At 71.9% G+C, this 922746-nt stretch carries 777 protein-coding genes, 16 tRNA genes, 3 rRNA genes, 2 other RNA genes, 9 pseudogenes and 3 riboswitches (1 of these 810 running past the window's edge); of the genes and pseudogenes, 355 read left to right on the top strand and 452 right to left on the bottom strand.

Going from position 1 to position 922746, the window contains the following annotated elements; genetic code table 11:
* A protein-coding gene (locus RLT58_RS25800) for an MFS transporter (protein ID WP_311312741.1) crosses the window boundary here: on the top strand, positions 1-675 show its 3' portion. 636 nt of this gene lie to the left of the window's left edge; 675 of the gene's 1311 nt are visible here — the last part of the coding sequence; the start codon falls outside the window, past its left edge; the stop codon is at positions 673-675.
* Positions 676-706: 31 nt separating this feature from the next.
* Here the strand turns inward: RLT58_RS25800 and RLT58_RS25795 are convergent, their stop codons facing one another.
* Positions 707-940, bottom strand: a complete 234-nt coding sequence (locus tag RLT58_RS25795; protein WP_311312740.1) for a hypothetical protein — start codon at positions 938-940, stop codon at positions 707-709.
* A gap of 58 nt (positions 941-998) precedes the next feature.
* Here RLT58_RS25795 and map point away from each other — a divergent pair, with 58 nt between their 5' ends.
* Positions 999-1856, top strand: coding sequence for a type I methionyl aminopeptidase (gene map, locus RLT58_RS25790; RefSeq protein WP_311312739.1), 858 nt, complete (start codon positions 999-1001; stop codon positions 1854-1856).
* Between the two features lie 238 nt (positions 1857-2094).
* Entirely contained in the window at positions 2095-2760 is a 666-nt protein-coding gene (locus RLT58_RS25785; RefSeq protein WP_311312738.1) for a biliverdin-producing heme oxygenase, read from the top strand.
* A gap of 155 nt (positions 2761-2915) precedes the next feature.
* Here the strand turns inward: RLT58_RS25785 and RLT58_RS25780 are convergent, their stop codons facing one another.
* The 3 genes from RLT58_RS25780 to RLT58_RS25770 all read right to left on the bottom strand — a co-directional run bounded on the left by RLT58_RS25780 (position 2916) and on the right by RLT58_RS25770 (position 6733).
* Entirely contained in the window at positions 2916-3596 is a 681-nt protein-coding gene (locus RLT58_RS25780) for a PhzF family phenazine biosynthesis protein (protein WP_311312737.1), read from the bottom strand.
* 79 nt (positions 3597-3675) lie between these two features.
* Positions 3676-5223 carry an HtaA domain-containing protein gene (locus RLT58_RS25775; protein WP_311312736.1) on the bottom strand — a complete coding sequence of 516 codons (1548 nt, stop codon included), beginning with the start codon at positions 5221-5223 and terminating at the stop codon, positions 3676-3678.
* Positions 5224-5302: 79 nt separating this feature from the next.
* Complete coding sequence (locus RLT58_RS25770) at positions 5303-6733, bottom strand: HtaA domain-containing protein (protein ID WP_311312735.1); 1431 nt, start codon at positions 6731-6733, stop codon at positions 5303-5305.
* Between the two features lie 160 nt (positions 6734-6893).
* On the opposite strand from RLT58_RS25770, the gene RLT58_RS25765 reads away from it, so the two are divergent.
* From RLT58_RS25765 to RLT58_RS25735, 7 genes are all read left to right on the top strand, one after another.
* Positions 6894-7952, top strand: a complete 1059-nt coding sequence (locus RLT58_RS25765; protein WP_311312734.1) for a heme/hemin ABC transporter substrate-binding protein — start codon at positions 6894-6896, stop codon at positions 7950-7952.
* Entirely contained in the window at positions 7949-9052 is a 1104-nt protein-coding gene (locus tag RLT58_RS25760; protein WP_311312733.1) for a FecCD family ABC transporter permease, read from the top strand. Before RLT58_RS25765 ends, RLT58_RS25760 begins: the two co-directional genes overlap by 4 nt.
* On the top strand, positions 9049-9888 hold the full coding sequence (locus RLT58_RS25755) for a heme ABC transporter ATP-binding protein (protein ID WP_311312732.1): 840 nt from the start codon (positions 9049-9051) through the stop codon (positions 9886-9888). Before RLT58_RS25760 ends, RLT58_RS25755 begins: the two co-directional genes overlap by 4 nt.
* Positions 9889-10077: 189 nt before the next feature.
* Positions 10078-11214 carry an iron uptake system protein EfeO gene (gene efeO, locus RLT58_RS25750; RefSeq protein ID WP_311312731.1) on the top strand — a complete coding sequence of 379 codons (1137 nt, stop codon included), beginning with the start codon at positions 10078-10080 and terminating at the stop codon, positions 11212-11214.
* 23 nt (positions 11215-11237) lie between these two features.
* The gene (efeB, locus tag RLT58_RS25745; protein ID WP_311312730.1) at positions 11238-12512 is read left to right on the top strand and encodes an iron uptake transporter deferrochelatase/peroxidase subunit; all 1275 of its coding nucleotides are present in this window, start codon (positions 11238-11240) and stop codon (positions 12510-12512) included.
* Between the two features lie 30 nt (positions 12513-12542).
* Positions 12543-13520 (top strand): iron uptake transporter permease EfeU, encoded by a 978-nt coding sequence (efeU, locus tag RLT58_RS25740; protein ID WP_311312729.1) that lies wholly within the window; start codon positions 12543-12545, stop codon positions 13518-13520.
* Positions 13471-14385: an SCO2278 family lipoprotein gene (locus tag RLT58_RS25735; RefSeq protein ID WP_311314652.1), complete on the top strand. Its 915-nt coding sequence runs from the start codon at positions 13471-13473 to the stop codon at positions 14383-14385. Before efeU ends, RLT58_RS25735 begins: the two co-directional genes overlap by 50 nt.
* Before the next feature lie 10 nt (positions 14386-14395).
* On the opposite strand, the gene RLT58_RS25730 is transcribed toward RLT58_RS25735, so the two are convergent.
* Together RLT58_RS25730 and RLT58_RS25725 are read right to left on the bottom strand one after the other, a co-directional pair.
* Positions 14396-15142, bottom strand: coding sequence for a bifunctional DNA primase/polymerase (locus RLT58_RS25730; RefSeq protein WP_311312728.1), 747 nt, complete (start codon positions 15140-15142; stop codon positions 14396-14398).
* Positions 15143-15249: 107 nt separating this feature from the next.
* A complete protein-coding gene (locus RLT58_RS25725) occupies positions 15250-15909 on the bottom strand; it encodes a TetR/AcrR family transcriptional regulator (protein ID WP_311312727.1) in 660 nt (219 codons plus the stop codon).
* 194 nt (positions 15910-16103) lie between these two features.
* On the opposite strand from RLT58_RS25725, the gene ddaH reads away from it, so the two are divergent.
* A complete protein-coding gene (gene ddaH / locus RLT58_RS25720) occupies positions 16104-16973 on the top strand; it encodes a dimethylargininase (protein ID WP_399131683.1) in 870 nt (289 codons plus the stop codon).
* Here ddaH and RLT58_RS25715 read toward each other — a convergent pair.
* Positions 16970-17965: a small ribosomal subunit Rsm22 family protein gene (locus RLT58_RS25715; protein WP_311312726.1), complete on the bottom strand. Its 996-nt coding sequence runs from the start codon at positions 17963-17965 to the stop codon at positions 16970-16972. The two genes, ddaH and RLT58_RS25715, sit on opposite strands and share 4 nt — an antisense overlap.
* A gap of 142 nt (positions 17966-18107) precedes the next feature.
* On the opposite strand from RLT58_RS25715, the gene RLT58_RS25710 reads away from it, so the two are divergent.
* Positions 18108-19442 (top strand): hypothetical protein, encoded by a 1335-nt coding sequence (locus tag RLT58_RS25710; RefSeq protein WP_311312725.1) that lies wholly within the window; start codon positions 18108-18110, stop codon positions 19440-19442.
* Positions 19443-19459: 17 nt separating this feature from the next.
* Here RLT58_RS25710 and RLT58_RS25705 read toward each other — a convergent pair whose 3' ends face one another.
* Positions 19460-20782 (bottom strand): multidrug effflux MFS transporter, encoded by a 1323-nt coding sequence (locus tag RLT58_RS25705; protein ID WP_311312724.1) that lies wholly within the window; start codon positions 20780-20782, stop codon positions 19460-19462.
* Positions 20783-20859: 77 nt separating this feature from the next.
* Here RLT58_RS25705 and RLT58_RS25700 point away from each other — a divergent pair, with 77 nt between their 5' ends.
* A complete protein-coding gene (locus RLT58_RS25700; protein ID WP_311312723.1) occupies positions 20860-21900 on the top strand; it encodes a Gfo/Idh/MocA family protein in 1041 nt (346 codons plus the stop codon).
* Here RLT58_RS25700 and RLT58_RS25695 read toward each other — a convergent pair.
* The gene (locus tag RLT58_RS25695) at positions 21887-23515 is read right to left on the bottom strand and encodes an alkaline phosphatase D family protein (RefSeq protein ID WP_311312722.1); all 1629 of its coding nucleotides are present in this window, start codon (positions 23513-23515) and stop codon (positions 21887-21889) included. The genes RLT58_RS25700 and RLT58_RS25695 overlap by 14 nt on opposite strands.
* A gap of 308 nt (positions 23516-23823) precedes the next feature.
* Between RLT58_RS25695 and RLT58_RS25690 the strand changes: the two genes are divergently transcribed.
* The 3 genes from RLT58_RS25690 to RLT58_RS25680 all read left to right on the top strand — a co-directional run bounded on the left by RLT58_RS25690 (position 23824) and on the right by RLT58_RS25680 (position 26207).
* Positions 23824-24597: an SDR family oxidoreductase gene (locus RLT58_RS25690; RefSeq protein ID WP_311312721.1), complete on the top strand. Its 774-nt coding sequence runs from the start codon at positions 23824-23826 to the stop codon at positions 24595-24597.
* A 158-nt stretch (positions 24598-24755) separates the two neighbouring features.
* A complete protein-coding gene (locus RLT58_RS25685; protein WP_311312720.1) occupies positions 24756-25223 on the top strand; it encodes a lamin tail domain-containing protein in 468 nt (155 codons plus the stop codon).
* A 90-nt stretch (positions 25224-25313) separates the two neighbouring features.
* Positions 25314-26207, top strand: coding sequence for a PhzF family protein (locus RLT58_RS25680; protein ID WP_311312719.1), 894 nt, complete (start codon positions 25314-25316; stop codon positions 26205-26207).
* A 6-nt stretch (positions 26208-26213) separates the two neighbouring features.
* Here RLT58_RS25680 and RLT58_RS25675 read toward each other — a convergent pair whose 3' ends face one another.
* Entirely contained in the window at positions 26214-27203 is a 990-nt protein-coding gene (locus RLT58_RS25675) for a ScbA/BarX family gamma-butyrolactone biosynthesis protein (RefSeq protein ID WP_311312718.1), read from the bottom strand.
* Between the two features lie 236 nt (positions 27204-27439).
* Here RLT58_RS25675 and RLT58_RS25670 point away from each other — a divergent pair, with 236 nt between their 5' ends.
* Together RLT58_RS25670 and RLT58_RS25665 are read left to right on the top strand one after the other, a co-directional pair.
* Positions 27440-27817: a VOC family protein gene (locus RLT58_RS25670; RefSeq protein WP_311312717.1), complete on the top strand. Its 378-nt coding sequence runs from the start codon at positions 27440-27442 to the stop codon at positions 27815-27817.
* A gap of 219 nt (positions 27818-28036) precedes the next feature.
* Complete coding sequence (locus tag RLT58_RS25665) at positions 28037-28855, top strand: DUF899 family protein (protein WP_311312716.1); 819 nt, start codon at positions 28037-28039, stop codon at positions 28853-28855.
* A gap of 30 nt (positions 28856-28885) precedes the next feature.
* On the opposite strand, the gene rnpB is transcribed toward RLT58_RS25665, so the two are convergent.
* From rnpB to RLT58_RS25650, 3 genes are all read right to left on the bottom strand, one after another.
* Positions 28886-29287, bottom strand: an RNA gene (gene rnpB, locus RLT58_RS25660) — RNase P RNA component class A.
* Positions 29288-29419: 132 nt separating this feature from the next.
* Positions 29420-29947 carry a TetR/AcrR family transcriptional regulator gene (locus RLT58_RS25655; RefSeq protein WP_311312715.1) on the bottom strand — a complete coding sequence of 176 codons (528 nt, stop codon included), beginning with the start codon at positions 29945-29947 and terminating at the stop codon, positions 29420-29422.
* 67 nt (positions 29948-30014) lie between these two features.
* Positions 30015-31436, bottom strand: coding sequence for an RNB domain-containing ribonuclease (locus RLT58_RS25650; protein ID WP_311314650.1), 1422 nt, complete (start codon positions 31434-31436; stop codon positions 30015-30017).
* Positions 31437-31626: 190 nt separating this feature from the next.
* On the opposite strand from RLT58_RS25650, the gene yaaA reads away from it, so the two are divergent.
* On the top strand, positions 31627-32427 hold the full coding sequence (yaaA, locus tag RLT58_RS25645) for a peroxide stress protein YaaA (protein WP_311312714.1): 801 nt from the start codon (positions 31627-31629) through the stop codon (positions 32425-32427).
* 98 nt (positions 32428-32525) lie between these two features.
* Positions 32526-33146: a bifunctional 4-hydroxy-2-oxoglutarate aldolase/2-dehydro-3-deoxy-phosphogluconate aldolase gene (gene eda, locus RLT58_RS25640; protein WP_311312713.1), complete on the top strand. Its 621-nt coding sequence runs from the start codon at positions 32526-32528 to the stop codon at positions 33144-33146.
* Between the two features lie 228 nt (positions 33147-33374).
* Here eda and RLT58_RS25635 read toward each other — a convergent pair whose 3' ends face one another.
* The 4 genes from RLT58_RS25635 to RLT58_RS25620 all read right to left on the bottom strand — a co-directional run bounded on the left by RLT58_RS25635 (position 33375) and on the right by RLT58_RS25620 (position 37361).
* Entirely contained in the window at positions 33375-34658 is a 1284-nt protein-coding gene (locus tag RLT58_RS25635) for a bifunctional RNase H/acid phosphatase (RefSeq protein WP_311312712.1), read from the bottom strand.
* Positions 34658-35401, bottom strand: coding sequence for a zinc ribbon domain-containing protein (locus tag RLT58_RS25630; RefSeq protein WP_311314649.1), 744 nt, complete (start codon positions 35399-35401; stop codon positions 34658-34660). Before RLT58_RS25630 ends, RLT58_RS25635 begins: the two co-directional genes overlap by 1 nt.
* On the bottom strand, positions 35398-36234 hold the full coding sequence (locus tag RLT58_RS25625) for a Nif3-like dinuclear metal center hexameric protein (protein WP_311312711.1): 837 nt from the start codon (positions 36232-36234) through the stop codon (positions 35398-35400). The genes RLT58_RS25630 and RLT58_RS25625 overlap by 4 nt, the downstream gene beginning before the upstream one ends.
* 83 nt (positions 36235-36317) lie before the next feature.
* Positions 36318-37361 carry an ABC transporter substrate-binding protein gene (locus RLT58_RS25620; RefSeq protein WP_311312710.1) on the bottom strand — a complete coding sequence of 348 codons (1044 nt, stop codon included), beginning with the start codon at positions 37359-37361 and terminating at the stop codon, positions 36318-36320.
* A 198-nt stretch (positions 37362-37559) separates the two neighbouring features.
* On the opposite strand from RLT58_RS25620, the gene RLT58_RS25615 reads away from it, so the two are divergent.
* Together RLT58_RS25615 and RLT58_RS25610 are read left to right on the top strand one after the other, a co-directional pair.
* Positions 37560-38906, top strand: a complete 1347-nt coding sequence (locus RLT58_RS25615) for a hypothetical protein (protein WP_311312709.1) — start codon at positions 37560-37562, stop codon at positions 38904-38906.
* A gap of 123 nt (positions 38907-39029) precedes the next feature.
* Positions 39030-39203 (top strand): hypothetical protein, encoded by a 174-nt coding sequence (locus RLT58_RS25610; RefSeq protein WP_311312708.1) that lies wholly within the window; start codon positions 39030-39032, stop codon positions 39201-39203.
* A gap of 91 nt (positions 39204-39294) precedes the next feature.
* Here the strand turns inward: RLT58_RS25610 and RLT58_RS25605 are convergent, their stop codons facing one another.
* From RLT58_RS25605 to RLT58_RS25595, 3 genes are read right to left on the bottom strand one after another with little or no spacing between them, the layout of a single operon-like run.
* Positions 39295-40236, bottom strand: a complete 942-nt coding sequence (locus RLT58_RS25605) for a 3-oxoacyl-ACP reductase (protein ID WP_311312707.1) — start codon at positions 40234-40236, stop codon at positions 39295-39297.
* Between the two features lie 45 nt (positions 40237-40281).
* On the bottom strand, positions 40282-41358 hold the full coding sequence (locus tag RLT58_RS25600; RefSeq protein ID WP_311312706.1) for a Zn-dependent alcohol dehydrogenase: 1077 nt from the start codon (positions 41356-41358) through the stop codon (positions 40282-40284).
* A gap of 37 nt (positions 41359-41395) precedes the next feature.
* The gene (locus RLT58_RS25595) at positions 41396-42268 is read right to left on the bottom strand and encodes an enoyl-CoA hydratase ChsH3 (RefSeq protein WP_311312705.1); all 873 of its coding nucleotides are present in this window, start codon (positions 42266-42268) and stop codon (positions 41396-41398) included.
* A gap of 355 nt (positions 42269-42623) precedes the next feature.
* Between RLT58_RS25595 and RLT58_RS25590 the strand changes: the two genes are divergently transcribed.
* The 5 genes from RLT58_RS25590 (at position 42624) to RLT58_RS25570 (ending at position 47811) form a co-directional block, all read left to right on the top strand.
* Positions 42624-43616, top strand: coding sequence for an ABC transporter ATP-binding protein (locus RLT58_RS25590; RefSeq protein ID WP_399131682.1), 993 nt, complete (start codon positions 42624-42626; stop codon positions 43614-43616).
* Complete coding sequence (locus RLT58_RS25585) at positions 43616-44338, top strand: ABC transporter permease (protein WP_311312704.1); 723 nt, start codon at positions 43616-43618, stop codon at positions 44336-44338. Before RLT58_RS25590 ends, RLT58_RS25585 begins: the two co-directional genes overlap by 1 nt.
* A gap of 11 nt (positions 44339-44349) precedes the next feature.
* Positions 44350-45558: a sensor histidine kinase gene (locus tag RLT58_RS25580; RefSeq protein WP_311312703.1), complete on the top strand. Its 1209-nt coding sequence runs from the start codon at positions 44350-44352 to the stop codon at positions 45556-45558.
* A gap of 5 nt (positions 45559-45563) precedes the next feature.
* On the top strand, positions 45564-46196 hold the full coding sequence (locus tag RLT58_RS25575; RefSeq protein ID WP_311314647.1) for a response regulator: 633 nt from the start codon (positions 45564-45566) through the stop codon (positions 46194-46196).
* Between the two features lie 166 nt (positions 46197-46362).
* The gene (locus RLT58_RS25570) at positions 46363-47811 is read left to right on the top strand and encodes a glycosyltransferase family protein (RefSeq protein ID WP_311312702.1); all 1449 of its coding nucleotides are present in this window, start codon (positions 46363-46365) and stop codon (positions 47809-47811) included.
* A gap of 42 nt (positions 47812-47853) precedes the next feature.
* Here the strand turns inward: RLT58_RS25570 and RLT58_RS25565 are convergent, their stop codons facing one another.
* The 3 genes from RLT58_RS25565 to RLT58_RS25555 all read right to left on the bottom strand — a co-directional run bounded on the left by RLT58_RS25565 (position 47854) and on the right by RLT58_RS25555 (position 52778).
* A complete protein-coding gene (locus tag RLT58_RS25565; protein WP_311312701.1) occupies positions 47854-49284 on the bottom strand; it encodes an MFS transporter in 1431 nt (476 codons plus the stop codon).
* A gap of 107 nt (positions 49285-49391) precedes the next feature.
* The gene (locus RLT58_RS25560; protein ID WP_311314646.1) at positions 49392-50588 is read right to left on the bottom strand and encodes a lipid-transfer protein; all 1197 of its coding nucleotides are present in this window, start codon (positions 50586-50588) and stop codon (positions 49392-49394) included.
* Positions 50589-50600: 12 nt separating this feature from the next.
* A complete protein-coding gene (locus RLT58_RS25555) occupies positions 50601-52778 on the bottom strand; it encodes an acyl-CoA dehydrogenase family protein (RefSeq protein WP_311312700.1) in 2178 nt (725 codons plus the stop codon).
* Positions 52779-53037: 259 nt separating this feature from the next.
* Here RLT58_RS25555 and RLT58_RS25550 point away from each other — a divergent pair, with 259 nt between their 5' ends.
* Entirely contained in the window at positions 53038-54837 is a 1800-nt protein-coding gene (locus RLT58_RS25550) for an MFS transporter (protein ID WP_311312699.1), read from the top strand.
* Here the strand turns inward: RLT58_RS25550 and pepE are convergent.
* Positions 54800-55528: a dipeptidase PepE gene (gene pepE / locus RLT58_RS25545; RefSeq protein ID WP_311312698.1), complete on the bottom strand. Its 729-nt coding sequence runs from the start codon at positions 55526-55528 to the stop codon at positions 54800-54802. The two genes, RLT58_RS25550 and pepE, sit on opposite strands and share 38 nt — an antisense overlap.
* A 25-nt stretch (positions 55529-55553) precedes the next feature.
* A complete protein-coding gene (locus RLT58_RS25540; protein WP_311312697.1) occupies positions 55554-56387 on the bottom strand; it encodes an IclR family transcriptional regulator in 834 nt (277 codons plus the stop codon).
* Positions 56388-56534: 147 nt separating this feature from the next.
* On the opposite strand from RLT58_RS25540, the gene RLT58_RS25535 reads away from it, so the two are divergent.
* The 7 genes from RLT58_RS25535 to RLT58_RS25505 all read left to right on the top strand — a co-directional run bounded on the left by RLT58_RS25535 (position 56535) and on the right by RLT58_RS25505 (position 64048).
* Entirely contained in the window at positions 56535-57488 is a 954-nt protein-coding gene (locus tag RLT58_RS25535) for a DUF1177 domain-containing protein (RefSeq protein ID WP_311312696.1), read from the top strand.
* Positions 57488-58876 carry a cytosine permease gene (locus RLT58_RS25530; protein WP_311312695.1) on the top strand — a complete coding sequence of 463 codons (1389 nt, stop codon included), beginning with the start codon at positions 57488-57490 and terminating at the stop codon, positions 58874-58876. The genes RLT58_RS25535 and RLT58_RS25530 overlap by 1 nt, the downstream gene beginning before the upstream one ends.
* Positions 58873-60201, top strand: coding sequence for a M20/M25/M40 family metallo-hydrolase (locus tag RLT58_RS25525; protein ID WP_311312694.1), 1329 nt, complete (start codon positions 58873-58875; stop codon positions 60199-60201). Before RLT58_RS25530 ends, RLT58_RS25525 begins: the two co-directional genes overlap by 4 nt.
* A 107-nt stretch (positions 60202-60308) precedes the next feature.
* The gene (locus tag RLT58_RS25520; RefSeq protein ID WP_399131681.1) at positions 60309-60953 is read left to right on the top strand and encodes a class I SAM-dependent methyltransferase; all 645 of its coding nucleotides are present in this window, start codon (positions 60309-60311) and stop codon (positions 60951-60953) included.
* 41 nt (positions 60954-60994) lie between these two features.
* Complete coding sequence (locus RLT58_RS25515; RefSeq protein ID WP_311312693.1) at positions 60995-61915, top strand: N-acetylmuramoyl-L-alanine amidase; 921 nt, start codon at positions 60995-60997, stop codon at positions 61913-61915.
* Between the two features lie 216 nt (positions 61916-62131).
* Entirely contained in the window at positions 62132-62923 is a 792-nt protein-coding gene (locus RLT58_RS25510; protein ID WP_311312692.1) for a DUF5336 domain-containing protein, read from the top strand.
* A 114-nt stretch (positions 62924-63037) separates the two neighbouring features.
* Entirely contained in the window at positions 63038-64048 is a 1011-nt protein-coding gene (locus RLT58_RS25505; protein WP_311312691.1) for an LLM class F420-dependent oxidoreductase, read from the top strand.
* Here RLT58_RS25505 and RLT58_RS25500 read toward each other — a convergent pair.
* The 3 genes and pseudogenes from RLT58_RS25500 to RLT58_RS25490 all read right to left on the bottom strand — a co-directional run bounded on the left by RLT58_RS25500 (position 64038) and on the right by RLT58_RS25490 (position 65952).
* Complete coding sequence (locus RLT58_RS25500) at positions 64038-65078, bottom strand: PHP domain-containing protein (protein WP_311312690.1); 1041 nt, start codon at positions 65076-65078, stop codon at positions 64038-64040. The two genes, RLT58_RS25505 and RLT58_RS25500, sit on opposite strands and share 11 nt — an antisense overlap.
* Positions 65079-65183: 105 nt before the next feature.
* Positions 65184-65357, bottom strand: a pseudogene (locus RLT58_RS25495) (maleylpyruvate isomerase N-terminal domain-containing protein); the annotation flags it as partial.
* A gap of 40 nt (positions 65358-65397) precedes the next feature.
* A complete protein-coding gene (locus tag RLT58_RS25490; RefSeq protein ID WP_311312689.1) occupies positions 65398-65952 on the bottom strand; it encodes a hypothetical protein in 555 nt (184 codons plus the stop codon).
* Positions 65953-66105: 153 nt separating this feature from the next.
* Between RLT58_RS25490 and RLT58_RS25485 the strand changes: the two genes are divergently transcribed.
* Positions 66106-66396, top strand: a complete 291-nt coding sequence (locus tag RLT58_RS25485; RefSeq protein WP_311312688.1) for a hypothetical protein — start codon at positions 66106-66108, stop codon at positions 66394-66396.
* A 32-nt stretch (positions 66397-66428) separates the two neighbouring features.
* On the opposite strand, the gene RLT58_RS25480 is transcribed toward RLT58_RS25485, so the two are convergent.
* The 3 genes from RLT58_RS25480 to RLT58_RS25470 form a co-directional block, all read right to left on the bottom strand.
* Positions 66429-67502, bottom strand: a complete 1074-nt coding sequence (locus tag RLT58_RS25480; protein ID WP_311312687.1) for a prenyltransferase — start codon at positions 67500-67502, stop codon at positions 66429-66431.
* A complete protein-coding gene (locus RLT58_RS25475; RefSeq protein WP_311312686.1) occupies positions 67499-68269 on the bottom strand; it encodes a class I SAM-dependent methyltransferase in 771 nt (256 codons plus the stop codon). Before RLT58_RS25475 ends, RLT58_RS25480 begins: the two co-directional genes overlap by 4 nt.
* 74 nt (positions 68270-68343) lie before the next feature.
* Positions 68344-69675: a glycosyltransferase family 4 protein gene (locus RLT58_RS25470; RefSeq protein ID WP_311312685.1), complete on the bottom strand. Its 1332-nt coding sequence runs from the start codon at positions 69673-69675 to the stop codon at positions 68344-68346.
* Positions 69676-69905: 230 nt separating this feature from the next.
* Here RLT58_RS25470 and RLT58_RS25465 point away from each other — a divergent pair, with 230 nt between their 5' ends.
* The 7 genes from RLT58_RS25465 (at position 69906) to RLT58_RS25435 (ending at position 76328) form a co-directional block, all read left to right on the top strand.
* The gene (locus RLT58_RS25465; RefSeq protein ID WP_311312684.1) at positions 69906-70517 is read left to right on the top strand and encodes a TetR family transcriptional regulator; all 612 of its coding nucleotides are present in this window, start codon (positions 69906-69908) and stop codon (positions 70515-70517) included.
* 136 nt (positions 70518-70653) lie between these two features.
* A complete protein-coding gene (locus tag RLT58_RS25460; RefSeq protein WP_311312683.1) occupies positions 70654-71895 on the top strand; it encodes a substrate-binding domain-containing protein in 1242 nt (413 codons plus the stop codon).
* A gap of 75 nt (positions 71896-71970) precedes the next feature.
* On the top strand, positions 71971-72705 hold the full coding sequence (locus RLT58_RS25455) for an ABC transporter ATP-binding protein (protein WP_311314644.1): 735 nt from the start codon (positions 71971-71973) through the stop codon (positions 72703-72705).
* Complete coding sequence (locus RLT58_RS25450) at positions 72702-73448, top strand: ABC transporter ATP-binding protein (RefSeq protein WP_311312682.1); 747 nt, start codon at positions 72702-72704, stop codon at positions 73446-73448. The genes RLT58_RS25455 and RLT58_RS25450 overlap by 4 nt, the downstream gene beginning before the upstream one ends.
* On the top strand, positions 73448-74335 hold the full coding sequence (locus RLT58_RS25445; RefSeq protein ID WP_311312681.1) for a branched-chain amino acid ABC transporter permease: 888 nt from the start codon (positions 73448-73450) through the stop codon (positions 74333-74335). The genes RLT58_RS25450 and RLT58_RS25445 overlap by 1 nt, the downstream gene beginning before the upstream one ends.
* Positions 74332-75447 (top strand): branched-chain amino acid ABC transporter permease, encoded by a 1116-nt coding sequence (locus tag RLT58_RS25440; RefSeq protein ID WP_311312680.1) that lies wholly within the window; start codon positions 74332-74334, stop codon positions 75445-75447. The genes RLT58_RS25445 and RLT58_RS25440 overlap by 4 nt, the downstream gene beginning before the upstream one ends.
* On the top strand, positions 75444-76328 hold the full coding sequence (locus tag RLT58_RS25435; protein WP_311312679.1) for an alpha/beta fold hydrolase: 885 nt from the start codon (positions 75444-75446) through the stop codon (positions 76326-76328). Before RLT58_RS25440 ends, RLT58_RS25435 begins: the two co-directional genes overlap by 4 nt.
* A gap of 50 nt (positions 76329-76378) precedes the next feature.
* On the opposite strand, the gene RLT58_RS25430 is transcribed toward RLT58_RS25435, so the two are convergent.
* On the bottom strand, positions 76379-77854 hold the full coding sequence (locus tag RLT58_RS25430) for an extracellular catalytic domain type 1 short-chain-length polyhydroxyalkanoate depolymerase (RefSeq protein ID WP_311312678.1): 1476 nt from the start codon (positions 77852-77854) through the stop codon (positions 76379-76381).
* Positions 77855-78109: 255 nt separating this feature from the next.
* Here RLT58_RS25430 and RLT58_RS25425 point away from each other — a divergent pair, with 255 nt between their 5' ends.
* The 8 genes from RLT58_RS25425 (at position 78110) to RLT58_RS25390 (ending at position 87241) form a co-directional block, all read left to right on the top strand.
* The gene (locus RLT58_RS25425) at positions 78110-78931 is read left to right on the top strand and encodes a 3-hydroxybutyrate dehydrogenase (RefSeq protein ID WP_311312677.1); all 822 of its coding nucleotides are present in this window, start codon (positions 78110-78112) and stop codon (positions 78929-78931) included.
* 50 nt (positions 78932-78981) lie between these two features.
* On the top strand, positions 78982-80958 hold the full coding sequence (locus RLT58_RS25420) for a helix-turn-helix domain-containing protein (protein WP_311312676.1): 1977 nt from the start codon (positions 78982-78984) through the stop codon (positions 80956-80958).
* Positions 80959-80967: 9 nt separating this feature from the next.
* Positions 80968-81738 carry a helix-turn-helix transcriptional regulator gene (locus RLT58_RS25415; protein ID WP_311312675.1) on the top strand — a complete coding sequence of 257 codons (771 nt, stop codon included), beginning with the start codon at positions 80968-80970 and terminating at the stop codon, positions 81736-81738.
* A gap of 245 nt (positions 81739-81983) precedes the next feature.
* Positions 81984-83036: an iron-siderophore ABC transporter substrate-binding protein gene (locus RLT58_RS25410; protein ID WP_311312674.1), complete on the top strand. Its 1053-nt coding sequence runs from the start codon at positions 81984-81986 to the stop codon at positions 83034-83036.
* Positions 83033-84076, top strand: coding sequence for a FecCD family ABC transporter permease (locus RLT58_RS25405; protein ID WP_311312673.1), 1044 nt, complete (start codon positions 83033-83035; stop codon positions 84074-84076). Before RLT58_RS25410 ends, RLT58_RS25405 begins: the two co-directional genes overlap by 4 nt.
* Complete coding sequence (locus tag RLT58_RS25400) at positions 84073-85125, top strand: FecCD family ABC transporter permease (RefSeq protein WP_311312672.1); 1053 nt, start codon at positions 84073-84075, stop codon at positions 85123-85125. Before RLT58_RS25405 ends, RLT58_RS25400 begins: the two co-directional genes overlap by 4 nt.
* Entirely contained in the window at positions 85122-85946 is an 825-nt protein-coding gene (locus tag RLT58_RS25395; protein WP_311312671.1) for an ABC transporter ATP-binding protein, read from the top strand. The genes RLT58_RS25400 and RLT58_RS25395 overlap by 4 nt, the downstream gene beginning before the upstream one ends.
* A 2-nt stretch (positions 85947-85948) precedes the next feature.
* A complete protein-coding gene (locus RLT58_RS25390; RefSeq protein ID WP_311312670.1) occupies positions 85949-87241 on the top strand; it encodes an MFS transporter in 1293 nt (430 codons plus the stop codon).
* A gap of 8 nt (positions 87242-87249) precedes the next feature.
* Here RLT58_RS25390 and RLT58_RS25385 read toward each other — a convergent pair whose 3' ends face one another.
* Complete coding sequence (locus RLT58_RS25385) at positions 87250-87483, bottom strand: ferredoxin (RefSeq protein ID WP_311312669.1); 234 nt, start codon at positions 87481-87483, stop codon at positions 87250-87252.
* Positions 87483-88946 (bottom strand): aldehyde dehydrogenase, encoded by a 1464-nt coding sequence (locus tag RLT58_RS25380; protein WP_311312668.1) that lies wholly within the window; start codon positions 88944-88946, stop codon positions 87483-87485. Before RLT58_RS25380 ends, RLT58_RS25385 begins: the two co-directional genes overlap by 1 nt.
* Positions 88947-89201: 255 nt before the next feature.
* Here RLT58_RS25380 and RLT58_RS25375 point away from each other — a divergent pair, with 255 nt between their 5' ends.
* Both RLT58_RS25375 and RLT58_RS25370 read left to right on the top strand, forming a co-directional pair.
* Positions 89202-90242, top strand: coding sequence for a Strvi_7410 family MBL fold metallo-hydrolase (locus RLT58_RS25375; protein ID WP_311312667.1), 1041 nt, complete (start codon positions 89202-89204; stop codon positions 90240-90242).
* Positions 90242-90727, top strand: coding sequence for a hypothetical protein (locus RLT58_RS25370; protein ID WP_311312666.1), 486 nt, complete (start codon positions 90242-90244; stop codon positions 90725-90727). The genes RLT58_RS25375 and RLT58_RS25370 overlap by 1 nt, the downstream gene beginning before the upstream one ends.
* Positions 90728-90740: 13 nt before the next feature.
* On the opposite strand, the gene RLT58_RS25365 is transcribed toward RLT58_RS25370, so the two are convergent.
* Positions 90741-91853, bottom strand: a complete 1113-nt coding sequence (locus tag RLT58_RS25365; protein WP_311312665.1) for a hypothetical protein — start codon at positions 91851-91853, stop codon at positions 90741-90743.
* A gap of 111 nt (positions 91854-91964) precedes the next feature.
* A riboswitch (cobalamin riboswitch) is annotated at positions 91965-92039 on the top strand.
* A gap of 128 nt (positions 92040-92167) precedes the next feature.
* Here RLT58_RS25365 and RLT58_RS25360 point away from each other — a divergent pair.
* The 6 genes from RLT58_RS25360 to RLT58_RS25335 all read left to right on the top strand — a co-directional run bounded on the left by RLT58_RS25360 (position 92168) and on the right by RLT58_RS25335 (position 98539).
* Positions 92168-93424 (top strand): SCO2321 family membrane protein, encoded by a 1257-nt coding sequence (locus tag RLT58_RS25360; RefSeq protein WP_311312664.1) that lies wholly within the window; start codon positions 92168-92170, stop codon positions 93422-93424.
* The gene (locus RLT58_RS25355; protein ID WP_311312663.1) at positions 93421-94095 is read left to right on the top strand and encodes an SCO2322 family protein; all 675 of its coding nucleotides are present in this window, start codon (positions 93421-93423) and stop codon (positions 94093-94095) included. The genes RLT58_RS25360 and RLT58_RS25355 overlap by 4 nt, the downstream gene beginning before the upstream one ends.
* On the top strand, positions 94092-95252 hold the full coding sequence (locus tag RLT58_RS25350) for an energy-coupling factor transporter transmembrane component T (RefSeq protein WP_311312662.1): 1161 nt from the start codon (positions 94092-94094) through the stop codon (positions 95250-95252). The genes RLT58_RS25355 and RLT58_RS25350 overlap by 4 nt, the downstream gene beginning before the upstream one ends.
* Positions 95249-96973, top strand: coding sequence for an ABC transporter ATP-binding protein (locus RLT58_RS25345; protein WP_311312661.1), 1725 nt, complete (start codon positions 95249-95251; stop codon positions 96971-96973). Before RLT58_RS25350 ends, RLT58_RS25345 begins: the two co-directional genes overlap by 4 nt.
* A complete protein-coding gene (locus tag RLT58_RS25340; RefSeq protein ID WP_311312660.1) occupies positions 96970-97794 on the top strand; it encodes an ECF transporter S component in 825 nt (274 codons plus the stop codon). The genes RLT58_RS25345 and RLT58_RS25340 overlap by 4 nt, the downstream gene beginning before the upstream one ends.
* A gap of 304 nt (positions 97795-98098) precedes the next feature.
* On the top strand, positions 98099-98539 hold the full coding sequence (locus RLT58_RS25335; protein WP_311312659.1) for an aggregation-promoting factor C-terminal-like domain-containing protein: 441 nt from the start codon (positions 98099-98101) through the stop codon (positions 98537-98539).
* Positions 98540-98630: 91 nt separating this feature from the next.
* Here the strand turns inward: RLT58_RS25335 and RLT58_RS25330 are convergent, their stop codons facing one another.
* Complete coding sequence (locus RLT58_RS25330) at positions 98631-99809, bottom strand: steroid 3-ketoacyl-CoA thiolase (protein WP_311312658.1); 1179 nt, start codon at positions 99807-99809, stop codon at positions 98631-98633.
* A gap of 318 nt (positions 99810-100127) precedes the next feature.
* Between RLT58_RS25330 and RLT58_RS25325 the strand changes: the two genes are divergently transcribed.
* The 3 genes from RLT58_RS25325 (at position 100128) to RLT58_RS25315 (ending at position 102385) form a co-directional block, all read left to right on the top strand.
* Entirely contained in the window at positions 100128-101378 is a 1251-nt protein-coding gene (locus RLT58_RS25325; RefSeq protein ID WP_311312657.1) for a cytochrome P450, read from the top strand.
* 48 nt (positions 101379-101426) lie between these two features.
* Positions 101427-102146 (top strand): AEC family transporter, encoded by a 720-nt coding sequence (locus RLT58_RS25320; protein ID WP_311312656.1) that lies wholly within the window; start codon positions 101427-101429, stop codon positions 102144-102146.
* A gap of 77 nt (positions 102147-102223) precedes the next feature.
* A complete protein-coding gene (locus RLT58_RS25315) occupies positions 102224-102385 on the top strand; it encodes a hypothetical protein (protein WP_311312655.1) in 162 nt (53 codons plus the stop codon).
* A gap of 111 nt (positions 102386-102496) precedes the next feature.
* On the opposite strand, the gene RLT58_RS25310 is transcribed toward RLT58_RS25315, so the two are convergent.
* A complete protein-coding gene (locus tag RLT58_RS25310) occupies positions 102497-104455 on the bottom strand; it encodes a bifunctional glycosyltransferase 87/phosphatase PAP2 family protein (RefSeq protein ID WP_311314643.1) in 1959 nt (652 codons plus the stop codon).
* Between the two features lie 379 nt (positions 104456-104834).
* Between RLT58_RS25310 and RLT58_RS25305 the strand changes: the two genes are divergently transcribed.
* Positions 104835-105926 (top strand): DUF2330 domain-containing protein, encoded by a 1092-nt coding sequence (locus RLT58_RS25305; protein ID WP_311314642.1) that lies wholly within the window; start codon positions 104835-104837, stop codon positions 105924-105926.
* A gap of 10 nt (positions 105927-105936) precedes the next feature.
* Here the strand turns inward: RLT58_RS25305 and RLT58_RS25300 are convergent, their stop codons facing one another.
* The gene (locus RLT58_RS25300) at positions 105937-107061 is read right to left on the bottom strand and encodes a serpin family protein (RefSeq protein ID WP_311312654.1); all 1125 of its coding nucleotides are present in this window, start codon (positions 107059-107061) and stop codon (positions 105937-105939) included.
* Positions 107062-107119: 58 nt separating this feature from the next.
* Here RLT58_RS25300 and RLT58_RS25295 point away from each other — a divergent pair, with 58 nt between their 5' ends.
* Positions 107120-107608 (top strand): GNAT family N-acetyltransferase, encoded by a 489-nt coding sequence (locus RLT58_RS25295; protein WP_311312653.1) that lies wholly within the window; start codon positions 107120-107122, stop codon positions 107606-107608.
* Here RLT58_RS25295 and RLT58_RS25290 read toward each other — a convergent pair.
* The gene (locus RLT58_RS25290) at positions 107605-109668 is read right to left on the bottom strand and encodes an MFS transporter (protein WP_311312652.1); all 2064 of its coding nucleotides are present in this window, start codon (positions 109666-109668) and stop codon (positions 107605-107607) included. The two genes, RLT58_RS25295 and RLT58_RS25290, sit on opposite strands and share 4 nt — an antisense overlap.
* A 135-nt stretch (positions 109669-109803) precedes the next feature.
* On the opposite strand from RLT58_RS25290, the gene RLT58_RS25285 reads away from it, so the two are divergent.
* Both RLT58_RS25285 and RLT58_RS25280 read left to right on the top strand, forming a co-directional pair.
* Positions 109804-111000 carry a peptidoglycan-binding domain-containing protein gene (locus RLT58_RS25285; RefSeq protein WP_311312651.1) on the top strand — a complete coding sequence of 399 codons (1197 nt, stop codon included), beginning with the start codon at positions 109804-109806 and terminating at the stop codon, positions 110998-111000.
* 148 nt (positions 111001-111148) lie between these two features.
* Entirely contained in the window at positions 111149-111811 is a 663-nt protein-coding gene (locus tag RLT58_RS25280; protein WP_311312650.1) for an HAD-IA family hydrolase, read from the top strand.
* On the opposite strand, the gene RLT58_RS25275 is transcribed toward RLT58_RS25280, so the two are convergent.
* Positions 111808-112605 carry an ABC transporter permease gene (locus RLT58_RS25275; protein WP_311312649.1) on the bottom strand — a complete coding sequence of 266 codons (798 nt, stop codon included), beginning with the start codon at positions 112603-112605 and terminating at the stop codon, positions 111808-111810. The two genes, RLT58_RS25280 and RLT58_RS25275, sit on opposite strands and share 4 nt — an antisense overlap.
* Positions 112606-112968: 363 nt before the next feature.
* On the opposite strand from RLT58_RS25275, the gene RLT58_RS25270 reads away from it, so the two are divergent.
* From RLT58_RS25270 to RLT58_RS25255, 4 genes are all read left to right on the top strand, one after another.
* Complete coding sequence (locus RLT58_RS25270) at positions 112969-113613, top strand: HNH endonuclease family protein (protein ID WP_311312648.1); 645 nt, start codon at positions 112969-112971, stop codon at positions 113611-113613.
* 141 nt (positions 113614-113754) lie between these two features.
* Positions 113755-115494, top strand: a complete 1740-nt coding sequence (locus RLT58_RS25265) for an alkaline phosphatase D family protein (protein ID WP_311312647.1) — start codon at positions 113755-113757, stop codon at positions 115492-115494.
* An 83-nt stretch (positions 115495-115577) separates the two neighbouring features.
* On the top strand, positions 115578-116036 hold the full coding sequence (locus RLT58_RS25260; RefSeq protein ID WP_311312646.1) for a DoxX family protein: 459 nt from the start codon (positions 115578-115580) through the stop codon (positions 116034-116036).
* 235 nt (positions 116037-116271) lie between these two features.
* Positions 116272-116934: a DedA family protein gene (locus RLT58_RS25255; protein WP_311312645.1), complete on the top strand. Its 663-nt coding sequence runs from the start codon at positions 116272-116274 to the stop codon at positions 116932-116934.
* On the opposite strand, the gene RLT58_RS25250 is transcribed toward RLT58_RS25255, so the two are convergent.
* The 6 genes from RLT58_RS25250 to RLT58_RS25225 all read right to left on the bottom strand — a co-directional run bounded on the left by RLT58_RS25250 (position 116921) and on the right by RLT58_RS25225 (position 123356).
* The gene (locus RLT58_RS25250; RefSeq protein ID WP_311312644.1) at positions 116921-117145 is read right to left on the bottom strand and encodes a DUF2277 domain-containing protein; all 225 of its coding nucleotides are present in this window, start codon (positions 117143-117145) and stop codon (positions 116921-116923) included. The genes RLT58_RS25255 and RLT58_RS25250 overlap by 14 nt on opposite strands.
* A 59-nt stretch (positions 117146-117204) precedes the next feature.
* Positions 117205-118596: a DUF1254 domain-containing protein gene (locus RLT58_RS25245; RefSeq protein WP_311312643.1), complete on the bottom strand. Its 1392-nt coding sequence runs from the start codon at positions 118594-118596 to the stop codon at positions 117205-117207.
* A gap of 43 nt (positions 118597-118639) precedes the next feature.
* A complete protein-coding gene (locus RLT58_RS25240; protein WP_311312642.1) occupies positions 118640-119086 on the bottom strand; it encodes a DUF7144 family membrane protein in 447 nt (148 codons plus the stop codon).
* 117 nt (positions 119087-119203) lie between these two features.
* Positions 119204-120718: a nucleobase:cation symporter-2 family protein gene (locus RLT58_RS25235; protein WP_311312641.1), complete on the bottom strand. Its 1515-nt coding sequence runs from the start codon at positions 120716-120718 to the stop codon at positions 119204-119206.
* Positions 120715-122094, bottom strand: coding sequence for an amidohydrolase family protein (locus tag RLT58_RS25230; protein ID WP_311312640.1), 1380 nt, complete (start codon positions 122092-122094; stop codon positions 120715-120717). Before RLT58_RS25230 ends, RLT58_RS25235 begins: the two co-directional genes overlap by 4 nt.
* A gap of 248 nt (positions 122095-122342) precedes the next feature.
* Complete coding sequence (locus tag RLT58_RS25225; RefSeq protein WP_399131680.1) at positions 122343-123356, bottom strand: 2OG-Fe(II) oxygenase family protein; 1014 nt, start codon at positions 123354-123356, stop codon at positions 122343-122345.
* Positions 123357-123702: 346 nt separating this feature from the next.
* Here RLT58_RS25225 and RLT58_RS25220 point away from each other — a divergent pair, with 346 nt between their 5' ends.
* The 4 genes from RLT58_RS25220 (at position 123703) to RLT58_RS25205 (ending at position 127036) form a co-directional block, all read left to right on the top strand.
* The gene (locus tag RLT58_RS25220) at positions 123703-124227 is read left to right on the top strand and encodes a GNAT family N-acetyltransferase (protein ID WP_311312639.1); all 525 of its coding nucleotides are present in this window, start codon (positions 123703-123705) and stop codon (positions 124225-124227) included.
* Positions 124228-124428: 201 nt separating this feature from the next.
* Positions 124429-125784 carry an MFS transporter gene (locus tag RLT58_RS25215; protein WP_311312638.1) on the top strand — a complete coding sequence of 452 codons (1356 nt, stop codon included), beginning with the start codon at positions 124429-124431 and terminating at the stop codon, positions 125782-125784.
* A 14-nt stretch (positions 125785-125798) separates the two neighbouring features.
* A complete protein-coding gene (locus RLT58_RS25210; protein WP_311312637.1) occupies positions 125799-126137 on the top strand; it encodes a PadR family transcriptional regulator in 339 nt (112 codons plus the stop codon).
* The gene (locus RLT58_RS25205) at positions 126134-127036 is read left to right on the top strand and encodes a hypothetical protein (RefSeq protein WP_311312636.1); all 903 of its coding nucleotides are present in this window, start codon (positions 126134-126136) and stop codon (positions 127034-127036) included. Before RLT58_RS25210 ends, RLT58_RS25205 begins: the two co-directional genes overlap by 4 nt.
* Positions 127037-127055: 19 nt before the next feature.
* Here the strand turns inward: RLT58_RS25205 and RLT58_RS25200 are convergent, their stop codons facing one another.
* Both RLT58_RS25200 and RLT58_RS25195 read right to left on the bottom strand, forming a co-directional pair.
* Entirely contained in the window at positions 127056-127832 is a 777-nt protein-coding gene (locus tag RLT58_RS25200) for a class I SAM-dependent methyltransferase (RefSeq protein WP_311314640.1), read from the bottom strand.
* Between the two features lie 311 nt (positions 127833-128143).
* Positions 128144-129043 carry an NmrA family NAD(P)-binding protein gene (locus RLT58_RS25195; RefSeq protein ID WP_311312635.1) on the bottom strand — a complete coding sequence of 300 codons (900 nt, stop codon included), beginning with the start codon at positions 129041-129043 and terminating at the stop codon, positions 128144-128146.
* Between the two features lie 105 nt (positions 129044-129148).
* Here RLT58_RS25195 and RLT58_RS25190 point away from each other — a divergent pair, with 105 nt between their 5' ends.
* Both RLT58_RS25190 and RLT58_RS25185 read left to right on the top strand, forming a co-directional pair.
* A complete protein-coding gene (locus RLT58_RS25190) occupies positions 129149-129925 on the top strand; it encodes a TetR/AcrR family transcriptional regulator (protein ID WP_311312634.1) in 777 nt (258 codons plus the stop codon).
* A 40-nt stretch (positions 129926-129965) separates the two neighbouring features.
* On the top strand, positions 129966-130541 hold the full coding sequence (locus tag RLT58_RS25185) for a flavoprotein (protein ID WP_311312633.1): 576 nt from the start codon (positions 129966-129968) through the stop codon (positions 130539-130541).
* 40 nt (positions 130542-130581) lie between these two features.
* Here RLT58_RS25185 and RLT58_RS25180 read toward each other — a convergent pair whose 3' ends face one another.
* A complete protein-coding gene (locus tag RLT58_RS25180) occupies positions 130582-131106 on the bottom strand; it encodes a hypothetical protein (RefSeq protein ID WP_311312632.1) in 525 nt (174 codons plus the stop codon).
* A gap of 605 nt (positions 131107-131711) precedes the next feature.
* Positions 131712-131783: transfer RNA gene (locus RLT58_RS25175), tRNA-Val, on the bottom strand.
* Between the two features lie 254 nt (positions 131784-132037).
* Between RLT58_RS25175 and RLT58_RS25170 the strand changes: the two genes are divergently transcribed.
* The 4 genes from RLT58_RS25170 (at position 132038) to RLT58_RS25155 (ending at position 135311) form a co-directional block, all read left to right on the top strand.
* The gene (locus tag RLT58_RS25170; RefSeq protein ID WP_311312631.1) at positions 132038-132808 is read left to right on the top strand and encodes a DUF4097 family beta strand repeat-containing protein; all 771 of its coding nucleotides are present in this window, start codon (positions 132038-132040) and stop codon (positions 132806-132808) included.
* Positions 132809-132879: 71 nt separating this feature from the next.
* Positions 132880-134286 (top strand): hypothetical protein, encoded by a 1407-nt coding sequence (locus RLT58_RS25165; protein WP_311312630.1) that lies wholly within the window; start codon positions 132880-132882, stop codon positions 134284-134286.
* A gap of 176 nt (positions 134287-134462) precedes the next feature.
* A complete protein-coding gene (locus tag RLT58_RS25160; protein WP_311314639.1) occupies positions 134463-135083 on the top strand; it encodes a DUF4383 domain-containing protein in 621 nt (206 codons plus the stop codon).
* A gap of 9 nt (positions 135084-135092) precedes the next feature.
* Positions 135093-135311 carry an FmdB family zinc ribbon protein gene (locus RLT58_RS25155; protein WP_311312629.1) on the top strand — a complete coding sequence of 73 codons (219 nt, stop codon included), beginning with the start codon at positions 135093-135095 and terminating at the stop codon, positions 135309-135311.
* A 45-nt stretch (positions 135312-135356) separates the two neighbouring features.
* On the opposite strand, the gene RLT58_RS25150 is transcribed toward RLT58_RS25155, so the two are convergent.
* The 4 genes from RLT58_RS25150 to RLT58_RS25135 form a co-directional block, all read right to left on the bottom strand.
* Positions 135357-136016: an O-methyltransferase gene (locus RLT58_RS25150; protein ID WP_311312628.1), complete on the bottom strand. Its 660-nt coding sequence runs from the start codon at positions 136014-136016 to the stop codon at positions 135357-135359.
* 120 nt (positions 136017-136136) lie between these two features.
* Positions 136137-136973, bottom strand: coding sequence for an HAD family hydrolase (locus RLT58_RS25145; RefSeq protein ID WP_311312627.1), 837 nt, complete (start codon positions 136971-136973; stop codon positions 136137-136139).
* The gene (locus RLT58_RS25140; protein WP_311312626.1) at positions 136970-139498 is read right to left on the bottom strand and encodes a phosphoribosyltransferase; all 2529 of its coding nucleotides are present in this window, start codon (positions 139496-139498) and stop codon (positions 136970-136972) included. Before RLT58_RS25140 ends, RLT58_RS25145 begins: the two co-directional genes overlap by 4 nt.
* Positions 139499-139619: 121 nt before the next feature.
* Positions 139620-140783 (bottom strand): HpcH/HpaI aldolase/citrate lyase family protein, encoded by a 1164-nt coding sequence (locus tag RLT58_RS25135; RefSeq protein ID WP_311312625.1) that lies wholly within the window; start codon positions 140781-140783, stop codon positions 139620-139622.
* A gap of 220 nt (positions 140784-141003) precedes the next feature.
* On the opposite strand from RLT58_RS25135, the gene RLT58_RS25130 reads away from it, so the two are divergent.
* Positions 141004-141840 carry a TerD family protein gene (locus RLT58_RS25130; RefSeq protein ID WP_311312624.1) on the top strand — a complete coding sequence of 279 codons (837 nt, stop codon included), beginning with the start codon at positions 141004-141006 and terminating at the stop codon, positions 141838-141840.
* Positions 141841-141850: 10 nt separating this feature from the next.
* On the opposite strand, the gene RLT58_RS25125 is transcribed toward RLT58_RS25130, so the two are convergent.
* The 6 genes from RLT58_RS25125 to RLT58_RS25100 all read right to left on the bottom strand — a co-directional run bounded on the left by RLT58_RS25125 (position 141851) and on the right by RLT58_RS25100 (position 146457).
* Positions 141851-142585, bottom strand: coding sequence for a TerD family protein (locus RLT58_RS25125; protein WP_311312623.1), 735 nt, complete (start codon positions 142583-142585; stop codon positions 141851-141853).
* A gap of 156 nt (positions 142586-142741) precedes the next feature.
* Entirely contained in the window at positions 142742-143875 is a 1134-nt protein-coding gene (locus RLT58_RS25120; protein ID WP_311312622.1) for a DUF475 domain-containing protein, read from the bottom strand.
* A gap of 70 nt (positions 143876-143945) precedes the next feature.
* A complete protein-coding gene (locus tag RLT58_RS25115) occupies positions 143946-144521 on the bottom strand; it encodes a TerD family protein (RefSeq protein ID WP_311312621.1) in 576 nt (191 codons plus the stop codon).
* Between the two features lie 144 nt (positions 144522-144665).
* Positions 144666-145241 carry a TerD family protein gene (locus RLT58_RS25110; protein ID WP_311312620.1) on the bottom strand — a complete coding sequence of 192 codons (576 nt, stop codon included), beginning with the start codon at positions 145239-145241 and terminating at the stop codon, positions 144666-144668.
* 151 nt (positions 145242-145392) lie between these two features.
* Positions 145393-145851, bottom strand: a complete 459-nt coding sequence (locus tag RLT58_RS25105; protein WP_311312619.1) for a peroxiredoxin — start codon at positions 145849-145851, stop codon at positions 145393-145395.
* Between the two features lie 168 nt (positions 145852-146019).
* The gene (locus RLT58_RS25100; protein WP_311312618.1) at positions 146020-146457 is read right to left on the bottom strand and encodes a DUF3052 domain-containing protein; all 438 of its coding nucleotides are present in this window, start codon (positions 146455-146457) and stop codon (positions 146020-146022) included.
* A gap of 466 nt (positions 146458-146923) precedes the next feature.
* Between RLT58_RS25100 and aceE the strand changes: the two genes are divergently transcribed.
* Positions 146924-149665, top strand: a complete 2742-nt coding sequence (aceE, locus tag RLT58_RS25095) for a pyruvate dehydrogenase (acetyl-transferring), homodimeric type (protein WP_311312617.1) — start codon at positions 146924-146926, stop codon at positions 149663-149665.
* A gap of 73 nt (positions 149666-149738) precedes the next feature.
* Here aceE and RLT58_RS25090 read toward each other — a convergent pair whose 3' ends face one another.
* Both RLT58_RS25090 and RLT58_RS25085 read right to left on the bottom strand, forming a co-directional pair.
* Positions 149739-150101 carry a peptidase inhibitor family I36 protein gene (locus RLT58_RS25090; RefSeq protein ID WP_311312616.1) on the bottom strand — a complete coding sequence of 121 codons (363 nt, stop codon included), beginning with the start codon at positions 150099-150101 and terminating at the stop codon, positions 149739-149741.
* A 201-nt stretch (positions 150102-150302) separates the two neighbouring features.
* Entirely contained in the window at positions 150303-151790 is a 1488-nt protein-coding gene (locus RLT58_RS25085; RefSeq protein ID WP_399131952.1) for a DHA2 family efflux MFS transporter permease subunit, read from the bottom strand.
* Between the two features lie 240 nt (positions 151791-152030).
* Between RLT58_RS25085 and RLT58_RS25080 the strand changes: the two genes are divergently transcribed.
* From RLT58_RS25080 to RLT58_RS25055, 6 genes are all read left to right on the top strand, one after another.
* Positions 152031-152687 carry a TetR family transcriptional regulator gene (locus RLT58_RS25080; protein WP_311312614.1) on the top strand — a complete coding sequence of 219 codons (657 nt, stop codon included), beginning with the start codon at positions 152031-152033 and terminating at the stop codon, positions 152685-152687.
* A gap of 231 nt (positions 152688-152918) precedes the next feature.
* On the top strand, positions 152919-154130 hold the full coding sequence (locus RLT58_RS25075) for an alpha/beta hydrolase (RefSeq protein ID WP_311312613.1): 1212 nt from the start codon (positions 152919-152921) through the stop codon (positions 154128-154130).
* An 85-nt stretch (positions 154131-154215) separates the two neighbouring features.
* Entirely contained in the window at positions 154216-155175 is a 960-nt protein-coding gene (locus RLT58_RS25070) for a DUF4429 domain-containing protein (RefSeq protein ID WP_311312612.1), read from the top strand.
* Between the two features lie 51 nt (positions 155176-155226).
* Positions 155227-156480 carry a sensor histidine kinase gene (locus RLT58_RS25065; protein ID WP_399131679.1) on the top strand — a complete coding sequence of 418 codons (1254 nt, stop codon included), beginning with the start codon at positions 155227-155229 and terminating at the stop codon, positions 156478-156480.
* A complete protein-coding gene (locus RLT58_RS25060) occupies positions 156477-157163 on the top strand; it encodes a response regulator (protein WP_311312610.1) in 687 nt (228 codons plus the stop codon). Before RLT58_RS25065 ends, RLT58_RS25060 begins: the two co-directional genes overlap by 4 nt.
* A 142-nt stretch (positions 157164-157305) precedes the next feature.
* The gene (locus RLT58_RS25055) at positions 157306-158352 is read left to right on the top strand and encodes an alpha/beta hydrolase (protein WP_311312609.1); all 1047 of its coding nucleotides are present in this window, start codon (positions 157306-157308) and stop codon (positions 158350-158352) included.
* 5 nt (positions 158353-158357) lie between these two features.
* On the opposite strand, the gene RLT58_RS25050 is transcribed toward RLT58_RS25055, so the two are convergent.
* Complete coding sequence (locus RLT58_RS25050; protein ID WP_311312608.1) at positions 158358-159374, bottom strand: aldo/keto reductase; 1017 nt, start codon at positions 159372-159374, stop codon at positions 158358-158360.
* Complete coding sequence (locus RLT58_RS25045) at positions 159374-159844, bottom strand: MerR family transcriptional regulator (protein WP_311312607.1); 471 nt, start codon at positions 159842-159844, stop codon at positions 159374-159376. Before RLT58_RS25045 ends, RLT58_RS25050 begins: the two co-directional genes overlap by 1 nt.
* A 91-nt stretch (positions 159845-159935) precedes the next feature.
* On the opposite strand from RLT58_RS25045, the gene RLT58_RS25040 reads away from it, so the two are divergent.
* The gene (locus tag RLT58_RS25040; RefSeq protein WP_311312606.1) at positions 159936-160751 is read left to right on the top strand and encodes a serine hydrolase domain-containing protein; all 816 of its coding nucleotides are present in this window, start codon (positions 159936-159938) and stop codon (positions 160749-160751) included.
* Between the two features lie 5 nt (positions 160752-160756).
* On the opposite strand, the gene RLT58_RS25035 is transcribed toward RLT58_RS25040, so the two are convergent.
* Together RLT58_RS25035 and RLT58_RS25030 are read right to left on the bottom strand one after the other, a co-directional pair.
* Positions 160757-162739, bottom strand: a complete 1983-nt coding sequence (locus RLT58_RS25035) for an alkaline phosphatase family protein (RefSeq protein WP_311312605.1) — start codon at positions 162737-162739, stop codon at positions 160757-160759.
* Between the two features lie 248 nt (positions 162740-162987).
* Entirely contained in the window at positions 162988-163644 is a 657-nt protein-coding gene (locus tag RLT58_RS25030) for a pirin family protein (protein WP_311312604.1), read from the bottom strand.
* A gap of 110 nt (positions 163645-163754) precedes the next feature.
* Between RLT58_RS25030 and RLT58_RS25025 the strand changes: the two genes are divergently transcribed.
* The 5 genes from RLT58_RS25025 (at position 163755) to fabF (ending at position 168625) form a co-directional block, all read left to right on the top strand.
* The gene (locus RLT58_RS25025; RefSeq protein WP_311312603.1) at positions 163755-164954 is read left to right on the top strand and encodes a PucR family transcriptional regulator; all 1200 of its coding nucleotides are present in this window, start codon (positions 163755-163757) and stop codon (positions 164952-164954) included.
* An 89-nt stretch (positions 164955-165043) separates the two neighbouring features.
* Complete coding sequence (locus tag RLT58_RS25020) at positions 165044-165958, top strand: ACP S-malonyltransferase (RefSeq protein WP_311312602.1); 915 nt, start codon at positions 165044-165046, stop codon at positions 165956-165958.
* Positions 165959-165971: 13 nt separating this feature from the next.
* Positions 165972-166973: a ketoacyl-ACP synthase III gene (locus RLT58_RS25015; protein WP_311312601.1), complete on the top strand. Its 1002-nt coding sequence runs from the start codon at positions 165972-165974 to the stop codon at positions 166971-166973.
* Positions 166974-167036: 63 nt separating this feature from the next.
* The gene (locus tag RLT58_RS25010; protein WP_311312600.1) at positions 167037-167285 is read left to right on the top strand and encodes an acyl carrier protein; all 249 of its coding nucleotides are present in this window, start codon (positions 167037-167039) and stop codon (positions 167283-167285) included.
* A 77-nt stretch (positions 167286-167362) separates the two neighbouring features.
* On the top strand, positions 167363-168625 hold the full coding sequence (fabF, locus tag RLT58_RS25005) for a beta-ketoacyl-ACP synthase II (protein ID WP_311312599.1): 1263 nt from the start codon (positions 167363-167365) through the stop codon (positions 168623-168625).
* Between the two features lie 94 nt (positions 168626-168719).
* On the opposite strand, the gene RLT58_RS25000 is transcribed toward fabF, so the two are convergent.
* Positions 168720-169214, bottom strand: coding sequence for a DUF3145 domain-containing protein (locus tag RLT58_RS25000; protein WP_311312598.1), 495 nt, complete (start codon positions 169212-169214; stop codon positions 168720-168722).
* Positions 169215-169567: 353 nt separating this feature from the next.
* Here RLT58_RS25000 and RLT58_RS24995 point away from each other — a divergent pair, with 353 nt between their 5' ends.
* Both RLT58_RS24995 and RLT58_RS24990 read left to right on the top strand, forming a co-directional pair.
* A complete protein-coding gene (locus RLT58_RS24995; RefSeq protein WP_311312597.1) occupies positions 169568-170485 on the top strand; it encodes an SGNH/GDSL hydrolase family protein in 918 nt (305 codons plus the stop codon).
* Positions 170486-170496: 11 nt separating this feature from the next.
* Positions 170497-171504 (top strand): aldose epimerase family protein, encoded by a 1008-nt coding sequence (locus tag RLT58_RS24990; RefSeq protein WP_311312596.1) that lies wholly within the window; start codon positions 170497-170499, stop codon positions 171502-171504.
* A gap of 11 nt (positions 171505-171515) precedes the next feature.
* On the opposite strand, the gene RLT58_RS24985 is transcribed toward RLT58_RS24990, so the two are convergent.
* The 3 genes from RLT58_RS24985 to RLT58_RS24975 all read right to left on the bottom strand — a co-directional run bounded on the left by RLT58_RS24985 (position 171516) and on the right by RLT58_RS24975 (position 173515).
* Positions 171516-172124, bottom strand: coding sequence for a LysE family translocator (locus tag RLT58_RS24985; RefSeq protein ID WP_311312595.1), 609 nt, complete (start codon positions 172122-172124; stop codon positions 171516-171518).
* Positions 172125-172153: 29 nt separating this feature from the next.
* Positions 172154-173014, bottom strand: a complete 861-nt coding sequence (locus RLT58_RS24980) for an EI24 domain-containing protein (RefSeq protein WP_311312594.1) — start codon at positions 173012-173014, stop codon at positions 172154-172156.
* Positions 173015-173089: 75 nt separating this feature from the next.
* Positions 173090-173515 (bottom strand): organic hydroperoxide resistance protein, encoded by a 426-nt coding sequence (locus RLT58_RS24975; RefSeq protein ID WP_311312593.1) that lies wholly within the window; start codon positions 173513-173515, stop codon positions 173090-173092.
* A gap of 137 nt (positions 173516-173652) precedes the next feature.
* Here RLT58_RS24975 and RLT58_RS24970 point away from each other — a divergent pair, with 137 nt between their 5' ends.
* The 8 genes and pseudogenes from RLT58_RS24970 (at position 173653) to RLT58_RS24935 (ending at position 188540) form a co-directional block, all read left to right on the top strand.
* Positions 173653-174435, top strand: a complete 783-nt coding sequence (locus RLT58_RS24970; protein WP_311312592.1) for a TnsA-like heteromeric transposase endonuclease subunit — start codon at positions 173653-173655, stop codon at positions 174433-174435.
* Positions 174432-176561: a TnsB C-terminal domain-containing protein gene (locus tag RLT58_RS24965; RefSeq protein ID WP_311312591.1), complete on the top strand. Its 2130-nt coding sequence runs from the start codon at positions 174432-174434 to the stop codon at positions 176559-176561. Before RLT58_RS24970 ends, RLT58_RS24965 begins: the two co-directional genes overlap by 4 nt.
* Positions 176558-177688: an AAA family ATPase gene (locus RLT58_RS24960; RefSeq protein WP_311312590.1), complete on the top strand. Its 1131-nt coding sequence runs from the start codon at positions 176558-176560 to the stop codon at positions 177686-177688. The genes RLT58_RS24965 and RLT58_RS24960 overlap by 4 nt, the downstream gene beginning before the upstream one ends.
* Positions 177685-179988 carry a TniQ family protein gene (locus RLT58_RS24955; RefSeq protein WP_311312589.1) on the top strand — a complete coding sequence of 768 codons (2304 nt, stop codon included), beginning with the start codon at positions 177685-177687 and terminating at the stop codon, positions 179986-179988. The genes RLT58_RS24960 and RLT58_RS24955 overlap by 4 nt, the downstream gene beginning before the upstream one ends.
* 21 nt (positions 179989-180009) lie before the next feature.
* A pseudogene (locus RLT58_RS24950) lies at positions 180010-180186 on the top strand (XRE family transcriptional regulator); the annotation flags it as partial.
* Positions 180187-180795: 609 nt separating this feature from the next.
* Positions 180796-187017 carry a DNRLRE domain-containing protein gene (locus tag RLT58_RS24945; RefSeq protein ID WP_311312588.1) on the top strand — a complete coding sequence of 2074 codons (6222 nt, stop codon included), beginning with the start codon at positions 180796-180798 and terminating at the stop codon, positions 187015-187017.
* Positions 187011-187508 carry a hypothetical protein gene (locus RLT58_RS24940; RefSeq protein WP_311312587.1) on the top strand — a complete coding sequence of 166 codons (498 nt, stop codon included), beginning with the start codon at positions 187011-187013 and terminating at the stop codon, positions 187506-187508. Before RLT58_RS24945 ends, RLT58_RS24940 begins: the two co-directional genes overlap by 7 nt.
* 495 nt (positions 187509-188003) lie before the next feature.
* Entirely contained in the window at positions 188004-188540 is a 537-nt protein-coding gene (locus RLT58_RS24935; protein WP_311312586.1) for a hypothetical protein, read from the top strand.
* Positions 188541-188800: 260 nt separating this feature from the next.
* Here the strand turns inward: RLT58_RS24935 and RLT58_RS24930 are convergent, their stop codons facing one another.
* Positions 188801-189820: an NADP-dependent oxidoreductase gene (locus RLT58_RS24930; RefSeq protein WP_311312585.1), complete on the bottom strand. Its 1020-nt coding sequence runs from the start codon at positions 189818-189820 to the stop codon at positions 188801-188803.
* Positions 189821-189919: 99 nt separating this feature from the next.
* Here RLT58_RS24930 and RLT58_RS24925 point away from each other — a divergent pair, with 99 nt between their 5' ends.
* Positions 189920-190363, top strand: coding sequence for a MarR family winged helix-turn-helix transcriptional regulator (locus RLT58_RS24925; protein WP_311312584.1), 444 nt, complete (start codon positions 189920-189922; stop codon positions 190361-190363).
* 13 nt (positions 190364-190376) lie between these two features.
* On the opposite strand, the gene RLT58_RS24920 is transcribed toward RLT58_RS24925, so the two are convergent.
* A complete protein-coding gene (locus RLT58_RS24920) occupies positions 190377-191099 on the bottom strand; it encodes an SCO2400 family protein (protein ID WP_311312583.1) in 723 nt (240 codons plus the stop codon).
* A gap of 78 nt (positions 191100-191177) precedes the next feature.
* Here RLT58_RS24920 and RLT58_RS24915 point away from each other — a divergent pair, with 78 nt between their 5' ends.
* The 3 genes from RLT58_RS24915 (at position 191178) to RLT58_RS24905 (ending at position 194528) form a co-directional block, all read left to right on the top strand.
* The gene (locus tag RLT58_RS24915; RefSeq protein WP_311312582.1) at positions 191178-191762 is read left to right on the top strand and encodes a hypothetical protein; all 585 of its coding nucleotides are present in this window, start codon (positions 191178-191180) and stop codon (positions 191760-191762) included.
* 136 nt (positions 191763-191898) lie between these two features.
* Positions 191899-192936, top strand: coding sequence for a rod shape-determining protein (locus RLT58_RS24910; RefSeq protein WP_311312581.1), 1038 nt, complete (start codon positions 191899-191901; stop codon positions 192934-192936).
* Between the two features lie 20 nt (positions 192937-192956).
* Positions 192957-194528, top strand: a complete 1572-nt coding sequence (locus RLT58_RS24905) for a sensor histidine kinase (RefSeq protein ID WP_311312580.1) — start codon at positions 192957-192959, stop codon at positions 194526-194528.
* Here the strand turns inward: RLT58_RS24905 and RLT58_RS24900 are convergent.
* Positions 194506-194935: pseudogene (locus tag RLT58_RS24900) on the bottom strand (Lrp/AsnC family transcriptional regulator). The gene RLT58_RS24905 and the pseudogene RLT58_RS24900 sit on opposite strands and share 23 nt — an antisense overlap.
* Before the next feature lie 113 nt (positions 194936-195048).
* On the opposite strand from RLT58_RS24900, the gene RLT58_RS24895 reads away from it, so the two are divergent.
* Positions 195049-196263 (top strand): MFS transporter, encoded by a 1215-nt coding sequence (locus RLT58_RS24895; RefSeq protein WP_311312579.1) that lies wholly within the window; start codon positions 195049-195051, stop codon positions 196261-196263.
* A gap of 66 nt (positions 196264-196329) precedes the next feature.
* On the opposite strand, the gene RLT58_RS24890 is transcribed toward RLT58_RS24895, so the two are convergent.
* Together RLT58_RS24890 and RLT58_RS24885 are read right to left on the bottom strand one after the other, a co-directional pair.
* Complete coding sequence (locus RLT58_RS24890) at positions 196330-198519, bottom strand: glycoside hydrolase family 99 protein (protein ID WP_311312578.1); 2190 nt, start codon at positions 198517-198519, stop codon at positions 196330-196332.
* Positions 198516-200999 (bottom strand): PQQ-dependent sugar dehydrogenase, encoded by a 2484-nt coding sequence (locus tag RLT58_RS24885; RefSeq protein ID WP_311312577.1) that lies wholly within the window; start codon positions 200997-200999, stop codon positions 198516-198518. Before RLT58_RS24885 ends, RLT58_RS24890 begins: the two co-directional genes overlap by 4 nt.
* Before the next feature lie 309 nt (positions 201000-201308).
* On the opposite strand from RLT58_RS24885, the gene RLT58_RS24880 reads away from it, so the two are divergent.
* The 3 genes from RLT58_RS24880 to RLT58_RS24870 all read left to right on the top strand — a co-directional run bounded on the left by RLT58_RS24880 (position 201309) and on the right by RLT58_RS24870 (position 204998).
* Positions 201309-202766 carry an acyl-CoA synthetase gene (locus RLT58_RS24880; protein ID WP_311312576.1) on the top strand — a complete coding sequence of 486 codons (1458 nt, stop codon included), beginning with the start codon at positions 201309-201311 and terminating at the stop codon, positions 202764-202766.
* Complete coding sequence (locus tag RLT58_RS24875) at positions 202759-204108, top strand: carboxyl transferase domain-containing protein (protein ID WP_311312575.1); 1350 nt, start codon at positions 202759-202761, stop codon at positions 204106-204108. The genes RLT58_RS24880 and RLT58_RS24875 overlap by 8 nt, the downstream gene beginning before the upstream one ends.
* 92 nt (positions 204109-204200) lie before the next feature.
* The gene (locus RLT58_RS24870) at positions 204201-204998 is read left to right on the top strand and encodes a VOC family protein (RefSeq protein WP_311312574.1); all 798 of its coding nucleotides are present in this window, start codon (positions 204201-204203) and stop codon (positions 204996-204998) included.
* On the opposite strand, the gene RLT58_RS24865 is transcribed toward RLT58_RS24870, so the two are convergent.
* Both RLT58_RS24865 and RLT58_RS24860 read right to left on the bottom strand, forming a co-directional pair.
* Positions 204982-205587 carry a histidine phosphatase family protein gene (locus tag RLT58_RS24865; RefSeq protein ID WP_311312573.1) on the bottom strand — a complete coding sequence of 202 codons (606 nt, stop codon included), beginning with the start codon at positions 205585-205587 and terminating at the stop codon, positions 204982-204984. The two genes, RLT58_RS24870 and RLT58_RS24865, sit on opposite strands and share 17 nt — an antisense overlap.
* A 65-nt stretch (positions 205588-205652) precedes the next feature.
* On the bottom strand, positions 205653-206930 hold the full coding sequence (locus RLT58_RS24860; RefSeq protein WP_311312572.1) for an MFS transporter: 1278 nt from the start codon (positions 206928-206930) through the stop codon (positions 205653-205655).
* Positions 206931-207149: 219 nt separating this feature from the next.
* Between RLT58_RS24860 and RLT58_RS24855 the strand changes: the two genes are divergently transcribed.
* A complete protein-coding gene (locus tag RLT58_RS24855; protein ID WP_311312571.1) occupies positions 207150-208157 on the top strand; it encodes a glycoside hydrolase family 16 protein in 1008 nt (335 codons plus the stop codon).
* 149 nt (positions 208158-208306) lie between these two features.
* Here the strand turns inward: RLT58_RS24855 and RLT58_RS24850 are convergent, their stop codons facing one another.
* Positions 208307-208789, bottom strand: a complete 483-nt coding sequence (locus RLT58_RS24850; protein WP_311312570.1) for a CGNR zinc finger domain-containing protein — start codon at positions 208787-208789, stop codon at positions 208307-208309.
* Positions 208790-208895: 106 nt separating this feature from the next.
* On the opposite strand from RLT58_RS24850, the gene RLT58_RS24845 reads away from it, so the two are divergent.
* Positions 208896-209348, top strand: a complete 453-nt coding sequence (locus tag RLT58_RS24845; protein ID WP_311312569.1) for an alpha/beta fold hydrolase — start codon at positions 208896-208898, stop codon at positions 209346-209348.
* Positions 209349-209491: 143 nt separating this feature from the next.
* Here the strand turns inward: RLT58_RS24845 and RLT58_RS24840 are convergent.
* The 3 genes from RLT58_RS24840 to RLT58_RS24830 all read right to left on the bottom strand — a co-directional run bounded on the left by RLT58_RS24840 (position 209492) and on the right by RLT58_RS24830 (position 209882).
* Positions 209492-209565: transfer RNA gene (locus RLT58_RS24840), tRNA-Ile, on the bottom strand.
* Between the two features lie 166 nt (positions 209566-209731).
* Positions 209732-209804 (bottom strand) — tRNA-Asn (locus RLT58_RS24835).
* Positions 209805-209809: 5 nt separating this feature from the next.
* A tRNA-Asn gene (locus RLT58_RS24830) sits at positions 209810-209882 on the bottom strand.
* Between the two features lie 180 nt (positions 209883-210062).
* Between RLT58_RS24830 and RLT58_RS24825 the strand changes: the two genes are divergently transcribed.
* From RLT58_RS24825 to RLT58_RS24810, 4 genes are all read left to right on the top strand, one after another.
* Positions 210063-210365, top strand: a complete 303-nt coding sequence (locus RLT58_RS24825; RefSeq protein ID WP_311314638.1) for a YtxH domain-containing protein — start codon at positions 210063-210065, stop codon at positions 210363-210365.
* 67 nt (positions 210366-210432) lie between these two features.
* Positions 210433-211878, top strand: a complete 1446-nt coding sequence (locus RLT58_RS24820; protein WP_311312568.1) for an FGGY family carbohydrate kinase — start codon at positions 210433-210435, stop codon at positions 211876-211878.
* A gap of 167 nt (positions 211879-212045) precedes the next feature.
* On the top strand, positions 212046-213779 hold the full coding sequence (locus RLT58_RS24815) for an ABC transporter ATP-binding protein (protein ID WP_311312567.1): 1734 nt from the start codon (positions 212046-212048) through the stop codon (positions 213777-213779).
* The gene (locus RLT58_RS24810; protein ID WP_311312566.1) at positions 213779-215710 is read left to right on the top strand and encodes an ABC transporter ATP-binding protein; all 1932 of its coding nucleotides are present in this window, start codon (positions 213779-213781) and stop codon (positions 215708-215710) included. Before RLT58_RS24815 ends, RLT58_RS24810 begins: the two co-directional genes overlap by 1 nt.
* 104 nt (positions 215711-215814) lie before the next feature.
* Here RLT58_RS24810 and RLT58_RS24805 read toward each other — a convergent pair whose 3' ends face one another.
* From RLT58_RS24805 to RLT58_RS24780, 6 genes are all read right to left on the bottom strand, one after another.
* Positions 215815-216912: an RNA polymerase sigma factor gene (locus RLT58_RS24805; RefSeq protein ID WP_311312565.1), complete on the bottom strand. Its 1098-nt coding sequence runs from the start codon at positions 216910-216912 to the stop codon at positions 215815-215817.
* Between the two features lie 243 nt (positions 216913-217155).
* A complete protein-coding gene (gene dnaG, locus RLT58_RS24800; RefSeq protein ID WP_311312564.1) occupies positions 217156-219066 on the bottom strand; it encodes a DNA primase in 1911 nt (636 codons plus the stop codon).
* A 96-nt stretch (positions 219067-219162) separates the two neighbouring features.
* On the bottom strand, positions 219163-220422 hold the full coding sequence (locus tag RLT58_RS24795) for an NAD(P)/FAD-dependent oxidoreductase (RefSeq protein WP_311312563.1): 1260 nt from the start codon (positions 220420-220422) through the stop codon (positions 219163-219165).
* A 118-nt stretch (positions 220423-220540) separates the two neighbouring features.
* Positions 220541-221887, bottom strand: a complete 1347-nt coding sequence (locus RLT58_RS24790) for a deoxyguanosinetriphosphate triphosphohydrolase (RefSeq protein ID WP_311312562.1) — start codon at positions 221885-221887, stop codon at positions 220541-220543.
* Between the two features lie 36 nt (positions 221888-221923).
* A complete protein-coding gene (locus tag RLT58_RS24785) occupies positions 221924-222865 on the bottom strand; it encodes a sirohydrochlorin chelatase (RefSeq protein ID WP_311312561.1) in 942 nt (313 codons plus the stop codon).
* Positions 222866-222954: 89 nt separating this feature from the next.
* Positions 222955-223776 (bottom strand): Cof-type HAD-IIB family hydrolase, encoded by an 822-nt coding sequence (locus tag RLT58_RS24780; protein WP_311314637.1) that lies wholly within the window; start codon positions 223774-223776, stop codon positions 222955-222957.
* A 124-nt stretch (positions 223777-223900) separates the two neighbouring features.
* Here RLT58_RS24780 and RLT58_RS24775 point away from each other — a divergent pair, with 124 nt between their 5' ends.
* Positions 223901-224647, top strand: coding sequence for a SanA/YdcF family protein (locus RLT58_RS24775; RefSeq protein WP_311312560.1), 747 nt, complete (start codon positions 223901-223903; stop codon positions 224645-224647).
* A gap of 40 nt (positions 224648-224687) precedes the next feature.
* On the opposite strand, the gene cutA is transcribed toward RLT58_RS24775, so the two are convergent.
* Complete coding sequence (gene cutA / locus RLT58_RS24770; protein ID WP_311312559.1) at positions 224688-225026, bottom strand: divalent-cation tolerance protein CutA; 339 nt, start codon at positions 225024-225026, stop codon at positions 224688-224690.
* Between the two features lie 69 nt (positions 225027-225095).
* The gene (locus RLT58_RS24765) at positions 225096-225722 is read right to left on the bottom strand and encodes an NADPH-dependent FMN reductase (protein ID WP_311312558.1); all 627 of its coding nucleotides are present in this window, start codon (positions 225720-225722) and stop codon (positions 225096-225098) included.
* Positions 225723-225812: 90 nt separating this feature from the next.
* On the opposite strand from RLT58_RS24765, the gene RLT58_RS24760 reads away from it, so the two are divergent.
* The 4 genes from RLT58_RS24760 (at position 225813) to RLT58_RS24745 (ending at position 229100) form a co-directional block, all read left to right on the top strand.
* Complete coding sequence (locus tag RLT58_RS24760) at positions 225813-226613, top strand: aminotransferase class IV family protein (protein ID WP_311312557.1); 801 nt, start codon at positions 225813-225815, stop codon at positions 226611-226613.
* A 32-nt stretch (positions 226614-226645) separates the two neighbouring features.
* The gene (locus RLT58_RS24755) at positions 226646-227155 is read left to right on the top strand and encodes a DUF5990 family protein (RefSeq protein ID WP_311312556.1); all 510 of its coding nucleotides are present in this window, start codon (positions 226646-226648) and stop codon (positions 227153-227155) included.
* Positions 227156-227532: 377 nt separating this feature from the next.
* On the top strand, positions 227533-228369 hold the full coding sequence (locus tag RLT58_RS24750; protein ID WP_311314755.1) for a GVDTG sorting domain-containing protein: 837 nt from the start codon (positions 227533-227535) through the stop codon (positions 228367-228369).
* 107 nt (positions 228370-228476) lie between these two features.
* Entirely contained in the window at positions 228477-229100 is a 624-nt protein-coding gene (locus RLT58_RS24745) for a class F sortase (RefSeq protein WP_311312555.1), read from the top strand.
* Positions 229101-229109: 9 nt separating this feature from the next.
* Here RLT58_RS24745 and RLT58_RS24740 read toward each other — a convergent pair whose 3' ends face one another.
* Entirely contained in the window at positions 229110-229898 is a 789-nt protein-coding gene (locus RLT58_RS24740) for a sulfite exporter TauE/SafE family protein (RefSeq protein WP_311312554.1), read from the bottom strand.
* A 245-nt stretch (positions 229899-230143) separates the two neighbouring features.
* Here RLT58_RS24740 and nirB point away from each other — a divergent pair, with 245 nt between their 5' ends.
* The 3 genes from nirB (at position 230144) to RLT58_RS24725 (ending at position 234116) form a co-directional block, all read left to right on the top strand.
* Positions 230144-232735: a nitrite reductase large subunit NirB gene (gene nirB / locus RLT58_RS24735; RefSeq protein ID WP_311312553.1), complete on the top strand. Its 2592-nt coding sequence runs from the start codon at positions 230144-230146 to the stop codon at positions 232733-232735.
* Positions 232735-233094 carry a nitrite reductase small subunit NirD gene (nirD, locus tag RLT58_RS24730; protein ID WP_311312552.1) on the top strand — a complete coding sequence of 120 codons (360 nt, stop codon included), beginning with the start codon at positions 232735-232737 and terminating at the stop codon, positions 233092-233094. The genes nirB and nirD overlap by 1 nt, the downstream gene beginning before the upstream one ends.
* A gap of 86 nt (positions 233095-233180) precedes the next feature.
* On the top strand, positions 233181-234116 hold the full coding sequence (locus tag RLT58_RS24725) for an oxidoreductase (protein WP_311312551.1): 936 nt from the start codon (positions 233181-233183) through the stop codon (positions 234114-234116).
* 9 nt (positions 234117-234125) lie between these two features.
* On the opposite strand, the gene RLT58_RS24720 is transcribed toward RLT58_RS24725, so the two are convergent.
* The 8 genes from RLT58_RS24720 to RLT58_RS24685 form a co-directional block, all read right to left on the bottom strand.
* Entirely contained in the window at positions 234126-234536 is a 411-nt protein-coding gene (locus tag RLT58_RS24720) for a VOC family protein (RefSeq protein ID WP_311312550.1), read from the bottom strand.
* A gap of 113 nt (positions 234537-234649) precedes the next feature.
* Positions 234650-235669 carry an ArsR/SmtB family transcription factor gene (locus RLT58_RS24715; RefSeq protein ID WP_311312549.1) on the bottom strand — a complete coding sequence of 340 codons (1020 nt, stop codon included), beginning with the start codon at positions 235667-235669 and terminating at the stop codon, positions 234650-234652.
* A 464-nt stretch (positions 235670-236133) separates the two neighbouring features.
* Positions 236134-238845, bottom strand: coding sequence for a pyruvate, phosphate dikinase (gene ppdK, locus RLT58_RS24710; protein ID WP_311312548.1), 2712 nt, complete (start codon positions 238843-238845; stop codon positions 236134-236136).
* A 340-nt stretch (positions 238846-239185) separates the two neighbouring features.
* On the bottom strand, positions 239186-239878 hold the full coding sequence (locus RLT58_RS24705) for an HAD family hydrolase (protein ID WP_311312547.1): 693 nt from the start codon (positions 239876-239878) through the stop codon (positions 239186-239188).
* Positions 239875-241041, bottom strand: a complete 1167-nt coding sequence (locus RLT58_RS24700) for an ABC transporter ATP-binding protein (RefSeq protein WP_311312546.1) — start codon at positions 241039-241041, stop codon at positions 239875-239877. The genes RLT58_RS24705 and RLT58_RS24700 overlap by 4 nt, the downstream gene beginning before the upstream one ends.
* Positions 241042-241047: 6 nt before the next feature.
* A complete protein-coding gene (locus RLT58_RS24695) occupies positions 241048-241959 on the bottom strand; it encodes an ABC transporter permease (protein WP_311312545.1) in 912 nt (303 codons plus the stop codon).
* On the bottom strand, positions 241947-242864 hold the full coding sequence (locus RLT58_RS24690) for an ABC transporter permease (protein ID WP_311312544.1): 918 nt from the start codon (positions 242862-242864) through the stop codon (positions 241947-241949). Before RLT58_RS24690 ends, RLT58_RS24695 begins: the two co-directional genes overlap by 13 nt.
* The gene (locus RLT58_RS24685) at positions 242864-244042 is read right to left on the bottom strand and encodes an ABC transporter substrate-binding protein (protein ID WP_311312543.1); all 1179 of its coding nucleotides are present in this window, start codon (positions 244040-244042) and stop codon (positions 242864-242866) included. The genes RLT58_RS24690 and RLT58_RS24685 overlap by 1 nt, the downstream gene beginning before the upstream one ends.
* Before the next feature lie 303 nt (positions 244043-244345).
* On the opposite strand from RLT58_RS24685, the gene RLT58_RS24680 reads away from it, so the two are divergent.
* On the top strand, positions 244346-245101 hold the full coding sequence (locus tag RLT58_RS24680) for a GntR family transcriptional regulator (RefSeq protein WP_311312542.1): 756 nt from the start codon (positions 244346-244348) through the stop codon (positions 245099-245101).
* A 3-nt stretch (positions 245102-245104) separates the two neighbouring features.
* Here RLT58_RS24680 and dusB read toward each other — a convergent pair whose 3' ends face one another.
* On the bottom strand, positions 245105-246253 hold the full coding sequence (dusB, locus tag RLT58_RS24675) for a tRNA dihydrouridine synthase DusB (RefSeq protein WP_311312541.1): 1149 nt from the start codon (positions 246251-246253) through the stop codon (positions 245105-245107).
* 142 nt (positions 246254-246395) lie between these two features.
* On the opposite strand from dusB, the gene bla reads away from it, so the two are divergent.
* Together bla and RLT58_RS24665 are read left to right on the top strand one after the other, a co-directional pair.
* Positions 246396-247331: a class A beta-lactamase gene (gene bla, locus RLT58_RS24670; RefSeq protein ID WP_311312540.1), complete on the top strand. Its 936-nt coding sequence runs from the start codon at positions 246396-246398 to the stop codon at positions 247329-247331.
* Between the two features lie 15 nt (positions 247332-247346).
* Positions 247347-248843: an MFS transporter gene (locus tag RLT58_RS24665; RefSeq protein ID WP_311312539.1), complete on the top strand. Its 1497-nt coding sequence runs from the start codon at positions 247347-247349 to the stop codon at positions 248841-248843.
* On the opposite strand, the gene RLT58_RS24660 is transcribed toward RLT58_RS24665, so the two are convergent.
* Complete coding sequence (locus RLT58_RS24660) at positions 248813-249745, bottom strand: MmyB family transcriptional regulator (protein ID WP_311312538.1); 933 nt, start codon at positions 249743-249745, stop codon at positions 248813-248815. The genes RLT58_RS24665 and RLT58_RS24660 overlap by 31 nt on opposite strands.
* A gap of 123 nt (positions 249746-249868) precedes the next feature.
* Between RLT58_RS24660 and RLT58_RS24655 the strand changes: the two genes are divergently transcribed.
* The gene (locus tag RLT58_RS24655) at positions 249869-251338 is read left to right on the top strand and encodes an MFS transporter (RefSeq protein WP_399131678.1); all 1470 of its coding nucleotides are present in this window, start codon (positions 249869-249871) and stop codon (positions 251336-251338) included.
* A 154-nt stretch (positions 251339-251492) separates the two neighbouring features.
* Here RLT58_RS24655 and RLT58_RS24650 read toward each other — a convergent pair whose 3' ends face one another.
* On the bottom strand, positions 251493-251726 hold the full coding sequence (locus tag RLT58_RS24650) for a DUF6243 family protein (RefSeq protein WP_311312537.1): 234 nt from the start codon (positions 251724-251726) through the stop codon (positions 251493-251495).
* 289 nt (positions 251727-252015) lie between these two features.
* Here RLT58_RS24650 and RLT58_RS24645 point away from each other — a divergent pair, with 289 nt between their 5' ends.
* Both RLT58_RS24645 and RLT58_RS24640 read left to right on the top strand, forming a co-directional pair.
* The gene (locus RLT58_RS24645; protein ID WP_311312536.1) at positions 252016-253029 is read left to right on the top strand and encodes an aldo/keto reductase; all 1014 of its coding nucleotides are present in this window, start codon (positions 252016-252018) and stop codon (positions 253027-253029) included.
* 82 nt (positions 253030-253111) lie between these two features.
* Positions 253112-253699, top strand: coding sequence for a TetR/AcrR family transcriptional regulator (locus RLT58_RS24640; protein WP_311312535.1), 588 nt, complete (start codon positions 253112-253114; stop codon positions 253697-253699).
* A gap of 32 nt (positions 253700-253731) precedes the next feature.
* Here RLT58_RS24640 and RLT58_RS24635 read toward each other — a convergent pair whose 3' ends face one another.
* Together RLT58_RS24635 and RLT58_RS24630 are read right to left on the bottom strand one after the other, a co-directional pair.
* Positions 253732-253938 (bottom strand): hypothetical protein, encoded by a 207-nt coding sequence (locus RLT58_RS24635; protein ID WP_311312534.1) that lies wholly within the window; start codon positions 253936-253938, stop codon positions 253732-253734.
* A 92-nt stretch (positions 253939-254030) separates the two neighbouring features.
* Positions 254031-255413 carry a glycine--tRNA ligase gene (locus RLT58_RS24630; protein ID WP_311312533.1) on the bottom strand — a complete coding sequence of 461 codons (1383 nt, stop codon included), beginning with the start codon at positions 255411-255413 and terminating at the stop codon, positions 254031-254033.
* Positions 255414-255565: 152 nt separating this feature from the next.
* On the opposite strand from RLT58_RS24630, the gene RLT58_RS24625 reads away from it, so the two are divergent.
* From RLT58_RS24625 to RLT58_RS24610, 4 genes are all read left to right on the top strand, one after another.
* Positions 255566-256519 carry a metal ABC transporter substrate-binding protein gene (locus RLT58_RS24625; RefSeq protein ID WP_311312532.1) on the top strand — a complete coding sequence of 318 codons (954 nt, stop codon included), beginning with the start codon at positions 255566-255568 and terminating at the stop codon, positions 256517-256519.
* A gap of 53 nt (positions 256520-256572) precedes the next feature.
* Complete coding sequence (locus RLT58_RS24620; RefSeq protein WP_311312531.1) at positions 256573-257355, top strand: metal ABC transporter ATP-binding protein; 783 nt, start codon at positions 256573-256575, stop codon at positions 257353-257355.
* A 2-nt stretch (positions 257356-257357) separates the two neighbouring features.
* Positions 257358-258251, top strand: coding sequence for a metal ABC transporter permease (locus tag RLT58_RS24615; protein WP_311312530.1), 894 nt, complete (start codon positions 257358-257360; stop codon positions 258249-258251).
* A 65-nt stretch (positions 258252-258316) separates the two neighbouring features.
* Positions 258317-258754: a Fur family transcriptional regulator gene (locus tag RLT58_RS24610; protein ID WP_311312529.1), complete on the top strand. Its 438-nt coding sequence runs from the start codon at positions 258317-258319 to the stop codon at positions 258752-258754.
* Positions 258755-258809: 55 nt separating this feature from the next.
* Here the strand turns inward: RLT58_RS24610 and RLT58_RS24605 are convergent, their stop codons facing one another.
* The 7 genes from RLT58_RS24605 to leuA all read right to left on the bottom strand — a co-directional run bounded on the left by RLT58_RS24605 (position 258810) and on the right by leuA (position 267462).
* A complete protein-coding gene (locus RLT58_RS24605; RefSeq protein ID WP_311312528.1) occupies positions 258810-259628 on the bottom strand; it encodes an isoprenyl transferase in 819 nt (272 codons plus the stop codon).
* Between the two features lie 21 nt (positions 259629-259649).
* On the bottom strand, positions 259650-260396 hold the full coding sequence (recO, locus tag RLT58_RS24600; protein ID WP_311312527.1) for a DNA repair protein RecO: 747 nt from the start codon (positions 260394-260396) through the stop codon (positions 259650-259652).
* A 58-nt stretch (positions 260397-260454) separates the two neighbouring features.
* Positions 260455-261138 carry a response regulator gene (locus tag RLT58_RS24595; protein WP_311312526.1) on the bottom strand — a complete coding sequence of 228 codons (684 nt, stop codon included), beginning with the start codon at positions 261136-261138 and terminating at the stop codon, positions 260455-260457.
* Positions 261135-262358: a sensor histidine kinase gene (locus RLT58_RS24590; protein WP_311314635.1), complete on the bottom strand. Its 1224-nt coding sequence runs from the start codon at positions 262356-262358 to the stop codon at positions 261135-261137. Before RLT58_RS24590 ends, RLT58_RS24595 begins: the two co-directional genes overlap by 4 nt.
* Before the next feature lie 89 nt (positions 262359-262447).
* Positions 262448-264574: an MMPL family transporter gene (locus RLT58_RS24585; RefSeq protein WP_311312525.1), complete on the bottom strand. Its 2127-nt coding sequence runs from the start codon at positions 264572-264574 to the stop codon at positions 262448-262450.
* A gap of 172 nt (positions 264575-264746) precedes the next feature.
* A complete protein-coding gene (locus RLT58_RS24580; protein ID WP_311312524.1) occupies positions 264747-265424 on the bottom strand; it encodes a TerB family tellurite resistance protein in 678 nt (225 codons plus the stop codon).
* A 241-nt stretch (positions 265425-265665) separates the two neighbouring features.
* A complete protein-coding gene (gene leuA, locus RLT58_RS24575; protein WP_311312523.1) occupies positions 265666-267462 on the bottom strand; it encodes a 2-isopropylmalate synthase in 1797 nt (598 codons plus the stop codon).
* Between the two features lie 294 nt (positions 267463-267756).
* On the opposite strand from leuA, the gene RLT58_RS24570 reads away from it, so the two are divergent.
* Both RLT58_RS24570 and RLT58_RS24565 read left to right on the top strand, forming a co-directional pair.
* Positions 267757-268833: a M4 family metallopeptidase gene (locus RLT58_RS24570; protein WP_311312522.1), complete on the top strand. Its 1077-nt coding sequence runs from the start codon at positions 267757-267759 to the stop codon at positions 268831-268833.
* A 47-nt stretch (positions 268834-268880) separates the two neighbouring features.
* Positions 268881-269147, top strand: coding sequence for a protealysin inhibitor emfourin (locus RLT58_RS24565; protein WP_311312521.1), 267 nt, complete (start codon positions 268881-268883; stop codon positions 269145-269147).
* A gap of 49 nt (positions 269148-269196) precedes the next feature.
* Here the strand turns inward: RLT58_RS24565 and era are convergent, their stop codons facing one another.
* The 4 genes and pseudogenes from era to RLT58_RS24545 form a co-directional block, all read right to left on the bottom strand.
* On the bottom strand, positions 269197-270171 hold the full coding sequence (gene era, locus RLT58_RS24560; protein ID WP_311312520.1) for a GTPase Era: 975 nt from the start codon (positions 270169-270171) through the stop codon (positions 269197-269199).
* A 228-nt stretch (positions 270172-270399) separates the two neighbouring features.
* A pseudogene (locus RLT58_RS24555) lies at positions 270400-270828 on the bottom strand (hypothetical protein); the annotation flags it as partial.
* Positions 270829-270975: 147 nt separating this feature from the next.
* Positions 270976-271329, bottom strand: a complete 354-nt coding sequence (locus RLT58_RS24550) for a cytidine deaminase-like protein (protein WP_311312519.1) — start codon at positions 271327-271329, stop codon at positions 270976-270978.
* 54 nt (positions 271330-271383) lie between these two features.
* Positions 271384-272277 carry a helix-turn-helix transcriptional regulator gene (locus RLT58_RS24545; RefSeq protein WP_311312518.1) on the bottom strand — a complete coding sequence of 298 codons (894 nt, stop codon included), beginning with the start codon at positions 272275-272277 and terminating at the stop codon, positions 271384-271386.
* 101 nt (positions 272278-272378) lie between these two features.
* Here RLT58_RS24545 and RLT58_RS24540 point away from each other — a divergent pair, with 101 nt between their 5' ends.
* Positions 272379-273839, top strand: coding sequence for an MFS transporter (locus RLT58_RS24540; RefSeq protein ID WP_311312517.1), 1461 nt, complete (start codon positions 272379-272381; stop codon positions 273837-273839).
* Here RLT58_RS24540 and RLT58_RS24535 read toward each other — a convergent pair.
* The 5 genes from RLT58_RS24535 to RLT58_RS24515 form a co-directional block, all read right to left on the bottom strand.
* Complete coding sequence (locus RLT58_RS24535; RefSeq protein WP_311312516.1) at positions 273779-274132, bottom strand: MmcQ/YjbR family DNA-binding protein; 354 nt, start codon at positions 274130-274132, stop codon at positions 273779-273781. The two genes, RLT58_RS24540 and RLT58_RS24535, sit on opposite strands and share 61 nt — an antisense overlap.
* The gene (locus tag RLT58_RS24530; RefSeq protein ID WP_311312515.1) at positions 274129-275421 is read right to left on the bottom strand and encodes a hemolysin family protein; all 1293 of its coding nucleotides are present in this window, start codon (positions 275419-275421) and stop codon (positions 274129-274131) included. Before RLT58_RS24530 ends, RLT58_RS24535 begins: the two co-directional genes overlap by 4 nt.
* Positions 275418-275915: an rRNA maturation RNase YbeY gene (gene ybeY / locus RLT58_RS24525; protein ID WP_148018624.1), complete on the bottom strand. Its 498-nt coding sequence runs from the start codon at positions 275913-275915 to the stop codon at positions 275418-275420. The genes RLT58_RS24530 and ybeY overlap by 4 nt, the downstream gene beginning before the upstream one ends.
* Positions 275916-275924: 9 nt before the next feature.
* Positions 275925-276974: a PhoH family protein gene (locus RLT58_RS24520; RefSeq protein ID WP_311312514.1), complete on the bottom strand. Its 1050-nt coding sequence runs from the start codon at positions 276972-276974 to the stop codon at positions 275925-275927.
* Positions 276975-277105: 131 nt separating this feature from the next.
* Complete coding sequence (locus RLT58_RS24515; protein WP_311312513.1) at positions 277106-278215, bottom strand: carbohydrate kinase family protein; 1110 nt, start codon at positions 278213-278215, stop codon at positions 277106-277108.
* A 329-nt stretch (positions 278216-278544) separates the two neighbouring features.
* Between RLT58_RS24515 and RLT58_RS24510 the strand changes: the two genes are divergently transcribed.
* Positions 278545-279897, top strand: coding sequence for an MFS transporter (locus tag RLT58_RS24510; protein WP_311312512.1), 1353 nt, complete (start codon positions 278545-278547; stop codon positions 279895-279897).
* Here the strand turns inward: RLT58_RS24510 and RLT58_RS24505 are convergent.
* From RLT58_RS24505 to hrcA, 9 genes are all read right to left on the bottom strand, one after another.
* Positions 279861-280853 (bottom strand): adenosine deaminase, encoded by a 993-nt coding sequence (locus RLT58_RS24505; RefSeq protein ID WP_311312511.1) that lies wholly within the window; start codon positions 280851-280853, stop codon positions 279861-279863. The genes RLT58_RS24510 and RLT58_RS24505 overlap by 37 nt on opposite strands.
* Before the next feature lie 33 nt (positions 280854-280886).
* Positions 280887-281798 (bottom strand): ribonuclease Z, encoded by a 912-nt coding sequence (locus tag RLT58_RS24500; RefSeq protein WP_311312510.1) that lies wholly within the window; start codon positions 281796-281798, stop codon positions 280887-280889.
* Between the two features lie 19 nt (positions 281799-281817).
* A complete protein-coding gene (locus tag RLT58_RS24495; RefSeq protein ID WP_311312509.1) occupies positions 281818-282177 on the bottom strand; it encodes a histidine triad nucleotide-binding protein in 360 nt (119 codons plus the stop codon).
* A 118-nt stretch (positions 282178-282295) separates the two neighbouring features.
* Entirely contained in the window at positions 282296-285505 is a 3210-nt protein-coding gene (locus RLT58_RS24490; RefSeq protein WP_311312508.1) for a S41 family peptidase, read from the bottom strand.
* A gap of 78 nt (positions 285506-285583) precedes the next feature.
* Positions 285584-286126 carry a hypothetical protein gene (locus RLT58_RS24485; RefSeq protein ID WP_399131677.1) on the bottom strand — a complete coding sequence of 181 codons (543 nt, stop codon included), beginning with the start codon at positions 286124-286126 and terminating at the stop codon, positions 285584-285586.
* A 72-nt stretch (positions 286127-286198) separates the two neighbouring features.
* Positions 286199-286942, bottom strand: coding sequence for a 16S rRNA (uracil(1498)-N(3))-methyltransferase (locus RLT58_RS24480; protein WP_311312507.1), 744 nt, complete (start codon positions 286940-286942; stop codon positions 286199-286201).
* A complete protein-coding gene (locus RLT58_RS24475) occupies positions 286939-288012 on the bottom strand; it encodes a nitronate monooxygenase (protein WP_311312506.1) in 1074 nt (357 codons plus the stop codon). Before RLT58_RS24475 ends, RLT58_RS24480 begins: the two co-directional genes overlap by 4 nt.
* 113 nt (positions 288013-288125) lie before the next feature.
* A complete protein-coding gene (gene dnaJ / locus RLT58_RS24470) occupies positions 288126-289262 on the bottom strand; it encodes a molecular chaperone DnaJ (RefSeq protein ID WP_311312505.1) in 1137 nt (378 codons plus the stop codon).
* Complete coding sequence (gene hrcA, locus RLT58_RS24465) at positions 289263-290279, bottom strand: heat-inducible transcriptional repressor HrcA (protein ID WP_147972551.1); 1017 nt, start codon at positions 290277-290279, stop codon at positions 289263-289265.
* A 185-nt stretch (positions 290280-290464) separates the two neighbouring features.
* Between hrcA and RLT58_RS24460 the strand changes: the two genes are divergently transcribed.
* The 3 genes from RLT58_RS24460 to RLT58_RS24450 all read left to right on the top strand — a co-directional run bounded on the left by RLT58_RS24460 (position 290465) and on the right by RLT58_RS24450 (position 295013).
* The gene (locus RLT58_RS24460) at positions 290465-291187 is read left to right on the top strand and encodes an MBL fold metallo-hydrolase (protein ID WP_311312504.1); all 723 of its coding nucleotides are present in this window, start codon (positions 290465-290467) and stop codon (positions 291185-291187) included.
* Between the two features lie 25 nt (positions 291188-291212).
* Positions 291213-292031, top strand: coding sequence for a DUF3097 domain-containing protein (locus RLT58_RS24455; RefSeq protein ID WP_311312503.1), 819 nt, complete (start codon positions 291213-291215; stop codon positions 292029-292031).
* A 117-nt stretch (positions 292032-292148) separates the two neighbouring features.
* Positions 292149-295013, top strand: coding sequence for an ABC transporter substrate-binding protein (locus RLT58_RS24450; RefSeq protein ID WP_311312502.1), 2865 nt, complete (start codon positions 292149-292151; stop codon positions 295011-295013).
* 10 nt (positions 295014-295023) lie between these two features.
* On the opposite strand, the gene hemW is transcribed toward RLT58_RS24450, so the two are convergent.
* The 4 genes from hemW to lepA form a co-directional block, all read right to left on the bottom strand.
* Positions 295024-296256, bottom strand: a complete 1233-nt coding sequence (hemW, locus tag RLT58_RS24445; protein ID WP_311312501.1) for a radical SAM family heme chaperone HemW — start codon at positions 296254-296256, stop codon at positions 295024-295026.
* A gap of 51 nt (positions 296257-296307) precedes the next feature.
* Positions 296308-298224 carry a SpoIIE family protein phosphatase gene (locus RLT58_RS24440; protein WP_311314633.1) on the bottom strand — a complete coding sequence of 639 codons (1917 nt, stop codon included), beginning with the start codon at positions 298222-298224 and terminating at the stop codon, positions 296308-296310.
* A 222-nt stretch (positions 298225-298446) separates the two neighbouring features.
* Entirely contained in the window at positions 298447-300336 is a 1890-nt protein-coding gene (locus tag RLT58_RS24435) for an AMP-dependent synthetase/ligase (protein WP_311312500.1), read from the bottom strand.
* A gap of 259 nt (positions 300337-300595) precedes the next feature.
* On the bottom strand, positions 300596-302470 hold the full coding sequence (gene lepA, locus RLT58_RS24430) for a translation elongation factor 4 (RefSeq protein WP_311312499.1): 1875 nt from the start codon (positions 302468-302470) through the stop codon (positions 300596-300598).
* A 213-nt stretch (positions 302471-302683) separates the two neighbouring features.
* Between lepA and rpsT the strand changes: the two genes are divergently transcribed.
* The gene (gene rpsT / locus RLT58_RS24425) at positions 302684-302950 is read left to right on the top strand and encodes a 30S ribosomal protein S20 (protein WP_266778644.1); all 267 of its coding nucleotides are present in this window, start codon (positions 302684-302686) and stop codon (positions 302948-302950) included.
* Between the two features lie 328 nt (positions 302951-303278).
* Here rpsT and holA read toward each other — a convergent pair whose 3' ends face one another.
* Positions 303279-304265, bottom strand: a complete 987-nt coding sequence (gene holA / locus RLT58_RS24420; RefSeq protein WP_311312498.1) for a DNA polymerase III subunit delta — start codon at positions 304263-304265, stop codon at positions 303279-303281.
* Between the two features lie 83 nt (positions 304266-304348).
* Between holA and RLT58_RS24415 the strand changes: the two genes are divergently transcribed.
* Positions 304349-304594, top strand: coding sequence for a hypothetical protein (locus tag RLT58_RS24415; RefSeq protein ID WP_311312497.1), 246 nt, complete (start codon positions 304349-304351; stop codon positions 304592-304594).
* A 36-nt stretch (positions 304595-304630) separates the two neighbouring features.
* Here the strand turns inward: RLT58_RS24415 and RLT58_RS24410 are convergent, their stop codons facing one another.
* Both RLT58_RS24410 and RLT58_RS24405 read right to left on the bottom strand, forming a co-directional pair.
* Positions 304631-305515, bottom strand: a complete 885-nt coding sequence (locus tag RLT58_RS24410; protein WP_311312496.1) for a YceI family protein — start codon at positions 305513-305515, stop codon at positions 304631-304633.
* Positions 305516-305699: 184 nt separating this feature from the next.
* Positions 305700-306557 (bottom strand): arylamine N-acetyltransferase family protein, encoded by an 858-nt coding sequence (locus tag RLT58_RS24405; RefSeq protein ID WP_311312495.1) that lies wholly within the window; start codon positions 306555-306557, stop codon positions 305700-305702.
* Between the two features lie 101 nt (positions 306558-306658).
* Between RLT58_RS24405 and RLT58_RS24400 the strand changes: the two genes are divergently transcribed.
* Positions 306659-307114, top strand: a complete 456-nt coding sequence (locus RLT58_RS24400) for a pyridoxamine 5'-phosphate oxidase family protein (protein ID WP_311312494.1) — start codon at positions 306659-306661, stop codon at positions 307112-307114.
* 62 nt (positions 307115-307176) lie between these two features.
* Here the strand turns inward: RLT58_RS24400 and RLT58_RS24395 are convergent, their stop codons facing one another.
* The 5 genes from RLT58_RS24395 to leuS all read right to left on the bottom strand — a co-directional run bounded on the left by RLT58_RS24395 (position 307177) and on the right by leuS (position 315763).
* Positions 307177-309693, bottom strand: coding sequence for a ComEC/Rec2 family competence protein (locus tag RLT58_RS24395; protein ID WP_311314632.1), 2517 nt, complete (start codon positions 309691-309693; stop codon positions 307177-307179).
* Positions 309694-309734: 41 nt separating this feature from the next.
* On the bottom strand, positions 309735-310526 hold the full coding sequence (locus RLT58_RS24390) for a ComEA family DNA-binding protein (protein WP_311312493.1): 792 nt from the start codon (positions 310524-310526) through the stop codon (positions 309735-309737).
* Between the two features lie 501 nt (positions 310527-311027).
* Entirely contained in the window at positions 311028-311873 is an 846-nt protein-coding gene (locus RLT58_RS24385) for a DegV family protein (RefSeq protein ID WP_311312492.1), read from the bottom strand.
* A 159-nt stretch (positions 311874-312032) separates the two neighbouring features.
* Entirely contained in the window at positions 312033-312743 is a 711-nt protein-coding gene (locus RLT58_RS24380) for a hypothetical protein (RefSeq protein ID WP_311312491.1), read from the bottom strand.
* A gap of 146 nt (positions 312744-312889) precedes the next feature.
* On the bottom strand, positions 312890-315763 hold the full coding sequence (leuS, locus tag RLT58_RS24375) for a leucine--tRNA ligase (protein ID WP_311312490.1): 2874 nt from the start codon (positions 315761-315763) through the stop codon (positions 312890-312892).
* Between the two features lie 393 nt (positions 315764-316156).
* On the opposite strand from leuS, the gene RLT58_RS24370 reads away from it, so the two are divergent.
* On the top strand, positions 316157-317404 hold the full coding sequence (locus RLT58_RS24370; protein WP_311312489.1) for a ferric reductase-like transmembrane domain-containing protein: 1248 nt from the start codon (positions 316157-316159) through the stop codon (positions 317402-317404).
* A complete protein-coding gene (locus tag RLT58_RS24365; RefSeq protein ID WP_311312488.1) occupies positions 317401-318969 on the top strand; it encodes a ferredoxin in 1569 nt (522 codons plus the stop codon). Before RLT58_RS24370 ends, RLT58_RS24365 begins: the two co-directional genes overlap by 4 nt.
* Before the next feature lie 85 nt (positions 318970-319054).
* Here RLT58_RS24365 and RLT58_RS24360 read toward each other — a convergent pair.
* The 3 genes from RLT58_RS24360 to RLT58_RS24350 form a co-directional block, all read right to left on the bottom strand.
* Positions 319055-319127, bottom strand: a tRNA-Ala gene (locus tag RLT58_RS24360).
* Positions 319128-319238: 111 nt separating this feature from the next.
* Positions 319239-319472, bottom strand: a complete 234-nt coding sequence (locus tag RLT58_RS24355; RefSeq protein ID WP_311312487.1) for a hypothetical protein — start codon at positions 319470-319472, stop codon at positions 319239-319241.
* Between the two features lie 173 nt (positions 319473-319645).
* The gene (locus tag RLT58_RS24350; RefSeq protein ID WP_311312486.1) at positions 319646-321121 is read right to left on the bottom strand and encodes an MFS transporter; all 1476 of its coding nucleotides are present in this window, start codon (positions 321119-321121) and stop codon (positions 319646-319648) included.
* Between the two features lie 102 nt (positions 321122-321223).
* Between RLT58_RS24350 and RLT58_RS24345 the strand changes: the two genes are divergently transcribed.
* Complete coding sequence (locus RLT58_RS24345; protein WP_399131676.1) at positions 321224-322204, top strand: helix-turn-helix transcriptional regulator; 981 nt, start codon at positions 321224-321226, stop codon at positions 322202-322204.
* 21 nt (positions 322205-322225) lie between these two features.
* On the opposite strand, the gene RLT58_RS24340 is transcribed toward RLT58_RS24345, so the two are convergent.
* The 7 genes from RLT58_RS24340 to RLT58_RS24310 form a co-directional block, all read right to left on the bottom strand.
* Positions 322226-322298, bottom strand: a tRNA-Ala gene (locus tag RLT58_RS24340).
* 128 nt (positions 322299-322426) lie between these two features.
* Positions 322427-323080: a histidine phosphatase family protein gene (locus tag RLT58_RS24335; RefSeq protein ID WP_311314630.1), complete on the bottom strand. Its 654-nt coding sequence runs from the start codon at positions 323078-323080 to the stop codon at positions 322427-322429.
* Positions 323077-323508: a ribosome silencing factor gene (gene rsfS / locus RLT58_RS24330; protein WP_311312485.1), complete on the bottom strand. Its 432-nt coding sequence runs from the start codon at positions 323506-323508 to the stop codon at positions 323077-323079. Before rsfS ends, RLT58_RS24335 begins: the two co-directional genes overlap by 4 nt.
* 185 nt (positions 323509-323693) lie before the next feature.
* Positions 323694-325457, bottom strand: a complete 1764-nt coding sequence (locus RLT58_RS24325; RefSeq protein ID WP_311312484.1) for an LCP family protein — start codon at positions 325455-325457, stop codon at positions 323694-323696.
* A 19-nt stretch (positions 325458-325476) separates the two neighbouring features.
* Complete coding sequence (nadD, locus tag RLT58_RS24320; RefSeq protein ID WP_311312483.1) at positions 325477-326094, bottom strand: nicotinate-nucleotide adenylyltransferase; 618 nt, start codon at positions 326092-326094, stop codon at positions 325477-325479.
* Between the two features lie 38 nt (positions 326095-326132).
* Positions 326133-326294: a hypothetical protein gene (locus RLT58_RS24315; protein WP_266778681.1), complete on the bottom strand. Its 162-nt coding sequence runs from the start codon at positions 326292-326294 to the stop codon at positions 326133-326135.
* Between the two features lie 84 nt (positions 326295-326378).
* A complete protein-coding gene (locus RLT58_RS24310) occupies positions 326379-326531 on the bottom strand; it encodes a hypothetical protein (protein WP_311312482.1) in 153 nt (50 codons plus the stop codon).
* Between the two features lie 111 nt (positions 326532-326642).
* Between RLT58_RS24310 and RLT58_RS24305 the strand changes: the two genes are divergently transcribed.
* On the top strand, positions 326643-327764 hold the full coding sequence (locus RLT58_RS24305; protein WP_311312481.1) for a M48 family metallopeptidase: 1122 nt from the start codon (positions 326643-326645) through the stop codon (positions 327762-327764).
* Here RLT58_RS24305 and RLT58_RS24300 read toward each other — a convergent pair.
* From RLT58_RS24300 to proB, 5 genes are all read right to left on the bottom strand, one after another.
* Entirely contained in the window at positions 327697-328815 is a 1119-nt protein-coding gene (locus RLT58_RS24300) for an SCO2583 family membrane protein (protein ID WP_311312480.1), read from the bottom strand. The genes RLT58_RS24305 and RLT58_RS24300 overlap by 68 nt on opposite strands.
* A 181-nt stretch (positions 328816-328996) precedes the next feature.
* On the bottom strand, positions 328997-329584 hold the full coding sequence (locus RLT58_RS24295; RefSeq protein ID WP_311312479.1) for an SCO2584 family spore wall biosynthesis protein: 588 nt from the start codon (positions 329582-329584) through the stop codon (positions 328997-328999).
* A gap of 66 nt (positions 329585-329650) precedes the next feature.
* A complete protein-coding gene (locus RLT58_RS24290; RefSeq protein WP_311312478.1) occupies positions 329651-330934 on the bottom strand; it encodes a glutamate-5-semialdehyde dehydrogenase in 1284 nt (427 codons plus the stop codon).
* An 80-nt stretch (positions 330935-331014) separates the two neighbouring features.
* Complete coding sequence (locus RLT58_RS24285) at positions 331015-331512, bottom strand: DUF8830 family protein (protein ID WP_311312477.1); 498 nt, start codon at positions 331510-331512, stop codon at positions 331015-331017.
* 142 nt (positions 331513-331654) lie between these two features.
* Positions 331655-332788, bottom strand: a complete 1134-nt coding sequence (gene proB, locus RLT58_RS24280) for a glutamate 5-kinase (RefSeq protein WP_311312476.1) — start codon at positions 332786-332788, stop codon at positions 331655-331657.
* Between the two features lie 207 nt (positions 332789-332995).
* Here proB and RLT58_RS24275 point away from each other — a divergent pair, with 207 nt between their 5' ends.
* Positions 332996-333652, top strand: coding sequence for a dTDP-4-dehydrorhamnose 3,5-epimerase family protein (locus RLT58_RS24275; protein WP_311312475.1), 657 nt, complete (start codon positions 332996-332998; stop codon positions 333650-333652).
* Between the two features lies 1 nt (position 333653).
* Here RLT58_RS24275 and rfbD read toward each other — a convergent pair whose 3' ends face one another.
* Genes rfbD through RLT58_RS24260 form a run of 3 tightly spaced genes read right to left on the bottom strand, consistent with a single transcriptional unit; the run spans position 333654 to position 336588 of the window.
* Positions 333654-334502, bottom strand: a complete 849-nt coding sequence (gene rfbD, locus RLT58_RS24270; RefSeq protein ID WP_311314629.1) for a dTDP-4-dehydrorhamnose reductase — start codon at positions 334500-334502, stop codon at positions 333654-333656.
* A 32-nt stretch (positions 334503-334534) separates the two neighbouring features.
* The gene (rfbB, locus tag RLT58_RS24265; RefSeq protein ID WP_311312474.1) at positions 334535-335521 is read right to left on the bottom strand and encodes a dTDP-glucose 4,6-dehydratase; all 987 of its coding nucleotides are present in this window, start codon (positions 335519-335521) and stop codon (positions 334535-334537) included.
* Entirely contained in the window at positions 335518-336588 is a 1071-nt protein-coding gene (locus RLT58_RS24260; protein ID WP_311312473.1) for a glucose-1-phosphate thymidylyltransferase, read from the bottom strand. Before RLT58_RS24260 ends, rfbB begins: the two co-directional genes overlap by 4 nt.
* A 360-nt stretch (positions 336589-336948) precedes the next feature.
* Here RLT58_RS24260 and RLT58_RS24255 point away from each other — a divergent pair, with 360 nt between their 5' ends.
* Entirely contained in the window at positions 336949-339033 is a 2085-nt protein-coding gene (locus RLT58_RS24255; protein WP_311312472.1) for a hypothetical protein, read from the top strand.
* 56 nt (positions 339034-339089) lie between these two features.
* Here the strand turns inward: RLT58_RS24255 and galE are convergent, their stop codons facing one another.
* The gene (galE, locus tag RLT58_RS24250) at positions 339090-340061 is read right to left on the bottom strand and encodes a UDP-glucose 4-epimerase GalE (protein ID WP_311312471.1); all 972 of its coding nucleotides are present in this window, start codon (positions 340059-340061) and stop codon (positions 339090-339092) included.
* 207 nt (positions 340062-340268) lie between these two features.
* Between galE and RLT58_RS24245 the strand changes: the two genes are divergently transcribed.
* On the top strand, positions 340269-342503 hold the full coding sequence (locus RLT58_RS24245; protein WP_311312470.1) for a bifunctional glycosyltransferase/CDP-glycerol:glycerophosphate glycerophosphotransferase: 2235 nt from the start codon (positions 340269-340271) through the stop codon (positions 342501-342503).
* 78 nt (positions 342504-342581) lie between these two features.
* Here RLT58_RS24245 and obgE read toward each other — a convergent pair whose 3' ends face one another.
* The 20 genes from obgE to RLT58_RS24145 form a co-directional block, all read right to left on the bottom strand.
* Positions 342582-344021, bottom strand: a complete 1440-nt coding sequence (gene obgE / locus RLT58_RS24240; RefSeq protein WP_311312469.1) for a GTPase ObgE — start codon at positions 344019-344021, stop codon at positions 342582-342584.
* Between the two features lie 143 nt (positions 344022-344164).
* On the bottom strand, positions 344165-344422 hold the full coding sequence (rpmA, locus tag RLT58_RS24235) for a 50S ribosomal protein L27 (RefSeq protein WP_018103204.1): 258 nt from the start codon (positions 344420-344422) through the stop codon (positions 344165-344167).
* 14 nt (positions 344423-344436) lie between these two features.
* Complete coding sequence (gene rplU, locus RLT58_RS24230; RefSeq protein WP_018551604.1) at positions 344437-344757, bottom strand: 50S ribosomal protein L21; 321 nt, start codon at positions 344755-344757, stop codon at positions 344437-344439.
* Between the two features lie 207 nt (positions 344758-344964).
* Positions 344965-346026 (bottom strand): iron-containing alcohol dehydrogenase family protein, encoded by a 1062-nt coding sequence (locus tag RLT58_RS24225; protein ID WP_311312468.1) that lies wholly within the window; start codon positions 346024-346026, stop codon positions 344965-344967.
* The gene (locus RLT58_RS24220; protein ID WP_311312467.1) at positions 346014-346766 is read right to left on the bottom strand and encodes a phosphocholine cytidylyltransferase family protein; all 753 of its coding nucleotides are present in this window, start codon (positions 346764-346766) and stop codon (positions 346014-346016) included. The genes RLT58_RS24225 and RLT58_RS24220 overlap by 13 nt, the downstream gene beginning before the upstream one ends.
* 67 nt (positions 346767-346833) lie before the next feature.
* On the bottom strand, positions 346834-347724 hold the full coding sequence (galU, locus tag RLT58_RS24215) for a UTP--glucose-1-phosphate uridylyltransferase GalU (protein WP_311312466.1): 891 nt from the start codon (positions 347722-347724) through the stop codon (positions 346834-346836).
* Positions 347725-347832: 108 nt separating this feature from the next.
* On the bottom strand, positions 347833-351894 hold the full coding sequence (locus tag RLT58_RS24210) for an Rne/Rng family ribonuclease (RefSeq protein WP_311312465.1): 4062 nt from the start codon (positions 351892-351894) through the stop codon (positions 347833-347835).
* 234 nt (positions 351895-352128) lie between these two features.
* Positions 352129-352911 carry a TIGR03936 family radical SAM-associated protein gene (locus tag RLT58_RS24205; protein WP_311312464.1) on the bottom strand — a complete coding sequence of 261 codons (783 nt, stop codon included), beginning with the start codon at positions 352909-352911 and terminating at the stop codon, positions 352129-352131.
* Between the two features lie 123 nt (positions 352912-353034).
* Positions 353035-354225, bottom strand: a complete 1191-nt coding sequence (locus tag RLT58_RS24200) for a hypothetical protein (protein ID WP_311312463.1) — start codon at positions 354223-354225, stop codon at positions 353035-353037.
* Positions 354226-354311: 86 nt separating this feature from the next.
* Complete coding sequence (locus RLT58_RS24195) at positions 354312-356237, bottom strand: TIGR03960 family B12-binding radical SAM protein (protein WP_311312462.1); 1926 nt, start codon at positions 356235-356237, stop codon at positions 354312-354314.
* A gap of 50 nt (positions 356238-356287) precedes the next feature.
* Positions 356288-357820 (bottom strand): CYTH and CHAD domain-containing protein, encoded by a 1533-nt coding sequence (locus RLT58_RS24190; RefSeq protein WP_311312461.1) that lies wholly within the window; start codon positions 357818-357820, stop codon positions 356288-356290.
* 51 nt (positions 357821-357871) lie between these two features.
* Positions 357872-359062, bottom strand: a complete 1191-nt coding sequence (rodA, locus tag RLT58_RS24185) for a rod shape-determining protein RodA (protein WP_311312460.1) — start codon at positions 359060-359062, stop codon at positions 357872-357874.
* On the bottom strand, positions 359062-361227 hold the full coding sequence (gene mrdA, locus RLT58_RS24180) for a penicillin-binding protein 2 (protein WP_311312459.1): 2166 nt from the start codon (positions 361225-361227) through the stop codon (positions 359062-359064). The genes rodA and mrdA overlap by 1 nt, the downstream gene beginning before the upstream one ends.
* A gap of 67 nt (positions 361228-361294) precedes the next feature.
* The gene (mreD, locus tag RLT58_RS24175) at positions 361295-361960 is read right to left on the bottom strand and encodes a rod shape-determining protein MreD (protein ID WP_311312458.1); all 666 of its coding nucleotides are present in this window, start codon (positions 361958-361960) and stop codon (positions 361295-361297) included.
* A gap of 11 nt (positions 361961-361971) precedes the next feature.
* Positions 361972-363006, bottom strand: coding sequence for a rod shape-determining protein MreC (mreC, locus tag RLT58_RS24170; protein WP_311312457.1), 1035 nt, complete (start codon positions 363004-363006; stop codon positions 361972-361974).
* Between the two features lie 97 nt (positions 363007-363103).
* Positions 363104-364123: a rod shape-determining protein gene (locus RLT58_RS24165; protein WP_024492993.1), complete on the bottom strand. Its 1020-nt coding sequence runs from the start codon at positions 364121-364123 to the stop codon at positions 363104-363106.
* 293 nt (positions 364124-364416) lie between these two features.
* Entirely contained in the window at positions 364417-364830 is a 414-nt protein-coding gene (gene ndk / locus RLT58_RS24160; protein WP_018518173.1) for a nucleoside-diphosphate kinase, read from the bottom strand.
* Between the two features lie 124 nt (positions 364831-364954).
* A complete protein-coding gene (locus RLT58_RS24155) occupies positions 364955-365320 on the bottom strand; it encodes a DUF4233 domain-containing protein (protein ID WP_311312456.1) in 366 nt (121 codons plus the stop codon).
* Positions 365321-365323: 3 nt separating this feature from the next.
* A complete protein-coding gene (locus RLT58_RS24150) occupies positions 365324-366847 on the bottom strand; it encodes a bifunctional tetrahydrofolate synthase/dihydrofolate synthase (RefSeq protein ID WP_311312455.1) in 1524 nt (507 codons plus the stop codon).
* A 114-nt stretch (positions 366848-366961) separates the two neighbouring features.
* Positions 366962-369583: a valine--tRNA ligase gene (locus RLT58_RS24145; RefSeq protein WP_311312454.1), complete on the bottom strand. Its 2622-nt coding sequence runs from the start codon at positions 369581-369583 to the stop codon at positions 366962-366964.
* A 140-nt stretch (positions 369584-369723) separates the two neighbouring features.
* On the opposite strand from RLT58_RS24145, the gene RLT58_RS24140 reads away from it, so the two are divergent.
* Positions 369724-370722 (top strand): hypothetical protein, encoded by a 999-nt coding sequence (locus tag RLT58_RS24140; RefSeq protein WP_311312453.1) that lies wholly within the window; start codon positions 369724-369726, stop codon positions 370720-370722.
* 78 nt (positions 370723-370800) lie between these two features.
* On the opposite strand, the gene clpX is transcribed toward RLT58_RS24140, so the two are convergent.
* From clpX to RLT58_RS24115, 5 genes are all read right to left on the bottom strand, one after another.
* Entirely contained in the window at positions 370801-372099 is a 1299-nt protein-coding gene (gene clpX, locus RLT58_RS24135; RefSeq protein WP_311312452.1) for an ATP-dependent Clp protease ATP-binding subunit ClpX, read from the bottom strand.
* Positions 372100-372256: 157 nt separating this feature from the next.
* Entirely contained in the window at positions 372257-372940 is a 684-nt protein-coding gene (locus RLT58_RS24130; RefSeq protein ID WP_311312451.1) for an ATP-dependent Clp protease proteolytic subunit, read from the bottom strand.
* A 79-nt stretch (positions 372941-373019) separates the two neighbouring features.
* The gene (locus RLT58_RS24125) at positions 373020-373625 is read right to left on the bottom strand and encodes an ATP-dependent Clp protease proteolytic subunit (protein WP_018551584.1); all 606 of its coding nucleotides are present in this window, start codon (positions 373623-373625) and stop codon (positions 373020-373022) included.
* Positions 373626-373891: 266 nt separating this feature from the next.
* A complete protein-coding gene (gene tig / locus RLT58_RS24120; RefSeq protein ID WP_311312450.1) occupies positions 373892-375286 on the bottom strand; it encodes a trigger factor in 1395 nt (464 codons plus the stop codon).
* A 150-nt stretch (positions 375287-375436) separates the two neighbouring features.
* Positions 375437-375513, bottom strand: a tRNA-Pro gene (locus tag RLT58_RS24115).
* Positions 375514-375679: 166 nt separating this feature from the next.
* On the opposite strand from RLT58_RS24115, the gene RLT58_RS24110 reads away from it, so the two are divergent.
* Positions 375680-375753, top strand: a tRNA-Gly gene (locus RLT58_RS24110).
* Between the two features lie 99 nt (positions 375754-375852).
* On the opposite strand, the gene RLT58_RS24105 is transcribed toward RLT58_RS24110, so the two are convergent.
* Complete coding sequence (locus RLT58_RS24105) at positions 375853-376047, bottom strand: hypothetical protein (RefSeq protein WP_136325240.1); 195 nt, start codon at positions 376045-376047, stop codon at positions 375853-375855.
* Between the two features lie 478 nt (positions 376048-376525).
* Here RLT58_RS24105 and RLT58_RS24100 point away from each other — a divergent pair, with 478 nt between their 5' ends.
* Entirely contained in the window at positions 376526-377668 is a 1143-nt protein-coding gene (locus RLT58_RS24100; RefSeq protein WP_311312449.1) for an acyltransferase family protein, read from the top strand.
* A gap of 83 nt (positions 377669-377751) precedes the next feature.
* Here RLT58_RS24100 and RLT58_RS24095 read toward each other — a convergent pair whose 3' ends face one another.
* Both RLT58_RS24095 and RLT58_RS24090 read right to left on the bottom strand, forming a co-directional pair.
* Complete coding sequence (locus RLT58_RS24095; protein ID WP_311312448.1) at positions 377752-378237, bottom strand: HD domain-containing protein; 486 nt, start codon at positions 378235-378237, stop codon at positions 377752-377754.
* Positions 378238-378286: 49 nt separating this feature from the next.
* A complete protein-coding gene (locus RLT58_RS24090) occupies positions 378287-379132 on the bottom strand; it encodes an ABC transporter ATP-binding protein (protein WP_311312447.1) in 846 nt (281 codons plus the stop codon).
* A gap of 294 nt (positions 379133-379426) precedes the next feature.
* Between RLT58_RS24090 and RLT58_RS24085 the strand changes: the two are divergent.
* Positions 379427-380588: pseudogene (locus RLT58_RS24085) on the top strand (cation:proton antiporter).
* 50 nt (positions 380589-380638) lie between these two features.
* Here the strand turns inward: RLT58_RS24085 and RLT58_RS24080 are convergent.
* Complete coding sequence (locus tag RLT58_RS24080; protein ID WP_311312446.1) at positions 380639-381784, bottom strand: SpoIIE family protein phosphatase; 1146 nt, start codon at positions 381782-381784, stop codon at positions 380639-380641.
* 106 nt (positions 381785-381890) lie between these two features.
* Here RLT58_RS24080 and RLT58_RS24075 point away from each other — a divergent pair, with 106 nt between their 5' ends.
* Positions 381891-383123: a GNAT family N-acetyltransferase gene (locus tag RLT58_RS24075; protein ID WP_311312445.1), complete on the top strand. Its 1233-nt coding sequence runs from the start codon at positions 381891-381893 to the stop codon at positions 383121-383123.
* 42 nt (positions 383124-383165) lie between these two features.
* On the opposite strand, the gene RLT58_RS24070 is transcribed toward RLT58_RS24075, so the two are convergent.
* Both RLT58_RS24070 and RLT58_RS24065 read right to left on the bottom strand, forming a co-directional pair.
* A complete protein-coding gene (locus tag RLT58_RS24070) occupies positions 383166-383975 on the bottom strand; it encodes an Fpg/Nei family DNA glycosylase (RefSeq protein ID WP_311312444.1) in 810 nt (269 codons plus the stop codon).
* 101 nt (positions 383976-384076) lie between these two features.
* Positions 384077-384565, bottom strand: coding sequence for a ribose-5-phosphate isomerase (locus RLT58_RS24065; RefSeq protein ID WP_311312443.1), 489 nt, complete (start codon positions 384563-384565; stop codon positions 384077-384079).
* Between the two features lie 228 nt (positions 384566-384793).
* Between RLT58_RS24065 and RLT58_RS24060 the strand changes: the two genes are divergently transcribed.
* Entirely contained in the window at positions 384794-386254 is a 1461-nt protein-coding gene (locus RLT58_RS24060; RefSeq protein ID WP_311312442.1) for an amino acid permease, read from the top strand.
* 87 nt (positions 386255-386341) lie between these two features.
* Positions 386342-387649 carry an FAD-binding oxidoreductase gene (locus tag RLT58_RS24055; RefSeq protein ID WP_311312441.1) on the top strand — a complete coding sequence of 436 codons (1308 nt, stop codon included), beginning with the start codon at positions 386342-386344 and terminating at the stop codon, positions 387647-387649.
* On the opposite strand, the gene RLT58_RS24050 is transcribed toward RLT58_RS24055, so the two are convergent.
* Positions 387630-388223 (bottom strand): biotin transporter BioY, encoded by a 594-nt coding sequence (locus tag RLT58_RS24050; RefSeq protein WP_311312440.1) that lies wholly within the window; start codon positions 388221-388223, stop codon positions 387630-387632. The two genes, RLT58_RS24055 and RLT58_RS24050, sit on opposite strands and share 20 nt — an antisense overlap.
* A gap of 394 nt (positions 388224-388617) precedes the next feature.
* On the opposite strand from RLT58_RS24050, the gene RLT58_RS24045 reads away from it, so the two are divergent.
* The 3 genes from RLT58_RS24045 (at position 388618) to RLT58_RS24035 (ending at position 392015) form a co-directional block, all read left to right on the top strand.
* Positions 388618-390039 carry an amino acid permease gene (locus RLT58_RS24045; protein WP_311312439.1) on the top strand — a complete coding sequence of 474 codons (1422 nt, stop codon included), beginning with the start codon at positions 388618-388620 and terminating at the stop codon, positions 390037-390039.
* Between the two features lie 84 nt (positions 390040-390123).
* On the top strand, positions 390124-390765 hold the full coding sequence (locus RLT58_RS24040) for a superoxide dismutase (protein ID WP_136325250.1): 642 nt from the start codon (positions 390124-390126) through the stop codon (positions 390763-390765).
* Positions 390766-391022: 257 nt separating this feature from the next.
* Positions 391023-392015, top strand: coding sequence for an aldo/keto reductase (locus RLT58_RS24035; RefSeq protein WP_311314628.1), 993 nt, complete (start codon positions 391023-391025; stop codon positions 392013-392015).
* On the opposite strand, the gene RLT58_RS24030 is transcribed toward RLT58_RS24035, so the two are convergent.
* From RLT58_RS24030 to RLT58_RS24015, 4 genes are all read right to left on the bottom strand, one after another.
* Positions 392012-392896, bottom strand: coding sequence for a DUF4232 domain-containing protein (locus RLT58_RS24030; protein ID WP_311312438.1), 885 nt, complete (start codon positions 392894-392896; stop codon positions 392012-392014). The genes RLT58_RS24035 and RLT58_RS24030 overlap by 4 nt on opposite strands.
* A gap of 98 nt (positions 392897-392994) precedes the next feature.
* Positions 392995-394446 (bottom strand): pyridoxal phosphate-dependent decarboxylase family protein, encoded by a 1452-nt coding sequence (locus tag RLT58_RS24025; protein ID WP_311312437.1) that lies wholly within the window; start codon positions 394444-394446, stop codon positions 392995-392997.
* Positions 394436-395812: an MFS transporter gene (locus tag RLT58_RS24020; RefSeq protein WP_311312436.1), complete on the bottom strand. Its 1377-nt coding sequence runs from the start codon at positions 395810-395812 to the stop codon at positions 394436-394438. The genes RLT58_RS24025 and RLT58_RS24020 overlap by 11 nt, the downstream gene beginning before the upstream one ends.
* 121 nt (positions 395813-395933) lie before the next feature.
* Complete coding sequence (locus RLT58_RS24015) at positions 395934-396584, bottom strand: mycothiol-dependent nitroreductase Rv2466c family protein (protein WP_311312435.1); 651 nt, start codon at positions 396582-396584, stop codon at positions 395934-395936.
* Positions 396585-396717: 133 nt separating this feature from the next.
* Between RLT58_RS24015 and pepN (RLT58_RS24010) the strand changes: the two genes are divergently transcribed.
* From pepN (RLT58_RS24010) to RLT58_RS23995, 4 genes are all read left to right on the top strand, one after another.
* Positions 396718-399315 (top strand): aminopeptidase N, encoded by a 2598-nt coding sequence (gene pepN, locus RLT58_RS24010; RefSeq protein WP_311312434.1) that lies wholly within the window; start codon positions 396718-396720, stop codon positions 399313-399315.
* Positions 399316-399509: 194 nt separating this feature from the next.
* Positions 399510-400577, top strand: coding sequence for a hypothetical protein (locus RLT58_RS24005; protein WP_311312433.1), 1068 nt, complete (start codon positions 399510-399512; stop codon positions 400575-400577).
* 177 nt (positions 400578-400754) lie between these two features.
* Positions 400755-404066: a S8 family serine peptidase gene (locus RLT58_RS24000; protein ID WP_311312432.1), complete on the top strand. Its 3312-nt coding sequence runs from the start codon at positions 400755-400757 to the stop codon at positions 404064-404066.
* A gap of 178 nt (positions 404067-404244) precedes the next feature.
* Positions 404245-405273, top strand: coding sequence for an aspartate-semialdehyde dehydrogenase (locus RLT58_RS23995; RefSeq protein ID WP_311312431.1), 1029 nt, complete (start codon positions 404245-404247; stop codon positions 405271-405273).
* Positions 405274-405332: 59 nt separating this feature from the next.
* Here RLT58_RS23995 and RLT58_RS23990 read toward each other — a convergent pair whose 3' ends face one another.
* Positions 405333-405833: a DUF1203 domain-containing protein gene (locus RLT58_RS23990; RefSeq protein WP_311312430.1), complete on the bottom strand. Its 501-nt coding sequence runs from the start codon at positions 405831-405833 to the stop codon at positions 405333-405335.
* A 112-nt stretch (positions 405834-405945) separates the two neighbouring features.
* Here RLT58_RS23990 and pepN (RLT58_RS23985) point away from each other — a divergent pair, with 112 nt between their 5' ends.
* Positions 405946-408522: an aminopeptidase N gene (pepN, locus tag RLT58_RS23985; RefSeq protein ID WP_311312429.1), complete on the top strand. Its 2577-nt coding sequence runs from the start codon at positions 405946-405948 to the stop codon at positions 408520-408522.
* Positions 408523-408670: 148 nt separating this feature from the next.
* Here pepN (RLT58_RS23985) and alc read toward each other — a convergent pair whose 3' ends face one another.
* The 5 genes from alc to RLT58_RS23960 all read right to left on the bottom strand — a co-directional run bounded on the left by alc (position 408671) and on the right by RLT58_RS23960 (position 413639).
* Complete coding sequence (gene alc, locus RLT58_RS23980; RefSeq protein WP_311312428.1) at positions 408671-409810, bottom strand: allantoicase; 1140 nt, start codon at positions 409808-409810, stop codon at positions 408671-408673.
* A gap of 58 nt (positions 409811-409868) precedes the next feature.
* Complete coding sequence (locus RLT58_RS23975; protein WP_311312427.1) at positions 409869-410789, bottom strand: LysR family transcriptional regulator; 921 nt, start codon at positions 410787-410789, stop codon at positions 409869-409871.
* A 118-nt stretch (positions 410790-410907) separates the two neighbouring features.
* The gene (locus RLT58_RS23970) at positions 410908-411138 is read right to left on the bottom strand and encodes a hypothetical protein (protein ID WP_311312426.1); all 231 of its coding nucleotides are present in this window, start codon (positions 411136-411138) and stop codon (positions 410908-410910) included.
* A gap of 20 nt (positions 411139-411158) precedes the next feature.
* The gene (malQ, locus tag RLT58_RS23965) at positions 411159-413366 is read right to left on the bottom strand and encodes a 4-alpha-glucanotransferase (protein ID WP_311312425.1); all 2208 of its coding nucleotides are present in this window, start codon (positions 413364-413366) and stop codon (positions 411159-411161) included.
* Positions 413367-413639: a hypothetical protein gene (locus RLT58_RS23960; RefSeq protein ID WP_311312424.1), complete on the bottom strand. Its 273-nt coding sequence runs from the start codon at positions 413637-413639 to the stop codon at positions 413367-413369.
* Between the two features lie 311 nt (positions 413640-413950).
* Here RLT58_RS23960 and RLT58_RS23955 point away from each other — a divergent pair, with 311 nt between their 5' ends.
* Positions 413951-416956: a glycoside hydrolase family 84 protein gene (locus tag RLT58_RS23955; protein ID WP_311312423.1), complete on the top strand. Its 3006-nt coding sequence runs from the start codon at positions 413951-413953 to the stop codon at positions 416954-416956.
* A 49-nt stretch (positions 416957-417005) separates the two neighbouring features.
* Here the strand turns inward: RLT58_RS23955 and RLT58_RS23950 are convergent, their stop codons facing one another.
* Complete coding sequence (locus RLT58_RS23950) at positions 417006-417542, bottom strand: HNH endonuclease (protein ID WP_018552807.1); 537 nt, start codon at positions 417540-417542, stop codon at positions 417006-417008.
* 368 nt (positions 417543-417910) lie between these two features.
* Here RLT58_RS23950 and RLT58_RS23945 point away from each other — a divergent pair, with 368 nt between their 5' ends.
* The 15 genes from RLT58_RS23945 to RLT58_RS23875 all read left to right on the top strand — a co-directional run bounded on the left by RLT58_RS23945 (position 417911) and on the right by RLT58_RS23875 (position 437329).
* The gene (locus tag RLT58_RS23945) at positions 417911-418972 is read left to right on the top strand and encodes a mechanosensitive ion channel family protein (RefSeq protein ID WP_311312422.1); all 1062 of its coding nucleotides are present in this window, start codon (positions 417911-417913) and stop codon (positions 418970-418972) included.
* A gap of 108 nt (positions 418973-419080) precedes the next feature.
* Positions 419081-420304: an ROK family transcriptional regulator gene (locus tag RLT58_RS23940; protein WP_311312421.1), complete on the top strand. Its 1224-nt coding sequence runs from the start codon at positions 419081-419083 to the stop codon at positions 420302-420304.
* Positions 420305-420421: 117 nt separating this feature from the next.
* Positions 420422-421759, top strand: coding sequence for an ABC transporter substrate-binding protein (locus RLT58_RS23935; protein WP_311312420.1), 1338 nt, complete (start codon positions 420422-420424; stop codon positions 421757-421759).
* 7 nt (positions 421760-421766) lie between these two features.
* Positions 421767-422708, top strand: coding sequence for a carbohydrate ABC transporter permease (locus tag RLT58_RS23930; RefSeq protein ID WP_311312419.1), 942 nt, complete (start codon positions 421767-421769; stop codon positions 422706-422708).
* 1 nt (position 422709) lies between these two features.
* Positions 422710-423612, top strand: a complete 903-nt coding sequence (locus RLT58_RS23925; protein WP_311312418.1) for a carbohydrate ABC transporter permease — start codon at positions 422710-422712, stop codon at positions 423610-423612.
* Positions 423613-423615: 3 nt separating this feature from the next.
* Positions 423616-424881: a 6-phospho-beta-glucosidase gene (locus RLT58_RS23920; RefSeq protein WP_311312417.1), complete on the top strand. Its 1266-nt coding sequence runs from the start codon at positions 423616-423618 to the stop codon at positions 424879-424881.
* Positions 424872-425840 carry an N-acetylglucosamine kinase gene (locus tag RLT58_RS23915; protein ID WP_311312416.1) on the top strand — a complete coding sequence of 323 codons (969 nt, stop codon included), beginning with the start codon at positions 424872-424874 and terminating at the stop codon, positions 425838-425840. The genes RLT58_RS23920 and RLT58_RS23915 overlap by 10 nt, the downstream gene beginning before the upstream one ends.
* A 235-nt stretch (positions 425841-426075) precedes the next feature.
* Positions 426076-427467, top strand: a complete 1392-nt coding sequence (locus RLT58_RS23910) for a GlnX family signal transduction membrane protein (protein WP_399131675.1) — start codon at positions 426076-426078, stop codon at positions 427465-427467.
* A 98-nt stretch (positions 427468-427565) separates the two neighbouring features.
* Positions 427566-428537 (top strand): glutamate ABC transporter substrate-binding protein, encoded by a 972-nt coding sequence (locus RLT58_RS23905; protein WP_311314626.1) that lies wholly within the window; start codon positions 427566-427568, stop codon positions 428535-428537.
* A gap of 75 nt (positions 428538-428612) precedes the next feature.
* The gene (locus RLT58_RS23900; RefSeq protein WP_311312415.1) at positions 428613-429947 is read left to right on the top strand and encodes a coiled-coil domain-containing protein; all 1335 of its coding nucleotides are present in this window, start codon (positions 428613-428615) and stop codon (positions 429945-429947) included.
* A 103-nt stretch (positions 429948-430050) separates the two neighbouring features.
* Positions 430051-432798 (top strand): serine/threonine-protein kinase, encoded by a 2748-nt coding sequence (locus tag RLT58_RS23895; RefSeq protein ID WP_311312414.1) that lies wholly within the window; start codon positions 430051-430053, stop codon positions 432796-432798.
* Complete coding sequence (locus RLT58_RS23890) at positions 432795-434042, top strand: PP2C family protein-serine/threonine phosphatase (protein WP_311312413.1); 1248 nt, start codon at positions 432795-432797, stop codon at positions 434040-434042. Before RLT58_RS23895 ends, RLT58_RS23890 begins: the two co-directional genes overlap by 4 nt.
* A gap of 89 nt (positions 434043-434131) precedes the next feature.
* Positions 434132-435490, top strand: coding sequence for a vWA domain-containing protein (locus RLT58_RS23885; protein ID WP_311312412.1), 1359 nt, complete (start codon positions 434132-434134; stop codon positions 435488-435490).
* A gap of 50 nt (positions 435491-435540) precedes the next feature.
* Complete coding sequence (locus RLT58_RS23880) at positions 435541-436737, top strand: FHA domain-containing protein (RefSeq protein ID WP_311312411.1); 1197 nt, start codon at positions 435541-435543, stop codon at positions 436735-436737.
* A gap of 136 nt (positions 436738-436873) precedes the next feature.
* On the top strand, positions 436874-437329 hold the full coding sequence (locus RLT58_RS23875) for a MarR family winged helix-turn-helix transcriptional regulator (RefSeq protein WP_311314625.1): 456 nt from the start codon (positions 436874-436876) through the stop codon (positions 437327-437329).
* Here the strand turns inward: RLT58_RS23875 and RLT58_RS23870 are convergent.
* Entirely contained in the window at positions 437326-438438 is a 1113-nt protein-coding gene (locus tag RLT58_RS23870; protein WP_311312410.1) for an NAD(P)/FAD-dependent oxidoreductase, read from the bottom strand. The two genes, RLT58_RS23875 and RLT58_RS23870, sit on opposite strands and share 4 nt — an antisense overlap.
* A 191-nt stretch (positions 438439-438629) precedes the next feature.
* On the opposite strand from RLT58_RS23870, the gene RLT58_RS23865 reads away from it, so the two are divergent.
* The 4 genes and pseudogenes from RLT58_RS23865 to RLT58_RS23850 all read left to right on the top strand — a co-directional run bounded on the left by RLT58_RS23865 (position 438630) and on the right by RLT58_RS23850 (position 446251).
* The gene (locus RLT58_RS23865) at positions 438630-439034 is read left to right on the top strand and encodes a globin (protein WP_311312409.1); all 405 of its coding nucleotides are present in this window, start codon (positions 438630-438632) and stop codon (positions 439032-439034) included.
* 167 nt (positions 439035-439201) lie between these two features.
* Positions 439202-442519 (top strand): annotated as a pseudogene (locus tag RLT58_RS23860) (ABC transporter permease).
* 1 nt (position 442520) lies between these two features.
* The gene (locus RLT58_RS23855; RefSeq protein ID WP_311312408.1) at positions 442521-445292 is read left to right on the top strand and encodes an FtsX-like permease family protein; all 2772 of its coding nucleotides are present in this window, start codon (positions 442521-442523) and stop codon (positions 445290-445292) included.
* Positions 445289-446251 carry an ABC transporter ATP-binding protein gene (locus RLT58_RS23850; protein WP_311312407.1) on the top strand — a complete coding sequence of 321 codons (963 nt, stop codon included), beginning with the start codon at positions 445289-445291 and terminating at the stop codon, positions 446249-446251. The genes RLT58_RS23855 and RLT58_RS23850 overlap by 4 nt, the downstream gene beginning before the upstream one ends.
* 15 nt (positions 446252-446266) lie before the next feature.
* On the opposite strand, the gene RLT58_RS23845 is transcribed toward RLT58_RS23850, so the two are convergent.
* The 3 genes from RLT58_RS23845 to ettA are packed head-to-tail and all read right to left on the bottom strand — an operon-like array spanning position 446267 to position 449048.
* Positions 446267-446959, bottom strand: coding sequence for a DUF8010 domain-containing protein (locus RLT58_RS23845; protein ID WP_311312406.1), 693 nt, complete (start codon positions 446957-446959; stop codon positions 446267-446269).
* Complete coding sequence (locus tag RLT58_RS23840; RefSeq protein WP_399131674.1) at positions 446956-447378, bottom strand: acyl-CoA thioesterase; 423 nt, start codon at positions 447376-447378, stop codon at positions 446956-446958. Before RLT58_RS23840 ends, RLT58_RS23845 begins: the two co-directional genes overlap by 4 nt.
* Positions 447379-447383: 5 nt before the next feature.
* Complete coding sequence (gene ettA / locus RLT58_RS23835) at positions 447384-449048, bottom strand: energy-dependent translational throttle protein EttA (RefSeq protein ID WP_311312405.1); 1665 nt, start codon at positions 449046-449048, stop codon at positions 447384-447386.
* Positions 449049-449246: 198 nt separating this feature from the next.
* On the opposite strand from ettA, the gene RLT58_RS23830 reads away from it, so the two are divergent.
* Together RLT58_RS23830 and RLT58_RS23825 are read left to right on the top strand one after the other, a co-directional pair.
* Complete coding sequence (locus RLT58_RS23830) at positions 449247-449720, top strand: DUF4240 domain-containing protein (protein WP_311312404.1); 474 nt, start codon at positions 449247-449249, stop codon at positions 449718-449720.
* 115 nt (positions 449721-449835) lie between these two features.
* Positions 449836-450492, top strand: a complete 657-nt coding sequence (locus tag RLT58_RS23825; RefSeq protein ID WP_311312403.1) for a hypothetical protein — start codon at positions 449836-449838, stop codon at positions 450490-450492.
* 167 nt (positions 450493-450659) lie between these two features.
* Here the strand turns inward: RLT58_RS23825 and RLT58_RS23820 are convergent, their stop codons facing one another.
* The 4 genes from RLT58_RS23820 to RLT58_RS23805 form a co-directional block, all read right to left on the bottom strand.
* Complete coding sequence (locus tag RLT58_RS23820; protein ID WP_311312402.1) at positions 450660-452102, bottom strand: Cys-Gln thioester bond-forming surface protein; 1443 nt, start codon at positions 452100-452102, stop codon at positions 450660-450662.
* Between the two features lie 213 nt (positions 452103-452315).
* Positions 452316-452876, bottom strand: coding sequence for a single-stranded DNA-binding protein (locus RLT58_RS23815; RefSeq protein ID WP_311312401.1), 561 nt, complete (start codon positions 452874-452876; stop codon positions 452316-452318).
* Between the two features lie 104 nt (positions 452877-452980).
* Positions 452981-454867 carry a YfjP family GTPase gene (locus tag RLT58_RS23810; RefSeq protein WP_311312400.1) on the bottom strand — a complete coding sequence of 629 codons (1887 nt, stop codon included), beginning with the start codon at positions 454865-454867 and terminating at the stop codon, positions 452981-452983.
* The gene (locus RLT58_RS23805) at positions 454864-456516 is read right to left on the bottom strand and encodes a dynamin family protein (protein ID WP_311314623.1); all 1653 of its coding nucleotides are present in this window, start codon (positions 456514-456516) and stop codon (positions 454864-454866) included. Before RLT58_RS23805 ends, RLT58_RS23810 begins: the two co-directional genes overlap by 4 nt.
* A 317-nt stretch (positions 456517-456833) precedes the next feature.
* On the opposite strand from RLT58_RS23805, the gene RLT58_RS23800 reads away from it, so the two are divergent.
* The 6 genes from RLT58_RS23800 to RLT58_RS23775 all read left to right on the top strand — a co-directional run bounded on the left by RLT58_RS23800 (position 456834) and on the right by RLT58_RS23775 (position 462346).
* Positions 456834-456906 (top strand) — tRNA-Arg (locus tag RLT58_RS23800).
* 335 nt (positions 456907-457241) lie between these two features.
* Positions 457242-458789 (top strand): sugar ABC transporter ATP-binding protein, encoded by a 1548-nt coding sequence (locus RLT58_RS23795; protein WP_311312399.1) that lies wholly within the window; start codon positions 457242-457244, stop codon positions 458787-458789.
* Positions 458786-459841 (top strand): ABC transporter permease, encoded by a 1056-nt coding sequence (locus tag RLT58_RS23790; protein WP_311312398.1) that lies wholly within the window; start codon positions 458786-458788, stop codon positions 459839-459841. Before RLT58_RS23795 ends, RLT58_RS23790 begins: the two co-directional genes overlap by 4 nt.
* Positions 459825-460874 carry an ABC transporter permease gene (locus RLT58_RS23785; protein WP_311312397.1) on the top strand — a complete coding sequence of 350 codons (1050 nt, stop codon included), beginning with the start codon at positions 459825-459827 and terminating at the stop codon, positions 460872-460874. The genes RLT58_RS23790 and RLT58_RS23785 overlap by 17 nt, the downstream gene beginning before the upstream one ends.
* A 39-nt stretch (positions 460875-460913) precedes the next feature.
* The gene (gene rhaS / locus RLT58_RS23780) at positions 460914-461999 is read left to right on the top strand and encodes a rhamnose ABC transporter substrate-binding protein (RefSeq protein ID WP_311312396.1); all 1086 of its coding nucleotides are present in this window, start codon (positions 460914-460916) and stop codon (positions 461997-461999) included.
* A 32-nt stretch (positions 462000-462031) separates the two neighbouring features.
* On the top strand, positions 462032-462346 hold the full coding sequence (locus RLT58_RS23775) for an L-rhamnose mutarotase (protein ID WP_311312395.1): 315 nt from the start codon (positions 462032-462034) through the stop codon (positions 462344-462346).
* 18 nt (positions 462347-462364) lie between these two features.
* Here RLT58_RS23775 and RLT58_RS23770 read toward each other — a convergent pair whose 3' ends face one another.
* The 4 genes from RLT58_RS23770 to RLT58_RS23755 all read right to left on the bottom strand — a co-directional run bounded on the left by RLT58_RS23770 (position 462365) and on the right by RLT58_RS23755 (position 468177).
* On the bottom strand, positions 462365-462817 hold the full coding sequence (locus tag RLT58_RS23770) for an anthrone oxygenase family protein (protein ID WP_311312394.1): 453 nt from the start codon (positions 462815-462817) through the stop codon (positions 462365-462367).
* A gap of 80 nt (positions 462818-462897) precedes the next feature.
* A complete protein-coding gene (locus RLT58_RS23765; RefSeq protein ID WP_311312393.1) occupies positions 462898-464460 on the bottom strand; it encodes a vWA domain-containing protein in 1563 nt (520 codons plus the stop codon).
* Positions 464461-464641: 181 nt separating this feature from the next.
* Positions 464642-465520: an ABC transporter permease gene (locus tag RLT58_RS23760; RefSeq protein WP_311312392.1), complete on the bottom strand. Its 879-nt coding sequence runs from the start codon at positions 465518-465520 to the stop codon at positions 464642-464644.
* Positions 465517-468177: an alpha/beta fold hydrolase gene (locus tag RLT58_RS23755; RefSeq protein WP_311312391.1), complete on the bottom strand. Its 2661-nt coding sequence runs from the start codon at positions 468175-468177 to the stop codon at positions 465517-465519. Before RLT58_RS23755 ends, RLT58_RS23760 begins: the two co-directional genes overlap by 4 nt.
* Positions 468178-468343: 166 nt before the next feature.
* Between RLT58_RS23755 and RLT58_RS23750 the strand changes: the two genes are divergently transcribed.
* Complete coding sequence (locus RLT58_RS23750; protein ID WP_311312390.1) at positions 468344-468877, top strand: nucleoside/nucleotide kinase family protein; 534 nt, start codon at positions 468344-468346, stop codon at positions 468875-468877.
* On the opposite strand, the gene RLT58_RS23745 is transcribed toward RLT58_RS23750, so the two are convergent.
* Positions 468878-469480: a DUF4291 domain-containing protein gene (locus RLT58_RS23745; protein WP_311312389.1), complete on the bottom strand. Its 603-nt coding sequence runs from the start codon at positions 469478-469480 to the stop codon at positions 468878-468880.
* Positions 469481-469671: 191 nt separating this feature from the next.
* Between RLT58_RS23745 and RLT58_RS23740 the strand changes: the two genes are divergently transcribed.
* A complete protein-coding gene (locus RLT58_RS23740) occupies positions 469672-470394 on the top strand; it encodes a VC0807 family protein (RefSeq protein WP_311312388.1) in 723 nt (240 codons plus the stop codon).
* A gap of 77 nt (positions 470395-470471) precedes the next feature.
* On the opposite strand, the gene RLT58_RS23735 is transcribed toward RLT58_RS23740, so the two are convergent.
* The 5 genes from RLT58_RS23735 to iolC are packed head-to-tail and all read right to left on the bottom strand — an operon-like array spanning position 470472 to position 476654.
* On the bottom strand, positions 470472-471971 hold the full coding sequence (locus tag RLT58_RS23735; protein ID WP_311312387.1) for a CoA-acylating methylmalonate-semialdehyde dehydrogenase: 1500 nt from the start codon (positions 471969-471971) through the stop codon (positions 470472-470474).
* Positions 471972-471983: 12 nt separating this feature from the next.
* The gene (gene iolD, locus RLT58_RS23730) at positions 471984-473873 is read right to left on the bottom strand and encodes a 3D-(3,5/4)-trihydroxycyclohexane-1,2-dione acylhydrolase (decyclizing) (RefSeq protein WP_311312386.1); all 1890 of its coding nucleotides are present in this window, start codon (positions 473871-473873) and stop codon (positions 471984-471986) included.
* A complete protein-coding gene (iolB, locus tag RLT58_RS23725) occupies positions 473870-474748 on the bottom strand; it encodes a 5-deoxy-glucuronate isomerase (RefSeq protein ID WP_311312385.1) in 879 nt (292 codons plus the stop codon). The genes iolD and iolB overlap by 4 nt, the downstream gene beginning before the upstream one ends.
* Positions 474745-475662: a Cgl0159 family (beta/alpha)8-fold protein gene (locus RLT58_RS23720; RefSeq protein ID WP_311312384.1), complete on the bottom strand. Its 918-nt coding sequence runs from the start codon at positions 475660-475662 to the stop codon at positions 474745-474747. The genes iolB and RLT58_RS23720 overlap by 4 nt, the downstream gene beginning before the upstream one ends.
* Positions 475659-476654 (bottom strand): 5-dehydro-2-deoxygluconokinase, encoded by a 996-nt coding sequence (gene iolC, locus RLT58_RS23715; protein ID WP_311312383.1) that lies wholly within the window; start codon positions 476652-476654, stop codon positions 475659-475661. The genes RLT58_RS23720 and iolC overlap by 4 nt, the downstream gene beginning before the upstream one ends.
* Positions 476655-476803: 149 nt before the next feature.
* On the opposite strand from iolC, the gene RLT58_RS23710 reads away from it, so the two are divergent.
* The 3 genes from RLT58_RS23710 to RLT58_RS23700 all read left to right on the top strand — a co-directional run bounded on the left by RLT58_RS23710 (position 476804) and on the right by RLT58_RS23700 (position 478841).
* The gene (locus tag RLT58_RS23710) at positions 476804-477730 is read left to right on the top strand and encodes a sugar phosphate isomerase/epimerase family protein (protein ID WP_311312382.1); all 927 of its coding nucleotides are present in this window, start codon (positions 476804-476806) and stop codon (positions 477728-477730) included.
* 114 nt (positions 477731-477844) lie between these two features.
* On the top strand, positions 477845-478276 hold the full coding sequence (locus tag RLT58_RS23705; protein ID WP_311312381.1) for a peptidoglycan-binding domain-containing protein: 432 nt from the start codon (positions 477845-477847) through the stop codon (positions 478274-478276).
* Positions 478277-478643: 367 nt separating this feature from the next.
* Positions 478644-478841, top strand: coding sequence for a helix-turn-helix transcriptional regulator (locus RLT58_RS23700; protein ID WP_311312380.1), 198 nt, complete (start codon positions 478644-478646; stop codon positions 478839-478841).
* A 95-nt stretch (positions 478842-478936) separates the two neighbouring features.
* Here the strand turns inward: RLT58_RS23700 and RLT58_RS23695 are convergent, their stop codons facing one another.
* Positions 478937-481219, bottom strand: a complete 2283-nt coding sequence (locus RLT58_RS23695) for an MMPL family transporter (RefSeq protein ID WP_311312379.1) — start codon at positions 481217-481219, stop codon at positions 478937-478939.
* A gap of 183 nt (positions 481220-481402) precedes the next feature.
* On the opposite strand from RLT58_RS23695, the gene RLT58_RS23690 reads away from it, so the two are divergent.
* The 3 genes from RLT58_RS23690 to RLT58_RS23680 all read left to right on the top strand — a co-directional run bounded on the left by RLT58_RS23690 (position 481403) and on the right by RLT58_RS23680 (position 485214).
* Entirely contained in the window at positions 481403-482206 is an 804-nt protein-coding gene (locus tag RLT58_RS23690; RefSeq protein WP_311312378.1) for a TetR/AcrR family transcriptional regulator, read from the top strand.
* A 131-nt stretch (positions 482207-482337) separates the two neighbouring features.
* On the top strand, positions 482338-482643 hold the full coding sequence (locus tag RLT58_RS23685; RefSeq protein ID WP_311312377.1) for a heavy-metal-associated domain-containing protein: 306 nt from the start codon (positions 482338-482340) through the stop codon (positions 482641-482643).
* A 105-nt stretch (positions 482644-482748) separates the two neighbouring features.
* The gene (locus tag RLT58_RS23680) at positions 482749-485214 is read left to right on the top strand and encodes a heavy metal translocating P-type ATPase (protein WP_311312376.1); all 2466 of its coding nucleotides are present in this window, start codon (positions 482749-482751) and stop codon (positions 485212-485214) included.
* A 520-nt stretch (positions 485215-485734) separates the two neighbouring features.
* Here RLT58_RS23680 and RLT58_RS23675 read toward each other — a convergent pair.
* Both RLT58_RS23675 and RLT58_RS23670 read right to left on the bottom strand, forming a co-directional pair.
* Positions 485735-487033, bottom strand: a complete 1299-nt coding sequence (locus RLT58_RS23675; RefSeq protein WP_266361410.1) for a citrate synthase — start codon at positions 487031-487033, stop codon at positions 485735-485737.
* Positions 487034-487162: 129 nt separating this feature from the next.
* Positions 487163-489490: an SF1B family DNA helicase RecD2 gene (locus tag RLT58_RS23670; protein ID WP_311312375.1), complete on the bottom strand. Its 2328-nt coding sequence runs from the start codon at positions 489488-489490 to the stop codon at positions 487163-487165.
* Positions 489491-489630: 140 nt separating this feature from the next.
* Here RLT58_RS23670 and RLT58_RS23665 point away from each other — a divergent pair, with 140 nt between their 5' ends.
* Complete coding sequence (locus RLT58_RS23665) at positions 489631-490137, top strand: hypothetical protein (RefSeq protein WP_311312374.1); 507 nt, start codon at positions 489631-489633, stop codon at positions 490135-490137.
* Positions 490138-490790: 653 nt separating this feature from the next.
* Here RLT58_RS23665 and RLT58_RS23660 read toward each other — a convergent pair.
* The 3 genes from RLT58_RS23660 to RLT58_RS23650 form a co-directional block, all read right to left on the bottom strand.
* Positions 490791-491450, bottom strand: coding sequence for a hypothetical protein (locus RLT58_RS23660; protein ID WP_311305621.1), 660 nt, complete (start codon positions 491448-491450; stop codon positions 490791-490793).
* A gap of 99 nt (positions 491451-491549) precedes the next feature.
* A complete protein-coding gene (locus tag RLT58_RS23655; RefSeq protein WP_311312373.1) occupies positions 491550-491918 on the bottom strand; it encodes a hypothetical protein in 369 nt (122 codons plus the stop codon).
* Complete coding sequence (locus tag RLT58_RS23650; RefSeq protein WP_311312372.1) at positions 491915-492238, bottom strand: hypothetical protein; 324 nt, start codon at positions 492236-492238, stop codon at positions 491915-491917. Before RLT58_RS23650 ends, RLT58_RS23655 begins: the two co-directional genes overlap by 4 nt.
* Before the next feature lie 191 nt (positions 492239-492429).
* Between RLT58_RS23650 and RLT58_RS23645 the strand changes: the two genes are divergently transcribed.
* Positions 492430-493254, top strand: coding sequence for a helix-turn-helix domain-containing protein (locus RLT58_RS23645; protein WP_311312371.1), 825 nt, complete (start codon positions 492430-492432; stop codon positions 493252-493254).
* Positions 493241-493465 carry a DUF397 domain-containing protein gene (locus tag RLT58_RS23640; RefSeq protein ID WP_311305617.1) on the top strand — a complete coding sequence of 75 codons (225 nt, stop codon included), beginning with the start codon at positions 493241-493243 and terminating at the stop codon, positions 493463-493465. Before RLT58_RS23645 ends, RLT58_RS23640 begins: the two co-directional genes overlap by 14 nt.
* Positions 493466-493524: 59 nt before the next feature.
* Here RLT58_RS23640 and RLT58_RS23635 read toward each other — a convergent pair whose 3' ends face one another.
* From RLT58_RS23635 to RLT58_RS23590, 10 genes are all read right to left on the bottom strand, one after another.
* Complete coding sequence (locus RLT58_RS23635) at positions 493525-493740, bottom strand: hypothetical protein (protein ID WP_311312370.1); 216 nt, start codon at positions 493738-493740, stop codon at positions 493525-493527.
* Positions 493741-493814: 74 nt separating this feature from the next.
* Entirely contained in the window at positions 493815-495308 is a 1494-nt protein-coding gene (locus tag RLT58_RS23630) for an AAA family ATPase (RefSeq protein ID WP_311312369.1), read from the bottom strand.
* 39 nt (positions 495309-495347) lie between these two features.
* A complete protein-coding gene (locus RLT58_RS23625; protein WP_399131673.1) occupies positions 495348-497000 on the bottom strand; it encodes a type I restriction-modification system subunit M in 1653 nt (550 codons plus the stop codon).
* The gene (locus RLT58_RS23620; protein ID WP_311312368.1) at positions 496997-498439 is read right to left on the bottom strand and encodes a restriction endonuclease subunit S; all 1443 of its coding nucleotides are present in this window, start codon (positions 498437-498439) and stop codon (positions 496997-496999) included. The genes RLT58_RS23625 and RLT58_RS23620 overlap by 4 nt, the downstream gene beginning before the upstream one ends.
* Positions 498436-502011, bottom strand: coding sequence for a DEAD/DEAH box helicase family protein (locus tag RLT58_RS23615; RefSeq protein ID WP_311312367.1), 3576 nt, complete (start codon positions 502009-502011; stop codon positions 498436-498438). Before RLT58_RS23615 ends, RLT58_RS23620 begins: the two co-directional genes overlap by 4 nt.
* A 214-nt stretch (positions 502012-502225) precedes the next feature.
* Entirely contained in the window at positions 502226-503011 is a 786-nt protein-coding gene (locus RLT58_RS23610; RefSeq protein ID WP_311312366.1) for an NPP1 family protein, read from the bottom strand.
* A 59-nt stretch (positions 503012-503070) separates the two neighbouring features.
* On the bottom strand, positions 503071-504546 hold the full coding sequence (locus RLT58_RS23605; protein WP_311312365.1) for a glycoside hydrolase family 76 protein: 1476 nt from the start codon (positions 504544-504546) through the stop codon (positions 503071-503073).
* Positions 504547-504822: 276 nt separating this feature from the next.
* Positions 504823-505650, bottom strand: coding sequence for a sugar phosphate isomerase/epimerase family protein (locus tag RLT58_RS23600; RefSeq protein ID WP_311312364.1), 828 nt, complete (start codon positions 505648-505650; stop codon positions 504823-504825).
* On the bottom strand, positions 505647-506792 hold the full coding sequence (locus RLT58_RS23595; RefSeq protein WP_311312363.1) for a dihydrodipicolinate synthase family protein: 1146 nt from the start codon (positions 506790-506792) through the stop codon (positions 505647-505649). The genes RLT58_RS23600 and RLT58_RS23595 overlap by 4 nt, the downstream gene beginning before the upstream one ends.
* A gap of 37 nt (positions 506793-506829) precedes the next feature.
* The gene (locus RLT58_RS23590; protein WP_311312362.1) at positions 506830-507981 is read right to left on the bottom strand and encodes a Gfo/Idh/MocA family protein; all 1152 of its coding nucleotides are present in this window, start codon (positions 507979-507981) and stop codon (positions 506830-506832) included.
* A gap of 135 nt (positions 507982-508116) precedes the next feature.
* Here RLT58_RS23590 and RLT58_RS23585 point away from each other — a divergent pair, with 135 nt between their 5' ends.
* Both RLT58_RS23585 and RLT58_RS23580 read left to right on the top strand, forming a co-directional pair.
* The gene (locus RLT58_RS23585) at positions 508117-509181 is read left to right on the top strand and encodes a LacI family DNA-binding transcriptional regulator (protein ID WP_311312361.1); all 1065 of its coding nucleotides are present in this window, start codon (positions 508117-508119) and stop codon (positions 509179-509181) included.
* 101 nt (positions 509182-509282) lie between these two features.
* Entirely contained in the window at positions 509283-510071 is a 789-nt protein-coding gene (locus tag RLT58_RS23580) for a sugar phosphate isomerase/epimerase family protein (RefSeq protein ID WP_311312360.1), read from the top strand.
* A gap of 46 nt (positions 510072-510117) precedes the next feature.
* Here RLT58_RS23580 and RLT58_RS23575 read toward each other — a convergent pair whose 3' ends face one another.
* Positions 510118-511011 (bottom strand): EamA family transporter, encoded by an 894-nt coding sequence (locus tag RLT58_RS23575; RefSeq protein WP_311312359.1) that lies wholly within the window; start codon positions 511009-511011, stop codon positions 510118-510120.
* Positions 511012-511111: 100 nt separating this feature from the next.
* Here RLT58_RS23575 and RLT58_RS23570 point away from each other — a divergent pair, with 100 nt between their 5' ends.
* Complete coding sequence (locus RLT58_RS23570) at positions 511112-512026, top strand: LysR family transcriptional regulator (RefSeq protein WP_311312358.1); 915 nt, start codon at positions 511112-511114, stop codon at positions 512024-512026.
* Positions 512027-512161: 135 nt separating this feature from the next.
* The gene (locus RLT58_RS23565; RefSeq protein WP_311312357.1) at positions 512162-514018 is read left to right on the top strand and encodes a glycoside hydrolase family 3 protein; all 1857 of its coding nucleotides are present in this window, start codon (positions 512162-512164) and stop codon (positions 514016-514018) included.
* 47 nt (positions 514019-514065) lie between these two features.
* Here the strand turns inward: RLT58_RS23565 and RLT58_RS23560 are convergent, their stop codons facing one another.
* Both RLT58_RS23560 and RLT58_RS23555 read right to left on the bottom strand, forming a co-directional pair.
* Positions 514066-515541, bottom strand: coding sequence for a S28 family serine protease (locus RLT58_RS23560; protein ID WP_311312356.1), 1476 nt, complete (start codon positions 515539-515541; stop codon positions 514066-514068).
* Between the two features lie 98 nt (positions 515542-515639).
* Complete coding sequence (locus tag RLT58_RS23555; RefSeq protein ID WP_311312355.1) at positions 515640-516011, bottom strand: hypothetical protein; 372 nt, start codon at positions 516009-516011, stop codon at positions 515640-515642.
* Positions 516012-516242: 231 nt separating this feature from the next.
* On the opposite strand from RLT58_RS23555, the gene RLT58_RS23550 reads away from it, so the two are divergent.
* Entirely contained in the window at positions 516243-516749 is a 507-nt protein-coding gene (locus tag RLT58_RS23550) for a hypothetical protein (RefSeq protein ID WP_311312354.1), read from the top strand.
* 182 nt (positions 516750-516931) lie between these two features.
* Here the strand turns inward: RLT58_RS23550 and RLT58_RS23545 are convergent, their stop codons facing one another.
* Positions 516932-520672: an ABC transporter ATP-binding protein gene (locus RLT58_RS23545; protein WP_311312353.1), complete on the bottom strand. Its 3741-nt coding sequence runs from the start codon at positions 520670-520672 to the stop codon at positions 516932-516934.
* 202 nt (positions 520673-520874) lie between these two features.
* On the opposite strand from RLT58_RS23545, the gene RLT58_RS23540 reads away from it, so the two are divergent.
* Positions 520875-521351, top strand: a complete 477-nt coding sequence (locus tag RLT58_RS23540) for a GreA/GreB family elongation factor (protein ID WP_311312352.1) — start codon at positions 520875-520877, stop codon at positions 521349-521351.
* Positions 521352-521641: 290 nt separating this feature from the next.
* On the opposite strand, the pseudogene RLT58_RS23535 reads toward RLT58_RS23540, so the two are convergent.
* Positions 521642-522318 (bottom strand): annotated as a pseudogene (locus RLT58_RS23535) (AAA family ATPase); the annotation flags it as partial.
* A gap of 95 nt (positions 522319-522413) precedes the next feature.
* Entirely contained in the window at positions 522414-523376 is a 963-nt protein-coding gene (locus RLT58_RS23530; protein ID WP_311312351.1) for a serine hydrolase, read from the bottom strand.
* Between the two features lie 331 nt (positions 523377-523707).
* Between RLT58_RS23530 and RLT58_RS23525 the strand changes: the two genes are divergently transcribed.
* Entirely contained in the window at positions 523708-524217 is a 510-nt protein-coding gene (locus tag RLT58_RS23525) for a hypothetical protein (RefSeq protein WP_311312350.1), read from the top strand.
* Positions 524218-524286: 69 nt separating this feature from the next.
* On the opposite strand, the gene RLT58_RS23520 is transcribed toward RLT58_RS23525, so the two are convergent.
* Together RLT58_RS23520 and speB are read right to left on the bottom strand one after the other, a co-directional pair.
* A complete protein-coding gene (locus RLT58_RS23520; protein ID WP_311312349.1) occupies positions 524287-525972 on the bottom strand; it encodes a thiamine pyrophosphate-binding protein in 1686 nt (561 codons plus the stop codon).
* Positions 525969-526937, bottom strand: a complete 969-nt coding sequence (gene speB / locus RLT58_RS23515; protein ID WP_311312348.1) for an agmatinase — start codon at positions 526935-526937, stop codon at positions 525969-525971. The genes RLT58_RS23520 and speB overlap by 4 nt, the downstream gene beginning before the upstream one ends.
* A gap of 150 nt (positions 526938-527087) precedes the next feature.
* On the opposite strand from speB, the gene RLT58_RS23510 reads away from it, so the two are divergent.
* The 4 genes from RLT58_RS23510 to RLT58_RS23495 all read left to right on the top strand — a co-directional run bounded on the left by RLT58_RS23510 (position 527088) and on the right by RLT58_RS23495 (position 531851).
* Positions 527088-528629 carry a PucR family transcriptional regulator ligand-binding domain-containing protein gene (locus RLT58_RS23510; RefSeq protein WP_311312347.1) on the top strand — a complete coding sequence of 514 codons (1542 nt, stop codon included), beginning with the start codon at positions 527088-527090 and terminating at the stop codon, positions 528627-528629.
* A 64-nt stretch (positions 528630-528693) separates the two neighbouring features.
* A complete protein-coding gene (locus tag RLT58_RS23505; RefSeq protein ID WP_311312346.1) occupies positions 528694-529851 on the top strand; it encodes an acyl-CoA dehydrogenase family protein in 1158 nt (385 codons plus the stop codon).
* An 18-nt stretch (positions 529852-529869) separates the two neighbouring features.
* Positions 529870-530748, top strand: a complete 879-nt coding sequence (locus tag RLT58_RS23500) for an acyl-CoA thioesterase (RefSeq protein WP_311312345.1) — start codon at positions 529870-529872, stop codon at positions 530746-530748.
* Between the two features lie 59 nt (positions 530749-530807).
* Positions 530808-531851, top strand: a complete 1044-nt coding sequence (locus tag RLT58_RS23495; RefSeq protein ID WP_311312344.1) for a cation diffusion facilitator family transporter — start codon at positions 530808-530810, stop codon at positions 531849-531851.
* A gap of 26 nt (positions 531852-531877) precedes the next feature.
* Here RLT58_RS23495 and RLT58_RS23490 read toward each other — a convergent pair whose 3' ends face one another.
* Complete coding sequence (locus tag RLT58_RS23490; RefSeq protein WP_311312343.1) at positions 531878-532657, bottom strand: phosphatase; 780 nt, start codon at positions 532655-532657, stop codon at positions 531878-531880.
* A gap of 245 nt (positions 532658-532902) precedes the next feature.
* On the opposite strand from RLT58_RS23490, the gene RLT58_RS23485 reads away from it, so the two are divergent.
* Positions 532903-534576, top strand: a complete 1674-nt coding sequence (locus RLT58_RS23485) for a glycosyltransferase family 2 protein (RefSeq protein WP_311312342.1) — start codon at positions 532903-532905, stop codon at positions 534574-534576.
* Positions 534577-534590: 14 nt separating this feature from the next.
* Positions 534591-537530: an acyltransferase family protein gene (locus RLT58_RS23480; RefSeq protein ID WP_311312341.1), complete on the top strand. Its 2940-nt coding sequence runs from the start codon at positions 534591-534593 to the stop codon at positions 537528-537530.
* Between the two features lie 15 nt (positions 537531-537545).
* On the opposite strand, the gene RLT58_RS23475 is transcribed toward RLT58_RS23480, so the two are convergent.
* Positions 537546-538172, bottom strand: a complete 627-nt coding sequence (locus RLT58_RS23475; protein ID WP_311312340.1) for an SACE_7040 family transcriptional regulator — start codon at positions 538170-538172, stop codon at positions 537546-537548.
* 96 nt (positions 538173-538268) lie between these two features.
* Between RLT58_RS23475 and RLT58_RS23470 the strand changes: the two genes are divergently transcribed.
* The 7 genes from RLT58_RS23470 to RLT58_RS23440 all read left to right on the top strand — a co-directional run bounded on the left by RLT58_RS23470 (position 538269) and on the right by RLT58_RS23440 (position 546344).
* The gene (locus RLT58_RS23470) at positions 538269-539876 is read left to right on the top strand and encodes a carboxyl transferase domain-containing protein (protein ID WP_311312339.1); all 1608 of its coding nucleotides are present in this window, start codon (positions 538269-538271) and stop codon (positions 539874-539876) included.
* Positions 539877-539889: 13 nt separating this feature from the next.
* Positions 539890-541968, top strand: coding sequence for an acetyl/propionyl/methylcrotonyl-CoA carboxylase subunit alpha (locus tag RLT58_RS23465; protein WP_311314621.1), 2079 nt, complete (start codon positions 539890-539892; stop codon positions 541966-541968).
* Positions 541965-542939 (top strand): hydroxymethylglutaryl-CoA lyase, encoded by a 975-nt coding sequence (locus RLT58_RS23460; RefSeq protein ID WP_311312338.1) that lies wholly within the window; start codon positions 541965-541967, stop codon positions 542937-542939. The genes RLT58_RS23465 and RLT58_RS23460 overlap by 4 nt, the downstream gene beginning before the upstream one ends.
* Before the next feature lie 7 nt (positions 542940-542946).
* On the top strand, positions 542947-544113 hold the full coding sequence (locus tag RLT58_RS23455; protein ID WP_311312337.1) for an acyl-CoA dehydrogenase family protein: 1167 nt from the start codon (positions 542947-542949) through the stop codon (positions 544111-544113).
* Between the two features lie 101 nt (positions 544114-544214).
* Positions 544215-544853: a GNAT family N-acetyltransferase gene (locus tag RLT58_RS23450; protein ID WP_311312336.1), complete on the top strand. Its 639-nt coding sequence runs from the start codon at positions 544215-544217 to the stop codon at positions 544851-544853.
* Positions 544850-545209, top strand: a complete 360-nt coding sequence (locus tag RLT58_RS23445) for a hypothetical protein (protein ID WP_311312335.1) — start codon at positions 544850-544852, stop codon at positions 545207-545209. Before RLT58_RS23450 ends, RLT58_RS23445 begins: the two co-directional genes overlap by 4 nt.
* A 151-nt stretch (positions 545210-545360) precedes the next feature.
* Entirely contained in the window at positions 545361-546344 is a 984-nt protein-coding gene (locus RLT58_RS23440) for an ABC transporter substrate-binding protein (protein WP_311314620.1), read from the top strand.
* A gap of 109 nt (positions 546345-546453) precedes the next feature.
* Here the strand turns inward: RLT58_RS23440 and RLT58_RS23435 are convergent, their stop codons facing one another.
* Entirely contained in the window at positions 546454-548115 is a 1662-nt protein-coding gene (locus tag RLT58_RS23435) for a beta-N-acetylhexosaminidase (RefSeq protein ID WP_311312334.1), read from the bottom strand.
* 326 nt (positions 548116-548441) lie between these two features.
* Here RLT58_RS23435 and RLT58_RS23430 point away from each other — a divergent pair, with 326 nt between their 5' ends.
* A complete protein-coding gene (locus tag RLT58_RS23430; protein ID WP_311312333.1) occupies positions 548442-548717 on the top strand; it encodes a hypothetical protein in 276 nt (91 codons plus the stop codon).
* A gap of 70 nt (positions 548718-548787) precedes the next feature.
* Positions 548788-550617 carry a glutamine--fructose-6-phosphate transaminase (isomerizing) gene (gene glmS, locus RLT58_RS23425; RefSeq protein WP_311312332.1) on the top strand — a complete coding sequence of 610 codons (1830 nt, stop codon included), beginning with the start codon at positions 548788-548790 and terminating at the stop codon, positions 550615-550617.
* A gap of 115 nt (positions 550618-550732) precedes the next feature.
* Here the strand turns inward: glmS and RLT58_RS23420 are convergent, their stop codons facing one another.
* Complete coding sequence (locus RLT58_RS23420; protein WP_311312331.1) at positions 550733-551305, bottom strand: acetate uptake transporter; 573 nt, start codon at positions 551303-551305, stop codon at positions 550733-550735.
* Positions 551306-551501: 196 nt separating this feature from the next.
* Entirely contained in the window at positions 551502-552023 is a 522-nt protein-coding gene (locus tag RLT58_RS23415; protein WP_311312330.1) for a universal stress protein, read from the bottom strand.
* 427 nt (positions 552024-552450) lie between these two features.
* On the opposite strand from RLT58_RS23415, the gene RLT58_RS23410 reads away from it, so the two are divergent.
* The 4 genes from RLT58_RS23410 to RLT58_RS23395 all read left to right on the top strand — a co-directional run bounded on the left by RLT58_RS23410 (position 552451) and on the right by RLT58_RS23395 (position 555097).
* Positions 552451-552672 carry a hypothetical protein gene (locus RLT58_RS23410; protein ID WP_311312329.1) on the top strand — a complete coding sequence of 74 codons (222 nt, stop codon included), beginning with the start codon at positions 552451-552453 and terminating at the stop codon, positions 552670-552672.
* A gap of 391 nt (positions 552673-553063) precedes the next feature.
* Positions 553064-554284 (top strand): helix-turn-helix domain-containing protein, encoded by a 1221-nt coding sequence (locus RLT58_RS23405; RefSeq protein WP_311312328.1) that lies wholly within the window; start codon positions 553064-553066, stop codon positions 554282-554284.
* Between the two features lie 10 nt (positions 554285-554294).
* Entirely contained in the window at positions 554295-554897 is a 603-nt protein-coding gene (gene orn / locus RLT58_RS23400) for an oligoribonuclease (protein WP_311312327.1), read from the top strand.
* A 127-nt stretch (positions 554898-555024) separates the two neighbouring features.
* A tRNA-His gene (locus RLT58_RS23395) sits at positions 555025-555097 on the top strand.
* An 80-nt stretch (positions 555098-555177) separates the two neighbouring features.
* Here the strand turns inward: RLT58_RS23395 and RLT58_RS23390 are convergent.
* The 4 genes from RLT58_RS23390 to RLT58_RS23375 all read right to left on the bottom strand — a co-directional run bounded on the left by RLT58_RS23390 (position 555178) and on the right by RLT58_RS23375 (position 559646).
* Positions 555178-556209 carry a LacI family DNA-binding transcriptional regulator gene (locus RLT58_RS23390; RefSeq protein ID WP_311312326.1) on the bottom strand — a complete coding sequence of 344 codons (1032 nt, stop codon included), beginning with the start codon at positions 556207-556209 and terminating at the stop codon, positions 555178-555180.
* Positions 556210-556451: 242 nt separating this feature from the next.
* Positions 556452-557912, bottom strand: coding sequence for a GH1 family beta-glucosidase (locus RLT58_RS23385; RefSeq protein ID WP_311312325.1), 1461 nt, complete (start codon positions 557910-557912; stop codon positions 556452-556454).
* Positions 557913-558040: 128 nt separating this feature from the next.
* Complete coding sequence (locus tag RLT58_RS23380; RefSeq protein WP_311312324.1) at positions 558041-558961, bottom strand: carbohydrate ABC transporter permease; 921 nt, start codon at positions 558959-558961, stop codon at positions 558041-558043.
* A gap of 16 nt (positions 558962-558977) precedes the next feature.
* A complete protein-coding gene (locus RLT58_RS23375; RefSeq protein WP_399131672.1) occupies positions 558978-559646 on the bottom strand; it encodes a carbohydrate ABC transporter permease in 669 nt (222 codons plus the stop codon).
* Here RLT58_RS23375 and RLT58_RS36150 point away from each other — a divergent pair.
* Entirely contained in the window at positions 559645-559788 is a 144-nt protein-coding gene (locus tag RLT58_RS36150; RefSeq protein WP_399131671.1) for a CRISPR-associated DxTHG motif protein, read from the top strand. The two genes, RLT58_RS23375 and RLT58_RS36150, sit on opposite strands and share 2 nt — an antisense overlap.
* A 329-nt stretch (positions 559789-560117) precedes the next feature.
* On the opposite strand, the gene RLT58_RS23370 is transcribed toward RLT58_RS36150, so the two are convergent.
* Positions 560118-561446 carry an ABC transporter substrate-binding protein gene (locus RLT58_RS23370; RefSeq protein WP_311312322.1) on the bottom strand — a complete coding sequence of 443 codons (1329 nt, stop codon included), beginning with the start codon at positions 561444-561446 and terminating at the stop codon, positions 560118-560120.
* 533 nt (positions 561447-561979) lie between these two features.
* Positions 561980-562681, bottom strand: a complete 702-nt coding sequence (locus RLT58_RS23365) for a FadR/GntR family transcriptional regulator (RefSeq protein WP_399131670.1) — start codon at positions 562679-562681, stop codon at positions 561980-561982.
* 165 nt (positions 562682-562846) lie between these two features.
* On the opposite strand from RLT58_RS23365, the gene RLT58_RS23360 reads away from it, so the two are divergent.
* Positions 562847-564628 (top strand): 2-isopropylmalate synthase, encoded by a 1782-nt coding sequence (locus RLT58_RS23360; protein ID WP_311312321.1) that lies wholly within the window; start codon positions 562847-562849, stop codon positions 564626-564628.
* 176 nt (positions 564629-564804) lie between these two features.
* Here the strand turns inward: RLT58_RS23360 and RLT58_RS23355 are convergent, their stop codons facing one another.
* From RLT58_RS23355 to RLT58_RS23345, 3 genes are all read right to left on the bottom strand, one after another.
* Complete coding sequence (locus RLT58_RS23355; protein ID WP_311312320.1) at positions 564805-566298, bottom strand: glycoside hydrolase family 18 protein; 1494 nt, start codon at positions 566296-566298, stop codon at positions 564805-564807.
* A 128-nt stretch (positions 566299-566426) separates the two neighbouring features.
* Entirely contained in the window at positions 566427-567863 is a 1437-nt protein-coding gene (locus RLT58_RS23350; protein WP_311312319.1) for a HAMP domain-containing sensor histidine kinase, read from the bottom strand.
* Positions 567860-568570, bottom strand: coding sequence for a response regulator transcription factor (locus RLT58_RS23345; protein WP_311312318.1), 711 nt, complete (start codon positions 568568-568570; stop codon positions 567860-567862). The genes RLT58_RS23350 and RLT58_RS23345 overlap by 4 nt, the downstream gene beginning before the upstream one ends.
* Positions 568571-568661: 91 nt before the next feature.
* Between RLT58_RS23345 and RLT58_RS23340 the strand changes: the two genes are divergently transcribed.
* The gene (locus RLT58_RS23340) at positions 568662-569219 is read left to right on the top strand and encodes a hypothetical protein (RefSeq protein ID WP_311312317.1); all 558 of its coding nucleotides are present in this window, start codon (positions 568662-568664) and stop codon (positions 569217-569219) included.
* A 16-nt stretch (positions 569220-569235) separates the two neighbouring features.
* On the opposite strand, the gene RLT58_RS23335 is transcribed toward RLT58_RS23340, so the two are convergent.
* Both RLT58_RS23335 and RLT58_RS23330 read right to left on the bottom strand, forming a co-directional pair.
* Positions 569236-570153, bottom strand: coding sequence for a spermidine synthase (locus RLT58_RS23335; protein WP_399131669.1), 918 nt, complete (start codon positions 570151-570153; stop codon positions 569236-569238).
* 97 nt (positions 570154-570250) lie between these two features.
* Positions 570251-570661 (bottom strand): hypothetical protein, encoded by a 411-nt coding sequence (locus RLT58_RS23330; protein WP_399131945.1) that lies wholly within the window; start codon positions 570659-570661, stop codon positions 570251-570253.
* Between the two features lie 267 nt (positions 570662-570928).
* Between RLT58_RS23330 and RLT58_RS23325 the strand changes: the two genes are divergently transcribed.
* Entirely contained in the window at positions 570929-572296 is a 1368-nt protein-coding gene (locus RLT58_RS23325) for an NsdA family TPR-like regulatory protein (RefSeq protein WP_311312316.1), read from the top strand.
* Positions 572297-572350: 54 nt separating this feature from the next.
* Here the strand turns inward: RLT58_RS23325 and RLT58_RS23320 are convergent, their stop codons facing one another.
* Positions 572351-572947, bottom strand: a complete 597-nt coding sequence (locus RLT58_RS23320; protein WP_311312315.1) for a histidine phosphatase family protein — start codon at positions 572945-572947, stop codon at positions 572351-572353.
* A 226-nt stretch (positions 572948-573173) separates the two neighbouring features.
* Between RLT58_RS23320 and RLT58_RS23315 the strand changes: the two genes are divergently transcribed.
* From RLT58_RS23315 to RLT58_RS23295, 5 genes are all read left to right on the top strand, one after another.
* Positions 573174-574145 carry a phosphatase PAP2 family protein gene (locus tag RLT58_RS23315; RefSeq protein ID WP_311312314.1) on the top strand — a complete coding sequence of 324 codons (972 nt, stop codon included), beginning with the start codon at positions 573174-573176 and terminating at the stop codon, positions 574143-574145.
* Positions 574075-575217 carry a hypothetical protein gene (locus RLT58_RS23310; RefSeq protein ID WP_399131944.1) on the top strand — a complete coding sequence of 381 codons (1143 nt, stop codon included), beginning with the start codon at positions 574075-574077 and terminating at the stop codon, positions 575215-575217. Before RLT58_RS23315 ends, RLT58_RS23310 begins: the two co-directional genes overlap by 71 nt.
* Positions 575208-576824 (top strand): hypothetical protein, encoded by a 1617-nt coding sequence (locus RLT58_RS23305; RefSeq protein WP_311312312.1) that lies wholly within the window; start codon positions 575208-575210, stop codon positions 576822-576824. The genes RLT58_RS23310 and RLT58_RS23305 overlap by 10 nt, the downstream gene beginning before the upstream one ends.
* The gene (locus RLT58_RS23300; protein ID WP_311312311.1) at positions 576821-578155 is read left to right on the top strand and encodes an AAA domain-containing protein; all 1335 of its coding nucleotides are present in this window, start codon (positions 576821-576823) and stop codon (positions 578153-578155) included. Before RLT58_RS23305 ends, RLT58_RS23300 begins: the two co-directional genes overlap by 4 nt.
* Positions 578156-578260: 105 nt before the next feature.
* Positions 578261-578599 carry a DUF8844 domain-containing protein gene (locus RLT58_RS23295; RefSeq protein ID WP_311312310.1) on the top strand — a complete coding sequence of 113 codons (339 nt, stop codon included), beginning with the start codon at positions 578261-578263 and terminating at the stop codon, positions 578597-578599.
* A 187-nt stretch (positions 578600-578786) separates the two neighbouring features.
* On the opposite strand, the gene RLT58_RS23290 is transcribed toward RLT58_RS23295, so the two are convergent.
* The gene (locus tag RLT58_RS23290) at positions 578787-579224 is read right to left on the bottom strand and encodes a hypothetical protein (RefSeq protein ID WP_311314616.1); all 438 of its coding nucleotides are present in this window, start codon (positions 579222-579224) and stop codon (positions 578787-578789) included.
* Between the two features lie 347 nt (positions 579225-579571).
* Between RLT58_RS23290 and RLT58_RS23285 the strand changes: the two genes are divergently transcribed.
* Both RLT58_RS23285 and RLT58_RS23280 read left to right on the top strand, forming a co-directional pair.
* A complete protein-coding gene (locus RLT58_RS23285; RefSeq protein ID WP_311312309.1) occupies positions 579572-580291 on the top strand; it encodes a bifunctional DNA primase/polymerase in 720 nt (239 codons plus the stop codon).
* Positions 580282-580355: transfer RNA gene (locus RLT58_RS23280), tRNA-Lys, on the top strand. The genes RLT58_RS23285 and RLT58_RS23280 overlap by 10 nt, the downstream gene beginning before the upstream one ends.
* A 71-nt stretch (positions 580356-580426) precedes the next feature.
* On the opposite strand, the gene RLT58_RS23275 is transcribed toward RLT58_RS23280, so the two are convergent.
* Positions 580427-581668, bottom strand: coding sequence for a M6 family metalloprotease domain-containing protein (locus tag RLT58_RS23275; protein ID WP_399131668.1), 1242 nt, complete (start codon positions 581666-581668; stop codon positions 580427-580429).
* A gap of 392 nt (positions 581669-582060) precedes the next feature.
* On the opposite strand from RLT58_RS23275, the gene RLT58_RS23270 reads away from it, so the two are divergent.
* The gene (locus RLT58_RS23270) at positions 582061-583917 is read left to right on the top strand and encodes a putative bifunctional diguanylate cyclase/phosphodiesterase (RefSeq protein ID WP_311312307.1); all 1857 of its coding nucleotides are present in this window, start codon (positions 582061-582063) and stop codon (positions 583915-583917) included.
* A 4-nt stretch (positions 583918-583921) separates the two neighbouring features.
* Here RLT58_RS23270 and RLT58_RS23265 read toward each other — a convergent pair whose 3' ends face one another.
* On the bottom strand, positions 583922-585019 hold the full coding sequence (locus RLT58_RS23265) for an LLM class flavin-dependent oxidoreductase (protein WP_311312306.1): 1098 nt from the start codon (positions 585017-585019) through the stop codon (positions 583922-583924).
* Positions 585020-585091: 72 nt separating this feature from the next.
* Positions 585092-585889 carry a maleate cis-trans isomerase family protein gene (locus tag RLT58_RS23260; RefSeq protein WP_311312305.1) on the bottom strand — a complete coding sequence of 266 codons (798 nt, stop codon included), beginning with the start codon at positions 585887-585889 and terminating at the stop codon, positions 585092-585094.
* Between the two features lie 123 nt (positions 585890-586012).
* Here RLT58_RS23260 and RLT58_RS23255 point away from each other — a divergent pair, with 123 nt between their 5' ends.
* The 6 genes from RLT58_RS23255 (at position 586013) to RLT58_RS23230 (ending at position 591205) form a co-directional block, all read left to right on the top strand.
* Complete coding sequence (locus RLT58_RS23255; RefSeq protein WP_311312304.1) at positions 586013-586972, top strand: D-2-hydroxyacid dehydrogenase; 960 nt, start codon at positions 586013-586015, stop codon at positions 586970-586972.
* Between the two features lie 165 nt (positions 586973-587137).
* On the top strand, positions 587138-588040 hold the full coding sequence (gene ehuB, locus RLT58_RS23250; protein WP_311312303.1) for an ectoine/hydroxyectoine ABC transporter substrate-binding protein EhuB: 903 nt from the start codon (positions 587138-587140) through the stop codon (positions 588038-588040).
* 19 nt (positions 588041-588059) lie between these two features.
* Entirely contained in the window at positions 588060-588797 is a 738-nt protein-coding gene (ehuC, locus tag RLT58_RS23245) for an ectoine/hydroxyectoine ABC transporter permease subunit EhuC (protein ID WP_311312302.1), read from the top strand.
* Positions 588794-589438 (top strand): ectoine/hydroxyectoine ABC transporter permease subunit EhuD, encoded by a 645-nt coding sequence (gene ehuD / locus RLT58_RS23240; protein ID WP_311312301.1) that lies wholly within the window; start codon positions 588794-588796, stop codon positions 589436-589438. The genes ehuC and ehuD overlap by 4 nt, the downstream gene beginning before the upstream one ends.
* Positions 589428-590279, top strand: a complete 852-nt coding sequence (gene ehuA / locus RLT58_RS23235; RefSeq protein WP_311312300.1) for an ectoine/hydroxyectoine ABC transporter ATP-binding protein EhuA — start codon at positions 589428-589430, stop codon at positions 590277-590279. The genes ehuD and ehuA overlap by 11 nt, the downstream gene beginning before the upstream one ends.
* Before the next feature lie 167 nt (positions 590280-590446).
* A complete protein-coding gene (locus tag RLT58_RS23230) occupies positions 590447-591205 on the top strand; it encodes an IclR family transcriptional regulator (RefSeq protein WP_311312299.1) in 759 nt (252 codons plus the stop codon).
* A gap of 118 nt (positions 591206-591323) precedes the next feature.
* Here the strand turns inward: RLT58_RS23230 and RLT58_RS23225 are convergent, their stop codons facing one another.
* The 6 genes from RLT58_RS23225 to RLT58_RS23200 form a co-directional block, all read right to left on the bottom strand.
* On the bottom strand, positions 591324-592937 hold the full coding sequence (locus RLT58_RS23225) for a glycoside hydrolase family 13 protein (protein ID WP_311312298.1): 1614 nt from the start codon (positions 592935-592937) through the stop codon (positions 591324-591326).
* A 73-nt stretch (positions 592938-593010) separates the two neighbouring features.
* Positions 593011-595563, bottom strand: coding sequence for a CBM35 domain-containing protein (locus RLT58_RS23220; RefSeq protein WP_311312297.1), 2553 nt, complete (start codon positions 595561-595563; stop codon positions 593011-593013).
* 32 nt (positions 595564-595595) lie between these two features.
* Positions 595596-596483, bottom strand: coding sequence for a carbohydrate ABC transporter permease (locus tag RLT58_RS23215; protein WP_311312296.1), 888 nt, complete (start codon positions 596481-596483; stop codon positions 595596-595598).
* 11 nt (positions 596484-596494) lie between these two features.
* Positions 596495-597388 carry a carbohydrate ABC transporter permease gene (locus RLT58_RS23210; RefSeq protein ID WP_311312295.1) on the bottom strand — a complete coding sequence of 298 codons (894 nt, stop codon included), beginning with the start codon at positions 597386-597388 and terminating at the stop codon, positions 596495-596497.
* A 2-nt stretch (positions 597389-597390) separates the two neighbouring features.
* Positions 597391-598764 carry an ABC transporter substrate-binding protein gene (locus RLT58_RS23205; protein WP_311312294.1) on the bottom strand — a complete coding sequence of 458 codons (1374 nt, stop codon included), beginning with the start codon at positions 598762-598764 and terminating at the stop codon, positions 597391-597393.
* Positions 598765-598907: 143 nt separating this feature from the next.
* Positions 598908-599918 (bottom strand): LacI family DNA-binding transcriptional regulator, encoded by a 1011-nt coding sequence (locus RLT58_RS23200; RefSeq protein WP_311312293.1) that lies wholly within the window; start codon positions 599916-599918, stop codon positions 598908-598910.
* 143 nt (positions 599919-600061) lie between these two features.
* Here RLT58_RS23200 and RLT58_RS23195 point away from each other — a divergent pair.
* Together RLT58_RS23195 and RLT58_RS23190 are read left to right on the top strand one after the other, a co-directional pair.
* Positions 600062-600135 (top strand) — tRNA-Lys (locus RLT58_RS23195).
* A gap of 130 nt (positions 600136-600265) precedes the next feature.
* Entirely contained in the window at positions 600266-601825 is a 1560-nt protein-coding gene (locus RLT58_RS23190; RefSeq protein WP_311312292.1) for an MFS transporter, read from the top strand.
* Between the two features lie 8 nt (positions 601826-601833).
* Here RLT58_RS23190 and RLT58_RS23185 read toward each other — a convergent pair whose 3' ends face one another.
* The 4 genes from RLT58_RS23185 to RLT58_RS23170 all read right to left on the bottom strand — a co-directional run bounded on the left by RLT58_RS23185 (position 601834) and on the right by RLT58_RS23170 (position 607545).
* A complete protein-coding gene (locus tag RLT58_RS23185) occupies positions 601834-603528 on the bottom strand; it encodes an AMP-binding protein (protein WP_311312291.1) in 1695 nt (564 codons plus the stop codon).
* Between the two features lie 26 nt (positions 603529-603554).
* A complete protein-coding gene (locus tag RLT58_RS23180) occupies positions 603555-604145 on the bottom strand; it encodes a lytic polysaccharide monooxygenase auxiliary activity family 9 protein (protein ID WP_311312290.1) in 591 nt (196 codons plus the stop codon).
* Positions 604146-604313: 168 nt separating this feature from the next.
* The gene (locus RLT58_RS23175) at positions 604314-606218 is read right to left on the bottom strand and encodes an SPFH domain-containing protein (protein ID WP_311312289.1); all 1905 of its coding nucleotides are present in this window, start codon (positions 606216-606218) and stop codon (positions 604314-604316) included.
* A 25-nt stretch (positions 606219-606243) separates the two neighbouring features.
* Positions 606244-607545, bottom strand: coding sequence for a peptidoglycan-binding protein (locus tag RLT58_RS23170; RefSeq protein WP_311312288.1), 1302 nt, complete (start codon positions 607543-607545; stop codon positions 606244-606246).
* A 183-nt stretch (positions 607546-607728) separates the two neighbouring features.
* Between RLT58_RS23170 and RLT58_RS23165 the strand changes: the two genes are divergently transcribed.
* The 3 genes from RLT58_RS23165 to RLT58_RS23155 all read left to right on the top strand — a co-directional run bounded on the left by RLT58_RS23165 (position 607729) and on the right by RLT58_RS23155 (position 612129).
* A tRNA-Lys gene (locus tag RLT58_RS23165) sits at positions 607729-607802 on the top strand.
* A 482-nt stretch (positions 607803-608284) separates the two neighbouring features.
* Complete coding sequence (locus tag RLT58_RS23160) at positions 608285-610198, top strand: glycosyltransferase family 2 protein (protein ID WP_311312287.1); 1914 nt, start codon at positions 608285-608287, stop codon at positions 610196-610198.
* Entirely contained in the window at positions 610195-612129 is a 1935-nt protein-coding gene (locus tag RLT58_RS23155) for a radical copper oxidase GlxA (RefSeq protein WP_311312286.1), read from the top strand. Before RLT58_RS23160 ends, RLT58_RS23155 begins: the two co-directional genes overlap by 4 nt.
* Here RLT58_RS23155 and RLT58_RS23150 read toward each other — a convergent pair.
* The 10 genes from RLT58_RS23150 to RLT58_RS23105 all read right to left on the bottom strand — a co-directional run bounded on the left by RLT58_RS23150 (position 612126) and on the right by RLT58_RS23105 (position 622486).
* The gene (locus tag RLT58_RS23150; RefSeq protein WP_311314615.1) at positions 612126-613151 is read right to left on the bottom strand and encodes a glycoside hydrolase family 6 protein; all 1026 of its coding nucleotides are present in this window, start codon (positions 613149-613151) and stop codon (positions 612126-612128) included. The genes RLT58_RS23155 and RLT58_RS23150 overlap by 4 nt on opposite strands.
* A gap of 351 nt (positions 613152-613502) precedes the next feature.
* Positions 613503-614234 carry a class F sortase gene (locus RLT58_RS23145; RefSeq protein ID WP_311312285.1) on the bottom strand — a complete coding sequence of 244 codons (732 nt, stop codon included), beginning with the start codon at positions 614232-614234 and terminating at the stop codon, positions 613503-613505.
* Between the two features lies 1 nt (position 614235).
* Complete coding sequence (locus RLT58_RS23140; protein ID WP_311312284.1) at positions 614236-614793, bottom strand: hypothetical protein; 558 nt, start codon at positions 614791-614793, stop codon at positions 614236-614238.
* Between the two features lie 123 nt (positions 614794-614916).
* Positions 614917-615705, bottom strand: a complete 789-nt coding sequence (locus tag RLT58_RS23135; protein WP_311312283.1) for an HAD-IIA family hydrolase — start codon at positions 615703-615705, stop codon at positions 614917-614919.
* Positions 615706-615842: 137 nt separating this feature from the next.
* Positions 615843-616928, bottom strand: a complete 1086-nt coding sequence (locus RLT58_RS23130; RefSeq protein WP_311312282.1) for an ABC transporter ATP-binding protein — start codon at positions 616926-616928, stop codon at positions 615843-615845.
* On the bottom strand, positions 616925-617623 hold the full coding sequence (locus RLT58_RS23125; RefSeq protein WP_311314614.1) for a phosphonatase-like hydrolase: 699 nt from the start codon (positions 617621-617623) through the stop codon (positions 616925-616927). The genes RLT58_RS23130 and RLT58_RS23125 overlap by 4 nt, the downstream gene beginning before the upstream one ends.
* Positions 617624-617658: 35 nt before the next feature.
* The gene (locus RLT58_RS23120; RefSeq protein ID WP_311312281.1) at positions 617659-618783 is read right to left on the bottom strand and encodes a TIGR03364 family FAD-dependent oxidoreductase; all 1125 of its coding nucleotides are present in this window, start codon (positions 618781-618783) and stop codon (positions 617659-617661) included.
* A gap of 135 nt (positions 618784-618918) precedes the next feature.
* Positions 618919-619683 carry a GntR family transcriptional regulator gene (locus tag RLT58_RS23115; RefSeq protein WP_311312280.1) on the bottom strand — a complete coding sequence of 255 codons (765 nt, stop codon included), beginning with the start codon at positions 619681-619683 and terminating at the stop codon, positions 618919-618921.
* An 87-nt stretch (positions 619684-619770) separates the two neighbouring features.
* Positions 619771-620922, bottom strand: a complete 1152-nt coding sequence (locus RLT58_RS23110) for a hypothetical protein (RefSeq protein WP_311312279.1) — start codon at positions 620920-620922, stop codon at positions 619771-619773.
* A gap of 451 nt (positions 620923-621373) precedes the next feature.
* Positions 621374-622486, bottom strand: coding sequence for an ROK family protein (locus RLT58_RS23105; protein WP_311312278.1), 1113 nt, complete (start codon positions 622484-622486; stop codon positions 621374-621376).
* Between the two features lie 55 nt (positions 622487-622541).
* Here RLT58_RS23105 and RLT58_RS23100 point away from each other — a divergent pair, with 55 nt between their 5' ends.
* Positions 622542-623669 carry a Gfo/Idh/MocA family oxidoreductase gene (locus tag RLT58_RS23100; protein ID WP_311312277.1) on the top strand — a complete coding sequence of 376 codons (1128 nt, stop codon included), beginning with the start codon at positions 622542-622544 and terminating at the stop codon, positions 623667-623669.
* Positions 623666-624145 carry a heme-degrading domain-containing protein gene (locus RLT58_RS23095; RefSeq protein WP_311312276.1) on the top strand — a complete coding sequence of 160 codons (480 nt, stop codon included), beginning with the start codon at positions 623666-623668 and terminating at the stop codon, positions 624143-624145. The genes RLT58_RS23100 and RLT58_RS23095 overlap by 4 nt, the downstream gene beginning before the upstream one ends.
* Positions 624146-624212: 67 nt before the next feature.
* On the opposite strand, the gene RLT58_RS23090 is transcribed toward RLT58_RS23095, so the two are convergent.
* From RLT58_RS23090 to RLT58_RS23075, 4 genes are all read right to left on the bottom strand, one after another.
* Positions 624213-625073, bottom strand: coding sequence for a fumarylacetoacetate hydrolase family protein (locus tag RLT58_RS23090; protein WP_311312275.1), 861 nt, complete (start codon positions 625071-625073; stop codon positions 624213-624215).
* Between the two features lie 136 nt (positions 625074-625209).
* Positions 625210-625980 carry a YidC/Oxa1 family membrane protein insertase gene (locus RLT58_RS23085; RefSeq protein WP_311312274.1) on the bottom strand — a complete coding sequence of 257 codons (771 nt, stop codon included), beginning with the start codon at positions 625978-625980 and terminating at the stop codon, positions 625210-625212.
* A 156-nt stretch (positions 625981-626136) separates the two neighbouring features.
* Entirely contained in the window at positions 626137-626472 is a 336-nt protein-coding gene (locus RLT58_RS23080; RefSeq protein WP_311312273.1) for a DUF6412 domain-containing protein, read from the bottom strand.
* Between the two features lie 73 nt (positions 626473-626545).
* A complete protein-coding gene (locus tag RLT58_RS23075; protein WP_311312272.1) occupies positions 626546-627076 on the bottom strand; it encodes a winged helix-turn-helix transcriptional regulator in 531 nt (176 codons plus the stop codon).
* A gap of 190 nt (positions 627077-627266) precedes the next feature.
* On the opposite strand from RLT58_RS23075, the gene RLT58_RS23070 reads away from it, so the two are divergent.
* On the top strand, positions 627267-628679 hold the full coding sequence (locus RLT58_RS23070; protein ID WP_311312271.1) for an MFS transporter: 1413 nt from the start codon (positions 627267-627269) through the stop codon (positions 628677-628679).
* 63 nt (positions 628680-628742) lie between these two features.
* Here RLT58_RS23070 and RLT58_RS23065 read toward each other — a convergent pair whose 3' ends face one another.
* The 3 genes from RLT58_RS23065 to RLT58_RS23055 are packed head-to-tail and all read right to left on the bottom strand — an operon-like array spanning position 628743 to position 631262.
* Entirely contained in the window at positions 628743-630236 is a 1494-nt protein-coding gene (locus RLT58_RS23065; protein WP_311312270.1) for a sodium:solute symporter family protein, read from the bottom strand.
* A complete protein-coding gene (locus RLT58_RS23060) occupies positions 630233-630391 on the bottom strand; it encodes a DUF3311 domain-containing protein (protein ID WP_078617706.1) in 159 nt (52 codons plus the stop codon). The genes RLT58_RS23065 and RLT58_RS23060 overlap by 4 nt, the downstream gene beginning before the upstream one ends.
* Before the next feature lie 31 nt (positions 630392-630422).
* Positions 630423-631262 (bottom strand): class E sortase, encoded by an 840-nt coding sequence (locus tag RLT58_RS23055; RefSeq protein ID WP_399131667.1) that lies wholly within the window; start codon positions 631260-631262, stop codon positions 630423-630425.
* A gap of 116 nt (positions 631263-631378) precedes the next feature.
* On the opposite strand from RLT58_RS23055, the gene RLT58_RS23050 reads away from it, so the two are divergent.
* The 5 genes from RLT58_RS23050 (at position 631379) to RLT58_RS23030 (ending at position 635753) form a co-directional block, all read left to right on the top strand.
* Positions 631379-632380, top strand: coding sequence for an SEC-C metal-binding domain-containing protein (locus RLT58_RS23050; RefSeq protein WP_311312268.1), 1002 nt, complete (start codon positions 631379-631381; stop codon positions 632378-632380).
* A 59-nt stretch (positions 632381-632439) separates the two neighbouring features.
* Positions 632440-632949 (top strand): GNAT family N-acetyltransferase, encoded by a 510-nt coding sequence (locus tag RLT58_RS23045; RefSeq protein ID WP_311312267.1) that lies wholly within the window; start codon positions 632440-632442, stop codon positions 632947-632949.
* Between the two features lie 93 nt (positions 632950-633042).
* Positions 633043-633495: a very short patch repair endonuclease gene (locus RLT58_RS23040; protein ID WP_311312266.1), complete on the top strand. Its 453-nt coding sequence runs from the start codon at positions 633043-633045 to the stop codon at positions 633493-633495.
* Positions 633492-634448, top strand: coding sequence for a DNA cytosine methyltransferase (locus RLT58_RS23035; protein WP_311312265.1), 957 nt, complete (start codon positions 633492-633494; stop codon positions 634446-634448). The genes RLT58_RS23040 and RLT58_RS23035 overlap by 4 nt, the downstream gene beginning before the upstream one ends.
* Before the next feature lie 99 nt (positions 634449-634547).
* Entirely contained in the window at positions 634548-635753 is a 1206-nt protein-coding gene (locus RLT58_RS23030; protein WP_311312264.1) for a DNA cytosine methyltransferase, read from the top strand.
* Between the two features lie 26 nt (positions 635754-635779).
* On the opposite strand, the gene RLT58_RS23025 is transcribed toward RLT58_RS23030, so the two are convergent.
* Genes RLT58_RS23025 through RLT58_RS23015 form a run of 3 tightly spaced genes read right to left on the bottom strand, consistent with a single transcriptional unit; the run spans position 635780 to position 639770 of the window.
* On the bottom strand, positions 635780-636679 hold the full coding sequence (locus RLT58_RS23025; RefSeq protein WP_311312263.1) for a DUF6339 family protein: 900 nt from the start codon (positions 636677-636679) through the stop codon (positions 635780-635782).
* Positions 636676-637668, bottom strand: a complete 993-nt coding sequence (locus RLT58_RS23020) for a hypothetical protein (protein WP_311312262.1) — start codon at positions 637666-637668, stop codon at positions 636676-636678. The genes RLT58_RS23025 and RLT58_RS23020 overlap by 4 nt, the downstream gene beginning before the upstream one ends.
* A complete protein-coding gene (locus RLT58_RS23015; RefSeq protein WP_311314613.1) occupies positions 637665-639770 on the bottom strand; it encodes a helix-turn-helix domain-containing protein in 2106 nt (701 codons plus the stop codon). Before RLT58_RS23015 ends, RLT58_RS23020 begins: the two co-directional genes overlap by 4 nt.
* A 600-nt stretch (positions 639771-640370) precedes the next feature.
* Between RLT58_RS23015 and RLT58_RS23010 the strand changes: the two genes are divergently transcribed.
* The 7 genes from RLT58_RS23010 (at position 640371) to RLT58_RS22980 (ending at position 654373) form a co-directional block, all read left to right on the top strand.
* Positions 640371-640724: a hypothetical protein gene (locus tag RLT58_RS23010; RefSeq protein ID WP_311312261.1), complete on the top strand. Its 354-nt coding sequence runs from the start codon at positions 640371-640373 to the stop codon at positions 640722-640724.
* Positions 640725-640843: 119 nt separating this feature from the next.
* Complete coding sequence (locus RLT58_RS23005; RefSeq protein ID WP_311312260.1) at positions 640844-645610, top strand: DEAD/DEAH box helicase; 4767 nt, start codon at positions 640844-640846, stop codon at positions 645608-645610.
* The gene (locus RLT58_RS23000; RefSeq protein ID WP_311312259.1) at positions 645607-647520 is read left to right on the top strand and encodes a UvrD-helicase domain-containing protein; all 1914 of its coding nucleotides are present in this window, start codon (positions 645607-645609) and stop codon (positions 647518-647520) included. Before RLT58_RS23005 ends, RLT58_RS23000 begins: the two co-directional genes overlap by 4 nt.
* Positions 647517-650735 (top strand): helicase-related protein, encoded by a 3219-nt coding sequence (locus tag RLT58_RS22995; protein ID WP_311312258.1) that lies wholly within the window; start codon positions 647517-647519, stop codon positions 650733-650735. The genes RLT58_RS23000 and RLT58_RS22995 overlap by 4 nt, the downstream gene beginning before the upstream one ends.
* On the top strand, positions 650732-652567 hold the full coding sequence (locus RLT58_RS22990) for a DrmB family protein (protein ID WP_311312257.1): 1836 nt from the start codon (positions 650732-650734) through the stop codon (positions 652565-652567). The genes RLT58_RS22995 and RLT58_RS22990 overlap by 4 nt, the downstream gene beginning before the upstream one ends.
* A 95-nt stretch (positions 652568-652662) precedes the next feature.
* A complete protein-coding gene (locus RLT58_RS22985) occupies positions 652663-653595 on the top strand; it encodes an alpha/beta hydrolase (RefSeq protein ID WP_311312256.1) in 933 nt (310 codons plus the stop codon).
* Positions 653596-653611: 16 nt separating this feature from the next.
* Positions 653612-654373: a helix-turn-helix transcriptional regulator gene (locus tag RLT58_RS22980; RefSeq protein WP_311312255.1), complete on the top strand. Its 762-nt coding sequence runs from the start codon at positions 653612-653614 to the stop codon at positions 654371-654373.
* Between the two features lie 148 nt (positions 654374-654521).
* Here the strand turns inward: RLT58_RS22980 and RLT58_RS22975 are convergent, their stop codons facing one another.
* Complete coding sequence (locus RLT58_RS22975) at positions 654522-654902, bottom strand: winged helix-turn-helix transcriptional regulator (protein WP_311312254.1); 381 nt, start codon at positions 654900-654902, stop codon at positions 654522-654524.
* A gap of 112 nt (positions 654903-655014) precedes the next feature.
* Here RLT58_RS22975 and RLT58_RS22970 point away from each other — a divergent pair, with 112 nt between their 5' ends.
* The gene (locus RLT58_RS22970) at positions 655015-655956 is read left to right on the top strand and encodes an alcohol dehydrogenase catalytic domain-containing protein (protein WP_311312253.1); all 942 of its coding nucleotides are present in this window, start codon (positions 655015-655017) and stop codon (positions 655954-655956) included.
* Positions 655957-655967: 11 nt separating this feature from the next.
* On the opposite strand, the gene haaN is transcribed toward RLT58_RS22970, so the two are convergent.
* Positions 655968-656465 carry a cyclophane-containing RiPP N-acetyltransferase HaaN gene (gene haaN / locus RLT58_RS22965; protein ID WP_311312252.1) on the bottom strand — a complete coding sequence of 166 codons (498 nt, stop codon included), beginning with the start codon at positions 656463-656465 and terminating at the stop codon, positions 655968-655970.
* 120 nt (positions 656466-656585) lie between these two features.
* Here haaN and RLT58_RS22960 point away from each other — a divergent pair, with 120 nt between their 5' ends.
* Entirely contained in the window at positions 656586-657290 is a 705-nt protein-coding gene (locus RLT58_RS22960; RefSeq protein ID WP_311312251.1) for a hypothetical protein, read from the top strand.
* 13 nt (positions 657291-657303) lie between these two features.
* Here RLT58_RS22960 and RLT58_RS22955 read toward each other — a convergent pair whose 3' ends face one another.
* On the bottom strand, positions 657304-657873 hold the full coding sequence (locus RLT58_RS22955; protein ID WP_311312250.1) for an SMI1/KNR4 family protein: 570 nt from the start codon (positions 657871-657873) through the stop codon (positions 657304-657306).
* Positions 657874-658149: 276 nt separating this feature from the next.
* Here RLT58_RS22955 and RLT58_RS22950 point away from each other — a divergent pair, with 276 nt between their 5' ends.
* Positions 658150-659799, top strand: a complete 1650-nt coding sequence (locus tag RLT58_RS22950; protein ID WP_311312249.1) for a cellulase family glycosylhydrolase — start codon at positions 658150-658152, stop codon at positions 659797-659799.
* 150 nt (positions 659800-659949) lie between these two features.
* The gene (locus RLT58_RS22945; RefSeq protein WP_311312248.1) at positions 659950-660777 is read left to right on the top strand and encodes an alpha/beta fold hydrolase; all 828 of its coding nucleotides are present in this window, start codon (positions 659950-659952) and stop codon (positions 660775-660777) included.
* Between the two features lie 49 nt (positions 660778-660826).
* On the opposite strand, the gene RLT58_RS22940 is transcribed toward RLT58_RS22945, so the two are convergent.
* The 4 genes from RLT58_RS22940 to RLT58_RS22925 form a co-directional block, all read right to left on the bottom strand.
* Complete coding sequence (locus tag RLT58_RS22940; protein ID WP_311312247.1) at positions 660827-661447, bottom strand: dihydrofolate reductase family protein; 621 nt, start codon at positions 661445-661447, stop codon at positions 660827-660829.
* Between the two features lie 82 nt (positions 661448-661529).
* On the bottom strand, positions 661530-664121 hold the full coding sequence (locus RLT58_RS22935; protein WP_311312246.1) for a scabin-related ADP-ribosyltransferase: 2592 nt from the start codon (positions 664119-664121) through the stop codon (positions 661530-661532).
* Positions 664122-664327: 206 nt separating this feature from the next.
* Positions 664328-664753 carry a hypothetical protein gene (locus RLT58_RS22930; RefSeq protein ID WP_311312245.1) on the bottom strand — a complete coding sequence of 142 codons (426 nt, stop codon included), beginning with the start codon at positions 664751-664753 and terminating at the stop codon, positions 664328-664330.
* A gap of 141 nt (positions 664754-664894) precedes the next feature.
* Positions 664895-665830 (bottom strand): LysR family transcriptional regulator, encoded by a 936-nt coding sequence (locus tag RLT58_RS22925; RefSeq protein ID WP_311312244.1) that lies wholly within the window; start codon positions 665828-665830, stop codon positions 664895-664897.
* A gap of 142 nt (positions 665831-665972) precedes the next feature.
* On the opposite strand from RLT58_RS22925, the gene RLT58_RS22920 reads away from it, so the two are divergent.
* Complete coding sequence (locus tag RLT58_RS22920) at positions 665973-667253, top strand: MFS transporter (RefSeq protein ID WP_311312243.1); 1281 nt, start codon at positions 665973-665975, stop codon at positions 667251-667253.
* A 9-nt stretch (positions 667254-667262) separates the two neighbouring features.
* On the opposite strand, the gene RLT58_RS22915 is transcribed toward RLT58_RS22920, so the two are convergent.
* The gene (locus RLT58_RS22915; RefSeq protein ID WP_311314612.1) at positions 667263-667865 is read right to left on the bottom strand and encodes a TetR family transcriptional regulator; all 603 of its coding nucleotides are present in this window, start codon (positions 667863-667865) and stop codon (positions 667263-667265) included.
* A gap of 185 nt (positions 667866-668050) precedes the next feature.
* On the opposite strand from RLT58_RS22915, the gene RLT58_RS22910 reads away from it, so the two are divergent.
* From RLT58_RS22910 to RLT58_RS22900, 3 genes are all read left to right on the top strand, one after another.
* Positions 668051-668986 carry an oxidoreductase gene (locus RLT58_RS22910; protein WP_311312242.1) on the top strand — a complete coding sequence of 312 codons (936 nt, stop codon included), beginning with the start codon at positions 668051-668053 and terminating at the stop codon, positions 668984-668986.
* Between the two features lie 118 nt (positions 668987-669104).
* A complete protein-coding gene (locus RLT58_RS22905; RefSeq protein ID WP_311312241.1) occupies positions 669105-671021 on the top strand; it encodes a serine/threonine-protein kinase in 1917 nt (638 codons plus the stop codon).
* A 94-nt stretch (positions 671022-671115) separates the two neighbouring features.
* On the top strand, positions 671116-671667 hold the full coding sequence (locus RLT58_RS22900) for an NADPH-dependent FMN reductase (RefSeq protein ID WP_311312240.1): 552 nt from the start codon (positions 671116-671118) through the stop codon (positions 671665-671667).
* Positions 671668-671724: 57 nt separating this feature from the next.
* Here RLT58_RS22900 and RLT58_RS22895 read toward each other — a convergent pair whose 3' ends face one another.
* Both RLT58_RS22895 and RLT58_RS22890 read right to left on the bottom strand, forming a co-directional pair.
* Entirely contained in the window at positions 671725-672303 is a 579-nt protein-coding gene (locus RLT58_RS22895; protein ID WP_311312239.1) for a TetR/AcrR family transcriptional regulator, read from the bottom strand.
* Positions 672300-673811, bottom strand: a complete 1512-nt coding sequence (locus RLT58_RS22890) for an MFS transporter (protein WP_311312238.1) — start codon at positions 673809-673811, stop codon at positions 672300-672302. The genes RLT58_RS22895 and RLT58_RS22890 overlap by 4 nt, the downstream gene beginning before the upstream one ends.
* Before the next feature lie 187 nt (positions 673812-673998).
* On the opposite strand from RLT58_RS22890, the gene RLT58_RS22885 reads away from it, so the two are divergent.
* Positions 673999-674301: a hypothetical protein gene (locus RLT58_RS22885; RefSeq protein ID WP_311312237.1), complete on the top strand. Its 303-nt coding sequence runs from the start codon at positions 673999-674001 to the stop codon at positions 674299-674301.
* Positions 674302-674532: 231 nt separating this feature from the next.
* Here the strand turns inward: RLT58_RS22885 and RLT58_RS22880 are convergent, their stop codons facing one another.
* Positions 674533-675903 carry a DUF445 domain-containing protein gene (locus RLT58_RS22880; RefSeq protein WP_311312236.1) on the bottom strand — a complete coding sequence of 457 codons (1371 nt, stop codon included), beginning with the start codon at positions 675901-675903 and terminating at the stop codon, positions 674533-674535.
* Between the two features lie 158 nt (positions 675904-676061).
* Between RLT58_RS22880 and RLT58_RS22875 the strand changes: the two genes are divergently transcribed.
* Positions 676062-677306 (top strand): SGNH/GDSL hydrolase family protein, encoded by a 1245-nt coding sequence (locus RLT58_RS22875; RefSeq protein ID WP_311312235.1) that lies wholly within the window; start codon positions 676062-676064, stop codon positions 677304-677306.
* Between the two features lie 38 nt (positions 677307-677344).
* On the opposite strand, the gene RLT58_RS22870 is transcribed toward RLT58_RS22875, so the two are convergent.
* Genes RLT58_RS22870 through RLT58_RS22855 form a run of 4 tightly spaced genes read right to left on the bottom strand, consistent with a single transcriptional unit; the run spans position 677345 to position 680761 of the window.
* Positions 677345-678013 carry a DUF1707 SHOCT-like domain-containing protein gene (locus RLT58_RS22870; protein ID WP_311314611.1) on the bottom strand — a complete coding sequence of 223 codons (669 nt, stop codon included), beginning with the start codon at positions 678011-678013 and terminating at the stop codon, positions 677345-677347.
* Positions 678014-678073: 60 nt separating this feature from the next.
* Complete coding sequence (locus RLT58_RS22865) at positions 678074-679060, bottom strand: ABC transporter ATP-binding protein (protein WP_311312234.1); 987 nt, start codon at positions 679058-679060, stop codon at positions 678074-678076.
* A 29-nt stretch (positions 679061-679089) separates the two neighbouring features.
* On the bottom strand, positions 679090-679968 hold the full coding sequence (locus RLT58_RS22860) for an ABC transporter permease (RefSeq protein WP_311312233.1): 879 nt from the start codon (positions 679966-679968) through the stop codon (positions 679090-679092).
* Positions 679961-680761 (bottom strand): ABC transporter permease, encoded by an 801-nt coding sequence (locus tag RLT58_RS22855; protein WP_311314610.1) that lies wholly within the window; start codon positions 680759-680761, stop codon positions 679961-679963. Before RLT58_RS22855 ends, RLT58_RS22860 begins: the two co-directional genes overlap by 8 nt.
* A 174-nt stretch (positions 680762-680935) precedes the next feature.
* On the opposite strand from RLT58_RS22855, the gene RLT58_RS22850 reads away from it, so the two are divergent.
* Positions 680936-683350, top strand: coding sequence for a transglycosylase domain-containing protein (locus RLT58_RS22850; protein ID WP_311312232.1), 2415 nt, complete (start codon positions 680936-680938; stop codon positions 683348-683350).
* Here the strand turns inward: RLT58_RS22850 and RLT58_RS22845 are convergent.
* The 3 genes from RLT58_RS22845 to RLT58_RS22835 form a co-directional block, all read right to left on the bottom strand.
* Complete coding sequence (locus RLT58_RS22845; RefSeq protein ID WP_018555875.1) at positions 683344-683664, bottom strand: DMT family transporter; 321 nt, start codon at positions 683662-683664, stop codon at positions 683344-683346. The two genes, RLT58_RS22850 and RLT58_RS22845, sit on opposite strands and share 7 nt — an antisense overlap.
* A 36-nt stretch (positions 683665-683700) precedes the next feature.
* Positions 683701-683772: riboswitch (guanidine-III (ykkC-III) riboswitch) on the bottom strand.
* Positions 683773-683834: 62 nt separating this feature from the next.
* Positions 683835-684173 (bottom strand): GroES family chaperonin, encoded by a 339-nt coding sequence (locus tag RLT58_RS22840; protein WP_311312231.1) that lies wholly within the window; start codon positions 684171-684173, stop codon positions 683835-683837.
* Between the two features lie 100 nt (positions 684174-684273).
* On the bottom strand, positions 684274-684594 hold the full coding sequence (locus RLT58_RS22835) for a DUF3618 domain-containing protein (protein ID WP_311312230.1): 321 nt from the start codon (positions 684592-684594) through the stop codon (positions 684274-684276).
* Between the two features lie 127 nt (positions 684595-684721).
* Between RLT58_RS22835 and bcp the strand changes: the two genes are divergently transcribed.
* The 3 genes from bcp (at position 684722) to RLT58_RS22820 (ending at position 686963) form a co-directional block, all read left to right on the top strand.
* Positions 684722-685189: a thioredoxin-dependent thiol peroxidase gene (gene bcp, locus RLT58_RS22830; protein WP_311312229.1), complete on the top strand. Its 468-nt coding sequence runs from the start codon at positions 684722-684724 to the stop codon at positions 685187-685189.
* Positions 685190-685329: 140 nt separating this feature from the next.
* Complete coding sequence (proP, locus tag RLT58_RS22825) at positions 685330-686826, top strand: glycine betaine/L-proline transporter ProP (RefSeq protein WP_311312228.1); 1497 nt, start codon at positions 685330-685332, stop codon at positions 686824-686826.
* A 50-nt stretch (positions 686827-686876) separates the two neighbouring features.
* Positions 686877-686963, top strand: a tRNA-Leu gene (locus tag RLT58_RS22820).
* Between the two features lie 57 nt (positions 686964-687020).
* On the opposite strand, the gene rdgB is transcribed toward RLT58_RS22820, so the two are convergent.
* The 4 genes from rdgB to RLT58_RS22800 form a co-directional block, all read right to left on the bottom strand.
* Positions 687021-687623, bottom strand: a complete 603-nt coding sequence (gene rdgB, locus RLT58_RS22815) for an RdgB/HAM1 family non-canonical purine NTP pyrophosphatase (protein ID WP_311312227.1) — start codon at positions 687621-687623, stop codon at positions 687021-687023.
* A gap of 32 nt (positions 687624-687655) precedes the next feature.
* Positions 687656-688048, bottom strand: coding sequence for a DUF8711 family protein (locus RLT58_RS22810; protein ID WP_311312226.1), 393 nt, complete (start codon positions 688046-688048; stop codon positions 687656-687658).
* A gap of 132 nt (positions 688049-688180) precedes the next feature.
* Entirely contained in the window at positions 688181-688918 is a 738-nt protein-coding gene (gene rph / locus RLT58_RS22805) for a ribonuclease PH (protein ID WP_311312225.1), read from the bottom strand.
* Between the two features lie 141 nt (positions 688919-689059).
* A complete protein-coding gene (locus tag RLT58_RS22800) occupies positions 689060-689293 on the bottom strand; it encodes a PTS sugar transporter subunit IIB (protein WP_018517946.1) in 234 nt (77 codons plus the stop codon).
* A gap of 221 nt (positions 689294-689514) precedes the next feature.
* Between RLT58_RS22800 and RLT58_RS22795 the strand changes: the two genes are divergently transcribed.
* Together RLT58_RS22795 and RLT58_RS22790 are read left to right on the top strand one after the other, a co-directional pair.
* A complete protein-coding gene (locus RLT58_RS22795; RefSeq protein ID WP_311312224.1) occupies positions 689515-690825 on the top strand; it encodes a PTS transporter subunit EIIC in 1311 nt (436 codons plus the stop codon).
* A 275-nt stretch (positions 690826-691100) separates the two neighbouring features.
* Positions 691101-692351 carry a PTS transporter subunit EIIC gene (locus tag RLT58_RS22790; protein ID WP_311312223.1) on the top strand — a complete coding sequence of 417 codons (1251 nt, stop codon included), beginning with the start codon at positions 691101-691103 and terminating at the stop codon, positions 692349-692351.
* A gap of 74 nt (positions 692352-692425) precedes the next feature.
* Here RLT58_RS22790 and RLT58_RS22785 read toward each other — a convergent pair whose 3' ends face one another.
* The 8 genes from RLT58_RS22785 to clpS all read right to left on the bottom strand — a co-directional run bounded on the left by RLT58_RS22785 (position 692426) and on the right by clpS (position 698336).
* Positions 692426-693178, bottom strand: a complete 753-nt coding sequence (locus RLT58_RS22785; protein WP_311312222.1) for an MBL fold metallo-hydrolase — start codon at positions 693176-693178, stop codon at positions 692426-692428.
* Between the two features lie 351 nt (positions 693179-693529).
* Complete coding sequence (locus tag RLT58_RS22780) at positions 693530-694480, bottom strand: PLP-dependent cysteine synthase family protein (RefSeq protein ID WP_311312221.1); 951 nt, start codon at positions 694478-694480, stop codon at positions 693530-693532.
* Positions 694480-694758: a MoaD/ThiS family protein gene (locus RLT58_RS22775; RefSeq protein WP_311312220.1), complete on the bottom strand. Its 279-nt coding sequence runs from the start codon at positions 694756-694758 to the stop codon at positions 694480-694482. Before RLT58_RS22775 ends, RLT58_RS22780 begins: the two co-directional genes overlap by 1 nt.
* Before the next feature lie 100 nt (positions 694759-694858).
* The gene (locus tag RLT58_RS22770) at positions 694859-694984 is read right to left on the bottom strand and encodes a putative leader peptide (protein ID WP_311312219.1); all 126 of its coding nucleotides are present in this window, start codon (positions 694982-694984) and stop codon (positions 694859-694861) included.
* Between the two features lie 123 nt (positions 694985-695107).
* A complete protein-coding gene (locus RLT58_RS22765; protein ID WP_311312218.1) occupies positions 695108-695539 on the bottom strand; it encodes a M67 family metallopeptidase in 432 nt (143 codons plus the stop codon).
* A 92-nt stretch (positions 695540-695631) separates the two neighbouring features.
* Entirely contained in the window at positions 695632-697071 is a 1440-nt protein-coding gene (locus tag RLT58_RS22760; protein ID WP_311312217.1) for an amino acid permease, read from the bottom strand.
* Positions 697072-697392: 321 nt separating this feature from the next.
* A complete protein-coding gene (locus RLT58_RS22755) occupies positions 697393-697977 on the bottom strand; it encodes a DUF2017 domain-containing protein (RefSeq protein ID WP_311312216.1) in 585 nt (194 codons plus the stop codon).
* Positions 697978-698030: 53 nt separating this feature from the next.
* Positions 698031-698336, bottom strand: coding sequence for an ATP-dependent Clp protease adapter ClpS (gene clpS, locus RLT58_RS22750; RefSeq protein WP_136201957.1), 306 nt, complete (start codon positions 698334-698336; stop codon positions 698031-698033).
* Positions 698337-698447: 111 nt separating this feature from the next.
* Here clpS and RLT58_RS22745 point away from each other — a divergent pair, with 111 nt between their 5' ends.
* Both RLT58_RS22745 and RLT58_RS22740 read left to right on the top strand, forming a co-directional pair.
* Positions 698448-699782 (top strand): nicotinate phosphoribosyltransferase, encoded by a 1335-nt coding sequence (locus RLT58_RS22745; protein WP_311312215.1) that lies wholly within the window; start codon positions 698448-698450, stop codon positions 699780-699782.
* Positions 699783-699877: 95 nt separating this feature from the next.
* Positions 699878-700462 (top strand): isochorismatase family protein, encoded by a 585-nt coding sequence (locus RLT58_RS22740; RefSeq protein ID WP_311312214.1) that lies wholly within the window; start codon positions 699878-699880, stop codon positions 700460-700462.
* Between the two features lie 16 nt (positions 700463-700478).
* Here RLT58_RS22740 and RLT58_RS22735 read toward each other — a convergent pair whose 3' ends face one another.
* Together RLT58_RS22735 and RLT58_RS22730 are read right to left on the bottom strand one after the other, a co-directional pair.
* Positions 700479-700811, bottom strand: coding sequence for a hypothetical protein (locus tag RLT58_RS22735; protein WP_311312213.1), 333 nt, complete (start codon positions 700809-700811; stop codon positions 700479-700481).
* Between the two features lie 124 nt (positions 700812-700935).
* Entirely contained in the window at positions 700936-703287 is a 2352-nt protein-coding gene (locus RLT58_RS22730) for an immune inhibitor A domain-containing protein (protein ID WP_399131666.1), read from the bottom strand.
* Positions 703288-703704: 417 nt separating this feature from the next.
* Here RLT58_RS22730 and RLT58_RS22725 point away from each other — a divergent pair, with 417 nt between their 5' ends.
* Positions 703705-704037, top strand: a complete 333-nt coding sequence (locus tag RLT58_RS22725; RefSeq protein ID WP_311312211.1) for a hypothetical protein — start codon at positions 703705-703707, stop codon at positions 704035-704037.
* Positions 704038-704070: 33 nt separating this feature from the next.
* Here RLT58_RS22725 and RLT58_RS22720 read toward each other — a convergent pair whose 3' ends face one another.
* Positions 704071-704742 carry an RDD family protein gene (locus tag RLT58_RS22720; protein ID WP_311312210.1) on the bottom strand — a complete coding sequence of 224 codons (672 nt, stop codon included), beginning with the start codon at positions 704740-704742 and terminating at the stop codon, positions 704071-704073.
* A gap of 111 nt (positions 704743-704853) precedes the next feature.
* Complete coding sequence (locus tag RLT58_RS22715) at positions 704854-706365, bottom strand: RDD family protein (protein ID WP_311312209.1); 1512 nt, start codon at positions 706363-706365, stop codon at positions 704854-704856.
* 210 nt (positions 706366-706575) lie between these two features.
* On the opposite strand from RLT58_RS22715, the gene RLT58_RS22710 reads away from it, so the two are divergent.
* Positions 706576-707052 carry an SsgA family sporulation/cell division regulator gene (locus tag RLT58_RS22710; RefSeq protein ID WP_311312208.1) on the top strand — a complete coding sequence of 159 codons (477 nt, stop codon included), beginning with the start codon at positions 706576-706578 and terminating at the stop codon, positions 707050-707052.
* A gap of 22 nt (positions 707053-707074) precedes the next feature.
* Here RLT58_RS22710 and RLT58_RS22705 read toward each other — a convergent pair whose 3' ends face one another.
* Positions 707075-708442: an FAD-binding oxidoreductase gene (locus RLT58_RS22705; protein ID WP_311312207.1), complete on the bottom strand. Its 1368-nt coding sequence runs from the start codon at positions 708440-708442 to the stop codon at positions 707075-707077.
* Positions 708443-708539: 97 nt separating this feature from the next.
* Between RLT58_RS22705 and RLT58_RS22700 the strand changes: the two genes are divergently transcribed.
* Complete coding sequence (locus RLT58_RS22700) at positions 708540-710297, top strand: tetratricopeptide repeat protein (RefSeq protein ID WP_311312206.1); 1758 nt, start codon at positions 708540-708542, stop codon at positions 710295-710297.
* 78 nt (positions 710298-710375) lie between these two features.
* Here the strand turns inward: RLT58_RS22700 and hppD are convergent, their stop codons facing one another.
* Positions 710376-711521: a 4-hydroxyphenylpyruvate dioxygenase gene (hppD, locus tag RLT58_RS22695; protein WP_311312205.1), complete on the bottom strand. Its 1146-nt coding sequence runs from the start codon at positions 711519-711521 to the stop codon at positions 710376-710378.
* Between the two features lie 135 nt (positions 711522-711656).
* Between hppD and RLT58_RS22690 the strand changes: the two genes are divergently transcribed.
* From RLT58_RS22690 to RLT58_RS22660, 7 genes are all read left to right on the top strand, one after another.
* Positions 711657-712130: an Lrp/AsnC family transcriptional regulator gene (locus tag RLT58_RS22690; protein ID WP_311312204.1), complete on the top strand. Its 474-nt coding sequence runs from the start codon at positions 711657-711659 to the stop codon at positions 712128-712130.
* Positions 712131-712145: 15 nt separating this feature from the next.
* Positions 712146-712793, top strand: coding sequence for an ABC transporter permease (locus RLT58_RS22685; RefSeq protein WP_311312203.1), 648 nt, complete (start codon positions 712146-712148; stop codon positions 712791-712793).
* Positions 712786-714048 carry an ABC transporter ATP-binding protein gene (locus RLT58_RS22680; RefSeq protein ID WP_311312202.1) on the top strand — a complete coding sequence of 421 codons (1263 nt, stop codon included), beginning with the start codon at positions 712786-712788 and terminating at the stop codon, positions 714046-714048. Before RLT58_RS22685 ends, RLT58_RS22680 begins: the two co-directional genes overlap by 8 nt.
* A complete protein-coding gene (locus RLT58_RS22675) occupies positions 714045-714929 on the top strand; it encodes an ABC transporter permease (RefSeq protein WP_311312201.1) in 885 nt (294 codons plus the stop codon). The genes RLT58_RS22680 and RLT58_RS22675 overlap by 4 nt, the downstream gene beginning before the upstream one ends.
* Complete coding sequence (locus RLT58_RS22670; RefSeq protein ID WP_311312200.1) at positions 714926-715906, top strand: glycine betaine ABC transporter substrate-binding protein; 981 nt, start codon at positions 714926-714928, stop codon at positions 715904-715906. Before RLT58_RS22675 ends, RLT58_RS22670 begins: the two co-directional genes overlap by 4 nt.
* Before the next feature lie 109 nt (positions 715907-716015).
* Positions 716016-716624 (top strand): helix-turn-helix domain-containing protein, encoded by a 609-nt coding sequence (locus RLT58_RS22665; RefSeq protein ID WP_311312199.1) that lies wholly within the window; start codon positions 716016-716018, stop codon positions 716622-716624.
* 52 nt (positions 716625-716676) lie between these two features.
* Positions 716677-716877: a hypothetical protein gene (locus tag RLT58_RS22660; RefSeq protein ID WP_311312198.1), complete on the top strand. Its 201-nt coding sequence runs from the start codon at positions 716677-716679 to the stop codon at positions 716875-716877.
* A 135-nt stretch (positions 716878-717012) separates the two neighbouring features.
* Here RLT58_RS22660 and RLT58_RS22655 read toward each other — a convergent pair whose 3' ends face one another.
* From RLT58_RS22655 to RLT58_RS22630, 6 genes are all read right to left on the bottom strand, one after another.
* The gene (locus RLT58_RS22655) at positions 717013-717795 is read right to left on the bottom strand and encodes a S16 family serine protease (RefSeq protein WP_311312197.1); all 783 of its coding nucleotides are present in this window, start codon (positions 717793-717795) and stop codon (positions 717013-717015) included.
* 115 nt (positions 717796-717910) lie between these two features.
* Positions 717911-718552, bottom strand: a complete 642-nt coding sequence (locus RLT58_RS22650; RefSeq protein WP_136201975.1) for an IclR family transcriptional regulator — start codon at positions 718550-718552, stop codon at positions 717911-717913.
* Between the two features lie 450 nt (positions 718553-719002).
* Positions 719003-720784 carry a DEAD/DEAH box helicase gene (locus RLT58_RS22645; protein WP_311312196.1) on the bottom strand — a complete coding sequence of 594 codons (1782 nt, stop codon included), beginning with the start codon at positions 720782-720784 and terminating at the stop codon, positions 719003-719005.
* Positions 720785-720933: 149 nt separating this feature from the next.
* On the bottom strand, positions 720934-721323 hold the full coding sequence (locus RLT58_RS22640) for a type II toxin-antitoxin system death-on-curing family toxin (protein ID WP_311312195.1): 390 nt from the start codon (positions 721321-721323) through the stop codon (positions 720934-720936).
* Positions 721320-721520, bottom strand: a complete 201-nt coding sequence (locus tag RLT58_RS22635; protein ID WP_026290595.1) for a ribbon-helix-helix protein, CopG family — start codon at positions 721518-721520, stop codon at positions 721320-721322. The genes RLT58_RS22640 and RLT58_RS22635 overlap by 4 nt, the downstream gene beginning before the upstream one ends.
* A gap of 25 nt (positions 721521-721545) precedes the next feature.
* A complete protein-coding gene (locus RLT58_RS22630; RefSeq protein ID WP_311312194.1) occupies positions 721546-723018 on the bottom strand; it encodes an MFS transporter in 1473 nt (490 codons plus the stop codon).
* 183 nt (positions 723019-723201) lie between these two features.
* Here RLT58_RS22630 and RLT58_RS22625 point away from each other — a divergent pair.
* Positions 723202-723276, top strand: a tRNA-Cys gene (locus RLT58_RS22625).
* A 62-nt stretch (positions 723277-723338) separates the two neighbouring features.
* Here the strand turns inward: RLT58_RS22625 and RLT58_RS22620 are convergent.
* From RLT58_RS22620 to RLT58_RS22580, 9 genes are all read right to left on the bottom strand, one after another.
* Entirely contained in the window at positions 723339-725684 is a 2346-nt protein-coding gene (locus RLT58_RS22620) for a xanthine dehydrogenase family protein molybdopterin-binding subunit (RefSeq protein WP_311312193.1), read from the bottom strand.
* Positions 725681-727177, bottom strand: a complete 1497-nt coding sequence (locus RLT58_RS22615; RefSeq protein WP_311312192.1) for a 2Fe-2S iron-sulfur cluster-binding protein — start codon at positions 727175-727177, stop codon at positions 725681-725683. The genes RLT58_RS22620 and RLT58_RS22615 overlap by 4 nt, the downstream gene beginning before the upstream one ends.
* Positions 727174-728070 (bottom strand): FAD binding domain-containing protein, encoded by an 897-nt coding sequence (locus tag RLT58_RS22610; RefSeq protein WP_311312191.1) that lies wholly within the window; start codon positions 728068-728070, stop codon positions 727174-727176. Before RLT58_RS22610 ends, RLT58_RS22615 begins: the two co-directional genes overlap by 4 nt.
* 268 nt (positions 728071-728338) lie before the next feature.
* Positions 728339-729970, bottom strand: a complete 1632-nt coding sequence (locus RLT58_RS22605) for a beta-N-acetylhexosaminidase (RefSeq protein WP_311312190.1) — start codon at positions 729968-729970, stop codon at positions 728339-728341.
* Positions 729971-729974: 4 nt separating this feature from the next.
* Positions 729975-730823 carry a carbohydrate ABC transporter permease gene (locus tag RLT58_RS22600; protein WP_311312189.1) on the bottom strand — a complete coding sequence of 283 codons (849 nt, stop codon included), beginning with the start codon at positions 730821-730823 and terminating at the stop codon, positions 729975-729977.
* Entirely contained in the window at positions 730820-731791 is a 972-nt protein-coding gene (locus RLT58_RS22595; protein ID WP_311312188.1) for a carbohydrate ABC transporter permease, read from the bottom strand. Before RLT58_RS22595 ends, RLT58_RS22600 begins: the two co-directional genes overlap by 4 nt.
* A gap of 2 nt (positions 731792-731793) precedes the next feature.
* Complete coding sequence (locus RLT58_RS22590) at positions 731794-733098, bottom strand: extracellular solute-binding protein (protein WP_311312187.1); 1305 nt, start codon at positions 733096-733098, stop codon at positions 731794-731796.
* Positions 733099-733327: 229 nt separating this feature from the next.
* The gene (locus RLT58_RS22585; RefSeq protein WP_311312186.1) at positions 733328-733621 is read right to left on the bottom strand and encodes a DUF3039 domain-containing protein; all 294 of its coding nucleotides are present in this window, start codon (positions 733619-733621) and stop codon (positions 733328-733330) included.
* Positions 733622-733650: 29 nt separating this feature from the next.
* Positions 733651-734211, bottom strand: coding sequence for a YqgE/AlgH family protein (locus tag RLT58_RS22580; protein WP_311312185.1), 561 nt, complete (start codon positions 734209-734211; stop codon positions 733651-733653).
* Between the two features lie 275 nt (positions 734212-734486).
* Here RLT58_RS22580 and murA point away from each other — a divergent pair, with 275 nt between their 5' ends.
* Entirely contained in the window at positions 734487-735827 is a 1341-nt protein-coding gene (gene murA, locus RLT58_RS22575) for a UDP-N-acetylglucosamine 1-carboxyvinyltransferase (RefSeq protein WP_148018924.1), read from the top strand.
* 103 nt (positions 735828-735930) lie between these two features.
* On the opposite strand, the gene RLT58_RS22570 is transcribed toward murA, so the two are convergent.
* The 7 genes from RLT58_RS22570 to RLT58_RS22540 form a co-directional block, all read right to left on the bottom strand.
* A complete protein-coding gene (locus RLT58_RS22570) occupies positions 735931-736212 on the bottom strand; it encodes an HU family DNA-binding protein (RefSeq protein WP_003968811.1) in 282 nt (93 codons plus the stop codon).
* A 342-nt stretch (positions 736213-736554) separates the two neighbouring features.
* Complete coding sequence (locus tag RLT58_RS22565; protein ID WP_311312184.1) at positions 736555-737988, bottom strand: NAD-dependent malic enzyme; 1434 nt, start codon at positions 737986-737988, stop codon at positions 736555-736557.
* 413 nt (positions 737989-738401) lie between these two features.
* Entirely contained in the window at positions 738402-740780 is a 2379-nt protein-coding gene (locus tag RLT58_RS22560) for a HelD family protein (RefSeq protein ID WP_311312183.1), read from the bottom strand.
* 140 nt (positions 740781-740920) lie between these two features.
* The gene (locus tag RLT58_RS22555) at positions 740921-741766 is read right to left on the bottom strand and encodes a zf-HC2 domain-containing protein (RefSeq protein ID WP_311312182.1); all 846 of its coding nucleotides are present in this window, start codon (positions 741764-741766) and stop codon (positions 740921-740923) included.
* Positions 741763-742350 carry a sigma-70 family RNA polymerase sigma factor gene (locus tag RLT58_RS22550; RefSeq protein WP_311312181.1) on the bottom strand — a complete coding sequence of 196 codons (588 nt, stop codon included), beginning with the start codon at positions 742348-742350 and terminating at the stop codon, positions 741763-741765. Before RLT58_RS22550 ends, RLT58_RS22555 begins: the two co-directional genes overlap by 4 nt.
* 78 nt (positions 742351-742428) lie before the next feature.
* Positions 742429-743019: a CGNR zinc finger domain-containing protein gene (locus tag RLT58_RS22545; protein ID WP_311314609.1), complete on the bottom strand. Its 591-nt coding sequence runs from the start codon at positions 743017-743019 to the stop codon at positions 742429-742431.
* A gap of 92 nt (positions 743020-743111) precedes the next feature.
* Positions 743112-743696, bottom strand: a complete 585-nt coding sequence (locus RLT58_RS22540) for a GNAT family N-acetyltransferase (protein ID WP_311312180.1) — start codon at positions 743694-743696, stop codon at positions 743112-743114.
* Positions 743697-743814: 118 nt separating this feature from the next.
* Here RLT58_RS22540 and RLT58_RS22535 point away from each other — a divergent pair, with 118 nt between their 5' ends.
* On the top strand, positions 743815-744390 hold the full coding sequence (locus RLT58_RS22535) for an anthrone oxygenase family protein (protein WP_311312179.1): 576 nt from the start codon (positions 743815-743817) through the stop codon (positions 744388-744390).
* On the opposite strand, the gene RLT58_RS22530 is transcribed toward RLT58_RS22535, so the two are convergent.
* The 10 genes and pseudogenes from RLT58_RS22530 to ftsE all read right to left on the bottom strand — a co-directional run bounded on the left by RLT58_RS22530 (position 744336) and on the right by ftsE (position 755487).
* On the bottom strand, positions 744336-745481 hold the full coding sequence (locus RLT58_RS22530) for a uroporphyrinogen-III synthase (protein ID WP_311314608.1): 1146 nt from the start codon (positions 745479-745481) through the stop codon (positions 744336-744338). The genes RLT58_RS22535 and RLT58_RS22530 overlap by 55 nt on opposite strands.
* Before the next feature lie 129 nt (positions 745482-745610).
* Positions 745611-746941: pseudogene (locus RLT58_RS22525) on the bottom strand (nitrate/nitrite transporter).
* A gap of 143 nt (positions 746942-747084) precedes the next feature.
* Complete coding sequence (locus tag RLT58_RS22520; RefSeq protein ID WP_311312178.1) at positions 747085-748407, bottom strand: acyltransferase family protein; 1323 nt, start codon at positions 748405-748407, stop codon at positions 747085-747087.
* On the bottom strand, positions 748404-750530 hold the full coding sequence (locus RLT58_RS22515; protein WP_399131939.1) for a bifunctional polysaccharide deacetylase/glycosyltransferase family 2 protein: 2127 nt from the start codon (positions 750528-750530) through the stop codon (positions 748404-748406). The genes RLT58_RS22520 and RLT58_RS22515 overlap by 4 nt, the downstream gene beginning before the upstream one ends.
* Positions 750531-750596: 66 nt before the next feature.
* Positions 750597-751280, bottom strand: coding sequence for a hypothetical protein (locus RLT58_RS22510; protein WP_311312176.1), 684 nt, complete (start codon positions 751278-751280; stop codon positions 750597-750599).
* Between the two features lie 336 nt (positions 751281-751616).
* Positions 751617-752004, bottom strand: a transfer-messenger RNA (tmRNA) gene (ssrA, locus tag RLT58_RS22505).
* Between the two features lie 89 nt (positions 752005-752093).
* Positions 752094-752582 carry an SsrA-binding protein SmpB gene (gene smpB, locus RLT58_RS22500; RefSeq protein ID WP_311312175.1) on the bottom strand — a complete coding sequence of 163 codons (489 nt, stop codon included), beginning with the start codon at positions 752580-752582 and terminating at the stop codon, positions 752094-752096.
* Positions 752583-752600: 18 nt separating this feature from the next.
* Entirely contained in the window at positions 752601-753788 is a 1188-nt protein-coding gene (locus RLT58_RS22495) for a S41 family peptidase (protein ID WP_311312174.1), read from the bottom strand.
* Positions 753789-753856: 68 nt separating this feature from the next.
* The gene (ftsX, locus tag RLT58_RS22490; protein ID WP_311312173.1) at positions 753857-754774 is read right to left on the bottom strand and encodes a permease-like cell division protein FtsX; all 918 of its coding nucleotides are present in this window, start codon (positions 754772-754774) and stop codon (positions 753857-753859) included.
* 23 nt (positions 754775-754797) lie between these two features.
* Entirely contained in the window at positions 754798-755487 is a 690-nt protein-coding gene (gene ftsE, locus RLT58_RS22485) for a cell division ATP-binding protein FtsE (protein WP_024489199.1), read from the bottom strand.
* A gap of 258 nt (positions 755488-755745) precedes the next feature.
* On the opposite strand from ftsE, the gene RLT58_RS22480 reads away from it, so the two are divergent.
* Positions 755746-755946, top strand: coding sequence for a hypothetical protein (locus RLT58_RS22480; protein ID WP_311312172.1), 201 nt, complete (start codon positions 755746-755748; stop codon positions 755944-755946).
* A gap of 95 nt (positions 755947-756041) precedes the next feature.
* Here RLT58_RS22480 and RLT58_RS22475 read toward each other — a convergent pair whose 3' ends face one another.
* The 4 genes from RLT58_RS22475 to RLT58_RS22460 all read right to left on the bottom strand — a co-directional run bounded on the left by RLT58_RS22475 (position 756042) and on the right by RLT58_RS22460 (position 761409).
* On the bottom strand, positions 756042-756737 hold the full coding sequence (locus tag RLT58_RS22475) for an LPXTG cell wall anchor domain-containing protein (RefSeq protein ID WP_311312171.1): 696 nt from the start codon (positions 756735-756737) through the stop codon (positions 756042-756044).
* 393 nt (positions 756738-757130) lie between these two features.
* The gene (gene prfB / locus RLT58_RS22470; RefSeq protein ID WP_311312170.1) at positions 757131-758237 is read right to left on the bottom strand and encodes a peptide chain release factor 2; all 1107 of its coding nucleotides are present in this window, start codon (positions 758235-758237) and stop codon (positions 757131-757133) included.
* 82 nt (positions 758238-758319) lie between these two features.
* The gene (locus tag RLT58_RS22465) at positions 758320-759570 is read right to left on the bottom strand and encodes a serine/threonine-protein kinase (RefSeq protein WP_311312169.1); all 1251 of its coding nucleotides are present in this window, start codon (positions 759568-759570) and stop codon (positions 758320-758322) included.
* A 195-nt stretch (positions 759571-759765) separates the two neighbouring features.
* Positions 759766-761409 carry a serine/threonine-protein kinase gene (locus tag RLT58_RS22460; RefSeq protein ID WP_311312168.1) on the bottom strand — a complete coding sequence of 548 codons (1644 nt, stop codon included), beginning with the start codon at positions 761407-761409 and terminating at the stop codon, positions 759766-759768.
* A 513-nt stretch (positions 761410-761922) separates the two neighbouring features.
* Between RLT58_RS22460 and RLT58_RS22455 the strand changes: the two genes are divergently transcribed.
* From RLT58_RS22455 to RLT58_RS22435, 5 genes are all read left to right on the top strand, one after another.
* Complete coding sequence (locus RLT58_RS22455) at positions 761923-765534, top strand: FtsK/SpoIIIE domain-containing protein (protein ID WP_311312167.1); 3612 nt, start codon at positions 761923-761925, stop codon at positions 765532-765534.
* A gap of 214 nt (positions 765535-765748) precedes the next feature.
* Positions 765749-767119, top strand: a complete 1371-nt coding sequence (locus tag RLT58_RS22450; protein ID WP_311312166.1) for an ABC transporter substrate-binding protein — start codon at positions 765749-765751, stop codon at positions 767117-767119.
* 151 nt (positions 767120-767270) lie between these two features.
* On the top strand, positions 767271-768557 hold the full coding sequence (locus RLT58_RS22445) for a carbohydrate ABC transporter permease (RefSeq protein ID WP_311314607.1): 1287 nt from the start codon (positions 767271-767273) through the stop codon (positions 768555-768557).
* Positions 768554-769474 (top strand): carbohydrate ABC transporter permease, encoded by a 921-nt coding sequence (locus tag RLT58_RS22440; protein ID WP_311312165.1) that lies wholly within the window; start codon positions 768554-768556, stop codon positions 769472-769474. The genes RLT58_RS22445 and RLT58_RS22440 overlap by 4 nt, the downstream gene beginning before the upstream one ends.
* Before the next feature lie 318 nt (positions 769475-769792).
* The gene (locus tag RLT58_RS22435) at positions 769793-771967 is read left to right on the top strand and encodes a bifunctional glycosyltransferase/CDP-glycerol:glycerophosphate glycerophosphotransferase (RefSeq protein ID WP_311312164.1); all 2175 of its coding nucleotides are present in this window, start codon (positions 769793-769795) and stop codon (positions 771965-771967) included.
* Positions 771968-772034: 67 nt separating this feature from the next.
* Here RLT58_RS22435 and RLT58_RS22430 read toward each other — a convergent pair whose 3' ends face one another.
* The 5 genes from RLT58_RS22430 to RLT58_RS22410 all read right to left on the bottom strand — a co-directional run bounded on the left by RLT58_RS22430 (position 772035) and on the right by RLT58_RS22410 (position 779969).
* The gene (locus RLT58_RS22430; RefSeq protein WP_311312163.1) at positions 772035-772409 is read right to left on the bottom strand and encodes a hypothetical protein; all 375 of its coding nucleotides are present in this window, start codon (positions 772407-772409) and stop codon (positions 772035-772037) included.
* A 70-nt stretch (positions 772410-772479) separates the two neighbouring features.
* On the bottom strand, positions 772480-773994 hold the full coding sequence (locus RLT58_RS22425; RefSeq protein WP_311312162.1) for a methyltransferase domain-containing protein: 1515 nt from the start codon (positions 773992-773994) through the stop codon (positions 772480-772482).
* Positions 773995-774072: 78 nt separating this feature from the next.
* Entirely contained in the window at positions 774073-775314 is a 1242-nt protein-coding gene (locus RLT58_RS22420; RefSeq protein WP_399131936.1) for a glycosyltransferase family 39 protein, read from the bottom strand.
* Between the two features lie 167 nt (positions 775315-775481).
* A complete protein-coding gene (locus RLT58_RS22415; protein ID WP_399131665.1) occupies positions 775482-779027 on the bottom strand; it encodes a bifunctional glycosyltransferase/CDP-glycerol:glycerophosphate glycerophosphotransferase in 3546 nt (1181 codons plus the stop codon).
* A gap of 324 nt (positions 779028-779351) precedes the next feature.
* Complete coding sequence (locus tag RLT58_RS22410; protein WP_311312159.1) at positions 779352-779969, bottom strand: TetR/AcrR family transcriptional regulator; 618 nt, start codon at positions 779967-779969, stop codon at positions 779352-779354.
* A gap of 159 nt (positions 779970-780128) precedes the next feature.
* Between RLT58_RS22410 and RLT58_RS22405 the strand changes: the two genes are divergently transcribed.
* Both RLT58_RS22405 and RLT58_RS22400 read left to right on the top strand, forming a co-directional pair.
* On the top strand, positions 780129-781061 hold the full coding sequence (locus tag RLT58_RS22405) for an ABC transporter permease (RefSeq protein WP_311312158.1): 933 nt from the start codon (positions 780129-780131) through the stop codon (positions 781059-781061).
* Positions 781062-781080: 19 nt separating this feature from the next.
* Complete coding sequence (locus RLT58_RS22400) at positions 781081-781860, top strand: ABC transporter ATP-binding protein (RefSeq protein WP_311314606.1); 780 nt, start codon at positions 781081-781083, stop codon at positions 781858-781860.
* Between the two features lie 69 nt (positions 781861-781929).
* On the opposite strand, the gene RLT58_RS22395 is transcribed toward RLT58_RS22400, so the two are convergent.
* Positions 781930-786960 (bottom strand): NAD-glutamate dehydrogenase, encoded by a 5031-nt coding sequence (locus tag RLT58_RS22395; RefSeq protein WP_311312157.1) that lies wholly within the window; start codon positions 786958-786960, stop codon positions 781930-781932.
* A gap of 397 nt (positions 786961-787357) precedes the next feature.
* Between RLT58_RS22395 and RLT58_RS22390 the strand changes: the two genes are divergently transcribed.
* Positions 787358-787924: a DJ-1/PfpI family protein gene (locus RLT58_RS22390; RefSeq protein WP_311312156.1), complete on the top strand. Its 567-nt coding sequence runs from the start codon at positions 787358-787360 to the stop codon at positions 787922-787924.
* 34 nt (positions 787925-787958) lie between these two features.
* Here the strand turns inward: RLT58_RS22390 and RLT58_RS22385 are convergent, their stop codons facing one another.
* Together RLT58_RS22385 and RLT58_RS22380 are read right to left on the bottom strand one after the other, a co-directional pair.
* A complete protein-coding gene (locus RLT58_RS22385; RefSeq protein WP_311312155.1) occupies positions 787959-788633 on the bottom strand; it encodes an HAD family hydrolase in 675 nt (224 codons plus the stop codon).
* A gap of 82 nt (positions 788634-788715) precedes the next feature.
* Entirely contained in the window at positions 788716-789222 is a 507-nt protein-coding gene (locus tag RLT58_RS22380; protein ID WP_311312154.1) for a DUF6912 family protein, read from the bottom strand.
* A gap of 292 nt (positions 789223-789514) precedes the next feature.
* Here RLT58_RS22380 and RLT58_RS22375 point away from each other — a divergent pair, with 292 nt between their 5' ends.
* A complete protein-coding gene (locus tag RLT58_RS22375) occupies positions 789515-789934 on the top strand; it encodes an Rv3235 family protein (protein ID WP_311312153.1) in 420 nt (139 codons plus the stop codon).
* A 679-nt stretch (positions 789935-790613) separates the two neighbouring features.
* Here RLT58_RS22375 and secA read toward each other — a convergent pair.
* Positions 790614-793430 carry a preprotein translocase subunit SecA gene (gene secA / locus RLT58_RS22370; RefSeq protein ID WP_311312152.1) on the bottom strand — a complete coding sequence of 939 codons (2817 nt, stop codon included), beginning with the start codon at positions 793428-793430 and terminating at the stop codon, positions 790614-790616.
* A gap of 240 nt (positions 793431-793670) precedes the next feature.
* Between secA and RLT58_RS22365 the strand changes: the two genes are divergently transcribed.
* Both RLT58_RS22365 and RLT58_RS22360 read left to right on the top strand, forming a co-directional pair.
* On the top strand, positions 793671-794258 hold the full coding sequence (locus RLT58_RS22365) for a GNAT family N-acetyltransferase (RefSeq protein WP_311312151.1): 588 nt from the start codon (positions 793671-793673) through the stop codon (positions 794256-794258).
* A 51-nt stretch (positions 794259-794309) separates the two neighbouring features.
* Positions 794310-795485 (top strand): winged helix-turn-helix domain-containing protein, encoded by a 1176-nt coding sequence (locus tag RLT58_RS22360; protein WP_311312150.1) that lies wholly within the window; start codon positions 794310-794312, stop codon positions 795483-795485.
* 15 nt (positions 795486-795500) lie between these two features.
* Here RLT58_RS22360 and RLT58_RS22355 read toward each other — a convergent pair whose 3' ends face one another.
* From RLT58_RS22355 to mtnA, 7 genes are all read right to left on the bottom strand, one after another.
* Complete coding sequence (locus tag RLT58_RS22355) at positions 795501-796256, bottom strand: response regulator (RefSeq protein ID WP_311312149.1); 756 nt, start codon at positions 796254-796256, stop codon at positions 795501-795503.
* 185 nt (positions 796257-796441) lie between these two features.
* Positions 796442-797131 carry a ribosome hibernation-promoting factor, HPF/YfiA family gene (gene hpf / locus RLT58_RS22350; protein WP_311312148.1) on the bottom strand — a complete coding sequence of 230 codons (690 nt, stop codon included), beginning with the start codon at positions 797129-797131 and terminating at the stop codon, positions 796442-796444.
* A gap of 322 nt (positions 797132-797453) precedes the next feature.
* A complete protein-coding gene (locus RLT58_RS22345; RefSeq protein ID WP_311312147.1) occupies positions 797454-798182 on the bottom strand; it encodes a ComF family protein in 729 nt (242 codons plus the stop codon).
* 86 nt (positions 798183-798268) lie between these two features.
* Positions 798269-800038, bottom strand: a complete 1770-nt coding sequence (locus tag RLT58_RS22340) for an LpqB family beta-propeller domain-containing protein (RefSeq protein WP_311314605.1) — start codon at positions 800036-800038, stop codon at positions 798269-798271.
* Between the two features lie 85 nt (positions 800039-800123).
* The gene (mtrB, locus tag RLT58_RS22335) at positions 800124-802145 is read right to left on the bottom strand and encodes an MtrAB system histidine kinase MtrB (RefSeq protein ID WP_311312146.1); all 2022 of its coding nucleotides are present in this window, start codon (positions 802143-802145) and stop codon (positions 800124-800126) included.
* A 1-nt stretch (position 802146) separates the two neighbouring features.
* Entirely contained in the window at positions 802147-802836 is a 690-nt protein-coding gene (gene mtrA, locus RLT58_RS22330) for a two-component system response regulator MtrA (RefSeq protein ID WP_005316841.1), read from the bottom strand.
* A 4-nt stretch (positions 802837-802840) separates the two neighbouring features.
* The gene (gene mtnA / locus RLT58_RS22325; protein ID WP_311312145.1) at positions 802841-803986 is read right to left on the bottom strand and encodes an S-methyl-5-thioribose-1-phosphate isomerase; all 1146 of its coding nucleotides are present in this window, start codon (positions 803984-803986) and stop codon (positions 802841-802843) included.
* 140 nt (positions 803987-804126) lie between these two features.
* Here mtnA and RLT58_RS22320 point away from each other — a divergent pair, with 140 nt between their 5' ends.
* The 5 genes from RLT58_RS22320 to RLT58_RS22300 are packed head-to-tail and all read left to right on the top strand — an operon-like array spanning position 804127 to position 809584.
* Positions 804127-805329 (top strand): DUF7847 domain-containing protein, encoded by a 1203-nt coding sequence (locus RLT58_RS22320; RefSeq protein WP_311312144.1) that lies wholly within the window; start codon positions 804127-804129, stop codon positions 805327-805329.
* A gap of 4 nt (positions 805330-805333) precedes the next feature.
* Positions 805334-806029: a DUF4129 domain-containing protein gene (locus RLT58_RS22315; protein WP_311312143.1), complete on the top strand. Its 696-nt coding sequence runs from the start codon at positions 805334-805336 to the stop codon at positions 806027-806029.
* Positions 806026-807264: a DUF4350 domain-containing protein gene (locus RLT58_RS22310; protein WP_311312142.1), complete on the top strand. Its 1239-nt coding sequence runs from the start codon at positions 806026-806028 to the stop codon at positions 807262-807264. The genes RLT58_RS22315 and RLT58_RS22310 overlap by 4 nt, the downstream gene beginning before the upstream one ends.
* On the top strand, positions 807261-808262 hold the full coding sequence (locus tag RLT58_RS22305) for an AAA family ATPase (RefSeq protein WP_311312141.1): 1002 nt from the start codon (positions 807261-807263) through the stop codon (positions 808260-808262). The genes RLT58_RS22310 and RLT58_RS22305 overlap by 4 nt, the downstream gene beginning before the upstream one ends.
* Positions 808263-808273: 11 nt before the next feature.
* Positions 808274-809584, top strand: coding sequence for a DUF58 domain-containing protein (locus RLT58_RS22300; protein WP_311312140.1), 1311 nt, complete (start codon positions 808274-808276; stop codon positions 809582-809584).
* 82 nt (positions 809585-809666) lie between these two features.
* Here the strand turns inward: RLT58_RS22300 and rrf are convergent.
* The 4 genes from rrf to RLT58_RS22280 all read right to left on the bottom strand — a co-directional run bounded on the left by rrf (position 809667) and on the right by RLT58_RS22280 (position 816512).
* Positions 809667-809783, bottom strand: a 5S ribosomal RNA gene (gene rrf / locus RLT58_RS22295).
* A gap of 78 nt (positions 809784-809861) precedes the next feature.
* A 23S ribosomal RNA gene (locus tag RLT58_RS22290) occupies positions 809862-812984 on the bottom strand.
* 300 nt (positions 812985-813284) lie between these two features.
* Positions 813285-814808, bottom strand: a 16S ribosomal RNA gene (locus RLT58_RS22285).
* Together the 16S, 23S and 5S rRNA genes form the textbook arrangement of a ribosomal RNA operon.
* A gap of 696 nt (positions 814809-815504) precedes the next feature.
* Positions 815505-816512: a stage II sporulation protein M gene (locus RLT58_RS22280; protein ID WP_311312139.1), complete on the bottom strand. Its 1008-nt coding sequence runs from the start codon at positions 816510-816512 to the stop codon at positions 815505-815507.
* 118 nt (positions 816513-816630) lie between these two features.
* Here RLT58_RS22280 and RLT58_RS22275 point away from each other — a divergent pair, with 118 nt between their 5' ends.
* Positions 816631-817647: an RDD family protein gene (locus RLT58_RS22275; RefSeq protein WP_311312138.1), complete on the top strand. Its 1017-nt coding sequence runs from the start codon at positions 816631-816633 to the stop codon at positions 817645-817647.
* 35 nt (positions 817648-817682) lie between these two features.
* Here the strand turns inward: RLT58_RS22275 and RLT58_RS22270 are convergent, their stop codons facing one another.
* The 8 genes from RLT58_RS22270 to RLT58_RS22235 form a co-directional block, all read right to left on the bottom strand.
* Positions 817683-818294: a hypothetical protein gene (locus tag RLT58_RS22270; protein ID WP_311312137.1), complete on the bottom strand. Its 612-nt coding sequence runs from the start codon at positions 818292-818294 to the stop codon at positions 817683-817685.
* A 170-nt stretch (positions 818295-818464) separates the two neighbouring features.
* The gene (gene ahcY, locus RLT58_RS22265; protein WP_311312136.1) at positions 818465-819922 is read right to left on the bottom strand and encodes an adenosylhomocysteinase; all 1458 of its coding nucleotides are present in this window, start codon (positions 819920-819922) and stop codon (positions 818465-818467) included.
* 249 nt (positions 819923-820171) lie between these two features.
* On the bottom strand, positions 820172-821203 hold the full coding sequence (locus RLT58_RS22260; protein WP_311312135.1) for a cation diffusion facilitator family transporter: 1032 nt from the start codon (positions 821201-821203) through the stop codon (positions 820172-820174).
* Between the two features lie 88 nt (positions 821204-821291).
* Entirely contained in the window at positions 821292-822467 is a 1176-nt protein-coding gene (manA, locus tag RLT58_RS22255) for a mannose-6-phosphate isomerase, class I (RefSeq protein WP_311312134.1), read from the bottom strand.
* A gap of 79 nt (positions 822468-822546) precedes the next feature.
* The gene (locus RLT58_RS22250) at positions 822547-823686 is read right to left on the bottom strand and encodes an SIS domain-containing protein (protein WP_311312133.1); all 1140 of its coding nucleotides are present in this window, start codon (positions 823684-823686) and stop codon (positions 822547-822549) included.
* A gap of 64 nt (positions 823687-823750) precedes the next feature.
* Positions 823751-823933 (bottom strand): Trm112 family protein, encoded by a 183-nt coding sequence (locus RLT58_RS22245; protein ID WP_311312132.1) that lies wholly within the window; start codon positions 823931-823933, stop codon positions 823751-823753.
* 173 nt (positions 823934-824106) lie between these two features.
* On the bottom strand, positions 824107-825513 hold the full coding sequence (locus RLT58_RS22240; protein ID WP_311312131.1) for a phosphomannomutase/phosphoglucomutase: 1407 nt from the start codon (positions 825511-825513) through the stop codon (positions 824107-824109).
* Positions 825514-825599: 86 nt separating this feature from the next.
* Entirely contained in the window at positions 825600-825977 is a 378-nt protein-coding gene (locus RLT58_RS22235; RefSeq protein WP_311312130.1) for a DUF3499 domain-containing protein, read from the bottom strand.
* Between the two features lie 322 nt (positions 825978-826299).
* Between RLT58_RS22235 and RLT58_RS22230 the strand changes: the two genes are divergently transcribed.
* Positions 826300-826728, top strand: a complete 429-nt coding sequence (locus RLT58_RS22230; RefSeq protein ID WP_311314604.1) for a metallopeptidase family protein — start codon at positions 826300-826302, stop codon at positions 826726-826728.
* Between the two features lie 63 nt (positions 826729-826791).
* Here RLT58_RS22230 and RLT58_RS22225 read toward each other — a convergent pair whose 3' ends face one another.
* The 3 genes from RLT58_RS22225 to RLT58_RS22215 form a co-directional block, all read right to left on the bottom strand.
* The gene (locus RLT58_RS22225; protein ID WP_311312129.1) at positions 826792-828345 is read right to left on the bottom strand and encodes a DUF5719 family protein; all 1554 of its coding nucleotides are present in this window, start codon (positions 828343-828345) and stop codon (positions 826792-826794) included.
* Positions 828342-832205 (bottom strand): glycosyltransferase, encoded by a 3864-nt coding sequence (locus RLT58_RS22220; protein WP_311312128.1) that lies wholly within the window; start codon positions 832203-832205, stop codon positions 828342-828344. The genes RLT58_RS22225 and RLT58_RS22220 overlap by 4 nt, the downstream gene beginning before the upstream one ends.
* Positions 832206-832539: 334 nt before the next feature.
* Positions 832540-832803, bottom strand: coding sequence for a WhiB family transcriptional regulator (locus RLT58_RS22215; protein ID WP_003968728.1), 264 nt, complete (start codon positions 832801-832803; stop codon positions 832540-832542).
* Positions 832804-833515: 712 nt separating this feature from the next.
* Between RLT58_RS22215 and RLT58_RS22210 the strand changes: the two genes are divergently transcribed.
* The 3 genes from RLT58_RS22210 to RLT58_RS22200 are packed head-to-tail and all read left to right on the top strand — an operon-like array spanning position 833516 to position 836351.
* Positions 833516-834046, top strand: coding sequence for a cysteine dioxygenase (locus RLT58_RS22210; RefSeq protein ID WP_311312127.1), 531 nt, complete (start codon positions 833516-833518; stop codon positions 834044-834046).
* 35 nt (positions 834047-834081) lie between these two features.
* Positions 834082-835038 carry a 2-phospho-L-lactate transferase gene (gene cofD / locus RLT58_RS22205; RefSeq protein ID WP_311312126.1) on the top strand — a complete coding sequence of 319 codons (957 nt, stop codon included), beginning with the start codon at positions 834082-834084 and terminating at the stop codon, positions 835036-835038.
* A complete protein-coding gene (locus RLT58_RS22200; protein ID WP_311312125.1) occupies positions 835035-836351 on the top strand; it encodes a coenzyme F420-0:L-glutamate ligase in 1317 nt (438 codons plus the stop codon). The genes cofD and RLT58_RS22200 overlap by 4 nt, the downstream gene beginning before the upstream one ends.
* Before the next feature lie 276 nt (positions 836352-836627).
* Here the strand turns inward: RLT58_RS22200 and RLT58_RS22195 are convergent, their stop codons facing one another.
* From RLT58_RS22195 to RLT58_RS22185, 3 genes are all read right to left on the bottom strand, one after another.
* Complete coding sequence (locus RLT58_RS22195) at positions 836628-837611, bottom strand: DNA-3-methyladenine glycosylase family protein (protein ID WP_311312124.1); 984 nt, start codon at positions 837609-837611, stop codon at positions 836628-836630.
* A 91-nt stretch (positions 837612-837702) separates the two neighbouring features.
* Entirely contained in the window at positions 837703-838794 is a 1092-nt protein-coding gene (locus RLT58_RS22190; RefSeq protein WP_311312123.1) for a mannose-1-phosphate guanylyltransferase, read from the bottom strand.
* Positions 838795-838933: 139 nt separating this feature from the next.
* Entirely contained in the window at positions 838934-840244 is a 1311-nt protein-coding gene (locus RLT58_RS22185; RefSeq protein WP_311312122.1) for a peptidoglycan recognition protein family protein, read from the bottom strand.
* A 138-nt stretch (positions 840245-840382) separates the two neighbouring features.
* Here RLT58_RS22185 and RLT58_RS22180 point away from each other — a divergent pair, with 138 nt between their 5' ends.
* From RLT58_RS22180 to RLT58_RS22165, 4 genes are all read left to right on the top strand, one after another.
* Entirely contained in the window at positions 840383-841132 is a 750-nt protein-coding gene (locus tag RLT58_RS22180) for a TIGR03089 family protein (RefSeq protein ID WP_311312121.1), read from the top strand.
* 231 nt (positions 841133-841363) lie between these two features.
* Complete coding sequence (locus RLT58_RS22175; RefSeq protein ID WP_311312120.1) at positions 841364-842722, top strand: LCP family protein; 1359 nt, start codon at positions 841364-841366, stop codon at positions 842720-842722.
* Positions 842723-842945: 223 nt separating this feature from the next.
* Complete coding sequence (locus tag RLT58_RS22170; RefSeq protein ID WP_311312119.1) at positions 842946-844712, top strand: LCP family protein; 1767 nt, start codon at positions 842946-842948, stop codon at positions 844710-844712.
* A gap of 49 nt (positions 844713-844761) precedes the next feature.
* Complete coding sequence (locus RLT58_RS22165; RefSeq protein ID WP_311312118.1) at positions 844762-846474, top strand: LCP family protein; 1713 nt, start codon at positions 844762-844764, stop codon at positions 846472-846474.
* 78 nt (positions 846475-846552) lie between these two features.
* Here the strand turns inward: RLT58_RS22165 and RLT58_RS22160 are convergent, their stop codons facing one another.
* Positions 846553-847587 carry a glycosyltransferase family 2 protein gene (locus tag RLT58_RS22160; protein ID WP_311312117.1) on the bottom strand — a complete coding sequence of 345 codons (1035 nt, stop codon included), beginning with the start codon at positions 847585-847587 and terminating at the stop codon, positions 846553-846555.
* A gap of 281 nt (positions 847588-847868) precedes the next feature.
* On the opposite strand from RLT58_RS22160, the gene RLT58_RS22155 reads away from it, so the two are divergent.
* Entirely contained in the window at positions 847869-849233 is a 1365-nt protein-coding gene (locus RLT58_RS22155) for an LCP family protein (protein WP_311314603.1), read from the top strand.
* A gap of 47 nt (positions 849234-849280) precedes the next feature.
* Here RLT58_RS22155 and RLT58_RS22150 read toward each other — a convergent pair whose 3' ends face one another.
* Positions 849281-849829: an acyl-CoA thioesterase gene (locus RLT58_RS22150; RefSeq protein WP_311312116.1), complete on the bottom strand. Its 549-nt coding sequence runs from the start codon at positions 849827-849829 to the stop codon at positions 849281-849283.
* 119 nt (positions 849830-849948) lie between these two features.
* Between RLT58_RS22150 and RLT58_RS22145 the strand changes: the two genes are divergently transcribed.
* Together RLT58_RS22145 and RLT58_RS22140 are read left to right on the top strand one after the other, a co-directional pair.
* On the top strand, positions 849949-851247 hold the full coding sequence (locus RLT58_RS22145; RefSeq protein WP_311312115.1) for an LCP family protein: 1299 nt from the start codon (positions 849949-849951) through the stop codon (positions 851245-851247).
* 44 nt (positions 851248-851291) lie between these two features.
* Positions 851292-851969, top strand: a complete 678-nt coding sequence (locus tag RLT58_RS22140) for a bifunctional 4-hydroxy-2-oxoglutarate aldolase/2-dehydro-3-deoxy-phosphogluconate aldolase (RefSeq protein ID WP_311312114.1) — start codon at positions 851292-851294, stop codon at positions 851967-851969.
* On the opposite strand, the gene RLT58_RS22135 is transcribed toward RLT58_RS22140, so the two are convergent.
* From RLT58_RS22135 to RLT58_RS22120, 4 genes are read right to left on the bottom strand one after another with little or no spacing between them, the layout of a single operon-like run.
* A complete protein-coding gene (locus tag RLT58_RS22135; RefSeq protein WP_311312113.1) occupies positions 851956-852426 on the bottom strand; it encodes a hypothetical protein in 471 nt (156 codons plus the stop codon). The genes RLT58_RS22140 and RLT58_RS22135 overlap by 14 nt on opposite strands.
* 13 nt (positions 852427-852439) lie before the next feature.
* A complete protein-coding gene (locus tag RLT58_RS22130) occupies positions 852440-852895 on the bottom strand; it encodes a hypothetical protein (RefSeq protein WP_311312112.1) in 456 nt (151 codons plus the stop codon).
* A 46-nt stretch (positions 852896-852941) separates the two neighbouring features.
* Positions 852942-853160 carry a DUF397 domain-containing protein gene (locus RLT58_RS22125; protein WP_311312111.1) on the bottom strand — a complete coding sequence of 73 codons (219 nt, stop codon included), beginning with the start codon at positions 853158-853160 and terminating at the stop codon, positions 852942-852944.
* A complete protein-coding gene (locus RLT58_RS22120; RefSeq protein WP_311312110.1) occupies positions 853157-854035 on the bottom strand; it encodes a helix-turn-helix domain-containing protein in 879 nt (292 codons plus the stop codon). Before RLT58_RS22120 ends, RLT58_RS22125 begins: the two co-directional genes overlap by 4 nt.
* Before the next feature lie 163 nt (positions 854036-854198).
* On the opposite strand from RLT58_RS22120, the gene RLT58_RS22115 reads away from it, so the two are divergent.
* Together RLT58_RS22115 and RLT58_RS22110 are read left to right on the top strand one after the other, a co-directional pair.
* Positions 854199-854624, top strand: a complete 426-nt coding sequence (locus RLT58_RS22115; RefSeq protein ID WP_311312109.1) for an ATP-binding protein — start codon at positions 854199-854201, stop codon at positions 854622-854624.
* 83 nt (positions 854625-854707) lie between these two features.
* Positions 854708-855142 (top strand): VOC family protein, encoded by a 435-nt coding sequence (locus RLT58_RS22110; protein ID WP_311312108.1) that lies wholly within the window; start codon positions 854708-854710, stop codon positions 855140-855142.
* A 127-nt stretch (positions 855143-855269) separates the two neighbouring features.
* Here RLT58_RS22110 and RLT58_RS22105 read toward each other — a convergent pair whose 3' ends face one another.
* Complete coding sequence (locus RLT58_RS22105) at positions 855270-856427, bottom strand: acyl-CoA dehydrogenase family protein (RefSeq protein WP_311312107.1); 1158 nt, start codon at positions 856425-856427, stop codon at positions 855270-855272.
* A gap of 175 nt (positions 856428-856602) precedes the next feature.
* On the opposite strand from RLT58_RS22105, the gene RLT58_RS22100 reads away from it, so the two are divergent.
* Positions 856603-857946 (top strand): UDP-glucose dehydrogenase family protein, encoded by a 1344-nt coding sequence (locus tag RLT58_RS22100; protein WP_311312106.1) that lies wholly within the window; start codon positions 856603-856605, stop codon positions 857944-857946.
* A 46-nt stretch (positions 857947-857992) separates the two neighbouring features.
* Here the strand turns inward: RLT58_RS22100 and RLT58_RS22095 are convergent, their stop codons facing one another.
* Entirely contained in the window at positions 857993-858502 is a 510-nt protein-coding gene (locus RLT58_RS22095) for a CGNR zinc finger domain-containing protein (RefSeq protein WP_311312105.1), read from the bottom strand.
* Between the two features lie 121 nt (positions 858503-858623).
* Between RLT58_RS22095 and RLT58_RS22090 the strand changes: the two genes are divergently transcribed.
* Positions 858624-858983, top strand: a complete 360-nt coding sequence (locus RLT58_RS22090) for a VOC family protein (RefSeq protein WP_311312104.1) — start codon at positions 858624-858626, stop codon at positions 858981-858983.
* A gap of 33 nt (positions 858984-859016) precedes the next feature.
* Here the strand turns inward: RLT58_RS22090 and RLT58_RS22085 are convergent, their stop codons facing one another.
* Genes RLT58_RS22085 through RLT58_RS22075 form a run of 3 tightly spaced genes read right to left on the bottom strand, consistent with a single transcriptional unit; the run spans position 859017 to position 861926 of the window.
* Positions 859017-860210, bottom strand: coding sequence for a dipeptidase (locus tag RLT58_RS22085; protein WP_311312103.1), 1194 nt, complete (start codon positions 860208-860210; stop codon positions 859017-859019).
* 7 nt (positions 860211-860217) lie between these two features.
* Positions 860218-860757, bottom strand: coding sequence for a 5-(carboxyamino)imidazole ribonucleotide mutase (purE, locus tag RLT58_RS22080; protein ID WP_311312102.1), 540 nt, complete (start codon positions 860755-860757; stop codon positions 860218-860220).
* Positions 860754-861926, bottom strand: a complete 1173-nt coding sequence (locus RLT58_RS22075; protein WP_311312101.1) for a 5-(carboxyamino)imidazole ribonucleotide synthase — start codon at positions 861924-861926, stop codon at positions 860754-860756. Before RLT58_RS22075 ends, purE begins: the two co-directional genes overlap by 4 nt.
* A 163-nt stretch (positions 861927-862089) precedes the next feature.
* Here RLT58_RS22075 and RLT58_RS22070 point away from each other — a divergent pair, with 163 nt between their 5' ends.
* Positions 862090-862617 carry a GtrA family protein gene (locus tag RLT58_RS22070; RefSeq protein ID WP_311312100.1) on the top strand — a complete coding sequence of 176 codons (528 nt, stop codon included), beginning with the start codon at positions 862090-862092 and terminating at the stop codon, positions 862615-862617.
* Positions 862618-862624: 7 nt separating this feature from the next.
* On the opposite strand, the gene RLT58_RS22065 is transcribed toward RLT58_RS22070, so the two are convergent.
* Positions 862625-863890, bottom strand: coding sequence for a sensor histidine kinase (locus RLT58_RS22065; protein ID WP_311312099.1), 1266 nt, complete (start codon positions 863888-863890; stop codon positions 862625-862627).
* A 15-nt stretch (positions 863891-863905) separates the two neighbouring features.
* Entirely contained in the window at positions 863906-864583 is a 678-nt protein-coding gene (locus RLT58_RS22060) for a response regulator transcription factor (RefSeq protein ID WP_018524728.1), read from the bottom strand.
* Positions 864584-865001: 418 nt separating this feature from the next.
* Here RLT58_RS22060 and RLT58_RS22055 point away from each other — a divergent pair, with 418 nt between their 5' ends.
* Complete coding sequence (locus RLT58_RS22055) at positions 865002-866498, top strand: peptide MFS transporter (protein WP_311312098.1); 1497 nt, start codon at positions 865002-865004, stop codon at positions 866496-866498.
* Between the two features lie 85 nt (positions 866499-866583).
* Here the strand turns inward: RLT58_RS22055 and RLT58_RS22050 are convergent, their stop codons facing one another.
* The 6 genes from RLT58_RS22050 to RLT58_RS22025 all read right to left on the bottom strand — a co-directional run bounded on the left by RLT58_RS22050 (position 866584) and on the right by RLT58_RS22025 (position 872113).
* On the bottom strand, positions 866584-867906 hold the full coding sequence (locus RLT58_RS22050) for a hypothetical protein (protein WP_399131933.1): 1323 nt from the start codon (positions 867904-867906) through the stop codon (positions 866584-866586).
* Positions 867907-867944: 38 nt separating this feature from the next.
* Positions 867945-868988: a hypothetical protein gene (locus RLT58_RS22045; RefSeq protein ID WP_399131932.1), complete on the bottom strand. Its 1044-nt coding sequence runs from the start codon at positions 868986-868988 to the stop codon at positions 867945-867947.
* Between the two features lie 89 nt (positions 868989-869077).
* Positions 869078-870049 carry a COG1470 family protein gene (locus tag RLT58_RS22040; protein WP_311312097.1) on the bottom strand — a complete coding sequence of 324 codons (972 nt, stop codon included), beginning with the start codon at positions 870047-870049 and terminating at the stop codon, positions 869078-869080.
* Positions 870050-870097: 48 nt separating this feature from the next.
* Entirely contained in the window at positions 870098-870775 is a 678-nt protein-coding gene (locus RLT58_RS22035) for a peptidase (protein WP_311312096.1), read from the bottom strand.
* Positions 870776-870955: 180 nt separating this feature from the next.
* Positions 870956-871513, bottom strand: coding sequence for an ATP-binding protein (locus RLT58_RS22030; RefSeq protein ID WP_311312095.1), 558 nt, complete (start codon positions 871511-871513; stop codon positions 870956-870958).
* A gap of 231 nt (positions 871514-871744) precedes the next feature.
* Complete coding sequence (locus RLT58_RS22025; protein ID WP_311312094.1) at positions 871745-872113, bottom strand: STAS domain-containing protein; 369 nt, start codon at positions 872111-872113, stop codon at positions 871745-871747.
* Between the two features lie 284 nt (positions 872114-872397).
* Here RLT58_RS22025 and RLT58_RS22020 point away from each other — a divergent pair, with 284 nt between their 5' ends.
* A complete protein-coding gene (locus RLT58_RS22020) occupies positions 872398-873366 on the top strand; it encodes an RNA polymerase sigma factor SigF (protein WP_311314600.1) in 969 nt (322 codons plus the stop codon).
* A 94-nt stretch (positions 873367-873460) separates the two neighbouring features.
* Here RLT58_RS22020 and hutI read toward each other — a convergent pair whose 3' ends face one another.
* From hutI to hutU, 4 genes are read right to left on the bottom strand one after another with little or no spacing between them, the layout of a single operon-like run.
* A complete protein-coding gene (gene hutI, locus RLT58_RS22015; RefSeq protein ID WP_311312093.1) occupies positions 873461-874648 on the bottom strand; it encodes an imidazolonepropionase in 1188 nt (395 codons plus the stop codon).
* 53 nt (positions 874649-874701) lie between these two features.
* Positions 874702-876099 (bottom strand): formimidoylglutamate deiminase, encoded by a 1398-nt coding sequence (locus RLT58_RS22010; protein WP_311312092.1) that lies wholly within the window; start codon positions 876097-876099, stop codon positions 874702-874704.
* On the bottom strand, positions 876090-877349 hold the full coding sequence (locus RLT58_RS22005) for an allantoate amidohydrolase (RefSeq protein WP_311312091.1): 1260 nt from the start codon (positions 877347-877349) through the stop codon (positions 876090-876092). Before RLT58_RS22005 ends, RLT58_RS22010 begins: the two co-directional genes overlap by 10 nt.
* Positions 877346-879007: a urocanate hydratase gene (hutU, locus tag RLT58_RS22000; RefSeq protein WP_311312090.1), complete on the bottom strand. Its 1662-nt coding sequence runs from the start codon at positions 879005-879007 to the stop codon at positions 877346-877348. The genes RLT58_RS22005 and hutU overlap by 4 nt, the downstream gene beginning before the upstream one ends.
* A gap of 233 nt (positions 879008-879240) precedes the next feature.
* Here hutU and RLT58_RS21995 point away from each other — a divergent pair, with 233 nt between their 5' ends.
* The 4 genes from RLT58_RS21995 to RLT58_RS21980 all read left to right on the top strand — a co-directional run bounded on the left by RLT58_RS21995 (position 879241) and on the right by RLT58_RS21980 (position 881419).
* Entirely contained in the window at positions 879241-879672 is a 432-nt protein-coding gene (locus RLT58_RS21995) for a hypothetical protein (protein ID WP_311312089.1), read from the top strand.
* Entirely contained in the window at positions 879669-880451 is a 783-nt protein-coding gene (locus RLT58_RS21990; RefSeq protein WP_311312088.1) for a transcriptional regulator, read from the top strand. Before RLT58_RS21995 ends, RLT58_RS21990 begins: the two co-directional genes overlap by 4 nt.
* A gap of 38 nt (positions 880452-880489) precedes the next feature.
* Entirely contained in the window at positions 880490-880960 is a 471-nt protein-coding gene (locus RLT58_RS21985; protein WP_311312087.1) for a roadblock/LC7 domain-containing protein, read from the top strand.
* An 84-nt stretch (positions 880961-881044) separates the two neighbouring features.
* Positions 881045-881419 (top strand): hypothetical protein, encoded by a 375-nt coding sequence (locus RLT58_RS21980; protein ID WP_311312086.1) that lies wholly within the window; start codon positions 881045-881047, stop codon positions 881417-881419.
* 24 nt (positions 881420-881443) lie between these two features.
* Here RLT58_RS21980 and RLT58_RS21975 read toward each other — a convergent pair whose 3' ends face one another.
* The 3 genes from RLT58_RS21975 to RLT58_RS21965 form a co-directional block, all read right to left on the bottom strand.
* Positions 881444-882289, bottom strand: coding sequence for a MurR/RpiR family transcriptional regulator (locus RLT58_RS21975; protein WP_311312085.1), 846 nt, complete (start codon positions 882287-882289; stop codon positions 881444-881446).
* 126 nt (positions 882290-882415) lie between these two features.
* On the bottom strand, positions 882416-883102 hold the full coding sequence (locus tag RLT58_RS21970) for a hypothetical protein (protein ID WP_311312084.1): 687 nt from the start codon (positions 883100-883102) through the stop codon (positions 882416-882418).
* Positions 883095-883622 carry a SigE family RNA polymerase sigma factor gene (locus RLT58_RS21965; protein WP_311312083.1) on the bottom strand — a complete coding sequence of 176 codons (528 nt, stop codon included), beginning with the start codon at positions 883620-883622 and terminating at the stop codon, positions 883095-883097. The genes RLT58_RS21970 and RLT58_RS21965 overlap by 8 nt, the downstream gene beginning before the upstream one ends.
* Before the next feature lie 185 nt (positions 883623-883807).
* Here RLT58_RS21965 and RLT58_RS21960 point away from each other — a divergent pair, with 185 nt between their 5' ends.
* Entirely contained in the window at positions 883808-884233 is a 426-nt protein-coding gene (locus tag RLT58_RS21960) for a hypothetical protein (protein ID WP_311312082.1), read from the top strand.
* A gap of 518 nt (positions 884234-884751) precedes the next feature.
* Here the strand turns inward: RLT58_RS21960 and RLT58_RS21955 are convergent.
* Positions 884752-886164, bottom strand: a complete 1413-nt coding sequence (locus RLT58_RS21955) for a cystathionine beta-synthase (RefSeq protein ID WP_311312081.1) — start codon at positions 886162-886164, stop codon at positions 884752-884754.
* Between the two features lie 156 nt (positions 886165-886320).
* Between RLT58_RS21955 and RLT58_RS21950 the strand changes: the two genes are divergently transcribed.
* On the top strand, positions 886321-887385 hold the full coding sequence (locus RLT58_RS21950) for an SGNH/GDSL hydrolase family protein (RefSeq protein ID WP_311314599.1): 1065 nt from the start codon (positions 886321-886323) through the stop codon (positions 887383-887385).
* A 24-nt stretch (positions 887386-887409) separates the two neighbouring features.
* Here the strand turns inward: RLT58_RS21950 and RLT58_RS21945 are convergent, their stop codons facing one another.
* Positions 887410-888126, bottom strand: coding sequence for a GntR family transcriptional regulator (locus RLT58_RS21945; protein ID WP_311312080.1), 717 nt, complete (start codon positions 888124-888126; stop codon positions 887410-887412).
* Between the two features lie 171 nt (positions 888127-888297).
* On the opposite strand from RLT58_RS21945, the gene RLT58_RS21940 reads away from it, so the two are divergent.
* From RLT58_RS21940 to RLT58_RS21910, 7 genes are all read left to right on the top strand, one after another.
* Positions 888298-889296 (top strand): BMP family protein, encoded by a 999-nt coding sequence (locus tag RLT58_RS21940; RefSeq protein WP_311312079.1) that lies wholly within the window; start codon positions 888298-888300, stop codon positions 889294-889296.
* The gene (locus RLT58_RS21935) at positions 889293-890921 is read left to right on the top strand and encodes an ABC transporter ATP-binding protein (protein ID WP_311312078.1); all 1629 of its coding nucleotides are present in this window, start codon (positions 889293-889295) and stop codon (positions 890919-890921) included. Before RLT58_RS21940 ends, RLT58_RS21935 begins: the two co-directional genes overlap by 4 nt.
* Positions 890918-891970, top strand: coding sequence for an ABC transporter permease subunit (locus RLT58_RS21930; RefSeq protein WP_311312077.1), 1053 nt, complete (start codon positions 890918-890920; stop codon positions 891968-891970). Before RLT58_RS21935 ends, RLT58_RS21930 begins: the two co-directional genes overlap by 4 nt.
* Entirely contained in the window at positions 891967-892899 is a 933-nt protein-coding gene (locus RLT58_RS21925) for an ABC transporter permease (RefSeq protein ID WP_311312076.1), read from the top strand. Before RLT58_RS21930 ends, RLT58_RS21925 begins: the two co-directional genes overlap by 4 nt.
* A 54-nt stretch (positions 892900-892953) precedes the next feature.
* Entirely contained in the window at positions 892954-893946 is a 993-nt protein-coding gene (locus RLT58_RS21920) for an ornithine cyclodeaminase family protein (protein ID WP_311312075.1), read from the top strand.
* A 167-nt stretch (positions 893947-894113) separates the two neighbouring features.
* Positions 894114-895334: an acetyl-CoA C-acetyltransferase gene (locus RLT58_RS21915; RefSeq protein WP_311312074.1), complete on the top strand. Its 1221-nt coding sequence runs from the start codon at positions 894114-894116 to the stop codon at positions 895332-895334.
* A gap of 239 nt (positions 895335-895573) precedes the next feature.
* Complete coding sequence (locus tag RLT58_RS21910; RefSeq protein WP_311312073.1) at positions 895574-896443, top strand: hypothetical protein; 870 nt, start codon at positions 895574-895576, stop codon at positions 896441-896443.
* Positions 896444-896550: 107 nt separating this feature from the next.
* Here the strand turns inward: RLT58_RS21910 and RLT58_RS21905 are convergent, their stop codons facing one another.
* Positions 896551-896868, bottom strand: a complete 318-nt coding sequence (locus RLT58_RS21905; protein ID WP_311312072.1) for a hypothetical protein — start codon at positions 896866-896868, stop codon at positions 896551-896553.
* A gap of 99 nt (positions 896869-896967) precedes the next feature.
* Between RLT58_RS21905 and RLT58_RS21900 the strand changes: the two genes are divergently transcribed.
* Positions 896968-897195 carry a DUF4287 domain-containing protein gene (locus tag RLT58_RS21900; protein ID WP_311312071.1) on the top strand — a complete coding sequence of 76 codons (228 nt, stop codon included), beginning with the start codon at positions 896968-896970 and terminating at the stop codon, positions 897193-897195.
* A 104-nt stretch (positions 897196-897299) separates the two neighbouring features.
* On the opposite strand, the gene RLT58_RS21895 is transcribed toward RLT58_RS21900, so the two are convergent.
* From RLT58_RS21895 to RLT58_RS21880, 4 genes and pseudogenes are all read right to left on the bottom strand, one after another.
* A complete protein-coding gene (locus tag RLT58_RS21895) occupies positions 897300-898187 on the bottom strand; it encodes a Bax inhibitor-1/YccA family protein (protein ID WP_311312070.1) in 888 nt (295 codons plus the stop codon).
* 66 nt (positions 898188-898253) lie between these two features.
* Positions 898254-898484, bottom strand: a pseudogene (locus RLT58_RS21890) (DUF664 domain-containing protein); the annotation flags it as partial.
* On the bottom strand, positions 898478-898849 hold the full coding sequence (locus RLT58_RS21885; protein WP_311312069.1) for a DUF4259 domain-containing protein: 372 nt from the start codon (positions 898847-898849) through the stop codon (positions 898478-898480). The pseudogene RLT58_RS21890 and the gene RLT58_RS21885, both read right to left, overlap by 7 nt.
* A gap of 79 nt (positions 898850-898928) precedes the next feature.
* Positions 898929-899014, bottom strand: a tRNA-Leu gene (locus tag RLT58_RS21880).
* A 527-nt stretch (positions 899015-899541) separates the two neighbouring features.
* Between RLT58_RS21880 and RLT58_RS21875 the strand changes: the two genes are divergently transcribed.
* Positions 899542-900312 (top strand): ABC transporter ATP-binding protein, encoded by a 771-nt coding sequence (locus tag RLT58_RS21875; RefSeq protein ID WP_311312068.1) that lies wholly within the window; start codon positions 899542-899544, stop codon positions 900310-900312.
* Between the two features lie 66 nt (positions 900313-900378).
* A complete protein-coding gene (locus RLT58_RS21870) occupies positions 900379-902907 on the top strand; it encodes an ABC transporter permease (RefSeq protein WP_311312067.1) in 2529 nt (842 codons plus the stop codon).
* 78 nt (positions 902908-902985) lie between these two features.
* Here RLT58_RS21870 and RLT58_RS21865 read toward each other — a convergent pair whose 3' ends face one another.
* From RLT58_RS21865 to RLT58_RS21790, 16 genes are all read right to left on the bottom strand, one after another.
* Positions 902986-904290 (bottom strand): class I SAM-dependent methyltransferase, encoded by a 1305-nt coding sequence (locus tag RLT58_RS21865; protein ID WP_311312066.1) that lies wholly within the window; start codon positions 904288-904290, stop codon positions 902986-902988.
* Between the two features lie 324 nt (positions 904291-904614).
* Entirely contained in the window at positions 904615-906000 is a 1386-nt protein-coding gene (locus RLT58_RS21860) for an NAD(P)/FAD-dependent oxidoreductase (protein ID WP_311312065.1), read from the bottom strand.
* A gap of 438 nt (positions 906001-906438) precedes the next feature.
* Positions 906439-907380, bottom strand: a complete 942-nt coding sequence (locus tag RLT58_RS21855) for a Ppx/GppA phosphatase family protein (RefSeq protein ID WP_311312064.1) — start codon at positions 907378-907380, stop codon at positions 906439-906441.
* Positions 907381-907385: 5 nt separating this feature from the next.
* Positions 907386-907925, bottom strand: a complete 540-nt coding sequence (locus tag RLT58_RS21850) for a DUF501 domain-containing protein (RefSeq protein ID WP_311312063.1) — start codon at positions 907923-907925, stop codon at positions 907386-907388.
* A 64-nt stretch (positions 907926-907989) separates the two neighbouring features.
* Complete coding sequence (locus tag RLT58_RS21845) at positions 907990-908460, bottom strand: FtsB family cell division protein (RefSeq protein ID WP_311312062.1); 471 nt, start codon at positions 908458-908460, stop codon at positions 907990-907992.
* 98 nt (positions 908461-908558) lie between these two features.
* Positions 908559-909839 (bottom strand): phosphopyruvate hydratase, encoded by a 1281-nt coding sequence (eno, locus tag RLT58_RS21840; RefSeq protein WP_093539874.1) that lies wholly within the window; start codon positions 909837-909839, stop codon positions 908559-908561.
* A 321-nt stretch (positions 909840-910160) separates the two neighbouring features.
* Complete coding sequence (locus RLT58_RS21835) at positions 910161-910907, bottom strand: transglycosylase family protein (RefSeq protein WP_311312061.1); 747 nt, start codon at positions 910905-910907, stop codon at positions 910161-910163.
* Between the two features lie 4 nt (positions 910908-910911).
* Positions 910912-911083: riboswitch (cyclic di-AMP (ydaO/yuaA leader) on the bottom strand.
* A gap of 312 nt (positions 911084-911395) precedes the next feature.
* The gene (locus tag RLT58_RS21830) at positions 911396-912352 is read right to left on the bottom strand and encodes a transglycosylase family protein (RefSeq protein WP_311312060.1); all 957 of its coding nucleotides are present in this window, start codon (positions 912350-912352) and stop codon (positions 911396-911398) included.
* Positions 912353-912457: 105 nt separating this feature from the next.
* The gene (locus RLT58_RS21825) at positions 912458-913807 is read right to left on the bottom strand and encodes a cytochrome P450 family protein (RefSeq protein WP_399131664.1); all 1350 of its coding nucleotides are present in this window, start codon (positions 913805-913807) and stop codon (positions 912458-912460) included.
* Positions 913808-913816: 9 nt separating this feature from the next.
* Positions 913817-914788 (bottom strand): nucleoside triphosphate pyrophosphohydrolase, encoded by a 972-nt coding sequence (locus tag RLT58_RS21820; protein ID WP_311312059.1) that lies wholly within the window; start codon positions 914786-914788, stop codon positions 913817-913819.
* Between the two features lie 32 nt (positions 914789-914820).
* Positions 914821-915477 carry a SurA N-terminal domain-containing protein gene (locus RLT58_RS21815; protein WP_311312058.1) on the bottom strand — a complete coding sequence of 219 codons (657 nt, stop codon included), beginning with the start codon at positions 915475-915477 and terminating at the stop codon, positions 914821-914823.
* A 229-nt stretch (positions 915478-915706) separates the two neighbouring features.
* A complete protein-coding gene (locus RLT58_RS21810; protein WP_311312057.1) occupies positions 915707-916108 on the bottom strand; it encodes a GtrA family protein in 402 nt (133 codons plus the stop codon).
* Entirely contained in the window at positions 916105-917073 is a 969-nt protein-coding gene (locus RLT58_RS21805) for a glycosyltransferase family 2 protein (protein WP_311312056.1), read from the bottom strand. The genes RLT58_RS21810 and RLT58_RS21805 overlap by 4 nt, the downstream gene beginning before the upstream one ends.
* Before the next feature lie 92 nt (positions 917074-917165).
* Positions 917166-918698, bottom strand: a complete 1533-nt coding sequence (locus RLT58_RS21800; protein WP_311312055.1) for a protein kinase domain-containing protein — start codon at positions 918696-918698, stop codon at positions 917166-917168.
* Positions 918695-919255, bottom strand: a complete 561-nt coding sequence (locus RLT58_RS21795) for a hypothetical protein (RefSeq protein ID WP_311312054.1) — start codon at positions 919253-919255, stop codon at positions 918695-918697. Before RLT58_RS21795 ends, RLT58_RS21800 begins: the two co-directional genes overlap by 4 nt.
* 152 nt (positions 919256-919407) lie before the next feature.
* Entirely contained in the window at positions 919408-920037 is a 630-nt protein-coding gene (locus tag RLT58_RS21790) for a TetR/AcrR family transcriptional regulator (protein ID WP_399131663.1), read from the bottom strand.
* Between the two features lie 76 nt (positions 920038-920113).
* Here RLT58_RS21790 and RLT58_RS21785 point away from each other — a divergent pair, with 76 nt between their 5' ends.
* On the top strand, positions 920114-920887 hold the full coding sequence (locus tag RLT58_RS21785; RefSeq protein WP_311312052.1) for an SDR family oxidoreductase: 774 nt from the start codon (positions 920114-920116) through the stop codon (positions 920885-920887).
* 21 nt (positions 920888-920908) lie between these two features.
* On the opposite strand, the gene RLT58_RS21780 is transcribed toward RLT58_RS21785, so the two are convergent.
* Positions 920909-921664 carry an HNH endonuclease family protein gene (locus RLT58_RS21780; RefSeq protein WP_311312051.1) on the bottom strand — a complete coding sequence of 252 codons (756 nt, stop codon included), beginning with the start codon at positions 921662-921664 and terminating at the stop codon, positions 920909-920911.
* 135 nt (positions 921665-921799) lie between these two features.
* A complete protein-coding gene (locus RLT58_RS21775; RefSeq protein WP_311312050.1) occupies positions 921800-922672 on the bottom strand; it encodes an SCO6745 family protein in 873 nt (290 codons plus the stop codon).
* Between the last annotated feature and the right edge of the window lie 74 nt (positions 922673-922746).

The raw sequence follows: 922746 nt of genomic DNA, 5'->3' as shown, positions 1-922746 counted from the left end.
GGACAGAGGCCCTCGCTGCGCGGCATCGCGGAGGGGGCGCGCTACGCCTGGTCCAAGCCGGTGCTGCTGGGGACGTACGCGATCGACATGGCGGCGATGTTCTTCGCCTTCCCGAACACGATCTTCCCTTTCCTCGCGGACGACCTGGACGCCGACTGGGCGCTGGGGCTGATGTACGCGGCGGGCTCGGTCGGATCCCTGGTCCTGGGCCTGACCAGCGGCTGGACCGCACGGGTGCGCCGGCACGGGCTGTTCGTGGTGTGCGGGGCGGCCGTCTGGGGGCTCGCCATCGCGGCGGCCGGCTGGTTCGGCAACATCTGGCTGGTGCTGGGCTGTCTGACGGTCGCCGGCGCGGGCGACATGCTCAGCGGGCTCGGCCGCTCGACCATCTGGAACCAGACCATCCCGGAGGAGCTGCGGGGCCGGCTGGCGGGCATCGAGGTGCTCTCGTACAGCGTCGGACCGCAGCTGGGCCAGGTGCGGGCCGGCGGCATGGCCGGGTGGACGGGCACCCGGACGGCGATCTGGAGCGGGGGCGTGGCCTGTGTCGCCTCGGTGGCGCTGCTGGCGGCGGCGCTGCCGAAGCTCCTCACGTACGACTCGGCGACCGACGAGGACGCGCTGCGCAGGCGCACACAGAGCGAGGAGGCCCTGCGGGCTCAGCCCGCGGGCTGAGCCCGGGGCACGGACCCCGGGCCCCGCACGCTCAGCCGGCCGGGTCCTCGTCCGGCCCCTGGCGGTCGTGCCACTTGGGGTCGTTCTCCCACTCCAGGTTCCGCTCCCGCGCGATGTCCATCGCGTGCTGCGCCTCCTCGCGGGAGGTGTACGGGCCGAAGCGGTCCTTGGCCGGGCAGTCGGGGCCCTCCTCGACCTTCCTGTGCTCCAGGCAGTAGTACCACTCGCCCGGCTTGCCGACCGTGCGCTTCTTGAACAGGGCCATCACCGGCTCCTTTCCTCGGTGCCATGCTGCCCCAGACACGCTGGTTAGACTCGCTGGCATGTCTGGCCAGTCGCTGCTTGTACCAGGGGAGCTCACTCCCGTCCGTTCCGTGCCCGGAAACATCCGGCGCCCCGAGTATGTGGGCAAGCCGGCCCCGACGCCGTACACCGGCCCGGAGGTCCAGGACGCCGACACCATCGAGCGCATGCGCATCGCGGGCCGGATCGCCGCGCAGGCGATGGCCGAGGCCGCGAAGCACATCGCACCGGGCGTCACCACGGACGAACTCGACCGGGTCGCGCACGAGTTCATGTGCGACCACGGCGCCTATCCGTCGACGCTGGGCTACCGGGGCTTCCCGAAGTCGCTGTGCACCTCGCTGAACGAGGTCATCTGTCACGGCATCCCGGACTCCACGGTGCTGCGCGACGGCGACATCGTGAACCTCGATGTGACCGCGTACATCAACGGGGTGCACGGCGACAACAACGCCACCTACCTCTGCGGCGAGGTGGACGAGGAGTCGCGGCTCCTGGTGGAGCGCACCGAGGAGTCGCTGAGGCGGGCCATCAAGGCGGTGCGGCCGGGCCGCCAGATCAATGTGATCGGGCGGGTCATCGAGTCGTACGCCAAGCGCTTCGGCTACGGGGTGGTGCGGGACTTCACCGGGCACGGGATCAATTCCTCGTTCCACTCCGGTCTGATCGTCCCGCACTACGACAGCCCGCACGCCACGACCGTGATGAAGCCGGGCATGACGTTCACCATCGAGCCGATGCTGACGCTCGGGTCCCACGACTACGACATGTGGGACGACGGCTGGACCGTGGTGACGAAGGACCGCAAGCGGACCGCGCAGTTCGAGCACACGCTCGTGGTGACGGAGACGGGCGCCGACATCCTCACGCTCCCGTAAGCCCCCTCGCTCCCGCCGAACGGCCGCCCCTCCCGGGCGGCCGTTCCCGTCTCCCCGGCCGTTTTTACCGACAGGCCGTCGGCAATTTTACCGACAAGCGGTCGGCAAACAGTTGACTTAGGTATGCCTAAGTAGGAAGATCGACGCATCGGCAGACGTTGCGGCGGACCGCTGCGGCGCGCCGATATTTCCGTCTCTTTCTGGACTTCCCGTCCCCCTCGGTCCCCGGAGGCCCGCCTTGGACGCAACCGTCACCGCCACGCCCTTCTCGACGCTGATCCGCACGGCGTCGCACGAGCAGCACACCGAGGCCGAGACCTCGACCTTCATGAGCGACCTGCTCGGCGGGCGCCTCGGCGTGGACGCGTACACGCGCTACACCGAGCAGCTGTGGTTCGTCTACCGCGCCCTGGAGGACGGTGCCGAGGCGCTGGCCGCCGACCCGGTCGCCGGGCCGTTCATACAGCCCGAGCTGATGCGCACCGCCGAGCTGGAGCGCGACCTGGCCCATCTGCGGGGCGCGGACTGGCGCGAGGGCCTTGAGCCGCTGCCGGCCACCGCGGCGTACGCGGCGCGGGTCGCCGAGTGCGCGCGCACCTGGCCCGCCGGTTACATCGCGCACCACTACACCCGCTACCTCGGCGACCTGTCGGGCGGCCAGATCATCCGCGACAAGGCCGAGAAGACGTGGGGCTTCGCGCGGCGGGGCGACGGGGTGCGGTTCTACGTCTTCGAGGAGATCTCCAACCCCGCCGCGTTCAAGCGGGGGTACCGGGAGCTGCTGGACGCGGTGGACGCGGACGACCTGGAGAAGCAGCGGATCGTGGACGAGTGCAAGCGGGCGTTCTCGCTGAACACGGCGGTGTTCCGGGAGCTGGGTGAGGTGTTCCCGATCAGTGCGTAGGCCTTGGGCGGCCGGCGGCGGGGTGGGGTGACCGGAGTTGTCCGGTGGGCCCGGCCCCGCCGCTTCGTTCTGTCCTCAACCGCCGGACGGGCTTGATTTCTGCCGCTGCCGGTTTGATCTGGCGCCGACGGGCTTGATTCCGTCGTCTCCGGTCGTCACAGGCCCGCCTGGGCCAGGAGTACGCGCCCGCCGAGTTCGACCGTGCCGTCCGGGGCCGGGGCGGTGAGGAGCTGGGAGCCGCGGCCCTGGTGGATGTTCAGGGCCCGGCCCAGACGGGCGCTGAGCAGCAGGGCCGCCGCACCCGTCGCCTCGTCCTCGGTGATGCCGTCGTCCCGGCGGGGGAACGCGCGCGCCCGCACCCTGCCGCCCGCCTCGTCCTCCCACGCCCAGGCGTAGAGCCAGCCCTCGCCGGGCGGCGGGGCCGGCAGCGCGTCGACCTCGGCGGGCGAGCCGTACTGCTCCAGCGTGCGCGGCGGCGCCCACTCCGGGCGGGCGGTGATCCAGCTGAACTCGCCGTCCTGGCGGGCGAAGACCTCGCCCACGCCGAGCTCCAGCACCTCCAGGTCGAGCAGCCAGGCGGCGCCCACCACGGGGTGCCCGGCGAACGGAAGCCGGAGCCCCGGGGTGTAGATGTCCAGATGACCGCGCTCGGGGTCGTCCACGAACACGGTCTCGCTGAAGCCGAGTTTCCGCGCCAGCTCCTGCCGGGAGACCTCGTCGGGTTGGTGGCGCCCCTCGCGTACGACTCCGAGGGCGTTGCCGTGCCTGCCGTCGGGGCCGCAGAACACGCGCAGGACATCGATACCGGCTCCGGCGGGTACGTCGTAGTCGCTCACGTGCGCATTCAAGCACCCCGCCCGGACACCGGCCCCGCGAAAGGGCCGCTGTCCGGGCGGTGGTGGCGTGGTGCCGGGGTCAGACGGTACGGCGACGGCGGGCCACGACGACCGCTCCGGCGCCGGCCGCCACGATGGCGCCGGAGGCGACGAACAGCGCGCCGGCCGGGATGTCGGAGCCGGTGGAGGCCAGGGCGCCCGAGCCGCCGACCGTGCCGCCGCCGCCCACGGTGCCGCCGGTGGACGAGCCGCCGGTGGTGGAGCCGGCCGTCGAGCCGCCCGTGGTGGAGCCGCCCGTCGTGCCACCGGTGGACGGGAGGTCGGCGTCCTTGTCGAGGGAGACCGCGACGGTCAGCGCGTCGAGCTGCTCGCCCGCCTGGTACATCCCGCCGAAGGCCTTCGTGGCGCCGTCGGCGGTGAGGCTCGCGGGAACGCCGGAGAGGGTCACCACACCGTTCTTGGCGGTGAGTCCGCCGGCCGGCAGCTTGAGTTCGGCGACGGCGAGACCGGTGTAGGTGGAGGTCTTCTTCGTCTCGCGGTCCTTGGAGGAGACGTCGGCGACGAGCTTGCCCTTGGTGCCGTCCGCCTGGATCTTCAGGTGGCTCAGGGAGAGGTCGAGCGTGTAGGCGTCGCCCTCCTTGTGGCCCAGGAAGCGGACCTTGCCGTCGAACTCGGCGTTCAGGGTCTTCTTGTCGGCGTCGAAGCGGCCGGTGGCGTCCGGGAAGCGGTAGCCGTCGCCGGTCGCGGTCGCGCCGCCCGTGGTCTCGACCTTGCCGTGGGCGATGGGGCCGGTGACGTACGAGCGGAAGGAGGCCTTGACGCCCCAGTCCAGGGTGCCGTCGACGATCGCGCCCGGGTCGGCGGCCGGCTTGTCGGTGGCCGTGGTGGTCGGGGAGGGCTTCGGCGTCGGCTGGGTGGGCTCGGTGGTGGGCTTGTCCGTCGGCTTCGTGGTGGGCTTGTCGGTCGGCTTGTCCGTCGGCTTGTCCGTCGGCTTCTCGGTCGGGGCCGCAGCCGCCGTCACGGTGAGCGTGGCGGGGTCGAGGACCTCGCCCTCCTTGTACTGGCCGTCGAAGGCCTCGGAGCCCGTCTTGGTGAGCTTGGCGGGGATGTCCTTGAAGACCATCGCGCCGCCCGCGCCCTGGCCCGGCCGCACGGCCGAGAGGTCGAGGTCGGCGATCGCCACGTCGTTCCTGGTGCCCGAAGGCGTCGCCACGTCGGCGGTGATCGCGCCGCCCGTACCGGCCGTCGAGACCTTCACGTCGGAGAGCGTGATGTCCAGGATCCCGCCGTGCGCCGAGAAGTTGACGCCGCCCTGGAAGGCGGTGTCGGTGGCGTGCGTGGTGGTGTCGTACGTGCCCTTGCCGTTGACGAAGGTGAAGACACCGTTGTTCGCGGCCTGGGTGGCACCGTCCTTGACGGTGATCTTCCCGGCGCCGCCGATGTACTTGCGGAAGGACTCCTTGAAGCCCCAGTCCAGGGTGCCGTCCTTCAGCTCGATCGTCGTGGCCGTCGCGGCCTGCGGCGCGGAGCGGTCGGCGGCGAGCGCCGGGAGCGCGAAGGCGGCACCGAGCGCGGCAGCGGTGGCGACGGCTGCGGCGAGGGCTATGGGGCGGCGGGTTGCTGCCATGGTGGGTGGTCTCCTCAGGGATGAACAGCGGGCAATGGGGATGGTGTGGGGGGAGGGAGAAAGAACAGGGGGCGCGGGGTCAGGAAGGCGTGCCGGAGTCCGGCGTCGAGCGGTTGCGGCGGACCAGGAACAGCACGCCCGCCGCAGCCGCGGCGAGCACGGCGGCGCCGCCGAGCGCCAGATACAGCCCGGTCCGTGACCCCTCGTCGGCCGCCGATGCCTCGGCTGCCTCGGTGGTCTTCGCGGCGGGGGTGTCCGAGGGCTGCGGCGAGGGCGTCGGGTCGCTGCCCAGATCGGGGAGCGCGGGCAGCTTCGCCTTCGCGTCGACGGCCACGGCGAGCGAGACCGGGTCCATCGCGGTGCCCTCCTTGTAGAGGGAGCCGAACGCCTTGGCGCCGTCGGCGGTCAGGGTGGCGGGCGCCTCGGTGAGGACCGCCACTCCGTCCTTCGGCTCGAACTCCTCGGCGGCGAAGGTGACGAGCGGCACGGCCTTGCGGGTCTCGCCCTCGCTGCGGACATCGGCGCGCAGGGTGCCCTTGCCCGCCTTCAGGCCCACCGCGAACCGGGAGAGCGTCAGATCGAGGTCGTTCGCCCCGGTGAAGCGGACGCTCCCGGCGAAGGTGGCGGCCAGGGTCTGCTTCTTCGGGTCGTAGGTGCCCTGCCCCTTCGGGAAGCGGAAGAGCGCGCCGCCGTCCTGGGCGCCGTCGGCCAGGGTCCACTTCCCCCGGCCGATCGAGCCGGTGACGTACTCGCGGAAGGTGCGGCGCACGCCCCAGTCGACGGCGGCGTCCTCGACACGGCCGGCCGCGGTCTCCTTCGGCTTCGCGCCGGGCTTCCCCGAGGACTTCGTGACGGACGGCTTCGGGGCGCCGGGCTTCGCTGCCGGTCCCTTGGTGTCCACGGAGAGGCTGACCGGGTCCAGCGGCGTGCCGGCCGTGTAGTAGCCGGCGAAGGACTTCGCGCCCTGCGAAGTCAGGGTCGCCGGGACGCTGTTGAGGGCGACGGGGGTGGAGCCGCCCCGCATGTCGATCCCGGACAGGCCGAGCGTGGCCAGCGGCACCTGGGCGGTGGTGGTGACCCGCCCGCTCCCCCGCTCCTTGCTGACCATGTCCGCGTAGAGGGTGCCGGCGCCGCCCTGGATGCGGACGGTGGGGCGGCTGATGGTGAGGTCGAGTTCGTAGGAGCCGTCGGACTTCTTGTGGCCGAGGAAGCGGACACCGCCCGAGAAGCCGGCCCGGAAGGCCCCGCTCGCCGGGTCGTAGGACCCGGTGGCGGAGTGGAAGCGGAACTGGCTGCCGCCGACCGTGGCGGCGCCGCCGGTCAGGCTCCAACTGCCGTGCGCGATGGGGCCCGTGACATAGCTCTGGAACGAGGACTTGATGCCCCAGTCCAGCCGCCCGCCCTGCACCGTGCGGGACGCCGCTTGCGCGGCGGTCGCCGGGAGCAGTGCTCCCAGCAGGACCGCGAGAAGCGCGACGGCGAGCGCGCGGGCCGGTCTGAACGATGGCATGGGGACCCCTCCGAGGGCTGGATACGCAGGTAAGGCTAACCTAAGGTATGTACATCCTGTGCCGGTACCCCCTTCCGTCACATTCCTCGCAGATCACTCCCAACCGCTCACCCCGGCCCATGCCGTGGCCCGAGCCGCAGAACGACAGGACGGTGCCCCCGTGCGCAACTCGCAGGACTTCGCCCCGCCGGGCCGGCGACGCACCGGCGTCCTGACGGCCGCCCTCGCCCTGGCCTCGGCCCTGGTGCTGGCCGGCTGCGGCGGCACGGGAACCCCCGCGGCGAAGTCCGCGGGCGCCGGGGCCTCCTCGGCCGCGGACGCCGACCGGATCGAGCCGCTGGCCACCACACCCGCGCCGGAGCTGCCGGTGACCGTGAAGTCGGCGGACGGCAAACGGACCACCATCACCTCGGCGGACCGGATCGTGCCGCTGACCGGCAGCCTGAACGAGATCGTGTTCACGCTCGGCCTCGGCAAGCAGGTCGTGGCCCGCGACATCACCGCCACCTTCGAACAGGCCGAGAAGCTTCCCGTGGTGACCCGGGCCCATGACGTGTCGGCGGAGAGCGTGCTGTCCCTGAAGCCCACCGTCGTCCTCGCGGACACCACGACCGGCCCGGCCGAGGCCATCGGCCAGATCCGGGACGCCGGGATCCCGCTCGTGGTCGTCGAGCCGGCGAAGGAACTCGCCGACGTCGGCCGCCGGATCGAGACGGTGGCCGCCGCGCTGGGCGTACCGAAGTCCGGCGCGGAGCTGAAGAAGCGCACCCAGGAGCGCATCGACGCGGTGCGCGACTCCATCCCGGCCCCGGCCGAGGGCGCGAAGAAGCCGCGCGTCGCCTTCCTCTATCTGCGCGGCTCGGCGTCCGTCTATCTGCTCGGCGGCCGGGAGTCCGGCGCGAGTTCGCTGCTGGAGGCGGCGGGCGCGGTGGACGCGGGCAAGGCGTCCGGACTGAAGAAGGACTTCACCGCCATCACCAGCGAGGCCCTCGCCAAGGCGGCCCCCGACGCGATCCTCGTGATGACGAAGGGGCTCGAGTCGGTCGGCGGCGTCGACGGACTGGTGAAGATCCCGGGCGTCGCCGAGACCCCGGCCGGCCTGGACCGGCGGATCGTCTCCATCGACGACGGGGTGCTGCTGAACTACGGGCCGCGCACCGACCGGGTGCTGAGCGAGCTGGTGGAACAGCTCTATCCCGAGAACGGCGCCGCCAAGTGACCACCTCCTGCGACACACCTGCCGAGGCGGCACAGGGGAAGCCGGAGCCGGCTCCCGCGCCGCCGCGCGCCCGGCGCTCGACGGCGTTCACGCTGACCGCCGGACTGCTCGCCGTCCTCGTGCTGTGCTGTCTGCTGTCCGCCGGCCTCGGCGCGTACGGCATCCCGCTCGGTGACGTCCTCGCCTCCGTCCAGCACCGGGCGGGGCTCGGCGGCCACGCGCTGGACCGGGTCGGCGAGAGCGTCCTGTGGAACGTACGGCTGCCGAGGGTCGTCCTCGCGCTGCTGGTCGGCGCCTCGCTCGGCTGCGCGGGCGCCCTGATGCAGGGGGTGTTCGGCAATCCGCTCGCGGAGCCGGGCGTCATCGGGATCTCCGCAGGCGCGGCGGTCGGCGCGGTCGCCTCGATCGCGCTGGGGCTGAGCTTCTTCGGCAACTGGACCATCACCGTCTGCGCGTTCGCCGCCGGTCTGCTGACCGTCCTGCTGGTGTACGCGCTCTCGCGGTCGGGCGGCCGGACGGAGGTGGTGACGCTGATCCTCACCGGCATCGCCGTCAACGCCTTCGCGGGCGCTCTGATCGGTCTGTTCATCTTCTTCGCGGACAACGCGCAGATCACCCAGATCACCTTCTGGCAGCTCGGTTCGCTGGCCCAGGCCACCTGGCCCAAGGTGCTGGCCGTCCTGCCCTGCGCGGTGCTCGGCCTGGTCATCGCCCCCTTCTACGCCCGCAAGCTGGACCTGCTCGCCCTCGGTGAGCGGCCCGCCCGGCACCTGGGTGTCGATGTCGAACGGCTGCGCATCGTGCTGGTGCTGGTCGTGGCCCTGCTGACCGCCGCCGCGGTGGCGGTTGCCGGGATCATCTCGTTCGTCGGACTTCTGGTGCCCCATCTGCTGCGGATGGCGAACGGGCCCGGACACCGCTTCCTGGTTCCCGGCAGCGCGCTCGGCGGCGCCCTGGTCCTGGTCGCGGGCGACCTCGCGGCCCGTACCGTCGCCGACCCCGCCGAACTGCCGCTCGGGGTGCTCACCGCGCTCTTCGGCAGCCCGTTCTTCTTCTGGCTGCTGCGCAGGACCCGTCGCAAGCAAGGTGGTTGGGCATGAGGACGCTGCGGAACCCCTTCGCCCCACGCGGCCGGCAGCTGCCCGTGCCCGTCGCCCCCGGCGGCCCGGTCGCCGAGGCGAGCGGGCTGCGGGTGCGGCTCGGTGGACGGCAGGTGCTCGACTCCATCGACCTGACGGCGCACGCGGGCGAGGTGCTGGCCCTGGTCGGCCCCAACGGGGCCGGGAAGTCCACGCTGCTGGCCGCGCTCGCCGCCGACCTGCCCGCCGAGAGCGGAGCCGTACGGATCGACGGCCGGCCGGTCACCGGCTGGACCGCCCCCGAACTGGCCCTGCGCCGGGCCGTGCTGCCGCAGTCCGCCGCGCTCTCCTTCCCCTTCCCGGTGGAGGACGTCGTACGGATGGGGCGCGCGCCCTGGGCGGGGACGGACCGGGCGGACGAGGACGATCCGGCGGTGTACGCGGCGATGGCGGCCACCGAAGTCACCGAGTTCGCCGCCCGCCCCTTCTCCGCGCTCTCCGGCGGCGAGCGGGCCCGGGTGGCGCTGGCCCGGGTGCTCGCCCAGCGGGCCCCGCTGCTGCTGCTCGACGAGCCGACCGCCGCGCTGGACCTGCGCCATCAGGAACTGGTGCTGCGGATCTGCCGGGAGCGGGCGGCTGCCGGTGACGCGGTCGTGGTCGTCCTGCACGACCTCGGCCTGGCCGCCGCGTACGCGGACCGGGCCGCCGTGCTCCACGACGGGCGCATCGCGGTGGCGGGAGCGCCGGCCGAGGTGTTCACGGACGCGTTGCTCAGCCGGGTCTACCGGCAGCCCGTCGAGGTGTTCCCGCACCCGCGGACCGGGGTGCCGCTCGTGGTCCCCGACCGCACCGCTTGACCAGTGCTTTGCCTGTCCGGGATACGTCCATGGGTCGGCTGTGATCGGCCCGTTCCCGGGCCCGGCCAGTGAGAGCTGAATCACTGCGAGGGTGGGTACCGACCAGGTAAGCCTCGGTTAAGTTAGGTCAGCCTCACCCACCATTTTCCGCCGTTCCCTCCTTCTCCTTCATCCTCATGTGGAGCCCGTATGCGAGCCGTTCGTTTCTCCGTCGTCACCGCTGCCGCCACCGTGGCAGCACTGACCGCCGTCACGGGCTGCGCCGAGAAGAGCGACGGCAAGGGTGACGGAGCCGTCCAGGTCGTCGCCAAGGACGACTCCTGCGACGTGTCGAAGAAGAAGCTGCCGGCCGGGCACATCGAGCTGGCCGTGCAGAACAAGGGCTCCAAGGTCACCGAGGTCTACGTCCTGTTCCCGGACGACCGCATCGTCGCCGAGCGCGAGAACATCGGCCCCGGCACCAAGGCCACCATCACGGCCGAGATCAAGGCCGGTTCGTACGAGATCGCCTGCAAGCCCGGCATGAAGGGCCACGGCATCCGGCAGAAGATCGAGGTCAGCGGCGGCAAGGCGGCCAAGCGCAGCCCCGAGATGGACAAGGCCGTCGCCGCCTACCGCACCTACGTCCAGGCGCAGGCCGACGAGACGCTGCCCAAGGTCAAGGTCTTCACGGACGCCGTCGCAGCCGGTGACATCGAGGCAGCGAAGAAGGCGTACTCCGACTCCCGTATCGGCTGGGAGCGCACCGAGCCGGTCGCCGAGTCCTTCGGTGACATCGACCCGAAGGTCGACGTCCGCGCGGACGGCCTGGAGGACGGCCAGAAGTGGACCGGCTGGCACCGCCTGGAGAAGGCGCTGTGGCAGGACAAGAAGCTGGGCGCCGAGGAGAAGGCCCTCGCGCCGACCCTCTACAAGGACCTGCTCGACTGGCAGAAGCGGGTCGGCCTGGCGGAGATCACCCCGACCTCGATGGCCAACGGTGCCAAGGAACTCCTCGACGAGGTCGCGACCGGCAAGGTCACCGGTGAGGAGGACCGCTACAGCCACACCGACCTGGTCGACTTCAAGGCCAACGTCGAGGGCGCGGAGCAGTGCTACCAGCTGCTGAAGCCGATCGCCTCGAAGAACGACGCGGCGCTGACCGGCACCCTGGACAAGCAGTTCGCGGCGCTCAACAAGCTGCTCGACAAGTACCGCAAGGACACCTCCTCCTACGAGTTCACCTCGTACGACAAGGTCTCCAAGGCGGACCGCAAGGAGCTGTCGGACGCGGTCAACGCCCTGGCCGAGCCGCTGTCCAAGCTCGCCGCCGCGGTGACGAAGTAACCGGTCGGAAAGAGGTTCCGGGGATGTCCGGGAAGAGTCGGCTCACATCCGCCGGGGAGGCGGAGACCTCCCCGGGCGCCCCGTCGCGGCGGGCCCTGCTCGGCTGGGGCGGTGCCGGGCTCGCGCTCGGCGCCGCCGCGGCCGGCGTGGCCGTCGCCTCGGTCCGCTCCGACGGGCCGCAGGCCGCCGCGGACAGCGGTGCCGCCGTGCCGTTCCACGGGGTGCACCAGGCCGGGATCGCGACCGCGGTCCAGGACCGGCTGCACTTCGCCGCGTTCGACGTGACGACGAAGGACCGGGCCGAACTGGTCGCGCTGCTCAAGGAGTGGACCCGGGCGGCCGAGCGGATGACGGCCGGCCACGCGGTCGGGGACGGCGCCTACGGGGGCCTCGCCGAGGCGCCGCCGGACGACACGGGCGAGGCGCTGGGGCTCAGGCCGTCCCGGCTGACGCTGACCGTCGGCTTCGGCCCCTCGCTGTTCGCCAAGGGCCGGTTCGGTCTGGAGGACAGGCGGCCCGACGCCCTCGTCGACCTGCCCAAGTTCCCGGGCGACAACCTGGACGCGGCCCGCAGCGGCGGCGACCTGTGCGTGCAGGCCTGTGCGGACGACCCGCAGGTGGCGGTGCACGCCATCCGCAACCTGGCCAGGATCGGCATGGGCCGCACCGCGATCCGCTGGTCGCAGCTGGGCTTCGGCAAGACGTCCTCGACGACGCCCGACGCCCAGACCCCGCGCAACATGATGGGCTTCAAGGACGGCACCCGGAACATCTCCGGTACCGACACCGCCGCCCTCGACACGCATGTGTGGGTCGGCGAGAAGGACCGGGCCGGCTGGATGACCGGGGGCTCGTACCTGGTCGCCCGGCGCATCCGGATGCACATCGAGACCTGGGACCGGACCGGACTCCAGGAGCAGGAGGACGTCTTCGGCCGCGACAAGGGCGAGGGCGCCCCGGTCGGCAAGGCCAGGGAGCGCGACGAGCCGTTCCTGAAGGCGATGCTGCCGACCGCGCACGTACGGCTCGCACACCCCGACAGCAACGGCGGGGCGACGATCCTGCGCCGGGGCTACTCCTTCACGGACGGCACGGACGGCCTCGGCCGGCTCGACGCCGGGCTGTTCTTCCTCGCCTACCAGCGCGACACCCGCAAGGCCTTCGTGCCGCTCCAGCGGCGCCTGGCGGCACACGACGCACTCAACGAGTACATCCAGCACGTGGGTTCGGCGCATTTCGCCGTTCCGCCGGGCGTCCGTGACACGGACGACTGGTGGGGCCGGGCGCTGTTCTCGTAACGGGACTCGAAGCGGAAAGGGAACCGAGACGTGTTCAGCAACTTCCTGATCGGCCTGCGCGAAGGCCTCGAGGCCAGCCTGGTCGTCTGCATCCTCATCGCGTATCTGGTGAAGACCGGCAACCGGCACCGGCTGCTGCCCATCTGGATCGGCGTCGCCATCGCGGTCGTCGTCAGCCTGGCCTTCGGCGCCGGGCTCGAATTCGGCTCGCAGGAGATGACGTTCGAGGCGCAGGAGGCGCTCGGCGGCTCGCTGTCGATCGTCTCGGTCGGCCTGGTCACCTGGATGGTCTTCTGGATGCGGCGCACCGCCCGGCATCTGAAGGCGGAGCTGCACGGCAAGCTGGACGCGGCGCTCGCGATGGGGACCGGCGCGCTGGTCGCCACCGCGCTCCTGGCGGTCGGCCGGGAGGGCCTGGAGACCTCGCTGTTCGTGTGGCGTGCGGTGCACGCGGCGGACGACGGCTGGCATCCGATGATCGGCGCGGTGCTGGGGATCGCCACGGCGGTCGTGCTGGGCTGGCTGTTCTACCGGGGCGCGCTGAAGATCAACCTGGCGAAGTTCTTCACCTGGACCGGCGGGATGCTGGTGGTCGTCGCGGCGGGTGTGCTCGCGTACGGCGTGCACGACCTCCAGGAGGCGGAGTTCCTCGGCGGGCTGCGGAACCGGGCGTTCGACATCAGCTCGGCCGTCCCGCCGGACAGCTGGTACGGCACCCTGCTGAAGGGCACGTTCAACTTCCAGCCGGACCCGACCGTTCTCCAGATCACGGTGTGGGCGCTGTATCTGATCCCCACCCTCGCGCTGTTCCTCGCCCCGGTAGGGTTCGGGTTCGGACGGTCAGTTGGGGCGACGGATCAGAAGGCGCAGAGAGCAACGGATGAGAAGCCTGAGGCCGATTCGGCTGGCGACGGGACTCGCGGCGGCGACGGTGCTGAGCCTGACGGCGAGCGGTTGCGTGACGGTGCACGGCGAGCTGGAAGTCGTACCGGCGGCGACGAAGTCTGAGGCCGCGCAGGCCCTGGCGGACTTCACCGCCGCGTACAACGCGGCGGACAAGGCCTACGATCCGGCGCTCGACGAGGACCGGGTGACGGGCTCGCTCGGCGCGATCAACCAGGCGGGCCTGAAGGCCCGTCACAAGATCGAGCCCGACGGCAACGCCAAGCACCGGCCGCTGGAACTGACGGACGCGCACTACGTCATCCCGAAGAAGGCCGGCTGGCCCCGGTGGTTCCTGGCCGACACGGACTCCAACCGCGACCAGGACAGCGGGAAGCAGGACACCCGCTGGCTGCTCGCCTTCGTCAGGTCCGGTCCCGACGCGGGCTGGAAGGCCGCCTATCTGTCGGTCGTCACCCCGGCCCAGCTGCCGGACTTCGCGAAGGACTCCGACGGGCGGGCCGAGCCGGTCGCGGCGGACAGCGCCGAACTGGCCGTGGCCCCGCAGGACCTGGGCACGCGGTACACGACGTATCTGCAGAAGGGCGCCCCGGACGTCTTCGCCCCCGGGGCCGCCACCTCGCTCTGGCGCGACGCGCGGCTGAACACCCGGCGGGCCGGTTTCTCGTACCAGTACATCGACCAGCCGCTGGACAGCGGCGCGTTCGCGCCGCTCGGCCTGACCACGGACGACGGCGGGGCGCTGGTCTTCTTCAGCAGCAAGCACTTCGAGCGGCAGACCGCCGCGCAGGGGCTGCGGCCCGCCGTCGATCCCGATGTCGAGGCGCTGCTCACCGGTGAGGTGAAGAGCACGCTGACCAAGGAGCGGGTCTCCAGCCAGCTGGTGTACGTCCCGAAGAAGGGCGCCGGCGCGGGCAAGGTCATCGTGCTGAACCGGCTGCCGGGGCTGACCTCGGCGAAGGGGTCGTAGCGGCGTCGCCCTAGCGGCTCAGCGGCCAGGCCACCGACTCGTGGTCGACCTCGCTCTGCTCCGCGGAGCCCACGAACCGCGCGCACGCGTCCGTCAGGGTCTCCAGCAGGGTCAGCGGGTCCGGCAGCGGGTGCTCCGGGCCGCGCAGCCAGGCGACGTCCAGCTCACCGGGGAGCCGGGCCGGCGGCAGCAGCACATAGCTGCCGCGGCAGTGCCAGCGCAGTCCGGGGTGCTCGTCCATCGTCTCGGGGTGGCAGTCCAGCTCGCACGGCCACCACTCGTCCTCGTCCTCCGGCGTACCGCGCGTGGCGGTGAAGAAGAGCATCCGGTCGTCGCCGGAGCGGGCCACCGGGCCGACCTCGATACCGGCGGCGAGCAGCCGCTCCAGCGCCTGGGCGCCCGCCGAGAACGGGACGTCGAGCACGTCGTGGATCATGCCGGTCGCCGTGATGAAGTTGGCCTGCGGCTGGCTGCGGGCCCAGCGCTCGATCTGGGCGCGGTCGGTGGTGGACTGCGTCTGCCAGGCGAAGGAGACCGGGTGCCGGGCGGGGGTGGGGCAGCCGATGCGTTCGCACGAACATCGGTAGCCGACCGGATGCGCGGCGGGTGCGATCGGCATTCCGGCCTCGGCGACAGCCAGGAGCAGCGCCTCCCGTGCGGAGTCGTCGACCTCGCTCTGCTGCGGTTTGGGTCGTCGCCGCAGCCATTGGGAAAACTTGCTCTCTGAGCCGCGATTACGGCCGAAATCGGCGCCCATCTATCCCCTTACCTCTGCGTTGCCCCTGCCCATGGTCCCACCATCCTGCGCCTCGGGTGGCCAGAGTCCGGAAGCGGGGTGGTGCGGGAGGTGCCGCGAGGCGGGCACTATCGGCCTTTTTGCTCCGTTTCGGAGGCCGAGAGCCCGGCCGGCAGCCCGGTCGAGAGCCCCTGGAGCGCATGGTCGACCACGGCGTCCGCGTACGCGTGCGTCAGCGGCCGGGTCCGCAGCAGCCAGCGGTGGGTGAGCGGGGCGACGAGGAGCTCCACGGCGATCCGGGGGTCGACACCGGCCCGCACCTGGCCGGCCTCCTGCGCGGCCCGCAGCCGGGTGGCGTAGAGCCGCATCGAGGGCTCCAGCAGCTTCTCGACGAATTCCGCGCCCAGCTTCGGATCGACGATGCCCTCGGCGGCCAGGGCCCGGGTGGGCGCCTCGGTCGCGGGGTCGTTCAGCTCGTCCACGGTGGCCCGCAGGACGAGCTTGAGGTCGGCCGCGAGGTCCCCGGTGTCGGGGAAGCCGGCCGGCTGCTCCCCGGCGTCCCGGGCCGCCCGGCCGCCGAGGTCGATGAACGCCTCCAGGAGCACGGCCGCCTTGGAGGGCCACCAGCGGTAGATCGTCTGCTTGCCGACCCCCGCCCGGGCCGCGATGGCCTCGATGGTCGTCCTGCCGTAGCCCACCTCGCCGACCAGGGCGAGCGCCGCGTCGTAGATCGCCCGGCGCGAGCGCTCGCTGCGGCGGCCGGCGTCGGGGACCCGCTTGTCTGCCATGCGGGCCAATCTAGCAGCGAGCGAGCCGATACGTATCGTCTCACCGTCGGGCGGCCCCGCTCGGCCCAACCACCCGATCGGTCCACTGTCCTGCGGGCCCGGGACGGCGCACCATGGGCTCACGCACACACCCGTGCGACGCACCGGCCGCGGCGGCCACCATTGCCGCCGCGACGAGTCGTGAGGAGCCCTCGTTGCCCACCAGTCACCCGGCCCCCGCCCCTCATGGAGGCGCTGCGCGCCGCACCCCCGGCCGTCAAGCCACCCCCCGCCGCTACCTGATGTGCGCCCCGGCCCACTTCAGGGTGACGTATTCCATCAACCCCTGGATGGACCCCACCAAGCCGGTGGACCTCCCGCTGGCGCAGACCCAGTGGGAGGACCTGCGCGACCGCTACCGCGCGCTCGGCCACACCGTCGAGCTGCTGGAGCCCCGCCCCGAGCTGCCCGACATGGTCTTCGCCGCGAACGGGGCCACCGTGATCGACGGCCGGGTGCTGGGCGCCCGGTTCGCCTACCAGGAACGGTTCGAGGAGGCCGCCGCCCACCGCGACTGGTTCTCCGGCCACGGCTTCACCGAGATCCATGAGCCCGACCACGTCAACGAGGGCGAGGGCGACTTCGCGGTGACCTCCTCCTACCTCCTGGCCGGGCGCGGCTTCCGGTCCAGCCCGCTGTCGCACGCGGAGGCGCAGGAGTTCTTCGGGCGGCCGGTGATCGGCCTCGATCTGGTCGACCCGCGCTACTACCACCTCGACACGGCGCTGAGCGTGCTCGACGAGGCGGCCGACGAGATCATGTACTACCCGCCCGCCTTCTCGCCGGGCAGCCGCGCGGTGCTGGCCCGGCTCTTCCCGGACGCGCTGATCGCCCAGGAGGCGGACGCCGCCGCGCTCGGGCTGAACGCGGTGAGCGACGGGCACCATGTGCTGCTGCCGCAGGCCGCGACGGGCCTGTTCGACCCGCTGCGGGCCCGCGGCTTCGAACCGGTGCCGATGGACCTGAGCGAGCTGCTCAAGGGCGGCGGCAGCGTGAAGTGCTGCACCCAGGAGCTGCGCGGCTAGCCGGCGTCCGGCGGGGGCCAGGCGTCGCCCCAGGCGATATCCCGGGCGGCACGGTAGAGCCCGCCGTGCCGCTTGGTGACCGTGGCCCGCGCCAGACCCTCGTCGCGCGTGCACAGCTCCAGCAGCACCTGGCCCTTGCGGATCTGCGGCCTGCGGGTCACCCGGGCCGCGACGGGCACCGGGGCGAAGCGGGTGGCCACGACATAGCTGAACTTCTCGTCCTCGTACGCCAGCGAGCCGCCCTTCACCTGCCGGTGCAGCGAGGAGCGGCTGACCCGGGCCGAGAAGTGGCACCAGTCGGTGCCCGGCTCGATGGGGCAGGCGTCGCTGTGCGGGCAGGGCGCGGCGACGGTGAACCCGGCGGCGGTCAGCCGGTCGCGGGCCTCGATGACGCGGGCGTAGCCGCCGGGGGTGCCGGCCTCGACGACCACGACGGCCTGGGCGGCCCGGGCGGCGGCGTCGACGAGCTCGGTGCGGGCCTGGGGGGTCAGCTCGTTGAGTACGTAGGAGACGGTGACCAGGTCCGTGGCGGGCAGCGGGAGGTCCTTGCCGATCCTCGCCCGCTGCCACTCGGTGGCGCGCAGGGCGGGGACGCCGGAGGCGACGGCCAGTTCACGGCCCAGGGCGAGCGCGGGCTCGGCCCAGTCCAGGACCGTGCTCCGGTGCCCCTCCCACTCCCCCGCGACGGCCCAGCTCGCCGCTCCGGTGCCGCCGCCGACGTCGGTGTGGGTGGCGGGCGCCCAGTCGGGGGCCGCCTCGCGCAGGGCGTCGAGGGCGGCCCGTACCGCCTCGAAGGTCGCGGGCATCCGGTACGCGGCGTAGGCGACGACGTCCGAGCGGTCGCGGAGCACCGGGGTGTCGGTGGGAATGGTCCCCCGGTAGTGGGCGATCAGCCGGTCGACGGCCTGGGTGGCCTGCTTGGGCGGCAGCCCTTCCAGGAGGCCGGCCAGGGCCGTGCGCAGGTCGTCCGAGGTGGGGAGTGTGGCGTTCACCGACGAATTGTAGGCGGACCCGGACGGGCCGGACGCCGGGCGGAGCCCGTCGAGCCCGGCTTGGGACCAGAACTGCTGTGCGAGTGCGCCGAGTTGCTACGCTGACCGCCGCGAGGTCAGGTCAGGCTCACTCGGGGGGACCATGAGGCAGAGGATAGTTCGCCTGAGCCTGGTCGGCGGCGTGGTGGTGCTCGCGCTGCTGCTCCTGCTGTCCATGTGCGGCGGCGGCACCAAGTCCGGCGACAAGAAGGACGGCGCCGAGCCGAAGAAGCCGGTGCCCACGAGCACGAGCACGGGTACGGGCCCGGCGACCCAGCTGACCGTCCCGGAGGCGTACACCACCCGGCGCGGCTGGGAGCTCATCGGCACCTCGCCGGACTACGCGGTCTCCCGGACGACGGGCCGGCTCGCCTATCTGGAGCGGACCGCCGAGGGCGAGTACCGGCTGCGGACCATCGAGTCGGAGACCGGGCGGGCCGGCTGGAGCGGGCAGAGCTGGCGGCCCCCGGCGGGCCTGCACTTCCCCCACCTGCTCACGGTCACGGCCGACGACCACGAGTACTTCGTGACCTGGTCGTACGGGAAGGTGGGCCCGGACGCCCCGGCGCCGGCCGAGCGGATCGTCTCGCTGGACACCTACGCCGTGGAGGACGGGTCCCGGCGGCGCGTGGAGGTGCCGTGGAACGAGGCGCCGACCGTCAGCGGCAACGGCCCCGGCATCCTGATCGGCGACGGCGGGACCGGCAGCGCGGTGGTGGATCCGGCGACCGGCCGGGTCACCCAGGTCCCGGCGGCGAAGCTCAAGTACCCGAAGGACTGCGCGTCCTGCAAGCGGCTCACCGAGGTGCGCGGGCTGACCTCGAAGGGGCTGCTGCTGAGCGGGGCGCGGGAGTTCTGGGTGCAGGGCGGCTGGTTCAGCCGGAAGAACGCCCCCAAGGGCACCGACCCGCGCAGCGGTGTCCCGACCTCCGTGACGCGCGGGGTGCTGCTGGCGAAGTGGCAGCTGGACAAGAAGTCCAAGCGGGCCAGGACGCACGAGATGTGGACGGTGCACGACACGGAGACCGGCAAGGCACTGGTCTCGGTGGAGTGCCACCGGCCGGCCATCGCGCCGGGCCAGTACCCGCAGGCGGTCCTCTCGCCGTCGGGCGACTACCTGGTGGCCGGGAACCTCGCGTTCGACCTGGACGCGAAGAAGGGCTTCTGCTTCGAGGACACCGACGGCTCGACGTCCCTGGTGCTGGCCTCGGTGACCGACGAGGGCACGGCGTACGGGGCGACGAACGTGCGCAACGCGGCGGACGCGCTGGCCGGGGGCGGCTTCCCGGCCCTGGCCGACGTCTCCGCGGGCACGGCGGACACCCTGTCCCCGAACGTGCGGGTGCCGGGCGGCGAGGGGGCGGAGGGCGTCGGCCTGTTCCGCTGGACGGACGAGAAGGACCGGCAGCATCTGATCGGCTACCCGCGGGCGGACTGACGAGCCCGCCCGCCGCGTCACCGCCGGGCGGCCGCCTGCCGCCAGGGCCGGCACAGCCCGAGGAAGCACGCCATCGCGCCCGTCGCGCACACCAGCTGCACCACGGCCATCGGCACGGCGGTGGCCTCGCCCGCGATCCCGACGAGCGGCGAGGCGACGGCGCCGATGAGGAACTGCGAGGTGCCGAGCAGCGCGGAGGCCGATCCGGCGGCGTACTTGGTCCGCATCAGGGCCTGGGTGTTGGTGTTCGGCATCGCGAGCCCCATCGCCGACATCAGCACGAAGAGCCCGGCGGCCACCGGCACGAGGCCGACGTCACCGAAGACCCCGGACGTCATCAGCAGCAGGGCCGCGGCGGCGGTCACGATGACCGAGAGCCCGACGGTCAGCGTCTTGTCGAGGCTGACCCGGCCGACGAGGAGCTTGCCGTTGATCTGGCCCACGGTGATCAGGCCGATGGAGTTGATGCCGAACAGCAGGCTGAAGGTCTGCGGCGAGGCGCCGTAGATCTCCTGGATGACGAACGGCGAGGCGCTCACATAGGCGAAGAGCGCGGCGAAGGCGAGGCTGCCCGCGATCATGTAGCCGGTGAAGACCCGGTCGGCGAGCAGCCCGCGCATGGTGTGCAGGGCCTCGACGATGCCGCCGGTGTGCCGGTCCCGGGGCGGCAGGGTCTCGTGGAGCCACTTCCAGACGACCAGGGTGAGCAGGACGCCGACCACGGTGAGGACGGCGAAGATGCCCCGCCAGTCGGTGAGCCGCAGGACCTGGCCGCCGATGACGGGGGCGATGACCGGGGCGACACCGGAGATGAGCATCAGGGTGGAGAAGAAGCGGGCCATCTCGTCGCCGTCGTACAGGTCGCGCACCACGGCCCGCGCGATGACGATCCCGGCCGCGCCGGCCAGGCCCTGGAGCAGCCGGAAGCCGATGAGGAGTTCGACTCCGGGCGCGAAGGCGCAGATCGCCGTGGCGAAGACATAGACGATCATGCCGATGAGCAGCGGGCGGCGCCTGCCCCACCGGTCGCTCATCGGTCCGACGACGACCTGGCCGAGCGCCATGCCGGTGAGGCAGGCGGTCAGGGTGAGCTGGACGGTCGCAGCCGGTGCGTGCAGTGCGCCGGTGACGGCGGGCAGCGCCGGGAGGTACATGTCCATGGACAGCGGCGGCAGCGCGGTCAGCCCGCCGAGGACCAGCGTGACGAGAAGGCCGGTGCGCCGGGCGGCGATGCCGGCGGCGGTGGGGGCGGCAGGGAGTCCCGGGGCCGGAAGTCCGCTCCCGGCCCGGGTGTCGGGTATGTCTGCTTGCTGGGTTCGGCTGGCGCCGCGCTCCGGCATTCTCATCTCCATGGTTGTTGAATCCGGCTCTATGCTCTCAGCTCAGCCGGAATGGTCGACACCTTTTTGGAGCGCGCATGAGCAGGACTGTCCGTTGGGGTGTGCTGGCGACAGGCGGGATCGCGGCGACGTTCACCGCCGATCTGCAGGGGCTGCCCGATGCGGAGGTGGTGGCCGTGGCCTCCCGTACGGACGCCTCCGCGCAGGCCTTCGCGGAGCGGTTCGGGATACCGAGGGCGTACGGGAGCTGGGCCGGTCTGGTGGCCGACCCGGAGGTGGACGTGGTGTACGTGGCCACGCCGCACTCCGCGCACCGGGAGGCGGCGGCGCTGGCCCTGGAGGCCGGAAAGCACGTGCTGTGCGAGAAGGCGTTCACGCTCGACGAGCGGGAGGCCCAGGAGCTGGTGAAGCTCGCCCGGGACCGGGGCCTGTTCCTGATGGAGGCGATGTGGACGTACTGCAACCCGGTCATCCGGCGGATGACCGAGCTGGTGCGGGACGGGGCGATCGGCGAGATCCGTACCGTGCAGGCCGACTTCGGCTTCGCGGGCGACTTCGGCGCCGAGCACCGGCTGCGCGATCCCGCGCTGGGCGGCGGGGCGCTGCTGGACCTCGGGGTGTACCCGGTGTCGTTCGCCCAGCTGCTGCTGGGTGAGCCGGACCGGGTGCAGGCGGACGCGCTGCTGTCGCCGGAGGGCGTCGACCTGAACACCGGGATGCTGCTGGGCTGGGACTCGGGCGCCACCGCCCTGCTGGCCTGCTCGATCGTCGGGCACCACCCGACGGCCGCCTCGGTGATCGGGACGGCGGGGCGGATCGACTTCCCGGAGAGCTTCTTCTACCCGCAGCGGTTCACGCTGTACCGGGCGGGCGGTGAGCCGGAGGAGATCACCTCGGGGCCGGGTCCGCAGGGCCTGTCGGGGATGCAGTACGAGGCGGCCGAGGTGATGCGGGCGATCCGCGCCGGGGAGACGGAGTCCCCGCTGGTGCCGCTGGACGGATCGCTCGCGGTGATGCGGACGCTCGACGCGGTACGTGCCCGCATCGGCGTCCGCTACCCGGGAGACGCGCTCCAGAGCCCGCCCGGCGGGGTCGGGGCCGGGATCAGGCCGGAGTGAGGCCCTGGCGGCCCACCTCGGTGACGAGGGAGGCGGCCGTGGTGATCGGGGCGCCCGGCGTGGTGACGGCGGAGACCGTACGGAAGTCGGCGCGCGCCTGCCGCTCCTGGAGGGTGACGACGGCGTAGCCCCGGCGCCCGTTGTAGAACTTCAGGTGCGGGTTGGCCTGCATGAGGTTGTTCCAGTTGGACGGCTTCTCGGAGCCGTCCTTGCCGCTGGTGATGGACGTGGTGACGATCTCGGTGCCGACGGTGCGCGACGCCGGGTCGTCGAAGTCCCGCTTGATGTCGAAGCCGTAGCTCACGTGCACATCGCCGGTCAGCACCATCAGGTTGTCCACCCCGGCGGAGCGGGCGCCCTTCAGGACGCGGTCCCGGGAGGCGGTGTAGCCGTCCCAGGAGTCCATCGACAGCTTGTAGGCGTCGGTCGGCACATCACGCCGCCGGGCGAAGGTGACCTGCTGCGGGACGACGTTCCAGGTGGCCCGCGAGTGGCGCCAGCCGTCGATCAGCCAGCGCTCCTGAGTGGCGCCGGTGATGGTGCGCGAGGGGTCCTCGGACTCGGGTCCGGGGGTCTGCCAGCCGTCGCCGTACGCCTGGTCGCTGCGGTACTGGCGGGTGTCGAGGATGTCGAACTGGGCGAGCCGGCCATACTGGAGGCGGCGGTAGAGCCTCATGTCCGGGCCGGTCGGCCGCTGGGGGGCGCGCAGCGGCTGGTTCTCCCAGTACGCGCGGTAGGCGGCGGCCCGGCGGAGAAGGAACTCCTCGGGCGGCAGGTTGTCCTCGGAGGTGTCCCCGGCGTAGTTGTTCTCGGTCTCGTGGTCGTCCCAGGTGACGACGAAGGGATGCGCGGCGTGGGCGGCGCGCAGGTCGGGGTCGGACTTGTAGAGGGCGTACCGCAGGCGGTAGTCCTCCAGCGTGGTCGTCTCCCGGTTGAAGAGGGCGGGCAGGGTGCGGTCGGTGTAGTTGCGGGCGCCGCCGACGGCGTTGACCGCGTACTCGTAGAGGTAGTCGCCGAGGTGGAAGACGACATCGACGTCCTCCTGGGCGAGGTGCTTGTAGGCGGTGAAGTAGCCGTCGTGGTACGCCTGGCAGGTGACGGCGGCCAGGGTCAGCTCGCGCTTGTGGGCACTGCGGGCGGGCGCGGTGCGGGTCCGGCCGACCGGGCTGGTCCACTGTCCGGTGCGGAAGCGGTAGTAGAGGACGCGGTCGGAGTCGAGGCCGTTGACCTCGACGTGCACGCTGTGGTGGAACTCCGGGTGCGCGAGGGCGGTGCCGCGCCGGACGATCCGGGTGAAGCGCTCGTCGCGGGCCAGCTCCCAGCGCACCTCCACGCGGGCCTGGGGCAGTCCGCTGTCGGGTTCGAACGGGCGGGGGGCGAGCCGCGTCCACAGGAGGACGGAGTCGGGCAGCGGGTCGCCCGAGGCGACCCCGAGGGTGAACGGGTCCTCGCCGATCTGCCGGGCGTGCATCTCGCGGGCGCTGGCCGTCCCGGCGGCCGGCAGGCCGACCGAGAAGGCGAGCGCGGCGGCGGCTCCGCTGACGGTGAGAAAGCGGCGGCGGTCGGTGTGCCGGGCGGCGTCGCGCAGCTCCTGCTGGTGCGATGAGTGCGTCATCTGTCCCTCCCCTGACTGGTGTTGTGGAGGAAGTCCACCGGCCCGGCGCATCGGGCGGTTGTCGTGCTCGCGTCGTGCGGGCGTCGCCTGGATGAGGAGTGCGGCAGGATTGGATCCCCGGGGGCAAACTCCGCGGATGCGCCCAAAACCATGATCATTAACTTCGGGCGCCCGACCCCCCGGAATCGCCGTGACCACCCCCGGGAATCACTCCCTGGGACGCGAACCGGCCCCCCGGACAGGCCATTTGGCCCCGCGTGGCCCGCACCCGTGAGCCCGCCGGGCCGCTGGGCGTACGCTGCGGAGGCATGAGCAACAATCTGTTGAACTCCACGACGAAGACCGCTGTGGTCACGGGCGCGGGCTCCGGAATCGGCCGCGCGGTGGCCCTCGCCCTGACCGGCGCCGGCTGGTCGGTGGCGCTCACGGGCCGCCGCCCCGGGCCGCTCGCCGAGACCGCCGAGCTGGCCGGGAAGGACGCCCGGGTGATCACCGTCCCGGCCGATGTCTCGCGCCCGCAGGACGTGGACGCGCTGTTCGCCTCCGTACGGGAGACCTTCGGCCGCCTCGATCTGCTCTTCAACAACGCGGGCACCTTCGGCCCCGGCGGCGTCCCGGTCGAGGACCTCGCGTACGAGGACTGGCGCTCGGTCGTGGACGTGAACCTGACGGGCGCCTTCCTCTGCGCGCAGGCGGCGTACCGCCGGATGAAGGAGCAGGACCCGCAGGGCGGCCGGATCATCAACAACGGCTCGATCTCCGCACACTCCCCGCGCCCGCACTCGGTCGCCTACACCGCGACCAAGCACGCGATGACCGGTCTGACCAAGTCACTGTCGCTGGACGGGCGCCCGTACCGCATCGCCTGCGGCCAGATCGACATCGGCAACGCCGCCACCGAGATGACCGAGCGGATGCAGACCGGGATCCTCCAGGCCAACGGCGAGCTGGCCGCGGAGCCGGTGATGGCGGCCGCGGACGTGGCCAGGACCGTGCTGCACATGGCGGACCTGCCACTGGAGGCGAACATCCAGTTCGCAACGGTCCTGGCGACGGCGATGCCGTACGTGGGCCGGGGCTGACGCGTCCGGACGGAACCCGCCCCCGTACGGGCGCAATTGATCCGTCCCCGCACAGAAGCAGCCAATCCGTGCCGGAAACAGGCCCCACCTGGTCCGGCAAGCGCGTGCTGCCCTTATGCTCACAGCTCTTCACCGGAACTCCACACAAGGAACACAGCATGCGCATACGCACCGCGGTGCCTCTCGCTCTGGCCGCCACGACCGCGCTCACCGGTTCGCTGCTCCTCGCGACACCGGCATCGGCCGCGAAGCACCAGAGCGGGGTGCACCTCGGCAAGATCCAGTACGACAGCCCCGGCAAGGACACCCGGTCCAACGCCTCGCTGAACGCCGAATGGGTCGAGATCCACAACAACACCAAGGCTAAGGTGCAGCTCAAGGGCTACAAGCTCAAGGACAACACCGGCTACACCTACACCTTCGGCAGCTACAACGTCGGCGCGGGCAAGACCGTCAAGGTGCACACGGGCCGGGGCAGGACCAGCCCGGGCCATGTGTACTGGAACCGGGGCTCGTACGTCTGGAACAACACCGGTGACAAGGCGCGGCTGATCAAGCCGAACGGCAAGGCCCTGGACTCCTGCTCCTGGACGAAGTCGGGCAAGGGCACCAAGAACTGCCACTGACCCACCCCCGCGCGACCCGGGGTCCCGCCCGGTGAGGGGGTGGGCGGGGCCCCGGGGAATGCCCCGGGCCGGGGCGCGGTTGTCGGGCACATGAGCGAGCTCCCCCGGACCACGGTCCTGCGTTACACCGCCTTTTCGGCCGACCCCGAGGGCGGCAATCCCGCCGGGGTCGTCCTCGACGCGTCCGGCCTCGACGACGCGGCCATGCTGGCCGTGGCGGCGGAACTCGGCTACAGCGAGTCGGCGTTCCTGACGGGCCGGACCGATGCCACCGACGACGCGGAGCCGGGTGCGCGCGGTTTCACGATCCGCTACTTCAGCCCGAAGGCCGAGGTGCCGTTCTGCGGGCACGCCACCGTCGCGACGGCCCTGGCCCTCGCCGAGCGGGACGGCCCGGGCGAGCTGGAGTTCGCGACCCGCGCCGGTACGGTGCCGGTCGCCGTCACCCGCGAGGACGGCGAGCTGCGGGCCACCCTGACCAGCGTGGCCCCGCACACCGAGGACATCGCCCCGGACGACCTGGCGGAAGCGCTGGCCGCCCTGGACTGGCCGGCCGCCGACCTCGACCCGGCGCTGGCGCCCCGTATCGCCTACGCGGGCGCCCGCCACCTCGTGCTGGCCGCCGCGACCCGCGAACGGCTCGCCGCGCTGGACTACGACTTCGCCCGCCTCGAAGCGCTCATGCACCGGCTGGACCTCACCACGCTCCAGCTGGTGTGGCGGGCCTCGGACACCGTCTTCCACGTGCGCGACCCGTTCCCGGTCGGCGGGGTGGTGGAGGACCCGGCGACGGGCGCGGCGGCGGCCGCCTTCGGCGCGTACCTGCGCGAGCGGGGCCTGGTGCCGGAGGCAGCCGAACTGACCCTGCACCAGGGCGAGGACATGGGCCGCCCCGGCACGCTCACCGTCACCCTGCGGGCGGGCGACGCGCGGGTGCGGGTGAGCGGGACGGGCACCCGCATCCCGGCGCCGGACGAGGTCTGACCTCCCTCAGTCGTGCGCGCCCGGCCCGTCGTACGGGCCGGGGTCCGACGGGCCGAGCGCGCAGGTGAAGACGGTGGCGCCGTCCTGCACCGCCCGTACCAGCACCCCGTCCGGCGCGCCGCCGCCGGCCGGGGCGGGCCGGGCCTCGATCCAGCAGGGCAGGTCCAGCTCGACGTACCGGAGGAAGTCGGCCCGCATCGACGCCGGGAAGAGCGCCGGGGCGCAGGCGGTGGCCGCCTGCCGGGCCGCCTCCATCAGCAGGAGGCCCGGCACATGGTCGTTGGGGCGGCCGAACAGCGTCGGGTGCCGGGTGTCCAGCCGCAGCGGCCACCGGCCGGGGGCGGCGGCGGGCCCGAGGACCACGTCCCGCTCGGCGGCCCGGCCGACCGCGCTCGGCGCGAGCGCCGGCAGCAGGGGGGCCGAGGTGCCGGCGCGATGACCCCGCAGCCGGTGGTACGCGGCGGCGGCGATGCGGCTCATCCGGGCCTCACCGGAGGCGAGCACCACTCCGCTGCGGTGCAGGAGGTATTCGACGGTCATGGAGCCGAGACTCCGGCCGCGGCGGCGGACGTCCGAACAGGACACGTCCACCGTGATGTCCCAGGGGTCCTCGCCCAGCACGAGTCGGTCGGGCGCGGCGGTGTAGCGCAGGTCCCACATCACGAAGGCGTCGCCGACCGGCACCCCGAACTCGGCGTGGGCGATCAGCATGGCCGACTGGCGCATGGTCTCCGCTATGAGCAGGGGGTCCTGGCGGCTGCCGCCGACGGGGGCGAAGACGCTGTGGGCGCGCGGCCAGTGGGCGGATACCGAGAACTGGGTGTCGGTCAGCCGGGTGAGCCCGGTGGGGAACACGTCCTGCGGTCGCGTCCGGTGGACGAGCCGCCTGACGAGATCGGCCGGCCCCTCCCCGCGTCCGGGAGCCGCCGCACCGGCGGCGGGCGGGGCTGTGCGCTCGACCGGCACCGAAGCGTTGCGCGAGGTGAGCTGAACCATGAGGCGCCCCCAGGAGATCCGAATCGATGGGCCGAGTTGTCCCGGCCGGGCTGTCGATGGGCCAGTTTGCCCCGGCCCGGCCGCGTGTTCCAGCCAACGTCCGGCACCTCGCTCGCGCCACCACCGCGCGCCGCCCGACGGCGCGGCCGGGACCGGACCCAAGATGCCGTCGCGCGGGGTCCGTTGATCCGTAGAGTCGGGTACCGAAACGCCAGCCACGTGACAAGGAGCACCCGATGTCCATCCGCCGTGTGGTCACCAACATCCCGGTCGGTACGAGCGAGGAGGCCGGGGCCGACGCCGCCGTCCTGCGGGCGAATGCCGATTTCTACGGGCTCCTCGGCTTCGAGGAGGTCATGAACCACGGCTGGATCATGACGCTGGCCTCGCCGACCCACCCCGCCGCCCAGGTCAGCATCATGACCGCCGACCTGACCGGGCCGGTCGCCCCGGACGTGAGCGTGGAGGTGGAGGACGTGGACGCGGTGCACGCGGCGGTGGTGCGCAGCGGCGCGGAGGTCGTGTACGGCCCGCAGGACGAGGAGTGGGGCGTCCGCCGCTTCTTCGTGCGCGACCCGAACGGCCGCGTGATCAACGTCCTGACGCACCGCTGATCCGAGGAGTCCGCAGGTGGGGCCGCCCCGGACCCCCCGGACACCCAGCCGCGGAGAGCGGACTCCCGCGTGCGACGCGTACCGCGACGGGCCCGGCAACGACCTCGCTGCCGGGCCCGTCGCGATGAGTTCCGCCCGCTTCGCGAGTCTCCACTGGTGAGCGTCGAGGACCGGACACCGGTCCCCCGGCGCCGTCCGGCACGAGAGCGCGGAGGAACCATGACGAGCACGCCCGGCCATGCGCACACCGATCTGCCCGACGGCCTGCCGCCGGTCGTCGACCCGGCCACCTGGGAGGACGAGCGCGCGAAGCTCCTCGTCCGCGAGAAGGCGCACACCCACGAGGGCGACGCGATCGCCGCGGCCCGGCGACGGCTGCCGATGGTGGAGGTGGACGGCACGGCCGAGGTCACCGGAGCCGGCGGACCGGTCCCCTTCCTCGACCTGTTCGAGGGACGCGACGAACTCGTCGTCTACCAGCACATGTGGTACGACGGCGCCCCGCACCAGGGCCAGTGCGAGGGCTGCACGACCACGGCCTGGCACATGAGGGACGCCGTCTACCTCAACGCCCGAGGCGTCTCCTGCGCGGTCCTGACCTCGGGCCCGTGGGACGAGGTGGCCCCCTACGTCGCGTTCATGGGCTACACCCAGCCCTGGTACTCGGTACGGGACGTGGCACCGCCGATCGGCGGCGAGATGGGCCACCTCATCAGCTTCCTGCGCGAGGGCGACCGCGTGTTCCTGACCTACTCCACGACGGGCCGGGGCAACGAACCGGTCAACGGCTCCCTCGCCCTCCTCGACATGACCCCGTACGGCCGCGGCGAGGCCTGGGAGGACAACCCCGAGGGCCGCCGCGTACTCGGCGACGTCCACGAGAGCCACCCGGCCGCGGCCCGCCAGTCCTGCTGGTACTGGCGCACGGACGCGACCGGCCACGCCACCTGGGGCCCGACCGGCCGCCCCACCCCCCAGTGGACCCGCCCGGACGCGACTCCGGAGAAGACTCTTGGCCGCAGGGGCGACCACCACTGAGGCGGCCGCCCCGGGAACGGGCTCAGCCGGCAGACGAGTCGGGCTGTACGCCGGGTTCTGTCGCCCGGTCGCCTCGCGGCGGCCGGGGAGACGGCCATCCATCTAGGACCGGCATTGCTGCCGGTCTCGTGCGGTCTACCCGCGAACTCGGGCGGGCAGCCCTCGAACGTTCGCGCAGGGCCGTCCTGCGACGGCCCCTCTTGACCTTGCTCCGGGTGGGGTTTACCTAGCCGTCCGAGTCGCCTCGGACGCTGGTGGTCTCTTACACCACCGTTTCACCCTTACCGAGGGCCGAAGCCCAAGGCGGTCTGTTTTCTGTGGCACTGTCCCGCGGGTCACCCCGGGTGGCCGTTAGCCATCACCCTGCCCTGTGGAGCCCGGACGTTCCTCGGGAGGGTCCGAAGATCCTCACGCGGCCGTCCGCCCGGCTCGTCTGCCGTGGCGCCCATGCTACCCGGCCGGGGCGGGCGGACCGCTCGGAGGAGGCCTCGGTCTCCAGATCCGGCCCGAAGGGCCGCCCGAAGGGTCCCGGGCGCGGCGGTGGCGCCTGCCCGTGCGCCGTTGTCAGAGGCGGCCCGGCGTGAACGCCGCGATCCCCGCCTCCCAGGCCGCCGCGACGTCGGGGGCCGTGGGGAAGCGGCCGTTCAGTTCCATGACGACCATGCCGTGGGCGAAGGCCCAGGCCGCTCTGGCGCGGCCCTCGTCGCCGGCCAGGGCGCGCAACAGCGGGGCGGAGGCGCGTTGTTCCAGGTCGTGCTGGAGGGGGCGGCCCGTGGTGAGGCGGTAGAGGTGGGGGTGGGCGAGGGCATGGGTGCGGTAGGCGGTGGCCAGGGCCGGGAAGGAGCCCGGCGCGGCGGTCTCCGCCGCCTCCAGGGCCTCGGCGGTCTCCCTCAGCATCGCGTCGGCCAGCGCGCTCACCACGGACGACTTGTCCGGGAAGTGCTTGTAGAGGGACGGCGCGGTGATCCCCACACAGCCGGCGAGCCTTCGCATCGTGAGCGCCTCCGGGCCCTCGTGCTCCAGGAGGGTGCGGGCGGCGGCGAGGATCTGGCGGGCGCGGTCGGTGACGGGCTGGGCCGCGAGGTCGGTCACGCCGGTCCTTCGTTCGGGGGGCGGGGAGGGCGAAGGCGTGATCGTACGAGACGGGGTGCGGGCCGGCTCAGGCGGGGGCGAACAGCACCTTCGACGTGCCCGGGTCCGCCTGGGTGAGCCGGACCCGCAGGCGCTTGCCCAGGGGGAGCTGCGCGGTGCCGCCCTCGATCCGGGCGACGATCGCCGGGTCGTCGATGTGGATGGTGCCGGTGGTCGGTTCCTTCTCCTGGACGTCCACCACATAGGCGTCGAAGACCGCGCCCACCCGGTCCTTGAGCAGGGCCGCCTCGACGAGATCCACGCACTCGCGCTCCACGGTGTTGGCGCGCCGGGTGCCGTCCGCCATCTCCTTGGGCAGGGCGGGCAGCGCGGCCAGGACCCAGTCGGGCGGCTCGCGCCCCGCGACGGCGGCGACGCACAGCTCGGCCGCATACCGGTCGACGAGACGGCGCAGCGGCGCGGTGCAGTGGGTGTAGAGGTCGGCGACCGCCGCGTGCACGGCGGGGGTGGGCAGGTCGCCGTGGTCGAAGACCGTGTAGCCGGCGCCGCGCAGCAGGGTGGTGCAGTCCTGGAGGAACGCCGCGTGGTCGGCCCTCCTCGGGTCCAGCGAGCGGACGATCCGCGCGTACGGGACATGGTGCGGCCACTCCACGTGCAGCGCCTCGGCCGAGCGCCGCAGGCGGGCCACCGCGCCGTCCGGCGCGACGGGGAGCGTACGCAGGATGCCGGTGCCGGTCTCCTTCATGAGGTGGGCCGCGGCCATGCCGGTGAGCAGGGAGATCTGGGCGTTCCAGGCGTCGGCGGGCAGCGGGGCTCGGTATTCGAGGCCGTAGCCGCCGTCGCGCTCGACGATCTCCTGCTCGGGCACGTCGAGGGAGATGCCGCCGCGCGCGATCTCCTGCTCCTCGCGCAGGGTGCCGATGTCCCTGAGCAGCGCGAGCGGTTCCTCGGCGGTCCCGGTGTCGATCTGCCGCTGCACGCCCGCGTAGTCGAGCTTGGCGCGGCTGCGGACGAGCGCCCGGCGCACCCGGGTGGTGACGGCGCGGCCCTCCGCGTCGAGGTCGATCTCCCACAGCACCGCCGGCCGGGTCTGCCCGGGCAGCAGGCTGGCGGCGCCCTCGGAGAGCAGTTCCGGGTGCAGGGGGACCTTGCCGTCCGGGAAGTAGAGCGTGGTCACCCGGCGGTGGGCCTCGGTGTCGAGCGCGCCGCCGGGGCGGACGAAGGCGGCGACGTCGGCGATGGCGTAGTGCACGCGGTAGCCGTGCGGGCGGCGTTCCAGGTGCATCGCCTGGTCGAGGTCGGTGGAGGTGGGCGGGTCGATGGTGAGGAAGGGCAGGTCGGTCGCGTCCTCGTGCCCGGAGAGTTCCGGGTTCCGGGCCGCATCGGCCGCTTCGGCGAGCACCTCGGGCGGGAAGCCGTCGGGGAGCCCGAGTTCGGTGCGCAGCGCACGCAGGGCGGCCCGCAGCGGGGTGTCGGCTGCGCCGGTCATGTGCAGATGGCGGCGGGGCATGGACCGAGCGTAGGGCGGGGCGGTGCCGGTGGCATCCCGGGCGGAGCGGGGTCCGGGGCCCGCGCCCCGTACGCTGGCCGGGGGTTTCGAACGGGTCCGGGCGCCGCACCGCCAGGACCCGTGTGCGCAGGCCGGGGCCCCGTTTCCGTACGTACGAAGGAGAACCGCCGTGCTCGTGCTGTTGCCGCCCTCCGAGGGAAAGGCCGCTTCGGGGCGGGGGGCGCCCCTGAAGCCCGAGTCGCTGTCGCTGCCGGGCCTGGCCGAGGCGCGGGCCGCCGTGCTGGACGCGCTCGTGGAGCTGTGTGCGGCGGACGAGGAGAAGGCCCGCGAGGTGCTGGGGCTGAGCGAGGGCCTGCGCGGCGAGGTCGCGAAGAACGTGGAGCTGCGGACGGCGGGCACGCGTCCGGCCGGGGAGCTGTACACCGGGGTGCTCTACGACGCGCTGGACCTGGCGTCCCTGGACCCGGCCGCGCGCCGGCTGGCCGCCAGGTCGCTGCTGGTGTTCTCCGGGCTGTGGGGCGCGGTGCGCATCGGCGACCGGATCCCGCCCTACCGCTGCTCGATGGGCGTGAAGCTGCCCGGCCCCGGCGCGCTCGGGGCGTTCTGGCGGACCCCGATGGCGGAGGTCATGCCGGAGGCGGCCGGGGACGGTCTGGTACTGGACCTGCGCTCGTCCGCGTACACGGCGGCGTGGAAGCCGAAGGGCGAGGTCGCCGGGCGCACGGCGAGCGTGCGGGTGCTGCACTCCCAGCTGGTGGACGGCGTGGAGAAGCGCTCGGTGGTCAGCCACTTCAACAAGGCGACCAAGGGCCGGATGGTCCGCGATCTGCTGCTGGCCGGCGCCGCGCCGAAGGGGCCGGCAGAGCTGGTGACGGCCCTGCGGGATCTCGGTTACGTGGTGGAGGCCGAGGCCCCCGCCAAGCCGGGCAAGGCGTGGCAGCTCGATGTGGTGGTGACGGAGATCCACTGACGGGGAGCGGCCTCCGTGACGGGTGAGCAGACCCCCGTGCGTTGCACCATGCGCAACGCTCGTTGCGTACAGTGCGGTGCGCGAGGCAGGATGAGGCCATGACCTCATCCGTGCTGGATCTTGCCCCCGTCGTGCCCGTCGTCGTCCTGGAGGACGCCGCCGACGCGGTGCCGCTCGCCCGGGCGCTGGTCGCGGGCGGGCTTCCGGCGATCGAGGTGACCCTGCGCACGGCGGCCGCCCTGGACGCGATCCGCGCCATTGCGGCGGAGGTGCCGGACGCGGTGGTCGGCGCGGGCACGGTGATCTCGGCGCGGAACGTCTCCGACACCGCGGATGCCGGGGCCCGGTTCCTGGTCAGCCCCGGCTGGACGGACACCCTGCTGGACGCGATGCAGGAGTCGGGGCTGCCGTTCCTCCCCGGCGTCTCGACGACGTCCGAGGTGGTCGCGCTGCTGGAACGCGGGGTGACCGGAATGAAGTTCTTCCCGGCCGAGGCGGCGGGCGGCACGGCCTATCTGAAGGCGCTGTCCGCCCCGCTTCCGCAGGCCCGGTTCTGCCCGACGGGCGGCATCTCGCTCGCCTCGGCTCCGTCCTACCTGGCCCTGCCCAACGTGGGCTGTGTGGGCGGCAGCTGGATGGTTCCCGGCGACGCGGTCGCGGCCCGGGACTGGGCCCGGGTGGAGCGGCTGGCCGCCGAGGCGGCGGCCCTGCGCGGCTGAGTGCGCGCGACGGCGGACCGTCGCGCGTTCAGCGGCGAACCCGTCGCGTATTCGCATGCATGCTCCCCGGCAATCGGGGCACGACACCTTGTAGGGACGTGCCCCGTACTCCGGGTGACCCGGGTTCCGTCAGGCAATCCCCCGGCCTGCCGGAACCGCCCCGGCCCCATCGGACTTCCCCCCGGCCGATGGGGCCGAGTGCTGTCCGGGGGCCGGTGACCGCGCCGGCTACCGCAGGTGCGAGGTGTCGTTCAGCAGCCGTACGGAGGCGTTGCCGTCCGCGTAGTACGCCACCGCCGAGACCGAGGCCGCCGAGAGCTCCATCCGGAACAGGGATTCGGGCGGGGCGCCCAGCGCCAGCCGCACCAGGGTCTTGATCGGCGTGACATGCGTGACCAGCAGGACCGTGCGCCCGGCATGGCGGGTGACGAGCCGGTCGCGGGCGGCCGCGACCCGGCGCGCCACCTCCGCGAAGCTCTCGCCGCCGCCGGTGGGGGCCACGTCCGGGGAGGCGAGCCAGGCGTCCAGATCGGCGCCGTACCGCTCCCTGACCTCGCCGAACGTGAGGCCCTCCCAGGCCCCGAAGTCCGTCTCGCGCAGCCCGTCCTCGACCGTGACGTCCAGGCCCAGCCGGGCGGCGACCGCCGCGGCCGTCTCGCGGCAGCGGCGCAGCGGTGAGCTGACGATCTCCTGCACGGTCCCCCGAGCGGCGAAGGCCTCGGCGGCGCGCTCGGCCTGGTCGCGGCCGGCGGCGGAGAGTTCGGGATCGGTGCCGCCGCTCCCGGAGAACCGCTTCTCCGGGGTGAGGGCGGTCTCGCCGTGGCGCAGCAGGACGAAGGTGGCGGGCGCGCCGAGGTCGGGGGCCGCGCTCCAGCCGGTCTGCGGAGTGACCGGGTCGGCCGAGGGCCGCTCTGCGGGCGCCGCCGGGACGGCGGGCCGGTTCAGTGCCGCCCTGGCCCGTGCCGCGCCGGCCGTCGCGTCACCGGGCGGGCCCGAGACCGGCGGCAGGACGGCGGCCACGGAGGACTTGGGGGTGTCGAGGGCGGCCGTCGAGGCGGACGCCTCCCACTGCTTGCCCCGCTTGCCCGCGTCCATCGCCTCGTTGGCGAGCCGGTCCGCGTGCTTGTTCTGGGCGCGCGGGATCCACTCGTAGGTCACGGCGGATGCCGGGAGGATGCGCGCGGCCTCGGCCGCGAGCGGCTTCATGTCCGGGTGCTTGATCTTCCAGCGGCCCGACATCTGCTCCACGACCAGCTTGGAGTCCATCCGGACGTGGACCCGCAGCGCTCCGTCGGCCGAGGCGTCCGGCACGAGCGCCTTCGCGGCCCGCAGACCGGCGATGAGGCCCTTGTACTCCGCGACGTTGTTCGTCGCCACGCCGATGTACTCGGCGGCCTCGGCCAGGGTCTCCCCCGTCGCCGGGTCGATGACGACCGCGCCGTAGCCGGCGGGCCCCGGGTTGCCCCGGGAGCCGCCGTCGGCCTCGACGACGAACTGGCGCGGCTGCGTCATTACAGACCCGAGTCGGCCGTGCGCACCAGGATGCGGTGGCAGTTCTCGCAGCGCAGCACGGTGTCGGGGGACGCGGCCTTCACGTCGTTGACCTCGGTGATGTTGAGTTCGAGGCGGCAGCCCTCGCAGCGGCGCTGGTAGAGGCGGGCGGCGCCCACCCCGCCCTGCTGGACGCGGAGCTTCTCGTACAGCTTGAGCAGGTCGGCGGGGACGGAACCGGCGACGACCTCGCGCTCCTTGGTGACCGTGGCGGTCTCCGCGTCGAGCTCCTCTGTGGCCGCGTCCCGGCGGGCGATCGCGTCGTCGGCCTTGGCCTGCACGGCGGAGACCCGGTCGGTCAGCTCGGCGACGCGCTCCTGCGCGGACTCGCGGCGCTCCATGACCTCGAGGACGACGTCCTCCAGGTCGCCCTGGCGCTTGGCCAGCGAGACGATCTCGCGCTGGAGGCTCTCCAGGTCCTTGGGCGAGGTGACCGCACCGGAGTCCAGGCGCTGCTGGTCGCGGGCGGCGCGCTGGCGGACCTGGTCGACGTCCTGCTCGGCCTTGGTCTGCTCGCGGGCGGTGTCGCTCTCCTCGGTCGTCGAGGCGACGAGGAGGTCGCGGAGCTGGGTGAGGTCGGCCGTGAGCGACTCGATCTCGGCGTGCTCGGGGAGGGACTTGCGCTTGTGCGCGAGCTGGGAGAGACGCTGGTCGAGGGCCTGGACGTCGAGGAGTCGGATCTGGTCGGCGGGCGCGGCGTTCAGTTGGGGGCTCCAGAAGAGTGGTGGGTGGTCCAGGGGTCGGTGACCTGCTTCGAGACATGGACCCGCAGGTCCCATCCGTGGCGGTCGGAAATCGCGTCGAGCTGTGCCGCGGCCTGCTCGCACCACGGCCACTCGGTGGCCCAGTGTGCGGCATCGACCAGGCCGAGCGGCGAGTGCTGGACGGCCTCGGAGGCCGGGTGGTGGCGCAGGTCGGCGGTGAGGAAGGCGTCCGCACCGGCGGCGCGCACCGCGTCGAAGAGGCTGTCGCCGGAGCCGCCGCTGACCGCGACGGTGCGTACGAGGGCGTCAGGGTCGCCGGCGAGGCGGATGCCCTGCGCGGTGGCGGGCAGCCGGGCGGCGGCGCGGGCGGCGAACGCGCGCAGGGTCTCGGGGTGGTCGAGCGTGCAGATCCGGCCGAGTCCGCGGCGGCCCGCGGGGTCGGTGGGGTCCGGCACGAGCGGCCGCTCGACGCGCAGGCCGAGGGCGCCGGCCAGGGCGTCGGAGACACCGGGGTCCGCCGAGTCGGCGTTGGTGTGGGCGACGTGCAGCGCGATGTCGTGCTTGATGAGGGTGTGCACGACCCGGCCCTTGAAGGTGCCGGCCGCGACCGTCGTCGTACCGCGCAGATAGAGCGGGTGGTGGGTGACGATCAGCTGGGCGCCGAGCTTCATCGCCTCGTCGGCGATCTGCTGGACGGGGTCGACGGCGAGGAGCACCCGGTCGACGTGGGCGTCCGGGTCACCGCAGACGGTGCCGACCGCGTCCCATCCTTCGGCCCGCTCGGGCGGCCAGAGGGCGTCGAGCTCGGAGATGACATCAGACAGACGGGGCACGGAGGAAAGGCTACCTGTCCTCCGTGCCCCCGGGGGCCTCCGGGAGCGGACCGCCGTCCTGTGCGGCCGCCGCGAGCGAACCGTTACTTCACCAGGTCCGCGCGCAGGTCGTCGAGGACCAGCTCGGCGGAGGTGACACCGAGGCCGAGGTACCAGGTCTCGTCGGAGACGTTCTTGGCCCGGCCCTCCTTGACGGCCTTCAGGTTCTTCCACAGCGGGTTGGCCTGGGCGGTGTCCCGCTCGGTGGCCTTCACGTCCCCGTACACACCGGTGAAGATCCAGTCGGCGTCGGCCTCGTCGATCCTCTCCGGGCTGATCTCGGCGGCGAGGTCGTTGATCTGCTGGTTCTCGGGGCGGGGCAGGCCGACATCCTGAAGGATCGTGCCGATGAAGGAGGCCTTGGCGTAGAGGCGGATGCGGTCAGGCAGGTAGCGGACCATCGAGACGGTCGGCTTCTCGGGGCCGATGTCCTCGCCGAGCTTCTTCGCGTTCGCCTCGTAGGCGCCGAGTGCGGCCTTCGCCTTGGCGGTCCTGTCGAGCGCCGCCGCGTTGAGCAGGTAGTTCTCCTTCCAGGTGAAGCCCGGGCGGATGGAGAACACGGTCGGCGCGATCTTGGACAGCTCGTCGTACTTGTCGGCGGCGCGCAGCTGGCTGCCGAGGATCAGGTCGGGCTTCAGGCCCGCGATCGCCTCGAGGTTGAGGTTGTTGATCGTGCCGACGTTCTTGGGGTCGCCCGCGTCCTTCTTCAGGTACGAGGGGATGGCCGCGTCGCCCTCCGAGGGGGCGTAGCCGACCGGCTTCACACCCAGCGAAACAACGTTGTCGAACTCGCCGACGTCCAGCACGACGACGCGCTTCGGGGCGGCCTTCAGCTCGGTCGTGCCCATGGCGTGGGTGAGCGTGCGGGGGAACTGACCGGCCGGGGCGTCGGTGCCGTACGCCGCCGTCTTCTGCGCCGCGTCGCCGAAGTCCTTGCCGCCCGTCGCGACCGCGGCCTTCTTCCCGCTCCCGTCGCCGGCCCCGCCCGATCCGGCGGTCCCCCCGTCGTCGCTTCCGCAGGCCGAGAGGGACAGGGCGGCCACTACGGCCAGGCCGACTGCGGCAGTGCCGCGGCGTCGAAGGGACATCACTTGCTCCAGTTGGGGGGCACACAGGCACTTCTTAGGAATGCCTAACCTTAGGCACCCGATTTCTCTCGATGCACACCCACCCCCGGCCTCTCAGGCGAATCCGGGCATCGCCACCCTTATGTGTGAAGTGACGTGGCTCGTGTTGTTCGGCAGGAAGTGCGAAAACTAGCTTCGGTTGCCGGAGGTGATGAGTCGATGACTGCCTGTGCCATCGAGGACGGGACCGCTGAGGCGGCCGGAACCGGCGAGACGGTGGAGCCGGAGTCCGACGAACCGGACGCGGCCGAAACGCCGACGGATCCGGCGGAGGCGTCGGCGGAGCAGACGGCGGACGCGCTCGACGACGCCCTGGACACGGCGGCGGAAGCGGCCGGAGCAGCGGAACCACCGGCCCCTGGCGAAACGGTTTTGCCCGCGTTCACGCTCACGGCCGACGGTGCGTACGCCGCCCGGCTCACGGCCGCCCGTGACGCGTCCGGCGGGACCGGCGGCGGGGCCGACGCCGCCTGGTTCGTGGAGCGCTGGACGCTGGACGGGCCCGAGCCGTACGCCGTACCGCTCCCGCTCGACCAGCCGGAGGAGGCCGACTCCCAGGTGCTGCCGCTGGCCGACGGGCGGGTGCTGATCGGGCGCCGGGTCGCGGACCGGCACACCTTCTCACTGCTCTACCCGACCGGCCCCGGCACGGGCGAACTCCTGCTGGGGGCCGTCGCATGCGAGGCGATGACCCTGCTGCCGCCCTCGCCGGACGGCACCAGCGCGTACGCCCTGTCGGTCGGCGAGTACTCCACCTCGCTCTGGCGGGTGGCCGGCGGCGCCTTCGGGCCGGAGCACCTCGCGGATCTGCCGGGCCGCTGCTCCGGCGGGGTCTGGCTGGACCGGGCGGGCCGGCTGCTGGCCCTGGACCGGGAGCCGGCGGGCGGCGGCCCGGTGAAGGCGGTCGCGGTGGACCTGGGGCGGGGCGCCGAGATGACGCCGCTGCTGCAGATCGCGCCCGACAGCAACGACCGGCTGCTGCTGGCCGATCCGGACAGCGGCCTGCTGCTGATCCGCTCGGACGCGCCCGGACACGACCGGCTCGGCTGGGGGGTGCTGGGCAGCTGTCTGCCGGTGCGCTTCCCGGAGTGCCTGCGGCTGCCGGACTGCGCCGTGACGCCGTTCGCCGTGCAGCCGGGCCAGATGCTGATGCCGGAGAGCTGTGCGGTGGCCCTTCGGATCGACGGGGCGGCGGGCAGCTGGGTCGGCGTCTGGCGTCCGGCTGGCCGCCGGCTGCACCAGCTCGCCGCGCCCGTGGGCTGGCAGGCCGGCAGCGGGGTCTGGTCCCGCGAGGGCGTGCTGAGGCTCCCGTACGCGAACGGGGAGACGGCCTGCGCGGTGGCGCTCCTTGAGGCGCCCGAGGACGTGGAGCACGGGGTGGGGGCGGCCGGACCCGGCTGCGGCGAAAGCGGTATGCAACCGTCCGCGGCCACGATGCCTCCTCCTGTGTGTAGGCCGGTTCCACTGGGGCAGGCGCCTCTCGTGGGGCGTACCGCTCCTGACTAAGCTTGGACCGGGGCTCACGCAACCGTGCACCGCGGTCACCTGCGGTGACCTTTCCCCGGGTGCGGGTGGTGTGACGGCTCCGGAGACACACACGTAAGCGATCACAACGGGGTGACTTCCCACATGTCTGAAGCCCGAACCGACACGACCCAGACGCGCCCGCCGGGGGCGGACGCGCTACGGGCCGAAGCCGGCGGCTCCGGAAAGCACCGGGGCGGCGTGGCCGTGGACGACTCGGCGGCGCAGCCGCTCGGCCGCCACCGCCGCCCCTCCGAAGGAGGCAGCAGGGCGGCCTGACCGCCCAGGAACACGACGAGGGAGGGGAGGGCCCCCGCAGCCGGCCGGCTGCGGGGGCCCTCCCCCTGTGCGGGGCTGCGGGGCGCGGCCGTCAGCCGCGCTTGAGTCCCAGCACCTCCGCCGCCGCGAACGTCTCGTTCGGCGGGCGGTCCTCGTAGTACGGCGAGATCAGCTCGTCCAGCTCGTCGAAGGAGAACGCCTCCTTGGCCGAGTCGAACTTCGCGGCCACCCTGGGGCGTTCGACGATCGCGACCATGCCCCCGTGGACCACGAGGAGCTGCCCGTTGACCTTGGCCGCCGCCGGGGAGGCGAGATAGCCGACGAGCGGCGAGACATGCTCGGGGGCGAGCGCGTCGAGCCGTCCGTCCCGGGGTTCCTGGAAGCCCGCGAAGACGTCCTCGGTCATCCGGGTCCTGGCGCGCGGGCAGATGGCGTTGGCGGTGACGCCGTACTTGGCCAGGGCCAGCGCGGTGGAGGTGGTCAGTCCGACGATGCCGCCCTTGGCCGCCGCGTAGTTGGGCTGGCCCGCCGAACCCGCCAGGAATGCCTCCGACGAGGTGTTGACGATCCGCCCGTAGACCGGGCCGCCGGAGGCCTTGGACCGGGCGCGCCAGTGGGCCGCGGCGAAGTGCGTGGTGTTGAAGTGGCCCTTGAGGTGCACCCGTACGACCGAGTCCCACTCGTCCTCGGTCATCGAGAAGATCATCCGGTCGCGGAGGATGCCCGCGTTGTTGACCAGGATGTCGAGCCGGCCGTACGTCTCGACGGCCAGTTCCACCAGGGCGCGGGCCTGTGCGTGGTCGGACACGTCGCCGAGGTGGGCGACGGCCCGGCCGCCCGCCGACCTGATCTCCCCGGCGACCTCCTCGGCGGGGGCGGCCGACGCCTCGCCCGAGCCGTCGCGGCCGGGCTGCCCGTAGTCGTTGACGACGACGGCCGCGCCGAGCCGCGCCAGTTCCAGTGCCTCCGCGCGGCCGAGGCCGCGCCCGGCGCCGGTGACGATCGCGGACAGTCCGTCCAGGGGAAGTGACATCGGATCTCGGGGTCCTCTCGGGAGGGAGCGGGCGGGGCGGGCGGTTCAGAGTTCGATGCAGGTACGCAGCGACTCGCCGGTCCGCATCTGGTCGAGGGCGTCGTTGACACCGTCGAGCCGTACCCGGTGGGTGATCATCGACTCGAGGTCGATGCGGCCGGCCCGCCAGAGCGCAATGGCCCGCTCGTACGACCGGAGCACGTCCCCTCCCCCGTACATGGAGGGCAGAATGCGCTTCTCGTCGAGGAACAGCTCGAACATGTTGACCTGGAAGTTGTCGTCCATGGCGCCCGCGCCGACGATGCAGAGGGTGCCGCCGCGCCGGGTGTTCTCGTACGCGGTACGGGCCGTGGCGGACTTGCCGACGACCTCGAAGACGTAGTCGAAGCCCTCGCCCGCCGTGATCCGCTGCCGGGCGTCGGCGAACTCGTCGGGCGAGACCGCCTCGGTCGCGCCGAACCGCAGCGCCGCCTCGCGCCGGGAGGCGACCGGGTCCACGGCGACGATCTGGGCGGCGCCCTGCACCCGGGCGCCCTGGATCGTGGAGATGCCGACGCCGCCGCAGCCGATCACGGCGACCGACGAACCGGCCTCCACCTTCGCGGTGTTGATGGCCGCGCCGAGGCCGGTGGTGACCCCGCAGCCGATCAGCGCGGCGATCTCGAACGGCACGTCGTCGGGGATCGGCACCGCGCAGCCCGCGCCGACGACGACCTCCTCGGTGAAGGTGCCGGTCCCGGCGAAACCGAACACATCGCCGCCGGGCCGCCTGAAGTTGGGCGTGCCCGCGTTCATGAACCCGGCCAGGCAGAGCTGGGTCTGACCGCGCTTGCAGGCCGGACACGCCCCGCAGGCGGGCAGCCAGCAGACCAGCACCCGGTCGCCCGCGCTCAGGCCGGTCACCCCGTCGCCGACGTCGACGACCTCGCCGGCGCCCTCGTGGCCGGGGATGAAGGGGGCGGGCTGCGGCAGCACTCCGCTCATCGCGGAGACGTCGGAGTGGCACAGCCCGGTGGCCCGGATGCGGAGCCTGACCTTGCCGGGGCCGAAGCCCACCGCCTCGACGTCGTCGAGGACTTCGAGTTTGTCCTGGCCTATCTCGTGCAGTACGGCTGCGCGCATGGTGCGGCTCCCCTCACAGGTGCTGTCGGTGATCGGTTCAGGAGTGTTCGACGAAGGTGTCGCCGAGGACCGCGGCGTCGTCCCGCTCCGCGGCCGTCACCTCCACCCGGACCAGGTCCTCGGCGGTCCACATCCGGATCCGGAGGGTCTCGCCGGGGAAGACGACCCCGGCGAACCGGGTGCGGCAGGAGCGGACACGGGCCGCGTCGCCGCCGAGGACCGTGTCGGTGACTGCCTTGAGCGTCATCCCGTATGTGCACAGTCCGTGCAGGATCGGCCGGTCGAAGCCGGCCCGCGCAGCGAAGGCGGGGTCGGCGTGGAGCGGGTTCCAGTCCCCGGAGAGCCGGTAGAGCAGCGCCTGGTCGGGCCGGACCGGCCGCTCCACGACGTGGTCGGGGGCGGTCTTTGGGTACGCCGTCCGTCCGGACGGGCCGCGTTCACCGCCGAAGCCGCCCTCGCCGCGCACGAAGATCCGGGCGTCGTTGGTCCACAGCGGGCCGTCGTCGTCGGCGGCCTCGGTGCGCAGCACCAGCACGGCCGCCTTGCCCTTGTCGTACACGGCGGCGACCTTCGAGGTCTGTACGGCACTGCCCCGCACCGGGATCGGCCGGTGCACCCGCACGCTCTGGCCGCCGTGCAGGACGGCCGCGAGGTCGACGTCTATGCCGGGTGAGGAGAGCCCGGCGGTCATACCCAGCCCGGCGCCGGCGACCGTGGCGAAGGAGGGCAGCACCTGGAGCCGGGACTCCAGCGTGTAGCGCAGCTCGCCGGGGTCCACGGCCGGGTCGGCCAGGCCGGGGCGGGTGCCCGCGCCGATCCCGAGGTGGTAGAGCTGCACGTCCTTGTGGTCCCAGCTGATGGGGCCGGTGCGGGGTTCGGCAGCGAGAGCTTTTTCGGCATCAATGGGCATGGGGAAGCTGCTCCTCGACGGGTCCTGAACACTTCCTGGCGGCGCGTGGCTGGTTCCTGGGCGGTTCCCCCGGCGGTGGGAGACCTCGGTGCGGCCGTCCGCACCGTCGGCCGCACCGAGGCCGTGCGGGGACCGGGAACGGCGTCCGTTCTAGAACGCGTTCTAGCCGGTTGGCCCCATGTATAACGCAGCGCCCAGCAGTTGGGAAGACTGCTGACGTCACGTCAGATCGTGGGGCGGGAAGCCCCGCTCACCCCCGAAGCCCTCCCGCCCGCGTCCGCGATGACATTTGTCATCGCGGACTGCGTACATACGCATCTGCCGCAGCGCGCTCACTCTCCGTAGCGTTGTTCTCATGAAAAAGACAACGGGGAACGAGGCCGCGGTGGTCTTCACCGGGGCGGTGAAGACCTTCGGCAGGACCGGACAGAGCGTGCGGGCCGCGGACGGGATCGGACTGACCGTCGAGCGGGGCGAGACCGTCGCGCTCCTCGGGCGGAACGGGGCGGGCAAGTCGACCGCCATCAGCCTGCTGCTCGGGCTGAACGAGCCGGACGAGGGCAGTGTGCGGGTACTCGGCCGCTCGCCCGGGCAGGCGGTCCGGGCCGGCCTGGTCGGCGCCATGCTCCAGGACGGTCGCCCCATACAGCGGGTGACGGTCCGTGAGCTGATCACCTTTGTGGCGTCCACGTATCCAAGTCCCCTGCCGGTCGCCGAGGCGCTGGAGCTGGCGGGTGTCGCGGAGTACGCGAACCGGCGGATCGACAAGCTCTCCGGCGGCCAGATACAGCGGGTCCGGTTCGCCGTCGCCCTGGCCGGCAATCCGGAGCTGATCGTGCTGGACGAGCCGACCGCCGCCCTGGACGTGGAGGGGCGGCGCGCGTTCTGGGAGTCCATGCGGGCCTACGCCCGGCGCGGCAACACGGTGCTCTTCTCCACCCATTACCTGGAGGAGGCCGATGAGAACGCCGACCGGATCGTCGTCATCGACCGGGGCCGGATCGTCGCGGACGGCAGCGGCGAGGCCGTCAAGCGCGCGGCCGGCCACAGCAGGGTCGCCTTCGATCTGGCGGGCCGGTCCACCGAGGGGCTGGAGGTGTTTCCGGGTGTCGTCACCGTCGAGGTGACCGGCGACCGCGCGGTGCTGCACACGGACGACCCGGACGCCACGGTGGTGGAGCTGGCCCGGCTGGGCATGGTGCGGGGCCTTCAGGTCTCCCCGGCCACGCTGGAGGCCGCGTTCCTCTCCCTCACGACGTCCTCCGGAGCCTCTTCCGCCGCACTTCCCACGCCATCCCCCACCCCACCCCCCGCCGCATCCGTCCGGACCGAGAAGGAGATCGTCTGATGTTCCGCTACATCGTGCTCGAAATCCGCCGGACCCTGCGCGACGGCGCCTTCCTCGTCTTCGGCACGGGCATGCCGGTGATGATGTACCTGATCTTCACCAATATCGGCGGGGGCGGCGACGTCGACGGCTGGAAGACCGCCTCGATGGTCGGGATGGCCGCGTACGGGGCGCTCGGCTCGGCCATGTCGATCGGGACGGGGGTCGCCTCCGACAAGTCCCTCGGCTGGCTCCAGCAGTTGCGGGTCACCCCGCTCTCCCCGACCCATGCGGTCATAGGCCGTGCGATCAGCGGTTCGGTGACCGTGCTGCCGACGATCCTGACGGTGCTGCTGGCCGGTGGCCTGGTCAACGGCGTACGGATGGCGGCCTGGCAGTGGGCCGTGCTGGTGCTGCTGCTGTGGGCCGGCGCCCTGCCCTTCACCCTGCTCGGCCTGGGCAACGGCTACCGCCTCACCCCGCAGGGCACCGGAGTCGTCAACGTCGCCTGCCTGATGGGCTTCGGGGTCGTCGGCGGGCTGTGGTTCCCGCTGGAGCTGCTGCCCGAGTGGCTGCGTTCCGTCGGCAGGTTCACCCCGGCCAACCGGTTCGCCGACCTGGGATGGGCGACCACCGAGGGCCATGCACCGGGCGCCGCGACGCTCGGCGTGCTCTGCGCCTGGCTCCTGCTGTTCGGTTCGTACGCGGTGATCTCGTACCGTCGGTCCGCGAGGACCGTGTGACGGGAGTGAGCATGTCCGGGAACGGAAGACTGACACGCAGGCAACGGCGCCGGCTGCGCAGGGAGCACGGCCGCCCCGGTCCGCCGGGACCCTACGCGCTGCTGCCCTGGCTGCTGATGGGCCTGGGGTCCTTCTCGAACCTCTTCCAGGGCGAGACCCCCAGCCCGTGGATCGGCGGGGCGGGACTGCTCGCCTTCAACTCCCTCTACATCTCGGTGGTGTTCCGGGGCTTCGTCAAGGAGAAGCGCGAGGCGCGGGCGACCTACGTCCTGCTGGGCGCGATGGCCGTGGTCACCTTCGGTCTGGCCATCGGGTACGGCGGCAGCTGGCTGCTGTTCTTCCCGCTCCTCTCGCTGGCCTGCGGCACCGTCCTGCGCAAGCGCTGGCTCGTCGTCACGCTGTTCGGCCTCGCCGTGTCGGCCTGCGCGATCGCCGTGTGGCGCGGGGACAGCGCGTCGACGCCCTGGACCCTGGCCTACGGCACCTTCATCTCCGGTGCGGTGACGTCCGCGATCCTCACCCTGTCGGAGACCGTGATGGAGCTGCGCGCCACCCGGCAGGAGCTGGCCAGGACCGCCGTCGAGCGGGAGCGGCTGCGCTTCTCCCGCGATCTGCACGACCTGCTGGGCCACACGCTCTCGGTGATCGTGGTGAAGTCCGAGGCCGCGCGCAGGCTCGCGCCGCGCGACATGGACGCCGCCCTCTCCCAGGTCGCCGACATCGAGTCCGTCGGGCGGCAGGCGCTCACCGAGATCCGTGAGGCCGTCACCGGCTACCGCGAGGGGAGCCTCGCCACCGAGCTGGACCGGGCCAGGTCGGCGCTGACGGCCGCCGGGATCGAGCCGTCCGTGCGGCGCTCCGGCCCCCCGCTCGCCCCGCAGACCGAGGCGCTGCTCGGCTGGGTGGTGCGGGAGGCGGTCACCAACGTCGTGCGTCACTCCACCGCGACCCGCTGCGCGTTCGAGGTGGACGGCAACCCGGAGCGGGTCAGGCTGACCGTCACCGACGACGGCCGGGGCGAGGCCGCCGCTCCGGCGCCCACCCCGGGCATCGGCGGCACGGGACTGAAGGGCCTCACCGAGCGCCTGGCGACGGCGGGCGGCTCCCTCACGGCGGGTCCGGGACCGGCCGGCGGCTTCGTGGTCACCGCCGAACTCCCGGTGGACGCGCCCGGTGAAGAGAACGACGACCCGGCGTCGCCCCCTACCCTGGGCCGGTGAACGAGATGCCGCAGGATCAACCGCCCGCCAAGTCCGTACGGGTGCTGCTCGCCGAGGACCAGGGCATGATGCGGGGCGCGCTCGCCCTGCTGCTGGGGCTGGAGCCGGACATCGAGGTGGTGGCCCAGGTGGGCGCGGGCGACGAGATCGTGGGCGCGGCGCTGACGTCCCGGCCCGATGTGGCGCTGCTGGACATCGAACTCCCGGGCCGCAGCGGTCTGGACGCGGCGGCGGACCTGCGCGAGGAGGTGCCGGACTGCCGGGTGCTGATCCTCACCACGTTCGGCCGGCCCGGCTATCTGCGGCGCGCGATGGAGGCCGGGGCGGCCGGGTTCCTGGTCAAGGACGGCCCGGTCGAGGAGCTCGCGTCGGCGATCCGCCGGGTGCTGACCGGTGAGACGGTGATCGATCCGACGCTGGCCGCCGCCGCGCTGAGCGCCGGGCCGAGCCCGCTGACCGCGCGGGAACGCGACGCGCTGGTCGCCTCGGTGGACGGGGCGACGGTCGCCGACATCGCGGAGAAGCTGCATCTGTCGGAGTCGACGGTTCGCAACTACCTCTCCTCGGCGATCGGCAAGACCGGCACCCGCAACCGGATGGAGGCGGTCCGGGCGGCCCGGCAGCAGGGCTGGCTCTGAGGGACGGGCCCGCGAGCGGGCCCGCAGGGGCGAGGGCGGGGAACCTCTCCTCGCGCTTCACCCACCATCGCTTCACGCACCACCGCTTCATGCACCATCGCTTCACGCACCACCGCTTCACGCACCATCGTTCGTAGGACCGTTACCGGGGGGCACGGCCATTTTTATGACATCCCGCACCACCGCACCCGGGCGCACTCTGCCCGTCTGGCCACTGCCGATGCTGTGGACCCTCGCCCTCGGGCTCTGGGGGCTGTCGCGGCAGGACAGTGTGTGGCGGGACGAGGCCGCGACCTGGCAGGTGGCCCAGCGGTCCACCGACGACCTGGCGGATCTGCTGGCGCACATCGACGCGGTGCACGGCTGCTACTACCTGCTGATGCACACCCTGTTCGGCTGGTTCGGGGCGAATACCACGACCCTGCGGCTGCCCTCCGTGCTGGCGATGGCGGTGGCGGCGGCCTGTGTGGCGGCGATCGGCGGGCGGCTGGGCGGGAAGTGGGCCGGGCTCGGGGGCGGGATGGTGTTCGGGCTGCTCCCCGCCGTGCAGTTCTACCTGCAGGAGGGCCGCCCGTACGCGCTGGTCGCGGCCGGGGCCGGGGTCGCGACCCTGCTCCTGGTGACCCTGCTCCAGGGTCACGGCGGCGCGGGCCGCTGGGCGGCGTACGCGGGCGCGGTCCTCGTCTGCGCCCTGCTGAACTGGCTGTCGCTGCTGATCCTGCCCGCCCATCTGGTGACCCTGGCCCGCTCGGGGGCCGGGCGCGGCGTCCTCCTGCGCTGGGCTGCGGCCTCGGCGGCGGCGCTGGCCGGTGCGCTGCCGCTGATCGTGTTCACCACCCGCGACCAGGCCGGGCAGGTGTCCTGGATACCCCCGCTGACCTGGCACATGCTGATCGGCCCGGCGATCCTGCTGGCGATCGGCGGGCTCGGGGCGCTGGTGGACCGGCCGGGGCAGGACGGGCTGTCGGTGGCCTCGGTCGGATTACCGCTGCTGGCGATACCCCAGGCCGGGCTGGCCGGGCTCTCGCTGATCGAGCCGCTGTTCCTGGACCGGTATGTGCTGTTCAGCCTGCTGGGCCTGGCGCTGCTGATCGGCGCCGGACTGCAGGCGGCGGTGCGGGCGGCCGCGCCCCGGTTCCCGGCGGCGTCGACGTGGCTGGTGCCCGTGCTGCTCGGCGCGGCGGTGCTGGCGCTGCTGCCGCAGTCGCTGGCCAAGCGGTCCCCGGAGAGCCGGGTGGACGACGTACTCGCCATGACGGCGGACATACGGCGGCTCAAGGAGCCGGGGGGCGCGGTGGTGTTCGTGCCGTCGGCGCGGCGCGACGCGAAGCTGGTCTCGCCGGACGCGTTCAGCGGGCTGCGGGACATCGCGCTGGAGCGAGGCCCCCTGGAGTCCGGGACGCTGAACGGGGTGGAGGCCGAGCCCGCGCGGATACAGGACGCGATGCTGGCCGAGCGGCGGATACTGATGGTGACGGACACCCCGGACGCGTCGCTGCCGTTGACCGCGCGGAGGGACACGGTGAAGTCGGCCGTGCTGAAGCGGCACTTCACCGTGGTGGCGGACGCACAGGTGCGCGGCCGGCGGGTGACGCTGTACGAGCGCACCGGCTGAACGGACGCGCCGGCCCTCGGCCCCCGCCCCCGGCCGCCGCGCTCAGTGCGGGGCGGGCCGGTGGCGGGGCAGCCAGACGACCATCAGGAGGAGTCCGCCGAGCAGGACCGAGCCCGCGGTCCGGAAGGCCAGGGCGTAGCCCTCGGTGAGCGCCTCCGGGCTCGTGCCGCCCGCGGTGCGGGCCGCGGCGACCGTGGAGAGCACGGCCAGGCCGAGCGCGCCGCCCATCGTGCGGGAGGTGTTCACCAGACCGGAGACGAGACCGGCCTCGCCGTGGGCCGCGCCGGCGGTCGCCAGGGAGGCGAGCGGGGTGGACGCGAGCCCGGCACCGGCCATCATCAGCACGCCGGGCAGGCAGACCGCGGTGAGGTAGCCGCCGTCGGCGGTCATCAGGGACTGCCAGCCGAAGCCGGCCGCGGCGACCGCCGTGCCGATGAGCGCGAGGTTCTTCGCCCCGGTGCGGGCCATCAGCCGCGGCGCGCTCTTGGAGCCGATCACGACGGCCAACGAGGTGGGGATCAGGGCGAGTCCGGCCTCCAGCGCGCTGTAGCCCAGGACGTTCTGCGCGTACACGGTCATGAAGTACCACATGGAGAAGGTGGCGGAGCCGACCACCATCATCGCGACGTTCGCCGAGGCCACCGCCCCGTTCCCGAGCACCCGCAAAGGCATCAGCGGCTTCGCCGTGCGCGCCTCCACCAGGACGAACAGGGCGAGCAGGGCCAGGCCGCCGAGCAGCGGCACCAGGGTCGCGGCCGCGCCCCAGCCCGACTCCTCGGTCTGCACGATCCCGTACGCCACGGAGGCCAGCCCCGCCGTGACGAGGACGGCGCCGAGGATGTCGAGGCGGCTGCGTTCGCCCGCGCGGCCCTCGGCGAGCCAGATCGCGGCGCCGGCCAGGACGAGCACCCCGATGGGCACGTTGATCAGGAGGACCCAGCGCCAGGAGAGCGCGTCGGTGAGCACCCCGCCGATCAGTCCGCCCGCGGCGCCGCCGCCCGCGCCGACCGCCATCCAGGTGCCGATGGCCTTGGCCCGGGCGGGGCCCTCGGGCACGGCGGCGGTGAGCAGGGTGAGGGTCGCGGGCGCGAGCACGGCGGCGCCCAGCCCCTGGGCGGCGCGGGCGGCGAGCAGCTGCCAGCCCTCCTGGGCGAATCCGCCCGCGAGGGAGGCGGCGGTGAACAGGCCGAGGCCGACGAGGAACATCCGCTTGCGGCCGTAGAGGTCGGCGGCCCGCCCGCCGAGCAGCATGAACCCGGCGAACGCGATCGAGTACGCGTTGAGCACCCACTGCAGCCCGGCGGCGCTCAGCCCCAGGTCGGTGCGCATGGACGGGAGGGCCACATTGACGACCGACACATCGAGCACGACGAGGAACTGTCCGACGCAGGCGGCGAGCACCACCGCCCAGGTGCGGGTCCGGAGCCGGCCGGTGCGGAGTACGGGCGTCGTGACGTCAACCATGGGTGTCATACTCTCAGCCGCCCTGCGCCCCGTACATCGGTTTCCGGTCCCGGCCGGCCTCGGTCCAGCGGCGTAGGACCGGGGCTCCAGCGGAAACCTCGGGGCCCGTCCGCCCCTCAGCGGCGCAGGAGGGTCACCACGGCGGCGCCGCCGAGGCCGATGTTGTGGGCGAGCCCGGTCCGTGCGCCGGGCACCTGGCGGGCCCCGGCCTCGCCCCTGAGCTGCCACGTGAGTTCGGCGGCCTGGGCGATTCCGGTGGCACCGAGCGGATGCCCCTTGGAGATCAGCCCGCCGGACGGGTTGACCACCCAGCGGCCGCCGTGGGTGGTGGCGCCGGACTCGACGAGCAGACCGGACTCGCCCTCGCCGCAGAGCCCGAGCGCCTCGTAGGTGAGGAGTTCGTTGATGGAGAAGCAGTCGTGGAGCTCGATGACGTCGAGGTCGCCGGCGCCGATGGATGCGGCCTCGTACACCTGCCGGGCCGCCTCCCGCGCCATGGGCAGTCCGACCGCGTCGATGCAGGTCCCGGAGGCGAAGGAGGCCTCGGTGTCGGTCGTCATGGCCTGGGCGGCGATCTCCACGGCCCGTCCGCCGAGGCCGTGCCGCTCCACGAAGCGCTCGGAGACGACGACGGCCGCCGCCGCCCCGTCGGAGGTCGGGGAGCACTGGAGCCGGGTCAGCGGGTGGTGGACCGGCTTGGCGGCGAGGACCTCCTCGACCGTGTACGGGTCGCGGAACTGGGCGTTCGGGTTGTCCGCGGAGTGGCGGTGGTTCTTGGCGGCGACGGCGGCGAGCTGCGCCTCGGTCGTGCCGTACATCCGCATGTGCTCGCGGGCCGCGTTGCCGAAGATCTGGGCGGTGGGCGGGGTCGTCCCGAAGCCGTGGGCAGCGGCCATGATCCCGTAGTGCCGGGCGACCGGGGACGTCCTGAAATCGCCTGCTCCGCCGTCGGATCCGCCGCCGCCGAGCGAGCCGCGCGCCATCTTCTCGAAGCCGAGCGCGAGGACGCAGTCGCTGCCGCCGCCCTCGACGAACTGGCGGGCCGTCATCAGCGCGGTGGAGCCGGTGGCGCAGTTGTTGTTGACGTTGTAGACGGGCACCCCGGTCAGGCCGAGGCCGTAGACGGCGCGCTGTCCGGCGGTGGAGGCCTGGAAGCAGTAGCCGACGGCGGCCTGCTGGATGTCCTCGTACGTCAGGCCGGCGTCGGCGAGCGCGGCGGTGCCGGCCTCCTTCGCCATGTCCCAGTACTGCCAGTCGCGGGTCTCGGGCTTCTCGAACCTCGTCATCCCGACGCCGACGATGTAGGACCTCATCATGGATTCCCTTCAGTCCCGGGGGAGGCCGAGGATGCGCTCGGCGACGACATTGAGCTGGACCTGTGTGGTGCCGCCGGCGATGGTCAGGCAGCGGGACATCAGAAAGCCGTGCACCGCCCGCTCCCCCTCCCCCTCGTACACCGCCCCGTCCGGGCCGAGGAGTTCCAGGGCGAGTTCGGCGGCCTTCTGCTGGTGGACGGTCTGGACGAGTTTGCGTACGGAGGCGCCCGCGCCCGGTTCGAGGCCGGAAACCTGCTGGAGTGTGGTGCGCAGGCCGATGCAGGCCAGGGCGTGGGCCTCGGCGGCGAGGGCGCCGATCCGGGCCCGGCAGGCGCCGTCGAGTCCGGCGGCGCGGGCGATCAGCGCCTCCAGGCCGGTGTCGAAGCTCATCTGGTCGGCCATGTGGACGCGTTCGTTGCCCAGGGTGTTGCGGGCGACCCGCCAGCCGCCGCCCGGTTCTCCGACGAGTGCGTCGGGGGGCAGCAGGACGTCGTCGAAGTACACCTCGTTGAAGAGGGCGTCGCCGGTGATCTCCTTCAGCGGGCGGATGTCGATGCCCTCGGTGTTCTTCATGTCGACGAGGAAGTAGCCGAGCCCCTGGTGCTTGGGGGCGTCCGGGTCCGTCCTGGCGAGCAGGATCCCGTGGTCGGCCCACTGGGCGGCGCTCGTCCACACCTTCTGGCCGTTGATCCGCCAGCCCTCGCCGGTGCGTTCGGCGCGGGTGCGCAGCGAGGCGAGGTCGGAGCCCGCGCCGGGTTCGGAGAAGAGCTGGCACCACCGGAGGTCGCCGCGCAGGGTGGGCAGGAGGTAGCGGTCCTGCTGGGCGGGTGTCCCGTGGGCGATGAGGGAGGGCACCACCCAGGTGGCGATGGACAGGTCGCTCAGCTCGACACCCTGCTCGCGCAACTCCTGCTGTACGGCCAGCTGTTGTACGGGGCCGGCGTCCAGCCCGTGGGGCGCGGGCAGATGCGGGGCCGCGTAGCCGGTGGGGGCGAGGGTCCGGCGGGCGGCGTGCGGGTCGAGGCCCCGGGCGGCGGCGACGGCCTCGCGGGCGGCCGCGCGGTGTGCGGCGGCCTCCGGCGGGAGTTCCAGGGCGAGCTCGCGGCGCGCCCCGTCACCGGCGAGCCGGACGGCCCGCTGCCGGTGGCCGTCCCCGGCGCCCAGCAGCTGCCGGGCGACCACGGCCCGGCGCAGATACAGATGGGCGTCGTGCTCCCAGGTGAAGCCGATGCCGCCGAGGACCTGGATGGCGTCCTTGGCACAGCTGTAGGCGGCGTCCAGCGCGGTCGCCGCGGCGAGGGCGGCGGTCAGGCCGCGCGCCTCGGCTGGCCCGGTGGCGGCACGGGCGGCGTCCCAGGTCAGGGCGCGGGCCTGTTCGACGCGTACGAGCATGTCGGCGCAGAGGTGCTTGACGCCCTGGAACTGCCCGATGGGCCGGCCGAACTGCTCGCGGACCTTGGCGTGTTCGGTGGCGGTGTGCAGCGCGTGGGCCGCGGTGCCGCACGCCTCGGCGGCCAGGAGCACGGCGGCCAGGTCGCGGACGAGCCCGGAGTCGGTGGCCAGCAGCCGCCCGGCGGGGACGAGGACCCCGTCGGCGCGGATCGCGGCGGTGGGCCGGGTCGGGTCGGTGCCGCGGTGCGGGCGCACGGTCAGCCCGCGCGCCCCGGTGTCGACGGCGAACCAGCGGATGCCGTCCGCGTGGGCGGCGGGGAGCAGCAGCAGAGCGGCGTCGGCCCCCGACAGGACGGGCGGCGGGTCCCCGTCGAGGAGGTGGCCGCCCTCGTGCTCGACGGCGGTGAGGGTGCCGGGGCCGAGGGCGACGGCGCCGATGCGGGTGCCGGCCGCCAGGTCGCGTACGAGCTCTCCGGCGCCGGCCGCGTTCAGTACGGCCGAGGCGAGGGCGTTCGCCAGGTGGGGGCCCGGGAGGGCGGCGCGGCCCGCCTCCTCCAGGACGACGGCCAGATCGAGGAGGGTGCCGCCCCCGCCCCCGTACTCCTCGGGCAGATGGATGCCGAGCAGCCCCTGTCCGGCGAGCCCGTCCCAGTACGCGGGGCGTGCGCCGGAGGGAGTTCCGCTGGAGTCCGCGTCGAGAAGTCTGCGGATTTCTGCGGGTGGCACGGCTCGCGCCAGCCACCCCCGTACGGCCTGTGCGAGCGCGCGGTGTTCTTCGGTGATTCCGATGCCCATGCGGATCCTCGCCGGTCGCAGCCACTGGAACGGCGCAAGAGTAGAACACGTTCCAATCTGACGGAAGGTCAGATGGACATCCGGTTGCGGCCCGGACGGGAGCCCGGCCCGGGGGCGTGTCCTGTTCGTGCCCCGTTCACCGGAATACCGCGGACATGCGGAAGGTTTCACCCTGCACACACTTGGCGGTCGACGCTGCCCGCCGCGAGGACCGCACTCCTGCCCGCCCCGCCCCCTCACCGCTGCCCGGAGGCCGCGCATGCCACAGACGACGCACGAACAGCCCGCCGCGGAGCTTCCCGATCCGCGGACGGCGAGGGCGGGTCGCGGGATCGTCCCCGTCCTCGCGTTCGCGGGCATCACCGTCGCGGTGATGCAGACCCTGCTCGTCCCCATCATCAAGGACCTGCCCGCCCTTCTGCACACCGACCCGTCGAACGCCACCTGGGTGATGACGGCGACGCTGCTCGCCGGAGCCGTCTCCACGCCGATCATGGGGCGGCTCGGGGACCTGAACGGCAAGCGCCGGATGCTGCTGGCCAGCCTCGCCGTGATGGTGATCGGCTCGCTGATATGCGCGTTCACCGACGACCTCGTGATCATGATCGTGGGCCGCGCCCTCCAGGGCTTCGCCATGGGCGCCATCCCGCTGGGCATCGGCATCATGCGCGACGAGCTGCCGCGCGAGAAGCTCGGCTCGGCCATGGCCCTGATGAGCTCCTCGATCGGGGTGGGCGGCGGACTCGCGCTGCCCGCCGCCGCGCTGGTCGCCCAGCACACCGACTGGCACACCCTCTTCTTCGGCTCGGCCGGTCTCGGCGTGCTCGCGATGGCGCTGACCGCGGTGGCCGTGCCGGAGACCTCGCTGCGGGCCCCGGGCCGGTTCGACATCACCGGCGCACTCGGCCTCTCGCTCGGCCTGGTGCTCCTGCTGCTGCCCATCACCAAGGGCAGTGACTGGGGCTGGACCTCGCCCACCACGCTCGGGCTGATCGCCGCCTCGCTGGTGGTCCTGGTGCTGTGGGGCCTGTTCGAGCTGCGCAGCGACGCCCCGCTGGTCGATCTGCGCACCACGGCCCGCCGTGAGGTCCTGCTGACCAACCTCGCCTCGATCATGGTCGGGGTCGCCTTCTACGCCGTCTCACTGGTCCTGCCCCAGCTGCTCCAGCTCCCGAAGTCCACCGGCTACGGCCTCGGCCAGTCGATGGTGGTCGCCGGGCTCTGTGTGGCCCCGCTCGGACTGACGATGATGTTCGTCGCCCCGCTGTACGCCCGGATCTCCGCCCGCCGGGGCCCCAAGGTCTCGCTGATGCTCGGCATGCTGATCATCGCGATCGGCTACGGGGCGGGGCTCGGCCTGATGAGCGCCGCCTGGCAGACCGTGGTGACCGCGGTGCTGCTCGGGGCCGGCATCGGGCTCGCCTACTCCTCGCTGCCCGCCCTGATCATCGGGGCCGTCGACGCCTCCGAGACCGGCGCGGCCAACGGGCTGAACACCCTGATGCGTTCGATCGGCACCTCGGTGTCGAGCGCCGTGATCGGCATGGTCCTGGCCCACACGTCGGTGCGGATGGGCCCCGTCACCGTACCCAGCATGGAGGGGTTCCGGACCTCGTTCATGATCGCGACGGGTGCGGTGGTGATCGGCCTGGTGCTGGCGTCGTTCCTGCCGTCGCAGCGCCCGTCCGGCGCGCCGGTCCTGCTGGCGAGCAGCGCGGGCGACGCGGCGGCAGCGCGGACCGGCGCCACCCCGCTCCCCCTCGCCGGCTCCGACGGCTTCCGGGGCCGGGTGCTGGACGCCGAGGGAGCACCGGTGGCCGGCGCCAATGTGACGCTGATCGACCGGCAGGGCCGGCAGGCCGGGCTCACCACGACGGACGCGCAGGGCCGCTGGGCGCTCGCCGCACCCGGCGGCGGCACCTTCGTGCTCGCCGGATCGGCCTCCGGGTACGCGCCCCGCGCCTACCCGGCCGCGTACCCGTCGGACGGCGGCCTCGTGGACACCGATCTGGTGCTGGCGGTCAGCGCACCGGAGCGTCGAAGCGCGCTGCGGTCGTGAGCAGATGAGAGACGTCCGTCCCCACCGGGAGTTCCCTCGGCGCCGTGCCCCGGGTGAACAGCCGGGCGGGGCGGGCGCCCTGGACCCGGGCCCGGTGCCCGTCGACACGCAGCCATGACCCCTCGCGCAGGCCGAGCACCGGGACGTCGTTCTCCTCCAGGAATTCGGTGAGCCGCTCCTCGCGGGTCTCGCCCTTGTGGGTGCTGTCCGGGTCCGGGTCCAGATAGTGCGGGTTGATCTGGAACGGGACCAGGCCCAGCGTCTCGAAGGACGGCGGCTGCACGATGGGCATGTCGTTGGTCGTGCGCAGGGTGGGCGCCGCCATGTTGGTGCCGGCGCTGGCCCCCATGTACGGCAGCCCCGCGCGCACCGCGCCGGTCACGGCGTCGCGCAGACCGGTCCGGTAGAGGGCGCTCAGCAGCCGGAAGGAGTTGCCGCCGCCGATGAACACGGCGTCGGCCGCGTCGAGCGCGGCGGCCGGGTCGGCGTGCTCGTGGACCCCCCGCACGCTGATCCCCGCCGGTTCGAGGGCGTCGCGGACGCGTGCGGTGTACGTGGCGTAGTGGGCGAGCGCGTAGGGCACGAAGGCCAGCCGGGCGCCGGCGGGCAGGAACGCGGTGACGGTGTCGAGGGCGTGTTCCAGGTAACCGCAGCCGTACTGGGTGGAGTTGGAGAGCAGGAGCAGATTCACGGGGTTCCTCTTCGGGTTCTCTCGGTCAGGTCGTGGGGGTGCGGCGCGTCCGGGGCTTCGGGCGCTGGGGCGGGTGGGTGAGGCGCTTCTCCAGCAGTCCGGCCGCGTGCCGCAGCGCTTCGAGGCGGTTCTCCGGTGCGCCCTCGAAGCGCTCCTCGGCCCCGCCCAGGCTGAGGCTCCCGTACGGTTCGCGGCCGAGGAAGACCGGTACGGCGACGGTCGCCACGCCGGTGTCGTACTCCCCGACGGTCCAGGCGTATCCCTGGGCGCGGACCTTCAGGAGCTCCTGCTCCAGCGCGTCCGGGTCGGTGACCGTCCGGTCGGTGAAGCGGGCCATCGGGCGGCCCCGGAAGAGCCGGTGGCGCTGTTCGTCCGGCAGATAGGCGTAGAACGACTTGCTGGTGGCCCCGGCGTGCGCCGGGTAGAGCTCACCGACCAGCGGGTAGTAGCGCAGCGGCCCGGTCTCGCCCTCCTCAGCGGCCACGCACCGCATGTGGAAACTGTCGGGCAGACAGAACAGCACGGTGTCACCGGTGACGCGGCGCAGCTCCTCCAGGACCGGTCCGGCCAGCAGCTCCAGGGATCCCGAGCGCTCCCAGAGCCGGCCCAGCCGCAGTACGGCGGGGCCGATGCGGTAGCGGCGGGTGGCCGGGTCGGAGACCAGGAAGCCGCGCCCCGCGAGGGTGGCGAGCAGCCGCTGGGCCACCGAGGTGTCCCAGCCGAACTCCTCGGCCACCTCGGTCACGCCCCAGTCGGGCCGGGTCCGCTCGAACGCGAGCAGCACCAGGAGCGCCCGGTCGACCGTCTGCAGGGCGCCGGCGGGGGTGCGCCGGTCCAGATCGAACTCCGTCATAGCCATCTCACCATTCAGACCTGAATTGCAGATAACGGGAAACTGTTGCGCTCAACGCTATCCGATCCCGAATCTGCTCTCAGCACCCCGTCCGGCGCCCCACTCCCTGCCGGGCTCCGGACGGGTGTGACGGATGCGCGAGAAAGGCCCCCCATGCTGAAGTACGTACTGGACATCGTCGATCTGCTCGACGACCCCCAGGCCAATGGAAAGACGGTCGCCGAGTACCTCGACTCGGCGGCCGGGGCCGAGGGCTCGTCCGCTCAGGTCACCACCGTCGCCGGTGAGCGGGGCTCGACCGACTTCGTGTCGGTCCGCATCCCCGGTTCCCGGGGGCGCGCGGCCGGCGGCGACGCCCGCACCCTCGGCGTCGTCGGCCGGCTCGGCGGGATCGGCGCCCGGCCCGGGGTGACCGGCCTGGTCTCCGACGCCGACGGCGCGGTCTCGGCGCTGGCCACCGCCGCCAAGCTCCTCGACATGCGCCGCCGGGGCGACGTACTGCCCGGCGACGTGGTCGTCGCGACCCACGTCTGCCCGGACGCGCCGACCGAGCCGCACGACCCGGTGCCGTTCATGGGCTCGCCCGTGGACATCGCCACCATGAACCGGCACGAGGTGACCGGCGAGATGGAGGCGGTCCTGTCCATCGACACCACCAAGGGCAACCGGATCATCAACCACAAGGGCCTCGCCCTGTCGCCCACCGTCAAGGAGGGCTGGGTGCTCCGGGTCGGCGAGCAGCTGGGCGAGCTGCTGGCGGTGGTGACCGGTGAGCCGTTGGTCACGTACCCCGTGACCACGCAGGACATCACGCCGTACGGTAACGGTGCACACCACATCAATTCGATCCTCCAGCCCTCCACCGCGACGGCCGCTCCCGTCGTCGGCCTGGCCATCACCTCGGCCGCCGCCGTGCCGGGCTGCCAGACCGGCGCGAGTCACGAGAGCGACATCGCGTCCGCCGCCCGCTACGCCGTGGAGGTCGCCAAGGCCTTCGGCGCGGGCCACCTGGACTTCCACGACGCGGTGGAGTTCGACAACCTCGTCAACCGCTACGGGTCGCTGGCTCATCTGCAGACCCTCGGCCGCACACCCCAGGAGTCCTGATGGCAGCCGCCCCGCAGTCCGGTGCCGTGGCCCCCGCGGCCAAGAGCATCGGCAGCGACGACTACTCGCTCTCGCGCGTCCCGCGCGACAAGCGGTTCGGTTTCTGGTCGATGCTGCTCCAGTGGCTGGCCCAGTCCGGTTCGATCTCGCAGTTCACGCTCGGCGCCACCATCGGCGTCGGGATGACCTTCGGCAACGCCTTCCTCGCCTTCACGCTCGGCGCGGTGATCCTGGAGATCGTGATCTTCGCGATCGGCCTGGCCGGGATGCGCGAGGGCCTCGCCACCCCGATGCTGACCCGCTGGGTGGGCTTCGGCCGCAACGGCTCCGCGCTGGTCAGCTTCGTCATCGCGGTCAGCCTGGTCGGCTGGTTCGGCGTCCAGAACACGATCTTCGGCAACAGCGTCTCGGCGCTGGTCGGCGGGCCGTCCTGGATGTGGTGCGTGCTCGCCGGGATCGCCATCACCGCGCTGGTGATCTTCGGCTTCAAGTACATGGCCAACTTCGCGAAGATCGTCACCCCGCTCTTCTTCGGCATGGTCGCCTGGTCGGTCGTCACGACGCTGAACGACCACTCGCTGAGCGACCTGGTCCACTCGCCGCCGCCCGGCGACACGATCCCCCTGGCGGTCGCCGCCACCGCCATCGCGGGCGGCTACATGACCGGCGCGATCGTCTCGCCGGAGATGACCCGCTACAACCGCAAGGGCTCGCACGTCTTCCTGCAGAGCGCCTCGTCGATGATCCTGTCCGAGTACATCGTCGGTCTGACCGGTGTGCTGCTCGGCCACCTGGTGAAGAGCAACGAGGTCTCGCACATCGTGCTCTCCACCTCCGGCGCCTTCGGTGTGATCGTGGTCCTGATGTCCACGGCGAAGATCAACGACTGGAACCTGTACGGCTCCTCGCTCGGCGTCGTCAACTTCTTCCAGGTCGTCTTCGGCAAGCGCGTCCACCGCGGCGCGGTCACGATCGTCCTCGGCATCGCGGGCACCCTGCTGTCCGCGGTCGGGATCATGACCCACTTCACCGAGTTCCTCACGATCCTCGGCGTCGCGATCCCGCCGATCGGCGGGATCGTCGTGGCCGAGTACTGGGTCGTGAAGCGGATGCGCAGGCCGCTGGACGAGACCCGGGCGGCCGAGACCCTGCCGACGTCCTCGCCGACCTGGGTCCCGATGTCGCTGGTGATCTGGGTCGCGGCGTTCTGCGTCGGCAAGTTCTACGACGGCGGCATCCCGGCCCTGAACTCGCTGGCCACCGCCTTCGTCCTGTACAGCGTCCTGGGCCTGCTGGGCTGGGTCAGGCCGTACGGCACCTCCGCCCTGGACGACGAGGACGGCGCCGCCCCCGCCGCCCGCACCACCACCCCCGTGGGAGCAGCATGAGCACCGCACCCGGCACCACCCCCCTGGTCCCCGCCTCCGAGGAGGCGCAGGCCGAGGTCATCGACCTCTGCGCCGAGCTGATCAGGTTCGACACCTCCAACCCCACGAGCAACGAACGCGCGAGCGCCGAGTGGGTGGCCGGCCGCCTCGCGGAGGCGGGCATCGCCTCCGAGCTGATCGAGTCCGCACCGGGCCGGGCCAGCGTCGTCGCCCGGATCGCGGGCCGCGACCCGGAGCGCGGCGCCCTGCTGGTCCACGGCCATCTGGACGTGGTCCCCGCCGACGCCTCCGAGTGGCAGGTGCCGCCCTTCTCCGGCGAGATCCGGGACGGCTACCTCTGGGGCCGGGGCGCGATCGACATGAAGGACACGGTGGCCGTCATGCTGGCCACCGCCCGGCACCTCGCCCGCACCGGTACGAAGCCCTCGCGCGATCTGGTCCTGGCCTTTCTCGCCGACGAGGAGGCGGGCGGCAGGTTCGGCGCCCACTGGCTGGTCGAGCACCGCCCCGAGCTGTTCGCCGGGGTCACCGAGGCCATCGGCGAGGGCGGCGGGTTCTCCTTCGCCCTGGACGACACCCGGCGGCTCTACCCGATCGAGAACGCCCAGCGCGGCATGGCCTGGATGGAGCTCACCGCGACCGGCCGGGCCGGCCACGGCTCGTCCCCCAACGACGAGAACGCGGTCACCGACCTCGCCGAGTCGCTGACCCGGATCGGCCGCGAGACCTTCCCGATCCGGCTCGTCGAACCGGTCCGCGCCCTGCTGGAGGAGGCCGCCCGGCTCTACGGCGTGGAGTTCGACGAGCACGACGTCGAGGGGAGCCTCGCGAAGCTGGGCCCGGTCTCCGACTTCATGCAGGTGGTGCTGCGCAACTCGGCCAACCCCACCATGTTCGACGCGGGTTACCAGACCAACGTCATCCCCGGAAAGGCCACCGCCCGCGTCGACGGCCGCTTCCTGCCCGGCCACGAGCAGGAGCTGATCGACACCATCGACCGGCTTCTGCTCCCCTCGGTCACCCGCGCGTGGGTCAACCACGACATCGCGATGGAGACCTCGTTCGACGGACCGCTCGTGGACGCCATGTGCGAGGCGGTGCGCGCCGAGGACCCGGACGGCCACCCGGTGCCGTACTGCAACCCCGGCGGTACGGACGCCAAGGCCTTCACCCACCTGGGCATCCGGTGCTTCGGCTTCAAGGGCCTGAAGCTCCCGCACGACCTGGACTACGGACGGCTCTTCCACGGCGTGGACGAGCGGGTCCCGCTGGAGGGCCTGCGCTTCGGCGTCCGGGTCATGACCCGCCTCTGGCAGAGCTGCTGACCCCGACCCGGACTCACCCCTCCCGCACGCCCCCGCCGACCCCCTCGGCGGGGGCGTGCGGCACGATAAGCGCCGTCGACCTACCCCGTCCCACCAGGAGGAACCCCGTGGCCGCCGAGCCCAAGCCGGAGATTCTCGCCGCGTTCCAGGCCGCCAAGGGCTTCATGCCGGTGGTCGAGGGGCTCGCGCTGTACGCCGCCGCCACCGAGGCCGCCGCGCTCGGGCTGCCGCTGCTGGAGGTGGGCACGTACTGCGGACGTTCCACGATCCTGCTCGCCGACGCCGCGCGCGCCGCCGGGGTCACCGCGCTCACCGTCGACCACCACCGGGGCAGCGAGGAGCAGCAGCCCGGCTGGGAGTACCACGACCCGACGGTGGTGGACCCCGAGGTGGGCCGGATGGACACCCTGCCGACCTTCCGCCGGACGCTCCACGCGGCCGGTCTGGAGGAGCACGTGGTGGCGCTGGTGGGCCGCTCCCCGCAGGTCGCCGCGGTCTGGGCCGGCCCGCTGGGCCTCGTCTTCATCGACGGCGGCCACACGGACGAGCACGCGAACGGCGACTACGAGGGCTGGGCGCCGCATGTCGCCGAGGGCGGGCTGCTGGTGATCCACGACGTCTTCCCGGACCCGGCGCACGGTGGCCAGGCCCCGTACCGGGTCCATCTGCGGGCGCTGGCGTCGGGGGCGTTCACCGAGATCTCCGTCACGGACTCGCTGCGCGTGCTGCGGCGGACCGGGGCCGGGATCTGAGCGCTCCGGACACCGACAGGGGTGCCGGATAGCATCGCCGGGTGCGTCACGACGAGAGCGTTCCCCCCACCTTCCGCCGCCCGGCCGTGTTCGCGGCGGCGGCCATCGCGCTGTGCCTGGGCGCGGCCGGCTGCGGCGGCGACGGCGGCACCGCACAGGCGCGGCCCGGCCCGGGCGGCGTCGCGGCGTCGTCCCCGCCGGCCCCCTCCTCGTCCGCTCCGGTGCGCACGACCCCGTCCCCGTCGAAGCCGCCGGCCTCCCCGTCCGCGCCGGAGACGGGGTCCGGACCGCTGGCCGGCAGGACGGTCGTCATCGACCCCGGGCACAATCCGCGCAACTATCTGCACACTGCCGAGATCAACCGCCAGGTGGACATCGGCACCACGCACAAGGAGTGCGACACCACCGGCACCTCCACCAACGCCGGTTACGCGGAGGCGGAGTTCACCCTCGACGTGTCGCACCGGCTGCGCGCCCTGCTGCGGGCGCAGGGCGCGAAGGTGATCCTGACGTACGACGACGACCGGCCGTTCGGGCCGTGTGTGGACGAGCGGGCCCGGATCGGCAACAAGGCCGGGGCGGACGCGGTGGTCTCGGTGCACGCGGACGGATCGGCGGCCGGGAACCGCGGCTTCCATGTGATTCTTCCCGCACTGGTGCGCGGCGGAAGCGCGGACACCTCGAAGATCGTCGGCCCCTCGCGCGATCTCGGCACCCGTATCGCCGGTCTCTTCGTGCGCAGTACCGGAAGTTCCCCTTCCAATTATGTGGGCGGCAATACCGGTTTGGACACGCGCAAGGATCTGGGCGGCCTGAATTTGTCGACCGTGCCCAAAGTCTTCATCGAATGCGGCAATATGCGTGATCCCAAGGACGCCGCCCTGCTCACCAGCGCGGGATGGCGCCAGAAGGCCGCCCAGGGCATCGCCGACGGCATCAGCAGCTACCTCAACGGGCAGTAAGAGGTGATTCTGCGATGAATTCGGGAGGATGTCCGCCCAGGAACCGGGCAGGGACACAACCCGCCCGGGCAGACGATAGATTCATCCGTACGATGGGGAGCCGTTCCCGAGCTTTGCGCCGTACCCGCCGTACCGGCGGCAACGACGACCGCCCCGACGAGACGACCGACTAAGGACCTTCACGTGAATATCCGCTCCCTCACTCGAGGCGATGGCGTGGTGATCGGAGCAGCGGTCGTGCTGTTCATCGCCTCTTTCCTCGACTACTTCGACTACGGAAGCACCAGCGTCGACGCCCCCAACTCCTGGGACTCCCTGGGCAACGGGATCGGCGTCTACATGGTCGGGGTGATCGGCGCAGCACTGATCGTGCTCTCCCGCTCGCAGCCCCAGCCGCGCAAGGTCCTGGGGCTGGACCTGGCCGCCTTCGGTGTCGCCGCCACGGTCTTCACCGCGTGGAACATGTTCTGGACCATCATCGACCTGGGCCAGATCGACGCCGGTGCCGGCCTGATCCTCGGCCTGATCGCCTCGCTGGCCCTGGCCGGCGGCGCGGTGGCCACCTCGCTGGTCCCGGCGCTCCAGGCCCCGCTGTCGGGCGCCCCGAAGCCGCAGGCCGTGCAGCCGCCGTACGGTGGCCAGCCCGGCCAGGGCTACGGCTACCCGGGCGGCCAGCAGCCGTCCTACGGTGGCCAGCAGCCGGGTCAGCCGCAGCCGTACGGTGCGCAGCAGCCCGGTCAGCCCGAGGCCCAGCAGCAGGCCCCGGCGCCGGCCCAGCAGGCTCCGGCCGCCGGCGGTGCGCCCTCCGGTGACTTCACCCCGTTCTGGTTCGCGGTGCCGGTGGCCCGGCAGCTGTACGGCGAGGACGGTTCGCCGTCGCCGATCGCCGAACTGGCCCCGGGTACCTGGTACCTCGCGGTCGAGCAGCGCGGTGCGGCCCTGATCGCCCAGACGCAGGACGGCCGTCGCGGCGTCCTCCAGGACACCACGGGCATCCAGCGCGGCTGAGACCCGGACGCGCCCAGCCACCACAGCGGCCCCCCGCCCCTTCCGGGCGGGGGGCCGCTGTCGTACCCTCCGACTGTATCTGATGCGGCGTCAGGAATGCTGGGAGGCGGCGGAATGCGGCTCGGACTCGCGCTCGGTTACTGGGGCCGCGGCCCGGACCCGGCCCACCTGGATCTCGCCCGCGCGGCGGAGGACCTGGGCTACGACTCCGTGTGGACGGCGGAGGCCTGGGGCTCGGACGCCTTCACCCCGCTGACCTGGATCGCCGCCCACACCTCCCGCATCAGGCTGGGCACCGCCATCGCGCAGATGGCCGCCCGCACCCCGACCGCCACCGCCATGCACGCGCTGACCCTGGACCATCTCTCCGGCGGCCGGATGATGCTCGGCCTCGGACTCTCCGGCCCCCAGGTCGTGGAGGGCTGGTACGGCCGGCCGTTTCCCGCGAGCCCGCTCACCGCGACCCGCGAGTACGTGGACATCGTGCGCCAGGTGCTCCGCCGCGAGGCCCCCGTCGAACTGGCCGGCCGGTTCCACACCCATCCGTACGAAGGCCCGGGCGCCACCGGCCTCGGCAAGCCGCTGAAGCCCATCACACATCCGCTGCGCGCCGGGCTGCCACTGCTGCTCGGCGCGGAGGGGCCGAAGAACATCGCCCAGACCACCCGGATCGCGGACGGCTGGCTGCCGCTGTACTGGTCGCCGCTGCGCACCGATGTGTACGAGGCCTCGCTCGGCGGCCTCCCCGAGGGATTCATGATCGCGCCGATGGCCCGGGCGCGGGTCTGCGACGACGTGGCCGAGGGGCTGCTTCCGGTGAAGGCGATGCTCGGCTTCTACATCGGCGGCATGGGCGCGGCCGCCCGCAACTTCCACGCGGACCTGATGGCACGGATGGGGTACGGGGCCGAGGCGCGCACGGTCCAGCGGCTGTTTCTGGAGGGCCGCAAGGAGGAGGCGGTGCTGGCCGTCCCGGACGCCTTCGCGGACGAGATCTCACTGGTCGGCCCCCGGGAGCGGATCGCGGAGCGGCTGGAGGCCTGGCGCAAGGGGCCGGTGACGGATCTGCTGGTGACGGCGCCCGATCCGCACACGCTGCGGGTGCTGGCGGAGCTCAACCACTGAGCGCCGCCGGCAGCCTTCCCTCGCGGGTCCAGCCCAGCAGCTCGTCCGCCGTCCAGGTCGTGACGACGCGGTCCGGCGGGACGTGGCACTCCTCGGCGCGGGCGCAGCCGTGGATCTGCCAGTCCAGCTGGCCGGGCGCGTGCGCGTCGGTGTCGACGGCAAACAGCGTGCCCGCCGCCACGGCCTGCCGCAGCAGCCGGCGTGGCGGGTCCAGCCGCTCGGGCCTGCTGTTGATCTCCACGGCGGTGCCCGCCTCGGCGCAGGCGGCGAAGACCTCCTCGGCGTCGAACCGCGACTCGGGGCGGCCCCGGCCGGTGACCAGGCGCCCGGTGCAGTGGCCGAGGACGTCCGCCCGCGGATGGCGCACGGCGGCGAGCAGTCGCCGGGTCATCGGCGCGGGGTCCATCCGCAGCTTGGAGTGGACGGAGACCACGACCACGTCGAGCTGTTCCAGCAGCTCGTCCTCCTGGTCGAGGGAGCCGTCGGGGTTGATGTCGCACTCGATGCCGGTGAGCAGCCGGAAGGGAGCCCAGCGCTCGTTGAGCTCGGCCACCGCGGCGAGCTGTTCGCGCAGCCGCTCGGGCGAGAGCCCGTTGGCCACGGTGAGCCGGGGCGAGTGGTCGGTGAGCACCGCCCAGTCGTGGCCCAGCGCCGCCGCCGTCCGCCCCATCTCCTCGATCGTGCTGCCGCCGTCCGACCAGTCGGAGTGCAGATGGCAGTCGCCGCGCAGCAGTGCGCGCAGCCGCTCGCCGCCCTCCGCGAGCGGTCCCGCGCTCTCGGTCTCGGTCTCCAGCCGCTCCAGGTACGCGGGCACCTCACCGGCCACCGCCTCCCGGATGACCTGGGCGGTCCTGGGACCGATGCCCTTGACCCGCTCCAGCGAGCCGTTCGTCACCCGCTGGACCACCTCGCCGTCGGGCATCGCCGCGACGGTGCGGGCGGCCGTGCGGAAGGCCTGGACGCGGTAGGTGTCGCCCCCGCCGCGCTCCAGCAGGAAGGCGATCCTCTCCAGGGCCCGGACCGGGTCCATGGCACCTCCTCGCGGGACGGGACGGGCTGCCCGTCCAGCTTGGCCCAGCACCCGCCGGCCCGCACACCGGCCGCGCCCGCAGGCGGGTCAGCCGAAGGACGCGCACGCCGGCCAGGCGTCGCGCACGGCGGGGCCGTCGCCGTCCGGGGTGAACGACGGCACCCGCGCGTCCGGGACCTCCTCGGCGGCGCGGGTGCGGACGATCTCGCCGACCCAGCGGTGGGCACCGCCGACGTGGACGGCGAGATCGCGCAGCGTCCAGTGCGCGAGAAGAGCCATGGCCGCGCTCCAGGACGCGGGCGGGACGTCCCGCCCGGCGTCATCCGCCGAGCTGCGAGGCGGACGGCACCTGGTCCTTCACCTCGGCGCCCGCGCTCTTCCCGGCGTCCTTGATGCTGTTGATGACGCTCTCGAACGAGCCGATGTCACCCGCGCCCGCCTCGCCCTTGCGGAGCTTGGACCCCAGGCCCTTGAGCGACTCGATGCCCGCGGTCAGCGGGGCGACGGCCTTCGACAGCAGCGGGTCGCCCTTGGCGTTCTCCGACGCGGCCTTGAGCCGGTTGTAGGCGAAGCCGCCCGCGAGCCCGGCCTTGACGAGCGCGAAGGTCCGCCCGTCCGCGCCCTTCTTGAACTTCCCCGCGCGGTACGGCTTGACGATCCACTGGTACGAAGCCCCCGCCGCGAGGCCCGCGTTGGTCACGAACCTGGTCTTGGCGAACTTCTGGGCCTGGGCCGACGACGTGCCGCTGGGCGAGGCCGAGCTGCTCGCGCCGCTGTCGTCGTCATCGCTCCCGCACGCGGTGGCGCTCACCAGCACGGTGCAGGACAGCAGCAGCGCCACGAACAGTCGGCGGAACGGTACGGATCGGGGCACGGCGGGCCTCCCTGGCGGGGCACATGACGGCGCACATCTCGGCGGGTGCCGGGACCCGGCACTCCCCCGCAAGGCTGTCCGCGCCGGGCCCGCCCCGCCACCCGGGACCACCCGTCCGGGTTTCGCACGGCCGATCGCGGTAATCCGGAAGCCATGTCTTACACCAGAGGCAACGGAAGCAGTACCGCAGCTCGTGTCGTCGCCCTAGTGGCCGACATCATGGCCTTCATCATCGGCCTGTGGATCCTGATGTACCTGCTCGACGCGAACCGGGGCAACGACCTGGTCAACTTCGTGCAGCACACCGCCCGGTGGCTCGCCGGCTGGTCGTACGACCTGTTCACGTTCGACGAGGCGTGGGCCCGGGTCGTCGCCGGTTACGGTCTGGCGGCCGTGGTGTACCTGTTCATCGGCCACGCGGTGGCCGGCCGCATCCGCCACTAGTGGAGGCGGCGGCGCACCCGAGGATCAGCGCGTCAGCCGCAGCAGTCCGGCTCCAGCCCCCTGGGCAGCCTTTCCCCGCTGAAGACCGCGGTGGTCGCCTCGTCCCCCCCGAGGGCGGCCACCGCCAGCAGCAGTGAACCGGCGGTCCAGGTGGTGTGCTCCTCGGGCCAGAAGGCGCGGTTCCCCTCGAAGACGTACCCCGTCCAGTACATCCCGCCCTCGGCGCGCAGATGCTGGATGGACTGGAGGATCTCCAGGGCCCGGTCGGACTCGCCCATCACCCAGAGGGCCAGGGCCAGTTCGCAGCTCTCGCCGCCCGTCACCCAGGGGTTGGGCAGCACACAGCGCACCCCGAGGCCCGGCACGACGAAGCGGTCCCAGCCCTCCTCGATCCGCCGCGTGGCCGCCTCGCCGGTGAGCGCGCCGCCGAGGACCGGGTAGTACCAGTCCATCGAGTAGTGGCTCTTGTCGAGGAAGCGTTCCGGGTGGCTGCGGATCGCGTGCCCCAGCGCCCCGGTCGCCAGCTCCCAGTCGGGCTGCGGCTCCTCGCGGCGTTCGGCGAGTGCGAGCGCGCAGCGCAGGGCCTGGTGGACGGAGGAGGAGCCGGTCAGCAGCGCGTCCGTCACCGGGGTGCCGTCGGCCTCGCGCTTCCAGCCGATCTGGCCGCCGGGCTGCTGGAGCCGCAGGACGAACTCGACGGCCGCGAAGACCGTCGGCCACATGCGGTCGACGAACGCGTCGTCGCCGGTGGCGAGGTAGTGGTGCCAGACGCCGACGGCCACATAGGCGCAGAAGTTGGTCTCCAGGCCCCGGTCGGTCGGCCGCTGCGGGTCGCCGTCGTGGTAGGCGGCGTACCAGGAGCCGTCCGCGTTCTGGTTGCGGGCGAGCCAGTCGTACGCGCGGGCGGCGGCCTCGTGCTCACCGGCCGCGTCCAGGGCCATCGCGGCCTCGGTGTGGTCCCACGGGTCGAGGTGGTGGCCCCGGAACCACGGCAGCGCACCGTCCTCGCACTGCTCGGCGAGCAGCGCGGCGACGGTCTCGGCGGCCTGCCCGGCGGTCAGGACCCCGGGCAGGACGAGGTGTTCGGTCCGCTCGGGAAGACTCACGCCTCGGCCTTGGCAACGTCGCCGTCGCGCACCGCGGCGGCGGGCAGGTGGGGCTTGGTCGCGTACGCCACGAAGCTCTTGCCGACGACCGGGTTGAGCAGCTGCTCGGCGACCCGGGTGGCCAGCGGCTTCTTCATGATGTCCCAGACCAGGAGCTTGTGGTACGCCCGCACCGGCAGCGCCGCGTCCTCGCCGTCGCGGCCCACGCCGAAGGCGCACTTGAGCCACCAGTACGGCGAGTGCAGCGCGTGCGCGTGGTGGGTGCCGTAGGGCTTGAGGCCGGCGCCGCGGATCTTGCCGAGCAGCTCGTCGGCCTTGTAGATGCGGATGTGGCCGCCCTCGACCTCGTGGTAGGCGTCGGACAGCGCCCAGCAGACCTTCTCGGGGCCGTAGCGCGGGACGGTGATCGCGATGCGCCCGCCGGGCTTCAGGACCCGGACCATCTCGGCGAGCACGCCCTTGTCGTCGGGGATGTGCTCCATGACCTCGGAGATGATCACGACGTCGAAGGACTCGTCGGGGAAGGGCAGGTTGAGCGCGTCGCCCTCCATCGCCGTGGCGGTGGCGCCCTCCGGGGCCTCCCCGGCCTCCTTCATCGCGGCGAACCACTTCGCGACCTCGCGGATCTCCTCGCCGTTCCGGTCGAGAGCCACCACCTGGGCGCCGCGCCGGTAGCACTCGAAGGCGTGGCGTCCGGCGCCGCAGCCCAGATCGAGCACTCGGTCGCCTGCGGCGAGCGGGAAGCGGGTGAAGTCCACGGTCAGCACGAATGCCTGCTTTCGCGGTCGAGGGGTCGGGAGGGGGAGGGCGGAGCGTCAGGGGCCCGGAGGGCGGGGCGGTGTCACCGTCGGCCGCCGGGGCCGGTGGCGGCGCGGGCGGCGATCGCCTCCCGGTAGAGCGCGGCGGTGCCGATCGCGGCCTGCTTCCAGGTGAACCGGGCGAGCACCCGCTCGCGGCCCGCGGCCCCGAGCCGCGCGCGCAGCTCCGGGTCGCCGAGCAGCCGGCCGAGCGCGTCGGCCAGCGCCCCGGCGTCGGCGGGCGGCACCGCGAGGCATGTCTCGCCGTCCGCGCCCGCGACCTCGGGGATGGCTCCGCCGGTGGTGGCGACGAGCGGGGTGCCGGTGGCCATGGCCTCGGCGGCGGGCAGCGAGAAGCCCTCGTACAGGGACGGGACGCAGGCGATCTGGGCGCTGCGCACCAGGTCGACGAGGTCGGTGTCGCTGATGCCCTTGACGAACTCGACGGCGTCCCCGAGCCCGTGCCGCTCGATGGCCTGCGCGACCGGCCCGTCCTCGGCCCGCCGGCCGACGACGACGAGGTGCGCGGCGGGGTTGTCGGTACGGAGCTTGGCGAGCGCGTCGACGAGGTGGACGAGGCCCTTGAGCGGGACGTCGGCGCTGGAGGTGGTGACGATCCGGCCGGGGACCTCGGCGACCGACGGGTCGGGCGACCAGAGGTCGGTGTCGGCGCCGATGTGCACGACATGGACGCGGCGGGGCTGCACCCCGAGGTGGTCGACGATCTCCTGCTTGGAGGAGCCGGAGACGGTGAGCACGGACGGCAGCCGGCGGGCGACCCGCTTCTGCATCCGGGTGAAGGCGTACCAGCGGCGGACGGAGGCGCGGCGGCGGCGGTTGGGGGCCGCGTCCAGGTCGAGCTGCCGGTCGACGGTGATGGGGTGGTGGATCGTGGTGACGAGGGGGGCGCCGAGGTCTCCGAGGAGCCCGTAGCCGAGCGTCTGGTTGTCGTGGATGACGTCGAACTCGCCGCGCCGGGCGGCGAGATGGCGCCGGGCGCGCAGGCTGAAGGTGAGCGGTTCGGGGAAGCCGCCGGTCCACATCGTGGCGACCTCGGCCGCGTCGATCCAGTCCCGGTACTCGCCGCGCTCCGGGGTGCGGAACGGGTCGGGCTGCCGGTAGAGGTCGAGGCTGGGCAGCTCGGTGAGCGGGACGCCCTCGTCGAGCACCGGATAGGGCTGGGCGCCGATCACCTCGACGCTGTGGCCGAGGCGGGCGAGCTCGCGCGCGAGGTGGCGTACGTAGACGCCCTGGCCGCCGCAGAAGGGGTTGCCCTTGTACGTGAGGAGCGCGATGCGCAGCGGCCCGTCACCGGCGCCCGTACCCGACGTATCGACGCCCGTGCGGGGGCCCGACTCTATGGCCTCAGCGGTCACACTCGGCCCCCTTCTCACTGCGTGTTCGCCGGAGCGTAACCGCTCACGCTAATCTAGAACAAGTTTCAGACTTGATCGTTCAATGAGCTACGAATCTACCGGCAGGTAGCGTCGGTGCAACGGCCGGATCAGGTGATTCGCGCCACGGCACACACCCTGGCATGCTGTGCGCCGCCGTACCGGCCGCCGCGTCCTCGCGGTCGCGGAGAGAAGCCACGGGGATGGGACACATGACAGCGGAAGCCCGACCGGCATCGCCGCCCCTGACGGAGCGCCAGGAGGCCCGCCGCCGCCGCATCCTGCACGCCAGCGCCCAGCTCGCCAGCAAGGGCGGTTTCGAGGCCGTCCAGATGCGCGAGGTGGCGGAGGCCGCCGGAGTGGCCCTGGGCACCCTGTACCGCTACTTCCCCTCCAAGATCCACCTCCTGGTCGCCACCATGCAGGACCAGCTCCAGCACATGCATGGGACGCTGCGCAAGCGCCCCCCGGCCGGGAACGACGCGGCGGAGCGGGTCGCCGACACCCTGATGCGGGCCTTCCGCGCGATGCAGCGCGAACCCCATCTGGCGGACGCCATGGTGCGGGCGCTGACCTTCGCGGACCGCAGCGTGAGCCCCGAGGTGGACACCGTCTCACGGCTCACGACGGCGATCGTCCTGGACGCGATGGGCACCGCGGACCCGACGCCCGAGCAGCTCTCGGCCGTCCGGGTGATCGAGCACACCTGGCACTCCGCGCTGATCACCTGGCTGTCGGGCCGGGCGTCGATCGCCCAGGTGAAGATAGACATCGAGACGGTGTGCCGGCTGATCGCCCTGACGGCGCCGGACCCCGCCCCCTGACTTCCTCGCGGTCCTGCCCATGTGCGGCGCCCACACGCCGTACGGGCCAGGTGGGGTGCCCTGCACCATATCGACGACGGCACGGTGTTCATACGGTTCGGCGACATCACAGGAACACGCCGAGGAGCCGGTCGCCATGCGTCGCACAGCCAGCAGATCCCGCAGATCCCGCACCCCCGTCCGTACCGCCGCCGTCCTGGCCGCCGCCGGTCTGCTGCTGACCGGCTGCACCGCCGCCGGAAAGGCCGGCGACTCCGGCCCGGGGAAGTCCGCCGACGACGCGGCCGTGAAGGTCGGCCTGGTCTACTCCCGGACCGGCCTGCTCGCGGACTACGGCAAGCAGTACCGCGACGGCTTCATGGCGGGCCTGGACTACGCGACCAAGGGCACCCGGAAGGTCGCGGGCCACCGCATCGAGGTGACCGAGCAGGACGACGCGGGCGACCCGGGCAAGGCCGTCTCCGCCGCGAAGAACCTCATCGGCAAGGGCTACAAGGTGCTGGCCGGCACCACCGACTCCGGCGTCGCCCTCCAGATGGCACCCCTCGCCGCCCAGAACAAGGTGCTCTACGTCAGCGGCCCGGCGGCCACCGACGCGGTGACCGGCATCAACGGCTACACCTTCCGCTCGGGCCGGCAGTCCTACCAGGACATCCTGACGGCGGGGGCGATGCTCGGGGACGCCGAGGGCAAGAAGGTCACGGTGCTCGCCCAGGACTCCACCTTCGGCCAGGCCAACGTGACCGCGGTGAAGGGGGTGCTCGGCGCGAAGGGCGCGAAGGTGGGCTCCGTGCTGGCGCCGCCGAGCGCGACGGACCTGACGCCGTTCGCCCGTCAGGTCAAGGCGGGCGGGCCGGACCTGGTCTTCGTCGCCTGGGCCGGGTCCACCGCCCCGGCGCTGTGGACCGCGCTGGACCAGCAGGGGGTGCTGGGCGCGGGCAAGGTCGTCACCGGGCTCGCCGGCACCGCCTCCTATCCGGTGTTCGGGGCGGCCGGGGCCAAGGTGTCGTTCCTGGCGCACTACTTCCCGGGCGCGGGCGGCGGCAACGCCGTGGAGAAGGCCATGCTCGACGCGGTGACGAAGGCGGGCGGCACCCCCGACCTGTTCACCCCGGACGGCTTCACCGCCGCCCAGATGATCGTGCACGCGATCGCCGAGGGCAGCGCCACCGATCCGGCCGCGATGGTCAAGGCCCTGGAGGGCTGGAGCTTCGACGGGGTCAAGGGCAAGGCGCAGGTGCGGGCCGAGGACCACGCGCTGGTGCAGCCCATGTTCGTGGCCCGGCTGACCGGCAAGGGCGCCGCCCTGAAGCCCGAACTGCTGGACACCGAGCCGAGCGACACCGTGGCACCGCCCGTGAAGCCCTCGGCGGGCTGAACCGTGACCGCACCCCAACCCCGCACCCTCGGCCACCGGGACGGCCCGGCGGATCCCGCCGGCGCCCCGGACCCCGTGCTCCGGCTGGACGGGCTCGGCTGGAGCGTCGGCGGCGCGACGATCGTCGAGGACATCGCCCTGAGCGTCCGCGAGGGCGAGTTCCTTGCCTTCATCGGCCCCAACGGGGCCGGCAAGACATCCCTGTTCAACCTGATCAGCGGACTGACCCTGCCGACCGCCGGCACGATCGCGCTCGACGGCGCCGACATGACGGACCGGCCCGCGCACGTGCGGGCCCGGCGGGGCGTGGGCCGGACCTTCCAGACGTCCAGCCTCTGGCCCGCCATGACCGTGGCCGACCACGTCCGGCTGGCCGCGCAGGCCGCCCGGGGCGGCTCGTACCGCCTGTGGCGGCGCGCCGACCCGTACACCGCCGAGGTCGCCGGCGTCCTGGAGCGCACCGGTCTCGGCCACCGGGCCGGGGCCTCGGCCGCCGCACTGTCGCACGGCGAGAAGCGGAAGCTTGAGCTGGCCGTGCTGCTGGTGGGCGAGCCGAGGCTGATGCTGCTCGACGAGCCGATGGCCGGGGTGAGCGCCGAGGAGGTCCCGGCGCTCACCGAGCTGATCCGCACCCTGCACCGGGACGAGGGCCGCACGGTCCTCATGGTCGAGCACCACATGGACGTCCTGCTGAGCCTGGCCGACCGGCTCGCCGTGATGCACCACGGCCGGCTGCTGGCCCTGGACACCCCGGCGGCCGTGACCGCCGACCCGACCGTGCAGCAGGCCTACCTCGGGGAGGGGCTGTGAGCGGGCACCCCCTGCTCACCGTGCGGGACCTGCGGGTCCTGATCGGCGGCCGGCACATCCTGCACGGCGTCGACCTGGACGTCGCCGCCCACGGCGTGACCGCTCTGCTGGGCCGCAACGGCGCCGGGAAGACCACCACCGTCCTGGGCATCCTCGGTCTCGTCCCGCGCGCCGGCAGTGTCCGGCTCGACGGCGAGGAGACCGCGGCCCTGCCCACGCACGCCCTGGTCCGGCGCGGCATCGGCTACGCCCCCGAGGACCGGGGAGTCTTCGCCGGGCTGACCGTGGCGGAGAACCTGCGGCTGGCCGAGCGGCGCGGCGCGGGCGAGCCCGCGTACGGGCTGGTCCATGAGCTCTTCCCCGAACTCAGGAAGCGGGCCCGTCAGTTGGCCGGGACGCTGTCCGGCGGGCAGCAGCAGATGGTCGCCATCGGCCGCACTCTGCTCAACTCCAACCGGCTGATCATCGCGGACGAGCCCACCAAAGGCCTGGCGCCGAAGGTGGTCACCGAGGTGGCGCAGGTGCTGGAGCGGGCCGCCGAGGCGGTGCCGGTCCTGCTGGTGGAACAGAACCTCGCGGTCGTCCGCCGGCTGGCCGGGCACTGCGTGGTCCTCGCCGACGGCCGGACCGCACACCGGGGCCCGGCGGCCGAACTGCTCGGTGACGCCGAGGCGGCCCGCCGGCTGCTCGGCGTGGGCCACGGCCCGGTCACCGCACCCCCTTCCGTGAAGGCGGATTCCTGATGTCCACCCTCGTGCTGCTCACCATGACCGGACTCGGTCTGGGAGCCCTCTACTTCCTCGTCGCGTCCGGACTCTCGCTGATCTTCGGCCTGATGGACGTCCTCAACTTCGCGCACGGGGCCCTGCTGTCCATCGGCGCGTACGGCACCTGGTGGGCCGCGTCCGGGCATCTGCCCGGCGCGGGCCCCGGCGGCGCCGGCTTCGTCCTGGCGGTCCTGTTCGGTACGGCGGTGGGCACCGCGGCCGCCGTGCTCCTCGAACTCGGCGTCGTCCGCCCGCTCTACACCCGGCCGCGCGAGCAGGTGCTCGCCACGGTCGGCGTCGGGCTCGCCGTCCCGGCGCTGCTCTCCGGCGTCTGGGGCTCGGACGCCCGGACCTTCCCTGGGCCCGAGGCGCTGTCCGGGACCTTCGGACTGCTGGGCGCCCAGGTCCCGGTCAACCGGGTGGTGCTGGTCGCCGCCGCCGTCGTGGTCCTGGTGGCGCTGCGGCTGTTCCTCGGCCGGACCCGGCACGGTCTCGTCGTCCGGGCCGGGGTCGAGGACCGGGCGATGGTCACCGCGCTCGGCATCGACGTCCGCAGGGCGTTCACGCTGGTGTTCGCGATCGGGGGCTGCGCCGCCGCACTCGGCGGAGCGCTCGGCGGGCTGTACTTCGGCTCGGTCGACCCGCGCCAGGGCACCTCGCTGCTCATCTTCGCGTTCGTCGTCGTGGTCACCGGCGGCATGGGGTCGGTGACCGGCACCGCCGCGGCGTCCGTGGTCATCGGCCTGGTCCAGCAGTTCGCCAACTACTACACCGCGGCGGGACTCGGCGATCTGGCGGTCGTCGTCCTGCTCGCCGTGCTGCTGCTGATCCGGCCGCGCGGACTGACCGGGAGGCTCGCGTGAGCACCGCCACCGAGACACACGCACACACCGGGCACGGCACTCCAGCCGCCCCGGCACCCGCCGGCCGGGCGGGACGGCTGCTGCGCTGGTGGCCGGCCGCCGTCCTGCTCGTCCTGGTGGTCGCGCCGTTCAGCTCCGTGCCGGTGCCGGGGCTGCTCGACGGCCCGCCCGGCAGCGCGGGCAGTCTGCAACTGATGGCCGCCTGCCTGCTGTTCGGCGCCCTGGCCACCGGCTACGACCTTTTGCTCGGGCGCACCGGGCTCCTCTCGTTCGGCCACGCCCTGTACTTCGCGGCGGGCAGCTACGCCACCAACCTCTTCCTGCTGGAGGCGGGGCTGCCGTTCGCGCTCGCCGCTCTCCTCGGCCTGCTGTTCGGCATCGCGCTGGCGCTGGTCCTGGGGTCGGTGAGCCTGCGCGTCACCGGGATCGGCTTCTCCATGGTGACGCTGGCCTTCGCCCAGGCGGGCTCGATCCTGGTCTCCCGGGACCCCGGCGGCATCACCGGCGGCGAGGAGGGCCGGGCGGCCCCCGCGGACCTGCTGCCCTCCTCGCTCGTCGGCATCGACAACACGGCGAACCTCTACTGGATCGCCCTCGCCTATCTCGTCCTCACCCTGGGCGTCGTCCACTGGGCGGTCCGCTCCCCCACCGGGCGCGTCTGGGAGGGCATCAAGGAGAACGAGCGCCGGGTGGAGGTGCTGGGCCTGAAGCCGTACGGATTCAAGCTGACGGCCTTCGTCGTCGCGGGGGCGCTCGCGGCGCTCGGCGGGATCGTGCATCTGCTGCTGACGGGCGGCTCCACCCCGCAGACGACCACATCGGACTTCACGCTGTCGCTGCTGGTGATGGTGGTGCTGGGCGGCTCGGGCACCCGCTGGGGCCCGATGGTCGGCGGCATCCTCTACACCTGGGCGGACCACCGGCTCGGCGACCTGGCCGGCTCGGGCACCGTCGCGGACCTGCCGGCCGTGCTCCGCGTCCCGCTCTCCCAGCCGCTGTTCCTGCTGGGCGTGCTGTTCGTGGCCGTGGTACATCTGCTGCCGGGCGGCCTGGCCCGGCTGCCGTCCCGACTGAGGGCCGTCGCGCACCGGAAGGAGACCGGAGACCAGTGATTCCGTACGAGGAGATCGACATCCCGGTGAACGGGGGCGCGTTGGCCGCGCTGCGCTGGCCGGCCGCCGGTCCGGACGCGCCGACGGTGGTGGCGCTGCACGGCATCACGGCCAACGCCCTGTCCTGGGGCGCGGTGGCCCGGCAGCTGGCCGGGCGCGTCACGCTGGTCGCGCCGGACCTGCGGGGCAGGGCCGGGAGTTCGGGCCTGCCCGGCCCGTACGGCATCGCCGCGCACACCGACGACGTCGCCGCCCTGACCGGGGCCCTGGGCCTGGACCGGGTGGTGCTGGCGGGCCATTCGATGGGCGCGTTCGTGGCGGCGCTGGCGGCGGTGCGCCATCCGGAACGGTTCGGCCCGCTGCTGCTCGTCGACGGCGGCGTCGGCTTCCCCGCGCCCACGCATCTGACGCCCGACGAGCTGATGACGGCGGTGATCGGCCCGGCGATGGACCGGCTGTCGATGACCTTCCAGGACCGGGCGGCCTATCGCGCGTTCTGGCAGGCGCATCCGGCGTTCGCGGGCGCCTGGTCGGACGAGGTGGACGCGTACATCCAGCGCGATCTGACGGGCGAGGAGCCGCGGTTGCGCTCGACCTGCCGGATCGAGGCGGTCCGCACGGACGGCGTCGGCCTCTTCGACGAGGAGGTCCTCACGGCGGTGCGCGAGCTGCCCGCCGACGCCACTTTGCTGTGGGCGGCGCGCGGTCTGATGGACGAGGAGCAGGGCCTGTACGACGAGAGCCGGCTCGCCGCCGCCGGCCTGTCCGGGACCCGGGTGGAGCCGGTGGCGGTGAAGGACGTGAACCACTACACGGTCCTCACCGGCGACCGGGGCGCCCGTGAGATCGCCGACCGGCTGGTGGCGCTCGCGCGCGCCTGACGCGCGGACCGGGTCCGGCAGTTCGCCGCCGGACCCGGTCCCTGGCGCGCTCAGCCGGTGCAGCCGCTGTCCGCGATCACGAAGTACCCCGCGGGTGACTCCTTGAGGGTGTGGGTGACGAAGACGTTGTACAGGCCCATGTTCTGCTCCGAGCCGTTGGCGTAGACGTATCCGCCGCTGGTGTGGGCCCGGCCCGCCGCGACCTGGGCGTAGTTGGTCGCGGTCCAGCACTGGGCCGGGGTGCCGCCTCCGGTGGTGGTCACCGTCACCTGGGCCGACGCGGTGCCCGCCGTGCCCGATCCGTCCACGGCCGCCACGGTGTAGCGGTAGGCGGTCCCGGCGGTGAGGCCGGTGTCCGTGTACGACGTGCCGGTGGGCGAGGCGACCTGGGCCCCGTCCCGGTAGAGGGCGTAGGAGGCGGCCCCCTGGACGGCGTTCCAGGACAGGGAGGCCGTGGTGCCGGTGGTGCCGGTGACGCTCACGCCCCCGGGGGCCGGCAGCCGGCCGTCGCCGGGGTCGGAGCCGCCCCCGTCCAGGCCCCAGAAGACGCCCGTGTAGTACGTCGAGCAGATCGCGCTCAGGAAGTAGGCGGCCGTGGTCCCGCACTGCTGGCCGCCCGAGCCCGGACTGACCGGCAGGCCGTGGCCCATGCCGGAGACGGAGTACGTCTCCACGGCCGGGTTCCCCGAGGCGTCGTTGTAGACGCTGCGGGTGGTGTTGCCCGGCAGGGTGTCGGTGGACGACGGGGTCTGGCCGATGCCCCAGACGTCCGTCCACTGGTCGCGCAGGGCCGTCGCGTTGGCCGGGTAGACCGTGTAGTCCGAGGTGCCCTGCCAGATCGCCACCCGGGGCCAGGGACCGCTGTAGCCGGGATAGGCGGCCCGGACCTTGTCGCCCCACTGGGCGGGCGTCAGCTTCTGCGGGCCGGTCTGGCAGCCCGAGGCGGCCGCCTGGCTCGTCGCGCACTGGGCCGGCAGCCCGGAGGCCACCGAGCCGCCCGCGAACACGTCGGGGTAGGCCGCCAGCAGGTCCGCGGTCATCCCGCCGCCCGCCGAGAGCCCGGTGACGTACACCCGGCGGCCGTCGGAGCCGTAGTGCTGCTTCGCGTACTCGACCATCTGCACGACGGAGGCGGCCTCGCCCTTGCCCCGGGTGTCCTCGGCCGGGTCGAACCAGCCGAAGCAGGACAGCGCGTTGTTCGCGGAGGTGGTCTGCGGGAAGACGACGGAGAAGCCCCAGCTGTCGGCGAACTTCGGCCAGCCGGAGTTGGTGTAGTACGCGTTCGCCGTCTGGGTGCAGCCGTGCAGGGCGACGACCAGCGGCGCGTTCGCGGGAAGACCGGCCGGGGTGTAGGCGTACATCTGGAGATTGCCGGGGTTGGAGCCGAAGCCGGTGACCTGCTGGAGGCCGGCGGCCGCGGCGGCGGGCTGGGCGCCGGCCGCGGTGCTCAGCGTCGCCGCGAGCAGGCCGAGCGCGGCCGTGGACGCGACGCGGCGGAGAAGACGTCTCAGGATCGATGGGCGCACGGGTGCCTCCCTGGTCGGTGTGCGGGGGTGGGGCTGCTGCCGGAACCTACGAGCAGCCGTCCCGCGCGCCCATGTGGCAGGCGGACACCGGCGGGTGCGGGGTGTGTGCGGCGGGTCCCTTGCGCGGCCCGCGCGGTCCCCGCCGCGGCGCCCCGGCGGGGAGCGGCACCATGTACGCCGCAACCATGCCGGGGCGGGAGGGTGTGTGCACCGGCGCCGTGTGACACGGGCCGCCGCGTACCTACGGTGACGGCCATGGAGACTTCCCCCAGACCGGATCACGAGCCCGCCGCGCCCTTCCCCGGCGGCGGCCCCTCGCAGCTGCCCGCAGAGCCGATCCTGGCCGGACGCACCGCGCTGGTGACCGGTGCGGCGAGCGGGATCGGGCGGGCCTGTGCGCGGGCGCTCGCCTCCGCCGGCGCCCATGTGCATGTGGTGGACAAGGCCGGGGAGGCCGCGAAGGGCCTGGCGGAGGAGATCGGCGGGACGGCCTGGGTGGTCGATCTGTCCGACCCGGCCGTGGTGGACACCCTGCCGGCCGACGCGGACGTCGTCGTCAACAACGCGGGGCTCCAGCACGTGGCCCCGGTGCACGCGTTCCCGCCGGACCGGTTCGCGCTGATCCAGCGCGTGATGGTGGAGACCCCGTTCCGCATCTTGCGCCGGACCCTGCCGGGCATGTACGAACGCGGCTGGGGGCGCGTGGTCAACATCTCCTCGGTGCACGGCCTGCGCGCGAGCCCGTACAAGTCGGCCTATGTGACGGCCAAGCACGCACTGGAGGGGCTGAGCAAGGTGGTCGCGCTCGAAGCGGCGGAGCACGGGGTGACGAGCAACTGCGTCAGCCCCGGATATGTGCGCACCCCCCTGGTCGAGAACCAGATCGCCGACCAGGCCCGGACGCACGGCATCTCCGAGGCGGAGGTGGTGGGGCGGGTGATGCTGGAGCGCAGCGCGATCAAGCGGCTGATCGAACCGGCGGACGTCGCCGAGGCGGTCCTGTGGCTGTGCGGTCCGCGCACCGGACACATCACGGGCACCTCGCTCTCGATGGACGGCGGCTGGACCGCGAACTGACGACGCTCCCCGGATCCCTCCCCGTCCTCCTCCCACGAACGCTGGCCGCCATGTCTGAACCGCTCCCCTCCGCCGCGCCCCACCTCCGGCGCCTGTTCGACCTGCTGGCCGACGACGCGCCCGCCGAGGCGCTGGGCGCGGTGTTCTCGCAGGCGCGGGAGGACGGGGTGGGCGCCGGTGAGCTGGCCGAGGTGGAGCGGGCGACGGCGAGCGCGCTGCGGATCCGGGGCGCGCTGCGCCAGCACCGGCGCCGCGAGCTCCAGCTCACCGCGCTCTTCGACACGGCGGGCGACCTGGCCGCCTCGCGCGATCTGGACGACGTACTGAAGGCGATCGTGCGGCGGGCCCGGATGCTGCTGGGCACGGACACCGCGTATCTGACCCTCCCGGACGAGGAGGCGGGCGACACCTACATGCGGGTGACGGACGGCTCGGTCTCGGTGCTCTTCCAGCGGCTGCGCCTGGAGCTGGGCGAGGGGCTCGGCGGGCTGGTGGCGCAGACGGCCAGTCCCTACGCGACGCCGGACTACCGCACCGACGACCGCTTCCACCACACCCGCAACATCAACGCCGGGGTGCTGGACGAGGGGCTGGTCGCCATCCTGGGCGTGCCGCTGCTGCTCGGCTCCAGCCGGGGCGGCACGGGCAAGGTGATCGGCGTCCTGTTCGCGGCCGACCGGGCGCCCCGGGTCTTCAGCCCCGACGAGGTGGCGCTGCTGTGCTCGCTGGCCGCGCACGCCGCGATCGCCATCGACACGGCCCGCGCGCTCGCCGACACCACGTCGGCGCTGGCCGAACTGGCGGAGGCGAACGCGGAGCTGGCCGAGGCGAACGCCTCGGTGCGGGCCCACTCGGCGGCCATGCGGCGGGCCGAGGAGTCGCACGACCGGCTGACGGACCTGGTGCTGCGGGGCAGGGACGTCACGGATGTGGCGGCGGCCGTCGCCGGGCTGCTGGGCTCCCCGCTGACCATCCACGACCCGGGCGGCCGCCCGCTGGCCGCCGTCCGCCCGGACGGCACGGGCTTCGCCGCCGACAGCATGGACGCCGGCTGGCTGGCGGAGGCGGCCGAGGAGTCCCGTACTGGGGCCCGGGCCGTGCACCGCGAGGGCCGGGTGGTCTGCGCGGTGCTCGCCGGGCAGGAGCTCCTGGCGGGTCTGGTGCTGCACCGGAGCCGGCCGCTGGACGACTCCGACCGGCGGCTGTTCGAGCGCTCGTCGGTGGTGACCGGGCTGCTGTTGCTGCTGCGGCGCACGGTGGCCGAGACGGAGAACCGGATACGCGGTGAGCTGATCGCCGATCTGCTGGCCGACAGCGGCCGCGACCCGGCGGGGCTCGCCGAGCGCGGACGGCGTCTGGGCATCGACCTGGACCGCCCGCATCTGCTGCTCGTGGCGGAGACGGGCGTCCAAGAGCGGCTGGCCCCGGCCGCGATGCGCTATCTGTTCGGCGCGGACACCCGGGGCGTGAGCGCCGAACACGCGGGCGCGGTGGTGCTGCTGATCGAGGACGGCGGCGCCGGTGCGGGGGCGGCGGCCCGTGCGGCGGCGGCCCAGCTGGGCCAGCTCGCCCAGTCCCCGGTCACCGTGGCCGCCGCCGGACCCGCCCGGGGCCCGCGCGAGCTGGCCGCCGCCTACGGCGAGGCGACGCGCTGCCTACGGGCGATGCGGGTGCTGGGGCGCACCGGCGAGGGCGCCTGTGTGGACGAACTCGGCTTCCTCGGCGTGGTGCTGGGCAACGCCCAGGACGTCGACGGCTTCGTGGCGGCGACGCTGGGTCCGCTGCTGGAGTACGACGCCCAGCGCGGCACCCATCTGGTGCGGACGCTGAGCGCGTACTTCGGCGCGGGCGGCAGCCTGATCCGGGCCAAGGACGAACTGCACGTCCATGTGAACACGGTGGTGCAGCGGCTGGACCGCGTCCAGGTCCTGCTGGGCCCCGACTGGAACGAGCCGAACCGGGCGCTGGAACTGCAACTGGCACTGCGGCTGCATCTGCTGTCGGGGGCCGGCCGGGACAGCGTCTAGCCTGTTCGTATGCGTGTCACCAGGGAGCTGCCGACGCTCGCCGCCGGCGAGGTGGACGTGCCCTTCGTGATCCACGGGTACGAGGAGGCCGTGGCCGCCGACACGGTCTGGAACGCGCACTCCCACCCCTGGCACGAGCTGCTGTGGAACGAGCACGGCGCGTCCACGGCCGTGGTGGGGACCCAGGTGTGGTGCATCACGCCGTCGCTGGGGCTGTGGATGCCGGCGGGACAGCTGCACTCGGCCTCCGCGGTCGCGGGCACCTCGTACCGGGCGCACTTCTTCCGGCACGGCACCGTCTCGGCACTGCCGGACGAGCCGGTGGCGGTGGACATCACCCCGCTGCTCCGGCTGCTGCTGGAGCGGCTGGAGCAGGCGGACCTGCCGGCGCGTTCGCGGGCCGTGACCGAGGCGATGATCCTCGATGTGCTGCACCCCTCGCCCCGGGCGCTGCTGGTGCAGCTGCCCACCTCCGCGCTGCTGCGGCCGATCGCGGACGCGGTCCGGGCCGACCCCGCCGACCAGCGGACGCTGACCGACTGGGCGTCCGCCCTCGGGTGCAGCGCCCGCACCCTGACCCGCGCGTTCCAGGCGGAGACGGGGACGAGCTTCGCCCGCTGGGTGGCCGGGGTGCGGGCGCAGCACGCGGTGCGGCTCCTTTCGAGCGGGTTCGACGTCGACACGGTGGCGGACGCGGTCGGCTACCGCTCGGCGAGCGCCTTCGGAGCGGCGTTCCGGCGGACGACCGGCACGACGCCCGGCACCTTCCGGGTGGGCTGACCCCTTCGTTCCCATGCCGCGCGCACGCCGCGCGGCTCGGCCGGTCCATGCCCCGGCGCGTGTCCCGATCGCTACAAGGGCTGTCGAAAAGGCTCGATTGATGGGGGCGCGCCGGGCACATAAGCTGCCTCAGGCAAGCCTTACCTAAGTTTGCTGTTGCAAGCGTGATGCCCTGCTCCACGACCCTGATCCGCGGTCCGGATGCGTGAGTCCGGCATCCCCGACCGAAAGTGACACCCGGGTCGATGAGAACACCCCGCCTTCGCGCAATCGCCCTCTCCGCAGCCCTCCTGCTCGGCCTCGCCGCCTGCGGCGGCCAGGACGGGGCCGGGAACGACAGCGCCGCCGCGTCCGGCAAGGGCACCGCCGCCGCCGGACAGTTCCCCGTGACGATCAAGCACGCGCTCGGGACCACCGTCATCCCCGCCGAGCCCGAGCGGGTGGCCACCGTGAACTGGGCCAACGACGAAGTACCGCTCGCGCTCGGCGTCGTCCCCGTCGGCATGGCCAAGGCCAACTTCGGCGACGACGACGGGGACGGCGTGCTGCCCTGGACCGAGGCCAGGCTCAAGGAGCTCGGCGCGAAGACGCCGGTCCTGTTCGACGAGACCGACGGCATCGACTTCGAGGCGGTCGCCGACACCGAGCCGGACGTCATCCTCGCCTCGTACTCGGGGCTCACCGAGCAGGACTACGAGACCCTGAGCCGCATCGCGCCGGTCGTGGCCTACCCCGAGGCCGCCTGGGCGACCCCCTGGCGCGACATCATCCGGCTGAACAGCAAGGCCATCGGCCTGGCGGCCGAGGGCGACGCGCTGATCGGCGACCTGGAGGGGCGGATCGCGAAGACCGTCGCCAAGTACCCGCAGATCAAGGGCAAAACGGCGATGTTCATGACCCATGTGTCGTCCAAGGACGTCAGCGAGGTCGGCTTCTACACCGCCCACGACACCCGCACGCTGTTCTTCGAGGACCTCGGTCTGAAGATCCCGGCCAGCATCGCCGAACCGTCGAAGTCCACGACGAAGTTCGTCCTCACCAAGAGCGCCGAGCACATCGACGACTTCAACGACGTCGACATCGTCACCGGCTACGGCGACGACAAGGGTGAACTGCTCGGCGCGCTCAAGAGCGACCCGCTGACCTCGAAGCTGAGCGCCGTCAAGCAGGGCTCCATCTATCTGCTGCCCGGCTCCACCCCGCAGGCCACCGCCGCCAACCCGACCCCGCTGTCCATCCCGTACGTCCTGGAGGACTACGTGAAGGCGCTCGCCGCTGCCGCGGACAAGGCCGCGTGACCGCAACCGCGCCCCCGCCCGTGCCGGACGCCGTATCCGTACGGCGCCCGGCACGGGTCCGTGTGCTCTGGCTCCTCGTGGTCGTGGCCGTGCCGGCCGCCGCCGTGGCCGCCTCCCTCGCCTTCGGCTCCCGTGACGTCGCCTGGTCCGACGTCTGGTCGGCGCTCGGCGGGGCGGACGGCACCCTGGAGGAGGCGGCGGTCACCCGGCGCATCCCGCGTACGCTCCTGGCCGTCGTCGTGGGCGCCGCGCTGGGCCTGTCCGGCGCGGTGATGCAGGGCGTCACCCGCAACCCGCTCGCCGACCCCGGCATCCTCGGCGTCAACACGGGTGCCTCGCTCGCCGTGGTCACCGCCATGGCGTACGCCGGCCTCGCCTCGGCGTCCGCGTACATCTGGGTGGCCCTGCTGGGTGCCGGTCTGACCGCCGCGTTCGTGTACGGCGTCGGCTCGCTGGGGCGCGGCGGGGCCACCCCGCTGAAGCTGGCCCTCGCCGGCGCGGCGACATCGGCGGCCCTCGCCTCGCTGGTGAGCGCGGTCGTGCTGCCGCGCAACGACATCTCCGACACCTTCCGGCTGTGGCAGATCGGCGGAGTCGGGGGCGCCTCGTACGGGCAGCTCGGCACCGTCGCCCCGTTCCTCGGCGTCGGCTTCGTGATCTGCCTGGCCTCGGCCCGCGCCCTCAACTCGCTGGCCCTGGGCGACGAGCTGGCCGCGGGGCTGGGCGAGCGGGTGGCCCTGGTCCGGGGGGCCGCGGCGCTCGGCGCGGTCGTGCTGTGCGGGGCGTCCACCGCCGTCGCCGGCCCGATCGCCTTCGTCGGCCTCGTCGTCCCGCACGCCTGCCGGCTCCTGGCGGGCGTCGACCACCGCTGGCTGCTGCCGTTCTCCGCGCTGGGCGGCGCCGTCCTGCTCACCGTCGCGGACGTGGTGGGGCGGGTCGTGGCCCGGCCGTCCGAGATCGACGTCGGCATCGTGACCGCGCTGGTCGGCGCCCCCTTCTTCATTCACATCGTCCGCCGACAGAAGGTCAGATCACTGTGAGCGCCCCTGCCGTCAGCGGCCCGTCCGCGCTGCGGTCCGTCACCCGCGCCCGGGTGCGCCGCGCGTACCGGCGGCGGCACGTCGTCGTGATCCTGCTGGCCCTCGTCGTCGCGGCGTTCGCCACGGCGCTCATGGCCGGGCACACCTTCTATCCCGCCCGGGACGTGCTGCGCGTCGTGCTGGGCGAGGACGTGCCGGGGGCGTCCTTCACCGTCGGCCGGCTGCGGCTGCCGAGGGCCGTGCTCGCTCTGACGGCGGGGTTCAGCTTCGGCATCGCCGGTGTCACCTTCCAGACGATGCTCCGCAACCCGCTCGCCAGCCCCGACATCATCGGGATCAGCTCCGGGGCGAGCGCGGCGGCCGCGCTCGCCATCGTGACCTTCTCGATGGGCGGGACCGAGGTGTCGGTGGTGGCGATCGCCGCCGCGCTCGGGGTGGCCCTGCTCGTGTACACGCTCGCCTTCCGCGACGGCGTCGCCGGCACCCGGCTCATCCTCATCGGCATCGGCGTCTCCGCCCTGCTCGACAGCGTCACCTCCTATGTCCTGTCGCAGGCCGCCGAGTGGGACCTCCAGGCAGCGATGCGCTGGCTCACCGGCAGCCTCAACGGCACCACCTGGCAGGAGACCGTGCCGGCCGTCGTCGCCGCGCTGCTGCTCACCCCGGTGCTGCTGCACCAGGGCCGCAGCCTGGGCGCGCTGAGCCTGGGCGAGGACACCGCGTCCGCGCTCGGCGTCCGCGTCGAACGCACCCGGGTCACGGTCATCGTCGCGGCCGTGGGGCTCATCGCGTTCGCCACGGCCGCCGCCGGGCCGATCGCGTTCGTCGCGTTCCTGTCCGGGCCGATCGCCGCCCGGCTGGTGGGGACCGGCGGCTCCCTGCTGGTGCCGGCCGGCCTGGTGGGCTCCCTGCTCGTCCTGGTCGCCGACTTCACCGGCCAGTACGCCTTCGCCACCCGGTATCCCGTGGGCGTCGTCACCGGCGTGCTCGGGGCGCCCTACCTCGTCTATCTGATCGTCCGCACCAACCGGGCCGGAGGCTCACTGTGACCGCGTCCCACACCCTCTCCACCGAAAGCCTCACCCTCGGCTACGGCGACCGTGCCGTCATCGAGGGCCTGGATCTGACCCTGGCCGCCGGGAGGATCACGGTGATCGTCGGCGCCAACGCCTGCGGCAAGTCGACGCTGCTGCGGTCGATGTCCCGGCTGCTCGCCCCGCGCGCCGGCCGGGTCGTCCTGGACGGCAAGGAGGTGCACCGCACCCCGGCCAAGGAACTCGCCCGCACACTCGGCCTGTTGCCGCAGTCGCCGGTGACACCCGAGGGCATCACCGTGCTGGACCTGGTCGGCCGCGGCCGCCACCCGCACCAGCGCGCCTTCTCCCGCTGGACGGAGAAGGACGACGCCGCGGTCACCGCCGCGCTGGAGGCCACCGCGACGACGGAACTGATGGACCGGGCGGTCGACGAGCTCTCCGGCGGGCAGCGCCAGCGGGTGTGGATCGCGATGGCCCTGGCCCAGCAGACCGATCTGCTGCTGCTCGACGAGCCCACCACGTTCCTCGACATCAGCCACCAGATCGAGGTCCTTGACCTGCTGACCGACCTGAACCGGAGCCGGGGCACCACCATCGCCATGGTCCTGCACGACCTCAATCTGGCCGCCCGGTACGCGGACCGGCTCGTCGCCCTGGCCGACGGCCGGCTGCACGCCGCCGGAACGCCCGACGAGGTGATGACCGAGGACACGGTCCGGGCCGTCTACGGCATGGAGAGCCGCGTCATCGCGGACCCGGTCTCCGGCAAACCGCTCGTCCTGCCGATCGGACGCCACCACTCGGCGGCCGGCGACCCCGTCGGGAGCCGCTGACCATGGCCCGGAAGCTCGCCGCGCTGCTGCCCGACCTCACACCCTGGCGCTCCTCCCGGGACTTCCGGCTCCTGTGGGTCCAGGGCCTTGTCGCCTACCTCGGAAGCGTGATGGCGCTGATCGCGCTGCCGCTCCAGATCAAGGACCTGACCGGCTCCCCGCTCGCGGTCGGCGCGATGGGCGCGGTCGAGCTCGTGCCGCTGGTGGTCTTCGGGCTGTACGGCGGCGCGCTCGCCGACGCCGTGGACCGGCGCAAGGTCATCGTGGCGACCGAGGCGGGGCTCGGCCTGGTCGCCGTGGTCCTGCTGGTGAACGCGATGCTGCCGCACCCCATGCTGTGGCCGCTCTACGTGGTCGCGGCCCTGGTGGCGGCCCTCGCCGGACTCCAACGCCCGGCGCTGGACTCGCTGATGGCCCGGATCGTCCCGCACGACCAGCTGGCCGCGGCGGCCGCGCTGAACGCCCTGCGCTGGCAGACCGGCGCGATCGCCGGCCCCTCGGTGGCGGGCCTCGTGGTCGCGTACGCGGGCAACGTCCCGGCATACGCCACCACCGTGGTCTGCTTCGGCCTGTCCGTCCTGATGTGCCGCCGGCTCTCGCCCGTACCGCCCGTCGAGCACGCGGAGAAGCCGTCCTGGCGCGGCATCGCGGAGGGGGCGCGCTACGCCTGGTCCAAGCCGGTGCTGCTGGGGACGTACGCGATCGACATGGCGGCGATGTTCTTCGCCTTCCCGAACACGATCTTCCCTTTCCTCGCGGACGACCTGGACGCCGACTGGGCGCTGGGGCTGATGTACGCGGCGGGCTCGGCCGGGGCGCTGCTGGTCAGCCTGACCAGCGGCTGGGTCTCCCGGACCCGGCGGCACGGCCTGCTGGTGGTCTTCGGCGCCGCCGGCTGGGGGCTGGCCATCGCCGCGGCCGGCTGGGTGTCGGACATCGCCTGGGTGCTGGTCTGCCTCGGCCTGGCGGGGGCCGGGGACATGCTCAGCGGGCTCGGCCGCTCGACCATCTGGAACCAGACCATCCCGGACCGGCTGCGCGGCCGCCTCGCCGGCATCGAGGTCCTCTCCTACAGCGTCGGACCGCAGCTCGGCCAGGTCCGCGCCGGAGCCATGGCCGGCTGGACGGGCGCCCGCCCCGCGATCTGGACGGGCGGGCTGGCCTGTGTCGCCGCGGTGGCCGCGCTCGCCGCGGCGCTGCCCAGGCTCCTGAGCTACGACGCCGAGACCGACGAGGACGCCCGCAGCCGCGCCGGGCAGACCGCCGCCCTCCCCGGGGAGCCGCTGAGCCGCTGAGCCCGCGGCTACTCCTCCGGCGGGAACACCACTTCTCCGGTGTCGGCCAGGGTGAGGGTGATGGCCTCGACCGGGCAGCCCTCGGCGGCGGCCAGGACCCGTTCGTTGGCGTCGGCCTCCCCTTCGACGGGGTGGGACTGGCGGGCGGAGTCCAGCCGGAAGCCGTCCGGCGCGTGGTTCACGCACATCCCCGAGCCGATGCAGACCCCTCGGTCGACCTCGACGCTCCAGCGGTCCCCCATCAGCCCTCGCCCCCGTACCCGGCGGGCAGATGGATCATCTTGTGCTCGAAGTACTCGCCGTACCCCTCGGGCCCGAACTCCCGCCCCAGACCGGAGTTCTTGTAGCCGCCGAACGGGCCGAGCATGTCGAGGCTGAAGGTGTTCACGCTGTACGTGCCCGTCCTGACCCGGCGGGCGATGCCGATGCCGCGCTCGGTGTCGGCGGTCCAGACACTGCCGCTGAGCCCGTAATCGGAGTCGTTGGCGATCTGTACGGCCTCGTCCTCGTCGCCGTACGGCAGCAGGCAGATGACCGGCCCGAAGATCTCCTCGCGGGCGACGCGCATGGAGTTGTCGACATCGCCGAAGAGCGTGGGCTCGACATACCAGCCGCGCTCCTGGGAGGCCGGACGGCCGCCGCCCGTGAGGATCTTGGCGCCCTCGTCCTGGCCGATGCGGATGTAGTCGAGGGAGCGCTGCCGCTGGCGCCGCGCGACGAGCGGGCCGAGTTCGGTGGCGGGGTCCAGCGGGTCCCCGACCTTCAGCGCACCGGCCGCGGCGGCGAACGCCTCGGCCGTCTCCGCGTACCGGGAACGGGGTACGAGGATGCGGGTCTGGGCCACACAGGCCTGGCCGTTGATCATCCAGGCGAAGGGCACGATGCCCGCGACGGCGGTGTCCAGGTCGGCGTCGGGGAGGATCACGGCGGCGGACTTCCCGCCGAGTTCGAGGGTGACCCGGGTGAGGTTGCGCGAGGCGACCTCCATGACGCGCCGGCCCGCGGCGACCGACCCGGTGAAGGAGACCTTGTCGACGCCGGGGTGCCCCACGAGGTACTCGCTCACCTCGCGGTCGGCGGGCAGGATCGACAGCACGCCATCGGGCAGCCCGGCCTCGGCGGCGATCTCGGCCAGCAGGTAGGCGTCCAGGGGCGTTTCGGGCGACACCTTCAAAACGGCCGAGCACCCGGCGAGCAGCGCGGGGGCGAGTTTGGCGGCGGCGGTGAACTGGGGCACGTTCCACGGCACGACGGCCGCGACCACACCCACCGGCTCCCGCCGCACGAGCAGCGGCCCGAGGGCCCCGTCCCGCCGCTCCTCGTACGGGAAGGAGCGGGCGACGGTGATCGCCGCGTCCCACACCATCATCGCGGCGAGGGCCTGCACCATGACACCGGAGGTGTACGGGGTGCCGTTCTGCGCGCTGATGACCCGGGCGATCTCCTCGTACCGCACGGCGAAGGCGTCCTTGATCCGCGTGACGACGGCGATCCGCTCGTCGAGGGTCATCCGGGGCCAGGGCCCGTGGTCGAAGGCGTGCCGGGCGGCGGCGACGGCCCGGTCCACGTCTCCCTCGGCGGCGTGCGGCACCCGGCCGATGACCTCTTCGGTGTGCGGCGAGACGACCTCGATGACCTCCCGCCCGAGCGGATCCGCCCACTCCCCGCCGATGAACAGTTTTCCGTGTTCGACAAGCTCGCTCATGGCTGCTGCCTCCCGCGACGCGGCACGTGGCCCGACCCGTCCGACGCGTCGGCCGGTTCACATCTGACTTTCTGACTTGGTGTCAGAACTGATACCAGTTCCAGTTGCAGGAGTCCACGGCGGGGACAACACCCGCACGATCCCCGAGAATGGTCGACCGGGGCTACCACTGGAACAAGTTCTCGTTACAGTGGACGGCGGCGCGTCGTGGCCGTACCCCGCACGCCGCCGAGGCCGCGCAGAGAGGGGGAGTCCATGACGCAGGTGATCAACCACGGTGGGGGCGTCCACAGCATCGAGGTCCCCATCCCGGACAACCCGCTGGGCCACACCCTGGTGCACGTCCTGGACACCGACCGGGGCCCCGTCCTGATCGACACCGGCTGGGACGACCCGGCGGCCTGGGACACCCTCGCGGCCGGGCTCGGAACCGTCGGCGTCGGCATCGCGGACATCCACGGGGTGGTCGTCACCCACCACCACCCCGACCACCACGGGCTGTCCGGCCAGGTCCGCGAGGCGTCCGGGGCCTGGATCGCGATGCACGCGGCCGACACCGCGATCGTCCGCCGCACCCGTGCGTCGCAACCCGGCACCTGGCTCGCGTACCTCGCCGCCAAACTGGCCTCGGCCGGCGCCCCCGAGGACCACATCGCCCCGCTGCTCGCCGCCCGTGAGAAGGGCGGCCGGATGCGCACCCTGCCCGGGCTGCGGGCGGCGCTCCCGGACCGCGAGATCGTGCCCGGCGAACTCCTCGGCCTGGCCGGCCGCAGGCTCCGCGCGATCTGGACCCCCGGCCACACGCCGGGCCATGTCTGCCTGCACCTGGAGGAGGAGCACCCGGCCGGCCTCCCGGGGCGCGGCCGGCTCTTCTCCGGCGACCATCTGCTCCCCGGCATCAGCCCGCACGTCGGCCTGTACGAGGACCCGGACGAGGTGACCGCCACCGACCCGCTCGGCGACTACCTCGACTCCCTGGAGCGCATCGGCCGGCTGGGCGTGGCCGAGGTGCTCCCGGCCCACCAGTACGCGTTCCCGGACGCGGCCGGCCGCGTCCGCGCACTCCTGGACCACCACGAGGACCGCCTCACCGGTCTGCTCACCCTGCTCGCCCGGCCGCTCACCCCGTGGCAGCTGGCCGAGCGGATGGAGTGGAACCGGCCCTGGGCCGACATCCCCTACGGCTCACGCAACATCGCGGTCTCGGAGGCCGAGGCGCATGTGCGGCGCCTGGTGAAACTGGGGCGCGCGGAGGCGGTGCCGGGGAGCGATCCCGTGACGTACGTTGCGGTGTGATGACAACCCTTGCCGTGACCGGGCACCTGAATCTGTCCGAGGAGAGCGTGCCGCTCGTGCGCGCCGCCCTGCGCACCCTGATCGCCGGGTACGGCGACGGCCTCACCGGAATGTCCTGCATGGCGGCGGGGGCCGACACCCTGTTCGCCGAGGAGATCACGGCCGCGGGCGGCCGTCTGGTCGTCGTGATCCCCTCGCGGGACTACCGGGCCGGGGTGGTCTCTCCCGGCCACGCGCCCGTCTTCGACCGGCTGGTGGGGGCCGCCGCCGAGGTGCTGACGCTCCCTCATGAGACGGCGGGCCCGGCCGCGTACGCGGCGGCCAACGCCGAACTGCTCCGGCGGGCCGACCGGCTCGTCGCCGTGTGGGACGGCGACGACCCGCCGGGACGGCCCGGCGGCACGGCCGACGCCGTGGCGCGGGCGCGTGCCGCCGGGCTGCCCGTCGACGTGGTGTGGCCGGCCGGGGCGGGGCGCACGCCCTAGGGCCGGAGGGGCCCTAGGCGGCGTCCGGGTTCAGCGCGCCGAGTATCGCCCCGGCCTCGCGGCGGTGGGTGGCGATCAGGACCGGGCGGTCCTCGTCGACGCATTCGATGACGGCGGCGTCGTAGCCGTAGGTGGTGTACCAGCCGTCCGGGTCGCCCGGGCGGTGCAGGGACCGTACGCCGCGCACGGTCAGGCTCTTCGGGAGCACTCTGCGCGCGACACGGCCGTCCGGGTCCGGGGTGGCGGCCGGGCGGCCGTCGCCGAGCACCAGGACGCCGAAGCCGGCCACGCTGTACGGGACGTCGCCGTGGACCGTCGCGGACACGCACCGCCTCTCCCGCACGGGGACCGGGACGATGTCGCTCGTGTCGGCGGCCCGCGCCGAGCGGCGCTGCGTCCACCAGCCGCACAGCGCGCCGAGGCCCAGGGCCGGCGGAAGGGCGGCCGCCGTGACCACGAACGCCTGGGTGATGCTCGCGGCCTCCAGGCCGGCGACGCAGCCGGCGCACGCCATGACCGAGCCGGCCACCGGCCACAGGGCGAAGGTCCAGTGCGCGGTCCGCGCCGGGGCGGCGGAGGAGCGGTAGCGGTAGCGGTACCACCAGACGGCCCAGAGCAGGATGAGCCCGAAGGGCAGCAGCAGGAGGCCGGCGGCCACCGGGACGCGCCAGTCGTCGGCGGGCGACCGCTCCGTCTCCTGGGCCGCGTCGCCGAACCGCACCGTGAGGATCTCGCCGCGCCAGTAGGTGAACGTCACCTCGTCGCCCGTACGCACCGTGTCGTACACGGGCGCCGAGCCGATCATGCGGAGCCGGTGCGTGCGGTTCCCGGGCCCCTCGCGCTCGGCCAGGGTCAGTTCGTGGTGGATGCTCTTGCCGCTCCGGACGTCCTCCTTCGCCTCCACCGTCGCCGGGAGCGTCGTCGTGCAGTCGCCCGACCGGGGCTCCCCGGCCGCGCAGACGGGCGCGGCGGCATAGGCCTCGCGCTCCGCCACCGTGCCCGGGACGAGCGCGAGCAGGCCGGCCGCGACCAGGACGCACAGCAGGCCCACGCACAACGGCACCAGCGTCTTCCAGCGCTCGAGCCCCGGTGGTGTCTCCGGTCTTTCGTCCCTCGCCGTGTCCATCCCCGCCCCTCCCCGTTGGTCCCGCCCGTATTCTGCCCCGGCCGCGACGCCCGGTCAGGGGCCCCGTAGTGACCGACCGGTAGAGTGTGGGGGTCGTCATCATGCCCGTTCAGGGGGAAGCCGGTGCGAATCCGGCACTGACCACGCAACCGTGAACCGCCGTCGCCGGCGGAAGTCGGAATGCCCTGTCCGCGTCGTGACCGGCTCGTGCCGTCGGGACCCCCCGGCGGCCGGCACCGTCGAGGTATACGGAGCCGGAGCCTGGTGCCTGTGTGTGCCGGTGCCCGGTTCCCCCAGGAGAGGCCCCGCCCGCCATGACCGTACGCCGCAGCGCCGCCGCGCTCGCCGCCACCGCCACCGTGCTCTGTGCGGCCGCAGTCCCGGCCGCAGTCGCCGCGCCGTCCCCCTCGCCGTCCGCGGCGCTGCCCTCGGGGCTCTACGGCACGAAGGACCCGACGTACGACGGGGTGTGGCGGCAGTCGCTGGCCTTCGCCGCGCAGCGGGCCGCGGGCGTCACGCCGGCCGCGAAGGCGGTGGACTGGCTGACGGGTCAGCAGTGCGTCAGCGGGGCGTTCCCCGCGTACCGCGCCGACGCCTCCGCCGCGTGCACCGACAAGACCATGGTCGACACGAACGCGACGGCCGCCGCCGTCCAGGCCCTGCACGAGGTCGGCGGGCACGAGGACGCCGTCGCCAACGCCACCTCCTGGCTGAAGTCCGTGCAGAACGAGGACGGCGGCTGGGGCTACACCGCCGGCGGGCCCAGCGACGCGAACTCCACCTCCGTCGTCATCGGCGCCCTCTCCCGGACCGGGGAGAAGCTCGGCGATGTGACGACGGACGGCGGCAAGACCCCCTACGACGCGCTGCTCACCTTCGCCATCCCGTGCGGCGGCAAGGACGGCGGCGCCTTCGCCTACCAGCCCGACAAGGCCGGGAAGCTCGTCGCCAACGGCGACGCCACCGCGGCCGGGGTGCTCGGCGCGCTGGGCAAGGGCTTCGTCGTCGGGAACACGGCGGCGGTCAAGGACCCCAGCTGCCACAAGGGCACCCCGCTCAAGCCCGAGCAGGCCGCGCAGAACGGCGCCTCCTACCTCGCCGGCGCCCTCGCGAAGAGCGGTCACCTGGACGCGCCGCCGATGCCCGGAGCCGAGGACAGCACCCCGCAGCCCGACTTCGGCAACACCGCCGACGCTGTCGTCGCCCTGTCCGCCGCCGGCCACCAGGACAAGGCGGCCGCCTCCGTCGCCTGGCTGGAGAAGAACTCGGCCGCCTGGGCGAAGGACAACGGCCCCGCCGCCTACGCCCAGCTGATCATGGCCGCCCGCGCGACGGGCACCGACGTGCACGACTTCGGCGGCACCGACCTCGTCACCCTGCTGAACGCGACCGGCCCCGAGCCCGCCGCCGTCAAGAAGCCCAAGGCGAGCGCCACCGAGGAGGAGGAGCGCAAGGACAGCGGCGACGGGGACGGGATCGGCGGTGTCTGGTGGTTCGTCGGGATCGGGCTCGCCGTCGGCGCGGGTGCCGGCTTCCTGATCAGCGGCCGCCGCAAGAACCAGCAGCTGTGAGCCGCGCCGGAAGGGCCACCGCGCTGCTGGTGGTCCTGGGCGCCGTTCTGGCCGTGCTCGGCGCGGGGCCGGCCCAGGCGGCCGGCTACCGCTACTGGTCGTTCTGGGAGGGGTCCGCGAGCGGCTGGACGTACGCCACCCAGGGGCCGTCGCTGGTCCGCCCGGACGACGGGTCGGTGCAGGGCTTCCGGTTCTCCGTGAGCGCCGACTCGCAGGACGCCTCGAAGCCGCGCCGCTCCCCCGACTTCGGGAAGATCTGCGCGGACACCCCCGCGCGGGACGGCAGCAAGCGGGTCGCGCTCGTCATCGACCCCGGCACGGCCGCCGACGCCCCGGCCGGGGAGACCCCGCCCGCGCTGCGGACCGCCTGTGCGCGGGTCCCGCGGGACGCGAGCAGCGCGGACGCGCTCGCCTCGGTGGCCAAGCCGCTGCGGTACGGCGACGCCGCGCTGCTCTGCGCGATCTCCGGCTATCCGGCGACGGGCTGCGGCGAGCAGGTCTCCGGGGACCGGAAGAAGGACAGCGGCGGGAAGCCCACGGCGACGGCCGCCTCCAGCGGCGACGGCTCCTCCTCCGGCGGCGGCCCGTCCGCCGGGATCCTCGTCGGGATCGGCGCCGTCCTGCTGCTCGGCATCGCCGCGGTCGCGCAGGCCCGCCGACGCCGCGGATGACCGGCCCGGCATCCGGCCCCGGGCGCGCCCCGGCGGACCGGTTCCGCTCCTGGCGCGCCCCCGCCGCCACCCGGAGCAACGCGCTGCCCGCCGGGGCCTGGTGGCTCTGGGCGCTCGGGCTCGCCACCGCCGCGTCCCGGACCACCAACCCGCTGCTGCTCGGCCTGCTGGTCGGGGTGGCGGGGTACGTCGTGGCCGCGCGCCGGACGGACGCGCCGTGGGCCCGGTCGTACGGGGCGTTCATCAGGATCGGGCTGTTCGTCATCGGGATCCGGCTGCTGTTCTCCGTCTTCCTGGGGTCGCCGATCCCGGGTACGCATGTGGTGTTCACACTGCCCGAGGTGCCGTTGCCCGACTGGGCGAAGGGTGTGCGGATCGGGGGCCGGGTCACCGCCGAGCAGCTGCTGTTCGCGCTGTACGACGGGGCGAAGCTGGCGGCCCTGCTGATCTGCGTCGGTGCGGCGAACTCCCTCGCCAACCCGGCCCGGCTGCTGAAGTCGCTGCCCGGCGCGCTGTACGAGGCCGGGGTCGCGGTCGTCGTGGCGATGACGTTCGCCCCGAACATGGTCGCCGACGTGATGCGGCTGCGGACCGCCAGGCGGTTGCGCGGCCGGCCGACCGGCGGGGTCGGGGCCGTGCTCCAGATCGGTCTGCCGGTCCTGGAGGGCGCGCTGGAACGGTCGGTCGCCGTGGCCGCGTCGATGGACGCGCGCGGCTACGGGCGCACCGCGCGGGTGCCGGCCGCGGTCCGGCACACCACCAACGTCCTCACCCTGGGCGGGCTGCTCGGGGTGTGCGCCGGTACGTACGGGCTGCTGGCCGCGCAGGGTGCGGTGTACGGGCTGCCGCTGCTGCTCGGCGGGCTCGCCGCGGCGATGGCCGGGCTGCGGCTCGGCGGGGCGCGCTCGGTACGGACCCGCTACCGGCCCGACCGGTGGGGCGCGCGGGCCTGGCTGGTCGCGGGCTCCGGTGCGGCGGTCGCGGTGGCGATGATCTGGGCGGGCGGCGCGGATCCGGCGGCGCTGCACCCCGGTGTCGTACCGCTGACCGCGCCCGTGCTGCCGCTGTGGCCCGCCGCCGCGGTGCTGATCGGCCTGCTGCCCGCGCTGGTCGCGCCCGTCCCGCCCTCCCCCACAGGCTTCGAGGAGCAGGTGTGATCCGGTTCGACGATGTCTCGGTGACCTACGACGGTGCTGAGCGCCCCACCCTGGCGAGGGTCGATCTGACCGTCCCGGAGGGTGAGCTGGTGCTGCTCGTCGGGCCGTCCGGTGTCGGCAAGTCGACACTGCTGGGCGCCGTCTCGGGGCTCGTACCGCATTTCACGGGCGGCCGGCTGGCCGGGCGGGTCACGGTGGACGGGCGGGACACCCGTACCCACAAGCCGCGCGAACTGGCCGATCTGGTCGGCACGGTGGGGCAGGACCCGCTCTCGCACTTCGTCACCGACACGGTCGAGGACGAGCTGGCGTACGGGATGGAATCGCTGGGACTGGCCCCCGACGTGATGCGGCGGCGGGTCGAGGAGACCCTCGATCTGCTGGGCCTGGCCGGGCTGCGCGACCGGCCGATCGCCACGCTCTCCGGCGGCCAGCAGCAGCGCGTCGCGATCGGCTCCGTCCTCACCCCGCACCCCCGTGTCCTCGTGCTGGACGAGCCGACGTCCGCGCTGGACCCCGCAGCCGCCGAGGAGGTCCTCGCGGTGCTCCAGCGGCTCGTCCACGACCTGGGGACGACGGTCCTGATGGCGGAGCACCGGCTGGAGCGCGTGGTGCAGTACGCGGACCAGGTCGTCCTGCTCCCGTCGCCGGGCGCCGCCCCCGTCATGGGCGCGCCCGCCGACGTCATGGCGGTGTCCCCGGTGCATCCGCCGGTCGTCGCGCTCGGGCGGCTGGCGGGCTGGGAGCCGCTGCCGCTCTCGGTACGGGACGCCCGGCGCCGGGCGGCGGGGCTGCGCGAGCGCCTCGCGTCCACCTCGCCGGGGCCGGTCGGCGCGTCGGACGGGCCGGCGCCGCCCGCCCCGGCGGCCGCCGCTCCCCTTCCGGCCGCGCGGCGGACCGCCCTGGGCCGACTGTTCGGCCGGGGCCCGCAGGAGAGCGCCGCGCCGGAGCCCGTCACCGACGCCACCACCCGGGTCGAGCGGCTGGGGGTGCGGCGCGGCCGGATCGAGGCCCTGCGCCGGGTCACGCTCACCGTCGCCCCCGGCGAGACCGTGGCCCTGATGGGGCGCAACGGCGCCGGCAAGTCCACCCTGCTCGCCGCCCTCGTCGGCATGGTCGAGCCCACCTCCGGCAGCGTCCTGGTGGGCGGCCGGACCCCGCACCGCACCCCGCCGCGCGAGATGGTGCGCCGCGTCGGGCTCGTACCGCAGGAGCCGCGCGATCTGCTGTACGCGGACACCGTCGCGGCCGAGTGCGCGGCGGCCGACGCCGACGCGGGCGCCGCGCCGGGCAGCTGCCGGGCACTGGTCTCCGAACTGCTGCCGGGTGTCGCGGACGCCACCCATCCCCGCGATCTCTCCGAGGGGCAGCGGCTCGCGCTGGCCCTCGCCCTCGTGCTCACCGCCCGGCCGCCGCTGCTCCTCCTGGACGAGCCGACCCGGGGTCTGGACTACGCGGCGAAGGCCCGGCTCGTCGGGGTGCTGCGGACGCTGGCGGCCGGGGGACACGCGATCGTGCTGGCCACCCATGACGTGGAGCTGGCCGCCGAGCTGGCCCACCGGGTGGTGATCCTCGCCGACGGCGAGGTCGTCGCGGACGGGCCGACCGCCGAGGTCGTGGTCTCCTCGCCCGCGTTCGCCCCGCAGACCGCCAAGATCCTCGCCCCGCAGGAGTGGCTCACCGTGCCCCAGGTGCGCGCGGCCCTGGGGGGTGGCGCATGAGCGGCGCGACGGGCCGGGTCCGTCCGGTGCGGCTCGGGCCGCGTGCCGTCGCCGCGCTGGTGCTGATCAGTGCGATCGGGGTGGCCGCGTTCGGCTGGCCGCTGCTGGCGGGGCCGGACTCCGGGCTCGCGCACGCGCAGGACGCGCCGTGGCTGTTCGCCGCGCTGCTGCCGCTGCTGGTCGGCGTGGTGGTCGCGATGATCGCGGACGCCGGTCTGGACGCGAAGGCGGTGGCGATGCTGGGGGTGCTGGCCGCGGTGGGCGCGGCGCTGCGCCCGCTGGGGGCGGGTACGGCCGGTCTGGAGCCGATGTTCTTCCTGATGGTGCTGAGCGGGCGGGTGCTCGGGCCCGGCTTCGGCTTCGTGCTGGGCTCGGTGACGATGTTCGCCTCCGCGCTGCTGACCGGCGGGGTCGGCCCGTGGATGCCGTTCCAGATGCTGGCGATGGGCTGGTTCGCGATGGGCGCGGGGCTGCTGCCGGGTCCGGAGCGGCTGCGCGGGCGCGGTGAGCTGCTGATGCTCGCCGGGTACGGAGCGTCGGCCTCGTTCGCGTACGGCACGGTCATGAATCTGTACGGGTGGACGATCGTGCCGGGTCTCGGCTCGGGCATCTCCTTCCACCCGGGTGACGCGCTGGGCGAGAACCTGGTGCGCTTCCTCGCCTACTGCGCGGCCACCTCGCTCGGCTGGGACCTGGGCCGTGCCGTGCTCACCGTCGTCCTCACCCTGACCGTCGGGGCGGCGCTGCTCAAGGCGCTGCGCCGGGCCACCCGCCGCGCCGCCTTCGAGGCCCAGGTCACATTCGAGGTCCCGCCGGAGTGAGGGCACCCACAGGACCTTGGTCCTGTACGAAGCGGGATAGGAGGGCGGGAGCGGGCCAAAAGACCCCCGCTTCACCCCCTGCGACCTGCTATGAAGCGTTTTGAGGCGGTTCGGGACCTTCGGCCCTGGGTGCGAGGCGGGGTCGTACCGGGGGTCGTTGCCACGGCGGAGCGGCGCCGCTAACCATGGAGACGTCGCCGAGCACCGCAGGCTCCACCGGAACGGAGTGCGGTCAACGGGCCCCGGTTCACGCAGGATCGAGACCGGGCCACGCGACTCCCCCGTACCCGACGTTAGGTTCCCTGTGTCGTTCGCCCGTAACCTTCTCGCCAAGCCCCGCAACGCCCGTCGCAAGTCCGCAGTCGCCGGTGCGGCCGTGCTGCTGAGCGCCACCGGTCTGGGCCTGGGTGTCTCCCCGGCCATGGCGGCTCCGTCCGCCGCGCCGACGTCCGCCGCCGCGAGCGCCCAGGACACGGCGAAGCAGATGATCGGTGACGACGCGCAGTTCCAGTGCTTCAGCAACATCGTCAGCCACGAGAGCGGCTGGAACCCGAGCGCGACCAACGCCTCCTCCGGCGCGTACGGTCTGGTCCAGGCCCTGCCCGGTTCGAAGATGGCGTCCGCCGGTGCCGACTGGCAGACCAACCCCAGCACCCAGATCAAGTGGGGCATGGACTACATGAACTCCCGCTACGGCAGCCCGTGCGGCGCCTGGTCCTTCTGGCAGGCCAACAACTGGTACTGAGCCGGCCAGGACCCCCTCAGGCAGTGACACCAAGGCACCGGACGCACAGCGGCCGGTGCCTTCGGCGTGCCCCGGACGCCCGGATGCCGCCCTAGAGCCGCTGGATGATGGTGCCGGTGGCCAGGGCGCCGCCCGCGCACATGGTGATCAGGGCGAACTCCTTGTCCCCGCGCTCCAGTTCGTGCAGGGCCGTGGTGATCAGCCGGGCGCCGGTGGCGCCGACGGGGTGGCCGAGTGCGATCGCGCCGCCGTTGACGTTGACCTTCGCCAGTCCGTCGAGGTCCCGGTCGAACTCCTGCGCCCAGCTGAGCACCACGGACGCGAACGCCTCGTTGATCTCCACGAGGTCGATGTCCCTGAGCGACATCCCGGCCTTGCCGAGCACCGCGCGGGTGGCGTCGATGGGGCCGTCGAGATGGAAGTGCGGGTCGGAGCCGACCAGCGCCTGCGCGACGATCCGGGCCCTCGGCCTGAGTTTGAGGGCCCGCGCCATCCGCTTGGAGGCCCACATGATCGCGCAGGCGCCGTCGGATATCTGGCTGGAGTTGCCCGCGGTGTGGATGGCGGTGGGCATCACCGGCTTGAGCGTGGCGAGCGCGTCCATCGAGGTGTCGCGCAGCCCCTCGTCCCGGTCGACGAGCCGCCACATGCCCTGCCCGGCGGCCTGTTCGGCCTCGGTGGTGGGCACCTGGACCGCGTACGTCTCCCGTTTGAACCGCTCCTCGGCCCAGGCGGCGGCCGCCCTCTCCTGCGAGCGCACGCCGAGTGCGTCCACGCGTTCGCGGGTGAGGCCGCGCTTGCGGGCGATGCGCTCGGCGGCCTCGAACTGGTTGGGCAGATCCACGTTCCACTCGTCCGGCCACGGCTTGCCGGGCCCGTGCTTGGAGCCGCTGCCCAGCGGCACGCGCGACATGGCCTCGACCCCGCAGCTGATGCCGACGTCGATCACCCCGGCCGTGATCATGTTGGCGACCATGTGCGAGGCCTGCTGCGAGGAGCCGCACTGACAGTCCACGGTCGTCGCGGCGGTCTCGTACGGAAGCCCCACGGTGAGCCAGGCGTTGCGCGCGGGGTTCATGGACTGCTCGCCGGCGTGGGTGACGGTGCCGCCGACGATCTGTTCGACGCAGTCGGCGTGGATGCCGGTCCGGCCGAGAAGTTCACGGTAGGTCTCACCCAGCAGATAGGCGGGGTGCAGATTGGCGAGCGCGCCTCCGCGCTTGCCGATGGGGGTGCGTACGGCTTCGACGATGACGGGTTCCGCGGCCATGAGCTCGTCCTCTCCTCACGCTTCCGCGGAGGCGTCCCGGCGCCCCGCGAAAGGAACTAGTACGCGTTCTAGTTCTGCAAGCAGTCTTATGAGGCTTACCCCCGGTACGCAAGGGTCGCGCACGCACCTTGCCCCGGCTTCGCGGCCAGCGCGCACCCCGGACCGGCCGGGTTCACCGATGCTTCACGCAACAGATCGGGCCATGCCCCTTGTCAGTTGTAGAACTCGTTACTACCTTTCGGGCAACTTCTGATGGGTCGTCAGACAGTGTGCGGACGGCTCTCGGACCGACCTGGAGTTCTTGACCTGGAGCTGCCGATGCCCTGCCCCCATCTGCCCGAAGGGTTCGACTTCACCGACCCCGACCTGCTCCAAGCCCGTGTTCCGCACCCCGAGTTCGCCCGGATGCGGGAGACCGCTCCGGTGTGGTGGTGCACCCAGCCCACCGGCATCTCCGGCTTCGACGACGCGGGGTACTGGGCCGTCACCCGGCACGCGGACGTCAAGTACGTTTCCACGCATCCCGAGTTGTTCTCCTCGCACACCAACACGGCCGTCATCCGCTTCAACGAGACGATCAGCCGTGACCAGATCGATGTCCAGAAGCTGATCATGCTGAACATGGACCCGCCCGAGCACACCCGGGTCCGCCAGATCGTGCAGCGCGGCTTCACCCCCCGCGCGGTCCGCTCCCTGGAGCAGGCGCTGCGCAGCCGGGCGCGCTCGATCGTCGAGACGGCGCTCGCCGCCGCCGACGAGGACGGCTCGTTCGACTTCGTGACCAACATCGCCGTCGAACTGCCGCTCCAGGCCATCGCCGAGCTCATCGGCGTCCCCCAGGAGGACCGGTCCCGGATCTTCGACTGGTCCAACAAGATGGCCGCGTACGACGATCCGGAGTACGCGATCACCGAGGAGATCGGCGCCGAGGCGGCCATGGAGATCGTCTCGTACTCGATGAACCTCGCGGCGGCGCGCAAGGAGTGCCCGGCCAAGGACATCGTCTCCCAGCTGGTCGCCGCCGAGGGCGAGGGCAACCTCTCCTCCGACGAGTTCGGCTTCTTCGTGATCCTGCTCGCCGTGGCCGGCAACGAGACCACCCGCAACGCCATCAGCCACGGCATGCACGCCTTCCTCACCCACCCCGAGCAGTGGGAGCTCTACAAGCGCGAGCGGCCGGGCACGACCGCCGAGGAGATCGTGCGCTGGGCGACCCCGGTGGTCTCCTTCCAGCGGACGGCCACCCAGGACGTCGAACTGGGCGGGCAGCAGATCAAGAAGGGCGACCGGGTCGGGCTGTTCTACTCCTCGGCCAACAACGACCCCGAGGTCTTCGACCACCCGGAGGACTTCGACATCACCCGCGACCCCAACCCGCACCTGGGCTTCGGCGGCGGCGGCCCGCACTTCTGCCTGGGCAAGTCCCTGGCCGTGATGGAGATCGACCTGATCTTCAACGCCATCGCGGACGTGCTGCCCGGCCTGCGGCTGACCGGGGACCCCCGGCGGCTGCGGTCGGCCTGGCTCAACGGCATCAAGCAGCTCCGGGTGAGCACCCCGGTCGCCTGACCGGGGCCGCCCGCGTCCCGGCGGGGGCGGGCACGGATCATGGCGGGCATGCATGCGCTGCTCTCCGGATTCGCCCCCATCTGGGTCCTGACGGGCATCGGTTACGCGGTCGCGCGCGGCGGCCTGCTCGGGGAGCACGCGGAGCGGGTGCTCGGCAGGTTCGTCTTCCATGTGGCCATGCCCGCCGCCCTGTTCACCGTGGTGGCAGGGTCCCGGCCGGCCGACTTCGCCCATCCCTCGATGGTCGCGTTCGCGGCGGGCACGGCCCTGGTCTGCGCGCTGGGGTTCCTGGCGGCCCGGCGGCTGTTCGGGCGCGGCCTGGCCGACGCGGCGATCGGCTCCATGGCCTCCGGTTACGTCAACTCCGCCAATCTGGGCATCCCGGTGGCGGTGCAGGTGCTCGGCGACGCCTCGTTCGTCGCCCAGGTCATCCTGTTCCAGGTGCTGGTGGTCTCACCGGTGATCCTCACGCTGCTGGACTCGGGTACGCGGACGGATGGCGGGCCCGCCGACGCGCGGCCCGGCGCCGGGCTGCGGCGGATGCTGACCATGCCCGTCCGCAACCCGATCATCATGGCCTCGCTGCTCGGGGTCGCCGTCTCCGCGACCGGGCTGCGGCTTCCGGCCGCCCTCGGCCACTCCTGCGACGTGCTGGGCGCGGCGGCCGTGCCGACGGCCCTGATCACGCTGGGCCTGTCGCTGCACGGCGGCCCGGGCGGCGCGAGCCGGGGGCGGGGCGGGCCGAGACGGCCGTCGCGGTCGGGCTGAAGACAGCGGCGCAGCCGCTGCTCGCCTACGCCGTCGCCGGTCCGCTGCTGCACCTGCCGGACCACCAGGTGCCGGCGGTGGTGCGCTGCTCGGCGCTGCCGACCGCGCAGAACGCCTTCGTCCACGCCCGCGAGTACGGCCTGGACACGGGCCTCGCCCGGGACTGCGTGGTCGCCTCCACCGTGGTCTCGATGCTCGCGCTGTCCCTCGCCACGTGGGCGCTGGGGCCCTCCCACTGAGCCGTCCGAGTGGCGGGCCCCGGCCGGCCGGAGGATCCTGGGAGGGCGACGATCCACATGGCGAAGGGGTGCGGGGACGTTTTTGTCTCCCCGCACCCCTTCGGCGCGTCCTCAGGGCTTGGCGGCCACGGCCTCCCCGGCCGGCTCCGGCACCGCTTCCTCCGGCGCGCGCATGCCGCCCGGCGCGGGTTCCCGGAGCCGGCGCGGCCCGGCCAGGACGTAGGTGAGGCCGAAGCCGAGGGCGACCACTGCTGCCCCGCCGACCGCGTCGAGCACCCAGTGGTTGGCGGTCGCGACGATCGCGGAGACCGTGAACAGCGGGTGCAGCAGCCCCAGCACCTTCATCCACGTCTTCGGGGCGAGCAGCACGATCACCACGCCGCACCACAGGGACCAGCCGAAGTGCAGCGAGGGCATCGCCGCGTACTGGTTGGTCATCGCGGTCAGCGAGCCGTAGTCGGGCTTCGCGAAGTCCTGGACGCCGTGGACCGTGTCGATGAAGCCGAGCCCCGGCATCAGCCGGGGCGGGGCCAGCGGGTAGAGCCAGAAGCCGACCAGGGCCAGCAGGGTGGCGAAGCCGATGGAGCTGCGCGCCCAGCGGTAGTCGGCGGGGCGGCGCACGTAGAGCACCGCGAGGATCGACAGCGGCACGATGAAGTGGAACGTCGAGTAGTAGTAGTCGAAGAAGCCACGCAGCCACCCGACGCCGACGACCGCGTGGTTGGCCCAGTGCTCGATGTCGATGTGCAGCCACCGCTCCAGCGCGTGGACCTGGCGGCCGTGGTGCTCGGCGGTGGCCCGTCCCGCCGTCGCGGCCAGCCGGACATGGGCGTACGCGGAGTAGACGACCCGGATCAGCAGGAGTTCCAGCAGCAGGTTGGGGCGGCTGAGCACCCGCCGCCAGAACGGCACCAGCGGCACCCGTTTCCAGCGGGCCCGCACCGGGACCGCGTACGCCGTGGGGACGGGATGCTGCCAGTAGGGGGAGGTGCGCGGCAGGAACGGGGCGGCGCACGCGGCCCCGAGCGCGGCGATCAGCAGCACGTTGTCCCGGACCGGGAAGACCGCCTCGATGTTGGGCAGCAGCATCGTGCCCGGCAGGGTGATCACGAGGACCACGACGGCCGGCCACACCATCCGGTCCGAGGCCCGCCTGCCGACCCGGCCGACCACGGCGAGCAGCACCCAGAGCAGCTGGTGCTGCCAGGCGGTCGGGGACACCGCGACGGCGACACAGCCGGTCACGGCGACGGCGAGCAGGAGCTGCCCGTCGCGCGCGTACCGTACGGCGCGGCGCAGGCCGATGAAGCAGACGGCGGCGGCCAGCGCCACGAACAGCACGATCTCCAGCGGTCCTGCCAGGCCGAGGCGGAGCAGCGCACCGTGCAGGGACTGGTTGGCGAGGCTGTCCGCCTGGTCGCCGAGCCCGGCCCCGGCGACGTGGTGCACCCAGTACGTCCACGAGTCGTGCGGCATCGCGGCCCAGGCAAGCGCCGTGCAGGCGGCGAACGCGGCGCCGCCGGTCACCGCCGCCCGGCGTCTGCCGGTGAGGAGCAGGAGCACGGCGAACAGCAGCACGGTCGGCTGGAGCGCGGCGGCCACCCCGATCAGGACGCCCGCCGCGCGTTCGCCCCGGACGACGAAGAGGCCGACCAGGACCAGGAGCACCGGCAGGATGCTGACCTGGCCCAGGTGCAGGGCGTTGCGCACCGGCAGCGAGAGCATCAGCAGGCTGATCGCGACGGGCGCGGCGAACAGCGCCGTGCGCCGGCCGACCGGCGTGGGCAGGGCGCGCGCCGCGATGACGCCGAGCGCGGCGACCAGCAGCAGCGAGCCGAACGTCCAGGCGACGCCGAGGCTCTGTTCGGCCGTGCGGGTCAGTGGCTTCAGGACCAGCCCGGCGAAGGGGGTCCCGGTGAACCGGTCGGTGTCGTACAGCGAGCCCGTCACATGAAGCACACCGTTCTCACCGATCCAGGTCTCCAGATCGGTGAGCCGTTCGCCGGGTGGCTGCCGCAGCACCACCGCCATCTGCCGGACGGCCAGCGCCGCCACGACCAGCCAGAGCACCGCCCGCGCCGCCCCGGTCCCCGCTCCCGCCGTCGCGTCTCCGCGCACCCTGTGCTCCGCGTTCGCCACGCTGCGCCGACCCTCCCGCCGTTGTGGTGCCGCCCGGTCCGGGCATGCTGTGAAACCTTCGCATTGCGCTATGAGGTAGACCCAATCAACCCTCTCTTCACCTGACTGTCATCCCGCTTTGTCCGAAAGCCCGCTCGACCAGGCGTTCAGGATCCGTCCGTACGGCCGGAACCGGCCACGCCGCAGCCACGTCTGAGCCCGTGATCGGGGACCACGGGGAGGGCGGCGCCGGATGCGGTGGGCTGGGAGAGAACACATGCGGGCAGACAGGTCCCGGGGCCGGACGTTGCGCGCGCTCTGCCTGGTCATGATGGTGCTGTCGTTGCAGCTGGGGTCGCTGATCGCACCGGCGTACGCCTGTGGCTGCGGGGCGATGGTCGTGGACCGGAACAGCACGGTCTCCGTCGACCGGGAGACGTCCGTCGTCGACTGGGACGGCACCACCGAACAGATCGTCATGCAGCTCACGGTGCGCGGGAACGCGCCGGACGCGGCCTGGATCATGCCCGTGCCGCACCGCGCCACGGTGAAGCTCGGCGACGCCTCGCTCTTCTCGGACCTGCGGGCCCTCACCGCACCCGTGACCGAGACCCGGCACTACTTCTGGCCGCGCGAGAAGGACTGGCCGTTCGGCGGTTCGGGCCACGGCTCCGGTGACGGCGCGGCGGCCCCCTCGGCGGGCGCACCCGTCCAGGTGGTCGGCCGCGAGCGGCTCGGCCCCTTCGACGTGGCCCGGCTCGCGGCGACCGACCCGGCGGCCCTGGAGAACTGGCTGAGCGAGAACGGCTTCGAACTCCCCGACCGGCTCGCCGGGGCGCTGCGCCCCTACGTCGAGCAGAAGTGGGAGTACGTGGCGGTGCGGCTCGCGCCCCAGGAGAGCGGCGGCGCGCTGCGGGGCACGCTGGACCCGCTGCGCCTGAAGTTCGCCAGCGACCGGCTGGTCTACCCGATGCGCCTGTCGAAGCTGGCCACGACCGCGCAGTCGCTGGGGCTGTACGTCCTGGCGGACCACCGCATGGAGCCGCGCGGCACGATCGGCGGGCTGCCGCCGGAGGTGACGTACGCGGACCGGTTCGACCCCGCCGAGGAGGCCTACCCGGCCCTGGAGGCGATGACGGGCGGGAAACCGGTCTTCGTCACGGCGATCGACCAGTCGTTCCCCCGGCCCTCGCAGATCGACGGCGACCACGAACTGCGGGCGACGGCGGCGGACACCCCGTACCGCACGGTCCGCTACCGGGACGAACTGCTGACCGTGGGCCCCATGCCCGCCTGGGTGCTCTCGCTGCTCGGCGTGGTGGCGGTGGCGGCCGCGGTGCTGCTGCTGACGGCCCGGGCCCGGCGGCGGCGCCCGGTGCTCCCGCCGCCCCCGGTCACCGTGCCACCGCCGCTGGTGCGCTGAGCCCTCGGGCTCAGCCCCCGGCCGGGATGTCCGCCTGCCAGCCCGCGAAGAGCGGGAGTTCACCGGCGCCGTCCAGCACGACGATGCCGAACGGCCGGTCGAAGGCGAGGTGCAGGACGCGCCGGGGCGGCGGGGGCGCCGCGCCGGCCGGGGCCGCCAGGACCGTCACGGCCGCGGCCTCCACCCCCTCCTCGGCCACCTTCACCACGGCCTCCTGCACCACCTGGGAGATCATCAGCGGGACGGGCGAGAGCCCCGAGAAGTCGGCGGCCGCGGTCGTGGAGAGCCGGATGCCGAGCCCCGGCAAGTGGTCGGTGACCTGGATGTTCGTGCGAAGGGTGAAGCGCGGGACCGCGATGCTCACGGCGTCCGCGTCGAGCCGGGTGCGCGCCTCCGCCGGCGCCCAGGCCGCGGTCAGCACGTCCGCCGCCCCCTCGCCCGGCCGGCCCAGCACCAGCCGGACCCGGGCCGGGGCGCTCCCGGCCCGGCCCGTGCGGCAGCGCAGCTCCACGACGAACGTGCCCCCGGCCATCCAGACGTCCCAGGGGGCCGGGTCGCCGTGCATGGTCGGCACCTCCCGGCAGGTCCCGGCCGCGTCGGTGAAGGGCCGGTCGCGGGTGCGCTCGCGGTCGAACGGGTCCTCCCAGCGCGCCTTCAGCGCCAGGACGTTGACGAGCACCAGCAGCATGCTGTCATCGAGGGACAGCGGCAGCCGGCCGATCAGCCCGCCGGTGGCCTCGCGCACCCAGGCGTCGATCTCCTCGGCGTCCTCCATCGGCCCGAACCCCACGTCCGGCAGGGCCTCGCGGTACTCCCGGTGCAGGGGCGCCCGGCTCCACACCCGGGTGGCCACGCCCAGCGCGTCGGTGCCCGCCAGCTCGCGCGCCCCGGCCGTCACGGCGTCGGCCGCCTCCCGCCCGGCCGTCCCGAGCGCCGCCCGCAGCTCCCGGGCACTCTCCCCGCGCGCGCCCGCCGCGACCGAGGCCAGGGCCAGCCACAGCCCGGCCGGCGAGCACACGAAGCTCCCGCCGCCGCCCGGCCCGGCCGGATCCCGCAGCCACCGCTCGCCGAACCGCTGGACCGCCCGGGCCCTGTCCGCCGCCGGTCCCGTCCCCCGCACCACCGAATGCGCCACCGAAGCCCCTTGCGTAAATAGTTTCTTCGTACAGTCACGCGCAAGCCAGGATGGCCCAATGACGTGGACCGTGACGCCCGAACGCTTCGACTCCCCGGACGCCGCCCTGCTGCGCCGGGACTACTACGCCGAGGTCGCCGGGCGCTACTGGGGGCGTCCCGCCACGGCCGGCGAGATCGACGAGGGGCTCACCGACGACGGCGCCGAGCTGCTCGTACCGCCGGCCGGCGAGTTCGTCGTGGGCCGGCTGGACGGCGGCGCGGCGGCCTGCGCGGGTCTGGTCGTGGTGGACGCGGACACCGCGGAGCTGACCCGGGTGTTCGTCCGCCCGGAGGCCCGGGGCACGGGCGGCGGCGGGCTGCTGCTCGCGGCCGTCGAGCGCCGGGCCCGCGACTTCGGCATCCGCCTGCTCCGGCTCGACACCCGGCACGACCTGGTCGAGGCACGCGGTCTGTACGCCAAGCACGGCTACCGCGAGGTCCCGGCCTTCCACCACCGCAACCCGTACGCCGAGCGCTGGTTCGCCAAGGACCTGGGCGACGCCTAGACGGGGTCCGGCGGCTGGTGCGGATGGCCCGCCGCGTGGTCGCGCCGGGGTTCGGGACTGTGCGGGCGCTCCTTGCTCGACCCGCTCGTCTCCGCCGTCAGCTCCGACACCAGGGCCACCAGGTCGGTCGGCCGGTCCGGTCCCCACCAGTCGCCCAGCAGCTCGGCGAGCGAGTCCTCGCGGGCCTGCGACAGCTTCACCACGGCCTCGGCGCCCGGCTCGGTCAGCACCAGCTGTACGCCGACCCGGCGGGCCAGTCCGCGCTCCTCCAGCTGCCGGGCCGCGTCGCTGACCACCCGCAGCGGGACGGGGGCGACCTCGGCGAGCCGGGCGGGCTCGACCGTGCCGTGCCGTTTGATCCGCAGCAGCATCCAGCTGGCGGCGGGCAGCAGGTCGTAGCCGGCGCGTTCGGTGATCCTGACGTAGACCTCGCGGCGCCCCTCCCGGGTGGCCAGCACCGACAGGGCGCGGGCGCACTCGTCGTACGAGGACCGCTCGACCGGGTTGGACGCCAGGGTCTCGCTGGGATCGGGCGCGGTCACCGAGCCGCGCAGCTTGTCCTCCTTGAGGAACCAGGCGAAGACGAAGGCGACCAGCACGACGGGGGCCGCGTACAGGAACACATCGGTGATCGACGTCGAGTACGCGTGGATCACCGGCCCCCGGAGCGCCGGCGGCAGCTGGCCGATGGCGCGCGGGTCGGCGGACAGGCTGTCGGCACCGACGCCGGGCGGCAGCGGACGGCCGGCGAGCGCGGCGCCGAGTTTGTCGGTGAGCCGGTTGGTGAAGATGGTGCCGAAGATGGCTACGCCGAACGAGGCGCCGATGGACCGGAAGAAGGTCGCCCCGGACGTGGCCACACCGAGGTCCTGGTACGAGACGGCGTTCTGCACCACCAGCACCAGGACCTGCATCACCAGGCCGAGTCCGGCGCCGAAGACGAAGAAGTAGACGCTCATCTCCCAGGTGCTGCTGGACTCCGTCAGCCGGTGCAGCAGCACCAGCCCGATGGCGGTGATGCCGGTGCCGGCGACCGGGAAGACCTTCCAGCGGCCCGTCCGGCTGACGACCTGTCCGGACGCGGTCGAGGTGAGGAGCAGCCCGAAGACCATCGGGAGCATGTGCACGCCGGACATGGTCGGCGTGATGCCGTGCACGACCTGGAGGAACGTCGGCAGGAAGGTCATCGCCCCAAACATCGCGAAGCCGACGACGAAGCTGATCACCGCGACCAGGCTGAACGTCCTGATCCGGAACAGCTTCAGCGGCAGGACGGGTTCGGCGGCGCGCCGCTCGACGGCCACGAAGGCGATCAGCAGGACGACGCTGAGCGCGGCCAGGCCGATGATCTGCGCCGAACCCCAGGCCCAGGTGGTGCCGCCGAGCGAGGCGACGAGGACCAGGCAGGTGGCGACCGAGGCGATGAGGAAGGTGCCCAGGTAGTCGATGGTGTGCTTCGTCCGGCGGACCGGGATGTGCAGCACGGCGGCGATCACGGCGAGGGCGACGACCCCGATGGGGAGGTTGATGTAGAAGACCCAGCGCCAGCTGAGGTGCTCGGTGAAGAAGCCGCCGAGCAGCGGGCCCAGGACGCTCGTCGCACCGAACACGGCGCCGAACAGGCCCTGGTACTTGCCGCGTTCGCGCGGCGGGACGATGTCGCCGACGATCGCCATCGACAGCACCATCAGCCCGCCGCCGCCGAGCCCCTGGAGGGCGCGGAAGCCGATCAGCTGCGGCATGTTCTGGGCGATGCCGCAGAGCGCGGAGCCGATCAGGAAGATGACGATGGCGATCTGGAAGAGCCTCTTGCGCCCGTACTGGTCACCGAGCTTGCCCCACAGCGGTGTCGCGGCGGTCGACGCCAGCAGATAGGCGGTGACCACCCAGGACAGGTGCTCCAGGCCGCCGAGGTCGCTGACGATGGTCGGCAGCGCGGTGGAGACGATGGTCTGGTCGAGTGCGGCGAGCAGCATGCCGAGAAGCAGTGCGCCGATCGCGACCAGAACGGACCGCGTCGAGCGGTCCGCACCGGGGGCCGGGGGGCTCAGCTGGGCCATGAAACATCTCCTCGGATCCGCTACACCCCCATCCTGTCTGTTCTGTCCCGTTATGGCCTGCCGAAGGGCCGGGTGATTGGGCTTCCCGGCAGCGGGCTGCATAATCGCAGGCAGTTCAAGGGGAGGGGACCCACAATGACCGGACATATATGCCCGGAGTGCGGTACGGACGGCAGACCGGGCACCGGCCCCGGCTGCGCCTGCGCGGGCCGCGCGGCGCACGGCGACGCCGGACAGCCGCAGCACACCGAGGGCCGCCGGCCGGCGGCGCCGCACGAGGTCCCGGCCGAGGAACGGGCCGCCGAACAGCGGCGCATCGCCGAGCAGCACGCCGAACGGTCGGCGGAGATGGCCGCGGCGGAGGACTTCGACCCGCTGCGCATCCGGCCGTACGTGACGCTGGGCGGCGAGCGGCCCGCCGCGACGGCACCGGGCGGACCCCAGGAGGGGCCCCAGGACAGGCAGCAGGACGAGCCGCGGGGCGGCTCCCACGACACGTCGCGGGCCCCTGCGCCGGACGGGCGACCGGGGGACGCCGCCACCACGATGCCGCTCTTCCTGAACCCGGCGGGACCCGCACCGGGGCCGGGACCGGGCCCCGGCCCGCTGCCGGACGCGGTGGCCCCCACCGGACCCGGGGACCCGGGCGGACCCGCCGACGGGACGCACACCGCGCTCCCGACCGCCGCCCCGGCCCCCGTGCAGCCGCGCCGGCGCAGGCCCTTCGCGGCCCTGGCCGCCGGGGCCGCCGTCGTCACGGTGGTGGGCACGGCGGCGTTCATCGGGGGCCTGTTCAACGGGGACGGCGGCGGAGAGGCCGATCTGGACCAGGCCCTGCCCTCCACCGTGGCCAGCCTGCCCGAGGAGAGCGCCTCGGCGTCGGCGTCCGCGAAGACCTCCGCATCACCCACCCCCTCCCGGCCGGTGACCGCCTCACCCTCCGCGAGCACCTCGGCCTCCGCGTCACCGCCGCCGAGCGCCTCGGCCTCCCGCTCCGCCTCGGCGTCCGCGTCTGCGCCGGCCTCCCCGTCGCCGTCCGCGACCACGCAGGAGTCCCGCCCGCCCGAGGGCGTGGCGCCGCCGGCCGGGACACCGGACAGCAGCACGCTGCGGCGCGGCGACCACGGCCCGGAGGTGGCCGAGCTGCAGCGCCGGCTCCAGGAGATCTGGCTCTACCGGGGCCCGGCCGACGCCGACTACTCGGACCGGGTCGAGAGCGCCGTGCGCGACTTCCAGTCCTCGATGTACATCCAGGGCGACCCGGAGGGGGCCTACGGGCCGAACACCCGGCGCGCGCTGGAGGCGATCACCACCGGACAGGGGCGCCACTGAGCAGGCACGGGCAGCCCGGACCGGAGGGGATTCGCTTTCGGGGGCCGGTTTTTGTATCGTGGAGAAACAAAGTGGCCTCCGTACGCACACCCTGACCGGCGGGCGGGGGCCGCTTGTTCTCTTTTTCCCCTGTTTCTGGAGCCCGCCCATGCCGGCCACCGCCCTCACCGCCCGCGCCCTCCTGCTCGACATGGACGGCACCCTGGTGAACTCCGACGCCGTCGTGGAGCGCTGCTGGCGGCGCTGGGCGCTGCGGCAGGGCCTGGACCCGGAGGCGGTGCTCAAGGTCGTCCACGGCCGGCAGGGGTACGCCACGATGGCGGTCCTGCTCCCGGACCGCCCGGTCGAGCAGAACTACGCGGACAACCGGCTGATGCTCGCCGAGGAGACCGCCGACACCGACGGCGTGGTCCCGGTCGGCGGCGCCCCCGCCTTCATGGACGCGATCGCCGCGCTCCCGCACGCCCTGGTCACCTCGGCCGACCGCGCGCTGTCCACGGCGCGGATGACCGCGGCCGGGCTGCGGATGCCGGACCTCCGCATCACCGCCGAGAGCGTCGGCGCCAGCAAGCCGGACCCGGAGGGCTTCCTCAAGGGTGCGGCGGCCGTCGGCTTCGACGCGGCGGACTGCGTCGTCTTCGAGGACTCCGAGGCGGGCATCCAGGCGGGCCGGGCGGCGGGCATGCGCGTCGTGGGCGTCGGCCCGCGCGCGGCGGCCTTCTCCCCCGACGTCCACGTCGAGGACCTGACCCGGATCCGGGTGGAGGCGGCGGCCGACGGCTCGGTCGTCCTGCACATCGACGCGCGCTAATCGGTCCGCCGGGAGGCGCCGCGCGGCCACCGCACCCCGCGCCGCTCCCCGTCCGCATCCGCGTCCCGGTGCAGCAGCCCGCGCGCCATCAGCTCCAGCACCACCGCGACGGCCACCGCCTGAACGGCCATCAGGGCTACCAGCACGAACAGCTGTACGGCACCCGCCTGCACCGGTGAGGCGCCGCCCAGCAGCATGCCCACGAAGGCGCCGGGAAGCGTGACGAGCCCGACCGTCCGGGTCTGGTCGAGCCCCGGCAGCAGCGCGTCCGCCGCTGCGGGCCTGGCGATCTCCAGCCGCGCCTCCCGGTCCTGGAGTCCGAGCGCCATCGCCGCCTCCACCTCACCGTGCCGGGTGGACAGTTCATCGAGGGCCCGCCGCCCGCCGAGCACGGTCGCGGTCAGCGCTCCCCCGATGAGGATCCCGGACACCGGGATCAGCGCGATGCCCCGGACCGGCACCAGACCGGTGAGCAGGAGCGCGCCGACGACCGGCGCCACCCCCGCCCCGATCGGCACCGCCACCCACCGCCACGTGCGGTTCTCCGTGAGCCGGCGGCCCGCGGTCCACACGGCGACCGCGTACATCAGCGCCAGGAAGGCGAACATCGGCGCCAGGGCGTGGACCACCCAGCCGATGAGCGAGGAGACCGCGGCGAGCTGGACGGCGGCCCGCAGCCCGGCCACGAGGATCTCCCGCGACCGGCCGAGCGAGGCGAGAGCGGCGACACCGGCCGCCGCCACGAGCAGCAGGGCGAGCACGATGCCGAGCGTGGTGTTGACCGGGAGCAGCACGCCGCCAGCCTAGGGCGTGTCGTCGAACTGGCGCCGCCCGGCAGACACCAGTTCGACGACACACCCTAGGACCGCCGGCGCTCCGGCCGGCCCGCGCGCACCGGAATCCCGGCCCCCGGCCGGACCCGCTCCGAGCCCCCGCTCCCCGTACCGGAAACTGCCGCCCCCTCAGTTCCGTACGCCCGCGCACTCACTCGCGCACGCCCCCGCACAACGAACCCCTCTGTCAGACCCCTTGATGTGACGTGCCCATGTCGCCACTCTGTTACCTGGCGCCCACCCCACGGAAACCTGGCGCCGCCACGATGGCCGGGCCGTTCACGGACCGCCCGCCCAAGGTCCCCCCACATCAAGGGAGTTCGCATGTCAGGTGTCTACGCGCGTCGCATAGCCGTCCTCGCCGCATCCGCCGCCCTCGCCGCAACCACCGGACTGCTCACCGCCCCCAGCGCCCAGGCGGCGATGCCCACCCCGATCGCCGCGTCCACCGCGCGCACCTATCTGGGCCAGCTCACCGTGCAGGCCGAGGGCTCGTCCAGCGGCTACAGCCGGGACAAGTTCCCGCACTGGATCACCCAGTCCGGCGCGTGCGACACCCGCGAGGTCGTCCTGAAGCGGGACGGCACCAACGTCACGCAGAACTCCAGCTGTTCGGCTGTCAGCGGGAGCTGGTACTCCGAGTACGACGGCGCCACCTGGACCGCCGCGTCCGACGTGGACATCGACCACATGGTGCCGCTCGCCGAGGCCTGGCGCTCGGGCGCCTCCGGCTGGACCACCGCCCAGCGCCAGGCGTACGCCAACGACCTGACGCGCCCCCAGCTCATCGCCGTCACCGACAACGTCAACCAGTCCAAGGGCGACAAGGACCCCGCGTCCTGGATGCCCCCGCGCGCCGCGTACAAGTGCACCTACGCCCGCGCCTGGGTGCACGTGAAGCACTACTACAACCTGACCGTCGACTCCGCCGAGAAGACCGCCCTGCAGTCCGCGCTCAGCGGCTGCTGAGCCCGTCCCGCACGCCGGCCGCAGCAGCCGGAACCGTCCCGCACTCCCGCGTCGTTCCGTACGGTACGAAGCCGCCGTACGCGACCGTCGTACGCATCCGTCGTACGGCCCCGTCCGTACGGAACGACGCGAGGAGGCCACATGGCCGGGCTGCGCCTGGGACCACTGCTGCGGTACGTCGACTGGGAGACCGCGTCCACCGCGACCGTCTGGGTCGAGGCGGACCGCCCGTGCACGGCCGAGGTGCGGTGCGCGGACGGGGCGGCGGGCTCCTCGCCCACCTTCGCCGTTGCCGGGCACCACTACGCCCTGGTGGTGGTGACCGGTCTGGCGCCCGGCTCCACCACCGCCTACGAGGTACTGCTCGACGACCGCCGGGTCTGGCCGCCCGAGCAGCACCCCTTCCCCGCGAGCACGATCACCACCCCGCCCATATCCGCCGTTCCCGGTGACGGGCAAGCGGCCCCGGTCCGGGTCGCGTTCGGCTCCTGCCGCTGGGCGGCTCCCCCCGCCGGCGGCCACACCCCGGGCGGCGGCGATCCAGTCGGCCCGGACGCGCTGGACACCCTCGCCGCCCGGCTCGCCGCCGACCCCGCCGCCGTACGCCCCGACGTGCTGCTGCTCCTGGGCGACCAGGTGTACGCGGACGAGACCTCGGAGGCGACCCGCGCCCGGCTCGCCGCACGCCGCGATCTGGCCGAGCCGCCGGGGGCGGAGGTCGCGGACTACGACGAATACACCTGCCTGTACGACGAGTCGTGGCGCGACCCCGAGGTCCGCTGGCTGCTCTCCACCGTCCCCAGCTGCATGATCTTCGACGATCACGACGTCATCGACGACTGGAACACCAGCGCCGCCTGGCTCGCCGACGTCCGGGCGACCCCGTGGTGGCACGAACGGATCGTCAGCGGGCTGATGTCGTACTGGGTCTATCAGCACCTGGGCAACCTCTCCCCCGCCGAACTGGCCGCCGACCCTCTCTACGCGGCCGTCCGCGCCACCCCGGACAGCACCGAGACCCTGCGCCGTTTCGCGGCCGGCGCGGACGCCGACCCCACCTCGGCCCGCTGGAGCTACCGACGCATTTTCGGCCGAGTACGGCTGCTCATGGTGGACAGCCGGGCGGCCCGGGTGCTCGACGAGGGGCGGCGGGCGATGCTCCACCCCCGCGAGGCGGCGTGGCTGCGCGACGAGGCGCTCGCCGGCCCCGGCTCCTGCGACCACCTCCTGATCGGCACCTCGCTGCCGTGGCTGCTGCCGCCCCTGGTCCATGACGCCGAGCGGTGGAGCTCGGCGCTGTGCCGGGGTGAGCGGGGCGGGCCGGGCGGCCGCTGGGCGCGGTTCGGCGAATATCTGCGCCGACGCTCCGACCTGGAACATTGGGCCGCCTTCCCGGGGTCCTTCGGGCTGCTGGCGGAGCTGATCGGGGAGGTGGCCGGCGGTCCGGACGCCCCGGCGACGGTATGCGTGCTGTCGGGCGATGTGCACCATGCGTACATCGCGGAGCCCAGCGCGCTCCACCCGGCCTCCGGCGGCACACCGGGGACCCGTGTACTGCAGCTGACCTGCTCTCCCGTGCACAACTCCATCCCCGCGCCGCTGCGGGCCGCCTTCCGGTTCGGCTGGAGCCGGGCGGGGCGGGCCCTCGGCGCGCTGCTGGCGCGGCACGGGCGGGCCGGCGCGTCACCGGTCCGGTGGCGGAAGACGGGCGGGCCGTGGTTCGGCAATCAGCTGATGACGCTCACCCTGGATGGCCGGAAAGCTGCGCTGTCATTGGTTCAGGCCAAGTCCCGCAGGACAGGGCCCCAGTTGGAGACGGTACTTGATCGTTCACTGACCGATGACAGCGCATCGGGTTTCGGCCAGTCGACAAAACGTTGAACTTGCAAATATTGGTGAGGGCTACCTAATCTTTGGCGCTCAGTCGGTTCACGTCCCCACCAGACCGAAGGAGCCCTCCCCCCATGCAGACACGCCTCAACCGGGCACAGCCCTACGTCCTCGCGATCTTCCGCATCGTCGTGGGCCTGCTCTTCGCCTGCCACGGCGCCGCCTCGCTCTTCGGCGTCCTCGGCGGCGCCATGGGCGGCGGGTCCATACCCGCCGGCACCTGGCCCGGCTGGTACGCGGCGGTGATCCAGCTCGTCGGCGGCAGCCTCGTCGCCCTGGGCCTCGGCACGCGCGCGGCCGCCCTGATCTCGTCCGGCTCCATGGCCTACGCCTACTTCAAGGTCCACCAGCCCGGCGCGCTCCTCCCGCTGGAGAACGGCGGCGAACCGTCCGCGATGTTCAGCTGGGTGTTCCTGCTGATCGTCTTCACCGGGCCCGGCGCCCTGGCCCTGGAACGGCTGTTCACCTCCCGGGCGCCCGAGCCGCGCGACCAGGACCGCGCACCGGAGCAGAACTCCCCGGTCGCCGTCTGACCCGCGCCTCTCTCCCTGGGCCCGCCACCGACCGGGCCCGCCGCACCACCTCGCGTACCGCCGGGCACCCGCTCCCCGGCGGTACGCGCTCCAGCGGGACTCCACCGGGGTGCCCAACATCACGCATATATATGGATCTCCAGGTGAACGGCAGGCGTACGCTGTACAGCTGGCCCTGCCGCTCCTGCCGCTCCCCTGCGACGTCGCGGCGTTGTTCCGAATCGGGGAGTAGAAGGTGCTCGAGAGTGTGGGTGCGCTGACCGGCAGCCCATGGATCTACGCCGTGGTCGCCCTCTCCGTGCTGCTGGACGTCTTCCTTCCCGTGCTGCCCAGCGGGGTCCTCGTGATCACCGCCGCCACGGCCGCCGCCGCGGGCACCACGAGCGTGGCCGCCGACGCGGCGGGCGCCGCCCGTCAGGTGACCGAGGTCCCCTCGCTCCTGGTTCTCATCCTCTGCGCCGCCACGGCCTCGGTGCTGGGCGACCTCGTCGCCTACCGGCTGGCCTGGCGCGGTGGCGCACGCCTGGACCGCGCCATCGCCCGCTCCCGGCGCCTCACCTCCGCCCAGGAGCGTCTGGGCGCGGCCCTGAGCCGGGGCGGCGGCGTCCTCGTCGTCATCGCGCGCTTCGCACCCGCCGGGCGCTCCGTCGTCTCCCTGGGCGCGGGCGCCTCGCACCGCAAGGTGAAGGAATTCCTGCCCTGGTCCGCCGTCGCGGGCGTGGCCTGGGCGGGCTACAGCGTCGGCCTCGGCTACATCGGCGCCCAGTGGCTCGGCGCGAGCTGGCTGGGCACGGCCGTCTCCGTCCTGGCGCTGTTCGTCGCGGGCGCCTTCGCCGCGCTCCTGATGCGGCGCCCCGCGGCGGCCGCTGCCGCCTCCGCGGTGTCTACGGCGTCCTGACACCACCCCGCACTTCCAGGCCGTCCAGCAGCCGGGCGGTCGCCTCGGCGATCTCGTCGACGGCCCGGTCGAAGACTTCCCTGTTGTGCGCGGCCGGGGCGCGGAAGCCCGACACCTTGCGGACGAACTGCAGGGCGGCGGCGCGGATGTCCTCCTCGGTGGCCTCTTCGGGGAGGGAGGGCGGGCGGAGGGTCTTGATACTGCGGCACATGTCTCCAGTGTGGACCGCGCCACCGACAACGTCCCGGCCGCGTGAGGGATCCGCCCGCGTCAGCCGCCGCCGTCCCCGTGCTCGTCCCCATTGCCGTCGCCGTCGGTCCGCCGGATGCCCGGGATCACGTACTCCCCGTCGAGCACCGCCCGGCCGGGCATGTAGAGCCTGAGCATGGGGCGGAACTCCCCCTCGGGGGCCGGCAGCCAGTTCGCCGCCGCGTCCGGGTCCTCGGGCCGCTCCCTGCCGATGTGGACGGTCAGCGACCCGTCGGGGCCGTACACGATCCCGGGGGTGCGGTCCCCTACCGAGTACCGCCCGGCCGGGTTGGCGACCAGGAAGTAGTCCGGGGTGTCGTACATCGTCACGGACCAGAACGCCTCGGCCGGCGGCGGCGCGTCGAAGCGCAGCTCGTAGCGGTGGGCGCCGTTCAGCGGCGCGCCGTCCGTGTCGGTGAAGGTCTGCGCGTACACCGCCTCGTACCCGTGGTTGCCCCAGAGCCCGACGCGTGCCGCCACGGCCCTGTCCAGGTAGGAGGCCTCCCGGTCGGCGGTCTTCCACTCGGGGGCGTCGATGGTCCCCACGCCGAACCGGTCGAGGTTGTAGTCGAAGAGATGCGGGTTCATCGACCATCCCCCGCCGCTGCCGTCCCCCGAACCGGCCCGGCCGGCCGCCTCGACGCGCTCCTTGCCCCGGGCCAGCCCCTCGTTCAGCGCACGCACCAGGGCGGAACCGGCCGGGACGAAGGGCGAGGGGCCCTCCTCCAGCAGCCCCAGGGGCTGGAAGCGGTCCTGATAGGCGCGGTCGGCCGGGGCGGGCGGGAAGTCGGCCATCCACACCCGCAGCTGTTCGTAGAAGCGGAGCCCGGTGGGGACGCCCGCGTCGGGGGCGGGCAGTCCGGTGCGGTGCTCGCCCGGTTCGAGGTGGGTGAGCGTCAGCTGCTCCTGGAGCGGCCGGACCCGCCGCTCCAGGTCCTCGGGCCCGTCGCAGGCGAAACGGCCCACCACGGTGACCACGGCGGTGGGCGCGTCGATCACTCCCCGTACGCCGTCGGGGACGGTGCCCGCCCAGCCGGGCGGTACGACGAGCCAGTCACCGGCCTCCGTACCGGTGGCCCGGCGGCCGACGTACGCGAAGTTGTTGGACCAGGCGTCGACGAACTGCAGGACGTAGTACGCCCCGTCGGTGCCGGGGACGTGCAACAGGAGGGGCCCGCCGGACAGATCGAGCTGGGCGATCGAGTAGACCGTGTCGTTGTTGACGGACACGAAGTGCGCGTCGGCGCCGGCCGGCCGGGTCGCGTGACCGAACGCGTTGAAGGGCGTGGGCGGCAGGGCGCCGAACCCCTTGTGCAGACACGTCTCGACCATCGACAGGCCGAAGACCAGCGGGTACCCGTAGACGTACGCATCGGCGGCGAGCCCGGCCAGATCCTGCGCGTCCTGGGACATGCGGGTTCCTCCCTGGTGGTCCCCCGTGCCGTGGCGGCTCGCGTCAGATGACGGCCTTCGAGCGGTCCGTGCACAGGGCCCAGATCACGAAGGTGTCGATGGCGAGGGAGACGACGGCCCAGATCGGCTGGTAGGGCAGCCACATGAAGTTGGCGATCATGTTGAGCGCCGCGAGACCGACACCGGCGCCGCGGGCCCAGGCGTTGCCCTTGAGGATGCCCCAGCCGACGATGACGATGACGATGCCGAGGATGAGGTGGATCCATCCCCAGGACGTCGTGTTGAACTTGAAGACGTAGTCGTTGATCCGCGCGTAGACGTCGTTCGACACGATGCCGGTGATGCCCTTGATGGCCCCGAGCACCCCGTCGATCATCAGCAGGACACCGGCGAACATCACCCCGCCGGCCGCCCAGGGGTTCATGTCCCGGGAGTCGGACGGCGGCGGGGACGAGGAGGGGCTGCCCGGTGTGGGCGCGGTCTGTGCCATGAGGACTCCTGGGCCGGCGGAATTGCACGTCGGAACCGACGCTCCGCCACCCGGGCGGGCACGGCGAGGTGGACGCACCCGAACGGGTGACGGGCGCGCCCCCGCCGCGCCGGGCCCTCACCCCGTTTCGGCCGGGACCGTCGGCGCCTCCCGGGGCCCGCTCCGGCGCCCGAGGTGGTGGAAGAACAGGTTGAGGAGCACCGCGGCCAGCGTGCCCAGCATGATCCCGCTCTCGAAGAGGATCCGGAGCTGCCGGGTCGGCATGTGCTCGGCGAACTGCGGATACGCGGTGGGCAGGAAGCCGATGCCCAGGCTCGCGGCGACCAGTACCGTGTTGCGCGCCTCCGAGAGGTCGGCCTTGACAAGCATCTGCACGCCCACGACGACGATCGTGGAGAACAGGACGAGGGTGGCCCCGCCCAGAACGGCCGGCGGCATGGCCGCGACCACCGCGCCCACCTTGGGCACCAGCCCGAGGAGCAGCATCATCACGGCGCCCGCCGCGACGACCCAGCGCGAGCTCACCCGGGTCAGGCGCAGCAGGCCGACATTCTGGCTGTAGACCGTGGTGGGAAAGGAGTTGAGCAGCCCGGACGCCACCGTGGCCAGGCCGTCCGCGCGCAGGGCGCGGCTCATGTCGCGGGCGTCCACCTCGCGGCCGGCGATCTCACCGATGGCGAAGAACTGTCCGACGGACTCCACGGCGATGATCACCATGACGAGGACGATCGCCAGGACCGCCATGACGTCGAACCGGGGCATGCCGTAGTGCAGGGGCGGCTGTATCCCGAACCAGTCGGCTCCCGAGATCCCGGAGAAGTCGGTCCGCCCGGCCAGGGCCGCGACCACCGTGCCCGCCGCCAGGCCGAGCAGGATGGCGACCGAGGTGACGAAGCCCTTGCCGAACCGGTGGAGGACGACGATCACGGCGAGGGTGACGGCGGCGAGACCGAGCTGCGCCGGGGTGCCGAAGCCGGGCGCGTCCGGGTTGCCGCCGCCCACCTGACGGGCGGACACCGCCATCAGCGTCACTCCGACGATGATCACGATCGTGCCGGTGACCAGGGGCGGGAAGAACCGTACGAGGCGTCCGAAGACCGGCGCGACCAGGAAGAGCATGAGCCCGGCCACGATGACCGCGCCGAACACGGTCGGCAGCCCGGCACGGGCTCCGCCCGCCGCCACACCGACCGACACCAGGGACGGTACGGCCGCCGTCGACATGCCCTGCACGACGGGCAGCCGGATACCGATCCCGGGCAGGCCGACGGTCTGCAGCAGCGTGGCCACACCGCAGGCGACGAGGGCGGTGTTGACCAGCGAGGCGGTGTCCGCCGGGGAGAGCCCCATGCCCTGGGCGACCAGGAGCGGCATGACCACGGCGCCCGCGTAGAACGCCAGGACGTGCTGGAGCCCGAGGGCGAGGAGCCGCCACCACACGGGCACGGCGTCCACAGGATCCCCGGCGGGGACGGGGGCCGGGGCCGCGCCGGGGCGCCCGTCCCCGCCGGGTGTGCGGCGCATCCGGGCCGCACGGCGCGCACGGGTGTCCGGCCTGTCCGCCGCCCGCGTCCCCCCGGCCGTGTCCGTGGCCGGAGTACCGCTCGGCGGTGCCTGCGTCGTGTCCGTCATGGCGTCCTCTCCAGTCGTCGTGCGGTGGGCCGCCAGGGGGTGGTCAGCGTGCCGAAACCGGCGCGCTCCACCAGGCGGTGCGCCCGTTCACGGGCGTGTGCGCTCAGCGCTTCCTCGTCGATGCCGGGGCAGTGGCCGTCCTCGTATACGACCCGGCCGCCGGCCAGCGTCATCACCACGTCGCCCGCGCGGGCGGAGTACACCAGCGCCGACACGGCCCGGTGCACGGGCTGCACGGCCACGCCGGTGAGGTCCACGACCGCCAGGTCGGCCGGGGCACCGGTGCGGACGACTCCGGCGTCCGGGACCCCCGCGTACCGCGCGCCGTCGCGGGTGGCCGCCTCCAGGACGTCCTCGCAGCGCACCCCGGCCGGATCGAGGGTGGCCAGGCGCTGCGCGAACAGCGTCTGCTTCATCACCTCGAACATGTCCTGCCGGCCGCCTGCGGCGGGCCCGTCCGTGCCGAGCGCCACCACCGCGCCGGCCTCGCGCAGCGCCCGCCAGGGCATCGTGCCGGAGGCCAGATAGGCGTTGGAGCAGGGGTTGTGGGCGACGCCGGCCCCGGCCGCCCCGACCGCCGCCGTCTCCTCCTCGTCCAGCCACACGGCGTGGGCGAGGGTCGCACTCCCGTCGAGAAGGCCCTCGCGGGCCAGCCAGGTCACCGGGCGCTCGCCGTGGGCGTCCAGATGGCTCCGGGGATCCTTGGCGCCCTCGCTGCAGTGGGTGTGCCACCGGGTCCCGTACTCCGCGGCGAGGGCGATCGCGCCGCGCACCAGGTCCCGGTCGGCGTACGAGAGGTTGAGCGGGCCCGGCCACACCCGGACGCGGGCGTCGGGGCCCCGGGCCGCCATGCACTGCCGGGTCAGGTCGAGTTCCTCGGCCGTTCCGTACCGGTAGAGCGCGTCCGGCAGGCCGCGCGCCTCCGCGATGCCGGTGCGGTCGCCGAGCATGCCCCGGGCGACCGCCCCGCGCAGCCCCACCTCCTCGATGGCGTCGGCGACGGCGAGCACGGTCTCGGGGTCGCTGGGCGCGTAGTGGTGGTCGACGACGGTGGTGATCCCGGCGCGGGCGGCCTCGACCGCGCCCAGCCGGACGGCGATCCCGGCGTCCTCGGCGTCGAGGTGGATGGCGTAGGGCCACATGAAGTGGTTGAGCCAGGGCCAGATCGGTTCGCCGTCACCGATGCCTCGGGCGAGGGACTGGAAGAGGTGGGTGTGTGCGTCGGTGAAGCCGGGAACGACGGCCCGGCCCCGGCAGTCGACGGTACGGCGCGGCCGCCAGCGGGCCTCGACCTCGTGGGCCGGGCCGACGTCGACGATCCGGTCGCCGTCGACGGCCACCGAGCCGACGGTGAACACGGTGCGCCCGTCGTCCACGGTGACGACCTCGGCACCGGAGAGCAGGAGCGAACAGGGACGGGGCCCGGAGTACGGCTCCTGCGGCGGTCCCGGCAGTGTTCCTGTCGGTGGTCCGGGCAGTGGTTCCGGCAGTGGTGCTGTCAGTGATTCGGGCACGGGGGTACCCCGCTTTCGGTCCGGGGGCTGCGCGGCCGCCGCCGTGGCCCGCGCGCGTCGGCGCGGGGCACGGCGGCCGGCCGCCGGGGCGGAACGCCGGAAGGCGCGTGTCAGCCGGCGAAGTTGGCGGCGATGCGCTGCCGGAGGTACTCCTCGGCGGTGATCGGCGCGTACCGCCCGTCCGGCGCGCTGATCACGGCGTCCCGGTCGGCCTGGGCGAAGTAGGCGATCGAGTAGCGTGGCCCGTGGTCGCCGCCGGGCGCGGGCGGTGCGACGCGGTGGAAGTTGGAGAGCAGCCGGTCGCCGCTCCACCGCATCAGCATGTCCCCGATGTTGCAGGTGATCAGGTCGGAACGGGCCGGCACCGGGGTCCAGGCCCGGGTGCCGGCCTCGCGGCCGGGGCAGACCTGGAGGCCGTCCTGCCCGTCCCGCTGGAAGAGCAGGGTCAGGCAGTCGAAGTCGGTGTGCGCGCCGGCCCGCCAGGCACCGTCGGCCTGCCCACGGGCCTCCTCGGGGACGGCGTAGTAGTGCAGCAGCCGCAGCGTGCTCTGGTGGGCGGGGCTGCCGGGGTCGTGCCGCTCGGCGAAGAAGTCCCTTTCCAGGCCGAGGCGTTCGGCGAAGCAGGACAGGACCCGCATCGCGAGGGCGTGGCAGCGGGCCTCGAAGCCCAGGAGCGTGTCGCGGAATCCGGCCGCCTCCCCCTCGTCCGGCCAGAGGCCCGCCATGTGCGGACGGGTGAGCTGGAAGGACTCCTTCTCGTCGGGCGTACCGGTGGAGGGGCGCACCTGACTGCGGTACTCCCAGCCGGCGTTGAGGCCCTTCTTCAGCGCCTGCCCGCGCTTGGTCTCCTGCGGCAGCGCGAAGTAGTCCTCGGCGGCGGCGAACGCGGCATCGGTCTCGGCCGCGGTGATGCCGTGGCCGGACAGCTGGAAGAAGCCGGTCTCCGTGGCGGCCTGCCACAGCGCGTCGGTGATGTCGGCGCGCCGGCTCTCGAAGTCGGTCAGGTCGACGACCGTGATGTCCCGCGCGGCCGTCGCCGTGCCCGCGGCCCGGCCCATGAGCCGCTCCCGGTCGAGTTCCGCCTCCGCGGTCGGGACGGCCGGTGTGTCGTGCTGGGTGGTCAACGTGGTTCTCCCTGTTCGGGGTGGTCCGGTCGGTGCCGGACGCACGGGGGAACGAAGCGCGGTCACCGCCCCCGGCGCTTCCACCGGTCCGCCCATGACGGACCGGGCACGCTCGCCCCCGGCCGTGCTGCCGGACGCGACGTGAGCTGGCAGCCCTCGGACCGTTCCCGGCCCGTTGGGTGCTGCGCGATGCCAGGAAGTCTCACCGCCGCTTGTTACGGGGCCGCTACGCCGGGTGTCGCCCGCGTAACGGTCTCCGGGCCGCCCGCGCGCAGGCCCGCCCCGCCGGAATCCGCTTGCGGCCGCGCGCGCCCGTCCCGGATGATCGCGGCCGGAGGCGATCACGATGACCGGCATGACGCTCACACTCTCGGTGCGCGACCTGACCCACGACGACCTGCCGTCCTGCGGCTGGTCGGGATCGGCCCTCCATGTGGCGCACGTGGCGGACGAGTTGGAGCGTGCCCGGCGCGGCGAGGTGGACTACCTCGCGGTCTGCCTGCCCTCCGGCGCCCCCGTCGCGATCGGCGGCGTCGACTACCGGGTCAAGGAGGGCGCGGGCACGCTGTGGCAGCTCGCGGTCCATCCGGCGCTCCAGTCCTGCGGCATCGGCACCTTCCTGATCGAGGCCGCCGAACAGCGCATCGCCGCGCGCGGCCTGCGCCGGGCCGAACTGGGCGTGGAGGAGGACAACCCCCGGGCGCGCGCACTCTACGAGCGCCTGGGCTATGTCGCGTTCGGCCGGAGCCCCGACGCCTGGGACGAGCTCGCCCCGGACGGCACCCTGCGCCGGCGCGAGACGATGTGCACGGACATGGCGAAGGACCTCGCCGGGGACGCGGTCCGGAACGGGGCCGGGGCGAGAGACTGACCTGCCGTCACCCATCGAGCGTTGAGGAGTGGAGATGCCCGGTCGCCCGAGCACGCGCTGACGTACCAGGTCGTCATCGACCCGTCATCGCGTGCTGCCTCAGGTCTGCGGCACAGCGAGCCCTTCTCGCCCCGACCGCCGGCGCGCCTTCTTGCGTGCACCGGCCGGCGAGCGTTGTCCTCCCCAGCCCGAGGGGCCTCAGTGCACTCCCTTCCTTCCCGTTCTCCCTCTTCTCCGTCTCCCGCCGGTCCGGTCCCGCTGTGGCGCGACCCGGACTTCCGCCGGCTGTGGTGGGGCCAGACCGTGTCCCAGTTCGGGGCGCAGGCCACCCAGGTGATCCTGCCGCTCGTCGCCGTGGTGTCCCTCCAGGCCGGTGCCGGGCAGCTCGGTGCTCTGCGCGCGGTGGAGCAGGCGCCGGTCCTGCTGTTCTCGCTCGTCGCCGGCGCATGGGTCGACCGGCGGCGCGCCCGCCCCGTGATGGTGCTGACCGACGCCGGCCGCGCCCTGACCCTGGCGGGGGTCGCGGTGGCGTACGGGCTCGGCGTTCTGGCGCTGCCCGGTCTGTTCGTCGCCGCCCTGCTCGTCGGCGTATGCGGCGTGTACTTCGACGTGGCCTACCAGGCGTCACTGGTACGGCTGGTCCACCGCGACCTGCTGGCGCAGGGCAACAGCGCGCTGGAGGGCAGCAGATCGGCCGCGCAGATCGGCGGCCCCGCGCTCGGCGGCGCGCTGGTGTCGCTGGTCTCCGCGCCGGCCGCCGCCCTCACCGGCGCGGCCTGCTTCGCCCTGTCGGCCGGGTCCCTCCACCGGATCCGCCGCCGCGAACCGGTCCCCGTGCCCGTCGGCGGCGCGGCCGGGACGGGACGGCGGATCCTGGAGGGTCTCCGGTTCGTGGCGCACAGCCCCTCGCTGCGGGCGGTGGGCCTGGCGTCGGCCCTCTTCCAGTTCTCCTTGGCCGCCCTGATGACCGTCTATCTGCTCTATCTCCCGCGCGCACTGCATCTGTCGGGCGCGGAGGTCGGCCTGGCGCTCGCGGCGACGGGACCGGGAGCGGTCGTGGGATCGCTGCTGTCGGCGAGGCTGCCGCAGCGGTTCGGCTACGGGGTGGTGCTGGTGTCCGCCGCGGTCCTGGCCGACGGCGTGATGCTCTGCGTACCGGCCCTGCCCGCCTCCGGACCGGCCGTGCTCCCCGCGCTCATCGGCGTCAACTTCGTCTTCGGTACGTTCGGTCAGCTGGTCAATGTCACGGTCATGGCGGTACGGCAGGCGCTCACACCGGTACGGATCCAGGGCCGGGTCGTGGCGACGATCAACTTCGCCGGGATGGGTCTGACGCCGCTCGGCTCGCTGCTCGGCGGCCATCTGGCGGGCCTGTGGGGCCTGCGTACGAGCCTGTTCGTCACGGCCGTTGCCCTGGCGCTGTCCCCGCTGTTCATGGCGTGCTCGCCGCTGGCCCGGCTGGGGAAGCGGCTTCCCGCCGGAGACGGTCCCACCAGCCGGGAGGGCGGCCGTCCCGCCGGCCAGGGCGGGGACCGGTCGGCATATGCCGGTGAGTGACCTATCATGCCGCCATGAGCGAACGCGCGATGCAGGAACCGACCCTCCTCCTTCTGACGGCCCTGGCGGACGAGCCCCGCCACGGTTACGCCATCGCGCGCGAGGTCGAGAAGATCTCCGGCGGCCGGGTCAGGATGCGCACCGGCACGCTGTACGGAGCGCTGGAACGGCTGCTGTCCGAGGGGCTGATCGAGGTGCACGCGGAGGAGGTCGTGGACAGCCGGCTGCGGCGCACGTACGCGCTCACCGCGACCGGCCGGCAGAGCCTGGCCGCCGAGGCGCAGCGCATCGCCGCGACCGCCCGGGAGGCCACGCGCCGGCTGGGCATCGCGGGGAAGCCGGCCACCGCGTGAGCACACCGCCGCTGCTGCGTCTGTACCCGGCCCGTTTCCGCCGCGCCTTCGGCGACGAGATCGCCGAGTCCTACCACGAGGCGGTCGAGGGGGCGGGCCGGGCCGCCCGGCTCCGGGAGGCAGGCGACATCGCGGCGCACGCCCTGCGGATGCGCCTGCACCTGGGGTCGGCGCAGCGCGGCGGCCGCCTCTTCGCGGCCGCCGCACCCTTCGCGTCGGCCGCCACGGCCGCGTACACGGCGTTCGATCTCGTGTCGCTGATCGGTGACCGGTACGCCAGCGGGAACCCCGACTTCCTGGTTCCGCTCAGCTATGCCATGGGGGGCTGCGCGCTGGTGGCCCTCATGGGCGCGGTCCTCGCGCTGGGCGGGCGGTTCGCCGCGGGCACGCGCTGCGCGTTCGCGGGGGTGCTGGCCTGGGCAGTCATCCTGCTCGCGGTGACGCTGCCGGCCGGGGCGCCCCTGCCGTGGGAGTTCGCGGCCTTCGTGCTGGCGCCGGTGCTGGTGGCGGCCGTCCCGCTGGCCTGTCCGCCGGATCTGCGCCCGCCCGGCCGGGTCAGGAGTAAGGCGGGGCCGGCCGCGCTGCTGCTCTGGGCCCCGCTCGCGGTGGTGGTCCTGGCCCTGGCCGACGCGGACGGACTCGGGTCCGTCATCCTCTGGCGCCTGGGCGTCCCGACGGCCGCCGCACTGGCCCTGGCGGGCCGCCCGGCCCTGGCCGGTCTCCGTACGGCCGGCCAGTGCGCCCTGGCCGGGGCGCCGTTCGTCGCCATGGGGTACTGCGCCGGGGTGGTGGACCAGGACACGCTGCTCCCGGCCCTGGCCGCCCTGGCGGCCGGCGCCGCGGCCCTGCACCTGTGGCGCCGGCGCGGCAGGGACTCGGGCGCGGCGACCCCGAACTGAGGCCGGGCGGCCGGTCCGGTCAGCCGGCGCCGACGCGGATCTTGGACTGCCCGTGGCCGAGCTTCTCCCAGTCCTCCATGAAGCGCGCCCGCAGTCCGTGCCGGGCGGCGAGGTCGACGAGGGTCTCGGTCCGGTAGTAGAAGTCCTCGCGCAGGACCTGGTGTTCGGCGCCGGTGGTGCGGTCGAAGGTGAAGTCGAAGTGCCCGCCGGGCGCGAGGATCCGCCCGACATGGGCGAGGCACTCGTCGATGATCTCCAGCGGTGAGTGCGAGAACACGCTGTGGGCGTGGACGACATCGAAGTACGCGTCGGGCAGGAAGTCGAGCGTCAGGTCCTTGGTGATGGTCAGGTGCGGGACCTTGTCCTGGAGCCCCTGCGCGGTCAGCGTCCGCTTGGCCGCGATCAGGATGTCCGGCGAGATGTCGATGCCGTAGTAGTGCCCGGCCTCCAGGTAGTCGATGAAGCGCCAGCCCGCGCGGAGGTTGCCGCAGCCGATGTCGAGCATGCGCGCCCCGGGTGCGAGCCCGTGCTCCACGAGGTAGTCGAACTGCATCTGCCCCAGGGCGAGCCAGCGCTCATGGGTCCGACTCCCCACGGCCGCCTCGGGGTTGCGGCGGGTGTCGGAGGCCATGACGGCCCGGTAGTAGTTCACATGGCCGGGGTGCCTGAAGGCCAGCCACCGGTCCCGGGCGGCCCGCTTGAGATACGGGGCTATGCGGTCCGGGCGGCTCGCGGCGTAACGGACCTTGTGAGCGAGGGACTCACGGTTGGCGACGAGGTTCTTCTTGGAGGCCATGCCTACTCCTCTGCGCTGCTGCAGGACGATGCCCCGGCCGGGACTCCCTTCACTATAGGTCGGTGACCGGCATATACAAACCGACGACCTACCGGGCATCTGCGCGCGACCGGCGTCGCCCGCACCGGCGGCAAGGACGACGGCGGCGCACACGAGCAGGATGTGCGGCGTGGTCCAGTACGCCGGGGCGAGGGCGACCAGCAGATACGCGGCGGGCATGGCGAGCCGCTCCCCCGCCGCGCCGATCGCGCCGAGCCGCCCCGACGATCACGCGCTCCGCACGGCAGTCGCTCCGCCCGACTCCCTCCGCCCTAGGCGTCCTTGAGCAGGTGCGACCGCAGCTCGTCGCCGCCGGGCCCGGCGAGCCAGTCCGTGAGCGTACGCAGCCCGGGGTGGATGACCCGCAGCGCCTCGATGTCCGCGTGCCAGCGCGACCCGGCCGCCCAGCTCTCCCTGACCCGGGCGATCTCGGGGTTGAGCGTGGCCGCCTCGGCCCGGGTGATCTGCTCGTAGCGCACCTCGGCCCCCGTGGCCTCGGCGATCGCGGCGGCCGCCTCCAGCGGGGTGGGGGCGTCCCCGGCCAGCTCCAGGGTCCGTCCGGCGAACCGGTCCGGCTGGTCGAAGGCCAGCGCGGCGAACTCGGCGATGTCCTCCACGGCGATGATCTGGACGGGTTCGTCCGGCGGGAAGATGTGCCGGTGCACGCCGTGGACGATGCCGTCGATTCCGACGGCGGCCGTGCCGAGATAGTTCGTCATGAACCGGACCGGACGGAGAACGGTCACCGACCGGATCCGCCCGTGCAGGTAGTCCTCGATGCGCCGCTTCCCCTCGGAGCCGCCGATGCGGCCCGGCGTGGACGCGATGCCGGTGAACACGACCTGGTCGACCCCCGCCGAGGCCGCGGCGTCGATCAGCGCCCGCCCCCGGGCGAACTCGTGCTCCACGTCGGTGCCGCCCGGCCCGAACGCCACGGGCGGTACGGCGAACAGGGCCGCCGCTCCCTCCAGAGCGGCGGGCAGGCTCGACGCGTCGTCGAAGTCGCCGCGCACGAGCTGCGCTCCCGCGGCTACGAGCGCGCGGGCGGTGGGCGCGGCCGTGTCCCGTACGAGCGCGCGCACCGGCCTGCCGGCGGCGAGCAGCCGGTGCGCGGTGGCGCCGCCCTGCCGGCCGGTCGCGCCGGTCACCACGGTCAGGCGGTCAGTGGTCATGTCGTCCTCCACCCCGGGACGGTAGGCGGGTCCGGTCGGGTTGGGCCCGGGGTCGATGTGGAATGCTCCACCCGGTTGAGCGGCACGGACAAGGGATTACGTGACATGACCGCAGTTCCCCAGGACACCGGCCGGGCCGATGCCCGCCGCAACCGTACGAAGGTGCTCGCCGCCGCCTCGCGGGCGTTCGACGCGCACGGACTGGAGGTCTCCCTCGGCGAGATCGCGCGACAGGCGGGGGTCGGCGCCGGCACCGTGTACCGGCACTTCCCCAGCAAGGAGATCCTGCTGGAGGCGGTGCTCGTCCAGCAGGTCGACGCACTGGTGGACGCGGCCGGGCGCTGGGCGGCCCGCACGCAACCCGTCGCGGCGTTCTTCGGCTTCCTCCTGGAGGTCGTCGACTCGTCCCACGGGCGCACCCACGCGTGCGACGCCCTGGCCGCGCAGACGAGCTGGCCGAGGCCGGTCCTGGCGGCGTCGGTCCGGCGGTTCCGCCGGGCCCTCGGCGAACTGCTCGGCGCGGCCCAGCGGGCCGGCGGGGTCCGCGCCGACGTGAGTACGGACGATGTCGCCGCGCTCACCGTCGGGTGCGCGACGATGTGGGCCGCCCACCACGACCCCCACCGCGGCACACGCATGGTGCGGCTGGCGCTGGAGAGCCTGCGGACGCCGCCACGCGTCACGCAAGGGCGAGGCTTTCGTGACGCTCCGGGCGCCCCTCTCGCCGTGTCGCAGTGCGAGGAGTGCGGGACGGGGTTCGAGGCCCGGCCCACCGGCCGCCCGGCGCGCTACTGCGGAGCGACCTGCCGCCAGCGCGCGCGTCGCCGGCGGCTGGGCACGATCCGAGACGCGGGGAGCCGGGACGCGAGGCCCGAGACGTGAAAGCGTGAGGACGTACCGATGTGGAGCCGGGGGTGGCACGGTGAGCGCGGGCAGGCGCAGTCGCGGAGTGCTCGCGGTGGTGGGGACGGCGGCCGACGGGGCCGGGTCCCTGCGCACCGGCCTGGTCGAGCCGGCCATGGCGCTCGGCTGGCGGGTGGCCGTGACGCTGACCCCGAACGCGGGCCGCTGGCTGCGGGCGAACGGCGAGCTGGACCGCCTGGAGGCGCTGACCGGCCTGCCCGTACGGGACACGCCCCGCCTCCCGGCCGAACCGCGCCCCCACCCCGTGCCCGACTGCTGTGTCGTCGCCCCGGCGACCGCGAACTACGTGGCCAAGCTGGCGACGGGCATCGCGGACAGCCAGGCCCTGACCCTGGTGGGCGAGGCGCTGGGCACGATCGGGGTCCCGGTCGTCCTGTTCCCCCGCGTCAACGCGGCGCACGCCCGGCATCCGGCGTGGCCGGGGCACATCGCGACGTTGCGCACGGCAGGCGCCCATCTGGTGTACGGCCCCGAGGTGTGGCCGCTGCACGAACCGCGCGAGGCCGGCGAGTCCCTGGCCCCGCCGTGGCAGGCGATCCTCGCGGCCGTACAGCAGGCACGCGACGGCCGGTGACCGCCGCGCGGCCGACGGCTCCGCGCCCGGGGCTCAGGGCTCACTCGTCGAGCAGCCGCCGGCAGAGACGGATAAAGGCGTCCGATGCCTCGTAGGCCTTTCCCTTCGCGTCCCACAACGAGGTGCTGCCGAGCGGGGGTTCATGCAGGGAAGGGATGTACTCGCCCTCGTCGACGGCATGGGTGAGAACCAGCACATTGCTGAACTGGTACACCGCCCCGACCAACTCCATGGCCGCAGCCTCGGCGCTCTCCGGCCCTTCGAGCGCCACCAGGCTCTCGGCCTCGTCGAGGGTGTGCACCATCTCGTCGAACTGCCCGATGAGCGCCCCGGCCTCCGGCAGCTCGTCCTCATAGGCGTCCAGCGCCTTGCCCCCGACCCGCATGGCCTCGGACACCTTGCTCAGCAGATGGCTGTAGGCCCCTCGCCGCTCCGTACGCCGCCAGTGCTCGTGCTGCCCCCGCCGCTGATCCCTGCCGGTCAGCCGCGCGGCCCCCAGAGTCCCGGCGACCCCGATCGCCCCGCCGAGCGCCGCCCCGAGGAGCCCCGCAATGCCTTGATCCATCGCCCCATTACACCCGAACTCGGCACACTTCACGCCGAGTTGCCCCAAGACAAAACCCAGGATCCCGGCTCACCGCCGGCGCCCTGGGCCTCTGCCGCACACGACTACGGGCTGCTCACCGCCCGCACACTCACACGCTCTCGACGAACCGAACCGACCAGGCGTACCCACTCAAGGTGTCATGAGGCACCCGCCGAACCTCCCGGACCTGGCATCCGTCGTGCGCGTACTTGTGGGCGAACCGATCGAGACGCTGGGCGTCGGTGAGCTCTTCCATGGACAGCGGCGCGCCGATGACAAGATCCTCGTGAAGAACTCCCGAATCGGGCGCGGCCCCGTCGACACAGACGGGACAATGATGCGTTCTGGGTAGGGCCATACCCCCAGTGTGCGCCCGTCCGGCCCCCACCGATCACGACGCCGGCGCCCGCACGACCCTGAACCGCCCCTGCGGGAGCCCGATCCCGTCTCCTGTTACGGGAGGGGCCTCGCCGGATCGGCCCCGGGCACACCGTGGACTCCATGCGTCCTCGATCGTGGAAAAGGCCCCCCGGTCCGTGTGGACCAGGAGGCCGATTCAGGCTCTCACCTGCAACTGCCTACGGTGGGCGCGGACGGTTTCGAACCGCCGACATCTGCTTTGTAAGAGCAGCGCTCTACCCCTGAGCTACGCACCCGTGGATGAGGGAACAGGTTACATGGCTCACGGCGCACGTCGACAATCGGTTACCCGGCGGGCCGGCCGCCGGTGCGAGGGTTCCGCCGGGCCCCGCCCCGCCGCCGGGAGGAGGCGGGCGCGACTCCTACGGGGGATATCCCCACCCCCAAGACGGTAGCCGTCCGGATCGTCGGGGGCCCGGGGTGCTGCATACCGTGGGGCACATCCGTAGCAGGGCAGGCAGGGCTGTACAGCCAGGGGGACTTGATCATCATGACCATGCGTATCCGCACCAGCGCCCTCGTGGCCGCCGGGGGCACCGTTCTGCTCGTTGCCGCGCTCAGTGGGTGCGGGACCACCGATGTGGAGGACGCGCCCGTCGAGCACAAGGCGTTCGCGTACAGCGGGAAGGCGCTCACCATCGATGCGGAGAACTCCACCGTGGAGGTCGTGCCCGCCGATGTGAAGGACGTGGAGGTGACCCGGCGGGTCGACGGGTGGGTGGTGCTCGGGAGCGGGCCCGATCCCGTGTGGAAACTGGAGGGGGACACCCTCACGCTCCGGGTGAAGTGCAAGGCGATGATCAGTGACTGCGAGGCGCGGCACCAGGTGAAGGTGCCGCGGGGGCTCGCGCTGACCGTGGACGCGGGGAACGGGAAGGTCACCGCCTCCGGGTTCGACACCGCGCTCAAGCTCTACTCGGACAACGGCGGGGTCGTCGTGCGCGATGTCAGCGGGCCCCTGGAGCTGAAGAGCGACAACGGGTCCGTCCGGGCCGAGCGGATCTCGGGCTCGTCCGTCGTCGCCCGGTCGGACAACGGGGCGGTGGACCTCGACTTCAGCCGGGTGCCGGATCTCGTGGACACCGTCAGCGACAACGGGAGCGTGACGATCGACCTGCCGGCGGGCACGAGCCGGTACGCCGTGTCCGCGTCCGCCGACAACGGGGACGTCTCCGTGAGCGTCCCCCGCAGCGACGACAGCCCGCACACCGTGAAGGCCCGCAGCGACAACGGGGAAGTCACCGTGCGAAGCGCGAACTAACCGGCCCGTGTGTTCGTCCTTACCTGGTGGGAGAATGTACCGGGCAGGGCGAAACGGCACGGGAGAGGGATGTGACGGCGACACACGCGAAGCCGCAGGCGAGAGCGGGTGGGAGTTCCGCCGTCAGAGCTGTTGGAGAGGTCCCCGTCGGGCGCGGCAGCGGTGTGCTCGGGCTGATGGTGCTGCCGGTGGTCCTGTTCGCCGCCGTGCTGCCCGGCGCCGTCGCCGGCGGCGGTACGCGGCGCTGGTTCGGCGGGCGCGGGGAAGGGCAGCGGGCCGAGGCGCAGGCCGCCAAGGACGCCGCCGCCGAGGCCTTCTACGAGCTCGACACCGCCCAGCGCGATCTGAAGATCTCGATCGAGACGATCACCGCGGTGGACAGCTCGCCGGCCGCCCGCAAGGCCGTCGCCGACTTCGCCGCCCTCGGGCAGCGCATCGACGAGGCCAGTCACGCCTACATCACCGCCGTCGACGCGCATGACCTCGACCGGGACGATCTCGAACCCGCCGTCGCCTCACGCGCCCGGACCGAGCTGTCCTCCGCCAAGGACCAGCTGGTCCGCCTCAAGGGCGACCTCGAACGCTTCGCGTCCGGGCTCGGGCCGCTGCTCGGCAGCGCCGAGACCCAGCTCGCCCGGCTCGCCCCCGCCGTGGAGCGGGCGCGGCAGGCACTCCTCGCCGCGAGCAACGCTCTCGACGCGGTGCGGGCGTCCGGACTGCGGGCGGACGATCTCGCCGCCCGGCTCGCCGCCCTCGCCCCCGAGCTGACCAAGCTCAACCAGGGCGCCGGGCAGCACGGCGTGGCCGAGACCCTCCAGCGTGCCGACCAGGTGCTGCGGGACGCCGAAGCCGTGCGGGCCGAGGCGGCGCAGCTGCCCGAGCGGGCCGCCGAGATCGACCGCCGGCTGGTGTCGCTGCGGACCCGCGCGCAGGCGCTGACCACCCGCTCCGCCTCCGTTGAGCCAGTGCTCAGCGAGCTGCGGCGCCGGTTCTCCGCCGCGTGCTGGCAGGACCTCCAGCCCGTACCCGAGCAGGCGGCCGTCAATGTCCGGCAGGCCGAGGAGAAGATCAAGGAGGCGTCGAAGGCGCGCGACGAGCAGCGCTGGGCCGACGCCACCTCCCGGCTGAGCACGGTACGGGCCCTGCTCAACGCCACGGACGAGGCGGTGTCCGCCGCCGGTGACCGGCTCCAGCGGCTGGACGCGGTCGCCAAGGACCCGCAGCAGGAGATCCAGCGGACCCGGTTCGCCATCCGTGACGCCCAGCGGCTGGCCATGGCCGGGCGCCACACGCCCGAGCCGCGCCACGCCCGGCCGCTCGACGACGCGGTGGCCCGGCTCGACCAGGCCATCACCGGGCTCGAAGGCCGCCACCCCGACTACTGGCACTTCCTGACCGTGACCGAAGGTGTCCGGCAGACGGCGGCGCGTGTCGTCTCCGAGATCCGTGAGGAGCGCGGCGCCGGGGCCGGCGCCTGACCGCCCCGTCGGGCCGGGGGCGGGGGGCGCCTTGGTGTGCGCACCGGCCCGCCCCGGGTGATCCTGGTGGTAGCGGCAGGCGAAGGAGGGCCCCATGGCCACGCACTCACTGCGTCCCACCCACCCCCCCCCCCCCCCCGCACTCCACCCGTTCCCCCCGCACCCGGCGGCCCGGCCTGCACCGCAAGGTCGCCCGCTTCGACGATCAGCTCCCGGTCGACCACCGGCTCAGCCGCGTCTACCGCGTCGGCGCCGGGCTGATGGGGCTGGTACTGCTCGTCTTCGGCATCCTGGGGCTGATCGACCGGATCGGCTTCTTCGACACCGGCGGTGACACCGTCGCGGGCCTGAGCACCAACGGCGCGCTGGGCGTGCTGTCGATCTGCGTCGGGCTGCTGCTGTTCGCCGGCATGGTGATCGGCGGCAACATCGCCTCGACGCTCAACATGGTGCTGGGCGTCGTCTTCGTCCTCAGCGGCTTCGTCAATCTCGCCCTGCTGGACACCGGGCTCAACTTCCTCGCCTTCCGGATGCAGAACGTGCTGTTCAGCTTCGTGGTCGGGCTGATGCTGATGATGTTCGGGATGTATGGGCGGGTCAGCGGCGGGCTCCCCCACGACAACCCGTACTGGCGGGCCCGCCACCCCGAGGAGGCCGAGCACGAGCAGCGCCTCGCCCGGCGCCGGGCGGTCGAGGAGATGCCGGTCGTACGGAGGGACGGCACGGGCCAGGGGCTCTCCGGCGGATCAGGAGCGGCGGCCCCGACCCTGATACGCCGGACAGGTCCTGGCGGATAGCCTGGGGCCATGCCTCGTTACGAGTACCGCTGCCGCTCCTGCGGAGACACCTTCGAGCTCAGCCGTCCGATGGCCGAGTCCTCCGACCCCGCCTCCTGCCCCGCCGGGCACGAGGACACCGTGAAGCTGCTCTCCGCCGTGGCCGTGGGCGGCTCGGCCGGGTCCGCGCCCGCTCCGTCGGCCGGTGGCGGCGGGGGCGGCTGCTGCGGCGGTGGCTGCTGCGGCTGACCCGTTCCCGGGTAAGCCGGGAAACCGGCAACCCGGGAGGGACCGCTACCGCTTGCGCGACAGCGTCAGGCCGTCCGCCACCGTGAGCAGCACGCTGTCCATCCTCGGGTCGGCGGACACATGGTCGTTGAACGCCTTGATGGCCGCCGCCCCGCCGGTCGCGTGCGGGTCGGTCACACCGCCGTGGAAGAGCACGTTGTCCGTGGCGACGACACCGCCCCGACGCATCCGGGGCACCAGCTCCTCCCAGTACGCGATGTAGCCGCCCTTGTCCGCGTCGAGGTAGGCGAAGTCGATGTGCGGCTCCTCGGGCATCGCCCGCAGGGTGTCGAGGGCGGGGGCGATCCGCAGGTCGATCCGGTCGGCCACGCCTGCCTTCGCCCATGCCTCACGGCCGTACGCCGTCCACTCCTCCGAGACGTCGCACGCGATCAGCCGTCCGTCCTCGGGCAGGGCCTGGGCCATCGCCAGGGCGGAGAACCCGGTGAAGGTCCCGATCTCCACGATGTGCCGGGCGCCGGTCAGCCGTACGAGGAAGGCGAGCAGCGGGCCCTGCTCCTCGGCGGACTGCATGCCGGCGTGGTCGGGCAGCCGGGCGTAGGTGGTCTCGACGAGCTCGCGCTGCACCGCGTCCAGCGGCGGATTGTGCGCCAGCATGTACACGTACAGCTCGTCCGTGATCTTGGTGCTGTTTCCCTTGGTCACCGCACAACTCCCTGGTCGGTCGGCCGGTCGCTCCCCGGGTGTGCGGGAACGGCGTGACTTTAGTCGTCGGCTCCCGTCCGTACGAGCGGATCGCGCGGCGCGTCGGGAGCCCGGCCGGTTTCAGGCGGCCCGGGGCAGGCCCGCCGCCGTCCGGAGGAACTGCCGCAGGATCTCCTCGCCCGCCGCCACCCCGCGCTCGGCGGTCGCCGTCACATGCGGGGCGTTCCAGCCGGCGTCGGCCAGTTCGCCGTGGCCCGGGCGCCAGCCGCGGTCGGCGCAGAGCAGCAGGTCGGCGTCCAGGAGCGAGTCGCCGGCGGCCAGGGTGAGCGTGGCGCCGGTGCGGCGGGCGACCTCGCGCACGGCCGCGCTCTTGGTGAGCGGGCGGGGTACGACGTAGATCTTGCGGCCCTGGAGCGAGACGGTCCAGCCGCGCGGGCCGGCCCACTCGGCGAGTTCCTTCGTCCAGTCCGGGGGCAGTTGGGCCCGGTCGACGACGAGGTAGGCGAAGAGGTCCTCGGCGACCCGCTCCTTGAGCAGCCAGGCGGGGTCGGCGGCGGAGACGAGGTGGGCGCGGACCTCGTCGAGCGAGGCGCACTCCTCGGCCAGCCGGCCGGCCACGGTGCGCTGCCAGTCCCGGTCGGACTCGCCGTCGACCAGGATGTGGCCGCCGTTGGCGCAGATCGCGAACGCGGCCCCGGGGCCCGGGAGATGAATGCGGTGGTACTGCTCGCGGGTGCGGGTGGTGGTCGGTACGAAGACCGCGGAGGCGGAGCTCGTCAGCTCGGCCAGCAGTGCGGCCGCCGTCTCCGTGACGTACGAGAGCGGCTTGTGGTCGTACACCTCGACGCACAGCAGCCGGGGCGCCTGCGTGTCCGGCACGGTGAGCTGGAGGGCGGCCGCCGAGTAGATGAGGGTGCGGTCGAGGTCGCTGGCGACGAGGGTCACGGGCGCGGTCACTGGGACTCCACCGCCCGGCCGTCGGCGCCGGTCGCCCCGCGCGTGTACTTCGGGTGGATCAACCCGACGCAGGTGTAAGGGAGTTCGTCGACCTCCTCGACCGGGACGCCGCGCTGTTCCGCGAGCAGCCTGATGTGTTCGAGGTCCGCTCCGGCGCCGCGCTTGGCGAGGATCTTCCACGGGACGCGGCGCAGCAGGACGCGGGTCGTCTCCCCGACGCCCGGCTTGACGAGGTTCACGTCGTGGATGCCGTACTCCTCGCTGATGCGCTCGACGGCGGCCCAGCCCTCCCAGGTCGGGGCGCGGTCGGCGGTCAGCAGCTCCTTGACCTCGGCGTCCACGGCGTCGGTGACCTCGGCGAAGCGGTCGGTGACGGTGTCCAGGAAGTGGCCGGAGACATCGGAACCGGCGAGCTCGCGGTAGAACTTCGCGCCGTGGAAGTCGTCCGGTCCGACGAGGTCGGCGCGCAGGACCGTACGGGAGATGAGCCCGGACACCGTGGAGTTGAGGCAGGCGGAGGGGATGAGGAAGTCCTCGCGGGTGCCGTACGTGCGGACGCAGCCGCCCGGGTCGGCCAGGACGGCGATCTCCGGGTCGAAGCCCTCCGTACCGTCGGCGGCCTCGAACTCGGCGATGGCCGCGGCGAGTTCGCGGGTGATGGCGCCCTTGCCCGTCCAGCCGTCGACGAAGACGATGTCGGCGGGGTTGTGGTGGGCGGCCAGCCAGCGCAGGGCGTTGGCGTCGATGCCCCGGCCGCGCACGATCGAGACGGCGTAGTGCGGCAGGTCGGTGCCGTGCCTCAGGCGGGCCCAGCGGCGCATCAGCACGCCGACGGGGGTGCCGGCCCGGGCGAGCGAGACCAGCACCGGGCGCGGGCCGCGCTCGGCGAGGACCGTCTCGGTGACCGTGCCGACGGCGCGGGCGATGCGGGCGGCGGAGAGGTCCAGGGCCGCCTTGAACAGGTCCTGGTACTGCTCGGAGGGCTGGTACTCCACGGGCAGCGACTCGGCGTAGTGCGCGCCACCGCTCTGTATCGCCTCCTCGCGCTCCTCGGTGGGCGCCTCCAGCTGGGTGTCCGAGAGGTCCTGGAGCAGCCAGCCGACCTCGTCGGGCGCGTAGGAGGAGAAGGCGGGGCCGCGGAGGGGCTCGGGCAGCATGGGGGCTTCTTCCTGCCGGTCGGAGGCGGAGGAGAGTGCGCGGGAGTGCGCGGCGGGCGCGGGCGGGGCTGCGCTCGGCGGTATGTACGAGGGGACGACCGCGAGCAGGACGTGGGCCGTGTGCGCGCCGAGCTGTTCCAGCAGGCCGCCGGGGCCGTGCAGGGCGGGCGTGTCGGCGGTGGAGTCGACGACGAGGACCACGGCGCCGAAGCCCGCGCCCGCGACGTTGTACGCGTAGCGGTCGCCGGGGCCGTCGGCCGGGTCGTCGTGGGCCGGGAAGACCAGCCGGGTGCGTATCGCGTAGCCCGGGTCGTCCACGGCGAGGACCGGGGAGCGCGTCGTGGTGGAGTAGCGGATCTCGGCGCCGGTGCGCTCCTCCAGGGCGGTGCCCAGGCGCAGCGGGGCGTACATCAGCTCCTCGAAGCCGAGGACCAGCACCCGGCGGGGGTGGTCGCCCAGCGCGCGGGCGATGCGGTCCGCCATGGCGGGGAGCGCGGGCTCCAGGAGCGCGCGATGGGCGGGTGTGAAGCCGTGCCGGCCGCCGTCGGGCACGCCGGCGGGCCACCGGAGGTCGATGCGGGTGCGCAGGGCGGTGGAGGGGGCGGCCGGGCGGGGCTCCGCCGCCTGCTCCGCCTCCTGTGCCGCCACCAGGGCCTGGCCCTTGTCCAGGACGCCGTCCGGGAGGCCGACCGTGCCGGCGTTCCTGGCGATGAGGTCGACCCGGGCGCCGATCTCGTCGGCAAACCCGGCGAGCCGTCCGCGGTCGTCCGGCGAGCGCATGTCCGCGAGGGCCACGATGACGTACCGCTTGCGCGGGTAGCGCTCGTGCAGGGCGCGAATGGTGTTCAGGACGGTGTTGCCGGTGGAGAACTCGTCGTCGACGAGCACCAGCGTCGCATCCGGACCGTCGGCCGCCAGCAGCTCCGGATCCTCCGGGAGCAGCAGGTGCGAGGTGGCGTGCGAGTGGGACTCCTCGAAGCCGCCCGCCCGTGCCACGCCGGCCACCGGGCGCCTGGTCGAGTGGAGGTAGGGCGCCTGGCCGAGCCCGTCGGCGACCGCGTGGCCGAGGCCGGTGGCGGTCTCCGCGTAACCGAGCACGACCGCCCGCCGGGCCTCCTCGTCGCCCAGAAGCTCACGCACCCGCAGGCCGAGCTCGAAGCCGGCGCCGTAGACCACGGAGGGGCGCTGCGGCACATGCTTGCCCAGCACGTTGGACACGAGCAGATGTGCCCGCTTGGGGTTGCGGCGCAGGGCGAGGCCCAGCAGCTCACGCAGCTCCTCGCCGCCCACCAGCTCGACGCCCAGTCGCTCCGCCACCCAGCTACCCGACCACACCACGTTCGCTGTCTCTTTCCGTCGCCCTGTCACGCGCCCGACCGCCGGGCCGCGCCGTCCTGCTCAGGCGCCCCGTCGCCGGGGCGCGTCGTCCGATCCGCACACGCCGGTGCGCGGCGGTGTCCCTCTACGGGAACCCGCGCACCGGCACCGCTCATTCCGCGAGGCTCGCCGCCAGCAGGTCCACGAAGCCGATGTCCTCCCGCGCCACCCCGAAGACCTCGGCCCGCCGCAGTGTGCGCTCGGCCCAGGCACGGTGCGGCTTCACCTCGTTCATCTTGTTCGTGTACGAGGAACGCATCACCCCGCCACCGCCGCGCTCCGGCCGCAGGATGTCCTGCGCGTCGCTGAACTCCTCGTGACTGACCACCGACAGCGCGTGCACGGGCGCCACGTGCGAGGGGTGGATGCAGGTCTTGCCCTGGAGGCCGTTGGCCCGGTCGAGCTCGATCTCGCGCAGCAGGCCGTCGAGGTCGTGCTCGATCAGAGCCGTACGCAGTTCCTCCGCCCGGCCCTCCTGGAAGGGGCTGCGGCGCAGCTGTGGCTTGAACATGCGCTCCTGGAGCCTGAAGTACTCCCACACCGGGCCGGTGACCGTGAAGCCCGTGCCGTCCGCCCGGCCGAGCACGTTGACCACGTCGGCGATGACGTCGCTGACGATCCGCACGTCGTAGGCGGTCATGTCGGGGGCCCGGCGCAGCCCGTACGCGGAGCAGAAGTCGGTGACGCCGAGGCGGAGCGCGAGGACCCGGTCACGGTAGGTGCCGACCGTGTCGGCGATCTTGCGGAGCGCCTCGTGCCGCGTCTCCAGGTACAGCAGCTCGGGGGACTCCAGGACGGGCATGGCGAAGAGCCGCCTGCCGCCGATGGTCTCGGCCTTGGTGAGGGCCTCCATGAACGGCACGCCACGCTCTTGCGTGAACTTGGGAAGTACAAAACCGGACAACAATTGGGAGGATGCGCCGAGCCGCTGCGTCAGGTCCGTGATCTGACGGGGCTCGCGGACCCGGATGAACAGCAGCGGCAGCTCCTCGCCGCGCCCGGCGAGATCGGCGAACTGGGCGACGAGATTCTCCTCGGCGCCGGCCACCTCGGAGTCGTCGATCGAGTCCTCCAGGCACAGCACCATCGAGACGACGCCGCGCCGGGACTGCTTGATCACGTCGTCCGCGAGCCGGGGCCTGGTGGCGGGGCTGTAGAGCGTGGCACCCAGGGCGACGGCGAGGGTCGGGGCCGGGGAGTCGGCGTCGAAGACGCACGGTTCACGGAAGAACAGGTCGTCCCTCGCGGTAGCCGCGATATGCCCGAAATGACGCATATGGTTCCCCCCGTACTACCTGACCGACCGGACAACGTGTGGCCGGTAATAGTACGTACGGACGGGTGTCGGCAGTTCCCTCGCCTCGTGAATTCCGGGTAACCCACCCCTTTCGCGAGGGTTTCGAAGGGGGCGGACGGGGTGATTCCGCCTGTTCGCCAGGACACGGCCGGCGACCCCGCGTTGTCCGCACGGGGCGCCAGCAGGCAGGATGACCGGCATGACGCACGCGATGGTGAAAGGCTCGAACGTCCCTCTCGACGCCATGGCCGTACGGGCCGTGCTGCGCTGGACCCCGGGTACCGGGGTGCCCGATGTGGACGCCTCGGCCCTGCTGCTCGGCGCCGGCGGCCGCGTGCGCTCCGACGAGGACTTCGTCTTCTACAACCAGCCCCGCCACCCCTCCGGGCTGGTGCGCCGGCTGCCGAAGCGGAGCCTGCCCGAGGGGCTGACGGACACCATCGAGGCCGATCTGAACGCCCTCGACCCCTCGGTCGACCAGGTGGTCATCGCCGCGTCCTCCGACGGTGCCGCCTTCGAGCACGTCCGCGATCTGCGCATCCTGCTCTACGACGCCGCCGCCGCGGGGGGCGAGCCGCTCGCCGTCTTCGACGTACGGGCGGAGACGGGCGAGGAGACCGCGATCATCTGCGGCGAGCTGTACCGCCGCGGGGACGGCTGGAAGTTCCGGGCCGTCGGCCAGGGCTATCCGACCGGGCTCGTCGGCCTCGCGACCGCCTTCGGCATCTCCGTCGACGAGGCGGAGGCCGCCGCCGAGCCCGAGCCCGCACCGGCTCCGGCCGCCCCGCCCGCACCCGACTTCCCGCCGGCCCCGGCGCCCGCCCCGGACTCGCAGGCCACCGTGCTGCACCAGCAGCCCTCGTACGGCTATCCGCAGCCCGCCGCGGCCCCGGCCGCACCCGCCGCCTACGGCTACCCCCAGCCGGCCTCCGCAGGGCCCGCCTACGGCTATCCGCAGCCCGCGGCGGCCGCCGCACCCGCCCCGGACCCGAATTTCGTGCTGCCCCCGCAGGGACCGCAGTTCATACGCCCCTGAGCGCACCCCCTCAGGCGCGGGACTTGTAGCCCCGCCCCCACTGCATGCCGTAGCCGTACAGCCGGTCCAGCTCCGACTGGAAGCCGTACACGAACTTCACCTCGCGCCGGACGATCAGCTCGCCCTTGACGTTCTCCACCGTGAACACGGCGCACGAGCGGGCCTGCGGGGCCCGCTCGTCCAGCTCGATCTCGATGCGCGGCCCGTTGCCCGGGTAGAGCGTCACCTTGGCGTGCGTACGGTCGAAGGCCGGCGTCTGGTCGTAGATGTAGACGAAGAACAGCAGCCGCTTGATCTGCTCGCGCTGGTCGAGGTTGACGTAGACGGTCTCCCCGGACGGCGCCCCGAAGCGGTCGTCGCCGCTGAGCCTGATGTAGGGCGGTCCGTTCAGATCGCCGATCAGGTTGCCCAGCGGCTGCACGACGCCCTTGGTGCCGTCCGCCAGCTCGTACATGCAGCCCAGGTCCAGGTCCACGTTGACCACGCCCTGGGTGTGCGCCTGAACGACGTCGGGCTGGAAGAGCTTGAAGGGCCGCAGCAGCCGGCCGCTCTGGCTCGACCGGCCCTCGATGTCCGAGGTGCGCATCCGCCAGGACAGGTTGACCCGCAGATTGCCGGTCAGCGCTCCCTGCTTGGTGAGCGAGACCGTGGCGTGCCGCCGGGAGAGCACGATGGAGTTGGTGGCCGCGTTGCCCGACTCGAACTGCGCTTCCCGCCCCGGCCACAGGCTGTTCCAGAACGCCATCCCCAACCCCTCTACCTGTCGTCCTGCCACCCCGCCGCATGCGGCACACGCGACGCACACGCCACTGCGGGGCGGCTCCGGGCCGGAGCCGGGTGTTCCCCGGATCCGCTGCCGCACGAGCCGCCCCGCAGAGAGCGTTCCTCAATCCCTACCGGGTCACACCCCGGCGGAGACCTCAGCTTTTCCCTTGCCCTCCTCGGCTTCCAGCGCCTTGTTGCGCCGGACCGAGGACCAGAAGGACCAGGCGATCAGGATGACACCGACGAGGCCGGTGATGATCTCGTTGATCTCGTACTGGATGGTGACGAGCAGGATGACGGCCAGCGCGCCGATCGCGTAGTGCGCGCCGTGCTCCAGGTAGACGTAGTCGTCCAGGGTGCCCTGGCGGACCAGGTAGACCGTGAGCGAACGGACGTACATGGCGCCGATGCCGAGGCCGAGCGCCATGAGCACGATCTCGTTGGTGATGGCGAAGGCGCCGATGACACCGTCGAACGAGAAGGACGCGTCGAGCACCTCGAGGTAGAGGAACATGAAGAACGCGGCCTTGCCGGAGAGAGCGACCGCGGAGAGCTTCTTGCCGGTCCGCTTGGCCTCTTCCTCCTCCTCGTGCTCGCGTTCCTCCTCCTCTTCGAGCTTGTTCTCGAAGTAGCCGGAGAGACCGCCGACGATGAGGTACGTGATCAGACCCGCGATGCCCGCGAGCAGGACGGTCTCCGCCTTGTCCGCGTGACCGCCGCCGTGCTGGTGGGCCGAGCCGGCGAACGTGAGCGCCGAGATCAGCAGGACGATCAGCGCGATGCAGACCGACAGCATGTCGACCTTGCCGAGCTTGGCCAGCGGACGCTCGATCCAGCGCAGCCACTGGATGTCCCGGTCCTCGAAAATGAAGTCGAGGAAGATCATGAGCAGGAACATGCCACCGAAGGCGGCGATCGCCGGGTGGGCGTCGGTGACCAGTTCCTTGTAGCGGTCCGGGTCGTTGAAGGAAAGATCAACGGCCTCGATCGGACCCAGCTTGGCGGTGATGGCGACGATCACGACGGGGAATACCAGCCGCATACCGAAGACCGCGATGAGCACACCGATCGTGAGGAAGATCTTCTGCCAGAAGGCACTCATCTTCTTCAGGATTCCGGCGTTGACCACCGCATTGTCGAACGACAGCGAGATCTCCAGGACGGAAAGGATCGCGACGACGCCGAACGCTTCCCACCCCCCGTAGAACCACGCTGCGACCAGGCCGATCGCGGTGATCGCGAACGACCAGCCGAAGGTTTTCAGAAGCACTGGCTACCCCATCATGTATGTAACGGGTCTCCCCCGAAGAGCACGGGGCTCCCCCGCGCCGTGCGCGGCTTTACGAAACGTTGACCCCGAAGTCTAGAGCGATGCCGCGCAGTCCCGACGCGTACCCCTGTCCTACTGCACGGAACTTCCACTCGCCGTTGTAGCGGTAGAGCTCGCCGAAGATCATCGCGGTCTCCGTCGAGGCGTCCTCGGACAGGTCGTAACGCGCGAGTTCCTGGCCGTCCGCCTGATTGACGACCCGGATAAAGGCGTTGCTGACCTGGCCGAACGTCTGTCCGCGATTGTCGGCCTCATGGATCGAGACCGGAAAGACGATCTTGTCGCAGTGCGCCGGGACCTGGGTGAGGTTCACGATGACCGACTCGTCGTCGCCCTCGCCCTCACCCGTGAGGTTGTCACCGGTGTGCTCCACGGAACCGTCGGGGCTCGTGAGGTTGTTGTAGAACACGAACCACTCGTCACCGAGCACTCGGCCCGACTGGCACAGCAGGGCGCTGGCGTCGAGGTCGAAGTCGGCGCCGGTCGTGGAGCGTGCGTCCCAGCCGAGCCCGATCAGCACCTGGGTGAGATTGGGTGCGGCCTTGGAGAGGGAGACATTGCCTCCCTTGGCGAGCGTGACGCCCATGCTGTGTCCTCCCCGAGTCGATGAACCGTCTGTGCAGCGGTGGATCCGTCTGCTGAGCGCGTCCGGCGCCGCACAGGGTGCGGCGCCGGACGGAGAATGCTGGAGCCGGGCGGGGCCGCGCGGACGCGGCCCCGGACGGCGCGGCTAGACGTTGACGCCGAAGTCCTGCGCGATGCCGCGCAGACCCGAGGCGTAGCCCTGGCCGATGGCGCGGAACTTCCACTCGGCGCCGTTGCGGTACAGCTCGCCGAAGACCATGGCGGTCTCCGTCGAGGCGTCCTCGGACAGGTCGTAGCGCGCGAGCTCGCTGTTGTCGGCCTGGTTGACGACGCGGATGTACGCGTTGCGCACCTGGCCGAAGCTCTGCTGGCGGGACTCGGCCTCGTAGATCGAGACCGGGAAGACGATCTTGTCGACGTCGGCCGGGACACCGGCCAGGTTGACGTTGATGACCTCGTCGTCGCCCTCGCCCTCACCGGTGAGGTTGTCACCGGTGTGCTCGACCGAGCCGTCGGGGCTCTTGAGGTTGTTGAAGAAGACGAAGTTGCCGTCGTTGGCGACCTTGCCCTCGGCATTCGTCAGCAGAGCACTGGCGTCGAGGTCGAAGTCTCCGCCGGTGGTGGTACGGGCGTCCCAGCCCAGACCCACGATGACCGCGGTCAGGTTGGGCGCGGCCTTGGTCAGCGAGACGTTGCCGCCCTTGCTGAGGCTGACTCCCACGAGTCCTCCCATTGGTTTGCTTGGGGGCCGGCCGGTGCCGGCGCCTCCACGTCGTGTTGGCATCGGATCAACGAGTGGATCCTAGTGACCGGTTCCCGGCCAAAACAGGCTTTCGGCCGGGGGTCGCGGGGAGATCCAACCGGTGACCGGATCAGAGGGCGCCGAGCGCCTTGATGTAGTCGTTGAGGTCGCGCGCGTCGGGCAGGCCGTTGACGACCGTCCAGCGCACCACGCCCTCCTTGTCGATGATGAAGGTGCCGCGCACCGCGCAGCCCTTCTCCTCGTCGAAGACTCCGTACGCGCGCGAGGTCTCGCCGTGCGGCCAGAAGTCGGAGAGGAGCGGGTACTCCAGGCCCTCCTGCTCGGCGAAGACGCGCAGGGTGTGGATGGAGTCGTTGGAGACGGCCAGCAGCTGGGTGTCGTCGTTCTCGAACGTGGGCAGCTCGTCGCGGAGCGCGCACAGCTCGCCCGTGCAGACGCCGGTGAAGGCGAACGGGTAGAACAGCAGCACCACGTTCTTCTCGCCGCGGAAGTCCGAGAGCTTCACGGTCCGGCCGTGGTTGTCCTTCAGCTCGAATTCCGGGGCCTGGGTGCCGACCTCGATCGCCATGAAACGCGTCCCTTCGCTACGTCGCCGGGCTGGGCTGTCCGGGTGACTCCCACCACCCTACGCAGAGGGCCTTGTCCGGCGTGCGGCACCCGTGGAAGCTTCCCGCGGACGTACGAAGGCCCCCGCTCGGCGCCGTGCCGGTCGGGGGCCTTCAGGGGCGAGTGCGGATCAGCGCTTGGCCTTGGCCGCTTTCGGCGTGACCAGACGGCTGCCCGTCCAGTCCTTGCCCGCACTGATGCTCTTGGTCTGGGCGAGACCGGCTGTCTGGGCAGCCTCGTTGATGTCGCTCGGCTCGACGTATCCGTCACGGCCGGTCTTCGGCGTCATCAGCCAGACCGTACCGCCGTCCTCGAGCAGACCAATGGCATCCACCAGCGCGTCCGTAAGGTCGCCGTCCTCGTCACGGAACCAGAGCACCACGACGTCGGCGACGTCGTCGTACTCCTCGTCGACGAGATCCTGGCCGGTAATGGCCTCAATGCCCTCACGGAGCTCCAGCTCGACGTCGTCGTCGTAGCCGATCTCCTGGACCACCTGTCCGGGCTCGAACCCCAGGCGTGCTGCCGGGTTGGTCCGCTCCTCCGCGTGGTCCGCGGTCGCGCTCACGGGTTGCCTCCTGATCATGTTTCGGAAAATGCTTCAGCCACGCGCGTGCGCGGGGCGTTGGCCGTAGTCCACACGGGAGTGGCGGATCGCGCAAGTACCCAGCGTACGAGACCGCCTAAACGGTGACGTTTCGTGCCACGTCGCCGCACTGTCGGCGGGTCCCTCAGGGAGCCTGCACACCCTCCACACCCTCTTTGACGTCCTTACGTCCTTGAACAGCTTATGCCGTTTCGGTCCGGCAATCGGAGCCGAACAGCGTTTGGGAACACTTGGACGCCTTGGGCGTATGGTTACGGTTTGCAATCCTGCGCCCGGGACGTCCCGGCGAGTCCCGGGTTACCTCACGGTAGAGATGACGTACGCGTTCCAGCGGTACACGATGGGCATGGCGTACACATCCTTATGTCCGGGGGCATGACTCCCGTAACAGGCCCCGTAGCGCAGCACCGAACAGCGAAGGAACAGCGTGGCTTCCGGATCCGATCGCAACCCGATCATCATTGGCGGCCTTCCGAGTCAGGTCCCGGATTTCGATCCCGAAGAGACCCAGGAATGGCTCGACTCCCTCGACGCCGCCGTCGACGAGCGAGGCCGTGAGCGGGCCCGCTATCTCATGCTCCGGCTCATCGAGCGCGCGCGCGAGAAGCGCGTCGCCGTGCCGGAGATGCGCAGCACGGACTACGTGAACACGATCGCCACGAAGGACGAGCCGTTCTTCCCCGGCGACGAGGAGATCGAGCGCAAGGTCCTCAACGCGACCCGCTGGAACGCGGCGGTCATGGTGTCGCGCGCGCAGCGTCCGGGGATCGGCGTGGGCGGGCACATCGCCACGTTCGCGTCCTCGGCCTCGCTGTACGACGTGGGCTTCAACCACTTCTTCCGCGGCAAGGACGACGGCCGCGGCGGCGACCAGATCTTCTTCCAGGGGCACGCCTCCCCCGGGATCTATGCCCGCGCCTTCCTGCTGGACCGGCTGAGCGAGACCCAGCTCGACGCGTTCCGCCAGGAGAAGTCGAAGGCGCCGAACGGGCTGTCCAGCTACCCGCACCCGCGGCTGATGCCCGACTTCTGGGAGTTCCCGACCGTGTCGATGGGCCTCGGCCCGCTCGGCGCGATCTACCAGGCGCGGATGAACCGCTACATGGAGGCGCGCGGCATCGCCGACACCTCCGACTCGCATGTCTGGGCCTACCTCGGCGACGGCGAGATGGACGAGCCCGAGTCGCTCGGCCAGCTCTCCATCGCCGCCCGTGAGGGCCTGGACAACCTGACCTTCGTCGTCAACTGCAACCTCCAGCGCCTCGACGGCCCGGTGCGCGGCAACGGCAAGGTCATCCAGGAGCTGGAGTCGCAGTTCCGGGGCGCCGGCTGGAACGTCATCAAGCTGGTCTGGGACCGCTCCTGGGACCCGCTGCTCGCGCAGGACCGCACGGGCATCCTGGTCAACAAGCTGAACACCACCCCGGACGGCCAGTTCCAGACGTACGCGACCGAGACGGGCGCCTACATCCGTGAGCACTTCTTCGGTGACGACCCGCGGCTGCGCGAGATGGTCAAGGACATGACCGATCAGCAGATCCTGCACCTGGGACGCGGCGGCCACGACCACCGCAAGGTGTACGCGGCGTACGCGGCGGCCAAGGCGCACAAGGGCCAGCCGACGGTGATCCTGGCGCAGACGGTCAAGGGCTGGACGCTGGGGCCGAACTTCGAGGGCCGCAACGCGACCCACCAGATGAAGAAGCTCACCGCCGAGGACCTGAAGCGCTTCCGGGACCGGCTGCACATCCCGATCGCGGACAAGGACCTGGAGGACGGCAACCCGCCGTACTACCACCCGGGCCGCGACTCGGAGGAGATCCAGTACATGCACGACCGCCGCAAGGGTCTGGGCGGTTACGTCCCGACCCGTGTGGTGCGCGCGAAGCCGCTGGAGCTGCCCGGGGACAAGACGTACGCGACCGCGAAGAAGGGTTCGGGTCAGCAGTCGATCGCCACCACCATGGCATTCGTCCGCATCCTGAAGGACCTCATGCGGGACAAGGAAATCGGCAAGCGCTTCGTGCTGATCGCGCCCGATGAGTACCGCACCTTCGGTATGGACGCTTTCTTCCCGAGTGCGAAGATCTACAACCCGCTGGGTCAGCAGTACGAGTCGGTGGACCGTGATCTGCTGCTCGCGTACAAGGAGTCGCCGACCGGGCAGATGCTGCACGACGGCATCTCCGAGGCGGGCTGCACGGCCTCGCTGATCGCCGCCGGTTCGGCGTACGCGACGCACGGCGAGCCGCTGATCCCGGTGTACGTCTTCTACTCGATGTTCGGTTTCCAGCGCACGGGTGACCAGTTCTGGCAGATGGCCGACCAGCTCGCGCGCGGCTTCGTGCTGGGCGCGACCGCCGGCCGTACGACGCTGACGGGTGAGGGCCTCCAGCACGCGGACGGCCACTCGCAGCTGCTCGCCTCGACCAACCCTGGCTGTGTCTCCTACGACCCGGCGTTCGGGTACGAGATCGCGCACATCGTCAAGGACGGGCTGCGCAGGATGTACGGCGGGACCCCCGAGGAGAACGAAGACGTCTTCTACTACCTCACCGTGTACAACGAGCCGATCCAGCACCCGGCCGAGCCCGCCGATGTGGACGTCGAGGGCATCCTGAAGGGTGTCTACCGCTACAGCACCGGCGAGAAGGGCCAGATCCCGGCCCAGATCATGGCGTCCGGTGTGGCGGTCCCCTGGGCGGTCGAGGCGCAGCGCATCCTCGCCGACGAGTGGAACGTGAAGGCGGACGTCTGGTCGGCGACCTCCTGGAACGAGCTGCGGCGCGAGGCCGTGGACGTGGAGCGGTACAACCTGCTGCACCCCGAGGAGGAGCAGCGCGTGCCGTACGTGACGCGCAAGCTGTCCGGGGCGCAGGGGCCGTTCGTGGCGGTCTCGGACTGGATGCGGTCCGTGCCGGACCAGATCGCCCGCTGGGTGCCGGGGGCGTACCAGTCGCTGGGCGCGGACGGCTTCGGCTTCGCGGACACGCGGGGTGCGGCTCGCCGGTTCTTCCACATCGACGCGCAGTCGATCGTCCTGGCGGTGCTCACCGAGCTCGCCAAGGACGGCAAGATCGACCGTTCGGTGCTGAAGACGGCGGTCGACCGCTACGACCTGCTGGATGTTGCCTCGGCCGATCCGGGGGCCGCGGGCGGCGACGCGTAGGCACGTGACGACGGCCGTGGGGCGGCGGAACCCGGAAGGGTCCCGCCGCCCCACGGCGTCTTCCGTATACGGTTCAGTTCTCCCAGATCTTGAAGGCCCGCACCTGGTACGGGGACTGCGGCACCCAGGTCCCGCCGCCCGGGTAGGTCTCGAACTCGCCGGTCTCGGCGCACTCGGCGGACTGGTAGGTGGTGACGGGCCGGCCGGTGCGGTTGACCAGCGCCTGGGCCGCGGTGCCCGCCTTCAGCGGGACGCAGCTCTCGATGTCGGTGGTGGACAGCTCGTGGACCTGCCGGGCGCCGGTGAAGTCCGGCTTGGCCCAGAGGCAGAGCTGGCCGCTCCGGCAGTCCCCGAGCCGGCCGGGCGCGGCCTGGGCCGGTGCCTGCGGGATCAGGGCGGTGGCGGCCAGGGCGGCCGCGAGAACGGTCGTACGCATGCGAATCAACCCCCGTGGTGATGTGGATCTTCCGCACCCACCCTGAGCTGTGCGAAAGCGGTACGGGAAGGGGGCGGGGGCCCGGACCACCCTGATAGGCGACAGCCCCGCCGGAACGTTCCGGCGGGGCTGTTGTACGCGCTGTGTTGACGCCCGGGGGCGTCGCGGGGGCGCCCCGGAGGCGTCCGGGGCGGGGTCCGGTCAGATGTGACCGGCGCCCGCGCCCGCCTCGGCGTTCTCGCCGCGCTTGGTCAGGGTGGCGACCAGGGCGGCGATGACCGCGACGATGCCGGCGACCATGAACGCGGTGCTCATGCCCGAGACGAACGTGTCGTGGGCGACGGTCGTGATCTTGCCGGCGATCTCCGGCGGGGTGCCCTTGGCGACGGGCGGCATGCCGACCTTGATGGCGGAGGACGCCTGGCCCAGCTGCTCGGGCGAGAGCGGCGGGAGCTTCGCGGCCTTCCAGTTGTCGGCCAGCTCGGCGTCGACGCGGGAGGCCATGACGGCACCCAGCACCGCCGTACCGAGGCTGCCGCCGACCTGCATGGCGGCCTGCTGGAGGCCGCCGGCGACACCGGAGAGCTCCATCGGGGCGTTGCCCACGATGACCTCGGTGGCGCCGACCATGACGGGCGCGAGGCCGAGGCCGAGCAGGGCGAACCAGACGGACATGGTGACGGTGCCGGTGCCGACGGTCAGCTGGGACATGCCGAACATGGCGACGGCGGTGCAGACCATGCCGCCCACCAGCGGGACGCGCGGGCCGAACTTGGTGATCAGGAAGCCCGCCAGCGGCGAGGCGACGATCATCATGGCGGTCAGCGGCAGCAGGTGCAGGCCCGCGTCGACGGCCTTCATGCCGTGCACGTTCTGCAGGTAGAAGGTGACGAAGAACAGGCCGCCCATGAAGGCGAAGGCCATCAGCACCATCAGGACCGTGCCCGCGGAGAGCGGGACGGAGCGGAACATCGCCAGCGGGATCAGCGGTTCGCGGACCCGCTGCTGGACGAGGGCGAAGGCGAGGAACAGCACGACGGCGCCGACCAGGAAGCCGACCGTCTTCAGGTCGCCCCAGCCCCACTCCGAGCCCTTGATGAGCGCCCAGATCAGGCAGAACATCGCCGTGGACAGCAGCACGATGCCGGCGAAGTCGAAGGAGCGCGGCGCGTTCTCGGCGCGGTGGTCCTTGAGGATCAGCACACCCAGCACGAGCGCGAGCACACCGACCGGCACGTTGATGAAGAAGACGGACTGCCAGCTGACGTGCTCGACGAGCACGCCGCCCAGGATCGGGCCGCCGGCGGTCGAGGCGCCGATCACCATGCCCCAGATACCGATCGCCATGTTCAGCTTCTCGGCCGGGAAGGTGGCGCGCAGCAGGCCGAGCGCGGCCGGCATCAGCAGGGCGCCGAAGAGTCCCTGGAGCACCCGGAACGTGATCACCAGCGCGACGCTGCTGGAGAGGCCGATGGCCCCCGAAGCGGCGGCGAAGCCGACGACGCCTATCAGGAAGGTCTGACGGTGGCCGAACCGGTCACCGAGCTTGCCCGCGGTGATCAGGGAGACCGCGAGGGCGAGCATGTAGCCGTTGGTGATCCACTGGACGTCGGCGAGCGAGGCGCCCAGGTCCTGCTGGATCGCGGGGTTGGCGATCGCGACGATCGTGCCGTCGAGCGCGACCATCATCACGCCGATGGCCACGGAGAAGAGCGTCAGCCAGGGGTGGCCGCGCAGCCCCTTGGCAGATACGGGGCCGGCGGGGTCCTGGGGTTCCCGCGACGCCTTCTCGAGGGTGGGCTGACTAGTCATGTGCGGGAGATTAGTGTCAGTCACTGACAGTTGACAAACCAATTCACAAGTCGGTAACTGTCACGTAGCTCACAGGTAGGCTGAGCTGGACAAAGCAGGGAAAAGAGGACCAGTTCAGTGACCGACGGGCCGGCCGCGGCGCCTTCGACCGGGCTGCGCGAGCGCAAGAAGCGGCGCACCCGCGACGCCCTGGTCCTCGCCGCCCTCGAACTCTTCACGACCCAGGGGTACGAGGAGACCACCGTCGACGAGATCGCCGAGGCGGTCGAGGTCTCCCAGCGCACCTTCTTCCGCTACTTCGCCAGCAAGGAGGAGGTCGTCTTCGCCGTCCAGGAGATGGTGGAGTCGCGCTTCATCGCCGAACTGCGTCAACGGCCCGCACCGGAAGCCCCCTTCGAGGCCATGCGGCGCGCCGTGCTGTGCGCCTGGAACAGTATCGGCGAGGCCATCGAGGAGCTCGTCCCGGTCGAACTCCACATGCGTACGTACCGGATGATCGAGTCGACGCCCTCGCTGCTCGCCGCCCATCTGCGGCGCAGCATCGACCTGGAGAACCAGATCGCCGGGCTGATCGCCGAGCGGGAGGGCCTGGACATGGCGCTGGACCCGCGCCCCCGGGTCGCGGTCGCCGCGTTCACCGGTGTGATGCGGGTGAGCGGCCAGCTGTGGGTGCAGGAGCGGGACACCAGCGTGGATTCGCTCCGGGAGCTGACCGAGATCCATCTGGACCAGCTGGGGCCGGCCCTGGCGGAGAGCTGGCGCACCCGGGGCTGAGCCGGCGTGCCGCACGTCCGGGTGTGCCGCATCCCTCAGCCGTACACATGACCGAGGTCACAACAGCCGTGCCCCTGTGCGCCGGTGAGGTGTTCCGGCGGCCCCGGGCGCGGCGGAGTGTGCGGGAGGCCGTACACAGGGTGAGGGAATCGCCGTTTCATTCCCCACAGCCGGGTGATGTGCGTCACCCCCTTAACAGCGCCTTACACGCGTCTCCTAATGTGGACCGAAGTGACTTCCTTCGATTCCTCCCCCACGCTCACCGCCTGGCGCACGCTCCTCGCCCTGGCGGTCGTCTTCGTGATGCTGGCGACCACCGGCTGGACCGCCGTGCGCCATCAACGCTCCGACGAGCCACGCACGATCGCGCTCGCCTCCTGGGCCAAGGGATCGATAGCGGGACGCGCGCTCCCCGACGCCGACGCGCCGCCCTACAAGCTGGCGCACTTCTTCGCCACGCTGACGGCGGCGCAGCGGACCGGGCTCGCCGAGAGGTACCCGCTGGTGGTGGGGAATCTCAACGGCGCCCCGGTCACCGTGCGTTACCGGGCGAACCGGATCGCGCTGCAACAGGCGCGCGCCGTCGAGCAGGAACGCGTGCACGACCCCCGGCTCTCCCCGGAGGGCCGGGCCGAGGCGATGCGCCGGGTGGACCGCTTCCGGTCGATGCTGGACCGGGACCGGCACTTCCTGGCGTTCGACCCGTCCGGCCGGGGACACGCGGCCGAGGTGTTCGGCGATCTCGACCGGGCCGAGCGCGTCTCGATCGTCGTCCCCGGTGTCGACACCAATCTGCTGACGCTGGAGCGCACGGGCTCCAAGACCAACGCGGCCCCTGTCGGCATGGCCAAGTCCCTGTACGCGGCCGAGCGGTCCGCCCGCCCCGGCGTGCGGACCGCCGTGATCGCCTGGGCCGACTACACCGCGCCCGTCGGCATCGGCATGGACGCGGCCCTGGGCAACCTCGCCGAACGCGGGGCGGTCCGTCTGGAGGCGCTCGTCGACGCGCTCCCGGGGGCCTCGCCCGTCTCGCTGTTCTGCCACAGCTACGGCTCCGTCCTGTGCGGGGTCGCGGCGGACCGGCTGCCCGGCCGGGTGGCGGACATCGCGGTGGCGGGCAGCCCGGGCATGCGGGCCGACAGCGCCGGGCAGCTGCACACCCGGGCCCATGTGTGGGCGATGCGGGACCACGACGACTGGATCGAGGACGTGCCGAACCTGGAGGTCGGCGGCCTCGGCCACGGCGCCGACCCGGTCGACGCGGACTTCGGCGCACGGGTCGTCTCGGCGGGTGACGCGGTCGGCCACAGCGGCTATTTCGAGCCGGGCACCGAGAGCCTCGGCAACTTCGCCGCGATCGGTGTGGGCGCCTACACCGCGGTGACGTGCGCACGGGACGAGGGCGTCTGCCACGACGGGATTTCCGGCAACACGACACTCTGACGCGCGTAGAGATCCGTCGCGGACCGTACAGCGCGATGCACTCCGAAGGGGGACGAGCGGGCAAGTGCCGCATACGATGAGGCACATGGGTGATGTGCTGGCCGGAATTCATGCCACCTGGGAGTTCGACACCGACTCCGTGCTCATCCGCTTCGAACGGGGTATCCGTACGCCGAGGCTCTTCCAGAGCCTCCGAGAGCGCCGCGTCCCGTACGCGGCGCTGTCGTCGGTGACGCTGACCCCGGGCAAGCGGGGCACGGTGGTGCTGCGCGCGGTGCCGAGACCGGGTGCCGATCCCCTGGTGGAGGCTGCCGCCGGGCAGCTGAAGGACGGCTGCGATCCGTACCGCCTGGTGCTCCCCGCCGAGCGCGAGACGCTCGCGGAGTACTACGCGGACGAGCTGCGCACCTGTCTGGGACCCGACGCGGACGAACCCGCCGAGCGCTTCCTGGTCGCGGCCCCCGAGGCCCCGATGCACTTCAAGGCGTACGACGGCCGGGCCGGCTTCGACGGGGAGCGGGTCTCCTTCCGCTGGTTCTGGACGGGCGCCTCCTCGGAGAAGTGGAAGGCCGGTGACCAGACGTTCCCGGTCAGTGACCTGTGCGGGGTCGAGTGGCGCTCGCCGGAGGCGTTCGAGGGCTATCTGCGCCTGCTGCCGAGGGGGCTCGACGGCGCGGTGCCGGCGGCGGACGCCCTCGCCGGACCGGGCCCGGTCGCCGGGGCGGGGCTGCGGCCCGGTATCGCGCCGAGCACGCAGCCGGTGGAGCCGCGGCCTGCCCGCGCCGACCAGGACCCGGCCGCGGTGATCTTCGGTCTGGGCTACGGCCCGGTGCACGAGTCGCTGCCGTTCGCCGCAGCCGTGCTGGAGTCCGTCCGCAGGAAGCAGTCGGCGCCCCTGGCGACGGCTCCCCCGGCGGCCGGGGCCCGGCGCGACCCGGCGGACATCGCCGAGCGGATCCACCACCTCGGTGAGCTGCACCGGGCGGGACTGGTCACGGACGACGAGTTCAGCGCGAAGAAGGCGCAGCTCCTCGCCGAGTTGTAGCACTCCGGTATGACGCGGGCGGGCGGCCCGGCTGCCTACCCTGAGCGGATCATGTCCACGTCCTCCCAGCCCCCGCTGGCCGGTGCCCGCAAGCGGTGGCAGCGGCTCCTCCCGTACGCCGCCGTCATCGCGCTCACCGCGCTGTTCGTCCCGGTGACGATCGCGTCCCTGAAGGACCAGTACGGCCTGGACGGCGGTACCGCGGGCGCGCTCGCCGTCGCGCAGGCGGCCCCGCTGCTGATGCTGGCCCGCCGCCCGCTGTGGGCCTGGTGGATCATCTTCCCGGCGGACATCGCGGGCGCGCTGGTGCTGCTGGGCCTGCCGGCCGAGAAGTACGACGTCTGGCCGTGGACGCCGACCGCACTGATCGCCCATCTCTTCGTGCTGCTCGCCCTGGCGCTGCGCGAGGGGCGGCGGACGCTGGTCCTGGTCTGGCTGGCGACCGGCGCGGCGGGGCTCGTGCTGCATCTGGTCTCCCCCGAGCGCAGCAACGGCAGTGCGCTGCTGCTGTTCCTCATCGGCGCGGTGGTGCTGGTGATCGGCGCGGCGCTGCGGGAACGGGGCGTCGCCCAGCGCCGCCTGGTCGAGCAGGAGACCATCAGCGCGGAGGAGCGGGCGCGGCGCACACTGCTGGAGGAGCGCACCAGGATCGCCCGCGAGCTGCACGACGTGGTGGCGCACCACATGTCGGTGATCACGGTCCAGGCGGACTCCGCCCCGTACCGCCTGAAGGGGCTGCCGCCGGAGGCGGGCGAGGAGTTCGAGGCCATCGCGGCGAGTGCGCGGGAGTCCCTCGCGGAGATGCGGCGGCTGCTGGTGGTGCTGCGCAGCGACGGCACCGAGGGCGAACGGGCCCCGCAGCCGGGCCTCGGCCGGGTGCAGCAGCTGGTGGAGGCGACGGTGCGGGCGGGGCTGCCGGCCGAGCTGTCGATGCCCGCCGGGCTGACGGGCATACCCCCGGCGGTGGACCTGTCGGCGTACCGGATCGTGCAGGAGGCGCTGGCGAACGTCGTGCGGCACGCGCCGGGGGCCGGCACCCGGGTGTCGGTCCGCTCGGACGGGGCGCATCTGACGGTGCTGGTGGTCAACGGCCCTGCACAGCCTTCGGGTTCGCTGCCCGGCCCGCGTGCGCCGGTGGAGACGTCGGGGACGGGGCACGGTCTGGTCGGCATGCGCGAACGCGTACGGTTGACCGGCGGCACGCTGGACGTCGGTCCGCTGCCCGACGGGGGCTTCCGGGTGGCCGCGCGGCTGCCGCTGCCTCCGTCGTCGCCCCCGCGGAACGGGAACCCGGAGGACTCTTGACCATTCGTGTGATCATCGTCGACGACCAGGCCATGGTGCGGGCGGGGTTCGCGGCACTGCTGGCGGCGCAGCCGGACATCGAGGTGGCCGGTGAGGCGCCGGACGGGCGCCGGGCCATCGAGGTCAGCCGCCACGTACGCCCGGACGTGGTGCTGATGGATGTCCGGATGCCCGAGATGGACGGCCTGGCCGCCGCACGCGCGCTGCTGGACCCGCCGGCGGGCGTGGTGCATGTGCCCCGGGTGCTGATGCTCACCACGTTCGACGTGGACGACTATGTGTACGAGGCCCTGCGGGCCGGGGCGTCCGGCTTCCTGCTCAAGGACGCGCCGCCGGCCGATCTGATCTCGGCGGTCCGCGTGGTGGCCGCCGGTGACGCGCTGCTGGCGCCGTCCGTGACCCGGCGGCTGATCGCCGACTTCGCCCGGCAGGGGCCGCCCTCCGGCGCGGGCCGCAGCGGGGCCGCGCTGCGGCTGAACGGGCTGACGCCGCGCGAGACCGAGGTGCTCGAACTGATCGCCAGGGGGCTGTCGAACCAGGAGATAGCCGGGCGGCTGGTGCTCGCCGAGCAGACCGTGAAGACCCATATCGGGCGGGTGCTGGCCAAGCTGGACCTGCGGGACCGGGCGCAGGCCGTGATCTTCGCGTACGAGGCGGGTGTGGTGGTGCCGGGCACCCCGTGACCCGTACGCCCCCTACCCGGGTATCACCACGCGGTTGGCTCCCCGGTGTGATGCCCCGGGACCCGCCCTCTTCCTACCTTCCTCCTGGTCACGCCGCTCGGCGTGCGGGATCCGGCTCGGCCGGAGAGGGAGGCGGGGGCGGATGAGGCGTTATGCGAGGACCCTGGTCGCGGTGGCACTGGCCACGACCGCGGTGTCGGGAACGGCCGGCTGGGTCTCGGGCAACACCCAGCAGGCGGTGACCGGGCCGCCGCCCGGCATCACGGCCTGGCGGGCGGACCGGGTGCTCGGCCGCGAGCTGCCCGACCCGGAGCGGGAGTCCCCCGCCGAAGTGGGCCGTTTCTTCCGGGGGTTGAGCGAGCGGGACCGGAACACGCTGGTGGTACGCCATCCGCTCGTCGTCGGAAACCTCGACGGCGTCCCGGCCGTCCTGCGCTACCGGGCCAACGCCCGTGCGCTGAAGGCCGTTCACGACCCCCGGTACGCCCGTCTCGCCGGGGACCCGCACCGGCAGATCCTGGCGTTCGACCCCCGGGGCCGCGGCCAGGTCGCGGAGGTCTTCGGCGACCTGGACCACGCACGCCGGGTGTCGGTGGTGGTGCCCGGTTCGGACATCGACGCGGGCACCTTCGACCGTACGGCCGATGTGTACGGGACCCCGGCCGGGATGGCGAAGTCCCTTTACGCGCGGACCGGTCGGGGCAGCGCCGTGATCGCCTGGGCCGGGTACACCACGCCCGTGGGCCTCGGCGTGGACGCCGCGACCGGTTCGCTCGCCGAGGCGGGGGCGGACCGGCTGGCCCGGTTCACGGACGGGCTGGCGGCCGACGGGGTGCCCGCGCCCGCCGTGTTCTGCCACAGCTACGGCTCGGTCGTCTGCGGTCTCGCCGCGTCCCGGCTGCGCGCCCGCGACCTGGTGGTGCTCGGCTCGCCCGGGATGCGGGCCGACGACGTCGGCGCGCTGCACACCCGGGCGCGGGTGTGGGCGGCCAAGGACCCCGACGACTGGATCGGCCGGGTGCCGCACGTCGAGATCGCGGGGCTGGGCCACGGCCCCGACCCGGCGTCCCCGGAGTTCGGCGCGCGCCGGGTGCCCGCGGACGACGCCCACGGGCACACCGGCTACTTCGCGCCCGGCACCGAGTCGCTGCACGCCTTCGCCAGGATCGCGGAAGGGGTGCGCGGCTGAGGCGGCTACTCGCGCGCGAGCGAGGTCAGGCTCATGTCCTGGTAGCGGTCGCCCACCACCTGGCCGGCGATCGGCTCCAGAAGGGCCAGCTCGTCGTCGGTCAGCGTGATCCGGGTCGCGCCGACGTTCTCGAGCAGCCGGCTGCTCCTGCGGGTGCCGGGGATCGGGACGACGGTGATCCCGTGGACCTGGGCGCGCTGCTGGACCCAGGCCAGCGCCACCTGGGCGGCGCTCGCCCCGTGCGCGGCGGCGATCTTGTGGACCGGCTCCAGGAGCGCGGCGTTCTTCCGCGCGTTGTCGCCGGTCAGGCGCGGCTGCGAGGCGCGGAAGTCGCCCTGGGACAGCTCCTTGCCGGCGTCCGCGAACGAGCCGGTGAGGAAGCCCCGGCCGAGCGGGGAGTACGGCACGACGGTCACACCGAGGTCGGCGGCGGCCGAGACGGCGCTGCGCTCGGTGTCCCGGCTGAAGAGGGACCACTCGGACTGGAGGGCGGCGATCGGGTGCACGGCGTGCGCCTCGCGCAGCTCCGCGCCGGTCACCTCGCTGAGCCCGAGCTGCTTGACCTTGCCCTGCTGGACCAGTTCGGCCATGGCGCCGACGGACTCGGCCAGCGGGACGGCCGGGTCGCGGCGGTGCATGTAGTACAGGTCGATGACGTCGGTGCCAAGCCGGCGCAGGCTGGCCTCGACGGCCTTGCGGATGTAGGCGGGCGAGTTGTTCACGCCCCGGTAGTCCGGGTCCTCGTCGCGGCGCTCGATGGCGAACTTGGTGGCGAGCGTGATCTCGTCCCGGTGCGCCCCGACGAACGGCGCGAGGAACGTCTCGTTGGCGCCGCTGCCGTAGATGTCGGCGGTGTCGAAGAGGGTGACGCCCGCCGCGAGCGCCGTCTCCAGCGTCTCGCGGGCCGCCGCCTCGTCCGTTTCCCCGTAGAACTCGCTGATGCCCATGCAGCCGAGGCCCTGGACTCCGACCTGCGGGCCGCCCCTGCCGAGCTCCACGGTGGCGATCTTGTTGTCAGTCATCAGGTACTGGGCCTTTCCGGCGCCCGTCGGGCGCCCGCATAAAAGTCGATCTTGTAGTCGAGCACGGCTAGGGTGTCCTGGAGCTCCGCTATCCGCGTGCGGACGTCGCGGCGGGTCGCCTCCAGCAGCTCCTGGCGTTCCTCGAAGGTGTGGTCGCCCTCGCGTATCAGCTCCGCGTACCGGACCATGTGGGCGACCGGCATCCCGGTCAGCCGCAGCTTGCCGACGAAGGCGAGCCAGTCCAGGTCGCGGTTGGTGAAGCGGCGCTGGCCGGTGTGCGAGCGGTCGACGTGCGACATCAGGCCGATCCGCTCGTACCAGCGCAGCGTGTGGGCACTGAGGCCGGTGAACGCGGCCACCTCGCTGATCGTGTACCGGTCCTGCCCCTCGGGGCGCGGGTGCGCGGTGGGGGCCGAAGCGCAGCGGTCGGTCCCGGTCGCCGTGGTCGAAGTGGTCTCCATCACCGTCATGCCTCCACGCTAGAACCCTGGAGTGCACTCGAAGCAAGCGCATCCGGACGCGAGTTTCGGCGGACGGGCGGCGCAGCCTACTCTCGAGAGCATGCTGAGCCTGGCGATGATCGAGAACTGGCCCGTCCCCACCGCGGCAGCGGCCGTCGTACGAGCGGACGGCACGGTCGTCGGTACGCACGGTCCCACCGCGCACCGCTTCCCCCTGGCCTCCGTGACCAAGCCGCTCGCGGCGTACGCGGCGCTGGTGGCCTACGAGGAGGGCGCCGTCGAGCTGGACGAGCCGGCCGGGCCCGAGGGCTCCACCGTCCGGCACCTGCTCGCGCACACCAGCGGGCTCGCCTTCGACGAGCACCGGGTCACGGCCCCGCCCGGCACCCGGCGGCTGTACTCCAACGCGGGCTTCGAGGTGCTCGGCGACCACATCGCCAAGGCCGCCGGCATCCCGTTCCCGGAATACGTTCGACAGGCGATCCTGGAGCCCCTGGGCATGACCGCGACCACCGTGGACGGCTCGCCCGCCCGCGACGGCGTCTCGACCGTCGACGACCTGGTGCGCTTCGCCGCCGAGGTCCAGGCCCCCCGCCTGCTCGACCCGCGCACGGTGCTGGAGGCGCAGACCGTCGTGCACCCCGGTCTCAAGGGCGTGCTGCCGGGCTACGGCCACCAGAACCCCAACGACTGGGGGCTCGGCTTCGAGATCCGCGACTCCAAGTCCCCGCACTGGACGGGCGCCTCGTCCTCCCCGGCCACGTTCGGCCACTTCGGGCAGTCGGGCACGTTCCTGTGGGTCGACCCGGCGGCGGGCGCGGCCTGTGTGGCCCTCACCGACCGCGCCTTCGGGCCGTGGGCGGCCGAGGTGTGGCCGCCGTTCACGGACGCGGTGCTCGCGGAGCTGGCGGCGTAACCGCCTCAGACCGTCGACACGCGGCCGGCGTACCGCTGGGTCCAGCCGGTCCCGGTGTCGGCGGTGAGCACCACGTCGTAGGAGCCGTCCTCGGTGGGCCAGTGCACGACGACGGATGCGCCGCCGGGGACGAGGTGCTTCCGGGTGCCGCCGAGGTAGTCGTTGGCCTTCAGGGTGTACCGGACGGGGTGCCTGCCGTCGTTGTGCAGCCTCAGCCGGACCACGGGCCTCCTGCCCCCGACGAGCTCCGCCCCGACGCGCGGGATGCCGATGTGCCTGCCCCGCTCGCCCGCGGGAACCACCTGCCCGGCGAAGGAGCGCAGGAAGCCGTCGGGCCCGTAGACGGAGAACGCGTACGCGCCGTCGGTCTCCGTCGTGTCCCAGGTGTACGTACGCGGAGCCGCCGCGCTCACCGTGAACGGCGTGTTGTCGAAGGGGAGATACCAGTCGGGGAAGACCTGGAGGCTCACCGCCTTGCCCGCCGGGCCGCCGGCCAGCGTCATGGCCGCGGTCACCGTGCCGGCGGCGCGGTCCTCGGTGAGGGTGGCGTGCGGGTGAAAGGAGAGGCCGCGGGGCTTCATCCGGTGCCGCGACGGCTTCGGCGGGGTGCCGGTGACGGGGTCGGCGATGACGACCGGGCCCGGACGCGGGTGCGCGAAGTCGATCGCGCTGGTCAGGTCGCCGGCGACGGACCGGCGCCAGTCGGTGATGTTCGGGCAGGTGAACGGCTTGCCCAGCGAGGCGGCCCAGGTCTCCAGGAACTTCACCGTCGAGGTGTGGTCGAACACCTCCGACGCGACATAGCCGCCCCGGGTCCACGGTGAGACCAGCAGCATCGGCACCCGGGGGCCGAACCCGTACGGCGTGGTGCCGGAGAACTCACCGGCCGTGCCCGGCTCCGGGCGCGGCGGCAGGACGTGGTCGAACTTTCCGTCGTTCTCGTCGTAGGTGATGATCACCAAGGTGTGGTTCCAGATCTCCTCGTTGCTCTGGAGCGTGCGGAGCACCTTGTTCATGTAGCGCTCGCCGTGGACGGTGTCGAAGCCCGGGTGCTCGCTCCACGCGGCGGGCATCACCACCCAGGAGACCTCGGGAAGGGGATGCTCCGCCCCCGGCTCGCAGGCCGCGATCAGGTCGCGGAGCACCGCGTCGAGGTTGGCCTCGGAGTCGTCGTTGGGTGTCGTCGCACCCTCGTAGACGAAGGAGTTGGCCTTCCAGATCCTGCCGGTGCCCGGTGCGAGGTCGGCCTCGTCGGCCGTGCGGGGGTCGAAGGAGGCGAAGCTGTTGGTGACGTTGCAGCCGTACTCGCCGACATAGCCGTTCTGGAGGCTGCCGCCGACGCCGTTGCCGCTGTTGTCGGAGTAGACCCGCCAGTCGATGCCGGCCTGCTGGAGCTGCTCGGGGACCGTGGTCCAGGTGCGGCTGTAGTCGTTCTGCCGGGCGTTGGAGGTCTCGCCGCCCGCCGCACCGGTCATGAGGTAGTAGCGGTTCGGGATGGTCGGCCCGTGCAGGGAGCAGAAGTTCATGTCGCAGACGGTGTACTGGGAGGCGAGCGAGTACATCCACGGCATGTAGTCGGGCGTGTAGTACCACATGCAGTGGTCGCCCTTGTCCTTCACCCAGGTGTTCCAACGCCCGCCGTTGGCACCGTAGAAGCTGTGGTTGTCGCTCCAGGTGGCGGTCGAGACGGCGGGTGTCACGATGGCTCCGGCGGCATCGCGCTGCTGGAAGACGTCCGTGCCGTCCTGGAAGGTGAGGACCTGTCTGTCGTGGTGGCCGCGCACCCCGGGCAGCTGGCCGAGGTAGTGATCGAAGGAACGGTTCTCCTGCATCAGGATCACCACGTGCCTCAGATCGGACATGTCGCCGTTGAAGCCCTTGGGCAGGTGGTGTTCGGCCGCACCGGCCTGCGCCTCGCCGGCCGCGATCGCACCGAAGGTGGCGGCTGCCGTCCGGAGCATTCTGCGCCGGGTGATGGGGAGAGTCATCAGGGGACCTCTGGGGGGAGAGTGGTTCGGGGTTGTCCGTCCACGTGCCTGCGAAAACTAGGCCGCCGGGGCGAACAGGGGGCGAACCACGGCCGTATTCTCACCGAGGCCAACATGCCAACAGGCCCCGCGGTCCCGGTAGTCAGAGATCGTGAATGGCCGATACTCTCCCCGGCCGTGACCGACATGGTGCGGCCCGCCGCGGGTGTTCCCGGAGCCGGGCCCTCCCCGCACGCAGCGCGGGCGGCTCAGGCCGAAAGCTCCCAGACCAGCACCTCGGCCGGTCCGTCCGCGACCAGTTCGAGGCCCTCCTCGCCGGTGATCCGGGCCTCGTCGCCCGCCGTCAGCTCCTGATCGCCGAGGCGCACCCCGCCCCGCACCACATGGACGTACGCGCGCGCAGCGTCCGGGACGGCCGTGCGCTCGCCCTCCGCCAGCCGCCGCACATGGAGCATGGCCCCCGCCTCCGGCAGGGCGTACGGGGTGGAGTCGGCGATGCCGGGGACGGTCGTGTACGCGGGCTCGCCGCCGGGCTCCAGCGGCGCGAGCCACATCTGAAGGAACGTCAAAGGACGGTCCACGTCGTTGCGTTCGACGTGCCGGACGCCGGAGGCGGCGCTGAGGTGCTGGACGTCGCCGGCCCGTACGACGGTGGCGTGGCCCGCCGAGTCGCGGTGGGTCAGCTCGCCCTCCACGACCCAGGTGACGATCTCGGTGTGACTGTGCGGGTGCTCCTCGAAGCCCGCGCCGGGCGCGAGCCGTTCCTCGTTGCACGCCAGGACCGGGCCGAAGCGGAGGTTGTCCGGATCGTAGAAGGTGCCGAAGGAGAAGGAGTGCCGGGACTCGATGCCGGCCGCCCCGTCCCCGCCCCTGAATCGGTCGCCCGAGCGACGTACGGAAATCACCCGCCCACGGTAGCCCGCCCGGACCCGGCGGGCGCCGGACTCCGCCCGGTACGACCCGCCACCGGCCCCGCCCCTTCGGGCACCCGTCCGGATAAGGCAGTCTTGTGTCCGTGCCCCGACCCGATCCTGAGCAGCCCGCTGCGAACGACGCCCATCTCCATGCCGCGACCCTGAAGCGGCTGGAGCAGTCCTCCGGCCGACTGGCCGCGAACGCGATCGCCCGCATGGACGAGTCGCTGCCGTGGTACCGGGCGATGCCTCCGGAGAACCGGTCCTGGATCGGCCTGGTGGCCCAGGCCGGTATCGCCGCGTTCACCGAGTGGTTCCGGCACCCCGAGACCCCGCAGGCCATCTCGACCGACGTCTTCGGTACGGCTCCGCGCGAGCTGACCCGGGCGATCACGCTGCGCCAGACCGTCGAGATGGTGCGTACGACGATCGAGGTCATGGAGGCGGCGATCGACGAGGTCGCCGCGCCCGGCGACGAGTCGGTGCTGCGCGAGGCGCTGCTCGTCTACGCCCGCGAGATCGCCTTCGCCACCGCCCAGGTGTACGCGCAGGCGGCCGAGGCGCGGGGCGCCTGGGACGCCCGGCTCGAATCGCTGGTGGTCAACGCGGTGCTGTCCGGCGAGGCCGACGAGGGCGCCGTCTCCCGGGCCGCCGCGCTCGGCTGGAACTCCCCCGAACACGTCTGCGTCCTGCTCGGCACCGCCCCCGACGGCGACAGCGAGCTGACCGTGGAGGCGATCCGCCGGGCCGCCCGGCACGCCAAGCTCCAGGTCCTGACCGGGGTGCTCGGCAACCGGCTGGTCGTCATCGCGGGCGGCAGCGACAACCCGCTCCAGGTCGCGAAGGCCCTGATCGGCCCGTACGCGGCGGGGCCGGTCGTCGCCGGCCCGGTGGTGCCCGACCTGCTGGCGGCCACCCGGTCCGCGCAGGCGGCGGCGGCCGGGCTCAAGGCGTGCGGCGCCTGGCAGGACGCGCCGAGGCCGGTGCTCGCGGACGATCTCCTGCCGGAGCGCGCGATGGCGGGCGACCCGGCCGCGCGGGATCAGTTGGTGGAGGAGATCTACAGACCGCTCGAAGAAGCGGGTTCGGCCCTCCTGGAGACGCTGAGTGTGTATCTGGAACAGGCGAGCAGCCTGGAGGGCGCGGCCCGGATGCTGTTCGTCCATCCCAACACCGTGCGCTACCGGCTCCGACGTGTGACAGACGTCACCGGCTGGTCGCCCTCCGATGTCCGCTCGGCGTTCACTCTGCGGATCGCCCTGATCCTGGGGCGTCTGGCCGACAGGGATACCCAGTCCTAGACTTTTGTCGGACATCAACAATTCCCCATACGGTTCTTCGTCCCTGTCCCCACGGGTGTTCCGGACCGTTCACAAGAGAGAGTGTGAGGGTGCTCGTACTCGTCGCTCCCGGCCAAGGCGCTCAGACGCCCGGCTTCCTGACTCCCTGGCTCGACCTCCCCGGTGCCACCGACCGCATCGCGGCCTGGTCCGACGCCATCGGGCTCGACCTTGCCCACTACGGCACCAAGGCCGACGCGGAGGAGATCCGTGACACCGCGGTGGCCCAGCCGCTGCTGGTCGCCGCCGGTCTGCTCTCCGCCGCCGCGCTCGACGCGTCGCCGGCTGTCGTCGCAGGCCACAGCGTGGGTGAAATCACCGCGGCCGCTCTCGCCGAGGTCATCGACGACGAGGCCGCGCTGCGTTTCGTACGCACCCGTGGGCTCGGCATGGCGGAGGCCGCCGCGGTCACCGAGACCGGCATGGCGGCGCTGCTCGGCGGCGACCCCGAGGTCACCGTCCCGCACCTGGAGAAGCTCGGCCTGACCCCGGCGAACGTCAACGGGGGCGGCCAGATCGTCGCCGCCGGCACCGCCGCGCAGATCGCCGCGCTCACCGAGGACAAGCCCGAGGGCGTGCGCCGCGTGGTGCCGCTCAAGGTCGCGGGCGCGTTCCACACGCACCACATGGCTCCGGCCGTCGAGCGTCTCCGGGAGGCCGCCACGGCCCTGGAGGTCTCCGACCCGGCCGTGACATATGTCTCCAACGCCGACGGGAAGGCCGTCGCGACCGGCGCGGAGGTCATCTCCCGGCTGGTCGGCCAGGTCGCCAACCCGGTGCGCTGGGACCTGTGCATGGAGACGTTCAAGGAGCTGGGCGTCACGGCGCTCATCGAGGCCTGCCCCGGCGGCACGCTCACCGGTCTGGCCAAGCGGGCGCTGCCCGGCGTCCGGACTCTCGCGCTCAAGACCCCCGACGACCTCGACGCGGCCCGCGCGCTCATCGCTGAGCACGCGGGCGCCTAAGGAGCCCGAGAGCATGTCGAAGATCAAGCCCAGCCAGGGCGCCCCGTACGCACGGATCATGGGGGTCGGCGGCTACCGCCCGACCCGTGTCGTGCCCAACGAGGTGATCCTCGAGACGATCGACTCGTCGGACGAGTGGATCCGCTCCCGGTCCGGCATCGCCACCCGCCACTGGGCCTCCGACCAGGAGACCGTGGCCGCGATGTCCGTCGAGGCGGCCGGCAAGGCCATCGCGGACGCCGGGATCACCCCGGAGCAGATCGGCGGGGTCATCGTCTCCACCGTGTCGCACTTCAAGCAGACCCCGGCCATCGCGACCGAGATCGCCCACAAGGTCGGCGCCGGCAAGCCCGCAGCCTTCGACATCTCGGCCGGCTGCGCGGGCTTCGGCTACGGACTCACCCTCGCCAAGGGCATGATCGTCGAGGGCTCCGCCGAGTACGTGCTCGTCATCGGCGTGGAGCGGCTCAGCGACCTCACCGACCTGAGCGACCGCGCGACGGCGTTCCTGTTCGGCGACGGCGCAGGCGCGGTCATCGTCGGCCCCTCCAAGGTGCCCGCCATAGGCCCGACGGTCTGGGGCTCCGAGGGCGACAAGTCCGACACGATCAAGCAGACCGTGGCGTGGGACACCTTCCACGCCGACCGTCCGGAGAAGTTCCCGGCCATCACTCAGGAGGGCCAGGCGGTCTTCCGCTGGGCCGTCTTCGAGATGGCGAAGGTCGCCCAGCAGGCGCTGGACGCGGCCGGGATCGCCCCGGAAGACCTGGACGTCTTCATTCCGCACCAGGCCAACATGCGGATCATCGACTCGATGGTGAAGACCCTGAAGCTGCCGGACCACGTCACGGTCGCCCGTGACGTGGAGACCACCGGCAACACCTCCGCCGCCTCGATTCCGCTCGCTATGGAGCGGCTCCTGGCGACCGGTCAGGCAAAGAGCGGCGACACCGCGCTCGTCATCGGCTTCGGGGCGGGTCTCGTCTACGCCGCGACGGTCGTTACCCTCCCCTAGGCACACCGGGTCTTTTCGCCCGGACGCCCGAACCCAGCAGATATACATCGAAGGAGCGCCAACATGGCCGCCACGCAGGAAGAGATCCTCGAGGGTCTCGCCGAGATCGTCAACGAGATCGCCGGTATCCCGGCCGAGGACGTCCAGCTGGACAAGTCCTTCACCGACGACCTCGATGTCGACTCGCTGTCCATGGTCGAGGTCGTCGTCGCCGCCGAGGAGCGCTTCGAGGTCAAGATCCCGGACGAGGACGTCAAGAACCTCAAGACGGTCGGCGACGCCGCCGACTACATCCTCAAGCACCAGGCCTGATCCAGCCGGTTCGTGTGTCGCCACCCGGCGGTGGCGCCGCTGATTCACGACCCTCTACACGTGGAGAAGATTTTCCAGTGAACTCGACCAATCGCACCGTGGTCGTCACCGGTATCGGCGCAACCACTCCGCTGGGTGGCGATTCCGCATCGACCTGGGAAGGTCTGATGGCCGGCCGGTCCGGCGTCAAGCCTCTTGAGGGCGAACGTTTCGCCGAACTGCCTGTCCGGATCGCGGCCCTCGCGGCCGTCGATCCCGCTGACGTCCTGCCCCGTCCGCTCGCGCGCAAGCTGGACCGGTCGGCGCAGTTCGCGCTGATCGCGGCCCGCGAGGCGTGGGCGGACGCGGGGTTCACCGGCAAGGCCGGTGAGGACGAGAAGATCCAGCCCGAGCGGCTGGGTTCGGTCATCGCCTCCGGTATCGGCGGCGTGATCACCCTGCTCGACCAGTACGACGTGCTGAAGGAGAAGGGCGTACGCCGCGTCTCCCCGCACACCGTGCCCATGCTCATGCCCAACGGCCCGGCCGCGAACGTCGGGATCGAGGTGAACGCCCAGGCGGGCGTCCACACCCCGGTCTCCGCCTGTGCGTCGGGTGCCGAGGCGATCGGCTACGCCGTCGAGATGATCCGCACCGGCCGTGCCGACGTGGTCCTCGCCGGTGGCACCGAGGCGGCGATCCACCCGCTGCCGATCGCCGCGTTCGCCAACATGATGGCGATGTCCAAGAGCAACGACGAGCCCGAGAAGGCGTCGCGCCCCTACGACACCGCCCGGGACGGCTTCGTCCTCGGTGAGGGCGCCGGTGTCGTCGTCCTGGAGTCCGCGGAGCACGCGGCCGCACGGGGCGCCCGGGTCTACTGCGAGGTGCTGGGCCAGGGTCTCTCGGCCGACGCCCACCACATCGCGCAGCCCGAGCCGACGGGTCGCGGTATCGCCGCGGCGATGCAGAACCTGCTGGACCAGACGGACCTCAAGCCGTCCGAGGTCGTCCACCTGAACGCGCACGCGACGTCCACCCCGCAGGGCGACGTGGCGGAGCTGAAGGCCCTGCGCAAGGTGCTGGGCGACGATCTGGACCATGTCGCGATCTCCGCGACGAAGTCGATGACGGGGCACCTGCTCGGTGGGGCGGGTGGCATCGAGACCGTGGCGACGGTGCTGGCGCTGCACCACCGGATGGCGCCGCCGACGATCAACGTCGAGAACCTCGACGACGCGGTCGAGGCGGACATCGTCCGCGATGCGCCGCGCGCGTTGCCTGAGGGGCCGATCGCGGCGATCAACAACTCGTTCGGCTTCGGTGGCCACAACGTGGTGCTGGCGTTCCGGAGCGTGTGACCTCACGCGGTGAAGCCCGCTTCCCCCTTGCCGGGGAGGCGGGCTTCCTGCTGTCTGCGGCCCTTGCCGGGGGCGGAGCCCGGTGGGGCCGGGGTCACACCACCTGGTGGAGCCAGCGGACCGGGGCGCCCTCGCCCGCGTGGCGGAAGGACTCCAGTTCGTCGTCCCACGGCTTGCCGAGGAGTTTGGCGATCTCCGCCTCCAGGTCCGACTCGCCGCCCAGCGAACGGGCGAGCGCGGCCCGCAGCCGGTCCTCCGGGACCAGGATGTCGCCGTGCATGCCGGTGACGGCGTGGAAGATCCCCAGCCCCGGCGTCGAGCTGTACCGCTCCCCCTCCGCCGACGGCGACGGCTCCGCCGTCACCTCGAAGCGCAGGAGGTCCCAGCCGCGCAGCGCGGAGGCGAGCTTGGACGCCGTGCCCGAGCGGGCCTGCCAGGAGAATTCGGAGCGCCAGGTACCGGGCGCGGCCGGCTGTCTGATCCAGTCGAGCTGGACCCGCACACCGAGGACACCCGCCACCGCCCATTCGACGTGTGGGCAGAGCGCGCGCGGTGCGGAGTGAACGTACAGGACTCCACGTGTCGTCACCGGGACCTCCAGTGTGGGACGAGGTTCGCCTTCCCCAGCGGCCTCGCGCCCGTACCGCCTTTTCTCGGCCGCTGCCCGAGGTTGTCATCAGTAAACAGCATCGGGAGTTATTCTCCGGAAAAGCGACAGTATGTGACGTGATGTGATGTTCGGATGCCACCCGAGTGGAGCCGGGCGGACGAAGGAGCCACTGGTTCGACGTGGAAAAGCTACCGCGCCTCGGCGTCCGAGGTGTGACGTACCGTCGGTCCCGGGCCCCTGATTCACCCGGCATTCACCCGCCGGAGGACGCGGGCCCGCCGACCGGTGCCGCGAGGGTGTGCCGGAGGCATGGGACAGGAGGGGAACAGGGAATGCCGGATCGGTCCGTACGGCACCGCTCGCGCACCGCACTGGCCGCGCTGGCCGCGCTGTCGTTCCTCGGCACGGCCGCGCTGACCGGCTGCGACTCCGGATCCGACGGGACCACCAAGGGCTCGTCGGCCACCGCGCGCAAGCCGTCCCCGGCGGCCGGACCGGTGTGGGACCGCAGCCCGAAGTCGATCGCCGCGGTCGGGGACTCCATCACCCGGGGTTTCGACGCCTGTTCGGTGCTGGCGGACTGCCCCGAGGTGTCATGGTCGACCGGGACGGACAGCACGGTGCGCAGTCTGGCCGTACGGCTCCTCGGCTCCTCCGGGGCCGCCGCCCGCAGCTGGAACCACGCCGAGACGGGGGCCCGGATCGCCCAGTTGCCGGAGCAGATGGCGCTGGCCGCGAAGGAGGACCCGGATCTGGTGACGGTGATGATCGGCGCCAACGACGCCTGCCGGGACTCGGTGCGCACCATGACCCCGGTGGCCGATTTCCGCGCCTCGTTCCGGGCGTCGATGCGTCAGCTGCGCGCCGAGGCACCGAAGGCGCAGGTGTACGTGTCGAGCGTGCCGGACCTGATGCGGCTCTGGTCGACGGGGCGCGGCAATCAGCTGGGCAAGCAGATCTGGAAGCTGGGGATCTGCAAGTCGATGCTGAGCAACGCGGACGACATGAGCGCCTCGGCGGTGGCCCGGCGGGCCGCGGTGCAGGAGCGCGTCGTGGCGTACAACGAGGTGCTGCGCGAGGTGTGCGCGAAGGACACGCGCTGCCGTTACGACGGCGGGGCGGTGTTCGACTACCGCTTCACCGGCAAGCAGCTCAGCCAGTGGGACTGGTTCCACCCCGGCCGCAACGGACAGGCCCGGCTGGCCGAGATCGCGTACCGCAACGTCACGGCGGCCCGCCCGCCCGCGTAAAGTCCGTGATCATGGAGACGGGTTCGAACACGGCGATGCGCACGGAACACTTCGGCACCCTCGCGGACGGCACCGCCGTGCACCGCTGGACGCTGGAGCGGGACGGCACACGGGTGCGCGTGCTGACGTACGGCGGGATCGTGCAGTCGGTCGAGGTCCCGGACCGGGACGGGGCGCGGGCCGGGATCGCGCTCGGGCTGCCGGACCTCGCCTCCTACCAGGAGTACACCGGGCCCTACTTCGGCGCGCTGGTCGGGCGGTACGCGAACCGGATCGGCGGGGCGTCGTTCGACCTCGACGGACGGACGCACCACCTCACGCGCAACGAGGGCCGCAACCATGTGCACGGCGGGGCGCGCGGCTTCGACAAGCGTGTGTGGGACGCCCGGGAGATCGCGGACGGGGTGGAGCTCTCCCTCGTGGCGGCGGACGGCGAGGAGGGCTTTCCCGGCCGCCTGGAGCTCACCGCGGCGTACACGCTGGACGCGGACGGGGCGCTGCGCATCGCCTACCGGGCGACGACGGACGCGCCGACCGTGCTGAACCTGACCAACCACACGTACTGGAACCTGGCCGGCGCCGAGAGCGGCAGCGCGCTGGGCCAGCGGCTGCGGATCGCCGCCGCCTCGGTCACCCCGGCCGACGCGGAGTCGCTGCCGACCGGTGAGTTCCTGCCGGTGGACGGGACCCGCTTCGACTTCCGGGAGCCGAAGCCGGTCTCCAAGGAGTACGACCACAACTTCGTGCTGGACACGGACGGCGCGGCGCCGGCGGCCGAGCTGTACGACGAGGGGTCGGGGCGGGTCCTGACCGTCACGACGACCGAGCCGGGCCTCCAGCTCTACACGGCGGACCACTTCGACGGGCGGCCGTTCGGCCCGTGCGCCGGGATCGCGCTGGAGACCCAGCACTTCCCGGACTCCCCGAACCGGCCGGAGTTCCCGAGCACGGTGCTGCGGCCGGGCGAGGAGTACGTGTCGACGACGGTGTACGGGTTCTCGGTGCGCCGGGCGGGCTGACAGGACCCGGGTCAGCGGGCGAAGCCGAGGGTGACGCCCAGCCCGACGAGCACCGAGCCGATGCCCCGGTTGAGGACCTTCTGCCACCGCAGCATCGCGGTGCGCAGCCGGGCGTGCGAGAAGAACAGCGCGACGAGCCCGAACCAGCCGAAGTGGGCGACGGACATGAAGAGCCCGTAACCGGCCTGCTGCCACAGGCCGGTGTCCGGTCCGACCACCTGGGTGAAGGTCGAGACGACGAAGAGGGTGGTCTTGGGGTTCAGCGCGTTGGTGAGGAAGCCGGTGCGCAGCGCCCCGAACGGCGTCAGGCCGGACTTCGGCTCCAGGTCGACGTCCAGGTCGTTGCGGGCGAAGAAGGTCCGTACGCCGATGTAGACGAGGTACGCGGCGCCCGCCAGCTTGAGCGCGGTGAACAGGGCGGTCGAGGACGCGATCAGCAGCCCGACGCCGAGCATGGTGTACGTGACGTGGACGAGGACGCCCGCGGCGACCCCGGTGGCCGCGAGGAGGCCGGTGGTGCGGCCGTACAGATAGCTGTTGCGCACGACCATCGCGAAGTCGGCACCCGGGCTGATGACCGCGAGGACGGTGATGACGGCGACGGCGAAGATCTCGGTCATGGTGGGTCCTTGGCTCCCGTTCTCGTCGGTCAGTTCTCGTTGGTGCCGGGCGCGGGCGGGGCCGGGGGCGGAACCGGCACCGGGGCGGGGTCCGCACCGTCGTCCGCGTCGTCCGGCTCCTCGTCGCCGTCGTCGTCCTCGTCGTCCGAGTCGTCCGCGCCGACCAGGTCGCGCGCCAGCAGCGTCGCGCCGGCCACCGCTCCCGGCATCAGGAACACCGCGACGAACGGGACCAGGAACGCGAGCCCCAGCGGGACGCCGAAGCCGAGCGTCAGCAGCCGCCGGCCGCGCAGCAGGACCAGCCGGTCCTTCAGCACCAGGCCTCGGCGCTGGAGCGCGACGGCGGTGAGTTCCTCCGCCAGGAAGTAGCCGGTGACACAGAAGCCGAGGACGGGGACGACGGTCTGCCCGGCGACCGGGACGAAGCCGAGGGCGAAGAGCAGGACGGCGTACAGCAGGACCCGCACCAGGATGCGCACGCTGTCGCGGGCGGAGATCCACAGCTCCCGCCACAGCGGCAGTCCGGACTCGGGGACCTCGCCGCCCTCGGCGCGGTCGACCTCCTCGGACAGCGACTCGTAGAAGGGCTGCCCGACCAGCAGGGTCACGGCGGTGAAGGTGATCACGGCGAGGAACACCCCGAAGACGAACACCAGGGCGGTCAGGGTGTTGCGCAGCAGGCCGAGCCAGGGCGAGGACCAGTCGTCGGCGAACGGGGTCGCCCAGTCCACGAAGTCGTCGGCGCCGAAGCCGAGGCCGACGAGCGCGCCCGCGTACAGGACGAGCGTGATCAGACCGGGCAGAAGCCCTATACCGAGCCATCTGCCGTGCCGGACGACCCAGCGCTGACCCTTGATCAAATAGCCGAAACCCACCCCGAGATCACGCATGGCGCCAGCCTAATGGGACCGAGGGCCGCACCCCCGCGGGGTACGGCCCTCAGCTGTGCGCAGCGGTGCGGACGGTCAGGCGACCGCGAGCTCCACCTTGATGTTGCCGCGCGTGGCGTTCGAGTACGGGCACACCTGGTGCGCCTTCTCGATGAGCGCCTGCGCGGTCTCCCGGTCGACGTTCGGGATGGTCGCCGTGATCGCGACCTGGAGGCCGAAGCCGCCGGCCTCGGTCTTGCCGATGGAGACGGCGGCGGTCACCGTGGAGCCGGCGATGTCGGCCTTCTCCTGACGGGCCACGACGCCGAGCGCGCCCTGGAAGCAGGCACTGTAACCGGCGGCGAAGAGCTGCTCCGGGTTGGTGCCCGCGCCGCTGCCGCCCATCTCCTTCGGCGGGTTGACGACCACGTCGAGCTTGCCGTCGTCCGAGGAGACCCGGCCGTCATGTAGGTACTCAGAATCCGCGTCATGTTCTCGCGAGCGATGACCTCTGAATAGCACTTATGACGCGGTGTTGAGAATACCCGGCCTGGAATGATCACACTTTCGAGTGATCGAAAATGGGTGTGGCCGTTCGGGCACCAGTGCCCGTGCAACTGTCCTGCGATCAAGGTCAGTTTCACGGGTGCTGGGGGCGGATGGTGGATGTAGAGGTGTGTGTTCGGCTTGCCAAGGACGAGGTGCCTGAGGGTCTCGCCTGGGAGTCTGTGCCGTTGGAGATGCTGTACGCGGCTGAGCCGTGTCGGACGTTTCGTTGGTACATGGGGCAGCAGCACTACTCGGGTTCGTACTGGTCGAGTACGGAGTCGGATCACGTGATCTACGAGTCGCGGCTGGAGCTGGCGCGGCTGCTCTACGCCGACTTCGACCGTGACGTGACGGCGATCGTGGCCCAGCCCTTCCTGCTGCGGGCCGACATCGACGGTGTGCTGCGCCGGCACATCCCGGACTACCTGCTGGCCACCGCCGCGGGCCCGCTGGTGGTGGACGTCAAGCCGCGGCACCGGGTGGCGAAGCCGGAGCACGCGTTCACTTTCGCCTGGACCCGCGAGGCGGTCGAGTCCCGCGGCTGGCGCTACGAGGTGTGGAGCGAGCCGCCGGAAGCCGAGCTGGCCAACGTCCGGTTCCTGGCGGGCTACCGCCGGGACTGGCTGTTCGAGTGGGACCCGCTCGAGGAGGAACGCGACCAGGCGGTGGATGAGGAGCCACCACAGGATCGGCTCTTCGATCCTGCCATCCTCGACGAGGTAGGCGACCGGGTCGTTGACGGGGACACGCTGGAGGCAGCGTTCTCCTGCCTGCCCGATCGTCCCGCTCCGCTGGTGCGGGCCGCGGTCTTGCGTCTGCTCTGGAAACAGCGGTGGCTGACCGACCTGAGCGTTCCGCTCAGCGCCCGCAGCGTGCTGAGGACGGCGTCGTGAGCCGGGCTGCGGTGCGCGTGGGAGTGGGCACCCGCTTCTCCTACGACGGCGAGGTCGTCGAGGTGGTGGAGTTCGCTGCCACGCAGGCGGGCGGCGAAGTGGTCCTCAAGGACGGCCGGGGACGGCTGCTGCGGCTGGCCGTCAAGGAACTGCTGCTGTCCGACCGCGCCCGCATCATCTCGGACGGGCCAGGACCGGCATCCGACGACCCGCAGGAAACGGCAGCGGTGGTGCTGGGCCAGCTGAACGACGCTGAGCGCGAGCAGGTGCTGGAACGGGCCGCGCACGTGAGAGAGGTACTCACCGGGTTCCGCAGCGGCAGCGATGAGCTGCCGGCGGCGGGGGAGCCCCATGCTGCCTACGCACCGGGCGAGCCGATGGAGAGCCGGTACGCGGCGAAGGCGGCCGAGCTCGGGGTGGCCGTGCGCACGGTCAAGCGGTGGGTCGCGGGCTTCCGCCGCGACGGCGAGGCGGGACTCGCGCCGGCCCGCAGCGGGCCGCGTTCGGGGCACCGGAGCGCTCAGGCGTGGGCGGAGACGGCGCTGGAGGTCATGGTCGAGCACACGGGCCAGTCCAAGCCGTCGCGCAAGATGGTCATCGAGCGGACCCGGGCCCGGTTGCTGGCCAGGAAGTTCGCGGAGGAGGATCTGCCCAGCCGGGCGACGGCCTACCGCCTTCTTGAAGATGTCGAGCGGCGTCATCCGACGTTCCGGCTGAGCACGAAGCGGAACCGGGACATCGCCGCCCGGCCCGGCGGGGTCTACGGGAAGCTGCGGCCGGCCCGGCCGGGTGAGTACCTGCTGATGGACACCAACCGCCTGGATGTGTTCGCGCTGGACCCGGTCACGCTGCAGTGGGTGCAGGCGGAACTGACCGTCGCGATGGACTGGTACACGCGCTGCGTCTTGGGGATCAGGATCACGCCGGTGTCGACGAAGGCCGTCGATGCCAGTGTCGCTCTCTACCAGGCGTTTCGGCCGCGGCCCGCGGGGGAGGGCTGGCCGACGCACGCTCTCTGGCCCGAGCACGGCATTCCGCGGTCGGTGCTGATCGACCGGACCGCGTTGGAGGGGCCGATGCGCGGGGCGGCGTCGCCCGCGCTGGTGCCGGAGACGGTGCTGGTCGATCACGGCAAGGTGTTCGTTTCGGAGCATCTGACCAGCGTCTGCCGCCGGTTGGGGATCTCGGTGCAGCCGGCCCGGCTGCGGACGGGGCGGGACAAGGGTCCGCTGGAGCGGTTCTTCCTGACCCTGCGCGAGGACCTGTTGCAGGGCCTGCCCGGCTACAAGGGTCCCGATCTGCACTCGCGCGGGGAGCGTCCCGAGGGGGAGGCGTTCTTCTTCCTCCATGAGCTCGAGGCGATCATCCGGGATTGGGTGGCCTGCACGTATCACCACCGGCCGCACACGAGTCTGGTCGATCCCGGGGTGCCGGGGTTGCGGATGTCGCCGGCGGCAATGTTCGAGCACGGGTTGCACAGGGCCGGTTACATCGAGGTCCCGCGTGATCCGGATCTGGCGTTTGAGTTTCTGCGGGTGGAACGGCGGAAGATCCAGCATTACGGCATCGACCTGGACGCGCGCCGCTACAACGGCGCCGCCCTGGATCCCTACCGCGGTCTGCTCAGCGCCGACCGGGACGGCAAGTGGCCCATCGCGGTGAATCCGGACGACATCAACGCGGTCTACTTCCGCGATCCCGCTGAGCGTCGGTGGCATGCGCTGGCCTGGGAGCATGCGCCGGGGCGTCACATGCCGGTGAGCGAGGAGGCGTTGCAGTTCGCCCGCCGCCTGGCCGCGGCCCGGGACCGGTTCCCGGATGACAAGGCCGCGGTCCGTGACCTGTTCGAGCGGTGGAACCTCGGGCTGGGAACCACACGGGTCGAGCGCCGGATGGCGCTGCGGCTGGCCCGGGAACAGGTCGCTCTGGATCTGCCCGAGCCCGAGGAGGGCGTCGCGGTGCTGCCGAGCCTCAGGCGTCTGATGGACCTTCCGGAGACGGCACCGCCCCAGCCAGCGTCGGCGGCCGCGCAGGAGACGGGTGACGACGACGCGGCTGACGAGGCCGGGCTCGTGGAGCTGGAAGACGACAGCGACTTCTACTCGGGCGCTCTGGAGGACGCGTGAACAGTGAGGGCACCTGGACACCGGGAGACTCCCACCGGCTGGACGCGTTGACGTTGTCCCGCAAGGAGGGCTGGTCGGCGTTCGCGGGAGCGGCACCGCGCATCCAGCCGGACCTGCTGCCGCACGGCGAGTACGTGGCACTGGGCGATCGGGCGAAGGCGGAGTATGACCGGGACCGGCGGTTCTGGCACGCGAACCTCGGTCCGTTGCGCACGCCGCAGCTGGCCGAGCTGCACGAGGACTTGTGGGACATCCTCGACAGCAACCAGCAGGACGGTGACCAGGCCAAGGGCGCCGTCGCGGTGGACGCCTTCCCCGGGCTGGGCAAGACGACGGCGGTGCTGGCCTTCGCCCGGGACTTCCACCGCCGGGAGATCGCCGAGGGCGGCGCGTTCACCGCCGGCGGCCACGAACGGCTCCCGGTCTGCAGGGTGGGCCTGACGGGGAACACCGGGATGAAGGACTTCAACCGGGCGATGCTGGAGTTCTTCGGCCACCCCGGCCGCACCGCCGGCACCACGGCGCAGTTCGCCCAACGGGCCCTGGACTGCGTGCTTTCGTGTGATGTGAAGCTGCTGGTCGTGGACGACCTGCACTTTTTGCGCTGGAGAGCGACCGGCGGGGTCGAGGTGAGCAATCACTTCAAATACATCGCGAACGAGTTCCCGGTGACGTTGCTGTTCGTCGGGGTCGGCCTGGCCAAGCGCGGTCTGTTCTCCGAGGGCGAGTCCTACGACAACGCGGTCCTGGCCCAGACGGGCCGGCGCACGACCCGTCTGGACATGGGGTCCTTCGAGCTGGTCACCGATCAGGGCCGCAGCCAGTGGCGCCAGCTGCTGCTGGCCCTGGAAAAGCGTCTGGTTCTGCGCGGCACTTACCGGGGGATGCTCGCCGACTACCTGTTCGACTACCTGTTCATCCGCTCCAGCGGCCACATCGGCTCGCTGATGACCCTGATCAACCGCGGTTGCCAGCGAGCCGTCCGCACCGGCGCTGAGCGTCTCGACGAGGATCTCCTGAGCCGCGTCAAGATCGACCAGGCGGCCCACCTGGCCCAGGACGACGTACGCAATCTCCTGAAGGGACAGCGCTCACGGCGGACCCGATCGCGCGCGGTTCGGCCGTGACTCAACTGCGGACCCTGCCGATCCGTCTCGCCCCGCACCCCGGCGAGGCCCTCGACTCCTGGTGGGAGGCGGTCGCACACCGGCTGGGAACTACCACCGGCGACGTCCTGACCTCGATGGGCCTGCTGCCCCGCGGCCCCTCCCGGCCCGTCGAATCCGGAACCCTGGGCCGCCTGGTCACCCTCCTCGACGCAGACCAGGTCGCAGGCGTCGCCTGGTCGGCCGGCCCCACCCGGGAACAGGTCCACGCCATGACCTTGGCCCGCTACGACGGGCGGGCCCACAGGATCGACGCGCGGCGGCGCCGGGTCGAGGCGAGGCACGTCTGGGGACGGGCCCGCGGGTCCCGCTACTGCCCGGCCTGCCTGGCCGAGAGCGGCGGCAGGTGGCAGCTGAGCTGGAGGCTCGGCTGGTCCTTCGCCTGCCTCGATCACCACTTGCTGCTGGTCGACGCATGCCCGCGCTGCAGTCGGACACCGCGGCACTTCCCGGCGACCACCCGGCACCCGCTCGCTCCGGGCCGCTGCCACAGTCCTTCGGAGAACGAGCTGCCGGCACGCTGCGGCCAGCCGTTCGAGGAGGTTCCCGCGCTCATGCTCGCCGCTCCGGGATCCACGATCGCCGCCCAGGAACGCATCGAGACGGCGATCTCCTCCGGCCGGGCCGGCTTCAGCGTCTATCAGGACCATCCCCAGTCCAGCCTTGCGCTGTTCGCGGACCTTCGGGCACTGGTCTCCATCCTCCTTCGCCGCGTCCCCCAACGGCTGACGGGCTTCGCCCCGCCGGAGATCGTGGCGTTGCACCAGCTGCCCCTGCCCGAGAAGCGGCGGTCCTTCGACCCCGTCGAGGAGACCCGTCCAGGACGCCTTGCCCCGCGGAGAGCCGCGACCGCCGCCCTCACCGTCAGCGCGGCCCTGCACATCCTCGGGCAAAGCGACGCCCACCAGGCCGCGACTGTTCTCCGCGACCTGATCAGCGACGCCGACGGCAACATCCCGCTCAAGGTCGGGCTTCGGTGGGCCCACACCAGCCCGGTCTTCGACGCGATCCACCTCGCGACTCTCGCACCCCGCCTCAAACTCACCGACCAGTTGCGCTACCGCACCCCGGACCCGATGCCACGCAGGCCCGGCCCTTCGGCGGCAACGCGGATCGCCGAGCGGGCCCGCAAGACCCCGACACAACTCTGGCCGGCCTGGTCGGCCCGGCTGTCTCCCCAGAACGGTGCCCTCTCTCGCACAATCCGCCCGGCCCTGTCGTGCTACCTCCTGCTCATCGGAGGCACCCGGAACTTCAGCACAGGGGCCAGGCTCCTTCGAGCACCGGTGGAAGACAGGCTGGGCACTCACATGACGTCCCGGCTCGCCAAGCAGGGGCACTTCAAGGCCATCGGCCTCGGTCTGTCCGCACTGGCGGACTACCTCGACCAGGAAGAATCGCCGATCGACTACGACCGCCGCCGCGCGGCCGACTACCGAGACCTGCTGCCCCTGGACACCTGGACGCAGCTCTGCCGGGACATCGGGTTCGAGGCCGGCGGAGTACGGCGCCACCAGTTCGCCCGCGCGCTGCTTTTCGAACGGCTCAGCGGACTCCCCGCACCCCTCGCCCCGACCCCCTACGCTCCCAGCACCGCGGAACTGCGGACCATGCTGCGGACCTTCGAAACGGATCTCACCCCAGCGCTGATGGTTCAACTCGAAGGCCACGCAGCAGAGTTCCTCATCCGGCAGAAGATCCACGGCGAACCTGTCTCCTGGCAGCCCCCGACGGACTCCATCCGCGATCTCGAGTTGCCCGGGTGTGACCTGCGGGACATCGACCTCGGCATGCTGCACCGGCTCATCAGGGACGACTGTCTGACGACAGCCCAGGCCGCCCGCCGCCTGAACGTCAGCCACGACACCGTCCGGTTCGTCCTGCAGGAGCAGCCCGCCCCTCCCGGGGAGGCGAAGAGCGCGAAGTGGGAGAGAGGAGCGACCGTTCGCCGGGCTCGCGCCGCGCTCCCCAGGGACAAGTTCGCACGCTTCTACCTCGACGAATACCGCTCGCTCAAGTGGATCGCGGAGCACGCCGACGTGAACGTCGATGCCATTAAGGTCCTGGTCCGCGAATACGGCATGAAACGTGAGGGCAAAGCCACCCGCTGGCGGCAGATCGATCTCGACTGGCTCCGTGACCAACGCGCCACTGGACGCACCTGCCGCGACCTCGCAGCGGAGACCGGATTCTCACTCGGAATGATCAGCTACCTGGCCCGGCGGCACGACCTACCCGGTCGCCGGCCAAGAGCCAACTGAGAGACGCGCACTGCCGATGTCTCCACCGATGAGGACCGCGAACGGCACCTCACCGTGGCGCTCCCGCCCCAGTACGCGGCCCGCCTCTTCGACGCCCAGGAGCAGGGTGCCCGCGAGGACTGGCTGCGCGAGCTCACCGCCGAAGCCCTCAAGGAGGTCCAGATCAACGACGTGCTGAACCTCGGCTTCCAGCTGTAGGCCGTACCCCGAACAGCCCGCGAGTCCCGAAGCTTCAGCAGGTTCGGGGCTCGCTCGCGTCTTCGTGAGGGACATTCACGCGATGCCCTACCCAACGTACCCGTTGCGCACCGGGCACGCCGCCCCCGCGGTTCGGCCGGAAGGGGGCGGTACTCCGCGGCCGGCGGGTGCCGTGCCGACGAAGGCCTGCGCGAATGGCCCTGTGGCAGCACAACCGCGGCGAACACCGCACGAGCGCGGCAAGTTGTTCCATTACTCCGATGCCGGGTCTGCCACCTACCGCGCCACCATGAAACCCCAGGTCACAACCACAACCTGAAGTCGCTACTGAACCCGGAAGGTTCAGTCGGCCTTTCGGGTGGTTTCGATGTGGGAGTTGTGTCTGCTTCGTGTAGATCGGTGGGTGAATTTTGCGCAAAGTTTGAGCCTGTTAGGTACGCATAAAGATCCCAGAGTGCCAGTTATCAGATCATTTATGTTCTTTGGTGGCCGGATACCTTCCCGTTCGCTGGCACAACTGGTGTGCTGGTGTGGAGGGTTAGGGCTCTGATGAAATTGAGGGTGGGGGCGAGACGCCGTCGCGTCTGGCTGGATCCGCGTCAGGTGTGGATGCGGCGCATCGCCGCGTCGCTGGCGCTCACGATGTCGGTTGCGGTGCTCGCGGAGGCGGGGCCGGCGACCGCCGATGCGCCGCAGGCCGCGTCGGTGTCGGGCAAGAAGCAGGCGAAGCACTACGCGACGTCGGCGGCTGATCTTGCGTCAGCACGGGTGCTGGCACGTCTGTCCGGCAAGCGGGTCGAGGCACTCGGGGAGCGTACGGAGACATCGACGACGTGGGTGAACCCAAGTGGTTCGCTGACCACAGAACTGTCCGCGGGGCCGGTGCGGTTCCACGACGGGGACCATTGGCGCGATGTCGATCTCGACCTGCGGGCCGGGGGGTCGGCGGTGTTGCCGGTGGCGCATCCGCGGGGTCTGCGGCTGGCGGGCGGACATGCGGGTTTCAAGGCTTCTTCGCGTGACGGGCGGTCGGGGCCGGCTACGGATCTGGTGACGCTCGGGGAGGGCGACCGTCAGATCGCGTTGCGGTGGAAGGGAGATCTTCCCCGTCCGGTCCTGAAGGGCAACCGGGCCACCTACCGCGGGGCGGTGCCCGGCGGGGACGTGGTCGTGGAGGCGACCCGCAGCGGGTTCGAGCAGTTCGTCAACGTCAACGAACGTCCCGAGCACGATGGGTACTCCTACACGCTGCCGCTGAAGGCCAAGGGGCTGACGGTCCGGCAGCTGAAGGACGGCAGTCTGCTCTTCACCGACAAGAAGGGTACGAAGCGGGCGGTCATGCCGGCCCCGGTGATGTGGGACGCCCGGGTGGATCCGGTGTCCGGCGAGCACACCCACCGTGCGCCGGTGAACCTGAGTGTCGTGCGGCATCAGGGTGCGATCGAGCTGGTTTTCACGCCGGACGCGAAGTTCCTGGCCGATCCGGCGACACAGTTCCCGGTCACCGTGGACCCCTCGACGTCCGCGCTGTCGAACGTCTTCGACACGTATGTGCAGCAGGGTGAGACGGTCGACTGGTCGAGCGACGTGGAGCTGGACGCGGGTAACCCGGGGACCAAGAACGGTGACGGATCGGCGCGTACGGCGCGGTCCTTCGTCACCTGGAACACCGCGCCGATCAGTGACGCGCTGGTCTCCAGCGCGAAGCTGTCGCTGTGGAACTTCCACTCGGGGAACACCGACTGCAAGGCTTATCCGTGGGACGTCTGGGATGCGGGTAAGGCGTCCACGGCCTCGCGGTGGACCTCGCAGCCGGCGTGGAACGAGAAGTTCGCCACTTCCACGGAGACCAAGGGCAACCCGGGCTGCACCACGGCGTCCGATGGCTGGGTGAACGCCGATGTCACCACGATGGTGCAGACGTGGGCGTCGGCGAAGAACGCGACCTCGGGTATGGGGCTGCGTACGCCGGACGAGTCCTCGACCATGCAGTGGAAGCGGTTCAACTCGGCCAATGCGACCTCCAATGTGCCGAAGCTGACGGTCACCTACAACTACCGGCCCAAGGTCGGCACCGACCAGCAGGCCGGGGCGCCGTTCTTCCAGGACGCGGCCGGCACCTGGTACGTCAACAGCACCACTCCCACCCTCAGCGACACCTTCGCCGACCCGAACAACGACAAGGTGCAGGGCACTTTCCAGGTCTACGACAACGCCACCGGCACCCAGGTGGGCGGCAACATCGCCTCCGCTTTCGTGCCCGCGGGCAAGCCGGCGACGGTCACCGTGCCCTCGGGCCTGCTGACCAACGGCAAGACCTACAAGTTCCGCACCACGTCCTACGACGGCACCCACTACAACCTGGGCTGGTCGCCGTGGGCGCTGTTCACCGTCGACACCTCCGCGCCGTCCGCGCCGACCGCGGTGTCCTCCACCGACTACCCTTCGGCATCGTGGGTCAAGGGCGCCGGACAGGCAGGCGTCTTCAAGGTGACACCACCGGCCGGTGACCAGAACGGCATCGAGTGGTCGCTGGACGGCACCACCTGGACCAAGGTAGCCACCAGCGGCACCACCCCGGTCAACATCACCGTCAAGCCCGCCAAGGCCGGCACCAACACGCTGCAGGTGCGGGCGACGGACAAGGCGGACAACAAGTCCGAAGCCCTGACCTACACCTTCCACGTCGGCCCCGGAGGGGTCACCAGCCCCGACGAAGGCGCCCGCACCGCGGCCCGGCTCCCGCTGACCGCCGAGGCGGACGGAGCGAAGTTCGACAAGGTCTCCTTCTCCTGGCGGCGCGGCGAAGCCGACACCTGGACCCCGATCCCTGTCGGTGACGTGACGCAGGCCGGTGCCCCGCTGACGGCATGGCCGGTAACGCTGAGCGGCGGCAAGAGTCCGAAGCTGACGTGGAACGCCACCTCGACGGTCAACCCGGACGGCGCGGTGCAGATCAAGGCCGACTTCACCGGCCCTTCGAGCGCGTCCGGCTCCTCCGACCCCGTCAACGCGACCATCGACCGCAACGCGGACGGCGCCGCGGACGAGCAGGTGGGCCCCGGTTCAGTGAACCTGCTGACCGGCGACTACACCCTCTCGGACAACGACGCCTCCTACTTCGGCCTCTCTGTCGACCGCACCGCCTCCTCCCGCTCCCCGCAGGCCGGCGCCGGTGCCACCCAGCAGGCCCCGGTCTTCGGCAAGGAATGGCTCTACGGGGCGGCCGGAGAGGAAACCTCTACCCCCTGGAGCGGTCTGGCAAAGACCTCGTCCACGTCGGTCAGCATCAATGCGGCAAGCGGTGACACCCAACTGACATTCACACAGAATGCCGCCAGAACGGGCTGGAACCCCGAGGTCGGCGCCGAAGACTACGAGCTCACAGGAGCCTTCGGAGGAACCTTCACTCTCAGGGACTCCGAAGGCGAGGTGAACACGTTCACCCCGGTCAACGGCAGCTCCACGCTGTACGACGCTGCGACCTCCTACCTCGAGGGCATGTCAAACGTCACGACCACTGTCAGCGAAGCGGTTACCTCCGGGGGCATCAAGACCTCCCGCCCCAAATTGATCATCGCGCCGACTTCTGCTGTAGCTGCGTCCACGTGCGCGGCCGCGCCGTCCACCAAGGGCTGCCGGGTGCTGGAGTTCGTGTACGCCTCCGCCACCACGGCCACGACCTCGGCACTCGGTGACGTCAAGGACCAGGCCTCGTCGATCAAGCTGTGGTCGACCGCACCTGGTGCCTCGGCCGCCACCGCGCAGACTGTCGCCGCCTACGCCTACGACGACAGCGGGCGGCTGCGCGAGCAGTGGGACCCCAGGATCTCGCCCGCGGTCAAAACCGCCTACACCTACGACAGTTCGGGCCGGATCACCTCCCTGACGCCGCCCGGGCAGCTGCCGTGGTCGTTCACCTACGGCCAGGCCGGATCCAACCCGGCGGCCGGCGCGGGCATGCTCCTCAAGGCCTCCCGCGCGACGCTGACCCCGGGAAGTGCCAGCCAGACCAACGGCACGGCGACCACCAGCGTCGTCTACGGAGTGCCGCTGACCGGATCGGCTGCACCCGAGGACCTCGGTTCGGCGTCGCTTGCCTCTTGGGGCCAGACCGACGCGCCCACCGACGCCACCGCGGTGTTCCCCGCCGACCAGGTGCCGACAGGCAACGACGGAGCCTCCCTCACCGCCGGCGCCTACACCCGGGCCGGGATCCACTACCTCGACGCCTCCGGCCGAGAGGTTAACGAGGCCACGCCAGGCCACCACGTCACGGTCACCGAGTACGACCAGTTCGGCAATACCGTCCGGGCGCTGACCGCCGGCAACCGAGAACTCGCCCTGGGGACTACCTCCGGACAGAAGGGCCAGCTGACCTCGCTCGGCATCATCAGCCTGTCCTCCGCGGAACGGGCACAGCTGCTGTCAACCACAACGGCCTTCAACGACACCGGAACTCGCGAGACGGAAGAGGACGGCCCCCTGCACCAGGTCGTCCTCGGCTCCAAGCTTCTCAGTGGCACCAGCACGGTTGCGCAGGCCGGCAGCATGGTCGCCGCCCGTACACAGACCTGCAAGGAGTACGACACCGGCCGCCCCACCGACGGCACCGCCGCGGTGACGGACCAGGTCACCAAGGAGACCACGGGCGCCCAGCTGCGGGCCTGGCCGACCCTGACCGCGGATCCCCGCGTGACGGCCACCGGCTACGACTGGGTCAAGGGCGTCGCGACCACCAGCACCATCGACCCGGGCGGTCTCGCGCTCACCACGACCACTGCGTACGACAGCCAGGGCCGCGTCGTGAAGACAGCCCTGCCCGCCTCCACTGGGACGGACGCCGGCGCAACCCAGACCACCTACTACTCAGCCACTGGCACAGGGACCTGCAACGGACGCCCCGAGTGGGCCGACATGGTCTGCCAGACGGCGTCCGTCGCCGCGATCACCGGCGGTGGAACCAATCCCACTCAGCTCCCGACCAAGACCACCGAATACGCGACCGACGGCCAGGCGGCAAAACTGACCGAGACAGCAGGCGCTTCGACGCGCACCACGACCAACGGTTTCGACGCGGCCGGACGGCCGACGACGGTGACGATCACGGGAGGCCTCGGCGCAGCCATTCCGGCCTCCACGACGTCCTACGACCCGGTGACGGGCCTGGCGGTCAAGGTCACCTCCACCAGCGGTGGCACGATCACCAAGACCTACGACCAGCTCGGCCGACAGATGTCCTACACGGACGCCGACAACGCCACCACCACCACCCAGTACGACAGTCTGGACCGGGCCTTGCAGGTGACGGACACCGTCCCCTCAACGACCACCTACACCTACGACACGGCCATCGACCCGCGCGGCCTGGAGACCTCGGTCACCGACTCGGTGGCCGGCACGTTCACCGCCCGCTACGACGCCGACGGCGACGTAGCCACCCAGACCCTGCCCGGCGGCTACACCCAGACCGATTCCCAGGACCCGACCGGGGCCTCGAGCGCCCGTACCTACACCCGCACCAGTGACGGCACCGTCCTGGTGACCGACTCCGTCGGCGAGAACGTCCACGGGCAAACCGTCACCCACGGTGGCACCCCGGGCGTCACCGCCTCGCAGAACTACACCTACGACAACTCCGGCCGCCTGACCCAGGTCCAGGACACCGGCGCGGACGCGGTGTGCACCACCCGCTCCTACACCTTCGACAAGAACAGCAACCGCAAGTCCCTGGCCACCGCCGCCGCCGGCGTCGGCCTGGACTGCACCAACGCCGGGGCCACCACCGCCCCCTACACCTACGACAGCGCCGACCGCCTGGTGAACTCCGGTTACATCTACGACAACCTCGGCCGCACCACCGCACTGCCCGGCACCGCCCTCTCCTACTACACCAACGACCTGGTCCAGCAGCAGACCACCGGCACCCAGCGCCAGACCTGGACCCTCGACTCCAACCTCCGCTACCGCGGCTGGACCACCGAAACCAACAACGCCGGCACCTGGACCAACACCGCCACCAAGACCAACCACTACGACAGCGACGGCGACAGCCCCCGGTGGATCACCGAAAACGCTGCGGGCAGTGTCAGCCGCAATGTCGACGGCCCCGCGGGCGACCTCGCCGCGACGACCACCAAGACGAACGGCACCGTTCTTCAACTAGCTAATCTGCACGGCGACATCGCTCTGCAGCTTCCCGTCGACACCGCGGTCGCCCCGACCGTCATGGACGCCGACGAATACGGCAACCCCCGGCCCGGCCAGCAGCCCGCGCGCTACGGCTGGCTCGGCGCCAAGACCCGTTCCAGTGAGACTCCCAGCGGCCTCACCATGATGGGCGTTCGCATGTACAACCCCGCGACAGGACGGTTCCTGTCGGTGGACCCGGTTCCCGGTGGCAGTGCCAACGCCTACGAGTACTGCAACGGGGACCCCGTCAACCACTTCGACCTCGACGGCAAGTGGTGGAAGCCGTGGCGCTCCCATCGCATCAGGCGCTGGTCGTCCAATGCTTTGGGCTGGGGTCTTGCGCACGGAGGTAGCCGGTACCTCGGCTACCGGTGCTCCTACCGGTACGGCCTGCGTGTCTGCCGTGGTGGATGGGGACTGCACGCACGGGGCGGTACCACGATCGGCAGCACCTACTTCACGTCGTCCAATCCCCGGTACATCAGCTACAACCGGATCCGCCATGAGAAAATTCACCGTCAGCAGTGGCGCCACTACGGCTTGGGCTTCGCGATCCGGTACGCCAGAGCGGGATCGAACCCCTGCCACAACCGTTACGAGCGCAGGGCGAACCTGAGATGGGGCGGATATCGATGCTGAGCCTCGGAGCCCGGCGCATCCCCATGCTGCTGGCGCTGGTGGTTGCGCTCACGGCAGGCTGTGCCCTCGTTCCGTCTGATCCGGCCGATCCGCCCATGTTCGGGGCGCGATTCGACGGAAAGTCGATCACCGTCAAGATGCCCTTGTGCCCTGAGGAAAAGCTTCGACGGATTGATGTGAGAGACGCCGACGACACCGGCACCGATTCACCACGCCTGGTCTGGTGGGCGACCGGCCCTCGGACGGAGCGCGCAGAGAGCGGCACGGTGGACCTGTGGTCGGGACGTGGATTCACGAAGCATGCGCCCGTGCCGACCGCCACCCCCGTCACCGTGAACATCGGGTACACCGATGTTCACGGTGACGGCCGAGATGACGTTCTGCCACTCGGTACGATCGCGGAAGCCCATCTCGCGGCAGGCAAGTTCTGGACGCCGCAAGGAGGAAAGTCCGCAGCGGAGATCGACGCACAACTCCACTGCGGGAAGTGATGGTTCGACAGCGCTGATGCGGCCGTGACGTCGCGCCGTGTCACCAGGTCCTCCGCGTACGGGCTCGTACGCGGAGGACCGTTCTCTCCGGCCGAAGAAGGAATCCCACGCACGGACACTCCACCCCTGGTCGCCTGCCGGGCGGAGGACGCCCAAGCAAGGCAGCGCGCGGCCACCTTTACAGAGTTCGTCATCACCTGCCGGGCGGGCCGCTTTCGGCATCGTCGTCGGCGTGGCCGATGCACCCGGATCCGAAGGCTTCAATTTCCTTAGATCGACCCGAAGTTGCAGCCCGACAACTTGGCCCAGGGCTCACAAGAGAGGCTCTCGAGACAGTCCAACGGCTGGCATGGCCTGCTTGGTTGCTGCTTCAGGGAAGGCCGAATCGCTCTCCACGAGCCAATCTCACGATACCCCGTTATAACGGGGATGCATGGCCTATCCTGAGCAGGCCGTCTCGTCCTCCACCACGAGGCGACCTCTCAGGGAGGCACGATGATTCAGATCACCCTCGGCAGGCAGAAAGACGTCGACCCGAACAGCGATCCGCTTCAGCGTTCGCAGGTCGGCTGGAGCGACGGGCTGTCCGACCAGCAGCTCCACGACATCGCCCGCGGCGTCTGGGTAATGCCCGGATCACGAGTCGAGCGAGAGCGGTTCGCGGTCGTCAACGGCGGCGGGATCATCCGCCAGGCCATGGAGATCGACCGAGTTGTTGACGTGCGCGGTGGGCGACGGGCCTTCGAAGGCCGCATCCTCGGCCCAGGGCATCCGGTCCACGATCACTACGTCGGCAACCCCGCCCCAAACGGTGCCCAGCAGAACCCCATCACCTACTTCGACTCCCCCCTAGGCAACCGCGAGTGCAACTGCGGATGCGGCAAGCCCATCAGCCGGGGCGACTTCCTTCCCGGTCACGATCAGCGAGCCATCCACGAGAGGATCGCCCGCGTCGGAACCGTGATGGACTTCATCACCTGGTTCGACCAGGCCTGGAAACCGGCAGGCGACCAGCAAAGCGACGCTGCTTGAGGAAATGCCACCGAAGTGAGACGGAAGGCGCGGGACGTGCGATGAGACGGCAGCACAAACAGCAGGTCACCGCAGTGACGAATGACAACGGCGGCCAGAACCTACACGTCACGGCCGTTCTCGGCGGTGGCGACGGCGGTGTACGCGACGGTGATGTCCTGAATGGTCATGCTGGGGTATTCCTCCTGCTGATGCGCCGCGACTCGCGCCCACGATCGCGACGGCCTGGGACGAGCCTAACGGGTGGTCCGCCGGGCCCTTCAGCCGAGGGAGACGATCATCTTCCCGGTGTTCTCGCCGCGCAGCAGACCGAGGAAGGCCTCGAAGCCGTTCTCGATGCCCTCGACGACGGTCTCGCGGTACTTCAGCTCGCCGGAGGCCAGCCAGCCGGCCACCTCCTGGACGAACTGCCCCTGGAGGTCCGCGTGGTCGCCGACGAGCATGCCCTGGAGGCGCAGCCGCTTGCCGATGACCAGCGCGAGGTTGCGCGGGGCGGGGGTCGGCTCGGTGGCGTTGTACTGGGCGATCATGCCGCAGATGGTCGCGCGGCCGTGCACGTTGAACGCGGAGAGCGCGGCTTCCAGGTGCTCACCGCCGACGTTGTCGAAGTAGACGTCGATGCCGTCGGGGGCGGCGGCGCGCAGTTGCTCCCCGACCGGCCCGTTCTTGTAGTTGAAGGCGGCGTCGAAGCCGTACTCCTCGACCAGGAGCTTGACCTTCTCGTCGGAACCGGCGGAGCCGATGACGCGCGAGGCGCCCTTGATCTTCGCCATCTGGCCCACCTGGCTGCCGACGGCACCGGCCGCGCCGGAGACGAAGACCGCGTCGCCCTCCTTGAAGGAGGCCACGTCGAACAGGCCCGCGTAGGCGGTGAGCCCGGTCATGCCGAGCACACCGAGGTAGGCGGAGAGCGGGGCCAGGGAGGCGTCGACCTTCACCGCGTGCTTGGCGGGGACGTCGGCGTACTCGCGCCAGCCGAGGCCGTGCAGGACGTGGTCGCCGACCGCGAAGCCCTCGGCGTTGGAGGCGACCACCTCGCCGACCGCACCGCCGTCCATGGGGCGGTCCAGCTTGAACGGCGGGGTGTAGGACTTCACGTCGTTCATCCGGCCGCGCATGTACGGGTCGACCGAGAAGTGCAGGTTGCGGACGAGGACGCGGCCCTCGGCGGGAGCGGTGACCGGTGCCTCACGCAGCGCGAAATCCTCGGCCTTCGGCCAGCCGTGCGGACGGGCGACGAGGTGCCATTCACGGCCGGACGTGGGAAGAGCTGCAGACATGGGCTCGGGGTCTCCTCGATGTCGAAAATGCTTCAGGTGATGAAACAACCATGCTCCTGAATATTTCACCTTGTCAAGTAACCGGCTATCCTGGGTGTCATGGCCACCACTCGTGCAGACCCGCTGACCCTCGAAGTCGTCGAACTCATCGGCGCCGTCGTGGCGCGTTACTACGAGGAGTACGAGCAGGCCGCCGCCGCGCACAGCCTCACCGGGGCCCAGGCCCGGGTCCTGTCGCTGCTGTCCCTGGACCCGCTGCCGATGCGCCGGATCGCGCAGAAGCTGAAGTGCGAGCCGTCCAATGTGACCGGCATCGTCGACCGGCTGGAGGCCCGGGGGCTGGTGGAGCGGCGGCCCGATCCTGCCGACCGCCGGGTGAAGCTGGCCGCGCCGACGGAGAAGGGTGCCCGCACGGCACGGCAGCTGCGTGACTCGCTGGACTTCGCCCGTGAACCGCTGGCCGGCCTCTCGGACGGGGAGCGCGCGGCCCTGCGGGATCTGCTGCGCCGGATGCTCGGCATGGAACCCCCGGCCGGGGCGTGAAGGACCTGCCGCCTCAGCAGAACCAGAGGAACCAGCAGCCGTCGTCGTCCGTAGGCGTCGGCGACGGAGTGGGCGTCGGAGTCGGGGCGGGCGCGGGCGGCGGCGGGGGCGCGGAGGGCGTAGGGCCCTCGTCCGTACCGCCCGGCCCGGAGGGGGCGCCGCTGGTGACCGGGGGCTCCGCCGGCGCGGACGAGGAGGCCGGGGCGGGGACGTCCGGGGTCGCCCCGGCGCCCCCGGAAGGCGTCGCGTCCGCCTCCCGGGCCGTACGGGTCGCGCCCGAGGGACGGGCCGCTCCGGCCGGGACGGCCGAGGGGCTGCCCGGGGACGCGTCCACCGGCGCCGGCGGCCGGGCCTCCTCGCTGCCGGACGGCTCCGGGACGGGCTCGGTCGTGACGGACGTCGCCTCGCGCACGTAGTCCGAGCCGCCGCCGTCCCCGTCCGGTTCGAGACCCAGCTCGGCCAGGCTCAGCGCACCGGCCGCGAGCACCACCCCGAGCAGCGCGAGCAGCACCGTGCGGCCCCGGCGGCTGCGGCCCCGGCGCGGCCGGGCAGCGCCGTGCCCCCGGCGGCGCCGGCCCGCGGGCGCGGGCGGCGCGGCCTTCTCGTCCCGCGCGTCCGGCTCGTGGCCGAAGGGCGCGGGGGCGGCGTAGGGGCTCAGCGCCTCCGCGGGGGTTCCGCATCCGGCACAGGCCAGGGCGCCGTTGAGATGCCGCTGACAGGGCTGGCAGAAAGCCATGGCGCCCGCAGAGTAGATGGCCCGCCCGCACCGGAGAAAGCCGCCCAGGTGAGGATCCTGTGTGGAAGCGTGGGTTCCATGAGCGCTGCCGCCCCCGCCACCCCCTTCGGTCCCCGGGAGTTCCAACTTGTCCTGCTGCGCCGGATGGCCGACCACCAGCCGGGCCTGGTCGAGGACGCCCGGCACGAACTGAGCGCCTCCCTCGCCGAGATGCGCGAGGCCAACCGCCGCTGGCAGGCCATGGTGCGCGGCCGGGGCCGGGGCGCGCTGCGCCGCTACCGCTCGGTGCTCGGCGAGCCTGAGTCGTCCGTGCGCCGCGCCATCGGGGATCTGGAGTGCGACGCGCTGCTGTGGCCGGTGCCGCTCTGGCCCGGTCTGCGGTTCGAGGTGATGGTGGCGCCGGGCGGGGCCGTGTGGAACGAGTGGCTGGTGCGGGCGCCCGGCGCGGCGGGCCCGGTCCTGCGGTCGGCCGAGGACCTGCTGCCCTGGTCGTGCACGGTGGACGAGGTGGCGCGTGCCTTCCCGCCGGCCCGCCCGATGGAGGGGAGCGCGCCGACCCGGTGGGCCCTCGCGATCACGGCCGGGACCCCCGGCGAGCCGTATGTCGCCGAGTTCACCTGGGGGCTCCTCCAACGCCTGCTGCCCGCCCGTCCGGGCGGCTGAACCGCAGGTCGGACGAGGCGTCAGCTCCGTACCCCCTACGGCGCATCCCAGCGCGCGCAACGCCCTCGAACGGCGCACGATACAAGGAGAACCGGCTGCCCGTCGGTCCCCCTCAACGCTCTCGGGAGAACCTGCCGTGACCGTCAGCCTTGAGCAGTTGCGCCGTTGCCACATCGCCGTCGATCTCGGGGCCGCCCGCACCCGGGTGTACGTCAAGGGGCCCGGCCTCGTCGTCGACGAGCCGAGCGTCGCCGCCGTGAACACCCGTACCGGCTCGCTCATCGCCGTCGGCGCGCTCGCCGAACAGATGACGGGCCGCACCCCCGACTACATCCGGGTCACCCGGCCGGTCTCCGGCGGCACCGTCGTCGACATCGAGATGGCCCAGCGCATGCTGCGCCATCTGCTCGGCGAGAAGCTCCGCCGCCAGCTGCGCCGCAAGCCCTGGCTGCGCGCGGCCGCCTGCACCCCGCACGACAGCGACCCGCTCGCGCGGCGCGCCGCCGTCGAGACCCTGGTCGGCCTCGGTGCGCGCCGGGTCGAACTCGTCGACACCCTGATCGCGGCGGCCGTCGGCTGCGGACTGCCCGTCGAGCAGCCGACCGCCACCATGATCATGGTGTGCGGGGCCGCGACCACGCAGATCGCGGTGCTCTCGCTCGGCTCGATCGTGACGGCGGTGCGGCTGCCGATCGGCGGCGACGCCATCGACCACGCGGTGATCCAGCACCTGCGCCAGTACCACGAGCTGATGCTGCCGAGCCAGTCCGTGCGCCCCCTGCAACTCGCGCTCAGCGGCAACGGACTGACGGCGCACGGCCCCTCGGTCACCGAGATCCACGGCCGGGACGTGGCCACCGGCCTCGCCCGCTCCGTGCAGGTCGACACCGCCGCGGTGCGGCAGGCGATCCACCGCCCGCTGACCGCCGTCCTGGACGGCCTCGGCAAGGTCCTGCGGGACTGCCCGCCCGATCTGGTGGCCGACCTCGCCGACTGCGGGATCATGATGGTCGGCGGCAGCGCCCTGCTGCCCGGTCTCGACCAGATGCTGCGCGACGCGACGGGCATGCCGGTGCACATCGCCGAACGGCCCGACGTCTGCTCCATCCTGGGGCTCGGCGCGATGCTGGACGGGAAGATCAGCCCGATGGTCCTCGACCCGCTCGCCGGCTGACCGCCGCAGGGGATCGGCGGATGCCGGACCTGCCGCCCGACCGCGGCGTACCGCAGTCGCCTCGGCTGCCCAAGCTCCTGGAGGCGGTGCTGAGCGTCGGCACCGACCTCGAACTGCGGGCCACCCTCCAGCAGATCATCGACACCGCCACCGCGCTCACCGAGGCCCGGTACGGCGCGCTGGGCGTCCTGGACCCCGGCCGGGGCACGATCCGGGAGCTGTTCGTCGCCGGGACGGGCGAGTCCGGGCAGGAGGCCGCCGGCGGATTCCCGCAGGGGCACACCGCCCTGCTCGGTGCCCTGGCCGAGGAGTCGCGGGCGCTGCTCTCCACCGGCCCGGCCGCCCCGCCGGACGCCGCCGGCACCCCGTCCGGCCGGCCCCCCGCGCGTTCGTTCCTCGGCGCCCCGATCCGGGTCCACAGCGAGGTGTTCGGCAACATCCACCTCACCGGGAAGCGCGCCGGGCACTTCACCGACACCGACGCGGCGCTGCTGCGGGTGCTCGCCGCGCAGGCAGGCATCGCGATCGGCAACGCCCGGCTGTACGAGACGGCCCGGCAGCGCGAGCGCTGGATCGAGGGCGCGGCAGCCGTCACCAACACCCTGCTGACCGGCGAGAACCTCTCCGACGCACTGACCACGGTCGCCGAACGGGCCCGGATGCTGAGCGACGCCTCGGCCGGGGTGATCCTCCAGCCCACCGAGGAGGGCGGCATGGAGATCGTCGTCGCCTCCACACGGGAGGACCCGGCCGGGCTCGTCGGCACGGCGATCGAACCCGGCTCCCCCGTCCTGGTCCAGCTGCTGGGCGGCGAGCCGGTCTTCATCGACGACTCGGCCACCGATCCCCGGATGACCACACACGTACGGTCCCGGTTCGGCCCCAGCATGATGCTGCCGCTGCAGAGCGGCGGGCGGCTCATCGGCACCCTCGCCCTGCCCCGGCGGCGCGGCGCCCGTCCGTACACCGATGTGGACAAGCTGCTGGCCACGCAGTTCGCCTCGCAGGCCGCGCTGGCCCTGGTGCTGGCGGACTCCCAGCACGACCGGGAGCAGCTGGCGGTGTACGAGGACCGGGACCGGATCGCCCGCGATCTGCACGATCTCGTCGTCCAGCGGCTGTTCGCCACCGAGATGATGCTGGAGTCGACCCGCCGCCGGGCAGGGACCGGGGAGACGGACGAGCTGCTGGGCCGGGCCGTCGACGAGCTGGACTCCACGATCCAGGAGGTGCGGACGGCCATCTTCGCCCTCCAGCAGCCGCCCGCCGAGGCCCCCGCCACTTTCCGCGGCCAGGTGCTGCGGGAGGCCGGGGGCGCGGCCTCGGTCCTCGGCTTCCAGCCGTCGGTGCGGTTCGCCGGGGCGGTGGACGCGCTGGTGGGGGAACCGGTGGGCGGGCAGCTGCTCGCCGCGCTGCGCGGGGCGCTGGCGGCCGCGCACCGGCGGGCCGGGGTGTCGGCGATCGAGGTGGAGGTGGATGTGACGGAGGAGCTGGCGGACGGCCGGGCGGCGGTCCGGCTGACGGTCGCCGACGACGGGCGCGAACCGGACGGCTCGCGCGCCCCGGCCGTCAGCTGGCAGGCGCCGCTCTGAGCGCCACCCGGGGCTGGAGTGGGCGACGCCCGCCTCGCGCTTGAGCCGGGCAGCAGGGCGTCCAGGGCTGCGGTGTCGGCGGCCGTGGCCCGTACGAGGTAGTCGTGCCCGCCCGTCACATGCACCACCTCGGTGATGCCCGGCAGGGCCAGGACCGCCCGTTCGAACACCTCGTTGGTGGTGTCCATCCGCAGCGTGACGTCGATGAAGACGACGAGGCCGGTACGGGTGTCGGCGGCGGGGTCGATGATCACGGTGAAGCCGCGGATGACGCCGTCCCGGCGCAGCCTGCGCACCCGGTCGGCCGCCGCGTTGGCGCTGAGCCCGACCCGTACCCCCAGATCGCGGTACGAGATCCGCGCGTCCTCCTGGAGGACGCCGAGGATTTCCCTGTCCAGACGGTCCATACCCGCGATTGTCGCAGCTTCCGGATATTTGCGACGTTCGGCGGGATGTTCCCGGCCCCTTGGATGGAGCAGGCCCACGGGCCCGGAGCCCTTCCGCGTCCTTGACTGGCAGGGTGGACACAGCCGTCAAGCAGTCACCCGCCCCGGCCGCCCCCGCCGCCTCAGGCGCCGCCTACCGCAATCTGGTGATGGCCACGATCGGCTTCGGGCTCACCTTCTGGGCCTGGAATCTGATCGCGCCCATGTCGGCGGATTACAAGGACCGGCTCGGCCTGAGCTCGTTCCAGCAGTCGCTGCTGGTCGCCGTGCCGGTGCTGGTCGGCTCGCTGGGCCGGATCCCGGCGGGTGCGCTGACCGACAAGTACGGGGCGCGGCTGATGTTCCCGCTGACCGCGGCGCTCACCATCGTGCCGGTGCTGCTGCTGATCCCCGCGAAGGACTCCTACGGCGCGATGCTGACGGTGGGCTTCCTGCTGGGGCTCGGCGGCACCACGTTCGCGATCGGCATCCCGCTGGTCAACTCGTGGTTCCCGCCCGCCGAACGCGGCCTCGCCCTCGGAGTCTTCGGCATGGGCATGGGCGGCGTCGCCCTGTCCGGGTACTTCACCCCGAGGATCGCCAAGCACGGCGACAACCTGCCGTTCCTCGTGGTCGCCGGGGCGCTCGTGGTCTACGCGGCGCTGACGGCGGTGCTGATCAACGACCGGCCGGGCCGGCAGGTGCCGACGGACACACTGGCCCACCGGCTGGGCGCGGCGGGCCGGCTGCGGGTGACCTGGGAGCTGTCGGCGCTGTACGCGATCGGCTTCGGCGGCATCGTGGCGTTCGGCGTCTATCTGCCGACGTATCTGAAGACCTGGTACGAGCTCTCGCCGACCGACGCCGGGACGAAGGCCGCCGGGTTCGCCCTGGTCACGGTCATCTTCCGGCCGATCGGCGGCTGGCTCTCGGACCGGATGCACCCGGCGCTGGTCTCCTCGGCGGCGCTCGGCGTGGCCGCCCTGATGGCGATCGTGCAGGCCTTCGACCCGAAGCTGATGCCCGGCGGCACGATCGCGCTGCTGATCATGGCGGCCGGTCTGGGCACCGCGAGCGGCAGTGTCTTCGCCCTGGTCTCGCAGGTGACCCCGCAGACGAAGGTGGGCAGTGTGACGGGCATCGTCGGCGCGATGGGCGAGCTCGGCGGCTTCGTGCCGCCGCTGGTGATGGGCGCGATCTACAGCGCGAAGGGCTCGTACTCGATCGGCTTCATGCTGCTGTCCGACCTGGCCCTGGCGGGCTGTGTGTACGCGTACGGGCGGATGCGGACCATCCAGCGGGACGGCTGAGCCCGGCCCCGCCCACGCGAGAACGGCGGCGTCCCCGCCGGGACGCCGCCGTTCGTCGGGGGCCGGTCAGCGTGCGCGGGCGGCGGCGCGCTTGTGCTGTGCGAAGCGCTGCGCCCAGTACGCCGTCCGGTCGAGGTAGGCCGTCTCGGCGGCGGCCCCGGTCTTGCCGTACGCCCCTTCGTAGGTCTGGTAGCCGTGCCCGGCGGGCGGGTTGCCCGAGGCGGGTTCGATGGGGCTGCCCTCGTGCCACTCGTTGAACGAGGTGACGGAGACCCAGCTGGGTGATCCGCCGATGGCCGGGTCGAGGGCGTTGCTCCACTCCAGGTCGTAGGAGGCGCCGTCGTCGCGGCCCAGGGTGGGGGTGGTGTTGCCGGGCACGGCCCGGTCGTCGACGTAGCCGGGGGCCACCGAGGGCGCCCAGACCAGGCCGTTGGCCTCGGCGTACTCCCCCGCCCGGCGCCAGCCGGGTGCGGTGGCGCCCGCGATGCCGTCGTAGGTGTAGATCCCGCCGAAGTGCGCGACCTTGGTGGTGTCGGTGGTCTGGGCGAGGACGATGGCGCTGTCCCGTACGGCGTCCAGGGCCGACCAGTCCTGGATCCTCAGGCTCTCGAAGACGTAGAACGCGGGGCGGTCGCCGTGCGCCGCGTCCCGGTAGTAGGCGGGATGGCTGCCGTACTTCCCCTCCAGATAGCCGATGTCGTCGACCACGGAGGCCGCGGTCCGGCCGGTGTACGGCTCGATGTGCCAGGCGACCCGGATCCCGTGCCGGGCAGCCGCGTCCAGCACCGCGCCGGCGAGGGAGTCCTCGTAACCGCCCTGCCCCCACCAGCTGTAGACGATGACACCGGCGCCCGACTGCTCGATCCACTTCATGTGCTGCTCGACGGCTCCGTCGATGTCGCCGGAGTCGTACGGGCCGAGCTTCGGGTAGAGGTCGGCGCCGATGTCGTCCGGCGGGGTGTGGCCGCCCTGCTCCCAGTGGCGCCAGCTGCCGTTGGTCTCCGGGGTGCCGTACCACGGGTAGTAGAAGAGGTGGACGTCCGAGGAGCCCGCCGCCTTCGGGTCCTGCAAAGCGGCGGTCAGGGTGAAGCTGTCGATGTCGAAGAGGGCGCCCGCTCCCCCGGTGAACCTGAGGAACAGCGGTCCGGAGCCGGTGGCGGTGAGGGCGCCGGTGACCTCGGTGAAGGTCTCCCAGCCGCCGGTCGGGGCGACGTCGGCAGAGCCGAGCAGCGGCCCGGTCGCCGATCCGGAGCGCACCTCGACGGTGCCGCCTGCCCCGGCCGAGGAGACCCGGGCGGTGAAGGAGGTGGCCCCGGCGGTCTCGACGGAGGCGTAGCCGGCCCAGTCGCCGTCGTCGATGTACCCGAGGGTGGCCCCGCCGCTCGCCCCGGCGTGCGGGGCGCTCTGCACACCGGAGGACGAGGTGTACGACTCGGCCTCGACGGGCGTGCCGTCACCGGGGTCCGGGTTGCCGGAGCCGCAGTCGGCCTGTACCGCGCCCGCCGCGTACTGGATGCCGCCGAGCAGCAGCCGCCGGAAGTCCGGATCGCTGTACGACTCGATGGTGTGGCCGAGACCGGTGTAGAAGGACCGCCCCTGCTGCTGCGGGTGGCACCAGGTGATGGGGTGGTCGCCGCCCATCTCGCCGCCGGTGTAGCTGCTTTCGTCGAGGCTCTGCAGCACATGGACGTCGTCGCGGGGGTCGGTGCGGTAGTTGTACCACTCGTCGGTCCGGGTCCACTCGTCGTCCAGGTGGGCGGTGGCCGGGTGGGCGTGGTCCTCGGTGACGACCTTCGCCTCCTGGATCGCCGGGTGGCTCTTGAACCAGGCGCCGACGAGGTGCTCGTACTCCGGCCAGTCGTACTCCGTGTCCGCTGCCGCGTGGACGCCGACGAATCCGCCGCCGCCGTCCACGTACGCCGTGAGCGCGTCCTGCTGCGCGGGGTCCAGGACGTCGCCGGTGGTGCTGAGGAAGACCACCGCCTCGTACCCGGCGAGGTTCTGCGGGGTGAAGGCGGTCGCGTCCTCGGTCGCCGTGACGGTGAAGCCGTCCGACGCGCCGAGTTCCCGGATCGCGGTGACGCCGGCGGGGATCGAGTCGTGCCGGAATCCGGCGGTCCTGGAGAAGACCAGCACGTCGTACGGGTCGGCGGCCGCAGCGGCGCCCGCCGGGGCGGGGGCCAGGAGCGCGGCCCCCAGGGCGAGTGCGGCGGCGCAGGCGGCATGGCGCAGGCGCCGGGCAAGTGGACGTCTCATCCCTTCGTCACCCCTTCCGTCTCGAAGGTGAAGGCGTCGATGTCGAACAGATTCCCCTGGCCCGTGGGCCCCTTGAAGACGAGGAAGAGTTCCGTGGCGCCGGCGGGCGCGCCGCTCACACCGGCCGAGACATCGGTGAAGGTCTCCCAGCCGCCGGTGGGTTGGACGGTCAGGGTGGAGAGCAGGGTGCCGGTGGCCGAGCCCGCGCGGACCTCGATCGTGCCGCCGGGTCCGGCGGAGGAGACCCGGGCCGAGACCCGGGAGGCGTCGGCCAGGCTGTAGGGCGTGAAGGAGATCCAGTCGCCGTTGTCGGTGAAGCCGACGGTGGCGCCGCCCTCGGCGGTGCCGTGCCCGGCGACCTCGATGCCGGACTGCGCGGCGAAGTGCTCGGCCTGGCGGTGGCGGGGCTGGAGGACGCTGTCGCCGTGGCCGGTGAGTCCGCCCGCGTCGGTGTACTCGGCGTCGAAGACCCCGTAGATGTTGGCGGCGCTGTCGTGCTCGCCGTCGACGGGGACGTCGATGGTGCCGGTGCAGCCGTTCTTCGAGGTGATCTGGTGGCGGTGGCTGTCGTGGCCGAGGAGATAGGTGACCTTGACCTTGGAGCAGTCGACGGCCCCGTCCTCCGGGTCGGTGACCGTGACGGCGAAGGGGACGGAGTCGCCGAAGGAGAAGAGCCGCCCGTCCGCCGGGGTCGTCAGGGTGACGGTGGGGGCGGTGTTGCCCGCCGTCACGACGAGGCTGGCGGTCGCGGTGAGCCCTTCCGGGTCGGTGACGGTCAGGGTCGGCCGGTAGGTCCCGGCGGTGGTGTACGTGTGCTGCGGGGCGGCCTCGGCGGAGGTGGCCCCGTCACCGAAGTCCCAGGCGTAGTCGAGCGTTCCGCCCTCCGGGTCCTCGCTGCCGGCCGCCGAGAAGGCGACGTCGAGCGGGAGGGGTCCGGAGGTCCGGTCGGCGGCGGCCTTCGCGACCGGTGAGCGGTTGCTGCCGGCCAGGTACTCGATGCGGTAGAGCGCCTGGTCGTTCGCGCCGGTGCCGTAGTCCAGGACGTACAGCGCGCCGTCGGGGCCGAAGGCGGAGTCCATGACCTGGGTCCCGGTCCAGGGGAAGGATTCGATCGCCCCGGGCGAACCGTCGGCCTTCACCTCGACGGGCTTGATCCACTTGCGGCCGTACTCGGTGGCGAAGAAGCGGCCGTCGAGCGAGGCGGGGAACTTCACCGCCGAGTCCAGGTCCGCGTCGTAGTGGTAGACGGGCCCCGCCATCGGCGACTCGGAGCCGCCGCCGAACTCGGGCGGGGAGCCCGCGTCACCCGCGTACCTGATCCAGGCGGGCTGCACGGCGGGGAGGGCCGGGAGTCCGGTGTTGCGGAAGGAGTTGTTGGCCGGTCCCGCCCCACAGTCGTACTTGGCGCCGGACGGACCGCTCGGGAAGGTGTACTCGTTGTACGTCTCCGATGCGGTGTTGGTGCCCGTGCAGTACGGCCAGCCGAAGTTGCCGGGGCCGGTGACGCGGTCGAACTCCACCTGGCCGCTGGGCCCCCGGCCGGGGTCGGTCGCCCCCGCGTCGGGGCCGTAGTCGCCGATGTAGACCGTGCCGGTCGGCTTGTCGACGGACATCCGGAACGGGTTGCGGAAGCCCATGGCGTAGATCTCCGGGCGGGTCCGCTCGGTGCCGGGGGCGAAGAGGTTGCCGGCCGGGACGGTGTAGCCGCCGTCGGCCGTGGGCTTGATCCGCAGCAGCTTGCCGCGCAGGTCGTTGGTGTTCCCTGAGGAGCGCTGGGCGTCGAACTGCGGGTTGCGATCGGTGCGTTCGTCGATCGGCGCGTAGCCCTGCGACTCGAACGGGTTGGTGTCGTCGCCGGTGGTCAGGTAGAGGTTCCCGGCCGCGTCGAAGTCGATGTCACCGCCGACGTGGCAGCACTGGCCCCGGTCGTTGGGGACCTCCAGGACGACCTTCTCGCTCGCCGTGTCCAGGGTGCCGTCGGCCTTCAGCGTGAACCGGGAGAGGTTGAGATGCCCCTTCCAGGGGGCGAAGTCGGCCTCGGTGCCGGTGGTGGGGGCGTCGCCGGGCGGGGTGTCCAGCACGGGTGAGTAATAGAGGTAGAGATAGCGGTTGTCCGCGAAGTCCGGGTCGGCCGCGACGCCTTGCAGGCCTTCCTCGTCGTGCGTGTAGACATTCAGCTTGCCTGCGGTCCGGGTGGCCCCGGAGGCGTCGGTGAGGCGGACCGTGCCGTCACGGGCGGTGTGCACGACCGAGCGGTCCGGCAGGACGGCCAGGGACATGGCCTCGCCCAGTTCGGCCGCCCCGAGGGCCAGTTGGACCTGCTGGTAGTCGGCTGCGGGGATGTCGGCGGGGGCATGGGCCGCGGTGGGGGCGGAGGGTGCGGCGGTCGCGGCCCCGGCGGTGAGGCCGGCGGCGGCCACCAGGGTGAGGGCGACCGCCGTCCGGGCCCACCGGGACCGGGATGGGGATGACAAAGACATGAACGCTGTTCCTTCCTGACGGTGCGTGGGGTTGTCAGGCAAGGCGCTGTCGCGCTTTGCGACGTGCGTGAGCGGCCGGGCGGACATTCGGTGCGGCACAGCTTTTTTCGGCCCGGCAGCATCCGAGTGTCCGGTCGGAGTGAACTTTTTGCATGCTGGCAACGCAAAATTAATAAGTCAAGAGCGTAACCAAATCCTCGGAGGATGCCCCGTACAGCCATCCGCGCCCCGCCCCCGGGGCCTCGCGAGCATCCTTCGAGAGGCATTCGAGGGCCGGAAGCGCTTCACCGATCTAGGGTTCACAGAGTGATGCCACTTCTGCCTGCCCTCCAGGACCCGACCGGCCCTGCGGCTGCCCGCGAAGCCGTCCGGTTCGGCGAAACCTCCCTGACCTACGCACAGTTGGCCTCGGCCGCCGACGCGCTGGCGGCCCGGCTCTCAGGCGCCGGCCGGGTCGCGGTCTGGGCCACACCCAGCGCGCGGACCGTCGTCGCCGTGGTGGCCGCGCTGCGGGCCGGGGTACCGGCCGTACCGCTGAACCCGAAGACGGGCGAGCGGGAGCTGACGCACATCCTCGCCGACAGCACGCCCTCCCTGGTGCTGGCCTCGGCCACCGACGTACTGCCGCCCGCGCTCGCCCGGCTGGAGCGGCTGGACGTGACCACGGCGGAGGCACCGGCGGCGGATGGCGCGTTCCCCGAGCCCTCCCCCGAGTCCCCCGCCCTGATCGTGTACACCTCGGGCACCACCGGCCCGCCCAAGGGCGCCGTCCTGCCGCGCCGGGCGATCGCCGCCTCGCTGGACGCGCTGGAGGACGCCTGGGGGTGGACCGCCGACGACGTCCTCGTCCATGCCCTGCCGCTCTTCCATGTGCACGGTCTGATCCTGGGCATCCTCGGGCCGCTGCGCCGGGGCGGTTCGGTGCGCCACCTCGGCCGGTTCTCCACCGAGGGCGTGGCCGGGGAGCTGGGCTCCGGCGGCACGATGCTGTTCGGTGTGCCGACGATGTACCACCGGCTCGCGGAAGCGCTTGACGGCCAACAGGCCCCGGACGCCCTCACGAAGGCGCTGGCGGGCGCCCGGCTGCTGGTCTCCGGATCGGCCGCGCTGCCCGTCCACGACCACGAACGGATCGCGGCGGCGACCGGCCGCCGGGTCATCGAGCGGTACGGCATGACGGAGACCCTGATGAACACGGGCGTACGCGCCGACGGCGCCCCGCGCCCCGGCACGGTCGGCCCGCCCCTGCGCGGCGTGGAACTCCGCCTGGTCGAGGAGGACGACAGCGCCCTCGCGGACCCCGGGTCCATCGGCGAGATCCAGGTGCGCGGCCCCAACCTCTTCACCGGCTACCTCAACCGCCCCGACGCGACGGCCGAGGCCTTCACCGCCGACGGCTGGTTCCGTACGGGCGACATGGCCACCCTCGACCCCGACGGGTACGTACGGATCGTCGGCCGCAAGGCCACCGACCTCATCAAGAGCGGCGGCTACAAGATCGGCGCCGGTGAGATCGAGAACGCGCTCCTGGACCACCCCGGGGTCAAGGAGGCGGCCGTCACCGGCGAGCCCGACCCGGATCTCGGCGAGCGGATCGTTGCCTGGGTGGTGCCCGCCGACCCGGCCGCGCCGCCCTCGGCCGACGAACTGGCGGGCCATGTCGCGGCCCAGCTCTCCCCGCACAAGCGCCCGCGCACGGTCCGCTACCTGGACGGACTCCCCCGCAACGACCTGGGCAAGATCATGAAGCGGTCGCTCCATGGCTGACCGGCTGACGGCCCGTGAGGCGATCGCCGCCCTCACCGCCGACTTCACCGAATCCGCCGCGCCCGCCGGGGAGACCGCCGCCGACGGCCCGCTCGACTGGGCGGGCTACGCCGACGCGCGGGCCCGGGCCACCGAGCGCACCGGCGAACAGGAGTCCGTCGTCCACGGCACCGCCACGGTCGGCGGCCGTCCCTGCGTCCTGATCTCGTTCGAGTTCGGCTTCCTGGGCGGCTCGCTCGGGCAGCGCACCGGCGACCGGCTGGAGGCGGCGTACGAGGAGGCCGTGACCCGGCGGCTCCCCCTCGTCTCGCTGATCGCGACGGGCGGCAGCCGGATGCAGGAGGGCATGATCGCGCTCACCCAGCTGCACCGGGTGGCCCGTGCGTCGGCCCGGCTGCGGGCGGCCGGTCCCGCACAGCTCGCGGTCCTGCGCGACCCGACGACCGGCGGCGGCTGGGCCACGCTGGGGGCGGGCGCCGATGTGATCCTCGCGCTGCCCGGGGCGCAGGTCGGGTTCGCCGGGTCACGGGTGCGGCCGGCGGACGCGGACCCCGCCGCGTACGCCGCCGAGGGCCAGCTCGCGGCCGGGCAGATCGACGCGGTCGTCCGGCCCGGGGAGCTGCCCGCCGCGGTGGGCCACTGGCTGCGGGCGCTCGCCCACCGCGACACCCCGCCCTCCCCCGCCCCGGTCCCCGCCGCCCTCGCCGCGACCGGGCCGCCCCGGACCGGCTGGGACGCCGTGCTCCGGGCGCGGGCGGCGGACCGGCCGCACGCCGAGGCGTATCTCGACGCGTACTTCGACCTGCGGCTCCCGCTGAACGGGGACCGCTGCGGCGGCACGGACGCCGGGCTGCTCTGCGGGTTCGGGCTGCGCGAGGACGGTCCGGTGGCGTACGTCGCCCAGTGCGGGACCGCGACCCGCCCGGCCGGCTACCGCACCGCGGCCCGGGTGATCAGACTGGCCGACCGGCTCGGCGTCCCGGTCCTCACCCTGGTCGACACCCCGGGCGCGGCCAACGACGCCGAGGCGGAGCGGGCAGGTGCGGGCGCGGCCATCGCGGACGCCTTCGCCGCCATCGCGGCGGCCCGGGTCCCGGTCACCACGCTGGTGATCGGCGAGGGCGGCTCGGGCGGGGCGCTGGCCCTGGCGGCACCCGGCAACACCCATGTCACCCCGGACAGCTACTTCTCGGTCATCGCCCCGGAGCTGGCGGCGGCGATCCTGAAGCGCTCCCCGGACCAGGTCCACGCCACGGCCGGCCAACTGCGGCTGCGCCCGCAGGACCTGGTGGACCTGGGTGTGGCCCGTTCGGTGGTCCGGCCGGACACGCGGGAGCGCTGACCGGGGCTTCGGCGCGCAGGGGGAGCCGGGGGTGGCTAGCGTGAAGAAGGGGCCGCCCCGGCCACCCCGTCACGCAGAGGAGATGACCGGTCATGGCCGCAGAAGCATTGGGCACACCGTGCTGGGCCGACGCGACATTCAGTGACATCGAGGCGGCGAAGCGCTTCTACGGCGAGCTGCTGGGCTGGACGTACGGCGAGTCGCTGCCCGAGTTCGGAAACTACACGCAGGCCTATCTGGACGGCAGGGCGGTCGCCGCCCTGATGCCTCCGATGCCGGGCCAGGACGTGCCGGCCGCCTGGTGTCTGTACCTCGCCTCGCCGGACGCGGAGGCCACCACCGCGAAGGTCCGCGAGAACGGCGGCACGGTCCTGGTGGAACCGATGCGGGTCGGCGAGTTCGGCACGATGGTCCTGGCCGCCGACCCGGGCGGTGCCGCCTTCGGCATCTGGCAGGCGGGCACCCACGAGGGCTTCCAGGCCCGCACGGTGCCCGGCGCCTACGCCTGGGCCGAGGTCTTCACCCGTCAGCCCGAGAAGTCGGACGCCTTCTTCCCGGCCGTCTTCGAGTACGGCGTGAAGCGCATGGACGACGACTCGGTCGACTTCGCCCTCTACGACCTGGGCGCCGACCCGGTGCTGGGCCGGATGAAGATGACGGACGACTTCCCGCCCGAGGTGCCGCCGTACCTGAACGTGTACTTCACGGTGGCGGACTGCGACGCGGCGGTCGAGAAGGCCCAGGCGATGGGGGCGGTGCTCCGGTTCGGCCCGATGAGCATGCCGTTCGGCCGCTTCGCGGCCCTGACCGACCCGGAGGGCGCCCCGTTCTCGGTGATCGACGGCACGACGACGGAGGGCGACCCCCCCGCCCTCAAGGACGCCTCCTGACCGGCCGCCAGGCCTCCCCGCCGGGTCGGCCGCCCGGGTCCAGATGCTCCGTGGACGCGATGTCGAGGACCGTCAGGCCCTCGATCGTGGTGACGGCGCAGGAGGGCACGCCCTCGTGCAGCAGCTTCGGCGACAGCGCCTCGTCACCGAGGAGCGTCCGCAGCAGATCGACGGTGGCTCCGCCGTGCGTGGTCACCGCCACCGGCCCCGGCACGGACGCGTAGTCGAGGAGCAGGGCGCGGAACCTGGCGCCGGCCTCACGTGAGGAGACTCCGGTCCGGGGGGTGTGGTCGCGGTCCCGCACGGACGCGGCCCAGTCGGCCATGAACTCCTCCCGGGAACAGCCCTCCTCCCAGTTCGTCCGCTCCAGCAGCCGGGCGTCCACGCGGAGTTCGAGCCCCGTCTCGGCGACGATGGCCTGCGCCGTCTCCCGGGCCCGCCGCAACGGACTGCTCACCAGGGTCCGCAGGCCCCGACGGCTGAGCCATTGCGCTGTCCGCCTGGCCTGTGACCGCCCGAGTTCGGTGAGCCCTTGATCACCGGGCTGCTGCTCCTTCTCGGCATGCTGAACCACGTAGAAGAGCGTCATGAAGTGAAGCCTGGCGTATCAGCCACGCGCTTCACCAGTCCGGACACACGCGGCGTTCCCCCTCGTCACGGACGTTTCGCCGCGTCGCGCGCGTCGTAGCGGGCGAAGCCGGGCCAGCGCAGGGCGAGCAGTGCCACGGCGGTCACGCAGGCGATGCCTCCCCCGGTCACGGCGATTTCCGGGGACGCCAGGTCGGCGACGGAGCCGGCCACGAAGTCGCCGAGCCGGGGGCCGCCGGCCACCACGACGATGAACACGCCCTGCAGCCGCCCGCGCATCTCGTCCGGCACGGCGGCCTGGAGCATGGTGTTGCGGAAGACCATGGACGTGGTGTCGGCGGCCCCGGCCAGCGCCAGGAAGATCAGCCCGAGCCAGAGCTGCCGGGTCAGTCCGAAGACGGCGATGGCCGTGCCCCAGGCGGCGACGGCGAACAGCACGGCGAGCCCGTGGCGCCGGATGCGCCCCAGCCAGCCGGAGAACACCCCGCCGAGCAGCGCCCCGAGCGCCGGGGCGGCGACCAGCAGCCCGGTGGTCCTCGCATCGCCCCCGTACCAGACGACGGCCACGACGGGGAACAGGGCGCGGGGGTGGGCGAGCACCATGGCGCACAGGTCGCTGAGGAAGGTCATCCGCAGCGTGGGCCGGGTTCCGAGGAACCGCAGCCCGTCCAGCACCGACGCCCGCTTCCGGGCCGCGCCCTCCCCCTCGCCCCGCTCGGGCAGCATCGAGGGCAGCCGCCACATCGCGTAGAGCGAGGCGGTGAAGGTGACGGCGTCCACGCCGTACGCGGCCCGGTAGCCCCACCAGCCGACGACGAGCCCGCCGAGCATCGGTCCGACGAGCATGCCGGTGGTGCTGGTGATGGAGTTCAGCGCGTTGGCGGCGGGCAGCTGTCCGGCCGGCAGCAGCCGGGCGATCATCGAGCTGCGGGCGGGCGAGTTGAGCGCGAGGCAGACGGCCTGGAGCGCCACGACCCCGTACAGCAGCCCGACCCGCTCCACCCCCGCGACGGTGACCGCCACCAGCCCGACCGAGAGCACGAACGACCCGAACGCACTGACCAGCCCCAGCTTGCGCCGGTCGACGGTGTCGGCGATCGCCCCGCCGTACAGCCCGAAGACGACGAGCGGAACGAGCGAACAGAATCCGATGAGCCCGACGGAGAAGGCCGATCCGGTGAGGTCGTACACCTGGAGCGAGACGGCGAGCGACGTCATGCCCTGCCCGACCCAGGAAACGGTGTTCCCGAACCAGAGCCGCCGGTAGTCGGGCGAGGTCCGCAGCGGGGTCAGGTCGGCGAATATTCGGGTGCGGGATACATCTGGTTCGGTCGTTTCGGTCACAGCGGATGGTAGCCGGAGGCTGCGGACCCGGCGGGACGGCCTGCGCCGGCGCCCGTGATCAGGACACCAACTCACCCTCCTCCAGGCCCTTTTGGCTTCACCAAGTGAACGCGGCGAGCACCTTGACGGGGTCAGTCGCCGTACCCGACAGTCGTTCGCAGGACGGTTGAGAGCGCTCTCAACCGCCGCTCTCCCCCCACCCCCACGAAAGCAGCCCCCATGAACAGGATCGCTTTCTCCGGCACCTCCGCGCGCACCTCCCCCGGCGCTGGGCGCCGCGCCCGACGGCGTCTGCCGGCCGCACTCACCGCCCTCGCGCTCTGCCTGCCGCTGGCCGGACTGACGGGCCCCGACTGGCTCTCGGGCACGGCCGAGGCAGGCGAGCCCGCCGCCCGGGCGGACACGGCCGCCGACTGGACCACCATGTTCAGGGACGACTTCGACGGCGCGAGCGGAACGGGCCTCAACAGGGCCGACTGGCTCTACGACATCGGCACCAGCTACCCCGGCGGGGCCGCCAACTGGGGCACCGGCGAGATCGAGACGTCCACGGACTCGACGGACAACGTCTACCAGGACGGCTCGGGCCACTTGGTGATCAAGCCCGTCCGGGACGCCTCCGGGCACTGGACGTCCGGCCGGGTGGAGACCCAGCGCACCGACTTCGCCGCACCGGCCGGCGGACAGCTCCAGCTCAGCGCCTCCCTGAAACAGCCCGACCCGGCCTCCGGACTCGGCTACTGGCCGGCCTTCTGGGCGATGGGCGCCGACGCCCGCCCGGTCGGGGCCACCAACTGGCCCAGCATCGGCGAGCTGGACATCATGGAGGACGTCAACGCGCTCAGCCAGCACTCCACCACGTTCCACTGCGGCCAGTGGGCGGGCGAGTGCCACGATCCCGACGGAATCAGCAGCGGACTGCAGCCCTGCGACGGCTGCCAGACCGGCTTCCACACGTACTCGGTGATCGTCGACCGCCGGGACACCTCGGCCGAGCAGCTGCGCTTCTACCTGGACGGCGTCCAGACCTTCGCGGTCGACCAGAACGAGGTGTCCGACGCGACGTGGAAGGCCGCCGTCGACCACGGCTTCTTCGCGATCTTCGACGTGGCGATCGGCGGGTCGTATCCGGACAAGGTCTGCGGCTGCACCTCACCCGGGGCCGACATCAGCTCCGGCGCGGGGATGAGCGTGGACTGGTTCGCGGCCGAGGTGAGCCAGTCCTGAACCTCGCTCCCCCCGGCCGGAACGATGCCTCCGGGGAAATCCGGTGAGGATGAGCGGGTCGGGCCGGACGCCCTCGAACGGTCTCGCGGCCGGCGCGGCGTTTGCCGGAGCGCTGACCGCGTACGGGGCGCGGCGCGCGCGGGGACGGGTCAGCGGGTGCGTTCGTAGTGGCGACGGGCTTTTTCGCGATTGCCGCAGACGGCCATCGAGCACCAGCGAGCACGGTTGGCACGGCTGCGGTCGAGGAGGAACAGCCGGCATCCGTCGTTGGCGCAGGGGCGCAGCCGGCCGGGCATTTCCTTCTCGACGGTGGCCCAGGCGAGAACAATCCCGACGGCCAGCCGGGCGTCCGGAGGTGTCTCGACCGTCCACCGAAGACCGTCCGAAGTGACCTCCGGGACCTGGTGGACTCCATCGAGCAGCGGGGTCAGCGCGGTGGGCGAGCCCTCTCCGCACACCAGGTCCCGCAGGATGTCCCGCGTCTCGCGGAGCAGCGCCAGTTCCGCGAGGCTGCCCTCGCCACCGTGCTCTCGCGCCCAGCGTCTGCCTGCGGCCGGGTTGCCGAGCGCGTCCCGCTCCTCGCCGTTGATCACAGGCCTGCTGTTGAGCAGGTCCAGCAGCGCGTCGTCCACGGGACCACCACTCCCCTTCTAACCGGATTGGATCGTTTGACAGGTTAGCCCCTGCGTGCTTGCCTGGCGAAGAGCTAACCAGATCAAAGCTGCAAAGGGGTTAGATATGAACCCGGTGCGCCACCGGACCGCCACTGTCGACGGCCATGAGATCCTCTTCCGCGAAGCCGGCCCCGCCGACGCCCCCACGATCGTCCTGCTGCACGGCTACCCAACCAGCTCGTTCATGTTCCGCGGCCTCATCCCGCTGCTGGCCGACCGCTATCACGTCATCGCGCCGGACCACCTCGGCTTCGGCCACTCCGACGCCCCTCCGGTGGAGGAGTTCACCTACACCTTCGACGCCCTCGCCGAACTCACCTCCGGACTGCTCGATCAGCTGGGCCTGGACCGCTACGCCCTCTACGTCCAGGACTACGGCGCTCCCATCGCCATGTCGATGGCCTGGTCACCGGTCAGCAACGTCTACGCGGCCACCGCCGACGAACCTTTCGAGCTGCACGAACAGCGCCGCACACTCCTGCGTGAGACCGTCCGACGCGCCGTCGCCGCCGACTGACGGGGCGCACGCCGCGACAGAGCCGCGACGGCACCTGGAACGCCGGGCGGGGACAGTGGAGACATGAGGGCACTTCCGCCCCTGGAGCGGCGCCCTCGCACCACGGTCTCGCAGGCAGAAACGGTTCTCCTGGAGAACTTCGGTGGGGCGGGTGGGACTCGAACCCACGGCCGACGGATTATGAGTCCGCTGCTCTAACCGGCTGAGCTACCGCCCCTTTTCGGCGTGGCGCGTACATGTGTACGCGCCGTCTGCCGCAGCATAGCCGGTCATACGATCTCCCGCTGCGGATGCCCGGCTGCTGATGACCATGAAGACGGCGCTGCTCGCTGCCCGGTTCCGGGCATACGAAAAAGGACCCCCACGGGGCCCTCTTCCGATCGCTCCCCCGACTGGACTCGAACCAGTAACCCTCCGGTTAACAGCCGAATGCTCTGCCAATTGAGCTACAGGGGATCGCGCTCCCCCGACTGGACTCGAACCAGTAACCTGCCGGTTAACAGCCGGCTGCTCTGCCAATTGAGCTACAGGGGATTGCTGCGTTGCCTCGAACGTACCTGCCTGGCTGCTGCCGGGCGGCGCGCGTTCGCTGCGACACATACATTAGCGCAAGCAGGGGGGTGCTTTGCCAATCGGTATCGCCCGGGGTGATCTCGGGTGCCTGCGGGTAGGCGAGCAGCACATGTCGCACGGAGCGAAGGAAGGGTGGCAGCCATGCGGTACCGGCTCACGTTCATCGCCGGAGTGGCCCTCGGTTACGTGCTCGGCACGCGTGCCGGGCGCGAGCGTTACGAGCAGCTGAAGAAGTCCGCACGCCAGTTCGCCCAGAACCCGGCCGTGCGGAACACCGCCGAGACGGCGGCCCAGAGCGGCCGCGAGTTCGCCGGCAAGGCGTACCACGCGGTGGGCGAGAAGGTCGGCGACAAGGTGCCGGCCTCGGTCACGGACCGGGTGCGGTCGCTGCGCGGACGCGGGTCCGGCAGCGTGGAGGACGACTGGGGGACGACCAACACCTGAGCGGCCTCGGATACATCTGCCGCGCCTTCGGTACGGGAAACCGCCGGAGGTGCGGCAGAATCCTTGTATGGGCATAGTCGCCGGCTTGGACAGTTCTTCCGCCTTCACGCACATCGTGGTCTGCGATACGGGCACGGGTGCCGTACTGCGCCAGGGATACGCCGCACATCCCGTCGAGGCGAAGGCCACCGAGGTCGACCCGCAGGCATGGCTGCTCTCACTCGGTGAGGCCGCCACCGGCGGGCTGCTGGAGGGGGTGCAGGCCATCGGCGTGTCCGCGCAGCAGCACGGGCTCGTACCGCTGGACCGCCAGGGCAATCTCGTACGGCCGGCGCTGCTCGGCAACGACAAGCGGGCGCAGGTCGCCGCGGCCGATCTGATCGACACGCTCGGCGGGCGGCAGGCCTGGGCCGAGGCGGTCGGGGCGGTTCCGCAGGCCGCGCAGCCGGTGTCGAAGCTGCGCTGGCTGGCGCGGACCGAGCCGGAGACCGCGCAGCGGGTCGCGGCCGTGCTCCAGCCGCACGACTGGCTGGTGTGGCAGCTGCTGGGCCGGCCGGCCCGGCGGACCACCGACCGGGGTGCCGCGTCCGGGACCGGCTACTGGTCGGCGGGCGACGAGGGCTACCGGCCGGATCTGGTGGAGCTGGCGCTCGGGCACCAGGCCGCGCTGCCGGAGGTGCTCGGCCCGTCCGACGCAGCCGGCACGACCCCGGAGGGGCTGCTGATCTCGGCGGGGACCGGCGAGACGATGGCGGCGGCGTTCGGGCTCGGCGTCGGGACCGGTGACGCGGTGGTGTCGCTGGGGGCCTCGGGTTCCGTGATGGCGGTGCACCACGAGGCGCTGGCCGATCCGACCGGGATGATCACCTCGTTCGCCGATGCCACCGGGATGCATCTGCCGGTGGTGTACACGTCGAACGCGGTCCGCGCGCTGCGCGGCACCGCGGAGATGCTGGACGTGGAGGGGCTCGACGAGCTGTCGGCGCTGGCGCTGAAGTCCACGCCGGGCTCCTCGGGACTCGTACTCCTGCCGTATCTGGAGGGCGAGCGGACCCCCCATCTGCCGCACACGGCAGGGACGCTGAGCGGGCTGCGGCGTGAGTCGATGAAGCCGGAGCACCTGGCGCGGGCCGCGTTCGAGGGGATGCTCTGCTCGCTGGCCGACGCGCTCGACGTGCTGCGCGGGCGGGGCGTCGAGGTGCGGCGGGTCTTCCTGCTGGGGGCGGCGGCCGAGCTGCCCGCGGTGCAGGGGCTGGCCCCCTCACTGCTGGGCACGCAGGTGGTCGTGCCGCAGCCGGCGCAGTACGCCGCGCTGGGTGCGGCCCGGCAGGCGGCCTGGGCGCTGGGTGTGTCGCAGGGTTCGCTGGACGCGCGGACTCCCCCGGCCTGGCAGGGTGCGGCGGCGCAGGTGCTGGAGCCCGGCGAGGAGCTGGCGGTCGGACAGGCGGTGCGTCAGCAGTACCGGGCGACGCGGGACCAGATCCACCCGGGGGCCTTCGACTCCGCGCACTGAGCCGGCCGCCCTCGGTGACACGGGGGGCGCCGGGAGTCAGGGGACCGCCGAAATTATGGACCGGGTCTGTTTTTTGACCTGGACTTGAATAAAAACGTTCGCGGTCACGGTGAGCGGTGCCCGAAAATGGGTCGACTCCCGCCCCATGCCGACTCCGAGAGACACGCGTGCTCATAAAACTCCTGCGGGCCTATCTCGGTCCGTACAAGAAACCGCTCGGGCTGCTGGTCGTCCTCCAGTTGCTGCAGACCTGCGCCACCCTCTATCTGCCCACCCTCAACGCCGACATCATTGACAACGGTGTCGTCAAGGGGGACACGGGTTACATCCTTCAGTACGGCGGCGCGATGATTGTCGTCAGCATCGCCCAGGTGGTCTGCAACATCGGGGCCGTCTACATCGGCGCGCGGACCGCGTCCGCGCTCGGCCGCGACATCCGGGCGTCGGTCTTCGACCGGGTGCAGTCCTTCTCCGCGCGCGAGGTCGGCCGGTTCGGCGCCCCCTCACTGATCACGCGTACGACCAATGACGTCCAGCAGATCCAGATGCTGGTCCTGATGACGTTCACGCTGATGGTGTCGGCGCCGATCATGTGCGTCGGCGGCATCGTCATGGCGCTCGGCCAGGACGTCCCGCTGTCCGCGGTGCTGCTCGCGGTGGTGCCGGTCCTCGGCATCGCGGTGAGCCTCATCGTGCGGAAGATGCGCCCGCTGTTCCGGACGATGCAGGAGCGGCTGGACACGGTCAACCGGGTGCTGCGCGAGCAGATCACCGGCAACCGGGTCATCCGTGCCTTCGTCCGCGACCGCTACGAGGAGGAGCGCTTCCGGGGCGCCAACACCGAGCTGACGGACGTGGCGCTGTCCACGGGCCGGCTGATGGCACTGATGTTCCCGACCGTGATGACGGTCGTGAACGTGTCGTCGATCGCCGTCGTCTGGTTCGGGGCGCACCGCATCGACAGCGGCGGCATGGAGATCGGCGCGCTGACCGCGTTCCTCTCCTATCTGATGCAGATCGTCATGTCGGTGATGATGGCGACCTTCATGTTCATGATGGTGCCGCGCGCCGAGGTCTGTGCCGAGCGCGTCCAGGAGGTCCTGGAGACCGACTCCAGCGTGGTCCCGCCCCTGGAGCCGGTGCGCGAGCTGCGCGCCCACGGCCATCTGGAGGTGCGCGGCGCGGAGTTCCGCTACCCGGGCGCCGAGGAGCCGGTGCTGCGGGCGGTGGATCTGGTGGCCCGGCCCGGCGAGACGACCGCGATCATCGGGTCGACGGGCAGCGGGAAGTCGACGCTGCTCGGTCTCGTACCCCGGCTGTTCGATGTGACGGACGGCCAGGTGCTGGTCGACGGGACGGACGTGCGGACGCTGGATCCGGTGCTGCTGGCCAAGACCGTGAGCCTGGTCCCGCAGAAGCCGTATCTCTTCTCCGGGACGGTCGCGACCAATCTGCGGTACGGGAATCCGGACGCGACCGACGAGGAGCTGTGGCACGCGCTGGAGGTCGCCCAGGCCAAGGAGTTCGTCGAGGCCCTGGAGCACGGGCTCGACGCGCCGATCGCGCAGGGCGGCACCAATGTCTCCGGCGGGCAGCGTCAGCGGCTGTCGATCGCGCGGACGCTGGTGCAGCGGCCGGAGATCTACCTCTTCGACGACTCCTTCTCCGCGCTGGACTACGCCACGGACGCCGCGCTGCGCGCGGCACTGCTGCGGGAGACCGCGAGCGCGACCGTGGTGATCGTGGCCCAGCGGGTGTCCACGATCCGTGAGGCGGACCGGATCCTGGTGCTGGACGAGGGCCGGGTCGTCGGCTCGGGCACCCATCACGAGCTGATGGACGGCAATGACACCTACCGGGAGATCGTGCTCTCCCAGCTGACGGAAGCGGAGGCCGCGTAATGGCCGGGCCTGGCGGACGCATGATGGCGGGCGGGGCGCCGACCGAGCGGTCCATGGACTTCAAGGGGTCCTCGAAGCGGCTGCTGAAGCGCTTCGCCGCGGAGAAGTCCACGCTGTACGTGATGCTGGTGGCCGTAGCGCTGAGCGTGGGGCTCTCGGTGGTCGGCCCGAAGATCCTCGGCAAGGCGACCGACCTGGTGTTCGCCGGGGTAGTCGGCCGGGGCATGGACGCGGGGACCACGAAGGAGCAGGCCGTCGAGGGGCTGCGCCGGAGCAACAGCGGCCTGGCCGACCTGCTGTCCAAGGTGGACTTCACCCCGGGGCAGGGCATCGACTTCGACGCGGTCGGCCATGTGCTGCTCGCGGCGCTGACGGTGTACGTCGGCGCCGGGCTGCTGATGCTGGTGTCGACGCGGCTGTCGATCCGGGTGATCAACCGGGTCGTGTTCCAGATGCGCGAGGACATCCAGACGAAGCTGTCGCGGCTGCCGCTGTCGTACTTCGACCGCGCCAAGCGCGGCGAGGTGCTGAGCCGGGCGACGAACGACATCGACAACATCTCGCAGACGATGCAGCAGACGATGGGCCAGCTGATCAACTCGCTGCTGACCATCGTCGGCGTGCTGGTGATGATGTTCTGGATCTCGCCGCTGCTGGCCCTGGTCGCGCTGGTGACCGTGCCGCTGTCGGTGGTCGTGGCGACGAAGGTCGGCAAGCGCTCGCAGCCGCAGTTCGTCCAGCAGTGGAAGGTGACGGGCAAGCTCAACGCCCACATCGAGGAGATGTACACCGGGCACACCCTGGTGAAGGCCTTCGGCCGCCAGGAGGAGTCCGCGCGGGACTTCGCCGAGCAGAACGAGGCTCTGTACGAGGCCGGGTTCAGGGCGCAGTTCAACAGCGGGATCATGCAGCCGCTGATGATGTTCGTGTCGAACCTGAACTATGTGCTGATCGCGGTCGTCGGCGGGCTGCGGGTCGCCTCCGGCGCGCTGTCGATCGGTGATGTGCAGGCCTTCATCCAGTACTCCCGGCAGTTCTCCATGCCGCTGACCCAGGTTGCCTCGATGGCGAACCTGGTGCAGTCCGGGGTGGCGTCGGCGGAGCGGATCTTCGAGCTGCTCGACGCCGAGGAGCAGGACGCCGACCCGGCGAAGGGCGAGGGCGAGCACCCCGGGATCCTGCGCGGCAGCGTCGCGCTGGAGAACGTCTCGTTCCGCTACGACCCGGAGAAGCCGCTGATCGAGGACCTGTCGCTGAGCGTCGAGCCCGGCCACACGGTCGCGATCGTCGGTCCGACGGGGGCCGGCAAGACGACGCTGGTCAACCTGCTGATGCGGTTCTACGAGGTGACGGGCGGCCGGATCGCCCTCGACAGGGTCGACATCGCGAAGATGTCGCGCGACGACCTGCGGTCGGGGATCGGCATGGTCCTCCAGGACACCTGGCTGTTCGGCGGGACCATCGCGGAGAACATCGCCTACGGCGCCTCCGGCGACGTCGGTCGCGAGCAGATCGAGGAGGCGGCGCGGGCGGCCCACGCCGACCGCTTCATCCGCACCCTGCCCGACGGGTACGACACGGTGATCGACGACGAGGGCTCCGGGGTCAGCGCGGGCGAGAAGCAGCTGATCACCATCGCGCGGGCGTTCCTGTCCGACCCGGTGATACTGGTGCTCGACGAGGCGACCAGCTCCGTCGACACCCGGACCGAGGTGCTGATCCAGAAGGCGATGGCGGGCCTCGCGCACGGCCGTACGAGCTTCGTGATCGCGCACCGGCTCTCCACCATCCGGGACGCCGACGTCATCCTGGTGATGGAGAACGGGTCGATCGTCGAACAGGGCACGCACGACGAGCTGCTGGAGGCCGGGGGCGCGTACGCCCGGCTGTACGCCGCCCAGTTCGCCCAGGCGGTCGCCGAGGTCGACTAGGGCCTGTCTTCGAACTCCCGCGCGGCAGAGGGGAGTTTGAAGACAGGCCCTAGCCCGCAGCGCGCCGCTCTGCGGCTGCCCCGGCCCGTACGCGCGTGTGCGCGTCAGTCGAGGTAGCCGCGGAGCTGGTCCGCGAAGGCGTGGTCGCGCAGTTTGTTGAGGGTCTTGGACTCGATCTGGCGGATGCGTTCGCGGGTCACGCCGAAGATCCGGCCTATCTCCTCCAGCGTGCGCGGGCGCCCGTCGGCCAGTCCGTACCGCAGCTGGACCACCTTGCGCTCGCGCTCGTTGAGGGTGGAGAGCACCACCTCCAGGTGTTCGCGCAGCAGCAGGAAGGCCGCGGACTCCACGGGGGACGCGGCGTCCCCGTCCTCGATCAGGTCGCCGAGCGAGACATCGTCCTCCTCGCCCACCGGGGCGTGCAGCGAGACGGGTTCCTGGGCCAGGCGCAGGACCTCGCCGACCCGCTCCGGGGTCAGGTCGAGCTGGGCGGCGACCTCCTCGGGCGTCGGCTCGTAGCCGCGCTCCTGGAGCATGCGGCGCTGGACCCGGACGACGCGGTTGATGAGTTCGACGACATGGACCGGGACCCGGATGGTCCGCGCCTGGTCGGCCAGCGCGCGGGACATGGCCTGCCGGATCCACCAGGTCGCGTACGTCGAGAACTTGTAGCCGCGGGCGTAGTCGAACTTCTCCACCGCCCGGATCAGTCCGAGGTTTCCCTCCTGGACCAGGTCGAGCATGGTCAGCCCGCGCCCGACGTAGCGTTTGGCCACCGAGACGACCAGGCGCAGATTGGCCTCGATGAGGCGGCGCTTGGCCATCCGGCCCATGACCACCAGCCGGTCCAGATCGACGGCGAGGCGGGTGTCGGGGTCCGGGGTACGGGCCAGGCGTTCCTCGGCGAAGAGACCGGCCTCGACGCGGCGGGCGAGCTCCACCTCGTCGGCGGCGGTGAGCAGCGGGATGCGGCCGATCTCGCGCAGGTACTGGCGGAACAGGTCGGACGACGGGCCGCCGGTCTCCGGCCGGCCGCGCTGCGCCGGGATCTCCGGCGGGTCGGCGGACTCCTCCATGACGGCCTCGGGAGGGTCGGGGGTGTCGTCGGGCGGGTCCACGGCGGCCTCCGGATGGCGCACGGCCCGGGCTTGCACGGGGATTGCCGAGACACGCTCGGTTTCGGTCACGGTCCGGGTCTGCACGGGGGCGACCTCCAGGTGATCGCTGCCGGGGCGCGGGGATGGAGGACCACCGTCCGGTGGGCCGGCCGCGCTCCGATGACTCAGGCACCGCCACCCAGTGTGGGGTACGACACACAGCTGCCACGAGGGGCGTGCGGGGACTTTCTGAGGGGGTCCGCCGCCCCTCGGTCCCCGGACCCCCTGAGTCCGGTCCGTGACCGGGCGGTTACCGCGGGGCGTGGGCGGCGGGGCCCGGCTCCGGCGTCAGAGCGCGTCGGCGCCGTTGTTGCGGAGGGACTGGGCGTACTGCTGGAGGACCCAGACCTCGTTCTGCGCGGCGGCCAGATGGTCGGGCGCGACATTGCTGCCGAGCCGGGCCAGGCTGCCCTGGACATCGTTGATCCGGCGGTCGACGGCGCGCAGGCGGACCTGGACGAGGTGCATGCCGGCGTAGGTCTCGTCGATGTTCTTGCCGTTGAAGACCTCGACGGCCAGCTCGGTGACCAGCTTGCGGACGGTCTCGTTGGGGGTGGCGTCGAGCACCCGGACCAGGTACTCGCGGCTGTCGGCGGCGCCCTGTTCAGCGCCGCCGGCCTCCGCGATGCACTGGCGGACGGCCGTGTAGGGCGGGGCGGTGAACTCGTCGGCCCCGTAGGCGTCGAAGGCGGGCGAGACCAGCTCGGGCTTCTGGAGGGCGAGCTTGAGCAGCTCGCGCTCGGTGCGGTGGGCCGGGCTGCGGAGGTTGAGCGCGGGGCCGGACGGGACCGGCGGGGCCGGGACCTGCGGGCGCTGCGCCCCGCCTCGCCGCTCGCCGGGCGCGGGGCCGCGCCGGTCGCCGCCCCGGCCCCTGGCCCACTGGGCGAGCTGGTTGACCCGGTGCACGACGTACTCCTGGTCCAGGATGCCGACGAAGCCGGCGAGCTGGACGGCGACCTCCCGCTGGACGCTGCCCGTCTTGATCTTGGCGACGACGGAGGCGCCCTCGTCGAGCGCGGCCGCCCGGCCCGCCGGGGTCTCCAGGTCGTAGCGGGCGACGATCTGGCGGAGCGCGAACTCGAAGAGCGGGGTGCGGGGTTCGACCAGGTCGCGGACGGCCTCGTCGCCCTTGGCCAGGCGCAGGTCGCACGGGTCCATGTTGTCCGGGGCGATGGCGATGTAGGTCTCGGCGGCGAACTTCTGGTCGTCCTCGAAGGCGCGCAGCGCGGCCTTCTGGCCGGCCGCGTCACCGTCGAAGGTGAAGATCACCCGGGCGCTGCCGTTGTCCATCAGGAGGCGGCGCAGGATCTTGATGTGGTCGCCGCCGAAGGCGGTGCCGCAGGTGGCGATGGCGGTGGTGACCCCGGCGAGATGGCAGGCCATCACGTCGGTGTAGCCCTCGACGACGACGGCCCGGCTGGACTTGGCGATGTCCTTCTTGGCCAGGTCGATGCCGTAGAGGACCTGGGACTTCTTGTAGATCGGGGTCTCGGGGGTGTTCAGGTACTTCGGGCCGTTGTCGTCGTCGCGGAGCTTGCGGGCGCCGAAGCCGACGACGTCACCGGCGGTGTCGCGGATGGGCCACATCAGCCGGCCGCGGAAGCGGTCGATGGGGCCGCGCCTGCCGTCCTGGGAGAGGCCGGAGGTGATCAGTTCCTTGTCGCTGAAGCCCTTGCCGCGCAGGAAGCGGGTGAGGTGGTCCCAGCCGGCCGGGCTGTAGCCGACGCCGAAGTGGGCGGCCGCCGCCTGGTCGAAGCCTCGCTCGGCGAGGAACTTGCGGCCGATCTCCGCCTCGGGCCCGTCGAGCTGCTCCACATAGAACTGGGCGGCCACCTTGTGCGCCTCGACCAGCCTGATCCGCTCGCCGCGCTGGTGGGAGGGGTTGAACCCGCCCTCCTCGTACCGCAGAGTGATGCCGGCCTTGGCGGCGAGCCGCTCGACGACCTCCGCGAACGTCAGATGGTCGATCTTCTGCACGAAGGCGATCGTGTCGCCGCCCTCCTGGCAGCCGAAGCAGTGGAAGAGGCCCTTGCTCGGACTGACCTGGAAGGAGGGGGACTTCTCGTCGTGGAAGGGGCACAGACCCTTGAGGTTGCCACCGCCCGCGTTGCGCAGCTGGAGGTACTCGGAAACGACGGCGTCGATCGGGACCGCGTCCCGTACCGCCTTCACGTCGTCGTCATTGATCCTGCCTGCCACGAGTGAAGTCTACGGGTGGGGTGGGACAGTCCCGGCGCGGGCGGGTGTGATCCGGGCCCGTCGGCCCCGGCACGGGGCGGACGGGCCCGGGGCCGGTCAGATCAGTGACTCCAGGGGCACCGAGGGGTCGCCCAGGGCGTCGGGGTCGACCGGCCGGCCGGCCTTGATCAGCTCCTGCACGGTCTCCGTGACGTCCCACACGTTCACGTTCATCCCGGCGAGCACCTTGCGGTCCTTCAGCCAGAACGCGATGAACTCGCGCTTGCCCGCGTCGCCGCGGATCACGACCTGGTCGTAGCTGCCGGGCGGGGCCCAGCCGGAGTACTCCAGGCCCAGGTCGTACTGGTCGGAGAAGAAGTACGGCACCCGGTCGTAGACGACCTCCTGGCCGAGCATGGCGCGGGCGGCGGCCGGGCCGCTGTTGAGCGCGTTGGCCCAGTGCTCCACGCGCAGCCGGGTGCCGAGCAGCGGATGGGAGACCGCGGCGACGTCACCGGCGGCGTAGATGTGCGGGTCGCTGGTGCGCAGCGAGGCGTCCACGGCGATGCCGCCGCCCTCGGCGCGCGGGGCGATGTCCAGTCCCGCGGCCTCGGCGAGGGCGGCGCGCGGGGCGGCCCCGATCGCGGCGAGGACGTCGTGGGCGGGGTGCTCCTCGCCGTCGTCGGTGCGCACGGCGAGGACCATGCCGTCCTGGCCGACGATCTCGGTGAGCCGGCCGCCGAAGTGGAAGCGGACGCCGTGGTCGCTGTGCAGCTCGGTGAAGATCTGGCCGAGCTCGGGGCCGATGACCCGCAGCAGCGGGGTCGCCTCCGGCTCGACGACGGTGACCTCCGCGCCGTAGCCCCGGGCGGCGGCCGCGACCTCCAGGCCGATCCAGCCCGCCCCGGCGATCACCAGGTGGCCGTTGTCCCGGCCGAGCGCGGCCAGGACGTTGCGCAGCCGGTCGGCGTGGGCGAGGCGGCGCAGATGGTGGACGCCGGCCAGGTCGGTGCCGGGGATGTCGAGGCGGCGCGGTTCGGCGCCGGTGGCCAGCAGCAGCTTGTCGTAGTGGATGACGGTGCCGTCGCCGAGCTCGACGGAGCGGGCCTCGCGGTTCAGCGTGGTGACGGGCTGGCCGAGGTGGAGCTCGATGTCGGCGCCCGCGTACCAGGCCGTCTCGTGGACGAAGACGCTGTCGCGGTCCTCCTTCCCTGCCAGGTACCCCTTGGACAGCGGCGGGCGTTCGTACGGATGGTCGCGCTCATCGCCGATCAGGATGACCCGGCCGCTGAAACCCTCCGCCCGGAGCGTCTCCGCTGCCTTCGCTCCGGCCAGCCCTCCGCCGACAATGACGAACGTCCGATGTGCGTCGACCACTTGATGCCTCCTCGGTGCTTGCTGCGCGGCGCCAACTGCGAGCGTCCCGCACGCAGCGTGATGGCGAAAGGGGGTGTGACCCGATCAGGTCACACCCAGTGGTCATGGGTCTGCCCGGTCAGCCGCGGGACGCGGTGAGCGAGTGGTGGAGCGTGCGCGCGGACGCGTCGGTCAGCGCGGCGATCTGGTCGACGAGGACCCGCTTGCGGGCCCGGTCGTCGGGGGCCGCCTCGTAGAGCGCGCGCAGCTGCGGTTCCAGCCCCTCCGGTGCGCGGGCGGTGAGCGCGGCGGCCAGCTCGGCGATGACGATGCGCTGGTCGGCGCGGATCACCTCCTGCTCGGCGCGCTGCATCACATAGCGGTCGGCGATGGCCTTGAGCACCGCGCACTCGTCGCGCGCCTCGCGGGGGACGACGAGCTCGGCCCCGTATCTGCCGAGGCGGCCGGTGCCGTACGCCTGCCGGGTGGCGCTCTCGGCGGCCAGACAGAAACGGCCGATGAGCTGGCTGGTGGCGTCCTTCAGCCGGGCCTGGGCGATCGCCGATCCGTCGTAGCCGTGCGGCCACCACTCCTGGCCGATGAGGCGGTCCAGCGCGTCGGACAGCTGCTGCGGGTCGGTGTCCGCGGGGACGTACCGGCCGATGGCGACGTCCCAGATCGCCCGGCGCTCCGGCTCGGCGTCCAGGCAGTTGGGGTCGATGTGCCCGGCGTGCAGCCCGTCCTCGAAGTCGTGGACCGAGTAGGCCACGTCGTCGGACCAGTCCATGACCTGGGCCTCGAAGCACTTGCGGTCCTGCGGGGCGCCCTTGCGGAACCAGTCGAAGACCGGCAGGTCGTCCTCGTACACCCCGAATTTGGGCGAGCCGGGGTCGGTGGGGTGGGCGCCCCGGGGCCAGGGGTACTTGGTGGCGGCGTCGAGCGCGGCGCGGGTGAGGTTGAGGCCCACGCTGACCAGTTCCCCGGTGCGGGTGTCGGGGACGAAGCGCTTGGGTTCGAGCCGGGTCAGCAGCCGCAGCGACTGGGCGTTGCCCTCGAATCCGCCGCAGTCGGACGCGAAGTCGTTGAGCGCCTGCTCGCCGTTGTGTCCGAAGGGCGGGTGGCCCATGTCGTGGGAGAGGCAGGCGGCCTCGACCAGGTCGGGGTCGCAGCCGAGCGCGGCGCCGAGTTCGCGGCCGACCTGGGCGCATTCCAGGGAGTGCGTGAGCCGGGTGCGGGGGCTGGCGTCCCAGGCGTAGCTGCGGGTGCCGGGGGTGACGACCTGGGTCTTCCCGGCGAGCCTGCGCAGCGCGGCGGAGTGCAGCACGCGGGCGCGGTCGCGCTGGAAGGCGGTGCGGCCGGGCCGTTTGTCCGGCTCGGTGTCCCAGCGCTCGGCGTCGGCCGCCCCGTAGGGCCCTGTCCCGGTGCCCGGGGTGCCGTGGGTGGGGAGTGTGCCGTGCGCAGCGTCCGTGCCGTCCGTGCCGTTCATGGGACCGACATTAATCGGCCGGACCGACAAGCGGGCTCAGGCAGAGACCGGGAAAGGTGTGTTCATCAGAGTTTCGTACGTGGATGCGCCGGCGGCCCGCGCCTGGTCGTAGCGGTGCAGCAGCAGGCGGGCCATGGCGGGATGCGCGCCGAGCGGTGCCGAGGCGATCCAGGGCGCGGCGTCGGCGGCGGCCGAGGCGAAGCGGCCGGGGGCGGCGAAGTACGAGGCGACGGCGACCCGGCGGCGGCCCCGGGCGGCCAGCGCGCGCAGGGCGGCCGGGATCGTGGGCGTCGCGGCGGAGGCGTACGCGGGCACGACGGGCACCCCGCCCAGCCGTTCGCCGAGGAGCCGCGCGGTGCGGCGGGTGTCGGCGGCGGACTCGGGGTCCCGGGATCCGGCGGCGGCCAGGACGACGGCGCTGTTGCGGTTGCCGTCGTCCGAGGGGCGCCAGCCCGCTTCGGTGAGCCTGCCGTGCAGCGCCTCGACCAGCAGCGGGTGGGGTCCCAGGGGCCCGGCGGTCCGGGTGCGCAGGGCGGGGGCGCCGGCGACGGCCTCGGGGATGTCCTGTTTGACGTGGTAGCCGCGGCTCAGCAGCAGCGGTACGAGGACCGCCTCGCCGCTGCCGAGGTCGTCCAGGGTCTTCGGCAGGAGGGGTGCGTCGATCTCGATGTGGCCGAGGCGGACGTCGAGGGCCGGCCGCAGCTCCCGCACCCGGTCCAGGAGTTCCGTCACCGTGTGCAGCGCCCGCGGGTCGCGGCTGCCGTGGGCGACCGCGACGAGGGCGGGGGCGGCGGGGACCAGGGGGTGCACGTTGTGGTGCGGGGGCTGTTGCCGGGTGCGGTGCATGGGCCGTCGGGTTCCGTTCAGGGAGACGAGGCTGAGCTGGGTGCCGAGCTGTGCGGTGATGCGGGTCAGCAGTTGCGCCGTGCTGTCGAGGGGCAGGGACTCCTGGGAACGTTCCGGTGCCGGCTCCGTCATGGACCGATGGTGCCGGGCACAGGTTGCCGCGTCGTTGCGTACCGGTCACGGGTCTTTTCCGCCGCCTCACCGCGCGCCCGGCCCCGCTGTCAGGCCCCGGCGACGGCCTGGGGCCCCACCCGTGCCGCGTACAGCCGCTCGATGACGGCGGCGACCCCGTCCTCCTCGTTGGTCAGGGTGTGCGCGGGCACGGCGGCCAGGACGGCGGGGTGGGCGTTGGCCATGGCGTAGCCGGTGCCCGCCCACTCCAGGACGCTGAGGTCGTTGGGCATGTCGCCGAAGGCGATGACCTCGGCGGCCTCGATGCCCCGGGCCGCGCACAGCCGGGACAGGGTGCCGGCCTTGGTGACGCCGGGGGCGCTGATCTCCAGCAGTCCGCGCCCGCCCGAGTGGGTGAGCTGCACCGCGTCGCCGGCGCCCTGCCGGGCGGCGGCCAGCAGGGTGTCCGCGTCGAGCCGGTCCGACCAGGCGAGCAGCTTGGTGACGGGGGCCTGGGTGAGCCACAGCTCGGCGAGGGAGGGCACGGGCAGTTCGGCGCCGGCGTCCTCGGACAGGCGCAGCCGGTAGGCCGGTTCGTAGAACACCTGGTTGCCGGTCTCCAGCGCGAAGCCGACCTCGGGCACCGCGGCGGCGAGCGCCGTGGCGACCTGCCGGGCGAGGGCCAGGGACAGGACGCGGGAGGAGACGACGCTGCGGGTCGCGATGTCGTAGACGAGTGCGCCGTTGCTGCACACCGCGGTGCCGGTGAGGCCGGTGGCCCCGGCGAGCCGGTCGACGAAGCGGGGCGGGCGGGCGGTGACGATGACGATCTCGGCGCCGGCGTCCTCGGCGGTGCGCAGGGCGCGCACAGTGCGGGCGGAGGGGGCGCCGTCGTCGCGGAGCAGGGTGCCGTCCAGGTCGGACGCGATCAGCCGGGGAAGCAACATCGGCCGATGCTACGTGGGACGCATCTCACAGAACCCCGCGGGCCGTCCGCTCGTCCAGTCAGAGGGGGCAGCGCGACAGACAGCGGCGGAACGGGAACAGGGGGGCTTCATGCGGTGGGGTGCACGGGGAGCGGGACAGCGGCTGAGGCGGGCGGCCGGGCGGGTGCGGCGGGGCGCCGGGCGGGTGCGGCCCCGGCTGCCGAGGACCCGGCGGGGGCGGCGCCTGGCCGTCCAGGGGCTGATGGCCGCCTGTGTGCTGGGCCTGGCGCCCGCCACCTGGATGCACACGGTGGCCGAGTCCCGGATCAGGACCTCGGCCGATGTGCCGGCGCAGCAGGTCGCGGTGGTGTTCGGCGCGGGGCTGTGGGACGGCAAGCCGTCCCCGTATCTCGCCAACCGGCTGCGCACGGCCGCCGGGCTCTACCGGGACAAGAAGGTGGAGGTCGTCCTGGTGACCGGTGACAACAGCCGGGTGGAGTACGACGAGCCGGACGCGATGCGGACGTTCCTGGTGGCGCACGGGGTGCCGGACAGCCGGATCGTCAGCGACTTCGCGGGCTTCGACACCTGGGACTCCTGTGTGCGGGCCCGGAAGATCTTCGGGGTCGAGCGCGCGGTGCTGGTGAGCCAGGGCTTCCACATCCGGCGGGCGATCGCGCTGTGCCGGGCGGCGGGGATCGACGCGTACGGCGTCGGGGTCGAGGCCCGGCACGACGCGACCTGGTACTACGGCGGGACGCGGGAGGTGTTCGCGGCGGGCAAGGCGGCGCTGGACGTCCTGTTCAAGCCGGATCCGCACTTCCTCGGGCCGAGGGAGAAGGGGGTGGCGGAGGCGCTGGCGGCGAAGGACCGCTGACGGCCGGACCGCCTCCCCCGTCAGCCGGTCGCCTCCCCCGTCAGAGGGAGGTGACCGGCGCCGTCTGGGCCGAGACCCAGCCGAGGTAGCGGGCGCTGCCCCGGAGCACCGGCAGGGCGATGATCTCGGGGGTCTCGTAGTCGTGCGCCTCCTCGATGTACGCCTGCAGCTCGTCGTACCGCTCGGCGGTCGTCTTGAGCAGCAGCTGCCACTCCTCGGTGGTCTCGACCGCGTTCTGCCAGCGGTAGACCGAGGTGACGGGCGCGGAGATCTGCACGCAGGCGGCGAGCCGTGCCTCCACCGCGCCCCGCGCCAGGATCCGGGCCTTCTCCTCGCTGTCCGTCGTGGTCAGTACGGCCAGCCATGCCGGTGTCGTCACTTCGGTCTCCTCGCAGCGGTCGGCGGTCCCCCTCCCCCGATTGTCCGGCAGCGGGCCGCCGCCGCCAGGTCAGCCGCCGTACGGATGGGCCGCCTTCGCGTCCCGCAGCGCCCGGCCCCACCAGAACAGCTGGTCGAGCAGTGTCTTCGCGGCGGCGTCGGGGCCGGCCGGGTCCCGGTGCCTGCCCTCGTCGTCGAACAGGGCGCCGGCGTGGTGGAAGGAGACGGTGTCGCGGATCGAGACGGCGTGCAGTTCGGCGAAGACCTGGCGCAGGTGCTCGACCGCCCGCAGCCCGCCGGAGACCCCGCCGTAGGAGACGAAGGCGACCGGCTTGGCCTGCCATTCGGCGCGGTGCAGGTCGATGAGGTTCTTGAGCGGGGCCGGGTAGGAGTGGTTGTACTCGGGGGTGATGACGACGAACGCGTCGGCGGCGGCCAGCCGGGCCGAGACCTCGGCCAGCACCTCCCGGGTCCGGGGGTCCGGGCTGTAGGAGAGGGCCGTGGGGAGGTCGAGCGCGGCGACGTCGATGAGGTCGGTCTCCAGGGCGGAGCGGCCGGCGGCCCGTGCCAGGAACCAGTCGGCGATGACGGGCGCGAACCGTCCCTCGCGGTTGCTGGCGAGGATGACCGCCACCTTCAGGGGAGCGGCGGGCGCGGGCGTGGTGGCTGCGGAGTTCTCCGCTGTGGTGAGGTCCATGGGCAAGAGGCTCGTACATCAACCATGGTTGAGGTCAAGCGCGGTCTCCGGCGGGCCGTCCGCCGGGCGTGTCGGCATACGGTGGACGCCATGACGACTCCAGCGGCCACCCCCTTCCCCTACGCCGAGTTCGACGGTCATCCGGCCACCGAGGACGACCTGCGCACGGCCGTCTTCTTCAACTACGGCCACTTCACCGCCCTCCAGGTCAGGGACGGGCGGGTGCGCGGCCTGGGGCTGCATCTGGCCCGGCTGGACGCGGCGAACCGGGAGCTGTTCGAACTCCCCCTGGACGGCGGCCGGGTGCGCGGACTGATCCGGCACGCGCTGGAGAGCGCGGGGACGGCGGACGCCTCGGTGCGGGTGCAGGCGTACCTGCCGCCGGAGGCCGGCCGGACGAGCGTCATGGTGACGGTGCGCGGCCCGGTCCGGATGACACCGGAGCCCAGGAGCCTGATGTCCGTCCCGTTCGCACGCACCGCGCCGCATCTCAAGCGGCCGGGCGAGTTCGGCCAGACCTACTACGCGCATCTGGCCCGCCGTTCGGGCTTCGACGACGCGCTGCTGGCCCTGCCCGACGGCTCGGTGACCGAGGGGGCGATCACCAACATCGGATTCTGGGACGGCACTTCGGTCATCTGGCCGCAGGCCCCGGCACTGTCCGGCACCACCATGGCGCTGCTGGAGCAGGAGTTGCCGGGCGCGGGCGTCCCGACGCTGCGCAGGCCGGTGACGCTGGACGGCCTCGGCGCCTTCCGCTCGGCGTTCGTCACCAATTCGCAGGGCATGGCGCCGGTCGCCCGGATCGACACCACCGCCTTCACGGTCGACGGGGAGCTGATGCGGCGCCTGGAGGCGGCGTACGAGGCCGCGCCGCAGGACGCCGTCTGACGCACCCCGCCCGAGGAGGCACGATGGGCGGCATGGAGATCCCCACCGAAGACCCGCGCCCGCCCGTGCGGGTCCACCCCGTGCAGATCCATATCGAGGGCTCGGACCTGCCCGGCCGCGTCTGCGGGCCGGGCGGCGACTTCCCCGGCTACGAGAACATCCATGTGGGCGTGCAGCGCCGGGACCGGCCCGGCGAGCTGCTCGGACTGCTCCCCGGCGACGCGCCCGCCGCCCGCTGGACCCTCGAGTGCACCGCCGAGGCCGGCGCGGAGGGTGTCGAGATCCGCGGGCCGTATGTGCAGAACCGGCTCGGCGGGCGCTTCGTCTACCTGTCCTGGGGCACGGTCGACGCCACCGGGCTCTTCTCGATGTTCCGGCGGGCGAAGCTGATGTTCGCCGACATCGACGCGGATGTCCTCGAAGCGGCCGTACGCTCCGGGCACCTCACCGCACGGCTGCCGCTCTCCGACGCCGAGGGGCGCCCGCGCTGCGCCCGGATCAGGCCGCCCGCCATCGCGTGGTCCGCGACCGCGCCGCAGTGAGCGGGGCCGGCCGGTAACGCAGTCCGACCCTTCCGGGCCCAGGGGGGGGTGGGTCCGGAAGGGTCGGCGGCCGGGGGCGGCTGCGCACACCGTCCCGTGGGGGGTGTCATGCGTGTGCCCGGCGACGACCGGTGCATGCATGTGATGTGCATCACATTACCCATGGGGGCCGTCACCCGATCGGCACCGGGCCGCGAAGAAGGGTCCCCACTTCCCGCCATCACCGCCGTGACCTGCGGACATACGGGGTGGCAAGGAGGCGGAGCCGGTCCGTACGGGTGAAAGCTGACTCGGTGTCAGCAGGCATCGGGGCCCGGCGGGCGGTTGGCTCGGAGCACGGACCACCCGCCAGCGCCCCTTGCTCGGAGGAACTCCCCATGCGCAGTCCCGCCCGTCTCGTGACCGGCACCGCTGCCACGGCACTCGCCGCGGCCGCGCTCGGCCTCGGTGCCGCCGCCCCGTCCGCGTACGGGGACGAACTGGGGCCACTGGAGATCACTCCCGCGAGCGCCGCCCCGGGCACCACCGTCACGGTGAACACCAATGTCTGCGGGGGCGACACCGGCGCCACGGGTGACACCGGCGCGCTGGACGCGCCGAAGTTCGCGCTCGCCCCGGCCACCCTCAAGGAGGTCCTGGCCGGTTCGTTCCGGGTGCCGGGCAATGTCGAACCCGGGCCGTACAGCATCGATGTGGCCTGTGAGAACGGCAAGGAGGCCACCGGCGAGATCGAGGTGAAGGCCGCGGGCACGGCGGGCAAGGACGCCGCCGACAGCGCGCCGGACCCCGCGTCCGCCTCCGCCTCCGGCGAGGCCGAGGAGTCCCCCGCAGGTGCCGGTCTGCCCTCGGACCTCTACGACACCGAGGAGTACGACCCCACCGGGCTCGACGAGGCCGAGGCCTCCGGTTCCGCCCTCGTGCCGGACGCTCCCGCCGACCCGGGCCGGGGCACCCCCAGCGAGCGGCCGGTCCCCTCGGAGCGGCCGAGCTCTCCCGGACGCGACAGCGCGTCCGGAGACCGCGAGACCCCCTCCGGCCACCGCACCACGGCCGCACCCACCGCCCCCACGGGGCATGTGAAGACCGGTATCGGCGGCAGCGTCGGACCGGACACCACCCAGATCGCGGCGGGAGCCGGCGTTCTCGCCGCTACCGCCGTCGGCGGAGCCTGGCTCCTGCGTCGCCGGGCGAGCGGCACGCGGGACGGCAGCTGACGGAGACTTCCACCTCTCCGTACCGCCCGGTGTCCGTCCCGGTGGCCCCGCGCCACCGGGACGGGACCGTTTCCCCCGTCCCTCCCTCGTCCACCCGGAGGACGACCGTGTCCCAGAAGGCCAAGGGCTGGCTGCTCGTCGTCGCGGCGCTGGCCGGTGTCTGGCTGATCCGGAACGGCGCGGACACCCGGCTCACCCCGCCCGCCCCCGCCTCGGCCGAGGCCTTCGCCGCAGGCCCCGCGCTGCTGCCGGGCTCCCCCGTCGCCGAGCCGCTGCGGCCCTCGGCCCCCGTCCGCATCTCCATCCCCAGCATCCGGGTCGACGCCCCGATGATGCGGCTCGGGCTCGGCGCGGACGGCAGCCTCGACGTGCCGCCGGCCGGGAACACCGACATCGTCGGCTGGTACAAGGACGGCACCCCGCCCGGCGCCAAGGGCACGGCGATCGTCGCGGGCCATGTCGACAACGCCCAGGGCCCGTCCGTCTTCTACGACCTGGGCGCGCTGAAGAAGGGCAGCTCGGTCGAGGTGCTCCGGCAGGACGGCCGGACCGCCGTCTTCTCGGTCGACGCGATCGAGGTGTACGAGAGCGACGACTTCCCCGACCAGCGGGTGTACGGCGCGTCGGAGCAAGCCTCGCTGCGGCTGATCACCTGCGGCGGTGGGTTCTCCGCGGCGACGGGCTACCGGGGCAACGTGGTGGCGTACGCCCATCTCACCGGGGTGCGCTGAGGGCTGCGGTCAGGCGTGCCACTGGTCGAAGGCGAGCTTGGCGACCAGCGAGAAGACGACCACCAGCAGCACCCCGCGCACGAACTCGCTGCCCTTGCGCAGCGCCATCCGCGCCCCGAGCAGACCGCCCGCCAGGTTGAACACCGCCATCAGCGCGGCCAGCTGCCACAGCACATTGCCCTGGTAGGCGAACATCGCGAGGGCCCCGGCGTTGGTGCAGACGTTGACGATCTTGGCGGTGGCGGAGGCCGTCACCAGGTCGAGGTGGAGCACGGCGGTCAGCGCCAGGACCAGGAAGGTGCCGGTACCGGGCCCGAACAGCCCGTCGTACAGGCCGATCCCGCCGCCCACCAGGACGATCGCGGTGACGGTGCGGGCCCGGGTGACCTGCGGCGCGACGCCGTCCCCGGCCGCCCGGCCGAACTGCGGCCGCAGCATCACGAACGCCGCCACCCCCAGCAGCACCACCATGATCACCGGGCGCAGCACCTCGCTGCTGATCCCGGCGGCGAAGAAGGCGCCGGTCATCGATCCGGCCAGGGCCGCGAGGCCGATCCGTACGGCCGTGCCGACCCGCACCGGCGCTCTGCGGGCGTAGGTGACGGCGGCGCCCGAGGTGCCGACGATGGCGACCGCCTTGTTGGTGCCGAGGATCTGCGCGGCCGGCAGGTGCGGCAGGCCCAGCAGCAGCGCGGGCAGCAGGAGCAGTCCGCCGCCCCCGACCACGGCGTCGATCCAGCCGGCCGCCGCGGCGGCGAGGCACAGCACAACGAGCGTGGTCAGGGTGATGTCGGGCATGACCGCGACCCTAAGGAGAACATGTGTGCGCCGTCCAACCGTCTCGGATCCCGGCGCGCACCCCGGGCCTCACAGACCCGCCCGGTGGGCGCTGAGCGCAAGGTTCCTCCCGGGAAACAGCGGGGATCCGGCCGGGTAACACCCGCCGGACACGCTTCCCGTCATGAGCACACAGGCCCCGGGCCTGCCGCCCCTGCCCCACTGCTCACCGACTCCACTGCTCACCGACGACGGAGGCCTCTGAGATGCCGGTGTCCCCTTCCCCGACTTCCCCGACCGCGCCTCCCTCCGTGCCGACCCTCGTGGTCGTCGGGCACGGGATGGTCGGCCAGCGGTTCCTGGAGGCCCTCGCCGACCGCGGGCTGACGCCCGCCGCCGGCGCAGCGCGGGTCGTCGTCCTGTGCGAGGAGCCGCGCGCCGCCTACGACCGGGTCCAGCTCACCTCGTACTTCTCGGGCCGCACACCACAGGACCTCTCCCTGGTCGAGCCGGGCTTCATGGAGCGGCACGGCTTCGAGCTGCGCCTCGGTGACGCGGCGCGGTCCCTGGACCGCGCGGCCCGCACGGTCACCGCGCGCTCCGGCGAGGTCTTCGGGTACGACACGCTGGTGCTGGCCACCGGCTCCGCCCCGTTCGTCCCGCCCGTCCCCGGTAAGGACAGCGAGGGCTGCTTCGTCTACCGCACCATCGATGACCTGCGCGCGATCGAGGCCTACGCGAAGAAGGCGACGACCGGCGCGGTCGTCGGCGGCGGGCTGCTCGGCCTGGAGGCGGCGGACGCCCTGAAGGGGCTCGGCCTCGACACCCACGTGGTGGAGTTCGCGCCCCGGCTGATGCCGGTGCAGGTCGACGAGGGCGGAGGCGCCGCGCTGCTGCGCACCGTCGAGGAGATGGGCCTGACCGTCCACACGGGGGTCGGCACCCAGGAGGTCACCGCGGACGAGGACGGGGCGGTGAACGGGATGTCGCTCTCCGACGGCTCGTCGCTCGCCGCGGACCTGGTGGTCTTCTCGGCCGGGGTACGGCCGCGCGACCAGCTGGCCCGGGACGCCGGACTGGCGGTCGGGCCGCGCGGCGGCGTCGTCGTCGACGAGGAGTGCCGGACCTCCGACCCTGCGGTCTTCGCCATCGGGGAGTGCGCGCTCGCCTCGGACGGGCGGGTATACGGACTGGTGGCGCCGGGCTACGAGATGGCGCAGACGGCCGCCGAGGTGATCGCGGGCGGACGGGCGGAGTTCACCGGCGCCGACCTCTCGACGAAGCTGAAGCTGCTCGGGGTGGACGTGGCCTCGTTCGGCGACGCGCACGGGAGCACCGAGGGCTGCCTCGACGTCACGTACGCGGACTCCCGCTCCGGGGTCTACAAGAAGCTCGTGATCGCGCGGGACGGCACCCTGCTCGGCGGGGTGCTGGTGGGCGACGCGGACCAGTACGGCACGCTGCGTCCGATGACCGGCACGGTCCTGCCGGTCGCCCCCGAGCAGCTGGTGCTGCCGGCGGGCGCGGGCGGCCCGGTCGCGCTGGGCCCCTCCGCCCTGCCCGACGAGGCGGTGATCTGCTCCTGCCACAACGTCACCAAGGGCGCGGTCCGCGCGCACACCACCCTGCCCGAGGTGAAGAAGTGCACCAAGGCGGGCACCGGATGCGGCAGTTGCGTCAAGGTGATCGGCCGGCTCCTCCCGCAGAGCCAGGACGCGGGCCTGTGCGGCTGCTTCCCGTACACCCGCAGCGAGCTGTACGAGATCGTCCGCACCCTGGGGATCACCTCCTACGCGGAGCTGCTCGACTCGCACGGCCGTGAGGCGGCGCGCGGTGGTGACGGCTGCGAGGTGTGCAAGCCGACGGTCGGCTCGGTCATCGCCTCGCTGGCGCCGACCGTCGGCGCCGGCGGATACGTCCTGGACGGCGAGCAGGCGGCGCTCCAGGACACCAACGACCACTTCCTGGCCAACCTCCAGCGCAATGGCTCGTACTCGGTCGTGCCGCGCATCCCCGGCGGCGAGATCACCCCGGAGAAGCTGATCGTGATCGGCGAGGTGGCCCGGGACTTCGGGCTCTACACCAAGATCACCGGCGGTCAGCGGATCGACCTGTTCGGCGCCCGCGTCGACCAGCTGCCGCTGATCTGGACCCGGCTGGTCGACGCGGGCTTCGAGTCGGGGCACGCGTACGGGAAGTCGCTGCGGACGGTCAAGTCCTGCGTGGGGCAGACCTGGTGCCGCTACGGCGTGCAGGACTCCGTGAAGATGGCGATCGACCTGGAGCTGCGCTACCGGGGTCTGCGCTCCCCGCACAAGCTGAAGTCGGCGGTCTCGGGCTGTGCCCGGGAGTGCGCGGAGGCCCGGGGCAAGGACTTCGGGATCATCGCCACGGCCGGTGGCTGGAATCTGTACGTGGGCGGCAACGGCGGCGCCACCCCGCGCCACGCGGACCTGCTCGCCCAGGATCTGTCCGATGCCGAACTGGTCCGGCTGATCGACCGGTTCCTGATGTTCTACATCCGCACGGCGGACCGGCTGGAGCGCACCTCGGCCTGGCTGGAGCGCATCGACGGCGGCCTGGAGCACGTACGGGACGTGGTCGTGCACGACACGCTCGGGCTCTGCGACGAACTGGAGCGGCTGATGGCCGACCATGTGCGCGGCTACCGCGACGAGTGGGCCGAGACCATCAGCGACCCGGAGCGGCTGCGCCGGTTCGTCACCTTCGTCAACGCACCCGACGCACCCGATCCATCGGTGAAGTTCGTCCCGGAACGCGACCAGGTCAAGCCCGATCTGGACATCCTCGCCGGTCCGGTGCTCGCCGTCCGCACCCTCGAAGGGACCGCCTCCTGATGACCGCCCAGACGCCGGAGACCGCGCAGGACACCCGGGTCGTCCGGGTCGCCACCGGGACCGGCTGGCTCACCGTGTGCCACCGCGCGCTGCTGACACCGGGCCGCGGGGTCGCCGCCCTGCTCCCGGACGGCCACCAGGTCGCGCTGTTCATGGACCGCGCGGGCCGCGCGTACGCGATCGACAACCGCGACCCCTTCACCGGCGCGTACGTCCTCTCGCGCGGGCTGGTCGGCTCGGCGGACGGGGCGCCCTTCGTCGCCTCGCCGCTGCTGAAACAGCGCTTCGACCTGGCGACGGGCGCCTGTCTGGACGACGACGGGGTGCGCGTGGCGGTCTACGAAGTCCGCGCGGACTGACCGCCGTTCGGCACGGACGAGGGACCGCGGGAGCCCGAGGGGCGGGCACTTCCGGCCATCGGCGCGGTCGGTCGTACGCTTGATCCATGAACCGGGTCCGGTACGCGAGCGACATTCCCGACCAGAGCGGCCGCACGGCCGTGGTGACGGGAGCCAACAGCGGGATCGGGCTGATCACCGCCCGGGAGCTGGCACGACGCGGGGCCAGGGTGCTGCTCGCCTGCCGCGACGAGCAGCGCGGCAAGGAGGCCGCCGCCCGCATCCGGCGCGCGGTGCGGAGCGCGGACGTGGAGTTCGCGGCGCTGGATCTGGCCGATCTCGCCTCGGTACGGGAGTTCGCCGAGGCGTACCGCGCGGACACCCTCGATCTGCTGATCAACAACGCCGGTGTGATGGCCCTTCCCTACGGCAGGACCGCCGACGGCTTCGAGACCCAGTTCGGCGTCAACCACCTGGGGCACTTCGCCCTCACCGGGCTGCTGCTGCCGAAGCTGCTGCACACCCCGGGCGCCCGCGTGGTGAGCGTCTCCAGCGGGCTGCACGCGCTGTCCGACATCGACATCGGCGACCTCAACAGCGAGCGCGACTACCGCCGCTGGATCGCCTACGCCCGCTCCAAGACGGCCAATCTGCTCTTCGTCCACGAACTGGCCCGGCGGGCTGCGGCGGCCGGCAGCGGCCTGGTGGCCGCCGCCGCGCACCCCGGCTACGCCTCGACCAATCTGCAGACGGCGGGCGCCCGGATGGAGAACCGCAGGGCGGCGGAGCGGGTCATCGGGCTCGGCAACCGGATCATCGCCCAGCCCGCGTCCGCGGGCGCCCTGCCGACGCTGCACGCGGCGACCGCCCCCGGTGTCCGCCCCGACTCGTTCACCGGCCCCCGGCTGCTGGGCTGGCGCGGGGCCCCGGCCCCGTCCTGGCGGGCGCGGTGGACGCTCAGCGATGTGACGAGCGAGCGCCTGTGGGTGGCGTCGGAGCAGCTGACGGGGGTGCCGGTCTCCTTCGCGGGGGCCGGGGCCTGAGGACGCGGCTCAGCCCTGGTCCCCGACGGCGGACGGGTCCATCCAGACGACCTCCCAGATGTGGTGGTCGGGGTCCTGGAAGGACCGGCCGTACATGAAGCCGAGGTCCTGCGGCTCGTTGGCGGGCGATCCGCCGGAGGCGAGGGCCGTGTCCGCCAGCTCGTCCACCTTCTCGCGGCTGTCGGCGCTGAGCGCGAGGATCACTTCGGTGGTCGTCGAGGCGTCCGCGATCTCCTTCTTGGTGAAGTCCTTGAAGCGCGGCTCCTCCAGGAGCATGGCGAAGATCGTGTCGCTGATGACCAGACAGGCGGTGTGGTCGTCGCTGAACTGGGGGTTGAAGGAGTAGCCCAGCTTGCCGAAGAACCCCTTGGTCGTCTCCAGGTCCTTGACCGGCAGGTTCACGAAGATCATCTGAGGCATGACCGTCTCACTCTCTCGGTGTGCTTCCCGCGTGCGCTTCCCGAACGCGAGGTACGAGAGGTAGACGCCGGGGCCGCCGGGAACTCATCGGTGCCGGCGGAGAAAGTCCTCGCTCAGGAGACGGCGACCGGTGCGCCGCCCCTCAGCAGCGAGCCGCCCAGCGGGGTCAGGGTGTGCAGGACCGAGCTGCCGTGCCGCAGGGTGTGCACGAGCCCCGCCTCGCGCAGTACACAGGCGTGCTGGCTCGCGGAGGCGAGGGAGACACCGGCGCGGCGGGCCAGCTCACTGGTGGTGCAGCCGTCGCCGATGGCCCGCAGGACCGTGGAGCGGGTGTGGCCGAGGAGCCGGCCGAGCCAGGGGCCCGGCTCGGCGAAGCCCGGGGCGCAGGAGTGCGCGACCGGGTAGACGAGGACGGGCGGGAGCAGCGGGTCGCGCAGGACGACCGGGGCGCCCCGGCAGAAGAACGACGGCTGGAGGAGGAGCCCGCGCCCGTCCAGGTGGAGATCGCGGTCGACCGGGTAGTCCGCCTCCAGGACGGGGGCCCGCCAGCGGATCACCGGCGGGAGCGAGGCGAGCAGCTCGTCGGCGCCGCCGTCGAGGAGGGCGCGGCCCCGGACGGCGCGGTCGGCCTCCACGGCGGACTGGATGTGCGGCCAGTAGGGCGCGACGGCGGCGCGGTGGTAGTCGCGCAGCGCTCCGGCGAGATGGCCCAGGGACTCGGCGCGCCCTTCGCGCAGCGGTTCGAGGAGGGCGGGGCGGGCCGCCCGGCGGGGCGCGGCCGCCCGGGCGCCGGCCGTTCCCCCGGCGCCCAGCACCGCCATCTCCGCCTTCAGCCGCTCGGGCGAAGTCGCGCGCAGGGCCTCCATTCCGGCGGTGAAGTCCAGCGGGTCGGCACTTTCCTGAGAAGGCGTCAGAAAGTCGGGGAAATAGCCGCGTGGCGGAACGACCGCGGACAGCAGACGTACTTCGGCATTCAACCTCGGCCGGGTTTCCGCCCGCCATTTCCCGAACACCGCGGAGGCCCTCCGGTCCCTCAGCCGGTGAAAACTGAGAATGGTCTCCCACAGCGCGTCCGGCCCGGAGGCCATCCGCACCTTGGAAAGGTCCCATCCGGAGACATGGATACGCAGCACCGAACTCCCACCCCTTGCACCTGCAATTACCCCCGCGCAAGTGTATGCGAGTCGTAACAGCACGTCACCACGGGGTTTCGGCCAGAGGTGAAACGTCTCGCCCCGAACCACCGTCACCCGAAAGGCTGTACGACGTCGGGTGCGATTCCGGAGCCACCGGAAGAGCGAGTGAAGGCCGTGGGGGGTTTTGCTCGTTCGGCGGCGGTTGGCGAAGGTGCGGCTCCGCACTCGACGGGGGTAAGCCGGGTGCGGTCCATGGATGGGGATCCATGGGCCGCACCCCGGTCCGTTCCGGCCCATATCTTTGCGTATTAAACAAAGCAACGGGGAAATTCCGCTGAACACGACGAGGCGGCGGCACCCCCGCACAGGGTGCCGCCGCCTCCGGGAATTCCGCGCCGGCCGCCGGTCCGGTGAGGGTCGTCCGGACCTGCGGCCGCTGCGGAATCAGTGGCTGTGCCGCCTCATCGGCTGTCGCTGCCCCGCGACTCGGCCGCCGCGCGGCCGGCCTCCAGACGGGCCACCGGAATCCGGAACGGCGAGCAGGAGACGTAGTCCAGGCCCACCTCGTGGAAGAAGTGCACCGACTCGGGGTCGCCGCCGTGCTCCCCGCAGATACCGAGCTTCAGATCGGGGCGGGTCGCCCGGCCGGCCGCGACGGCGCTGCGTACCAGCGAGCCCACGCCGTCCTTGTCGATCGTCTCGAACGGCGACACCCCGAAGATGCCCTTCTCCAGGTACGCGGTGAAGAACGAGGCCTCCACGTCGTCGCGGGAGAAGCCCCACACCGTCTGGGTCAGGTCGTTGGTGCCGAAGGAGAAGAACTCCGCCGCCTCGGCGATCTGACCGGCGGTCAGCGCCGCGCGGGGCAGCTCGATCATCGTGCCGATCTTCAGCTTGAGGTCGGTTCCGGTGGCGGCCTGGACCTCGGCGATGACCCGGTCGGCCTCCTCGCGGACGATCTCCAGCTCCTGGACCGTGCCCACGAGCGGGATCATGATCTCGGCGCGCGGGTCGCCCTTGGCGTTCTTGCGCTCCGCAGCGGCCTCGGCGATCGCCCGTACCTGCATGGCGAACAGGCCGGGGATGACCAGGCCCAGACGCACCCCGCGCAGCCCGAGCATCGGGTTCTGCTCGTGCAGCTTGTGCACGGCCTGGAGCAGCCGGAGGTCGTTCTCGTTGGCGTCCTTGCGGGACTCCGCGAGCGCCACCCGGACCGAGAGCTCGGTGATGTCGGGCAGGAACTCGTGCAGCGGCGGGTCGAGCAGCCGTACGGTGACGGGCAGTCCGTCCATCGCCTCGAACAGCTCGATGAAGTCGGCCTTCTGCAACGGCAGCAGCTGGTCGAGCGCCGTCTCGCGCTCCTGGTCGGTGTCGGCCAGGATCAGCTTCTCGACCATCTCGCGGCGCTCGCCGAGGAACATGTGCTCGGTCCGGCACAGCCCGATGCCCTGGGCGCCGAAGCGGCGGGCGCGCAGGGCGTCCTCCGCGTTGTCCGCGTTGGCGCGCACCCGCAGCCGGCGCACCCGGTCCGCGTACGCCATGATCCGGTGCACGGCGGCGACCAGCTCGTCGGCGTCGTCGGCGCCCGCGTGCATCCGGCCCTCGAAGTACTCGACGACCGGCGACGGCACGACGGGGACCTCACCGAGGTACACCTTGCCGGTGGAGCCGTCCACCGAGACGATGTCGCCCTCCTCCACCACGGTCTCGCCGACGGTGAGCCGACGGCGCTTGGTGTCGACCTCGATCTCCTCGGCGCCGCAGACACAGGTCTTGCCCATGCCCCGGGCGACGACGGCGGCGTGCGAGGTCTTGCCGCCGCGCGAGGTCAGGATGCCCTCGGCGGCGATCATGCCGTCGAGGTCGTCCGGGTTGGTCTCGCGGCGGATCAGGATGACCTTCTCGCCGGACCGGGACCACTTGACGGCGGTGTACGAGTCGAAGACCGCCTTGCCGACGGCCGCGCCCGGCGAGGCCGCGATGCCCCGGCCGAGCAGCTGGGTCCTGGTGTCGTGGTCGAAGCGGGGGAACATCAGCTGCGCCAGCTGCGCCCCGTTGACCCGCTGAAGGGCCTCGGCCTCGTCGATGAGCCCCTGGTCCACGAGCTGCGTGGCGATCCGGAAGGCGGCACCGGCGGTGCGCTTGCCGACCCGGGTCTGGAGCATCCAGAGCTGGCCGCGCTCAATGGTGAACTCGATGTCGCAGAGATCCTTGTAGTGGTTCTCCAGCGTCTCCATGATCTGCATGAGCTGGTCGTACGACTTCTTGTCGATCGACTCCAGATCGGCGAGCGGGACCGTGTTGCGGATGCCCGCGACGACGTCCTCGCCCTGTGCGTTCTGGAGGTAGTCGCCGTAGACGCCCTGGTGGCCGCTGGCCGGGTCACGGGTGAACGCGACGCCCGTGCCGGAGTCGGGGCCGAGGTTGCCGAAGACCATGGAACAGATGTTGACGGCGGTGCCGAGGTCGCCGGGGATGCGCTCCTGGCGGCGGTAGAGCTTGGCGCGGTCGGTGTTCCACGAGTCGAAGACCGCCTTTATGGCCAGGTCCATCTGCTCGCGCGCGTCCTGCGGGAAGTCGCGTCCGGCGTCCCGCGTGACGATCTTCTTGAAGTCCTTGACCAGCTTCTTCAGGTCGGCCGCGTCCAGATCGACGTCGACGGTGACGCCCTTGGCCTCCTTCGCCGCCTCCAGCGCCTCCTCGAAGAGATCGCCGTCGACGCCGAGCACGGTCTTGCCGAACATCTGGATCAGCCGGCGGTAGGAGTCCCACGCGAACCGCTCGTCGCCCGCCTGGGCGGCGAGGCCGACGACGGAGGCGTCGGAGAGGCCGATGTTGAGGACCGTGTCCATCATGCCGGGCATCGAGAACTTGGCGCCGGAGCGGACCGAGACCAGCAGCGGGTCGTCCGCCTGGCCGAGCTTCTTGCCCATCCGCGCCTCGAGGGCGTCGAGGTGCGCACTCACCTCGTCGCGCAGGGCGGCCGGCTCCTCGCCGCTGTCGAGGTAGACCTTGCATGCCTCGGTGGTGATGGTGAAGCCCGGAGGGACCGGGAGCCCGAGATTGGTCATCTCGGCGAGGTTGGCACCCTTCCCGCCGAGCAGGTCCTTCAGATCCCTGTTGCCCTCGGTGAAGTCGTAGACGAACTTCTGAGCTTCTTTGTGTTCCGACACGGGTCTCGACTCCTCGAGGACGCGGTGGCTGCCCTGACGGCGAGGAACATACCCAGATCGAAGGTGTCTGGGTACGTCCACTTGGCCGTCATACGGCCGCAACCACCTGTCCGCCAGCAGATCTAAAGAATCTCTCCGACGATCAAGCCGAGACCCTCCATTCACCTCTTGAAGGCGGCATGGCCATTTCTTGGGCCTGAGCACTCATTTGAGCGGACCTATTGGCATCTGAGTACATTTCCCGAAGGCTGTTACGTGGCACTGAGTGCCAGGTCTTCCAGAAGTGCAGCCACCGCCATTTCGCTCATCTGAGCACGCACCCGATCAAGGGTGGCGCGAATCACGCCGGCTCCGGACCCCGAATTTCAGGATTCGGACGCCTCAGACAGTCGCTCAGCACCGCGAGGTCCACCTCTTCCAGGCTACGGGCGAACGTCCGCCCCTGCCCGGGGGCCACGGGCAGCAGCGAGGGGACCACCAGCACCCCGCACCCCGCCGCGTCGGCCGACGCGGTGCCGTCCGGGGAGTCCTCCACCGCCACACAGGCCGAGGGCGCGGCCGCGAACCGCCCGGCCGCGGCTCGGTACGGATCCGGATGCGGCTTGGTCCGTACGGTGTCGTCGGCCGACAGCGTGAACGCGAAGTCCACGCCGGCCAGCGACCCGGCGACCACCGCGTCCACCACACTTCTCGGTGAGGCGCTGACCAGGGCGAACGGCACTCCGGCCGCTTCCAGCGAGGCCAGCAGCGCGGCGGCCCCGGGGCGCAGCGGCGCGCCCGCGTCCACCTTCCGGAAGAAGGAGCCGGTCAGCTCGGCGGCGGTCCGGTCCAGCGCGTCGGCGTCCGCGCCGGTGACCCCGATCAGATGAGCGGCGGTGTCCGCGACGGCCCGGCCGACGACCTCCGGGGCGTCGGCGTCGGTCAGCCGGTGGCCGAGCCCGGCCGCGACCTCGCGGGCCGTCTCCCACCACAGCACCTCGGTGTCGACCAGGGTGCCGTCCATGTCGAACAGGACGGCCGCGGGGGCCCTCACGCGTCCGCCCGGCCGTCGGTGCCGCCGGCCCCGGGCGCCGCGCTCCCGCCTCCGGGCACGACGAGCACCGGGCGCGGGACCGGGGTGACCCGTGCCCGTACCCCGGGGGTCAGACCGGTGGCGTCCCGCGAGGGGAGGTCGGCCTTGACCGCGACGCCGTCGGGCAGGTCCAGCAGGACCCGGGTGACCGAGCCGAGGAAGGACGCGGAGACGACCGTGGCCGTGCCGTCCGGGTCGGCGGTGGCGCCGATGTTCTCGGGCCGGATGAGGACGTCGGCCGCCCCCCTGCCCGCCGGGACCTCGCCGTCGACCGGGAGCGCGGTGCCCGCGACCTCCACGCGGCCGTCGCCGGTCAGCCGGCCGGGCAGCCGGTTCATCGTGCCGACGAACTCGGCGACGAACGCGGTGGCGGGGCGTTCGTACAGCTCGGCCGGGGGCGCGCACTGCTCCAGACGGCCCGCGTTGAGGACGGCGACCCGGTCGGCCATGGAGAGGGCCTCCTCCTGGTCGTGGGTGACGAAGATCGTGGTGATGCCGAGCGACAGCTGGAGGCGGCGGATCTCCTCGCGCAGCGTGAGCCGGACCTTGGCGTCCAGCGCGGAGAGCGGTTCGTCGAGCAGCAGCACCCGGGGGCGCAGGGCGAGTGCGCGGGCGAGCGCGACGCGCTGCTGCTGGCCGCCGGACATCTGGTGCGGGAAGCGGCCGGCCTGGTCGGGCAGGCCGACGAGTTCGAGGAGTTCGTGGGCGGTGGCGTGCCGTTCGGCGGTGGCGACGCCCCGCATCCGGGGGCCGAAGGCCACGTTGTCACGGGCGTTGAGGTGCGGGAAGAGGCTGTAGGACTGGAAGACCATGCCGGCGTCGCGCCGGTTGGCGGGGACCGGGGTGATGTCCTCGCCGTCGACCAGGACCTCGCCGGAGTCCGGCTGCTCGAACCCGGCGAGGACCCGCAGCGCGGTGGTCTTGCCGCAGCCGGAGGGGCCCAGCAGGGCGAGGAGTTCGCCGGGTTCGGCGGTGAGGTCGAGTCCGTCGAGGGCCACGGTGGGGCCGAACGCCCGGCGCAGGGAGCGGAATTCCACCCGGGCTCCGGTGGCGGTACGTCCCTCCGGCGCGGTGGTGCCGGCCCGCTCGGGACGTCCTTCGGTGGCGGTGGGCAGGGCTGACATGGGTGGCTACTCCTTGCCGGGGTCGGGGGCGGGGACGGTGCCGGCGGCGGCCGGGACGGAGGGGGCGGAGCCGGTTCCGGCGCGCGAGAGGACGAGCAGCAGGACCCAGGTGATGAGCAGGGAGAGCAGGGAGACGGCGACCGACATCCGGGCCTCGGCACCGGAGACGGAGACGATCCACACCGCGAAGGGCCGGAAGCCCAGCAGCGAGGCGATGGTGTACTCGCCGAGCACCAGCGCCAGGGTCAGGAAGGAGGCCCCGGCGAGCGAGGAGCGCAGGTTGGGCAGGATGACGCGCAGGATCACCTGCGCCCGGCCCGCCCCGCAGTTGCGGGCCGCCTCCACGAGGGTGGGTACGTCGACGGCGCGCAGCCCGGCGTCCAGCGAGCGGTGCACGAACGGCAGCGCGAGCACGGTGTAGGCGAGCACCAGCACCACGGGGAACGATTCGTTCTGCACGGCGATGAACGTCTGGTAGAGCGGGGTGCGCGAGAAGTGGTCGGGCCCCCAGCGCAGCACGGTGGTGATGCCCGTGACCAGGGCGATCGGCGGCACCACCAGCGGCAGCATGCAGACGACCTCGACGACGGCCCGCAGCCGGGGCGGCCCGAGCCGCACCGCGACGAGCGCGGGGACGACGAGCAGCAGGGCGAGGGCGATCGTGGCGGCGGCGAGGGAGAGCGAGAGGAACAGGCTCTCGGTGAATCCGTCGGCCGACAGGATGCCGCTGTACGCCTCGAAGGTGAGGCCCTGGTTGGGTACGTGGACCGTGAAGACGAACGAGGAGAGCAGCGGGGTGACGAAGTAGAGCCCGGCGACGGCCAGTACGGCACCGCGCCAGTAGCGGGGGCGCGTGCGGCGGGCCTTCACCGGCACCGGGGCCTCGGTCGCGGGGGCGGCGGTGGTCAGTGCAGCCATCGGGAGCTCCGTCGCTGGAGGGGCAGATAGACCGCCATCACCAGTCCGGCGATCACGATCATGTCGAGGCTCAGGGCCAGCGCCACGTTCTCCTGGCCGACCAGGACGTTCCCGGAGAGCGCGTCGGCGATCTTCAGGGTGACCAGCGGTACGGAGCCGCCGACCAGGGCGGCGGCCGTGGCGTGCGCGGCGAAGGCGCTGCCGAAGAGCAGGACGAACCCGCCGAGCAGGGAGGGCGCGAGCACCGGAAGTCCGACGTGGCGCCAGAACTGCCAGGTGGTGGCGCCGGTGTTGCGGGCGGCCTCGCGCCACTGCGGGCGCAGCCCGTCGAGCGCGGGGACGACGACGAGCACCATGAGCGGGATCAGGAAGTAGAGGTAGATGACGGTGAGTCCGGTGAAGGAGTAGAGGTTCCAGCCGAGCGTGTCCAGGTGCCCGAGCCGGGTGACCACCCCGGAGATGCCGAGGGTGGCGACGAAGGCGAAGGCCAGCGGGATCCCGCCGAAGTTGGCGAGCACCCCGGAGGCCGTGAGGACGGCCCCGCGCAGCGTGCCGCGCCGGGAGGTGACGACCGCCTGGGCGATCAGCACGCCTAGGACGGTGGCGAGGGCGGCGTTCAGCGCGGACAGCTCGACGCTGCCGGTGAGCGAGGTGAGGTAGGGCCCCTGGAGCGAGCGGTGCAGGTGCTCGCCGGTGACCTCCGTGGCGCCGGAGGCCGGGTCGGTGCGGGTGAACGCCCCGTACAGCAGGGCGCCGGCGGGCAGTCCGAAGCAGAGCCCGGCGAAGACGAGCAGCGGGAGCGCGCCGAGCCAGGCGCGGGGCGGCCGGCGCCTGCGGGTACGGCCGCCGGCGCGCGGGGCGGCCGCCCCGGGGGCCGGGGCGGCGGACGGGTGGGCTGAGGTCATCAGGAGACGGCCTTGTCCCAGTTCTCGGCGAGCGTGGCGTTGGCCTTGTCCAGCTCGTCGGATGCGGGGAAGGACGGGGTGCCGGAGACCTTGGGGAGCTTGGTGACGAAGGTCTTGTCGGCGGTGCCGTCCTCGGTCATGGCGGGCAGCAGGACGGGGCGGGCGTATCCCTTGAGCCAGAGGTTCTGGCCCTCGGCGCTGTACAGGTACTCCATCCACAGGCGGGCGGCCGCGGGGTGCGGGGCCTCCTTGTTGACGGCCTGCGAGTAGAACTGGGCGTACACGCCGTCGGAGGGCACGGAGACCTTCCAGTCGACGCCCTTGCCCTTGAACTGGTCGGCGTACCCGGCGTTCAGGTAGTCCCAGTCGATGCTGATCGGCGTCTCGCCCTTCTCGACGGTCGCCGGGGTGGACTCGACGGGGATGAAGTTGCCGCTCTTCTTCAGCTTGCCGAAGAAGTCGATGCCGGGCTGGATGTCGCCGAACGAGCCCTTGTTGGCCAGGGACGCCGCGTACACGCCGCCGAACGCGGAGCCGGACTTGGTCGGGTTGCCGTTGAGGGCGACCTTGCCCTTGTACTCGGGCTTGAGCAGGTCGGCGAAGGTCTCGGGGCAGGTCTTGATCCGGGCGGCGTCGCAGCCGATGGAGACGTAGCCGCCGTAGTCGTTGAACCAGCGGCCGTCCGCGTCCTTCTGGCCGGCGGGGATCTTGTCCCAGGCGGTGACCTTGTACGGGGCGAAGAGGTTCTCGGCGGCGCCGCTGCGGGCGAAGGCGATGCCGAGGTCGAGGACGTCGGGGGCGCGCTTTTGGCCCTTGCGGGACTTGACGGCGGCTATCTCGTCGGCGCTGGCGGCGTCCGGGTTCTCACTCTTGATCTTGACCTTGTACTTGGCCTGGAAGGCCTTGATCAGCTCGCCGTAGTTCGCCCAGTCCGGCGGCAGGGCGATCACGTTGAGCTCGCCCTCCTTCTCGGCGGCGGCGACCAGCTTGTCCAGTCCGCCGAAGTCCGCGGCCGATGTGGCCTCGCTGGACTTCACACCCTTCGCCCCGGGCTCGGCCTTCTCCTCGGGTGCGGCGCCGCAGGCGGTGAGCGCGGTCAGAGCCGTCGCACCGACGGCGAGGGCGGCGACCGTACGGCCGGTGGCGCGGATACGGGGGCGGGGACGGAGTCTGCGCACGGTGTATCTCCTGGAAGCGAAGTGAGTGCCACTTGTTCATACAAGCTGGCATCAGTTCGCCCGGTCCAGGTGTCGGGAGAGTTAACGTCCGATGTCCGGTGCGGCAAGAGGCGAGGAAGAGGAAAGCCGACTATTCAGGGGCTGTGGTAGATAACGACCCTGCATCGAAACGCCGCGCACCGGCATTAGAGTGAGCGACAGGACCGCGATCGACGAGCGGACCTGTACACAGTCCATGATCTGTAGAGATCCATGATCCGCAGCCCGGTCCCGCACCCCGGACCGGCCGGCCGAGGGGGGCGCGTGGGCCATTCACGCTATCGGGAGATCGCGGAGTCGCTGCGGCACTCCATCCGCAGCGGCGCCTACCCGCTCGGCTCCCGGCTGCCGTCGGAGAGCGACCTCGCAACCCGCTGGTCCGTCTCGCGCGGCACGGTCCGCCAGGCGGTGGCGCTGCTCGCCTCGGAGGGGCTGATCGGCTCCCGGCAGGGGGCGCGGCGGGTCGTCCTGCGCAGCGAGCGCCGCCAGAGCTTCCAGCAGCTCAACAGCTTCGCGCAGTGGGCCCAGGCGATGGGGTGCGAGGTCTCCAGCCGCATCCTGACCCGCGTCACCCGCACCGCGACCGCCGAGGAGGCCGAGCGGCTGGACGCGGAGCCGGGCAGCGATGTGCTGTACGTGCTGCGGCTGCGGTGGCTCGACGGGGAGCCAGTGATGGTGGAGCGGACGGTCTACGCGGACTGGGTGGCCCCGGCCGTCCTGGCGCTCCCGGAGGACTGCGTCTCGATCATGAACAGCATCGCGGAGCGCGCGGACATCGTCGCGCACTACGGCGAGCACCTGATCGACGCGGTCGCGGCGGGCAGCGAGGACGCCCGGCTGCTGCGCGTGCGCCGGGCCAGCCCGCTGCTGCGCCAGCGCCATCTGTCGTACACGGCGGCGGGCCGGGCCATCGAGTGGACGGACGACCGCTACCGGGCGGGGAGCATGGTCTTCAACGTCATGAACTCCGCCGCGGCCGCCCCGCTGGAGCGGCGGGCGGGCCCGGACGTCCGGGGCTGAGCCTCAGCCGCCGGAGGTGTCCAGCTCGGCGTCGGCGGAGATGCCCGCGCAGTCGTACGGGTCCTTCAGCCAGCCGTCCGGGAGGACCACCCGGTTGTTGCCTGAGGTGCGCCCGCGCGGGCCGTCGGCGCCGTCCGGCCAGGGCTGGTCCAGGTCCAGCTCGTGCAGCTGGGAGCCCAGCTCCTCCAGCGAGGAGGTGACCGCCAGCCTCTTGCGCATCTCGGAGCCGACCGCGAAGCCCTTGAGGTACCAGGCCACGTGCTTGCGGAAGTCGATCACGCCCCGGGTCTCGTCGCCGATCCACTCCCCCAGCAGCGTCGCGTGCCGCAGCATGACGTCCGCGACGGTGCGCAACGCGGGCGCCTGCCTCGTCTGCGTACCCTCGAACGCGCTGACCAGGTCGCCGAACAGCCAGGGGCGGCCCAGGCAGCCCCGGCCCACGACCACGCCGTCGCAGCCGGTCTCGCGCATCATCCGCAGGGCGTCGTCGGCGCACCAGATGTCGCCGTTGCCGAGGACGGGGATCTCCGGGACGTGCTCCTTGAGGCGGGCGATGGCCTCCCAGTCGGCGGTGCCGCCGTAGTGCTGGGCGGCCGTCCTGCCGTGCAGCGCGACGGCGGTGACGCCCTCCTCCACGGCGATCCGGCCGGCGTCGAGGAAGGTGAGGTGGTCGTCGTCGATGCCCTTGCGCATCTTGATCGTGACCGGCAGGTCGCCCGCGTGGGAGACCGCCTGGTGCAGGATCGCGCGCAGCAGCGGCCGCTTGTACGGGAGCGCCGAGCCGCCGCCCTTGCGGGTGACCTTGGGGACCGGGCAGCCGAAGTTCAGGTCGATGTGGTCGGCGAGGTTCTCGTCGACGATCATGCGGACGGCCTTGCCGACCGTGTCCGGGTCCACTCCGTACAGCTGGATGGAGCGCGGGGTCTCGCTCGCGTCGAAGTGGATGAGCTGCATGGTCTTCTCGTTGCGCTCGACCAGCGCCCGCGTGGTGATCATCTCGCTGACGAACAGCCCCTTGCCGCCCGAGAACTCCCGGCACAGCGTGCGGAAGGGGGCGTTGGTGATGCCGGCCATGGGGGCGAGGACCACCGGCGGCTGCACGGTGTGCGGGCCGATGCGGAGCAGCGGGGGCGCGGGGGCGAGCGTGGTCATTGCCCCATTGTCGCGTACGCGGGGAACTGCTCCGGCGGCGGTCGCGGCCCGCCGCTCCGGGGCCGGAGTGCCTGGATGCCGGACCGCGACCGTAGCGTGGGGGTTCCGGCGCCCCGGCCGGAGGACGAAGGAGACGAAGGTCATGAATCCCACCGCACGCTTAACGCCCGCCGCCCCGGCCCCCACCCGGCGCAGGCTGCTCACGCTCGGGGGCGCGGGCGCCGCCGGCGCGCTGTTCCTCGCCGCGGGCCCCGCCCGCGCCGCCCGGGCGTCCGACGCCACGACCGCCCGGCTGCGTGAGCTGGAGCGGGCGCACGGCGCCCGCGTCGGCGCGTACGCCTACAACCTGGCCACCGGGGTCGCCGTCCGCCACCGGTCCGACGAGCGCTTCCCGATGCTCTCCACCTTCAAGACATTCGCGGCGGCGGCCGTCCTGCGGGGCCTGGACCGGGACGGCGAGGTCCTCGACAAGGTCGTCCACTACACCGAGGCGGACCTCGTGTCCGACTCCCCGGTCACGGGCACCGAGGAGAACGTCGCGCGCGGAATGTCCGTCGCCCGCCTCTGCGACGCGGCCCTGTGCGACAGCGACAACACGGCGGGAAATCTGCTGCTGCGCGAGCTGGGCGGCCCCGGCGGGGTCACCCGCTTCGCCCGCTCGCTCGGTGACCGGGTGACCAGGCTGGACCGCTGGGAGCCCGAGCTGAACTCCGCCGAGCCCGGCCGGATCACGGACACCACCAGCCCGGCGTCGATCGCGCGGGACTACGCCCGGCTCGTCCTGGGCGACGCGCTGGAGCGCCGGGACCGCGAGCGGCTGACCGGCTGGCTGCTGAACTGCCGGACCAGCGGCACCCGCTTCCGGGCCGGGCTGCCGCCGGAGTGGACGGTCGCGGACAAGACGGGCGGCGGCTCCTACGCGAGCTGCAACGACGTGGGCGTCGCGTGGACCCCGGACGGGGTGCCCGTGGTGCTGGCGGTACTGACGACGAAGCCCGCCGGGCCCTCGGACGCGACGGGCGACCACCCGCTGGTCCGGGAGGCGGCCGCCGCACTGGCGGCAGGGGTCGTTAGTTAGCCGTACTATCCATGTATGCCCGAGCTCAGCCACCGGCGACGGATGCTGGTGCTGGCGATCTGCTGCATGAGCCTGCTGATCGTCAGCCTTGACAGCACCGTCCTGAATGTCGCCCTGCCCTCCATGCGCCAGGAACTGGACGCCAGCGTCGCGGGGATGCAGTGGACGATCGACGCGTACACGCTCGTCCTCGCATCCCTGCTGATGCTCGCGGGTTCCACCGCCGACCGGATCGGCAGACGCAAGGTCTTCATGGCCGGGCTCGTCCTGTTCACGCTGGGCTCGGCGCTCTGCTCGCTGGCACCCAGCCTGGAGACGCTCATCGTCTTCCGGATGGTGCAGGCCGTCGGCGGCTCGATGCTCAACCCGGTGGCGATGTCGATCATCACCAACACCTTCACCGACCCCCGCGAGCGCGCCCGCGCGATCGGTGTCTGGGGCGGTGTCGTCGGCATCTCCATGGCGGCGGGCCCGGTGGTCGGCGGCGCCCTGGTCGACTCGGTCGGCTGGCGCTCGATCTTCTGGATCAACCTCCCGGTCGGCCTGGCCGCCCTGCTGCTCACGCTGCGGTACGTCCCCGAGTCCCGCGCCCAGCGGGCCCGCCGCCCCGACCCGGTGGGCCAGCTGCTGGTGATCGCGCTGCTCGGCTCGCTGACGTACGCGATCATCGAGGCGCCGCAGAAGGGCTGGACCTCGGCGGAGATCCTGTTCTTCGCCGGGCTCGCGGCGGCCGCGCTGGCGGGGCTGCTGGTGTACGAGCCCCGCCGCACCGACCCCCTGATCGATCTGCGGTTCTTCCACAGCGTGCCGTTCAGCGGGGCCACCGTCATCGCGGTCAGCGCGTTCGCCGCGCTGGGCGGCTTCCTCTTCCTCAACACCCTGTACCTCCAGGACGTGCGGGGGCTGAGCGCGCTGGACGCCGGTCTGTACATGCTGCCGATGGCGGCCGTGGTCTGTGTCCTGCCCCCGCTGGCGGGCCGGCTCGTCGCCACGCGCGGGCCGCGTATCCCACTGCTGGTCGCGGGCGTCGCGATGGCGGCGAGCGGGCTGATGTTCGCGGCGTTCGACGCGGAGACCGAGACCCCGCTGATGTTCACCGCGTACGTCCTGTTCGGCCTGGGCTTCGGCTCGGTGAACGCGCCCATCACCAACACCGCCGTCTCCGGGATGCCCCGCGCCCAGGCGGGCGTGGCGGCGGCCGTCGCCTCCACCAGCCGGCAGATCGGCCAGACGCTCGGTGTCGCCGTGATCGGGGCGGTCCTCGCCGCCGGGGTGACCGGCGCCGGCGCCTCGTACGGCGGCTCCTCGGGCGGCTTCGTGGACGCGAGCAGGCCCGCCTGGTGGATCGTGACCGGATGCGGGGTCTGCGTCCTGCTCGTCGGGGCCCTGAGCAGCGGACGCTGGGCGCGCGGCACCGCCCGCCGGACGGCGGAGCGGCTGGCCGAGCCGTCGGTCGGCGCCGCGTCCGGCCCCCCGGCCGGTCAGCCCTCGTCCGCGAGCACCAGGTCCTGAAGGCGCTCCAGCCGCTCCCGGGTCTCCTCGTCGCGGGGCACGTAGGTCACCAGCCTCGGTCCGGCGGAGGGGCCGAGCCAGAGGTCGGTGGTCTCCACCCGCAACAGCCCGACATGGGCGTTGCGGAAGATCTTGGACCGGCCGCCGGCGCCCACCACCTCGTGCCGCGCCCAGGTCTCCCGGAATTCGGGTGAGGCCGCGTCCAGCCGCTTGAGCAGCGCCTTCCAGGCGGGTTCGGCGAGGTGCTCGGCCATCGCGGCCCGGAATTTGGCGGTCAGCAGCCGGGTCACCTCGTCGATGTCCATGACCGAGGAGCGCCACTGCTCGTTCGTGTAGGCCAGCAGCATGACGTTGCGGTCCTCGGGCGCGACCGCGTCCATGTCGCAGAGCAGCCGCCCGTAGGTCCGGTTGTGGGCGAGGACGTCGTAACGGCTGTTCTGCACACAGGCCGGAATCGGCTCCAGCTGCCCCAGCATGGTGCGCAGGGCCGGGGTGATGCTCGGGCACTCCGTGCCGGGCGCGGGGTCGACGGCCCCCGCGAGGGAGAAGAGATGGGAGCGCTCGCTGCGGTCGAGCAGCAGCGCGCGGGCGAGTGCGTCCAGGACCTGGGGCGAGACCTGGATGTCCCGGGCCTGTTCGAGCCAGGTGTACCAGGTGACGCCGACGGCGGAGAGCTGGGCGACCTCCTCGCGCCGCAGCCCCGGCGTGCGCCTGCGACGGCCCCGGACCAGCCCCACCTGCTCAGGGGTGATCCGCTCGCGGCGACTGCGCAGGAAGTCCGCCAGCTCGTGGCGGCGGATCTCGGGCTCGGGCGTGTCCGGACCGCTGATCCCGGCCGAGGGGGCCTGCGCGGTCCGCGCCGCTCCGGCGTCCTTCCGTGCTGCCGTCACCATCGTCGTCATGCCTCCAGGGTGCGGGACCGGACAGGGGCGGTGCCAGGTGCTGCCCGTGCGGTGCCAGGTGGTGTTTGTACCAGGATAAAGACACTCTGGTACCAGGCTCCGGAGCGAGCGATCGTCGATGGCGTGAGTGAATCCTCTGTACGCCCGAAGACATACGCCACCACCGGCCAGGTGGTGCGGCGCGACCACCCCACCCCGGTGCTCGGCGCGCTGGGGCTGTTCACCGTGCTCCTGGGCGCGGCCCTCCCCCTGATCGACTTCTTCATCGTGAACGTCGCCCTGCCCACCATCGACCACGATCTCGCGGCGGGACCCGCCCTGCTGGAACTGGTCGTCGCGGGCTACGGCCTCTCCTACGCCGTCCTGCTCGTCCTCGGCGGCCGGCTCGGCGACATGGCCGGGCGGCGCCGGCTCTTCCTGCTGGGCATCGCCGCGTTCGGGCTCACCTCGCTGGCCTGCGGGCTCGCTCCGGACGCCTGGACGCTGGTCGGGGCGCGGGTGGCGCAGGGCGCGTCGGCGGCCCTGATGCTCCCGCAGGTGCTCGCCACCATCCAGGCGGCCACCTCGGGCCACCGCCGGGCCCGCGCGATGAGCCTGTACGGGGCGACGGCCGGGCTCTCCATGGTCGCCGGCCAGATCCTGGGCGGGGTGCTGGTCGCCGCCGCGCCGCTGTCGTCGGTGTTCGGCGAGAGCGCGGGATGGCGCTCGGTGTTCCTGGTCAACGTCCCCGTGGCGGCGGTCGGGCTGGTGCTGGCCGCCCGCGCGGTGCCGGAGACGCGTTCGGAGCGCCCCGCGCCCGTCGACGTACCGGGCACCCTGCTGCTCGCCGTGTCCCTGGTGACGCTGCTGGCCCCGCTCACCGAGGGACGGGCCGCCGGCTGGCCGCTGTGGACGTGGGTGTCGCTGGCGCTGTTCCCGTTCGCGGCGGCAGCCTTCTACCGGGTGGAGCGGCGCGCGGACCGGCGCGGGCTGATCCCGCTGATCCCGCCGAGCCTGCTGCGGCTGGACTCGCTGCGGCGCGGGCTGGCGCTGGTGGTGCCGTTCTCGATCGGCTTCGGCGGCTTCATGTTCGTCATCGCGGTGGCGCTCCAGCAGGGGCTGGAGCTGGGCCCGGCGGCGTCGGGCCTGTCCATGGCCCCGATGGCGGTGGCGTTCTTCGCGGCCTCGCTGGCCGGGCCCCGGCTGGTCCGCCGCTACGGCAGCCGGGTCGTGACGGCCGGCGGGCTGATCCAGGCGGCCGGAGTGGGGGTGCTCGCCCTGACGGTCCAGCACGGCTGGTCGGGCCTCGGACTGGCGGGGCTGGCCCCGGGCATGGCGGTCGCCGGTCTCGGCCAGGGCCTCCAGCTGCCCGTCCTGTTCCGCATCGTCCTCTCGGACGTGCCGGCGGAGCGGGCCGGTGTCGGCGGCGGGGTCATGACGACGACCCAGCAGGCGGCGCTGGCGCTGGGGGTGGCGACGCTCGGTTCACTGTTCCTGTCGCTGGTGCCGGGCTCGGGCATGCGGGACGCGCTGATCGTGACCCTGCTGGTCCAGCTGGCAGCGGTCGCCCTGACAACCCTGCTGAGCCTGCGGCTGCCGCGCACGGTGAGGTGAGGTGAGGCGGGGCACGGGAGTGCCCCGCGGTACGGGTGTGGGCCCGGAACACGAGGTGTTCCGGGCCCACGGTCGTTCGGGTGCCCTGCCGGACGTGCGGGGTCCTGCCGGACGTGCCGCCCGCACGGTGCGGGCCGCACGGCGCGGCGGGAGGTCAGCTCCGCTCCGGGGTCTCCTGCTCCGGGGCGTCCTGGGCGTCCGGCCCGGCGGCGTCCGCCTGCTCGGTGCCGGCGGCACGCTCCCGCATCTTGCGCAGCAGCTCCTGCTTCTGCTCGGCGGCCGTCTTCCGGTCGGCGTCGCGCGCGGGGCCTGCGCCCTGCTGCTCGGCGCGGGACAGCTTCTTGCGCTGTCCGCCGACGCCGAGAAGGTTGTTACGGCTCTTGGCCACGGGGCTCTCCCATTCGTGGTGAAAGTGGGGCCTGTCACGGCCCTGGATCGATCCGGCGGGCGGCGGGTGGTCGGACCCGCCGCGCTCTCACTCGTAGATCTGGAAGAACGAAGACATGCGGGAAACCGTACCCCGGACCGGACGGCCCCCTCACCGGATTTTCCGCCGCCGGACCACCCGCGCGAGGGAACATGGACTGACAGATATTGAAATCTGTCATCCCCTGTGTCATGGTCGAGGTACGGCCCACGCCGGCACCGTCCGCTCCGCCACTCTCCGGGAGTTCCCGATGACCACCCTCCACACCCGCACCCTCGGCTCCGCCGGCCCGCAGGTCTCCGCGATCGGCCTCGGCTGCATGGGCATGTCCGCGCTGTACGGCGAGGCCGACCGCGCCGAGTCGATCGCCACGATCCACGCCGCGCTGGACGCGGGCGTCACCCTGCTGGACACCGGCGACTTCTACGGGATGGGGCACAACGAGCTGCTGATCAACGAGGCGTTGCGCACCGCCCCCGCCGCCGCTCGCGAACAGGCGCTGACCAGTGTGAAGTTCGGCGCGCTGCGGACGGTCGAGGGCGGCTTCACGGGATACGACGGCCGTCCGGCCGCCGTCAAGAACTTCGCGGCGTATTCGCTCCAGCGGCTCGGCACCGACCACATCGACATCTACCGGATCGCCCGGGCCGACCCCGATGTCCCGATCGAGGAGACCGTCGGGGCCATCGCCGAGCTGGTCGAGGCCGGCCATGTCCGCCACATCGGCCTCTCCGAGCTGGGCGCGGACACGATCCGGCGGGCGGCCGCCGTGGCCCCCATCTCCGACCTCCAGATCGAGTACTCGCTGATCTCCCGGTCCATCGAGGACAGGATCCTGCCCGCCTGCCGCGAGCTGGGCATCGGCGTCACGGCGTACGGGGTGCTCTCGCGCGGCCTGATCAGCGGCCACTTCACCCGCGACCGCGAGCTGGCCCCGGGCGACTTCCGGTCCATGAGCCCCCGCTTCCAGGGCGACAACCTCCGGCACAACCTCGGCCTGGTCGACGCGCTGCGCAAGATCGCCGAGCAGAAGGGCGTCTCGGTCGCGCAGACCGCCATCGCCTGGGTCCTCGCCCAGGGCACGGACATCGTCCCGCTGGTCGGCGCCCGCAGCCGGGACCGGCTGGCCGAGGCCCTCGGCGCGCTGGACGTCCGGCTGGACGCGGACGACCTCGCCGCGATCGAGGAAGCGGTCCCCGCCGGGTCCGCCGCCGGAGCGCGCTACCCGGCCCAGCAGATGGCCCACCTGGACAGCGAGCGCTGACCTCCGGGTACGGTCGGGCGGGGGTGCGGCCCGCCTCCGGTCCCCGCCCCGCACGACGCCCCCGAAAGGCAGCACACCCACCATGACGCCGCCGTCCGACCCGCTGACTCCCGAGCGCATCCTCGAAGCCACCGAGGACGTCCTGCGTCGCTACGGGCCGGCCAAGGCGACCGTGGTCGATGTGGCCCGGGCACTGGGTGTGAGCCACGGCAGCGTCTACCGCCACTTCCGCACCAAGGCCGCGCTCCGCGAGGCGGTCACCGGCCGCTGGCTGACCCGTACTGAGCTGGCGCTCACCGAGATCCTGCACGGCTCGGACCGGCCCGCCCCGGCGAAGCTGCGGCAGTGGCTGGAGACGCTGTTCGAGGCCAAGCGCCACAAGGCGGGCGACGACCCCGAGCTGTTCGCCACGTACGAGGTGCTGATGGGCGAGAGCACGGTGGTGGAGGAGCACATCCGCGAACTGGTCGGGCAGTTGCGGGAGATCATCGAGGAGGGGGTCGGTGAGGGGCAGTTCGCCGTGGACGACCCCGCGGCCGCCGCCCAGGCAGTCTTCGACGCGACGGCCCGCTTCCACGACCCGGCGTACGCCGCCGAGTGGCGAAAGCCCGCCATCGCCGCCGAGTTCACCGCCGTCTCGGACCTGCTCCTGCGCGGCCTGCGCGCCTGAGGGTCCTGCGGGCCCAGGGAGGCGCGCGAGCCCTAGGCCGCCGTCGGGTCCACCGTCGCCTGGTGGGCCTCCGCGAGGTGTTCCTCCGCCTTGAGCCCGGGCAGGAACTGCACCCGCTTGCGCCAGTCGCAGGTGTCGCAGCTCAGCTGGCGCTGCACCCCCGACTTCCGTACGTGGACTATGTGTTCACGTCCGTGGTGGTCCCATCTGCTGACCTTGCTCGTGGTCATGGACGGCATCTTCGGGCCTCCTGTTGACGAGTGTGCCCAGTGTGCCCGAAGCCCCCGGCTCCGTACGGGGAACCGGGGGCTTCGTCCAGCGGGTGCGGGTTTCAGCAGCCGAGCAGCCGGGCGCCGAGGTACGCCTGGATCTGGTCCAGGGAGACGCGCTCCTGCTTCATGGTGTCGCGCTCGCGCACGGTGACCGCGTTGTCGTCGAGGGTGTCGAAGTCGACGGTGACGCAGAACGGGGTGCCGATCTCGTCCTGGCGGCGGTAGCGGCGGCCGATGGCGCCCGCGTCGTCGAACTCGATGTTCCAGTTCTGCCGCAGGTCGGCGGCGAGGCCCTTGGCCTTCGGCGAGAGCTGCGGGTTGCGGGACAGCGGCAGGACCGCGACCTTGACCGGGGCCAGGCGCGGGTCGAGGCGCATCACGGTGCGCTTCTCCATGACGCCCTTGGCGTTGGGCGCCTCGTCCTCGATGTAGGCGTCCAGCAGGAAGGCCAGCATCGAGCGGCCGACACCGGCCGCCGGCTCGATGACGTAGGGGGTCCAGCGCTCGCCGGCCTCCTGGTCGTAGAACTGGAGGTCGGTGCCCGAGGCCTTGGAGTGCGCCTTCAGGTCGTAGTCCGTCCGGTTGGCGACACCCTCCAGCTCGCCCCACTCGCTGCCGCCGAAGCGGAAGCGGTACTCGATGTCAGCGGTGCGCTTGGAGTAGTGGGAGAGCTTCTCCTTCGGGTGCTCGAACCACCGCATGTTCTCCTCGCGCAGGCCGAGACCGGTGTACCAGTTCCAGCGCTGCTCCATCCAGTACTCCTGCCACTGCTCGTCCTCGCCCGGCTTGACGAAGAACTCCATCTCCATCTGCTCGAACTCGCGCGTGCGGAAGATGAAGTTGCCCGGAGTGATCTCGTTCCGGAAGGACTTGCCCATCTGCGCGATGCCGAACGGCGGCTTCTTGCGCGAAGCCGTCTGCACCTGGGCGAAGTTGGTGAAGATGCCCTGGGCGGTCTCGGGGCGCAGGTAGGCGACCGAGCCGGAGTCCTGGGTCGGGCCGAGGTGCGTCGAGAGCAGGCCGGAGAACTCCTTGGGCTCGGTGAACGTGCCCTTGTTGCCGCAGTTCGGGCAGTTGAGGTCGGCGAGGCCGTTGACCGGCGGCTTGCCGTGCTTCTCCTCGTACGCCTCCTCCAGGTGGTCCGCGCGGAAGCGCTTGTGACAGGAGGTGCACTCGGTCAGCGGGTCGGAGAACGTGGCGACGTGACCGGAGGCCACCCACACCTCGGGGGCCAGGATGACCGACGAGTCGAGACCGACCACGTCCTCGCGCGCGGTGACCATGTAGCGCCACCACTGACGCTTGAGGTTCTCCTTGAGCTCGACGCCCAGCGGCCCGTAGTCCCAGGCGGCGCGCTGACCGCCGTAGATCTCACTGGAGGGGAAAACGAAGCCACGGCGCTTGCTCAGGCTGACGATGGAGTCGATCTTGTCGGCGGCCACGGTGCTCTCTTCATTACGACGGCGAACGGCTAATGACTCAGATTACCGGCGGGCACGGGCCTTCGATCAAATCGGGAGCGGGGCAGTCGGTTCCGGAAGCATTTCATCCGCCTTGTTGACAATCGTTTCCACTTTTGTTGAAAATGACTGTCATGAACGTACGCCGCCTCATACCCACGACCGCCGTCGCCGGAGCAGTCGTCCTCGGCCTCACCGCCCTCTCCGCCTGCTCGACGTCCGACGCCGCCGGTCACAAGAACGGCGACAGGCTCAACGTGGTGGCGTCCTTCTACCCGATGCAGTTCCTGGCCGAGCGGATCGGCGGGAACCACGTCTCCGTCTCCACCCTGACCAAGCCCGGCGTGGAGCCGCACGACCTGGAGCTCAGCCCCCGCCAGATCGGCGGCCTGAGCGACGCCGACCTGATCGTCTACCTCGACGGCATCCAGCCCGCCGTCGACGACGCGATCAAGCAGTCCGGCGCACAGCACACGGTCGACGCCGCGAAGCTGACCGAGCTGGAGGACCACGGCACGGAGGCCGGCGGCGAGGAGCACGCCCATGAGCACGAGGGCGAGGAGGCCGGCGCCGACCCGCACATCTGGCTGGACCCGGTGAAGTACGCCGAGGTCGCCAAGGGCCTGGGCAAGTCCCTGGAGAAGACCGACCCGGACCACGCCGCGGACTACCGCAAGAACACCGACGCCCTGGTCACCGAGCTCGGCACGCTGAACACCGCGTACGAGAAGGGGCTGAGGACCACCGCCACCAGGACGTTCATCACCACCCACTCCGCCTTCGGATACCTGGCCGAGCGCTACGGCCTCACCCAGGAGGGCATCGCGGGCATCGACCCCGAGGCCGAGCCCAGCCCCGCCCGCATCAGCGCCCTGCACTCCATCGCGGAGAAGAAGAAGGTCACCACCGTCTTCTTCGAGACCCTCGCCAGCGACAGGACGGCGAAGACCGTCGCCCGGGACACCGGACTGAAGACCGACGTCCTGGACCCGCTGGAGGGAATCACGGACAAGTCCAAGGGCGCTGACTACATCGAGGTCATGCAGTCCAACCTCACCGCGCTGCAGAAGGCCCTCGGCGCGAAGTGAGCGACCCCACCCAGCCGGCCGGCCCGAACCGCGCAGCAGCACCGGAGACGCTCATGCCCGAGCCCCAGAGCACCCCGCCCGAACCCGTGATCGTCGTACGCGACGCCACGGCCACCCTCGGCGCACGCCCCGTGCTGCGCGGCATCGACCTGACCGTGCACCGCGGCGAGGTCGTGGCCCTGCTCGGCGCCAACGGCTCGGGCAAGTCCACCGCCGTGCGCTCCGTCATCGGCCAGGTCCCGCTGACCGGCGGCACCGTCGAGCTGTTCGGCACCCCGCTGCGCCGCTTCCGCGACTGGGCCCGGGTCGGCTACGTACCGCAGCGCACCACGGCCGCCGGCGGAGTGCCCGCCACGGTCCGCGAGGTCGTCGCCTCCGGGCGGCTGTCGCGGACCGGGCTCGGCCTGCCCCGCAAGGCGGACCGGGCCGCCGTCGACCGCGCCATCGAGCTCGTCGGCCTCGCCGACCGCGCCCGGGACTCGGTGAACGCCCTGTCCGGCGGCCAGCACCAGCGGGTGCTGATCGCCCGCGCGCTCGCCGCCGAACCCGAGCTGCTGATCATGGACGAGCCGATGGCCGGTGTGGACCTGGCCAGCCAGGAGATCCTCGCCGCGACCCTGCGCGAGCAGGTAGCGGCCGGCACCACCGTCCTGCTCGTCCTGCACGAGCTGGGCCCGCTGGAACCGCTCATCGACCGGGCCGTGGTGCTCCGCGACGGCTGTGTGATGCATGACGGACCGCCCCCGAAGGCCCTCGGGCAGCACGCCCTGCCCGGCCACGACCACGTACACCCCCACGCGGCCTCCGAGCCCGTCCGGACGGGACTGCTGAGCTGATCATGGAATTCCTCACCCCTCCCTTCATGCAGCGGGCCCTGCTCGCCGCCGTCCTGGTCGGTGTCATCGCGCCCGCCGTCGGCATCTACCTGGTGCAGCGCCGGCAGGCCCTGATGGGCGACGGCATCGGACACATCGCGATGACCGGGGTCGGCCTCGGCTTCCTGCTGTCCACCAGCCCGGTCTGGATGGCCACCGCCGTCGCCGTGGCGGGCGCGGTCGTCATGGAGCTGATCCGCTGGTACGGACGCACCCGCGGCGACATCGCGCTGGCCATGCTGTTCTACGGGGGCATGGCGGGCGGTGTCCTGCTGATCAACCTCTCCGACACCGGCTCGAACGCCAATCTCACCTCGTACCTCTTCGGCTCGCTGTCCACGGTCTCCTCCGAGGACATCACCTCGATCTCGCTGCTCGCGGCGTTCGTGCTGCTGGTGACGGTGGGGCTGCGGCGACAATTGTTCGCCGTCAGCCAGGACGAGGAGTTCGCCCGGGTCACCGGGCTGCCGGTGCGCGTGCTGAACCTGCTGGTCGCGGTCACCGCGGCCGTCACCGTCACCGTGGCGATGCGGGTCGTCGGGCTGCTGCTGGTCAGCGCCCTGATGGTGGTCCCGGTCGCCGCCGCGCAGCAGATCACCCGGTCCTTCAAGGTGACGTTCGTGCTGTCGGTCGTCATCGGGGTCGCCGTGACCCTGGCCGGCACCGTGACCTCGTACTACCAGGACGTGCCGCCCGGCGCGACGATCGTGCTGCTCGCCATCGGGGTCTTCGTCCTCCTCACGCTGCTCGCCGCCCCGCTGGCCAGAAGGCGCGCCCGGCGGAGCGAGACGGCCGCGGAGCGGTGCACCCTGGAAGTACCGGGCGCACGCCCGGCGGCGGACGACGTCCGCGTCTGACCCTGCGGCCGGGCCGGACTGGCACAATGGCCCGACATACGTACGGGCGACACGAGGAGGCTCCTGTGGCGACGGCGCCGATCAGCGGAACGAACGCGGCCCCGGTGCGCGGCCGGTCGACCCGGCAGCGGGCGGCCGTGGCGGCGGCGCTCGACGAGGTGGACGAGTTCCGCAGCGCCCAGGAACTGCACGACGTGCTCAAGCACCGCGGTGACTCGGTCGGGCTGACCACGGTCTACCGCACCCTGCAGTCCCTCGCCGACGCGGGCGAGGTCGATGTGCTGCGCACCACCGAGGGCGAATCGGTCTACCGGCGGTGCTCGACCGGTGACCACCACCACCATCTGGTCTGCCGGATGTGCGGCAAGGCGGTCGAGGTCGAGGGCCCGGCGGTCGAGCAGTGGGCGGAGACCATCGCCGCACAGCATGGCTTCGTCAACGTGGCGCACACGGTGGAGGTCTTCGGCACGTGCGCGGAGTGCGCGAGCGCCGGGAAGCAGTAGGCGCACCGCGAGTGATCCGGGCCGGCAGGGGCAGACCCCCCGCCGGCCCGTCCGTTCAGCTGCCGGAGGCCGCGGCTTCCTCGGCGCCGCCGAAGCGGCGGTCGCGCTGGGCGAATTCCAGACAGGCCCGCCACAGGTCACGGCGGTCGAAGTCCGGCCACAGCACGTCCTGGAAGACCATCTCGGCGTACGCGCTCTGCCAGATCAGATAGTTCGACGTGCGCTGCTCGCCGCTGGGGCGGACGAAGAGGTCGACGTCCGGCATGTCCGGGTAGTAGATGTACTTCGCGAACGTCTTCTCGTTGACCTTCGACGGGTCCAGCTTCCCGGCGGCGACATCCCGCGCGATCCGCTGCGCGGCATCCGCGATCTCCGCCCGGCCGCCGTAGTTGACGCAGAAGTACAGCGTCATCCTGTCGTTGTCCTTGGTCTGCTCCTGGGCGACCTGGAGTTCCTGGACGACGGACTTCCACAGCTTGGGCATGCGGCCGACCCAGCGGATCCGGATACCGAGCTCGTCCATCTCGTCACGGCGGCGGCGGATGACGTCCCGGTTGAAGTTCATGAGGAACTTCACCTCCTCCGGGGACCGCTTCCAGTTCTCCGTGGAGAAGGCGTACAGCGAGAGGTTCTTGACGCCCATCTCGATGCAGCCCTTGAGGACGTCCATGACGACGCCCTCGCCGACCTTGTGCCCCTCGGTGCGCGGCAGGCCCCGCTCCTTGGCCCACCGGCCGTTGCCGTCCATCACCACGGCCACGTGCTTGGGCACCAGCTCACCGGGGATCTTCGGCGGCACGGCACCGGACGGGTGCGGCTCCGGGGTCTTGTAGTCACGCCGGCTACGGCCGCCGAGCATCCCGCGTACTGCCATGAGCTTCTCAGTCTCCCTGTGTCACTTCTCTACGTACCGCAGCGAGCGCAGCCCGCGCTCCAGATGCCAGTGCAGATAGGCGGACACCAGCCCGCTCCCCTCCCTGACATGACGCGCCTCGCACGCGTCCGCCGTCTCCCAGTCGCCGGTGAGCAGTGCGCTCAGCAGGGTGATGGCCTCAGCCGAGGGTACGACGCTGCCGGGCACCCGGCAGTCGCCGCATATGACGCCGCCCGCCGCGACGGAGAAGAAACGGTTCGGACCGGGCATTCCGCACCGGGCGCAGTCGTCGAAGCTGGGGGCGTAGCCGTTGACCGCGAGGGAGCGCAGCAGGAAGGCGTCCAGGATGAGGTGCGGCTCGTGCTCCCCGCGGGCCAGCGTGCGCAGCCCGCCCACCAGCAGCAGATACTGCTGGACCGCCGGTTCGCCCTCGTGGTCGGTGAAGCGCTCGGCGGTCTCCAGCATGGCGGTGCCCGCGGTGTAGCGGCCGTAGTCGGTGACGATGCCGCCGCCGTACGGGGCGATCGTCTCGCTCTGGGTGCAGAGCGGCAGTCCGCGCCCGATCAGTTCGCTGCCGCGCGCGAAGAACTGCACGTCGACATGGGAGAACGGCTCCAGGCGGGCGCCGAACTTCGACTTCGTGCGCCGTACCCCGCGCGCGACGGCCCGCACGCGGCCGTGGCTCCGGGTCAGTATCGTGATGATCCGGTCGGCCTCGCCCAGCTTCTGCGTGCGCAGCACCACGCCGTCGTCCCGGAACAAGCTCATGGCCCCATTGTCCGGTACGCGGGCGGCGCGCCGGGCCCGCCCCCGTGATCCGGTCCGGTCAGTTTCCCGCCGCGCCGCCGCCCGCGGGCACGACCAGCCCCGACTCATAGGCGACGATCACCAGCTGGGCCCGGTCGCGGGCGCCGAGTCTGCCCATGATCCGGCTGACATGGGTCTTGGCGGTGAGCGGGCTGAGGCCGAGGCTCTCGGCGATCTCGGTGTTGTTGAGGCCGCGCGCGACCAGGGCAAGGACCTGGCGTTCGCGGTCGGAGAGGACGTCCGGGCCGCCGGGGTACGGGCCGGCCGGGGTGCGGGGCGCGCTGAGGACCCGGGCGATGAGCCGGGCGGTGGGGCCCGGCGAGAGCAGGGCCTCGCCCGCGGCCACGGTCTTGATCGCGGCGAGCAGGTCGGCGGGCCGGGTGTCCTTGACCAGGAAGCCGGAGGCCCCGGCCCGCAGCGCCTCGACGATGTGGTCGTCGGTGTCGTACGTGGTCAGGACCAGCACCTTCACCCCGGCCAGGTCCTCGTCGGCGGCGATGCGGCGGGTGGCCTCGATGCCGTCGAGTTCGGGCATCCGGATGTCCATCACGACGAGGTCGGCGCGGGCCGAGCGGGCGAGCGCGACCGCTTCGAGGCCGGTGGCGGCCTCGCCGACGACCTCCATGTCCGGGTCGGAGCCGACGAGCATCGCGAACGCCGCCCGGACGAGCGTCTGGTCGTCGGCGAGCAGGACCCTGATCATGAGGCCGCCTCCGTTTCCCGTGCCGGTGCGTGTTCCTCGCCCCGCTCGTGTTCCCCCGCCGGCGGACGCTCGGGCGACGGCAGCAGGGCCGACACCTCGAAGCCGCCGCCGGGGCGGGGTCCGGCGTCCAGGGTGCCGCCCGCGCTGCGGGCGCGTTCGCGCATCCCCAGGATCCCGAACCCGGGGGCGGAGCCGTCGTCCACCGGGCCGGTGCCGTCGTCGGTGACGGTGACGCGCAGGGCCCCGGGGACGGGCTCGACGACGACGCGGACGCGGACTCCGGCGCCCGCGTGCCGTACCGCGTTGGTCAGGGACTCCTGGACGATCCGGTAGGCGGCGGCCCCGGTCGCCGGGGCGAGGCGGCCGGCCGGGGCGCCGACCCGGAGGTCGACCCGCGCCCCGGCCGCCTCGGCGGCCCGTACGAGACCGGGCAGGGCGGCCAGGCCGGGCAGCGGCCCCTCGGGGTCCGGGCCGCTGTCGTGGCGGGTGTCGCGCAGCACCTGGAGGGTGGTCCGCAGCTCCGCCCTGGCCTCCCGGCAGGTGTCGGCGATGTCGTCCAGCGAGGCGGCGACGGCCTGCCGGTCCAGCCGCTGCGGGTCGACGGTCAGGATGTGCGAGGCGACCGACGTCTGCACCCCGATGAGCGTGATGCTGTGGGCCAGCAGATCGTGCAGATCGCGGGCGATCCGCAGCCGCTCCTCGGCGACCCGCCGCCTGGCCTCCTCCTCACGGGTCCGCTCGGCGCGTTCGGCGCGCTCCAGCACCGAGGCGACGTACTGGCGGTAGATGCGCACGTCCACCCCGCAGAACAGCACCGCGACGATCCACCCGGAGATCCGCAGCAGTTCGAGCCCGTCGTGGGTGCTGATGCCGAGGACCACCGTCACCATCACGGCCGTCACGCCGACGCCGACGAGCAGGGTGCGCAGCGGGCGGCCGGTCACGGCGACGGTGTAGAGCGCGATCCAGGTCTGCGGCATCGGAGCCGTGTGCACATGGTCGGCGCCGTGGTAGAGCGCCAGCAGCGGCACCATGGCGAGGAGCGTGAGCACGGGGCCGCGCCGCCGCCACGCCAGGAGTGCGGCGCTGCCCAGGAGCAGGAGCCAGCCCAGCGGCCCGGGTGCGTGGGCGGCGTCGCCGGTGAGGGCGAGGGCGGCGGAGAGCGCACCGGCGCCCACGGCGACGAGGGCGTCGGTGCGGGTGCGGTGCGGCGCGTGCATGGGGTCGCGGTTGACGACCGCCAGAACGCGCTCGCGACGGCTCGTGGTTGGGGGCACGCGGCCATCCTCCGGTACGGGGCGGGGCACTGTCAGGGGGCCCCGACAAGTTCCGGCGCGCGGGGCTCCGGTGCGTCGGGGGTACGGCTGAGCGCGCCCGGCCACCACATCCGGCGCTGCAGGGCCACGCTCGCCGACGTCACCAGGTAGGTGCGGACGAGGAAGGTGTCCAGGAGTACGCCGACGGCGATGACGAAGCCCATTTCGACCAGGCCCGCCAGCGGCATGTTCGTCAGGACGGCGAAGGTGGCGGCGAGCACGAGCCCCGCCGAGGCGATGACCCCGCCGGTGGTGCGCAGGGCGGTGAGCGCCGCGTCGGTGGGTTCGGCGCCGCGCCGGGCCTCCTCGCGGACCCGGTGCATCAGGAAGATGCCGTAGTCGACACCGAGGGCCACCAGGAAGACGAAGGAGAGCAGGGGCAGTCCGGGGTCGGTGCCCTTGAGGCCGAGGAGCGGTTCGAAGAGCAGTCCGCCGATGCCGAGGGCGGCGCCCCAGACCGCGACGACGGCGGCGACGAGCAGCAGCGGGGCGACGAGGCTGCGCAGCAGGGCGATCAGGATGAGCAGGACGGAGAGCAGGACGAGCGGGACGAGCGGGACGACGATCCTCAGATCCCGGGAGCTGGCCGTCTCCAGGTCCATCTGCTGGGCACCGGGCCCGCCGACGTGGCTGCCGGGCAGCCGCTCGCGCAGAGCCTCGATCGTGGCCCGCTCCCCCGCGGACTCGGGCGCGGCCTCGGCGACGACGGAGAGTTCGGTCCAGCCGCCGCCGCTGCGGCCTCGCTCGGCGGAGGCGACGCCCTCGGTGGCGCGGGCCGTCGCGAGGGCCTTGCCGGCCCGTTCGGTGGGGGCGGTGACGGTGACCGGTTGGCTGGAGCGGCCGGGATAGGCGCCGGCGAGCGTCGCCATGGCCGTGACGGAGTCGGGCCGGGTGGTGAAGGAGTCCTCCTGCTTGAGGTCGCCGGGAAGGCGGAGGACCCCGAGCGACAGCGCGCCCAGCAGGACCCCGCCGGTGACGAGCACGGCGACGGGCCTGCGCCCGGCGGAGCCGCCCATGGCGGCGAACAGCGAGCGGCGCCTGCGGGGCTCGGTGCCGTGGACGGGCACGAGCGGCCAGAACACCCGCCGGCCCAGCAGCACCAGGACGGCCGGCAGCAGCGTCAGCATCGCCAGGAGCGCGCACAGCACCCCGACGGCGGCGATGGGCCCCATGCCCCGGCTGCTGGTGAGATCGGCGGCCAGCAGGCACAGGAGGCCCGCGGCGACGGTGCCGGAAGAGGCGAGGACGGCCGGTCCGCAGCCGCGCAGCGCCGCCGCCATCGCCTCGTGGGGCCGGGCGACGCGGGTGAGTTCCTCGCGGTAGCGCGAGACGAGCAGCAGGGCGTAGTCGGTGCCCGCGCCGAAGACGAGGATGGTCATCACGGCGGAGCTCTGGCCGGTGACGGTGACGTCGAAGCCCCGGTTGAGGCCGTAGACGACGCCCATGGACAGGGCGTCGGCGACGCCCGCGACAACGAGCGGAACCAGCCACAGGAGCGGGCTGCGGTAGATGAGGATCAGCAGGATCGCGACGACGGCGACGGTCGTGTAGAGCAGCGGCCCGCCGAGCGAGCCGTATACCTTCTGCGCGTCGACGGTCAGCGCTCCGGGGCCGCCGACCTCGGCGTTCAGTGCGCCGGTCCCCTTCACCACCTCGCGTACGTCGTCGACGAACGCGGTGCGCGCCTCGTCGTCCTGCCCCGGTTCGGTCGTGGACACGGGGTACATCAGCGTCGCGCCGTCCCGGGAGGGGACGGCACGCGGGGGCGCGGTGAGGGTGTGGCCGCTCGCCGCGGCGGCGGTCTGCCGGGCCGCCTCGGCCCGGTCGGCGGCGGTCAGCCCGCCCTCGCGGTGGTAGACGAGGACGAGGTCGGTGGACTCGCCGCCGGGCAGCGCGTCCTGGATCTTGGCGACCTGCGTGGAGTCGGCGCTCGCCGGCAGATAGTCGACGGCGCGGTTCTGCTGTACGTCGGCGAGCTTGCCCGCCGGCGGTCCGGCGATCGCGAGCGCGGCGGCCCAGAGCGCGACGATCGCCCAGGGCAGCGCACGCCACCGCCGGTGCGGCCGCGACCGTTCCTCGGCGCTCCGTGCGCTCTCGCCCGTGTCCTGTGCGGTCCTCATGGGAGGCCCCCTCTTCCGTCCGTCCGGTTGTCCGGTGCTGTCCAGACTTCCGTCGCGGCGGGCGCGAGACGTCACGCGCGGGACCGACTTCGGCACTGCTTCCGGGGAGGGTGCGGCGCTCCGGTTACTCCCCGGGGAGTACGGAGGCGGACTGGGCCTGCGGCCCGGCGGATCAGGAGGGCGTACGCGCCGCTGCGGCGAGCAGCCGGGCGGTGTCCTCGGCGCGCAGCCGCAGCGCCCCGCCGACCGTGGTCAGCACCTCGCGCTCGGCCGGGCTGTACCCGCCGTCGGCGAGGGCGATCCGGGCGCCCTGGAGCAGAATCGATTCGCGCCCGGCGGGGGCGAGGTGCGGGGCGAGGGGTTCCAGCGCCTCGTGGAGCTCGATGGCCAGGGCCGCGCCGCACGCCTCGGCGGCGGGGTCGAACGCGGAGCCGTGGCCGATGTCGGCGGAGAGGACCTCCACGACGGTGGCGAGCTGCTCCTGCGTGCAGTCGTCGAATCCGGCGCCGCGCACGGTGTCGACCGCCGTCTCCAGGACCGTGCGGGAGGTGGTGCCGCCGGCCGCGAGAACGCCGAGGGTCACGGTGTGCACGGCGTCCCTGAGCATCGCGGAGAACCGGGTGGTGGTGGGGTGGTCGAGCGCCTCGGTGCCGAAGTGCCGCTGACACGCCGCGCATTCGACGACCGGCCCGACGGTGCCGCGCCGCAGGAGCGGGACACCGAGGAAGGTGAAGCGGCGACGTCCGGTGAGACGGCGGTAGTTGCGGTCGCCTCCGCAGCCGGGGCAGAAGAACTCGCCGTCACCGACGGTGTCCCAGTGCGTGCGGATGCCGCAGATACGCAGCTTCATGGCGCGTTCTCCCAGGGCTGTCCGCACGTCGTACGCCTCCGTAACTCCCCCGTAGCCCCGAGGGCACGGGAGGTGCCCCCCTCGGCAACATTGCCGTGTTGACGTGATGTTAACCACATCCACGATGTGGCGTCAGCACCTCGCCCGTCACAACCGTCCGGAGATGGCCGAACCCCGCCCCCCGGAAACGGGTGGGCGGGGTTCGCGGACCGTGCGACTTCATGCCCTTTCGGGCACCGGGTCAGCGGGTGGCGCGGTTGACGGCCGAGACGACCGCCTTCAGGGAGGCCCGGGTGGTGTTGGCGTCGATGCCGATGCCCCACAGGACCTTTCCGTCGATGGCGCACTCGATGTACGAGGCGGCCAGCGCGCTCGCGCCCTCGCTCATGGTGTGCTCGGTGTAGTCCAGCAGCCGGGCGTCGATGCCGATGGCCTGCAGCGCCTCGAAGAACGCCGAGATCGGGCCGTTGCCGGTGCCGGTCAGCACGGTGTCCGCGCCGTCCACGGTCGCCTCGACGGTGATCGTGTCCTGGCCGTCCGAACCGGTCGTGGTCTGGCCGGAGCGGATCTGTACGCGGCCCCATTGAGCCGCGGCGTTCTCGGGGTTGGGCAGGTACTCGTCCTGGAACGTGGTCCAGATCTGCGCCGGCGTGACCTCGCCGCCCTCGGCGTCGGTCTTGGCCTGAATGATCCGGGAGAACTCGATCTGCATCCGGCGCGGCAGGTCCAGCTTGTGGTCGTTCTTCAGGACATAGGCGATTCCGCCCTTGCCGGACTGCGAGTTGACCCGGATGACCGCCTCGTAGGAGCGGCCGACGTCCTTCGGGTCGATCGGCAGGTACGGCACCGCCCACTCGATGTCGTCGACGGTTTTGCCCTGGGCGGCCGCGTCGGCCTCCATGGCGTCGAAGCCCTTCTTGATGGCGTCCTGGTGGGAGCCGGAGAAGGCGGTGTAGACCAGGTCGCCCGCGTAGGGGTGGCGCGGGTGGACCTCCATCTGGTTGCAGTACTCGCTGGTGCGGCGGATCTCGTCGATCTGCGAGAAGTCGATCTGCGGGTCGACGCCCTGCGAGAACAGGTTCATGCCCAGCGTGACCAGGTCGACGTTGCCGGTGCGCTCGCCCTGGCCGAACAGACAGCCCTCGATACGGTCGGCCCCGGCCATCAGCGCCAGTTCGGCGGCGGCGACGGCGGTCCCGCGGTCGTTGTGCGGGTGGACGGACAGGCAGACGAACTCGCGGCGCGACAGGTTGCGCGACATCCACTCGAACCGGTCCGCGTGCGTGGACGGCGTCGAACGCTCCACGGTGGCGGGCAGGTTGAGAATGATCTCGCGGCCCTCCTCGGGCTGCCAGACGTCACAGACCGCCTCGCAGACCTCCAGGGCGAAGTCCAGCTCGGTGTCGGTGAAGATCTCGGGGCTGTACTGGTAGCCGAAGATCGTCTCCTCGCCCAGGATCTTGTCGGCGTACTCCATCACCAGCCGGGTGCCGTCCACGGCGATCTGCTTGACCTGCTCCTTGGTGCCGCGGAAGACCACGCGGCGGAAGGTGGGGGCGGTCGCGTTGTACAGGTGGACGGTGGCGCGGTGGGCGCCGCGCAGGGACTCGACCGTGCGCTCGATCAGCTCCTCACGGGCCTGCGTCAGGACGGAGATCGTCACGTCCTCGGGGATCGCGCCCTCTTCGATGATGGAGCGGACGAACGCGAAGTCGGTCTCGCCGGAGGACGGGAAGCCGACCTCGATCTCCTTGTAGCCCATGCGTACGAGCAGGTCGAACATCTCGCGCTTGCGGGCCGGCGACATCGGGTCGATCAGGGCCTGGTTGCCGTCGCGCAGGTCGGTGGAGAGCCAGCGCGGCGCCTTGGTGATCCGCTTCTCGGGCCACGTGCGGTCCGGGATCTCGACGGCCTCGTACCGGCCGTACTTGTGGACCGGCATCCCGGACGGCTTCTGCAGCCCGGTCGCGTTGGTGATCGGCGTGGGGCGGCCCACGGCGTTCGAGGCGGGGGTCTGCGCGGGATTCACTTCGGTCATGGCGTAGGGCTCCTCGGGTGTCCTGCAAGGGGACGGCCGACTGTGTCGCTGCAACACCAGACTCCGCGGGGAGGGGGTCGGCCTACGACTACAGGCCCTCGCCGCGGCAGCTAAGAAGAAGCAGCCCGAAACGCATGATGCGTCGAGACTAGCCGAGGGGCGCCCGAGACGTCGGTGCCGTATCAGTATGCGGGACCGGGCGGTCGAAACGGCCAACAGTGACCGATCACTCTATTTCGTCAATCCTGGTGGCAACCAGTGACATGGCGATCACGCACTGCCACAGTCGTGTGTATGCAGCCTCGATCTCAGTACGGGTTCCACCCCGTCTTCTGCACCATCGTGCCGCCCCATGTCCTCGACAAGCTGTCCCAGTCCAGTGACCCCGTCCTCGCGGGCCCGGCCCGCCGCACCCTGGAGGCCGACGCCGCCCGGCGCACCCGCCGCCAGGTGACCGCCTTCTCCCGGTCCGCCGTGGCCCCCGTCCCGGAGGACGAGCGCACCGGCAAACCCGACCGCACGCTCTACGACTGCCGCCACGGCACGGACCTGCCGGGTACGAAGGTCCGCGCCGAGGGCGAGGAGCCCACGTCCGACGCGAGCGTCAACCGCGCGTACGCGGGCCTCGGCGCCACGTTCGAACTGCTGCTCAGCGCCTACGGCCGGCGTTCGATCGACGGCAACGGACTGCCGCTGATCGGTTCCGTGCACTACGACGAGAAGTACAACAACGCCTTCTTCGACGGCGAGCAGATGGTCTTCGGCGACGGGGACGGGGAGATCTTCCTCGACTTCACCGTCGCCATCGACGTCATCGCCCACGAGCTGGCGCACGGCCTCACCCAGTACACGGCCAACCTGAGCTACTACGGCCAGTCCGGCGCGCTCAACGAGTCGGTGTCCGACGTCTTCGGCTCCCTGGTCAAGCAGTACACGCTGGGCCAGACCGCCGAGCAGGCCGACTGGCTGATCGGCGCCGGACTGCTGGCGCCCCGCGTCCAGGGCGTGGCGCTGCGCTCGATGAAGGCACCGGGCACGGCGTACGACGACGATGTGCTCGGCAAGGACCCGCAGCCCGCGTCCATGGACGACTACATCCACACCGGCGACGACAACGGCGGGGTGCACCTCAACTCCGGCATCCCGAACCGTGCCTTCTACCTGCTGGCGACCGCGCTCGGCGGCAGTTCCTGGGAGCGCGCCGGACAGCTCTGGTTCGACGTGCTCACGGGTGGTGAGCTGGCGGTGGACGCGAGCTTCGCGGACTTCGCCCGTCTGACTGCGGCGGCGGCGCGCAGCCGCTTCGGCGAGGGCGACGAGGCGGAAGCGGTCCTCAAGGCGTGGTCGGAGGTGGGCGTACCCACCGCGTAAGCGGGTATCCAGGGGTATCCGGGCCCGTCCGTCGAGGAAGGACACGTATGCGGATCCAGGTGAGCAGGACCGGCGGCTTCGCCGGCATCGCGCGCCACCGCGAGATCGACACCTCCGGGCGGGCCGACGCCCACGAGTGGGAGGCCCTGGCCGGGTCGGCGCTCGCCGAGGGCCGGGCCACCGCACCCCAGGGCGTCCCGGACGGCTTCAGCTACCGGATCACGGTGGACGGCCGCACCGTCCACTGCGCGGACCCCCGGCTCACCGACGCCCAGCGCGCCCTGGTCTCACGCGTCCTGAAGGAGGGCGCGTGAGCCGGGCCCTGGACTGAGACGGCCTCCGGCCGCCGGTGCGGGGCTGCGCTCAGAAGCCGAGCTTGCGCAGCTGCTTCGGGTCCCGCTGCCAGTCCTTGGCGACCTTGACGTGCAGGTCGAGGAAGACCGGGGTGCCGAGCAGGGCCTCGATGTGCTTGCGCGACTTGGTGCCGACTTCCTTCAGCCGCTTGCCCTTGGGGCCGATGATGATGCCCTTCTGGCTGGGCCGCTCGATGTAGACGTTGGCGTGGATGTCGAGCAGCGGCTTGTCCGCCGGGCGGTCCTCGCGCGGCAGCATCTCCTCGACGACGACCGCGATGGAGTGCGGCAGCTCGTCCCGGACGCCTTCGAGCGCGGCCTCGCGGATCAGCTCGGCGACCATGACCATCTCGGGCTCGTCGGTGAGGTCGCCCTCCGGGTAGAGCGGGGGGCTCTCCGGGAGCAGCGGGGCGATCAGGTCGGCGAGCAGGTCGACCTGGCGGTCCTTGACGGCCGAGACCGGGATGATCTCCGCCCACTCGAAGCCGAGCTCCTCGCCGAGGCGCGAGACGGCCAGCAGCTGTTCGGCGAGCTGCTTGGACTCGACCAGGTCCGTCTTGGTGATGATCGCGATCTTGGGCGTCTTCTTGATGCCCGCGAGCTCCTTGACGATGTACTTGTCACCGGGGCCGAGCTTCTGGTCGGCCGGCAGGCAGAAGCCGATGACGTCGACCTCGGCCCAGGTGGTGCGCACGACGTCGTTGAGACGCTCGCCCAGCAGGGTGCGGGGCTTGTGGAGGCCGGGGGTGTCGACCAGGATCAGCTGTGCGTCCGGCCGGTGCACGATGCCGCGCACGGTGTGCCGGGTCGTCTGGGGCCGGTTGGACGTGATCGCCACCTTCTGGCCGACCAGAGCGTTCGTAAGGGTGGACTTGCCCGCGTTGGGACGGCCCACGAAGCAGGCGAAGCCGGCCCGGTGGGGGGCGTTGTTCTCAGCCTGCTGCGCAGCAGCTTCTGGGTTAGGTCGAGCGCTCATGGCGCCCATTGTCCCCGATCCCGGGGCCGCGCCGCACCGAGGCGGCCCCGGCGGGCCCGTATCCACAGCGCCGCGCCCCCGAGCAGCGCCGCGAGCAGCACCCCGGCGACCAGCCAGGGCAGGGCGAAGTACGGGGCGGTGGCGGACTCACGGGTGCCGCGGGCGCTCGCGGTGAGCTTGATCTCGCCCCACTCCAGCTGCGGCGCGCCCGCCCACTCCTCGCTGAGCCGGACCTCCTGGCGGGGCAGCAGCTCGGCCGGCACCCACATCGGCGGACTGCGCACCGCCGACGGTGACCTTGCCGGTCGGCGTCATGATGTCGGCGGGCAGCGCCAGGTCGACGGGGTTGCCGGCGGCCGGTTCGACGACGGTGTACGTCACCGTGACCGTGTCGCCGACCTTCGGGGCGGCGTTGTCGACGGTGATCTCGGCCGAGGTGGTCCCGTCGATGGGCGGGATGCCGGCGATGGCGGGCGGGATGCAGTGGGTCGGGAAGTCCACCGCCGCCGAGGCCGTCGCCACGGCCTCGGCGGGCCCGGCGAGCAGCCCTCCCCCGGCGACGACGAGCGCGCCGGCGCCCAGTGCGGCTGCCCAGCGGCGGCCCCGGTCCGGGCGGGTGCGGCGACAGGATCTTCGGCTGTCGGATCTTCGGATGGCTGGACGCATGAAGCCCCCTCCTGCGGGATGCGGCGCGGCGGCTCGTCCGCGCCGGCAGGGGGCCATTGATGACTCCGGCCGAAAAAGAAGTCAATGCAAGCGAAAAGCGGCAACTGATGGACCATCAGGTGCTGTCAAGATCCGGCGCCCCGGCGGTCAGCCCGCCGTCACCGTGAGCCGCGGCACCCCGTCCGGCCCGGCGAGCAGCACCGGTGTGTCCGGGCCGCCCAGGTCCCGTACGGCTGCGCGGTCCTCGTCCGAGGGGGTCTGCGCGTCGGAGACGATCGCGGCCGCCTCCAGCGAGGTGGCGCCACTGGCCACCGCCATGGCGACGGCGGTCCGCAGCGCGCTGAGCTTCAACGACTCCAGCTCCACGGTCCCCGCCACATAGGTGCGTCCTGTCTCGTCCCGCACGGCCGCGCCCTCCGGCACGCCGTTGCGGGCGCGGGCGCTGCGCGCCAGTGTGACGATCTTGCGGTCCTCGGCCCCGAGGCCGGTGCTGTCGGTCATGTGCCGAGCATACGAAGAGCGGCGACGGGTCCGGCACGCGGGCGCCCGGACCGCTCATCCCCGCACCTGGTGCATCGAGCCGCGCCTGCCCTCCGGCGAGGCCAGCCACCGCAGCTTCTCCTCCGTGCCGCTGTCCGGCCACGGGGTGTGCAGCACGACCGCCAGATCCGGGCGGGCCGGGATGCGCAGCTGGGTGGCCTCCAGGACCAGCTCCCCCACCGCCGGGTGCGCCAGCTCCTTGCGCATCTGCCCGCCCGGCGCGATGTCCCGGCGCGCCCACAGCTCGGCGAACTCGGGGCTGCGCGCCGACGCCTCGGCGACGACCGCCCGGAACCCCTCGTCGTCGGGGCACTCGGCACACGCGGCACGGAACTGGGCGACGCCCCGGGCCGCGGTCTCCTCCCAGTGCCGGGTGCGCACCCGGTGGACCGGATCGGTGAAGAAGTCGATCACACAGTTCTGCGTACGGCCGGGCCGCAGCCCCATCACCGCCGACGCGGCGTCGTTGTAGAGGATCACGTTCCAGTACGGGTCCATGATGTGCGCCGGGTACGGCATCCAGGCGTCGAGCAGCCGTTGCAGCCCCTCGCACATGTCGGCATGGGCCGGATCGACCTCCGGGGCGGGCGGGTTGAGCCCCGCGAGCACGTAGAGGTGGCGGCGTTCGGCGCTGCTGAGCCGCAGCACCCGGGCGACGGAGTCCAGCACCTGGGGCGAGACGGTGATGTCGCGGCCCTGTTCGAGCCACTGGTACCAGGAGACGCCCACCCCCGCGAGGACGGCGACCTCCTCGCGGCGCAGCCCCGGGGTGCGCCGCCGGGCGCCGCCGTCCGGCAGTCCCGCCTCGGCCGGGCTGACCCGGGCCCGCCTGCTCCTCAGGAACTCCCGCAGCTCGCCGAGGCGGTGCGTCTTGCCGTCGTCCGCCGCGGTCCGGGCCGGTGTGCCCACGTACTCCCCCTGGTGTCCGTGTCCGCGCCTGCCTGGTGGTGCGGCCAACAGGATAAGTTCCCGCTCCCCAGGGATATTCCGGCGGCCGCAGGCTCATGGTCATGGCGATCGAATCACCCACCCCCGCTCCTCCCGTCCTGCCCGCCCCCGCACCACCCGCCCCGGCCCGGCTCTCCGGCCGGGCCCGGCTGGTCCTGCTCGTCCTGTGCGCCGCCCAGTTCATGGTGTCGCTGGACTTCTCCGTACTGAATGTGGCGCTGCCCGTCCTCGGCGCGGACCTCGGCCTGAGCCGGTCCGGACTGCAGTGGGCGATCACCGCCTTCGCCCTGCCCTCCGGCGGCTTCCTGCTGCTCTTCGGCCGGATCGCCGACCTCTACGGCCGGCGCCGGCTGTTCCTCACCGGTCTCGCCGTCTTCGGCGCCGCCTCGCTGCTGGCCACGCTCGCCTGGAACCCGGCCGCGTTCCTCGCCGGCCGGGCGCTCCAGGGGCTCGGTGCGGCGGTGATCGTGCCGACCGGGATGTCCCTGCTCACCACCACCTTCCCGGAGGGCCCGCAGCGGGACCGGGCGCTGGGCATCAGCGGCACCCTGCTCTCGCTCGGCTTCACCGTCGGCATGGTCGCCGGCGGGACGCTCACCGACACGCTGGGCTGGCGCTCCACGATGGGGCTGCTCACGGTCGCCTCGGCCGGCGTCCTCGCGGCGGCGCCCGTGCTGCTCACCGAGTCCCGTACGCCGGACCGGCCCCGGCTCGACGTGCCGGGCGCGGTGACGGTCACCGGCGGTCTCCTGGCGCTGATCTACGCCCTGTCCACGGCGGCCGGGCACGGCTTCGGCCGGGTGGACGTGCAGGCCGCCCTGGTGGCGGGCGTGGTCCTGCTCGCCGCGTTCGGGGTCATCGAGTCACGGGCGTCCGCCCCGCTGGTCTCGCTGCCGATGCTCCGCCGGCGCACGGTGGCCTTCGGCAATCTGGGCGGGCTGCTCACCTTCTCGATGATGAGCACGGTCGTCTTCGTCCTGACCCTGTATCTGCAGGAGGTGCTGGACCTGTCGGCGTTCGGGACCGGTCTCGTCTTCGGGGTGCAGGGCCTGGCCTCGGTGGTGGCGGGGATGTACGCGCCGAGGGTGATCGGGCGGCTCGGTGCCCGGCGCACCCTGTCCCTCTCGCTGCTGGGCCAGGGGCTGTTCATCGCGGCGCTGCTGGGCCTGGGCGCGCACTCGGGTGTCTGGCTGGCCGCGGTCGCGGTCTCGCTGGCCAGCATGTGCCATCTGGGCGCGATCATCGCGTACGGACTGACCGTCACCTCGGGCGTACCGGACGCGGAACAGGGCCTGGCGACGGGTCTGGTGACCACCACCCAGCAGGTGGGACTCACGGTCGGCATCCCGCTGCTCGGGGTGCTGGCGACGACCCAGGACTCCCTGCTCGGCGGGGTACGGACGGTGGTCGCGGTGGCGGCGGCCCTGCTGGTCGTCACCGCCGCGGTGGTGGCGGCCGGGACCTACGCCCGGTCCAGCCGCAACCGCTCCGACCTGGGCAGCCCCGCCACCACCAGGTCGTAGCTGTCCTCGATCAGCTCCCGCAGCTTCGCGTCCGGCAGCCCCGACACCGTCACCGTGTTCCAGTGCCGCTTGTTCATGTGCCACCCCGGCGCCACGGCCTCGTACTCCTCCCGGAGCCGTACCGCGTCGTCGGGGTCGCACTTGAGGTTCACCGTCAGCGGCTCCGCGTCCAGCACGCTGAGGGCGAACATCTTGCCGAGCACCTTGAAGACGGACGCCTCCGGCCCGAACGGGAACTCCTCGACGCTCGCGTTGAACCCGAGGCAGAACGCCCTCAGCTGCTGCGGTGTCATGCCGTCGCCTCCTCCTCGGAAGCCAGCGGCTCCACCAGCACCGTGACGATCTTGTTCCGGCGGCCGGCCGGGGACTCGGCGGTCAGCCGGAGCCGGCGCCCGTCGGGCAGTTCGACCTCGGAGGAGGCACCGGCGATCGGGACCCGGCCCAGCGCCTTCGCGAGCAGCCCGCCGACGGTCTCCACGTCCTCGTCGTCGTACTCGTCGAGGCCGAACAGCTCGCCGAGGTCGCCGATGTCGAGCCGGGCGGTGACCCGGAAGCAGCCGTCCTCCAGCTCCTGGACCGGCGGGAGTTCGCGGTCGTACTCGTCGGTGATCTCGCCGACGATCTCCTCCAGGATGTCCTCGATGGTGACGATGCCCGCCGTGCCGCCGTACTCGTCGATGACGACGGCGACGTGGCTGCGGTCCTGCTGCATCTCGCGCAGCAGGTCACCGGCGTTCTTCGTGTCGGGCACGAACGCCGCGGGGCGCATCGCGGTGGAGACGAGGTCGGCCTCCGACTCGCGGTTGATGTGGGTCTTGCGGACCAGGTCCTTCAGATAGACGATCCCGACGATGTCGTCCTCGTTCTCCCCGGTGACCGGGATGCGTGAGAAACCGGAGCGCAGCGCCAGGGTCAGCGCCTGGCGGATCGTCTTGTACCGCTCGATGCAGACCAGGTCGGTGCGCGGCACCATCACCTCGCGCACGAGCGTGTCGCCCAGCTCGAAGACGGAGTGCACCATGCGGCGCTCCTCGTCCTCGATCAGCGACTCCTGCTCGGCCAGGTCGACCATTGCCCGCAGCTCCGCCTCACTGGCGAACGGGCCCTTGCGGAACCCCTTGCCCGGGGTCAGCGCGTTGCCGATGAGGATCAGCAGCTGCGGGATCGGCCCCATGATCCTGGCCAGCGGCAGCAGGACGTACGCGGCGGCGGTCGCCGTGTTCAGCGGGTGCTGGCGGCCGATGGTGCGCGGCGAGACGCCGATGGCGACGTAGGAGACGAGGACCATCACCCCCATGGCGACGGCCAGCGCCTCCCAGGTCTCCGGGAACTCCTTCAGGCAGACATAGGTGACGAGCACCCCGGCGGCCATCTCGCAGGCGACCCGTACCAGCAGGGCGACATTGAGATAGCGCGTCGGGTCGGCCGCGACCTGTTCCAGCTTGTCACTGCCGCGCCGTCCCGAGCGGACCGCCTCGGCGGCCCGGAAGCTCGACGTACGGGCGATGCCGGCCTCGGCGCAGGCCGCCAGCCAGCCGACGACGACCAGCAGGACGACACCGAGGGCGAGCGGCAGGCTCACGAGACGGTGGGGGCGGGGGACGGACCGGTCAGCCCGTGCTCGCCGCGCCAGCCGTCCACGATCGCCGCCTGGAGGCCGAACATCTCGGCCTTCTCGTCGGGCTCCTCGTGGTCGTAGCCGAGGAGGTGCAGCACGCCGTGGACGGTCAGGAGCTGGAGCTCCTCGTCCATGGAGTGCTGCGTCTCGGCGTCCTCGCCCTGCTTCTTGGCGACCTCGGGGCAGAGCACGATGTCACCGAGGAGCCCCTGCGGGGGCTCCTCGTCGTCCTTGGCCGGCGGACGCAGCTCGTCCATCGGGAAGGACATGACATCCGTCGGGCCCGGCAGGTCCATCCACTGGATGTGGAGCTGCTCCATGGCGGCGGTGTCCACCACGATCACCGAGAGCTCGGAGAGCGGGTGGATCCTCATCCGCGCGAGCGCGTAGCGGGCGATGTCGAGGATCGCCTGCTCGTCGACCTCGGTTCCGGACTCGTTGTTGACGTCGATCGACATGGTGCGCTGCTACTGCTTCCCGTTGTGGCGGCCGCGGCCCTTTCCGGCCGGGCCGTCCTGGTCGCCCTGGTTGTCGTACTTCTCGTACGCGTCGACGATACGGCCGACCAGCTTGTGCCGGACGACATCCTGGGAGGTGAGGCGGGAGAAGTGCACGTCGTCGATGCCCTCCAGGATGTCCTGGACCTGACGCAGGCCGCTCTTGGTGCCGTTCGGCAGGTCGACCTGGGTGACGTCGCCGGTGACGACGATCTTCGAGTCGAAGCCGAGCCGGGTCAGGAACATCTTCATCTGCTCGGCGCTGGTGTTCTGCGCCTCGTCGAGAATGATGAAGGCGTCGTTGAGCGTGCGGCCCCGCATGTACGCCAGCGGAGCGACCTCGATCGTGCCCGCCGCCATCAGCCGCGGGATCGAGTCGGGGTCGAGCATGTCGTGCAGGGCGTCGTAGAGCGGCCGCAGATACGGGTCGATCTTGTCGAACAGGGTGCCGGGCAGGAAGCCGAGCCGCTCGCCCGCCTCGACGGCCGGCCGGGTCAGGATGATCCGGCTGACCTGCTTGGACTGGAGCGCCTGGACGGCCTTGGCCATGGCGAGATACGTCTTGCCCGTACCGGCGGGGCCGATGCCGAAGACGATCGTGTGCTTGTCGATCGCGTCGACGTACCGCTTCTGGTTGAGCGTCTTGGGACGGATCGTGCGGCCGCGGCTGGAGAGGATGTTCTGGGTGAGCACCTCGGCCGGGGTCTCGGTGCCGTCCGCCTGGCCGTTGTCACTGGCCCTGAGCATCGCGATCGAGCGTTCCACGGCGTCCTCCGTCATCGGCTGACCGGTGCGGAGCACCAGCACCATCTCGTCGAACAGGCGCTGGATCAGGGCGATGTCCGCCGCGTCGCCCGTCGCGCTTATGTCATTGCCCCGGACATGGATGTCGGCCGCCGGGAACGCCGCTTCGATCACGCGCAGCAGCGAGTCGCCCGATCCCAGAAGCATCACCATGGGGTGTGCGGCCGGGATGCTGATGTGGGCACGCGCCTGCGGCTGTGTGGGTGTCTGAGTCATGGGCCGGCCCTCGGGCCTGCGCATACCTCCCGTTGCACGGTTCTCGCTGCTCGAAAACCTCAGGTGTACCCAGCCTACGACTTGGCACCGACAACACCAGGGGTTTTACCCCGCCGGGAGGGGCCCCGCGGTCACGGGCGGAAGCCGATCGTCGGGACGGCGCGCCGCAGCGGCCAGGGCCGGGCCGCCGCGGGCAGCAGGTCCTGGAGGAAGGCGTACCGCTGGAGCGCGGCCGGGTCCTGGTCGGCGAAGGTGCGCACCTGCTGCCACCAGGCGGCGATCTCCGCCCAGCCGGGTGCCGAGAGCGAGCCGCCGAACTCCTGGACGGACAGGGCCGCGGTGAGCCCGGCGAAGGCGAGGCGGTCGGCGAGGGGCCAGTTGGCGAGGGTGCCGGTGACGAAGCCGGCGACGAAGACGTCGCCCGCCCCGGTCGGGTCCAGTGCCTCGACCTCGATGGCCGGGACCACGGCGGCGGTGCCGGTGGCCGCGTCGACGGCGTACGCGCCCTCGGCACCCAGGGTGACGACGGCGAGCGGTACGCGCTCGGCGAGGGCGTGCGCGGCGGCGCGCGGGCAGTCGGTCCCGGTGTAGCGCATGGCCTCCTCGGCGTTGGGGAGGAAGGCGTGGCAGTGCTCCAGGTCGGCGAGGCCGTCCAGGTCCCAGCGCCCGGTCTCGTCCCAGCCGACGTCGGCGAAGATCACGGCACCCCTGCGGGCCGCCTCGGCGACCCAGGGCTCGCTGCGGCCGGGGACGAGCGAGGCGACGGCGGCGCGGGCCCGGGGCGGGCACTGCGGGAAGGCGGCGGCCTCGCCGGAGGGTGCGGCGGTGGGCGGGGGCGGGGCCTCGTGGCCGTGCGAGACCATCGTCCGCTCGCCCTCGTAGGCCATCGAGACGGTCACCGGGGAGTGCCAGCCCCGGACGGTGTGCGACATGGACAGGTCGATGCCCTCGCCCTGTTCGAGGGCGTCCCAGCAGTACTCCCCGTAGTGGTCGTCTCCGAACGCGGCGGCCAGCGAGGTGTGCAGGCCGAGCCGGGCGAGCGCGGTGGCCATGTTGGCGACCCCGCCGGGGCTCGAGCCCATGCCGCGCGCCCAGGACTCGGTGCCGCGCACCGGGGCGCTGTCCAGGCCGGTGAAGATGATGTCGAGGAAGACCGTGCCGGTGAGGAAGACGTCGCAGTCCGGGTCCTGCGGCGCGCGCAGCCCGTCCAGTGGGTCGATGTCTGGCATGTCAGCGCTCACCTTGCACTCCCCGGTCCCGACGGTTCCGGCCAGTGTGCCCGATTCACTCCCCCGGCCGGGGGGTCCACGCCGACTCGGTTCACAGAGTCTGACCTGCATAAACATGCGCTGCTACCCGCATAGAAACGCAGTAAACGCATAAGTGATCCAGATCACAGCGGGGCGGCTTTCGGCGGGCCGGGAGCACTTGATACAAATTGGCCCGCGAGCACCGTTGGAGACGTATCCGACGAGTGCGTCGACTTCCCCGCATTCTCTTTTTCTCCCCGCATTTCGCCTTGCCACCGCTCTGTCTTCTCGCCTCCTCTGGCATGTCTTCAGGAACGCCCATGTCCTCGCGCCCTCGCGCCGCGTGGCCCCTGGTCGCCGTGTTCACCGCCGGTTACCTCGCCGCCTATCTCCTCCCCACCATCGTGGGACGGCTCTCCGCCTGTCTGGGCCTCAGCGCCGCCCAGGCCGGCCTGGTCGGCAGCGCCCTGCTGCTGAGCTCGGCCTCGGCCGGCTTCTGCCTGGCGGGACGCGTGGAGACGTACGGACCGCGCAGACCTGCGCGGCTCGGGCTGGTGCTGGCCGTACTGGGGTACGGCTGCGCGGCACTGGCCGGATCCGTGCCGCTGGTCGTGCTGGGCGCCGTGGTCGGCGGCTTCGGCTCGGGCACGGCGACGGCGGTGGCCGCCTCGGGCATCGCCGCCCAGCGCGATCCGCACCGGACCTCCTCGCTGGGGCTGCTGAGCGTCTCCGCGACCGCCGGGGCCCTGTATCTGACGATCCCGCACCTGGGCGGCGGCCACCGGCTGCCGTTCGCCTCGATCGCCCTGGTCGCGGCGCTCGTGTGGCCGGCCACCTCCCGGCTCGGCGGCGCGGTCGCGGCCGGTCCCGCCGTGGCCGCGTCGGGCCGGCTCCCGCACCGCCGCTCCGGACTGGTGCTGGCCGGCGGGATGCTCGTCTGGTCGATGGCCCAGAACGCGCTGTGGGGCGTCAGCAGCCGCATCGGCGTGGTGCAGGCGGGGCTCTCCGAGGTCACCATCGGCGCGGTGTTCGCCGCCGCGCTCGGCGCCGGTCTCCTCGGGGTGATGGGCGCCGGGGTGCTCGGCGCCCGGCTCGGCCGCGCGGTCCCGATCGGCCTGGGCACCGTGGTCATCGCGGGGAGCATCGTGCTCAGCTCGTCGGCCGGCGGCCTCGGCTCGTTCGCGACCGGCGAGATCCTGTGGAACACCGTCTACCCGGTGGTCCTGTCGTATCTGATCGGTCTGGCCGCCTCGCTGGACGTACGCGGCCGCTGGGCGGTCCTGGCGGGCTCGGCCTCGTCGGTCGGTGTGGCCTGCGGTCCGGTGCTCGGCAGTGTGCTGTCCGAGGCGGCCGGCTACCCCTCGATGGGCCTGATCCTGGGCACCGCGACCCTGCTGGTCGCGCTCCCGGTGACCGCCGTCGCCCTGCACACCGGCGGCCGTCCGCTGGTGCCGGGATCGGTGCGCCGCAGGGGTGGCGCCCCGGCGGCCCTGCTCGCGGTCACCACGGGTGCGGTGCCCGGCGCCGTGCCGAAGGTGGGCGCGCCCGAGCAGGCCGTCACGGAGATCAGCGTCCCGGCGCTGCGCCGCAGGCGGCCGGTCCGCAGTGCGTTCCGGCCGGCCGGCCCGTCGGGCGGTCAGTCGAACGCGTACGCCTCGACCTCGGACAGATAGCGCGCCCTGCGCTCCTCGTCGTGGTCGAGGAAGGCCGCCTCGAAGGAGTTGCGGGCCAGGGTGCGCAGCTGCTCGCGGTCCAGGCCCAGCGCCTCGTGCACGGCGTGGAAGGTGTCGCCGACGTACCCGCCGAAGTAGGCGGGGTCGTCGGAGTTGACCGTGCAGAGCAGCCCGGCGTCCATCATGGCCCGCAGCGGGTGCTCCTCCAGGGTGCCGACGGCCCGCAGCCGTACGTTGGACAGCGGGCAGAGCGTGAGCGGCACCCGGTCGGCGACCAGCCGCTCGACCAGATCCGGGTCCTCCATGCAGCGCAGCCCGTGGTCGATGCGCTCCACCCCGAGGACGTCGAGCGCCTCGCGGATGTACGCGGGCGGCCCCTCCTCGCCGGCGTGGGCGACCTTGCGCAGTCCGAGCTCCCCGGCCCGTGCGTACACCGCGCGGAACTTGGCGGGCGGGTGGCCGACCTCGGCGGAGTCCAGGCCGACGGCGCTGATCCGGTGCAGATGCGGCCGGGCCGCCTCCAGGGTCTCCAGCGCCGAGTCGGCGGACCGGTCGCGCAGGAAGCACATGATCAGCTGGGTGGAGATGCCGTGCTTCTCCTCGCTGCGCTCCAGCGCCCGGCCCAGCCCCTCGACGACGGTCCCGAGGGGAATGCCCCGGGCGGTGTGCGCCTGCGGATCGAAGAAGATCTCCGCGTGGCGCACGCCCTGGGCGGCGGCGCGGGCGAGGTAGGCGTCGGCGAGTTCGGCGAAGTCGTCCTCGGTCCGCAGCACCGCCATCAGCGCGTAGTACAGGTTCAGGAACGTCTGCAGGTCGTCGAAGAGGTAGGCGGTGCGCAGTTCCTCGGTGTCCGCGTAGGGCAGCCGCACGCCGTTGCGCGCGGCGAGCGCGAAGGCCAGCTCGGGTTCGAGGGTTCCCTCGATGTGGAGGTGGAGTTCTGCTTTGGGGAGGTGCACGGGTTTCTCGCTTCAGGTGGTGCTGTGGGGGTGCTACGAGTGGTGCCGGGTGGGTACGGGGACGCGGATCAGGTCCTGGGCGACGGTCAGTTCGCCCTCGAACCCGGCCGCCCGGGCCTGGGTCTCGAAGACCTCCGGGTCCGGATAGCGCTGGGAGAAGTGCGTGAGGACGAGGTGGCGCACCCCGGAATCGCGCGCGACCCGGGCCGCCTGTCCGGCGGTCAGGTGGCCGTGGTCGGTGGCCAGCTTCTCGTCCTCGTCGAGGAACGTCGACTCGATGACCAGCATGTCGCAGCCCTCGGCGAGGGCGTGGACGCCGTCGCACAGCCTGGTGTCCATGATGAACGCGAACCGCTGTCCGCGCCTGTGCTCGGAGACGTCGTCGAGGGTGATCCCGCCGAGGACGCCCTCGCGCTGGAGGCGGCCGACGTCCGGTCCCGCGATGGAGTGCTCGGCGAGCTTCGCCGGCAGCATGCGCCGCCCGTCGGGCTCGGTGAGCCGGTAGCCGTACGACTCGACGGGGTGCGAGAGCCGGTGCGCGGCCAGGGTGTACGCGGCGGCGGTGGCCAGCGGACCGTCGGCGGCGACCGGGGCCTCGGTCAGCTCGACGGACTCGCGGTAGGCGGTGGCGTACCGCAGCCGGTCGAAGAAGTGCTGCCCGCTCGCCGGGTAGTGGGCGGTGACCGGGTGCGGGACCTGGTCGAGGTTGATCCGCTGGATCACCCCGGCCAGGCCGAGCGAGTGGTCGCCGTGGAAGTGCGTGACGCAGATCCGGTTGATGTCGTGCGCGGCGACACCCGCCCGCAGCATCTGGCGCTGGGTGCCCTCGCCGGGGTCGAAGAGGATGCCCTCGCCGTCCCAGCGCAGCAGATAGCCGTTGTGGTTGCGGTGCCGGGTCGGGACCTGGCTGGCGGTGCCGAGGACGACGAGTTCACGTGCGGACACGGGGTGCGGCGGTCCGTTCCTAGCCGGGGGGCCACTGGAGGCCGCGGCCGCCCAGGACGTGGGCGTGCGCGTGGAAGACGGTCTGCCCGGCGCCCGAACCGGTGTTGAAGACGACCCGGTAGCCGGTCTCGTCGATCTTCTCATCGGCGGCGACGTGCCCGGCCTCGCGCACCACGTCGGCGAGAACCTGCGGCTCGGCGGCGGCGAGGGACGCGGCGTCGGGGTGGTGGACGCGCGGGATGACCAGTACGTGGGTGGGGGCCTGGGGGTTGATGTCGCGGAAGGCGACCGTGGTGTCGGTCTCCCGGACGATGGTGGCGGGGATGTCGCCCGAGACGATCTTGCAGAACAGGCAGTCGGGCTGGGGTTCTCCTGCCATGGGAGCTCCTCCTGTTGTCTCGGTGATCCGTTACGTGGGCAGCCTAGCGGGCGGAACGGGGTGTTTCGGGGGCGCTGCCCCCGTACCCCGCCCCGCCCGTCCCCTACGTCCCCCTACGTCACCCCGGCAACGACGGCGGCGTCTTCGCCGGCGTCGTCGCCAGCGACTCCAGCGCGATCCGCACCGCCTCGTCCAGCTGCGGATCCCGCCCCGCCGCATGGTCGGCAGGCGTCATGACGACCTCGACATCCGGATCGACGCCGTGGTTCTCGACGCCCCACCCGTAACCCTCCAGCCAGAACGCGTACTTCGGCTGGGTGACCAGCGTGCCGTCCACGAGCCGGTAGCGGCTGTCGATGCCCACCACCCCGCCCCAGGTGCGTACGCCGACCACCGGGCCGATGCCCAGCGCCTTGATCGCCGCGTTGACGATGTCGCCGTCCGAGCCGGAGAACTCGTTCGCGACGGCCACCACGGGCCCGCGCGGCGCGTCGCCGGGATAGCTGTAGGCCCGCATGCCGCGCGGCAGGTCCCAGCCGACGATGCGGCGGGCCAGCTTCTCCACGACCAGCTGCGAGGTGTGGCCGCCGCGGTTCTCCCGCACGTCCACCACCAGCCCGTCGCGGGCGACCTCCGTGCGCAGGTCGCGGTGGATCTGGGCCCAGCCCGAACCGACCATGTCCGGGACATGGAGGTAGCCCAGGCGCCCGCCGGACAGCTCGTGGACATGGGCGCGCCGCCCGGCGACCCACGCGTGGTAGCGCAGCGCCTCCTCGTCGGCGACGGGGACGACGACGACATGGCGCGGGTCGCCGCCGTCGACCGGCGAGACGGTCAGCTCGACCGGCTTGCCGGCGGAGCCGGTGAGCAGCGGCGCGGGCCCGGTGAGCGGGTCGACGGGGTGGCCGTCGACGGCGAGCACCGCGTCCCCGGGCCGCACCGCGACACCGGGCGCGGCGAGCGGCGAGCGGGCGGCCGGGTCGGAGGTCTCGGACGGCAGGATGCGGTCGATGCGCCAGCTGCCGTCCTGCGCGCGCGAGAGGTCGGCGCCGAGCAGCCCCTGCCGGGCGGACTCGTCGTGCCAGCCGCCGGGCGGGGTCACATAGGCGTGCGAGGTGCCGAGTTCACCCTGCACCTCCCAGAGCAGGTCGATGAGGTCGTCGTGGGTGGCGACGCGCTCCAGCACCGGCCGGTAGCGGTCCAGGACCGCCTGCCAGTCGACGCCGCCCATGTCGGGGCGCCAGAAGTTGTCCCGCATGATGCGGCCGGCCTCGTCGTACATCTGCCGCCACTCGGCGGCCGGGTCGAGGGTGCGGCGGATGCGGGAGAGGTCGACGGTGACGGCGTCGTCGTGGTCGTCGTCGCCCGCCGGGACCCGGCTGTCGGACGGGACGACGGACAGCTTGTCGTGGCTGATGAGCGTCAGCCGCCTGCCGTCGCCGCTGACCGCGAACCGGCTGACGTCGGAGGCGAGTTCCTCGCAGCGCAGCTTCTCCAGGTCGTACCGCTCCAGGACCGTGTCCGGGCGCCGGGATTCCGGGGTGGCCCCGCTCGTGCCGAGGACCCCCGTCACCGGGTGGCGCAGCCAGAGCAGCCCGTCCTTCGCGGCCCGCAGCGAGGAGTAGTTGGCCGCCTCGACGGGCAGCGGGACGATCCGGTCGGCGAGCCCGTCCAGGTCGATGCGGGTGACGGGGAGCGCGGTCGGGTTGTCCTCCCCCTCGCCGGCCTTCTCCTTCTCGGTCGGGCGGCCGTGGAGCTGCGGCCCGAACGGGGAGGGGGTGGTCGCGGCGAGCGTCAGCAGATGGGGCCGGCAGGAGCCGATGAACGCCATGTCGAAGACATGGGCGTCGTAGATGGGGTCGAAGGCCCGCTCGGAGAGGAAGGCGAGGTGCTTGCCGTCGGCGGTGAAGGCGGGCGCGAAGTCCCGGAACCTCAGCGGGGTGGCCTCGGCGACCGAGAGGTCCGCGAGATGGGCCAGCTTGAGCTGGCTGAGCGGCTCGGGCCCGGGGTGCGACCAGGCGAGCCAGGCGGAGTCGGGCGAGAAGACGAGCCCGGAGGCGTCGCCGTTCTCGCTGCGGTCCACCTCGTGGATCTCGCCGCTCTCCCGCTCGACGATCAAAACCCGCCCGTCGTGGGCGGCGACCGCGAACCGGCTGCCGTCGGGGGCGGGGACCAGGTCGAGCACCCGGCCCAGCCGCCCGGCCGCGAGGCGGCGCGGCACGGCGCCGGGGCTGCTCCCGGTGGCGGGGGCGCACTCCAGCGCGTCGTCGCCCTCGGCGTCGGTGACCCAGACGACGTACTGGTCGCCCTCGGCCTGGAAGGTACGGGGCAGCCGGGCGCGTACGCCGGGCTCGGCGGCGAGGGCGCGGGCGGGGCCCTCGCGGTGGGTGACCCAGTGGACGGCGCCCCGGGACCCGACGGCACTGCCGCGGCCGGTGCGGTCCGGGGAGGCACTGTCCAGATGGCTGCCGGCGTGCACGGGGTAGGGCTGGAGGTCGGCGCGCTGGCCGCCGAGCCGGATGTCGAGGCGGCGGGGCGCGTCCTCGTCCAGGCCGTCCAGGAGCCAGAGTTCACCGGCCGAGGCGTAGGCGATCCGGGTCCCGTCGGTGGTGGCGTGCCGGGCGTAGAAGCCGTCGGTGCCGGTGTGCCGGCGCAGCCCGCTGCCGTCGGGGAGGGAGGAGTAGAGGGCGCCGACGCCTTCGTGGTCGGAGAGGAAGGCGATGCGCTCGCCCACCCACATCGGGCACTCGATGTTGCCGTCGAGGTCCTCGTGGATCCGGGCGAACGCGTCCGGGTCGCCCTCGGCCGCGATCCAGAGCTTGCCGGCCGTGCCGCCCCGGTAGCGCTTCCAGGTGGCGGCCTCGCGCCCCATGGTGGCCGAAAGCAGCAGGACGCGTCCGCCGGGACCGTACGCGAGGGAGCCGACCGGCCCGTAGGGGAGGGTCCGCGCGGGGCCGCCGTCGACCGGGACGGCCCGGGCCCAGCTGCGCCGGAGCGAGACCTGCCCCGCGGTGCTGGTGACCAGCACCTCGCCGTCGGGGGTCCAGCCGCGCACGGCCGTCCGCGTGTCGCCCCAGTGGGTGAGCCGCCGGGAGGGGCCGCCGTCGACGGGGGCGAGGTGCACCTCGGGCGCGCCGTCGCGGGTGGACGTCCAGGCGACGAGGGTGCCGTCGGGAGATATCCGCGGCTGGGTGACGGGGCGGTTGTCGGCACTGACCCGCCAGGCTCGGCCGCCGTCCAGCGGGGCGAGCCAGACATCGTCCTCGGCGGTGAAGGCGATCAAGTCGCCCTGGGCGTGGGGATAGCGGAGGTAGGAAGGCTGTGTCACACGGATCACCCTAGGCCGCGGCCCCGCCCGGCGAAACGGGGTTGGCCGGAGTGCGCCTGCGGCCGGGAGGCGAAGAGGTCACTTGCCCCGGGGATGTTCGGTGACCGTGACGGTCACGGTCACCGTCGGCCCGGCACCCCGTCCCGCGCCGCCGCCCGCCGGGGACGAGGTGCCGGCCGCCGGGGGCGGCGCGTTGCAGTCGCCCAGCAGGGTGGCCCGGAAGACGGTCCGCCCGCCGGACCGCGCGGTCAGATCGCCGCGCACGCACCGCCCGTCGACCGCCTGGCGCACCTGGCCGTTCACCGTGATGTCCTTGCCGTCCCGGGTGCGGCCGTCGCAGTCGACGTCGGCCACGCGCCGCGTGGCGGTGGCCGGCGCCCCGGTCCGGCCGGACGGCTGTTTCGCGTCGCCGGCATGGGCCGTGCAGCTCAGCCACCGCACGTCGACGCCCTCGTGCTCCAGGGCACGGGTGGCGGTCCGGTCGGTGGTCACGGCGATGGACGCGGTGTTCAGCCCGTCGGCGGGGTCGCAGGCGGTGAGGCCGGCGACGGCGGTGGCGAGACAGAGTGCGGCCGGAAAGCGACGGGCCGCCCGGCGGCCCCATGCCCTTGATGTCCCCATACGGGCAGCTTCCCACCGCTCCCGGCGGCGCGGTAGACCGCTTGCGGCCACAACGGCCCCCGAAGCACGGGACTATGACCAGCGGCCCGTGCGCCCCAGCAGCAGCGCGGTCGCCGCCGTACCGGCCGTCGAGGTGCGCAGAACGGTCGGTCCGAGCCGGCAGATCCGGGCGCCGGCGGCCTCGAACGCGGCCAGTTCGTCCGGCGATACGCCGCCCTCGGGGCCGACGACCAGCAGGATCTCGCCGGTCTCGGGCAGGTCGACGGTGGCCAGCGGCTCGCTGTCGTGGCCCCGGTCCTCGTGCAGGACGGCCGCGAAGTCCACCGTGGCCACGAGGGCGGCAACCTGTTTCGTCGTCAGCGCGTCCGCCACCTCCGGGAACCGCACCCGGCGCGACTGCTTGCCGGCCTCCCGGGCCGTACCGCGCCACTTCGCCAGGGACTTGAGGCCGCGGTCGCCCTTCCACTGGGTGATGCAGCGCGCTGCCTGCCACGGCACGATCGTGTCGACCCCGGTCTCGGTCATCGTCTCGACGGCGACCTCGCCCCGGTCACCCTTGGGCAGGGCCTGGACGACGGTGATCCGGACGGCGGGCCGGGGTTCCTCGTGGACCGCGTCCACCCCCACCACCAGCCGGTCCTTGCCCTCGGCGGCCCGCACGACGCCGCCGGCCCACCGGCCCCGGCCGTCCGTCAGGACGACCTCCTCACCGGCGCGCAGGCGCTTCACCGAGACGGCGTGCCGCCCCTCGGGGCCGTCGAGGACGAACTCGGGCCCGGCGGGCAGCTGTTCGACGACGAAGACGGGTGCCGTCACTGTGTACTCCTTGTGCTCACTGCCGTCCGCGCGGCGTCCAGTTCCTCGTTGAGCAGCCTGACCAGCCGTCCCGCGGGCAGCTCGCGCGCCATCCGGTGCCCCTGGCCCGCCCACAGCGCCATGCCCTGCGCGTCCCCGGCCCTGGCCGCCGCCTTGCGGAGCGCGGCGGTCAGATGGTGGACCTGGGGATAGGCGGCGGGGGCGTACGGTCCGTGCTCCCGCACGAAGCGGTTGACCAGGCCGCGGGCCGGGCGCCCGGAGAACGCCCGGGTCAGGACGGTGCGCACGAACAGCGGGTTGGTCAGGGCCTGTTTGTGCAGCAGATGGGCGCCCGACTCGGGGGTGATCAGGAAGGCGGTGCCGAGCTGTGCGGCGTCCGCGCCCGCCGCCAGGACCGCGGCGATCTGGGAGCCGCGCATCAGGCCGCCCGCGGCGATGACCGGTATCTGCACGGTCTCGCGCACCTGGGCCACCAGGCTGAGCAGCCCGGTCCCGGCGCCGTCGGCCTGCGGGTCGTCGCGGAACGTGGACTGGTGGCCGCCCGCCTCGATGCCCTGGGCGCAGACGGCGTCGGCGCCCGCCCACTGGGCGGCCTGGGCCTCCTCGGGCGAGGTCACCGTGACGACGGTGTACGTGCCCGCCGCGGCGAACGCGTCGAGGGTGTCGCGGGAGGGGCAGCCGAAGGTGAAGGAGACGACCGGGACCGGGTCCTCCAGCAGGATGGCGAGCTTGGCCTCGTAGCCGTCGTCGCCGGAGCCGTCGGTGTCGCCGAGCGGAGTCTCGTACCAGGAGGACTCGCCCGCGAGCTGGTGCCGGTAGACCTCGACGGCGGCCGGGTCGGCGAGGGTGGGCTGCGGCATGAAGAGGTTGACGCCGAAGGGCTGTCCGGTCAGCCCGCGGACCTGCTTGATCTCCTGGTACATGCCGTCCGCCGTCTTGTACCCGGCGGCCAGGAATCCGAGCCCGCCGGCCTCGGCGACGGCCGCGACGAGCTGCGGGCAGGACGCGCCGCCCGCCATCGGGGCCTGCACGATCGGATACCGGCAGAGATCGGTCAACGCGGAGGACATGCCCGCATCGTGTCATGTCCGTCCTGCCCCGTGACGCACACCCCGGGGCCGCGATTTGTCCGCAATGCGGTACGGGCCCGGAAACCGGGCCCGTACGACATCGTGAGGCGGCTCTACCGGCCGTTGAACGCGTCCTTCAGCCGCGAGAACAGGCCCTGCTGCCCGGGCTGGAACTGGCCGGTGGGCCGCTCCTCGCCACGCAGCTTCGCCAGCTCGCGCAGGAGGCGCTCCTGCTCGGGGTCCATCTTCGTCGGGGTCATCACCTCGACGTGCACGATGAGGTCGCCGCGCCCGCCGCCCCGCAGGTGGGTGATGCCGCGCCCGTGCAGCGGGACGGACTGGCCGGACTGGGTGCCCGGCCGGATGTCGACCTCCTCCAGGCCGTCGAGCGTCTCCAGCGGCACCTTGGTGCCGAGGGCCGCCGCCGTCATGGGGATGGTGACCGTGCAGTGCAGGTCGTCGCCGCGCCGCTGGAAGACCGCGTGCGGCAGCTCGTGGATCTCGACGTAGAGGTCGCCGGCGGGGCCGCCGCCGGGGCCGACCTCGCCCTCGCCCGCGAGCTGGATGCGGGTGCCGTTGTCGACACCGGCGGGGATCTTCACGGTGAGCGTGCGCCGCGAGCGGATGCGGCCGTCGCCGGCGCACTCCGGGCACGGGGTCGGCACGACCGTGCCGAAGCCCTGGCACTGCGGGCAGGGCCGCGAGGTCATGACCTGGCCGAGGAAGGACCGGGTGACCTGGGAGACCTCGCCGCGGCCGCGGCACATGTCACAGGTCTGCGCGGAGGTGCCGGGCGCGGCGCCCTCCCCGCTGCAGGTCGTACAGACGACGGCCGTGTCGACCTGGATGTCCTTGGTCGTGCCGAAGGCCGCCTCGTTGAGGTCGATCTCCAGCCGGATCATGGCGTCCTGGCCGCGCCGGGTGCGCGAACGGGGTCCGCGCTGCGACGCCGTACCGAAGAACGCGTCCATGATGTCGGAGAAGTTGCCGAAGCCGCCCTGTCCGAATCCGCCCGCGCCACCGCCTCCGGAGGCGGACAGCGGGTCGCCGCCGAGGTCGTAGACCTGCTTCTTCTGGGCGTCCGACAACACCTCGTAGGCGGCGTTGATCTCCTTGAACCGCTCCTGGGTCTTCGGATCGGGGTTCACATCCGGGTGCAGCTCGCGGGCGAGCCTCCGGAAGGCCTTCTTGATCTCGTCCTGAGAGGCGTCGCGGCGCACGCCGAGTACGGCGTAGTAGTCCGTGGCCACTTACGACTCCGCCAGGATCTGTCCGACGTAACGTGCCACTGCGCGTACCGCTCCCATCGTTCCGGGGTAGTCCATGCGGGTCGGTCCGACCACGCCGAGTTTGGCGACTGCCTCGTCGCCCGAACCGTAGCCGACCGCGACGACGGACGTGGAGTTGAGCCCCTCGTGGGCGTTCTCGTGCCCGATACGTACGGTCATGCCCGAGTCCTTGGCCTCGCCGAGCAGCTTCAGCAGCACGACCTGCTCCTCCAGTGCCTCCAGCACCGGCCGGATCATCACCGGGAAGTCGTGCCCGAAGCGGGTGAGGTTGGAGGTGCCGCCGATCATCAGCCGCTCCTCCGTCTCCTCGACGAGGGTTTCGAGCAGGATCGAGAGCACGGTGGACACGGTTCCCCGGTCCTCGCTCTCGAAGGATTCCGGCAGGTCCTGCACCAGCTGCGGGACGTCCGCGAAGCGGCGTCCCACCACCCGGCTGTTGAGCCGGGCGCGCAGATCGGCGAGAGAGGTCTCGCCGAAGGGCGCGGGGCAGTCGACCAGCCGCTGTTCGACCCGGCCGGTGTCCGTGATGAGCACGAGCATCAGCCGGGCGGGGGCCAGGGACAGCAGTTCCACATGCCGCACCGTCGAGCGGGTCAGCGAGGGGTACTGCACGACGGCGACCTGCCGGGTCAGCTGCGCGAGCAGCCGTACGGTCCGGCCCACGACGTCGTCGAGGTCGACCGCGCCGTCGAGGAAATTCTGAATGGCGCGGCGCTCCGGCGACGAGAGGGGCTTGACGCCCGCGAGCTTGTCGACGAAGAGCCGGTAGCCCTTGTCCGTCGGGATGCGTCCCGCACTGGTGTGGGGCTGGGCGATGAAGCCCTCGTCCTCCAGCACCGCCATGTCGTTGCGGACGGTGGCCGGGGAGACCCCCAGCTTGTGCCGCTCCGTGAGCGCCTTGGAGCCGACGGGCTCCTCGGTGCCGACATAGTCCTGGACGATGGCGCGCAGCACTTCGAGTCTGCGTTCGCTGAGCATCGCGCACACCTCCAGCTGTCTGCCTCGGTCGTTCTCGGGCCGTTCCCGGGACTTCTCCTGGCACTCTGTGCGGACGAGTGCCAGCAATGCCCCGGTCAGTGTACGGCGACGGGGTGGCCCCCTAGCAAGGGCGACCGGCCACACCGCCCCGAGACTGCGCAGGTCGCTGCCGATAGCGTCGCCGTATGGATGCCTCTTGGGAAGAGTTCGGCTGGGAGCGACTCGGTCACGGAGTGGGGCGCCGACGCCTTCCGGTGTGGGATGCGACGGTCGTCCTGGTGGCCGGGACGGACGGAGCGCTGCTCTGCGACACCGGCTCGTCACTCCGTGAAGGGGCGGAACTGAGCGATCAGACACAGTCGCTGCTCGGCCGGAGGGTGACGCACATCGCACTCAGCCACCCCCATTTCGATCATGTTCTGGGCACGGCCGCCTTCACCGGGGCGCGGGTGTACGGCGCGGCGGGCATGGCCGAGCTGCTGCGGGACGGGGCGGACGAGCTGCGGGCCGACGCGGTGGGCCAGGGGCTGTCCGGGCGGGACGCGGCCGAGTCCGCCGCCGCCCTGGTCGCGCCGCACCACGAGGTGCGCGAGGAGCGGACGCTCGATCTGGGCGGCGGGCGCGAGGTGCGCCTCGTGAACCTGGGCCCCGCGCACTCCGGCCACGATCTGGCGGTGCTGGTGCCAGGCTCCCCCGCGATCGTGTTCTGCGGCGACCTGGTCGAGGAGTCCGGTGCACCGCAGGCGGGCCCGGACGCGACGGGGTCGCGCTGGCCGGCGGCCCTGGACCGGCTGCTGGCGCTCGGCGGCGAGGACGCGCTGTACGTGCCGGGGCACGGGGCGGTGGTGGACGCGGCGTTCGTCCGGGCGCAGCGCGCTGCGCTGGCCGCCCGGTTCGGCGTGTCGTAGGGCGCTCCCCGCTTATCGTCGTGCGATGCGCAGCTACCAGCCGGACCTGACCCCGCCGTGGAAGAAGTCCGCCCCCGTCCCCGAGGTGCCCGCCGAGCCCGATCTGGTCGTGGAGGACGTCGCCACGGGCTTCTGCGGTGCGGTGATCCGGTGCGAGAAGACGGCCGCCGGGCCGACGGTGACCCTGGAGGACCGCTTCGGCAAGCACCGGGTCTTCCCGATGGAGCCGCGCGGCTTCCTGCTGGAGGGCCGGGTCGTCACGCTCGTGCGCCCGTCGGCGGGCGGCCCGGCGCGGCCCGCCCGTACGGCCTCCGGCTCGGTGGCGGTGCCCGGGGCACGGGCGCGGGTGGCGCGGGCCGGGCGGATCTACGTGGAGGGGCGGCACGACGCGGAGCTGGTCGAGCGGGTCTGGGGCGACGACCTGCGGATCGAGGGCGTGGTCGTCGAGTATCTGGAGGGCGTCGACGACCTCCCGGCGATCGTGCGGGAGTTCTCGCCCGCGCCGGACGCCCGGCTCGGGGTGCTGGTGGACCATCTGGTGCCCGGGTCCAAGGAGTCCCGGATCGCGGCGCAGATCTCGGACGACAGCGTGCTGGTGGTCGGCCACCCGTACATCGACGTGTGGGAGGCGGTGAAGCCGTCGTCGGTGGGGATCGACGCCTGGCCGGTGGTGCCGCGCGGCCAGGACTGGAAGACGGGTGTGTGCCGGGCGCTGGGGTGGCCGGAGAACACCGGGGCGGCCTGGCAGCGGATCCTGGCCTCGGTCCGCTCCTACCGCGACCTGGAGCCCGAACTCCTGGGCCGGGTCGAGGAATTGATCGATTTCGTCACTCTTCCCGCCTGATGTCCGGCGGGCGTTCCCGCCAATCCTGCGCCGATCCGGACGAATGCCTGCGCCTCGCACGCATCATCGGTTATTGAGTGGTTCCTGGCTCTTTTCGCGAGGGAAGGCACGGGGGCGATGGCGCGCGAAGTGTGGCGGGACAGTGCGGAGAACGAGGCGGCCTCCGCCGTCTTCCACTTCGTGCAGCAGCTCATCGACCGGTACCGCGACAACCGGCCGGTGATGCCGCTGGTCGTTCTCCAGGCCGCCGAGGCGGATGTGCCGCACGACGTGGACGCGCGGGTCGAGCAGATCGTGCGCCAGATCCACCGGGCCAACCAGCTGCGCCGCGTCCCGCTGAAGCTGCTGGACGGCCGGGGCGACTCACCGTACGAGGCGGCCCTCGGCATGGTCCGTACGCTGACCGAGAAGCCCTGGGAGACCCGGGGCGGCTCGCAGTACAAGCCGTTCGCCTTTCCCCGCTCGCGGCTGCTGGGCGCCATCGAGCAGGCCACCGCCGCCGTGCTCCGGGACCCCGACCAGGGCGGCTCACGCGACCAGCGCGACGAACGGATCCTGGAGGAGCTGAGCACGCTGCGCTGGCGCTCCAGCCGGCGCGGGCCGCGGAACTGGTGGAGCGCGTTCCGGGAGTCGGTGCGGCCCGAGACATTCGTCGGGGCCGTCGTCATCGCGGTCCTGGGTGTGCTGCTCGGCGAGATCGGCTGGCTGCCGACCGCGCTGGTGGCCGTGGGAGCGGTGCTGGGCCTGGCCGTCGTGCGGCTGGTGACCACCTCGGCGCCGCCGCTGCTGTGGCTGCGCCGGGCCAGCCGCTGGTTCGCCACCACCTCCTCGCTCGCGGCGGCCAGCACCGGCTACCCGTCCGACGGCTGGTCCCGGTTCTCGCCCAGCGGCTCGTGGCGGGTGATCCGGGCCCGGGCGGCGGTGGTCGCGGGACGGGTGGCCGACGCGACGGCGGGCGACGAGCGGTCCCGCCAGTTCCATCTGGAGCTGCGGGTCCAGGCGCTGCTGGAGGACCTCCGCAACAACTACCGCCCGCACACACTGGACTGGCGGCGGGGCAAGCGCACGGTACCCCCGGTGGTCTTCCTGCCGACGGCCGGACAGCACAACGGCGGCATCCAGCTGATCAACGCCATCAACAACGTCCGCTCCCGGCGCAGCGAGGTCGATCCGCTGCTGCTCCTGGCGTCGCTGCCGGCCGCCGAGATCCTGCGGCACACCCCGCCGCTGCCCGCCGATCCGCTGCCCACGCACAGCGGCGCCGCCCGCGCCCGCTACGAGGACTGGATCAGCCATCTCAGCGTCGGCCAGTCCCCCTCGGCGGCGGCCACGCTCGCCTGGGTGCTGCGGCTGCCGCTCTCGACGGAACAGCTCACCCATGAGCACGGCCACGCACAGCTCGTCACGGAGCGGGTGCGCAGGACGTGGGTGTGGTGGGTGATGTCGCGGACCACCGTCGCCTGTCTGCTGGCCGGTGCGCTGCTGGGGACGCTGCTGCTGAGCAACCATCTGGCGGACCGCTACTGCCACGGCCCGCTGACGGACGTCAACACGGACTCGGTGCGTCTTCCGGGACCGGGCGGCGGGGCCAAGGAGTGCATCGGCGTGGCCACGACCGACCAGGTGCGGTTCGCGGCGGGCAATCCGCTGGAGCTGGACGGCGCGGGCGCGGGGGTCACCTTCGACCGGCTGGAGCGGGCGGTGACCGAGGAGAACGCCCGTATCCAGCCCGGCGACAAATACATCACCCTCATCTACGCGGGCCCGTTCACCGCCTCGTCCCCGGAACGCACCCGCAAGGCGCTGGAGGAGCTGACCGGCGTCTACCTCTACCAGCACCACACCAACACGCTGGACTTCTCCGTCCGGCTGCGGGTGCTCACCGCCAACGGCGGGCAGGACATGCTCCAGCAGATCCCGGCGGTGAGGAAGATCATCGAGGTGGCCGAAAGAGATCCCTCGGTCGTCGGGGTCGTCGGGCTCGGACGGGACACGACGGACAGCCCGCAGGCCACAGAACTGCTCCAGAAGGCCGGTCTGCCCGTGGTGGACACCACCAACTCCGGCGGCTATCTGGCGACGGACTACTCGAACTACTTCGGCATCGCGGCGACCGACCAGGAACAGGCGGACGCCCTGGGCCTGGTGGCCCGGCAGGTGGCGAAGAAGGCACGGAACCCGCGGGCCCTGGTGCTCTCCCGCCGGCTCGGCAACAACGACAAGGACCGCTACACGCTGGAGCAGCGCACGGTCGGCCGCGCGATGCTGGCGGAGTCCGGATTCGCGCTGTCCCCGTTGGTGGAATACGACCTCGGCCGCCGCAGCAGCGCCGATCTGGACCGGCCGGTGCAGCGGATCTGCGCGGCGGACCCGCCGCCGGACGCCCTGTACTTCGCCGGCCGGGTCGAGGACGTCGCCAATCTGATGAGCCGGCTCGCCCACAACTGCTCCGGCCGGTCCATCACCGTCTTCACCGGTGACGACCTGACCAAGGCCCGGCTCGACGACAGCACGGACGCCACGAAGAACGTCACGCTCTTCCACACGGCCCTCGCCCCGATGGGCCGGGGCCGGGCCGACGGCTTCTACGAGGAGTCGCGCCGGGCGCTGGAGCGGCTGCTGCCCGAGGGCCGTACGCTCCCCGCGCTGCCGAAGAGCAAGCCGTACGAGAACGCGCTGTTCGCCAGCGGGCAGTCGGTGATCTCCTACAGCGCGACGGCCGCCCTGTACGACGCCGCCAGCCACGGCGACGCGGTGAACAGCGCGGCCGAGACCTGGGCGAACCTCTACGCGGTGCGGCTGCAGACGATGCCCACCGGCACGATCACCTTCCGGGGCTTCATCCCGTACGAGCCGCAGGCCGGCCACGGCCTCGACGTCGTCCAGATCACCTACCCCGACGGCCGCAGCAGCGCCCGGATCATCTGCGGCCGCGCGGCCGGCGCGCACGGCCTGTCCCCGGCGGGCTGCCCGGTGCGCTGAGCGCGGGGGCTCAGTCGACGAGGTCGCGCACCACGGCGTCGGCGAGCAGCCGGCCCCGCAGGGTCAGCACGGCCCGCTCCTCGGCGAACGGCGCCGGCTCCAGGAGCCCGTCGTCGACCGCCCGGCGGGCCGCGGCCAGCCCGGCGGGGGCGAGCAGGGAGAGCGGGCAGCCGTCGACGAGCCGCAGCTCCAGCAGGATGCGCTCGACCCGGCGGTCCTCGGCGGAGAGGATCTCGCGCCCCGCACCCGGGGAGCGCCCCTCGGCGAGCGCCTGCGCATACGCCCCGGGGTGCTTCACGTTCCACCAGCGGACCCCGCCGACATGGCTGTGGGCTCCGGGCCCCGCGCCCCACCAGTCGGCCCCGCGCCAGTACAGCTCGTTGTGCAGGCAGCGGCCCTCGGGCGTCCGGGACCAGTTCGACACCTCGTACCAGGAGAAGCCGGCCGCGGCCATCGCCTCGTCCGCGATCAGATAGCGGTCGGCGTGCGCGTCGTCGTCCGTCATCGGGATCTCGCCGCGCTTGATCCGGCGGGCCAGCTGCGTGCCCTCCTCGACGATCAGGGCGTACGCCGACACATGGTCGGGTCCCGCGCCGATCGCCGCGTCGAGGGAGGCCCGCCAGTCGTCGTCGGACTCGCCGGGGGTGCCGTAGATCAGGTCGAGGTTGACGTGCTCGAAGCCGGCCGCCCTGGCCTCGGCGACACAGGCCTCGGGCCGGCCGGGTGTGTGGGTGCGGTCGAGGATCTTCAGGACGTGCTGCCGGGCGCTCTGCATCCCGAAGGAGATCCGGTTGAAGCCGCCCTCGCGCAGCTCGGCCAGGTAGTCCGGGCCGACCGACTCGGGATTGGCCTCGGTGGTGATCTCGGCGTCGTCCGCGAGCCCGAACTCCTCGCGGATCGCGGCCAGCATCCGGACGAGGTCGGCGGCGGCCAGCAGGGTGGGCGTCCCGCCGCCGACGAAGACCGTACGGACCTGCCGGGGGTCGTCGCCGAGGACCTTGCGGGCCTGGCGGACCTCGCCGATGAGATGCGCGGCGTAGTTGTCCCGGGAGGCCAGCGCACCGCCGGAGCCGCGCAGCTCGGTCGCGGTGTAGGTGTTGAAGTCGCAGTAGCCGCAGCGGGTCGCGCAGTACGGCACGTGGAGGTAGAAGCCGAGCGGACGGCCGGCGGCGCCTTCCAGGGCATGGCGGGGCAGCGCCCCGTCGTCGGGCACGGGCTCACCATCGGGCAGTACGGAAGGCATACCGTCCATTGTCGCGCGCCGCCCGGCAACCGGACGCCACGCCCGTACGGGCTACTCCCCGGGCCGTTCCATGGCCTGGAGGACCAGCAGCGCCAGGTCGTCGTCCGGCGGGCGCTCGGCGAAGGCGTGCACCGCGTGCTTGATGCGGTCCGCGATCTCCTCGGCGCTCAGCCCCGCGCAGCCGGAGAGGGCCTGGGCGAGGCCGTCGCCGTCGTCGAACATCAGCGGTCCGGAGCGCCGCTCGGTGACCCCGTCGGTGACACAGAGCAGGCTGTCGCCCGGGGCCAGGTCGAAGCTCTGGGTCTCGTAGACGGCGTCGTCCATGACGCCGAGGAGCAGCTGCGGTTCGGCGGCGGGGCGCACGGTGCCGTCGGGGCGCAGCAGCAGCGGCAGCGGGTGTCCCGCGCTGGCCAGGGTGCAGCGGGCACCGCCGCCGGGCAGCGGCACCAGCTCCCCGTACAGCAGGGACAGGAAGCGGGACTGCCCGCTGTCCGCCGAGTGCTGCCCGCCGGCGGCGGCGACCATGAGAGCGGCCGCCTCGGCGGCCTCCATCGCGTCGTCGAGGAGCAGCCGGTTGAGCCGGACCAGGACCTCACCGGCCTGGAAGCCCTCGCGGGCCAGCAGCCGCAGCCAGGGACGGGCCAGACCGGTGACGACGGCGGCCTCGGGCCCGCTGCCCTGGACGTCGCCGAGGACGAAGCACCAGCGGTCGTTGGGGCACGGGAAGATGTCGTAGAAGTCGCCTCCGACCACCCCGTCGTCGCTCGGTTCGTAGACCAGGGAGCTGGCGACGCCCGGTATGTCGGCGACCTTGCTGGGCAGCAGTCCGCGCTGCAGGATGCGGCTGATGGTGGCCTGCCGGGTGTACGCGCGGGCGGCGCCGACGGCGAGGCCGACCCGGCGCACGAAGTCCTCGACGAGCGCCGTGACCTCGTCGGGCACCCGGGCGATGCCCTCGCGGCCCAGGAGTACGGCACCGAGGGTGCGGCCGCCCGAGGTGATCCGGTAGGCGAGCGCGACGCCCTCGCGCCCGTCCGGCGGTGCCTCGCCGTCCTCCGTGCTGCCGGGCCACGGCATCGAGACGGGGCCGGTGCCGACCCGCTCGGGGAGCCGGAGGGGGTCGCCCTCCAGATGGGCGCGCAGGGTGGGGATGCGGGTCTCGTCGATGTGCCAGACCTTGGCGAGCCGGGGGACGGCAGCGCGGCCGGCGGTCTCGGGCTCCAGCCAGATCGCGCACCAGTCGGCGAGCCGGGGCACGAGTAACTGTCCGGCCAGCGCCGCCACGATGTCCTCGTCGAGCTGGCCGGCGAGCAGGTCGGAGGCCTCGGCCAGGAAGGACAGCGCGCCGCGTCCGGCCCAGTCGGCGTCGTCGCGCAGGGCGCGCCGGGCGGTGGGGGCGAGGAGTTCGGCGGCCCGCAGCCCGTGCTGGAAGCCGGCTTCCGGGCGGGCGTCGGGGAAGGGGTTCCAGTCGTCGACGGGGAGGCGGGCCCAGACGGTCTTGAGGCCGGTGCGGTAGGTGATGCCCCAGCGTTCGGCGAGGGTGGCGACGAGTTCCAGGCCGCGCCCGTACTCGGCGGGCTCCCCCGGGGCGCCCGTGCCTGCCCCGCCGCCCTCGGGGCGGTCGCTGCGCACGGCGCGGGCGGGGTGGTGGTCGGAGACCTCGATCACCAGCGCGGAGGCCTCGTCGTCGGTGGCCTCCTCCAGCCGGAAGAGCAGCTCTACGTTGGTTCCCGCGTGCACGACCGCGTTGGTCACCAGCTCGCTGACGACGACCGCCGCGTCGTCGGACAGCCGCTCGCTGAACCCCACGGCGGCCGGCAGCCCGAGCGCGCTCCACTCGGCGAGCGCGGCCGCGACGAACCGCCGGGCCGCCGCGGGGGCGAGCAGGTTGCCGGGCAGGCTGGTCCGGGCGGCCGACGGGCTGGACGCGGCACTGGTTCCGGGACGCTGCACGATGTCCCGCTGCAAGGGAATGGACCCCACAGGGCGGCTCCTGACCTGATCTCGCTCTGCCTGTTCTCCGTTATGCGCCGCTGACGACACGGACAGAGTGACAGATCGGCCCTTCCCATACGCGTCGAGTTACGGAAGTGGGAGGAGATCGACGTCCGGCCCGGTATGCGCCGGGCGTGCGCCCGGCCCCCGCGCCGTAGCGCGGGGGCCGGGGAAGGAGCTGGGGCGACGGGCGTGTCAGGCCTCGCGGGAGCCCGCGTACATGTCCTCGATCAGGTCCTTGTACGTGCGCTCGACGACGGGCCGCTTCAGCTTGAGGCTGGGGGTCACCTCGCCGTGCTCGATGTCGAGGTCGCGCGGGAGCAGCCGGAACTTCTTGATGGTCTGCCAGCGCTGGAGGCCCTCGTTGAGGCGCTTCACATAGCCGTCGATGAGCTCGACGGTCTTCGGGTCCGCCACGACCTCGGCGTACGTCCTGCCCTCCAGGCCGTTCTCGGCGGCCCAGCCGAGGATGGTGGGCTCGTCGAGGGCGATCAGCGCGGTGCAGAAGTTACGGTCCGCGCCGTGCACCAGGATGTTGGAGACGAACGGGCAGACCGCCTTGAACTGTCCCTCGACCTCGGCGGGCGCGATGTACTTGCCGCCCGAGGTCTTGATGAGGTCCTTCTTGCGGTCGGTGATCCGCAGATAGCCGTCCACCGACAGCTCGCCGATGTCGCCGGTGTGGAACCAGCCGTCGGCCTCCAGCACCTCGGCGGTCTTGTCGGGCAGCCCCTGGTAGCCCTGCATCAGGCCGGGGCCGCGGAGCAGGATCTCGCCGTCGTCGGCGATCCGGACCTCGGTGCCGGGGAGCGGCTTGCCGACCGTGCCGGTGCGGTAGGCCTCGCCCGGGTTGACGAAGGAGGCGGCGCTGGTCTCGGTGAGGCCGTAGCCCTCCAGGATGTGGATGCCGGCGCCGGCGAAGAAGAAGCCGATGTCGGGGGCGAGCGCGGCGGAGCCGGAGACGCAGGCGCGGAGGCGGCCGCCGAAGGCCTCGCGGATCTTGGCGAAGACGAGGGTGTCGGCGACCTTGTGCTTGGCGCCGAGCGCGAAGGGCACGGAGGCGGTGCCGGTGCGCCGGAAGTTGTCCTGGGAGACCTTCGCGTACTCGCGGGCGACGCCGGCCGCCCACTGGAAGATCTTGTACTTGGCCCCGCCGCCGGCCCGCGCCTTGGCAGCGACCCCGTTGTAGACCTTCTCGAAGATGCGCGGGACGGCCGCCATGTAGGTCGGCTGGACGACCGGCAGATTCTCGATGATCTTGTCGACCCGGCCGTCGACCGCGGTGACGTGTCCGACCTCGATCTGTCCGGAGGTGAGGACCTTGCCGAAGACATGGGCGAGGGGCAGCCAGAGGTACTGGACGTCGTCCTTGGTGATGAGCCCGGTGGAGACGGTGGCCTTGGCCATGTACGACCAGTTGTCGTGCGGCAGCCGTACGCCCTTGGGGCGGCCGGTGGTGCCCGAGGTGTAGATGAGGGTCGCGAGCTGGTCGGAGGTGATCGCGTCGACCCGCTCGGTGATGGCGTCCGGGTTCTTGGCGAGGTGCTCGGCGCCCCGGGCCTCCAGGTCGGCCAGCGTGAGCACCCAGCCCTCGGGGTCGCCCTCGGCCGGTCCGGCGCCCTCCGCGTCGATGACGACGACATGGGCGAGGTTCGGCAGCTCGGCGCGGCGCTCGCGGGCCTTGGCCAGCTGGGCGGCGTCCTCGGCGATCAGCACCCGGCTCTCGGAGTCCGAGAGGATGAACGCCGACTCCTCGGTGTTGGTCGAGGGGTAGATCGTGGTGGTCGCGGCGCCCGCGCACATGACCCCGAGGTCGACGAGGATCCACTCCACCCGGGTGGACGCGGCGAGCGCGACGCGCTCCTCGGGCCGCACACCGAGAGCGATCAGCCCGGCGGCCACGGCGTAGACCCGTTCGGCGGCCTGCGCCCAGCTCAGCGACTTCCACTCATCGGGTCCCTGGCCGTCGGCGGCGGGCACGGGGTAGCGGTAGGCCTCCCCGTCCGGGGTGGCCGCCACCCGGTCGATGAAGAGGGTCGCCACGGAGGGCGGACGGTTCTCGATCATGGTCTGTGTGTCGCTCACGACATCCTCCGGGCCTACGGCAGTGCTTCACGACCGGCTGCTGATTTGCGGCTTGCTCTCCGCGTATGTCTGGTGCTTGATCCCGCTTGTTTAACTCACGAGTAACTAAGAAGTCGTGCTCAGGGTAAAGCTCCCGCGTCCGCCGCGTAAGGGGCAATCGGGCGCCGCTTCATAACGAACGGGCCCCCGCGCCGCAGTGTTCTGCGGCGCGGGGGCCCGTCGGCCTACCGATCGGTAGCGTCCCGGGCGGGGGCGGGGGTCACTTCTTGGCCTTGCTGTCCCCGGCGGACTCGTCGGTCGACAGGACGGAGATGAACGCGTCCTGCGGCACCTCCACGTTGCCGACCATCTTCATCCGCTTCTTGCCCTCTTTCTGCTTCTCCAGCAGCTTCCGCTTACGGGAGATGTCACCGCCGTAGCACTTGGCGAGGACGTCCTTGCGGATGGCGCGGACGGTCTCACGGGCGATGACCCGGGAGCCGATGGCCGCCTGGATCGGCACCTCGAAGTTCTGCCGGGGGATGAGCTTCTGCAGCTTGGCGACGAGCCGGACGCCGTACGCGTACGCCTTGTCCTTGTGCGTCACCGCGGAGAACGCGTCGACCTTGTCGCCGTGCAGCAGGATGTCGACCTTCACGAGCTGGGCCGACTGCTCGCCGGTGGGCTCGTAGTCCAGGGAGGCGTAACCGCGGGTCTTGGACTTCAGCTGGTCGAAGAAGTCGAAGACGATCTCGGCGAGCGGCAGGGTGTAGCGGATCTCGACCCGGTCCTCGGAGAGGTAGTCCATGCCGAGGAGGGTGCCGCGGCGCTGCTGGCACAGCTCCATGATCGCGCCGATGAACTCGCTGGGCGCCAGGACCGTGGCCCGGACGACCGGCTCGTGCACCTTGTCGATCTTGCCCTCGGGGAATTCACTCGGGTTGGTGACGGTGTGCTCGCTGCCGTCCTCCATCTCGACCCGGTAGACCACGTTGGGCGCGGTGGCGATGAGGTCGAGGCCGAACTCGCGCTCCAGGCGCTCGCGGACCACGTCGAGGTGGAGCAGCCCCAGGAAGCCGACGCGGAAACCGAAGCCGAGCGCGGCGGAGGTCTCCGGCTCGTACACCAGCGCGGCGTCGTTGAGCTGGAGCTTGTCCAGCGCCTCGCGCAGGTCCGGGTAGTCCGAGCCGTCCAGCGGGTAGAGCCCCGAGAACACCATCGGCTTGGGGTCCTTGTAGCCGCCCAGGGCCTCGGTGGCGCCGTTGCTCAGAGAGGTGATCGTGTCACCGACCTTGGACTGCCGGACGTCCTTCACGCCGGTGATGATGTAGCCGACCTCGCCCACACCGATGCCGTCGGCCGGGGTCATCTCCGGCGAGGAGACCCCGATCTCCAGCAGCTCGTGGGTGGCGCCGGTCGACATCATCTTGATGCGCTCGCGCTTGTTCAGCTGGCCGTCGACGACACGGACGTACGTGACGACGCCCCGGTACGAGTCGTAGACGGAGTCGAAGATCATCGCGCGGGCGGGGGCGTCGGCCTTGCCCACGGGCGCCGGGACGTCCCGCACCACGCGGTCGAGCAGCGCGTCCACACCGATGCCGGTCTTCGCGGAGACCTTGAGCACATCCTCCGGCCGGCAGCCGATGAGGTTGGCCAGCTCCTCGGAGAACTTCTCGGGCTGGGCGGCCGGCAGGTCGATCTTGTTGAGCACCGGGACGATGGTGAGGTCGTTCTCCATCGCCAGGTAGAGGTTGGCCAGCGTCTGGGCCTCGATGCCCTGTGCGGCGTCGACCAGCAGGATCGTGCCCTCGCAGGCCGCGAGCGACCGGGAGACCTCATAGGTGAAGTCGACGTGTCCCGGGGTGTCGATCATGTTGAGGACATGGGTGCTGCCCTGGCCCTCGCCGGTGGTCGGGGCCCAGGGCAGCCGGACCGCCTGGGACTTGATGGTGATGCCACGCTCGCGCTCGATGTCCATCCGGTCGAGGTACTGAGCGCGCATCTGCCGCTGGTCGACCACACCGGTCAGCTGGAGCATCCGGTCGGCAAGGGTCGACTTGCCGTGGTCGATGTGCGCGATGATGCAGAAATTGCGGATCAGCGCCGGGTCGGTACGGCTCGGCTCGGGCACGTGGAGAGGAGTCGCGGGCACGCAGGGTCCTGATTCTTGAGACGCCGAACGCCGTGTCTCGGGTCGATGTCGGGTCGGTCGGATCTGTACGTAGCTTCCATCGTCCCACGCCTGCGGGGCGGAGACCGGTTTGGGCCGGTCGGACCGTGGCTGCTACCGTGGACAGCTGTGCCTGATGGCTCTCGGGCCGCAGGACACACATCGAAGATCCAACGAACCTGAAAAGGCTCTTTCGTGGCGAACATCAAGTCCCAGATCAAGCGGAACAAGACGAACGAGAAGGCGCGCCTGCGCAACAAGGCCGTCAAGTCCTCGCTCAAGACCGCGATCCGCAAGGCCCGCGAGGCCGTCGTTGCGGGCGACGTCGAGAAGGCCACCGTGGCCGTTCGCGACGCTTCGCGCGCCCTCGACAAGGCTGTCTCGAAGGGTGTCATCCACAAGAACGCCGCCGCCAACAAGAAGTCGGCGCTGGCCACCAAGGTTGCCACCCTCCAGGGCTGAGCATTCTGATGTGATCGCCGGAACGGACCAGCGGGCCCTCTCTCCCGCCCCGTACCGGCCCCCCGCGCCGCACACCGAACCTGCGTTCGCCACGCGGGTGCGGCGCACCGAGCTCAAGGCGAAGGCCCCCGCTGTTCCCCTCCCCAGGGAAACGACGGGGGCCTTCGTCGTACCTGTCCTCGTACGACGCACCACATGGGCACGCTCCGACCCGCAGGTCAAAGCCCACCCCGGCACAACCCAGCCCGTCCGGCGCTTGAGGACGCCTGAACGGCAAGTTCAAGCCCGTCCGGCGCTTGAGGACACCGCGGTGCCCACCCCTGCGGGGCTACCGCCCCGCCCGCGCGGCCCGCGCCACAGCCACCACCGCCTTCTCCAGGGCGTACTCAGGGTCGTCCCCCCCGCCCTTCACCCCCGCATCCGCATCCGCCACCGCCCGCAACGCCACCGCGACCCCGTCCGGCGTCCAGCCCCGCATCTGCTGCCGCACCCGGTCGATCTTCCACGGCGGCATGCCCAGCTCCCGCGCCAGATCCGCCGGCCGCCCCCCGCGCGCCGACGACAGCTTGCCGATCGCCCGGACGCCCTGGGCGAGCGCGCTGGTGATCAGGACGGGAGCCACCCCGGTCGACAGCGACCAGCGCAGCGCCTCCAGGGCCTCCGCCGCCCGCCCCTCGACCGCCCGGTCGGCCACCGTGAAGCTCGACGCCTCCGCGCGCCCCGTGTAGTAGCGCCCGACGACCGCCTCGTCGATCGTGCCCTCGACGTCCGCGACGAGCTGCGAGACCGCGCTCGCCAGCTCCCGCAGATCGCTGCCGATGGAGTCGACCAGCGCCTGGCACGCCTCGGGCGTAGCCGAACGCCCCAGCGCCCGGAACTCCCCGCGCACGAACGACAGCCGCTCGGCCGGCTTGGTCGTTTTCGGGCAGGCGACCTCACGCGCCCCCGCCTTGCGCGCCGCGTCGAGCAGCCCCTTGCCCTTGGCGCCGCCCGCGTGCAGCAGCACGAGGGTGATCTCCTCGACCGGGTCGTCGAGGTACTTCTTGACGTCCTTGACCGTGTCGGCGGAGAGATCCTGCGCGTTGCGCACGATCACCACCTTGCGCTCGGCGAACAGCGACGGGCTCGTCAGCTCGGCGAGGGTGCCCGGCTGGAGCTGGTCGGAGGTGAGGTCCCGGACGTCCGTGTCGGAGTCGGAGGCCCGGGCCGCCACCACCACCTGCTGCACGGCGCGGTCCAGGAGCAGGTCCTCCTGCCCCACGGCGAGCGTGAGCGGGGCGAGCGGGTCGTCGGTGGAATTCCTTCTGGTGGCCATCGCCGTCCAGCATCCCACGGGCCACTGACAGCCCGGCCGCGACCGGGGCCGGAGCACCGCGGCCCGTGCCCGAGAATGGGCGGGTGAGCGATGTGAGACATGTGCTGGTGCTGCCCGACCGCGACGCCGCGGAGGAGGCCGCCGCGGAACTGGCCGACCGTTTCGGGGTCGCCGAGGAACCACAGCTCGTACGCGACGCGCTGGCCGGCGAGGACGACGCCGAGGACGCCCAGTGGCTGGTGGTCGTGGAGGACCCGGACCGCCGGCTCGACGCCGCGGCGCTCGACGCGTTCGCCGAGGAGTACGAGGGCTGGCTGGAGGCGCCGTAGCGGGCGCCCGGCGCCGGTCCGCGCCGCCGCCCGGGGTCAGCCCTTGGGGACGATCTGGATGTCCATGTCGATGGCGATGCTGGAGCCGACCGCCGCGATGCCGCGCGCCAGCATGGTCTGCCAGGTGAGCGTGAAGTCCTCGCGGTGCAGCTCCGTGGTGGCCCGGCACGCGGCCCTGGTCTCGCCCTCCAGCCCGTTGCCGAGGCCGAGGTACTGGGTGTCCAGCGTCACCGTACGGCTCACGCCGTGCAGGGTGAGCGCACCGCTCACGCCCCAGCGGGCGCCGCCCCGGTGCACGAACCGGTCGCTGTAGAACTCCAGCGTCGGATAGCGGCCGACGTCGAGGAAGTCCCCCGAACGCAGATGGTCGTCGCGCATCTGGACGTTCGTGTCGATCGACGCGGCGTCGATGATCACGTGCATGGCCGAGTCCTCCATGCGGTCGGCGATCCGGATCGCGCCCGCGAAGGTGTTGAACCGGCCGTGGATACGCGCCATCCCGATGTGCCGCGCCGTAAAGCCGATCTGCGAGTGCATCGGCTCGATCTCCCACTCGCCGGGATCGGGCAGCTGCGGAGGTGCGGCGACCTGGAGCATCACGTCGCCCAGGGCCGCGTGACCGCCCTCGGTCACCACGGCCGCGCCATGGAACGGGGTGAAGCCCTCCGCCGTCACGGCCAGCCGGTACTCCCCCGCCGGAACGGTGGCCAGGACACTGCCGTACGGATCCGTCTCGCCGCCGACGACCTTGCGCCCCGCGCCGTCCGTGACCACGAACTCGGCCTGCCGCACACCCTCGTTGACCGGGTCCAGGACCCGGCAGCTCAGGACGCCCGCCGAGGCCGGTACCGGCAGTCCGGCGAGGGCGTTGCCGCGCCCGGCCCCCTGCGCTCCCTTGTTTCCGAACCAACGGCCGAACATCTCACGCACTCCCGGGGGCGAGTTCACCTCGGGCCGGAGGGCTGGACGTCGTTGTCGGAGCAGCGGCCCGCCGACGAGCATGCATTCGATCACCCATGAGGCGTTCGAGGCAAACGGGAGGCTCCAAGCGGTCTTGGGTGGAGGTGTTACCGAAGGTCCGAATTGATCGCTCCGTCTGCGTCCGTCACCCCTTCGACGCGGACGGTTCCACCTTCCCTTCGGTGGGCAGCCGGTCGAGGTGCACCCCGAAGTGCTCGCGGTAGGCGGCGCGTACGTCCGCGTCGCTGTCGAGCGGCGTCTCGCGCCGCTCCGCGCCCACCGTGGTGAGGAGCCTGCGGCCCTTGAGCGTGATCCGTCCGTCGGGGGTGAAGCGCGAGCAGACCGGCGACCGGGTGAAACTGGAGTCGGGAGAGGTCCGGTGGTACCAGGCACCGGCCCGGAAGTCGGCCAGCACCCGGGGCCGCGACTCCAGCCGGAACTGCGGCACCCCGTCCCGCAGCACATCCAGATCCCCCTGGCCCGCGCCGCATTCGCCGCCCTCATGGTCGGCACCGCCCTCGGCCGGGACCGGCGCGATCCGGAAGACGCCGCGCGGATCCTCCTGCTGCGAACGGTCGTCGAGCGCCAGCGGAAGCTGGGCATGATCGCCGAAGCCGACGTCGGCGAGCCACGGCCCGGTGCCGTCGTCCGTCTCCACCCGCAGCGCCAGATGGTCGTAAGGGATGCCGAGCCGTCCGCCCTCGCCGTGGACCCGGGCCTGGAGCAGGGTGACGCGGAAGCCGAGGGCCCGCAGCAGCGCGGCGAACGCCCCGTTGAGTTCGTAGCAGAACCCGCCCCGGCGGTCCGCCACGACCTTGTCCAGGAGCGCCGCCTCCTCCAGCACGATGTCCTCGCCGAGATGGATCGAGAGGTTCTCGAAGGGCACGGCGAGAAGGTGACGGCCTTGCAGCTCGCGCAGTGCCTCGGCGTCGGCCCGGGCGGGTCTGTCGGCGCCGATGCGCGCCAGATAGGCATCGATGGTCTGGGGCAGGTGCGGGTCCATGAGCGCAGTCTTTCCCGGCGGGCGGCACACCGCCATGAGCCGCTGGTCCTAGGCCCGGCGACGGAGGCGGAGCCGGGCACTCGCTCGCTAGCGTGCGGGGCATGACGCATCCGGAGCCGCCCCGCAGCAGGGAACAGCGCACACAGGACACACTCGATCGCCTGGAGAAGGACAAGGACGCCTGGGTGTCGACCGCCTCGGCCGACGGGGTGCCGACCCTGGTGCCGCTGTCGTACGTGTGGCACGAGGGGACCCTGCTGATGGCTACCCGCCGCACCAACCCGACGGCGGTCAACGTGACACCGGCCGGACAGGCCCGGATCGCGCTGGGCCACACCCGCGATGTGGTCATCATCGAGGCGACCGCCGAGGTGGTCGAGGGCACGGACCTCCCCACGGCGGCGGGCGACGCCTTCGCCACGAAGTTCGACTGGGACCTGCGGGGCCGCCCCGCCTGGGTGTACCTGCGTTTCACCCCCCACGCGGTCAGGGCCTGGCGGGAGGTCAACGAGCAGCCCGGCCGTGAACTGATGGCCGACGGACACTGGCTGGCCTGACCCCCCGGCCGTGACCGGCGGGCCCTGGCACCCGGACAGGACCGGCGGGCCCGGATACCAGTTCATGACCGGCCCACCGCCCGCAGCCGCGCCCCCGCACCCGTCAACGCGATCGACCCGTCCCGGTCGGTACGCAGCACCACCGCGCCCCCGCCCGTGAGGGCGTCGACCGTCCGGGCGGCGGGATGCCCGTACGGGTTGTCCCGGCCCACGCTCACCAGCGCGATCCGGGGGCGCAGGCTGCGCAGCAGGGCGCTGTCCTGGTGCGCGGAGCCGTGGTGGGCGACCTTGAGGACGTCCACCCGGGGCAGTCCGGGGTGGCTGCGCAACAGGGCTTGCTGGGCGGGAGGTTCCAGATCCCCGGGGAGCAGCAGCGTGAGCCCGCCGGCCCGCACGAACAGGGTGACGCTGGCATCGTTCGGGTCGTGCGGCACGGGCCCCGCCGCCGGGCCGGACGGCTCTCCCCCGCCCTGCGGCCACAGCACCTGCCAGTCGAGCGTGCCGATCCGGCGCCGTTCACCGGAGACGGCCCGCGCCACGGGGATCCCCGCCTTCGCCGCCTCCCTCCTGACGAACGCGGCCTGTCCGGGCGGCTCGTCCAGAGCCGTCGTCCGGATCGCCCCCACGGCCCTGCCCCGCAGCACCCCCGGCAGACCCCGCACATGGTCGGCGTGGAAATGGGTGAGCAGCAGCAACGGAACGCGGATGATGCCCAGTTCGCGCAGGCACCGGTCGACGGGCCGGGGATCGGGCCCGGCGTCGACGACCACGCCCGAGCCCCGCCCCGCCGCGAGCACCAGGGCGTCGCCCTGACCGACATCGCACATCACGAACGCCCAGCCCGGCGGCGGCCATCCGGTGACCAGCCGGGTCAGCGGCACCGGCCGCAGCACCACGAGCACCAGCAGCAGCGCGACGGCCGCGCAGATCCACGGCCGGCGCCCCACCCGACGGACGAACAGCACGAGCAGCGCGGTCAGTGCGGCCAGCAGCAGCGCCCCCGGCACGCCGTCCGGCCAGTCCATCTCCGCTCCCGGCAGGGCGGCGCCGAATCTGGCCACGGAGGCGATCCACCCGGCGGGCCACCCCGCCACCCACGCGAGCAGTCCGGCCACGGGCATGGCCACCGGCGCCAGGGCCAACGCGGCGAACCCGAGCACAGTGGCCGGTGCCACCGCGAACTCGGCCAGCAGATTGCACGGGATCGCCACCAGGCTCACCCGGGAGGCGAGCAGCACCACGACGGGCGCGCACACCGCCTGCGCGGCCGCCGCCGCTGCCAGCGCCTCCGCGAGCCGTCCCGGCACCCGGCGCCGCCGCAGCGCCTCGCTCCACCGCGGGGCGATGGTCAGCAGGGCGCCGGTGGCCAGGACCGACAGGACGAAGCCGTAACTGCGGGCCAGCCACGGGTCGTAGAGCACCAGCAGCAGGACGGCGGCGCACAGCGCGGGGATCAGGGTCCGGCGCCGCCCGGTGCCGATGGCGAGCAGGGTGATCAGCCCGCAGGCGGCGGCCCGCAGCACGCTCGGTTCGGGCCGGCAGACGAGGACGAAAGCCAGCGTCAGCCCGCCGCCGAGCAGCGCGGTCACCCGGAGGGAGAGGCCCAACCGGGGCGCCAGTCCACCGCGTTCGACCCGGGTGGCGCTGCCGGGCGGCCCGATGAGCAGGACGAGCAGGATCGCCAGGTTGGCGCCCGAGACCGCCATCAGATGGGTGAGGTCGGTCGCCCGGAAGGCCTCGTGCAGCTCCGGGGTGACCCGTGCGGTGTCGCCGACGACGAGACCGGGCAGGAGCGCCCGTGCGTCGGGGCCCAGCCCGTCCGTCGCCGTCCGCAGGCCGGCGCGCAGCCCGCCTGCCGTGCGCTGGAGGAGGCTCGGCGGTCCGGTGACGCGGGGCGGCCCCTTGCCCTCCGGACGCAGTACGGCGGCGGCCCGCTCCCCCCGGTGCAGGGCCGGGGCCAGCCGCCCGGCGATCCGCAGCCGGGTGGACGGCAGCAGGCGCTCCCACGTCGCCGTCGCGCCGCCGGGGGAAACGATGACCAGCACCGGCGTACGCAACCGGACCTCCGTGCCGTCGGGTCCCGTCAGGCGGGTGACCTCCGCGTCGAGGAGCAGCGAGACGGGCGTGCTGTGGTCGCCGCGCACCCGGGGGAACGTCCGGCGGGCGTCGGAGGTCAGGGTGATCTCCGCCTCGATGCGCGCGAACTCCCGGGCCAGCCGGGGCACCGGACCCTGCCGTGCGTCGGCCGCGTGCAGTCCGGCGGAGCCCGCCCCGGCCGCCGCGCAGAACAGCGCCGCCGCCGCGGCCGCGGTGTGCAGCCGCCACCGGACTCCCGGCGCGGCCAGGAGGATCATGGCGGCGCCGAGGCAGAGCACCACCCCCACCGCCGTCCACCGCCCCGGCGCGCCCACGGCGAGCGCGGCACCGGCCCAGGCCGCCAGCGCCGGGGGAAGCAGCCGCAGATCGACCGGGCCCTCCTGCCGGGGGTCGGAGACACCCAGCCGACGGCCGGACGCCGCATGAACGTCCCGGGGGCCCGGGGACTCAGAAACGTCCTGCACGCCCTGCTCGCCCTGCATGTCCCGCATGCCCTGCATGTCCCGCACGTCCCGGGCGGCGCTCACGGCCGCACCAACGGCTGAAGATCCGCGAACCGGCGGTCGCCGATCCCGTTGACCTCGCGCAGTTCGTCGACGGACCGGAAACCGCCGTGCCGGGTGCGGTAGTCGACGATGTGCTGGGCGAGGACGGGGCCGACACCGGGCAAGCCCTCCAACTGGTCCGGCGTCGCGGTGTTCAGGCTCACCGGCCCGCCACCACCCGGTCCAGCCGAACCTACGGCTCCTCCTCCCGTACCGCCCCCTCCCGTCCCGCCGACGGCGGGTCCCGGCGGGACGCCCACCAGGATCTGCTCCCCGTCCATGAGCACCCGGGCGCGGTTGAGGCCGTCCAGGTCGGCCCCGGGCCGGGGCCCACCGGCCGCGCGCAACGCGTCGGCGACCCGCGATCCGGGCGGCAGCCGGTGAATGCCGGGCCGCAGCACCTTCCCGCCCACGTCCACCACGATCTCGCCGCCCGCACCGGCGACGGCCGGCGGCCCGGGAGACGGCTCGGGCGGGCCGGGCTCCCCTCCCCCGGGGTCCGCCGCCGGGTCCGGCGCGTGCACGGCCTCACCGACCACTTCGGGAGCCCGCACACCTTCGGGGCGGGCCGACCAGAAGTGCACCCCGGCGAACACGGCGGCCGTGACCAGGACGACGGCGAGCGCGGCAAGGGTCCTCGGCTCCAGTCCGCATCTGAGCTGCACCCACATCGGCAGCCGCTCCCGCACCGCGAGCACCCCTGAGGCCCACCGCCCGGCCGCCCCCGAACCCGTCGCAGAAGACGGGACCGCCTCAGCCAGGCCGGCCACATCACCCGCACCCCCCACAGGCTGCGCAGGCCGGGAAACGTCAGAAGCGCCAGGAACCCCGGAATTCCCCGCCCCACCAGGATCCGCCCCCATCCCCGCCCCACCGGGGTCCGCCCCCATCCCCGCCACCGGCCGGGCAACCCGTCCCCCGTACCCGCCCGCCATGAGCGCATCGGCGCGGCTGCGCGCCGCCTCGGCCATGTCGGCGCGGGCTCTCACCCGGCGCCGGCCGGGCCCCGTGCCCGCCCCTGGTCGCCGGGCGCGGGTGTCCGAGGCCGGGGCACGGCCGGGTCCGCTGGTTGCACGATGTGATCGGGAAGCCATGCCTCACGACGCTAGGCACTTTCGCCGGAACCCGCTGATCTTGCTCAATTCCCGTGGAAAAGCAGCCCATTGTGGATATCCCGACCACCCTGGAGGGTGACGTCACCCGCCGGTGACTTCACCCACCGGTGACGTCACCACAGGTGGGGTCACCCCGGGTACGGCGCGGCGCGGGCCTCAGCGCGGTGAGACCACCGCGGCCAGCAGCCCCGGCCCGGTGTGCGCCCCGATCACCGCGCCCACCTCGCTGACGTGCAGATCGACCAGGCCGGGGACCCGCTCGCACAGCCGCTCGGCCAGCCGCTCGGCCCGTTCCGGCGCCGCCAGGTGATGAACGGCGATGTCCACCCGCCCGGTGCCCGCCCGCTCGGCGACGATCTCCTCCAGCCGGGCGATGGCCTTCGAGGCCGTCCGCACCTTCTCCAGCAGCTCGATCCGGCCGCCGTCCAGCTGGAGGAGCGGTTTCACGGCGAGGGCCGAACCGAACAGGGCCTGCGCGGCGCCGATCCGGCCGCCGCGCCGCAGATAGTCCAAGGTGTCGACGTAGAAGTAGGCGGAGGTGCCCGATGCCCGCTTCTCGGCAGCCGTCACGGCGTCGTCCAGGCTGCCGCCCGCCTCGGCCGTCTCGGCGGCCGCCAGGGCACAGAAGCCGAGGGCCATGGCGACCATCCCGGTGTCCACCACCCGCACCGGCACCGGCGCGTCCTTCGCCGCCAGCAGCGCCGCGTCGTACGTACCGGAGAACTCCGAGGAGAGGTGCAGCGAGACGATGCCGGTCGCGCCGGCTTCCGCGGCTGCGCGGTAGGTGGCGGCGAAAACCTCGGGGCTGGGCCGTGACGTCGTCACGGGACGGCGCTTCTGCAGGGCCAGGGCCAGGGAGCGGGCCGAGATCTCGGTGCCCTCCTCCAGCGCCTGATCGCCGAGGACGACGGTCAGCGGCACTGCGGTGATGCCATGCCGTTCCATCGCCTGCGGCGGCAGGTAGGCCGTTGAATCGGTGACGATCGCGACATGGCGGGACATGAGCGGGAGGTTACCGGTCGGCGCGGTCGCTCGGCAGTCCGGCCCCGGGCGAATGATCAGTTCCGGTCTCTTCGAGCCGCATCCTGCCATCCTCGCTCACCGGAGGTCGCGGAGCCCACCCGAAGCGGAGACCGTCCTCGCCGGCGCGGAGATCCGCCGTCAGTTCGAGGTCTCGGGGCGCGCCGTCTTCTGCCACGGGTAGGTGGTCCGCTGCCGGGGGTCCGGCGCCGTGATCGCCTGCGCGCCCGGCCCGCCGCCCGGCTCCTGGCCCCGGTCATCGGGGCGCCCGGACTCCGGCCGGTACTCCGGCCCCGGCTCCGGCTCCTCGGTCGTCCAGTGCCGCAGCGCCCCGGCCTCCACATCGATCTGGACGTTCAACGCGGACAGATCGTCCTCGGCGAACCGGCGGGCCCGGTCGCGCGCGGCCCACCGCAGCGAGTCGGCCGACTTGGTGATCCGCCTGGTGCGCTCCTTCAGCCCCGGGAGCAGCGAGGCGACGGTCGCCCTGTCGGGCTCGCGCTCCAGCGCCTTCAGCTCCTCGTCCAGCTCACGGCCGTGCACACCGAGCCGCTGGAACAGTCCCAGCGACTCCGAGAGCGAGGGGTCCTCGACGGAACCCGCCCGCAGCGCCTCCTGCGTGGCGCGCATCGACGTGCGCAGGGCGAGCCGGAGCTGCGCCAGCTCACCGCCGACGCCGAGCTGCCCGTAGCTCTTGGCCCGCAGAGTGGTGTCCTCCACGGTGCGGCGCGCCTGCGTGAGCGTGCGGTCCACTCCCCGCCTGGCCGCCCCCACGACCTTGACGGTCGCGTAGACGCCCAGGGCCATGAAGGCGACGACGAGCAGCCCCAGGATCAGGATCACGGCTTCCATGAGCGCCCCTCGGATGGTGTGACGGCCTCCGGCACACTTCGCCGGTCCCTTCCAAGGTAAACGGAACGGGCAGGTTGGGGGTTCCGCCGGAACCCCCAACCTGCCCGTAGGGGAAAGCCCTCACCCCGTCCGGCGGCCCCTCGCGGCTATGCGGGAACGATGTTCACCAGCTTCGGCGCGCGGACGATCACCTTGCGGATGCCCGCCCCGTCCAGCGCGGCGACGACGGCCGGATCGGCCAGGGCCAGGGCCTCCAGCTCCGCGTCGGAGATCGACGGGGAGATCTCCAGGCGCGCCCGGACCTTGCCCTTGATCTGCACCACACAGGTCACGGTCTCGTCCACGACGTAGGCAGGGTCGGCGACCGGGAAGTCCTGGTGGACGACCGACTCGGTGTGGCCCAGCCGGTGCCACAGCTCCTCGGCGATGTGCGGCGCCAGCGGCGCGACCAGCAGGACCAGCGACTCGGCGACGGTGCGGGGCAGCGGGCCGCCGGCCTTGGTCAGATGGTTGTTCAGCTCGGTGACCTTGGCGATGGCCGTGTTGAAGCGCATCCCGGCCATGTCGCCGCCGACCCCGTCGATCGCCTTGTGCAGCGCGCGCAGGGTGTCCTCGCCGGGCTCGGTGTCGACGACGGTGACCTCGCCGCTGTCCTCGTCGACGATGTTGCGCCACAGCCGCTGCAGCAGCCGGTACTGGCCGACGACCGCGCGCGTGTCCCAGGGGCGCGACACGTCCAGCGGGCCCATCGCCATCTCGTACAGCCGCAGCGTGTCCGCGCCGTACTCGCCGCAGATCTCGTCGGGCGTCACGGCGTTCTTCAGGGACTTGCCCATCTTGCCCAGGACGCGGGAGACCTTCTCGCCCTGGTAGTAGTACGCCCCGTCGCGCTCCTCGACCTCGGCCGCCGGGACCGCGATGCCGCGGCTGTCCCGGTAGACGAACGCCTGGATCATGCCCTGGTTGTACAGCTTGTGGAACGGCTCGGCGGAGGAGACGTGGCCCAGGTCGTGCAGGACCTTGGACCAGAAGCGGGCGTACAGCAGGTGCAGTACGGCGTGCTCGGCGCCGCCCACGTACAGGTCGACGCCGCCGGTGGGCTGCCCCTCGCGCGGCCCCATCCAGTACTCCTCGATCGCCGGGTCGACCAGCTTCTCGGAGTTGTTCGGGTCCAGATAGCGCAGCTCGTACCAGCAGGAACCCGCCCAGTTGGGCATGGTGTTGGTCTCGCGGCGGTAACTTCGCGGACCGGAGCCGTCGCCCAGGTCCAGCGTGACGTTGACCCAGTCGGCGTTGCGCGACAGCGGGGTCTCGGGCTGGGTGTCGGCGTCGTCCGGGTCGAAGGTGCGCGGCGAGTAGTCCTCGACCTCGGGCAGTTCCAGCGGCAGCATCGACTCGGGCAGCGCGTGGGCGATGCCCTCCTCGTCGTACACGATCGGGAACGGCTCGCCCCAGTAGCGCTGACGGCTGAACAGCCAGTCGCGCAGCCGGAAGTTGACGGTGCCCTCGCCGACGCCGTGCTCCTTCAGCCACTCGGTGATGCGGGCCTTGGCGTCGACGACGCCCAGGCCGTCCAGCGAGATCTCGCCGTTGGCGGAGTTGACCAGCTTCGCCTCGTACGAGCCGAAGGCGTCCTCCCATGTCGAGGGGTCCGTGCCCCGGTCGTCCGACGGCTCGACGACACAGCGCATCGGCAGCTCGAAGGCGCGCGCGAAGGCGAAGTCGCGCGCGTCGTGCGCCGGTACGGCCATGATCGCGCCGGTGCCGTAGCCCATCAGTACGTAGTCGGCGATGAAGACCGGGATCTGCTCGCCGCTGACGGGGTTGGTCGCGTACGCGCCGGTGAAGACACCCGTCTTGTCCTTGGCCTCGGCCTGCCGCTCCACGTCGGACTTGGCGGCGGCCTGCTTGCGGTAGGCGGTGACGGCCTCGGCCGGAGAGGCGTGGCCGCCCGTCCAGACCGGGCGGGTGCCGTCGGGCCAGGCGGCCGGGATGATCCGCTCGACCAGCTCGTGCTCCGGTGCCAGCACCATGTAGGTCGCCCCGAACAGGGTGTCCTGGCGGGTGGTGAAGACGGTGATGCCGCCCGCGCCGTCGACCGGGAAGTCGACGCGCGCGCCCTCGGAGCGGCCGATCCAGTTGCGCTGCTGCAGCTTGATGGCCTCGGGCCAGTCCAGCCCGTCCAGGTCGTTCAGCAGCCGGTCGGCGTAGGCGGTGATGCGCATGTTCCACTGGCGCAGCTTGGCCTTGAAGACGGGGAAGTTGCCGCGCTCGGAGCGGCCGTCGGCCGTGACCTCCTCGTTGGCCAGCACGGTGCCCAGGCCGGGTGACCAGTTGACCGGGGCATCGGAGGCGTAGGCCAGCCGGTAGTCGCCCAGGATGTCGGCGCGCTCGGCGGCGCTCAGCGCGCTCCAGTCGCGGCCGTCGGGGGTCGCGCGCTCACCGGACTCGAACTGGGCGACCAGCTCGGCGATCGGGCGGGCGCGGTCCGCGTCGGTGTCGTACCAGGAGTTGAAGATCTGCAGGAAGATCCACTGCGTCCACTTGTAGTACTCCGACTCGATCGTGGCGAACGAGCGGCGCTTGTCGTGGCCCAGGCCCAGCCGGCGCAGCTGGGCCGTCATGTTCTCGATGTTGGCCTCGGTCGAGATCCGCGGGTGCGTGCCGGTCTGGACGGCGTACTGCTCCGCGGGCAGGCCGAAGGCGTCGAAGCCCAGGGTGTGCAGGACGTTGTGGCCGGTCATCCGCTGGTGGCGGGCGAAGACATCGGTGGCGATGTAGCCCAGCGGGTGGCCGACGTGCAGGCCCGCGCCCGAGGGGTACGGGAACATGTCCATGATGAACTTCTTCGGCCTGGCGGCCAGCTCCGGGTCGCCCGCCAGGTCACCGGTCGGGTTGGGCGCCTCGTACGTGCCCTCGGCGTCCCAGAAGTCCTGCCAGCGTGCCTCGATGTCGGCGGCCATCGCTGCCGTGTAGCGGTGCGGCGCAGCAACGTCGGCTGCGGAATTCGTCTCGCTCATGATCCTCAAAGCTCCATCGATCGTCATCTGCCGGCGCCCACGTCTACGGACACGCGTCTACGGAAACGAAAAAACCCCTCGCACAGGAGGGGACGCCGCGCTGATGCCGACCAGGCGTTCTCACCGGTCGGGACTGATCAGCGCGGCTCGCTAAGCAGAAGGCGTACGGCACGCATGGCGTCAGGGTACCGCACCGGCCCGGGCCCCATCCGGGCACCGCCGATCCCCGGACACGCCGGGATGCGAAACGTACGGCGGAACGTCCGGGAAGCGGGGGTTACTCCGCGTACCGCCCTCTACCGGGGCAACCGATCAAACCTCGTACCGGCCGGTATGGGGCGCCTTAGCATGCGGCAACGGGACCGCTTTGCCGAACCATTCGGAGTCGCCCCCATGAACCCTCATCGCAAGATCCGCTCAGCGGCCGGCCCGATCCAGGGGCCGAGCCGACCGGTACAGGGCGGGCTGACCGTCGCCGTGCTGGTTCTCCTCCCGCTGCTCGCCGTGGCGGGCAGCGACGGTCTGCGGGCCGCGCTCGACTTCACGACCGGTGTCCTCTCCCTGGTCTCGCTCACCGCCGCGGTGGGCTGGGGCCTGCTCGCCACCGACCGGCTGTTCCTCTCCACCCGGCAGCGGCTGGTCGGCCAGGCCGTGCACCGCACCGCTGCGGCCGCCTCGCTCGGATTCCTGCTCCTCCATGTCACGGTGAAGGTCTCGCTGGGGCATGTGGCGCTGCTCGGCGCGCTCATACCCTTCGGCCTCGGGGTGGGCGGCACGGCGGGCCTGATCGGCTTCGGCTCGCTGGCCGGGCTGCTGATGGTGGTGGCCGCCGCGACGGGCGCGCTGCGCAGCGCCTTCGCCTCCCCCGGCCGGATCGCGGGGCGCTGGCGGGCGCTGCACGCCCTGTCCTACCCGGCCTGGTGCGCGGCGCTGGTGCACGGCCTGTACGCGGGCCGGCCGCCGGCCACCTGGGTCGTGGTGATGTACAGCCTGTCGCTCGTCGCGGTGGCCGCCGTGCTGGCCCTGCGCATGCTGCCGCCCCCGCTGAAGCGCCGGATCGCCGCCCTGGTCACCGCTCTGATCAGGCCGGACGCGCTGCCGGCCGAGCCGGACCCGGTGGTCCGCGGGACCCCGCTGCCGGGCGCGGACAGCGCGCTCGTGTCCGGCGTGCGGTACGGGGCGGGAGGCGCCGGCATGGACGGGCTCGGCGATCCGCCGCGGGCCACCCCGCTGCCGTCGTCCTTCGAACGCCCCCGCACGACCCTGCCGGCGCCGGCCCCGCCGTTGTACGAGGCTCCGCCCCGCAGCGCCGACCGCCTCACGACGGACCCGCTCCCGAGGCCGTCCGGCGTCCGTACGGGACCGGGCCCCGGGATATCGGCCGGCTACCGCGCGGTCTCGCTGGCCGCCGAGACGGGCGGCCCCCAGCAGCCCGGGGGCCGCTGGCCGTCTCCCTCCCCCTCCCCGCCCACGCAGGCCCCGCGCCCGCCGCACGAGCCGTACGCCTCCCCGGAGGCCACCGCGCCCCTGCCGTCCGCCCCGCCCGTCCCCTCCCTCGACGACACCGCGCCGCTGCCCGGGCCGCTCTATCCGCCGCCCGCCGGGGAACCGTGGAACGCACCCGCAGGAGACCGACCGTGAATCAGCCCCTCCCCGACGTCCCCGAGGTCCGCGTCGTCGGTCTCCCCCAGCTGACCAGCGGCTTCGACCTGGTGGAGCGGCTCGATCTCGGCATGCACCTCAAGGTGCACGGGCCGCTGGAGCCGATGACCGGCGAGCGGCTGGCCGAGACGATCTCGCTGCGCGGCCGGGGCGGCGCCGGCTTCCCGTTCGGGAAGAAGCTGCGCGCCGTCGCCAAGGCGTCGATCCGGCGCGGGGTGCGCCCGGTCGTCGTGATCAACGGCAGCGAGGGGGAACCCGCCTGCCGCAAGGACACCGTGCTGCTCAACCGGGCACCCCACCTCGTCCTGGACGGCGCCCTGCTGGCCGCCGAGGCGCTCGGCGCCCGCACGCTGGTCGTCGCCGTCACCCGTAACTCCACGGAGATGTCCGTACGCGCCGCCCTCGCCGAGCGCGGCCTGTCCGACCGGCGCGGACAGCAACTGCGCGCCCGTGTGGTGCGGACGCCCGAGCGCATGGTCTCCGGCGAGGCGTCGGCCGTCATCCGGGCGGCGTCCGGCGGCCCCGCCCTCCCGCCGGGGCGTCGCGAACGGGCCGCCGAGTCGGGTGTCGGCGGCGCCCCGACCCTGCTCTCCAACGCGGAGACGTACGCCCAGCTCGCCGTCGCCGCCCGGATCGGCGCCCGCCGCTACGGGCACACCGGTCTGCCGAACGAGCCCGGCACCGTCCTGCTCACCCTCTCCGGGGCCGTGGCGCGCCCGATGGTCATCGAGGTGCCCACGGGGGTGCCCCTGCGTTACGTGCTCCAGCTGGCCGGAGCGCCGCCGCTGCCGCAGGGCGTCCTGACCGGCGGCTATCACGGCAACTGGATCGGGGCGAACGCCACCCATGACGCCGTCGTCTCCCGGGAGTCGCTGGCCGCCGCCGGCGGAGCGCTGGGGGCGGGCGCGATCCTGCCGATCGGGCCGGAGACCTGTCCGCTGGGCGAGTCCCTGCGGGTGGCCAACTGGCTGGCCGCCGAGACCGCGGGCCAGTGCGGTCCCTGCAAGCTGGGGCTGCCGGCCGCCGCGGGCGGCCTCTCCGACGTGCTGAACGGGGGCGGGCCCGCCGCCCTGGAGGCGCTGCGCGAGGTGACCCTCGCGGTGAAGGGCCGGGGGGCGTGCAAGCACCCGGACGGTTCGGCGCGCTTCCTCGGCTCGACGCTCTCCGCCTTCACGGACGACCTCGCCGCCCATGTCCTGCACGGCGGCTGCGGCCGCGAGACGGTCGGGGTCCTGCCCCTGCCGGCGCCCGGCTACCAGGACGTGGAGGAGTCCGTCCCGAGCGGCGGGAAGCTGGCTGTGGACTGGACGCTCTGCCAGGGCCACGGCCTGTGCGCGGACATCGTCCCCGAGCTGATCCGGATGGGCCCCGACGGCTACCCGGCGCTCGCGGACGCCGCCGTACCGATGCATCTGCGGGGCCGCGCCCAGCGCGCCGTACGCCGGTGCCCCGCCCTGGCCCTGCGCATCGACCAGCAGGCGCCCGACCGTCCCGCGCTGCCGCCGGGGACCGGCCGCAAGGCCCTGGGCAGCGGCCGCAGTTGACCCGTCCCGCCACGAGCGGGCACACACGAAGCAGCGGGCCGTCCGAATCGGACGGCCCGCTGCTTCGTCTTGCCGTGGATCTCTGTGGAGCTAAGGAGAATTGAACTCCTGACCTCCTGCATGCCATGCAGGCGCTCTACCAACTGAGCTATAGCCCCGTGCTGCGTCACCCGGTCTCCCGTGGCGACATCGAGAACATTACCGGTCACCCCGGCCGTCCACCAAATCGTTTCCGGTCGGTCCCGCTCCGGCCCGATCGGCACCGGTGGTCAGGCGGTGGCGAAGGAGTAGAAGCGCTTGAGCGTGCAGTGCTCCTCGAGCAGCCGGCCGTAGATCGGCTCCCCCTCCAGCTCCCGGTAGGTCTCGATGGGGTCGCCTTTTATGATCAGCGCCCGTGCGCATTCCTCGCACCAGTACTGGTAGTCCTGGTTGACCGGGTCCATGTCCCTGACGATGGGCGTACCGCTGCCGCACCAGTCGCATTTCCGCCTGTGTGCACCCATGGGTCAGCTCCGGCTGCGGCCGGAGGCCGTACACGGGTAGAGGACCGCGGGGTCATGGTGGACAGGGAGTGGCTCCGGGACCTCGTGGCGGCTCCCAGGCATCGAGCACTCCCCTCCCGTTCGGTCCGTCGCCCCCTCCGGCGGTCCGATTCTGCCATGACCCCGCAAGGGGGTCAGCCCGCCGGAGTCACCGCCTGCCGCCGATGCCGTACGAGCCCCGCGAGCACGCCCGCGCACGCGGCCGCGGCGAGCGCGAGCGTACAGACCCACAGCGCCTCTCCCGACCCCTGCGCCCCCGGCGTATCAAGGCGGTTGAGGTAGAGCGTGCCGAACGCGGCGACGCCGATCACCTGGCCGAGCTGGGTCACGGTCATCAGCACACCGCTCGCGTCGGCGGCGTCCTGCGGCCGTACGTTCGCCAGGGCACCCGCGAGAGTGGGGCTGAACCCCAGAGCCATGCCGGTGCCCATCACCACGAAGCCCGCGTACAGCAGGGCCCCGCCGTCGCCGCCGTCCCGCAGCGCAAGACCGATCATCACCGCGCCGGCCGCCACCAGCACGAAACCGCCGGGGATCAGCCCGCGCTGCCACCGGGCGGGCCACTGCCGCCAGGTCAGTCCGGCCGCGCCGAAGACCAGCGCGCTCGGCGCGAACATCAGCCCGGCGCGCAGCGCCGAGTACCCCAGACCGCCCTGGAGGTGCAGGGTCATCATGAAGAGATAGCCCGCGTTGACCGCCATCACCAGCAGGATGCGCAGGGCGGCCGGCGAGATGCCGGGAAGGAGAAGGACGGCCGGCGCGATCAGGGGCGCACCCCCGTGCGCGGCAAGCCGCGTCTCGTACACCGCGAATCCGGCGAAGAGCACCGCGGCGGCGGCCAGGCAGATCCACGTCCAGGCCGGCCAGCCCAGCTCCTGCCCGAGCACCAGCGGAAGGGTCAGCAGCAGCACACCCGCCGCGAGCATGACCAGCCCGGCCGGATCGAATCCGCGCGCCCGCGCCTCCTGCCGGGCCCGCGCGCCCCTCGGCTCGCCCGGCAGCACCCGGGCGCCGATCACCAGCAGGACCAGCCCGATCGGCACGTTGACCAGGAAGACCGGCCGCCAGGTCGCCCCGAACAGGTCGGCGCTGACCAGCACACCGCCCAGCACCTGCCCGGCCGCCGCCCCGGTCGCCAGCACCGCGCTGTAGGCGCCGATGGCCCGGATCCGGGCCGGCCCGGTGAAGTGCTGCTGGATCAGGCTGAGCACCTGCGGGATCATCACCGCGGCCCCCGCCCCCTGGATCACCCGGAACGCGATCAACTGCCCCTCCCCCGAGGCCAGTCCGCAGGCCAGCGAGGCGGCGGTGAAGAGGGCGAGCCCCGCCAGATGGGCGCGGCCGTGCCCGAGCACCCCGCCGAGCCGCGCCCCGGTGACGAGCAGGACGGCGTACGCGACGGTGTATCCGGCCACCACCAGCTGCAACCCGGCCGACGAGGCCCCGAGTTCGGAGCGGATCGTCGGGGCGGCGACATTGACGATGAAGACGTCGACCATCGCCATGAACTGGGCCGAGAGGACAACGGCGAGCAGCCGCCCGGGCCCCTTGCCGGTGGTGGGGTCTTTACTGGTGGCGGAACGGGGTACCGCCCCGGAGGTCGTGGTCATGGCCTCCACGCTGCGCCCGCCCGCATACGGGTAACGAGAGCCCGCTGATGCTGGTACTGGCAGCACCTGGCAACGCCCGGCGGGAGCGCCGACGATGGAGGGGTGACGAGGGTGACGGCACAGCAGCGGACAGCCGGGGAGCAGACACGGCCGGAGCACCCGGCGCGGGAGCAACGGGCGGGCGGGCGCGGGGCCGGGACACAGCGCGGCCGGCGGCCGGAGCTCGCCGCGTTCCTGCGCAGCCGCCGGGCGCGGGTGACCCCCGCCGACGTGGGGATGCCGCCGGGGTTCCGGCGGCGCACGCCGGGCCTGCGCCGCGAGGAGGTCGCCCAGCTCTCGGGGGTCGGTGTCACCTGGTACACCTGGCTGGAGCAGGGCCGCCCGATCAACGCCTCCCCTCAGGTCCTGGACGCGGTGGCGCGGACCCTGCGGCTCGAACCTTCGGAGCGGGAGCACCTCTACCAGCTGGCGGGCGTGGCGTTCCTGCCCGGCAGGCAGTCCGACACCCTGGAGGTCGGCGAGGAGATCCAGGGCCTCATCGACGCGCTCGACCCGCATCCGGCGGTCGTCTACAACCCGCGCTACGACGTGCTGGCGACCAACGCGGCGTACCGCGATCTCTTCGACGTGCCCGTCACGACGGAGTCCGGGCCCCGCAATGTGCTGTGGACGCTGTTCACGTCCTCGGAGGAGCTCTGCCCCGTCGTCCACCGCGACCAGGAGCTGCCGCTCATGGTGGCGACGCTGCGCAGCGGCTACGGACGCCATACGGGCGAGCCCGCCTGGGAGTCGTTCATCGAGGAGCTGTCGGCGGCCAGCCCGTACTTCGCCCAGCTGTGGCGCAGCGGGGATGTCGCTCCGCCGGGGCGCCGGGTGAAGGCCTTCCGGGCCCGGGCGGTGCCGCAGGAGATCCGGATGACGTCGGTCTCGCTGTCCGTCAACGGGCTGCCGGAGTGCCGGATCGTCGCGTACACACCGGCCGACGGGGAGAGCCGGGAGCTGATGACTTCGCTGCGCGCCCGGCGAAGAGAGAAGAAGGACGGGACGGGAGCGGCGCCACACGACGAAGATCCCGCCCTCTGACCGAGGACGGGATCTTGACTGTGGAGCTAAGGAGAATTGAACTCCTGACCTCCTGCATGCCATGCAGGCGCTCTACCAACTGAGCTATAGCCCCGCTGTCCGCTGTGTTTCCCTGCGTTTCCGCGCTGCGAACAAGAAGAACTTTAGCTGGTGACCTGCCGGAAAGTGAAATCCGGCCGGCCTCGCCCGAAGAAGCCTCCCGGGCGCCGTGCGCAGGCCCGGTCAGTCGTCGTCGCCGAGCACCGGTTCGGGCAGGGTGCCGGCGTTGTGCTCCAGCAGGCGCCAGCCGCGCGCGCCCTCGCCCAGCACGGACCAGCAGCAGTTGCTCAGCCCGCCGAGCCCTTCCCAGTGGTGCGCCTCCAGGCCCAGCAGCCGGCCGATGGTGGTGCGGATGGTGCCGCCGTGGCTGACGACGACCAGCGTGCCGCCGTCGGGCAGCTTGCCGGCGTGGCCGAGCACGACGGGGGCGGCCCGGTCGGCAACCTCGGTCTCCAGCTCACCGCCGCCGCGCCGCACGGGCTCGCCGCGCTTCCAGGCGGCGTACTGCTCGCCGTAGCGCCCCACGATCTCCTCGTGGGTGAGGCCCTGCCAGGCGCCCGCGTAGGTCTCGCGGAGCCCGGGGTCGTACGCGATGTCGAGTCCGGTGACCGCGGCGAGCTCGCCGGCCGTGGCCGCCGCCCGCCGCAGGTCGGAGGCGACGATCGCGTCCGGCTTCAGCCCGGCGAGCAGCCGGGCGGCCCGGCGCGCCTGCCCGACTCCGGCCTCGGTCAGCTCGATGTCCGTGGAGCCCTGGAACCTGCGCTCCAGATTCCATGCCGTCTGGCCGTGACGCCAGAGGACGATCCTGCGGCCCCGGCCGCTCGTGGTGCCGTTCAGCTCTGCTCACCTTCCGTACCGCCGTTGAGCTCCGCGTGCTCCGCGGCCTTGCCGCGGGTCTTCACGGCGTCCTCGGGGAGGGCGATCTCGGGGCAGTCCTTCCACAGGCGCTCCAGCGCGTAGAAGACGCGCTCCTCGCTGTGCTGGACGTGGATGACGATGTCGACGTAGTCGAGGAGGATCCAGCGGGCGTCGCGGTCGCCCTCGCGGCGGACCGGCTTGGCGCCGAGCTCCTTCTGGAGCCGCTCCTCGATCTCGTCGACGATCGACTTGACCTGGCGGTCGTTGGGGGCCGAGGCCAGCAGGAAGGCGTCCGTGATCGACAGCACGTCGCTGACGTCGTACGCGATGATGTCGTGCGCGAGCCGGTCGGCGGCCGCCTGAGCGGCGGCGTTGATGAGCTCGATGGAGCGGTCCGTGGCGGTCACAAGCAGGCTTTCGTCGGCGGTCAGATCGACCTCTAGGGTCTCACGGACCGCCGACAACCCACGCAGTCGTTTTCCCGTGGCCGCCCGGGAGCCGTACGGCGGTGTCCGGTGAGGCCCCGGACGGCCCAGGGGCGGCCTGCGAACCCTCCGGAAGCCGCCCCTGGTACCGATACCGCCCGGCGGGCCTACTCGATCTTGTAGTCCTGGCCGAGGACGACCGACACGTCCGCGTTCCCGGCCGGCTTGCCCTTCTTCACCGCGCTCGTCGGCAGTCCGAGGGTCTTGGCGACCTGGGTCGCCTTCTCCTTGCCCGGCGCGTCGGCGTAGACGACCTGCGAGGAGGCCACCGTCCCGGACTTCCCGCCGCCGACGTAGGCGAAGCCGCCGTTGACCAGCTTGATCCGGGCCGACTCCGTGCCCCGGTCGCTGCCCGTGCCGTTCTTGACGCCGACCCGTACGGCCGCGTCCGCGTCCGGCGCCTTGACGGTGCCGCCGAGGATGTCCTTGACGACGCTCTCGGTGGCCGCGTCGGTGAGGGTGCCGTCGTCCTGGACCGGCAGCACCGCCGTCTTGTAGTCGCCGACCTTGGCGTGCTCGGCGAGCTTCGCCAGCGAGGCGCCGAGGTCCTTCTCGGGCAGCGACGGGTCGAGGATCTGGGCCAGCGTCTGCACGGTGACCGTCGCGGCCTTCGGGTCGTCCGAGATCTTCCGCAGCACCCCGCGCATGACCTGGCCGAAGCGCATCAGCTGCTTGGTCTCGGCCTCGTCGGGGCCCCGGTACGTGGCGTACGCGACGGCCATCGGACCGCTGAGCGTCTGCGCCTCGCCCTTCTTGACCAGGGGCCCGGCGCCCTTCTTGGGGTCGGGCACATCGGTGTCGGTGTCCACCTCGATGTTGCCGACCAGGTCGACGAGGTTCTCCAGGTACGGGGTGTCGAGCCGCCAGGTGCCACTGATGTCGGTGCCGAGCAGGGTGTCGATGGACTCCCGGGTCCCGGAGGTGCCGTCGTCCTCGACCGACTTGCCGAGCGTGGTCGTGACCCCGTCCTCGTCGGCGACGGCGAGCGAGTTGGGCAGCAGGACCGTGGTCCCCTGCTTGGTGGTGACGTTGTCGACGAGCAGGGCCGTGGACGTGCCGCCGCCCTTGGTGTTGTGGAGGTGGACCACGATCACGTCCCGGCGCTGCGGACCGGTCGTCGCGGTGTTCTCCTTCTCCCCGCCGGACAGGCCGGGGATCTTGCCGGCGGACCACAGGTAGCCGACACCGCCGACCACGGCCAGGACCGCCACGACGACCAGCGCGACCAGCCGGTTGCGGCCGCGCCGGCGCGCCTCCTCACGGCGCTCGCTGCGGCTCTCGGTGAACTTGAGCCAGTCGATGACGTCTTCGGAGTCCTCGTCGGGCTCCTCGATGAAGGAGAACTGCTCGGTGCGGTAGTCCCGGTCGCCGCGCCGCTGCCCGGGGACGGCCGCCTCGGCGTCCGGCTCCCCTGCGGGGGCCGCGGGCTCCGGCGGTGCGGGGGCAGGAGCGGGGGGCGGGGGCGGGGCCTGCTGCGGGATGTTCCACTGCTGGGTCGTGTCGACGGCGGCGGGCTGCTGCCCCGTGTCGTAGCCGTACCCGTCGTATCCGTATCCGTACCCCTGCTGAGGCTGCTGCTGGTGCTGCTGACCGGCGTACGGGTCGTACTGCTGCGGGGGCGGGGCGGGGGGCTGCTGCTGGGCGTACGGGTCGTAGCCGTAACCCTGGCCGCCGTGCTGGCCCTGCTGACCTTGCTGGTGGGACTGCTGGCCCTGCTGTTGTTGCTGTTGCTGCTGTGCGTACGGGTCGTACTGCTGCTGACCGGACTGCTGCTGACCGGGCTGCTGGTACACCGGCTGCCCGTACTCGTCGTAGCCGACGATCTGCGGCTGCTGGTAGTACGGGTCGTACGGATTCTGTCGGTCGTTCACCGGTGCCCCTCTCCGTGGCTCATTCGCCGCGGTACAGCTGGCGCTTGTCGATGTAGCGGACCACACCGTCCGGAACCAGGTACCAGACCGGATCTCCCTGGGCGACCCTCCCGCGGCAGTCCGTGGAGGAGATCGCGAGCGCGGGCACCTCCACCAGGGAGACGCCCCCCTCCGGCAGCCCGTCGTCCGTGAGCACGTGCCCCGGCCGGGTCACACCGATGAAGTGGGACAGCGAGAACAGCTCGTCGGCGTCGCGCCAGGTGAGGATCTGGGAGAGCGCGTCGGCGCCCGTGATGAAGAAGAGGTCCGCGTCACCGTGGACCGCGCGCAGGTCCCGCAGGGTGTCGATCGTGTACGTGGGACCGTTGCGGTCGATGTCGCTGCGGCTGACCGAGAACTGCGGGTTGGACGCCGTCGCGATGACCGTCATCAGATAACGGTCCTCGGCCGGGGAGACCTGCTTGTGGCTCTTCTGCCACGGCTGCCCGGTCGGAACGAAGATCACCTCGTCGAGGTGGAACTGGGCGGCCACTTCACTGGCCGCCACCAGGTGTCCATGATGAATCGGGTCAAACGTCCCGCCCATCACGCCGAGGCGGCGCTTTCCACGGCCGGTAGGCACTTCCTGCTCTCCCATGCGTGCAGAGCCTACTGGCACAGCTGTACGCCTCGGCCTCAGCGGTCGCGGTTGAAGCGGGTGGTGATCCACAGAAGGAGGAGAAGCGCGACAAACGCACCGCCACCGGTGAGGTAGGGGCTGAGGCTTTCGTGGTTGCCGCCGTGCTCGCCCTCGGCGGCGACGGTGACCAGCTGGTGTGCGGTGCTCGTGAGGCTCATCTTCGGCAGGACCTATCGATCGGGAGTCGGAGGGAAGACGTCGCGGACATCGTATGCGGGCGCCCCGGGCACGCTCACGCCGACTCAGTCGTTGTGGTCGTCGTTGCGGTATCCACGCAGCAGGAACCAGGCGAGCAGCGCCGCCCCGACGAGGGAGGCGAGCAGCACGATGCGGAGCGTGTTGCCGGGTCCCTGACCGTCGGATGCGGCGGCGAGCAGAGCAACGGTGTGCGGCATGTCGGGCGTCTCCTCAGTTGTCCACAGCCCCCCGCACACCGTAGCCCCAGCACCTAGGCTGGGTTTGTCAGGGGGGCGAGCGTCGTCTCGTACGAAACAGGGGGAGCATCCATGACCGATGGCAGCCACGAGAGCCACGAGCACGTGCCGAGCAGGCAGCGCAGGCGTTTCCCGGGAATCTCCTCCCGGGCCTACGAACACCCGGCGGACCGCTCCGCGCTGGTCGCGCTGCGCAAGCTGACCGGCTTCGACACCGTCTTCAAGGCGTTGAGCGGACTGCTCCCGGAGCGCAGTCTGCGACTGCTCTTCCTGTCGGACTCCGTCCGGGTGAGCGACGCCCAGTTCGCCCACCTCAACGACATGCTGCGGGACGCGTGTTACATCCTGGACCTGGAGAAGGTCCCGCCGATGTACGTCAACCAGGACCCGCAGCCCAACGCCATGTGCATCGGGCTGGACGAGCCGATCATCGTGGTGACCACGGGGCTGGTCGAGCTGCTCGACGAGGAGGAGATGCGGGCCGTCGTCGGCCACGAGGTGGGACACGCCCTGTCCGGCCACGCCGTGTACCGCACGATCCTGCTCTTCCTCACCAATCTCGCCCTCAAGGTCGCCTGGATCCCCCTCGGCAACGTGGCGATCATGGCGATCGTCACCGCGCTGCGCGAGTGGTTCCGCAAGTCGGAGCTGTCCGCGGACCGGGCCGGGCTGCTGGTGGGCCAGGACCTCCAGGCCTCGATGCGCGGCCTGATGAAGATCGCCGGCGGCAATCACCTCCACGAGATGAATGTGGACGCCTTCCTCGCCCAGGCCGACGAGTACGAGAAGAGCGGCGACCTGCGCGACTCCGTCCTCAAGATCCTCAACGTGCTCCCCCGCTCGCACCCGTTCACCACGGTGCGCGCCGCCGAGCTGAAGAAGTGGTCCGAGACCCGGGACTACCAGCGGATCATGGACGGCCACTACCCCCGGCGCGACGAGGACAAGGACACCTCGGTGACGGACGCCTTCAAGGAGTCCGCCTCGCACTACGCCGATTCGGTGCGCAACAGCAAGGACCCGCTGATGAAGCTGGTCGGCGGGATAGCGGGCGGTGCCGGGGACCTGGGCGGAAAGCTCCGCGACAAGTTCACGGGCGGAGGCGGGGGCGCCAGGGGCGACGACGCTACGGGCTCCCAGGACTCGCCGGGGACGGAGGAGGGGCCGCAGGAGCCCGGGACGGCAGGGAGCTGACGTCCAGCGTCCCGCACAGCGCCGCGGTGGGCCGGCCCGTCGCGTACGGGTCGGTGCCCGCGGGGCCCCGGGAGACGGCCCGCTCCCCCGCGAGCAGCGGCCGCAGCGCGCCGGTGGTGTCGTCCGAGCAGGACTGCGGTCCGGCCTGGAGGTAGCTGGTCTGCACCTCCAGGCGGCGCAGCCGCAGATCCTCCCGGTCGAACCGGAAGCGCATCTCCCGCCTGACGGTGAACAGCGAGGCCCCGCCGGACTGCTGGGGGCCGGAGACGGCCGGGCGGAGCGCGTAGGTGAAGGTGTGGTCCGAGACGACCTCCAGGGCGTCTGCGCCCACCTCGGCGTAGCGCAGGGTGCCCCGGACGCGGATCTCGGGGTCGGGGGTGACCTCGGCCGGGTCGAAGCGCACCAGCCAGCCGGTCGCGGCGTGCTGCCCGTCGTTGTACGGCTCGTTCATGCTCCGGTCGAACTGGTCCATCTGGTCCGGGTCGAGCAGTCCCTCCACCGGCCGCACGGCGTTCCCGGTGAGCACGTCGGGGTCGAGCGAGGAGGCCACCAGATAGTCCTTGACGGTGGTCAGGGCGGTGACGACCTGGCTATCGGAGAAGTTGGCCGTCCGCCGGGTGACGGGGAAGTTGATGCCTTCCGCGCCCTTGGGGTACGGGGCGGCGGGGCTGCCTCGGAAGAGCTCGGCCGGGGTGCCGCCCGGGACGGCGCCGCGCGGGGCCAGGGGGACGACGGTCATCCGCAGCGGCTCGGCCCGGCGGCCGACGGGGCTCTGGTAGGGGTGGCGGAAGCCCATGAAGACGGCCGTGCCGAAAGCCAGGGCGATCAGGAGTGCCAGGACGAGTGCGGCCCGGGAGCCGGTGCGGAAGCTCCGTCCCGGCAGGCTGCGGACGGCACGGGCGTGTTCGCCCATGCGTTCCTGGGCGGAGAACTCCTGCAACCGCGCGGCACGGACGAAGGACTCGTCGAAGACGAGCGAGCGGTACTCGTCCTCGCTGCCGCTCGCGCCGTTGTCCGACGGTCCGTCCGGTGTGTCTCCGCGGTGTGCCATGACTTCTCCCGACTCCACGCCACCGACCGGCGGACAGGTGAGAAGCCCCCTCGTCCGTTCGAGCACATGGTTCGAACGGACGAGGGGTCACATCTTCATACCTTCAGGTTCGGTCGATTGAGACGAAGGTAAACGCGGTGGCGGAAGGCAACCACCGGGGAGTTCCGCACGGGTTGCGCCGTCAGGGCGTGCGCGGGACCGCGGAGACCATCGGGCGGGAGTAGCTCTGCGCGGCGGACGGGGCGGCGGTGGGCCCGGGGGCACTGTCCACACCGCTGGTGGCCGGCGGCGGGACCTGGTCCTGCCGGTCGCCCGAGGTGTTGCGGTAGACGGCGCTGAAGGCCAGGGCGACCATGCCGACGCCCATCAGGACGGCCAGCAGCCAGGCGACCGGCCGGTGCCAGCGGGCCGCACCCCGGTAGGGGCGCAGGGAGCCGCCGTGCCGCCCGTAGGGGCCGCTGTCACAGCCGCCGCCGTCCGGGCCGTCGCCGTAGGCGCTCCTGCGGCCGTAGGCGCCGCCCGGCCCGTAGTCGTCGTAGAAGTCGTCGTCCAGGGGGCCGCCGCCGGCCCCGGCCCGGAAGGCGTCGGCCTCGGCGCGTGCCTCTGCGGCGGCCAACAGGCGCTCGACGGCGGTGGGTTCATGGACCTCGGCGGCCCGCACGAAGTCCTCGTCGAACACCACGGAGGCGAAGTCCTCGTCCGCGCCCCCGCGGTCGTCGTCGGGCTCCCAGCCGTTCGGGAACGGCCTGCCCCCCACGTCGTCCGGCACGGCTTCAGCCTAGCCCCGGCGCGTCGTTTTCGGCAGGGAGACGGCACATCCGGCGCATCCGGGGGGTCACCTCACATGGCCGTCCCCGGTCACGATGTACTTCGTCGACGTCAGCTCCGGCAGCCCCATGGGGCCCCTGGCGTGCAGCTTCTGCGTGGAGATACCGATCTCGGCGCCGAATCCGAACTGACCGCCGTCGGTGAACCGCGTGGAGGCGTTGACGGCCACCGTCGTGGAATCCACCAACTGGGTGAACCGGCGGGCCGCCGCCTGCGAGGTGGTCACGATCGCCTCGGTGTGGCCGGACGACCAGAGCCGGATGTGCGCCACGGCCGCGTCCAGCGACTCCACGACCGCCGCCGCGATGTCGTACGAGAGGTACTCGGTCTCCCAGTCCTCCGGCGTCGCCGCCACCACGGTGGCCTTGGACCCCTCCGCGTACTCCAGCACCCGCTCGTCGCCGTGCACGGTCACGCCGGCCTCGGCCAGGGCGTCCAGGGCGCGGGGCAGGAAGGCGTCGGCGATGTCCTTGTGGACCAGCAGGGTCTCGGCGGCGTTGCAGACGCTGGGGCGCTGGGCCTTGGAGTTGACCAGGATGGAGACGGCCATGTCGAGGTCGGTCCGCGCGTCCACGTACACATGGCAGTTGCCGGTGCCGGTCTCGATGACCGGGACGGTGGACTCCTCGACGACCGTGCGGATCAGCGAGGCGCCGCCGCGCGGGATGAGGACGTCCACCAGGCCGCGGGCCCGCATCAGCTCGCGTACCGAGTCGCGGTTCTCGCCCGGCACCAGCTGCACCGCGTCGGCCGGCAGGCCGGAGCCGCCGACCGCGTCGCGCAGCACCCGCACCAGCGCGGTGTTGGAGGCGAACGCCGACGACGAGCCGCGCAGCAGGACGGCGTTGCCCGACTTCAGGCAGAGGGCCGCGGCGTCCACCGTGACGTTGGGGCGTGCCTCGTAGATGATCCCGACCACGCCGAGCGGCACCCGGACCTGGCGCAGGTCGATGCCGTTGGGCAGGGTCGAGCCGCGCACGACCTCGCCGACCGGGTCGGGCAGCGCGGCGACGTCCCGCACGTCGGCGGCGATGGCGCGGATGCGCTCCGGGGTGAGGGTCAGCCGGTCGACGACGGACTCGCTGGTCCCGGCCTCGCGGGCGCGTGCCACGTCCTCGGCGTTGGCCGCGAGGATGTCACTCGTCCGTACTTCGAGCGCGTCCGCGATCGCCAGCAGCGCGTCGTCCTTCGCCGCGCGCGGAAGTGGCGCGATGTCGGCGGCTGCGGAGCGGGCCCGGTAGGCGGCCTGGGCCACCGGGGACATGTTGTCGTACGGCGAAAGCGTGGTCATGCCCGCAGAGTAGTGCGCACACTGCGGGCATCCGTCACGTATCCCGTGATGCGAGACAGCCGTCCCGTAACGGCCGCAGGTCAGTACGGGTGCACCCCGACCGGGGCGGCCGGGGGCGGACCGTACCCCTCGGCGATGCGCTGGTGGTACGTCTCGCGGTCGATGACCTCCAGGCCGACGATCACCCAGGGCGGCAGGCCGGCGCTGGAGCGGTGCTCGCCCCACAGCCGCAGGGCGACCGCCGCCGCGTCGTGCAGGTCACGGGCCTCTTCCCAGTAGCGGATCTCCGCGTGGTCGTTGGCGTAGCGGCTGGTCAGCAGGAAGGGATGGTCGTGCGCGAGCTGTTCGAGGCCGCGTCTGACCTCCTTGAGCGGGATCTCGGCACCGGAGACGCAGAGCGTGATGTGCCACAGCTTGGACTGGGTGTGGTCCTGGCCGGCCGCCGGTTCCGTGCGGGTGGTGCACTCGTCCCTTCGGTCCGCCGGCCTGCTCCCGTCGAAGTCCGCCCCCGCTCCGACGCTGGTCAGGGTGCGGCCACCCGTTCCTCGGGGCGGCGCCCCCGGGCGCGCTCGTCTCACCGGCGGCCTCCTGTGATGTGTTGCTGTGCTGTACCCCGCAGTGTCCCTGCTACAAAGTGGACCAGTCCTCGGCCCGGCATGGGGCGGTTTTCGGGAAGGTCTTTGCCCGATGGCCGGACTTTCAGCCGTTTCAGGGGGTGTGTCAGCCGTGCAGGACGACGAGATCGTCCCTGTGTACGACCTCGCGCTCGTAGGCGGGGCCGAGTTCGCGCGCCAGGTCGCGGGTGGACCGGCCCAGCAGCTGCGGGATCTCCTTGGCGTCGAAGTTGACGAGCCCGCGTGCCACCGGCCGCCCCCGCAGATCGCGCAGTTCCACCGGGTCGCCCGCGGTGAAGTCGCCCTCGACCGAGGCGATCCCAGCCGGCAGCAGCGAGCTGTGGCGCTCGACGACCGCCCGCACGGCCCCGTCGTCCAGGGTCAGCGAACCCTGCGGGGTGGAGGCGTGGGCGAGCCAGAGCAGCCGGTCGGCGGAGCGGCGGCCGGTGCGGTGGAAGTACGTACCGGTGTCGCGGCCCGCCAGCGCGTCGGCGGCGCGGCTGGCGGAGGTGAGGACGACGGGGACGCCGGCGGCCGTGGCGATGCGGGCGGCCTCGACCTTGGTGACCATGCCGCCGGTCCCGACGCCCGCCTTGCCGGCGCTGCCGATGCTGACCCCGGCCAGATCGGCGGGTCCCCTGACCTCCGCGATGCGGGTGGTGCCCGGGATGCTCGGGTCGCCGTCGTAGAGGCCGTCCACGTCCGAGAGGAGGATCAGCAGGTCGGCGCGGACGAGGTGGGCGACGAGCGCGGCGAGGCGGTCGTTGTCGCCGAAGCGGATCTCGTCGGTGGCGACGGTGTCGTTCTCGTTGACGACGGGCAGCGCGCCCATGTCCAGGAGCTGGTCCAGGGTGCGGTAGGCGTTGCGGTAGTGGGCGCGGCGGCTGGTGTCGTTGCTGGTGAGCAGCACCTGGCCGACGCGGACGCCGTAGCGGGCGAACGAGGCGGTGTAGCGGGCGACCAGCAGTCCCTGGCCGACGCTGGCGGCGGCCTGCTGCCTGGCCAGGTCCTTGGGTCTGCGGTGCAGTCCGAGCGGGGCGAGTCCGGCCGCGATGGCGCCGCTGGAGACGAGGACGACCTCGCGCTCACCGCCGCCGCGCACCTTGGCGAGCACGTCGACGAGTGCGTCGACCCGGTCGGCGTCGAGGCCGCCGACGGCCGTGGTGAGGGAGGAGGAACCGACCTTGACCACGATCCTGCGGGCTTCCGTGACGCCCTGCCTTGCCCCTGACACGCGCATCCCCCGTGGTTCGTCCTCGATCGGAATCCGCAATCTACGTGAGGTTGGGGATCCGGCGCCCGCGCGTTCCGCCCTCTGGACCCGGTTCGTCCGGTCCGCACCACTACGTATGCGTATCCGCACCCGCCCCCGGCTCGTTGCAGCAGTCATCGGCACCCCGGCCGGACACCCCCGGCGGGGGAACTCTGAGGACAAGGACGTGATCGCATGCGCCGGCTCTCCATTCCAGGGGCCTGGGTGCACGAGCCCGAGGTCATCCCGGACGGCCGCGGCAGTTTCCACGAGTGGTTCAGGGCGGCGGATCTCGGCGCGGCGGCGGGGCATGCGCTGGGACTCGCGCAGGCCAACTTCTCCACCTCCCGGCGGGGCACGCTGCGCGGGATCCACTTCGCCGACGTCCCGCCGGGCCAGGCGAAGTACGTGAAGTGCGTGAGCGGCGCGGTGCTGGATGTCGTCGTGGACGTCCGGACCGGCTCCCCCACGTACAAGCGGTGGGAGGCCGTGCGGCTGGACGACACCGATCACCGGGCGCTGTACCTCGCGGAGGGGCTCGGGCACGCCTTCATGGCGCTGACGGACGACGCGCGCGTGCTGTACCTCTGCTCGGAGGGTTACGCGCCCGGGCGTGAGCACGGCGTCGATCCGCTCGACGCGGAACTGGGGATCGCGTGGCCCTCGGACATCGCGCCGCTGCTGTCCGCGAAGGATGCCTCGGCCCCGTCGCTGGCCGCGGCCGAGGAGCAGGGGCTGCTGCCGTCGTACGAGGCGTGCGAGGCGTACTACGCGCGGCTGCGGGCGGCGGCCGGCGCACCGGTGCCCGGCGGGCGGACGGAGGACCAGCCGCTCAGCCCGGCCGGGCGCTGATTCAGGGGCGTTCCGCGGCGAGCAGCGCGGGGAACGCCTCGCCCAGGGCCGTGCGCCAGTCCCGGATGGGCTCGATCCCGGCCGCCGCGAACCGGTCGTGCGCCAGCACGCTGAACGCGGGCCGGGGCGCGGGCCTGGGGTACGCGCCGCTGGTGGTGGGGCGCACGCGGTCCGGGTCGGCGCCGAGCAGCCGGAAGATCTCCCGGGTGAAGCCGAACCAGGTCGTCTCGCCGCCGCTGGTGCCGTGGTAGACGCCCGCCGGTGCGCTGCCGTCGAGCGCGGCGCGGCCCAGCCGCACCAGCCGGGCGGCCAGGTCGACGGTCCAGGTGGGCTGGCCGCGCTGGTCGTCCACCACGTCGAGGGTGTCCTTGACGCCTTCGAGCCTGATCATCGTGCGGACGAAGTTGGCGCCGCCCGCGCCGTAGAGCCAGGCGGTGCGCACCACGTAGCCGGTGCCGGGAAGGGTCTCCAGCACGGCGCGCTCGCCCGCCAGCTTGGTGCGTCCGTACGCGCTGCGCGGGCCGGTGGGGTCGTTCTCGGCGTACGGGCGCCCGCCGTCCCCGGCGAACACGTAGTCGGTGGAGACATGGAGCAGCACGCTGCCGTGCTCGCGGCAGGCGGCGGCCAGGACGGCGGGGCCGGTGCCGTTGACCCGCAGGGCCTCGTCCTCGCGGCTCTCGGCCTCGTCGACGGCGGTCCAGGCCGCGCAGTTGACGACGACGGCGGGCCGGTGCGCGGCGAAGACCTCGTGGACCCGGTCCGGGTCGGCGATGTCCAGGGCCGTGCGGCCCGCGCCGACGACGGTGACGTCCTCACGGGCGAGGGCGGCGAGCAGGTCCTGCCCCAGCATCCCGGCGGCGCCGGTGACCAGCCAGACCGGGTTCACAGGGCTGCCCTCGCCTTCAGCGGCTCCCACCAGGCGCGGTTGTCGCGGTACCAGCGCACGGTCTCGGCGAGCCCGGTGCGGAAGTCCTTGCGGGGCTCGTAGCCCAGCTCATCGCGGATCTTGGCGCAGTCGACGGAGTAGCGCCGGTCGTGGCCCTTGCGGTCCTCGACATGGCGGACATCGGTGTCCCAGTCGGCGCCGCAGGCCTCCAGGAGCAGTCCGGTCAGCTCCTTGTTGGAGAGCTCGGTGCCGCCGCCGATGTTGTAGACCTCGCCCGCGGCGCCCTTGGTGCGCACGAGTTCGATGCCCTGGACGTGGTCGTCGATGTGCAGCCAGTCGCGCACATGGCCCCCGTCCCCGTACAGCGGGACCGGCAGGCCGTCCAGCAGCTGGGTGACGAAGAGGGGGATGACCTTCTCGGGGAAGTGGTGGTGGCCGTAGTTGTTGGAGCAGCGGGTCACCCGCACGTCGAGCCCGTGGGTGCGGTGGTACGCGAGGGCGATCAGGTCGCTCGACGCCTTGGATGCGGAGTACGGGGAGTTGGGCGCGAGCGGCTCGCGCTCGGTCCAGGAGCCCTCCTCGATGGAGCCGTAGACCTCGTCGGTCGAGACGTGCACGAAGGTCCGCACGCCCGCCAGCCGCGCGGCGTGGACGAGGGTGTGGGTGCCCACGACGTTGGTACGGACGAAGGCGGCGCCGCCGTCGATGGAGCGGTCCACGTGCGACTCGGCGGCGAAGTGCACCACCTGGTCGTGCCCGGCCATGAGGCGGCCGACCAGCTCGGCGTCGCAGATGTCGCCCTGGACGAACGAGAACCCGGGGTGGTCGCGGACCTCGTCGAGGTTGGCCGGGTTGCCCGCGTAGGTGAGCTTGTCGAGCACGGTGACGGCGAGGTCGCCGGGGCCGTCCGGGCCGAGCAGCGTACGGACGTAGTGCGAGCCGATGAAGCCGGCACCGCCGGTCACCAGGAGGTGGGTCGTCATGACGAGATCTGTACCTTGCTGTGGTCGCCGAGCACGAGACGGTGGGCGGACGGGCTGCGGGGGGCGGGGGTCACCTCGACGTCATGCCCGATGAGCGAGGCCTCGACGCGCCGGACGCCGTCGATCGAGGCGCCCCGCAGCACGATGGAGTACTCGATCTCGCTGTCCTCGATGCGGCAGTTCTGGGAGACCGAGGTGAACGGCCCGACATAGGCGTCGCTGATCACCGAGCCGCTGCCGATGATGGCGGGCCCGACGATCCGGCTGCGGGTGACCCGGGCGCCGGGCTCGATGAGCACCCGGCCGATGATCTCGCTCTCGTCGTCCACATGGGCGCCCTCGGTGCAGGGCTCGACGCTCTCCAGCACGGTCCGGTTGACCTCCAGCATGTCGGTGACGTTGCCGGTGTCCTTCCAGTAGCCGCGGATCGTGGTGGAGCGCACGTCGCGTTCCTGGTCGATCAGCCACTGGATGGCGTGGGTGATCTCCAGCTCGCCGCGCCAGGACGGGCGGATCGAGCGGACGGCCTCGTGGATGGCCGGGGTGAAGAGGTAGACGCCGACGAGCGCGAGGTCGCTCTTGGGGTACTCGGGCTTCTCCTCCAGGGCCACCACCCTGCCGTCCCGGTCCAGCTCGGCGACGCCGAACGAGGTCGGGTCGGGCACCTGTGTCAGCAGGATCTGGGCGTCCGGCCGGTCGGCGCGGAACCCCTCGACCAGTCCGGTGATGCCGCCGACGATGAAGTTGTCGCCCAGATACATGACGAAGTCGTCGCCGCCCAGGAAGCGCTGGGCGATCAGGACCGCGTGGGCGAGGCCGAGCGGCTCGGCCTGCGGGATGTAGGTGACGTCGATGCCGAAGCGGGAGCCGTCGCCGACCGCAGCGCGGATCTCCTCCTCGGTGTCGCCCACGATGATGCCGACGTCGGTGATACCGGCTTCCGCGATCGCCTCCAGGCCGTAGAACAGCACCGGTTTGTTCGCCACCGGGACCAGCTGTTTGGCCGAGGTATGGGTGATGGGACGGAGCCGGGTGCCTGCCCCACCGGAAAGTACGAGAGCCTTCACAGTTTCTGCCCCCACGATGAGATGCACGATGAGTTGGCGGTCCTGTCGCAGCTGCGACCTGTCGGCTGACCTTAGTCAGAATCACTGTCCGATACGTGACAAAACAGCCCGCGCACCCCCGTTGCCGACACATCCGGAGGAAAAGCGCCGGCCGGCCGTAACCGATCCGCTCTTTTCCGGGCTCTTCCGGCGCGCGTTCGGCATCCCGCCGATTGGTTGCACGCGGGCTCTCCTTTCTCACCGAGCTTTCACGACTGCCTCATAAACGGATGAGACGACTTCCATATCGTGGGCGCCGAATCCCCCACTGGTGCCACCCCCCGCCGTACACAAGAGCTCGAGCTCTTTGGAGTCCCACCCGTGCAACCACTCCCCCCTGTTCTGCGGTCCGCCGCGAAGGCCCTCCCGCTCGCCCTGCCGGCGGTGGCCTTCGCCGTGCAGGCCGCGGCAGCCGTCGTACCGCACGTCCCGCTGCTCGTCGTGGCGACCGCAGCCGTCCTCGGCAGCGAAGCGGCCCTGCACCGTTGGTGGCCCGGCCGGGTCGCGCTGCTCGCCAAGGTCCGGGCGGACACCATGATCCGCCGCCTGACCTGTGACTTCCTGCTACTCGTCGGGGTGCTCCGGCTGGACGGCCCGCACCGGGAATCGGCCTATCTGCCCGTGGTGCTCGGTCTGCTGCTCTTCTACGCGCTGCACTTCGCCACCCACGCGGCCGCGATCCGGGTCCGCGCCACCCGGACGCTGCCGCTGCTCACCCGCAACATCGACGCCTCGGCGCTGCGGATCACCCCGGCACCCCCGGCCCTGCTGACCCGGCGGCACGGCCTGCGGCTGCTGCTCCTCGGCCTTCCGGCGTCCGCGGGGCTGCTGCTCACCGCGGCGAGCGACCGCACGGAGTACGCCACGGCGGGCATCGCACTGTCGGCCGCGCTCACGGCCGCCGCCCTGGCCCGGCTGGGGTGGGCTCTGGTACGCCGCCGGCCCGCGTCGCCCGACGAGGTGCAGGCGTGGTTCGACGCCTGGCTCGCCGACTACCGGCCGACCGTCGGCCTGTACTTCTCGGGCGGCGCCTCGTCCGCCTACCAGGCCAACATGTGGCTGGACGCGCTGGCCGGGCTCGACGGCCGCCCGCTGATCGTCCTGCGCGAGCGCTTCATGATGCAGCGCATCGGCGCGACGGACATCCCCGTCGTGTGCCTCCCGAAGGTCGCCCAGCTCCTCCGGCTGGAACAGTCGGCCCTCAAGCTGATGATCCACCCCGCGAACTCGGGCAAGACCTCGCAGGTCCTGCGCATCCCCACGATCAAGCACGCCTTCGTCAACCACGGGGAGAGCGACAAGCTCTCCAGCTGCAACCCGTACGCGAAGGCGTACGACGAGGTGTGGGTCGCCGGTCCGGCCGCGCGCGAGCGCTACGCCCTGGCCGACGTCGGCGTCCGGGACGCCGACGTGGTGGAGATCGGCCGCCCCCAGCTGGCCTCGATCGCCCCGTACGCGGGGCCGCCCACGGGCCCGTGCACGACCGTGCTCTACGCCCCGACCTGGGAGGGCTGGGACGGCAACCCGGGCAACACCTCGGTCGTCCTGGCCGGCGAGAACATCGTGGGGGCCCTGCTCGCCGACCCCGGGGTCCGGCTGCTCTACAAGCCGCACCCCATGACGGGCTCGGTCGACCCCCGGGCCGGGGCGGCGGACTTCCGCATCCGGGCGATGATCGGCCGGGCCAACCGCGAGCGCCCCGGACCCCCTCCCGGCCCCGGGGCCGCGGCCGAACTCGCCCGGCGGGCCTCGGAGCTGGAGTCCCTGAGCGCGTCCTCGTTCCGCGACGCCGCCGACGACGCCGAACGGATGCTGGTGCAGGGCGCGCCGGAGCCCGGCCGGGCCGCCTCGGTCGCCGCCGCGACCGAGGCCTGGGAGGCGGCCCACTGGGCGTCGCTCCCCGCCCGGGAGCACCAGGTCGTCACCGCCGCGCAGCCCGCGCTGTACTCCTGCTTCAACGAGGCGGACCTGCTGATCAGCGATGTGTCGAGCGTGGTCACCGACTATCTGGCCGGCGAGAAGCCGTACGCGGTGGCGAACACCAGCGGGCTGGACGACGCGCTGTTCCGCGAGGCCTTCCCCACCGCCGGCGCGGCGACCCTGCTCACCCCGGACGCGGCGGGCGTGCCCGCGCTCCTGGAATCGGTGCGCCGTCCCGGGGACGACGGGCTCGCCGAGGCCAGGGCCGCCCTGAAGCTCCGGCTCCTTGGCCCCTCGGACCCGCCGTCCCGGGTCCGCTTCGGCGACGCGGCCCGCAGGCTCTGCGAGGTCGCGGACGAGCACCGGGTACGGATGGCGGACCGGCTGCTGCCCGCGATCCCGGCGCAGCGCGGCGCCCGGACGCAGGAGGCGGTGGAGGAGGCCGATGCGGAGGCCGAAGCCCTGGAGCCACTGCCCGAGGGATGACGCGAAACGGCCCGCACCGCCCCGGGGGCGGTGCGGGCCGTTTCGCGTACCGAGCCCTAGGGGTGGCGCAGCCGCCAGCCCTGCCAGGCGGAGTCGATCATCTCGTCCACGCCGTACCGGGCCGACCAGCCCAGCTCCGCGCGGATCCGGTCGGCGCCCGCGACCACGCGTGCCGGGTCGCCGGGGCGGCGCGCGGTCACCTCGGCGCCGACGTCCCCGTTGTCCGTCACCTTGAGGATCCGGTCGACCATCTCCCGTACCGAGCTGCCCTCGCCTCGGCCGATGTTCAGCGTGAGGTCCGTGCCGGGCTCGGCCTCCTCCAGCCGGCGGGCGGCCGCGAGGTGGGCGGTGGCGATGTCCTCGACGTGGATGTAGTCGCGGATGCAGGTGCCGTCGGGCGTGGCGTAGTCGTCGCCGAAGATCCGGGGGCTCTCACCGGCCTCCAGGCGCTCGAAGACCATCGGGATGAGGTTGAACACCCCGGCGTCGGCGAGCTCGGGCGAGGCGGCTCCGGCGACGTTGAAGTAGCGGAGCGAGGCGCAGCGCAGCCCGTGGGCCCGGGCGGCGGCGTGGATCAGCCACTCGCCGACGAGCTTGGTCTCGCCGTACGGGCTCATCGGCGCGCACGGGGTCTCCTCGGTGACGAGGTCCACGTCGGGCATGCCGTAGACGGCGGCCGACGAGGAGAACACGAGGCGGTCGACGTCGGCCGCGACCATGCTCTCGATCAGCACCTCCAGCCCGGTGACGTTCTCCTTGTAGTAGTAGAGGGGGCGCTCGACGGACTCGCCGACCTGCTTCTTGCCCGCGATGTGCACCACACCGGTCACACCGTGCTCGCGGATCGCCGCGTCCAGGGCCTGGCGGTCGAGAACACTGCCGGTCACCAGGGGCACCCCGGCCGGGACCTTGTCCGCGCTTCCGGTCGAGAGGTCGTCGAAGACGACCACCTGCTGACCGCCCGCGAGCATCGCGCGCACGACGTGCGCACCGATGTATCCCGCCCCGCCCGTAACCATCCAGGTCATGTCGTGACTCTCCCTGCCCGGTGTCATATCCATCGGCTTCACTCTACGTGGACGGCCGTACGGGACCGCCGGACCGGGCCTTACCACCCCGGGGGCGGTCCCGGGGATCAATTACGCTGTCCGGGTGCTGGACGCCGGCCACTGTTCAACGGTGCGCACCGCGCCCCTCGCACGGACCCTGCGAAAGCTCTCTGGAACTGGTGGACGATGCCTCGACTGACGCTCATCGTGCCTGCGTACAACGTGCAGGGGTACATCGGGGAGTGTCTCGACTCCGTGCTCCGGCAGGACTTCACCGACTTCGAGGTCATCGGCGTCGACGACTGCTCCCCGGACGGTTCCGGCGCGACCCTCGACACATACGCCGAACGCGATCCCCGGGTCCATGTGCTGCACCTCACCGAGAACGTGGGGCTCGGACGGGCGCGGAACGCGGGTCTGGACCGGGCGAGCGGCGACTACGTGCTCTTCCTGGACAGCGACGACACCCTCGCCCCCGGCTCGCTCGCGGCCATCGCGGCGCGGCTGGAGGCGACGGACGACCCCGACGTCCTGATCTACGACTACACCCGGACCTACTGGGACGGGCGGCTGCTGCGCAATAAGCGGGCCGAGCTGCTGGACGAGAGCGGGCCCGCCGTCTTCCGGCTGGAGGACCGGCCGCAGCTGCTGGATCTGCTGCAGATCGTGTGGAACAAGGCCTACCGCCGCGACTTCGTCACCCGCCTCGGCCTGCGGTTCCCGCCGGGTTACTACGAGGACGCGCCGTGGACGTACTCCTCGCTGGTCTCGGCGGAGCGCATCGCCGTGCTCGACCGCTCCTGTGTGATGTACCGGCAGCGGCGCGAGGGCGGCAACATCCTCCGTACGGTCAGCCGGAAGCACTTCGACGTCTTCGACCAGTACGACCGTGTGTTCGCCTTCCTGGACGAGCGGCCCGAACTCGACGTGTGGCGTCCGGCGCTCTTCAGGAAGATGGTCGACCACTTCCTGACGGTCCTGGAGAAGCCGGGCCGGCTCCCGCGCGACGCACGCGGCGAGTTCTTCCACCGGGCGGCCAAGGACTACCGCAGCCGGCTCCCGGAGGGCTTCGTGCGGCCGGCGGGCGGGCGCGGTTACAAGTACGCGCTGCTGGGCGTCGATTCGTACTCCGCGTTCGTCGGCGTCACCCGCGCCAACAACGTGCGCAACCGGGCACGGCTGGGCAGCCGGGCCCGTATCGGCCGGGCCAAGCGGGCCGCCCTCGGTGTGTTCTACCGGTCCCAGCTGCGGATGCCGCTGGACGAGAACCTGGCGGTGTTCTCCGCGTACTGGGGGCGCGGCTACTCCTGCAACCCGGCCGCGATCGAGGCCGAGCTCGGCCGTCTCGCCCCCGGGATGCGCCGGGTCTGGGCCGTCCGCTCCGAGCACCGCGACCGGGTGCCCAAGGGCGTCGAGACGGTGGTCGTCGGCTCCCGCGAGTACTGGTCGGTGATGGCCCGCGCCAAGTACCTGACGAACAACGTCAACTTCGGTGACACCGTCGTCAAGCGCGAGGGCCAGGTCCATCTGCAGACCCATCACGGCACCCCGCTGAAGACGATGGGGCTCGACCAGGCGCAGTACCCCGCGTCCACCAACATGGACATGGAGAAGCTGCTCAGCCGCTGCGACAGATGGGACTACAGCCTGTCGTCCAACCGGTTCTCCACCACCGTGTGGGAGCGGGTGTACCCCTGTCGTTACACCACGCTGGAGACCGGCTACCCGCGCAACGACGTGCTGCTCAACGCCACCGCGGCGGACGTGGTGGCCGCCCGGCACGACCTCGGTCTGGCGGACGGCTCGACGGCCTTCCTCTACATGCCGACCCACCGCGAGTACGAGAAGTCCTTCGCGCCCCGGCTCGATCTGCCCAGGCTCGCCGAGGAGCTGGGCCCCGACGTCACCCTGCTGGTGCGCGGCCACTACTTCTACAAGCCCACGGACCGGCTCGCCGAGCTCCAGGCCAGCGGCCGGATCATCGACGTCTCGGCGCACGGGAACGTGGAGCGGCTCTACCTCGCGGCGGACGCCCTGGTCACGGACTACTCCTCGGCGATGTTCGACTACGCCAACCTGGACCGGCCGATCGTGATCTACGCCGACGACTGGGACACCTACCGGGTCGTGCGCGGCACCTACTTCGACCTGATGGCCGAGCCCCCCGGCGCGGTCGCCACCGGCCAGGCGCAGCTCACCGCGCTCCTCGGCTCCGATGCGTGGCGCGACGAGAAGGCGGCCGGGCTGCGCGCGGCGTTCCGGGAGCGCTACTGCGACTACGACGACGGGAACGCGGCCGAGCGCGTCGTGCGCCGGGTCTTCCTGGGCGAGGAGACCCTGCTGCCGGTCGTGCCGCTCGCGGAGCGCACCCCGGCCCCCTCCCCCGCCGAGGCACTGCGCGAGCAGGCCGAGCACGCGTAGCGCGGGCACCACGCACACGGTCCCGGCCCCCCGAAGGGGACCGGGACCGTGTCAGGTCTCGCTACCGGCTCGTCCCGCTCACGCGAACGGGTCGAACTCCTGGTACTCCTTGCTGACGTCGTCGCGCTCCGCCTCGCGGTCGCGGCGGCGCTGGGCGGCCGGGCGCGGCTCCTCCAGGCGGTGGTCCTCACCGCGGCGGCCGAGCATCTCCGCACCGGCGGACACGGTCGGCTCCCAGTCGAAGACGACGGCGTTGTCCTCGGCGCCAATGGCCACACCGTCGCCCGCGCGGGCCCCGGCCTTGCGCAGCTCGTCCTCGACACCGAGCCGGTTCAGCCGGTCCGCGAGGTAGCCGACGGCCTCGTCGTTGTTGAAGTCGGTCTGGCGCACCCAGCGCTCCGGCTTCTCACCGCGCACCCGGTAGATGCCGTCGTCCTCCAGCACCACGGTGAAGCCGGCGTCGTCCACGGCCTTGGGCCGGATGACGATACGGGTGGCCTCCTCGACGGGCTTGGCGGCACGCGCCTCGGCGATGACACCGGCCAGCGCGAAGGAGAGCTCCTTGAGGCCGGTGCGCGCGACGGCGGACACCTCGAAGACGCGGTAGCCGCGGGCCTCCAGCTCCGGGCGGATCATGTCCGCCAGGTCCTGGCCGTCCGGGATGTCGATCTTGTTGAGGACGACGATGCGGGGCCGGTCGTCGAGCCCCCCGTACAGCTTGAGCTCCTCCTCGATCATGTCGAGGTCGGAGACCGGGTCGCGGTCGGACTCCAGCGTCGCCGTGTCCAGGACGTGCACGAGGACCGAGCAGCGCTCGACGTGGCGCAGGAACTCCAGTCCGAGGCCCTTGCCCTGGCTGGCGCCCGGGATCAGGCCCGGGACGTCGGCGATGGTGTAGACGGTGCTGCCCGCGGTGACCACGCCGAGGTTCGGGACGAGCGTGGTGAACGGGTAGTCGGCGATCTTCGGCTTGGCGGCGGACAGGACCGAGATCAGCGAGGACTTGCCGGCGCTGGGGTAGCCCACCAGGGCCACATCGGCGACGGTCTTCAGCTCCAGGACGATGTCCCGGGCCTCACCGGGCTCGCCGAGCAGCGCGAAGCCGGGGGCCTTGCGCCGCGCCGAGGCGAGCGCGCCGTTGCCGAGGCCGCCGCGGCCGCCCTGGCCGGCGACGAACATGGTGCCCTGGCCGACGAGGTCGGCGAGCACATTGCCCTCGCGGTCGAGGACGACGGTGCCGTCCGGCACGGGCAGGACCAGGTCCTGGCCCTCCTTGCCGGTGCGGTTGTCGCCCGCGCCGGGCTGGCCGTTGGTGGCCTTGCGGTGGGGATGGTGGTGGTAGTCGAGGAGCGTGGTGACGGCCTGGTCGACGACCAGGGTCACATCGCCGCCACGGCCGCCGTTGCCGCCGTCCGGGCCGCCGAGCGGCTTGAACTTCTCACGGTGAACGGAGGCACAGCCGTGGCCTCCGTTACCCGCGGCGACATGCAGCTCGACGCGGTCCACGAAGGTGGTCATGGGTGGAACCTCCAGTTACATACATGCAGAAATGTCTCGCTCGTGCGTCCCTGACAGGAACAACACGCGAAAGGCGGACCCACTTCCCTGATCAGGAAGTGAGGTCCGCCTCCACGTCAAACCGCTCGACGAGCGCCGGAAATTCAGCCGGCGATCGGAACGATGTTCACAACCTTGCGGCCACGGTGCGTGCCGAACTCGACCGCACCGGCGGCGAGGGCGAACAGCGTGTCGTCGCCGCCACGGCCGACGCCCGTGCCCGGGTGGAAGTGGGTGCCGCGCTGGCGGACCAGGATCTCACCGGCGTTGACGGCCTGACCGCCGAAGCGCTTCACGCCGAGCCGCTGAGCATTGGAGTCGCGCCCGTTCCGAGTGGACGATGCGCCCTTCTTGTGTGCCATGTCTCCTCAGTCCCTTACTTCGCAGCCGCGGGGATACCGGTGACCTTGATCGCCGTGTACTGCTGGCGGTGACCCTGGCGACGGCGGTAGCCGGTCTTGTTCTTGTAGCGAAGGATGTCGATCTTCGCGCCCTTGTGGTGGTCCACGATCTCGGCCTGGACCTTGATGCCGTCCAGCACCCACGGGTCGCTGGTCACGGCGTCGCCGTCGACAACGAGCAGGGTAGAGAGCTCTACCGTGTCGCCAACCTTGGCGGTGGGAATCTTGTCAACCTCAACGATGTCGCCGACAGCAACCTTGTGCTGGCGACCACCGCTGCGCACGATGGCGTACACGCGGATCTCACTCTCACTCGAAGCGGAAACCTCTGATGCCAGCCGCTCACACGGGTCCGGGGACCCGTGATGATCCGGATTGGACGAGCGGCCTCTCCCGTACGAGCGGGAGGTCAGTGCTCAGAGGTGTGGCGAACAAACGCCGACGGTCAAGATTACGGGGCCCCGGACAGCCCGGTCAAACCGGGTCCCCTTTCGGGCCCCGCCTCAGGCTCCGGCGGCGCTGACGTAGTCGGCGTAGGCGTCCCTGATCCCGTCCGCGGACAGATTCAGGTGCTCCAGGACCGTGTAGCGGCCGGGCCTGGTCCGGGGCGCGAAGTCGACCACCGAGACGAACTCCTCCGCGCTGAACCCGATCTCCTCGGCCGTGACCGGCAGCCCGTGCCGCCGCAGCGCCTCGGTCATCCGTACGGACTCCCGGTGCGCGCCGCGCAGATGCATCGCGAACGCCGCGCCCAGCCCGCACTGCTCGCCGTGGCTGGCGGCCCGCTGGGGGAAGAGCAGGTCGAAGGCGTGGTTGATCTCGTGGCAGGCGCCGGAGGCAGGACGGCTGTCGCCCGCCACCGACATCGAGATACCGGTGAGCACCAGCCCCTCCGCCAGCACCTGGAGGAAGGAGTCGTCGCCCAGGCCGCCGGGGTGGCGCAGCACGGCCTCGCCGGCCTGCCGGGCCATCGCGGCGGCCAGCCCGTCGATGTCCTCGCCGTTGACCCGGTGGGCCAGCTCCCAGTCCGCCACGGCGGAGATGTTCGAGAGCGCGTCCCCGATCCCGGACCGCACGAAGCGGACCGGGGCCTCACGGATGACGTCGAGGTCGATGACGACGGCGATCGGGTTCGGGACGCCGTACGAGCCGCGGCCCGCGTCGTTGTCCAGGGTGGCCACCGGGGAGCACAGCCCGTCGTGGGACAGGTTCGTCGCCACGGCGACCAGCGGCAGCCCGATGCGCGCCGCGGCGAACTTCGCACAGTCGATGATCTTGCCGCCGCCGAGGCCGACCACGGCGTCGTAGCGGCCGGACTTCATGGCCTCGGCGAGCTTGACGGCATCGTTCAGCGTGCCGCCGCCCACCTCGAACCAGGAAGCACCCGGCAGACTGTCCGAGAGCCGCTCCCGCAGCGCCCGGCCGGAACCCCCGCTGATCGCGACCGCCAGCTTGCCCGAGCCGGAGATCCGCTGATCGGCGAGGACACCCGCGAGATCGGCCAGAGCGCCCGCGCGGATGTCGACGACGACCGGCGCGGGTATCAGCCGGGTCAGTACTGGCACGCGATCTTCCTGCCCTTGGCCAGGTCCTCGTGGTTGTCGATCTCGACCCACTTCACGTCGCCGATCGGCTCCACGTCGACCTTGAAGCCGCGGTTGACGAGCTCCTGGTAGCCGTCCTCGTAGTACAGGTCGGGGTCGCGCTCGAACGTGGTCTTCAGCGCGTCGGCCAGCTCCTCGGCCGCGTCGCCCTCGATGAGGGTGACCCCGATGTACTCACCGGTGGCCTCGGCCGGGTCCATCAGCTTGGTGATCCGCCGGACGCCCTTGCCGTCCTCGACGACGACCTTCATCTCCTCGTCGGCGAGCTGCTTGACCGTGTCGAGGGCGAGGATGATCTTCTTGCCCTCGCCGCGCGCGGCCAGCAGCGTCTTCTCGACGGAGACGGGGTGCACGGTGTCGCCGTTGGCGAGGATCACACCGTCCTTGAGGGCGTCACGGCCGCACCACAGGGAGTAGGCGTTGTTCCACTCCTCGGCCTTGTCGTTGTCGATCAGCGTGATGCTGACGCCGTACTTGGCCTCCAGGGCGGCCTTGCGCTCGTACAGGGCCTCCTTGCGGTAGCCCACGATGATCGCGACGTCGGTCAGGCCGACCTCGGCGAAGTTGCCGAGCGTCAGGTCGACGACGGTGAGGCTCTCCTCGTTGCCCTCGGGGCCGACCGGCACCAGGGCCTTGGGAAGCGTGTCGGTGTAGGGGCGCAGACGACGGCCTGCGCCGGCCGCCAGAATCATGCCGATCATGAGGGTTCTCCTTGGTCCTTGGTGCGGGTGTCTCGGGGTGGGGTGCGTGCGCCGTACGGGCGGCGGCTCAGAGCTCGGCCGCGACGAAGCCGCGCAGCCAGGTGCGGAAGTCCGGGCCCAGGTCCTCGCGCTCGCAGGCGAGCCGGACGATGGCCCGCAGATAGTCGCCGCGGTCACCGGTGTCGTAGCGCCGGCCCCGGAAGACGACGCCGTGCACCGGACCGCCGAGCTTCTCGTCGGCGGCCAGCTGCTGGAGCGCGTCGGTCAGCTGGATCTCGCCGCCCCGGCCGGGCTCCGTGTCGCGCAGCACGCCGAAGACGGCGGGGTCCAGGACGTAGCGCCCGATGACCGCCAGATTGCTGGGGGCATCGCCTGGCTCGGGCTTCTCGACCAGTCCGGTGACCTTGACGACGTCGCTGTCCCCGGTGGCCTCCACGGCGGCGCAGCCGTACAGATGGATCTGCTCGGGCGCGACCTCCATCAGCGCCACGACGCTGCCGCCCTCGCGCTCCTGGATCTCCGTCATCCGGGCCAGCAGCGGGTCGCGCGGGTCGATCAGGTCGTCGCCGAGCAGCACCGCGAACGGCTCGTCGCCGACGTGCGGCTCCGCGCACAGCACGGCATGGCCGAGTCCGCGCGGGTCGCCCTGGCGGACGTAGTGCATGGTCGCCAGGTCGCTGGACTCCTGGACCCGGACCAGCCGCTCGGCGTCGCCCTTGCGGGTGAGCGCCGACTCCAGCTCGTAGTTCCGGTCGAAGTGGTCCTCGAGGGCCCGCTTGTTGCGTCCGGTGATCATCAGCACATCGCTCAGCCCCGCCGCGGCGGCCTCCTCCACGACGTACTGGATGGCCGGCTTGTCGACCACCGGCAGCATCTCCTTGGGAGTCGCCTTCGTCGCCGGCAGGAACCGGGTACCGAGCCCGGCGGCCGGTATGACGGCCTTCTGGATCTTGTGCATGTGCGGGAGCTTCCGTATCGGGGTGCGGGGGCGGCCGGGCACCGGAACGCAGCCGGCCGGCCCCGTGAGCGGGACCGGCCCGACTGCGTCGCGCGCGGTGCGAGGTGGTCAGACCTCGTCGGCGGAAGCCGTGACGGACGGCGCCTGCTGTTCGGCCGCCACCGTCTTCTTCGCCGTCGCCTTCTTGGCCGTCGTCTTCTTCGCGGCGGTCTTCTTGGCCGCCGTCTTCTTGACGGCCGCCTTCTTGGCGGTGGCCTTCTTCGCCGTCTTGCGGGCCGTCTTCTTGGCCGGTGCCGGCTCGGCGTCGGCCTCGGGGGCGTCCTCCGCTCCGGAAGCGGCGACCACGACGACCGCGGCCTCGTCGGCACCCGCCGGCGAACCCGCGGGGGCGGTGACCTTGCGGGTCACCCGGCGCCGGGCACGCGGCGGTGCGGTCGGCTCCTCGGCGGGGGCCGGGGCCGGCTCCTCCTCGACGTGCGGCGGCGCGGCGACCGGGTCCTCGGCGGCGACCGGGTCGGCGTCGGACACCGGCTCCTCGGCCACGACCTGCTCGGCCCGGGCCGGCGAACCGGCGGGGGCGGTCGCCTTACGGGTCGCCCGGCGGCGCGTACGGCCCTGGGGCGCCTCGGCGGGGGCCTCGGCCACCGGCTCCGGCTCCACGACGGGCTCGGGCTCCACCACGGGCTCCGGCTCCACGGCCGGCTCGGCCGCGGGGGCCGGGGCGGACGCGGACTTCGGGGCGCCGGCCGGGGCCGATGCCTTGCGGGTCGCCCGACGGCGGCCGCGGCCGCGCCCGGCGGCCGCCTCGGCCTCGGCCGGGCTGCTGTACAGCTCCTCGTCCGGGACGAACTCGGGCTCGGGCAGCGCCACCGGGGCGGCGACCTCGGCCGCGACCTCGGCCTCGGTCTCGACCTCGTGGTCCTGCTCGTGCTCGTGGCCGTGCTCGTGGTCCTGGCCGGAGCCGCCGCGGCGCTTCTTGGAACGCTTGCCGTTGCCGCCGCCGCCCACCGAGGTGGGCTGCTCCATGTGGACGATGACGCCGCGCCCGTTGCAGTGGACACAGGTCTCGGAGAAGGACTCCAGCAGGCCCTGGCCGACCCGCTTGCGGGTCATCTGGACCAGGCCCAGCGAGGTGACCTCGGCGACCTGGTGCTTCGTACGGTCGCGTCCCAGGCACTCCAGCAGGCGCCGCAGCACCAGGTCCCGGTTGGACTCCAGCACCATGTCGATGAAGTCGACGACGACGATGCCGCCGAGGTCGCGCAGCCGCAGCTGGCGCACGATCTCCTCGGCCGCCTCCAGGTTGTTCTTGGTGACGGTCTCTTCCAGGTTGCCGCCCTGGCCGGTGAACTTGCCGGTGTTGACGTCGACGACGACCATCGCCTCGGTCTTGTCGATCACCAGGGAGCCGCCGCTCGGCAGATAGACCTTGCGGTCCAGCGCCTTCATGAGCTGCTCGTCGATCCGGTACGTCGCGAAGATGTCGACCTCGGAGGTCCACCGCGACAGCCGGTCCGTCAGGTCGGGCGCCACGTGCGAGACGTAGCCGTAGATGGTCTCCCACGCGTCGTCGCCGCTGACGATGACCTTGGAGAAGTCCTCGTTGAAGATGTCGCGGACGACCCGGACGGTCATGTCCGGCTCGCCGTAGAGCAGCGTCGGCGCGTTGGAGCTGCCGCTGCTCTTGGACTTCTTCTGGATCTCCTCCCACTGCTGCTGGAGACGCTCGACGTCACGCCGCAGCTCGTCCTCGCTGGCGCCCTCGGCTGCGGTGCGGACGATGACGCCCGCGTCCTCGGGGACGATCTTCTTGAGGATGGTCTTGAGCCGGGCGCGCTCGGTGTCGGGCAGCTTGCGGCTGATCCCCGTCATCGAGCCCTCGGGCACGTAGACCAGGTAGCGGCCGGGCAGCGAGACCTGGCTGGTCAGGCGGGCGCCCTTGTGACCGATCGGGTCCTTCGTCACCTGGACGAGGACGGACTGGCCGGACTTGAGCGCGGTCTCGATGCGGCGCGGCCCGTGGGCCATGCCGAGCGCCTCGAAGTTGACCTCACCGGCGTACAGGACGGCGTTGCGGCCCTTGCCGATGTCGACGAAGGCGGCCTCCATGGACGGCAGCACGTTCTGGACCTTGCCCAGGTAGACGTTGCCGACGTAGCTGGTGGCCTGCTCCTTGTTGACGTAGTGCTCGACGAGCACGTTGTCCTCGAGGACGCCGATCTGGGTGCGCTCGCCGTTCTGGCGGACGACCATGACGCGCTCGACGGCCTCGCGGCGGGCCAGGAACTCCGCCTCGGTGATGATCGGGACGCGGCGACGGCCCTGCTCGCGGCCCTCGCGGCGGCGCTGCTTCTTGGCCTCCATGCGGGTCGAGCCCTTGATGGACTGGACCTCGTCGAAGCCGGTGCCGGGCTCGCGCTCGGCCTCCTTCTTGCGCGGCTCGCGGACCTTCACGACGGTGCGCTCGGGGTCGTCCGTGCCGTTCTCGGCGTCCGAGGAGGCGTCACCGCTGCGACGGCGGCGGCGGCGGCGACGGCGGCTGCTGCTCGACCCGGAGCCGGCCGCCTCGTGGTCGTCCTGCTCGTCGTCCTCGTCGGCGGACTCGGACTCCTGGGCGGGCTCGTGCTCGTCCTCGGCCCGGTCGGCCTCGTCCGTGTGCTGCTCGGCGGCGTCGTCCTCGGCGGACTCGCCCCGGCGGCGGCGACGGCCGCCGCGACGGCGCCGGCGCGAGGGGCGGTCGCCGTACTCGTCGGTGTCCTCCCCGTCCTGCTCGGCCTCGTTCTCGCCCGAGGGCTCCTGCTCGTCCTCGGGCTGCTCCTGGACCGGGGCGGCGGCCGGGGCGGACTCGGCGGCGGGCTCGGCCTCGGCCTCACCGCGGCGGCGGCGACGGCGGCGCGAACCGCCCTGCGGCGCTGCCTCGGCGGGGGCGGCGGGGGCGGACTGCTCCTCCACCGCCACGCTCTCGTCCTCGGGCTCCTCGTCGTGCGCGACCGGACCGGCGGCAGCGGCCGCTGCGGCCGCGGTCTCCGGGGTCTGGAACATCGGCTCGGCGAAGACCGGCGCCTGGAAGACGGCCACGGCGGGGCGCGTCGCGCGACGGCTGCGGCGCGCGGGCTCCTCGACCTTGCCGGTGAACTCGGGGCGGCCCGCGGCGGCGGTGGCGCGGCGGCGCTGACGGCCGCGCGGGGCGGCCTCCTCGACCTCGGCGGTCTCGGCGGCCAGCTCCTCGACGGCGGCCTCGGGCAGGCTCTCGCCGGTCTGGACCTCGACGCGCTCCTCGGCGGCCTGCGGGGCACCGGCGGGGGCCGACGCCTTGCGGGAGGCACGGCGACGGGCACGCGGCGCCTCGGCGGGCTCGGCCGTTTCGGTGACCTCGGTGACCTCGACGGCCTCTGCGGCGGGCTCGGGGGTCTCGGCGGCGGGCTCGACGCGCGTGGCCTGCGGGGCACCGGCCGGGGCGGACGCCCTGCGCCGGGTGCGACCGCGCGGCGCCTCGGCGGCGACCGGCTCGGCCGCGGCGGGCTCGGGGCTCTCCACGGCGACGGCTTCCTCGACGATCTCGACGGGCTCGGCGGCCTGCGGCGCACCCGCCGGGGCCGTGGCCTTGCGGGAGGCACGACGACGCGCACGCGGCGCCTCGACCGGCTCAGCGGCCGGCTCCTCGGCAACCTGCTCCGCGACCGGCTCCACAGCCACGGCTTCCTCGACGATCTCCACCGGCTCGGCCGCCTGCGGCGCACCCGCCGGAGCCGTGGCCTTGCGGGAGGCACGACGACGCGCACGCGGCGCCTCGACCGGCTCAGCGGCCGGCTCCTCGGCAACCTGCTCCGCGACCGGCTCCACAGCCACGGCTTCCTCGACGATCTCCACCGGCTCGGCCGCCTGCGGCGCACCCGCCGGAGCGGTCGCCTTGCGGACCGCACGGCGGCGCGTACGGGCCGGCGGCGCGGCCTCGGGCTCGGGTGCGGCGGTGTTCTCGGTGCTGGTCTGCGACTCTCCGGCGTCAACGGCCGGTATGGCCGGCGCTTCGGCGGCGGCCGGGGTGCCCGCCGACGGCGGGCCGGCCGGGCGGGACGCGGCGCGGCGCCTGCGGCGCGGCGGCAGCTTGTCCCCGGGGGTGTTGTTGTCTTCGGCGTTCCCGGTCGTGCCGGGTTCGGTCGGCTGGGGCATGCGGGCGGTTCTCCCGTCGTGCTCCCGGGCGCCGCACCTGATTCCGGTCCGGCACGGTCCGCGAGGTTCGTCGCGATACCGCCGTCCGGGGCGCGGGCGCCGCACGGGAGCTTCGATGTCTGGCTCGCCGGTTCCCTACGCGGTGTGCGTACGGCCTGGCGAAAGTCTTATGGGTCAGCGCGCGGCCCGGCCCAGGTGGCTCCCGAGTCCGAGGGCTGCGCTACAACGACCGCCTTACGCGGTGCCTGCACCTTCCGGCGCCGTCGCGACGGCGGTCCCGGCGGCCATGGATGGAGCGGCCGGGGCTGCCTCGCGGTCGGGCGCGAGCGGGTCGGTCACCGTGCCGGACTCCTCGTCGAAGAGCCCCTGCGCCAGCCTGGTCACCGCTGCGGGGACCGGCGGCGCCAGGTCGGCCACAACGCGGAGACCGGACAGGACGTCGTCAGGCCGTACGGCAGGTGTCACGTGCCGAACAACCAGCCGCAGTATCGCACAGGCCTTGTCGCCGGGCCTATCAGCCTGCGGATCGTGAGCCTGCAGGTCGACCACGGCGGCCCGGGCGTCGAAGCTGCGCATGCCGTTCTTCGTCCGGCGCTCGACCTCGACGGCCGGCGCCGCGTTGAAGGCGGCGACGGCCTTCTCGGCGTCCTCCACCGGAACCCCGTCGAGACGCATCTCCCAGATGGAGGCCGTCAGCCGGTCGGCGAGACCCGAGGTGCGGGCCTCGACGGCGTCCGTGATGTCGAGGCCGTCCGGCATCGACGCGTCGAGCTGCTCGCGCAGGACGGCGGGGTCGCGGAACTCGGTGAGGGCGATCTCCAGGAACTCGGCCTCGCTGCCCGTGCCGGTGGGTGCGGCATTGGCGTACGACACCTTGGGGTGCGGGGTGAAGCCCGCCGAGTAGGCCATGGGCACCTGGGAACGGCGCAGCGCCCGCTCGAAGGCACGCTGGAAGTCGCGGTGACTGGTGAACCGGAGGCGGCCGCGCTTGGTGTAGCGCAGTCGGATGCGCTGCACTGCCGGTGCGGGCGGCGGGCCTTCGGGCTGTCGCTTGCCCAGTGGTTCTTCTCCTCGGTGCGGGGCGGACGCGGTGGCGCGCCGCCCTCGAAATGCGGGTGGCCCCGGGGTGTCCGGCCCGGCTCACCCCTGCTGGACGGTTTTCTCTCCGAGCAGGGAGATCTCTGGTTCGGGCGCCGCGCTGGGCACAGTCGTTGTACTACCCAGAGTACGCGCAGGACGGCCCACCGGTTCCCGGGGCTCGGGATCGCGGGGCGCGCCGACCAGGGCCCGCCACGCGTCGCGCCGGGCCTGGCGGACCGTCTCACGGGCGGTGCGCAGCGTCTGCCGGGCCGTCCGGCCGACCGCGCGCGCGGCCCGGCCCAGCGGTGCCAGCACGGCGTCGCGGACGAAGTGGCCGACCGGGGTGCACACCGTGCGGTAGACCCAGGTCACCGGCGCCCCGATCAGGTGCCACGCGAGCCAGGCGAGGGCCTGCCCGACGGCCCGGGAGATGAATCCGGCGACCCGCCAGGCGACCCGGATCGCGGCGGCGGTCTCCCGGCCGAGGGGGGTCAGGACGCGCCGGTACAGCCAGACCAGCGGGGTGACGAGAAGCACCGAGACCAGCCACCGCACGGCGGCCCACAGCCCCCGGAATCCGGCGCCGATGCCCCGGGCCAGCAGGTCGAGGGTCCAGGCGATGCCATGGCCCAGCGGGGTGAGCAGCCTGCGGTACGTCCAGGCCAGCGGCAGCACGATCAGGTGCTCCACCACCCAGGTGGCGGCCAGCCCCAGCGGCACCAGCACGTACCGCCACACGAGGACCACCGGCATCACGAGGACCACGGTGAGCAGCCACTTCACGGCCGTGGCGATCCCGCGGCCGGCCGGGGCCAGGAGCGCCCGGTGGACCCAGCGCAGCCCAAGTCCGAGCGGGGTGAGCACCTGGGCGTACAGCCAGGCCAGCGGCACGACGATCCCGTACCGCACCCCGGGCACCACGACGTACCGCCAGAGCGCGACCCACGGCCAGACGAAGACGGCCGCCGCCAGCCACACCAGCGCATGGCCCAGCGGGGTCAGCACCCAGGTGTACAGCCGGCGCGCCGGTACGGCCACGAGCACATCGAACAGCCGGGCCAGCGCGCGTCCCAGCGGGCGCAGCAGCACCCGGTCGGCGGCGCGGACGGTCACGACGAGGGCGTCCCACACCATCCGGACCGGCAGGACGACGAGGAGCACCACGATCCTGACCGGAATCCTGACGAGCGTCGTCAGACAGCCGTCGCCGCTCTCGTACCGCGCGGGTGCCTGGTGCTTTCCGTAGTCCATGCACGTCATGACGCGAAGGCCCGGCCGGGGGTTTCCCCGGCCGGGCCTTCGTCACACGGCTGTCACCCGGCAGGAGCCGGGCCGTGTCACTTCACGACCGTCAGCGGCAGGAGCTTCTTGCCCGTCGGGCCGATCTGGATGCTGGTGTCCATCTGGGGGCACACCCCGCAGTCGAAGCACGGGGTCCAGCGGCAGTCCTCGACCTCGGTCTCGTCGAGCGAGTCCTGCCAGTCCTCCCAGAGCCAGTCCTTGTCGAGGCCGGAGTCCAGGTGGTCCCAGGGCAGGACCTCCTCGTACGTCCGCTCGCGGGTGGTGTACCAGTCGACGTCCACGCCGAAGTCGGGCAGTGCCTTCTCGGCGCTCTTCATCCACAGGTCGTAGCTGAAGTACTCGCGCCAGCCGTCGAAGCGGCCGCCGGCCTCGTAGACGGCACGGATGACGGAGCCGACGCGGCGGTCACCGCGCGAGAGCAGGCCCTCGACGATGCCGGGCTTGCCGTCGTGGTAGCGGAAGCCGATCGAACGGCCGTACTTCTTGTCGCCGCGGATCTTGTCCCGGAGCTTGGTGAGCCGGGCGTCGGTCTCCTCGGCGCTGAGCTGCGGGGCCCACTGGAAGGGGGTGTGCGGCTTGGGCACGAAGCCGCCGATGGAGACGGTGCAGCGGATGTCGTTCTGCCCGGAGACCTCGCGGCCCTTGGCGATGACGTTGACCGCCATGTCGCCGATCTGCAGGACGTCCTCGTCGGTCTCGGTGGGCAGCCCGCACATGAAGTACAGCTTCACCTGACGCCAGCCGTTGCCGTACGCGGTGGCGACGGTCCGGATGAGGTCCTCCTCCGAGACCATCTTGTTGATGACCTTGCGCATGCGCTCGGAGCCGCCCTCGGGGGCGAAGGTGAGACCGGAGCGACGGCCGTTGCGGGTCAGCTCGTTGGCCAGGTCCACGTTGAACGCGTCGACGCGGGTGGAGGGCAGCGAGAGGCCGATCTTGTCCTCGGTGTAGCGGTCCGCGAGGCCCTTGGCGACCTCCGCGATCTCGGTGTGGTCGGCGGAGGAGAGCGAGAGCAGGCCGACCTCCTCGAAGCCGGTCGCCTTGAGGCCCTTCTCCACCATCTCGCCGATGCCGGTGATGCTTCGCTCCCGCACGGGGCGCGTGATCATGCCGGCCTGGCAGAAGCGGCAGCCGCGGGTGCAGCCGCGGAAGATCTCCACGGACATCCGCTCGTGGACGGTCTCCGCGAGCGGGACCAGGGGCTGCTTGGGGTAGGGCCACTCGTCGAGGTCCATGACGGTGTGCTTGGACACCCGCCACGGCACGCCCGACCTGTTCGGCACGACGCGGCCGATGCGGCCGTCCGGGAGGTACTCGACGTCGTAGAAGCCGGGGACGTACACGCCGCCGGTCCTGGCGAGGCGGAAGAGCACCTCCTCGCGGCCGCCGGGGCGGCCCTCGGCCTTCCAGGCGCGGATGATCTCGGTGATCTCCAGGACGGCCTGCTCGCCGTCGCCGATGACCGCGCAGTCGATGAACTCCGCGATCGGCTCGGGGTTGAACGCGGCGTGGCCGCCGGCGAGCACGATCGGGTCGTCGATCCCCCGGTCCTTCGCGGCCAGCGGGATGCCGGCCAGGTCCAGGGCGGTGAGCATGTTGGTGTAGCCGAGCTCGGTGGAGAAGCTCAGCCCGAAGACGTCGAACGCCTTGACCGGGCGGTGGCTGTCCACGGTGAACTGCGGCACCTTGTGCTCGCGCATCAGCGCTTCGAGGTCCGGCCAGACGCTGTAGGTGCGCTCCGCGAGGACGCCCTGACGCTCGTTGAGCACCTCGTACAGGATCATGACGCCCTGGTTGGGGAGTCCGACCTCGTAGGCGTCCGGGTACATGAGAGCCCAGCGGACGTCGCATTCGTCCCACGGCTTGACGGTGGAGTTCAGCTCACCGCCGACGTACTGGATGGGCTTCTGCACATGCGGGAGCAGAGCTTCGAGCTGTGGGAAGACCGAATCGACAGACATCGCGAACTTTCGAGAGCCGGCAGGGGTGACCATCCAGCGTACCGCGACGCTCAGCCTCCCGAGGCCGCCCGGAGGTCCGCCCGCACGGCCTTCGCCCACGCGCCGGGCAGCTCCCGTTCCCGCGCGGCGGCCGTCGTCTCCTCCTGCCCGTACAGCAGTCCCCAGGTGAAGGACGGCTCGCCCGCCGCATGGGCCTGGACGGCGAGGGCGCGCAGGGCCTCGCGGGCGACCACGCTGTCCTGGTGATCTCCGAGGAGGCTCTGTACGCCCTTCAGCCGTCTGGCTGACTTCCTGGCGGGCTTCCCGAGCGCGGGGCGGGCCGCCTCGGCCGCGTACCGGGCGCGCTTCGCGGCCTTGCGGGCGTCGTGCAGAGCGAGGTCGCGCTCCGGCCCCGGCGGGAGGTCCAGGGCCCGGTGGACCCGGGCGGCGAGCCGCTTGTGGTCCTTGTGCACGGCGCGGGCCAGCACCTTGCCGGGCGGGCGTGCGGCGCCGGGCAGCAGCGGCGGCTCGGCCAGGAGCGCGTCCAGGGCGGTCAGCAGCGCCAGATAGCGCCCGGAGTCGAGCACGGCGACGGTACGGCGGCGGGAGCCGCTGCGCCGGGCCACCGACCACATCTTCAGCCGGGCCCGGACCGGCCCGAGGACGAGCGTGCGCGGCAGTCCGTCGAGCCGGGCCCGCAGCCGCGCGTCCAGCACCTCCTGGTCGCGGTCGACCCCCAGCTCGGCCGCGAGCCACTTGAGCTCCGCGCCGACGGGAGCGGTGGCACTCCGGTCGAGCACCTTGCGGTACGTCCGCAGCGCGCTGCGCAGCCGCCGGGTGGCGACCCGCATCCGGTGCACGGAGTCGGGCAGCCCGCGGCGCACGGCCGGATCGAGGGCGACGATCACGGTGACCTGGTGCCGTACGTAGGCGAGGACATGGTCCCCCGCGGTGCGCGGCGCCCCGGCCCCCTTCCCTCTCCCCCCACCCGCCTTCTTCCTGCCCCCGGAGGTCTCCTCCAGGGCCCGGGAGAGTTTGGAGGGGGAGGCGGAGGGCCGGATCCCGGCCTTGCGCAGCCGCTTCTCGACTGCGTCGAGGAAGGCGGGGTCGCCGCCGTCCGCGAGTTCGACCTCGATCTCGGTCCAGGCGGTACGGCCGCTGCCGCCGTGCAGCCGCTCGGCCCGGACCTCGTCCACGCTGAGCTCGGCCAGGGGCGCGCCGTCGGGACCGGTGAGCAGATGGACGTCCCGCGCGGAGCGCAGCCGTACGACGGGGACGACGTCCCGGTCCCGGACCCGGGAGCGGATCAGCGCGGCGAGGGAGGGCGGCAGGGTGTCGGAGAGCGGGGCGCCGATCTCGTCGCGGACCCCGGAGGCGACCGGCAGTTTCAGATGCCACCCGGCGTCGTCCCCACCGGTGCGGCGCCTCAGCGTGAGGGAGGCGGCGGCGAGCCGGAGGTCCTCGGTGTCGTAGTAGACGGCATCCAGCTCCATGACGCCCTGATGACCGACGGCCGCGACCCCGGCCACCCGGCCGAGGTCGGGCAGCCGGGTGGCGCCGGTGGCTTCGTACTTCCGCTCGATCTCTCGCTTCGAGTCCGCCATGCATCGAATCTAGACGCGATGGGGGCGGATGGGCAGGGGCTCCGTGACCGCTCAGGCCGTTATCGGCCGCTGCACCCTGATCGACTGGAGCAGGCCGATCGCCACCCAGACGGCGAACATCGAGGAGCCGCCGTAGGAGACGAACGGGAGGGGCAGGCCCGCGACCGGCATGATGCCGAGGGTCATGCCGATGTTCTCGAAGGCCTGGAAGGCGAACCAGGCAATGATGCCGGCGGCGACGATCGTGCCGTACAGCTCGGTGGTCTCGCGGGCGATGCGGCAGGCGCGCCACAGGACGACGCCGAGCAGGACCAGGATCAGGCCGGCGCCGAGGAAGCCGAGTTCCTCGCCGGCGACGGTGAAGACGAAGTCGGTCTGCTGCTCGGGGACGAACTGGCCGGTGGTCTGGGTGCCCTGGAAGAGGCCGGTGCCGGAGAGGCCGCCGGAGCCGATCGCGATGCGGGCCTGGTTGGTGTTGTAGCCGACGCCCGCCGGGTCGAGCGCCGGGTTGGCGAAGGCGGCGAACCGGGCGATCTGGTAGTCGTCGAGCAGGCCCAGCTGCCAGATGGCGACGGCGCCCGCGGCCCCCGCGCCGAGGAGGCCGAAGACCCAGCGGTTGGACGCGCCGGAGGCCAGCAGCACGCCGAGCACGATGACGACCATGACCATGACGGACCCGAGGTCCGGCATCCCCATGACGACCACCATCGGCAGGGCGGCCAGGCCTAGGGCCTTGGCGACGGTCCGGTGGTCGGGATGCACCTGGTCGCCCGCGTCGACCCGGGCGGCGAGCAGCATCGCCATGCCCAGGATGATCGTGATCTTGGTGAACTCGGAGGGCTGGAGGGAGAAGCCGCCGGGCAGCAGGATCCAGGCGTGGGCGCCGTTGACGGTGGCGCCCAGCGGGGTGAGGACCGCCATCACGAGGAGTACGGACAGGCCGTACATGATCGGGACCGCGCCGCGCAGAGTGCGGTGGCCGAGCCAGATCGTGCCGATCATCAGGGCGATGCCGATGCCGGTGTTGAGGGCGTGGCGGAAGAGGAAGTAGTACGGGTCGCCGTGGGTGAGCGAGTCACGTCCCCGGGTCGCCGACCAGACCAGCAGCGAGCCGATGAAGGAGAGCGCGATCGCCGAGCCCAGCAGCGGCCAGTCGAGGCGGCGCACCACGGAGTCACGGGCGGTGAGCCGGCCCCAGGTGGAGCGCTCGGGGGCGTAGCGCTGGACGGAGAAGCCGGCCATCAGTCGCGCCTCCCCAGGACCGCTGCGAGCGTCTGCTCACCGGGGTCCTTGTCCGAGTCGGGCTTGTACGGGGTGATCTTCGGGGCGTTGATGGTGCCGTCCGGCTGGATCTTCGGCAGGGACTTCTGGGGCGTCGGCAGCAGGGCCTTCTTGAGGTCCTGCTTGCCCGAGGCGTCGAGGCCGTAGAGGGCGTTGTAGATGTTGCGGACGGCGGGTCCCGAGGCGCCGGAACCCGTGCCGCCCTGGGAGATCGTCATGACGACCGTGTAGTCCTTGGTGTACGTGGCGAACCAGGAGGTCGTCTGCTTGCCGTAGACCTCGGCGGTACCCGTCTTGGCGTGCATCGGGATCTTGTCCTGCGGCCAGCCGCCGAATCGCCAGGCGGCGGAGCCGCGGGTCGCGACACCCGCGAGGGCTTCGTCTATTTCGTTGCGCGTCTTCTGCGTGAAGGGCAGCTTGCCGTGCGACTTGGGCTTGATCTCCTGGACGGTCCTGCCGTCGCCGCTGACGATCGCCTTGCCGACCGTGGGGTCGTAGAGCGTGCCGCCGTTGGAGATGGCCGCGTAGATGGTCGCCATCTGGATCGGGGTGACGAGGGTGTCGCCCTGGCCGATCGAGTAGTTGACGGAGTCACCGGCGCGCATCTTGTCGCCCTCGAGGCAGTTCTCGTACGCGATCTTCTCGACGTACGAGCCGTCCTTCTTGCCCTGCTTGCACCAGGCGTCGTGGTTGGCCTTGGCGAAGTTCTTCTTCCACTCGCGGTCCGGGACCCGGCCGCTGACCTCGTTGGGGAGGTCGATGCCGGTCTCCTTGCCGAGGCCGAACTGGTGGGCGGTCTTGTAGAACCAGTCGTTGGGGTGCTTCTTGGGGTTGTTGCCGCCGTCCTTCGCCCACTCCTTGTGCGCGATGCCGTAGTACACGGTGTCGCAGGAGACCTCCAGGGCGCGGCCGATGGTGATGTTGCCGTAGCCCTGGGACTCGAAGTTCTTGAAGGTCTGGCCGCCGATGGAGTACGAGCTCGGGCAGGGGTAGCTGCCGTCGAAGGGGTACCCGGCGTTGACCGCGGCGGTCGAGGAGATGACCTTGAAGATGGAGCCGGGGGCCGCCTGGCCCTGGATGGCGCGGTTCAGCAGCGGGAAGTTGGAGTTCTTGCCGGTGAGCTTGGCGTAGTCCTTGGCGGAGATCCCGCCGACCCAGGCATTGGGGTCATAGTTGGGCAGCGAGGCCATGGAGACGACCCGGCCGGTCTTGGCCTCCATGACGACGACGGCGCCGGAGTCGGCCTTGTAGTTCTCGCCGGTGTTGGTGTCGAACTCGGTACGGGCGACCTTCATGGCCTGGTTGAGCTCGTACTCGGCGACGGCCTGGACGCGGGCATCGATGGAGGTGACGACGCTGGCGCCGGGCTCCGCCTTGTCGTTCTTGGCCTGCCCGATGACCCGGCCGAGGTTGTCGACCTCGTAGCGGGTGACGCCCGCCTTGCCGCGCAGCTCCTTGTCGTACGTGCGCTCCAGGCCGGAGCGGCCGACCTGGTCGGAGCGCAGGTAGGGCGAGTCGGTGTCCTGGGCCTTGGTGATCTCCTCGTCGGTGACGGGCGAGAGATAGCCGAGGACCTGGGCGGTGTTGGCCTTGCCGGGCGCGGCGTAGCGGCGGACGGCGGTGGGTTCGGCGGTGATGCCGGGGAAGTCCTCGGCGCGCTCGCGGATCGTCAGGGCCTGCTGGGTGGTGGCCTCGTCGGTGACCGGGATCGGCTGGTAGGGCGAACCGTTCCAGCAGGGCTGCGGGGTCTTGGCGTCGCAGAGCCGGACCTTGTCCATGACGTCCTTGGGCTTCATGTCCAGGACGCCGGCCAGCCGGGTCAGGACGCCCTTGCCGTCGTCGGCCGTCTTCAGCAGTTCGGTGCGGCTGGCGGAGACGACCAGACGGGTCTCGTTGTCGGCGAGGGGCACGCCGCGCGCGTCGAGGATGGAGCCGCGGGCGGCGGGCTGGACGACCTGCTGGACGTGGTTGTTCTTCGCCTCGTCGGAGTACTCCTGGCCGTTGCGGATCTGGAGGTACCAGAGGCGGCCGCCGAGGGTGAGCAGCAGGGAGAAGACGAGGACCTGGATGACGATGAGGCGGATCTGGACCCGCTGGGTCCGTCCTGTCTCGGGGATGTTGCTCACGGGGCGCCCCCGGTGGTGGTCGGGCTGGGTGCTGGGGCGAGGCGGGCGGCCCCCGGGTGGTGCGGCCTCACAGTCGCTTGACTCCCTTGATGCGTCCGGCGCGTGCCGCGCGGTTACGGGCGGCCTTGACGCGCAGTCCGCCGCGCTGGCTGCCGATCCGCAGTCCGGTGCCGGCGGCGAGCCAGCCCGCCGCCACGTCGCCGCGGCCGGAGGAGGACTCGGTGAGCGGGTCGTTCACGGTGCGTCTGGCGGCCGCCATGATCAGCGGCACGGTGAACGGGGCGAGCAGCAGGTCGTAGACGGCCGCGGTGAACAGCAGGGAGCCCAGGCCCACGTGGCGGGCCGCCGTGTCGCCGACGAGGGCGCCGACGCCCGCGTACAGCAGGGTCGAGCCGATCGCCGCCGCGACGACCACGGCCATCGGCAGGAAGGCTGACTTGAGCTGTCCGTTCTCCGGCCGGGCGAGGCCCGCGAGGTAGCCGATGACGCAGAGGACCAGGGCGTAGCGCCCGGCGGCGTGGTCGGCCGGGGGCGCCAGGTCGGCGAGCAGGCCCGCGCCGAAGCCGATGAGCGCCCCGCTGACGTGCCCGTACACGAAGGCCAGGCCGAGAACGACCATGAGCAGCAGGTCGGGCACGGCGCCGGGCAGCTGGAGCCGGGCCAGGACGGACACCTGGACGACGAGGGCGAAAACGACCAGAACGATGGAGAGCAGGGTCCGGTTGACGTGCATGGGGATCAGCTCTACCTCTGTTCGTTGACCGCGTTGCCGGCGTTCGGAGTGGCGTTCCCGCTGGGGTCCGGGCTGGGGCTCTCGTGGATGTTGCCGACCACGTTGCCGTTGGTGTCGACGATGTCGCCGTTGGGCGAGATCGTGACGGTGACGGTCGGGGTGGGCTTCGGCTTGGCGGGCTTGGCCGGCTGCTTCGGCAGGACCATGTCGCGGGGGTCCTGGCGCGGGGCCTGGACCACGATGCCGACGATGTCGAGTTTGGTGAAGCCGACGTACGGGCGGACATAGACCGTACGGGTCAGGTCGCCGCCGGACGGGTCGACCCGGACGACCTCGCCGACCGGGACGCCCGGCACGAACGGCTTGTCCTTGCTGGAGCCGAAGGTGACGAGCCGGTCGCCCTTCTTGACCTTGGCCTTGCCGTTCAGGAACTGCACGGACAGCGGGCGCGAGCCCTGGCCGGTGGCGAAACCGAGCTCGTCGGTGGACTCCATCCGGGTGCCGACGGTGAAGTCGGGGTCGTTGGCGAGGAGCACCGTGGCGGTGTCGGGGCCGACGGTGGTGACCCGGCCGACGAGTCCGTCCCCGTTGAGGACGGTCATGTCGCGCTTGAGGCCGTCCTTGGATCCCGCGTCGATGGTGACCGTCCAGGAGAAGCCCTGGGCCGCTCCTATGGCGATGACCTCGGCGGCCTTGATGCCGTACTGGCCGGAGGCCGACTTCTTCAGCATCTTGTCGAGCTCGCGGACCCGGCTGCGGTTGCGGTCGTCGCTGCCGAGCTTGGCCTTCAGCGCGGCGTTCTGCTGCTCCAGCGCGGCGATCTTGTCGTGGCGGTCGCCGGAGGCGCGTACGGCCCCTATGGCGTTGCCCACCGGGTCGACGGCTGCCGCCACGCCGTTCTCCACCGGTCCGAAGACGGTGGCGGCGGCCTGCCGGGCGCCGTCCACCGGTGACTCCTCGCCGCCGCGGATGTCCACCGTGATCAGTGCGAATGCGATGGCGATCAGCAGCACCAGGAGCAGCCGGCTCTCTCGTGTGTCCCTCACGTGCGGCGGCCGTGCCTTCCTCGTAGGAATGTTCGTGCCTGTATATCAACGATCCTCCGCGCGGAGCGGCAGCGTCCGCGCGGAGGGCCGTGGAGTCCTACCGTCGGGGCTGGGCGTCCAGCACCTGCTGGAGCGCCTCGAACTCCTCGACGCACTTGCCGGATCCCAGTGCCACCGAGTCCAGCGGGTCCTCGGCGATGTGGATCGGCATGCCCGTCTCGTGGCGCAGCCGCTCGTCCAGACCGCGCAGCAGGGCGCCACCGCCGGTGAGGACGATGCCGCGGTCCATGACGTCGCCGGAGAGCTCCGGCGGGCACTTGTCGAGCGTCGTCTTGACCGCGTCGACGATCGCGTTGACCGGCTCCTCGATCGCCTTGCGGACCTCGGTCGCGGAGATGACCACGGTCTTGGGCAGGCCCGAGACGAGGTCGCGGCCGCGGATCTCGGTGTGCTCGTCCTTCTCCAGCTCGAACGCCGACCCGATGGTGATCTTGATCTGCTCGGCGGTGCGCTCACCGAGGAGGAGCGAGTACTCCTTCTTGATGTGCTGGATGATCGCGTTGTCCAGCTCGTCACCGGCGACCCGGATCGACTGGGCTGTGACGATGCCGCCGAGCGAGATCACCGCGACCTCGGTGGTGCCGCCACCGATGTCGACGACCATGTTGCCGGTGGCCTCGTGGACCGGCAGGCCCGAGCCGATGGCCGCCGCCATGGGCTCCTCGATGATGTGCACCTGGCGGGCGCCGGCCTGCGTCGACGCCTCGATGACGGCGCGTCGCTCGACCCCGGTGATGCCGGAGGGCACGCAGACGACGACCCGCGGGCGGGCCAGGTAGCGGCGCTTGTGGATCTTCAGGATGAAGTAGCGGAGCATCCGCTCCGTGATCTCGAAGTCGGCGATCACGCCGTCCTTCAGCGGCCGTACGGCAACGATGTTGCCCGGCGTACGGCCGATCATCTTCTTGGCCTCGGCGCCGACCGCCAGGATGCCGCCGGTGTTGGTGTTGATGGCCACGACGGACGGCTCGTTCAGAACGATGCCGCGCCCCCTGACGTACACCAGCGTGTTGGCAGTCCCGAGGTCGATAGCCATGTCACGGCCGATGAACGACATTGAGTTCCCCTTGTTCCCCATGAGGATGCGTCGGGCCTTCCCAAGCGAAAGCGTTGATGGCTTGTTTTGGTAGGCGAGATGAGCGCTGCGGGCGTGGAAGCTTCCATCGTAGTGCCGGATGCACCGACACAGCGCGAGGGTCCTTCGCCATGCTGAGCAGAACGGGTGGCCGTTCCACTCATGGTGACGTTACGTCGGGGGGATGCGTTCCCGCGATCCGGGACCGTATGCCGAAGGGCGACCGAATTAATTCGGTCGCCCCAGGTCATGAGCGCTGTTCGGCTGATCCGAGGTCAGGAAAGTCCCGGAAAGAACAGCTTCATTTCCCGCTCTGCGGACTCCTCGGAGTCCGAGGCGTGGATGAGGTTCTCCCGGGTGATCGTGCCGAAGTCGCCACGGATGGAGCCGGGCGCGGCGGCGATCGGGTCGGTGGGGCCGGCCAGGGCACGGACGCCCTCGATGATCCGCTCGCCCTCGGCCACCAGGGCGACGACCGGGCCGGACTGCATGAACTCGACCAGCGGCTCGTAGAACGGGCGGCCCACGTGCTCGGCGTAGTGCTGCTCCAGCGTGGCGCGGTCCAGGGTACGCAGCTCCAGCGCCGTGATCTTCCAGCCGGCCTTGCGCTCGATGCGGCCGACGATTTCGCCGACCAGACCGCGACGGACGGCGTCGGGCTTGAGAAGAACGAGGGTGCGCTGGGTCATGTGCGGCTCCTTGCAGGCATACGGGTGCGGTGAGGCGAGGTTACAGGGGCTCGGTGACGGGGTCGCGGCCGGGTTTGGCGGGCCCGGCCGGAGCGACCGCCGCCGTGTCCCCGCGCGTCCCGGCTCAGCCCCCGGCCGGTGCCTGTGCGTCCGTCTGCGCGGCCTGTGCCGCCCAGCGGGCCTTCACCTCGTCGATCTTGCGACCGTAGTGCACGGAGGCCCACCACAGGCCACCGAAGACCAGCCCGAGGATGAACATCATCGGAACGACGAAGCCGCTGGCGACCAGGGCGATCTGGAGCGCCCAGCCGAGCTGTATGCCGCCCGGCCGGGTGATCATCCCGCAGAGCAGCACGGAGAGCAGCATCCCGGCGCCGCACACCGTCCAGACCGTCGCGGACGTCAGGTCGTCGGACTTCATCGCGACGAGTCCGGCGAACCCGATCACGAAGAACTCACCGATCAGCGTCGATGCGCAGAGCGTCCGCACGGGTCAGTGCCTTCCCAGGAGCAGCCGGGCCTCGCCGACCGTGATCACGGATCCGGTCACCAGGACTCCGGCGCCCGCGTACTCGTCCTCTTCCTCGGCGAGGAAGATCGCCGCCTCCAGCGCGTCGTCGAGCCGGGGCTCGACCTGGACGCGGTCGTTGCCGAAGACCTCGACGGCGACGGCGGCCAGGGCGTCGGCGTCCATCGCCCGGCCGCTGGAGTTCTGGGTGATGACGACCTCGGCGAAGATCGGCTCGAAGGCCTCCAGGAGCCCCCGGACGTCCTTGTCGCCGCTGGCGCCGACCACGCCGATCAGCCGGGAGAAGCCGAACGCCTCGGAGAGCCCCTCGGCCGCGGCGCGGGCGCCGGCCGGGTTGTGGGCGGCGTCCAGGACGACGGTCGGACTGGAGCGGACGACTTCGAGGCGGCCGGGCGAGATCACCGAGGCGAAGGCCCGGCGGACGATGTCGGCGTCCAGCGATCCGGCCTGCTCGGCACCGATCCCGAAGAATGCCTCGACCGCGCAGAGCGCCACCACCGCGTTGTGCGCCTGGTGGGCGCCGTACAGCGGAAGGAAGATGTTGTCGTACTCCCCGCCGAGGCCGCGCAGCGTCAGCAGCTGGCCGCCGACCGCGATCTCCCGGGAGACGACGCCGAACTCCATGCCCTCGCGGGCCACGGTGGCATCGACCTCGACGGCCTTCTTCAGCATGACCTGGGCCGCGTCGACGGGCTGCTGGGCGAGGATGACCGTGGCGCCCTGCTTGATGATCCCGGCCTTCTCCCCCGCGATCTCGCCGGGAGTGGAGCCGAGCCGGTCGGTGTGGTCCAGCGAGATGGGCGTGACGACGGCGACCGAGGAGTCGATCACGTTGGTCGCGTCCCAGCTGCCGCCCATGCCGACCTCGACGACGGCGACATCGACCGGCGCGTCGGCGAAGGCCGCGTACGCCATGCCGGTGAGCACCTCGAAGAAGGAGAGCCGGTAGGGCTGCTGGGCGTCGACCATCTCGACGTACGGCTTGATGTCCCGGTACGTCTCGATGAACCGCTCGGGGTCCATCGGCGCGCCGTCCAGGCTGATCCGCTCGGTGATCGACTGGACGTGCGGCGAGGTGTAGCGCCCGGTCCGCAGGTCGAAGGCGCCGAGCAGCGCCTCGATCATGCGGGCGGTGCTCGTCTTGCCGTTGGTCCCGGTGATGTGGATCGAGGGGTAGGCGCGCTGCGGCTCGCCGAGCACGTCCATCAGCGCGGCGATGCGCGTCACGGACGGCTCCAGCTTGGTCTCGCCCCAGCGCCCGGCGAGCTCCTGCTCCACCTCCCGCAGCGCCTTGTCCACCTCGGGGTCGGCGGGGCGGGCCGGGACCTCGTCCCCCTGGGGCGGCCCGGAGGCGGCGCGCAGCGTGCGGCTCCCGGCCTCGATCACCGCCAGGTCGGGGTCGCGCTGGGTCGCTTCGTCGACGATCTCCGCGAAGGTCTCGTCGGAGTCGGACGCGTCGTGCCGGTCGGAAGGGCGGGGCTCACTCACGGGGCCAGTCTACGGATGAGCACGGACATCGCGCGCAGCGCCCGGCGCCGGCGGTACGGCGGAGCCCCCGCACCCCTTGGCCGAGGGGTGCGGGGGCTCCGTGCGCTCCGGCGGTCAGCTCTGCGGCAGGGCCGCCAGCTGGCTGCCGATCCGCTCGATGTCGGCCTCGGCCTTGGTGAGCCGGCCACGGATCTTGTCGACCACGTTGTCCGGGGCCTTGGCCAGGAACGCCTCGTTGCCGAGCTTCCCGGTGGCCTGCGCCTTCTCCTTCTGCGCGGCCTCCAGGTCCTTCGTCAGGCGCTTGCGCTCGGCCTCGATGTCGATCGTGCCGGACAGGTCGAGCGCGACCGTGGCGCCCGCGACGGGCAGCGAGGCGGTGGCGTGGAAGCCGTCACCGGCCGGCTGCAGACGCAGCAGCTGGCGGATGGCCGCCTCGTGCGGGGCGAGCGCGGTGCCGGTCAGGACGAGTTCGGCCGGAACCTTCTGACCGGGCTGGAGACCCTGGTCGGAGCGGAAACGGCGGACCTCGGTGACGACCTGCTGGACGAGCTCGATCTCCCGCTCGGCGGCGTCGTCGCGGAAGCCGGAGTCGGTCGGCCAGTCGGCGATGACGACGGACTCCTTGCCGGTGAGCGCGGTCCAGAGCGTCTCGGTGACGAAGGGAACGACGGGGTGCAGCAGGCGCAGCATCACGTCGAGGACCTCGCCCAGGACCCGGCCGGAGACCTCCGCCGGGCGGCCGCCGCCGAAGAACGTGGTCTTGGACAGCTCGACGTACCAGTCGAAGACCTCGTCCCAGGCGAAGTGCCGGAGCGCCTCGCTGAGCTTGGAGAACTGGAAGTCGTCGTAGTACGCGTCGACTTCGGCGACCGTCTTGTTGAGGCGGGACAGGATCCAGCGGTCGGTCACCGACATCTCGTCGGCGGACGGCAGTTCGCCCTCGACGGTGGCGCCGTTCATCAGGGCGAAGCGGGTGGCGTTCCAGATCTTGTTGGAGAACTTGGCGGAACCCTGGACCCACTCCTCGCCGATCGGGACGTCGACACCGGGATTGGCACCGCGCGCCAGGGTGAACCGGAGCGCGTCGGAGCCGTACTTGTCCATCCAGTCCAGCGGGTTGACCACGTTGCCGAAGGACTTCGACATCTTCTTGCCGTGCTCGTCGCGGACCATCCCGTGCAGGACGATCGTCTCGAAGGGCGGGACGCCGTCGTTGACGTAGAGGCCGAACATCATCATCCGGGCGACCCAGAAGAAGAGGATGTCGTAGCCGGTGACGAGAACGGAGTTCGGGTAGAACTTCGCGAGGCTGTCGGTCTGTTCGGGCCAGCCGAGCGTGGAGAACGGCCACAGGCCGGAGGAGAACCAGGTGTCCAGGACGTCGCTGTCCTGCGTCCAGCCCTCGCCGGCCGGGGCCTCGTCGTCCGGTCCGACGCAGACGACCTCGCCGTTCGGGCCGTACCAGACGGGGATGCGGTGGCCCCACCAGAGCTGGCGCGAGATGGTCCAGTCGTGGAGGTTGTCGACCCAGTCGAAGTAGCGCTTCTCCATCTCCTGCGGGTGGATCTTGACCTTGCCGTCGCGGACGGCGTCACCGGCCGCCTTGGCGAGCGGTTCGACCTTGACCCACCACTGGAGCGAGAGCCGGGGCTCGATGGTCGTCTTGCAGCGGGAGCAGTGCCCGACGGAGTGGACGTACGGCCGCTTCTCGGCGACGATCCGGCCGTCGGCGCGCAGGGCGGCGACGATCGCGGAGCGGGCCTCCAGCCGGTCCAGGCCCTGGAACGGGCCGGGGACGGTGATGACGGCGCGCTCGTCCAGGACGGTGAGGAACGGCAGGTCGTGGCGCTTGCCGATCTCGAAGTCGTTCGGGTCGTGCGCCGGGGTCACCTTGACGGCGCCGGTGCCGAAGGCGGGGTCGACGTGGTGGTCGGCGACGACCGGGATCGTACGGTCGGTCAGCGGCAGCTTGATCTGCTTGCCGACCAGGTGCCGGTAGCGCTCGTCGTCGGGGTGGACGGCGACCGCGGTGTCACCCAGCATCGTCTCGGCGCGGGTCGTGGCGACGACGATGGTCGCGTCGCCCTCGCCGTAGACCATGGAGACGAGCTCGCCGTCGTCCTCCTGGTACTCGACCTCGATGTCGGAGATCGCGGTGAGACAGCGGGGGCACCAGTTGATGATGCGCTCGGCGCGGTAGATCAGCCCGTCGTCGTACATCCGCTTGAAGACGGTCTGGACGGCCTCGGACAGGCCCTCGTCCATGGTGAAGCGCTCGCGGGACCAGGCGACGCCCTCGCCGAGGCGGCGCATCTGTCCGGAGATCTGGCCGCCGGACTCGCTCTTCCACTGCCAGACGCGCTCGACGAAGGCCTCGCGGCCCAGGTCGTGGCGGGACTTGCCCTCCTTGGCGAGCTCGCGCTCGACGACGTTCTGGGTGGCGATGCCGGCGTGGTCCATGCCGGGCTGGTAGAGCGCCTCGAAGCCCTGCATCCGCTTGCGGCGGACGAGGGCGTCGATCAGCGTGTGCTCGAAGGCGTGCCCCAGGTGCAGGGAGCCGGTGACGTTGGGCGGCGGGATGACGATCGAGTACGGCGGCTTGTCGCTGTGCTCGTCCGCCTCGAAGTAACCGCGTTCTACCCAGCGCTCGTACAGCTTCCCCTCTACATCGGCCGGCGTGTACTGGGTCGGCAGTTCGGGGTTGCTGGCTGGCTGCTGCGCTGCGTTCTCGGTCACGTCGCACAGTTTAGGGCCGTCACAGTCATGCACTGAAACCGGTTTGTTCGGTAACGGTGTACCTCCCGGTGGTCCACGCGGACGGGCCTTCCGTCAGGATGTTCGGAACGCGTAAGCATGACGAACAGGGGACACCGCAGATGAGCTACAACCAGCCGGGCCCGTACGGTGGGCAGCCGCCGCAGGGCCAGCCCGGACCGTACGGCCAGCAGCCGGGCCCCTACGGCGGCCCGCCGCCGCAGGGCCCGCCGCAGGGTCAGCCCGGTTACGGCTACCCGCAGCAGGCCCCCCAGGGCGTTCCGCCCCAGCAGCAGCCCCAGCCGGGTTACGGCTACCCGCAGGCCCAGCAGCCCGGCCCGTACGGCCAGCAGCCCCCCACGCCCCCGTACGGCGGCCAGCCGGTCTACGGCCAGCAGCCCCCGTTCCCCCCGGCCGGCCAGCCGAAGAAGAAGACGGGCCTGATCGTGGGCGCCGTCGTCGTGGCCCTCGCGGTCATCGGCGGCGGCGTGTACTTCCTGACGTCGGGCGGGGGCGCCAGCAACAGCGATGTCGCCGACTCCACCAAGGGGTACAAGCTGACGCCGGCGGCGACGCTGGACGGGTACAAGAAGGGCTCGGGCAGCGACAGCAGCAGCGGCCCGCTGACCGGCGACGAGAAGACCAAGGCCGAGGCCGCCGGGATCAAGAACCCCAATGGGGCCGGCGCGGACTACCAGGGTGGTTCCGAGAAGGACCTGAGCCTGAAGTTCGTCAACCTCCAGGGCTTCTGGGGCGAGGTCAGCGACCCGGCTTCGGTGATCAACAAGTCGTTCGACCGCGCCAAGGCCAACATGACCAAGGGCGAGAGCGACTCCAAGGCCGAACTGCTCGGTTCGCCGAAGGACGTCACCCCGCCCGGCTTCAAGGGCGCGCTGATGCGGTGCCAGAACGTCAAGATCAACAACGAAGAGGGCGACGGCTCCGTCGAGAAGGGGCCGAAGACGATCGAGGCGCCCATCTGCATCTGGGCCGACTACAGCACGGTCGGCATCGTCACCGGTATCGACATGGGTCTCGCCATGAAGAACCAGCCGATGCCGCAGGACGAGCTGGCCGGCGTCGCCGCCACGCTCTACAACACCTCCCGCACCAAGATCTGACCCACGCAACGCGAAGGGGCGCCCCGCCGGTTCATCCGGCCGGGGCGCCCCTTCGCGTACGTGTCTACTGCGCAGCAGTCACGCCGACTTCTCGTGGCGGCCGTCGTCGCCCTTGCCGATCGTGCGGGGTTCGCGCGGGACCAGGGTGGGGTTGACGTTGTTGCGGACCACGTCCGCGGTGATGACGACGCGGGCGACGTCCTTGCGGGACGGGACCTCGTACATCACGGACTGGAGGACTTCCTCCATGATCGCGCGCAGGCCGCGGGCGCCGGTCTGGCGCAGGATGGCCTGGTCGGCGATGGCCTCCAGGGCCTCGCGCTCGAAGTCCAGCTCCACGCCGTCGAGTTCGAACAGGCGCTGGTACTGCTTCACCAGCGCGTTGCGCGGCTCGATGAGGATCTGGAGCAGCGCCTCGCGGTCCAGGTTGTGGACCGAGGTCAGGACCGGGAGGCGGCCGATGAACTCGGGGATCATCCCGAACTTCACCAGGTCCTCCGGCATGACCTCCTGGAACTGGTCGCTCGCCTGGATCTCCAGCTTGGAGCGGATCGTGGCGCCGAAGCCGATGCCCTTCGCGCCGGCCCGGGACTCGATGATCTTCTCCAGGCCGGAGAACGCGCCGCCCACGATGAACAGCACGTTCGTCGTGTCGATCTGGATGAACTCCTGGTGCGGGTGCTTGCGGCCGCCCTGCGGCGGCACGGAGGCGGTGGTGCCCTCCAGGATCTTCAGCAGGGCCTGCTGGACGCCCTCGCCGGAGACATCGCGGGTGATCGACGGGTTCTCGCTCTTGCGGGCGACCTTGTCGATCTCGTCGATGTAGATGATCCCGGTCTCGGCCTTCTTGACGTCGTAGTCCGCGGCCTGGATCAGCTTCAGCAGGATGTTCTCGACGTCCTCGCCGACATAGCCGGCCTCCGTCAGCGCCGTCGCGTCCGCGATGGCGAACGGGACGTTGAGCATCCGGGCCAGCGTCTGCGCGAGGAGTGTCTTGCCGGAGCCCGTGGGGCCCAGCAGCAGGATGTTGGACTTGGCGAGCTCGATCGCGTCGTCGCGGTTCGCCCCGCCGCCGTTCTCCCCGGCCTGGACCCGCTTGTAGTGGTTGTACACCGCGACCGAGAGGGCCTTCTTCGCGGGCTCCTGCCCGACGACGTACCCCTCGAGGAACTCGTAGATCTCGCGGGGCTTGGGAAGTTCCTCCCAGCGGACCTCGCTCGTCTCCGCGAGCTCCTCCTCGATGATCTCGTTGCAGAGATCGATGCACTCGTCGCAGATGTACACACCGGGTCCCGCGATGAGCTTCTTCACCTGCTTCTGGCTCTTTCCGCAGAACGAGCACTTGAGCAGGTCGCCGCCATCACCGATGCGTGCCACGAGGTGCTTCCCCTTCGCCTGGGAGACGCCTGGTTCAGCGGCTCCTGGTGCCTCTATCCGACGGTACCTTGCCTGGCCCCCCATGCGGGCCCCCCTTGGCACGGTTCACACGGCCGAGACCGGGTGACCCTGCCGTACCAAGGGGTAAAGGCCGACGTCAGGCGGCCGCTCCGGCCGCGCTCTTGCGGGTCGAGACGATCTGGTCGACCAGACCGTAGGCCAGGGCGTCCTCGGCGGTCAGGATCTTGTCGCGCTCGATGTCGTCACGGATCTTGTCGATCGGCGTGGTGGAGTGCTTCGCCAGCAGCTCCTCCAGCTGGGTCCGCATCCGCAGGATCTCGTTGGCCGCGATCTCCAGGTCGGAGAGCTGCTCACGGCCGGTCTGCGAGGACGGCTGGTGGATCAGGACACGGGCGTTGGGCAGCGCCATGCGCTTGCCCGGGGTGCCTGCGGCGAGCAGCACCGCGGCGGCGGAGGCCGCCTGGCCCATGCAGACCGTCTGGATGTCCGGCTTCACGAACTGCATCGTGTCGTAGATCGCGGTGAGCGCGGTGAACGAGCCGCCGGGGCTGTTGATGTAGATGGAGATGTCCCGGTCCGGGTCCATCGACTCCAGGCACAGCAGCTGCGCCATGACGTCGTTGGCGGACGCGTCGTCGATCTGCACGCCGAGGAAGATCACGCGCTCCTCGAAGAGCTTCGCGTACGGGTCGTACTCGCGCACGCCCTGCGAGGTGCGCTCCACGAAGCGCGGGACGATGTAGCGGTTGTCCACCTGCGGGCCGGTGTAGAGGCCGCTCGCGGAGGCGCCGGAGAAGTTGTTCATGTGGGTGTTCACCATCCTGGTGGCGTTCTGTGGCTGGGTGTCTCGGCGTACGAGAGATGCGCGGTGCGGTGCGTCGTGATCCGGTGGGACCGGATCAGGCGCCGGTGCCGCCGCCGCCCGGAACGCCCGATGCGATCGTGATGATCTCGTCGATGAGGCCGTAGTCCTTGGCCTCCTCCGCGGTGTACCAGCGGTCGCGGTCGCCGTCGCGGATGATCGTCTCCACGGTCTGGCCGGAGTGGCGGGCGGTGATCTCCGCCATCCGCTGCTTGGTGCGCAGCAGGTACTGGGCCTGGATCTTGATGTCCGAAGCCGTACCGCCGATGCCGGCCGAGCCCTGGTGCATGAGGATGTCGGTGTTCGGGAGCGCGAAGCGCTTGCCGGCGGTGCCGCCGGTGAGCAGGAACTGGCCCATCGAGGCCGCCATGCCCATACCGATGGTGACCACGTCGTTCGGGATGTACTGCATGGTGTCGTAGACCGCCATGCCCGCCGTCACCGAACCGCCGGGGCTGTTGATGTAGAGGTAGATGTCCTTGTCCGGCTCGGCGGCAAGGAGAAGCAGCTGTGCGGTGATCTTGTTGGCGATGTCATCGTCGACCTGCTGACCGAGGAAGATGATGCGCTCGCCGAGCAGTCGGCTGTAGACCTGGTCACCGAGGCCTCCACCGAGGGACGGCTCTCCGGCGGCGTAGGGCATCAGATTCGTCACGTATCCACCTGCTCGTCTCTGACGGCTCCGGCCGTCTCAGCGTCTTCGTACCGGGTGGGCCGGGACTCCCCGACCCTTCCTATTCATGGACCCTAACGCGCAGGTGGGACAACGCCATCCCGCTTCCGCAACTGTTCGCTGGGAGCGCAAGGTCCGCAGTCCGCACAAGGGTTGCGGGGAACGTCCGCCGATACGACGACGGGCTCCGGACGCGCGTGCGTCCGGAGCCCGTCGTGCGGGGTTCAGCGCGAGGCTCAGGCCTCGTTCTTCTCCTCGGCGGCCTCGGTGGCGCCGTCGGCGGCCTCGACCGTCTCGGTGGCGGCCTCCGCCGTCTCCTCGTCGTCCTCCAGCTCGACGACCTCACCGTTGGTGTCGACGACCTTGGCGGCCTCGACGACCACGGCCAGCGCCTTGCCGCGGGCGACCTCGCCGACGAGCATCGGCACCTGGCCGCCCTCGACGACGGCCTGGGCGAACTGGTCCGGGCTCATGCCGGAGGAAGCGGCACGCCGCATGAGGTGCTCGGTGAGCTCCTCCTGGTTGACGTTCAGCTTCTCCTTGTTGACGAGCTCGTCGAGGATGAACTGGGTCTTGATGCCCTTGACGGCCTGCTCGGATGTCTCGGCCTCGAACTCCTCCAGGGTCTTGCCCTGGATCTCGAGGTACTTCTCCAGGTCGAGGCCCATCTGGCCGAGCTGGTGGTGCTCCAGGTTGTGCTTGCGGGTCTGGACCTCGTCCGCGAGCAGCTTCTCCGGGATCGGGACCTCGGCGAGCTTCAGCAGCTCCTCCAGGACGCGCTCCTGGGCCTGGGTGGCCTGGTCGTACTGCTTGGTGTTCTCGAGGCGCTTGCGGCTGTCCGCCTTCAGCTCCTCCAGGGTGTCGAACTCGCTCGCCATCTGGGCGAAGTCGTCGTCCAGCTCGGGCAGCTCGCGGGCGGCGACGGCGGTGACCTTGACGGTGACCTCGGCCTCCTTGCCCTCGGCGGACCCGCCCTTCAGCTCGGAGGTGAAGGTGGCCTCGCCACCCGCCTCCAGACCGGTCACGGCGTCGTCGATGCCTTCGAGGAGCTCGCCGGAACCGATGGTGTACGAGACACCCTCGGCGACGCCGTCCTCCAGGACCTCGCCCTCGACCTTGGCCTGCAGGTCGATCGTCACGACGTCGCCCTCGGCGGCGGCGCGCTCGACCGGGTTGGTCGAGGCGAAGCGCTCACGGAGCTGCTCCACGGCCTTCTCGACGTCCTCGTCGCTGACCTCGAGGGCGTCGACGGTGACCTCGATGCCGGAGTAGTCCGGGATCTCGATCTCGGGGCGTACGTCAACCTCGGCGGTGAAGGCCAGCAGCTCGCCGTCCTTCAGCTCCGTGATGTCGACCTCCGGCTGGCCGAGGACGTTGAGCTCACCCTCGTTGACCGCCTCGGTGTAGAACTTCGGGAGCGCGTCGTTGACGGCCTCCTCCAGCACTGCACCACGGCCGAACCGCTGGTCGATGACCCGGTTGGGGATCTTGCCCTTGCGGAACCCCTTCACCGTGACCTGCTGGTTGATCTTCTTGTACGCCGCGTCGAGGCTGTCCTTGAGCTCCTCGAAGGGCACCTCGATGCTGAGCCGAACCCGAGTCGGGTTCAGGGTCTCCACGGCGCTCTTCACGGTTCGGTCTCCTTGTGGCTGACTTCTTGGGGTTCTGCTCCACCGCACGGAAGGCGGCTTCGCGGACCGAGCCCGGTACATCAGACACACGGGCACGCATTTTGCATAGTAACGGCAAGGGGGAGAACTCCCACAACGCGATCTTGCCGGTGGTCGGGGTGGCCGGATTCGAACCGACGACCTTCCGCTCCCAAAGCGGACGCGCTACCAAGCTGCGCCACACCCCGTCGGTGCGACACGTAGGGTACATGCAGACAAGGGGTGCGTCGGCCGGTTTGCACGGGCCCCGCCGGGCGCGACACCGCGCGCCGGGATACGGGTGTGCGGGCAGCGCCCGCGACCCGCTACGATGCTTCTCGTGCCGCGGTCCTCGTGACCTGCGGTGCGTCGCATGCGGGCGTAGCTCAATGGTAGAGCCCTAGTCTTCCAAACTAGCTACGCGGGTTCGATTCCCGTCGCCCGCTCCACGACGACGAAGGGCCCGGTCCGGTGGACCGGGCCCTTCGCGCTGCCCGGCCCGGGGGCCGGTCGGCCCGGAAGCCGATCCGGGTCAGAAACCGATCCGGTCAGAAGCTGATCTGGTTGATCGTCTCGGCTATCGAGTTCATGAACCTGTTGATCGACGGCGCCATGCCGGTCGACGCCAGGAAGAAGCCGAAGAGCACCGCCACGATCGCGGGTCCGGCCTTGATGGAGCCACCTCGGATCAGGACCACCAGGATGATCGCCAAAAGAAGCACCACAGACAGTGAAATGGCCACGACTGCTCACACCCTCGGTCGGTCCGCCTTGCCGGCCCGGAGATGTGCGGCCGCGCACTCCTCCGTCGCATCCATCGTGCCACCAACTCCCCTGTGGTCGCTGCCAGGTGACGAATCGACCTGTCGATATCGCGCCATCTTGCGCCCCCTGCGCCCCCCGCGCGCCGGGTCGGGGCGGCCCGCACCGGCCGGCGAGGACGGCGTGAACCCGCCGGTACGAAACGGCGCCCGCCTGCGATTGCAACGGTGATCGTTTCCGTACCCACACAGTTTATTCACAGGCATTTTCGTGGCGGAACGCGACGTAATTCACCCCGGCCGCCCTCTCCGCCAACTGCCTGCCGATATGCACCATTTAAGCAGGATTAACTTGGTCATATCGGGCAGGATTCAGTGGTTTGGTATTTGATCCGACGGGAACACGCGATATTCGAGTGCGGTTTTACGCAAGCCAATCGAGACGTCTAGGGTGCTTGAGATGTTCCACGCTCCGAACGTATTTCAGAGGGCCACGCTTCCCCCGGCGACCCGGGAGTCGGAGCCCAGACGCCAGGCGGCCACGGCGGTGGTGGACCGGCCGGACCGACCCGAGCCGCAGAGCACCCCTGCCAAGAAACGTGACGCCTACTTCGACAACGCGAAGTACCTCGCCATCGTGCTGGTCGCGGTGGCGCACTCCTGGGTGCCGGTCATGGACGGCAGCCGGACCGCGCGGGCGCTGTACATGGTCACGTACACCTTCCACATGCCCGCCTTCATCATCATCTCGGGTTATTTCTCACGGTCGTTCGACCTGAGCCCCGCCAAGGTGAAGCGCCTGGTCACCGGTGTCGCGGTGCCGTACATCGTGTTCGAGACCGCGTACTCGCTGTTCCGCCGGTACGCCAACGACTCGCCCGACGCGGCGATCAGCCTGCTGGAACCCTGGTACCTGACCTGGTTCCTGGCCGCGCTGTTCATCTGGCGGCTCACCACCCCGGTGTGGCGCAGTCTCCGCCACCCGATGACGGTCTCCCTCGTGATCGCCGTCCTCGCCTCGCTCGCCCCCAGCATCGGCGACGACCTCGATCTGCCGCGCGTCCTGCAGTTCCTGCCGTTCTTCGTCCTCGGGCTCCAGCTCAAGCCCGAGCACTTCCAGCTGGTCCGCCGCCGTGAGGTGCGGATGCTCGCCCTGCCGCTGTTCGCCGGCGCGCTGCTCTTCGCCTACTGGGCGGCCCCCCGGATGCAACTGGGCTGGTTCCTGCGGGACTCCAGCGCCCAGGACATGGGCGCGCCCTGGTGGTCGGGCGCGGTGATGACCCTCGCGCTGTTCGCCTGCGCCACGCTGCTCACGATCGGCTTCCTGGCCTGGGTCCCCCGGCGCCACATGTGGTTCACCGTGCTGGGCGCCGGGACGATCTGCGGCTATCTGCTGCACGGGTTCCTGGTGAAGGGCGCCGACTACGCGGGCGTCTTCGACCGCAACGAGTGGCTGGTCTCGCCGACCGGTCTGGTGATCGTGACCGTGGTCGCGTCCGCCGGAGTGACCCTGCTGTGCACGCCGCCGGTGCGGCGGGCCCTGCGCTGTGTGACCGAGCCGGACATGAACTGGGCGTTCCGACGGGACGCCGCCCGCATCTGACCGCATCTGGCACCCGTACCCGACAACCGCACCCGGCGTCCGACGGAGCCCGGCCCTTCCCGGCCGGGCTCCGTCGTGTTGGCTCAATCCCGCTGTTGGCCGGGCGCGTCCGCCGCGTCGAGCCCCAGCAACTCCCGTACCTGCGCATACTTCTCGGTCAGCCGGGTACGCGTCGCCGGCTCCAGCACCGCGAGGCGGGCGGGATCGGTGTTGTGCGCGAGGTCGGACTCCTTGATCAGGAGCGCGCCCGGAGTGGCCAGGATGCGCCGGGTGTACGCCGGCAGGTCCTCGCCGTCCCGCTTGGTGACGGCGAGGACCATGTCCTTGACCTCCTGCGGCAGCGCGGCCCCGGCCAGCCAGTCCGCCGGCAGCGCGCCGTCCTCGACGGCGTCGTGCAGCCAGGCCGCGCTGATCTGTTCGTCGCTGCCGCCCCGGACGCGCACGCCCTCCGCGACGGCCGCCAGGTGCTCGGTGTAGGGACGGCCCGCCTTGTCCCGCTGCCCGGCGTGGGCCTCGCGGGCGATGGCCTCGACCTCGGCCGGCGTCAGCTGTGCGCGTGATGCGGTCATGGCCCGACTCTACGGACGGGCCGCTCCCCCGCACAGGGCGGCCGGGACGTCAGGCGGCGGCCCGTGCGTACGCGGGGGCGGCCGGTGCGGTCGTCCGGGCGGCGGTCCGTCCGGGGCGGGCGCGGCCCGGGCTGTCCGCGATCCGGCCGTCGGCGAGGAAGAGGACGCGGTCGGCGTGGGCGGCGGCCACCGGGTCGTGGGTGACCATGACCACGGTCGCGCCCAGGGTCTCCACCGCGTCGCGCAGCAGCCGGAGGATCTCCGTCGCGGCGGTGGCGTCGAGGGCGCCGGTGGGCTCGTCGGCGAAGATCACGTCGGGGCGGGTGACCAGGGCGCGGGCGACGGCGACGCGCTGCTGCCCGCCGCCGGAGAGCCGGCCGGGGCGCCGGTCGCCCAGGGCGCCGAGACCGACCCGGTCGAGCATCGCGGCGGCGTCGTCGCGGCCCCGTCCGGAGCCGGCGCGCTGTCCGGCCAGGCGCAGCGGAAGAGCGACATTCTGCTCGGCCGTGAGGGACGGCAGCAGATTGAAGGCCTGGAAGACGAAGCCGAGGCGGGCACGCCGCAGCGCGGCGAGCCGGTCCTCGCTCAGGCCGGTGATCTCCGTACCGCCGAGGCGCACCGATCCGGCGGTGGGGCGGTCGAGTCCGGCGGCGCACCGCAGGAACGTCGACTTGCCGGAGCCGGAGGGGCCCGTCACGGCGGTGAAGCTGCCGTACGGCAGGGTGAGGTCGATGCCGCGCAGGGCGTGCACCGCCGCGCCACCGCGGCCGTACTGCCTGCGGACACCGCGCAGTTCGACGGCAGGCCCCCGGCTGTCCCGGTCCGCGCCGCCCTGCTCGTCGCGCGCCGCCCGCACCTGGTCCCGCGTGCTCTGTCCGGTGCGCCGAAGCCCCATGGTGTCCGCCTTCCGTAGCCGCTCTGACCGATACCCCGAACCTACGGACAGGGGCCTGCCGGGAGCCATGACGGCTACCGGCCGATCGCGGGTGGGGCAAACCCGAGGACGAGTGGGGGTGCCAGGTCTCCCCGGGCGTCTCGGAGCGTCGCGGGGCGTCTTCCGGGGGCGTCTCCGGGGGCGGGCATAGTTGCAACGTCAATCGTTCGGTAAACTAATTACTGACGATTCCTTGACGCTCTCTTGACCCAACGAAGGATCAGGCTCATCGGACACGCAGACACGCTCATCGCCATGGGCGGCGCCTTCCTCGCCGCCGCCGTCCTCGCCCGCGTCGGCAGCCGCATCGGACTGCCGACCATCCCCCTGTTCATCCTGGCCGGGATCCTGCTCGGCCCCCACACGCCCGGCATCGTCCTCGTCGCCGACCCGCACGAGCTGGAGATGCTCTCGGCGCTCGGCCTGGTGCTGCTGCTCTTCTACCTCGGCCTCGAATTCCACCTCGACGACCTCAAGGCCGGCGGCCGCAAGGGCCGTCGCCGGGGGCACGTATCTCGCGCTCAACGTCGGCGCCGGGCTCGGCTTCGGCTTCGTCCTGGGCTGGGGCACCTCGGAGGCGCTGGTCCTCGCCGGGGTCCTCGGCATCTCCTCGTCGGCCATCGTCACCAAGGTCCTGGTGGACCTGGGGCGGATCGGCAATCCGGAGACGAAGCCGATCCTCGGCATCATCGTCGTCGAGGACGTGTTCCTGGCCCTCTACCTGGCGGCCCTCCAGCCCATCCTCTCGGGCGCCGACAGCCTCGCCGCCGCGGCGGTGGACGGCGGGAAGGCGTTCGGCTTCCTGCTGGTGCTCGCCCTGGCCGCCCGGTTCGGCACCCGGCTCGTCGGCAAGCTGATCAACACCCGGGACGACGAACTCCTGGTCATCTCCTTCCTCGGCGCGGCGGTCCTGGTGGCCGGCATCTCGGAGTGGTTCGGCGTCGCGGACGCGATCGGCGCCTTCATGGTCGGCCTGATGCTCGGCAGCACGTCCTCGGGCGAGCGCATCCTCAAGCTGGTCCACCCGCTGCGCGACGCGTTCGGCGCGATCTTCTTCTTCGCCTTCGGCCTCTCCATCGACCCCGGCGACCTGCCGACCGTGCTGTGGCCGGTGCTCGCCGCCGTCGCGGTGACCCTCGCGATGAACGTGCTCGCCGGACTCGCCGCCGCCAAGGTGTACGCCTTCGGCCCGCAGGCCACCGCGAACATCTCCACCACCCTGGTGGCGCGCGGCGAGTTCGCGCTGATCCTCGCCACGATGGCCGCGGGCGCCGGGCTCGACGAGCGGCTCTCCCCGTTCATCGCGGGCTATGTGCTGGTCCTCGCGGTCCTGGCACCGCTGGTGGCCGGCCGCTCGCACTGGCTGGCCCGCTTCCTGCCGGGCGGCCGCGAGGCGGTGCCTCTCCCGATCCGGTGACAGGCCGAATCCCGTTGACGTACGCCCGGTTCACACCGGTTGCATACGGTTCAGGACTTCCGGGACAGGAGCAGCAGCGCCCGGTCGTCGTTGACGTCCTTGGCGCACGCCTCGATCAGATGCCAGGCCGCGCCCTCGAAGCCCGTGGTGACATAGCGGTCGGCCTCGCCGGTCAGCCGGTCGATGCCTTCCGCGATGTCCCGGTCCGAGGCCTCCACCAGTCCGTCGGTGAACAGCATCAGGACGTCGCCGGGGGCCAGATGGCCCTTCACGGCGTCGAACTCCGCGCCGTCGTACACCCCGAGCAGCGGACCCTCCGCCGCCTTCTCCTCCCACTGGCCGCTGCCGGCGTGGAGCTGGAGGGCCGGCGGATGGCCCGCCGAGAGGAGTTCGTAGTCGCCCGATTCGAGGTCCAGGACCAGATGGATCGAGGTGGCGAACCCCTCGTCCCAGTCCTGGCGCAGCAGATAGCCGTTGGCCGCGGGCAGGAAGCCGTGCGGCGGCAGCGATCCCAGCAGTCCGCCGAAGGCGCCGGACAGCAGCAGGGCGCGGGACCCGGCGTCCATGCCCTTGCCGGAGACGTCGGTGAGCACGGCCTCCAGGGTGCGGCCGCCGTGGGTGCGGGCCGCGACGACGAAGTCGCCGGAGAAGGACTGCCCGCCGGCCGGGCGCAGCGACATCTCGCGGTGCCAGCCCTGCGGGAGGCGGGGCAGGGCGCTCTGCACCCGGATGCGTTCGCGCAGGTCGAAGAGCATGGTGCCACCGCGCCGCCACGGCACGCCGACCCTGGCCCGGAACTGAGCGAGGACCAGCCCGAAGAAGCCGCACGCCGCGACCGTCAGCACGGTCCCGGGGGTGACCCGGGCCGGGCCGTTCTCGTACGGGCCGAGGCCGACGGACTCGACGATCAGGGCCGCTGCCGCCGCCGAGTACAGGCCGAGCAGACTGGCGGGCCGCAGCAGCAGACCGCCCGCGACGATCGGCAGGACGAGCGCGGTCGGCGCGCACCACACCGGGTTGAACAGGGTGCCGCAGGTGATGGCCGGGATGGTGAGCAGCAGGCCGGCCAGGGCGATCCAGTCGGAGCCGTCGCCCCGGAAGTAGTCGACGCCGGATCTGCGCAGCGTGCTGCGTACCCGGTGCGCCGATTTCCGCAATCGGGCCGGGTACGTCTCTGCTCCTGCGCGTCGGGCCATTGCGGGGACCTTATCCACCCGACGGCGTCCGGTGCAGGGGGACCCCTGTGACAATGCGTTCGAAATCGGGTCGCTCGGCTGCCCGCGCCCCTGATAGGCATGGCATATGACTACAGAGCTCCGTGTGTTGCGGCCGTCCGAATGGAACGAGTGGTTCGAGTGCCTGGAGCTCGCCTTCGGAGGGGACCCGGAGGCTCCCGAGCAGCGCGAGCTGGAGCAGGAACTCACCGAGTGCGAGCGGTCGATCGGGATCTGGGACGGCGACGACGTGGTGGCGACGGCGGGGGCGTTCAGCTTCCGGGTGGCCGTGCCCGGCGGGGCGCTGGTGCCGGCGGCCGGAGTGACGATGGTGAGCGTCGCGTCCACGCACCGCAGGCGCGGTCTGCTCACCTCGATGATGCGCCGCCAGCTCGACGACGTACGGGCGCTGGGTGAGCCGATCGCCGTGCTGACGGCCTCGGAGCCCGCGATCTACGGCCGCTTCGGGTACGGGGCGGCGACCCGCCAGATGTCCCTGGCGATCGACACGGACCGGGTGCGGCTGAGCGTGCCGGAGGGCACCGACGGGATCCGGCTGCGGTACGCGAGGAAGGACGAGGCGGTCGCGGCGTGCGAGAGCGTGTACGCGCGGCTGGTCGCGGGACGCCCCGGCACCCCGGCCCACGGTCCCGGCTGGGAGCGCAAGCCGCTGGTCGATCCGGTGAGTACGCGCCAGGGCGGCTCCGCGCTGCAGTGCCTGCTGGCGGAGCGGGACGGCGAGCTCGTCGGCTATACGAACTACCACATCAAGCCCGAATGGGAGAGGTCAGGACCCAAGGGGCGGATCGTGGTGAGCGATCTGGCGGCGCTGGACCCGGCGGCGTACGCGGCGCTGTGGCGGTTCCTGTTCGGGATCGACCTGACGTCGACGGTCGAGGCGCGGAACCGGCCGGTGGACGACGCGGTGCTGCACCTGGTGTCGGACGTGCGGCGGTGCGACATCCGGCAGCGGGACTCGCTCCATGTGCGGCTGGTGGATGTGGGCGCGGCGCTGGAGGCGCGGGCCTACCGGGGGCCGCTGGACGTGGTGTTCGAGGTCGAGGACGCGTTCTGCCCCTGGAACGCGGGGCGTTGGCGGCTGACGGCGGACGCGAAGGGCGGCGCGTCGTGCAAGCGGACGGAGGACCCGGCGGATCTGGCGCTGTCGGTACGGGAGCTGGGCTCCGCGTATCTCGGCGGCGAGGCGCTGAGTTCGCTGGCGCTGGCGGGGCGGGTGCGGGAGTTGCGGGAGGGGGCGGTGGCGGAGGCGTCGGCGGCGTTCCTGTCCGATGTGGCGCCGTGGCTTCCGCGGGGGTTCTAGGCGGGAGGCCTTGTCCTCGGTCGCCGGGCGGGCCCGACTGTGTCAGCGGGACTGGCAGGTCGGGCACCAGAAGAGGTTGCGGGACGACAGGTCCGCCGTGCGGATCTCCGTGCCGCAGATGTGGCACGCCTGGCGGGCGCGCCGGTAGACGTAGACCTCGCCGCCGTGGTCGTCCACGCGGGGCGGCCGGCCCATCGCCTCGGGCAGGTGCTCGGGGCGGACGGTGTCGATGCGGTTGTTCCGTACGCCCTCGCGCATCAGAGCGCCCAGGTCCTCCCAGATCGCGTCCCACTCGCGGCGGGTGAGGTCGCGGCCGGCCCGGTACGGGTCGATGCCGTGCCGGAACAGCACCTCGGCGCGGTAGACGTTGCCCACGCCCGCGACGACCTTCTGGTCCATCAGCAGGGCGGCCACGGTGATCCGGCTGCGGGAGATCCGCTGCCAGGCCCGCTCGCCGTCCTCGTCGGATCGCAGCGGGTCGGGGCCCAGCCGGTCGTGTATCGCGCGCTTCTCGGCGTCGGTGATCAGCGCGCAGGTGGTGGGGCCGCGCAGATCCGCGTGGTGCGCGTCGTTCAGCAGCCGCAGCCGGACAGTGTCGGTGGGCGGCGGGGCCGGGACCGTACCGAATCCGAGCTTGCCGAACAGGCCCAGGTGGATATGGACCCAGCCGGTCTCCTCGAAGCCGAGGAAGAGGTGCTTGCCGTGGGCGTCCACCCCGTCGAGCACCCGGCCGTCCAGCAGGGCGGCGCTGTCGGAGAACTTGCCCTGCGGACTGCTCACCCGCACGGGGTGTCCGGCGAACCGGTCCCGGTGGTCGGCCGCGAGGCGGTGGATGGTGTGTCCCTCGGGCACGGCGGCGGCTCTCCTCGGGCGGATTCGGGACGGACAGGGCGTACGGGGCGGGCATGGCTGTGCCGCCGGAGGCACCGGCGGCACGGCGGATGACGGGGCGGTCAGCCCTGCTGCGGGTGGTGGGCCGGGACCGGGGGAAGCTCGCCGGTGTTCTCGTACGCCGTGAGCATCTCGATGCGGCGGGTGTGCCGCTCCTCGCCGGAGTACGGGGTGTTGAGGAAGATCTCCACAAACTTGGTGGACTCCTCGACCGTGTGCATCCGGCCGCCGATGGAGATCACGTTGGCGTCGTTGTGCTCGCGGCCCAGCGCGGCGGTCTGCTCGCTCCAGGCGAGCGCGGCGCGGACGCCCTTGACCTTGTTCGCGGCAATCTGCTCGCCGTTGCCGGAGCCGCCGATCACGATGCCGAGGCTGTCCGGGTCCGCGGCCGTCTTCTCGGCGGCGCGGAGGCAGAACGGCGGGTAGTCGTCCTGGGCGTCGTAGATGTGGGGGCCGCAGTCCACGGCCTCGTGGCCCTGGGCCTTGAGCCACTCGACGAGGTGGTTCTTGAGTTCGTAACCGGCATGGTCGGATCCGAGGTACACGCGCATGGGAGGAGTGTGGCACGAGCGGCGCCGGGTAACCGACGACGGGGTGCGGTGTGGCCCCGATGTGCGGAGCCTGTGTGCGCAACGCCACTGAGGCAACGATCCGGTCAACGAATCGGAGTAAAGGGTTCCGTTTTCGGGCCGCGCCGGGCTTCAATGCATCGCTTGCCGCTCCACCACCGTGGGGCGGCGAGCCGCAACGAGTGATCCGAAAACGTAAGGATTCGATCGATGACGTCGCAGACGACTCTGGCGGGGCCGGGCCACCAGCCCGACGGGCCGGACGGTTCGGACCGGACGGAGCAGGGGGACGGCCTCCAGGCCGGTCTCAAGAACCGTCATCTCTCCATGATCGCCATCGGCGGGGTGATCGGCGCGGGTCTGTTCGTGGGCTCCGGCGCCGGTATCGCCGCCGCCGGGCCGGCCATTCTCCTGTCGTACGCGCTGGTCGGCCTGATGGTCGTCTTCGTGATGCGGATGCTCGGCGAGATGGCGGCCGCCCGCCCCGCTTCGGGCTCCTTCTCCACCTACGCCGACCAGGCGCTGGGCCGCTGGGCCGGTTTCTCGATCGGCTGGCTGTACTGGTTCTTCTGGGTCGTGGTGCTCGCCGTCGAGGCCACGGCGGGTGCCAAGATCCTGGAGAGCTGGGTGCCGGGCGTGCCCCAGTGGGGCTGGGCGCTGATCGTGATGCTGGTGCTGACCGCGACCAACCTGGTCTCGGTCGGCTCGTACGGGGAGTTCGAGTTCTGGTTCGCCGGGATCAAGGTCGTCGCGATCGGCGCCTTCGTGATCGTCGGGCTGCTCGCGGTCTTCGGCGTGCTGCCGGGCTCGGACAACGCCGGCTCGGGGCTGGCGCACCTCACGGACGCCGGCGGGTTCTTCCCCGAAGGCCCCGGCGCCATCCTCACGGGTGTGCTGATGGTCGTCTTCTCCTTCATGGGCAGCGAGATCGTGACGCTGGCGGCGGGCGAGTCGGAGAACCCGCAGCGTGCCGTCCAGAAGGCCACCAACAGTGTGATCTGGCGGATCGCCGTCTTCTACCTGGGCTCGATCTTCGTCGTGCTGACGCTGCTGCCCTGGAACGACCCGTCGATCGTCGAGAAGGGCAGCTATGTCGCGGCCCTCGACTCCATCGGCATCCCGCACGCCGGCCAGGTGATGGACGTCATCGTGCTGACGGCCGTCCTCTCCTGCCTCAACTCCGGCCTGTACACGGCCTCCCGGATGGCCTTCTCGCTCGGCGGCCGGGGCGACGCGCCCAAGGCGTTCGCCCGGACCAACAAGCGGGGCGTGCCGCAGGCCGCGATCCTGTCCTCGGTGGTCTTCGGCTTCGTCGCCGTCTTCTTCAACTACCAGTGGCCGGACACCGTCTTCGCGTTCCTGCTGAACTCCTCGGGCGCGGTCGCCCTGTTCGTCTGGCTGGTCATCTGCTTCACCCAGCTGCGGATGCGCGGGATCATCCTGCGCGAGTCGCCCGAGAAGCTGGTCGTGCGGATGTGGCTCTTCCCGTATCTGACCTGGGCGACCATCGCGATGATCTCGTTCGTGCTGGTCTACATGCTGACCGACGACGCGGGACGCGAGCAGGTGCTGCTCTCGCTGCTGGTCGCGGTGCTGGTGGTGGCCGTCTCGCTGGTGCGCGAGGCGCTCGCCCGTCGCCGCGGGGAGCCGGCCGCGAAGATCACCGGATGACCGTCCATACCTGACAGACCCTGTCAGGTAGAGCGGGGAGGCTCTCCGTCGTCAGCCCTTCGAGCGAGCGACTGGAGAGCCTCCGCCATGACTGCCGTCCCCTCCGGTTTCCAGACCGGTTTCCCGATCCGCCCGGACCTCGTCGTCGAGGCCACCGGGCCCGAGGACGTCCGCGAGGCCGTGGCCGGGGCCGCCCGCGAGGGCCTTCCGGTGCGCCTCCACGCCACCGGGCACGGCCTGCCGGGACCCGTCGAGGGCGGGGTCCTGATCAGCACCGGCCGGATGGACTCCGTCGAGGTCGACCCGGAGCGCCGCACCGCCCGGATCGGCGCGGGCGCCACCTGGGGCCAGGTCGTCGAGGCCGCCGCACCGCACGGGCTGGCCCCGCTGAACGGCTCCTCCCCCGGCGTGGGCGCCGTCTCCTACACGCTGGGCGGCGGGCTCGGCATCCTGGCCCGCACCTTCGGGTACGCCGCCGACCACGTCCGCTCCCTGGACGTGGTGACCGGCGACGGGGTGGCGCGCCATGTCACCGCCGAGAGCGAGCCCGGGCTGTTCTGGGGGCTGCGCGGCGGCGGGCACCGGCTGGGCGCGGTGACGGCCCTGGAGAGCGGGCTCGTGCCGGTGGCCCGGCTGTACGGCGGCTCGCTCGCGTTCGACGCGGACGGGGAGGCGGGCGCCCGGGTGCTGCGGCGCTGTCTGGAGTGGGCCCGGACCGTGCCGGACGCGCTGACCTCGTCGGTGGCCGCGCTGGTTCACCCGGACATCCCGCAGGTGCCGGAGCCGCTGCGCGGGAAGTATGTGATCTCGGTGCGGGTCGCGTACACGGGGACCGAGGCCGAGGGCGAGCGCCTGGTCGCGCCGCTGCGGGAGACCGGGCCGGTGCTCGCGGACTCGCTGCGGGAGATGCCGTACACCGACAGCCACACGATCCACAGCGACCCGCCGTTCCCGCACGCCTACTACGGGGACGGGCTGATGCTCGCCGGGATCGACCCGGACCGGGCGGCGCGGGTGCTGGAGCTGACCGGCCGGAAGGCGCCGATGATGACCGTGGTGCAGCTCAACCACCTCGGTGGCGCCCTGGCCGCGGCTCCCCGTCCGGACAACGCGGTGCCCTACCGCGGGGCGGGCTGGCTCCTGCGGCTGCTCTCCCCGCTGGACGGTACGGACGTGGCGTCGGCGCGGGCCCTGTACGAGGAGGTGGCCGCGGTCCTGGGCCCGCTGGTCGTCGGCCGCTCGCTGAACTTCTCCTTCGGCGGCGGGGACCGTACGGACGGCTTCCACGGCCCCCGGACACGCGAGAGGCTCGCCGGTCTGGTGTCGCGTCACGACCCGGCGAGCCTCTTCGGAGGTGCGTACGGAAGCGGTGGGGTCAGCCCCGGCGGCCGATGAGCTTCCAGGACGCGGGCAGCGCGCCCATCGCGAGCGCCGCCTTGAGCGCGTCGCCGAGCAGGAACGGCGTCAGGCCGGCCGCGATCGCGGCGCTCGCCGACATGCCGGTGGACAGGGCCAGGTAGGGCACGCCGACCGCGTAGATGATCGCCGAGCCGAGGACCATGGTGCCCGCCGTGCGCAGCACCGAGCGGTCGCCGCCGCGCCGGGCGAGGCCGCCGGCCACGGTGGCGGCGAGCAGCATGCCGAGCACGTAGCCGAACGAGGCGCCGCCCGCACCGGAGGTGCCGCCCGCGAACCACGGCAGGCCGGCCATGCCGACGAGCGCGTACACGGCGAGGGAGAGGAAGCCCCGGCGGGCGCCGAGCGCGGTGCCGACGAGGAGCGCGGCGAAGGTCTGGCCGGTGACGGGGACCGGGGAGCCCGGGACCGGCACGGCGATCTGGGCGGCTATGCCGGTGAGCGCGGCGCCGCCGAGCACCAGGGCGGTGTCCACGGCGTAGCGGTGCCGGACGGCGGGCAGCAGGTCGGCGAGGACCGCTCCGGTACGGACGGGGGCGGCAGCAGTGCTCATCGGGACTCCGCGGGGGTGGTGAGGGCAGGTGGGGACGGACTGAGGGTGACGTTAGCCGACGGAGCCGCGCTCGATCACCATCAGCGGCCGACAAAGCGGCGGTTGGGCAGTTGGTGGGATTCGCACAACGCACCGCGCACAATCACCGCGAGGCGTGATGCTCGTCACGGAGGTCGGGAGGGATTCCCGCAGGGCGGTCCGGGCAGGCGTCATCGGGCCGGACTGTGAACTCCCTCTAAAAGTCCGATCCCTGGCGTCACCCCGCCCCGGGCGGCGGGGTGTGCGTCCTGTGTGAGCCCGGTGCCCGTATAGCGGACGTCCGTTCCGTGTGAGCGGGGCACGCGCCCAGACTGTTTCCTCGTCCCCCGTCTCACCGACCGAACTGAGCTCGTCCATGCCCCGGACCTCCGTGCCTCCCCCCACCGGCTCCCCCGCCACCGCCTCCGACACCGGAACCGACTCGGCCCTCACCCACGGACTCAAGCAGCGCCATCTCTCGATGATCGCCCTCGGCGGCGTCATCGGTGCCGGGCTCTTCGTGGGCTCGGGCGCGGGCATCGCCGCCGCCGGGCCCTCCGTCGTCATCGCCTACGCCGTCTCCGGACTGCTGGTCATGCTCGTGATGCGCATGCTCGGCGAGATGTCGGCGGCCAATCCGGCGTCCGGCTCGTTCTCCGTCCACGCCGAGCGGGCGATCGGCCCATGGGCCGGATTCACGGCGGGCTGGGCGTTCTGGGTGCTGCTCTGCGTCGCCGTCGGCCTGGAGGGCATCGGTGCCGCGAAGATCGTCACCGGCTGGCTGCCCGGGACCCCGGAGTGGGCCTGGGTGGCGCTGTTCATGGTGGTGTTCCTGGCGACGAACCTGGCCTCGGTGACGAAGTTCGGCGAGTTCGAGTTCTGGTTCGCCGCGCTCAAGGTCGCCGCGATCACCCTGTTCCTGGTGCTGGGCGTGCTGGCGATCCTCGGTGTGCTGCCGGGGACGGACGCCCCGGGCACCGCCAACCTCAGTGGTGAGGGCGGCTTCCTGCCCAACGGCACGGAGGGGCTGGTCATCGGGCTGCTCGCCTCCGTCTTCGCGTACGGCGGCCTGGAGACCGTCACCATCGCCGCCGCCGAGTCGGAGAACCCGGTGCAGGGCGTCGCGAAGGCCGTGCGGACGGCGATGTGGCGGATCGCGCTGTTCTACGTCGGCTCGATGGCCGTCATCGTCACGCTGGTCCCGTGGGACGACCCGAAGGTCGTGGAGGTGGGCCCGTTCTACGCGGCGCTGGACCATCTCGGCATCAGCGGCGCGGCGGAGATCATGAACGTGGTCATCCTGGTGGCGCTGCTCTCGGCGATGAACGCCAACATCTACGGCGCCTCGCGCATGGCCTGCTCGCTGGTGGCCCGGGGCCAGGGCCCGAAGCGGCTGGGCCGGGTCTCCTCCGGCGTCCCGCGCACCGCCGTCCTGGTCTCGTCGGTGTTCGGCTTCCTGTGCGTGCTGCTGAGCTACTGGCGGCCCGACGACGTCTTCCCCTGGCTGCTCAACATGATCGGCGCGGTGATCCTGGTCGTCTGGATCTTCGTCGCCGTCTCCCAGCTGATCCTGCGCGCCCGACTGGAGCGCGAGGCGCCGGAGCGGCTGGTGGTGCGGATGTGGCTGTTCCCGGGTCTGACGATCGTGGCGCTGCTGGCCATGGCCGGCATCTTCTTCCTGATGCTCCGCCAGCCCGACACCCGTGACCAGCTGATGGCGACCGGCGCGCTGACGGCGGTCCTGATCGTGGCCGGTGTCGTACGCCAGCGGGGCGCCGGTCCTACGCCGAAGGACTGATCCCGTCCCGGACCCTCCTGCTGTTAGCCTGCTCTTGCATATAGGTTGCAATAACAACAGGTAAGCAGCTGGAGGGTTCGACTCATGGCCACGTACACGCTCCCGGAACTCCCGTACGACTACGCGGCGCTCGAACCGGTCATCAATCCGCAGATCATCGAGCTCCACCACGACAAGCACCACGCCGCGTACGTCAAGGGCGCCAACGACACCCTGGAGCAGCTGGAGGAGGCGCGGGACAAGGAGGCATGGGGGGCGATCAACGGGCTCCAGAAGAACCTGGCGTTCCACCTCTCCGGCCACATCCTGCACTCGATCTACTGGCACAACATGACCGGTGACGGCGGCGGCGAGCCCCTCGCCGCGGACGGCGTCGGCGACCTCGCGGACGCGATCACCGACTCCTTCGGCTCCTTCGCGGGCTTCAAGTCCCAGCTGACGAAGGCCGCGGCCACCACGCAGGGCTCCGGCTGGGGCGTCCTCGCGTACGAGCCGGTCAGCGGGAAGCTGATCGTCGAGCAGGTCTACGACCACCAGGGCAACGTGGGCCAGGGCTCGGTCCCGGTCCTGGTCTTCGACGCGTGGGAGCACGCCTTCTACCTCCAGTACAAGAACCAGAAGGTCGACTTCATCGAGGCGATGTGGCGCGTCGTCAACTGGCAGGACGTGGCGAAGCGGTACGCGGCCGCCAAGGAGCGCGCCGACGTCCTGCTGCTCGCCCCCTGACCGAGGGCGCACAAGACGTCCTGCCTCGTGATCGTCTTCTCAGCCTTCGCCGGGCAGGCGGATGAAGGGGTGGCCCCCGCCTGGACGTGACAGGCGGGGGCCCTCTGTCATGTCCGCTGTCATGTCCGGCCGGGGGCCCGCCCCCGCGCCGGATATCCACCTGCCCCGGGCGGCCGGTTCGCCTATCGTCGGTCCGATGTCCGGCCCGGGGCCGCGAGCCCCGGGGCGGTTTCCGAACCACCACGTGGAGGATGACTGTGCGCTACCGCGAGCTGGGACGCAGCGGACTTTCGGTGTCCGAGATCGGCTACGGGGCCTGGGGCATCGGCGCGTCCAGCTGGGTGGGTGCGACGGAGGACGAGTCCGTGCGCGCCCTCAACCGGGCCGTCGACCTCGGTGTGAACTTCATCGACACGGCACGCGGCTACGGCGAGAGCGAACGCATCGTGGGCCGGGTGGTGCGCGAGCGCGCCGGTGACGAGGTGCTCGTCGCGACCAAGGTGCCGCCGAAGAACGGGAAGTGGCCCTCGCCCGAAGGCACCCACCCCGACGAGGCGTTCCCGGGCGAGCACATCCGTACCAGCGTGGAGACCAGCCTGCGCGCGTCCGGCCTGGACCACTTCGACGTCCTTCAGTTCCATGTCTGGAACGACGAGTGGGTGGGGCGCGGGGACTGGCTGGAGACGGTCGCCGCGCTGAAGCAGGAGGGCAGGTTCCGCCTCTTCGGCGTCTCCGTCAACGACCACCGGCCCGACACCGCGCTCGCGCTGGTGCGCAGCGGTGCGGTGGACACCGTGCAGGTCATCTACAACGTGTTCGACCAGTCACCGGCCGACGAACTGCTGCCGGCCTGCGAGGAGCACGGGGTCGGGGTGATCGTGCGGGTCGCGCTGGACGAGGGCGGGCTGACCGGCCGGATCACCGCGGACACGACGTTCCCCGAGGGCGACTGGCGCAACCGCTACTTCCGGGACGACCGCCCGGCCCAGGTCGAGCGGCGGGTCGCGGCGATCGTCGCGGACCTGGGCATCGAGCCGGACGCCATCGCGGAGCACGCGCTGCGCTTCGTCCTGAGCTCCCCGGCGGTCTCCACCGTCATCCCCGGCATGCGCAGCGTGCGCAACGTGGAGCGCAACACCGCGCTGAGCGACGGGCGTCCGCTCACCGCGGACCAGCTCGCCGTGCTGGCCGAGCACCGCTGGCAGCGCGACTTCTACGCCCTGCCGGCATCCGCCGCGGACGGCTCCTAGGGCGTGTCGTCCTTCGTCCACGGGCCGACGCCGAGCCGGCCCGTGGTGCCGAGGTCGAGTTCCGGGGTCACCGTCACGGGCGCGGCCCCGGGCTTCGCCGTGACCGTGACGTACGGGGCGTTCACCGCGTCGCCCTCCTGCGTGGTGTTGCGCCAGGCCAGGTTGGCGTACGCGGACTCCCCCGGCCGCAGCGTGAGCGGCCTGGGCGCGGGGTCGCCTCCGATGCCGGTGGAGATCTGGTCGGTGCCGTGCAGGACGCGGACGCCCCTGACCGGGTCGCGGTCCTCGTCCAGGAGCCGCAGGGCGGGATAGCCCTCGATGCCGTAGTCGGCGGAGCCGCAGTTGAGCAGGTGGAGCCCGACCACGCGCAGGCCCATCGCGGCATCGCCCCGGTCCGCCGTGACGCGGATACCGGAGGGCGGGCAGGCGCCGGAGCCGGAGGGCGCCTCGGCCGCGGGAACGGCCCGCACCTTGAGGATCCGGGCCAGGCGCCCCTGGGCCACGACCGGTTCGCCGTCCGTGCCCAGAGGGCGCCGCACGGTCTGGCCAGGCTTCACGGCCTCGACCGTGCGCGTGATGTTGTCCATGGCCTGCCCGGAGTCGTTGACCAGGCTGAACGTGATCGTGAAGGTGAGCGGTTCCTTCTCGGTGTTGGAGACCTCGAACTCGGCGACCGGGGCCCCGGAGGCGCCGCAGGTCCGGTTGACGACGGTCACGTGGTCCCGGGACACCCCGGCGGGATCGCCCGCGGGTGCCGGGGTCGCGCACGGGGCGAAGGCGTCACGGTCCCCCGACGCGCCCGCCGTCTCCGTCCCGCATCCGGTGAGCAGCGCGGTGCTCGCGAGGGCGGCACACAGGGCGAGAGAGGTGGCGGTACGCATGCGCCCAGAAGATCAGGGGCCGCCCGCCCCGGCTGTGTGCCAGGTCACATATCGCGTCACGGTGGCGTCACAGCTGCCCGCCGGGGCCGGACGGGGTGTCAGATCCGGAAGACCGACCCGACGAACTCCGCGAGCAGCCGCTCCTTCAGCGGTCCGGGCAGGGCGTCGAGCAGGACCAGCACCGGGGCCATCCGCGCCGGCAGTCCGCCGTCCCCGGTGAGGCCCGCGAAGGCCAGGACCGCGTCGATCTCCTCGGGCCCGAGCTTCGACGGGTCGAGCCCGGCGGCCAGTTCGGCGAGGCCCGGGTCCACCGCCACCGGGGGCAGGGCGCGGGCCGAGTCCAGGGCCGCGCCGAGATCGGTGAGCAGGGCGTCCACCTGGCCGACCGTGGCCGGGGTCAGGGTGAGGTGGAGGTTGGGCGGCAGACCGTCGAAGGACAGCTGCGGCTGGAGGTACCAGCCGCGCTCGCGCATCTCGTCCGCGAGGTGCAGCAGCAGGCTCAGGTCCGGAGCGCCGTCCGGTCCGTCCACCGTGAAGGCGACCAGTCCGGCCGCGGGGTCGCCGAGCACGCGGACACCGGCGGTCGTGCGCAGCCCGGCGAGCAGCCGGTCGGACGCCTCGGCGACCCGGCCCGCCAGCGCGGTGTACCCGTCCTCGCCGACGTACCGCAGCACCGCCCACGCCTGGGCCAGCAGGCCCGCCGACTTGGTGCCCTGGACGGTGGGGTTGACGACGGGGTAGCCGGGCCATCCGGCGTGGGCGAAGTACTGGTGACGGCGCAGTTCAGCGTCCCGGTGGAGCACGACGGAGGCGCCCTTGTCGGCGTAGCCGTACTTGTGGAGGTCCACGGAGAGCGAGGTGACGCCGGGGACGGAGAGGTCGAACGCCGGTATCTCCCGTCCCGCGCGCCGCAGATGGGGCAGGAGCCAGCCGCCGATGCAGGCGTCCACATGGCACAGGACGCCCCGCTCGGCGGCGGCCGCCGCGATCTCGGCGACGGGGTCGATCACCCCGTGCGCGTACGAGGGGGCCGAGGCGACGACGAGGGCGGTGCGCGGGGTGATCGCGGCGGCCGCGGCGGCGGCGTCGGCGCGGTACGTGGCCGGGTCGACGGGCACCACGACCGGCTCCAGGCCCAGATAGTGGGCCGCCTTGTGGAAGGCGGCGTGTGCGGTGGACGGGAGCACCAGCTGCGGCTCGGTCACGCCGCGCTCGGCCCGGGCGTGGTCGCGGGCGGTCTTCACCGCGAGGAGGATCGACTCGGTGCCGCCGCTGGTGAAGGTGCCCTGGGCGCCGGGCGCCCCGAGCAGCGCGGCCGCCGCGCCCACGACGTCGTTCTCCAGCCGGGCGACGCTCGGGAAGACCGTGGGGTCCAGGCCGTTGACGGTGGCGTACGCGGTGTACGCGGCGGCCGCCAGCTCGTCGAGGCCCTCCAGTCCGGCGTCGTAGACGTACGCGAACGTGCGGCCGCCCCGGGTCGGCGCGTCGGCGGCGCGCAGGGCGGTGAGCTCGGCGAGGACGTCGGCGGCGGAGGCGGGGTCAGTCGGCATGGGCGGGCTCTTCCTTCAGCGGGGCTCGGTCCTTGAGCGGTGCTCGGTACAGATGCAGCAGCCACAGGCTCGCCGCCGCCGGCACGGCGGGCAGCACGCTCATGCCGAGCGCGATCCCGCTCAGCGCCTCCTGCGGCTGGACCACCCGGTGGCCGGCGTCCGAGGACCGGAAGCCGGTCACGGCCAGCACCAGGGCGAAGGCCCCGGCGCCCAGCGCGAAGGCCAGGGTCTCGGCGGCGGTCCACAGCCCGGTGAAGGTCGCGGCGCGCCGCTTCCCGGTGCGGGCCACGTCCTCGGCGAGGGTGTCGGCCAGCAGGGTGAGCGGGAGGAGCTGGAGCCCGGCGTAGGCGATGCCGACGACCGCGACGGCCGCGTAGCCGAGGGCGGGTCCGGCCTGCCGGGTGAAGGCGAGGGCCGCGGCGCCGACGAGGTAGAGCAGCGAGGCGCACCACTGGGCGTGGGCGGTGGAGCGCAGCCGGGCCAGCCGGTTCCAGAGCGGCATGAACAGCACCAGCGGGCCGATCATGCAGGCGAAGAGCGGGGTGACGGCGTTCGCCGAGCCGAGGGTGTACGTGGCGAAGTACTGGACGCCCGCGAGCATCACGCCGATGGCCAGGGCCTGGAGCGTCCACATCGTGACGAGCAGGCGGAAGGGCCGGCTGGAGCGGGCGGCGGCGAGCTGGGCCCGCAGCGAGGGTTCGGCCTCGCTGCGGGCGACGGCCGGGGCGCCCCGGGTGGTGGACCAGGCCCCGAACATGCCCGCGGCCAGAAGCGCGGCGACCGCCACGCCCATCAGCCGGTAGCTCGCCGGGCTGTCCCCGTCGGCGTGCGCGAGGGCCGGGGCGAGCGCCCCGGACAGCAGGATGGCGACGCCGAGGAAGGCGACCCGCCAGCCGAGGATGCGACGGCGCTCCCCGGGGTCCTCGGTCATCTCGGCCGGCATCGTCACGTACGGCACCTGGAAGACGGCGTAGGCGGTGGCGGCCAGCAGGAACAGGGCCGCCACATAGCCGGCCGCGGCCGCGCCCCGCAGCGGCGGCGCGGCGAAGAGCAGCGCGAAGAGCGGGGGCAGGGTGCAGGCGCCGATCAGCAGGAAGGGGCGGCGGGGTCCGCCGCGCAGCCGGCTCCGGTCGGAGACGGCGCCGACCAGCGGGTTGATCAGGACGTCCCAGGCCTTGGGCAGGAACACCGCGGCGCCCGCGACGGCGGCGGGCACGGCCAGTACGTCGGTGAGGTAGTAGAGCAGGATCAGCCCGGGCACGGTGGCGAAGGTGCCGGTGCACAGCGAGCCCAGCCCGTAGCCGATCCGCACCCGGCGCGGCAGGCGCGGGGCGGCTTCCGGCTCCGGCGCGGCGTCGGCTGGCATGCCGCAGATCATGAACGAGAGTTCGAGCCCGCGGCAAGGGTCCGGTGTGACGGGACCGTGAACTCCGGGCGGGGCCCGCGCGCGGCCGGACCCCGCGTCCGGAGTTCACTCCCCGGGCCGGTCAGTCGAAGATCGGCCCCTGGGTGCGGGTGCGCTTGATCTCGTAGAAGCCGGGGATCGAGGCGACCATCAGCGTGCCGTCCCACAGCTTGGCCGCCTCCTCGCCCTTGGGGGCGGGGGTGACGACCGGTCCGAAGAAGGCGAGCTGCTCGCCGTCCGAGCCGGGCACCGCGATGACCGGGGTGCCGACCTCCTGGCCGACCTTGTCGATGCCCTCCTTGTGGGAGGCGCGCAGCTCGGTGTCGTACGCGTCGGAGTCGGCGTAGTCCGCCAGCTCCTCCGGCAGGCCGACGTCCTTGAGCGCGGCCACGACCGCCTCGCGGGTGGCGCCCTCGCCCCGGTTGTGGAAGCGGGTGCCGAGCGCGGTGTAGAGCGGGCCGACGACGGCGTCGCCGTGCTTCTGCTGGGCGGCCACGACCACGCGGACCGGGCCCCACGCCTTGTTCTCCAGGAGGTCGCGGTACTCCTCGGGCAGGTCGTCCAGCCGGTTCTCGTTGAGCACGGACAGGCTCATCACGTGCCAGCGGACCTCGACGTCGCGGACCTTCTCCACCTCCAGCATCCAGCGGGAGGTCATCCAGGCCCAGGGGCAGACCGGGTCGAACCAGAAGTCGACGGGGGTCCTGCCGGTCGCCGTGCTGTTGTCAGACATGTCTCTCCTCGAACGGGCCGATCGCATCTGTGCGCGAGAACGCCGCAGGACGCTCCGGCCATTCCCGCATGCCGGGCCGGGAGACGGCATGGGAGGATCAAACTATTCGAACGTGACACAAAGGAGTGCGCTCGTGCCCGGTGAGAACCTTTCCCGCGACGAGGCCCGTGAGCGGGCCGAGCTGCTGACCGTCGACGGTTACGACGTCGATCTCGACGTCCGTTCCGCGGTCGGCGGGCCCGACGGGGAGGACGGGCAGGGGTCCGGTCCGCGGACCTTCCGCTCGGTGACGACGATCAGGTTCCGCGCGGCGCGCGGCGGCGCGTCGACGTTCGCGGACCTGATCGCGCCGTCCGTGACCTCGGTGACGCTGGACGGCACGGCGCTGGACCCGGCGGCCGTCTTCGACGGGACGCGGGTGGCGCTGGCGGATCTGGCGCAGGGCGAGCACGTCCTGGTGGTCGACGCGCAGTGCGCGTACAGCCGGACCGGCGAGGGGCTGCACCGCTTCGTCGACCCGGAGGACGGCGAGGTCTACCTCTACACGCAGTACGAGCCCGCGGACGCGCGCCGCGTCTTCGCCAACTTCGAGCAGCCCGATCTGAAGGCCCCCTACCGCTTCCGGGTGACGGCTCCCGAGGAGTGGACGGTGTGGAGCAACGGCGCCGAGGAGTCCCGCGAGGGCGGGGTGTGGCGCTTCGCGGAGACCGAGCCGATCTCGACGTACATCACGGCGGTCGTGGCCGGTCCGTACCACTACGTGACCGACTCCTACAGCCGGACGTTCGAGGACGGCACGACGCTGGACATCCCGCTCGGCGCGCTGTGCCGCAAGGGGCTCGCCAAGCACTTCGACGCCGACGACATCTTCCTGATCACCAAGCAGGGCCTGGACTTCTTCCACGACAACTTCGACTACCCGTACCCGTTCGGGAAGTACGACCAGGCGTTCGTGCCGGAGTACAACCTCGGCGCGATGGAGAACCCGGGCTGTGTCACGTTCCGCGAGGAGTACATCTTCCGCGGCAAGGTGACACAGGCGGCGTACGAGGGCCGGGCCAACGTCATCCTGCACGAGATGGCGCACATGTGGTTCGGCGACCTGGTCACCATGCAGTGGTGGGACGACCTGTGGCTCAAGGAGTCGTTCGCCGACTTCATGGGCGTGTTCGCGATGGTGGAGTCGACCCGGTTCGAGGACGGCTGGATCACCTTCGCCAACAACCGCAAGTCCTGGGCCTACCGCGCCGACCAGCTGCCCTCCACCCACCCGATCACGGCCGACATCCGTGACCTGGAGGACGCCAAGCTGAACTTCGACGGCATCACGTACGCCAAGGGCGCGTCGGTGCTGAAGCAGCTGGTGGCGTACGTGGGACGGGACGCGTTCCTGGAGGGCGCCCGGCGCTACTTCAAGAAGCACGCCTACGGCAACACCCGGCTGGGCGACCTGCTGTCGGTGCTGGGCGAGACGTCCGGGCGGGACATGACCTCGTGGTCGCGCTCCTGGCTCCAGACGGCGGGCGTCAACTCGCTGACGCCGGTGGTGACCTACGACGCGGCGGGCAGGATCACCGAGCTGGCCGTCCTCCAGGAGGCCGCCGAGTCCTACCCGGAGCTGCGGCCCCACCGGGTGGCCGTGGGCCTGTACCGGCGCAGCCCCGACGGCGACCTGGTGCGCTACGCCCGCGCCGAGGCGGACGTCGCCGGGCCGCGCACGGTGATCGGGGAGCTGGCGGGGGCCGAGCGGCCCGAGCTGATCCTCGTCAACGACGACGACCTCACCTACTGCAAGGTCCGCTTCGACGAGGTGTCGCTGGCCACGCTGCGCGCGCACCTCGGTGACATCACGGACCCGCTGGCGCGCGCCCTGTGCTGGTCCGCGCTGTGGAACCTCACCCGGGACGGGCTGATGCCGGCCCGCGACTTCGTCTCGCTGGTGCTGGCCTTCGCCGGCCGGGAGACGGACATCGGGGTGCTCCAGATGCTGCACGCCTGGACCCGCACCGCGCTGGTGCACTACGCGGCGCCGTCGTGGCGCGAGGAGGGCGGCCGGGCGCTGGCCGAGGGCGCGCTCGGCGAGCTGCGGCTCGCGGTGCCCGGCAGTGAGCACCAGCTCGCCTGGGCCCGCTTCTTCGCGTCGGTCGCCGCGTCGGACACGGACTTCCAGCTGCTGTCCGGGCTCCTGGACGGCACGGCCCGGATCGACGGGCTCGACGTGGACCAGGAGCTGCGCTGGGCGTTCCTGTCCCCGCTGGTCGCGCACGGCGCGGCCGACGAGGCGGCGGTCGGCGCCGAACTGGCCCGGGACGACACGGCGTCCGGCAAGCGGCACCAGGTGCGGTGCCTGGCCTCGCGCCCCTCGGCGGCGGTCAAGGCGCAGGCGTGGGCGGGCGTCGTGGAGTCGGACGCGCTGTCCAACGCGCTGGTGGAGGCCACGATCCTGGGCTTCTCGCAGTCCTCGCAGCGCGAACTGCTCGCGCCGTACTCGGCCCGGTACTTCGAGGTGATCGAGCGGGTGTGGGCCGAGCGGTCGATCCAGATCGGGATGGCCGTGGTGAAGGGGCTGTTCCCGGCGCTCCAGGACGACCCGTCGACGCTGGAGGCGACCGACGCGTGGCTCGCCGGGCACGCGGAGGCGGCGCCGGCGCTGCGGCGGCTGGTGCTGGAGGCCCGGGACGACCTGGCCCGTGCGCTCGGCGCCCAGGCGTGCGACGGCGCGGCCGCCTGACGGAGGGGTTCCGCGGGGCGTGCGGGGAGGCGCCCGTGGGGGGCGGTGCGCCCCCCACGGGGGCCTCATAATCCCCGGCGGGCCGGGCCTTTTCGGTTGTCGAACGCCCGTACTTTAGGACGGCGTTGTCCGGGAATGTCGACGGGCCTGTAACAGGGGTTAAGGTCCCGGCCGCCGGCGGGATACACCGGAGCATGACCCAGAACACCCCGCTCCCCCCGTGCGGCCTCCGCACCACCACCGACGCCCACCGACGCGTGCTGTCCGCCGCCCAGTTGAAGGCGCGGGGCATCTCCGCCGCCCGGGCCGCCGGACAGTGCGCGGCGGACGGGCCCTGGCAGCAGCCGCTGCCCGGCGTCTTCGTCCTGCACCCGGGACCGCTCAGCGGCCGGGAGCGGCTGCGGTCCGCCCTGCTGTACGCGGGGCGGCCACCCGCCCCGGCCCGGCGGACCGTGCCACCGCAACCCGGCGCCGCCGATCCCGCGTACGGCGAGGCGATGATCACCGGGCTCGCTGCGCTCTCGCTGTACGGCTTCGCCGCCGCGCCGCCCGCCGCCGCGGTGGAGCGGATCGATGTGCTGGTGCCCCGGGTCCGGCGGCTGCGGCCGGCCGGGTTCGTACGGCCGGTGCGCACCGGCGAACTGCCGCGCGCCGAGCGGCTGGACGGGTTCCCGGTCGCCCCGGTGGCCCGCGCCCTGGCGGACGCCGTGGCCGGTCTCGGGGACGCGCTCGCCGTACGCCGGCTGCTGACCGAGGCGGTGCGCGGCGGCCACTGCGAACCGGTCGTCGTGGTCGGCGAGCTGAACCGGGCCAAGGTGCTCGGGCGCCCACAGGTGGTGACCGCGGTGGACTCGCTGCTCGCAGAGGGGCGGGCGCTGGCGGAGGAGCGGCTGTACGACATGGTGCGGTCCTACGGGCTGCCGGAACCGCTGTGGAATGTGGACCTGCGGCTGCCGGGCGGCCCGCATCTGGGCGGGGTCGACGCCTACTGGCCCGAACAGGCGGTCGCCGTGGAGCTGGACACCCGGGCCCCGCGCCACAGCCGGCTCGCCGACGGGCGCCGCCAGGAGGAGCACGAGGCGGAGTGGTCCGCCTACGCCGCCCGGCGCGAGCACCTGGAGCGGCTCGGCGTCACCGTCGTCCACCTCACCCCGAAGAAGCTGCGCGACGCCCGGGAGCAGCAGGCGACGGTGGTAAGGACCGCGCTGATGGCGGCGGCCGACCGCGAGCCGGCCGCGTACGTGGTGATCCTCCCCCGCTGAGAGCGCTCACCCGTCACCTATCCGCCGGTTCGTCCCCGCTGACGCTTCCTCCGCAGTGGCGGAATTCCGCCATGTACACAACTAGCCCCCCACAACTCTCCACAAAGCCCTGTCATTTACGAAAGGGTGAGCGGTCATCCGGTACCGATTTCCGGACTCTCTCTTTCACATACAGGGATGCTGATGACCTCCGAATCCCCCAGTTCCATATCCGGGGCGAGACGCACGGCCCGCGTCGCCGCCGCTGCCGGTCTGGTGGCCGCCCTGGCCGCCACCGGCGTCGCCCCCGTCTTCGCCGCCGACGACCCGGCCGCCGCGCCCGTCAAGGCGGCCTCCGGCGCCGGCACGGCGGACAAGCTCGGCACGGCCGACGCGGATGTGCTCACCAAGGCCAAGGCCAAGGGCGAGAAGAACATCACGATGATGGTCGCCACCGCCCCCGGTGCGACCGAGCAGGTCACCAAGCAGCTGGACGCCGTCAAGGGCTCCGTGCTGGGGCGTGCGTACGACAAGCTCGGTTACGTACGGGCCACCGTGCCGACCGCGAGCGCCGAGGCGACCATCAAGGCCGCGTCGAAGCTCTCCTCCGTCCACGGCATCGATCTCAAGCAGGAGATCGTGCTGGACGACCCGACCCCCGCGGCCGACCGGGCGACCGGCAGCAAGGCCAAGGTGAAGTCGACGGGCAGCTACGCGGCGCCCGGCAAGAAGACCCCGGCGAAGAACCCGTACAACCCGTCCTTCGAGACGGGCGCGGTCGACTTCGTCAAGCAGAACCCGAAGGCCGACGGCCGCGGGATCACCATCGGTGTGCTGGACGCGGGTGTGGACCTCGGTCACCCCGCGCTGCAGAAGACCACCACCGGTGAGCGCAAGATCACCGACTGGGTGACGGCCACCGACCCGGTCAGCGACGGCGACGGCACCTGGCTGCGGATGACCGACGCGGTGTCCGGCCCGACCTTCACCTACAAGGGCCGCACCTACTCCGCCCCCAAGGGCGCGTACCGGATCAGCCTGTTCGCCGAGGCCGCCACCAAGGGCGGCGACATGGCGGGCGACCTGAACCGCGACGGCGACACCACCGATGTGTGGGCCGTGCTCTACGACCCGGTCACCGGCGCCACCCGGGTGGACCTGAACAACAACGGTGACTTCACCGACGACACCGCGCTCAAGCCCTACAAGGAGAAGCACCAGGTCTCCTACTTCGGCAAGGACGACCCGCGCACCGACGTCGTCGAGCGCATCCCGTTCGTCGTGGAGAACCGCAAGGGCGTCGTCTACAACGCCGCGGGCGACACCTCCGACTACGTCTCCATCGGGGTCATCGAGTCCGAGCACGGCACGCACGTCGCGGGCATCACCGCCGCGAACGGCCTGTTCGGCGGCAAGATGAACGGTGCCGCGCCCGGCGCGAAGATCGTCTCCTCGCGCGCCTGCACCTGGTCCGGCGGCTGCACCAACATCGCGCTCACCGAGGGCATGATCGACCTCGTCGTGAACCGCGGCGTCGATGTCGTCAACATGTCGATCGGCGGCCTGCCGCCGCTCAACGACGGCAACAACGCCCGCGCCGAGCTGTACAAGCGGCTCGTCGACATCTACGGCGTCCAGCTGGTCATCTCGGCCGGCAACGACGGCCCCGGCGTCAACACCATCGGTGACCCCGGCCTCGCCGACCACGTCATCTCGGTCGGCGCCTCCATCTCCAAGGAGACCTGGGCTGCCAACTACGGCTCCAACGTCACCAAGAAGTACGACATGCTGCCCTTCTCCTCGCGCGGTCCGCGTGAGGACGGCGGCTTCACGCCGACGCTGACGGCGCCCGGCGCGTCGATCAACTCGACGCAGACCTGGCTGCCCGGCTCCCCGGTCGCCGAGGCGGGTTACTCCCTCCCGGCCGGCTACTCCATGCTCCAGGGCACGTCGATGGCCTCCCCGCAGGCCGCCGGCGCGACCGCGCTGCTGCTCTCCGCCGCGAAGCAGAAGCACATCGAGCTGCCCCCGGCCGATCTGCGCACCGCGCTGACCAGCACCGCCACCCAGATCAAGGGAGTGCCCGCGCACGCCCAGGGTGCCGGTCTGATCAACATCATCGACGCCTGGAAGCAGATCAGGAAGCAGGGCGCCCCGGCGCACGAGTACACCGTCAAGGCCCCGGTCGACACCGCGATCGACTTCGCGCTGAAGACCCCGGGCTTCGGCACCGGTCTCTACGACCGCGAGGGCGGCCTCAAGGCCGGCCAGAAGAAGACGTACGACGTCACGGTCACCCGCACCACGGGCCCGGACAAGAACGTCAAGCACAAGCTGTCCTGGAAGTACAACGACGGCACCTTCAAGCTGACCGGCGACAAGAACGTCTCGCTGCCGCTCGGCAAGCCGGTGACGGTCAAGGTCCAGGCGAAGCCGGGCAGCGCGGGCGTGCACAGCGCGATCCTGCAGGTCGACGACGCGAAGACCTCCGGCATCGACCAGCAGATCCTGGCCACCGTCGTCGTCTCCAAGGAGCTGACGAAGCCGGGCTACGCGTTCAAGGCGTCCGGCTCGGTGCAGCGCAACGGCACCACGTCGTACTTCGTGACCGTGCCGGAGGGCGCCAAGACCCTCGAGGTCGCCATGAGCGCCCTGCGCTCGGGCAGCCAGACCCGCTTCATCTCCATCCACCCGTACGGGGTCGCGGTGGAGGACAGCGGGACGCCGTTCTGCTACCCGAACTACGAGAACCCGGCCAACACCTGCCGCCCCGACGTGCGCTCGTACGCCGACCCGCAGGCCGGTGTCTGGGAGATCGAGGTCGAGGCCCGGCGCACGTCGCCGCTGCTGGACAACCCGTACAAGCTGGATGTCTCGCTGCTCGGCGCCACCTTCGACCCGGCGGTGCAGACCATCGCCGAGGCGAAGATCGGCACCCCGGCGTCCGTGAACTGGACGGTCACCAACAACGCCGGTGACCTGGCGGGCTCGCTCAAGGGCGGCTCGCTCGGCTCGGCCGACGTCGAGCGTCCGTCGATCTCCACGGGCGGCGAGTACGTCAAGGAGGTCACCATCGGTGAGGGGGTCGAGAAGCTCGACTTCGCCATCGGCTCCACCTCGGACGCCAACGCCGACCTGGACCTGTACGTCTACAAGGGGACGGCTCAGGTGGGCGCCTCCACCACGGCCGGCTCCGAGGAGACCGTCAGCCTGGCGAAGCCGGCCGCCGGCACGTACACGGTCGTCATCGACGGCTACGACGTCCCGGCCGGGACCACCGAGTACGACTACCGCGACGTGTACTACGCGCCGTCGCTCGGCACGATCTCCGTCGACGAGTCGAAGGCCGTGAACCTGGCCCCCGGCGCGTCCGCCCAGGTCGGTGCCGAGGTCGAGGTGGCCGGAGCGGCCCCCGAGGGCCGGCAGTTCTTCGGCGAGGTCCAGCTGGTGAACGCGCGGGGCACCGCCGCGGGCACCGGCAGCGTCGTGATCGAGAAGGTCACGCCGTAACCAGGTCACCCTGAGCATGTGATCCGTACGACAGTGGGGCGGGCGTCCGACGGGCGCCCGCCCCACCGCGCTGTCCGCGTCCTGTCCGCTCCCCGGACAATGGATTGGACAAGGAAGCCGTGGACATACGCATCATGGAGCGGCAACCGTGACCGTTCGTACGTTTGAAGGAGTCCCTGTGAAGGTCGGAATCGTCGGCGCCACCGGTCAGGTCGGCACAGTCATGCGCAGGATCCTGGCCGAGCGCAAGTTCCCGGCCGACGAGCTGCGGCTGTTCGCCTCCGCGCGCTCGGCGGGCTCCACGATCGAGTGGCAGGGACAGAGCATCACCGTCGAGGACGCCTCCGCGGCCGACTACTCCGGCCTGGACATCGTGCTCTTCTCCGCCGGCGGCGCGACCTCGAAGGCGCTCGCCGAGAAGGTCGCCGCACAGGGCGCCGTCGTGATCGACAACTCCTCCGCCTGGCGCAAGGACCCCGAGGTCCCGCTGGTCGTCTCCGAGGTCAACGCGCACGCAATCGCGAACCGCCCCAAGGGCATCATCGCCAACCCGAACTGCACCACGATGGCCGCCATGCCCGTGCTGCGCCCCCTGCACGACGAGGCCGGCCTGGAGACGCTGACCGTCGCCACCTACCAGGCGGTCTCCGGCTCCGGTCTGGCCGGCGTGGCCGAGCTGCACGGCCAGGCGTCCAAGGTCGTCGCCGACGCCGACAAGCTCACCCACGACGGCTCGGCGGTCGACTTCCCCGAGCCCGGCGTCTACAAGCGTCCGATCGCGTTCAACGTGCTGCCGCTGGCCGGCGCCATCGTGGACGACGGCTCCTTCGAGACGGACGAGGAGCAGAAGCTCCGCAACGAGTCCCGCAAGATCCTGGAGATCCCGGAGCTGAAGGTGTCCGGCACCTGTGTCCGGGTGCCGGTCTTCTCCGGCCACTCGCTCCAGGTCAACGCCCGCTTCGCCCGTCCGATCAGCGTGGAGCGCGCCTACGAGCTGCTGAAGGACGCGCCGGGCGTCGAGCTCTCGGAGATCCCCACCCCGCTGCAGGCGGCCGGCCAGGACGCGTCCTTCGTCGGACGCATCCGGGTCGACGAGACGGTGGAGCACGGTCTCGCCCTGTTCGTCTCCAACGACAACCTGCGCAAGGGCGCCGCGCTGAACGCGGTCCAGATCGCGGAGCTGGTCGCGACGGAGCTCGCGGGCTGAGAGGCCAAGCCCCTCCGGCGATTGAGGAGCGGGGTCCGGGGCGGAGCCCCCGGGGGCGCTCAGGGGCGCCGTACCTCGAAGTGCAGGCAGCCGTACTCCACGGCCCTGACGTGCACCAACGCCACCTCCGGGTCCGCGAACGCCTCCGTGAAGGCCTCGTCGTAGCCCCGCTCCTCGTCCTCGGGAACCGTCAGGAGCCGGCCCCCCACGATGTGCCCCCGCGCGTCGTAGCGCCGGACGGTGCGCAGCGCACCCGCCCGCGAGAACGGGTAGCCCGTACGGCCGTCCGCCGGGCCGCCGCAGTCCTCCGCATGGACGAAGACCGGGCCCTGCTCGTCGTACGCACCGGGCCGCGCCCCCGTCTTTGCCGCCCAGCGCCGCAGCGGCGCGTAGGAGACGAGGGCGATCCTCTCCCCCGCCTCATTGCCCCGCAGACAGCACCGCAGCGGGCTGCCCGCGTCCTCGGCGGTGTACGGGACGCAGGGGCGGCCCGCGTCGTCGGTCTCGCGGAGTTCCTTCAGCGCGGCCCGATCGATCGCGCGTGCCTCGTAGCTGGTCATGCCACGAGCATGGCGCGCCCGTCCGGAGGGGTCCGGCGGGAAACGGACATCGCGTTGGGCCGAGGTCACGTGGAAGGATGGCGGAAAACTCGCATATCAAGGAGATGACCGCGTGCCTGGCACGAATCTGACCCGCGAAGAGGCACAGGAGCGGGCGCGCCTGCTGACCGTGGACGCGTACGAGATCGATCTCGACCTCTCCGGGGCGCAGGAGGGCGGGACCTACAGGTCCGTCACCGTCGTGCGCTTCGACTCCGCCGAAGACGGTGCGGAGACCTTCATCGACCTGGTGGCCCCGGCCGTCCACGAGGTCGAGCTGAACGGCAGGACGCTGGACGTCGCGGCCGTGTTCCGCGACTCGCGCATCACCCTGCCGCACCTGCGGGCCGGCTCCAACGAGCTGAAGGTCGTCGCCGACTGCGCGTACACCAACACGGGTGAGGGGCTGCACCGCTTCGTCGACCCCGTCGACGAGCAGGCCTACCTCTACACGCAGTTCGAGGTCCCGGACGCGCGCCGGGTCTTCGCGAGCTTCGAGCAGCCCGACCTGAAGGCGACCTTCCGGTTCACCGTGAAGGCCCCGTCCGGCTGGACCGTGATCTCCAACTCGCCGACGCCGGAGCCCCGCGACGACGTCTGGTCGTTCGAGCCGACGCCGCGCATCTCCACGTACATCACGGCGCTCATCGCCGGTCCGTACCACTCGGTGCACAGCAGCTACGAGAAGGACGGCCAGTCCGTCCCGCTCGGCATCTACTGCCGTCCCTCGCTCGCCGAGTACCTCGACGCGGACGCGATCTTCGACGTGACCCGGATGGGCTTCGACTGGTTCCAGGAGAAGTTCGACTACGCCTACCCCTTCGCCAAGTACGACCAGCTCTTCGTCCCGGAGTTCAACGCGGGCGCGATGGAGAACGCGGGCGCGGTCACCATCCGCGACCAGTACGTCTTCCGCTCCAAGGTGACGGACGCGGCGTACGAGACGCGGGCCGAGACGGTCCTGCACGAGCTGGCCCACATGTGGTTCGGCGACCTCGTCACCATGGAGTGGTGGAACGACCTGTGGCTGAACGAGTCGTTCGCCACCTACACCTCGATCGCCTGCCTGGCGTACGCCGAGGGCTCGCAGTGGCCGCACTCCTGGACCACGTTCGCCAACTCCATGAAGACCTGGGCCTACCGGCAGGACCAGCTGCCCTCGACCCACCCGATCATGGCCGACATCCGTGACCTGGACGACGTCCTGGTCAACTTCGACGGCATCACGTACGCCAAGGGCGCCTCGGTCCTGAAGCAGCTGGTGGCGTACGTCGGCATGGACGAGTTCTTCAAGGGCGTCCAGGCGTACTTCAAGGCGCACGCCTTCGGCAACACCCGGCTCTCCGACCTGCTCGGCGCGCTGGAGGAGACCTCCGGCCGCGATCTGAAGACCTGGTCCACGGCGTGGCTGGAGACGGCGGGGATCAACATCCTGCGCCCGGAGATCGAGACGGACTCCGACGGGCACGTCACCTCCTTCGCCGTCCTCCAGGAGGCGCCCGCGCTGCCCGCCGGGGCGAAGGGCGAGCCGACGCTGCGCCCGCACCGCATCGCCATCGGTTTCTACGACCTCGACGAGGCCGGGAAGCTGGTGCGTACGGACCGGATCGAGCTGGACGTCGACGGCGAGCGCACCACCGTGCCGTTCCCGGCCGGCACCGCCCGCCCCGCCGTCATCCTCCTCAACGACGACGACCTCTCGTACGCGAAGGTCCGGCTCGACGAGGAGTCGCTGCGGGTCGTCACGGAGCACCTGGGCGACTTCACCGAGTCGCTGCCGCGCGCGCTGTGCTGGGCCTCCGCCTGGGACATGGTCCGCGACGGCGAGCTGGCCACCCGTGACTACCTCGCACTGGTCCTGTCCGGGGTCGGCAAGGAGTCGGACATCGGCGTCGTCCAGTCGCTGCACCGCCAGGTGAAGATGGCCCTCGACCTGTACGCCGCGCCGGAGTGGCGCGAGGCCGGTCTGACCCAGTGGACCGACGCGACGCTCGCGCATCTGCGCGCGGCCGAGCCGGGCAGCGACCACCAGCTGGCCTGGGCCCGCGCCTTCGCGGCGACGGCCCGCAACCCGCAGCAGCTCGACCTGCTGCGGGCGCTGCTCGACGGCGCCGAGGAGATCGAGGGCCTGGCCGTCGACACCGAGCTGCGCTGGGCCTTCGTGCAGCGGCTGGCCGCCACCGGGCTGCTCGACGACGACGAGATCGACGCCGAGTACGCGCGCGACCGGACGGCGGCGGGCGAGCGCCATGCGGCGGCCGCCCGTGCGGCCCGGCCCTCCGAGGAGGCGAAGGCGGAGGCCTGGGCCTCGGTCGTCGAGTCCGACAAGCTGCCGAACTCCCTCCAGGAGGCGGTCATCGGCGGGTTCGTCCAGACCGACCAGCGCGAGCTGCTGGCGCCGTACACGGAGAAGTTCTTCGCCGCGGTGAAGGACGTCTGGGAGTCGCGCAGCCACGAGATGGCGCAGCAGGTCGCGATCGGCCTGTACCCGGCGCTCCAGGTCTCCCAGGAGACCCTGGACGCGACGGACGCCTGGCTGGCCTCGGCGGAGCCGGGCGCGGCCCTGCGCCGGCTGATGTCGGAGTCCCGCTCGGGTGTGGAGCGGGCGCTGCGGGCCCGCGCCGCGGACGCCGCGGCGGCGACCGCCTAGGGCCTGTCCGGCCCTGGCCACCGCACCGGCACGCGCATGAGGGGCGCCTCCTTCGGGAGGCGCCCCTTCGCGTGCGGGCCGTGGAGACCCGCCCGGCGGGCGGGCGCAGGAGCGCAGCCGTCCGCCGGGCGGGAGCGGGGGGCGGCCGTCAGACGGCCGACGCCTCGTAGCGGGCGGTGAGTTCGGCCGCTCCGGACTCGGTGAGCGAGCCGTGCAGGCGCATCCGGGCGACGCCGCCGTCGGGGAAGGCGTCGAGCCGGACGTGGGTGACCACGGCCTGGGCGCGCAGCGGGAAGCGGTGCAGGGTGTCGGGCTGGAGGCGGGTGCGGGGGATGATCTCGAACCACTCGCCCGTCTCGCCGTTGCGGCCCTGGAGGGCGATCCAGCCGGCCGCGTTGCCCTTGAGGTAGGCGGTGTCGATCTCGATCGCGCGGACCGCGCCCTGGGCGGGCAGCCGGAAGCGGACCCAGTCGTTGGTGCCGCGGACCCGGCGGCGGCGGTTCTCCCAGCCGTCGTCCATCTTGCGGGAGGTGCCGGGCAGGATGATCTGGGTCGGCGAGGAGTAGAAGCGGTCGGACGCGTCCTCGTAACTGCCGCCGTTCAGGACCGAGAGCAGGTCGAACGTGCCGAGCGTGGCGAGCCAGGACGGGTCGGGGAGCACTTCGCCGTGCACGCGGAGGCGGGCGATGCCGCCGTCGGGGTGCTGGCAGAGGCGGAGGTGGGTGTAGCGGCGTCCGCCGGTGATCTCGAAGCCGTTGGCGGCGTGGCCGCGTACGGGGGTCGGCGGGACGATCTCCTCCCACTTCACGTCGTCCGCGAGGAGTTCGGCGGGGCCGGGGGTGCCCTCCGCGCAGGTGGCCTGGACGGAGACGCGCTGCGGGTAGTTGCCGCGGAAGTGGGCGGTGTCGACGACGATGCCGCGGATGATGCCGGGGGCGCCGAGGCGGATCAGGGCCCAGTCGTGCTCGTCGGGGGCCGGGAAGGGGTGGGCGGCGTCGGCGCCGCGCCGGCGGCGGGTCTCCCAGCCGTCCATGATCTTGCCCTTGTGGCCGAAGTGCTCGGGGTCGAAGACCGCGCGCTCCCGGACGAGGAGGTTCTCGCGCTCGGCGAAGAACTCGTCGTTGGCGGCGATCACGCCCGCGCCGAGCCGGCGGTCGGCGAGGTCGACGAGGTCGGTGAAGGGGAGGTCGGTGGTGCGGTAGTCGGCGTACGGGTCACCACCGCCGTACGGGGCCGCGTCGTTGGCGTGGGGGTCCTCGTGCTGGTTCTCATTCTGTTCGAAGGTCATGGCTTCACTGTCGTACGCCGGAAGCCATTAGGTCCATCGAAAGTTTTCGCACAGATCCTTAAGGCGAACTGAACGGTTCCGCGACGGTACGCAGCGCCGCCAGGACCCGGGCGACCGCCGGGCCGCGCTCGGCGCCCTGCCGCACGGCGGCCACCACATGGCGCCGGGGCCGGTCGGCGTCGAGGACCCGCATCACCACCCCGTCCCGCGCCTGCCGCTCCGCCGACGCCATGCGCGGGATGAGGGCGACGCCCATGTCCGCCTCCACCATGGCGAGGATCGCGGTCCACCCGGAGGCGCTGTGGGCCTGCTCGGGGACGAAGCCGGCGGCCTCGCAGGCGGCGGTGGTGATCTCGGACCAGGGGCCGGAGCCGCCGAAGATCCAGGGTTCGGCGGAGAGGTCGGCCAGCCGCAGGCCGGGGGCGCCCGCGAGCCGGTGGCCGGCCGGCAGCGCCACGTCGAGCGGCTCGGCGAGCAGCGGCAGCACCGCGAACCGGGGGTCGCGGGCCGTCGGGGCATGGGCGGCCAGCGAGAGCGCCACGTCCACCTCCCCGGCGGCGAGGAGTTCGTAGGCCTGCCCGGCCTCGGCCTCGCGCACCCGGATGTCGGGGCCGGGCCGGTCCTCGGCGCGCAGCCGCTGCACGGCCGGGACGACCAGGGCGGGCACGGCGGTGGCGAACGCGGCGATCCGCACCTCGCCCGCCTCGCCGCGCAGATAGCCGGTCAGTTCGGCGTCGGCGCGCTCCAGTTGGGCGAAGACCGCCTCGGCGTGCCGCAGGACGAGATGGGCGGCGTCGGTGAGCCGGACGCGCCGGCCCTGCGCCTCCAGGAGCGGCACCCCGAGCTGTTTCGCCAGGTTGGAGAGCTGCTGGGAGACGGCCGACGGGGTCATCAGCAGGGCGTCGGCGGTCGCGGTGACGGTGCCCCGGTCGCGCAGGGTGCGCAGGATGCGGAGCTTCTTGACGTCCCACTCGGTCATGGCCGCAACCTACCGGGGCGCCGGGCCCGCTCCCCCGCACCGCTCCCGCCTCCGGACATGCGAATGCGCCGCGCGGTACTCGCTGCCGCGCGGCGCACCCGGGAGGTACGGGGTGGGACTAGACCTGCTTCTTGGACTTGTCGAGGACCATGACCAGGCCCGCGATGACCGCGAACAGGACGATGGGCGCCACGACGAACAGACCGATCGTGTCGATCACGCTCAGGCCGGAGCCCGGGTCGTCGCCGTCGTCGGGGGTGAGAGCGAGCGCGGGGGACGACATCAGCAGCATCATCAGCGTCGTTCCGGCGGCGACGGCGCCGGCGCGCATTGCGTTCTTCTTGTCCACGGTGCAAACGTAGCGAACGCCTACGAGGGCCGCGCGCCCGGGGGTGCCGTACGGGTCCCGGGCGGATCCTGGCGGGGCCTGAGGACGTCCATCAGCCGGTGCAGCCGGGGCGAGGCGGCTAGTTCCTCCAGGGTGACGGGGTGGCCGCCGGCGTCGGCGATGGGCAGCCGCCAGTTGGGGTACTGGTCCCAGGTACCCGGGAGGTTCTGCGGGCGGCGGTCCCCGATGGTGTCGGGGAGCCAGACCCCGGCCATCCGGGCAGGGGTGCGCAGCAGGAAGCGGTGGACGGCGCGGACGGCCGCCTCCTCGTCGTTGCCGCCCTCGGGGAGCAGGCCGAGCCTGGTGAGCAGGGCGAGCCACTCGGCCGTGTCGGCGCCGTCCTCCGTGCGCTCCTCGTCCAGGGAGCGGGTGAGCAGCCCGAGGCGGTGGCGCAGCGTCACATGGTCGCCGGTCAGCCGGGCCGCGGTGGAGGGCAGGTCGTGGGTGGTGGCGGTGGCGAGGCAGTCCTCGCGCCAGTCCTCGGGGGCGAGCGGGCGGCCGTTGCCCGACCAGTCCCGCTCGAACCAGAGCACGGAGGTGCCGAGGACACCGCGCCGGGCGAGGGCCTCGCGGACGCCGGGCTCCACGGTGCCGAGGTCCTCCCCTATGACGACGGTGCCGGCCCGGTGCGCCTCCAGGACCAGGACGGCGAGCATCGCCTCGGCGTCGTGGGTGACATAGGTGCCCTCGGTGGGCGGCCGCCCCTCGGGCACCCACCAGAGCCGGAAGAGCCCCATGACGTGGTCGATGCGCAGCGCGCCCGCGTGGGCGAGGAGCCCGCGCAGCAGGCCTCGGTACGGGGCGTAGCCGGACGCGGCGAGGGCGTCGGGGCGCCAGGGCGGCAGGCCCCAGTCCTGGCCGCGCGCGTTGAAGGCGTCCGGGGGCGCGCCGACGGACATCCCGCGGGCGAAGGCGTCCTGCTGGGCCCAGGTGTCGGCGCCGCCGGGATGCACCCCGACGGCCAGGTCGTGGACGATGCCGACGGCCATTCCGGCGTCCCGGGCGGCCCGCTGGGCCGCGGCGAGCTGACCGTCGGTCAGCCAGGCGAGCCGGCAGTGGAAGTCGACCCGCTCCAGCAGTCCGGTCCGGGCGCGGGCGGTCGCCGTGGAGCGGGGGTCGCGCAGGGGCGCGGGCCAGGTGTGCCAGTCGGAGCCGTACACCTCGGCGAGGGCGCACCACAGGGCGTGGTCCTCCAGGGCCTGGCCCTGTTCGGCGAGGAAGTCGCAGTAGGCGGCGCGGCGGCCCGGGGTGAGGGGGACGGCGACGAGGTGGTCCAGGGCCTGCCGCTTGAGCGCCCAGACGGCGTCGCGGTCGATGAGCGCGCCCTTGGTGAGCACGGCGTCGCTCAGCTCGGCCGCCCTGCGGCGCAGTTCGTCGAGGGCGGCCGGATCGGCCGCGTGGCCGTACTCCGGGACGGACTCGATGCGCAGGTGCACGGGGTCCGCGAAGCGCCGCGAGGACGGGCGGTACGGCGAGGGGTCGGTGGGGTCGCCGAGGACCGCCGCGTGCAGCGGATTGATCTGGACGAAGCCGGCCCCGAGGCAGCGGCCGGACCAGGAGGCGAGGTCGGCCAGGTCGCCGAGGTCCCCCATGCCCCAGGAGCGGGCGGAGAGCAGGGAGTAGAGCTGGACGAGGAAGCCGTGGCTGCGCCCGGGCGGCTGGGGGACGCGGGCGGGGGCCACGACGAGCGTGCAGGAGCTGTCGGGGCGGCCGGGGGCGCGGGCGGTCAGCCGGTGCACCCCGAGGGGCGGTTCGGCCCACCAGGCGGGCGCGGGCGCCGCCGTGGACACGGCGTCCGGGGCGGGCGTCCCGCCTTCGGGGGCGGGCGGCGCACCGTCCGGGGAAACGGCCGGATCCGTACACCCGGCGGGGATCCGCATGCGCGGCGGCGGGGCGGCGGCGGGCTCCTCGGGGTGGAGGGTCAGCTCCGTGCCGGGCGGCAGTCCGGTCAGGGCCGGGGGCAGCGGCTCACCGGACCAGACCACCACCGTGGGCGGCAGCAGCCGGGAGCGGGCGGCCGACTCGGCGGCGTCGAGCGCTTCCCGTACCGCTTCGGGCGTGGTGGCGTCGACACCGAGCGCGCCGAGCACCGCGACGACGGTGCCGTCGGGGACCGGCACCGTGACCTCTGCGGACGGGGAGAAGGAGGTGGCGACGCCGTGCAGTGCGGCGAGCCGGGACAAGCCCATTCAGACTCCTGGGGACTCCATGCCCCACGCGCTGCCGGAGGTGGCCGGCTCGCTGGTCAGGGGGGCGAGGACGGCGAGCGGAGGCTCGCTGGTCAGTGGTGTGGCGTCGGCGAGCGGGGGCTCGCTGGTCAGGGGTATGGCGTCGGCGAGCGGCGCTTCGCTGGTGAGCGGGCCGGGGCCGGGGACCGTGGCGGGGGACGCGCTGATCAGCGGGGCGGGGCCGGGGACCTGTTTGGACAGGGCGGAGAGCAGAAGCTGCGCGGCAGCGGGCATGGTGGCCTCCTGGCCGTGGGGAACAGGACACAGCAGGCCTACCCAGCGGACGCGGCCGCAGACGTAGGCGTTACGACAACGAGTTCAACGTGCTCCGGGTCACAATCCGTTCCCAGGGGCCCGGTTGTCCGCAAGACGTCCGCCGTTTTCGGCCATTCGGCGCCGTCTTTCGCGTGGTCCGACGGCGTTCACCTCTCCGTCACCTCACCCGTCACACCGGGCATTTGCACCACAACGACCACGCGCATTGACACCCTCGCGCGCGGGTGGTGGGCTCGGAGCCCACCGGTGGGAGCGAGGGGAGTCCAGGCATGCCGCTCAGGCGCAGGAAGCACGCGACGGCCGTCGCCGTGGCCGTGCTCGGCGGGCTGCTCTCCGCGGGCACCCCGGCCGCCGTCGCCGCCCCGGCGGACCCCGGAACCACCGCTGTGACCAGCCCCGACCGTGCCGACGGCACCGCGCTGCCCCCGGTGTGGCCCCGGCCGCAGAAGATCGAGGCGGCCGGGTCGGCGGTCACCCTCACCGACGAGGTCACGCTCCTCGTGGGCGACGGGGCCGACCCCTATGCCGTCGACGCGCTGCGCACGGTCCTGCGCGACGCGGGCGTCCGGACCGTCCACGAGGCGCTGCCCGGCGCAGGACCCGTCGTCCGGCTCGGCGGCGACGGCGCCCTGGACGCGCTGCGCACCCTGAAGGCGCCGGAGCGCGCGGACCTCCCCTCGGGCGGCTACCGCATCGCGGCCGGCCGGGTCGCGGGCCGGGACACCGTCGCCGTGGACGGTCTCGGCGACGACGGGCTGTTCCACGGGGTGCAGACCCTGCGCCAGCTGATCCGGGGCGGCCGGGTCGCCGGGGTCACCGTCCGCGACTGGCCCTCCACCGCCGTGCGCGGGATGACCGAGGGCTTCTACGGGCAGCCCTGGACGCAGGAGGAGCGGCTGGCCCAGCTCGGCTTCCTGGGGCGCACCAAGCAGAACCGCTATCTGTACGCGGCCGGCGACGACCCGTACCGGCAGGCCCGCTGGCGCGACCCGTACCCCGCCGAGCGGCGGGCCGACTTCCGCGCGCTGGCCCAGCGGGCGCGCGCGGAGCATGTGACGCTCGGCTGGGCCGTGGCGCCGGGGCAGTCCATGTGCCTGTCCTCCGACCGCGATCTCAAGGCGCTCACCAAGAAGATCGACGCGATGTGGGCGCTGGGCGTGCGGGGCTTCCAGGTGCAGTTCCAGGACGTCAGCTACAGCGAGTGGCACTGCTCGGCCGACGCCGACACCTTCGGCAGCGGCCCGAAGGCGGCGGCCAGGGCGCAGGCCCGCGTGGTGAGCGCGGTGGCCCGGCACCTCGCGGAGCGCCATCCGGGCTCGGAGCCGCTGTCGATGATGCCGACGGAGTTCTACCAGGACGGGGCGACCGAGTACCGCACGGCGCTCGCCGAGGAGCTGGACGAGCGGGTGCAGGTCGCCTGGACCGGCGTCGGGGTCGTGCCGAAGACCATCACCGGCGGTGAACTGGCCGGGGCACGCGAGACGTTCCGCCATCCGCTGGTCACCATGGACAACTACCCGGTCAACGACTATGCGCAGGACCGGATCTTCCTCGGCCCGTACACCGGCCGGGACCCGGCGGTGGCGATCGGCTCGGCGGCGCTGCTGGCCAATGCCATGGAGCAGCCGTCCGCGTCCCGGATCCCGCTGTTCACGGCCGCCGACTTCGCCTGGAACCCGCGGGGGTACCAGCCGCAGGAGTCCTGGCAGGCGGCCATCGACGACCTCGCGGGCGGTGACGCCGGCAGCCGGGAGGCGCTGCGCGCCCTGGCGGGCAACAGCGCGGGCTCGGTGCTGGGCGGCACCGAGTCGGCGTATCTGCGGCCGCTGCTCGATGCGTTCTGGAAGACCCGCAAGGCGGCCGACGCCCCGGCGCGCGACGCGGCGGCGCGGCGGCTGCGGGCCGCGTTCACCGTGATGCGCGAGACCCCGCAGCGGCTCGCCGGACCGGCCGACGGGCGGCTCGACAACGAAGTGCGCCCCTGGAGCGAGCAGTTGTCCCGCTACGGCAGGGCGGGCGAGCTGGCCGTGGATCTGCTCCAGGCCCAGGCGCGCGGCGACGGGGCGGCCGCCTGGCAGGCGTCCCTGGCCCTGGAGCCGGTGCGCGCCGCCGTGAAGGCGGGCGGGGCGACGGTCGGCAAGGGCGTGCTCGGCCCGTTCCTGGACCGGGCCCGCAAGGAGGCCGACGCCTGGACCGGCACGGACCGCGCCGGCGGCACGGCGACCGAGGCCCCCGGCAGCTACACGGTGCGGCTGGAGCGGGCCCGCCCGCTGGAGGCCGTCACCGCGACGACCCTGCCCGGCGGCGGGTCGGCGGCCGTGGCCACGGTCCAGGCGCACGTGCCGGGCGAGGGCTGGCAGCTGCTCGGCCCGCTCTCGGAGAGCGGCTGGACCCAGGCACCGGGCCGGGGGCTGCGGGCCGACGCGATCCGGATCAGCTGGCCGGCCGCCACCCCGGCGCTCGCCGGGTCACCTGCCCTGGTCATTCCCTCGCTGGCGGGGGTCGCCCCGTCCGCCGGGCCCGCCCCCCGGGTGCGCTCGCTCGTGCCGTGGTTCGGCGACGAGCCGGCCGCCCGGCTCGACCTGGCCCGCCGGGCGACGGACGCGGTGATCGGCGGCGGTCCCCAGCAGGTGGCGGCGAAGCTGTCCGCCCGCCGCCCGGCCGAGGTGCGCGGCGCGCTCAGGGCGAAGGCGCCCAAGGGCATCGAGGTGCGGGTGCCGAAGCAGACGACGGTGCCGCGCGGAACCGGCACCGAGGTGCCGGTCGAGATCACCGTGCCCGCGGGCACCCCCGCGGGTGAGTACGAGGTGCCGTTCTCCTTCGGCGCCGAGGAGACCACCCTGACCGTCCGGGCCTGTCCGCGCACGGCGGGCCCCGATCTGCTGCGCACGGCCACCGCCTCCTCGTCCGGCGACGAGACCGCGGACTTCCCGGCGTCGGCCGCGTCGGACGGCGACCCCGCGACCCGCTGGTCCTCACCGGCCGAGGACGGTGCCTGGTGGCAGGCGGAGCTGCCCGCCCCGGTCCGGCTCGGCCAGGTGGTGCTGGACTGGCAGGACGCGTACGCCTCCCGCTACCGCATACAGGTCTCCGCCGACGGCCGCACCTGGCGCACGGCCGCCACCGTCCGGGACGGCCGGGGCGGGCACGAGTCGGTGCGGATGGACGCCAAGGACACCCGCTTCATCCGGGTCCAGGGCGACGGACGGGCCACCGAGTACGGCTACTCGCTCTGGTCGGTCCAGGCGTTCGCCGTGGCCGGGCAGGACGACTGACCGGCCGGGCGCGCCCGGCCGGCCCCGGAGACGACGGAGGCCCGGGTCCTCAGGCTGAGATGCCGTCGATCCGGGCCATCGCGTCGTCCGCGCCGAACGGTTGCAAGTACGGCAGCCAGCGCGGGTCGCGGTGCCCCGTGCCGATGATCCGCCAGGCGAGGCCGGTCGGCGGGGCGGGCTGCTGGTGCAGCCGCCAGCCGAGCTCGGGCAGATGGCGGTCGGCCTTGACGTGGTTGCAGCGGCGGCAGGCTGCCACCACGTTGTCCCACGCGTGCTGCCCGCCCCGGCTGCGCGGGATGACGTGGTCGACGCTGGTCGCGGCGGCCCCGCAGTACATGCAGCGCCCGCCGTCCCGGGCGAAGAGCGCCCGGCGGGTCAGCGGCACGGGACCCCGGTAGGGGACGCGGACGAACCGCTTCAGACGGACGACGCTGGGTGCCGGGACGGCACGGGTGGCACTGTGCATGAAGGCGCCGGACTCCTCGAGGCAGATGGCCTTGTTCTCGAGGACGAGGACGAGCGCGCGGCGGAGCGGTACGACGCCGAGCGGCTCGTACGACGCATTGAGAACCAGGACATGCGGCACGGTTGATGCCTCCTTGTACGCCGGCGGCGCGTGGCTCGCGCCGGGACGATCCGATCTCAGTCTCCCCTCAGCCCTGGTCGAAGCGCCACCACGTGCGGGTAACGGGCCGGAAGGATTTTTCTCCCGGCCCGGCCGCCCCGGGTGGCGCGGGCCCGCCGGAACAGGCGCTTCGGGGCCCCGCCGTCCATGGCCGCGTCCGATGTGCGATCGGCCACACACCGCCGTGTCCGGCCGGGATCCCGTCTGTTCCTTTACCTGTTCCATATCCCCGGGTGAGCCGTGTCTCTCCCCTCGATCACGGCAACGGAGCACTGCGGATGCCCCGTTAGTGTGGTTGTTTCAGCGCTCGCCCATCTGGAGGTCCCGCCGTGTCCCTGTCCGCCCTGTTGGCCGCAGCCCCGTCACCCGAGCCGGGCGGCTCGCTGGACGAAGCCGCCAAGCAGGCCGGCAACGCCGCGGGATGGGTGGAGGAGAACTGGTCCACCTGGCTGAACACCGGTCTGCGGATCATGCTCATCGCCGCCATCGCGATCGTGTTGCGCATCGCGGTCCGCCGTGCCCTGACCAAGCTCATAGAACGCATGAACCGCAGCGCCCAGGCGGTGGAGGGCACCGCGCTGGGCGGGCTGCTGGTCAACGCGGAGCGCCGCCGCCAGCGCTCGGAGGCGATCGGCTCCGTACTCCGTTCGGTGGCCTCGTTCCTGATCCTGGGCACCGCCGCCCTGATGATCCTGGGCGCGTTCCAGATCAATCTGGCCCCGCTGCTGGCCTCCGCCGGTGTCGCGGGCGTCGCGCTCGGTTTCGGCGCGCGCAACCTCGTCACCGACTTCCTCTCCGGTGTCTTCATGATCCTGGAGGACCAGTACGGCGTCGGCGACACGATCGACGCGGGCGTCGCCTCCGGCGAGGTCATCGAGGTCGGCCTGCGCGTCACCAAGCTGCGCGGCGACAACGGCGAGATCTGGTACGTCCGCAACGGCGAGGTGAAGCGGATCGGCAACCTCAGCCAGGGCTGGTCCACCGCCGGCGTCGACGTGCAGGTACGGCCCTCCGAGGACCTCGACCAGATCCGTGCGGTGATCACCGAGGCCGCCCAGCAGATGGCCAAGGAGGACCCGTGGACCGAGCGCCTGTGGGGGCCGGTGGAGATCCTGGGCCTGGACACGGTGCTGCTGGAGTCGATGACGGTCCGGGTGACCGCGAAGACCATGCCGGGCAAGGCCCTGGGCGTGGAGCGCGAGCTGCGCTGGCGCATCAAGCAGGCCTTCGACGAGGCGGGCATCCGCATGGTCGCCGGCACGGGACAGCCGGACGAGCCCTCGGCCGCCGACCCGACGGCCGCGATGGCCGCCCCCTCGGCGTACGCCTCGGCCACCTCGCCCCAGTCGCTGGCCGCGACCCCGATCCCGCCGCCGAACATCGCGAAGTAACGCTTTGGTTGCCACCGGGGCGCGCACCATTGACGCCCCGGTGGCAGGCGCCCTACGGTCCTCTCACCGAATAGGAAACTTTCCTAACAGAGGGCAGGTGCAGTGAGCATGGCCGGAACCACACCGGGCACCCCCCGCGTTCTGCGCGCCATGAACGACCGCGCCGCCCTCGACCTGCTCCTGGAGCACGGGCCGCTGTCCCGGACCCGGATCGGGAAGCTCACCGGCCTCTCCAAGCCCACCGCCTCCCAGCTGCTGGCCCGGCTGGAGGCGGCCGGTCTGGTCGTCGCCACCGGGACCGCCGCAGGGCGCCCGGGACCCAACGCCCAGCTGTACACCGTCAACGCCTCGGCCGCCCATGTGGCCGGGCTCGACGTGAACGCCCAGCGGATCGTCGCCGCCGTCGCCGATGTGACGGGCGAGACGGTCGGGCAGTTCGAGCTGCGGACCCCCGGGCGGCGCGCCGACAGCGTGGTGCGCCAGGTGACCGAGGCGCTGGACGGGGCGGTCAAGGACGCCGGGCTGACCCGGTCCGATGTGCACCGGGTCGTCATCGGCACCCCGGGCGCCTTCGACCCGGGCACGGGGAGGCTGCGGTACGCCTCGCACCTGCCCGGCTGGCACTCCCCCACCCTGCTGGACGAGCTGGCCGCCTTCCTGCCGATGCCGGTCGAGTACGAGAACGACGTGAACCTGGTCGCGGTGGCCGAACAACGGCTCGGCGCGGCCCGGGGGCACGACGACTTCGTCCTCCTGTGGAACGAGGAGGGCCTCGGCGCCGCCCTCGTCATCAACGGCCGGCTGCACCGGGGCTTCACCGGCGGCGCCGGCGAGGTCGGCTTCCTGCCGGTGCCGGGCGCTCCGCTGGTCCGCCAGGTCACCAAGGCGAACGCGGGCGGCTTCCAGGAGCTGGCGGGCGCCCAGGTGCTCGCCAGGCTCGCCCGTGAACTCGGCATCGACGACGAGGCGGTGCGCGGCCCGGGCACCCACCACGAGATCGCCGCCGAGCTGGTCGGGCGGGCGGCCGCGGCCGCGGAGAGCGGCGAGGGCGGGCCGTACGGCCGGCTGCTCGATCTGTTCGCCACCGGCCTGGCGACCGGTCTCGCCTCCATGGTCGCCGTCCTGGACCCCGAAGTCGTCGTGCTGTCGGGCGAACTGATCTCGCGCGGCGGGGAACCGCTGCGCGTGCGGGTGGCGGCCGAGCTGGCCGAGCTCGCGGCCTCCCGGCCCCGGCTGATCGCCGGTGCGATCACCCACCGGCCCGTCCTGCGGGGCGCGCTGGAGAGCGCGCTCGCCACCACGCGCGACGAAGTCTTCGACACCTCGCGCTGACCCCTCGCACCTCCCCCGTACGTCCCGCCTCGCCTCCTCCCTACCTCACGTACCTCACCTCCTGCGCACCTCCCCTCTCTCCTTCCCCGTCCCAACCCTTGATCGGGAGACACCACCATGTCCGGAAACCGCCGGAAGCCGGCCGTCGCGCTCGCCGCGACCGCCGCGATAGCCCTGTTCGCATCCGCCTGTACCGGCCAGAGCGGCTCCGGTGCCACGGATGACGCGTCCAAGGACACGACCATCACCTTCTGGCACGGCTGGAGCGCCCCGAACGAGGTCAAGGGGATCCAGGACACGGTCGACGCCTTCCAGAAGGCGCACCCCAACATCCATGTGAAGGTCGTCGGCAACATGACCGACGACAAGATCAACCAGGCGCTGCGGGCGGGCGGTTCGAAGGCGCCGGACGTCGTCTCCTCGTTCACCACCAACAACGTGGGCAAGTTCTGCTCCTCGAAGGCGTTCGTCGACCTCAACCCGTTCCTGAAGAAGGACGGCATCGACCCGGACGCGACCTTCCCGAAGGCGATGAACGAGTACACCCAGTTCGACGGGGTGCGCTGCACGGTGCCGCTGCTGGGTGACGCGTACGGCCTGTACTACAACAAGGACGCGTTCAAGGCCGCCGGGATCGCCGACCCGCCGAAGACCTGGTCCGAGTTGGCCGCCGACGCCAAGAAGCTGACGAAGACCAAGGGCGACTCGTACGAGCAGCTGGGCTTCATGCCGAACTACCACGGCTACGAGTCGACGACCGAGCACTACCTGGGTGGCTGGAACCCGACGTACTTCGACGCGGACGGCAAGTCGAACATCGCCAAGGACCCGGCGTTCGCCGCGATGCTGACCAACCAGAAGAAGCTGGTCGACTCGCTCGGCGGGTACGAGAAGCTGGAGAAGTTCCGGACCGGCTTCGGTGACGAGTGGGGCGCCAAGCACCCGTTCCACACCGGCCAGGTGGCCATGCAGCTGGACGGCGAGTGGCGGCTCGGCATGGCCGAGGACACGAAGCCGAAGTTCGAGATCGGGGTGGCCCCGATGCCCGTCGCGGACGACGAGGCGGACACCTACGGCAAGGGCTATCTGACCGGCACCATCGCGGGCATCGCCGCCACCTCCTCCAAGCAGAACGCCGCCTGGGAGCTGGTGAAGTACATGACGACCGACACGGACGCGGTGGTGAACTTCGCCAACGCGATCCACAACGTGCCCTCGACGCTCGCCGCACTGAAGTCGCCGAAGCTGAAGTACGACCCGCGCTTCAAGACCTTCCTGGACATCGCGGCCGACCCGAAGTCCACCACCGCCCCGCCCTCGGTCAACGGCGGCGCGTACCTGGTCTCGCTCCAGAACCTCGGCTTCGACATCGAGAAGGGCAAGCAGAAGGACGTCAAGGCGGGCCTGGAGAAGACCGCCCAGGAAATCGACGCCGCGATCGCACAGGCGAAGTAGCACCACGATGAGCACGTACACACTCCGTTCGAAGCGCCGCCGGTCGGCGCTTCGGACGGCGGCCTTCATGTCGCCGTGGCTGATCGGGTTCTGCGTCTTCTTCGCCTACCCGCTGATCTCCACGCTCTATTTCTCCTTCACCAGCTACGACGGCTTCACGCCCCCGCAGTTCAGCGGGCTGAAGAACTGGTCGTTCGTCTTCAACGACTACCCGCTCTTCTGGCCCGCCCTGCGCAACACGCTCTGGCTGGTCGTCGTCATGGTCAGCTGCCGGGTGGTGTTCGGACTCGGCGTCGGTCTGCTGATCACCAAGATCAAGACGGGCACCGGGGTCTTCCGGACGCTGTTCTACCTGCCCTATCTGGCCCCGCCGGTCGCCGCGACCCTGGGTTTCGTCTTCCTGCTCAACCCGGGTACCGGACCGGTCAACTCGATCCTCGGCGGGCTGGGGATGGGGACGCCGGGCTGGTTCACGGACGCCACCTGGTCCAAGCCGGCGCTGACCGCCCTCGCGGTGTGGGGGGTGGGCGACCTGATGGTGATCTTCATGGCCGCGCTCCTCGACGTCCCCAAGGAGCAGTACGAGGCGGCGGAGCTGGACGGGGCGACCCCGCTCCAGCGGTTCCGCTTCGTCACCCTGCCGAACATCTCGCCGATCATCATGTTCGCCGTGGTCACCGGCATCATCCAGACGATGCAGTACTACACCCAGCCGCTGGTGGCCGGGAAGGTCGCCTCGGGAGTGATGGGCGGCTCCGGGCAGCAGTTCGAACCGGGCTATCCCGACAAGTCGACACTGACGCTTCCGCAGCTGGTCTACAACCTCGGTTTCCAGCGCTTCGACTACGGCTCCGCCTGTGTGGTCGCGCTCGTTCTCTTCGTCCTCGCCATGGCGTTCACCGCACTGCTGATGCGGCGCCGCAGCGGACTGATCCAGGCAGGTGAGTGACGTGGCGCAGCTTCTCGACACCCCCAAGGCCGCCGGCCCGGCGAGTGACCCCGTCACCCCGGCCGAGCGCGTCGCACGCCGCAAGGCGCTGCTGCACTGGATCGCCGTGCACTCGCTCGGCGTGGCGGCGGCCCTCTTCTTCGTGCTGCCGTTCGTCTTCCTCCTGCTCACCTCGCTGATGAGCGACCAGCAGGCACTGACCCGTGACCTGTGGCCGCACCCCTTCGAGTGGAGCAACTACAAGGAGGTGTTCGAGACCGAGGGCTTTCTGACCTGGTGGAAGAACACCCTGCTGTACGCGGGGCTGGGCACCGTGCTCACGGTGGTGTCCTCGCTGCCCGTGGCGTACGCGCTCGCCAAGTTCCGCTTCCGCGGCCGGCATCTGTCGCTGATGCTCGTCATCTCGATGATGATGCTGCCGCCGCAGGTCGTGGTCATCCCGATGTACCTGTTCTGGGCGAAGCAGCTGGACCTGTCCGGGACGCTCTGGCCGCTGATCATCCCGATGGCGTTCGGCGACGCGTTCTCCATCTTCCTGCTGCGGCAGTTCCTGCTGACCATCCCCGACGAGTACCTCGACGCCGCGAAGGTCGACGGCTGCGGTGAACTGCGCACCCTGCTGCGCGTCGTGGTGCCGATGGCCAAGCCGGGCATCGCCGCCGTGGCCCTCTTCCAGTTCTTCTACGCCTGGAACGACTACTTCGGCCCGCAGATCTACGCCTCGGAGAACCCGGGGGCCTGGACCCTGAGTTATGGACTGGAGTCCTTCAAGGGCGCACACCACACCGACTGGAACCTGACCATGGCTGCGACCGTTCTGGTCATGGCCCCTGTGATCGTCGTCTTCTTCTTCGCACAGAAGGCCTTTGTCGAGGGCGTCACACTGACCGGAGTAAAGGGCTGATTCATGAAGCTCGCAGTAGTGGGTGGCGGGTCCACCTACACACCTGAACTGATCGACGGATTCGCCCGGCTGCGGGACACCCTGCCGGTCGAGGAGCTGGTGCTCGTCGACCCGGCGGCCGACCGGCTCGAACTCGTCGGCGGCCTCGCCCGGCGGATCTTCGCCAAGCAGGGCCACCCGGGCAGGATCGTCACCACCTCGGACATCGACGCCGGCGTCGCCGGCGCCGACGCGGTCCTGCTCCAGCTGCGCGTGGGCGGCCAGGCCGCCCGCAACCAGGACGAGACCTGGCCGCTGGAGTGCGGCTGCGTCGGCCAGGAGACCACCGGGGCCGGCGGTCTCGCCAAGGCCCTGCGCACCGTCCCGGTCGTCCTGGACATCGCGGAGCGGGTCCGGCGCACCAACCCGGACGCCTGGATCATCGACTTCACCAACCCGGTCGGCATCGTCACCCGGGCGCTGCTGCAGGCCGGGCACAAGGCCGTCGGCCTGTGCAACGTGGCCATCGGCTTCCAGCGGAAGTTCGCTCGGCTGCTGGACGTGACCCCGGGCGAGGTGCACCTCGACCACGTCGGGCTGAACCACCTGACCTGGGAGCTGGGGGTCCGCCTCGGCGGCCCCGACGGGGAGAACGTGCTGCCCCGGCTGATCGCCGAGCACGGCGACGCGATCGCGGACGACCTGCACATGCCCCGGGCGATCGTGGACCGCCTCGGCGTGATCCCCTCGTACTACCTGCGCTACTTCTACGCGCACGACGAGGTCGTACGGGAGCTGGGCACCAAGCCCTCGCGGGCGGCCGAGGTCGCCGCGATGGAGAAGGAACTCCTGGCCCAGTACGGCGATCCGGCGCTGGACGAGAAGCCCGCGCTGCTCGCCAAGCGCGGCGGCGCCTTCTACTCGGAGGCGGCCGTGGACCTGGCGGCGGCCCTGCTCGGCGGCGGCGGCTCGGCGCACCAGGTGGTCAACACCTACAACAACGGCACGCTGCCGTTCCTGCCGGACGACGCGGTGATCGAGGTCCAGGCGAAGGTCGGCAAGCAGGGCGCGGCCCCGCTCGCCGTGCCGGAGCTGGACCCGCTGTACGCCGGTCTGATCGCCAACGTGACGGCGTACGAGGACCTGGCGCTGGAGGCCGCCCTGCGCGGTGGCCGCGACCGGGTGTTCAAGGCGCTGCTCGCGCACCCCCTGATCGGCCAGTTCGCGTACGCCGAGGCGCTCACCGACAAGCTGATCGCGCACAACCGGGAGCACCTCGCGTGGGCGTGAACGGTTCGGTCCTCGCGATCGACGCGGGGAACAGCAAGACCGATGTGGCACTCATCGGTGCGGACGGCACGGTGCTGTCCACGGCCCGGGGCGGTGGCTTCCAGCCGCCCGCGGTCGGGATCGGCACGGCCGTGGACGTGCTGGGCGCGGCCGTGGACCAGGTGCTGGCCTCGGCCGGCGCCGACGGCGTCGCCCATGTGTCGGCCTGTCTCGCCAACGCCGACCTGCCCGTCGAGGAGGAACAGCTCACGAAGGCCCTGGCCGCGCGCGGCTGGGGCCGCACGGTGGAGGTGCGCAACGACACCTTCGCGATCCTGCGGGCCGGGGTGGACGAGCCGCGCGGGGTGGCCGTCGTCTGCGGCGCGGGCATCAACTGCGTGGGCATGGTGCCGGACGGGCGCACCGCCCGCTTCCCCGCGATAGGCCGGATCTCCGGTGACTGGGGCGGCGGCTCGGGGCTCTCCGAGGAGGCCATGTGGTGCGCCGCGCGGGCCGAGGACGGCCGGGGCGAGCCGACCGAGCTGGCCCGGACGCTGCCCGCGCACTTCGGGCTCGACTCGATGTACGCGCTGATCGAGGCGCTGCATCTGGGCCGGATCGACTCGGTGCGACGGCACGAGCTGTCGCCGGTGCTCTTCGCGACGGCCGCCGCCGGTGACGCGGTGGCCCTCGGCCTCGTGGACCGGCTGGCGGAGGAGGTCGTGGCACTGTCCTCGGTCGCGCTGACCCGTCTCGGGCTGCTCGACGAGGAGGCGCCGGTGGTGCTGGGCGGCAGTGTGCTGGCCGCGCGCCACCCCCGGCTGGACGGCCGGATCGCCGAACTCCTGGCGGCGCGCGCCCCGAAGGCCGTGGTGCGGGTGGTGCAGGAGTCCCCGGTGCTGGGCGCCGGGCTGCTGGGCCTGGACCGCACCGGGGCGGCGCCCGGGGTGCACGCGAGGCTGCGGGCGCAGTACGCCTGACGGCCGACCGTCAGCGTGTCAGGGGCGTCCCGTAGCCTTCGTGTTGCGGGACGCCTCCTGCGTACGGGAACCGATCAGCTGCCCCGGACGTGTTGTTGAGTGGGGAGACCGGTCCGCGCGGGATCCGGACGTTCCTGATGTGGACGTCGGTCCCTGCGGCCATACTTCTGGCCGGGCACCAGTCCCCCGATCGGCCGGGGGGCGGGCCGCCGTCAGTGACCGAGGGGGAGGTCAAGTGACATACCCGCCGAATGTGCGCCCGGCGCCGCTCCACGCGCCGGAGCAGACGCCTGCGCCGGCGGCCGTGCCCGTGCCGCCGCAGCGCAGCGCCCGGGCCGTGGTGGCCGAGCGGCTGCGTGCCGCGGCGACCACCGAGCCGGGCCGGCTCCAGATCATCGGGGCCGTACTGGCGCTGCTCGTCGTCGCGTTCGGGGCCGTCACGGCGTTCGAGATCAACGACCGCGCGACGGCGGCGAACGACGTGGTGGAACGCAGTCAGCCGCTCAGCGCCGACGCGGCGGACATCTACCGTTCGCTGGCCGACGCGGACGCGGCGGCGGCGAGCGGCTTCCTGGCCGGGCCGCAGGAGCCGCGCGCGGTCCACGACCAGTACGTGAAGGACATCGAGGACGCCTCCCGGCTGCTGGTGACGGCCGCGGCCAACACGGACGCGTCCACCGAGTCCGGACACGAGATCACCACGCTCAACGAGGAACTCCCGCGCTACACCGGGCTGATCGAGCGCGCCCGCGCCAACAACCGCCAAGGGATGCCGCTCGGCGGCGCCTACCTGCGGTACGCGAACCAGAAGATGGCGAACGAACTGCTGCCGGCCGCCGAGCGGCTGTACGCGGCCGAGACCGGCCGGCTCGACCAGGACTACCGCGCCGCGCGCGCCTGGCCGTTCTTCTCGCTCGGCCTCGGGATCGTCGCGCTGGCCGTGCTGTTCTGGGCGCAGCGGCGCAATTACCGCAGGACGAACCGGGTGTTCAACCACGGCCTGCTCGCGGCGACGGCCGCGGCGACCGTGGTGCTGCTGTGGCTGGCGGTGGGGCACTCGGTGGCCCGGTCCGACCTGGCCGATGCCAACACGCGCGGCCAGCAGTCCCTGGACGTGCTGAACCGGGCGCGCATCGACTCCCTGAAGGCGCGCGCCAACGAGAACCTCACGGTCGTCGCCCGTGGTGCGGTGCTCACCGCCGACGGGAAGAACGACAAGTACGAGACCGACTACAGCACGGGCATGAAGGCGCTCGGCGAAGAGCTGAGCAGGGCCGAGAAGCTGGCCGACGACTCCATGGGGAGCGAGCCGGTGGCGACCGCCATGAAGGGTGTCGCCGAGTGGCAGAGCCGCCACCGGACCGCCCGCAAGACCGATGACGACGGCGACTACGACGGCGCGCTGAAGCAGATCATCGGGTCCAAGGACTCCACGGGCGAGTCCTTCAACCGGGTGGACGACGCGCTGCGCCAGGCGCTCGCCCATGAACAGGAAGAATTCACCCGGGCCGCCAAGGACGGGCGCGGGGCGCTGGGCGGACTGCCGATAGGCGCCGCCGCCCTCGCCGTCCTGGGTGCCGTGGCCGCGATCGTCGGGGTCAACCGCAGGCTCTCGGAGTTCCGGTGACAGGGGGAGCGATGACAAGGGAGAACCCGCTGACGGGCACCGGGACGGGCGCGGGACGCGTGCTGCGCCGGCTGCGCGGCTGGGGCGGGGTGAGCGCCATGGCGGTGGCCTGCGCGGTGACGGCCTCGCTGACCCTGCTGCCGCTCTCCCACGGCGGCGGCGACACCTTCGGCCCGGACGTCTCGGGCCCGGGGGCGGCGCACGCCGTCCAGACGCGGGCCGGGGACTGCAAGGACCCCGAGGCGAGCCTGCGCCCCTCCGACGCGGACGGACCCGCCATCGAGCGGATCAAGAAGCGCGGCAAGCTGATCGCCGGTGTCGACCAGAACAGCTTCCAGTGGGGCTTCCGCGACCCCGAGTCCGGCGACCTCGAGGGCTTCGACATCGACCTGGTGCGGGCGATCGCCAAGAACATCCTGGGCGACCCCGGCAAGGTGATCTTCCGGGCCATCCCCACCAACCAGCGCATCGCCGCCCTGGAGAACGACAAGGTCGACGTCGTCGTCCGGACGATGACGATCAACTGCGCCCGGCTGGAGCAGGTCTCCTTCTCCACGGCCTACTTCCAGGCGGGCCAGCAGGTCCTCGCGCCCAAGGACTCCTCCATCACCGGGTTCGACTCCTCGCTGTCCGGCAAGCGGGTCTGCACCGCCGAGGGCTCCACGGCGTACGAGGCGCTGGAGAAGAAGTCGTTCGGCTCGGTGTTCAAGGACAAGCACGACGGCACCGACGCCGACGAGGACCTGCTCACGGTCCCCAACCAGCTGGACTGCCTGGTACGGCTCCAGATGGGCGAGGTCGACGCGGTCGTCACGGACAACGCCCTGGCGGCCGGCCAGGCCGCCCAGGACCCGGCCGTGGAGCTGAAGGGCGACAAGCCCTCCACCACGGAGTACTACGGCGTGGCCGCCAAGCTGGGCGCCGACGACCTGGTGGCGCGGGTCAACCAGGTGCTGGTCGGCTACCGCGCAGGCGGGGCGAACAGCCCGTGGATGCAGTCGTACGAGAAGTGGCTGGAGGACGGCCTGCCCGGGATCACGGCGCCGCCGGCGCCCAAGTACCGGGACTAGGACGGGCCCCGGGCCGGGTTGGCAGTACTGATCCTGCCGGGCCCCCGCCCGGCAGGGAGAGCGGAGAGGTGATCGATGGGCGTCGCGGGCCCCTTCCCCAGCTACGCGGCCCGGCCCCCCGGTCCGGTCATGGACCGGGACGAGGCCGACCGTGCGCTGGCCCGGCTCGGTGCGGAGCACGAGGCGATCGAGACCTCGCTCCTCGCCCTGCAGGACCACGCCGGCCGCCGGCTCCTGGAGGGCGCGGACCTCACCGGCGTCACCCGGGAGCGCTGGATCACCACCGAGCAGTCGATCACGCTGCTGTGGAGCTACTTCGACGCGTACGCGGGGGTGCTGACCCAGGCGCGCGAGGTGCGGGCCAGGCGCCGCCACCCCAACCGTGAGGACCTGGCCACCCTGACCGAACTGCTGCGCGGCCAGGGGGTCACGGTGGCGCACGCCGCGGCGGGCCCCGATCCGTCGATCACCGGCCCGGCCCGGCTCTCCGAGCGGTTCACGCTGGAGGAGCTGGTCGCCCGGATGAACGAGCTGTACGCCCGCTCGCTGGACATGGTGGTGGCCTCGGACTCCGTCTGGTCGGCCATGCCCGCCCGGATAGACCTGCTCGCCGCCGAGCTGCGCCGGACGGCCTCGCTGGCGCACTCGGTGGGCGTCCGGCCCGGGGAGCACCCGGCGGGTGACGACCTGGAGTCGATCACCCGGGAGCTGGCCACGCTCCGGGTGCAGGTGATCTCCGACCCGCTGGCGTTCTGGCTGCCGGGGCCGGGCAGTTCGGCGCCGGGCGGCGGCCGTCCCGACACCACGCGCTACGACCGTGCGGCCCGTGCGCTGGACGAGGTGCGGCGCGAGGTCGAGGCGGTGCTCGCTGTCCGCCAGGACGCCGAGCAGCGGCTGGTCCAGCTGCGCGACATCCTCTCCCGCGCGGACCGCACCCTGGCCGAGGCGCGGGCGGCGCGCGGCGAGGTGCTGGCGAAGATCGCCGCGTCCGAGGTGCCCGCGGTCAACGGCCCGCCGACCGCGCTCCAGGAGCGTCTGGCGGCGGCTTCGGAGTACCGCAGGCACGCCCAGTGGCACCGGCTCTCGCCGCTCCTGGAGACCCTGGAGCGGCAGGCCGAGGAGGAACTGCTGCGGGCCCGCGAGCAGTTGACTGCGGTCACCGCGCCGCTGGCCGTCCGCGCCGAGCTGCGCGGCCGGCTCGACGCATACAAGGCGAAGGTGGCCCGGCACGGGCTGGCGGAGGACCCGGTCCTCATCGAGCGGTACGACGCGGCGCGCCGGATGCTGTGGAGCGCCCCGTGCGATCTGCGGGTCGCGGCCATGGCCGTGCAGCGCTACCAGGACGCGGCGCTGGACCTGCTGGGCGGGCGCGGGGCGCCGGGCCCGCAGGACCGGCGGGGGCACCCGTGAGAGGCCCGGTGCCCTGGGGCACGGAGTGGGCGAAGCGGGCAGTGGAATCGAGTGACGGAGCATCGTGGCCGCCGCGGCGGCGGGGCGAACAGGGGGAATGACCATGAGTACGCAGTGCCAGCGCCCCGCGTGCGAGGGCAGCTACGAGGACATGGGCGGCGGTGAGCTGTACTGCGACACCTGCGGTCTGGCCCCGGTCGTCTCGCCGAACGGGATGGTGAGCTCGCCGCCCACCGGCATCGCGGGCGGCGGCAAGGCGGGCAGGGGCAGCAACAGCACCTCGGTCCGCAGCAGTTCGCAGGCGTCGTCGAGGGCGTCCTCGCGCTCCTCGTCCCGCTCCTCCACGTCCCGGCGTTCGGTGTCCGGGCGGCTGTCCCGGGCCCTGTCGGGCAGCACCACCTCGCGTTCGGTCTCGGTGCGTTCCTCGGCCAAGTCGACCAACGCCTCGGGCCGCAACCGGCTGGGGGCCGGCCTGGTGCTCGTCCCGGACGTGCCGCGTCCCGATCCGCGTACGGCGGTGATGGAGAACCCGGAGGTCTCCGAGCGCAAGCGGTTCTGTTCGCGTTCGGACTGCGGGGCGCCGGTGGGCCGGTCCCGGGGCGACCGGGCGGGGCGTACGGAGGGGTTCTGCACCAAGTGCGGCCACCCGTACTCCTTCGTGCCGAAGCTGCAGGCGGGCGACATCGTCCACGGGCAGTACGAGGTCGCGGGCTGTCTGGCGCACGGCGGGCTCGGCTGGGTCTACCTCGCGGTGGACCGCGCGGTCTCCGACCGCTGGGTGGTGCTCAAGGGCCTGCTCGACACGGGCGACCAGGACGCCATGGCGGCGGCCATCTCGGAGCGCCGGTTCCTTGCCGAGATCGAGCACTCCAACATCGTCCGGATCTACAACTTCGTCGAGCACCTCGACCAGCGCACGGGCTCGCTCGACGGCTACATCGTCATGGAGTACGTCGGCGGCAAGGCGCTCAAGGAGATCGCCAACGAGCGCCGCACGGCGTCCGGAAAGCGCGATCCGCTGCCGGTGGAGCAGGCGTGCGCGTTCGGCATCGAGGCGCTGGAGGCGCTGGGCCATCTGCACAGCCGCAACCTGCTGTACTGCGACTTCAAGGTCGACAACGCCATCCAGACCGAGGACCAGCTCAAGCTGATCGACATGGGCGCGGTGCGCAGGATGGACGACGACGAGTCGGCCATCTACGGCACGGTGGGCTACCAGGCGCCCGAGGTCGCGGAGGTCGGCCCCTCGGTCGCCTCCGACCTGTACACGGTGGCGCGGACGCTGGCCGTGCTCACCTTCGACTTCCAGGGGTACACGAACGTCTTCGTGGACTCGCTGCCGGACCCGGACAACATCGAGGTCTTCCGGCAGTACGAGTCGTTCTACCGGCTTCTCGTCCGGGCCACCGACCCCGATCCGGCACGGCGGTTCGCCTCCGCGTCGGAGATGGCGGAGCAGCTGACGGGTGTGCTGCGAGAGGTGGTGTCGCTCCAGACGGGGCGGCCGCGTCCGGCGCTGTCGACGCTGTTCGGCGCGGAGCTGCGGGTCACCGACACGGAGCTGTTCGCCGCGCAGAGCGGTGAGGTCTCGCGCCTGGGGGCGCGGGCGCCCGAGTCCGGCTTCCTGGGACGCCGGCGCGGCGGTGGCCCCGCTCCGGTGACCGGGCAGCCCGCTCCGCCCGCTGCGGTGGCCCCGCCCGGGGGGACGCCGGGAGCGCTGCCCGCCGGCCCGCCGCCCGCGTTCGCCGCCGGGGCGGGCCCGCTGCCCGCCACCTCCACCCATGTCCGCTCCCCCGGCACCCCCGGGCCGTACGCGCAGGCACCGGCGGCCATTCCGGCCCCCCGGACCCCGCTCGCGGCCCCCGGCACCGCGCCGGGGACGTACAGCGGGCCGGGTCCCCGGCTGGCCGGGCTCGATGTGCGGGCGACCGCGCTCGCGCTGCCGGTCCCCCGGGTCGACGCGAACGACCCCAACGCGGGCTTCCTCGCGGGCGTGATGGCCTCGGCGCCCGCCGAGCTGATCGCGGCCCTGCAGGCGGTGCCCGCCGCCTCGCTGGAGACCCGGCTGCGTGAGCTGCGGGCCTCCCTGGAGATGGCCGACCTCGACGGGGCGGCCACGACCCTGGCGGCGCTGGAGGCGAAGCACCCGGACGACTGGCGCGTCGTCTGGTACCGGGGCCTGACCTCCCTGGTGACCGGCGACAAGGAGAACGCGGCGCTGTCGTTCGACGCGGTCTACGACGCGTTCCCCGGGGAGCCGGCGCCGAAGCTGGCGCTCGGCATCTGCGCGGAGGTCCTGGGCCAGCTGGACAACGCCGCCGAGTACTACCGCCTGGTGTGGCTGACCGACCCGAGCTTCGTGAGCGCGGCGTTCGGCCTGGCCCGGGTGCAGATCGCGGCCGGGGACCGGGGCGCCGCCGTCCGGACCCTGGAGTCCGTGCCGGAGGCCTCGATCCACTACACGGCGGCCCGGGTCGCCGCGGTGCGGGCCCGGCTGCGTGAACGGGCCCCGGACGAGCCCCTGATGACCGATCTGACGGCCGCGTCGGACCAGGTCTCGGGGCTGGCCGCGCTGGGGCTGGACGCGGTGCGCCGGGAGCAGTTGTCGACCGAGGTGCTGGGCACCGCGCTCGACTGGGTACTCTCCGGTAGTCCCTCGGCCCCGCAGCCGGCCGCACCGGCCGGACCGCAGGGCCCGAGGACACTGCTCGGCAGTGAGTTGGACGAGCGCGGCCTGCGGTTCGGGCTCGAGCGTTCGTACCGGATGCTCGCCCGGCTTGCGGAGCCCGGCGACGAGAGGATCGAACTGGTGGAGCGGGCCAACCGTTTCCGCCCCCGAACGTGGGTGTGAACATGTCGCAGAACCACCAGGAGCCGGGCGTGTCGAGGTGTCCCGGCTGCGAGGAGCCGCTGGAGCCGGGCGACCTGTTCTGCGGGGCGTGCGGGTACGACCTGTCGGCCGTGCCCGAGCCGCCGCAGGACCGCCCGACCATCGCCATCACCACCGGCGGGGGCGCCGCCCCGGTCGCCGCCGCGCCCGCGGCGGTCCGCTCCGACGGCCCGGAGGCCTCCGGCGACTTCGAGCTGGCCGCCCCCGGGACGGCCGCTCCGGCGCCCGATCCCCGTACGGCACCCGAACCGGCCGCCGTCCTGCCGCCCGGCACCAAGGTGTGTGTCGCCTGCCGGGCCGGCCGGGTCGACGACGACGGCTACTGCGAGAACTGCGGCCACGCCCAGCCGCGCGAGCGCGACCACATGGAGCAGGAGCTCGGTTCGGTGGCCGCGGTCAGCGACCGGGGCCTGCGCCACCACCGCAACGAGGACTCGTTCGCGGTGTCGGTCACCGCACTGCCGGACGGCTCCCCCGCCGTCGTCGCGATCGTCTGCGACGGCGTCTCGTCGGCCAGCCGGCCGGACGAGGCATCGGCCGCCGCCGCGAGCGCGGCCAACGAGGCGCTGCTCGGCGCGCTGCCGCGCGGCACGCATCCGCAGCAGGCGATGCACGAGGCGATCGTCGCGGCCGCCGAGTCGGTCAACCGGCTCGCGCGGGACGACGGCCAGGGCCAGGAGCGCGATCCGCACCGCCAGCAGAACGCGCCGGCGTGCACCCTGGTCGGCGCGGTCATGGCGGGCGGCCTGCTGGTGGTCGGCTGGGTGGGCGACAGCCGGGTGTACTGGGTGCCCGAGGACCGCTCCACCGCGCCGGCCCGGCTCACCGAGGACGACTCCTGGGCCGCGCAGATGGTCGCGGCCGGCCTGATGAACGAGGCGGAGGCGTACGCGGACGAGCGGGCGCACGCCATCACGGGCTGGCTCGGCGCCGACTCCTACGAACTGGAGCCGCACACCGCGTCGTTCAAACCGGACCGCCCCGGCCTGGTGGTGGTCTGCACGGACGGCCTGTGGAACTACGCGGAGTCCGCCGCCGAGATGGCCGCCGCGGTGCCCGCCGACGCCTACGAACGGCCGCTGCACGGCGCCCAGGTGCTGGTGGGCCACGCCCTGGACGGCGGGGGCCACGACAACGTAACAGTGGCGCTGCTGCCGTTCGCCGTATCACCTCAAGGGGCAGGATCCGCCTACAGCGGCGGGTGAGTCCCGTTCCGCCCCGCACCCGCATTTCCGACGCCTTTGTCCGTACGCCTGTCTTCATCTGACACGTGGAGCCTCAAGGAGCCGATCAGATGGCCAACTTCTCCAAGTCGAACGTGCCGCAGTTCTCCGTCGAGGTGTATCAGAACGAATTTCTTCCCGAGGGCGGCCGTGAGGTCAACGGCATCATCACGGTCACGTCGACCGGCGGCGGCACCACCGGGGGTGTCCCGCTGACGGGTGCGAGCATCGCGCCCACGCTCGCCCCGGGCCGGACGGCCGACGCCGCCGTCGTGATCATGGTCGACTGTTCGGGTTCGATGGACTACCCGCCGACGAAGATGCGCAACGCCCGCGACGCTACGGCGGCAGCCATCGACACCCTGCGCGACGGCACCTCCTTCGCCGTGGTCGGCGGCACGCACGTCGCCAAGGAGGTCTATCCGGGCAACGGCCGGCTCGCGGTGGCCGACGCCGGGACCCGGGCCCAGGCCAAGGAGGCGCTGCGCCGGCTGAGCGCGGGCGGCGGCACGGCGATCGGGACCTGGCTGCGGCTGGCCGACCGGCTGCTGGGCGCCGCCGATGTGGACATCCGGCACGGCATCCTGCTGACGGACGGGCGCAACGAGCACGAGTCCCCGGAGGATCTGCGGGCCGCGCTCGACGCGTGTGCGGGCCGGTTCACCTGTGACGCCCGCGGGGTCGGCACCGACTGGGAAGTGAAAGAGGTCACAGCGATCGCCTCGGCGCTGCTCGGCACGGCCGACATCGTCGCCGACCCGGCGGGGCTGGCCACGGACTTCACGCAGATGATGGAGAACGCGATGGGCAAGGAGGTCGCGGACGTGGCGCTGCGGCTCTGGACCCCGGTCGGCGTGGAGATCAAGTTCGTGAAGCAGGTCGCGCCGACGGTCGCCGAGCTGACCGACCGCCGCACCGAGGCGGGTCCCCGGGCCGGGGACTACCCCACGGGTTCCTGGGGCGACGAGTCCCGCGACTACCACGTGTGCGTCCAGGTGCCGGAGGCCGGCATCGGGCAGGAGATGCTCGCGGCCCGGGTCTCGCTGATCCTTCCGGACCCGGCGGGCGGGGCTCCCCAGACGCTGTCGCAGGGCCTGGTACGGGCGGTCTGGACGGACGACATGGTGGCCTCGACCTCGATCAATCCGCAGGTCGCGCACTACACGGGTCAGGCGGAACTGGCCCAAGTCATCCAACAGGGGCTCGATGCACGCAAGTCGGGAGACTTCGACGGCGCGACGGCCAAACTCGGCCGTGCGGTGCAGCTGGCATCGGCGTCCGGGAACGAGGACACTGCGAAACTGCTTTCGAAGGTGGTAGACGTCGTCGACGCGGCGACAGGTACTGTGCGACTGAAGGCGAAGGTAGCGGATGCGGACGAGATGACACTCGAAACGCGCTCCACGAAGACCGTTCGCGTCAAGAAATAGCCATACTTGACGGCCTCCGGGGCCGGAGAAGGAAAGGGGGAAGCGCCGACATGCCGACCTGCCCGAACGGACACCAGTCGGGTTCCGAAGACTGGTGCGAGGTCTGCGGCCACCGCATGGCCGGGGCGGGCGCGCCTGCGGGCGCAGTTCCCCCGCCGCCACCCCCGCCGCCCGCGCCCGGTTACGGCTACCCGCAGCAGGGCCATGACCCCGACGCGACCGCCCAGGCCGAGCTCTGCCCGCAGTGCCGCACCCCGAGGGAGGCGATGGCGCCGTTCTGCGAGGAGTGCCGCTGGAACTTCCTGACGAATACGGCGACGTCGTACACCCCGCTGGCGCCGCAGCACGGCGGCGGCGGGCCGGTGCCCGGGCTCAATCTGCCGCCGGGCTTCCAGGCCCAGCAGCCGCCGGGCCCGCCGCAGCAGCGCGACCCGTTCGACTACCAGAGCTCCCGCCCGTCCCAGATGAACCGGTCGGCCGAGCCGCTCTCCACCGGCCCCGGGCAGCAGCCCGGCCCGCCGCCGCCCCCGCCGTACCAGGGGCAGCAGGGCCAGCAGGGTCCGCCGCCCCCGCCGCCGTACCAGCAGGGACAGCAGGGCGGTCCGGGCTTCCCGCAGGGGCAGTCCCCGTTCCAGCAGCAGGGCGCGCCGCCCGCCTTCCAGCAGACGGCTCCCCCGGTCTACGAGCAGCCCGGCCCGCCGGCCCCGCCGCAGCCGCAGTCAGGCGGCGACGACTGGCTGCTCTCACCGCCGTCGCAGGCCCAGGGCCCGCAGACGCCGATGCAGCAGCCGCCGTACCCGGGTCAGAACCACGGCCAGAACCAGGGCCAGGCCCCGCAGTCCAACAACTGGACCGCGGTCATCGCCCCGGACCGTGAGTACTTCCTCGCGATGATGCAGCGCAGCGGCCCCGAGGCGACCGGGCTCAACCTGCCCGCGTACTCCCCGGAGCAGCAGCTCCCGCTGACCGGCAGCCAGATCACCATCGGCCGCCGCCGGCACAGCACGGGCGAGTCCCCGGACATCGACCTGTCGGTGCCGCCGGAGGACCCGGGCGTCTCCCATCAGCACGCGGTGCTGGTGCAGCAGCCCGACAGCAGCTGGGCCGTGGTCGACCAGAACTCCACCAACGGCACCACGGTCAACGGCGCCGAGGACCCGATCCAGCCCTACGTCCCCGTACCGCTCCAGGACGGCGACCAGGTGCACGTCGGGGCGTGGACGACGATCACGATCCGCCGGGACTGACGGCGGCGGACAGCGGCGCGGCCGGCGAGAGGGTTTTCCGTCTCTCGCCGGCCGCGCTGTTTGTCCTGACACAGTTCGTGTCACGAATGTCCTTCTGCCGTATTCTGGGCGAATGCGAAAGGCCGAGAGTGGGCAGATGGGGGTCGCCACCGCATTGGTGCGCTCCTCATTCCTGGTGAATGCCGTGTATGCCGCGTCCGGCCGGGAGCACGGAATCACCGCCCAGCAGGGCCAGCTGCTCTGCGTCCTGATGATGAAGCCGTACGGCATGCGCGAGCTGGGCACGGTGCTGGGGCTTGCGAAGTCCAGCCTCACCGGGCTGGTGGACCGCAGCGTCCAGCGCGGCCTGGTGCGCCGCGAACCCGACCCCGAGGACGGCCGCGCGGTCCGGGTCGCGCTGACCGGGGCCGGCGGCATGCTGGCCGAGGAGTTCTACGCGGAGACCTGCCGGCGGGTCGAGGCGCTGGCCGACGGCCTCGACGCCTCCGACCGCGAGCTGCTGACGCGGCTGCTGGGCCGGCTGGTGCTGGAGAACAAGGTGCCGGTGATCTTCATGGAGTCCGACGAGAGCGCCGCCGCCACCGCCCCTTAGCCGCGGCTGATGTTGAAGAGTTCGGCGAACCGGCCGGTGAACAGGTCCGTGCCCTTGTACGCGCTGACGTCCGCCGCCGGCAGCACGGCAGGCCCGTCGGGCGTCGGCACCTGGCCCACTCCGCCGCCGGGTCCCAGCGGCAGCAGGACCGAGGGCAGCGGCGACGGCCGGTAGACCTGCGCGGGCTCCTCCCCGCGCACCTGGGCGAGGATGTTCTGCGCCACCACCTCCGCGTGCTTCATGGCGTATCCGGCCATCTTGGCCTCGGCCAGGTCGGTCAGGTCCCCGAGGGCGTAGATGTGTCCGTGCCCCTCGACGTTGAGCGTGCCGGTGACCGGGACCCGGCCCTGCGGGGTGCGTACGGCGACCGTGCCGTCGGCGAGGTAGTCGCCGTTGGTGCGCACCCCGTAGCAGCGGAACCAGAGGTCGGCGGCGATCTCGTCGCCTTCGGTGGTGGTGACGGTGAACGGCCTGTGCTGCCCGGGCGCGGTGGGCGGCTCCTCGGCCAGTGCGGTGCCGAGCCGCAGTTCCACGCCGAGTCCGGCCAGCTGGCGCAGGAGTTCCTCGCGGAACTCCGGCAGGAAGCCGGGCACCAGTTCCCCGGCCGGGTCGGTGATGATCACCTGCTTGTCGGGCCAGACGGCCTTGATCTCGCCGGCCAGTTCGAGGCCGACCGGTCCGGCGCCGGTGATCAGCACCCGTCCGGCGGCGGCCAGTTCGGCGTGCGCCTCATGGAGCCGCGCCAGCGCCTCGCCGGAGAGGTCGCTGTCCATCTTGGCCGGGAAGGGGTAGTCGGAGCCGGTGGCGAGCACCAGGTAGTCGGCCGCGATCCGCTCTCCCGAGGCCAGGGTGACGCCGCCCGGGTCCACCGCGACGGCCCGCTCGCGCCGGACGGCGCCGCGCTTGAGCAGGGTGTCGTACGGGAAGAAGATGTTGCCCGCCCAGTCGGGCCGGACCAGCGCCCGGAGCGACCCCGCCGCGTGGACGAAGGCGTCCTTGGGGTCGATGAGCACCACATCGGTCTCCTCGTCGAGCGCTTTCGCGACCGCCGCGCCGCCATATCCTCCGCCGACCACCGCCACCGTCGGCCGCTGCTGTCCGTTCGCCATTTTCTTTCCCCATTCCCCTGAACAAGAAATAAGCACCGATAAGCGAGCGAGCCCGTACGGGCGCACATGCGAGCGCGCGACTTCGTTCGCTACACGAACCATACTAGTTCGTGTCACGAACCGTAAAGTGCGAATTCCGCGGATCCCCCCGGGAGCCCCGCGCCGCCCGGCGCGTCTGCGACCATGGACGGGTGACTGAGAATCCGCGCGACACGCTTCAGGAGCAGACCTTCTACGAGCAGGTCGGCGGCGAGGAGACCTTCCGGCGCCTGGTCCACCGCTTCTACCAGGGCGTCGCCGGGGACCCGCTGCTGCGGCCGATGTACCCGGAGGAGGACCTGGGCCCGGCCGAGGAGCGCTTCACGCTGTTCCTCATGCAGTACTGGGGCGGCCCGCGCACCTACAGCGACCAGCGAGGACACCCCCGGCTGCGGATGCGGCACGTGCCGTTCCGGGTGGACCGCGCCGCGCACGACGCCTGGCTGAGCCATATGCGGGTGGCCGTGGACGAACTCGGACTGGCCCCGGAGCACGAGCGCCGGCTCTGGGACTACCTCACCTATGCGGCCGCCTCGATGGTGAACACCGAAGGCTGAGAAGCGGTCGGGGGTGTGCGGAATCCGGTGCTCCGCTGTCGAATAGCGGTCACAATCCCATCAAGGTGCACCCGTAAGCGGTTTCCACGAGCAGCAGCCGTCTGACAGCATCCAGGCAACGCCGGGGGGCGGGTGGGGCGCGATGTGAGTGGTGACTAGGGGGCCAGGTGACGGGGTTCGTCTTTCTGCGGGTGAGGGCGCACCGGCTCCTTCTCGCCGCGGCCGTCCTGGCCGTGCTCCTGACCACCTCCGTCCTGGCGGCGCTCACCGCGTTCTCGGGCTCCATCGGCGATGCCGCGCTGCGCCACACCCTCACCCACCGCTCCGCCGTCCCCGCCGCGCTCGTCGTGTCCGCGCAGGTGGAGCGCGAGGAACGGGCCACCGCCGACGCGGCGGCGCGCAAGGCCGCGCGCGCCACGTTCGACGGCCTTCCGGTGACCGTACGCAAGCTGGAGGCCTCGGGGCCGTACGCGCTGCCACGCGCCCTCCAGGCCCCGGCCGACCGGCGCGGCGACCCCGACCTCACCCACTTCGCCTCGCTGGACCGCAGCCGCATCGCGCTCACCTCCGGCCGGCTGCCCGCCGCCGGTGCCGGGAAGAGCGGCGCCCCGGTCGAGGTCGCCCTTCCCGCGACCGCCGCCGAGGCCCTGGCGCTGAAGCCCGGTGCCCGGCTGAAGGTCACCGACCGGCTCGGCGGCAAGCCGGTGCGGATCCTGGTCACCGGGCTCTACAAGGCCGCCGACCAGGCCGATCCGTACTGGCGGCTGGACGCGCTCGGCGGCCGGGGCATCCGCAAGGTCGTCTTCACCACATACGGCCCGCTGCTCACCGACCCGGCGGTGCTCGGCTCCGGGCGGATCAGCTCGGGCGAGCTGTCCTGGCTGGCCACCGCCGACTTCCGGACCGTCACCACGGACCGGATGGCGGCGCTGCACGACGCGGCGACCGAGGGCCCCAAGGCCCTGCTCGCCACCCCGGAGTTCAAGGACGGGGCCGACGCGCAGACCTCGCTGCCCACCGTGCTCGACCAGGTCGACCGGGCGCTGCTGGTCTCCCGCTCCACGCTGACGATCGTCGCCGTGCAACTGGTGCTGCTCGCCGGTTACGCCCTGCTGCTGGTCGCGCGGCTGCTCAGCAGCGAACGCTCCGGCGAGACCGAACTGCTGCGGGCCCGCGGCGGATCGCGTGCCCGGATCACCTCGCTCGCGGCCGTCTAGGCGCTGCTGCTCGCACTGCCGGCCGCCGTCGTCGCCCCGCTGCTCGCCGGGCCGCTGACCCGGCTGCTGGCCGACCGCAGCGAACTCTCCCGGATCGGGCTCCGGCTCGACTCGGGCGTCACCCCCCAGGTCTGGCTGATCGCCGCCGTCACCGCGCTGGCCTGCGCCCTCGCCGTCGTGGCGCCCGCCCTGGCCGCAAGCGCCGGCGGCCGGCGCGCCGCCCGTACCGCCGCGCTGCCCGCCCCGGTGCGGGCCGGCGCCGACCTCGCGCTGCTGCTGGTCGCGGCGGTGGCGTACTGGCAGCTGGACCGGCAGACCAACGGCTCCGGCGGCGGCGCGCTCAGCGGTGACCGCAAGGGCGAGCTGGGGATCGATCCGCTGCTGGTGGCCGCGCCCGCCCTCGCCCTGCTCGCCGGCACGGTACTGACGCTGCGGCTGCTGCCGCCCGCGGCCCGCCTCGCGGAGCGCCGTGCGGCGGGCGGCCGGGGCCTGGCTACCGCGCCGGCGGGCTGGCAGTTCAGCCGCCGCCCCCTGCGGGGCGCCGGCCCGGTGCTGCTGCTGGTCCTGTCGGTGGCGATGGGCATGCTGGCGATCGGGCAGAGCGCGTCGTGGGACCGTTCGCAGAGCGACCAGGCGGACTTCAGGTCCGGTGCCTCGGTACGGATGGTCGGCGGGGTGAACGCGGACCCGGCCAAGTCCGGCGCGTACCGGAAGCTGCCGGGTGTACGGGAGGCGGCGCCCGCCTTCCGTACGACGACGGATCTCTCGGGCGACCGCACCGCCGAGATCCTCGCGCTCGACACCGCGCACGCCGACGAGGGCATGCTGATGCGCGACGACCTCGGAGAAGGCTCCGCGGACCGGCTGTTCGGGACGCTGGCCCCGCCCCGGACCGCGCGCCCCGGCCTGCTGCTGCCGAAGGACGGCACCCGGCTCCGCTTCGACCTGCGGATCTCCGTGCCCGCCGCGCCCCGCCACACCTCGCCGTCCGGCATGAGCCCGCTGCTCACCGTGCTGCTGGAGGACCGCTACGGCCTCCCGTACCAGGTGGTCGCGGGTTCCGTACCGGTCGACGGGAAGGCGCACCCCTTCGAGATCGGGGTGGCCGCCGCCGGGGAGCTGGCCGTCACCGGGTTCGAGCTGGACGACAAGCAGCCCGTCGACCACGGCGAGGCGCACCGGCTCCGGCTGAGCGGGCTGCGGACCGTGGCGGCGGACGGCACCGAGCGGCCGGTCCCCGTGCCGGGCGGCTTCCGCTGGAAGGCGGCCGTGAGCAGCGACTCGTTCGGCGAGGTGCTTCCCGGGGCGGCCGTCTTCCCGACCGCGTCGGCCGCCGGCCCGCTGGGCCTGGACTACCGGACCGGCCATGTCACCTCCGAGGACGCGGTGTACTCGATCCCCGCGTTCAACGTGCGGATCACCACCGGCCGCCCCAAGGCGCCCCCGGTGAACGCCGTGGCCACGGACGCCTATCTGAAGGCCACCGGCGCGCGGACCGGGCAGAACGTCGATGTCACACTGGCCGGCGAGCGGGTCCGGGTGAAGATCGCGCGGACGGTGCACCGGCTGCCGACGACCGGCCCGGGCGTCTCCTCCGCCACCACCGGGGAGACCCAGCGGGCCCGGGACGGCGGGGCGCTGCTGCTCGACCTCAGGTCGCTGGGCCGGGTCTTCGCCGAACGCCCCAACACCCGGCTGACCGCGACCGAGTGGTGGCTGAGCACCGCCCCGGGCCGCAGCGGCGAGGTCGCCGCCGCGCTGCGCGCACGCCCCGACACCGACCCCGTCCAGGTCCAGGTGCGCGACGAGATCGCCGACGAGCTGGTCAGCGATCCGCTGGGCGCCGGACCGCAGTCCGCGCTGCTCGCGGTCGCGGTCATCGCCGCAGCCCTGGCCGCGGTCGGCTTCGCCGTGGCGGCGGTGGGCTCCCAGCGGGAACGGTCCGCCGAGTTCGCCGTACTGCGGGCACTGGGCACCCCGCGCCATCAGCTGGCCCGGATGACCGCGGCCGAACAGGGCGTCCTGATCGCCCTCGGGCTGCTGGTCGGGGCCGTGCTCGGGGCCGTACTCACCCGGGCGGTCGTGCCGTTGATCGTGCTGACCGGGCAGGCGGCCCAGCCGGTGCCGCCCGTGCTGGTGCAGCTGCCGCCGGGGCAGGTGGCCCTGCTGCTGGCCGGGGTCGCCGTGCTGCCCCTGCTCATCGTCGCCGCACTCGCCCTGCGCCGCGCCGACCCCGCGATATCGCTGCGCCACCAGGGGGACAACTGACATGAGCCCGCGTTCGAGAACCCCCCGCGCCGCAGCCGCCTGCGCCGCCTGCGCGTTCGCCCTGCTGGTGGTGGTGACGGCGTTCCTGGCCGCAGCGTTCCCCCGGTCCGTCGACCGCTACGAGAACCAGGGGCTGCGCCACGACCTCGCCGCCGTCGAACCCCGGCGCAGCGTCCTGGAGCTGAGCGGCCCCCAGCCCGGACTCGAACTGCCGGTGGCGGCACGCGAGGAGGCGGTGCGCCGGGCCGCGATGGCGAGGGTCGACCGCTCCGTGCTGGCCGCGCTGCCCGCTCCGGTACGGCCCGACGCGGCCCAGTCCGCGTACGGCGTCCGCACCGCGAACCCGGTCGCGGCCAAGGAGCCGTGGTTCCCCCGCCCGTACGGTCTCGACCCCGCGCTGACCTACGTCACACAGTCCGGGCTGTCCGACCACGCCACCCTGCGCACGGGCCGGTGGCCGGCCGTCCACGGCCGGGTGACCCTGCGCACCACCGAGGTCGAGGCGGCCGTCACCGAGCAGACCGCGAAGGCGCTGCGGATCAAGACCGGCGCGACCGTCGCCGTCCCGACCCGGGGCGGGGGGACGCTGACGGTACGGATCACCGGCATCGTCACCCCGCTGCGCCCCGAGGCCTCCTACTGGTCGGCCGAACAGCTCCTCCGCACCCCGTCCCTGGTCCCCATCCCCAGCAAGGAGACCCCGCGCTACTACTGGACGGCCGCGCTGCTGCTGCCGCCGGACGCCGGACCGGCCCTGCTCGCCACCACCGGGCAGCCCGAGCTCTACTGGCGCGTCGCACCGGACGGCGCCCGGCTGACCGCGCCGGACGTGCCCCGGCTGCGGACGGCGGTCGCCTCGCTGGAGGGCGGTCCCGGGCTGCTCGGGATGCGGGAGCTGGCCGGGGACACGATCACCGTGACGACCGACCTGGACGAGGTTCTGGCCGCGTACGACGACATGCGCGCGGCGATCGAGCCGGTCGTGACGGTCGCCGCCGTCGGCATCGGAGCCGTCGCCGCCGTCGTGCTGCTGATGACGGGCGGGCTGATCGCCGCACGCCGGCGGGCCGAACTGGCGCTGCTGCGGGCGCGCGGCGGCTCGCTGGCCGGCATCGGGGGCCGGCTGCTCGCCGAGACCGCGGTGACGGCCGTGCCCGCCGGGGCGCTGGGCCTGCTGCTGGCGGTCCTGGCCGTCGGCGAGGCCCGGCCGGGGCCGGCGGTGGCGGGCGCGGCGGCGGTCGTCGTGCTGGTCTGCGCCGCGCTTCCGCTGCGTACGGCCCTGCTGCATCTGCGCCCGCGGCTGCACGGGGCCCGGGACGACGTGGCGACCGCCCGCCCCTCCCGGCGGCGCACCGTCGCCGAACTCACCCTGCTGGTGCTGGCCGTCGGCGCCGTCGCCGCCCTGCGCCGGCGCGGCACGGACAGCGCGGGCGGCACGGATCTGCTGATCAGCTCGGCGCCCGTGCTGGTCGGGCTGATCGCCGCCGTGGTCCTGGTCCGGCTCTATCCGCTGCCGCTGCGGCTCGCCCTGCGCTCCGTGGCCCGGCTGCGCGGCGCGATCGGCTTCCTGGCGCTGGCCCGGGCCGGGCGCTCCCCGGCCTCCGGCACCCTGCCGCTGCTCGCACTGCTGGTCGCGCTGACGACGGCGGCGTTCGGCGGTTCGGTCCTCGCGGGGGTCGCGGGCGCCCGGGACGACGCGGCCGTGCTCACCACCGGCGCCGACGCCCGGGTCAGCGGCCGGGGCGACTCCGTGCCCCTGCCCGACGCCCTGATCCGCGCGGTGGACCGGGTGGACGGGGTACGGGAGGTGGCGCGGATCCAGATCGAGTACGGCGTCCCGCTGCCGGCGCCCGAGAAGGGCTTCGAGGACGCGAAGGGCGCGACCCTGGTCGGCGTCGACCCGGCCACGTACGCCCGGCTCGCCCGCTCCACCGGCCTCGGCGGCTTCCCCGCCGACCGGCTGAAGACCACCGGCGCACAGCCGCCCGAGGGCGAGCTGCCCTCGAAGGACCGGGTCCTGCCGGTCCTCGCCTCGCCGTCCGTCGCCAGGCGGCTCGGTGACCGGCCGCGCGATCTCCAGTCGCTGGCCGGTGACTTCAAGGTGCGGGTGGCCGGGACGGTGGCCCGCACCCCCGCCGTCACCGACAGCTCCTTCCTGATCGTCGACGCCTCCGCCCTCACCCACCGGCAGACCACGACCCTGCTGCTCACGGGCCGGCCGGACGCGAAGGAGCTGCGGGCGGCGGCGGCCGACGCGGGCAAGGACTTCTCCGTGCGGCTGCGCTCCGAGGCGCGTGCGGCGTACGTGGACACCCCCATGCAGAACGGCGCCGAGCGGATCTACACGGCGGCGATCGCGGCCGGCGCGGGGTACGCCCTGCTCGCCGTCCTCCTCTCCCTGCTCCAGACAGCGCCGGAGCGCACCACGCTGCTGGCACGGCTGCGCACCATGGGCCTCACCTCCCGGCAGGGCGGGCGGCTCCTCGGCTTCGAGGCCCTGCCGCAGGCGGTGCTCGCGGCCGTGGGCGGGCTGCTCGTCGGCTGGGCGACCATCGCGCTGCTCGCACCGGGCATCGACCTGGTGCGCCTCGCACTCTCGACCGGCTCCGGCTCCGGCCTGCCGGCCACCGCACCGCTGCGCACCGATCCGTGGTCGCTGGTCCTGCCGGCGGTGGGCGTGATCGTCCTCGCCGCGGCGGTGGCCGGTGTGCAGGCCTGGTGGACCGGCCGCCGCGGATCGATCACCGAACTCAGGGCAGGAGACTCCCGATGACGACGCAGTCGACCGACTCCACACTGGCGGAGCTCGAACAGCGGGCGGCCGCGCGCCGCGACCGCCCTTCGTACGGGCACGACGCGCTGATCGCCTGCGACCGGCTGGTCCGTGTCTTCACCACGGACGGGGTGGAGGTGCAGGCCCTCCAGGGGCTCGATCTGTTGGTCACGGAAGGCGAGTTGCTGGCGCTGGTCGGCGCGTCCGGCAGCGGCAAGTCGACCCTGATGAACATCCTGGCCGGGCTGGACGAGCCCACGGCGGGGGCGGCGAAGGTGGCGGGCTGCGATCTGCTGTCCATGGGCCAGAAGGAACGGCTCCGCTACCGCCGGGACGTCGTCGGATTCGTCTGGCAGCAGACCGCCCGCAATCTCCTCCCCTACCTGACAGCCGCTCAGAACGTCACGCTGCCGATGCAGTTGCGCGGCCGGGGCCGCAGCCGCGACCGGGCCGCGCACGCGGACGCGCTGCTGCGGATGCTGGAGGTCGAGGACTGCCGCGACCGGCGCCCGCAGCAGATGTCGGGCGGCCAGCAGCAGCGGGTGGCGATCGCCGTCTCGCTCGCCAACAACCCCTCGGTGCTGCTCGCCGACGAGCCGACCGGTGAGCTGGACTCCGCCACCGGCGAGCAGGTCTTCGCCGCCTTCCGCCGAGCCAACGAGGAGCTGGGCACGACGATCGTGATCGTCACGCACGACCAGGCGGTGGCCGACGAGGTGAGCCGCACGGTCGCGATCCGGGACGGCCGTACGTCGTTCGAGGTGCTGCGCCGCACGGAGGTGGACGCGGCGACCGGCCAGGAGTCCCAGGTGGCGCGCGAGTACGCGATGCTCGACCGCGCGGGCCGGCTCCAGCTGCCGGCGGACTACACGGAGGCGCTGGGCATGGAGCACCGTGTGATGCTGGAACTGGAGCAGGACCACATCGGCGTCTGGCCGGACGCGCCCCAGCCGGAGTAACCGGCGCGAGGGGCCTTACCCGCCCACGGAGACGGCGAGCGCCCCCAGCCCTCCCGCCGCACCTGCCCGGCGAAGCGCGATGGAGCCGAACGGGGTGCGCAGCCGCAGCCACGCCCCGGCGGACAGCAGCGCGACGGGGAAGTCAGGGGCGGCGCGCAGGAAGCCGAGCGCCTGTGCGGCGTGCACCGCGCGCAGCGGAAGCTCGGTGGTGTCGACGGTCCGCGACCAGATGTCGTGGCCGATGAGATCGCGCTCCGCGCGCGTACGCCGGTCCTCGGGCAGTGCCTCGTCGCGCGCCCGGAACTCCGCGACGGCGGCGGTCAGTGCCGCCCGCAGGGAGACGGGGCCGGGCAGCCCGGGCCGTTCCCGCCAGCCGCCTCGCGGGGGCAGTACCCCAGTCCAGGGCGGGCCGGTCACCGGGGCGGGCAGGGCGCCCGAGCCCGCGGCGGATCCCTCGGGGTCCAGCGTCTCCAGCAGCTCACCGGCCGAGACGGTGACGTCGAAGTCGTGGGTGTCCGCCATCCGCACGGCCCGGATCGCCAGCACGTCGAACGAGGGCGGCCGGCCGAACACGGCGAGCGCGCCGCCGCCGGCCTGCAGCCGGACGGCCGCGGCCCGGTCGTAGTGGAGCAGCCGCCCGAGGAAGGCCGCGAGATCCGCGGCCTCCCTCGCGTCGGCGAACTGCAGCGACTGCACGGGTGCGGTCATGCCGCGGCGGGCTCCTCGGCCAGGTACTCCTGGAGGAAGAGCCGCTCCTCGGCGGAGATCCGCCGGGGGCGCTCCTCGGCCAGGTCGTACGGCACGACGATGGTCGACGCCCGTACGTACACCTGGTCCGGGTCCTTGATCTCGTAGGCGATCGTCAGCGACGCGGCGCCTATCTTCGTGACCCAGGACTCGACGGTCACCGGCGCGTGCCGGTGGACCAGGGGCCGTACGTAGTCGATCTCGTGCCGCGCCACGACGGAACCGCCCGCGAAGGACGGCGAGCCGTCCCCCGGCGCCAGCCGGAACATGAAGTCGATGCGCGCCTCCTCCAGGTAGCGGAGGAAGACCACGTTGTTGACGTGGCCGAAGGCATCCATGTCCGACCAGCGCAGCGGGCAGCTGTAGATATGACGAGCCAAGACGATCAGCCTCGCGTGAGCTTCTTGTACGTGGCGCGGTGCGGGCGGGCCGCGTCCGCGCCGAGACGCTCGACCTTGTTCTTCTCGTACGACTCGAAGTTGCCCTCGAACCAGTACCACTTGGAGTCGCCCTCGTACGCCAGGATGTGCGTGGCGACGCGGTCCAGGAACCAGCGGTCGTGGGAGATGACCACAGCCGCGCCCGGGAACTCCAGCAGCGCGTTCTCGAGCGAGGAAAGGGTCTCGACGTCGAGGTCGTTGGTGGGCTCGTCGAGGAGCAGCAGGTTGCCGCCCTCCTTGAGCGTCAGCGCGAGGTTCAGCCGGTTGCGCTCACCGCCGGAGAGCACACCGGCCGGCTTCTGCTGGTCCGGCCCCTTGAAGCCGAACGCGGAGACATAGGCCCGCGAGGGCATCTCGACCTGGCCGACGTTGATGTAGTCCAGCTCGTCCGAGACGACGGCCCAGAGGGTCTTCTTCGGGTCGATGTTGGCGCGGGACTGGTCGACGTAACTGATCTTGACCGTGTCGCCGACCTTGATGGAGCCGCTGTCCGGCGTCTCCAGGCCCTGGAGCATCTTGAACAGCGTGGTCTTGCCCGCGCCGTTCGGACCGATGACGCCGACGATACCGTTGCGCGGCAGCGTGAACGACAGGTCGTCGATGAGGACCTTGTCGCCGAAGGCCTTCGAGAGGTTCTCGACCTCGACGACGATGGAACCGAGCCGCGGGCCCGGCGGGATCTGGATCTCCTCGAAGTCCAGCTTCCGCATCTTGTCCGCCTCGGCCGCCATCTCCTCGTACCGGGCGAGACGGGCCTTGGACTTGGTCTGCCGCCCCTTGGCGTTGGACCGCACCCACTCCAGCTCTTCCTTGAGCCGCTTGGCGCGCTTCTCGTCCTTGCGGCCCTCGACCTTGAGGCGGGCGGCCTTCTTGTCGAGGTACGTGGAGTAGTTGCCCTCGTACGGAATGGCGCGGCCTCGGTCGAGCTCGAGGATCCACTCGGCGACGTTGTTCAGGAAGTACCGGTCGTGGGTGACGGCGACCACGGCGCCCGCGTACTTCGAGAGGTGCTGCTCCAGCCAGTTCACCGACTCGGCGTCGAGGTGGTTGGTGGGCTCGTCGAGCAGGAGCAGGTCCGGGGCCTCGATGAGCAGCTTGCAGAGCGCGACGCGGCGCTTCTCACCACCGGAGAGGTTCACGACGGGCCAGTCGCCGGGCGGGCAGCCCAGCGCGTCCATGGCCTGCTCCAGCTGAGCGTCCAGGTCCCACGCGTTGGCGTGGTCCAGGTCCTCCTGGAGCTTGCCCATCTCGTCCATGAGCGCGTCGGAGTAGTCGGTCGCCATGAGCTCGGCGACCTCGTTGAACCGCTTGAGCTTGCCCATGATGTCGGCGGCGCCGTCCTGGACGTTCTCCAGCACGGTCTTCGACTCGTCGAGCGCCGGCTCCTGCATGAGGATGCCGACACTGAACCCGGGCGACAGGAAGGCGTCCCCGTTGGACGGCTGCTCCAGGCCCGCCATGATCTTCAGCACCGTGGACTTACCGGCACCGTTGGGCCCCACCACACCGATCTTCGCGCCGGGCAGGAAGCTCAGCGTCACGTCGTCAAGGATGACCTTGTCGCCGTGCGCCTTGCGTGTCTTGCGCATCGTGTAGATGTACTCAGCCAAGAGAAACCGTCCGGCAATCGATGAGTGGGCAGATACACCCCATCTTGCCTGACGGCCACCTCTTGACGGAAACCCGTATCGGCTGGTGGCCGTGACCTGGGGGTTCAGGGGCCGCAGGCGCAGCCGACCTGTCACCGCCTGTAACACTCGGTCACTACTGATACAGACAGCCGCTTTCCCACCTGGCATTCTGCACCCATGAGAATGACATGGGCCGACTTCTGGGCACTCATAGACACGTTGAACGGTGAGGCAGACGAGGCGAACTGCCGGCGGCTCTCCGGGGAGCTGGGCCGCCGCCCGGTCTCAGACATCGTGGGCTTCGCCGAACGCCATGCCGAGGCTCTCTACCGCCTGGACCAGGAGAAATTCGGTGTCCTGCCGGTGGTCGACCTGTCGGATGGCGACGGAAACCCGTTCCCCATGTCGGCCGACCAATTCCTGTACACGCGTTGCGCCGTGGTCGCCGCCGGCCGAGCCGTCTGGGAGAGCGTCTTCTACGACTCCGGGAAGTTCGCCCCCTACGCCTCCACCCACTACGACGCCGAGTGGCTGCTCTACGTACCGGACAAGGCCTACGAGCTGGCCACCGGCCGGGAGTGGGACCGCTCAACCCGGTACTGCGTCGAGACCTTCTCCAACAAGGACGGCTGGCCGCACCTGAGGGACTGAGGTCGGACAGTCCGAGCCACCCCGCTGTCCCGCCCAGCAGGAATCTCATAGCGGCTCCCGGAGGCAGCGCGGAGAGGCCCCCCATCCACCATGTCCCGGAGGCAGAATGTGACCGATGGGTTTCTCTCAGTCACTCGGGGGTTCAATGGGAAACGCACTCATCGGGTTGGCGGCCGCAGTGGTTGGTGTCACGGGCACGCTCGTGGCCTCGGTCCTGTCGCAACGCCTTCTAGGACGTGTTCAAACAGAACAATTCCAGCGCCAGCAGCAGTTGGCCGACACTCAGTGGCGGCGCGAGCAGGAGGTAGCGGAGCTGAACCGTCGCCGCGACAGCTACATGCAGGTCAACGCTTCCTTCCGGCGCTACCGAACCCATCTTGTGAACTTCCTTTGGACTGTGCACAAGGGAGCTGTCACGCCGGACGCACGAGAACTGGTCGAAGAGGCTCGAAGCGATCACCACTCAGTGTTCGCCGAAGCGCAGCTGATCGCGTCCGCAGCGGTTCTTGTCGAGTTGGACGAAATGACTGCCGCGCTGTCCGAGGTCTATCGGCGGATCATGTGCCTGGAGGAAGGGAATCCTGACCCGGACGGGTCCTTCGACGGCATCAGGGCGGACTTCGCCCGACTCTGGGATCGATGGGAAAGGATGCGCGGCGTGATGCGCACCGATATCGCCCTCGAGGCCGTCACCGGCCGGCAGGCAGGGATCGGCCCCCGACCGTTCGCGCCTCTCCCCGCAGGGGCCCCGCACACGCCCCAGGCCGCCTGACCCGGCCCCTCATCAGAGGGAAGCAGTTGATGAGGGGCCGGACATACGCCCACCCCGGACGACGCCCAGTCCGATGCGCGACATGCAACGACCCCGGCAAGCCGAAGCCATACCGGGGTCGTCGTCGGCACGCGGTGCGGGTGTGCCCGTGCTCGTCGTTCAGGGGGTTACTCGGCCGGGGACTGGCCCTTGCGGCGGCGGAGGAGGAAGACCGCGCCGCCGCCGATCACGACCAGGGCGATCGCGATGCCGGCGATGACCGGGGTGGCGTTCGAGCTGCCCGTCTCGGCGAGGTTGGCTCCGGTCGTGCTGCCGCCGGCCGTGGCCGTGGTCGTGTTGGGCTGGTCGACGGTCTGGGTGTCGAGGCCGCCCGTGGCGGTGCCCGTCGTCCGGCAGTCCAGCACGCCCTTGAACGTCCGGCTGAACCCGCCGGGGCCGGTGACGGTGACGTCGTACGCCTGGTCCTCGGCGACCGGGACGGTCACGGTCACGGACTTGCCGGCCTCGACCGTGTGCTCCGCTCCGGCCAGTTCGAAGGTGTATGCCGCGTCGCCCTCGTTGCCGAGGGTGATGTCGACGCCGCCCTTGCCGCAGTTCTTCTTCGCGGTGGCGGCCGGGATCGCGCCCTTGCCCGCCCAGGTCGCGGTGGCGCTCGCGGAGACCGTGGACTCGCTGGAGCCGGCCAGGATCTGGGTCTGGCTCCGGGTGACACCGGCGAAGGCACGGCCGACCGGGACCGAGGTGGTCGCCTGGACCGTCAGGGCGGCGGAGCCGTCGGCGGCGCCCTTGGGCACGTCGAAGTAGAGCTGGGCCCCGTCGGCCGCCGTGGTGACGGGCTTGCCCTTCTTGTCGGTGATCGCGATGCCGCTGGCGGAGTCGGCGGGCGGGGTCACCGAGACCTGTCCGGCGTTGGTGCGGACGGTGACCGGGCCGAGCCGCGAGCCGGACGGGCCGGACACCACGGCCGGGTCCAGCGCCAGGGACGCCTTGGGCTCGGCGGTGTCGGTGGCGCTCTTCTCCAGCCAGGCGGCGAGCTTCTGGGCCTGGGCGTCGGAGGCGTCGACGTCGGCGTCGTCCGAGTAGCGCCAGATGGCCACCTGGGTGCCGGCCGCCGCGGTCTTCTCGGTGAGCGGCCCGGTGCCGGCCTTCTCGGCGAGGGCCGACAGGTCGTCGACCTGGGGGTAGGAGTGCTCCAGGATCCAGCGGATCCGGCCGGCGTTCCTGTTGGCGCCCAGCGAGGTCTGGTTCCAGGGGGTCTCCAGGTACTTCGCCTGGTCCTGGGTGGGGTTGTGGATGTCGATGCAGTACGTCTTGAGCTTGCCGCCGCCGTCGACGGTCATCTCGAAGAGGCCCGCGGGCAGCTTCTGGTCCTTGCCGTCCGTGTGGAGCACGGCGGTGTCGTACGTCTTCAGCCCGTCCAGGACCGCGGTCGCCCCGCCCTGGTGCGCGGGCGCCTCGTCGGCCACCGCACCGCCCGCGCCGACCAGCGCCCCGGCCATCACCAGACCGGACGCCACCACCGAGGCGGCCAGGCGGGCTATGCCCCGTCTCTGTCGGGGGCCGGCCGCCGCCGTGGCTGACGAAGCGGTCGCTGAAGAAGCAGAAAACACAGAATTCCCCTCCGGGCGAGACCCTCGCGCCCGGTGCGCGTGTGGGGAATGTCCCGCCAGTCGACTCAAGTGCCCTGTGAGTACTGGGAAATCCTAAGGACGGAGCGAAGCACAGTCCCCCGTCATACCGTCGGACAACCATTCCGAATCGGAATCGTTATCCCGGGTAACGTCCGCGCGGCGGATGACGGCCCGGCCCTCCGGCGTGGTAGGTCATGACACCGGCACCGGCTCGGCATCGGCCTTCTGACGCGCCGTCCGGCGCCGCGCCGCCGGACGCCCCCGGCGCTCGGGGGCCTGCTCGACGGCCTCCGGCTCCCCCTCCCGCTCCTCGGGCGCCCCCTCCTTCCGTACCGCCCAGAGGTCGGGCCCGGACTCCGCCGGACCCTCCCTGAGAGACGTCAGCCCCGGCTCACCCCTGACCACCCGCCGGAACGCCGACGTCCCGCGTGTCAGGTCATGGCCCACGGCCACCGCCTCGATGTCCACGAATGTCCGCCGCTGCCCCTCCCGTTCCTCCTCGCGCACCTTCAACCTGCCGTGCACCACCAGGGGTTCGCCCACGGAAACGGAACCCGTCAGATTCGCCGCGAGCGTGCGCCAGGCCCATACCGTGTAGAAGCTGGTGTGCCCGTCGGTCCAGAGCTCCTTGGTCCGGTCCCAGCGGCGCGGTGTCACCGCGAAACGGAACCGGGCCATTCCCCCGGCCGCGGTCTCCCGGAATTCCACACCGGTCGCCGCGTTGCCCACCAGCGTCACCAAGGTCTCGTTCATGAATTCGCCTCCCCTTCGGCCCGGACATTCAGTGATCGCGCTGTTGCGCCCGGTCACTGGTCCCATGCTGAAGGAGAGGCGGAATTCCTGCCGGAGCCTGTGGACTAACGGCCTGTTGTGGAAAACTCCGTCACCGCCACATACCGCTCGCGCACCTCGCGGTAGCGCACCAGCTCGGCCGCCACCGGGTCGAGCACCCGGGCCCGCCCGCAGGCCGCCGCCGCCTCGCGCAGCCGGCGCTCGGCCTCCTGGCCGTACCGCCGCGCGGGCCCCCGGGCCGCCGCCGCGCAGGACCACTCGACCAGCGGTCCGCCGATGATCCCCGCCAGCATCACCAGCGCGGGCGTCAGCAGTCCCGGCTCCAGTACGCCGATGATCTGGCCGGCCAGCCAGAGACCGCCGAAGATCTGCAGCAGGGTCATCGCCACCTGGGCGAGCACGGCCGCCGGCCACCAGGCGGGGCGCGGCGGCTTCGTGCGCGCGCCGGAGGCTCCCCCGTCGGCGGGTCCGGGCTCACCGGCGGCCGGTTCCGCGCCCCGGTTCTCCGTCGCCCCGGCCCGGCCGGACAGTTCGTCCAGCGCCTCGGGCAGGCCCTCCGCTCCGTGCACCGCCGCCTCGCGCACCGCCTGGGCCCAGGGGCCGGGCAGTCCGTCGGCGGCGTCGTCCGCGACCGTGCGCACGGCCTGTTCGACGCGTTGGCGCGCGGTGAGGTGTTCCTCGGGGGGCGCGGCGAGCGCCGTACGGTCCAGGCTGCCCGGCTGCCGCGTGGACTCGTACCAGCGCCAGAGGCGCAGCCACGGGGTGCCGCAGGCCCGTCCGGCGTTGCGGCGCCACTCCCGTTCGGCGGCCTGGCCCGCGGCGGCCGCTCCCACGGCCTCCGCCAGCCGGTCGGCGAACTCCTCTCGGGCCCGCTCCCCCAGTCCCGGCCGCCCCTCGGCGACGTACACCGGGCGGAGCCTGGCCGCCGCGGCGTCCACATCGGCGGAGAGCCGGCGGGTGGCCGCCGTGCGGTCCTGGACGAACCGGCCGAGCAGTTCCCGCAGTTCGCCGACGCCCTCACCGGTGAGGGCGGACAGCGGCAGGACGGTCGCGCCGGGTTCGCCGTGCTCGCCGAGGGCCATGCCGTCCTCGTCGAGCAGCCGGCGCAGGTCGTCCAGGACCTGGTCGGCCGCGTCGCCGGGCAGCCGGTCGATCTGGTTGAGGACGACGAAGGTGACTTCCGCGTGTCCGGCGAGGGGCCGCAGATAGCGCTCGTGCAGGGCGGCGTCCGCGTACTTCTCCGGGTCCACCACCCAGATCACCGCGTCGACCAGCGCCAGCACCCGGTCCACCTGGTCGCGGTGGCCGCGCGCCGCCGAGTCGTGGTCGGGCAGGTCGACCAGGACGAGGCCCTGGAGCGCCTCGTCGGCCGCCGTGCCGCCGGTCCCCGGCCGGCGCCTGAGCCGGCCGGGCACGGCCAGCCGGTCCAGCAGACCGGCGGCCCCGTCCGTCCAGGAGCAGGCGATCGGCGCCGCGGTGGTGGGCCTGCGGAGCCCGGTCTCGGAGATCTGGGCGCCGGCGAGGGCGTTGAAGAGGGCGGACTTGCCGCTGCCGCTGGCTCCCGCGATGGCGACGACGGTGTGCCGGGAGGAGAGCCGCTGCCGGGCGGCGGCCTCGTCGAGCACCCGGCCCGCCTCGGCGAGCGCGCTCCGGTCGAGCCGGGCCCGGGAGAGTCCGACGAGTTCGCGCAGGGCGTCCAGGCGCGGCACGAGGGGGCTGTCGGTGGCGTACGCCTCCACCTGGGGCCGTACGTCGTCCTCCGCAAGCGCCTCCGGGACCGCTTCGGGCGCGCCGTCCTCGGCGGCGGCCGAGGCCCGGCGGGCGATGAGCCCGTCGTCCCAGCCCGTGCCGGGCGTCTCCGGTGCGGAGCCCGTGCCGGGGGCGGCGGCCGCCTCCGGCCGGCGGTTCCTGCCCCGGCTGCGGCCCGGACCCTTGTCAGTGACGGCAGTCATCGCTGCCACCTCTCCTTCTGCAGTACGGACAGGGCGGCGATCAGTTCGGCCTGCGGTTCGGGGGCCACGTCGAGGGCGTCCAGGGGGGCGAGGCGCCGGTCGCGTTCGCCGCCGAGCACCTGGTCGAGGTAGCTGGTGAGCAGCGCGCCTCCCTTGTCGCGCAGCCGCAGCGCGCCCTGGGCCCCGATGCGTTCGGCGAGCTGTTCGCCGGCGGTACGGGTCCGGCGGCCGCCGAGCAGGGCTGCGGCCAGGAGCGCGGCGACGGTCTCGGGGTCGGGCGCGGTGTTGCGCTCCATCAGGCGGAGTTCTTCCTCGGCCAGTTCCTCCAGGACCCGGCGCCATCTGCGTACGGTCATGGCGATCCGGCCCCGGATGTCCTCGGCCGGTCCCCAGCCGCCGTCCTCCCGGCCGGCCGACTCGAAGGCGAAGAGCCCGGCGGCGGGTTCGCGCCGCCAGGTGGTGCGGATCTGCTCGTCGGCGGCGGCGACGGCGCACTCCAGGAGCGCGGCGAGGCTCTCCACCAGCGCGTCGAGCACTTCCTCGGAGGTGCTGTAGAGCGGGTAGCCGCGCCAGCGGGTCCGGGCGTCCCCGGCGAGCGCGCCGCCGTTCTGCAGCCGCCGCCGGACCCGGGCGCCCTCCTTGGCGTACGCGTCCTCGACCACACCGGTCAGCCGTACGGCGGCGGCGTACTGGGCGGCGACGGCCCCGGCGAGCGCCGGCATCCGGACGTCGAGGGAGTCGATGACCCCGGCGGCGGTCCGCCCGACCGCCTGCTGACGGGCCGCCGGGTCCTGGGCACGGTGGGTGAGCCAGGCACGCAGCGGGGCGACGGCGGTGGTGGGCAGCAGTCCGCTGCCTCCGCCCGCCGATTCGGGGAGTTCGGGGATGGTGAAGCGCGGCACCTCGCCGAGGCCGGCCTTGGTGAGCAGGGCGCCGTACTGCCGCGACACCTCGGCGAGCACCTGGTGCGGCACCCGGTCGAGCACGGTGACGAGCGAGGCGTTGTACTCCTTGGCGGTACGCAGCAGATGCCAGGGCACGGCGTCGGCGTACCGGGAGGCCGTGGTCACCATGACCCAGATGTCCGCCGCGCAGATGAGTTCGGCGGCCAGGACGCGGTTGCGGACGACGAGGGAGTCGATGTCGGGGGCGTCCAGCAGGGCGAGCCCGCGCGGCAGCCCGGCCGCGGTCTCGACGCGCAGCGCGGTCCCTTCCTCGGCCGCGTTCCCGTCGAATCCGTCGAGGTCGTCGCACTGGCCGGGGTCGGCGGACTCCTCGGGCGACAGCCAGACCCGGGTGAGCTGGGGCAGGACCCGGACGCCGGTGAACCAGTGGTGGTCGTCGGGGTGGCAGACGAGGACGGGGGTGCGCGTGGTCGGCCGGAGCACTCCGGCCTCACTGACCCGGCGCCCCACGAGGGAGTTGACGAGCGTCGACTTGCCGGCACCGGTCGATCCGCCGATGACGGCGAGCAGGGGGGCTTCGGGGTCCTTGAGCCTGGGCAGCAGATAGTCGTCGAGCTGCGCGAGCAGCTCGGTCCTGGTCTGCCGGGCACGTGGGGCCCCTGGGAGCGGGAGTGGAAGACGCACGGCAGCGACACGGTCGCGCAGGGCGGAAAGTGCGTCGATGAGCTGAGGCCGTACGTCCAAGGTCACCACATGCGAAGAATGCCCAATTTTGGCGCCTTTTTGAAGCGTATAGGCCCCTCTGCGCGCCGGTTCCCCCGTCCGGACAGAGGGGACGAGTGGGGCGCAGGCATAACGAGTGCACAACACCCGGGGCGTGAGGCGTCAAAAGCGGTGCACGAATCGCACCTACCTGCGATTATCGTTTCGCTTCACCGAACCTCCACATCGTGCCACGCAGGTGAAGCAACCGGGTCGAGCCAATCGGAGCCCTATCCTTGTCCCGGCAAGGTCACGGACCGCCCGGGTCCAGGGCTCCAGGTCACCGAAGCCACCACCCGGCCCCCGTAGCTCAGTGGATAGAGCAGGCGCCTTCTAAGCGCTTGGCCGCAGGTTCGAGTCCTGCCGGGGGCGCTTTCGCCCAGCCCGTATCAGGCCCTCCCTCGGGAGGGCCTTTTCAGCAGGCCACAGCACCGTAGCGAGGGTGTTGTAGTGACGGCGTAAGAGCGGGGATGCGTCCGCCTGCGTGAATCGATTCATCACAGCGGGTGAGCGGGACCCCCGCAGGCGTCGCGCCGAAGCTCTGCGGGGGCGGTGCACCCGGACCCCCTTCCCATCACCTCACCCTTCAACCATCAGAAGTTCCCCGTGCCCACCCATTGACTGCGCCCGCACCCCCCGTCTAGCTTCCGAGGAACTTGATTGAAACCTTTCACGTAGCCGCACAGTCCACCGCTCAGGAGCCCCTCATGAACATGCCCGTCAAGGGCCCGGATGCCGGACCGGCGCCGGGGCCGGTGCCGGTTCTGGCGTTGAAGGGGGTGAGCAAGTCCTTCGGGGCCGTGCGGGCGTTGCGGGATGTGTCGCTCGAACTCTTCCCCGGTGAGGCGCACGCGCTCGCCGGGGAGAACGGAGCGGGCAAGTCCACGCTCATCAAGGCGCTGGCCGGGGTGCACCGTCCTGACAACGGTGTCGTGCTCCTCGACGGGGAGCCCGTCGTCTTCCACGGGCCCGCCGGGGCGCGGGACGCCGGGATCGCCGTCATCTACCAGGAGCCGACGCTCTTCCCCGATCTGTCCATCGCCGAGAACATCTTCATGGGCCGTCAGCCCCGGCGTTCCTTCGGGCGGATCGACCGCAGGGCCGTGCGGGAGACGACGGCGGAGCTGATGGGGCGGCTGGGGGTCGACCTCGATCCGGACCGGCCCGCCCGCGGGCTCTCCATCGCCGACCAGCAGATCGTCGAGATCGCCAAGGCGCTCTCGTTCGACGCGCGGGTCCTGATCATGGACGAGCCGACGGCCGCGCTCACCGGCAGCGAGACGGCCCGGCTGTTCTCCGTCGTACGGACGCTGCGCGCCGAGGGCGCCGCGGTGCTGTTCATCTCGCACCGGCTCGACGAGATCTTCGAGCTGTGCCAGCGCGTCACCACCCTGCGCGACGGCCGCTGGATCGCCTCCGAGCCGCTGGACGGGCTCACCGAGGACGATCTCGTGCGCCGGATGGTCGGCCGGGATCTCGGTGAGCTCTATCCGAAGCAGGAGGCGGCCGTCGGTGAAGTGGCGCTGTCCGTGAGCCGGCTGACGCGGGAGGGGGTCTTCCGCGACGTGTCGTTCGAGGTGCGCCGGGGCGAGATCGTCGCGCTGGCCGGTCTCGTGGGGGCCGGCCGGACCGAGGTGGCACAGGCCGTCTTCGGGGTCGACCGGGCCGACGCGGGCGAGGTGCGGGTGAACGGCACCGCGCTGCGCGCCGGTTCGCCGACCGCCGCGATGGCCGCCGGGCTCGCCCTCGTACCCGAGGACCGCCGGCAGCGCGGGCTCGTCATGGAGATGTCCATCGAGCGCAACATCGGGCTCACCGGCCTCGGCGAGGTCCGCCGGAACGGGCTGGTCAGCCGGGCCCTGGAGCACGACCGCGCCGCCGACTGGGCGCTGCGGCTCCAGCTCAAGTACAGCAGGCTCGCCGACACCGTCGGGGTGCTGTCCGGGGGCAACCAGCAGAAGGTCGTGCTGGCCAAGTGGCTGGCCACCGAACCCACCGTACTCATCGTCGACGAGCCCACCCGGGGCATCGACGTCGGCACCAAGGCCGAGGTGCACCGGCTGCTCTCCGCGCTGGCCGCCGACGGCCTCGCGGTGCTGATGATCTCCTCCGACCTGCCCGAGGTGATCGGCATGGCCGACCGGGTCCTCGTCATGCACGAGGGCCGGCTCGTCGCCGAACTCCCGCGCGCGGACGCCACCGAGGAGAACGTCATGAAGGCCGCGACCGGACTCGGCGAAAGGACAGCGGCATGACCACCACCGTCGCCGGCCCGCCGGACAGCGGTCCCGAGGCGCCGGCCCGCAGTGCGGCCTCGCTCGTGGACACCGTGTTCCGGGCCCGGGAGATCTCCATCGCCGGGGCGCTGGTCCTGCTGATCCTCGGCACCTACCTGGCCAATCCGCGTTTCCTGTCCGACCAGGGCATCAAGGACCTGCTGCTCAACTCCTCCATCCTGGTGCTGCTCGCCGTCGGCCAGTCGGCCGTCGTCATCACCCGCAACATCGACCTGTCGGTCGGCTCGGTCGTCGGGCTCTCCGCCTTCGCCTGCGGGAAGTTCGTCGCCGGGACCGACCACGGTGTGCTCGTCGTGATGCTGCTCGGGATCGCGATCGGCGTGGTCTGCGGGCTGGTGTCCGGCGCGCTCGTCAGCTTCGGCCGGGTCCCGGCGCTCGTCGTGACGCTCGGCATGCTCTACATCATCCAGGGCGTCGACTACTGGTGGGCGCAGGGCGACCAGATCGGCGCCGCCGAGGTGCCGGACCCGATCCTGGGGCTCGGCAGCGGAAGCGTCCTGGGAGTGCCGTATCTGCCGCTGATCGCGGTGGTGCTGCTCGCCGCGACCGCGTACTTCCTGCGCAGCTACCGCTCGGGGCGCGAGCTGTACGCGATCGGGTCGAGCCCGGAGGCCGCGCTGCTGGCCGGGGTGCCGATCCGGCGCCGGATCCTGGCCGCGTACGCCTTCTCCGGGGCGGTGGCCGGGTTCGCCGGCACGCTCTGGCTCGCCCGGTTCGGCACGGTCGTCGCGGACAACGCGCACGGCTGGGAGCTGACCGTCGTGAGCGCCGTCGTCGTCGGCGGGGTCGCCATCACCGGCGGCACCGGGACCGTGTGGGGCGCCGCGCTGGGGGCCCTGCTGCTGACCACCATCGGCAGCGTGCTGGTGGTGCTGAAGGTCGACGCGTTCTGGCAGGGCGCCATCACCGGCGCGCTTCTGCTGCTGGCCATCAGCATCGACCGGATCGTGAACCTGAGGATGACCGCCGCACTGAGGAAGAGGAGCGCCCGGCATGGCAATGGCGCCTGAGACGCAGAAGGCGGAGCCCGCCGTGCCGGGCGCCGCGAGGACCAGGGGCTCGCTGCGGAGCCTGGCACTGCGGTGGGACACCGCGGTCGGCGCGCTGCTGGTGGCGGTCTTCGTGGCCGGGCTCGGCACCACGGACGGCTTCGGCTCGGCGGACAACCTCGCGTTCGCGTTCAACGACATCGCCGAAGTCGCCCTGATCGCCCTGCCGATGACGCTCCTCGTGGTCGCGGGCCAGGTCGATCTTTCGGTCGCCTCGATGCTGGGCCTGGGCAGTGCGCTGACCGGTGCGCTGTGGGACGCGGGCTGGGCGTTCGAGACGATCGTGCCGGTGGTGCTGCTGGTCGGCGTGGCCGGCGGGCTGCTCAACGGCTGGCTGGTCACCAGGGTCGGGCTGCCCTCGCTGGCCGTCACCATCGGCACGCTGGCGCTCTACCGGGGCCTGGCCTCGGTGGCGCTCGGCAGCGACGCGGTAACCGACTTCCCGCAGACGTACGCCGACTGGGCCGTGGACACCACCACGGTGCCGGGCACCTTCCTCACCTATCCCGTCCTGCTGTTCGTCGTGCTCGCCGTCGTCACCGCGGTGGTGCTGCACGCGACCGGGCTGGGGCGCTCCCTGTTCGCGATCGGGGCGCAGGAGGAGGCCGCGTACTTCGCGGGCATCCGGGTCAAGCGGATCAAGCTGCTGCTGTTCGTCGTGACCGGGCTGTTCTCCGCCTTCGCGGGGATCGTCTTCACCCTGCGCTACGGAAGTGCCCGCGCCGACAACGGACTCGGCTTCGAGATGCTCGTGATCGCCTCCGTGCTGCTCGGCGGCATCGACTTCGACGGCGGAAAGGGCACGCTCTTCGGTGCCGTCGCCGGGGTGCTGCTCATCGGCGTCCTGAAGAACCTGCTGACGCTCAACGACATCGCCAACGAGGTGCAGGTCATCGTGACCGGTCTGCTGCTCGTGGCCTCCGTCCTCACCCCGCGCGTCATCGCCGCCGTGGTCGAACGACGGCACCGGCGCGCCGCGGGCGCCCGGCCGTAACCCCTTCCATCCGCACTCCTCGAAAGGCACCCCGCCGCCATGACGCTCCGCACAGCCGCCGGTCGCCGCGCCGTCACCACCGCCGCCACCGCCCTCTCGCTCGCCGTCGCCCTCAGCGCCTGTTCCGGCACCACCAAGGACAGCGCCGACAAGGGGCCGGCGAAGTCCGGGGCCACCGCGAAGGCCGATCCGGGCGCGCCGCTGAAGAAGGGCCTGAAGCTGGCCTTCCTGCCCAAGCAGATCAACAACCCGTACGAGAAGATCGTCGACGACGCGGGGATCGCGGCCGCCAAGGAGTACGGCGGCACGGGCAAGGAGGTCGGCCCCTCGGACGCCAGCGCCTCCTCGCAGGTCAGCTACATCAACACGCTGATCCAGCAGCGCCAGGACGCGATCCTGGTCGCGGCCAACGACCCGAACGCGGTGTGCGGCCCGCTGAAGCAGGCCATGAAGAAGAACATCAAGGTCGTGGCGTACGACTCCGACACGGCGAAGGACTGCCGCCAGCTCTTCATCAACCAGGCCAGCTCCGAGGAGATCGGCCGCAGCCTGGTCCAGCACCTCGGTGAGCAGATCGACTACAAGGGCAAGATCGCGATCCTCTCGGCCACCCAGAACGCGACGAACCAGAACACCTGGATCGAGTTCATGAAGGACGAGCTGAAGCTGCCCAAGTACAAGGACATGAAGCTCGTGAAGGTGGCGTACGGGGACGACGCGGACCAGAAGTCGTTCCAGCAGACCCAGGGCCTGATGCAGGCCTACCCCGACCTCAAGGGCATCATCTCGCCCACCACGGTCGGCATCGCGGCCGCCGCCCGCTATCTGAGCGACTCCTCGTACAAGGGCAAGGTCGTGCTGAACGGCCTGGGCACGCCGAACCAGATGCGCAAGTACGTCAAGAACGACACCGTCGAGCAGTTCTCGCTGTGGAACCCGGAGGAGCTGGGCTACCTCGGCTCGTACGCGGCCGCGGCGCTGGCGTCCGGTCAGATCACCGGGGCCGAGGGCGAGAAGTTCAAGGCGGGCAAGCTCGGCGAGTACACGATCGGCAAGGACGGCGAGGTCATCCTCGGCAAGCCGACGGTCTTCGACAAGAAGAACATCGACCGGTTCGACTTCTGACCGCCCGCCCCCTTCGCCGGGAGTCCCTGAGCATGCAGCGTGTCTGCTTTCTGCTGAACGTACGCGAGGACCGCGTCGAGGAGTACCGCGCGCGCCATGCCGCGGTCTGGCCGGACATGCTCGCCGCGCTGTCCGCGGCGGGCTGGCACAACTACTCGCTCTTCCTGCGCGAGGACGGGCTGCTCGTCGGCTATCTGGAGACGGAGGACTTCGACGCGGCCCGGGAGGCGATGGCCGCCACCGATGTGAACGGGCGGTGGCAGCGCGAGATGGCGGACTTCTTCGAGCAGCCGGAGTCGGCGGACGAGGCGATGGTGCCGCTCACGGAGGTGTTCCACCTGGCGTGAGGCCCGGAAGCGGCGCGGCTACCTCGCGGCGACGACCAGCAGGGCGAAGGCGGCGAGCGAGAACGCGGTCCGGACCTGGTGCAGCAGGTTCCAGCGGGCCTCGAACGCGGTCCGGGCCGCGCTGTCGGGTTCCGTTCCCTCGGAGGCGGCCAGCGCCTTGTTCAGGGGGATGTTGCCCGCGATCGTGATCAGGTGCGAGACGACCGCGCAGACCAGCGCCGCGGTCACCGCGGGCCATCCCGCTTCGCCCCGTCCGGTGGCCAGCACGGCGGCCGGGAAGGCGATCACACCGAGGAAGAGGACCAGGAACGCGGGTCCGGGGACCTTCTCGTTGAAGCGGCGCATCGCGGCCGTGAAGCCGTCGTCGGGCAGCTGCGCCAGTCCGGGCATGACCGCGATCAGGAACGTCAGCAGAAAGCCCGCGTAGAGGCCGTTGGCGATCACGGCGAGAGTGAGGGACAGGGAGGTCATGGCCTCATCATGACGCGGCGAGGGCGGCCGCACAGCCGAAATTCGCAAGGCTGTGCGAGCCTCCCTTCCGGCCGGCCCGCTCAGTCCATCTCGCCCTCCTGCGCACCGGCTCCGGTGTCCTCGTGGCCGCCCTTGAGCCGGTCCGCCTGGCCGATCGCCGTGGCCAGCTTCGCCACCGAGTCGTCCTCGGTGCGTGCGGCCAGCTCCTTGGCCCGGGAGGCCAGTTCACCGAGTCCGGGTGCGCCCGGAAGCGAGCCGCCGCGCAGACGGTCCGCGAAGTAGGCCGCCACGGCCGTCACCTGGAGCCGGGTGCTCCGGTTGCCCCACAGCTTCCCGGAGAGCGCGCCGGTCTCCACCGAGCCCGCCTTCTCGTGCGGGGCGCGGGACTTGGGGTCCAGCCAGCGCACGGTCGCGGTGGCCACATGGCCCGAGGCGCCGTCCCGCAGCCGCACGGCGTACAGCGCCGTGACCGTGTGGCCGGGCCCGACCTCGCCGCCGTCCACGCTGTCGTCGCGGAAGTCCTCGTCGGCGACCTTGCGGTCCTCGTAGCCGATCAGCCTGAACTTCTCCACGGTCTTCGGGTCGAAGGCGACCTGGGCCTTGGCATCGCGGGCCGTCAGCTCCAGGTGCGCGGGCAGCTGGTCGACGAAGACCTTGCGGGCCTGTTCCTCGTCGGCGATGTACGTGGTGTGGCCGTCGCCCTTGTCGGTGAGCTGCTCCATGAAGGCGTCGCCGTAGTCGCTGCCGACGCCGACCCCGAAGAGGGTGATGCCGTAGTCGCGGCGGGCGTCGGCGATCCGTTCGAGGATGGCGTCGGCGTCGGTCTCGCCGGTGTTGGCCAGCGCGTCGGAGAGCAGGACGACACGGTTGTTGGCGCCCTTGCGGTGGCCCTCGACCGCCTCCTCGTACCCGCGCCTGATGCCCGCGCCCACATTGGTGGAGGCGGCGGACTCCATGGAGTCGACCGCGTCGTGGATCCTGCCCCGGTGGTCCCGCAGCCGGGTCATCGGCAGCACGGTCTTCGCCTCGTCGCTGAAGGTGACCAGGGATACCGCGTCGTCGTCGCGCAGTTCGTCGGTGAGGATGCCGAGGGAGGTCTTCACCAGGCCGAGGCGGTCGGGCGAGTCCATCGATCCGGAGATGTCCACGACGAAGGTGAGGGCTGCGGGCGGCCGTTCGGCGGCGGGCGGCGCGGCCCTGGTCGCCAGGCCGACCCGTACGAGCGACCAGTCGTCGTCCTTCCCGCCGGCCCGGGCGCCGTCGACGGAGACCGTGAAGCCGTTGCCGTCGGGGCGGCGGTAGCCCTGGCGGAAGCTGTTGACGAACTCCTCCGGCCGCACGCTCTGCGGACCTGGCAGGTGCCCGTCGGCCAGGGTGCGGCGCGCATAGCCGTAGGAGGCGGTGTCCACGTCCAGGGCGAAGGTGGAGAGGTAGTCGGGCGGTGCGGACTCCTTCAGCCGGTCCGCCCCGTCCGTGCCCTTGTCCTTCGCCCCCTCCTCGGCCGCCCCGCCGGTCGCGGCCGGTGCGGGGACGGGCGCGCCCCGCCGGTCCCCGGCGGACGACTTGCCGCCGTTGCCCTCCCCCGAGCAGCCGGTGAGCAGCACCCCACCCGCCAGCAGAAGCCCCACGGCCCCCCGGTACATCCGTGTGCGGTGCGTTCGTGTGCGGTGCGTCCGTGTGCTGCGTTCCATCCCGTACCCCCCGGTGTCGTCGTGTCAGCACTTGTGAATGTGACGTACGAGCGGGGGCGGCGGAGCCGGCGAAGGAGTTGCGGAACGATCTCGATGCGGCAACGGAGGGCTGGATTCCGGCGGAATATCAAGGTCAGGACACGATGTCCTTACGGCTGAACCCCCGGAAGGCGAGAGCGAACAGGATCAGGGCATACGTCACCGAGACGGCTGCGCCCTTGGCCATGCCGCCCCATTCGAGGTCGGGCTGGAGGGCGTCGGCCCAGGCGAACTGCCAGTGGGCGGGCAGGAAGTCGCGCCAGGAGCCGAGTGCGGTGACCGCGTCCAGGACGTTGCCGACGATGGTCAGCCCGACCGCTCCCCCGACCGCCCCGAGCGGGGCGTCGGTCTTCGTCGACAGCCAGAACGCCAGCCCCGCGGTGACGAGTTGCGAGACGAAGACGAAGGCGACGACGAGGGCGAGCCTCGGCACGGTGTCGCCAGTCGCCAGCGCGCCTCCGGTGGGCAGTTCGAGCGGGCCCCAGCCGTACGCGGCGGCGCCGGCGGCCAGGGCGACGAGCGGGAGCAGCACCATCGCGGCGAGGCTGAAGCCGAGCGCCACGACGAGCTTGCTCCACAGCAGCCTGGCCCGGGGCACGGGCGCGGCCAGCAGGTAGCGCAGCGAGGACCAGCTCGCCTCGGAGGCCACGGTGTCGCCGCAGAACAGCGCCACCGGGACGACGAGCAGGAAGCCGGCCGAGACGAACAGGCAGGTCGCGGCGAAGTTCGCGGCGGACGCGGTCGCGGTGTCCATCAGGGTGATGCGGTCGCCGCCGCCGGGCCCGCCGTCCGGGGTGCCGCCGATCGCGAACGCGATGATCAGGACGAACGGCAGGGCGGCCAGCACCCCGCCCATGAGCAGGGTGCGCCGCCTGCGCAGCTGGCGCACCGCCTCGACGCGCAGCGGCAGGGTGTGCCGGGCGCGGTAGCCGGGCGCCTCGGGGGCCTCGGTGGCCTCGGCTGCGGTACTCATGCGGAGCCTCCGGAGATCAGGGTGAGGAACGCGTCCTCCAGGCGGCGGTGCGGTCCGACGCCGGTCAGCGGCACGTCGAGCCGGACCAGTTCGGCGATCAGCTGCGGCGGGGTCACCCCGTCGAGCCGGACCAGCAGCCCGTGCCCGTCGTCCGTGCGGACGGCGGATCCGATGCCGGGGAGGGCGGCGATCTTCTCCACGAGGGGTTCGGTGAGTTCGTCCGCCGCGGTGACGAGGAGCATGTCGCCTGAGCCGGTGATCTCGGCGACCGGTCCGGCCTGGACGAGCCGGCCCCGGTCCATGACGACCAGATGGGTGCAGGACTGTTCGACCTCGGACAGGAGGTGGCTGGAGACGATGACGGTACGGCCGCCTGCCGCGTACCGGATCATCACGTCCCGCATCTCGCGGATCTGGGGCGGGTCCAGGCCGTTGGTCGGTTCGTCGAGGATGAGCAGGTCCGGCATGCCGAGCATGGCCTGCGCGATGGCGAGGCGCTGGCGCATGCCCTGGGAGTAGGTGCGGACGGCGCGGGCCAGTGCGTCGCCGAGTCCGGCGATCTCCAGGGCCTCCTCCAGGTGCGCGTCCTCGGCGGGACGCCCGGTGGCCTGCCAGTACAGCTCCAGGTTGGCGCGGCCGGACAGATGCGGCAGGAATCCGGCGCCCTCGACGAAGGACCCGACCCGGGAGAGCACGGGCGCGCCGGGCCGGACGGCCCGGCCGAAGACGCGGATCTCGCCGTCGTCGGGGGTGATGAGCCCCATGAGCATGCGCAGGGTGGTGGTCTTGCCGGCACCGTTCGGCCCGAGGAGCCCGAGCACCTGGCCCTTCTCGACGCGGAAGGACAGGTCGCGCACGGCATAGCGGTCGGCGGACTTGGCGTACTTCTTCGACAGGCCGGTGATCTGCAGCGGTACGTCGGCGAGCGCGGGGTCCGGTGCCGGGGTGGCGCCGTGGCGGCGGGCGGTCAGCAGCAGGGCGGCGGCGATCACGAGGGCGGCGGCCGGCAGCCCCCAGGTCCACCAGGGCAGGGCGGCCGACGCGGTGGTGAGCGCGGGGGCGGTGGGCAGGGACAGGGGTCCGTCGAGGGAGACGGTGTACGTGGTCGGCGCGGCGGGTGACGCGTAGCCGAGGTCGGTCGCGGCGAGGACGAGGCGGAGCCGGTGGCCGGAGTCGAGTTCGTGGTCGACGGCGGGCAGCGTCAGCTCCAGGGGCCTGCCCTGCCGGTCGGGGGTGATCCGGTAGGGGGCGACGAGCTGGGAGGGCAGCACCTGCTGCTTGCCGTCCGGCGAGACGTCGTAGACCTTGCCGAACAGGACGGCGTCGCCCTGGCCCGCTTTCACGGTCACGCGGACGGTCGGTGAGCCGGTGACGCGGCGCGCGGTGGTGAGCGGGGCGGAGTCGAACCGGGCGTGCTGGCCGGGGAAGTCGATGGAGAGGCCGACGCCGAGGGTGGACAGCTGGGCGAGTCCGCCGCCGACGCCGGGGACGGCGGAGACGGCCTGCGGGCTGCCGCCGGCGGGGTTGTCGAACGTCTGCGTCCCCCCATGCAGTTCGACGGTCTCCCGGCCGCTGCGCAGCCCCGGATAGGTGTCGCTGCTCGCGCCCCGGGTGAGGGCGGCGCCGTCGGTGGAGTCGATGCCGCCGGTGCGGGTGACACGGAAGCCGGGGCCGGTGTCGGCGCCCTTGTCGTCCTTGAGGTAGCGGTCGAACCAGGCTCCGACGCGCCGTTGCACCCGGTCGGTCTCCGGGTCGCCGCCGTCGTGCCCGCCGGCGATCCAGTCGACGGCGACGGGGGCGCCGTTGGCCTCGATGGCCCTGGCCATGGCGTCGGCCTGGCCGAGGGGGAAGAGGGAGTCGGTCTGCCCCTGGACGATGAGCGCGGGGACCTTGATGCGGTCGGCGACGGCGCTCGGGGAGCGTTCGGTGAGCAGGGCGCGGGCGGCGGCGTCCGGCTTGCCGCTGACGGCGACGCGCTCGTACATCTCGCAGAGCCGCTTCTCGAAGTTCCCGCAGCCGCCGCCGGTGGTGACGAAGATCCCGGCCCAGAGCTTCTTGAACACCCCGTCGGGGAACAGCGCGTCGGCGAGGTTCCAGTAGGTGATCTCCGGGGCGATGGCGTCCACGCGCCGGTCGTGTCCGGCGGCGAGGAGGGAGACGGCGCCGCCGTAGGAGGCGCCGGTCACGCCGACCCGGGGGTCCCCCTTCGCGTCGAGCCGCACCTCGGGCCGTTGCGCGAGCCAGTCGATCAGCCGGGAGACGTCCCTGACCTCGCGGTCGGGCGCGTTGAGCGAGATCCTGCCTCCCGACGTGCCGAAGCCGCGCGCGGACCAGGTCAGCACGGCGTACCCGCCGGCGGCCAGCCGCTCGGCCTGGGCCCGGGTCTCGGCCTTGCTGCCGCCGAAGCCGTGGCCGATGAGCACGGCCGGGCGGCGCCGGGTGCCGCCGTCGGTGAAGTACGAGGTGTCCAGGGACACCCCGTCGACGCGCATCATCCGGTCCTCGCGGTGCACGGCCGGCGCGCTGTCGTCGGCCACGGCGGTCCAGGTGCCCGCCCCGGCCAGCACGACGAGCGCGGCGACACCCGCGGCCCACCGCCCTCGCCTGCGGGGCAGCAGCCGCCGCCACCGGGACGTACGCGCAATAGGGGTCTCCATGTCCCGAGCCTAAGCGGCCCGCCACCCCGCCCACGCTGCCGCCAGGGGGAACTGCCGGGCCTCCTCAAGGCGTACGGCACGGGGCCGGCGTACTCCGGCTGCGGTATGCCGCGCACGGGCCGTTTATTGCGTCGCGTGCCGTCCGGCGGGCTGGAACGCTGCTGCCATGGAACATGCGGAGGTACTGCTGATAGGCGGGCGCGCGGGCGTCGGGAAGACGACTGCGGCCTGGGAGGTGTCGGCGCAACTGCGGGAGGCCGGGGCCGCGCACGTGGTCGTCGACGGCGACTCGCTCAACGCGGTGCATCCCGCGCCCGAGGGCGATCCGCACCGCGCGCTGATCACCGAACGGAATCTGACGGCGGTGTGGGCGAACTACGCCGCTCTGGGGCTGCGCCGCCTCGTCTACACCAACACGGTCAGTGTGCTGGCCGGTTCGGCGGGCATGTTCGAGCGCGCGATGGGCGCCGATGTGCGGATCGTACGGGTGCTGCTCACCGCGTCCGACGAGACGGCCACCGAGCGGCTCACCGGCCGCGAGCTGGGTTCCGAGCTGGAGCACGAGCTCAGGAGCAGCGCCCGCAAGGCCCGGCTGCTCGACGAGCAGGCACCGCCGGACGCCGTGCGGGTGGCGACGGACGGGCGGAGCGTGGTGGACATCGCGCGGGAGATCGTGTCCGTGACGGGGTGGGCCGGCTGACTAGGGCCCGTCCGGCAGCGGGGTGCCCGGTGGGGTCGGGTACGGGGACTCCTCGGGGAGGAGCCGGGTGGCCGCTGCCTCATTGCCTGCCCTGAGCAGGTCGTGTGTCTCGCGGGCGAGCGGGGTGACGTCGCGGATCTGGACCGTCCACTCGTCCGCGTAGCGCCGCGCCGCCTCGCCCGACAGGCCGAGTTGGAGGGAGCGGTGGGGCAGGCGGTTGAGGTGCAGGTCGCGTTCGGGGTCCCACTGGACGCGGGCGGGGGCCCGGCGCAGGTCGCGCTGCCAGGTGGCGCGGTCGGGGTGGACGCCCCTTTCGTAGTGGGAGAGTTCGGCGTGGGACAGGGCCCAGTCGAAGCCCTCGCGGGTGATCTCGACGGCGAGGACGGTCTCCTGGCCCTCCTTCGTGGCCCAGCCGCAGCGGTACATCATCCACAGGAAGCTCGGCTTGATCCACGTCATGCGGTCCCGCTTCCAGGCGGGCGGGAAGCGGCCGTCGCGGGCGGCGGGCAGGCCCAGGGACGGGGGGTACGCCTGGTAGACGGTGACGGTCGTGTCGGTGTGGAGCGCGCGGATCTGGTGCGTCGGCAGGGTCGGTGCGGTCATGCGCCCATCCCAGCACCGGGGACGCGCGGCAGGCCAACGGGTTTTCCGACGCGGTGTCATGCGCGGCTGCTGACATTCGTCATACGGAGGTGAGGACACCTGACTCTGCCGGGGACCGGGGTCCGCGGGCCAGTCTTTACCCATCGGAAGCGGGCGCCGCAGGGGCCTCGCCGAGACGGGAGGAACCCCTCATGAGCAGCCCGGCCGCCACTCTCACCGCACCTGTCGCGGCGCCCGTCGCCGGCACCCCGGCCGAGGCCGCCGCGTTCACCCCGCGCAGGGCGCTGCTGGACAGCCTGATGCCGCTGCTGGTGGATGTCGGGGTGCCGCTCGTCTCGTACTACGTGCTGAAGGCCGCGGGTCTGGGCACGTTCGGCGCGCTGGCCTGGAGCAGTGTGGTGCCGGCGGTGCGGACCGCGTGGGGTGTGGCGCGGGACCGGCGGCTCAACGCCCTTGCGGCGCTGATGGTGTCGGTCAACGCGGTGGGGCTGCTGCTCAGCCTGGTGGCCGGTGACCCCCGGCTGATGCTCCTCAAGGACAGCGCGGTGAGCAGCACCATCGGTCTGGTGGTCCTGGTGACGGCGCTGCGGGGCAGGCCGATGATGACGGCGGGGCTGCGGCCGTGGCTGACGCGGGGCGAGGCCGTCAAGTCGGCCGCCTGGCAGCGGCTTTCGACGGAGTCGACGGCGTTCCGCAGGGCCGAGGTGCGGTTCTCGGCGGTCTGGGGCGCGGCGCTGGTCGCCGAGTGCGCGGTGCGGGCCGTGGGCGCGTACACCCTGCCGGTCGAGACGATGGTGTGGGCCGGCACGGTCGTCCTGGGGGTCGCGATGGTGCTGGCGTTCGTCGTCTCGGGCCGGATCGCGGTCGCCCCGATGGAGCGGATGATCGAGGACGCCGCCGCCGAGGAGCGCTGAGCGCCCGGCACCCTCCCCGAGAACACCGCAGGGCCGCCCCGGGGGAGCGGCCCTGCGGTCATGTCGCGCGTCCCTGGTCAGTGGTTACGGGGGAACCCCAGGTCCACGCCGGCGGGGGCGTCGGCCGGGTCCGGCCAGCGGGTCGTGGTGACCTTGCCGCGGGTGTAGAAGTGCACGCCGTCGTTGCCGTAGATGTGGTGGTCGCCGAAGAGCGAGTCCTTCCAGCCACCGAAGGAGTGGTAGCCCACCGGCACCGGGATCGGGACGTTGATGCCGACCATGCCGGCCTCGATCTCCAGCTGGAAGCGGCGGGCGGCGCCGCCGTCGCGGGTGAAGATCGCGGTGCCGTTGCCGAACGGCGAGGCGTTCATCAGCGCCACGCCCTCCTCGTACGTGTCCACGCGCAGTACGCACAGGACCGGGCCGAAGATCTCGTCCTTGTACGCGTCCGAGTCGGTGGAGACGTGGTCGAGGAGGGAGAGGCCGATCCAGTGGCCGTTCTCGAAGCCCTCGACGGTGTATCCGGTGCCGTCGAGGACGACCTCGGCGCCCTGGGCCGCCGCGCCGGTGACATAGGAGGCGACCTTGTCGCGGTGGGCGGCGGTGATCAGCGGGCCCATCTCGGACGTCTCGTCGTTGCCCGGACCGATCTTGATCTTCTCGGCGCGCTCCTTGATCCGCGCGACGAGGTCGTCGCCGACCGCGCCGACGGCGACGACGGCGGAGATCGCCATGCAGCGCTCGCCCGCCGAGCCGTACGCGGCGGAGACCGCGGCGTCGGCGGCGGCGTCCAGGTCCGCGTCGGGCAGCACCAGCATGTGGTTCTTCGCGCCGCCGAGGGCCTGGACGCGCTTGCCGTTGGCGGAGGCGGTGGCGTGGATGTAGCGGGCGATCGGGGTCGAGCCGACGAAGGAGACGACGGAGACGTCCGGGTGGTTCAGCAGGCCGTCGACGGCGACCTTGTCACCGTGCAGGACGTTCAGCACACCGTCCGGCAGACCGGCCTCGGAGGCCAGCTCGGCCAGCAGATTGGCGGCCGACGGGTCCTTCTCGCTGGGCTTGAGCACGAAGGTGTTGCCGCAGGCGATGGCGAGCGGGAACATCCACATCGGCACCATGGCCGGGAAGTTGAACGGCGTGATGCCGGCGACGACACCGATCGACTGGCGGATCGAGGAGACATCGACCCGGTTGGACACCTGGGTGGACAGCTCGCCCTTGAGCTGGGTGGTGATGCCGCAGGCCAGCTCGACGATCTCCAGACCGCGGGCCACCTCGCCGAGCGCGTCGGAGTGCACCTTGCCGTGCTCGGCGGTGATCAGCGCGGCGATCTCGTCGCGGTGGGCGTCCAGCAGCGCGCGGTAGCGGAAGAGGATCGCGGTCCGCGTGGACAGCGAGGACGTGCCCCACGTCGCGTACGCCGCCTTCGCCGAGGCCACCGCCGCGTCGACCTCCTCCGGGGAGGCCAGCGCGACCTGGGTGGTGACGGCTCCGGTGGCCGGGTCGGTGACCGGGCCGTAGTTGCCCGACGCGCCCTCGACGGTCTTGCCACCGATCCAGTGGTTGACGGTCTTCATGCTGTGACTCCTTCAGAGGTGGCGGCGTCGGTCGGCGACGTGACGTTCGTACTCTTCCCGGGCTTCTACCGCCGACGGGCGAGTGGCCGTTTCGGCTACGGGAACATCCCACCACGCCTGTGCGGGAGGGGGCCCCGACACTGTGTCGGGCGTTTCGGTCTCGACGTAGACACAAGTGGGACGGTCCGCGGCACGCGCCTCGGCGAGCGCTTCGCGCAGCTCGCCCACCGTCCCGGCGCGCAGCACCCGCATCCCGAGCGAGGCGGCGTTCGCCGCGAGGTCGACGGGGAGCGGGGGGCCGGTGAAGCCCCCGTCCGGCGCACGGTGCCGGTAGGCCGTACCGAAGCGCTCGCCGCCGGTGGACGCGGAGAGGCCGCCGATCGAGGCGTAGCCGTGGTTCTGCAGGACGACGAGCTTGACGGGCAGGTTCTCCTGGACGGCGGTGACGATCTCGGTGGGGTTCATGAGGTACGTGCCGTCGCCGACGAGCGCCCAGACGGGGCGGCCCAGGGCGGCGAGCCGGACGCCGATCGCGGCCGGGATCTCGTAGCCCATGCAGGAGTAGCCGTACTCCACGTGGTACTGGTCCGGGGAGCGGGTCCGCCAGAGTCTGTGCAGGTCGCCGGGGAGCGAACCGGCGGCGTTGATCAGGATGTCCTCGTCGGTGACCAGCTCGTCCAGCAGACCGAGGACCTGGGTCTGGGTGGGGCGGGCGCCCGGGTCCGGGGTGGCGAAGGCGGCGTCGACGCGCCGCTCCCAGCGGGCCTTGGCCTTTGTGTACTCGCTCTCGTACGCCGCGTCGGTGCGGAAGTGGCCGGCGGCCAGGGCGGTGGTGAGGGCCTCGATCGCGGTGCGGGCGTCGGCGACGAGCGGGAGTGCGGCGAGCTTGTGGGCGTCGAAGGCGGTGAGGTTGAGGTTGAGGAAGCGGACGCCGGGGTTCTGGAAGAGGGTGGCGGACGCGGTGGTGAAGTCGCTGTAGCGGGTGCCGATCCCGATGACCAGGTCGGCGGTGCGGGCCAGGTCGTCGGCAGTGGCGGTGCCGGTGTGGCCGATGCCGCCGACGTCGGCGGGGTGGTCGTGGCGCAGGGAGCCCTTGCCGGCCTGGGTGGAGGCGACGGGGATGCGGGTGGCGGCGGCGAACGCGGCGAGGGCCTCCTCGGCCGCGCTGTGGTGGACCCCGCCGCCCGCGACGATCAGCGGGCGCCGGGCGGCGCGCACCGCCCGCACCGCCCGGTCGAGCTCGTCCGGGTCGGGCGCCGGGCGGCGTACGTGCCAGACGCGCTCGGCGAAGAACTCCTCGGGCCAGTCGTACGCCTCGGCCTGGACGTCCTGCGGCAGGGCGAGGGTGACCGCGCCGGTCTCCGCCGGGTCGGCGAGAACCCCCACGGCCCGCAGCGCGGCCGGGATCAGCGCCTCGGGTCGGGTGATCCGGTCGAAGTAGCGCGAGACGGGCCGCAGGCAGTCGTTGACGGAGACGTCGCCCGCGAACGGCGTCTCCAGCTGCTGGAGCACGGGGTCTGCGGGGCGGGTCGCGAAGGTGTCGCCGGGCAGCAGCAGGACCGGGAGGTGGTTGACGGTGGCGAGGGCGGCGCCGGTGACGAGGTTGGTGGCGCCGGGGCCGATGGAGGTGGTGACGGCGTGCGCGGAGAGCCGGCCGGACTGGCGGGCGTAGCCGACGGCGGCGTGCACCATGGCCTGTTCGCTGCGGCCCTGGAAGTAGGGCATGGCGGACCCGGTCTCCAGGAGCGCCTGGCCGATGCCCGCGACGTTGCCGTGGCCGAAGATCCCCCAGGTGGCGCCGATCAGCCGGTGGCGGCGGCCGTCGCGCTCGGTGTACTGGCGGGCGAGGAAGGCGATCAGGGCCTGGGCGGTGGTGAGCCGGCGGGTCTGCGGCGAGGTCATGCGCGGGCCTCCGGTCCGGGGAGCGGGAGCCGGGGGTCCACCGGCTGGTCCGGCCAGGTGTCGCGGATCCAGGCGTGGTCGGGGTGGTCGCTGATCAGCCACTCCCGCTCCCCCGGCCCCGCCATCACGTTGAGGTAGTACAGGGTGCGGCCGGGCGGGGCGATGGAGGGGCCGTGCCAGCCGTCCGGGATGAGAACCGTGTCGCCGCTGCGGACCTCGGCGAGGACGTCCGTACCGCCGGGCCGGGAGGGCGACACGCGGTGGTAGCCGAGGCCGCCGTCCTCCACCTCGAAGTAGTAGATCTCCTCCAGGACCGATTCCTCGCCCGGGCGGTGCTCGTCGTGCTTGTGCGGCGGGTAGGAGGACCAGTTGCCCCCGGGGGTGAGGACCTCGACGGCGATCAGCCGGTCGCAGGCGAAGGCGTCGGCCGCGGCGAAGTTGTGGACCTGCCGGGAGCAGGGGCCGGAGCCGCGCAGCTCGACGCGTACCTCCGGCGCGGGGCCGTAGCGAGCGGGGAGTCGTCGCTCGCACTTCGCTCCTGCCAGGGCGAAGCGGCCGCCTGCGCCGGAGGCGATCTGTGCGTGGGCGTCACGCGGCACGTACGCGAAGTCGGATACCCCGCTGAACACGCTTCTCCGGCCCAGCAGTTCAAAGATCTCATCTGCGATCTGCACCGTACAGCCACCGGTCAACGGCAGTACGATCCACTCGCTCTCTCCGGTGACAAGTGTGTGAACACCTCCCGGCTCCAGCTCCAGCACGCGCAGCCCGGACCGGTCCCAGCCGGCCCGTTCGGGGCCGATGTCCAGGGCGTAGGGGCCGTTCGCCGTGGAGCCGGCGGGCAGGTGGTGGCGCGTTTCTCCGGTCATGGTCATGCCCCTTCCCCGTCGGCGGCGCCCGGTTCGAGCAGCGAGACGGCGGTGTCGACGGCGGCGGTGACGTCCCCGTCGGCCGGGTAGAGCAGCGAGCGCCCCACCACAAGGCCCCGGACGGTCGGCAGCCGCAGCGCGGCGCGCCATTTCCCGTACGCCGCGTCCTGGTCGTCGCCCACCTCGCCGCCCAGCAGGACGGCGGGCAGCGTCGAGCTCTCCATGACCCGTGCCATGTCCTCGGGCCGCTCGGTGACGGGCACCTTGAGCCAGGTGTACGCGGAGGTGCCGGCCAGCCCGGAGGCGATGGCGATGGCGGTGCTGACGGCGCCGGCGCTCAGGTCGTTGCGGACCTTGCCGCCGGTGCGGCGGCAGAGGAAGGGCTCGACGAAGACCGGCAGCCGGTGGGCGGCCATGGCGTCGATGGCGCGGGCGGTGGTGTGGAGCGTGTCGAGGGAGCCGGGGTCGTGGTAGTCGATGCGCAGCAGGAGCTTCCCGGCGTCGAAGCCGAGGCGGGCCAGGTCCTCGGGGCGGTGGCCGGTGAAGCGGTCGTCCAGTTCGAAGGCGGCGCCGGCCAGCCCGCCCCGGTTCATCGAACCGATGACGACCTTGTTCTCCAGGGCGCCCAGGAGCAGCAGGTCGTCGAGGATGTCGGCGGTGGCGAGGACGCCGTCGACGCCGGGGCGGGAGAGGGCGAGGCAGAGCCGTTCGAGGAGTTCGAAGCGGTTGGCCATGGCCAGTTCGCGTCCGCCGACCGCGAGCGCGCCCCGGGCGGGGTGGTCCGCGGCGACGATCATCAGCCGGCCCCGGCCGGTGACGAGCGGCCGTCTGGTGCGCCGGGCGGCGGCTTCGGCGACGGCCTCGGGGTGGTGCATGCGCAGCCCGACGAGGTCGGACAGCCCGGCGGCCGCAGGGGTCATGTGGCGGCTCCGGCGGGGCGGGAGGTGACGGCGCCCTCGGCGAGAGCGGCCTCGACCTCGGACGGGAACGGCATGGCGGAGGAGCAGGCGAGGCGGGAGGCGACGATGGCCCCGGCGGCGTTGGCGTACCGCATGACGCGGGCGATCTCCCAGCCGGCGAGCAGTCCGTGGCAGAGCGCGCCGCCGAACGCGTCGCCCGAGCCGAGGCCGTTGACCACCTCGACGCGCAGCGGCGGGACATCGGCGACCGTGCCGTCGCGGTGGACGGCGAGGACTCCGGCGGGGCCCTGTTTGACGACGGCCAGCTCGACGCCCGCTTCGATCAGCGCGCGGGCCGCCGCGTACGGCTCGCGCTGGCCGGTCGCGATCTCGCACTCGTCGAGGTTGCCCACGGCGACGGTGGCGTGCGCGAGGGCCTCGCGGTAGCGGGCGGGGGCCGCGCCGGGGCCGGACTCCTGCCCGGTGTCCCAGAACATCGGCCGCCAGTCGAGGTCGAAGACCGTGAGCCCGGACCGGTCGCGGGCGCGCAGGGCCGCCAGCGTCGCCGTCCGGCTCGGTTCGGCGCACAGCCCGGTGCCGGTCATCCAGAACACCCGGGCGGAGCCGACGGCTTCCAGGTCGAGTTCCCCCTCATGGATCTCCAGGTCGGGGGCCTTGGGCTGCCGGTAGAAGTAGAGGGGGAAGTCGTCGGGCGGGAAGATCTCGCAGAAGGTGACCGGCGTCGGGTAGGCGGCGACGGGGGTCACCCACCGGTCGTCCACGCCGAACTCCCGCAGCTGCTGGTGGAGATAGTCGCCGAAGGGGTCCTGGCCGGTCCGGGTCACCACGGCGGCGCGCCGGCCGAGCCGGGCCGCCGCGACGGCCACATTGGTGGGCGAGCCGCCGAGGAACTTCCCGAAGGTGTCCACCCCGGCCAGGGGCAGACCGCTCTGCAGAGGGTAGAGATCCACCCCGATGCGCCCCATCGTGATCACGTCGTACGGCTCAGGCATTCAGCGTCCCTTCGACTGCCGGTCCGGGGCCGGCTGCCGTGGCGGCCGGTCTCCGGTCTAACTCCTGCCCGGGACCGCTGTCAATAATTTGTACGGACATACGGACGAATGCTTGACACTCGTCTCCCGGGCCCCCGAGGCTGGCCGGTATGACCTCATCCGCGTCCGCCCCGGCCCGTATCCGTATCGGCTCAGCGCCCGACTCCTGGGGGGTGTGGTTCCCCGACGACCCGCGGCAGGTGCCCTGGCAGCGGTTCCTCAACGAGGTCTCCGCCGCAGGGTACGAATGGATCGAGCTCGGTCCCTACGGCTACCTCCCCACCGACCCGGCCCGCCTCCTCGACGAGACCCGCAGCCGCGGGCTCACCGTTTCGGCGGGCACCGTTTTCACCGGATTGCACCACGGTCCGGACCTCTGGGACCGGACCTGGGCGCATGTCGCCGCCATCGCGGCCCTCACGCGGGCGATGGGCGCGGACCATCTGGTGGTCATCCCGTCCTTCTGGCGCGACGACAAGACCGGCGAGGTGCTGGAGGACCGCACGCTCACGGCCGGGCAGTGGCGCCACCTCACCACCCAGACCGAACGGCTGGGGCGCGAGGTGCAGGACCGCTTCGGACTGCGGATCGTCGTCCATCCGCACGCCGACACCCACATCGACAGCGAGGAGAACGTCAGCCGCTTCCTCGACGCCACCGATCCGGACCTGGTCTCGCTCTGCCTGGACACGGGGCACTACGCCTACTGCGGCGGCGACAGCGTCAAGCTGATCGAGACCTACGGCGAGCGGATCGGCTATCTGCATCTCAAGCAGGTGGACCCGGAGATCCTGGCCGACGTGGTCGCGAACGAGGTGCCGTTCGGGCCCGCCGTGGCGCGCGGCGTGATGTGCGAACCGCCGGGCGGGGTGCCGGCCCTGGAGCCCGTGCTCGCCGCCGCCCGCCGGCTGGACGTGGACCTGTTCGCCATCGTCGAGCAGGACATGTATCCGTGCCCGCCCGACCGCCCCTTCCCGATCGCCCGCCGCACCCGGGAGTTCCTCCGCTCCTGCGGCGGCCTGCCGCCGGCCGCCTGACACCCGGACGGGCTCGTCCGCCCGACACCCGGACGGCTCCGGCAGTGACGTGACGGCGGTGCGGGGTGTTGTCCCGGTGAGAAGCCCACCCCCACCGTGCGAGGAGTACGTCACGTGATCCGTCAGAAGTCGCCGTTCCGCCGGAGGGCCGGAGCCCCGGCCGCCCCCGGCCGCACCGCCCCCGCTCTCGCCCTGACCGTCCCCGCCCTGGTCACCGCCGCCCTGGTCACCGCGCTCGCCGTGGCACCGGGCGCCTCGGCCGACGCGAACGATGTGCCGCCGGCAGGCTCCAGCCCCGTGTGCGCCTTCTACGACGGCGACGACCTGACCCTGTTCGGTGAACAGGGCGACCGCGTCTTCCAGGTGCAGTGCATGCTGGCCAACCGGCGCTATCTGCCGTGGGAGGCGGTGGACGGCACCTTCGGCCTGGTCACCCTCGACGCCGTCCGGCGCTTCCAGTCCGAGCACCCGCCGCTCGTACCGGACGGCCTGGTCGGCGCGGACACCTGGGCCGCCCTCTGGCGCGGGACCGGCACCACCGCGTAACAAGTCGCGCCCGCGTAACGGTTCGCGCCCGTGTGACGGTTCGCGCCCGCGCGGCCGTCGGCTTGTCGGGGCAGCGGTCCCCCGCACAACACCGGGCTCACGCGTCTCACCAGGCGTGTGGGCCCTCCGGTGCCTCTTCCCTTCCGCACGCCCCTTTGGGCGCAATGCATGCCTTCTGTCACAGAGATCACCTCCTCGTCACACATATCTCCGTTACGCGGGTTTTCCGTCACAGGCGCTCGACAGCCCCACCCCGTCCTCACCGGCCGTCGTTCACCACAGCACAGGCTGAGTGATCGTCAGCGTCCGCGCCGCAGCTCCCCCGACGGCCCCCAGGCCGCCGCTGCGGTGCAGAGAGGTGGCTCTTATGACGGACAAAGCGCTCTGGTCCTACAAGGACATCGCCGCGCACATCCGGGTGCAGCCGGACACGGTCCGCTCCTATCGCAAACACGGGCTCCTCCCGTCACCGGACCACGTGGAGAGCGGTAAGCCCTATTGGTACGCGGACACCATCCGGGCCTGGGTCGCCGCCCGCCCGGGCAACCGGGGCCGCCGGGACTGACCGGCGTCCCCCCTTTTCCCCTTTCCGCCAGGCCCCGTACGGCGAGCGACACCCACTCGTCGCCGTACGGGGCCTTCCCCCTGTCCGGCCCCCGCTCAGGCCCCGCTGGTGACCCTGTCCCGCTCGGGCGCGGGTCCGGGGGCCTCCGGCGGCTCCGGGGTCTCCGGGTGGGCCGCCGCCTCGCCCTCGCTGAGGCCGAAGCGGCGGTGGAACGCCCTCAGGGGTGCCGGCGCCCACCAACTCGCCCGGCCCATCAGCTTCATCACCGACGGAACCAGCAGACTGCGGACCACCATCGCGTCCATCAGCACGGCGAGCGCGATCCCGAGGCCCAGCATCTTGGTGTTCGTCACCCGTGACGTCCCGATGGCCACCATCACGACCGCCAGGATCACGGCCGCCGCGGTGATCAGCCCGCCGGTGTGCCGCAGCCCGAAGCCCACCGCGTGCTCGTGGTCGCCGGTCCTGTCGTACTCCTCCTTGATCCGGGAGAGCAGGAACACCCCGTAGTCCATGGAGAGGCCGAAGGCGACGCAGAACATGAGGACCGGCAGCGTCGTCTCTATGTCCCCGGTGCTGGTGAAGGACAGCAGCCCGGACAGATGCCCGTCCTGGAAGACCCAGACGACCGCTCCGAACATCGCCGTGAGACTCAGGGCGTTGAGCACGACGGCCTGGACCGGGATCAGCACGCTTCCGGTCAGCAGGAAGACCAGCAGCAGGGTGACGACGGCGATGATGCCCACCGCCCAGGGCAGCCGGTCGGCTATGGCGGCCTTCGAGTCGACCAGCACGGCGGCCGTCCCGGTCACGGAGGTGTCGAAGGGGGCGGGCTCGGCACGCAGATCCTTCACAAGACGCTGCGCCTGCTCGCCCACCGGCTCCCCGTCCCCCAGCACGCTGAAGTAGGCGGACTCCCCCTCGACGGCCGGGCCGTCCACCCGCAGCACCCCGGGCAGGCCGGCGATCCGGCCCCGGTACTCGGCGAGCTGGGCGGGGGTCGCGTCGCCCTCGGCGAGAACGTCGAGGCCCCCGCCGGGGCTGCCGGGGAAGCCGTCCCTGAGGTGCTGCTGCACCACATGCGACTCGGCGGCGGCCGGGAGCTGGCGGTCGTCCGCCGTACCGAACTTGACTCCGAGGAAGGGCAGTCCGAGCAGCACCAGGCCCACGCTCGTGGCGACCGCGAACACCGGTGCCCTGCGCATCACCAGGGCCGAGAGCCGGCCCCACCCCTTGCCGGCCCCGTCCGCAACGGCCCCGCCCTCGCCGGACCCGATCCCGCCGGCCCCCTCCTCGGTGCGCGGCTTGCCGCGCCCCCGCCGCAGGAGCTTGCGCAGGTCCAGGGAGTTGACCCGGGGGCCGAGGAGCATCAGCGCGGCCGGCAGCAGGATCAGCGCGGCAGCGGCGGCCAGCAGCACCACGGCGATCCCCGCGTAGGCGAAGGAGCGCAGGAAGTACTGCGGGAAGACCAGCATCGCGGCGAGCGAGACCGCGACGGTCAGCGCGGAGAACAGCACCGTCCGCCCGGCCGTGCGCAAGGTCGCCCCCACCGCCTCCCGTGTCCCCGCGCCCGAGGCCAGCTCCTCGCGGAACCGGCGCACGATGAACAGGGCGTAGTCGATGGCGAGTCCGAGGCCGAGTGCCGTGGTGAGGTTCTGGGCGAAGACCGAGACATCGGTGAACTCCGTGATGCCGCGCAGCACGGCGTTGGTCCCGAGGATGGCGACGATGCCGACGCCCAGGGGCAGCAGGGCGGCGATCGCGCTGCCGAAGACCATCACGAGCAGCAGCAGGGTGACCGGCAGCGCGATCATCTCGGCTCTCAGCAGGTCGTCCTGGATGATCGTCTGCATCTCGTGCTGCACGGCCACGGGCCCGCCGATCGAGACGTCCACCGGCCCGTGCGCCCCTCGGTATGCCGGGGCTATCCGGTCCAGCACCTCCCCGGTCGCCTTGTCGTCCCCCTCGATCCGGGCGGCGATGAGGGCCTGCCTGCCGTCCTCGGCGCGCAGGGCGGGCGCCTTGTCCTGCCAGTACGAGCCGACGCCGACGACGTCCTTCTCGGCGGCCAGCCGCTCGGTCAGGCGGGCCGCCTCGGCGGCCACGGCAGGGTCGTCGACCGAGGCGGTGCCGCTGTCGACGAGCAGCAGGAGGTTGGGCTGGGAGGCGGGGAACTCGCGCTCCAGCGCCTTGGTGGCATAGGTCGACTCGGCGTCCGGGGCCTGCCACCCGCCGCTGCCCATCCGGTCGGCCACCCCGCTGCCCGCGAAGACCGCGAGCACGGTGATCACCAGGGCCGCCAGCAGCGTGAGCCGTGGGCGCGCGGTGACGAAGCGGGTCCAGCCCCCGAGGCGCTGCGGGCTGTTGACTTGAGGCATGGTGCGATGTCCCCTTTTCCCCGGATCCGGGCGCACAGGGCGGCAGCACGGAGCGACCGCACAGGGCAGCATGGATCAGTCGTTGCCACATACACTGGCAAACACGAGTCCTCGCTCGCGTTTCATAAGAATGCGAGCGACCGCTCGCGTTTGTCAACCGCACACGAAAGCTGGGGATACACCGTGTCGGAGGCCAGAGCGGAAGGCTCCGGGGACACCGGAGCCACGGAAGCCACCGGAGCGGCCGGAGCCGCACGCGCCGCCGGGGCCGCGAAGAGCCCCGAGCGCCGCACCGGGACCGGACGGAAGGCCGGGGGCGGAGAGGACGCGCCCGCGCAGGCCCGGCCGAGGCGGCGCCAGGCCCGCGGCGAGGCCCGCATCGCCCAGCTCCTCAAGGCCGCGGCCAACGTCTTCTGCACGACGGGCTACACGGCGGCGAGCACCAACGCCATCGCCCGCGAGGCCGGGGTCTCGCCCGGCACGCTCTACCAGTTCTTCCCGAACAAGGAGGCCATCGCGGTCGAGCTGGGCGACCAGCTGCTGACCCGCTGGCGGGAGACCTACGGGGCGGCCTTCCTGGCCGACCATCTCGAACTGCCCCTCGACCGGATGCTCGACGCCACCCTCGACCCGCTGATCGCGTTCAACTGCGAGAATCCGGCCTTCACGGTCCTGATACACGGCTCCGAGATCCCCGGGGCGGTCACCCAGGACCACGACGCGGTGCACACGACGATGCTCTCCCGCGTCGAGGCGGTTCTCGCCGGATACCTGCCGGACACCCCTCCCGCCGAGGTCGCCCGGGTCGCCACCATGATCTTCACCCTCTTCAAGGCGGCACTGGACGTGATCATGGCGCACGAGGGCGAGGAGCGGGAGGCGTACATCCGGGAGCTGAAGACGATCCTCCACCGCTACCTCGAACCGATGATCGGCGACCGCGCCGCGGGGTCCCTCCCGGCGAGCGCACCCTCGAATGGCGGATAGCGGCCGGGGCCGCTCGCATTCATACCCCCTAGGGGTATAAAGTGTGGAGGGTGGAGGTGCACCGGCCTTCCCGGAAGACCCATGGGCCCCTGCCGCCACACCCATTTGTGCTCGTCGAAGAGGAGAACACGATGACCGCCGAGACCCAGCTCCCCCAGGCGACCGGCTCCTGCTGCTCGCCCAGCGGCTCCTGCCACGACGCGGGCACGGCGGCCGAGCAGGGCGGCGTGACCGCGGTCTACCAGGTGACCGGCATGACCTGCGGGCACTGCGAAGGCGCCGTCTCCGAGGAGCTCTCCGCCCTTGAGGGTGTCACCTCGGTGAAGGCCGTGGCGTCCACCGGGCAGGTGACGGTGGTCTCCCGCACCGCCCTGGACGACGAGGCCGTGCGCGCCGCCGTCGACGAGGCGGGCTACGAGCTCGCCGGCCGCGCCTGACCGCATCGGGATCCACTCCACCCGCACCACCCCTTTGCCGCCGGGCCGGACCGACCAGCAGATACTGGTGGGGCACGGCCCGGTCGGCGTTTCAGGAGTTCGGACATGCACAGCGCAACAGAGGCCGAAACCCCGGCAGCGGAGAGCTCGGAAGCCGAGTTCACGATCGGCGGGATGACCTGCGCCTCCTGCGCGGCCCGCGTCGAGAAGAAGCTGAACCGGATGGACGGGGTCACCGCCACCGTCAACTACGCGACCGAGAAGGCGCGGGTCTCCTTCGGGCCGGGGACCGGTGTCGCGGACCTGATCGCCACCGTCGAGAAGACGGGCTACACGGCCCGCCCCGTGCACCGCGCCGCGCCGGCACCGCCCGCCCCCGCGCCACCCGGTCCGCCGCCCACGCGCCCCGCACCGGCCACCACGGACGCCCCGAGCGCTTCGGGCACCCTTCGAGCCCCGCAGGCACCGCAAGCCCCGCAGGCACTGCAGGCCCCGGAAACGCCACGCGCACCGCACACCGCGGACGCCGCACGCGCGTCACGCACTCCGCAGACCCGGCCCGCCGCAAACACCCCCGGCGACAATTCAGACGCCCCCGACACCGCCCTCGCCTCCCTGCGGCAGCGGCTCACCGTCTCCGCCGTCCTCGCCGCCCCGGTCGTCGTACTGGCGATGATCCCGGCCCTCCAGTTCGACAACTGGCAGTGGCTCTCGCTCACCCTCGCCGCCCCCGTCGTGATCTGGGGCGGGCTGCCCTTCCACCGCGCCGCCTGGACCAATCTGCGGCACGGCGCGGCCACCATGGACACGCTCGTCTCCGTCGGCACCCTCGCCGCCTTCGGCTGGTCGCTGTGGGCGCTGTTCCTCGGGGACGCCGGAATGCCCGGCATGCGGCACGGCTTCGACCTCACGGCCTCCCGCTCGGAGGCTTCGTCGACCATCTATCTGGAGGTCGCGGCGGGCGTCGTCACCTTCATCCTGCTGGGCCGCTATCTGGAGGCGAGGTCCAAGCGGAAGGCGGGTGCCGCCCTGCGGGCGCTGCTGCACCTGGGCGTCAAGGACGTCGCGGTGCTGCGCGACGGCACCGAGGTGCGCATCCCGGTCGACGGCCTCGCCGTCGGCGACCGCTTCGTCGTGCGCCCCGGCGAGAAGATCGCCACGGACGGGCTCGTCGTCGAGGGCAGCTCGGCGGTGGACGCGTCCATGCTCACCGGCGAGTCCGTCCCCGTGGACGTGGGCGCCGGCGACGGGGTCACCGGCGCCACCGTGAACGTCTCCGGCCGGCTCGTCGTCGAGGCGACCCGCGTCGGCGCCGACACCCAGCTCGCCAGGATGGCCCGGCTCGTCGAGGACGCGCAGAACGGCAAGGCCCAGGTACAGCGGCTGGCCGACCGGATCTCGGCGGTCTTCGTCCCCGTGGTCCTGGTGATCGCCCTGGTCACCCTGGTCGTGTGGCTGCTGGTCACGGACGACGTGACGGCGGCGTTCACGGCGGCCGTCGCCGTCCTGATCATCGCCTGCCCCTGCGCCCTCGGACTCGCCACCCCGACCGCCCTCATGGTCGGCACAGGACGCGGCGCCCAGCTCGGCATCCTCATCAAAGGCCCCGAAGTCCTGGAGACCACCCGCCGCATCGACACCATCGTGCTGGACAAGACCGGCACCGTCACCACCGGCCGCATGACCCTCCAGACCATCCACACCACACCCGGCACCACCGAACACGACACACTCCGCCTCGCCGGCGCCCTCGAACACGCCTCCGAACACCCCATCGCCCAAGCCATCGCCACCGCAGCCACCGACCTCACCGGCACACCCCACCCCACCCCCGAGGACTTCACCAACATCCCCGGGCTCGGCGTCCAGGGCATCGTCGAGGGCCACACCGTGCTCGTCGGGCGGCTCCGGCTGCTGACCGACGCCGGAATCGAGGTTCCGGACGCTCTGGCCGCCACTGTGACGGACGCCGCATCCCAGGGACGTACCGCCGTCATGGTCGCCTGGGACGGCGAGGCACGGGGTGTCCTCGAAGTCGCCGACGCCGTCAGGGAGTCCAGCGCAAAGGCCGTCGCCGACCTCCGCCGGCTCGGTCTGACCCCCGTCCTGCTGACCGGTGACCACCGGGCCGTGGCGGAATCGGTGGCCCGCGCGGTCGGCATCGACGAGGTGCGCGCCGAGGTGCTGCCCGAGGAGAAGGCGCACGTCATCCGGGGTCTGCAGGCTCAGGGGCGGGCGGTCGCCATGGTCGGGGACGGGGTCAACGACGCCGCCGCGCTGGCCACCGCGGACCTCGGCCTGGCGATGGGGACCGGCACCGACGCCGCGATCGAGGCGAGCGATCTGACGCTGGTTCGTGGAGATCTGAAGGTGACCGCCGACGCCATCCGTCTCTCCCGCCGCACCCTCACCACCATCAGGGGCAACCTTTTCTGGGCATTCGGCTACAACGTTGCTGCTCTACCCCTTGCGGCATTTGGCCTGCTCAGCCCTATGATTGCAGGAGCGGCGATGGCGTTCTCATCTGTCTTCGTCGTGACGAACAGCCTGCGCCTGCGGTCCTTCACGTAACTTCCACAATGAGATTCAGATCACATCGGTTTCAGGGTAACCATTCGATGGGTTCGCGAGTCTTAGAGTGCGATGCCAAGGATGTCTTGGGGGACGTCCGGTGGAGCGTCTTGGGGGATGCTCCGGGCAAGCGTGGGCCGGGGCACGTACACCGGGGAGCTTTGAGCGGCCCTCCCGTCGGTACGTACCCCGGCAGACCGCAGGTCGTGGGCAGCAGGAGAGAAGAGCAGGACCGCAGGACAAGCAGGACCGAGGAACCCAGGAGCTACGGCTCCCACAGAACGCCCGGCCGGATCCCGTGGGGGGAATCCGCTCCGGGATATGGGAAGCGCCTCGCTGTCGGCCCGTGGGGGGATCGACGGCGGGGCGCTTCTCGCTTTCCGGGAGGACCCCGGCGTACGGAGAAGGTGCCCCGGACAAGCAAATCGCCCCGGACACCGCGCTCTGTGCGAAAGCGCGGTAGTCGGGGGCGAAGGCAACCGGCCGTCAGGGCCGGGGCGGTGCGGGGGTGGTGCGGGGCTCAGCGGCCCTCGACCGGGACGAAGTCGCGCAGGACCTCACCGGTGTAGATCTGGCGCGGGCGGCCGATGCGGGAACCCGGCTCCTTGATCATCTCGTGCCACTGGGCGATCCAGCCGGGGAGGCGGCCGAGCGCGAAGAGCACGGTGAACATCTCGGTCGGGAAGCCCATGGCGCGGTAGATCAGGCCCGTGTAGAAGTCCACGTTGGGGTAGAGGTTGCGCGAGACGAAGTACTCGTCGGAGAGCGCGTGCTCCTCCAGCTTGAGCGCGATGTCGAGCAGCTCGTCGGACTTGCCGAGCGCGGACAGCACGTCGTGGGCGGCGGCCTTGATGATCTTGGCGCGCGGGTCGAAGGACTTGTACACCCGGTGGCCGAAGCCCATCAGGCGGACGCCGTCCTCCTTGTTCTTCACCTTGCGGATGAAGGAGTCGACATCGCCGCCGTTGGCCTGGATGCCTTCCAGCATCTCCAGCACGGACTGGTTGGCGCCGCCGTGCAGGGGGCCCCACAGCGCCGAGATGCCGGCGGAGATCGAGGCGAACATGTTCGCCTGCGAGGAGCCGACCAGACGCACGGTGGAGGTCGAACAGTTCTGCTCGTGGTCCGCGTGCAGGATGAGCAGCTTGTCGAGCGCGGAGACGACGACCGGGTCCAGGTCGTACTCCTGGGCGGGGACCGAGAAGGTCATCCGCAGGAAGTTCTCGACGTAGCCGAGGTCGTTGCGCGGGTAGACGAACGGGTGACCGATCGACTTCTTGTACGCGTAGGCCGCGATGGTCGGCAGCTTGGCGAGCAGGCGGATCGTCGAGAGGTGGCGCTGCTCCTCGTCGAACGGGTTGTGGCTGTCCTGGTAGAACGTGGACAGCGCACTGACGACCGAGGACAGCATGGCCATCGGGTGGGCGTCGCGCGGGAAGCCGTCGAAGAAGCGCTTGACGTCCTCGTGCAGCAGCGTGTGCTGGGTGATCTCGTTCTTGAAGGTCGACAGCTCGTCGACCTTCGGAAGCTCACCGTTGATGAGCGTGTACGCCACCTCGAGGAACGTCGAGCGCTCGGCGAGCTGCTCGATCGGGTAGCCGCGGTACCGCAGGATGCCCTGCTCGCCATCGAGGTAGGTGATGGCCGATTTATAGGCAGCGGTGTTGCCGTATCCGCTGTCCAGCGTCACCAGACCGGTGTTCGCCCGGAGCTTCCCGATGTCGAAGCCCTTGTCGCCGACGGTGCTGTCGATCACCGGGTAGGTGTACTCGCCATCGCCGTACCGCAGTACTACAGCGTTGTTGGTGTGCTCGCTCACGTCATCCCTCACCGACGTAGTGCCTCTTCTTCGAGGTTCCCTGACTGTCTCCACCCTCCCCCATTTGGCTCAGGAGAGTGCACTCGGGGTCGTCCATTGGACCTACTCGCGGCACTGAGTGCCGCGAACTTATTCATCCTGCCCCCTTGACTGCGGTTGCGGAAGACCTCCGTGATGTTTCCCACCGATTTGATCGATCATTTTTTCGGCAGATCCTCCTTCCACACCTCCCCGCAGCCGGTAATCCAGCGCTGTGCAACGCCTGCCTGCGGAAACCGTGCGGACCGCCTGCCCGATCGCCTGCCGCGAGCCGACCAGGACGACGAGCTTCTTCGCCCGCGTCACAGCCGTGTAGAGCAGGTTCCGCTGGAGCATCATCCAGGCGCTCTTCGTCACGGGGATGACGACTGCCGGGTACTCGCTGCCCTGGGAGCGGTGGATCGTCATGGCGTACGCGTGCGCCAGCTCGTCGAGCTCGTCGAAGTCGTAGCCGATCTCCTCGTCCTCGTCCGTGAGCACGGTCAGCTTCTGTTCGTCGACGTCGAGGGCGGTGACCACGCCGACGGTGCCGTTGAAGACGCCGTTCTCGCCCTTGTCGTAGTTGTTGCGGATCTGGGTGACCTTGTCGCCCACCCGGAACACCCGGCCGCCGAACCGCTTCTCGGGCAAATCCGGGCGGCCGGGCGTGATCGCCTGCTGGAGCAGACCGTTGAGATGGCCCGCACCGGCCGGGCCACGGTGCATCGGGGCCAGCACCTGGACGTCGCGGCGCGGGTTCAGTCCGAACTTGGCCGGGATACGGCGGGCCGCCACGTCCACCGCGAGCACCCCGGCGTCCTCCGTCTCGTCCGCCACGAAGAGGAAGAAGTCGCTGAGCCCCTGGGTGAGCGGCGGGATACCGGAGTTGATCCGGTGGGCGTTGGTGACGACGCCGGACTGCTGGGCCTGGCGGAAAATGGTGGTCAGCCGGACCGCCGGGACGGGCCCGCCGTCGGCCAGCAGATCCCGCAGCACCTCCCCCGCGCCGACCGACGGCAGCTGGTCCACGTCCCCGACGAGCAGCAGATGGGCACCGGGTGCCACCGCCTTGACGAGCTTGTTGGCGAGCAGCAGATCGAGCATCGACGCCTCGTCCACGACGACCAGATCGGCGTCCAGCGGGCGGTCCCGGTCGTACGCCGCGTCGCCGCCCGGTTTCAGTTCGAGCAGCCGGTGCACGGTGGAGGCCTCGGCCCCCGTCAGCTCGGAGAGCCGCTTGGCCGCCCGCCCGGTCGGCGCGGCCAGCACCACCTTGGCCTTCTTGGCGCGCGCCAGCTCCACGATGGACCGGACAGTGAACGACTTCCCGCAGCCCGGCCCGCCCGTCAGCACGGCGACCTTCCGGCTGAGCGCGAGGCGCACGGCGGCCTCCTGCTCGGGCGCCAGGCTCGCGCCGGTACGGCCCGCGAGCCACTTCAGGGCCTTGTCCCAGTCCACGCCCCCGAAGGCCGGCATCCGCTCCTCCGGCGTCCGCAGCAGCCGCCGCACCTGGGCGGCGAGCGCGATCTCGGCCCGGTGGAAGGGCACCAGATAGACGGCGGTGACCGGCTCGCCGCCCTCGGGCGAGGGCACCTTCTCCCGTACGACGCCCTCCGGGTCCTCGGCCAGTTCGGCGAGGCACTCGATGACAAGCCCGGTGTCCACCTGGAGCAGCTTCACCGCGTCCGCGATCAGCCGCTCCTCGGGCAGGAAGCAGTGGCCCTGGTCCGTGGACTGCGACAGCGCGTACTGGAGCCCGGCCTTGACCCGTTCCGGGCTGTCGTGCGGGATGCCGACCGCCTGGGCGATCTTGTCGGCGGTGAGGAAGCCGATGCCCCAGACGTCGGCGGCCAGCCGGTAGGGCTGGTTCTTCACGACGGAGATCGAGGCGTCCTCGTACTTCTTGTAGATGCGGACGGCGATCGAGGTCGAGACACCGACGCCCTGGAGGAAGACCATGACCTCCTTGATCGCCTTCTGCTCCTCCCAGGCGGCGGCGATCATCTTCGTCCGCTTCGGACCGAGGCCGGGGACCTCCACGAGCCTCTTCGGCTGCTGCTCGATGATGTCGAGGGTGTCGACGCCGAAGTGGGTGGTGATCCGGTCGGCCATGACGGGGCCGATGCCCTTGATCAGACCGGAACCGAGGTAGCGGCGGATGCCCTGGATGGTGGCGGGGAGGATCGTCGTGTAGTTCTCGACGGTGAACTGCTTGCCGTACTGGGAGTGCGAGCCCCAACGCCCTTCCATCCGCAGCGACTCCCCGGGCTGCGCCCCGAGCAGCGAGCCGACGACGGTCAGCAGGTCGTTGCTCCCCCGCCCGGTGTCGACGCGCGCGACCGTGTACCCGTTCTCCTCGTTGGCGTACGTGATCCGTTCGAGCACGCCTTCCAGGACGGCCAGGTTCGGTGTGGAGGACGTGGAAGGCGTGGAGGACATGCCCGTGACGGTACCGGGCGGCGCCGACATCGCGCCGTCCGCCGGCCGGCCAACGCCCTCGCGGGAACCGGCGGTGCGCGCCCCGCCGTCGGAAGGGGCAACGGAGTGAACCACGACGACGCGGTAGTGGGGGCGACGGTATGAGTACGGACGACGAAGGCGCGGACAACGACGGCCCGGACGAGAGTGCGGAGGTGCTCCCCGAGGCGCCGCCGAATCGGCCGACCCTCCAGGAGTGGCTGGTGATCTTCGGGGCTCCCCTGGCGATCTGCGCCGTCCTGGCGCTGCCCTTCCGTTCGGCCCTGTACGTGCTGTTCGCGGGGAGGTCCGCGACGGTCGTCGGCGAAGGGCCGTGCGTCAAGGGCGGCGGCATCACGGGCCCGGCCTCGTCCTGCCAGGGATCGTGGCAGTTCGCCGACGGGAGCAGCGGCTCCGGCACGATCCACTCCTTGTCGGCCGGCACCGGCGACACCGTCCTCGCAGCCGGCGGCTGGGCCTACTCCTCGCTCGGCTCGGTGTGGCACCCGGCGGGGATCTACTTCTTCATCGTGGCCGTGTCGGTGGTGGCGAACACGATCACCTGGGTCAGCCACTTCCGGCAGGACCGGCGGGAGCGGACGCGCACGCTGCGGGAGCCGTTCGGGTAAGTCCTCGGGGACCGGGCCTTCGACGGCCCGGACGGCTGATGTGCGGCGGAAATGCCGACATCGGGCGTGCGTCGTAGCGCTCTTCGTACGAGCGACGAATCCGCGCGGAAGGACGTTCTGAACGAGCTGGGCGACGACGGGCTCCATGAGGTCGCCGGGCTGCTGGACACGGATGCGGAGGGCGCGCGGCGGTTCGCCGGCGAGACGGTCACCGCCACCGAGGAGGCGCCCCCGCCCGAGGTGGAGCCGGGGCTGACCGGGGTGGCGACGCTGGATACGGCCCGGCAGGGCGCGGAACGGTTGCACGACCGGGCAACTTCTTTGCCTCGCGGGCCTCGCGCAGGCTCCTGGGCCTCCCTGACGCTTCCCTCGGGCCGGGTGCTCCGTGACCGCTGCGCAGGCACCACGATGTGCAGCTTGCCGTCGGTCTCGGCCGCCGCCGGAACGGCCGGCCCCGGGCTCCCGCCCCCGGGGTGCCGACCGGCCGGGGACGCGGTCGAGGCGGCCCTGCGCCCCGCACTCTGCGAGGACGAGGAATTGGACGCCGAGAGCCCGGACGCACAAGCCGCCTTGGAGCCCCGGAGGCATGCCGATTCTTCCCGCGACGGTCCGTTCCTGCCGCCTGCCGCGCGTCGCACGGCAGGCGGTGCGCTCTACTCCGCCGCGTCGAGTACGGACGCCACGGCCAGGGCGATGCGGTCGATCCAGTTGATCGCGTCCGTGACGTCGTGCTCGGTGATGGGACGCCGCTGCTTGAGATCGCCGTCCGTCAGGTCCGCGTCGTGCGCGATTCTGTTGCGACGGTCCGTGATGGCGACGTACTGCTTCTTGAGCGTCTTCTCGGTGTACGTGGTGCGGTTGCCGTGCCACGTACTGATCTGCTTGGCCGCGCCCTGCCAGATGTTCGCGTCGGTGACCATCTTCAGCGCTTCGGAGATCTTCCCCGGGTTCTGGAGCGAGGCGTTGGCCCACTGATCCTTGACATGCTCGACGACGGCCTCGGCCAGCTCGATGTCACCACGCCGCACCGCTTCGACCCGGTGGAGCGGAATCTCGTAGTTCCGGAGCCGCTGCGGCATGTCGGGGCTGTCCATGGCGGCCAGTTCGGCCACACGACGGTACAGCTCCTCGTGGAACCAGTGGTCGATGGCCGCCACCGCCTGCACCCAGGCCGCGCGGTAGAAGTCGTCCACGTCCACCGTCGCCGGCTGGAAGGGCGCAAGATAGCGCCCCGCGTCCACCATCTTGCGCGCATAGGCCATGTTCGTGGTGAATGCCTCGAACTGGCTGGTGGTCGGCCTGGGAATGGCCATCCTGGAGCCCCCGTACTGTCGGAAAACCTCATCCGTCGGTGCTGAACCGCGTCAACAGGTTTGGCGACAGCAGGGGGACTCGTCAAGCCGATTGCCGGCTCACGGAGCGTCTGCGTCCGGTTCATGCTCCGCAGCACGTTCCTCGAACCGGTCCGGAAGTGCCGCATCGAGTCGTGAACCACGGCTCTGCGCGACACGCAGGACCTGCCCCAGCGACTCGGTCAGCCTGCCGGCGAGGAAGCGGATCTGCGGCCCGGTGACTTCCCCGTCGGCCAGCAGGTCGGCGGCGTGGCCGAGGAGTTCGTCCGCCATGCCGAGTTGGACGCATTCCACGTTGTCGGCCGTGCGCGACACGTAGCCGGTGCCGTCGCCCAAGACGTAGCAGGGCTTCCCGCCCTCACCCGTCCACGGCAACAGCCGCATGGCGGGGGCCTCGGCGCGGTCGGCGTGTTCACTGGTCGTCCTCATGCCGACACTCCGCCCACGTGGCCGAGGTGCAGGCCGCGCACGGCGACCCTCAGTCCCTCGCGACTGATGCGCAGCCGCCTCGCCTCGGCGGCGCGCCGCTCGGCCACCTGACGCTCGTGCGCCACGAAGTACGGGCGCACCAACGGACTGTCCTCGCCACGCGGAGGGCGCTCGCCGGTGCGGTAGGCCGTCGGCCCGCCGACGTAGGCACAGGAGTAGGGGTAGACGTAGGCGTACGGGTCGAGCGGGTGCCGTCGACGCCGTACGGAGACCAGCAATAGCCGTGCCGGCTTCAGGAGCCGGGCGATAGCGTGCTTCATGTCAGCCTGCTTTCTGGGGGGTGACCATGCCCCCGGACCGGTTGCGTCGGTCGCGGGGGTCTCTCGGATTCCTCGTTCGAGGTCTCCGCTTCTTTCCGTAGCGAACTCATCACAGAGTGGGGTCGTTCGTCGCTACGCTGCCAGGGGGTCGGGGATGACAGCGCGTCCGTCAAGACGGGGAGTTGGAGCACATGGGCACGAAGCAGGGGCCGCGCACGCCGAGGCAGAAGTACGGCGAGGAGCTGCGGTTACGGCGTGCGGCAGCGGGGCTGACGCAGGAGGCCCTGAGCGAGATGGTGGTCTGCTCACCGACTCTCATCAGCCACTACGAGGCGGGGCGGCGGCTGCCCAGTCCGGAGGATGCGCGGCGGATCGACCAGGCGCTGGGGACGGACGGGTTCTTCGAGCGGTGGCTGGAGGACCTGGAGACGAAGTACGACGAAAACTTCGCGGCCGTGGCGGAGCTGGAACAGCAGGCGGTTCTCATCCAGCAGTTCGCATTGACACTTGTGCCTGGCCTGTTGCAGACGGACGACTACGCGCGTGCCCTGTTCGAGGCGTACCGCCCCAACCACCGCAAGGAGGATATTGACAAGGAGGTCGTCATTCGAACGGAACGTGCCCGCGTACTCGACGGCCCGTTGAATCCAGTGGTGTGGACGCTACTGGACGAGGCCGTGCTGCGGCGGCGGGTCGGTGGCTCACAGGTGATGGCCGCGCAGCTGCGGAAGATCGCGGATCTTGCCGCAGCAGGACGGCTGCGACTGCACGTGCTGCCGTTCGAGGCCGGGGCTCACTCTCTTCAGCAGAGCCTGCTGACACTGATGAGCTTCTCCGATTCCGCGCCGGTGGCGTACGTCGAAGCCTTCCAGACAGGCAACCTGATGGATGATCCACGCTTGGTGGCGTTCAGTCGCACGGCCTACGATCTCGCTCTGGGCGATGCGTTGTCGCACCAGGAGTCGGTGGCCCGTGTGCGGGCCGCAGCGGAGGAGCACGAACATGGTCAGCAGTAGGCGGAGCATCGCGGACGCGTCCACCCTCACGGGCTGGTTCAAGTCCACCTACAGCGGCGGGAATCAGGGCGAGTGCCTTGAGGTCGCCCGCGGCCACGCCACCGTCCCCGTCCGCGACAGCAAGGCCGCCGACGGTCCGGCCGTGGTCTTCTCCGCAGACGGCTGGTCCTCGTTCGTCACCGCGCTCAAGAACGAGCGTCTCTCCGCCTGATCGGACCCTGCATGGGGCGGTCCCGACGACGTGACTCGGCCGGGGCCGCCGAGCCGCTTTCACGTGCGGGACAGGAACTCCGCTCGCAGGTCCCGGTCGCGCAGCAGCCCCAGGGTCTCCTCCTCGCAGAGGAACGACAACTCCGCTGCGCGATGCGCGGCTTGGTGGAACATCGCCACCAGCGCGTCCGCGAGCGGACGGTTCCAGGCCACCCGGACGATCTCCGCCGCCCTGCCGTGCTGCCCCTTGTCGGTGGCGATGCGCCACAGCTCCACCGACTGTTTGGCGGTTCCGTACGCTGTTCTGCGTCCATCGACCAAAACGCCACGGTCGTTGAGCCCGAACACGGCTATGCAGGCGTCACCCTGCGGTCTGCCTCGACGGTCTGCTCGGTGTACGTAGTGAGGTGCGCCGCCGTGTCCGGGGGCAGCGGAGCCCGTTCCAGCCGGATCACTCCGCCTCGCCGTCCTCTCCGTCCCCGATCTCTTCGGAGAGACGGTGGAGTTGGGCGGACATCTCGTGGACCCGCGCGGCTGGTGAGCAGTTCCTTGAGCTTCTTGTAGCGCTCGACCGTCTCCGGTGAGGTGTCCCCCTCGTAAACCCGGGACTCCAGCGCCACGAACTCGGCACGGCGGCGCTCGGCCTGCTCGGAGTACGGGGTGTCGAGCCCGAAGAGTTCGGAGAGGACCGCGTCGTCACCGCTGCCGTAGACCACTCGTTCGTACAGGTCCTCCGGGACGACCTCGGGTGCCGCGTCCTCTTCCACGCCCGGCAGACGGATCAGGCCGCCGGGATCGGCCGCTTGGCAGATGTAGGGGCTGTGGGTCGTCACGATGAACTGGATGTTGGGGAAGTGTTCGGTCAGCCAGGGACCGATGCGGCGTTGCCAGGAGACGTGGAGGTGAGCGTCGATCTCATCGATGATGACAACACCGGGTACGTGGAGAAGACTGGGGCCGCCCTCGCCGTCGTCTCCGCTGAACGCTTCGTCGCCGAAGGCATCGTGAATCTGCTTGAGGAGGTCGACGACGAGCGCGGCGACTGTGCGGAATCCGTCGCTCATCTCCCGTAGCGGGTACCGATGGCCGTCGCGGGTCACCCACAGACCTTCGGAGTCGACGTCCTCCACTCGGTAGCCGTCGGGAAGCAGTCCGTGGCCCAGGACCGACAGCGCTGCCCGTTTGAGTGCCGCGGCCCCCTCTCGGCCTTCGAGCGCCCGCAGGTGCTGCTCGATCAGCCAGGCGACGCCTTCGGCCAGTGAGGCGTCCTCGTGGAACAGGCTCGCCTGCCGGGCCACCGGGCCGGAGGCCAGCATCAGCCGCTGGACCTCGCCCGATCCCCCGGCCATGCGCCGGAAGGGACCGTAGGCGGCGCAGAACCAGCCCACGGGGTTGTCGGCCCACGGGCCGCGTTGAGCGGGGGTAGCACTCTTCGCGTTGGGGTTCTGCCTGATGCCTTCGAGGGCCGGCTGAGCGCTCTTACGGCTGCTTGTGCCCTCGGTCGGAGCCGTCCAGCGCAGCCCTGCCCGGAAGTTGGTCTGGGTGCGCCCGGACGCACTGAACTTGTCGAAGGCCGCATCCCTGACGATCTTCGCTTGCGCCGAGCTCTCGACGGCCCCGCGGGACATCCAGTTCTCGAACCCATGAACCAGCCCCCGCGCGGCGGCCGGCCCGCTGAGAGCCAGGGCCAGCGCCCGCAGCAGCGTCGTCTTTCCCGAGCCGTTCCGTCCAGCGAGGACCGTCCAGCCGGCGTGCGTCCCGTCCGGGCGGGTGAGCGTCAGGTCGACGACGCGCGAACCGTGGAACGACTTGATGTTCTCGACGTACACGCGGGAGACGTACATGAGTGACGGTTCCATCCGGTGTGGGAGGGGCGGGGCGGGCTATTCCGGCTCTGCGCCGGCCGGGATTTCGCCGCCCAGCGCCTCGGCGATCGCGGCGAACTCGCTGAGTGCGGCCTGGAGGTCCTGGACGATCTCGGCGGCGATCACCTCGGGCGGCAGAAGGCTGTCGGCGTCCTCAAGCGCCGGGTCCTTCATCCAGGTCAGGTCGAGATTGACCTTGTCCCGCTTGATCAGTTCGTCGTACGTGTACGCCTTGAACCGGCCGCCTTCCTCGGCTGAGGTGTCCACGCGATCGGACAGGTTCTCCCCGTACGCCTGGACGAAGTCCTCCAGATCGGCCCGGGTGAGCGGCCGTTGCTTCAGCGTGAAGTGCTTGGCGGTGCGGAGGTCGTAGACCCAGACCTTGGAGGTGTGCGGCTTGCCGTCGGCGCGCGGGGTCTTCTTCTCGAAGAAGAGGACGTTGGCCTTCACTCCGCCAGCGTAGAAGATCCCGGTGGGCAGGCGGAGGATCGTGTGCAGGTTGAACTCGTCGAGCAGGCGTCGGCGGATCTTCTCGCCCGCGCCGCCCTCGAAGAGGACGTTGTCGGGGAGGACGACGGCGGCACGGCCGTCGATGGCCGTCAGCGACATGATGTGCTGGAGGAAGTTGAGCTGCTTGTTGGTGGTGGTGGCACGGAAGTCGTCCCGGTCGTAGGAGATGTCTTCCTTCTCGGCCTTGCCTTCGGAGCCGATGATCGTGATCGCGGACTTCTTGCCGAAGGGGGGGTTGGCGAGGACGAGCGATGCGTGCTTGTTGGTCGGCTTCTTGGCGAGCGCGTCGCCGACATCGATCAGGCTCTTGCCCTCGCTGCTGCCGATACCGTGGAGCAGCAGGTTCATCGCGGCGAGACGGGCGGTGCCCGGGACGAGTTCGTTGCCCCAGATCTTGCGCTGCCCCAAGGCGAGTCGCTGCTCGCGGGTCAGGTCCTTCATGTGGTGCTTGCGGATGTAGGAGTGCGCGGCAATGAGGAAGCCGCCGGTTCCGCACGCGGGGTCGGTGATGGTGTCCTCGGGGCGGGGGCGCATCACCTCGACGATCGCGTCGATGAGGGGGCGGGGGGTGAAGTACTGGCCGGCGCCGGTCTTGGTGTCCTCCGCGCCCTTGGCGAGCAGTCCTTCGTACGCGTCGCCCTTGAGGTCGGCGTCGCCAACCGTCCAGCTCTGCCTGCCGATCAGGTCTACGACGAGTTTTTCGAGCAGGGCGGGTTCGGTGATCCGGTTCTGGGCCTTGGTGAAGATCGTGCCGAGGGTGGTGCCTGGCCGAGTACCGAGGGCGTCGAGGACGTTGCGGTAGTGGAGTTCGAGCGCCTTGCCCTTCTTGGTGGCGATCGACTTCCAGTCGTACTCCTTGGGCACGATCTCTGCGGCGTCCTCTTCCGAGAAGGGGTCGTCGTTGAGCTCATCGACCATCTTGAGGAAGAGCAGATAGGAGAGCTGCTCGACGTACTCGATGGTGGAGAGGCCGTTGTCGCGGAGGACGTTGCAGTAGTTCCAGAGCTTGGCGACGAGGCTGTTGGTCTGGGCCGCGGCGTGGGGCGCGAGGACGATGTTGTCCTGGACGGGGGCGGTCGCCTGGCCTTCACCGTCGCCTTCGGCGGGGCGAGGGTCCGGCCCCTGATCCGGGGTGGCGGTGGATGTCGTGGTCGCGGTCACAGGTCGAACTCCTGCTGTACGGCGTGGGTGGGGGCGGCGGTGGGGCTGGGGGCAGGGACGCTCTCGGTGGGCGCGGCTGCGGGGGCCTTTTTCACCTTGCGGGGTGTGGCAGGGGTGCGGCGGGTGCGCTTGGCCTTGGGCTGGGCGGCACGCTCGGCCTGGATGCGGGCGAGGAGGGCGGAGGCGGGCTCGTCTGTGGGGTCCTGGGGGACGAGGTTGCCGGTGAAGGCGCGGTTGAGGATGGCCGAACGCAACGCGGAGGCCATACGTTCAATATTGCGATTGCCCTCAAAGATCTCCGATGCTGCTGTTAGCGCAGAGAGCTGCGTGTCAAGCACATCGACGATTCGCGCTTGGTCCTCGCCCGAGGGGACAGGGATCGACCAAGACGACAATTTCGCCGCCCCGAGATGATGAATTCCCACGCCCCGGGCGCCAGCACGGAAGTCACCCCGCAGAGCAGAGCAGCGGAGGAAGTAGAGCAAGTAGTGCGGGTTAATCCCCTTCGACCTGACCCTGATCAAGGTGTTCTGGAAGCAACAGTCCTCGATCTCACCGCTCCACATCGCCGGCTTGCCCACTTCTCCTGGACTGCCAGACGCTTCACTGAGTACGATGTCATTCTTCTCAAGCCGGTATGCCTCCAGCTCCTTGTCGGTAAAGTTCATCTTCTTCACATCGTCAAGGATCAATCCCTTCCAGCCGACGTTAGCGGCCCGCAGATAGGGGCGCATGCTGTCCCCTGCATGATTCTTGGGTGACCGCTGCCGCCCGAGTCGGACTTCAGCTACGTCACTCAGGCGGAGCGTCTTCGCGTCTTCGGTACCGAATTGGGTCGCCATAATTCGCACCATCAGCGCCTGGACCCTTGCGCGCGCATCTCGGAGGTTCCGTCCCGCCATGACCAAGTGGGAAAGATGGCCCTCCAATGCCTCCACGATGCGCCCCTGCTCCGCGAGGGGCGGCAGTGGCAGCCGAATCCCTTCCAGCATCTTCTGGTTAACCTTATAGATTCCCGCAGTGGTACGCGCCAACGATTCAATCTGACGACGCACCAACAGAGAATCCCACAGGCGCCCCAAGTACTTCGGAATGATGATTTCCGGGTTGACGCGCACCCGAACCATAGTGTCGGGAAAAGCAATAGGTACGGCGACATCACCCACGAGCCCGCCTCGCCCTACAAGTTTCCGAGAACCGTTACCACGACTCAACAAGTAGTCACCCTGTGTCACCAAGTAAGGTTTAGCCTCTTCCGCGCTCCACGAGCCTTCTTTAGACTCACCCAAGTCGATGGCGCCGTCTTTGATAGACGTAAGGCGAAGAACAGGAAACCCGCCATCCAGCGTCCGCACGGAGCGACCGTTGATCAACGGCTCACTCAGTACATCCGACAAGCGCACCGAAACCCACCCCGCCGGAAGTTCCTTCTCGCTCAAGCCAGTTCCCGATTCAGCTCAGTCAACAGATCCAGCGCCGGCTCTTTCCCGCCGAACGCCAACATGAAGCCGCGTCCTCTGCCGCGCTCCGTGAACGGCTCGTAGGAGAGTTCCGCCGGCTCTATGCCGACATCGGTGGCGACGACGTCGCGGATCTTCTCCAGCCACCACAGCTGCTCGTCCGTGAACTCGACGCCCGCCTGTCGCTGCCGCAGCAGCCACCCCTCGAAGCGCTCGTGGACCACCGTACGGTACGGGCGGAGCTCACTGTCCGCACCCAGCTCGTAACGGATCAGGCTGATCAGGTCTTCCGGCCCCGCGTCCCGGCTCTTCTGGGCGGCGGCCTTCTCCAGGTCCTCGTAGAAGCCCCACAGGACGCGCGGTGTCCAGGCCCGCCGGGATGCCCGGATCGTGGCCGCGAGCTCCTTGAGGGCCGCGCGGGCCTCGCTCGGGGAGACCGGGTTTCCGCTGCCCAGGGCGACCTGGATGGCCGCGTTGCGGTCGCGCTGCTCCTCCAGGAGCTCGTGCCACTCGTCCAGGTTCTCCCGGGCCCGCTGCTCGCGCGGGATCTCCTCGACCTTCGTCACCGTGACAGCCGTCGTCTCGTCGTACGTCAGGTCCTTGTCGCGGCGGATCTCCAGGATCTGCCGCCGCAGCTCGGGGTTGCCGGTGAGGACCGCCACCGCGTTCTCCACCAGTTCGCGGGCCGCCCCCGCCCCGCCCTGGCGCCTCGCCTCGTCCTGCGCGTCCACGTCCACCGCGTCCACGATTCCGCGGGCGATCTCCGCCAGGGTCGTGCCGCCTGCCGTGTTGGCCAGAAGCTCACGCTCCTCCGATCCCAGCTGCTGGTTCAGGCGGGACAAGCGGCGCTGGAGGATCTCGGCTTCCTCCGCGCTGATCGACCGGGAGCCCGTCTTGTCCAGCAGCTTCGCCAGCGAAACCTGGTTGCCCGTCGCCGGGATCAGGGGACGTGCGTCGACCAGAGGGCTGTCCGTGACTCCGGCCGCGTCGAGGAGGACGAAGCGGTCCTTCGTCACGTCCTCGTCCGCGTCCGGTGTGACCTCACGCAGCTCGGTCGCGTCGATGGTGCGTGCGCCCCGGCCCTTCATCTGCTCGAAGAGGACCGCGCTGCGCACCGCCCGCAGGAAGATCACGCATTCCAGGGCGCGTACGTCCGTACCCGTGGCGATCATGTCGACGGTGACCGCGATGCGCAGCCTGGGGGAATTACGCAGATCATTGATGAGCTCGTCAGGGTTCTCACCGTTCTGGCGGCTCTTGTAAGTGATCTTCTTTGCGAAATCGTCTCCGCGTCCGAAGACTTCCTTGGCCTGCTTGAGTACGTCCTCGGCGTGGTCCTCCCCCACCGCGAAGATCAGGGTTTTGGGCAGATCCTTGCGGCCGGGGAACCAGCGCTGCCAGTTGTTCCTGTACGTCGTGAGCACCGCGCGGATCTCGTCGACGGTGATCACCGAGCGGCCGATCTGGGCGGTGGTGTACGTCAGATCGTCGTCGAGCTCTTCGAGCCGCTGGGTCCTGGTCTTGCGGTCCTTGATCCGGACCGTCGTACCGGCCTCGATCTTCGCCCCGCCGTTCTCCCGCAGGTCGGTGTTGACCCGCACCACGTCGAAGTCGACGTTGACACCGTCGGCAACGGCCTGCTCGTAGGTGTACTCGGAGACCGTGTTCTGGTCGAAGAAGCCCCGCGTCTGGGCCGTCGGGGTGGCGGTGAGGCCGACCAGGTGGGCGTCGAAGTAGTCCAGGACACCGCGCCAGAGCCCGTAGATGGAACGGTGGCACTCGTCCACGACGATCAGGTCGAAGGACTCGGGGGGCACGTCCGGCTGGTACTCGACCTCGACGGGCCGGTCCGCGGCGTAGTCCATGTCGGGGTCGTCGACCGAGGTCACAGCGGCCTGCTGTCCCGCGTCGGTCGCGTCGTCGCCCGCGTCGTCGTCCGTCAGCTGCTCTCCCTTGAGCAGGGAGTACATCTTCTGGATGGTGCAGATCACGACGGACGAGGTGTCCTGGAGCCCCGCCGCGCCCAGGCGGTCCACGTTGTAGAGGTCGGAGAACTTCCGGCCGTCGTCAGGGGTGGTGTAGTTGCGGAACTCCGAAAGCGCCTGGCGGCCGAGGTTGTTGCGGTCCACGAGGAAGAGCACGCGTCGGGCGCCGGCGTGACGCAGCAGCCGGTACGTCTCCGTGACGGCGGTGAAGGTCTTGCCCGCGCCGGTCGCCATGTGGATCAGCGCGCGGGGCCGGTCCTGGCCGAGGGACTGCTCCAGGCCCGTGATCGCGTCGATCTGGGCGAGCCGCAGGCCGTACGGCTCCAGCTTCGGCATCCGGCGCAGACCGGCGCGGAAGGTCGGGGCACGGCGGTCCCCGGCACGCTCCATCCATGCGGCGACCGTCTCGGGACGGTGGAAGGAGAACACCTCGCGGGAGCGGGGGTCGGGGTCCAGGCGGTTGACGAAGTAGGTCTCGGCACCGGTGGTGGCGTAGCGGAAGGCGAAGGGCTCGCTCTCCCGCCACACGGCGAGGCTGTGCTCCTTGAGGACACCCTTGGCGTACCGCTCGTTCTGCGTGAGGGCGCTGGAGAGATGGTCACCCTCGCGCTTGGCCTCGATGACGCCGACGATCCTGCCGTCCACGTAGAGGACGTAGTCAGCGCGTCCGGACGCCAGGGTGAACTCCCGCACCGCGACTCCTCGTCCGGCGAGCGGGTTGAGGTCGTCACGGTCCTGGACCAGCCAGCCGGCGTCGGCGAGCATGGCGTCGATCCTGACTCGGGCCTGCACCTCGTTGAGAGGGGCCGGGCGCTGCGCACGGTGCACGATGGCATCGCGGGCGGCGGCGTTCACCCGGCGAGGCTGCTTGCGGTCGGTCTCGTACTGCGCCCGCTGCACGGTCCGCAGACTGACGATCTCCGCTTCCATCTCCACCAGGCGGGCGGCCAGCGCCTCCTTCGCCTGCTGGGCACTGACCATGAGTGCCTCGGCCTCGGAGCGCGCGCGGCGCTCGGCTTCCAGGCGGCCGGTGGACTCGCTCAGCTTGACCCGTGACTGGGCGAGGGCGTCGCGGTGGCCGTCGAGCGCTTCGCGCAGCTCGGCGATCTCCGCCGGGTCCGTGAGCGCCGGCAGGGCGGGCGGCACGAAGGCGGTGACCGTGCGCTTACCGGTCAGCGCACGGTGGTAGAAGACGCCGAGCTCGTAGCAGAGCCGTACGGCTTCGAGGGCGCGCGTGGTGTCGAAGAGGTGGGCGTGAGCGGCCTCGTTGCGCTCACGGCGCAGCTGGTCGAAGGCGTCATGGACGGGCGGGGTCAGTGCGCCGATGGTCGTCAGGGCATGGAGACGGTCGATCTGGCGCGTGCCCGCGACTCTGGTGCCCGTGCGCGTGACGAGTTCCTCGGCGAGGACCTCACCGAACTGGCCTGCCTGGACCTGTGCGGCATTCGGATTGCTGAAGACGTTCAGTTCCGCCTGGGCTCCGTAAAGAGCGAGGAGTGGCTGGTGCTGATAAAGAATCCCGAAATTCGGTGATGCCTTGGCCAGGCACCGAAGCCACTCGTCCATGCTGTTCCCACCCCGTTGGTACCGCCGTGCGGATCGTTCGGACGGTCGAGTCTACGAGACGAGAGCCGGGAGGTTCCTTCGAAATAGAGCCGCCCGGAATCGAGAGAACTCGGCCCCTCAGCGGAAAGCCCCGGAAGTGACGGAATGGGGCAGGAGCCAGCAGGACGAGCCGGTCCCTGCCCCAGGCGGAGCGGGTACTTGTGTCCCGGCCCGCTCAGCTCCCCGGGTTGAACGGCACGCCCTCAGGCAGTGCCTTCGTCAGCTGGTCGACGAAGCGGTCGTCCCTGATGCCGATCGTCGCCTTGCCGAAGTCCGCCGACACCAGCTTCTCGCGCAGGCCCTCCGGGTAGCCGTTCCAGCCGACCAGAGGGGCGTAGTGCCAGACGCCGAGGTGGTTCTCCGGGGGTTCGTCCTTGGCGGTGGCCTTGCGGAAGCAGTGGGTACTGGCCCCGTCCTTGTGGTAGACGACCTTCGGGTGCGTGCCGTCGAAGGGAACGTCGGCCGCCTTGTGGACCTTGAAGCCTCCGTGCGCCGAAGTCGCCACGTACTCCGCCTTGTTGTCGTGGACCCACACCACGACGTGTTCCCAGTCGTGCCGGTGGCCGCCGAAGAGGCCGCCGTCCGCCACCTGGTCCTTCTCGAAGTAGTACGTGTAGAGGACGGCGCACCAGCCGTTGTCGCACTTGGAGCGGGAGTAGGCGTTGCCGCTCTGCAGGTCGGACAGGTCACGGCAGTTGCCGTTCACCGCGCCGCCCAGCTTGAGGCCGGGGTTGATCGTGCCGTCGGGGCCGATGGCGGAGGTGGCGTAGCAGCCGTCCTTGTCGTAGTCCACGGCGGGCTGGAATGTGCGGTCCAGCTCGTCCGCGTTGCCGGGGAGGGCCGGCGGCGGCGCCGCGTGGGCCAGGGCGGCGCCGCCCAGGACCAGGGTGAGGGCGGACAAGGTGACGGTCAGGCCGCGGCGCAGGGTGTGTCCTCGCCGGGCAGGTCGTATGTCGGGCATGGTGATTCCTTCGGGCGTGCGTGGGGGGGGTGGAGGGGGTGGAGGGGGCAGGCAGGACGTCAGCTGTCCTGGGCCGCGTTCAGCAGGTCGAGCGCGCTGTGCTGGCAGCCGTTGCCCAGGTCCTTGCGGGGGCCGGCCCAGTGGGGGCCGTACTGGTCCAGGCTGTTGCGGTTCTTGGCGTACGCGGTGTCCGCCTGGCGGTCCAGATAGGCGCTGTACGGGTGGTCCGGGAGGGCCTTGTTGAGGAGTCCGAGCCCCCTGGCGTAGGCCCCCTTGAACGAGTCGCCGTTCGACGTGCACCCTGTCCCGTCCGGCTCGTACGGCTCGTGGAGCGTGCCGCCCGGGTTGAGGTAGCCGGAGGAGGTGGAGGTGTCGGCCAGGGTGCGGGCGCTGTCCAGGTACGACGCGTCGCCGGTGGCCCGGTTGAGCTCGGCCAGGCCGGCGAGGATCACGCCCTGGTTGTACGTCCAGGTCGTGTCGCCGTTGTTGGAGCAGTCGTCCTTCAGGCCGTCGTTGACCGTGTTGCCGGAGTTGATCAGGCCGCTGCCCTTGAACCAGTTCCACCCGTCCTTGGCGCGCTGGAGGTAGGTGGTGTCGCCGCCGATCCGGTTGTGCAGCGCGGCACTGAGCTGGATGTACAGCTCGTTGGTGATGGCGTTCTTGTAGGCCTTGTCGGTCGCCCACTGCACCCCGCCGCCGCACTTGGACGTCCAGTAGGAGGCCATGTGGTCGGCGTCCTTGCGGGCGGTGTCCAGGTAGCGCTGTTCGCCGGTCAGGTCGTACGCCGCGACCCAGGCCAGGCCCCACCAGCCGGTGTCGTCCAGATAGGAGTTGGTGAAGTCGCCGCCCTCCGCACCGATGAGCTTCTCGTACGTGGTGGAGATGGCGTACTTGTAGCTCGGCATGTGGCTGATCCGGATGTTGTCGATCACCGAGGTGAGCGCGGTGGCCGAGGTCCACCAGCCCGCGAACTTCCCGGAACCCCGGTCGTAGTTCATCATCAGGGCCGTCGCCGCGGCCGTGCTCCGGCTGCCGGCGTTCCAGTCGACACGGGCCCAGCCGGTGCAGGAGATCTCCGCCCGGTCGCCGGCCTTGCCGCAGGCGCGGAGGGCTCCGATGCCGCCGGTGTTCCAGTCGTCGACGTTGTACATCTGCGAGCGCCAGCCGGTCCGGCCGGAGGGGATGGCGGTGGTGCCGAGCTTGCTGCCGGAGGACCATGTGCGCCCGCCGTCGAAGGAGCGGTCCAGCCACACCTGATCGCCCGCCGAGCCGCTGTCGATCGAGGCCCAGCCCATGACATCGTTGTCAGAGAGGTGCAGGGCAATGGATCGCCCGTAGAGGGAGGCGGTGACGGGGACCCGGTCACCGGTGGCGTTCGCCGGATCGCGGGCATCGCAGTACTTGTTGCAGAGCTGCGCGGCGGCCGACGCGCCGGCCTGCCCGGCGACGGAGAGCGCGCCGAAAGCCAGCACGGCGGCGAGGGACGAGGACAGCAGGGTGTTTCTCGCGCGGCGGCGAGAGGGGACGAGGAGCATCGGGAGTCCTCCGGCGGGTCCGATGAGGGGTGGGGGGTGGCTCGGCGCCAGAGAACCGGTCCCGCCGACTCCGCGTCAAGGGTGCGGAGCGGCATCGGCTGACAACGGTGCAGGTCAACAACTTTTATGGGCCCGGGATTTGGGCCCGGGGGGCCCAAGGGCCCATGCCCGCCGCAGGCCCTCGCCGGGGCACGCCCCGACTGCCGCCCCTCCGCGCCTGACGGCAGGTCCGAATCGCCCGGGGCCCGGCCGCGCGGCCGGGCCCCGGGCGCCCGTTCAGCAGGCGTGCTCCGCGTAGCGGGCGGCCACCTCGGCCAGTACCTCGGAGCCGTCGCGCGCCCACAGGGCCTCGTTGAAGATCTCCACCTCGATCGGGCCGTCGAACCCGGCGGCCTCGACCGCCGTACGGAACGCTCTGAAGTCCACGCTGCCGTCGCCGAGTTGTCCGCGTCCCAGCAGGACGCCCGCCGGGAGCGGGGTGATCCAGTCGGCGAGCTGGAAGGAGTGGATGCGGCCGCCCGCCCCCGCCCGGGCGATCTGCGCGGGGGCCCGGTCGTCCCACCAGAGGTGGTACGTGTCCACCACCACGCCGACCCGGTCGGCCGGGAAGCGTTCCGCGATATCGAGGGCCTGGGACAGGGTGGAGACCACGCAGCGGTCCGAGGCGAACATCGGGTGCAGCGGCTCGATGGCCAGGCGCACGCCGCGTTCGGCCGCGTAGGGCACCAGCCGGCCCAGGGCGTCGGCGACGCGCTCGCGCGCGCCGTACAGGTCCTTGCTGCCCTCCGGGAGGCCGCCGGAGACCAGGACCAGGGTGTCCGTGGACAGGCCGGCCGCCTCGTCGATCGCGGCGCGGTTGTCGTCCAGGGCGCGGGCTTGCTCGGCCGGGTCGAGGGCGGTGAAGAAGCCGCCCCGGCACAGACTGGTGACGGACAGGCCGGAGTCGGACAGGAGGCGGGCCGTCGCCTCGACGCCGTACTCCTGGACCGGGGCCCGCCACAGGCCGACCTTGTCGATGCCCGCCTTCGCGCAGCCCTCGGCCAGCTCGGGCAGCGACCACTGCTTGATGGTCTCCTGGTTGACGGAGAGCCGGCCGTCACTCATCGGGTACCTCCGTTGACCTTGAGGAGCGCGCGCATCCGGGACTCGGCCAGCTCCGGGTCGGGGAACAGGCCGAGGCGGTCGGCGAGTTCGTACGCCTTGGCGAGGTGCGGCAGCGGGCGGGCCGACTGGAGGCCGCCCACCATCGTGAAGTGGTCCTGGTGGCCGGCCAGCCAGGCGAGGAACACCACGCCCGTCTTGTAGTAGCGGGTCGGCGACCGGAAGAGGTGGCGGGACAGCTCGACCGTCGGGTCGAGGAGTTCGCGGAATCCCTTGGTGTCGCCGGTGTCCAGGACCCGTACCGCGTGGGCGGCCAGCGGGCCGAGCGGGTCGAAGATGCCGAGCAGCGCGTGGCTGAAGCCCCGGTCGTCGCCGGCGATCAGCTCGGGGTAGTTGAAGTCGTCCCCGGTGTAGCACCGCACCCCGCCCGGCAGCCGGCGGCGGACGTCGATCTCGCGCTCCGCGTCGAGCAGGGAGATCTTGATGCCGTCGACCTTGTCGGGGTGTTCCGCGATGACCTGGAGGAAGGTCTCGGTGGCCCGGTCGAGGTCGGCGGAGCCCCAGTAGCCCTCCAGCGCGGGGTCGAACATCGGGCCGAGCCAGTGCAGCACGACCGGTTCGGTGGCCTGGCGCAGCAGATGGGCGTACGTCTCCAGGTAGTCCTGCGGGCCCTTCGCCGCCGCCGCGAGGGCGCGCGAGGCCATCAGGATGGCCTGGGCCCCGCTCTCCTCGACGAGCGCGAGCTGCTCCTCGTACGCGGCCCGTACCTCGGCGAGGGTCGCCGGGCCCGGGGGGAGCTGGTCGGTGCCGACGCCGCAGGCGATCCGGCCGCCGACGGCCCTGGCCTCGGCGGCCGAGCGGCGGATCAGCTCTGCGGCGGAGGCCCAGTCCAGACCCATGCCGCGCTGGGCGGTGTCCATGGCCTCGGCGACGCCCAGGCCGTGCGACCAGAGGTGGCGGCGGAAGGCGAGCGTGGCGTCCCAGTCGACGGCGGCCGGTGCGTCGGGCCCGGCATCGGCGTACGGGTCGGCGACGACATGGGCGGCCGAGAAGACGGTACGGGAGGTGAGGGGCGCCCGGCCGGGTGCGAGGTCGAGCGGGGTGGCGCGGGGCTCGTACGGCCCCTGCGGGAGGTGGATGGTCATGCGATCAACTCCGGTGTGCCCTGCGAGGGGTGGGCGGTCACAGCGAGAGCTCCGGGACGTCGAGGCGGCGGCCCTCGGCGTGGGACTTCAGGCCCAGCTCGGCGAGCTGGACACCGCGGGCGCCGGCCATCAGGTCCCAGGTGTAGGGCTCGTCGAGCACGATGTGGCGCAGGAACAGCTCCCACTGGGCCTTGAAGCCGTTGTCGAAGACCGCGTTGTCGGGGATCTCCTGCCACTGGTCGCGGAAGGACTCCGTGACCGGGAGGTCCGGATTCCAGACCGGCTTGGGCGTGGCCGAGCGGTGCTGGACGCGGCAGTTGCGCAGCCCCGCGACGGCGGAGCCGTGGGTGCCGTCCACCTGGAACTCGACCAGCTCGTCGCGGTTGACGCGGACGGTCCAGGAGGAGTTGATCTGGGCGACGGCCCCGCTCTCCAGCTGGAAGATCCCGTAGGCGGCGTCGTCCGCCGTCGCGGCGTACGGCTTGCCGTGCTCGTCCCAGCGCTGGGGGATGTGCGTCTGGACGTGCGCCTGGACGGTGGAGACCCGGCCGAACAGCTCGTGGAGCACGTACTCCCAGTGCGGGAACATGTCGACGACGATGCCGCCGCCGTCCTCGGCGCGGTAGTTCCAGGAGGGGCGCTGGGCCTCCTGCCAGTCGCCCTCGAAGACCCAGTAGCCGAACTCGCCGCGCACGGAGAGGACCTCGCCGAAGAAGCCGCCGTCGATGAGGCGCTTCAGCTTCAGCAGGCCCGGCAGGAAGATCTTGTCCTGGACCACACCGTGCTTGATGCCGGCGTCGCGGGCGAGGCGGGCCAGCTCCAGGGCGCCCTCGACATCCGTGGCGGTGGGCTTCTCGGTGTAGATGTGCTTGCCCGCCGCGACGGCCTTCCTGATCGCCTCGACGCGGGCCGAGGTGACCTGGGCGTCGAAGTAGATGTCGATGGTGTCGTCGGCGAGGACGGCGTCGAGATCGGTCGACCACTCGGTCAGGCCGTGCCGCCCGGCCAGTTCCTCCAGCGCGTGGGCGCGCCGGCCGACGAGGACCGGCTCGGGCCACAGCACGTCGCCGTTGCCGAGGTCGAGGCCGCCCTGCTCGCGGATCGCGAGGACCGAGCGCACCAGGTGCTGCCGGTATCCCATGCGCCCGGTGACGCCGTTCATGGCGATGCGCACTGTCCTGCGTGTCACGAAAGTTCCTCCATACAGCGGTAGCAAGCGCTTTCTACGCGGTATGACGCTAGCCTGCCGACAGCGGCCCGGACAAGAGGGGGCGCGATGTGATGTCGGCCCACTCCCCCTCACCACTTCCTCGGAGGAACAGCGATGACAGTCACCCTGGCGGACGTGGCGGCTCGCGCCCGGGTGTCCCCGGCCACCGTCTCCCGCGTGCTGAACGGCAACTACCCGGTGGCGGCGTCCACCCGGGAGCGCGTCCTGCGCGCGGTGGACGATCTGGACTACGTGCTCAACGGCCCGGCCAGCTCGCTGGCGGCGGCCACGTCGGATCTGATCGGCATCCTGGTCAACGACATCGCCGACCCGTTCTTCGGGATCATGGCGGGGGCCGCGCAGACCGAGATCGGCGGTCCGGGCGACGGCTCGGGCCGGGCCGGCGGCGAGAAGCTCGCGGTCGTCTGCAACACCGGCGGCTCCCCGGCGCGCGAGCTGACCTATCTCACCCTGCTCCAGCGCCAGCGCGCCGCCGCCGTCGTGCTCACCGGCGGCGCGGTGGAGGACCCGGCGCACCAGGCCGCGATGGCCGCGAAGCTGTCGAAGCTCGCGGACGCCGGGACCCGGGTGGTGCTGTGCGGGCGGCCCCCGCTGCCCGACGGCGCGGCCGTGGTGGCGGCACTGGCCTTCGACAACCAGGGCGGCGGCCGCCGCCTCACCGAGCATCTGCTCTCGCTGGGCCACCGCAGGATCGGCTATGTCGCGGGCCCGCAGGAGCGCACCACGACCCGCCACCGGCTGGAGGGTCACCGCGAGGCGATGAGGGCCGAGGGGCTGACGGGGGACGAGGACCGGCTCACCGTGCACGGCTCCTACGACCGCCGCTCCGGCTACGACGCCACCGTCGAACTCCTGCGCCGCGAACCGGGGATCACCGCCGTCGTCGCCGCCAACGACACGGTGGCACTGGGTGCCGCCGCGGCGGTCCGGGACCGCGGGCTGCGCATCCCGGAGGACATCTCGGTGGCCGGCTTCGACGATCTGCCGTTCTCGGTGGACGTGGTCCCGGCCCTGACGACCGTACGGCTGCCGCTCTTCGAGGCGGGGGCGCGGGCGGGCCGGCTGGCCATGGGCAAGGAGACCCCGCCGCCGGGCGGCATCGCGCTGATCGCCGCGGAGCTGATGGTGCGCGGATCGACGGCCCCGCCCCGGGGGTGAATCCACCCGCCGGTCCCGGGTACGCGTCAGGGGCGCCCCGGACCGGCGAGGAGCAGACACTCACCGGCTGCGGTGGCCCGTACCGACGGAAGGACACACACGTGAAGCTCGCTTTCTCGACCCTCGGGGTGCCGGGGCTGCCGATACCCGAGGTCGTCCGGCTGGCCGCGGACCACGGCTACCAGGGGGTGGAGCTGCGCGCCCACCCCGAGGAGCCGGTGCACCCGGGGCTGACGATGCTCCAACGGGCCGATGTGGTGGAGGAGTTCAAGCGGGGCGGGATCGAGATCCTGACCGTGGCCGGCTATGTCCGGGCCGCCGCCGAGGGCGACGACCAGCCGGTGCTCGACGAGCTGGCCGGGCTGATCGAGCTGGCCCGCGACCTGGGCGCCCGCCATGTCCGGGTCTTCCCGGGCGGCGGTGACCAGGACCCCGCGACGGCCGACGCGACGGCCGCCCGCCGGCTGGGCGCGGCCGCCCCGTTCGCGGCCGACATGGGCGTACGCGTGCTGCTGGAGACCCACGACTCGCACCGCGCCGGGGCCGATGTGGCCCGGGTGGCCGGTGCGGTGGGGCACGGGAGCATCGGCGCGCTGTGGGACGTCATGCACACCTGGCTGGCGGGCGAGGAGCCGGCCGCCAGCCACGCGGTGCTGGCCCCGCACCTGGGCTATGTCCAGGTGAAGGACATCGCATCGGCCGAGGACACCGCGCCGCTCGCCCTGGGCGCGGGGGTGCTGCCGCTGCGGGCGTGCCTGGACACGCTCGACGCGGACAGCTGGGTCTGCTGGGAGTACGAGAAGCGCTGGCACCCGGAGGCGGCGGAGCTGCCCGGACTGCTGGGCGCGGGGCGCGAGCACCTGCTGCGGCTGGGCGCGCCGAAGCAGTAGCGGGGGCGGGTGCCCGGTCTCTCGCACGGGGCCGGCGCCCGCTTTCTCATACGGCGGCCGGTTCCGGGGCGGGGACGCGGGTGCGGCGCGTCCCCGCGAGGGACGTCAGGGCCACCCCGCCGACCAGCAGCGCCGCCGCGCACCACCGCAGCGGGCTCACCGACTCGTCGAGCAGCAGGGCGGCCGAGGACATCCCGAAGACGGGCACCAGCAGGGTGAACGGGGCCACCGACGACGCCTGGTAGCGGCTGAGCAGGAAGCCCCAGGCCCCGAAGCCGAACACCGTGGTGATCCAGGCGACGTAGACGATGATTCCGGCGCCGCTCCAGTCGAGCCCGGCCAGTGCCGCCCGGTCGCGGCCCCAGCCCTCGAAGAGGAGGGAGAGCCCGAGGAGCGGCAGGACGGGCACGGTCGAGACCCAGACCATGAAGTTGAGGGAGTCGGGCGGAGCCGCCTTGCGGGTCAGGACGTTCGACACGCCCCAGCAGGCCGCCGCCGCGATGACCAGCACGAAGGCGAGCACCGGACCGCTCGCGCCCTCGTCGACGGCGGCCACCCCGATGCCGGCCAGCGCCACCGCCATGCCCAGCACCCTGACCCGGCCCGGGCGTTCGCCGAGCGCGAGGGCCGCGAAGAGCGCGGTGAAGACGGCCTGGACCTGGAGGACGAGCGAGGAGAGCCCGGCGCCCATCCCCCGGTCCATGCCGATGAAGAGCAGGCCGAACTTGGCGACGCCCAGCACCAGCCCGACCCCCACCACCCACTTCCAGGCGACCTTGGGCCTGCCGACGAAGAAGACCGCGGGCAGCGCCGCGACGAGGAAGCGCAGGGCGGAGAAGAGCAGCGGCGGGAAGTGGCCGAGACCCAGCTCGATGACGACGAAGTTGACACCCCAGACGGCGGCCACCAGGGCGGCCAGGGCGATGTGGAGGGGACGCATGCACCGAGGATCACCCGCCCCGACCATGTAGCACCAGCGCGGATTTCTTCATGGTGAAATTGAGCGTTGCTAATGAATCGAGGGACCTCGGGAGGCTCCGGTGCTCGATCTCGCCCGGCTGCGCGCACTGCACGCCATCTCCGTCCACGGCTCCGTCGCGGCGGCCGCCGCCGCGCTCGGCTACACCCCGTCGGCGGTCTCGCAGCAGATCACCAAGCTGGAGCGGGAGACCCGCACCACCCTGCTCGAACGCCGGGGCCGGGGGGTCGCGCTCACCGAGGAGGCGGTCCATCTGGCCTCCACCGCCCAGCAGTTGCTGGCGATCGTGGAGCACGCCGAGACGGAGCTGGAGGAGCGCAGGGGGCTGCCGACCGGGCGGCTCTCGGTCGGCGCCTTCGCCTCGGCGGCACGCGGGCTGCTGCCCGGTGTGCTGGCGGAGCTGGACCGCGAGCACCCGGATCTGGATGTGCGGCTGACCGAGGTCGACCCGCATCTCTCGGTCGACCTGGTGGCCAAGGGCGTGCTCGACCTGGCCGTCGCGCACGACTGGGACATCGCCCCGCTGCCCGCCCCGGAGGGCGTGGCACAGGCCGTGATCGGGGACGACCGCTGCGATCTGCTGGTACCGGCGGGCCACCGGCTGGCGGGCCGGGACGGGGTGCGGCGCGAGGAATTGGCGCGGGAGCGGTGGATCTGCCAGCCGCCGGGGACGGTCTGCCACGACTGGCTCGTACGGACGTTGCGCGCGGCGGGCTACGAGCCGGACATCAGGCACCAGGCGGAGGAGAACCACACCCAGCTGGCCCTGCTGGCCGCCGGGCTCGGGGTCGCGATGATCCCCCGGCTGGGGCGCGGACCGCTGCCGGATGGCGTGGTGGCGGTGCGGATCGAGCCGGTGCCGGTGCGGCGTCTGTACGCGCTGTGGCGTACGGAGGCGGCGCGGCGGCCGGCGATCACGGCGGCGGTCGGCGCACTCCAGGCGCACGGGGCGGCGGCGGGGCTGCACCGCCGGTAGGCGGCATCCGGGGCCAGGTCTGACGCGCTCAAAATCGTCCGCACCCTTGACCGGAAGTTATTTTCTGGATATCCGTGCTCCTTGGAAGTTTCTTTCACCACCCCCTCGTCACCGAGTACGGCCGAAGGAGCTCACGTGCACCACCGCACCTCCAGACGCACCCTTCTCACCGCCACCGCCGCAACCGCCGTCGCGGCGGCGGCGGGGATGGCGGCCGCCCCCGGCGCCGTCGCCGCCCAGCACTCCCCGCACGGCAGTCACGGCCACACCTCCGCCGCCACGACCCGGCGGCTGAAGCGGCTCATCTCCCGGATGAGCCTGGAGGAGAAGGTCGGCCAGCTCTTCGTCATGCGGGTCTACGGGCACTCCGCCACCGACCCCGACCAGGCGGACATCGACGCCAACCTCGCCGAGATCGGGGTGCGCACAGCGGCCGAGATGATCGCCAAGTACCACGTCGGCGGCATCATCTACTTCTCCTGGGCGCACAACACCCGCGACCCGCACCAGATCGCGGAGCTCTCCAACGGCATCCAGCGGGCCGGGCTCGCGGGCCCCACCCCGCTGCCGCTCCTCGTCTCCACCGACCAGGAGCACGGCATCGTCTGCCGGGTCGGCGAGCCGGCCACCCTGATGCCCGGCGCGATGGCGCTGGGCGCGGGCGGTTCGCGGGCCGACGCCCGCACGGCGGGGCAGATCGCGGGCGCCGAACTGGCCGCGATCGGCATCAACCAGAACTACGCGCCGGACGCGGACGTCAACGTCAACCCGGCCAACCCGGTCATCGGCGTACGGTCCTTCGGCTCCGACCCGCAGGCCGTGGCCGGGATGGTCGCCGCGCAGGTGAAGGGGTATCAGAGCGCCGGGATCGCCTCCACGGCCAAGCACTTCCCGGGTCACGGCGACACCAGCACCGACAGCCACACCGGGCTGCCGGTCATCGGCCACACCCGGGAGCAGTGGGCCGAGCTGGACGCCCCGCCGTTCCGGGCCGCGATCGCGGCGGGCATCGACTCGATCATGACGGCGCACATCGTGGTGCCGGCGCTCGACCCCTCGGAGGACCCGGCCACGCTGTCCCGGCCGATCCTCACCGGCATCCTGCGCGAGGAGCTGGGCTACGACGGTGTCGTGGTCACCGACTCGCTGGGCATGGAGGGCGTGCGGACGAAGTACGGCGACGAGCGGGTGCCGGTCCTGGCGCTCCAGGCGGGCGTGGACCAGCTACTCAACCCGCCCAGCCTCGACGTCTCCTGGAACGCCCTGCTGGCGGCGGTCAGGAGCGGCGAGGTCAGCGAGGCCCGGCTCGACGCGTCGATCCTGCGCATCCTGCGGCTGAAGACGAAGCTGGGGCTGTTCGACGACCCGTTCGTCAGCCGGCGCGGGGTGGACCGGACCGTCGGCACCCGGGCGCATCTCGTGGCCGCCGACCGGATCGCGGAGCACACCACCACCCTGCTGGCCAACGAGCGCGCGCTGCTGCCGCTGTCGCGCCGCTCGCACCGCAAGCTGCTGGTGGTGGGCGCCGATCCGGCGTCCCCGTCCGGCACGACGGGCCCGCCGACGACCACGCTGGCGGACGCGTTCAACGAGCTGGGGTTCACGGCGACCGCCCTGTCCACCGGCATCACACCGACGCAGGCGAACATCGACGCGGCGGTGGCGGCGGCGCAGGGCAAGGACGCGGTGGTCGTGGGGACGTACAACGTCACGGCGACCAGCTCGCAGCGGACCCTGGTGAGCGCGCTGGCCGCGACCGGCGTCCCGGTGGTCACGGTCGCGATCCGCAATCCGTACGACATCGCCCAGCTGGCCGGGACCGGGCACGCGGCGAGCCTGGCGGCGTACTCCTGGACCGATGTCGAACTGCGGGCGGCGGCCCGGGTCATCGCGGGCCGGGCGCGTCCGGAGGGGAAGCTGCCGGTGCCGGTGCAGCGCGCGGACGACCCGTCGAAGGTGCTGTACCCGGTGGGATACGGGCTGAGGTACTAGCGAGGAGGACCCGCGCCGGCGGACGCCGGCGCGGGTCCCGTCACACGTTACGGACGCCGGAAGCCGAGGCGGTGCTCGGTCGTCAGGTCCTTGTTGTCGAGCCGCGCGTCGAACTTCGCGAGCGGCTTGGCCTTCGACTCGTCCTGCTGGACGGCGGCCGGGGCGACGCCCGCCCAGCGCAGGATCGCCGCCGTGGCCGTGGCGTTCTCGGAGGGGACGAGCCCGGCGACGTTCGAGCCGTGGTTCCCGCCGGGCTGGGTGAAGACATAGCTGTCACGGGCGCCCGCGCCGAGCCGGAAGCGCTCCGCGCCCCACGGGTCGTTCTCGCCGTAGACGTACAGCATGTGGGTGGCGTGGTGCTTCACCCAGGTATCGACGTCGCGCATCGCCGAGGGCTGGAACTTCATCGGGATGGAGCGCGGCACGAACGTGCGCGGCGGCTGGTAGCCGTAGCGGCTCAGCTTGCCGAGCCAGGGCTGCTTGATGTCGGGCGAGCCGAGCTGGGTGCCCGCCTGGTAGTAGTACGGCGTGTAGTTCGCCAGGCCCTGGTCCGCGTAGGCGGAGAAGCCGGAGATCGAGTCGATCGAGTCCCAGATCGCCTGGTCGGTGGCGTTCCGGGCGTCGGCCGGGATCGAGTCGCAGTCGGCGAGCAGGCTGTACTGCCAGTACGCCCAGACGTAGTCCATGACCACGGCCTCGTACGCCTTGTCCAGGGTGCCGACGGTGGTGAAGGTGTAGCCGTTGTCGGCGGCGTACTGCGCGTACTTCTTCTCCAGCGGCTCCCGGCGGACCAGCGCCTCGCGCTGCACCCCGGCCAGCCGGTCGCGGCACTCCTTGGTGCCGACCTTCGCGAAGAACCGGTCGTAGGCCGAGTCCTCCTTGTTGACCACGTCGTTGGGCGCGACATAGGCGACGACGCCGTCCATGTCCTTCGGGTAGAAGCGCTCGAAGTAGGTGGCGGTCATGCCGCCCTTGGAGCCGCCCGTGGTCAGCCAGTTCTTGGAGTAGATCCGCTTGAGCGCGGTGAAGACGCGGTGCTGGTCGCTGGCGGCCTGCCAGATGTCGAGCTTGGACCAGTCGGCGGGCTCGGGGCGCGACGGGGTGAAGAAGCGGTACTCCAGGGAGACCTGGTTGCCGTCGACGATCCGGGTCGGCTCGGAGCGGCTGGGGCTGGTGGAGACGTTGTAGCCGCTGGTGTAGAAGACGGTGGGGCGGGAGGTGTCCTTGTGCAGCAGGGTGATGCGCTGCTGGAACGTCCCCTTGGACGGGTGCCGGTGGTCGACCGGCTGGGTGTAGTTGAGGACGAAGTACCGGTATCCGGCGTAGGGCTTCTCCTCGATGAGACTCATTCCCGGGATGGCCAGGATGCGGTCCTTGATGTCCGTGCTCGTCCCGCTGTCGCCCACGGCGGTACGGAACGCGGCCGGTTCGGCGGCGGTGGCCGCCCCGGCCGAGGCACCCGTCGCACTCACCGTGCCGATGAGCACCGCGAGTGACAGGATCCCTCTGAGCGCCTTACGCATGCACCCTCCCCTTGATTCACAACAGTCGTCGTGAACCTAGCCGGGCAACACCAGGACCACCAGACCCTGTTGCCGCGGCATGCGCACACATCACCCGGTCAGCACAGGATCCAGCCCGTGGTGCCGGTCCTTCCCGCGATCGTGCCGGAGGCCCGGACGCACCGGTTCAGCGCGTGCACGGTCACCGGCCCGGCCCGCTGGGTGAAGCTGCCGCTGTCGGCGACGGGCCGGCCTCCGCGCGGCTGGATCTGTACGGACATCCGGCGGCGCGAGCCGGCCTTGGTGGCGACGGCCGTGGCGCAGGCGTAGGCGCGGGTCCGGTAGACGCGCAGCTCCCCCGTCGCGAACTTCACCGTCTTCGCGGGCCGTCCGGCACAGACCGACGCGGCCTCGGCGCTGCTCGCCTCGACGCCGCCGAGCACCAGCCCGAGGAGGGTCGTGAGAGCGAGGGCGAGCACGCGGAAGCCCATCCCGCGCCGCGTCCCCCCGGCAGGTCCTTCGGTCCCTCTGGTCACCAGCAGCCCCATCGCTCATCGAACATGTGCGCCCTTACCCGACACCTGGGCGTACATGCGTGTCCATGCGTACGACGCGGGAGGCCATCCGGAGGTTGCACCCGGCGCGCTCGGCCTGCGGCGCAACCGAATCACCCCACGATGGGTTCACCACTGGACAGAGCCACCCGAAAGGCAGGAACCGCTATGACCCGACTCCGTCCCGCCCGGCGCACCGGCGGCCGGCGCATTCCCGTCCGCACCCTGCTCGCGTCCGCCCTCCTGACCGCCGTCGTCGCCGTGCCGGCGGCGGCCGCCGCCCCCGCCGCCCCGCAGGGCGCACCGGCCTCGGCGCCGGTACGCGACGAGGTGTCCGCGTCCGCCGCCCAGCAGGTCGCCCACTTCTACGGCGCGTACATCGACGCCGTGGCCGCCGAGGACGGCGGCGCCCTGGCCTCCTCGCTCCGGGGCTTCTACCTCACGCCCGGCTTCCGCGAGCGGCTGGCCGGCTGGGAGAAGACCAACCACGCGGACGGGGTGCTGCGCGCCCAGAACGTCCCGGCGGGCTTCCGGGTCACCGCGGGCGACAGCGGCGCCGGCCACACCTGGTCGACGGTCCGGCTGACCTGGGGATCGGCGGCCGGCCCCACGTACACGACCCTCACCGTGCGGTCGGATCTGGCGACCGGGAAGATCTCCGGAATCCGCGACTAAGAGCTGTCCCGCAATTCCTGGTGGATCAGCGCGCGGCGTCAGATGCGGTGCATCGCAAGGCGGAGAGGCGCCCGCATACCGGATGCATTCGGGTGTTTCGACAACGCGGCGAGGTGCCGTAGCTGTCGTCGTGCGCCCGCCAGGAATTGCGGGACAGCCCTTGGGCTCCGGCGCGGGCCTGTTCACACCCCCGCCGGCTCGTCCTCTCCTATGAAGGTGCGCCACAGCACGGCGTAGTGCCCGTCCAGGGCGAGGAGTTCGTCGTGCGTGCCGTCCTCGACGACCCGGCCGTGGTCCATCACCACGACCCGGTCCGCGCGGGCGGCCGTGGTCAGGCGGTGGGCGACGACCAGGGTGGTGCGGCGGCCCGCGATCCGGTCGGTCGCCTGGTTGACCAGCGCCTCGCTGGCCAGGTCCAGGGAGGCGGTGGCCTCGTCGAGCAGCAGGATGTCGGGGTCGACGAGCTCGGCGCGGGCGAGCGCGATCAGCTGGCGCTGTCCGGCCGAGAGATTGCGGCCCCGCTCGGCGACCTCGTGGAGGTAGCCGCCGTCCAGGGTGGCGATCATGTCGTGCGCGCCGACCGCCCGGGACGCCGCCTCCACCTCCGCGTCGGTGGCCTCCGGCCGCCCGTACGCGATGGCGTCGCGCACCGTCCCGGCGAAGAGGCACGCCTCCTGCGGGACGACACCGAGCCGGTGCCGGTAGGCGGTGAGGCCGAGGTGGCGCAGGTCGGTGCCGTCGGCCGTGACCCGGCCGCCCGTCGGGTCGTAGAACCGGGCGACGAGCTTGACCAGGGTGGACTTGCCCGCGCCGGTCTCGCCGACGAACGCGACGGTCTGGCCGGCCGGGATGTGCAGGTCGACGCCGGTGAGCGCGTCCTCCTCGCCGCCGTACGCGAACGAGACGTCCTCGAAGGCGATCTCGCCGCGCAGCGACAGCACGTCCAGCGGCTCGTCCCCGTCGGCGGTGGAGGCGGGCTCCCGCAACAGTTCCTGGATGCGGCCCAGCGAGACGGTCGCCTGCTGGTAGCCGTCGAAGACCTGGGAGAGCTGCTGCACGGGGGCGAAGAACAGGTCGATGTAGAGCAGATAGGCGACCAGCGCGCCCGTGGTGAGCGTGCCGTCGTCGACCCGGCCCGCGCCGACGATGAGCACTGCGGCCGCCGCCACCGAGGACAGCAGCTGGACGAACGGGAAGTAGACCGAGATCAGCCACTGCCCGCGCACCCGGGCCTCGCGGTAGTGGTCGCTGGCGGCCGCGAACCGAGCGGCGCCGTCCCGCTCGCGGCGGAAGGCCTGCACGATGCGGAGCCCGGAGACGGACTCCTGGAGGTCGGCGTTGACGACGCTGATGCGCTCACGGGCCAGCTCGTACGCCTTGACGCTCCTGCGGCGGAAGAAGACCGTGCCGACGACCAGCACCGGGAGCGTCGCGAAGACGACCAGGGCCAGCTCCACGTCCAGGAACAGCAGCGCGACCATGATGCCGAAGAAGGTGACCACGGAGACGAAGGCCGTGACCAGGCCGGTCTGCAGGAACGTGGACAGCGCGTCCACGTCCGTCGTCATCCGGGTCATGATCCGGCCGGTCAGCTCGCGCTCGTAGTAGTCCAGGCCGAGGCGCTGGAGCTGGGCGAAGATCTTCAGCCGGAGCGCGTAGAGGATGCGCTCGCCGGTGCGGCCGGTCATCCGGGTCTCGCCGATCTGGGCCGCCCACTGCACGAGGACGACGACCAGGCCGAAGGCGGAGGCGGCCCAGACCGCGCCCAGGGCGAGCTGGGTGACCCCGTCGTCGATGCCGTTCCTGATCAGCACCGGGAGCAGCAGTCCCGCACCGGCGTCCACGGCCACCAGGGCGAGGCTCACCAGCAGCGGAAGGCCGAAGCCGCGCAGCAGCCTGCGCAGCCCGTAGGACTCCTCGGGGTGGACGGCGCGGGCCTCGTCGATGTCCGGGGTGTCGGTCGCCGGGGGCAGCGCGTCGACCTGGGCGAGCAGTTCGGGGGTGGCGGGGGTGCCGCCCGCGTCGGCGTCGCGGTCCTCCTCCTTGCGCACCCACAGCTCGGGGGTGATGCCGCGCTCGGCGTCGAACTCGGCGTCGATCTCCTCCTGGAGCGCCCGGTCCCGCTCCGGGTCCTCGGGGGCGGCGGCGGGGAGGTGTCCCGGCGAGGTGCCGCCGAGCTCGTCCGGGTCGGTGAGCAGGCGCCGGTAGAGCGGGGAGCGCCGCTCCAGCTCCTCGTGGGTGCCGATGTCGGCGAGCCGGCCGTTCTCCAGGACGGCGATCCGGTCGGCGAGGTTGAGGGTGGAGCGGCGGTGGGCGATCAGCAGCGTCGTGCGGCCCGCCATCACCCCGCGCAGCGCCTCGTGGATCTCGTGCTCGACGTGGGCGTCGACGGCGGAGGTGGCGTCGTCGAGGAGGAGCAGCCGGGGGTCGGTGAGGATGGCGCGGGCGAGCGCGACGCGCTGGCGCTGGCCGCCGGAGAGGGTGAGCCCGTGCTCGCCGACCTTGGTCGCGTAGCCGTCGGGCAGCTCGGCGATGAAGCGGTCGGCCTGGGCGGAGCGGGCGGCCTGCCGGATCTGCTCGTCGGTGGCGTCGGGGAGGCCGTAGGCGATGTTGGCGCGGATGGTGTCGGAGAACAGGAAGCTGTCCTCCGGTACGAGGCCGATGGCGCCGCGCAGCGAGTCGAGGGTCAGTTCGCGCACGTCGTGGCCGCCGACCAGGACGGCGCCGTGCGTCACGTCGTAGAAGCGCGGCAGCAGCAGCGAGACGGTGGACTTGCCGCTGCCGGACGCGCCGACGACGGCGACGGTCTCGCCGGGTTCGATGGTGAGCGAGAAGCCGTCGAGGACCGGGCGCGTCTCGTCGTAGCCGAACCGCACGTCGTCGAACTCGACGCCGGCGGGGGCGTCGGCGGGCAGTTCCTTGGTGCCGTCGCGCAGGGAGGGCTCGGTGTCGATCAGTTCCAGGACGCGTTCCACACCGGCGCGGGCCTGCTGGCCGACGGTGAGGACCATGGCGAGCATCCGGACCGGGCCGACGAGCTGGGCGAGGTAGGTGGAGAACGCGACGAACGTGCCGAGGGTGATCTCGCCCCGGGTGGCGAGCCAGCCGCCGAGGGCCAGCATCGCGACCTGGCCGAGCGCGGGCACGGCCTGGAGGGCGGGGGTGTAGCGCGAGTTCAGCCGGATGGTGCGCAGCCGGCCGGCGAAGAGCCGGCGCCCGACCTCGCGCAGCTTGCCGGTCTCCTGGTCCTCCTGGCCGAAGCCCTTGACGACCCGGACGCCGGAGACGGCCCCGTCGACGACTCCGGCGACGGCGGCGGCCTGCGACTGCGCGTACCAGGTGGCGGGGAAGAGCCGGGCGCGGGAGCGGCGGGCGATGTACCAGAGGGCGGGGGCCACGGCGACGGCGACGAGCGTCAGCAGCGGCGACAGCCACGCCATGATCACCAGGGAGATCAGGAAGAGCAGGACGTTCCCGATGGTCATCGGGAGCATGAACAGCAGCCCCTGGATGAGCTGGAGGTCGCTGGTGGCGCGGCCGACGACCTGCCCGGTGGACAGCTCGTCCTGGCGCCTGCCGTCGAGCCGGGTGATCGTCCCGTACATGTCGGTCCGCAGGTCGTGCTGGACGTCGAGGGCGAGCCGGCCGCCGTAGTAGCGGCGGATGTACGTGGAGACGTAGACGAGCAGGGCCGCCAGGAGCAGCAGTCCGGTCCAGACGGCCAGCGAGCGGGTGTGGCCGACGACCACGTCGTCGATGATCACCTTGGTGACCAGCGGGACGAGGGCCATCACCGCCATTCCGGCGAGCGACGAGCCGAGCGCCAGCAGCACATTGCGTCGGTAGCGCCAGGCGTAACCGCTCAGCCTCCGCGCCCAGCCGGCCGGCCGCTGCCCGCTCCCCGTCTCCCCTGCGTCCGACACCCGGTGCCTCCCGTTCGACCTGATCTTCCGGAAGGCACCAACACGGCGGGGTGCGGATTTCATCCCTCCGCAACAAATACGGGACCTGGGGACCAGGTCTCGTCCGGGTGGCATGCGCGGGCCGGGTCGGCGGGTCGGCCCTAAGGTGAGGATTCCACCCATTCCGTACCCAATCGCACCGCATTCCCTTCGAGGAGCAGTCATGAGCAGCGAGCCCGAGCCGATCAGTGAGGTGGCCCGGCAGGCCCTGGAGAGGGATCTGGCCGAGGTCCGTGCCCGGCGGGACAAGGTCGCGGCGACCCTGCGCGACCAGGACACCGTCGGGGACCGCGCGGACGCGGCCGACGAGTTGCGGCGCGCCGACGACGTCAACCGGCTGGACGCCCGCATCGAGGAGATCACCACGCGCCTCGCCCAGGCGGCCGACGCCGGTCCGCCGCCCGCCGACGCGGTGGGCGTGGGCAGCACGGTCACGGTCCGGTTCGCGGACGGGACGCGGCAGACCTTCCAGATCGGGGTGACCCCGGAGGAGCTGGACCGGACGCTGGTCACGGCCGACAGCCCGCTGGGGCGCGCGCTCATGGGGCACCGGGCGGGTGACTCGGTGAGCTACGACGCGCCGGACGGGCCGGCGACGGTGACGGTCGAGTCCCTGGGCCGAGCGGCCCGGGGCGGGTGATTCAGGGCTTTCCGTAGCGGGTCGGCGGGAACGGGTCGCGGTCCCTGCGGGTGTCCGCGCCCGTCGGCATCTCGCCCGCCTCGGCCTGGCGGTCGACCTCGTCGCGGGCGGCCCGGTACTCCTCGTCCGGGCTCTCGGCGGCCCTGACCGGGCGGCCCGACTCCTCCCGTTCGCGTACGGTCCGCTCCTGGAGCATGTCCTCGTCGGGCCGCCGGGGCATGCCCCTGCCGTGGCGGTTGTCGGGGTTGCCCTCGACCGCTCGGTTGGACTTGTGGTGGTGTGCCATGAGTCCCCACGACATGGAGTTCACCGCGTGCGAGCGCGGGCTTGAGCATGTTGCCCGCGTCCGTCGAGCCCTCGCCCGTGGCGCCCGCGCCGACGACGGTGTGGAGTTCGTCGATGAACAGGATGATGTCGCCCTTGGCCGCCTGGACGTCCTCGATGGCCTTCTTCAGCCGTTCCTCGAACTGGCCCCGGTACTGCGCGCCGGCCACCATGCCGGACAGGTCGAAGGAGACCACGCGCTTGTCCTTGAGGGTGTGGGGCACCTCGCGGGCCACGATGCGCTGCGCCAGTCCCTCGACGATCGCGGTCTTGCCGACGCCGGGCTCCCCGATCAGGACGGGGTTGTTCTTGGACCGCCGCGAGAGGATCTCCACGGTCTGCTCGATCTCCTCGGCCCGGCCCACCACCGGGTCGAGCTTTCCCGCCTTCGCCTCCTCGGTGAGGTCGCGGCCGAACTCGTCGAGCGTGGTGGCGGGCTGCTTGCCCCCGGCGGGCGTCCCCTCGGCGCGCGCCGCCTGCTCGGTGAGGCCCGCCAGCCGCTTCACGTCCCGGCCCTCGGCGCGCAGCAGCCGGGCGGCGCCGGGGTGAGACCCGGCTCCGAGGATGGCTCCGCCGATTCGCGGGGCAGCACCTCAGCGATCTGGGCGGCGAGGGCGTCGGGATCGGCGCCCGCCTGGGACAGGTGCAGCGACGGGCCCCTCCAACGGAAACGCGGGCCCGGCCGCTCCGCAACCGGTGCGGGGTGCCCCGGACGGGCACCCCGCACCGGGGCACGGCCTACGCCTTCGGGGCCGCCGTCAGCATGCGTCCCGCCGGGGCCTCGGGCACCGGCGGCACGGCCTCCTGCGGTACGGAGGGCACGGTGAAGAGCCTCGCCCTGAGCACCCGCGGATTGAGGTCCTTGTGCACGGCGCGGGCGACGGCCTGGATGGTGTCGACACCTTCCGTCATCGTCTTGTTGTCCTGGGTGAGCACCGTGAGCACATAGTCGTGGCCGTTGCCCGTGAAGGCGCCGATGCTGTGTACGCGCCAGCCGTGCGTGGCGCGCTGCAGCCAGCCGTTCTTGACCTGGACGGTGGCGGTGGCCGGGGCGCCGGCGGGGGTGCCCCAGCGCTGCGAGGAGACGACCTTGCGCATCAGCCCCAGCTCGTAGGAGCGGGCGCTGTCGCTGAGCACGGAGTTCTTCTCGGTGAGCAGGGTCAGCAGCTTCTGCTCGTCCTGGGCGGTGATCTGGGTCAGGCCCCAGTAGCCGCCGGAGCCGGGCACGGTGTGGGTCATCCCCGCGGCCTTGAGGAACGCCTTGACCTTGGTGACGCCGAGCTGCTTCCACAGGGCGGTGGTCGCGTCGTTGTCGGACTTGGTGATCATCTTGGTGCTGAGGTCGATCTCGCGCTGGGTGAGATAGCGGTTGGTCCTGGCGTTGTCCCAGAGCAGCGTGGCCAGCACGGTCGCCTTCACGACGCTGGCGGAGTCGTACGCCGACGTGGCGCGCACCGTGCACGTCGTCTTGGTCGTCCGGTCGTGGAGCGCCACGGCGGTGGTGGACTTGCGCCCCTTGAGCGCGGCGGTGATGTCCTTCGACAACTGGGCGGCGAGCCCGGCCTTCGCCGAGGTGCAGCTCACCGTCGGTGTCGCGGCCGACGCGGGCGCCGCGCCGAGCGTCACGGGCACGAGCACCCCGGCGGCGAGCGCGGCACAGAGCGCGGCGCGCGAGCGCCCGGATATACGGGACGTGGCCATGGTGCGTTCCCCCTGAGTGGTTCCTGCCGGGCGGCCCCCCGGCACGCCCGTCAGGAATGACTCACGGGCGGCCGGAAGGTTGTACGCGTCATGGATGCGGGGCCCGCCACCGCCGGGCGGGTGCCGAGGAGAATCCACCGGCGGATCAGGAGGGAGGGAACACGGCCGACGGCCGGCCTGTGGACGCCTGTCGCCGCGGGCAGTCGTACGCGGCGCTCGAACGGCCGGGCGGCGTCTGGCCTTCCGCCCGGCGGCAGAATATTCACATTTGCATTAATTTCCCATAGATATTCAGAGAGATAGCCGATTGCCGCCCCCCGGGCGGCTATGTATGATCAGCTGGAAATTTGATTTCAGGGCCACAACAATTGGCCAAAATCATGTCGCTGGGGGAATTTTGAATAAGGTCGCAAAGGTCAGCATGCTGACCAGTGGCGCTCTCATGTTCTCGGTGCTCGGAATGGGCCCCGCAAGTGCCGCAACCACCTACGGATCCTGTGCCACCAGTTCACCACTCTCTTCGAGTGGATCCGCGGACATTGCAAACTGGCCGTACGAGGGGAAGGTCACTGGCATCAAGATCTCCCTCTACGACGAGAAGCCGGACGGCCATCATGTTCGCATCAGGCTTGCCGAGCAGTGGACGACAGGCAAGCGGATCTACTACAAGTGGCGCAAGAACATGGACGGGTACGGCACCTACAAGTCGTGGACCACGTACATGAACCCGACGGGCGCAAACAATAAGATCAGCAGTATCGTGCTCCAGGTCGCGACATACGAAGGCGAAACCCAGCTGCAGTACTGCGAAAAGAGGCTGGAGAATCCTGGAGGGGCGTAACCCAGGGCTTCGCGTAGCCGTATGACATCCGGCTTGTGATCCTCGCCCGCCTCCAGGTGGGCGAGGATCTCAGAGGTGCGTCGGCTCGAACATCCTGAGCAGGGCGGGGAGTACGACGACCGAGGGGCCCGTCCGGGCCAGCGACGCGGCCAGGTCGGCGGCGAGCGCCTCGGGGCTCGTACGGACCGCGGGGACGCCGAAGGACTCGGCAAGGGCCACGAAGTCCGGGCGGGCCAGCTCCGTCCCGGTGGTCTCGCCGAAGGCGTCGGACATGTACTCGCGCAGGATGCCGTAGCCGCCGTCGTCGACGATCAGCCAGGTGACGGGCAGATCGTGCTGGCGGGCGGTGGCGAGTTCCGCGAGCGAGTACATTGCGCCGCCGTCGCCGGAGACCGCGAGCACCGGCCGGGTGGGGTCGGCGACCGCGGCGCCGATGGCGGCGGGGAAGCCGTAGCCGAGGCCGCCCGCGCCCTGGGCCGAGTGCATGGTGTTCGGGTGCCGGGCGTCGAAGGCGGACCAGGCCCAGTAGGCGAGGATCGTCATGTCCCAGAAGCTGGGGGACCGGTCGGGCAGCGCGGACCGGACGGCGGCGACGATGTCCTGTTCCAGGGTGAGTTCCTGGGCGGCGATCCGGTCCCGCACCCGGCCGAGCACCTTGGCGACACGTTCGGCGGCGGCCGGGTCCTCGCGCGGGACGACCTCCTCCAGCAGGTCGGCGAGGGCGTCGCGGGCGTCCGCGTGGATGCCGAGCGCGGGGTGGTTGGACTCCAGCTTCCCGGCGTCCGCCTCGATCTGGATCACCCGGCCGCGCGGGGCGAACGTGTGGTAGTTCGAGGAGAGTTCACCGAGTCCGGAGCCGACGACGAGCAGGACGTCGGCGTCCTCCAGGAAGTCCGTCGTGTGCCGGTCCTCCAGCCAGGACTGGAGCGAGAGGGGGTGCTCCCAGGGGAAGGCGCCCTTGCCGCCGAAGGTGGTGACGACCGGGGCCTTGATCCGCTCGGCGAGCGCGCGCAGCTTGCCGGAGGCGTCGGACCGTACGACACCGCCGCCGGCGATGACCGCCGGGCGTTCGGCGCGGGAGAGCAGATCGGCCGCCGCTGCGATGAGTTCGGGGCGGGCGTGCAGGTCGCGCGGGGTGGCGTCCATCGCGGTCACGACGGGCAGCACCGTCTGGGCCGTGAGCACGTCCTGCGGGATCTCGACCCAGACCGGGCCGTGCGGGGCCGTCAGCGCGGACTCCCAGGCGGCGGCGATCGCGGAGGGGATCTGCGAGGCGGCGCGGACCGTGTGGACGGACTTCACGATGTCGCGGAACGACGCCTGCTGGTCGCGCAGTTCGTGCAGGTAGCCGTGGCGTCCGCCGCCGAGGCCCGCCACCGGGATCTGGCTGGAGATCGCCAGGACGGGGGCGGAGGCGGCGGCCGCCTCCTGGAGCGCGGCCAGCGAGGTGAGCGCGCCGGGCCCGGTGGACAGGAGCAGCGGGGCGGCCTCGCCCGTGATCCGCCCGTAGGCGTCGGCGGCGAAGCCCGCGTTGTTCTCGACGCGCAGGCCGATGTAGCCGAGCGAGGAGCGGCGCAGCGCGTCGAACATGCCCAGCGCATGCTGTCCGGGCAGCCCGAAGACGGTGGTCGCGCCGAGGCCCTGGAGGGTCTCGACGACGAGGTCGCCGCCGGTGCGGCCGGGCGGCGGGTTCAGCGCGGCGGCGCGCTGCGCGGCGGTGAGCGCGGGCCGCTCGTCGTGGTGGTCGTGACTCACTTCTGCCGGGCCTCCGCGATCTGGCGGGTCATGATCGTCGTCAGCTCGTACGCGGTGTGCGAGGCCGCGACCGAGGTGATCTCGGCGTGATCGTACGCGGGCGCGACCTCGACCAGGTCGGCGGAGACCAGGTGGCAGGAGGACAGCCCGCGCACGATCTCCAGCAGCTCGCGGGAGGTGAGCCCGCCGGCCTCGGGGGTGCCGGTGCCGGGCGCGTGCGCCGGGTCCAGCACGTCGATGTCGATGGAGATGTAGAGCGGGCGGTTCCCGATGCGCAGGCGCAGCTGGTCGGTGATCTCGTCGACGCCGCGCCGCATGACGTCGGCGGAGGTCACGATCCCGAAGCCCATCTTGGCGTCGTCGGTGAGGTCCTGCTTGCCGTACAGCGGGCCGCGGGTGCCGACGTGGGAGAGCGCGGAGGTGTCGAGGATGCCCTCCTCGACGGCCCGGCGGAACGGGGTGCCGTGGGTGTACGCGGCCCCGAAGTAGGTGTCCCAGGTGTCCAGGTGGGCGTCGAAGTGGAGCAGCGCGACCGGGCCGTGCTTCTTGGCGACCGAGCGCAGCAGGGGCAGCGCGATGGTGTGGTCGCCGCCGAGGGTCATCAGCCGGGCGCCGGTGTCCAGCAGCGCGTCGGCGGCTGCCTCGACGGTCTCCACGGCCTCGTCGATGTTGAACGGGTTGGCCGCGATGTCCCCGGCGTCGGCGACCTGCGCGAGGGCGAACGGCGAGGCATCCTGCGCCGGGTTGTACGGGCGGAGCAGCCGCGAGGCCTCCCGGATCGCGTTGCCGCCGAACCGGGCGCCCGGCCGGTAGGAGACCCCGCTGTCGAAGGGCACCCCGACGACGGCGACGTCCGCCGTGCCGACCTCGTCGAGGCGGGGCAGCCGGGCGAACGTCGCGGGCCCGGCGTACCGCGGGACGCGGGAGGAGTCGACGGGGCCGCGCGGCGCTTCGTTGCTGCTCATGGGGTGGGGTGCCCTTTCCTTCGGTGTCGCACGTTCGGTTCTCGCGCGTTCGTCTCTCGCGCGTTCCGCGAAGAGACGCTAGGTGGCCCGGGGGCCGTGCTGAAGTGTACGTTTCATCCACTCCGGCAGCCGTGAAGGGATGAATCATCCATGCGCGATCTTCCCGCCGCTCCCCCGGCAGCGCCTCCGGCCCCGCCCGTGCCGCTGGGCGAGCTGCTGGCGCGGGAGGAGCTGGGGCTGCGCCTGATCGCAGGCCCCCGGGAGGCGGAGCTGCTGTGGGTGCACGCCTCGGAGATGGCCGACCCGTACCCCTACCTCCTCGGCGGTGAGCTGCTGCTGACGGCCGGGGTGCTGCTCACGGACCCGGACCGGTATGTCGCCCGGCTGGTGGAGGCGGGGGCCGCCGCGCTCGGTTTCGGGGTGCGGCCGGTGCACGAGAGCGTGCCGCCGGAGCTCGTCGCGGCGTGCGAGCGGCACGGGATGCCACTGGTCGAGGTGGGGCCCGGGACCCCGTTCACCGCGATCGCGCGGGCGGTCTGGGCGCTGATGGCCGGGGCGCGCCACCGGGAGCTGCGCCGGGTGACCCGGGCCCAGCAGGCCCTGGCGACGGCGGCGGCCCGGCCGGACCCGGTGCCCGCGGTGCTGCACCAGCTGGCCGCGCAGCTCGGCGGCCGGGCGGCCCTGATCACGGCGGACGGCGAGGAGCCGCACGCGGCGGGCCGGCCGCCGGCCCCGGGGACGGCGGAGGCGCTGCGCCGCCTCGCCCGGGTCGTCGCGCCGCAGCGGCCGGGCTCGCCCGCCTCGGCGACGGACACGCTCACCGACGCCCTCGGGGAGATCCGTCTCTCCGCGTACCCGCTGGGCGGCGGCGAGGGGCCGGTCCTGGCTCTGGCGACCCGGCAGCGGGAGCCGGGCGACCACACCGTGGCGGGTGTCGCCTCGGTCCTGCTCTCGCTCCTCGCCGCCCCGCACCAGGGCGCGGGGTCGGCCGGCCGCTCGGCGGCGCTCGTACGGATGCTGCTGGGCGCCGCCCCCGAGGAGGTGGCCCCGCTGCTCGGCGAGGGCCCGTGGACCGTGGTGCACGCCCGCCGGGACGACGGCTCCCACCCCGACCCGCTCACGGCGGGGGCCCTCGGCGCGGCCCTGGGCTCGCCCCTGGTCGACCCGGGCCGGGGCGGCGGCGACGCGGTAAGGGTCCTGCTGCCCGGCGGCCGGCAGGCGGCCCCGCAGCCGGGCTGGACGCTCGGCGCGTCGGCGCCCCACCCCGCCGGCGCCCTCGCCGACGCGGACACCCGGGCGGCTCGCGCCCTGGGGCACGCGGAGGCGACCCGCGCACCGCTGCGGACGGAGGCGCCGGTCACCGGTCTCGCCGCGCTGCTGCCGCCGGGTCCGGCGGCCGACCGCGCCCGCGCCCTCCTCGCCCCGCTCACCGGCCCGCTCGCGGAGACCCTGCGCTGCTGGCTCTCGCTGCACGGCAGCTGGGACCGCACCGCGGTGGCCCTCGCCGTCCACCGCAACACCGTCCGCCAGCGCGTGGCGCGGTGCGGGGCGTTGCTGGGGGTGGACCTCGACGACATGGACGTGCGTACGGAGTTGTGGCTGGCGCTGCGCCAGGGGGACGGGCCGGTCGCGGCGCGGCCCTCACGGGCGTGCTCAGCATCACCCTGGACAGCGCCGGTGACCGCCGGGTAACTTTTGACCAAGGCTGAGCAAGCGCTTAGCCCGAGCCCAGCGAAGCCGACCAGGGAGGCACCCCGTGCGCCGTACGGTATTCAACGAGGACCACGAGGCGTTCCGGGAGACCATCCGCGCCTTCATCGCGGCCGAGGTCGTGCCGGTCTACGACGAGTGGTTCGCCGCCGGCCAGGCGCCGCGCGACTTCTACCTCAAGCTCGGTGAGCTGGGCGTCTTCGGGATCAACGTCGACGAGGAGTACGACGGCGCGGGTATCGACTCGCACAAGTACGAAGCCGTCATCTACGAGGAGACCGCCCGCGCGGGCGTCTCCTTCGGCGGCTCCGGCGTGCACACCCTGCTCGGCCTGCCGTACATCAAGATGCTCGCCACCGACGAGCAGAAGAAGCGCTGGCTGCCGAAGTTCACCACCGGCGAGGAGATGTGGGCCCTCGCGATGACCGAGCCGGGCACCGGCTCCGACGTCGCGGGCATGAAGACCACCGCCAAGCTCTCCGAGGACGGCACGCACTACGTCCTCAACGGCGCCAAGACCTTCATCACCGGCGGTGTGCACGCGGACCGCGTGATCGTCTGCGCCCGTACCTCCGCCCCGCGCGAGGACGACCGACGCTTCGGCATCTCGCTCTTCGCCGTCGACACCAAGTCCGAGGGCTACTCGGTCGGCCGCAAGCTCGACAAGCTGGGCCTGAAGGTCTCCGACACCGCCGAGCTGGCGTTCGTCGACGTCAAGGTCCCGGCGGAGGACCTCCTCGGCGAGGAGAACAAGGGCTTCGGCTACCTCGGCACCAACCTCGCCTCCGAGCGCTGGGGCATCGCCTTCGGCGCGTACGCCCAGGCCGCAGCCGCCGTGCGGTTCGCCAAGGAGTACGTGCAGGAGCGCACGGTCTTCGGCAAGACCGTCGCCTCGTTCCAGAACACCAAGTTCGAGCTGGCCGCCTGCCAGGCCGAGGTGGACGCGGCCCAGGCCGTCGCCGACCGCGCACTGGAGGCGCTGGACGCCGGTGAGCTGACCGCCGCCGAGGCCGCCTCCGCCAAGCTGTTCTGCACCGAGGTCGCGCACCGGGTGATCGACCGCTGCCTCCAGCTGCACGGCGGCTACGGCTTCATGAACGAGTACCCGATCGCCCGCCTGTACGCGGACAACCGCGTCAACCGCATCTACGGCGGCACCAGCGAGGTCATGAAGTCGATCATCGCCAAGTCCATGGGTCTGTAGAGCGGCTACGTTCCTTCCATGAGCGCAGCACTCGACTCCCTGCTCGATCTGCTCGACCTGGAGCAGATCGAGCGGGACATCTTCCGGGGGACCAGCCGCTCCGCGGTCGTCCCCCGGGTCTTCGGCGGACAGGTCGCGGCCCAGGCGCTCGTCGCCGCGGGCCGCACCGTCCCCGCGGACCGGTCCGCCCATTCGCTGCATTCGTACTTCCTGCGGATGGGCGACCCCGGCGCGCCGATCGTCTACACCGTCGACCGCATCCGCGACGGCCGCTCCTTCACCACCCGGCGCGTGGTCGCCGTCCAGCACGGGCAGCCGATCTTCCACCTCTCGGCGTCCTTCCAGACGTACGAGGAAGGGCTGGAGCACCAGGCGGACATGCCGGCCGCGCCCGACCCGGAGACGCTGCCCACGGCCGCCGAGATGCTTCCCCGGTACGCGGACCGCTTCAGCGACCCGGGTGTGGTGGACCGGCTGATCGAGGCGCGGGCCGCGGTCGACCTGCGGTACGTGGACGCGCCGCCGTTCGGCACCGTCGGGGAACCGCGCGAACCGCGCTCCCAGGTGTGGTTCCGTACCAACGGCAAACTGGCGGACGACCCCCTGCTGCACGTCTGCATGGCCACGTACGTCTCCGACATGACGCTGCTCGACTCGGTGCTCCTCGCCCACGGGCGCGGCGGCTGGGCGGTCGGTGACGTGGTGGGGGCGAGCCTGGACCACGCGATGTGGTTCCACCGGCCGTTCCGGGCCGACGAATGGCTGCTGTACGACCAGGAGTCGCCGTCCGCGTCCGGCGGGCGCGGCCTCGGCCAGGCCCGTATCCACACCCAGGACGGCCGGCTGGCGATCACCGTCATCCAGGAGGGCGTGGTCCGGGTCCCCCGGGTGGGCTGAACGGGCCGGACGGCCGCGCATCGGACATACCCGGACCGGCTGCGGACATACTCCCCTGCATGAGTGACGAGAAATCCGCCGGCGGGGAGTCCACGTTCACCGTCATCGTCGCGGCCGCCGCCAACCTCGGCATCGCCGTCGCGAAGGCCGTCGCCGGGCTGATCAGCGGATCGAGCGCGATGCTCTCCGAGGCGGCCCACTCGGTCGCCGACACCGTCACCGAGGTCCTGCTGCTCACCGCGCTCAAGCGCAGCGAGAAGCCCGCCGACGAGGACCACCCGCTGGGCTACGGCCCCGAGCGGTACATCTGGGCGATGCTCGCCTCCGTCGCCACGTTCGTCGGCGGCGCGGTGTTCTCCGTCTACGACGGCATCCACACGCTGACGCACGGCGAGGAGCTGGGCAACCCGCTCGTCTCGTACCTGGTGCTCGTCGTCGCCTTCGTGCTGGAGGGCTTCTCGCTGCGCACCGGGCTCCGGCAGGTGCGCCGGGAGGCGGGCCGGCTGGACACCCCCGCCACGCACTACTTCCGGCGCACCCCGGACACCGCGGTCAAGGCCGTGGTGATGGAGGACTCGGCGGCGCTGGTGGGTCTGCTGCTGGCCGCGGGCGGACTGCTCGGCGGCCAGCTGTCGGGGTCCGGGATCTGGGACGGGATCGCCTCGGTCCTGATCGGCCTGCTGCTCGTGTACGTGGCCTGGGTGCTCGGCCGCTCCAACGCACAGCTGCTGATCGGCCGTCCGGTGCCGGCGTCGATGCGGACCGGGGTGCGCGAGGAGCTGCTCTCGGTGCCGCACATCATCGATGTGCTGGAGCTGACGACGCTCATCCAGGGGCCGGCCGAGATCATGATCGCCGCGAAGGTCGACTTCCGGGACGTGGCCAGTGCCGAGCAGGTGGAGTGGGCCTGCGAGGAGGCGGAGCAGCAGCTGCGGGAGCGGTATCCCTCGATCCGGCGGGTGTATCTGGACCCGACTCCGGGGGTGGCGCAGCGGCGCCGGGCCCGGGCCGCCGGTGTGGAGCCGGTGGTCGGGCCCGGTGACGGGGAGGGCGAGGGGGACGGCGGCGGTCTGTTCACCGACCGGCTGGACGACCTGCCCTAGGCCGTGCCGGGGCCGGGGCCGCCGGGTCAGAGCAGTCCGGCGGCGTCCAGCAGGTAGTCGGTCATCGGGTCGTAGAAGCGCGGGTCCAGCACATGGTCATCCAGCGGCACGGCGACCTGGAGGGTGCCCTCGGACTCGCCCAGGAACAGGGCCGGGTCGTTGCAGTCCGCGTAACCGATCGCGTCCAGACCGCGCTGTGCCGCGCAGCCCGCCCAGCCGTGGTCCGCGACGACGAGGTCGGGCTGCGGGCGCCCCTCCCGCTCCAGGCCGTCCAGGATCGCCGCCATCGGGGCCGGGGAGTGGGTGTGCCAGAGGGTGGCCCCGCGCTCCTGCACGGCGACGTCCGCGAACTGGAAGACCATGCCCTCGTCCGCCATCAGCCCGGACGGGATCCGTACGATCTCGCAGCCGGCCGCCCGCAGCGCCGCCGCCGTCTGCCGGTGCACGTCCAGCAGCCCGCCCGGGTGGCCGGTGGCGAACAGGACCCGCTCGGAGCCGTCGGCGGCCTTGCGCAGCCGGGCCGCGGCGCGCTCCAGGGCGTCGACGGTGAGCTCGGGGTCGATGGTGTCCTGGCCGAACCGGTGCTCCGGGTCGTCGCTCACACCGCACCGCTCGGCCATCACGGCCAGGACGTCCTGCTCGTCGCGCCACCGGTCGCCGAGCTCCAGTCCCAGCCAGTAGTGGCGGTCGCCGTTGGCGAGCTTGCGGTAGTGGGAGAGGTTGTTGTCGCGCGGTGTGGCGACGTCTCCCGCGATGCGCGTACGGACGAGGTGTTCGACGAGGGCGGCGCGGCTGGGTATCGGCATGAACCCATTGTGCCGTCCGGTGTGCGCGGCGTGCCGGTCGAACGACTCTCCGGATATTGGGAGACCGTTCACCCCGCTGTGACCTGGAACTTCCCGCTCCACCCGGCCGGGTGCATGAAATAGGTCCAGACCACTGACTTTGCGCCAACCCGCGTCTCATTCACCGAGCCGCAACAAGTGGTCTATACCTTTGGCACTAGGGTGGGTCACCCGATACCGGGACATGCACAGCCGTGGGGGGCTCTGTGACCGTGCGTCATCTTCCGCAACCTCCGTCCGACCAGGAGCTCTACTGGTACTTCGGGCCGCAGCGCCGCTGGGTACTGATCAGCTCCTCCCTCGCCTTCGTGCTCACGGCGGCGACGATGTTCACCTTCGCCCTGCGCACCCCGGCCCTGTGGGCCTTTCTCGCGGTGCTCTCGCTCAACGTCGTGGCCCTCGCGCTCTCGTCGGTCAACAGCCTGCGCGCCCGCCGGCTGACCCGGCGCTCGCACGAAGTGCTCGTCCACGCCTGGGAGCCGGCCGAACTCCCTTCGGTCGATCTCTACTTGCCGACCTGCGGGGAACCGCTCGCGGTCCTGGACAACGCCTACCGGGCCGTCGCGGCCGTCGACTGGCCCGGCGCGCTGACCGTCTGGGTGCTGGACGACGCCGACAGCGCCCGGGTCGCCGCGCTGGCCCGCTCGTACGGCTTCCGCTACGTCGTCCGCCCCGACCGGGGCCGCCTCAAGAAGGCGGGCAACCTCAATCACGCGCTCACCCTGAGCCGGGCGGAGTACATCGCCATCCTGGACGCCGACTTCGCGCCCCGGCCCGACTTCCTGCGCCATCTCGTGCCGTATCTGGCCGACCCCGGCGTCGGCATCGTGCAGAGCCCGCAGTGCTTCGACACCGACGAGACCATGGGGTGGATCCAGCGGGCCGCAGGCTCGGCCCAGGAGTGGTTCTTCCGCTGGATCCAGCCGTCCCGGGACGCCAGCGACGCGGCCATCTGCTGCGGCAGCAACGCGGTCTACCGGCGCAGCGCCATCGACCTGGCCGGCGGCTTCGCCCGGCTCGACCACAGCGAGGACCTGTACACCGGACTCGCCCTGCACGAACAGGGGTTCAGGACGCTGTACGTGCCGGTGCTGGTGGCCAAGGGCACCTCGCCGGACAACCTCGCCTCCTTCGTCAACCAGCAGTACCGCTGGGCGATGGGGAACCTGCATCTGCTGGGCACCCCGGTCCTCAGGCGGATGGGCGCCCCCTGGCGGATGCGGCTCTGCTTCTACGAGGGCATCGTCGGCTACCTCACCACGGTGGTGAACACCTTCGCGGCGCCGCTGCCGCCGCTGGTGATGATGTTCTGGTACCCGGACCACATCCGGCCCTGGCACGTGCTGCCGCTGCTCGCGCCGCTGTGGCTCTGGCACGTCCTGCTGCCGAGGATCAGCCGGACCCGCTGGCGCGTCGAGGTGATCCGGGCCAACGTCCTGACGAGCGTGGCCGCCGGGGCCGCCTTCCTGCACACCCTGCGCGGCCGCAGCGCGGCCTGGGTGCCCACCGGGGCGGGCGGCGGGAAGCCGGGCACGATGGCCCGCCGGGTGGTCCTCGTCTCGCTCGGCTGGCTCTGCTGCTCCACCGGGGCGGCGGCGGGCGGACTCGCCCTGGCCGTGACCCGCAACGGCTGGGAGCCCAACTGGGGCCTCGGCCTCTACCTCCTGGTCCAGCTCCAGATCAACGTTCCCCTGATCAGGGACCTGCTGACCGAGCTGCGCCCCGCCGCCGCACCGCGCCCCGGCCGTGTCCGGCGCGGCAACGGCCCCTCCGTCCTGCCCAGGCGCTGGCCCGAAACGCTGGCCGTGACGGCCACGCTCCTGCTCACCGCACTGCTCGCCTCCGGCTGGGTCAACCCCATGCTGCCCTGGCTGAGCTGAAAGGCCTCACCGCGATGTCCACCCTCGCCCCTTCCGGTCCCCGGCCCGGCAGCCGCGCGACCGTGCCCGCACCCGCACCCGGCGCCGTCCGCCGGTCCGCCTTCCGTCCCGACATCGAGGGGCTGCGCGCCTTCGCCGTCCTCTCGGTCCTCGCCTTCCACGCCTCCGTACCGGGACTGGCCGGCGGCTTCACCGGTGTGGACGTCTTCTTCGTCATCTCCGGCTATCTGATCACCGGGCTGCTGGTGGGCGAGGCCGTCACCACCGGCCGGATCCGGCTGGCCGAGTTCTTCTCCCGCCGGGCCCGCCGGCTGCTGCCCTCGGCGGCCGTGGTCCTGGTCGCCGTCGCGGTGGCCGGGGCCTGGCTGACCGTCCCGCTGCGCCGCACGGACCTGGAGAACGACGTCGTGGCGGCGGCGCTCTCCGTGGCCAACTGGCGCTTCATCAACCAGCGGACCGACTATCTGGCCGCAGGGCAGGACGAGAGCCCGCTGCTGCACTTCTGGTCGCTGGCGGTGGAGGAGCAGTTCTGTCTGTGCTGGGCCCCGCTGCTCGCCGTCCTCGCCCTGCTCGTCGCCCGGGCGGCCCGCAGGGGCCGCGCGCTGCGGCCCCTGGCCACCGCCGTGACCGCCCTGCTGACGCTCGGCACCTTCGCGCTCTCCCTCCACTGGACCGGCGGCTCCGTCTCGCTGGCGTATCTCGCAACGCCCTCGCGGGCCTGGCAGTTCGGCGTCGGCGCGCTGCTGGCGCTGCTGCCGTGGCATCTGCTGCGCGGGCCGCGCGTGCTGCGGCTGCTGTGCGGCTGGGCGGGCGCGGGCGCGCTCGTGTGGTGCGTGCTGCGGTACGACGCCTCGACGCCGTACCCCGGCCGGGCGGCGCTCGTCCCCACCCTGGGCACGGCCGCGGTCATCCTCGCCGGGACGCCCGGCCGCCGCCCGGACGGCCCTGCCCGCTACGGCGTCGGGCGGCTGCTGGGCCTGCGGGGACCCCGGGCGGTGGGCCGGCTCTCCTACACCCTGTACCTCTGGCACTGGCCCGTCCTGGTGCTGGCCGAGGCCCGGTTCGGCGCGCTGGGCTGGCCGGCCAGGGCGGCGCTGACGCTGGCCTCGGTGCTGCCCGCGCTGGCCACCACGCGCTGGGTCGAGCGCCCGCTGCGGCGCAGCCGTACGGTCTCCGAACTCCCCCGGCGCGGGCTGGCGCTGGGCGTCGCCGCCGTCGTCATACCCGTCGTGCTCGCCCTCGTGGTGGGCACCGGGACCCTGCGGCTGCTGGGTCCGGCCACGCCGGTGGACGTGAAGGGGCTGCCGCCCGGCGCGGCGTCCGGTCCCTCGCTGCTGACGCGGACCGGGACGCCGCTGGAGGACGGACCCGTGGTGCCGAGTCCGCTGCAGGCGCGCGCGAGCTTCCCGCCGGACGGGGCGTGCGAGGTGGCGCCGCCGGTGACGAGCAGCCCGCCCTGCCTGTTCGGCGCGGTGGACAGCCCGGACCGGATCGTCCTGCTCGGCGACTCGCACGCCGGGCAGTGGTTCTCCCCGCTGCTCAGCCTGGCCGCGAAGCGCGGCTGGGCGCTCCAGGAGCTGGTGAAGCAGGGCTGCCCGCTGCCCGCGCTGTCCGTGGTGAACCCGCAGCTGGGGCGCACGTACCACGAGTGCGACACCTGGCGGGCGGACAGCCTGGCCCGGCTGGCGAAGGGGCCGAAGCCCCGGATGGTCGTGGTCTCCTCCCTCAACCGCTACACCGACGACCGGGCCCTCCTGCTCAGGGGCTGGGAGCGGACGCTGAAGCCGCTGCGCGCGCTCGGGGTGCCGGTCGTCTACATCGAGGACACGCCGGTGCCGGGCACCGACGTCCCCGCGTGCGTCTCCGGCCACCTCACGGAGCCGGAGGACTGCGCCTTCGGCCGGGAACGGGCCCGGCGGCCCGACCCGCTGGCCGGGAGGATCGCGGCCGGCGGGCTGCCGGGGGTGCGGGCCGTCTCGGTGAACCCGGTGCTCTGCCCGGCCGGCGGCCCGACCTGCCCGGCGGTCCGGGACCGGATCCTGCTCTACCGGGACGACACCCATCTGACCGATGTGGCGGCCGTGGTGCTGGCCCCCCGCCTCGAACGGCTCCTGCTGCCGCCCGCCCGGGGCGGCTGGAGCGAGCTGATGCGCGAGGAGTTCGACGGACCGGCGGGCAGCCGCCCGGCCTCCTCACGCTGGCTGTACGACCGGGGCACCTGCTATCCGGGCTGCCCCGCGCCGCGATGGGGCACGGGCGAGGTGGAGACGATGACCGACTCCACGGACAACGTCCGGCTGGACGGCAAGGGCGCGCTGGAGATCGTGCCCACCCGCCGCGACGGACGCTGGTACTCCGGCCGCATCGAGTCCCGGCGCTCCGACTTCGCGCCGCCGCCCGGCGGTGTGCTGCGGATCGAGGCGTCGATCGCCCTGCCGGACGTGACGGGCCCGGCCGCCGGCGGCTACTGGCCTGCCTTCTGGACGCTGGGGGCCGGACTGCGCGACGGCTACACGGGCTGGCCGGCCATCGGCGAGATCGACGTCATGGAGTCCGTCAACGGCCGGGACACGGTCTTCGGCACCCTGCACTGCGGTACGGCGGAGGGCGGCCCCTGCGAGGAACCGGCCGGGCTCACCTCACCCCGGCAGACGTGCCAGGGGTGCCGGGGCTCGTTCCACACGTACGCCGTGGAGGTCGACACCGCGCCGGGCGCCGAGGAGGTGCGCTGGTATCTGGACGGCCGGGTGTACCACCGGGTGAAGGCATCCGCCATGGACGCCGCGACCTGGGACCGGGCACTGAAGCGGGGGCAGTTCCTGATCCTGAACGTCGCCGTGGGCGGCGGGCTGCCGGCCGCTGACGGCGCCACCGCGGGCCCCGCCACCGAGGCCGGGCATCCGATGCGGGTGGCGCGGGTGACCGTGTCGGCCCGGCAGGGCGCCGGGCGCTGAGGGCCGCCGCGGCGGTCAGGCCCCCTTCGGGGCCCCCGCCGCGGCGAAGGCGCCCCGCGCGAGGCGGTGCAGCAGCGCGGCCGTGTCCGTGCGCCCAGGCAGGGCGCCGGGGCGGCCCAGGTGCGGGGTGGAGTTCAGCAGGCCGAAGACGGCGTGCACGGCCGCGCGCGCCTCGTGCTCGGGGAGGTCCGGGTAGAGGTCGCGGACCACGGCCACCCACACCTCGACGTACTGCCGCTGGAGCCGGCGCACCCGCTTGCGGTCGGTGTCCCGCAGGCGGTCCAGCTCGCGGTCGTGCAGGGTGATCAGGGGGCGGTCGTCGAGGGCGAAGTCGATGTGGCCCTCGATGAGCGCGTCCAGGAGCGCTTCGGGCGAGCCGTCGCCGGAGGCCGCGTCCTCGGAGACCCGGAGCTCACCGCCGGCCAGCAGCCGTTCGCTGATGCCGACGAGCAGCTCGGCGAGCATCGCGTCCTTGCCGGGGAAGTGCCGGTAGAGACCGGGGCCGCTGATGCCGACGGCGGCGCCTATCTCGTCGACGCCGACGCCGTGGAAGCCGCGCTCGGCGAAGAGGCGGGCGGCCTCCCGGAGGATCTGCTCGCGGCGGGTGGGGGCCGCGACGCGGGCGGCGGCATGGGTGCTCATGAGGAGTCATTCTAGACAGGTGCGTTAGCGGTCGTTAACCTGTGCAGGGCGTTAACGCTCACTAACATCACAGGACGGGCAAGGGGGCTCGACAGGATGCAGCAGGCACCGGTGCTGGCGAGCGCGGCCGATCCCGCCTCGGAGGCCTGGCAGGCCAACGAGGCGGCGCATCACGCGCTCGCCGACGAGCTGCGCAAGCGGCTCGCCACGGCCAGGCTCGGCGGGGGTGAGAAGGCCCGCGCCCGGCATGTGGCGCGCGGCAAGCTGCTGCCCCGGGAGCGGGTGGACACCCTCCTCGACCCGGGCTCGCCCTTCCTGGAGCTGGCCCCGCTGGCGGCCGATGGGCTGTACGGGGGCGCCGCGCCGGCCGCCGGCGTGATCGCCGGGATCGGCCGGGTCAGCGGCCGGGAGTGCGTGATCGTCGCCAATGACGCCACCGTCAAGGGCGGCACGTACTACCCGATGACCGTGAAGAAGCATCTGCGGGCCCAGGAGGTGGCGCTGGAGAACCGGCTGCCCTGCCTGTATCTGGTGGACTCCGGGGGCGCCTTCCTGCCGATGCAGGACGAGGTGTTCCCCGACCGCGAGCACTTCGGGCGGATCTTCTACAACCAGGCGCGGATGTCCGGGGCCGGGATCCCGCAGATCGCGGCGGTGCTCGGCTCCTGCACGGCCGGCGGGGCGTACGTCCCCGCGATGAGCGACGAGGCCGTGATCGTCCGCAACCAGGGCACGATCTTCCTGGGCGGACCGCCGCTGGTGAAGGCCGCGACCGGTGAGGTGGTCACCGCCGAGGAGCTGGGCGGCGGCGAGGTCCACTCCCGCACGTCGGGGGTCACCGACCATCTCGCGCAGGACGACGCGCACGCGCTGCGGATCGTGCGCAACATCGTGGCCACCCTGCCGGACCGGGGCCCGCTGCCGTGGTCCGTGCGGCCGGTCGAGGAGCCCAAGGCCGACCCCGCCGGTCTGTACGGGGCGGTGCCCGTCGACTCACGCACCCCCTACGACGTGCGCGAGGTGATCGCCCGGGTCGTGGACGGCTCCCGGTTCGCCGAGTTCAAGGCGGAGTACGGCACGACGCTGATCACCGGCTTCGCGCACATCCACGGCCATCCGGTCGGGATCGTCGCCAACAACGGCATCCTGTTCTCCGAGTCCGCGCAGAAGGGCGCGCACTTCATCGAGCTGTGCGACCAGCGCGGCATCCCGCTGGTCTTCCTGCAGAACATCTCGGGCTTCATGGTCGGCCGCGACTACGAGGCCGGCGGCATCGCCAAGCACGGCGCGAAGATGGTCACCGCCGTGGCCTGCACCCGGGTGCCGAAGCTGACCGTGGTGGTCGGCGGGTCCTACGGGGCGGGCAACTACTCGATGTGCGGCCGGGCCTACTCGCCGCGCTTCCTGTGGATGTGGCCCAACGCGAAGATCTCCGTCATGGGCGGCGAACAGGCCGCGTCCGTCCTCGCCACGGTCAAGCGCGACCAGCTCGGCGACGACTGGAGCGCCGAGGACGAGGAGTCCTTCAAGGCCCCGATCCGCGAGCAGTACGAGACCCAGGGCAACGCGTACTACGCCACGGCCCGGCTCTGGGACGACGGCGTGATCGACCCGCTGGAGACCCGGCAGGTGCTGGGGCTCGCCCTGACCGCGTGCGCCAACGCCCCGTTGGGCGACGCCGGCTTCGGCGTCTTCCGGATGTGAGGAACAGATGACGATGTTCGACACCGTTCTCGTCGCCAACCGGGGCGAGATCGCGGTCCGGGTCATCCGGACGCTGCGCGAGCTGGGGGTGCGCTCGGTCGCCGTCTTCAGCGACGCGGACGCGGACGCCCGGCACGTACGGGAGGCCGACACGGCGGTCCGCATCGGGCCCGCGCCGGCCTTGATGAGCTATCTCGGCGTCGACCGCCTGCTGGAGGCCGCCCGCCGCACGGGCGCGCAGGCCGTCCACCCCGGCTACGGCTTCCTCGCGGAGAACGCGGGTTTCGCCCAGGCGTGCGCGGACGCCGGGCTGGTCTTCATCGGGCCGCCCGCCGCCGCCATCTCGCTGATGGGCGACAAGATCCGGGCCAAGGAGACGGTCGCGGCGGCCGGGGTCCCGGTGGTGCCCGGCTCCACGGGAAGCGAGCTGACCGACGGCCAACTGGCCGACGCCGCCCAGGAGATCGGCATGCCGGTGCTGCTGAAGCCCTCGGCGGGCGGCGGCGGCAAGGGCATGCGGCTGGTCCGGGACGGGGCGCTCCTCGCCGACGAGATCGCCGCCGCCCGGCGCGAGGCCCGCGCCTCCTTCGGCGACGACACGCTGCTGGTGGAGCGGTGGATCGACCGCCCCCGCCACATCGAGATCCAGGTGCTGGCCGACGGGCACGGCAACGTGGTGCACCTCGGCGAGCGCGAGTGCTCGCTCCAGCGCCGCCACCAGAAGATCATCGAGGAGGCGCCCTCGGTCCTGCTCGACGAGGGGACGCGCGCGGCGATGGGCGAGGCGGCCGTGCAGGCGGCGCGCTCCTGCGGGTATGTCGGCGCGGGCACGGTGGAGTTCATCGTCCCGGGCAACGACCCGTCCTCGTACTACTTCATGGAGATGAACACCCGGCTCCAGGTGGAGCACCCGGTGACCGAGCTGGTCACCGGCCTCGACCTGGTGGAGTGGCAGCTGCGTGTCGCGTCCGGCGAACAACTCCCGTACACCCAGCAGGACATCACCCTCACCGGGCACGCGGTCGAGGCCCGGATCTGCGCCGAGGACCCGGCGCGCGGCTTCCTGCCATCGGGCGGCACGGTGCTGGCACTGGACGAGCCGCAGGGCGACGGGGTGCGGACGGACTCGGGGCTCGGCGAGGGCGGCGAGGTCGGCAGCCTGTACGACCCGATGCTGTCGAAGGTGATCGCGTACGGCCCCGACCGGGCGACCGCCCTGCGCCGGCTGCGGGCGGCGCTCGCGGACACGGTGGTCCTCGGCGTCCCGACCAACGCGGGCTTCCTGCGCCGGCTGCTCGGCCACCCCGCCGTGGTGGCGGGTGAGCTGGACACCGGCCTGGTGGAGCGCGAGGTGGACGCGCTGGTCCCGGACGGGGTGCCGGAGGAGGTGTACGCCGCCGCCGCGCTGCTGCGGCAGCACTCCCCCGCGCCCACCGGCCCGGACACCTGGGCCGACCCGTTCTCGGCCGGGAACGGCTGGCGCCTGGGCGGCACCCCGGCCCGGACGGTGCGGCACTTCCGGATTCCGGGGCACGACCCGGTCCAGGTGGGGCTGCGGCCCTGCGGAGAGGCTGCCGAGCTGACGTTCGGCCATGTCGGCGAGGGCGTGCGGCCGCCGGCTCCGGACTCGGGCGCCTGCGGTCCGCTGGGCCCGCTGCCCGGCGGACCCGAGACGGCCCGGACGCTGTCCGCCGACGGCCGCCGGATCACGCTCGAACTCGGCGGGGTCACCCACACGTTCGCGTACGTCCGCGGGCCGGAGGGCCACTGGCTCGGCCGGGACGGGGACAGCTGGCAGGTCCGGGACCACGACCCGGTGGAGGCCTCGCTGAGCGGCGCCGCCCGCTCCGGGGCGGACACCCTCGCCGCGCCCATGCCCGGCACGGTCACCGTGGTGAAGGTGGCCGTCGGCGACGAGGTCGCGGCCGGGCAGAGCCTGCTGGTGGTGGAGGCGATGAAGATGGAGCACGTCATCTCCGCCCCGCACGCCGGCACCGTGACCGAACTCGATGTCACCGCGGGGACCACGGTCGCCATGGACCAGGTCCTGGCCGTGGTCACACCCGTGGCCGCCGGGGAGGGAGCAGCATGACGAGCGACCGGAGCCTGCCGATGACCGTGGCCGACCCGGGCCTGCCCGCCCGGGTCCGTATCCACGAGGTCGGCGCCCGTGACGGGCTGCAGAACGAGAAGACGGTCGTGCCGACCGAGGTGAAGGCGGAGTTCATCCGCCGGCTCGCGGTCGCCGGTCTCACCACGATCGAGGCGACGAGCTTCGTCCACCCCAAGTGGGTCCCCCAGCTGGCCGACGCCGAGCAGCTGTTCCCGATGCTCGGCGAGATAAGGGACGTGGGGGACGTGGCGCTCCCGGTCCTGGTGCCGAACGAGCGGGGACTCGACCGGGCGCTGGCGCTCGGGGCCCGGCAGATCGCCGTGTTCGGCTCCGCCACGGAGACGTTCGCCGCGCGCAACCTGAACCGCACGGTGGACGAGTCGCTGGCGATGTTCGAGCCCGTCGTGGCCCGCGCCAAGGCCGACAAGGTGGAGGTGCGCGGCTATCTGTCGATGTGCTTCGGCGACCCGTGGGAGGGGCCGGTCCCGGTCCCCCGGGTCGTCCGGGTCGCGAAGGCGCTGCTGGACCTCGGCTGCGACGAGCTCTCGCTCGGCGACACCATCGGGGTCGCCACCCCCGGCCATGTGCGCGCCCTGCTGACCGCGCTGAACGAGGCGGGCGTGCCCACCGCCGCCCTCGGGGTGCACTTCCACGACACGTACGGACAGGCCCTGTCCAACACCCTCGCCGCGCTCCAGCACGGCGTCACCACCGTGGACGCCTCGGCGGGCGGCCTCGGCGGCTGCCCGTACGCGAAGAGCGCGACCGGAAATCTCGCCACCGAGGATCTCGTGTGGATGCTCGACGGCCTCGGTATCGAGACCGGGGTCGACCTCGACGAGCTGACCGCCACCAGCGTGTGGCTCGCCGAACAGCTGGGGCGGCCGAGCCCGTCCCGTACCGTCCGCGCGCTCTCGGTGCAACAGACACAGTCCCACAAGGAGCAGTGATTTCCCGATGTCCCTGGACCACCGGCTGACCGCCGAGCACGAGGAACTGCGGCGCACCGTCGAGGAGTTCGCCCACGACGTGGTCGCGCCGAAGATCGGCGACTTCTACGAGCGCCACGAGTTCCCGTACGAGATCGTGCGGGAGATGGGGCGGATGGGCCTGTTCGGGCTGCCGTTCCCGGAGGAGTACGGCGGGATGGGCGGGGACTACCTCGCCCTCGGGATCGCCCTGGAGGAGCTGGCCCGGGTCGACTCCTCGGTGGCGATCACCCTGGAGGCCGGGGTCTCGCTCGGTGCGATGCCGGTGTTCCGCTTCGGCACGGAGGAGCAGAAGCGGCAGTGGCTGCCGAGGCTCTGCGCGGGCGAGGCGCTCGGCGCGTTCGGCCTGACCGAGCCGGACGGCGGCTCGGACGCGGGCGGCACCCGGACCGCGGCCGTGCGCGACGAGGCGACGGGCGAGTGGGTGATCAACGGCTCCAAGTGCTTCATCACCAACTCCGGCACGGACATCACCGAGCTGGTGACGGTGACGGCGGTGACCGGCCGCAAGGAGAACGGCGCCCCGCTCATCTCCTCGATCATCGTGCCCTCCGGCACCCCCGGCTTCACGGTCGCCGCCCCGTACTCCAAGGTCGGCTGGAACGCCTCGGACACCCGGGAGCTGTCCTTCGCCGACGTGCGCGTCCCGCTGGGGAACCTGCTGGGCGAGGAGGGCCGGGGGTACGCGCAGTTCCTGCGGATCCTGGACGAGGGCCGGATCGCCATCGCGGCCCTGTCCACGGGCCTCGCGCAGGGCTGTGTGGACGAATCGGTGAAGTACGCGGCCGAGCGGCACGCGTTCGGCAAGCCGATCGGCGCCAACCAGGCGATCCAGTTCAAGATCGCGGACATGGAGATGCGGGCGCACATGGCCCGGATCGGCTGGCGGGACGCGGCGTCGCGGCTGCTGGCGGACGAGCCGTTCAAGAAGGAGGCGGCGATCGCGAAGCTGTACTCCTCGACCGTGGCGGTGGACAACGCCCGTGAGGCGACCCAGATCCACGGCGGCTACGGCTTCATGAACGAGTACCCGGTGGCCCGGATGTGGCGCGACTCCAAGATCCTGGAGATCGGCGAGGGCACCAGCGAGGTGCAGCGGATGCTGATCGCCCGCGAGCTGGGCCTGCCGGCCTGAGCCCCGGCGGGGGCGGCGCACGGCTCCGGCCTGCGCCGCCCCCGTTCCGCTCGCCCGATTTTCGTTCGACAGCGGCGGCCGGGTCCGGGCAGAGTCGGGCCATGAAGCATCGCGCCTGGCCCCTGTACGGGCTCCGCATCCGTACGCCCCGGCTGGAACTGCGCCTGCCCGGACTGGAGTTGCTGGACGAGCTGGGAGCGGTCGCCGCCGACGGGGTGCACGCCCCGGACGCGATGCCGTTCACCGTCCCGTGGACCGACGGCCCGCCCGCCGAGCGCGGCCGGGCGGTCTTCCAGCATGTGCTGTCCACGATCGCCGGCTGGTCGGCCGACGACTGGCACCTGAGCCTCGCGGTGCTGCACGAGGGCCGGGTGGTCGGACGCCAGGACCTGATGGCGAAGAACTTCGCGGTGACCGGCCAGGTGGAGACGGGCTCCTGGCTCGGGCTCGCGCACCAGGGCCGGGGCATCGGCACGGAGATGCGGGCCGCCGTCCTGCACCTCGCGTTCGCCGGACTCGGCGCGGCCACGGCGGTCTCGGCCGCGATGACGGACAACCCCCGCTCGCTGGGCGTCTCGCGGCGGCTCGGCTATCAGCCGGACGGGCTGTCGGTCGCCGCGCTGCGGGGCGAGCCGGTCACCCTCCAGCGGCTGCGCCCGGAGCGCGGGCGCTGGGAGGAGCACCGCACGGCCGAGGTGACGGTCGAGGGGCTCGACGACTGCCGGGAGATGTTCGGATGAGCCTGCTCGTGCACACCTATGTGTGGGGCCGCAGCGGCGAGCGGCACTTCCTGGACGACCCCGACCACGGCCGGACCCTGGCCGGCTTCGAGCAGAGCCGGACGAAGCTGTGGGGCGGGAAGCCGGTGCGCGACCTCGGGGCCCGCTTCCTCCCTCAGCTGGCCGGCTCGGACCTGTACGTGGAGCCGGAGGACGTGCCGGCCCTCCTCGCCGAGTGCGCACTGCTGCGCGGGCACATCGCGGCGCTCGCCGCCCACAGCGGCTACGCCGAGGACTACGTGGCGGAGCGGCTGGCCAACATCACGGCGGCCGCCGTACGGGCCCAGGACGTGGACGGCGGGGTCGTCGTCTGGTGAGAGGCGGGGGCCGTCGACAGGTCGACAAACCTTGAGGTTAGGCTAACCTTCCTTCGAACTTGTCATCGGCCGGTCTCCGGCTCGTACGAAAGCGGACCCTGTCATGCGCACTGCCCGAGCGTCCCGTCCCACCCGCCGCGGCCTGCTGGCCATGGGCGGCGCCGTTGGCCTCGGCGCCGTGCTGGCGGCCTGCGGCGACAGCGACTCCAAGGACTCCGCCGCCACCGGCTCCAAGAGCGCGCCCGCCGGGCCGTGGAAGTTCAAGGACGACCGGGGGCAGACGGCCGAGGCCAAGTCCGTCCCGAAGAACATCGTCGCCTTCACCGGTGTCGCCGCCGCCCTCCACGACTACGGCGTCGAGGTCAAGGCCGTCTTCGGCCCGACCAGGACGAAGGACGGCAAGGCCGATGTGCAGGCCGGCGACCTCGACATCAGCAAGGTCGAGATCCTCGGCAACGTCTGGGGCGAGTTCAACGTCGAGAAGTACGCGGAGCTCGGCCCGGAGCTGCTGGTCACCGCGATGTGGGAGAAGGACGCCCTCTGGTACGTGCCGGACCAGTCCAAGGACAAGATCCTGAAGCTGGCCCCGAGCGTCGCCCTGTGGGCAGCCCAGACCACGATCCCCAAGGCCATCCAGCGCCACGAGGACCTCGCCGCCTCGCTCGGCGCGGACGTCAGGTCCGCGAAGGTCACCGCCGCCAAGGCCCGCTTCGAGAAGGCCGCGGCCCGGCTGCGCGCCGCCGCGAAGTCCAAGCCGGACATCAAGGTGATGGTCGGCTCGGCCAGCCAGGACCTGTTCTACGTCTCGCTCGCCAAGACCTCCGCGGACACCCTGTACTTCCAGGAGCTGGGCGTGAAGTTCGTCGAGCCGAAGGTGAACAAGGCGGGCTTCTTCGAGGAGCTGAGCTGGGAGAACGTCGGCAAGTACGAGGCCGACATCATCATGATGGACAACCGGTCCTCGGCCCTGCAGCCCGACGCCCTGGCCTCCAAGCCCACCTGGACCCAGCTGCCCGCCGTCAAGGCCGGCCAGGTCGTCCCGCGCACCACCGAGCCGATCTACAGCTACGACAAGTGCGCCCCCATCCTCGAAGACCTCGCCAAGGCCATCGAAAACGCCAAGAAGGCCGCCTGAGCCACATCGGGCCCCGTCAAGCCCGTCCGGCGATCGAGGACATCTCGAACAGTGCGGGCCCGTCCGGCGGCCGGGGACCGGACCCCCGCCGCCGGACGGGCCGCCGCGCTCACTCCGACAGCGCCGGCTCCGCCGGCCACGGAACCTGGGGCGACCGGTAGTAGTCGATGCCCTGCGCGGAGAACCGCGGCCCCAGCGCCGCCAGCCGCACCTTGTACGTGTCCCAGTCGTGCGTCGCCGCCGGGGACCACCCGAGCTCCGCCGCCCCGGGCAGCCTCGGGAACGCCATCACGTCGATGTCGTCGCTGTCGGTCAGGGTCTCCGACCAGATCGGGGCCTCGACGCCGAGCACGGCGCTCTCCGGAGCCCCGGTGAGATAGGTCGCCGGGTCCCAGTCGTAGGAGCGCTGGACCTCGACCAGACCGGCCCACTTCAGGCCCAGTTCGGTCTGCTCGTTGTACTTCATGTCGAGGTACACCCGGTCCGCCGGGGACAGCACCAGCTTCGTGCCGTTCTTCGCGGCGTCCACCACCTGCTGCCGCTCGGCGGCCCCCGTGGCGTCGTAGCCCCAGTACTGCGCGACCGCGCCCTTGACCGGCGAGGCCCCGGTGAGCTGGTGCCAGCCCATCACGGTCTTGCCGTACTTCCCGACGGCGGCCTGGGCCCGCTCCATGACCTTCACGTAGTCCTCGTGACTGGTGGAGTGCGCCTCGTCGCCGCCGATGTGGAGGTAGCGGCCGGGGGTCAGCGCGGCCACCTCGCCGAGGACGTCGTCGATGAAGTCGTACGTGACGTCCTTGGCCGCGCACAGGGAGCTGAAGCCGACCTTCGTACCGGTGTAGAGCGGGGGCGCGACACCGTCGCAGTTCAGCTCCGCGTACGAGGCGAGCGCCGCGTTGGTGTGGCCCGGCATGTCGATCTCCGGGACCACCTCCAGGTAGCGGGAGGCCGCGTACCGGACGATCTCCTTGTACTGGGCCTTGGTGTAGTAGCCGCCGGGCCCGCCGCCCACCTCCGTCGAGCCGCCGTACGTGGCCAGCTTCGGCCAGGAGTCGACGGCGATCCGCCAGCCCTGGTCGTCGGAGAGGTGGATGTGGAAGGTGTTCATCTTGTACAGCGCGACCTGGTCGATGTAGCGCTTGACCTCGTCGACCGAGAAGAAGTGCCGCGAGACGTCGAGCATCGCGCCCCGGTAGGCGTAGCGCGGGGTGTCGGTGACGCTGCCGCCCGAGACCCGCCACGGCCCCTTCCGGACGCTGTCGCTCTCCACCTCGGCCGGCAGGAGCTGACGCAGCGTCTGGACGCCGTGGAAGAGCCCTGCGGGCTTGCGGGCGGTGATGGTGACCGAGCCGTGGACCGAGGTCAGCGTGTAGCCCTCCGCGCCGAGCTTGCTGTCGCGCGTGCTGAGCCGCAGCCGGATGCCGTCGGCGCCGTCCTTGGTGGTGACGGGCAGGGCGTAGCCGGTGGAGGGGCGCAGGACGCCCGCCAGGTAGTCGCCGATCTTGCGGGCCTCGCCGGAGGAGGCGTCGACCCGGATCCTGGTGGCGTCGGTGACGGAGTACGGGGAGCCGCCCGGTCTGACCGAGGCGGGGGCGGGCACGACCTGGCCGAGGGGCCTGGGCGCCCAGGCGGCCGGGGTGCTGCCCGCGGCGGACGCCGCGGGGGTGGCGCACGCGCTGGAGACACCGGCCGCCGTGACGAGAAGCAGCGAGCCGAGAAGACGGGGTAGAGCACGGGGAAGAGCGCTGCGCCGGACCGTGTGGAGTCTCACAAGCCGGGTCCCTTTCTACGGGTTCAATCTGCCGGATCTCCTGACCATGCGAACCGCCGCCATGCGTATCGCGTACCTCACGGATGGTCAAGGTGTAGACCACTTCCCCGCGTTGGCGGGGCTTGAACGTGCCGGAGGCTACGGGGCGTATGCCCGATTCATACCGTTGGCCCCGAAAAGGCACCCGGAAGGACCTTTGGGCGACACCCCCGAACGAGCACCCCCGGAACCCGCACGCACCGGAAAAGAAGGCCGCCCACCCCCACTCCTGCCCGAAATCGGGCAGAATTGTTGCGCTCGCGCTCCTTCCCCAGCAATATCGACCCGTGCTCGAACGCCGCTCGTCGTACGACGACCTCATCGACCACCTGGTGCGCAGCACCGCGCTCCAGCGCGGTGAGGCCGCCCGGGTGATCCTCGACGTGCTGGCGTACTTCGACGAGACGACCGACGACTTCGTCCGCCGGCGCCACCGTGAACTGCAGTCCGGCGGCCTGGTCAACGCGGAGATCTTCGAACGGATCGCGGCCGAACTGCCGCACCGGGCCGTCGCACCGCCGGAGCTCTCGCTCCGCCAGCTGCGCCGCATCGTCTACGGCTGAGACGGCCTCGGGGCCGGGCACCCACTTACTCGCAGGGCTTGTTGTACGTCGATGGAGGGGCAGAGACTCTATGTGCGGAATCGTCGGTTATATCGGAAAGCGTGACGTGGCCCCGCTGCTGCTGGAGGGCCTGCAGCGGCTGGAGTACCGGGGCTACGACTCCGCGGGCATCGTGATCACCGGGAAGCCGGCGGCCGGCAAGCCCGCCGCGCTGAAGATGGTCAAGGCCAAGGGCCGGGTGCGTGAGCTGGAGGCCCGCGTCCCCAAGCGCTTCGCCGGCACCACCGGCATCGCCCACACCCGCTGGGCCACCCACGGCGCCCCGAGCGACGAGAACGCCCACCCGCACCTGGACGCGGACGGCAGGGTCGCCGTCGTGCACAACGGCATCATCGACAACGCCGCCGAGCTGCGCACCCGGCTCACCGCCGAGGGCACCGTCTTCCTCTCCGAGACCGACACCGAGGTGCTGGTCCACCTGATCGCCCGCTCGGAGGCGGACACCCTGGAGGAGAAGGTCCGCGAGGCCCTGCGCTCGGTCGAGGGCACGTACGGCATCGCCGTCATGCACGCCGACTTCAACGACCGCATCGTGGTCGCGCGCAACGGCTCGCCGGTCGTCCTCGGCATCGGCGAGAAGGAGATGTTCGTCGCGTCGGACGTCGCAGCCCTGGTCGCCCACACCCGCCAGGTCGTCACGCTGGACGACGGCGAGATGGCCACCCTCAAGGCCGACGACTTCCGTACGTACACGACGGAGGGCTCGACCACGACGGCCACACCGACCACCGTGGAGTGGGAGGCCGAGTCGTACGACATGGGCGGCCACGACACGTACATGCACAAGGAGATCTCCGAGCAGGCCGACGCGGTCGACCGGGTGCTGCGCGGCCGGATCGACGACCGGTTCTCCACCGTGCACCTGGGCGGGCTCAACCTGGACGCCCGCGAGGCGCGCGGGGTCCGCCGGATCAAGATCCTCGGCTGCGGCACCTCGTACCACGCGGGCCAGATCGGCGCCCAGCTGATCGAGGAGCTGGCCCGCATCCCCGCGGACGCCGAGCCCGCGTCCGAGTTCCGCTACCGCAACCCGGTGGTGGACCCGGACACGCTGTACGTCGCGGTCTCCCAGTCCGGTGAGACGTACGACGTGCTGGCCGCCGTCCAGGAGCTGAAGCGCAAGGGCGCGCGCGTCCTCGGCGTGGTCAACGTCGTCGGCTCCGCCATCGCCCGGGAGGCCGACGGGGGTACGTACGTCCACGCGGGCCCCGAGGTGTGCGTGGTCTCCACCAAGTGCTTCACCAACACCGTCGTCGCGTTCGCGCTGCTCGCCCTGCACCTGGGCCGCATCCGGGACCTGTCGGTCGCCGACGGCAAGCGGATCATCGAGGGCCTGCGCAGGCTGCCCGCGCAGATCAGCGAGATCCTGGAGAACGAGGACGAGATCAAGAAGCTGGCCGCGGAGTACGCGGACGCCAAGTCGATGATGTTCATCGGCCGGGTGCGCGGCTACCCGGTCGCCCGTGAGGCCTCGCTGAAGCTCAAGGAGGTCTCGTACATCCACGCCGAGGCCTACCCCGCCTCCGAGCTGAAGCACGGCCCGCTCGCGCTGATCGAGCCCGCGATGCCGACCGTGGCGATCGTGCCGGACGACGACCTGCTGGAGAAGAACCGCGCCGCGATGGAGGAGATCAAGGCCCGCAGCGGCCGCATCCTCGCCGTGGCCCACCAGGTCCAGGAGAAGGCCGACCACACCATCGTCGTCCCGAAGAACGAGAACGAGCTGGACCCGATCCTGATGGGCATCCCGCTCCAGCTCTTCGCGTACCACACGGCGCTGGCCATGGGCCGCGACATCGACAAGCCGCGCAACCTGGCGAAGTCCGTCACCGTCGAGTAGGCACGCCCCGGACGCCCCACGGCGGCGAAAGCGGCCCCGCACCCACCTCCCGTGAGTGCGGGGCCGCTCTCTCCCGCTCGGGCCGGCGCCACCCGGGACCGGCCCGGTCCGCTGCTCAGCCGGTGGCCGTCACTCCTCGGCCGGCAGCACGCCCCGGCAGCGCGGTCGGCCAGTGGGCCAGCGCCGCCGTCGCTCCGTACCAGGCGGCCAGGCCCGCCACGGCGGCGAACCAGCCGCCCGCCTTGCCCAGGAAGGCGCTGTCCGCGAACTGCCCGATGCCCAGGAGCAGCAGCGCGACGAACAGGAGCCCGTACGTCCCCTGGCCGAGCAGACCGCGACCCGACGCGCCGAGGGTCAGCGTGAGCGCGAACAGGGCCCACAGCAGCAGGAAGAGCCCCGCCGCGTGCGCCGAGACCCTGGCGTCGGCTCCGGTGCCCCAGGTGAACCAGAAGGCGCCGAGACCGGCGAACGCCGTGCCCGTGAAGCCGTTGCCCGCGCGGAATTCGAGGAGTCCCGCGACGAACAGGGCGATGCCGCCGACGTACAGCGCGAGCGAGACGGCGTCGGCTGCCGTCACCCCGTCCACGGCACCGGTGTGACCGATCCCGAATGCCAACAGCGTGAGTCCCAGGGCGAGATGGCCGAGGGTGGAGGTGCTGGTGTTTCCCGCAGAGACGTCGTTGTCCACGGCGGGCTCCCTTCGCATGCAATCGTGCTCTTCCCAGTGACGTGTATGTACCCTTCACAAACGCACAATGCACCTCTACGCGTCGGTAGCATCACTCGACGGGCCTTTTCCACAGGCGAGTTGACGCCACCGGGAGAGCGCGGGCGAAATGCCCGAAAGGGCTGGGAAGCAGCCGGGGAGCGAGCGGTGCGCGCCGCTACGGGATGACGACGACCGGGCGCTGGGCGCGCCGCGCCAGCCGGCCCGCCACGGAGCCGAAGATCCGGCCGACGATCCCGTGCGTGGAGCCCACCACGATCGCGTCGGCCGAGTACTCCCGGCCGACCTCCTCCAGCTCGTGGCAGATGTCGCCGCCGCGCTCGACGAGCACCCACGGGATCTCGGAGAGATAGTCCGCGCAGGCCAGCTCCAGACCGAGGACCTCGGTGCGGTGGTCGGGCACGTCGACGAAGACGGGCGGCTCGCAGCCTGCCCAGACCGTCGTCGGCAGCCGGTTGGCGACATGGACGATGATCAGTCCGGAGCCCGTCCGGCGGGACATGCCGATGGCATAGGCGAGGGCCCGCTCGCTTGAGGTGGAGCCGTCGAAGCCGACGACGACACCGTGCCGGAAGGCGGGATCGCAGGATGGGCGCGTTTCTTCGGCCGCCTGCAGGTCCGACATGGGGTCGGCTACCTGCTTGCGGTCCGCGGGTTCGGGGATTTCGTGACCGGCCATCGGTGTCTCGGCGAAGAGAGTCCTCGTGAGGAGAGCGACGTGGGAAGGTGCGTCAGCGGGCGGTGTCGTGGTGTCCGGGAATCATCTTCCCGACCCCTTACCCCCAAGGGTACGGCGCCATTCCTCCACCGCCCATCCCGCGCCACAGCGCGCGCGACGTTTCACGGAGCATGCCCGAGACCGCCCCTGTATGGCAATGCCGGATGTCCGGTACACCGACGTGCCGGGGCGGGCACGGACCCCGGACGGCCCTGCGGCCGGTGACCGGCGGGGGTCCGGCCCGTTAGCCGGGTGACCGCGCTCCCGCACCCCGCCGCAGGGGCGCGGGGGCCACGCGAAACCGACCGCGGCGCCACCGAGCCGCCCAAGGGAGCACGCCGTGCCGGCAACCGACCGACCCACCCGTCCGGAACCGACCGCGCGGCCGATGACCGACGTGGTCCGGTGGGCGGTATTCGGCTGCCTGCTCGTCCCGGCCGTCCTGCTCGCCCACGGCGACTCCGCCGGCGGGGCCCTGACCGTCGCCCTCGGCCTGGCGGCCGTCACGGTGGCCTGCCGGGCCCTGCTGCGCCGCGCCGCCCGGGCCGCCGCCCGGCCGCCGGAGGGGGCGCACAGGGGCGGCCGCGCTCCTCGGGTTGTGCGCCGGTAGAACGACTGATTTCCGCACACGCGACCGTACATTTTCAGCCAACTTCAGGACCCGGTCGAATCCTTGTCGAAATGGCCGATCAACCCCCTTGCCAGCAGGCAGGAAGAGACCGGGCGGTACGCTTCTGCCCAACGGGGACGGGCCATGAACGCCAGGCGCACTTCCCTGCACGACGCACGGGTGAAACGCTTCGTGATCGAACGCTTCCCGCCAGGTTGCCTTGTCGACATAAAGCCGGTTGGTGAACTTGTCACGACGGCACCACGGGACGCAGTAGATTCGATCTTGGGCGTCGAAGGCCGGGGACTCGTACACAACCGAGGGGACGTGTGCAGGTGCGACAGGCCCGTAAGGACCAGGAAGACGCGAACACCGAGGGGGGCTTAGCGTCATGAGCCAGGACTCCGCCACCGCAACGGAGGCTGTACGGAAGCTGAGCGGACGACGACGCCGCGAGGTCGTCGCCGTACTGCTGTTCAGCGGTGGCCCCATCTTCGAGAGCTCCATCCCGCTGTCCGTGTTCGGAATCGACCGCCAGGACGCGGGGGTTCCGCGCTACCGCCTGCTCGTGTGCAGCGGTGAAGAGGGACCGCTGCGCACCACCGGGGGACTCGAACTGACCGCGCCCTACGGGCTGGAGGCGATCAGCAGGGCCGGCACCGTCGTGGTGCCCGCCTGGCGCTCGATCACCTCCCCACCGCCCGTGGAGGCCCTGGACGCGCTGCGCCGCGCCCACGAGGAGGGCGCCCGCATCGTCGGTCTGTGCACGGGGGCCTTCGTGCTCGCCGCCGCCGGACTGCTGGACGGCCGCCCGGCGACCACGCACTGGATGTACGCACCGACGCTGGCCAAGCGCTATCCGTCGGTCCACGTCGATCCGCGCGAGCTCTTCGTCGACGACGGCGACGTGCTCACCTCGGCCGGGACCGCGGCCGGGATCGATCTCTGTCTGCACATAGTGCGTTCGGACCACGGCACGGAGGCCGCCGGGGCGCTCGCCCGCCGGCTCGTCGTGCCGCCTCGGCGCAGCGGCGGCCAGGAGCGCTACCTCGACAGATCTTTACCGGAGGAGATCGGCTCCGACCCGCTCGCCGAGGTCGTGGCCTGGGCGCTGGAGCATCTGCACGAGCAGTTCGACGTGGAGACGCTGGCCGCGCGCGCCTACATGAGCCGGCGGACCTTCGACCGGAGGTTCCGCTCGCTCACGGGCAGCGCACCGCTCCAGTGGCTGATCACCCAGCGGGTGCTGCAGGCGCAGCGGCTGCTGGAGACGTCCGACTACTCGGTCGACGAGGTCGCGGGCCGTTGCGGCTTCCGCTCGCCGGTCGCGCTGCGCGGGCACTTCCGGCGTCAGCTGGGCTCCTCCCCCGCCGCGTACCGGGCCGCCTACCGGGCCCGTCGTCCGCAGGGGGGTCCGGAGCCGGTGGCCACGGTGACCGAGGCGGCGGTGCCCGCCCAGGGCACCCCGGCCGGCCGCCGGACCGCCGTCACCGGCCCGTCCTCCGCCGCTCCCTCGGCACTGGACGGGGGACGCGGGGAGCTCGGGAAGCCGGGCACCGACGCGTTCGCCACGGGGCGCCCGGCCCTGCCGGGGCAGCGGAGTGCCCCGTAGGGTGGGGCGCATGAACGACCGCATGGTGTGGATCGACTGCGAGATGACCGGGCTCTCGTTGACGGAAGACGCACTCATCGAGGTGGCCGCACTGGTCACCGACTCGGAGTTGAACGTGCTCGGCGAAGGGGTGGACATCGTGATCCGCCCGCCGGACACGGCCCTGGAGACCATGCCCGAGGTGGTGCGGCAGATGCACACCGCCTCGGGCCTCCTCGACGAGCTGGCGGGGGGCACCACGCTGGCCGACGCCGAGGAGAAGGTCCTGGCCTATGTCCGCGAGCATGTGAAGGAGCCCGGCAAGGCCCCGCTCTGCGGAAACTCGGTCGGCACCGACCGGGGCTTCCTCTCGCGGGACATGCCGTCGCTGGAGGGCTACCTCCACTACCGGATCGTCGATGTCTCCTCGGTCAAGGAGCTGGCCCGCCGCTGGTTCCCGAGGGCGTACTTCAACAGTCCGGACAAGAACGGCAACCACCGGGCGCTCGCGGACATCCGTGACTCCATCACGGAGCTGCGGTACTACCGGGAGGCGGTCTTCGTCCCGCAGCCCGGCCCCGACTCCGAGCGCGCGAAGTCGATTGCGGCGCGCGTGTCGCCGCCCTCGGCGTAGCTTCCCGGGAAAGCCGCTGGTCACGGCCCTTTCGGGGGCCGCGGCCCGCGGCCGGGTAATGAGGGCGCGAGCACCCTCCGAGACCCTGTACACTTTTTCTCGGCCGGTCGGAAAAAGACCGGACATGGTGGGTATAGCTCAGATGGTAGAGCACCTGGTTGTGGTCCAGGATGTCGCGGGTTCGAGTCCCGTTACTCACCCTCACAGGAAAGGCCCCGGTCGACGACCGGGGCCTTTGCCGTGTCCCCGGCGCCCCGCGAGAGGGCCGGCGTGACACGCGTCACGAGGAGTCGCGGACGACCAGTTCCGTCGGGAGCACGATCTGCGGGCGCTCGGTGGTCTCGCCCGCGATGGCTTCGAGGAGCACCCGGGTCATCGTCCGCCCCATCTCCTCGATCGGCTGCCGGACGCTGGTGAGCGCGGGGTCCATGTGCCGGGCCACGGCCGAGTCGTCGAAGCCGATGAGCGCCACGTCGTCCGGGATGCGCCGGCCGGCCTCGCGCAGCACCTGGCGTGCGCCCGCCGCCATGACGTCGGACGCGGCGAAGACGGCATCCACGTCCGGCCGGCGGGCCAGCAGTTCGCGCATGGCCCGCACCCCGCCCTCCTCGGAGAAGTCGGCGGGGGCGATCAGCCGCTCGTCCGGTTCGAGCCCGGCCTCGGAGACGGCCTTGCGGTAGCCGTCGAGACGCCGCTGGGAGGCGTAGACGTCGAGCCGGCCGGTGATGGTGGCGATGGAGCGGCGGCCCCGGGAGATCAGGTGCTCGACGGCGCCGCGGGCGCCCTCGAAGTTGTCCGAGTCGACGGAGGGCAGCGGCTCGGTGGCGGATCTGCGGCCGTTCATAACGGCGGGCATGCCGAGTTGCTCCAGCAGGTCGGGCAGCGGGTCGTCCGCGTGCACGGAGACCAGCAGCACGCCGTCCACCCGGTGGGCGGTCAGATACTGCGCCAGCCTGCGGCGTTCGCGGTCGCTGCCGACCAGGGTGAGCAGCAGCTGCATCTCCGTGTCCGCGAGGGCGGCGCCGACCCCGCGCACGATGTCGGAGAAGTAGGGCTCCGCGAAGAAGCGGCTCTCCGACTCGGGCACGACGAGCGCGATGGCGTCCGTGCGGTTGCCGGCCAGCGCGCGGGCCGCGCGGTTGGGTACGTAGCCGAGCTCGGCCACGGCCGCTTCCACGGCCTCCCGTGTGTGGGCGCTGACCCTCGGTGAGCCGTTGATGACGCGCGAGGCCGTGCCGCGCCCCACCCCCGCCCGTGCCGCGACCTCTTCGAGCGTGGGCCGGCCCCCGCTCCGTACTCGCGCTGCCGTCATGGCTGCCTCCCGTTCGCGGTCAATTTCTCACAGTCGGATAACCAAACCAAGTCCTGGTGTGGGATCCCTTGACACTCTGCGGGACCGGTCGGCCGCTCCCTCGCCCCGATAATGGGAGCGCTCCCAATCTACGCGCGTGGTCCGGAAGGCATGCTGGTCGGCCCCCGCGAACGGCTGAGACCCGGCACGGGGGCCGGGTCTCAGGGGCGGTACGGGGAGGGGCCGTGCTGGGCGGGGTCGTCCTAGCCGAGGCCCGCCGGCGGGAGGGCGTGACGACGGATCACATCGGCGTACCAGTGCGCGCTGGCCTTGGGGATGCGGCGCTGGGAGGCGTAGTCCACGTAGACGGCGCCGAAGCGCTTGGAATAGCCGTACGCCCACTCGAAGTTGTCCATCAGCGACCAGAGGAAGTAGCCGCGCACGTCCGCGCCGTCGGCCACCGCCCGCTGCACGGCGTCGAGATGGCCGTGCAGGTAGGCGATCCGCTCGGGGTCCTCCACCCGGCCCTCGGGCGAGACGTAGTCGTCGAAGGCCGCGCCGTTCTCCGTGACCATCAGCGGAAGGCCGGGGTGGTCACGGGTGACGTCCATCAGCAGGCTGTAGAGGCCGTCGGGGTCGATCGACCAGTTCATCGCGGTGCGTTCCTTCCCCTCGGCGAGGTGGAAGGCGACGTGCTCGGAGCCGGGCCACGGGGAGTAGTCGCTGGCGCCGTGGCCGTCGTTGCGGGTGTCACCGGCGCCCTCGGCGGGGGTGGAGACCAGCGTCGGGGTGTAGTAGTTGACGCCGAGGACGTCGACCGGGCGGGAGATGGCCTCCAGGTCGCCGTCCTGGACCAGCTTCGACCAGTCCACCACGTGCGCGGTGTCCTCCAGCAGGTCCTCGGGGTAGGCGCCGCGCAGCATCGGGCCGGTGAAGACCCGGTTGCCGACCGCGTCGATGCGGCGGGCGGCGTCCGCGTCCGCCGCGCTCGCCGTCAGCGGGCGCACCTGGTGGAGGTTGAGGGTGACCGAGGTCCGCGCGGCAGCGGGGAGTTGGCCGCGCAGGACCTCGATCGCCCGGCCATGGGCGAGGTTGAGGTGATGGGCCGCCCGCAGGGCGGAGGCGGGCTCGGTCCGGCCGGGGGCGTGCACCCCGGAGCCGTAGCCGAGGAAGGCCGAGCACCACGGCTCGTTGAAGGTGGTCCACGTACCGACGCGGTCGCCGAGGGCGCCCGCCATGATCGCGGCGTAGTCGGCGAACCGCTCGGCGGTCACCCGCTGCGGCCAGCCGCCGGCGTCCTCCAGCTCCTGAGGCAGGTCCCAGTGGTAGAGGGTGGCGACCGGGGCGATGCCGGCCTCCAGCAGTTCGTCCACGAGCTTGCGGTAGAAGTCCAGGCCGCGTTCGACGGCGGGGCCGCGGCCGGTCGGCTGCACCCGGGACCAGGAGATGGAGAAACGGTACGCCTTGAGCCCGAGCCGCTTCATCAGGGCCACGTCGTCGCGGTAGCGGTGGTAGTGGTCGGCGGCGATGTCGCCGGTGTCGCCGTTGCGGACCTTGCCCGGCGTACGGCTGAAGGTGTCCCAGATGGAGGGCGTGCGGCCGTCCTCGGCGGCGGCGCCCTCGACCTGGTAGGCGGCGGTGGCCGCCCCCCAGACGAAGCCCGTCGGAAATCTCGTTGCCTCGGGCGCCTGCTTCGGGGCGATGTCGGGTCGTACAGCAGTCATGCGGGAGCGCTCCCAGGAAGTGGACGGACAGGGGCGTGGACAGGGTGGGGCTCCGGAGCCCGTCCGGTCCGCGGGGCGGGCGCGGACCGTACCGGGCGTCCGGCGGGAGGAGGGGGCCGGCAGGGGTGTCAGCCCTTGACGGCGCCGGACATGATGCCGCCGACGATCTGTTTGCCGAAGATCACGAACACGACGAGCAGCGGCAGGGTGCTGATCAGCGCGCCGGCCATCACGATGCTCGTGTCGGGGGTGTACGAGGCGCTCAGCTGGCCGAGGGCCACCTGAAGGGTGGGATTCTGCTGGTTCAGGGCGAGGTAGGGCCAGAAGAAGTCGTTCCACGCCTGGACGAAGGTGAGCATGCCGAGCACCATCATCGCGGGGCGCGCCACCGGCAGCACCACGCTCAGCACGATGCGGAAGTTGTTCGCGCCGTCGATCTTGGCGGCCTCGATCAGCTCGTACGGCAGCGCCTCGGTCAGGTACTGGCGCATGAAGAACACACCGAAGGCGCTCACCAGGGTCGGGAAGATCACCGACTCCAGGTTCCCGCCCCAGCCGAGGTCGGCCATCATCATGAACAGCGGGACGACGCTGAGCTGCGGCGGGATCGTCAGGGTCAGGATGACCCCCGTCATCAGGGCGCCGCGGCCGCGGAAGCGCATCTTGGCGAAGGCGTAGCCGGCCAGGGTGCAGAAGAAGAGCGTCGCCGCCGTGATGCAGCCGGCCACGATGACGCTGTTGACGATCGCCTTGCCCAGGTGGGCCTGGGTCCAGGCGGCGTCGAGGTTGTGCATGAGCCGGCCGCCCGGCAGGAACGGCGGGGTGGTGGCCAGCACTTCGTCCTGGGTGTGGGACGCGGCGACCAGGGTCCAGTACAGCGGCAGCAGCGAGCCGATACCGACGACGGCCAGGGCGATGTAGGCGAACGGGCCGCCCTTGAGCTGCTGTCCCGCGCCGGGCCTGAAGCGGCTGGGACCCCTCGGGGCGCGGTGGACGGAGCGTGCCGGGACACCGAGCTCCTGGACTTTGGTGGGGCTGGTCATGGTCATTGGATATCGCTCCCGGTCAGACCGCGGATTTGCGTACGAAGCGGCCGATGAGCCAGTTGACCGCGGCGATGATCAGCAGGAGGGCGAGCATCGCCCAGGCCACTGCGGCGGCCGGACCGAGATGTCCCAGGTTCCAACCGTAGTTGTAGAGGTAGACGCTGAGGGTCTCGTACTGATTCTCGTTGCCGCCGGTCGCGCCGAGCGTGCCGCCCTCCAGCAGCAGGGGCTCACCGAACAGCTGCATGGAGCCGATGGTCGAGATGACGATCGTGAAGAGGATCGTGGGCCGCAGCGAGGGGATGGTCACCTTGCGGAACTGCTGCCAGCGCGAGGCGCCGTCGAGCGAGGCCGCCTCGTACAGATCGGTCGGCACGGCCTGCATCGCGGCCAGGTAGATCAGGGTGTTGTAGCCGGTCCAGCGCCAGATCACGATGATCGAGATGGCTATCTTGGACGTCCAGTGGCCGTTGCCCCAGTTGGTGTCACCGAGGCCGACGAAGTGCAGCGCCCAGTTCAGCAGACCGCCGTCGGCCCGGAAGACCAGGGCGAAGACGAGGGCCGCGGAGGCCACCGAGGTGGCGTACGGGGTGAGGATGACCGTGCGCCAGAAGGTGCTGGCGCGCAGCTTGTAGTTCAGCAGATGGGCCAGGCCCAGCGCGACGAGCAGCTGCGGGACCGTCGACATGACACCGATGAGGAAGGTGTTGGTGACGGCCGTCCAGAACTCGGAGTCGTGCAGGATCCGGTCGAAGTTCTCCCAGCCCACCCACTCCATCCGGTCCATGCCGGTCATCTCGACCCGGTGCAGGGCGATCCAGCCGGTGTAGAGGAGGGGGTAGAGCCCGAAGGCACCGAAGACGAGGAAGAACGGGGCGATGTAGGCGTACGGCGACGCCTTGTCGTCGAACCTCCAGAGCCGGCTCCGCCACGTCTGCCGGCGGGTGCTCGCCGGTGTCTGCTGGGAGCCTCGGGGTGGCGGCGCGTATGCGTCCCGGGTGGGAGTCGAGGTGGCCACGAGCGGGAGTCCTTCCCTGGATTGCTTGAGTTGCCCGGGTACGGGGGCACGGGCCGAAGCCGGCGGCGGTCGGCCCGGGCCACCCCGCGGGACGGGGACACGCAGGTGCGGGCGGCCCGGTGGCCGCCCGCTCCGCGACGGTCAGCCGATCACCTTGTCGATCGCCTTGGTCGCCGCCTCCCACGCCGCGTCGGGCTCGGTCCCGCGCTGCTCCATGTTGTTGATCTGGGTGGAGATGGTGTCCTTGATGGCCGCGTCCTTCGGGCCGAGGACGGTCTCCGGGATGGACTTCGCCTCGTCCGCGTAGATCTGGCCGATGGGCGCGTCGTTGAAGTACGGGAGCTTCGCGTTCTTCACGTCGGGCAGCTCGTACGCGCCCTTGTTGGACGGGAAGCTGCCGATCGCCTTGAAGACGGCGGCCTGCTGCTCGGGGGCGGTCAGCCACTTGACCAGCTTGGTGGCCTCGTCGACGTTCTTGCCGGCCTTGGGCACACCGAGGAAGGAGCCGCCCCAGTTGGCGGCCGTCGAGCCGGGGGCGGTGGTGATGTTCCACTTGCCCTTGTTGCCCTCACCGGCGTTCACCGAGATCTGGCCGGCCATCCAGGCGGGGCAGGCGACGGTGGCGATGGTGCCCTTGCGCAGGGCGGCCGCCCACGGGTCGCTGAACTGGGCCAGGCCCTGGGTCAGCTTCTTGTCCGCGGCCTCGGCCGCGAGGTTCCAGCCCTGCTTGACACTGGGGCTGTCCTTGTAGATCGCCTTGCCGCTCTCGTCGTAGTACTGCTTCGCGTTCGAGCTGACGACGGCGTTGTACATGGCGCTGGCGGAGTCCATGTAGAACGTGCCCGAGGGGGCGTTCTTCTTGTACTCCTCGCCGAGCTTGAGGTAGTCCTCCCAGCCACCGGCGATCTTGGCGGCGACTTCCTTGCGGTCGGTCGGCAGCCCGGCCTTCTTGAAGAGCTCGGTGTTGTAGCAGAGCGACATCGGGCCGATGTCGGTCCCCGCGCCGATCACCTTGCCGTCGGGGGTGGTGGCCTGCTTCTCCTTCCAGGACACCCACTCGTTGACGTCGATGACCTTGCTCAGGTCGGCGAACTGGTCCGCCTTGGTGTCGACGAGCTCCTTGATACGGCCGACCTCGAGGCCCTGGACGTCGGCCAGACCGCTGCCGGAGTTCAGCTGCTGGAGCAGCTTGGGGTAGTAGACCTTCTCATCGGCGGTGGTGTCTTCCTTCACCGTGATGTTCGGGTGCAGCTCGTGGTACTTGGCGAACAGGCCGGCTTCCTTGTAGCCGAACTGCCCGAAGTCGGCGACGGTCAGCGTGATCTTCCCGTTCGCATCCGAGGCCGAATTGTCCGATGAGTCGGAGTCGCTGCTGCAGCCGGTCAGCAGCAGGGCCGAAGCGGTCAGGCCCGTGGTGGCCAGAACCGCGACTCTGCGGCTCCGGCCGGCGACGGTGCGGGTGATACGCATTCCACTACTCCTTGTTCCAGGGTGGGACTGGCTCACTGCGTGGCATACGCGCTGGTGAGTGCGGGTGCCGGTGGGTTCAGGTGGGAGGGCACGGGCGGTGCCGTTCACGCGGGAAATCCCCGCGCAATGTGGGAGCGCTCCCATGCGTTCGATGTCGGAAGGTTCCTGCCTGGGAGGGGTGGGTGTCAAGACTTGAAGACGCTTCCGTTGCGCGAGCGTGTCCTGCAAGTCACGAGACCGTGTCCGGCCGAAGGCTTGCCAAAGCGCGCGTACGAGGGATTCGGAATGCGTGATTCCCGAATTGCCGCAGGTGGAAGGCGTGTTGAGAGTCGATCAAGCGGCCTTTCCCGGCAAGCGGCCGGGGGCGCGCGGCTTTCGCGGAATCCCCCGGAAACAGTCGCCGCCGCCCTCGATCCCGGCGGCCGGGCCCGCCGGAAGGTGAACGGGGCAGTGCGCTGCGGGGGTGCTCAGGGGCACCCCCGCGTTCTTTGCCCGAACGAGGGCCGCCCCGGGCGGGGCCCTGGAGCCGCCCCTCAGGCCGCGCGCAGGCGGGCCAGGGTGGCTTCCAGCTCCGTACGGGCGGCCCGCGCCGCCGACTCCGCGTCGCCCGCCACCACCGCCGCGACCAGCGCCCGGTGGCCCGCCTCGCCGTGGTGCGGGTTCTCCCGGCGCAGCCCCAGCAGCTCGACCAGATCGATGAGCGCCTGGCGCAGGGCGGGCGCGAACTCCCCGAAGAGGTCGGTGAGCACGGGGTTGTGGGCGGCCGCCACGACCGCCCGGTGCAGGGCGATGTCCGCGTCGACGAAGCCGGCGTCCGGCCCCGCGCCCGCCGCCCGCCGCGCGTCGAGCGCCTCGGACAGCGCGGTCAGGTCCTCGTCGGTGCGGCGCCGCGCGGCCAGCCGGGCGGCCTCGACCTCGACGAGCATGCGCACCTCGTAGACGTCGGTGACCGCGGCCCGCCGCAGCCGGACCGGCCACTCCTGCGCCGCGTGGTCGGCGATGACGAAGACGCCGGCGCCCTGGCGGGAGCGGAGCAGGCCGAGGGTGGCGAGCGTACGGACGGCCTCGCGGACCGTGGAGCGGCCCACGCCCAGCTCCCTGGCGAGGGTGGTCTCGCCGGGGAGCTTCGTGCCCACCGGCCAGTGGCCCTCGGTGATCCGCGCGCGCAGATGGCCGGCGGCCTGTTCGACCAGGGGGCTGGGGCGGAGGGGACCGAGCGACGACACGGAGTTCACCTATCAGGTTGTCTGAGGACTTGGTTGTGGCTACGGTACCGGTCATGACGTACCGCGGTCTCCTTCTTCTCGGCTGCCGCGGCGGGGCCTGAAGCGATCGGCACCCCGCCGCGGGGTGCCGTGCTGTGCCGGTCGCATCCGGCGATGCGAGAAGAGACACCGTTCATGCCCGAGTCCACCTCAGCGGCGACGTCCGACGTTCTGTCACCGATGCACAGCTTCCCCACCCTCTGCACGCCCCGCGGCCCCGTACCCGAGACCGCGCCCCGCTGGAATCCGCAACGCTCCAGCTCCATGCCGTCGCACCGCTACCGGTCCGCGTTCGACCGCGTCGAGATCCCGCTGACCGGCCGGAGCTGGCCGCAGGCCCGTATCGGCCACGCACCGCTCTGGGTCCCGGTCGACCTGCGGGACGGCAACCAGGCGCTCGCCGAGCCGATGGACACCCCGCGCAAGCGGCGCATGTTCGATCTGCTGGTCGCGATGGGCTTCAAGGAGATCGAGGTCGGCTACCCGTCAGCGAGCCGCACCGACTTCGGCTTCGTCCGGCATCTGGCTGAGAGCGGGGCCGTGCCGGACGACGTGACGGTGGTCGTCTTCACCCCCGCCAGGCCGGAGCTGATCGACCGGACCTTCGAGTCCGTCGCGGGCCTGGACCGGGTGGTCGTCCACCTCTACATCCCGACCGCGCCCGTCTGGCGCGACGTCGTCCTCGGCCGCGACCGGGCCGAGGTGCACGGCGTGGTGCTGGACGCCGCCCGGCGGATGGACCGGCTGGCGCGGGCCCGGCCGGGGGCGGACATCCGGTTCGAGTTCTCGCCGGAGGTTTTCGTCCTGACCGAGCCGGACTTCGTCCTGGAGGTCTGCGACAGCCTGACCGAGCTGTGGGACGCCTCGCCGGACCGGCCCGTCATCCACAACCTCCCGGCCACGGTGGAGATCGCCACGCCCAATGTGTACGCGGACCAGATCGAGTACATGCACCGCCATCTGGCCCGCCGCGACGCGGTGATCCTCTCCGTCCACCCGCACAACGACCGGGGTACGGGCGTGGCCTGCGCCGAACTCGCCGTGCTGGCGGGGGCCCAGCGGGTGGAGGGCTGCCTGTTCGGCAACGGGGAGCGCACCGGCAACGTCGACCTGGTCACCCTGGCGCTCAATCTGCACGCCCAGGGCGTCGACCCGATGATCGACTTCTCGGACATCGACGAGATCCGCCGCACGGTCGAGCACTGCAACCGGCTGGCGGTGCCGCCGCGCCATCCGTACGGCGGGGACCTGGTGTACACCGCGTTCTCCGGCACCCACCAGGACGCGATCAGCAAGGGCTTCGCGCACCGGGAGGCGGGCGGCTCGGAGCTGTGGTCGGTGCCGTACCTGCCGATCGACCCGGCGGACGTGGGGCGGACGTACGAGGCGGTGATCCGGGTCAACAGCCAGTCGGGCAAGGGCGGGATCGCGCATCTGCTGCGCGACCACCACGGGGTGGAGCTGCCGGCCGGGATGCGGGCGGACTTCTCGCGCACCGTGCAGGAGGCGACGGACGACAGCGGCCGGGAGGCGACGCCGAAGGACCTGTGGGACCTGTTCGAAGCCGCGTATCTGGTCCCCGGCCGGGACGGGTCCGTCGCGCTGAGCTCCTGGACGACGGAGCGGGCTCCGGGCGGGGAGCACCGGTTCGTCTGCACCCTGCGGGTGGACGGCCGCGAGGGCGACCACGAGGGCACCGGCAGCGGTCCGGTGGGGGCGTTCACCCATGCGCTGGAGGGGGCCGGGGTCAAGGTCGCGGTCCTGGACTTCGCGGAGCACGGGGTGGCGGGCGCGGTGACGGCGTACGCGCGGTGCCGGGTCGGCGACGCGGTGCGCTGGGGCGCGGGCCGGGCCACGTCCTCCGTGGCGGCCTCGGTGGCAGCGGTCCTGTCGGCGGTGAACCGAGTAGAGGGCTGAGCCCGGAACCGGGTCCGCCCGGGCGGAGGAATCAGGCCCGTCCGGCGGTTGAGGACCTCTTGTGAGCCTGTCCGGCGGGTGAGGGCCCCCGGACGGGCCGCGCGGGAAATGGGGCGCGCACCCCGGCCGGGTGGGGGGAGTGTGGGGACCGGCCGGGATGCACGGGCGGGGGGTGGTTACTTGTAGGCGCCGAACGCCTTCGTGAAGGCCAGCGGCTCCTGCACGATCGAGCTGCACGACGCGTCCGCGGTGGGCTGCGCACCGCCGGCGCACTGCTTGTCCCGGGTGCCCGACCACATGGCGAGCCGGCCGAGGCCCTTCTCCTTGGCGAAGGCCACCAGCTGGGTGGCGTCCTCGACCTTGAAGATCTCCGTGCTGACGTCGTTCACCCCGATCATCGGGGTGACGGCGACGGCCTTCCACGCGTCGGCGTCGGACAGCCCGAGCACGCCCTTGATCTGGGCCTGCGTGGCGGTGGCCGCCTGGATCGCGTACGTGCCCATGTCACCGCTGTAGGAGGCGCCGTAGTCCATCGCCATGATGTTGACGGCCCCGACGTCCACGCCGTTCTTCTTGGCGTCGGCGACCAGGTCCACACCGGGCTGGGTCAGTCCCTCGGGCATCACCGGCAGGGTGAAGGAGACGTCCAGGCCGGGGTGGGACTTCTGGAGCTGGGCGATGGCCTGGGCGCGGCGGGAGTTGGCCGCCGTGTCGGGCAGCGCGCCGCCCTCGATGTCGAAGTCGACCTTGGTCAGCTTGTAGGTGTCGACGACCTTGCCGTAGGCGGTGGCCAGATCGGCGGCCGAGGTGCAGTTCAGCGCCAGCTCGGACCCGGCGGCGCCGCCGAAGGAGACCCGGACGTCGCCGCCGGCCGCGCGCAGGGCGCCGATCTGGGAGGCGACCTGGTCGTCACCGAGGCCGGTGACGCCGCCCCAGAGCGGGGCGCAGCTGCCGCCGGAGGTGATGAAGGCGAGGTTGAACTCCTTCACGCCGGTCTTGGAGGCGGTGTCCACCAGGTCGAACGCGGGGTAGAGCGAGGTGTCGACGTACGGGGCGAAGCCCGCGCCCGCCGCCGTGCCCGTGCTGCCGTCGGTCCTGGTCGGCGTCGGGGTGGGCGTGGGCTCCTCGGTGGGCTTCTCCGTGGGGGTCGGCTTCCCGGTGGGGGTGGCCGTGGCGGTCGGCGTGGGGGTCGCGGTCTCGGTGGGGCGGCCGCTGGGCTCGGGCGTCGCGCCGGTGTCGACGGAGCACTTGTTGTCGTCGATGAGGCAGCCGGTGGGGTCGGCCGCCGTGCCCTCGGAACTGGTGACGAAGCCGATGGTGACGGACTTTCCGGGGGCCAGCTCCTTGTCCCAGCTGGCGGGGCGGACGGTGACGTGGCTGCCGCTGACGGTGTGCTCGCCGTTCCACAGCGAGCTGAGCTTTGTGCCCGCCGGCAGGTCGAATTCGAGCGTCCAGCCGGACTTGGCGGTGGAGGTGTCGTTGGTGACGACGTACTGCCCGGTGTAGCCGCCGGTCCAGCCACTGGTCCTGGTGTACGCGGCGCCGACCGCCGCCGCCTGGGCCGTGCCGGTGAAGGCGAATACCGCTGTGCCGATCGCGGCCGCGGCGACGACCGCGCCGATCGCCTTGGTGGTGGTGCTCGCCGTGCGCCGGTGCGTGCTGGTGCCCATCGCGTTCCTGCCTCGTCATACGGAAGTGGGGGTGCGGCAGCACGCTAGCGGCAGGGAAACGGGCAAAAGCCCTGGATCGGGCCCGAGTTGATGTTCTTAGGGTTGGCTTAAGGAGCCCATCGGCCGCCCTAAAGGTTGGGGCCCGCTCCGGACCGGAACCGGGGGCCGTCGGTGCGGCGCTTCGCTCCGCGCCGCTGCCGCCCCACCCGGTGGCCGCGCCCGCGCCGCTCGGGCCGCTGTGCGTCGAGCCCGATCCAGAGGCGCACCTCGGTGCCGCCGAGCACGGAGCGGCCGATGCGCACGTCGCCGCCGGTGGACTCGGCGACCCGGCGCACGATGTCGAGGCCGAGCCCGGTCGAGCCCACCGCGCCCTTCGCCGAGCCGCGCGCCAGGGCCGCCTTGGGGTCCGCGATGCCCCCGCCCGCGTCCGAGACCAGCACGATCACCGCGTCGCCGCTGTGGTGGACGTCGACGGCGAAGGCGGTGCCCTCGGGGGTGTGCCGGAAGACGTTGCCGAGCAACGCGTCGAGTGCGGCGGCCAGTTCGGGCCGGGCCACCGGGATGCGTACCGTACGGTCCACTCCGGCGAGGCGCACCTCGCGGCCCTCGTCCTCGGCCAGCGCCGACCAGAAGTCCATCCGCTCGCGGATCACCTCGCTGACGTCGCAGCCGGCCCCGGGTCCCGCGCTCTGGCCCTGGGTCTGCGGGCGCTGTTCGCGGGCGGTCCTGATGATCGTGTCGACCTCGCGCTCCAGTTGCTGGACGGCCGCCCGGGTCTGCTCGGCGGCGGGTCCCTCACCGAGCGAGGCGGCGTTGAGGCGCAGGACGGTGAGCGGGGTGCGCAGCCGGTGCGAGAGGTCGGCGGCGAGTTCGCGCTCGTTGGCCAGGAGCTGGACGACCTGGTCGGCCATGGAGTTGAACGCCGTCGCGGCGGACCGGAGTTCGGTCGGCCCCTCCTCCGGGACGCGGGTCCCGAGCCGCCCCTCCCCCAGGTCGTGGGCGGCGCGGGCGAGGCGCCGGGCCGGTTCCACCATGCGCACGCCGAGCCGGTCGGCGACCGCCACCGAGCCGACGATCAGCGCGACGCCGACGGCCGCGAGCATCAGCCAGGCGGTGGCGACCCCGTTGGAGACCTCGTCCTCGGGGACGAACACCTCGACGACGGCGGTGTTGTCGGGGCCGAGCGCGGTCGGCTGGAGCAGCGCGGAGCCGCCGGGCACCTCGGTGATGGAGGCGCGGCCGGTCTCCCGCACGGTCTCCAGGTCCTTGCGGGTGGCGCGGCGGCGGCCGATCTCCACGGGGACGCCGTCGGCCTCGCCGGTGGCCGGGATGTGGACGGCCATCCGGTTGGCGGCCCCGGGTTCGGTGGTCATCACGGCCGTCTCCAGCTGGGCCCGGTCGGTGGTGATGGAGAGCGTGGGGCCGATCGTCGCGGCCTGGCGTTCGGCGTCGGAGAAGGCGCGGTCGCGCGCCATCTCCTTGACGACGAGGCCGAGCGGTACGGCGAAGGCGACCACGACCATCGCGGTGACCGCCAGGCAGACCTTGACCAGGGCCCATCTCATGCGCGCGGCTCCGGCGCCTCGGCGGGCGGCTGGAGCTTCACGCCGACGCCGCGCAGGGTGTGCAGATAGCGCGGCCGGGCGGCCGTCTCACCGAGCTTGCGGCGGAGCCACGAGAGGTGGACGTCGATGGTCTGGTCGTCTCCGTAGGACTGCTGCCAGACCTCGGCGAGGAGTTGCTTGCGCGGGACGACGACGCCGGGGCGGCCGGCCAGGAAGGTCAGCAGGTCGAACTCGCGGCGGGTGAGGTCGAGTGCGGTGCCGCCGAGTGCGGCCTGCCGGCGCAGCGGGTCTATGGAGAGTCCCCCGACCTGGATGACGCGCGGGGGCGGTGCCTCGCCGCCGGTGGCCCGGGAGCGGCGCAGCACGGCGGCCATCCGGGCCGAGAGGTGTTCCACGGAGAACGGCTTGGTGAGGTAGTCGTCGGCGCCGTCGTTCAGCAGCCGGACGATCTCGCTCTCGTCGTCGCGGGCGGTGGCGATGATGACGGGTACGTCGGTGATGCCGCGCAGCATCTTCAGCGCCTCGGAGCCGTCGAGATCGGGCAGTCCGAGATCGAGGATGACCACGTCGAACCGGAAGTGGGCGACCTCGCGCAGCGCTTCGAGCGCGGTGCCGACACTCCGTACCGTGTGGGAGGCCTCGGTGAGGTGCCGGATGAGGGCGGAACGTACGAACTGGTCGTCCTCGACCACGAGCACACTGGGCATGGGCGGCACCGTACGCCATCGGACCCGTCGCGGTCCGGCCGGTGGCGGTAGTGGGGACACCGCGGGGGGGCCGTGGTGCAGGATGTGCCCGATGCAACGAGGACTCGTACACGCGCTCGCGTGGTCGCTCGCCACCGGCGCGGCGGTCACGCTGTCGTGGTGGGGCGTGCACACCGTGCTGGCGGGGACGGTCTACGACCCGCCGCGCGCGGTGCCGATCGCGGCGGGCGGCCGGGACGGGCAGGCCTCGGAGAACCTGTCGTCCTCGACGCACCGCCCGGAGCCCTCTCCGTCGAAGTCGCCCCGGCCGACGCCCCGGACCACCACCACGAAGCCGTCCGCGAGCCGCTCCCCCGCGCCCTCGCGGACCCCGGCGGGCACACCGTCCCGGCCGGCGTCCCCGTCCGCCCCGGCCACGCCGGCGGGTACGGCGAAGAGCTACCGGACGGACGGCGGCCGGGTGGTGTTCGAGATGGGCGCCGACTCGGCGAAGCTGGTGTCGGCGACCCCGGAGCAGAGCTGGTCGATGCAGGTCTGGACGCAGACGACCTGGATCCGGGTCGACTTCACCCAGGACGACGGCCGGACGGTCTCGGTCTTCTGCACCTGGAACGACCATCCGCCCATGGTGGAGATCGTCCCCGCGTAGTCCGGCGCGCCCCGGCTCAGTCGAACGCGGAGGCGGGCGGCGGCGGTGAGGGCCTGGCGTCCGCGTCGTGCACCGGGGCGGCGCCGCCGGTGAAGTCGGCGAGCGCCCGGCCGTGTTCGACGCGTCCGGGGTGCGGGTCGGTCGCCACCCGGCGGGTCAGCTCCGCGGTCCTCGGCGCCACGTCGGAGGCGAGCAGCACGGCGTTGCCGAAGCGGCGGCCGCGCCAGACGGCCGGGTCGGCGGCGAGCGTCAGTTCGGGGAAGACGGTGGCGGCGGTGGCGATCTGGCCGCGCAGATGGGCCAGCGGTGGCCCGTCGGCGAGGTTGGCCGCGTAGGTCCCGCCGGGTTTCAGGACGCGGCGGACCTCGGCGAGGAATTCGGTGCTGGTCAGGTGGGCGGGGGTACGGGCCCCGCTGAAGACGTCGGCGATGACGAGGTCGGCCCAGCCGTCCTGGATCTTCCCGAGCCCGGCGCGGGCGTCGGTGGCGCGGACCCTGATCCTGGCCTGCGGGTCCAGCGGCAGTTCGCGGCGCACCAGCTGGACGAGGGCGGCGTCCACCTCGACGATCTGCTGGGTGGAGCGGGGGCGGGTCGCGGCGATGTAGCGGGCGAGGGTGAAGGCGCCGCCGCCGAGGTGGACGACGTGCAGCGGCTGTCCCGCGGGCGCGGCGAGGTCGGCGATGTGCCCGATGCGGCGCTGGTACTCGAAGGAGAGGTACGTCGGGTCGTCGAGGTCCACATGGGACTGCGGGGCGCCGTCGATCGTCAGGGTCCAGGCGCGCCGGCGCTCCCGGTCGGGGACGAGTTCGGCGAGGCCGCCGTCCACCGGTTCGCGGACGTTGCCCGGCTCTCCGGCGCCGCGCGCGGCCTTGCGGTCGGCCCTGCGGTCCGCGCGCTTTCCGCCCGCGCCGCCGGCCGCTCCTCGACGTGCCACTGCTCTCGTCCCTGCTCACTGCTCATCGGGTCCGGGGCCGGTACGGGACCGGCCGCGACGGGCTGATCGGGGCGCCCGCCGTCCGGCCATTATGGGCTCAGCGGCAGTTGTCGGCCGCCTCGATGAGCCGGGCCGCCTGGTCGAGCGCGGCCCGCAGCACGGCCGGGTCGGTGACCGGGATGTCCACGGCGGGCGGCAGCAGCCAGCCGCTGCCGGAGACCGGCGGCTCGGCGGGGATGCGCAGCCCTCGGCCGTCGGTCTGCGTACAGGCGCTGCCCGGTACGTCCCAGCCCTGCGCGGTGCCGGGCGGCACCAGGAAGCCGAGGGTGGCGCAGGCGCCGTCGTGCAGGACCGGGCCGACGGCCTCCTGGTCCGCGCCCCGGCGCAGGATGTCGACCGCCTCCAGGCCCTGCCGGGCCGGGACGGTCACCAGGTCGCAGGGCTCGGGCTCCGGCGCCGTGGCCGGCGCACCGGTCTCCTCCGCGGGGGCCGTGGTGCCGGTCGCCATGTCGAGATGCAACACGGGATGCAACAAGGGACCTCTCCTCTCATCGCCGGGCGGAGCCGGACTCCGTCTCCACATGGACCAACGCCCGGACCACGTCAAGGGCTACGGTGCAGCACCGCCGCAAAGGGTGGCAGTTCATGGCGGATCACGGGCGAGATGCCCGCTTTGTCAGGAAACTCTGCGTGTGCGACCTGTCACAGCAGGTACGTTCTTGCTCCGCCGGGACACCGGAAACAGCGCCCGGCTCGCACCAGAGAGGGCCCCGCCATGGTGTCGACACGGGCAGTTCCCAACCTCGCCTTCCGGCGGCTGCGCGGACAGCGCTCCGCCGGGGAGTTCGCTGCCGCGGTACGCAGGTCCGCTCGCGAGATCGGTGAGCAGGTCGCGTGCGACGCCCGGTACATCGGACGCGTGGAGTCCGGCGAGATCCGCTGTCCCAACTACGCGTACGAGCGGGTCTTCCTGCACATGTTCCCCGGGGCGACCCTGGCGGACCTGGGCTTCTCGCCGCGCGAGACGGTACGCGGCCGGGCGGCCAGGCCCGGGGCGGCCGCCCCGCCACCCCCGACTTCCCCGCTGCTGGTGCCCGGCGGCGACACCGACGAGGAGAGCGACGTGCTGCGTCGCGTATTCATGACGAGCGGCACCACCGCGGTGGCCGCCACCTCCCTGGGCCTGGGCATCGGCGGCACGTCCGCCGTCTCCCTGCCCGCGCAGCGCCGGGTCGGCGAGGCGGAGGTGAGTGCCGTCGAGAAGGCGGTACGGCAGATCCGGCTGCTGGACGACCGGCACGGCGGCGACGGACTGTACCGGCGGGCCTCACGGCCGCTGCGGGCGGCATACGCGCTGCTCGACTCCGGAACGGCGGCCCGGCGCTCCACCACGGACCGGCTGCACAGCGGGGCCGGTGAGCTGGCCATCTCGGTGGGCTGGCTGGCCCATGACTCGGGCCGCTTCGAGGACGCCCGCTCGCACTACGCGGAGGCGCTGGCGACGGCCCGGGTGGCCGGGGACGCGGCCCTGGAGGCGCACGCGTTCTGCAACGCGTCGTTCCTGGCGCGGGACACGGGCAGGGCGCGCGAGTCGGTACGGGCGGCCGAGGCGGGGCAGCGGGCCGCCAAGCCGCTGGGCTCGTCCCGGCTGCTGGCGCTGCTGGCCCTGCGGGAGGCGGGCGGCCGGGCGGGGCTCGGCGACCGCACCGGCTGCGAACGGGCGCTCGGGCGGGCGCACACCGCGTTCGGGCGGGGCCCGTCCGGTGCGGACCCGGAGTGGATGACCTTCTTCCGGGAGGCGGAGCTGGAGATGCTGGAGGCGCAGTGCTGGTCGGCGCTGGGCGACTGGTCGCGGGCGGCCCGGCACGCGCGGCGGGCGACGCGGCTCCAGGACCCGCACTTCACGCGGAACCTGGCGCTGTACCGGGCGGAGCTGACGACGGACCTGGCGCGGGCGGGGCTGGTGGAGGAGGCGGCGGAGACGGGCCACCAGGTGCTGGACCTGCTGGACCAGGTCCACTCCTCCCGCATCCGCACCATGCTGGCCGACGCGGTGACCGTCCTGACCCCCCGGGCCGGGGGCACCCCGGAGGTGAGGTCCTTCCTGGACCGCCATGCGCCTTTCAGCCTGTCCGGCGTTTGAGGACGGACCGGGGCGAAGGGTTCCGTCCTCAAACGCCGGACAGGCCGGGACGGCTCACCGCTCCAGGTGCCCCGTGTCGTTCCAGCGTTCCAGCGCCGGCGCGTCGTACGCCCAGCCCAGCACCGACAGGGACGTCGGGTCCAGGCGGATGCGGGCGGCGAAGGACACGTCCTCGCCCAGCCACCGCGCCCCCAGCGCCCGCAGGATGTGCCCGTGCGCGAAGACCAGGACGTCGCGGTCCGCCGAGCGCGCCCACGCCACGATCTCGTCGGCCCGGGCGGACAGCTCGGCCAGGGTCTCCCCCTCCGGGACCCCGTCGCGCCAGATGAACCAGTCGGGGCGGCCCGCCTTGATCTGGGCCGGGGTCAGGCCCTCGTACGCCCCGTAGTCGTACTCCATCAGCGCGTCCCACCGCTCCGCGCGCCCGCCGAAGCCCGCCAGCTCGCAGGTCTCGGCGGCCCGCAGCAGCGGACTCGTGCGGACCTCCAGGCCGGGCAGGTCCGCCCACGGCCCCCGGTGCAGCCGCTCGCCCAGCAGCTTGGCCCCGGCCCGCCCGGCGTCGAGCAGCGGAATGTCCGTCCTGCCGGTGTGATTGCCCTTGACGGACCATTCCGTCTGCCCGTGGCGGGCCAGCAGGATGCGCGGTGCCATGTGACGGCTCTCCCTCGAAAACTGTGACCTCAGGATGCTGGATCTGAGATCATCGTCCGGATTTCCATCATCCCGCACCTGCCCGCGAGGCAACCCGGGGGGCCGCACCAGCGTCCTCGCACCTGTGGGGTGCGGACCGGCACCCCCGGGGGAATCAAGGCCGACGTGCACCGTACGGTTGAACGCCCGCCGTCGGCCGCATGAACACATGATGGAGAACTTCCGGATGCCGCATGCCACCACCGCGCCCGCGCCGCACCAACGGCCTCGTTGGTGGACCGAGCTGCCGCTCCTGGCCCTGGTGTACGCGGCATACTCCGGCGGCAGACTCCTGGTCCGCGGGGACGTGTCCACGGCCGTCGACCACGGTCTGCGCATCCTTCATCTGGAACAGACCCTGTTCCTCAACGCCGAACACCCGCTCAACCGGCTGTTCACGGCGCACGCCTCCATAGGCATACCCGCCGACTTCGCCTACGCCTCCCTGCACTACCTGGTCACCCCGGCCGTCCTGATCTGGATCTTCCGGCGCCACTCGGCGGCCTACCGCAGGGCCCGCACCTGGCTGATGACCTCGACCATGCTCGGCCTGATCGGCTTCACGCTGATGCCGACCTGCCCGCCCCGGCTGCTGTCCGCCGGACACGGCTTCGTCGACACGATGGCCCAGTACAGCTCGTACGGCTGGTGGGGCGCCGAGGCGAGCGCGCCGCGCGGCATGGGCGGCATGACCAACCAGTACGCGGCGATGCCCAGCCTGCACGTCGGCTGGTCCCTGTGGTGCGGCATCCTCCTGTGGCGCCACGGCAAGCACCCGCTCGTCCGGGCCGCCGGCATCGCCTACCCGCTGCTCACCACCTTCGTCGTGATGGGCACCGCCAACCACTACTTCCTCGACGCCGTCGCCGGCGCCGCCGTCATGGGCGTCGGGGCCCTGCTCGCCCGGCCCGTGATGCGCCTCGCCGACCGGGCCAAGCAGGCCGCCGTGACCCGCTTCGCACGGGTGTCCGCGACCACGAAGTCCCCGGATGTCAGTGCCGGATGCAAGACTTCCGCGGGTGAGCGAATCCCCGGCCAGCGGACCTCCTCCGCAGACCCCACCGACGCAGCGGCGCCGGCCGGCCCACCTGCCCCGGCCGACGTCCCCGCCTCCGCAGGGCGAGCCGGGGGCGGTGACGCTGCGACGGCGGCTCGCTGAGCTGAGGGGCCCGGCGGTCGCCCCGCGCCCGCTGGACGCCCGCGCGCTCGCCGCCCTCGCCGCCAACCCCGGCTGCAAGCGGCGCGCCCTGCTCGACGGGGCGGGGGTCGACAAGGCCGCGCTCGCCACCGCCCTCGGCTCTCCGGCCCCCTTCGGCCAGTCCCAGTTCGCCTTCATGCGGGGCAACGCCTTCGAGGCCAGGGTCAAGGCCGACGGCGGTACGGAGCTGATGCGCCTGCTGCACGAGCGGCTCGGCGGCCGGGGCGAGCCGCCCCGGGACGTCCGGGTGCCGGATCTGACGGCGGCCGGGCCCGAGGGCCGGGCCGCGCGCACCGCGCTCGCCCTGCGGGAGGCCACCGGGGCCGGCGGCTGGTCGCTGCTGGACCACCCGATGCTGGCCCTGGACGTGGCGGGCTCCCCCGCCTATCTGGAGCCGGACGCGGTGGTGGTCCACCCCGACGGCACCTGGACCGTCGTGGAGATCAAGTCCTTCCCCATGATCGACAGCTCCGCCGACGCCGCGAAGGTCGGCGCGGCGGCCCGCCAGTCCGCCGTGTACGTCCTGGCGCTGGAGCGGGTCGCCGAGGTGACCGAGGGCGCCGGGGTCGGCCACCGGGTGCTGCTGGTCTGCCCCAAGGACTTCTCCAACCTGCCGGCCGCCTCCGTCGTCGACGTGCGCAAGCAGCGCGCGGTCACCCGCCGCCAGCTGACCAGGCTCACCCGGATCGACGAGATCGCGGCCGCCCTGCCCGAGGGCACCACGTTCGACCCGGAGCGCTCGCCCGAGGAGCTGGACAGCGCGGTCGAGTCCGTCGCCGCGGCGTACGCGCCGGAGTGCCTGGCCGCCTGCGAGCTGGCGTTCCACTGCCGGGGCAAGGCACGCGCGGCCGGGGCCGTCGAGGCGCTCGGACGCGGCGTGCGCGGCGAGCTGGGCGGGCTGACCACGGTCGGCGAGGTGCTCGCGGCGGCCGCGGGCAAGGAGGGCGATCCGGCGGATCCCGCGGTCGCCGCCCTGCGCCGCGCGGCGGCCCTGCGCGCCGAGGCTCTGGAGGGCCGCACCGCATGTCACTGATCAGCACCCTGGCCCGGCTGGAGGCCGTGGAGAGCGGCCGGGCCCGGCCCACGGCCACCGTCCGCCACCGCCGGCTCACCGACCGGCCGCTCGTCCTGGTGCCGCTCACCACCGCGGGCGAGGCGGGAGCCCCGCTCGGCGCCCTCGTCGGCACCGACCGGGACGCGCCCCGGCTGCTGGTGGTGGCCCAGCCGCGCGACCGGGACCTGCGCTCCGCGTTCCTCGCCGAGCTGGCCGAGGCGGTCCTGCCGCACATCGAGGCGTACACGGACGTGATCGAACCGGCCGAGCGCAACGAGACGGACCCCGCGACCGGCAAGAAGGCCAAGGTCGAGACCGAGCTGTGCACGGACGCGGCCCAGCTGATCGTGCCGAGCCGGGCGGGCATCGAGTTCGTCCGGCTGCTCGGCCGCTCGATGCGGTTCCGGCGCACCGCCGAGGACGACCCCGACACCCCGTACCCGGCGCCGGCCCGGGTCCCGCTGCTGGGCCGCTGGCTGACGCACTACGGCGAGCGCGCCCGGGTGCCGGGCTCCTCGCTGCTGCTGGCCTGCACGGATCTGCTCAACCGGCACTGGGCGAGCGGCCAGTCCACGCTGGAGGACCAGCATCTGGGCGCCCTGCTCGCCTGGATCGACCCGCCGGCCGGCGAGTCCGGCGCCGAGGCCGCGCTCCGCGCCGAGCTGGCCCGGGACGCCGCCGGTCAGCTGCTGTGCCCGCCGGCCGGCCCGGCCACCGACCCGGACTTCGACAACCGGCTGCTGGCCCCGGCGATCGAGCGGTACGACCGGGCGCGCGGCTCGCTCGCCGCCGCCGAGGACGGGCTGGCGGCCGATGCCCGGCTGGCCGCGCTGACGGCGGCCGAGCGGGAGATCAGGGCGCTGCTGGCCGGGGTGCTGCGGCCGACCTGGGACGCGGTGTGGCGGGGGCTCGACCTGCTGCGGGAGCTGCCCGAGGGGAGCAGGACCGAGGACCGCTGGACCCGCGACCGCTGGTCGTTCACCGGCCACCGCGACCGGGTGCGCGCCGGGGAGCCGCCCCAGCCGCGCCGGGACGACGCGGTGACGGCGGCCCGCAAGCTGGCCGCGCGGGAGACGGCGCAGGCCCAGCTGGAGGCCCAGGAGGCGCTGGACGATCCGCTGGTGCTGGCCGGCCGCCGGCTGGCGGGCGAGGCGTTCCTCGGCGAGGTGGTGGCGGTGGAGATGGCGTACAGCGAGTCCAAGCGCCCCTCGCCGCGCCCGCTGGTCACCGTCCGGACCGACGAGCGGCCGCAGCTGGGCGAGCGGGTCAAGGTCTACCGCTCGCTGGACGGGAAGCCGCAGACCGCCGAGTTCGCGGGGTACGTCCCGGCGGACGGGGAGGCGGCGGGTGCCGCGCCCGCGCTGGTGCTGCGGATCATGGACCGGATGGGCCGGGGCAAGGAGCCGGCGCCGGGGTCCGTCCCTGAGCCGGGCGACCGGATCGCCTGGACCCTGTTCGAACACGACCAGCGCGGCGGCCCGCAGCTGCCGGAGGCGGAGGAGACCCCGTGGACCCACGGCGGCCCGCCGGGCGCCGGTGCGACGGCGGAGCGCCCCGACCCCGTGACCCCGGAGGACCTGCTGTGACGGCCGTATTCGACCCCGGCGCGGCGGCGGGCCTGGCCACCGCGCGGATCCTGGACGACACGCTGAACGGCACGGCGCGCGGCATCGTGGTGGACTCCCCGCCGGGCGCGGGGAAGTCGACGCTGGTGGTGCGCGCCGCGCTGGAGCTGGCCGCGGCGGGGCGCCCCCTGATGGTGGTCGCGCAGACGAACGCCCAGGTGGACGACCTGGTGGTCCGGCTCGCCGAGAAGGACCCCGGGCTGCCGGTCGGCCGGCTGCACAGCAGCGACTCCGACCCGTACGACAAGGTGCTCGACGGGCTGGACAACGTACGCAAGTCGGCGAAGGCGGCGGATCTGGCGGGGCTCGACATCGTCATCTCGACGGCGGCCAAGTGGGCCCATGTGAAGAACGTGGAGCCGTGGGGCCATGCGATCGTGGACGAGGCGTACCAGATGCGTTCGGACGCGCTGCTGGCCGTCGCCGGGCTCTTCGAGCGGGCGCTGTTCGTCGGGGACCCGGGGCAGCTGGACCCGTTCTCGATCGTCGGCGCGGACCAGTGGGCGGGGCTGAGCTACGACCCGTCGGCCAGTGCGGTGAGCACGCTGCTCGCGCACAATCCGGAGCTGCCGCAGCACCGGCTGCCGGTCTCCTGGCGGCTGCCGGCCTCGGCCGCGCCGCTGGTGTCGGACGCGTTCTACCCGTACACCCCGTTCCGCAGCGGTACGGACCACGGCGACCGGAAGCTGTCCTTCGGCGTCGCGTCGGACGGGTCGGCGGCGGACCGGGTGCTGGACGAGGCGGCGGAGTCGGGCTGGGGGCTGCTGGAGCTGCCGGCCCGGCACACCCCGCGCACGGACCCGGAGGCGGTCCGGGCGGTGGCCCTGGTGGTGCGCCGGCTCCTGGACCGGGGCGGGGCGGCCACCAGTGAGCGGTCGCCGGACGCGGCGCCGGTGACGGCGGACCGGATCGCGGTCGGCACGGCGCACCGCGACCAGGCGGCGGCGGTGCGCGCGGCGCTCGCGGAGCTGGGGGTGACGGGGGTGGCGGTCGACACCGCGAACCGGCTCCAGGGCCGGGAGTTCGACGTGACGGTGGTGCTGCATCCGCTCTCCGGCCGCCCGGACGCGACCGCGTTCCATCTGGAGACGGGCCGGCTGTGCGTGCTGGCGTCCCGGCACCGGCACGCCTGCATTGTGGTCTGCCGCGAGGGGGTCGCCGAACTGCTGGACGAGCATCCCTCGACGGAGCCGGTCCAGCTGGGCGTGACGGTGAAGTTCCCGGACGGCTGGGAGGCGAACCACGCGGTGCTGGCGCATCTCGCGGAACACCGGGTGCGGTGGGCGTGTTGAGTGCGCGGGGGCGCGGCGGGGGCGTCGCACTCCCTCGTGAGCGCCCTTGCGGAGGGCTGGACAATGGAGGGTGGCCGTCGGGCCCACCGGAGGAGGAACAACCACATGCCACAACCCGAGCGGAACGAGCAGCGGCTGCGCCCGGCACCCCTGCTCTTCGAGCCGTCCGCGGCGGTCGCGGACCCCGAGCACTTCTTCGACCTGGAGTCGATGGACGATCCCAAGGAGCTGCTCGGCCGGGCGACCGAACTCGCGCTGGCGTTCCGTGCGGCGACCGACCGCGCGGTCGAGTTCCAGGCGGTCGCCGCCGCCCAGCTGGCGGATCCGCGCCGGTTCGACCGGCTCACGACCGCGGACATCGCGGAGCGGGCGGAGTGGACCGAGGACTACGCGCGCAAGATGGTCGAGTTCGGCCGCAGTCTGCTGAACCAACCGCGGTCATAGACGGATTCCGGTGCCGGCCACGGCGAAGGGCGCCCGCCGGCTCGTGTGCGGCTGCCGGCCGGCCCGACCACCGAGCAGGCGGGCGCGGCACAGCTTGCCGCACTCCTCCGCGACCGCTGGAAGACCGAGGCCCTGCCGCCTTCACCGGCCTGCGGGATGTCGCGAAACCCACCACGCGAGGCATGTTCTATGTGTCAGTGGCCAGCAGGGTGCCTGTGCTCAGCAGCTTGCTCCCCTCCCAGACGGAGGAGTTGTACGCAATTCTCGCATTCTCAGGTACGACCGACGCGAAAGAGCAGTATGTCCAGCCCGCTGCGGCGCCGTGATAATCCAGGCAGTGATACCAATTGCCGTTGATGTTGACCTGGGCGTTCATCTCGACGTGATGCCCGTCGTCCTTGAGGTCCTGGACCCAGAATTTGTCACCGTTCGGCTGGAAGCACGCCCTCCCCGCTTCTCCGTTGTAATTGACGTTCGAGCACGCCTTCAACTGGCCCCAGTCGGGGCCACCGCTGACATTGGTGGCCCGGTACGTATAGCTTGCTGCGGAAGCCACCCCTTGGAATGCCACAGTCGTGCCTATCGCCACAGCAGCGACGAAGAGCGACCTGACAGCCTTGCGCATCTTCAAGACAAACCCCTTTCAGGCTTCGAGTGAATTTCTTGGCATGGAACTCGACGGCCCAAAACTAACAAGGCCGGATCACCCGTTCAAGGGAGTTCCCCAATCGGTCACCATCGGAATTCCTTATTCCGAAAAGGATTGGGTTCCGGGACATCGGCCGGGTCCGAGCCGCCCGAACCCGACCTCTGACAGCCGGCCAGGGATCGGCACCGCCGACCGCCTCGCCGTCGAGCCGGGTAGCACCACCGGCATATGCCCGCGCGAACCATACTCCTCGCGCGGTTACCGTGCACCATTTTTCCGCAACTCTCGGAATCCGCTTGATCACTCCCGGTAGACCTGTGCACATGACCGCATGGCTGCCCGACGAAACGACCCTGCACCACGGCGACGGACCCCACCACCGCGCCGGTCACGAAGCCGACATCTTCTCCGTCCTGCGCGAGCAGGCGGGGAACCAGACGGCTCAGGTCACCGCGGCCGGTGCCGCGTGGCTGGCCGGGGCGACGGCGTATCCGCGCAGCACCCTGGCCCAGTGGGAGTCGCACCCGACCGCGCCCGGAGTGCTGCCGTGCGGTGCGGCGTTCGACGTGGTGAATGTGCCCACGCTGTTCGGGCGCCGGATGCTGGAGCACCTGTGGGCCGACGGCCCGGGCTCGGGACCGGTCGCCACGCACCGCGGCCGGATGCTGCTGTTCGCCTCCCCCGGCACCGCCCAGCGGCTGCCCTCGCTGCTGGACTGGGAGGAGTGGGGCGGCGGCCCGGGAGCGGGCTCCGGGCGGCCCGCCGAGGGACGCGAAGGCGGCGGTGCGAAGGTGCCCCCGCTGCTCTGCCACGGCACGGGTGACGCGGTGACGGTGCCGCCGCTGACCTGCGATGCGAGCTTCTCCGGGCCGCGCTGGCTGGTCGCGCCGGACACCCGCAGCCCCTGGCTCCCGGGGCCCGACGTCCTGCTCTGGGCCTGCGTCCGGGTGGCCCGTTCGGCACCCGCCCGGACTCCTCGTATTTCGATTTTTCCTCCCGCCGATCAGGGTGCTAAGGTCTACGACGTCAGCAGGCGCCGCTAGCTCAGTTGGTTAGAGCAGCTGACTCTTAATCAGCGGGTCCGGGGTTCGAGTCCCTGGCGGCGCACAGACGGAGGAAGCCCCCTCGCGAGAGCGAGGGGGCTTCTTCGTTGTCGTCGGCGTGGTGGCCGGCGAGGCTCACGTCCCGGTGGTGATCCGGACCGTCCAGGCGCCCGACGGCGTGCGGTCGGCGACCTCGATCGTGGTGTGTCCGCCGGGCACGGAGTAGGTCTCGCCGACACGCAGCGGGGCGTCCGCGAGCGGCGGATAGACCGACCGGTCCCAGCAGGCGTCGGTGTCGGGGTGGGTGTCCAGCACGTCGACCGGCCCGCCGCCCGACGCGGTCTCGTTGCGGACCCGGTAGAGCAGGACGCCCTCGGTGCAGCCCGAGCGGTCGTTGCCGGTGGAGCTGCGGGCCTCGACGGCCACGGCGCTGCCCTCGCCGGTCCTGATCACGGCGAGCCGGGTCCCGAGGGACGCACCGGCCACGGGGACGGCCGCCATCGGTTCGAGGGTGACGAGCCGGTCGCTCTGGATACAGGTCACCTGCCGGTCGTCCAGCCAGCCCAGCTTCCACTTGTGCCAGCCGAAGAGATCGGGCGAGAGGCCGAACTGGCTGCCCATGACGTCCCAGTCGCCGACATAGGTGTCCCAGTCGCCCTTGCCGTCGGAGGGGCGGTGGTAGAGGTCGGGCAGGTCGAAGACGTGTCCGGTCTCGTGGGCCAGGACGTTGTGGTCCGGGGGGTGCTGTTCGAAGACGGTGACGACGCGCCGGATGTCCGTGCCGTCGGCGTGCAGCGGCCGGTCGAAGTTGACGACCTTGGTGGCGTCGGAGTCGACGCCCGGAGCGTCCGGATCCGCGACGAGATAGACGATGTCGTACTGCGAGAAGTCGACCTCGGGGTCCGCCGCGTCGATCGCGTCGCGCAGGTAGGCGCCGCGCCGGTCGTTGTCCCAGTCACGCTGTATCCCGTACCAGGTGGACGGTTTGGGCATCCGGATCCACCGCTGCTGCAGGTGCGGGCGTAGGACGAACTTCCCGTACGAGGCGCGCTGGAAGAACTGCGTGGTGGCCGGGAAGTAGTCGGAGGTCAGTTCGGCGGGCGTGGTGACGGGCTTCGCGTCGGGGAAGGACAGGAAGACCATGACCGCGTCGAGGGGGTGGTCGGGGCGCGGGTAGGCGCCGTTCCAGCGGTCGACGCCGAGGGAGTGGTGGGCCTCGGTCCGGGGCAGCGCGCAGGGAGCCGCGTCACCGGTGGCGGCCACGGCCGGCCCCGCGACGAGCGAGGTGGCGGCGAGCGCCAGCAGGGAGATCAGTCCGGCCGCCACGGCGCGCGGACGCGGTCTCTCCACTCCTCCGGGTCCGTGCTGACGCGGCACATCTACCTCCGGTGCGGGGTGCGGACACCTCACCACTCTGTGATGTTTCGCGAGGTTCGTCCTGTTGAGCTGGCCCAGGCGGGTCAGCGGCCGCGACCGGCACCGTTTTCACGGACAGTCACAATCGATCACCGACGCAACGTGAGAGGGACGAGAGAGGACAGAGCCGCGCAGAAACAATCAGGCATGGGCAAACCGGATCGGTGCGCGAATGGCCCATGCGCGGCGGACGCGGGGTCCGGAAAGCTCGGGGCGCTGGAACGGCCGAGGTGCCAGCCTCTATGCTTCACCTCGCTTTCCTGCGCGGTTTCCGCCTCTGACGACGGCGCTCCACGCGGCGGGCCAGTCCGACCAGAGGTGTCCGGGACAGAACTGCAGGGCGGGAGCGAACGGTGAGCGAAACCTCCGAAGGGCGCAGGCCCCCGGAAGGCACAGCACCCTCTGCCCCGCCCCCTGCGGACACGGAGCGTCACGAGACGTGGCCGCCCGGCTCCGAGGCGCACGACTACCGGGCGGCGTTCCGGGCCGCCACGCTCCCGATGGCCGTCGTGGACCACGAAGGGCTGATCGTCACCGCCAACGAGGCGCTCGCGGCACTGACCGGCGTCGGCGCTGCGGCGCTGACCGCGCAGTCCGCATCCGATCTGGTCGACCTCGCGGCGGACGGCCGCACCTGGCACGCGTACCGCGAGGTGCTGCACGGCCGGCGCTCCCGCTTCCGCTGCACCCGCCGGCTCAAGCACCCCGACGGGCGTTCGCTGTGGGCCGAGATCACCGTCGTCCCGATGCCGGGGGCACAGGAGCCGGCCGAGGGAACCGCGCCCGGTCAGGTGCTGCTCTCCGTCGCGGACGTCAGCGACCGGCGCGAGCTCCAGAAGCGGCTGCGCCATCTCCAGATGCACGACCCGGTGACCCGGCTGCCCAACCGGACGCTGTTCTTCGAGCGGCTCTCGGCCGTCCTGGAGACGGCTCCGTACCACGACGACAGCCTTCCCGGGCGGGGCCGGATCGGGCTCGTCTACCTCGACCTGGACGGCTTCAAGGCCGTCAACGACACCCTGGGCCACCGTGTCGGCGACCGGCTGCTGGCCGCCGTCGCGGCCCGGCTCACGGACTGCGCCGAGCAGGAGGCCCCGCACCCGACCGGGGCCCATCTGGTGGCGCGCCTGGGCGGCGACGAGTTCGCGATCCTCGTGGAGTCGTCCACCGGTACGCAGCAGCTGACCGATCTCGCCCGCGCGGTGCTGAGCGCGGTGCAGCAGCCCTTCGACCTGGCCGGGCAGCGGCTCTCGGTCTCCGCGTCGATCGGCGTGGTGGAGCGGCCCGTCGCGGGCACCTCGGCCACGGGCCTGATGCAGGCCGCCGACACGACGCTGTACTGGGCGAAGGCCGACGGCAAGGCCCGCTGGACGCTCTTCGACCCGGAGCGCAACGCCCACCGGATGACCCGTCAGGCCCTGTCGTCCAATCTCCGCCCGGCCGTGGAGCGCGGCGAGTTCACCATCGAGTACCAGCCGCTGGTCGGCATGGCCGACGGGGTCGTGCGGGGGGTGGAGGCGCTGGTGCGCTGGAACCACCCGCAGTTCGGCATGCTCTCGCCGAATCGGTTCGTCGCGATCGCCGAGGAGGACGGTTCGATCGTGCAGCTCGGGCGGTGGGTGCTGCGGTCGGCGTGCCGGCAGGCCCGGCGCTGGCAGCTCGACCATCCGGCGGAGCCGCCGCTGTTCATCAGCGTCAACGTCGCGGTGCGCCAGGTCTGGGACTCCGACCTGGTGACCGATGTCGCGGAGATCCTCGCGGAGACCGGTCTCGACCCGGCGCTGCTCCAGCTGGAGCTGACCGAGTCCGCGGTGATGGGGTCGGCGGGCCGGCCGCTCCAGGCGCTCCAGGCACTCAGCGACATGGGCGTCCGCATCGCCATCGACGACTTCGGCACCGGCTACTCCAACCTCGCCTATCTCAGCCGGCTGCCGGTCTCCGTACTGAAGCTGGACGGCGCCTTCGTACGCGGTTTCCGCTACGAGGACGGGACGCACCCCAGCCCCGCCGACGAGACGATCGTCGAGGCGATGGTCCAGCTGGCCCACCGCCTGGGCCTGACCGTCACCGCGGAGTGCGTGGAGACGGCCGGCCAGGCGGAACGGCTGCGCAGGATCGGCTGCGACACCGGACAGGGCTGGCTCTACTCGCGCGCGGTCGCCCCGGAGCGCATCGCGGAACTGATCGGCACCCGCGCCCTGGAGGCCTGAGGGCTCACGCCCCCGGCAGGCCGTACGCGTCGGCGATGAGGCCGTAGCTGCGCAGGCGGGCCTCGCCGCCGTGGGCGTTGGCGGTGATCATCAGCTCGTCGGCGCCGGTGCGCTTGGCCAGGTCGTCGAGGCCGACACGGACCTCGTCGGCGGTGCCGTGGACGATGTTGACGAGCCAGCTGTCGACGAACTCGCGCTCCATCGGGGAGAAGGCGTACGCCTCCGCCTCCTCGGGCGTGGGGACGAGACCGGGGCGGCCCGAGCGCAGCCGGAGCATCGACAGGGCGCCGGTCAGCACCTGGCGGCGGGCCTCGCGCTCGTCGTCGGCGGCCAGCGCGGCGACGCCGATCAGGGCGTACGGGGCGTCCAGCACCGCGGACGGCTTGAAGGACTCCCGGTACAGCTCCAGGGCCGGGATGGTGTTCTGGGCCGAGAAGTGGTGGGCGAAGGCGAAGGGCAGCCCGAGCATCCCGGCCAGCCGGGCGCTGAAGCCGGAGGAGCCGAGAAGCCACAGGGGCGGGCGGGCCGGGGACTGGACGCCGCCCTCGGAGGTGGCCTGGACGGGTCCGGGGACCGCGTGGATGCGGGCGTAGGGGTGGCCGTCGGGGAAGTCGTCGTCCAGGAACCGGGTCAGCTCCATGAGCTGCTGGGGGAAGTCGTCCGCCCCCTCGTTGAGCCGGTCCGTGCGGCGCAGGGCGGCGGCGGTGGCGCCGTCGGTGCCGGGCGCCCGGCCGAGGCCGAGGTCGATGCGGCCCGGGGCCATGGCCTCCAGGGTGCCGAACTGCTCGGCGATGACGAGCGGGGCGTGGTTGGGCAGCATGACGCCGCCCGAGCCGAGGCGGATGCGCTCGGTGCGGGCGGCGGTGTGGGCCAGGATCACGGCCGGCGAGGACGAGGCGACGCCGGGCATGGAGTGGTGCTCGGCCACCCAGTAGCGGTGGAAGCCCCGGCGCTCGGCCAGCTGGGCGATCTCCACGCCGGTGCGCAGGGCCTGGGTCGCGGTGCGGCCCTGCCCCACGGTCACCAGGTCCAGCACGGAAAGGGGTACGGGCGCCGTTCCCTCCGCCTTGCCACGGATCTCGTCGCCTCGAATCTCGTCCACGTCCTGGCCTCTCCGGTGGTGCGCGTCAAACCTTTGGGTGTCCGGACCAGACAAACAGGAGGCTGTCTCCGTTTATTCCGGGCCGTGCCCCGCACCCCGGTTGCCGTGGGCGTACGACCGGCCGCTGCCCCAGGTCACCGGGGCCGGGGGCGACTCGCGGGACTCGAAGAGCGCGCCGAGCCCCGGCGAGAAGGCGGGGCGGTCGGCGAGCCGCAGGGCCTCGCGGACGGTCACCTGGTTCGCGGTGAGGACCGGCTTGCCGAGCGCCTCCTCCAGGCCGGAGAGCTGGGCGACGGTGTGCAGGGCGGTGTCGGGGAGCAGCACCGCGTCCGCGTCGGGGTGGTCCGCCGCCAGGGCCAGCTCCCGCACCCGCTCCGGGGTCCAGGCCGCGACCTCGGCGGCGTCGGCGGCGCCCGCCGCGTGCGTGGCGGCCACCTCCAGACCGGCGGACTCGACGAAGCCGGTGAAGCGGGCGGCGATGTCCTCGGGGTAGCTCGCGGCGACCGCGACCCGGTTGGCGCCCAGCTTCCGCGCGGCGTGCAGGAAGCCGATGGAGGTGCTGGACGCGGGCACGCCCGTGGCGCGGGCCAGGGCGGCGACCTGGTCATGGGCGCCCTCGGGTCCGTACAGGAAACTCCCGGCGTCGCAGGCCCAGACGATGGCCTGCACCCCGGCCCGCTGGAGCTCCTCGGTGCCCGCGGCGAGCCGGCCGGGGGTGCCCAGCTCGCGCAGGGCCTCCTCGCGGTAGGCGCTGTCGGGGCTCTCGGTGTGGTGGACGACGAGTCTGATGGTGCTGTCGAGCAGGATCTCCATGCGCGGGTAGTCGTCCTCCGCGAAGTGGCCCGGGTAGAGGAATCCGACGGTCGTCATGTCCACCCTTTCTGTCCTGCGTCTGTACGGCGAGCGGGCTGGTGCGTCACTGCCCGGTTTCCCCGCCCCTGTTCCAGTATTCCCCCTGTTGACGGGCCGGGGCGCGGCTGCCAGCGTGGAGGCATGCCGGAGCCCGTCCTGCTCGTCCTGGACGCCGATCCACCGCCCCGGCTCGGCGCGCTGACCGGCCGGGCCCGGATCCGCCGCACCGGTGCCGCCGGCCTCGCCGACGCCCTCCCCCGTGCCGATGTCCTGCTGGTCTGGGACTTCGCCTCGGACGCGGTACGGGCCGCCTGGCCGGGCGAGGGCCCGCGTCCCTCCTGGGTGCACACGGCGAGCGCGGGCGTGGACCGGCTGCTCTGTCCGGAGCTGGTGGCCTCGGAGACCGTGGTGACCAACGCGCGGGGCGTCTTCGAGAAGCCGGTCGCGGAGTACGTGGCGGGACTGGTGCTCGCGTTCGCCAAGGACCTTCCCGGCACGCTGGAACTCCAGCGGCAGCGGCGGTGGCGGCACCGCGAGAGCACCCTGGTCGCCGGAACGCGCGCGGTGGTGGTCGGCGCCGGGCCGATCGGACGCGAGATCACCCGGCTGCTGATGGCCCTGGGGATCGAGGTGGCGCTGGTGGGCCGCACGGGCCGGCGCACCATCCACGGCACCGAGGACCTGGACCGGCTGACCGCCCGGGCGGACTGGGTGATCTGCGCGGCGCCGCTGACCCCGCGGACGTACGGCATGTTCGACACCCGGTTCTTCGGGCTGATGCAGCCCTCGGCGCGGTTCATCAACGTGGGGCGCGGCCCGTTGGTCGTCGAGGACGCCCTCCTGGACGCGCTGCGCAAGCGGTGGATCGCGGGGGCGGCGCTCGATGTCTTCGGGCAGGAGCCGCCGGCCCCGCACAGCCCGCTCCGGGACGTGCCCGGGCTGATCGTGTCGCCGCACATGAGCGGGGACACTGTGGGCAGGCGCGACCGGCTGGGCGAGCAGTTCGTCGCGATGTACGAACGGTGGGCGGCCGGGCAGCCGTTGCCGAACGTGGTGGACAAGCGGCTCGGGTACATCCCGGGCACCGATCCGGGCGCATGACCCCAACCCGGGCCGAACCGTACCGATTTCACCATCCCAGGACACGGGAAGGTCACCCTCCGGCCACCGTTCGGTTACATGGACCCCGGTTCTGCATAGACGGTCGGGATCGGGCAGGCGCCAAGCCTGTCCGGACTGTTCGACCCCTTTTGGAGACCGCGAACCATGGCTGACTTCCCGAACCTGTCCCGCCGGGGCTTTCTCAACCGATCGGCAGCGGTGGGCGGTCTGCTCGTCGTCCCGGGCCTGCTCTCCGCGTGCAGCAAGACCGGCGCGGACTCCGCGGACGGTGAGGGGGCGCTCGACAAGCTCCGCAAGCAGGGCTTCGTCCGGGTCGCGTACGCGGACGAGGCCCCGTACGGCTACATGGAGGGCAAGCAGCTCAAGGGCGAGGCGCCCACCCTGCACCGGGAGATCTTCAAGGCGCTGGGGGTCGACGAGCTGAAGCCCACCCTCTCCGAGTGGGACGGGCTGATCCCGGGGCTGCAGGCCGGCAAGTACGACGTGGTCAGCGCCGGCATGGCGATCACGCCCGAGCGCTGCGCCAACGCCCTCTTCTCGGAGCCCGAGTTCATCTCGCCGACCGCGCTGATGGTGAAGAAGGGCAACCCCAAGAAGGTCACCGACCTCGCCTCCGCGAAGGAGGCCGGGATCACCATCGGGGTGATGGCGGGCGCGGTCGAGGGCTCGTACGCCAAGGGCGCCGGCATACCCGAGGGCAGGATCAAGACGCTCCAGAAGCCGCAGGACGGGGCGGACGCGGTCAAGGGCGGCCGGGTCGACGCGTTCCTGCTGACCGGCATCTCGCTGCGCTGGCTGGCCAGGACCAACGAGGGGACCGAGGTCACCGAGGCCTTCCTGCCCGAGCTGGACGGTGCGAAGCAGTACAGCCCCGGCGGCGCCGTCTTCCGCAAGGGCAACGAGGAGCTGCGGGACGCCTTCAACCGCGAGCTGAAGAAGATCGTCTCCGACAAGTCGCGCTATGTGGAGCTGCTCAGGGACTACGGCTTCGGGGCGACCGAGCTCCCGCCGGCCACGCTGAAGACGGCCGATCTGTGCAAGGGCTGACCGGGACGGAGCCCGTCGCATGAATGACTTCTTCTCCGCCTTCGCCGACGATCTGCCGCAACTGCGCTCGGGCCTGTGGGTGACCCTGGAGGCCACCGTCCTGGGCGCGCTGCTGGCGCTGCTCCTGTCGTTCGTCCTCGGGCTGATGTCGATCAGCCGGCTGCTGCTGTCGCGCGGGGTCTCCCGCGTGGTCGTGGAGTTCTTCCGCGGCACCTCGCTGTACGTGCAGCTGTTCTGGCTCTACTACGCGATGCCCCCGCTGACGGGGTACGAACTGACGCCGCTGGTCTGCGGTGTGCTGGCCTTCGGCCTCAACTACGGGGCGTACGGCGCCGAGGTGGTGCGCGGCGCGATCAACTCCGTGCCCCGCGCCCAGTACGAGGCGGCGGTCGCGCTGAACATGACGCCGCTGCACCGCATGCGCAAGGTGATCCTGCCGCAGGCGTGGGTGCAGATGATCCCGTCCTTCACCAATCTGCTGATCCAGCTGCTGAAGGCGACCCCGCTGCTGTGGCTGCTCTCGGTGGCGGACCTGATGACCGCCATCGAGAAGCTGCGCACGCGCACGGGTGAGACACTCACCGCCTACGTCACGCTGCTGGCCTGCTACTTCGTCCTGGCGTACGCGCTGACCCTGCTGATGAACCTGCTGGAGCGGTCCGCCAAGCGGCGGCTCGGTCTGGCCACCGGCGGGAAGAGCCTGCTGAAGTCCCGCAGCGCCGTCCCCGCCGCCCAGACCACCGGAGGTGCCAGGTGAAGAGCGATTTCGACTGGGGCGCCGTCGGTGAAGCATTCCCCCGGCTCCTCGACGGGTTCCGGACGACCCTGCTGGCGACAGTGCTCGGCATCCTGGTCGCCGCAGTGCTCGGGCTGGCCATCGCGGTCGCCGGGCAGGCCCCGAGCCGGCTGGTGACGGTGCCGGTGAGGGCGGTGATGGAGTTCATCCGCTCCACCCCGCTACTGGTCCAACTGGTGGGCGCTGCAGCGTTGTTCACCTCCGTGGAGCCGCTGACCGTCGGCATCGTGGTGCTGGGCATCCACTACGCCTCGTACACCTCCGAGGTGTACCGCGCCGGGATCGACGGGGTGCCGAAGGGCCAGTGGGAGGCCTGCCGGGCGCTCTCGATGTCGCCCCGGCGGACCTGGCAGGCCGTGATCCTGCCGCAGGCGGTGCGCAATGTGCTGCCCGCACTCGGCAACTACGCGATCTCGATGTTCAAGGAGACGCCGTTCCTCGCCGTGATCACGGTGCACGAAATGGTCTTCGAGGCCCGCGCCTACGGGACCGAGCACTTCAGGTACACGGAGGTGTTCACCCTCGCCGGCCTGATCTTCCTGGTGGCGAGCTACCCCACCTCGCTGTTGATGAGAAAGCTGGAGAAGCGCCTTGGCCACTGAACCTCTCCCCCTGCAGAAGAACGCGGCCGCGGCCCCCGAGGACGTCGTGCCGGTCCCCGCCGCGCAGGACAACGGCGAGCCGCTGGTCCGCTTCGACAAGGTCGTCAAGCGGTACGGCGACCATGTCGTCCTGGACCAGCTGGACTTCACCGTCGAGCGCGGCGAGCACGTCACACTGATCGGGCCCAGCGGCTCCGGCAAGACCACGATCCTGCGGCTGCTGATGACGCTGGAGAAGGTCAGCGACGGTGTGATCCGGATCAACGGCGACCCGCTGACGCACATGCGGGCGGCGGACGGCTCGCTGAAGCCGGCGTCCGAGAAGCATCTGCGCGAGGCGCGGAAGAAGATCGGCATGGTCTTCCAGCAGTTCAACCTGTTCCCGAACATGAAGGTGCTCCAGAACATCACCGAGGCGCCGGTCAACGTGCTCGGCATGGACCGCGACAAGGCCGAGACCCGGGCCCGGGAGCTGCTGGACCTCGTGGGCCTCTCCGGCAAGGTCGACGCGCACCCCTCCCAGCTCTCCGGCGGCCAGCAGCAGCGGGTCGCCATCGCGCGGGCGCTGGCGATGGAGCCGGAGATCCTGCTCCTGGACGAGGTGACGTCCGCGCTGGACCCGGAGCTGGTGGCGGGGGTGCTGGAGCTGCTGGGCGACATCGCCCGGAACACCGACATCACCATGCTCTGTGTGACCCATGAGATGAATTTCGCCCGGGACGTGTCGGAGAAGGTGCTGATGTTCGACGCGGGCAGGGTCGTGGAGTCCGGTCCGCCGGAGAAAATCTTCACCGATCCCGCGCACGAACGCACGCGCGAATTCCTCAACGCGGTGCTGTGACCTCGGCATCCACCCTTCGCCCGTGCCGCTGGCATATGCCGTCGGCATGCGCCCCAGCTGACGGGGCCGGGGCGCTCCGACGAGTCCTCAACAGCCGCCCCTGAAGCGCCCCTTGGCGGTTATCGTGGGTGCAGAGCTTGCGGTTACGACCTGGTAGGGGGAAAACCGTGGCGTTGAAGCCGGAACCGACGGCACCGTTCCTGTCGGTGCAGTACGCCCTGCGGGTGCTCGAGACGGTCTCGAAGCACGGCAGCGGTGTGACGGACACGCAGATCTCCCGGGAGACGGGGCTGCCCGTCGGGCATCTCGCCTCTCTGCTCCTGACGCTGCGGCGCGAGGGGTACGTCGAGCAGATCACCGACGGCGCCTATGTGATCGGCTCCTCGCTGCTGCTGCTCGGCTCCGGCGCGGCCCGCAGACAGGCCCTGGAGACCAAGCTCCAGCAGACCCTGGTGCAGCTGCGGGACTCGGTCGGCGCGGCGGTCTACATCAGCCGGTACGTGGACGGCGAGATCCGCGTCACGCAGTACGCCGACGGACCCCGGACGCCCGCGGTCAACGAGTGGGTGGACTTCCGGTCGGCGGCACACGCCTCGGCGATCGGCAAGTGCCTGCTCACCCAGCTCGACCAGAACGGGCGGCGCGACCACATCGCGCGGCACAAGCCGGCCCGGCTGACCTCGCGGACCATCACCAGTGAGAAGGTCCTCTTCTCCAAGCTGGACAGCCAGCCGGCGACGGTCCCGGTGCTCGATCTCCAGGAGTACGCGGTCGGCACGGTGTGCGCGGCGGTGCCGCTGACCGCCGGGGCGTCGGCGGGCTGCCTGGCCCTGTCGATGCCGGTCGAGGACGCACACCGCTTGCGCGAGGCGGCGGACACGCTGAACCGGCGTGCCGCCCCCGTGCTCCTGTCGCTGGCGCTGTAGCCCCGGGGACGGCGATGTCCTCAATCGCCGGACAGGCTTGATGTGGCCGGACAGGCGGCAAAATCAAGCCCGTCCGGCGATTGAGGATATCTTTCAGCCCGTCCGGCGCCGGCGGCGCCTACCGCTCCAGCCACACCGCCGTGTCGCGCGGCAGCACCCCCGGCTCGTCCAGCGGTGAACTCGCCAGCAGCACCCGCGCATCCCGCGGAAGCGGTACCGGACCGCCCAGGTTCACCACGCAGCGAAACGCCTCGCCCCGGTCGAAGCACACCGTGTCAGGACCCGCGTCCACCCAGGCCAGCTCCTCCGGGAGCGCGGTCAGCCGGGCCCGGCGCAGAGCCAGCGCGGTGCGGTAGAGCGTGAGGAAGGAGTCCGGCGCACCCTCCTGCGCCGACACGCTCAGCGCCGCCCAGTCCGCCGGCTGCGGCAGCCACGGCGCGTCCGCGCCCGCCGGGGAGAAGCCGAGCGACGGGCCGCCCGCCTCCCACGGCAGCGGGATACGGCAGCCGTCACGGCCCCGGTCCGTCCCGCCGGAGCGGACGAACGTGGGGTCCTGGAGGAGCGCGTCCGGCAGGTCCCGCACCTCCGGCAGCCCGAGTTCGTCGCCCTGGTACACGTACACCCCGCCCGGCAGGGCCAGCGTCAGCAGCGCCGCGGCCCGCGCCCGGCGGCGGCCGAGTGCGGTGTCGCTCGGGTCGAGCAGCCGCTTGTCGCCCATGTCGAACGAGGTGTCCGCCCGCCCGTACCGCGTGACATGGCGGATCGTGTCGTGGTTGGACAGCACCCAGGTCGCGGGCGCCCCCACCGGCGCGTGCCCGGCGAACGTGGAATCGATGACGGCCCGCAGCGCCTCCGCGTCCCACGCGCAGCACAGGAAGTCGAAGTTGAACGCGGAGTGCAGCTCGTCCGGGCGCAGATAGCGGGCCGTCTGCTCGGCGGACGGCAGCCAGACCTCGCCGACGAACGTCCGGTCGCCCTCGTAGCTGTCGAGGATCTTGCGCCAGGAGCGGTAGATGTCGTGGACGGCGTCGCAGTCCTGGTAGGGGAGGTCGGTGAGGTCGGGGTCGGGGCCGACGTCGGGCAGTCCGGGCTTCTTGGCCAGCCCGTGCGCGACGTCGATCCGGAAGCCGTCCACGCCCCGGTCCAGCCAGAACCGCAGGATGTCCTCGAACTCGGCGCGCACCTCGGGGTGTTCCCAGTTCAGATCGGGCTGCTCGGGCGCGAACATGTGCAGGTACCAGGGGCCCGCGCTGCCGTCCGCCTCGGTGATCCGTGTCCAGGCGCTGCCGCCGAAGTACGAGGTCCAGTCGTTGGGCGGCAGTTCGCCGCTCTCCCCCCGGCCGGGGACGAACCAGAAGCGGGCCCGTTCGGGCGAGCCGGGACCTGCGGCGAGCGCGTCCCGGAACCAGGGGTGCCGGTCGGAGCAGTGGTTGGGGACGAGGTCGACGAGCACCCGCAGCCCGTGTCCGTGCGCCTCGGTGATCAGCCGCTCGGCCTCGTCGAGGGTGCCGAAGAGCGGGTCGATGGCGCGGTAGTCGGCAACGTCATAGCCGCCGTCGGCCATCGGGGACGCGTACCAGGGGTTGAACCACAGGGCGTCCACGCCGAGTTCCCGCAGATACGGCAGCCGGCTGCGGACCCCGGCGAGGTCGCCGGTGCCGTCCCCGTCGCCGTCCGCGAAGCTGCGTACGTAGATCTGGTAGATCGCGGCGTGCCGCCACCAGTGGGTCACTGAGACTCCTTGCTCGGTAAGGGGGTGGTGCGGGCGGGCCGCCGTCGGGGCGGCCCGCCCGCACCGGTCGGGGCTACCAGCCGGTGTTGCCGGTGCCTCGGGTGATCGCGAAGCCGCCCGCGGCGGAGAGCCCGCCGTCGGTGGCGCCGCTGACGGTGACGCCGGAGAAGGTGCCGGCGCCCTCCGAGTCGATCTCGATGCCGTAGGCGCCGGCGCCGTCGATCCTCAGTCCGTCGACGGTGAGGGCGGCGACGTTCTTCTGCCAGCTGACGAGGAGGCCGCTGTAGGTGCTGTCGAGTACGTCGTTGTCCTTCAGCAGGACGGGTGCGGTGATGTCGGAGGAGTCGGCGTAGATCCAGAGCGCGCCGAGCCTGCTCTGCCAGTTGGGCTCGTAGCCGCCCGTGCGGGTCAGGGTGTTGCGCTGCACGGAGGTGGTGCCGCTGAAGGGCACGGGCGCGAACCGGCTGCTGATCGCGATGCCGGCGGAGCCGGTGACGGTGTCGGCGAGGAGGTTGTCCTCGACCCGGTTGGCGTGGCCGCCGTAGACGGCGGCCGTGTTGGCCAGCAGCGGGAGCTGCACGGTGTTGAAGCGGAACGCGCAGTCCGTGACGGCCTGGGCCTCGGAGAACATCGCGAGTCCGTCATCCCCGGTGTTGCGGATGCTGGACTGCGTCACCTCGCTGCCCGCGGTGCCCTTGTGGAGGTTGACGCCGTCCGCGAAGGTGTCGCGGATGCGCAGCCCGGTGGCAAGGAGGCCGGTGGTCGGGGCGTCGGTCCAGAGGCCGACCTTGGTGTGCTCGATCCAGAGGTTCTGCAGGGTCGAGCCGTTGCCGAAGTCGCCCTCGACCGCCGCGTCGAAGTTCGCGTCGTCGCGGTAGGTGGCGTCCCCGGCGATCATCAGGTCCTGGACGGTGCTGGTGCCGCCCCGGCCGAAGAGCCCGCCCTTGCCGTTCCTGCCGCGCAGCACGGTGTGCCAGGGGCCGGCGCCGCGCAGGTCTGCCCCGGCGAGGTCGATGTGCCCGGAGATGTCGTACGTACCGGAGGGCAGCCAGAGCCCCTTGCCCTGGGCGGTGGCGGTGGCCACGGCGGCGTTGAGGGCGGAGGTGTCGTCGGTCCCGTCGTCCGGGGTGACGCCGAGGGTGGTGGCGGAGACGAAGCCGGTGGCGGGCATGGTGAGCGCGGCCGGGGCGGTCTCGGTCTCGACGAGGTCCAGGGTGTAGGAGGCGGCGGTGTCGCCGGCGTCCTTCTGGAACGTGAGGACGGTGCCGGCGGGCAGTTCCCGGGGCAGCAGCGCGTGGGTCTCGTCGAAGAAGTGGTGTCCGGAGCCCTGGGAGGGGTCGTTGGTGTAGGGGTAACCGCCGTAGACCCAGCTGTACTTGGAGCTGAGCGCCAGGTCTTCGAGCTCGCTGCCGTCGGCGTAGACGCTGAGCGTGGCGTCGGTGCCGGTGCCGGCCGCGTTGTCCGGCAGGGAGTAGCGCAGGGTCAGCGCGTTGGCGGGCTTCGTCAGGGTGAGGCGGACGTAGTCGCCGGTCTCGTCGAGGACGACGGCCCTGCGGCCGGAGGCCTCGGACGGAACGGTGAGGTAGGTGCGGTCGGGGCCGGTGACAGAGGCGTTGGTGGTGCCGCTCTCGGCCTCGTACGCGGTGTACGGGAGGGTGGCGCCACGGGTCGCGGACGGGGTGGAGCCGGTGACGGCGATGCCGTCGAGCTGGTAGTTCCCGTTGTCGCCGGAGGCCGTGCGCAGGGTGAGGGTGTTGAGCGCGGCGTGCAGGGGGACGTCGGTGGCGGCGGTGGCCCAGGCGCCGTCGGTGCCGGGCAGGGTGAGCCGGCGGACGGTGGTGTTGTCGGCGAGCAGGGTGACGGTGGCGGCGGCGCTGTCCGGGGTGCGGTAGCGGACGGTCAGCGGATAGGTGTCCGCCCCGGGGGTGTCGACGGAGAAGACCGTGCGGGCCCCGGTGGTGGTGAAGCCGGAGAGATAGGCGCTGCCCTCGTAGCCGCTCGCGGTGGTGGCCTTCGCGGCGCCGCCGGAGAAGAAGGCGTCCTCGGCCTGGTGGGTCAGGGTGGCGGGATCCCCCGGGCCGGTCGGGGCGGGGGTGTCCGGGGTGGCGTTGTCGAGGTTGACGTTGCCGCTGTCGGACGCGGTGAACGTCCAGGCGACGGTGTTGTCGCCCGCCCGGTAGGTGACCGCCTCCTCGTGGGTGGCCCAGGTGTCCCAGTTCGCGGTGGCGGGGAGGCTCACCTGCCGGACGCGGTCGCCGTTGACGTACAGGCTGAGCGTCATGGCGGCGGTGGTGCCGTTGGCGTACCGGAGGGCGAGGGACCCGGCGCCGGCCGCCTCGGAGTGCACGGTGAAGGCGACGGATGCGGTGCCCTTGTTGGCGTCGGTGAAGCCGCCGACGAAGCCGCTGCCGGTGTAGCCGGGGTGTTCGGTGGAGACGGCGGCGCCGCCGGACAGCTGGGCGCTCTCCGCTTCGAGCACGGTGCCGGCGGCCTGTGCGGCGGTCGCCGCCGTGGCCCCGTACAGCAGGGCTCCGAGCATCGCCAGGAGCAGGGGCAGGACGGTCCGCAGGGGACGGGACGAGGTGTGGGCGTGGGTGTGGGAGCGCTTTCCTGGTGCAGGAGACACGGCAGTGTGTCCTTCCTGTGGGGGGGGGGAGTTCAGCCCTTGAGGCTGCCCGCGGTGAGGCCCGCGATGATGTGGCGCTGGAAGATCAGGAAGAGGACGAGCAGGGGAACGGCGGCCATGGCCATGCCGGCCAGCAGCTGGTTGGCGGGCATGAACTCCGACAGCCGGTTGAGGGCGACGGTGATGGGCTGCCGGTTCTCGTCGGGCAGGACGAGCATCGGCCAGAGGAAGTCCTTCCAGACGCCGACGATCGCGAAGATCGAGACGACGGCGAGCACCGGCCGGGACAGCGGCAGCACGACCGAGACCAGGATCCGGAGCGTGCCGGCGCCGTCGATCCGGGCGGAGTCGAGGAGTTCGGCGGGGATCTGGTCGAAGAACCGTTTCAGGATGAAGATGTTGAAGGCGTTGGCGGCGGCGGGCAGCCAGATCGCGAACGGCGTGTTGATCAGGTTGACGTGCAACAACGGCACGTCGACGACGGTCAGATACGTCGGCACGAGCAGCGCTGACACCGGCAGCATCAGGGTGGCCAGCATCATGCCGAGGACCACGTTGCCCAGCAGCGGCCGCAGCTTGGAGAGCGCGTAGGCGGCGGAGACGTCGACGAGCAGCTGGGTGAGCCAGGCGCCGAGGGCGAGGATCAGCGTGTTGAGGAAGTAGTGCCCGAGTCCCACGTTGGTCCAGGCGTCCGCGTAGCTCCCGGGGTGCCAGCTGTGCGGGACCAGCGTGGGGTTGGGGTCGGCGAGTTCGGCGGACGACTTCATCGCGCCGGTCGTCATCCAGTACAGCGGGAAGACGAAGGTGAGGGTGAAGCCGGTCAGGGTGAGGACGAGGACGAAGCGGTAGAGGAACCGGCCGGTGCGGCGGTTCATCTCGGCGGGTGCGATCAGGGTGCGTACGGGGGTTTCGGCGGCCATGGCGGTTCCTCTCAGCCCTTGGTCCGGGTCAGGCGCAGATAGACGCCCGCGAAGAGTCCGAGCACCACGAAGAGCAGGGTGCTCATGGCGCTGGCCATGCCGAAGTCGTTGTAGACGAAGGCGTAGCGGTAGAGCAGCAGGAGCACGGTGACGGTGGCGTCGTCGGGTCCGCCGCCGGTGAGGACGAAGGGTTCGACGAAGACCTGCATGGTGCCGATGATCTGGAGCAGCAGCGTGATCATCAGGATGAAGCGCATCTGCGGGACCGTGACGTGCCACAGCCGCTGCCGGATGGACGCGCCGTCCAGCTCGGCCGCCTCGTAGAGCTCGCCGGGGATGCCGCCCAGGGCGGCGAGGTAGATCAGGGTGGTAGTGCCCATGTTGGCCCAGGTGGAGACGAGGACCAGGGAGACCATCGCGAGGTTCTCCGACTCCAGCCACTGCTGGGCGGGGAGGTGGAGGACCCCCAGGACGTGGTTGAAGAGCCCGGGGCCCGGGTCGTAGAACCAGCGCCAGAGCAGCATGGTGACGATCGGCGGGAGCATGACCGGGAGGTAGACGGTCATCCGCAGGTACGAGCGGCCGTGCCGCAGCTCGTTCAGGACGACGGCGGTGGCGAACGGGGCCGCGAAGCCGAAGACCAGGGCGAGCAGGGTGAAGTAGCCGGTGTTCTTCCAGGCGGTGAGGAAGAGCGGGTCGTCGAACAGCCGGTGGAAGTTGTCCAGTCCGACCCACTGGGCGGGCTGGGCGAAGGTCACCTGCTGGAAGCCGAGGAGCGCCCCGCGCACGATCGGGTACCAGGAGAACAGGGCGAAGCAGATCACGCCTGCGGCGAGGAAGAGGTACGCGACGAGGTTCTCGCGGACCGTCCGGCGCAGCCGGGAGCCGAGCGGCGGCACGGGCATCGTCACTTCACCGTGGCGAGGACGGCGTCGGCCTTCTTCGCCGCGTCCTTGAGAAGGGTGTCGATGTCCGCGTCCTTCTTGGTCAGCACGGACTGCATGACGCCGTCGAGGATCGTGTAGAGCTGCTGGGCGTTGGGCGGCTCGACCTTGGTCGCGACCTGGGCGTTGCGCTCGACGAACGGCCGGTAGTTGCCGACCGGGGTGTTGGCGTACCGCGCGTGGATGCGGTCGATCTCGGCCTGGGTGTCACCGGCGAACAGCCGGGGCTGCGGGAGCCCGATCGGCACGCCGTCCCGCTTGGCCCGCTTGCTGTCGACCGCCTCGCGCTCGGGGCTGCGCAGGTACTTCCACTGCACCCAGGTGAGGCCGGCCCTGATCTTCTCCGGGGAGGCCTTGGGGTTGAACATGAAGCCGTCGCCGCCGCCGAGGGTCGCGGTGCCGGGCAGCGCGGCCAGCCCGTAGTCCTCGTAGCCGCGCTCGAACTGCTTGACGATGGTGGGGATGTTGTCGGGCCCCGCCATGTACATCCCGAGCTTGCCTGAGCCCATCATCTTCTGGACGTCGGCTATCTCCAGGAGCTGGCGGGTGCCCATGCTGTTGTCGGTCCAGCGCATGTCGTGCAGCGCCTGGAGGGCCTGGTGGCCGGCCTCGCTGTCGAACGCCGCCTTCCAGCTGCCGTTCTGCCGGGTGGCGACGTCCCCGCCCATGGAGTAGATCCACGAGGTGAGGTGCCAGCCGCCCTGGTTGTTCTTGCTGTAGTCGGCGTAGCCGACGGTGCCGTTGCCCAGCGCGCTGATGCGCTTGGCGGCGGTGCGGACCTCCTCCCAGGTGGCCGGCGGCTTGTCGGGGTCGAGTCCGGCCTTCTCGAACAGGGCGCGGTTGTAGAGCAGGCCGAGCGAGTAGTTCCCGGTGGGCAGGCCGTACGTCTTGCCGTCGGCGTCCTTGAAGACCTTGAGCAGGGCCGGGTCGATGTCCTCGGCGTACGGCACGTCGCCGATGTACTTGCTGATGTCGGCGGCCTGGCGGCGCTGGATCAGCCCCGCCGGGTCGGTGAAGTAGACGTAGTAGACGTCCTCCAGCTGGCCGCCCGCGAGCTTCGCGGCGAAGGTCTTGGGGTCCATCTGGCCCTCGCGGGCGTCGATCCTGATCTTCGGGTGGCTCTTCTCGAAGGCCTTGACGTCCTCCAGGAAGTTCTTGCGGTCCACCGGCTGGGTCTTGGCGGGCATGCCGTTGACGCTGATCGTCACCACGCCGTTCTTGTCCACGCCGGAGGACGGGGAGGTGGAACCGCCGCAGGCCGTGAGGGCGAGGGACAGGGCGACGGCCGTCGCCGGGACGAGAAGCTGACGTCTGCTGATGCCGGGCGAGCCATCCATACGAATCGTGCCTTCCTGGGTTCGGGGCTGTCGGACCCCGGGCGCTTCGAGCTGCGCTGAAGGTAGAAGGCCGTTACGCAAGAAGTCAATGCATCAACGCAAGAAAGTAATGTTCTTGACCTTGGGCGGTAACACCCCCGTGCTCAGCGGGGGCGTGCGGCGGTCGAGCCCCGGACGATCAGCTCGGTGTCGAACATCATCAGTTCGTTTGCAGTGGCGTGGCCGTCGATCTGCGCCGTCAGCGCGGCCACCGCCGCCGTCGCCATGGCCTGGATGGGCTGCCTGGCCGTGGTCAGCGGGGGCTCGGTGGCCACCATGAACGGGGAGTCGTCGAAGCCGACGACCGAAAGGTCCTTGGGCACCGAGACCCCTTGCCGGCGGGCGCCGCGGACCGCCCCGAGCGCGAGCGCGTCACTGGCGCAAACAATGCCGGTGACCCCCTCGGCGAGCAGCCGGGGCAGCGCGGTGGCGCCGCCCTCCATGGTGAACAGCGCATGCTCCACGAGCCTGCGCCAGTCGTCCGGGGCGAGGCCGCGCCGACGGCAGAAGCCCGCGAAACCGGCCAGCTTCCGGGCCGACGGCACATGCCCCAGCGGCCCCAGGATCATCCCGATCCGCTCATGCCCCAGCGAGGCCAGATGCGTCAGCGCCTGCTCGGCGGCCAGGGCGTCGTCCACCCGCACCTGGGCCACACCCAGGTTCTCGTCGGCGGCGTTGAGCAGCACCATCGGCACCTTGCGCTCCCGCAGCGCCCGGCCGTGCGCGGGGCCGGCGTCGGCGTAGCTGGAGCCGATGAAGACGATGCCGCCGATGTTCTGGTCGAGCAGCATCTCGATGTAGTGCGCCTCGGAGACCCCGTCGGCGGTCCGGGTGCACAGCACGGGTATCAGTCCGCGCTTGTTGAGGAGCCCGCAGAGGGCCTCCGTGAACGCGGAGAAGATCGGGTTCTGCAGATCGGGCACCACGAGCCCGATCAGCGCGGCGCGCGGGGCGCGGTAGCGCAGCGGCCGCTCGATGCCGCTCACGTCCAGCGCGCTCAGCACCGCGTCGCGGGTCGCGCTCGCCACGTCCGGACTGCCGTTGAGGACACGGCTGACCGTCGCCTCGCTGACACCCGCGAACTCGGCCACCTCGGAGAGTCGTCGTTTCGTCACGAGCTCAGCCTACAAAGGTCTACGCAAAAATGAAGATCACTTACGAAAGAAACTGACTTTCTTCGAGGGAGAGGGTGTCGCGGCGGCCCGGGGCACGTGTCATCGGCACCCCTGAGGACCAGGTATTATTTTCGAGTCAGCAGGCGCCGCTAGCTCAGTTGGTTAGAGCAGCTGACTCTTAATCAGCGGGTCCGGGGTTCGAGTCCCTGGCGGCGCACAGACACCACACGAGGCGGTCTCCGTTCAACGGAGACCGCCTCGTGTGTTTTGTGCTGCCCGCGAAGATGTACATCTGTTTTACACAGACGTACTAGACAACTGTTTTATACGTCCGTATATTCCTTGGCATGACGACTCCTCCGAGCACCACCGCCAGCACCGGCGAACTCGCCGGCCGTCGGGAGTGGACCGCCTTCGTGGTCCTGCTCCTCCCTCTCCTCCTGGTCTCCATGGACGTGTCCGTCCTCTTCTTCGCGATCCCGTCCATCGACCGGGACCTCGCCCCCAGCGCCACCCAGCAGCTCTGGATCTTCGACGTGTACGCGTTCGCCCTGGCCGGCCTCCTCATCACGATGGGCTCGCTCGGTGACCGGATCGGCCGCCGGAGGCTGCTGCTGATCGGGGCCCTCGCCTTCAGCACCGCGTCGGTCGGCGCCGCCTACGCCTCCAGCCCGGAGATGCTGATCGCGGCCCGCGCCCTGCTCGGGGTCGGCGGGGCGACCCTGATGCCCTCGACCATGGGCCTGGTGCGCAACATGTTCCGCAACGAGCAGCAGCGCGCGAAGGCCATCGGCATGTGGTCGGGCGCGATGGCGGGCGGCATCGCGCTGGGCTCCGTGCTCAGCGGGGCGATGCTGGAGCACTTCTGGTGGGGTTCGGTCTTCCTGATCAACGTGCCCGCGATGGTGCTGCTGCTGGTCCTGGTGCCGCTGCTGGTGCCGGAGTACAAGGACCCGAACCCGGGCCGGTTCGACTTCCTGAGCGTGCCGCTGTCGATGGGCGCCGTCCTGCCGGTCGTCTACGGGGTCAAGGAGAGCGCCGCCCAGGGCCTGGACACCGAGCGGGCGCTGATCATCGCCGCCGGACTGGTCATCGGCTGGCTCTTCGTCCGCCGCCAGCGCAGCCGTACCGACGCGATGATCAGCCGGGAGCTCTTCCGGGGCCGAGGCTTCGGCGTCGGAATCGGTCTGAACGCGCTGGCCGCCTTCGCGATGATGGGCTCGGCCTTCTTCACCACCCAGTACCTGCAGTCGGTGCTCGGCATGAGCACGATGGAGGCCGCGCTGTGGAGCCTGGCCCCGTCCCTGGCGGTCGGCGCCGCCGCACCGGCGGCCACCGCGATCGCCCAGCGGACCGAGCGCACCTTCGTCATCTGCGGCGGCTTCGTCATCGCCGCTGCCGGCTTCGGCATCCTCGCCCTGTCCGGTACGGACTCCCTGTGGCTGCTCCTCGTCGGTTCGGGCGTGATGAGCTGCGGCATCGTGACCGTGATGGCGCTGGTCTCGGACCTGGCGCTGTCCACCAGCCCCCCGGAGAAGGCGGGTTCGGCGGCCTCGCTGCTGGAGACCGGCCAGGAGTTCGGCGGCGCGCTGGGCATGGCGCTCCTCGGTGCCGTGGCGACCGCGGTCTACGGGGCGGACATGCCGGACTCGGCGCCCGAGGTGGCCCGCAAGACGCTGCCGGGTGCGCTGTCCACCGGTGACGGCTCGCTGATCGAGACCGGCCGGGAGGCCTTCGTGCACAGCATGCAGTTCGCCTCGGTGGCCGGAGCCGCGATCCTGCTGGCGGGCGCGGTGCTGGCCGCGACCCTGCTGCGCCGGGCGACCCGCCCGGCGGCCGCCACCGGGACCGCCGAGGCCACCGAGCCCGCCGAGGTCCTGGCGCCCCCGGTCCCCGCGAAGGTGTGAGCGTGTCCTCAGCGACCGGCCGGGCCGATGGCCCGGCCGGTCATCGGCGTCAGCAGACCGGCCCGCCCGTGGGCCTCGTACTCGCGGACCAGAGCGGCCCGCTCCGCGTCCCCGAACGGGGTGTACGAGGAGCCCTCCGGGCTCCACCACACCGCTCCCCCGGACCAGAACCCCTCGTCGCGCAGCCGCGCCCGGTGCACCTTGTTCGTGGCGGTGACCGGCAGGGCGGGCACGATCCGGACGAACCGGGGGGCCATCTTCGTCCCCAGGTCCGGCTGGTCCCGCAGGAACGCGGCGAACGCCTCCGGGTCGAACCGGACCCCGTCCCGCAGCGCCAGCGCCGCCATCACCTGGTCCCCCGCCACCGGGTCGGGCACCGCGTGGACCGCCGCGGCCGCCGCGTCCGCCCAGCGGGCGAGGATGTTCTCGATCATGGCGGCGGCCAGGTTCTCGCTGTCGACCCGCAGCCGGTCCTCCGTACGGCCCGCGAAGTACAGGAAGCCTTCGGTGTCGCGGAAGAACAGGTCCCCGGTCCAGTACCAGCCGTCCCGCACCCGGGCGGCGTCCGCGGCCTCGTTGCGCCAGTAGCCCTCGAAGGGCGTACGGCCCCGGTTGACCAGCTCCCCTATCGCCTCGGCCCCGTTGACGAGTTCGCCGCCCGCACCGAACACCGCCGCCGCACGCTCCCGGCCCGTCTCCGGATCGACCACCGCGAGGTCGTCCCGGTCGGCCGCCCTGCCGATCGCGCCCGCCGGGGTGTCCGGGGTCCGCCGGATCGCCGCGCCGCCCTCCGACGATCCGTACCCCTCGACCAGCCGCACCCCGAAGCGCTCCCGGAAGCGGGCCGCGTCAGCGGCGCCCGCCTCGGTGCCGAAGCCGAGCCGCAGCGGGTGCTCCCGGTCGTCCGGGCGCTCCGGCGTGGCCAGCAGGTACTGCACGGCACGGCCGACATAGGTGAAGTACGTGGCGCCGTGCGCGCGGACGTCCGGCAGGAAGGCGGAGGCCGAGAAGCGGCGCCGCAGGGCGACGGCGGCGCCCGAGGACAGGGCCGGGGCCCAGTCGGCGATCACCGCGTTGCCGTGGAACATCGGCATGCAGATGTAGTGGACGTCGTCCTGTCCGAGCCCGAAGTGGCCGACGAGGGAGTGCCCGGCCGCCGCCAGCCGGCCCTGGGTGCAGATCGCCGCCTTGGGCGCGCCGGTCGATCCCGAGGTGAAGTAGAGCAGCATCCGGGTACCGGGGACCGCGCGGGTCAGTACGGTGTCGGCCGGGCCGGCCCCGGCGTACGGGGCGAGGAGCGCGGCGTACGCGTCGGTGTCGGTGACCAGCACCCGTACGTCCGGCAGTGCCAGGCCGTCGAGCAGCGGCAGATGGGCGCGCTCGGTGACCAGCACCCGGCACTCGGTGTGCAGGATGTCGCGGGCCGGCTCGGCACCGCGGCGGGTCGGATTGATGCCCGCAACGGCGGCCCCGGCCAGGGCCGCCGCGCTCAACCACAGCGGAAACTCAGGGGTGTTGTCCAACAGCACCCCGACATGCGGTGCGCTGCCCGCCGGCAGCAGATCCGCCAGGAGCGCGGCCCGGGCGGCAGCGCCGGAGGCGACCTGGTGGTGAGTGAGGACGGTGCCCTCATGTCTCAGACCGGGCCGGTGGTCACCCCACTGGCGCTGTACGAGCTCCGCGACGGTGCCTGCGCTTCCCATGGCGCCGCACGGTAACTGACACAGCGTCAGAACTGAACGTCCGAGCACGCGTAGAACGCGTTGGCGGTGTCCGCGATCGTCCAGACGCTGAGGATGATGTGCTTCCCGGTCTTCTGGGTGGGGATGGTGCCCTGCTGGGTCAGGGTCGCCGGGGGCTGCTGGTTGTTGTACGGAACCGTCATGAACGGCTGCGGCTCCAGGTCGGAGCGCTTGAGCGGCTTGGTGGGGTCCCAGCCGTTCTTGGTGATGTAGTAGCGGAAGTCCGTCGTGGCGTGCCGGGCGGTGAACTGCCAGCGGAAGCTGAAGCCCTGGCCCGCGGTGACGTGGGTGGCGGGCCAGTTGCCGCCGCGCGGGTCGTCGAGCTGCGCGAACTCGCCGTGACCGCCGGAGCAGATCGCCCCGTCGGCGGGGCCGGCCGCCGGGAAGCCCTTGGGGCCCTCGACGCTCTGCGGCTCCCACTGGATGTTGCCGCAGCCCGTCACCGTGCCGTTGGCACACAGCTTCTGACGGCTGATGGGGTTGTCGGTGTAGCCGTGGCTGCTGGCGCTGCTGGTGGCGAACATCGAGACGCCCGCCACCGCGAGGCCCACCAGGGCCGCACCTGTCTTCTTACGCATTGCTGTCGCTCCTCGGATTCGTGGGGGAGGTTCCATGAGCACTGCTGCGCGCGTGTCGTGCGGTCTAGACCAAGTCATAGATTATTGACGCGGCATGAACATGTCCAGACCAATGGGAGCGGGATTCCGGTTGCCCAAAAGCTCCCCACGAGACATCCCCGAGAAGGATCAGGCGCTGTCACCGGTGCGGCCGGTGTAGAAGGCCACCGTCAAGTCCTTGACCAGCGCCTTGCGTTCGTAGTCGTCCAGCGCCACGAGGCCCCGGGCGGTCAGCCGGTTGACGGTGTCGTCCACGGCGTCCACCACGGACGTCAGCACACTGTCCCGGTGCTTGGCGTCGATGGCCGCGATCCGGCGCCGCTGCATGGCCGCCGCCACCTCCGGCGCGTACTCGATCCCGGTCGGCTGCGCGGAGTAGACCTCGATCCCGACCGGTTCGCAGTCCGCCTTGAGCATCCGGGTCAGCGCGTCGCCGACCGCCTCCGCGTTGCGCAGGGTGTGCGCGTCCTCGTGGAAGGCGTCGGCGGGGAGCTGGGAGAGGACCCGCGCCATCGCCGACTCGACCTGCTCGCGCAGATACTCCTCGTGGTCCTCGATGCCCAGCGTCGCGCGCACGGTGTCCTTGACCCGCCACACGACCAGGACGACCACCCGCAGCGCCGTACCGTTCGCATCCATCGCGGGCAGCGGCTCGCTGCGCCAGTGCCGCAGCCGCACGTCGACCCGGCGGCGCAGCAGCAGCGGGCTGACCCACATCAGACCGGTCCGCCGCACGGTGCCCCGGTACTGGCCGAACAGCGTGAGCACCCACGCGTATCCGACCCGTCCCCGGCTCAGCCCGCCGAGCGCGAGGAGCACCACGGTCGTCAGCACCGCCAGCGCCGCCCAGGCACCCGCGCCGAGTCCGTCGTACGGACGCGGGCCGAGCCCGAGCCGGGCGAGCACCCGCGCCGGCACCGCCCCGGCCCACCAGAGCACCCCGCCGGCGGCGGCGGTCCCGACGAGACCGGTGAGCAGCGCGACCCAGCCGGGCAGCGCCGGTCCGGGCCGCTCGTGGAGCCGGGGGTCTGCGTCGGGCGAGGGCCGGGTGGAGGGCCGCACCTGCGGTGACCTCGGCACCGGCGGACGCCGGACACCGGGCGCGGTCTCGCTCCCGGCGGCCGGCCGCACGACGGCGGCGGGCAGCGCCGCCGCGTCCGCACCGGTCTCGGGGTCGTCGCGGAAGAGCAGGTGCACGGGGATGGAGGCGGTGCGCTCGTTGGCGATGACCGCCTGGTGCCGGCCGGTGTCCCAGCGGGAGTCGGTACGGGGCCCGGCGTCGGGGCCGGGCACGCGGGCGGCGGTCCCGGCTTCCGTCTCGGCTGCGGTTCCGCTTCCGCTTCCCGCGCCGGACAGGACGAGGACGGGCTCGGGGGCGAGGGCCGGCTCGGGGTCCGCCTCCGGCTCCGGCTCGGGCTCGGGCAGCGGGTCGGCCTCGGCCACCGGAGTCACCGGAGTCACCGGAGTCACCGGAGTCGCCGGAACCGCCGGAACCGCCGGAGTCGCCGGATCGGGAACGACGGGGGCGGGAGCCACCGCTTCCGGCTCCGCCTCCTCCGGCACCGCGTGGCTCGTCGGGGGCACGGACACCGACGCCGAGGTGGCGCCGAAGGCGGAACCCTTGCGGTCGTCCTCGGCCGGCACCAGGTCGAGCACCAGATCGACGACGGAGTCAGGACCGGAGTGCGCCGGACCGGAGTGCGCCGGACCGCCGTCGCCGGACGCGTGTTCGGCCACGCGCCCGGCCTCGTCGGCGGCTGGGGCCGGGGCCGCCACCGCAAAGGGGGCCGGCTCCGGGTCCAGGCCGGCCACCGGGTCCGGGCCCGGCGCGGGCGTACGGCTCTTTGCCGGCCGCCGGCCGTCGGCGGCCACCGCCCGGTCGTCGGCCGCGGCGGCCCACGCGTCCGTGACGCTGCCCGCGCCGCCCGGCCCCACCCACTCCCGCACCGGGACCGCCCCGTATCTCTCCTCCCCGTACGCCGGGTCCTGCCCGTTCTCCGGGTTCCCGGAGCTGTCCGACACCGTGGATCGCATTACCGCCTCCGTCATGTGCGTCGTGTCACGCGAAGAGTCGCCGCCAGGTCTCCGGGCCCGGATAGCCGTCGGCCTCCGTGCCCTTCCAGCCCTGTGCCTTCTGGAAGGCCTCGACATTGCGCCGGTCCGCCTCGGTCCACACGGGTCCGGGGCCCACCAGGTAGTACTTGCCGTATCCCTTCTTCACCAACTGTTTGCCGAGCCTGTCGACATGGCTGTTGGACTGACCCGGCCGGAAATAGCCCCGTCCGGGGAACGCGGGCACCCCGGTCGAACCGCTCTGGCCGGCCGTCCCCGTCGCGGCGGGGATGTCATGGCCCTTCCCGGTCACCAGGAGGCTCCAGGTGTCGGGGCCGGGGATGCCGTCGGCCTCCGCACCCTTCCAGCCCTGCGCCTTCTGGAACGCCTCGGTGGCCAGCCGGTCGGCGCTGCTCCAGGCGGGCCCGGGCCCGACCTTGTAGAAGCGCTTGCCGCCCCGGTCGACCAGCATCTTGCCGAGCTGGGTGACATAGGCGTTGTTCGCTCCGGCACCGAAGCTCCCGGCGCCGGGGAACGGGGTCGTCGTCGCCGTGCTGCCGCCGCTGCCGGTCGTCAGCCCCTTGTAGCGGTAGGCGACGTAGTTGCCGGAGTTGGTCCAGTACGCCATGGGCGTCGTCTGCTTGCGGGTGTGCGGCTTGGTCTGCTCGTACGCCGTGTAGTGGGTATGGGTGTAGTCCGTCCAGCCCCCGAAGATCGTGACGTGGGAGCCCTTCGTGGGGTCGGCCGGGTTGTGGAAGAGCAGGATGTCGCCGGGCTGCAGCTCCTCCCGCGCGATCCGCGTGCCGTATGTGGCGAGGCTGCCGGTCCACTCGTTGCCCGCCAGGTTCCAGGCCATGGACACATAGCCGGAGCAGTCCTGCCGGTATCCGTCGGACCAGTACTTGTCCATGCTGTACGGGACCTGCGCGGTGACCCACTTCTTGGCCCGGTTGATGATGTCGGCCCGGGTGGTCTCGCGCAGCACCGGTACCGACTGGGCGGCGGGCGGCCCCGAGGCCCCCGAGCCGCGCAGCGGGCCGGGCCCGCCCTGGGGGCTGTCGGGCCCCGGCGAGGGATCGCTCACCGGTCCCGCGCCCGGCACCGGGGCGGGGCCGGCCGCCGCCACCCCGCCGCTCAGCACCACGCCGGCGGCGGTGACCAGCACCATCGCGCGCCGCGCGCCGTGCGCGGCCGGATGCCCTCCGTACCGCGTCGGCAGTCCCGTCGCCGCGGTCCGCCGTTGGACGGCGCACCCCGCACAGGTGCAGTCGACGGCGGGTACGTACTCCTCGAAGGCCGGCACAGTCATGCGATTCCCTCCGCACTCGTCAAGATCTTTGGGCGCATCTGCACGGGCGTCAGTGTTTCAACTCTCCTGACATATCGCATTTTGACGGATAGAAGAGAAAAAACTACCATCCGACAGGCCGGGACGAAGGTGAAATGGTCAGGAGCACCGTCCCGGATCGGGTAGAGTTCTCCAGGTCAGCAGGCGCCGCTAGCTCAGTTGGTTAGAGCAGCTGACTCTTAATCAGCGGGTCCGGGGTTCGAGTCCCTGGCGGCGCACGCAGAGTCAACGCCCCCTCACCACGCGTGAGGGGGCGTTGTTCGTTTCCGGCCCCTTTCCCACCTCTCCTCCCGACCCTCCCCCGGCTCCCCCGGCGGCGCACGGGCCCCGCCCTACGCCCCCGCGCCGCCCCTGCGCAAGAGCCCCTCAAATCGTGCGTATGAGCGGTTAACAGTCTGTTTCCCCCCTTGCGGAGACGCCCGGGTTCGGCCAACCTGTCTGGGAGTCGTCGGCGCCAACCGGTCCGGCGACCGGTGCAGTTGGGGGGTGGAAGAGGGGGATATTCCGGTTGTGTCCGGCACGAGGTGGGGGCCTCGTTCGCGACCGGATGCCGAACAGGCATCATGCAACCGGAAGGTCGGCATTCCATGTCTCAGGAAAGGCGACCCGCCACTGAGCCGTCGGCCGCGTTTCAGGGGGAGACACGGCGGACGAAACGACCGAGCGACCACGCAGTCTCCTGCGTGCAGGGGGATGACCCATGACGTCGACGCCGCCAGGCGCCCGGCAGGACAACGACCCTTCCCGGACCGCCCAGCTTCGGATACCCCCGCAGCCGCGGACCGGGGGCCACCGGCGGCGGCAGAAGAAAGCGCTGCCACGGTACGACTACGAGCACTACAGCCGGCTCGCCGGGCCACTGACCCAGCCCGATCCGGCCAAGCCGTACACCGTGAAGTACCGCTCGCTCCTCTCCCAGGAGCCGCACCGCATCCGTGCGACGCTCCTGCTCGGCGCCGCCCCGCTCGTCTCGCTCGGCCTCTTCGCCTGGCTGATGCAGCCCGAGCACTGGACCCAGCGCGACCCGAACCTCAAGAACGACACGCTGCTGGTCCTCGACGTCGTGATGCTGGTCTCGATCGGTCTGATCGAGCTCTTCCGCACCATGAACGTCCTCTCCAACGCGCACGCCACGCTGGTGGCGCGCGACCCGGTCCCGGTCGTGCCGGAGACCGGCACCCGGGTCGCCTTCCTCACCTCCTTCGTCCCGGGCAAGGAACCCCTGGAGATGGTGACGAAGACCCTGGAGGCCGCCGTCCGCATCCGCCACCGCGGGCTGATGCACGTCTGGCTGCTCGACGAGGGCGACGACCCGGCGGTGAAGGAGGTCTGCCGGCGGCTCGGGGTGCACCACTTCTCCCGCAAGGGCGTGGCGCACTGGAACCAGGCCAAGGGCCCGCACCGGGCGAAGACCAAGCACGGCAACTACAACGCCTGGCTCGACGCGCACGGCGACGCGTACGACTTCTTCGCCTCCGTCGACACCGATCACGTACCGATGCCCAACTATCTGGAGCGGATGCTCGGCTACTTCCGCGACCCGGACGTCGGCTTCGTCATCGGTCCGCAGGTCTACGGCAACTACGACACCTTCGTCACCAAGGCCGCCGAGTCCCAGCAGTTCCTCTTCCACGCGCTGATCCAGCGTGCGGGCAACCGGTACGGCGCGCCGATGTTCGTCGGCACCAGCAACGCGGTACGGATCACGGCGCTGAAGCAGATCGGCGGGCTGTACGACTCGATCACCGAGGACATGGCCACCGGCTTCGAGATGCACCGCGCCCGCAATCCGCACACCGGCCGCAAGTGGCGCTCGGTCTACACCCCGGACGTGCTGGCCGTGGGCGAGGGCCCGACCGCGTGGACGGACTTCTTCACCCAGCAGCTGCGCTGGTCGCGCGGGACGTACGAGACGATCCTCAAGCAGTACTGGAAGGGCTTCTTCTCGCTGCCCGCGGGCAAGCTCTTCAACTACACGATGATGATCATCTTCTATCCGATGTCCGCCATGAACTGGATCCTCGCCGCCCTCAGTTGCGCGCTGTTCCTGGGCATGGGCGCCTCGGGTGTGCAGATCGACCCCACGGTCTGGATGATGCTGTACGGCAACGCCTCCGCGCTCCAGATCGGGCTGTACATCTGGAACCGCCGGCACAACGTCTCGCCGCACGAGCCCGAGGGCTCCGGCGGCCTGGCCGGCATGGTGATGTCCGCGCTCTCCGCCCCGCTCTACGCCCGCTCGCTGATGGACGCCGTGCTGCGCCGCAAGAGCTCCTTCGTGGTGACGCCCAAGGGCGACTCGTCCAGCCCGGACACCCTCTTCGGCACCTTCCGCATCCACCTCTTCTTCATCCTGGTCTTCGGCGGCTCCATCGTGGCGTCGTTCGTCCTCGGCCACAGCCACCCGGCGATGCTCACCTGGGCCGCGCTGGCGCTGCTGATCACCGCGGCTCCGATCCTCGGCTGGCAGTCCACCGTGCGCGCGGAGAAGAAGAAGCGCCGGGCGGGCCCGCCGCCCGCGAGCGGCCCACCGGCCGGCGCCCCGCAGGCCGGGGCCCACTGGCCCGGCAACGAAGAGACCATGCAGATCGCCCTTGGGGGACGTAAACCATGAAGTACCGTCCGAGCCGCCGTACCCGCCGCATGGCGATCAGTACGGCGGTGGTTCTCGCGCTCGCGGGAGCGAACGGGCCGTGGCTGTACCGCTTCAGCACCGAGCGCTACCACGATTACAAGATCAACAAGCCGGAGTACAAGGCGGCCAACGGCCACTGGGACTTCCTGGACATCCCCTCCGAGTTCCGGATCAACACGATCCACGCGGCGCTGCTGCACACCGGCAAGGTGCTGCTCGTCGCCGGTTCGGGCAACAACCAGAAGAACTTCGACGCCAAGTCCTTCCGGTCGGTGCTGTGGGACCCGAAGTCCAACACCTTCAAGAACATACCCACGCCCAAGGACATGTTCTGTTCCGGCCACACCCAACTGCCCGACGGCAAACTGCTCATAGCCGGCGGCACCAAGCGCTACGAGAAGCTCAAGGGCGACGTCACCAAGGCCGGCGGCCTGATGGTCGTCCACAACGAGGACCCGGACAAGCCGATCACGCTGCCCGCGGGCACCAGATTCACCGGCAAGGCCAACGGCAAGACCTTCGTCACCAAGGACCCCGTGCTGGTGGAGAAGGCCACCAAGGTCTTCGACAAGAACACCGGGGCCTTCCTGCGCAACGACCCCGGACTCGGCCGGATCTACGTCGAGGCGCAGAAGTCCGGCACGGCGTACGAGACGGGCGCCGAGGACAACTACCGGATAGCCGGGCTGTCGGGCTCCGACACCCGCAACGTCTACGGGATCGCCCAGAAGCTCGCCCTCGACAAGAAGGACTTCCAGGGCATCCGGGAGGCCTACGAGTTCGATCCGGTGGCGGAGAAGTACATCACCGTCGACCCGATGAACGAGGCGCGCTGGTACCCGACGCTCACCACGCTGAAGGACGGCAAGGTCCTCGCGCTCTCCGGGCTGGACGAGATCGGGCAGATCGTCCCCGGCAAGGACGAGATCTACGACCCGAAGACCAAGAAGTGGACGTACACCGGCATCGTCCGGAAGTTCCCCACCTATCCGGCGGTCTTCCTGCTCAACGACGGCAAGCTCTTCTACTCCGGGTCCAACGCCGGCTACGGCCCGGCCACCGTCGGCCGCGCCCCCGGCGTCTGGGACCTGGCGACCAACAGGTTCACCAAGATCCCCGGCCTGAGCGACCCGGACAAGATGGAGACCTCGGCGACCGTACGGCTGCCCCCGGCCCAGGACGAGAAGTTCATGGTGATCGGCGGCGGCGGGGTCGGCGAGTCCGACAAGTCCAGCGAGAAGTCCCGGCTGGTCGACCTCAAGGACCCCGACCCCCGGTTCAAGGACGGCGCGTCCCTCGACGAGGGCACCCGCTACCCGAGCGCCTCCCTGCTCCCCGACGACTCCCTGCTGGTCACCGGCGGATCCAACGACTACCGGGGCCGCGGCGGCTCCGACGTCCTCCAGGCGCGGTTGTACGACGCGAAGTCGGACACCTACAAGCGGGTCGCGGACCCCGGGGTGGGGCGCAACTACCACTCCGGGTCGGTGCTCCTGCCGGACGGCCGGGTCATGATCTTCGGCTCCGACTCGCTCTACTCCGACAAGGCCAACACCCGGCCCGGCGTCTTCGAGCAGCGCATCGAGATCTACACCCCGCCGTACCTCTACCGCGACTCCCGGCCCGAGCTGACCGCAGGACCGAAAAGGATCAAGCGCGGCGGCACGGCCATGTTCACCACCAACCAGGCCGCGTCGATCAGGTCGGCGAAGCTGATGCGGCCGAGCGCGGTCACGCATGTCACCGACACCGACCAGCGCTCGGTGGCGCTGGACCTGAAGAAGACCGACGGCGGGATCTCGGTGACGGTGCCGAAGAACCGGGCGCTGGTGCCGTCCGGCTGGTACATGCTCTTCGTCACCGACGACAAGGGCACCCCGTCCGAGGGGACCTGGGTGGAGGTGCCCTAGCCGCGTGCCAGACCCAGGGCGTACGCGGGCCACCAGTCGCCCGCCTTCGGGCCGCCCCGGCAGTCGCCGTCCGACTCGCCGGGGCGCTTGATCCAGAGGTAGGCGTCGACCAGGTCGTCGCCTGTGGACGTCGTCGGCGCCTCGCCGAGGGCCCGGCCCGGCGGGTTGCACCAGTTCTCCTCGGGGGCGCCGGCGGTGTACGGGCCGTTGCCGTTGCGGCTGGTGTCGATGACGAACGGCTTGCCGCCGACCTTCGCCGACAGCTGCTTGCCGAACTCCTTGCTGACCTCGGTGGTCTGGAAGTTGGACACGTTCACCGCGAAGCCGTCGGCCGCGCCGATGCCCGCCCGTGCCAGCGGCTGGAAGAGCGCATCCGGGGTGTGCCAGCCCGCGTTGCCCGCGTCCAGGTAGACCTTGGTGCCCGGCAGCTCCTCGAGCCGCTCCACCGCACCCTTGAGCAGGTCGTAGCGCTCCTCGTGGAACTCCTGCGGGGTGCACCCGTCGACCAGGTGCAGCACCGCGTCCGGCTCCAGGATCACCGTCGCACCCCGGTCGCCGATGCCCTGGGCCACGCTCTCCACCCAGGCGCGGTACGCGTCCCCGTCGGCGGCGCCGCCCTTGGAGAACTGCCCGCAGTCGCGGTGCGGGATGTTGTAGAGGACCAGCACCGCTTCCCGGTGGGCCTTCTTCGCCGCCTCGGTGAAGCCCTTCGCCTCGGCCTCGGGGTTGTCCGTGCCGATCCACTCCCCGACCGGCTGCTCCGCGATGCGGCGGATCAGGGCGGCCTCCTTCTTCTTGCCGTCCTCGGTGTACCGGGCGACCTGCCGGGCGGCGTTCCCGTCGGGGTTGACCCAGTACGGATCGCTGCCCGCGGGCCGCTGGCCGATGGCCGCCGGGTTCTTGCCGTCCCCGCCGTCGCCGGAGCCGTCGCCGGACGAGGTGCATCCGGCGAGCAGCAGCGCGGCCCCCGCCACGGCCGTGGCCCCTCGCATGCCGAACCGGCCGTTGTGACTGCCGTACATCCACTCCCCCTCGGCTGCGACGGCGGTGCACTGTCGCATCGCCGTCCATCCTGGCACAGCGCCCGGGACCGGCCCGGTCCCTCCCGGCTTCGCCGCCGAGCCGTTACGGGTGGTTCACCACGCTCTGCCCGCACCCCTCGCCTGCGGAGGGTGACCGGTTATCGACGTACCGTCAGAAACCGGGTGGGCCGGAGGACTTCGTGCCCCTACAGTGGGGCGTGCGGCGGACCCGGCCGCCACCGACCTCCCGTGTCCGCGCCGGGCCACTCCCGCGGCCCGCGCCCCGCGGTCGAGGACCGGCCCGGACGGCGCCCGGGAAACCGGGCGGCCGGCCGGGCCGTGTACCGCGGATCAGCCGTCGCTCCGCGCACCGGCTGCCGCGCTCGCCTTCTCCTTCGCCTCGGCCCGCACCTTCTCGCGGGACTTCTCCCCGGTCAGATAGGCCGAGACGACGACGTTCGCGGTGTACGACTGCGAGGCGCGGTCGTAGGTGCCGCCGCAGGTGATCAGCCGCAGCTCCGCCCGGCCGTCCTTGCGGGGGCCGTACGCCTTCTGGGCGTCGAACCGCGCCCGGGTGAAGACCTGGACGTCGTCGATGGTGAACTCGGCGACCGTGCCGTCGTCCCGGGTGACCTCGACCTTGGCGCCGGGGCGGGCCGCGCTGAGCCCGTAGAAGACGGCGGGCTTGGTCTCGGTGTCGACATGGCCGACGAAGAGGGCGGGGCCCTTGGCGCCGGGCTGGGTGCCGCTGCCGAACCAGCCGACCGTCTGCGGCGTCTCGAAGGGCGGCGGCTCGATCGCCCCGTCCTTGTCCAGGCCCCGGGAGACGACGGGGGCCCGGATGCCGATCGACGGGATCTCGACGCTTTGCGGTGCCGCGCCCTCGATCGGGTCGTGGGCGGGGGGCAGCGGCACGCCGAGCGGGCGCCCGACCGCGGCGACATCGCCGGTGGTCGGGGCCGATCCGATGCCGGAGCCGTCGGTGATGCCGCGGCCCCAGAGCCACAGGCCCAGCAGGAGTACGGCCCAGGCCACTCCGGTGAGCAGCCTGCCGTGCCCCGCCGAGCGGTCCGAGGCGGACATGTCAGTCGGTGGCCGGGCGGCGACGGCGCGCGCTGCGGAACGCGACGGCGACGGCCGCGACGGCGGCCAGGGCGAGGCCGGTCACCGCGTGCACGGTGCCGGGTCCGTCCTGCTGGGCCTGTCCCGCGAGCACGGCGGTGCCGCCGCCGCCCGCGCGGACCGGGGCGATCGGCATGGGCCGGCTGCGGTGGGCGACGGTGAGGACGGCCGACACCTTGGTGTGCTTGTCGTCCTTGCAGATGGCCTGCACGTCGTAGTCGCCGGGCTCGGCGTCCGAGCGGATCCGGGCCTCGGCGAAGAGCGTCCTGCCGTCGCCGGGCGAGAACCGTGCCTCGGAGACGAAGGCGTCGGAGTTCCCCTTGGCCTCCTTGCCCTTGCAGCCGTCGACCTCCAGGTCGACCTCACCACCGGGGGCGACGGACGACGGGGAGACGGAGAGGGTGGCCCGGGACCGGGAGTCCCCGTGGCCGGAGCCGGATTCGGCCAGTGCGACGGACGCGGGCACCAGGGTCGCCGCGACCACCGCGGCGGCACAGAACGTAAGGGGTATTGAACGCATCGTGAACCTCCTTATGGCAGGTTCACCCGTCCGGGACGTTTCCGCATCCGCAGGGGCCGGGGCGCTGGGCCGGTGGAGTGTGCGCCGCTCCCCGGCCCCGGGCCCCGGCGAGGGCCCCCCGGATCAGCTCAGGTCGATGAGGTCGACCAGGTCCGCGATGGACTCCACCACCGTGGACGGCCGGAAGGGGTACTTGTCGATGTCGGCCACCGTGGTGAGCCCGGTGAGCACCAGGAAGGTCTGCATGCCCGCCTCCAGACCGGCCAGCACATCGGTGTCCATCCGGTCGCCGATCATGGCACTGGACTCGGAGTGGGCGCCGATCGCGTTGAGGCCGGTGCGCATCATCAGCGGGTTGGGCTTGCCCGCGAAGTACGGGGCCTTGCCGGTCGCCTTGGTGATCAGCGCGGCGACGGACCCGGTGGCGGGCAGCGGGCCCTCGGCGGAGGGGCCGGTCTCGTCGGGGTTGGTGCAGATGAAGCGGGCCCCGCCGTTGATCAGCCGGATCGCCTTGGTGAGCGCCTCGAAGGAGTACGTACGCGTCTCGCCGAGCACCACGTAGTCCGGCTCGTGGTCCGTGAGGACGTAGCCGATGTCGTGCAGCGCGGTGGTGAGCCCGGCCTCGCCGATGACGTAGGCCGTGCCGCCGGGCCGCTGGTCGTCCAGGAACTGGGCGGTGGCGAGCGCGGAGGTCCAGATGTTCTCGACGGGCACGTCCAGGCCCATGCGCTTGAGCCGGGCGTGCAGGTCGCGCGCGGTGTAGATCGAGTTGTTGGTGAGGACCAGGAACGGCAGGCCCGAGTCCCGCAGCCGCTTGATGAAGGCGTCGGCGCCGGGGATGGGGGTCCCCTCGTGGATGAGGACGCCGTCCATGTCGGTGAGCCAGGACGAGATCGGCTTGCGCTCTGCCATGTGGGACTCCAGTTGCCGTACGCCGGGTGCGGGGACGCCGGCGGCACCGCGCTGTGCAGCGCCGACGTCCCCGATTTTAGGCTGCTCGCCCCTCCGGCAGATACCGCCTGAGCTCGACGGACGGCATCCGCCGGTGATCAGCTGCCGGTGGCGGACTTCCAGGCGTCCACGTACGTGTCGAGGTGGGCGCCGATGTCCGACCAGTCCGCGTCGCCCAGCGCGGGCGTGACCCGCAGTTCCCGGACATCCGCCTTCACCCGGTGCCCGTCGACATCGACGTACAGCCGGTGCGTGGACCCGCGCCACTGGACCTCCGCGACCGTGCCGGCCAGCGCGTTGGGCCCGTCGCCGAGCCCCACCAGATGCGGCCGGACGCACAGCGTCGCGGTGGCCCCGCCGGCCACCGACCCCGTCGGCACCGCGAGCGCGCGGCCCGCGAACTCCACGGTGCCGGCGGGCTCCGCGACGGTGACCGGCAGCAGGTTCGCGTTGCCGACGAACGACGCGGTGAACTCCGTGCGCGGCCGCCGGTACAGCTCCTGCGGGGTGCCGCAGTCCCGGAGCCGGGCCCGGTCCATGACGGCGATCCGGTCGGCCAGGGTCAGCGCCTCGACCTGGTCGTGGGTGACGTACAGGATGGAGACGTCGGGCAGTTCCCGGTGCAGCCGGGCCAGTTCGGTGAGCATCCCGGAGCGCAGCTGGGCGTCGAGCGCGGAGAGCGGTTCGTCGAGCAGCAGGACGCCCGGCCGGATGGCGAGCGCGCGGGCGATGGCGACGCGCTGCTGCTGGCCGCCGGAGAGTTCGCGCGGGTAGCGCCTGGCGTACGCGGCCATGCCGACGAGTTCGAGCGCCTCCGTGACCCGCGCCGGGATCTCCGCCTTGTCGGCCTTCCGCGCCCCCAGCCCGAAGGCGACGTTGTCCTGGACCCGCAGATGCGGGAAGAGGGCGTACTGCTGGACGACCATGCCGATGCCGCGCCTGTGCGGCGGCAGGGCGGTGACGTCGCGGCCTCCGATGAACACCCGCCCGGACGCGGGCCGGACGAATCCGGCGACGGCGCGCAGGGCGGTCGTCTTGCCGGAGCCGGAGGGCCCGAGCAGGGCCATGACCTCGCCGGGTTCGACGGTCAGGTCGAGCCCGTCGAGCACGATGCTGCCGCCGTAGGCGACGCTGACCCGGTCGAACCGGATCCCGCCGCGGACGGCTTCGGCCCCGCCCGTCATGCCCCGGCCCGCGCGGTCTCGGCCCGCTCGATCAGACCGGGCAGTTCGGCGACGGAGCCGAGGACATGGGTGGCGCCGCTGCGGGTCAGCCGGTCCCTGTCATGGGCGCCGGTGAGGACGCCCGCGACGATGCCGGCCCCGGCGCGCACCCCGCTGAGCATGTCGTACGAGGTGTCCCCCGCGACGACGGTCCGGCGGACGTCGTCCACCGCCCCGGTGCGCAGGAGCGCGGCGAGGACCATGTCGGGGTAGGGGCGCCCGCGCCCGCCCGCGTCGGCGGGGCAGAGGGTCAGCGTGACCAGGTCCTGCCAGCCGAGCGCGGCGAGGATCGCGTCCTGGGTGGTGCGGGCGAATCCGGTGGACAGGACGACGGTCCGGCCCTGGGCCGTGAGGTGTTCGATGGCCTCGCGGGCGCCCGGGACCGGGGCGATGCGGCCGCCGTCGACCAGTTCTCCGTACGCCTCCTCGAAGGCGGTGTTGGCCCGCTGGGCGAGGGTCTCCTCGCCGAACAGATGACGGAAGACGGTGATCTTGGATTCGCCCATGGTGGCGCGGACGTGGGCGAGCTTCTCCGCGTGGTCGGCGGAGCCCGGCTCCACGCCGAGGCGGCCGGCCGCGGCGGCGAAGGCCTGCTCGACGAGGCCGCCGTCGGCGACGGTGGTGCCGGCCATGTCGAGGACGATCAGATTCAGCATGTCGTGTCGGGTCGTCGCGTCGTGGTTCAACGTCTTCACCAGCCCAGTTCGTCGGCGGTCGTTTCGGCTATGGCGGGAGAGCAGGTCATGCCGCGTCCGCCCGGTCCCGTGACCAGCCAGACGCCGTCGCGCACCTGCTGGCGGTGGACGACGCGGGAGGTGTCGGTGCACTGGGCGTAGACCCCGGCCCAGCGGCGGCGGATGCGCGGCAGCGGGCGGCCGAGGAAGGACTCGACGACCGCGGTGAGGTGTTCGTACGGCTCCTCGACGGTGTCGAAGGAGAAGGGGTGCTCGTACTCGTGGGTGTCGCCGATGGTCAGTCCGCCGTCGCGGCGCTGCACCATCAGGAGCTGCATGCGGTGCTCGGCGGCGGTGGGCGCCTGGGCCTGTCCGGCGTTCAGCTCGTCGAGCGCCTCGCCCCGGTAGGCCGGGTAGTAGCGGAAGCTGTCGGCGTCGGCGACGGAGGTGGTGAGCGGTTCGCCGAGCGGGGCGGTCTGCATCATCTGGAGGCGGACGCGCCGCACCGGCAGGTCCGGACCGGCCAGTTCGCGGACGAGGCCGCCGAGCCAGGCGCCGGTGGCGAGGACGACGGCGTCGCCCGTGTGCACGTCGCCGTGGTCGTCGCGGACGGACGCCGTGCCGGCCACCTCGCGCACCTCGCGTCCGCCGAGGTAGGTGTACCGGCCGGAGGCCAGCAGCTCCTGCTTGAGGGCGAGCTGGGCGGTGCGCGGCTCGACGGCCGCGTCCCGCTCGCACCACAGGGCGGCGGCGAACTCGCCGCGCAGGGCGGGGTTGAGGGCGCGGGCCTCGCCGGGGGTGAGCAGCTTGTAGCCGCGGGCCGCCGCGTCGGGGCGGGTGACGGCAGCCTCGGCGACGGCGAGCTCCCGCGCGGTGCGCACCGGGGTGAGCGAGCCGCAGGCCCGGAAGCCCAGACCGGGGACCCGCTCACCGAGCGACTCCCACAGCTCACGCGCCCGGAGCGCGGTCTCCAGCTCCTCGCCGCCGGCCCGGCCGCTGACCCAAATCTGTCCGAAATTGCGGAGGGATGCCCCGCGTGCCTCGCTCTCGCGCTCGATCTGTACGACCTCGTGGCCGCGGTTCACTGCGTGCCAGGCGTGCATGGTTCCCACCACGCCGGCTCCTACGACGATGACTCTCACGACGGCCACGCTCCTCGGGGCGGATGGCCCGCGCGGATCGGGACGGCAACGGGAAGGTGAACCGGACCCCAAACCTGGACTAGACCCGTTATCTTTCCGTGATGAGAAACGGCGGCCGATGCGCCTGCGGACCGCTCAGCCGCGTCCGCTCAGGTGAGTGGTGAAGGAGAACCGGTCGCCCCGGAACAGCGTCCGTACGCGCTCCAGCGGCCGCCCGTCCGTGTCCCGGGAGATCCGGTGGATCAGCAGCATGGGCAGGGCGGGCGGGGTGCCGATGAGCAGCGCCTCGCGCGGGGTGGCGAGCACGGTCTCGATGCGCTCGTCCGCGTCGCCGAAGGCGATCCCGAGCCGGTCGTGCAGATACGCGTAGAACGACGAGTCGGGGTCGAACTTCTCCGCCAGGTCGGGCACCCGGGCGACACTCACGTACGTGCTCTCCAGGCCGACCCGGTCGTCGTCGGCGAGCAGCACGCGCTCCAGGTGCCAGACCGGCTCCCCGCGCGCCACCCCGGTCTCGGCGGCCAGCGCCTCAGGGCAGGGGAACTGTTCGAGCCCGATGAGGTGACGGCCCGGGGTGCGGCCCTGCCGGCGTACGCCCTCCGTGTAGCTCGCCAGCGAGAGCGGCTGTTCCAGCTTCGGCCCCGCGACGACGGTGCCCCGGCCCTGCCGGGCAAGCCGTCCCTCCAGGAGCAGTTCGCGCAGCGCCTGGCGCACGGTCTCGCGCGACACCTCGTAGCGCACGGCGAGATCGCGCTCCGGCGGCAGCATGCCGCCCTCGCCCAGCTCGTCGACGAGAAGGGAGACTTGGGCCTTGACCGCGTAGTACTTCGGAATGCGGCCGTGCTCCGGGATGCCGGAGCGGATCGGTGCGCCAGGTGCCTGGCCGTGCGGGTAGTCCACGTCCCGATCGTGGCAGACGGACATGAACTCCGGTGGTCACGGCGGTGCGCGACGGCCGAAAGGCGACGGTGTGCGGGGGCCGCGCGGTCAGCGGGGGTCGCGGCGCGTCCGGCGGGTCGCCACCACGACCGCGCCGCCGCCGATGAGGAACGTGGTGAAGGCGAGCGCGGGCAGCTTCACGGGGACGGAGAGCCCGGTGCCGGCGAGCTGCGGAACCCTGGCCGGATCGCGGCCGGGCGCGACCGGGCGGGCGGCGCCGCCGGGGCGGGTGGGGCGGAAGTCGGGCCTGCCGGGGGCCTGGCCGGTGAGGCGGCCCCCCTCGTTCTCCCTGCCCGGCATCTCCTTGCCCTCCTTGCCCGTACCGCCCACCTCGCCGGTCACCCAGGGCTCACCCGGTTCATCCGTCACGCCGCTGTCCGTCCCGTCCTCGTCGCCGCTGTCCTCGCCGTGGTCCTCGACCACCGTGAACGGATAGTCCTCGGACTCCCCGACCCACTGCCCGTCGCCGTCCCTGCGCGCGGCATCGCCGTCGCCCTTCCCGCCGCCGGGGTGCTGCCGCTGGACGATCGCGGCGTTGGCGGTGATCCGGCCGGGGCTGGTGTCGGAGGTGAACGCCAGCCGGACCTGGACGGTGACGGTCCGTCCGGCGGGCACGGTGAAGCCGCCGAAGGAGTCGTCGCCGTCGCCGCCGAAGACCCCGATGTGCTCGTCGCGGTCGGTGGTCTCCCAGCTGACGCGGTGTTCGACGCCGGGGTGGGACCGCTCGGAGAACTCCAGCTGGATCTGGTCGGCGGTCAGCGCCCGGTCCTCGTCGGTGAGGACCAGGACCGGATGGATCGAACGGCAGGACTCTGAGGTCCTGTTCGTCAGGTCGAGGAACCAGGTGCCGTATCCGCCGCCGGAGGCGTAGGTGTCCGGGCCGCCGTGGATGCGGGTGTCGATCGGGAACTCGGTGGCCCCGGGCTCACCGCAGGCGGGCTGCTGATCGGCGGTGACGGACCCGGGCACGGCCGCCGGGGTCAGACTGGCCGCCGCATTGCGCTGCGGCGCGGCGGACGCGGTCGTCGCCCCGCCGAGCACGACGGCGGGCATGACGCTGGCGGCGGCCAGCCCGAGCGCGAGCCCGTGCCCGTGCCGCGGCCGGCCTGCGGCAGGGGGTGGCGGCGAGGGGGGACGCGACGGGGCGGGTTCGCCGGGGTGCTCGGGGGACGGGGGTGCCGGGGGCGGTGTCGGGGACATGGCGGGGCAGCCTTCACTTCTCGCGGAAACGGTCGGCTCGCCCCGGACCCGGAGTTCACCGGCTGGGCCGCGAGACTCCCACGCGCGCGCGGGACGCCTGCGGCAGGCGTGCCGCAGGACCCCTCGTCCGGCCGCCGGGAAACGCCCGATCAGCCCATTTCCGTACGGTCGGGAAACCCGTCGGCGCGACCGCCCTGCCGGCTCCCGCTCCCGCCCCGTCGCCGCCCGGCTCCGGGCCTGGGGCGTGTCGTCGAACTGGCGTCGTCGCCCGAAGGGCGGCCTCGCGGCGTCAGGTGCTTCCCTGGGCTCCCGGCTTCGCTCGACCAGGGGAGACCCCACGCCTCGGCATGCCGGCCCCAGACCCCGGTACGTCCAGTACAGGGGCCTGGGGCCGGTGCGGCGAGAGTGCGTGCATGGCGCCGCCCGGCAGACGCCAGTTCGACGACACGCCCTAGGACGGGTCCGGGTCCGCGCCGCCCACGCGGCCGAACAGCGGGGCGAGGATCAGCTGGGCCGCGCCCTCGGCGACCGCGTGGTCCCCTCCCCCGGCGGCGAGCACCGGGACCGGCACCCCGCCGGCGCCGTCGCGGCGGGCCCGCTCGTCGAGCACGGCCCGCACCCCCCGGACGTACGCCTCGGGGTCGGCGGCGACGGTACGTCCGCCGAGCACCACCCGGTCGATGTCGAGCAGGCCGACCAGGTTGGCGGCGCCGGTGCCGAGCACCCGGGCGGCCTCGGCGGCGTCGCCCCGGCCCACGGCGGCGAGGCACAGGGCTTCGAGGCAGCCGCGTCCGCCGCAGCCGCACTCCACCCCGTCCAGCTGGACCGTCTGGTGGCCGAACTCCCCGGCCCCGGTCCGCGCCCCCCGGTGCAGTTCGCCGCCGAGCACCAGCCCGGCGCCGAGGCCGGTGCCGAGATGGAGGTAGGCGAAGTCGGCGGGGCCCGCCGCCTGGAGGGCGAGGCCGAGTGCGGCGGCGTTGGTGTCCTTGTCGATGACGACGGGCAGCCCGGTCCGCGCGGCCAGCGCGTCCCGGACGGGGTAGCCGTCCCACTGCGGGAAGCCCGTGACGCGGTGCAGCACCCCGCCCCGGTGGTCGAGCGGTCCCGGTATCGCGACCCCGGCCCCGAGCACCGGCAGCGCCCCGTCACCCCGCACGGCGGCGACCGCTCCGGCCGCCGCGCCGAGCACCTCGTCCGCCGGGGCGCCGAAGTCCAGCGGGGCCGTACGGCTCGCGACCACCGCCCCCGCGAGGTCGACGAGCACCACGGTCAGCTCGTCGCGGTCCAGCTGCAGCCCCACCGCGTTCCCCGCCTCCGGCACCAGCCGCAGGACGGTCCGGGGCTTGCCGCCCGTGGAGGCGCGGCGGCCCGCGTCGGCGGCCAGCCCCTCGGCCCGCAGCCGTGCGGTGATCTTGCTGACGGCCTGCGGGGTGAGCCCCGTCCGCTCGGCGAGCTCGATCCGGCTGATGCCGCGCCCGCCCGCGCCGCGCAGCAGATCCAGCACGAGCGCCGCGTTGTGGCTGCGCAGGGTCGGCAGGTTCGCGCCGCTGTTGCTCCTGTTCACCCGCCCATTGTCCCCCGCGCTTGCACTTTGGCAACAGCGTTGCCAAAGTGGAACCATGACTGACCACGCGACTCACGCGACCTCCGGACCGTCCGGGTCCCCCCTGCGCGTCGGACTCGTCGGCTACGGCCTGGCGGGCTCCGTCTTCCACGCCCCGCTGATCACCGCGACCGAGGGCCTCGTCCTGGACACGGTCGTCACGTCGAACGAGGAGCGGCGCGAGCAGGCCCGCGCCGCGTATCCCGGCGTACGGTTCGCCGCCTCGCCGGACGAGCTGTGGCAGCGGGCGGACGAGCTCGACCTGATCGTGATCGCCTCGCCCAACAAGACCCATGTCCCGCTCGCGAGGGCCGCGCTCGAAGCCGGTCTCCCGGTGGTCGTGGACAAGCCGGTGGCCGGCACGGCGGCCGAGGCGCGGGAGCTGGCGGCGCTGGCCGAGGAGCGCGGGCTGCTGCTCTCGGTCTTCCAGAACCGCCGCTGGGACAACGACTTCCGCACCCTGCGCGCGCTGATCGCGGACGGCGAGCTGGGTGAGGTGCAGCGCTTCGAGTCCCGCTTCGAGCGGTGGCGCCCGCAGCCGAAGGGCGGCTGGCGCGAGTCGGGCGACCCGGAGGAGATCGGCGGGCTGCTGTACGACCTGGGCAGCCATGTCGTCGACCAGGCCCTGGTGCTGTTCGGCCCGGCCGTGCGGGTGTATGCGGAGTCGGACGTACGGCGGCCGGGCGCGGCGGCGGACGACGACACGTTCGTGGCGATCACGCATGCGAACGGGGTGCGCTCGCATCTGTACGTCAGCGCGACGACGGCCCAGCTCGGCCCGCGCTTCCGGGTGCTCGGCTCCCGTTCCGGCTATGTGAAGTACGGCCTCGACCCCCAGGAGGCCGCCCTGCGCGAGGGCGCCCGCCCGTCGGCGGACGAGCCGTGGGGCCTGGAGGGCGAGGAGCTGTGGGGCCGGGTCGGCTCGGGCGAGTCCCCGCTGACGGGGGGCGGCACCCCGGTCCGTACGCTGCCCGGCGACTACCCCGCGTACTACGCGGCGGTCGCCGACGCGGTGCGCGGCAAGGGCGACAATCCGGTGACCGCGCTCCAGGCGGCCGAAACGCTGGACGTACTGGAGGCGGCGCGCCGCTCGGCCCGCGAGGGCATCACGGTCACCGTGCGCCATGAGGAGATCTCCGCATGAACCCCACCGCTCCGACCATCTCCGAGCTGATCGCCCAGGAGCGCAGGCTGACGCTGCCGCACTTCGGCTACGACGACGCGTACGCGCTGGGCGGTCTGCTGGTCGCCCTGGCCCGGGAGCGGCACGCGCCGGTCGCGATCGACATCCGGCGCGGGGCGCAGCAGCTCTTCCATGCCGCGCTGCCGGGTTCGAGCGCGGACAACGACGCGTGGATCGACCGCAAGCGCAAGGTCGTCGAGCGGTACGGCGAGAGCTCGTACCTGGTCGGGACGCGGTTCCGGGCCAAGGGGACGACGTTCGACGAGGCCTCGCGCCTGGACCCGGACATCTACGCCGCGCACGGCGGCTCGTTCCCGATCGCGGTTGAGGGCGCGGGCGTCATCGGCTCGGTCACGGTCTCGGGCCTGCCGCAGGCGGAGGACCACGCCCTGGTGGTCGAGGCCCTGGAGCAGTTCGCGACGAAGATCAGCGGCTGAGACGCCCGGAGGGGTGGGCCCGCCTCGGCGGCGGCCCACCCCTCCGACGTTTCACCGACCTCACACCCTAGGCGTCCTTCAGCTCCTGCCGCTGCCGGCCCAGCCCCGGAATCTCCAGCTCCACGACGTCGCCCGCCCGCAGATACGGCTTCGGCTCCGGCTGCCCCATCGCCACCCCCGCCGGCGTCCCGGTGTTGATCACATCGCCCGGATAAAGCGTCATGAAGTGGCTCAGATAGCGCACGACCTCGCCGACCGGGAAGATCTGGTCGGCCGTCGTGCCGTCCTGCCTCAGCTCACCGTTGACCCAGAGCTTCAGCGGCAGCGCCTGCGGGTCGGCCACCTCGTCGGCCGTCACCAGCCACGGCCCCAGCGGGTTGAACGTCTCGCAGTTCTTGCCCTTGTCCCACGTGCCGCCGCGCTCGATCTGGAACTCGCGCTCGGAGACGTCGTGCGCGACCGCGTATCCGGCGACGTGCGCGAGGCCCTCCTCGGCGGACTCCAGGTAGCGGGCGGTGCGCCCGATGACGACGGCGAGCTCGACCTCCCAGTCCGTCTTCACGCTGCCGCGCGGCACGAGCACCGTGTCCTCGGGCCCGACGACCGTGTCCGGCGCCTTGAAGAACAGGATCGGCTCGCCCGGGATCTCCGCGCCGGTCTCCGTGGCGTGGTCGTGGTAGTTCAGCCCGATGCACACGATCTTGCCGATCCGGGCGAGCGGCGGACCCACCCGCAGCCCCTCGGCACCGAGCGCCGGCAGCTCGCCGGGGGCGGCCGCGGCGGCCCGCACCCGCGCGAGCGCGTCCTCGTCGGCGAGCAGCGCGCTGTCGATGTCGGGGACAACTCCCGACAGGTCGCGCAGGGTTCCGTCCTCGTCCAGCAGGGCCGGTCGTTCCGCGCCTGCCGTACCCACACGAAGCAGCTTCAAGGTCTTACTCCCCTTGGTCGGGATCGGGGCCCGTCGGATGGGTGGCGGCCATCGCAGGCTTGTCCGATCCTCCAAGACATCCGATCACTCCGCAAGACCCTGTTCACACACTGGACCGGCGCACTTGCCGGCGCGATTACGCCGCGGTGGCCATGGCGGCACCGGCGGCCGGCATGTCGCGGTACAGGTAGGCCCGTTCGATCGCGGTCCAGGTGGTGCTGGTGACGACGTACAGCGCGGCGGCCAGCGGCACGAAGGCGACGGTGAAGAGCGTGAAGAAGGACATCAGCGGCATCACCTTGGCCATCGCCCCCATGCCCGGGACCGGCTGTCCGTCGGGTCCGGTGGCCGGGGTGACCGGGTTGGCGGCCATCTGGCGCTTCGTGCGCCCGTAGTTGAACGTGGCGACCGCGGCGACGATCGCGAAGAGCCCCACGTAGACGAGGCCCTGCGCCCCGAACATCCCGCCGTTCGCGAGCGCGTCGTGCCAGCGCTCGCCGAGCGGGGCGCCGAAGAGCTGGTGGCCGAGGAGTTCGTTGGCGTCGGCGCCGATCCTCTGGCTGGAGAAGAGGTGGTAGAGCAGGAAGAAGGCCGGCATCTGCAGGAGGCTCGGCAGGCAGCCGGAGAGCGGCGAGACCTTCTCCGCCCTGTGCAGCTCCATGAGCGCCTTCTGCATGCGCTCGGGGTTCTTGGCGTGCTTCTTGCGCAGTTCGGCGATCTGCGGCTGGAGCCGGCGCTGCGCCTTCTGCCCGCGTGCGGCGGCCCGCGACAGGGGGTGCACGGCGAGCCGGACAAGGGCGGTGAACAGGACGATCGCGGCGGCGGTGGACGCGTTCTGGAAGAGCGGGTGGAGCAGGTCGGCGAATGCGCCGACCAGGCCGGCGAATGCGGACATGAAGGCGGACATGGGTGAGCCCTCCGGGGGTCTCGTCGTGCCGGGAAGCCCGGACAGTGCCGGGAAGTGGATCAGCTTCGGCATGACGATCCGCGCGGGGCGCCCGCGCACGCGCACAGCTCAGGGGTGTGCGTACCGGGATCCGTGAAGAGGCAGGAGGAAAGAGCCCTACGCGGCCGTCAGGAGGACACGGCCGGGGGCTCGGGGGCGCCGGCGCCCCTTGGCGTCGGGATCCCGCTGCGGCAGGAACGCGGTGCGTTTCTCCCGGTCGCGCATGGCGGTGCGGACCCGGGTGCGGGGCACCGGGGCGGCGCAGCGCGCGCTGATGACGGAGCAGGCGACGAGTGCGGTCCCGGCGGCCGCGGTGGCGGCGAGCGCGACGGCGGCGGAGAGGCTGCCGCCCTCGGCGAGCAGGACCTCGGTGAGGAGGAAGAGCAGGAGCCCGGCGGGCCGCAGGACACGGGCGAGGCCACCGCGCATGCGGTCCACGGCGCGTGCGTCCATGGTTCCTCCCCCTTCCGCTTCCGTCCCGGGCCGGCCTCGGGAGCAAATTCCCGGGCTCTTCGACCATTAACCGTTATACACGATCGGCTTCCAGGGGCAGCAGGAGTCGACGGGGGGCGCGCAGGGCGCGGGCGACCGGGTTGCCGGTCTCCGTGTCGAGCCCCGCCCCCGGCCGCATCTCGACGTCCTCGGGCGGTACGGGGAGGGCGCAGGCCGGGCATTCGCCGTACGCGCCCAGCTCCGTACCGCAGGCGGCGTGGACGAAGACGCGCATCGGGAGGGTGCCCGGGACGTGGTCGCGGCCCCAGGAGCCGAGGGAGCGGACGACCGGCCAGAGCGCCTTGCCGCTGCCGGTCAGGACGTACTCCTCGCGCGGCGGCGACTCCTGGTAGCGGCGCTTCTCCAGGACGCCGGCCTCGGTGAGGGAGTGGAGCCGGGTGGCGAGGACGGCGCGCGGGACACCGAGGTGCACGAGGAAGTCGTTGTACCGGCGCACGCCGTAGAAGGCGTCGCGCACCACGAGGAGCGTCCAGCGCTCGCCGATCACTTCCAGGGCGCGGGCGATGGAGCACTGCTGGTCCGCGTAGTCCTTGCCGAGAGCCATGAGGTCACTTTACTCCTCCTCGGTTCGATGAATGAACCAACCGTGCTAGCGTCGGCACCACCGAGTAGGTTCAATCACCGAATCGCTGAATTCAGTGACCGAACTACTGGATTCATTGACCGAACTACCGGGTTCGATGACCAAACCGACGAGCCCAGTCACCGCATCGACGCGCGCCGGGAGCGACGCCATGACCCAGCCCGTACGCCCGCAGCCCGTCCGGCCCTCCCCGGCGCGACCGGGCACCGCACCACCACCGGCGCACCGCCCCGGCCCGACCCTCGCGGTCACCGCGGCGGCCACCACCGTGGCGCTGATGAACTACACCTCGCCGATGACCACCGTCCCCGGCATCTCCGCCGCACTCGGCACCCCGCCCACCGGCCAGGCCTGGCTGCTGAACGGCACCCCGCTCGGCCTCGCCGCGGTCCTCCTGGTCGCGGGCAGCCTGGCCGACGACTACGGACGCCGCAGGCTCTTCCTGATCGGCACGCTCGCCCTCGGGCTGACCACCGGGCTCGGCGCCCTCGCGACCGACACCCTCACCTTCACGCTGGCCCGGGTCGCGCAGGGGGCGGCGAGCGCCGCGATCCTGGCGACGAGCCTCGGGCTGCTGGTCGGGGCGTTCCCGGCCGGTCACGCCAGGATCAGGGCGACGGGGATATGGGGCGCGTTCGTGAGCGCGGGCATCGCGCTCGGCCCGCTGCTGGCGGGCTCGCTCGGCTCCGTCGACTGGCGGCTCACGTACGCCGTGCTGGGTCTGGCCGCGCTCGGCACGGCCGCCTTCGCGTCCCGGGCGCTCACCGAGTCCCGGGCTCCGCGCGCCGGCCGCCCCGATCTGGCGGGCACGGTGGTGCTCGGCCTCGCGATGACCTCGCTGCTGACCGCGCTCACACTCGGCCGGGAGGGCTGGCTGCGCGCCCCGGTCGGGCTGCTGCTGCTCGCCTCGGCCGTCCTGGTCCTCGTGTTCGCCCGGGTGGAGCGGCGGGCGGCGGCCCCGCTGATCGAGCTGTCCCTGCTGCGCAGCCGCCCCTTCCTGGCCTCGTCGGCCGGCGGTCTCTTCACGGGCCTCGCGGTGATCGGCCTGTTCAGCTGTCTGCCGACGCTGCTCCAGCGGGCGCTGGGACTCTCGGCGCTCGGCTCGGCGTGGCTGTTCCTGCTCTGGTCCGGTACGGCGTTCCTGGTGGCGCTCCAGGCGCGCCGGCTGACGGGCCGGGTCGCGGCGCGCCACCAGCTCGCGGCGGGGTTCGTCCTGCACGCGGTGGCGGTGCTGTCGCTGCTGGGCGTGCTGGACGCGGACACGCACCCGGGTGCGGCGGTGTGGCTGAGGCTGCTCCCGGCCCTGGTCGTCTCGGGCATCGGCAGCGGGCTGCTGAACGCGGCGCTGCCCCGGCTGGCGGTCGAGTCCGTACCGCCGGAGCGGGCGGCGATGGGGTCGGGCGCGAACAACACGGCCCGCTACATCGGCTCGTCGGCGGGCGTGGCCCTGACGATCGCCGTCGCCACGACGGGCTCGGGGGCGGACGGGGCGCTGCTGCTGTCGGTGGGGCTGGCGCTGGTGGCGACGGCCGGCGTCCTGCTGTTGCGCGACCGCCGCGCCTGACGGCGCACGGGCGCCGCACCGGCCCCACGCACGATCCTCACGCCGGCCCCGGCACACTCGTGCTCACGCCACCGGTGCCGGCTCCAGCTCGTCGCGGGCGAGCACGTCCTCGTCCGGCCGGTCGTCGCGCTCGCGCGGACCCGCGTACGTCACCGCCAGCGCGACGGCCAGATTGGCGCCGAGCGCGACGATGCCCGCGTTCACGCCCCACACCGGATCGTGCTCCGTGAACACGAACCCGCACACCACCCCCACCCCGACGACCAGCCCGCTCATCGCCCCGAGCAGCGTCAGCCGCCGCCACACCAGACCCAGCAGCACCATGGGGAGCAGCTGCGCCATGCCCTCGTACGAGATCAGCGAGAGCCGGACGAGGGTGTTGGGCGCGGTGTACGTGAGCAGGAGCGCCAGGCCGCCCGCGACCACGACGACCAGCTGGGCGGCGCCCTTCTGCCGCCGCTCCCAGCGCGGGACGAGCGAGAGCACGCTGCGCCCCCACATCGTGCCGATGACCAGCATGAAGACGGCCATGGGCACGATCGACGACAGGGCGGCGGCGACGCCGATGATCCCGACCGACCAGGCGGGCAGCGAGTCCACGACGAGCTTGAACAGGGCGAGGTTGGACTCGGCGCCGACGAGCCCCGGCACGACGAAGAGGGCCGCCATGCCGAGCAGCATGGGGACGAACAGCAGGACGTTGTAGGCGGGGAGCCACATCGCGTTGCGCCGCAGGACGTCGGCGTTCTTGGCGCCGAGGTAGCCGGCGACGGTGGTCGGGAAGATCACCACGGTCAGGGAGTTGAGGAACGAGGTGGTGACGAACCACGCCTGCCCGAGCCCGCTGTCCCCGTGCCCCGGGAAGGTCAGCCACTCGCTCTTCTCGGTGACGAGCCGGTCGAGGAAGGGCCCGTACCCGTCGAAGTAGTGCATCGGTACGTAGACGGCGAGGAAGCCGAGCGTGACGATGACCAGCACGTCCTTCAGCACGGAGACCCACGCGCTGCCGCGCAGCCCGCTCACCACCACGAAGCCGGTGGTGACGGCGAAGGCGATGAAGTAGGCCCAGTCCAGGCTGATGGCGCCGTAGGAGATCGTCGAGACGACCACGCCCATGCCGGTGATCTGGAGCTGGATGTACGGGAGCAGGAAGACGGTCGCGAGGACGGCGACGAGCGCCCCGAGCCAGGGCCGCCCGAAGCGGTGCGCCACCATGTCGGTGATCCCGACGAGTCCGTGCCTGCGCGCGTACCCCCAGAGCAGCGGCCCGACGACATAGCCGACGGCGTAACCGCAGGACATGTACGCGACCACGTACAGGACCGGCGCCCCGTAGTTGTAGCCCCAGCCGGCGGCGCCGAGGTAGCTGAAGCTGGTGTAGCCCTCGCCGGCCATCAGCACCCAGATGAACACGGTCCCGAGGCTGCGCCCGCCCACCGACCACTCGGCGAGCCCGCCGCCCTCTCCCCCGCGCCGCCCGCGCACGGCGAGCAGCCCGAGCGCCACGGTGGCGACCATGAAGACCCCGAAGACGGAGGTCGCGACGGCGGCGTTCACCGGCGGTCACCCCGCCGGGTCAGCCACACGGCGACGGGGGTCAGCACGGTCGCCCCGAGCAGCCAGAAGAAGAGGAACGGCAGCCCGAGGACCACGGGACGGACCCGGTTCACGAACGGCAGCGCCCCCAGGTAGAGCACGTAGGGGACCAGCAACCACAACAACTGCGGACGACGTCTCAGCACGTCAGGGAACCTTAGAGGGTCCTGCCGCCCGGTGTTCGGCCCCGCCCCGCACACCCGTCAGCTTCCCCCACACCACGAGCCGGTAACGGGAGGTGAATTCGGGCGTGCAGGTGGTCAGCGTCAGATAGGACCCGGCCGTCCGGTAGCCCGCGTACGGCTCGATGTTGCTGCGCGGCACGGCGGCCACGACCCCGCTGTCACCGGGCGCGGTCCGGTCGAGGGTCTTGTCGACGGTGTACGTGTACACGGCGTCGCGGGTCTCCACGGTGATCCGGTCGCCGGACCGCAGCCGGTTGATGTAGCGGAACGGCTCTCCGTGGGTGTTGCGGTGCCCGGCGAGCGCGAAATTCCCGCTGCCGCCGGGCTGCGCGGTGCGCGGGTAGTGGCCGACGTACCCCTTGTCGAGGACGCCGCGCTTGCCGATGCCCTCGGCGACGGGGGCGGTGAGTCCGATGCGCGGGATACGGAGGACGGCGTACGCCTGGTCGTGGCGGGGAGCGCGGGCGGCGGGCTTCCGCGGCGCGCCGCCGTTGGCCGCGGGACTGCCGCCCGCGGCGGGACTGTCCTCCGCGGGCGCGGCACCGGGGGAAGGCGGGCCGGGCACCCCCGCTCCCTCCCTCTCCCCCTCCCCCCAGTCCCGCTCCAGGGAGCGCACGGTGCGGGAGGCGTCGGCGCGGGCCTGCCGGTTGGTCCACCACAGCTGATGGGCGACGAGCAGCAGCAGGACGACCCCGAGGGTCATCACCAGCTCCGCGCCCGTCCACAGCCCGCGCGCGGCCAGCCGCCTGCCACGCGGGTCGCGCTGCACCACCACCGGTATCCGCTCGGCCACGGCCCGCACGATAGGCCCGGGACCCGCAACTCACCAGAGCCGTAACAAGGCTCACGCTCCCGCACCACTCCCCGGAGCCGGAACAAGCCTCCGTCCCGTGGGCGTACAGCAGTACGGTGTGGTTCATGCGCCCCGACACGCCTGCCGACCACACCACCGAAGCCGAGCGCCTGCTGCGCACCGCGGCGCAGTATCCCGAGGACCACGAACCGCTGCTCCTCCAGGCCGCCGCCCATCTGGAACTCGCCGGCGACCGCGCTCGCGCCACCACGCTCTACGACGAACTGCTCAGCGACCCCGACACCGAACACCCCCACCTGGTCAAGGCGCTCAACGCGGCCAACCTGTGGGAGTACGGGCACGAGGCGGAGGCCCGCGCGATCATCGACGGGATCCGCGCGGCTGGCCCGCTGGAGGCGGCTCCCTGGGAGATCGCGGCCGAGACGCTGGAGGCCCACGACGAGCTCGAAGCGGCCCACGACTACTTCTCGACGGCCCTCACCCTGCTCATCGCCCCGGGCGAGGAAGTCCCGTACGCCACCCAGTCGCTGCTGACCGGCCGGCACCGGGTGCGCAGGCTGATGGGCGTCACGCACGACGCCTGGGACGAACTGGCGGACGCGCTGCACACGGCGGCGGTCCCGCTGGACGAACTGCACGACCCGAAGCGGCTGTGGTCGCTGGGCTCCTCGGACCCGGGCGAGCTGAAGGCCGAGATCACCCGGCTCCGCGCGGAGCTGGGCACGTACCGCACGGCCCTGTCCCGCCCCTTTCCGGTGGCGGTGCTGCACTGGCCGGAGGACGAACTGCGCGAACTCCTGGCCGCGTACCCCGGACTCGCCTCGGAGTACGTCTCCCACGCGGACCACCTGGCCCGCCTGGAGGCGGCCCTGCGCGACCTCCATGCGACGGGGACGCCGAACCTCGGCATCGTGACGGGCACGGTCCCGTCGTACGAGGCGTTCGCCGCCTCCGAGGCCGCCTCCCCGGCGGACCCGGACCTGCTCCCCCAGTACGCCACGACCCTGGCCGCCCGGGGCCGCGCGGTCCCGTGGCCGCCGGCGAGGAGCGCGGCCTGCTGGTGCGGCTCGGGCCGCTCGTACCGGGACTGCCACGGGGGCGCGTAGCGCGGGGGCGGCCGAAATCCCGTGGGCGGGCCCCCGCCCGCCTCCGTAGGCTGCCCCCCATGCCCGAACTCCAGCGCCTGCGGCCGGACCACGCCCCGGCCCTCCTCGCCTTCGAGCGGGAGAACCGCGCGTTCTTCGCGGCCTCGGTACCGGACCGGGGCGACGCGTACTTCACCGACTTCGCGTCCCGCCACGAGTCCCTCCTCACCGAACAGGCCACGGGCACCTGCCACTTCCATGTCCTGGTGGCGCAGGACGGCGGAGAGATCCTGGGCCGGTTCAACCTGGTGGACATCGCGTCCGGCACGGCCGACCTGGGCTTCCGCCTGGCGAAGAAGGCCACGGGCCGGGGCCTGGCCACAACGACGGTCCGCCACCTCTTCACGCTCTGCACCGACAGCTACACCCTCACCACTCTCCGCGCGGCGGCCGCGATCACCAACACGGCATCCCGCACCGTACTGACCCGCACGGGGTTCGTAACGACGGGCGAAAAGGTCACCTTGTCGGGAAAGCCGGGCTTGTTCTATGCACGCGACCTGCTGACGGAATCGCGGCTGCCCTCCTGAACAGCCGGAGACAGCCGACCGACACCGGTTGGCGCGAGGCGATTTCGCCGTCATCGATCACGAAGAGCGCGGGGCGTAGGAGACTTGGCAGTGATGAACACCGCCAAGCCGTCGTCACCCGGCGTCTCCGCCCGAATGAGCCGCCAAGCGAGTCGCGACACCGCGCCCGAGGTGGCCGTCCGGAAGCTGTTGCACGCGTCCGGTTACCGGTACCGCCTCAACGAGCGGGTACCCCACATGTCCCGACGTACGATTGACATCGCCTTCACGCGGGCCAAGGTGGCGGTGTTTCTGGACGGGTGCTTCTGGCACGGCTGCCCCGATCACGCGACGCAACCGAAGTCGAACGCCGAGTGGTGGCGGCAGAAGCTCGACCGCAACATGGCACGGGACACGGAGACCACCGCCCATCTGGTCGCCGAGGGATGGACGGTCCTGCGCTTCTGGGAGCACCAGCCCCCGGCGCAGGTCGCCGAACAGGTAGCGGCAACCGTGGATCGCAAGAAGTCCGCCGAGCGGGCAGGACGGGGGAGCGGGGGCTCATGAGTGGATTGCGGTTCGTAGATGTGTGCGCAGGGGCCGGCGGGCTGGCCCTCGGGCTCGAACAGGCCGGATTCGAGCCCGTACTGCTTCTGGACAACAAGCCCGTGGCCTGCGAGACGCTGCGCGCCAACCGACCCCGGTGGAACGTCGTGGAGATGGACCTTCTCGACTTCGTTCCTGACGAGCACCCACACACCTACGATGTCGACCTGCTGTCCGCCGGGCTGCCGCGCGTGAGATCGAGCGCGACCGCGGGAAGAGTCGGGACGGACGTGGAGGAGCGTCTCCTGGAAGCAGCGATCCTCCTCGCGCACTCGATCCAGCCGCGCGCTCTGATCATCGAGAACGTGCCCGGCCTCGTCTACGCCTCGGCGTTCGAGACCTTGCGCGGCTTCGTCCGCAAGGAACTGGAGCACCTCGGGTACCGGCTGCACTGGTTCGTACTGAACGCGGCGGACTTCGGCGTACCGCAGGACCGGAAACAGGGAGTGCTCGTCGCTCTCAAGGAGCGGTTCGCCGACACCTTCCGACCGCCCGTCGCGACGGTTACCGAACACATCTCGGTGGGCCGGGCATTGCGCCGTTCCATGGCTGCCCGCGGGTGGCGCGAAGCCGATGCCTGGGCGGAGCAGGCGATCGCCGTGGCGCCAACGCTGGTCGGGGGCTCCGACAACAGAGGGGGCGCGGACCTGGGCCCCACCGGAACGAAGACCGCCTGGGCGCGCATGGGAGTCAACGGAGGAGCCCTGGCCGACGAGGTTCCGGGTCCCGAGGTCGTCGGCCGCCCGGGCCTGATCAAGCTCACGGACGCACAGACCGCACTCCTGCAGGGCTTCCCGACCGACTGGCTGTTCGCGGGCAGGAAGACTGCTCGATACCGCCAGATCGGCCATGCTTCGCCGCCGCCGGTGGGCCGGGCTCTGGGCCTCGCCGTCGCAAGGGCCCTGCGTAGTTGAGCGCGCGCGAGGCTGTCTCGACCCGGGGGAAAGCCGATACACTTCAACCCCATGACCCACAAGCCTCACTCACCACTCCTACCTGCGGATTTCCGCATCGTGGACTTGTTCGCAGGCCCTGGCGGGCTCGACATCGCGGCCACGATCATGGGAGTGAAGAGCATCGGGGTCGAGTGGGACGACCCGACCCGTGCGACGCGCGACGCGGCCGGCCTTCGGACCACGGTGGAGAAGGATGTCGCCGCGCTGGGTCCCTGCGACTCTCAGGTGAAGGACGCCAACGTCCTCACCGGCGGGCCGCCGTGCCAGTCGTTCTCCGTGGCCGGCAACCGGGAGGGCCACAAGGCGCTGGACGACGTGAAGCGCTTGGCCGGTTGCCTGGTCGACCATGAGACCCTCGCTTCCTTCGAGGCCGCCTGGAAGGCGGTCAGGGCCGAGACCGACTCCATGTCCGACGAACGCACGGGGTTCGTACTCCAACCGCTGCGGTGGATCATGGAAGCGAAGCTCAAGCGCGGCAGACCGTACGACGTGGTGGTGCTGGAGCAGGTGCCCACGGTGCTGCCCGTGTGGAAGCACTACGCCGGGCTTCTCAGGCGAATCGGCTACGCGGCCGACGCCCATGTGCTGCACGCCGAGGACTTCGGCGTCCCTCAGACGCGCCGGCGCGCCGTGCTGATCGCCCAGTGGGACCCGGAGAACACGGGAAGGCAGGTCCGCTTTCCCCGTGCTACCCATCAGCGGTACCGCAAGGGAACCGAGCGGTTGCTGTCCCAGGAGCGCCAGGACACGGCCACCGAGCAGCAGGACGGGTCCCTGTTCGCACCGCCGAGGACCCCGGAGTCCAAGAAGCTGGGCCCCTGGGTATCGGCTGCGGACGCCCTCCGCGCCACCCGGCCCCACGATTTCGTTCTGGTCTCCAACTACGGCTCGGGCGGCGATCCCAAGAACCGAGGGCGCCGCACCTCGCAGGAGCCGGCCGCCACCATCACCGGCAAATTCCGCCGCAATCGCCTGTTCCTGCTGAAGGAGAACGGAGCGGGTACGAAGGAGGTCGGGGAGGAGTTGGACCGGCTGTCGTTTGAGGAGGGCGGGCTGCTCCAGTCGTTCCCGGCGCACTACCCGTGGCGATCCACCGACGTGGCTCAGCAGATCGGAAATGCCATCCCTCCACGTCTGTCCCTGCACATTCTGAGCAATGCGCTCCTGCGTGCGGCCCCGAAGGACGAGTGGTTCACGCAGCTCGCCGAATGGACACCGCAACTCCCCTCCACGGAGGCGGACACCCCCGCCGAAGGCTCCTGACCCAGGGGCCTTCGACCATGCTCCGGTCAGTCCGCCTCGTTGTGCTCGGTCCTCTTCCCGCGCACAGGGGCTCCGGCGAAAAGCTCCGCGAAGAGGTCGGCGAGGGCGGTCACAGAGTCCTCCGGCGCCTTCTCCTCGTCCGGCCCTTCCGGGAGCGCCCTTCGCTGCACGGCCGGCGCCCACTCGGCGGCCGCGATCCACTCCGCGGCCGGCCGGCCGTCACGTTCGACATCCGGCGCGACGACGTCGTACATGAGCGTCGCCGCAGAGGCGTTGACCACCCTCGCGAGCGCGTTGATCTCCCGCCCGGTGCTGACGATGCCGCGCTCGATCAGACGTGACAGCGCCTGTGCCGTCGGCCGGTGGTCGATCGCGTCGAGTCTCAATCCCGTGTTGAGCATGTCCTGGTGGGCGCAGACGGTCACCACCGGGCCGTAGTCGGAGCCGTTCCGGAAGAGCTCGGCGGCCCACCACAAGCGGGCGAACGCCTGGGTGTAGGAGGCACCGCGAAAGCGCGAGGCGGCTACGCGCGTCGCCTCCCCCCGGCTCTCCTTCTTCGGCTCCGGCATGTGCCGCCACACGACGTAGTCGGGAGCGACTCCCAGAGCGAGGTAGTTCCACAGCCGGCGATCGGCGGCTTCGCGGCGCGTGAGCCTCAGCGTCGCGTGGAGTCGGGGAGCCAGCCAGGCGTCGGCGGCGGTGACCTTTTCGTCACGGAACGCGTGCATGGCGTCGTCGACGAGATCACGGACCGGCCCCAGCGCCCCTCTGGCCTCGGCACCCGGCATAGGTTCGGTGACCTTGTTGAGCGCTATGGCCGGGACGTCCTCCTTGCCGGTGAGCAGGCCTTCAGTGAGGTACCGGGCTGCATTGAGGTCCGCGAGGAACGCCAGGCGCTCGGGCAGGTGGCTGGGCTTGCCGGTCACGTGTCGCTCCCCCGGTCGAGTCGGTCGAGGCCGCGGATGGTCGCGGTCAACGCCTTGGGCACGTCCGCCCTGCGCGTCGCCGCGTAGTGGATGCGCGGCTGGAGGTCGGTCCATCCGGACGCTCCGGTCCTACGCCCGTGAACCTCCCGGAGGGCGTCCCCCAACGAGCGGCCGGGCACAACGTCCGGAAGCATTTCGCGAAGGACCTCGCCCCTCCAGTCCTGAGGGAAGAGCGGCATGCCGTCGTCCTCGATCTCCAGGTCTCCGATGGCCGTGTGGAACACGGCCGTCCACACGTCCGTGCACATCTGGGCGATGAGGAGGTCGCGGACCAGACTCTCGACCGCTGTGCCATTGCCGTCGACGAGTTCGGCGATGCCTTCGAAGTCGGTGTTCACGTGGACCGTGGGCACGTCGCCGGAGGTGTCGACGGTCCACGGCACATCCCCGAAGGGGCGCAGCCACTCCGGGCCCTCGCGGAACCCGACCTCGGAGACCTCCAGTTCCCGCTCGCGCAGAGGGGCCTCGGCCTTCAGATCGACGATCCAGTCCTTGTCCGACGCGGCGATCATTCGCCCCCGCACCTCGTCGACCGTGGCGATGACATGGACCCCCATGGTCGCCCGATCCAGATGATCGGCTCGCCAGAGGTCCAGGTGTCCTGCCCATTCACGGCCGCCCTCGGAGCGAGGCTCCAGGCACACGGTGGTCCGCGTGTTGGTGGCCCCTTCGGTGAGCACAACGACGACCGACACGTCGGACCAGGGACCGTCGGGATCGGTAGCGCGTCCGGGTACAACGGCTGTGAGGGCCAAGCGGGCCTTCTCCCAGTCGTCCCGCTCGGCCAACCCCAGCGCGACCACCTGTTCGACGGTCGAGAACGTCTTCGTGTCCAGCGGTTCCCGGACCTCCCCCGGGCCTCTCAGTTCGACTGCGGTCACCCGCAGCGTCACGGAGCCGGGAAGCCGCTTGTACGGATAGCCCCTCATGCCTGGCTCCCCTTGTCGGTTCCGAGTTCCACGATCAGGCCCGTGAATACAGCCTGAACGGGGTGCGTGGACACGTCGGTCGTACCCCTGAACGTCGCCTTGCGGGCGCCCGGCGCGAAGTGGAGGGTTCCATCGACCACTTCACAATTGTGAACGGCTACGAGCTCCGACCATGCCAGTACGGGGCGGGGCCCCGAGCGCACATCCAGCTTCGCCACGGGACTCGGTCGCGAGGAATCACCACCGGTGGGGATCTTCACTTCTCCCGTGATGCACCACGCACCCTCGGCGTCGACGAAGGCGTCGAGTTCCTCCAGCGTCGGCAGGGCCACCCGGCCGGCGGGCCGAGGCGCCCTCCTGCCGCCGAGCGTCAGCTTCTTGCGCAGCCGTTCGGCTCCGCCCGCCCGTTTCGCCTTGGGCACGGCGACGAGGTCGCGCACCGCCTTGTTGGTGTCGGTGGTGAGTTTGGCGATCCGACGATACGCGGACGGCGAGTACAGCATCCGTAGCTCCTCCGTCTGCCCCCACTTGTTGTGCTCGGGTGGCTCGGAGGTCCGAAGGAACACTTCCGCCTCCTCGGCGCCGGGGGCGTCCTCACCGGCGGCGTGACCCGCGAGCAGTACCGCCTGGAAGGCGTCGGTCCCCACGGGCAGATCCCCTACGCGGGCCGTCCTGACGGTCATACGGTTGCCTCGCATCATGACCACGTGGTTCGGCTTGTCGATGTCGTCGGCCCCTGTCACGAGGACGACAGCCCGATGCTCGATCTTCTCCTTCCCCCCGGCGGGGGCGGGGACGTTGAGCGTCACGGTCGACATGGCTACCTGGCCGTCCTCGGTCAGCCGCTCCACGGTCGTGCCGTCGAGGAACGCCTGCAGGGCACGGGTACGTGCGGGCTGCGCAGTCCGGGGGTCGACCCGTTCCTCCTGAATGACCTCCGCGCCGTTGCGGAGCGTCCTGACGGACGCTTCCAACAGCGGTCGTCGCGTCTCGCCCACGGTCATGGCCGCCCAGAAGTTTCGGCCGAGGGCCTGGACCAGACGCTTGTGCATCCGGTGCACGCTGTCATCGTCCTCGATGCCCTTGCTGTCGGCGTCCGAGCCCGCCTCGACAAGGCTCGCCACGTCGTGGGCGCCCACGATCAGGAACGACGTGCCCGGCTCGTCGCTCTCCCGTGTGAGGTGAAGGCGCTCGACCTTCTCCTCGTCGGCCCACCACGATCGGGCCACGTCCGAACTGTCCGCATCCGGATCGGGACGTCCGAACCAGGCGGGGCCGGCCCAGGCACGGCCGTCCACTTCGCGCCAGGGAAGGTCGAGCCGGCCGATGAGACGCCGCTCGGTACGTCCCTCGTGAGGCACGGACAGAGTGGAATTCATGAGGACGAGTCCGAGACGGCTCGTCGCCCAGAGCGTCGCCTTCCCGAGCCCGTACGAGCCGCCCGCCCCGCTCGTCGTCTTGTGGCTGTCGAGCTGCCTGCGCACCACTGCGGCGAACCGGCCGGTCTCATAGTCGTCACCGGTCAGCCCGGACGCGTTGTAGTCGTCGACGCGCAGAAGAACCAGCCGATCACGCTCGTACATGTCGCGCAGCCCAGCCGCGATGACCCGTCCGACCTTCTGGTCCTGGGACGCAGCCGCCTCGTAATGCGGAAGGAGATCGTCCCACCGGATCTCCTCACGGAACCGGGCCAGGGCCTCGCCCGTCAACTCGTGCAGCGTGTAGCGCACTCGGAGCGGTTGATTGCGGTCGAGGCGCTCGTCGAGGCTGTTCTGCGTCGCTTCGCGCGCCAGTACCTCGACATCGGCCTCGAAGGCGAAGGCGGCGGCGTTGCCGAAGTCGCGCCCGCCGTCGGCGTACCCAGGTCGGTGGTACCAGGAGACGGGCAGACCCGCCAGGGTGTCTGCGGTGCGGGTATGGATCGTGCCGAGGTCGGTGCCGAGAGCTTCCGCGATCTTCGCGATGGTCTCACCGCGCGGCGTGGCACGACCCGTGATCCAGGCCGAGACCGCTGCCCTGGTCATGCCGATCCGCTGAGCGAGCTCGGCCTGGTTCAGGCCGGACTGCTTCAGCTGACGGGCGAGCCAGGGCCCGAAATCCATGCCGCTGTCCAACGTCACCACTCCTCAGCTGCGCGGACGACCGTAGAGCTACCGTACACGCATATTTGACACGACCGCAGCCTGCGACAACGAAATTTGACATGGATCCCGAAGCCCAGAACGTTCCCACCATCTCACCGCTTCAAATGCGATAAACGCCACCAAGTGGGCAGTTTCGTCCCGACTCGAGATGATTGTCGGTTCGGCCCGAATTGCCCTCCCCCAGGCATCCGGATCGCCGATCGATCAAGACCGATAGACCCTTGCCAGACCCCCGAATCAACCTGTAATGTCGAGCCAGGGCGATTCCTCATCGCCTTCGAAGGGGCGTCTTTATCCAGACGCTTATTCAGCATGCCCAGGGGCCACCATCACCCCGGGTCGCAGGATTTCGAAGAATTCGGCGCAACCTCTTGCTCGAATCCGAGGAATGCGGTTTTATCCTGGCAGCTTCCTCCCGGATCTGCATTCTCAATCGTTCGAATAAACCTTCCGTCTGCCGAATTCACGTCCCCCATGTCGTGTGTATTCAGCCCTCTGCACGTGCGCCATTTTCCGAAAACAATCTGCGCCCAACACACGAAGCCAATGGGGTAAAAAATGATGAATCCGAACGGTCGTGACGACCTCCTCTTCTTCCTCATCAAGCAGCACGACGCCCTGCCCCCGTGGGCACGGCCCAATTTCCTGGAGAGCATCGGCAAGACCCCCGCCGAGATGGAGCGGCTTCGGGCTCTCCGGGACATGCTCGCCGCCCGCGAGGCCTCCGAGAGCGCACCTGGCTCCTCGCCGGGCAGGGCCGCTGCGCGGCGTCGCCGCACCCCCCGTCCCTCGGCCCGCCGCCGCCCCCGGGTGCGGGCCACCCGCCCTCCGAACAGGTACGACAGCCACCGCAGGGTCTTGCGGCGTACTGTCCCGCCCTTCGTGGTCGTCATCTACTTCAAGCTGTACTGACTCGACACCTCGCCCGACCCTCGCGCCCTATCGTTGAGTTGTCGGCCGGCCGCGCTCCCGCAGTGCGGCCGGCCCCCGTTCCTCCCGCGTCCATCTCACGGCCATGAAATGGGATCACCTTGAACCACAGCGACGTGACGGGTATTTCGGGTGCCTCGCCCGTCATCCAGAAGATCGTCGAGCAATCGACGCGCGTCCTGGAAACGTACCGTGTGGACCCCGGACTCATCCTGGAGCACGCCAACGGCGAGCGCAGGATCACTCAGGGCGGTTATGGCGACCGCCAGTTGTTCGAGCTCGTCCAGAACGCGGCCGACGAGATCGCCGCCACCCCCGGCGGGAAGGTGCATGTCGTGCTCACCGCGACGCACCTCTACTGCGCGAACGAGGGCACGCCCGTCACCCCCGAGGGCGCCGAGACCATTCTGAGAATGAGCGTCTCGAAGAAACGCGGCGGCCAGATCGGTCGATTTGGTGTCGGCGTGAAATCGATCCTGGCCGTCACGGACACCCCTCAGTTCTTCAGTAGTTCGGGCGCGTTCGGCTTCGACCGTGTGTGGTCGTACGAGGAAATCAGGAAGGCCAGGGGCGCATCCGCCGACGAGCCGTTCGAAGCACCGGTGCTTCGGATGGCTCGGCCGCTGGACGCCGAGAAGGAGCGGGTGGCGGACCCCGTCCTGAACGCCCTGCTCGGCTGGGCCACCACGGTGGTTCGGCTACCGCTCCTTCCCGGGGCTGGCGAGCGGCTCGGCCACGACATGCACGACTCCATGAACAGGGCTGAGGACAAGCGTGAGTTCCCCGCCCGGTTCCAGCTGTTCTCCCACCACGTCGGGACCGTGATCCTCGAGGACACCCGGTCCATGCCGCCGATCCGCCGCGAGATCACGGTCGACCACGACGGCTACCGGCACACGATCCACGAGGCCCGCACCGGCCGGCCGGATTCCAGTTCCGCGTGGAAGGTGTTCACACACACCCATCGACCGACCGAGGCTGCCCGCGCGAGCGCCGGCGAGATGCACGACCGGGGCACCATCGATATTTCGTGGGCCGTGCCCGAATACACGGGTGAGACCGTGCTCACCACTCCCCGGGGCCGGGGAGAGTTCTGGTCATTCTTCCCGACGAAGTATCCGATGACGCTGCGGGGGGCGCTCAACGGCGCCTGGAAGACGAACGAGGACCGGCAGAACCTCCTGGATTCCAGCCCGTTCAACCAGGAGATCATTCGTGTCGCCGCCCGACTCGTGGTCGACTCCTTGCCGCATCTGGCTCCTCCGCAGGACCCGGCCGCCTTTCTCCCGCTGCTTCCCGGCCGGACCAAGGAATCGGAGACGTTGAACTGGGCCGACAAATATCTGACGGAACAGATCTGGAAGCTGGCGGCCGAGCGTCCGTCGCTCCCCGACCAGGACGGTGTGCTGCAGATCCCGCGTGACATTCACGTGCACCCTGCCCCGCACAACAAGGTGCCGCTCAAGCAGGAGTGGCTGCATATGTGGAGCACGTGTCCCGGACGGCCGTCGAACTGGATCCACCCCTCCGTCGAGGCCGCCGAGTTCCGCGCGGGCAAGGTCGGGCACATCCTGGAGGAGACCAAGCAACGCCGCGCGTCCGTACGCGAATGGCTGGAGGCGCTGGTGACCGAGGAATCGGTCGAGGCCTCCGCGGTCGCGATCCGCATCCTCGCCGCCATGATCCGCGAGTCCTCCCCCTTCGCGGCCGAGGCGCGGACGGCCCGAATCGTTCTGACCGAGGAAAGCGGGCTGGTCGCTCCCGTCGTGGGCAAGGTCTATCGCCGAACGGTGCAGGACGGCCTGCGCGACGGGACGACGTACGTCGACCCCAGGCTGTCGGAGAACGACTCCCTGATCGGCGACCTCAACGAGATCGGGATTCGCGAGGCGGACCCCCGGGGCCGTTTCATCGGTGTGCTGGAACAGGGCCTGGAGAACTACGGACCGCAGGACTGGACCCGCTTCTGGGAGCTGTTCCACAGCGCGGGCGGCAGCCGGGTCAGCGGTGAAGTGACCGCCCGGGTGGCCGATCCGTCGAGCACCCTGTTCGTCCGAACCGCCGACGAGCGGTTCCACCGGATGCGCGAGTGTCTGCTTCCGGGCCCGGTGGTGCCGGGGGACGGTTCCCGGGACGCATCGATCGCCGTTGATCCGTCCTTCCACTCGGACGACCTGCAGGTGCTGCGCGAGTTCGGCATGCGGGACAGGCCCACGCACGGGCACAGGCCGACGAACGAGTCATGGTTCGAGGAATACCGCGCCGCGATCCATGACAGTTACTGCAAGACGTTGAGCAGCAACGCCGCGCGGCCCAGCCTCTCCCGGATCAAGCTGGAGGGCTCCCCCGTCGGTGGTCCCCTGCACCTCCTGGAGCTGCTGTCGGAAGAGGGCCGAGCAGCTTTCGTCAAGGCCCTGCCCGATGACAGCGTCATCGATACCTGGACCCTACACGTGGGGGTCCAGGCCTCCTCGCGCAAGGTGATCCACTCGCCTCTGCGCTGGATGCTGCGCCGCCACGGACGCGTGTCGACCTCGCAGGGCATCGTCCCGCTTGCCGACGCCGTCGGCCCGCAACTGCACTCCTATGCCGACGTCCTGCCCGTGGCCGACATCAGCGCGGAGAAGGCACGCAAGCTCCACCTGCCCGTCCTGGTCGACGAGGTCCCCGCCAAGCAGTGGGACCGGCTTCTGGAGCAGTTGCGGGACAGCGACGACGACGCCTTCGTCGGGCGCACCTACGTGATGTTGACCCGTCTCGAAGTCGACTTCCCGGATCAGCTCACCCGCTGCCGTGTGGGGTCGGCATGGGCTGCCCGCGAGGACAACGAGATCGCCGTGGCGGCGAGCGAGGCCGAGTACCGGGCGCTGCGTGCCGAGCAGATCCCGGCCCTGTTGACCGGTGGGCCGGAGGACGCGGCACTGCTGGTCAAGACATGGGGGATGCTGCGCTACTCCGACGTCATAAGCAAGGAGATCCGGCACGTCGGGGTCGGCGAGCCCGTTCTCGTGCAGGACGAGTTCCCCACGCTCCGCCAGCGGTTGGGTCCGGTGGTGAACAACCAGCGACTGCTGCGCTGTTCGGAACTGGAAGAAGTACTTCGGACTCCTCAGGGCAGCACCACGACCCCTCTCGACAGCGCGTTGCAGGGCACGACCGTTCTGGTGCTGGATTCTGCGGATCGCCTTGCGACACTGATCGCGGCAGATCGCGAACTGCGCTGGGGACTGAAGGAGTCGGGGTGCCGAGCCGTCCTCGACGCGCAGGCCCGGCAGGAGGCGGACCAGGAGCTTCAGGCATCGCTACGACGCGTCCGACAGGCGGTCAGCGTCGAGGAGAAGTTGGAGTTGCTCATCGGTGCGACAGCGCTCCGTGCAGGTCTTCCCCCGGGGCTGTTGGAGAGCGAGCCGCCGGAGCCGGGAGGCGGCGAACCGTCCCCGCGTCGCATCGCTCGCCTGGCCTACAACGCCCATGGCGACGGTGTGCTCCAGGTGCATGCCCGGGATCTGCAGCTCGCCTATCCGAGCCATGCCCCTTCCAGCTTCACCGGGGCTTCGCCGGCGGTGAAGTTCGTCTCCGAGTTCGGCTTCCCCGACTCCTTCGCCGGTGCGCGAACGCCCGCGCTCCCGCCACGGATCGAGGTCGCCGGCCCGTCGGAGTTCCCTCGACTGCACGACTACCAGGAGCGGCTCGCGGCGAAGGTCTTCGCCATGCTGGATCGCTTCACTCCTCAGCGCGGCATGCTCTCCCTGCCCACAGGGGCGGGCAAGACGCGGGTGGCCGCCGAGGCCGTCATCCGCTGGATCAAGCAGGTCGGTGAGCTGAGCGGCCCCATTCTCTGGATCGCGCAGACCGAGGAACTCTGCGAACAGGCCGTACAGAGCTGGAGCTTCGTCTGGTCGAAGGTGGGGGCGGAGACCCCTCTGGCGATCAGCAGGCTCTGGACGACCAACGAGGCCGGCCCTGTCGCCGAGCGCCCGCACCTCGTCGTCGCCACGGATGCCAAACTCCGTGTTTGCCTGGGGACCGAGAGCTACGCCTGGCTCCGTGACGCGAGCCTGGTCATCGTCGACGAGGCCCATGTCGCCATCTCGCCCCAGTACACCGAGATCCTCGCGCTCCTGGGGTTGACGGCCCATGAGACACGACGCCATCTGCTGGGTCTCACGGCGACGCCGTTCCGCAACACCAATGACGCGGAGACCAAACGCCTGGTCCAACGGTTCGGGGCCCAACGACTCGATGACGGGGTCTTCCCGTCGGGCGATCCGTACGGGGAGCTCCAGGAACTCGGCATGCTGGCGAAGGTCACCCACCGGGAGCTCCTCGGCGGCACGATCGAGCTGACCCATGACGAGAAGGCCCGGGCCGATCAGATGAGCCTGCTGTCGAAGGCCGCAGAGCAACGTCTCGCCGATGACCAGGACCGCAACAGGCGCATCCTGGAGGAGATCGGCGCCATGCCGGACGACTGGCCTGTCCTGGTCTTCGCCACATCCGTCGCACACGCCAAGTTCCTGGCCGCGAAGCTCAAGGACGCGGGCATTACCGCCGCATCCGTGGATTCGGCCACCTCCACGGGCGAGCGCAGGAGGAGTATCGACGCCTTCCGCCGCGGTCGGGTACGGGTGCTGACGAACTACGGGGTCCTAACACAGGGGTTCGACGCGCCGGCGACCAGGGCTGTCGTCATCACCCGCCCGACGTACAGTCCGAACGTCTACCAACAGATGATCGGTCGCGGACTTCGTGGCCCCGGTAACGGGGGCAAGGAGACGTGTCTGATTCTCAACGTCCGGGACAACATCACGAACTATGACAAGGCGCTTGCCTTTACCCAGTTCGAACACCTGTGGAGGGCCAAGTGACGGACGCCTACCTCGGCAGTCCGCCCCTGACGGAGGAGCAGGCTGCCGTCGTCGAACAGCCCTGGGACACCCGGCTCCTGGTGACCGCAGGCGCCGGTGCCGGTAAGACGCACGCTCTCGTCCGGCGCCTCGACGCACTCATGCGCGACGAGGAAGAAGCTCTCGAAGCCCGCGAGATCCTCGTTCTCAGCTTCTCCAGGGCCGCCGTGCGCGAGCTGCGTGAGCGGATCGCCCTGCACGGCCGGGAGGCCCGCCGGGTGAGGGTCCAGACGTTCGACTCATGGGCCTACGCCCTCCTCAGGAGCGAGCAGCCGGCCGAGGAGTGGGGCACGCTTCGATTCGACGAGCGCATCGCGGCGGCCACCGAGGCGATTCTGCGCGGGGCGGTCGAGGAGAGCGAGCAGGGCGCACCCGCCCATGTGGTGATCGACGAGGTCCAGGACCTGGTGGGTGACCGCCGGGACATGGTGGAGACCCTGCTCGACCGGTTCCAGGACGGCTGCGGCTTCACCGTGGTCGGCGACGGGGCCCAGGCGATCTTCGGGTTCCAGGTGTCCGACGAGGATGCTCGCGCTGCGGAGACGAACTACTTCTTCGACTGGCTGCGCGCGTCCTACCCGGACGATCTGGTCGAGCTGCACCTCTCCGCCAACTTCCGGGCACGCACCGCCGAGGCCTCCCTCGCTCTTCCGATCGGCGCGTCGCTCCAGCGTCTGCCGTCGGAGACCTCGGCGTCGGACGCCGCCGGTGAGGACATTCACCGGGGCCTGACCGATCTGCTCCGAACCTGCCCGTCGTTCGGAGCCGTCGACGATCCCTTCACGCTCGACTCCTTGAGGGACTTCCGGGGTACGTGCGCGATTCTCTGCCGGGACAATCGGCAGGCCCTGGTGCTGTCGGAGGCGCTGTTCTCGCACGGTGTGCCGCACCGGTTGCAGCGCGATCTGCAGGACCGCCCCGTACCCGCTTGGGTGGCTTCGGTCCTCCGGGGCACGGGCTCGACCACCTTGACGGAGGAGCGCTTCCAGGAGCTGCTCGGCACCGGTCCGGTCTCACCCGTCGGGGACCGATCGAGGATATGGCGTTCATTGCGCGGCGTGGCGGCCGCGCCCCGCGGTCTCCTGGACGTGTCGGCCGTTCGGCGTGCCGTGGCCCAGGGCAGGTTCCCCGACGACCTCGCCGCGGTCGAACCGGCCGATCTCGTGGTGTCGACCGTCCATCGAGCCAAGGGCCTCGAGTTCGACCGGGTGATCGTGATCGAACCGGCATCGACTGCCGAGCTGCGCAAACAGCACAGCCACATCGACCCGGGGGCCGAGGCCCGCGCCCTCTACGTCGCGATGACTCGGCCCAGGGACGATCTGTTCCGCATCGACGCGCCCGACACCCTCCTGATCCGAAGGGACCGGAGCACAGGACGCCACTACGTGGGCGGCTGGAAGCCGTACCAGCGGTTCGGGATCTCGGCGTCCGCGCAGGATGTGTGCCGGGAACACCCGCCGGGCACGGACGGCTTCACGCAGGACCCGGGAGCGCTGCAGGACCACCTCGCCTCGTCGGTCGCTCCCGGGGACGCCCTGGTGGTCCGTCTCCAGCACGGGATGACGATGGCGGTGGACCAGAGTCCGCCGTACACCGTGTTCCATCGCGACCGCCCCGTCGCCGTGGTCTCGGAGCGGTTCCGGCAGGACCTGTACACCTCGCTCAAGGTCAACCGGACGTGGGACATCAACTGGCCCTCGAGTATCGAGGGGTTCCGGGTCGACTGCCTGGAGAGCGTGGCAGGCAGTACGGCGTCCGGAGCCCGCGCCGGCCTGGGCGAGCACGGAATGTGGATGGTGCCACGGATGTCAGGACTCGGTCGCTACCGATGGACCGCAGGGAACACACAGGAGGAGAGCGACCGATGAGCGACGCAACGAACCCGCACGCGGCCCACTACGCGGTGCGTGAAGGGCTCGTCGACCAGCTCCGCAGGGACCTCCTGGGCCCCGGAGCGCCGGACGAGGTGCTGACGCAGGACCCACCCATCACGACCTACCCCATCGGGGTGCTGTTCCCCCGGCCTTCGAACGAGGATGCCGAGCTGGCGCTGGACGAGGACGCCGCCGAGAACGAGGGGTTGGACGATGCCCCACTCCTCAGGGGACGCGGGGACATCGAGGAGGCCGTGCCGGACTTCGGGGTCCCGTTCGCCGGTGATCGTCGCCCCTCCTCCATGGGACTGACGTTCGCGGTCGACCCGTCGGTCTCCTCGAGCATCGTCGTGGTCACGGAGGCCGCGGTGTACGAGCCTGTCGACCTCGAAGGACGTCCGATCCCCGCCCGCCGGGCAGAGGCCCGCAGCACCACCGACCAGAAGGAACACTGGCGTCGTCGCGCCCTGGACCTGCGCCCGGTGACGGTGGACGTCACCGCCCCGAGCCGTTACCGTCCCGAGCCTCTGCACGACGGAGTGAGCGTCGAGATCCTCGTACGCCCCCCGGCCGCCGGTACGGTCACCGTCACGGTCACTCTGATCAACACGCATCGGGTGAGCGAGAAGGAACTCCAGGACGCGTACGCCCTGTACCAGCCCCGACTCACCGTCACGACGCCGACCGGAGTGCCTGCCTTCGTGGAACGTCCCGCCGACAGGTGTACGGACGATCCCGAGGTCGCGACGAGCAGACTGCTCCACCGCCACGCGCCCACCTTCGCCATGGGACACGGCTGTGCGGCCGAATGGGACTGGGCCCCGCCTCCCGTCGGCGCCCCGAACAACGCACGCGCCTCGATCTCGACGGTGCGCACCGAGTTCGTGCCGGCGCACGAAGTGTTGCTGACGGACTCCAACCCTGAGATCGACGACTCCGCCCTCACGATGCACGGCCTGGCGACACGGCCGGAGGTTGAGGTCCTGGCGGTTCTGAACGAGCTGATGGCCGGGTATGCCGAGTGGATCGACCGCAAGGAGACGGAGTCCTACGCCTTCCGCGGAACCGCGCACGAAGCACCCGCGTCGGCGCAGATCGAGCAGTGCCGCACCGCGCTCGGTCGGATGCGCCGAGGTATCCGACTGCTCGGTGAGAACTCGGACGCGATGCAGGCGTTCCGTCTCGCGAATCGGGCCATGGCTCAGCAGCGTTCCCGGGGCGAATGGGTACGGAGCGGGCGGGAGGGAACCCCCGACGAGACACGGGGACGGTGGCGCCCGTTCCAGATCTCCTTCGTGCTGCTCTGCCTCGAAGGAATCGTGGACCCGAACCACAAGGACCGCGCGGTCGCCGATCTGCTGTGGTTCCCCACCGGTGGTGGCAAGACGGAGGCGTACCTCGGCCTCATCGCCTTCACCACCTTCCTGCGCCGCATGCGGCTCCAGGAACGAGGGGCCGGTGTCACCGTTCTCATGCGCTACACCCTGAGGTTGCTGACCCTGCAACAGTTCGAAAGGGCGGCCGCCCTGATCTGTGCCATGGAGCGCATCCGTCTCGGGGCGGGGGAAACGCTCGGTAAGGAGCCGATCTCCATCGGCATGTGGGTCGGCCAGTCCGCCACTCCCAACAGGCTGGCGGACGCCGAGAAGAGCCTGGTCGAACTGCGGAAGGAGAAGGAGCTCCAGGAGAGGAACCCCGTCCAGCTGCACGCCTGCCCCTGGTGCGGCACCCGTCTCGACGCCTATCAGTACGAGGTCGACGAAGAGGCGCGGCGGATGTACGTCCGCTGCCCGGACACCTGGTGCGACTTCCGTGACGGGCTGCCGGTCCACCTCGTCGACGAAGCCGTCTACGACGCCCGACCGACCCTGGTGATCGCCACCGTCGACAAGTTCGCCGCGATGCCGTGGCGCGAGCAGACCGCAGCCCTCTTCAACCGGGACCGCGAGGACGGCACGCCTCCTCCGGAACTGATCGTCCAGGACGAGCTGCATCTCATCTCGGGACCGCTCGGCACACTCACCGGGCTGTACGAGACGGCGGTTGATCTCCTGGCGGACAGACCGAAGGTCATTGCCTCGACGGCCACGATCCGACGGGCGTCGGACCAGGGGCGGAAGCTCTTCGACCGAACGGTCGCCCAATTCCCGCCGGCGGGCATCGATGCCCGGGACTCCTGGTTCGCCGTGGAGACCCCGAAGGATCGCAAGGCGAGCCGTCAGTACGTCGGCCTCCTCACACCGAGCACCAGCCAGTCGACTCTACTCATCCGTACCTACGCGAACCTCCTTCATCGGGCGGCCCGCGCCGGCATCGCCGAGGATGTGCGGGACGCCTACTGGACGCTCGTCGGGTACTTCAACAGCCTCCGTCTGCTGGCAGCGGCCGAACTCCAGGTCCATGACGACGTCGACGCCTATCTCGGCTATCTGGCGGCGCGCGACGACTGCCCGCAGCGAAAGGTGTCGGAGCAGACCGAGCTGACGAGCCGGGCCAATTCCAGCGAGGTCCCGAAGCGGCTCAAGCAGGTGGAGAAGCGGCTGCCGGACCCCGATGTCGTGGATGTACTGCTGGCCACCAACATGATCTCCGTCGGCGTCGACGTGGACCGGCTCGGGCTGATGGCGGTCATGGGCCAGCCGCAGACAACGGCCGAGTACATCCAGGCGACCAGCCGCGTCGGCCGGCGCCATCCCGGCCTGGTCGCCGTGATGCTGAACTCCTCCCGTTCACGCGACCGTTCGCACTACGAGAGCTTCCAGCACTTCCACTCCGCGCTGTACCGCGAGGTCGAATCGACCAGCGTGACGCCCTTCTCGTCCCGCGCTCGGGACCGCGGGCTCCATGCCGTGATCGTCGCACTCGCGCGGATCCTGATTCCCGCAGCGCGCGCCAACGACGGTGCGGGGCACATCGACCGTTTCCGGGGGGAGTTGGAAGAGATCGTCCGAACCGCGCTCCTGGCCCGTGTCCGATCCGTCGACCCGGACGAGTACCGCGCCACAGCCGACGCCTTCGACGAGTTCGTCGATTGGTGGGCCGGGGTGGCCGATGCAGGCGGAGGCCTCCTCTACGAGCCGAAGCGCGGCACGAAGACACCGTCCCTCCTGCGTGCGTTCGACAACGAGGACGAAGGCGCATGGCCGACCCTGTGGAGTCTGCGTGACGTCGACGCCGAGTCCGCCCTGTTCATGGAGGCATCCCGATGACCCCGCCCCCCGCCCGACGCCGCCGGACCGGTGCTCCCTTGCGCAGCTACCCGCGCAAGGGATCGGTACGCCGCGCGCAGATGATCACCACGTACGGTGTCGGCTCGATCATCGCCGTCGACAACGAGTCGTTCATGGTGAGCGGCATCGATTCGTGGAACGTCGGCGAGGCGCCGACGATCTTCGAGCACCGACTGGCTCGGGTGCTCGGCGTCAAATCGTTCCGCCTCCCACCGGCCTCCGACGACACCAGCAAGGACGGGGTCCGCGTACGCCGTTTCCCCCTGTGGCATTCCTGCCCCGGCTGCAACACCCTTCAGCACGTGAGCCGGTTCAACTCCCCGCCGGGCAAGAACGAGTGCGGCGACTGCGCCGAGGAGCTGGTCCCCTCACGTTTCGTCATGGCATGCGCCAAGGGCCATATCGAGGACTTCCCGTACTGGAAGTGGGCTCACCGCAACAACCGCCAGGACGGCGACACCGGCCTGTGCGGAGGTGAGATGCGGCTGCGCACCACCGGCAGGACCGCGTCCCTCCGGTCGATCCTCATCTCCTGCACCTGCGGTATCCCCGAGGTCTCCATGGAGGGAGCCTTCCGACGCACCGCCCTCTCGGATCTGAAGGTCTTCTGCAACGGTCGGCGCCCCTGGCTCGGAGCGGCACCGGCCGAACACTGCTCCGAAAGGCCGCGGACGCTCCAACGCGGTTCGTCCGTCGCCTGGCAACCCATCGTGAAGGCGGCGCTCTCGATCCCGCCGTGGAGCGACGGGCACGCCGCTCGCCTGGGACTGCACTGGGATGCTCTTCGCGAGATGCAGGGCAACCGCGATGCCATCGCGGTGTATCTGAAGGCCCTGACGCTGCAGGAGAACTACGAGTTCTCGGTCGACAAGGTCATGGAACTCCTCGAGGCGGAGAATCACGAGGAAGCCGACCCCGACGACGACAAGACACCCGACCGCGCCTATGTCGCCCTGCGCAAACAGGAGTACGAACGCCTGGTCGCCGGGCGCCTGGAGAGCGAGACGGACCACGAGGCCCAGTTCGTCTGCGAGCCCCCTCGATCGACGGCCGCCCGGCTGGCCCCGTACGGCGTGACGGGGCCGATGCTGGTGAAGCGCCTGCGGGAGGTGCGCGCCCTGAAGTCCTTCTCCCGGGTCGACACACCCGAGACGCGCACCGATGTCCACGAGGCGGCACTGTCGGCCGTTCCCATGAACTGGCTTCCGGCGATGGAGGTCCAGGGTGAGGGCGTCTTCCTCCGTCTGGACGAGCAGCGCCTAGACGACTGGGCGCGCAGCACCGCGGTCGCCGCCCGCGCGGACAGGATCCGGGCCGCGCACCTCCGTATGCTCCGGGACCGCGCCCAGGACCCCGCCTCCGTGCCGGACTCTCCGGCCGACGCCCGCATGGTGCTCCTGCACACGCTGTCCCACGCTCTGATCAACGAGTGGAGCCTGGACGGTGGATACCCGGCCGCCTCGCTCCGGGAGCGCTTGTACGCGGACGAGTCGATGGCCGGCATCCTCATCTGCACGGCCACCAGCGACTCCGCCGGAAGCCTGGGTGGCCTGGTCGCCCAGGGAGAGCCGGACCGGCTGGAGCCCGCGCTGCGCTCGGCTCTCGTCAGGGCCCAGTGGTGTTCGGCCGACCCGCTCTGTATCGAGTCCCAGGGAAGCGGCGTGGGCGGCATCAACCTCGCCGCGTGCCACGCCTGCGTCCTGCTGCCCGAGACCAGTTGCGAGCACAACAACGGGCTGCTCGACCGCGCTCTGTTGATCGGGACGCCGGAGGATCCGTCGATCGGTTTCTTCCACGACGCGTTGAGGTGATGCCACCGCCATCGGACCGCTCACCGAGGCCGTGACACAGTTCACCCGGAAGGGGTGACACGCAGTTGTCGCGCCCCGGTGCGACCGTCGACGGCATGACGATCACCGATGAGGACTGCCTCGCCGAGACCCTGGCGTTCAACGAGCAGTTCGAGACCGCCGCCGCGAGTCGTCCGGCTCGTGGTGCCGCGCCGGACGCATCCCTGCTCGCGGTCCTGCGACGTAACCGGCTCGGTGGCGACGAGCCGCCTGACAGATTGCCGCAGGGGCAGGACCGCGTCGTTGCGGGCGGGGTGAAGGTGCGGGTGTTCGTGCCGGGCGATGCCGACGGTGTGTATCTGCACATCCACGGCGGCGGCTGGGCGTTCGGCTCCGCGGATGGCCAGGACGAACGGCTGTGGCGCCTGGCCCGGCAGGCGCGGCTGACCGTCGTGAGCGTCGAGTACCGTCTCGCGCCGGAGCATCCGTTCCCCGCCGGGCCCGACGACTGCGAAGCCGTGGCCCGGTGGCTCGTGGGTCGTGCCGCTGCCGAGTTCGGTACGGAACGGCTCCTGATCGGGGGTGAATCGGCCGGCGCACATCTCAGCGTCCTGACGCTGCTGCGCCTTCGCGACCGGCACGGGATCACCGGTGCGTTCCGGGCGGCCCACCTGCTCTTCGGGCCGTACGACCTGTCGATGACACCGAGCCAGCGGTTGTTCGGCGCCAGGCGCCTGCTGAGCAATACCGATTCGCTGCGCGGCAGTTACGACCTGTTCACGCCGGCCATGGGGGCCGAGGAGCGCCGAACACCCGAGGTTTCGCCCCTCTTCGCCGACTTGGCCGGATTGCCGCCCGCACGGATCGTCGTCGGTTCGGAGGATCCCCTGCTGGACGACTCGCTCTTCCTCGCCCAGCGGTGGCAGTCCGCGGGTGCACCGGTCCGCCTCGGCGTCGTCGCCGGCGCGATGCACGGCTTCACCCTGTTCCCCTTGACCATCACTGAGCGGGAGCACCAGCGAGAGCGCCGCTTCCTGGCCGCCGCGTGAGGGTAGCGTCGACGCCATGAAGCGTACGGCCCGGCTCTACGCACTCGTCGAGGAGTTGCGCGCGGCCGCGCCGCGCCCGCTGACGGTCGCGGCGCTCGCCGCACGGTTCGAGATCAGTACGCGCACGGTGCAGCGCGACCTGCAGATGCTGATGGAGGCCGGGGTCCCCGTGCGCACAGCGCCCGGGCGGGGCGGGGGCTGGTGCATCGACCCGCAGATGACCATGCCCCCGATCCGGTTCGCCGCCGACGAGGCGGCCGCGCTCGCCGCAGCCGGCAGCTCGACCCCGTTCGCCGACGCGGCCCGTACGGCAGCCCAGAAGATCACGGCCTCAATGACCGGACCCGCTTCGACGGCGGCGCAGGCACTCGCCGCACGCATCGTCGCCCTGCCGTCCCGGGCCGACTCCACGATCCGGGCCGCGGTCGAATACGCCCTCAGCACCCGCACGGTGCTTCGGCTGTCGTACGTCGATGCCGCAGGACGGACAAGCGAACGCGCGGTGGAACCGGCCGGACTCCTCACCGCCGACGGCCACTGGTACCTCATCGCCTGGTGCCGCACCCGGCGAGCCGGCCGGGGCTTCCGGCTGGACCGGATCACGACGGCAGCCGTGAGCGACGAGCCTGCGCAACCCCGTGACCTGGCCGAACTGCTCCACGGCTCGGCCGGAGCCGGTGCCGTACCGGCCATGGCGCCCGCCCCGCCCCCGCACGAACGAGGGGCCCCGTCGGCCGGCCCGGCCCAGGAGCGCGAACCCGGTCTTCGGCGCTGCTGACACCTCCGCGGAACGCCGCAGGCGCCCTCATGCAGCCCGAGGGATCCGGTGACGGCCACCCCGACCGGCATGCCGTACGCCATCACCTCGGTGAACCCACGAAGCTGCGCAGGCCCGGCCGCACCGGCCCGGGGTGAGCTGTGCCGGCTCACCCCACCCCGTCGTACGCCCCCCGCGCCGCCAGTACCTCGTCCATGTTGTCTTCCGCCCATGCCTTGATCGTTCGCATCACCGGGATCAGGGTCTCGCCCAGTGGGGTCAGGGTGTAGTCCACGCGGACCGGGACCGATGGGGTGACGGTGCGGGTGAGGAGGCCGTCGCGTTCGAGGGTGCGGAGGGTTTGGGTGAGCATCTTCTGGCTGACGCTCACCAGGGTGCGGGCGAGGTCGCTGTAGCGCTGGGGGCCGTCGGACAGGGCGTTGATGATCAGGCTGACCCACTTGTTGCTGATCCGGTCCAGCAGGTGCCGGGCCGGGCACTCCGCGAGGTACGCGTCGTAGGCGGCGCGGGCCTCGGATGACGTCGTCATGGCTCACCTTCCCGTGCGGTAGGCACCCTGAAGTGCCTACTTCCTTATGGAGAGTAGCTCTCCATAAGGTCGTCGACGTCGAGTGAGCCGAGCAGGAGTCGAGGAGCAGAGCATGCGTGCGGTTGTCGTGCGGGCGGTGGGTGGGCCGGAAGTGCTTGAGGTGGTGGAGGTGCCGGTGCCCGTCCCCGGGGTCGGGCAGGTGCGCATCCGGGTCGAGGCCGCCGCCGTGAATCCGGTCGACGCGGCGACCCGGTCCGGGGGCCTGGTCGAAGCCGGGCTGATGGCCCCCAGGGACGTCATCGGGATCGGGTGGGACGTCGCCGGGGTGGTCGATGAAGTGGGGTCCGGGGTCTCCGCGTTCGTGGCCGGGGAGCGGGTGATCGGGGTGCGGGACCGGCTTGACCTGCCGCTCGGGACGTACGCCGAGTACGTCGTCCTCGATGTCGGTGCCGTCGCCGTCGCCCCCGCCGGGCCGTCCCCCGTCGAGGCCGCCACGCTCCCCCTCAATGGGCTCACCGCTCTCCAGGCCCTGGACCTGCTCGGTACGGGGCCGGGCGGGACCCTGCTCGTGACCGGCGCCGCCGGCGCGGTGGGCGGCTTCGCGGTGGAGTTGGCCGTTCTGCGCGGGCTGCGGGTCGTGGCGTGTGCGGCGGACGCGGACGAGGCGTACGTCCGCGGTGCCGGAGCCCGGTGGTTCGTGCCGCGGTCGGCCGGTCCCGGTCTCGCCGAGGCCGTACGGGATCTGGTCCCCGGCGGCGTGGACGCGGCCCTGGACGCCGCCGCGGTGGGGCTGGCGGCGCTCGGGGCCGTACGCAGTCGCGGCGCGTTCGTCTCCGTCGTCGGGGGCGCCGCACCCGTACCTCTTCGCGGGATCACCGTGCGAGAGCAGTGGATCGCCGCCGACGCGCATGCCCTCGCCGGGCTCTCCTCGCTGGCCGGCACCGGCGCGCTCACCCCGCGCGTCGCCGGCACCCTGCCCCTCCACGAGGCAGGCCGGGCGCACCGTCTGCTGGCCGAGGGCGGTCTGCGCGGGCGGCTGGTCCTCGTCCCCTGACGAGGTAGTGCCTACTCCGGCCGTGTGGCCGGGGAGGACGGGGTGATGCGGTAGATGATCTTCCCCTCGTACTCGGCGAAGCCCAGGGACTTGTAGAAGCGGCGCGCGGAGGGGTTCGTGCTGTCCGTCATCCATTCCATGCGGCTGCATCCGGGGCGGGCGGCGGCGATGGCGCGGAGCTCCGCCATCAGCCTTGCGCCGACGCCCTGTTGGCGCAGTGGCTCCCTCACATAGAGCTCCTTCAGGAAGAGGGAGTGCGTGGCGTTCGTCGCCGGCCAGAGGAACGAGTACGCGGCCAGGCCGGCGATGTCGCCGTCCTCCGTCTCGGCCACGAGCGCGTGGGCCAGGGGCGGCGCGCCGAAGAGCGCCTGCTCCGTCTGGGCGCGGCGCACGGCGACCCGCTCGATGTCGGTCGCGCCGTAGAACCTCTCGATCTCCTCGATGAGGCCAGCCACGGCGGGGACGTCCTCCCTGACGGCCGGGCGGATGGTGACAGCGGTGGCGGTCATCGAGGTCTCCGGTCGTCTCGCGGTAGTTGCCCACAACTACCGCAATATTGGGCCCTGTTGCTACCCAACCCCGCACGCTGCATGGTGAGACCACTGGTGCACAGAGGCGCGGGAGGGCGAGTGGAAGAGCCACAGTGGGAGCAGAGACGGATCTCGACGAGCGGCAAGACCTTGCGGTGGCCCAGGGCGCTACTCGTCTTCGCCTTGGTCAATTTGTCCTGGGAGGTCGTCAAGTCGAACCTGAATTCCGGCGTCCGCGACGACTGGCCGTGGCGCCTTTCGGTACTCGACGCCTCGACCTGCGCAGCCGTGGTCGCCCTGCTGGCCGGCATCATCCTGACCCGCACCCAGCTCTCGCAGACCATGCAGCCCACCCTGAGCTGGTCCGCGCGCAAGGGACGCAGCAACGAGATCGGCGACTCGTTGCGCACGGTCTTCCTCATCAACGCGGGGGGCGGCAGATCCGTGGTCCAGTCGGTCGCCTACCGGATACAGGCGTCCCCCGCGTGTCCGGATAACCCCGCCCTCCCGGCCGGATGGGTTTCCTGGCGCACCACCATCGACGCCCTGACCTCGCTGGGGCTCGACCGGGACCAGGACTACTTCCTGCTGCATCTGGGCCGCGGCGCAGCTGTACCGATGACCAACACCGGCAGAGAGGGGATGGAGCTGCTGGCTCTCGGCCCCCGGGCCCACGAACGCCTCTCCGTGCTGGATGTCAGGGTCCAGGTGACCGATCTTCTGGGGGACGTCTACGAGAGGGATCTGCAGTGCCTCCGTCCGGTGATCACGAGTGATCACCGGCGGTCCGCGCCGACCCGCTGACCCCCGCCGGCCCTCACCCCGCCTCCACGTACTCCCCGTCCACCACCACGCAGTCCTCCAACTCCTCCAGCCGGAGGAGCAGATAGTCGGCGAAGTCCTCTGCCGTCGGGCCGCTCGGGCCCACCTCGTGGTCCATGTCGATGATCTGGCCGACGCGTCCGCCGGTTCCCGGCGACAGGTCCAGTACGGCTCCGTTCCCTCCGCCGTCCGCGTCCAGCGAGACCCAGCCGGTGTTCCACCAGCCCGGCCGGAGCGCGGAGGCGCTCTCGTCGGCCGCGTTGAAGTCCGTCACGTCGTCGAACGAGCCGTCCTCCAGCAGGTCCCGCCAGACCTTGGTCTCCTCGGCCATCCCCGTGCACGACAGCAGACTGCCCGCCGGCCAGCCGCCGTCCGTGGAGCCGTTGTGCCGCAGGAGCGAGGCCCTGACGGCCTCGGGCAGGGAGACGCCGAGTTCCGCCTCGACCGCGGCTATGTCATCGGAGGTCGCCGGGGGCAGCAGGAAGTGGGAGGCGTCGCGCTCCGCGTACCACTTCTCGATCCGCGACCACACCGACGCGACTGCTTCGTGGGCCTGTTCGGACATGGATCCTCCTGATGTGCGGGGTGAAGGCCGGGGGTAAGGGACCGGGGCGGGTGCCGCCGGTGTCCGGCGTGACCCGGTGACGCATCATCCCCCGCACTCGCCGGCCTGCGGCTGCCGGGGTGCGGAGTCCTGCCGCGTGCCCGAGCCTGTCCGATGTCTTGACGTGCCCCTGACTGGATGGCTTCATGGGAGCGCCGGACATGGGAGCGCTCCCACACATCGTCCGAGCGATCCGCCCTGTCCTGATTCCCGACCCGCCCATCCTCTGGAGCCGCAGTGAGAACAGCGATCGGCACAACGAGAAGGGCGGCGAGCGTCGTCCTCACCGTCCTCTCCACCCTCCTCCCCTTACTCGCCCTCGGCGCCCTCGCCCCGGCGCAGGCCGCCCCCGCCACCACCGGTCTCCACATCAGTGACGGCCGGCTGGTCGAGGGCAACGGCAGCGACTTCGTCATGCGCGGCATCAATCACGCCCACACCTGGTACCCCGGCGAGACCCAGTCGCTGGACGACATCAAGGCGACCGGCGCCAACACCGTCCGCGTCGTCCTCTCCGACGGCTACCGCTGGAGCAGGAACAGCCCCGAGGACGTGGCCGCCGTCATCGCCCGGTGCAAGGCCGACCGGCTCATCTGCGTACTCGAGGTGCACGACACCACCGGATACGGCGAGGACTCCGCGGCCGGGACGCTCGATCACGCCGCCGACTACTGGATCAGCCTCAAGGACGTCCTCGCCGGCCAGGAGGACTACGTCGTCATCAACATCGGCAACGAGCCCTGGGGCAACACCGATCCGGCCGGCTGGACCGCGCCCACGACCGCCGCGGTCAAGAAACTGCGGGACGCCGGGTTCGCGCACACGATCATGGTGGACGCGCCCAACTGGGGCCAGGACTGGCAGGGCGTCATGCGGGACAACGCGCAGGCCGTCTACGACGCCGACTCCACCGGCAACCTCGTCTTCTCGATCCACATGTACAGCGTGTACAACACCGCCGACAAGGTCACCGACTATCTGGACGCCTTCGTGGACGCCGGACTGCCCCTGGTCATCGGCGAGTTCGGCGGGCCCGCCGACCAGTACGGCGATCCGGACGAGGACACCGTGATGGCCGAGGCCGAGCGGCTCGGACTCGGCTACATCGCCTGGTCCTGGAGCGGCAACACCGACCCGGTCCTCGACCTCGCGATCGGCTTCGACCCCGCCCGCCTCAGCTCCTGGGGCGAGCGCATCGTCCACGGCGCCGACGGCATCGCCCAGACCTCCCGCGAGGCCACCGTCTACGGCGGCACCTCGCAGGACACCGAGGCCCCGACCGCCCCCGGCGCCCCGACGTCCTCCGCCGTGACGGACACCTCCGTCACCCTCGGCTGGACCGCCTCCTCGGACAACGTCGGCGTCACCGGCTACGACGTCGTGCACGTCAGCGGCGGTACGGAGACCACCGTCGCGGCCTCCGCGACCAACAGCGTCGTCGTCACCGGCCTCACCGCCGGCACCGCCTACACCTTCGCCGTCTACGCCCGCGACGCCGCCGGCAACCGGTCCGCGCGCTCCGCCGCAGCCGGCGTCACCACGGACGAGGGCGGCGGCACACCGGGCCCCGGCTGCTCCGTCGGATACAAGGTCGTCGGCACGTGGTCGGGCGGCTTCCAGGGCGAGATCACCATCCGCAACACCGGCACCACCGCCCTCGACGGCTGGACGCTGGGCTTCGCCTTCGCCGACGGCCAGACCGTCACCAACATGTGGGGCGGCGTCCCCACCCAGACCGGCGGCTCGGTGAGCGTCGCCCCCGCGTCGTACACCTCGGCCATCCCCGCGAACGGCTCGGTGACCGTCGGCTTCACCGGCTCGCAGAGCGGTACGAACGCCGCACCCACCGCGTTCACCCTCAGCGGCGCCACCTGCGCCGTCGGCTGAGAGGGGACCGTACCTCCGTGGCTCCGACACCACGGAGGTACGCCGACCGGGCCCGCGCTCTCCGGAGCCCGCCAAACCCTTGGCCCGGAGGACCCCGCGCACGGCATGCTCCTGGCGGCCCGACGCCGAACCCAGCACCTGGAGAGCCGTATGACCTGGTCCGAACGCGTAGTGGTGCGAGACGGGGTGCGGCTCGTCTGCCGGGACTGGGGCGGGGCGGGGCAGCCCGTCCTGCTGCTGCACGGTCTGGCCGGGCATGCCGGGGAGTGGGACGTGCCGGCCCGGCTCCTCGGCCACGCCGCCCCCGGCTCCGGGCCAGGACGGCGGGTCATCGCCGTCGACCAGCGCGGGCACGGCTCCGCCGAGCGGACTCCCGAGGACGTCTCCCGTGCCGCGTACGTGGCCGACGCCCTCGCCGTCGTCGATCAACTGGGCCTGGAGCGGCCCGTCCTCGTCGGCCAGTCCCTCGGCGGCCACACCGCGCTGCCGGCCGCCGCCGCCCGCCCCGAGGGCTTCCGCGCGGCCGTGCTCGTCGAGGCGGGGCCGGGGCGCGCCGACACCGGCACGCCGGACGGGATCGGGAAGTGGATCGACGGATGGCCGGTCCCGTTCCCCTCCCGCGAGGCCGCCGCGGAGTTCTTCGGCGGCGGGCCGCTCGGCGAAGGGTGGGCGGCGGGGCTCGAGGAGCGGGACGGGGGCTGGTGGCCGCGTTTCGACCGCGAGGTGATGGTCGGCGCGATCTCCGAGAACGCCCGGCGGTCGTTCTGGGACGAGTGGGACGCGGTCCGTTGCCCGGTGCTCCTCGTCCTGGGGCAGTCCGGTTTCCTCCCGCCGGAGGAGCCCGTCGAGATGCTGCGCCGCAACCCCGCCGCCACGGCCGTCAGCGTCCCCGGGACCGGACACGATCTGCATCTGGAACGGCCCGGGGTGCTGCACGGTCTGATCACCGGGTTCCTCGACGGGATCGAGGACGGCTGAGAACAGGACGGCTGAGAACGGGGCGGCTGAGAACGGGTCTCCGCTCCCGTCAGTCGGTCACGGTCACGGTCGTGTGCGCCGTGGCGCACTCGTACGTCAGGAACATCACTCCGCTGTCGAGCACCGTGTGATCCGTGAGGGTCCACGCCAGCGGGTCGAACTCGGCCTTCCCCGAGAAGAGGGGGATGCCCGCGCCGATCGTCAGCGGGCTGAGCTTCACGATCAGCATGTCGATCTCGCGGTACAGGGAGTGCGCGAGTTCGGCGCCGCCGACCAGCCAGATGTCCTTGCCGTCCTCCTGCTTCAGCTCCCGCACCTTGGCGACCGGGTCGGTCGCGACGATCTCCACGGCGGGGTCGGGGCTCTCGCCCAGGGTGCGGGAGAACACGATGTGCCGCAGATGCGGGTAGGCGTCCGTGATGCCGGCGGCGAGGCCGATCCCGTACGATCTCCGGCCCTCGACGACCGTGTCGAAGTGCGTGCCCTCCGCCGTGACGGAGAGCGCGGCCCGGGCCGGGCCCGGAAGGGTTTCGGGGTACGCGGCGATGATGTGCCCGACGTAGTCCTCGGGGAGGGGCCAGAAGCCGCCCGGCCCGGAGGGGTCGGCTCCGTCCGGGCCGGCTATGAAGCCGTCGAGGGTGGAGGCGATGTAGTACACGAGCTTGCGCACGAAGGGCCTTTCATCCGTCCCGTACACCTCCGCCGTCGCCGCGAAGGCTTGATGATCCCGGCTTCACCGTACCGGCGCCCGGCTAGTCGATGTCCATGAACTCCGGGGCGTCCGGGTCCGTCATGTCGAGATCGGGGTCCCGGGCGCCGGGCGTGTCCGGGACGTCCGCCATCTCCAGGTCCTCGGACGAGAACGGGTCGTCGCCCTCGGTCACACCCGGACCCGGATCGTAGTTCGGGTTCGCCACGTAACCGTGGTCCGTCCAGGCTCCCTTGATGTACTTCGGATCGACCCCACCGGGAAACGCGACCTCTTCCTGATCGGGGTACGGGGAGTGGCTGCCGTAGGTCGCGTTGACATCGATCCCGCCCGTGGGCGTCCGGATGTCGTAGACGTACTTGGCACCCCAACTGAAGGCCAGGGGAGCCGAGGTGGAGGTCGAGACGTAGATGGCGGGAGTGTTGCTCAGTACGTAGTTGTCCAGATCCGCGTTCTGGGTGTTCTTCGGCTGGAAGCCCTCGTTGAAGATGACCGAGGGATCGCGGTTGTCCGAGCGGAACAGCGGCTCGTTCGACGTGCGGTAGACCGCGTAGTCCGGGATGCCTTCCCAGTTGACGTTGGGGTTGGCCGCGATGTCCCGGGGGTCCGTGCTCTGCGGCGGGTATCCGCATTCGCCGTCCGCGTCCGGCATCTCCGTGTCCGAGTCCGGGTCGTCCCCGTCCTCCATCTCGACGTCGGAGTCCGATACGCCTTGGTCCCCCATCTCGGCGTCGAGCGCGTCCCGCGCGGCGTCGGAAGCCGCCTGGTACGTGTCGTAGCCCGGCAGGGAGAGCCCTGCCATGGCATCGATCAGCGCGGCCATTCCCGCTTCGTCGGCGCCTCGCCCGTCGGAGCCCGGTGCGGCCAGGGAGGCGCGGCTGCCGGCGGTCGCACGACGCGTCGGGGTGGCTACCGATACGCCCGTGGACGTGTACGTGTACGTCCGTGTGGACGTGGGCGTGGTGGAGAAGGACGCCGATGTGGCCATGGACGCGGAGTGGGTCTGCCCGATCGGGCCCTTGCTGCTGTCGCAGGGGTCGTCCTTCTTGTCGTCGTCCTTCTTGTCGTCGTCCTTGTCGTCGTCGTGCTTCTTGTCGTCGTCGTTTCCTCCGGTTGAGCTGCCGCCGCTGCTACTGCTGCCGCCGCTGCTGCTGCCACCGGTGGAACCTCCGCCCGAGCTTCCGCCGCTGACGAGCCCGCCGATGAGCCCACCGATGAGGCCGCCACTGCTACCACCCGAGGAGCTACTGCCGCCGGAAGAACTGCTGCCGCTGCTCCCGCCGGAAGAGCCGCTGCCACCCGTGGAGCTGCTCCCGCCCGTGGCGCTGCTCCCGCCCGAGCTGCCAGTCACCCCGCCGGAAGAGCCGCCGCCACTGCTGCCACCCGAGGAGCTGCTGCCACCCGAACTGCTCCCGCCCGAGGAGCTGCTGCCGCTGCTCCCGCCCGTGGAACTGCTCCCACCGGAGGAACCGCCCGCGCCGCCCGCGACCGCGGAGTTGTCGTCGTCATCGTCCTCTCCGCCGGTGGAGCTGCTGCCCCCGTTGGACCCGGTGCCGCCCGAGGACGTACCGGTCGTGGACGTGCCGCCGCTGCTGCTGGAGCCGGACGCACCGGTGGAACCGCCGGCCACCGCCGCGTTGTGGTCGTCGTCGTCATCGTCGTCCCCGCCCGAGGACGTGGACGTACCTCCGGTGGCGGAACTTCCGCCGCTGTCGCCGGTTCCACCACTGGCACCGCCCGAGGAATCGGTGCCACCACTCGTACCGGTCGTGCTGTCGCCGCCCGAAGCGGTGCCGCCCGACGAGCCTCCCCCTGTTACGACACTCCCGCCGTCCGAGGAACCACCCGACCCGCTTGCAGAACCCGACCCGCCCGCAGAACCCGACCCGCCCGCAAAGCCCGAAGCCGAACCACTGCCACTGCCACTGCCACCGTCACTGCCGCTGCCGCTGCCGCCGCCGCTGCCGCCGTCACCGCCGCCGCTGTCGCCGTACGGGTCGCCCCCCGGGGCGTCCTGGCCCGTGACGGCCGTGCCGCAGGAATCGCCCACCACGCTGCACACCGCGGTGCGGAAGCCCTCGGCGACGCGGGGGGCCACACCGCCCACGGAGATCGCGATGATGATCGCGGCCACCAGACCGACGAGGCCCACGTACTCGATTGCCGACTGGCCCCGGTCCCTGCGCCATCTGATCAGGTGCGCGAGCGACGGGAGCGTCCGTAATGCGGGAGGCCGGCCGGTCGACAAGCGGGGCCCGGGCAGCCTGGATTGATGTGGGAGGTCGAACCAGGCGCGGCTGTTCCTGCCTGCGAGCAGCCCCAAGAGCACTGCGGGGATGATCATTTGGCTGAGACCCCGCTCCGAGCCGCTGTACAGGTTGACCAGAGCACCGAGCAGGAGCGCCGAAGGCAGGACGATCAGTCCGGCCTTCACCAACTTGCCGCCACGGCGGATGAGTTGGGCGAGCACCAGACCCAGGATGCCGGGCACGACGGCGTACAGGGACAGCAGGAAGAGCCCGGGAGTGAGCGGGGCCCGGTCGCTCATGGAGACGAGGAGGCCGATGCCGCCCGTCAGGGTGAGCACGAACATCAGGTGCAGCAGCACCCTGACGGCCCCCAGTGAGCGGGGCATCTCCTGGCGCCCTCGCGGCTCATAGGCACCTCGTGCGACCGTCACGCCGCCTGGATCGGACACAAGGGCCACCCCTGCCGGTTAGGTTCCAGCGTTCAACGCTGACATCACGTCACCGCTCTCCCCCGAACGCTCGAAGCCTATGAGCGGACCGCACCGGCGCCCCAGGGCCCACGGACCCAGAAGCCGGGCCCAAAGGACCTGGCTCAGAGCGAGCGGGCCCACCGCTCGTGGGCCTCGTGCTGCGCCTCCACACTGGTCACCGCCGTCGGCGGGGCATCGTCGAAGAGGTCCACCATCGCGTCGAGCCCGGCCGGCTTCCCCGGACGCAGCAGATAGGCGCGGCTGCTTCCGGAGCTGCGCAGCATGCCGCTCTGGGAGACGTCCGGGCGTGCCGCGTTCACCGCCAGCAGCCAGCCGTCGCGCTCCAGTTCACGGCGTACGGAATCCAGCGCGGCGACGAGGTCGTGCCCGCGCCTCTCGCAGCTGCCCCAGGGGCCGTCCGCCCTGACCCGGTACGGCTCCGGCTGCTCGCTCTCGTCGAGGGCCCAGGTGAGCGCGGTGTTCGCGTGCTCCTTGTCGCGGACCGCCGTCACGTCGTCGCGGTGTCCGAGCACGGACGCGTCAGTCATCGGTCGCCTCCTTCGCCGGCCGGTGGCCGACCGAGTGGTGCGGGTGCGGTGACACCCACTCTGGCACGGACGACCACTCTGGCACGCGGATGCGCCGGGCGGCCGGGCGGCCGGGCCCAGGGCATCGGACCGCCGGGCCCGTCAGCGCGGGAGGACCCAGTCCGGCACCCAGGTCCCGGCGGTGTCCCGGCCGGCCGTCACGGTCGCGAGGTGGGTGCGCAGAGCGGCCAGCGCGGGGTGGGGGTTGTCCCGGTGCCAGAGGAGCGAGTGCGGGTAGACGGGCGTCGGGGCGGTCACCGGGATGCGGCGCAGGCCGTGACCGGCGGGCCAGATGAGGCGGGTGTGCTCGCCCATGAAGGTGGCCAGGGCCGGGGTGTCGGCGATGGTGTCGAGGAGCGCGTCGGAGCCGAAGTTGGGGCCGGTCACCTCGATGGTGAGGCCGAACCCGGCGACGAGGTCGTCGTAGTAGGCGCCCCACTCGGTGCCGGGGGCGATGCCGGGCATCCAGATCCGGTGGCCGGTGAGCTGGGCGAGGGTCACCGAGCGGGCGCCCGCCAGGGCGTGGGCGGGGCCGGTGAGGAGCTGGAGCGGTTCGTCGAGCACCCGGACGGAGTCGATGTCCTCGGGCAGGGGCCGGCCGGGCACGGCGACGGCACGGAAGGACGCGTCGATCGCTCCGGAGCGCAGGGCGCCGACGGCCGTCTCGATGTCGAACAGCATGACCACGTCGAGCTCGGTCTCGGGGTGGGCGCGGTGGAAGCCGCGCATCAGGTTCGCCTGCGCGGTGCGCGAGGCGATCACGTCGACGCGCAGCGGGCGGTGGCCGGGGCGCACGGACGCGCCCGCCCGCTCGGCGACGTGCAGCAGCTCGCGGGCGTGGGGCAGGAACGCCTGCCCGTCGATGGTGAGCTCGGCGCCGCGCGGGGCGCGGGTGAACAACCGCACGCCGAGGGTGCGCTCCAGCAGGGCGATGCGCTTGGACACGGCCTGCTGGGTGAGGGAGAGGTCGGCGCCGGCCTTCCGGAACTGGCCCGTTTCCGCGACGGCGACGAAGGTGCGTACCGCTTCGAGATCCACGGCGGTCCACCCTAGGCCGGTCCACCTCGGTGGACAACAGCTGGTTGTGGGCTGCGGGGCGCGCAGTTGTTTGACCTGCTGTTGTGCCGCTCGCTTAGCTCTCACCGGTCAACGTCGGATTGTTCGGGTGGGAGCGCTGCGCATGGTGGGCAGGAGGCGGCTGGGGAGGCGGTTCGGCTGGCTGTGGGCGGCGTACGCGGTCAGCGCGTACGGCTCCGGGCTGGGCTTCGGGGCACTGCCGCTGATCGCCGTACTGGTGCTGCACGCGGGCCCCGCCGAGGTGTCCGCGCTGTCCGCCGTGGGGCCGGCGGTGGGTGCGCTGATCGCGGTGCCGCTCGCGCCGTGGGTGGAGTTCCGGCGCAAGCGCTCGGTCATGATCATGATGGACCTGGTCCGGTTCGCGGCCATGGCGACGATCCCGGTCGCCTACGCCTTCGGGGGGCTCGGCTTCGTCCAGCTGCTCGCGATCTCGGCGGTGGTCGCCTCGGCGAAGATCGCGTTCGGCGCGGCCGGCGGCGCCTACCTCAAGTCCCTCGTCCGGCCGGACGACCTGCTCGTCGCCAATGCGCGGTTCGAGTCGACGAACTGGAGCTCCATCGCGGTGGGGCCCCCGCTCGGCGGGGCGGCGATCGGCCTGTTCGGGCCGGTCACCACGGTGGTGGCCGACGCCCTCGGCTACCTGCTCTCCGCTCTGAGCCTCACCGCGATCCGGGACCGGGAGGAAGCGCCGCGCAGGCCACCGGGGAAGCCGGCGACGCATCCGGCCGGTACGGGCCCGGTGCGGGCGGGCGCCCTGCTCGACGGCTGGCGGCACATCCTGGGCCACCCCGTGCTGCGGCCCCTCTACCTCAACCAGATGCTCGTCGCCGGTCTCATCATGGCCACGGAACCGCTGCTGGCCGTACTCCTGCTGCGCCGGCTCGGATTCCCGCCCTGGCAGTACGGGCTCGCCTTCGCCGCCCCCTGCGTCGGCGGCCTCATCGGGTCGCGGCTGGCCCGCCGGGTGGTGGCCCGCTTCGGCCGCCGGCGGGTCTTCCGGACCGTCGGCACCCTGCGCGCCGTCTGGCTGATCGGCCTGGCCTTCGTCCGCCCCGGCGTCGTCGGCCTCGTCACCGTGATGGCCGTCGAACTGGCGATCATCATCAGCATGAGCCTGTACAGCCCGGTGCTCGCCACCTACCGGCTCGAACAGACCCCCGCGCATCTGGTCGCCCGCACCCTGACGGCCTGGTCGACCGGCCAGCAGGCGTCCATCGCCGTCCTGACCGCGCTCGGCGGGCTGCTGGCCGACGCCACCGGCCCCCGCACCGCCCTCGCGGTCGCGGGACTGCTCATCCTGGCCACCCCGCTCCTGCTGCCCCGAGCGGACCGGACGCCCCGGCCCGGTCCGGAACCGGCCCTCGACGGCCCCCGTCCCGCCTGACCGCCGCCGTCAGGAGGGCCCGCGCCGCCCGCCCGCCGCGTCCAGGGCCGGGGCGATCACCTCGAAGGCGCGGTCGATCAGGTCGGCCGGGGACTCGGCACCGTCGCCCTCGGTCCAGCGGTGCAGTACGGCGTCGAAGGCGTTCAGCGCCATGCCCGCGGCCATCCTCGGGTAGAGGTCGGCCTCCGCGTCGGTTCCGAGCCGCCGGGCCAGCTCCTGCGCCAGGTCGTCCCGCCACCGCGCCTGGCGCTCCAGGAAGCGGGCCAGCAGGGCGGGGGTCCGCAGGATGAGCCGGACGACGCGCAGCGCCCGGTCCCCGTGGTCCTCGCACTCACCGAGCGGGACCCAGACCGCGCGCAGCAGGGCGACGGAGGGCGGCTCGTCGGCGGGGCGGGCGGCCAGTTCGGCGCGGATGCCCGTGCCCATGCCGGCCAGGAACTGGACGACCACGTCTTCCTTGGACGCGAAGTAGCGGAAGAACGTGCGCTTGGACACGCCTGCGGCCTTCACGATCTCGTCGATCGTGACCGCGTCGAACCCCTTCAGCGCCAGCAACTGCAGGGCCGCCTCGGTCAGTTCGTCGGATACGAGCTGACGCTTGCGCTGGGCCAGGGTCGTCGCGGGGCCGGCCGGCGCGGGGTCCGCCGACCCCGGACCACCCGCTCCGGGGCGGGTGCTCGCGTCGGGACGGCTGCTCACTTCGGGAAGGTCGCTCACCCCGCCCACGGTACTCCATGCCTTCCATGGCATTCAGTGCCATCTTGACACTTGGTGTCACTGAAGGCAGCCTATGCCGCATGACACAGCAGCAACGCTGGACCTCCGAGCAGATCCCGGACCAGACCGGACGCGTCTTCGTCGTCACCGGTGCCAACAGCGGTCTCGGCCTGGCCACCACGCGGGCGCTCGCCCGCCGGGGCGGGCGCGTGATCCTCGCCGTGCGCGACGAGGAAAAGGGCCGCCGCGCGGCGGCCGGGATCACCGCCGCACAGCCGGACGCGCTCCTCGACGTGCGCCGCCTCGACCTGGCCGACCTCGACTCCGTACGGGCGTTCGCCGAGCGGCTGCGGGCCGAGCTGCCCCGGCTGGACGTGCTCGTCAACAACGCCGGTGTGATGGCGCCGCCCCGGTCGCTGAGCCCGCAGGGCCACGAGACGCAGTTCGCCGCCAACCACCTCGGCCACTTCGCGCTCACCGGGCAGCTGCTCGGCCTCCTGGGCGCGGGCCGCGACCCCCGTGTCGTCACGGTGAGTTCGGCCAATCACCGCAAGGCGAGCATCTTCTTCGACGACATCACCGGCGAGCACCGGTACTCCCCGATGGGGTTCTACAACCAGTCCAAGCTCGCCAACGCCGTCTTCGGCCACGAGCTCCACCGCCGGCTGGCCGAAGCCGGCAGCCCGGTGCGCAGCGTCCTCGCCCACCCTGGCTACACCGCCACCAACCTCCAGACCGACGGCCCCGTCGCCCTGGTGAAGGTGCTGTTCGGCCGTGTACTGACCCCGCTCGCCCAGACCCCGGACCAAGGCGCCCTGCCCCAGCTCTACGCGGCGACCGACCCGAGCGCGGAAAGCGGCGAGTTCTTCGGGCCGGACGGCATGGGCGAGCTGCGCGGCGCGCCGACCCGGGTGGCGCTGTCCGCCGGGGCGACGGACGCCGGGACCGGCCGGCGGCTGTGGGAACTGTCGGAACGGGCCACGGGGGTGCGGTTCGCGTTCCCCACCCCGGTCTGACCGGCCCCCGGCCCCGGCAACGGGGCGGTGTCCGCCTGCTCCCGGGGGAACGCCGCGGCCCCGGATGTGGATAGGGTGCCGTTTCGACAACAGCGCTCTTCGGGGGAGACACGAATTCATGAGCGGTCAGCAGCCAAAGCGGGGCAGCGCCTCCCAGGTCTTCCAGCCTCTGGCCGGTGACGACCCGTCCACCATCGCCGGATACCGGCTCGCCGCCAAGCTCGGCGCGGGCGGCATGGGCAAGGTGTACCTGTCCTACACGCCCGGCGGGCGGCCCGTCGCCATCAAGGTGATCCGGCCCGAGTTCGGCGAGGACGCCGAGTTCCGGCGGCGGTTCGCGCAGGAGGTGCAGTCCGCCCAGCGCGTGCAGGGGCTGTTCACCGCGCCGGTCATCGACGCGGACACCGACGGCGCGCAGCCGTGGCTGGCGACCGCGTACGTCCCCGGCCCCTCGCTCGCCGACGCGGTCGTCGCGCACGGCGCGCTGCCGGTCGACGCCGTGCTGCTGCTGATCGCCGGCATGGCGGAGGCGCTGCACGTCATCCACGGGGCGGGCATCGTGCACCGCGACCTCAAGCCGTCCAATGTGCTGCTCGCCGCCGACGGACCGCGGGTCATCGACTTCGGCATCGCGTACGCGGCCGACGCGACCTCCCTCACCGGCAGCGGGGTCACCATCGGCACGCCGTCGTTCATGGCCCCGGAGCAGGCGGCGGGGCGGCGAGTCACCCCGGCGACCGACATCTTCGCGCTGGGCCAGGTCGCGGCGTTCGCCTCCACCGGGGCGCCGGCCTTCGGCGAGGGCACCTCGCACGGTGTGCTGTACCGGATCGTCCACGAGGACCCGGACCTCAGCGGGGTCCCGGAACGGCTGATGGAGCTGGTCAGCCGCTGCCTGGCCAAGGACCCGGCGGACCGGCCGTCCGTCGCGGAGGTCATCACGCTCTGCCAGACCGCCAACGCGGAGACGGTGCTGCGCCGCCCCGAGGACTGGCTGCCGACCCCGGTCGCCGCCGACATCACCGTACGCGCGGCTGCCCCGGCGCCCGTCCAGACGCCGCCGCCCCCGTCGTCGGCCCCGACCGCGGGCCCGTCCGCGGCCTACTCGCCCACGGCCCCGGCGGCCCCGAGCACCCCGCCGCCGGGATACGGTCCGCCGGTCGCCCCGCCGCCGGGACAGGCGCCGCAGACCCCGCCCCCGACCCCGTACCCCGCGCAGGCGCACGCCCAGGCCGCGTACCCCACGCAGCCGGCCCAGACCTCGCAGAGCGCACCGCAGTACCCGACCGGCCCCCAGGCGCAGGCCCAGGCCCCGACCCAGTTCCCGGGCGGCTACGGGTATCCGGCGCAGGCCCAGACGTACACCGGCCAGAGCGGGCCCCAGACGGTCGTCCCGTCGCCGCCGGCGCCTGAGCCCCCGAAGCGCCGGGGCGGGAAGGTGGCCGCCATCGCCGTCGCCGCCGCGCTGATCTTCGGTGTCGCGGGCGTCGGCACGGCGTACTTCCTGCTCAAGGACGACGGGAAGAAGACGCAGAGCAACGAGTCGGCCAAGGAGAAGAGCAACACCCCGGCCGGCAAGGCGAGTCCGTCGCCCGGCGCGGACGACGAGGGCGGCACCGGGACCGATCCGAAGCCGCCGGTCGACGCCGACCCGGAGCCCGCCGACTACACGGGCATCAACCTCACCGCGGGCTACCACCTGACGTTCGCGGACGAGGACCTGCACCCGCAGGACGGCGAGGACAACAACTACGAACTCTCCTACGACACCGGCGGCTACCTCGACGCGGAGAGCGAGGGCGGCCGCCTCGTCCTGCTCGACCCGGGCCAGACGGGCTCGCTGGACGTCTGCCGCTCGGAGACCCGGTTCACGACCAACATCTACGTGGACAAGCTCTCCAAGGGGCGCCAGATCTGCATCACCACGGGCACGGGGCACCTGGCGCTGCTGACGTACCAGGGCCACTCCCCCGAGGACTCGCCCAGCGACTACATGACGATCGACGTGACCGTCTGGCGCAACGCGGTCGGCTAGCCGCGCGGTTGCGGTGCGGCGACGGCCGGGGGCGGACGCTCCCGGCCGTCCCCGTACCGGGAATGCCGGGCGGACCCGGGGGAGTTGCCCGGACATGTCGACTCCACGCGTGATCCTTCTGCTGTCCGGCAGCCTGCGGGCCGGCTCCTCCAACGAGACGGTGCTCCGCACCGCGCGGGCCGTGGCACCCGAGGGCGTACGGACCGTGCTGCACGAGGGGCCGGCCGCGCTCCCGCACTTCAATCCCGACGACGACGCGGAGCCGCTGCCGGAGCCGGTGGCCGCGCTGCGGGCGGCGATCGACGCGGCCGACGCGCTGCTGGTCTGTACGCCGGAGTACGCCGGGACGCTGCCGGGGTCGTTCAAGAACCTGCTGGACTGGACCATCGGCGGCACCGAGATCTGCGACAAGCCCACCGCCTGGGTGAGCACGGCCGCACCCGGCCGGGGCCGGGGCGCGGAGGCGACACTGCGGACCGTGCTCGGCTACACGGGCGCCACGGTGATCGAAGAGGCCTGCGCCCGGATTCCGGTGGACCGGCAGAGCGTCGGGGCGGACGGGGTCATCACGGAGACCGGCGCGCGCGAACGGATCGCGGAGGTGCTCACGGTGCTGGCGTCGTCCCCGGGGGACGGCGGGCAGTAGTCCTCGGGGCGGCCCCGCGTCCGGGAGGTGACGCGGCCGGCTCCCCGAAGCCGCCGGTCAGCCCGTGATCAGACGCTGCAGCGCCGGTGCGTACAGGTCCGCGATGCGGTCCGGGGTGGCGAGGGCGCCGGCGCCCTCGCGATGGAGGCTGAGGGTGGCGCCGAGGCCGAGGAGGTGGCCGGCCAGGAGTTCGGCGCGCAGGGCGCGGTCGGGGCCGGTGAGGCGGGCGGTCAGGGCGTCGGTGACCTGTTCGTGGAAGCGGTCGCGCAGCAGGGAGCGTTCGTCCTGGTTGCCGAGGAAGAAGACGACGCGCAGGAGCGGGTCGGACTGGGACGCGCGGCGGCGGGTCACCAGCGTGACGACCAGGTGGCGGCCCAGTGTCTCCAGCGGCGCGTCGAGGAGTTCGGCGGCGGCGGGGCCGAAGTCGGCCACGGTGTTGAAGAGTTCCTCCTTGCGGCCGAAGTGCTTGACCACCAGGGAGGGGCTCACCCCGGCGTCGGCGGCGATCCGGCGGATCGTCACCTCCGCGTACGGGCGCTGGGTGAAGGCCCGCCGGGCCGCGCGCAGGATCGCCTCCCGGCCGGTGCCCGCCTCGGCGGGGACGGGGGCCGTCACGGTGGCCTGGCCGCCGGTCATGCGCCCTCCTGGATTCCTGCCGTCCGCGCACCGCCCTCGCGGGTGCCCGGCGCCTTGCGGCTCCCCTCGACCGTACCCGCCCCGGCCGTCCTGTGGCCCGGCAGGAGCAGCGTGACGGCGAGCGCGGCGAGGGCCGCGCCGGCCGCGATGACGAAGACCAGCTGGTACGCGTGGAGGGTGGGCGCGGTCCTGCCGCCGGCCCGGAAGGTGATGTTGGCCAGCACGGCGGCGACCGTGGCGCTGCAGAAGGCCTGCCCGATCGAGCGCATCAGGGTGTTCAGGCCGTTGGCCGCTCCGGTCTCGCTGACGGGGACGCCGCGCATCACCAGGGCGGGCAGGGCCGAGTACGCGATGGCCGTGCCGGAGGCGACGACCGTGGCGCCCGCGATGATCAGCCAGAGGCTGTGGCTGGTGAAGTAGCGCACCCCGTAGCCCACGGCGATCACCCCGGCGGCCAGGGCCAGGCTGACCTTGGGGCCGTGCTTGGCGGATATCCGGGCGGAGACGGGCGAGAGCGCGACCATCGCCACGCCGCCCGGCAGCAGGCACAGTCCGCTGACGACGAGCGAGGCGCCGAGCCCGTAGCCCGTGGCCTTCGGTTCCTGCACCATCTGGGCGGTGACCAGCGAGTTCGCGTAGAACGCGAAGCCGATCAGCAGGGCCGCGACATTGGTGAGCAGGACGGCCGGTCGGGCGGAGACCCGCAGGTCGACCATGGGGCTCGTGACGCGGAGCTCGTACGCGCCCCACAGCAGCGCCACCACCACGGCCGCCACCAGCAGGCCGACCGTCCGGACCGATCCCCAGCCCCAGTCCGCGCCCTGGGTGACCGCGAGCAGCAGGCAGACCAGGGCGGCGGAGAGGCCGAGCGCACCGAGCGCGTCGAAGCGGCCCCGGGTGCGCAGCGGCGACTCCGGCACGCAGGCCAGCACCAGCACGATGTCGATCAGTCCGATGACGCCGGAGACCCAGAACATCGTGTGCCAGTCGAAGTTCTCCACGACGAGCGCGGCGACCGGCAGGCCGACGGCCGCACCGATCCCGAGGGTGGAGCTCATCAGCGCGACGGCGGACAGCACGCGCTCGGGCGGCAGCTCGTCGCGCAGGATGCTGATGCCCAGGGGTACGACGGCGAGCGCCGCGCCCTGGAGCGCCCGGCCGGTGATCAGCACTCCGATGTGGGAGCTGACCGCGCACAGCACCGAGCCCACCACCAGGACCGCGAGCGAGCCCACGAGCACCCGCCGCTTGCCGTACATGTCGCCGACCCGGCCGAGGACCGGGGTGAAGACCGCGCCGGTGAGCAGCGTGACGGTGACCAGCCAGCTGGCGGCGGCGGGGGTGGCGCCGGTCAGCTCGGGGATGTGCGGCAGCAGCGGGACGACGATCGTCTGCATGACCGCGACGACGACACCGCAGAAGGCCAGCACGCCGACGGCGAAGCGCGGGTGCGGGGCCCTGACTCCGGGGGTCCCGGGGGCGGCGGGGACGGGTATGTCCGCGGGCACGGTTCTCCGTACGGTGCTCGGCGCCGGGAGGCGGCGGGGACGATCAGGGGGTGCACATGTGTTCACCTCCAGGGTAGACGCCTGTGCACCCCCTCGGCGACGAGATGCCGGAAGACCGCGTTAGCCTCGGTCCCGGCCGCCTGTACGGGCGGCGGCGAGGATCTACGAGAAGGCTGAGGTGGCCGCGATGGCGAAGATTCCGGCAGCGGCGGTGGCGGCGGGCGGGCTGGTCGGCGGGTACGCCGTCGCCCGGTGGACCGGGAAGCGGCCGCTCGGCGGGGTCGCCCTCGCGGCGGCGGGCGGGGTCGCGGCCTACGAGTGGAACCGGCAGGCCGGGCCGCGCGCGGCCACCGCGCTGACCACCGCCTATGTGGCCGCCTTCGCGGGCTCGCACCCGCTGGCGAAGAAGCTGGGCGCCTGGCCGGCGGTCTTCACCGCGGCGGGCACCGTCGCCGCCGCGTCCTGGGCGGTCACCCGCCGCGGCGCCTGAGCCGGAGGATTCGCACTCCGCGCGCGGTGCCGGAGGATGCCCTCGCGTGCGGTGCCGGGATTTCCCTCCCGCGCGGTGCCGGAGGACCCCACCCCGCGCGGTGCCGGACATTTTTCTCCGCGCGGTGAACGCGGGCCGGTCCCGGTGCGTACTCATGGGCACTCCCCCGCGTAACCCGGGTGCGTGTCCGGCTCGACAGGACGGGCACGCACCCGGCACCGGGGCGGGCGCTCAGCCCCCCAGCGCCCGCGAGACCGTGTAGATCAGCAGGCCCGCCAGCGCGCCCACCACCGTGCCGTTGATGCGGATGAACTGCAGGTCACGGCCGATGTGCGCCTCGATCTTCTTCGACGTCTGGTCCGCGTCCCAGCCGGCCACCGTGTCGCTGATCAGCGAGGTGATCTCCGCGCGGTACGTCGTCACGACGTACACCGCCGCGTCCTCCAGCCAGCCCTCCAGCTTCGCCTGCAGACGGCCGTCCGTCGCCAGCCGGGCGCCCAGCGACATCAGCGAGGCACGCGCCCGCAGCCGCAGCTCGCTCTGCTCATCCTCCGCCGCCGCGATCACCATCGTGCGCACCGACGACCAGGCGGACGCGATGACGTCCTGGACCTCGCCGCGCCCCAGCACCTCCGACTTCAGCCGCTCCACCCGGGCCCGGGTCTCCGAGTCCGTCTGGAGGTCGGCCGCGAAGTCCGTCAGGAATGTGTCGATCGAGCCGCGCGCCGGGTGCCCCGGCATGTCGCGCATCTCCGTGACGAAGCGCAGCAGCTCCTTGTAGACCCGCTCGCCCACCCGCTTGTCGACGAACCGGGGCGTCCAGCCCGGTGCCCCGCCCTGCACCGCGTCCATCACCGAGTCGCCGTGCTGCACCAGCCAGTCGTGGGCCCGGACGCAGATCAGGTCCACCACCTTGCGGTGGCCGCCGTCCGCGACGACCTTCTCCAGCATCTTGCCGAGACCGGGGCCGACCTCCGCCGCGTTCGCCCGCCGGGTGATCGCCTCACCCACCACGGCCTGCACGTCCGAGTCGCGGAGCACGGTCAGCGCACCGCGCAGCGCCGTCGACAGTTCGGCCGTCACCCGGTCCGCGTGGGCCGGCTCCGCGAGCCACGCGCCGAGCCGCCCGCCGATGCCCAGCGAGTGGATCCGGTCCCGTACGACATCGCCCGACAGAAAGTTCTCGCCGACGAAGGAACCGAGAGAGGCCCCGAGCTGGTCCTTCTTGGTGGGAATGATGGCGGTGTGCGGAATCGGCAGACCGAGCGGACGCTTGAAGAGGGCCGTGACGGCGAACCAGTCGGCCAGCGCACCCACCATGCCCGCCTCGGCGGCCGCTGCGACGAAGCCCGGCCAGCCGCCCACCCCCTCGTTCTTCGCCCAGGTGGCGAGGACGTACACGAGCGCGACCAGCAGAAGGAGGCCGGTGGCCGTGGTCTTCATCCGGCGTACGCCACGCCGCTTCTCCTCGTCCGCCGCGGTGTACGCGAACGAGGCGAGGCCCGCCGGCCGCTCACGCGTACCGGCGCCGTCCGTCCGCCCCGCGGGCCCCGGGGGCAGTGCGCCCCGCTCGGTCCGTCCGGACTCTTCGATCCGTTCCATCCGCTCCACCCGTCCGCGTACGCAACGCCACCGGCGCCCCGTACGCATTGTCCTTACCTGACCTACTCCCGGGCCGCATGCCGAGTTCCCCGCGCCCTGCCGCATCATGGGGAGCGGCCCCACGAGCGGCCCACCGAAGACGAGGAGACACACCGTCCATGCCCAGGCGCCAGGGTTACACCCTGCTCATAACCCTTGTGGCGGGGACCGCCGCGCTCGCCGCCGTCGTGGCGTTCGCCGGCTCCCTGCTGTTCTCCGGGTCCCGGGCGAAGGCCGCCGCCACCACGAGCCCCCAGGGCGCGGTCCGGACACCCGCCGCCCCGGCGCACTCCACCGGCCTCTGGGCGGCCACCTGGGCGGCCGCGCCCGTCGGCGGGGTTGCGGACCCGGCCCAGGCGCGGGACCAGACCCGGCGCATCATCCGTAACGTCGTGCACACCAGCATCGGCGGGGACGCGGCGCGCGTCACGCTGTCCAATCTCTTCGGTACGAGCCCGCTGCTCATCGACCAGGTCACCGTGAACACCCGCCCGGTCACGTTCCGGGGCACACCCTCGGTCACCGTGCCCGCCGGCCGGCAGATCGTCAGCGACGCCGTGGTCGTCCCGGTCGAGGCCGACGCCGACCTCGTCGTCACCCTGCGCACCCCGACCGCCCGGGGCCCGGTCACCGTGCACCCCAACAGCCATCAGACCTCCTACGTCGAGGACGGGCAGGGCACCTGGAGCGACCACCACTGGCGCTACCTCACCGCCGTGGACGTACGGGGCAAGAACCCCACCGGCACCCTCGTCGCGCTCGGCGACTCGCTCACCGCGGGCACCGGCACCACCACCGACGCGAACACCCGCTGGCCCGACGTCCTCGCCGACCGGCTGCGCGGCCGCTACGCGGTGGTCAACGAGGGCATCGGCGGCAACCGGCTGCTGCGCGACGGCATCGGCCCGCGCGCCCTCGACCGCTTCGACCGCGATGTGCTGGGCGTCGCCGGGGTGAAGACCGTCGTCATCGCCCTCGGCATCAACGACGTGCAGGCGTTCCCCCACGAGACCGACCCGCTCCGGATCACCGAGGCCCTGCGCGGCCTCACCGAGCGCGCGCACGCCCGGGGCCTGCGGGTCATCGGCGCGACCCTGATGCCGTTCCGGGGCACCCGCACCTGGACCGCCGCCCAGAACGACGTGCGCGAGCGGGTCAACGCGGAGATCCGGGGAGGCGGCGTGTTCGACGAGGTCCTCGACTTCGACCGGGCGCTCCGCGACCCGCTCCACCCCGACCGGCTCCGGGCGGAGTACGACTCCGGCGACCATCTGCACCTCAACGACGCCGGTTACCGGGTGCTCGGATCGCTCGTGGACGTCAGCACGCTGCTCAGCCCGCGCCCCTCGTCCGACGCGCTCTGACCGCCCGGCGCCCCCTCGCCTCGGGGGCGCCCCGGCCGCTACCTGCCGCCGCCGTCGCCCTTCTCCAGCCGGCCCCGCTCGCGCTGGGCCTCGCGCAGCCGCTGCTTCTCCGCCTTGCTCCGCTTGTGCTCCACCCCGACGCCGCCCATCAGCGCGAAACCGGTGACCCGCACCCGGGGAGCGTCCGGGGCGGGGACCGCCTCGTCCTTGGCGTTCTCCCCGAACCCGCCCATGATGCCGATGCCCCGGACCTCCACATGCAGGTCCGGCGGGACCGTCACCTGCATGCCGCCCATGATCGCGAAGCAGCGGATGACGACCTCGCGGTCCTCGAAGTTCGCCTCACGCAGATCGATCTCACCGCCGCCCCACATCGCGAACGCGGTGAACACCCGGCCGACCGTCCAGTTCCCCCGGCGGCGGAACCCGCCCCAGAACGCGAAGGCGCCCGACGAGGTCGCCGGCTTGCCGATCCGGTCCGACCAGCGGGCCAGTGAGCCCGTCCGGGGCCGGCCGCCGGCCACCGGCGCCACCACCCCGCCGGGGTCCGGCAGATCACGGACGAGCGGCTCCAGCTCACCGTGCGTACGGGCCCGGTACGCGCTGTCGAGCCGCTGCTCGAACTCCGTCATCTCCAGGCGGCCCTCCGCCACCGCCTCGCGCAGGATCTCGGCAATACGCTCACGCTCGGCGTCGGAGGCCCGCATGTCCGGGAGTTCACTTGTCATACCGGCAGCCTATTGAACGCGTGCGCTCCCGTCACCGCGTCAAAGGCCGGTCGCCGACGCGTACATCTTCGCGATCACGGCCTCGATGTCCGGCTCGCGCACCGAAAGGTCCATCAACGGGTACTCCGCGGCGATCCGCGCCACCAGCGGTGCCGCCGAGGCGGACGCCGGGAACGCCAGCCACTGCCGGGGCCCCTCCACCTTCACCGTACGCACGGACGGCTCCGACTCCAGCCGGATCGGCGGGAGTTCGCGCTCCAGGTCCACCACGAGGGTGCGCTCGCTCTCGCCCACCTCGTGCAGCCCGGCCAGCGCGCCGTCGTACATCAGCCGGCCGTGGTCGATCACCATCACCCGCTTGCACAACTGCTCGATGTCGGTGAGGTCATGGGTCGTGAGCAGCACCGTCGTGCCGCGCTCGGCGTTCAGGTCACGCAGGAAGCCGCGGACCTTGGCCTTGGACACCACGTCGAGGCCGATGGTCGGCTCGTCCAGGTAGAGCACCTCCGGATCGTGCAGCAGCGCCGCCGCGATGTCGCCGCGCATCCGCTGCCCGAGCGACAGCTGCCGCACCGGGACCTCCAGCAGCTCGCCCAGGTCCAGGAGTTCGACGCACCGGTCCAGATTCGCGCGGAACCGCGCGTCGGGGATGCGGTACATCCGGTGCACCAGCCGGTACGAGTCGCGCAGCGGCAGGTCCCACCAGAGCGTCGTGCGCTGGCCGAAGACCACCCCGATCCGCTGGGCCAGCCGCGTCCGCTCCCGGGAGGGGTCGATGCCCGCCACCCGCAGCGAACCGCCGCTCGGGGTGAGGATCCCGGTCAGCATCTTGATCGTCGTCGACTTCCCGGCCCCGTTCGGCCCGATGTAGCCGACCATCTCCCCGCGCCCCACCCGGAAGCTGATCCCGTCGACCGCGCGCACCTCACGGCGTTCGCTGCGCAGGAGACCCGTCCTGCGGCGGACGTCGAAGACCTTCTCGACGCCGTCGAGCTCGATGAAATCCGTCTCGCCGTCCGTACCCATGCCCCTTGCTCCCTCTCGCCCGTCCCGCGTCAACTTCCCGTACTCCGGTACGCCCGCAGCCCCGCGCGCCAGCCCAGGCCCGCGGCCACCCAGCACAGCCCCGCCACCACCGGCGGCAGGAACGCCACCCACTGCGGCAGCCCCAGGGGGTAGTCCCGGCCCAGCACGTACAGCGCCGGCAGCCAGTTCACGAACGCCAGCGGCACGACGAACGTCACCCCGCGCACCAGGTCCTTGGCGAAGACCGTCGGCGGGTACTGGAGCAGCGTGTTGCCCCCGTACGTGAAGGAGTTCTGCACCTCGGAGGCGTCCTGCGCGAAGAACTGGAAGGCCGCGCCCGCCACGAACACCGCGCAGAAGATCGCCGCGCCGCTCAGCAGCATCAGCGGCACCATCGCCACCTTGAGCACGGTCCACTCGATGTCCAGCGTCACCAGCGCATAGCCGAGGACCAGCAGCCCCTGGGTGATCCGCCCCAGCCGGCGCAGCGCGAACCGGTCCGCCGCCACCTGCGCGAGCACCGGCACCGGCCGCACCAGCAGCGTGTCCAGCGTGCCGTCCCGCACCCGGCGGCCCAGCCGGTCCATCGACCCCATCAGCAGGTCCGCCAGGCCGAACGCCGTGCCCGCGGCCCCGTACAGCAGGGCGATCTCCGGCAGCGTGTAACCGCCCAGGACGTCCACGTGCGAGAACATCAGCATGATCGCGACGAAGTCGAACGCCGTCGCCGCGAAGTTCCCGATCGTCGTCATCACGAACGACGCCCGGTAGGCCATCGTCGAGCGCAGCCACATCGCCACGATCAGCCCGTACGCCCGGACCCCCTCGGCAGCGCGCGGCCTCGCCGCGAACACCGCCGAAGGCCCCTCCGCCACGGCCGCGTCCACCGTGTCCACCGCCTCAGCCACCCTGGACCACCACCCTCCGCGTCGCCACCGACTGCAGCATGCGGCCCGCCAGCAGCAGCGCCAGCGCCCAGCCCGCCTGGAATCCGTACGCCCGGACCAGCCCCCACCCGGTGTGCTTGCCGAGGAACACATCGGCCGGCACCTGGAGCAGCGCCGACCACGGCAGCGCCCGCGCCACCTCGCCCAGCAGCCCGGGGAACAGATTGAGCGGGAGCAGCAGTCCCGAGAAGAACAGCCCCGCCAGGAAGGCGATCTGCGCCGCGCCCGCCCCGTCCATCAGCCAGAACGCCGACAGCGCGACCAGATAGCGGATCGCGAAACTCACCACCACGCCGAGCGACACCGAGACGAGGAACGCCAGCCAGAGCCCGGCCGAGGTGGGCAGCGCCAGCTCGAAGGCCAGCGAGCCCAGCACCATCGGCACGATCCCGCGCCCCAGCAGATGAAAGGCCGCCCGGCCCAAGTCCCCGGCGAGCCACCACAGTTGAAGATCGATCGGCCGGTACAGGTCGACCGCGACATCACCCGTACGGATGCGCTCGATCAGCTCGTCCTCGAAGCCGCCGCCCATCATGGCGCACGTCATCAGGAGCGCCTGCCCCAGCCATACGTACGTGAGCGCCTGGGACATGTCGTACCCGCCGAGCTGAGGCCGCTCGTCCCACAACGCCTCGTAGGTGTACGCCATGATGAAGCCGAAGACGGTGTTGGTGAACACCCCCGCGGCCGTCGCGATCCGGTACGTGGCATAGCGGCGGAACCCGCCCGCCGCCACCACCGCGTAGAGCCGCACGGCAACCACCACCCCCCGGTCCCGGGTGCGCCGCCTCGTGCGGACACCAAAGCGCAGGAGCCTAGTCCAGCCCGGGCAGCCGCCGCGACCGCTTTTCGGAGGTCGATCCGGGGGTTATTCCGCAGAAAAGGGCACTATGGGGGAACTGACCGCGGCCGAGGAGTCTGCACCGACATGAGCGACGAGCCCCAGCAGCAGAACGGGGACCCCCGACCCCCGGGCTGGACCCCCAGGGACCTGCCTGCCGACGCCGCCGCCCGCGCGGAACGGGGCGCACCGGGGGCCGGCGGCGGGGGCCAGGGGACCGGGAAGAAGGCCAAGCGGCCCCGGCGCACCGGCTGGCGCCGCGCGATCCCCACCTGGCGCATGGTCCTCGGCGGTGTCCTGCTCATCGCCCTGGTGCTGATCGGCGGCTTCATCGCCGGCTACCAGCTCGTCGACATCCCGCCGGCCAATGCCAGCGCCACCGCCCAGTCCAACGTCTACCTCTACAAGGACGGCACCGTCATCGCCCGCGACGGCGAGGTCAACCGGGAGAACATCCGGCTCGCCCAGGTGCCCCTGCCCGTCCAGCACGCCGTCCTCGCCGCGGAGGACCGCGACTTCTACTCCGAACGCGCCGTGGACATCAAGGCGATGTTCCGCGCCGGCTGGAACACCCTCACCGGCAAGGGCCGCCAGGGCGGCTCCACCATCACCCAGCAGTACGTGAAGAATTACTACCTGGGCCAGGAGCAGACCGTCGGCCGCAAGATCAAGGAATTCTTCATCGCGATCAAGCTCAACCGCGAGGAGTCGAAGAACCAGATCTTCGAGGGCTACCTCAACACCAGCTACTTCGGGCGCAACGCGTACGGCATCCAGGCCGCCGCCCAGGCCTACTACAGCAAGGACATCGGCGACATCACCACCGCCGAGGGCGCCTACCTCGCCTCCCTGCTCAACGCCCCCAGCGCCTACGACGTCATCACGCACCCCGAGAACAAGCCCGCCGCCGTGGCCCGCTGGAACTACGTGCTCGACGGCATGGTGAAGGAGGACTGGCTCGGCGCCGGCGCGCGCGCCGTCACGGCCTTCCCGCCCCCGGGCCCCGTCAAGCCCGCCAACAGCCTCTCGGGGCAGCGCGGATACCTCGTCCAGGCCGTCGAGGACTACCTCGTCCGCAACGACATCCTCGACGAGAAGACCCTCGCCACCCGGGGCTATCGCATCACCACCACGCTGGAGAGGAAGAAGCAGGACGCCCTCGTCAAGGCGGTCGACGACAACGTCATGTCCAGGACGAGCAAGCAGCGCAAGCCCGACCGCAACGTCCGGGTCGGCGGCGCCTCCATCGACCCCGCCACCGGCCGCGTCCTCGCCCTGTACGGCGGCATCGACTACACCCGGCAGTACGTCAACAACGCCACCCGGCGCGACTACCAGGTCGGCTCCACCTTCAAGCCGTTCGTCTTCACCTCCGCCGTCGCCAACGACTCCACCACCCAGGACGGCCGCCGCATCACCCCCAGCACCGTCTACGACGGCACCAACAAGCGCATGGTCCAGGGCCCGGACGGGCCCACCGGCTACGACCCGGCCAACGAGGACGACGTCAGCTACGGGCCCATCACCGTGCGCACCGCCACCGACAAGTCGGTCAACGCCGTCTACGCCCAGATGGCCGAGGACGTCGGCCCCGGCAAGGTGCGGCAGACCGCGATCGGCCTCGGCATCCCCAAGGACACCCCGGACCTCACCGCCTCCCCCTCCATCGCCCTCGGCCCCGCCACCGCCAGCGTCCTCGACATGACGGAGGCGTACGCCACCCTCGCCAACCACGGCAAGCACGGCGCCCACGTCCTCGTCGACAAGGTCACCAAGGACGGCGAGAGCGTCAAGCTGCCCGGCCGCACCACCCAGCAGGCCGTCAGCCGCGAGGCCGCCGACACCACCACCTCGATCCTGCAGAGCGTCGTCGACGGCGGCACCGGCACGGCCGCCCAGGGCGCCGGCCGCCCCGCCGCGGGCAAGACCGGCACCGCCGAGGAGGACCGGGCGGCCTGGTTCGCCGGCTACACCCCCGACCTCGCCACCGTCATCGCCGTGATGGGCCAGGACCCGGACACCGGCGCGCAGAAGTCGCTCTACGGGGCACTCGGACTGCCCCGCGTCAACGGCGGCGGCGCCCCGGCCGAGACCTGGGCCCAGTACACCGGCGCCGCCCTGCGCGGCACGCCGGCCGAGGACTTCGACCTCGATCTGGAGGACGGCACCGACGAGACGGAGCTGCCCAGCGAGGAGGACACCGCGCCCGGTGAGACCGGCCGGCCCTCACGTACGCCCTCCCGCACACCCCCGGGCACCACACCGTCCAGCGCCCCGCCGACCACCCCGTCCGCCCCGCCCAGCACGCCCGATGCCACCGGGGGCACCACCGGCGGCGCGGACAACGGCGGAGCCGGGGACGGCGGCACGGACACGGGCGGCGGCTTCACCGGCGGCGGGGACAACGGGGGCGGCGACAACGGCGGCGGTGACAACGGGGGCGGCGGCTTCCTCGAAGGGGCCCGGGGCACCCGCGCCCCCGCACCCCCCGCGCGTCAGTGACCCGAGGTCGCCTTCAGCCCCACGACGGCCACCAGCAGCAGACAGACGAAGAAGATCCGGGCCGCGGTCACCGGCTCGTGCAGCACCACCATGCCCAGCACCGCGGCACCCGCCGCGCCGATCCCGACCCACACTCCGTACGCCGTACCGATCGGCAGGGTCCGCGCCGCATGCGACAGCAACAGCATGCTCGCGACGATCCCGAGGCCCGTGAACACGCTCGGCCACAGCCGGGTGAACCCCTCGGTGTACTTCATCCCGATCGACCAGGCCACTTCCAGCAGACCGGCGACCACCAGCAGAACCCACGCCATGACGGCACCTCCGACGACTCGACACGCGGACAACACGGTGCGTCGTCTTTACGGAAGCCCGGTACGGCGCGTCTCGTCGGGGTCCCTCCACGGTAGCAAAGGACAGGCAAAGGGCCTGGTGACAACGGTCACCAGGCCCTTCGTTCCGGCTGTCCGGCCGTCCGGCAGAACTACAGGTACAGCCCGGTCGAGTCCTCCGAGCCCTCGAAGCGGTCCGCGGCCACCGCGTGCAGATCGCGCTCCCGCATCAGCACGTACGCCACGCCCCGCACCTCGACCTCGGCCCGGTCCTCGGGGTCGTAGAGCACCCGGTCACCCGGCTCCACGGTCCGCACGTTCTGCCCCACCGCGACCACCACGGCCCACCCCAGCCGACGGCCGACCGCAGCCGTCGCGGGAATCAGAATGCCGCCGCCGGAACGCCGCTCGCCCTCGGGCGAATCGGACCGGACCAGCACACGGTCGTGCAGCATCCGGATGGGCAGCTTGTCGTCGGTGTTCTCGCTCACGCCCGCAACCTACCTGGCCGCCCGTCCACCACGCGCCCTAGGGCCTGTCTTCGAACTCCCCTCGTCGCCCGGAGGGCGGCCTCGCGCCGCTCGGGGCAGGTCAGCGCTTCCCGCGCCGCCTGGACGCGACGACCAGACCCACGACACCGACCGCGAGCAGCGCCGCCGGGATCACACGCTCCAGCCGGGGCGAGCCCTCCTCCGACACGAACTGCGCCTTCACGTCCGAGACGGTCCGGTTCACCGCGACGAAGGCCCGCCCGGCCGTCCGGTCCACGGCCCCGGCCGCCTTGGCCTTCGCGTCACCGATGATCGTCTTGGGGTGCACCCGCACCCCGATCTCATCGAGCACCACCGCGAGCTGCTCGCGCCTGCTGATGATGTCCGCCTCGATCTGCGCAGGGGTCCTGGCATCCGACACTGCGCCGCCTCCGTGGTCCTCGTCCGGTAAACCTTCATCGACAGTCTGTCAGCTCGACCGCCCCCGCACCCGGCGGCACCCCTATTACTCTCGGTCCCGTACACCCCACGTACCACTGAGGAGAACCATGAGCGAGCGGCTCCAGCCCGGCGACACCGCCCCCGCCTTCACCCTGCCCGACGCGGACGGCAACGACGTCTCGCTCGCGGACCACAAGGGCCGCAAGGTCATCGTCTACTTCTACCCGGCGGCTCTTACCCCCGGCTGCACCAAGCAGGCCTGCGACTTCACGGACAACCTCGATCTGCTGGCCGGCGCCGGGTACGACGTCATCGGCGTCTCCCCCGACAAGCCGGAGAAGCTCGCGAAGTTCCGCGAGAAGGAGAACCTCAAGGTCACGCTGGTCGGCGACCCCGCCAAGGAGACCCTGGAGGCGTACGGCGCCTTCGGCGAGAAGAAGCTCTACGGCAAAACGGTGACGGGCGTCATCCGCTCCACCGTCGTCGTGGACGAGGACGGCAAGGTCGAGCACGCCTTCTACAACGTGAAGGCCACCGGCCATGTCGCGAAGATCATCAAGGATCTGGGTATCTGAGGACACGACCAGGGCGTGGGATTGAGCCGAACGGCCGAAAGATGTGATGGACATCCCAATCCCACGCCGATTTGGTTTGCAACCGCCATGACCGCGCAGAAGCCTTTCCTGGAACACCCACCGAGGAAAGGAACCCGGCCATGGCGGCCTCCGACCCCCACCAGGCGGCCGACCCGGACGCGGTCAAACGCCACCCCGCCCTCTTCCGTGCCATCCGGAAGCGGCAGAACCCGAAGCTCCGCCGCACGGACATCACGGTCACCGACGACCAGGCGGTCAAGCGGGCGGTCAAAGCGGCGTCGCTGGGCAACGCCATGGAGTGGTTCGACTTCGGCATCTACTCCTACCTCGCCGCGACCCTGGGCCATGTCTTCTTCCCTTCCGGGAACGACACCACCCAGCTCCTCTCCTCCTTCGCCACCTTCGCGGTCGCCTTCCTCGTCCGTCCCCTCGGCGGGATGTTCTTCGGCCCCATGGGCGACAAGATCGGCCGCAAGAAGGTCCTCGCCCTCACGATGATCATGATGGCGATCGGCACCTTCGCGATCGGTGTCATCCCCTCGCACGACTCCATCGGCGTGTGGGCCCCGGTCCTGCTCATCGTCTTCCGGATGCTCCAGGGCTTCTCGACGGGCGGTGAGTACGGCGGCGCCTCCACGTTCATCGCCGAGTACGCCCCCGACAAGAGGCGCGGTTACTTCGGCAGCTTCCTGGAGTTCGGCACCCTGGCCGGATACGTCGGAGCCGCCGGGCTGGTCACCGCGCTCTACGCCCTCCTCAACGACACCCAGATGGAGGCATGGGGCTGGCGCGTCCCGTTCCTCGTCGCCGGCCCCCTCGGCCTGGTCGGCCTCTACCTGCGACTGCGCCTCGACGAGACCCCGGCCTTCCAGAAGCTGGAGGGCGGCACCGCGCACGCCACCGAGGCGGCGGACGGCGTCGAGACCACCACCAAGGGCGACCTCGCGAAGATCTTCAGCCAGTACTGGCCGACGCTGATCCTCTGCATCTGCCTGGTCGGCGCGTACAACATCACCGACTACATGCTGCTGTCGTACATGCCGACGTACCTCTCCGACGAGCTCGGCTACAGCGAGACCCACGGGCTGCTCATCCTGCTCGGCGTGATGGTCTTCCTGATGCTGATCATCAGCCAGGTCGGCAAGCTCTCCGACCGCTTCGGCCGCAAGCCGCTCCTGATGACCGGCATGCTGGGCTTCCTGATCTTCTCCCTCCCCGCCTTCCTGCTGATCCGCCAGGGCAGCATCCCCGCCATCACGATCGGCATGCTGATGCTGGGCCTCTCCCTGGTCTGCATGCTCGGCACGATGTCCGCCGCCCTCCCGGCCCTGTTCCCGACCAACGTCCGCTACGGCTCCCTGTCGGTCGGCTACAACCTCTCGGCGTCGATCTTCGGCGGTACGACCCCGCTGGTCATCACGGCCCTGATCAGCTGGTCGGGCACCAACCTGATGCCGGCGTACTACGCGATGGCGGCGGCCCTGGTCGGCGTGATCGCGGTGGCCTGCATGAAGGAAACCGCCAACAAGCCCCTGGCCGGCTCCCCGCCCTCGGTGGAGACGACGGAGGAAGCGGAAGAACTGGTCGCCTCCCAGACCCCGGACCCGAAGTTCTGACCGGGGCCTTCGGGAGCTCCGGTGAGCCCCGGTAGCATGGCTCACTGCCGGCGGCGGTGGTGCAATGGCGACACAGCAGACTTAGGATCTGTGGCCCGTGAAACGGCTTGAGGGTTCGAATCCCTTCCGCCGCACCAAAACGGCCTGGTCATCGCTGATGCGATGACCAGGCCGTTCGTGCGTGCGGGGGCGCGTCACCCCACCAGTTCCCGCACCACCGGCACCAGGGCCCGGAAGGCCTTGCCGCGGTGGCTGATGGCGTTCTTCTCCGCGGGGGTCAGTTCCGCGCAGGTGCGGGTTTCGCCCTCGGGCTGGAGGATCGGGTCGTAGCCGAAGCCGCCCGTGCCGGACGGGGTGTGGCGCAGGGTGCCGAGGAGGTGGCCCTCGACGACGCGTTCCGTGCCGTCGGGCAGGGCGAGGGCGGCGGCGCAGGCGAAGTGGGCGGCGCGGTGGGTGTCGTCGATGTCGGAGAGCTGGGCGAGGAGCAGGTCCAGGTTGGCCCGGTCGTTGCCGTGGGTACCGGACCAGCGGGCCGAGAAGATGCCGGGGGCACCGCTCAGGACGTCGACGCAGAGGCCGGAGTCGTCGGCGATCGCCGGGTGGCCGGTGGCCCGGGCGAGGGCGTGGGCCTTGAGGAGGGCGTTCTCGGCGAAGGTGACGCCGGTCTCCTTGACGTCGGGGATCTCCGGGTACGCGTCCGCGCCGACGAGTTCATGGGTGAGGCCCGCGTCGGCGAGGATCGCGTGGAGTTCGGTGATCTTCCCGGCGTTGCGGGTGGCGAGGATGAGACGGGTCATGGGTCGATTATCGCCGCCCGCGGGATCGCGGGTTACGGGGTGCAGACCTTGCCGATCTCCTTGGCCGCGTCGGTGACCGGGGTGATGTCGGGGGTGGCGTCGCCCTTGTCGATGGAGGCGCGGACGTTGCCGACGCCGTCCCGGAGGTCGTCGACGGCCTTGACCAGATCGGCGTTGTCGGTCTTGTCGCTGAGGTTGCCGAGCTCCTTCTCGATCTCGTCCAGGGACTCGGAGGCCTGGGTGGGGTCGCTGGAGGCGTTGGAGACGGCCTGCTGGAGGTTGTTGACGCTGGTGGCGATGGCGTCGGCGGTACGGACGCAGTCGAGCGTCTTGTCGAGGGCGCCGCAGCCGGTGGCGGCGGTGACGGTGAGCAGCGCGGCGGTGATCGCCAGAGCGGTGCGGTGGTGTCGGTGGCGCGCGGCCATGGTGTGGTCCCTCCCCGGGTGCGGATACGCGGACGGGCGCACGGTTCGACCCGTGCGCCCGTATGCGTATCGACGCCGGGGGGTGGGTACTTGGTTGCTTCTTTACCCGAGCCCGTCGGCCGTCTTCCGTACCTACTCGCCGAGGGTGCGGGCCAGTGCGTCGGTCTGGAAGCGCGTGAGGTCGACGCAGCCGGCGGTGGCGAGGTCGAGGAGGGCGTTGAGCTCGGTGCGGTCGAAGGGCGTGGCCTCGGCGGTGCCCTGGACCTCGACGAAGCGGCCGTCGCCGGTGCAGACGACGTTCATGTCGGTCTCGGCGCGGACGTCCTCCTCGTAGCAGAGGTCGAGGAGCGGGGTGCCGTCGACGATGCCGACGCTGATCGCGGAGACCGTGCCGGTCAGCGGCTTGCGGCCGTGCTTGACGATCTTCTTGCCCTGGGCCCAGGTGATCGCGTCGGCGAGGGCGACGTAGGCGCCGGTGATGGCGGCGGTGCGGGTGCCGCCGTCGGCCTGGAGGACGTCGCAGTCCAGGACGACGGTGTTCTCGCCGAGGGCCTTGTAGTCGATGACGGCGCGCAGGGAGCGGCCGATGAGCCGGCTGATCTCGTGGGTGCGGCCGCCGATCTTGCCGCGGACGGATTCGCGGTCGCCGCGGGTGTTGGTGGAGCGGGGCAGCATGGAGTACTCGGCGGTGACCCAGCCCTCGCCGCTGCCCTTGCGCCAGCGCGGCACGCCTTCGGTGACGGAGGCGGTGCAGAAGACTTTGGTGTCGCCGAAGGAGATGAGTACGGATCCTTCGGCGTGCTTGCTCCATCCGCGTTCGATGGTGACGGGGCGGAGCTGGTCGGGGGTGCGGCCGTCGATACGAGACATGGCGACGACCCTATCGGGTGCGGGGCCTGGGCCGTTCCGGTGCGCAGGCGGGCGTGCGGGGGCGGACACGCCACAGGCCCCGTCCGGTGGGGACGGGGCCTGCGGGCGTCGGGCGGTGGGCCCGAGGGGTTCAGCTCCGGGTCACATCATGTCTTCGATGTCGGCGGCGATGGGGTCCGCGTCGGTGCCGATGACGACCTGGATCGCGGTGCCCATCTTGACGACGCCGTGGGCGCCGGCGGCCTTGAGCGCGGCTTCGTCGACCTTGCTCGGGTCGATGACCTCGGTGCGGAGGCGGGTGATGCAGCCCTCGACCTCTTCGATGTTCTCGATTCCGCCGAGCCCGGCGACGATCTTCTCAGCCTTGCTGGCCATGGCCTTCTCCCTGGTTCTTCATGTACATGCGACGGCCCACCATGGGTCCGTTTCGTCACGGTAACGCACGGTTGGCCCAACTTCGCGAGCGAGTAGCCGAGCCATCGCCAATGATGACGATCACCGGCGCCCTGTCTTCCGGGCGGGCTCCGCACCGTACCGCAACTGGTCTACACCAGTCTGCAACGACCGCCACACGTGGCCAGTTCCGGAGGACGCCGATGAGCTCGAGCAGCGCAGCGATTCCACAGAAATCGTGGTGGAACGGCCTCTTCCAGGGCCTCCAGAAGATGGGGCGCAGCCTTCAGCTCCCGATCGCCGTCCTTCCCGCGGCGGGCATTCTCAACCGGCTCGGCCAGCCGGACGTATTCGGTGACGACGGCCTGGGCTGGACCAATGTGGCCAAGGTGTTCGCGGCCGCCGGTGGCGCGCTGCTGGACTCGGGGCTCGGACTGCCCCTGCTGTTCTGCGTCGGTGTCGCGATCGGCATGGCGAAGAAGGCGGACGGTTCGACGGCGCTGGCGGCCGTGACCGGGTTCCTCGTCTACTACGCGGTGCTGCACGCCTTCCCGGTGGACTGCGACGAGGGCTCGACGTTCGTGTCCGGCGGCACCTGGTTCGGTACGTGTGTGACGGACGACGCGCAGGTCACGGCGGCGGCGTACCAGAACCCCGGCGTCTTCGGCGGCATCGTGATGGGGCTGATGGCGGCCTGGTTCTGGCAGCGGTTCCACCGGGTGAAGCTGGTGGACTGGCTGGGCTTCTTCAACGGCCGCCGGCTCGTCCCGATCATCATGGCCTTCGTCGGACTGCTCTTCGCGGCACTGTGCGCCTGGCTGTGGCAGCCGATCGGTGACGGCCTGACGAGCTTCTCGAAGTGGCTGGTGGACCTGAACTGGCTGGGGTCGGGCATCTTCGGTGTGGCCAACCGCGCTCTGCTGGTGATCGGCATGCACCAGTTCCTGAACACCTTCGTCTGGTTCCAGTTCGGCGACTACACCAAGCCGGACGGCACGATCGTGCACGGTGACATCAACCGGTTCCTGGCGGGCGACCCGACGGCCGGGCAGTTCACCACGGGCTTCTTCCCGATCATGATGTTCGCGCTGCCGGCGGCGGCGCTGGCGATCTACCACTGCGCGAAGCCGCACCGCCGCAAGGCGGTCGGCGGCATGATGATCTCGGTCGGCCTGACGTCGTTCGTGACGGGAATCACGGAGCCGATCGAGTACTCGTTCCTCTTCGTCGCACCCCTGCTGTACGCGATCCACGCGGTGCTCACCGGTGTGTCGATGGCGGTGACCTGGGCGATCGGCGTGAAGGACGGCTTCAGCTTCTCCGCGGGCCTGATCGACTACGTCATCAACTGGAGTCTGGCGACGAAACCCTGGCTGATCATCCCGATCGGGCTGGCGTTCGCCGTCGTCTACTACGCGATCTTCCGGTTCGCGATCACCAAGTTCAACCTCCAGACGCCGGGCCGCGAGCCCGACGAGGTGGAGGAGGAGCTGGAGAAGGATCTGACGAAGTAGCAGCTCGCAGGGGTGCGCACCCTGCCGCAGGCCCCCTCGGCCAAGGCCCTCGGACCCTCCGGTCCGGGGGCCTTCGGCATGTCACCGAGCGTGCCCGATGGCCACTGCGAAGTAGTCACAAATTGCAGGTTCCTTATCTAACCCTCACCGTGCTACAACTGGTCTACACCACTCAGTGGTCCAGACCACGCGACAAGTCTCTGTCGCGTTCCTCGAGTCGTCGCCCACCCAAAACCCCCTGTCCCTGGCGGCGCCTTGCCTACTGGAGGAAGTTGATGAGTACGGCCACCGCTACGGCGGCCCCCGCGAAGAAGCGGGGCTCCGGCCTGTTCCAGGGCCTGCAGAAGGTGGGACGCAGCCTTCAGCTGCCGATCGCCGTGCTGCCGGCCGCGGGCATCCTGCTCCGCCTCGGCCAGCCCGACGTCTTCGGTGACGACGGTCTCGGCTGGGACAAGGTCGCCTCCGTGTTCGCCACCGCGGGCGGCGCGGTCTTCGACAACCTTCCGATGCTCTTCTGCATCGGTGTCGCCATCGGTTTCGCCAAGAAGTCGGACGGCTCGACCGCACTCGCCGGCCTCGTCGGCTTCCTGGTCTACAGCAACGTCCTCAAGGCCTTCCCGGTCACCGAAGCGGTGATCCAGAAGGGCGCGGACACCGCGGCGACGTACAACAACCCGGGTGTCCTCGGCGGCATCCTGATGGGTCTCGTCACCGCGATCCTGTGGCAGAAGTTCCACCGCACCAAGCTGGTGGACTGGCTCGGCTTCTTCAACGGCCGCCGGCTCGTCCCGATCATCATGGCCTTCGTCGGTGTGATCTTCGGTGTCTTCTTCGGCCTGGTATGGGAGCCCATCGGTGAGGGCATATCCAACTTCGGCGAGTGGATGACCGGTCTCGGCTCCTTCGGCGCCGGCCTCTTCGGTCTGATCAACCGCGCGCTGATCCCCGTCGGCATGCACCAGTTCGTCAACACCGTCTCCTGGTTCCAGCTCGGTGACTTCACGGACGCCACCGGCGCCGTGGTCCACGGTGACCTGAACCGCTTCTTCGCCCACGACCCGACCGCCGGTCAGTTCATGTCGGGCTTCTTCCCGATCATGATGTTCGGCCTCCCGGCCGCCGCGATCGCCATCGCCCACGCCGCTCGCCCCGAGCGCCGCAAGGCCGTGATGGGCATGATGATCTCCCTCGCGCTGACCTCGTTCGTCACCGGTGTGACCGAGCCGATCGAGTTCTCGTTCATGTTCATCGCGCCGGTCCTGTACGCGATCCACGCGGTGCTGACCGCCCTGTCGATGGCCATCACCTGGGCGCTCGGCGTGCACGCCGGATTCACCTTCTCCGCGGGCTTCATCGACTACGCGCTGAACTGGAACCTGGCGACCAAGCCGTGGCTGATCATCCCGATCGGTCTCGTCTTCGCGGCGATCTACTACGTGGTCTTCCGCTTCGCCATCACCAAGTTCAACCTCACCACCCCGGGCCGTGAGCCCGAGGAGGAGGTCGAGGACCTGACCAAGGCGTAAGCCCGGTCCGCCCTCGGCACGACGTAACGAAGCCCTCACCTTCCCGGCGGAAGGTGAGGGCTTCGCCGTACGCGCTAGATGTCGTACACCGCGCCCGGGACCGCCAGCTCCGTCGGGCCGGCGAAGACCTCCTGGGCGTCGGAGAGGTTGCGGGCGGCGTCGGTCCACGGCGGGATGTGGGTGAGCACCAGCCGGCCCACCTCCGCCCGGGCGGCCAGCTCCCCCGCCTCGCGGCCGTTGAGGTGGAGGTCCGGGATGTCCTCCTTGCCGTGCACGAACGACGCCTCGCAGAGGAAGAGGTCGCTCCCCGCCGCCAGCTCGTCCAGGGCCTCGCAGGTGCCGGTGTCGCCGGAGTACGTGAGCGAGCTGCCGCCGTGCTCGATACGGATGCCGAAGGTGTCGACGGGGTGGCAGAGCTTCTCCGTACGGACCGAGAAGGGGCCGATCTCGAACCAGCCCGGCTTCAGCGTGTGGAAGTCGAAGACCTCGCTCATCGCATGGTCGGACGGGGTGTCGGCGTGGGCCGTGGTGAGCCGCTGCTCCGTGCCGTCGGGGCCGTAGACCGGGATACGGGCCGGGCGGCCGCCGTCGTGCGGGTAGTACCGGACGACGAAGTACGCGCACATGTCGATGCAGTGATCGGCATGGAGGTGGCTGAGGAAGATGGCGTCGAGGTCGTAGAGACCGACGTGGCGCTGCAGCTCGCCGAGGGCGCCGTTGCCCATGTCGAGGAGCAGCCTGAAGCCGTCGGCCTCTACGAGGTAGCTCGAGCATGCCGATCCCGCGGACGGGAACGAGCCGGAGCAGCCGACGACGGTGAGCTTCATGGAGCGTGAACCTCCGAGACGTGGGAACGGGGAGGGTTCGTGCGGTTCGTTGAGCGGTTTGTTGAGCGGTTTGTTGAGCGTAAGGCGCGAAAGAGCCGGTCGCTCCTTCGGGGCGTGCCGTTGTGGGGGAACTCACCTGTGCTGTCACCGGTTCGATGGAAGCGCGGGCCCGTAACCGGGGCTCCGCCCCGGACCCCGCGCCTCGAACGCCGGCGAGGCTGAGCAGTTTCAAGCCCCTCCGGCGATTGAGGAGCGGGGGTACGGGGGCAGCGCCCCCGGAAACGGCGGACGCCGGGGGTCCCGACCGCATCGGTCGGGGCCCCCGGCGTCCGGGAAGAGGCAGCTCGGGCGCTACGCCCAGAGCTGGCCCTGCAGGGTTTCGATCGCCGCCTCCGTCGTGGCCGCGGTGTACACCCCCGTGGACAGGTACTTCCACCCGCCGTCCGCGACGACGAACACGATGTCGGCCGCCTCCCCGGCCTTGACGGCCTTGTTGCCCACACCGATCGCCGCGTGCAGCGCCGCCCCCGTGGAGACGCCCGCGAAGATCCCCTCCTGCTGGAGAAGTTCACGGGTGCGGGTGACGGCGTCGGCGGAGCCGACGGAGAAGCGGGTGGTGAGCACCGAGGCGTCGTACAGCTCGGGGACGAAGCCCTCGTCGAGGTTGCGCAGCCCGTAGACCAGGTCGTCGTAGCGCGGCTCGGCGGCGACGATCTGGATGCCCTCGACGTGTTCGCGCAGGTAGCGGCCGACACCCATGAGCGTGCCGGTGGTGCCGAGGCCCGCGACGAAGTGGGTGATCGAGGGGAGGTCGGTGAGGATCTCCGGGCCGGTGGTGGCGTAGTGCGCGCCGGCGTTGTCCGGGTTGCCGTACTGGTAGAGCATCACCCAGTCGGGGTGCTCGGCCGACAGCTCCTTGGCGACGCGCACGGCGGTGTTGGAGCCGCCCGCCGCCGGGGAGGAGATGATCTCGGCGCCCCACATGGCGAGCAGGTCGCGCCGCTCCTGCGAGGTGTTCTCGGGCATCACGCAGACGATGCGGTAGCCCTTGAGCCTGGCCGCCATGGCGAGCGAGATGCCGGTGTTGCCGCTGGTGGGTTCGAGGATGGTGCAGCCCGGGGTGAGCCGGCCGTCCTTCTCCGCCTGCTCGACCATGTGGAGCGCGGGGCGGTCCTTGATCGAGCCGGTGGGGTTGCGGTCCTCCAGCTTGGCCCAGATGCGGACGTCGTCCGACGGTGACAGCCGCGGCAGGCGGACGAGCGGGGTGTTGCCCACTGCGGCGAGCGGGCTGTCGAAACGCATCAGCGCATGCCGCCGGCGACGGCCGGGAGGATGGTGATGCTGTCGCCGTCGCTGAGCTCGGTGGAGATGCCGTCGAGGAAGCGGACGTCCTCGTCGTTGAGGTAGACGTTGACGAAGCGGCGGAGCTGGTCGCCGTCGACGATGCGCTCACGGATGCCCGTGTGGCGGCTCTCCAGGTCCGTGAAGAGGTCGGCGAGGGTGTCCCCGTTGCCTTCGACGGCCTTGGCGCCGTCGGTGTAGGTGCGGAGGATGGTCGGGATGCGGACCTCGATGGCCATGGCGTGGGCTCCTGTCGAAGCGGAGTGGTGGCGGTGGGCGTGGGACGCGCGGCTCTGCCCCCGCGCAGGGGTCGTGCGTACTGGGTGGCGCCCGGCCGGCTCAGGCCTCGCGGCCGGCGGCCCGGTGGTTCGTACAGATCGCGCTGGAGAGGCGGCACAGGTCGACGTGCAGGCGCGCCACGAGCAGCGTGCCCGGCGTCTTCTCGCTCACGTCATGGGGAACCATGCGGTCATCGTATCGATTCCCGGTCGGGGATTCGGAGTGTGATCTCACCTGATGGATGGTGAGCGTTCGCCAGGTGGACAGGGCCGGGCGGGGCGGCCCTGTCCGGCCGGGCCGGGCACGGGGTCAGTCGGCGAGGTACGCGGCGACGACCTCGACCTCCTCCTCGGTGATCTCGCCGTCCACGATGCGGTACGAGCGGAACTGGAAGGGCCCCGCGTCGTCGGTGTCGGCGGTCGACACGAGGACGTAGTGGGCGCCGGGCTCGTTGGCGTAGGTGACGTCGGTGCGCGAGGGGTAGGCCTCGGTCGCGGTGTGCGAGTGGTAGACGATCACCGGCTCCTCGTCGCGGTCGTCCATGTCGCGGTAGAGCTTGAGGAGGTCGGCCGAGTCGAACTCGTAGAACGTGGGCGAGCGGGCCGCGTTGAGCATGGGGACGAAGCGTTCGGCGCGGCCGGTGCCGGCGGGCCCGGCGACCACGCCGCACGCCTCGTCGGGGTGGTCGGCGCGGGAGTGCGCGACGATCTGGTCGTACAGCGCCTGGGTGATGGTCAGCATGGCGCCCAGGATAGGACGACGGGCCCCCGCGTACCGAGGAGTGGTACGCGAGGGCCCGCATCGTGGAACCGCCCTGGTCACGGGCGTACGGCTCAGCGGCCGGCGAAGGCCTTGTTCCCGGGGTTGCGGGCCTTGAGGACCAGGTAGGAGACGCCGAGGATCAGGGCCCACAGCGGGGCGCAGTAGAGCGAGATCCTGGCGTCCTTGTCGATGCCCATCATGACGATGACCATGCCGATGAAGGCGAGCGCGAAGACGCTGGTGTACGGGGCTCCGGGCGCCCGGAAGGTGGACTGCGGGAGGTCCCCGCGGTCGGCGAGGCGGCGGTAGCGGATCTGGCTGACCAGGATCATGATCCAGGCCCACATGCCGGAGATGGTGGCGAAGGAGACGACGTAGGTGAAGGCGTCACCGGGCCACTGGTAGTTGATCCAGACGCCGACGAGCATGAGGGCGGCGGAGAAGGTGGTGCCGACGAGCGGGGTGCCGCTCCTGGTCAGCCGGGTGAAGAACTTCGGGCCCTGTCCGTTGAGCGCGAGGTCGCGCAGCATGCGGCCGGTGGAGTACATCCCGGAGTTGCAGGAGGAGAGCGCGGCGGTCAGCACGACGAAGTTGACGATGCCGGCGCCGAGGCCGAGGCCCATCTTCTCGAAGGCGTGGACGAACGGGGAGACGCCCGGCGAGAACTCGGTCCAGGGCACCACCGAGAGGATCATGATCAGGGCGCCGACGTAGAAGACGGCGATGCGCCACGGCACGGTGTTGATGGCCTTGGGCAGGACGGTCTTGGGGTCCTTGGACTCGCCCGCCGTGACACCGACCAGCTCGACGGCGAGGAAGGCGAACATCACGATCTGCAGGGTCATCAGGGTGCCCTTGATGCCGTGCGGGAAGAAGCCGCCGTCGGCCCACAGGTGCGTCATGCTCGCGGTGTCGCCGGCGTCGGAGAAGCCGAGGGTGAGAATGCCGGCGCAGATGAGGATCATGCCGACGATGGCGGTGACCTTCACCATGGAGAACCAGAACTCCAGCTCTCCGAAGAGTTTCACGGAGATCAGGTTCACGCCGTAGAGAATGATCGTGAAGATCAGGGCCGACACCCATTGCGGAATGTCGAACCAGAAGGTCATGTACTGGGCCGCGGCGGTGACTTCGGTGATTCCGGTGACGACCCAGAAGAGCCAGTAGGTCCAGCCGGTGACAAAGCCGGCGAAGGGGCCGACGAATTCACGGGCGTACTCCGAGAAGGAGCCCGAGACCGGGCGGTACATGAGGAGTTCACCCAGGGCCCGCATGATGAAGAAGATCACCAGTCCGGCGATGGCATAGGCCAGGATGAGGCTGGGTCCGGCCTTGGCGATGGCTTTGCCCGCGCCGAGGAAGAGGCCGGTGCCGATGGCCCCGCCGATCGCGATCATCTGGATCTGGCGGGCGCCGAGGGCTCGCTGATAGCCCTCGGCGGAGGTGGTGGCATCCGCGGCTGCGGCGTGCGGGCCGTCCTGTCCCTTGTCGTCGACCTGCGCCGATGTCATGTGCTGCGCCTTTCTCCACGCCGATCCGCGCCTTTCGGCCGCGGATCAGGTCCTGATCCCCCCGGATATGGATGGAGTGCCGCCGGTGGTTGCCGGCCCATAGCGCCCTCGGGAAACAGGGGTGGCGTCCCCCGAGTGGTCGTGAAGATTTATCACGGGCACATCGGTGATCCACCGGCCATTATGTGGCGCACACCACAGGAAAAAGCGGACAACGGTGTTCAGGCGTTGCAAAAAAGACCGATCAGGTGACGCGATCGTTATTCGGATTTGAGCGTCCGTTGAGCGAACACGCGGTCTTCCGGGGGTGCCGGGAACCGCCTACGGCATCAGCGTCTCGACCAGGGTCTCCTGGAGCGCGCCGAGCCAGAGATAGGCCATGACCATGGGCTTGCGGGGGTCGCTGTCGGGCAGCCGGTAGAGCGAGCCCTCCTCGCCCTCGTCCTCGTCGGAGACCTCGAGGCGGGTGCCGATGGTGAGCCGGAGGTCGTTGAGGGAGCCGAGCCAGTTGCGGCTCTCGTCGGCGCTGAGCGTGAGCACGGCGGCGCCGTCCCCGGCAGGGGTCAGCGCATCCAGCGTGCGCACGACGACCAGGGCGTCGTCGCGCTTGCGGGTGCGCAGGTCGTTCTCGGTGAAGCGGCGGAACTCGGCGGAGGCGGAGCGCAGTTCGTCGTCCTCGTCGCCGTAGGCCTCGGGGAAGAGGCGGGCCAGGGCCGGGTCGCTGGGCGGCTCGCTGGGCCCCTCGGCGAAGAGAGCGGCGAGCGGGTCCTCACCCTCGGCGGGTTCGTCGCCGGGGCCGATGAGCTCCAGCAGCTGGACGGCGAGGGAGCGCAGGATCGCGATCTCCACCTCGTCGAGCGCGACGGCCGCGCCGCCGCCGGGGGTGGCCTCGAAGTGGCCGGCCATGGGTTGACTCCGATGGTGGTCGGGCGGGGCGGACGGGGGCGGTGCGGAGCGGGTCAGTTGCGGTCCTGGGTGAGCGTGGCCCACAGCCCGTAGCCGTGCATGGCCTGGACGTCGCGTTCCATCTCCTCGCGGCTGCCGCTGGAGACGACGGCGCGGCCCTTCTGGTGGACGTCCAGCATCAGCTTGTGGGCCTTGTCCTTGGAGTAGCCGAAGTAGGCCTGGAAGACATAGGTCACATAGCTCATGAGGTTGACCGGGTCGTTGTGGACCAGCGTCACCCAGGGGACGTCGGGCTCGGGGACGACGAGGCTGTCCTCGGCCGATTCGGGACGTTCTATCTCTACGGGGGCGACGCTCACCTACCCCATGCTGCCACTCGGGAGGGGCCATCGCACAAACGGGGCCGGGCGCGGGGCCGCCACGCCACCCCCATCTCGTCACTTTGACGAAATAGGGGTAGCATCCCCGGCATGAACTCTGCGGACCTTGGGCGACGGGTCGGTGTGCCGTCGACAGCGCTCTTCACCGACCAGTACGAGCTCACGATGGTGCAGGCCGCGCTGAAGGCCGGCACCGCCGACCGGCGCTCGGTCTTCGAGGCGTTCACCCGCCGACTGCCCGAGGGGCGGCGCTACGGCGTCGTCGCGGGCATCGGGCGGGTCCTGGACGCGGTGGAGAACTTCCACTTCGACGACGAGATGCTGGGCTTCCTGCGCGACCAGGACATCGTCGACGGGCCGACCCTGGACTATCTGGCCGACTACCGCTTCAGCGGCGACATCTGGGGCTACCCGGAGGGCGAGGTGTACTTCCCCGGCTCGCCGATCCTGCGGGTCGAGGGCTCCTTCGCCGAGTGCGTGCTGCTGGAGACGGTGATCCTTTCGATCCTCAACCACGACTCGGCGATCGCCGCCGCGGCGTCCCGGATGTCGGCGGCGGCGGGCGGCCGAGGGCTGATCGAGATGGGCGCCCGGCGCACCCATGAGCTGTCGGCGGTGGCCTCGGCCCGTGCCGCGTACATCGGCGGCTTCGACACCACGTCCGACCTGGCCGCCGGCTTCCGCTACAACATCCCGACGGTCGGGACGAGCGCGCACGCCTTCACCCTGCTGCACGACTCCGAGCGCGACGCGTTCCGCGCCCAGGTCGACTCGCTGGGGCGCGGCACGACGCTGCTGGTGGACACCTACGACGTCACCGAGGCGGTCCGTACGGCGGTCGAGATCGCCGGGACCGAACTGGGGGCCGTGCGGATCGACTCCGGCGACCTGCTGCTGGTCGCCCACCGGGTGCGGCAGCAGCTGGACGAGCTGGGCGCGACCTCGACGAAGATCGTGGTGACGTCGGACCTGGACGAGTACGCCATCGCCTCGCTGGCCGCCGCGCCGGTGGACGCGTACGGGGTGGGCACCCAGCTGGTGACCGGCAGCGGGCAGCCGACCTGCTCGATGGTCTACAAGCTGGTCGCCCGCGCCTCCTCGGCCGATCCTGCGGACCCGCTGCGGCCGGTGGCGAAGAAGTCGATGGGCGCGAAGTCCTCGATCGGCGGCCGCAAGTGGGCCGCGCGCCGGCTGGACGAGGACGGGGTGGCCGAGGCCGAGGTGATCGGCACCGGTCCCGTCCCGCCGGAGCTGGCCGACCGGCAGCTGCTGGTGGAGCTGGTCCGGGGCGGCGAGGTCGTCGAGGCCGCCCGGGAGCCGCTGGACGCGGCCCGGGAGCGGCACATCGCCGCGCGGGCGGGGCTGCCGATGTCGGCGATGCAGCTGTCGCGCGGCGAGCCGGTTCTTCCCACCGAGTACGTATGAGGCGCGGACGGGCTTGATTGTGGGCCCCGAGTCTCTAGGCTCGGGGCCATCCCCGTAACCGCCGCTCTTCCGCCTCCCCCCTAAGGACACCCGCCATGCACCGCGCCTTGATCGTCGTGGACGTTCAGAACGACTTCTGTGAGGGCGGGAGCCTCGCGGTGGCGGGGGGTGCCGATGTCGCCGCCGCCATCACCGACCTGATCGGTGACGGCCAGCCCGGCTACCGGCACGTGGTGGCCACCCGCGACCACCACATCGACCCCGGCGACCACTTCTCGCAGGCGCCGGACTTCGAGCACTCCTGGCCGCCGCACTGCGTCGCCGGTACGGAGGGGGTGGGCTTCCACCCCAACTTCGCGCCGGCGGTCGCCTCGGGCGCCATCGACACGGTCTTCGACAAGGGCGCCTACGCGGCCGCGTACAGCGGCTTCGAGGGCCAGGACGAGAACGGCGTGGGGCTCGCCCAGTGGCTGCGCGACCGGGGGATCACCGAGGTCGACGTGGTCGGCATCGCGACCGACCACTGTGTGCGGGCCACCGCGCTGGACGCCGTCCGCGAAGGCTTCGCCACGCATGTGCTGCTCGACCTGACCGCGGGCGTCGCCGAGACGACGACGGACCGGGCGCTGGCGGAGCTGCGGGACGCGGGCGTGGCGCTCTCGGGCAAGCCCGTGGTCTGAGCGGGCCCGGGGCCGGTCAGCTCTGCCGGGCCGGCAGGGCGGGCCTCAGCAGGGCCCGGATCGGGTGCCAGAGCTCCTGGGCCCGCTCGGGTCTCGCCCGCCACAGCAGGCCGTCCGGGTGGTGCAGGACGGCGGTGATCTCGTCCGGGGTGGGCGGCTCGGCGTTGCCGCGGAGGTAGACGGCGCGCAGACCCAGATTGCGCAGCCGGGTCAGGGCGCGGGCCCGGTTGGCCGCGTGCACCAGGACGCGTACGGGGGTGTCGGGCCCGACCCCCTGTGCCGGGCTCGGCAAGGTGATCGCGACGACCACACTGCCGTTCGGCAATTTGCTGAATCCTCCGCCTGCCATGCTTCGCGCTCCCCCGTAAGACATCGTGTCAATAAGAAACCGAACAAGAGGCACCTAAACACGATCGGCCGCCGCCCGCTAGAGGGCGACGGCCGATCATGCTTTGACCTGCGATTTTACCGGATTACTTGTGCGAGGGAGCCACCTGGACGGTCATCGTGTCGCCGCTGAGCGGCTCGCTGATGATCGAGATCTTGGTGTTGGTGTCAGCTACCTGGACACTGCCGGTCTTGTTCTCCTTGTACCAGTAGGTGCCCTTGTGGTCGTCGAAGACCGGAACGCCGAGCTGCGGCTTGATCTTCGTGGCCACGTCACCGTTGTGCAGCGTGAAGCCGTCGGTGGGGTACCAGCTGAACGGGGCGTCGAAGGGCTGGATCTTGTTGCGGATGACCGTGCCGTCCGCCCACTTCAGCGGCTTGGCGTGCGCGTCGATCGGCAGGATCAGGCCCTGGCCCGGGTGGGCCGAGACGTTGTTGTCCTTCTGCGAGCCGTCCCACAGCCAGATCAACAGGCCGTTCTGGTACGGGTAGTGCTCGACCCAGTCCGGACGGGTGTTGGCGAAGCCGAAGTTGTACGGGCCGACCTTGAGGGTCTTGTCGTACGAGACGTACTGGCGGTTCTCCGCGATGTAGCGCTGCGGGTAGTCCTTGGTGAACGACTTGCCCACCCGCGAGAAGCCCTTGGAGGTCCAGCCGTTGTCGTCGCCCTCGGCGTTGTCCGTGAAGAGCGCGGTGCCGTCGGCGGTGACCGAGATGGTGTCGGCCGCGAAGCCGACGCCGCCCGCGCCGCCGTCGGTGGCGTAACGGAAGCGGATGTCGATCTTCTTGCCCGCGTAGGCGTCGAGCGGGAACGACAGCTTCTGGTACTTGCCGGAGACGTCGGTCAGCGCCGGCTTGTCACTGGCGTCGCGCGGGATGGCCTTGCCGTCGGCGGTGCCGTCGATCGCGGTCCAGCTGGTGCCGCCGTTGTCCGACACCTCGGTGTAGAGGTAGTCGTAGTCGGCCTCGATGTCCCACCAGCCCGCGAGGTCCAGGGACGCCTTGGACTTGCCGGTCAGGTCGACCGGACGGGACAGGGTGTTGTTGAGGTTGTCACCCATGTCGCTCCACCACTGCTTGGCGCCCTCGGCGGGCGTCGTGACGGCGGTGGTGACGGCCTTGTCGGGCAGCTCGACGACGAGTGCCTGCTTGTTCTTGGTGTTGTACTCGGACACGCCCAGCTTGTGGGTGGACTTCGTCGCGGCCTTGGCCACGTCGTAGTCCAGCCAGCCCAGCTGGAACTTGTCCCAGGCGGTCATGTCGCCGGGCAGGTCACCGATGCTGTTCTTACCGGTGCCGAGCCAGGAACCGGCCGACATCAGCGACCAGAAACCGACCGAGTTCTCGGCGGTGTTGGTCGTGTCGTACAGGTCCGGCAGACCGAGGTCGTGGCCGTACTCGTGGGCGAAGACGCCCAGACCGCCGTTCTCGGGCTGCGCGGTGTAGTCGCCGACCCAGATGCCGGTGTCACCGATCTGGGTGCCGCCGGCCTTGTTGTCGGCCGGGCCGGTCGCGCCCGCGTTGGTGCCGTACGCGTACCAGCGGTGGGCCCAGATGGCGTTGGTGCCCTCGACACCGCCGCCCGCCGACTCGTCCTCGCCGGCGTGCACGATCTGGAAGTGATCGATGTAGCCGTCGGGCTCGTTGAAGTTGCCGTCGTTGTCGTAGTCGTAACGGTCCCACTGGTCGTACTGAGCCAGATCGGTCTTGATCTGCTCGGGCGTACGGCCCTTGGCCTTCTGGTCGGCGGCCCAGGCGTTCACGCCGTCCTTGATCATGTCCCAGGCGTTGGCGCAGTTGCTCGAACCGCAGTAGTTCGAGCCGTAACGCGCCTCGTTGTACGGGACCTTGACCCAGTCCGAGACCTCGCCGTCGACCGAGTAGCGCCCGGAGGACGTCTTCTCGTAGTACGTCTTGAGCGAGTCCTTGCCGGCCCCCTCGCCGAAGTACAGCTCCTGGAAGTGGGCCTGGTTGTAATCGGCCTGCCAGGCGGTGCTGTTGTCCTTCTTGGGGTCCGGCTTGGCTATCTTGTTGTGCAGCGGTCCCGGCTTGCCGCCGTACTTCACGACGGGCGGCTTGGGGCCCTCGCCGTCCGGGTCGTACGTGGTCGTGTTGTCGACCTGGTCGCCGAACTCCACCAGGACGGTGAAGATCTTGTCGGTCTTCTCGCGGCCGAGCTCGACGTACTTGCTGTCGTCGAGCTTGACGACCTGGGAACCGCCGCGCGACGACACCTTCTTGTCGCCGGACATGACCTGCTCCAGAGCGGCCTGACGCTGAGCGTCCTGCTGCTTGCTGAACGGGCCGTCGAGGTTGTGCGCATTGCCCTCGGCCGACCCCGGGTCACGGCGGTCGACGACGGAAGCAGTCTTGCCTGACGCCTGGTCATCCGCCTGAGCGGTGGCGAAGGCGGATGCGGTGGCAGCGGTCGCGGCCATGGCCACGACAACCGCTCCGGTGCGAAGCGCCCGTCTCTTAATGATCACGTGATGCAGTCCTCCCCGGCGCCCGCGGCTGCGGCCTGGGAGTGTGAAGGGGCCGCGCGCGGAAACGCGTCACAAGTGACGACATTCGACCGGAGTTACGGGAGAAAAGACAGACCTTGACTTGGACAGACCAAGTGCACTATGCAGGAGCACATTTCCGTTATGCGGACGACCCGTCCACACCCAACCGGCGCGCCGAAGCCCCCGATTGGCGCACGTCATGACTCAGTGCGCCCCCTGTGCACCGGCACTGTGGGTTAGGCCACGCTTACTACCGGTTCCTCCAGGGCATCCACCGTCGTAGAGTCGCTTGACAGTGCGACCGTGTTGAGAGACTGCCCATCCGACGTCCCGAGGACGGAAACCGTCATGCCGCGTCCCACAGCCGCACAGCTCTCCTACGGCTCGGCCACCGTCGTCTTCGCGACCCTCGCCATGCTGCTGCTCTCCCGGACCAGTTCGGGCGTCGGCATCGCGGTGATCGGCACGGCCGCGCTCGCCCTCGGTCTGCTGGTGTCCGTCACCGTACCCCTCCCGGCCCGCCGGGGCACCGCGAAATCGGCGAGGACGGCGCCCCCCGCGTCCGCACACCGCGCCACCGCCGCCGGGTCCGAGGGCCGCGCCCTCGGTTCCGTACAGAGCAGGATCCCGGCCGCCCGCACCGGTTCCGAGCGCGTGAGCGAGCACTCGCTGCGCCGCTGACGGACGCCGCGGCCGGCGGACCGGCGCACAGCCTCAGGGCCTTTCGTGCGTCGTCGTCACCACCACCGTCTTGGCCGCCTTGTCCTGGAGGCCCTGCCGGTAGGGCTTGTCGGTGAACATCAGCACGATGTTGATCAGCCACCACAGGCACGGGCAGCACAGCAGCGCCGGCAGCCACAGCACCACGGCCCGCAGGAACGCGCTGCCGGTGTCGGGCACCCGGCCGTCGTTCAGCATCGCCACCCGCAGCTTCAGCAGCCGCTTGCCGAGGGTGCGGCCGTCCTTGTGCGTGAAGTACGTGTCGTACGCGACATAGACGACCAGGCCGATCAGCGACCAGAGCAGCTGATGCCCGCTGTAGGTCTGGGCGAAGATGTCGCTGACGTCGTCGTCGTTGTTGCTGTCGGACACCTCGACCGCACCGCCCCAGGGCAGCGAGATCAGATACAGCGGGATCGAGATGATCAGGAAGTCGATCAGCCGGGCCAGGATGCGCTTGCCGGGTTCGGCGAGCGGCGGCATGCCCGCCAGCGGGTCCGTACCGCCGTAGTTGCCGCCGCCGTAGGGACCGGGGTCGTACGGCGGGGGCGGCGGGGCGCTGTCGTAGGGAGAGCCCGATGACGGCGGCGGCCGGGAGTCGTCCGGCCTCTTGCTGAACGGGTCGTCCTCGGGCGGCTGACCGGACGTCGGCTGATCGTTGCTCATGGGGGCAGTGCACCTCGCCCCACCGGCGCCCGCAACGGCTCAGGTGCTTTCGGGGGAACGGGAACCGCCCGACGGCCCCTCACCCGATGAGCCGTCAGCCGGGCGGGTCGCTCAGCCGGCCACGAAGGTGCGGGCCGCCTTGTCGTGCCAGCACTGGCGCCACGGCCGGTCGACCAGGCACCACAGCACATCGACGATCCCGACGACCAGGACGCCGAGCACACCGTAGACCAGCCAGCGGCGCAGCGCGGCCCCGAAGCCGGGCGGTTCGTGGGACTCGATGTCCCGGACCTCCAGCCCGCAGAGCTTCTTGCCGAGCGTACGGCCCCACTTCGCGGTCGGCAGCGCCTCCAGGAGGACGCCCAGCACCAGGAACGCGGCGAGGACCGCGCCGGCCAGGCCGGCCGTGGTGGAGTCCAGCAGCCAGACGGTGACCGTCTCGCCGGACAGCCTGGCCGCATCGATCTTGTCGTCGATGTGGTCGGCCGCGCGGTTCACCAGCGGCAGGGCGACGGCGGAGACGAGCGCGCCGAGCACCACCGTGTCGATGACCCGGGCGGCCAGCCGCTTTCCGAGCCCGGCCGGGCGGCCCGCCGCACGGGCCGCCGCGAGCCGCTGGAAGTGGTCGTCGACCGGGGGCTTCCAGGGCACGACGGGCTGCTCGGGCCTCGGCTGCTGGGGGAACGCCTGCTGCGGGGCGGCCGGTTCGGGCCGGGCCAGCGGGTGGGCCTGCTGCGCCCAGGAGGCGGAGCCGCCGCCGGGGCCGGGTGTGAGCGGGCTGTTGAGCTCGGCGGGCGCGGCGGCCTCCCGGGGCGGCGCGGCGGCGGGCTTCGGGGCGGCCGGGGCGGCGTGGGGGGCGATGGCGCGGATCGCCATCGTGCCCTCGGCCGAGCCCTGCTGTCCGTCACCACCGGGGCCCAGGGCGCGGATCGCGACGGTGCCCTCGGCGGGCGGACGGCCCGTCCCCCCGGTGGAGCCGCCCGAGCGGCCGGGCCGGGTGACCCGGATCGCGACGGTCTGCTCGGGCGTCCGGCTGCCGCCGTCGCGCATGCCGGGCAGCGCGCCGCCGGTGGGGTCCGGGGCGGGCCGGCGCGGGTCGACGGGGGCGCGGTCGGCGGGTTCGCCGCCCGCCGGCGCACGGCCGGCCGGGGAGCGTTGCGCGGGCGTGCGGTCGGCCGGTTCCGCGGCCTTCGGGGCGGCGTCGGGGCCGGAGGCGGGCGCGGGCGTGCGCGGGTCGGGCTCCGGCTGCTCGCCGGGCGCGCCGGTGCCGCCCCAGGAGACCCGCCGGTCGCGCTCGCCGCCGAAGCCGGCCTGCCGGGAGGCGTCGGCCTGCCAGGCGGTCGCGGGTTCGGGGCGGCTTCCCGCGTACGGCTCCTCGTGCGCGTCCCCGAACGGCTCCTCGTCGAAGAAGACCGGTCCGGTCTCCTCCACGGCCGCGGGGGCGGGCGTCGCTTCGGCGCCGGGGTCGGTGCGCACCGCCTCGCCCTGCGGCGGGGCCGGCCGGCTCGTGCCGGGCACCCAGGAGGCGCCGTTCCAGTACCGGACGTATCCGGGGATGGACGGGTCGGGGTAGTACCCCTCGCGGGGGCTTTCGTCACCGGGTGCCGGGGTTGGGGCGCTCATCACCGTGGTCCCGTATCTCTTGAGTCCTCAGTACAGGAGTCCACATCTACCAGACAGCCGCGTATCCCCGGGCCGGTCCTGGTGTTTGGACCACTTTCCGGTCACGCCGAACTTTTTTCCCGAACTCGCGTAATGGATGGCGGGGAGGGCGCTCTCTCCTTGTGCGGACCGGTCGAGGGACCGGCCCACAGGCATCGAAAGGACGCACTCATGCACACCGTCGTGGAACGCGAGCTGGAGCTCAAGCTGGTCCTGTCCCCCGAGCGCAGCATCCCCGTGCCCGCCCGGCTGACGTATCGCACCGAGGACCCGTACGCGGTGCACATCACCTTCCACATCGGCTCCGAGTCGCCGGTGTACTGGACGTTCGCGCGCGATCTGCTGGTGGAGGGGGTGTTCCGGCCGTGCGGGCACGGGGACGTGCGGATCTGGCCCACCAAGATCGACCGGCGCAGCGTCATCTGCGTGGCGCTGACCTCGCCGGACGGCAACGCCCTGCTGGAGGTGCCGTCCGCCGCGGTGGCCGCATGGGTGGAGCGGACGCTGCGGGTGGTCCCGCCGGGTACGGAGACCGAGCGGCTCGGCATCGACGAGGGGCTCGCCGAGCTGCTCGCGCCGCTGCCGGCCGACGACCTGTGGATGAGCGACCCGTGGCCCTCGGACGAGTCGCAGGACGGGGAGAGTTGAGGAGGTGCCCGGGGCCGGGCGGTCAGAACACCTTGCCCGGGTTGAGCAGCCCCAGCGGGTCGAAGGCCTGCTTGATCCCCCGGTGCAGTTCCACGCTCACCTCGCCGAGTTCGCGGGCGAGCCACTCCTTCTTGAGCACGCCCACGCCGTGTTCGCCGGTGATCGTGCCGCCGAGTTCGAGGCCGAGCGCCATGATCTCGTCGAAGGACTCGCGGGCGCGCCGGGACTCGTCGGGGTCGGTGTGGTCGAAGCAGACGACGGGGTGGGTGTTGCCGTCGCCCGCGTGCGCGCAGACGCCGATGGTGAGGCCGTACTTCTCGGCGATGGCCGCGGTGCCGTCGATCATGGCGCCGAGCCGGGAGCGCGGGACGCACACGTCGTCGATCATCGTCGCCGACTTGACGGTCTCCAGCGCGGTGAGCGACATCCGCCGGGCCTGGAGGAGCATCTCGGACTCGGCCGCGTCGTCCGCCGGGACGACACCGGTGGCGCCCGCGGCCGTGCAGAGCTCCGCGACGGCAGCGAGATCGGCGGCCGGGTCCGGCGTGTCGAAAGCGGCGAGCAGGAGCGCCTCGGTGGACTCCGGCAGGCCCATCTGCGCCATCCGGTTGACGGCCTGGACGGTTGTACGGTCCATCAGTTCGAGGAGTGACGGGGTGTGACCGCGTTCCATGATCCGGCAGACGGCGTCGCAGGCGCTCGCCGCGCTGGGGAACTCGGCGGCCAGGACGAGCTGCCGGGGCGGCTGCGGCCGAAGCGCGAGGACCGCCTTGACGACGATGCCGAGGCTGCCCTCCGAGCCGACGAAGAGCCGGGTGAGGTCGTAGCCCGCGACGCCCTTGGCGGTGCGGCGGCCGGTGCTGAGGAGGCGTCCGTCCGCGAGGACGACGTCGAGCCCGAGGACGTATTCGGCGGTGACCCCGTACTTCACGCAGCACAGCCCGCCCGAGGCGGTGCCGATGTTGCCGCCGATGGTGCACATCTCCCAGCTGGAGGGGTCCGGCGGGTAGTAGAGCCCGTGCTCGTTGACGGCCCGGGACAGCACCGCGTTGACGACGCCCGGTTCGACGACGGCGATCCGGTCGACGGGGCTGATCTCCAGGATCCGGTCCATCTTCACCAGGGAGAGCACGATGCAGCCGTCGGTGGCGTTGGCCGCGCCCGACAGGCCCGTGCGGGCGCCCTGGGGGACGACGGGGACGCGCAGCGCCGTGGCGGTGCGCATGACGTGCTGGACCTGCTCGACGGTGCGCGGGAGCACGACGACGGCGGGGGTGCCCGCCTCGCAGAAGCTCGCCATGTCGTGGGCGTAGGAGGCGGTGACATCCGGGTCGGTCAGCAGGGCCTCGGCCGGCAGCCCCGCGCGCAGTAGTTCGAGAAGATCGTCCATGATCCAAGACTGGCACCCGGGCCCATTGGTGTGAACCCGTATGCGGCGGCGTTCGCAAGGCACGGTGTGATCTTCGTACTGACGCAGAGTGATCGCCATGGACGTCACGCCTCAGCAGCCATCGGCGGCCCCCGGGCCGGACCACTCCCCCGAGACCGCCCACGCCTCGCCCTACGAGTCCCCGCCGGCCCTCCCGCCGAACCCCGCGCCCCTGCCCGAACCGCCGCCCCTCTCGCTGCGCACAGCCCTGCGCCGGGCGGCCTTCGGCGCGGTGGCGGGCGCGGTCCTGGTGACGGGCGCGGTGGTCGCGGTGCCCGACGAGGACAAGGACGCAGCGCCGCCCGTGGCGGGCCCCGTCTCCCGGGCCATGACCGCGACGGCTGCGGGCTCCCCCGCCTCGCTCGCCGATCTGACCGCGCTCATCGGGGACCGCCAGAAGTGGGTCGGCACGCACCCCTCGGACGCGCAGTCCTGGGCCGTGCTCGGCTCGGCGTACGTGGAGTGGGGGCGGCGGTCGGCGGACCCGGCGTCCTACGGCCGCGCCGAGCAGGCCCTGAAGCGGTCGCTGAACGTACGGCCCGGGGAGAACGGCAACGAGGCGGCCTGGGTGGGGCTCGCCGCGCTGGCCAACGCCCGGCACGACTTCGTGACGGCGAAGAAGTGGGGCGAGACGGTACGGTCCCGGCAGCCGAAGCAGTGGACGGTCTACCCGGAGCTGATCGACGCGTACAACGGCCTGGGCGACCAGAAGTCGGCGATCACCGCGGTGGAGAAGTACACGGCGCTGCGGGCGGGGGTGCCGGCGCTGGAGCGGACGGCCGAGATGTACCGGGACCGGGGCTGGCGCGAGGACGCGCTCGCCACCGCGCAGGACGCCGCCGACCGGGCGAAGACGCCCCCCGAGAAAGCGGCCTGCCTGTCCCTGCTGGGCGACCTGGCCTGGGAGCGGGGCGAGCCGCAGGAGGCCGTGGCCCAGTACGGCGCCGCGCTGCGCACCGACCCCGCCCACCACCCCGCGCTGGCCGGCCGGGCGCGGGCGCTGGCGGCCCTCGGCCGCACCGACGAGGCACAGCGGGACTACCAGGCGGCGCTGGCGAAGTCGCCGCGCCCCGCGTACATGCTGGAGCTGGGCGAGCTGTACGAGTCGCTCGGGCTGGACGGCGACTCGGTCAACCAGTACGACCGGCTGCGCCGGGCGCTGGACCTTACGAAGGCGCAGGGCGTGGACGACTCGCTGCTCCTCGGGCGCTTCGAGGCCGCTCACGGGGACGCGTCCGCCGCGGTGGAGCTGCTGCGGGCGCAGTGGGCCAAGGGGCACCGCAGCGCGGCGGTGGCCGATGCGCTGGGCTGGGCGCTGCACCGCTCGGGCGATCCGGACGGCGCGCTGGAGTACGCGGAGCGGGCGGTGGACTCCGGCGGGCAGAACGCCGGGTACGCGTACCACCTGGGCATGGTCCAGCGGGCGCTGAGCGACTTCGGTCCGGCCCGCCGCCATCTGGAGGAGGCCCTGCGCACCAACCCGAAGTTCTCGCCGCTGGACGCGCCCCTGGCCCAGGAGGCGCTGGACACGCTCGGACAGCCCCCGGCGGGCGGTCCGCAGGACATGCAGCCGGCCCCGCCGCCGCCCGCGCCCTCGCAGGCACCCGAGCCGGAGCCCGGGCCGGCCGACCCGGCGCCCGCGCAGGGCGCCGGGCAGGCTCCCGGCGCCGCCCCGGCCCCGGCGGCGGGACCGCAGGGGCACCAGGCGGGTCCGGACGCCCCCGAGTCGGCTCCCGCGGCCGCGGCGACGGATGCGGGGCGCGCCTCGCACCCTCCGGCCAAGCCGTCCGCCGCGCACTCACCGGCCGGCCACTGACCCGACGTCACCAGGGGCGGGCGTCACGAGGGGCGGGCCGGAGTCCGGCCCGCCCCTCGTCGTGCGGCCCCGCGGGGATCAGAGGTTGCCGCGCTTCTCCTGCTCGCGCTCGATCGCCTCGAACAGGGCCTTGAAGTTGCCCTTGCCGAAGCCCATCGAGCCATGGCGCTCGATCATCTCGAAGAAGACCGTCGGCCGGTCCTGGACCGGCTTGGTGAAGATCTGCAGCAGATAGCCGTCCTCGTCGCGGTCGACGAGGATCTTCAGCTCGCGCAGCGTCTCCACGGGCACCCGGGTCTCGCCCGCCCACTCGCCCAGCGTGTCGTAGTACGAGTCGGGGGTGTCGAGGAACTGGACACCCGCCGCGCGCATCGCCTTCACCGAGGCGACGATGTCGTTCGTGGCGAGCGCGATGTGCTGGACGCCGGCGCCGCCGTAGAACTCCAGGTACTCGTCGATCTGGGACTTCTTCTTGGCGACGGCCGGTTCGTTGATCGGGAACTTGACCTTGAGGGTGCCGTCCGCGACGACCTTGGACATGAGCGCGGAGTACTCGGTGGCGATGTCGTCGCCCACGAACTCCTTCATGTTGGTGAAGCCCATGACCTTGTTGTAGAAGCCGACCCACTCGTTCATCCGGCCGAGCTCGACATTGCCGACGCAGTGGTCGACGGCCTGGAAGAAGCGCTTGGCCGGCGGCTCCACGATCGGGGCGGCGGCGACGTAGCCGGGGAGGTAGGGGCCTTCGTAGCCGGTGCGCTCGACGAGGGTGTGGCGGGTCTTGCCGTACGTGGCGATGGCGGCCAGGACGACGGTGCCGTGCTCGTCCTTCACCTCGTGCGGCTCGGTGAGGCCGCGGGCGCCGTGCTCGACCGCGTAGGCGTACGCGGCGCGGGCGTCGGGGACCTCGATGGCCAGGTCGACGACGCCGTCGCCGTGCTCGGCGACATGCTCGGCGAGGAAGCGGCCGTGGTCCGTGGACGCCTTGATGACGGAGGTGAAGACGAAGCGGGCGGAGCCGTTCGTGAGGACGTAACTGGCGGTCTCGCGGCTGCCGTTCTCCGGTCCGGAGTAGGCGACCAGCTTCATGCCGAAGGCCGTCGAGTAGTAGTGGGCGGCCTGCTTGGCGTTGCCGACGGCGAAGACGACGGCGTCCATTCCCTTGACCGGGAAGGGATCGGCCTGCCGCGCTGTCCCGGGCGTGCTGTGCATCGTCTCAGTCATGTCCGAAGGGTCCCGCCGCTTCGCAAGGTGCGCAACAGTTCGCGTATTCACTGGTCAATATGACTAGCCGATGCCCATGATGGGCGGGCTATCTGTACATGGTGACCATCACAGTGAACCCCCCGGAGGCGGACCGTGGCGATCGATCATCTGGACGGGCGGCTCATCGTCCTGCTGGCGCGCGAGCCCCGGATCGGCGTCCTGGAGGCCTCCCGCCGGCTCGGCGTGGCGCGCGGGACCGTCCAGGCCCGGCTGGACCGCCTTCAGTCGAATGGCGTCATCCGGGGATTCGGCCCCGACGTCGACCCGGCGGCGCTCGGCTATCCCGTCACCGCGTTCGCGACGCTGGAGATCAAACAGGGCCAAGGCGCCGATGTACGCGCCCACTTGGGTTCCGTACCGGAGGTGCTGGAGCTGCACACCACCACCGGGCAGGGCGACATGCTCTGCCGGCTCGTGGCGCGGTCCAACGCCGATCTCCAGCGGGTGATCGACCGGGTTGTCGGATTTGATGGCATTGTCCGGGCCGCCACGGCCATCGTCATGGAGAACCCCGTACCCCTGCGCATCATCCCGCTCGTCGAACAGGCGGCGCAGGACACCGACTGAGGCGAGGAGTGACGTGTGAGCTTCTGGGAGTACCTGGGAAATCGCCACCAGCAGTTGCTCACCGACGCCTTCCAGCACGTCAGCGCCGTCTTCCAGTGCATGGTCATCGCCACCGTGCTCGGGGTCCTGATCGGGGTCGTCAGCTACCGCAGCGGCTGGGGCTCCTCGGTGGCGATCACCTCGACGGCGACCGTGCTGACCATTCCGTCCCTCGCCGCGATCGGTCTGCTGATCCCGCTGGTCGGGCTCGGGGTGGCCCCGACCGTCATCACTCTGACGCTGTACGGGCTGCTGCCGATCGTCCGCAACTCCATCGTCGGTCTGCGCGGCGTCGACCCCTCGCTCGTGGACGCGGCGAAGGGCATCGGGATGTCGCGGACCGCCCGGCTGTGCAAGGTGGAACTCCCGCTGGCCTGGCCGCCGATCCTGACCGGCATCCGGGTCTCCACCCAGATGCTGATGGGCATCGCCGCCATCGCCGCGTACGCCTCCGGGCCCGGTCTGGGCAACGAGATCTTCCGCGGCATCGCCTCGCTGGGCAGCGCCAACGCCATCAACCAGGTACTCGCCGGCACGCTCGGCATCGTCGTCCTCGCCCTGCTCTTCGACGCCGCGTACATCCTGCTGGGGCGGCTCACCATCCCGAGGGGGATCCGTGTCTGAGACCGCAGCCGAGGCGGGCGCGGAGGCCGCCGTCAACGCGGCCTCCGGCGCCACCATCCAGCTGGAGAACCTCTCCAAGCTCTATCCGGGCAACCCCAGTCCGGCCGTGGACAACGTCTCGATGGACATCAAGGCCGGTGAGACGGTGATCTTCGTGGGCCCGTCCGGCTGCGGGAAGTCGACCACCCTGAAGATGATCAACCGGCTGATCGAGCCGACCTCCGGCCGGATCAGGATCGACGACGAGGACGTCACCGACATCGACCCGGTGAAGCTGCGCCGGAAGATCGGATACGCGATCCAGTCGTCCGGGCTCTTCCCGCACATGACGGTCGCGGAGAACATCGCGCTCGTACCGAAGATGACCGGCTGGTCGAAGTCGAGGGTGAAGGACCGGGTCGAGGAGATGCTCGACCTCGTCGGGCTGGACCCGCGCGAGTTCCACGGCCGCTATCCGCGCGCCCTCTCCGGCGGGCAGCAGCAACGCGTGGGCGTGGCCCGGGCGCTGGCGGCCGATCCGCCGGTGCTGCTGATGGACGAGCCGTTCGGCGCGGTCGACCCGATCACCCGCGACCACCTCCAGGACGAGCTGATCCGGCTCCAGCACGAGCTGCACAAGACGATCGTCTTCGTCACCCACGACTTCGACGAGGCGATCAAGCTGGGCGACCGGATCGCGGTGCTGCGCGAGCACTCGCACATCGCCCAGTTCGACACGCCCGAGGCCATCCTCACCAACCCGACGGACGACTTCGTCTCCGGGTTCGTCGGGGCCGGCGCGGCGCTGAAGCGGCTCAACCTCACCCGCGTACGGGATGTGGAGATCGCGGAGTTCCCGACGGTGACGGTCGAGGACCCGCTCCAGTCGATCTTCAACAAGCTCCGCAGCGGCCCGCACAACGAGCTGCTGATGCTGGACCGCAGGAACCGCCCGTACAAGTGGCTGCGGCGCGGCGACCTGATGCGGGCCCGCGGTTCGCTGGCGCGGGCCGGGCAGCTGGTGCACGACACGGTGACCCGGGACGCGACGCTGCACGACGCGCTGGAGGCGGTGCTCACCGACAGCGGCGGGCGGGTCGCGGTGACCGGGCGGCGCGGCGAGTTCATCGGCGTCGTGGACATGCAGACCCTGATGAACTCGGTGCACGAGCTGCTGGAGGCCGACCGGCTCACCGCCATCGAGCACCAGCACGAGCTGGAGGAGCTGCGCACCCATCAGACCGTCCAGGAGCTGGAGGGCGGTGCGGGCACATGACCCCCGACTCGCCGTCCGGCTCCCGCTCCCCCGGCCCTGTCCCCGCGTCCGACCGGGACCGCCCGCCGGGCGAGCACGACGTCAAGGGCCATGCCTTCCGGGACGAGGAGGAGGAACCGGCACCCGCGCCGGCCGGTCCGCCGCGCCGGCTCACCTGGCGCAAGCTGGTGGTGGTCCCGGCGGCGCTCGCGGTGGTGCTGGTGATCACCTACGTATGGATCACCAACGTCCACCTCGACTCGATCGCGGAGAACTCCCTCGCGGGCGACACCGTGCAGCTGCGCTGGTGGCAGCACGTCAGGCTGACCGCGATCTCGACGTTCTGGGTGCTGATCATCGCCATCCCGCTGGGCATCGCGCTGACCCGGCGGGGGCTGAGCAAGGCCGCTCCGGTGGTCACGGCGATCGCCAACATCGGGCAGGCGACCCCGGCGATCGGTCTGCTGGCGCTGCTGGTGATCTGGCTGGGCATCGGCCCGTCGACGGCGATCACCGGCATGGTGATCTACGCGGTGCTGCCGGTGCTCTCCAACACGGTCGCCGGGCTGAAGGCGATCGAACCGAACCTGGTGGAGGCCTCGCGCGGCATCGGCATGTCGGCGATGGGCACACTCACCAAGGTCGAACTCCCCCTCGCCGTCCCGCTGATCCTGGCGGGCGTGCGGACCGCGCTGGTGCTGAACGTGGGCACGGCGACGCTCGCGACGTTCGGGGGCGGCGGCGGGCTCGGGGACCTGATCACCTCGGGCATCCAGACCCAGCGGATGCCGGTGCTGGTGCTGGGGTCGGTGCTGACCGTGGTGCTGGCGCTGCTGGTGGACTGGCTGGCCTCGCTGGTCGAGGTGGCGCTCACGCCGCGCGGACTGGAGGTGGGGCGATGAGCGCCCGGCGGGTGCGGACGGCCCTGGCGGGTGCGGCGGCCCTGGCCCTGGTGGTGGCGGGGTGCGGGCTCAAGAGCGGTTCGCCGATGGTCGACGACGTTGTGCCGGGGTCGGTGGGGCAGGGACAGCCGCTGGACGGCGCCTCGCTGACCGTCACCTCGAAGAACTTCAGCGAGAACATCATTCTGGGCCAGATGATCGGCCTGATCTTCAAGGCCGCCGGGGCGGAGGTCCTGGACCGGACGAACCTGCCGGGCTCGATCAGCGCCCGCGAGGCGATCGTGCAGGGCGACGCGGACGCGATGTACGAGTACACGGGCACCGGCTGGATCACGTATCTGGGACACGCCGAGCCGATCACCGACCCGCTGAAGCAGTGGCAGGCCGTGCGGGACGCGGACCGGAGCAACGGGGTGACCTGGCTGCCGCAGTCCACGCTGAACAACACCTACGCGCTCGCCATCAGCAAGAAGAACAACGCCAAGTACCACCTGAAGACGCTCTCCGACGTGGCCGCGCTGGCGAAGAAGGACCCCTCGGCGGTGACGGTCTGCGTGGAGAACGAGTTCGCCTCCCGCGACGACGGGCTGCCCGGGATGGAGAAGGCGTACGGGATGAAGATCCCCGGCGCCAACATCAAGAAGATGGACGCCGGCATCGTCTACACCCAGGTCTCCAAGTCCGACTCCTGCCTGCTGGGCGAGGTGTTCACCACGGACGGCCGCATCAAGGCGATGGACCTCGATGTGCTCACGGACAACAAGCACTTCTTCCCCAACTACAACGCGGCCCCCGTCATCCACACCGCGACGTTCGAGAAGTACCCCGAGATCGCCGGGCTGCTCGACCCGCTCAGCAAGCGGCTGACCACCGAGGTCGCCCAGGTGCTGAACGCCAAGGTGGACGTCGACGGCGAGGACCCGCACCTGGTGGCGAAGGACTGGCTGATCGAGCAGGGCTTCATCAAGGAGGGCTGAGCCGGGGGCTGTTGGGGGCGGACAGGCTGCGCACGACTCCCCGGCGAGTTACAAAGAAGTTTTGCAAAGACCCGTTGCAAAAGACTCTTTGCAACTCTATGGTTGAGCCATGCCCACGACAGAGCCGGACGACAGCAGCCCCACATCGGCCAACCCCAAGGTCCTCAGCATCGACGCCCGCAGCCTGCGCGGACTCGCCCATCCGCTGCGGCTGAGGCTGCTCAGCGTGCTGCGGGAGTTCGGACCCGCCACCGCCTCCGGCCTCGCCGACCGCCTCGGCGAGTCCAGCGGCGCCACCAGCTACCACCTGCGCCGGCTCGCCTCGTACGGCTTCGTCGAGGACGACCCGAGCCGCGGCAAGGGGCGCGAGCGCTGGTGGCGGGCCGTGCACGCGGGCGCATCCTTCGACCCCGAGTTCCTGTACGACCCCGATCCCGAGGTGCGCGGCGCCATGGGCGTCGTCCTCCACGAGGTCGCGACGGCGCACGCCCAGGAGCTGAGCACCTGGCTCGGCACGATGCACGAGTGGCCGCGCGAGTGGTACGAGGGCTCGGACCTCAGCGACTTCAAGCTCCGGCTCACGCCCGAGCTCTCCCGGGAGCTGGCCGACGAGTTGCACGACCTGATCAACAGCTACCGGGGCCGGGTCGCCGAGGACACCGAGGGATCCGCCGTGGTCCGCACCCATCTGCACGTCTTCCCGCGCCCGACCGACTGACCGTGCCCCGCCCCGCCCGACCGCGCACCACCGACCGAAGGGACCGCCTGCCATGCACCCCGAGACGCACCTCGTTCTGCACCACCTTCGCTCCGCCGAACTGCGCGGCCGGGCCGACGACTTCCGCCTCGCCCACCACGCCGCCCCGCGCCCGGCACTGCGCTCCCGGCTGGGCTGGACCCTCATCGAGATGGGCCTGCGCCTGATCCCGGCCGGCGCCACCGTGCCGCAGCGCGCGCCCCGGGCGGCCTAAGGGCTGTCCCGCAATTCCTGGCGGGACAGCCCTTAGGGCGCGTCGTCGAACCGGCGTCCTTGCCCGAAGGGCGGCCGGGCGGCGGCAGGTACGTGCTTTCCGGCGTGCCGTCCGGGGAGGCCGCCGGCGCACCCGTCAGCAGCTCGGGATCTTCCCCCCGTGGTCGAGCGCCCGCAGTGAGGAAACCGCGCCCTTCAGCGTCGTGACCGGGATCAGCCGGAGGCCCTTCGGCAGCTCGGCCTTGGCCTCGTTGCACTCGGCCTTCGGTACGAGGAAGACGCCGGCCCCGTCCCGCCGGGCCGCCTGCGTCTTGAGTGAGACGCCGCCGACCGCGCCGACCTCGCCGTCCGCCTCGATGGTGCCCGTGCCGGCGATCGTACGGCCGCCGGTGAGGTCGCCGCCCGAGCCGTCGCCGTCGAGCTTGTCGATGATGCCGAGCGCGAAGAACAGGCCGGCGCTGGGGCCGCCGACGTCGGCGAGATGCAGGGTCACATCGACCGAACCGGGCTTCCTGCCAAGGTAGTTGAGCGCGGCGTCGACCGCGGCGTCCTGCGACTTCTCCATGTCGTCGAGGTTGTGCTTCTCGATCTCCTGCTCGGAGCCGCCGGTCGGGAAGACGGAGTCGTGGGGCAGGACGGCCCGGTCCGTACGGAACCAGCTGTCGACCACGTCCCGGATGCCGACGTCGGCGTCCGGCCCGGTCGCCACGATGGTCGTCATCCGCAGCTCCCCGTCGGTGGCCCGGGTGGGGGTCCCCTCGATGCTGATCACGGGCGTGCCGTGGTCGTCCCCGAGCACGTTCGCCGTCGTACCGGGCTGCGCCAGCGTGAAGGGCAGCGGCGCGAAGGCGGCGACACCGAAGAGGGCGAGAACGGGAAGGGCGCAGAGACCGAGGGCCCGGGATCGACGTGTGAGCACGCGCCCAATCTAACAACCCGGCCGGCCGCCGGCCGGGGCACGTTCCGGCCCGCCCGGCGCCGGAGGGCGGAACCGGCCGCCGGGGACCCCGGGCGGCACGGACCGGCGCACCGCGTCAGCGAAGCGCGTCAGCGACCTCGCGGGCCGCGTCGACCACCCGCGGTCCCACCCGCTCCGGCACGGAGTCCGCGAGCATCACCACGCCGACGCTGCCCTCGACCCCGGTGACCCCCATCAGCGCCGCCGCCGCCCCGCTGGCGCCCGCCTCCAGCTCGCCGTGCGTCAGGGTGAAGGCCGTCTCGCCCACCGGCTTCTGCCGGGCCGCGAGGATGGCCCGCCCGGCGGCACCCCGGTCCAGCGGGTGGCGGAAGCCGGCGCGGTAGGCCACGTGGTAGTCGGTCCAGGTCGGTTCGACGACCGCGACCGCGAGCGCGTCCGAGCCGTCGACCAGCGTGAGGTGGGCCGTGGCCCCGATGTCCTCGGCCAGCGACCGCAGCGCGGGCAGCGCCGCCTCCCGTACCAGCGGATGCACCTGGCGGCCCAGGCGCAGCACGCCGAGACCCACCCGGGCCCGGCCGCCCAGGTCGCGGCGTATCAGCGTGTGCTGTTCCAGGGTGGCCAGCAGACGGTAGACCACGGTCCGGTTCACGCCGAGTTTGTTGGACAACTCGGTGACCGTCAGACCGTGGTCGGTGTCGGCGAGCAGTTTGAGGACACGTAGCCCTCGGTCGAGCGTCTGGGAGGTCTCTGCGGTCACGACGCCCTCTCCTCTTCGGTGAGCGGCGGCGGCTGGTTCCCACGAGGTGTGCGCCACCGGTCCCAGCGGCGACGCACGGAGAGGCCGCCGGCCTGGCCAAGGCACCGGCTGCGCTCCGCGGCGGCGTTGCCACGGGGCGTTCACATTTTTGGGACAGTAGCGAGCGAGTCCGCTCAGCGGAAGACCTCGTCCAGAATCCGGGCGCCTGCGGAAAACCGGTTGTACCGCAGGAGCATAAGTGCCGGTCAGCGGGGCGCGGGCCGGGAACCGCGGATCTACGCGCGTCCATGTCGGCCGACTCCCCCGCGACGCTCCGTACACCGGAGGTGAACCGGCGTTAACGCCCTGTGAACAATTTTCCGCAGATTTCTTCGAACAGACCACCGGCCCGGGGCGGGGAACGGCTGTCCCTGCCCCGGGCCGGTGCCCGCGTCCGTACGCCCCGCGGGTTCACTTCATGCGGGTGGCCCACTCCTGGACCTTCTTGATCCGCTGCTCGATCTGCCCGGCCGTGGCCTCCGCGCTCGGCGGACCGCCGCAGACGCGGCGCAGCTCGGTGTGGATCACGCCGTGCGGCTTGCCGCTCTGGTGGGTGTAGGCCGAGACCATGGTGTTCAGCTGCTTGCGCAGCCCCAGGAGCTGCTTGTGCGTGACCACCGGGCGGTCCTCGGCGGGCTTCTCCAGCAGGTCCGCCTCCGAGGCGGGCTTCTGCCGGCTGTGCGCGATCTGCCGGGTCTGCCGCTTCTGGAGCAGCAGCTGCACCTGGTCGGGTTCGAGCAGCCCGGGGATGCCGAGGTAGTCCTGCTCCTCCTCGCTGCCGGGGTGCGCCTGCATGCCGAACTCGGCACCGTCGTACAGCACCCGGTCGAAGACCGCGTCGGACTCCAGCGCCTCGAAGGGCAGCTGCTCCTCGGTCTCCTCGTCCTCCAGCTTCTCGGCGTCGGCGAGGAGCTGGTCCTCCTCGGCGAACGGGTTCTCCTCGTCGCTGCCCTTCTTGGGCTTGTCGAGGACGTGGTCCCGCTCGACCTCCATCTCGTTGGCGAAGTCGAGGAGCATCGGGATGGTCGGTACGAAGACGGAGGCGGTCTCGCCGCGTCTGCGGGAGCGCACGAAGCGGCCGACGGCCTGGGCGAAGAAGAGCGGCGTCGAGATGGTGGTGGCGTACACGCCGACGGCGAGGCGCGGCACGTCGACGCCCTCCGACACCATGCGGACGGCGACCATCCAGCGCGAGTCGTCCGCGCTGAACTTGTCGATCTTCTTGGAGGCGGCCTTCTCGTCGGACAGGACGACGGCGGGCGTCTCGCCGGTGACCTTCTTCAGGATCTTGGCGTACGCGCGTGCCGACTCCTGGTCCGTGGCGATGACGAGGCCGCCCGCGTCCGGGATGCCCTTGCGGACCTCGGTCAGCCGCTTGTCGGCGGCGCTGAGCACATTGGGGATCCACTCACCGGTGGGCGCGAGCGCGGTGCGCCAGGCCTGCCCGATGGCGTCCTTGGTCATCGGCTCGCCGAGCCGGGCGGCGATCTCGTCACCGGCCTTGGTGCGCCAGCGCATGTTGCCGCTGTAGCTGAGGAAGATCACGGGGCGCACGACGCCGTCGGCGAGGGCGTTGCCGTAGCCGTAGGTGTAGTCGGCCGAGGACCGCCGGATCCCGTCGTTCCCCTCCTCGTACACGACGAAGGGGATCGGGTTGGTGTCGGACCGGAACGGCGTACCGGTCAGCGCGAGCCGCCGGGTCGCCGGGTCGAACGCCTCCTGGCAGGCCTCGCCCCAGGACTTGGAGTCACCGGCGTGGTGGATCTCGTCGAGGATCACCAGGGTCTTGCGCTGCTCGCACCGGTTGCGGTGGAGCATCGGGCGGACACCGACGCCCGCGTACGTGATCGCGACCCCGTGGTACTCCTTGCTCACGGGCCCCGCGCTGTAGTCGGGGTCGAGCTTGATCCCTATCCGGGCGGCCGCCTCCGCCCACTGCTTCTTCAGGTGCTCGGTGGGCGCGACGACGGTGATCTGCTGCACGACATGGTGGTGCAGCAGCCATGACGCGAGGGTCAGCGCGAAGGTGGTCTTCCCCGCGCCGGGCGTGGCGACGGCGAGGAAGTCGCGCGGCTGCTCCTGGATGTACTTCTCCATGGCCCCCTGCTGCCAGGCGCGCAGCTTGCCGGCCGTACCCCAGGGGGCGCGGCCGGGGAAGGCGGGTGAGAGGTGGTGGGAGGCGGTAGTAGTCACGGTCTCCGGTTCGGGTCTCTCGGGTACGTGTGGCGCTGTCCGCGGACCGGGACGGGCCCGCACGCGATACGACAACCGGGCCACCCTACCGGGGGGCGGGCCCCGGCCGGCCGCGGACTGCGCCGCCCCGCACGGAATTGCGACGGCTCTCACACCACGTCGATGACCAGCTCCCGCAGTCCCTGGGAGATGACCTCGACCTCGTCCGTCTCGCCCGTGGCGACCGCGATGACCAGGCGTTCGGCGGCGTCGATGTCCGGGCGCAGATCGATCCCGTTCATGGCCAGGAAGGTCACGCACGACAGCCAGGCCGTGCGTTTGTTGCCGTCGAGGAGGGGGTGATTGACCGCCAGCGACTGCAGCAGCGCTGCCGCCTTGTCGACCACGTCCGGATATGCCTCCTCGCCGAACATGGCCGCCGAAGGCCGGTGGGCGGCCGACTCCAGGAGCCCGGGGTCGCGGACCACGATCCGCATGTCCGCGCAGGCGTACTCGGCGATGACGAGAATGTCCTCGGAGCTGAGGTAGACACAGCTCACTTGAGCCGCTCCATGAGCTCGCTCCACTTGGCCGCCTGCTCCTTCGCCGTCTTGCGGACAATGGCCTGCTGAGCCGTTCGGGCCAGATAGTCGTCCACGGCCTGGAGCAGTATGGCGTGCATGCTCGTGCCCTCCTGCTCGGCACGCTGCTTGAGGGCTTCGGTCTGGTCGTCGCGAAGACGCAGGTTCATGGCCATACCAAAACGGTACCACCGAGTGGGGTCACATTGGTACCACCTCGTGCGTTCGCACCCGCGTGGCCACCCACGCCCCCGCCAGTGCCACCGCCGCCATCGGCAGGAAGACCACCGCGAACGCGCCCGGGTGCGAGCCGGAGGCGCCCTGGGCCGTCGCCTCGTGGGCCGCGCCCACCGCTCCGCCGCCGAGGGCGGCGAAGGCCGCGCCGCCCGCGGCCAGCAGGAGGACGTTGGAGAGGCCGTCGGAGATCTGGAGGGCGGCCGAGTTGGCGCCCGCCTCTCCGGGGGCGGACAGCTTCAGCAGCGTCACGCTGGTCGAGGCGATCACCATGCCCATGCCGAAGCAGCCGAAGGCCCAGGCCACCGCCACGGTCCAGACCGGCACCGCGTCGATCAGGACCGCCGGCGCCGCCGCGACGGCCGCGGCGACCAGCAGCATGCCGCCCACCATCAGCGGCTCGCGGTGCGGCTCCAGGCGGGGCCGGGACTGTACGTACGAACCCAGCGCCCAGGTCCCGCCGCCGGCGGCGAGCGAGAGGCCGGCCATCGTCGGGGACAGCCCGCGCTGGGTGACCAGCATCAGCGGGACGAACGACTCGGCGGCGATGAACGAGCCGGCCGCCACCCCGCGCAGCAGCACCACCGAGGGCAGCCCGCGGGCCGCGCGGCCGGTGCCCGGCGGCAGCAGGCCGCGTACGGCGGGGACCAGCAGGGCCGCCCCGGCGGCGGCCGGCAGCAGCGAGAACCAGTTCCGCTCCTGCCCGGCGTACTGGAGCAGCCCCGCGCCCACCGAGATCCCCAGCGCGAGCACGATGCGCCGGCGGTCGTACGGCTCCACGGGCGCCGCCGGGTCCGCGGGCCCCGACGCCATCCGCCGGATCGCGGGCAGCGCGAGCGCCAGCGGGAAGACCACCAGGACCGGGATGCCGACGAAGACCCAGCGCCAGCCCAGGTGCTCGGTGACGCTCCCGGCGGCCAGCGGCCCCACGACGGACGGGATCACCCAGCTCGCGGCGAACGCGGCCATGATCGAGGGCCGCAGCCGCTCCGGGTAGGCCCGGCTGATCACCACGTACAGCGCGACGATCACCAGCCCGCCGCCGAGTCCCTGCACGGCCCGGCCCGCCACGAACATCCACATCGTGCCCGCGGTCCCGGACAGCAGCAGCCCCGCCCCGAAGGCGCTGATCCCGGTCGCCAGCGGCGCGAGCGGCCCGCGCCGGTCGGCCCACTGGCCGGAGAGCACCATGGCGAACAGGCTGGTGGTGAAGTACGCCGAGAACGCGAACGCGTACAGCGGGATGCCGTGCAGCTCACGGGCGGCGACCGGCATCGCGGTCCCCACGGCGGTCGCCTCGAAGGCGATCAGGAACACGACGGAGACGATGCCGACACTCAGTGCCCGGTAGGTCCGTCCCAGAACCCCTTCGGGGCCGGTGCCTTCGGTGCGGAGCGCGGCGGGCGCGACATCGGCGTCACGCGGTTCCAGGGCGGTCATGAGCCCAAGAGTAAGGGGCGAAATCCCTGATGAACCCTGTCGCGGGTCGCTCCCCGCCTCGTCCCTTCGTCGTAGGACCGGCGCCTCGATCGTGAACGCCGTATGGCGGTCGCGTTGCACGGCGGCCGGCACTCTTGTGACGTCCGGCCGCCGGCCCTACGGTCGGGGAACAGCACCACGCAGGACCGTGTGCCCGAGAGGCTCAGGGGCTCGACTGCAACTCGAGTTACACCGGTTCGAATCCGGTCACGGTCTCCAGGTACGACACCGCCCGCTCCTCGCTCCGAGGGGCGGGCGGTGTCGTGTGCGGGGGGGGCGGCTCAGCCCTTGGGGGCCGCGACCGCCGCCTGCGGCCTGATCGGGAGGCGGTTGACCGGGCGGCCCGTGGCCGAGCGGACCGCGGCGGCCACGGCGGCCGGTGAGGTCACGACCGGGATCGCGGAGGCCGGCTTGGCGCCGAAGGGGGCCACCACGTCGCGCTCCTCGACGAGCTTGACGATGCGGATCTCGGGGGCGTCCAGGGACGTCGGCAGCGCGTACCCCGTGAGGTCCGGGTGCCGGATCAGACCGCGGGCGGTGCGGAGGTTCTCCGTGAGCGCGGCGCCGATGCCCTGGGTGACGCCCGCCTCGATCCGGGTCGCCAGCTGGGACGGGTTGAGGACCCGGCCGACGTCCTGGGCGACCGCCATCTCCACGACGCGGACCGAACCCAGCTCGATGTCGACGTCCACCACCGCGCGGATCGCGCAGAACGCGAGACCGACGAAGGCGTCGCCCTGGCCCGACTCGTCGAGCGGCTCGGTGGGGTGCGGGCGGCACTGGGCGGTCGCCCAGAGTTCCTTGCCGTCCATCGCCTCGGTGACCGTCGTCGAGAGCACCCCGTCGTAGGAGGTGATCTTGCCGTCGGCGATCTGGAGCAGCTCGGTGGACATGCCGAACTTGTGGGCCAGCGGCTGGAGGAGCTGGGTGCGGACCATCTTCGCCGCGCGTTCGACGGCTCCGGCCGAGACCCAGGTGTGCCGGCCGTGCGTGGCCGGTCCCGCCGGGGGCTGGTCGGTGTCCACGGAGGCGACGTGCACCTCCTCGATGCCCAGGGTCTCCTGGACGACCTGGCGGGCCAGCGTCGAGAAGCCCTGGCCCGTCTCGACGGCCGCGCAGATGACCGTGGCGACACCGTCGTGGACCCGGACCGTGGCGGTGGAGACCTCGTCGGCGCCCTCCGCGCCGAGCATGTGGACCATGCCCAGGGCGTAGCCGACGCCGCGCCGCACCGCACCGGGCTCGCCCGCGCCCTCGGGGCCGCCGGGCAGCAGCCAGTCGTCCTCCGGGGAGTCCTTGGGCAGCGAGGGCAGCGGGTGGTCGCGTACGGCACGCAGGAGTTCGGCGACCGGGGCGGGGCAGGTCACGGTCTGGCCGGTGGGCAGGATGTCGCCGGTGGACAGGGCGTTGCGCAGCCGCAGCTCGGCCGGGTCGATGCCCAGCTTGGCCGCCAGCTTGTCCATCTGGCCCTCGTAGGCGGCGCAGACCTGCATCGCGCCCTCGCCCCGGACATGGCCGGAGGGCGGGTTGTTCGTACGGACCGCCCAGCCCTCGATGAAGGCGTGCGGGACGACGTACGGGCCGCAGGCGAAGGCGACCGCGGCGGCCAGCGACTCCGACGAGGCGTCCGCGTAGGCGCCCGCGTCCAGCAGGATCTGGGCCTCGACCTTGACCAGCCGGCCCTCGGCGTCCGCGTGGTGGCGGTAGCGCAGCAGCGAGGGATGGCGGTGGGCGTGGCCGAGGAAGGACTCCTCGCGGGTGGCGGCCAGCTTGACCGGGCAGCCGGTGCGCAGGGCGAGCAGCCCCAGCGGGAGCTGGAAGCCGGCGTCCTCCCGGTCGCCGGTGGCGCCGGGCACGCCGGTGACGACGACCTTCACCCGGTCCGGTTCGAGGCCGAAGCAGGCGGCGGCCAGGTCGCGGTCGGTGTGCGGGTCGGTGGAGGCGGTGTAGATCTCCACGCCGCCGTCCGGGCGGGGCACGGCGAGCCCGGCCTCGGCGCCGATCGGCGCCGGGTCCTGGCGGCCGATGCGGTACAGCCCCTCAACCACGACCTCGCCGGTGACCTCCGGGTCGCCGTAGCGCAGCGGGATGTGGCGGATCAGGTTGCCGTCGGGGTGCAGCGGCTCGGCGGCGAAGGCCTTCTCCGGGTCGGTGACCGGCTCCAGCACCTCGTAGTCGACGGCGATGGCGGCGGCGGCCAGCCGGGCGGTGTCGGGGTGGTCGGCGGCCACGGCGGCGATCGGCTCGCCGTGGTGGCGGACCAGGTCGGAGGCGAAGACGGGGCGGTCGACGACCCGGCGGCCGTAGGAGCCCTCGCCGGGCACGTCCTCATGGGTCACGACCGCGCGCACGCCCGGCATCCGGAGCGCGGCGGAGGTGTCGACGGACCGGATGCGGGCGTGCGGGTGCGGGGAGCGCAGCACGGCCGCCCAGAGCAGTCCCTCGGCCCACAGGTCGGCGGCGTACGGGAAGGTGCCCTCGGTCTTGGCGCGGGCGTCGGCCGGCGGCAGCGAGGCGCCCAGGCCGAGCAGCGGCTGCTCGGTGCCGGGGCCGCCCGGGCCGTCCAGCGACGGGATGCTGATGGCCGTGTGGGTCGTGCCGGCCGCGGTGGCCGCGTCGTTGCTCACGCCGTGCCTCCGTCCTGCAGATGGGCCTGCACACTACCGGCGCCCGGCGGCGCCTGGTGGGGGATGCGGGCCTCGTCCGGCTCCGCGGATTCCGGGGCGGGCGCGGCGGCCGCCTCGGCGGCGGCCTCCCGGCCCGCGATGACCTCGTTCACGGCGTCCAGGACGCCCCGGTAGCCGGAGCAGCGGCAGAGGTTGCCGCAGAGCGCCTGGCGGGTCTCCAGCTCACTGGGGGCGTGGTTGCCCTCCAGGAGGTCGTGGACCGTCATGGCCATGCCGGGGATGCAGAAGCCGCACTGGACGGCGCCGCAGCCGGCCAGGGCCCGCTGGACGTCGGACGGCTCGCCGTCGACGGCCAGTCCCTCGACCGTACGGACCTCGCTGCCGGCGGCGGTGGCCGCGGGCACCAGGCAGGAGGCGACGAGCCGGCCGTCCACCTGGACGTTGCAGGCGCCGCACTCGCCCTGCGAGCAGCCGTCCTTGGCACCGGCGAGGCCGAGGCGCTCGCGCAGCACGTAGAGCAGCGACTCACCGATCCAGGCGTCCGTGACGGGCCGGTCGGTGCCGTTCACGTGGAGCACGTAGGAGGCGGCGGGGTGTTCGCTGGGCAGGTCGAGCGCGGGCGGGGCGTCCTCGGCCGCCTCGTCGTCCGCGGGGGCCTCGTCCGGGGTCTCGGCGGTGTCGACGGGTGCGGGACCGTCCTGCTCGGGCGCCTCGTGCCCGGGGCTCTCGGGGGTCTCGTGGCCGGGGGCCCCGTGCTCGCGGCCGTCCGGCTCCGGGGCGCTCTGCCGCGCGTCCGGCGCGGCCTCGTGCGCCGGGGTCTCGGGCGTGCCCGGGACCCCGTCGGCAGCGGGCGGGGCCTCGGCCTCGGGCCCGTCCGCGGTGCCGGTCTCCGCGTCCGCGGGCTCGGCGTCGGGCACGGGCTCCGGCTCCGGCTCCTGGGTCGCCCACGGGGCGGGCGCGCCACCGGGCAGGGTGGCCGGCCGGGAGCGGTCCGCGTACCAGTCGGCGGCGGCCGTGACGGGGAACTCGCCGGACTCCTCCGGGAGGTCGCCGTCGGCCACCGGGACCGTCCACTGCCCGGTGTGCCCGGACGCGTCGGCGGAATTGCCGGCGTCGGTGAAGTTCCAGTGGCCGGTGGCGGCCGGGTCCTCGCGGTACGGGTTCGCGTACTGCGCCGGGTCCGGGTAGCCGTACCCCGTGCCCTGCTGGTTCGGGTCCGGCCAGTGCACGGCGTCGGGCGCGGGCTGCTCAGGCTGCGTGCCCTCGGGCGCCCGGACGACCCAGTTGCCGGTGGCCGCCGGGTCCAGGCCGGCGGCGGGGGTCAGCGGAAGGATCATCGGCGGCACGTAGCCGTGGCCGGGGGCGGCCAGCGGGGCGCCGTCCAGGTCCTCCGGCGGCAGATGGACGAAGGCCGTGGCCTCCGCGTCGTACTCACCGCCCTGCGGGGTCGGCTCCCAGCCGCCGTGCTGGTCGGTGCGGTCCTCATTGCTCACGACAGTGCCCTCCCCAGCGCGCGTCGGGCCAGCGCGGCGACGGTGCGCCGCAGGTGCAGTACGGCCGGGGGCAGCGGTGGCGCCTGTCCCCCGTCGGCGGGTGGTTCGTGGTCCGGGATGCAGGCCGCGGCGACGTACTCGCCGAAGGCGGCCAGCGCGTCGGGCGCGAGGCCCCGGGCACCGTCCCAGTCGATCAGCGAGGCGATCCAGCGTTCCGCCTCCAGCGGCCGCAGCGGCATCGGGGCGATCGCGCCGACCGCGCAGCGCACCCCGCGCCGGGCCGGGTCGAGGACGATCGCGACGGAGGCCGTGGCGCGGCCGGGGCCGGTGCGGCCCGTCGCCTTGAGGAAGACCTGCGGGGCGTGCAGCAGCGGGACCCGGACGAAGCCGATCAGCTCGGCGGGCTCCAGCATCTCGCGGCCGGCCAGCAGATGGGAGACCGGGATCTCGCGGCGGGCGCCGCCGGGGCCCGCGATGACCAGCTCGGCCTCCAGCGCGGCGAGCACGGGCAGGGTGTCGCCGGTCGGGGCCGAAGTGGCGATGTTGCCGCCGAGGGTGCCGGCGTTGCGGATCTGCGGCGGGCCCGCGGCGCGCGCGGAGGCGGCGAGCGCGGGGATGAGCGCGGCGAAGTCGGGCCGCCCCATGCGGGCGTGGGTGAGACCGGCGCCCAGCAGGGCGTGGCCGTCCTGGTAGTGCCAGCCGCGCAGCTCGCTGATCCGGCCCAGGCCGACGAGCCCGGAGGGGCGCAGGAGCCCCTTGTTGACGGCCGACATCAGGTCCGTGCCGCCTGCCACGGGGACGGCCATGGGCATGGCACCGAGTGCCGCCACGGCCTCGTCCAGCGAGGCAGGCAACGTGACGGACTGCGTCGCCTGCGGTGCGTGCGTGGTCAACCCAGCTGCCCCTTCCCGGTGTCCCGGCTGTCCCGCCTGTTTCGCCGTACGGTACGTGCTGGAGGCCCGGACGTGGCAACTCTGGCACATCTTCGGACCGGTCCGACGCGAGGGTCCGCGAAGGGAGTATCCGTACCCGGTCAGGGGGATGGTCCCGTTTCGCTCCCCTTCGGCACGGAGTGCGCACGGCGGCCTCCGGTGTTCCCGGACGACACCGCCACCACGCTCCCAGGGAGCGTGGTGGCGGGTGACGCGGTTGCGGCCGGGCTCACACGTTCGGGGGTGTTCCCTCGATCGGGCGTCCGAGGATGCCGGGGCGCCGCTGCCAGGGCAACGGGCCGCCCGGCGGCCGGTAGCCGACGCCGAGCGCGTCCAGCCGGCCGTAGTGCGCGGCCATGCGGCGCTCGAAGTCCGCGAAGTCCCGCTCGGCGGGTGCGGGCAGGGCCGACCACGCGACCTCGGCGAAGGCCGCGAGGCGGGGGAAGACCTGGTAGTCGACGCGGGACCGGTTCTGCATGACCTCGGTCCAGACGTTGGCCTGGGTGCCGAGGACGTGCCGGGCCGCCTCGTCGGACAGGGTCGGCGGCACGGGCTCGAAGCGGTAGACGTCCTGCAGGGTGCGGACGTAGCCGATGGGCATCGGCTCGTCGGGGCCGCCGTCCTGACGGTGGTCCAGGTACACCTGCTGCTCGGGGCACATCACCACGTCGTGCCCGGCCTCGGCGGCGGCGATGCCGCCCGCGTAACCGCGCCAGGAGGAGACGGCGGCGCCGGGCGCGAGCCCGCCCTCCAGGATTTCGTCCCAGCCGATGAGGCGGCGGCCTCGCGCGGTCAGCCAGTTGTCGAAGTGGCGGATGAACCAGGACTGCAGCTCGTCCTCGTCGGCCAGGCCGAGTTCCTTGATCCGGGCCTGGGCCGCCGGGGACTGCTTCCACTGGTCCTTGGGGCACTCGTCGCCGCCGATGTGGACGAACGGCGAGGTCTGCGGCGGGAAGAGGTCCAGGATCTCCTCGAGGACGCCCTCGTAGAAGCGCAGCACGGTGTCGGTGGGGGCCAGCACGTTCGGTGTGACGCCCCAGTCGTCCCAGACGGACAGCGCGGCGGTGTCGACGACGTCGGTGTTGCCCAGCTCCGGGTAGGCGCTGATGGCGGCCTGGGAGTGGCCCGGGATGTCGATCTCGGGGACGACCCGGATGTGCCGGGCGGCGGCGTAGGCGACGATCTCACGGATGTCGTCCTGGGTGTAGTAACCGCCGTGCGGGGTCTCGTCCCAGAGCTCGGAGGCCCGGTGGCCGTACTTCGTGCGCGAGCGCCAGGCGCCGATCTCGGTGAGGCGCGGGTGGCGCTTGATCTCGACGCGCCAGCCCTGGTCGTCGCTGAGGTGGAAGTGGAAGACGTTCAGCTTGTGGGCGGCGAGCAGGTCGAGGTAGCGCAGGACGTCGGCCTTGGGCATGAAGTGCCGTGCCACGTCGAGCATCAGCCCGCGCCAGCCGAAGCGGGGGCGGTCCTCGATGTCGGTGAACCCGAAGGCGGCGGTGCCGCCCCCCGCCGGCGCCCGCCGGAAGGCCCGCGGCCCCAGCAGCTGACGCAGTGTCTGAGCACCCCAGAAGACCCCGGCGGGGCCGCCGCCGGTGATCACGACGCTGTTGCCGGGCAGGGTGGTCAGGCGGTACTCCTCCGGCTCCAGGGCCGGATCGATGAGCAGCCGGACGGAGTGCTCGGCGCCCTCGCCGCCCGGTGCGAGCGGCACGCCGAAGGCGGCGCCGAGCGTCTCGCGCAGCCAGCGCTCGGTGGTCCCGGTGCCGGGGGCCGCCGCGAGCGTGGTGGACGCGTCCAGCAGGAACCCGCACCGCCCCTGGTCACCGGCGCGCACGGGCGCCGGGATCAGATCGATGTTCATGACGTCAGTCCTTAACCGCTCCGCCCAGCCCCGAGACCAGGCGTCGCTGTACGAGTACGAAGAAGACCAGCACGGGCACGGTCATCACCGTCGAGGCTGCCATGATCCCTCCCCAGTCGTTCTCGTCGGGTTTGAAGAAGACCAGCAGCGCCATCGGGAGCGTCGACTGGGAGGTGTCGCTGATGATGAAGGACTTCGCGAACAGAAAGTCGTTCCAGGTGGTGATGAACGAGAAGACGCTGGTCGCCACCAGCCCCGGGAAGACCAGCGGGAAGAGGATCTGCCACAGGAAGCGGGTGCGGCTCGCCCCGTCGATGTACGCGGCCTCCTCCAAGGCGTCCGGCACGGCCTTGACGAAACCGCGCAGCATCCAGATCGCGAAGGGCAGCGAGAAGGCGAGGTGCGGCAGGATCAGCGAGCCGAGGGTGTTCAGCTGGCCGAAGTCCCGCATCAGGAAGAACAGCGGGATCGTCAGCGCCTCGACCGGCACCATCTGCGCGACCAGGAACATGATGAGCAGCGTGGTCCGGAAGCGGAAGCGGAACCGGGTGACCGCCGTCGCCGCCAGGAAGGCGACCAGCGCGGAGAGCACGACGACCGTGCCCGCGACGAGCAGGCTGTTGAGGAAGTAGCGCCCGAAGTCCTGCTGCTGGAAGACCCGTCGGAAGGAGTCCAGGGACGGCGACAGGGTCCAGGGGCGCGGATGGGTCGACTGGATCTCGCCCGCCGGTTTGAGGGCGGAGAGCACCATCCAGTACAGCGGGAAGGCGACGGCGGCGGCGATCAGCAGCGCCGCGGCCTCGGCGGCGAGCCGGCCGGGCCGGCGGACGCGCAACAGGGACGGCAGGCTCACAGTTCCTCCCCCTGGCGGCGCACGAGGCGCAGATAGACGAGCGTGACGGCGAGCAGGATCACCAGCATCACGACCCCGATGGCCGAGCCGAGGCTGTACTGCGAGGACGCGAACGCCTTCTGGTACGCGTACACGTTGAGCACCAGGTTCTGGCCCGCGATGCCGCCGCCGTTGGTCATGACGTAGATCTGGGTGAAGACCTTGAAGTCCCAGATGACCGACTGGATGGTGACGACGACCAGGATCGGGCGCAGCATCGGCGCCATGACCGACCGCCAGATCCGCCACTGCGAGGCGCCGTCCAGCGCGGCCGCCTCCAGCACCTCGGAGGGGATGGCCCGGATGCCCGCGTACACGGTGACCATCACGAACGGGAACGAGCACCACAGGACTTCGAGGAGCACCAGGGCGAAGGCGCTGTAGCGCCCGTACGTCCACGAGTGGTCCCCGAGCCCCAGCACCCGGTTGACCGGTCCGAAGTCGGCGTCGAAGAGGAAGACCCAGACGGTCGAGCCGGTGATCGCCGGCGTCGCCCAGGCGCCGAGCGCGGCGACCATGAGGGCGAGGCGCGGCAGGGCCCGTATCCGGGTCAGCAGGACGGCGAGCGCGCAGCCGACGAGCAGGGTGGACACGACGCAGGCCGCGGCGAAGACCACGGTGGCCAGCAGGACCTGCCAGAACTGGCTGTCGTGGAAGAGCGCCGCGTAGTTGCCGAAGCCCTGGAAGGTGGCCGGTTCACCGCCGCTGACCTGGGCCTGGGTGTACTCCAGGAAGGAGATCAGGCCCAGCTGGTAGATGGGGTAGACCAGCAGCCCGCCGAGCAGGACGAGCGCGGGCAGCAGATAGAGCCAGGGGGTCCAGCCGGACCGCCGGGCGGGTGACACCGGGCGGCGCCGGGGCGGGCGGGCGGTGGCCCGGTCCGCCCCGGGCGCGTGCGGCGTCTTGTACGCCGTGCTGTTCGCCGTCATCGTCAGCCCGCGTCGGCGAACGCCGCGTCCATCTTCTCGGCGGCGTCGTCGGATGCCTTCGCCACGTCCTTGCGGCCGCTGACGATCTCCTGGAACATCGTCGGCAGGATCAGCGAGGAGTCGATCTGGCCCCAGGCCGGCGAGGCGGGGACGAACTTGGCACCGGCGCCGAGCGTCCTGACGAACGGTTCGACGAAGGGCTCGCGCTTCGCGGCCGCGTCCCGCACGTCCGTGTACGTGGGCAGGAAGCCCATCGCGTCGAACATCTTCGCCTGGGTGCGCTTGCCGGTCAGCTCCTTCATCAGGCCGACCGCCAGCGTGCGGTGCGCGCTGCTCTTCAGTACGCCGATGTTGTTGCCGCCCGCGAACGCGGGGGCGACGGAGCCCTCGGTGAGTCCGGGCAGCGGCACCACGGCGTACTTGCCCTTCACCGTGCCGGCCTCGACGGCCGCGTGGCTGAAGTCGCCGCCGATGGCCATGGCGGCCTTGCCGGAGGCGAAGGCGGTGACGGTCGCGTTGCCGCCCATGGCGGCGCACTTGGCGGCCGGGCAGTTGGCGGCGCCGAAGAGCGAGGTGTAGGCCTCGATGCCCTTGCGGGCCTCGGGGCTGTTGATGGCGGCCTTGTACGAGGAGCCGCTCGCGTCGGCCAGTTCGCCGCCGTGGGCCCAGATGAAGGGCATGGCGCCGTAGGTGTAGGCGCCGCCGACCGCGAGCCCGTACAGACCTGGCTTCTCCTTGTGGATCTTGCGGGCGGTGGAGATCAGCTCGGCCTGGGTCTTGGGCGCCCCGATCCCCAGGTCCTCGAAGATGTCGGTGCGGTAGTACAGCGCGCGTACGCCGACGAAGAGCGGGGCCCCGTAGACCTTGCCGTCGACCGTCACGGACTGCTTGGCGGTCGCGTCGGTGTCCTTGGCCTCGGCCCAGGCGCCGAACTCGGAGGTGATGTCGGCGAGTCCGCCGTCCTTGACGTAGCCCGCGGTGTCGGTGTTGCCGTACTCGATCAGGTCGGGGGCGCTCTTGGGGTCGTTGAACGCGGCCTTGACGCGCTGGGCGCGGGTCTCGACCGGGATGTACTCGATCTCGACCTTCGTGCCCTCGTGGGCCTTCCTGAAGGCGGCGACGGCGGCGTCGACGACCTTCTCCTTGGGCTTGTTGCCGACCTCCTGGAACAGCCACACGCGCAGCGTGCCGGTCTTCTCGTCCCCCTTGGCGCCGGTGTCGGAGGTCCCCGGCGCGCAGGCGGTGGCCGTGAGGCCGGCGAGCACAAGCGCCGCGGCCGGGGCGGCAATTCGGGCAGAAAGCTTCATCCGGAACCCCTACCGGTAGGCGTTGCAACATGCGCAACGCGCGTTTCGTTCTGCACAACTTGCAGGAGAGTAGGTCCCGGTCAGGGCCGCGACAAGTGGTCTCCACCACTCTGTGACCCGGGGAAGCACCCCGTGCAACGCAACGGGGTCCGGGAACGGCGAAGAGCCCCCGGGGCACGCGCCTGCGTGCCCCGGGGGCTCTCCCGGGTCCGTTCCGTGCGGGGTGGGGCTACTTCTTGTCCTTGCCGCCCTTGCCCTTGTCCTTGTCGCCGCCGACGCCCATGGACTCGTAGATCTCCTTGCACATGGGGCACACCGGGTACTTCTTGGGGTCGCGCCCCGGTACCCAGACCTTGCCGCACAGTGCGACCACGGGGGTGCCCTCCAGGGCACTCGCCATGATCTTGTCCTTCTGGACGTAATGGGCGTAGCGCTCGTGGTCGCCGTCGCCGTTCGACACCTGCGGCGTCGGCTCCACGAGGGTTCCGGTCCCTGCCCCGCGCTCGGGCTCAAGAGTGCTCATAACCGCCAAGCGTACTGAAAGACGGGACATCAGTTCAGCGAAGGGTCGTCCGGATACGTGGCGATCATGGCCAGTTCGCTGCGCTGGCGCCGCAGCACCGCCCGCCAGAGGCTCTCCGGACGCGGCGACGAGACGTCCCCGGGCTCCGACTCGACGACGTACCAGGCCCCCTCGGCCAGCTCCGACTCCAGCTGGCCGGGGCCCCAGCCCGCGTATCCGGCGAAGATGCGCAGCGAGCCGAGGGCGGCGGCCAGCAGCTCCGGGGGCGCGTCCAGGTCCACCAGGCCGATCGCCCCGTACACCCGGCGCCAGCCGAGGGGCCCCTCGTCGCCGGGGATCACGGCCACCCCGAGCGCCGAGTCCAGCGAGACGGGACCGCCCTGGAAGACGACCTCCGGTTCGCCGGTCAGACCGGCCCAGGTCGCGAGGATGTCCACCACGCCGACCGGGGTCGGGCGGTTCAGGACCACGCCGAGGGAGCCCTCCTCGTCGTGGTCGAGGAGCAGCACCACCGCGCGGTCGAAATTCGGGTCCGCGAGGGCGGGTGTGGCCACGAGCAGTCGCCCTGTGAGCGAGGACACCTCGGTCATGGCAGAAATGATCCCGCATCTTCGGCTCCGGCGTGGGGCAAGTAGCCCGGTCGTCGCGCATCGTGCCCGAGCGCAGCTCAGGGCGCACGGGTGCACAAGGAGCGCACGGCCCGGCCGCCCATCCGGACGGTGACCCTCCGCAAGATCTGCGCAGCAGAGCGTGTTGTGGCGGATTCATGACGTTCGTACACCGCCCGTTCCCCTACGGATGGGGGGCGCGGGGCCATTACCCTTTCGTTTGGCCCCCTGCCCGACCACTCCGGAACGCGAGATTCATGACCGGCACAGACGATGTCCTGCTTGTCCACGGCGGAACCCCGCTGGAGGGCGAGATCCGCGTCCGAGGCGCCAAGAACCTGGTGCCGAAGGCGATGGTCGCCGCGCTGCTCGGCAGCGGGCCCAGCCGGCTGCGCAACGTTCCCGACATCCGGGACGTGCGGGTGGTGCGCGGGCTGCTGCAACTGCACGGCGTGACGGTCCGCCCGGGTGACGAACCCGGCGAGCTGATCCTCGACCCCACCCATGTCGAGAGCGCGAACGTCGCCGACATCGACGCCCACGCGGGCTCGTCGCGCATCCCGATCCTCTTCTGCGGCCCGCTGCTGCACCGGCTGGGCCACGCGTTCATCCCCGGCCTCGGCGGCTGCGACATCGGCGGCCGGCCCATCGACTTCCACTTCGACGTGCTGCGCCAGTTCGGCGCGACGATCGAGAAGCGGGCGGACGGCCAGTACCTGGAGGCCCCGCAGCGGCTGCGCGGCACCAAGATCCGGCTGCCGTACCCGTCGGTGGGCTCCACCGAGCAGGTGCTGCTGACCGCGGTGCTCGCCGAGGGCGTCACCGAGCTGTCCAACGCGGCCGTGGAACCGGAGATCGAGGACCTCATCTGCGTGCTGCAGAAGATGGGCGCGATCATCTCCATGGACACCGACCGGACCATCCGGATCACCGGTGTGGACCGCCTCGACGGCTATACGCACCGCGCGCTCCCGGACCGTCTGGAGGCCGCCTCCTGGGCGTCCGCCGCGCTGGCGACCGAGGGCAACATCTACGTCCGCGGCGCCCAGCAGCGCTCGATGATGACGTTCCTGAACACCTTCCGCCGGGTCGGCGGGGCCTTCGAGATCGACGACGAGGGCATCCGCTTCTGGCACCCGGGCGGCGCGCTGAACGCGATCGCGCTGGAGACGGACGTGCACCCCGGCTTCCAGACCGACTGGCAGCAGCCGCTGGTCGTGGCGCTGACGCAGGCCGCGGGCCTGTCGATCGTGCACGAGACGGTGTACGAGTCGCGGCTCGGCTTCACCTCGGCGCTGAACCAGATGGGCGCGCACATCCAGCTCTACCGCGAGTGCCTGGGCGGCTCCGACTGCCGCTTCGGCCAGCGCAACTTCCTGCACTCCGCGGTCGTCTCCGGGCCGACGAAGCTCCAGGGCGCCGATCTGGTCATCCCCGACCTGCGCGGCGGCTTCTCGTACCTGATCGCCGCGCTGGCGGCCCAGGGGACGTCCCGGGTGCACGGGATCGACCTGATCAACCGCGGTTACGAGAACTTCATGGACAAGCTGGAGAAGCTCGGCGCCAAGGTCGAGCTGCCGGGCGGTTCACTGGTCTGAGCCGGGCCCCCGCGCGGGGGCCCGTCGCGGGCCCTGTGCGGCCCGTACGCCGAAGGGCGGCCACCCTGGTCGGGGTGACCGCCCTTCGTCGTGCCCAGGGGGCTTACTTGCCCTTGGCGGCTTCCTTGAGCTTCGAGCCCGCGGAGACCTTCACGCTGTAGCCGGCCGGGATGTTGATCGGGTCGCCGGTCTGCGGGTTACGAGCGGTGCGAGCGGCACGGTGGGTGCGCTCGAAGGTCAGGAAACCGGGGATGGTGACCTTCTCGTCGCCCTTGGCGACGATCTCACCGACGGTCTCGGCGAGCGCGGCCAGCACGGCGTCGGCGTCCTTGCGAGTCACCTCGGCGCGGTCGGCCAGGGCGGCCACCAGCTCACTGCGGTTCATGTTGTTACTCCCGTGTTCTTCTTGCCTGTGAGGCGTGAGATCGAAGCCGATGCTGCCAGGGCCCTCGGACAGTGTCCGGACCCGGGTCCGTTTTTCAGACCTTCGCGCCCCGTGGGGTCTCCCCCGGACGAAGTCCTTGGGAAAGCATCCTGCCCCCACCTGCGGCGGGAAAGCCAATCCGGCACCCTCCGGAGTCATACGAAAACCACCACTGCCTCGTCGTGATGACGTTTCGTCGACTCCCCAAAAGCGGTCCGCACCTGATGCGGGGCTCTGCGGGACGCGTCGCCCGCCCACCCTAAAGGGGCGTTTGGGGCGCCGCGACCCGCGACGCGCCGGACATCAGACGGACGTGGGGCCCGTCACAGCCGCGCCGGCCGCCTTCGCGGCGTCCCGGACCGCCCCGGCGACCGCTCCGGCGACCTTGTCGTTGAAGACCGACGGGATGATGTAGTTCGCGTTCACCTCGTCCTCGGCGACGACATCGGCGAGGGCGCGCGCGGCGGCGAGCATCATCTCCGTGTTGACGGTGCGGGACTGGGCGTCCAGCAGACCGCGGAACACACCGGGGAAGACCAGGACATTGTTGATCTGGTTGGGGAAGTCGGAGCGCCCGGTGGCGACGACCGCCGCCGTGCGGCGGGCGATCGCCGGGTCGACCTCGGGGTCCGGGTTCGCAAGCGCGAACACGATCGCACCGTCCGCCATGGCCGCGACGTCGTCGCCGTCCAGGACGTTGGGGGCGGAGACGCCGATGAAGACGTCGGCGCCCACGACCGCCTCCTTGAGGGTGCCGGTGACGGACTCCGGGTTGGTGTTGTCGGCGATCCAGCGCAGCGGCGATTCGGCGTCGGCGGAGACCAGGTCCTCGCGGCCGGAGTGCACCACGCCGTGGATGTCGGCGACCACCGCGTGCTTGACGCCGGCGGCGATGAGCAGCTTCAGGATGGCCGTACCGGCCGCTCCGGCGCCGGACATGACGACCCGTACGTCCCCGATGCTCTTGCCGACCACGCGCAGGGCGTTGGTCAGCGAGGCGAGGACCACGATGGCCGTGCCGTGCTGGTCGTCGTGGAAGACGGGGATGTCCAGGGCCTCGCGCAGCCGGGCCTCGATCTCGAAGCAGCGCGGCGCGGAGATGTCCTCCAGGTTGATGCCCGCGAAGCCGGGGGCGATCGCCTTGACGATCTCGACGATCGCGTCGGTGTCCTGGGTGTCCAGGCAGATCGGCCAGGCGTCGATGCCGGCGAAGCGCTTGAAGAGGGCCGCCTTGCCCTCCATGACGGGCAGCGCGGCCATCGGGCCGATGTTGCCGAGGCCGAGCACCGCGGAGCCGTCCGTCACAACTGCGACGGAGTTGCGCTTGATGGTGAGGCGGCGGGCGTCCTCGGGGTTCTCGGCGATCGCCATGCAGACGCGGGCCACACCGGGGGTGTAGATCATCGAGAGGTCGTCACGGTTGCGGATGGGGTGCTTGGACGCCATCTCGATCTTGCCGCCGAGGTGCATGAGGAACGTACGGTCGGAGACCTTGCCGAGGACGACGCCCTCGATGTCCCGCAGACCTTCGACGATCTCGTCGGCGTGCGACGTGGAGGAGGCGGCGATCGTGACGTCGATCCGCAGCTTCTCGTGGCCGGAAGCGGTCACGTCGAGGCCGGTGACGGAACCACCGGAGGACTCCACGGCCGTGGTGAGCTGGGAGACCGCTGTGCCGCTCGCGGGCACCTCCAGCCTGACCGTCATCGAGTACGAGACGCTGGGCGCCGTTGCCATGGCCGAGTCCTTCGCTTTCCTTAGCTTCATTGCTATGCGGCCCGGACCGTCCACACGCACGGCTCCGGACACGCCTTCCGATATTCGCACCTACCGACGAGTAGCCGGTAATGACTGTCGCACTTCGGAAACTTTCTTCCACCATACGAGAGACGAGGGGTCGAGCGGAACCCCGAAAACGAAAACAGACCCGCGTCACCGGAGGGTGACGCGGGTCTGTCTCTTCAGTTGAACGGCACCGACCCGCCATGCTCGCCTCGCGGCAAGTGGTCGCTCGAAGCGACGAAGGTTGGGCCCGGGGGCTTGGATCGAGCCGGTGCCGATACCAGGCTAACAAACACCCGGGAGAAGTGATTCCCGCAGCGCAGGTTGACCGAAAAAAGGTCCCGCGCGCCCCTTTGACCCCGTCCGCCTCAGTCCCTCAGCAGGTCCGGCACCCCGTCCTCGTCGGGCAGGTCCCGCTCCCCCGAGACCACCGTGAGCTGCTGGGTCGCCCTCGTCAGCGCCACGTACAGCACCCGCAGACCGGCCGGGGACTCGTCCGCGATCTCCGCGGGCGAGACGACCACGGTGGCGTCGTACTCCAGGCCCTTCGCCTCCAGGCTGCCCAGCGCCACCACCCGTTCGCCGAGCTCCGCGAGCCACGCACGGGCCTGCGCCCGCCGGTTCATCGCGACGACGACCCCGACCGTGCCGTCCACCTCGCCCAGCAGCCGCCGCGCCTCCTCGCGCACGGCCCCGGCCAGATCGCCGTCCACCACGGTCTCGAAGCGCGGCTTCACGCCCGTGGAGCGCACCGCCGCCGGCGACTCCATGCCGGGCATCGCGAGGGCCAGGACCTTCGCGGCCAGCTCCGCGATCTCGGCCGGGTTGCGGTAGTTGACGGTCAGGGTGAAGTTCCGGCGCGGACGGCTGCCCAGCGCCTCGTCCCGGGCCGCCGACGCCTCGTCCGGGTCGGACCACGAGGACTGCGCCGGGTCGCCGACGATCGTCCAGGTCGCGTGCCGGCCCCGGCGGCCGACCATCCGCCACTGCATGGGCGTCAGGTCCTGCGCCTCGTCGACGATGACGTGCGCGTACTCCGTACGCTCCGCCGCGAGCCGCTCGGCCCGCTCCCACTGGGTCTCCTCGCGCTGCGGCATCAGCTCCTCCAGACCGGTGAGCTGGTCCAGCGGATCGGCCTCGCGCTTGCGCTTGGGCCGGTGCGGGGTGCCGAGCAGCGTCTGCAGCTCGTCGAGGATCGCCACGTCGTGGACCGACAGCGGCCCTCGGCCCTCGGCGTCGAGCCGTTTCAGGGAGCGCGCGAGCCGGCGCACCTCGCCCTGGTTGAGAGTGCGCCGCGCCCACCGGCCGAGCCGCTTCTCGTCGGCCATCGCGGCGAGCACCCCGCGCGGGGTGAGCTCGGGCCACCAGGCGTTCAGGAACTCGATGAACGGCGTCTCCGCGGACACGTCCTCGTCGAAGGAGGAGCGCAGCTCGGCCGCCAGCTCCGGATCGGTGTACCGGCCCCGGCCGGACGACCTGCTCCACAGCGCGTCCAGCAGCAGCTTGCGGGCGCGCGGGCGCAGCAGGTTGACCGGTGCGGTGCCGCCGAGGACGTTGTTGCGGATGCGCCGCAGCTCGTCCTCGTGCAGTTCGACCCGGGCGCCGAAGGCCACCACCCGGAGCCGGGTGGGCGTGCCGGTCTGCTGCGGCGCCTCCTCCGCGTCCCCGAACGCCAGCTGGCCGTCCTGGTCGGCCGCCCGGGGCACGGGCTGCTCCAGTGCGCCCCGCGCCGCCTTGCGCAGCACGTGGAGCATCCGGGAGGAGCCCTTGATCCGGGCGACGGCGGGCTCGTCGTAGGTCGTGGCGCCCTCGGGCCCGGCCGCCTCGTCGGAGAGCGAGCCGACCGCGCGGATCGCGACCTGGCCCTCCTCGCCGAGCGAGGGCAGCACTCCTTCGGTGTACGCGACCAGCAGCGGCGTCGGCGAGACGACGAGGATGCCGCCCGCGTACCGCCGCCGGTCCTGGTAGAGCAGATACGCGGCCCGGTGCAGGGCGACCGCGGTCTTGCCGGTGCCGGGGCCGCCGGAGACCTCGGTGACCGAGGCGGCGGGCGCCCGGATCACCAGGTCCTGCTCGGCCTGGATGGAGGAGACGATGTCCCGCATGGTGTGGCTGCGGGCCTGCCCGAGCGCCGCCATCAGTGCGCCGTCCCCGATGACCGGGAGCTTCGCGCCGCCGAGGTGGGCGGTCAGCTCGGGGCGCATCAGGTCGTCCTCGACACCGAGGACCCGGCGGCCCTTGGAGCGGATGACGCGGCGGCGTACCACCCGGCCCGGCTCCTTGGGCGTCGAGCGGTAGAACGGCGCGGCGGCCGGGGCCCGCCAGTCGATGACCAGCGGCGCGTAGTCGGAGTCGAGGACCCCGATCCGGCCGATGTGCAGCGTCTCGGCGATGTCGGCGGTGCCGTCCGGGCGTACGACGTCGTCGGCGGGTTCGACGGAGGTGAAGGCGCCGTCCGGGCCGCGTTCGCCGTCCTTGCCGAGCAGCAGGTCGATCCTCCCGAAGAGGAAGTCCTCGAACTCGCTGTTCAGCCGGTTGAGGTGGATTCCGGCGCGGAACACCTGGGCGTCGCGTTCCGCGAGCGCTCCCGGTGTACCCACCTGGCCGCGTTTGACGGCGTCATTCATGAGAAATTCCGCCTCGTGGATCTTCTCCTCGAGGCGGTGGTAAACACGGTCGAGATGTTCCTGCTCGACACCGATTTCCCGGTCCCGCAACGAATCGACAGCGGCATCCTGCGCGGCCACCGAGGCCCCCTTCTGACGTGCATTGGGCAGCCGTCAACCCTATGCGAAGGGGGGCCTTCGCGCACCTGCCGCACGTATCGATCTCGCGCGCCGGGGTATCGATTGCGTTTCGGGGCGCGCCGGTGGCCGCGGTACGCGCCTCAGGCGCCGATGCTCACCAGCCGGTCGCCGTCGAACGTACGGACCTCGAAGTGGTCGATGTCGGCCCGCGCCATGGCCGCTCCGCCGTGCACATAAAGCGGGTATCTGGCGGTGGGATGAGGGGAGTCCTTGATGCCGTATCCCCATTTCGGCACGGACCAGGAGGTGACGACCTCCTCCTCGCCGGTCCTGGAGACGGCGATCAGCCGGCATTTCTGCGGGCCCTTCACATTCGTCAGTTCCAGGACCGTGTGGGTGCCCCAGGCCTTGGGCTCCATGCCGATCGTGGCGCCGACGGCGGTCGCCGGGTCGGTCGCCTCCACCTTCTCCTTCATGTGGTGGAAGAAGGCGTCCTCGGCCGGACTGGTGGGATGCGGATCGGCCGCCTCGGCCGAGGGCCGGTCGTTGCCGGTGGCCATGACGGCGGCCACCGGGCCGCCGATGATCAGGGCCGCGGCCGCCGCGGCCAGGAAGCGGTTGCGCCTCGTGCGCCGGGCGCGTTTGACCGCGACCTCGTCGACCAGCCGGTCGAGCACCCGGGGCGCGGGCGGCGCCGGGACGTGCGGGAGGGGCCGGGCGCCCGGTGCGGGGGCCGGGGACTCGGCGAGCATCGCGAGCATCGGCTCCAGGCCGGCGAACTCGTCGAGGTGGGCGGCGCAGCGGGCGCAGTGGGCCAGATGCGCTTCGAAGGCGGTGGCCTCGGCGTCGTCCAGGATGCCCAGGACGTACGCGCCCGCCGCGTCGTGCGCGGCCTCGTCGGCCGGTCCTGCGGGGGCGGGAACGAAGCCGGGGCGCGAGGGACCGGCCGGCCGGGGCCCGAAAGGCTCCCACTCGTGGTCGCTCATGCCGTGATCCCCCTCTCTTCGAGTGCGAGCTTCATCGAGCGCAGTGCGTAGAAGACCCGGGAGCGCACCGTGCCGCTGGGGATGCCGAGGGCCTCGGCCGCCTCGTTGACCGTACGGCCCTTGAAGTAGGTCTCGACCAATGCTTCCCGGTGGGCGGGGGTCAAATCGTCGAGCGCGTCCGAGAGCGTCATCAGCCACAGCGCCTTGTCGATCTCGTCCTCCGCGGGAATGACCTCCAGCGGTGACGGGTCGACCTCGTGCGGCCGGGCCTGCCGACTGCGGTGGCCATCGATGACGATGCGCCGGGCGACCGTCACCAGCCAGGGCCGGACGGAACCGGTGGCCCTGTTGAGCGAACCGGCGTTCTTCCAGGCACGGATGAGCGTCTCCTGCACCACGTCCTCGGCCCGCTGGCGGTCGCCGGCGACGAGGCGCAGCACGTACGCGAGCAGGGGTCCGGCGTGTTCGCGGTAGAGCGCCCGCATCAGCTCCTCGTCGGGGACGGCGGAGGGGGACGGGGGCGGCCCACTGCGATGTCGGGCCCTGTGCGGACGGTCATCGGCCACGGCCGCATCCTTGCGCACCCGAACCTCCCGGTCGAGACCCTGTCGAGCTCCTTGGTCATCGGTACGGGGCGGCGGGCCGATCCATTCAATCCGGGTTCAAGATTCTTTACGGCTGCGCCGCCGGTGCCGGGCGACCCGCTCGCGGTTGCCGCAGATCTCGCTGGAGCACCAGCGCCGGCGCCGGCCTCGCGAGGTGTCCAGATACAGGCGGCGGCAGTGGTCTCCCTCGCAGCGGCGCAGCCCGGCCAGGGCGGCCGGGTCGGTGAGGAGTTCCACCGCGTCGCGCGCCACGGCGGCCAGCAGCGCCGCACAGTCGGGCTCGGTGCTCAGGCCGCGTACCAGCGCGCCGTTACCGGTGCGCACGGCGCGCGGTCCCGGGGGTGCGGCGGCGGCCAGCGCGTTGAGGTGTTCCAGGGCGCCCGGGGCGGGGCGCCCGCCCAGCTGTGCGCTCAGGAGCCGGTCCAGGGCGGTCCTCAGCTGCCGGAAGCGCAGCAGCCAGTCCGCGTCCACGGCGTCGAGCCGGGTGCCCTGCGGTACGGCCCTGGCGGCGACCAGCCAGGCGGCGAGGCGTTCGGGCCGCTCCAGGGGGTCGGGGGCGGCGGTGTTCCCGGCGCCGGTCGCCACGAGGTCCAGGCACAGGCGTCCGGAGTCGAACCGCCAGTCGCACGAGCCCTTGCGCGTTGCCATGCGCATGCCACCGCCTCGGGTCCGGCCGACGTCCCCTCCAGAGTGCCCGTCGAGTCCCCCGCCCGTAACCCCCGCCGCCGCGCGGCCCGCCCTCAGCTTCCGGAAACCGCCGGCGCCCCGGTCACCGGGCCGTCGTGCAGGAGGCGCTGGAAGAGGCGGTGGTCGCGCCACTCGCCGTCGATGTGCATATAGCGCGGGGCCACGGCGAACTCCTCGAAGCCGCACTTGGCGAGCACCCGCTGCGACGCCGTGTTGTGCAGGACCGTGCCCGCCTCGATGCGGTGCAGCCGCAGTTCGTCCCGGGCCAGGTCGCAGATCAGCCGCACGGCGGCAGTGGCCAGGCCCCGGCCCGCGTACTCCACGTCCACCCAGTAGCCGAGGACGGCGCTGTGGAACGAGCCGAGCACGATCGCGTTGAGGGTGAACGAGCCGATCGCCCGGTCCTGTCCGTCGCTGAGCACCCAGGGCATCGAGCGCCCGCCGGCCCGGTCCGCCAGCATCCCGGACAGCCGCTCGCGCTGGCCGTCCTCGGTGTAGAAGAAGTCGGGCCGCAGGGGCTCCCAGGGCCGCATGTACGCACGGCTGCGGGTCAACGCATCGGCGAGGGAGCCGGCGTCGGCCGTCGTGGCGGGGCGGAGCCGTACCTCCGCGTCGATCCGGTGCGTGTCGTCGATCATGCCCGCACGCTATCCGGGGCCGGTGCGCGACCGCCCGGGGGCCCCGGCTGGACGCTCGCGCAGGGAGCTGAGCGTCCGGACGATGGAGCGGGCCCGGCCGCTCCCCTTCACTGGACCCATGACCACCTCACGGGCCGTCCGGCCGATCCCCGCAGCCCACCGCCTCGTCCTCGGCGCCGCCGCCGTCACCACCGGCCTGATGGCCGGCACCTTCTACGTCTTCGCCTGCGCGGTGATGCCGGCGCTGGGGCGAAGCGACGACCGGACCTTCATCGAGGTCATGCGGAACATCAACGACGTCATCGAGAACCCGGTCTTCTTCGCCGGCTTCTTCGGCGCGCTGATCCTCACCGCCGTCGCCGCCTGGCAGCAGCGCCGCTGCCCCGGACCGCGCCCCTGGCTGCTCGCCGCGCTCGCGGTGTACGCCGTGGCCTTCCTGCTCACCTCGGGCGTCAACGTGCCGCTCAACCACGCCCTGGCGGACGCCGGGGACCCCGCGCGCCTGGCCGACCCGGCGGCCGTACGGGACCGGTTCGAGGACGCGTGGAACGCCTGGAACGTGGTGCGCGCGGTCCTGTGCACCGCCGCGCTCGCGCTCCTGCTGCGGGCCGGGAGCGCCGGGGCGGCGGACCGGGCGGCTCAGGAGTCGGCGTACTTGGCGTCCGAGGCCGCCGGGTCCAGGGCCAGCCGGTAGCCCCGCTTGACGACCGTCTGGATCAGCCGGGGCGCCCCGAGCGCGGTGCGCAGCCTCGCCATCGCGGTCTCCACCGCGTGCTCGTCCGTACCGCTGCCGGGCAGGGCGCGCAGCAGGTCGGCGCGGGCCACCACCCAGCCGGGGCGGCGGGCCAGGGTGTGCAGAAGGGCCATGCCGGCCGGCGGCACCGCCCGCAGCTCGTCGTCGACCAGCACCGCGTGGCCGCGGATCTCGACCCGGTGCCCGGCGACGGGCAGCGTCCGTGCGCGGGCGGGCAGTTCACGGCAGATCAGCTGGACCAGCGGGCCGAGCCGGAAGCGCTCGGGCTGGACGGTCTCGATGCCCCGGGCCTGCAACGGCAGTGCGGTGACCGGCCCGACGCAGGCGGAGAGGACCTCGCCCCTGAGCGCGCCGAGCAGTTCGGGCAGCACCCCGCGCTCCTCGGCCCGGCGCAGCAGGGAGGCCGCCGCGGGGGCGCTGGTGAAGGTGAGCGCGTCCAGGCCGCGGCCGAGGGTGAGGTCGAGGAGCCGGTCGAGCGGGGCGATGTCCTCGGGCGGCATCCAGCGGTAGACGGGGACGCCGACGACCTCGCCGCCCGCCTCCCGCAGCGACTCGACGAATCCGGGGAGCGGTTCGCCGTGCAGCTGAAGGGCGATGCGGCGGCCCTCGACGCCCTCCTCCAGGAGCCGTTCCAGCACCTCCGCCATGGACTCGGACGCCGGCGACCAGGCCTCGGTCAGCCCGGCGGCCCGCACCGCGCCCTTCACCTTGGGCCCGCGGGCCAGGAGTTCGACCCCGTCGAGGGTCTCCAGCAGCCGGTCCCCCAGCCCCCAGCCGTCGGCGGCCTCGATCCAGCCCCGGAAGCCGATCGCGGTGGTGGCGACCACCACATCGGGGGCGCTGTCGATGAGTTCCTTGGTGGCGGCCAGCAGTTCGCTGTCGTCGGCGACCGGCACGATCCGCAGGGCCGGTGCGTGCACCACGGTGGCGCCCCGGCGCCGGAGCAGGGTGCCGAGTTCCTCCGCGCGGCGCGCGGCGGTCACACCGACCGTGAAACCCGCGAGGGGGCCGTGCTGTTCGTCGTCGTGCACAGTGTCTACCCGGCTCTCGTACCGCTGCTGCTCGATGGTGCGGAGGACCGAGCCTGCCAAGGATGCGTGACAGGCCCGGTTCCACCGTATTTCCCGCTCGTTACGCCGCCCGTCACCGCCGGGCCGTGTTCACACCTCGGCGAAGCCGAGGCGGGGCTTCGCCGGGACGGGCGCGGTGCGCCGAAGGTATACCGACCAGGTGAGCGCGAAACACACGCCGTAGAAGGCCAGGAAGGCCCAGAAGGCCGCCGTCCCGGTGCCCGAGGTCTGGAAGGACTGGCGGAAGGCGAGGTTGATCCCGAGCCCGCCGAGCGCCCCGACCGCGCCGATGAGCCCCATCGCCGCCCCGGACAGCCGCCGTCCCCGGGCGGCCGCCTCCTCGCCGCCCAGCCCCTGGGCGAGCGCCTTGGCGTGGAAGATGCCCGGGATCATCTTGTACGTGGAGCCGTTGCCGAGCCCGGACAGGGCGAACAGCGCGGTGAAGCCGACGAGGAAGACGGGGAGCGAGGCGATGCCGGAGGCGTACACGACGACTCCGGTCGCGACGGCCATCGCCGCGAAGTTGACGAGGGTGATGCGCGCGCCGCCGTAACGGTCGGCGAGCCGGCCGCCGGCCGGGCGGACCAGGGAGCCGAGCAGCGGGCCGATGAAGGTGAGCGAGGCGGCCTGCAGCGGGGTCCGGCCGAACTGGGTCTGCAGGACCAGCCCGAAGGCGAAGCTGTAGCCGATGAAGGAGCCGAAGGTGCCGATGTAGAGCACCGACATGATCCAGGTGTGCGGGTCGCGCACGGCGTCCCGGGCCGCCCCGGTGTCGTTCTGGACGGGGCCAGGTTGTCCATGAAGGACGCGGCACACAGCGCCGCGACCAGGATCAGCGGGATGTACGCGGCGAGCACGATCCTGGGGTGCGCCGCCCCCGCCGTACCGATCACCAGCAGCCCGGCCAGCTGCACCACGGGCACCCCTATGTTGCCGCCGCCCGCGTTGAGCCCGAGCGCCCAGCCCTTCTTCCGCAGCGGGAAGAAGGCGTTGATGTTCGTCATCGAGGAGGCGAAGTTGCCGCCGCCGATGCCGGTCAGCGCGGCCACCGCAAGGAAGGTGGGGTAGGAGGTGCCGGGCTTCATCACCACGAGGGCGGCGATCGTCGGCACCAGCAGGGTGAGCGCACTGAACACGGTCCAGTTGCGCCCGCCGAACCGGGCGACGGCGAAGGTGTACGGCACCCGTACGAGGGCCCCGACCAGCGTCGCCGTGGAGATCAGGAAGAACTTCCCGGCCGGGTCCACCCCGTACTCCGGCCCCATGAACAGGACCATCACCGACCACAGGGTCCAGACCGAGAAGCCGATGTGCTCCGAGAGCACGGAGAACCAGAGGTTCCGGCGGGCGATCCGCTCGCCCTTCTCCCGCCAGAACGTCTCGTCCTCGGGTTCCCAGTGCTCGATCCAACGGCCAGCCATCACGCGCCTCCACGGGTGGTCGGGGTGTTGTCCCCGAACCTAGGGAGCGCGCGTTTCGGCGTGGTGCCGCGAGGTGACCGGTGCGCAACCTTGCTCTCACCCGGCCGGGCGGTGCCCGGTGAGGCGGCGGCCGGTACGCGCGGTCAGCGCCGGGCGCGCGGGGTGCGGGCCACCCCGTTCGGCCAGAGCCTCGGGCGGCGCTTGGCGGCGACGTCCTCCAGCCAGCCCACCGCGACGATCATGATCCCTATCAGCGGCCAGACCAGCAGGAACATCAGGACCGTGTACGCGGCCTCTATCTCCGAACCCAGATGGGCGTCGACGAACGGGATCTCCCAGAGCTCGTCCAGAATCGGTATCGTCGCCATGATCAGCAGGTTGTGCCAGAGGTAGATCGTCACCGCGCGGTTGTTGGCGAGCGTCACCAGCGGATCCCAGGCGGCCAGCCGGCCCGGCAGCCGCTGCCACGAGGGCGCGTACTGGAGCAGGATCACGCAGAAGCCGAACGACCAGGTGGCCTGGGCGAGCGGGATGTCGTTGAGATCCCAGCCGTCGGCCGTGAGGTGGCCCGAGGCCCACCACAGCCCGAACGCCATGACGATCGCCGAGAGCGAGACCGCCAGATAGCGCGGGACCTTGTCGAACAGCCCGTCGTTGTGGGCGAAGCCCAGGATCCAGCAGGAGCCGAACATGGCGAAGTCGACCAGGGCGTTGCCGGTCTCGCCGGGGATCGTGACGAGCCCCGAACCGATGACGGCGGTCAGCCCGATGGGCGCGAGCATCGTCGCCCACGGCAGCCTGCGGAACGCCTTCAGCAGCAGCGGCGAGGCCAGCACGAACCACAGGTAGGCGCGGATGTACCAGAGCGGTCCGGCCGCCTGCACCGCCCAGGTGTCCTCCAGGAGCCCGGCCTTGTCACCGCTGGCCCACGGGTAGGGCGGGGCGCCGACCGGGAAGATGTAGCAGCCCAGCTTGATGAACCACCAGATCCCCTCCTCCTTCACCGGCTTCCAGGTGAGCCAGAACATCATCGGGACGACCACGGCCGAGAACGCCCACATCGGGGGCAGCAGCCGGCGGATACGGCCCTTGATGACGGTCCAGGCGGGACGGGCCAGGGAGCGGGCCATCAGCGACCCGGCCAGGGCGAACATGACGCCCATGGACGGGAACAGGACGGTCAGCCAGGCCCAGCCGAAGATGTGGTAGACGACGACGCGGACCAGGGCGATCGAGCGCAGCAGGTCGAGATAGCGGTCCCGGCCCGGCTTCTTCGCGGCGGGCTCCGCCACCGGCTCCGGCGCGGGGCGCGGCTCCGGCTCGCGCACCTGCTGCCGCACCGGGAAGGGCACCGTGTGCGGCTCGGCGTACGGCTGCTGCGGCGGGTGGGACCGGTACGGCTGCTGGGGCTGCTGGGGCCGGTACGGCTGCTGGGGACGGACCGGTGGCTGGTTCGGGTAGGTCATGCGACGGGCCTCCGGTCGTTGCTGCTCCGGCGCCGGTCCTGCATCGCGCCGGGCGCCTCGACGACCCCGGTGCGGCGCAGCTTCTGCCAGCGGAGCCGGCCGCCGGTGAGGGCGGTGATCCAGGACTGCAGCAGCACCACGTACATGAGCTGCCGGTAGAGGATCTGCTGGAGGGGCAGCGAGATCAGATGGGTCATGCGCTCCCGGTCGAGCCGGAAGGCGTACGCGGCGCAGACGGCCTGCACCGCGAGGACCCCGAGCCAGGCGCCGACCGTCTTCTCGGTGGGGCCGAAGACGAGTCCGTAGAGCAGGAAGACGTCGATGAGGGGGGCGAGCAGCGGGGCGACGACCATGAACAGGGCGACGAACGGCAGCCCGACACGTCCGAAGCGGCCGGACGGGCCGCGCTCGACGACCGCGCGGCGGTGCTTCCAGATGGCCTGCATGGTGCCGTACGACCACCGGTAGCGCTGGGACCAGAGCTGCTGCACGGTCTCCGGCGCCTCGGTCCAGGCGCGGGCGTTCTCCGCGTACACGACGCGCCAGCCGTCCCGGTGCAGGGCCATGGTGACGTCGGTGTCCTCGGCGAGGGTGTCCTCGCTCATGCCGCCGATCCGGTTCAGCGCGTCCCGGCGGAAGGCCCCGACCGCACCGGGGATGGTGGGCATGCAGCCGAGCATGTCGTACATGCGGCGGTCCAGGTTGAAGCCCATCACGTACTCGATGTGCTGCCAGGCGCCGATGAGCGAGTCCCGGTTGCCGACCTTGGCGTTGCCGGCGACCGCGCCGACGCGCGGGTCGGCGAAGGGCTGCACCAGCTCGCGGACGGTGGACGGCTCGAAGACCGTGTCGCCGTCCATCATCACGATGATGTCGTAACGGGCGTGCGCGATCCCGTTGTTCAGGGCGGCGGGCTTGCCTGCGTTGCGCTGGCGCACCACCCGGACGTTGGGCAGCCGCATCCGGTCGACGAGGTCCGCGGTGTCGTCCGTGGAGCCGTCGTCGATGACGATGACTTCGACCGGATAGTCACTTGCCACCAGCGAGCGCACCGTGTTCGCGATGCACTTGCTCTCGTTGTACGCGGGCACCAGGACGGACACCGGACGGGTGAGCGGTTCGCCCCAGCGGAAGCCCTTCCCGCGCACCCGGCGGGCGTGCGCGAAGGACAGCAGGAGCATCAGGCCGAAGCGGGCCAGGACCAGCACGCCGATGACGGCGAGCCCGACGACCAGCACATCGGTGATGTGCTCCGAGACGTCCACGGCCCAGACGAACGCCTTGCCCTTCCAGAGCGCGAACCCGGTGACCGGGGTGTGCGCGCTGGGGGCGCCGAGTGCGGCGGTGAGGTTGGTGAACTCATAGCCCCGGTGCTGCATCTTCGGCAGGAACTTCCCCAGGGCGGTGACGGTCTGGGACCGGTCGCCTCCGGAGTCGTGCATCAGGATGATCGCGCCCCGGCCGTGCTTGGGGGTGGCGCGCTCGATGATCGCCCGGACGCCGGGCCGCTTCCAGTCCTCGCTGTCGGTGTTGTTGACGACGGTGAGGTAGCCGCGGCTGCCGACGTACTGGGTGACCGGCCAGGACTTGTTGTCCATGGCGTCGGCGAACGAGGAGTACGGGGGGCGGAACAGGGAGGTGCGAATTCCGGCCGCGCCCGCCAGCACCAACTGGTTCTGGGAGAGCTCCCAGTCGATGCGGCCGGTGGACTGGTAGGAGAGGTCGGGGTGGTTGAAGGTGTGCAGCCCGACCTCGTGCCCCTCCTCGACCATGCGCTCCACCAGGTCGGGGTAGCGCGAGGCCATGGTGCCGGTGACGAAGAAGACGCCGTGCGCGTGGTACTTCTTCAGCTCGTCCAGCACCCGCGGTGTCCACACCGGGTCGGGACCGTCGTCGAAGGTCAGCACGATCCGGTGGTCCGGTATGCGCAGGGTCTTCGCCGGCTCGGTGGTGCTGCGGGCGTCGATGACCGGCCCGCCCTCCAGCACCCGCTCGGGCACCCGGTCGGTGGCCGTCGGTGGCTGGATCCGGTGGTCGGCGAGGATCTCGCTGTGCACGTATCCGCGCAGCATCAGCATGGCGAGCAGGGCAACGAGAAACAGCAGCGGCAGCATGTAGCGCATGGGGAGCCTGCGCCGCCGGGTCTGCTTCCTTCGGTTGTGCCTGCCCCGCGGGACGGGGGTGGTCATTTAGTGGGCGCCTTCTTGGTCTTGCACCGGAGGTTCCGCGCTCTCGGCGGGCGTGGGCGTGGTCTCCGGGGGCGTCGGCTCGGGGTCGACGGTCGGAGTGCCGGGGTCGACGGGCGGTACCGGGGCCGTGGACTCACCGGCCGGGGTGGAGCCGCCGCCCGTGCCGGCGGTGCCCGCGTCCTTCTTGGGCGGTGCGACGGGCGCCGATGCCGTGGAGCCGGTGCCGGGGGTCGCGGAGGAACCGGCGCCGGTGCTGCTGCCCGGCTCGGCCGTGCTGCCGCCGGACTCGGACGCGGACGCCGAGGGATCGGCGGTCGCGCCGGGCGACACCTGGGCGTCGGGACTGGCGCCCGGGCTCTGCGGCGTCTGCACCTCTTCGGCCTTCTTGTGCTCCTCCTGGCCGGAGAGCGGGAGGAAGGGCGCGCTGGAGTTGCCGCCGAGGACGGCGACGACCAGCGTCACCGCGTAACAGACGAAGACCGCGGCCAGGACCCAGCCCAGCCGGCGGAGCGTCTTGCTGCGCCGGCCGCTCTCGTCCACGAAGACGGGGCCGTCGGAGCCTTCCGGAGCGCCCGGTTCCGGGAGCAGCTCGGAGAGCTGCCGTCCCAGTCCGTCGAGCTGGATGGTGACTTCGTTCGGCTCATGCGTATGCCCGGCACGGGCACCTTCACGCCAAGTTTCCACTGTTGTACGCACTTCCCCCACTCAAGATCGGGTGCGCGCAACTGACCGGAAATGTGCCGCTGGACCGGGCCCCCACCCTGTCCACGCGCCCCCTACCACAGTGCACCCGGTCCATGAATGTAGCGCACGACGACGACACTCCGGACCCGCTGACCGGTGTTGTTCATCATGAGAGATACATCTGTTTTCGAACCGTGGTGCGGGCACTGCCCCGCCCGGGTCGAGGGGGGTTGCGTGTTACCGCGCGTACGCCGGGGGCGCGCTCCCCGCGCGCCGGGCACACACGAACGAGGACCCCGCTGCCGGGTGGCAGCGGGGTCCTCGTTCACATGGGAATTGTGGAGATGGCGGGAATCGAACCCGCGTCCAACGGTGCGGAACCAGGGCTTCTCCGAGTGCAGTTCGCTACGCTTTTCTCGGCCCCGGAGGTCACACGAACAAGCCTCCGACAGGCCCAGTCACTGTTTGATTTCCTTCAGGGCCCCGTGACCGGGCCTAGAAGTTTAGATCCCTTAATGATGCCAGGATCCGGGTCGGGATCACCCCCGGGCTGACACTCCGCAGAGTCTTCGCTCAGCTGCTAATTAGGCAGCGAGGGCGAAGGCGGAGGAATCGCGCTTGGAATTGGCGATTATTGGTTGCGACATATGGTTTACGAGATCATTGTCGCTTCCTCGACTCGCTTCCCCTGCTTCGACATCCGCTGTCGAAACCGATCATCCCCATGTTGATTTTTCAAAGGTGGTGCTCACCCCGTGGGGTGCAGTGCCATCGTACGTGACCAACGCACGACGATGCCAGCGTATTCCTTGGTCAGGCGCTCCGCTGGCGGCGGCGGGCCGCCGAGATCGCGCGGTTCGTCTCCCTGGTGTCCTGCTTCTCACGCAGGGTCTGCCGCTTGTCGTACTCCTTCTTGCCCTTGGCGAGCGCGATCTCGACCTTGACCCGCCCGTTGGTGAAGTACAGGGCGAGGGGCACGATCGTGTGCCCGGTCTCCTGCGACTTCGACTCCAGCTTGTCGATCTCGGCCCGGTGCATCAGCAGCTTGCGCTTCCGCTTGGCCGAGTGGTTGGTCCAGGTGCCCTGCACGTACTCCGGGACGTGGATGTTGTGCAGCCACGCCTCGCCGCCGTCGATCTGGACGAAGCCGTCGACCAGCGAGGCCCGTCCCATGCGCAGGGATTTGACCTCCGTACCCATCAGTACGAGGCCGCACTCATAGGTGTCGAGGATGGTGTAGTCGTGGCGCGCCTTCTTGTTCTGCGCGATGAGCTTGCGCCCGGTGTCCTTTTCCTTAGCCATAGTGCGGCCATTTTCGCACTACGACCCACCCCCGAGGCCACTCAATACCGTCTCGGCCCGCTGCTGGGCCCGTGAGCCGACCGCCAGGTCCGGTGTGATCCCCCGCCCGTCGACCCCCCGGCCCGCCGGAGTGCGGTAGTGACCGACGGTCAGCTCGGCCACCGCACCGCCGGCCAGCCTGCTCGGCATCTGGACGGATCCCTTGCCGAAGGTGCGCGAGCCGACCGTGACGGCCCGGCCCCGGTCCTGCAGCGCCCCCGTCAGCAGCTCGGCCGCGCTCATGGTGCCGCCGTCGATGAGCACGACGAGGGGGCGCTCGGTGTCCCCGCCGGAGCCCGCGTACAGGGCGTGCTGCTCGCCGTGCACGTCGTAGGTGGCGACCAGCCCGCCGTCCAGGAAGGCGGAGGCGGCCGTGACCGCCTCGGTGACCAGGCCGCCGGAGTTGCCCCGCAGGTCCAGCAGCACCCCGGCGCCCGCCGGGGCGGCCCGGACCGCGTCGCGCACCGCCGTACCCGATCCCTTGGTGAACGCGTCCACGTCGATCAGCACGGCCGCGGAGGAACCGGAGCGGTACGGACCGATCCGGTGCACGGTGACGGCCTCGGTGGTCAGCCTCGCCCGGCGCAGCGTCTCGGTCCGGGCGGCCGCTCCGCGCTGGAGGCCGAGCACGACCTTGCTGCCCGCGGCCGCGCCGGTGCGGTCGCCGCGCAGCAGGGCAACGACGTCGGAGACCGGGCGCCGGTCGACCCGGTGGCCGTCGATGGTGCGGAGCAGGTCGCCGGCGCGGACGCCGGCCCGGTCGGCGGGGCTGCCCGGCTGGACGCGGGCGACGGCGACGCGGCCGTCGGCGGAGCGCCTGGCGGCGATCCCGACGCCCGTGTACGTGCCGTCGAGTGCCTGCTCGAACTCCTGGTACTCCCGCTCGTCGTACACGGCGCCCCAGCGGTCCCCGCTGCGGCTGACGACCTCCTCGGCCGCCTCCGTGCCCGACTTGCCGTCGGCGACCGCGTCGGCGGCGGCCTCGGCGACCGCGTCACGGTCGGCGGTGGCGGCGACGGACCTGGTCTCCACCCGCGGGGTGTGCCCCGGTCCGTGGGGCAGGGCTCCGGTGGCGGCCGCGGTGGCGAGGACACTCGCGAAGACCAATGTCAGGGCCGCCCCGCGGCGCAGGCCGCGGGGCCCCACGCGACAGACGGGGTCCGGCATGGCGCCGAGTCTAGGACAACGCCCCGGGGGCGCACGGCCTGTTGGCCGCGCGCCGCACGGGGCGCTTGTCACACCTTGAGGTACTTGCGCAGCGCGAAGAGAGCCGCAACGGCGGGCATCAGCAGGCCGATCGCCAGGACCAGCGGGAGCTTGGTGAGGACCGCCTCCCAGCCGATGAAGTCGATCAGATTCAGCTTGTCCTGGAGCGCCAGGCCGCCGTCGATCAGGAAGTAGCGGCCGGCCAGCAGCATCACGCAGGCCAGCACGCCGCCGATCAGACCGGCGAACGCGGCCTCCATGATGAACGGCATCTGGATGTAGAAGCCGGAGGCCCCCACGAGCCGCATGATGCCGGTCTCCCGCCGGCGGCTGAACGCGGACACCCGGACGGTGTTCACGATCAGCATCAGGGCGATGACGAGCATCAGCGCCATCACGAACAGCGCGGCGACGTTCATCCCGTTCATCAGCCCGAAGAGGTTGTCCAGGATGCTTCTCTGGTCCTGGACCGACTGCACCCCGTCCCGCCCGGCGAAGGCGGTCGCGACGACCTTGTACTTGGTCGGGTCGTGCAGCTTGACGCGGAAGGACTCGGGCATCTGGTCCGGCGTGATGTTGCCCGCCATCGGGGAGTCGCCGAACTCCTCCTGGTAGTGCTTGTACGCCTGGTCGGAGGACTCGTAGAGGACCTTCTCCACGACGTCCATCTTGTTGAGATCGGCCTCGATCTGCTTCTTCTGCTGCGCGGTGACAGCGCCCTTGGCGCACTGGACCACCGTCTCGGCATCCCCCTTGCCGCAGAGGTAGATCGAGACGTTGACCTTGTCGTACCAGTAGTCCTTCATCGTGCTGACCTGCTCGCGCATGAGCAGCGCGCCGCCGAACAGGGCAAGCGAGAGGGCGACGGAGACGACGACGGCGAAGGTCATCGTGAGGTTGCGACGGAGGCCGACGCCGATCTCCGACAGGACGAACTGGGCGCGCATGGCGTCCTTTCAGTGCTCGGTGCTCAGTGCTGGTAGCCGTAGACGCCGCGCGCCTGGTCGCGTACGAGACGGCCCTGCTCGAGCTCGATGACGCGTTTGCGCATCTGGTCGACGATGTTCTGGTCGTGGGTCGCCATGATCACGGTGGTGCCGGTCCGGTTGATCCGGTCCAGCAGCTTCATGATGCCGACCGAGGTCTGCGGGTCGAGGTTGCCGGTCGGCTCGTCCGCGATCAGCAGCATGGGCCGGTTGACGAAGGCCCGCGCGATCGCCACGCGCTGCTGCTCACCACCGGAGAGCTCGCCGGGCATCCGGTCCTCCTTGCCGCCGAGACCGACGAGGTCGAGGACCTGGGGGACCGCCTTGCGGATCTCGCCGCGGGGCTTGCCGATCACTTCCTGGGCGAACGCCACGTTCTCCGCGACGGTCTTGTTGGGAAGGAGCCGGAAGTCCTGGAAGACCGTGCCCAGCTGGCGGCGCATGTGCGGCACCTTCCAGTTGGACATGCGCGCGAGGTCCTTGCCCAGGACGTGGACCATGCCCTGGCTGGCGCGCTCCTCGCGGAGGATGAGTCGCATGAAGGTGGACTTGCCGGAGCCGGAGGAGCCCACCAGGAAGACGAACTCGCCCTTCTCGATATCGAGAGACACATCCCGTAGAGCGGGACGGCTCTGCTTCGGGTAGGTCTTGGAGACGTTGTCGAATCGGATCACGGATGCACCACGGTCGGCCGGGAGTAGGTGTGCGTGACCATACGCGAACCCGGCAGAGGCGTGCAGGCACGCATACCGGGATGGGTGATTTACGGTGAATCGGCAGCGGTACGGAGCGGGACGGACCGGGCACTGTCCGGCGGGCCGCGCCGAAACGCGCCCGAGCTGGCACAGTGGTAGGGGGAACGGTTGCGTTTCCGTGAGCGTTGTGCGGAGAGAAGGCTTGTGCGGCTCCGCCGCGCGGGAGGAGGAAAGCGCATGACCTATGACCGACTGGTGTGCGCGAACTGCGCGGCGCCCGTGAACGAGGGGCGCTGCCCCGTATGCCGGGCCAGCCGCGCGCGACTGCAGCAGGAACACGAGCAGGGACCGTTCGCCGGGCTGAACCCGGCGATGCTGATCGCCCTGCTGGTGGTGCTCCTGGGCGCGCTGGCACTGCTGGCGCACCAGACCGTGTAGCGCCGTCCGGCCACCCGCACGCACGTGTGAGGGGCCCGGGACGCCTTTCGGTGTCCCGGGCCCCTCACGTATGTACGGCTACGGCGTCAACGGCCTCAGGCTGCCGTGCGGCCGTTCACCAGGCGCGGCAGGATCCGGAAGCCGATGCCTCCGGCGATCATCGTCGCGGCGCCGATCAGCAGGAACGTGGTCTCGGCCGCACCGGTCTCGGCGAGCTCGTCCTTGCCCTTGCCCTGCTCGACCGGCTGGTTGCCGACCGAGTCGGTGTCGGTGTTGCCGCCACCCTGGCTCGAACCGCCCTGGCCGCCGGTCTGGCCCGCGGTGGCGCTGCCGTCACCGGGGTCGGTCGGGTCGGTGGTCGGGTCGGTCGACGGGTCCGTGGGGTCCGTCGGGTCCGTGGAGGGGTCGGTAGGGTCCGTGGGATCCGGGGTCGGGTCCGTGGGATCCGGGGTCGGGTCCGTGGGATCCGGGGTCGGGTCGGTCGGGTCCGGGGTCGGGTCCGTGGGGTCCGGGGTCGGGTCGGTCGGGTCCGGGGTCGGGTCCGTGGGGTCCGGGGTCGGGTCCGTCGGGTCCGGCGTCGGGTCGGTCTCCTCGCAGCGCGGGTCGAGCGGGCTGCACTCGTCGTCGTCGCCCGGGTCGTCCGATGCCGTCTGGACCCCGATCTGCACGCCCGCGACGTCGACGCCGATACCGGCGGCCTGCGCGGCGCCCGCCGCGGTGAGCGAGGCGCCCGCGGCGATGACCGCACCCGCGGCTATCCGCGCGACGCGTACGCGCGTCTTCTTCGTCATGTGCTGCTACCCCCAGTAGCCGTTCTCGTCAGTGGAGCAGCCATATGCGGGGCGGCGGTCCGGCGGGGTTCGCTCCGGGCGCCGGCCCACGTGGTGCCGTGGCCATGCCGCCCGCCCCCGATCACAGTCACAACCGTCCCAGCCATACGCATGCTGCTCCAGCACCCTGTCCAGAGTTAAGGACTACGTCAAGGGCGTTCCGCGCGATGTGTCCCGTTTTAGCGGCAGTTGACTCCCATTCAGGACCACGACTGTGACGCACTCACCACGCCTTCTGCGCAACTCGGACCGTCAACTCCCCTTTCCCCCCGGCCCGTTCGCCGCACATGACGACGGGCGCGGCAGCCAGTGGCTGCCGCGCCCGTCGTCGTACCCCTGTCCCGCTCGGCGGGACTACTTCTCGCTCTGCTTGCGCCAGCGGATGCCGGCCTCGATGAAGCCGTCGATCTCGCCGTTGAAGACCGCTTCCGGGTTGCCCATCTCGAACTCCGTACGCAGGTCCTTGACCATCTGGTACGGGTGCAGGACGTAGGAGCGCATCTGGTTGCCCCAGGAGTTGCCGCCGTCGCCCTTGAGCGCGTTCATCTTGGCCTGCTCTTCCTGGCGGCGGCGCTCCAGGAGCTTCGCCTGGAGGACGTTCATCGCGGAGGCCTTGTTCTGGATCTGCGAGCGCTCGTTCTGACAGGAGACGACGATGCCGGTCGGCAGGTGGGTCAGCCGCACCGCGGAGTCGGTGGTGTTGACGCCCTGGCCACCGGGGCCGGAGGAGCGGTACACGTCGACGCGGAGCTCGGACTCGTCGATCTCGACGTGGTCCGTCTGCTCGACCACGGGCAGCACCTCGACGCCCGCGAAGGACGTCTGGCGGCGGCCCTGGTTGTCGAACGGGGAGATCCGCACGAGCCGGTGGGTGCCCTGCTCGACGGAGAGCGTGCCGTAGGCGTACGGCACCTCGACGGCGAAGGTGGTCGACTTGATGCCGGCCTCCTCGGCGTACGCCGTCTCGTAGACCTCGGTCTTGTAGTTGTGCCGCTCGGCCCAGCGCAGATACATGCGCTGGAGCTTCTCGGCGAAGTCCGCCGCGTCGACGCCGCCGGCCTCGGCCCGGATGGTGACGAGCGCCTCGCGGGCGTCGTACTCGCCGGACAGGAGGGTGCGGACCTCCATCTCGTCCAGCGCCTTGCGGACCGACTCCAGCTCGGTCTCCGCCTCGGCGAGGGCGTCGGCGTCGCCCTCGTCCTGGGCGAGCTCGAAGAGGACCTCGAGGTCGTCGATCCGGCCGCGCAGGGCCTCGGTCTTGCGGACCTCGGCCTGGAGGTGCGAAAGCTTGCTGGTGATCTTCTGCGCCGCCTCCGGGTCGTCCCAGAGGGACGGGGCCGCCGCCTGCTCCTCGAGCACGGCGATGTCCCCCCTCAGCGCATCCAGGTCCAGGACGGCCTCGATCGACCCCATGGTCGAGGAGAGGGACTTCAGCTCTTCGGAAATATCGACGACTGCCACGGGTCCAGCGTAACGGCTGTCGGCGCGTACGTTCCTCGGGCCGGAGGATCGGGGCTCCGCCGGCCCGTCCCGGACGGGCGGATCAGGGGGTCGCGGGCGCCGAATTCCGGTTGTCCTGCGGGGTCGCGCCCGCGTCGTCGTCGCTCAGCGCGAACCAGCCCCCGACGCCTATCGCGGCGACCAGGACCAGTGCCGCGGTGCCCAGGGTCAGCCGGCGCTTGCGGATGGCCGCCGACTTGTTGCGGGCCGAGCCCGGTCGGGGCCGGCCGGGGGCGCGCGGGGCGCGGGCGGTGCCCCGGGGCCCGCCGGAGAGCTCGTCGGGGGCCGGGACGCGCATGCTCGTGTGGGTGTCCCGGTTGGAGTCGGGGGACGCGCCGGGGACCAGCGGGACGGCGCCGCGGCGGCGGGGCTCGTCGGGGGCCGGGGTGTACTGCTGCTCGTCGTAGCCCTGCCCGTGCGGCTGGGGCTCCGGCTCGTCGTCCGGTTCGTCCACGTCCAGCGGCGGGATGCCGGCCAGGTGCGGGAGCTGCTCGCGCAGCCGGGCGGCCAGCTCGGAGGCGCGCAGCCGGGAGGCCGGGGCCTTCGCCAGGCACTGGACCAGCAGCTGCCACAGCTCCTCGGGGATGCCGGGCAGCGGGACGACCGTCTCGGTGACATGGCGGCGCAGGACCGCGCCGGGGTGGCCGCCGCCGAAGGGCGTGAAGCCCGCGAGGAGCTCGTAGAGCACCGTGGCGAGGGCGTAGATGTCGACGGCGGCGCGCGGCGGGAGGCCCTCGACGATCTCGGGGGCCAGATAGTCCGGCGTACCGATGATCTTGGTGGCCTTGGTGCGGCGCGGGGTGTCGATCAGCTTGGCCACGCCGAAGTCGGTGAGCAGCGCGGGGTGGGAGTTGCCGGGCCCGAGCGGGCCCTCCATGTCGAGCAGGATGTTCTCCGGCTTGACGTCGCGGTGGACCACCCCGGCGGCGTGCGCGGCGGCCAGGCCGTCGGCGACGTCCGCGACGATGGCGACGGCCGCCTCGGGGGCCAGCCGGCGCTCGCGGTCGAGCCGGGTGCGCAGGTCCGTGCCGCGCACCAGGTTCATGACCAGGGCCAGGTCGTTGCCGTCCACCACGAGGTCGCGGACGGCGACGACGTGCGGATGGTCGAGTCCGAGCAGCGCGGTGCGCTCCTGGACGAAGCGGCCCACGAGCTCCTGGTCGGACGCGAGGTCCTCGCGGAGCAGCTTGATGGCGACGGGCCCCTCGGGGCCGTCACCGAGCCACACCGTGCCGGCGCTGCCGCGCCCCAGGATCTGGTGGGCGGTGTACCGGCTGCCGATATTCCGTGCCAAGACTGCTCCCTCAGCGGCTGGCGATGGACCCTCGCTCAACAACCCCCGGTCGACAAAGTTACGCGGCGATCGGGGGGCCGCGTGCCGTGGATGGCGCCAACCTTCACTTCTGCGGGCGAATTGCCGCGGAATTGGTCCGCGGAAGTCGATATAGCTACAGAGTTGAGGGGGTGCCGGGTGCCTGCGGCCGCTGTCTCAGCCGCTGCTGCCGCCGCCGATGCTGTCACTGATGTCCGAGACCCAGCCGGAGAACTTGGAGACGGCGTCGCTGATCGCGTGCCAGTAGCTCTGGCCCTGGCCGATCCAGTCCTTGAGCGGGGTCAGCTCCCAGATCAGCCAGCTCGCCACGAAGAGCAGGACCAGCGTGAACAGGCAGCCCTTGAGGCAGCCGAGCCCCGGGATCTTCATGGGGTTGGCGCTGCGCTGCCTCGGCTCGCGGGGCGGGCGCTGCGCGGGCTGCTGCGGCTGCTGGGGCGGCGCGTACTGCTGTTGCTGCGGCTGGGGCCGGTACTGCTGTTGCTGCGGCTGGTACTGCTGCTGGGGCTGCTGGCGCTGGGGGTACTGCTGCGGCTGCTGCTGGGGGTACTGCTGCCGGCGGCGCTGCGGCGGCTGCTGGGGCTGCTGGCGCTGGGGGCGGCGGCGCAGCGGGTCCTGGCTCGGGTCGAGGTACTGGACCTGCGTCTGCTCGTTGCGGTCGCGGGCGGCCTGGAGCTGGGACTGCCAGGGGTGCGGGTCGTCGGCCCCCGGGGCGCCGTCGGGCTGCGGCGGGACGGGCGGCAGGACCGCGGTCGGATCGGCGTGGCCGCCCTGGTCCGGGCGGTGTATGACGCCGGTGGCCGCGTTGGGGTCGTAGCCGAAGGCGCCCGCGTTGCTCGGCAGCACCTGGGTCGGGTCGGCCGCTCCGGGCGTCTCGGGGACGGCCGTGGGCGCCGGGTCCGGGGCGAGCAGCGCGGCCACCCCGTCGGCCGCGGCGATCTGCGCGGAGTTCGCGTGCACCCCGATGCCGTTGGCGACGGTCCGCAGGGCGCGGGCGAGGTTCTCGGCGCTGGGCCGGCGGTCGGGGTCCTTGCTCAGGCAGCGCTCTATCACCGTCCACAGCGGGGCGGGGACGGTGCTGGGGCGGCGGGGCTCCTCGCTGAGATGGCGGTGCAGGACCTCCAGCGCGGTGCCGCCGGCGAACGGCGGACGGCCGGTGAGCAGCTCGTACAGCAGGATGCCGGCGCCGTAGATGTCGACGGCGGAGGTCTGCGGGCGGCCCTCGGCCGACTCGGGCGCCACATAGGCCGGGGTGCCGACGAACTCATGGGTCCGGGTCAGCCCCGGGGAGTCGGCGAGGCGGGCGATGCCGAAGTCGGTGAGCATCGGGTGCATCTCGCCGTCGCGCTCGTCGAGCAGCACGTTGGCGGGCTTCAGGTCGCGGTGCACGACGCCGTCGGCGTGGCTGGCGGCGAGCGCGTCGGCGATCTGCGCGGTGAGCAGCGAGGCGGCGACCGGGGTGAGCGGGCCGTTGTCGCGCAGGTAGCGGTGCAGGTCGGGGCCGTCGACCAGGTCCATCACGAGGGCGAGGAGATCGCCCTCGACGACGAGGTCGCGGGTGCGCACGATGTTGGGGTGGGTCAGCCGCAGCAGGACGGAGCGCTCCCGCAGGAACCGCATCACGACGTCCGCGTCGTTGGCGAGCTCTTCCTTGAGGACCTTGATCGCGACGGTCTCGCCCGGCTGGCCCGCGACGGCCGCCTCGGCGCCCGCGGCCTCGCGCTGGCGGGCACGCCAGACAGTGCCCGTGGCGCCGCGTCCCAGCGGCTCCTCGAGCAGGTACTTGCTGCCTACCGGCCGCACGTGATGCGCTCCCTGCTGATCGTGGTGCTTGTGGTCCCCGGATCCGTCCGGAGTTTCCGGCCCACTCTAGGGCCTGTCGTGGGGGCCTGTCCGGGCGATCTTGAGTGGCGGCCGCAGCCGTCAGTCGGGTGGGCGGTCGGCCCTTTTGTCCGGAATCCGCTTCTCCGTGATGCGAGGGAAGACGCGCGTACGGGCCGGATGGTTGCCGCACAGACGTACGACGGACGCCATCGGGTGCCCCTCCCGCCCCACCCGTGACCGCCCGGGCCCCCGCCGGGAACCGGCCAAGCGGGCACGTATGGGCGCACAGCAGACCTTTCAAGATCACTTAGAGGTGACCGCCGGGCGTGTTGTCAGTGGCAGGTGCGAGGATGCCTTCAGCACGGACTGCGGGGTCGGGAGCCCCGGGGTACGTGACGAACCTGTACCGGACGACGCGTCCGTGCCGGGTGGGGGGAATCACAGGGCGTTTCCCCTGCCGGGCACCCCGCGCAGAAGGGACCGCTGACGGCGATGCAGATCCGGCTGACCGTCCTCGCGCCGCCCAGCGGCCAGACCCCGGCGCGCGCCTGCGACGTGCTGGTCACCGCCCCCGCGGGCACGGCGCTGGCCACGGTGGCGTCCAGTCTGGCCGCCGCCGTCTCCGGGCCGGACGGCTCCCTCGGCAGCGGCGCGGTGGTGCTGTTCGCCGGGCGGGAGCGGCTCGACGCGCAGCGCTGCGCGCTCGGTGAGCCGCCGCTGGTGGACGGGGCGGTGCTCTCGCTCCAGGTCCCGGGCGAGGACGAGACGGCGGACGACGCCGTCCCCGCCCAGCTGCATGTGATCGCCGGGCCCGACGCGGGCGGGGTCCATCTGCTGCACGGCGGCCAGATCCGGATCGGCCGCTCCATCGACGCGGACGTCCCGCTCGACGACCCCGATGTCTCACGGCTGCACTGCGCGGTGACCGTCTCCGACGACGGCCGTGTCACGGTGGCCGACCTCGGCTCGACCAACGGCACCTCGCTGGACGGCGCGGAGGTCCGCGACCGCCCGGTCCGGCTGAAGCCCGGCGCACTGCTGCGGCTCGGCGAATCGACCCTGCGGCTCACCTCGGGCGCACGCACCCCGGTGCTGGAGACCGCGCCGGACGGCGAGGGCCATCTGCGCGTCGCCCGCGCGCCCGCCCCGGCCCCCGGACACGACCACGGCCACGGGGACCGCTCCGGTCACGCGTACAGCGGCCCGGAGAGCCACGAGGGCCCCGAGGCCGGTCCGCGCGGCCATGAGTACGGCTCCGCGCCCGGCGCCCCGGCCGAGGCGCGCCCGCAGTCCGGCCCCGGTCCCGCCGGCCGCTTCCCGGACGAGGAGGCGCCCCGGCGCGGCGGCATAGGAGCCTGGGCCCGCCGGCTCGCGGGCGGCAGGCCCGAGCCGGTGCCCGGCAGCGCGCCCGACGCACCCGGGCCGCCGCCCCCCGCCGCCACCTTCACCGCGCTGCCCACCGCCCCGGAGGGCACCTGGCCCGATCCGGCCTCGATCCTGCTGACGGCGCTCGGCCCCGGCCCCCGGCTCTGGGAGCGCGACACCGCGCATCCGGAGGCCCTGGTGGTCCGTCTCGGCACGACCGAGCGGGCCGAGCTGCCCGCAGTGCCGGTGACCGTGGGGCTGCGGGAGGCCGGTTCGCTGGGGCTCGCCGGGCCGCGCGACCGGCTGACGGGGCTCGCCCGGTCAGCGGTGGCGCAGCTCGCCGCGCTGCACTCCCCCGCCGACCTGGAGATCGTGCTGATCAGCACGGACCGGGCGCGCGGTGTGGACGAGCGGCGGCGCGAGTGGGCCTGGCTGGGCTGGCTGCCCCATCTGCGGCCGATGCACGGCCAGGACTGCCGGCTGCTGCTGGCGTACGACCGCGACCAGGCGGTGGCGCGGGCGACGGAGCTGGTGCGCCGGCTGGACGACGGACCGCTCGGCCCCGGCTGGGCGAGCCTCGACCCGGGGACGGTCGCGGAGGCCGCCCGCGCCTACGACGGCCCGTTCACCGTGGTGATCGTGGACGGCGACCCGGGCTCGGCGGCGCTCCGTGAGAACACCGCCCGGCTGGCGGCGGCCGGTTCCGCCGCGGGCATCCACCTCATCTGTCTGGCCGAGACGCCGGCCGCCACCCCCACCTCCCCCGTGGCCGCGACCTACGAGGCGGCGTGCCACGCCTCGATCGCCTTCCGCGAGTGCGGGGCGGTCGGGATGCTGAGCGGCGATGTGGCGACGGCCCTGCGGCTGCTGCGCACGGCGGGCGGCCGGGCGGCGGGCCATGGCACGGTCGCCTCGGTGGACGCGGTGTCGGCGCACTGGGCGCAGCGGTTCGGGCGGGCGCTGGCCCCGCTGCGCGCGGAGGGTTCGGCCGCGCTGCCGGGCCGGTCCGCGCCGGTGGCGCTCCCGCCGTCCGCCCGCCTCCTGGACGAGCTGGGGCTGGCCCGGGCGACCCCGGCCTCCCTGATGGCCCGCTGGGCCTCCACGGCGGACGACCAGCCGGGCGCGACGGTACGGGGCACGGGCTCCGGGCCCACCCCGGCGGGCGACGAGGACCGGGGCCCGGGCCGCACCGGCGCGGCCCCCCGCGTGGGCGCCCAGCGCACGGGCGGCGACGCCCCGTACGCCCCCGCCCGGCGCACGGACTCGGGGCGCACCCCGTATCCGGGCGCATCCGACACCCCCGGCTCCGGACGCACGGCGTATCCCCGCCCGTCCGGCGGCCGCGGCGGCACGGGGGACACGCATGTGGGCGTCCCCCGCCCCGCCTTCGGCCGGGCCGACGCGCACGAGGACCCGGACTCGGGCCGCACGCCCCGGGCCCGGGTGGGCGGGCAGGGACCCGACGGGCGCGGGGAGGCGCTGAGTTCGCGCACCCTGCCGGGCTCCGACACCCGGTCCTGGGCCGGCGGCGCGGACACCGGAGCGGCGGACGTGCCCGGCGCCGACAGCCTGCGCTCGGCCGGTTCGGGCCGCTCGTCGAGCCGGGTCAGCGGCCCCCGGCAGGCCGACGCGCCCCAGGTCGCCGCGCGCGGCGCGGGGACGGGCCGGGCCACCGGTGCCTCCGTGTACGCCGGGCGGCCCGTCGTGGTGCTCGGTGCCGGGCCCCGGGGCCCGGTGAGTGTGGATCTCGCCGACGAGGGGCCGCATCTGCTCATCGAGGGCCCCGGCGGCAGCGGGCGTACGGAGCTGCTGCGGGCGGTCGCCGCGTCGCTGGCGGCCGCCGCCCGGCCGGACCGGCTCGGGATCGTGCTGGTCGACGGGGCGGGCGGCGAGCGGGGCGAGAGCCTGCGCCCGTGCACCGAGCTGCCGCACGCGTTCACGCATCTGGTGGCCAACGACCCGGTCAGGATGCGGGAGTTCGCCCAGGCGCTGGGCGGCGAGGTCAAGCGGCGGGCCGAGCTTCTCGGCGGGCTCGGCTTCGCCGAGTGGCACAGCCGCTACGAGGCGGCGAACGGCGCGGGACACGAGGCGGCCCCGCGCATAGTCGGGCAGCGGCCCCCCGCCCCGGTCGAGCAGCGGGGCGATGTCGAGTCCGCGCTCAGCGGGACCCTGCGGCTGCGGCCCTCCGCCACCCATGCGGTGGACCCCGGCCCCTCGCCGCTGCCCCGGCTCGTCGTGCTCGTGGACGACTTCGACGCGCTGATCGCCCCGGCGCTCGGCAGTCCGGGCCGGCCGGCCGCCGGTTCGGTGGTGCGGGCGCTGGAGGCCGTGGCGCGGGAGGGCGGCCGGCTCGGTATCCACCTGGTCGCGACGTCCGCCCGCCCCGACCGCACGGAGGACACGGAGCTGGCCCGGGGGGCGCGGCTGCGCATCGTGCTCGACCCGCCCGCCGTCCCGCCCTCGCCGGACGAACCGGCCCCGGGCCGGGGGCGGCTGGGCCATCCGGACGGGCGGGTGACGCCGTTCCAGGGCGGCCGGGTGACGGGCCGCATTCCGCGTACGGCGACGCTGCGCCCGACGGTCGTCCCGCTGGAGTGGGAGCGGATGGGCGACCCGCCGACGCGCCGTCCGGTGCGCGAGCTGGGCAACGGACCGACGGACCTGGCGCTGCTCGCGAGCGCGCTGGAGCGGGCGGCCCGTTCGGTCAACGCGGAGCCGCTCGCGCCGCTGCGTCCCTGAGGCCCGCCGGAGCCACCCCTGAGTCCGGTTGGAGCCACCCCTGAGCCGTACCGGAGCCACAGGGGTTGCGCCGTCCCCATTGGCCGGATACCTGCACTGACCTCACGTCACGAGCCCATCACGATCACTGAATTGGGCCCGAGGACGGTATTGCGGCGCCCGGACGCCGGGCGTAGGACTGTGCGCACACGACGACGTGAGAGACGGGGCAGGGATGCGCACAACCCTTCGGATTCGCAGGGCCGCCTTGGTGTTCACCGCCATAGGCGCACTGGCCCTCACCGGTTGCAGCGACGACGGTGACGGCGGAAAGAAGAAGTCGGACGAAGGTGGCTCCGCGAACGGCAAGGACAACGCGTCGAGCGTCGTTTTACCGAAACTGGACGGTGAGCAGCTCTCTGTCGCGGCGGTCTGGACGGGGCCGGAACAGGCCAACTTCGTCAAGGTCCTCAAGGAGTTCGAGAACCGCACGGGCGCGAAGGTCACCTTCGTCCCGGCGCAGGACCCGATCGTCAACTTCCTCGGTACCAAGATCGCGGGCGGCCAGCCGCCGGACGTCGCGATGATCCCGCAGGTCGGGGCGATCAAGCAGGCCGTCGAGAAGAAGTGGGCCAAGCCGGTCGGCGACGAGGCGAAGGCCCAGCTGACCAAGAACTACGCGAAGGTCTGGCAGGACCTCGGCGCGGTGGACGGCACCCAGTACGGCGTGTACTTCAAGGCCGCCAACAAGTCGCTGGTCTGGTACAACACCAAGGCGTTCGAGAACGCGGGCGCGTCCGAGCCGAAGACCTGGAAGGACTTCCTGGCGACGGCCGAGACGGTCTCCGCCTCGGGTGTCACGCCGGTCTCGGTCGGCGGCGCGGACGGCTGGACGCTCACCGACTGGTTCGAGAACATCTATCTCTCCCAGGCGGGGCCGGACAAGTACGACCAGCTCGCCCAGCACAAGATCAAGTGGACGGACCCGTCCGTCAAGGACGCGCTGACCACGCTGGCCCAGCTGTTCGGCAAGCCGTCCCTGATCGCGGGCGGCGCCGACGGCGCGCTGCAGACGGAGTTCCCGGCGTCGGTCACCCAGACCTTCACCGGCGGGGACCAGCCCAAGGGCGCCATGGTCTTCGAGGGCGACTTCGTCGGCATCAACATCGCGCAGACCAAGGCCAAGATCGGCACGGACGCCAAGGTGTTCCCGTTCCCCGCGGTCGGCGCCGAGTCGCCCGTGGTGACCGGTGGCGACGCGGCGGTGGCCCTGAAGGACGGCAAGGGCGCCCAGGCGCTGCTGACCTGGCTGGCCTCCACGGACGCGGCGAAGATCTGGGCCGAGCAGGGCGGGTTCATCTCGCCCAACAAGGCTCTGGACGCCGCCGCGTACCCCAACGAGGTGCAGCGCACGATGGCGAAGGCGCTGATCGCGGCCGGGGACGCCGTCCGGTTCGACATGTCCGACCAGGCCCCGCAGTCGTTCGGCGGGACACCCGGCAAGGGCGAGTGGAAGACCCTCCAGGACTTCCTGAAGAACCCGAAGGACATCGCGGGGACTCAAGCCAAGCTCGAGTCCGACGCGGCCAAGGCGTACAAGAGCTGACGGGATGACGACAGCCGCAGCGGGGGGCGCCGACGAGGCGCTCCCCGCCGACAAGCAAGCGTCCGGCGGGACTTCGGTACCCGCCCCCAGGGAGCCACTGCCCGGCGCACCGTCCGGCCCGCAGGCCGGGCCGGGACGCAGCCGCGAGAGCGTGACCGGGACCCGCAGGGTCATCGCGGCACTGTTCCTGCTGCCCGCGCTGGTGCTGCTCGGCGCGCTGGTGGTGTACCCGATCGTGTACTCCGTCTACCGGTCGTTCTTCGACCAGGCGGGTACGGGATTCGCCGGCTTCGACAACTACAAGGCGCTGTTCACGGACGACACCATCCGTACGGCGGTCAAGAACAACGCGATCTGGGTGGTCTTCGCCCCGACGATCTCCACCGCTCTCGGGCTGATCTTCGCGGTGCTGACCGAGCGGATCCGCTGGGGCACGGCGTTCAAGCTGATCGTCTTCATGCCGATGGCGATCTCGATGCTCGCCGCCGGCATCATCTTCCGGCTGGTGTACGACCAGGCGCCGGAGCGCGGGGTGGCCAACGCCGTCTGGGTGGGCGTGCACGACACGTTCGCCGAGTCGGCGGGCTTCCCCAAGGCGCATCCGCTGCCGGTGCACCCGCTGAAGGCGGCGGGCGGCGGTGCCTTCGTGACGAAGGTGCCGGTCCGGGCCGGGCAGCCGGTCCAGCTGCCCCTGGTCGGGGTGGTGCCCGCGAAGATGCCGTCCGACGCCAAGCCTGCGAAGGCGCCGGGGCCGGGCGGGAGCGGCGAGATCACCGGTACCGCCTGGCTGGACTTCACCAAGGGCGGCGGCGGCAAGCCGAACGTCATCGACGCCAAGGAGCTGGGGCTCAAGGGCATCAAGGTGGAGGCCGTCAAGGACGGCGAGGTGGTGGCCTCGGCCACGGCGGGCGCCGACGGTACGTTCACGCTGCCCGCCTCGGCGGACGGTGCCGAACTCCGGCTCCCGGCCTCCAACTTCAAGGAGCCGTACAACGGGGTGGACTGGCTCGGGCCGTCCTTCGTGACGCCCGGCATCATCGGGAGCTACGTCTGGATGTGGGCGGGCTTCGCCATGGTGCTGATCGCGGCCGGCCTGGCGGGTCTGCCGCGCGAACTCCTCGAAGCGGCCCGGGTGGACGGGGCCAACGAGTGGCAGGTGTTCCGCCGGATCACGGTGCCGATGCTCGCGCCGGTACTGGCGGTGGTGCTGGTGACGCTGATGATCAACGTGCTGAAGATCTTCGACCTGGTCTTCATCATCGCGCCGGGCTCCTCCCAGGACGACGCGAACGTCCTGGCGCTCCAGCTCTACCGGTCCTCGTTCGGCACGGACGCGGACCTGGGCGTCGGCAGCGCCATCGCCGTACTCCTGCTGCTGCTGGTGATCCCGGTGATGCTCTTCAACATCAGGCGGATACGGAAGGAGGGGCGCCGATGACGACACCCTCGACGACGGCCCCCGCCGGGCCGGGCGACGCCCCGGACACCGGCCCGGTGAAGGCCCGGCGCTCACTCGGCGCCCGGCTCGCGGCGGGCGCGGGCGGCGGCGCGATGCGGGTCTTCCTGATTCTGGTGGCCCTGTTCTGGCTGATGCCGACGATCGGGCTGCTGCTGTCCTCGCTGCGCAGCGCGGACCGGATCGCGGCCACCGGCTGGTGGAAGATCTTCACGGTCCCCTCCGAGCTGACCTTCGACAACTACTCCCGGCTGCTGGACAATTCGACGATCACCGATTCGCTGTTCAGCACGGTGCTGATCACGGTTCCCTCGACCGTCCTGGTCGTGGTGATCGGTTCGCTCGCCGGATACGCGTTCGCCTGGATGGACTTCCCGGGCCGGGACTGGTGGTTCCTGGTGGTCGTCGGGCTGCTGGTGGTCCCGGTGCAGGTCGCCCTGATCCCCGTCTCGAAGCTCTTCGGCGAGATCGGGATCTTCGAGACGACCTTCGGCGTGATCATGTTCCACACCGCCTTCGGACTGCCGTTCGCGATCTTCCTGCTGCGCAACTTCTTCGCGGAGATCCCGCGTGAGCTGCTGGAGGCGGCGCGGCTGGACGGGGCGGGCGAGATCCGGCTCTTCACCCGGGTCGTGATGCCGCTGGGCGGACCGGCGATCGCCTCGCTCGGCATCTTCCAGTTCCTCTGGGTCTGGAACGACATGCTGGTCGCGCTGATCTTCGCGGACTCCGGCTCCCCGCCGATCACGGTGGCGCTCCAGCAGCAGGTGCGGCAGTTCGGCAACAACATCGACGTGCTGGCGCCCGGCGCCTTCGTCTCGATGGTGATTCCGCTCGCGGTGTTCTTCGCCTTCCAGCGCCAGTTCGTCTCCGGCGTGATGGCGGGTGCGGTGAAGTAACCGTTCAGATGTGATGTACATCAAGGATGCGGGGCTGCCCCGCCGGCCGGCCGGCGGGGCAGCCCCGCAGTGCTGCCTGGTGGCACGGCCTCGGGGGCGCCCGTCGCACCCCCGCGCGCCCCCGGATGTCCAAGGTTCACTTACCATCCCAGGTAGTATGATAAGTGGGGCCTTCATCAGCCGCGCGGTCGACCACTCCACGGGCCCGACCCGCCCGTCTCTCGACCCTCGCACGCCTGCCCGCCCCTGCCCGTCCTGCTGAGCGCTCCCCAGTACGCTGTGTGCTCCCCAGTACGCACAGTCCGAGAAAGAGTCTGTATGCCCCGGCTGAGTGTCATCATCCCCGTCCGTCGCGCCCGCGGAAGCCTGCGCGAGTGCCTGGAGTCGGTGCTCTCGCAGTCCTTCACGGACATCGAGGTGATCGGCGTGGACGACGACGCCCCGGACGGATCGGGACTGGTGCTGGACGAGTTCGCCGCCCGCGACAGCCGCGTGCAGGCCGTCCACCTCCCGCCCGGCGCCGGAGCGCACGGACGGCGCAATGCCGGCGCCGAGCGCGCCACCGGTGACCACCTCCTCTTCCTGGAGGGGCACTACGTCTACCTGCCGGGAGCGCTCCAGGCCGTCGTCGACCGCCTCGACGAGACCGGCAACCCGGACGTGCTGCTGTTCGGCCACCGCAAGCGCCCCTTCCGCGGCAAGACCCGCACCACCCGCTCGCTGGAGCTGCTGAGCGGCCTGCCCGCCGGCCCGCTCACCCTCACCGAGCGCCCCGAGCTCCTCGACATCGCCCCGGTGTCCTGGAACCGCGCGGTCCGCCGCACCCTCGCCGAGAGCGAGAGCCTGCACTTCGGCCCCGGCCAGCACGGCGAGCGGATGTACGCCCTGCAGACCCTCGCGATCGCGGGCTCCGTCGCCACGCTGGACACGGCCTGCGTCGAGCACCGCCAGCAGCGCTACCTGCCCGGTCTCGTCGACGAGGCGGAGCCGGCGACCGGCTCCACCCCGCTGGAGCTCGTCGACGCGTACGCCGGCCTCATGACGTTCGTCGAGGCCCGCCCCGCCCTCAAGGGCGTGCGCGGCCTGCTCTACGACCGGGCCGTGCAGGAGCTGCTTTCGGCCTACCCGACGGTGGAGAAGAAGCGCCGGCAGTACGTGAGCGCCGTCGCCGCGTTCCACAGCGCCCACCGCCCCGACGGCTTCAAGTTCCCGGGCGGCGCCAAGGGCCTGCGCCCGCAGCTGATGAGCGGCGGGAAGTACGCCGCGCTCGGCGCGCTGGACACCGCGCTCGCCACCCGCCGCAGCCTGCGCAGCGCCCCCACCACGGCCCGGGCGAAGGCCAAGAAGTCGTTCACCGCGCGCTACTACAAGGCGCAGCGCAAGCTTCCCCTCGACCCCAAGCTCGCCGTCTACGCGGCCTACTGGAACCGCGGCGTGAGCTGCAACCCCGAGGCGATCTACCGCAAGGCGCAGGAGCTGGCCCCCGACATCCACGGCGTCTGGGTGGTCTCGAAGAACCAGGTGGACTCGCTGCCCAAGGGCATCGACTACGTGGTGCCCGGCACCCGCCGCTACTGGTCGGTGCTGGCCCGCGCCACGTACTTCTTCAACAACGTCAACTTCCCCGACCACCTGGTCAAGCGCCCCGGCCAGATCCATGTGATGACCCATCACGGCACCCCGCTGAAGATCATGGGCATGGACCAGCAGAACTACCCGGCGGCCGCGCAGGGGCTCAACTTCGACCGGCTGCTCAAGCGCGTGGACCGCTGGGACTGGAGCGTCTCCGCCAACCCGCACTCCACCGAGGTGTGGTCGCGCGCCTACCCCAGCGCCGCGCGTTCGCTGGAGACGGGCTACCCCCGCAACGACGTCTTCGCGACGGCGACGCAGGAGCAGATCGACACGATCCGCGAGGGCCTCGGCATCCGCCCCGGCCAGCGCGCCCTGCTCTACGCGCCCACCCACCGCGACTACGAGGCCGGCTTCACCAGCCGCCTCGACCTGGAGCGGTTCTGCGAGACCGTCGGCCCGGACACCGTCGTGATGGTGCGCGCGCACTACTTCTACGGCGGCGCGGGGCTGCCCGAGAGCCCGTCGATCATCGACGTCTCGACGCACCCGCGCATCGAGGACCTCTGCCTGGCCGCCGACGCGCTGGTCACGGACTACTCCTCGGTGATGTTCGACTACGCCCACCTGAACCGCCCGATCGTGATCCACGCCCCGGACTGGGAGACGTACCGCACGGTGCGCGGCGTCGTCTTCGACCTGCTGTCCGGCAAGCCCGGCGAGACCCCCGGTGCCGTCGCCACGACCACCGAGGAACTGGCGGAGATCTTCACCGACGGCAGCTGGGACAGCCCGGAGAACGAGGCGCTGCTCAAGGCGTTCCGCGCCCGCTTCTGCCCGTACGACGACGGCCGCGCCGCCGAGCGCGTCGTGCGCCGGGTCCTGCTGGGCGAGGAGCCCCCGGCTCCCGGCACCGTCTGACCCGTACGACAGCCGAAGGGCCCGCCGCCGGTGCGTTCCGGTGGCGGGCCCTTCGTGCCGTACGGGCTCAGCGTTGCTGGCCCGCCATGACCGTGACGAGGCCGACCACCACGAGCAGCGAGCCGCCCCAGGTCCACATCGAGGTCCGCTCGTGCAGCACGGTCGCCCCGGCCAGCACGATCAGCAGATAGCCGAGGGCGTTGAACGGGTAGGCGACGGACAGCGGCACCTTCGCCAGCGTCGTCATCCAGGCGAGCGCGGACACGGCGAAGACCACCAGGCCGAACACGACCCAGGGGCTGCCGGCGGCGCGCAGGGCGACGGAGCCGCCGTCGCGTCCGGCGGCTGCGGCCGCGCCCTTCATCCCGTGCTTGAGCATGATCTGGCCGCCCGCCGACGAGAACACGGCGAACAGCAGCAGCAGCACGCTGGGAAGGGTCAAGGCCTTGCTCCTGACTGCGGGGGCCCGGGTCTCGGAGGCCGGGGCCGGGGTGGGCTCGGGGATGGCCGCCTCAGACGCCGACCCGGTCGGCGGGGACGTACTGTCGGTTGAGGATGTCCTGTACATCGACGTGCTCTCCAGCGATGATCGTCTCGGCCGCATGCGGGGTGAGCAGTGCGACGTGCTGATATCCGAACAGCGTCGGCCGGACCCGGGTCAGCAGCCTCGACGCCCCGCCGAGCACGGCGGCGAGCGGACCGCGTCCCAGCAGCGACCAGAACGGCGCCCCGGTGGAGGCGAGTTCCAGGACGTCGTAGCCGGCGGCCCGTACGGTGCGGCGCAGGCTGGCCCGGGTGAAGAAGCGCAGATGCGTTTCGTCGAGGATGCCGCGGCGGTCGTAGTCGAAGGCGCCGACGGCGACCCGCAGCCGGGAGTACCAGTGGCTGAAGTTCGGTACGGACAGCAGGACCTGACCGCCCGGCCGGAGCACCCCGGCGACCTCGGCGAGGACCCGCTCGGGGCGGGACAGGTGCTCGATGACATCGCCGGCCACGACGTAGTCGAAGCCGGTGCCGATGGCGGCGGGCAGCCCCTCCTCCAGGTTGGCCAGGTGGAAGTGGCTGCACTTCTCGCGCACGCCCGGCACCTCGACGAAGTCGACGCCGGTCACCTCGTGGCCCAGCGACTCCAGGCGCTGGGCGAACAGCCCGCCGGAACAGCCGAGGTCCAGCACCCGGCCGGGCGGGAGGTTGCGCATCTTCTCCAGGATGACGGCGTGCGAGGAGCCGTCGCCCTCCTTGAAGGCGTACTCGACCGGCTTGGGGATCCAGGCGCAGGTGCCGAACCCCTTGACGGCCAGGCGGTATTCGAGGACGTCCTTGACGACGTCCTTCGCGTACTTCATGCCGTTGACGTAGCAGATCTCGTCGCCGTAGTACGTGGGGACGGGGATCTCCTTGATCCGCATGCCCGCGTTCAGCAGCTGCACGATGATCTGGGTGTCGAAGTCGAAGGCGTCGGTGTTCCGGTCGATCGGCAGCTTCTTGAGGGCCTCGACGCTGTAGGCGCGGTAGCCGGAGTGGAACTCGGTGAGTTCCGAGCCGAGCAGACCGTTCTCCAGCCGGGTCAGAATGCGGTTGCCCAGCCACTTGTACATGGGCATCCCGCCCTTGAGGGCGCTGCCGGACTTCATCATCCGCGAGCCGAACACGGCCTCGCACTCGCCGCGTTCGATGGGCGCGACCATGTCGGGGAGCAGCTCGGGGGCGTACTGTCCGTCGCCGTGCAGCAGCACGATGATGTCCAGTCCGTGCGCGGCCGCCAGCGCGTAGCCGGCCTTCTGGTTCCCGCCGTAGCCGAGGTTCTTGGTGTGCCGCATCACCACGGTTCTGGGCATGCCCTCGGCCTGCGACCAGCGGCAGCCGGCGGTGAAGGTCGCGTCATGACTCGCGTCGTCGAGAATGAGGATCTCGTCGATCCGGGACCGGAAGTCCTCCGGGATCCGGTCGAGGGTCTTCTCCAGCGTTGTCTCCGCGTTGTACGCGACCACCAGGATGCCGATCCTGGGACTCGGGCTTTCCTTCACGGGGCGTTCTCCAGTTGCGCTCGGTACTCGGTACTCAGTGCTGGGACAGGGGACGGGGCGGCGGGTGCGGTGCCGGTTCTACGGCCGCTCGACGGACGAACCGGAAGGCTGTGAGCTGCGGGGGGCCGAGACGGGCGCCCGCCCGGGCTCCGGGAGGGGGCGCGGGGGCGCGTCCGGGCCGGTGGCGAGGAGGCGGCGTACGCCGGTGACGAGGCCGGCGGCCAGGACGAGCCAGCCGGCGGCGCCGAGTTCCAGCACGGGTTCGCTCCAGCGCACGGCGGAGCGCCCGCTGTAGCCGAGGACGGCGGTCAGCCCGAGGACCGTGTGGAACGCGAACCCCTCCCAGAGGCCGAGGACGAACATCCCGGCGGCCGCCCAGGTCAGGTACTGGAGCCCGGAGGCGGTGGAGAGCAGGAGCAGCAGGCCGAGCGTGGCGGCGACGACGCCGGGCAGCTGGGCGGGCCGCAGCCAGGCGAGCCGGATCCCGGCGGCCACGCAGACCAGGACGAAGAGGAAGTGTCCGCCGCCCTGCATGAAGGTGATGACGGACTCGGGGAGTCCGAGGACGTCGGCGAAGCGCACCAGCCCCCACAGGCGGTAGCTGCCGCCGCCGTACTCGAGGACGTTCTTCTCCAGGTCCCCGGGCACGGTCAGCAGGGCAGGCCCCCACACGAGCGCGAACAGCGCGGCGAAGCCGGCCGTGAAGCGGGCCAGGACCGGCCGCCCGCCGCGCAGCGCGACGACGAACAGGGCCGGGATCACCACGACCGGGACGAACTTGACGCTGATCGAGAGCGCGGCGGCCACGCCCGCGGCGAGCGGCGCCTTCCGGTCGGCCAGCAGATGGGCCGAGGCCAGGGCGAACGCGACGGCGACGGCGTCGGTGTTGCCGTGGTAGCCGGAGGTGGCGATCAGCACCGGGCTGACGGCCACGCCGATGCCGCAGAGCATCGCCGTGCGCGGGGCGGCCCGGCGGCGGACGATCTCGAACACGAGCAGGGCGCAGCAGAAGTCGGCGAGGGCCGCCGGGGTTCTGATCAGGGTGCCGAACGACATGCCGAGCTCGGCGAGGCCGTTCAGTCCCAGCAGCATCCAGCCGGCCAGCGGCGGGTGGTTGTAGACGGGCAGACCGGGCAGCGGGTGCTCGTAGATGCGCACCGGTCCGTACACGGCGATGGCCTTGGCGAATCCCTCGAAGATGCGCACGTCGGCCGGGCCCCGGACGGTCGCCGCGATGATCACGCGGGTGAGCAGGCCCGCGGTCGCGGCGACGAGCACGGCGGCTCGCGCCCGCCGCACGTCCCAGGTTTCGCACCACATCCGGATACCCATGAAAACAGAACGTAGCAACCTGGCGACGCTAAGCGACGCAGCGAACCGTCACCGTGGCGTAAACCCTGGCCCCGGACGCACCCGTGCCCGGCCGGTGACGGCACCGGCCGGGCACGGACGCCCCCCGGGCGGGGGCGGTGGAACAGGGGCGTGGACTACAGCATCTTGTCGACGACGCGGGCGGTCGCCCGGCCGTCGTCGAGGTCGCAGAAGTCGCGGCGGAACGCGGCGTACGCCTCCGCGTGTCCCGCGATGGCCCGCTCCGGGTCGCGCAGCGCCTCGATGAGGTCGTCGGAGCCCGGGATCAGGGGTCCGGGCGCCCGCGACTCGAAGTCGAAGCTGAACCCGCGCAGCGTGTCGCGGTAGTGCTCCAGGTCGTACGTGTGGAACAGCATCGGGCGGCCGGTCTGGGCGAAGTCGAACATCAGCGAGGAGTAGTCGGTGACCAGCGCGTCGCTGATGAGCATCAGCTCACCGACGTCCGGGTAGCGCGAGACGTCGCGGACGAAGCCGGTGCCGCTGTCCGGGAGCCGGTCGGTGACCATGTAGTGACGGCGCACCAGCAGGACGGTGTCCGCGCCGAGTTCGCGCTCGGCGGCGGCCAGGTCGAGCTGGAGGCCCAGCGAGTAGCGGCCGCCGCCCAGGCGCTGGTCCTCGCGCCAGGTCGGCGCGTACAGCACGACCCGCTTGCCCTGCGGAATCCCGAGCTTCTCCCGTACCGCCTGGGCGACCTTGGCGCGGTCGGCGGCGTGGAAGAGGTCGTTCCGGGGATAACCGCACTCCAGGACCTCGCCCTCGAAGCCGAACGAGCGGCGCAGGACGGGGGTGGAGTACGTGTTGGGCGAGACCAGGAAGCTCCACTGCCGGGCCCGCTGTTCGAGGGTGGCGATGTAGGCGGCGTTCGCCTGGACGGTGCCCGCGAGTTCGAGGCCGATGCGCTTGAGCGGGGTGCCGTGCCAGGTCTGGACGACGGTCTGGCCCTCGCGCCGCTCGAACCACTCGGGCAGCTGGGTGTTGGTGACGATGTGCCGGCTGCGGGCCAGCGCCTCGTGCCAGGCGACCGAGCCGTGCTCCACGGCCTTGGCGCCCGCGGGGACGATGGCCTGCTGGTCGCGGACGACCCACAGGTGTTCGAGGTCCTCGCCCCGGGAGACCAGCTCCTCGTAGACCGCGCGCGGCGAGTCGGAGAACTGGCGGCCGTCGAAGCTGCTGTAGAGGGCGGCCGCGCGCAGCGGCTCGCTGCGCTGGGCGGCGTAGGACTCGCTCAGCAGCTTCTTGGCCCGCAGCCCGCGCTCGGACGCGCCGAGCACCGGCGCGGAGACGACCAGCAGCTGGTCGCCGAAGCGGCGCTCGATGGTGTAGTCGCGGCCGGAGAGGTGCCGGGTGACGGGCAGGGTGGCGAAGGCGGAGGCGGGGATGCGCAGCGCGATGTCGCCGCTCTCGTCGGCCGCGCCCTTCTCCCGGAAGAAGAAGTACCAGTTGCCCTCGCCGAGCGGCAGCGCGCCGCCGGGACCCTCGACGGCGTCGGGCCGCAGTTCGGCGCGGAAGCGGCGGGCGTCGTCCGGTCCGGAGAACTCGACCGGGAAGAGCGCCTCCTCGCGGTGGCTGCTGTTCTGCGCGACCAGCTCGACGGGGTGCTCGGCGTCCTCGGGGAACGTCCCCTCCAGGAACAGCTGCCCGTCCTCGGTCCAGCTCGCCAGCTCGACGGAGGGCTGCACGGGCCGGTCGCTGATCAGCAGGTTGCCGCGCGAGCTGGCGACGAGGGCGAGCTCGCGGCGGCCGCCGTCCGTGCCGTCGGCCAGCGGGTAGCGGCCGGGGAGCACGGGGCCGGGCACGTCGAGCGAGGCCTTGAGGCCCTTGGGGCCGACCAGGTGGACGCTGTACGCCATGCTCTTGGGCGCGCCGTCCGCGGTGGGGCGCGCCTCGGTGACCGCGGCGAGCGGGATCTCGGCGGTGAAGCGGCGCCAGCCGGCGGCGGAGGACTCGGCGCCCTCGCCGACCGCGGCCGGGACCTCGTACGTCGTCTTGGTGGCCGCGTGCGTGAGCCGCAGCTTCAGCTCGCCCTTGACGAGGCGGTCGCGGACCGTGCCGGAGACCCGGACGGTGCCGGCGGCCTCGCCCGGGCCGTGGGTCTCGAACCGGGCGTCGACGCGCTCGGCGGTCAGCACCAGCTTGTCGCCGTCGAAGGCGGACACGATCCGGTGGTCGCCGTCCGGCCGGTGGACCGGCGGGGCGACGGAGGCCTCGCGGACGGAGGGGAAGGCGCGGCGCAGCAGGCCGTTCCTGGCGATGCCGATCTCGAACTGCCAGGTGAGCTGCTTGGGGCTGCCGTCGGCGCCGATGCGGAGCTTGGACGCGTCGACGGCGGTCTCGAAGCCGGAGCGGTGGTAGTCGTGCAGGCTCTGGCGGGAGCGGGCGGTGGCCTCGGGCTCGTCGACCCGGCGCAACCGCAGCGGGACCACGTTGCGCCGGCCGGCGCGCAGCCAGCCGATCCGGAACTCGCTCGGGCCGGAGCCGACGGGCAGGTTGCGGATGTACGCGTACCCCTTGAGGTGCAGCTTGCCGTCGCGCCACTGGGCGTCGCGCAGCCGGGCGGCGAGCGGCAGGTCGCGGTCGGCGACGCGCAGCACCGCGCCGGGCACCGGGCGGCTGAGGACGGGGTAGTGGGCCTGGCGGCGGCGCACGCCGCTGACCTCGAAGGCCCCCGGCTCGCGCTTGTCGTAGGCGAGCAGGGCCAGCAGGTCGTCCATGCGGTGCTCGCGCACCAGGTACCACATCACGCGCAGGCGCAGCGGCAGACCGTCCAGGACCGACGGGTCGACCTGGTCGATGAACTCGTTGGTGTACGTGAGGAAGGCGGCCCGGTACTCCTCGTCGCCGTCGGGCAGGACCTCCATGAAGTACCAGAGGTCGTTGGCCAGGGCGTGCGACTCGTAGTGGTTCTTGTCGGCGGCCGTGCGGTTCTCCGCCAGGAAGGTGGAGACCCCCTGGACGTGCGCGACGCGGTCGCGGACGCCGCGGACGACGGCCCGGCTGGTGGTGATCGAGCCGGGGCGGTCGCGCCAGTGGTAGACCGGGTCCTTCACGATGTCGACCGAGCCGGCCAGGAAGTGGGCGGGCAGCACGACGGGGATGTCCTCGTAGAGCGCGCCGACGGGGAAGGCGAACCCGTGCTTGTCCCAGAAGGAGCGGCGGAAGACCTTGTTGCAGGCGATCCGGTCGCCGAGGAGGTCCAGGTCGCGCGAGACATGGGTGCGCTTGCGGGTCGTCGCCATGGGCTTGCGGAACATCGGCGACTGCTGGAGCTTGCCGCCGGCGCGCAGCCGCAGCACGTTGCCGGACGCCAGGTCCGAGCCGGTCTCCTCCAGCGACTCGACGAGCAGCTCGTAGGCGTTCGGCGGGATGATGTCGTCGCTGTCGCAGAAGGCCAGATAGCGGCTCTCGGGGTCGCAGTTGCGGACACCGGTGTTACGGGCGTGGCCCAGCCCGCCGTTCTTCTGGCTGACCAGCTTGAAGCGGTCGTCCTGCGCGGCGAACTCGGCGGCCAGAGCTGCACTGCCGTCGGTGGACCCGTCGTCGACCATCACCACCTCGAGGTCGGTCATGGTCTGCTCCGCGAGGGACTTCAGGCAGTCCGTCAGGAAGAGTTCCACGTTGTAGACGGGGACAACGACACTGAGCCGTGGCGGCATGTTGAGCACGTCCGTTCATCGGGGGCCTGGCTATCCGTAAATGGCTCAACCGTATGAACGGTCGGGGGTCACCGGTTACGGTCCCGAACGAGTGACTACGCCTGCACCGTGCTCACCCCGCGTGCAGCGCCGCTCCGCTCCGAACGGATCCCGGGTTCGTCCTTCGGCGGTGACGGCGGTGCCTGGGGCTTCGCCCGGACGGTCCGGGAGCACGCTGAACGCGTGCGCCGGTGAGGTCCGGTGGGCGGCCCGTCACCAGACTAGCCGATGGAAGGGTGACCCCTACAAGCACGCCCACACACGTGATCGAGCCCTCACCCGGGCGGGGCCCGCTCAGCGGGTGAGGGCGGCCACGGCCGAGGCGGCGAGGTCGTCCAGATAGCCCGGCGGCAGCTCACCCCGGACCACCGCGAGCCGCCAGTACAGGGGCCCGACGATCAGGTCGAGGGCGCGGTCCGGGTCGCTGTCGGGCGGCAGCTCGCCGCGCGCGACGGCGTCCCGTACGACCACGGCGGCGACGCCCTGCTGGGGGTCGAGCAGGGCGGCCTTGATGGTGTCGGAGATCTCGGGGCTGCGGGCCGCCTCGACCAGCAGGTCCGGGATGACCTGGGAGGCGAGCGGGTGGCGCAGGGCGTACGCGGCCAGTTCGAGCACCGCGCGCACGTCCCCGTACAGCGATCCGGTCGCCGGGGCGGGCATGCCCTGCACCGCGACGGCGGAGACCAGGTCCAGGACCAGGTGCAGCTTGGACTTCCAGCGGCGGTAGACGGCGGTCTTGCCGACGCCCGCCCGCCGGGCGATGCCCTCGATCGACATCCGGGCGAAGCCGACCGAGGCCAGCTCCTCGAACACCGCACCGCGGATCGCATCGGTCACGTCCTCGCGCAGCACGGCGGCTCCGGCGGGGACACGGCGGCGGCTTCCCGGGTCGGTGGTCATGGCCCGAATCATAGTCCGTGACGACGGAACGGTTGCGTTGCGACGTCGGAACGTCCTACCCTCGGCGTGACGACGATACGGTTGCGTCCCGTCGCCATCGGGCGTTCACCTGCCCTTCCTCTCCCCGTCCTCCTGCCTTCTCCTCCTCCCGCCTTCTCGTCGAAAGCGATCGTGGTGAGCCAGACAACAGCCCCGGCGGACGCCCCGCCGTCCCTCTCCCCGCCCGTGTACGCACCGGGCGAGCTCGCCGCCCTGGCCGCGGCCCACGGGCTGACCGTGAGCGGGGCGCGGCCGTCCCTGCCCGCGTACATCCGACAGCTGTGGGGGCGGCGGCACTTCATCACGGCGTTCGCCACCGCCAAGCTCACCGCCCAGTACAGCCAGGCGAAGCTCGGCCAGATCTGGCAGATCATGACCCCGCTGCTGAACGCGACGGTCTACTACTTCATCTTCGGCGTCCTGATGAAGACCAAGCACGGGGTGCCGGACTTCGTCCCGTTCCTGGTCACCGGGGTCTTCATCTGGACCTTCACCAGCTCATCGATCACCGCGGGCACCCGGGCGATCAGCGGCAACATCGGGCTCGTACGCGCCCTGCACTTCCCCCGGGCCTCGCTGCCGATCGCGCTCGCCCTGCAACAGCTCCAGCAGCTGCTGTTCTCGCTGGGCGCGCTGACGCTGATCCTGCTGGCCTTCGGGCAGTACCCGCGCCCGTCCTGGCTGCTCGCGGTGCCGGCCCTGGCGCTGCAGGCCGTCTTCAACACCGGCATCTCGATGGCCATGGCCCGGCTGACCGCGCGGACCCCGGACATCGCCCAGCTGACCCCGTTCGTCCTGCGCACCTGGATGTACACCTCGGGCGTCATGTGGAGCATGGAGACGATGCTCAAGGGCACCGATGTCCCCGCCGCCGTGAAGCTGGCGCTGGAGGTCAATCCCTCCGCCGTCTACATCGACCTGATGCGGTTCGCACTCATCGACAGCTTCGGGCCGGGGCAGCTGCCCCCGCACGTCTGGGCCGTCGCCGCGGGCTGGGCGCTGCTGTGCGGCGTCGGCGGCTTCGTCTACTTCTGGAAGGCCGAGGAGAGTTACGGACGTGGCTGACATGGCTGACAGGACCGAGATGGCCGACCGCGCGGATCCGGCGGTTCCGACGGTCGTCGTCGACGACGTCCACATCACGTACAAGGTCAACGGAGCCCGTACCGGCCGGGGCAGCGCCACCTCGGCCCTGAGCCGGCTGACCTCGCGCCGGCAGGCCCCCGGGGTCCGCGAGGTGCACGCCGTGAAGGGGGTCAGCTTCGCCGCGTACAAGGGAGAGGCGATCGGGCTGATCGGCTCCAACGGCTCCGGGAAGTCGACCCTGCTGAAGGCCATCGCCGGACTGCTGCCCGCCACCCGGGGCCGCGTCCACACCCACGGCCAGCCCTCACTGCTCGGGGTCAACGCGGCGCTGATGAGCGATCTGACCGGCGAGCGCAACGTGGTGCTCGGCGGGCTCGCGATGGGCATGACCCGCGCCGAGATCCGCGAGCGCTACGACGACATCGTCGACTTCTCCGGCATCAACGAGAAGGGCGACTTCATCACCCTGCCGATGCGGACGTACTCCTCCGGCATGGGCGCCCGGCTGCGCTTCTCGATCGCCGCCGCCAAGAACCACGATGTCCTGCTGATCGACGAGGCGCTGTCCACGGGCGACGCGAAGTTCCAGCGCCGCAGCAAGGACCGGATCATCGAACTGCGCCAGCAGGCCGGCACGGTCTTCCTGGTCAGCCACAACAACAAGTCGATCACCGAGACCTGCGACCGGGCGATCTGGCTGGAGGCGGGCACCCTGCGGATGGACGGCCCGGCCGGAGAAGTGGTCGCCGCCTACGAGAAGTTCACCAAGAAGAAGTAACGCCCCACTCGACGGCGAGGCGGCCACCGGATCACGTCCGGCAGCCGCCTCGTCGCTCAAGCCCTGCGCCTACGCGTGCGTACGCAGCAGCGTCCGCATCGTCCGCATGGCCACCGACAGATTCGCGAGATCGAACGCGTCCGACCCCTGGATCTCCTCCAGCGTGGAGCGCGACCGCGTCAGGATCGCCGCGTTCTTCTCCTCCCACGCCTCGAACCGCTCCTGCGGCGTGGACGCCCCGTTGCCGACGCTCAGCACGTCGCCGGTGAGCGCCGCGTGCGCGGCGTACAGGTCCTCGCGGATGGAGGCACGGGCCATGGACTGCCAGCGGTCGCCCCGCGGCAGCTCGATGATCCGGTCCATCAGCTGGGTGATGCCCAGCCGGTCCGCGAGGTCGTAGTACACCTCGGCGACGGCCAGCGGGTCCTTGCCCGTACGGTCCGCGATCGCCACGATGTCGAGCGCCGGGAAGGCGGACGAGAATCCGGCGACCCGCTGTGCCAGCTCCTCCGGGACGCCCACCTCGGTGAGCTCGTCCAGGATCGACCGGTACCACTCCTGGTCGGCGCCCTTCAGCATCTTGGGCAGCTCGGCCCAGACCTGCTCGACACCGGACCGGAAGAACTCGATCGTCTCGGCGATCTCCAGCGGCTGCGGCCGGTTGCCGAGCAGCCAGCGCGAGCCGCGCTCGACGAGCCGGCGCGAGTGCAGCCGGATGCGGGTCTGCACATCGGCGGCGACCTCGTTGTCGAGGGCCTCGACCGCGTCCCACACCTTGCCGAGCCCGAAGATCTCCCGGGCCGCGAACTGCGCCCGCACGATCTCCTCGATCGAGGCTCCGGTCTCCTCCCGCAGGCGGTGCAGGAAGGTCGAACCACCGGAGTTCACCGTGTCGTTGACCAGGACCGTGGTGATGATCTCCCGCCGCAGCGCGTGGCCGTCGACCGCGTCGGGGTACTGCTCGCGCAGCTGCCGGGGGAAGTAGGCGTGCAGCAGCTTCTGCAGATGCTTGTCGTCCGGCAGGCTGGTCCCGATCAGCTCCTGCGCCGCCGTGATCTTCGTGTAGGCGAGCAGCACGGCCAGCTCGGGCTGGCTGAGCCCCTTGCCGGCGTTGAGCAGCTCGCGGATCTGGCGGTCGGTGGGCAGGAACTCCAGGGCCCGGTCGAGGTAGCCGTCGCGGCCCAGCCGGCGCATGAAGCGCTGGTGGGCGTGGAGCAGCGAGGGCGCCTGCGCGACCGCGTTGGCGAGCGCGGTGTTCTGCGCGTAGTTGTTCCGCAGCACCAGCCGGCCGACCTCGTCGGTCATCTCGGCGAGCAGCTTGTTGCGCTGCTTGACGGTCATGTCGCCGTCCCGGACCAGACCGTTGAGCAGGATCTTGATGTTCACCTCGTGGTCGGAGGTGTCCACACCGGCGCTGTTGTCGATCGCGTCGGTGTTGATCCGGCCGCCGGCCCGGGCGAACTCGATCCGGCCGAGCTGGGTGGCGCCGAGGTTGCCGCCCTCGCCGACGACCTTGGCCCGCAGGTCCTCGCCGTTGACGCGGATCGCGTCATTCGCCTTGTCGCCGACGTCCGCGTTCGACTCGGCGGAGGACTTGATGTACGTACCGATGCCGCCGTTCCACACCAGGTCGACGGGGGCCTTGAGGATGGCCTGCATCAGGTCGGCGGGCATCATCTTGGTGACCCCGGCTTCGATGCCGAGTGCCTCGCGGATGTGCGCGTTGACCGGGATGGACTTGGCGCTGCGGGGGTAGATGCCGCCGCCGGCGGAGATCAGGTCCTTGTCGTAGTCGGCCCAGGAGCTGCGCGGCAGGTCGAAGAGGCGGCGCCGCTCGGCGTACGAGGTGGCGGCGTCCGGCTTCGGGTCGATGAAGATGTGCCGGTGGTCGAAGGCGGCGACAAGGCGGATGTGCTCGGAGAGCAGCATTCCGTTGCCGAAGACGTCGCCGGACATGTCGCCGACGCCGACGACGGTGAAGTCCTCGGTCTGGGTGTCGTGGCCCAGCTCGCGGAAGTGCCGCTCGACGGAGACCCAGGCGCCCCGGGCGGTGATGCCCATGCCCTTGTGGTCGTAGCCGGCCGAGCCGCCGGAGGCGAACGCGTCACCGAGCCAGAAGCCGTAGTCGACGGCGACCTCGTTGGCGATGTCGGAGAACTTGGCGGTGCCCTTGTCGGCGGCGACGACGAGGTAGGTGTCGTCCTCGTCGTGCCGGACCACGTCCTCGGGCGGCACGACCTCGCCGGCCACCATGTTGTCGGTGATGTCCAGCAGCGCCGAGATGAAGGTGCGGTACGAGGCGATGCCCTCGGCCATCCAGGCGTCACGGTCGACGGACGGGTCGGGCAGCTGCTTGGCGACGAAGCCGCCCTTGGCGCCGACCGGCACGATGACGGTGTTCTTCACCATCTGCGCCTTGACCAGGCCGAGGATCTCCGTACGGAAGTCCTCGCGCCGGTCGGACCAGCGCAGGCCACCGCGGGCGACCTTGCCGAAGCGCAGGTGGACGCCCTCGACGCGCGGCGAGTAGACCCAGATCTCGAACGCCGGGCGGGGCGCCGGGAGGTCCGGGATGGACTGCGGGTCGAACTTCATCGAGACGTACGCGTGCGGCCTGCCGCCCTCCGCGTGCTGGAAGAAGTTGGTCCGCAGGGTGGCCTTGATGACCGTGAGGAACGACCGCAGGATCCGGTCCTCGTCCAGCGAGGCGACCTGGTCCAGGGCCCCGTCGAGCTCTTCGAGGAGCCCGTCGGTGAGCTCCGTGCCGGCGCTCTGGCGGCTCGGCGACATCCGCGCCTCGAAGAGCGAGACCAGCAGCCGGGTGGTGTGGACGTTGTTCTGGAGCGTGCTCTCCATGTAGTCCTGGCTGAAGGTCGAACCGGCCTGGCGCAGGTACTTGGCGTAGGCGCGCAGCACCATCGCCTGCCGCCAGTCGAGCCCGGCGCTCAGCACCAGCGCGTTGAAGCCGTCGTTCTCCGCCTCGCCGGTCCAGACGGCCGCGAAGGCCTCCTGGAACCGCTCGCGGGCGCCGTCGGCCAGATAGCCGGAGCTGCCCGTGCCCTGCGGCATCCGCAGCCCGAAGTCGTAGATCCAGGCGTGGGTGCGGTCGGCGCAGCGCAGCTCGTACGGCCGCTCGTCGACGACCTCGACGCCGAGCCGCTGGAGGGCCGGGAGGACCGCGGACAGGGAGACCTGCTCACCGGTCCGGTAGATCTTGAAGCGGCGCTCGCCGGGGGCGGCGCCGACCGGCTCGTACAGGCTGAGGGCGAAGTCCTTCTCGCCCTCCTTGAGCGCTTCGAGGTGGACCAGGTCGGCCACGGCGGCGCGCGGCGAGTGGTCGGCCTTGTAGCCCTCGGGGAACGAGTGGCCGTACTGGCGCAGCAGCTCGGCGGCGCGCTCCTCGCCGCATTCGGCGCCCAGGGCCTCCTGGAAGCCGTCGGCCCAGGAGCGGGCCGCCTCGACGAGCCGGGCCTCGATGCGGTCGGCCTCGGCGTCCGTGAGGCTGGGCAGCTCGCTGCCGGGGGCGACCCGGACGACGAAGTGCAGCCGGGAGAGGATCGACTCGGTGTTCCAGGCGGTGAAGTCGACGCTGGTGCCGTTCAGCTCTTCCTTGAGGATGTCGATCAGCCGCAGCCGGACACCGGTGGTGTAGCGGTCGCGCGGCAGGTAGACGATCGCGGAGTAGTAGCGCCCGTACTCGTCCTGGCGGAGGTAGAGGCGCAGCCGGCGCCGCTCCTGGAGGTAGAGCACCGAGGTGACGATGGAGCGCAGCTGGTCGACGGGCGTCTGGAAGAGCTCGTCGCGGGGGTAGGTCTCCAGGATCTGCAGCAGGTCACGGCCGTCGTGGCTGTTGTACGTGAACCCCGCGCCCTCCAGCACCTCGGCGACCTTGCGGCGGATGACCGGCACCCGGCGCACGGACTCGGTGTAGGCGGCGGACGAGAACAGGCCGAGGAAGCGGCGCTCGCCGATGACGTTGCCCTCGGCGTCGAACTTCTTCACGCCGACGTAGTCGAGGTAGCTGGGGCGGTGCACGGTCGCCCGGCTGTTTGCCTTGGTCAGGACGAGGAGCTTGTGCTCCCGGGCCTTGGCGCGGGCGTCGGCGGGCAGCCGGTCGAAGGACGGGCTGACCGGGTGGGCCTCGTCCTCGGTGTGCTGCGGGTCGGAGCGCAGGATGCCGAGGCCGGTGCCGGGGACGGCGGCCAGCGCGTCGGAGTCCTTCAGCTCGTACTCGCGGTAGCCGAGGAAGGTGAAGTGGTCGGCGGCGAGCCAGCGCAGCAGCTCCCTGGCCTCGTTCACCTCGTCGTCGGCGAGGTCGTCGAGCGGCTCGCCGGGCAGGTCGTCCGCGATGCGCAGCGCGGCGTCCCGCATCTTCTCCCAGTCCTCGACGGTCTCCCGCACGTCGGACAGGACCCGCAGCAGGTCGGTCTGGATCTGCTTGAGGTCGGCGCGGTCGGTCTCGCGGTCGATCTCGACGTGGATCCAGGACTCGACGACCGCGTCGTGGGGCAGCTCGGCCTTGGCGTCCTTGGCCCCCTTGGCGTTCTTGCGGCCGGTCTGGGGGCCGGTGGAGATGCCGGCGCCTTCGGTGAGGACCTCGACCAGCTTGCCGGTGACATCGCGGCGGACGATGACCTGCGGGTGGATCACGACATGGATGCCGCGGCCCTGGCGGGACAGCTCGTTGGTGACGGAGTCGACCAGGAACGGCATGTCGTCGGTGACGACCTCGACGACGGAGTGGCTGCAGGTCCAGCCGTTCTCCTCGACGGTCGGGGTGTGCACCCGGACGTTGGCCGTGCCCTGGGGGCGGTTCTCGGCCAGCCGGTAGTGGGAGGAGGCGGCGCCGAAGACATCGACCGGGTCGCGGCCCGCGATGTCCTCCGGAGCGGTGTGGAGGTAGTAGCGCTGGAGATAGGAGAGCAGCACGTCCTGGCGCGGACGCTCCTGCTCCGGCCCGGTGCCGTCGTCCCCGGCGGCCGCGACGTGCACCCGGGGGGTACCGCCCGGGCCGCCGGCACCACCGCCCGGGCTGTTGTCAGCTACCTTGGCGGCCCGTGCGAGCAGCTCGGCCTTGGCTTCGTCCAGCTTGGTCTGCATGTCCTCTGGCTCCTGTCGCGCGCCGTTGCGTGACGTAGGTGAAAAAGACGGCGTAACGCCACGACGCGGGGTTTCCGGTCTGGGACGACGCTATGCCGCAATGAGAGATGCCCGGGACCTTATTGGCCATTTTTGGCGTTCGGGCCGGGCCGAGGGGATCAGTCAGGGCCCGGGCACGGTGGCACTCCGGGCGCAGGCCGGGGGCTTCGCTGCCCCCGAGGCGTATCGCGCTGATCACGGGGTCCAGGCTATCTCCCCCGTACCCGTCACCGTCACGAGCCGCATGTGTACAAAGAACGCCGCGAATTTTGACACTCTGGACAGCGCGCGGGGCCGTCCTGTCGCACTCTGGAATCCGGGAGCAGGAACAGGCCGACGCACCGTGGGGAGCCCCGCCATGGCACCGAAGATCCTGATCGTCACCGGCGACGCCGCCGAGTCGCTCGAAGTCCTCTATCCGTACCAGCGGCTGCGCGAGGAGGGGTACGAGGTCCATGTCGCCGCCCCTTCCCGCAAGACGCTGCGCTTCGTGGTCCACGACTTCGAGCCCGGCTTCGACACCTATACGGAGAAGCCCGGCTACACCTGGCCCGCCGACCTGGCGTTTCACGAGGTCGACCCCGACGACTACGTGGCGCTCGTGGTCCCCGGCGGCCGGGCACCCGAATACCTCCGCAACGACGCGGACCTGCGCACGATCCTCTCGGCGTTCTTCGACACGGACCGCCCGGTGGCCCAGATCTGCCACGGTCCGCTGATGACGGCCGCGGTCGGCGCGCTCAAGGACCGCCGGGTCACCGCCTATCCCGCGCTGGAGCCGGACATGGGGACGGCCGGAGCGTCCTTCGAGGACACCGAGGTCGTGGTGGACGGCACCCTGGTCTCGTCCCGCGCCTGGCCGGACCACTCGGCGTGGATGCGCGCGTTCCTGACCGTGCTCCGGTCGAAGGCGCCGGTGAGCTGAGCGCGGAGCCCGGGGCGGACCGCCGCCGCGCCGGCTACTGCCCGCCGAACTGCTCGGCCAGGGCGATGGCCTCGGACAGGGTGTCCACGACGGGCACCCCGGCGGCCTCCAGGCTGGCCCGGCTGTGCGACCCGCCCGTGTACAGCACCGCCCTGGCGCCGACGTGGGCGGCGGCCACCGCGTCGTCCACGGCGTCGCCTATGACCACGGTGTGCTGCGGGGATATCCCGTCCAGGGCCGCGAAGTGCCGCTCCATGTACTCCGCCTTGCTGCCGCCGGAGGGGCCGGTGCGCCCGTCGACGCGGACGAAGTGGCGCTCGATGCCGTAGCCGCGCACGACGGGCAGCAGCTCCTCGTGCCGGTACATGCTCATGATCGACTGGCTGCGGCCGGTCAGCTGCCACTGGGCGAGCAGCTCGGCGGCCCCCGCGGTCAGCCCACAGGCGTCGCGCTGCTGCGTGTAGTGGCGGTGGAAGACGCCGTCCATCCGCTCCCACTCGGCGTCCGTGGGCAGCCGGCCCATCAGCCGCTCGTAGAAACGGGGTATCGGGATGCAGTACATCTCCCGGTACTGCTCGACCGTGATCGGCGCCAGGCCGACCTCGCCGAACGCGGCATTCGTCGCACCGACGACCGCGGTGTTGTCGTCGAGCAGCGTGCCGTTCCAGTCCCAGACCAGATGCGTGCGGTGATTCCCGTTCGTACCCATATCGAGAAAAATACCCGCCGCCACCGACAACCGAACAACGCCCGAACAAACCACGCGGTCAGCGGGTCATCGGCTCAGCGGGTCAGCCGATCAGGTTCGGGATCTCCTGCACCCCGAACCACAGCAGCTCGTGGTCCTCGGCGCCGTCGACGGTGAACTGCGCGTCGTCGTCCCCCAGATCCGCCGCCCCCAGCGCGGCGGCGGCCGCCGTGACGTCCTTGTCCGCCTCGTCCGCGTCGACGTGCACCGCAGCGGCGGCGGTCAGCGCCACGGCGGAGGCGATGGTGACCTCACCGAGCGAGGAGCCGTCCAGGAGGGGGGCCGGATCGGCGACCGCGGCCCCGTCCGGCACGTCGACGGCGACGACGACCCGGCGGCGGGCCGCCCCCGGGTCCCCGGCGATCAGCCGCAGCGACGCGGACGCGGCCCGGGTGAGCGCCGCGTACTCCAGCTCCTCGATGTCGTCGGAGACGTACCACTCCCGCAGCGCGGGGGTCACCGCGTAGGCGGTCAGCGGGCCGGGACCGACTTCGCCGGCCCGGTGCGCCGCTGCGAGACCGGCGAGGGTCAGGGGTACGTACACGCGCATCGCTGGGCCGCTTTCGTAGTCGGAAACGCCCTCAGGATACGTGCGACGTCCCCCTTTGGGGTTACGCGTGGGGCCCCGGGCCCGTCCACCCGGCGACCGTTCCTCACCCTGCCCGGCCCGTCCCCGGCCTCCGCCCCGGGCCGGGTCCGCCACCCGGATAGGTGAAACGAGGCCCCCGCACCACCGGCCGCACCGACGCTTGCGGCCGCCTCCGCCGCCCCCGTAGAAGATCCCCAGCAGAAGTTACCGCCCGGTACTTGTCCGGGCCTCTGACAGCACGGGGGCTACAGCGATGACCATGAACAGGACCCGGCCCGGCGGACGCCACGACGCGCGCAGGCCCGAATCCGTACCCGCACAGCGCCGCCGGGCGGCCCAGTGGGGGCGGCCCCACCACTGGTTCGCGGAACGGCTGCTGGCCGTCCTCAGCGGCCAGCGCCCCGTCCACTGGATGCTCGGCCACACCATCGGCGAGGCCTACGACCAGCTCGCCGAACTGGCCCCGGCCACCCCGCTGAGGAGCCGAGGTGCCCGCCCGGTCATCCGCATGTGCCGAGGCGCCCAGCCGGCCCCCGGCGTGGTGGAGGCCTGCGCGAGCATCGCGGCGGGCGAACAGGTACGCGCGATGGCGTTCCGCCTGGAACAGGGCCCGGACCACCGCTGGCGCTGCGCGGCGGTCGAACTCGGCAACACCCCCATCCGCCACCCCTGACCCAGGAGACAGCCCAACAGCCCCACTCACAGCCTCCGCCCCTGTTCCTGACCGCCGGAGGCCCGTCCCGGCCCAGGGGGCCCGTTCCCGCCCCTCGGAGCCACGGGCCCCGTTCCCGGCCCACCTGAGGCCCACACCCACCCCCAACGCCCTCACCACCCCTCCCCGGGGCCCTCCCGACCCTTCCAGGCGCTCCGGGAAGGGAGCCCTCCCGGCTCCACCTGGAGAGGCCCCGCCCGGCCCTCCCAGGGCGTACCCGCCGGCAGCCCGCGGTGCACGGCCGGATCGAGGGCGACGATCACGGTGACCTGGTGCCGTACGAAGGCGAGGACATGGTCCCCCGCGGCGCCCCGGCCCCTTCCCCTGCCCACCTTCTTCCTGCCCCCGGAGGTCTCCTCTCCGAGCCCTGCCCCGGCCCTTCTCCGATCCCCGCCCCATCCCCTCTCCGAGCCCCACCCCGGCCCCCTCCCAGCCCCTCCGGCGCTTGAGGAGCGGGGTCCGGGGCGGAGCCCCGGTTACGGGAAGGGGCGGGGAGGGGAACAGCCCCGCGCAGCGCCCACCCACCCACCAACCCCCACACCCGCACCCACACCCACACCCACACCCACCCCACAAAACAACCGGGGCCGGACACCCAACGGCATCCGACCCCGGCCACAAACCAACCACTCAGCGCACGCTACTTCTTACGGCGCCGCCCACCCCCACCGCTCTTCTGCGCCTTGCGCCGCTCCGCCCGAGTAAGCCCATCGGACTCCCCGGCCCCGGCACCCGCACCCGCACCACTGGAGAAGTCACCCTCGACAACCCCGCCCTCCCCGTCCACCGTGGGAGCGGAGAAGTGCAGCCGGTCCGGCCGCTGCGGAGCGTCGAGCCCCTTCGCCCGGATCTCCGGACGAGCCGCCGGCACCGCGTCCTCCTTGGACAGCGACGTCGCGTCCTGGACCGGAACCTCCTCGACCTGCTGCTCGACCTGGACCTCCAGGTTGAACAGATAGCCGACGGACTCCTCCTTGATGCCCTCCATCATGGCGTTGAACATGTCGAAGCCCTCGCGCTGGTACTCCACCAGCGGGTCCTTCTGCGCCATGGCCCGCAGCCCGATGCCCTCCTGGAGATAGTCCATCTCGTAGAGGTGCTCACGCCACTTGCGGTCCAGCACGGACAGCACCACACGCCGCTCCAGCTCACGCATGATGTCGGAGCCGAGCGTCTTCTCCCGCTCGTCGTACTGCTCGTGGATGTCGTCCTTGACCGACTCGGCGATGAACTCGGCCGTGACACCGGCCAGGTCCCCGGCCGCGTCCTCCAGCTCGGCGACCGTGACCTTCACCGGGTAGAGCTGCTTGAAGGCGCCCCACAGCCGGTCGAGGTCCCACTCCTCGGCGAACCCCTCCGCCGTCTCCTGGCGGATGTAGTCGTCGATCGTGTCGTCCATGAAGTGGCGGATCTGCTCCTGCAGGTCCTCGCCCTCCAGGACCCGGCGCCGCTCGCCGTAGATGACCTCACGCTGGCGGTTGAGCACCTCGTCGTACTTCAGGACGTTCTTACGCGTCTCGAAGTTCTGCTGCTCGACCTGCGACTGCGCCGAGGCGATCGCCCGCGTCACCATCTTGTTCTCGATCGGCACATCGTCCGGCACGTTGGCCATCGACATGACGCGCTCGACCATCTGGGCCTTGAACAGGCGCATCAGGTCGTCGCCGAGCGACAGGTAGAAGCGGGACTCGCCGGGGTCGCCCTGACGGCCGGAACGACCGCGCAGCTGATTGTCGATACGACGCGACTCGTGCCGCTCCGTACCGAGGACGTACAGCCCGCCGAGCTCCTTGACCTCCTCGAACTCCGCCTTCACCGCCTGCTCGGCCTTCTCCAGGGCGGCGGGCAGCGCGGCCGCCCACTCCTCGACGTGCTCCACCGGGTCGAGGCCGCGCTGCCGCAGCTCCGCCTCGGCGAGGTCGTCCGGGTTGCCGCCCAGCTTGATGTCCGTACCGCGGCCGGCCATGTTCGTCGCGACCGTGACCGCGCCCTTGCGGCCGGCCTGGGCGACGATCGTCGCCTCACGGTCGTGCTGCTTGGCGTTGAGGACCTCGTGCTGCACCCCGCGCTTGGAGAGCTGCTGCGAGAGGTACTCGGACTTCTCGACCGAGGTCGTGCCGACCAGGATCGGCTGGCCCTTCTCGTGCTTCTCCGCGATGTCGTCGACGACGGCGGCGAACTTCGCGACCTCGGTGCGGTAGATCAGGTCCGACTGGTCCGCCCGGACCATCGGCCGGTTGGTCGGGATCGGCACCACGCCGAGCTTGTAGATCTGGTGGAACTCGGCGGCCTCGGTCATCGCCGTACCGGTCATGCCGGAGAGCTTGCCGTAGAGGCGGAAGAAGTTCTGCAGGGTGATCGTGGCGAGCGTCTGGTTCTCGTCCTTGATGTCCACCCCTTCCTTCGCCTCGATCGCCTGGTGCATGCCCTCGTTGTAGCGGCGGCCGGCGAGGATACGGCCGGTGTGCTCGTCGACGATCATGACTTCGCCGTCGATGACGACGTAGTCCTTGTCCTTCTTGAAGAGTTCCTTGGCCTTGATGGCGTTGTTGAGGTACCCGACGAGGGGGGTGTTCACCGACTCGTAGAGGTTCTCGATGCCGAGCCAGTCCTCGACCTTCGCGACACCGGGCTCATGGATCGCCACGGTCCGCTTCTTCTCGTCGACCTCGTAGTCGCCGGTCTCCTCGATGCCCTTGAGCGGGTTGCCCGCCTCGCCCTTGGTCAGCCGGGTGACCAGCTTGGCGAAGTCGCCGTACCACTTGGTGGCCTGGTCGGCGGGGCCGGAGATGATCAGCGGCGTACGGGCCTCGTCGACCAGGATCGAGTCGACCTCGTCGACGATCGCGAAGTTGTGACCGCGCTGGACGAGCTCGTCCTGCGACCACGCCATGTTGTCGCGGAGGTAGTCGAAGCCGAACTCGTTGTTCGTGCCGTACGTGATGTCGCAGGCGTACTGCTCACGGCGCTGGGCCGGCGTCATGTTGGCGATGATGCAGCCGACGGTCAGCCCGAGGAACTTGTGGACCCGGCCCATCAGCTCCGAGTCGCGCTCGGCCAGATAGTCGTTGACCGTGATCAGGTGGACGCCCTTGCCCGAGAGCGCGTTGAGATACGCGGGCAGGGTGCCGACGAGGGTCTTGCCCTCGCCGGTCTTCATCTCGGCCACGTAGCCGAGGTGCAGGGCTGCGCCGCCCATCATCTGGACGTCGTAGTGGCGCTGTCCGAGGACACGCTTGGCGGCCTCACGGACCGTCGCGAATGCCTCGGGAAGCAGGTCGTCCAGGCTCTCGCCGTCCGCGTACCGTTCCTTGTACTCGTCGGTGAGCGCCCGCAGCTCGGCGTCGGAGAGGTTGACGAAGTCCTCTTCGATGGAGCTGACCTGGTCCGCGATGCGGTGCAGTTTGCGCAGGATCTTGCCTTCGCCTGCACGCATGAGCTTGTTGAAGACGGACACTGAGGCTGGTCTCCTTGCCGGTCGGGCCTGGCACTGGGTCGTGTTATGGACTCTGGCGCGGGCACGGCAGGTGGGCCCCACCGCAACGGCCATCGTAAGCGAGGACCCCGCTGCGCCGGGAGGGCTGCCACCGCGTTGACCCCGCGGTGCCCTTCCGAGTCAACGGACGAAGGGCGCCGAAGGTGCCGGGAAGCCCGAAAAGTGCTCGCGCAGCGCCCGCTCCCTTCGCAGAATCCGTGTATGGAGCCGATCACTCTCACCACCGACCGCCTGCTGCTCCGCCCCTTCGCCCCGGGCGACGAGGACGAGGTCCACGCCGCCTGCCAGGATCCGGAGATCCAGCGCTGGACGGTGATCCCCTCCCCGTACCGCCGTACCGACGCGGAGGTCTTCACCCGGCAGTTCTCGCCGGGCGGCTGGCAGGACGACTCCGCGTACAACTTCGCCGTGGTGCTGCGCGAGGGCGGGGCGCTGGCCGGCGCGGTCGGCATCCACCGGCTCGGGGTGCCGGACACGTACGAGATCGGGTTCTGGACCGCCCCGGACCACCGGGGGTTCGGCTACACGACGGAGGCCGTGGTCCGGGCCGCCCACTGGACCTTCACCGCGCTCGGCGGCGACCGCCTGGAGTGGCGCGCCGAGACCGGGAACGTCCCCTCCCGGGCCGTCGCCCTGCGGGCGGGCTTCCGGATGGAGGGCGAACGCCGCTCCGGGCTGCTGAACAAGGGGGTGCGACGCGATACGTGGACGGCCGCCCTGCTCCCGTCCGACCTCGGGCTGCCCGGCAGCCGTCCCTATCTGCCGTCGGCGGGCCCCGCCCGGCCCTGAGCGTCCCCGTTCCCGGCCGGGATGTCAGTGCCGCACTCTAGGGTTCGAGACATGACGTCTGTGCAGCCTCCCGCAGCCGAACTCTCCGCCGACCAGGCACGCAGGATCGCCCTGCGCGCACAGGGCTTCCTGGGCGCACCGGACCGCCGGGCCGGGGTGCCCGGGGTGCTGCGGCACCTGGGCGCCGTGCAGCTGGACACGATCTCGGTGCTCGCCCGCTCGCACGAGCTCATTCCGTACGCCCGCCTGGGCGCCGTCGGCCGGCGCACGGTGGAGGAGGCGTACTGGTCGGGCGGTCGCGCCTTCGAGTACTGGTCGCACGCGGCGTGCATCCTGCCGGTCGAGGAGTGGCCGCACTTCGCGTTCCGGCGCCGCGCCTACCGCGCTCGGCCGCAGTGGCACCACGACCTGCCGGACGGGGTGTACGACACCGTCATCAAGCAGCTGACCGCCGAGGGCCCGCTGACGGCGACGGAGCTGGGCGGCGCGAAGAACGGCGGGGAGTGGTGGGACTGGTCGGCGTCGAAGGTGGCCGTCGAGCGGGCCCTGATGTACGGCGAGGTGGTGTGCACCGAGCGGCGCGGCTGGAAGCGGGTCTACGACCTCGCGGAGCGCGCTCTGCCCGACTCCGTGCTGCACGACGACCTGGACGACGCGGAGTGCCTGCGCCGACTGGTGGCGCTCGCCGGCCAGTCGCTGGGCGTCGGCACCCGTGCGGACATCGCCGACTACCACCGCCTCAAGGGCGAGCAGTTCGACGCCGTGGTCGCGGACTCCGGGCTGGTGCCGGTCACGGTGCAGGGCTGGGCGAAGCCGGCCTGGGCGGATCCGGCGGCGCTGGCCGCCGAGCCGCGCGGCCGGCACCGGACGACGCTGCTGTCGCCCTTCGACTCACTGGTCTGGGAGCGGGCCCGCACCGAGCGGATCTTCGGCTTCACGCACCGCCTGGAGGCGTACGTCCCCAAGCCGAAGCGGATCCACGGCTATTTCGCGATGCCCCTGCTGGCGGGCGGGAAGCTGCAGGGCCGGGTCGACCCGGCCCGGGACGGCAGCACGCTGATCGCCCGGCAGGTGTCCCTGGCGGGCGCCAAGGCGGTGGCACCGATGGCGGAGGCGCTGGCGGAGGCGGCTTCCTGGGTGGGCTGCACGGACGTCCGGCTTGAGCGGGTGGACGCGCCGGAGCTGCGCGAGCCGCTGGCACGGGAAATCGCCCGCGTCCTGGCGTAGGAGCGGTTCCGCCGGTCACCTGATCTCGAGGATCTTCTCCCGCATGGCATAGACCACGGCTTCCATCCGGGAGTGCAGCTGGAGCTTCTCCAGAATGTTGCGGACGTGGTTCTTCACGGTGTTCTCGGAAATGAAGAGTTCCTTCGCGATATCCCGGTTATTCATGCCTGTGGCAACCAGTTTGAGGACTTCCAGCTCACGCTCGGTGAGCCGGGGCGCCGGTACCAGCCGGCGCTCGTCGGTCCGCTGGATCATCGACTTGAACTCGGTGAGCAGCTTGGAAGCCATGGACGGACTGATCTGGGACTGGCCGTCGGCGACTGCGCGAATCGCGGTGGCCACCTCGTCCGTGGAGATCTCCTTGAGGAGATAGCCGGTGGCGCCCGCCTTGATGGCGTCGTAGAGGTCGGCCTCCTCGTCGCTGATCGTCAGCATGATGATCTTCGCGCTGGGTGCCACCTCCTTGATGGAGGTGCAGGCCTCGATACCGCCCCGCTTGGGCATCCGTACGTCCATCAGCACGATGTCCGGCAGCAGGTCGGCGGCCTTGTCGACGGCCTCCGCCCCGTCCCCCGCCTCGCCGACGACCTGGATGTCCTCCTCCTGCGCGAGGACGATCTCCAGACCTCTGCGGAAGAGGGCGTGGTCGTCTACGACGAGGACCCGGATCGGTTCCTTGCGGGAACCGCTGTCCTCGTCCCTGCCGGTATGAGCACCGGCGGCATCGTCGGCGTCATTCGCGTCACGCACGGGCCCGAAGGCGTCCGCCATCGTTCCTCCCCCTGAAGGCCATGGCCTGAAGTTCACAAACGGTCCGCCAACGGCAGTTCACAGAGCACCGATTGGCTTGGGCCGCCATGATTTCATGCCTGGACGTCCAAGCGGTGATTCCGTGGTGGCACGCGGGTGCCCCTGGGGGCGCACAGACGCTCCAGGGGCACCACTCCGTGGTCGCGTCAGCCGCCGAGCGCACCGCCCGCGCCGCCCGCCTCGTCGGCGGCCAGCGGGTCGGTCCTCAGGTGGATGACCCCGTAGTCGTAGGCGTGTCGCCGGTAGACGACACTGGGCTCCTTCGTGTCGGAGTCGACGAACAGATAGAAGTCGTGTCCGACCAGCTCCATCTCGTAGAGGGCCTGGTCGAGCGACATGGGTGCCGCGACGTGCGTCTTCTCGCGCATCACCAGCGGTCCTTCGCCCTGTACCTCGAGCGAACCGATCCTGGTGGTGGGTACGGGCTGTGCCGTCTCGTCGGCGATCAGCTCGCCGTCACCGTTGAACGACGCCGCGTCCGGCACCGTTTCACCGACCTCCGCAGCGGTAATGCGGCCGGAACCGCGGCGGCTGTAGCGCTTGTCGTGCTGCTTGCGCAGCCGCGCCTCCAGCTTGCCGGTGGCCAGGTCCAGCGCTGCGTACGGGTCGCCTGCGGCCGCTTCCGCCCTGATGACCGGTCCACGCGAGCGGAGCGTGATCTCCACCCGGTCGGAACGGTCCGCCTGACGAGGATTCGGCTCCTTGGACACCTCCACGTCGAGGCTGATCACCTTGCCGTCGAACTTCTGGATCTTGTCCAGCTTCAGCTTCTCGGCCACGTGCTTGCGGAACCGCTCGGGCACCTCGGTCTTGCGGCCCTTGACGACGATGTCCACGCAGAACTCCGTTCCCGGATCGCTCCGCTCGGTGGCGGAGCATCTCCCTTTTGCACCAGGCCCCGGTAGTGGCCGGGGCCGCGGACTCGGTGACTTCCACCTCCTCCTCCCCCGTCGGCAAGGACTCCACCCCACCGAATTTCCGTTTTCCGGACTACTGGTGGGTTGCCTGCCCGAAACCTGGTGGTGCATTCGTCGAGGTCCGGCATTCACCATTCCTCACAACCGAACATAGCCTGCTGGGCCGGATGTCGGCACCCGCTACTCGCACGTACCTCCGTTCAGGTCTTTTTACCCACTCACTACCTGCAACGATGCAAGTTCACTTCCAGTTCCGGTTTATTTCGAAGGCAGACGGAGATGCTGCGACAACAGCCGCGTGACGCACCGCAGGACCGGCGTGTTCCCGTCCGCCCGCCGCGCCGATCGCCCGCGCCGCCTCGGCCAGCGAGGCCCCCGTCGTCAGCAGGTCGTCCACCAGCACCACCCGCCCGGCGCCGAGCAGTCGCCGGCCCCCGGCCGCGACGGTGAGCGCGCCCGCCAGATTGGCCTGGCGCTCCCGGGCTCCCAGGCCCGACTGGTCGGCCACCGGCCGCCGTTGCCGCAGCACCGCGGCCACCCGGGCCGGGGTTCCGGTACGCCGCAGATCGGCCGCGGCCGCCAGCGCGATCCGGCGGGCCGGATCATGTCCGCGCGCGGCCACGGACCGACGCGCGGAGGGTACGGGCACCAACAGCAGCGGCCGCCCGTCGGACGGACGCCCCGCCCCGGCCCTCACGGCACCCGCCAGCGCCCTGCCGAGCCCGCCCGCGAGGCCGAGCACCCCGCGCTCCTTGTGGGCCAGCAGCGCCGCACGCACCGCGTTCTCGTAGCCGGCGGCGGCGTGCACCACGGGCAGCCCGGGCGGCTCGGGGTCGGGCCGCACCCGGCGCGGCACCCCGCCGAGGAGCTGTGCGCCGCATTCCGCGCACAGCTCGGTCCGTGGTCTGCCGCAGCCGCCGCAGGCCACCGGCAGGACCAGTCCGGCGATCTCCCGCCACCACTCGCGCATGGCTCCACTGTCCCCGCGCCGCAGCGGCCCGGCCACCCCTGTGGACAACGGGCCCGCTCGGGCAGGACATGGGCCCGGTCAGGAGGTCAGCCCGGGTAGACCAGCGCCGAACCTTCCTTGAGGACCGTCTGCCAGTTGTCTCCGGGCAGCAGCTTCACTATGCCGTCACCGAACGTGTCCGCCATCAGCGGCAGCTGCTCGTCGTCCGCCGCGGCGATGGCCAGCACCTGGTTCACCCCGGGCAGTACGCCCGAGGAGGGCGTCGAGCCGTCCGCCTGCACATAGCGGACCTGCTGCACCCCGCCCTGCTCCTTGCCGACGACCACGAGGCGGCTGCCGCCGGACCAGGACATGGCCGTCACATCGGCGAGCTGCGGCGCGGCCTGCCGCAGGTCGACGACGGAGACCTGCTCCTTGCCCTGCGGCCCGTGCCGCTCGATCCGGCCTATCTTCAGCGTCGTGTGGTCGCCCTGCGTCAGCAGCAGCGCGATGCGCACCCCGTCGGAGGACAGCCGCAGGGCCTTGATCCGGCTGCCGTCCAGGCTCGGCACGGTCACCTCCTGCGGCTTTCCGGTACCACCGGCCAGCCGCAGCAGCCGGGAGTTGCCGGGGTCCCTGTCGGCGACCCAGAGGTCGCCCCGGCCGTCCCAGCTGGGCGCCGTCAGCCGGTCCTTGGTCTTCGCGGCCTTGCTCGTCACCGAGGGCACGGGCAACTGCCCGTCCACGGCGATCGAGGAGACGTACAGCGCGTCCTCGTGCTGCGAGAGCGCCGCCGCCGTCTGCTCGTCCCGGGCCACTCCGACCGCGCTCACCCGCAGGGAGCCGCTGCCGAACGGTCCGAGGACCGGCTCCGGCTCACCACTGCCCCGGGTGCTTCCCGGAATGCGCTGCACATGGCCCTTGCCGTCGACGAAGTACTGGCTGTCGGGCGCCCCCGACGAGCGGTCGGCGGCGTACTCCTCGGCCTGGTCCGCCCCGAGCACGCACAGCGCCGAACCGTCCGAGCGCTCCAGCTCCACCTGCTCGACACGGGCGGACGTCAGATCGCGCAGGGTGAAGAGCACCTGTGAGGCCATCATCCGGCAGGTGCGCTGCCCGGTCCCGTCGGCCTTCTTGTTCAGCGGGACCTTGAGGACGTTGCGGTCGTCGGGCGACAGGGAGGTGACGCCCGTACGGAGACCGGTGCCTGCGGGGAAGCGTGACTTGACCACCGGCCGCAGCCAGTCGGTCGGCCCCCGCAGAAGGCTGCGCACCGCCTGCGTCACCGTGTCCATCCCGGTCGCCGGATCCGTGCGGTTGCGGATGTAGACAGGGTCGGCGACCAGCGTGGACTGTGCCTCGGACCGCCCGGTCGCAAAGTAGAACTTGTTGACGGAGCGGTAGAGCCGCTTGAAGTCCGACTGCCCGAGCACCAGGCCGTCCGGCACGACGTCGATGCGCCACTCCTTGCCGTCCGGGCCGTTCTGCCGGACGAGATGCAGTGTGCGCGAGTAGTCGGTCGGGGCGAGCGGCTGGTACGCGTTCTGCTCGTCGACCGTCGCCACCTTCTCGCCGGTCAGGGTGTACGTGACCTCGGTGGCGCCGCGGTCGTCGTCGTGGAACGGGCGGTCGCTCCGGTTCGGCGCCTTGGCCAGCACCGTGGTGTTGGCGCCCGGCTTCCAGTTGCTCGACGCCTCCTTGGTGAGGTACTTCCGCGTCGTCCGGAAATCGGAGTCGTCGCTGGTCATCGACTCCAGGAAGCCGTCGACCACCTCGTTCGGAGTGGCACCGTCACGCGGCGCGACCGCGTACACCTGCACCTGGGAGTCACCGGGCTGCGAGGCGTCGACGGCCTTCACGTCCCCGGTGACGGGCATCGAGCCGCAGGCGGAGAGCAGCAGCCCGCCGCATCCGAGCAGCACGGTCAGCCCCGCCGCACGTCCACGGCCGCCCTGACGACGGTCAGTGCCCACGAGTCGTGTCCTCCTGCCCCGGATCCTGCCCCGGAGAGTCGTTGTGGCTGCCGGACCGCTCCTCGGCGGGGCGCGGCACCACGCGTGCGCCGTTGCCCGGCAGGGCGGCCGGATGCACCGAGGCCGGTGCGGTCCTGGCGGGCACGGGGGCCCGGGCCGGGACCGGCAGCGGCGAACGGCTCGTCCCGGCCGGCTGGGAGGGCACGGCCATCAGCCGGTGCTCACTGCCCGTGTCGGGGGCGGCGGCCCGCTCCCGGTTCTCCCGGTTGCGGCGCGAGTCCTCGGGCTCCAGCGGTATCGGCGAACCGCGCAGCGGCTCGTCCGCCGTACGCGGCAGCGTCAGCCGGAACTGCGAGCCCCCGCCGGGCTCGCCCCAGGCCTGCAGCCAGCCGCCGTGCAGCCGTGCGTCCTCGACGGCGATGGACAGCCCGAGGCCGGTGCCTCCGGTCGTCCGTGCGCGGGCCGGGTCGGCCCGCCAGAAGCGGTTGAACACGCGGGTGGCCTCGCCGGGCTTCAGCCCCACGCCGTAGTCGCGGACGGCCACGGCGACGGCTCCGCCGGCCACGCCCATCCGCACCACGACATCGCGTCCCTCGCCGTGCTCGACGGCGTTGACGACCAGGTTGCGCAGGACCCGCTCGACGCGTCGCGCGTCGGCCTCGGCGATCACGGGCTGCTCGTCGCCGACCACGCGGATCCGGGTGCCCTTGCGCTCGGCCAGCGGCTCGGCGCCGCCGATCACCCGGCGCACGACCTGCCGGAGGTCTATCGGCTCCGCCTCCAGCGCGGCGGCGCCCGCGTCGAAGCGGCTGATCTCCAGCAGATCGGAGAGCAGCGACTCGAACCGGTCGAGCTGGTCCCCCAGCAGCTCGGCGGAGCGTGCGGTCACGGGGTCGAAGTCGACGCGCGCCTCATGGATGACGTCCGCGGCCATCCGTACCGTCGTCAGCGGGGTCCGCAGCTCGTGCGAGACGTCCGAGACGAAGCGCCGCTGCATCCGGGAGAGCTCCTCCAGCTGCTGGATCTTCAGCTGGAGGTTCTGCGCCATCTTGTTGAAGGCCTCACCGAGCCGGGCGATGTCGTCCTCGCCGGTGACCTTCATCCGCTCCTGGAGCCGGCCGGCGGAGAGCCGTTCGGCGATGCCCGCCGCCATGCGTACGGGAGTGACGACCTGGCGCACCACGAACCACGCGATGGCGCCCAGCAGGACCACCACGAACAGCCCGGCGGTCGCCAGCGTGCCCTTGACCAGGGTCAGGGACTTCTCCTCCTGCGTCAGCGGGAAGACGTAGTAGAGCTGGTACGGATTGCGGTCGATGTCGTAGAGGCGCTTGCCGACGATGAGGCCGGGCTGCGACTCCTGCCCGTTCGCGTACTGGATCAGGGAGTACGTCTGGAACGCTCCCGGGCCCTTGTTCACCGACTCACGCAGGCTCTGCGGAATGCTCGCGGCCTCGACACTGCCCGAGCCGCGTGGCGCACGGGAGCCCTCGTCGGCGCTGAGCGCCACCACGTTGAAGGCGTTCTTCCCGCCACTGGCGAGCTGGTCGACGAGCTCGGTGCGCCAGGAGTTGTTGGCCGTCGTGCCGTCCGCCGCGTCATCGCCCTGGCCGGTGGGGGACAGCGGAGCGTTGGCCTTCTCCTGGGCAGCGGCGAACCCGCCCGCCGCCTGGGTCTGGGCGGCCTTGCCCTTCGCGTCCAGCAGGCCGTTGCGCACCTGTCCGATCACGACGAGTCCGAGCAGCAGCACCACACCGAGCGACATCAGCAGCGTGCCGGCGACGACCCGCAGCTGAAGATTGCGCCGCCACAGCCGCACGGCGGGCAGCAGCGGACGCCGCACCCAGCGCATCAGCAACCGGGGCAGCGGCCCGCCGGGCGCCCGGTCCTGGAACAACCGGCCGCCCTGCAGGAACCTCTCGACCGGAGACGACGTGTGCCCTGAACCGGCAGCCCGCTCCGCACGGACTCCCGGCTCCCCGGGCTTCGGAGCAGTGCTACCCAGGGACATGTCAGCTCGGTCCGGCCTTGTAACCGACACCTCGGACGGTCACCACGATCTCCGGCCGCTCCGGGTCCTTCTCGACCTTGGAGCGGAGCCGCTGGACATGCACGTTCACCAGCCGGGTGTCGGCGGCGTGACGGTATCCCCAGACCTGCTCGAGGAGCACCTCACGGGTGAAGACCTGCCACGGCTTACGGGCGAGCGCGACCAGCAGGTCGAACTCCAGCGGGGTCAGGGCGATGGACTGCCCGTCCCGCTTCACCGAGTGTCCGGCCACGTCTATGACCAGGTCACCGATGGTGAGCTGCTCGGGCGCCGGCTCCTCGGACCTCCGCAGACGTGCCCTGATCCGGGCAACCAACTCCTTAGGTTTGAACGGCTTGACGATGTAGTCGTCGGCCCCGGACTCCAGGCCCACCACCACGTCAACCGTGTCGCTCTTGGCAGTGAGCATGACGATCGGCACGCCTGACTCGGCCCTGATCAGCCTGCAGACCTCGATGCCGTCCCTACCGGGCAGCATGAGATCCAGCAGGACCAGGTCCGGCTTTGCCTCACGAAATGCAGCAAGTGCCTTGTCGCCGTCCGCTACGAACGACGGCTCGAACCCCTCACCACGCAGCACAATCCCGAGCATCTCGGCCAGTGCGGTGTCGTCGTCGACGACAAGGACGCGTCCCTTCATAAACGACATCATCCCATTAGCTAATCGTTACCTGCGATGATCTGGCACACAGCTCTGCCAGTCCGACCCCCGTGACCGGGGAGATTACGCCCTCCTCCGTGACGATCGCCGTGACGAGCTCCGGCGGCGTGATGTCGAAGGCGGGGTTGTACGACGGTGTCCCGACCGGGGCCACGAGCACTCCGCCCGTTGCCCCGTCCGCCGCCCCGCGCTGCCCGAATGTGAGCTCGGTCACTTCTCGCCCCGAGCGCTGCTCCACGGTGATCGACGCCCCGTCCGCGGTGCGCAGATCCACGGTCGTGGTCGGCGCCACCACAATGAACGGTACGTGGTGGTACTTGGCGAGGACCGCCAGCGGATAGCTGCCGACCTTGTTGGCCACGGAACCGTCCGCGGCGATGCGGTCCGCTCCGATGAGCACCGCGTCCACCTCCCCCGAGGCGAACAGCGACCCCGCCGCGTTGTCCGTGAGCAGGCTGTACGGCATTCCGGCCCGCGCCGCCTCGTACGCGGTGAGCCGGGCGCCCTGGAGCAGCGGGCGGGTCTCGTCCACCCACAGCCGCCGGAGCCGGCCCGCCCGGTGCGCGCCGAGCGCCACCGCGAAGGCCGTGCCCTCACCCCCGGAGACAAGCGCACCGGTGTTGCAGTGGGTCAGCAGCTGATGGGTCCCGCCCGGGAGCAGCTCGTCCAGCAGCGCCAGACCGAACCGGGCCATCCGCTCACTGGCCGCCGCGTCCTCCCGGTGCAGCGCCCTGGCCTCCTCCAGCGCCACGGCAGCGGCCCGCTCCTCGTCGGCCCCCCTCTCGACGGCCGCCCAGTACGCCGCGGCGGCCCGCCGCACGCCGTACCCGAGGTTCACCGCGGTGGGCCGCGCCTGCTCCAGCAGCTCCGCGGCCTCCGCCACGTCATAGCCCCGAGCGGCGGCGAGGGCCACGCCGTAGGCACCCGCGATGCCCAGCAGCGGTGCTCCGCGCACCGCCAGGGTCCGGATCGCCTCGACCAGCGCCGGCACATCGGTGCACACCAGCTCGGCCTCCTCCGCAGGCAGCCGCGTCTGGTCGAGGAGCACCAGCACAGGGCCTTCCGGGGGCTCGTCCCAGCGAAGTACGGAAAGCGCGGCGGGTTCGCTGCCCACCGGTGGTTGCGCGTCCTGATCAGCCATCCGCCCAGTCTGCCCGGTGACCCACCCGGACATGAAGGAACGAAGGAGATACATCGCCAGGCCCGGACGGGTGCAACGCGTGGCACGATGGCTGCCAACCTGCCGCCCCGATGTGCGGACAGGACCGTGAAGGAGCGAGCATGAACGACACTCCGGGCTGGGCCTCGCCCGGATCTGCCCCCTCCGACGGCTCGGAGGCGGGAGTCCCCCGGCCCTCCGAACCCGTCGACGGCAGCGGACCTGCGGGGAACTGGTCCGCCTCGCAGCCGCCCGCAGGGCAGTGGTCCCCGCCGAGCAACGCCGGAACCGGCCCCGGCGCGCCCCCACCCCGCCCCGTCTGGGGCGGCGCCCCGCAGGGCCCGGGCTGGGGCCACCCGCCGGCCGCGGCGAAGCCGGGTGTCATCCCGCTCCGCCCGCTGGGCGTCGGCGAGATCCTGGACGGTGCCGTCTCCACCATGCGCGCCCACTGGCGCACGGTCCTCGGCATCAGCCTCACGGTCTCGGTGATCGCCCAGGTCGCCATCCTGCTCGTCCAGCGTTACCTGCTGCCGGAACCGCCCACGATCGACCGGAACGCCACCGGCTCGGAGGCGCTGCGCCAGACCGCCGAGTCGCTCCGCGCCAGCCTCCTCAACGACACCCCGCCCCTGCTGATCTCGATGCTGGCCACGATCTTCACCACGGCGGTGCTGACCGTGGTGATCAGCCGCTCGGTGCTCGGCCGTCCCGTCACGCTCGCGGACGCCTGGGCCGAGGCCCGGCCCAGACTGCTCCCGCTGCTGGGTCTGACGCTCCTGCTGGCCGTCATCGCCGCGGCGATCATGACAGCGGGCATCCTCCCGGGCTTCCTGATCGGCGACACGGCGGGGGTCGGGCTCGCCTTCATCGGCCTGCTTGTCGCGGGGTGCGTGTTCATCTGGCTGATGGTGCGCTTCTGCCTCGCCTCCCCCGCGCTGATGCTGGAGCGCCAGTCGATCACCGCGTCGATGCGCCGCTCCGCGAAGCTGGTGCGCGGCGCCTGGTGGCGGACGTTCGGCATCCTCGCGCTGACCTGGCTGCTGACGGCCATCGTGGCCCTGATCGTCGCCATTCCGTTCGGCCTCATCGCCGTGCTGGTCGACGACGGCAGTCTGAGCTCCTTCCTCACCGAGGGCGCCGGCGGCTTCGGCTGGCCGTTCCTCATCATCTCCGCCGTCGGGGACGTGATCGTCGCGACGATCACGTATCCGCTGTCCGCCGGTGTGGTGGCCCTGCTCTACGTCGACCAGCGCATCCGACGCGAGGCACTGGACCTCGAACTCGCCAGGGCAGCGGGACTGCCGGGCTACGACAACAGGAGCTGACACCGTGTCGGGGGCGGGGGCCACGACGGCAGCACGACTGCTGATCCGGGCGAGCGGCGAGGCACCACCGGTGGGCACCCCTCGGGTGCCGGCCCGGGAGGCGGCCAGGCGCGAGCTGTCCAAGGGGATGTACCACGAGAACGATCCGAGCCCCTTCAGCCGTGCCCTGGACCACCTCTGGACCTGGATCGGTGACCTCCTCTCGTCGGCCTCCGGTGCCGCACCCGGCGGACCGGTCGGACTGATCGTGCTCGCCCTGATCGTCATAGCCCTGGCCGCCGCCCTCTGGTGGCGGCTGGGCACCCCGCAGGGCAGCCTCCGGACCGCTGCCGACGCCCTCTTCGACGAAGGCCCCCGCAGCACCGACGAGCACCGTGCCGACGCCGAGGCCCACGCCGCCGCCGGCCGCTGGAACCAGGCCGTCCAGGAACGAATGCGCGCCATCGTCCGCTCCCTCGAAGAACGCGCCCTGCTGGACCCCCGCCCGGGGCGGACCGCCGACGAAGCCGCCACGGAGGCGGGCCGGGTCCTCCCCGCACAGGCCACCCGCCTGCGCGCGGCAGCCCGGGAGTTCGACGACGTCACATACGGCGGCCGCACCGCCGGGCAGTCCTCGTATCTGTCCCTGCTCGAACTGGACCTCGCACTCGAGGCCGCCACACCGCAGCTGACCGGCACGCTCCGGGGAGCCGCCGAATGACCGCGGTCACCACCCGCTCGACCTCGTCGTCCCCCACACCCCGCCAGATCTGGCTGCGCACCCGCGGACTGCTGCTCGCCGTCCTCCTGCTCGTCGTGGCCGCGATCACCCTGGCGGCCACCCGGTCCGGTGATCACCACGGCCGCCTCGACCCCCGCTCCGCAGACCGCTACGGCAGCAGAGCGGTCGCCGAACTCCTCAAGGACCGGGGAGTCTCCGTCCGCGTCGTGACCACCCTGAAGGCCGCCACCGACGCGGCCGCCACCGACACGACGCTCCTGGTCACCGCCCCCAATCTGCTGACCCCTCACCAGCAGGACGTCCTGCACACCGCGACCACCGGTACGGGCGGCCGCACCGTCCTTCTCGCCCCGGGTCCCACCTCCGTGGACACGCTCGTTCCCGGCCTCCGTGCGGAATCTCCCGCCCCCGTGACCGCGCGAGCCCCTCAGTGCTCCCTGCCCGCCGCCCGGCTGGCCGGCGACGTCGAGACGGGCGGCATCCGCTACGCAACGGACGGCCCATCGGACGATCCCGACGCCCTCGCCTGCTACCCGGCCGACGACCTGCCCTCTCTCCTCCTCCTGCGGCAGCCCGCAGCAGGTGACACCGTCCTCCTCGGCTCCCCCGACTTCCTCTGCAACGACCGTCTCGACCACCAGGGCAATGCCTCCCTGGCCCTTCAACTGCTCGGTTCCCGCCCTCATCTGGTCTGGTACCTCCCCTCGCTCAACGATCCCTCCGCCACCGGCGGCGCCGGGGGCCGGGGCGACCGGTCGGACGGCGACGCCTCGGACGGCGAGCGCAGCTTCCTCGACCTGATCCCCTCGGGCTGGCTGTGGGGCACCCTGCAACTCGCCCTCGCCGCCGTCCTCGCCGCGATCTGGCGATCCCGACGCCTGGGCCCCCTGGTCACCGAACGGCTTCCCGTCGCCATCCGCGCCTCCGAATCCACCGAAGGCCGCGCCCGCCTCAACCGCAGGGCCAACGCCCGCGACCGGGCCGCTTTCTCACTCCGCCGGGCCACCCGAACCCGGCTGGCCCCCCTCGTCGGCGTCCCCCCACAAGACGCCCACTCCCCCGCAACGCTCCTCCCCGCCCTGTCCGCCCGTCTCAGCACGGCCGGCGACGGGCTTCACGAACTGCTCTTCGGCCCGGCCCCGTCCGACGACACCGCTCTCGTACGTCTGGCAGATCAACTCGACTCCCTCGAAAGAGAGGTCCGCACCTCATGAGCGCCCCGCCTCCAGTGCCCGCCGGGTCAACCGGGACCGTCAGCGGAGACGACACAGCCCGCGCCTCCCTGGAAGCGCTGCGCTCCGAGATCGCCAAGGCCGTGGTGGGCCAGGACCCGGCGGTCACCGGACTCGTCGTCGCGCTGCTCTGCCGAGGCCACGTCCTGCTCGAAGGCGTGCCCGGTGTGGCCAAGACCCTGCTGGTCCGCGCCCTCGCCGCCTCCCTCGAACTCGACACCAAACGTGTGCAGTTCACCCCCGACCTGATGCCCAGCGACGTGACCGGGTCCCTTGTCTACGACGCGCGCACCGCAGAGTTCTCCTTCCAGCCGGGGCCGGTCTTCACCAACCTCCTGCTCGCCGACGAGATCAACCGGACGCCCCCGAAAACCCAGGCCTCCCTTCTGGAGGCGATGGAGGAACGTCAGGTCACGGTCGACGGAACGGCCCGTCCCCTGCCCGACCCCTTTCTCGTCGCCGCGACGCAGAACCCCGTCGAGTACGAGGGCACGTACCCGCTTCCCGAGGCTCAACTGGACCGGTTCCTGCTGAAACTGACGGTCCCACTGCCCTCACGCGACGACGAGATCAACGTCCTGACCCGCCATGCCGACGGCTTCAACCCGCGCGATCTGAAAGCGGCGGGCATACGCCCGGTCGCCGGTCCGGCCGATCTGGAAGCCGCTCGCATCGCGGTCGCCAGGACGACCGTCTCCCCCGAGATCGCCGGCTACGTCGTGGATATCTGCAGAGCCACCCGTGATTCCCCCTCGCTCTCCCTCGGTGTATCGCCCCGAGGGGCCACCGCACTGCTCTCCACTGCCAGGGCCTGGGCCTGGCTCACCGGCCGTGACTACGTCACCCCGGACGATGTGAAGGCCCTCGCCCTTCCCACACTCCGACACCGCATCCATCTGCGGCCCGAGGCCGAGATGGAGGGAGTCACCCCCGACTCCGTCATCACCGCAGTGCTCGCCCATGTCCCCGTACCCCGATGAGGCGATGAACCATGGCCCTCACCGGACGGACCGCGCTTCTCGCCGCCCTCGGGTCACTCCCCGTAGGCGTCATAGCTCCGAGCTGGGCCGGCATGCTCGCGGTCAACGCCCCGCTCTCCTTGGCAATTCTCTGCGACTATGCCCTGGCAGCGCCAGTGCGCCCGCTCCAGTTCACTCGATCCGGTGACACAACAGTTCGACTCGGCGAGGGCGCGGAAGTGCAACTCACCGTAGTCAACCCCTCCCGCCGCCGCCTGCGCGCACACCTTCGCGACGCCTGGCCTCCCAGCAGCTGGCTCCCGGGCGCCGAACAGTCCGCGTCCCGCCACAAGTTGGCCGTCCCGTCCGGTGAACGACGGCGCATCACCACGTTTCTCCGTCCCACCCGCCGCGGCGACCGACGGGCCGATCGGATCACCGTCCGCTCGTACGGCCCCCTGGGGCTCGCGGCCCGCCAGGGAAGCCATGACGTGCCGTGGACGGTGCGGGTGCTGCCACCGTTCACGAGCCGCAAGCATCTGCCCTCCCGCCTGGCGAGGCTCCGCGAACTGGACGGCCGCACCAGCGTATTGACCCGCGGCGAGGGGACGGAGTTCGACAGTCTGCGCAACTACGTTCCGGGCGACGACGTGCGCTCGATCGACTGGCGGGCCACCGCCCGCCAGTCCGCTGTCGCCGTGCGGACCTGGCGCCCCGAGCGCGACCGGCACATCCTCGTCGTCCTCGACACCGGCCGCACTTCCGCAGGCCGGGTCGGCAATGTTCCACGACTCGACGCGGCAATGGACGCGACACTCCTGCTCACCGCCCTCGCCACCCGCGCCGGCGACCGTGTCGACCTGCTCGCCTACGACCGGCGCATCCGCGCCCAGGTCCAGGGCAGGGCGCCCGGGGAGGTCCTGTCCGCCATGGTCGACGCGATGGCGCCGCTCGAGCCGGAGCTCGTGGAGACAGATGCCCGAGGCCTCAGCGCCGCAGCGCTGGCCCAGGCACCTCGCCATTCCTTGATCGTCCTTCTGACGAGCCTCGACGCGGCCCCCATCGAGGAGGGACTGCTGCCCCTGCTGCCTCGCCTCACTCAGAAGCACACCGTGCTGCTGGCGTCCGTGAGCGACCCCCATGTCGAGGACATGGTGCGCGCACGCGGCACAGTGGACGCGATCTACGAGGCGGCTGCCGGAGCCCAGGCCCAGGCGCGTCGACGACACACCGCGGATCAGCTCCAGCGCCACGGGGTGGTTGTTGTCGACGCCACACCGGACAACCTCGCGCCGGCACTCGCCGACACCTACCTGGCCCTCAAGGCTGCGGGCCGCCTATGAGAACGGCGGGGGCCGGGAGAAACGGTCCCGGAACGCAGAAAAGCCCCGTGCCACAAGGGCACGGGGCTCTTCCACAAAAGGAGTTCGGCGGCGTCCTACTCTCCCACAGGGTCCCCCCTGCAGTACCATCGGCGCTGAAAGGCTTAGCTTCCGGGTTCGGAATGTAACCGGGCGTTTCCCTAACGCAATGACCACCGAAACACTATGAAATTCAAAACAACCGGTACCATCACAGCCGTTCGTTATTTCAGAACTAACACAGTGGACGCGAGCAACTGAGGACAAGCCCTCGGCCTATTAGTACCAGTCAGCTCCACCCGTTACCGGGCTTCCACATCTGGCCTATCAACCCAGTCGTCTACTGGGAGCCTTAACCCCTCAAGGAGGTGGGAATACTCATCTCGAAGCAGGCTTCCCGCTTAGATGCTTTCAGCGGTTATCCTTTCCGAACGTAGCCAACCAGCCATGCCCTTGGCAGGACAACTGGCACACCAGAGGTTCGTCCGTCCCGGTCCTCTCGTACTAGGGACAGCCCTTCTCAATATTCCTACGCGCACAGCGGATAGGGACCGAACTGTCTCACGACGTTCTAAACCCAGCTCGCGTACCGCTTTAATGGGCGAACAGCCCAACCCTTGGGACCGACTCCAGCCCCAGGATGCGACGAGCCGACATCGAGGTGCCAAACCATCCCGTCGATATGGACTCTTGGGGAAGATCAGCCTGTTATCCCCGGGGTACCTTTTATCCGTTGAGCGACAGCGCTTCCACAAGCCACTGCCGGATCACTAGTCCCGACTTTCGTCCCTGCTCGACCCGTCGGTCTCACAGTCAAGCTCCCTTGTGCACTTACACTCAACACCTGATTGCCAACCAGGCTGAGGGAACCTTTGGGCGCCTCCGTTACTCTTTAGGAGGCAACCGCCCCAGTTAAACTACCCATCAGACACTGTCCCTGATCCGGATCACGGACCCAGGTTAGACATCCAGCACGACCAGAGTGGTATTTCAACGACGACTCCACAACCACTGGCGTGGCCGCTTCAAAGTCTCCCACCTATCCTACACAAGCCGAACCGAACACCAATATCAAACTATAGTAAAGGTCCCGGGGTCTTTCCGTCCTGCTGCGCGAAACGAGCATCTTTACTCGTAGTGCAATTTCACCGGGCCTATGGTTGAGACAGTCGAGAAGTCGTTACGCCATTCGTGCAGGTCGGAACTTACCCGACAAGGAATTTCGCTACCTTAGGATGGTTATAGTTACCACCGCCGTTTACTGGCGCTTAAGTTCTCAGCTTCGCCAACCCGAAAGTCAGCTAACCGGTCCCCTTAACGTTCCAGCACCGGGCAGGCGTCAGTCCGTATACATCGCCTTACGGCTTCGCACGGACCTGTGTTTTTAGTAAACAGTCGCTTCTCGCTGGTCTCTGCGGCCACCCCCAGCTCAGACAGTAAATGTCATCACCAGTGATGGCCCCCTTCTCCCGAAGTTACGGGGGCATTTTGCCGAGTTCCTTAACCATAGTTCACCCGAACGCCTCGGTATTCTCTACCTGACCACCTGAGTCGGTTTAGGGTACGGGCCGCCATGAAACTCGCTAGAGGCTTTTCTCGACAGCATAGGATCATCCACTTCACCACAATCGGCTCGGCATCAGGTCTCAGCCCTAATGTGTGACGGATTTACCTACCACACGGCCTACACCCTTACCCCGGGACTACCACCGCCCGGGCTGGACTACCTTCCTGCGTCACCCCATCGCTTACCTAATACAAGTCTGGTTCGTCGGCTCCACCACTACCCTCAACTCCGAAGAGATCAGGCCGGCTTCACGGACTTAGCATCGCCTGATTCAGTACTGGGCGTTTCAAAGCGGGTACCGGAATATCAACCGGTTGTCCATCGACTACGCCTGTCGGCCTCGCCTTAGGTCCCGACTTACCCTGGGCAGATCAGCTTGACCCAGGAACCCTTAGTCAATCGGCGCACACGTTTCTCACGTGTGTATCGCTACTCATGCCTGCATTCTCACTCGTGAACCGTCCACAACTCGCTTCCGCGGCTGCTTCACCCGGCACACGACGCTCCCCTACCCATCCCAGCAGGCGTTGGCCCTTAATGCTGGAATGACACGACTTCGGCGGTACGCTTGAGCCCCGCTACATTGTCGGCGCGGAATCACTTGACCAGTGAGCTATTACGCACTCTTTCAAGGGTGGCTGCTTCTAAGCCAACCTCCTGGTTGTCTCTGCGACTCCACATCCTTTCCCACTTAGCGTACGCTTAGGGGCCTTAGTCGATGCTCTGGGCTGTTTCCCTCTCGACCATGGAGCTTATCCCCCACAGTCTCACTGCCGTGCTCTCACTTACCGGCATTCGGAGTTTGGCTAAGGTCAGTAACCCGGTAGGGCCCATCGCCTATCCAGTGCTCTACCTCCGGCAAGAAACACACGACGCTGCACCTAAATGCATTTCGGGGAGAACCAGCTATCACGGAGTTTGATTGGCCTTTCACCCCTAACCACAGGTCATCCCCCAGGTTTCAACCCTGGTGGGTTCGGTCCTCCACGAAGTCTTACCTCCGCTTCAACCTGCCCATGGCTAGATCACTCCGCTTCGGGTCTTGAGCGCGCTACTAAACCGCCCTATTCGGACTCGCTTTCGCTACGGCTTCCCCACACGGGTTAACCTCGCAACACACCGCAAACTCGCAGGCTCATTCTTCAAAAGGCACGCAGTCACGACGCACCGAGCAAGCTCGATGCGCGACGCTCCCACGGCTTGTAGGCACACGGTTTCAGGTACTATTTCACTCCGCTCCCGCGGTACTTTTCACCATTCCCTCACGGTACTATCCGCTATCGGTCACCAGGGAATATTTAGGCTTAACGGGTGGTCCCGCCAGATTCACACGGGATTTCTCGGGCCCCGTGCTACTTGGGTGTCTCTTAAACGAGCCGTCAATGTTTCAGCTACGGGGGTCTTACCCTCTACGCCGGACCTTTCGCATGTCCTTCGCCTACATCAACGGTTTCTGACTCGTCTCACAGCCGGCAGACCATGAAAAAGAGATCCCACAACCCCGCATGCGCAACCCCTGCCGGGTATCACACGCATACGGTTTGGCCTGATCCAGTTTCGCTCGCCACTACTCCCGGAATCACGGTTGTTTTCTCTTCCTGAGGGTACTGAGATGTTTCACTTCCCCTCGTTCCCTCCACACTGCCTATGTGTTCAGCAGCGGGTGACAGCCCATGACGACTGCCGGGTTTCCCCATTCGGACACCCCCGGATCAAAGCTCGGTTGACAGCTCCCCGGGGCCTATCGTGGCCTCCCACGTCCTTCATCGGTTCCTGGTGCCAAGGCATCCACCGTGCGCCCTTAAAAACTTGGCCACAGATGCTCGCGTCCACTGTGCAGTTCTCAAACAACGACCAGCCACCCATCACCCCGCCCTTCCGGACGAGTGCACTGGGGCCGGCAACCGAAGGACGACCATGACGGCCGTACCCTCAGATACCCAACAGCGTGCCCGGCACAGTCAACCCGTCTACGTGTTCCACGCCGAAGCAGTACTAACGAAAACTTGCCAACCGTGCCGAATAGTCAACGTTCCACCCATGAGCAACCAGCACCGAACATTCGCCGGTGTACTGGCCTCTGACCAGGCAAGCCCGGTAAGAAGTGCTCCTTAGAAAGGAGGTGATCCAGCCGCACCTTCCGGTACGGCTACCTTGTTACGACTTCGTCCCAATCGCCAGTCCCACCTTCGACAGCTCCCTCCCACAAGGGGTTGGGCCACCGGCTTCGGGTGTTACCGACTTTCGTGACGTGACGGGCGGTGTGTACAAGGCCCGGGAACGTATTCACCGCAGCAATGCTGATCTGCGATTACTAGCAACTCCGACTTCATGGGGTCGAGTTGCAGACCCCAATCCGAACTGAGACCGGCTTTTTGAGATTCGCTCCGCCTCGCGGCATCGCAGCTCATTGTACCGGCCATTGTAGCACGTGTGCAGCCCAAGACATAAGGGGCATGATGACTTGACGTCGTCCCCACCTTCCTCCGAGTTGACCCCGGCAGTCTCCTGTGAGTCCCCATCACCCCGAAGGGCATGCTGGCAACACAGAACAAGGGTTGCGCTCGTTGCGGGACTTAACCCAACATCTCACGACACGAGCTGACGACAGCCATGCACCACCTGTCACCCGACCACAAGGGGGCCGTATCTCTACGGCTTTCCGGGCGATGTCAAGCCTTGGTAAGGTTCTTCGCGTTGCGTCGAATTAAGCCACATGCTCCGCTGCTTGTGCGGGCCCCCGTCAATTCCTTTGAGTTTTAGCCTTGCGGCCGTACTCCCCAGGCGGGGAACTTAATGCGTTAGCTGCGGCACCGACGACGTGGAATGTCGCCAACACCTGGTTCCCAACGTTTACGGCGTGGACTACCAGGGTATCTAATCCTGTTCGCTCCCCACGCTTTCGCTCCTCAGCGTCAGTAATGGCCCAGAGATCCGCCTTCGCCACCGGTGTTCCTCCTGATATCTGCGCATTTCACCGCTACACCAGGAATTCCGATCTCCCCTACCACACTCTAGCCTGCCCGTATCGACTGCAGACCCGGGGTTAAGCCCCGGGCTTTCACAACCGACGCAACAAGCCGCCTACGAGCTCTTTACGCCCAATAATTCCGGACAACGCTTGCGCCCTACGTATTACCGCGGCTGCTGGCACGTAGTTAGCCGGCGCTTCTTCTGCAGGTACCGTCACTTTCGCTTCTTCCCTGCTGAAAGAGGTTTACAACCCGAAGGCCGTCATCCCTCACGCGGCGTCGCTGCATCAGGCTTTCGCCCATTGTGCAATATTCCCCACTGCTGCCTCCGTAGGAGTCTGGGCCGTGTCTCAGTCCCAGTGTGGCCGGTCGCCCTCTCAGGCCGGCTACCCGTCGTCGCCTTGGTAGGCCATTACCCCACCAACTAGCTGATAGGCCGCGGGCTCATCCTTCACCGCCGGAGCTTTCAACCTTCCCCCATGAGAGAGAAAGTATTATCCGGTATTAGACCCCGTTTCCAGGGCTTGTCCCAGAGTGAAGGGCAGATTGCCCACGTGTTACTCACCCGTTCGCCACTAATCCACCCCGAAGGGCTTCATCGTTCGACTTGCATGTGTTAAGCACGCCGCCAGCGTTCGTCCTGAGCCAGGATCAAACTCTCCGTGAATGTTTTCCCGTAATCGGGTCGACACCACGAGAGCGGAACAATCAGGCCGGAATAAGACCGATCGTCCACTGTGTCCTCGCTGTGTTCATTGCCTACCAAACCCCGAAGGGTCTGCCAGGACTTTCAAAGGAACCTCCAACCTGCCGAAGCAGGCCGGGGTATCAACATATCTGGCGTTGACTTTTGGCACGCTGTTGAGTTCTCAAGGAACGGACGCTTCCTTCGTACTCACCCCTGCGGGCTTTCCTCCGGGCGCTTCCCTTCGGTCTTGCGTTTCCGACTCTATCAGACTCTTTCGCGTCCGATTCCCGGCCGAAGCGGGTCTCGCATTTTCCGCTTTCCAGTTCTTCGCTTTCGCGTTTCCCTTTCCGGCGGTTTCAACCTTACCAGACTCATTTCGTTCCGTTTCCGGTTCGAATTTGATTTCCGGTGGCCGTTGAAGGGGCCTTGCCTTTCGGCTGATTCGACTTTATCAGAAGCATTTCGGCCGAACCTAATCGGCGTCATGTTCCGGAGAGTGGGAATCAATGGCTCTGCGGAAATAGAATTTCCGTTGAGAGCGAGCTAGACACTAACTGCTGGGCCCGAACTTGTCCAGTTCGAGGCAACCGTTTGAATCTACCTCCCCCTGTCCACCGTGTCAACGGCTTTTTGGGGCGAGGAGGAGACTAGCAGGTCAGACGCGGCGTACGCACATCAGGCAGCCACCGGCAGTTCCGCGCTGCGTTCGGCTGCCTCCAGGTCGCCCAGCTCACCGGCGCGCGCCGCTCGGCCGCCCAGGACATAGACGTACGTGAGGAAGGCCAGCTCGGCGGCGATCCCTATGGCGATACGGGCCCAGGTCGGGAGGCCGGACGGGGTGACGAAGCCTTCGATGACGCCCGAGACGAAGAGGACGAGCGCGAGACCGATAGCCATGCCGATGGCAGCTCGGCCCTGTTGCGCCAGCGCCGTGCGCCGGGTCTGCGGGCCGGGGTCGATGACCGTCCAGCCCAGCTTGAGGCCGGTGCCGGCCGCGACGAAGACGGCCGTCAGTTCGAGCAGTCCGTGCGGAAGGATCAGTCCGAGGAAGGTGTCGAGCCGGCCGGCCGAGGACATCAGCCCGATGCCTACCGCCAGGTTCAGCACGTTGACGAACAGGATCCAGATCACCGGGACACAGAGGAAGGCCCCCAGGACCAGGCACATGGCGGCGGCCTGCGCGTTGTTCGTCCAGACCTGCGCCGCGAACGAGGCCGCCGGGTGGCTGGAGTAGTACGTCTCGTACTCGCCGCCCGGGCTCGTCAGGCGCCGGAGGTCTTCGGGGGCGGCGATGGCCGACTGGACTTCCGGATGGGTGCCGATCCACCAGCCCATCAGCGCGGCCAGCAAGGTGGAGAGGACGGCGGTGGGTATCCACCAGTGCCGGGAGCGGTAGACCGCTGCCGGGAATCCCGCCGTGAGGAAGTGCGCGGCGTCGCGCCAGGAGGCGCGGCGGGTTCCGGTCACCGTGGCACGGGCGCGGGCCACCAGCTGGGTCAGCCGCGCGGTGAGCAGCGGGTCGGGGGCGCTGGACTGGATCAGGGAGAGATGCGTGGCCGTGCGCTGGTAGAGGTCGACGAGCTCGTCGGCTTCCGCGCCCGTGAGCTTGCGCCCGCGGTGCAGGAGGTGGTCCAGGCGGTCCCACTCGATGCGGTGGGCGTGGACGAAGACGTCGAGGTCCATGATCGGCTGCTGCTCCAGGCATGGGTGTGTACCGGTCCGTACAACTGCGGCGCGCTGCGGGTCAGCTTGGCAGACTGGGGCGACGAGGGGCAGGGACGGTCGGCGATGGGGTGGGGCGATGAGTGAGCTCGTGACCGGTGACGCGGTCGTGCTGGGGCTGCGGCCGGCGAAACTGCCGAGCCGGGCGCTGGCTCTGGTCATCGATCTGGTGGTGCTGGGAACGGCGTTCACGCTGGTGTCGCTGGGGCTTGCCATAGCGACGGCCTCGCTGGACGACGCGGCGGTGGCCGCGGTGTCCGTCGCGGCGTTCCTGCTGTTTCTGGTGGGGGCCCCGATCGCGGTCGAGACGCTCAGCCACGGGCGTTCGCTGGGGAAGCTGGCGTGCGGGCTGCGGGTGGTGCGGGACGACGGGGGTCCCATCCGCTTCCGGCACGCGCTGGTCCGCGGGGCGATGGGTGTCGTGGAGATCCTGATGACCCTCGGGGTGATCGCCTCCGTCGCCTCGCTGGTGTCGGCGCGCGGGCGGCGGCTCGGTGACGTCTTCGCGGGGACGCTCGTCGTACGGGAACGGGTGCCGGCGGGACGGGCCGCGGCGGTACCGCCGCCCCCGCCCTGGCTGGTCGGGCGCTTCGCGGACCTGGACCTCTCGGCGGTCCCGGACGAACTGTGGCTGGCGGTACGCCAGTACCTGACGCGGATGTACCAGCTGGACCCCGTCGTCGGCCGGACCATGGCGGGGCGGCTGGCCGGGGAGGTCGCCGCGCGGACCGGGGTGCCAGCGCCGGTGGACGTACCGGCCGCCGCGTATCTGGCGGCGGTGGTGAACGAGCGGCAGATGCGGGACACGCGTCGGATGTTCGAGGCCGCCGCCCGCCATACCGGCCCGGTTGGTTCTGCTGTGCCTGCCGCCTCTGCCGGTCCCGTCGTCCCCACCGGCGCCGGCATCGGGTTTGCCGTGCCGGGGCCAGGAACGCCGGGCCGCGAGTCCGGACACATGGGCCCCGGATACACAGCGCCTCCCCCGCACACGGGACCTGCCCACCCGGCACCCGGACCCGCAGGTCCCGCCCCCGTCGCGCCCCCGGCCGAGCAGGCTCCCCGGCCCCCGGCCACCGGATTCGCTCCGCCCGCGTAGGGCCCCGTCCGGACAGCGGAGGCCGGGCAAGCGTCCTAGCGGTCGGAGGGCGGGGTCTCCAGGTCTTCGAGCTCGATGCCGGGGGCGGACAGGACCACGTCCCCGGCGATGTGGACGGCGTGCCGATCGCCGGTGTCCAGGGCGCTGACCTGGTATTCGTCCACGGTCAGGGGGCCGTTGTCAGTGGGGTGCGCTTCACTGTTCACCAGGGCCCAGGACTGGTCGGAAGTACGGGGCGCGAGGACCGGATCCGTGAACGTGACGACGCGGAGCCGGGTCTCGGGGGAATCGGGGGTGAGACGCAGCAGACGAGCGGTCGCGATGAGGAACGCGGGGGATGTGCCGGTGAAGGCGTGGGCGCGGACATTGCCTTCGGTGGCGTGAGCCCCCGTGGGGTCGGTACGGACCCAGGTGAGGCCCTCCAGGGCGGCACCGCGGACCTGCCAGCTCGATGCGTGCAGTTCGAGACGGATGGGGCGGCCGAGTTCGTCGAGGGTGAGGTCGACGGAGCCCAGGTGGTCGCCGGACGGGGCGGTGGTCTGGGAGACGTAGCGCCAGCCGGAGGGGCCGGGCGCGCAGTGGAAGTGTTCTTCACCGAGGGGGGTGTGGTCATGAAGGTCGTGAAGCGAATATCGGCCGCGGGGCATGGGGTCCTTCGAGGTTCCTCGGGCTGAGCGGGTGCGGTACGGCGCAGGCCCCCGACACGGGGGTGCGGGGGCCTGCGTGCGTAGCGGCTGCTGATCACCCGGGCTGCTGGATCACCCGAGTCGCGTGGTCCGCCGGTGACCGGTCATCGGCGGACCATCGCGGGCGGGGATCAGTAGCGGTAGTGGTCCGGCTTGTACGGGCCCTCGACCTCGACGCCGATGTACGCGGCCTGCTCGGGGCGGAGCGTCGTCAGCTTCACGCCAAGCGCGTCGAGGTGGAGGCGGGCGACCTTCTCGTCGAGGTGCTTGGGCAGCACGTAGACGTCGGTCGGGTACTCCTCGGGCTTGGTGAACAGCTCGATCTGGGCCAGGGTCTGGTCCGCGAACGAGTTGGACATCACGAACGAGGGGTGGCCGGTGGCGTTGCCCAGGTTCAGCAGGCGGCCCTCGGAAAGCACGATGAGGACCTTGCCGTCGGGGAACGTCCAGGTGTGGACCTGCGGCTTGACCTCATCCTTGACGATGCCGTCGATCCGGGCCAGGCCGGCCATGTCGATCTCGTTGTCGAAGTGGCCGATGTTCCCGACGATGGCCTGGTGCTTCATCTTGGCCATGTCGGCGGCCATGATGATGTCCTTGTTGCCCGTCGTGGTGACGAAGATGTCGGCCTGCTCGACGACGTCGTCGAGGGTGGCGACCTGGTAGCCGTCCATCGCGGCCTGCAGGGCGCAGATGGGGTCGATCTCGGTGATGATCACGCGGGCGCCCTGGCCGCGCAGGGACTCCGCGCAGCCCTTGCCCACGTCGCCGTAGCCGCAGACGACGGCGGTCTTGCCGCCGATCAGGACGTCGGTGGCGCGGTTGATGCCGTCGATCAGCGAGTGGCGGCAGCCGTACTTGTTGTCGAACTTCGACTTGGTGACCGCGTCGTTGACGTTGATCGCCGGGAACAGGAGGGTGCCGTCGCGGTGCATCTCGTAGAGCCGGTGCACACCGGTCGTGGTCTCCTCCGTGACACCACGGATCTCCGAGGCCAGCTGCGTCCACTTCTGCGGGGACTCACCGAGCGTGCGGTTCAGCAGCGTGAGGATGTACGCGTACTCCTCGCTGTCCGCCGTCGACGGGTCCGGGGCCGCGCCGGCCTTCTCGAACTCGACGCCCTTGTGCACCAGCAGGGTGGCGTCGCCGCCGTCGTCGAGAATCATGTTCGGGCCGCCCGTGGGGGTGTTCGGCCAGGTCAGGGCCTGCTCCGTGCACCACCAGTACTCCTCCAGCGTCTCGCCCTTCCAGGCGAAGACGGGGACGCCGGCGGGGGCCTCCGGAGTGCCGTTCGGACCGACGGCGATGGCTGCCGCCGCGTGGTCCTGGGTGGAGAAGATGTTGCAGGAGGCCCAGCGGACCTCGGCGCCGAGGGCTACCAGGCTCTCGATCAGCACGGCGGTCTGCACGGTCATGTGCAGCGAGCCGGTGATGCGGGCGCCGGCGAGCGGCTGCGCGTCGGCGTACTCCTTGCGGATCGACATCAGGCCGGGCATCTCGTGCTCGGCGAGGGTGATCTCCTTGCGGCCGAAGGCGGCGAGGGAGAGGTCGGCGACCTTGAAGTCCTGGCGATTGGCGACCGTCGTCATAACGGGCTGCTCCTCGTAATGGGGTCGAGGGTGGGTAGGGCGGCTCTGCGAACGGCGGGCACAGGAATGCCCGGGGCGCTCGCAGCGCAGTCCGTCGGAGGCCCTCTCTCCCTCGGCCGGTCCGGCGTACGGACCGATCGACCGCCATCAGCAGCGACGTCTGACACTGCCCTCGAATCTACACCGAACGGCGCAGCCGCTCCCAGCCCGACCGGGCGGAGAGCGGCTGCAAAGGCGGATCGGATGCGGTCAGTGGCCGGATTCCGTCGGGTCGGCCGGATGGTCCGGGTCGTCCGGGGTCCGGTCAGGGTCGGGGGCGAGGGAGCTGCCGCCCGGGGCCTTGGCGGGGTTGGTGCCGGCCGCGGCGGCCGCGGCGTTGTAGATGTCCGGTTCCAGGTAGATGACCCGGGCGATCGGGACGGCCTCGCGGATGCGGGACTCGGCGGCGTTGATGGCGTTGGCGACCTCGGTGGCCGTGTCGTCGTGCTGGACCGCGATCTTGGCGGCGACCAGCAGTTCCTCCGGGCCGAGGTGGAGCGTGCGCATGTGGATGATGCCGGTGACGGTGTCGCCGTCGACGACGGCGGCCTTGATCTTCTCGACCTGGTCGGTGCCGGCGGCCTCGCCGAGCAGCAGCGACTTGGTCTCGGCGGCCAGCACGATGGCGATCGCGATCAGCAGGACGCCGATGCAGAGGGTGCCGATGCCGTCCCACACCCCGTCGCCGGTGCCCAGGGCCAGGCCGACGCCGGCGAGCGCGAGAACCAGACCGATGAGCGCGCCGAAGTCCTCGAGCAGGACCACGGGGAGTTCGGGGGCCTTGGCGCGGCGGACGAACTGCGTCCAGGTGAGCGAGCCGCGGGTCTCGTTGGACTCCTTGATCGCCGTACGGAAGGAGAAGCCCTCGGCGATGATCGCGAAGACCAGGACGCCGACCGGCCAGTACCAGGCCTCGATCGCGTGCGGGTGCTTGATCTTCTCGTAGCCCTCGTACACGGCGAACATGCCACCGACGGAGAACAGGACGATGGAGACGAGGAAGGCGTAGATGTAGCGCTCGCGGCCGTATCCGAAGGGGTGCTGCGGGGTGGCCTCGCGCTGGGCCTTCTTGCCGCCGAGCAGCAGCAGCCCCTGGTTGCCCGAGTCGGCGAGCGAGTGGACGCTCTCCGCCAGCATCGAGGACGAGCCACTGAACAGGAACGCCACGAATTTGGCCACTGCGATCGCGAGGTTGGCGCCGAGCGCCGCCACGATCGCCTTGGTTCCGCCTGACGCACTCATGGGTGCCTGGTGTCCCTTCTTCGGTGCTGCGGCTCCGGCGGCCGCGGTACGGCCGGACATTGTTGCAGTCGCTGGTGCGGACGGTACGTCAGGCCACCACAGTGGCACGGAACAGCGTGCCGGTTCCGGACACTTCGGCCTTCTCGCCGGCCGGTACGAAGACCGACTCGCCCGGTGCGAGGTCCAGTTCGCCCGCCCGGGGCGCGCCGCTCGTGGCCAGCAGGATCTGCGGGGTGGCCGCGGTGAGGTCCACGGGGGCCGCGCCCGCCGAGAGGTCGAAGCGGGAGAGGCGGAACTCGTCGACCGGGGTCTCGTACAGCTCCTCGCCGGACGGGGACGCCTCGGGGCGCAGGACGCCCGGTTCGGTGGCCTCGAAGCGGACGATGCGCAGGAGTTCGGGCACGTCGATGTGCTTGGGCGTGAGGCCGCAGCGCAGCACGTTGTCCGAGTTGGCCATGATCTCGACGCCGAGGCCCTCGAGGTAGGCGTGCGGGACACCGGCGCCGAGGAACAGGGCCTCGCCGGGCTGGAGCCGCACGTAGTTGAGCAGCATGGCCGCGATGACGCCGGCGTCGCCCGGGAAGTGGTGGGCGATGCGGGCGTACGGGGCGTAGGCGCCGCCGAGCCGTTCGGCGGCGGCCGCGGCGGCGGTGACCGTCTCGGCCATCTCCTCCGGGTCCGCGGTGAGGATCGCCGTGAGGACCTCGCGCAGGGCGGCCTCTTCGGGGTGGGCGCGCAGCAGATCGGCGTACGGCTTGAGGGAGTCGATGCCCAGCGCCTCGATCGCCTCGGCCGCCTCCAGGGGCCGGCGGAATCCGCACAGGCCGTCGAAGGGGGTGAGCGCGCAGATCAGCTCGGGCTTGTGGTTGGCGTCCTTGTACGTGCGGTGGGGGGCGTCGATCGGGACGGACCTGCGCTCCTCGTCCGCGTACCCCGCCTGTGCCTGCGCGAGGTCGGGGTGGACCTGGAGCGAGAGGGGGGCGCCGGCGGCGAGGATCTTGAGCAGGAAGGGGAGGCGGGGGCCGAACTTCTCGACGGTGGCCGGGCCGAGTTCGCCGGCCGGGTCGGCGGCGATGACGTCGGTGAGGGGCTGCTCGGCCGAGCCGTCGGCGGCGGGGCGGGTTATCCGGGAGGGGGCTCCGGGGTGGGCGCCCATCCACATCTCCGCCTGCGGCTCGCCGGTCGGGGCGACGCCGAGCAGGGCGGGGATGGCGGTGGTGGAGCCCCAGGCGTACGGGCGCACGGTGTTGGAGAGCCGGTCCATGGAAATCGTCCTTGTGCCTTGTGAGGTGCGTGGTGCGGTGCGTGGTGTTTCTCGGTGTGCGGGGGCGTCGTCGCCCGGTTCAGGCGCGGGCCGCCGAGGCCAGGGCCAGGTAGACGGCGGCGAAGTCGGTGACGGCGAGGAGTTCGGCGAGGGCTTCGAGCCGGCTGCTGCCCTCCTCCGGTTCGAGTTCGCTGATCGCCGTGTCGTGGCCCAGGGCCAGTTCGCGGGCGGCGGGGGCGGCGCTCAGGCCGCCGGTGGGCCGGTCGCGGAGCAGGACGACGCGGGCGTGGAGGGGTTCGGACTCCTCGACGCGGTCGCGGAAGAAGTCGTCGGGGTCGGCTCCGGCGGCGAATGCGCCGGCCAGCAGGGCGCCGTGTGCGGGCAGCGCCTCGGGGAGTTCGGCGGCCAGGGCCGGGCGGCCCGAGAGCTCGGCGAGGACCGCGGCGAAGCGGCGGCCGACCGGGCCCGCCGCGTCGCCCTCCGTCCAGATGAGGGGCAGGCTGTCGGCGAGTTCGGCAGCCAGGGTCTTGGCCGGGTTGCTGTACGTGACGATGGCCGGGCTGCAGCGCTCCGCCGCGCGGTCCAGGCGGTCGGCCACGCTGCCCAGCATCTCGGCGGACGCGGTGACCAGGCCGACGCGGTCGAGCAGCGCGAGCAGCGGAGTCAGCAGGGCCCAGAGGGTGCCGGGGCCCGCGGCCGACGTCTCGGCGTCGTACTCGCCGTGCGGGGCGGAGGCCATCGGTACGACGAGCCCGTGCACCCCGTCCACGGCCTCGCGCAACGGGGACTGCCGGGGGGCGACGGCGACGACCGTGCAGCCGCGGCGGTACGCCTGTTCGGCGAGGAGGGCGAGGCCGGGTTCGGAGCCGTCCGCCGTGGCGATGAGCAGCAGGTCCACGGAACCGGCCCAGCCTGGCAGCGTCCAGCGCATCGCGCCCGCGGCGGGGGCGACGCCGGTCGGGTGGATGCGGGTGACCGGGGCGGAGGCGCCGGCGAGCGCCGCGATCAGGTCGGCGACACCGGACGCGGCGGTGCCGTAGCCCGCGAGCAGGACGGCTCGCGGGCGGCCTTCGGGGTTCAGCTCGGTGATCCCGGCCTCCGCCGCGTGCCGGGCGGCGGTACGGACGCGGGCCCCGGCCTCGGCGGCGCCGCGGAGCAGACCGCGGCGGTCGGCTCGTGCCAGGGCTTCCGGGGCGTCGAGCAACGACTCGTCGAGCATGGGGACGGTCCTCCGATCACGTACCGATCACCGTGCGGGGTGGTTCGCGTGGTGCGGTTACGCGTTACGCGGGGCGGCGGGCCTCGTCGACGAGGAGGACGGGGATGCCGTCCCGTACGGGGTAGGCGAGGCCGCAGTCCGTGCCGGTGCAGATCAGTTCGGGGTTGTCGGCCGCCGTCCGGTCGTCGAGGGGGGAGTGACAGGCCGGGCAGGCCAGGATCTCCAGGAGGCCGGCTTCGAGCGGCATGGGGTGGGTCCCTTCGGTGCCAGGTGGATCGGGCGAGGTCAGCCTACCGCTGGGGTGGTGGGGGCGCGGCCCGGCCCGGCCGGGGTGGCCGGGGGTCCGCCTGCGGCGGGGCTGAAAGCCTTCGGGGCTCCGCCCGGACCCCGCTCCTCAGGCGCCGGGGGGCTGGGACTGGCTCAGGAGGGACCGGAGGCGGGGCCGGATACGGCGCCCGGGTTGCGGATCAGGGTCAGGGCCTCGTCCCTGATGGCCCTCATCGTCTCTTCGTCCCGCGCCTCCACGTTCAGCCGCAGCAGCGGCTCCGTGTTGGAGGCGCGGAGGTTGAACCACCAGGTGGGGGCCGTGATCGTCAGGCCGTCCAGTTCGTCCGCCGTGGCGCCCTCGCGGGTGGCGAAGGCGGCTCGTACGTCCGCCGTGCGGGCCGGCTGGTCGTCGACCGTGGAGTTGATCTCGCCCGACGCCGCGTAGCGGTCGTACTGGGCGACCAGGGAGGAGAGGGGGGCGTCCTGGGAGCCCAGGGCGGCCAGGACGTGGAGGGCGGCGAGCATGCCCGTATCGGCGTTCCAGAAGTCGCGGAAGTAGTAGTGCGCGGAGTGCTCGCCGCCGAAGATCGCGCCGTGTGCGGCCATCTCCGCCTTGATGAAGGAGTGGCCGACCCGGGTGCGGACCGGGGTGCCGCCGTTCTCGCGGACGACCTCGGGGACGGAGTGGGACGTGATCAGGTTGTGGATGACCGTGCCCCTGCCGCCGTTGCGGGCCAGTTCGCGGGCCGCGACCAGGGCGGTGATCGCCGACGGGGAGACGCCGGCGCCCCGCTCGTCGACGACGAAGCAGCGGTCCGCGTCCCCGTCGAAGGCCAGGCCGAGATCGGCGCCCTCCGCCACCACCCGGGCCCGGAGGTCGACGATGTTCGCCGGGTCCAGCGGGTTCGCCTCGTGGTTGGGGAACGTCCCGTCCAGCTCGAAGTACATCGGGACCAGGTCCACGGGCAGTCCGGCGAAGACCGTGGGGACCGTGTGGCCGCCCATGCCGTTGCCCGCGTCCACGACGACCTTCAGCGGGCGGATCGACGAGAGGTCCACCAGGGACAGAAGGTGGGCGGCGTAGTCCGCGAGGGTGTCGCGTTCGGTGACCGTCCCCCGGGCCGCCGGCTCCAGGGGCCGGGGCGCGCCCGACTCCGACCACTTCTCGACCAGGGTGCGGATCTCGGAGAGGCCGGTGTCCTGGCCCACCGGGGCGGCGCCCGCGCGGCACATCTTGATGCCGTTGTACCGCGCCGGGTTGTGCGAGGCCGTGAACATCGCGCCCGGCAGGTCCAGCGCCCCCGAGGCGTAGTACAGCTGGTCCGTCGAGCAGAGGCCGATCAGGGTGACGTCGGCGCCGCGGCCCGCCGCGCCCCGGGCGAAGGCTCCCGAGAGGGTGGGGGACGTGGGGCGCATGTCGTGGCCGATCACGATCGCGTCCGCGCCGGTCACCTCGGTGAACGCGGCCCCGAACAGTTCGGCCAGCCCCTCGTCCCACTGATCGGGCACGACTCCGCGCACGTCGTACGCCTTCACGAGCTGCGAAAGGTCTGCAGTCACGGGCCGGTCCTCCTGAGGTTTCTTCGGACCGCCAAACTACCCGGCGGCCCGGGACACCCCGCGCTCCGGTCCGTACCGGCGGCCGGTCAGGAGTCGGGGGAGCGCAGCACGCGGAGGTGGCCCCTGCGGGCGACCTCCATCGGGTCCGCGGTGCGCGGGCCGCCGTCGCGGGCCGCGTCCCCGCGGTCCTGCGGGCGGGCCGCCTCGCGTACGGCGTTGGCCAGCGCTTCCAGGTCGTCGCCGCTGGGGCGGCTGGGCGCGGAGGGGTCGGAGAGCCGGACGACTTCCCAGCCACGGGGCGCGGTGAGGCGCTCGCTGTGCTCGGCACAGAGGTCGTAGCAGTGGGGCTCGGCGTAGGTGGCGAGCGGGCCGAGGACCGCAGTCGAGTCGGCATAGACGTACGTCAGTGTCGCGACGGCAGGGCGGCCGCACGCGGTGCGCGAACAGCGACGTACAGGGCTCACGATGTTGGACGGTACCGCACTCTTGAGCGGGCTGCGACGACTCTCCCCCGGCTCACCCCACCGTGTCGCCCTGTGACGTCGGGCACAGCACACTTCGGGGCAACTCCCCTGACCTGCGCGGGAGGAGAGGGGCGCGGGCGGCGGCGGGGGCGATTGCGGTCGCCGCTCGGACCGAAAGCTGTCGGAGGCGGGAGTGCAGCGATCGGGAGCGGGGCCGGAAACGGGCGTCCGTGTGGCCGGATTGTTCAAGCGCGGACAGGGCCGTCGCCCTCCCGGGCAGCATCGGCCCGCTCGCGCCGGGGAGCGTTACGCTGCGTCGGTGATGGACAGTTCCGTACCGCCCCCCTCGTCCGAGCCGCGTCCGCGGCGCCGAGACCGGCACGGCCGCGGCATGCGCGGGCCGGTCGCACCGCCGCAGGTGCCGCTCTCGACCAGCCGGGCGGACAGTTTCCGCGATCTGGTGCAGGATTCGGTGGAGCGGCTGGAGCGGCGCTGGCCGCAGCTGGCCGAGGTCGACTTCGTGGTCCTCGAAGTGCCGGAGACGGTGGACGAGACCGTGCCGCTGGGCAGCGCGGTGTCGGCCGAGAAGGAACGGCCCGCGCAGATCGTCATCTACCGGCGTCCGCTGGAGATCCGTACCAAGAACCGTGACGAGCGTGCGCTGCTGGTGCACGAGGTCGTGGTGGAGCAGGTCGCGGAACTGCTCGGGCTCGCGCCGGAGTCGGTCGACCCCCGGTACGGACAGGAGTAGCCGCGCGTACGGGAACGCGGATCCGTTCCCGTACGCGCGGCTCGTCCCGGGCCGTCGCGGCCGTCAGTCGTCCAGGACCGACAGGTCCTGTTCGGCGGCGGGCACCTCGACCGTCCCCTCGGCGTCCGGCAGCGTCTGCACCGTGAACATCGGGATGCCGTCCATCGGGACGGTCAGTGTGCGGGCCGCGTGGACCGCGCCGCCGGACAGCGTCTCGACCGTCAGGGCGTACGTGCCCTTGAGCCCGGCCGGTACGGGCGGGGTGACGGCGACGGTCGTACCGGCCGGCACCTTGTACGTCTTGCTGACCGGGGTGCCGCCCTTGCTTCCGGCGGAGGCCGTGACCCGGACCTCCCCGGCGGCACCGGGGGCGGTGAGCGAGAGGACCGAGCCCTTGGACCGGTTGTCGGCGACGGTGGCCTGGGCGCCGACCGGGCCGGTGGCCGGGATGTAGCCGACCTCCTGCTGGTCGCCCTTGCCGCGCACCACCCGCAGCGCGGCCACCACCGGGGTGGCCCGGCCGCTCTCCTCGGGCACCAGCAGCAGCGAGCCCGCCTCGCCGCGGGTGAGGTTCTTGAGGTCGACTCCGGCGGTCATCCGGGACTTGACGTGCAGGTCCTCGTGTCCGGCCGGGGTGATCGCGCCGGACTTGCCGAGCAGCTTCAGCTTCAGGTCGGCGTCGTCGTCGCCGGGTGCGAAGGCCACCAGCCGGACCGAGGTCGCGTCCGCCGGGATGCCCGGCAGGACCAGGGTGCCCGCCGGGTCGGCGGAGGCGGTGATCCAGTCGCTGCCGGTCTTGTCGTCGGCGGTCCTGACGGCTGCCCCGACCCGTCCGGTACGGGTGGTGACGTGAACGGTCACATCGTCGGCCGCCTTGCTCGTCAGCGTCGAGATCAGGACACGCACGCCGGACTTGGCGGGGACCGTGATGCCTTCGCCGACGTCGGACTTGAGCGTGCCGTCGGGGCCGTACAGCTCGATGTCGGCGACGGCCGCGGTGTCGTCCGGGTTGGTGAGGTGGACGTAGTCCTCGCGGGACTTGGCGGTGCTGGCGGCCGGGAACCAGAAGTCGGTGTCGGGCGGGGTGCAGCTCGCGCCGAGCAGGCCGCGCCCGTCGCCCGCCTCGATCGTGGTGGTCTGCTGGGCGGTGAAGCCGGGGGCCAGCCGGCCGGTGGCGGTGCCGACGAGGGCGGGGGCGTCCGAGCCGGAGACCTCGCCGGTGGCCGGCTTGCCGGGATCCTTGAGGGAGACCATGGGCTTGGCCCGGTCCGCCTTCTTGGTCTTCTCGTCCTTCTTGCCGTCCTTGGACTTCTTGGACTTCTCGTCCTTGGCGTCCTCCTTGGCGGTGGCCGCGGACGAGGAGAGCTCGGCGGTGCCGGCCGCCGCCGAGCCGGCGCCGCCCTTCGCGGCCGGTGTGAAGGCGGTGTACGCGGTCTCGGCGAGATCCGAGAGGCCGGGCGCCGGGCAGAGCAGCGTGGACCGCTCCACCGGGAGGCGCACGGCCGTCTTCGCCTCGGCCGGGCCCCCGTCGTCGTCCGGCGCGGAGAGCGCGGCGAATCCGGTGACGGCGGCGAGGGCGACGGCCCCGGCGATGAGGGACAGGCTGGTGGACTTCACTCGGACTCGCCTCGCGATGCGTTACCGGTCGGCCACGGGTTCTGGCCCGGGGCGGGGTTCTCGTCGGGGTTCTGCGGGTCGTAGGGCCGCTGCTCGCCGTACTGCCCGGTGCCGTACTGGCCCTGGTCGTACTGACCGGGGTCGTACGCGTTGGTGCCGTACTGCCCGTCGGGGTCGTAGGGCGAGGGCGCCTGGGGGTCGTAGGTGCCGTTGGGGTCGTACGGGGCGTTCGGGTAGTGGCCCTGGCCGTCCGGCTGCTGGGCGGGGTAGTCGCCCTGCTGCTGGGGATAGCCGTACGGGTCGTAGGCGCCGGTGCCGTCCGCGTACTGGCCCTCCTGGTACTGCTGACCCTCCTGGTACTGCGGGTAGGCGGGCTGCTGCTGGTACTGCTGGGTGTCCCACTCGCCGTACTGCTGCGCGGGCACCGCCGCGTACTGGCCGGTGTCGCCGTCCGCCTGGTGGGGGACGAAGACGTCCTGGTCGCCGTCGGCGGACGGCTCCGGCTCGGCGGGCTGCTGGGCGGGCGCGCCGTACTCCGCCTGCTCGGCGCCCGCGCCCGGCTCCTTTGGGCCCTCGCCCTCCGCCTCGCCCTCCGCCAGGGCGGCGGCGCGCAGCCTGCGTGCCCGGCGCCCCTCGCCGGCGACCGGCTCGGCGGGGACCGTCACGGACTCCTCGGGCAGGTCGTCGTCGATCTCGCGGCGGCGGCCCGGCAGGGCCAGGACCACCAGGACCACGGCCATCGCGGCCTGGGCCCAGATCCACACGGAGTGGGTGAAGGGCGTCTCGTACGTGAGGTCCAGGGTGCCGCCCTCGGCGGGCAGCTCGAAGCCCTGGGCCCAGCCGTCGACGGTCTTGCGGGTCAGCGCCCGTCCGTCGAGCGTGGCCTGCCAGCCGGGGTCGGCGGCGTCGGCGATCCGCAGCACGCGGCCCGCCTTGCCCGCCGGGACCGCGGTGTGCGCCTCGACGGGGGCGGACCCCACCGGAAGCGGCTCGTCACCGGCGGCGGGCGGGACGATCATGACCCGGGCCACCTGGCGGTCGACCCGCCACAGCGCGCTGCCGTCCAGCTGGCTGAGCCGGCTGAGGCCCGGCGTCGCGTCGAGCACCCGGCTCATCTGCTTCGGTGCCCCGTCCCGTACGAGGACGTAACGGATCGCGAAGCCGCTGAGCTGGCTGCCCTGGTCGGCGCCGGAGCCGGCGACGAGGTTGGCGACGACCTTGTCGAGGTGGCTGTTGCCGCCCTCGGCCGCGGCCAGTTCCGCGTCGCCGAGGCGGGCGCCGGAGCCGCGCACCAGCGTGTAGGCGACGGAGCCGGGCGAGGTGCCGCCGAGGACCAGGGTGCGCGGCTGGTCGCGGGTGCCGCTCTCCTCCGCGACGAACGCGGGCACCTGGACCGGGTCGCGGCGCTCCAGCGGGCCTGAGGCGCCGCCGATCATCCAGCCGAGTGCGGCCAGGACGGGGGCGATGCCGGCCGCGAGGGCGATCAGGGCGGCGACGGGCTGGCGCCAGCCGAAGCTGAGCTCGGCGACGCGGACCCGGGCGCCGTCCGCGCCGACCAGCGCGGCGGCGATGAGCGCGGCGCCGTAGGCGAGAGTGGCGGGGCCGGCCCAGCCCGAGCCGTTGGCGAGCCCGGCGAAGGCCAGGGAGACCAGCGCGGCGGCCCACGCGGTCCGCACGGCGAACTGCCGCTCCCCGCGCAGCAGCGCGGCCAGCGCGGCGAGGACGATGCCGAGGAGCAGGACGCCGCCCGCCGCCTTCGGACCGCCGGGGCTGATCCCCAGCAGGTCCAGTGCGGAGGCGGAGCCCGTACCGGTCTCCAGGCCCGCTTCCTTCAGGAAGGAGGAGGGGCTGCCCAGCAGCGAGAGCGACCAGGGCGCGAGGACCAGCAGCGGGGTGCCGACGGCGGCGAGGAAGCGCAGTCCGTAGGCGGTGATGTCGTTGCGGCGCAGCACCAGCACACCGAGGCCGAGGACCACGGCCAGCGGCCACACGATCGGCGTAAAGGCCATCGCGAGCGTGAGGAGCAGGGTGTAGGCCCAGGTGGCGCGCCAGCTGCCCCGGCTGTCCCCGGTGGCGCGCATGCCGTGCGCGGAGACGGCCGTGCGGGCGATCAGCGGGAGCAGGACGGCCAGGACGGCGGTGCCGAGGCGGCCGGTCGCCAGGGCGCCGGTCGCGGCGGGCAGGAAGGCGTACGCGACGCTCGCCCAGGCCCTCAGCAGCCGCGAGGGGAGCAGCGGCCGGGAGACGAAGTAGGCGGTGAGTCCGGCGAGCGGGACCGAGCAGACCAGCAGCAGGGTGAGCGCGAAGCCGGTGGAGCCGAGGAACAGCGCGGACAGGGCCGAGAGCACGGCCAGATACGGCGGTGCGGTCTGGGTGCCGCCGGTGCCGACGGTGTGCCAGCCGTCGGCATAGCGGCCCCACAGCTCGGAGACGTCACCGGGCGCGGGCAGCAGGGCGCCGCCGGCCAGGGCGCCGCCGCCGAGCAGGCTGCGGCAGGCGACGAGGGAGACGAGGAGCAGGAGGGCGAAGAGGACGGGGCCCGGCTTGCGCCCGATCCGCTTCAGCCGGGCGAACTGGTCGATCTCCAGGAAGTCGGCGTCGTCGCCGCCGGGGCCCGACTCGACGGCGCCGTGCCGTGAGCCGCCGGACTCGGCCTCCGAGCCGCCGCCGAAGTTGCCGGCGACCTGCTCGACGGTCGCGCGGACGGTGGCGCCGGGCGCCGGGAACAGCGCGCGCAGCTCGGCCGGGTCGACGGCGCCCTTGCCGCGGCTGCGGCGTGCGGCGAGGATCCGGCCGGGGCGCAGCAGGGTGCCCAGGAGTCCGGTGACCTCGTCGACCGCCTGGCCGGGCACCTTGCCGACGAGGTAGGCGAGGGTACGGAGCAGGGTGCCGACGACGAGGCGGAGCAGCACCCAGGGCAGCTGCTTGCCGCGCGCGTTGGCGAGCATCGTGTAGACGGCGCCGGCCTTGTCGACGCGGTGCGGGCTGGCGACGGAGCGGCCGGCGCAGTCGATGGGGCGGCGTTCGCGGGCGGAGGCCTCGGCGTGCCGGAGGATGGCGTCGGGGGCGACGAGCACCCGGTGGCCGGCCAGGTGGGCACGCCAGCACAGGTCGACGTCGTCACGCATCAGCGGGAGCCTGCGGTCGAAGCCGCCCAGCTCCTCCCAGACGTCCCGGCGGATGAGCATGCCGGCGGTGGAGACGGACAGGACGGTACGGACCTGGTCGTGCTGGCCCTGGTCCTGCTCGCGGCGGTCGAGCCCGGTCCAGCGGCGGCCGCTGTTGGCGATCGAGACGCCCACTTCGAGGAGCTGCCTGCGGTCGTACCAGCCCCGGAGCTTGGGTCCGACGATCGCGGCGTGCCGGTCGTTGTCGACGACGCGCAGCATCTCGGCGAGCGCGTCGGGCTCGGGGGCGCAGTCGTCGTGGAGCAGCCAGAGCCACTGCACCGGTTCGCCGTGCGGGAGCTCGGGGAGGTCGTAGGTGTCGTCGCGCCAGGTCCTGGTGACCGGGTCCCAGCCGCTGGGCCGCTTCAGATAGGGCAGGTCGTCCGGGGTCAGGACGCCGGCCGTGCGGCTCGCCTCGTCGACGGCGGTGCCGAAGCTCGTACGCCGCGCGAGGTGCAGGACCCGGTCGGCGCCGAGCGCCTCGGTGACCAGGCGCGCGGAGTCGTCGGCGCTGCCGGTGTCGGCGGCGACGACGTTCTGTACGGGGCGTTCCTGCCCGAGCAGCCCGGCGAGCGCGTCGGGCAGCCAGCGTGCGCCGTCGTGGGAGACGAGCACGGCGGTGACGACATGCCGGGGGAACTCTGGGGCGGCGGCGGCCGCGTACGGCGCCGTTGATTGGCTGTGCACGGACATCGAGGTACGGGCCCTCCGGCCGGGTCCGGGGGACGTCCCCCCGGGGGCTGCATCGGTGTACACGCGCGCCCTGTCGGGTCGTTGGCGCGTCTCGGACGGGGCCCCACACTAACGGTACGGATCGCCGGGGTGGCGCGGAGCGGTTCAACGAGGGCGGCGACGCGGGGGCGGCCGGCGGAAAGCGGGTCCGGACAGCGCGATGGCCCGCCGCCTGCGGGCAGGGTGCAGGCGGCGGGCCATGGGCGCCGGGTGCCGGGGCGTCCGGGGGGTGGTCGGCTCCCCGGGGTCCGGCTCTTGGGGTCCGGCCTTCCGGCCGGGCGGTCGGGCACGACGGTCAGATCGCGGCCTTCTTCAGACGGCGGCGCTCGCGCTCGGAGAGGCCGCCCCAGATGCCGAACCGCTCGTCGTTGGAGAGGGCGTACTCAAGGCATTCGGACCGGACTTCACAGGCGAGGCAGACCTTCTTCGCCTCGCGGGTCGATCCGCCCTTCTCGGGGAAGAAGGACTCGGGATCGGTCTGGGCGCACAGTGCGCGCTCCTGCCAGCCGAGCTCCTCGTCCGCGTCCTCGACCAGCAGTTGCTGGAACAGCTCGGTCATGTGCGCCCCTCGTCTGTCTCTTGCGTCCCCGTGATGCGGCCGTCATCGAATCGGCCGAACGACACGAGTGAAATTACAAGTGTGTAGCTTTGGGCCAGTCAAGCTCAGATCTGCTATTGGGCCCGGTATTCACTCTGCGGAACCAAGCGTATGCGTAAAGTGTTCAAATCACCAAAAACCTGACATATGCCATGGGCCTCGTCGCGGCGTCACCTGTCGCAGGTAGGAACTCCCGCGGGGGTGGGTACGTTGCGATTCGATCACTGAAGCGATCAAGATCACATTCAGGTCACGGGCTCCCGACCGCGTTTGACGGTGCGGTTGTTGCGCCACATCTCCGCCGGAGGGGCTGAACAAACCTTTCTCCGCATGGAGTAACCGGATGAGGTGAAACATTACCGCCAAATCGGGCATTGGGTTGACAGTCGGGGCTTCGCCGGTTCTCCTTGATGTCATGCCAGTGACCTCAGCGATGCGCGCCACCCACAGCCGTGGGTTCCGCAGCGCTGTCCAGGCTCGCTGTTGCTGTTCCAGCTGTCAGAGCTGCTGACGCCGACGCTGTCGAAGCCCTCGCGCTCCGGCTCGGCCCCGCTCCACCCGGACCCCGGATCCCTCCCCCACGCGGCCCCCGGCCCTGCGGACACCCGGTCCCTCCGGTCCTCGCGACACCCCGCACCCGCACTTGCACTCCTGCCGAGGAACCACCGCACCCATGAACAGCGACAACGACCTCCAGATCGCAGGCGACCTCCTTGAGGTCCAGCATCTGCTGCGCCCCGCACGCGAGCACCCCGTGACGGTGGCCGAATTCGTCGGGCTCGCCCGCACCATCGCCGCCGACCGCTCCCAGTGGGCCCCCCTCGTCCGGTACGACGCCACCACCCGCTGGTACCACCGTCTGCGCACCGTTCCCCAGGCTCCCGGCCCCGCCCGAGCAGGGGAGAGTCCACTCGGCTACGAGGTCTGGCTGCTCAGCTGGGTCCCCGGCCAGGGCAGCGGGCTGCACGACCACGGCCCGTCCTCCGGCGTACTGACCGTGCTGGAAGGCGAACTGACGGAGCGTACGGACCGGGGCCAGCGGGCGCTGGGCCCCGGCGCCCAGCGCGTCTTCGCCCCCGGCTACGTCCACGAGGTCGTCAACGACTCCCTCGAACCGGCGGTCAGCCTGCACGTCTACTACCCGGGCCTGACCGACATGCCCATGCACGCCGCCCAGTGCGCCCCGGCGGCCGCCACCGTCTGATCGGCCGGCGTCCTACACCTGACAGACTGTTTCGCATGCGCATTGTGGTTCTGGCCGGCGGTATCGGTGGTGCTCGTTTTCTGCGTGGCCTCAAGGAGGCCGCGCCCGACGCGGACATCACGGTCATCGGCAACACCGGTGACGACATCCATCTGTTCGGGCTCAAGGTCTGTCCCGACCTCGACACCGTGATGTACACCCTCGGCGGTGGCATCAACGAGGAGCAGGGCTGGGGGCGTACGGACGAGAGCTTCCACGTCAAGGAGGAGCTCGCGGCGTACGGCGTGGGCCCCGAGTGGTTCGGGCTCGGCGACCGTGACTTCGCCACCCATATCGTCCGTACGCAGATGCTCGGCGCGGGCTATCCGCTCAGCGCCGTCACCGAGGCGCTCTGTGCCCGCTGGAAGCCGGGGGTCCGGCTGCTGCCGATGTCCGACGACCGCGTCGAGACGCATGTGGCCGTCGACGTCGACGGCGAGAGCAGGGCCATTCACTTCCAGGAGTACTGGGTGAAGCTGCGCGCCTCCGTGCCCGCGCAGGCGATCGTGCCCGTCGGCGCCGAGCAGGCCAAGCCGGCGCCGGGCGTCCTGGAGGCCATCGCCGGGGCCGACGTCATCCTCTTCCCGCCGTCCAACCCCGTCGTGTCCGTCGGGACCATCCTCGCCGTGCCCGGCATCCGGGAGGCGATCGCCGAGGCCGGGGTGCCGGTCGTCGGCCTCTCCCCCATCGTCGGCGACGCGCCCGTGCGCGGGATGGCGGACAAGGTGCTGGCCGCGGTGGGCGTCGAGTCGACGGCCGCAGCGGTCGCCCAGCACTACGGCTCGGGGCTGCTCGACGGCTGGCTGGTCGACACCGTGGACGCGGGCGCGGTGGACGAGGTGGAGTCCGCGGGCATCCGCTGCCGTTCCGTACCGCTGATGATGACCGACGTCCCGGCGACCGCCGAGATGGCCCGCCAGGCGCTGGCCCTCGCCGAGGAGGTACGCGCATGAGCGCCGCCCCGGACACCGCGCCCTCGTACCGCGTGTGGGCGCTGCCCGGGATGCCCGAGGTGCGGGCCGGGGACGATCTCGCGAAGCTCATCGCCGCCACCGAGCCGGGCCTGGCCGACGGCGACGTCCTGCTCGTCACCTCGAAGATCGTCTCCAAGGCGGAGGGCCGGATCGTCGGGGCCACCGACCGGGAGGCGGCGATCGACGCCGAGACGGTACGGGTGGTGGCGCGGCGCGGGGCGCTGCGGATCGTGGAGAACCGGCAGGGCCTGGTGATGGCCGCGGCCGGGGTCGACGCCTCGAACACCCCCGCCGGAACGGTCCTGCTGCTGCCCGAGGACCCCGACGCCTCGGCCCGGGCGATCCGGGAGGGGCTGCGGGCCGCGCTCGGCATCGAGGTCGGCGTCGTCGTCACGGACACCTTCGGGCGACCGTGGCGCAACGGGCTGACCGATGTCGCGATCGGGGCGGCCGGGGTGCGGGTGCTGGACGATCTGCGGGGCGGCAGCGACGCGTACGGCAATCCGCTGAGCGCGACCGTGGTGGCCACGGCCGATGAGCTGGCCTCGGCCGGTGACCTGGTCAAGGGCAAGGCGGACGGGCTGCCCGTCGCGGTGGTGCGCGGGCTCGGCCATGTCGTGGACCCGGCGGACGCCGGGGGCGCGCGGGCGATGGTGCGGGTCGCGGCCGACGACATGTTCCGGCTCGGGACGTCCGAGGCGGTACGGGAGGCGGTGGCCCAGCGGCGTACGGTGCGCGAGTTCACCGACGAGCCGGTGGATCCGGGGGCGGTACGCCGTGCGGTGGCCGCGGCCGTGACGGCGCCGGCGCCGCACCACACGACGCCGTGGCGGTTCGTGCTGCTGGAGTCGCCCGGGTCCCGGACCCGGCTGCTGGACGCGATGCGGGACGCGTGGATCGCGGATCTGCGGCGCGACGGGAAGAGCGAGGAGTCGATCGCCAAGCGGGTGCGGCGGGGCGATGTGCTGCGGCGGGCGCCGTATCTGGTGGTGCCGTGCATGGTGATGGACGGCTCGCACACGTACGGGGACGCGCGGCGGGACGGTGCGGAGCGGGAGATGTTCGTGGTCGCGGCGGGGGCCGGGATCCAGAACTTCCTGGTGGCGCTGGCCGGTGAGTCGCTGGGGTCGGCGTGGGTGTCCTCGACGATGTTCTGCCGGGATGTGGTGCGGGAGGTGCTGGCGCTGCCGGCGTCGTGGGATCCGCTGGGGGCGGTCGCCGTGGGGCGGGCGGCGGTGTCGCCTCCGGCGCGGGGGGGCCGTGCGGCGGAGGACTTCGTCGTGGTGCGGTGAGCTGGGCGCGGGCCGGTGGGTGGTTTCGGGGCTCCGCCCCGGACCCCGGTCCTCAATCGCCGGACGGGCTTGATTTGCCCGGCCCGGGAGATGACGTGCCCCACCGGCTGGATTTCGCCCGGCCCGGGAGATGACGTGCCCCACCGGCTGGATTTCGCCCAGTCCAGGAGGTGACGTGCCCCGTCGGCTTGATTTGCCCGGCCCGGGAGGTGGCGTGCCCCACCGGCTGGATTTTGCGCCGGCCCGGGATGTTCCGGACGGGCTTGACCGCGTCCTCTACAAACGCGCGATGTTGCCCGGGGTCATGCGGGGGGCGTGGCGGGGTGGGGTGTTGCCCGAGAGCAGGATGAGGCGGGTGGCTCGGTGGCGTTGGCCCTCGTAGGGGGCCAGGAGCGTCAGCATCTCCTCGTCGTCCGCGTTGCGGTTGCCCGCCAGGGCGTGGCCGACGATGCCGGGCAGATGGAGGTCGCCGACCGTCACCGCGTCCGGCGCGCCGTTGGATCGCTGAAGGGTCTCGGCGGCCGTCCAGGGGCCGATGCCCGGGATCACCTGGAGGCGGGCCATCGCGTCGGACAGGGCCATGCCGGCCGCCTCCTCCATGCGGCGGGCCACCCGGACCGCGCGCAGGATCGTCGCCGAGCGCTTGGAGTCGACGCCCGCGCGGTGCCACTCCCAGGACGGGATCAGCGACCAGGTGCGGGCGTCCGGCATGACGTAGAGGCCGTACTCCTGCGGACCGGGCGCCGGTTCGCCGTATCTGCGGACCAGCAGGCGCCAGGCGCGGTAGGCCTCGTCCGTGGTGACCTTCTGCTCCAGGACCGAGGGGATCAGCGACTCCAGCACCAGGCCGGTGCGCAGCAGCCGCAGCCCCGGGCGGCGGCGGTGGGTCGCGGCGAGCAGCCGGTGGCGCGGGACGAAGGCGTCCGGGTCGTCGCCCTCGCCCAGCAGGACCGGCAGCCGGTCGAGCAGCCAGGACGCGCCGGGCCCCCAGGCCGCCGCCTCGATCCGGCCGTCACGGGCGACGACATGGAGCGTGCCGGGACCCGCGGGGGTGCGGCTGGAGCGGCGTACGGAGCCGTCGGCGGACATCCGGAACGTGGGATCGGCCGGGCCCCGGCGCAGCGGGCCGAGGACGAGCCGCAGGTCGAGCGGGCCCGGCGGGGTCCAGACGCGGGTCTGCGGCGCCGGCACGGGCGTGGCCGCCGCCTGGTGCGGGACGGCCGCGCGCGGGGCGTTGCGGGGAGCGAATCGTCCTGCCACGGGTGAGGTCCTCGGTAGTCGGGGCTGCCTGTCGAGGGTACGGCTGTTTCCGGCCACCGGGTGCGTTCCCACGAGGAGGCGGCCGGTCCGGTCATTCGTCCGAGGAGAACCGCACCGACCCGGCGGGCAGCTGGGCCCCGCACCAGATCCGTACGCCGTCGCGCAGCTCGTTGTCGGCGCCGACCCGGGCGCCGTCGCCGACGACCGCGCCGGCCAGGACCGTACGGCTGCCGATCCGGGCGCCCGCGCCGACCATGGAGTCCGTGATCACGGCGCCGGGTTCGACGATCGCGCCCGCCAGCACGGTGGAGCCCTCGATCCGGGCGCCCGCGCCGATCACGGCGTCGGCGCCGATGACCGTACCGCCGGAGAGCTTGGCGTCGGGGGCGACGGAGGCGGTCGGCAGGACGAGCCGGTCGCCGCAGCGGCCGGGGACGGCCGGGGAGGGGGCGCGGCCCAGGACCAGGTCGGCGGAGCCGCGTATGAACGCCTGCGGGGTGCCGAGATCCAGCCAGTACGTGGAGTCGACCATGCCGTGCAGATAGGCGCCGCCGGCGAGCAGTCCGGGGAAGGTCTCGCGTTCGACGGAGACGGGACGGCCGGCCGGGATGGTGTCGATGACCGAGCGGCGGAAGATGTACGCCCCCGCGTTGACCTGGTCGGTGACGATCTCCTCGGGTGTCTGCGGCTTCTCCAGGAAGGCGGTGACCCGGCCGGTCTCGTCGGTCGGGACGAGGCCGAAGGCGCGCGGGTCCTCGACCCGGGTGAGGTGGAGCGAGACGTCGGCCCCGGAGTCGGTGTGCGTGGTGACCAGGGCCCGGATGTCGAGGCCGGTGAGGATGTCGCCGTTGAAGATGAGGACCGGTTCGTCCGGGCCCGAGTTCAGCCGCCCGGCGACATTGCGGATGGCGCCGCCGGTGCCGAGCGGTTCGCGCTCGGTGACGTACTCGATGTGCAGGCCGAGCGCCGAGCCGTCGCCGAAGTACGGCTCGAAGACCTCGGCCAGATAGGAGGTCGCGAGGACGATGTGCTCGACCCCGGCGGCCCGGGCGCGCGCCAGCTGGTGCGTGAGGAAGGGGACGCCCGCGGCCGGGACCATGGGTTTCGGGGTGTGCACCGTGAGCGGGCGCAACCGGGTTCCCTTGCCGCCGACCAGGAGAATCGCTTCTTTTGCCTCTGTCACAGCACTGTCTCTGCTTCCTGCTGGGGCCGGGCCTGGTTTCGGCTGGCCAGTGTATGCAGACCGGAGGGGGTGTCCTTCGGTCGGCAGCCCGCAGCAGGTTCCGGGGAGCCGGGTGCCGGTCACCCGGCTCCTTGTCCCCTCAGCGGCCCTGCAGACGGGCCGAACTGGTCCGGGCCGTACCGAGCTTCTTGTAGAGACGCGCTCCGGGGCATTCGGTTGCGAATCCGTCGCGGTGACCGGAGATGACGTTGAGTTTGACCTTCTTGCCCTTCTTGTACTTGTTGCTGCCGCCGGAGACGAGCGTCACCTTGCCCTTCGGGTTGGCGCCGAAGAGGCCGAGCTTCCAGGCGGTGAGCTTGGCGACGGCGGTGACGGCGGCGGCGGGCGGGTTGGAGCTGGAGAAGGTGCCGAGCACGGCGATGCCCATGGTGTTGGTGTTGAAGCCGAGAGTGTGCGCGCCCATGACCGCCTTGGTCACGCCTCCGGCGCGGCCCTCGTAGATGTTTCCGCACTTGTCGACGGCGAAGTTGTAGCCGAGGTCGCGCCAGCCGTTGCTCTTGACGTGGTAGCGGTAGATCCCGCGCAGAACCGAGGGCGCCTGGGAGCAGCTGTAGTTGTTGCCGGTGGCGCTGTGGTGGACGAAGGCGGCCTTGACGGTCTTGGTGTACGCGAAGGCCTTCTCGCGGATCTTCTCGTCGGCGCCCCAGCCCTTGCGGGTGACGATGCGGGGGCGGGGGCCGATGTACGGCTTGGCGGCACGCGTCAGGCCCGCGTCCGCCTCGGTCTCCTGCCGGGTGAGGGCGGGCAGCACGGCAGCGCCGGTCCGCGCGGCGCGGTCGGCCCCGGCGGCGCCGGTGTCGGGCGCTTCCTGCGGGTCCTCGCCGGGGTCGACGAGTTCGAGGTGCAGCCCGGCGGGCAGCGGTACGGGCGCGGCGGAGGCGTCCCGGGTGTCCGGGGCCTCGGGGCTGACCCGGACCTCGACACCGTCGGACGCGCCGACCCAGAGCGGGGCGGTGGAGCCGCGCACGGCCCCGGAGTCGCGTTCGGCGGTGCCGGCGTCGGCGGAGTGCTCGGCGTTGTGGGTCTCCAGGTCCTGCCAGCCGGACCAGCGGCCGGTGGCGGTGGCGCGGGTGCGGACCTGGGCGGTGCCGTGGAGCTCGGTGTCCACGTCGTCCCAGACCACGCCGACCATGGAGAACGGGCGGACGTCACGCTCGGACAGGCCTTGCCCGGCGGCCGGGGCGGCGGGTTCGCCGGTGGCCCGTACGGAGGGGGAGGACAGGGGGTCGAGGGCCAGGGACTGCGTCGAACCGGGCAGATCTGCGGGTTCGGACGCCTCGGCGGGGCGATGGACAGGGGCGTCGGGGGCGGCGCCCGCGGGCGCGGCGAGCGGCAGGACGAGAGCTGCCGCACAGGTGACACCCATGGAGGATGCAATGAAGGCACGCATACAGATGATCCTTGACACAACCGGGCAACTCCGGCGACCGGGGTTTTTCCGGTCACTTGACGGCCCGTCTGCCGAACCGGTGTACCCCGCACCCGGCGCGCCCCGGCCCTCCCGGCACCGCCGCGTACCCTTCCGCACATGAACGCCAGCGACCGCACCCCTGCCGACCTGCTGCGTTCCGCGCTCGCCGCGGACCCGGCCCGCCCCTTGGTCACCTTCTACGACGACGCCACCGGAGAGCGCGTCGAACTGTCGGTGGCCACCTTCGCCAATTGGGTGGCCAAGACCGCCAATCTGCTCCAGGGCGACCTGGCGGCCGAGCCCGGTGACCGGCTCGCGCTGCTGCTGCCCGCCCACTGGCAGTCGGCCGTCTGGCTGCTCGCCTGCGCCTCGGTCGGGGTGGTCGCCGATGTGCAGGGCGATCCGGCTGCCGCCGATCTCGTCGTCACCGGCCCGGACTCGCTGGACGCCGCGCGGGCCTGCCCCGGCGAGCGGATCGCGCTGGCGCTGCGCCCGCTGGGCGGCCGCTTCCCGCAGGCGCCGGAGGGCTTCGCGGACTACGCGGTCGAGGTGCCGGGCCAGGGCGACCGGTTCGCCCCGTTCGCCCCGGTGGACCCGGACGCGCTCGCGCTGACCGCGGGGGATGTCGGGCTGACCGGGGCGCAGCTGGTCGCGCGGGCCCGGGAGGACGGGGCCGCGCTGGGCCTGGGCGCCGGGTCGCGGCTGCTGTCGGGGGGTACGTACGACAGCTGGGACGGCCTGAGCGCCGGGCTCTTCGCGCCGCTGGCGACCGGGGGTTCCGTGGTGCTGTGCCGGCACATCGGGCAGCTCGGCGCGGACGCGCTGGCGCAGCGGGTGGAGAGCGAGCGGGTCACGCTGACGGTGTGAGGGACGGGCGCCGGGCGGAGTCGCGGGCGGCGGGCCCCGGCCCGGTACGACAAGCGGCCCGAGGGACACCCGTCCGGCCCAGCGTGGGCCGAGCCCTCCGCCCGTAACGTCAACTCCGGTACATGATCTGCGGTACAGACCACCCGAGGCACAACCAAGCGTGAGGTTCAGCCGTCTACTTCTGCGACCGGCGGCCCTCCGCGCCGCCGAACGTGAAGGATGGACGCAGACGTGACCGAAAGCGCCGGCACGCCGGCCGACCCCGACGACTCGGCTGCGGGCGAGGACCGGACGCCGGACGGACCGCCCGAGGGTGAGGGCGGCGCGAAGAGCGCCCCCGAGGACACCCCGAAGGACGCCCCGCGGGAGACCTCCGCGGACGCCCCGGGCGGCGAGACACGCAGCGGATCGGGCAGCGGCCCCTCGGCCGGACCCTCGGCGAAGGGCCCGGGCCCGACCCTCGACATCACCGTCAAGCGCAAGCGGCACTGGCTGCGCTGGACCGCGCTCGGCGTCGCGTTCGTCGTGCTGGCCGGCGCGGGTGTGGGCTGGTGGCTGTACCGGAAGCTCGACGGCAACATCAGGACCGACACCTCGGCGGCCGCCGAGCTCAAGGCGTACGAGAAGGAGCGCCCCGCGTCCGTCGTCCATGACGCGGAGAACATCCTGCTCATCGGCTCCGACAGCCGGGCCGGGGACAACCGCAAGTACGGCCGCGACGACGGCGGCAGCCAGCGCTCGGACACCACGATCCTGCTGCACCTGGCGGCGGACCGGAAGAGCGCCACCGCGATGTCCATCCCCCGCGACCTGATGGCGAACATCCCGGCCTGCCACAAGCCGGACAAGACCCTGAGCAAGCCGCAGTTCGCCCAGTTCAACTGGGCCTTCGAGTTCGGCGGAACCGCCTGCACCATCCGTACCGTCGAGAAGATGACGGGGATCCGCATCGACCACCACATGGTCGTGGACTTCAACGGCTTCAAGGACATGGTCAACGCGGTGAAGGGCGTCGAGATCTGCCTCAAGGAGCCGATCGACGACAGCGCGGCCCATCTCAAGCTCCCGGCCGGGCGGCAGAAGCTCAACGGCGAGCAGGCCCTGGGGTACGTACGGGCCCGCAAGTCGATCGGCAACGGCAGCGACACCGAACGGATGGACCGCCAGCAGCAGTTCCTGGGCGCGCTGGTGAACAAGGTGCAGAGCAACGGGGTCCTGCTCAACCCCACCCGGCTCTACCCGGTGCTGGACGCGGCCACCAAGGCGCTGACCACCGACCCGGGGCTGGACAGCCTGAAGGACCTCTACGACCTGGTGCGGGGCATGCGCAACGTACCGACCGACAAGGTGCAGTTCCTGACCGTTCCCCGCCAGTCGTACCATCTGGACATCAACCGGGACGAATTGGTACAGCCGGCCGCCGACAAGCTCTTCAAGCGGCTGCGCGACGACAAGCCCGTCACGGTGGTGCCGGCGGACGAGCTCAAGGGTGATGACGGAAAAAACACTGACGTCACCGACGACTCCGGGCCGACCCCCACACCCACCTATTCGGGGAACAATGCGGCGACCGACCTGTGCAAGCGGTAAAGCAATGGCCAAACAGCGATGGACGTTCGATGTGCAATGGGAGGAATGCCCGGTTGTAAGGGCCGTGGAATGTGTCACGCGCGTCGCTCGACGCCGAACTGGACGGATAGTGTGACGCGATCCGGTGCTGCCGGCCGTCGGGCCGCGCACTTCTGGAGCGAAAGACTGAGCGCCTTATCGGGGGAGGCGCCTCGCGTGGCACCGACGGAGGACTCAAGCAACCGTGGATGCACAAAGCCGTGGGCGGGCGGACGATATCGATCCCGCAGACCAGTGGGTTCTCAACCCGGATACCGGCGACTACGAACTGCGACTGAATCACTCCGGAGGGGATTCGGGCGGGGATTCGGGCGGGGATTCGGGCCGGACTTCCGGAGTTTCGGCTCCCCGCGCCGCCGGGCGCAGAAATGCCGTACGTGAGGCCGACGGCCCGCGCCGCAGCCACGAGGTGCCGCGCCAGGGCGGACGCAGGTCGGCCCGCGGCGGTACGCGCGGCCAGGAGGCCTCCGCTCCCGCCGAGAACACCGCCGGCCGCCGCAAGCGCAAGGCTCCCAAGGCCCGCCGCAAGAAGGCGCTGCTCTGGACGGGCGGCGTGATGGCGTTCGTGCTCGTGGGTGTCGGCAGCGGCGGTTACTGGCTGTACCAGCACTTCAACGGCAACCTCAACACCGTGGACATCGGCGACGCCGGCAACAAGGACGTCGTCACGGCCAACGCGCCCATGAACATATTGGTCATCGGTACGGACAAGCGCACCGGTAAGGGCAACGAGGGCTACGGCGACGCCGGAAGCGTCGGCCACGCCGACACGAACATCCTGTTCCACGTGTCCGAGGACCGCACCAACGCCACCGCGGTGAGCATTCCCCGCGACCTGATCACCGACATCCCGGACTGCAGGACCAAGCAGGAGGACGGCTCCTACAAGGAGATCGCGGGCACCCAGCACGTCCGATTCAACGAGAGCCTCGGCCAGGACGACCGCGACCCGGGCTGCACCATGGAGACGGTCAAGAAGCTCACCGGCCTGAAGGTCGACCACTTCATGATGGTCGACTTCAACGCGGTCAAGACCCTGTCCACGGCGGTCGGCGGCGTCGACATCTGCCTCGACCACGCCATCAACGACCCCAAGTCCCACCTCAACCTCCCTGCGGGCAAGAACACCGTCGAGGGCGAGAACGCGCTGGCGTTCGTCCGCACCCGGCACGCCTACACCAACGGCAGCGACCTGGACCGCATCAAGGGCCAGCAGCAGTTCATCGGCTCGATGCTGCGGCAGATGAAGTCCGACGACACCCTGACCAGCCCGACGAAGCTGTACAAGCTCGCGGACGCGGCGACCAAGGCCCTGACGGTGGACAAGGCCATCGGCTCGGTGCCGAAGTTGACCTCGCTCGCCAAGGAGCTCAAGAAGATCGACACGAAGAACATCACCTTCGTGACGATGCCGGTGATCGACAACCCGGAGGAGCCCGATCCGATCACGGTCGTCCCGCATCCCACGCAGGCGGAGCAGCTGTTCTCGATGATGCGTGACGACACCTCGCTGACCGAGGTGGCCGCGCAGAAGAAGAAGGCCAAGGGCAAGCAGGACGCGCTCCTCAAGGGAACCAAGGCGGCCGCCGCCGACGTCCGTGTGGATGTCTACAACGGCGGCAAGGTCGCCGGCGGCGCCCAGCAGACCGTCACCTGGCTTCAGAACGAGAAGGGTGTCCTGAAGTCCACGAACAAGGCCAACGCCCCGGCCAAGACGGCCAGGACGACGCTGGAGTACGCACCGAACCAGGCGGACCAGGCCCGGGCGCTCGCCGAGATGATGGGGCTGCCGGGCTCGGCGATGAAGCCGGGCACCAAGGACGCCGAGGGCCTTGAGGCCATGGTCCTGACGCTGGGTGCCGACTTCAAGGGCGCGGGCACACCCATCACCGGCCCCGCGAAGATCGACATTCCGAAGTCCAGCGCCGACAAGGCGGGGTGCTCCAAGTGACGCGGAGCCACCGCGCGATACCGCGAGTCTGAGCAGCAGGGGGGTCCTGGTGGGACGGAGCAGTACGCCCGGGGAGGGGACGCGACCACGCGCCTCCCATGCGGGGCAACTCGGCTGGGACGACGGTCTCTACGAGGACGGCGCGAGCGGCGCGGAGGCGGCGGAGCCCGGCAGGGGTGACAGCGGGGACCAGGGCGGGGGCCCGGAGGGCGGCCCCCGCGCGGCCCGGCGCGGCGGGCCGCGCGGGGGCTCCCGCCGTGCGGGGAAGAGCAGGAAGCGGCGCGTCCTGCGCTGGATCGCCTTCACCCTCGCCTTCCTCATACTCGGGACCGGCGCGGCCGGTTATCTCTGGTACGAGCACCTCAACAGCAACCTCCGCAAGGGCAAGCGCAGCGCGGGCAACAGCGCGGCGAAGAAGACCGCCCCGAACGCCGCAGGACAGACCCCGCTGAACCTGCTGCTGATCGGCTCCGACAGCCGCAACAGCAAGGAGAACCTCAAGCTCGGCGGCTCCAAGTCGAGCGTCGGCGGCATTCCGCTCGCCGATGTGCAGATGCTGCTCCATGTGTCGGCCGACCGGAAGAACGCCTCGGTCATCAGCATCCCGCGCGACACCCGCGTGGACATCCCGGCCTGCAAGAACCCCGACACCGGCAAGACGTACCCCGCCAGCAACGGCATCATCAACGAGACGCTCCGCGGCGGTCCCGGCTGCACGCTGGACACCTGGGAGAAGCTCACCGGGGTCTACATCGACCACTGGATGATGGTCGACTTCGCCGGGGTGGTGTCCATGGCGGACGCCGTGGGCGGCGCGGACGTGTGTGTGAAGCAGGACGTCTACGACGTGCCCAAGCCCGGGGTGCCCGGTGGCTCGTACCTCAAGATGAAGGCCGGCACCCACAAGATCCAGGGTGAGGACGCGCTGAAGTGGCTGCGCACCCGGCATGCCTTCGAGAGCGACATCGGCCGGTCCAAGGCCCAGCACATGTATCTCAACTCCGTGCTGCGTGAGCTGAAGAGCCAGAACGCCTTCACGGACACCGGCCGGCTGATGAATCTCGCCGAGACCGCGACCAAGGCGCTCCAGGTCTCCGAGGAGATCAGCTCGGTCAAGAAGCTGTTCGATCTCGGCATGCAGCTGAAGAACGTGCCGCTGGACAAGATGAACATGCTGACCATGCCCCGGATCGCCGACCCGCAGGACCCCGACGCCCACGTCCTGCCGAAGCCCGGCGCCGCCGACAAGCTCTGGGCGCTGCTGCGCGACGACCAGTCGCTCGACCCCAAGGACCGGGCCAAGGCGAAGAAGAAGGCGGCGACGGCCGGACCGAAGGCCGGTGCTCCGGCCTCGCTCGGGATCACCGTGGTCAACGGGACGGGCGGCGACGGACAGGCGCCCGCCACCGGCCGTGCCGCCGAGGTCCGGGACCTGCTGAAGAACAAGGGCTTCACCGAGGCGGACACCACCACCGATCCCGGGTCCGCGCGGACGACCGAGGTGACGTACCCGCGCAGCGCCGGCGCCCAGGGCAGGTCGGACGCCCTGTCCGTGGCCAAGGCGCTGTCGCTGCCGACGAGCGCCGTCAAGAAGACGCCGGACGGGGCCGGGCTCACGGTCACGGTCGGCGCCGACTGGCGGACGGGCGCCGAGGCGCCCAAGACCGACGACGACAGCGACCCGCTGGAGGGCACCGAGTCGGCCAACGGCGCCAAGACGGACGACTGCATGGACGTGTACTGGCCGTACCGCAAGCCGTAGGAGGCTCCGGTACGCGAGAGGGGGCGCCCGGCATCGTGCCGGGCGCCCCTCTCGTCGTGTCCGGTCGTCGTGTCCGGCTCAGGACACCGGGGTGCCCGGCTCCTCGCTGATCGCCGGGCGGCGGCTCGCGATGACGCGCTTGGCCAGCGAGCGCGGGCTGGTCAGGAAGCCGTAGCCCCAGGACATGTGCATGGTCGCCAGGGCCACCGGGATCTGCGCCCGTGCCTTCAGCGACAGGCCCTTGCCGGCCGGGAGGGACCCGGCGACGATCGCCGCCGCGTAGCCTCCCGGGACGAGCAGCGCCCACGGGGTGACGGCGGCGCCCACCACGAGGCCGGCCGCGATGGCGACCACGGCGGTCGGCGGGGCCAGGTAGCGCAGGTTGATGGAGCCGGCGTGGTAGCGGGCGACGACGTGGCGCCAGCGGCCGTAGTCCTTGTACTGCTTGGCGAGCGCCCGGACGGAGGGGCGCGGGCGGTACTGCACGCGCAGTTCGGGCGAGAACCAGATCAGGCCGCCGGACTCGCGGATGCGGTAGTTCAGCTCCCAGTCCTGGGCGCGGATGAACTCGATGTTGTAGCCGTCGGCCTTCTCCAGCGCCTCCCGGCGGAACACGCCCAGGTACACGGTCTCGGCCGGGCCTGCCTGGCCGCCGGTGTGGAAGGCCGCGTTGCCGACGCCGATCTTCGAGGTCATGGCCGCGGCGACGGCGTCCTCCCAGGCGTTCTCGCCCTCGGCGTGCATGACACCGCCGACGTTCTGCGCGCCCGTCTCCTCCAGGAGCCGGACGGCCGTCGCGATGTAGTTCGGCGAGAGCATGCCGTGGCCGTCGACCCGGACGACGACGGGGTGGCGGGAGGCCTTGATCGCCGCGTTGAGGGCGGCCGGGGTGCGGCCGGTGGGGTTGGGCACGGTGTGGACCCGGGGGTCCTCCGCGACCAGCTCGGCGGCGATCTCGTCCGTGCGGTCCGTGGACGGGCCGAGCGCGATCACGACCTCCATCTCGCCCGCGTACTCCTGCTCCAGGATGTGGCGGACGGAGTTCCTGAGATGGCGCTCCTCGTCGAGCACCGGCATGATCACGGAAACGGCGGGGTGCTGCGCGGCAGACATGTGGTCCTCGGGGGGTCCTCGGGGGCGCCGGGGGTCTCGCACCCCCACCAGCGGCGTTATTCGGCCGCCACGTTACCGCGAACGGGGGACACCGTCGCGCGCCGCCGGGTGACCTCCCGGGATGCAGATCGTATGGGCCTACTGTGCGACAGGTCCCCCTTGCACCGCGGAGGTGTCCCCCCGTGCCCACGCCGCACCGCTCCCCCCGTCCGCCCCGGCCCCGCACCGCCCCCCAGCAGCGCAGGCGGCCCAGAAAGCAGGACGAGCGGCCCCGCTGGGGCATGCGGGTGGCGACCGGGCTCTCCGTGCTGGTCCTCGGCGCCGGCGGGATCGGCCATGCCGTGGTGACCAATCTGGAGACCGGGATCGACCGGATCGACCCCTTCAAGGACATGAAGAACCGCCCCGCGGGCGGCCACGGCATGAACCTCCTGCTGGTCGGCACCGACGGCCGGGACAAGATCACCAAGGAGGAGAAGGCGAAGTACCGGCTGGGCGGCGCGCCCTGCCACTGCACCGACACGATCATGCTGGTGCACCTGTCGGCGGACCGGCAGCGGGCCAGCGTCGTCAGTCTGCCGCGCGACAGCTACGCCGAGATCCCCGCGCACCGGGACCGCAACACGGGCAAGGAGCACGCGGCCCACCCGGTGAAGCTGAACGCGGCCTACGCCGAGGGCGGCCCGAACCTGACCGTGCAGACGGTCGAGCACATGACGGGCGTCAAGGTCGACCACTATCTGGAGGTCGACTTCACCAGCTTCATGACGACGGTGGACACCCTGGGCGGGGTGAAGATCTGCACCGCCCGCCCGATGAAGGACTCCTACACGGGCCTCGACCTCGCGGCCGGCACCCACACCCTGGACGGCGGCCAGGCCCTGCAGTACGTACGCTCCCGGCACATCGACGGGGCCGCCGACCTCGGCCGGATGCAGCGCCAGCAGAAGTTCATGGCCTCGCTGATCAAGCAGGCCACGAGCAGCGGGGTACTGCTCAACCCGGTGAAGTTCCGCGAGGTCGCCTCGACGATGCTGAAGTCGGTCCGGGCCGACAGGGGCTTCGGTACGGAGCAGATGCTCGACATCGGCCAGGCGATGCGCGGCTTCTCCGCCGCCTCGTCCGAGTTCACCTCGGTCCCGCTGGGCAATGTCGCCTACCCGGTCAAGGGCATCGGCTCGACGGTGAAGTGGGACCCGGCGAAGTCCCGGCAGCTGTTCGACGCGCTGCGCGAGGACAAGCCGCTCACGGTCGCCCGGCCCGAGCAGGCGCCCGCGGCCAAGGTCGACGTCCCGCCGAAGCAGATCCGGGTCCAGGTCTACAACGGGACCGAGAAGGACGGCCTGGGCTCCACGGTCGACGCCGCGCTGCACGCCACCGGCTTCGACACCACCCGCGCCCCGCTCACCGCGAAGGAACGGGACCTCAAGCACACCCTGGTCACGTACGACCCGCGCTGGGACCGGTCCGCGAAGTCCCTGGCGGCGGCGTTGCCGGGGGCGGAGCTGAGGGCCGTGAAGGGGCAGGGCGCCACGATGAAGGTGACGGCGGGCGCGGACTACCGCACGGTCGAGCGGGTGCGGGCCGAGGAGCCCGACCCGGGCCGGTTCGGCGCGGTCAAGGGCGACGAGGTGGTCTGTCCGTGAAGGGCGCTTTGTAACAGTCCACGCGGCGGCGGCACCCGGTCGCCGGGTCAGTCCTCGATGCCGTCGGCGATGCGCTTCTCGCGCAGCTCCTTGATCGCGCGGCGCCGGGCCAGCCGGTGCGTGCGGCGGATCTGGGCCTCCTGGTAGCGCCGCTTGTCACGCTCCGTCTCCGGGATGACCTGCGGTACGGGGCGGGGCCTGCCGTCCGCGTCGACCGCCGCGAACACCAGATAGGCGCTGCCGACCTGCGAGGCGGGCGTCGATTCGTTCCAGCGCTCGGCCATGACCCGGACGCCGACCTCCATCGAGGAGCGGCCGGTCCAGTTGACCTGGGCGCGGACGTGAACAAGGTCACCGACGCGGACCGGCTCCAGGAAGACCATCTCGTCCATCGAGGCCGTCACCGCAGGTCCGCCGGAGTGCCGGCCGGCCACCGCGCCCGCCGCGTCGTCGACCAGCTTCATGATCACGCCGCCGTGCACCGTACCCAGCAGATTCGTGTCGCTGCCGGTCATGATGTGGCTGAGGGTGGTCCGGGAGGCCGCGGTGGGCTTGCCCGGAATGTCGCCCTCCGGGCGCGGGGCCTGATCTGTCATGCCCTCCACCTTATGCGGGGGCTTCCGGCGTGTCGCAATGCATCAGCTTCGCAACAGCCCCGGTCCGATTTACCTCACACCCTGTAAGAGGAGCGGCTGCGACCTGCACACTGGTTCGCATGAACGATTGGCCCGAGGGCTGGCCCGACGACAACCGCAGCGGCAACCGCTACGGGCAGGGAAGCGCGAGCGACCGGCCCGAGAGCGCCCGCTCGATGCCGCACGTCCAGCGACGTCCCGCCCCGCCCCAGCAGCGCCCGGCGCCGCCGAGGCAGCGGCCGGTCCCGCAGCAGCCGGGCGGCTACGACGAGGGCGGCCCGCAGTACGACAGCGGGTACAACACGGGCCAGGTCTACGGCGGCGGCAACGGCGGCCGCGGCGCGGGCCGGGGCGGCGGCCCGGGTGACGGCGGTTACGTCCAGGGCCGGCCGGCGGCCGCGCCGGACTGGCGGCGCCGGATCAAGATCGGCGCGCTGGTCCTCGTGGTCGCGGTGCTCGGGGTCTCCATCGGCACGTACTTCTGGGCCGACTCCAAGCTGAAGCGCGAGGTCGACCTCTCCAAGGTCATCGAGCGGCCCAAGGGCGGCGACGGGACGAACTACCTGATCGTCGGGTCCGACAGCCGCGAGGGCATGTCGGCCGAGGACAAGAAGAAGCTCCACACGGGCTCCGCCGAGGGCAAGCGGACCGACTCGATGATGATCCTGCACGACGGCTCCAACGGCCCGACGCTGGTCTCCCTGCCGCGTGACTCGAACGTGGAGATCCCCTCGTTCATCGGTTCCGAGTCGGGCAAGCGGTACGAGGCCACCGGGCGCACCACCAAGCTGAACGCCGCGTACGCGATGGACGGGCCCGAACTCCTGGTCCGTACGGTCGAGTTCAACACCGGGCTGCACATCGACCACTACGTCGAGATCGGCTTCGGCGGCTTCGCGAAGATCGTGGACGCGATCGGCGGGGTGGAGCTGGACATCCCCAAGGCGTTCAAGGACAAGAACTCCGGCGCCGACTTCAAGGCGGGCAAGCAGACGCTGAACGGCCAGGAGTCCCTGGCCTTCGTCCGCACCCGGTACGCCTTCGCGGCCAGCGACCTGGACCGGACGAAGAACCAGCAGAAGTTCCTCGCGGCGCTGGCGAGCCAGACGGCGACGCCGTCGACGATCCTCAACCCGTTCAAGCTGTACCCGACGATGGGCGCGGGCCTGGACACACTGGTCGTCGACAAGGACATGTCACTGTGGTCGCTGGGCCAGATGTTCTTCGCCATGAAGGGCGTCACGGGCGGCGACGGCACGTCGATGAACATGCCGATCTCCGGCTCCACGGGCGGCAACCTGGTCTGGGACAAGGCCAAGGTCAAGCAGCTGGTGGAGCAGCTCAACAACGACGAGAAGGTCACGGTCACCGGCAACTGAGCCGTCCGTCCCGCCCCCAGGCCCCGGAGTCCGACGCCCACGCCATGAGCACCCCAGCCCCGCACCACGAGATCCTGCGCGCCACGCTCCGTGCCCACGGGCTGGTCGTGATCCTGCGCAGCGGCACGGCCGGCGCCCCGCTGGTCGAGACCGTCCGCACCCTGGCCGAGGCCGGGGTGCGGTGCATCGAGATCACCCTGCCGACACCGGGCGGTCTCGCCGCGCTGGCCGAGCTGCGCGGCACCCTGCCGCCGGACGTCCTGCTGGGGGTGGGGACGGTCACCGAGCCGGCCCACATCGCGCAGGTGACGGCGGTGGGCGCCCGCTTCGTCGTCAGCCCGTGCACCTTCCCCGGCCTGCTGCCGGCCTGCGAGGAGGCGGGCCTCGGCTCGCTCCCGGGCGCCTTCACCGCCACCGAGGCGTGGGCGGCCTGGCAGGCGGGCGCGAGCGCGGTGAAACTGTTCCCCGCCGAACCGCTGGGCCCGCGCACGGTGGCCGCGCTGCACGCCCCGCTCCCCCAGGTGCCGCTGGTGCCGACGGGCGGCATCGGCCTGGACGACGTCCGCCCGTACCTGGACGCGGGCGCGCTGGCGGTGGGCGTCGGCTCCCCCGTCCTCAAGGACGCCCTGACGGGCGGATCGCAGCGCGAACTCCTCTCCCGGGCACGCGAGTTCGTGGCCCGGGCGGCGCGGTCGCAGGACCCGGCCCTCACTCGCCGGTGATACGCGTCGGGCTCTGCGGTTCCGTCTCGTTCAAGTCCTCGTGGAGGGCGGCCAGTACCCGTCCGGTGGGCTCGCCCCGGGGGGACAGTTCCGCCAGCCGCCAGCCGGGGAGCCGCTCCTGCGTGCCGGGCGGCAGGTCGCCGCGTGCCGGGTCGTCGAGCCCCTGGAGCAGGCCGAACGCCGTCTCGCGTGCGACCTCGCGGGCGATCTCGCCCAGCTCGGCGGGGGTCAGCCCGAGCCGCACGGCCCGCTCCACGGCCCCGCCGGCGACGCCTTCCCTGCGGTAGGCCTCCACCCAGTGGGGCGCGGTCTGGGCCCAGGCGTCGATGTCCTGCCAGACCATGCGCAGCAGCCGGTAGCGGGCCAGCTGCGGAAGGCCGTCCTCGGCCTCGGACTCGGCCCAGCCCCGCGCGTCGTCCGCGCCCAACGCCTCGAAGAGCTCGGCGAGTTCATCCATGTCCACCCCCTGCTCAGGCACGGATGTTACGGGCCAGCCAGGGGCTGAGCATCACGCGCGGGATGAGCTCCTTGTACGTCTCGTCGCCCGGCAGCGGGACGACCAGCCACTGCCCCGGCGGAAAGCGCCTCGCCTTCACGTACGCCAGGCCGCCGTAGACGGAACGCAGGAACACCGGCACGGAGTCGCGCGGCACATCGTCGAAGTGCACCCCGTCCACGGTGATCCTCGCGTCGCCCTCGGGAAAGACCTGGACGGCGACGGCGGGCGCCCCGCCCAGCTCGACGAACGCCTCGTGCGGCAGCGACCCGTCCGTGTCCAGCACCGCGAAGGCCCCCGCCGACGCACGGCGGGAGGTCTGGTCCGCGCCGATGTCGTCGGTGACGGTCATCTCCAGGTTGTACGCGCGGGCGACCTCCCGTATCGCGGTGACGGCGGCCTCGGTGGTCGGCAGATGTGGATGTCCCATGCCCGCGATCATGCCTCAGCGGGGGTGGGGCCCGCTCCGGCCACTCTCAAGGGCGTACGGCCTCCGCCGTGTACGACGTGAAGTCCGCCCATGCCTGCGGCTGGAAGGCGAGCCTCGGCCCGTGCACGTTCTTGGAGTCGCGGACGTGGACCGCGGACGGCGCTGCCGCGACCTCGACGCATTCGTTGCTGTTACTGCTGTCGCTGTAGCTGCTCTTGAACCACTCCAGCCGGGAAGCGTCCCCGGCAGAGGTCTCGCTGATCATGTCTCTCCCAGCATCTGCTCGATGAAGGCCAGGGACTCCCGAGGCGGGAGAGCCTGAGCCCGGATGATGCCACACCGCAACTCAATGATGCGGAGCTGCTTCGGGTCAGAGACCGGACGGCTGCCGAATTCGCCCTCGGAGCGCCCCATCGCCGAGCCGTCCCTGAACTTCAGCACCTGCATCTCCCCGGCCATTCCTGCATGTTCATCGCGGGCGGTCAACATCACCTGGATCTCGACGTTCCGCAACTTGCCGAGCTCCAGAAGATGTTCAAGCTGACCACGCAGAACTGCCTTGCCTCCGAGGTGGCGCCGCAGCGTCACCTCTTCCTGGACGAAGCTGAGCTCAGGGCCGGGCGAGCGCTCGAAGATGGCCTGCCGCGCCACACGGGCGGCCACGAGCCTCTCCACCTCGTCCGGCGAGAAGGAGGGGCGCCGCATCTCGAACAGCGCACGCGCGTATTCCTCGGTCTGCAACAGACCATGAAGGTTGTGGGTCCCGTACGCCGAAAGCTCCACCGCTTGGGCTTCCAGCTTCGCAAGCTCCCGGACCTTCTTCGGGTACCGGACCCGCGCGATGTCCTCCTTCATCGCGGACACCCGTCCGCCCGCGCCCAGCACCTCGTCCGACTTGTCCAGGAATTCGGGCCTCGGAATGCGCCGCCCGCCCTCCACCTTGTAGACCAGGTCCTCCCCGTAGCCGATCGCCGCCGCGAACTCGCCGGCACGGAGGCCGGCCGCCTCCCGCCACGCCTTGATCTGGCGACCCACCGCGGCAACCACCGCGACGCCCGACTCATCGTCCGGATCGACGTCCCAACCGGGCTCGTCCGCCCCGCTGTCGCGCTGCTCTGTACCGGCTCCGTCCACAGTCATCCGTGCCCCATTTCCGACGCGAGTGCCCTAGTGCCTCAACCGCCTCTGTTCCCCGCACGTCACTCCGGACAGCCGGGACAACGTTGGACAAGCCCTGGACAGTCACCGTACGCAAGGGCTTCGTCACTGTGCACGGTAGGCGGAAGCGGCCACGCTGGGTGATGTGAATCCACAAATCGCCAGCCCCCGACACCCCACCGTCGAGCGGACCTTCACCGTCCTGCTCTCCCCCACCCGCCGGGGCGCGCGGCTCGCCCGGCTGCTCACCGTGGCGCATCTCGGCCTCTGGGGAGTGCCCACCGAGTCGGCCGCGCACATCGTCGCGGAACTCGCCGCCAACGCCACCGTTCACGGCCGTGTCCCGGGCCGGGACTTCCAACTGGGCCTGACCGCCCAGCCGGGGAGGCTGTTGCGGATCGAGGTGACCGACACACGGGGCGACCGTCTGCCCGTCGCGTCCGCCCCCGATCAGCTCGCGGAGAGCGGGCGGGGACTCCTGGTCGTCGGGGCCCTCGCCGATCGCTGGGGCGTCACCTCGGGGCCCGTCCCGCGCAAGACGGTATGGGCGGAACTCGACCTCGTACCGTGACGACGTCCACCGGGTCGGCCGATGCCGCCTCTCACCTGGCATATTTCTCTTGACCGTTTGCCGTGCGCAACTAGGGTGATCCGATGTCAACGATCAAGCAGTTCCAGGTGACCTTCGACTGTGCGGACCCCGAGCGTGTCGCCCGGTTCTGGTGCGAGGTACTGGGATACGTCGCGCCGGCGCCGCCGGAGGGTTTCGCCACGTGGGACGAGTACAACAGCACGCTCCCGGCCGAGGAGCGGGGTGGGTGGTTCGCGTGCAGCGACCCCTCGGGGGCCGGTCCGCGGCTTTACTTCCAGCGCGTGCCCGAGGGCAAGGCCGTCAAGAACCGGGTGCATCTCGATGTACGGGTCGCCACCGGACTCGTGGGCGAGGAGCGACTTGCCGCGCTCGAGGCCGAGTGCGTACGGCTGGAAGCGCTCGGCGCGACCCGCGGGGAGCTTCTGCGGGCCGACGGCGAGAACGAGTCGTGCCAGCCGATGCAGGACGTCGAGGGCAACGAGTTCTGCCTCGACTGAGCCGGGGGCGGTGCCCGGGCCGAGAAGGGTGCCCCACCGTTGGGAGCTGGGCCGTGCGCTGCGCGGCTTCGACGAGCACCATCGGCCGGAGGCCCCGGCACGGAGCCGGGGCCTCCGCGGTACGCCGTTACGGCAGGTTGCGGGCCATCACGATCCGCTGGACCTGGTTCGTGCCCTCGTAGATCTGGGTGATCTTGGCGTCGCGCATCATCCGCTCCACCGGGTAGTCCCGCGTGTAGCCGTAGCCGCCGAGCAGCTGGACGGCGTCCGTGGTGATCTCCATCGCGACGTCGGAGGCGAAGCACTTGGCCGCGGCGCCGAAGAAGGTGAGGTCGCCGTCGAGACGCTCGGACTTGGCGGCGGCCGAGTAGGTGAGCTGGCGGGCCGCCTCCAGCTTCATGGCCATGTCCGCGAGCATGAACTGCACGCCCTGGAAGTCACCGATCGGCTTGCCGAACTGCTTGCGCTCCTGGACGTACCCCTTGGCGTAGTCCAGCGCGCCCTGGGCGACGCCGAGCGCCTGGGCCGCGATCGTGATGCGGGTGTGGTCCAGGGTCTTCATCGCCGTGGCGAAGCCCGTGCCCTCCTCGCCGATCATGCGGTCGGCGGGGATGCGAACGTTGTCGAAGTAGACCTCGCGCGTCGGGGAACCCTTGATGCCGAGCTTCTTCTCCGGGGCGCCGAAGGAGACGCCCTCGTCCGACTTCTCGACGACGAACGCCGAGATGCCCTTGGAGCGCTTGGTCGGGTCGGTGACGGCCATGACCGTGTAGTACTCGGAGACGCCCGCGTTGGTGATCCAGCGCTTCACGCCGTTGAGCACCCAGAAGTCGCCGTCGCGCACGGCCCGGGTCTTCATGCCTGCGGCGTCGGAGCCCGCGTCGGGCTCGGAGAGGCAGTACGAGAACATCCCGTCGCCCTTGGCCAGCGGGCCCAGGTACTTCTTCTTCAGCTCCTCGGACCCGGACAGGACGACCGGAAGCGAGCCCAGCTTGTTCACGGCCGGGATCAGGGAGGAGGAGACGCAGGCGCGGGCCACCTCCTCGATCACGATGACCGTGGCGAGCGCGTCGGCGCCGGCGCCGCCGTACTCCTCCGGTACGTGGACCGCGTGCAGGTCCGCCGCCGTGAGGGCGTCCAGCGCCTCCTGCGGGAAACGGGCCTCCTCGTCGACCGCGGCCGCGAACGGGGCGATCTTCGCCTCGGCGAGGGCACGCACCGTCTCACGGAGCATCTCGTGCTCCTCGGCCGGACGGTACAGGTCGAAATCGGTCGAACCCGCCAAGACGCTCACTCCCCAAGGACGCTAACTACCGTTAAGTAACCCAATTTTAGGCGCCCACCCCGGGCCAGGCATACGCGCTGGGGCCGTGAGCTTCACGACAGCCGGAATGGAAGGTTTCAGGGGCACGACTATGCTCGTTCACCGCACGTCTGTCCGCATCTCCCAGGAGCACTCCATGGCCCTCAGGATCACTGTGATCGGCACCGGCTATCTCGGCGCCACCCACGCCGCGGCCATGGCGGAACTGGGCTTCGAGGTCCTCGGCCTCGACATCGTGCCCGAGAAGATCGAGATGCTGTCCGCCGGCCGGGTCCCGATGTACGAGCCGGGGCTCGAGGAGATCCTGAAGAAGCACGTCGCGGGCATCGAGGGCGCCACCGGGCGGCTGCGGTTCACCACCTCGTGGGAAGAGGTCGCCGAGTTCGGCGATGTGCACTTCGTCTGCACGAACACACCGCAGAAGCACGGCGAGTACGCCTGCGACATGAGCTACGTCGACAGCGCCTTCGAATCGCTCGCACCCCTGCTGACCAGGCCCGCCCTGGTCGTCGGCAAGTCCACCGTGCCGGTCGGCTCGGCGGCCCGGCTCGCCGCCCGGCTGGCCGAGCTGGCGCCTGCGGGCGAGGGCGCCGAGCTGGCCTGGAACCCGGAGTTCCTGCGCGAGGGCTTCGCCGTCCAGGACACCCTGCACCCGGACCGGATCGTCGTCGGCGTGGAGAGCGAGCGGGCCGAGAAGCTGCTGCGCGAGGTGTACGCCGGTCCGGTCGGCGAGGGGTCCCCGTTCGTCGTGACGGACTTCCCGACCGCCGAGCTGGTGAAGACCTCCGCCAACTCCTTCCTGGCCACCAAGATCTCCTTCATCAACGCCATGGCCGAGGTCTGCGAGGCGGCCGACGGCGATGTGGTCAAGCTCGCCGAGGCGATCGGCCACGACGAGCGGATCGGAAGCAAGTTCCTGCGGGCCGGCATCGGCTTCGGCGGCGGCTGCCTGCCCAAGGACATCCGCGCCTTCATGGCCCGCGCCGGTGAGCTGGGCGCCGACCAGGCGCTGACCTTCCTCCGCGAGGTCGACTCCATCAACATGCGCCGCCGCGGCCACATGGTCGAGCTGGCCCGGGAGGCCGTCGGCGGCGACTCGTTCCTCGGCAAGCGGGTGGGCGTCCTCGGCGCCGCCTTCAAGCCGGACTCGGACGACGTACGCGACTCGCCCGCGCTGAACGTCGCCGGGCAGATCCACCTCCAGGGCGGCCAGGTCACGGTCTTCGACCCCAAGGGCATGGACAACGCCCGCCGGCTCTTCCCCACCCTCGGCTACGCGGAGAGCGCGCTGGACGCGGTGCGCGGCGCCGATGTGGTGCTGCACCTGACGGAGTGGCGCGAGTTCCGCGAGCTGGACCCGCACGCGCTGGGCGAGGTGGCGGGCACCCGGATCATCCTCGACGGGCGCAACGCGCTGGACCCCGCCGTGTGGCGCGAGGCCGGCTGGACCTACCGGGCGATGGGCCGCCCGAAGGCCTGAGGCCCCGCCCGGCCGGGCCGACGGCCCGCCGCCGGGGGGCCCGCCGTCAGCCCTGCTTCGCGCGGTACGTCCGCATCTTCGCGCGGGCGCCGCACACCGCCATCGAGCACCAGCGGCGGCGCCCCGCCGGGCTGCGGTCGTAGTACGCCCAGCGGCAGTCCGCCGCCTCGCACGCCTTGAGCCGGGCCCAGGTGCCGTCGGCCGAAGCGGCGGCGATGGCCGCCGCGACCCGGGCGGTCAGTCCGGGCGGCTCCTCCACCGGGCACAGCGACGCCGCGCCCGCCGCATCCACGGTGACGCGCAGGGGTGCGTGGGCGAGCAGCCCGTCCAGCACCGGCACCGTGTCGCCCTCGGCGCGGTGCCCCGCGTGGGCGAGGCAGACCGCGCGCAGGGCCTCGCGCAGCACCCGGACGGCCGGGACGTCCTCCTGTGCGACGGCGAACGCGGCACACCCCTCCGCCGTGTCGAGCGTGTCCGCGCCCAGCTCGACGTCCAGGCTGTTGACCAGGGCTTCGATCAGCGCGAGCCCGCCGGGCGCGGAATCCCTCTCACTCATGGTTGCGACGTTACCTCCGGTGCGGGAGCATGCAGTAACGGTTACCGGTTGAACCGCTTTAACGGTAACCACGTGAAGAGAGCTGCCCGCATCTGCCGCATCTGCCCGAGGAGGAAGCACCATGGCTGTCGCCACACTGGGTTCCGTCGTCCTGGACTGCCCGGATCCCGTCGCCCTGGCCCACTTCTACGCCGCGCTGCTCGGCGGGAAGGTCGAGGAGCAGGAGGACTGGGTCGATCTCACCGGGATCACCGGCACGCCGCTCGCCTTCCAGGCCGCGCCGGGCTTCGTACCGCCGCAGTGGCCGCGCCCGGACGCCTCGCAGCAGTTCCATCTGGATCTGACCGTGGAGGATCTGGACGCGGCGGAGCGGGAGGTGCTGGCGCTGGGCGCGACGGTGCTCGAAGCCGACGACCGGGAGCGGACCTTCCGGGTCTACGCCGACCCGGCGGGGCACCCGTTCTGTCTCTGCGCCTGTTAGGAGCAGTACGGCGGATGCCCCGGTCGTGCGCGCTCAGGCGGCCGGGGCGTCCAGCTGCTCGATCGTGGCGTGCGACGGGCCGCGCCGGGTGCGCAGCTCGCGGCCGACGTCCTCGGCTGCGCGCAGCACCCGTACCGCGTTCTGCCAGGTGAGCTTGGCCAGGTCGGCGGCGGACCAGCCGCGGCCCAGCAGCTCCGCGATCAGGTTCGGGTAGCCGGACACGTCCTCCAGGCCCTGCGGGAGGAACGCCGTGCCGTCGTAGTCGCCGCCGATGCCGATGTGGTCGACGCCCGCGACCTCGCGCATGTGGTCGAGGTGATCGGCGATCGTGGCGACGGTGGCCATCGGGCGGGGGTTGGCCGCCTCGAACTCGGCGTGGACCTTCATCGCGCGGCCCGTCGTGTCCAGGTGGTGCAGGCCGTTGGCGCGCAGGTTCTCGTCGGCCGCCTGCGTCCAGGCGACGGCCGCCGGCAGGACGAACTTCGGTACGAAGGTGGCCATGGCGATGCCGCCGTTGGCCGGGAGCAGACCGAGGACGTCGTCCGGGATGTTGCGCGGGTGGTCGCAGACGGCCCGCGCGGAGGAGTGCGAGAACATCACCGGCGCGGTGGAGGTGGCGAGCGCGTCCCGCATCGTCGTCGCCGCGACGTGCGAGAGGTCGACGAGCATGCCCGTGCGGTTCATCTCCCGTACGACCTCGTGGCCGAACGGCGAGAGGCCGCCGACTCCGGGTTCGTCGGTCGCCGAGTCCGCCCAGTCGGTGTTGTCGTTGTGGGTGAGCGTCATGTAGCGCACGCCGAGCGCGTGCAGGCCGCGCAGGGTGCCCAGCGAGTTGTTGATGGAGTGGCCGCCCTCGGCGCCCATCAGGGAGGCGATCCGGCCCTCGGCGCGGGCCGTCTCCATGTCGTCGGCGCTCAGCGCGCGGCGCAGGTCGCCGGGGTGCCGCTCCAGCAGCTCGGCGACGGCGTCGACCTGTTCCAGGGTGGCGCTGACCGCGTCGTCGCCCGGCAGGTCGGACGGGACGTACACCGACCAGAACTGGGCCCCGACGCCGCCGGCGCGCAGCCGGGGGATGTCGGTGTGCAGATGGGCCGACTGGTCGCCGGCGATGTCCCGGGCGTCCATGTCGTAGTTGACCTGGGCCCGCAGCGCCCACGGCAGGTCGTTGTGTCCGTCGACCACGGGGTGCTCCGCGAGGAGGGCCCGCGCCTGCTCCAGCCGGTCCATCACTGCCCTACTTCCCGAAGCCGAAGGAGTCGGGGTTCCCGACCTTGCTGCGCAGGCGCTTGCCCTTCTCGGTGGCCTGGTCGTTCAGGTCGGAGAGGAACTCCGTCATGCGGGTCCCCAGCTCCGCGTCGTGCGCGGCGAGGATGCGCACGGCCAGCAGGCCCGCGTTGCGCGCGCCCGCGATGGAGACGGTGGCGACCGGGATGCCGGCGGGCATCTGGACGATGGACATGAGGCTGTCCATGCCGTCCAGGTACTTCAGGGGCACCGGGACGCCGATGACGGGCAGCGGGGTGACCGAGGCGAGCATGCCCGGCAGATGGGCGGCGCCGCCCGCCCCGGCGATGATCGCCCGCAGGCCGCGGCCCGCCGCGTTCTCGCCGTACGCGATCATCTCGCGCGGCATGCGGTGGGCGGAGACGACGTCGACCTCGTAGGGGATCTCGAACTCGTCGAGGGCCTTGGCCGCCGCTTCCATGACGGGCCAGTCGGAGTCCGAGCCCATGACGATGCCGACGACCGGCGCGGTGGAGGCGGGGGAAGTCATTCGGTGATCGTTCCTCGCAGGTAGTCGGCCGCGTGCCGGGCGCGCTCCCGCACGTCCGCCAGATCGTCGCCGTAGGTGTTGACGTGACCGACCTTGCGGCCGGGCTTCACGTCCTTGCCGTACATGTGGATCTTGAGCTGCGGGTCTCGGGCCATGCAGTGCAGATACGCCTGGTACATGTCCGGGAAGTCGCCGCCGAGGACGTTGCTCATGACCGTCCAGCGGGCGCGCGGGCGCGGGTCGCCGAGGGGGAGGTCGAGGACCGCCCGCACATGGTTGGCGAACTGGGAGGTGATCGCGCCGTCCTGGGTCCAGTGGCCCGAGTTGTGCGGGCGCATGGCCAGCTCGTTGACCAGGATGCGGCCGTCACGCGTCTCGAAGAGCTCGACGGCCAGGTGGCCGACGACACCGAGCTCCTGGGCGATGCGCAGGGCGAGCTGCTGGGCCTCGCCGCCCAGCTCCTCGTCCAGCTCGGGGGCCGGGGCGATCACCGTGTCGCAGACGCCGTCGACCTGGACGGACTCCACGACCGGGTAGGCGACGGCCTGGCCGTGCGGCGAGCGGACGATGTTGGCCGCCAGCTCCCGTACGAAGTCCACCTTCTCCTCCGCGAGGACCGGGACGCCCGCCCGGAAGGGGTCGGCCGCGTCCGCCTCGGAGCGGACCACCCAGACGCCCTTGCCGTCGTAGCCGCCGCGCACGGTCTTGAGGATGACGGGGAAGCCGCCCACCTCCTCGGCGAAGGCCGCGGCGTCGGCCGGGTCCTTCACGATGCGGTGGCGGGGGCAGGGTGCGCCGATCTCGGTGAGCTTCGCGCGCATCACCCCCTTGTCCTGGGCGTGCACCAGCGCTTCGGGGCCGGGGCGCACGGGGATGCCGTCCGCCTCCAGGGCCCGCAGGTGCTCGGTCGGCACGTGCTCGTGATCGAAGGTGATCACGTCACAGCCGTGCGCGAAGGCGCGCAGCGTGTCCAGGTCGCGATAGTCGCCCACGACGACTTCGCTCACCACCTGGGCCGCCGAGTCCTGAGCGGTGTCACTGAGGAGCTTGAACTTGATGCCGAGGGGGATGCCCGCCTCGTGGGTCATACGGGCGAGCTGACCGCCACCGACCATGCCGACTACCGGGAACGTCACTCCTCCAGGGTATCCGTACGCTCCGGAGGGCATGTCCACGCCCTGGAGGGCCGTGTCACAGCTCCGTGTCACAGCTCCGTGTCACAGCCTCGCCACACCCGCGCCCTTACCCACGGGCGGCCGCGGGGGCTCCTGGTTAGCATGGCCGGGTTGACGGAACATGAAGCCGAACCGACAGACGGGCTGAGCGATCACCATGAGCGAACGGGGCGCACTGCGGGCCCGGCTGGATCTGCTGGCCCGGGAGGTCGCCAAGTTCGGCGTGGTCGGCGCGGTCGGCCTGGTCGTCAATATCGCCGTTTCCAACCTGCTGTGGCGCTACACGGACATCCCGACGGTACGGGCGGGCCTGCTCGCCACATTCGTCGCGATCCTGTGCAACTACGTGGGCTTCCGCTACTGGACGTACCGGGACCGGGACAAGAGCGGGCGCACCCGCGAGCTGACGCTGTTCCTGCTGTTCAGCGCGGTGGGAGCGGTGATCGAGACGGGTGTGCTGTACGTGGCGACGTACGGCTTCGGCTGGAACACCCCGGTGCAGAGCAATGTCTTCAAGATCCTCGGGATCGGGATCGCGACGCTGTTCCGGTTCTGGTCCTACCGGACGTGGGTGTTCAAGGCGCTGCCTGCCAAAGACGACGTCGTCGTGAGTGCGGCGGTCTCCGTGCCGGCGCCGGCCCCCGCGCCCGCCGCCCGGGTCGAGGCGGACACCGCGCGCCGGTAGCCCGCGCTCATCGCACCGGGCGCTCCGGTTCCTTCCTGGTGAGGGCCACGCGGCTCAGGAAGAGGGCGAAGACCGGGGGGTGCTGCTGGAGCAGTTCCAGCCGGCCGCCGTCCGCCTCCGCGAGGTCGCGGGCGACCGCGAGGCCGATGCCCGTGGAGTTGCGGCCGCTGATGGTCCGCTCGAAGATCCTCGCGCCCAGGTCGGCGGGGACCCCGAGGCCCTCGTCCGTCACCTCGATGACCGCCTGGTTACCGGTGACCCGGGTGCGCAGCGCGACCGTGCCGCCGCCGTGCATGAGGGAGTTCTCGATCAGCGCGGCCAGGACCTGGGCGACCGCGCCCGGGGTGCCGACCGCGCTCAGCCCCTGCTTGCCGGAGCGGACGATGGCGCGGCCCTCGCTCCGGTAGGCCGGGCGCCACTCCTCGATCTGCTGCTTGACGACCTCGTCCAGGTCGAAGACGACGGCGGAGCCGGTCCTCGGGTCGCGCGCGTTGGTCAGCAGGCGCTGCACCACGTCCGTGAGCCGCTCGACCTGCGTGAGCGCGATGTGCGCCTCCTCCTTCACCGTCTCCGGGTCGTCGGTGACGGCGATCTCCTCGATCCGCATGGAGAGCGCGGTCAGCGGCGTACGGAGCTGGTGCGAGGCGTCGGCGGCGAGGCGGCGCTCCGCGGTCAGCATCCGGGCGATCCGCTCGGCGGAGGCGTCCAGGACGTCCGCGACCCGGTCCAGCTCCGGCACCCCGTACCGCTTGTGGCGCGGGCGGGGGTCGCCGGAGCCCAGGCGTTCGGCGGTCTCGGCGAGGTCGGTGAGGGGCGAGGCCAGCTTGTTGGCCTGGCGTACGGCCAGCAGCACGGCGGAGACGATGGCCAGCAGCGCCACCGCACCGATGATCATCAGGGTCCGGCCGACCTCGCGGGTCACCGCGGAGCGGGACTCCTCGATGGTGACCTTCTCGCCATGCTCGCCGGTCTCCGTGGCGGTGATCACACTGCCGGTGGGGCGGTCGCCGACCTCGATCGGGGCGCGGCCGGGCATCTTGACCAGGGCGTAGCGCTTGTCGTCGATCTGCTCGGCCAGCACCCCGGGGTTGATCCGCTCGGCGCCCAGGAGCCGGCTCTCGATCACGCTGATCAGCCGCAGCGCCTCGGAGTCGACGCTCTCCTGGGCGCTGCTGCTGATGGTGCGGGTCTCGACGATGACGAGGGAGACGCCGAAGACGGCGATCACCACGAGCACCACGGCCAGGGTGGAGTTGATCAGTCTTCGGCGCATGACGGCTTCTGTACGTCAGCTCTTCTCGAAGCGGAAGCCGACGCCCCGGACCGTCGCGATGTAGCGGGGATTGGCTGCGTCGTCGCCCAGCTTCTTGCGGAGCCAGGAGATGTGCATGTCGAGGGTCTTGGTCGACGACCACCAGGTGGTGTCCCAGACCTCGCGCATCAGCTGGTCGCGGGTGACGACCCGGCCCGCGTCCCGCACCAGGACCCGCAGGAGGTCGAACTCCTTGGCGGTGAGCTGGAGTTCCTCGTCGCCCATCCAGGCCCGGTGCGACTCGACGTCGATGCGGACGCCGTGGGTGGCGGGCTGCGGGGCGGGCTCGGTGGCGCCGCGGCGCAGCAGGGCCCGGACGCGGGCGAGGAGTTCGGCGAGCCGGAAGGGCTTGGTGACGTAGTCGTCGGCGCCCGCGTCGAGCCCGACGACCGTGTCCACCTCGTCGGCGCGGGCGGTCAGCACCAGGACGGGCACGGTGTGGCCCTCGGCACGGAGCCTGCGGGCGACTTCGAGACCGTCCATCCCGGGAAGCCCCAGGTCGAGCACGACCAGATCGATGCCGCCCTGGAGGCCGGCGTCGAGAGCGGTCGGACCGTCTTCGCGGACCTCGACCTCGTAACCCTCCCGACGCAGGGCGCGGGCCAGTGGCTCCGAGATGGATGCGTCGTCCTCGGCGAGCAGTACACGGGTCATGCAGTGATGGTAGTCCGCGCAGCGCACCGGGCGTGAGGTGATCCAGAAGCCCTGCGGGTCCGCGCCCCGTTCACGCCCGGACCTTCGAATATGGGAGTGTGGTTGCACCTGGACCTGTGATCCATGTCTCAAGTCCTTCCATATCCGGCTCTGTCGTGTCGTATGGTGTCTCAACGCCTATTGCACTACTCAATGACCTTTGGGCAGCTCTGAGCACCGAGGGTCATTTTTGTGTGCGGGCTGGTACCCGCCAGCCTCGAAGTTCAGTGAATGACCTGTGGCCGGGCCCGGATCGCCGATGAGGGCGCTCCGGGCGTGGATCCCGACGTGGTGGGCGTACCCACGCCGGTGCCGGCCTCCCCCCACCGGGCGCGTACCGCTCACGAGGCGTCGCGTCCCGAGCGAGCAAGGATCGATCATGGCGTCCAGCCTGACGAAGGACCCGGCGAACACCGCTGGTGGAGAGAAGACCTTCTTCGGCCACCCCCGCGGCCTGGCCACTCTCTTCATGACCGAGATGTGGGAGCGGTACAGCTTCTACGGCATGAAGGCGCTGCTCCCGCTGTACCTGATCGCGCCCGGTGGCATGCACATGAATGCCACCACGGCGACGGCGATCTACTCCGTCTACATGGCGATGGTCTACCTGCTCGCCATGCCCGGCGGCTGGATGGCCGACCGCTTCTGGGGGCCGCGCAAGACGGTCGCCATCGGTGGCGGTGTCGTCATCCTCGGCCACATCACGCTCGCCGTGCCCAACTCGGCGACGTTCTTCGCGGGCCTCGTGCTCGTCGCGCTCGGTTCCGGCCTGCTGAAGGCCAACATCTCCACGATGGTCGGCCACCTCTACAAGGGTCCGGAGGACCCGCGCCGTGACGGTGGCTTCACGCTCTTCTACATCGGGATCAACATCGGTGCCTTCCTGGCCCCGCTGACCATCGGCACCGTCGGCGAGAACGTCAACTGGCACTTCGGATTCGCGCTCGCCGCACTCGGCATGGCCCTGGGCCTGGCCCAGTTCATGCTCGGCACCCGTCACCTGAGCCCGGAGAGCGACGTCGTCTCCACCCCGGCGACGGAGCAGGAGAAGCGTTCGGTCCTGCGCAAGGGCCTGGTCTGGCTGATCGTCGCGGGCGTCTTCTACACGCTGCTCGCGGTCACCGGAAACTTCGCCGACTGGGCGCTGCTGCCGATCACCGTCGCCGGACTGATCATCCCGATCGCCGTCCTGGTGCGGATGAAGCGCGACAAGGAGCTGACGACCACCGAGCAGTCCAAGCTGTCGGGCTACATCTGGTTCTTCGTGGTCGCCGCCGTCTTCTGGATGATCTACGACCAGAACGGCTCGACCCTGTCGATCTTCGGTGAGAACTCGACGACGAACCACCTGCTCGGCTTCGACTTCCCCACCTCCTGGTACCAGTCGCTGAACCCGGTCTTCATCATGGCCATCGCCCCCGTGGTCGCCTCGGGCTGGCTGTGGCTGAACAAGCGCGGCAAGGAGCCGAGCACCGCCGTCAAGTTCGCCTCCAGCCTGGTCCTGATCGGCATCTCGTTCGTCGTCTTCATGATCCCGCTGATCGACACCGCCGCCAACGGCGGCCGGGTCAGCCCGATGTGGCTGGTGGCGATCTACTTCATCCAGACGGTCGCCGAGCTCTGCCTCTCCCCGGTCGGTCTGTCGGTCACCACGAAGATGGCCCCGGCGAAGTACAGCTCCCAGATGATGGGTGTCTGGTTCCTCGCGGTCACCGCCGGTGACTCCGTGACCGGTCTCCTGACCTCCCCGCAGCTCGGCGTCGACCTGAACACCACGGGAGCCGTCGCGTTCGAGGCGGTCCTCGCGGTCATCGCCGGTGTCGGCATCTGGATGTACCGCAAGAAGGTCTCGCAGCACATGGGCGACGTGAACTGACCTCACCGCACCCCAGGGGAAGGGGCCCTCGCACCGCCCGGTGCGAGGGCCCCTCCTTTTCTTCCTGTGCCGTACGGGGCTCGGCTCACCGGCCCGCGCGCAGCCGGCGCCACGGGGTGAACGTGAACACCGCGCCGCCCAGCAGGATCGCCGTACCCGCGATCAGGCCGAGTGCGCGCAGGGCCCCGTGGTCGTCGGCGCCGGTGGCCGCGAGCCCGCCGCCGGAGGCCGTACCGCCGGCCGCCGCCCCGCCGGAACCGCCGGAGCCGCCCGTGTCACCGCCCGAGGCGCCGCCCTCCTGGGCCGTGGTGTCGAGGGCGAGCGAGGCCTTGGGGGTGCCCTTGACCGTGCACGGGATGTTGATCTTCGAGCCGCCCAGGGTGACGTCGATCGTGAGCGTGCCCGGGGTGAGCGTGGACGTACCGGAGGCTCCCGGCTTGTACGTGCCCGTCATGTCCGGCAGGTCGACCGGCTTGCCCGTCTCCAGGGGCTCGGGGTTCCCGGGTCCCCTGACGGTGACGGAGCCCTTGTCGGCGCCGCCGATGACGATCTGCATGGACGGCTTGAGCGCGCCGGCGGGCAGCGCGGCCGGGCTGTCCATCACGCCCTTGGCCGTCTTGACCGTCAGCCCGTAGCTCCCGCCGTTCTTCCTGGCGTTGATCGTCACCTTGCCCGCGATGGCGGCCGGGCCCGGGGACTTGCAGGCGAAGTCGACGGCGACCTCCTTGCCGGGGAAGTCGGTGGCACCGCCACTGCCGCCACTGCCGCCGGAGGCCGTGCCGCCGGAAGTCGTGCCGCCCGAGGCCGTGCCGCCGGAGGTCGTATCGCCCGAGGTGGTGCCGCCCGCCGTCGTGCCGCCGGCCGTGGTGCCTCCGGCAGTCGTGCCGCCGGTGGTGGAGCCGCCGCCGTCCGTGACCTTGATCGTCGCGCCCGGCTGGACCGTCTCCTTCGGGGAGCACTTGGTGTCCGTGGAGATCGGCTTGGAGACGTTGATCGTGTAGCCGTCGGGCGTCAGCGTCAGCTCCCCCGCCTTCTCCAGCTTCAGCGATCCCTTCATGTCCGGCAGGATCATCGGGCTGTTCTTGGGGATCGGCGGATTCTGCCTCGGCCCCTCCATCTTCAGGTCCCCGGTGGCGGCGCCGGCCAGCTTGACCGTCCCGGTCGGCTTGACGGTGTCCTTGTCGAGGTCGAGGACGTCGGGGTTGTCGGAGGCGGCCTGGACCGTCTTCCACACGACCTCGACGGTGTCCCCGACCTTCGCCTCGGCGGGTGCGGTCAGCTGCACCTTCGTGGTGCCCTGTACGGCCGGCAGTCCGGAGATGGCCGGGGGTATGCACTCCGTCCTGTACGAGATGTCGGCGGCCTGGGCCGGGCTCGCGGCCAGCAGCATGCCCGCCCCGCCGATCATCATCGCGACTCCCGCCGCGACCGTCCTGCGTTGCGTACTCACGAATGTCCCTTCGTCGACGGTCTGTGCTCTGACGGTGCGGAATCAGGGGTGAACCACGGCAGCGCGCCCGTCGCGGGCGCGGGGTCCGCGGCCGGCGCCGGGGTGCGCCGCAGCCCGGCGAGCCGCACGGTCGCGCCCGCGCGCGGGGCGGAGCGGCGGCCACGGCGGGAGCCCGCGTGCGCGGGGCGCGGCCGGACCTTGTCGACGACCGCCATGCCGATACGGAAGACGGCGGCCGGCACGACCAGGCAGAGCAGAATCCAGAAGAGCGTCACACCCCAGGGGCGGCCGACCCCCCACGGCTGCTCGGCCAGCACCTTCGTGCCGTACTTCAGCGAGATCCGGTAGTCGCCGTGGGCGCCCGCCGTCAGCTCGACGGGCAGTTCGATACGGGCCTTGAAGCCGGGCTCGACGGTCCCGCGCCACTGCCGCTCGTCCCACTGCGGGGCGTAGACGCCGTGTGCGCTGCCGACCCGGAAGACGGGGTCCTTCACCGGCGCGGAGCCCAGATTGCCGACGGTGAACACCAGCCGGCGCGAGGGCGGGGCGCCGAACCAGGTGAGGATGCCGCTGTCGCCCTCCAGCCGGGGAGCGGCCAGGACGGCGAGCTTCCCTTCGCCGCTCTGCTTCGGCAGCGGGGAGACGGGGTGGCCCGCGACCACGAACACCGCGTCGGCGAGGGCCTGTTCCCCGGTGACCGTGGCGACATGCACCACGCAGGGGCACGGCACGGGCGGCTCGGCGACCGGCAGCTTCTTGGCGAACGCGCCCTTCTTGTCGGTGGTGACGGCGCGGCCGTCCGCGTTGGCGCAGGAGTTGGTACCGCCGATCACCCCGCGCGCCGGCGTGGACTGCCCGCAGATCAGCATCATGAGCAGGGTGCCGGGCCGCCAGCCGCCGCCCTTGACGGTGATCTCGCCGCCCTTGCCCGCCTGCTTGTCGGAGAGGGTGACCGCCGGTTCCGGGTCCGCCGCGGCGCGGCCGTCGGCGTGGACGCCGGGCGCGGTGAGCAGCAGGGCGGACAGGAGCGCGGCCAGCAGGACGGCGAGCGCGGTCGCGCCCGTCCGCGAACGGCCCGCGCTCCGGGGCGCGGCTGTTCCGGCCCGCCCTACCGGCCCCTTGAGTCCCGTCACGATTCCGCTCCCGCCTGCACCAAGTGCCGTTCGCCAGACGACTGCTGAGGGTCCGTGGGAGGCTGCGCGCCGTCGGCGCCCCGGCGTGCCCGGCGGCGCCGCCGGAGGCCGTACGCCACCCCGGCGACGGCGGCCGGGAGCAGCAGCGCGCCGCCGGTGACCGGTATCCACGGGACGCAGAGCGCCGAGGCCGTCGCCTCGTCGTGCGCCCCGCCCGCCGCCGTGACGCGCAGCCGTACGGTGACGGAGTCGAGGGCGGGGGCGTCCGGCCACGGTTCGGTGAGCCGCACCCGCTGTCCGGGCGGCAGTTGCAGCGGCAGGGTGCGGGCGGCGCGGCTCAGCAGCGTGCCGAACACCCCGTCGGCGGTCACGGCCAGGCGGGGCGAGAGGACCGCGTTGCCCCGGTTGACCAGCGTGTAGTGGAGGGTGTGCCCGGACAGCCGCACGTCCTCGACCGTGAGGGCGGCCAGCGTCGGGCCGCCGACCCGCAGGCGGACCTGGACGCCCACCGTGCGCCCGCCGCTCTCGGCGACGATCGCGCCCGGGTGGTCGCCGGGCGGCGCGTCCTGCGGCACGGTGAAGGAGACCGGCACGTCGGCCCGGGTCCGGGCGGGCACGGTCACCTCCCTGCTCGCCGTCCGCAGCCAGGCACCGGTGCCGGTGGGGCGGCGCGTCCCGCCGCCGGTACGGTCCGCGTCGGCCCCGCGCAGCCGTACGGTGACCGGGTCCGGTCCCGGGTTGGTCACCGAGAGCCGGTCCTCCAGGACGCTGCCGGGCAGGCCCTCCAGATAGAAGTACGGCCGGGCGCCGGCCTCCCCCGGGCCGTTCGCCGCGGGCCGCGCCGTCCACGCGGGGGCGGCGCGGTGTCCGGTGGCACCGGCCGGCGGGGCCACGGCGAGGGCGCACCACAGGGCGGCGAGCAGCGGCAGGGCACGGGCGAGTCGGGCGGCGCGACGGGTCGGCGGCATGGGCGGCTCCCTGGGGCGTGACGGCGGAGGCGGTGCGCGCGCGGACGGTCAGCCCGTGGCCCGCTGCCCGCGCCTGGTCAGCCAGAGGACCCCGGCAGCGCCGGTCAGCAGGACGGTGCCGCCGAGGGTGGCGAGCGCGACGGCGGAGTCGAGCGGTCCGGTCCTGGGCAGTGAGGTGCCGGCGTCCGGTGCGCTCTGCTCGCCACCGCTGCCGCCGCCCGCGGCCTTCACGTCGAGGGTGAGGGAGGGGCCCGGGCTGTTCGACGGAGTGCAGGTCGTCGTCGTACCGAGGGCCTTGATGGTGAGCACCCCGGCGGTGAAGTCGACCTTGCCGCTCTTCTTCGGGGTGTACGTCCCCGTCAGGTCATTGATCTTGATGGGGCTGTTGGCCGGGATGGCCGCGGTGTTGGCCGGTCCGGAGACCTGGACCTGTCCGGGGTCGGCGCCGCCCACCTTGATGACGGCGCTGGGGTTCATCGCGCCCTTGCCCAGTTCGACCGGGCTGGAGGAGACGCCCTTCTGGAAGGACATCGTGAGCTTGTAGCCGCTGCCGCTCCGCACGCTCTTGATGTCGATGGGCGAGACCGCGGCCTTGTCACCGATCGGGGTCTTGCACTGGTAGTTGACGTCGACGACGGTCGCGTGGGCGGCGGGCGCGGCCAGCAGCACCGCCGCGCCCGCCAGCCCCGACGCCAGCGCGAGAGCTGTTCGCTTCTGGTACGACACCTCGAGTTCCCCTCAGGCCGGGAGTCGCCGCGCGCACCGCTCCGAGGCGGCACAAATACCTGACGACACATCAGATTGGGCGCTCAAGGTACGCCCGGGGCCTTGTGGAGGGAAGACAAAGAGCGCGCCGATCCGGCGCGCTCTCGGTGGGTGCGGCAGGGCGGGCGAAGCCCGCGGGGGCTATGCGGGGGCCGCCAGCTCCGCCCAGACGGTCTTGCCGGGTGCGTCCGGCACCCGTACGACTCCCCAGTCCAGGCAGAGCCGCTGCACGATGAACATGCCGTGGCCGCCGGGGCGCCCCGCGCGGTGCGGGGTGCGGGGCGAGGGCGCTCCCGCGCCGCTGTCGGCCACCTCCACCCGCAGCACCTTGGGGGTGCGGGCGATCCGCAGCTCGTCGGGGCCCTCCGCGTGCAGGCACGCGTTGGTGACCAGCTCGGAGACGACCAGCAGGACGTCCTCGGCGGCGGCACGGCGGTCCGCGGTCGCGGCGGGGAGCCAGCCCCAGTCGTGGAGCGCCTGGCGGGCGAAATCGCGGGCCATGGGCACGATGCCGCTCGCATCGCGCAACGACAGCGTGCGCCACTGCCGGCCGGTTGCCTCGACGGCCGGGACCGGCTCGACGGAGGAGACGCCGGCGCCCGAGTCCGCGCGGATGCCGGAATCGGCGCGTGCACCGACGCCCGCGCCCTCCGGCTCGCGGCCGAGGTCGCCCGGCGGATGCTGCCGGGTGGTGCTCATCAGCGCTTCACCTCACCGATTCGCCATGTCGCCATGAATGGATATGCATAAAGATACGAACACCGGAGCGGACGCTGTACAGCTACCGCACAGGTACGGAGTGTGCAGGTCGCCCGGCCTCTCCCGGGGGATCTCCTGCCCGGCCGAATCGTGACAACACCCACTTCGCCTACGCGGATCGCGTGACGCGGGCTACGGATGGTGCGCCCGGGGCGTCGACACGGTCCACGGTCAGTCGTCCAGGGCCTCTTCGAGGGAGTCGTGAACGGTGAAGACCGCCCCGGCTCCGGTGATCTCGAAAACGCGTGCCACCACCGGAAGCATTCCGGCCAAATGGACCCCTCCCCCGGCCGCTTCCGCCTTGAGGCGGGCACCGAGCAGGACGTTCAGCCCGGTGGAATCACAGAATTCGAGTCGCGAGCAGTCGACCACCAGACGCGCACGTCCTTGTTCGACGGCGCTCTCCAGAGGCTCACGGAGCAGGTCCGCCGTGTGGTGGTCGAGCTCACCCACCGGCGTCACAACCTCGCTGCGGCCCTCGGTCCGGGACTCGACCTGAAGCCGACCCCGGTTCGCGCTGCCGACCGTCCCGCGGTCCATGCCCGTCCCTCTTCATCGTTCGTCACTGTCTGCATCACCGTGCATGCAGATGCGTTGCCGCTGTCACTGATGTTCTTGAAACAGTACGCGTTCCGTGCGCCACGCGGTAGCCGAAGACCTCAACAAACCGGACATATAGCGTCAATTGGCGCTTGTAACGGCAGGTGGGGAGCGGGTAAGGGTAGGGGGACACCCAAAAACACGGCCGGCTTTGGAGGCGCCGCTTCACCGCAGGAACACGTATGGGCATCGGCAGCCATATGCCGAGAACGATGGAGGAGACCATGTCACCCCGGCTCGACGGATCGCGTACCCACAACGCGACGTCGGCATGTCCTCAGGGACTGACCGAATCAGACTCCCCTGCTGCGACCGTCCTGGACGGCACGCGCACGAACACCCTCAGCAGTGGCAGTGACACCCGCAGTACCGAAGGCACCACGGACGGTCTCGAAGGACTTCCCGAGATCCCGCCCTACTCCGAAGTGGGGCCGCTGGACGCCAGGGCCCTGTCGAAGACGCTCTTCGCCCGGCTCGAGTCCCTCGAAGAGGGCACGCACGAGTACTCCTACGTACGCAACACGCTCGTCGAGCTGAATCTCGCCCTGGTCAAGTTCGCCGCCTCCCGGTTCCGCTCCCGCAGCGAACCGATGGAGGACATCATCCAGGTCGGCACCATCGGCCTGATCAAGGCGATCGACCGCTTCGAGCTCAGCCGGGGCGTCGAGTTCCCGACCTTCGCGATGCCGACCATCGTCGGTGAGATCAAGCGCTTCTTCCGCGACACCAGCTGGTCCGTGCGCGTACCGCGCCGCCTGCAGGAGCTGCGGCTCGACCTGGCCAAGGCGGGCGACGAGCTCGCCCAGCAGCTGGACCGCGCGCCCACCGTGGGCGAGCTCGCCGACCGCCTGGGCATCGGCAACGACGAGGTCGTCGAGGGCATGGCCGCGAGCAACGCGTACACCGCGAGCTCGCTGGACGCCAAGCCCGAGGAGGACGACCACGAGGGCGCGCTGACGGACCGGATCGGCTACGAGGACCACGGCCTGGAGGGCATCGAGTACGTCGAGTCCCTGAAGCCGCTGATCGCCGCGCTGCCGAGCCGCGACCGGACGATCCTCTCGCTCCGCTTCGTCGCCAACATGACGCAGTCGGAGATCGGCGAGGAGCTCGGTATCTCCCAGATGCACGTGTCCAGGCTGCTCTCGCGCACCCTGGTCAAGCTCCGCAAGGGGCTGACCCTGGAGGAATGAGCGGGCCGGCCCGCCCCGTGCGGCCTGCCGGACCCGAGGACCTGCCCCGCCGAGGGGCAGGTCCTTCCGCGTTCCGGCCGCATTCCGCCACCGGTCAGCCGCTGTACGGGGCCACGACGCGCTCCCCGCGCCGCCAGACCTCGTGGACCAGCGGCACACCCGGCCGGTAGGCGAGGTGGACATGGCTGGGGGCGTCCAGGAGCACCAGGTCGGCGCGGGCGCCGGGGGCGATGCGGCCGATGTCGTCGCGGCGCAGGGCCGCGGCGCCGCCCGCCGTGGCGGACCAGAGCGCCTCGTCGGGGGTCATGCCCATGTCGCGCACGGCCAGCGCGACGCAGAACGGCAGGGACGAGGTGAACGACGAGCCAGGGTTGCAGTCCGTGGACAGCGCGACCGCGGCGCCCGCGTCGAGGAGCCTGCGGGCGTCGGGCCAGGCGGCGCGGGTGGAGAACTCGGCGCCCGGCAGCAGCGTGGCGACGGTGTCCGACTGGGCCAGGGCGTCCACATCGGCGTCGGTGAGATGGGTGCAGTGGTCGGCGGACGCGGCGTCCAGCTCCACGGCGAGCTGGACCCCCGGTCCGTGCCCGAGCTGGTTGGCGTGGACCCGGGGGTGCAGGCCCCTGGCCCGGCCTGCGGTCAGGATCGTCCGGGCCTGGTCCCCGTCGAAGGCGCCCCGCTCGCAGAAGACGTCGATCCAGCGGGCGTACGGGGCGCAGGCGTCGAGCATCGGGCCGGTGACCAGGTCGACGTATCCGGCCGGGTCGTCGGCGTAGTCCGGGGAGACGATGTGGGCGCCGAGGAAGGTGACCTCGTCGGTGTGGCGGGCCGCGACGCGCAGCGCGCGGGCCTCGTCCTCGACGGTGAGTCCGTAGCCGGACTTGGTCTCGAACGTGGTGGTGCCCTGGCGCAGCGCCTCGGCGAGGTAGCGGGCGACGTTGGCGGAGAGCTCCTCGTCGGTGGCGGCGCGGGTCGCGGCCACGGTGGTGCGGATGCCGCCCGCGCTGTAGGCGCGGCCGGACATCCGGGCGTTGAACTCCTGGGTGCGGTCGCCCGCGAAGACGAGGTGGGAGTGGGAGTCGACGAAGCCGGGGATCACGGCCCGGCCGCCCGCGTCGACGGCGTTGTCGGTGGCGGGTGCTTTGCTTGATTCACCGGTCCAGACGACGCGGTCGCCCTCGATGACGACGGCCGCGTCCCGGACCAGTCCGAGGGGGGAACCGTCACCGAGGGAGGGGTCGTTGGTGACCAGGGCTGAGATGTGGGTGATGGCGGTCGTCGTCATCGGGGGACTGCTCTCCTTGCGTGGGGGCGGCGGAGGGGTGCGCGCCGCGCTGCTCAGTGGTGCAGGGCCGCGACGGCCTTCACGAGCGCTCCGGGGACGTCGTCGACCAGCGCGTGGTGTCCGTCGCGCACGATGTGCCGGCCACCGACCACCGTGTGCCGCACATCCGCGGCGGAGGCGGCGAATACGGCGGTCTCCGCTCCCAGCCGGGGTACCGGCCCCGCCGTTCTGACGGAGTCCAGGGCCACGGTGACCAGATCGGCGGGCGCGCCCGGTTCGAGGAGGCCCGCGTCGGGCCGGCCCAGCGCCGCGTGCCCGTCGGCGGAGGCGGCGCGCAGCAGGGCGGCCGCGGTCCAGTGCCCCCGGGTGCGGGTGCGCAGGCGCTCGTTGAGCTCCATCGCGCGCGCCTCCTCGAAGAGGTCGATCACGGCGTGGCTGTCGCTGCCGAGCGAGAGCGGGGAGCCCGCGCCCTGGAGGGCGGCGGCGGGGCCGATGCCGTCGGCCAGGTCGCGTTCGGTCGTCGGGCACATGCAGGTGCCGGTGGCCGAGGAGCCGATGAGCGCGATGTCCTGGTCGGTGAGGTGGGTGTTGTGGACGCCGGTGGTGCCCGGGCCGAGGACCCCGTGGTCGGCGAGGAGCCGGGTGGGGGTGCGGCCGTGGGCGGCGAGGCAGGCGTCGTTCTCCGCGGTCTGTTCGGAGAGGTGGACATGGAGCGGGACCTGCCGCTCCCGCGCCCAGTCGGCGACGGTGGCGAGCTGGTCGGCGGGGACGGCCCGCACGGAGTGGATGGCGGCGCCGATCAGGGCGTGCTCGTCGCCCTTGAGCAGGGAGGCGCGCTCGGCCCAGCCGTCGGCGGTCCGGTCGGAGAAGCGCATCTGGTGCCGGTCGGGCTGCTGGTACCGGGAGGGACCGGGGCCGAATCCGGCGGCGAGGTAGGCGGTGTCCAGCAGCGTGATCCGGACACCGGCCTCGCGGGCGGCCGCGATCAGGGCCTCGCCCATCGCGTTGGGGTTGTCGTACGGGGTGCCGTCCGGGCCGTGGTGCAGATAGTGGAATTCGCCGACCGCGGTGATGCCGGCGAGCGCCATCTCGGCGTACACGGCCCGGGCCAGTGCGAAGTAGCTGTCGGGGGTGAGCCGGGACGCGACCTGGTACATGATCTCGCGCCAGGTCCAGAAGGTGCCGGAGCCGACCTGCACGGTGGAGCGCAGGGCGCGGTGGAAGGCGTGCGAGTGGGCGTTGGCGAGGCCGGGCAGGGTGAGCCCGCGCAGCGCGGTGGCGCCGGGCGGCGGGGCGTCGATACCGGTCCGCACCCCGGCGATCCGGCCGCCGGTCACCTCCAGGACGACGCCCGGCTCGACATGGGTGCCGAGCCAGGCATGGGACAGCCAGTACGTCACGGTGACGGGCCTGCCCGTCGGCTCCGTCGTCGGCTCCGTTGTCAGCGGCACGCGAGACCTTCCAGTACGTCGGCGAGTGCGATCACCCCGGCCACGCAGTCGTCCTCGGCGGCGTGTTCGGCCGGCGAGTGCGAGATCCCGGTGGGGTTCCGTACGAACAGCATGGCGGTGGGGACCGAAGCGGACAAAATACCCGCATCATGTCCGGCGCCGGTGCCGAGCACGGGGACGGTGCGGCCGTCGCCCCCGGCGGCGGCCGAGCCCTTCAGGAGGCTGCCCAGTTCGTCCCGCAGGGCGTGCTGGAACTCCACGACGGGCGTGAACGACTCCCGTACGACGTCGAGGTCGATGCCGGCCCGGTCGGCGTGCTCCCGGGCGGCCCGTTCGATCGCGGTGACGACGGTGTCCAGGGCGTCCTGGTCGGCGGCGCGGGAGTCGAGCCAGCCGCGCACGAGGGAGGGGATGGCGTTGACCCCGTTCGGCTCGACGGCGATCTTGCCGAAGGTGGCGAGAGCCCCGGCCAGCTCCGCCTCCCGGCGGGCGGCGAGGACGGTCTCGGCGTACGTGAGCATCGGGTCGCGGCGGTCGGCGAGGCGGGTGGTGCCCGCGTGGTTGGCCTCGCCCCGGAAGTCGAAGCGCCAGCGGCCGTGCGGCCAGATCGCGGAGGCGATGCCGACGGGGTCGCCGGTGAGGTCCAGGGCGCGGCCCTGTTCGACGTGCAGCTCGACGAACGCGCCGATCCGGGCGAGCCGTTCGGGGTCGGGGCCGATGGTGTCGGGGTCGTGGCCGGCCGCCGCCATGGCCTGCGGGAGCGTGACCCCGTCCCCGTCGCGGAGCCGGTGCGCGGCCTCGACGGTCAGCTGTCCGGCGGCGAGCCGGGAGCCGACGCAGGCCAGGCCGAACCGGGCCCCTTCCTCGTCGCCGAAGTTGGTGATCGCCAGCGGCCGGGTGAACTCCGCTTCCCTGCGGCGGAGTTCGTCGAGCGCGGCGAAGGAGGAGACGACCCCGAGCGGCCCGTCGAAGGCGCCGCCGTCGGGGACGGAGTCGAGGTGCGAGCCGGTGACGACGGCGTCGCCCGCGAGGGGGTCGCCGAGCCAGGCCCACTGGTTGCCGTTCCGGTCGGTCTCCAGGGCCAGCCCGCGCGCCTCGGCCTGCGCCCGGAACCACTCCCGGCACTCGGTGTCGGCGGCCGTCCAGGCGTACCGCCGGTACCCACCGCTGCCGGAGTGCCGGCCGATGGGCGCGAGCTCGCGCCACATGTCCTGGAAGGAGGGACCTCCGGCCGGCCGGGAGGCCGTCATGCCCCGCCCTCCGTCATCGGGATCCGGACGCCCTTGTCACCGGCGACAGACTCCGCGATGTCGTAGCCCGCGTCCACGTGCCGGATGACGCCCATGCCGGGGTCGTTGGTCAGCACCCGGCGGATCTTCTCGCCGGCCAGCTTCGTGCCGTCGGCGACCGTCACCTGTCCGGCGTGGATGGAGCGGCCCATGCCGACCCCGCCGCCGTGGTGGAGGGAGACCCAGGAGGCGCCCGAGGCCACGTTGACCATGGCGTTCAGCAGCGGCCAGTCGGCGATCGCGTCGGACCCGTCGAGCATGGCCTCGGTCTCGCGGTACGGGGAGGCCACCGAGCCGCAGTCCAGGTGGTCGCGCCCGATCGCCAGCGGCGCCGCCAGCTCGCCGCTCGCCACCATGTCGTTGAACCGCTCGCCGGCCCGGTCCCGTTCGCCGTAGCCGAGCCAGCAGATGCGGGCGGGCAGCCCCTGGAAGTGGACGCGCTCGCAGGCCATCTTGATCCAGCGGTGCAGCGACTCGTTCTCCGGGAACAGCTCCAGCATCGCCTTGTCGGTCTTGTGGATGTCGGACGCCTCACCGGAGAGCGCCGCCCAGCGGAACGGCCCCTTGCCCTCGCAGAACAGCGGCCGGATGTAGGCGGGTACGAAGCCGGGGAAGTCGAAGGCCCGCTCGTACCCGGCGAGCCGGGCCTCGCCGCGGATCGAGTTGCCGTAGTCGAAGACCTCGGCGCCGGCGTCCATGAAGCCGACCATGGCCTCGACGTGCCGGGCCATGGACTCCCGCGCGCGCTGGGTGAAGTCGGCGGGCTTCTCGGCGGCGAGGTCGGCCATGTCGTCGAAGTCGACGCCGAGCGGGAGGTAGGCCAGTGGGTCGTGCGCACTGGTCTGGTCGGTGACGATGTCGACCGGCGCGCTCTCGGCGAGCATCCGGGGCAGCAGCTCCGCCGCGTTGCCCAGCAGTCCGATGGAGAGCGGGCGGCGGGCGTCGCGCGCCTCGACGGCCAGCTGGAGCGCGTGCTCCAGGCTGTCGGCCTTCACGTCCAGGTAGCGGTGCTCGATGCGGCGGTCGATGGCGCGCGGGTCGCAGTCGATACAGATCGCGACGCCGTCGTTCATGGTGACGGCGAGCGGCTGGGCGCCGCCCATGCCGCCGAGCCCCGCGGTCAGCGTGATCGTCCCGGCCAGTGTGCCGCCGAACTTCTTGGCGGCGACGGCGGCGAACGTCTCGTACGTGCCCTGCAGGATGCCCTGCGTGCCGATGTAGATCCACGATCCGGCGGTCATCTGGCCGTACATGGTGAGGCCGAGCGCCTCCAGGCGGCGGAACTCCTCCCAGTTCGCCCAGTCGCCGACCAGGTTGGAGTTGGCGATCAGGACCCGGGGAGCCCACTCGTGCGTCTGCATGACACCGACCGGCCGGCCGGACTGGACGAGCATCGTCTCGTCCTGCTTGAGCGTGCGCAGGGTGCGGACCATCGCGTCGAAGGAGCGCCAGTCGCGGGCCGCCTTGCCGGTGCCGCCGTAGACGACGAGCTTGTCGGGGTGCTCGGCGACCTCGGGGTCGAGGTTGTTCTGCAGCATGCGCAGGGCGGCTTCCTGCTGCCATCCCAGGGCGCTCAGTTCGGTACCGCGCGGTGCCCGTACGGGGCGGGGTCCTGACATGGCAATGCCTCCTCGCGACTGTGATTTTTGTATTCACATCCTGATCGAGTGAATAGCTCCAGTCAACAGGGTGGGGCCGCCGCCGCCCCGCAGGCCCCCCGACGGGGAGGCGGCCGGGCATTTTCCCGCACCACCTGCATGTACCCGTGGAAATTGCCAGAATCTCCACCTGGAGTGAGCACGTTGCGTAACCTCAGGGTCACAGCCGCACGCAACGTCGGAGGGGAGTTCGCGTGCCCGGAATCGACGAGTGCCTGCTCGATGTCATGAGACTGCCCGGTGCCCGTGGCGCCGCCGTGGTCGACTGGACGAGCGGTCTCGCCCTCGGCACCATCGGGGACTCGCCCAACGGCGACCACGAGGCCACCGCGGCGGAGACGGCCGAGGTGGCGCGGATGGCGGCGGAACAGCCCGCGTTCGCCGCCGGGTCACCCGAGCCCTCCGCCGCCGCATCGGACCCGGAGGCGCCACAGGGGGCGGGGGCGCCACCCCCGGTCGAGGACGTCATCGTCACCACCCGGGCCGGTTACCACATCCTCCGGTTCGTGGAGACGGACTTCGACAGCAGCGTCTTCCTCCATCTGTGGCTGGACCGCGCGGAGGGCAATCTCGCCCTCGCCCGGATACGGCTGGGCGAGATGGCCGAGCGGCTGGTCCTCGCATGAGAGCGACCGCCCCCGCCCCCGACCCGGCCCCCGTCCTCTCGCCCATGCTCCAGCGCCTCGCCGCCGAACGGGCCACCGGCGCCCTGATGCGCGACCGCGGCACGCTCTATCTGGCCGACGGCAAGGTGGTCCACGCCGAGAGCCCGTCCACCCCCGGCATCGAGGTCCTGCTCACCCGGGGCGGTGCCCTGCGCCGCGAGGGCTGGTGGGACGCGGTCGCCGAGGCGGGTGCCGGGCAGCGGGTCGGCCGGCATCTCGTGGACAGCGGCCGGGTGCCGGGCGGCGCGCTGGAGCTGTGCCATCTGGGCGCGCTGTACGACGCGGCGTTCTTCGCGCTCGCCCCGACCCGGACCCCGGCCCGCTTCCGCTACGGGGTCGCGCACTGGATCGGTCCCGTCCGCCCCGTCCCGGTGGACGCCGTGCAGCGCGAGACGCTCCGGCGCCGGGAGCTGCTGGACCGGATCTGGCCGGATGCGGTCACCGACAGCGCCCCGCTGGTGCGGACCGGCCACCCGGCCGACTCCCCCGTGCCGCCGCGCCAGCGCCGCGTCCTGGAGCGCGTGGACGGGGTGCGTACCGCCACCGACATCGCCCAGGACCTCGGCAGGTCGGCCTTCCACACCCTCGTCGACCTGCGCCGCCTCGCGGCCGCCGGACTGGTCGCCGCGGTACGGGAGACGGCGGACCCGGCCGCCGGCCGGATCGCGTTCCCCGAGGTCACGGCCGACCCCGACGTCGCCCTGCTGCGCCGGCTCCGAGACGCATTGGAGGCCCTGTGATACGCGCGCTCAGACAGCGTGCCGGGAGGAGACAGCTGATGGTGCCCGAAGCCGAAACACAGGACGTCCTGGCCGAGCTCCAGCGGTTACGGGCCCGGGTCCCGCTCCTCTCCGGCGCGCTGGCGGCCAGCACCGACGGGCTCGTGCTGGCCCATGACACCCCCGGCGTCGAGGCCGAGGGCGTCGCCGCCCTGACCGCGGCCGCGCTGGGTGTCTCGATCCGCATGACGGAGGCGACCGGCCGCGGCGGCTTCCGTGAACTCCTCGTGCGCGGCGGCAGCGGCTACATCGCGACGTACGCGGCGGGCTCGTCGGCCGTCCTGACCCTGCTGGCCGAGGACCGGATCAACGTCGGCCGGCTCCATCTGGAGGGCCGCCGGGCCGGCACCCGCATCGGCGAACTCGTCGACGCCGCGCTGGAACGCGCCCCGCAGCCCGCGCCGGGCCCCCGTACCCCGCCCCCGCGACCCCCGCAGCAGCCCGGCGCCCTGCCGCACCGCACGACCTGATCCGGCTCCGCGCCGCCCTCAGACCCTCACACCCAGGAAACGGAACCGGCCCGCACGGCCGGCCAGGAAAGGAAACGAGCACTCATGGCGAACACCGAAGCGTCACTGAAGGAAGCGATGTCGTCCATCGAGGGCACCACCGGTGTCGCCCTCGTCGACTTCACGAGCGGCATGGCACTCGGCACCCTCGGCGGCGGCAAGGACTTCAACCTGGAGGTCGCGGCCGCGGGCAACACCGATGTCGTACGCGCGAAGCTCCGCACCATGGAGCACCTCGGCATCAAGGACGAGATCGAGGACATCCTGATCACGCTGGGCACCCAGTACCACCTGATCCGGCTGCTCAAGACCCGTGGCAACAACGGGCTGTTCCTCTATCTGGTGCTGGACGCGAGCCGGGCCAACCTGGCCATGGCCCGCCACCAGCTGAAGAAGATCGAAGCCGAACTGGAGGTCTGACCCGCGCCGCGCCGGCCCGGGTGCTCATTCGATGAACAGGCCCCGGGCCACCGCTCCCGCGTCGAACTCCTCCAGTCGGGCCTGGGCGTCCGGCAGGGCGTCGCACATGGACTCCAGCAGGACCCGTCCGAGCAGCATCGGCGCGCACGCCGTGTCGAAGGCGAGGCCGGTGCCGACGGCGGCCGGGATCAGGAGATCGCTGTGCCCGGCGACGGGGGCGAACGGGGAGTCCGCGACCGAGACCACCGTCAGGCCCTGTTCCCGCGCGTAGGCCAGGGCGTCCACCACCTCGCGGGGATGGCGCGGCAGCGCGAAGCAGATCAGCGCGGTGGCCCCGGCCCGCCGGGCGGCGTCGATCCGGTCGGTCAGCATGCTGCCGCCCTCGTCGAGCACCCGGACATCGGGGTGGACCTTAGCGGCGAAGTAGCCGAACCCCCTGGCCTGCGAGGACGCGGCCCGCAGCCCGAGCACGGGCAGCGGGCGAGAGGCGGCGAGCAGCCGGCCGGCCCGCTCGACGGGCGCCGGGTCGGCGAGGAGTTCGGCGAGGTGGCGCAGGTTCTCGATCTCGCCGAGCACCGCCTGCTGGTACTCGTTGTACGAGTCCTCCCCCTCGCCCGCCTCGGCATCGGGCGGGGTCACCTCGCGCAGGTGCTTGCGGAGCGCCGGATAGCCGTCGAAGCCGAGGGCGACGGCGAAGCGGGTGACGGAGGGCTGGCTGACCCCGGCCAGTTCGGCCAGTTCGACGCTGGAGAGGAACGGGGCGTCACCGGCCCTGCGCACCATCGAGTGCGCGATGCGCCGCTGGGTGGGCGTGAGCCTGCGCCCCTCGAACAGCTGCTGCACCCGTGCGGCCGGGCTGCTCCCGCTCATCCTGTCCCCTCGGTAGACCGTCGGCCCGGGATCCGGCACCGACGAATCCATTCAGCCAGCAAGGCGTCTGCATGTCCATATGCAGACGCCCCGCCACGCGTCCTCCGGGGCAACCACGGCCGGAGGTCAGCCCGCGGCCTTGCCGTCCAGGATCTCGACGACCGACACCCAGGACGTCCAGCGCCGGACCGTGACCCGCATCGGGCGGCCGTCCTTCACCGTGCCGGACCAGGCCGCAGCGCCCTCCCGGCGCTCCTGGGCGGTCGCGGACGCTGGCCGCAGACCGCACGCCGTCATCGCGTCGCCCAGCTCCGCCACCTGCGCGCGGGCCGTCGCCGCGTCGTCGTACTCGATGATGCGGTGCTGGGCCAGGGCGTCGTCGCGGCCCGTGTACAGCAGGCTGTAGCGCTTCTGGTCCGGAGGGTTCCCCTGGGCGAAGGAGCCGGGGCATGCCTGGTCCAGGCCCACCTGGGGCAGCGGGCCGCCCGGCTGCCCTGCGGCCTCCGGCCGCTCCCCGCCCGTCGTCCTCCAGTGCCAGCGCGCGTAGCCGGGCAGTTCGTCCGGCTCCCGCGTCCGGATCACCCCGTCCGTCCGGAAGGGGTTCTCCGTCGCGGTGGCGACCGTCTGCCGCGCCTCCGGGTGGCCGGGCGGCAGCAGCGCCCACGCCCCGGCCGCCACCAGGACGGCCGCTCCCCCGGCGGCCACCCGGACCGCGCGGCTGCGGGTCCGGCGCCGCTGCCCCTTCGCACGGATCTCCTCGGCGGCCGGCAGCCGTACGGCGACGCCCTCCAGAAGCTCGTCGACCTCAGCCATGGTGCACACTCCCCGTCCGCTCCGTCACGACCGTCGTGTCGGCGAGCCGCTCGCCGAGAATCCTGCGGGCCCGGTGGAGCCGGGTGCGTACCGCTCCGCTCGACACCCCCGTCTCCCGGGCCACTTCCTCCACCGGGAGGTCCAGCAGATGGTGCAGGACCACCGCCCGGCGCTGCTCGCTGTTCAGCTCCCCCAGCGCCCCCACCAGCGCGACCCGGTCCTCGGAGAGCCCGGGTACGTCGACGGGCGCCCCGTGCCGGAAGTGCGCCCGCAGCCTGCCGCGCGTCCTGCGCCAGGTGCTGATCGCCAGCCGTACGGCCACGGTCCGCACCCAGGGCAGCGGGTCACCGGCGGCGGACACCTTGTCCCACCGCTGCCAGGCCCGCACATACGCCTCCTGCACGGCGTCCTCCGCCTCCCCCAGATCACCCGTCACCGCGTAGACCGTGGCGACGAGGCGCTTGGCGGTCGCCGCGTAGAACGCGTCGAACGCGTCGGAATCCTCTGTCCCTGCCGTCATGGCCCCCGTCCGTCCGTTCACCTGCCCGAGCACTGCCTCTGCCCTGTACACGCTCCGGCGGGCCCCGGATGTTACGGACGACTTCCCGTGCCGCCCGCCCGGCGCGCGGGCAGGGGGCTCCCGGCCCTCGAACAGGGGGGCTAGCCCCACTGACCCGGCGGCCCCCGCTTCGTACCGTGGACACCATGGACGCACCCGACACCGAGCTCGAGAAGGAGCTCAAGGCCACTCTGCGGGCCCGCAGTGAGCTGGGGGCCGATTACGAGTCCGCGCTCATCGAGTCGTTTCTGGAAAAGGTCGAACAGCGGCTGGACGGCACGCTGGACCGCCGGGTCCGGCGCCATCTCGCCGAGCAGCAGATCCGTGCCGTCCGGGGCAGCCGCGCGCCGGAGCAGCCGCTCGGGCACTTCGGCGAGCGCTTCGGGTTCGGGATCATCTCGCTGGTCCTGGCCGTCCCGCTGTCCGCCATCGCCGTCGTCAACGCGGGGATCGGCGGGCTCGTCGTGGCGTGGCTCGGGATCGTCGGGGTGAACGTCTTCCAGTCCGGCCACGGCGGGCGGCTGTTCGCACGCCGGGACGAGCGGCACAAGAGGTCCGACTGGGAGGACTGAACGGCCCGAGGATGCCTTACGCCTGACGGGCCGGCGGTCTCGTCGGACGACAGCCCGCCCAGCGCGTCGGACATCCCGTCGAGCCGGCCGCTCAGCGTGGTGAGGCCGGCTCGATACCCCGGGCGGTCGCTGGTGGTCCACACCCCGGAGCCCGGGACGGAGAGCGCCGAACGGATCGCGCTGCCGGCGAGCCGGGCGGCCGCGCCCCGGGAAAACGCACAGCCGCGGGAGTCGTAGAGCGCGGGACATGGGTGTGTCGCGGGGACCGCCGCACCCCCGGTTTCCCAGGGGGCGGGACGACGGCGGTCCCCGCGAAGGACACGGGTCCGGGTCAGGGCCGGTCTCCGCATCCGGGCGACGGTGGAGGTCCGGGAGCCGCTCCGTAGTCCGTGTCGCCGTATGGGTGCCGGCGGGTTTCCCTGCCGACACCCACTAATCTGCCCGAGCCGTGTTAAGCCGGTGCTGCGGCCACGTGTCGCGCTCGTACCGTTTTCGCGAAGCCCGTGCTGCGGACCGCGTTACGCCTTGGTACCGGCGGCGGGCGCGTCCTTGGCGAGGAAGGCCAGCAGGTCCTGGCGGCTGACCACGCCCTTCGGCTTGCCCTCCACCAGCACGATCGCCGCGTCGGCCGCGCCCGTGCCGCCGAGCACCGCCATCAGGTCCTCGACCGGTTCGCCGGAGCCGACCTGCGGCAGCGGGGCCGACATGTGCTTCTCCAGCGGGTCGGAGAGCGAGGCGCGCTGGGCGAAGAGCGCGTTCAGCAGCTCCCGCTCGACGACCGAGCCGATGACCTCGGCGGCCATCACGTCCGGGTGGCCGGCGCCCGGCTTCACGATCGGCATCTGCGAGACGCCGTACTCGCGCAGGACGTCGATCGCCTCGCCGACCGTCTCGTCCGGGTGCATGTGGACGAGGGTCGGGATCGGCCCCTCCTTGTAGTCGAGGACGTCCGCGACCCGGGCGGAGGGCCCGGTGTCCTCCAGGAAGCCGTAGTCGGCCATCCACTCGTCGTTGAAGATCTTGCTGAGGTAGCCGCGGCCGCTGTCCGGCAGCAGGACGACGACCACGTCCTCGGGCCCGAGCCGCTTCGCGACCTCCAGGGCGCCGACGACCGCCATGCCGCAGGAGCCGCCGACGAGCAGCCCCTCCTCCTTGGCGAGCCGGCGGGTCATCTGGAAGGAGTCCTTGTCGGACACGGCGACGATCTCGTCGGTGACCGTCCGGTCGTACGCCGACGGCCAGAAGTCCTCGCCGACGCCCTCGACCAGATACGGACGGCCGGAGCCGCCGGAGTAGACCGAGCCCTCCGGGTCCGCGCCGACGACCTTGACCGCGCCGTCGCTGACCTCCTTGAGATAGCGGCCGGTGCCGCTGATGGTGCCGCCGGTGCCGACGCCCGCGACGAAGTGGGTGATCTTCCCCTCCGTCTGCTCCCACAGCTCGGGACCGGTGGTCTCGTAGTGGGAGCGGGGGTTGTTCGGGTTGGAGTACTGGTCGGGCTTCCAGGCTCCGGGCGTCTCACGGACCAGCCGGTCGGAGACGTTGTAGTACGAGTCCGGGTGCTCGGGGTCGACCGCCGTCGGGCAGACGACGACCTCGGCACCGTAGGCGCGCAGCACATTGATCTTGTCCGTGGACACCTTGTCCGGGCAGACGAAGATGCACTTGTAGCCCTTCTGCTGCGCGACGATCGCCAGGCCCACGCCCGTGTTGCCGCTCGTCGGCTCGACGATCGTGCCGCCGGGCAGCAGCTCGCCGCTCTGTTCGGCGGCCTCGATCATGCGCAGGGCGATCCGGTCCTTGACCGAACCGCCGGGGTTGAAGTACTCGACCTTGGCCAGGACCGTCGCCTGGATGCCGGCCGTCACACTGCGCAGCCTCACCAGCGGGGTGTTGCCTACGAGGCTGATCATCGAATCGTGGAATTGCACCGTGTACTCCGGGGTCTCCGAGATGGTGCGGCAAGAGTATGCGTACGGGCACGAGATCGCGCGAAGCGATTGAAGGACGGTCACTTGCGGGCAGTTACGTCTTGTGTACGGCGGTAACGCAACGAGGAGGTGGACCGGACTGTGTCGACGGCAAGGGTGGCACGGCGGATCGCGGCGGGCGCGGCCTACGGCGGTGGCAGCATCGGGCTGCTGGGCGCCGCGGCGGTAGGCGTCCTGCTGGCGGAGGTCCAGCTGGCGAAGCGGCAGGTGGGCGGGGGCATCGCACCGGTCCCGCCGAGCGCGGACGGGCGGTACGGGGTGGCGTTCGCCGGGCCGTCGGATCCCCTGCGCCTCGGGCTGCTCGGGGACTCCACGGCGGCCGGGCAGGGGGTGCGCCGGGCCGGGCAGACCCCGGGGGCGCTGCTGGCTTCGGGGCTCGCGGCGGTGTCGGAGCGGCCGGTGGACCTGCGCAATGTGGCGCAGCCGGGTGCGCGCTCGGACGATCTGGAGCGGCAGGTCTCGCTGCTGCTCGCGGACCCGTCCGGGCCGCCGGACGTCTGCGTGATCATGATCGGGGCGAACGATGTGACGCACCGGATGCCCGCCACCCAGTCGGTGCGGTGTCTGACCACGGCGGTGCGCAGGCTGCGGACGGCGGGCGCCGAGGTCGTGGTGGGCACCTGTCCGGACCTGGGCACCATCGAGCCGGTCTACCAGCCGCTGCGCTGGCTGGCCCGGCGGGTGAGCCGGCAGCTGGCGGCGGCCCAGACCATCGGTTCGGTGGAACAGGGCGGGCGGACGGTGTCGCTGGGCGACCTGCTGGGCCCGGAGTTCGCGGCGAACCCGCGCGAGCTGTTCGGCCCGGACAACTACCACCCGTCGGCGGAGGGCTACGCCACGGCGGCGATGGCGGTGCTGCCGACGCTCTGCGCGGTGCTGGGGCTGTGGCCGGAGACGGACCGGCTGGACGGCGCCCGGCGCGAGGACATGCTGCCGGTGGCCAAGGCGGCCTCCCAGGCGGCCAAGGAGGCCGGTACGGAGGTCACCGGGGCCCGGGCGCCCTGGGCCCTCCTCAAGCACCGCAGGCGGCGGCGCCTGCCCTCGGCGGCGGACCCCCATCCGCACCCGCACCCACATCCGGGGACGTACGCGGAGCCGAACGGCTCGACCCGGGTGGACCACCGTCCGGGCACCGACACGGGCACGCCCCGGCACGCCTGACCGGGGCGGTACGGCCGGCCTCTCTCAGGCCGCCGGGGCCTGGGGGGCGCGCCGGCGTCTGCGGCGCGAGGCGACCTCGGCCGGGTCGACCTCGGGGTGCGACCAGCGGGCGGCCAGCTCCGTGCTGGTCGCCCGGCCGCTCGCCACGTGCGCGTGGGCGAGAGCGGCGGCGCGGTCCGCGTCCCGGGCCGCGACGGCCTCGTACAGCTCCTCGTGCTCGGCGCACTGCTGGTCGGGGTCGCGCTGGGCGGTGAGCCGGAAGAGCCAGTGCGTACGGGCCTCCAGCGGGCCCATGATGCCGCTGAGCAGCGGGTTGGCGGCCAGCTCCACGAGGTCGACGTGGAAGCCGGCGTTGGCCTCGGCGATGGCCCGCCAGTCCCCGGACCGGGTCGCCGCGCGGGCGCGCTCCAGCCGCTGCCCCAGCCGGGCCAGGCCCGCCGCGTCATGACGCTCGGCGGTCAGCCGGGCCGCCAGGGACTCCAGGGACTCGCGTACGTCGAAGAGGTCCCGGACGTCGGCCGGGGTGAAGGGGGCCACCAGGGCGCCCCGGTGCGGGACCAGGACCACCAGGCCCTCCGCGGCGAGCAGCCGCAGGCCCTCGCGCAGCGGGATGCGGGAGACGTTCAGCTCGGCGGCGAGGTCCCGCTCCACGAGGCGGCGCCCCGGCGGGAGTTCGGCCTCGACGATCCGCCGCCGCAGGGTCGCGTACACCAGGTCCCGCAGCGAGCTGCGCTCCGCCACAGCGGTTCCTCCTCCAGGCCGTCCGTCACCCCCAGGTTAAGCGGGCCGGGCGGGGGTGCCGCTATTGCTAACCAACGCCTAACCCGCCCGCAACACGGCGGGCCGAAACTGAGCCGCATAGCGGTATACCAGTAACCGGCCCGTGGGCCGCACGTCCTCCTGGAGACACCCGTGGTGCACCTGCGCAACTCCGTCACGGCCTCGGCGCTGGCCGCCGGCCTGCTCCTGCTCACCGCCTGCGGCTCGGGCGACGACTCCTCGGCCAAGGGCTCCGGCACCACCCTCCGCGTGGGTGTCCTGTTCGCGGGCTCCGTCTCCGACCAGGGGTTCATGCAGTCCGCGCACCTCGGGTACCTGCGCGCCCGGAAGGCGCACGCGGACCGGGTGAAGCTCTCCGCGGTCGAGCAGATACCGGCCGCCGACTACGAGGCGCCCCTGGTCCGCTTCGCCGGCTCCTCGGACCTGGTGATCTCGCTCGGCGGCCAGACCGACGCCTCCGTCCGCAAGGTCGCCCCGCGCTTCCCGAAGGTCCGGTTCGTCGAGATCGGCGGACCGGCCGACGGGAAGCCGCTGGCCAACCTCGGCCTGTACGACCCCCAGCAGGCCCAGGCCGCGTTCCTCTCCGGCGCCTCGGCCGCGCTGCTCAGCGAGAAGGGGAGCGTCGGCTTCGTCGGCGGGGCCGAGCTTCCCGCGATCGTCAACGCGGCCAAGGAGTTCGCGAACGGGGCGAAGGCCGCGAAGCCCGGCGTGCGGGTGCTGCCCCCGCAGTACCCGGGCGACTTCAACGACGTCGCCAAGGCCAAGCAGTCCGCGCTGGCCGACTTCGGCGCCGGGGCGGACGTGCTGGGACAGGTCCTGAACCTCGGTCAGAAGGGCCTGGCCCAGGCGGCGGTGCAGCGCGGCGGCAAGATCGTCGGCGGCCCCATCCCGGCGGAGTGCGGCAGCGACCCGGCGTACGCGGGCTATGTGCGGACGGACATCGGCGCCGAGATCGAGTACGCCGTCGCGCACGCCCTCGACGGCACCTGGAAGGCCGAGAACGTGAAGTTCGGGCTCACCGCCGACCACCCCGCCAGCGACCTCGTGGTGTGCGGGGCGGACGCGGCCACGAAGCAGAAGCTCGACCGGCTCAAGGAGCAGATCGCCACCGGGAAGATCACCACGCTGTGAGCGCGCCCCCGGCCCTGGAGATCACCGGCCTGACCAAGTCGTTCGGGCCGACCCGCGCCCTGGACGAGGTCGCCCTGCGGGTGGAGGCGGGCACCGTGCACTGCGTCCTCGGCGAGAACGGCGCGGGCAAGTCCACCCTCTGCCACCTCGTCGGCGGCGGCCTCACCCCCGACGCGGGAACGATGCGGCTGTACGGACAGCGGTACGCGCCCACCCGCCCGGCCGACGCGCTGGCCGCCGGGATCGCCACCGTGCACCAGCACTTCTCCCTCGTGCCGACCCTGACCGTGGCGGAGAACCTCCTGCTGCCGGCCGCCCGTTCGCTGCGGCTGCCGCGCCGGGCGCTGGCCGCCCTGCTCGACGCGCTGGAGGAGGCGTACGGGCTCGGTGTCGACCCCGCCGCACGGGTCGACGGGCTCCCGGTCGGCATCCGCCAGCGCGTCGAGATCGTCAAGTGCCTGCTCCACGAACCCCGGCTGCTGCTCCTGGACGAGCCGACCGGCGTGCTGGCCCCGGCGGAGGTGGACGCCCTGCTCGACACCTGCCGCCGGATCGCGGCGGACGGCCGGGCGGTCGTCCTGATCACCCACAAGCTCGGCGAGGCGGCCAGGGCCGGTGACGCGGCGACCGTGCTGCGCGGCGGCCGGGTCGCGGGCAGCGCCCCGCTCGCGGAGCTGCCGGCGAAGAAGCTGGTCCCGCTGATGATCGGCCGCGCCCCGGCCGACCTCGCCCCGGCCCTGGCGGCGACGCTGGGCCTGGAGCCGGCGCCGGGTGCGGACCCGGCCCCGGCGCCGGCTGCGGCTGCGGGCGCGGGCGCGGGTGCCGATGTTCCCGCCCCCGCCGGGCCCCCCGCGCTCCGGCTGCGCGGGGTCTCCGTCCGGCGGGGCGACGGCTCGCCCGCGCTGGACGGCGTCGGACTCGATCTGGCGCCCGGCGAGATCCTCGGCATCGCCGGGGTCGAGGGCAACGGCCAGAGCGAACTGATGGCCGTCCTCGGCGGGGCCCTCGCCGTCGAGAGCGGGTGCGTCGAGGCGGGCGGGGTGGACCTGACCCGCGCCACGCCCCGCACGCGCACCGCCGCCGGGCTCGGGATCGTCCCGGAGGACCGGCACCACGAGGGCTGTGTGCCCGAACTGTCCGTCGCGGAGAACCTGTTCCTCGGGCGGCTCGACGCCTTCCGCCGCTTCGGGGTGCTCCTGGACCGGCCCGCGATGCACCGGGCCGCCGGCCGGGTGCTCACCGAGTACGCGGTGCGGGCCGCCGGGCCCGGCGCCCCGATGTCCAGCCTCTCCGGCGGCAACCAGCAGAAGGTCGTCCTCGCCCGGGAACTGGCCCTGGACCCCCTCGTCTGCCTGGCCGCCGCCCAGCCCACCCGGGGCCTGGACGTCGGCGCGGTGGACGCCGTCCTCGGCCGGCTGCGGGAGGCCGCCGCCCGGGGCGCCGGTGTCCTGGTGGTCTCCAGCGAACTGGACGAACTCCTCGCCGTCTGCGACCGGATCGCGGTCGCCTACCGCGGCCGGCTCCTGGGCCCGGTCCGCACCGACGATCCCGAGGCCCGCTCCACCGTCTCCCGCCTGATGCTCGGCGCCGACGGTTCCCGCCCCCTCCTGGAAGCCGCCTCATGACCGCATCGCGCACCCTCACCCGGCGGCACCCCGCCGTCATCGCCTCGCTGGCCGCCCTCGCGGCGGCCGGTGCCGGACTGCTCCTCGTCGTCGGCGCCGGAGCCACCCCGGCGGCGGCGGGCGCCGCCCTCGTGGAGGGCATGTTCGCCACTCCGTACGCGATCGGCTCCTCCCTCAACACCGCGGCCGTGCTCGCCCTGATCGCCACCGGGTTCACCGTGGCCCATCGCGCCGGCCTGGTGAACGTCGGCGGCGAGGGGCAGCTCTGCGTCGGCGGGGTCGCCGGCGCGGCGGCCGGCCTCGCGCTGCCGGCCGGGACGCCGCCGGTGCTCGCGGTGAGCGCCGTGCTGGCGGCCGGCTGCGCGGCGGGCGCCCTGTGGGCCTGGGCCGCCGGGCTGCTGCTGGTGCGGCGCGGCACCAGCGAGGTCATCACCACGCTGCTGCTGAACTTCGTCGGCATCGGGCTCGTCTCGCTCGCCGTGCACGAGGAGGCCCTGCTGCGGCAGCCCGCCACCTCCACCGAGACACTTCCGCAGTCCGCGCCGCTGCCCGGGGCGGCCCAGCTGCCGCTGCTCGGCCCGGCCGACTCGCCCGCCACCGCCCTGGTGGCCGTCGCCCTGTCGGCCGCCGTGGTCACCGCGCTCGTGCTGCACCACTCCGCGACCGGGCTCCGGCTGCGCGCGGTGGGGCACTCACGGCCCGCCGCACTGCGGCTCGGCGCCCCGGTCGACCGGCTGCGGGCCGGCTCGCTCGCCGTCGCGGGCGGCTTCGCCGGACTGGCCGGAGCCGCGCTGGTGGCGACCGCGCCCTTCGTCCTGGCCGAGCACTTCTCGTCCGGCTACGGCTTCTCCGGCCTGGTCGTCGGCCTGCTGGCCCGGGGGTCGCTCACCGCCGTCGTGGGGGTCTCGCTGCTCTTCGGGTTCCTGACCAACGGCGGCATCAACCTCCAGCTGGCCTCCCAGGTCCCGGCCTCCTCGGTCCAGATCGTGCAGAGCCTGCTGGTGCTGTTCGTCGCCGCCTCGATGCTGTGGAAGGAGAAGCGCCCATGAGTACCGGACAGGTCCTCACCGAACTCGCCTCGGGCGGGGTGCGGCTCGCCGTGCCGCTGCTGCTCGCCTCGGCCGGGGAGCTGGTCAGCGAACGGGCCGGCGTCCTGAACCTGAGCGTCGAGGGCATGATGCTCACCGGCGCCTTCGCGGGAGCCGCGGGCTCGTACGCCACGGGCAGCGCGGGCGCCGGGCTGCTGTGCGCGCTGGTCGCCGGCCTGCTCTTCGCGGCCGTCCAGGCGCTGCTGAGCGTGACCCTGCGCGCCGACCAGATCGTCACCGGCATCACGGCCAACGCCCTGGCCCTCGGCGCGACCACCTACGGTGCACGGCTGCTGTTCCCGGAGGGCACCGGGGACTCGGTGGCGGGCTTCGACCCCGTCGCCGTACCACTGCTGCACGAGCTGCCCGTCCTCGGTCCGGCCCTGTTCGAGCAGAGCGCCCTCGGCTATCTGGCGTTCGCGGTGGCCGGGGCCCTGGCCCTGCTGCTGAGCCGCCGCACCGGCCCGGGGCTGATGGTCGACGCGGTCGGCGAGGACGCCACGGCCGCCGACCGCAGCGGCCTTCCGGTGGCGGCGGTCCGGTACGCGGCGGTGCTCCTGACCGGGGTGACCGCGGGGCTCGCCGGGGCGCAGCTCGCGCTGGCCGAGGTGCACGCGTTCAGCGACAACATAACCGGCGGCATCGGCTATCTCGCCGTCATCGCGGTGATCGCGGGCCGCTGGCGGGGCGGGCCGACGATCGTGGCGTGCCTCTTCTTCGGCCTCGCCCAGGCGCTCCAGTTCGTCGCGCCCACGCTGGGGCTGCGTCTGCCCTCGCCGCTGCTGGTGACCCTCCCGTACGTCATCGCGCTGCTGGCGGTGAGCGGTCTGGTGGGGCGCAGCCGGGCGCCGTCCGGTCTGACCGTCCCGTTCGTCCGCGGTGCCCGCTGACCGCTCGTCCGACCGCTCGCTCGCCGAACCGACCGCTCGCAGAACGGACTCCGCATGACCCTGATCCTGACCCGCTCCGACATCCTCGCGATGCTCGGCCACGAGGAGACCGTCGCGGCGGTGGAGCAGGCGCACACCGACCTCGCCCGGGGGACGGCGGTGCTGCCGGTGCCCCCGGTGATGCGGCTGCCGGACGGGGCGGGCGGGGCGTTCCTCGCGATGGCGGCCGCATCCGCCCGGGCGGAGCTGGCCACGGTGAAGCTGCTGGCCGATCTGCCGGGCAACCGGGAGCGCGGCCTGCCCGTGCAGCGCTCGGCGATCCTCGCGGTGTCGACGGCGGACGGCGGGTGCGCGGCGCTGCTGGACGGCGCGGCGGTGACCCGTTTCCGTACCGCGGCGGCCTCGGCGGTGGCGACCCGGGCGCTGATGCGGCCGGGCTCCCGGGTCCTCGGGCTGATCGGTACGGGCCCGCTCGCCCTGGCGCACGCCCGCGCGCTGCGGACGGTGTGGGCGTACGAGCGCGTGGTGCTCTGGGGGCGCACGCCGGACCGCGCGCGGGAGCTGGCGGGGCGGCTCACCGAGGAGCTGGGGGTGACCGCCGAGGTGGTCGCGGGGCCGCGCGAGGTGACCGTGGCCGCCGATGTGCTGTGCACGCTCACCCCGTCCCGGGAGCCGCTGGTGCGGGGGGCGTGGTTCCGGCCGGGCCTGCATGTGAACGCGGTGGGGGCGCCGCCCCGGCCGGACCACCGGGAGATCGACGGCGAGGGGATGCGCCGCGCGGTGGTGGTCGTGGACGCCTACGAGACGGCGCTGGCCAAGTCCGGCGAGGTGGTGCTCGCCCTGGCGGAGGGGGCGCTGCGCGAGCGGGACGTACGCCGCGAGCTGGGAGACGTGCTGACGGGGGCGTGCCCGGGCCGCACCTCGCCCGAGGAGATCACGCTGTTCGACTCGGTGGGCATCGGCCTCCAGGACCTGGCCACGGCGCGGCTGCTGATCGACCGGGCCGGGGAGCGGGGGCTCGGCACCCGGATCGATCTCACGGCCTGAGCGGGGCCTTCCGGGCCGCCGGCCGAGCGCCCGCACGAGGCTGACTGAGCGGTTGCTTAGAAAAGAGGCCCGCATCACACGCCCTGTCGGGTGACCTCGGCAGTACGTCCGGGTAACTTCCAGAGCAGTCCTGCCAGACAGCCTTCCAGCCCTCATGGAGCCGCGTGATGCCCGAAGCCGTGATCGTCTCTGCCGCCCGTTCGCCCATCGGCCGGGCCTTCAAGGGGTCGCTGAAGGACCTGCGCGCGGACGACCTGACCGCCACGATCATCCAGACCGCACTGGCCAAGGTCCCCGAGCTGGACCCCAAGGACATCGACGACCTGATGCTCGGCTGCGGTCTGCCCGGCGGCGAGCAGGGCAACAACCTGGGCCGCATCATCGCCGTGCAGATGGGGATGGACCACCTTCCCGGCTGTACGGTCACCCGCTACTGCTCGTCCTCGCTGCAGACCAGCCGCATGGCGCTGCACGCCATCAAGGCCGGCGAGGGCGACGTCTTCATCTCGGCCGGGGTCGAGATGGTGTCCCGGTTCTCCAAGGGCAACTCCGACAGCCTGCCGGACACGCACAACCCGCTCTTCGCCGACGCCGAGGCCCGCACCGCGGCCCGCGCGGAGGAGTCCGGTGCGAGCTGGCACGACCCGCGCGAGGACGGCCTGGTCCCGGACGCGTACATCGCGATGGGGCAGACCGCGGAGAACCTGGCCCGGATCAAGGGCGTCACCCGCCAGGACATGGACGAGTTCGGCGTCCGCTCGCAGAACCTCGCCGAGGAAGCCCTGAAGAACGGCTTCTGGGAGCGCGAGATCACCCCCGTCACGACCCCCGACGGCACCGTGGTCGCCAAGGACGACGGCCCGCGCGCGGGCGTCACGCTGGAGGGCGTGCAGGGCCTGAAGCCGGTCTTCCGCCCCGACGGCCTGGTCACGGCCGCCAACTGCTGCCCGCTCAACGACGGCGCCGCGGCTCTCGTGATCATGTCCGACACCAAGGCGCGCGAGCTGGGCCTGACCCCGCTGGCCCGGATCGTCTCCACCGGCGTCTCCGGCCTCTCCCCCGAGATCATGGGCTACGGACCCGTCGAGGCCAGCAAGCAGGCGCTCAAGCGGGCGGGGCTGACGATCGACGACATCGACCTGGCCGAGATCAACGAGGCGTTCGCCGCCCAGGTCATCCCCTCCTACCGCGACCTCGGCCTGCCGCTGGACAAGGTCAACGTCAACGGCGGCGCCATCGCCGTCGGCCACCCCTTCGGCATGACCGGCGCCCGCATCACCGGCACGCTGATCAACAGCCTGCAGTTCCACGACAAGCAGTTCGGTCTGGAGACCATGTGCGTGGGCGGCGGGCAGGGCATGGCGATGGTGATCGAGCGGCTGAGCTGAGCCGGAATGTGACGCTCGGGGCCGGTGGAATGGCCGGTTCCGAGCTCCGACCGTGACCGAATCTCCCCCAGGATGTGACCTATCTCCTGGGGGAGAGACGTTTCTGCAGGTCACACCGGCTACAGGGCTAAACCCCAGGCACAAAGACCTGTCCAATTCGTGACGTAATGCACTGACACAGAGTGCCGGTACAGGACAAGCTGATGTAGGAAGTCGGGGGATCGATTGAAACCGGGAGTATGTCAGTGAGCGCCATGCCTCTTGCCCTGTTGCTGACCACCGCCGCTGCCACGGCCGTGGGCGCCGCCGCTCTGCACGCTGCTCACGGGCTGCGTCAGCAGGTCTCGGCCCTCCGGAGGGAGCTGGCCGACGGCCGCGCCCATACCGCTGCCGTACCCGCTCAGAGCCGTAACGACACCACCCCTGCCGCCGAGATACGCGCGGCGGTCGCCGAGGCGCTGGCCGAGGAGCGGGAGCGCGAGCTCGCCGAGGCCCGCGCGTTCTGGGCCTCGCAGGAGGCGCGCGACGCCGCCGACGCCCCGTCCCTGCTGGGCGGACTGGCCGGGCTCGGGGACGACGCGCCGTTCTTCATGCCGCGCCAGAGCGACTTCGCCGGCCTGGAGTCGATGGACCTGGACGCCACCGAGGCGCTGGAGGAGCTGACCGAGCTCGCCGAGCTGACGGAGCTGGCCGACATGGCCGAGCTGCCGGAGACGGCGGAGTTCGCCGAGGACTCCCCCGAGCTGGCCGCGGCCCGCCGCCGCCACCCCTCGCACCCCGACTTCGTGCCGGTGCAGACACCCGTCGTCACCGACCACGAGCGGACGGTGAACCGCCTGGAGGAGCTGGCCGACGGCCGCACCGAGCTCTCCGACGTCCGCCCCGGTCCGCTGGGCACGCTGGACGTCTATGTGTTCGCCGACGGCACCACGCTCTGTATGACCCCCGGTCACCGCGAGACGGCCGAGCGTCTGGCCGAGTCGCTCCAGGCCGGTGAGCACCCCGTGCTGCTGGGCGGTTCCGGTGTCTCCGGCGCCTACGCCCTGACCTTCTCGTGCGGCCGGGAGAACGTCTACATACTGGCCGACCGCGTCATCGCGAGCTTCTAGCCCGCGGACCGGTCTCCGGCACCACCCAATCCCCGGCACCACCCCGGAACAGCGGCTCTCGCCGGCCGCTGCCCCAGGACTCCGCGCCCCCCGCCCCGGCAGACCGCCTAGGCGAACGCCCGCGCGGCAGCCTCCTCGACGAACTGCACGGCCTCGTCCAGCTCCACGGACGGGGCCATTTCCAGTGCCACGGACAGATCCCGTCCCGCGACGGCGAGTTGGTCGCCGATCGCGAAGATCCCGGCGTCCGGCATGATCCTCGGCTCGCGCTCCGGCGCCTCGATCCGCTGCGCCCGTACGGCCAGCTCCCGCGCCGCGGCCAGCCCTTCGGCCGCCGCACCCCGCTGCAGCCTGCTCTGCGGGGCGGCGCGCAGCCGGTCGGCGAATCGGTCCACGGCGATGATCAGGGGCGTCGTATCGAGCACTCCGCGACCCTACGCGCCCCTCCCGGATGGTTGCCAACAGCCCGGCGCTCAGGCACGGTGTCGGGAAGGACCAGCAACGCGCACAACGCGGAGGCGCCGATGTCCCAAGTCCTGTCCGAAGAGACCCACCGCAATCTGCTCTCCAGAATTCCGCACTGCACCGGTCGTGAGATCTCCGACTGGCTGCGCACCGTCGAGGACGGCCCGGCTCTCCGCTTCGAGGAGAAGGTCAGCTGGCTGCGGAGTGAGCACAACCTCGCGTACGGACACGCGCAGGCACTCATCCACGAGTACGACCTGCGCAGAGCGGCGCGCAAGCTGCTCTGACCCTCACCGCCCCCGTCCCCGCTCGGAACGCGGAACGGCCCGCGGCCTCCTTCCGGAGCCCGCGGGCCGTTCGCCCGTCTGTCGGCGGAAACCGCCGGCGGGGACTAGTCGTCGCCGCTGAGGATGGAGAGCAGACGCAGCATCTCCAGGTAGATCCACACCAGGGTCATGGTGAGGCCGAAGGCCGCCAGCCAGGACTCCTCGCGCGGAGCGCCGTACGCGATGCCGTCCTCGACCTGCTTGAAGTCCAGGGCCAGAAAGCAGGCGCCGAGCACGATGCCGATGACACCGAAGAGGATGCCGAGGCCGCCGCTGCGGAAGCCCAGGCCGTCGCCGCCACCGAAGGCGGCGAACAGCAGGTTGACCACCATCAGGAGCATGAAGCCCATCGCGGCGGCCATCACGAAGCCGTAGAACCGGCGGGTGACCCGGATCCAGCGCATCTTGTACGCCAGCAGCACGCCGGCGAAGACGCACATGGTGCCCATCACCGCCTGCATCACCACACCGGGCGAGATGTAGGTGCTGACGGCACTGGAGATGACGCCGAGGAACACACCCTCGAACGCGGCGTACGCGATGATCAGCGCGGGAACGGGCTTGCGCTTGAAGGACTGGACGAGCGACAGCACGAAGGCGATGAGCGCCGCGCCGATCGCGATGCCGTACGACTTGTTGAGGTTCGCCTCGTCGACCGGCAGCAGCGCCCAGGCGAGAGCGGCGCCGAGCACGACCGTGCCCAGCGTCAGCGCCGTACGGGTGACGACGTCGTCGATCGTCATCACGCCGGAGCGCGCGGGCGCCTGCGGGGCGCCGTACTGGCCGTCCTGCTGCGCGTAGGGGTTCGTCGCGTACGGGTTCGGGGCGGTGCCCTGCGCGTACGGGTTGGCACCCGCTGCGGGGGCCCCGGCCTGCGGTGCCGCGTTGAAGCCCGCGTAACTGTTGTCGCGGCTGAAGCCCCGTCGCGAGAAGACCGGGTTGCTGCTCCTCATCTCACTCCTCCATGGCCACCCAGCGTGGCCTTCCCACAAGAGTAATGGCTAGGCAAAGCATTCTCCCTAGTGCCAGGGGAGGATCTTTCGACGCCCGGGACCGACCGCCTCCCGGGCCGCACGTTCCACCCGTTCCCGGTGGTCGCGCCACCATGCCTGGTCACCGGGGGCCATGTCCTCGCCGCCCCTGCGCAGCCCGGTGACGCCGTCGACCGCCTCCCGGACGATGTCGGCGTGCCCGGCATGGCGCTGGGTCTCGGCGACCATGTGGACGAGGACCCGGTGCAGGGTCAGCTCGACGGCCCCGCCGCCCGGGCCAGGCGCTCGAACGTCCCGGTGAGCACGGCCCGGCGCTCGGCCCTGTACGCGTCGCTCGGCCCCAGGCCGTCGATGGTCCGCTCCCACACCGCCATGTACGACTCCTGCCACTGCCGGACCACCTCGGCCGGCGGAAGCGTCACGCCCACCCACCCGGCGGCGTCGAGCATGAGCAGCAGCTCCAGATTGCAGGGGACGGCCACGCCCCCGTACTCGTCCGGCTCGATCTCCGCCGGGTCACCGGACATCACCTCCGTCACCTCGGCGACCAGCCGGTCCACCAGGGCGGAGAGATGGTCCGCCGCCGTATCACTGTCGAAGTTCCCCGCACCCCAGGTCCCCACTACCGCTCCCCTCGGCTCTGTGGTGGCGTAGCGTACGGTCCCCGGGTCCGCCGGTCTCCCCCAGGGGCACTGTGCGTGATGGTGCCCGGAACCGGACTCGAACCGGTACGCCCCCGAGGGGCAGCGAGGTTTAAGCTCGCCGTGTCTGCATTCCACCATCCGGGCTTGGCGCGCGGCTCCGCGTTGGCACATGACCCTATCCGGGGGGCCCTCCGCGATCAGCCGAACCGTGGCTCGATGTTGTCTTATTTATGGATCACTTGAGGGTCCGTCAGCACACCCGGAAGGCATAGTCACATGCCCGGGCGTGCTGACGGGCGCGGCGGCCGGATACCCGAATTGACGGAAAGTCGCCGCACCCGCACAGCCGATTCGCCAGGGGTGCGCCACGGATCGCCAGGGCCGCGCCACCCGGGGGCGGATTCCGGGGTGCGGGACCGGGTCCGGCGCGCCGGACGACCGCCCCGGCGAGGGGGTCCCCGGGCGGTGGGTCAGGGTCGGAGTCATACCGCAGGAGGACGCCGGAGGCCCTGTGATGCGACTCAAGGCGGCCCCGGGAACGGGCACCGGGAGTGACGACCCGGAGCCGGACGGCGGAGACGATGGAGTGGTGCCCCTGACCCGGGTCCCGCCGCCGGCGGGAGCGCCGGGCGGGCCCCCCGTCCCGTACGAAAACCACCCTGGAGTCTCCCGTGACCACCATGTCCACCGCTCACCGCGCCACCGCGGTGGCCGCCCGCGCCACGGAACTGTCGAAGGTCTACGGAGAGGGCGAGACCAAGGTGACCGCCCTGGACCGGGTCACCGTGGACTTCCCGCAGGGGGAGTTCACCGCGATCATGGGCCCGTCGGGTTCCGGCAAGTCCACGCTGATGCACTGCGTGGCCGGCCTCGACAGCTTCAGCAGCGGTTCGGTGCGGATCGGCGAGACCGAGCTCGGGTCGCTCAAGGACAAGCAGCTCACCCAGCTGCGCCGGGACAAGATCGGCTTCATCTTCCAGGCGTTCAACCTGCTGCCGACGCTGACCGCGCTGGAGAACATCACGCTGCCGATGGACATCGCCGGCCGCAAGCCCGACCAGGACTGGCTGCACAAGGTCATCGAGATGGTGGGCCTCTCCGACCGGCTCAAGCACCGGCCCACCGAGCTCTCCGGCGGCCAGCAGCAGCGCGTCGCGGTGGCCCGCGCCCTGGCCTCGCGGCCCGAGATCATCTTCGGTGACGAGCCGACCGGGAACCTCGACTCCCGCTCCGGCGCCGAGGTCCTCGGCTTTCTGCGCAACTCGGTGCGCGAGCTGGGCCAGACCGTGGTGATGGTGACCCACGACCCCGCCGCCGCCTCCTACGCGGACCGGGTGATCTTCCTGGCCGACGGGGCGATCGTGGACCAGATGATGCACCCCACCGCGGACGGGGTGCTCGACCGGATGAAGGCCTTCGACGCCAAGGGCCGCACCAGCTGACCCCGGGGCCCGCCCGGCCCCGCGTCGTCCACCCTCCGGCCCCCTCCCCTCCCAGGACTCACAGACATGTTCCGAACCGCCCTGCGCAATGTGCTCGCGCACAAGGCCAGGCTGCTGATGACCGTCCTCGCCGTGATGCTCGGCGTGGCCTTCGTCTCCGGCACCCTGGTCTTCACCGACACCCTCGGCAACGCCTTCCGCAACCAGTCCGCGAAGAACTACGACGACATCGCGGTCGCCGTCACCACCCACGCCGACCAGCGCGACGACAAGACCCGCGCCATCGACGCCGCCACCCTGAAGAAGATCCAGGCCCTGGACGGGGTGGCCACCGCCACCGGCCGGGTCGACGGATTCGCCGGGGTCGCCGACCCCGACGGCAAGCTGATCGGCAACGGCTGGTCCAACACCGGTGCCAACTTCGCCCCCGGCAAGGACGGCAAGGACGCCCAGTACACCTTCACCGACGGCTCGGGCCCGACCGCTGCGGGCAGCATCGCCCTGGACAAGGACACCGCCCGCAAGGGCAAGTACGAGGTCGGCGACACCGTGCGGGTCGCCACCAACGGGCCGGTGAAGGAGTACACGCTCTCCGGCGTCTTCACCACCGAGGACGGCGCGGTCAACGCCGGCGGCAGCCTGGTGCTCTTCGACACCCCCGTCGCCCAGAAGCTGTTCCTGCGGTCCGGCGAGTTCAAGGACGTCGCCGTCACCGCCGCGCCCGGCGTCTCGGACCGGCAGCTGCTGGCCGATGTGAAGCCGCTGCTGCCCGAGGACGCCGAGGCCAAGACCGGCAAGGTCCTCGCGGACGAGCAGGCCGAGCAGATCGAGTCCGGCCTCAGCAGCCTCAACAAGCTGCTGCTCGCCTTCGCCGGTGTCGCCCTCTTCGTCGGCATCTTCCTGATCGCCAACACCTTCACCATGCTGGTCGCCCAGCGCACCAAGGAGCTGGCGCTGCTGCGGGCCGTCGGTGCCTCGCGCCGCCAGGTCAAGCGCTCGGTGCTGCTCGAGGCCGCTGTCGTCGGTCTGATCGCCTCCGTGGTCGGCTTCGCGCTGGGCATCGGCCTCGCGACCGCGCTGCGCTCCGCGATGAGCCTGATCGGCGGGAAGATCCCGGCCGGGCCGCTCGTGGTGGCCCCGGTCACCGTCGTCGCCGCCTTCGGCGTCGGCGTGGTGATCACCGTGCTGGCCGCCTGGCTGCCCGCCCGCCGGGCCGCGAAGATCCCGCCCGTCGCCGCGATGAACAGCGCGCACGCGGTGGCCACGGTCAAGTCCCTGGTGCTGCGCAACACGATCGGCGGCATCATCACCCTGCTCGGCGCGGCCGCGATCATCGGCGGCGCGGCGCAGGCCGGGTCGAACGGCCAGCTCCTCATCGCGGGCGGCGCCTTCCTGGCGCTGATCGGGGTCATCGTCCTCATCCCGCTGCTGTCCCGCCCGGTGATCGCCCTGGTGCGCCCGCTGCTGCTGCGGCTGTTCGGGGTCTCCGGCAAGCTGGCCGCGCAGAACGCGGTCCGCAACCCCCGCCGTACCGGCGCCACCGCCTCCGCGCTGGCGATCGGCCTCACCCTCGTCACCGGCATCTCGGTGCTCGGCGTCACCCTCGGCCAGGCGGTCGACAAGCTGACGACGGACAACATCAAGGCCGACTACATGGTCTCGATGGCCAGCGGCGACGCGCTCGACGAGTCGGCTCTCACCGCCCTGGCGAAGGCTCCCGGCGTCACCGCCGCCTCCCCGCAGCAGGCCGTCTGGCTGACGGTCGACGGCGCCGGGGTCTCGGCCTCCGGCATCACCCCGGGCGATGTGCAGAAGGTCCTCACCGTCGACACCGTCTCGGGCTCGGCGGACTCAATCGGCCGGGGCGAGATCGCCGTCGCCGAGAAGACCGCGAAGTCGCACGGCTGGAGGACCGGGGACAGCGTCCCGGTCACGTACGACGACGACAAGAAGGAGAACCTGCGGATCGGGGCCCTCTACAAGGACAACGAGTTCCTGTCGCCGGTCCTGATCCCCCGTGACAAGGTCGCCCCGCACGAGGGCCGTGCCGACATCCGCGAGATCTGGGTGAAGACGGACGGCGGCGCGAGCGCGGCCCATGAGAAGGCGCTGGTGGACGCGCTGGGCGACAACCCGGGCATGAGCGTCATGGACCGTCAGGACATCCGCGACATGTTCGGCGGCTCGGTCAACCTCGCGATGAACATCATGTACGGGCTGCTCGCCATGGCCCTGATCATCGCGGTGCTCGGGGTCGTCAACACCCTGGCCATGTCGGTGTTCGAGCGCCAGCAGGAGATCGGCATGCTGCGGGCGATCGGCCTGGACCGCCGCAAGGTCAAGCGCATGATCCGGCTGGAGGCCGTGGTCATCTCGCTCTTCGGCGCGGTGGTCGGCATCGGGCTCGGGATGTTCCTCGGCTGGGCGATCGGCCAGACCGTGGCGGCCCAGATCCCGCAGTACGTGCTGGTCCTGCCGTGGGGCCGGATCGCGCTCTTCCTGGTGCTGGCCGGACTGGTCGGCGTGCTGGCCGCCCTGTGGCCGGCCCGCAGCGCCGCCAAGCTGAACATGCTGACGGCCATCAAGACGGAGTAGCCGCACCCGGACACGCACGCCGAGGGCCGGTACCCCGCTGATGACGGGTACCGGCCCTCGGCGGTGGTCCTTACGGGCTCAGCCGGTCGCGGAGGCCCTCCAGTCGCGGGCGCGCAGCGGCATCCGGGAGCCGCCGCCCTCGGCGGGGCGGACCGCGAGGATCTGGTTGACGCCGATCTTGTTGTGCTCGAAGGAGAGCGCGGAGGCGGCCATGTAGAGCCGCCAGACCCTCGCCCGGCCGGGCGAGGTCGCCCTGACCGCACGCTGCCAGTCGCCCTCCAGGTTGGCGACCCAGCGGCGCAGGGTCAGGGCGTAGTGCTCGCGGAGCGACTCGACGTCCCTGGTCTCGAAGCCGGCCTCCTCCAGGGTGGCGACGGTGCGGCCGACCGGGGCCAGTTCACCGTCCGGGAAGACGTAGGAGTCGATGAACGCGTCGATGCGGTAGGCGGACTCGTCCTTCTCCGGGCGGCGGGCGATCTGGTGGTTGAGCAGGCGCCCGCCGGGCTTGAGGAGTGCGTAGAGGTCGTCGGCGTACTCGCGGTAGCGGACGGAGCCGACGTGTTCGGCCATGCCGATGGAGGAGATGGCGTCGTACGGGCCGTCCCTGACGTCCCGGTAGTCCTGGACCCGGATCTCGATCCGGTCGGTGAGGCCCTCCTCGGCGATGCGCTTCCTGGCGAAGGCGGCCTGTTCGGTGGAGAGGGTGACACCGGTGACGCGAGCGCCGTACTCACGGGCGGCGTGGATGGCCATGGAGCCCCAGCCGCAGCCGACGTCCAGCAGCCGGTCGCCCTCCTTCAGCGCGAGCTTGCGGCAGACCAGGTCGAGCTTGTCGCGCTGGGCGTCCTCAAGGGTTCCGCCGTCCTCCCAGTAGGCGCAGGAGTAGACCATGGACGGTCCCAGGACCAATGCGTAGAAGTCATTGCCCACGTCGTAGTGGTGGCTGATGGCCTCCTTGTCACGGCGCTTGGTGTGCAGGGTGCCGGTGCGGCGGCGGACCTCCTCGGGCGGCGGCGGGGGCGGCGGCCAGGGGCCGGCCAGCTGGAGCAGTCCCTTGGCGGCGGCCCGCAGCTTGGGGTCGCGGACCGGGTGGACGCTGTCCTTCGCCTCCGCGCCGCGCTCCCAGATCAGCCCGGCCATCAGGTCCAGGGCCTCGTAGAGATCGCCCTCGATGTCGAGCTCGCCGGCCACCCAGCCGCGCGCCAGGCCCAGTTCGCCCGGCTTCCAGAGCAGGCGGCGCAGGGCGCGGCGGTTCTTGATGACGAGGACGGGGGCGCCGGGCGGTCCGGACTCACTGCCGTCCCAGGCCCGGATGCGGACCGGTAGGGGTTCTCCCAGCAACTCCTGGGCGAGAGCGGTCAGCCGCAACGCGGCGTCTGCCATGGCGCACACCTCCGTGATGGTGTTTCCCGACGTGCCCAGACATGCCCACACATGTCCCGGACCACGCCCCGGCGCCCTCGGCACCACGGCGCAGCACACCCCCCTCAACAGTTTCCGGCGGCCCGGCCATCCCGCTACCGGGCAAGGAAACGGCAAAATACCTGCACAGCACACGCATCCGCCGGGGGTCCGGCCCGCGCACCCCCGCGGCCCGCGCCGCGCGGTCGCGTTCCGATACGCCGAAGGGGCCGCCCGCACCACGGATGGCGGACGGCCCCTTCGGGCGTCGTACAACGGTCCTGCTGTCCTGCTGTGCCGCGAGGGCTAGGAGGCCTTGGCCTTCTCGCCCACCGGCTTGGCGGCGGCGGGTGCCGGGGCCGGCTTGGCGGCCTCGTAGAACTCCTCGCGCGGGGTCTCCATGGCGCCCAGGGAGACGACCTCGCGCTTGAGGAACATCGCGAGCGTCCAGTCGGCGAAGATCCGGATCTTGCGGTTCCAGGTCGGCATCGCCATGCCGTGGTAGCCGCGGTGCATGTACCAGGCGAGACGGCCCTTGAGCTTGATCTTCACCTTGCCCATGACGATCATCGCGACGCCCTTGTGCAGGCCCAGACCGGCGACCGCACCCTTGTTGGCGTGGCTGTAGTCGCCCTGCGGGAAGCCGCGCAACCCGGAGATGACGTTGTCACCGAGGACCTTGGCCTGACGCAGCGCGTGCTGCGCGTTGGGCGGGCACCAGGCGTTCGGGTTGCCGGCCTTGCGGCCGATCATGTCCGGCACCTGGGCGTTGTCGCCCGCGGCCCAGATGTAGTCGGTGCCCTGCACCTGGAGCTTCTCGTTGGTGTCCACGTGACCGCGCGGGCCGAGCGGCAGACCGAAGCGGGCCAGCGCCGGGTTCGGCTTCACACCGGCCGTCCACACGATGGTGTTGGAGTCGACCTCCAGACCGTTCTTCAGCACCACGTGACCGTCGACGCAGGAGTCCATGGAGGTCGAGAGGAAGACCTCGACACCACGGGACTCCAGGTGCTCCCGGCCCCAGGTGCCCAGCTTCGGGCCGACCTCGGGAAGGATCTTGTCGGCGGCGTCGACGAGGATGAAGCGCATGTCCTCGCGCTTCACGTTCGTGTAGTACTTCGCCGCGTCGCGGGCCATGTCCTCGACCTCGCCGATGGTCTCCGCACCGGCGAAGCCGCCGCCCACGAAGACGAAGGTGAGCGCCCGGCGACGGACGTCCTCATCGGTCGTCGAGTCGGCCTTGTCCAGCTGCTCGAGAACGTGGTTGCGCAGGCCGATGGCCTCCTCGATGCCCTTCATGCCGATGCCCTGTTCGGCCAGGCCGGGGATCGGGAAGGTACGGGAGACGGCGCCCATCGCGATGACCAGGTAGTCGAAGGGCAGCTCGTAGGCCTCGCCGACGAGCGGCGCAACCGTGGCGACCTTGCGGTCCTGGTCGATGGTCGTGACGCGGCCGGTGAGGACCTCGGCCTTGGGCAGGACGCGTCGCAGCGGGACGACGACATGCCGAGGCGAGATGCTGCCGGCAGCAGCTTCGGGGAGGAAGGGCTGGTACGTCATGTACGAGCGCGGGTCGACGACCGTGACGGTCGCCTCTCCGTAGCGCATCTTCTTCAGAATGCGTCGAGCTGCGTACAGGCCTACGTACCCACCGCCTACTACGAGGATCCTGGGACGCTCCGTGGTGCTCATGCCATCGAGTATCCACCCCCCTCGGGGGGCGGGCTCGTGAGCCCCTTCACAAGGTATGGCCCACCCTCTGCTACACTTCGCCGCCCACGTGACCCAGGTCATGGCCCGGGCGGGGAACCGCAACGCGGCGGCGAACGTTGTTCACCGCTTGTGAGCTGGCCCTCGAGCCGCCGGACCGGGTGAACCGCCCTCCCCGTACACACTCCCGCAACGCCCCCGGAACGGGGCCGTATCAGCCGGGAGTGACCCCGCACACCCTCGCCGGGGTCCATCCGGAGCAGAAGTCCCGCCCCAAGGGCCCAATTCCTTGTGAAGAAGTTCACGAACTTCGTCGCGACGTGTCTCCCGAGGGACCCCCCGAGTGGCCCCGGGCCTCTCAAAGGTGCAGGCGGGAGTGCGTATGAGCAGCACTCCCGCCCGCGTCCCGAAGGCCCGCCGTCAGGCGATGGACCAGCCGATTCCGTCGAGAATGTCGTGTTCGCTCACGACGACCTCGCGGACGCCCGCGCGCTCCATGACGGCCAGCAGGATCAGGGCGCCCGAGGCGATCACATCGACCCGTCCCGGGTGCATGGCACCGATCGCGGCGCGCTCGGCGTGGGTGGAGGCGAGGAGCCGCGCGGTGATCTCCCGGACCTGCTCCAGGGAGACCCGGGAGTGGTGGATCGCCTCGGAGTCGTACTCCTCCAGACCCAGCGCGATGGCGGCCACCGTGGTGACCGTCCCGGCGAGGCCGACGAGGGTGGCCGCCGAGGCGAGCGGGACGGTCTGCCCGGCCAGGTCCAGGGCGGCGGCGACGTCCGCCCGGATCGCGTCGGCCTGCTCGGGCGCGGGCGGGTCGGTGACCTCGCCGTCCCGTACGAGATGGCGCTCGGTCAGCCGGACGCACCCGATGTCCACGGACCGGGCGGCCCGCACCCGGTCGTCGCCGACGACGAACTCGGTGGAGCCGCCGCCGATGTCCACGACCAGGTACGGCTTCGCGAGGTCGTCGCGCCCGGCGAGCTCCTTGGTGGCGCCGTCGAACGAGATCGCGGCCTCCTGGTCGCCGCTGATCACCTCGGGCTCGACGCCCAGGATGTCCAGCACCCCGCGCACGAAGTCGTCCCGGTTCTCCGCGTCCCGGGAGGCCGAGGTGGCGACGAAGCGGACCTTCTCGGCGCCGTGCTCCTCGATCACCGCCGCGTACTGCCGGCAGGCGGCGAACGTGCGCTCCAGCGCCTCGGGGGCGAGCCGCCCGGTCCGGTCGACCCCCTGCCCCAGCCGGACGATCTCCATCCGCCGGTCGAGCTCGGTGAACTCGCCCGTGCGGGGATCGGCGTCCGCGACGAGCAGACGGATGGAGTTGGTACCGCAGTCGATGGCAGCTACCCGCGTCATGGCCCTCAGCCCTCGTCCCCGCCCGGCCCGTCGCACGGCGACACGCACGGCCCCTTGCGCCACCACTCCGGCAGCATCGCGATCGCCTCGTCCCCCAGCGGGTTCACGCCCGGTCCCGCCGCCAGCGAGTGCCCCACGAGCACGTGCAGGCACTTGACCCGGTCCGGCATGCCCCCCGCGCTCGGGAAGCCCTCCAGCACCTCGATGGCGTCGCGCCGCGCGAGGTAGTCCTCGTGCGCGGCCCGGTACGCGGCGGCCAGCTCCGGGTCGGTCTCCAGACGGGCCGTCATCTCCTTCATGACCCCGTTCGCCTCCAGCGTGCCGATCGCGGACGCCGCGCGCGGGCACGTCAGGTAGTACGTCGTCGGGAACGGCGTACCGTCCTCCAGCCGGGGCTGTGTCTCGACCACGTCCGGGTTGCCGCACGGGCAGCGGTGCGCGATGGCGCGCAGACCGCGCGGCGGGCGCCCCAGCTGCTGCTGGAACGCGGCGATGTCCGCGTCCGTGGGCGCGGTGGACTCGGTCTGGGGAGGGGGCGTTTCCATGCCTGCCTAGGTCTGGTCGGACTGCTCGAACTGCGGTTCTGCAGAGATGTACGGGGAATGCGGCTCAGCCGCGGTCGGCGCTGTCGACGCCGTCCCACAGGTTGGAGTGCCACGGGCGGTCGGTCTCGCCCGGCTTCCCGTCGCGCTCCCTGGCCGCGTCGGGGTCGACCACGGTGTAGCCGGTCTCCCCGGGAAGAAGGTAGTGCAGGTGTTCGCGGGCCAGCCGCTTGACGTACGCGTCGTCCTGGAGGCGGGCCTTCTCGTCCCGCAGCTCCTCGGTGCGCGCCTCGGCCTCCTGCGCCAGCCGCTGCTGGTCGGCGATCTCGTCGCGCTGCGAGACGTACTGACGCATCGGGTAGGCGAGGGCGACGACCAGGGAGCAGACGACCAGGGCCAGGAAGGCGGCCCGGCCGGTGAGCCGGGAGCGGCGGGCCTGCCGGCGGTTCTGGGACCGGTAGACGCGGGCGGCGGTCTGCTCGCCGAGCAGCCTCAGCCGGGTCGCGGTGGAGAACCGGTCCCGGTCCTTCGCGGCCATGTCTCCGCCTCCCCATTACGCACGTCCGTCCCCGCACACGGTACGGGACCGAGTGCGGGGACGGACGGAGGCCGGGGCAGTTGCCCCCGCCGGGCTTGTCAGCCCTTGAAGCGCGGGAAGGCGGAACGGCCCGCGTAGACCGCGGCGTCGTCGAGGATCTCCTCGATGCGCAGCAGCTGGTTGTACTTGGCGACACGGTCCGAGCGGGCCGGGGCGCCGGTCTTGATCTGGCCGCAGTTCACGGCGACCGCGAGGTCGGCGATGGTGACGTCCTCGGTCTCGCCGGAGCGGTGGGACATCATGCACTTGAAGCCGTTGCGCTGGGCCAGCTCGACGGCGTCCAGGGTCTCGGTCAGCGAACCGATCTGGTTGACCTTGACGAGCAGGGCGTTGGCGGAGCCCTCCTCGATGCCGCGGGCCAGGCGCTCCGGGTTGGTGACGAAGAGGTCGTCGCCGACGATCTGCACCTTGGCACCGAGCTTGTCGGTGATGACCTTCCAGCCGGCCCAGTCGTCCTCGTACAGCGGGTCCTCGATGGAGACCAGCGGGTACGCGGAGACGAGCTCCTCGTAGTACTCGGTCATCTCGGCGGCCGAGCGGGACTTGCCCTCGAACTCGTACTTGCCGTCCTTGTAGAACTCCGAGGCGGCGACGTCGAGCGCGAGCGCGATGTCCTTGCCCGGGGCGTAACCGGCCTCCTTGATGGCCTCGAGGATGAGGTCGAGGGCGGCGCGGTTGGACTCGAGGTTCGGCGCGAAGCCGCCCTCGTCACCGAGACCGGTGGACAGGCCCTTGGTCTTCAGGACCTTCTTGAGCGTGTGGTAGACCTCGGCGCCCCAGCGCAGGGCCTCGGAAAAGGACTCCGCGCCGATGGGGGCGATCATGAACTCCTGGATGTCCACGTTGGAGTCGGCGTGCGACCCACCGTTGAGGATGTTCATCATCGGGACGGGCAGCAGGTGCGCGTTCGGGCCACCGAGGTAGCGGAACAGCGGCAGGTCGGAGGCCTCGGAGGCGGCGTGCGCCACGGCGAGCGAGACGCCGAGGATGGCGTTGGCGCCGAGCGAGCCCTTGTTCTCCGTGGCGTCCAGGTCGAACATCGCCTGGTCGATGAGGCGCTGCTCGGTCGCGTCGTACCCGACGAGCTCCGGGCCGATCTGCTCGATCACGGCGAGGACGGCCTTCTCGACGCCCTTGCCCTGGTAGCGGTTGGGGTCACCGTCGCGAAGCTCAATGGCCTCGAACGCACCGGTGGAGGCTCCGGACGGGACAGCAGCACGACCCGTGCTGCCGTCGTCGAGGCCAACCTCGACCTCGACCGTGGGGTTGCCCCGGGAGTCGAGGATTTCCCGGGCTACGACGACGTCGATGGACGGCACGAGGCATCTCCTTCTGGGATATGACGCTGGTTGTGCAGGGTCACTTTGGCCTTGCGACAAGAGCCTAACCGGCCCGGCCCGCTCCGTCGGCCGGGCGCCCGTCCCCTGGGACGAAAAAGGACCCAAGGGCAGGCATAGCGGGACAGACGGCCAGAAATTTACTGACCAGTAACGACAACAGTTGAACGATCAAGCCTCCCGGTGACCGCCCGCCGGCCGCGCAGGCGGCGCCGGAACCGGCAGACCCCGGCCCGGAGCGCACGGGGGGAAGGTGCGCACCGGGCCGGGGCGGCCGTGGTGATCAGCGAGGAGAGGTCGCCACTACTTCGTCAGGTGGAGCTGCTGGCCCGGGTAGATCAGGTCGGCGTCCTCGACGATGTCCTTGTTGAGCTTGAAGAGCTTCGCCCAGCCGCCCTTGACCTTGTGGTCCGCGGCGATCTTGCTGAGCGAGTCGCCCGCGACGACCTTGTACTCGCCGTCACCCTTGGCGACCTTGTCGCCGGTGGGGGTGGTGACGGTCTTCTTCTCGGCCTTCTTCGGGGCGGCCGAGCGGTCCGAGCGGTTGGTGGCGGGCGCCTCGGTGCGCTCGGCCTTCTTCGGCGCGGCCTGCTGGGCCGGCGCGGACTCCTGCTTCGGAGCGGTCTCGGTCTTGGCGGCACCGGAGCCGGTGTCGACGCCCGGGTCGACACCGTCGTTGCTCAGGTTGCCGGCGCCGGCGCAGGACCAGGCGCCCGGGCCCTGCATGTCGAGGAGCTTCTCGGCGGTGGCGATCTGCTGGGCCTTGGTGGCCAGGTCGGCGCGGGCCGCGTACTGGGTGCCGCCGGCGGCGGCCCAGCTGGACTGCGAGAACTGCAGGCCGCCGTAGTAGCCGTTGCCGGTGTTGATGGACCAGTTGCCACCGGACTCGCACTGGGCGACGGCGTCCCACGTGGACACCGAGGCGGCGGAGGCGCCGGTCGCGCCCATGAGCGGGACGGCGATGGCGGCACCGGTGACACCGGCGAGCGTGGCGATACGGACGGCCTTGGACGGGCGGCGGTGCTTGTTGCCCTTGCTGTTGAGCAGCATCGAGACTTCTCCTCACCGACGCCTACGAGGTGAGCTGTCGGGTTCGGGCCAAGTGAGTTGCCCGGTCGCACGTCCTTGCGTGCGACTTCACCCCTAGCCGGTCCTGGTGCGTCTCACGACGACCGGGCCCGGCGCCTACCTGGGTCCCCCGCTCCTGCCTACGGCGCTTTACGCGTCTGTTCCCTTCGACCGACGGCAGGATTCGGCGTGACGGTCGACGGGGCCCGCGGTGCGAGCGGTTCCGACCGTAAACACACGCAACCCCCACATTCAAAGAAGGACATACCGGATAAACAGCCCTTCCTTGCATCCTATGAACGCCTGTTTGCGCAGGTCGGAACGGATGCGGGGGGACCTCCCGGACAAGACACGCCAGTTCACGCAAAGAGACCCATGTCTCACTCCTTCCAAAGTGGGACATAGGCCTCTGAACTACCCCAGTTTTCGGGGCGCTTTCGACTGCTTCCGAGCCGATGATCAGATGATGCTCATTCAGCCTTCAGGCCGAGGTCGAGGCTCTGGCCAGGCAGGATGAGGTCCGGGTCGGAGCCGACCTCCGCCTTGTTGGCCTCGTAGAGCGCCGGCCAGCCGCCGGGCAGGTCCTGTGCGTCCGCAATCGCCCAGAGGTTGTCGCCCGGCCGCACCGTGTACGTGCCGTCCTCGGCCTGGGCACCCGTGTCGCGGGCGCCGCCGTCACCGCGCGAGGCGTGCCGCCCCGAGTCCCGGCCGCTGCCGCCGCCCCGGGTCTCCTCGGGCGCCGGAGCGCCCCGGTGCCTGCCGCCCTTCTCCTGCGCCCCGTCCGACGGGTCCGCCGAGCCGGAGGGGCCGGTGGAGGGCGTGGCGGACGGGGAGGCCGAGGCGTCCGGCGTCTTCCCGTCGCTCTTGCCCTTGCCCTTCGCGTCACCCTTGTCCGTGGCCTCGGGCGACGGCGTGTCCGTCTTCTCCGACTCCGACGCGTCGTCGGAGGGATCGGCGCCCAGGGACCCGTCCTCGCTCCCGGAGGTGTCGGAGGCGTCCGAGGAGGGGTCGGCGGAGGGCGTGCTGCCCGGGTCGACACCCGGCAGCGTCCCGTCCACCGCGAGCCCGGAGACGACCGCGCAGCTGGGCCACGCCTTCGGCCCCTGGTCGTCCAGGACCTTCTCGGCCACGGCGATCTGCTGCGAGCGGCTGGCGAGGTCCGCGCGCTCGGCGTACGACTCGCCGCCGTACGCCTTCCAGACCTCCTGCGAGAACTGCAGTCCGCCGTAGTAGCCGTTGCCGAGATCGGCACTCCACATGCCGCCGCTCTCGCACTCGGCCACCCGGTCCCAGGTCGACGCGTCCGCCGCGTGCGCGCCTGCCGCGCCGAGCAGCGGGATGGCGATGGCCGAGCCGGTCACGCCTGCGGCGACGATGATGGCGGGTGCCTGCCGAGGGCGGCGGTGTCTGCCGTTCGCGGAGCCCATGGGAATGCCTTCCGTGTGACTGACGAGTGACTGGTGAGTCGAACGGTGAACCTAGCGGGACTCGAACGTGTGTCACAAGTCGATGCAGCAGAGATCACGTGAAAGTCACAGAGTTGACAGAGTGTCACCTTCGTCGGACCGCGCGCCGGGGGTGAACTCGACCGGAAGGGTGCGCAGTCCACGCATGATGAGCCCGCCGCGCCAGCGCAAATCGGCAGGATCCCCCGCAAGTCGCAGGTCCGGGAGGCGCTTCAGGAGCATCGCGAGCGCGGACTGCCCCTCCAGCCGGGCCAGCGGTGCTCCCAGGCAGTAATGGATGCCGTGTCCGTAGCCCAGGTGCTGGTTGTCACTGCGTGACAGGTCGAGGGTGTCCGGTCCGCCGAAGCGTTCCGGGTCCCGGTCGGCCGCCGCCAGCACCACCAGCACCGGATCGCCCGCCGCCACCCGCTGTCCGCCGATGGCCAGCTCCTCGGTGGCGTACCGCCAGGTGGCCAGCTCCACCGGCCCGTCGAACCGCAGCAGTTCCTCGACCCCGGTGGCCAGCAGCTCCGTCTCCCCCGCCGCCAGCGAACGCTGCAGCCGCTCCCGCTCCGCCGGATGGCGCAGCAGGGTGTGCACGCCGTTGCCGATGAGGTTGACCGTGGTCTCGAACCCGGCGAAAAGCAGGATGAAGGCCATCGCCGCGGCTTCGTTCTCGGTCAGGTGCTCGCCGTGGTCGCTCGCCCGGATCAGCCCCGAGATCAGGTCGTCGCCGGGGTTCTCCCGCTTGCGGTGGATCAGTTCGAGCAGATAGCCGCGCATCTTCTTCACCGAGCGGGCCACCCCGCCGCGCGGGCCGCCGCCGTGGCGGATCATCATGCCGGCCCAGTCCCGGAAGTCGTCCTGGTCCTCCGCCGGGACGCCGAGCAGGTCGCAGATGGCGTAGATGGGCAGCGGGAAGGCGAACTCATGGATGAGGTCGGCCTCCCCCTTCGCCACGAAGCCGTCGATGAGCCGGTCCGTCAGCTCCTGCACGCGGGGCGCGAACTCCGCGATGCGCCGGGGCGTGAACGCCTTGGACACCAGCCGGCGCAGCCGGGTGTGGTCGGGCGGGTCGATGTTCAGCAGATGCGTCATCAGCTCCGCCTTGCGCTCGCCCGGAATGCCCGTCTTTCCCTTGGCGTGCGCGGACTCGGCGTGGTGGGCCGGGTTCTTGGAGAGCCGGGTGTCGGCGAGGGCCTGGCGGGCGTCCGCGTACCGGGTGACGAGCCACGCCTCGACCCCGCTGGGCAGCGTGGTGCGGTGCACGGGGCTGTGCGCGCGCAGCCAGGCGTAGGCGGGGTACGGATCGGTGGCGAACTCCCAGGTGAAGAGTGCGGGGGCGGGCGGCACATCGGCGGACGCCCCGTGGGCGGGGCAGCCGGCGGGGGCGTCGGCGGGGATCTCGGCCGGGCTGCCGGCGGGGCTGTCGTTCACCCCCCGACGTTATCCGTTGCCCTCCGCCGCCCTGATGGCGTCCCGGTAGGCGCGGCCCGCGGCCCGCAGCGCGGCCTCCGGGTCGATGCCGTCCTCCTGGGCCCGCACCGCCAGGGCGAGGAGCCGGTAGCCGACGCCGTCGCTCTCGTCGCCCCCGGGCAGCGCCACCTCGAGTCCGGCGGTGCGGGCCCGGCCGGCGAGCTTCGCTGCGAGCGCCAGGGCGGGCTGGCCGAGCGGCACCCCGTCGGTGACCGAGTCGCGCTGCTTCTCGATCGCCTTGGTGCGCAGCCAGTGCTCCTGGACGTCCTCGGGGGTCTCGGCGGTCTCGTCGCCGAAGACGTGCGGGTGGCGGTGGATCAGCTTCTCGACGAGCGTGGCGGCGACGTCGTCCACCGAGAAGGGCTCCTGCTCGTCCTCCTCGGCGATGCGCGCGTGGAAGACGACCTGGAGCAGGACGTCCCCGAGCTCCTCGCGCAGCTCGTCCCGGTCGCCGTCCTCGATCGCCTCGACGAGTTCGTACGCCTCCTCGATCGCGTACTTGGCCAGGCCCCGGTGGGTCTTCTGCGAGGTCCACGGGCACTCGCGGCGGACCCGGTCCATGACCTGGACCAGATCCAGGAGCCGGGCGCCCGGCAGATCGTACGAACCGGGCAGCAGCTCCAGGTCCGGCATCCGCACCCGCCCCGAACCGGCCAGCCGGGCGAGCCCGTCGGTCAGCGGCTGGTTGCCCTCCCCGCCGGTGAGGACCACGACGGTCCGGCCGCCGGCGCACGCGTCCACGAGCTCCTGTGCGTCGGGCACACCCGGGGTGACGGTGACGCCGGCCTCGCGCAGATACGGCAGCTGCGGCTGGTCCCGCTCCCCGCAGTACACGCGGTCGGCGGCGTGCAGCGTCTGCCAGGCGGGCCAGGACAGCAGTCCCGGCGCGACCCGGTGGCTGGCGGTGAGCAGGACGATGCGGCCGGGGTCTTCAGCGTTCACCCCGCGAATCTACCCCGGCCGCGCGGCCCGCCTCAGGCCCCGGCCGCCGCGGCCGGCTGCTCCGGCTTGGTGACCTGGGTGATCCAGGGGGCCTTGTAGTCGCCGAGCTGGATCTGCTGGTTGTTCCACGCGCCGAAGCGCGGGTTGACATCGACCTTCAGTGCCTTGGACGCCTTGCTCAGCGCGTCGCCGAGGACCTTGGTGCCGGCCGGGGTGGACGGGTCGGCGCCGAGCGCCTGGCCGAGCTTGGTGAGCTGGATCTGCTCGCGCAGGAAGGCGTCGATCTGGTCCGGGGCGATCCAGCGCTCCTGGAGCACCGCGGCCCGCAGCCCCTTCTCCCCCTTGTACTGGGCGGCGGCCGACTGCCGCATCTGCTGGATCTCCGCACGTGTGACCGTGACCCCCGCGTCTGCCGCCGCCCGGTCCAGGACCCGGTCGAGGATCAGCCCGTGCAGCTTGGCGCGGGCGAGCCGGCCCGACTGATTGGTGACCTGGGCGGCCTGCTGGGAGGCGCTCTGCGCCTCGCGCACGTCCGCCACCTGGGCCTGGACGGTGGACACCGTGATCCGGTCCCCGCCCACGACGGCCGCGGCGCCCGGGTGGGCCTGGCTGCCGCAGGCGGCGAGGAGCGGCGCCGCGCAGAGCAGTGCGGCGGAGACGGTGAGCGCGGAGCGACGGCGGCGGTGCAAAGGAGCCTCCCGAGGAGATTGTGCGGCGGTGCACAAGGCCTTGCGGTGATCGATGCTAGAGCATCCGGCAATCGGGGGGCGGGAAAAGGAGCGGGTCCGTATGCGTGCGGCTGCGGGGCGCAGGACTGAGGCAACGCGGAGCGTTGTTGATTGACGACGACGCCGCAGATGCGCGTGTTCGACCAACGATTCGGAGGGAGTTGGGGATGTGGGCTGCCCGCGACCCCGCTCAGCCGACGCGCTCGGCCTGTTTCGGCGGGGCGTCCGGGCGCAGCATGATCGTGCGCGAGACCACGAAGGTGATCGGGATCGCGGCGGCGGCCGCCACCAGCGGGGCGTACCGGCTGCTGAAGCCGGCCAGGTCCACCAGCAGATAGACCCCGCCGGTGGTGATGACGAAGTTGGCCGCGTTGGTGAGCGGGAAGAGCAGGAACTTCCGCCAGGTGGGGCGGGTGCGGTAGGTGAAGTACGAGTTGAGGAAGAACGAGCCGGTCATGCTGAGCCCGAAGGCCGCCACATGCGCGGCTATGTACGGCAGCCAGCGCAGCAGGACGAGGTAGCAGCCGTAGTACGTGCCGGTGTTCACGGCGCCCACCAGGGCGAACCGGACCAGCTGGGCCTTGACCGTCATCGGCGTACGAACTCCAGGGGTTCCGGCTCGGGTGCCGGCCTGCGGGCCTGGGTGTTGGTGTCCTTGACCAGGAAGTGCGGGCGGCGCTTGACCTCGTAGTAGATCCGGCCCACGTACTCCCCGACCACTCCGACCATCACCATCTGGACGCCGGCGAGCGCGGTGACCACCACGAGCAGGGTGACGTATCCGGGGGTGTCGACGCCCTTCACCAGCGCGACGCCGACGATCCACGCGGCGTAGGCGAGGGCCAGGGACATCAGGAGCATGCCGAGGTAGAGCGCGGCGCGCAGCGGCTTGTTGTTGAAGGACAGCAGGCCGTCGAGTCCGTAGTTCAGCAGCTTGCCGAATGTCCAGGCGGAGCGGCCCTGTTCCCGGACGGCGTTCTCGTAGCTGAACGTCGTGGTGGGGAAGCCGACCCAGGCGAACAGGCCCTTGGAGAAGCGGTTGTACTCGGTGAGTTCGAGCACGGCGTCCGCCGCCCGGCGCGACAGCAGCCGGAAGTCCCCGACGCCGTCGACGAGCTCCACGTCGACGAGGCGGTTGATCAGCCAGTAGTAGGCGCGTGCGGTGAGGGTCCTGGTGACGCGGTCGCCCTTGCGGGTGCGGCGGGCGATGACCTGGTCGTAGCCGCGCGCGTGCTCCTGGAGCATGCGGCCGACCAGCTCCGGCGGATGCTGGAGGTCGGCGTCCATCAGGACGACGGCGTCCCCCTCGGCGTGCTGGAGGCCGGCCAGCATGGCGGCCTCCTTGCCGAAGTTGCGGCTGAAGGAGACGTAGCGGGCCCGCGGGTCGGCGGCCGCCAGCTCCTGGAGGAGCGGCAGGGTCCGGTCCGTACTCCCGTCGTCCACGTACACGAGCTGGAAGGCATGACCCAGCCGGGTCATCTCCTCCGTCACGCGTTCATGGAAGCGCTCGAGAATGTCTTCCTCGTTGAAGCAGGGCACCACCAGCGAGATCAGCACGAATGTACATCAGCCGGTCAATGTGTCGGGAGCGGATGGCGGGTGTGGCCTGGGGGCGACGATTGGGTGAACTGGCCCGGACGGGCGGTGGTTCAGCCGCCCCGGACCTCCAGCTGACGGGCCAGCTGACGGCGCAGTTCGGCGGGGAGCGGGTGGTGCGGGCCGTACATCCGCTCGGTGTCGTAGAGCAGTGCCTGCAACTGGGCGCGGGCGCCCGTGTGGTCGCCGAGCGCCAGCAGCAGATGGCCGATGCGGTGGCGGATCTCGTAGGAGCGCGCGGGGTCGTTGTTGGTCGCGTACTGGTTCTCGTAGTACGGCAGGACGGCGCGGTACTCCGCGAGCGCGGCGGCGGGTTCGCCGAGCTGTTCCAGGCACTGGGCCGTGTCGCACCGGAAGCCGAGGGTCTGCGGGTCGGCGGAGCCGGCCTCCGCCGCCCGGTCGTCGGCCAGCCGACGCAGCTCGGGCAGGGCCCGGCGGTACTGCCCGTCGTCCATCAGCGTCGCCGCGTACTGCTTGCGCAGGATGCGGACCACCGGGGAGCCCTCGCCGTGCTGTTCGGCGGCGGCGGGGAGGATGCCGCCGAGCAGGTCCACAGCCTGGGTGATGCGGCCCTCGCCGAGCAGCTTCTTGACCTCGTCGACGGCGGCCGCGACATCCGGCCGGGCGGGCACCGGGGCGGGCAGGCCGGCCGGCGGGGTCGTGGCGCGGTCGGGCCACGGGGCGTGCGGCCGCAGGAAGGGGCGGGTCGGGTCGAGCGGCCGCGCGGGCAGGTGCGGGCTGCGGGCGGGGAGCAGCGGGGCGAGGTGTTCGTAGACCTCCTGGGCGCCGGCCGGGCGGTGCTGCGGGTCCTTGGCGAGCAGCCGCAGCACGAGCGCTTCGAGCGGCTCGGGGATCTCGGGCCGGATCTGCCGGACGGGGCGCGGCGCCTCGTAGAGGTGGCGGTGCAGCACGCCGAGGGCGGTGGAGCCGGCGAACGGCACATCGCCGCTGAGGAGTTCGTGCAGGAGCACGCCGAGCGCGTACAGGTCGGTGTACGGGCCGACGGCGCCGCCCATCGCCTGCTCGGGGGCCATGTAGGCCGGGGAGCCGATGGGGGTGCCGGTGTGGGTGAGGCGGGTGGTGTCGGTGTCCAGGACGGAGGCGACACCGAGGTCCAGGACGAGGACGGTGCCGTCGGGACGGACCATCACGTTGCGGGGCTTGAGGTCGCGGTGGACGATCGGCACCGCGTGCACCGCGGACAGCACCGCGCAGAGCTGGGCGGCCACCGCGACGGACCACTGCCAGGGGTACGGGCTGTGCTCGGCGAGGTGGTCGCCGAGGTCGGCGCCCTCGACGTACCCCATGACGAGGTAGAGGTCGTCGCCGTCGCTGCCCGCGTCGTGGACGGTGACCAGGCCCGGGTGGTCGACCTGGGCGGTGACCCGGCACTCGCGGACGAAGCGGCGGCGCAGCTCGTCGGCCGCGTCGCCGCCGACGGGCCCGGCGACCCGGTCGGGGCGCAGCAGCTTGACCGCGACGCGGCGGTCCAGGCGCTGGTCGTAGGCGGTCCAGACCTGGCCCATGCCGCCCTGGCCGAGGATCGTCGCCAGCTCGTACCGCCCGCCGATGAGGCGACCGCTCACCGGCCCTCCTCCTTGCGGAGGTAGTCGCTCAGCTCGTCGAGCTCGGCACGGACCTGGTCGATGCGCTGCGGGGGCGGCGCGGGGTGCGGGGCCGGATGCGGCGGCTGGGGAACGTAGGGCCCCGGGGGCTGTGTCGGTACGGGGGTCGCCATGGGCACCGTCGGCGCGTAGCCGTATCCGGGCGGCAGGGGGCCGGTGCCGGTGTTGAGCCGGGTCAGCCAGGCGTAGTGGCGGACGTCGGCGACGAGGTAGTGGACCGGGGCGGCGACCGCCGACAGGAGCAGGAGCGGGATGAGGGCGAAGTCGATGCCGTGCGCGTCCTCGCTGCCGTCCCTGCCGAGGACGATCAGGAGCACGAGGACGAGGACGAAGGCGCCGCCGGCCACCCACCAGTCCGCCGCCCGGCGGCGGACGATCGCGAGCCGCAGCAGCGGGGCCCACAGGAGCATGCCGCAGGAGAACACCGAGAGCACGGTGAACAGCACGCGCATCGACACGATCCAGGCCCTGGTGGGGACTCTGCGCGGCGCCGTCGGCGGATGACCCGGGGCGTACATGGCTGCTCCTGGAGACCTGGTCATGAGACGTCCGCGCGCACACGGGCGTGCGCGCAGACCGAGCGTAAAGGGCGACACCGTCAGAGGCCCCCGGGTTGTACGGAACCGTTGTGGTTCCGCTCACTTGCGCGTGACCGTACCGGGGCGCGCGGTCACTCCTCGCGGCGGCCCGGCCAGGCGGCCAGGGCCAGTTCGGCGATCGCGGCCAGCTCGGCGGCGCCGGCCCCGTCGCAGGAGCGCTGGGACATCCCCTGGATCACCGTGGCGAAGTAGCCGGCCAGGGCCTCGGGGTCGGCGTCCGGCGGGAGTTCGCCGGTGCGCCGCGCGGTGCGCAGCCGCGCCTCCCAGGCCACCAGGTTGGCGTTGCGCAGCTCCCGGAGGAAGGTGCCCACCTCGGCGTCCTGCGGGGCGATGTTGGTCGCGGCCGTGATCGTCATGCAGCCGGCGGGGTGGGAGGGGTCGGCGTAGATCCGGGCCGCCTCGCGCAGGATCCGCGCGAACGCGCCGTACGCCGTGGGCTCCTCCTCCAGGGCCCGGCCCATGAAGGCGCCGACGGGGGTCCGCCCGTAGGCGGCGACCGCCTCCTCGAAGAGGGTGCGCTTGTCGCCGAACGCGGCGTAAAGGCTCGCGGGCCTGATGCCCATCGCCTCGGTCAGCTCGCCGACGGAGGTCGCCGCGTATCCGCGCTCCCAGAAGAGCCGGGTGGCGGCCACCAGGGCCGCGTCCCGGTCGAAGGAACGCGGCCGCCCGCGCGTCGCACCTGTCTGACCCATGCCACCCATTCTAGAACGTTCGCTCAAGAAGCCGTGCTGCGTTATTTCTGGAACGATCACTCAACAAAGCGGGGAGGGAACAGTCGTGCCCGGACACGGACTTGAGGGCAAGGTCGCACTGGTCACCGGAGGCAGCCGCGGCATCGGCCGGGGCATCGCGGAGCGGCTCGGGCGGGACGGGGCCGTCGTGGCGGTCGCCTACGCCCGGGACACGGCCGCCGCCGAGAAGGTCGTCGGAGTGATCCGCGAAAGCGGCGGCACCGCGTTCGCGGTCCGCGCCGAACTCGGCGCGCACGGCGACGCGGAGGCCCTGTGGGCCGTGTTCGACGCGGGGATCACCGCGTACGCGCCCGCCGGCGGGGTGGACATCATCGTGAACAACGCCGGCATCGGGCGCTCGTCCGCCCTGGCCGGTCTCACCGAGGAGGACTTCGACGAGGTCTTCGCGGTCAACGTCCGCGCGCCGTTCTTCATCGTCCGGCACGGGCTGGGGCGGCTGCGCGACGGCGGGCGCATCATCAACATCTCCAGCGGCGCGGCCAGGATCGCGATGCCCGAGATCATCGCCTACGGCGCGACCAAGGGCGCGCTGGACACCTTCACGCTGAACCTCGCCAAGGAGCTGGGCCCGCGCGGCATCACGGCCAACTCGGTGGCCCCGGGGATCGTCGACACGGATGTCAACGCGGGCTGGCTGCGCGGCAATGCCGAGGCCGAGGAGCACGCCGCCTCGCTGGCCGCGCTGGGCCGGGTCGGGCAGCCGGAGGACATCGCGGACATCGTGGCGTTCCTCGCCTCGGACGACGCCCGCTGGGTCACCGGCCGGGTGGTCGACGCGACCGGGGGCGCGGGCCTCTGACAGCGCCGGCGCCCCGCCCCGTCAGCCCCCGCACAGCTCCAGCATGACCTTCTTGTCCGGTGCGGTGACCGGGAGTTCGTACTTCAGCGAGACCTGTGCGAACCGCAGCGCGTACGCGCACCTGACGGGCTTGTACGGGGGGAGCCAGGAGGCGGGGCCCGAGTCGCGCTTGGCGTTGTTGGCCGGGCCGTCCACCGGGATGAGGTTGAGCGGATCGTTGGCAATCTGCTGCCGCTTGGCCTCGTTCCAGCGGGCGGCGCCCATCTGCCAGTCGTAGGAGAGCGGCATGACGTGGTCGATCTGGACCTTGGTGGCCTGCTGCTTGCGCCACTCGATGGTCGAGCCCGTGTAGGGGTCCTTGAGCGTCATGGAGACGACCACGCAGTCCGAGCCCGCGCGCAGCTCGACGTCCTTGCCGTCCCGGGCCAGCAGGTCGTTGCGGGTGTCGCAGCCGTTGCGGGAGAGCGGGACGCCGTCGACGGAGTCCTTCCACGCGTAGCCGAACTTGTCGCGCTCGTAGCCGGTCTTGGGGCCGCGGCCCTTGGTGGCCACCTTCTCGATGACCTTGCGGGCGGCCGCCCGGTCCGCGTCGGAGGTCAGGGGGGCGAGGCCCGGCTTCGTACCGTCGGCGTTGTCCAGCGGGCTGGCGCCGAAGCCGGTGGCGGACTGGGCGCCGCCCCGGGAGCCGGCGCCCGAGGGGTCGCCGCCGGACGCCATCTCGTCGGGGTCGCAGCCGGCCAGCGCCAGGGCGGCCGTCACGGCCAGAGCGGGAACCATCACTCGACACACGCGGGGAGATATCACTCGAAGCCGTCCTGACGGGGAGAAAGCCGAACCAACCCGGGAATCCTACGGACGTCTTCCCCGTCAGGAGGCATTCATGACTCCCCTTCACCCCCGATGCGGCCCGGATCACACCTTGCCGATGCCCAGCGTCGTCTCCGAGGGCAGCAGTCCGGAGCCGAGCGCCGCCACCCACAGCGGCCCGAGCAGCTCGACGAGCAGCTCGCGCTCCCCGTCGCCGAGCGCCCGCCAGGGGCCCGCCGCCGCCTCGTCGGTGCGCCGCTCGACCTCGGCCCGCAGCGCCCGGCCCGCCTCCGTCGCGGTGTGGTCGTCCGCCAGCAGCCCCCGCTCCACCAGCCGCCGGCGGGCCGCCCGCCACTCCTCGTCGCTCCACCGCCGGCTCGCGAACACCTCGGGGCGGGCCGCGCCGATCGCGGCGAAGGAGACCAGCGACTCGACCGGGTCGAGCCCCGCGTGGGCGAGGGCGGCCAGATGGCCGTCGCCGCGGTGCTCGCGCAGGACGGTCGCGGCGTGCCAGAGCACGAGGTGGGGTGCGTCCGGCCAGGGCAGCGCGGCATTGGCCGCGGCGAGCGGCCGGCCGGTCGTGTCGGCGGCCTCGGCGGCGCGGCGCACGAGCGCGGCGGCCTCAGCCGTCTCCGGGGCGCCCACCGCCTCCCCCAGCAGGGTCCGGTACGTACGGTCCACGGCCCGGCGGCGGGCGTCGAGCACCGCGTCCGGCGAGGCGACGGACCAGGCGGCGGGGACGTACGCGGCGACCACCTCCGGGCTGAAGCTGCAGAAGGTCTCGGTGACCCGCTCGGCCCCGGCCGCACCGAGCGGCGCCGCCCGCCAGGCGAAGTAGCTCGGCCAGCGCTCGTCCACGCCGTACCCGAGCGCGGCGGCCTCGTCGAACGCCTCCGGCGCGTAGTAGAGAACGGCGTGCAGGGGCTCCAGCAGATGCCACAGCTGCCGCACGCGACCCAGTTCCTCTTCCTCGGACATGTCCCCGCCTCCGCGCACTCACTCATCTTGTCACTGACTAGATCCCCACCCTGCACTCCGGGGCTGCAACTTGT

Origin of the sequence: Streptomyces sp. ITFR-16, from assembly GCF_031844705.1 — a bacterium.
Taxonomy (GTDB): Bacteria; Actinomycetota; Actinomycetes; order Streptomycetales; family Streptomycetaceae; genus Streptomyces.
This window is presented reverse-complemented; position numbering and strand designations above follow the sequence as displayed.

Coding starts and splice junctions, on each gene's coding strand:
- RLT58_RS24510 (WP_311312512.1), top strand. CDS start 278,545: ATGTCCTCGCGCCCTCGCGCCGCGTGGCCCCTGGTCGCCGTGTTCACC.
- RLT58_RS23450 (WP_311312336.1), top strand. CDS start 544,215: ATGAAGCATCGCGCCTGGCCCCTGTACGGGCTCCGCATCCGTACGCCC.
- RLT58_RS24370 (WP_311312489.1), top strand. CDS start 316,157: ATGAACCCTCATCGCAAGATCCGCTCAGCGGCCGGCCCGATCCAGGGG.
- RLT58_RS24385 (WP_311312492.1), bottom strand. CDS start 311,873: ATGTCCCGCCATGTCGCGATCGTCACCGATTCAACGGCCTACCTGCCG.
- RLT58_RS25090 (WP_311312616.1), bottom strand. CDS start 150,101: ATGCGTACGACCGTTCTCGCGGCCGCCCTGGCCGCCACCGCCCTGATC.
- RLT58_RS25085 (WP_399131952.1), bottom strand. CDS start 151,790: ATGATGGTCGCGCTCGACGGCACGATCGTCGCGATCGCCAACCCCGCG.
- map (WP_311312739.1), top strand. CDS start 999: ATGTCTGGCCAGTCGCTGCTTGTACCAGGGGAGCTCACTCCCGTCCGT.
- RLT58_RS24350 (WP_311312486.1), bottom strand. CDS start 321,121: ATGACCACGACCTCCGGGGCGGTACCCCGTTCCGCCACCAGTAAAGAC.
- RLT58_RS23470 (WP_311312339.1), top strand. CDS start 538,269: ATGCAGCAGGCACCGGTGCTGGCGAGCGCGGCCGATCCCGCCTCGGAG.
- RLT58_RS22725 (WP_311312211.1), top strand. CDS start 703,705: ATGCCGCGTCCCACAGCCGCACAGCTCTCCTACGGCTCGGCCACCGTC.
- RLT58_RS23050 (WP_311312268.1), top strand. CDS start 631,379: ATGCGCCCCGACACGCCTGCCGACCACACCACCGAAGCCGAGCGCCTG.
- RLT58_RS21915 (WP_311312074.1), top strand. CDS start 894,114: ATGCCCGAAGCCGTGATCGTCTCTGCCGCCCGTTCGCCCATCGGCCGG.
- RLT58_RS23765 (WP_311312393.1), bottom strand. CDS start 464,460: ATGTACCGGGGGGCCGTGGGGCTTCTGCTGGCGGGTGGGGTGCTGCTC.
- RLT58_RS25040 (WP_311312606.1), top strand. CDS start 159,936: ATGCTGAGCCTGGCGATGATCGAGAACTGGCCCGTCCCCACCGCGGCA.
- RLT58_RS25570 (WP_311312702.1), top strand. CDS start 46,363: ATGACATCCCGCACCACCGCACCCGGGCGCACTCTGCCCGTCTGGCCA.
- RLT58_RS24635 (WP_311312534.1), bottom strand. CDS start 253,938: ATGCCGTCCATGACCACGAGCAAGGTCAGCAGATGGGACCACCACGGA.
- RLT58_RS24200 (WP_311312463.1), bottom strand. CDS start 354,225: ATGGACTACGGAAAGCACCAGGCACCCGCGCGGTACGAGAGCGGCGAC.
- RLT58_RS22740 (WP_311312214.1), top strand. CDS start 699,878: ATGCACCGCGCCTTGATCGTCGTGGACGTTCAGAACGACTTCTGTGAG.
- RLT58_RS21900 (WP_311312071.1), top strand. CDS start 896,968: ATGTCCCAAGTCCTGTCCGAAGAGACCCACCGCAATCTGCTCTCCAGA.
- RLT58_RS22850 (WP_311312232.1), top strand. CDS start 680,936: ATGAGCGACGAGCCCCAGCAGCAGAACGGGGACCCCCGACCCCCGGGC.
- RLT58_RS23745 (WP_311312389.1), bottom strand. CDS start 469,480: ATGACCGCACCGACCCTGCCGACGCACCAGATCCGCGCGCTCCACACC.
- bla (WP_311312540.1), top strand. CDS start 246,396: ATGAATCCCACCGCACGCTTAACGCCCGCCGCCCCGGCCCCCACCCGG.
- RLT58_RS22810 (WP_311312226.1), bottom strand. CDS start 688,048: ATGGCCGCGCGCCACCGACACCACCGCACCGCTCTGGCGATCACCGCC.
- RLT58_RS24050 (WP_311312440.1), bottom strand. CDS start 388,223: ATGAGCACTGCTGCCGCCCCCGTCCGTACCGGAGCGGTCCTCGCCGAC.
- RLT58_RS23770 (WP_311312394.1), bottom strand. CDS start 462,817: ATGACCTCCCTGTCCCTCACTCTCGCCGTGATCGCCAACGGCCTCTAC.
- RLT58_RS22700 (WP_311312206.1), top strand. CDS start 708,540: ATGGACGTCACGCCTCAGCAGCCATCGGCGGCCCCCGGGCCGGACCAC.
- RLT58_RS22880 (WP_311312236.1), bottom strand. CDS start 675,903: ATGGAACGGATCGAAGAGTCCGGACGGACCGAGCGGGGCGCACTGCCC.
- RLT58_RS22270 (WP_311312137.1), bottom strand. CDS start 818,294: ATGCCCCGCGGCCGATATTCGCTTCACGACCTTCATGACCACACCCCC.
- RLT58_RS24045 (WP_311312439.1), top strand. CDS start 388,618: ATGCCCCGGACCTCCGTGCCTCCCCCCACCGGCTCCCCCGCCACCGCC.
- RLT58_RS23180 (WP_311312290.1), bottom strand. CDS start 604,145: ATGCGTAAGAAGACAGGTGCGGCCCTGGTGGGCCTCGCGGTGGCGGGC.
- RLT58_RS24210 (WP_311312465.1), bottom strand. CDS start 351,894: ATGCCCCAGCCGACCGAACCCGGCACGACCGGGAACGCCGAAGACAAC.
- RLT58_RS22400 (WP_311314606.1), top strand. CDS start 781,081: ATGGCCGACCGCGCGGATCCGGCGGTTCCGACGGTCGTCGTCGACGAC.
- RLT58_RS21845 (WP_311312062.1), bottom strand. CDS start 908,460: ATGGCCGCGAAGGACCGGGACCGGTTCTCCACCGCGACCCGGCTGAGG.
- RLT58_RS23640 (WP_311305617.1), top strand. CDS start 493,241: ATGGTCAGCAGTAGGCGGAGCATCGCGGACGCGTCCACCCTCACGGGC.
- RLT58_RS24380 (WP_311312491.1), bottom strand. CDS start 312,743: ATGGAAGCCGTGATCCTGATCCTGGGGCTGCTCGTCGTCGCCTTCATG.
- RLT58_RS22320 (WP_311312144.1), top strand. CDS start 804,127: ATGAACGACACTCCGGGCTGGGCCTCGCCCGGATCTGCCCCCTCCGAC.
- RLT58_RS24940 (WP_311312587.1), top strand. CDS start 187,011: ATGCTGAGCCTCGGAGCCCGGCGCATCCCCATGCTGCTGGCGCTGGTG.
- RLT58_RS22025 (WP_311312094.1), bottom strand. CDS start 872,113: ATGGACCGCGGGACGGTCGGCAGCGCGAACCGGGGTCGGCTTCAGGTC.
- nadD (WP_311312483.1), bottom strand. CDS start 326,094: ATGGGAGAGCAGGAAGTGCCTACCGGCCGTGGAAAGCGCCGCCTCGGC.
- RLT58_RS25260 (WP_311312646.1), top strand. CDS start 115,578: ATGCAGACACGCCTCAACCGGGCACAGCCCTACGTCCTCGCGATCTTC.
- mtnA (WP_311312145.1), bottom strand. CDS start 803,986: ATGGCTGATCAGGACGCGCAACCACCGGTGGGCAGCGAACCCGCCGCG.
- RLT58_RS24760 (WP_311312557.1), top strand. CDS start 225,813: ATGACGACTCCAGCGGCCACCCCCTTCCCCTACGCCGAGTTCGACGGT.
- RLT58_RS21925 (WP_311312076.1), top strand. CDS start 891,967: ATGAGTACCGGACAGGTCCTCACCGAACTCGCCTCGGGCGGGGTGCGG.
- RLT58_RS25595 (WP_311312705.1), bottom strand. CDS start 42,268: ATGCCCATTGATGCCGAAAAAGCTCTCGCTGCCGAACCCCGCACCGGC.
- RLT58_RS23935 (WP_311312420.1), top strand. CDS start 420,422: ATGTCCGGAAACCGCCGGAAGCCGGCCGTCGCGCTCGCCGCGACCGCC.
- RLT58_RS23500 (WP_311312345.1), top strand. CDS start 529,870: ATGAGCGCAGCACTCGACTCCCTGCTCGATCTGCTCGACCTGGAGCAG.
- RLT58_RS24870 (WP_311312574.1), top strand. CDS start 204,201: ATGGCCGCAGAAGCATTGGGCACACCGTGCTGGGCCGACGCGACATTC.
- RLT58_RS22410 (WP_311312159.1), bottom strand. CDS start 779,969: ATGATTCGGGCCATGACCACCGACCCGGGAAGCCGCCGCCGTGTCCCC.
- RLT58_RS25500 (WP_311312690.1), bottom strand. CDS start 65,078: ATGGACCCGGTCCGGGCCCTGGAGAGGATCGCCTTCCTGCTGGAGCGC.
- RLT58_RS23345 (WP_311312318.1), bottom strand. CDS start 568,570: ATGCCCAGTGTGCTCGTGGTCGAGGACGACCAGTTCGTACGTTCCGCC.
- RLT58_RS25615 (WP_311312709.1), top strand. CDS start 37,560: ATGACTGCCTGTGCCATCGAGGACGGGACCGCTGAGGCGGCCGGAACC.
- leuS (WP_311312490.1), bottom strand. CDS start 315,763: ATGAGCGAGACGAATTCCGCAGCCGACGTTGCTGCGCCGCACCGCTAC.
- RLT58_RS25050 (WP_311312608.1), bottom strand. CDS start 159,374: ATGACTGACAACAAGATCGCCACCGTGGAGCTCGGCAGGGGCGGCCCG.
- RLT58_RS25725 (WP_311312727.1), bottom strand. CDS start 15,909: ATGGCAGACAAGCGGGTCCCCGACGCCGGCCGCCGCAGCGAGCGCTCG.
- RLT58_RS25730 (WP_311312728.1), bottom strand. CDS start 15,142: ATGGGCGCCGATTTCGGCCGTAATCGCGGCTCAGAGAGCAAGTTTTCC.
- RLT58_RS23600 (WP_311312364.1), bottom strand. CDS start 505,650: ATGAGTGACGGCCGGCTCTCCGTCAACCAGGAGACCATCAAGCAGTGG.
- RLT58_RS23670 (WP_311312375.1), bottom strand. CDS start 489,490: ATGTCCTCCACGCCTTCCACGTCCTCCACACCGAACCTGGCCGTCCTG.
- RLT58_RS23575 (WP_311312359.1), bottom strand. CDS start 511,011: ATGCGTCCCCTCCACATCGCCCTGGCCGCCCTGGTGGCCGCCGTCTGG.
- obgE (WP_311312469.1), bottom strand. CDS start 344,021: ATGACCACCTTCGTGGACCGCGTCGAGCTGCATGTCGCCGCGGGTAAC.
- RLT58_RS25290 (WP_311312652.1), bottom strand. CDS start 109,668: ATGGCCCAGCTGAGCCCCCCGGCCCCCGGTGCGGACCGCTCGACGCGG.
- RLT58_RS22305 (WP_311312141.1), top strand. CDS start 807,261: ATGAGCGCCCCGCCTCCAGTGCCCGCCGGGTCAACCGGGACCGTCAGC.
- RLT58_RS22040 (WP_311312097.1), bottom strand. CDS start 870,049: ATGCCGCCGACCCGTCGCGCCGCCCGACTCGCCCGTGCCCTGCCGCTG.
- RLT58_RS24695 (WP_311312545.1), bottom strand. CDS start 241,959: ATGGCTGCACTGACCACCGCCGCCCCCGCGACCGAGGCCCCGGTGCCG.
- RLT58_RS24825 (WP_311314638.1), top strand. CDS start 210,063: ATGCGGTACCGGCTCACGTTCATCGCCGGAGTGGCCCTCGGTTACGTG.
- RLT58_RS23010 (WP_311312261.1), top strand. CDS start 640,371: ATGATGAATCCGAACGGTCGTGACGACCTCCTCTTCTTCCTCATCAAG.
- RLT58_RS25770 (WP_311312735.1), bottom strand. CDS start 6,733: ATGCCATCGTTCAGACCGGCCCGCGCGCTCGCCGTCGCGCTTCTCGCG.
- RLT58_RS22555 (WP_311312182.1), bottom strand. CDS start 741,766: ATGAGCGACCACGAGTGGGAGCCTTTCGGGCCCCGGCCGGCCGGTCCC.
- RLT58_RS22095 (WP_311312105.1), bottom strand. CDS start 858,502: ATGAGTGAGAGGGATTCCGCGCCCGGCGGGCTCGCGCTGATCGAAGCC.
- RLT58_RS21835 (WP_311312061.1), bottom strand. CDS start 910,907: ATGCTGCTCAACAGCAAGGGCAACAAGCACCGCCGCCCGTCCAAGGCC.
- RLT58_RS24495 (WP_311312509.1), bottom strand. CDS start 282,177: ATGGCAGGAGAACCCCAGCCCGACTGCCTGTTCTGCAAGATCGTCTCG.
- RLT58_RS22765 (WP_311312218.1), bottom strand. CDS start 695,539: ATGCTGACCATCACCCAGGCGCTGTACGACCAGATCGTCGCGCACTCC.
- RLT58_RS25755 (WP_311312732.1), top strand. CDS start 9,049: ATGAGGACGCTGCGGAACCCCTTCGCCCCACGCGGCCGGCAGCTGCCC.
- RLT58_RS24755 (WP_311312556.1), top strand. CDS start 226,646: ATGGAGATCCCCACCGAAGACCCGCGCCCGCCCGTGCGGGTCCACCCC.
- RLT58_RS21975 (WP_311312085.1), bottom strand. CDS start 882,289: ATGAGCGGGAGCAGCCCGGCCGCACGGGTGCAGCAGCTGTTCGAGGGG.
- RLT58_RS21970 (WP_311312084.1), bottom strand. CDS start 883,102: ATGGCTGAGGTCGACGAGCTTCTGGAGGGCGTCGCCGTACGGCTGCCG.
- RLT58_RS22365 (WP_311312151.1), top strand. CDS start 793,671: ATGGAGCCGATCACTCTCACCACCGACCGCCTGCTGCTCCGCCCCTTC.
- RLT58_RS25665 (WP_311312716.1), top strand. CDS start 28,037: ATGACGAGCACGCCCGGCCATGCGCACACCGATCTGCCCGACGGCCTG.
- RLT58_RS21810 (WP_311312057.1), bottom strand. CDS start 916,108: ATGACGGTCAAGGCCCAGCTGGTCCGGTTCGCCCTGGTGGGCGCCGTG.
- RLT58_RS23790 (WP_311312398.1), top strand. CDS start 458,786: ATGACCACCACCGTCGCCGGCCCGCCGGACAGCGGTCCCGAGGCGCCG.
- RLT58_RS22665 (WP_311312199.1), top strand. CDS start 716,016: ATGCCCACGACAGAGCCGGACGACAGCAGCCCCACATCGGCCAACCCC.
- RLT58_RS24060 (WP_311312442.1), top strand. CDS start 384,794: ATGACGTCGCAGACGACTCTGGCGGGGCCGGGCCACCAGCCCGACGGG.
- RLT58_RS23855 (WP_311312408.1), top strand. CDS start 442,521: ATGAGCCCGCGTTCGAGAACCCCCCGCGCCGCAGCCGCCTGCGCCGCC.
- RLT58_RS25585 (WP_311312704.1), top strand. CDS start 43,616: ATGTTCCGCTACATCGTGCTCGAAATCCGCCGGACCCTGCGCGACGGC.
- RLT58_RS24460 (WP_311312504.1), top strand. CDS start 290,465: ATGGATGCCTCTTGGGAAGAGTTCGGCTGGGAGCGACTCGGTCACGGA.
- RLT58_RS24125 (WP_018551584.1), bottom strand. CDS start 373,625: ATGCCCTACGCCGCCGGAGAGCCGTCCCTCGGTGGAGGCCTCGGTGAC.
- RLT58_RS23290 (WP_311314616.1), bottom strand. CDS start 579,224: ATGCGCAAGGCTGTCAGGTCGCTCTTCGTCGCTGCTGTGGCGATAGGC.
- RLT58_RS21895 (WP_311312070.1), bottom strand. CDS start 898,187: ATGAGGAGCAGCAACCCGGTCTTCTCGCGACGGGGCTTCAGCCGCGAC.
- RLT58_RS24520 (WP_311312514.1), bottom strand. CDS start 276,974: ATGACTCAGACACCCACACAGCCGCAGGCGCGTGCCCACATCAGCATC.
- RLT58_RS23845 (WP_311312406.1), bottom strand. CDS start 446,959: ATGACCGCACCCGTGCAGTCGCTGCAGTTCGCCGACGCGAGGGAGGCC.
- RLT58_RS25280 (WP_311312650.1), top strand. CDS start 111,149: ATGCCGGCCACCGCCCTCACCGCCCGCGCCCTCCTGCTCGACATGGAC.
- RLT58_RS23920 (WP_311312417.1), top strand. CDS start 423,616: ATGAAGCTCGCAGTAGTGGGTGGCGGGTCCACCTACACACCTGAACTG.
- RLT58_RS22735 (WP_311312213.1), bottom strand. CDS start 700,811: ATGGCAGGCGGAGGATTCAGCAAATTGCCGAACGGCAGTGTGGTCGTC.
- RLT58_RS24615 (WP_311312530.1), top strand. CDS start 257,358: ATGGAATTCCTCACCCCTCCCTTCATGCAGCGGGCCCTGCTCGCCGCC.
- RLT58_RS22970 (WP_311312253.1), top strand. CDS start 655,015: ATGCGTGCGGTTGTCGTGCGGGCGGTGGGTGGGCCGGAAGTGCTTGAG.
- RLT58_RS22450 (WP_311312166.1), top strand. CDS start 765,749: ATGCGCACAACCCTTCGGATTCGCAGGGCCGCCTTGGTGTTCACCGCC.
- RLT58_RS23710 (WP_311312382.1), top strand. CDS start 476,804: ATGACCTCATCCGCGTCCGCCCCGGCCCGTATCCGTATCGGCTCAGCG.
- RLT58_RS24750 (WP_311314755.1), top strand. CDS start 227,533: ATGCGCAGTCCCGCCCGTCTCGTGACCGGCACCGCTGCCACGGCACTC.
- RLT58_RS22220 (WP_311312128.1), bottom strand. CDS start 832,205: ATGTCCGTGCACAGCCAATCAACGGCGCCGTACGCGGCCGCCGCCGCC.
- RLT58_RS23605 (WP_311312365.1), bottom strand. CDS start 504,546: ATGCTCCTCGTCCCCTCTCGCCGCCGCGCGAGAAACACCCTGCTGTCC.
- ftsX (WP_311312173.1), bottom strand. CDS start 754,774: ATGCGCGCCCAGTTCGTCCTGTCGGAGATCGGCGTCGGCCTCCGTCGC.
- RLT58_RS22110 (WP_311312108.1), top strand. CDS start 854,708: ATGTCAACGATCAAGCAGTTCCAGGTGACCTTCGACTGTGCGGACCCC.
- RLT58_RS24810 (WP_311312566.1), top strand. CDS start 213,779: ATGGCCGGGCCTGGCGGACGCATGATGGCGGGCGGGGCGCCGACCGAG.
- RLT58_RS25055 (WP_311312609.1), top strand. CDS start 157,306: ATGAGGCGTTATGCGAGGACCCTGGTCGCGGTGGCACTGGCCACGACC.
- RLT58_RS22310 (WP_311312142.1), top strand. CDS start 806,026: ATGACCGCGGTCACCACCCGCTCGACCTCGTCGTCCCCCACACCCCGC.
- hutU (WP_311312090.1), bottom strand. CDS start 879,007: ATGTCAGGACCCCGCCCCGTACGGGCACCGCGCGGTACCGAACTGAGC.
- RLT58_RS21790 (WP_399131663.1), bottom strand. CDS start 920,037: ATGGGTGGCATGGGTCAGACAGGTGCGACGCGCGGGCGGCCGCGTTCC.
- RLT58_RS24080 (WP_311312446.1), bottom strand. CDS start 381,784: ATGGCCCGACGCGCAGGAGCAGAGACGTACCCGGCCCGATTGCGGAAA.
- RLT58_RS23680 (WP_311312376.1), top strand. CDS start 482,749: ATGCACAGCGCAACAGAGGCCGAAACCCCGGCAGCGGAGAGCTCGGAA.
- RLT58_RS22250 (WP_311312133.1), bottom strand. CDS start 823,686: ATGCTCGACGAGTCGTTGCTCGACGCCCCGGAAGCCCTGGCACGAGCC.
- RLT58_RS24275 (WP_311312475.1), top strand. CDS start 332,996: ATGCGCCGGCTCTCCATTCCAGGGGCCTGGGTGCACGAGCCCGAGGTC.
- RLT58_RS23785 (WP_311312397.1), top strand. CDS start 459,825: ATGGCAATGGCGCCTGAGACGCAGAAGGCGGAGCCCGCCGTGCCGGGC.
- RLT58_RS23755 (WP_311312391.1), bottom strand. CDS start 468,177: ATGGAGACCCCTATTGCGCGTACGTCCCGGTGGCGGCGGCTGCTGCCC.
- RLT58_RS21795 (WP_311312054.1), bottom strand. CDS start 919,255: ATGTACGCCCCGGGTCATCCGCCGACGGCGCCGCGCAGAGTCCCCACC.
- RLT58_RS23355 (WP_311312320.1), bottom strand. CDS start 566,298: ATGGGCACCAGCACGCACCGGCGCACGGCGAGCACCACCACCAAGGCG.
- RLT58_RS24565 (WP_311312521.1), top strand. CDS start 268,881: ATGCGGATCCAGGTGAGCAGGACCGGCGGCTTCGCCGGCATCGCGCGC.
- RLT58_RS23150 (WP_311314615.1), bottom strand. CDS start 613,151: ATGTACGGCAGTCACAACGGCCGGTTCGGCATGCGAGGGGCCACGGCC.
- RLT58_RS23610 (WP_311312366.1), bottom strand. CDS start 503,011: ATGCCCGACATACGACCTGCCCGGCGAGGACACACCCTGCGCCGCGGC.
- ehuB (WP_311312303.1), top strand. CDS start 587,138: ATGGCTGACTTCCCGAACCTGTCCCGCCGGGGCTTTCTCAACCGATCG.
- RLT58_RS24570 (WP_311312522.1), top strand. CDS start 267,757: ATGCAGCCTCGATCTCAGTACGGGTTCCACCCCGTCTTCTGCACCATC.
- RLT58_RS22540 (WP_311312180.1), bottom strand. CDS start 743,696: ATGATCGACGACACGCACCGGATCGACGCGGAGGTACGGCTCCGCCCC.
- RLT58_RS25505 (WP_311312691.1), top strand. CDS start 63,038: ATGCGGCTCGGACTCGCGCTCGGTTACTGGGGCCGCGGCCCGGACCCG.
- RLT58_RS22885 (WP_311312237.1), top strand. CDS start 673,999: ATGGCGAAGATTCCGGCAGCGGCGGTGGCGGCGGGCGGGCTGGTCGGC.
- RLT58_RS22215 (WP_003968728.1), bottom strand. CDS start 832,803: ATGACCGAGCTGTTCCAGCAACTGCTGGTCGAGGACGCGGACGAGGAG.
- purE (WP_311312102.1), bottom strand. CDS start 860,757: ATGACTTCCCCCGCCTCCACCGCGCCGGTCGTCGGCATCGTCATGGGC.
- mtrB (WP_311312146.1), bottom strand. CDS start 802,145: ATGTCCCTGGGTAGCACTGCTCCGAAGCCCGGGGAGCCGGGAGTCCGT.
- RLT58_RS25695 (WP_311312722.1), bottom strand. CDS start 23,515: ATGACGCACTCATCGCACCAGCAGGAGCTGCGCGACGCCGCCCGGCAC.
- rhaS (WP_311312396.1), top strand. CDS start 460,914: ATGACGCTCCGCACAGCCGCCGGTCGCCGCGCCGTCACCACCGCCGCC.
- galE (WP_311312471.1), bottom strand. CDS start 340,061: ATGACCTGGATGGTTACGGGCGGGGCGGGATACATCGGTGCGCACGTC.
- alc (WP_311312428.1), bottom strand. CDS start 409,810: ATGACCTTCGAACAGAATGAGAACCAGCACGAGGACCCCCACGCCAAC.
- RLT58_RS21780 (WP_311312051.1), bottom strand. CDS start 921,664: ATGGTTCCCGCTCTGGCCGTGACGGCCGCCCTGGCGCTGGCCGGCTGC.
- RLT58_RS25250 (WP_311312644.1), bottom strand. CDS start 117,145: ATGTGCCGCAGTATCAAGACCCTCCGCCCGCCCTCCCTCCCCGAAGAG.
- RLT58_RS22920 (WP_311312243.1), top strand. CDS start 665,973: ATGGTGGGCAGGAGGCGGCTGGGGAGGCGGTTCGGCTGGCTGTGGGCG.
- RLT58_RS24740 (WP_311312554.1), bottom strand. CDS start 229,898: ATGCCCGACATCACCCTGACCACGCTCGTTGTGCTGTGCCTCGCCGCC.
- RLT58_RS23080 (WP_311312273.1), bottom strand. CDS start 626,472: ATGGACGCACGCGCCGTGGACCGCATGCGCGGTGGCCTCGCCCGTGTC.
- speB (WP_311312348.1), bottom strand. CDS start 526,937: ATGAGCAGCAACGAAGCGCCGCGCGGCCCCGTCGACTCCTCCCGCGTC.
- RLT58_RS22675 (WP_311312201.1), top strand. CDS start 714,045: ATGACCCCCGACTCGCCGTCCGGCTCCCGCTCCCCCGGCCCTGTCCCC.
- RLT58_RS22770 (WP_311312219.1), bottom strand. CDS start 694,984: ATGGTTCCCCATGACGTGAGCGAGAAGACGCCGGGCACGCTGCTCGTG.
- RLT58_RS23870 (WP_311312410.1), bottom strand. CDS start 438,438: ATGGCGAACGGACAGCAGCGGCCGACGGTGGCGGTGGTCGGCGGAGGA.
- RLT58_RS25065 (WP_399131679.1), top strand. CDS start 155,227: ATGTCCACGTCCTCCCAGCCCCCGCTGGCCGGTGCCCGCAAGCGGTGG.
- RLT58_RS23170 (WP_311312288.1), bottom strand. CDS start 607,545: ATGACTGTGCCGGCCTTCGAGGAGTACGTACCCGCCGTCGACTGCACC.
- RLT58_RS24015 (WP_311312435.1), bottom strand. CDS start 396,584: ATGTCTGACAACAGCACGGCGACCGGCAGGACCCCCGTCGACTTCTGG.
- nirB (WP_311312553.1), top strand. CDS start 230,144: ATGCCGGTGTCCCCTTCCCCGACTTCCCCGACCGCGCCTCCCTCCGTG.
- RLT58_RS24915 (WP_311312582.1), top strand. CDS start 191,178: ATGAGCGCTGCCGCCCCCGCCACCCCCTTCGGTCCCCGGGAGTTCCAA.
- RLT58_RS25600 (WP_311312706.1), bottom strand. CDS start 41,358: ATGCGCGCAGCCGTACTGCACGAGATAGGCCAGGACAAACTCGAAGTC.
- RLT58_RS22720 (WP_311312210.1), bottom strand. CDS start 704,742: ATGAGCAACGATCAGCCGACGTCCGGTCAGCCGCCCGAGGACGACCCG.
- RLT58_RS23550 (WP_311312354.1), top strand. CDS start 516,243: ATGACCCGACTCCGTCCCGCCCGGCGCACCGGCGGCCGGCGCATTCCC.
- rpmA (WP_018103204.1), bottom strand. CDS start 344,422: ATGGCACACAAGAAGGGCGCATCGTCCACTCGGAACGGGCGCGACTCC.
- RLT58_RS22090 (WP_311312104.1), top strand. CDS start 858,624: ATGGCTGTCGCCACACTGGGTTCCGTCGTCCTGGACTGCCCGGATCCC.
- RLT58_RS24985 (WP_311312595.1), bottom strand. CDS start 172,124: ATGACCGAGATCTTCGCCGTCGCCGTCATCACCGTCCTCGCGGTCATC.
- RLT58_RS23285 (WP_311312309.1), top strand. CDS start 579,572: ATGACCGCATGGCTGCCCGACGAAACGACCCTGCACCACGGCGACGGA.
- holA (WP_311312498.1), bottom strand. CDS start 304,265: ATGGCCACCAGAAGGAATTCCACCGACGACCCGCTCGCCCCGCTCACG.
- RLT58_RS22395 (WP_311312157.1), bottom strand. CDS start 786,960: ATGCAGACCAAGCTGGACGAAGCCAAGGCCGAGCTGCTCGCACGGGCC.
- RLT58_RS23390 (WP_311312326.1), bottom strand. CDS start 556,209: ATGACGGCAGCGCGAGTACGGAGCGGGGGCCGGCCCACGCTCGAAGAG.
- RLT58_RS22945 (WP_311312248.1), top strand. CDS start 659,950: ATGACCTGGTCCGAACGCGTAGTGGTGCGAGACGGGGTGCGGCTCGTC.
- RLT58_RS22210 (WP_311312127.1), top strand. CDS start 833,516: ATGAACAGCGACAACGACCTCCAGATCGCAGGCGACCTCCTTGAGGTC.
- RLT58_RS22730 (WP_399131666.1), bottom strand. CDS start 703,287: ATGGCCGCGACCGCTGCCACCGCATCCGCCTTCGCCACCGCTCAGGCG.
- RLT58_RS22785 (WP_311312222.1), bottom strand. CDS start 693,178: ATGAAGCTCACCGTCGTCGGCTGCTCCGGCTCGTTCCCGTCCGCGGGA.
- RLT58_RS22200 (WP_311312125.1), top strand. CDS start 835,035: ATGAGCGCCGCCCCGGACACCGCGCCCTCGTACCGCGTGTGGGCGCTG.
- RLT58_RS23205 (WP_311312294.1), bottom strand. CDS start 598,764: ATGGATGGCTCGCCCGGCATCAGCAGACGTCAGCTTCTCGTCCCGGCG.
- RLT58_RS25365 (WP_311312665.1), bottom strand. CDS start 91,853: ATGGACACGGCGAGGGACGAAAGACCGGAGACACCACCGGGGCTCGAG.
- RLT58_RS22070 (WP_311312100.1), top strand. CDS start 862,090: ATGAGCGAACGGGGCGCACTGCGGGCCCGGCTGGATCTGCTGGCCCGG.
- RLT58_RS25385 (WP_311312669.1), bottom strand. CDS start 87,483: ATGGGGGACCGCTGGAGCGTCGAGGTCGACCGAGGGGTCTGCATCGGC.
- RLT58_RS22385 (WP_311312155.1), bottom strand. CDS start 788,633: ATGGGTACGAACGGGAATCACCGCACGCATCTGGTCTGGGACTGGAAC.
- RLT58_RS24405 (WP_311312495.1), bottom strand. CDS start 306,557: ATGGACCCGCACCTGCCCCAGACCATCGATGCCTATCTGGCGCGCATC.
- RLT58_RS22985 (WP_311312256.1), top strand. CDS start 652,663: ATGACGATCACCGATGAGGACTGCCTCGCCGAGACCCTGGCGTTCAAC.
- RLT58_RS23775 (WP_311312395.1), top strand. CDS start 462,032: ATGCAGCGTGTCTGCTTTCTGCTGAACGTACGCGAGGACCGCGTCGAG.
- RLT58_RS23930 (WP_311312419.1), top strand. CDS start 421,767: ATGAGCACGTACACACTCCGTTCGAAGCGCCGCCGGTCGGCGCTTCGG.
- RLT58_RS23330 (WP_399131945.1), bottom strand. CDS start 570,661: ATGGCGACCGGCACCACGGCCCCCGCGGAGGAGACCGGTGCGCCGGCC.
- RLT58_RS25270 (WP_311312648.1), top strand. CDS start 112,969: ATGTCAGGTGTCTACGCGCGTCGCATAGCCGTCCTCGCCGCATCCGCC.
- RLT58_RS24075 (WP_311312445.1), top strand. CDS start 381,891: ATGACTACAGAGCTCCGTGTGTTGCGGCCGTCCGAATGGAACGAGTGG.
- RLT58_RS22905 (WP_311312241.1), top strand. CDS start 669,105: ATGAGCGGTCAGCAGCCAAAGCGGGGCAGCGCCTCCCAGGTCTTCCAG.
- RLT58_RS23210 (WP_311312295.1), bottom strand. CDS start 597,388: ATGCCCGTGCCGCCGCTCGGCTCCCGGCTGCGCCGGACGGTCCGCGAG.
- RLT58_RS24945 (WP_311312588.1), top strand. CDS start 180,796: ATGCGGCGCATCGCCGCGTCGCTGGCGCTCACGATGTCGGTTGCGGTG.
- RLT58_RS22865 (WP_311312234.1), bottom strand. CDS start 679,060: ATGGGTACGGACGGCGAGACGGATTTCATCGAGCTCGACGGCGTCGAG.
- RLT58_RS22715 (WP_311312209.1), bottom strand. CDS start 706,365: ATGAGCGCCCCAACCCCGGCACCCGGTGACGAAAGCCCCCGCGAGGGG.
- RLT58_RS22300 (WP_311312140.1), top strand. CDS start 808,274: ATGGCCCTCACCGGACGGACCGCGCTTCTCGCCGCCCTCGGGTCACTC.
- RLT58_RS21965 (WP_311312083.1), bottom strand. CDS start 883,622: ATGACGGCAGGGACAGAGGATTCCGACGCGTTCGACGCGTTCTACGCG.
- RLT58_RS24040 (WP_136325250.1), top strand. CDS start 390,124: ATGGCCACGTACACGCTCCCGGAACTCCCGTACGACTACGCGGCGCTC.
- RLT58_RS23905 (WP_311314626.1), top strand. CDS start 427,566: ATGGCGGTGGCCTGCGCGGTGACGGCCTCGCTGACCCTGCTGCCGCTC.
- RLT58_RS22535 (WP_311312179.1), top strand. CDS start 743,815: ATGACCACCTCACGGGCCGTCCGGCCGATCCCCGCAGCCCACCGCCTC.
- hppD (WP_311312205.1), bottom strand. CDS start 711,521: ATGACTGAGACGATGCACAGCACGCCCGGGACAGCGCGGCAGGCCGAT.
- orn (WP_311312327.1), top strand. CDS start 554,295: ATGAACGACCGCATGGTGTGGATCGACTGCGAGATGACCGGGCTCTCG.
- RLT58_RS24590 (WP_311314635.1), bottom strand. CDS start 262,358: ATGCACGCGCCGCACCGCACCCGCACCGACGCCCTCGTCGCCGTGGGC.
- RLT58_RS25210 (WP_311312637.1), top strand. CDS start 125,799: ATGAGCGAACGCGCGATGCAGGAACCGACCCTCCTCCTTCTGACGGCC.
- RLT58_RS23460 (WP_311312338.1), top strand. CDS start 541,965: ATGACGAGCGACCGGAGCCTGCCGATGACCGTGGCCGACCCGGGCCTG.
- RLT58_RS21960 (WP_311312082.1), top strand. CDS start 883,808: ATGGACGCACCCGACACCGAGCTCGAGAAGGAGCTCAAGGCCACTCTG.
- RLT58_RS22630 (WP_311312194.1), bottom strand. CDS start 723,018: ATGACCGCCCTGGAACCGCGTGACGCCGATGTCGCGCCCGCCGCGCTC.
- RLT58_RS24855 (WP_311312571.1), top strand. CDS start 207,150: ATGAACAGGATCGCTTTCTCCGGCACCTCCGCGCGCACCTCCCCCGGC.
- RLT58_RS22005 (WP_311312091.1), bottom strand. CDS start 877,349: ATGACGGCCTCCCGGCCGGCCGGAGGTCCCTCCTTCCAGGACATGTGG.
- RLT58_RS24930 (WP_311312585.1), bottom strand. CDS start 189,820: ATGTCTGCAGCTCTTCCCACGTCCGGCCGTGAATGGCACCTCGTCGCC.
- RLT58_RS24300 (WP_311312480.1), bottom strand. CDS start 328,815: ATGGCACACCGCGGAGACACACCGGACGGACCGTCGGACAACGGCGCG.
- RLT58_RS23130 (WP_311312282.1), bottom strand. CDS start 616,928: ATGACGGGCGGGGCCGAAGCCGTCCGCGGCGGGATCCGGTTCGACCGG.
- RLT58_RS24890 (WP_311312578.1), bottom strand. CDS start 198,519: ATGAGACGTCCACTTGCCCGGCGCCTGCGCCATGCCGCCTGCGCCGCC.
- RLT58_RS24690 (WP_311312544.1), bottom strand. CDS start 242,864: ATGACCTCAGCCCACCCGTCCGCCGCCCCGGCCCCCGGGGCGGCCGCC.
- RLT58_RS22660 (WP_311312198.1), top strand. CDS start 716,677: ATGCACCCCGAGACGCACCTCGTTCTGCACCACCTTCGCTCCGCCGAA.
- RLT58_RS23255 (WP_311312304.1), top strand. CDS start 586,013: ATGCCGGAGCCCGTCCTGCTCGTCCTGGACGCCGATCCACCGCCCCGG.
- RLT58_RS23510 (WP_311312347.1), top strand. CDS start 527,088: ATGCGCGATCTTCCCGCCGCTCCCCCGGCAGCGCCTCCGGCCCCGCCC.
- RLT58_RS22545 (WP_311314609.1), bottom strand. CDS start 743,019: ATGGCAACGCGCAAGGGCTCGTGCGACTGGCGGTTCGACTCCGGACGC.
- RLT58_RS25700 (WP_311312723.1), top strand. CDS start 20,860: ATGAGCAGGACTGTCCGTTGGGGTGTGCTGGCGACAGGCGGGATCGCG.
- RLT58_RS25360 (WP_311312664.1), top strand. CDS start 92,168: ATGACCGTACGCCGCAGCGCCGCCGCGCTCGCCGCCACCGCCACCGTG.
- RLT58_RS22100 (WP_311312106.1), top strand. CDS start 856,603: ATGGCCCTCAGGATCACTGTGATCGGCACCGGCTATCTCGGCGCCACC.
- RLT58_RS23410 (WP_311312329.1), top strand. CDS start 552,451: ATGACCGACGTGGTCCGGTGGGCGGTATTCGGCTGCCTGCTCGTCCCG.
- RLT58_RS22180 (WP_311312121.1), top strand. CDS start 840,383: ATGAACGCCAGCGACCGCACCCCTGCCGACCTGCTGCGTTCCGCGCTC.
- RLT58_RS24410 (WP_311312496.1), bottom strand. CDS start 305,515: ATGTTCGGCCGTTGGTTCGGAAACAAGGGAGCGCAGGGGGCCGGGCGC.
- RLT58_RS24995 (WP_311312597.1), top strand. CDS start 169,568: ATGCCGGATCGGTCCGTACGGCACCGCTCGCGCACCGCACTGGCCGCG.
- RLT58_RS22605 (WP_311312190.1), bottom strand. CDS start 729,970: ATGAACATCGATCTGATCCCGGCGCCCGTGCGCGCCGGTGACCAGGGG.
- RLT58_RS23895 (WP_311312414.1), top strand. CDS start 430,051: ATGAGTACGCAGTGCCAGCGCCCCGCGTGCGAGGGCAGCTACGAGGAC.
- smpB (WP_311312175.1), bottom strand. CDS start 752,582: ATGGCTAAGGAAAAGGACACCGGGCGCAAGCTCATCGCGCAGAACAAG.
- RLT58_RS25115 (WP_311312621.1), bottom strand. CDS start 144,521: ATGGGCGTCACGCTCGCCAAGGGAGGCAATGTCTCCCTCTCCAAGGCC.
- RLT58_RS25340 (WP_311312660.1), top strand. CDS start 96,970: ATGAGCGGCGCGACGGGCCGGGTCCGTCCGGTGCGGCTCGGGCCGCGT.
- RLT58_RS22780 (WP_311312221.1), bottom strand. CDS start 694,480: ATGCGTTTCGACAGCCCGCTCGCCGCAGTGGGCAACACCCCGCTCGTC.
- RLT58_RS25530 (WP_311312695.1), top strand. CDS start 57,488: ATGGCAGCCGCCCCGCAGTCCGGTGCCGTGGCCCCCGCGGCCAAGAGC.
- RLT58_RS22150 (WP_311312116.1), bottom strand. CDS start 849,829: ATGACAGATCAGGCCCCGCGCCCGGAGGGCGACATTCCGGGCAAGCCC.
- RLT58_RS24935 (WP_311312586.1), top strand. CDS start 188,004: ATGATTCAGATCACCCTCGGCAGGCAGAAAGACGTCGACCCGAACAGC.
- RLT58_RS25330 (WP_311312658.1), bottom strand. CDS start 99,809: ATGGCCGCGGAACCCGTCATCGTCGAAGCCGTACGCACCCCCATCGGC.
- leuA (WP_311312523.1), bottom strand. CDS start 267,462: ATGACCGAAGTGAATCCCGCGCAGACCCCCGCCTCGAACGCCGTGGGC.
- RLT58_RS24580 (WP_311312524.1), bottom strand. CDS start 265,424: ATGAAGCTGCGTATCTGCGGCATCCGCACGCACTGGGACACCGTCGGT.
- RLT58_RS24640 (WP_311312535.1), top strand. CDS start 253,112: ATGACGCCGCCGTCCGACCCGCTGACTCCCGAGCGCATCCTCGAAGCC.
- RLT58_RS23140 (WP_311312284.1), bottom strand. CDS start 614,793: ATGCGTTCAATACCCCTTACGTTCTGTGCCGCCGCGGTGGTCGCGGCG.
- RLT58_RS25555 (WP_311312700.1), bottom strand. CDS start 52,778: ATGGGCATCGGAATCACCGAAGAACACCGCGCGCTCGCACAGGCCGTA.
- RLT58_RS23325 (WP_311312316.1), top strand. CDS start 570,929: ATGGTGTCGACACGGGCAGTTCCCAACCTCGCCTTCCGGCGGCTGCGC.
- RLT58_RS23825 (WP_311312403.1), top strand. CDS start 449,836: ATGGGTTTCTCTCAGTCACTCGGGGGTTCAATGGGAAACGCACTCATC.
- RLT58_RS22755 (WP_311312216.1), bottom strand. CDS start 697,977: ATGGCCGGCCACTTCGAGGCCACCCCCGGCGGCGGCGCGGCCGTCGCG.
- RLT58_RS24100 (WP_311312449.1), top strand. CDS start 376,526: ATGTTCCACGCTCCGAACGTATTTCAGAGGGCCACGCTTCCCCCGGCG.
- iolD (WP_311312386.1), bottom strand. CDS start 473,873: ATGACCTCGCCGCAGACCCGCCGGCTCACCACCGCCCAGGCCCTGATC.
- RLT58_RS23095 (WP_311312276.1), top strand. CDS start 623,666: ATGAACCCCACCGCTCCGACCATCTCCGAGCTGATCGCCCAGGAGCGC.
- RLT58_RS22990 (WP_311312257.1), top strand. CDS start 650,732: ATGACCCCGCCCCCCGCCCGACGCCGCCGGACCGGTGCTCCCTTGCGC.
- RLT58_RS21870 (WP_311312067.1), top strand. CDS start 900,379: ATGTTCCGAACCGCCCTGCGCAATGTGCTCGCGCACAAGGCCAGGCTG.
- RLT58_RS23700 (WP_311312380.1), top strand. CDS start 478,644: ATGACGGACAAAGCGCTCTGGTCCTACAAGGACATCGCCGCGCACATC.
- RLT58_RS23155 (WP_311312286.1), top strand. CDS start 610,195: ATGAAGTACCGTCCGAGCCGCCGTACCCGCCGCATGGCGATCAGTACG.
- RLT58_RS23735 (WP_311312387.1), bottom strand. CDS start 471,971: ATGAAGACCGTCAACCACTGGATCGGTGGCAAGACCGTCGAGGGCGCG.
- RLT58_RS21775 (WP_311312050.1), bottom strand. CDS start 922,672: ATGTCCGAGGAAGAGGAACTGGGTCGCGTGCGGCAGCTGTGGCATCTG.
- RLT58_RS23760 (WP_311312392.1), bottom strand. CDS start 465,520: ATGAGTACCGCAGCCGAGGCCACCGAGGCCCCCGAGGCGCCCGGCTAC.
- ndk (WP_018518173.1), bottom strand. CDS start 364,830: ATGACCCAGCGCACCCTCGTTCTTCTCAAGCCCGACGCCGTCCGTCGC.
- RLT58_RS22340 (WP_311314605.1), bottom strand. CDS start 800,038: ATGCCCGTCACCGGGGACGTGAAGGCCGTCGACGCCTCGCAGCCCGGT.
- RLT58_RS23385 (WP_311312325.1), bottom strand. CDS start 557,912: ATGACTGCTGTACGACCCGACATCGCCCCGAAGCAGGCGCCCGAGGCA.
- RLT58_RS23375 (WP_399131672.1), bottom strand. CDS start 559,646: ATGTCGACGGTCCCGCAGCTGCTCGTCGCGCTGGGCCTGGCCCATCTG.
- RLT58_RS25535 (WP_311312696.1), top strand. CDS start 56,535: ATGCTGAAGTACGTACTGGACATCGTCGATCTGCTCGACGACCCCCAG.
- RLT58_RS25180 (WP_311312632.1), bottom strand. CDS start 131,106: ATGGATCAAGGCATTGCGGGGCTCCTCGGGGCGGCGCTCGGCGGGGCG.
- rfbD (WP_311314629.1), bottom strand. CDS start 334,502: ATGCTGGGGCAGGACCTGCTCGCCGCCCTCGCCCGTGAGGACGTCACC.
- RLT58_RS23615 (WP_311312367.1), bottom strand. CDS start 502,011: ATGGACGAGTGGCTTCGGTGCCTGGCCAAGGCATCACCGAATTTCGGG.
- RLT58_RS25195 (WP_311312635.1), bottom strand. CDS start 129,043: ATGACCACTGACCGCCTGACCGTGGTGACCGGCGCGACCGGCCGGCAG.
- RLT58_RS25135 (WP_311312625.1), bottom strand. CDS start 140,783: ATGCGTCATTTCGGGCATATCGCGGCTACCGCGAGGGACGACCTGTTC.
- RLT58_RS24310 (WP_311312482.1), bottom strand. CDS start 326,531: ATGCCGCACACCGTTGCTCTGCTCGCCGCCGCATCCGACGGTCAGGGA.
- RLT58_RS25190 (WP_311312634.1), top strand. CDS start 129,149: ATGACCGCAGTTCCCCAGGACACCGGCCGGGCCGATGCCCGCCGCAAC.
- RLT58_RS22955 (WP_311312250.1), bottom strand. CDS start 657,873: ATGTCCGAACAGGCCCACGAAGCAGTCGCGTCGGTGTGGTCGCGGATC.
- RLT58_RS25705 (WP_311312724.1), bottom strand. CDS start 20,782: ATGCCGGAGCGCGGCGCCAGCCGAACCCAGCAAGCAGACATACCCGAC.
- bcp (WP_311312229.1), top strand. CDS start 684,722: ATGAGCGAGCGGCTCCAGCCCGGCGACACCGCCCCCGCCTTCACCCTG.
- RLT58_RS23145 (WP_311312285.1), bottom strand. CDS start 614,234: ATGTCCGCCTCGGACCGCTCGGCGGGGCACGGCAGGCTGCTCACCGGA.
- RLT58_RS23260 (WP_311312305.1), bottom strand. CDS start 585,889: ATGACGACCGTCGGATTCCTCTACCCGGGCCACTTCGCGGAGGACGAC.
- RLT58_RS22895 (WP_311312239.1), bottom strand. CDS start 672,303: ATGACCGGCGGCCAGGCCACCGTGACGGCCCCCGTCCCCGCCGAGGCG.
- RLT58_RS22375 (WP_311312153.1), top strand. CDS start 789,515: ATGACCATGAACAGGACCCGGCCCGGCGGACGCCACGACGCGCGCAGG.
- RLT58_RS22935 (WP_311312246.1), bottom strand. CDS start 664,121: ATGCCCCGCTCACTGGGGGCCGTCAGGGTGCTGCTGCACCTGATGTTC.
- RLT58_RS24220 (WP_311312467.1), bottom strand. CDS start 346,766: ATGATCGGCATGATTCTGGCGGCCGGCGCAGGCCGTCGTCTGCGCCCC.
- RLT58_RS25675 (WP_311312718.1), bottom strand. CDS start 27,203: ATGGTTCAGCTCACCTCGCGCAACGCTTCGGTGCCGGTCGAGCGCACA.
- RLT58_RS24095 (WP_311312448.1), bottom strand. CDS start 378,237: ATGACCGCATCACGCGCACAGCTGACGCCGGCCGAGGTCGAGGCCATC.
- RLT58_RS25540 (WP_311312697.1), bottom strand. CDS start 56,387: ATGGCTATGACGGAGTTCGATCTGGACCGGCGCACCCCCGCCGGCGCC.
- RLT58_RS25690 (WP_311312721.1), top strand. CDS start 23,824: ATGAGCAACAATCTGTTGAACTCCACGACGAAGACCGCTGTGGTCACG.
- RLT58_RS23525 (WP_311312350.1), top strand. CDS start 523,708: ATGATCAGCTGGAAATTTGATTTCAGGGCCACAACAATTGGCCAAAAT.
- RLT58_RS25375 (WP_311312667.1), top strand. CDS start 89,202: ATGACGCAGGTGATCAACCACGGTGGGGGCGTCCACAGCATCGAGGTC.
- RLT58_RS23125 (WP_311314614.1), bottom strand. CDS start 617,623: ATGCTGAATCTGATCGTCCTCGACATGGCCGGCACCACCGTCGCCGAC.
- RLT58_RS24625 (WP_311312532.1), top strand. CDS start 255,566: ATGAACGTACGCCGCCTCATACCCACGACCGCCGTCGCCGGAGCAGTC.
- RLT58_RS22120 (WP_311312110.1), bottom strand. CDS start 854,035: ATGACTGTGGACGGAGCCGGTACAGAGCAGCGCGACAGCGGGGCGGAC.
- RLT58_RS23440 (WP_311314620.1), top strand. CDS start 545,361: ATGGGCGGCGCCGTTGGCCTCGGCGCCGTGCTGGCGGCCTGCGGCGAC.
- RLT58_RS25380 (WP_311312668.1), bottom strand. CDS start 88,946: ATGAGCGAGCTTGTCGAACACGGAAAACTGTTCATCGGCGGGGAGTGG.
- RLT58_RS22910 (WP_311312242.1), top strand. CDS start 668,051: ATGACACAGCAGCAACGCTGGACCTCCGAGCAGATCCCGGACCAGACC.
- RLT58_RS22710 (WP_311312208.1), top strand. CDS start 706,576: ATGCACACCGTCGTGGAACGCGAGCTGGAGCTCAAGCTGGTCCTGTCC.
- RLT58_RS21830 (WP_311312060.1), bottom strand. CDS start 912,352: ATGGGCTCCGCGAACGGCAGACACCGCCGCCCTCGGCAGGCACCCGCC.
- RLT58_RS25425 (WP_311312677.1), top strand. CDS start 78,110: ATGGAGACTTCCCCCAGACCGGATCACGAGCCCGCCGCGCCCTTCCCC.
- RLT58_RS24400 (WP_311312494.1), top strand. CDS start 306,659: ATGACGCATCCGGAGCCGCCCCGCAGCAGGGAACAGCGCACACAGGAC.
- RLT58_RS23955 (WP_311312423.1), top strand. CDS start 413,951: ATGCCGCTCAGGCGCAGGAAGCACGCGACGGCCGTCGCCGTGGCCGTG.
- RLT58_RS22775 (WP_311312220.1), bottom strand. CDS start 694,758: ATGGCCATCGAGGTCCGCATCCCGACCATCCTCCGCACCTACACCGAC.
- RLT58_RS23655 (WP_311312373.1), bottom strand. CDS start 491,918: ATGAGGACGACCAGTGAACACGCCGACCGCGCCGAGGCCCCCGCCATG.
- RLT58_RS25610 (WP_311312708.1), top strand. CDS start 39,030: ATGTCTGAAGCCCGAACCGACACGACCCAGACGCGCCCGCCGGGGGCG.
- hutI (WP_311312093.1), bottom strand. CDS start 874,648: ATGACGACGACCGCCATCACCCACATCTCAGCCCTGGTCACCAACGAC.
- RLT58_RS24195 (WP_311312462.1), bottom strand. CDS start 356,237: ATGTCTGTCGATTCGGTCTTCCCACAGCTCGAAGCTCTGCTCCCGCAT.
- murA (WP_148018924.1), top strand. CDS start 734,487: ATGACCGGCACAGACGATGTCCTGCTTGTCCACGGCGGAACCCCGCTG.
- RLT58_RS23315 (WP_311312314.1), top strand. CDS start 573,174: ATGCCGCATGCCACCACCGCGCCCGCGCCGCACCAACGGCCTCGTTGG.
- RLT58_RS24875 (WP_311312575.1), top strand. CDS start 202,759: ATGGCTGACCGGCTGACGGCCCGTGAGGCGATCGCCGCCCTCACCGCC.
- RLT58_RS23880 (WP_311312411.1), top strand. CDS start 435,541: ATGCCGACCTGCCCGAACGGACACCAGTCGGGTTCCGAAGACTGGTGC.
- RLT58_RS22420 (WP_399131936.1), bottom strand. CDS start 775,314: ATGTGGTGCGAAACCTGGGACGTGCGGCGGGCGCGAGCCGCCGTGCTC.
- RLT58_RS22580 (WP_311312185.1), bottom strand. CDS start 734,211: ATGACCGAGGTGTCCTCGCTCACAGGGCGACTGCTCGTGGCCACACCC.
- RLT58_RS25410 (WP_311312674.1), top strand. CDS start 81,984: ATGAGAACACCCCGCCTTCGCGCAATCGCCCTCTCCGCAGCCCTCCTG.
- RLT58_RS22275 (WP_311312138.1), top strand. CDS start 816,631: ATGAGTGAGCTCGTGACCGGTGACGCGGTCGTGCTGGGGCTGCGGCCG.
- iolB (WP_311312385.1), bottom strand. CDS start 474,748: ATGACCATGACCGGAGAAACGCGCCACCACCTGCCCGCCGGCTCCACG.
- RLT58_RS24970 (WP_311312592.1), top strand. CDS start 173,653: ATGGTGGATGTAGAGGTGTGTGTTCGGCTTGCCAAGGACGAGGTGCCT.
- RLT58_RS21920 (WP_311312075.1), top strand. CDS start 892,954: ATGACCCTGATCCTGACCCGCTCCGACATCCTCGCGATGCTCGGCCAC.
- RLT58_RS25070 (WP_311312612.1), top strand. CDS start 154,216: ATGGGTGATGTGCTGGCCGGAATTCATGCCACCTGGGAGTTCGACACC.
- RLT58_RS23160 (WP_311312287.1), top strand. CDS start 608,285: ATGACGTCGACGCCGCCAGGCGCCCGGCAGGACAACGACCCTTCCCGG.
- RLT58_RS24550 (WP_311312519.1), bottom strand. CDS start 271,329: ATGACCGACAGCACCGGCCTCGGGGCCGAGGACCGCAAGATCGTCACA.
- RLT58_RS24725 (WP_311312551.1), top strand. CDS start 233,181: ATGAACCGGGTCCGGTACGCGAGCGACATTCCCGACCAGAGCGGCCGC.
- galU (WP_311312466.1), bottom strand. CDS start 347,724: ATGCACAAGATCCAGAAGGCCGTCATACCGGCCGCCGGGCTCGGTACC.
- RLT58_RS22520 (WP_311312178.1), bottom strand. CDS start 748,407: ATGACCTACCCGAACCAGCCACCGGTCCGTCCCCAGCAGCCGTACCGG.
- RLT58_RS24485 (WP_399131677.1), bottom strand. CDS start 286,126: ATGGGGACATCAAGGGCATGGGGCCGCCGGGCGGCCCGTCGCTTTCCG.
- ybeY (WP_148018624.1), bottom strand. CDS start 275,915: ATGTCGATCGACGTCAACAACGAGTCCGGAACCGAGGTCGACGAGCAG.
- RLT58_RS24355 (WP_311312487.1), bottom strand. CDS start 319,472: ATGGGTGCACACAGGCGGAAATGCGACTGGTGCGGCAGCGGTACGCCC.
- RLT58_RS22155 (WP_311314603.1), top strand. CDS start 847,869: ATGCGGGTGGCGACCGGGCTCTCCGTGCTGGTCCTCGGCGCCGGCGGG.
- RLT58_RS25525 (WP_311312694.1), top strand. CDS start 58,873: ATGAGCACCGCACCCGGCACCACCCCCCTGGTCCCCGCCTCCGAGGAG.
- RLT58_RS22760 (WP_311312217.1), bottom strand. CDS start 697,071: ATGACATCGGCGCAGGTCGACGACAAGGGACAGGACGGCCCGCACGCC.
- RLT58_RS24020 (WP_311312436.1), bottom strand. CDS start 395,812: ATGCCAGCCGACGCCGCGCCGGAGCCGGAAGCCGCCCCGCGCCTGCCG.
- RLT58_RS25105 (WP_311312619.1), bottom strand. CDS start 145,851: ATGGCGATCGAGGTCGGCACCCAGGCCCCGGAATTCGAGCTGAAGGAC.
- RLT58_RS24245 (WP_311312470.1), top strand. CDS start 340,269: ATGCCTCGACTGACGCTCATCGTGCCTGCGTACAACGTGCAGGGGTAC.
- dusB (WP_311312541.1), bottom strand. CDS start 246,253: ATGACCACGCTCGCCCCCGCGCCCCCGCTGCTCCGCATCGGCCCGCAC.
- RLT58_RS22875 (WP_311312235.1), top strand. CDS start 676,062: ATGCCCAGGCGCCAGGGTTACACCCTGCTCATAACCCTTGTGGCGGGG.
- RLT58_RS22475 (WP_311312171.1), bottom strand. CDS start 756,737: ATGACGAAGAAGACGCGCGTACGCGTCGCGCGGATAGCCGCGGGTGCG.
- RLT58_RS23645 (WP_311312371.1), top strand. CDS start 492,430: ATGGGCACGAAGCAGGGGCCGCGCACGCCGAGGCAGAAGTACGGCGAG.
- RLT58_RS21860 (WP_311312065.1), bottom strand. CDS start 906,000: ATGAGCACCACGGAGCGTCCCAGGATCCTCGTAGTAGGCGGTGGGTAC.
- RLT58_RS24585 (WP_311312525.1), bottom strand. CDS start 264,574: ATGAGGACCGCACAGGACACGGGCGAGAGCGCACGGAGCGCCGAGGAA.
- RLT58_RS24290 (WP_311312478.1), bottom strand. CDS start 330,934: ATGACCACGCTTTCGCCGTACGACAACATGTCCCCGGTGGCCCAGGCC.
- RLT58_RS22140 (WP_311312114.1), top strand. CDS start 851,292: ATGAGCACCCCAGCCCCGCACCACGAGATCCTGCGCGCCACGCTCCGT.
- RLT58_RS22870 (WP_311314611.1), bottom strand. CDS start 678,013: ATGCGGGCCTCCGACGCCGAGCGTGAGCGTATTGCCGAGATCCTGCGC.
- RLT58_RS23720 (WP_311312384.1), bottom strand. CDS start 475,662: ATGACCCCTGCGGCCGCCGGGCTGTCCGACCTCGTCGGGCTGCGCATG.
- RLT58_RS25710 (WP_311312725.1), top strand. CDS start 18,108: ATGAGGCAGAGGATAGTTCGCCTGAGCCTGGTCGGCGGCGTGGTGGTG.
- RLT58_RS23560 (WP_311312356.1), bottom strand. CDS start 515,541: ATGCGTAAGGCGCTCAGAGGGATCCTGTCACTCGCGGTGCTCATCGGC.
- RLT58_RS23900 (WP_311312415.1), top strand. CDS start 428,613: ATGGGCGTCGCGGGCCCCTTCCCCAGCTACGCGGCCCGGCCCCCCGGT.
- RLT58_RS24055 (WP_311312441.1), top strand. CDS start 386,342: ATGACTGCCGTCCCCTCCGGTTTCCAGACCGGTTTCCCGATCCGCCCG.
- RLT58_RS25605 (WP_311312707.1), bottom strand. CDS start 40,236: ATGTCACTTCCCCTGGACGGACTGTCCGCGATCGTCACCGGCGCCGGG.
- RLT58_RS22160 (WP_311312117.1), bottom strand. CDS start 847,587: ATGTCTGCCGCGCAGCACCCCGCCGTTTCCGTGATCATGCCGGTGCTC.
- RLT58_RS23490 (WP_311312343.1), bottom strand. CDS start 532,657: ATGCCGATACCCAGCCGCGCCGCCCTCGTCGAACACCTCGTCCGTACG.
- RLT58_RS25370 (WP_311312666.1), top strand. CDS start 90,242: ATGACAACCCTTGCCGTGACCGGGCACCTGAATCTGTCCGAGGAGAGC.
- RLT58_RS23595 (WP_311312363.1), bottom strand. CDS start 506,792: ATGACCATCCACCTCCCGCAGGGGCCGTACGAGCCCCGCGCCACCCCG.
- RLT58_RS23990 (WP_311312430.1), bottom strand. CDS start 405,833: ATGACCAGCTACGAGGCACGCGCGATCGATCGGGCCGCGCTGAAGGAA.
- RLT58_RS23650 (WP_311312372.1), bottom strand. CDS start 492,238: ATGAAGCACGCTATCGCCCGGCTCCTGAAGCCGGCACGGCTATTGCTG.
- RLT58_RS25565 (WP_311312701.1), bottom strand. CDS start 49,284: ATGACACCCATGGTTGACGTCACGACGCCCGTACTCCGCACCGGCCGG.
- RLT58_RS23370 (WP_311312322.1), bottom strand. CDS start 561,446: ATGCGTATCACCCGCACCGTCGCCGGCCGGAGCCGCAGAGTCGCGGTT.
- eda (WP_311312713.1), top strand. CDS start 32,526: ATGACCTCATCCGTGCTGGATCTTGCCCCCGTCGTGCCCGTCGTCGTC.
- RLT58_RS22355 (WP_311312149.1), bottom strand. CDS start 796,256: ATGGCGGACGCCTTCGGGCCCGTGCGTGACGCGAATGACGCCGACGAT.
- RLT58_RS22845 (WP_018555875.1), bottom strand. CDS start 683,664: ATGGCGTGGGTTCTGCTGGTGGTCGCCGGTCTGCTGGAAGTGGCCTGG.
- RLT58_RS24785 (WP_311312561.1), bottom strand. CDS start 222,865: ATGACGGAGCCGGCACCGGAACGTTCCCAGGAGTCCCTGCCCCTCGAC.
- RLT58_RS25170 (WP_311312631.1), top strand. CDS start 132,038: ATGACCATGCGTATCCGCACCAGCGCCCTCGTGGCCGCCGGGGGCACC.
- RLT58_RS23190 (WP_311312292.1), top strand. CDS start 600,266: ATGACGACTCCTCCGAGCACCACCGCCAGCACCGGCGAACTCGCCGGC.
- RLT58_RS21985 (WP_311312087.1), top strand. CDS start 880,490: ATGGTGCCCGAAGCCGAAACACAGGACGTCCTGGCCGAGCTCCAGCGG.
- RLT58_RS22360 (WP_311312150.1), top strand. CDS start 794,310: ATGACGTCTGTGCAGCCTCCCGCAGCCGAACTCTCCGCCGACCAGGCA.
- RLT58_RS24820 (WP_311312568.1), top strand. CDS start 210,433: ATGGGCATAGTCGCCGGCTTGGACAGTTCTTCCGCCTTCACGCACATC.
- RLT58_RS23320 (WP_311312315.1), bottom strand. CDS start 572,947: ATGGCACCGCGCATCCTGCTGGCCCGCCACGGGCAGACGGAATGGTCC.
- RLT58_RS23975 (WP_311312427.1), bottom strand. CDS start 410,789: ATGACCGAGTGGGACGTCAAGAAGCTCCGCATCCTGCGCACCCTGCGC.
- RLT58_RS22065 (WP_311312099.1), bottom strand. CDS start 863,890: ATGCGCCGAAGACTGATCAACTCCACCCTGGCCGTGGTGCTCGTGGTG.
- rdgB (WP_311312227.1), bottom strand. CDS start 687,623: ATGACCCGTCTCATCCTCGCCACCCGCAACGCCGGGAAGATCACCGAA.
- RLT58_RS23475 (WP_311312340.1), bottom strand. CDS start 538,172: ATGAGCACCCATGCCGCCGCCCGCGTCGCGGCCCCCACCCGCCGCGAG.
- RLT58_RS24700 (WP_311312546.1), bottom strand. CDS start 241,041: ATGTCAGCCCTGCCCACCGCCACCGAAGGACGTCCCGAGCGGGCCGGC.
- RLT58_RS36150 (WP_399131671.1), top strand. CDS start 559,645: ATGACACCGATGAGGAAGGTGTTGGTGACGGCCGTCCAGAACTCGGAG.
- RLT58_RS25350 (WP_311312662.1), top strand. CDS start 94,092: ATGACCGGCCCGGCATCCGGCCCCGGGCGCGCCCCGGCGGACCGGTTC.
- RLT58_RS25650 (WP_311314650.1), bottom strand. CDS start 31,436: ATGACCGGCGCAGCCGACACCCCGCTGCGGGCCGCCCTGCGTGCGCTG.
- hemW (WP_311312501.1), bottom strand. CDS start 296,256: ATGCCTTCCGTACTGCCCGATGGTGAGCCCGTGCCCGACGACGGGGCG.
- RLT58_RS21910 (WP_311312073.1), top strand. CDS start 895,574: ATGTCAGTGAGCGCCATGCCTCTTGCCCTGTTGCTGACCACCGCCGCT.
- RLT58_RS22435 (WP_311312164.1), top strand. CDS start 769,793: ATGCCCCGGCTGAGTGTCATCATCCCCGTCCGTCGCGCCCGCGGAAGC.
- RLT58_RS22230 (WP_311314604.1), top strand. CDS start 826,300: ATGGACAGTTCCGTACCGCCCCCCTCGTCCGAGCCGCGTCCGCGGCGC.
- RLT58_RS23015 (WP_311314613.1), bottom strand. CDS start 639,770: ATGGATTTCGGGCCCTGGCTCGCCCGTCAGCTGAAGCAGTCCGGCCTG.
- RLT58_RS23215 (WP_311312296.1), bottom strand. CDS start 596,483: ATGGCCGCCGAAACCCCCGTACGCACCCTGATCGCACCCGCCGAGATG.
- RLT58_RS22790 (WP_311312223.1), top strand. CDS start 691,101: ATGAGTACGGCCACCGCTACGGCGGCCCCCGCGAAGAAGCGGGGCTCC.
- RLT58_RS23685 (WP_311312377.1), top strand. CDS start 482,338: ATGACCGCCGAGACCCAGCTCCCCCAGGCGACCGGCTCCTGCTGCTCG.
- RLT58_RS24665 (WP_311312539.1), top strand. CDS start 247,347: ATGCCCGAGCTCAGCCACCGGCGACGGATGCTGGTGCTGGCGATCTGC.
- RLT58_RS24645 (WP_311312536.1), top strand. CDS start 252,016: ATGACCACCCTCCACACCCGCACCCTCGGCTCCGCCGGCCCGCAGGTC.
- RLT58_RS22245 (WP_311312132.1), bottom strand. CDS start 823,933: ATGCCGCTCGAAGCCGGCCTCCTGGAGATCCTGGCCTGCCCGGCCTGT.
- RLT58_RS22570 (WP_003968811.1), bottom strand. CDS start 736,212: ATGAACCGCAGTGAGCTGGTGGCCGCCCTGGCCGACCGCGCCGAGGTG.
- RLT58_RS25130 (WP_311312624.1), top strand. CDS start 141,004: ATGACGCACGCGATGGTGAAAGGCTCGAACGTCCCTCTCGACGCCATG.
- RLT58_RS21930 (WP_311312077.1), top strand. CDS start 890,918: ATGACCGCATCGCGCACCCTCACCCGGCGGCACCCCGCCGTCATCGCC.
- malQ (WP_311312425.1), bottom strand. CDS start 413,366: ATGGGCTTGTCCCGGCTCGCCGCACTGCACGGCGTCGCCACCTCCTTC.
- RLT58_RS25420 (WP_311312676.1), top strand. CDS start 78,982: ATGTCTGAACCGCTCCCCTCCGCCGCGCCCCACCTCCGGCGCCTGTTC.
- RLT58_RS25590 (WP_399131682.1), top strand. CDS start 42,624: ATGAAAAAGACAACGGGGAACGAGGCCGCGGTGGTCTTCACCGGGGCG.
- RLT58_RS22595 (WP_311312188.1), bottom strand. CDS start 731,791: ATGACGGCGAACAGCACGGCGTACAAGACGCCGCACGCGCCCGGGGCG.
- RLT58_RS24005 (WP_311312433.1), top strand. CDS start 399,510: ATGACCCAGAACACCCCGCTCCCCCCGTGCGGCCTCCGCACCACCACC.
- proB (WP_311312476.1), bottom strand. CDS start 332,788: ATGCGCGTGTCAGGGGCAAGGCAGGGCGTCACGGAAGCCCGCAGGATC.
- rodA (WP_311312460.1), bottom strand. CDS start 359,062: ATGGCCGGCTTCTCCGTCCAGCGCTACGCCCCCGAGCGCTCCACCTGG.
- RLT58_RS25415 (WP_311312675.1), top strand. CDS start 80,968: ATGCGTGTCACCAGGGAGCTGCCGACGCTCGCCGCCGGCGAGGTGGAC.
- RLT58_RS25685 (WP_311312720.1), top strand. CDS start 24,756: ATGCGCATACGCACCGCGGTGCCTCTCGCTCTGGCCGCCACGACCGCG.
- RLT58_RS23665 (WP_311312374.1), top strand. CDS start 489,631: ATGAGTACGGACGACGAAGGCGCGGACAACGACGGCCCGGACGAGAGT.
- RLT58_RS22085 (WP_311312103.1), bottom strand. CDS start 860,210: ATGGACCGGCTGGAGCAGGCGCGGGCCCTCCTCGCGGAGCACCCCGTG.
- RLT58_RS25010 (WP_311312600.1), top strand. CDS start 167,037: ATGGCCGCCACGCAGGAAGAGATCCTCGAGGGTCTCGCCGAGATCGTC.
- RLT58_RS22495 (WP_311312174.1), bottom strand. CDS start 753,788: ATGCCGGACCCCGTCTGTCGCGTGGGGCCCCGCGGCCTGCGCCGCGGG.
- RLT58_RS22995 (WP_311312258.1), top strand. CDS start 647,517: ATGAGCGACGCAACGAACCCGCACGCGGCCCACTACGCGGTGCGTGAA.
- RLT58_RS25550 (WP_311312699.1), top strand. CDS start 53,038: ATGCCACAGACGACGCACGAACAGCCCGCCGCGGAGCTTCCCGATCCG.
- RLT58_RS23405 (WP_311312328.1), top strand. CDS start 553,064: ATGAGCCAGGACTCCGCCACCGCAACGGAGGCTGTACGGAAGCTGAGC.
- RLT58_RS24130 (WP_311312451.1), bottom strand. CDS start 372,940: ATGGTGAACACCCACATGAACAACTTCTCCGGCGCCTCCGCGAGCGGC.
- RLT58_RS24905 (WP_311312580.1), top strand. CDS start 192,957: ATGCCGGACCTGCCGCCCGACCGCGGCGTACCGCAGTCGCCTCGGCTG.
- RLT58_RS23830 (WP_311312404.1), top strand. CDS start 449,247: ATGAGAATGACATGGGCCGACTTCTGGGCACTCATAGACACGTTGAAC.
- RLT58_RS22455 (WP_311312167.1), top strand. CDS start 761,923: ATGCAGATCCGGCTGACCGTCCTCGCGCCGCCCAGCGGCCAGACCCCG.
- RLT58_RS24315 (WP_266778681.1), bottom strand. CDS start 326,294: ATGAGCCTCACGAGCACCGCACACCAGCTGGTCACCGTCGCCGCCGAG.
- RLT58_RS22585 (WP_311312186.1), bottom strand. CDS start 733,621: ATGAGCACTCTTGAGCCCGAGCGCGGGGCAGGGACCGGAACCCTCGTG.
- RLT58_RS22590 (WP_311312187.1), bottom strand. CDS start 733,098: ATGAAGCTTTCTGCCCGAATTGCCGCCCCGGCCGCGGCGCTTGTGCTC.
- RLT58_RS24880 (WP_311312576.1), top strand. CDS start 201,309: ATGCCACTTCTGCCTGCCCTCCAGGACCCGACCGGCCCTGCGGCTGCC.
- RLT58_RS24865 (WP_311312573.1), bottom strand. CDS start 205,587: ATGACGCTCTTCTACGTGGTTCAGCATGCCGAGAAGGAGCAGCAGCCC.
- RLT58_RS22055 (WP_311312098.1), top strand. CDS start 865,002: ATGGCGTCCAGCCTGACGAAGGACCCGGCGAACACCGCTGGTGGAGAG.
- rph (WP_311312225.1), bottom strand. CDS start 688,918: ATGTCTCGTATCGACGGCCGCACCCCCGACCAGCTCCGCCCCGTCACC.
- RLT58_RS25240 (WP_311312642.1), bottom strand. CDS start 119,086: ATGGCACAGACCGCGCCCACACCGGGCAGCCCCTCCTCGTCCCCGCCG.
- RLT58_RS23810 (WP_311312400.1), bottom strand. CDS start 454,867: ATGACTGCCGTCACTGACAAGGGTCCGGGCCGCAGCCGGGGCAGGAAC.
- RLT58_RS25390 (WP_311312670.1), top strand. CDS start 85,949: ATGGCCCGGAAGCTCGCCGCGCTGCTGCCCGACCTCACACCCTGGCGC.
- RLT58_RS25235 (WP_311312641.1), bottom strand. CDS start 120,718: ATGACGGACACGACGCAGGCACCGCCGAGCGGTACTCCGGCCACGGAC.
- hrcA (WP_147972551.1), bottom strand. CDS start 290,279: ATGCTCAGCGAACGCAGACTCGAAGTGCTGCGCGCCATCGTCCAGGAC.
- RLT58_RS23540 (WP_311312352.1), top strand. CDS start 520,875: ATGAGCAGCGAGCCCGAGCCGATCAGTGAGGTGGCCCGGCAGGCCCTG.
- RLT58_RS22480 (WP_311312172.1), top strand. CDS start 755,746: ATGACCTATGACCGACTGGTGTGCGCGAACTGCGCGGCGCCCGTGAAC.
- RLT58_RS23110 (WP_311312279.1), bottom strand. CDS start 620,922: ATGTCCCCGACACCGCCCCCGGCACCCCCGTCCCCCGAGCACCCCGGC.
- RLT58_RS23360 (WP_311312321.1), top strand. CDS start 562,847: ATGCCCGAGTCCACCTCAGCGGCGACGTCCGACGTTCTGTCACCGATG.
- RLT58_RS21855 (WP_311312064.1), bottom strand. CDS start 907,380: ATGACGCGGGTAGCTGCCATCGACTGCGGTACCAACTCCATCCGTCTG.
- RLT58_RS23530 (WP_311312351.1), bottom strand. CDS start 523,376: ATGGCCACGTCCCGTATATCCGGGCGCTCGCGCGCCGCGCTCTGTGCC.
- RLT58_RS22930 (WP_311312245.1), bottom strand. CDS start 664,753: ATGACTGACGCGTCCGTGCTCGGACACCGCGACGACGTGACGGCGGTC.
- RLT58_RS22145 (WP_311312115.1), top strand. CDS start 849,949: ATGAACGATTGGCCCGAGGGCTGGCCCGACGACAACCGCAGCGGCAAC.
- haaN (WP_311312252.1), bottom strand. CDS start 656,465: ATGACCGCCACCGCTGTCACCATCCGCCCGGCCGTCAGGGAGGACGTC.
- RLT58_RS23660 (WP_311305621.1), bottom strand. CDS start 491,450: ATGGCCATTCCCAGGCCGACCACCAGCCAGTTCGAGGCATTCACCACG.
- RLT58_RS25045 (WP_311312607.1), bottom strand. CDS start 159,844: ATGACGGTGATGGAGACCACTTCGACCACGGCGACCGGGACCGACCGC.
- RLT58_RS23495 (WP_311312344.1), top strand. CDS start 530,808: ATGAGTGACGAGAAATCCGCCGGCGGGGAGTCCACGTTCACCGTCATC.
- RLT58_RS23295 (WP_311312310.1), top strand. CDS start 578,261: ATGCCACAACCCGAGCGGAACGAGCAGCGGCTGCGCCCGGCACCCCTG.
- manA (WP_311312134.1), bottom strand. CDS start 822,467: ATGGACCGGCTCTCCAACACCGTGCGCCCGTACGCCTGGGGCTCCACC.
- RLT58_RS23020 (WP_311312262.1), bottom strand. CDS start 637,668: ATGAGGGGCTATCCGTACAAGCGGCTTCCCGGCTCCGTGACGCTGCGG.
- RLT58_RS25670 (WP_311312717.1), top strand. CDS start 27,440: ATGTCCATCCGCCGTGTGGTCACCAACATCCCGGTCGGTACGAGCGAG.
- RLT58_RS22705 (WP_311312207.1), bottom strand. CDS start 708,442: ATGGACGATCTTCTCGAACTACTGCGCGCGGGGCTGCCGGCCGAGGCC.
- RLT58_RS25620 (WP_311312710.1), bottom strand. CDS start 37,361: ATGTCCCTTCGACGCCGCGGCACTGCCGCAGTCGGCCTGGCCGTAGTG.
- RLT58_RS24990 (WP_311312596.1), top strand. CDS start 170,497: ATGGAGACGGGTTCGAACACGGCGATGCGCACGGAACACTTCGGCACC.
- RLT58_RS25295 (WP_311312653.1), top strand. CDS start 107,120: ATGACGTGGACCGTGACGCCCGAACGCTTCGACTCCCCGGACGCCGCC.
- RLT58_RS24885 (WP_311312577.1), bottom strand. CDS start 200,999: ATGTCTTTGTCATCCCCATCCCGGTCCCGGTGGGCCCGGACGGCGGTC.
- RLT58_RS21990 (WP_311312088.1), top strand. CDS start 879,669: ATGAGAGCGACCGCCCCCGCCCCCGACCCGGCCCCCGTCCTCTCGCCC.
- RLT58_RS25580 (WP_311312703.1), top strand. CDS start 44,350: ATGTCCGGGAACGGAAGACTGACACGCAGGCAACGGCGCCGGCTGCGC.
- RLT58_RS23040 (WP_311312266.1), top strand. CDS start 633,043: ATGAACACCGCCAAGCCGTCGTCACCCGGCGTCTCCGCCCGAATGAGC.
- RLT58_RS25485 (WP_311312688.1), top strand. CDS start 66,106: ATGTCTTACACCAGAGGCAACGGAAGCAGTACCGCAGCTCGTGTCGTC.
- RLT58_RS22135 (WP_311312113.1), bottom strand. CDS start 852,426: ATGGATGAACTCGCCGAGCTCTTCGAGGCGTTGGGCGCGGACGACGCG.
- RLT58_RS24000 (WP_311312432.1), top strand. CDS start 400,755: ATGCTGATGACCTCCGAATCCCCCAGTTCCATATCCGGGGCGAGACGC.
- RLT58_RS25635 (WP_311312712.1), bottom strand. CDS start 34,658: ATGACGCAGCCGCGCCAGTTCGTCGTCGAGGCCGACGGCGGCTCCCGG.
- RLT58_RS24595 (WP_311312526.1), bottom strand. CDS start 261,138: ATGATCAGGGTCCTGCTCGCCGACGACCAGACGCTCGTCCGGGCGGCG.
- RLT58_RS24535 (WP_311312516.1), bottom strand. CDS start 274,132: ATGACACCGCAGCAGCTGAGGGCGTTCTGCCTCGGGTTCAACGCGAGC.
- RLT58_RS23850 (WP_311312407.1), top strand. CDS start 445,289: ATGACGACGCAGTCGACCGACTCCACACTGGCGGAGCTCGAACAGCGG.
- RLT58_RS22050 (WP_399131933.1), bottom strand. CDS start 867,906: ATGATCGGCGGGGCGGGCATGCTGCTGGCCGCGAGCCCGGCCCAGGCC.
- RLT58_RS22565 (WP_311312184.1), bottom strand. CDS start 737,988: ATGGCAACGGCGCCCAGCGTCTCGTACTCGATGACGGTCAGGCTGGAG.
- RLT58_RS22030 (WP_311312095.1), bottom strand. CDS start 871,513: ATGAGCACCACCCGGCAGCATCCGCCGGGCGACCTCGGCCGCGAGCCG.
- nirD (WP_311312552.1), top strand. CDS start 232,735: ATGACCGCCCAGACGCCGGAGACCGCGCAGGACACCCGGGTCGTCCGG.
- RLT58_RS24920 (WP_311312583.1), bottom strand. CDS start 191,099: ATGGCTTTCTGCCAGCCCTGTCAGCGGCATCTCAACGGCGCCCTGGCC.
- RLT58_RS25795 (WP_311312740.1), bottom strand. CDS start 940: ATGGCCCTGTTCAAGAAGCGCACGGTCGGCAAGCCGGGCGAGTGGTAC.
- recO (WP_311312527.1), bottom strand. CDS start 260,396: ATGAGCTTGTTCCGGGACGACGGCGTGGTGCTGCGCACGCAGAAGCTG.
- RLT58_RS22390 (WP_311312156.1), top strand. CDS start 787,358: ATGGCACCGAAGATCCTGATCGTCACCGGCGACGCCGCCGAGTCGCTC.
- rfbB (WP_311312474.1), bottom strand. CDS start 335,521: ATGACGACCCACCTCCTGGTGACCGGCGGTGCCGGCTTCATCGGCTCG.
- RLT58_RS24305 (WP_311312481.1), top strand. CDS start 326,643: ATGACCGATGGCAGCCACGAGAGCCACGAGCACGTGCCGAGCAGGCAG.
- RLT58_RS22280 (WP_311312139.1), bottom strand. CDS start 816,512: ATGGACCTCGACGTCTTCGTCCACGCCCACCGCATCGAGTGGGACCGC.
- RLT58_RS25460 (WP_311312683.1), top strand. CDS start 70,654: ATGCGTCGCACAGCCAGCAGATCCCGCAGATCCCGCACCCCCGTCCGT.
- RLT58_RS22635 (WP_026290595.1), bottom strand. CDS start 721,520: ATGGCCATGAACCTGCGTCTTCGCGACGACCAGACCGAAGCCCTCAAG.
- RLT58_RS23085 (WP_311312274.1), bottom strand. CDS start 625,980: ATGTCCGCCTTCATGTCCGCATTCGCCGGCCTGGTCGGCGCATTCGCC.
- RLT58_RS25465 (WP_311312684.1), top strand. CDS start 69,906: ATGACAGCGGAAGCCCGACCGGCATCGCCGCCCCTGACGGAGCGCCAG.
- efeB (WP_311312730.1), top strand. CDS start 11,238: ATGTCCGGGAAGAGTCGGCTCACATCCGCCGGGGAGGCGGAGACCTCC.
- RLT58_RS23875 (WP_311314625.1), top strand. CDS start 436,874: ATGGGGGTCGCCACCGCATTGGTGCGCTCCTCATTCCTGGTGAATGCC.
- RLT58_RS24620 (WP_311312531.1), top strand. CDS start 256,573: ATGCCCGAGCCCCAGAGCACCCCGCCCGAACCCGTGATCGTCGTACGC.
- RLT58_RS24605 (WP_311312528.1), bottom strand. CDS start 259,628: ATGGCAGTACGCGGGATGCTCGGCGGCCGTAGCCGGCGTGACTACAAG.
- RLT58_RS23380 (WP_311312324.1), bottom strand. CDS start 558,961: ATGACCATGACCAGCCCCACCAAAGTCCAGGAGCTCGGTGTCCCGGCA.
- RLT58_RS23555 (WP_311312355.1), bottom strand. CDS start 516,011: ATGGGCTTCCGCGTGCTCGCCCTCGCTCTCACGACCCTCCTCGGGCTG.
- RLT58_RS24790 (WP_311312562.1), bottom strand. CDS start 221,887: ATGAACGGCACGGACGGCACGGACGCTGCGCACGGCACACTCCCCACC.
- RLT58_RS21865 (WP_311312066.1), bottom strand. CDS start 904,290: ATGGCAGACGCCGCGTTGCGGCTGACCGCTCTCGCCCAGGAGTTGCTG.
- RLT58_RS23740 (WP_311312388.1), top strand. CDS start 469,672: ATGAGCAGCCCGGCCGCCACTCTCACCGCACCTGTCGCGGCGCCCGTC.
- RLT58_RS21980 (WP_311312086.1), top strand. CDS start 881,045: ATGGCGAACACCGAAGCGTCACTGAAGGAAGCGATGTCGTCCATCGAG.
- RLT58_RS22515 (WP_399131939.1), bottom strand. CDS start 750,530: ATGCGCTACATGCTGCCGCTGCTGTTTCTCGTTGCCCTGCTCGCCATG.
- RLT58_RS24450 (WP_311312502.1), top strand. CDS start 292,149: ATGGCGCGCGAAGTGTGGCGGGACAGTGCGGAGAACGAGGCGGCCTCC.
- RLT58_RS23075 (WP_311312272.1), bottom strand. CDS start 627,076: ATGGCTCTCGGCAAGGACTACGCGGACCAGCAGTGCTCCATCGCCCGC.
- RLT58_RS25445 (WP_311312681.1), top strand. CDS start 73,448: ATGTCCACCCTCGTGCTGCTCACCATGACCGGACTCGGTCTGGGAGCC.
- RLT58_RS24980 (WP_311312594.1), bottom strand. CDS start 173,014: ATGCGTGATCTCGGGGTGGGTTTCGGCTATTTGATCAAGGGTCAGCGC.
- RLT58_RS23045 (WP_311312267.1), top strand. CDS start 632,440: ATGCCCGAACTCCAGCGCCTGCGGCCGGACCACGCCCCGGCCCTCCTC.
- RLT58_RS22075 (WP_311312101.1), bottom strand. CDS start 861,926: ATGCCCTCCGGAGCGTACGGATACCCTGGAGGAGTGACGTTCCCGGTA.
- RLT58_RS24765 (WP_311312558.1), bottom strand. CDS start 225,722: ATGGACCTCACCACAGCGGAGAACTCCGCAGCCACCACGCCCGCGCCC.
- RLT58_RS25015 (WP_311312601.1), top strand. CDS start 165,972: ATGTCGAAGATCAAGCCCAGCCAGGGCGCCCCGTACGCACGGATCATG.
- RLT58_RS24775 (WP_311312560.1), top strand. CDS start 223,901: ATGCGGTGGGGTGCACGGGGAGCGGGACAGCGGCTGAGGCGGGCGGCC.
- RLT58_RS22440 (WP_311312165.1), top strand. CDS start 768,554: ATGACGACACCCTCGACGACGGCCCCCGCCGGGCCGGGCGACGCCCCG.
- RLT58_RS22020 (WP_311314600.1), top strand. CDS start 872,398: ATGTCACCCCGGCTCGACGGATCGCGTACCCACAACGCGACGTCGGCA.
- RLT58_RS23445 (WP_311312335.1), top strand. CDS start 544,850: ATGAGCCTGCTCGTGCACACCTATGTGTGGGGCCGCAGCGGCGAGCGG.
- RLT58_RS24165 (WP_024492993.1), bottom strand. CDS start 364,123: ATGTCGTTCATCGGCCGTGACATGGCTATCGACCTCGGGACTGCCAAC.
- RLT58_RS24455 (WP_311312503.1), top strand. CDS start 291,213: ATGCGCAGCTACCAGCCGGACCTGACCCCGCCGTGGAAGAAGTCCGCC.
- RLT58_RS25680 (WP_311312719.1), top strand. CDS start 25,314: ATGAGCGAGCTCCCCCGGACCACGGTCCTGCGTTACACCGCCTTTTCG.
- RLT58_RS24845 (WP_311312569.1), top strand. CDS start 208,896: ATGAACCCGGTGCGCCACCGGACCGCCACTGTCGACGGCCATGAGATC.
- RLT58_RS22900 (WP_311312240.1), top strand. CDS start 671,116: ATGTCGACTCCACGCGTGATCCTTCTGCTGTCCGGCAGCCTGCGGGCC.
- ahcY (WP_311312136.1), bottom strand. CDS start 819,922: ATGACGACGGTCGCCAATCGCCAGGACTTCAAGGTCGCCGACCTCTCC.
- RLT58_RS22795 (WP_311312224.1), top strand. CDS start 689,515: ATGAGCTCGAGCAGCGCAGCGATTCCACAGAAATCGTGGTGGAACGGC.
- RLT58_RS23885 (WP_311312412.1), top strand. CDS start 434,132: ATGGCCAACTTCTCCAAGTCGAACGTGCCGCAGTTCTCCGTCGAGGTG.
- RLT58_RS22975 (WP_311312254.1), bottom strand. CDS start 654,902: ATGACGACGTCATCCGAGGCCCGCGCCGCCTACGACGCGTACCTCGCG.
- RLT58_RS25155 (WP_311312629.1), top strand. CDS start 135,093: ATGCCTCGTTACGAGTACCGCTGCCGCTCCTGCGGAGACACCTTCGAG.
- RLT58_RS25200 (WP_311314640.1), bottom strand. CDS start 127,832: ATGGCCTCCAAGAAGAACCTCGTCGCCAACCGTGAGTCCCTCGCTCAC.
- RLT58_RS25245 (WP_311312643.1), bottom strand. CDS start 118,596: ATGTCCCAGGACGCGCAGGATCTGGCCGGGCTCGCCGCCGATGCGTAC.
- proP (WP_311312228.1), top strand. CDS start 685,330: ATGGCGGCCTCCGACCCCCACCAGGCGGCCGACCCGGACGCGGTCAAA.
- RLT58_RS23100 (WP_311312277.1), top strand. CDS start 622,542: ATGACTGACCACGCGACTCACGCGACCTCCGGACCGTCCGGGTCCCCC.
- RLT58_RS24030 (WP_311312438.1), bottom strand. CDS start 392,896: ATGCGTACCGCCACCTCTCTCGCCCTGTGTGCCGCCCTCGCGAGCACC.
- RLT58_RS24065 (WP_311312443.1), bottom strand. CDS start 384,565: ATGCGCGTGTACCTCGGATCCGACCATGCCGGTTACGAACTCAAGAAC.
- ehuC (WP_311312302.1), top strand. CDS start 588,060: ATGAATGACTTCTTCTCCGCCTTCGCCGACGATCTGCCGCAACTGCGC.
- cofD (WP_311312126.1), top strand. CDS start 834,082: ATGCGCATTGTGGTTCTGGCCGGCGGTATCGGTGGTGCTCGTTTTCTG.
- RLT58_RS23035 (WP_311312265.1), top strand. CDS start 633,492: ATGAGTGGATTGCGGTTCGTAGATGTGTGCGCAGGGGCCGGCGGGCTG.
- RLT58_RS24925 (WP_311312584.1), top strand. CDS start 189,920: ATGGCCACCACTCGTGCAGACCCGCTGACCCTCGAAGTCGTCGAACTC.
- RLT58_RS23465 (WP_311314621.1), top strand. CDS start 539,890: ATGTTCGACACCGTTCTCGTCGCCAACCGGGGCGAGATCGCGGTCCGG.
- RLT58_RS23135 (WP_311312283.1), bottom strand. CDS start 615,705: ATGGCAGAGCGCAAGCCGATCTCGTCCTGGCTCACCGACATGGACGGC.
- RLT58_RS24140 (WP_311312453.1), top strand. CDS start 369,724: ATGAGCTACAACCAGCCGGGCCCGTACGGTGGGCAGCCGCCGCAGGGC.
- RLT58_RS23340 (WP_311312317.1), top strand. CDS start 568,662: ATGCAACGAGGACTCGTACACGCGCTCGCGTGGTCGCTCGCCACCGGC.
- RLT58_RS22060 (WP_018524728.1), bottom strand. CDS start 864,583: ATGACCCGTGTACTGCTCGCCGAGGACGACGCATCCATCTCGGAGCCA.
- RLT58_RS25305 (WP_311314642.1), top strand. CDS start 104,835: ATGGTGCTGTCGTTGCAGCTGGGGTCGCTGATCGCACCGGCGTACGCC.
- glmS (WP_311312332.1), top strand. CDS start 548,788: ATGTGCGGAATCGTCGGTTATATCGGAAAGCGTGACGTGGCCCCGCTG.
- RLT58_RS23630 (WP_311312369.1), bottom strand. CDS start 495,308: ATGTACGTCTCCCGCGTGTACGTCGAGAACATCAAGTCGTTCCACGGT.
- RLT58_RS25220 (WP_311312639.1), top strand. CDS start 123,703: ATGACCGGCATGACGCTCACACTCTCGGTGCGCGACCTGACCCACGAC.
- RLT58_RS24090 (WP_311312447.1), bottom strand. CDS start 379,132: ATGGGGCTTCGGCGCACCGGACAGAGCACGCGGGACCAGGTGCGGGCG.
- RLT58_RS23350 (WP_311312319.1), bottom strand. CDS start 567,863: ATGAGATGGGCCCTGGTCAAGGTCTGCCTGGCGGTCACCGCGATGGTC.
- RLT58_RS23175 (WP_311312289.1), bottom strand. CDS start 606,218: ATGCGATCCACGGTGTCGGACAGCTCCGGGAACCCGGAGAACGGGCAG.
- RLT58_RS22745 (WP_311312215.1), top strand. CDS start 698,448: ATGAACTCTGCGGACCTTGGGCGACGGGTCGGTGTGCCGTCGACAGCG.
- mreD (WP_311312458.1), bottom strand. CDS start 361,960: ATGCACGTCAACCGGACCCTGCTCTCCATCGTTCTGGTCGTTTTCGCC.
- RLT58_RS25325 (WP_311312657.1), top strand. CDS start 100,128: ATGCCCTGCCCCCATCTGCCCGAAGGGTTCGACTTCACCGACCCCGAC.
- RLT58_RS23940 (WP_311312421.1), top strand. CDS start 419,081: ATGGCCGGAACCACACCGGGCACCCCCCGCGTTCTGCGCGCCATGAAC.
- RLT58_RS24540 (WP_311312517.1), top strand. CDS start 272,379: ATGGCGATCGAATCACCCACCCCCGCTCCTCCCGTCCTGCCCGCCCCC.
- RLT58_RS23585 (WP_311312361.1), top strand. CDS start 508,117: ATGACAGTCACCCTGGCGGACGTGGCGGCTCGCGCCCGGGTGTCCCCG.
- RLT58_RS23185 (WP_311312291.1), bottom strand. CDS start 603,528: ATGGGAAGCGCAGGCACCGTCGCGGAGCTCGTACAGCGCCAGTGGGGT.
- RLT58_RS25560 (WP_311314646.1), bottom strand. CDS start 50,588: ATGAGGTCCTACATCGTCGGCGTCGGGATGACGAGGTTCGAGAAGCCC.
- RLT58_RS23070 (WP_311312271.1), top strand. CDS start 627,267: ATGACCCAGCCCGTACGCCCGCAGCCCGTCCGGCCCTCCCCGGCGCGA.
- RLT58_RS25285 (WP_311312651.1), top strand. CDS start 109,804: ATGACCGGACATATATGCCCGGAGTGCGGTACGGACGGCAGACCGGGC.
- mtrA (WP_005316841.1), bottom strand. CDS start 802,836: ATGATGTCGTTTATGAAGGGACGCGTCCTTGTCGTCGACGACGACACC.
- RLT58_RS23415 (WP_311312330.1), bottom strand. CDS start 552,023: ATGGCCGGTCACGAAATCCCCGAACCCGCGGACCGCAAGCAGGTAGCC.
- RLT58_RS24475 (WP_311312506.1), bottom strand. CDS start 288,012: ATGTCCTCCGCGTTGACCGATCTCTGCCGGTATCCGATCGTGCAGGCC.
- era (WP_311312520.1), bottom strand. CDS start 270,171: ATGGGCGCCATGAGCGCTCGACCTAACCCAGAAGCTGCTGCGCAGCAG.
- RLT58_RS21850 (WP_311312063.1), bottom strand. CDS start 907,925: ATGGAAACGCCCCCTCCCCAGACCGAGTCCACCGCGCCCACGGACGCG.
- efeO (WP_311312731.1), top strand. CDS start 10,078: ATGCGAGCCGTTCGTTTCTCCGTCGTCACCGCTGCCGCCACCGTGGCA.
- RLT58_RS23960 (WP_311312424.1), bottom strand. CDS start 413,639: ATGCCCGCTGCCGCGCAGCTTCTGCTCTCCGCCCTGTCCAAACAGGTC.
- RLT58_RS22380 (WP_311312154.1), bottom strand. CDS start 789,222: ATGCGCGTGTACGTACCCCTGACCCTCGCCGGTCTCGCAGCGGCGCAC.
- RLT58_RS24190 (WP_311312461.1), bottom strand. CDS start 357,820: ATGGCGGACTCGAAGCGAGAGATCGAGCGGAAGTACGAAGCCACCGGC.
- RLT58_RS23305 (WP_311312312.1), top strand. CDS start 575,208: ATGTCACTGATCAGCACCCTGGCCCGGCTGGAGGCCGTGGAGAGCGGC.
- RLT58_RS25125 (WP_311312623.1), bottom strand. CDS start 142,585: ATGGCGTTCTGGAACAGCCTGTGGCCGGGGCGGGAAGCGCAGTTCGAG.
- RLT58_RS22670 (WP_311312200.1), top strand. CDS start 714,926: ATGAGCGCCCGGCGGGTGCGGACGGCCCTGGCGGGTGCGGCGGCCCTG.
- RLT58_RS25775 (WP_311312736.1), bottom strand. CDS start 5,223: ATGGCAGCAACCCGCCGCCCCATAGCCCTCGCCGCAGCCGTCGCCACC.
- RLT58_RS22185 (WP_311312122.1), bottom strand. CDS start 840,244: ATGCGTGCCTTCATTGCATCCTCCATGGGTGTCACCTGTGCGGCAGCT.
- RLT58_RS22980 (WP_311312255.1), top strand. CDS start 653,612: ATGAAGCGTACGGCCCGGCTCTACGCACTCGTCGAGGAGTTGCGCGCG.
- RLT58_RS25035 (WP_311312605.1), bottom strand. CDS start 162,739: ATGACTCTCCCCATCACCCGGCGCAGAATGCTCCGGACGGCAGCCGCC.
- RLT58_RS23480 (WP_311312341.1), top strand. CDS start 534,591: ATGTCCACCCTCGCCCCTTCCGGTCCCCGGCCCGGCAGCCGCGCGACC.
- RLT58_RS22800 (WP_018517946.1), bottom strand. CDS start 689,293: ATGGCCAGCAAGGCTGAGAAGATCGTCGCCGGGCTCGGCGGAATCGAG.
- RLT58_RS24660 (WP_311312538.1), bottom strand. CDS start 249,745: ATGACGACGATGGTGACGGCAGCACGGAAGGACGCCGGAGCGGCGCGG.
- RLT58_RS22260 (WP_311312135.1), bottom strand. CDS start 821,203: ATGAGTGCGTCAGGCGGAACCAAGGCGATCGTGGCGGCGCTCGGCGCC.
- RLT58_RS24395 (WP_311314632.1), bottom strand. CDS start 309,693: ATGCAGGGCGAGCAGGGCGTGCAGGACGTTTCTGAGTCCCCGGGCCCC.
- RLT58_RS22125 (WP_311312111.1), bottom strand. CDS start 853,160: ATGATCAGCGAGACCTCTGCCGGGGACGCTTCCCGGCTGGAGTGGTTC.
- RLT58_RS23815 (WP_311312401.1), bottom strand. CDS start 452,876: ATGAACGAGACCTTGGTGACGCTGGTGGGCAACGCGGCGACCGGTGTG.
- RLT58_RS23795 (WP_311312399.1), top strand. CDS start 457,242: ATGAACATGCCCGTCAAGGGCCCGGATGCCGGACCGGCGCCGGGGCCG.
- RLT58_RS22130 (WP_311312112.1), bottom strand. CDS start 852,895: ATGGGACATCCACATCTGCCGACCACCGAGGCCGCCGTCACCGCGATA.
- RLT58_RS25265 (WP_311312647.1), top strand. CDS start 113,755: ATGGCCGGGCTGCGCCTGGGACCACTGCTGCGGTACGTCGACTGGGAG.
- RLT58_RS24720 (WP_311312550.1), bottom strand. CDS start 234,536: ATGCCTCAGATGATCTTCGTGAACCTGCCGGTCAAGGACCTGGAGACG.
- RLT58_RS23750 (WP_311312390.1), top strand. CDS start 468,344: ATGGAACATGCGGAGGTACTGCTGATAGGCGGGCGCGCGGGCGTCGGG.
- RLT58_RS23695 (WP_311312379.1), bottom strand. CDS start 481,219: ATGCCTCAAGTCAACAGCCCGCAGCGCCTCGGGGGCTGGACCCGCTTC.
- RLT58_RS22345 (WP_311312147.1), bottom strand. CDS start 798,182: ATGCGCGAGTGGTGGCGGGAGATCGCCGGACTGGTCCTGCCGGTGGCC.
- RLT58_RS24025 (WP_311312437.1), bottom strand. CDS start 394,446: ATGCCGACTGACCCCGCCTCCGCCGCCGACGTCCTCGCCGAGCTCACC.
- iolC (WP_311312383.1), bottom strand. CDS start 476,654: ATGCCTGAGCCGTACGACGTGATCACGATGGGGCGCATCGGGGTGGAT.
- RLT58_RS23455 (WP_311312337.1), top strand. CDS start 542,947: ATGTCCCTGGACCACCGGCTGACCGCCGAGCACGAGGAACTGCGGCGC.
- RLT58_RS25320 (WP_311312656.1), top strand. CDS start 101,427: ATGCATGCGCTGCTCTCCGGATTCGCCCCCATCTGGGTCCTGACGGGC.
- RLT58_RS25575 (WP_311314647.1), top strand. CDS start 45,564: ATGCCGCAGGATCAACCGCCCGCCAAGTCCGTACGGGTGCTGCTCGCC.